This window comes from Streptomyces sp. SirexAA-E, from assembly GCF_000177195.2.
Classification (GTDB): Bacteria; Actinomycetota; Actinomycetes; order Streptomycetales; family Streptomycetaceae; genus Streptomyces; species Streptomyces flavovirens.
The window spans coordinates 2,525,198-3,438,141 of record NC_015953.1 but is presented as its reverse complement, the minus strand read 5'-3'; the positions used below and the strand labels follow the sequence as shown (position 1 = coordinate 3,438,141).

The following is a 912,944-nucleotide window of genomic DNA, read 5'->3' as shown; positions in this document are numbered from 1 at the left end:
GGCGGGTGCGCTGCCCGGGAAGTGCCGGGGGCCGGACGGGCCGGTTTCCGGGCTCCGCCCCGGGGCGCCGCATCGAGCGCCGGGGGAGTGGGCGCGGCGGGGTGCGTGGTCCGGGAGTGGCCGGGGGCGGGGTGAGCGGTGATGCTGCTCGTATGGGAGATGTCGCGGAGGGTGACGGGATCCGGGTCGCTTCGGCGACCGGGCGGTGGGTGATTCTGGCGACCGTGCTGGGGTCGAGCATGGCCATGCTCGACTCGACGGTCGTCAACGTGGCCCTGCCCCGGATCGGGCGGGACCTCGGTACGGATCTCGCCGCGCTCCAGTGGACCGTCAACGCCTACATGCTCACGCTCGCCGGGCTGATCCTGCTCGGCGGGGCGCTCGGGGACCGGTTCGGCCGACGGCGGGTGTTCGTCGTCGGGATCGTCTGGTTCGCCGTGGCGTCGCTGCTCTGCGGGCTGGCCCCGAACGCGGGCGTCCTCGTCGCGTCCCGTGCGCTCCAGGGCATCGGAGGCGCCCTGCTCACCCCCGGTTCGCTGGCCCTCATCCAGGCGAGTTTCCACCCGGACGACCGGGCGCGTGCCGTCGGGCTCTGGTCGGGGCTCGGCGGGGTCGGGTCGGCGATCGGGCCGTTCGTCGGGGGCTGGCTCGTGGACGGGCCCGGCTGGCGGTGGGTGTTCCTGCTCAATCTGCCGCTCGCCGCGATCTGCGTTCCCGTCGCCCTGCGTCACGTACCGGAGTCCCGGGACCCGGCGGCCCACGGGAGCTTCGACGTACGCGGGGCGGTGTCCGCCGCTCTCGCGCTCGCCCTGGTCACCTACGCGCTGATCGAGGTCCCGGCGCGGGGCGCGTCGGCCGTCGTCGTGGGGGCGGCGCTCGCCGGGGTGCTGCTCGGTGCCGTGTTCGTCCGGCTGGAGCGGCGGCTGGCCGACCCGATGGTGCCGCCGTCGATCTTCGCGTCCCGCCAGTTCACCGCCGTCAACGTCGTCACGTTCTGTGTGTACGCGGCGCTCGGCGGCTTCTTCTTCCTCTCCGCGATCCAGCTCCAGGTCGTGGCCGGATACTCGGCGCTGGGCGCGGGCACGGCCCTGCTGCCCACGACCGTGCTCATGCTGCTCTTCTCCGCCCGGGCCGGGGACCTCGGGCGGCGTATCGGCCCCCGGATCCCGTTGACCGTGGGGCCGCTGGTGGCCGCCGCCGGGATGCTGCTGATGCTGCGGGTCGGCGAGGGCGCCTCGTACGGGAAGGACGTGCTGCCCGCCGTCCTGGTGCTGGGTGCCGGGATGGTCGTCCTGGTGGCACCGCTCACCGCGAGCGTGCTGGCGGCCGTGGACACCGGGCGGGCCGGGCTCGCCAGCGGCGTCAACAACGCGGCCGCCCGGGCCGCGGGGCTGCTCGCGGTGGCGGCACTGCCGCTGCTGGCCGGGATGGGGCCGGAGGCGTACCGGGACGCCGGGGAGTTCGCGGCGACGTTCCGGCGTGCGATGCCCATGTGCGCGGGGCTGCTCGTCGCGGGATCGGCCATCGCCTGGTGGGCGGTACGGGCGCCCCTGGCGCCGAAGCCGCAGCCCGCCTGCGCGATGCACTGCGGGGTCTCGGCCCCGCCCTTGGAGCCGGAACGCGGATCCAGGCACACTTGAGCCATGTCCATCCACGAGAACCTGCTCGGGGGCCCCGCCCCGACCCACCTGCCCGACGACCCGGAGCCGCGTGAGCTGCTCGCCGCCGGCACGGCGCCCGCCGATGTCGCCGCGAAGTACCCCACGTCCTCCCTGGCGTGGGCGCAGCTCGCCGACGAGGCGTTCGAGGGTGGCCGGGTCGTCGAGTCGTACGCGTACGCCCGCACCGGCTACCACCGTGGCCTCGACGCCCTGCGCCGGGCGGGCTGGAAGGGCCACGGCCCCGTCCCCTTCGAGCACGAGCCGAACCGCGGCTTCCTGCGCGCCCTGCACGCCCTCGCGCGTGCCGCGCAGGCCATCGGCGAGCAGGCGGAGTACGAGCGCTGCTCGACGTTCCTGCGCGACTCCTCGCAGACGGCCGCCGACACCCTCGGCTGACCCCGCAGTTCCCTGACCCGGGCCCCGCAGGCACCGTCTGCGGGGCCCGGGGCGTACCGGGCCGCCCGGGTCTAGGATGCGGACAGGGGACCGGAGCTCCACCACCTCACAGGAAGGGGCGGACCGCTACCCGGAAGCTTGTGTCGAGGAGACAGCGATGTCGACGTTTCACCCCGACCCCGAAGCCACCGGTGCGGACACCCCGCACCTCGACTTCGCGGGAACGACCCCGTACGAGGACTACGTCCAGGCGGACGTCCTGACCCACCTCCAGCATCTGCGTTCGGATGATCCCGGCGAGATGGTCTTCCTGGTCACCACCCAGGTCATGGAGTTGTGGTTCACGGTCATCGTCCACGAGTGGGAGACCGCCGCCCACGCGTTGCGTGAGGACCGTGTCCCCGTCGCCCGCGACGCGCTCAAGCGCTCGCTGCGGGAGCTGGAGGCGCTGAACGCCTCCTGGAAGCCGCTGGCCGGCCTCACCCCCGCCCAGTTCAACTCCTACCGAGGCTCGCTCGGCGAGGGCTCCGGATTCCAGTCGGCGATGTACCGGCGGATGGAGTTCCTGCTCGGCGACAAGTCCGCGTCCATGCTCGTGCCGCACCGGGGCGCGCCCCGGGTCCACGCCGAGCTGGAGAAGGCGCTGCACGAGCCCGGTCTGTACGACGAGACGCTGGCCCTGCTCGCCCGGCGCGGGTACGCCGTGCCGCAGTCGGTGCTGGAGCGGGACCTGTCGAAGAAGTACGAGCCGTCCCCCGCGGTCGAGGCCGTGTGGGCGGAGATCTACGCCAACCCGGACCAGAACGACGAGCTCGTACGGCTCGGCGAGGTGCTGACCGACGTCGGCGAACTGGTCTGGCGCTGGCGCAACGACCACCTCACCGCCACCCGCCGCGCGATGGGCTCCAAGACCGGCACCGGCGGGTCGGCCGGGGTCGCCTGGCTGGAGAAGCGGGCCACCAAGAGCGTGTTCCCCGAGCTGTGGACGGCGCGTAGTCATGTCTGACCTGAAGGAGCGCGCACAGGCGCTCGACTCCGCCGACGCACTGGCCCCGTGCCGGGAGCTGTTCACCCTCGACGACACCGTCTACCTGGACGGCAATTCGCTGGGCGCGCTGCCCCGCCACGTTCCCGACCGCATGCGGGACGTCCTCGCCCGCCAGTGGGGCGAACTGCGCATCCGCTCCTGGGACGAGAGCGGCTGGTGGACCGCGCCCGAGCGGATCGGCGACCGGATCGCGCCGCTGGTCGGGGCCGCTCCCGGACGGATCGTGGTCGGCGACTCGACCAGCGTGAACGTCTTCAAGGCGGTCGTCGCCGCGAGCCGTCTCGCCCCCGGCGACCGGGACGAGATCGTGCTCGACGCGACGACGTTCCCCAGCGACGGGTACATCGCCGAGTCGGCGGCCCGGATGACGGGCCACCGCCTGGTCGTGGCCGACCCGTCGGACGTACCGGCGGCGCTCGGTCCGCGTACCGCGCTCGTCCTGCTCAACCACGTCGACTACCGCACGGGCAGGCTCCAGGACCTGCCCGGTCTCACCGCCGCCGCCCACGCGGCGGGGGCCCTCGCCGTGTGGGACCTGTGCCACAGCGCGGGCGCCCTGCCCGTCGGGCTCGACGCCCACGGGGTGGACCTCGCGGTGGGCTGCACCTACAAGTACCTCAACGGCGGCCCCGGTTCACCGGCCTTCCTGTACGTCGCCGAGCGCCACCAGGCAGCCTTCGACTCACCGCTGCCCGGCTGGACCTCGCACGCCGACCCGTTCGCGATGGACCTGGGCTACACCCCCGCCGAGGGGTCGGTGCGCGGCCGGGTCGGCACCCCGGACATCCTCTCCATGCTGGCGCTGGAGGCGTCGCTCGACGTGTGGGACGGCGTCACCATGGAGGCCGTGCGCGCCAAGTCGCTGGCGCTGACGGACTTCTTCCTGGAGTGCGTCGAGGCGTACGTCCCCGAGGGCCGGGTCACCTCCGTCACCCCGGCCGCCCACGCCGAGCGCGGCAGCCAGGTCTCGCTCCGGTGCGAGGGCGCCGCCGAGGTGATGGGCGCGCTCATCGCCCGCGGAGTCGTCGGCGACCTGCGCCGACCGGACATCCTGCGCTTCGGCTTCACCCCGCTGTACGTCGGCTTCGCGGACGCGGAGCGGGCGGCGCGGGTCCTCGCCGAGGTGCTGGAGGCGTAACGGCCGTACGCACGGGACGGGCCCGGTCGCACGTTCCCCGGACGGGGGTGCGACCGGGCCCGTCCTCGTCCTGATACCGTCCCCGCAGTTCGGCCCAGTTGGGCTCATGCGGAGGACGGGTGGAGCAGCATGTCGGATTCTGCCGCGCGTGATCGGGACGCCGCCGAGACCGAGTCGGCCTTCGGGCACCCCGAGGTCGCCCCGGACCGGTCCGCGGCCTACGGCGACCACCCCGACCAGGTCATCGACTTCTTCGCCCCGCGCGACGGCCGCGACGGCGCCCCGCTCGTCGTGGTGCTGCACGGCGGCGCCTGGCGTGCCCCGTACGACCGGCGCCATGTGTCGCCGTTCGCGGACTTCCTGGCGCGACGCGGTTTCGCGGTGGCCAGTGTGGAGTACCGGCGCGGCGGTGGCCTCCCGCGCCGGGGCGCGGAGGGACCCGCCGCGGGGCGCTGGCCCGAGACGTTCGACGACGTGGCGGCCGCGATGGACGCCCTGCCGGGGCTGACCGCCCGGGAGCTGCCGCAGGCCGATGCGCGCAGGACCGTGGTCACCGGGCACTCGGCCGGCGGGCAGCTCGCGCTGTGGGCCGCCGCCCGGCACGTGCTGCCGCAGGGATCCCCGTGGCGGCTGCCCGCGCCGCCACCGCTGCGCGGAGTCGTCGCGCTCGCCCCGATCGGCGACTTCGAGAGCGCGGCCGAGCAGGACGTGTGCTCCGGGGCCCTCCACCAACTCCTCGGCGGCGAGGAGTACTTCGAGGAGCGGCGGGTGCACGTCGACCCCGCCCTGCTGCTTCCCACCGGAATCGCGACCGCCGTCGTACAGGGCAGCTGGGACCTCACCGTGCCGCAGGCGGTGACCGAGGCGTTCGTGGACGCCGCGGCGAAGGCGGGTGAGCTGGTGGGACTGACGGTGCTGGACGAGGTCGGCCACTTCGCGCTCATCGACCCGTCGGCGGACGCCTGTGCGGTGGCGGCCGAGGAGATCGCCCAGCTGGCCTGGTAGACCGGATACCCGGGCCCGCCGCCGTGTCCGCCCGGTAGTACTTGCGACGGACGCCACAGGATCCGCACCACTGCTGACGACCTCGGCCCGGCCGCCGCCTACCGTGGAAACGTGACCGAGACCAAGACCAGAAGCCCGGAACGCCGGGTGGCCGCAGGGGCGATAGCGAGCCTCCGGCAGGAGCTGTTCCAGAACGTGCTCGACTACCGCCCCCTGGGCCCCCTGGGCACCGACGGACCGGTGATCCGGCGACTGCCGCAGACCGTCCGGAAGGGTGTGGTCTGGTTCCCGCACGCGGTGGTGGGCCTGGTCGCTCTGATCTCGCTGACGGAAGGCGTCTTCGCGGCCAACAGCTACTCCCCGTTCGGGATCGCGACCGTCATCACCGCGTTCCTGCCGGCCGCCACGCTGCTGATGACGCTGGTCCGTCCCGTGCTCGCCTTCTGGGTGTCGATCGCCTCGACCCCGGTGGTGGCCGTGGTGGGCAGTGGGGGCTGGCCCTGGGGGGCGACCGCCTTCGCCTGCCACCTGGGTGTGCTGATCGTCGCCGCGGCGCGGACCCGTCCGCCTGCCGCCGCCTGGATGTGGTTCGTCACCCTGGTCGTCGGCTCCTTCCTGGAGAACATCGGCGGCCACTCCTCCACCTCCACCACCTTCGCCATGGCCTTCGTCTCCGCGTTCGCCCTGCTCGTCGTGACGGTGGTGCAGACCCGCCGGGACGCGAAGCAGGAGGTGACCGTGCAGCGCACCGTCACCGCCGTCGAACGCGACCGGCGCACTCTCCTGGAGGAGCGCACCACCATCGCGCGCGAACTGCACGACGTGGTCGCCCACCACATGTCCGTCGTCGCGATCCAGGCCGAGGCCGCCCCCTACCGGGTGGAGAACCCGCCGCCCGAGCTGGAGCAGGCCTTCGCCACCATCCGCGAGAACGCGGTCGCCGCGCTCACCGAGCTCCGCCGGGTCCTCGGCGTCGTACGGGCGGACGACCAGGAGGCCCCGGACGCCCCGCAGCCCACCCTGGCGGAGCTCGACCGGCTGCTGGACAACGTCAGGGAGACCGGGCTGGAGACGGAGAAGACCGTCACCGGCGCGGTCCGCACCCTGCCGCAGGGCGTCGAGCTGTCGGCGTACCGCATCGTGCAGGAGGCGCTGAGCAACACGCTCCGGCACGCCCCCGGCGCGTCCGCGAAGGTGGAGATCGGGTACGTACTCGGCGGCCTCGGCCTTCGTGTCGTGAACGGACCCGCCAAGGGGCTGGTCAAGCCCTCGCCGGGGGCCGGGCACGGCGTCACGGGGATGCGGGAGCGGGTGGCGATGCTGAACGGCGAGATGACGGCCGGACCGACCGAGGACGGCGGCTACGAGGTCGCGGTGTTCCTGCCCGTGCCCGCGGAGCGCGAGCACACAGAGGAGGAGGTGGCGGCGTGAGCGAGTCCACGATCCGGGTGCTGATCGTCGACGACCAGATGATGGTCCGCGAGGGTTTCTCCGTGCTGCTCAACGCCATGCCCGGCATCGAGGTCGTCGGCGAGGCCGTCGACGGCCGGCAGGCCGTGTCACAGGTCGCCGCGCTGCGGCCCGACGTGGTCCTGATGGACATCCGGATGCCCGAGCTCAACGGCATCGAGGCCACCCGGGAGATCGTCGCCGCCGACGCGGACGCCAAGGTGCTCGTCCTGACCACCTTCGACCTCGACGAGTACGTGTACCAGGCACTGCGCGCCGGGGCCTCCGGCTTCCTGCTGAAGGACGCCTCCGCCCGCCAGCTCGCCGACGGCGTACGGGTGGTGGCGTCCGGGGAGGCGCTGCTCGCGCCGACCGTCACCCGGCGCCTGATCACCGAGTTCTCCAAGATCGCCACGGCGCCCAGGCCGCCCGCCATGGCCCGGATCGGTGACCTCACCGAGCGGGAGACGGAGGTGCTGGTGCTGATCGCCCAAGGCCTGTCCAACCAGGAGATCGCCTCGCACCTGATCGTCGCCGAGTCGACGATCAAGACACATGTGAGCCGGATCCTGGTGAAACTGGGGCTGCGGGACCGGACCCAGGCGGCCGTGTTCGCGTACGAGGCACGGCTGGTCACCCCCGGGTAGCCCGGCCGCACCCGGGTGACCCCGGCCGCACCCGGGTAGCGTCGGCCCATGCACGTGTCCTTCGACCCCTGGTCGCCGGCGTTCGTCGCCGATCCGTACCCCGCGTACGCCGCCCTGCGCGCCACCGGCCGGGCGCACTACTTCGAGCCGACCCGGCAGTGGCTGATCCCGCACCACGCGGAGGTGTCCGGGCTGCTGCGCGACCGGCGGCTCGGCCGGACGTACCTGCACCGCTTCACCCACGACGAGTTCGGCCTCGCCGCGCCGCCCGCCGCCCACGAACCGTTCCACACGCTCAACGGGAACGGGATCCTCGACCTGGAGGCTCCCGACCACACCCGGATCCGGCGGCTGGTGGCCAAGGCGTTCACCCCCCGCCGGGTCGAGGAGCTCGCCCCGACCGTGGAGCGGCTGGCCGCCGGACTCGTCGACGCGTTCGTGGCGGAGGGCGGCGGCGACCTGCTCACCGCCGTCGCCGAACCGCTGCCGGTGGCCGTCATCGCCGAGATGCTCGGCGTCCCGGAGACCGACCGCGCACTGCTGCGGCCCTGGTCGGCGGCGATCTGCGGGATGTTCGAGCTGAACCCGCCCGAGGAGACGGCACGGGCCGCGGTCCGGGCGTCGGTCGAGTTCTCCGCGTATCTGCGCGGGCTGATCGCGGCCCGGCGCGCGAACCCGGGCCCGGACCTGATCACCGCGCTCATCGCCGCCCACGACGAGGACGACCGGCTCACCGAGCAGGAGATCGTCTCGACCTGCGTGCTGCTGCTGAACGCAGGCCACGAGGCGACGGTCAACGCGACCGCCAACGGCTGGCGGGTGCTCTTCCGGCACCCGGAGCAGCTGGCGCTGCTGCGCGCCGACCACGGACTGCTGCCCACCGCCGTGGAGGAACTGCTGCGCTACGACACCCCGGTGCCCATGTTCGCGCGCTGGGTCCTGGACGACGTCGAGGTGGCCGGCACCGTCATCCCGCGCGGTTCACAGGTCGCCCTGCTCTTCGGCTCGGCCAACCGGGACCCGGAGCGCTTCTCGGACCCGGAGACCCTGGACCTCTCCCGGCAGGACAACCCGCACATCTCGTTCGGGGCGGGGATCCACTACTGCCTGGGCGCGCCGCTGGCCCGACTGGAGATGGCGGCCTCGTTCGGTGCCCTGCTGCGCCGCGCACCGGGGATGCGGCCGACCGCCGAGCCGGAGTGGAAGCCGGGATTCGTGATCCGGGGGCTGCGGGAGCTGCTGGTCGAGGTCTGAGGGGGACGGGTCCGGTCTCCGTTCCGGGGCGGCGGGTCCGGTCTCCGTTCCGGGGCATGACGTCCTGAGGGGCCGGACCGAGGCCCCCGCCGGTGCGGTCCCCGTCGGTTCGGCCGTCTCCCGCCTCCCGCACAGCGGCCCCGTCCGTCCCCCGTCAGGCGCCGATCATCCCCCGGGCGCCACCGGCAGCACCAGCCCCCAGGCCCCCGCGCGCACCGTCCAGGTGCGGGTGCGGACCGGGCCCGCGGACTGTATGTCGGCGCGGTAGCGGAAGTCCGGGCCCGAGACCGTGACCGCCTCGGCCACGGCTGTGACCGTCTCGCCGCAGCTGGTGCGGATCACCACGTCCGCCGGGCGGCCGTCGCCCCGCGGGGTCACCGAGAGGCCCTCGACGGGCCGGTCCAGATCGTTCAGCAGGACCCCGTCCGCCTCGACCCGCAGCCGGTGCGCGCGGGGCGGCAGGACGGAGGACGGCAGGGGCGGGGAGGGGCGCACCAGGGCCGTTATCAGGGTCCGCCAGGTGTCCCGGACCGCCGTGACGCCCGGGTGGTTCGAGCCGTCGCCCGGCTCCGGGGCCGGGATGCGCAGGTCGCCCAGGACGACGCCGTCACTGTCGTCGACCAGCAGATCGAGCCGGCGCGCGGTGCCCTCCAGCGCCGCCCGGGCCGCCGCCACAGCGCCCCGGGGCACGCCCAGCGTGTGCGCGAGCTCCAGCGAGGGCGCGGTACCGACCGGCACCAGGCAGAGCGCCCCGCCGGCCAGCTCCCGCTCCCGGTGGAGCTGGGTCACCGCCCGCAGCAGGGCACGGTCGTCACCGATCACCACCGGCCTGCGGGAACCCCTTCGGGACAGGGCCCGGGCGAACTCCTCCGGGCCGTCCGGGAGGCAGATCTTCACGTCCGCGCCCGCGCTCAGCACGTCCTTCGCGATGCGGACCGACTCGCCGTCGCTGCGGCGCGCCAGGGGGTCGATGAGTACGAGTAGCTGGTGGTCGCCGTCGCCGGGGGGCTCTGCAGCCGACACCTCGGTCCTTCCTCGGGTAGCATCTTGGTGCAAGAGCCCCTTGCGCTATTGCGCCAGGGGCTTCGTCTATTCCGGGGCACCCGGTTCGACGGCTCAGGCTGTGCCGTACATCGTCGTGCGGCAGGTACGACCTTTACGTACGCCCCCTGACCTTGGACATGCCCCGCCCGGAAGGGGTGTACGCCTGTGCCCGCACTTGTGCTGCTCGGTGCTCAGTGGGGTGACGAGGGCAAGGGGAAGGCCACCGACCTCCTCGGTGGATCCGTCGACTATGTGGTGCGTTACCAGGGCGGCAACAACGCCGGCCACACGGTGGTCGTTGGCGACCAGAAGTACGCACTGCATCTCCTCCCCTCCGGAATCCTGTCGCCGGGATGTACTCCGGTCATCGGTAACGGTGTCGTCGTCGACCCGGCGGTCCTGCTCTCCGAGCTGAGCGGTCTGAACGAGCGTGGCGTCGACACGTCCAAGCTCCTGATCAGTGGCAACGCTCATTTGATCACTCCGTACAACGTCACCGTCGACAAGGTGACGGAACGCTTCCTCGGGAAGCGCAGGATCGGTACGACCGGGCGCGGCATCGGCCCGACGTACGCCGACAAGATCAACCGGGTCGGCATCCGCGTCCAGGACCTCTACGACGAGTCGATCCTGGAGCAGAAGGTCGAAGCGGCGCTGGAGCAGAAGAACCAGCTCCTGGCCAAGGTCTTCAACCGGCGCGCGATCGAGTCGGGGAAGATCGTCGAGGAGATGCTCCAGTACGCGGAGCAGATCAAGCCGTACGTCGCCGACACGACGCTGATCCTGAACGACGCCATCGACGAGGGCAAGGTCGTCCTCTTCGAGGGCGGCCAGGGCACGCTGCTCGACGTCGACCACGGCACCTATCCCTTCGTCACCTCGTCGAACCCGACCGCGGGCGGCGCCTGCACCGGGGCCGGCGTCGGCCCGACGAAGATCAGCCGGGTCATCGGGATCCTCAAGGCCTATACGACGCGTGTCGGTGCCGGTCCGTTCCCGACGGAGCTGCACGACGAGGACGGCGAGGCGCTGCGGCGCATCGGCGGCGAGCGCGGTGTCACCACCGGCCGCGACCGCCGCTGCGGCTGGTTCGACGCCCCGATCGCGCGGTACGCGACCCGGGTCAACGGCCTCACCGACTTCTTCCTCACCAAGCTGGACGTGCTGACCGGCTGGGAGCGGATCCCGGTGTGCGTGGCGTACGAGATCGACGGCAAGCGTGTCGAGGAACTCCCGTACAACCAGACCGACTTCCACCACGCGAAGCCGATCTACGAGATGCTGCCGGGCTGGTCCGAGGACATCACGAAGGCCAAGACCTTCGACGACCTGCCGAAGAACGCGCGGGCGTACGTGAAGGCGCTGGAGGAGATGTCCGGCGCCCCGATCTCCGCGATCGGTGTCGGCCCCGGCCGGACCGAGACCATCGAGATCAACTCCTTCCTGTAGGAGCCGTGGCCGAAGGGCCCCCGGTGTGCGCGTGCGCGCTCGCCGGGGGCCCTTCGCCGTGTGCCGGGGCCGGGCTCAGCCCTTGCGCCGGTAGGTGGCCGGGGCGTCGTCCTCGTCGTTCGTGCCCACCCAGGTGAGGGTCAGCCCGTCGGCGCCCTTCATCCGCACCAGGCGGGAATTGCCGTCCTCGCAGCCGTCCTCGGGTTCCGCGACCATGTTGACCTGCGGGCCGAGGCGCAGTTCCCTGCTGTTGGCGTAGACGAGGACGCTCTCGTCCTCGCAGTGGTAGGACGGCCCGTCCTGGACGTATCTGGCGACGACCTTGCCGTAGGCGCCCTGGCTCAGCACCAGGGTGGACCTGTCGGTGGAGGGCGAACCGCCCGTGGCCACGGACTCCCAGGTGCCGAGGAACTCCGCGGGAATGGGGGTCTCGCTCTCGGAGGCCCTGGAGAGGACGGTGCTTCCGCCCTCGTCGTCGGTCCAGGTGAGGGTGGAGTCGTCGGAGGTGCGGATCGTCCGCCGCCCGCCGCCCGAGCACTGTCCGTCGGGGATGCCGGAGGTGATCCGCGTCTCCACCACCATCAGGTTGTCGAAGGAGATCAGTTCGCCGGAGCCGGTGCACAGCGACGAGTCGAAGGAGTTGAACGTGGTGACGACGTCGGCGCCGACGTTGCCCTGGGTGATGGTGAGGCGTCGGACGGCGGTGGTGTCACCGTCGCTGTCCTTGTCGACCCCCTCCCAGACACCCAGGTACTCGGACGCGATGACGCCTTCCACCGCGCCGGTCGGGTCGGCGGCCGCGGCGGACGGGGACGCCTCCCCGGTGGACCCGGACGGCTCGGCGGACGGTGTCCGCTCCTGTGCCGGCGAACTCGCCGAACCGGCCGCCTTGCCGTCCTTGCCGCCGGACTCGTCCGATCCGAACTGCGAGGCCGCGTAGGTGATGCCGCCCGCGAGCAGCGCCACGGCGGCGACCGAGGCGGCCACGATCAGGCCCGTACGCCGGCGGCGGGGTGCGGGCGGGGACACCGGGCCCGGCCGCGGGTGGGCCGGCGGTCCGCCGATGTCGGCGGGGGTGGTGAGGGGGGCGCCGAAGACACCGAGCGGGGGCGGCACCGCGGACCCGTGCCCGGGACCGGGCGCCGGGGCGCCGGATGCCACCGGGCCCCCCGCCGCCGGGGTGGCGGACGCCGGGGGCGGTGTCCGGTCCGGGCCGGGGAGCGGTGCCGAGGCGGGTGCGGCGGCCGGCGGCGGTGTGTGCGCCGCCGGTGACAGTGCCGCGGGGGCCGTGGAGGGCGGGGGCGTCGGCGGGGCAGCCGGGAACGCCGGAGGTGCCGAGGACGGCGGGGGAGTGGGCGGGGCTGCCGGGAGCGGGGGCGTCACCCCTGTCGTGGGCGCCGCGGTCGGCGGGGGCGGCGTCACACCGGTCGCCGCGGGCGGCGCGCTGGGCGGCGGCGGCGTGGAGCCCGGGGGCGGACCGGCCGGCCGGGCCGGGGCGCGGTGCCCGGGACCGTCGGAGTCCAGCAGTTCGGCGGCCTTGCGGCCGAGTTCGGCGATCAGACCGGCCGGCAGCCACGGTTCGGTGTCACGCGCCACCTCCTCGGTGCGGGACACCACCTCCTCGGGCGTGGGGCGGTCGGCCGGGTTCTTCGCCAGGCACGCCCCGACCAGCTCGGTCAGCGCCTCGGGGAGCCCCGTCAGATCGGGCTCCTCCTGGGCGATCCGGTACATCACCGCGTGCATGCCGCTCTCCGCAGAGCCGAACGGATGCCGCCGCGTACCGGCGAACGCCAGCACCGAGCCCAGCGAGAAGACGTCACCGGCGGGGGTGAGCACCTCACCGCGCACCTGCTCGGGAGACATGTATCCGGGCGACCCGATCACCGCTCCGGTACGGGTCAGCTTGCCGTCGGCGGTCACCGCGTCCAATGCCCGGGCGATCCCGAAGTCGATGACCCGGGGACCGTCGATGGTCACCAGGACGTTGGCCGGTTTGAGGTCGCGGTGGATCAGCCCGGCGGCGTGGACCGCCGTGAGCGCCTGGGCGAGCCGGTGGCCGAGGATGCGCACCGAGCGCTCCGGCAGCGGCTCCGTCCGCCCCGCGAGCACCGCGTGCAGCGAGGGCCCGGGGACGTACGCCGTCGCGACCCAGGGGGCGGCGGCGTCGGTGTCCGCGTCCAGCACGGCCGCGGTCCACTTCCCGCCGACCCGGCGGGCCGCCGCGATCTCCTGGGCGAAGCGCCTGCGGAACTCGGGCTCCGTGGCGAGCTCGGAGCGTACGAGCTTGACGGCGACGGTCCGGCCACCGCCGGAACGCGCCAGATACACCTCACCCATCCCGCCCGCGCCCAGCCGGGCAAGGAGGCGGTACGGGCCGATGTGTGACGGGTCGTCATGTGTCAGCTGGTCCACGAGCGGATCCTCGCACAGAGGCTGCGCCGCAGGTGGGCGGAGTGCGGCCGCTGGTGCCGTTCCGTTACGCGAGCCGCGGGGCCGGCCCGTGCGGGAGATGGCGGCTGCTCGTACGGGGGATGAGGGCTGCCTGCGCGAGGGCTCCCTGCTGGTCTAGACCTTGACAGGTCCAGACCAGCAGGGATTGAGTGGCCGGCACGTCAAGTCGGCCCGCTGAGGTGCTCGGCGCGCCGCGCCGAAGGAGTGAGCAGCGCTGAAACGCATCAAGAGGTTCCTGACCGTCCTGAGTGCCGTCGTCGCCACGGCCGCCTTCCTTCCCGGAGCGGCTGGGGCCGCGGCCGCCGCGCCCTCCGGCGAGGCATCACCCTGCGCCCCGCTCTGGAGCGCGACCACCGCGTATCCGGCCGGCGGCACCGTCTCCCACCACGGGCGCAACTGGAGCGCCACGTGGTGGACGCGGAACGAGAACCCGGGCGCCACCACCGTCTGGGCGGACCGGGGTGCCTGTACGGGAGGGGTGTCGGACTTCGCCGTCAGCGAGGCGCAGTTCGACGCGATCTTCCCGGAGCGCGACCCCTTCTACACCTACCAGGGGCTCATCGACGCGCTGCACGCCTATCCGCGGTTCGCCAACACCGGGACGCCGCAGACCCGGGCGCGGGAGGCCGCCGCCTTCCTGACGCACGCGGACTTCGAGTCGGTCGGACTGCGGTACGTCAAGGAGATCAACGAAGCCAACTACGGGCGCAAGTGCGACGACACCCAGCCCTACGGCTGTCCGGCGGGGCGCGAGGCGTACTACGGCCGCGGCCCGATCATGTTCAGCTGGAACTTCAACTACAAGGCCGCCGGTGACGCCCTCGGCCTGGACCTGCTGAACGATCCGTGGCTGGTGGAGCGGGACCCGTCGGTGGCCTGGCAGACCGCCCTCTGGTACTGGAACACCCAGAACGGCCCCGGCGCGATGACCTCGCACGACGCGATGGTGGGCGGTGCGGGCTTCGGCGAGACCATCCGCTCGCTCAACGGCGCGCTGGAGTGCGACGGCGGCAACCCGGAGTCGGTGGCGTCGCGGGTCGCCAGGTACGAGCGGATCACCGGGATCGTCGGTACGGCCCCGGGGTCCGGGCTCACCTGCTGACGCGTGCCTCCGGGGGAGGCGGCGGCATGGCGGCGTCCCACATGCTGGACAGGCCGGAAGGTTTTACCGTACGGGCGTCACGGCGCGATAGGTCAACGGCACGCCCGGTAAGGCCAGTTGAGAGGGCCCTGCCGGGCGTGCAGGGTCCGCGTGGGGGCGCCCGCGCGGCCGGCCGGCCCGACGGCGAGCTTTGGTCTAGACCTTGACAGGTTCAGACCATCTGGCTTGAGTGTGGGACACCCCCCATGGCGGCGCGCCCCCGGCTGCGCCGCGCCGAAGGAGTTGATCACGTGATCAGACGCGTCATGGGCCTGCTCACCGCGCTGGCCGCGGTCGTCGCGACGCTCGTCTTCCTCCCCGCCGCCACGGCCTCGGCGGCCACCTGCGCCCCGGCCTGGAACGCCTCGTCCGTGTACACGGGCGGCGGCTCCGCCTCGTACAACGGGCACAACTGGTCGGCGAAGTGGTGGACGCAGAACGAGCGTCCGGGCACCTCGGACGTCTGGGCCGACCAGGGCGCCTGCGGTTCGGGCGGCGGCGGCACCGACCCGAACCCCTCGGGCTTCGTCGTCAGCGAGGCGCAGTTCAACCAGATGTTCCCGAGCCGGAACTCCTTCTACACCTACAGCGGGCTCACCGCCGCGCTGAGCGCCTACCCCGCCTTCGCCAACACCGGCAGCGACACCGTGAAGAAGCAGGAGGCGGCGGCGTTCCTCGCCAACGTCAGCCATGAGACCGGCGGCCTGGTCCACATCGTGGAGCAGAACACCGCCAACTACCCGCACTACTGCGACACCAGCCAGTCCTACGGCTGCCCGGCCGGCCAGGCCGCCTACTACGGCCGCGGCCCCATCCAGCTCAGCTGGAACTTCAACTACAAGGCGGCCGGTGACGCCCTCGGCATCGACCTGCTGGGCAACCCCTGGCAGGTGGAGCAGAACGCCTCCGTGGCCTGGAAGACCGGCCTCTGGTACTGGAACACCCAGTCCGGCCCCGGCACCATGACGCCCCACAACGCCATCGTCAACGGCTCCGGATTCGGTGAGACCATCCGGTCCATCAACGGCAGCATCGAGTGCAACGGCGGCAACCCCGGCCAGGTCCAGAGCCGCGTCAACACCTACCAGTCGTTCGTCCAGATCCTCGGTACCACGCCCGGCTCGAACCTGAGCTGCTGAGCTCGGCCCCACCCCGAGGAAGAAGGGGGCGCACCCGGCGACGGCCGGGCACGCCCCCCGATTCGGTCTCCGGGCCGGGCGATTGGCAGGATCACCCACCATGACCACGGACAGCGGCACACCACCGACCGGCCCGGACGCCTCGCTCGCCCTCATCGACGACATCCTCGCCCGGCCCTTCCCGGCCGGTGAGGAGAGCGAGGACAACGGCGTACGCAGCAGCGGGCCCGGGCACCACCTGCTCATCCTGCGGGCCGGGAAGGACTTCTGGGACGACCGGTCCACCGAGAGGGCGGAGGAGTCGGAGGAGGAGACCGAGGCGGAGTTCAGCGCGGTGGCCACCGCGCTGACCGAGCGCTGGGGCGAGCCGGAGACCGTCGACCTCTGGCCGTATCTGGCGCAGGAGGACGGTCCCGTGGCCGAACCGCTGGGACAGCTCAGCAATCTGGCCGGGAGCATGCAGGTCTGGCGTCCGCCCTCCGGGGAACCGGACGGCGGGAAGTGGCTGGGGCTGACCGTCGGGCAGGCCGACCCGGAGTTCCCCATCTGGCTGCTGGCCGCCGTCGGCGAGGCGGCCGCGCTGCCCGGTTGAGGGCCGTTCCGGGCGACGCGCCACGGTGGGTTCAGAGCACGGACTGCTTCACGGACATCAGCAGGTGCCGGTGCGCGGCCGTGTCCGGCGTGTCCTCGCCGGCCGTGACCATCGCGCGCCGGCCCGCCCCCATCAGGCTCAGCCGGATCGTCGGTTCCTCGAAGGAGGACAGCGCGTCCATGAGGTAGGCGGGGTTGAAGGCCACCGTCATCCCGTCGGCCCCCTCCAGAGTGGCCGGCAGCCGCTGAGAGGCCACGTCGTCCTCGTACCCCGCCTGGAGCAGCACCGAGGCGTCCGGGCCGCCGGTGAAGGTCAGCTGGAGCGGGCTGCCGCCGTCCGCGACGACGGAGACGCGTCTGACGGCCTCCACCAGCGCGGCCCGGTCCGTCACCGCGACCGCCGGGTCCGCCAGCGCGAACAGCGTGTCGTGGGACGGCAGTCCGCCGTCCAGCAGACGCACCGTCGTCCGGGCCCCGGCGTGCTCGAAGCCGACCGATCCGGTGTCCAGCGCTACGCCGACCGGGCCGGACCGGGCCAGAGTCCGGGCGATCTCGGTCAGGCGGCGGGCCGACACCAGGACGTCCGCGGCCACCTCGGGGTCGGCCGCCTTCCAGGGCAGCGTGCGCACCGCGTAGCGGTACCGGTCGCTGGCCGCCAGCGTCATCGTGGAGCCGTCGAGCCGGAGCCGGATGCCGGTGAGCGCCGGCAGGGTGTCGTCCCGGCCCGCGGCCACCGCCACGTCGGCGACCGCCGCCGCGAACTCCCCGGCGTCCACCGCCCCGCGGAGCTCCGGGAGGGGCGGCAGCGCCGGGTAGTCGTCGAGCGGCAGGACCGAGAGACCGAAGCGGGCGTCGGAGGCCGTCACCGTGAACCGGGACCCCTCCACCGCGCACCGGACCGGCCCGTCCGGCAGCACCTTGCAGATGTCGAGCAGCCGGCGCCCCATGACCAGCACCCTGCCGGGCCGCACCGTGGCCGCCTCCGCCTCGACGGCCGCGGAGGCCTCGAAGTCCAGTCCCGAGACGCGGAGCCGCCCGTCCGACGCGTCCAGGAGCAGACCGCCCAGCACGGGCACCGGGGACCGGGCCGGCAGCACCCGGGCGGCCCACGCCACGGACTCCGCCAACGCGCCACGCTCACTCAGGAATTCCACGGCAGGGGCCTCTCTCGTCCGGCGATACGACGCGGTCGAGAACCGACGCTAAGCGGCACCACTGACAATCGGCGGTGGCCGACGACAGCGACCACCCCCGTGGGCCGCTGCCGCCGAGCCGTCCGGCGTCAGCCGACGCCCTGCGGTGTCCCCCGTGCGGGCGTTCCCCGGCGTCCCCCGACGCCTCCGGAACGTCCCGGAACACCCTCGGGACTCTAGGGGGAGCGGGCGGTCGGCCGGGAGATTCACTTCGCACGGTGAGGTGTTCAGGGGGTATCAGACCGCACAGTCGGACCGGTACCCTGCACTCCGGTTCGGTAGGCAGAGCGGGGGACGAGTGCGCGCGCGGGAACGGGCCGACGACGTACTGCGGATGTACCGGCTGGCACGCACCGGGGGATCGCCGGACCTGCTGCGCTGGCTCGCCCGGCGCGCCGACGGCTGGGCCGGGCTCCTCGACGGCGACGGCACGGTGCTCCAGGCGGTGACCGGAACGGCCCGGTGGCCGGGGCAGGACGCCGCGGGACTCGCGTCCCGGGCCGCGCGGGAACTGACGGTGCGCGGTGCCCGCGCCTACTCGCTGGAGACCGGCGGGCGCACGGCGCTGCTGCTCCCCCTCGACAGTGCGTCCGAGGGCCGCGACACCCTTCTCGCCGTCGTCGCCCCCCGCCCGGTGCCCGCCGGGCTCGCCACCCTGCTCGCCGACGCGACGATGCCGCTGGGCCTGGCCTGGGCGGCGGAGACCGTGGAACGCAAGCGGCGGCGCGTCGACCTGGCCGAGTTCCGGGGACGTGAGGCGGTGCTCCACCTGCTGATGACCGGCCAGCTCTCCATCGCCCACCAGGTGGCGGGCGCGCTGCGGCCGAAGCTTCCCGACCCGGTCCGGGTCTGCGTCGTCGAGTGCTCGGGCGGGCAGCGGGACGAGGTGGCCCGGATCTGTGCGGACGCCTCCGGCGGCCGGACGTGGATCGTGCGGTGCCCGGTGTACGCGCGCCACCTGATCCTGATCACGCCGGCGGAGCCGGAGGCGGGACCCGGACCGGACGGGACCCGGGAGGGCACGCCGCTCGACCGGACCGTGGCCGACCTGGTGGCCGACTGCGTCGTCGGCGTCAGCGAGGACGTACCGCTCACCGACACCGCGGCCGCCTACCGCCAGGCCTTCCACGCGCTCGCCGTGGCCCGTGGACTCCCGGACCGGCACGCCCGGTTCGGCTCCGCGCCCGAACCGGCCCTCGTCGTCGGAGCCGCCGGGGCACGCTGGGCGGACGCGCTGCTCGCCCCGCTGCTCACCCACCTGCCGCGCCGCTCCCAGGACCCGGGCAGCCAGGAACTCGCGGCGACGCTGGCCTCCTGGCTGGCGTTCTCCTCGTACGCCACCCAGCACCTGAAGATCCACCGCAACACCCTGGCGGCCCGCCTCAAGCTGATCGGTGAGCTGCTGGGCCTGGACCTGACCCGCCTCGGCGACCAGGCCGCCCTCGACCTGGCCCTCTGCGTCAGGGCGGCGCCGGCCTCGCACCGCGCCGATCCCCGCCGGGACCACGGGGCGGTGCCGGACCTCGACGAGGTGCTGTGCGGCCCCGGCATCCAGAACTGGGCGGCCCAGCAACTGCGGCAGCTCGCCCCGGCCGGCCGCACCGCCGAGGAGACGCTGCGCACCTGGCTGCGGTGCGAGGCCCAGCTCGGCCCGACGGCGGCCGAACTGGGGATCTCCGTACCGGGGACGCGCAAGCGGCTCGTCCGGCTGGAATCGGTGCTGCACCGATCCCTGCTCCAGACGCCGAGCGCGCGCTACGACCTGTGGATGGCGTTCCGGGCGGCGGACCTCGTGGCCTGAGGCCGTCAAGAGGCTCCGGAACACCCCGCGGCGCGGGGCGGAGGTCAGCCCGTCCGTGTGTACGTCAGGCTCTCGCCGGTGTCCGGGATCTCACGCCGCAGGCTGCCGTCGGGCAGCAGTGTCAGGACGGTCGGCTTGCCGGGGGTGCACGACGAGGCCGGAGCGCCGGACGTGACCCGGGAGGGCCCGATGTCGACCGGTGAGCCGGACGTCGGCGTGGTCCGCAACTCGGCCTGGAAGACGCAGTGGTAGGAGCCGCCCGTGGCGAGCGGGCCCTCGGCGGTGAGCGACAGGACCGTGTCGCCGACCCCGCCCTGCCGGATCACGAGCCGACGTGTGGACGACCCGGCCCCGCTGTCGATGACACCGGCCCAGGTACCCAGGTAACCGGCGGGCAGGGCCCCGTCGCCGGACTGCCCGTCGGCGGAGGGATCCGTGGACGCCCCGCCGGTCGGGGTCGGGGTCGGCGAGGCGGTCGTGTGGTCGTCGGCGCCGTTCATGAAGGTGAAGACGGTCCACCCTGCCCCGATCGCGACCAGCACCGCCACCAGCACCAGCGTGACGGCCGCCCCCGTGTGTCGGCGTTCCGGCGCCGGGACGGGCGCGGGGGTGGGGAACGGCGGTGCGGACGGGCCGTACGGGGGTGTCGGCCCGTAGCCGTGGGCGTACGCCGGTGGCGGCGGCTGGGGGTAGCCGTACGAGGGCGGGGGCGGCGCGGACGGGACGGCCCGGGCGGGCTGCGGCTGCCCGGCACCGGGCGGTGCCCCGGGGCTCTGTGCCGCCACCGGGGGGACGGCGGTCGCCACGGGGCCGGGAGGGGCGGCGGGGTGCGGCGGCTCGGGAGCGGGCGGACCGCTGTGCGCCGGGGAGGGCTGCGGCGGCGCCTCCGGCGGGCCCTGCGGGGGCTCGTGCGGGTCCTGCGGGTCCTCGACGTCGAGGAGGCCGACCGCCTGCCGGCCGAGCTGGGCCGTCAGCGCTCCCGGGAGCCAGGTTTCCGCCGTCTCCGTCTCGCCCAGCCGCTCCAGGACGTCGTCCGTGGACGGCCGCGCCCCCGGGTCCTTCGTCAGGCAGTCCTGGATCAGTTCGACGAGGTCCACGGGTATGCCGGTGAGGTCCGGGTCCTCCTGCGCGATCCGGAACATCAGCGCGTGCACCCCGCTGTCCGCGCCCCCGAACGGCATCCGCCCGGTGGCCGCGTACGCCAGGACCGAACCGAGGCAGAACACGTCGCACGCGGCCGTCACCCGCTCACCGCGCACCTGTTCGGGCGACATGAACCCCGGGGAGCCGATCAGCGCACCCGTGCGGGTGAGGCCGTCCTCGGTGACGGTGTCCAGCGCCCGGGCGATGCCGAAGTCGATGACCCGGGGGCCGTCGATCGTGACCAGCACGTTGGAGGGCTTGAGGTCCCGGTGGACGATCCCGGCGCGGTGGATGTCCTGGAGGGCGCACGCGAGCCCGGCGCCCAGCACCCTGACGGAGTGTCCGGGAAGCGGACCGTACGCCTCGGAGGCGGTCGCCGGGGCGCCCGGACGGCCCGAGACGATCCGGTGCAGCGACGGGCCCGCGATGTAACCGGTGGCCACCCACGGCACCGCCGCGTCGGTGTCCGCGTCCAGCACCGGTGCGGTCCACGCGCCACCCACCCGGCGGGCCGCCCGCACCTCCGCCCGGAAGCGGTCGCGGAACTGCTGCTGTTCGGCGAGGTCGGGCCGGACGAGCTTGATGGCGACCGTGCGGCCCCGGTCGGACCGGGCCAGGAACACCTGGCCCATCCCTCCCGCGCCGAGACGCCCCAAAAGCCGGTACCGGCCTATGCGTTGCGGATCGCCGGAGCCCAGCTTCTCCATGGTGCGCTTCCTCCCCGTGCGGCCGTGGAGCACGGCCGTACACCGAGAATAGCGGCGCTCCCGGCGCCCCGGCCCAGCCCCTGGGCGCGGCCGGGCCCGTCGCGGACGGGGACCGGACGCCCCGCCGGACGCCCCCCGTGGTGCCGCGGCGCACCGTACCGGGCCGTACCGCTGCCGGAAAACGCCCGGCACGTGCCGAGCGGCCCCCACGCCGTGGGCGGAGGCCGTGGAGCCGCGCCGCCCACCCGCCTACGCTCGCCACATGACCCCTCAGCCCCCTCGCGCGCCCCGTGTCCCGTACGTCGACCCCGAGGCCGGGGCGGCCGTCAAGGCCGCCGACCGCGCGCACGTCTTCCACTCCTGGTCCGCCCAGGGCCTGATCGACCCGCTCGCCGTCGCCGGCGCCGAGGGGGCGTACTTCTGGGACTACGACGGCAACCGCTACCTGGACTTCACCAGCGGCCTCGTCTTCACCAACATCGGCTACCAGCACCCCGTCGTGGTCGCGGCGATCCAGGAACAGGCCGGGAAGCTCGCCACGTTCGCGCCCGCGTTCGCCATCGAGGCGCGCTCCGAGGCCGCCAGGATGATCGCCGCGCGCACCCCCGGCGACCTGGACAAGATCTTCTTCACCAACGGTGGCGCCGAGGCGGTCGAGAACGCCGTCCGGATGGCCCGCGTCCACACCGGGCGTACGAAGGTGCTCTCCGCCTACCGCTCCTACCACGGCGCCACCTCCACCGCGATCAACCTGACCGGCGACCCGCGCCGCTGGGCGTCCGACACCGGCTCGGCCGGGGTCGTCCGCTTCTGGGCGCCGTTCCTCTACCGCTCGCCCTTCTACGCCACGACCGAGGCCGAGGAGTGCGCCCGCGCGCTCCAGCACCTGGAGGACACCCTCGCGTTCGAGGGCCCGTCGACGGTGGCCGCCGTCGTCCTGGAGACCATCCCGGGCACGGCGGGCATCATGCCCCCGCCGCCCGGCTACCTCGCGGGGGTCCGCGAGATCTGCGACCGGTACGGGATCGTCTTCGTGCTCGACGAGGTGATGGCCGGCTTCGGGCGCACCGGCGCGTGGTTCGCGGCCGACCACGACGGCGTCGTACCGGACCTGATGACGTTCGCGAAGGGCGTCAACTCCGGCTACGTGCCGCTCGGCGGGGTCGCGATCAACGCCGAGATCGCCGCCACCTTCGAGACCCGCCCCTACCCCGGCGGGCTCACCTACTCAGGTCATCCACTGGCCTGTGCGGCGGCCGTCGCCACGCTCGGCGTCATGGAGGACGAGAAGACCGTCGAGAACGCCGCGCACCTGGGAAAGCACGTCCTCGGCCCCGGCCTGCGCGAGCTCGCCGGACGCCACCCGTCCGTCGGCGAGGTCCGGGGCCTGGGAGCGTTCTGGGCGCTGGAGCTGGTGCGCGACCGGGAGACCCGCGAACCCCTCGTCCCGTACAACGCGACGGGCGAGGCCAACGCACCGATGGCCGCCTTCGGGGCGGCCTGCCGGAAGAACGGGCTGTGGCCCTTCATCAACATGAACCGCACCCACGTGGTCCCCGCCTGCACCCTCACCGAGGCGGAGGCGAAGGAGGGCCTCGCCGTCCTGGACGCGGCCCTCTTCGTCGCCGACGAGCACACCGTGGAGGGGGTGTGACGCGTCGCGGGAGGTGACGGCGCCCCTCCCCGTGCCCGGATCCGGGCAGACCACCTGGCTTAAGGTGACCCAAGCCGAGAACGGGAGAGGGGCACGTCATGCCTGCGAGGGGAGCTGTGAACCGCAGTACGCTGCGGCAGCAGATCGCCGACGCGCTGCGTGACGAGGTGCTCGCGGGGCGTCTCCAGCCACGCGTGGAGTTCACCGTCAAGCAGATCGCCGAGCAGTACGGGGTCTCCGCGACCCCCGTCCGCGAGGCGCTGTTCGACCTCTCCGCGCAGGGGCTGCTCGAATCCGACCAGCACCGCGGCTTCCGGGTCCGGGAGTTCACCGTCGCCGACTACCGGTCGATGGTGGACGCCCGCGCCCTGGTCATCGACGCGGTGTTCCGGGGCATCTTCGACGGGACCGGCGCGGTGCACGGGCTGCTCGTCACCCACCAGGCCGCCCTGGTCTCGGTACGCCGCCGGGCCGAGGAGGCCGCGCGCGCGGCGCGTGGGGGCGACCTCGACATCCTCATCGGCTACGACCTGCGGTTCTGGCGGGAGCTGGGCGCGGTCGTCGGCAACCCGTACCTCACCGACTTCCTGCACCGGCTGCGGGTGCAGGCATGGGTCTTCGCCGTCCCGTACCTGCGCGGCGACGCGGATGTGCGCGACTGGCTGTGGAACGGCCACCCGGAGCTGGTGGAGGCGATCGCCGCGGCCGACGGCGACGCGGTACGGACGGTGCTGGACGCCTACCACGCCCACGGACTGAGCTGGGCGGACCGGCTGGCCGCCGACGACCCCCCGCACCCGGGCCACCACGAGGGCTGAGGCCCCGCGGCGCCTCGGGGCCCCCGCACCCTGTGCGCCGGGTCCGGGCCGCATTACGCTGTCCCGACCATCGCACGAACCCGTTGGAGAGCGAGACTTCGTGGCCTGTGACCTGTGGCTGGTCCCCCTCGTCGATGTGCTGTGCCACAGCCCCGACAACCCCTTCGCCGAAGAGATCGCCGTCTACGACAAGGCGTTGGGCGAGGCGGGGCTGCCCCCCGTCCCCGTCTACGCCTACATGCCCGGACTCACCGGAGACGTCGCCCCGGTCGCCGGCTTCGACTACGACGCCCTGCACTTCCTGCGCCGCGCCCATCTGCTCCAGTTGAGCGGGCTCGCCGTCACCCCCGTCGACGAACTCGGCGGGGACTACGAGCAGCTGCTGGAGATGTTCGAGCAGGCCGCGCTCCAGTCCCACCTGGTCTGGCACTACGACCACGCCGGGGCGTACGTCCCGGTGGACTTCCCCGCGCCGCTCTGCGACGACGAACTGCTGGCGGGCGGCGGTCCGCTGGGCTCCTCGCACGGACTGCTGCGGGAACTGGAGTCCGTCGCCCCGTCCATCGGCATCGACCCGGCCAACCCGCCGGCCGCCCCCCTCCCGCCGATCGGCCCGACCACGCTCGAAGAGCCGGCCGGGCCGCTGCTGCCCGACGACAGCCCCTTCGCCCGCGAGCGCCACGTCTGGCTGGGGCTGCACGCCGCGGCCACCCGCAGCCTCGCGCAGGGCTCGATGATCATCTTCGGCTGACCGGTTCCGGGGCCGTCCCGGGGATCCGGGACGGCCCCGGTGTCCAGGGACCTACCGGGGCGGCTCCGGCGGCCGCTGGCGCGGCATGTTCGGACGGACGGCCGCGGGCATGGTGAGGCGGCCGGGATGCGTGCCCTGTTCCGGGCGGCCGCCGACCGCCCCCGAGACCAGCGACTGCACGCCCATGGGCGCCGGCCCGGCCCGGAACTCCACCATCCAGTCCGCCGTCTCCATGCGGACCAGCTCGGTGATGTCCTCGGAGAACCTCCGCAGCACCCCCAGGCACCGCTCCGCGGCCTCGCTGGCCGTGCCCTCGGTCGGGCCGAGCACCTCCCGCACGCACTCCGAGGACCAGTCGAACTGCAGCACCTGGAGGCGCCGCTGCACGGCCTGGGCCGTCGCGAGGTTCCTTATCCAGCCGGAGGTGAATCCGAAGTACCGGTCGCACGCCATGCACGCGGCGCCCAGCAGCAGCGACAGATAGCCCCAGCCGGCCGACCCGTGCAGTTCCCCGGTCAGGTCCAGCAGCGGGAGGGCGGCGCCCGCGACCACACCGACCGCCGTACCGAGGCGCAGCAGGCGGGCCAGACGCCGCTTGCGGACCCGGTCGTGCAGATACCAGTCGGCGGTCCGCAGGGCGCCCGCCTCGACCCAGCGGTACAACTCGTCGAGCCGCTCGGCGGGTTCACCCCAGTCGCCGAGGGGGAAGGCGCGGGCGGTCAGGTCGCGCGGCCCCGCACCGTAGCGCGCACCGGACCGCTCGCTTCCGGTATCTGCGCCGGATCCCGCGCCGGACTCCTTGCGGGGCGGCCCTTCGGGCTGCATCTCCGGCTGACTCACCGGGGCACTCCTCTGCACTCTGAGTTCGGCGCGTATCGGCGCGTGGTGACGCGGATCGGCACGGGCTGGACGGACACGGAAGGGGCGGATCACGGCATATGACCTGGGCCCCACCCGTGTAACTCTGCGTTACCTGCGAGGTGCGTATGCGTAGCGATACGCCTGCCCTTCCTACCGCCGAATGGTGGGCCACGGGGTCGAAATCGCGGGATTCCCGGGTGGGCACGGCCTCTGGTCAGGTATAGGAGCACGACAGCCGCTTTTTGAAACTCACTCGAAAGAGTTGCTCCCCGGCGGGTGGGGCGCACCGTCCGGCGAACACGTAGGCTCGGCGTACCGAAACAATCCGTCGTCGAAATGCCAGGAGTGACCGTGATTCCCGGTGGTGGTCAGCCCAACATGCAGCAGCTGCTCCAGCAGGCCCAGAAGATGCAGCAGGACCTTGCCGTGGCCCAGGAGGAGCTGGCCAGGACCGAGGTCGAGGGACAGGCGGGCGGTGGCCTGGTGAAGGCCACGGTGACCGGCTCCGGGGATCTCCGCGGTCTGGTGATCGACCCGAAGGCCGTGGACCCGGAGGACACCGAGACGCTCGCCGACCTCGTGGTCGCGGCCGTGCAGGCGGCGAACGAGAACGCCCAGCAGCTCCAGCAGCAGAAGCTGGGCCCGCTGGCCCAGGGGCTGGGCGGTATGCCGGGCCTCCCCTTCTGACCCCCGGACCGGCCCCCGGTCGGTCCCGGTCCCGGCAGGCCGGGGCCCTGTAGCCATCCGCCTGTACCGGCTACGGTACGAGCAGGAAAAGGAAAGGCGTTCCGTTGTACGAAGGCGTGGTGCAGGAGCTGATCGACGAACTGGGCAGGCTGCCCGGCGTCGGTCCCAAGAGCGCGCAGCGGATCGCCTTCCACGTCCTGCAGGCGGAGCCCACCGACGTACGCCGACTGGCCCACGCCCTCCTCGAGGTCAAGGACAAGGTCCGCTTCTGCGAGGTCTGCGGCAACGTGGCGCAGCAGGAGCAGTGCGCCATCTGCCGGGACGCGCGCCGTGACCGGACGGTCATCTGCGTGGTCGAGGAGCCCAAGGACGTCGTCGCGATCGAGCGGACCCGGGAATTCCGGGGCCGCTACCACGTGCTCGGCGGCGCGATCAGCCCGATCGAGGGCGTCGGCCCCGACGACCTGCGCATCCGGGAGCTGCTGGCCCGGCTCGCGGACGGCACGATCACGGAGCTGATCCTGGCCACGGACCCCAACCTGGAGGGCGAGGCCACCGCGACCTACCTCGCCCGCATGGTGAAGCCCATGGGCCTGCGGGTGACCCGGCTGGCCAGCGGCCTGCCGGTGGGCGGCGACCTGGAGTACGCCGACGAGGTCACCCTCGGCCGCGCGTTCGAGGGGAGGCGGCTGCTCGATGTGTGATCCGGCATCTGACGTCGTCCTTACGCGGGGCGACGCTACGTTCTACCCACCGTTCGCGACCGCGCCCACCGGGAGGTCCCCTCGATGTCCGACGCCACGCTGAACTCCGTCACGCAGGACCCGGACGACTTCGCCGTCCAGATCGCGGACCAGATCAAAACGTTCATCGTCGCGGTCGCCGAGGTGTCCAAGGCCGATGAGCCCGAGGAGGCCGTGCCGGTCCTCCTTCTCCAGGTCTCGCAGCTGCTGCTGGCCGGCGGCCGGCTCGGCGCGTACGAGGACATCCTCCCGGACGAGCGCTACGAGCCGGACCTCGGCGCCGAGCCGGACGCCGACGGGCTGCGGGAGCGCTTCGCCACCCTGCTGGAGCCGATCGACGTCTACTCCGAGGTCTTCGACCCGTACGAGCCCCGTAAGCCTCCGGTCCCGCACCGCATCTCCGACGACCTGGCCGACCTGGTCACGGACCTCGGCCACGGGCTGGGCCACTACGAGGCGGGCCGCACGGCGGAGGCCATGTGGTGGTGGCAGTTCTCGTACTTCTCCAACTGGGGCTCCACCGCGTCCGCCGCCCTGCGCGCCCTCCAGTCGCTGATCGCGCACATCCGGCTGAACCAGCCGCTGGAGGAGCTGGACGGGCTGGACACCGACCAGGACCCGGGCGACGGCGACCTGGCCGAGGAGGCGGGCCGCGTGATGGCCGCGGAGATCGCCGGGCCCCTGGGGCTGCGGCCGGTCAACTAGGGCTTCTCGCCCGGCTCGGAGCGAATCGCGCGCCGCGCGGCCGATGACGCTCGGCCGACGCTGCCGGGTGTGGGTGTGGGTGCGGGTGCGGGTGTGGGTGCGGCCCGTGTGGCCCGTGTGGCCCGTGTGTCCTGGGCCACAAAAGGCGTGCCCGGTGGGCGCGGTGGGCAGCAGCTCCCTACGAGCAGTTCGGGCCGACACGCCGGACCACGTGGTGAGCGGGACATCTCACCATCTGGTAAAGACGGGTCGATTCCGGACTGCTCGTTAAACTGAGCCGACAGCACCATTATTGAGCGAGGAGCGCACGTGGGCCTTGTCGTGCAGAAGTACGGAGGCTCCTCCGTAGCCGATGCCGAGGGCATCAAGCGCGTCGCCAAGCGAATCGTCGATGCCAAGAAGAACGGCAACCAGGTGGTTGTCGTGGTGTCCGCGATGGGCGACACGACGGACGAGTTGATCGATCTCGCCGAGCAGGTATCTCCGATGCCCGCCGGTCGGGAGTTCGACATGCTGCTGACCGCGGGAGAGCGGATCTCCATGGCCCTGCTGGCCATGGCGATCAAGAACCTGGGCCACGAGGCCCAGTCGTTCACGGGCAGCCAGGCCGGTGTCATCACCGACTCGGTCCACAACAAAGCGCGCATCATCGATGTCACGCCGGGCCGCATCAGGACCTCGATCGACGAGGGCAACATCGCCATCGTCGCCGGGTTCCAGGGCGTGAGCCAGGAGGGCAAGAACATCACGACCCTCGGCCGCGGCGGGTCCGACACGACCGCTGTCGCCCTGGCCGCCGCGCTGGACGCCGAGGTCTGCGAGATCTACACCGATGTGGACGGTGTCTTCACCGCCGACCCGCGGGTCGTGTCGAAGGCCCGGAAGATCGACTGGATCTCCTTCGAGGACATGCTGGAGCTGGCGGCGTCCGGTTCCAAGGTGCTGCTGCACCGCTGCGTCGAGTACGCACGCCGTTACAACATCCCGATCCACGTCCGCTCGTCCTTCTCCGGACTGCGCGGCACCTGGGTCAGCAACGAGCCGCAAGGGGACCAGCAGGTGGAGCACGCCATCATCTCCGGAGTCGCCCACGACGTCTCCGAGGCCAAGGTCACGGTCGTCGGTGTGCCCGACAAGCCGGGCGAGGCCGCAGCCATCTTCCGCGCGATCGCGGACGCCGAGATCAACATGGACATGGTGGTGCAGAACGTCTCCGCCGCCTCGACCGGTCTGACGGACATCACGTTCACGCTGCCCAAGTCCGAGGGCCGCAAGGCCATCGACGCCCTGGAGCGCAACCGGGCCGGCATCGGCTTCGAGTCGCTGCGCTACGACGACCAGATCGCGAAGATCTCCCTGGTCGGCGCTGGCATGAAGACCAACCCGGGGGTCACCGCGGGCTTCTTCGAGGCGCTGTCCGACGTCGGTGTGAACATCGAGCTGATCTCGACGTCCGAGATCCGCATCTCGGTGGTCACCCGGGTCGACGAGGTCAACGAGGCCGTGCGCGCCGTGCACACCGCCTTCGGGCTCGACAGCGACTCCGACGAGGCCGTCGTCTACGGCGGCACCGGACGATGACCCGGCGCCGCCCGTCGCTCGCGGTCGTGGGTGCGACCGGGGCGATCGGCGGCGTCATGCTCCAGATCCTCTCGCAGCACGCGGACGTCTGGGGCGAGGTCAGACTCGTCGACTCGCCGGGTGCGGCCGGCCGAAAGCTGGTCGTACGCGGCGAGGAGACCGAGGTGCTCCCGATCGAGGAGACGGTCTTCGACGGGGTGGACGTGGCCCTGTTCCTGGTGCCGGACGAGGTGTCCGCCCGGTGGGTGCCGGTCGCCGCAGCCCGCGGGGCCGTGGTCGTGGACGACTCGGCCGCGTTCCGGCTGGAGGACGACGTACCCCTGGTCGTTCCGGAGATCAACGCCCATGCCGCGAGGCGCAGACCTCGCGGCATCGTCGCGTCGCCCAACTGCACCACCCTGTCGCTGATCGTCGCGGTCGGCGCCCTGCACGCCGAGTTCGGGCTGCGGGAGCTCGTCGTCTCGTCCTACCAGGCGGTGAGCGGTGCCGGCCGGGACGGCGTCGCCGCCCTCCGTGAACAACTGGCGCTGGTGGCCGGTACGGAGCTGGGCACCAGCCCCGGAGACGTACGGCGGGCCCTGGGGGACGGGGGCGGCGGCCCCTTCGCCGCCCCCGTCGCGCTGAACGTGGTGCCCTGGGCGGGTACGGACGCCGGTGACGGCTGGTCCTCCGAGGAACTGGGGATCCGCGAGGAGTGCCGGAAGGTCCTCGGTCTGCCCGACCTGAAGGTCGCGGCGACCTGCGTGTACGTCCCCGTCGTGGCGACGCACTCCGTGTCCGTGCACGCCCGCTTCGAGAGCGAGGTGGCCGTGGCGCGTGCGCACGAGATCCTGGCGACCGCGCCCGGGGTGGTGCTCTTCGACTCCCCGGCGTCCGGGGACTTCCCGACGCCCTCGGACGTGGTGGGTACCGACCCGACCTGGGTGGGCCGGGTGCGGCAGTCGTTGGACGATCCACGCGCCGTCGAGATGTTCATCTGCGGCGATAATCTCCGAAAAGGTGCGGCACTCAATGCGGCTCAGATCGCCGAATCGATCGCTGCCGAATTTCCCCGGGATTGATCGAAACTGTTTTGTAGGATCTGTGTGCGCCCTGTGAGCGATTCGCTGGTCTGAACCTCTTGAGCTGGGGCGTTGCGGTGTCGGACGATGATCCCCTGGCCTCGTGCAACCGCTAGTCGGATGCGGCGCGTCTACGTCGTCACTTCTTGCGTGACTGGATGCGTATATGAGGCATTTGGGGAAGAGCAGGTACGAATGAGGGCATGTCGCACAGCATCCAACGCGGTGCCGTACGCGTACAACCCTGACGGGGAGAAGCGTGTCCAACTGGCGTGGCAGAGGTTCTCGACATCACAGTGGTGGGCCCGTTGCGAGGCGCTTCGGTGCGTCCGCTCCGGCGGCCCCGCGCAGCCGGCGGCATGCCGGTGATCGCCCCCATGCCCGCTGCGCGGTCCGCACGTCTGCCGTCGCAGCGCGAGGGCGTTGAGGAGACGGTGGCGGCGGGAACGACGGTCGACCATCTCACCGAGACCTACCGCGCCCACTACCGCTCGCTGCTGGGCCTCGCGGCCCTGCTCCTGGACGACACGGCGTCCTGCGAGGACGTGGTCCAGGAGGCGTTCATCCGGGTGCACTCGGCGCGTAACCGGGTGCGCGACCCGGAGAAGACCCTGGCGTACCTCCGGCAGACCGTCGTCAACCTCTCCCGTTCCGCGCTGCGTCGGCGCATCCTCGGGCTGAAGCTGCTCTCCAAGCCGATGCCGGACATGGCGAGCGCGGAGGAGGGGGCCTACGACCAGCTGGAGCGGGACGCGCTGATCAAGGCGATGAAGGGGCTCCAGCGCCGCCAGCGCGAGGTGTTGGTGCTGCGCTACTTCTCGGACATGACGGAGGCTCAGGTCGCGGAGACCCTGGGCATATCGCTCGGTTCGGTGAAGGCGTACGGATCGAGGGGCATAGCGGCACTGCGCGTCACGATGGAGGCGCAGGCATGAGCAGGCCGGAACACAGGCACGACGATGACCGGACTGGAAACGGGATTGTGAACCACGGGCCGGACAACACTCCGAACACCGATCCGGAGCCGACGGCGGGTGCGGGGGACGCGGGTGAGGGCGACGGCGGGCCCGCCGGAGCCGGGCGCCCGGCCTCGGCCGGGGAGGGCGCTCCGGCCGACGGTGCACGGACGCCGGGCGCCGATACGGCCGCCGGCTCGGCGGCCGCCGAGGAAGCGCCCGACGCGGAGGCCGACAGTGCGGAGGCCGACGACGCGGACGCCGACGATGCGGAGACGGACGGGTCCTCACCGGACTCGCCCGACGGCGGTGCGGCGGATAGCGGTGCGTCCTCCGGTGATGGTGCGTCCGGTGGTGCGTCCGGCGGAAGCGGGCCCGGCACCGGCGGCACACTGACCGCGCTCTTCGGCGGCGCCCTGGACGCCACCCCGGACGACGCCGACGTGGACGAGGCGGCCCTGCGCCGCATGATGCAGGGCGCCGTGCGGGGGCTCCAGCCGGCCGACGGAACCCTCGACCACCTGCACCGAGCCGTGCCCGCCCGCCGGGCACGGCGGCGCCAGGCCGTGGTGGGTGCCGTCGCGGCCGCCCTTCTCATCGGTACGGCGGTACCCGCCTTCGTCCATGTGGCGAACTCGGACGGCTCGGTCGCCGCCAACCCGTCCATCGCCGGCCATGGCGAGCAGGCCCAGGGCGGCAACGGCCAGGACGCCGGTAGGGACACGGGCGGCGAGCGGCCCACCGGCCCGGAGGCACGGCAGAACGAGGGCACCGAGGGCGAGAAAGACCCGTCCGAGAGCCCGAAGCCCAGTGCCGGTACCGGTTCCGACGGCACCGGCACCGCCGGTCTCGACGACACTCCGGGGGTCGAGGCGGCGGCCATGCCGGCCTGCGCCCCCAGCCAGCTCGGTGTCGCGTCCGCGGAGTCGGGTGCGCCGGGGCCGGACGGCAAGGTGTACGGAAGCTTCCGGATCTCCAACGTGTCCGGCAAGCCTTGTTCGGTCACGAGCAACGGCACCGTCGGATTCCAGGCGGTGGGCGCGGCCGATCCGCTGAAGATCACCGTCGTCCAGCACGCGGCGGGCGACGCGGCGAGCGGGCTGCCGCATCCGTCGACGGAACCGGGCGCGGTGCTGCTGAAGCCGGCGATGGCCTACGAGGTGCGCTTCGCGTGGGTGCCTTCGGACACCTGTCCGACCACGGGCAGTTCGCCCTCCCCGACGCCGACGGACGGCGACGGCGGCGGCGGTACCGGTGGAACGGCGGGGGGCTCCGCCGCGGGGTCCTCGGACACGGCGGCGCAGTTCGGCAGCGCCGACGACGTCCCGGTGGACGGCAGTGTCGCGGTGACGCACACCCCGGAGACGGGGGCGCCGACCGCAGAGACCACGATCTCCCACGCCTGCGCGGGCACCATCTACCGCACCGGAGTGTTGAACGCCTCGTAGCCGGCGGGCGCCGTCGCGGACGGTCGTCGCCGGTGTGTGCCGGGAGGCGCCGTCGGCGGATCCGCGGCGGCGGTCCGGGCGGGGCCTTCCCGGCACATCTGCCGATGCGGGCCTGCCCCGACGGTGCCGGCCGTCACGGCGAGGGCGCTCGTGTCCGTCAGGTCCGGCTCAGTCGGCGTCGGCCGCGAGCCCCAGCCGCACGTCGCGGGCCGCCTCCGCCTCACGGCGCATCAGCCGGAACCACATGAAGAGCACGAAGCCGGCGAAGACGAACCACTCACCGGTGTAGCCGAGGTTCTGGAAGGCCTTCAGGTCCAGCCCGCTGCCCGGTGCCGCGGCGGCGGGCACGGGCTCCATGGCCGCGCTCCCCGGCTCGGGCTCGGCCAGGGTCACCCAGGCGTCATAGACGTCGTACGGGACCAGGTTCACCAGCGAGGCCGCGCTGATCATGCCCAACTGGCCCTCGGGCAGGCCGCCCCGGACGTTCACCCCGTCGCTGCCGGTGTTCTCCGACGCCTGCAGATCGCCGGTCACGGTGATCTCGCCGGCCGGAGCCGCCGGGACCTCGGCGCCGTCCGGTGTACCGGGGAGCCAACCCCGTACCACCGGCAGCGCCTTGCCCTCGTCGGTGCGCAGCAGCGTCAGTACGTAGAAGCCGGACCGGTCGTCCAGCTTGCGGCCGGGGATCAGGAACTGGTCGGCGTACGTCCCCGTCGCCTCGGCGGGGCGACCCGAGGTCTCCGTGCTGACCGGCAGCAGCTCGTCGAGCGGCTTCACGGCCCTCGTCCCGGGGTCGGGACGCTTCTCGGCCTCCTCGTGCGACTGCACGCGGTCCTCGAAACGGCCGAGCTGCCAGGTGCCCATGAACACGCAGAACGGAATGGCCAGCGCGACGAAGAGGTTGATCCCCCACCATCGCGGGGTCAGCAGGAACCGGTACACCCCTCCACGGTACGGTTCCCCGCTCCGGACACCCGGAGCGGGGTGCACCATTTATCCGGACCTTATGGGCTCCGGGGCCCTGCGCGCAGGCGTTCCCGCCCCGGCCGGCCCGTCCCGTCCACCGACGGGGGCCCGGTCACGAGGCCGGACCCGCCACCTCCCCCTTGCCGAGGTGCCGCAGCGCGAAGTCCAGCTCCAGCCGGACCTGCTTGATCCGCTCCTCCACGACGAGCGAACCGTGCCCCGCGTCGTAGCGGTAGACCTCGTGGACCGCGCCCCGCGCGGCGAGCCGGTCCACGTAGTTCTCCACCTGGCGGATCGGACACCGCGGGTCGTTGACCCCGGCCGAGATGTAGACCGGCGCGCGCACCGCGTCCACGTACGTCAGCGGGGACGACGCCTCGAACCGCTCCGGCACCTCCTCCGGCGTCCCGCCCAGCAGCGTACGGTCCATCGCCTTGAGCGCCTCCATCTCGTCGTGGTACGCGGTGACGTAGTCGGCGACCGGGACCGCGGCCAGTCCCAGGGCCCAGGCATCCGGCTGCGTCCCGAGCCCGAGGAGGGTGAGGTAGCCGCCCCACGAGCCTCCGGCCAGGACCAGCCGTGCCGGATCGGCGAGCCCCGACTCCACCGCCCAGTCCCGGACCGCCGCGATGTCCTCCAGCTCGATCAGCCCGACCCGGTGCTTCAGCGCGTCCGTCCAGGCACGGCCGTACCCGGTCGAACCGCGATAGTTGACGCGCACGACGGCGAAGCCGTGGTCGATCCACGCGGCGGGACCGGACGCGAAGGCGTCGCTGTCGTGCCAGGTGGGGCCACCGTGTATCTCGAAGACCGTGGGGAACGGGCCTTCCCCGGCGGCCGGAGTCTGCACCAGGGCGTGCACGCGTCCCCCCGGCCCCTCCACCCACGCGTCCCGCACCGGCTCGGAGGCCGGGGCCTTCGCCCCCGGCGGATCGAGGACGACGGCACCGGTCGTGGACCTCACGACGGGCGGCTCGGCGGCCGACGACCACAGGTACTCCACCGAGCCGTCGGGCCGGGCCGTGGCGCCCGAGACCGTCCCGGCGGGGGTCTCCACACGCACCGGCCCCTCGGCGCCCGGCTCATACCTCCACAGCTCGCTGCGCGCCTCGAAGCTGTGCTCGACGAGCAGGGCCGACGCGTCGGGATACCACTCGGCGCCCACATCGCCGGGCAGCTCGACCGGCAGGTCCGTCTGGGTCCCGGCCACCGGGTCCCAGATCATCGGCTCCCAGCGTCCGCGCCGCTGGTGGCCGACGAGCAGCCGGGTGTCGCCGGCCACCGGGGCGAAGCCCAGCACCGACAGGCCCAGCTCCTTCGTGCCGCCCTCCGTGTCGTCCAGCTCGGCGACCGTCGAACCGTCGGGGCGCACCACGCGCAGGGCGGAGTGCATGGCGTCCCCGTGCTCGGTGTGCTCCAGAGCGATCAGCGTGCCGTCCCGGGAGAGGTCCCCGACGCCGGCGGACTCCCGGTGCCGGTAGATCTCGACGGGTTCGGCCCCGGGGCGCACGACGTGGATCGTCGTGCCGTCCTCGTCCGTCGACCGCCCGATCACCGCCGTCCCGTCCCGGCCGATCGCGAGCCCCGCCGGGTAGGACGGTCCGAGACCGGGCGCAGCGGGCTCGTCCGGACCGCCCTCGAAGGGCTGCCGCATCCATACGCCGAACTCGTCGCCGTCGGTGTCGGAGAACCACCAGACCGACCCGCCGTCCGGCGTCAGCACCCCGTCGGTCGTCCCGTTGGGCCGGTCCGTGACCTGGCGCTGCTTCCCGGACGCCCGGTCCCAGGTGTACAGCTCGTACGTGCCGGTGGCGTTGGACACGAACAGGGAGCGCTCGGGCGCGTCCTGCGCCCAGTCGGGCAGGGACACCCGGGGTGCGCGGAAGCGCTGCTCCCACCGCGGCAGCTGCTCCCACCCCGGATTCGGCTCCTTCGGCCCGGGCCTTGCCGCCGGTTCGTGTGCGGACGTGTCGTTCTGTGCGTCGCTCATGGCCCCATACAACCCGATGGGCCCCGTCCGCGGTGAGCCTGTGGATAACCGATCGCGCCCGCCCCCAGCCTGTGGGTAACTTTCCCGGCATGTACGCACCGACACCGGACGACTGGCGCCAGGCCAACCGCGCACGCTGGGACGAACGCGTGGCCGTCCACGCGGCCGGCGACTACTACGACCTCGACTCCTTCCTCGCCGGGAGGGAGGCCCTGCGCGACTTCGAGATCGCGGAGGTCGGCGACGTGACGGGCCGCACCCTTCTGCACCTGCAGTGCCACATCGGGCTGGACACCCTGTCGTGGGCGCGCCACGGCGCCGCGCAGGTGGTCGGTCTCGACTTCTCCGAGCCCGCCGTCGAGACGGCCCGCGGACTGGCCCGGTCGCTGGATCTCCCGCCGGAGCGGGCGATGTTCGTGGCCGCCGACGTGTACGAGGCGGCGGAGGCCGTGCCGGACCCGGCGTACGACATCGTCTACACGGGAGTGGGCGCGCTGAACTGGCTGCCCGACGTGGACCGCTGGGCGGAGACCGCCGCGTCCCTGGTCCGTCCGGGCGGCTTCCTCTACCTCGCGGAGTTCCATCCGCTGACCGACTGCCTGGACGACGAGACGGGCTCGACCGTCGCGTACGACTACTTCAGCCGCGAGGCGTGGGTGGACGAGACGCCGGGCACCTACGCCGACCCCGCCGCCGAGACCGTCCACAACCGCAGCGTCGAATGGCAGCACCCCTTGGGCGACGTCGTGTCCGCCCTTGCGGCGGCCGGGCTCCGGATCGACTTCCTGCACGAGCACGACGCCACGCTCTTCGCCCGCTATCAGGCGCTGCGCCGGCACGCGGACGGCTACTACCGCTTCCCGGCCGACCGCCCGCGGATCCCGATGATGTACTCGCTCAAGGCATCGCGTCCACCGGCCGGCTGACGGGCCGCCAGGCCACCACTCCATCCGCCGGCTCAGCCGTGGCCCGGCCGCCCGTGGAGGAAGCGCGGGGCGCCACCCGGATCATCCGGGTGGCGCCGAGGCACGCGTGAGCGGCGGGACGTCGTGCCCTACGCCACCGAACGGAAGGCGGGCAGGTATCCGTTCGACTGCCCGATGGCCTTCGGGTGGTAGGAGTTGGTGATCGGGAGCGTCACGCTGTGGAGCCACGGGTCGCCCGAGCAGAGCTCGTGCCCGGTGAACTCGTCCACCACGCTGGAGAAGGTGAACCCCGCGTTGGCCGCCCGCTTGGCGATCACCCCGTTCAGGATCTCCGAGGCGTTGTTGATCGCGCTGCGTTCGTTCTCGGTGAGCCCGGCGATGCAGCTGCCCGAGAGCTTGTAGAAGCGCGGGTAACCCAGCACCACCACGTGGGCCTGCGGGGAGCGCGTGTGGATGCCGCTGTACAGCGAGTCGAGCCTCGCCGGAAGCGTGTTCTGCGCCTGCGAGACAGCGGTGTTGACGCGGGCGACGCAGGTGGCCTCGCTCTGCAGCACACAGGTCTGCATGACGTCCGCGAAGCCGACGTCGTTGCCTCCCGCGGTGACGCTGACGAGCGTGGTCGACGACGACAGCGCACCCAGTTGGCCGCTGGACACGCTGGACGTCGTCGCACCGGAGCACGCGACGGACGTGAAGGACGACGGCGCGTTCGCGGCCGCCCACAGGTAGGGGTACGACTTGGTGCTGCGCTGGCAGTCACCGCTTTCGGAGGTGTAACTCCCGGCGCCCACTCCGGAGGAGTAGGAGTCACCGAGAGCGACGTAGTTGGCGCCTGCGGCGGAGGCCGGCTGTGCCAGGCCGAGCACGGCCACGGCGCCGATCGCGAGGGTGGAGACGGAGGCCCAGAAGGTACGTACTGACACGGCAGTCAGCCCTTCGAGATGTGGGGGACGGGTGGGGAGTTCGTGGGGCGAGCACGTTTGTAGCAGCTCCCGGTACCCGTCGGTAATGGGCAGGAAAGAAGTCGTCTGATATGCCCGAATGCTCGTTCGGGCGAGAGCGCTCCGCGCGTAGATAAACCCCCAACCGGCCCTCGAACGAGTGAAGTTGAGGGTCCGAAGCGTCGCCCTTCCGACTCCTCTGTGTCACCCTCGGGCCCCGGCGCCGCCGCCGCTCGCGGCCCGGCCGATCCGGCCTGCCCCGCTCTCACGTCCCCGGTCGCCGCGCGTGGTCGCCGCCCACGAGGGGGCGCCCCCGGACACGACCGCGGCCGCCAGGGATTCCTGGCGGCCGCGGGTCCGGGAGAAGGGTGTGCCGTTACAGCGTGCGCTCCAGTCGGTCGGCCATCAGCCTGCTGAAGCGGGCGGGGTCGCTCAGCTCGCCGCCGTCGGAGAGGAGAGCCAGCCCGTGGACGAGCTCGGCGGTCTCGGCCAGCTCCGTGCCGGCGTCCGGCTCCGAGCCGAGCGCCGCGTGCGCCTTCCGGAGCGAACTGATCAGCGCGTGCGAGGGATTGAGTTCGAGGATGCGCTTGATGTGCGGCACCTCCTCGCCCATGGCGCGGTACATGTTCTCCAGGGCCGGGGTGACGTCGTGGGTGTCGGAGACGATGCAGGCCGGCGACACGGTGAGGCGTGAGGAGAGGCGTACCTCCTTCAGGCTGTCGCCCAGCTGCTCGGTCATCCAGGCCAGCAGACCGGCGTACTCCTGCTGCCGCTGCTCACGCTCCGCCTCGGCCTTCTCCTTCTCCTCGTCGCTGTCCAGGTCGACCTCGCCCTTGGCGATGGACTGCAACTGCTTGCCGTCGAACTCCGGCACGGACTGGACCCAGACCTCGTCCACCGGGTCGGTCAGCAGCAGGACCTCCAGGCCCTTGGCCCGGAACGCCTCCATGTGGGGCGAACTCTCCATGGCGGCGCGGGACTCGCCCGTCATGAAGTAGATCTGGTCCTGGCCCTCCTTCATGCGGTCCACGTAGGAGCGCAGGGTGGTCAGCCCCTCCTCGTCCTGGGTGGAGGCGAACGAGGAGACCTCCAGAAGTGCGTCACGGTTCTCGAAGTCCTGGAGGAGGCCTTCCTTCAGGACCCGGCCGAATTCCTTCCAGAAGGTCCGGTAGTTCTCCGGGGAGGCGGACATCATCTCCTTGACCGTCGACAGCACCTTCTTGACCAGGCGGCGCCGCATCATCTCGATCTGGCGGTCCTGCTGGAGGATCTCCCGGGACACGTTGAGCGACAGGTCCTGGGCGTCGACGACACCCTTCACGAACCGCAGATACGTCGGCATGAGCGCTTCGCAGTCGTCCATGATGAAGACACGCTTGACGTAGAGCTGCACCCCGCGCTTGTGCCCCTGCATGAAGAGGTCCTGCGGGGCGTGCGACGGCAGGAAGAGCAGAGCCTGGTATTCGAAGGTCCCCTCCGCCTGCATGCGGATGGTTTCGAGCGGGTCGGTCCAGTCATGGCTGATGTGCTTGTACAGCTCGCTGTACTCCTCGGCGGTCACCGAGTCCTTGGACCGCGCCCACAGCGCCTTCATCGAGTTGACCGTCTCGACCGCCGGTTCGGCGCCGTCCTCGCCGGGCGCCGCGGCGGCCATGCGGATCGGCCAGGTGATGAAGTCGGAGTACCGCTTGACGATCTCCCTGAGCTTCCAGGGCGACGTGTAGTCGAAGAGCTGGTCCTCGGTGTCCTCGGGCTTGAGCCGCAGGGTGACGGACGTGCCCTGGGGGGCGTCGTCGACGGACTCGACGGTGTAGGTGCCCTCGCCGTCGGAGTTCCAGCGCGTGCCCTGGCTCTCGCCCGCGCGCCGGGTCACCAGCGTGACCTCGTCGGCCACCATGAAACTGGCGTAGAAACCGACGCCGAACTGCCCGATGAGTTCCTCGGAAGCAGCGGCGTCCTTTGCTTCCTTCAATTCCCGCAGGAATTTCGCCGTTCCGGAATTCGCGATGGTCCCGATCAGCTGCACGACCTCGTCGTGCGACATTCCGATGCCGTTGTCGCGCACGGTCAGTGTGCGCTTCTCCTTGTCGGCCTCGATGGAGATGTGCAGGTCGGACGTGTCCGCCTGGAGGGTGTCGTCGCGAAGAGTTTCCAGCCGCAGCTTGTCCAGCGCGTCAGAGGAATTGGAGATGAGCTCGCGCAGGAAGACATCCTTGTTCGAATAAATCGAGTGGATCATCATCTGCAGGAGCTGACGTGCTTCCACCTGGAACTCGAATGTTTCGGCCGGCATGGGTGCGGGATCCCTTTCCATCGGTATGTCGGATGACCGAGGCATATCGTAACCAGCCGCTGTCGTGCCGGTGGGCCGATCGTGAGGGTTCCCGCCGGGCCGGCGTGCGCGGGTCCGCCACGCACGCCGGACGGCTCACACCTCCGTACGCTCCACGGGGATCCACAGCTCCGTGTCCGCGTGCGAGGCGTCCTGCGACAGCCGGGTGCGCAGGATCTCCGGCCCGGGCCGGCTCCGGTAGGGATTGGACGGGAACCACTGGGTGAAGACGTCCCGCCACAGGTACTGGAGTGTCCGAGGGAAGGGCCCGGAGCTCTCGAAGACGGCCCAGGTCCCGGCCGGCACGGTGAGCGAGTCCAGGTCCTCGGGGACCTCGTCCCCGGTCACCACCCCGTGGTAGTAGTCGAGTTCGGTCCCCTCGGCGCGCGAGGCGTCCAGGTCGTCGCTCACCGCGACGATCCCTTCCGGCTCCTGGTCCGACATGCCCTCGACGCGCCGCAGCACGTCCTGGCCGATGCTCCGCACGAAGTCGGCGATCGCGGTGTTCGGCCCCTCGTGCACCAGGGGGACGCGTGCCTTCTTCCCGGCAACCCGGAACTCCCCCTTCTCCACGACCCTGTACCGCATGCTGCTGGTCCCTTCGACGACGACGCGGAAGGACATCCGTGGCTGGGAGCGCAGGCTCGCGCCCGTCCGTCTGGCCTCGCCGGGGCCGACGCCGTGCATCGCGCGGAACGCGCGGGCGAACGCCTCCCCGGAGCCGTAGCCGTGGCGCACCGCGATCTCCAGCAGCGGCCGCTTCCCCGCCAGCACCTCCGCGCCCGCGATCGTCAGCCGTCTGCGCCGGACGTACTCCGACAGCGGCAGGCCCGCCAGCGCGGAGAACAGCCGCCGGAAGTGGTACTCCGAGGTCAGCGCGATACGCGCCGCTTCGGCCGCCTCGACGTGCTCGTCGAGGTGGTCCTCGATGTACTCCATGGCTTCGTGGAGCCGCTCCAGCACCCGGATCTCCTTCTCTTTCCCCGTCCATGGTGCGGAGCGACCGTCAGGCCGCACCCGACATCCTGTGCCCGTTCCGGTCGGGTGCGACGGCCCCGCGCGCTCCCGTCACGCCACGGGAAGCCCGGTGTCCTACGGCCGCGCGCCGAGCCGGCTGACGAGGTCGTGCCAGCCCTGGTCCAGCTGCTCGATCGACATGCCGCGGTCCGTCGTCAGATGGCGTACGAGGGCGGCGTCGATCGAACCGAGCAGGGTGTGCGCGAGCAGTTCCGGATGGCCTGCCACATGGGCCTGGCGCAGCAGCATGGCGACGTGGCTGACCCGCAGGCGGGTCGCGGGCACGGCGTAGGTGCGCAAGGGGTCGGCCCGGGAGGCGAGGATCAGCTCGTGGTGCTCGCGCTCGTGACGTATGACGGCGGGGCCGAAGGCGTGCAGCCTCTCCACGGCGGGAGCGCCGGGGCCCATCGGCGGAGGCCCGGAGAGGAAGGCCGCCTGGAGCAGCCCCTCCCGGTGGTCCATGAGCGCGATGAGGAGGCCGGTCCGGTCGCCGAAGCGCCTGAAGACGGTGCCCTTGCCCACGCCCGCGGCGGCCGCGACCGACTCCATGGTCAGATTCGTGGCGCCGCAGCCGGCCATCAGGCGGGAGGCGGCCTCCAGCAGGAGCGTGCGGTTCCGGGCCGCGTCCGCCCGCAGCCGCTCCGGCTCGTCGAGGGTCACGAGCGGAAGGGTGGCGCGTGCGTCGCCGGATTCGGGCGGCCGGGAGGACGAAGGGTCACAGGGGCCGGTCATGGCTCCAGGGTAGCGCCTGAACAGCGGAAGTGGACCGTGGTCCGTTTAGGTGGTAGAAAGTTAAACGGACTCCGGTCCGCTTGCTCGACGCCCTCCCTCACCCAGGAGTTCCCCCATGCCTGTACGCATCCTCGCCCTCGTCGGCAGCCTCCGCGCCGGCTCGCACAACCGCCAGCTCGCCGAGGCGGCCGCCAAGCACGCGCCCGAGGGCTCCACCGTCGACATCGCCGAGGGCCTGGCCGAGCTGCCCTTCTACAACGAGGACCTCGACGTCGAGGGCAACGTCCCCGCCGCCGCCGTCCGGCTGCGCGAGACGGCGGCCCAGGCCGACGCCTTCGTGCTGTTCTCGCCGGAGTACAACGGCACCATGCCGGCCGTCCTGAAGAACGCCATCGACTGGCTGTCCCGCCCCTACGGCGCCGGCGCCCTCACCGGCAAGCCGGTCGCCGTCGTCGGCACGGCCTTCGGCCAGTACGGCGGCGTCTGGGCCCAGGACGACGCCCGCAAGGCCGCCGGGGTCGCCGGTGGCGCGGTGCTGGCCGACGTGAAGCTGTCCATCCCCGGCTCCGTGACCCGCTTCGCCGAGACCCACCCGGCCGACGACGCCGAGGTCGTCACCTCGCTGACCGAGGTGCTCCGCCAGGTCGCCGAGGCCGCTCCGACCGCTGCCTGAGCCACCTGGAGCGACGGCGGCCCGCCGAGGATGCCGCGCCACCGTCGTGACGCCTACGGCCCCTCCCCGGCACGAGCCGGGGAGGGGCCGTACGCGTCACCAGGAGGTGGCCGCGTGCAGGAGCGGCAGTCACCAGGGGGTGGCCGCGTGCAGGAGCAGCAGCAGGGTGACCGCCGAGTTGGCCGAGAACATCGCCGACAGCAGGGCCCCGGTCGCGGCGGTCCACAGGGCCAGGCCCACCGCGGTGAAGAGGGGCGGCCAGGTGCGCACGGCGGGCTCCGGGCCGAGCAGCGCCGCGACCCTGCGGGGGAGCGGTCCCGGGGCGGCGAAGGCCGCGAGCGCCGGCACCGGAGCGCCGCGCGAGGCGAGCGCGGCCTGGCCGATCGCCCGGGCGACGGTCCTGCGGCTGCCGACGGCCCGGGCCGCCTCCTCGTCCGCCCAGCGCTCCGTCGTGCAGGCCACGGCCGTCCGCAGCGGGCGCAGGAACGGATTCGCGTCGGCGGCCAGCCGGACCAGCAGCAGATGGCGGTGGTGGCGAGCGGCGAGGTGGACCCGCTCATGGGCGAACAGCGCCCGGCGCTCCCGGGAGCCGAGGCAGGCGAGCATCGCCGTGGACACCACGACGCGGTCACGCGGCCCCCGGGGCAGGGCGTAGGCGTACGGCCGCGGATCGGGCAGCACCGCCACCTCGGTGCGCGGCAGGCTCTCCAGGGCCTCATGGGCGCGCCGCCGCACCCGGTGGTGTCGCAGCAGGGTGCACAGGCAGCCCGTGAAGACAGCGACCAGTGCGGGGATCGCCGCCTTCCCGGCGATCTCGTGGTGCGGGACGCTCGCGCGCACCTCGGGGTCGGACCAGCCGTCCGGCAGCGGGTTGCCGGGCAGTTGGGCCGTACCCACCACCATCAGCAGTACCAGGCACACCGTGCTGCACAGCGCCATGAGGGAGGAGACGCCGGTCAGCAGCACCGTGGCCGTGCGGGGGTGGAGCCGCTGCTCGGCCAGGCGGGCCACTGGCCAGGCGGTCAGGGGGAGGACCAGCGGGAGGAAGACGAAGATGCCCATGCGGCTCAGCCCTCGTCGCCGGCCTGGTCCAGCAGCTCGCGGAGCACCTGTTCGTCGCCCGCCGGAAGCGCGGTGATGAAGCGTGCCAGTACCGCCCTGCGGTCCTGTTCGCCGTCCAGTACCCGGTGCATCTTGAGCGCGGCGAGCCCGGCCCCGTCCGAGGCCGACACCCAGACGAACGAGCGGCCCTCCCGCCGGCGCGTGACGGCGTTCTTCGCCAGCAGCCGGGCCAGCACCGTCATCACCGTCGTGTACGCGAGGCCCGCGGTCAGGTGCTCCTGCACCCAGCCCGCGGTCACCGGGCCCCGGGCGTCGTTCAGCGCCGCGAGCACCTGGGTCTCCAGCGCGCCCTGGGCCCTGCGCCGGCGGTGCGGATCCGGCTCCGTCACGCGCTCTCCCCCTTCCGCTCCCGCCCCCCGGGGCCGACTGCCGCGCCGGGGCGGGGGGCCGGGCCGCGATGCCCGCGGTGCACGGCCTCTCCGTTTATTTCTACAGTGTTGTAGATTTTAACCGGGGTCCGGACCTCGGATCCCGAACCGACCGCGTGTCTGGAGAGATGAACCATGGGTGTTTCCCTGTCCAAGGGCGGCAATGTCTCGCTGAGCAAGGAGGCCCCGGGCCTGTCCGCCGTCGTGATCGGCCTGGGCTGGGACGCGCGCAGCACCACGGGCGCCGACTTCGACCTCGACGCCTCCGCCCTGCTGCTGAACGCGACGGGCAAGGTCGTCTCCGATCAGCACTTCGTCTTCTACAACAACCTCACCAGCCCCGACGGCTCCGTCGAGCACACCGGTGACAACCTCACCGGTGAGGGCGAGGGCGACGACGAGTCCATCAAGGTGAACCTGGCCACCGTGCCCGCCGATGTGGACAAGATCGTCTTCCCGGTGTCGATCCACGAGGCCGTGCAGCGCGGCCAGAGCTTCGGGCAGGTGCGCAACGCGTTCATCCGGGTGGTGAACCAGGCCGGCGGCACCGAGATCGCCCGCTACGACCTGTCCGAGGACGCCTCGACCGAGACCGCGATGGTCTTCGGCGAGCTGTACCGCAACGGCGCCGAGTGGAAGTTCCGCGCGGTCGGCCAGGGATACGCCTCCGGGCTGGCGGGCATCGCCTCCGACTACGGGGTCAACGTCTGACCGGCGACGGGCTGTCCGGCGGGCAGGACCCGGGCGGGCGGAGCTCACGCGGGGCGGGGCCGGCGCGCCGTGCGCCGTCCGCCCCCGCATCATCCAGCGACAGAGAGCGAGACGACGACGCATGTCGGTCAACCTGAACAAGGGCCAGCAGATCAGCCTGAGCAAGTCCGACGGCAGCACGCTGACCGCCGTACGGATGGGACTCGGCTGGCAGGCCGCACAGCGCAAGGGATTCTTCGCCAAGCTGGCGGGCGCCCAGGAGATCGACCTGGACGCGGCGGCCCTGCTGTTCGCCGCCGGACAGATGGTCGACGTGGTCTTCTTCCAGCACCTGACCAGCGACGACGGTTCCGTACGGCACCTGGGGGACAACCTCACGGGTGGTGACGGCGCCGGTGGCGACGACGAGGTCGTCCTCGTCGACCTTAGCCGCGTGCCCGACCGTGTCGACCAGATCGTCTTCACGGTCAACTCCTTCACCGGGCAGACCTTCGCCGAGGTGAAGAACGCGTTCTGCCGGCTGGTCGACGAGAACACCGGCGAGGAACTCGCGCGCTACACCCTCAGCGGCGGCGGCACGGCCACCGCCCAGATCATGGCCAAGCTCCACCGCACGGGCAGTGGCTGGCAGTTGAAGGCCATCGGTGAGCCCGCCGCCGGACGGACGTTCCAGGACCTGCTGCCGGCCGTCGCCGCGCACCTGTGACCTGGGCGGGCCCGCGACCGTGACGGGCGGGCCCGCGGCCGGGTCAGTTGCGCGAGTTGCCGAACAGCAGGCGGTAGGCGACCAGCAGGACCAGGGAGCCGCCGATCGCCGCGCCCCAGGTGTAGAGGTCGAAGAACTGGTTCTCCACCGGGCGGTCGAGGAAGCGGGCGGACAGCCAGCCACCGACGAACGCTCCCGCGATACCGATGAGCGTGGTGCCGAACAGCCCGCCCGGGTCGCGGCCCGGCAGCAGGATCTTGGCGATGGCTCCGGCGAGCAGGCCGAGGATGATCCAGCCGATGATGCCCACGTCGTTGTCCTCCAGTCGGGTCGTGCGGGGTGGCCGTCCGGCGGACGGCCACCCCGCACGTAGTTGCATGATTGCGCAATCATATGAACAGTTCTGCCGCCCTGACGAGGGGCCGCCCACGGCAACCGGGCAATCCGGCCGGTCCCCCGCCCCACGGCCGACCGCCCGCGCGACCCGCGGGAGGAAGGCCGGGCTCCCCGTACCGGCAGCCAGGACACCGCTCCCGGGCGCCTACACTGGATCGGCGCGTGTGCGGCAGCTGTGATGCGGGCGGGACGGAGAAGACCTTGACGGAGAACGTCGGCTTCGGGGACCCCTCCGCCGAGGTCCTGGCGGACGCGGCCGCCGCGTTCGGGCTCCTCGCCTCGTCGGCCAGGCTGCACATCATGTGGGCCCTCTCCCAGGGCGAGAGCGACGTCACCCACCTCGCCGACCGTGTCGGCGGCGCGCTGCCCGCGGTCAGCCAGCACCTGGCGAAGCTGAAGCTCGCCGGACTCGTCCGCTCCCGCCGTGAGGGCCGCCGCCAGGTCTACTACGTCGACGACCCCGACATCGTGACCGTGGTCCGGGTGATGGTCGGGCAACTGACAGTGCGCTCCCACCAGGCACACGCACCGGTCAGCCGGCTGCCCGGGACCGGTGGCTGAGACCGGCGCGGCCACGGGCCGGGACGCGGGGACGTCCGCACCCGCGGCCGTCCCGGAACAGGCGCGCGGCCACGGTGGGACCGCGGCGCCCGCCCCGGGAACCGCCGCACCGACCGTGCTGGAGGTGCTGCGCCGCCTGGACAGCGGCCCGCGCGGCCTGACAGAGGCGCAGGCGGAGGAGCGGCTGGCCCGGTCGGGCGGGAACACGGTCCCGGCCCGGCGCCCGATGACCTGGCCGCGGTTGTTCGTACGCAGCCTGCGGGACCCGTTCACAGCGGTCCTGGGATGCCTCGGACTGGTGTCGGCGGCCGTCCTCGCCTGGGGGACCGCCTCGGTGATCCTCCTGCTGGTCGCCGTGAGCTGTGTACTGCGCGCGACCGGCGAGCACCGCGCCGACCGCTCCATGGCCGGGCTGCGCGAGCTGGTCGCCACCACCGCCACCGTGCTGCGGCGCCGGAGCGCGGACAGCGCGGCCACGGCCCGCGAGGCGCCCGTGGAGGAGCTGGTACCGGGGGACGTGATCCGCCTCGGTCCGGGCGAGCTGGTCCCGGCGGACGTACGGCTGCTGCGCGCGAGCGGGCTCACGGTGCACCAGGCCGCGCTGACGGGGGAGTCGGCACCCGTCACGAAGTACGCCGACGACCGGCCCGGCACGACCGGCGGCGGTGTGTTCGATCAGCCGCAGCTCTGCTTCCAGGGCAGCAGCGTCGCCGCGGGCAGCGCGAGTGCGGTCGTCACCGCGACCGGCGCGCGCACCCGGTTCGCCAGCGCCCAGACACTGTCCGGCGGCCCGACGGAGGCGAGCGCCTTCGACCGCTCCGTGCACGGCATCTCCTGGACGCTGATCCGGTTCATGCTGCTCACCCCGCCGCTGGTGCTGATGGCCAACGCGGCGCTGCGCGGCCGCGGCCTGGAGACACTGCCGTTCGCCGTCGCCGTGGCGGTCGGACTGACGCCGGAGATGCTGCCGGTGCTGGTCACCACCTGCCTGGCCCGTGGCGCCTCGCTGCTGGCGCGTGCCCACGGGGTGATCGTCAAGCGGCTGCCGGCACTGCACGACGTGGGCGCCGTCGACGTCCTGTGCCTGGACAAGACCGGCACCCTCACCCAGGACCGCCCCGTCGTCGACCGCGCCCTCGCGGCGGACGGCCGGGACGACCCGGACGTCCTGCACTGGGCCGCCGTCAACGCCTGGTGGACGTTGCAGCTCGCCGACCTGCCCGTACCGGACGCCCTCGACGAGGCGATCCTGGACGCGGCCGACGAGGACGCGCTCCTGGCGTACGACGGGACGGCGGCCGTCCCCTTCGACCCGCTCCGCCGCCTCGCCACCGCCGTCGTCCGCACCCCCGGCCGCCTCGGTCGCCACACGCTGGTGGTCAAGGGCGACGTCGAGGCGGTCCTGGAGCGCTGCGCACTCGCCGACGACGCGCGCGAACGGCTGCGCGGCCTCGCCGCCGCGCGGGCCGACGGCGGCGTACGCGTCCTGGCGGTCGCCACCGCGGAGCGCCCGGCCCGCTCCCGCGACTACACCCCGGCCGACGAACGCGGGCTCACCTTCCGCGGTCTGATCACCCTCCGGGACGCGCTCACCCCGACCGCCGCCGACGCGCTGGACGTCCTCACCGGTCAGGGCGTCACCGTCAAGATCCTCACCGGCGACCATCCCGGCACCGCCGTGCGCGCCTGCCTCGACCTCGGCATCCCCGTCGCCGACGACGCCGTGCTCACCGCCGACCGCGTCGACGCGCTCACCGACACCGAACTCGCCGAGGCGGCCCACCGCACGACGGTCTTCGCCCGCTGCACCCCCACCCACAAGGCCCGGGTCGCCCAGGCGCTGCGGACCGCCGGGCACACCGTGGGATTCCTCGGCGACGGTGTCAACGACCTGCCCGCGCTGCGCACCGCCGACGTCGGCATCGCCCCGCGCGACGCCGCCGACGTGGCCCGCGAGTGCGCCGACGTGGTGCTCGCCGAGAAGGACCTCACCGCGATCGCGCACGCGATCGGCGCCGGCCGGCACGCGAGCGGCAACATCGCCACCTATCTGCGCGTCACACTCTCCTCGAACCTCGGCAACGTGATCGCGATGCTCTCCGCCGGGCTGCTGCTGCCGTTCCTGCCGATGCTTCCGGTCCAGGTGCTGACGCAGAACCTGTGCTTCGACGCCGCCCAGCTCGCCTTCGTCCACGACCGCCCGCACCCCTCGGCGCTGCGCCGGCCGACCGTGCTGCGTCCGCGCGAACTCCTGCGGTTCATCACCGGATTCGGCCTGCTCAACGCCGTGGCCGACCTCGCCACCTTCGCGGTCCTGGCCCTCGCCCTGCACGGTCCGGGCACGGGGGACGACGAGGCGGCCTTCCACTCCGGCTGGTTCACGGAGAACCTGCTCACCCAGGCACTGGTGATGCTGCTCCTGCGCATCGGCCGCCGTGGTGCCGAGGGGCGCAGGCCGGGTCCGGTCGCCTGGGCCGCGGGGGCGCTGGCGGCCATCGGACTGCTGCTGCCGCCCTCACCGCTCGGCCCGCTGCTCGGCCTGACCACGCTGCCGCCGGTGTACTACCCGCTGCTCGCCGCCGTCCTCGGCCTGTACGCCGCAGGCCTCCTGGCCGCCCGGAAGCGGTACGAGCGACGGCACGCGGAGGACGCGCCGGGGTGGTGAGGGCCGGTGCGGCCGGCTCAGCCGCCCGATCCGTAGGAGAGGTCCGCGCACAGGTCGTCGTCGGCCGATCGGGCGTCCGCCGCCACGGAGCTCCCGTCGGCGGAGGGGGCCGCCGACGGGGAGCCGCCGGTGGCGGCGTAGGCCGTGCCCACCACGACGTTGACCGTCGACCCGCCGACGGATTCCAGCCGGGCTCCGGGGAACACCCGGGCGACGGTCTCGGCCTGGCTCCGCAGGCCGGCGCCGTACTGCACGACCGTGGTGGTGTGCTGCCGGTCGGACGCGTTGCCGGTCCCGGTGACCGTGAAGCCGTGGGCGGTGAGGGCGGCGGACGCCTCGGAGGCCAGGCCGCTCGTGGTGGTCCCGTTGTAGACCGCGACGTCGATCCCGTGCCCGTCGACGGCGACCGCGGAGGTCTCACCGTCGGCCTCCGGCGCCCCGGAGGCCGATGCCGTCGCCGTGCCCCCGCCCCCACCGCCGGCGTCCTCGCCGTCGATGGTGCGGTCGGCCTTCAGCGCGGCCCACAGCCCGGAGGCGTCCGGTTCGGCGATCGCGACGCGTGAGCCCTGGTAGCGCCAGGGGACGGTGACGAACTTGGTGTCGTGCAGGTCGACGTCCTTCAGCGACATCGCGAAGGCCACCAGCTTGTCCGCCGTACCCAGGCCGGGGTCGACGGTCATCGACTTGGTGGCGGCGGTGGCCAGCGGCAGGAGCTTGGTCGGGGTGAGGCCGTCACTCTTGATCTTCTTGAGGAGGCTGGAGACGAAGGCCTGCTGGCGTTTGATACGCCCTATGTCGGAACCGTCGCCGATGCCGTGCCGGATACGGACGTAGTCCAGGGCCTTCTGCCCGGACACGTTCTGCTCGCCCTTCTCGAAGATCCGCTCCCCCTTGGTGGCGCGGTTGGGGTTGAGGTCCCCCTGGTAGATGTCCTGCGGGAGACAGACCTGTACGCCGCCGACCACGTCCGTCAGCGCCGCGAATCCCTTGAAGTCGACCACGACCGTGTGGTCGACGCGGAGGCCGGTGAGCTCCTCCACGGTGTTCTGGGTGCAGGCCGGGTTGCCCGCCTCGGTCTGGCCGACCGAGAAGGCCGCGTTGAACATGGTGTCGGTCTGCGTGCGGGTCCAGGTGCCGTCCGGCAGCCTGCACGGCGGGATGGTGACCAGGGTGTCGCGGGGGATGGACACCGCGATGGCGTGCCGGTGGTCGGCGTACACGTGCAGCAGGAACGCCGTGTCGGAGCGGCCGATGTCGTCCTTGCTGCCGCCGCCGAGCGCACTGTTCCCGTCGGTGCGCGCGTCCGAACCGATGACCAGCACGTTCTCGCCCTTGGACGAGCCGGAGGCGGGGCGGTTCTTGGACAGACCCGCCCCGTCGAAGGTCTCGATGTCGCCGTTCAGCTTCAGGTAGATCCACCCCAGGCCGGCCGTACCGAGCACCGCCAGGGACAGGGCGACCAGCAGCGCCGTCCGCAGCGGGCCGCGCTTGCGGCGCCGCCGTGCGGTACGCCCGCCACGCGGCGCACCACGCCGGGGCGGGGCCGCCCGGCGCCGGCGGCGGGAGGGTATGGCCTGATCGCTGGTGGTGGTCATCCGTGCACCCTCATCCGTCCGACTCATACGGAGCGGACGACCGGCCCACCCCCCATGGTTGTACAGTTGCGCAATGTAGCAATGATGGCAGACGGACCGCACCGCCCGGTGCGGACCTCCCGGCCGGCGAAGAGGAGAGGTGAGCGGGATGCTCCGCAACGGACTGGAACCCTGGCACCTGCTGATCCTGGCGATCGTGATCATCGTGCTGTTCGGCTCGAAGAAGCTGCCCGACGCCGCCCGCGGTCTGGGCAAGTCGATGCGCATCCTCAAGAGCGAGGCCGAGGCGATGAAGAAGGACGGCGCCGAGCGGCACGCGGCGGGCCCGGCCGAGGGGGCGGCCCCCGCCGAGCCCGCGCGGCACATCGGCCGGCCCGTCCCGGACGGGACACCGCAGGCCCGCCCCCACGTCGAGGACGGCCCGGCTCACTGAGCCCGCCGTCCCGCGCCCCCGTACGGCCGGCCCCTGACGCGCACTCCCCGGCGTGTCAGGGGCTGGCGACATCGAAGCCGTACCGCAGCGGCTCGCCGGTCACGGTGTAGTCCCGGCGGTAGACGTACACCGCCTCCACGCGCACGCCGCGCGGCGCGTCCTCGGCCTGGCAGGGGTACGCCACCTGGATCACGGGCGGCCGGTCGGCGACCTCCATCCGTAGTCCGTCCGCGGGCCCTCCGTCGAGCACCGCGGCTTCCCGTCCCGTCACGTCGGCAGTCTCCATGTCGACAGTTTAAAGGTTGCGCAACTAACGTGAACAGGCCCCGTGTGGGTCCACGGTCGCCGCGCACCGAACGAGCCGGACGCGGTCCCCGCTCCGGGCGGACCGGGGCATGATCGGATCGGGGCATGGCCGGATCGGGTGGCCGGTGGCGCCCGACGATCTACGCTGCTGTAGAAGACTCCTGACGGGTGATCGGATCACCCGGTGAGCCCCGCCACCCGGCAGTGCCGACCGGGAGGGGGGGCAGGCGCGACAAGGAGCAGGGCAGCACGATGCCGGAGCAGTACGACCAGAGGACCGCCGTCGAGTCCCGGCCCGGCCGCCCTGAGCTGGCGCGCCGTTGCCGCCGCGTCACGGAGGCCCGGTGGTTCGCCGTGACCGTCCTCACCGTGATCCTCCTCAACGCGGCACTGCTGGGCCTGGAGACCTACTCCGGGCTCGTCGAGGAATGGCACCGCTGGTTACGGCTGGCCGAGCACGGCTGCCTGGCCGTGTTCACCGCCGAGATCCTTGTCCGGCTCGGCGCACACGCCGACCGCCCCCGCGGCTTCCTCAAGGACCCGTGGAACCTCTTCGACCTCGCCGTGGTCCTGTGCGCCTTCCTGCCGCTCGTCCGCGAGAACACCACCGTCCTGCGCCTGTTGCGGCTGGCCAGGGTGTTGCGCACGGCGCGTTTCCTGCCGCAGTTGCGGATCGTCCTGGTCGCGGTCGGCCGCAGCCTGCCCGGCACCCTGAGCTTCCTGCTCGTCGGGGCGCTGCTGCTGTACGTGTACGCGATGGTCGGCTGGGTCTTCTTCGGCCGGCAGGACCCGGAACACTACGGCTCCATCGGCCGCGCGGTCCTCACCCTGTTCCTGCTGATGATCCTGGACGGCATCGGCGACGCGATCCACGCCGGCCTGGAGATCTCCCGCTGGAGCCTCCTCTACTACGCCTCGTACGTGCTGCTCGCCTCGTTCGTCCTCGTCAACGTCCTCATCGGCGTGGTCATCACGTCTCTGGAGGAGGCCCGGGAGATGGAGGAGGAGCAGGATGCACGGGACACGGCGGCAGAACCGTCCCCGTCGCCTCCCCAGGAACCCGGCCGCCCGGAGGAGGACGACCGGCTGCTGCTGCTGGAGCGCCTCGCGGCGGCCCGCCAGGCCCTCGACGCCCTCGAACGCGACCTCGTCGGGACCCCGCCACCCCTCGCCGGAGCGACGAGCACACCCCCGACCACCGGCGCCCGCCCGTAGGCGGGCCGACGGGCGGGCGCGGGCGGCGCAAGCCACCGGCTTCTCCCGGCCCACCCTCACCGGAAACCACTCAGGGGCCCGATCCGCTCTCGCGGATCAGGCCCCTGACCTGGTGTTTCAGCTGTCGGGGTGGCGGGATTTGAACCCACGACCTCTTCGTCCCGAACGAAGCGCGCTGCCAAGCTGCGCTACACCCCGATGTCCACCGTTTGTCCCGGCGACAACGATTACTTTAGCCCACCGGCGCCCGGAGGCGAAATCCGGTTTCCCCCGGGCCGCCGGGGCGGACGGTGGGCCGGGGCCCACCCTCAGTCGCGCGGCGTCAGGGTCAGCAGGGTCGCCTCCGGCGGGCAGGCGAAGCGGACCGGGGTGTAGCGGTTCGTGCCGCAGCCCGCCGAGACGTGGAGATAGGCCCGGCGGTCGCCGACCGAGTGGCTGGAGAGGCCCTTCACCCGGTCCGTGTCCAGGTCGCAGTTGGTGACCAGAGCGCCGTAGAACGGGATGCAGAGCTGGCCGCCGTGGGTGTGGCCCGCCAGGATCAGCGGGTAGCCGTCGGCGGTGAAGGCGTCCAGGGACCGCAGGTACGGCGCGTGGACCACGCCGATCGAGAGGTCGGCGTCCGTCTCGGGGCCGCCGGCCACCTCCGCGTAGCGGTCCCGCTTGATGTGGGGGTCGTCCAGGCCCGTGAAGGCGATCTGCAGACCGTCCGCCTTGAGCCGGCCCCGGGTGTTGGTCAGGTTCAGCCAGCCCGCCTCGTCGAAGGCGTCCCGCATCGGCTCCCACGGGTTGTGGACGGCGCCGACGGCCGGGGCGTTCCCGTTGAGCCCGTGCTTGCCCTGGACCTTCTCCAGGAGGTAGCGGGCCGGGTTGCGGAGCTTGGGACCGTAGTAGTCGTTCGAGCCGAAGACGTACACCCCCGGGAACTCCATCAGCGGGCCGAGGGCGTCCAGCAGCTCGGGGACGGCCTCCGGATCCGAGAGGTTGTCGCCGGTGTTCACGACGAAGTCCGGGCGCAGGCCCGCCAGCGACTGCAGCCAGGCGCGCTTCTTGCGCTGGCCGCTGACCATGTGGACGTCGGAGACCTGAAGCACGCGCAACGGGCGTGCTCCGTGCGGGAGTACGGGAACCGAGATCCGGCGCAACCGGAACGAGCGGGCCTCGAACCCGGCCGCGTACACGAGGCCGGCGGCGCCGACCGCTGCGCCGACTGCCGTGACTTTCAGGGGTACTCCGTAGCGTGCGCGCATGGCCCCATCGTCGCAGACCCGGTGGAGCGGGAGGAAAACAGGCGGGCGGCAAGTGCTCCGTACCTGTCACAATCTCCGCATGACCACGCTCAAGTCCAAGCTCAAGGAAGACCTCACCACGGCCATGAAGGCGCGTGACGAGCTCACCTCGTCCACCCTCCGGCTCACCCTGACCGCGATCACGAAGGAAGAGGTCAGCGGTAAGTCGGCGCGCGAGCTCTCCGACGACGAGGTGCAGAAGGTGATCGCCAAGGAGGCGAAGAAGCGCCGTGAGGCGGCCGAGGCCTTCGCGCAGGGCGGCAGGACCGAGCAGGCCGAGCGGGAGCGGGCGGAGGGGGAGCTGCTCGACGCCTACCTGCCCAAGCAGCTCACCGACGAGGAGCTGGACGCGATCGTCACCCAGGCCGTCGCGGAGGCGCGTGCCGCCGGTGCCGAGGGGCCGCGGGCGATGGGCGCCGTCATGAAGATCGTCAGCCCGAAGGTGGCGGGGCTGGCCGAGGGCGGCCGGGTGGCCGGTACGGTGAAGAGGATCCTCGCCGGCTGACCCACGGGTGAGGCCCGGGGGACGTGACAGACGTCGAGGACCCGGGACGTGACGGATGTGAAGGAGGGGCGCCCCCGGCCGGGGGCGCCCCTCCTTCACATCCGTCACATCAGCTCACGGTTACCGCTGATCAGGGACCGTTGCCCCTGCCGTGCCGGCCTCCACCCTGGCCCCCGAGGAACCCGGGCGGGATGGTGATGCCGGCGGTGGTGTCGGCGCCGGGCTTGTCGTTGTCGCCCTTGTCCTCGTCGCCGCCCTTGTCCTTCTCCTTGCTCTCCTCCTTGTCCTTCGCGCGCGGCACGTCCACCGCGTTGAAGGAGGGGGTCTCGGAGGCGTTCAGCGCACCGGTCATCGCGATGCGCCAGATGGGGCCGGGCAGACAGCCACCGCAGACCTTGTCGTAGTACTGGCCGCCGATGTTGATGTCGTACATCGGCACCTTCTTGCCGCCGTCGGAGCCGACCCACACCGCGGTGGAGAGGTTCGGGGTGTATCCGACGAACCAGGCGTCCATGCGCTGCTCGGTCGTACCCGTCTTGCCCGCGTTGTCGCGGTCGGTCAGGCCCGCCTGGGTGCCGGTGCCGTCCTCGACGACGCCCTTCAGCATCTGGTTGACGGTGTCGGCCGTCTTCTCGCTCATCGCCCGCGAGCACGTGGACTTGGGGACCGAGACCTTCTTGTCGTTCGCGTCGGTGATGGACTCGATGGCGATCGGCGTGCAGAACGTGCCGCGGTTGGCGAACGCCGCGTACGCGCTGGCCATGGCCAGCGGCGTGCTCTCCGTGGTGCCGAGCGTGACGGAGGGGTCGGCCGTGAGCGGCTTGCCGTTGCCGCGCTCGTAACCCACCTTCTCGGCCATGGTGAGCGTCTCGCAGAGACCGGCCTTCTGCTCCAGCAGCGCGAAGTAGGTGTTGATGGACTTGCCGAGCGCGCCCGTCATGTCGAAGGAGCCCTTCTCGGACTCCAGCTCGTTCTGGACGGACCAGTCGCCCCCGCCGGCCGGGCTGCCGTCACAGGCCTTGAAGCCGCTCTTCGGAACAGGGATCTTCCACGGGGTGTCGAAGGTCTGCGCCGGGCTGATGCCCTTCTCCAGGGCCGCGGCGGCCGTGATCGGCTTGAACGTCGAGCCGACCTGGAAGCCGTAGGTGCTGCCGCCCATCTTGTTGTTGACGGCGAGGTTGAGCACCGTCTCGTGCTGCGTCTGGTCGAGGCCGTACGGGCGGGACTGCCCCATCGAGAGGATTTTGCCGGTGCCGGGTTCGACGGCGACCACCGAGGCGGCGACCTTGTCGTCCTTGTTGACCTTCGAGGTCGCGGCCTCGTTGGCCGCTTCCTGGGCACGCGGGGAGAGAGTGGTCTTGATGGTCAGACCACCGAGGTTCCACAGCTTCGTGCGGTCCTCCGCGGTCTTCCCGAAGGCCGGGTCCGAGAGGATGGTCTTGCGCACGTAGTCGCAGAAGAACCCGGAGCCGCTGACGGCCGTGATGCAGCCGTTCTTCGGCTTCTTCACCTTCAGCTTGATCGGGGTCTCGATGGCCTTCGCGGCCTCGTCCTGCGAGATGCTGCCGACGTCCGCCATGCGGCGCAGCACGGTGTTGCGACGCTTGGTCGCCTCCTCCGTGTCGTTGACCGGGTCGTAGCGGGTCGGCGACTGGACGAGGCCGGCCAGCATCGCCGCCTCCTCCAGCTTCAGGTCCTTGGCGTGCTTGGAGAAGTACCGCTGGGAGGCGGCCTCGACGCCGTAGGCCTGCTGGCCGAAGAACGTGATGTTGAGGTAGTTCTCCAGGATCTTCTTCTTGCCGAGTTCCTCCTCGACCTGGATCGCGTACTTCAGCTCACGGACCTTGCGGCCCATCGTCTGCTGGGTGGCCTCGGCGACCTTGTCCGGGTCGTCGCCCGCCTCCTCGACGAAGACGTTCTTCACGTACTGCTGGGTGAGGGTCGAGGCGCCCTGCGCGGTGCCCCCGCTCTGCACGTTGCGGTTCGCCGCACGCAGGATGCCCTTGAGGTCCACCGCGCCGTGCTCGTAGAAACGGGAGTCCTCGATCGCGACGATCGCGTCCTGCAGGTACGGCGACATCTCCTTGAGGGGCACCACGGTGCGGTCACGCGAGTAGACCGTGGCGAGCGTGCCGCCCTCGCTGTCCAGGATCGTGGTCCGCTGGCTCAGCGGTGGTGTCTTGAGGTTGGAAGGGATCTCGTCGAATCCCTCGACCGTCCCCTTGGCTGCTAGCCCCAGTGCTCCGGCGGCCGGCAGCGCGATGCCTGCCAGCACCGCTCCGGAGAGCGCGGCGACACCGAGGAACTTGGCGGCCTGCTGGGTCGTCGTGAGACCCCCGCCTGAGCGCTTCTTTGGCATGGAGGCAGCCTAATCCGTCGTGGGCCGCGTTCCGCCGGACCAGGGCGTCCTGAGGCGTACGCGTACCAGACCGTGACATCCGGCGGGCTTTCCCGCGCCCGGCCCCCGCTCCGGAAGGACGCGGCGTCCCGGAGCGGCCCCGGAACGTGACGGCGCCACGGCACCGGGTACGGACGTTGTCATTCGCCGGACACACGGATAGGCGTTGGCCTAAGCTGCTCCCAACTGTCACAGCAATCCAACGCTGCATCAAGCCCCATGCACGGCCCTTGCGCAAATCAGCCACACGCCGATGTGACCCCGAATTCGCCCGGTGTGTCGCTGAATGTCCGTTGCGACTTGGGTATCCTGTCCGGATTCTGACGGGATAGTCGCGCATGTCCACGGGTCACTCCTCTGGGTGATCTGCCGCGTACGCATAGTCCGTTCGGGCCATCCAAGATTGGGCCCGAAGGGGGTGTTGTGCTGTCGCCACCTTCCGTAACGTCCTCAACTGGCAGCGGTGAATATGCCGCTGCCGCCGTGGGGGAGCCTCGATTCGGGAGAGGACGGCGCCGGCATGGGCTGGGTAACCGACTGGAGTGCGCAGGCAGCCTGCCGCACTACCGATCCGGATGAACTGTTCGTACAAGGGGCAGCGCAGAACAGGGCCAAGGCGGTGTGCACCGGATGCCCGGTGCGGACCGAGTGCCTGGCCGACGCGCTGGACAATCGCGTCGAGTTCGGCGTGTGGGGTGGGATGACGGAACGGGAGCGCCGCGCACTGCTGCGCCGACGGCCCACCGTGACGTCCTGGCGCCGCCTGTTGGAGACCGCGCGCAGTGAGTACGAGCGGTCCGCGGGCATGCTGCCCGCGGCGGTGGAGCTGGACGACGAACTGCACGAGACGTACGCCGCCGTGGGGTAGCCCGGCCGGGAGCTCCGTGAGGAGCGTCGGCCGGCTCGGCCTGCCCTACGCGGCTCCGGTCGTGGACGACACCGCGCCGGTCGCGAGCCGTTCCGCGACGGCCCGCAGCCCTGCCAGGTCGTGCACGTCTCCGGGCAGCGCGGCCACCTCTGTCACCGGGACCTCCGGGTGCAGCGCGGTGAAGCGGTCACGTGTGTCCCGCTCACGCGCGACGACCTGCATGCGTTCGGCGTGCAGCCGCAGCAGACCGGCGGTCAGCTCCTCGACGGAGAGGACCTCGGCGGCGGGCGCGGCCTCGCCCGTGGACGTGCTGTCCGTGTCCTCTTCGTCGTCCTGCTGCGGTCCGGCGTCCGGTGACCCGTCGGCCCGCGGGGTCCGGCCGCGTGGCGGCGGCGCGTCGCCGTGCTCGGGGGAGAGTGACGGCTCGGGGGATGCGCGGTCTTCCAGCGGCTCGGGGACATCGGCGGTCTCGGGAGAGGTGAGGCCCGCCGGGTCACCAAGGCCAGCTTTCCCGGCCGTCTGATCCACAATGCCGACACCGTCAAGATTTTCTGCGGCGGCCAGTGCCCGTTCCGCGGACAGACGTGCGGCCCCGCTGCCGTGCACCCGGTTGAGGACGAGACCGGCCAGCGGCATCTTCTCCGCGGCCAGCCGTTCCACGAAGTACGCGGCCTCCCGCAGCGCGTCCCGCTCGGGCGTCGCCACCACGAGGAACGCCGTACCGGGCGCCTGGAGGAGCTGGTACGTGGCGTCGGCCCGGGTGCGGAATCCGCCGAACATCGAGTCCATCGCCGTGACGAACGTCTGTACGTCGCGCAGGAACTGACCTCCCAGCAGCTTGCCGAGCGTCCCCGTCATCATCGACATCCCGACGTTGAGGAACTTCATCCCGGCCCGTCCGCCGATCTTCGCGGGGGCGATGAGCAGCCGGATGAACTTCCCGTCCAGGAAGGAGCCGAGACGTTTCGGCGCGTCCAGGAAGTCCAGCGCGGAGCGCGACGGGGGAGTGTCGACGACGATCAGGTCCCATTCGTCGCGCGCCCTCAGCTGACCGAGCTTCTCCATCGCCATGTACTCCTGCGTGCCCGCGAAACCGGCCGACAGGGACTGGTAGAAGGGGTTCTCCAGGATGGCGCGGGCCCGCTCCGCGTCCGTGTGCGCCTCGACGGTCTCGTCGAAGGTGCGCTTCATGTCGAGCATCATGGCGTGCAGTTCGCCCTGGCCGTCGATGCCGTCGACCCGGCGGGGGACGTTGTCGAGCCGGTCGATACCCATCGACTGGGCGAGCCGGCGGGCCGGGTCGATGGTGAGGACCACGACCCGGCGGCCGCGCTCGGCCGCCCGCACCCCCAGGGCGGCCGCGGTCGTGGTCTTGCCCACGCCGCCCGACCCGCAGCACACGACGATCCGGATCCCCGGGTCGTCCAGGAGCGCGTCGGTGTCCAGCCCGGACACGTCGCCGGCGTCCAGTGTCATGAACCCACCCCTCGTCCCGGGCCGCCGCCTGGGCCGGGGCGCCGTGCGTCCCCCGGTCCTTCCCCGGCCGCGTCCGCCGCCTCGTCGCCCACACCCTGTTTCCGGAACTCCTCCGCCAGGTCGTGCAGCGCGGAGAGGCTCACGCCCTCGCCCACCAGCGGGAGCTCGGCCGTCGGCAGTCCCAGCCCGGCCAGCACGGCGCGCTGCGCGCGCTCCAGCTCCACCCGCTGGGCGTGCTCGGACGCCTGCTCCACCAGGGGGCGTACGAGTCCGGCGGAGCCCGTGACGCCGGCCCGGGTCAGCGCCTTCGCGATCTCCTTGCGGCGGCCGCCCGACGCGGTGCGCAGCGCGCCCTCGTCCAGCAGGTGGGGGCGCACCATGTTCACCACGATCCGGCCCACGGGCAGATCGGCCGCCCGCAGCTCGGCGATGCCGTCCGCGGTCTCCTGGACCGGCATCTCCTCCAGCAGCGTCACCAGGTGGACCGCCGTCTCGGGTGACTTCAGGACCCGCATGACGGCCTGCGCCTGATTGTGTATGGGCCCGATCCGCGCCAGTCCCGCCACTTCGTCGTTGACGTTGAGGAAGCGGGTGATGCGGCCGGTGGGCGGGGCGTCCATGACCACGTGGTCGTAGACGAACCGGCCCTGCCTGTCCTTGCGGCGGACCGCTTCGCACGCCTTCCCGGTCAGCAGGACGTCCCGGACCCCGGGCGCGACGGTCGTGGCGAAGTCGATCGCGCCGAGCTTCTTCAGCGCCCGGCCGGCGCTGCCCAGCTTGTAGAACATCTGGAGGTAGTCGAGGAGGGCCTGCTCCGCGTCGATCGCGAGCGCGTGGACCTCCCCGCCGCCCGGGGACACGGCGATCCTGCGTTCCTCGTAGGGAAGGGCTTCGGCCCCGAAGAGCTGGGCGATGCCCTGTCTGCCCTCGACCTCGACGAGGAGGGTGCGCCTGCCCTCGGTCGCGAGGGCGAGCGCGAGGGCGGCGGCGACCGTGGTCTTACCGGTACCGCCCTTGCCGCTGACGACCTGGAACCTGCTCACGTCTTCGAGCCTAACCAGTCGGCAGGCAGGCTACGCACGAGGCCGTGTATGCCAGGCATTACAGTCGGCTCATGACCAAGTGGGAATACGCGACCGTGCCCCTTCTCGTGCACGCGACCAAGCAGATTCTGGACACCTGGGGCGAGGACGGCTGGGAGCTGGTCCAGGTCGTTCCCGGCCCGAACAACCCCGAGCAGCTCGTGGCCTACCTGAAGCGGGAGAAGCCGTAGTGGCGGGCGCCGTGGAGGCGCGGCTGGCCGAGCTCGGACTGACGCTCCCGGACGTCGTTCCGCCGTTGGCCGCCTACCAGCCGGCCGTGCGCTCCGGGGTGTACGTGTACACCTCCGGGCAGCTCCCGATGGTGGACGGCCAGCTCGCGGTGACCGGCAAGGTCGGCGCCGAGGTGACGCCGGACGAGGCGAAGGAGCTCGCCGGTACCTGCGCGCTGAACGCCCTGGCGGCCGTGAAGTCGCTCGTCGGCGACCTGGACCGGATCGCCCGGGTCGTGAAGGTCACGGGCTTCGTCGCCTCGGCCGTCGACTTCACCGGGCAGCCGGGCGTGGTCAACGGCGCGAGCGAACTGCTCGGCGCGGTCCTGGGCGACAAGGGCGTGCACGCGCGCAGCGCCGTGGGCGTCGCCGTGCTGCCCCTGGACGCACCGGTGGAGATCGAGCTCCAGGTCGAACTGACCGAGGCCTGAGCCTCCCGTCCTCCGATCCCGTCCGGTCACCGCGACCGGGCGGGATCAGTCGTGTACGGACCAGGACGTGCCCCGGGGGCCGCGGTCCCGGCGGGGCGCCCCGGGGCACGGGGCCAGGACGGGCGTCCGGGCAGGTGTCACGCGTTCGTGCGCCTCTCGAACATCGGCTCGGTTCCGGATAGCCTCCGGCCATGTCCAACGGTCAGTGGTACCCCCCGGAATGGCCCGCCCGGATCAGGGCCCTCGCCAGCGGCGAGCTGACGGCCGTCACCCCCAGACGGGCCGCCACGGTCATGCTGCTCCGGGACGGCCTGCCGGACCGGCCGGCCCCGGGACCGGCGGTGCACATGCTGCGGCGGAGCGCCTCCATGGCCTTCGCCGGGGGCGCGTACGCCTATCCGGGGGGCGGCGTCGATCCGCGTGACGACGACCAGCTCGTGAGGTGGGCCGGGCCGGCTCCCGAGGACTGGGCGGTCCGGCTCGGCGTCGCGACGGTCACCGAGGCACAGGCCGTCGTCTGCGCGGCGGTGCGCGAGACGTACGAGGAGGCGGGCGTCCTGCTCGCCGGGCCCACCGCCGACACCGTCGTCAGCGACACGACGGGTGCCGACTGGGAGGCCGACCGGGAGGCCCTCGTCGACCGGACGCTCTCCTTCGCCGACTTCCTCGACCGGCGCGGGCTGGTGCTCCGTTCCGATCTGCTGGGCGCCTGGGCACGCTGGATCACCCCGGAGTTCGAACCGCGCAGATACGACACCTGGTTCTTCGTGGCCGCCCTCCCGGAAGGACAGCGCACCCGGAACGCGTCGAGCGAGGCCGACCGCACGGTGTGGATCCGCCCGGGCGACGCCGTCGCGGGGTACGACAGGGGCGAGCTGCTGATGATGCCGCCGACCGTCGCCACACTGAGGGCGCTCCTGCCCTACGGGACGGCCGCGGAGGCCCTGGAGGCCGCGGCTTCCCAGGACCTCACGCCGGTGCTCGCACAGGCCCGTATGGAGGGCGACGCGCTGGTGCTGAGCTGGCCGGGGCACGAGGAGTTCACCAAGCACGTCCCGTCCACGGAGACTCCCGGCGCGAGTGGGGGTGACCCGGCATGAGCGATGCAGCGGCCCTGCCCGGACAGCCACGCGGCGGGGTGCTGTCCGGCCCCGCCACCACCCGTACGGTCAACGTCCTCGCGCCCAACGCCTCGGCGATGACCCTGGACGGCACCAACACCTGGATCGTCGCCGAACCGGACTCGGACCTGGCGGTCGTGATCGACCCGGGGCCGCTCGACGACGCCCATCTCCGGGCCGTCGTCGCGACGGCGGAGCGGGCCGGGCGGCGCATCGGCCTCACGCTGCTGACGCACGGCCACCCGGACCACGCGGAGGGCGCGGCCCGGTTCGCCGAACTCACCGGTACGAAGGTGCGGGCGCTGGACCCGGCGCTGCGCCTCGGGGACGAAGGGCTGGCGGCGGGCGACGTGATCACCACGGGAGGGCTGGAACTCCGGGTCGTACCGACCCCGGGGCACACGGCTGACTCGCTCTCCTTCCACCTCCCCGCCGATCAGGCAGTGCTGACGGGCGACACGGTCCTCGGGCGCGGCACGACGGTCGTCGCCCATCCGGACGGGCGGCTCGGCGACTACCTGGACACGCTGCGGCGGCTGCGCTCCCTGGCGGTCGACGACGGCGTGCACACGGTGCTCCCGGGGCACGGCCCCGTGCTGGAGGACGCGCAGGGCGCCGTCGAGTTCTACCTCGCCCACCGGGCCCACCGGCTCGCCCAGGTGGAGACGGCGGTGGAGTCCGGGCTGCGCACCTCCGCCGAGGTGGTGGCCGCGGTCTACGCGGACGTGGACCGGTCCCTCTGGCCGGCGGCGGAGCTGTCGGTGCGCGCTCAGCTGGAGTACCTGGGCGAACACGGGCTCATATAGCGCGTCCGGTCCCGGGACGGAAGGCCGTCAGGCCCCACCGCGCGGCGGTGGGGCCTGACGACATGTGTACGGGGCGGGCCGGGGCCCGGGACCTCAGCGGGACCGCTTGGCCAGCCGCTCGACGTCCAGCAGGATCACGGCGCGCGCCTCGAGCCGCAGCCAGCCACGGCCCGCGAAGTCGGCGAGCGCCTTGTTGACCGTCTCACGGGAGGCGCCGACCAGCTGGGCCAGCTCTTCCTGGGTCAGGTCGTGGACGACGTGGATGCCCTCCTCGGACTGGACGCCGAAGCGGCGCGACAGGTCCAGGAGCGCCCGGGCGACACGGCCCGGCACGTCGGAGAAGACCAGGTCCGACATCTGGTCGTTCGTCTTGCGCAGCCGGCGGGCGACCGCGCGCAGCAGCGCGGTGGCCACCTCGGGGCGTGCGTTCAGCCAGGGCTGGAGGTCGCCGTGGCCCAGCCCCAGGAGCTTGACCTCGGTCAGGGCCGTCGCGGTGGCGGTGCGCGGGCCCGGGTCGAAGAGCGAGAGCTCACCGATGAGCTCACCGGGGCCGAGGACGGCCAGCATGTTCTCCCGGCCGTCCGGGGAGGTGCGGTGGAGCTTTACCTTGCCCTCGGTGACCACGTACAGCCGGTCGCCCGGGTCGCCCTCATGGAACAGCGCGTCACCGCGTGCGAGGGTCACCTCACTCATCGAGGCGCGGAGCTCCGCGGCCTGCTCGTCATCGAGCGCCGCGAAAAGCGGGGCGCGCCGCAGAACGTCGTCCACGAGTTCTCTCCTTGTCGGCCTGTTCAGGGAAGCGTGGTCCCCATGATGCCGGACGGTAAAACAGTGCGATCAATCACAAACCAGTTTGACGCACGAGCGTGCCGGACCCTACGGCAGGGGGGCCGATCGGGCGTGGAAAGGCGATGACCGGCCCAGATGTCAGTGCCGGGCTCTAGGCTGGCCGAGTGTCCGGAACGCCGGTGAGAGCGCAGGCCAAAGGGGCTGATGGGGTGTCCGAAGAAGAGAATTCTGCTGTGGGCGAACAGCCCGCGCGGGGCCGCAAGAAGGCCGCCGCGAGCCCGCCCCGCGCGGCCGGGGGCGGACCGGCGCGGACCGCGAAGAAGCCGGCGAAGCCGGAATCGCACCTCGCGATGGTGCGCCGTGCCCGCCGGATCAACCGCGAGCTGGCGGAGCTCTATCCGTACGCCCATCCCGAGCTGGACTTCCGCAACCCGTTCGAGCTGCTGGTGGCCACGGTGCTCTCCGCGCAGACCACCGACCTGAGGGTCAACCAGACCACGCCCGCGCTCTTCGCCGCCTATCCGACCCCCGAGGACATGGCTGCCGCGGACCCGGAGAAGCTGGAGGAGATCATCCGGCCGACCGGCTTCTTCCGGGCGAAGGCACGCTCCCTGGCGGGCCTGTCGACGGTCCTCCGGGACGACTTCGGCGGTGAGGTCCCGGGGCGCCTTGCGGACCTGGTGAAACTGCCCGGCGTGGGCCGCAAGACGGCCAACGTCGTCCTGGGCAACGCGTTCGGTGTGCCGGGCCTCACGGTGGACACCCACTTCGGTCGGCTCGTCCGCCGCTGGAAGTGGACCGAACAGGAGGACCCGGAGAAGGTCGAGGCGGACGTCGCCGCGATCTTCCCCAGGAGCGAGTGGACGATGCTCTCGCACCGGGTCATCTTCCACGGCCGCCGTGTCTGCCACTCCCGCAAGCCCGCCTGCGGCGCGTGCCCGATCGCCCCGCTCTGTCCGGCGTACGGAGAGGGCGAGACGGACCCGGAGAAGGCCAGGAAGCTTCTGAAGTACGAGCTGGGCGGTCAGCCCGGGCAGCGGCTCAGCCCGCCTCCGGACTACCCCGGCCGCCCCGCCCCGCCGCTGGGCGCCGGATGAGGAACACCGCCCCGGGGCGCCGCACGGAACGAAATGGCCGAGGGCAGGCGTTGGAACGACGGGGGTGCCGATGACGCACGCACAGAGCACACACGCCGCGCGGGACGCGGCCGCCGGCAGGACGGGCGCGCCCCCGGAAGGCGCGATCACCGTCACCACCGACGGAATGCCGGGCTGGCTCGACCCCGTCGCCGAGGCGGCGCGCAACGTCCGGGCCCAGCAGCTGAGCCGGTTCCTGCCGCCCAAGAGCGGTGCGGGGCGCCAGTCGGCCGTCCTGGTCCTCTTCGGCGAGGGTGAGCGCGGCCCGGAGCTGCTCCTGATGGAGCGTTCCGGCACCCTGCGCTCCCACCCGGGGCAGCCGTCCTTCCCCGGAGGCTCGCTCGACCCGGGGGACGGTGACCCCGCGACCACCGGGCCGCTCCGGGCGGCGCTGCGGGAGGCGGAGGAGGAGACCGGCCTCGACCCGAGCGGTGTCCAGCTCTTCGGTGTACTGCCCCGGCTCTACATCCCGGTGAGCGGCTTCGTCGTCACGCCGGTGCTCGGCTGGTGGCGCGCACCGAGCCCGGTGGGAGTGGTCGACCCCGCCGAGACGGCCCGGGTCTTCACCGTCCCCGTGGCGGATCTCACGGATCCGGCGAACCGTGCCACGGCCGTCCACCCGAGCGGCCACCGAGGTCCGGCATTTCTGGTCGAATCCGCGCTGGTCTGGGGATTCACGGCCGGTGTGATCGACCGGATCATGCACTACGCGGGCTGGGAGCGCCCGTGGGACAGGGCCAAGCAGGTGCCGCTCGACTGGCGCGCATGACAGGCTGACTTCCGTGCTGCGCTGTTCCGGGCCTGGCCCGGACCCCGTCGAACCGGACGGGCCAGGTGACGAATCTGCGAGGCTATAGACGGTGAACGTGCTGGACATCCTGCTGCTGGTCGGCGCCGTGTGGTTCGCGGTCATCGGCTACCGCCAGGGTTTCGTCGTCGGCATCCTGTCCGTGATCGGGTTCCTGGGCGGCGGTCTGGTGGCCGTCTACCTGCTGCCGGTGATCTGGGACCGGATGACCGACGGGTCCGAGGTCTCCTCCACGGCCGCCATCGTCGCCGTGGTGATCGTGATCGTGTGCGCCTCAGTGGGGCAGGCGTTCACCACCCACCTGGGCAACAAACTCCGCCGCTACATCACGTGGTCACCCGCGCGTGCCCTGGACGCCACCGGAGGCGCGCTGGTCAACGTGGTGGCCATGCTGCTGGTCGCCTGGCTGATCGGCCTGCTGCTGGCGGGTACCTCGCTGCCGACCCTCGGCAAGGCGGTCCGCAACTCCTCGGTCCTGCTCGGGGTCTCCCGGGTGATGCCGGACCAGGCGTCCAACTGGTTCCGCGACTTCTCCTCCGTCCTCGCCCAGAACGGCTTCCCGCAGGTCTTCAGCCCGTTCGCCAACGAGCCCATCACCGAGGTCAGCCCGCCCGATCCGGAGCTGGTGGGCAGCCCCGTCGCGGCCCGCGCGAAGAAGTCCATCGTGAAGGTCGTGGGCATGGCTCCGGGCTGCGGGAAGGTCCTGGAGGGCACCGGGTTCGTCTTCTCCGACCGTCGCGTGATGACCAACGCCCACGTGGTGGGCGGCGTCGAGGAGCCCACCGTCCAGATCGGCGGCGAGGGCCGCCTCTACGACGCGAAGGTCGTCCTCTACGACTGGCGGCGCGACATCGCCGTCCTGGACGTCCCGGACCTGGACGCGAAGCCCCTGCGGTTCACCGACTCGGACAACGACGCGAAGAGCGGCGACAGCGCCATCGTCGCGGGCTTCCCGGAGAACGGTGCCTACGACGTACGCTCCGCCCGCATCCGGGGCCGCATCGACGCCAACGGCCCGGACATCTACCACCGGGGCACCGTGCGGCGCGACGTGTACTCGCTGTACGCGACGGTGCGCCAGGGGAACTCGGGCGGCCCGCTGCTCACTCCGGACGGCAAGGTGTACGGCGTGGTGTTCGCCAAGTCCCTCGACGACCCGGACACGGGCTACGCGTTGTCGGCCGACGAGATCCGTGAGGACATCGATCTCGGCAAGACCTCGGTCCAGCAGGTCGACAGCCAGGGTTGCGCACTCTGAGCGGAGTACGGGGCGGGCCCGCCGCACCGGCGGCGTGCCCGGGCCGGATCAGCCTGTCATTCCCTCATCCACGAGGATGGCGCAGCCGCGCGGAGAACCACCGCGCCCGGCGGTGGAGGATGCGGGGAATGCCCAGCCGAAGATCGTGGAAATCGCTCATATCGTGCACCCGGCTCCGGGAGCCGCCCCCCTCATGAATGCTCGGACCAGCAGGAGCGGTCGAGCGGCGGTTGCGTGCTGCGTCACTGAAGTCGCGCGTCCAGCCCATACCCCGACGTCTGCCCCTGACCCATGGTCGGTAATCGTGCGGGAGTCAGCCAATTGGCTTATGCGCCGGGCACTTGGCTGTTCGCCGGACAGGCGTTCGCCCGGGTCAGCGGTCGGGCTCGGGATCCTTGAGCCAGTTGATGAGTTCGGTCGAGAACCCGACCGGATCCTCCTCGTGGGGGAAGTGCCCCAGACCGTCGAAAAGTCGCCACCGGTACGGCGCTTCGACGTACTCGCCGGAGCCCGCCGAACTCCGGGTTCTCATCGCCGGATCGAGTGAACCGTGCAGGTGCAGGGTGGGCACCCGGACCGGGCGTTTCATCCTCCGGTTGAACTGGACACCGTCGGGACGGGCCAGGGAGCGCACCATCCACCGGTAGGGCTCGATCGAGCAATGCGCCGTCGACGGGATGCACATGGCGCGCCGGTAGACGTCCACCGTCTTGTCGTCGGGGAAGTCCGGGGTGCGCGGGCCCGACCAGTCGCGGATCAGCCGGCCCACCAACGCGGCGTCGTCCGCGACGAGCTGACGCTCCGGCACCCACGGACGCTGGAAGCCCCAGATGTGGGAGCCGGCCCGGGACTGGGCCAGGTCGGAGAGCATCGAGGAGCGCCACCGCCGGGGGTGGGGCATCGACGACACCACGAGCCGGCGCACCAGCTTCGGCCGCATCACGGCGGCCGTCCAGGCGAGGTACCCGCCCATGTCGTGCCCGACCAGCGCGGCGTCCGGCTCACCCAGCGACCGGATCACACCGGTGACGTCGAGGGCCAGGTTGGCGGGGTCGTAACCCCTGGGCGTACGGTCGCTGCCGCCCACCCCGCGCAGATCCATCGCGACCGCGCGGTAGCCCGCGTCGGCGAGCGCGGTCATCTGATGGCGCCAGGTCCACCAGAACTGCGGAAAACCGTGGAGCAGCAGCACCAGCGGCCCGTCACCGAGCTCGGCGATGTGGAAGCGCGCGCCGTTGGCCGCCACGTCGCGGTGGGTCCACGGGCCCTCGATACGGACGGGGCCGCCGGTACCGGCGGCGGGGCCCAGCGGTCCCACCGGGCCGAGGGGGGCGGACGCGCTGTAATCGGGGTCGGTCATGCGGACGAGCGTGCCACAGCGGACGCCTCGTCCTGGACCGGACGGTTCTCGACGGCCTTGTCCAGGAGCGTGCTGCCCTGTGTCCGGTCGAGCTCACCGGCCACGACGCCGGGACGGGGGTGCGGCTTGACGCCCTGGAGGACCGCGGCGGTCCGCTTGGCCGAGGCGATGGACTTCTCCGGCGGCTTGACCTTCTTGAGCTTGGCGAGCCCGAAGAGGAGGGCCAGCGCGCCCAGAAGGATGTACGCCCCTCCCACGATCAGGAACGACCAGGCCAGACCGAGCCCGAGATTGTGGATGCCGTAGGCCGCGGCGAAGCTCAGTACCGGGATCGAGAAGAGCAGCAGCACGCCTGCGACGATGGCGGAGGCGCTCCCGATCACCCCGCGCTTGACGTCCTGGCGCATCTCGGCCTTGGCCAGGGCGATCTCGTCGTGCACCAGCGCCGACAACTCGGCCGTGGCTGACGCGAACAGCTGCCCGAGACTACGGTCGGTGCTGCCCGGGTAGTTGCTGGGGTCGCTCATCCCTGACTCCCTCTCCTCATCGGTACATCCGATGTCAGATCATGCCGGACTGTCCGGCTTGTTGCGCGCTGCCCCCGCCCGTTCGGCAAGGCGCCGGTGCTCGGCTGCCTTCCTCTCGTGGATCGTGGCCATGCGGCGGTGGTACTCGGGGTCGTCCTGTTCGTAGACGTCGGGAACGCCTGAGGCGTCCTCGTCGAGCTCCTCCGCCTCGTACAGCGCTCTGTATCTCCGTACCCGGAGTTTCAGCAGTACAACGGAGAGTACGGCGGCGATCAGCGAACCCGTCAGGACCGCTGCCTTGATCTCGTTGACCGTGCCCTCGTCGCCGGTGAAGGCGAGTTCCCCGATGAGGAGCGAGACGGTGAAGCCGATGCCGGCGAGCGTGGCGACGGCGAAGAGGTCCGCCCAGGCCAGGTCCTTGCTCAGTTCTGCCCGGGTGAACCGGGTGACCAGCCACGTACCGCCGAAGATGCCGAGCGTCTTGCCGACGACCAGCCCGAGGACCACCCCGAGTGTCTCGGGCCGGGTGAACACACCGGACAGCGCATCGCCCTTGAGAGTGACACCGGCCGAGAACAGCGCGAACAGCGGCACCGCGACACCGGCCGACAGGGGGCGTACCAGGTGCTCCAGACGTTCCCCTGGGGACTCCGTCTCGCCTTCGCGCCTGGTGCAGCGGAGCATGAGCCCCATGGCCACGCCGGCGATGGTGGCGTGGACCCCGCTGTTGTACATGAGGCCCCAGATCACCAGGGCGAGCGGCAGATGGATGTACCAGCCCCGGACTCCGGTGCGCAGCAGTACGTAGAAGACGGCGAGACCGGCGAAGGCGCCGCCCAGGGCCAGGAAGTCGATGTCGTCGGTGAAGAAGACCGCGATGATGAGGATCGCGAACAGGTCGTCGACGACGGCGAGCGTCAACAGGAACGCGCGCAGCGCGGACGGCAGTGACGTCCCGATGACCGCGAGGACGGCGAGCGCGAACGCGATGTCGGTGGCCGTGGGGACGGCCCAGCCGGCCGTCGATCCGCTACCCAGGACAACGGTCAGGGTGTAGACGAGTGCCGGCACCGCCATACCGCACAAGGCGGCCGCCACCGGCAGGGCCGCGGCCTTCGGGTCGCGGAGTTCACCGGCGACCAGTTCACGCTTGAGCTCGACGCCCGCGACGAAGAAGAAGACGGCGAGCAGCCCGTCGGCGGCCCAGTGCGCCACGGAGAGCCTGAGGCCGAGCGACTCGGGGCCGATGTGGAAGTGGCTGACGGCCGCGTAACCAGATGCGTAGGTGTTGGCCCAGATCAGAGCGGCGACCGCGGCGATCAGGAGGATGACCCCGCCGACCGTCTCCGTGCGCAGGGCATCGGCGAGGTAGGTGCGCTCACGCAGTGGGATACGGCCCAGCAGTGTACGGCGGGGGGAAGGCGGAAGGGGCGCGGCCACGAGGGGACCTCCGGAGGGGATACGGCAGCGATGGCATGGCGGATGCACGTGCCGACCAGACTTCCCGGCGCCCCTGTGGAGATGTCGTATGCGGTTTTCGGTGAGACCGTCGACGCGTTCTGCCGACGAAGCCACCACTGTACCCGGGGCACCTGAAACCGTAGCCAGATCCGGTGGACTCCGTTCCGCGACGTGGTGACGGGCGGCCTGGGGCGGGCCGCGGCAGGTCGTGCGGAGAGCGGTACGAAGGCCCCCTGAGCCGTTTGCCGGACCGATGGGGGCCCAGAACACGCCGAAGGGGCACCCGGCCGCTTCCGGATGCCCCTCGCCGTACTGGCAGGCCCTCTGCGGCGTACGACGCGGAGGGCCCGGTACGTCTGCTGCCTAGTCCTCGGAAGACGCGGCGGGAAGCTGCGTCTGGATGAGGTCCATGACCGACGAGTCGGTGAGCGTGGTGACATCGCCCAGTTCGCGGTTCTCTGCGACGTCGCGCAGCAGACGACGCATGATCTTCCCGGAACGGGTCTTCGGCAGCTCGGCGACCGGCAGCACCCGCTTGGGCTTGGCGATCGGGCCGAGCGTGGTGCCGACGTGGTTGCGTAGTTCGGTGACCAGTTCCTCGGAGGCGGTGGCCGTGCCGCGCAGGATCACGAAGGCGACGATGGCCTGACCGGTGGTCTCGTCGTTGGCGCCGACCACGGCCGCCTCGGCGACCGACGGGTGCGAGACGAGGGCGGACTCGACCTCGGTGGTCGAGATGTTGTGCCCGGACACGAGCATGACGTCGTCGACCCGGCCGAGCAGCCAGATGTCGCCGTCCTCGTCCTTCTTGGCGCCGTCACCCGCGAAGTACTTGCCCTCGAAGCGCGACCAGTAGGTGTCGATGAACCGCTGGTCGTCGCCCCAGATGGTGCGGAGCATCGACGGCCACGGCTCGGTGAGGACCAGATAGCCGCCTCCGCCGTCCGGCACCTCGCGTGCTTCGTCGTCCACGACCGTGGCGGAGATGCCGGGCAGGGCGCGCTGCGCCGAACCGGGCTTGGTCGCCGTGACCCCGGGAAGCGGCGAGATCATCATCGCGCCGGTCTCGGTCTGCCACCAGGTGTCGACGATCGGGCAGGTGTCGGCGCCGATGTGTTTGCGGTACCACATCCACGCCTCGGGGTTGATCGGCTCGCCGACCGAACCGAGGACGCGCAGCGACGACAGGTCGAACTTGGCGGGGATGTCGTCTCCCCACTTCATGAACGTCCGGATCGCCGTCGGAGCCGTGTAGAGGATCGAGACGCCGTACTTCTGGACGATCTCCCAGAAACGCCCCTGGTGGGGGGTGTCGGGGGTGCCCTCGTACATCACCTGGGTGGCGCCGTTGGCCAGCGGCCCGTACACGATGTACGAGTGCCCGGTCACCCAGCCGATGTCGGCGGTGCACCAGTAGACGTCGGTCTCGGGCTTGAGGTCGAAGACCGCGTGGTGCGTGTAGGCCGCCTGGGTGAGGTACCCGCCGGAGGTGTGAAGGATGCCCTTCGGCTTTCCGGTGGTGCCCGAGGTGTAGAGGATGAAGAGCGGCTGCTCCGCGTCGAAGGCCTCGGGGGTGTGCTCGGCGGACTGCCGGCCGGTGATCTCGTGCCACCAGACGTCGCGGCCCTCCGTCCACGCCGTGTCCTGTCCGGTGCGCCGGACGACGACGACGTGATCGACGGTGTCGAGCCTGGAGACGGCGTCGTCCACGGCCGGCTTGAGGGCGGACGGCTTGCCCCGGCGGTAACCGCCGTCGGCGGTGATGACGACCTTGGCGTCCGCGTCCTGGATGCGGGCGGCGATGGCGTCGGCGGAGAAGCCGCCGAAGACCACCGAGTGCGCGGCGCCGATACGGGCACAGGCCAGCATGGCGATGGCCGCCTCGGGAATCATCGGCAGGTAGACGGCGACCCGGTCGCCCTTGCCGACACCCAGTTCGGTCAGGGCGTTGGCTGCCCGGGAGACCTCGTCCTTGAGCTCGGCGTAGGTGATGGCGCGGCTGTCCCCGGGCTCACCCTCGAAGTGGATGGCGACCCGGGCGCCGTTACCCGCCTCGACGTGACGGTCCACGCAGTTGTACGCGACGTTGAGCTCGCCGTCCGCGAACCACTTCGCGAAGGGCGGGTTGCTCCAGTCGAGCGTCTCGGTCGGCTCCGTGGCCCACGTCAGGCGACGGGCCTGCTCGGCCCAGAAGCCCAGCCGGTCCGCCTCGGCCTGCTCGTACGCCTCCACGGTCACGTTGGCGTTCGCGGCCAGATCGGCAGGCGGTGCGAACCGCCGCTCCTCCTTGAGCAGATTGGCCAGGCTTTCGTTGCTCACGACATCTCCCATTCCCAGGGTGTCCGTTGTGTCCCGGGGACAGCTCATCAGGCCACAGGCCAGGTGACAAGTGTCTTCCCGGAATTGGTTTAGACCTGTGTTTCGTGTATGGGGGCACGCGTCCCGCCTCCGTGACGGCATGGAGGCGACACGGAAGCGGGACCACAAGGTCTCACGGACCGGACGTGCGAGAGGTTCAGGAGGCTCAGGCGTCCACGGTCGCGTCGTCGACCGGCCGGAGGTCGCCTGGGCCGGCTCGGCCCGCTCGATCGAGGCCGTCTGCGTCGCGCGATTCGGTGCAGGGCTCCATGCCAGACGGGCCGAGGGACCGTGCGCCGGGTTCAGGGAGGTGGTCAGGCCCCGGGTGGGCGGCGCTGGGGGCGACCCGTACGAAGACCTCATCGGGCCCGGTCCCGGAACTTTCCCCCTCGGTCAGCAGATACGCCTGCGCCTCGCCGACATGGAAGTACATGCCGTGCAGTTGCAAGGTGCCTGCCGCGACTCTGCGCGCGACGAAGTCGTGCGACCGCAGATGCTCCAACTGCTGGACCACATTGGTCAGGCAGAGCTGCTCCACCGCATCGGTGGGCAGCCGGCCGGAGATACGAGCCCAGGAGTGATGACGCGATCTCATGCGATCGAGGCTCGGCAGGCCGTGCCGCAGCCAGCGCCACAACGGTGTCCGGGGGGTCTTCGGAGCGCCGCCCAGGAGCGCCTGCATGGCTCCGCAGCCGGAGTGACCGCAGACGGTGATCGACTCGACCTCCAGCACATCCACCGCGTACTCGATCGCGGCGGCCACCGAATCGTCGGTACCCGAAGCACCCTCGGCATCCGGAGGCGGGACGAGATTGCCGACGTTCCGCACGGTGAAGAGATCACCCGGGCCGCTGGCGGTGATCATGCTGGTGACCAGGCGGGAATCCGCACAGGTGAGAAACAGCTGGGAGGGCCGCTGTCCCTCTGCGGCCAGCCGCGCCAGTTCTTCGCGAACCAGTGGGGCGGTCGTGCGCTGAAAGGAGCTGAGACCGCTGAGCAGCTGATGGACGCCCGGTCGGTCCGCAGAGGTGGCCACGGTGATGCTCGGCGAGTCGGTCGGCCCGGGGGTCGGGGAAACCGGCGTGGCGGTGCGGGAGGCGGCCCCGGAGCCGATCCGGTCATGGCAGTGATGGTTGCGCCAGGGGGTCCAGGGGCGGCAGCAGGAGTGGGCGGCGGACGCCGGCTCGGCGATCCTGCCTCCTGAACGACCCGTGATCTCGATGTGGCCTCCCAGGGCGGTCTGCGTACTGCACCAACCCTGGATCGCCTCGTAGGCGGCGTGGTCCATGAAGGAGCCGTCCAACTCCACCGTGGCGTCGGCCCCTTGAGGTATACGGGCGAGCACCCTGCTGAGCCGGGGCACGGCGAGGAAGGTGAGCTGTCCGCGAGCCGTCACCAGGTAGCGGCCGTCCTGCTCGGAGACGGTGATCCGTGTCCGGGCCAGACGGTGCAGGGCCAGAGCCACCGCCACGACGATGCCGATCGTCACGCCCTTGAGGACGCCGACGAGGAGCACACCGATGATCGTGGCCGCGTAGACCGGGAACTCTCGGTGTCTGTGAACGTTGCGGATGTGTGCGAAGTTGACCATCTGAATCCCCACGACCATCACCAGCGCGGCGAGCGCGGCCAGGGGAATCCGTTCGAGCGCGGACACCAGCAGCAAGGCGGCAAGCAGCACCCACACGCCGTGCAGCACGGTGGCCGCGCGACTCCTCGCCCCAGCCCGGACGTTCGCCGAGCTGCGGACGGCTCCACCGGAGACGGCGAGCCCGCCGAGAAGCCCTGCCAGCGTGTTGGCCACGCCCTGGGCCCGGAGCTCCCGGTCGAGGTCGGAGCGTTCGACGAGCGGTGCCGGCGTCGCCTCCTTCTTGGGCAGAGCCGCTGTCCGGTCAGCCGTGAGCTTGTCCACGGCGACTGCGGCGAGCAGCGACTCCAGGCTGGCCACGAGCATGACGGTGAACACCGCGGTGGCCAGTCCCGAAACGGGTCCGTGCGGCAATTCCGGGAGGGCGTGCGAGCGCCAGGAGGGCAACTCGACCCGAGCGATACCCGGTGCGGCGACTGCGGCCACGGCCGTCGCGAGGGCCACGGCCACGAGTGCGGCGGGAAGTCTGCCGAGCCCGGCACCGACGCGTCCGGGCAGTCTCGGCCAGAGGACGAGAAGGGCGATGGTCAGGACGCCGATCGCGGGGGCGGCCGGACTGAACTGCCCGAACCGGGCCGGCAGGGCAAGGACGTTGCCCAGCGCGGAGCTCTGCGGTGATCCGCCGAGGACGATGTGCAGCTGCGCGAGCGCGATGGCCACGCCGATGCCGGCGAGGGTGCCGTGCACGATGGCCGGGCTGACGGCGAGTGCGCTCCGGGCGGTTCTCAGTGAGCCGAGCAGAATCTGCAGGAGCCCGGCGCCGACGGTGATCGCACAGGTGGTGCGCCAGCCGTAGAGCTGGATCAACTCGGCTGTCACGACGGTCAGTCCGGCAGACGGGCCGCTGACCTGAAGAGGTGTGCCGCCGAGCAGTCCGACGACGACACCACCGATGACGGCGGAGACCAGGCCGGCCGCCAGTGGTGCGTCCATGGCGACTGCGAGACCCAGGGACATGGGGACGGCGATCAGGAAGACAGTGATCGACGCGGACAGATCGGCGCCTGTGATGCGGAAGCGGCGTCCGCCGGGCGGCGGGCTGTGGGGACGCTTGAATCCCGAGGCGCGAGGGGGGCGCCACATTCGGGACGATCGGTCATTGCGAGTGGGGGCGCATGCAGACATGTTCCCGTCTCCTCCGGGCAGCGCGGTCGCGGAATGAAGTAGCGCGGCCGTAGATCACGGCGTGCAGCGGGGGGATTAGCTCAACTCTCGGTAAATGGATCGTAATGGAGAGTAAAGAACGGCGTCTATGTTTTCGAGCAAATAGCGGGTTAGCTCACCCTTTTCAGTGAATAAGCATCTTTTCATCATGCTTGTCGTACTTATTCCTCTGCTTGCGTGCGACGTTGACCGCGCCGTGTCGGCACTGCAACGCACGAACTCCTGCGAGGAAGAGGGTGGACAAATGATGGCCGCGACGAAGAGGATCGCCCTGGGCGCCGTGGCAACGGCACTGGTCGCGGGCCTGTCGGGCTGCTCGGATTCCGGTACGGGGGCCGCCGGCCCCGGAACCGGCAAGAAGGCGGTGCCCGGCACCGAGGAACGGTCTCCCGCCGCAGCGCCCAAGGGCGCCGTGAAGCTCATCGGAGACGGTTCCACGGCCTTCACCGGAGCTCAGCCGAAGCTTCCGGTGGCCACGAAACTGAAGCCCGGACAGAAGCCGCCGCAGTTCGTGGTGTTCTCCTGGGACGGGGCAGGGGAGGACAGCCAGAAACTCTTCTCGCACTTCCGAGAGGTCGCGAAGAAGTACGACGCGAAGATGACGTACTTCCTCAGCGGGGTCTATCTCCTCCCGGAGGAGAAGAAGGCGCTCTACGACCCGCCCCAGCACTCGGCCGGCCGGTCCGACATCGGCTTCAACGACACCGAGGGCATCCGTGACACGCTGACGGAACTCCGCGCCGCCTGGCTGGACGGCAACGAGATCGGGACCCACTTCAACGGCCACTTCTGCGGTCCGGACGGAGGCGTGGGCACCTGGTCGGTCGATGAGTGGAAGAGCGAGATCGAACAGGCCAAGTCCTTCGTAAAGAACTGGAAGACGAACGCCCCGGCCCTCAAGGCCGAAGCGCCGTTGCCCTTCGACTACGACAAGGAACTGGTCGGCGCCCGTACCCCGTGTCTGGAGGGGCAGAAGAACATGGTCGCCGCGGCCCGGACGATGGGCTTCCGCTACGACTCGAGCGGTATCGGCAACCAGGTCTGGCCCACGAAGAAGGACGGCGTCTGGGACCTCCCCCTCCAACTCGTCCCGGTGCCGGGCCGTGCCTTCGAGACGTTGTCGATGGACTACAACTTCATGTTCAACCAGTCCGGTACGACTCAGGGAGACCCGGATCAGCACGCCTACTGGGGCAACCAGATGCGGGACGGGCTGATCCAGGCGTTCAACCGCGCGTACGAGGGCAATCGCGCCCCCCTGATCATCGGCAACCACTTCGAGTCCTGGAACGGCGGCACCTACATGCGTGCCGTCGAGGAGACGATCAAGGACGTGTGCGTCCGGAAGGATGTCCGTTGCGTCTCCTTCCGGCAGCTCGCCGACTGGCTGGACGCCCAGGACCCGGCGACAGTCGCCACACTCGGCAAGCTGAAGGTCGGCCAGAAGCCCAAGCAGGGATGGCCGGCCTTCCTCGGTGCCACCCCGGGTGAGGCCACGGGCAGCCCCGTGCCCGCGGGCCCCGAGGGCGAAGGGGGCGACCGGAGCGCGAAGTAGGTACTGTCTCCTCGGGCTCCGGTCTGCCTGGGGAACGGACCCGCCCGTCAGGCGGGCTGAGCGGCATCGGCCTCCGCGAGATGCTCGGCGAGCACGAACGAGGGGTCGACCTGGGCAGCCAGGTCGGCCCCCGTCTTCTCGTTGCCCCAGCTTTCCGCGTTCTTCAGGTGGAAGTGCACCATCTGTCGCGTGTAGCGCTCCCAGTCACGCTGCTCGTACGAATCCTCCGCGGTGTTCTGCAGCGCCTGAAGTGCCATGCGATTGTCGGCCTCCAGCAGTTCGAAGGGTGCCGGCCGGCCCTTCTCCATCGTCCGCACCCAGTCCGACTGACCGATGCCCACCAGCAGGTCGTCGCCGACCTCCGCCCGTAGGAAGTCGAGGTCGTCCTGGCCCTGCACCTTGTTGCCGACCACCTTCAGCGCGACGCCGAAGTCCCGGGCGTACTCCTTGTACTGCCGGTAGACGGAGACGCCCTTCCGGGTCGGTTCGGCGACGAGGAAGGTCATGTCGAACCGGGTGAACATCCCGGAGGCGAATGAGTCGGACCCCGCCGTCATGTCGACCACCACGTACTCGTCGGGCCCGTCGACCAGATGGTTGAGGCAGAGCTCCACCGCTCCGACCTTGGAGTGGTAGCACGCCACGCCGAGATCGGACTCCGTGAACGGGCCGGTGGCCATGAGCCTGACCACCCCGTCGTCGAGCCGGACCTCACGCGCGCAGGCTTCGAAGACGGGATTGTCCTCGCCCGGACGCAGCAGCCGTGAGCCTTCGCCGGGGGGCGTCGTCTTGATCATCGTCTCGGACGACGCGATGCGGGGGTTGCTGCCGCGCAGGTAGTCCTTGATGAGCGGTAGCTGGGCGCCCATGGCGGGCAGCGCGGCGGCCTGCGCCTCGTCGAGGCCCAGCGCGACTCCGAGATGCTGGTTGATGTCGGCGTCGACAGCGATGACGGGAGCTTCGTTGGCCGCGAGGTGTCGGATGAAAAGCGAGGACAGCGTGGTCTTGCCACTGCCGCCCTTGCCTACGAAAGCGATCTTCATGTTCACCTAGGGTAGCGGCTCAATTGCGCTGTGCAGTCGATGTCCGTGAAGAAGGCCACTCCCGGGCGGGATCGGGGTATGGGGCGCGTAGCCTCCCTACTTATGAGTACGACTTCCTCCGATCCGCTCGTCGCGCTGGGTTCCCTGCCCGGAGTGCCCGACGCGGTGGACTCCGTACGCAAGGCCGTGGACCGGGTGTACGGCCACCGGGTCATGCGGCGTCGCAGCACCGAGGTGACGGCCGAGGCGGCATTGCGCGGTGCGCGTGGGTCGGCGGCGCTCTCGGGTGCCGACTGGAATCTCGAGGAGGTGCGCCGACGCACCGACTTCAGCGGCGAGGACGAGGCGCGGACCGTCGGCGCCGCCTTGAGGCTGACCGCGGAAGCGGGTCAGCTTCTCTCCATCTGGCGGCAGTCGCCGCTGCGGGTCCTGGCGCGACTGCACCTGGTGGCGGCCGGTGGGGCTGCTCCGGACGACGCCGTGGGGCGACCGCGTTTCGCGGGTGAACCGGTCGAGGAGCCGCTGATCGAGGCGGCACTTCCGGATGCGGACGAGGTGGCGGGACGGCTGGAGGGGCTTTCCGGCCTCATCCTCGCCGGAAGCGCGGCACCCGCCCTGGTGACGGCATCGATCGTGCACGGTGAACTGCTCGCCCTGCGGCCCTTCGGCTCGCACAACGGTCTGGTGGCCCGGACTGCCGAGCGCATCGTGCTGATCGGCAGCGGCCTTGACCCGAAATCCATCTGCCCCGCCGAAGTGGGCCATGCGGAGCAGGGGCGGGCGGCGTACGTCGCGGCTTTCGAGGGCTATCTCTCCGGGAAGCCCGAAGGGATGGCCGCCTGGATCGCACACTGCGGTCGCGCGGTGGAGCTGGGTGTCAGGGAGTCGACGGCTGTGTGTGAGGCGTTGCAGCGAGGGGCGGCGTAAGCCTGTTCTCCGGCTCGCGCCCTGGGGGCACGGCTGGCGTGACGTGGGGGCACGGCTGGCGTGACGAGAAAAAGGTGCGGCGGTACCGGTCCGGTACCGCCGCCCGCATGTCCACCGAGTTACCAAGCTTCCTCGGAATGTGCCCATCAGGCCGGTTCATTGCCCGTCGCCTGGTGCGGCCGGCCCGTGGTCGACGGGTCGACGTCGCGTGAGTGTTCGGCTCCCATGTGCGGTTCGGGGGCCGTCCGATGCGTGTGAAGGTCGTCCTTCCGGATGTCCTTGGTCTCGCGGGCCGTTGATTTTCTTGTACTCCTGGGCCTGCGGCAGCGGAAGGCATGGCCCGGCCCCTTTGCTTCTGAGGGCGAACAAGGGGGGCCGGGCTTGGACTCGCGCCTGCTCAGGTGCCGAGCCGGGAGGCGCGGCGCCGGTTGGCGTACCAGACGATTCCCGCGGCCATGGCTGCCGCGCTCACGGCTGCGGCAGCCACGAGGGCGGGGCGGGGCGGCATCGAGAAGGAGGGCAGCCGCTGCTTGAGGCGAACCGGCCGATTGAAGACGAGAATCGGCCATTCCCGGAGGGTCGCCTCGCGCCTCAGCGCCCGGTCGGGATTGACCGCGTGGGGATAGCCGACCGACTCCAGCATCGGTACATCCGTCGCCGAGTCGCTGTAGGCGTAGCAGCGCGAAAGGTCGTACCCCTCGGACACGGCGAGGGCCCTCACCGCTTCGGCCTTGGTAGGTCCGTAGGCGTAGTACTCCACTTCGCCGGTGAAGCAGCCGTCCTCGCCGACGACCATGCGCGTGGCGACCACCCGGTCGGCGCCGAGCAGTTCGCCGATCGGCTCGACCACTTCGGCGCCGGAGGTGGACACGATGACCACGTCGCGCCCGGCGGTGTGATGCTCCTCGATGAGGGTGGCGGCCTCGTCGTAGATGATCGGGTCGATCAGGTCGTGAAGGGTTTCCGCGACCAGCTCCTTGACCTGCTGGACGTTCCACCCCTTGCAGAGCGCCGAGAGGTATTCACGCATCCGCTCCATCTGATCGTGATCGGCGCCTCCGGCGAGGAACACGAACTGCGTGTACGCGGTCCGCAGTACGGCGCGGCGGTTGATCAGCCCGCCTTGGTAGAAGGACTTGCTGAAGGTGAGGGTCGATGACTTCGCAATGACCGTCTTGTCCAGGTCAAAGAAGGCTGCTGTGCGCGGTGAGAAGCAGTTTTCCACAAAGGTGAGCATAAGGGCCCACCATTCGGCGTAAACCCCGGTGGGTGGGTTTGCTTGAGAAGGCGCTCGGGTACACCATGGAAGTCACGGATCGTTCGCGACCGTGCTAACCCCGGTCCGGCTCCTCCCCCCCCCCGAGTCGGCCGAGGGGACGACCCCCGCTCTCCCCCCCGGCGGGGGTCGTCGCATGTCCGCATGCATTTCTGACGGCTCCATTGTGGTGCCTGCCCCCTTGTCGGCGCGTGCCCGGCTGTTCTCGACCGCCTTCTGCACCAGCGTCCTGCATCACGCTGTGTAGCGGAAGGGATGCGCTCCGAATGTCGCCTGTATGAGCGACGGAGATATTCACAATCCCGAAGTTGTCCACAGTTTGCGACCAAGATCCACATCTTTTTCCGTGCCGTTGCATGTTGATTCCACCCGTGAAGTCCGCGGGTTCCGGAATCGCGCATCTCGGAACGGTCCGAGATCACCGCGAACCGCACTGATGGGGCAGTGGAAGGGGCGGAGTCCGTGGCTGGAACCAACATGCGAGAAGGGCTGCCGAACGCCGACGAGCTGGGAGGCGGGCCGTTGATCGTGACTGAGGACGCGCATTTGCTGGACGATCTGCTGAGGCTGTGTGCGGCTGCCGGTGCGATGCCTGAGGTCCACCACGGGCCTCCGGCGGAGAGGGGGAGCTGGGAGCGGGCCCCGATGGTCCTGGTGGGTGATGACGCGGCCCCTCGCTGCCGGGGCGCGGCACGCAGACGAGGTGTGATGCTCGTCGGCCGTGACCAGGACGACCCGGACGTGTGGCGTCGGGCGGTGGAGATCGGGGCCGAGTATGTGCTGCGGCTGCCGGATGCGGAGGGGTGGCTCGTCGACCAGATCGCCAACGCCGCGGAGGGGGTCGGGCGTCCGGCGCTCACCGTCGGGGTGATGGGGGGACGGGGTGGCTCCGGCGCATCCACACTGGCCTGTGCCCTTGCCGTGACGGCCGCCAGGTCCGGTCGGCGCACCATGCTCATCGACGGTGACCCTCTGGGCGGCGGCATCGACGTCCTGCTCGGCGGTGAGGAATCCGAGGGCATGCGATGGCCTGATTTCGCCCGCTCCAAGGGCAGGGTGGGCGGAGGCGCTCTCGAGGAGTCGCTGCCCGCGTTGCACGGCCTGCGTGTGCTCAGCTGGGGACGGGACGACGAGGTGGCCGTTCAGCCACAGGCCATGCAGGCGGTGCTGGCTGCCGCGCGTAGGCGCGGCGGGGTCGTGGTGGTGGATCTGCCACGTCGGATCGACGACAGCGTGGCCGAGGCGCTGGCACAGCTCGACGCCGGCCTTCTGGTCGTGCCCGGGGAGCTCAGAGCGGTTGCCGCCGCGAAGCGGGTGGCTGCGGCGGCAGGAATGGTCCTGCGGGATCTGCGCGTCGTGGCCCGTGGCCCGTACTCGGCAGGCCTGGACGAGCACTGGGTCGCTGAAGCGTTGGGACTGCCTCTCGTGGGTGACCTCCCCCTGGAGCCGGGCCTGGCGGCGGATCAGAACGGTGGAGAGCCACCGGGAGGAGACCCACGTGGCCCCTTGGCCCGCTTCTGCGATGGTTTCTGGGAGCTGGCGGACGTCTCGGACGGCGTGGGCGGCGGCATCGGAGCGGCATCCGGGACCGGTGGGCCGTGACCGATGTCCTGCTCGACGCCGTACGGCAACGCCTGGCTCGCAGTGGAGCGGCGCCCACGCCTGCCGGCGTTGCGGCCGCGCTCCGGGCGCAGGGCCGCCTGCTCGGCGACACGGAAGTGCTGGGTGCGGCGGAAGAGCTGCGGGGCGAGCTGGTCGGCACGGGCGTTCTGGAACGGCTGCTGGCCGACCCGGCGGTGACTGACGTCCTGGTGTCCTCGCCCGACCGGGTGTGGGTGGACCGCGGGGGCGGGCTGGAACTGACCGGGGTCACCTTCCGGGACGCCGCGGCGGTCAGGCGGCTGGCACAGAGACTGGCCGCGGTGGCCGGGCGCCGACTGGACGACGCCCGACCCTGGGTGGACGCGCGGCTGCCGGACGGGACGCGGATGCACGCGGTCCTGCCGCCTGTGTCCGTCGGGTCGACGTGCCTCTCGTTGCGCGTGGTCCGGCCCCGTGCTTTCACTCTGGAGGAACTCGTCGGTGCGGGGACGCTTCCGCCCGGCGGTGACCGGCTGTTGCGGGCCCTGGTCGAGGCACGGGTCTCCTACCTGATCAGCGGGGGGACGGGGGCAGGGAAGACGACTCTGCTGTCGAGTCTGCTGGGCGCCGTAGGACACCAGGAACGCATCGTTCTCGCCGAGGACTCCGCGGAACTCCGTCCGGATCACCCCCACGTCGTGCGTCTGGAGTCGCGTCCCGCCAACCAGGAGGGCGCCGGGCAGGTGACTCTGCGGGACCTGGTGCGCCAGGCCCTGCGTATGCGCCCCGACCGGCTCGTGGTGGGCGAGGTGCGCGGAGCCGAGGTGGCGGATCTGTTGGCGGCACTCAACACCGGCCACGAAGGCGGTTGCTGCACCGTGCACGCCAATGCGGCCGAGCACGTCCCTGCCCGTCTCGAAGCCCTGGGCACGGCTGCTGGACTCGACCGCGCCGCAGTGCACAGTCAGTTGGCGGCGGCGCTGTCGGTGGTGGTCCATCTCGTGCGGGACCGGAGAGGACAACGGCGGCTCGCAGAAGTACACGTGCTCGGACGGGACGACGCGGGGCTCGTGGTCACCGTGCCCGCCCTGCGCTGGAGCGACGGGGGGTTCGCTCCGGAGCGGGGATGGGAGCGCCTGGAGTCGTTGATCGGGGCGCCGGTATGACCGCCGGCGGAGCGACGGCCATGGAGGCCGGGCTTTCGGTCCATCTGCCACCCGTGGTGATGGCGGTCGGTGCGGGAATCTCGGGCGGGCTGGCTGTTGCCCGGGACCAGGGACTGAAACGGGCACGGGCGATGTTCGCGGACCGCGAGGCCGACGCACCGTCTCCGGCCGGTGGATGGGCCACGGCACGGACACGTCTCGACGCACACCGTGAATGGCTCTGTGTTCCCGTGGCGGTGCTCCTCGCGGCGCTCGGCGAGTCGGTGCTCCCCTTGCTCGCCGGAGCCTTGGCGGTGCCCCTCGTACGGCGATGGATCCGGCGGCGCGCCCTGCGGATCGGCCGTGAACGGGCGGCCGAGGCGGTGACGATGCTCTGCGGAGCCGTGGTGGGGGAGCTCCGGGCCGGGCGCGAACCGGGGCGGGCCCTGCTCACCGCCGGAGGCGAGGGGGCTCTGGGAAGCGCCGAAGCCGCTGTTCTCGCAGCTGCCCGATTCGGCGGTGACGTCCCCGAGGCACTCCGGAGGGCGTCCTTGGTGCCGGGCTTCGAAGGACTTGCCGGGATGGCGGCCTGCTGGCGGGTGGCAGTGGACGGCGGAGCCGGTCTCGCGACGGGGCTGGCCCGTATCGAGCACGCCCTGCGCGCCGAGCGCCGCGGCCGGGAGGAACTCCGGGCGCAGCTGGCCGGAGCCTGGTCGACCGTGGTGGTGCTGGCGCTGTTGCCGGTGGTGGGGCTCGGGCTGGGAGCGGCGCTGGGAGCCGATCCGCTGCGGGTTCTGCTGCACAGCCCAGGTGGCCTGGCCTGTTTGGTAGCGGGTTCCTTGCTGGAGGCAGCCGGACTGTTCTGGGCCACCCGGATCGTGCGGGCGGGGGAAAAGGTATGAGAGGGCTCCCGGAAGTGATGTGCCGGCCGGTGGCGGTCGCTGCGGTGACGGGCGTGGCCGCGTACCTGGGCGTCGTCGTGCTGGCGGGGATCCGTCAGGAGAGGGCGATGCGTCGGCGGGGAGCACGGTTGACATCGACGACCGGGTGCGGGCCGCTGGCCGGGTGGCGGCTGTTGTCGTGGTCCGGCAGAGGGGAACCGGACGCTGTGCGGCGTGGGGCGTTGTCGCTGGTGGCTTGGGCGGTCGGCTGGTTCCTCGTCGGAGGGCCCGCCGGGTGCGGTGCCGGCTGCGTGGCGGCGTACGGCGTATGGCGGTGGCAGCGCTCCGCAGGAGCTCGCAGGGCGGCCACGCGGGCGAAGGCGGAGGCCCTGGCGGTCACGGCGCAGTTGCCGCTCGTCGCCGATCTTCTGGCCGCCTGCCTGTCGGCGGGAGCCGGCCCCCGGGACGCGGCGGAGGCGGTCGGGGAGTCCTTGGGCGGCCCGGTGGGCGACCGGCTGGTCCGCACAGCCGCCGAGATCCGGCTCGGCGGCGAACCGTCAGAGGCGTGGGGGCGCTTCGGTGAGATACCCGGTGCCGCGCGGCTCGCCCGATGTCTGGAGCGAGCCGGCGCGACAGGGGCTCCTGCCGCGGACCCGGTCTCCCGGGTGGCGGACGAGATGCGTGCCGAGCGGGCGAGCGCCGCAGTGGCGCGTGCCCAGCGTGCGGGCGTGCTGATCACCGCACCGGTCGGGCTGTGCTTCCTGCCTGCCTTTCTGGCCGTGGGCGTGGCTCCGGTGGTGATCGGTCTGGCGACCGGCCTGTTGCAGCGCAACTGACGGGCGTCGGCGGCCCGTCCGGCGGCCCGTCCGGCGGCGTGGACGGTCCGGAAGGCCGAGACGCCAAGAGCCGTGACGCCAAGAGATGAACGCTCGGACGGATCCGAGACCGAGCGACGAGACGAGACAACGGGGTCGAAATGCAGAAGAACGTCATGACACGGGCGCTGAGTTCGGTCCGACGCACCTGGGGAGACAGGACCGGCCGGCTCATCAGCCGTGGACGCCGGGATCAGGGAATGACGACATCGGAATACGCGGTGGGGACCATCGCGGCCTGCGCGTTCGCCGCGGTGCTCTACAAGGTGGTGACCAGCGGAGCCGTGCTGTCCGCCCTGCAGTCACTGATCAAGGACGCTCTCGATGCACAATTCTGAGGGGGTGCCGGAGGGTGGTCCGAGGTGCCGACGGGCGGCCCGGGCGGGAAAGTGTGCCCGCTTCCGGATCCGCGACCGGGGAGCGGTGACGGCTGAGGCCGCGATGGCCGTTCCGGTGCTGGTCGCGTTCGTCCTGGCGCTCGTCTGGGCACTGGTCGCCGCCTCCGACCAGATCCGATGTGTGGACGCCGCCCGTGCCGGGGCGCGGGCGGCGGCACGTTCGGAACCGGAGGCCGCTGTGCTGGCGGCAGCGCGGGCGGCGGCACCGGGCGGAGCCCAGATCGGGGTGGAGCGGAGCGGGGGATTGTGGCGGGTTCGGGTGCGGTCCCCGGCGCCGGGCCCGGGCGGCCTCGCGCTGACGTTGAGCGCCGAGGCGGCCGCCTTGGCGGAGGACACCGTGGGGGCGGACACATGAGAGCCGGGCCGAGGCAGAGCAGGGCCGCCGCGACGGACCGGGGGATGGCGACGGTGTGGGTGGCCGTGACGACGGCGACGCTGTGTGCTGTCTTCGCGGTTGTCCTCGCACTGGGCCAGGCGGTGGCGGCCCGGCACGAGGCCGGTGCGGCGGCGGACCTGGCGGCCCTCGCGGCAGCTGATCGGGCGCTCCTGGGGGCTGCCGAGGCATGCGAGGCGGCGCGGGAGGTGACCGGCGCCCAAGGCGCGGAGCTGGTGCGGTGTGTGGTGCGCGGTGACATCGCGGATGTGACCGCACGCGCTCATTTCGGGCCGTACGCGCCGGAGGCCAGATCAAGAGCAGGGCCTCCGGTGGTTCAGACGCCTGGGGTACCCGCCGTGCCTGCTCGCATGGCAGGTACAGGCATCGGCACCGGGACTACGCCCGGTGTCGATGGGGAGCTGGAGCTGCCGGTGACAGTGCCGTAGACGGAGCGACGATCCGTGGTGGCCTCGGTGGGGGTTTCATGACGACGGGGCGCCGGGGGGTGGGCCTTGCGCGGTGCCCACCCGCGATTCGCCCTCCCCGGGGTCCGGCGGTGCCGTTCTGAGGAGCTCGGTCAGGAGACGTACGGCGCCCCGTTTGTGCAACGGCTCGTTGCCGTTGCCGCACTTGGGGGACTGGATGCAGGACGGGCAGCCGGCCTCGCACTCGCAGGACGCGATGGCCTGCCGGGTCGCCGTCAGCCAGGCACGAGCCGTGCGGAAGGCCCGCTCCGCGAATCCGGCGCCCCCGGGGTGGCCGTCGTAGACGAAGACCGTCGGCAGCAACGTGTCCGGGTGGAGCGGTACGGAGACGCCACCGATGTCCCAGCGGTCGCAGGTGGCGAACAGGGGAAGCATGCCGATCGACGCGTGTTCGGCGGCGTGCAGGGCGCCCCCGAGGATCTCGGGGCCGATCCGGGCGGCGTCGAGCTGGTCCTCGGTGACCGTCCACCACACGGCGCGGGTGCGCAGGGTGCGGGGAGGCAGATCGAGCTTGGTCTCGCCCAGAACCTCTCCGGTGATCAGTCTGCGGCGCAGAAAGGAGACGACCTGGTTGGTGACTTCCACGGAACCGAAGCAGAGCCGGCCGCCGCCCCAGGGAATCTCGGTGTCGGTCTCCAGAACGGCGATGGCGGTCGTGTCCCGTGCGGTGGTCGAGTACGGCGGGACGGCTTCCTCCACCAAGGCCACCGAGTCGCGCAGGTCCAGTTTCCGGACCAGGTAGGTGCGGCCCTGGTGGAGGTGGACGGCGCCCTCGTGTACGGCGGTGTGCGCGGCGGACTCGTCGACCGTACCGAGCAGCCGGCCGGTGCCTTCCTCGACGATCTGGACGGGGCGCCCGCCCCCGCCGCGGATGTCGGTGAGATCGGCGGCCCGTTCGCGCCGGGTCCAGTGCCAGCCCGTCGCCCGTCTGCGCAGCAGCTTCGCCGCCTCCAGCTGCGGCAGCAGTTCGGGCACGGCGGGGCCGAAGAGCGCGATGTCGGCTTCGGTGAGCGGAAGCTCGGCGGCGGCGGCACACAGGTGCGGGGCGAGGACGTACGGGTTGTCCGGGTCGAGGACCGTCGACTCCACCGGTTGTTGGAAGAGCGCCTCGGGATGGTGGACGAGGTATGTGTCCAGCGGGTCGTCCCGGGCGACCAGGACGGCGAGCGCGCCCTGCCCGGAGCGGCCCGCACGGCCCGCCTGCTGCCACAGGGACGCCCTGGTGCCCGGGTAACCGGCGATGACCACGGCATCCAGCCCCGAGACGTCGATGCCCAGCTCCAGGGCCGTCGTGGCCGCCAGGCCGAGTAGCTCGCCCGAGTGCAGAGCCCTCTCCAGGGCCCGGCGCTCCTCCGGCAGGTAGCCGCCGCGGTAGGCGGCGACCCGGCCGGGCAGGGACCGGTCCACTTCGGCCAGCCGTTCCTTCGCGATGACGGAGACGAGCTCCGCGCCGCGCCTGGAGCGTACGAAGGCCACGGTGCGGACGCCCTGGAGGGTCAGGTCGGTCAGCAGGTCGGCGGTCTCCGCCGTGGCGGTCCGGCGGACGGGAGCGCCTCTCTCGCCGTGCAGCTCGGTCAGCGGCGGCTCCCAGAGAGCGAAGACCATCTCACCGCGGGGCGAGGCGTCGTCGGCGACCTCTCTCACGGGCAGCCCCGTGAGATGCCCCGCCGCGACGGAAGGCCGCGCCGCCGTGGCTGAGGCGAGGAGGAAGACCGGGTCGGAGCCGTAGCGCGCGCACAGGCGGCGCAGACGGCGCAGTACCTGGGCGACGTGGGAGCCGAAGACGCCCCGGTAGGTGTGGCACTCGTCGATGACCACGAAGCGCAGGGCGCGCAGGAAGGAGGCCCACCGGGGGTGGGAGGGGAGTATGCCCCGGTGCAGCATGTCGGGGTTGGTGAGCACGTAGTTGGCGTACTGACGTACCCATTCGCGTTCCTCGACCGGCGTGTCCCCGTCGTAGACCGCGGGCCGGACGGCGGTGCCGAGCGGTTCGGCGAGCGCCTTGACCGCGCGTCGCTGGTCCGCGGCGAGCGCCTTGGTGGGCGCGAGATACAGGGCGGTCGCCCCTCGGCCGTTCGGGGCCTGTGAGCCGTCGAGGAGGGCGCTCAGGACCGGGGCCAGGTAGGCGAGGGACTTCCCGGACGCCGTTCCCGTGGCGATGACGACGGACTCGCCGTCCAGCGCGTACCCGGCGGCGGTGGCCTGGTGCGTCCACGGATGGTCGATTCCGGCCCGGCCAATTGCGGCGACCACTTCCGGCCGGATGCGATCGGGCCAGGTGGCATGGCTTCCCTCACGCGGGGGCAGGTGCTCCGTATGAGTGATGCGCGCTGCCCGGCTCGCCCCTGCGGCAAGCCGGTCGAGGACCACCGCGGGAGACGGGCGCGAGCTGCCGTTCTCGGGTGGTTGACTGGGGCGGTGATTCTTGGCCATCGGCACCGAGTGTGTCACTGGCATGACGGACAATGGTCCCAAGGCGTCGTGCATGGCTGCTGGTAAGTGATTGAATGCCATCGCGGCTGGCGATCCGTCCCCTGGCCTCCGTCGGGGAGACCGAGGGGCGACCGCTCGATAGCAAGGTGCTGGAGGATCCGTGGACCTGTCCCTGTCGACTCGCAATGTGTCCGGGCCTGGTGGCGACCGTACGGTCGTCGAGGTCGGTGGCGAGATTGATGTGTATACCGCGCCCAAGCTGCGCGAGCAGTTGGTCGAGTTGGTGAATGACGGCAGCTACCACCTGGTTGTCGACATGGAAGGTGTCGACTTCCTCGACTCCACCGGACTCGGCGTGCTCGTGGGCGGCCTGAAGCGCGTCCGGGCCCATGAGGGCTCACTGCGCCTGGTGTGCAACCAGGAGCGCATTCTCAAGATCTTCCGGATCACGGGACTGACCAAGGTGTTTCCCATCCACACCACGGTCGACGAGGCTGTCGCGGCCACCGACTGATCCGTCGGATCGGGTCGGCCGGTTCCACCGGTCGGCAGGCAGCGTTCGGGCCGGCGGACGGCAGGTAAGCGTGCCGTCACGGGCAGGCGGTCGACCCCTTCGGTCGGCTGCCGGCTTCGTCGGTTCCCGGAGGAGAATGGGAGCAGGGTTCCGGGCGCCATGCCCGGGCCTCTCAGACGCACGCCCATACGTTCGAGGGGGATGGCATGCCAACCGTTGAACTCCGCTTCAGCGCTCAGCCCGAACACGTCAGGACGGCCCGCCTGGTCGCGGCCGCCGTGGCGCGCCGGGCCGGTGTCGACGAGGCGGTGCTCGACGAGGTCAGGCTCGCTGTCGGAGAGGCGTGCAGCCGCGCCGTCGGACTGCACCGCAGTCACGACATCACCGCCCCGGTGACCGTGGTGCTGATCGAGGAGGAGAAGGCGTTCTCCATCGAAGTAGGTGACGCGGTCCCCGGTCCGGGGAGCGCCACTTCGCTGCCCGGACGCCCCGGCGACGCCATCGGGGGCCGTGGCCCGGAGACGGACGCCGAGAGCGAGGACGAGATGGGCCTCGCGGTGATCAGCGGCCTGGTCGACGACGTGGAGGTCCGGTCGGCCACAGAGGGTGGAGTGATCCGTATGAGCTGGCCGACGACACCTGCGGTGGCCGTCCCCTGACCGCGGCGCCCAACTGACCGCATCGCCCAACTGACCGCCGTGTTCAGCTGACCGTCGCGTTCGGCGGGGGATACACGTGATCGATGGAGGAGCCTTGCGGAGCAAGGCCCTTTTCCTTGTCTACGTTCTCCGGCCCATGGACCCGCCTGCGCAGGTCGTCCCCGTCCCCACCGGCTCATTCGCCCACGGCCTCCCCTTGCCCCGGGGCCCTGTCCGCGGTCTCTCGCCCGCGATCCTGCCGCGGGGGCGTCGACAGGGGTATGGCATCTCGGCCTCGCGCCGGCCGTTCGCGAGGGGCTGAGCCCGGACGTCCGCCGGCCTGTGGGGCATGGGTGGGTGGGCCTCCGTGCGGTGGTGGTTGCGTGAGTGCGTCGAGGCCGGGCGTCTGTGGTGCGGCGCGCCCGGCGGATCCGGGTGGTCGGACGACAAGGGGTGTGTGAGCAAACGAATCTGACGGCTGGTCGGCCAGACGCTGCTCGGTCGCTGACGGGGCGTCCGTGTAGGCGCCGCCGTGCAGATTCCCGCGCGTGCGGGTGAGTTGTATCTCCCCCGTTCCTCTTGGTGCAAATGGCTGCAAAAGCACGTACATCGGATGCCCGGCGCCTGAATGTCGCCCACTTGGCGTGTAAGTTCCGGGGCCGAGAGCCTTGGAAGGGACCCAATCCGGTGAACAAGAAGCTTGCAGCCGCACTGTCCGGCGGTGCGGTACTCGTGCTGACGCTGTCGGGCTGCAGCGACGACAGCGACGACAAGGTGAACGACTGGGCCAAGAAGGTCTGCGACCAGGTGCAGCCCCAACTGCAGAAGATCGCCAACGCCAATGCCGCGATCCAGGAGCAGACGGCCGACAACAGCAAGCCCGCCGATGTCCAGAAGACCGACTCGGCTGCCTTCCAGCAGATCTCACAGGCCTACAAGTCGCTGGGCGCCGCGGTCGACTCGGCCGGGCCGCCGCCCGTCGACGACGGCGAGACCACGCAGAAAGAGGCCGTGAAGGAGCTCAACGCCTCGTCCACGGCCTACGCGAACCTGAAGACGAAGGTCGACGCCCTCGACACGGGCGACCAGGCGAAGTTCGCCGACGGCCTCAAGGGCATCGCGGACGAGCTGAACAAGATCAGCACCAATGGCGACCAGGCCCTGAAGAAGCTTCAGTCCGGCGATGTCGGCTCCGCGATGTCGAAGCAGAAGGGGTGCCAGAAGCCCACGGCTTCCGCCCCGCCCCCCGCCGCGCCGTCGGCCCCCGGGTCGGACGAGGAGTCGAAGCCCGCCTCGCCCGAGGCCACGGCGACCGAGAAGGCGTAGACGTTCGATCCGAGGTCCCTCGTGTTGTGGGGGCGGCCGGGCCTCCGTCGCCCGGTTGCGGCGGCCCGGCGGTCCTTCGTGGACGCCGGGTCGTTGCTGTCGGTGGTACGGAGCCCGTCGTTGGGACGGAGACCGTCGTTGGGACGGAGACCGTCGTTGGTACGGAGCCCGTCGGTGAGGCGGAAGCCATCGGCAGAAGGGAGCCGGCGGCGAAGGAACCCGCCGGCCGAGCAGGCCGTCGGCAAAAGGAAGCCCCGGCGAGTGAGCCGTTGTCGGAGGGAGCGGACACAATGGGCGGGTGAGTATGTCCAGCCTTCCCGCATCCGCCCGCGCCCCCCGGCTCCGCGAAGCCCTGCTCGCCGCCGACTTCACCGCCGACGGCCTCCTCGAACGGCTCGGCGCGTCGGCCTACGCTGCCCTGGCGCGCAGCGAGACCGTCCCCGCGCTCCGGGCCACCCGTGGGGACTCGCCGCTCGACACGCTGGTGCGGCTGTTCCTTCTCCAGCGCTCCGTCCCGGCGGCCCTCGCTGCCGCCGCGCTCCCCCTGGAGGAGTGTGTGGAGGACGGCTGGCTGGCCCGTGAGGGTGATCTGATCCGGGCTGCCGTCGACGTACGGCCGTACGGCGGGCCCGAGGGTCAGGACTGGTTCATCGTCTCGGACCTGGGTTGCGCGGTCGGCGGAGCCGGAGGTATCGGCTCGCACGAGGAAGGGGTCGTCCTCGGCGTCGGCGGAGCCTCCACCACGCTGGCCGGAATCACCGTGCGCCGGCCCGTCGCCTCGGCGCTCGACCTCGGTACGGGCTCCGGCATCCAGGCACTGCATGCCGCACAGCACGCCACCCAGGTCACCGCCACGGACGTCAACCCGCGTGCCCTGGACTTCACCCGGCTCACCCTCGCCCTGTCCGGCGCCGCCCCCGCCGACCTGCGGGAAGGTTCCCTCTTCGAGCCGGTCGGCGACCTGACGTACGACCTGATCGTCTCCAACCCGCCCTTCGTCATCTCGCCGGGTGCCCGGCTCACGTACCGCGACGGCGGCATGGGCGGCGACGACCTGTGCCGGACCCTCGTGCAGCAGGCGGGCGACCGGCTGAACGACGGGGGGTACGCGCAGTTCCTCGCCAACTGGCAGCACGTCGAGGGCGAGGAGTGGCAGGACCGGGTGCGTGCCTGGGTACCTGAGGGCTGCGACGCCTGGATCGTGCAACGGGAGGTGCAGGACGTCACGCAGTACACCGAGCTGTGGCTGCGCGACAGCGGCGACCACCGCATGGATCCGGCCGCTTATACGGAGCGGTACGAGGCGTGGCTGGACGAGTTCGAGGCTCGGAGCACCAAGGCCGTCGGCTTCGGCTGGATCACGCTCAGGAAGTCCGTCGCTGCCGCAGCCGGGAATCCCTCGGTCGTCGCCGAGGAATGGCCGCACTCGGTGGAACAGCCGCTCGGTTCGGCGGTGGAGGCCCACTTCGCGCGCCAGGACTACCTCCGTGAGCACGACGACGCGGCGCTGCTCGCGGCGCATTTCACCCTGGCCGAAGAGGTCGTTCAGGAGCAGGTCGGTCTCCCCGGGGCGGAGGACCCCGAGCACGTGGTGCTGCGCCAGCACCGTGGGATGCGGAGGGCGACCAAGGTCGACTCGGTCGGAGCCGGATTCGCAGGGGTGTGCGACGGTTCGTTGCCCGCCGGCCGGATCCTGGACGCCATCGCCCAGCTGATGGCGGAGGATCCGGTGCTGCTGCGGGACCGCACACCCCAGGCGATCCGGCTGCTGGTCGAGGAGGGCTTCATCGAGCCCGTCCTGGGTGGTGCGCGGGAGCGCTGACGGCCGCGCTCCGCTCCGGCGCGGACGTGTCACGCCCCACCCGCGTCACCACCTCTCCGAACAGCGGGTTGTCCGGGACCCTGAGCCGTGCCGACGGCAGTTGTGCGGATTCCGTTCGACGGGTTCCGGGCGGGCCGCGCGGCGGGTGTTCACCCGTAGTTCGCGTCGGCGTCGCGCGGGGGTGGCAGCCTCCCCACTGCCACGGTCGGCAGCGGCCGCAGCCGACGCGAAGAGGTTGAGGGGTACGGACATGGAGAGCGTCACCGCGGGCTTCGCCGGTACGGCATTCGCACTGTTCGGGGCGGCGCTCCTCGTCTGGACAGGGGCGCGTACGATCCGGCGCGCGCCGGTCGCACTCGGTGTGAGTCCCGTCGCGTCCACGACGCTCGCCACGCTCTTCGGCGTTCTCTTCCTCGCCGTCGGCGTCTGGTGTCTCACCCGCGTCTGAACCGCCTTCCGCGCAGGGCGGATCTCCGGACGGACGTGCGTTCCGCGGAGCTCCCGCCGGGTCTCGTGAACCCCGGTGCGGCAGACGTGCGAAGCGCGGACCGGGCGGTCCGGGCGGCAGGAATGCCGGAAGTCGGGTTACCGTTCGAGTGGCCGTTGCGGGCTTTTGCCGTTTGACACGGGGGCGGGTTGTACCGTCACACTCCGCAGCGACAGCACCGCGGGCAGCGTCACAAAGCTGCCCGGATGCCCCACGAGTGCCGACCGGAGAGAAGAGCGAAGTTGTCCCCGACCAGCGAGACCGCACAGGGCGGCCGCCGACTCGTCATCGTCGAGTCCCCTGCCAAGGCGAAGACGATCAAGGGCTACCTCGGCCCCGGATACGTCGTCGAGGCGAGCGTCGGGCACATCCGCGACCTGCCGAACGGCGCGGCCGAGGTCCCCGACGAGTACACCGGCGAGGTCCGCCGGCTCGGCGTCGACGTCGAGCACGACTTCCAGCCCGTATACGTCGTCAACGCGGACAAGAAGGCGCAGGTCAGGAAGCTCAAGCAGCTGCTGGCCGAGTCCGACGAACTCTTCCTCGCCACCGATGAGGACCGCGAGGGCGAAGCCATCGCGTGGCACCTTCAGGAAGTGCTCAAGCCCAAGGTCCCGGTCCACCGGATGGTCTTCCACGAGATCACCAAGGACGCGATCCGGGCAGCCGTCGCCAACCCGCGTGAGCTCAACCAGCGGATGGTCGACGCCCAGGAGACCCGCCGCATCCTCGACCGCCTCTACGGCTACGAGGTCTCGCCGGTCCTGTGGAAGAAGGTCATGCCGCGGCTCTCCGCGGGCCGTGTCCAGTCCGTCGCCACCCGTCTCGTCGTCGAGCGGGAGCGTGAGCGCATCGCCTTCCGCTCCGCCGAGTACTGGGACCTGACCGGTACGTTCGCCACGGGTCGCGGCGGCGACGCCTCCGACCCCTCGACGTTCACCGCGCGCCTCAGCGCCGTCGACGGACGCCGTATCGCCCAGGGCCGCGACTTCGGACCGGACGGTCTGCTCAAGGCCGCCTCCGGCCAGACGCTGCACCTGGACGAGGAGAACGCACGGGCCCTGGCCGCGGCGCTCGCGGACTCCGCGTTCGCCGTCCGCTCGGTCGAGTCGAAGCCGTACCGCCGCTCGCCGTACGCCCCCTTCCGCACGACGACCCTCCAGCAGGAGGCGAGCCGGAAGCTGGGCTTCGGGGCCAAGGCCACGATGCAGGTCGCGCAGAAGCTGTACGAGAACGGCTTCATCACCTATATGCGTACGGACTCCACCACGCTCTCGGACACCGCGGTCTCCGCGGCCCGGGCGCAGGTCACGCAGCTTTACGGGTCGGACTACCTGCCGGACAAGCCCCGCACCTACGCCGGCAAGGTCAAGAACGCCCAGGAGGCGCACGAGGCGATCCGCCCCTCCGGCGACCGCTTCCGCACCCCGGCGGAGACCGGCCTCACCGGCGACCAGTTCCGGCTGTACGAGCTGATCTGGAAGCGGACCGTCGCCTCCCAGATGAAGGACGCCGTCGGTAACTCCGTCACCGTCAAGATCGCCGGCCGGGCGAGCGACGGCCGGGACGCCGAGTTCTCCGCCTCCGGCAAGACGATCACCTTCCACGGCTTCATGAAGGCCTACGTCGAGGGCGCCGACGACCCGAACGCCGAGCTGGACGACCGCGAGCGGCGTCTGCCGCAGGTCACCGAGGGCGACGCGCTGACCGCCGACGAGGTCACGGTCGACGGGCACGCCACCAAGCCGCCGGCCCGCTACACCGAGGCCTCGCTGGTCAAGGAGCTCGAAGAGCGCGAGATCGGCCGCCCGTCGACGTACGCGTCGATCATCGGGACGATCCTGGACCGCGGCTACGTGTTCAAGAAGGGAACGGCACTGGTGCCGTCGTTCCTCTCGTTCGCCGTGGTCAACCTGCTGGAGAAGCACTTCGGCCGCCTCGTCGACTACGACTTCACCGCACGCATGGAGGACGACCTCGACCGCATCGCGCGGGGCGAGGCCCAGTCCGTGCCGTGGCTGCGGCGCTTCTACTTCGGCGCGGGCGCCGACACGGACGGCGCGGGTGCGGCGTCCGACGCCGGGAACGGCGACGGTGACCACCTCGGTGGGCTCAAGGAGCTCGTCACCGATCTCGGCGCGATCGACGCGCGGGAGATCTCGTCCTTCCCCGTCGGGAACGACATCATGCTCCGGGTCGGCAAGTACGGCCCCTACATCGAGCGCGGCGAGAAGGGCGCGGAGAACCACCAGCGCGCCGACGTGCCCGAGGACCTGGCGCCCGACGAGCTGTCCGTGGAGTACGCGGAGGAGCTGCTGGCCAAGCCGAGCGGTGACTTCGAGCTCGGCACGGACCCCGTCACGGGACACCAGATCATCGCGAAGGACGGGCGGTACGGCCCGTACGTCACCGAGGTCCTGCCCGAGGGCACGCCCAAGACCGGTAAGAACGCGGTGAAGCCGCGGACGGCGTCCCTCTTCAAGTCCATGTCGCTCGATACGGTGACGCTGGCCGACGCCCTCAAGCTGATGTCGCTGCCGCGCGTCGTCGGCGAGGACGCCGAGGGCGTGGAGATCACCGCGCAGAACGGCCGCTACGGCCCGTACCTCAAGAAGGGGACGGACTCGCGCTCGCTGACGTCCGAGGACCAGCTCTTCGACATCACGCTGGACGAGGCCCTCGCCATCTACGCGCAGCCCAAGCAGCGCGGGCGGGCCGCGGCCAAGCCGCCGCTGAAGGAGCTGGGCACGGATCCGGTGAGCGGAGCGCCGGTCGTCGTCAAGGACGGCCGCTTCGGCGCGTACGTCACCGACGGCGAGACCAACGCCACGCTGCGGACCGGTGACAGCGTCGAGGAGATCACCCCGGAGCGCGGGTACGAACTCCTCGCCGAGAAGCGTGCCAAGGGCCCCGCCAAGAAGAAGACGGCGAAGAAGGCGCCCGCCAAGAAGGCCACCGCCAAGAAGGCCGCCACGGCGAAGAAGACGGCCGCCAAGAAGACGACGGCCGCCAAGAAGACGACGGCCGCGAAGAAGACGACGACCGCGAAGAAGGCGGCCACCGCGAAGAAGGCGCCGGCCAAGAAGGCCACGGCATCGTCGACGACGGAGGACTGAGGCGCGGGACGGGCCGGGTGGCGGTGACCGAGAGGTCCCGCCGCCCGGCCGTCTGCCGTCGGGGCGCAGCACCCGCGGTCCGGACGTGATGCCCCCGTACGGGACGTACCGACGCCGTGCGGCCGGTTCCGCGCCGTACGGGCGCGGTTCGTCCGCCCCGCCGGTACCCCGTACCGCCCGGTTCACACGTGGCGGCCATATGTTCGGGTGCGGCCCCCGGCCACCGCGTCGCTGCCGATAGGCTGGGCGGATGACGCGAGCCGAGCAGCCACCGGTCGTGAGCCCCACCTCCGACACACTTGCCGCAGACTCACGCGAGCGCGCCGTACGAGCCCTCCTGCGTGTTCCCCCGCTCAGGCGGTTGTGGAGCGCCCAGCTCGTCGGCAGCATCGGCGACGCACTCGCCGTTCTCGTGCTTGTGCTGCTGTCGCTGCAAGCGGCGGTCGTCGAGGGCTCATTCGGCGCCGGATACCGCGGGGCGGCCTTCGCCGTCGCCGCCGTGTTCGGTGTCCGGATCCTTTCCACCGTGCTCTTCGGAGCCGTACTCCTCGGACCACTGACGTCGCTCACGGCGCCCGGCGGACCGCTGGACCGCCGCTGGCTGATGATCGGGGCGGACGGGCTGCGGCTCGCGCTGCTGGTCGTCGCGCCACTGTGGATCGACTGGGTGCCGGACAAGGCGCTCATGATGATCCTGATCACCGCCTTCGTGTCCGGTGCCGGTGAACGCCTGTGGACCGTGGCCAAGGAGAGCGCCGCCCCGGCACTGCTGCCGGCCCCGCCTCTCGAAGGCGCCGCCGTACGTCCGCTGCCCGACCACCTCGACGCCCTGCGCAGGCTCTCCCTGCGGACGAACTTCCTGGCGATCCCCGCCGCCGCGGCCGTACTCCTGGTCGCCGCGCTCATCGGTGAACTGCTGGGTACCGGGTTCGACTGGTTCTCCTTCCACCAGGCGGCCCTCGGTTCGTACGTCGCCGCCGGGCTCTTCGCGGCCTCGATCTCGACCCTGTACTTCCTCCACATCCCGGGTACCACCACCCCCCGGCCGCGCTCGCCCCTGGAGGGGCTGCGCCGTCCGGGCTCCGGCTCGGCGCCGGACAAGGGCCGTACCGGTTCCATCCGTCTCGTCGTCGCCGCGAGCGCGGCGGTCGCCGGAGCGGTCGCCGCGGCCGCCGCGGTCGTCGTGCTGCACGCCGTCGACCTGGACGGCGGGCCGGCCACCTTCGCGCTGCTGATCCTCGTCCTGACCGGCGGCACCGCCCTCGGTGTCCGTACCGCGCAGAAGGTGCTGCCCGCCCTGTCACGGCGTCGGCTGCTGGCCCTCGCCATCGCCGTCACCGGCGTCGCGATCCTCGTCCTCGGCCTGGTGCCGGACACGGCGACCGGGGTCCTCCTCGCGCTGCTCGCCGGTTACGCGGCCGGGGTCGCCGCCCATGTGGGGCACGCGATCATCGACCAGGAGACCGAGCCGTCCCGGCAGGCCAGGACCACCGAGCACCTCCAGGCCGTCGTCCGGGTGCTCGTCGCCCTCGGCGCGGTGGGGGGCCCGCTGCTCGCCGCCGCCATCGGCCGGCACCGGCTCGGTTCCGGCGACTTCGTCTTCGCGCACGGGGGCGCGGCCTTCGCGCTGATGCTCATCGGCGCGCTGCTGCTGCCCGTCGCCGTGATCGTCCTCGCCCGGATCGACGACCGGTCCGGGGTCCCGCTCCGCCGGGACCTGCGTGACGCGCTGCGCGGCGGCGATCCGGCCGTGGCGCCCGCCGCGACGGGCTTCTTCCTCGCCGTGGAAGGTGGTGACGGGGCCGGCAAGTCGACTCAGGTCGAGGCGCTCGCCGAGTGGATCCGCGCCAAGGGCCACGAGGTCGTCGTGACGCGCGAGCCGGGGGCGACCCCGATCGGAAAGCGGCTGCGTTCGATCCTGCTCGACGTGTCCTCCGCCGGGCTGTCCAACCGGGCCGAGGCCCTGCTGTACGCCGCCGACCGCGCCGAGCACGTCGACTCGGTCGTCCGTCCGGCACTGGAACGCGGAGCGATCGTCATCTCGGACCGTTACATCGACTCGTCCGTCGCCTACCAGGGCGCGGGCCGGGACCTCTCCCCGACCGAGATCGCCCGGATCTCGCGGTGGGCGACGAGCGGGCTCGTCCCGCATCTGACGGTCCTGCTGGACGTCGACCCGGAGACCGCGCGGGAACGCTTCACCGAGGCGCCCGACCGGCTGGAGTCCGAGCCGCCCGAGTTCCACAACCGGGTGCGGTCCGGATTCCTGACCCTCGCGGCCGCCGCCCCGCTCCGCTACCTCGTGGTGGACGCGGCGCAGGAACCCGAGGCGATCACCACCGTCGTGCGGCACCGGCTCGACCACCTCCTGCCCCTCTCCGAGGCCGAGATCAAGGCCCGGGAAGAGGCGCGCAGGGCCGCCGAGGAGGAGGCCCGCCGCAAGGCCGAGGAGGAGGCCGCCCGCAAGGCCGAGGAAGAGCGCCTGGAGCGCGAACGGCAGGCGCAGCTCGCCAAGCTCCGTGCCGAGGAGGAGGAGCGCCGCCGCCGCGAGGAAGAGGAGGCGCGCCGGCGCGAGGCCGAGCGGCAGGCGGAGGAGGCCCGGCAGCGTGCCGAGGAGGCCCGCCGCCGTGCCGAGGAGGAGCGGGCCCGCATCGAGGCCGAGGACCGGGCGCGCGAGGCCGAGCAGGAACGTCTGCGCAAGCAGGCCGCTGAAGAGGCCAGGCTCCGCAAGGAGGCGGAGGAGCTCCGTCTGGAGAAGCAGCGCAAGGCGGAGGAGGCGCTCGTACGGGCCGAGGAGGCGCGGCGCAGGGCCGAGGCCGAAGCGGCCGCCGCGGCCGCGGCGGCGTCGCGGGAGTCCGCTTCTTCGGCCGCTTCCGGCACCTCGGCGCCGGACAACGAGCTCACGGTGCCGACCCCGGTCGTGAACCCGAACGAGATCACGCAGCCGGTCCCGCTGGCCCGGCCGCAGGACCGTCCCGCCCACGACGCCGAAGAGACGGCCGTGCTGCCGTCCGTACGCGACGCGGACGAGACGGCCGTCCTGCCGCCCGTGCGGGACGAGAACCCGTCGGACCGGGTGCCGCCGGGTGTCTTCCGGGACGAGGGCGAGAACGAGCGCACGCGTGAGCTGCCGCAGATCGGCGAGGGTTCCCAGGACGGCGCCGGGGCCCAGGACCGTGGGGCCCGCCGGCAGCGTCCTCGCCCGGACTGGGCCGAGGAGACGCCGCTGGACGATCTGCCGACGCTGGCAGACGAGCTGCTCGGCGGCCAGGACGACGACCAGGACCGCCGTGGCCGCGGCGGCCGCGGGCCGCGCCGCTGACGCCCCACGGCGGGCCGCACGCCGACGGAGTACGGCGGGCCCGGCGCCCCGACGGCCGGTTCAGGTCGCTCGGGGTGCCGGGCCCGCCGCCGTGTTCCCCGGACCGTGCCCATGGTCCTGGGAGGCCCCGGCTGTCAGTCCCCTCCCGCACAATGGAATCCGGTTTTATCGGCACCACACCACCGGAAGGGCGGTGACCCATGACCGTATGGGACGACCTGGTCGGACAGGACCGAGTGCGGGAGCAGCTCGGTGCCGCCGCCCGGGACGCCGATGCGCTGGTCACCGCGAACTCCGACGGCGAGCCGGTGCCCCCGGGGTCCGGGATGACCCATGCTTGGCTGTTCACGGGCCCGCCGGGCTCCGGCCGGTCGACCGCCGCCCGCGCCTTCGCCGCGGCGCTCCAGTGCACCAGCCCCGACCGCGCCCTGGGCGGCGCCCCGGGGTGCGGGTTCTGCGACGGCTGCCACACGGCGCTGATCGGCACCCACGCGGACGTCGAGGTGATCCGCACCGAGCTGCTCTCCATCGGTGTGAAGGAGACCCGTGAGCTGGTCCGCCGCGCCCAGCTCTCGCCGGCCGTGGGACGGTGGCAGGTCATCGTCCTGGAGGACGCCGACCGGCTCACCGAGGGAGCGGGCAACGTCCTGCTGAAGGCGGTGGAGGAGCCCGCTCCGCGCACGGTGTGGCTGCTCTGCGCGCCGTCGCTCGAGGACGTGCTGCCCACGATCCGTTCCCGCTGCCGTCACCTCACCCTGACCACACCGCCGGTGGACGCCGTCGCGGAGGTGCTCGTCCGGCGGGACGGCGTCGACCCTGACCGGGCTGCCTCCGCCGCCCGCGCCACCCAGGGGCACATCGGCAGGGCACGGCGGCTGGCCACGGACGAGCGGGCCCGCGCCCGGCGCGCCGCGGTGCTCAAGCTCCCGCTGCGCGTCCAGGACGTCGGCGGTTGCCTCAAGGCCGCCCAGGAGCTGATCGACACGGCCGGCGACGACGCGAAGCAGGCGGCGGAGGAGGTGGACGGCAAGGAGACCGACGAGCTGAAGGCGGCGCTCGGCGCGAGCGCCGGAGGCCGGATGCCGCGTGGCACCGCAGGCGCGATGAAGGAGCTGGAGGACAAGCAGAAGCGCCGCAGGACGCGCACGCAGCGCGACAGCCTCGATCTCGCGCTCACCGAGCTCACCGGTTTCTACCGAGACGTGCTGGCCCTCCAGCTCGGCTCGCGGATCGCCCTCGCCAACACCGACGTACGGGACGCGCTCGACCGGATCGCCGAGTCCTCCTCACCGGAGGGGACCCTGCGGCGCATCGAGGCCGTGATCGCCTGCCGCAAGGCGCTGGACCGCAACGTCGCACCGCTGCTGGCGGTGGAGGCGATGGCCATGGCGCTGCGGGCGGGCTGACCGCAGCGCCGCCTCGGCCCGGCGTGACCCGAGCCCCCGCGTGCCCTGGCCTCCTCCCGTCGCCGCGACGCGCGAATTCACCCGTAAGAGCTGGGAATCGGTTGAGTCGTCACCCTGCGGCTACGCTCCGGGGATGGACACCAGGCGCCTGTTCACCGTCTTCGCCACCGCGCTCGGCACGGCCGGTCTGCTCGTCTCCGGCTGCAGCAGCGGCGGATCGGCGCCCCGCGCGTCGGCCACCGGCTCCGCCGTCGCCGAAGAACTCCAGCCGTACTACGCGCAGAAGCTGCGCTGGCGGGACTGCGGGGTGGAGGGCTTCCAGTGCACCACCATGAAGGCCCCGCTCGACTACGCGAAGCCCGACGGCGGCGACATCGACCTGGCCGTCTCCCGGAAGAAGGCCACCGGCCCGGGCAAGCGGATCGGCTCGCTCCTGGTGAACCCGGGCGGCCCCGGCGGCTCGGCCATCGGGTACCTCCAGGGATACGCGGCGATCGGCTACCCGGCCCCGGTCCGGGCTCGGTACGACATGGTGGCCATCGATCCGCGCGGGGTGGCCCGCAGCGAACCCGTCACCTGCCTCACCGGCAAGGAGATGGACGCCTACACGCAGGTGGACCAGACGCCCGACGACGACGCCGAGGCCGCGAAGCTGGACAAGGCCTTCGGCACGTTCGCGGCCGGCTGCGAGAAGCGTTCGGGCAAGATCCTCCCGCACGTCTCCACGGTCGAGACGGCACGGGACATGGACGTCCTGCGCGCCCTGCTCGGCGACGAGAAGCTGAACTACGTGGGCGCCTCGTACGGCACCTTCCTCGGCGCGACGTACGCCGACCAGTTCCCGGACCGTGTGGGGCGGCTCGTCCTCGACGGCGCGATGGACCCCTCCCTCCCGGCGATCGACATCAACCGCGACCAGACCGCCGGATTCGAGACCGCGTTCCAGTCGTTCGCGGCGGACTGCGTCAAGAAGAAGGACTGCCCGCTCGGCACCACGTCCACAGCCGACGCGGCGACCGCGCTGAAGAAGCTCTTCGCCGACCTGGACGCCAAGCCGATCGCGACCGGGGAGAGCCGGAAGCTGGGCGAATCCCTGGCGACGACCGGGGTGATCGCCGCGATGTACGACGAGGGAGCCTGGCCGCAGCTCCGGGAGGCACTCGCCGGCGCCCGGCGGGGCGAGGGCTCCGGTCTGCTCGCGCTGGCCGACAGCTACTACGAGCGGGAGCCGGACGGCACGTACGCGAACCTCATGTTCGCCAACGCCGCGGTGAACTGCCTCGACCTCGCCCCCGCCTTCACCGGCCCGGAAGAGGTCGAGCGGGCCCTGCCCGACTTCGAGAAGGCGTCGCCGGTCTTCGGCAAGGGCTTCGCCTGGGCGGCCCTGAACTGCGCCTCCTGGCCCGTCGACCCCACCGGCACCCCTCACCGCACCGAGGCGGAGGGCGCCGCCCCCATCGTGGTGGTCGGCACCACCCGCGACCCGGCCACCCCCTACAAGTGGGCGGAGTCGCTCGCCGAACAGCTCTCCTCCGGCCGTCTCCTCACCTACGAGGGCGACGGGCACACGGCGTACGGCCGCGGCAGCGACTGCGTCGACTCGGCGATCAACACCTACCTGCTGGACGGCACTCCGCCCGAGGACGGCAAGAAGTGCTCCTGACCTGCGCGTACGCCCGCGGGGGCGGGTGGTTCGGAGCACCCTGGGAAACTGTGTAGACTTGGCGTCGCTGCTGGTCGCACCATGGTGTGCCCGGAGCGTGCCGCCTTAGCTCAGTTGGCCAGAGCAACGCACTCGTAATGCGTAGGTCTCGGGTTCGAATCCCGAAGGCGGCTCAATCAAACCCCAGGTCACATAGCCGGTGACCTGGGGTTTTTTCCATTTCTTGACCCAGCTACCGTCGGCGCGTCAGTCCAGAGGCCCCGCCAGACGGCTCCCGGTGGCCGACCGGTGGCCAAACGTGCAAATGGCGTGCAGCGGCGGTGGCCGGGGGTGTTGACGAGTGCGGGCAGGCGGCGGCCTGGTTGTTGTTCCATCCCTACAAGCAGCCTTCGTTCGGCATCGCCGCCTGGGAAGGCTTCGGTCAGGTCCATGGGCCTTAAGTCGTGTGCCGAGGAGGCGGGCGGCACGCTTCCGCGTAGCTGACGGGGATTCTCTTCGTGTTCAGCCGCGCGGACACCGGCCCCGCCTTCGACTGTGACGGCTACGGATGGGGCGCGAAGCGGAGCTGGGGCCCACGGAGGGCGATGTGCTGGTGGCTCATCCGTGGCCGTTCAGCCGGCGCCGATTGAGCCGCGCCCGAAGCGGAGCGTGCCTGGATTGGCTGTCCGGAGGGAGGGGAAGAGTCACGCTATGCGATCACTCGCAGTCCGCTGGGACTATTGAGTGACGTTCATCTCATGCCGGAGCCCCGGTCAGATATCCGCTGACCGGGGCTCCTCCACGCCTGAATCAGGCGGAACGTTCTTCCTTGGCCTCGTCGCTCTTGCGCGGAGGCGTCATCCTGGGCCGACGGGGAGAGGCCGTCGGCTTTTCGTCCTTCACCGCAGCCAAGGGCCTCCGGGCGTGCGGCACGAGCTGTACGACCTTCTCGGCGGCGTCGCGAGCGAGATCGTCCAGGACCGACTGGTAGATGTCCCGGGTGATCCGCGTGTCTGAGTGGCCGAGCGTTTCGGAGACCACCTTGATGTCGACTCCGGCGGCGAGCATCAGTGTCGCTGCGACGTGGCGAAGGTCGTGGAGCCGGATCGGAGGAAGGCCAGCGGCTTCGACCAGACGCTCGAAAAGGTCACTGACCTTGCCAGGGTGAAGAAGGGAGCCATCCTCCTGGGTGAAGACCCGACCGGTGTCCTGCCAGCCCTCGCCCCATGCCTCCCGCTCCCGTTGCTGACGAGCCTTGTGAGACAGGAGGTCCTGGTTTGTCTCCTCATCGAGTGCGATCAGGCGAATGCCGCTGTCGGTCTTCGGAGCGCCTTCGTGGACCTCCCAGCCGTCCTGCACGAGCTGGGTGGCGATGGTGAGCGAGCGCGCCTTGGCCGAGTGGTCTTCCCAGCGGACGCCGCAGCCTTCGCCGCGTCGTGTGCCCCGGAAGGCGATGAGTCGCCAGAGCACGTACAGCCGGTCCTGCTCGACGAAGTCGAGGAACGTCGCCGTCTGCTCGGGGGTCCAGACCATGACCGGCGAAGGCTTCTCGCCGGTCTCCTTCCAGCGTGCGATGCGCTCGTCGCTCCAGACGAGGGCCTTGGGCTTCGTGCCCGGCAGCAACTCGACGTGCGCCGCCGGGTTGAAGGCCGGCATCACCTGCTGGGCGATGGCGACGTTCAGCGCGGCGCGCAGAGTGTCCCGGATATGCGGCTGGGTGTTGAGGCCGGTGATCCGCCGGAACGGAGGCATCGCGTCGAGCTGAGCCCGCAGCCAATGGCGTCGAGTGCGGTTCTCGGCCCCCTTGTTCGGCGTGGCCTTGAGGTCGTCGCGCACTACGCGCCGCTGGGCGTTCTGTTCCTGGATCTCGATGTTGCGTTCATTGATCGCGTCGAACATCGAATCAATGTGGTGCACGCGGAGCTTGTCGAGGCGCAGGTGCCCGAGATGCGGCTTCAGGTGCACACGGATGTCGCACTCGTAGCGGGTCGCCCCACCGCGCCGCAGACGCTTGCGCCCCGCCAGCCAGGTGTCGAGCCACTCCGCCACGGTGACCTTGGAGTTCAGGGACTGCCCGGTCTTGAAGCGACGGCGGGTCTCGTCGTAGTCCGGGACCGGGTCCTTGTCCTTGACGCAGTTCTCCAGCAGGTCGCCGATCTGGGTCTTGCCCCAGGCGTCGTCTTCCTCGGGAATGGCCATGAGGGCACGGACCTTGTCCAGCTCCTCCTGGGCCTTGCTGGAGGTCTCGAAGCCGCCACGGCGGAACCGCCTGCGACGGCCGTCCTGAGCGGGTTCGAGTTCCTGGGTGGCGGTCCAGGTGCCATGCCGGCGCGAGGCTTTGAGCTTGGGGCAGGAAGCGCCGTAATCCTTCTTGGTCTTCGGGTCCGTGCAGCGGCACCGTCGTATGAGGTTGCCGTTCTTCACTCGCTGTCCTCCGAAGGGGTCAGTGTTTCGGGCTGGTCGACGAAGGCCAGCTCGTGGGGCAGAGACGGAGGGGCGAGGTCGCGGTCGCGCATCCGGCCACGGAACGTGCGCAGTTCCTGGCAGTCCTCGAACGCGTGCTCCTCGTAGCCCTCGGCGCGCTGCAGGAGGGTGGCTCTGCGGGCCCGGTCCAGGGTGGTGCTGGCCGCCCGCCGTCTCTCCCTGGCCAAGGAGTTGGAAGACATCGCGGCAGCCACCAGGTCACCGTGCTGCCGGAAGAGGTCGAGGATGCCCCGAGCGGAACCATCGGGAGCGGGCTCGGCCAACGGCGACTCGCCGGTGAACCATGCGACCGCATCCCAGGTGGAGACTTCGCGACCGGGGAGGACTTCGACCGTGGCTGAGGACCCGACCGGGAAAAGGAGAGTCACGGGCGGCGCACCCAGGACGTCAGCCAGCACGACGACCTCCGCGACGGTGATGCTCGTCTTACGCCCGGACTCCAGATTCTTCATCGAGTGCTCGGTGAACTCCGGCAAGCCGCGGTCGGCACAGCCCTGGGCGACCTCGGCCATGGTGAGGCCGGCGGCCTTGCGCGAGTCCCGCAACCGCCTGGCGATTCGACCGGTGAACGCTGTCGGCCATTGATCAGGTGTCATGGCGACACTTTAGGCAGTCAAAGGGCGCTGCTGCAACTACGTGATACACCTACGGCGTCAACATGACGCGAAATATTCCCAGGAGGGCACCGTGACGGCATCCAATTCGTCCCGCGAAGCACGAGGGCTGACGGGCGACGAGCTGCTTGCTCTCCCTGCCGTGATCGACCTCGACACCTCAAACCAAGCGCTGATGATCGGCCGATCAACGGGATACGGACTCGCTAAGCAGGGGGAGTACCCGGTCAAGGTGCTGCGTCTCGGCAACGCCTACCGGGTGGTGACGGCTGACTTGCTGAACTTGCTGGGCCTTGCGTACCCCCAAGCGAGTGGGCAGCGGAACGATGACAGGGGCGGCCACCACAGCCTCGTCGCCTAAAAGGTTCATCCGCAGGCCCGAAGGCAGCGGCTTTCGGAGCCCTCGGCTCAAGCCTGCCGAACACCGTTCACGAGCAGAGTGTCCGCGCTACGCGGCATGTCGATGGTCGCCGGCCGTCGCTCGACGCCGATCCGGGTGAACCCGGATGCGTACAGCACCTTCGTCCAGACCTGCTCCTGGAGGACCCAGCGGCGCATCGTGGTCGCTTCTCCGTCCGAGGTCTTCGCCGGGATGTCGGCGGGCATGACTTCGGGCTGCGCAGGTGCGCCGCCGAGGCGGGCGTATTGGCAGCAGCAGCAGCGCGGCGCCGGCTTGAATGACCCCGTACAGCGATTTCCGCTATTCGGGGCTCTCTCCCCACGGCTGAACGCTAGCCTCCAGCGCATGTCCCCCAGCCCAAGAAAACGATGCTTCGGCCCGGCGATAGTCCTGCTCGCGATGCTCGTCCTGCTGGTCGGCTGTTCCACTTCCAGCCCCCCACCCTCACTGACATCACCCACCGCCCCGTCGCCCAGGCCAACCGATCTGACTCAAGCCATGGGCAGGTATGCCGTGTCCTCGTGTGCCTTGCTCAGCGATCAGGAGCGCGCCGCGTATGGGATCGCGCTGCCCGGTAGGGAGATCGACCTGTCCGAGGGCCCTGCCGAGTCGTGCTACTGGCTGACTTCTACAGGCATCCAGATGGGCTGGATCCCGTACCCCCGTGACGCGGCGCGGAAGAGTAAGGCGGACGAGCCAGACGCTCGACGGATCAAGGTAGCGGGCTACGCCGCGGTCCAGACCGCCGACGAGGAATCCTGCTACCAGAACGTCACCATCGGTTCCGACAAGGACTTCATCGTCGTCGGTTCCACCACTTCCTTCAGCACTGTGATCAGCCAGACTCAACCCGACGCCCCCGAGGACCTGTGCGGGATCGCCACCTCATTCAGCAAGCTGATTGTCTCCAAGCTCCAGCAGTTCGACCTATCGCCCTGATCAGCGCGGGCCCTCTGCCCCTCCTGTTGGGGCCTGTTAAGCCTGTGGACGGCGGTCACGAGCAGTGTGTCCGCGCTGCGCGGCGCGTCGGTGGTCGACGGCAGCCTGTCGATGCTGATCCGGGTGAACCCGGTCTCGTCCAGCACCTTCGTCCAGACCTGTTCCTGGAGTACCCAGCGGCGCATCGTGGTCGCCTCCCCGCCAGGGGTTCTTGCCGGGACGTCGGCGGGCACGACGTCCGCTGCCGCAGGTGCGCCGCCGAGGTAGTGGGCGAGTGTGGAGAACACCAGCCGGCCGCCGGGCCGCAGTGCTGTGGCCACGGACGGCAGCAGCTCGTGCGGGTCGGTGAAGTCGACTGCGCCGAAGACGCTGTACAGCACGTCGTACGAGTCGGGTGCCGTCCGTGCATGCCTTACGGCATCGGACCCGATGATGCGCAGGCGCGGCGCGAGGTGGCCGAACAGGTCGGTGGCCATGGCGTACTGCGCGGGTGAGGCATCGACGGCATCAACTCGGGCGGGGGAATGATGGGTCGCGAGGTGGGCGGCCTGCCGGGCAGTGCCTGCGCCGAGGTCTCCGAGGACCTTGCCCGTCAGGTCGCCCAACAGCTCGGGGCCGGGGCCGCCGTCTTGACTCCAGATCCAGTGGAAGGTGTCGGGGACGGCGCGGTCTTGCTCGGCACGGGTGCGGCCGTAGTGGTGCCAGAGGTCTGAGGTGGTGGTCACCCGCGTCATCCTGGCGGGTGCCGCCCGCCGCCGGGCGAACTCTGGGGAATCTCACCCACGGGAGAGCCGGGCCCCAGGCCAGAGGAGGCGCGGGGCCCGGCTTAGCGCTCAGCCCAGCGTGAGTCAGTGCGAGTCGTTGCCGGGGTGGCAGGGACCGCAGTCGGCGGCGTCCGCCCACAACGGCAGGTCGATCTCCCAGCCGTCAGCCGCGATCAGATCCGCCGTCCGCAGCACGGACCCATCGTTCTTGAAGTCGACGTCCGGAACGTGGTGCAGGAAGTGTCCGCCGTTGAAGCGTTCGCACAGCGTGGCGTAGGCCACGGTGTCCAGGATGATCGTGTGGACACCGATGTCGACGATCTTGCTGGGTGCGAGTCCCAGCGCCTGGCCCCGGTGGTTCATCGCGGTCAGCAGGTAGGCGTAGCCCTGTCCGAGGACCCGGGTCGCCATAACCGAGTCGTAGGGGTAGTCGCGCATGAGGAGCCCGACCTGCTTGTCCCACAGGTCGGCCGGCACGACCTCCCGCGCAGAGCGGATCGGGCCGGTCGTCGGGTCGGTGACCAGAGGGGTTGCAACAGCCGTTGCCATGATGCCTCCGATGGACGAGGCCCCGCGGTCCGGGGCGCTGCACCCAGGACACCGCGCCGACCTGCCCAGCGGCGGCCAACCGCCCTGTCTTGCAAGGGCTTTGCACGTTGTGCAAGCGGTCTCGACGGGCCCGTCCGCCGACCGTACGGTGGGGGCCCCGGTCGTGCGGCGTGGGAGGGGACCTGTGCCTGTTGACCTTTGGACCACCCCTATGGCGCGCGAGTTAGCCGCGCAGCGGCGCCCCGGCGCGCTCATCCGTCTCGGCCGCGAACACCGCGCCTGGACTCTCGCCGCCCTCGGGGACCGGATCGGCTGCTCAGCCGCCACGGTGTCCCGGCTGGAGCGCCGCAACAGGGTGGTCGACCTGGCCTTGGTGCATCGCGCAGCACTGGAAGTCGGCGTCCCACGACACGTCTTGGTGCATTCCCTGGCGCCACCCGCCCCGACCGCGTCGGCGACCACTAGAGTGACGGCCAGTCCGCACGCCGAGGAGGACCCGATGCGCCGCCGCACGCTGATCACCGCCACAGCGGCTGCCGGACCAGCCGCCCTGCTGCTGGGGTTGGATGAAGCCCTGGCCGACACCCCCAGCCCCACCGGCGGCGGTTCACTCGACGCCCGGCTGGCTACCGCCCGCGAGTTGTACGACAAGGGCGCGCATGGGCGTCTCCTCACCGCACTGCCCGGCCTCATCGGTGATGGCCACTCCGCCGCGTCGTCGCGCCGGGAGCTCGATCAGGCCCGGCTCTCGTCCGTCTACAGCCTGACCGCCTCGGTGCTGAGCAAGCTCGGCTCGTACGAGCAGGCCCGGCTCACCGCGGACCGCGCCCGCACCTGGGCCGAGGTATCCGGCTCGCCTCTCGCGTCCGCAGCCGCAGCCCGAGAGCTGGCGATCGTGCTGCGCCACCAGGACCGCTCCGAGGAGGCCCAGCGCCTCATGAGAACGGCGGCCACCGGAGTGGAGGCCACGGGCCTGCGCACCGAAGCTTCCGCGTCCGCGTACGCACAGATGCTCTGCACCCTGGCGTACACCGCCGCCCGTGGAGGGCACCGGACGGACGCGTTGGCGATGACCGAAGAAGCCCGCCGTGCTGCCCGCCGACTGCCGCCATACGCCCCGGCCGGCCGACTGTTCCCCATCACCCCTGCCGCCGTTGACCTGTACGCCGTCGGCGTCCACTGGGCGCTCGGTGACGCCGGGGCCGCGCTGGAAGCAGGAAAAGACCTGCGCCCCGAGCACTTCCCCACGGCCGAACGAAAGGCACGGCTGGGCACCGACATGGCTCGGGCCTGGTGGGCCTGGCAGCGCCCCGCGCAGACCGCCCAGGCGCTACTGACCGCATACCGCTCCAGCCCGGGAGAAGTCCGAGACCGGCCTGCCATCCGCCTCATCGTTGCCGAACTGGCAGAGCGGCACCCACGCACCACCGGGGTCCGGGAGTTGCAGACCGCTGTATCACTGCGGTCCCTTTAACGGGCGCAGTCTGGGGACGCGCCCCGTGGTGCGCGTACGCTCGTTCGAGTACGAGACGGTAGATACCCCGCGCGGTGGCTTCGCGCGGGGCATCAATCGCTCAGTGTTGCGGGTCAGGCGACCGAGACGGTGAACGCCAGGCCGCTTCCTAGTTAGTGCTGTGCTCGGCTGAGCCGGAATCGACGTCGCCGGAGCGCATCAGCCCGACGAACGAGGTCCAGGCGGCGGCCGGCACGACGAGTGCGGGGCCGATCTTGTTCTTCGAGTCGCGGATACCGACGTGGTTCGTCAGATGGGCGATCTCGACGCAGGCACCTCCGGTGTCGTTGCTATACGAGGACTTGAACCAAGCGGACTCGAGGGCCACATCAGGGGCCGTGAATTTTGTATTGATGGCTACTTCCACTCTCGTGCTAGTTGTTGCAGGAACCCAGCCGTTCGGGCCGGGGGCAGGGCACTGTCGCGCATGGCGTCGAAGCGACGGACGTTCCGTTGCACTTCCTGGCGCTCGTCGGTGACGCTGATCGTGTTGGACATGTCGATCTGCACGACAGGGTCAAGGGTCTCGGAGAAGTCCAGCAAGATGAAGTTGCCTTCCGAGCGATACGTGACGACGTCGTGGGGCAAGATCTGGATCGTCACGTGGTCCAACTCCCCCAGCACAACGATCTCCTCGAACTGGGCAGCCATCACCTCGGGGCCGCCCACTATCCGACGGACCGCCGTCTCGTCCATGATGACCCGCAGTTCCAGCGGATCAACCGAGCGGGTGATCATCTCCTTCCGCTCCAACCGGAGTCGGACGTTCTGCTCGATGTACTCGCTCGTGGTCTCGTCGACAGGCTTGGCGATCTGGTACAGCGCTCTCGCATAGCTCTCCGTCTGGAAGAGACCGAAGACGAAGGCGGGTTGCCAAGCACGCATCACGGTGGCGTCCTGCTCCAGGCCACGGTAGGTCGGCATCTTCGATGGCATGTACGCCTTGTACGGCGTCCACGGCTCCTTGCTCAAGGACTCCCGATGCAACTGGAGCAAAGTCTCCCAGTCCTCCTTTGGGAGTTCAGGATCAAGGTGATGGATCAGGCTCTCCAGGTCACCCACACGCGGGAGGTCGTTCTCCCCGATCTCGACTCGCGCGAGCTTCGTGTGGGAGAAGCCGAGAGCCTTGGCCACCTCTTGAAGCGTCTCCCCCTTCTTGTCTCGGAGCTTTCGCAGCTCCTTGCCCAACTCCCTGCGTCGGAACGTCGCCCCGCGCTTAGGTGCCACTGAGTAATCCTTTCCCCATCCCTGTGGGTACCCAACACGCCCTGTGCCGGGTTCCGTGCGAGCCCTGCTCCTGAGTGTGCCAGCCACTGCACCCCCTTGAGCAACCCCTTGCCTGTGTGCGGGCATGTGCCAATTTCAAAGCAATGGCGATTGCCCTTGCACAGTAAATCGCACATGCAGCACGGTAGTTGAGCGCACAGATCGACATGCCCGTTCACGCAGATACGTGAGGGCGTGTGCCCTCGTAATCGTGTACGGGCCCGGCCTCCGGGGGCCAGAGCCCCAGGAGACCCGGGGGCCGGCCGCGCCAGCACCATCACCTCCCCTAAGAAGCCGAGGCCAGCAATGCGCCAGAGCACTGCCCGCAGGACCCAGAGTTGGATGGACCGGGAACGCGCGGACCACGCGCGCTTGTACCCCCATGAGGTCCGTATCGAAGTCGACCCGTACGGGCCCTTAGGGGCTGCGCGGCGCGAGAACCTGGACCGGGTCGTCGCGCAGGTCCGTGCCAGAGGCAGGAACCCGCGGGTATGCCTGTACGCGCCCTCCTTCGACGGGCAGGTGCCTCGGGCGTCCCTGGAGTCGGCGGCGAACTACGCGGAACGCCAGTCCTGGCAGGTGGGGCCGCAGCAGTTCTACACGGACCCCAGCGGTGCAACCGCCCCCCAGGACCGGCCGGGCTGGAGTCTTGTACGGCAGCAGGTCCGAGCCGGCTTCGCCGACGGTGTCGTGGTGATCACCGCTGACGTAGTCAGCCGCCAAGCCGCGCAGTACCGAGAAGAGCTTGACTGGTTCGAGGAGCACCACGGGTTCATTGCCCTGGTGGTCTCGGAGCCTGTCACGGGGCTGGCGTGAGCGCCGCGGCGCCCGGCACGGGGCGGGCACAGATGAGCCCTTCCAGCGCCGTCGAGCCGCCCTTTGGAGCGGCCCGGCCACAGGGGAGTTACGCCTTCGAGGTGGCCGTCGTTCCGGAGCCGCATCGCGTCGCCCAGTTGCGGCTGATCACCAAGACGTTCCTGCGGTACCGGGCCGTGCCCGCCCCACTGGCGCAGGACGTCGTGGTCGTCGTCTCCGAGCTGGTCACGAACTCGGTCGAGCATGGTCACGGAACGGTCAGCTTGCGAGTTCGGCACACGGGCGGAGAGCTCTTCGTCGAGACCACCGATGACAACCCGGCTCCCGCCCGGCTGCGCCCCCCTACTCCCGACGACGAGCGCGGTCGCGGCCTCTTCCTCGTTTCGTGTCTCTCGCAGAGCTGGGGTGTCAGCGACGACGGCCGAACGACCTGGGCCTCTTTCCACGCTTCCTCGGGGAGGCCGTGATGTGGGTGGTCGAGGAAGTCGCCGCTGCCGGACCCTCGGCAATGCCCGTCACTCCTGATGACGCGCTGAAACGCCAGGTGGCCTTCCACCTGACCCGCTCGCTCGTCGCTGAGGGTATCAGTGACGACCTGATCGCCACCCTCGAAGAGGTCTTGAGCGACCGGCCCGCCCCCTCGGCCCACACCCCGCTGCTCGACAAGCTGTTAGTCGGCTGCGGCTTGCCCCTCCGCCGACAGCGGCAGCCCGACGTCGCGCCGCTGAGCGATCAAGACGCGGCGCGGATCACCGACCGCTTCCGCCGGGCTACCCGCCTGCTCATGCAGGTCGTGCCGCACCGCGTCGCGATGTACCCCACCGAGGAGCTGCGCCTCCTGATCGCCCTGCGCGACGAAGAGGCACCATCCGGCGAGGCTCTGCCGTATTTGCGCCGGTACGCACTGGCGATTCTCGCCCTCCTCGAACTGATGGGAGACGACGAATGACATTCGCTCCCCTCACATACGTCGGGCTCCCTCCCCCCGGGGCCCGACCCGGGCCGCCTCCCCTGTGGGCCCGGACCTTCCCCCGGCGCTGGGGAGACATAGCTTCTCGCCTTCCCCCCAAGGAGTTGAAGCACCAGCGCCGGGGGAAACCCCGCCGACTCGCCCTAGCCCTTATCGGACCGCTCGCCCTTGAGGCCCTGCGCCGAGCCCGGCACCGACGGCGACCGTCATGCGAGAGCTGGCGGCTGCCGACGAACAGCGTTTCGCCGAGCAGTGCCACCAGTTCACCGGTACGCCTTGAGGAGTTGAACAGTGACGACGACGACCGACGCGACGAGGACCGCCCCGCACGCCGAGAGCCCGGGGCCCGAAGATGAACCGTCGTACGAACAGCTCCGTCAGGTGATGAGGGAGTTCGAGACGTCAACGCAGTCCTGCGCCGAGTTTGGCGACACGACTGAAGGCCGCGCGACTATTCGCCAGTTCGTGGTGCGGTGGTTGCCGCTGGCCGAGAGGCACCTCCGTGAAGCGGACGGTTCGCCCGCTGACCAGGCGCGCTGGCAGGAGCTCATCGCGGACGTGCAGGAAGTGGCTGACGACGCCACAGTCGGCACAGACATAGCGACCCTGGCCCAGAACGCCTGGGGCCTGCTGGACGCCCTAGCATTCACGGCAATTCCGGGACCCAGCGTCCAGGAAATCGCGGACGGGATTCGCGAGGCGATCGCTGACGGCACGTACCCTCGGGGGATTCTGCTGGCTGTCAGGCGAATCGCGACTGACTACCGTCCGCCGGCATCCATTCGCCGTGTACGCCTCGCGGCTCGCGACTTGGAGGCTGAAGGGCTGATCGCCCTCTCTCCCTCCGACCACATCCGTGTCGTCACACGTGAGGAGGCCACGGACCGACCTGAGCAGATCGCCGCGTGGCTGAGTGTGCTGATCCAGGCCGGGGTATACCCGCCGGGGTCAAAATTGCCGGTGCTGACGGACCTGTCTCGCGCGCTGCTCTCGCCCCCACCGTTCGTCTCCCGTGCACTGCACCTCTTGCACGAGACAGACGTCGTCACCCACCGCCATGGGATGCGCACAACCGTGCGAGTCACCCTGCCCTTCGACGCCGTAACCCCTCCTGACGTTCACAGCCTGCTCCCCATGCTGTGGAACGTGGCATTGCCTGACGTGGACCTCAGCCACACCGGCATCCGGGAGACCTGCCACCGGCCCCACACCTGGTGGCGCCGCCGCCTCACCCCACACCCCGATTCCCTGGAACACACCCTCCGGGCTCTCGCCGCCGCCGCCGAGTACCTGCTCCCGCTGGTCGCACAACTGCATCCGGACAACCCGGAGGTCCACGCCAGCCTGCGGCGCACCGCGGTCACCGCGCTCGCCATCCGCCCGCCGACCTCCGAGGGACAGGTATGGCGTGTCGCATGCCTGGGCGCCGCGGTACTGGAGGTCCTGCACCTCGCGGGTGATGCCGTGTGAATGCCGACCGATCACCCGACACGGAGGAGAGCGCCATGCTTGACGAACCACAGCGTCCCGACCTGGCCCAGGAGCTGATCAGGCGCGCGGCGGAGGCGGGTGAACGCTGGAGGTACCTGACCCGAGGACTGCTCTCCGCACAGGACATCGACCGGGGCCGCCTGACCGATCAGGCCAACGCCGGCCTCGTCCAGCGGATCATCACGGACCACGGCTGGCCGGGATGGAGCCTCGTCGGTGAAGACGGTGCAACAGCCGCATGGCAGATCACACTCCGCGCGGACCACCTCATTCAGTTCCAGCGACACGCCGCCCGACTGTTGAACCAAGCCGCCCGCTCGGAAGACGCGCACATGCTCCAGTGGGCGCACCTGCACGACCGCTGCCTCGTCCACTGCGGGGCCGGGCAGGAGTACGGCACGCAATACCGTCCCGGCCCCGCCGGTCCGGAGCGCCTGGCCGTGCATGACCCGCAGTCGCTCGACGAGCGCCGCGCAAGGGTGGGGCTCCCTCCAGCCGCTGTATCCCTGGAGGTCCTGCGCCGCCGCAGGGCGCAAGCGCCCCGCCTTGGCCTCGTCATCGAGATACCCGCCGACGAGCCGTCGGCCGAGCTGGTGAGCGCGGCGTGATAACCATCCGGCCCCGGCACAGCTCAAGCCCCCCACCGCCTGACGGGCAGCCGATGGCCCCCGCGGTTCCCGACGAGATCTTGGCGGACCTCGACACGGTACTCGCCTGGGACCTGACGAACCCCGCCCTCCCGCCCAAGGACGTCGCGCTGAACATGCTCGACGAGCTCGCCTCCCACGGCCGGATCATCGCCAGAGACCTCACCGCCCTGAGCCTGTCCCTTCTCTCGCATTCCGAGGCCGGGATCACGGCGCAGGCCACTCTCGGCGAAGCGTCCCGTCGGCTGAACCTCTCACCCCCGGCTGGCACGCCACGGGCAACCGCAGGCCGAGCCCAGAACGTAGCCCGCCTCTTGCGAGCGCTCCTCCGCGCAGTCGCCGCGGTCAGAGCAGAACAGGCGCAGATCGCGCGCCGGTAACCACAGCACCTCACACCGAAAGGCACCGCCAGATGAAGACCTCGCCCGGTCTCGCTGCTCTCGCTGTCATCGGAGCCGTCCACCTCGTACAGAAGGAGCGGCACCACCGGCAACAGAAGAACGTGGCCCTCGCCGGCTTGCAGGACCGCTGGCTGACCCTACTGACCACGAACCCCGACCTCGCGGCGCAGTGGAAGCCCAAGGGCATGAACGCCGACGAGTTCGTGACGCTGCTGAACGCCAACCAGCAGCTGTGTGCCCTCACTCTGCGATACCGGCTGGGCCTCATCAGCAAGGACCGGCTGCGCTTCGTCGCCAAGTGGCTGATGAACCGGGAAGCCGTCCGGCGGTACTGGGAAGAGTTCGGTTCCTTCCGTGAGGAGGAGACGCTGGGCGACAAGCGGGCCACGGACGTCAACGAGGTTATGGCAGACGCGTACGACGCCTTCATCCGCCGGGTGAAGCAGGCCGCAGGCATCTGATCCAGACGTCTGCCCGCGCGTCGATGTCGGCGCGCGGCATCGAGACCCGGGGCTTCCTCTCGGTTCCTTCGACCTCAGTGCCCGTGCGCTGCGGTACATGAAGTCAGCCCAGAGAGGAAGTGGCGCTTGACCGCGCCCCGGCCGCGCTCCGTGGAGACGTTGTGGCCGGCCCGCGCAACGCCCGCCCCGACCGGCGCTTGACGGCCCCGGACCGTGGTCGGGTGCACGACCCGGTGCAAGGCCTGGTCAAGGCCCGGTGCCGGATGACACGCGGGGAGGAGCAGCACCTTGTCTGCGGCCCCTCCCCGCGTACTGCCCCCACCCCGCAACACCCCGCCCGATCCCGCACCTACCGTCCATCTTTCCCTTGGAACGCCACATGGCCAGCAGCACCGCGCTTCTCCCCGCCGCCTCCCCGAGGGCCGCATCGGCGTGATCGTCTCCGGTGGAAACGTCGACTGGTCCCTCTACCGCAAGGTGCTGGACATCGCCATGGACCGACAAGAACGGGCCCGCCCGCAGCGCACGACGACCCGCCGGAACCTCGCAGGCCGCCGGCCGACAGCCCAGGCCGCCCCGTACGTGGCGCCGCGCCCAGAACACAACCGACCACCTCCGTCATCCACGCCCCGGTGAAAGACGAGGAGACAACCGCATGACCAGAGGAAATGACGTGTGGGGTAAGGCCCAGGGGCTGCCGGCGGACTACTGGACCCGCCCAGCCGTCTCGCGGATCGACAACTACCTGCTGGGCAGGTCGGACAACTACGTGCCTGACCGGGAGCTCGCCTCGAAACTCCTGCACGCGGCCCCGTGGCTGCCGCAGATGGTGAGGATCAACGGCGCTCACCGTCCGCGTACCGTCCACACGCTCGCCCGGGATCTCTCCATCAGCCAGTTCATCGACCTCGGTTGCGGCCTGCCTCCCCGCTGGATGGGAAAGGCCAAGGGCTACGACCCGGGGGCGCCCGTCTACGACGCCGCGCGCCTCATCCACAAGGCTCCCCGAGTCGTTTACGTCGACAACGACCCGGTCGTGGGCGGCTTCGCCCGCACGATGCTGGATGAGCACCCGACGACCGCAACCGTCGACGGTGACATCCGCGAGATCGACACACTGCTCGACCACCCCGAGATCACCGGCCTGGATCGCAGCAGGCGGATCGCCGTTCTCCTCCACGACCTGCTGCCGTGGATGACCGATGCCCAGGCTCACCGGGTGATGGCCGCTCTGCGGGAGTGGCTGCCGCCGGGCAGCGCCATCTCCCTCACCCACGCCACCACCGAATGGGCCCCCTCGGCGATGCAGGAACTCGTCGACCACTACGCCGAAGACGGCATCTTGTACCGGCCCCGCTCCGTCGACGAGATCACCGCCCTCCTCAGCCCCTGGAATTTGCTGTCACCGGGCATCGTCCCGACAGGTCAATGGCGGGGGCCTGGCGCTCAAGGTGAAGCCCACTGGGAGCACTCGCACGCCTACGCCGCAGTGATCAGCAACGGCGCCCAAGAGTCGACCTCGCCAACGAGTACGAACTAGGACCCCATGTCTACCTACCAGGACCTGCGCCTCCTACGCGCCCAACGGGCCCAGCACGAGGACTACAAGCCCCACACGCTGCTGGACATGCTTCTGGACCATGACGCCGCGCAGGTGGACCGGAGCGCAAGCCCGGACCGTTCGCGAGTCCAAGAGCAGATTCGCGCCCTGAGCGCCCCGGGGCCGCTGCTGGCACCGGAAGCGGCGTCCACGTCCCTCTCTCCTGCCTGACCGCAGACAGCGGCCGGACCGCAACTACGCGTGCACAACCTGCAAGCCGTGTGCATGACCTGACCGCCGATCGCCGATCGCAACGGCCAGGTGGTGCCCTCGTACCGGCCGTCCCAGAAATAGGAGGGCCCGGTGTACCACGTCGTGGAGGTCGGGCCCCCAACGCCTCATGGTCGAAGCTCCTCGCCTGATCACCGACCCGAGCTGAACACGGCACGCTTCATGGGCGCTTCCGCTCCCGCGGGCTGATGAAGAGCTGTCGCTCGCCTAACCACCGATCACCACCGGACTACGTATCTCAGTCGTCGCTGTTCGTCACGAGCACCACCCGACCTATTCAGGAGGAATCGTGCACAACCGCTCCGCCTTCGCCGAATTGAACGGTGCCACGGTCTTGGTGACCGGTGGCGCAGGGCTCATCGGCTCCCGAATCACGTCCCGGCTGAAGCAACTGGGTGCCCGCCCGATCGCCCTGTGCACCATGAGCGCCTACCCCGAGCGTGTCTACTCCGGCCTCTTCGGTGTCGACACCACTGACCCGGACACGGTGACCGGCGACATCCGAGACACCGCCCTGGTGCGGAGGCTCGCCGCGGAATCCGACTACGTCATCCACGCTGCCGCCCTCGCGGACGTTGCCGCGTGCACCCGGGAGCCGTCGGCCGCAATCGACGTCAACATTGCTGGCACACAGACGGTCCTCGACGCCGTGGCAGCGAGCAACCGAGTACGCCGCATGGTGTTCGTGTCCTCCGCCAGCGTCTACGGAGACGGCGAACCGCCGGAAACCCGCAACCCCGAATTGGCCGACTTCCGGGAACTTCTGGAGTCCGTGCACGGCCGGCTCCCCCGCCGGTTCGACGAGAGCGCCCCTTTGCGGCCGGTCTCGGTCTACGGCACCACGAAGGTGTGGGGCGAGCAGCAGACCAGCGTCGTGCTCGGCCAGGTCGGCATCTCCTATGCCATCGTCCGCTACTTCTCCGTCTACGGGGAACCCCAGACGATCAAACCCAACAGCCACTCCTGGGTGGTGGCGTGGTTCGCCGCCCGAGCCGCCCTCGGCCTGCCCCTCCACCTGAACGGCGGCGGCCAGCAGGTCCGCGACCTCACTCACGTCGATGACATCGCCGAAGGAACCCTTCGCGCACTGACCAGTCCGAGGGCTCACAACGAGACGATCAATATCGGCAGCGGCACGGCCACCAGCATCCGGGACGTCGCCGAACTCGTCCGGGGCCACTTCCCCAACGCCGAGTTCCTGGCGACACCTCTCCCGGCGGGTGATCCGCTCGGAGGGTACGCCTCGATCCGCCGCATGGAAGCCGTTCTCAGCTGGACACCGGCCGTGACAGTCGCGGAAGGGGTGGAGCGCTACGTGCAGTGGCTCCGCCGCACGCCGCAGGCCGCTCCCAGCTGGTTGACCGAGACCGCCCTCTTGTGAGCCCGATCCGCCTTCCGCAGTCCCGGCGCACGCGTGCCGGCGCGGCGCCCCTTGACGACCCGTTCCCACTACGAAAGCCGGACACGATGGAACCTCTCCCGCTCGGCACCTACGTCACCGCGCCCACCGACGAACAGCTCGCCGCCACACCGTACGGACGCCTGCACACGTACGACCTGGCCGACTTCCTCGCCCGGTGGCCGGACCTCCACCGCGAGGCCCTGAGTCTGCTCGGCGACCGCCGTATCCACCCGACCGCGTTCATTCACCCGCAGGCCATCGTGGGCGAGGACGTCATCGTCGGCCCGCACGCCAAGGTCTACGAGTTCTCCACCGTCCGGAAGGGCAGTGTGCTGTGCGCCGGGGCCTCCGTCGGCTTCAACTGCGAGGTCACCTCCGCGTTCGTCGGTGAGGGGGCGGTTCTGGGCCATCGCATCGGCATCAACCGGACGATCGTCGGCAACCGAGCGCACCTGTCGGCCGGGGTGACGGTAGCCGCCATCGCGGTCAGCGCCGACATGTCCGCGCCGGAGCGCGAGATCTGTCTGCGCACCAGAGGCGGTGCGTACCGGTGCGACACCGCGCAGTTCGGCGCGGTCATCGGCGACAGGGTGCAGACCGGCAACAACATCAGCCTCGGCCCCGGCGTCCTCGTCGGTCGGCACAGTCAGATCGACAGCGGCGTCACCCTCGCCATCCGCGCCGTCCCCGAGAACTCCGTCGTCACGGCCCCGCACACCGCACAGACGCGCATACGCAGCCGCAACGCGGGCGTGCAGGAAATGCTCCCGTGACCGCGCCCCACCGGGTTCCCGTCGCCGGGCCCGACGGACTGCCTCCCCTGCACTTGGTCATCGGCGCCGATCGTGCCGGCCAGGACTACAAGGACGCGCTCGCCGAGCACCTGCGGAAGCACCGCCTCGTCGCGTCCGTACTCGACATCGGCGTACACCTTCGCTCCGAAGGCGCGTATCCGCAGATCGCCGAGGAGGCTGCCCGGCGCGTCGCCGAGGCCACCGTCGACAGGGCCCTGCTCATCTGTCACACCGGCCTCGGGGTCGCCATCGCGGCGAACAAGGTTCCCGGCGTCCGCGCCGTCACCGCCCACGACTCCCTGTCCGTGCGGGCCTCCGTGCTCTCCAACAACGCCCAGGTCCTCACCTTTGGCGCTGGAATCATCGGCCTGGCCCTGGCCAAGCAGCTCGCCGAGGAGTGGCTGGCCCACCGCTTCGACCCGACCGCGTCCGCCGCCCGCAAGGTCCAGATGATCCACGACCTGGAGTGCACCGGCCGCATCCTCCCCCCGCCCGTTCCCTGACCCGTACGAGGAGAACGCCGATGCCAACCAACCGCAGCACCGTTCCCCGCACCACCGCAGCGTTGACGATCCCGTTCGAGCCGGCCCAGGGCGGCTGGTACACGGGAGCCGAGCACGACGCCATCCGCATGGTCGTCTTCGGTTCGGAGAGCTGGCGTACGGGCTGGCGCGGCGCCGAGTACGTCACCAGCTTCGAGGACGCCTTCGCCCGCTACACCGGGGCGAGTCACGCCCTGGCGTTCAACTCGGGCGGCACCGCTATGGAGATGGTGCTCCGAGCCCTGGAGCTGCAGCCGGGGGACGAGGTGATCTCCTGCGCGATCAACTTCGTCGGCCCGCACATCGCGGTCATCGGGCAGGGCGGCCGACTCGTCCTGGCCGAGCCGGACCCGGTCACCCTCAACCTCGACCTCGCCGACACCGAGCAGCGGATCGGCCCGCAGACGAGGGCGATCCTGGTCACCCACTGGAACGGCGCGAGCGCCGACATCGGCCGCTTCGTCGAACTGGCCGCCCGCCACCCGCACCCGGTGCACGGGCCGCCGGTCGTGATCGTGGATGCCGCCCGCGCCTGCGGCGGCCGGACCCCGTCCGGAGCACGCGTCGGGTCCGAGGGCTGGGCGACGGTGTTCTCCTTCGAGTCCAAGAAGCTGATGACCACCTTCGGCCAGGGCGGCATGGTCACCACCGACGACCACGTCCTGGCCGAGCGGCTGCGCGGGCTGCAGACGTACGGCGGACGGGCGGGCTGGGGTACCAACCAGCTGCTGACCAAGGCCCAGGCCGCGGTCGGGCTGATCCAGCTCGCGCGCCTGGACGAGATGAACGCCGCCCGGGTCACCCGGGCTCACGAGCGTACGGCGGCCCTCGCCGACATTCCCGAGCTGACCCTGCCTCCGACGCTCGACAAGGGCCTGCACCTCTACTACCGGCACAACCTTCTGGTCCCCGAAGCGTGGGCGGGCCGGGGCCGCGACGAGCTGATGGACGTGCTCGCCGACCGGTACGGGGTCGGCAGCATCGTCTCCGACCCCGTCACCTACCTCGGCCACGACCTCATCCGCGCCCACACCGCCAGCCAGCGCTGCCCGCGCGCCGAGCAGCTCGCCGCCCGCCTGCTGTGCCCCTGCCTCCATCCGCAGATGACCGAGGACGAGGAGGCCCAGGTCCACGACGCCGTCCGCCGGGCCACCACCGACGTCGCCCAGCTCCAGCCCGCCACCACCACCGCCAAGGAGAACGGCTGATGTCCCAGCTCCGAGCCGAAATCGACGGCATCCGCGACCGGGAGATCCACCTGGTCGACCCGTACGAACCCAAGGACCCCGGCGGACTGCTGCGGATGGTCTTCATGATCCCGTACGGCCACGCCTTCAGCCTGATGGGCAACGGTCCCATGGGCCTGCACGACCTCATCAACCGTACGAAGGACGTCCCCGCCGTCGCCGAGCGCGCCCTGCACTACGAGTGCCTGGTCCGCGAGGGGAACCACGTGACCACGCCGGAAGGGGAGGTCTACCGCAGCATCGAGTCGCCCTTACCCGTCGGCACGGCGGACGTGATCGGCGTCTCCGTCATCAACTCCGGCAGCCTGCACTCCGTCTTCCAGCAGCTCGACCTCGCCGGAGTACCCCGCCGCAGCGCCGACCGGATCCCCGGCGAGCACCCACTCGTCGTCGGCGGCAACTCCGGCCTCGCCGACCCCGAGCCCATGGCCGACTACCTCGACGTCATCGCCCTCGGCGAAGCCGAAGAATCCCTGCTCGAACTGCTGCGCGTCGTCCACGCCCACCGCGAGGAGCCCGGAAGCGGCGTCAGCCTGTACGAGAAGCTGGCCCGCATCCCCGGCCTGTACGTACCGTCGCTGTACACCTGCGAGTACCTGCCCGGCGGCGGCGTCGCCGCGGTCACCCCGAAGAAGCTGACCGTTCCCACGAAGGCCAGCCCCGCCTACCTCCCCGTACGGGAGCTGCACCCCGCCCACTTCGTCTACCCCAAGAGCGACGGCACCGCCGCCGGCATCCACCCCACCCTCGGCTGCCGGCACTCCTGCGACTTCTGCAACCTCGGCGTCCCCCCGTTCCGCCACGCACCCATCGGCATGCTCAAGGACTACATCGACCGGCTCGAAGCGCAGAAGATCCGGCGGATCATCATCAGCTCGCCCACGTTCACCCAGTACCGACACCGCCGCGAACTCCTGGACCACATCAGCGCTTACGCCCGCCGGGCGGCAGCCGAAGGGGAGACGGTCACCACCATCATCGGCTCCATCCGGGCGGACGAACTCACCGCGGACTACCTGGAGTCGGTCACCGAACTCGAAGAGTTCGGGCACCTGTTCACCGAGCTGAACCTGGACCAGGCCCGGGGCATCATCACCATCGCCCCCGAGTGGGCCTCCCCGGACCTCGTCGCGATGTACGGCAAGACCCAGCGCCGCGAACGCGTCGACAACGCCATCGAACTGTGCCGCAAGAGCAAGGACGTCAACACCGTCATGCTCTATTTCATCGTTGGCGCGCCCGGCGAGCGCGACGCGGACCGCCTCGCCATCGCCGACTACGCCCAGGACGTCCTGGACCGGCTCGGGCACCCCGACGGCACGGTGATCGTCAAGCTCCACCAGTTCATGCCCAAGCCCGGCACCGCCAGCCAGCGCCTGCGGATGAGCGACCCCGACCTCGTCCACACCTACACCGCCCAGATCGAGGACCGCCTGCGCGACCTCGTCGGCGATGAGAAGCTCGAACAGCACTTCCGGGTCCTCGACCTCGGCGCCAGCCACATGCACCTCGAAGTCATCTGCTCGCGAGGCGACCGCCGGATCGGGCTGGTCCTGGAAGACCTCTACGACGCGAACATCGACCTGCACACGGTGACCAAGGACCAGCTCGTCGAGGCCCTCGCCCGGCGCGGCCTGTCGTACGACCGCCACCTGCGGCACATGGATGAGCCCGTCCTGCCCTGGCACACCCTCAACCACGTCAACACCACCGCCGAGCAGCAACTGGCCACCGCCCTCTACGAGCGCGAGAGCACCCTCGGGTGAACGGCTTCCCCCTCCACCCGGGCAAGCACGCCCTTCCCGCCGTACCCGACCCGGCCGAGCACGCCGCGTACGTCCGGACCACCGACCCTGATGCGGACCTCTCCACGTTCGACGGAGTGGTCCTCCTCTACCAGGGGCGAATCCTGGGGCACGCTCTGCGTACGTACCGCACCCGCCCTCGCCCGGGGTGGGTGCGCGGCGGCCTGCACCTGGTCGAGGGCCAGGGCCGCAGATTTGCCCTGTGCGGCGGCTTCGGCCTCGGCGCCCCGGCTGCCGGCCTCGTCGTCGAGCAGCTGGCCGCGCTCGGCACCCAGCGGATCATCACCGTCGGCACCGCCGCTTCCCTCCAGCGCGACCTCCGCCCCGGCTCCCTCGTCGTGGCTAGGAGCGCGCTGCGCGACGAAGGGCTCTCCCACCACTACCTGCCACCTGGCCGGACGGCCTCACCATCGCCCGCCCTCACCCAGTACCTGGCCGAAGCGCTGGCCCCGTACGACCTACCGGTCACGCGGGGCCCGATCTGGACCACGGACGCCCCGTACCGCGAGACGACGGCAGAAGTCACCCGGTATGGAGCCGAAGGCATCCTCGCCGCCGACATGGAAGCCGCCGCGGTCTTCGCCGTGGGCCACTGCCGTACGGTCGCCGTCTCCACCGTCCTCGCCATCGCGGACTCCCTCGTCGACCGCCGCCCGCGCCAGCACTCGCCGGACACCGAACACGCACTCCACACGGCGCTTGCCGCAGCGGCGCAAGCGCTCCACACCTCGACGGCGTCACCGCCGCCCCTCGGCGAACACTAGGGTTGAACTCCTCGTGAACAGAAGCAGAAGGGCATCCTTGTGAGCACCGGCGCCTCGCGTCCCACGGTCGGCGCGGTCGTCCTGACCATGAACGACCGGCCCGAGGAGTTCCCCCGGGCCATGGCCTCGCTCCTCGCGCAGGAAGGCATCGACCTCGACGTCGTCGTGGTCGGCAACGGTTGCGAACCTGAGCAGATCCCCACAGGCGTCCGCACGGTCACGTTGCCCGAGAACGTCGGCATCCCCGAAGGCCGCAACGTAGGGGCCGACAACGTCAAGGGCGATTACCTCTTCTTCTTCGACAACGACGCCCACCTGCCCGACACCGACACCCTCGCCCGGCTCATCGCCGAACTTCACCGCGACCCCCAGCTCGCGTACGTACAGCCGCGCATCAGCGATCCGGTGACCGGTGAGACCCTCCGCCGCTGGGTACCCCGCCTCCGAGCCTCGGACCCCACCCGGCCCGGCATCGTCACCGTCATGGCCGAGGGCGTCGTCATGGTCCGCCGCGACGCCTACGACCGAGCCGGCGGCTGGCCCGGTGACTTCTTCCTCTTCCACGAAGGCGTCGAACTGGCCTGGCGGCTGTGGAACCTGGGCTGCACCGGCCGGTACGTCCCCGACATCGTCGTCCACCACCCCGCCACCAACCCGGCCCGGCACGAGACCTTCTACCGGCTCAACGCCCGCAACCGCGTCTGGGTTGCCCGCCGCAACCTGCCCCGCCTCCTCGTCCCCTTCAACCTCGCCACCTGGAGCCTGATCACCCTGTGGCGCATCCGCGACCGGCGAGCCCTCCGCGTCACGCTCGCCGGCTTCCGCGAAGGGCTCGCCGGCGGACAGGGCCCGAGGCAGCCCATGTCCTGGCGAACCGTGCTCCGGCTCACGACGGCCGGGCGACCGCCTGTCTTCTGACGCTCTCGAATCACCACGGTCGGGTAGTCGCGCTTGCCGCAAAAATCGAACAAATGGCCTAATGGGTGTATGGCACCTCTCCCCTTCCCTCGTGACCTGGTACTCCTTCAAGCGAACTGGGAGCGGACGTACGCCGAGCTGATCGACGGGCAACGGGCTCCCCTGGGGTGGGCGGCCAGGTCGAGGCTGCGATACCTCTCGGCCCGCCTGGCGGCACACCCCTACTGGGTGGCGCGATCCGGGCGGATGACCGGCTGGGCTGACCTGCGTCGACAGGCGCGAAGGTTCATAGAGGCGGAAGAAGCGTGAGCCTCCGTGGACCCTCCGCAGTCGAGACCGTGGGACGGCCGCCGCGCACCTTCGCGCTCGCGAGCCTCCACTCGGCGAAGTTTGCGACTGTTAACGGACGGATCGGCGGTGTTCGGCGGAACGCCGGGCGGTGAGCTGATCGTCTGACGCTTCCTCCCGGGCCGCCCATCGAGGTCAAGAAGCTGGCTGGATCACGTCCGTTCGAGCGGTTGGCCCGGTTAACGCCTTATGTCTGATAGTGGAGCTATCCGCGTGTGACCACTTGGGAGATTTGCGTTATTTGTAACCGACCGCATGTCGGGTTTTGGTGTGACGTATCTCGGATTGACAACGGGGTGGCCGATCGGCCCCTGGGGGCGCACCCTCGGCGGTGACAGGTGAAAGCGCACGTCAGAGGGTTGATCAGCATGCCCTCATGGGCTTTTTATGCAGTTTGTCGCGAAGTGCGAATGCGTTCGCTGAACCGACCGCTGCTGAGTTTTCGGTCAATCTCTGCTTAACCTTTCGCGTACTGTCCAAGAAGTTCCCGAAGCCTCGGCGCGGCGAGTGGCGAATGCGTTGCTCATTCGCTAGAGCGACATGAGGCGTCGATGCGGTTTAGGCCCCTGCTGGGCCGCGACGGTGTCGCGCTGGATGCAGCCGAAGGGCAACTCCGCTCGCCGGGCCAACGCGGAGGGGACTGAGAGTCAGCGGCGCGGTCGCGCCTAGCTCGGGGGGAGCTAACCGGTAGAAGGGATTTGTCATGTGGTCTGGGAAGATCCTTCGGACTGAGCCCACGGGGCCGACCCGGGGCGGAGAGCCCCGAAGAGGACCGGGCCGCCGTCGGGCGGTGGAAAAGGACCTGCATCGCTTCCTACGTCGGGAACTTCGAGACCTCGGTGTTCATCCGCCGCTGGACGTGGAGGAGCTGTGCAAGGCGCTCAGCCGTCGGCGTGGTCGGCCCCTCTACCTGCGGGAAGCACCGATGCCGAAGCCAGGACCGACGGGGATGTGGGTCGAGTACGACGACTACGACGTGATCTTGTACCAGCAGGAGACGACCCGCCTGCATCAAGATCACATCAAGCTCCACGAGATAGGACACATCCTCGTGGCGGAGGCCGAGGACGCCGAGCAGGCGCCGGCCGAAGCGGCGGAGCAGACCCCCGCGCTCGATCCCGAAGAAGAGTCGGCCGTACTCGTGGAGGGCTGGGCCGCCATGCTCCCGGTATTCGACCCCAAGACGATCAAGCGCGTCGCGCGCCGGTGCACGTACGACGACGGCGAGGAGTGCTCCGTCGAACTCGCGGCGACGATCGTCCTGGAGTGGGCGTCAGTGCTGGACGACTCGACGCCCCTCTCGGAGGACCCGTCTCTGCGGCGTGTGCAGTCGGCCCTCGGAGACCGGCGAGGATGGCTGTAACCCGTGGAACTGCTACTCCTGGGGCTCGTGGGCGCCCTTGCCTGGAAGCTCTACAAGCTGTGGCGAACCCCCCACGACGCGCCTCTGCGGTCGGTGACTCTCTGCCTCCTCTGCGCCACGCTTTCCTACCCCATCGCTATGCCGGGAGGCGCGACCGGCGTCGACACGGTGGCGGGGCACGGGGCGGCGAAGTTGGTCCAGAACGTGCTGCTGATCGTCTCGATGTACTTCCTGACGTGCTTCTACCTCTACTCTGCGGCTGACGAGGAGGCGAGCCGTCGCAGGGCGAACAAGGAGGCGGTCGCCGTCGTGGCCGTCGTGGTGGTCATCACCCTGGCTGCCGTATCGGTGCCGCACGAGGTCTTCGCCGGCAGTTTCAGCACCGCGGACATGACGGTTCCGCAGATCGCTGTCTTCTACGGCGGAGCCGGGTGTTACCTGACGTACGTCCTGGGCCTCGCCGCCAGGTGGACCCGCACCTACGCCCGAATGTCCCGGCGCCCCCACGCAACAGGACTGTGGATGGCGGCTGTTGGTCTGGGCGCGATGGCCGTGGCCTGCGCGATCAGGGCTGTCATCGTGGCCGTCCGCTGGGCGGACATCGAGGTACCCCAGCGTCTGATGGCTGCGGTCGCGTTCCTGTTGGTCGCATCCATCCTTCTGTTCACGGCCGGGATCACCTACTCGGGGGTCCGCGCCCGAATATCTTCTTCGAAACTCTGGCTCCAGCACCGACGTGATTACCGGCGCCTCGCCGCCCTCTGGGAGTTGTTGGCCGAGGCGTTCCCCGACAACGTTCTGCCGCCGGCATCCTCGTCCGCCCACGACCGACGACGCGCTCGGGGAGTCCACCGCCGCTACCACCGCCGCATCGTGGAGATCAGAGACGGCCTGGTCGCCCTCAGCCCGTACCTCCTGGTAGACGACACCGGCATCACAGCGCCCGACGCCGACTCGGATGAGCTGGCAGCTCGGCTACGGCGCGCTTCGGCCCGGATCAAGGAAGGGGCCCCCGTGCCCCGCCGGGCGGTCCCCCTCGCCATGACGCTGGGGAGCGATCGAGCGGCAGATGTGAAACAACTGATTGCGGTGTCCGACGCGCTGGTGACAGACCGCGCGACCCCCCTCACGATCAAGGAGGCACCATGCTGATTAGCGGACGACGTGTGCTCGTCGACACGGGCACGTATCTGGACGACGGCGCCGTCCTGATCGAGGGCGACTCGATCGTGGCTGTGGGGCCGCGCAAGGAGATCGAGGAGCAGACCGACGCCGACGTGCCGCGGTCGGTGTTCGACGGCACGCTTCTGCCCGGCTTGATCGACGCCCACGTACACCTCGCTTTCGACGGGAGCCCCGACCCCGTGTCCGCTCTCCAGCACTCGACGGATGAGGCCCTGCTCGCGGACATGCGCCGTCGCGCGGAGGAACTGCTGATCAGCGGCGTCACCACGGCCCGTGACCTCGGAGACCGGAACGGACTGGCACTTCGCCTGGCTGCGGAAATTGCCGACCAGCGCACGCCAGGACCGAGGATCGTCTCCGCAGGCACGCCCCTGACCACCGTCGGCGGGCACTGCCACTTCCTCGGCGGTGAGGTCTCGGGCGAAGCCGAGATCCGCGCCCTCATCCGCCTCAACCTCGAACGAGGCGCTGGGGTCATCAAATGCATGGTCACTGGCGGCGGGCTCACCCGGGGCGGGCCCGCAAGCCACGAATCCCAGTTTTCCGCAGCGGAACTGCGACTTCTCGTAGATGAGGCTCACGCGGCAGGCGTCCCCGTCGCGGCCCACGCGCACGGAGCCGACGGCATCACCGCAGCCGTGGATGCCGGAGTGGACACCATCGAGCACTGCACGTGGATGACCGGCGACGGCCTCGACTTCCGCCGGGACGTGGTCCAGCAGATCATCGACCGTGGCATCACCGTCTGCCCTGCGGTAAGCCCCCACTGGCGAATGCTCCCTGCGATCTTCGGTGAGGAGCGCGCCGCCGAGATGTTCGACCTGGTACGCCAGATGGCAGACGCGGGTGTGAAGCTGATCGCCGGCACGGACGCCGGAGTGCAGCGTGCCACCTTCAACGGCCTGGTGTCGGCCCTCTCGTTCTACGCCCACCTCGGCCTGGCGAACGCCGAGATCATCAACATGGCGACGACTGCCGCAGCCACGGCCCTCGGGCTCGGCTCCACAACCGGCCGCATCGCTCCGGGCTACCGCGCGGATCTCATCGCTGTCGAGGGAGACCCGCTCTCGGATCTCGATGCCCTCCAGAACATCACGGCCGTATTCGCCTCCGGTCGGCGACGCGAGCCGAACGCACCAGCTGAGTAGTCGGGGCTGACCGAGCCCTGCCCTCCAGAGGCGCGGAGGGCAGGGTCCTACTTGTCGTCTGCGGGGTCGACCTGTTTCTCGAACTCGGCCTGCAGGTCCGTCAGGAGCGAGAGAACCTCGGGCGACAGACCCTCCGGGCCGAGGCCACGAGCCCGAACCCGTCCGATCGTCCCGTTCCGGGATGCGAGCAACACACGAATTCCCTGGTACACCTGACGGGCGACGGCCTCGTCCGGCTCGAAGTACATGCGCTCTACGCCGAAGAACTCTGCAAGGCCCTCCAGGACAACGGGGGCCGGGCCGTCGGCGTCGCCGGCACCTGTTCGGAGGGCCTCGACCTCCTTGGCCGTGACCACCTCTGCCCCTGCATGCCGGTTCACCGCCTCCGCGATTTCTCCATCCCCTGGAGCTGCGCCCATCGGGTAGGAGTGTTCCAGTAGGAAGCTGATCTTCTCCCCGAGAGCGCGGGGATGCTCCTCGGCCTCGGCGGCTGCGACGCTCTTGTCTCCGGCCTCTTCGACGACGTTTCCGAACGAGCGCTCCTGGGCTTGCTCCAGCGCCTTCTCCGATACGCCGTACGCCGCTGCCAGCTTCGCCACGTACTTCGGCTTGAGTCGCCGCACGCCGCTCTCGGCCGCAGCCACCGGGCCGTCACTCTTCGTGTCGATGAACTTCGCCACCTCGTACCGGTAGAGGCCCGCGTCGCATCGCAAGTCCGTTAGGTCGGGCGAGCCTTTACGGGGGAACAGCTCATCCAGAGGCTTCCCGAGTACACGTGCGATGCCCGGCAGCTTTTCCTGGTCCGGAGTGCTTGATCCCGCCTCCCACCCGGCCACGGTTGACTCCGCAGCGCTGACGGCAGCGCCCACTCCAGCCTGCGGGATCTCGGCAGCCCGCCGTACGGCGCGCACCACTGTTCTGTCGAAGTGGCGAGCTGGCATCGAGACCTCTTTTTCGTCCGAGTCGAAGAACTATCGACTCGTTGACCTTTCGCGCGAACCGGGATAGCTTCAGACTACCGAAAAACGGGGTGCCGTGCATCCCTCCCAGCCAGGCTGCGTGCCTGCCGAGGGCGTGAGGCTGAGGAGGAGAACACCTCCTTCGGCGCGCCCGGCAAGAGGGGGTGCCGACCGAACGCGGGTCAGGGAGGGGGCAGGGGATGCACGCCGAGGGCCCGTAACACGACGAAGCAACGAAGAACCGGCGCCCGGGAGTTACCAGCTCCCAAGCGCCGGGCCGGCGCCCCGAAGGGCGCCGATTCACATCTCGCGGGCGGCGGGGCTTTTGCACGAGAACCACCGCACCGCGCTCCTACGAACCACGGAGTATCGCATGCCTGCCATGCCGAGCGGAATCCCGGCCTGCCCGGACACCAGCCGCCGACACCGCCTCGCCGCCCAACTCGCCGACATGATCCCCGGCGCAGCCACCATCCGGGTCAGCCTCACCGACCCGGCGCAGGTGTGGCCCCACCCGCACACGATCGTGCAGGACGAGGCCGGTCGGTCGATGGAGCTGGGCCGGACGACATCCAGGGTCGCCGCCCGCTGGATCCTGAGGGTCTGGCCGGACGAGGACTGGACCCGCCCGCACACCTTCCGCCTCGCCGATGCCACCCTCACCCGCAGTGACTCGGTCGCCGCCGAGCGGGGCCGCTGACATGCCCAGGATCCGAACCATCAAGCCGGAGGCGTTCACCTCCGAGTCACTCGCCGAAGTGACCGTGACGGCCGAGCGGACCTTCTTCGGCATGCTCACCCAGGCCGACGACCACGGTCGCCACCGGGACAACGCCGCGATCATCGCAGGGCTCCTCTGGCCTTTGCGTGCCGAGCACACCTCGGTCCACGTCGAAGACGACCTCCACCAGCTCGCGAACGCCGGTCTGATCTGCCGGTACACCGGATGCGACGGCCGCCGCTACCTCCACATCGTGACCTGGTCCGAGCACCAGAAGATCGACAAGCCGAGCCAGTCACGCCTGCCCTCGTGCCCGCAACACCAGGCCGCCGATCGGTGCGCACCGTGCAAGGGCTCGTGCTCCCGGCGGACCGAGGGGTCGTCCACGGCTCCCGGAGGGCTCGCCGAGACCTCCGGGAGGGCTCCCCGAGCCCTCGATCTGCCTGCCGTATCCGCCTCGACGACGCCGGACCACGCAGACGAGTCCGTCGCTGACCGGCAGGAGGCTGTCGACGGCGCGATCGGCACAGCGGGGCGAGCTGGTGCTAAGAGTGCAGGTCAGACCGCATTCTCCGAGGACTCCCCGAACCTTCCCCGAAGCCTCTCCGAAGGCTCGGCGCCTGGATCTAGGATCGTGGATCCTGGATCTCTTGTCCCTACGGGGCGCACAGCGCCCGCACCCAGCGTCTCCGCCAAGGACCTCGTCGGCGAGTACGTCGCCGGGTGCGACCAGCGCCCCCCGAACGACGTGATCGGACACCTCGGGCGGATCACCAAGAAGCTCCTTGACGAAGGCATCGCACCGGAGCACATCCGAGCCGGGCTGGCGAACTTCGCGGCCAACCCGAGGCACCCGAGCGTGCTGACCAGCATGGTCAACGAGGCAATGAACGCTCGCCCCGGCGGTTTGGCGCGGCCGGGAATCCGGCCTAACGTGCCCGCTCACCAGGCGTGGACCAACCCGGCCAACGCTTCCGCCGCCTACGCCGAGGAGCTGTGATGCACACCCATCACCGCGAACCCCAGCTCCTCGGCCACGAAGGCACCCTGGAGCGCATGGCCCGGATCCTGGCCGCCCGCAACATCGACCCGGCCGACGCCGCCGCGCTCCCCGACGACCCCGAGCCGTTCTCCCCGCTCGACGCCCTCCTGGCCGGGATGCCCCCGCGCTACCAGGCGGCTGCCGCCGACCACCCGATGGTCCTGGACTGGGTCGGGAAGGTGACCGAAGCGGCCGTCGCCCCCAGCCGGGGAGCCCGGCGGCAAGTCACCACCGGGCCCAGCCTCCTGATGGCCGGGGTCGTCGGCGCGGGCAAGACGCACCAGGCGTACGGCGCGGTCCGAGCGCTGGTGCGGAACGGGGTCGGCGTGCGCTGGCGCGCGAGCACCGCTGCCGACCTGTACGCCGATCTCCGCCCCCGGCCCGGGGTCGACAGCGAGCGGGAGCTGGCGGCCGTCAGCCGGTGCCCGCTGCTGATCGTCGATGACCTCGGCGCGGCCAAGACGAGCGAGTGGGTCGAGGAGATCACGTACCGGCTGATCAACCGCCGGTACAACCTCATGCTCCCGACCTTGATCACCACCAACCTGGCGATCAAGGACCTCCGCTCCTACCTCGGTGACCGCGTTGCCTCCCGACTCGCGGAGATGACCACCCGGGTCGAGTTCGAGCCGCTCGACCGCAGACGCTACCGCGCAGCAGCCTGACCTGCCGCAGGTCACCACGTCCGGGCCGCGCCCCTCTGCGCGCCTCCACGAGCAACTTCACGACCAGCGCACCTCTCCGCCGACGCCCCTGCGCGCGGAGAGCGATCGGAGCAACCCGCATGACCAGCACGATGAACAGCCCTGTCCACCACCGCCAGCTCGGCGACCAGACCTGGCAGGCCGACGCCGTCTGCCAGAGCACCGAGTACAACCCGGTTGACCCCGAAATCTTCTTCCCCGAGCCCGACGAGACCGCCAAGATCGCCACGGCCAAGGCCCTGTGCGGCCAGTGCCCGGTCCGCCGAACCTGCCTGGACGCCGCTCTCGAAGGAGGTGACACCGACGGGATCCGAGGCGGCCTGACGGAGGAGGAGCGCGGGCCGCTGCACGAGAAGCTCCCCAGCCGCCTCGAGTACAGCCGCGTCAACGCCACCATCGCCGGGCGCGACGTGCACCTCACCCATACCGAGCGCCGCGCGGTCGAGCACGCTGCCTACCGCCACGGGGTGAGCGAGCAGCGCCTGGCCTGGCTTCTGAAGGTCACCGAGGAGCACGCCAAGAAGCGATACCGCGAGATCCGCCGGGCCGAGCGCAACCGAACCCTGAACCAGCCCAAGGAGACCGTCCTGCCACCCGCGGTCGACGGTGAGCACCCGGTCCGCGACGACTTCGGGACGGCGGCATGACCACTACGAGCACACCGAAGGCGGCGCACATATCCGCCTGGGACCGCGCGGTGGTCATCGCCCTGGGCGGCGCGGGGTGCGCGCTGTCGTACGACGCCCTCCAGCAGATGGCCGTCGCCATCCACGTCCGGGGCCTGTTGACCTTCGTCTTCCCGTTGGTGATCGACGGGTTCATCGCCTACGGCGTCCGCGCGCTCCTGGTCCTGCGCGATGCCCCGCTGCGCGCCCGGCTCTACGTCTGGACTCTCGTCGGCACGGCCACCGCCGCCAGCATCTGGGCCAACGCGCTCCACGCGGTGCGGATCAACCAGGACGCGGTCGCCGGCACCGGTCTCCGGCTTGGGGACACGGTGGTCGCGGTGCTGTCCACCATCGCACCGCTGGCCCTGGCTGGAGCTGTCCACCTCTACATCCTCATCGCCCGGGGGCCGGTCAAGGACAGTGACCGCGAGGACCTCGGTCAGGCCGGTCACCTCGGTCAGGTCAACCGGAGCGACGGCGCAGAGGTCACCCGGACCGACCGGGTCGGTCAGCAGCCGGAGGCCGGTCAGCCGGTCACCGCCCGGACCGACCGGCAGCCGCTCTCCCTGGACAAGCCGACTCCCACCACTCGGTCGCTCAGCGGGGACAGGGCTCCGGCGGACAGCAGCGCCCCTGTCACCAGTGACCGGAGCCAGCCGCACGAGGCCGCTGAGCTGCCCGGACAGTCGGACACCGCGCGGCCGGTCACTGACCGCCCCGGTGACACCGCCTCGGTGACCGGCGACGAGGACAGCCGGGGGGCGTCCACCGCCCTGCCGGTCACTCCGTCGGGCACCGCCCCGTCGGTCACTGACCGGCGGGCCCGGACAGCCGGTGACCGGCGATCTGACTCGGACACCGAGGAGCTACTGAAGATCGCTCGGTCAGCGGTCAGGGCCGAGGGCAAGCTGACCCGCAAGGTGGTCGGACAGGCGATCCGAGACCAGCAGATGACGCTCTCCAGCGACACCCTGACCACCTTGATGGCCCAGCTCCGCGAGCAGCACGGACAGCCGGTCAGCTCCGCCCGGACCTGATCGGACAGTACGGAGCGGGTGGCCGAGCAGGTCACCCCGGCCGGTCACCCGCTTCGCACACCCGCCCTACCTTCCTCCATAGCAGAAGCGGAGTACATCTGATGCGCACTCACCCGGCCACCCCCGCCGAAGTCGACTCCTGGCTGACCGTCCTGCACCAGCGCGGCCACCTCCACCGCGCTCAGTCCGGCCCCGACACCTCCTGGATCGTGCAGCGCGAGCAGCACGACCGTCCGTGGACCCTGCACCACCCGGTCCTGGCCATGGACTGGATCGCGGACCTCGTCCACGAAATCCAGCAGCAGGACCCGGAGACGAGCCGGTGACCTCCGACGACCCGGCGGTGGTCACGGCTGGGCAGCAGCGTGACCCCACCACGGCTCCTGGCGGAGCAAGCTATCGCGTACGACGGTCCTACGGCCCGTCGCACGCACTTGCCCCCGCCCCGGAGGGCGGGGGAAGCCCGGCTGGTCCCCGAGCGAGGGCGCACGGGGACCAGCCGGGCAACCGGCACCAGGGGGCGCCGGTCACCGGGGGAGAAGCCGACCACGACGACCACCGCGAGCAGCCGAGCCCGAGCACGCCCGCCTTCCCCGACCGCAAACCGCGCCGCCGCACCCGCAACCCCAACGAGCGCGCCCGCAAGACGACCACCCGCCTCTCCGACGACGAGAAAGCCGAGATCACCGCCGCCGCCATGCAGCGCGGCGTCACCGTCGCCCGCTTCCTCGCCGCCGCCGCTCTCGCCGCCGCCCGCGGTTCGACCACCCTGCACACCAACGAACAACTCGACGCCGCCATCGACGAACTCGCCGCCCTACGAACCGCGCTGGCCCGGCTCGGCAACAACATCAACCAGATCGCCTACACCTACAACGCCGGCGGACAGCCCCGCCCCGGCGAACTCGACCGCGCACTGAGCGTGCTGCTCCGGCTTCTCGCCCGCGTCGACGACGCGGCGAACACCCTGGTGACCAGGAGGCTGTGATGGTCCCCGACATCGGACGCGGCTCACGCACCCACGGCCTGCTCGTCTACCTCTACGGCCCTGGCCGGCGCGAGGAGCACACCGACGCGCACCTCGTCGGCTCCTGGGACGGCTTCGCCCCCGACCCCGGCCGCGACCCCGACCCGCAGGTCACCCTCGCCCGCCTCACCGCCGCCCTCGACCTGCGGGTCAAACAGGCCGGCGACCGCGCACCGGCCAAGCACGTCTGGCACTGCTCGGTCCGCACCGCCCCCGGCGACCGGCGGTTCTCCGACGAGGAGTGGAACGCCATCGCCCAGCGCATCGTGCAGGCCACCGGCATCGCCCCCGAGGGGGACCCCGACGGCTGCCGGTGGATCGCTGTACGCCACGCGGACGACCACATCCACATCGTCGCCACCCTGGTCCGAGGCGACCTGCGCAACCCGCGCCTGAACTACGACTTCAACAAGGCCCAGGCCGAATGCCGCCGCATCGAGAAGGAGATGGGCCTGCGCCGCCTCAACGCCGGCGACGGCACCGCCGCGAAGAACCCCACCAGCGCCGAGAAGTTCAAGGCCGAACGCACCGGCCGCCCCGAGACCTCCCGCGAAACGCTGCGCGAAGCCGTCCGCCAGGCCCTCGCCGGAGCAGCTGACGAAGAGGAGTTCTTCACCCGGCTGCGCGAGGCGGGCCTGCGGGTGAAGGTGCGCCACGCCCCGTCCGGCGACGCGCTCGGCTACAACGTGGCCCTGCCCGGCGACCGCAACCGCCACGGCGAACCCGTCTGGTACCCCGGCTCCAAACTGGCCCCCGACCTCTCCCTCCCGAAGATCCGGCACCGCCTGACCGACGGCACCATCGACCAGTCGGTGCCGTCGGCCACCGAGGGCCGACAGCAGTGGTCCCCGCCCGCCCGGGAACGACGCGGAGCCACCGGCACCGCCGAGCGTGCCACCGTCCTCCTCGACGGAGCTGGTGACGACGAGGAAGCCGCCGCCCAGCTCGTCGGCGTCGGCGAACTCCTGGACGCGGTCGCCCAGACCTCCCCGGCCGCCACCCGCGCCGAGCTGGCCGCCGCCGCCCGCGCCTTCGAACGGGCGACCCGCAGCCACGTCCGCGCCGAGCACGCCGACACCCGGGCGCTGCGCTCGGCCGCCCGGGGCATCATCCGGGCCGGCGGCGCGCTCGGCCGGGGCGAGGACGGCGGCACCACAGCCATGCTCCTGTCCACCCTGGTCCTGGTCACCCTCGCCGCCGCCCGCTGGCACTCCGCCCGCGGTCACGCCCAGCAGGCCCACGCCTCCCGACAGACCGCAGAGCACCTGCGCACCGCCTACCGACAGGCCGCCGCCACCCCGATGCGAGTCCTGCACGAGCAGGGTCGCGCCCTCCCCGAGGCCCAGCGCCGGACGCACGAAGCCACCCTCCGCGCGGCCCTGCCGGAGCAGGACGTACGAGCGGACGGCGTGCCGAAGACCGACGCCCTGGTCGCCACCCTCGCCCAGGCCGAGCAGGCAGGCCACGACCCCAAGGCCCTCCTGCGGCAGGCCGTCAACATGCGCGAACTCGACACCGCCGCGGACGTGAACGACGTCCTGGTCTGGCGCCTTCGCAGGATCGCCCAGCTCCCCGCCCACCCGGGCGAAGCTCCTCGCCGCCCACAGGCCGGCACCCGCCCGCCGAAGACCTCGGCCAACCGCACCAACGAACGGAACATCCCCGCAGCGGCCCCGCGCCCCGCTGCCTCCGATCCGCGCAGCCGCCCACCGCGCCGCTGACCACCACGCGCGTATGGCCGGCCATCGGCCGACCGGGCTCCACGAAATGCCTGGACAGACAGCTCCACCGGCTGTTACGGATGAAAGCAAGCCCTCGACCGGGAGATGACGCTCGTGCTCAGAACCACCGACCCCACCACGAAGCCGGCACCCGCGCTGCCCGTCCTCCCCGCCGGCACCGACCCCCTGCTGCACCTCCAGAACGAGATGCAGCCGGCCGACGGCCCCGGCGCGACCCGCTGCCTCAGCCACCCGCACGAACTCGCCCTCGGCGGCATCCCCGTGATGTGCTCGACCTGCCGGGCCCGACGCGACTGGCTGCTCCTCAACCACGGCCGCAACGTCTGGGTCCACTGCCGGTGCGGCAACCAGTGGCTCGAACCCGAGATCAGCCGCGCCGACTTCGACGGCCTGATCGGCACCCCAGACGTCACGAACTACCCCAGCATCGAGCAGGCCCTCACCGCGCTCGGCTTCGACGGCGCCTTCGCCGGCACCTACCTGGAGTAGACGAGCACGGGGCCGAACGCCGAGGGGCGCCACCGAGGTATCGGTGGCGCCCCTCGGCGTTTCGGGTATTCAGCCGCGCTTGGCACCCTTGGGCAGCTCGCCCCGGAAATCGCAACCAGGGCATTCGTCCTCGCCTTGGACGTGGCCCTCGTACCAGCCGTGGACCACCGCGTGCAGGATCGCCTCCTCCACTGAGGCTTCACCGTTGCGGACCGACTCGACGGCGCTGCCGACGATCAACCGGAGCACGGAGTTGTCGGGCGAGGGGAACGGCGGGGAGGGCATCGGTGAATCGGACGTCATGGCCGCAGCCTACGGGCGGGTACGGGCGCCGGTCAGCCGGACGGCGTGTTCTCCTCGGGGGAGGAGCCGTGCAGGTCGCTGCGGAAGCCCCGGCCGACCGGCTTCCAGCTCTGGAACGTGGACGGCTTCCAGCGGGGCCGGTCCGGCACGCTGTCGTCGTCGGGTACGGGCAGGCTGCCCCGGCTCTTGCGGCTGCGGGCCGCGCCGACGCTGATGCCCAGGTGGGCGGCGACCTCCGGGTATCCCCAGAGCTTCTGGTCGTCGACCATCATGTCCTCCTCGTTCGTCGAGATGAGCGTACGCGTACGCCGAGGCCGGGTGGGCGTACAGAAAGGCCGCCCCTGCGCGGTTGGCGCGGGGCGGCCTTCGGTGGTTGCCGGTCAGACCTCGGCGAGGTGGTTGGAGAGGTCGAGGACGTTGGTCGCGAACGCGAGGGCGGCGCACAGGCCGGTGACCTCGTGGACGGTCGGGCGGACCAGGCGCGGCCAGTCGTCCGGGGCGGCGGGCCAGGAGGCGAGGTGCACCTCGGCGGCGGCCAGGCCCAGGCGGGCGGTGACGTTCCAGCCGGCGAGGGGGGCGGGCTCCCAGTGCAGACGGATGCGCCCGGGAGGGAGTCTGGGGGTTCCGGTGGCGAGCCAGGTGACGTCGAACGGGCCGTCGGACCGGGCGGAGACGCGCTGGACCAGCGCGCCCTGTACGCCGTCCGGCATCGGGTGCACGGCGAGGCCGTGCAGCGAGAAATGGGAGGAAGAGCGGGGGTGCGACGAGATGGAAGCCTCCGTGGATTCGGGGGAACGAGTCAGGCCCAGGCGAGGGCGTCGCGCGCCTCCGCCGGGAGGTAGCCGTCCTGGCCGTCTTCGGCGATGAAGGCCATGCCGTCGCTGACGACGACCTCGGCCGCCACGTAGTGGGCGAAGGGCCAGTCCGGGTTGACGGCGAGGCGGACCGGCAGGCGGGGGTCGAGGTCCTGGAGCTGGCGGAGCAGGTGACCGACGGTCAGGTACTGGGGCAAGGAATCCTCCGAGAACGGGATGGAAGGGCGGGGCCGGGCTGGTGGGGGCGTCGTCAAGGGGCGTCGAGACGGAGCAGGTCGCGAAGGACCTCCGGGCCCTTGGCGTGGTCGGCGAGATGCCGCCGACGGCACTCGTTGACGTAGCCCTTGCCGCGATCCTTCAACTCCCAGCCGCACGAGCAGACCGCCTTCGTGTACGAGCGGCCGGGGCAGTCGGCCGCGAGCGGCTTGCCGGAGCTGGTGTGCTTGTGGTCCGCCGGGCAGAGCGTGTCGTCGGTGTGGTGGTGGGTGAGCGGGGCGCGGAAGGCCATGAGGGCGGCTCCTCGTGGGTGTAAGGGGGGTGGGCCGGGGACTGCGGAGTCAGGAGGCCAGCCGGTAGTACCGGGTGAGAGCGGAAGGTCCGGTCTCCGCGACGACCAGGCCGTCGGCGATCAGGCGCTGCAGCGAGCTGGCGACGCGATCGCGGTTCATCCCCGTAGAGGAGCTGATCTTGGAGAGGGGTGCGTCGGGGCTGCCGGACAGGTAGGCGACGACACGGGTGTCGCGGCGGCGGAGGTGGTCCTGGAAGATCCCGGCGGTGTACACCAGCAGCACCCCGCAGCAGACCTGGGGGATGCCGCGCGAGGCCATGCCGGAACCCACGACGGCGTCGTAGGCCGCGAACACGGCGGTGCCGGAGCCGACGACGTGGTTCGCGATTCTCACGAGGTCATCGGAGTAGACGGTCATTTCAATGCCTTTCGGTCAGGAAGAAGAGGAGCGGCCGGTCCGCCGGGACGGGCGCGGTGAACGGGGCGGGCCGTCGTCGGCCCGCCCCCCGTGGTGCGGCGGTCAGCGCGAGGAGTGAGTGACGAGGGCGGCGAGGAATCCGGCGACGGCCTCGGAGGGGGTGTGGATGCCGAACTCCTGGACCCACACGTCGCCGTCGGCGGGCAGCACCTGGACGCGCCAGACGATCTCGCGCGCCCATGCGGAGGGGTCTTCCGGGAGCCAGCCGACGTAGACGCCGCCGTCCGGGCTGGTCGCGTGGACGTTGGCCTCCGGGGTCTCGGCGATAGCCCAGCCGAGAGCGTCCAGGAGATCGAGCACCGGAGCGGCGCAGTGGTCGGAGGAGAGCCAGTGGCGGTCTTCCACGGCGGGGCGGACGACGGCGGGCAGGAGGGTGGCGGCGGCGTTCACGGGTGGACGATCCCTTCGTTGACCTGCGGTTTTTCCCAACACCCGTACATTGGCATGCGGCATGCCGAAGTGCGTAGTCGTTTCCCCGGGGATGCCGTCTGCCGTGGGCGAACTGCAGGCCACAGCCGGGCGGCCGGAGGGCCGGGAATGGATCGGCGACCGCGGTTGTCGTACCTGGGTTGCGGCGAAGGGGCCGCACGGCAGTGAAGGGGGAGCAGGGGATGACCGAGGCGAGCAGACACTGGGACGGCGCCGGACTGGAACGCAAGATCCGCGCCGCCGGACGGCCCTGGACCGTGGGCGACATCGCGATGGTCGCCGACGGCCAGTGGGGCGTCGGCGCACAGTCCGACCGGTGGCCGGACGAGGAGACGGTGGTGGAGCGCCGGGTCGCGGGCGGCCGGAGCGTCGAGCTGACGGTGGAGGAGCTGGCCCGCGCGGTGGGCCCCCGCAGCGAGGATGCCCACCGCGACGAGGACCTCACCTGACCGTTCAGCGGTGCGGCCCCACCCCGGGCGCCGGCGGCCCGACGGCGGCCGAAGGAGCAGGCGGGTCGGGCACCTGGCCCGGGGCGCCGGGCGTGCGCCCGGAGCGGGCGACAGCGGCCTGGGTCAGGCGGTCCGCCGGTGCCCGGGCTGCGGGCGCAGCGGCTTCACGGGCCTCCACCACGCGCCGGATCGCCTGCAGGTACGCATGGCTCTCCGAGTGCGCGACGCGCAGGTCGACGGCCGAGTCGGTGAGCCGGTCCAGCTCGTAGAAGGCCGGCACATACCCGGGCCGGGTCATCGCGTGCAGGCGGTCCTTGTGAACGGCCACTGAGTTGTCGCTGATGACCAGGGCCGTACGGGTGTGGATGGCCGAGCGCAGGAGCGGGTCCTCGCACGGGCGGCGGACCGCGAGGACTTCGAGGACCTCGATGGGCTGGCCCCAGGCTTTCTCGATCATGGCCGTGGCCTGGTCGAGCATGGTGGCAGTGGGCATGGCAGAACTTCCCTTGTGAACAGGCGTTTCGGGCGGGGACGGCGTCCGGGGATTTGGCTTGGAGGTCAGCGACTGCGTCGTGGAGCCGAGGAGTTCGCCGACGGCTGGGTGGCGGCTGCGGGCGCAAGGCTGCCCGGCCGGTACTGCGCCGCACCCGCAGAGCGGCTCTGCGCGGCCATCACCCGCAGATCGGCCGCCGTACGCGGAGCACGCGCGGCGCGGTGGACGGCCTGGGTCACCGCGGTACGGCGCACGTCGAGCGGAGTCGGAGCACGGGAGACCGAAGGCTCGGCAGGCGGGGCGACCGCCACGGCTTGGGCGACCGGGGCCAGCGTGACCAGGTGCTCCACACGCCGGTCGACCTGGTGCCGTTCCCGCACCACGGGAGCCGACTCCGCCATGACGGCCGCGGTCGCGGCGATCAGGTGGGACGGGGTGCGTGCGGTGAAGACCGCCTCCGCCCGTGTACCCCAGCCCCGAGGGCCGGCCCAGAGCGTGACGGTCTCGTCGTCCCACCCGGAAAGACGGTTGTCGATCACGACACCGGCCTGGCCGTCGGGGGCGACGATCTCGACGGTGCCACGCTCGGCGGGGACTCCGCGCTTCCAGCCGGCGTCGGTCAGCGGCCGGACGGCATCGGCCCATTTCACCGACGGGTTCGCCAGGAAGCGCCCGTTGCCCTCGTAGGCGTCGGCCTCGGCGTAGTCGCGAGCCAGCGCGGTGGTGAGGCCGGCAACGATCTCGGGTGGGGTGACGTGGTTGAAGGTGGCCGTCCAGCGGGTGGCGGAGGCAGCCTCCTCGGCTGCGGTGATCCTCCACAGCTCGAAGTCGTCGCCGAACCAACCGATCCTGATCCGCTGGTCGGGCGAGGTGACGAGGAGCTGGCAGGGACCGTCGTCGAGGTAATGGTGCGGCCAGTGGGAGACCGGGGCGAAGCCGGCGTCGCCGACCCCGCTGGACCCGGCCAGGTACATGGGACTGACCAGGACCTCCTCGTAGAGGTACGAGGTGTCAGGGGTGTGCATGGTCGAACTCCGGGCGCATAGGGGGAGAACGCGCCCGCGTGCGCGGCAGGACGGTCGGTCGGCGCGCACGCGGGCGCCGTGGCAGCGGCAGGGCGGCTCTGGCTCTCACCACCACGCTCACCGTCCCCGGCCCGGGGTCGACTGGGCGGTCACAGCCGCCGGCACCCGCGGTTGCGGCTGCGGCGCATGGCTGAACAGCGAGGTCGGCGCGGCAGCACTGCGCCGAAGAGCCGCCGCTGTCCGGGCACCGTCCGCCCCCAGCGGGATACCGGCGTGGGGGGCGCGTAGCCGCGACCGGGCGCGAAGCCGGCGAGGCCCTCCGCCCGGTGATCGGCTCGCTCCAGTGCTCGATGGTCGCGTAGACGGCTCCCAGCGCCTGACCGGCGTCAGTGAGCGCGTAGGGGTCGCCGTGGCGTGAGCCGGTGCGGGTGACGAGGCCGTCCGACTGCAGACGCAGTAGCCGTTCCCGGGCCCACGGCGTGTACAGACCGGCCTCCTCGGAGATGTGGACGAACCGCATCGGTCCGTTCGTACCCAGGGCCTGGACCACGGCGGTCGCGTCTCGAAGGTTCAGCCGACGCAGAGCGTCATCGACGCGCTCGGCCTCGGCCATCCTTCCGGGGAGCAGGTGGGCCCGTGACCAGTCCGACAACGTGTGGTGCACGGAGGTCAGCGACTCTCCGAGCGCGGTGAGTTGGTACGGCGCCCCACGACGGTTGTCGGGCCGGGTCACCAGCCCGTCGGCGTGCATCGTGGCCAGGCGCTTGCTGACGAGCGTCTCGCTGACGAAGGGGAGCCGGTCGGAGATGTCGCGCACTCGCATGGGGCGGTTCTCCTGGGCCAGGATCATCGCCGACCAGGTGGTCCACTTCGGCCCGAGGCGGGCAAGCGCGTCCTCGACGCGCTCCGCGTCGATCGATTCGAAGGGGAAGGCGGGGGGCTGTGCGGGGGTGGGCATGGGTGCGTCCTGTCGGGAAGGAGTCAGCGGGAGCGGGAGGCCGTGGGGGACGCCCCGGGGACGGGGGCGGTGGTCGAGTCGGCGATGAGGCCGGGGCTCGCCGGAGTGTTGCTGCGGCTGAGGGCGGCGGTCACGCGCGGCGCCGCCGTACGTGCTTCGCGAAGGGCGGCCTCGCCTGTCGTGGTGAGCGAGAGGAGCTGTCCGCCAGGCCAGACCAGAGGCGGGCTGGCGTTCTGGTGCAGCAGCCCGTTGTCGACCAGCCGTTGAACGGCTCGGGGGCAGATCTCCGGGTTGGGGGCCTTGCCTTGATCGTTCATGAAGTAGACGTGGCCGTAGACCGCGGTCCGGTAGACCCGGATGTCGCCGGCCTCGACAGCTTCGAGAACCATGAGGGAGTCGTCATCTTCGGCGGCCCAGTGAGAGCGGGAGGCCGTGTCGGACGTCCCGGCGACGGGCACGGTAGTGGAGTCGACGTCGGGGCCGGGGTTCGCCAGGACGTGGCTGTCGCTGAGGGTGGCGTTCACGCGAGCTGTCGCCGTATGGGCTTCCCGCAGGGCGGCTTCGCCCTGCGGGGTGAGCGAGAGGAGCTGTCCGGGCCGGTACAGGTTCTCGCGGGTGTCCTGGTGCAGCAGCCCGTCGGCGACCAGCCGCTGAACGGTTTCGGGCCAGACCTTCGGGGCGGGGTGCGGGCCTCGGCTGTCGGAGAGGTAGACGTAGCCGTAGATCCCGCTCTGGTGGAACCGCAGGCCGCCGGTCTCGACGGCTTCGAGAGCCCTGAGCTGGCGGTCGCCCGCGATGGCCCAGTCGTCGTCCCGGCCGGCCTTCTGCCCCTGGTTCGCCTCGTGGACCTGCACCGTCGAGTGCTCGGGCTCGGGCAGAAGGCTCTGGTACGCGGAGATGGCCTCGACGAGCCGGTCGTAGGCCCGATCCTGCCGGGTGAGAAGGTCTCCGAGCTTCGGGACCGAAGTCCGCAGGATCGCGTACGAGACGCGTGCACCACTGAGCTTGCCGTCCCCGAGGGGTTCGAGGAGCCGGAGAGCGTTCTTGGCTGCGTCCGTCACCTGGCCGTGTCGCTCGTCCAGTTCGTGCGCGGCTCCGGTCATCCGTGTCGCGGCCTGGTGCAGCGGGCTGCCGTGGTGGTGCGTGGTGTTGAGGGTGCTGACCTCCGAGATGCCGAGGGTCTCGGCGACGAGGTGGGGGCCGGGGTGCGTGTTCGGGTCGTAGGGGTTCACCGGGCCGTCCCCATCCGGGCGAGCAGGGAGCGGACCAGGGTGGGCAGGCTGTTGGGGCCGTCGTCGGTCCGGACGTGGTCGCTGGCCTCGTCCACGACGTACGCGGCGTCTTCGAGCAGGCTGCTGGAGATCTCCATGCAGTCGTCGGTGATCCGGGCGGCGGCGAGCAGCGACTGGGAGAGGACCTCGACGTAGTCGTCCGGCGTGAGGCCGGCGGCCTCGGCCGCGGTCCGGATCGCCGCCAGCTCCAGCGCGCTGAACGCGAGGTCGAACGCGTCGTCCCGCCTGGCGCCACCGGACTCGGCGGAGACCAGGTCCCGGGGCTCGGAGGGGATGCCCACGCGGATGCAGATCCGGTCGACCGAGGCGGTCAGCTCGGTGAAGGACTCGGTGAGCCACCCCAGCGCGGCGGCGTAGGAGGCCAGGGCGAACAGGCCCGCCGGCGTGGCCGGGCGGGGCACGGCGGCCACGAGCCCTTCCAGCCGGTCGTTCAGCTCGCCGACCACCCGGGGCCCCGCGGACAGCGGACCCAGCACGGGGTGCAGGTAGGAGCGGCCGGCGGCCGTCGGGTACTCGGCGGTCACGATGTCCGAGACGCTCTGTGCGGCCTCGGTGAGAAGGTCCGCCAGTTCGGTACGGGTCAGGGGGGCGGTCATCACTGGGAAGCCTTTCGGGGAGCGGCGGCCGGGGACGGGGCCGCGGCGAGGGGAGAAGTCGTCGGGCCCGCCGCCGTCCGGTCGGGGGCGAGCACCGAGCGGGACCGGGCTGCGCGTACGCGGGCCTCGGCGGCGGAGTCGGCTCCGACACCCTGCTGGGGGCCGGTGCGCTGGTGGGCCGCGCGGTAGACGGCGTAGTCGTGCCGGCTGCCAGCGGCGACGAGATAGATCTCGCGCTTGTGGGTCGAGGTCGGCGGAGCCTGGCGGAACTGGATGACCATCCGGTAGGCCACAGAAGGGTCGACATACACCTTGTGGTAGCCGGCGAGACGCCCCTGCAACGGCAGGCAGTCGTTACTGCCGTGGACCAGGTTCTGGAGTTCCAGCAGCGCCAGGTCGCGGATGCTGTCGGGGAGTTCCCGCAGGTCGGCGATGGCGTCGGGGTGCGCGGCGAAGGCGAAGCGGGCGCGGCTCACAGCAGCCTCCCCTGCACCGGACGCGGCACCAGTGCGGCCGCCGGGGTACGGAGGGCGTTAGGGCCGGTCCTCGGCAGCTCGGAGGTGCCGAACGACCGGGCGAGCGCCATGCGGGCGATGCGGGCCCGGACGACGGGACCGTTGCGATCGTCGTATTCCGGAGGCTCGGGCAGCGGACCGCTGCGCTCGTCCAGCCAGGTCTGCGCGGCACCGACGTCGGCGAAGGCGCCCTCGCGCATCGTGTAGATGCCGGCGTCGAGGTGCCAGTCCTGGAGGAAGACCCGGATCGGTGCCTGAGCGGCGCGGGAATCGCGGACAAGCGTCCACGTCTCGACACGGTCGATGTCTTCGGTGTAGCTGTCGAGGAACGCGTAGCGCGTGCCCGACTCCCGGACCTGCTGTTCGATCTGGAGCGTGAGATCGTCGCCGGGCTGGGGGAAGCCGTCGCCCACCAAGATCGATCCAGGTGGGCAGCCCCGCTCGACCAGCCAGTTCTGAGCGAAGGACGCCGTCGCGTGAGAGCTGGTTTCTACGGTGAACGTGCCCCTGCTGAGGTCCCGGGCCACCACGACCGCGACCAGCTGCGGCGCACCCGGGATTCCCCAGGTGAGCGACTGGTCGTGGGCGAGACAGAAGCTGTGGGAGCCGTGGGGAGTACTCCGGTGCTGGGACAGCAACACCATGTCCTCGTCCCAGAACCTCTCCACCGCCTCCGCGGAGGCGTCGTCGGCCGGCGAGAGGTCGTCGAGATCGAAGTCGAAGGTGTCGTTCATGCCGCCACCTCCATCTGTACGGGCGCCGGGGTGGCCAGCACGCGGTGGTTGGGGCGGGTCGCGCTCGTCGTGCACGCCGCGAAGGGCCCGTCGGGGGCGCGCAGGTGCGCCAGCGTCTGGTCCAGGTGGTCGCGGTGCCAGGTCGAGGGACCAGAGAGGCCAGCTTCCGTGTCGGTGAACTGCTGCCAGGCGAGCCAGAGCGCGTGGAGCCGGGCGACGGCTTCCGGGTGCTCGTGCCACTGCGCGCACCACGGGCGCATCGTGCTGATCTCCCGGCCGTAGACGGGGAGGAAGAGGTAGTTCACCCAGTCGGTGAGGGCGGTGAGTTCGGTGGCGTACGCCTCGCCGCCCAGGGCGAGGATGAACACCGAGGAGGGGCCGTTGGTCTTGGCGTCGGCCGCCTCGGCTCCTGGAGCGCCGTCGGCCTGCTGCTCGGCAGCGGGTACGGGGTCGGGTTCGGAGCCGAGGCGGTCGAGGATGACGCCGTGCTGTTTGACCTCGGCCATGGTCTTGGCGAGGGTGCTGGCGAGGTCGTCGAGGTCCCCGTCGGAGAGCCGGAACGGCTCGGGGCCGGGGGTGGTCGGGCTGGTGTCGGACATCGGGGCGTGCTCCATCTGTGAGACGGCGACATGCCCGAGAGGATCCGGAGAAACCGCGGTTTGGCCCGGCCGGGAAAACCCGGTAGTGGAGCGCTACCCGCCCGCGCAACGAGGACAGCGCGGGAAGGGCGGCGCCAGCAACCGCAGAGCCCGAGCAGCCTGTTGGGGAACAACTCCGTTGCCGAGCGCGGTGAGCTGCGCCGGGCGCCCGAGGCCCGGGGTGGCGGTGACCCAGCCGGCATCGAGGCCCTGCATCCACTCCACGAACTCAGGGCGGAGCCGACCGGCCGGATCGGTGGGCGCGGGCGCGGGACGGGTGAGCCTCTCCCATCGGGTGACGGCGGCTGCGTACGGCCCCCATCGCCTGCCTCCTCCTCCGGCGACTCCTCCGCCCAGAGCGGCAGGACCACCATCGGCAGGGAAGGCCGCCGCTCCTTCCCGGTACGACGGTCCGACGTGCCCGTGCCGCCGGCCCTGGGCAGTGACGCCGCCGCGCTGGGCAGGGTCATGTCCCCGTTGCCGTGCCGCTGGTTCGGCGAGCCCTTGATCCCGTCCGAAGCCTTCGGAGTCGGCAGCAGCCACTCGACCTCGTCGGCCAGGTTCGGCCCGTGCCCGCCGCTCTTCCTCTTCGCCGGGTGCTGGGAGCCTCCGTTCTTGCCGATGTTGCTGGTCGGCGTTTTCAACAGGGTGGCCGGCGGGCCAGGCGGTGAGGAAGGTCCGCTCGCGGCGGTGCGGGGCCCCGACGTCGGAGGCGCGAAGCACGAGCCACTGCGCGTCGTACCGGAGGTCGGCCAGGGATCCGAGTACGGCACCGAGTGCTCGCAGAGGAGGCTGACCTGCGGTGTCTCCCAGACACCACGGGCAGGGTTCCACGTCGCCAGGGGAACCGGCGGGGGAGGTGAGGAGGCCGCGCACATTCTCGATCACAACCAGGCAGGGTTGGAGGGCCGCGACCGCACGGGCGACGTGCAGCCACAGCCCGGAGCGGGTCTGGGCGTTGAGTCCGGCCCGGCGGCCGGCGACCGAGACGTCTTTGACAGGGGAAGCCGGCCGTCAGGACGCACACCCGGGGGACGGTGGACCAGTCGACGGCCGTGATGTCGCCCAGGTTCGGGACGCCCGGCCAGTGGCGGGCCAGGATGCGCGAGGCGTTCGGATCGACCTCCGCGTGCCAGGCCAGGGTGCCGCCGAAGGCGGACTGCACGCCCAGGTCGAGGCCGCCGTACCCCGAGCACAGCGACCCGATCAGCGGAGGAGGAGCGAAAAGGGTGGGCATGTCACCGCCCCCGCACGGTCCGGCCCGGCGGAGCTGCCGACGGGACGGCGGAAGCCGGTGGTGTGGGGGAGGGCACCGCGGTCGTGGACCGGCTGCGGGCGGCTTCGACGCGGGCGGAGGAGGGCGAGATCGTCTCCGCTGCGGCGCGCAGTCCCTCGGAGGTCTCCCGCAGGGCCTTGTCCGCGATACCGAGCGCGTTGCCCATCACCAGCTGGTCGTACCCATCATCCGCCGCCCCGTCGTCGAGGTGCCCAGCCTGGTCGCGGGCGGAGAGCCGGCGCGCGACCGCTCCGAGTGCGGAGGCGGCCTCGCATGCGGGCCGGACGGCGGCGGCGAAGCCCATGATGGCCGAGGCGGTATGACCCTCCCGCCTCTGCTCGGCGGCACGGTGAAGAACCTCGTCGGCCAACTCGGTGAGCAGCGAGCCGAGATTGGAGAGCTGGAGGGCGACGGCGACGTTGTCGAGCGGGTGGTCAGGGTCCCCGGCGACCGGGAGTTTGCCGCGTACGGCGTCGAAGCCCGATGCCGTGGCGCGCAGGGCCAGAGCGTCGGAAGAAGAGGTGTCGGTCAAGACGAACTCCAAGCAAGAGCAGGTGAGATGGCGGGGTGGTGAGGAAGGTCAGGGGTGGCCGCGCGAGGGCGGCCGGGCACTGGCCGGCGCGGGGACGGGACCGCTCTGGGCCGAGGGCGACGCGGCGGGGCGGGGCGAGCTGCGGGCGCGGGCGGCCTGCACCCGGGCCGCAGGAGGCCCGCCCGCCGGCGGGGCGGCCGGTGGCTTCGGGGCCGGGGTGCCGTTCGCGGCCTGCCAGCGGGCGCGGACTTCGTCGAGCGGGCCGAGCGCGTGCAGCGCGTGGTTGATCAGCCGCCCGGGACCGAGGGCCTCGTCCTCGGCCAGCTCCCGGACGGCCCGCGCGGAGGCGGCGGCGGTCCGGGTGAGGGAGGAGCGCATCACCTTCTCCCCGAACCACTCGGCGCTGCCGGGGATCACGTCGTCGCACAGGGCGGTGAGCTGCTCGCCCGACAGGGTGCCGTCGGCCAGCAGGCCGCGCCGCTGGGCCTCCCAGAGCAGGGTGATCCGGTCGATGGGCTCGCCCCGGTGGTGCAGCGCGCCGAGGCACCGGTAGAGCTGTCCGTGGGCCGGGTCGGCGAAGTCGACCGGCCGCAGCCAGTCCACCACCTCGGCCATGGCCTTCGGCTGTTCGGTGAGGACGGCCAGGAGGAACCGCTCGTCCTCGGCGACCTGATCGGCCCGGACCGGCGGTGGGATGGCCGGGCCGATGGCCGGCGCGGTGGCGGGCGCGACGGGGCGCGGTTCGGTTCCCCAGCGCCGCGCGAGATCGGTGAGCACCCCGGTGAGGACGTCCGCCGAGCGCAGCGCTCCCTCGACCTCCCCCTGCAGGGCGTCGGCCCGCGCCACCTGGTGAAGGCGGACCGCGTGCTCGGCGACGGTGCGGTGGATCGCCCCTTCCAGCACCATGCGGCCGTACACCGGAGCGTGCGCGGGACGCGGGCAGGCCGAGATCAGGCTGTGGGTGTACGCCGCGGTCAGCCCTCGGACGTGGCGGCCGGCCTCGTCGATGGCGTCGGTGACCCACGACAGCGGCACCGGTCCCTCGGCGCCGATCGCCGGGTGGCCGTCGCTGCGGAGCGTGCGGAGTGCGGCGAACAGGGCCTGGTGGACGGGCCGGTAGAAGTGATCCGGCGCGAGCCAGTCCAGGTGGGCGAGCTGGTCCGGGTCGAGGAGCACGGCGCCGAGGACCGCCTGCTCGGCACGCTGCAGCGGGTTCACCGCCGGCCTCCCGGGCCGGAGGCGGAGGAATCGCTCTGTCGGGTGCGGAGTTCGGCGACCGCCTGGTTGGCGGCGGCCACCACCTGCGCGAAGTTGTCCAGCACGGCGCTGAACGCGGCATCGGAGACGGGAATCGAGCCGGCCCTGCCGACCAGCCACCACTGGCCGTCGCGCAGCACAACCGGCGCGTCCGGCAGCCGCCCGGGTCGCGGCGCGGGCGCGCTCACGCGGAGAGCCCGAAGTCGTCGTGCCCGATGCTCTTCGCCAGGGCCCGCTCGGTGATCGCCTTGGTGGCGCGGGCGGAGGCCGGTCCGACGACCTTGGCGGAGGGCTCCTTGTACCAGGGCCGGATGGAGAGCATGGCGACCCGGATGCCGGTGGCCAGCAGCAGCACCTTGCCCTTGGGCAGGGCACGGATCGCGTCGGGCGGCAGGATTCGCTCGGTGCGCATGCTCACCGAGGTGGACTTGCCGCTCTCGCTCGTCGAGACGGAGGTGGTCTGGACGTCGTGGTCGCCGACCTGTCGGCTGAGCCGGTCGGCGAAGTCGGCGTCGTCGATACCGGATCCGACGATCTTGACGGTGGCAGCGGACCACAGGGCGTCCATGCCGGCCTCGCCCCAGCAGCGCTGGCCCTGCCGGTAGGACTGCAGGATCGTCATCGGGATGACGCCCCGGCTGCCCAGGTGGGAATACAAGTCCGGAAGGTCCGAGATCCGGCACACGTTCGCCGCCTCGTCGAGGACGCACAGGGCGGGCGGGTCGAGCCGGCCGCCGGAGCGCTCGGCGACGATGACGGCCGCGCGCATCACGGCATCGGCCGCCGCCGCGATGATCGCCGACGCCGAGCCGCCGCCGTCCTTGCTCAGCAGATACAGGGTGTCGCGGGAGGTGGCGAAGGAGAACGGCCGGAACTCCGGGAGGTCCTCGTGCGGGGTGACCCAGGCGGCGACATCGGGGTCGAGCAGACAGCTCGCGTACTGCCGCGCCGTCTCGTAAATGCCGTCACGGGTTTCGGTGGCACCGGAGACTGTGCCCTGGAGCTGGGCGGCGACCGCATCGTGGTCGGCATCGGTCAGCAGGTCGACCGGGGTGCGGTCGGCGGGGGTGGCGAGCCAGGCCAGGACGTCGGTGATCGGCCGCCGGTGGCTGGCAGCGGCCAGGAACAGCGCACCGAGCGTGTTGGAGGCGGCGGTGGACCAGAAGTCGGAGCCGCTCGACTCGTCCACGCTCGCGGTGACGAAGTGCCCCGCGAGTCGCTTCGCCCCGGCCAGATCGCGAGCGTCGGCCAGGATGTCCCACCACATCTCGCGCGGGTGGTGCGCGATCTGCTGCGGGTCGAGAGTCCAGATCGTGCCGACCCTGGCGCGGGCGTCCACCGTGGCGGTGAAGGCATCGTTCGCGGCCTTGTTGCTGGTGAGCAGGACAGGCCCGGGAGCCGCGAGGATCGAGGGGATGGCCAACCCGGACGTCTTGCCAGAGCGCGGGGCCATGATCGCGACGATCACGTCCTCCCAGGACGCGCGGACCTCGGCCCGTCCGGGGTCGAGGGTGCCTAGGAGGATGCCGCGGTCAGCGGGAGAGACCTCTTTTACCCTCCCGGCCGCCCAGGGACGGGCGCAGGCTCTTCGCCTTCGCGGTGATCTCCTTGTCCAGCAGCGGCGCCAGGTCGCTCTTGCGGGCGAGACCGGACTTGGCGCCGGTGCGCCAGCGCGTCCACAACACCAGGCCGGTGGTGATCAGGCCCAGGGTGAGCAGGCCGGGCACGAGGCGGGCGCCGATCAGCAGTGCGGTGGCGTCCAGGGCCGGCCACAGCACCTCGGGGTGCAGCAGGGCCTCGGTGGCACGGAACGGAGCCCACGGTCCGCTGCCGACAAGGGTGTTGGTGAGGTTGCCGGTCAGCCAGGCCAGAGAGCCGAAGGCCATGGCGGCGCCGAGGACGCCGAACAGGAGGTAGAGGAGCGCGTCGGAGCCGGTGGTGGTCGACGGCGTGCTGGTACGCGGGGTGGGCACGGCGGTTCCTTGAGGGTGCGAGCGGGCAGGGGGCGGGGCACGCTCGGCTCTCGTGCGGTTCACGGGTCTACTCCTAGACGGTCGAAGGGGGAACGTTTCAGCGCTGGCGACCGGCGGGCCGTGCTGCGGACGGGGGCGGCGTGGCGGGGGCCGGGACGCTGGTCTCGGTGGCGGTCTTGGCCGCGACGGGTGAGACCTGGAGGGCGGCGGCCTGCCGCCGGGCCTCGGGGACGAGGTTTCCTTCGGCGGTGCGGGGGACCAGGCCCGGGTCGATCGCGACCCGGTATCCCAGGTCGGCCAGCAGGTTGGCTGCCGAGGTGGCGGCGATCTTCCGCTCGGGACCGGGGAGGCCCGACGGGAGGTTGTAGCAGAAGGAGTCGCCTGGATCGCCCGGGGCGGTGAACCCGCAGGAGCGCAGGACGCGGTGGCCCGATTCGGGCAGACCGGTTCGGCAGTCGGCCCAGACGATCTCATCGCCCCAGGGGTAGATCTCGACGTCGGTGCCGTAGGTGTCGGCGAGGTTGCCCATGGAAGATCCTTCCGGAGGACGGGACGGTGAAGTGCGGGGCGGGACTTCCGCGCTGCCGGCCGGCGATGGAGAGACAGGGGCGGTACGCCGGTGGTCGGAGTCCGGGGCCGGGGCGGAAGACGCGATGACCGGGCCGGCGTCGAAGACGTCGTCGAGCAGCTCCCGGCTCCGCAGGGTGCGGACCTTCTCGTGATGCCGAAGGTCTGCCCGCTGGTCCGGGCACGCGGCGACCCCGTCCGCAGCGACCGCCAACTCCTCGTGGACGTCCTGGAGCATCTCGTGGGCGGCGGCCAGTACTTTCCAGGTCTCCCAAGTGGGGTAATAGACCTTGGGGTCGGCGGGAAACTCCAGGCGGCCACGGGTCCAGTCGGCGGCAGCGGCGACGAGTTCGGTCAGCTCCGGCAGCGCGCCGACGAGCGCGCCGTTGACGTCCTCAAGAATCTGGGCCACCTCGTCGGGCGTCGCGTCCTCGGTGAGACGGGCGATCATCCCGCGGACGGAGTGCGGGTCGGCGGAAGCGCTGGGCAGGTGCCGGACCTGCAGCGGCGTGTCGGGTCGGGGTGGCGCGTTGCGGTGGGCGAGCCGGATGCTGTGCTGCATCGCGGCGCCGACGGCCTCGCCGATGCTGGAGTAGTACTCGGGCACGATTCCTCTTCAATGGTTGTCCTGAGCGGCCGAGCCGGGCGGGAGTACGCGGTACACGTGCTCCCGCCTGCGGGAACGGCCTCGTTCTGGTGGCGGGGGACAGCAGCGCCGGGGTCACGGGGTGACCGACAGGGTCAGACCGTCGGCGAGGAGCGAGAGCCGGTCGCGGGCGGCGGCCGAACTGCCGGCGGTGACGAGGAGGAAGCCGACCCGGCTGGTGTCCAGGTCGCCCGCCGGCGGCAGCACGACCCGCTCGCCGACCTCGCGCAGCCAGGTCACCCGGTGCAGCCACGGGTACTGCGGGCCGGGGACGGCTGCCAGGCTCCGCGCGGACAGGACGCCGTCGGCTGGGGGATACAGAATCTTGATCGCGGCGGTGGCGTGCGCCGTGGGCGTCAGGTCGGGGGCCCTGCCGCAGGCGACGTCGGCGGCGATCCGGGGCAGGTCGAGGCCGGTGGCGAGGCGGACGAGCTCGCCGATCAGGTCCCCGCCGATCCGGGCGTTGACCTCGATGATCCGCGGACCGGACGCGGTCAGGCGCATCTCGACGTGCTGAACACCGTCGGTGACCCCCAGGGGCGCGGACGGCCTGGGCGGCGACGGGCGCGACCTCGGCAAGGAGCGGGTCGCCGACGTCCACGGTGTGGCCGACCTCCTCGAAGTACGGGGCGAAGGCGACCTCCTTGCGGGTGACGGCCAGCGCGGTGGTCACCCCGCCCCGGGTGACGCACTCCACCGACACCTCGGGGCCGTCCAGGTACTCCTCGACCAGCACCCCGCTGCCCTCCGGACCCTGCTCACCGGCCCCGGCCACGGCGAACTCCCAGGCAGCGGGAAGCTCCTCGACGGCGTCCACGCGGACCACGCCGATGCTGGCCGCGTGCGAGGAGGGCTTGAGCACGACCGGGAAGCCGGTGAACCGCGCGACGAGAGTCGCCTCGGCAAGGGTGTGCACCCGGGTGGAGATCGCCGAGGGAACGCCGTGCTCGGCGAACCGCCGACGGCCGGTCGCCTTGTCTCGGCAGGCGGTCATCGCCTCGGCGCTGTTGCCGGCCACGCCGAGGCGGGCGGCGAGTTCGGCGGCCGGCACGAGTGCGTACTCGTCCCAGGTGACCACCCCGGCGATCGGGTGCCGGGCGGCGAGAGCCAGACCGGCCGCGACCACGGCCTGCGGATCCTGGGGATCGGCGACCTCGTGGTCGACCACCAGGTGCTGCAGTGCGGACGGCGGCTTGGTGTCGATCAACGCGATCGGGTACGCGGCGGCGGCCTGCTCGAAGCAGTAGCCCCGGTACACGGGATCGGCACCGCCGACGACGACCAGCAGCGGACGAGCGGAACGGGACATGGAAGAACCTCCGTAGAGCGGGAGCGGGAGCGGGAAGAGGAAGAGGAGAAGATGAGGAACACCGGGTCGTTCGAGGACCCGTTACGAGGCGGGCACCGGCTGGGGCGGTGCGCATTCGGCCTGGTGGCGGCGCAGGCCGGCGAAGCACGCGCTCAGCGCCAGGCCCTGGACGGCGGCGCATGCCAGCAGCAGGTGGGGGATCCCGGCCGGGGGAACGAGCGCGATCAGGGCGCCGGCCAGCGGGAGCGGCAGCAGCACCAGGATGATCGTCACCGCCAGCGTCGAACCGTACGCCTGGGCCGGGATGAGGCGGGCCCGCAGGGTGCGCAGCACGACCGTCATGGCCCCTTCACTGGCCATGACCACCGCCACCGTCACGGTGTACGCGGGGAAGGTGGGGGCCAGCGCGGTCGCCAGGCACGCCATCGTGGCGAGTGCGCCCGTGGATGCGCCGACCGGCCAGATACCGAAGCGGTCGATCGCCCGGCGGCTGATCCACACGGCGAGCAGGGTGGCCACGGCTGCCGCGCTCCACACCGCCCCCACGGCGGCGGTTGAGGAGTGGAAGTGGCGCACGACGGTGATCGGGGCGGCGGCCTGCAGCACCCCGGTGGCCAGGTCGGAGGCGGCCAGACCGCCCACCAGCCAGACCAGCGCCGGCGTACGGCGAAGGGCCGCCCACCCGGTCCGAAGGCTGCTGGAAGTCGGCTGGTGATCGACGCCGCTGACGTGGCCCGAGGCGGTCGCCGCCGCGGTCAGGGACAGCAGCGCGATGACCGTCAGCAGCGCGGTGTAGGAGACCAGGAGCAGCAGGCCGCCCAGGAGCGGGCCGAGGAGAATCGCGCCCTGGTCGATACCGGTCTGCGCGGCCTGCACCCAGTGGGCCGCGTCGCCCATCCGGCGGCCGGCCTCGGCGCCCAGGGTCTCCATCGCGACGAAGGAGACCTCCGCTAGCAGCCCGGAGACCGAACCGAAGGCCAGCACCACCCCGGTCGTCACTGTCCCGGCGCCGGGCAGGACGAACAGCAGCACGCCGGCCCCGGCGACCACCACGGTGCGGACCAGGTTCGAGACCTGGAAGACGCGGCCGGCGCCCCACCGGTCGACGAGCGTCCCGGCGAAGGTGAAGGCGCCCAGCCGGGGCATCCACTCCAGCACGAAGGCCAGGCCGGTCAGCGCGGTGGAGCCGGTGGTGACCAGGACAAGGAGCGGCACCGCGTAGTGGGCGGTCGCACTGGCGAGGGCGTCGACCGCCCGCATCACATAGGCGCGCGACAGACCGGCGCCGGACGTGGACGAAGAGAGCACTCGGGTCACCGTCGCGGACCGGGAGTGTACGAGGGGCGCGCGGCCGTGCCGGCGGTCGTCGTCTCGCCACTGGAGGACGGGGACAGATTGGCCTTGGCCACGGCCGGCGACGTGGCCAGAGCGGCACCCCGGTGATCGGGCAGCACCGAGGAACGGGCCCGCGACCCGGCCGGGGAGGCATGGCCGACACGGCGCAGCTCGGCATCGGAGTCGACGAGTTCTGACTGCGCCACGCTGACGAACTCCGCAGCCAAGCCGAACCGGTCGGCGAGTGCGTACGCCTCCTCGTCGAGGTCGTTGATGTGCTCGCCCGCCACCTCCAGCGCTTCGCGGACACGCTCCAGGGCCCCGTGCTCGGGGTGGAGGAGGTGGTCGAGGGCCCGCTGGAGATCGGCCCCGTTCTCGGCCGCCCGGATCCGATCGGTGATCTGAAGCAGCTCCGCCCCGGCGGCATACGGCCCGAGGACAGGCACCGGAGGACTCATTCGGGCCGGGTCCAGGGAGGGCGGGAGGGTGACCTGGTAGCGGGCGGCGCGGAGCATCTCGACCGCGTGGCTGGCGATGGCGACCTTGTCGGCGACCGGCATGGTGGTCGGAAGACGGTGGCGCCGGCCGTGCCAGTCGTCGATCTGCTGGAAGCCGGCGTGCTTCAGGAGCTGGGCGGAGAGATCGTCGGTGGCGCCCTTGGCCACGACGCTGCCGCTGAACTCGGACGTGATGATGATCGAAGGGGCAGGCACACGGGCCTCCTGGACGCGGGGAGTCGGATCGACACGGGAGAGGATCCGCAGAAACCGCGATTTGGCCCGGCCGGAGATCGCTGGTAGACGCCGCCCTTAGCATCACGGCCATGCGAAGCGCCTTGATCGGCTACTGGCTCGGGACTGATGCTCGACCAGCGCTCATCGCCGGAAGCTGGGAGCGCAGGAGAGCCTGCGGCGGCGCTCCGGCGCAGGGGGGTGACGTCCGGGGTGTCGATGACCCCGTCGGTCGTGGGGTGCGCGAGAGTCAGGCCATGACGCAGGTAACGGTCCGACTGCCGAATGGCCGACTCGACATCACGGCCTTGAACGTCTCGTTCGCCGAACTCCCCATCGCCAGCGCGTCGCCTTCGGTGGTGCGCGGGTTCGGGGGTGACTTGGACGAGCTGGGGGAAACACTGCGGGAGTGCTTCGCCGACGGCGCCTCGTGGTGCCAGGTGGGCAACACCGTCCACACGGTGTCCGACGGGGATGCCGAGATCCGGCTGGTGCCGCAGGCGGATACGCCGAACTGGCATGTGGACTACTTCCATGCCGGATGGGGATCTCGCGACGGCAAGCGGATCCCGCCGGAGTGTCGGCTGCAGTACGCCCGGTACGTGGACCGCAGGTCCGAAGCACGCGAAGCCTGCCTCCAAGGCAAGGACCTGCGCGCGGCAGCGGCCAAGGACGGACCCGAGGGCGTCGACCGACTGGTGCGGCACCACTGCGCCCAGCTCGCCGAATGGCACGAGGCCCTGGATGAACTGATCCGTTCGGTACAGACTGCCTCGGACCTCCCGGAGTGGGCGGAAACCGCCGTCAAGGCAGAACTGCTGGACTGGCATCGGACTCGCGAGTACCTGACGAGTGCCGTGCTCGAATACCACCACGGCGACACCGGGCCACGGCCCGAAACCGTATGGGGCAATCTGTGCTTCGAATTCTCCACGAACTCGCTAGAGCTGGTACCCGATCCTTAGCTCCGGCCTATGGTCGAAGGCGACAACTTCCCTGCCTCGTCGGCCGAAGGACGTTACGCTCTGTGGGGTCGAGGGGGGTGAGTAGTGGAGAGCGGTGAAGTACTGAACGGTCGTTACGAGTTGGTCGAGCGACTGGGCGACAGCCGCGCCAGAGAAGTTTGGGCGGGGCGCGATCTGAGTCACGGGCGAGAGGTGGCTATCAAGCTGCTGCGCCGCCGCGAAGGGACGGGGGCGCGAACCGATCTGGCTGCCCGCTTCAAGAACGAGGTCGAGCGCTTGGCGGCCGTGGGTGAGCCCCACATCGCTCCGTTGTATGACTACAGGAGCGACACGACGAGCGACGGGCCCGTCGAGTACATCGTGTCGGAGCTGGTACATGGGCGCACTCTGGCCGAGGAGACCAAGGACGTGCTGCCGCCCCTGCCGAAGGTGCTGTCGTTCACTGTGCAGATCCTCCTCGCGCTACGTGCCGCGCACAGCGAGAACATTGTCCACCGTGATCTCCACCCTGCGAACATCATGATCGAGGACTCCGGCCACGTGAAGGTGCTGGACTTCGGCGTCTCGCTGCTCAACGACACAAGATTCGTTGAGGATCTCGATGCAGGCATACCGGTATACCTAGCTCCCGAGCAGTCCACCTCCGGGGCGCTGGACCGTGGCGTCGATGTGTACGCGCTCGGCTGCGTGATGTACGAAATGCTCACGGGAAGCACGCCGTTCGATCGCGGACTGAAACGCGGACGGCTCCAGTGGAGCACGGTGCATGACCTGCCAGCCCCTCCCAGCAGGTTCCGGCCGTCCGTACCGGCCGAGCTGGATCAGCTAGTGCTGCGTCTCATGGCCACAGATCCGAAGGATCGGCCGAGGAGCGTGGAAGACGTTCTCAACTTGCTCCGCAGGTTCACACCGGAGGCTGCCAGCAACTCGGGCGAGCACGATGAGGATTCGGCGAGGAACGGAAGGCATTACACGCCCCAGAGCGTGGTGGACCGGATCGCCTCGGATGTCTATCGAGATCTGCACAGCGGGATCATCGACATGGCGTCGGTGAGGGAAATGGATCCATCGCTGAGCATCGGGCTCGAGTTTGGGAGCGTCGAGCCAGCCCCCTCCCCCTTGGATCCCGAGCCCTATGAGGAGGACGCGGCCTCGGCTGCCGCGTCGCTTGACGAGGCGCTCGCGCGTCTGTTTCTGCGACTAGGCCCACCACCGGAGTTGGCCGAGATGGAGATCACCTCAATGGGGTCCGATGGCGGAGGGGCGCAGGGATGACGACGGGACCGACCGAGAGTCTGCCGGTGCCGCAGGAGGACCCGATCATCACCGCAGGGCTTGGAATTGCGGCGAAATGGGGCGAAGTCCTGGGTGCGGAGAAACTCGATGTCGCGCTGAAGGCCATGGAGCCGCAGTTGAAGCGGGAACACCAGCTTCGACTGCGGCAGTTGGAGAACCAACGGCTACGCGCCGAGCAGGAGGACGCCCGCGCCGAAGCTGAGCGTGAGCGGGCCGCAGCCTTGGCGAAAGCAGAAGGCGAGCGGGCGGCGCGGGATGCGGAGAAACGCCGCAACCACGTGTTCCGCATGAGCGGGCTGATCACGGGCGCCGTGCTCGCGCTGTGCCTGCTGGGAGCTGGGGTAGCCGTCGCGCCGGCTCAACCCTGGTTGGCTGCTGGGCTCTGTGGGCCAAGCCTCCTGGCAGTTCTCAAGATCGTGGTGCTGCGCCGCAGTGACGCGGCAGACATGAAGGCCACCGAACGTATTGCCCGGGAGGCGGCGGCTTCCGCAGCTCCACCTCTCGTCCCGTAGCCGGGCAATTATTGCCCCTGTGACCCCGATGGTCTCGGTGCGCACTGGGGCCCCGCCAAGAGGCAGCGCGGACTCAGGCGGGGCACCAGACGGTCAGAAGTGGGGGTTCTCGGTCGGCCGGTCGGCCCCGGTGGCGGCCTGGAGCAGCTCGGCGAGGTCTTCCGGCTGGGAGAAGCGCTGGTCGATCCACCACCCGGCACGGGTGACGGTACGGGCGCTGTCCTCAATCTCCTCCCACTCAGCCACGCTGGTGCCGCCTTCGACGACCAGAGCGGTGTGGGCGGCGTCCATGATCTGGTGACGGCAGCGCACACCCCAGGGGACGGACCGCTCGGTCCCCTCCAGGGGCGGCATCCGGAACTTCACCGCCCAGGCGTCGGACTCCTCCTGCCTGGCCTTGAGCCAGTCGGCCTTGTCCTGCTCGGTGCGCTCGTTGGCGTCGGCCCGCCAGCAGTCGGTGCTTATCTGCACTTCACCTGAACGAGTGCCTCGCTCGCCGCTTGCGTACGCGCTCACTCGCGCGGTGCGGCGGCTCGGGGCCGCCGTCCATCGGCCCTTACGGCATGTGGACGGTTCCACATGGGCAAGTAGCCGTTGCCAGGAGCGCTACCAGAGCCTGGCTAAGGCTCCTCCTCGGGTGGAACATGGGGCATGGACTTTTTCGATGCCGAAGGCACGTGGTGGCTGCCCGGACGGCAGGCAGAAGCCGTCGCTGGCAAGCTGATCTTTGATCCGGATGGGCTAAAACTCACCACCTACGGATCACTTCACGCCGTCAAAGCGCTGGAGCCCGGTGGACTGACACCGCTGGAGCTCGTCCGGGTAACTGACCCTTTGGTCTTCGGAACTTTGCGGGACCGGCGCGACATCAGTCTGATCAACGCACGTGGTGGTTACCTGCCAGACCTTCCAGCCGAAGAGGAAACCTATCGGCCAGAACTGGCCCTGATTGGCGGCCACGTCTCGCGGGCCGAGTTCTCCGAGGCTCGATTCGAAATCGATCACCTGGCCGACTGGATGGACTCACCACCACTTACGAAGCGGCAAGGAAGAGATACCTCCTTGTCTACGCAGACTGCAGAGTTGATGCAGACAGAAACTGGCGACTCTACTGTGAAGGTCATTTTGGGGGCGCACGGGAGAGTCAGCGAGGACAGTGTGCATCTCGATCAGTACTGCATGTTCACTGTCAGCACGGAGACGCCGATGGACTGGCAGAGCATGTTGGCCGAGCAAGTGCGGCCACTGCATGACCTCATGATTTTGGCGTTGGGGCGACCGCTCGCGATGAATTCCTTTTACTTGCGCCCGGCCGAGGGCGAAAATAACCCACTGTGTGAAGCCTACTTTGACACCCTCCGGCCGAAGAAAACAACCGGCTCGATCCGCCGCTACGCTTCTCCAACGTTGCTTCTAGGCAGCGACAACTCAATCGACCTCGCCGAACTCGTAACCTCATGGTTCCATTTTCGTCGACGGTTTAAAGCCGTACTGCTTCCACTGCTGAACCCATTTTTCGCCCCTTTCACATACTCAGAGCATAGGTTCGTCTCCATCTTCCAAGCCCTGGAAGCGCTTCACCAGGAAAAGGATTTGTATGACAGCGCGGATGTGACCAAAGAGCAGCACAAGCGGCGAGTGGCCGCGGTAATCGAGACGTTTGGCCAAGCTGGCCTCGAAGAGGAGACTCTTGCCTGGGCCAAGTCGGTGCTCCTGGGGCGCAACGATAAGCCGCTGAAGCAGCGGGTCAAGGAGGTAGTCGACTCAACTGGCAAGATGGGCGAAGCCATCTTGGAGCAGGCCCCTCAGTTCGCCAAATCGGTTGCTTCGGCGCGATCGGCACTTTCTCACGGTGGCGGAAATAGCCCCCTAGCTCCAGTCGCTCTCCACTGGCATGGCGAGGTTTTGCTGTGGGTCGTGCGAGCTCGGCTTCTGGCCGAGCTCGGCGTACCTGATGTTTACGAGCGAGCCCTCGGCAAAGCGCCCTTCACCTTTGCCGTGGAACAGATTGGATAGGTACTTCGTGAGCGCATGCCTCCCGCTACGCAGGGGTCTGTCAACGGCAGAACTGCTGGATTGCGGAGGGGGTCATGGTGTGGTCTCCTGCGGTGTTGTGGTGGTGCGTGGGAGAGGAATGCCAAGGTTGACGATGGGGCGATGAAGGCGCCTTCTGGCCTCGTCTCTCTTGGTTTGCAGGAGGGTGAGAGTCAGGTCGATGCCTTCGATCTCGCCGCGCCATCCTTCCGCTTCGGCCTGAGTGCGGCGATTGATGAGGTCCGTTTCGAGTTCGTCGAGTCGGCTGATCATTTTCGGGCTGACCTGGAGCATCGGGCAGCGGACGCAGGCGTGTTCGTGCTGGCATGGGGTGCCGTAGGGGCGTCCGCAGGCACCGAGTTCGACCTTGCGCTTGTCGAAATGCTCTTCGAATTCATCCCACTCGTCACTGGTGGTATCGAGGTATTCGTGGTCGGGGCGGAGCTGGCGGCGTTCGTTGAGGTGGGCGAGGTAATGGCGGATGACGTCTTCGTCGAAAACGGCGACGTAGCCGCGGGTGGTCTGGATGTTGAGGTGGCCGAGCAGCGTGGCGCCGATGTGAATGGGCAGTCCGCTGTTGACGAGCTCGGTGGTGAAGATGCGGCGGAAGTCGTGCGGGGTGAACTTGACCGAGCGAAAAGCGGGATGGTCTTCGGCGAGGTCGGTGCAGCGTCGTGCGAGCATGTTGAGGACGGTCACGGGACTGATCACGCTGCGGGTGGAGCCGATCTTGCGCTGGAACAGGAACGGCATCGGCGGGCTCCAGACCTTGTCGTGCGGGTCGAAGCGCCGCAGGATCGGGACCGGGCTGCCGTCGCGGGTGTGGCGTCGGATGACGGAAGCGATGACGTGGAACAGTTCGGCGGACATCGGGATGACGCGCTCGCGGTCGGTCTTGGACGGGCTGATGACCAGCAGGGCGATCATCTCGCCGTTGTTGCGCTGGTAGTGGCGGATGCTGAGGTGACTGACCTCGCACATCTCCTCGATGCGGGCGCCTGAGTGACGCAGGGTTTCGACCGTGGCCCAGTCCCAGAAGGCTGTCTCTTCTTCTGCTTCGACGTGGACCAGTTGCCCGGTGTCGTTCCGGACGCGGACGGGTGTGCGGTGGCCGCCGCGGGCGAGTGTGCGGTCCTCCTCGGTCAGGACGCGGCGGTAGGTGTGGCCTCCGTGGGTGAAGGGAGTGTCGGTGGCGGCTGTTGAGGCGTGTTCCAGGAGTGTGCGGGTGTGGTCGTAGCGCTCCTCGACGTGCCGGACGAGGATCGGTAGGAGTGGTTGGCGCAGACGGGTGCGGTCGGCGGACCGCTCGTTGATCCGGCGGCGGCGCTTGGCCAGTCCGCGTAGTTCGCTTGGCGGGACAGGGCATGAGGCGACCCAGGGAGCCCAGCGTTCGGGTTCGTCGGCGGCCCAGGTGTGTAGGTCGTAGTAGAAGCTGCGGACGGCAATGACGATGGTGTCGACACCGATACGGGGTTTGCCGTCGTGGCGGACGCCGATCTGCTGGCGCCAGGCGCTGTAGAGGTCGGCCGGAATGTTCAGATCGGCTTGCCCGGGGTTGATCTCCTCGATGCGGGCCCGGTAGTGGTGGGCGACGTTGCGGACGAGGTGGACCAAGGAGGCGTAGTCGGTGTCGGACTTGCGGCGGTGGAAGTAGTCGAGCAGGAGCTGGCGGACGCTCTGGTTGCGGATGGTGTGGCGGTCGACGAGTTCCTCGAGGGTGAGCTGGCCGCGGTGCAGGGCCTGACGCAGGGTGGCGGGTGTGCTGGGTGCGAAGTGGCCCATGGCGTGCAGGACGTTCCAGGCAGCATGCCCGGCGAACACGTTGGCGTCCTTCTTGCCGGGCCGTAGAACAGCCTTCGCCGTGCGTGAGGCGTGGGCGTGGTGGAGCAGGGCCGCCGGGCTGAGGTCGACGAAGCCGATGCCCTGGACCGTGAGCAGGCAGCACACGTCGAAGAGCGCTTCGCGTTTATGGGGCCAGGAGAAGTCATGGTGAGCGACCTGGGCGGCGTACCTCTTCAGCAGGGGGTCGTTCTGGGTAGCGATGAACTGGTCGGGGAATCCGTTGAAGTTGTGCTTCTTCATCACCAACAGCGTCGGCTGGACGACGCGGAGGCAGAACAAAGCCCTGACGCCGACGCTGTACTTCTGCCCGGCCCGGTTGGTGCCCAGGTCAGCGGCCGTGATCTCGCCGCGGCCCAGCGGGCTGGCATCCCAGCGCTGCTGCCACGTGCTGCCATCGAACCCGCCCAAGTAGGCCAGGACGCGGCGGGTGGAGGCCCGGTGCTGAGCAGTGGTGGGCGCGGCGGCATCCGGGGAGAGATCGTGCGCGAGCTGGCCGATGAGCTGTGGTGTGGCGGCGGACAGGTCCCCGAAGGGGCGCGGCACGGTGGTCGCCGAGGCCGGTCGGGCCTCGATCTGGCTGGAGGCGGAACTGCTGGCGAGGGCCGGCTCGTCGCCGGTGTGAGTGTGGCGGCGGCTGACTCCGGTGGTGGGACGGGCGAGGTCAGGCACCGAACACCGCCTCGATGTCCGCTGCGGCGTAGCCCGCGGGGTAGTGCCGGGCCGGTCGGGGCGTGGCGTAATGCTCGGTGAGTTTGTCGAAGAGTTCCTCGATGTGGACGGCCAGATAGCGGTTGGTGGTCTGGATGTCGGCGTGCCGCGTGATCGTCTGAACCTCGGGAAGCGTGAGTTTCCCGCCATTGGCCATGCGGTAGGCGGCGGTGTGTCGTAGATCGTGCAGGGACCAGTTCGTTCCCAGCAGGGTGTTCGCCCGCTGCATGACACGGCGCATGGCCCAGTAGGTCAGCGAGCGGTCGGGGCCTCGGCGGGCCCTCCAGAGGGGTCCGCCATCGGCGGGTGTGCCGGCCGCGTCGAGGTAGAGGGCCAGGCGGAACAGGCCCTGCGGGGAGACCGGGACTGCTTCCCTGGCCCGGGTGCCTTTGGTGATCACATAGATCCGCTGGCCGGACCAGTCGATGTCGCCGACGGTGATGCCGAGGAGTTCCTTGGCGCGTGCGCCGCTGGAGACGAAGATCTCCAGCAGTGCTCGGTCCCGGTCGCAGTTCATCGCGGTGAACAGTTCGTCCCACAGCCGGTCGGGAATCGACCGCGGCGACCGGTCGGGCACTCGCTGTCGCAGCCGGGCCCGGCCCACCACCGGCGTAGGTTCCAGCGGACTGCGGTGCCCCAGTGCGCGGCGCCGCTGAGCCGAGTGCGGCACCGGGTTGACGACCGGGCCGCGGCCGTGATGGGCGTGGAACTCGTAGAACCCGCTGATCACCGTCAGAGCGTGCTTGATGGTGCGTGGCGCGTACCCGGCGCGCAGGGATGCCTTGCCCGTGCGGAGATTGACCGTCCCGGCCACCGGAGCATCGGCCCGGTGCCGCTGACGCTGCGGGTTGGCGGCCAAGCGCAGCCAGCCCGTCAGCACCGCGACCTCCGACTCCGTCGCCCGCTCCCACCCGGTGCCCAGCAACCACAGCAGGCGGAACCACCGCAGCATCCCGTAGCCGTAGCCGTAGCTACGGCAGGTCAGCGGGCTGGAATCTCCAAGCGCCAGGTCCCGCAGAAACGCGGTGACCGGCTCGACCTCGACCCCCGTCGCATCGAGCACCGCGTACGGCGGATGTGCCCGGTTCACCTCCACCACTCGTCCAACGCGAGGAATGGCCTGTCGGCCCTCCATCAACTCATCGCGTACACCCATCGCTTGCTCCTCAATCGCGGCCTGTTACGCCGTGACCAACGAGGCGAGGATGGTGCAGTTAACAGAGCACTTCTGCTTGGCGAGCCATTCGGCGAACCCGGCCCGGCGGTCGGCCGGACGGTCGGTCAGATCGCGGTCGTCCTGGTGACCGCAGGCGTAGTGGATCGGCCAGATGGTCTTCACGGCCATGGGACTACTTCCTTAAGGGGTGTTGGATCAGCGGTCGCGAGAGAACGCGATGCGGGGGTCGACCGGCCGGACAGCCGCAGGGGCGACGGGGGCGGGGACCGGCGCCTTGCCCGGAAGGCCGGCGCGGGCCGGGCTGGCGGCGAGCGCGGCGGCGCTGATCGGAGACGTACGAGCGGCGACCTGGCCACGCTCACGGGGCGCGGCTGGTACGGGAGCAGCGCGGCGGCGCGCTACGACGTCCTGGGCGAGATGGGGCTGCACCGCGACCTGGACGCCGGAGCGGTGCAGCGCCATCGTGGCGCCGGCGACCTTTCCCAGCGCCTCGTCCCGGCCGGTGGTGGCGGGCAGCGCGTAGATGTCCAGGTGCGGGTCGTGTCGCCAGCCGTGTTCGATCAGGGCGAGCCCGGTGAGTCCGGAGGCGCGGCTGTCGAGGGCCGCGACGATCCCGAGCCGCGGATGCTCGGCGAAGGCGACCGCGGGCTCACCGAGCGCAGGCCGGTCCTGTCCGGGCGCCGTCCCGGGCGCGAGCGAGGGGTTGAACACGGCGTCCGCGTCGACCCGGAAGCCGGCGTTGCGCAGCAGGGTGACGGTACGGGCGGTACGACCTGCGCCGTCGCGCTGCTGATCGGCCAGGGCGTACAGGGTCGGTTCGCCCGGGACGGGGTGGAAGTCGAGGCGCTCCAGCATCCACGTACTGGCCGGCAGGTTCTTCGGGTTGGCGGCGACGATGCCGTAGTCGGGGTGGTGGCCGACCGCTACGTCGGGGAGCGGTTCTTGATCGGGGATGGGCATGGCGGATCCGTCCGGTACGGGCTCGAAGGCAGGGGTGGTCGAGGGCCGGAACGGTTCTGCTGGTGCGGGGCACAGGGGGACTCCGGTACGGGAAGGCGGTCAGCGGCCGGGAGTGGACGAGGGACGTGCGGGCGGTGGCGCGGTGCGCGCGGACAGTCCCGCCGGCGGACCGGCCCGGACCGTGCGCCGCCCGGCCGACGGCGACGGTGCGAGCGCGGCACTCACACGTGACGAGACCGCCTGAGTCGCCGGCGCCTTTTCGGGCTGGGGGATGTGGCGGTCGGCCAGGTCGTTGCGTATCGCCTGAAGTCTGCTCGCGTAGGAGTCCAGGTCCTCGGCGATGAGGCGCAGGCGGTCCGCGTAACGGTGATCGGCCGTGCCACCCATCCCCTCCCACCAGTCGGCTGTCGTGTCGAGGACCTCGACGACCCGCTGGAGAACGCCGTCGCCGGGTGCGGTCAGCTCGCTCAGCGCGGCGACGGCTTCGCTCGTGTGCGTCGCTCCCTGGACGGACTGGGCCAGGCGTCCGAGACGGTCGCCGAGGCTCATCTCGTGGCCCTGGGGTCGGGGAAGGCCGGCGACCGTGAGGGACGGGTCGCAGACGAAGTGGAAGCCTTCGGCCTGCAGCATGTTGATGGCCCGAGTCACCGCCAGCCGCTGCTCGGCCGGATCGGTCATGGCCGAGGGAAGCCGGTGGTGGTGCACACCGTCGAACGCCACGGCGGGCACGAAGCCCGCCCGGTAGAGCACCGTGCCGGCGGCCTGCTCCTCGGCGGATCGTTCCTGCCCCGGGCGCGGAGCCGCGCCGAGTCGGTCTAGGCGCGCGTCGACGACGGCGAGCAGATGCGGGACACTGCCGCCGTGCTCGGAATGCAGGCCGAGGGGCTCTGAGTCGTAGATCACCTCGTACACCGCGGGCCCGCTGTCCCGGTGGCGGGTCGCCGTCCAGCTTTCGGGCCCCTCGGGATGCTCGGAGGGCGGCTCCTGCGGGGGCGAGATGATCAGCGAACTGCCGTCGGGAAGCTCGGCGTGGACGATGTAGTCGCTCAGGCCGTACTCAACGGTGCACTCCAGACCGCGCTGCCGCAGGGGAGTGGTCAGGTAGTCGTACCCGTGGTCCTCCAGGGCGGAAGGGGCGTCCACGGGCGCGAAGGACATCGCGCTGGTCCACGCGAGGACGCGTGAGCCGTCCTGTTCGAAGGTGATGAGGGCACTGTCGGGATACATGGGCCTTCTCCGTGGTCAGGGGCCCCGGACTGACGGTGTGAGCCGCAGATGTGCGCGGCTGGGCAGGGGTGGTCCACGAGGATCCGGCGATCGGCCGGTTTGGTGCCGCTGCGACTCGGTGCTAGGTCCTGTCTGATAATTGAACTTGTGGTGGGTCGTGGTGAGCTGACGGATGCGGCGTGGGGACGGATCGAGCCCCTGCTGCCGGGTATTGACGGTCGTGGGCGGCCGTGGCGAGATCACCGGCAGGTGATCAACGGGGTGTTGTGGCGGTTGCGGACCGGTGCCCCGTGGCGTGACCTGCCGGAACGCTACGGGCCGTGGCAGACGGCCTATGAACGGTTCGCCCGCTGGGAAGCGGACGGCACCTGGGCCCGTCTGCTCGAACAGGTCCAGGTCCGCGACGACTCCGTCGGAGCCGTGGAGTGGACGGTGTCGGTGGACTCCACGATCAACCGGGCCCATCAGCACGCCGCCGGCGCCCGCAAAAAGGGGCGACGGCGGGGGACGAACTGGAAAATCCGGCACGCGCGTCGGCTGGTCAGGCGCTGGGCCGGTCCCGCGGCGGGGTGACCACGAAAATTCATCTCGCCTGCGACGGCCGGGGCCTGCCCCTGGCCGTCGTCGTCACGCCCGGCAACGTCAACGACTCCACCGTCTTCGACACGGTCATGGACGAGTTGCGGGTGCCCCGGGGCGGTGCCGGGCGGCCCCGCCGCAGGCCCGACGCGGTCATCGCGGACAAGGCTTACTCGTCCCGGGCAATCCGCCGGGTCCTGCGCAGGCGAGGCATCCGGGCCGTGATCCCGGAACGGGCCGACCAGAAGGCCAACCGCCTGCGGCGAGGGAAGGCCGGGGGCAGACCGCCGGCCTTCGATCGCGAGCTCTACAAGGCACGCAACGTGGTCGAACGCTGCTTCAACCGTCTCAAGCAGTTCCGCGCGATCGCCACCCGCTTCGACAAACTCGCCGCCCGCTACAAGGCCGGAGTCCACCTCGCCGCACTCATCCTCTGGCTCCGCGAACCCGCCCAAGATCCTTTGTCAGACAGGACCTAGGCCGTGAGCCTTTTCCATCTTGATCAGGTGGCGAGTTCGAGGGCGATGACGGCACGGACGACGGCGGTGATCCGGGTGGTGCTGCAGCGGAGCTTCCGCAGGAGCCGCCAGCATTTGAGGGTGGCCATGGCGCGTTCGCCGAGGCTGCGGATCTTGGCGTGGTCCGGTTGTGACGCCGGCGCCAGCCGCGCAGGTTCTTGCCCCGGAACGGGACGCGGACAGCAGGGCCTGCGCCCTGATACGCCTTGTCCGCCCAGCACTTGATGTCGTCGGCGGCGAGAGCGGTGGGAATGCCGTGGGTCCGGGCCGCGGTCAGATCGTGTACGGCTCCGGGTAGCGCGTCCGAGGCCCAGATCAGACGGCCGGCTGGATCCGCGAGGACCTGCACGTTCATCCCGTGGTGCTTCTTCTTCCCCGAGTAGTACGGCTGGTCGGCAGCGATGCGGTCGATCGGCAGCACGGTGCCGTCGAGGATCACGTACGCCTTCTTCCGCACGGTCTGCATCGCCTGCTCCAGCGTGGGCGCCAGAGCGGCCAGGAGATCGACGGCCTCGCGTATATAGCGGCAGACCGTCGCGATTCCGACGCGGAAACCCGCTGCGAGGCGGGCGTAGGTGTCGCCGCAGCGCAAGTGGGCCAGGACGAGCAGGGCCTGCCGGCCACAGGCCAGGCGACGCCACCGGGAGCCGATCCGACGGCGGTGACCTGCGAGAAGACCGGAGAGATGTTGCAGGGCCCGGCTGGACAGATTGATACCGGACGGGTAGACAAGCACGCGAAAGCTCCTGGCGGACTGGTCATCTTGGTCGTGAACCCGTCTACCAGGAGCTTTCTTCATGCCCGCTGCCGGGGTCACCAGTCCAACCTCCCGTCAGGTTGGAAACAGCTCCGTGTATCGAAAGTGGATTTTGAACGGTGAATGATCACGGTTCATGGGGCGGGGGATCTCACAGACGAGCAGTGGGCAGTGCTGGAGCCGTTGTTGTACTGGCCGGTTGGCGGATCGGCGAAGGACGATCCGGTCCGATTCGATTCGACGAGTAGACGTGTGGTGCCCACTGGTTGTCCGAGCCGTGGGTGACACCGGCCTCCTGCCACACGCTGCTCCGGCACGTCGGCGGAAAGCGAATACCGATCACGACGTCAAATACGTGACGTGGTTGATTTTTCGTTTTCACAGCGCCGTGGCACCGATAGGCTCATTACGGGCATTGGGGGCTGTCCCGCCGTAAACATATTGTGATTAGAGCCACACTTGCGTGTCGCGAATCGTCAGACTCGGCGACCTGTCAGGTCCCGCGTCGGTCACGCAAGAAATTTATCGGTCACATTCGCTCGAACCGACTACCCTGCGTTCCGCTCAGGGGAAAGCTTCGCGTTGCGTCATACGTTTTCACGAGATTCCCGTGTGGTGGGCCCTCTGGGGCGCGGTAGCTTTTGGTGTCACCACGAAAGCGGGAGCCCCGAATTCCGCTCGGGACCCCCGCACGTGGTGAGCCCAGTCAGATCTCCATAGGAGAAAGAACATGCGCCACCTTCTCCGTCGGCTGCACGGTGCTGTGCGGTCGACTTCGCTTGAGAGTACCCTTCCGTCATTTCTGCTGCCACAAACCACACTGCTCAGGGTTTTCGCGGTCCGGGTCACGTGGGGCTCACTGCTGCTGAGCGTACTGGTCGTCATGACGTCTATGGGAACTTTTTCTGTTCCGTCGGGAGCCTTGTGGGCGCTTGCAGCGGCCTGCGCCGCTGACCAGTCGATGCTGATGTACCAGGGGTACTGCCGCCGTTAGCGGTCGAGCCGGAGACCGGTCTGCGGACGTGGTCTCCGGCTCTCTCCTTGTCATGACGTGATGCCCCGGGGTTCCGGATGCCTACGCATGACGCCTTGATGAATCGGAGAGGGAGACGTGGCTCAGCTCGAAGGGACCTCCCGGGAGCACCAGTACATTTATGCCTTGTGCAGCTACGCACTGTGTCGGCGGCGCTTCCGTCGGCGGCGCGGCCCCGGACGCCCGCGGGCCTATTGCTCCACGGCGTGCCGGCGCTTGGCGCAGCGCCTTCGGGACGATCACAGAGCGTCCACTGGTCAGTGGAGCAACCGTGAGGACAATGGCAGGGTCGCTGCCGAGCGTCTTCAGTATCTGAGCGATCAGTTGCTCGACGGCGAGCGTCGGGCCGCACAGCTGGAGGACTTGGTGCGGGCTGCGGGGGCCGTGGCCGCAGGAGTGGAGTCCTATGTCGGGGCAGCGGTGAATGACGCGCGCAGGCGGGGCCAGAGCTGGGTTTCGGTCGCGCGTGCGGTGAATCTGAGCCCGGACGCGGCTCGTCGTAAGTGGCAGGGCTATACCGGCCCAGAGGCGGCCTCTCTTCCCGAGGCCGTTATGGTCGAGAGCACACCGTTCAGCAGTGCCGAGTATGACGTCGCTTCGGCCCGCTCGAACAGGGAGCAGCTGGGTGCCGCCCTGCGGTATCTCCTCCGAGCCAGTGGACGTACCACCGGTGCCGTGGCTGATCAGGCGGGCATCCCGGCTACGGCATTCTCCCGGCTCCTGACCGGGGAGCGCATCCCCGAGTGGCCGGCCGTCTTTACCCTCACCACCATTCTCGACGGGCGGCCCGAAGAATTACGCATGCTGTGGGAATGGGCCAAGGGCCGGACTCCGACCGCCGCCCATGGCGGTGCCACGGCAGTGGCCCGACTCGGCAATGCGATGCGGGGGCTCCACCTCGCCGCCGGCCGTCCGACCATGCGCGATCTCGGCCTGCCAGGCGTTCACGGAGCAGGCAAGCTGCGGCTCCTGGAGGCAGTTGTCAATGGCGACTCGATGGCCGGCTGGGAGGACATCGCGCTGCTCGTCCAGCACTTGGGCGGCTCCCAGGAACAGTTCCGCCACCTGTGGGAGGACGTTCAGTACAGCATCTTCACTCTGTCGGTGAAGGCAGCGGTACATGGCACGGACTGACCACGGCGTCACACATCCGAAGTCGCTTTGCGGCGCAGCAGCGGCGGCGCGTCGCTTCCCACACGCGGGAGCGACGGCAAGAGTGCTGTCGCCGGTGGCCGACGAGGCAGTCGAGATCGTGTTTCCCGCTGACCTCGTTGCGTTCTGCTCCCGCCGCCGCGCTCTCTACACGCGATACAGTGCGCTGCGCATCCGGAGTTGGACGGCGGGAAGCGAGATCGCTGCTGCGGCTCTCGGCGACCTGGCCCTCCTGTGGCGGGAGGCGCTGGAGAGTCCGTCGCCCGCTGCTCTGTCCTGGCAGTTGCTGGGGATGAGGGTAGTTCGTACCGTCCGTGGCTGCGGCGTAGACCGACTTCATCGGACGTTGTCCGCTCGGCAGGCGGACGTGGTGCTGCTTCGCTACCGCCTCGGCCTGACCGTACGGGAGACCTCCGACCTCATGGGACTCTCGGCGGCAGATGTGCTTGTCGCCTCCCGGGCCGCGTTGAGGTCTCCTTCTCAGTCCCGTCTTCCACTCTGATCCCAGTGCCCCCGGCGCCATTGCCGCGGGGCGACCGGACCGTTGCTGCCCTACCGATGGCATGCCAACGGGTTTTGCGCCACCTTTCGGTGGTCCTCTCGGTGATGAGGTGGCCGAGGGTGGAGTATTACTCCTAACATGGGGCGCCATCAGGGCCGGAGGCCGGCGCACGTCCCCCTGCCTGTCGGGGTATTGCGTCGGCATATGACAGTCGGGGGTCTCACATGGACGTCAGCAAGGCCAGTGTCGCGCGTATGTACGACTATCTGCTGGGCGGTACAGACAATTATGAATCCGACTGGGCCGCGTGCGAGGAACTTTTGCGTCTTGCGCCTAGTACACAGCAAGTCGCGTTAATCAACCGCCAGTTTCTTGTGCGGGCAGTCAAGTACATCGCCGGTACCGGCAACGTGAAGCAGTACATCGATCACGGGTCCGGCCTGCCGACCCAGAACAACGTCCACCAAGTCGCCCAACGATCCGACAAGAGCGCACGCGTCGCGTATGTGGACAACGACCCCATAGTCCTGGCCCACGGGCGCATGATGCTGGAGGAGAATCGGAATACTGCGGTCATCCAAGCCGACATGCTCAACACGAGGCATATCTTCGACCGTGCCGAGGAGCTGGAAATCTACCAGCCAGGGCGTCCCACCGCAGCTCTGTTCGTTTCCGTTCTCCACTGCATCCCGGATGAGAAAGATCCGTGGCAGCTAGTCCGGAATGTCGTCGAGGAACTACCTTCTGGGAGTTATCTCGTGCTCAGTCATTTAGCAAGCGACGACGCTCAACTCCGGGAGGACGTGACCAGGCTGATGCGGCGAGTCACGGGAGATAAGTGGGGAAGAGTCAGATCGTTCGCGGAAGTCGACCGCTTCTTCGAGGGCCTGGAAATCGTCGGAGAACTCTGCGACGTTTCGCGGTGGCGGCCGGACAGCGACCTGGGGCCACGGCAGGAGCAGGCGGAATGGATCGAGTACGGTGGAGTAGCCCGAGTTCCTTAGGGGTCAGCCTTCCAGCCTCTTGATGTGGCGCTCCAGGATCTTCAAAGTCGTCGTCCGGTCCTCCGCCAGGTGCCACAGCGACGTCATGGCGAGTTTGTAGCGCACCAGGTCCTGGGGACGCGTCACATAAGTCCCCATGTCCGGAACTTCCAGATACACCATGTCCATTTCGCGTCCCGGCGGAAAGGTGAGGTGAGTCATAGAGGCGGCTGGGGACAGGGCTTCCGCACCGCGGTCGAAGGAAATGATGCGGAGGTGCACGTGCTCCCTGTTCTCCTCCCAGCTATACAGCTGCCGGAGTTGTTCGCGCATGACGGCTGTGCCGCCAACTCTTCGCACCAAGGCGTTCTCATCGATTACGGCGTAGTACAGCGGCGGCGAGGAGCGTTGGAGCAGTCCCTGCCGGATCAGACGAACATGAACCCGCCGCTCGACATTGCGCTCGATCTGCGCCGCGTCTATCCCGGGTTCACTGTGCACCTGCATGAGGGCGCGCGCGTACGGGCCTGTCTGCAGCAGGCCGGGAATGTACTGCAGTTGGTAGGTCCTGATGGACTTGGCGGACGCCTCGACGCTGATCAGCCGTTCCATCCAGCCGGGCACCACGTCATGGAACTCGCCCCACCACGCATCGGTGTGTGACTTCTGCACAAGGCTGGCTATGATGTCCAGCTCTTCGGCTTCATTCACGCCGTAGTGACGCGCCAGCGCGAGAACGGTCTCCTCACGAAGAGGAGTGATGGCGTTCTCGATACGGCTGAGGGTCGCGACTGATCCGATGACGCCGGCCTTGACGACGTCCGCGCCACGAAGACCCAGACTCTCGCGGAGTTGACGGAGACGAGCACCGACTACTCGGCCCGCTCCTGCCGGAGTGCCGGACGGCTTGGCGCCGCCCGGCACTACATAGAGAGGCTGCCCGCTCAACATCCCACCCCTTGATCGGCATCTCACTCATAGCTTCTCAAGGTGAGGATGCCACATCAACTAGGCGTGAGCGGCCTCCGATGCGATTCAGGCGGCCATGCTGTCGAATTCCCCCTGCCGGGCTCCGGCCAGCATGGCCTTGATCTCCGAACGCGTGAACACCAGCGCCGGCCCCTCCGGGAAGCGTGAATTACTCATCGCCACCTCCCCATTCGGCAGCTCTGCAAATCGCACGCAGTCTCCACCGGCCGGGTTGCTGGCGGAGCTCTTCACCCACCGAACGTCACCCATCGAAGACGCCGGCGCCCCGTTCTGAAAGTTGATCATCCCAGTCCTCTCCTTCGTTGACCTGCACATTTCGCGCTCGCCAGCCTCGCCGTCACGCCCACCCCTCAAACCTGTCGATCTGATTGTCAGGGCTGATGAAATTTCACGGGCCGGTGGAACGCACATGATCGTAGGCGTACGAGCAGGGGTTTCGCCGTCCCCCGAAAGGGCTCTTTTTCAGTATGGTGATACGAGAAAGGATTCGAATGCACGTACAAGCGGAATTCAAGGTTCCGTTTCGATGATGGCCTAAACATCACCCATAGCGACAGGGTGGCTTAAGGTGGCGAAAGTGGCTCGCCGCCTTTAACCGTGCCTGGGATGGGGGGACAGAACCTCTCGGCAAGTTTCATCGCCCCAACCCAGACGGCACGTTCGTACTTCCTCTCTGCTTCCGGTCCCCTCTCAGCCGAAACGGCGAGGCTTGGAGCCGCACCACCAGCCTCCGGCATGACCGAAAGTGCACCTTCCGCCCCCCTTCTTGACCAAGTGCGAGGCCACCTCGCGTACCGGGCCGGATGACGCCAAAGGGTGCGGGCGCCCCGCCCGGCGCCTGCTGCCGCTTCGCCCTTGTCGCCCCCGGCCCCAGTAGGGCGCCCGATGGGAGGCTCGCCCGGATTCCCGGAAACACGGTCACGCTGGCCCGTCCCCCTTGCTACAAGAGCAGCATGGGAATCTGGACCGACGCCTTCATCGCACCCCCGAAATCGACTCTCCTGCGACCGGAGGCGTTCGGTCGGCTCACGGTCGAGCTGGCGCGTGAACGTGTGGCCCGGACCCCGTCGACGCTCCTCGCGGGGCAGCTCTGCGTCAACGCGAGCCTCAACTGGGGCAGTGTCAACGGGCAGGCCCGCTGGGACGGGCGGCCGTCCGCCGGTACGGTGCTGCGGACCGAGGAGTACCGGGGAATCCCGAACCCGGACGACGCCCCCTCCCCTAGGGGCTGTCTGACAAAGGATCTTGGGCGGGTTCGCGGAGCCAGAGGATGAGGGCGGCCAGGTGGACTCCGGCACGGTAGCGGTCGGCGAGTTTGTCGAAGCGGGTGGCGATCGCCCTGAACTGCTTGAGACGGCCGAAGCAGCGTTCGACGACATTGCGGGCTCTGTAGAGTTCGCGGTCGAAGGCGGGAGGTCTGCCGCCCGCTTGGCCGCGCCGCAGACGGTTAGCCTCTTGGTCGGCACGCTCGGGGATCACGGTGCGGATGTTTCGCTCGCGAAGGCCGCGGCGGATGGCCCGGGACGAGTACGCCTTGTCCGCGAGGACCGCGTCGGGCCTGCGGCGGGGTCGTCCGGCGCCGGCTCGGGGCACTCGCAACGCGCCCATGACCGTGTCGAAGACGGTGGAGTCGTTGACGTTGCCCGGCGTGACGACCACGGCCAGGGGCAGGCCCCGGCCGTCACATGCGAGATGGACCTTGGTGGTCAGTCCGCCGCGCGAGCGTCCCAGCGCCTGGCGAGCCGCCGCGCGTGCCGGATCTTCCAGTTCGTCCCCTGCCTCCGCCCCCTTTTTCGCGCGCCGGCGGCGTGCTGATGGGCCCGGCTGATCGTGGAATCGACCGACACCGTCCATTCGACCGCCCCGACGGAGTCGTCCCGGACCTGGGCTTCTTCCAGCAGCCGGGCCCAGGTCCCGTCCGCTTCCCAGCGGGCGAACCGCTCGTAGACGGTTTGCCACGGCCCGTACCGTTCCGGCAGGTCACGCCACGGAGCACCGGTCCGCAACCGCCACAGCACCCCGTTGATCACCTGCCGATGATCCCGCCACGGCCGCCCGCGACCATCAACACTGGGCAGCAAGGGCGCTATCCGCTCCCACGCCACATGCGTCAGCTCACCACGACCCACCACAAGATCAATTATCAGACACGGCCTAGGCGCGTCAGCGGGAACGACTCGGGGCCGGCGGATTCGACCCCGGGGCCGCAGCAGGCGCATCGGACGGAACCCGGCGGTTGCCGGGAGCGGACCGGCTCAGGGCCACCCGGGTGCGTTCAGCGTGCGAAGGCCGTTCGGCGTCCGTCCGGTCGGCCAGGTACTCGGCGGCCCGGATGAGCGCGGGACCCTGGTCGGACAGCTCGTGCGCGTAGTGCCAGCCCTCGGCATTGCGGTGCTCTTCCGCGCTCTCCTGGTAGAGCTGGAGGGAGCCCGGCTGCGAGCCCTCCATGAGCACCATGATCTGGTCCCACTCGTGCCGGAGCCGTCCCGCTCGTCCCAGGGTGGTTTCGATCTCGCGCGACCGGCGCAGGTCTTCGTTGATCGGCCCCACGGCGTAGTCGGAGCTGTCGGTAGCGGCACGGACGCCGGCCAGGACCTCGGGACCGTGGTCGAGGAAGACCTCGACGTGCTTCCACGCTTCGGCGTCACGCTTGACCTTGCCGTCTGCGTAGCCCTTCTCATCGACGGGCCAGCCGTCCTGGTCGCAGAAGGAGTCGGAGACCGCGTCCCAGGAGTTGGACGCGTGGTTGATGCCGGCGGCGGCCGAGGCCAGTGCCGTGATGTGCCGCCGCCACGCCAGGTGATCGGTGACCTCCGGCGGCTGGTCCTCGGCCGGGCCGGAAGAAACGGGGGAAGTGGTCATGATCGTTCGTTTCTTGTTCCTGGCCTGTCTTCACCGTGAGTGCGGCAGCGGACGGGAGGGGGCGACCGGAGGCTGAGCAGTGGTCGGTTCGCTCGGCGGACCGGCCGAGATCCCTCGTGCTGCGGCGGCTGGCGAGGCGCGGGGTGCTGCTGCGTAGCGCTCCGCGCGGACCTCGTGGCTGATGTCCAGGCCGGCGCGGTGCAGGTCCTCGCCCAGTACAAACAGTCGTCCGGCGAGGTGGTCCAGCCTGTGGGCCCCTCCTTCGACACCGTGCGTGAGACACCACACCGCGGCCTCCGCGAGGACCCGGTGCAGGTGGGTCAGCCCACCGGAGTCTCCGCTGAGGGCCGTGACGAACCGCTCCTCGAACTCCTCGGGTGAGGCGGCGGCGAGACGATTGGCATCGGGGAATTCCCCGCCGCTTCCTTGAGCGCGGCCGTCCTCCGGACTCATCGCCGCACTTCCTGGACTCGGAGCGCCGACAACGCTTCAGGATTTGTGAACTCGGCGCTGTTTTCGGACATGCGGGCGTCGGTGTCGAACAGCTCGCGCTCGGCCGGGTGCAGGATGTGCTGGGTGATGAAGGACCGGCCGGCGACTTTCCACAGGCCCCGGCCCTTGGTCAGGGCGGATACCGCCTGGGTCTCGACGCCGGTCAGGCCGAGCAGAGAGGCGGCGGCGTCGAGCTGGTCGGGTTCCTGGCGGTAGATGATGCGGGTGGAGCAGTCGGCCAGGAGACCCTCGGCCAGCACCCGGCCGCGCGAGCCGGCGTCGCCCGCCGAGAGCAGATCGCTGAGCCGGTGGATGATCATCAAGTTCGCGATGCCCAGGCCCCGGGACAACTTCCACTGCGACTGCATGCGTTCGAGCAGGCCGACGTGCCGCATCAGCCGCCACGCCTCGTCGTAGATCACCCAGCGACGGCCCCCGTGAGGGTCGGCGAGGGCGGACTCCATCCACGCTGAAGCGCAGGTCATCGCGAGAACCAGCGCGGTGTCGTCGCCGGAGCCGCCGAGGCGGGAGAGGTCGATGGACAGCATCGGCGCGGTCGGGTCGAACGCCACGGTGCTCGGGGCGTCGAACATGCCGCTGAGGTCGCCGTGTACCAGGCGGCGCAGGGCGTGCGCGAGGTCCTGGGCGGCCGATCCGAGGTGTCCGGCCTGGTGGCCGAGGGCATGGTCGAGGCGTTCGGGGGAGCCGAGGGCGTGCGCTATCTCGCCGAGCAGGGGCACCGTGCCCCGGGCGGCGGCCTCGGCGACGACCAGGTCCAGGGCGAGGTCCAGGGCGGTGTGCTCCATCGGCAGCAGATCGCGCTTGAGGACGGTGCGCGCCAGGCTGCCCAGGAGCAGCAGCCGGCGCTTCCGCACCTCCGTCGCCCAGTCCTCCTTGCTGACGGAGGCGGGCCGGGCCGGGGCGTCCAGCGGGTTCAACCTTCCCGGGAGGCCGGGGCCCAGAGCGATGCTGTAGCCGCCGAGGGCCTGCGCGACGGACGTCCACTCGCCCTTCGGGTCGCAGGGGATGTAGATCCGGTAGCCGTGGGCGATCGACCGGGTAGCGATGGACTTCGCGAGCGCCGACTTGCCCATGCCGATGATCCCGGCAAGGACGACGTTGGGGTTGGTGAAGTCCTCGATCCGGCCGCTGTTGTACAGCGAGAAGGGGTCGAAGCAGAAGGCGGCTTCGGCGTGGACGTCGCGGCCGATGAAGACGCCCTCCGCTCCCAGGCCGCCTTCTGCCACGAAGGGGTAGGCGCCCGAAGCGGTGGCGGTGGTCATCCGGTGGACGGGCAGGCGGAGCTTGCCGCCCCGGGCCGAGGACGCGCCGGGGCGACCCGCCGGCGGATAGGTGGGGCGCAGTTCCGGGTCGAGGGTCTGCTCGGCGCGGTGCTTGGGCGGGGTGCCGGCGAGGCGGGCCTTGTGGCGAGCCTCGGCGAAACCAGCTCGGGCAGCCCGCTGCTCGGCACGCGACGCCTTGTGCGGCACGAACAGCGGAGAGGCGCTGGCGCGGGTACTGGACATGAACGTTTCTCCAGGTAAGGGGCGGTCAGCGGCGGACGAGGCCCGTGAACGGCGCGTGCAGGTCGGCCGGGGTCGTGCGGCGGCGCACCAGGTGCGCGGTGCGCTGGTGGCGCTGGCAGATGGACAGCTCCGGTGCCCCTTCGGGCAGGCCGGCCCGGCACGCCTCGAGTTCGGGAACCTCGCCCGAATCCGGCCGGGGAGCTGCGTGGTAGGCGGCGTGGAGGTGCTCGGCGGCCTGCCAGATCCGGGTGCGGGCGGCACGGAGCTGCTCGCCCTCGCCGGGCACGAGCCGTCCGGTCCGGGCGGCGTGGGCGTCGAGCAGTCCGTGCAGCGAGACGAGGTGGGAGTGCAGGGCGTCCAGCTCGGCCCGGGTGGTGACGAGCGGGCCGCCGGGGAGGTTGAGCGCGCGGTGGAAGTCGAGCGCGGCGGTGGCGAAGGGCACGAAGTCCTGCGCGGTGGTGCTGGGAGTGCGGGACATGGCGGTGCTCTTTCGAAAGGAAGGGAGGGCCGCGGTCAGGCGGCGAGCGCGAGCGGCAGGGCGGCGGCGGTGAACGCCTCGGCCTGCTGCCAGGTCAGCGGCCGGACGTCGAGCTGGGCGCCGACGGCGGCGGTCTCCACGACCGCGCAGGCGGTACGCAGTTTGTCCTCGGAGTCGGCCGAGACGGTCAGCAGCCCGGTCAGGGCGACATCGGCGTGCCCGGCGATGAGCTGGCGCTCGCGGGACTTGATGTCCTGGTACTCGATCGAGTCCGCCTCGGAGTCGACCTGGCCGCGCCGGGCCCGCTCGGCGGCATCGGCGATCACGCTGGCCTTCTTGCGCTGGACATCGCGCAGTGCGGCGTCCAGACCCTTCGGCTCGTAGGACAGCGACAGCGTGCGCCGGACCCCGCCGGTGAACAGCAGCTGGTGCAGGAAGCCGGCCGACGTTTCGGTCCTCGGCCAGTTCTCCACCCAGTAGGTGGCGTGGACGGCCGAGTCGGTCGCGATGCGGTCCGCCTTCTCCACGACCACCACCGGTCCGGCGGCGGCGGGATCGGCCTCGGGGCGTCCGGCGGTCGACCACCGGTCCAGCGCCGCGAGCGCCGTCGGGTCGTAGGCGGTGCGCACCACGGCCGCGATCTCGCGGGCGGTGAGCCAGCCGGTCGGGTTGAGCCCGGCGGTCCGCGCGGCCTGCTCGAAGGTCGAGGTGAGCTGCGCCAGGACGCTGAACGCGCCGGTCAGCCCGCCGCCGGCCTGGTTGATCAGCCGTCGTGCGGCCTTGGTGTCCATGGACAGTGCGACGTACGCCTCGTGCGGGGCGGCGGCCGGGCCCGCGCTCTGGATCAGCTCGCCGTAGATCGCGCCGGCCATCGGGGCGTCGGGCCGGCCGTGTTCTTCCCAGTAGCGGCGCAGCGCGTCGCCGGAATCGGGGACGGTGCGCTCGATGACCTGGATGCGGGCGACCTGCCCGGTCCGGGCGAGCGCGGCCAGGGCGCGTCCCCAGCCGTTGACGTTGGCCTGCTGGGTGCCCGGGTCGAGCAGCGCGTAGGCGCGGGAGGAGACCTTGACCACTGCGGTCAGCGTGCCGCTGTGCGGGTCGTGGACCGCGCCGTACCGGCCGTCGGGCGCCGTGGCCACGCGCAGGCTGGCCGCGGTGCCGGGAAGGTGGAGCAGTCCCTCGCGGGTCGGTCGGCGCGAGGGCCGGGTGAGCCAGACGAGCTGGCCGCGCATCCGGCGCAGCATGTAGCGGGTGACGATCGGAGCCCAGTCCGCCAGGGCACGGCCCCGGTGACGGACGAAGACGACCAGGGCGATCAGCGCCCACAGCGGGATGAGCTGAAGAGCTCCGACCACGCCCCGGGTCAGGACGACGCCGAGGAGGAGAAGGCCGGTGAGGCCGGCGACGAGGAGCTGCGGGGCGGTCAGGCCGAGCAGGATGCCGCGCCTGCTGCGGTGAGGGAACTTCACGGTGGCGGTAGGGGCCTGGTGCTTGCCGGACATGGTGGTTCCAGACGGTGAGAGCGGGCGGAAGGGGGCGGGGCGCGCGGCGCTCTTCTGGAGATCACGATGGAACCTTTCTGCTGGTCGGGCGGGGTGGGGGCGGGCTGCGGAAGAGGTAGCCCGCCCCCGGGGTGTGGTGGGTCAGGAACCCTCGGGCGGCTGGGTGGGGAACACCCAGTTCGTCGGCGTCGGCGAATCGGTGGCCGACGGTCCGGCGGGAGGCGTCGACGGGGCCGCAGGGCCGACAGACGGCGTGATGCCCGTGTAGCTCACGCCGTTGCTCGGAGCCGACGAGCCGGTGAGGTGACCGGAGTCGCCGGTGCGGCCCTGGACGACAGCCTGGGCACCTTCCGCCTCATCGCTGGGGCGCGTGATCAGCGGCGGGATCCCCGGGCGCTGGATCAGGGGCTGTCCCTTGTCGCCGGTGGCGTTCGGGTCCTCGCCGTAGCGGAAGCGGGTCTGCTGCTTGGGCGGAGCGCCGTCGATGCCCTCCTTGCTGAGGGTGCTGCCAGCGGGGTTGATGCCGGAGGCGACCCCGTCGGTGTCCGCGCCGGGGACCTTGCTCGGGCCCTGCGGAGCGGGAGCACCGGTGCCGGCCTGCATCGCCAGGGTGCCCGCGGTCTTCGCCGCCCCTGCGGCGACCGCCATGCCAGCGACACTGGTGCGGTGCAGGTCGTCGTGGCCGCCGCCGTCGCTGGCCCAGTGGACGAACTTGTAAGTGGCGTACGGGCACAGCAGTACCAGGACCATCACGACGAGGCCGGCCATCGCGTCGGACAGGGCCGACATGCCGTCGCTGGCGTCGGACTTGCCCATGGCGGAGACGCCGATCAGGAAGACGACGGTCATCAGGAGTTTGCTGACGATCAGGGTGGCGGTGGCCTCGATCCAGCCGCGCCGCCACCGCTTGGCGACCTCCCAGCCGCCGCCGGCCCCGGCGAACACGGCGAGCGCGACCATGATCAGGACGCCGACCTTCCGGGCGACCATGACGCCCCAGTACAGGAAGGCGCCGATCGCGCACCCCAGGGCGACCAGGGCCGGGACGCCCCAGCCCAGGCCGTACATCGCCCCCATTTGGTTGACCTTGACCACGCGTCGGATCGCGTCGTCGACGGAGGTGTTGGCGGCCTGGAACAGGCCGTTGGACAGGGCGTCGACCACGGTGATGGCGACGCTGGTGAAGGAGATGGCGCAGAAGCTGAACAGGACGCCGGTCATGGTGCCGAACGCGGCCTGGGCCAGGGCGCGCTCGTCGCGCCGCCAGGCGGCGAGCATCAACTGGATGCAGAACGTGCCGACGGTGAGCGCGAGCCCGATGGGCAGCAGCAGCGCGTAGTTGTCCCGGAACCATCCGGCGGACAGGTTGATAGCGGTGGTTTGGTCGACGGTCTTGGCGGCGAGGTCGGCCGCGCTGGCCGCCAGCTCGCCGGCGCTCTTCGCGATCCACGCGCCGATGCCGTCGGTGACGGCCCCGGCAGGGTTGGTGGCGAAGTCGACGGCTCCGCACATCTTGTCCATCAGGGGAAGGTCGCAGACTCCCATGGTCGTACCTCCTTTCTAGGGTGACAGGTCAGGGCGAGACGGCCGGCATGACGCCGGCCAGGGCGCAGGGCTGGTCGGGTCGGCACTGGACCGCGAGGGTGGCGGACCGGCTCTCCGCGCCGCCGGCGGGCGAGCCCTTCCAGGCGATCGACTGCTTGCCGGAGACCGTCACCGCGTAGACGTACGCCTGCGTGATCGCGCCGGGGTCTTCCTGAAGGGTCCGGGTGAAGGCGTTCGGGAAGTGCCCCTCGTGGACCGTGGCGGTGGCGAACTGGCCGTTGGAGGCCATCTCCTGCCACAGCACGGCGGAGGGAACGGCCCTGTCGACCGAGGCAGCATCGGCGTACTTCACCTCGGAGGTCAGCCACCCGCGAAGAGCCCTGCGCAGCTCGGGCTGCGTGTACGCGCGGGTGTCGTACGACCACAGCGCCATAGCGGCTGCCTTCCCGAACCAGATCGGGTCATGGGTCGTCGGCGGGACCGGAAGCGCACCAGGGCGGGCGAGCCGTTCGGGTGTCCCGGACGGAGGGGCCGCCGGGGTGGAGGCGGCGGGTGAACTCGGCTGCAGGGCAGAGGGTTCGGAGGAGCTTCGGCCGTCGCGGGTGAGGTAGGCGGCCAGGCCGGCGAGGGCAAGCAGCACGGCCAGGACGACGGTGCCGAGCAGCGCCCGGCGGCGCACGCGAGATGCGCCGCCGGGGTGGGTGGAGTGCTGAGCCATCAGCGGACCTGCGTCCCCAGCGTGCTGAAGAAGGCAACCACGCCATTCGCGGCGCCGAGCAGAAGAGCCGCGCCGGCGCTGACCAGTACGCCCTTCTTCCCGTTCGCTTCCGCCTGGTGCCCGCCACTGTGATGACCCCACGCCCACACGCCTGCGCTGACGGCGAGCGCGCCGACCACGGCGATCAGCCCGAACAAGTTGATGGAGCCCATCACCTGCTTGAGAACGGACAGGCCCGGAAGACCACCCTCGTTCGGCTTGATCCCGGGGTCGTAGGCGAGCTGGATGACCTGTTCGGCGAGATACATGAAGAACTCCAGTTCGATTTTGCTGCACGCCGAAGCCCGCGGGCACGACGGTGCGAGGAGAGGAAGGGGGAGAGGGGAAGCGCCGGTCAGAGGACTCGGCGGGCCGCGAGGATCTGCGGCTTCCAGCGGGCGAGGGTCGTGATGCGGACCACGTCTCCGGTGCGCGGGGCGTGCACGATCAGGCCCTGCCCGATGAACATGCCGACGTGCTCGGGGACGGCGGCCGTCCCCTCGGTGAAGAGCAGGTCACCCGGCTGCAGGGCGGAAACCGTGACCGGCTTGCCCTCCCTGACCTGCGTGTACGTCGTGCGGGACAGGGTGATGCCGGCGGCCTTGTACGCCTGCTGCATCAACGAGGAGCAGTCGCATCGGCCCATCGCGTCCTTGCCGTGCGAGTTCTCGCAGGTCCCACCCCACTGGTAGGGGGTGCCGAGCTGGCCGAGCGCCCACCGGATCGCCGTCTGGACCTCTCGCTGAGCGTCTGCGGGGATCTTGTAGTCGGCCGGCACCGCGCCGGGCGGGATGGTCCCGAAGTCGGTCCCGTCCCCGTCCGCCGCACAGCCGCCCGCGGTACCGGGCGGAGGACCGCCGACATCGCCCCCGCCGGACGGCGAAGGACTCGGCGACGGACTGCCGGTCTTCGCCAGCAGCGGCTCGATGGCCTTCTGCAGGGCGGTGGCCAGCGGCTCCCACTTGGCGTACGCCTCCGGGAAGCCCGACCGCTGAACCGCCTGGGCGGCCTGGGTGACGGACAGAGACTGCCAGCCCGAGACGTTCTTGAGCCCCTCGTAGAACTTGGTCGAGGCGTGCACCGGGTCGAGGATCTCGTTCGCCGTGCCCCAGCCCATCGACGGCCGCTGCTGGAACAGGCCCAGCGAATCGCGGTCGCCCCAGGTCAGGTTCCGCAGGCCGCTCTCCTGAAGGGCGGTCGCCAGGGCCACGACCTGACCCCGGGCCGGGATGTTCATCGCGACGCCGGTGGCCTGGATCGTCTTGGCGTTCGGCACCTGCTCGGCCGGATCGTCCAGACCCGGCACGGAGAGCGAGCCCTTGTCGCCACCCGCCAGGATGGCCTTCACCTGCTTGGCGACGGCAGCGCTGTCCACGGCCTGTGTACCGCCGGTCGAGCAGGAGGCCGAGGCGGTCCCGGCCGCGTAGGCGAGGACCGGAGCGGCCAGCAGCAGCGGGCCGGTCGCGCAGAGCCCGACGACGGCTCCGGTGGTCTTCTTCATCGCCGCCGCCGTTCACCGAGGCGGCGGTGTCGGCCGGGTGTTGGCGACGGATCGGGGCGTGGGCGTTTCAGGGCATGGTGCATCGCAGCGGCTCCTTGAGGGGTTCGTAGGAGACGCGGTGCCGACTTCTCGTGCAAAGCCGCCGGCACCGCGCCGACGTGCATCCGCCGCTCGGGCGGGCCCGGGTCAAGGGAGTTGGTAGCTCCCGGACGCCGGTCTCAGGTCACGCGCGGCAGCCAGCCGCGCTCGTAATCTCAGGCAGTACACGAGGACCTCCGGACGGCATCGGGAAACGCGTGGGCAACGTGCCCTTCATACCGCTCGACTGGACGAGACAGCACGGAAAAGCACAGGTCAGCGGGTGTGGAGCGAGGCTCGGTCCCGGTGACACGGCGAGACAGTAGACCGGGATTCCGGCCGCACCAAACGACCTCCGCACCCGGGTCCCTGGCCCGGACCGCCTCGTTAGGACCGGCCGGAGATCGCCGCTAACCTCCGGCACAACCCCACACCGGAAGAACGCCGTTGAGCGCTGCCCGGAGCGGGAGCGGACCCGCCATGCCCTGAGAAAGGCCCCCCATGACCTACACGCTGCACCGAGGCGACGCCCTGACCGTCCTGAAGTCCCTCCCGGACCAGAGCGTCGACGCGGTGATCACCGACCCGCCGTACAATTCCGGCGGACGCACCAGCGCGGACCGCACCGGACGGACCGCGCGCGCCAAGTACGTCACCAGCAACTCGGCGCACGACCTCGCGAACTTCCCCGGCGAGAACCGCGACCAGCGCTCCTACCGCTCCTGGCTGACCGAGCTGCTCACCGAGTCGTACCGGGCCTCGACCGAGCACGCGGTGGCCATGGTCTTCACCGACTGGCGCCAGGAACCGACCACGACCGACGCCCTGCAGATGGCCGGCTGGACCTGGAGCGGCACGATGCCGTGGATCAAGCCGGCCAGCCGGCCTCGTAAGGGCGGGCCGAAGCAGGACTCCGAGTTCATCGTCTGGGGCGTCAAGGGATCCCTCGACAACACCCGCGACCTCTACCTGCCCGGCCACTACATCGCCTCCCAGCCCCGCAAGAGCCGGGTCCACATCACCCAGAAGCCCGTCGAGATCATGCAGCAGCTCGTCCAGGTCTGCCCCGAGGGCGGCACCGTGCTCGACCCGTTCACCGGCAGCGGCTCCACGGGCGTCGCGGCCCTGCGCGAGGGCCGCCGCTTCGTGGGCGTCGAGCTGTCCTCCCACTACGCCGATGTCGCCGAGGAGCGGCTGCGCGCCGAGCTGACGAAGGACGACTTCGACCTGGCCGGACCGGAGGCATGACCATGAGACCGGAGAGAGCCCGGGGCCGGCGGGCCGCAGACGCCGAAGGGCGGTTGGAGCATCGAGAACCGATGCTCCAACCGCCCTTCCGCTCGTATCAGGCCGCCTCGAACGCCCGCCGGATCAGCGGCGCCGCCTTCTCCGGGTCCGCCGCCGATACGAGACGGACCTCCAGGTCCCCGGTCCCCAGGTGCCCGATGCCGCGCATGTCCCGGGTGAAGCCCTCCTCCAGCACGACCGAGTCCGGGTCGAGTCTGAGATAGACCAAGATCGCCCCGTGCTTCGGACGGAAGAGCACCGAGGCCACGTTCACCAGCCGCCGATAGGCGATGTAGTGCTTGAGAGGCACCACCTCGACCTCGCCCCACGCCGTGAGCGCCTCGTCCAGCTCCGCGTACAGGTCCCGCAAGCACTCCGGCACGAGCCCGGCGCCCGCCGGCGGGGAAACCACTGCGGTCGCCGGCACGCCGCCGACCGCCGCTTCCCGCTCCCGGCTCCGCCGGGACGAAGCCGCGCTCGGGCCGCCGGGCGAGGAGTCGACGTGCAGCAGGCTCAGCAGGCCGCCCTCGAAGATCCGGTAGCGCACCAGGTCGATCCGCTCGGGCAGCCGCTGCACCGCCACCCGGTCGTGGTGGGAGAAGCCGGCCGCGACGCAGACCATCCGCGGACGCCGCCAGTCGATCGATTCGGCCGCCTCCGCGCCCAGCACCTTCCGCACGAGCGCCTCGAACTCGTGGTGCGCCGACTCCAGCCAGGACAGATAGGAGACGGCCTGCGACAGGACCCCGTTGTCCGAGCCCTTCTTGAACTCGATCACGACTGGGCTGCCGTTCTCGTCCAGGCCGAGGGTGTCGATCCGCCCCCGGTGCCACGGGCCGGTCGGGTACTCCGACGCGAGGAACCGAATGCCGAGCATCTGCTCCAAGCCAGCCTCGACCCGCCGCTGCAGCTCCACCTCCAGCGCCACCGTCGAACCCGACAGCTCCACGTCGCTCCCGGCCGCGTCCTGCCGGAACAACATCAGCTCCGCCATGCTGCCGCCCCCTCCCCGTGCTCGCCGTACGAAGACGCAATCGATGGAGGGGGCGAAGTATTCCGGTCGGGACAGAACTCGCCCTCTCGCTGGCCATGTGCTCCGGGGCTGGGCGAACCGCTGGATCGGCGGACCTTGACCTGTTCGCCAGGATGCGTCGGCGGACTCGTCAGCCGCTGCCTGTGTCCGCCACCATCGTTTCCTTCTGGTGTACGTCATGGCGTCAAAAGGTCTACGATATGTTCTCCTCTGGTTGACAATCGGCTATGCGGTCCGGCAGGATCTTCGCCCATGAGGATCAAGGACTGCGATCGGGCACACCTCGTCGTGAGCGAAGCGCGGGCCGAGCGTGCTCGTACCGCGTCTGCGCCGGGTGAACTCGTCAGACAGGCCAAGCGGTTGGTCGAGAAGGCGGACGAGCTGCTGGAGCAGGCGGTCATTGCCGAGCGCGAGCGCGGTACCTCATGGGAGAGGATCGGCCAGGCTCTCGGCGGGCAGTCCAAGTCCGCGGCGCACAAACGCTATGCGCCGGCCCTGACAGAGCACCTGGAGTGCGTGGACGCCACCACTGTGGAGGATGAGGACTCCGGGGAGGAACTCCTCGTCTCCCACTCGTTCCTTGTCCCCTACGGCCTGCTGGAGAACACTTGGAACGAGGCCAAGCAGATCGTCGAGAGTCAAGAAGCGCTCGATCATCTGCGTGAAGCAACTGTTGCCACCTCGGGTGACGCAGGCACCGCTGCAGACGTGTATTACACGCCTCGTGCCCTGATCGATCAGCTCGAGAAGGTACGCCTCACCGAGCGCGCCGTGCTTCAGCCGTGGATGCATCCTGCGGCTGGGTCTGCATCCATGTTGCGCGATGCGCTGGAGTACGTCGAGCGGCGGGCCGTCGAGGAACGCGGTCCAGGAAGCCTGGCCGCCCGTCTGGAAGCCGTTGAGTCCCGGCTGGCTGCCGTCGAAGCCGCGCTTCTGGACACGGCCGTCGAGTAGGACGCCCCAAAGCCCCGGCGCCCCCGCAGCGCCACCTTCCACAGCAACACCCGCGGGGGTGACCGGTCCACCAATGCACCCCCGAAATGAGGAGCGATCGGTTTTGTCCAGTATGCAGCAGGGCCCCTATGGGGGCGAAGGCCCGAAGCCGAACACGGTCTGGTGGGCCCTGGCGGCGGGGTACGTTGCCGGTAGTGCCGGTGCGACCGGGGTGCTCAATGGCGGTCTGAGCGCCACGGCGGCGATCGCCTCGTCCCTGATCCAGGGGGTGATCGGCGCCGCTGCCTGGGTCTACGTCCAGCGCAAGCAGCGATAGCGCTTCTAGTCGCAGGATGGTGCCGCCGGCTTCGGCTTCGGCTTGGCGCCGGCGGCCCCGTCGTGCCCGCATCGCCTTACGGCGGGCACGATGAGCGGATGGCGGTAGTCCGGGACGTTCCGACCACCCACGGACTGTCCGTGGATGCCATCGGCCGACGGCCACTGGCAGGTCGGCCGCCTCGGTACCCGGAAAGCGGCTGCGGGCGAAGTGCGCGTGGGGAGGTCGAGGGAGCGCTGCGCTCGGCGGACGCACTGTGGAAGATCTACAACCCGCATGGAGCCTCTCGCCGTCGTCATCGGTGGCACTCCCGGTGGCCAGCCGGTGGCCGGACGCCTTTGGACGGGCTAACAGGACCTAGCACGGGTTAACTCATCACACGTGCTCTGATCAGGCAGAACGTCACTTGGTGGCACGACCGAGCACCATGCAGCATGAACGCTCACGGTCTCGTAATGCGTAGGTCTCGGGTTCGAATCCCGAAGGCGGCTCAGTTGAACCCCAGGTCACATTGCCCGTGACCTGGGGTTTTCTGTTGCTCAGGGCATGACGCGTCACACGGTTTGGGTGCCGAGACTTTGCTTGCGTGAGCGATGCGTGAGCGGAGCCGCTCGGTACCTACTTCTTGGGCTTGTGGCGGGTGGCCTTCTTGGTGGCCTTGGTCTTGGCTTTCGCCTTGTCCTTCTTCGGCTTGCCGCCCTTGCCGGCGCCGGCCCCCTTGGACGCAGCCTTCCTGGCCTTCTCCTTCTGCGCGGCCTTGCGCGCGGCCTTCTCGGCCTCGGCCTTGCGCTGGAGGGGGACGAGCTTCGCGGTCGCCTCGGCGGCACTCTTCCCGACGTGGGGGAGCACGCTCTGGTAGATGTCCCGCGTGATCCGGGTGTCGCTGTGCCCGAGTGTGTCCGACACGATCTTGATGTCGATGTCAGCGGCGAGCATGAGAGTGGCCGCGCCGTGGCGCAGGTCGTGTAGCCGGATCGGCGGGAGGCCGGAGGCGGCGACGAGGCGCTCGAAGAGGTCGGTGACCTTGCCCGGATGGAGCCAGGAGCCGTCTTCCTGCGTGAAGACGTGGCCGGTCTCGACCCAGGCAGTGCCCCACTTCTCGCGGGCTTTGCCCTGCCTCTCGCCGTGGCGCTTCAGGACGTCGACCGTGTCGTCGTCGAGGGCGACCACGCGGGAGCCGCTGTCGGTCTTGGGGTCGGACGCTTCCACTTCCCAGCCGTCCTGGACGAGTTGGGAGGAGACGGTGAGGAAGTGGGTGTCGAGGTTCGTCTCCGACCACGGCTGCCCGCATGCCTCGCCACGGCGCAGGCCCCGGAAGGCGATCAGGTGCCACATCGCGTACAGCCGGTCCTCGGCGACGAAGTCGAGGAAGGCGCCGGTCTGTTCTGGCGTCCAGACCATCACGGGCGAGGGCTTCTCGCCCGTCTGCTCCCACTTGGCGACCCGCTCGTCGGTCCACACGAGCGCCTTCGGCTTGCGTACGGGGTCGATCTCCACGTGGGCGGCCGGGTTGAACGTGATGATCTGCTGCCCGATCGCGTCGTTCAGAGCCGCGCGAAGGGTCGCCTTCACGTGCTGACGGGTGGCGGGGCCGGTGATGCGCCGGAAGGGCGGCATCTCGTCGATCGCGGCCTTCATCGCCCTACGGCGGGCACGGTGCTCTGTGCCCTTCCATGGGACGGTCGCCAACTCGTCAATTGCGGATCGGCGTTGGGCGTTGTCCTCCAGGATCTGCGCGTTGGCGTCGCGGATTTCGGTGAACATCTCGCTGAGGTGGCTGACACGTAGTCGGTCCAGGCGCCGGTCGCCGATGCGCGGCTTCAGGTGGACGCGGATGTCGGTCTCGTAGCGGTTGAGGCCGGACTTGCGTATGCGCTTGCCGGCCAGCCAACGGTCGAGCCATTCGGCGACGGTCAGGCTGCCGATGAGGTCCTGACCGGAGTTGAGGCGCCGCCGCGTCTCCTCGACCTCGGGCAGAGGAGACCACTCGCGGCTGACCTCGGCCAGCATCTCGGCGATGAGTTCGGTGCCCTCGGGGTCGTCCGAGTCGGCGAGCCCGAGGAGCGCGCGTACGTGGTCGAGATCGGCCTGGGCCGTCTTGAGGCTGCCGTATCCGCCACGGGCGAAGGAACGGCGGGTGCCGCCTTCGCGGGGTGAGAGCTCCTGGCGTACGGAGTAGGTGCAGTGGTTCCTGCTGTTGCGCTTGGGGCAGGAGGTGCCGAGTTCCTTGCCGGTCTTCGGGTCCCGGCAGGAGCAGCGGCGGTAGGTGGAGCCCTTCAAAGAACATTCTCCTCGGTGGTGTCGGGGTCGGTGCCGGTCGATTCGATGGCGCTGATGACGTCGGGCCACAGGTATGGGGGCGTGACGCCCTCTTCCTCGATGTAGGCGCGGACCCGGTGCAGGCGTGTCTTGGCCTTCTCGGCGGCTACGGCGGCCTGCGCTTGAGCTCGCAGGGCCTCGGCCTTTCTATCCGCGTTGTTGGCGGTCTTGGCCTGGTAGCGGGCGTGTTCCTCGTCTTGCTGTGCGCGGCGCATCTGCTCCTGCGCGGTGTGGTGGGCGCGGAAATAGCGGAGCATGTCGTCGTCCGCGCCGAGGGCGGTCTCCTCCCCGGTGAACCAGCGCAGCGCGTCCGGCCACCAGCGCGGCCGGTATGTCACCCGGGTCGTTGGCAACGACCACACCCCGCACAAGTTCGCCACCTTCGCGATGGCGGCCATTGCGGGCATCGGTGACCTGCCGGACACGGTCATGGATCGATCGGTCGTCATCCGCATGCGCCGCCGGGCCGAGGGCGAGAAGGTCAAATCCTTCCGCTCGCGACGCGACATCCCCGCTCTGCACGAGCTACGCGACCGCATCCGCGCCTGGGCCCTCCCACTGCTGGAGGATGCCGCGATCCTGGACCCGGAAATGCCGGTCGAGGATCGAGCCGCCGACACCTGGGAGCCCCTGGTAATCGTCGCCGACCTGGTCGGTGGTCGCTGGCCACGGCTCGCGCGGATCGCGTGCGCCCGAATGGTCGCCGTCGAGGTGGCGGCCGAGGAAGACCACCCGAGCGGGGCGCGCATCCTCGCCGATATCCGACGGGTCTTCTTCGCCCAGCGAGAGGCGGACAGCCTCTCAACCGAAGACCTTCTGCGCCACCTGAACGCGGACGCAGAAGCACCGTGGGGAGAGCGTGGACGCTTCGGGCTGACCTCGCGGGAGCTCAGCGGGATGCTGCGGGACTACGACATCCGGCCCGGCAATGTACGCATGGCCGATCGGACGCAGCGCAAGGGCTACATGCGCAACAAGTTCCTCGACGCCTGGCGGCGGTACTGCCCGACCGTCCACCCCGTCGACGCTCGTCGCGGCGAAGCCTGACCCTCACCTCCCTGGTTGCCGTACTTGCCGTCCCTGCCGTGATCGTGCAGGTCAGGGCACACGCCAGCAAGACGGCAGCCGAGGGCAAGACGGCAGCGCACGCGCCTGAGAACGTGCAGCCCGCAGGGGACGGCGTCCAGATCCGTCTTGCCCCGTCCCAGGCGTCCTCGCCGTATCGCCGCAGGTCACAGTCCTGCTTGCCGGGACGGCTGCCATAACGCAACCGTCCCGGTGAGGGACAAGCCGTCCCAAGGCGGAGCCCGAACCGAAGCCGCCGCCTCCCTGTCCCGAATCGGGACAAGACGCTGGCGCTGCCCGCCAGGACGGCACGTCCGGAGCGCTGCCGTCCCGCGCTGACCTGCACCTGCAACGGCTGAGACGGCAAAGACGCCCCACACCACCACCCCCAGGAGTTTCCCGCTTGACCGCCCCGCACCTCACCACGCAAGCACCCCAGCCGCGAGCCGACGTCCGCAGCGAAAGGCAGCCGACGAAGCGGGTCGACGCCGAGCAACTCGTGCTCGGCGCGGCTGGCCTCGTCATCGTCGCCCTGACAGCCGGAGCGTTCTGGCTCTCCTACGCGCACCTCGCCGACGTCGCCGGCCAACACGGGCTCGGAGCAACCCCCATCCGCCGCTGGGCCTGGCCCGCCACCCTGGACGCGTTCATCGTCGCGGGCGAACTGCTCATGCTGCGCGCAGCGTCCCGCTCCTCGACTACGTGGTCGCAGCCGTTCCTCCGGCCGCCGCGATGGTCGCCTTCGGCGTCCTGATGCGACAGATCCACCAGCTCGTCGCACCGCCCGACGGCTCCTCGGACAGGGGTTCCGTAAAGGCGCAGGAACGATCGGTCGGCGACATCAACCACAGCCACCGGCCAGACGCCGCTCCTGATAGTTCGCCGGTCTCCGGTGACGAGCGGACGGAACCTGCGCCCCAGGTTCCGGAGAGCAAGTCGAGCGGTGGTCGTCCGCCGAAAGCGACCATCGCGGAGCTGGCGAACATCGGACGGACGACCGGTCATCAGCACGGTAAGCTCACGCGCGGCCTGCTTCGAGCGGCAGTGAAGGACCGAGACCTGACGATCGGCAGTGAGCGGCAGACCGAGGTGATGGAACTACTTCGGCCGGAACTCGAAGCAGCTGGCATAGAGGTCTCCAGGCGCTGACCCCGGCCTGCTCGGGTGCCCGGAACCCCTCCGGTCACCCGAGCATCGGCCAACCGGCCCGCAGCTTTCCACACCTGTGGACAACGCGACGACCGCGCCGCGCAAGCATCGCCACCCCGCACGCCCAGCCGTACATGGAGCATCTCCCTTGACGCGCAATCAGCGCCTGCCTGAGGACACCCACTCTGAGCCACCTGACTCGCCGCAGTCTCCTACGCTGCTGGCACGTCTGCGGCAGGCGTTCGGACGGACGGCCCCTGGCGGAGCCAGTAGTACCCCGAGTCCGACTCAAGGCCGGCCTTCGGGGTCTCCGCCCCAGGGGTGGCGGAGACAGCCCAGCGCCAGGGGGCGCCGGACCGGGAGGTCGGAGCCGAGGGCGGCCCCGACCAAAACGAGCTCCATACCGTCCAGCAGCAGATCCTCCACCCCACACCCACCACCGAGCCGCCAACAGGCGAGCGAGAAGCGCAGAGCGTCCAACCGGCGATCCGTCGTTTCACCGGCACCAAGCGGACCGTCCGCGTCGGACCGCTGCGGTTCACCGGCGACGAGCACGCCAGCCTCCAGGAGGCCGCCGGTGAACACGGTTACAAGGGGGAATCGGGCTTCGCCGCCGACATCGTCCTCGCCTTCATCACCGGTCGGTTCACCGCGAACCTGCCGCTGTCCGAGGACCGTCGCCGCACCCACATGTTCCGCGCCCAGGTGCTGCGCGAACTCAACCGCATCGGCGTCAACGTCAACCAGATCGCCCGTGCCCTCAACAGCGACCTCACCCCACCCGACGTACGTCACCGCCTCGACGAGCTACATCACCTGCTGGAACTGATCGCCGAGGCCCTGCGCGAACCCGCCGACCCCAGGAAGGACCAAGCCGCGTGATAGCCGCCATCAAGCCGACCGGGGCCAACACTCGTGGCCTGCTCGCCTATCTCTACGGCCCCGGTCGGCACGATGAACATCTCGATCCGCACATCGTCGCGGGCTTCGCCATGCTCGGCATGCCCGATCCCGGCCGGAACCCCGACGCCACCCTCACCCAGCTCGCCCGCCACCTCGACGAGCCCGTACGGCTCCGCAACAGCGAGTTCGGAAAGAAGGTCACCGACCACGTCTGGCACTGCCCCGTCCGATCAGCCCCCGAGGACCGGCACCTCTCCGACACGGAGTGGGCCGACATCGCACAGCGGATCGTCGAAGCCGCAGGCATCGCCCCACCCGGAGACGACCTGGCCTGCCGGTGGATCGCAGTACGTCACGCGGACGACCACATCCACATCCTCGCCACCACCGTCCGCGAAGATGGCCGCCGTCCCAAACTCCACGACAGCGGCATCCGCGTAGGCGACGCCTGCCGCCAGGTCGAAAAGGACTACGGCCTACGCCAACTGAAGAAGGGCGACCGCACCGCCGGACGCCGCCCCACCCAGGCCGAGATGCACAAGGCCGAACGCCTCGGCTGGGAGCAGACCAGCCGCGCCTGGCTCCAGGACCGCATCCGCGCCGCCATCCCCCACGCCGGCAGCGCTGAAGAACTCCTCGCCTACCTCGAAGCCGACGGCATCGCGGTCAAGCCGCGCCGCGGACCGTCCGGAGACCTCCTCGGCTACGCCGTCGGCCGCCCCAGCGACCTCAACAAAGACGGCGAACAGATCTTCCAGCCTGGCGGCAAGATCGCTCCCGACCTCACCCTCCCCAGGCTCAAGGCCCGCCTGGAAACCACCCCGCCAGAGGAACACCCCACCGCCCGCCGAGAGCGCCCCAGTACCCCCTGGCACCAGGCCACTGACGCCCTCGACATCCTCCATGCTGGCATGGCCGACGACTCCCACGCTCAGGCCCACATCACCGCGCTCGGCGAACTCATCGAAGCCACCGCCCAGAATGCCCCCGCCCACTTCCACGCCGAACTGCGAGCCGCTTCACGGGCGTTCGTCCGTGCTCAGCGCTCCCAGATCCGGGCCGAGAACCAGGTCGCCCACACCCTGCGCGCGGCGGCCCGCGACATCGCACACACCGCCACCGGCCCCGACGGCAGCGCCTTGGCGGCCCTGCTCGGCGCCCTCGTCTGGGCCACCGTCGTCGCCGCCCGTTGGCACGAAGCGAAGAACCACGCCCACCAGGCCGAAGCCGCCCGCCAGGCTCTCCACCACCTCCAGACCGTCACCGACCGAGCCCTCACGCCCATCATCGACAGCCTCGCCACTCGCCATCCGAACGACCAGGCCAGTCGCTCCCTCGTCCGCGATGTCCGCGCAGCCATCCCCGACTACGCCGACCGCATCCTCACTGACCCTGCCTGGCCGGCCCTCGCCACCGTTCTCGCCGATGCCGAAGCCGGCGGCCACACACCCCACCAGCTCCTCAAGGAAGCAGTCGCCCAACGCGAACTACATACCGCCCGTCAGCCCGCCCGCGTCCTGATCACTCGCATCCAGCACACCAGCCGAAACCCTGTGCCCAACCGCCGGGCGCAGGCTGCTCGCCGGCGCTCGACCATGACGTCTTCGGTGTCGGCTCACCTGAATCCACAACCTGCAGCGGCACCCACGGCACCCGCCGAACGGCAGTTCGGATGGCGCCGATAGTCCCAGTCGGTCTGGCCGACGGCGACACGAACAGCCAGCCCTTCAGGCACCCAGCTCCTCCTCCATCGCCACGGCCACGGCTGGCCAAGGTGCCTTCAGCTCGCCGAACAGCCGCCAGTAGCGGTACGACGCGCGAACCAGGGAACTGACGCCCAACCTCGCCACACCAGGATCGACCGTTGCGATCACTCGACGAGTGATGCCGCCTGCTCCTCGCGAGGCGGGACGGATGCCGTGCCCGAGGAGGAGAGTGGCGGTGCGGACGGCATCCAGGGTCGGTGGTGGGGCCAGGGATGAGAACCTGCCGAATACGAGATCCCTCCACCCCAACCGAGTCCGTGCCCAGGCCAGTCGCTCAAGACCGGTACCGAGGTCCACGGCCAGACGGGCAGGGTTGTCGGCGTTCCACAGGAGGACGATGTCACCGACAGGCAGGTCCAAGTGCTTGAAGCGAAGTGTGATGCCCTCGACTTGGCGGCGCTTCCAAGTGGTCAGTGTGCCGTGGACGCTGATGTGGCGCGCGTGGAAACCGAGTCGTGACAGCACGCTGAACCAGCCGTCCAAGATTCCTCCGTACTCGTCCATGTGCTGGATCGGCTGGACACGGGAGACGTTGACGAACGAGGTCAGGAACCCTGGCCGAAGATCACCCGATGTGTCGCGCTGCCCGGTGAAGCGGACGACGGGCTGAGGCAGGAAGCCGCTGCGGTAGGTCACCGGACGCCCGTCCTTGAGATAGGGATCGAGGGCTTGGACTGCCGAGATCGTCAACTCGGTCTCGCGGCCCCACTGAAGCGGCAGGCACAGGTGTCCTGCGGGACGCCTAGCGCCGCGAAACCCGTCGTGAGCCCCGCCAGTAGTTCCTCCCACGACGGCGCCTGACGTGGCGGACGGTATGGGGAGCCTCTGTGTGCGTGCTCGATCTTGACCTGTCTGTCGGAGCCGGTGAACTCCCAGTGGGCCCCGAGGATGCGCTGAAGGACCTCAGGTATGAGGATGCCTGAAGGAGGTGATGGCACGAACGGGCGTTCTCTGGGATGACTCGACATCACGGCCGACTCGCCATCGCCCTGAAGTGGCGGGCCGGATCGAAGCGGTCCATCCCGATCTCCTGGACCTCCGCGTACTTCAGGTCCTCAGCCTTCTCGATCGCCCGCGCGAGGAGTTCCGCTGCCGTCTCGTCGTCCACGACAGGGTCGGCCACCGCAACCACGCCGGTCTGATCGCACAGAGCGGCTTGGGCGCATGTGCCCTCGCGCCAGGGAGTTGCTGGTGATGTTGAAGACGATGTCGAGGTGGTCCGACACCTCGGGAAGCCGCTCGGCGAAGAACGCCCGCACCTCGGCCTCGACGATCTCCTCGACCGGGATCGTCTCGCCCCCGCACATGGGCGCCGCGCGACCGTTGACCAGGACACGGACCGGGGCCGTCATCTCGCCTGCCCCGTAACGGACTTCACTGGCGCCGCCGAGGAGAGCAAGCTTGTCGAAGTTGTGGTGCAGCACGGCCCCGAAGCGCGCGACGGTGTGGTGGCTGTAGGCACGGGACAGCCGCTCGGCGAGGTGATCGGCGAGGGTGTCCGGGTGGCCGAGGCCCTTCCGCTCGACGATGGTCGTCGCGTCCGGTCTGGCCATGGCGGTGTCGATGACGAGGTGGCTGTTGCCGATGATCGTGCTCGTACGAGGCATCACGAACTCCCTTTCAGGGGTGGGAAGAAGGGGATGAGCGCAGGCGTCAGCACGCCTGGACGAGCGGTGCGGTCGAGATTCAGCGGGGGACTCCGGCAGCGCGGAGGTTCGCCACGATCGCTGCGAGCGACTGGTACGCGGAAACGGCTTGTTCTTCAGCGGTGAGTCGGACGATGTCGTGGGTCGTGACGAGGTCGATGTCCTGGGTCCGGCGGCGATCGAGCCAGAGGAGTAGACGCCAGGCGAGCACCGGCCCGCAGAACGGCAAGCGGCCCGCACGATCGACTGGAATGCGCGCCGACGCTACGTCCTCGTACAGCAGGTCCCGTACGAGGTGGAAGACGACGTCGGTGTAGTCGAGAACGGCTGGGCCGCAGGCGCTCGCCTCCCAGTCGACGACGTGCAGGTGCTCTCCGTCGACGAGGAGGTGCTCGGGCTTGAGATCGCCATGTAGGTGAACGGTTGGGTGGGCGTCGATCGTTTGGAGGGCCTCCCGCAACGCAGCCCACCAGGGCGTCCGTCGGCAGCGGGCTGAGAACTGATCCAGTAGGAATTGGCTCGCGGGAACAGGGCTGTCAGTCCGTGCCGCCCAGCCGGGGCCAGGAGTAGCGCTGGCAGCGGGCCGGTGAAGCATGCCGCTCACCGCCACGACGTGACCGATGTAGTCCTCCGTCGCCTTACGGGTGGCCACCGAGCATGGCGTCCCATCCACCGCTCGGAACACTGTCCAGGACCCGGCCTCGCCGCCTCCCGTCGCCTGGACGGTCGGAACCGAAATGCCGCGCAGGTCGGCGCGCTGGATCGTGGCGGCTTCCCGCCGGCGTCGGCCCTCTGGGTCAATGCCGACGTAGACCTTCAGCACGGCGCTTCCGTCCGTGGCGAACCGCGTTCTGGAGTACGGCTTGATGACTGCCACGCCGAACGGCCCCAGTCCTTGTCCGACCCACGGCTCCGCCGACTTCGTGCTGCGCATCCTCCACACACCTCCGTCCCGTTCGAGAAGCAGAACTGATCGACAGAGTCGCTGGAATGACGGGAGTTACTCCCATCGCCCTGCGGCCTTCTCGGTCTGCTGCGACAGTAGGCGCGGCGCCCCGCAGCACCCCGGAAAGACCTTCCGGGGTCGATTCCGGCCACGAGGTGATGCTCAGGACATGCGAGGGATGACAGAGAACCTGACCATCGGCGAACGCGTTGCCTGGTACCGGCGCCGACGCGGACTTTCCCAAGAGGTCCTGGCCGACCTCGTCGGCCGCACCACGGACTGGCTGAGCAAAGCGGAGAACAACCGGATCGAGCTCGACCGCCTCTCGGTGATCACTTCACTCGCCGAGGCTCTCGACGTCTCGCTCGGGGATCTCCTCGCCGAGCCGACGCTCCTGGAGTGGTCGAGTGACAGCGGCCGCCGTACGGTGCCCGCACTGCGTGACGCGCTCATGGACTACAAGCAGCTCACGCCCCTGCTGGGGCTCCCACCTGACGACGAACCGCCTACCCTGGCGGGCTTGCGGGACGCAGTGAAGGGAGTCCTCGACGCCTACCAGGTGTCTCAGTACGGCTTCGCGACCCGACGGCTTCCCCTCGTCCTCGCTGACGCCCTCGCGACCTCCCGCTCGTATACAGGGCGTGAAGGGGAGGAGGCCCATGCCGAACTCGCCTTGGCCTATCACGGTGCGGCCATGGTGCTGGGCAAGGTCGGGGAGTCGGAACTGGCGTGGATCGCCGCCGACCGGGGCCTGGCGGCAGCGCAACAGAGCGGCCAGAGCACGGTGACGGGCTCGCTCTTCCGGGCGGTCACGCACTGCCTGATGGCCACTGGCCGATTCACCGCGGCGATCCAGCTGGTGAACGACGCGGCGGCCGTCATGCAGCCCGGCCTGGGCAGCGCGAACGACGAATACCTCTCGGTCTACGGCACGCTCTTCCTCGCCGGCGCCATGGCGGCCGCCCGAGCGGAGGACCGTGCGACCACTCAGACCTTCCTCCGCGAAGCGGATGAGGTCGCACAACGGCTGGGTGCCGACGCGAACCACCTCTGGACGGCCTTCGGCCCGACCAACGTGGCCATCCATTGCGTCGCCACCGCCGGAGAACTCGGCGACATCCAGATCGCGGCCGATCTCGGGCAGCGCATCGACACCAGCGGCTTGCCTGTAGAACGGCGTGTGAGGCACAGCCTGGAAGTCGCCCGCGCCCTCAGCGGCTGGAACCGGACCGACGAGGCCCTGGCCACGCTGCTGGACGTCGAGCGAGCCGCACCCGAGCAGGTACGCCACCACTACCTGAGCCGCGAACTGGTCATCGGGTGGATCCGTGGCACCCGAGGCCGCCCGTCCCAGCCAGTGGCCGACCTGGCTCGTAGGCTCGGCGTGGTCGGCGGTTAGAGTCCGTTCCGTGACCGAGAACGAGCACGAAGCGAAGATGGCCCACCCGCGCATGGCCGCCGGCGCGCTCTTCTTCGATGACGCTGATCGGGTTCTGCTCGTCGAGCCGTCGTACAAGGACTATCGGGATATCCCCGGCGGATACGTCGAGACGGGGGAATCACCCCTGCAAGCCTGCGTGCGCGAGGTCCAGGAGGAGCTCGGCATCAAGCCCGCGATCGGCCGCTTGCTCGTCGTGGACTGGGCGCCGAATCCTGGCGAGGGTGACAAGGTCCTCTACCTCTTCGATGGGGGTCACCTCACTGCGGATGAGTGCCGGCACATCGAGCTCCAGGCCAACGAGCTTCGCGGTTACGCCTTCCACGACACCCGAGAGCTGCCGGACCTCACGATCCCTCGCCTCGTGCGCCGCATCACTGCGGGCATTGAGGCCCGCGCCGACCGGGCTACTGCCTACCTGGAGCGTGGAGCGGCGCCGGAGGCGGCCGCGTAGCGGGAACGTCGGGGGCCTTGCCAGAGCAGGTCTGCCTACGCGTCGCTCGCCCATCGGCGCCCGGTGTTCCCCGGCCTATGCGACCGCGTGTGTCAGTGGGACACGCTAGCCTGCTTGCGTGATTACAGGTGAGCTGAAGACCAAGATTGACCGACTCTGGGACGCGTTCTGGTCTGGAGGGATCTCCAACCCGTTGGAGGTCATCGAGCAGATCACTTACCTGATGTTTATCAGGCGTCTCGACATCCTGGAGCAGGCCAAAGAAAATCGGGCAAATCGCACCGGGCGGTTGGCCGAGAACCCGATCTACTCAGACGACACCCAAGTCTTGCGCTGGTCGGTTTTCATCAACGAGTCTCCCGAGAACATGCTCACCCGTGTGCGAGACGGTGTTTTCCCCTGGCTGCGCGCGCTGGGTGGTGAGGGGTCAACCTACGCGCACCACATGAAGGACGCGCGCTTCACCATTGAGACGTCAAACCTACTCACCAAGGCCGTTGACATGATCAATGGAATTGACATGGGAGACAAGGACACTAAAGGAGACCTGTACGAGTACATGCTTAGCAAGATCGCTACGGCTGGGCAGAATGGCCAGTTCCGAACGCCCCGACATATTATTCAGCTGATGGTTGAGATGATGGCGCCACAGCCGGGTGATGAAATCTGCGACCCGGCTTGCGGCACAGCTGGCTTCCTTGTTGCCGCCGCCGAGTACGTAGAGCAAACTCACCGTGAAGAGATGTTCGAGCCGGCCCAGCGGCAACATTTTAACGAGAGCATGTTCCATGGATTTGACTTCGACAGTACAATGCTTCGTATTGGCAGCATGAATATGCTACTGCATTCTGTCGAGAACCCTGATATCCGCTACCGGGATTCACTCGCCCAGAACGTGGCAGGGGAGGCTGACCGATATTCGCTCATCCTTGCAAATCCTCCATTTGCTGGAAGCCTTGACCATGATGCGACAGCCGCAGATCTGCAAAAGGTTGTCAAGACTAAGCAGACTGAGTTGCTATTCTTGGCGCTGTTCTTGCGTCTCCTTAAGCCTGGTGGTAGGGCGGCAGTAATCGTCCCTGGCGGGGTGCTGTTCGATTCAAGCAGTAATGCCTATAAGGATATGCGAAAACTACTCGTTGAGGGACACAAGTTGGATGCAGTGATCAGTCTGCCGGGCGGGGTTTTCAAGCCCTATGCCGGGGTTTCTACCGCGATTCTTGTATTCACTAAGACCAACAGTGGTGGAACAGATAACGTTTGGTTCTATGAAGTGACAGCGGATGGCTGGAGCCTCGATAATAAGCGCTCTCCGCTGCTGGATGAGGATAAACTTGGACCGCTGGTTAGTGCTGATTCGCTAAACGAGGAGGGCCATGGCAAGAATAACCTGCCGGACTTGTTGAGTCGATGGAGGCGTCGAAATGGAAGCGAGCTGACGCGGGCACGGACGGAACAAAGTTTTTGCGTGCCCAAGGCGGATATTGTTGCTCAAGGATACAATCTCAGCCTTAACCGTTACAAGCAAGTAATCCATGACGAGATCGAGCATCGCGTTCCAGGGGAGATTATGGGTGAGCTGGAACGGATCGAGGATGATATTCAGCTTGGTTTGAGCGAGTTGAAGAGGGTGCTGGCGTGAAGGTAGAGCGCGAGGTTCCTCTCTCCGAGTGCTGCGAGGTTGTATCGGGAGGAACGCCTAAGACGGGGGTTGCTTCATATTGGCATGGTGAAATCCCTTGGGCTACACCGAAAGATCTGGGAAGCCTTTCAGGGAAGTATATTTCCGAAACGCCACGGAAGATTACTCAGGAAGGATTGGACAGCTGCGGTGCGACGCTGCTGCCTGCAGGGTCAGTTCTTTTCAGTTCTCGTGCGCCAATCGGGCATGTGGCCGTAAATGCGATCTCCATGGCGACAAATCAGGGATTCAAGAGTTTTATTCCGAAGCCTGATTATCTTGACGCCTCGTACCTATATCATTGGCTCCGGGCGAGCCGCCCATATTTGGAGAGTCTTGGCAACGGGGCAACTTTCAAAGAGATTTCAAAATCTACAGTAGGGAAGGTGAAGATTCCCCTTCCGTCAATAGATGATCAAAGAAAAGTGGCGCGAGTTTTGGATCGCGTAGACGAGTTGTGCGCAAAACGCTGTGAAGCCATCGACCTGCTCGACGAGTTGGCGCAGTCCATCTTTCTCGATATGTTCGGCGATCCGGTAGTGAATTCGAGGGAATTGCCAACTCTCCCGATGAGTGAGATCGGAAAGATCACGACAGGAAGCACCCCGCCGCGATCCAACCCTCGAAATTACGGTAACTCGATTGAGTGGATTAAATCTGACAATATCGACAATTCGAGCGTGTATCTCACGAGTGCTGCCGAAAGGCTCTCTGAGGATGGTGCAAAGATTGCTCGCATTGTTGACCCGGGATCGATCCTCGTTACCTGCATCGCGGGCAGTACTGCGGCCATCGGTAGTTCGGCAATCGCCAACCGCCGAGTATCCTTTAATCAGCAAATTAATGCCATTACCCCATTTAATGCAGATTCTCTCTTCCTTTATTATCAACTGCGATTGGCCAAGCCGCTGATTCTGGAAAAGGTCACCGGTGGGGTAAAGTTTCTGGTCAGTAAATCGCGATTCGGATCGGTCGTTTTGCTAAATCCCCCGCATGCGGAGCAAAGAGAGTTTTCGAAACGTGCAGGGCTGGTCTTGGGGCTCCAAGATATGAACCGCGCGCATCTTGCGGAACTTCGCTCCCTATTTTCCTCTCTACAGCACAGCGCATTCCGCAAAGAGTTGTTGCCAGCTTAACTAGCGGCAACGCTAGTTGTATCCTGTCCCTGCGGTGTCAGCGAAAGGTCCTCAGAGTGAGCAATTTCGGATTCCTCCAGGCCGAGTGGCCTGGGCTGCACCGCGAGGCCGTGCACGCCGAGCGACTGGCGTACGCGGACCCGAGGGCATCCGCCTTCTATGCACGGCGCGTGCTGGAGCTCGCGGTGACGTGGATGTTTGAGGCCGATGACGCGCTCAAGCTGCCGTACCAAAATGATCTGGCGGCGCTGATTGCTGAGCCGACGCTGGTGAAGGTAGCCGGCCCTGCGATCCGGGCGAAGATGGACGTGATCCGGCGGCAGGGAAATGCCGCCGTGCACCGCAAGACCCCCATCACCCCTAAAGATGCGGTGCGCACGGTCGCCGAGTTGTTCCACGTCCTGTACTGGATGGCCCGTACCTACACCCGTGATCAGGCCCAGCTGCCCGTGTCTACACTCGCGTTCGACACGGCGCTGATACCTAGGCCCGTCCCGGCCGAGGTACGGGTCGCTAAGCAGGCCGAGCTGAGGGTGCAGGCCGAGAAGTACGCCGAGCAGGATACTGCGCTGGCCGCCGAGCGGAAGAAGAACCAGGACCTCGACGCAGAGATCGCCGATCTGCGCGCTCAGGTCAAAGCGGCCAAGGCCGCGAACGAGGCGCAGCCGGACACCCACGACTACAACGAGGACGAGACCCGCAAACTCATCATCGACCTCCTCCTCAAGGAGGCCGGCTGGGCGCTGGACCTGCCGAGGGACCGTGAGTATCCGGTGACCGGGCTGCCGACATCGGCCGCGCCTTCCGGAAAGGGCAAGGTCGACTACGTCCTGTGGGACGACGACGGCAAGCCCCTGGCCGTCGTCGAGGCCAAGCGGACCACCCGTGACCCGAAGCAGGGCAAGTACCAGGCGACGCTCTACGCCGATGCCCTGGAGGCACAGTTCAAGCAGCGGCCGGTCATCTTCTACACCAACGGCTACCGCACGTACCTGTTCGACGACCTCAACTACCCGCCCCGAGAGGTCCAAGGCTTCTACACCAAGGACGAGCTGCGCCTCCTTGTTCAGCGCCGAGCCAGCCGCCGCAACCTCGCCAAGATGCCGATCAACGAGCAGATCGCCGGCCGTCACTACCAGTCCCGCGCGATCCGGCGTATCGCCGACTCCTTCGAGAAGGACTCGCTGCGCCAGGCTCTACTCGTGATGGCGACCGGCTCCGGCAAGACCCGGACCGTGATCTCGCTCAGCGACCTGATGATGCGTGCCAACTGGGCCAAGCGCATCCTCTTCCTCGCCGACCGCAAGGCTCTGGTCAAGCAGGCCACGAACGAGTTCAAGAAGCACCTGCCTGGTGCCAACCCGGTGAACCTGCTGGAGGAGAAGGACCCGCATTCGCGGGTGTTCGTCTCCACCTACCCGACCATGATGAATCTGATCGACCAGACAGATGCCGATGGGCGGCGCATCTTCGGCCCCGGCTTCTTCGACCTGATCGTCATCGACGAGGCGCATCGTTCAATCTACCAGCGGTACGGCGCGATCTTCGACTATTTCGACTCGCTCCTCGTCGGTTTGACGGCGACGCCCAAGGACGAGGTCGACCGCAACACCTACCGCCGCTTCGAACTCGAAGACGGCGTGCCCACCGACGTCTACAGCCTGGACGAGGCCGTGGCCGAGGGGTACCTCGTGGCGCCGCGGGCCGTCGATGTCCCGCTGAAGTTCCAGCGTGGCGGCATCAAGTACGACGACTTGTCCGAAGAGGACAAGGAGAAGTGGGACGAGACGGAGTGGAACGAGGACGGTGACGTCCCGGACGAGATCACCACGGAGGAACTGAACAAGTACCTCTTCAACGCCGATACCGTCGACAAGGTCCTGCAGACCCTGATGACGCACGGCCTGAAGGTCGATGGCGGCGATAAGCTGGGCAAGACCATTGTCTTCGCTGCCAACAACAACCACGCGGAGTTCATCGCCGAGCGGTTCGACAAGAACTATCCGCACCTCAAGGGTGCCTTCGCGCAGGTCATCACCTACCGCAAGGAGTACGCCCAGAGCCTGATCGACAAGTTTTCCGACGCGGCCGAGCTTCCGCAGATCGCGATCTCTGTGGACATGCTGGACACCGGCATCGACGTCCCCGAAGTCGTCAATCTCGTCTTCTTCAAGCTGGTGCGCTCCAAGACCAAGTTCTGGCAGATGATCGGCCGCGGTACCCGCCTCGCGCCCGACCTCTTCGGCCCGAACCGCAGCAAGGACGGCTTCCTGGTCTTCGACCTGTGCCAGAACATCGAGTTCTTCAACCAGAACCTGATGCGCGCCGAAGGCAAGGTTGCCCCCTCGCTGAGCCAGCGGATCTTCGAGCGCAGAGCCGACCTGCTTCTCGCCCTTGATGACAGCTCCGCCCGCGACCACCAAGCAGCCGCAGTGATCGCTACGCGGCCTGAGTCCGACGGCACCGTCAGCGACTCCGGTCTGCGATGGGATCTCGCCACTCGACTGCATGACGAGGTCACGGCGATGAACCCGGAGAACTTCCTGGTCCGCCCGCACCGCGAACAGGTCGAGAACTTCGCCGACTTCGACGCCTGGCTGGAGTTCACGCCCGACGCGCACGGCGAGGTCATCGACCACCTGGCCGGACTCCCGACCGCCTTTCGCGACAAGGACGACGCCGGCGAGGAGGCCAAGCGCTTCGACCTGCTCGCGCTTCGTCTCCAGCTCGCCGTCGCGAACGGAGACCCAGGCTTCACCCGGCTACGGGATCAGGTCCAGGAGATTGCGTCCACCCTGCTCGACCAGCTGACCATTCCCGCGATCAAGGCACAGCAGGTTCTGCTCGACGAGGTCGCAGGCGACGAGTGGTGGCAGGACGTGACGCTGCCCCTGCTGGAGACCATGCGCCGCCGCCTGCGTGGCCTGGTCCGGCTGATCGAGAAGACCAAGCGCGGCATCGTGTACACCGACTTCGAGGACGAGCTGGGCGAGCTGACTGCTGCCACGCTCACCGGCATGGAGATCGGTACCGACCTCACCCGCTTCGAGCAGAAGATCCGTATCTACCTCAACACGCACCAGGACCAGCTTGCCGTCCAGAAGATCCGCCGCAACAAGCAGATCACGGCTCTGGACCTGTCGGAGCTGGAGAAGATCTTCGTTGAGGCCGGCCTCGGCACCTCGACGGACATCGACTACATCAAGGAGGCCAAGGGCGGCCTCGGCCTGTTCCTCCGGTCACTGACTGGCCTGGAGCGGGAGGCGGCGGCCCTGGCCTTCGACTCCTTCCAACAGGGCAAGACGCTCACGGCCAACCAACTCCGGTTCGTCAACGAGCTGATCGACTACCTGGCGCGCAACGGCACGATAGACGTTGACGCACTCTACGAGTCACCGTTCACCGCGCTCGCCCCGACCGGACCCGAGGCGATCTTCCGCGAGGCCGAAGTGGACATCATGGTGTCTGTCATCCACTCGATCCGCTCGACCGCTGTCGCTGACGAGGGCGTGGCGTAGCCCGCACTGTATGGAGGAGAAGCAATGCGCGAAGAAGTCACTGAGGCTTGCCCCGGAACTGGACAGCAGGGGCATATGGACGAAAGTGCACCAGGCGATGACTGGTACGTGATCTGCCCTGTCTGCGGGATGAAGTGGGCAGGGGGCAGCCTCACCGTCTCTCCCCACAAGGACTGGCGGACACGCTGAGATTCAGTAGTTGGTGCGTGAGCGATGCGTGAGCGGACGGCGCAGCGCCCACTGGATTAGGCGTCATGCCGCCGAGCCCGATAAGTCTCTGACCAGGCAAAACCGGATCTAGCGTGATCACGGGTCACCACCCGTCACGATCTTGCAGGCCCTCGTAATGCGTAGGTCTCGGGTTCGAATCCCGAAGGCGGCTCTGTGAAAGCCCCAGGACTCACTCGCCGTGACCTGGGGCTTTTGCTTGCGTCTCTACGCGCCGCGCAAGGTGCGCCACAAGCCCCGGGCCTTCGCAGGCCCGGGGCTTGTGTCTGGTCAGAGGCCGGTCAGAAGGGTGACAGGGTCAGTCGCACGCCCGTCGGGGCGGTGTCCTGGATGTACGAGGCGAAGTCGGCCACGTCGTCGAAGGCGAAGCCGTACGCCTTGCCGTCCTGGGCCGCCGCGTGGACGGCCTGGGCGTAGTGGTTGGTGACCGGCGAGGCGCGGTAGAAGGCGTCGGGGGCCGTCGAGGGCTGGGCGGGCTCGCTGATCAGCGTGGACCGGTTGAAGCCGGCGCCGAGGACGGCGGCGACCGGGCCGGTGGTGCCGTCGTTGGGTGCGGCGAGGTTGCCGTCGCAGAACAGAACGTCGCGGGTGGTCGGCCTGGCGAAGGAGACGGACGCCGGGCCGTCGAAGACGAACCGGTCGCCGCGGACCCGGCCGGTGAACGCCCCCGCGTCGGTGGTGACCGTGAGGTCCCTGCCGGTGTAGGTGCTCCACACCTCGTCGATGTACGGGTCGAAGTAGTCCTTGGCGAAGATGCCCGCGTCCAGCCCGTGGCCGGGGGCGATGATGCGCCGGTCGTCCACCACCAGGGGCGCGAACTCCGGGATGTCCCGGAGGGCGGCGAAGGCCTGGTCACGCCCCCCGGCCCGCAGCGTTCCGGTGGTCTGCGCGTCGGCCCCGGTGAGAGCGATGCTCAGGGGGACGCTGAACATGTCGACCATGGTGGTGTTGCAGAACATCCCGGCCTCGTTGTACGTGAACTCGGCGCAGTCGTGCAGCACGTCGTAGCTGGGATCGGAGGGCACCCAGCCCGCGGGGTACTGGAGCGCCGCGTCGCCGTTGCCGTCCGCCACCGCCTTGAACTTCAGCTTGTCGCCGAGCGCGACGTAGATCCGGCCGGACATGTAGGGCAGGGACAACGTGGTCTCGCCGCTGCCGGACAGGGCGAGGGAGTAGTCGGTGTAGCCGTCCGCGCCGTTGTCCGAGAGCGAGACCGGTGCGAGGGTGCCCTCGGGGGTGAGGCGGACCTGGCGGCCGTCCTGGTTGCCGACGACGTAGAGGTACACCGAGGAGTTGGCGAACGAGCCCGAGTCGTTGACGACCGTCAGCGGGAGGGTGCCGGCCGCAGAGGTCTTCGTCCCGCCGCCGGAGCCGATCGTGGCCAAGGCGTGGGGGGCGATCAGGGCGGCGGCGGGGACGGCCACGGCCGCTCCGGCGAGCGAGGTGAGCAGCCTGCGGCGGGAGACGTCGCGCTGGTGACGGGGAGACATGTGGGGTCCTTCTTTCTTGCAGACGGGGGGCGGTCAGGCGAGGGACCACTTCTGGTGGGCGGCGCCGGTGCACGTCCAGATCTGGAGCCGGGTGCCGTCGGCCGAGGAACCGCCCGTGGCGTCCAGGCACTTGTCGGCGCCGGTGTTCGTCAGGTCGCGGGCCGCCGTGTGGGTCCACCGCTGTGCCTCGGTGCCGTCGCACGCGGAGAGCTGCACGGCGGCGCCGTCCGCTCTCGAACCGCCCCGCACGTCCAGGCACTTGCCGAGGGCGCGTACGGTTCCGTCGCTGCCCAGGGTCCACTTCTGCGCGTCGACGCCGGTGCACTCGTGCAGCTGGATCGGGGTGCCGTCGGCGCTCGACGCGCCGGCGACGTCCACGCACATGCCGCCGATGCCCTGGATCGCACCGGTCCTGCCACCGCCGTCGTCGCCACCGGATCCGTCACCGCCGTCGGAACCGTCATGGGCGAAGACCCGGACGTAGTCGACGGTCATCGTCTGGGGGAAGGAGGTGGACCCGTCCGGGCTGCCGGGCCAGTCACCGCCGACCGCGAGGTTCAGGATGATGAAGAAGGGGTGGTCGAAGACCCACTCGGAGCCGTTCACATCGGCGGGCGTGCGGGTCCGGTAGTCGTGGCCGTCCACCGACCAGGTGATCGCCTGGGGGCTCCAGTCGACGGCGAAGGTGTGGAAGTCGTCGGCGAAGGCCGTGCCGTCGGGCAGCGTGTACGAGGCGGTGATGCCGCCACCGCCCGAGTAACCGGGGCCGTGAAGGGTGCCGTGGACGGTGTCCGGCTCGTGGCCGACGTTCTCCATGATGTCGATCTCGCCACTGGCCGGCCACCCCGCGCTGCCGAGGTCGTCGCCGAGCATCCAGAAGGCCGGCCAGACTCCCTGGCCGCGCGGAACCTTGATGCGTGCCTCGTAGCGTCCGTACGCCTGGGTGAAGGACCGGGCGGTGTTCAGACGTGCCGAGGTGTACCGGCAGTCTCCGTACCAGCACCTCAGGGCGGGGTCGGTGTTCTCGCGGGCGGTGATCACCAGATGCCCGTCGCCGTCCAGGGCGGCGTTGTGGGTGCTGTCCGTGTAGTACTGCAGCTCGTTGTTGCCGTTGCCCGAGCCACCGGTCTCCAGGGTCCACCTCGACGCGTCCGGCGCGCTCCCTGCGGCGCCGTCGAACTCGTCGGCCCAGGTCTGCGCCCCCGTGGCGGCGCCGGCCCGCGAGGTGGCGGGGCCGGTCGCGGTGACCAGGAAAGCGGCGGCGAGTGCGGCGGAGACCAGGAGGACCAGTCCGCCTGGTGACCATCTGCGTGCGCGATGAGCAGCCATGGGATCCGTACCTTGTGTGTGGGGGAAGAACGGGACGTCGAACCGGCGGTGAAGGCGCGGACGGACGCGCGGGAGCGGTTTCTGAGAGCGCTCTCGTCCGGCGGTGTCCGCCGCCGTCGGGGCCTGACACTACGCAGAAGGCCGAGCCCGTCCAACCGGCTCGGTCATGGCGAAAAGCCCCTGACCTGGGCAGATGTGATGGGTCATCACCAGATGGGAACGGCTTAAGCCGCTTTTAAACCGGGCTTAACCCCGGGCCGGCCCCCAGCCCTGGCCGAGCGGGGCCAGTGCCCGCCGACGGGCCGAGTCGTACGGTGGAGCGCCGCATCGCCGACAGGCTGGGAGCGGGGGCGGTGGTCCTCGACGCCTCGGTCGGGGCGCACCGTGGGGCAGGGTGGCGGATCCCCGGGGCGCGCCGCTTCGACATCGACGGGGTGTTGTCCGACCCCGCCGCGTCCCTGCCGCACACGATGCCCGGGCAGGAGCGGTTCGCCGCCGGGATGCGCCCCTGCGGGGTCGAGGACACGGACACCGTGGTCGTCCACGACACCGCGGGGATCTACTCCAGCGCCCGCGCCTGGTGGACACTGCGGGCCAGGGGCTACGACCGCGTTGCGGTCACCCGGCCAGCGCCGTCACCAGCGCCGCCGCCTCGCCCAGCACCGCCTTCTCCCGTGTGCCGAGCTTCGGATTCACCGCGCGGATCCCGGTGGCGCGGGCGAGGGCGTCGGCCGGAACCCCGCCGTCGTCGGTGAGGAGAGTGAGCAGCGTCGCGAGCAGGCCCCGGACGGAGCCCTCGGCGGCGGTGAACTCCGGGTCGAGCGCGACCTGCGCCAGGATCAGCGAGGACATGGCCCGGTCCAGCGCGGGCGGCCCCTCCGTGGCGGTCGTCCAGTCGATGACCACGGCACCCCGCGAGGTCAGCACGACGTTCTCCGGGTGCAGGTCCAGATGCAGGATGCGGTACGCCGGATCCTGGGAGATCCGCGGCGGAATCGCGTGCAGCTCCCGCAGCAGCCGCGCCAGCACACCGGCTCCCTCGGCCTCTGCGACCGTGCCGTCCAGCAGCGCCTCGGCCAGAGTCTTGCCGGTCAGCCGCTGGATCACCAGGTCCGTCGGACGGGCCTCCACACCGGTCGGCGGGCCGATACGGGGGACCGGGTACCCGTGTGCGGAGAGGTACGACATCACGGCCAGCTCGGCGGCGGTGTCGACCTCGTCGCGGTAGCGGCGCAGGACCCAGGAGTCGTCGAGTGCGTACACGTCGGCGGTGCGTCCCGAGCCCAGGAGAGGGCCTATCTGCATGGGGGGCAACCTACCCGGGTCCGTGCACGAGGGGGAGTCACCAGCGCATGTGGACATTCTCGGCCCAGCCCAGCAGCCGTTCCACGGCGATCTCGGTGCCGTCGTCGGTGCGGACACGGCCGTCGTAGTGGCCGAAGCACTGGTCGGTTCGGTTGGCGATCAGGCCGACGTCCGTGTGTGCGGACCGGTTGTGGAACGGCGTGAACGTCAGGTCCACTTGGTCGGAGGCGGGGGTCCGGATGGTCCAGGGAGCCAGCGGGTCGGAAGTGGACCAGCGCCAGTCCAGCTCCTCACCGATCTTCGTGAGCCTGCCGTCCACGCAGAGGCCGTTCTCGGTGGAGCCGGTCCCCGCCGTCCAGCGCCCGCCGAACTGCAGGCCCACGGTGTGACCGTCCGTGCGGCCGGACGCGGCGCCCCAGTTCCAGTCGACCGTGCGGGGCCAGCGGCCGCGGCCGTGGTCCAGGACCGCCCACGCCGCCTCGTCCCCGCCGAACTCCAGGACCTCGGTGCCGACCCGGACCCGTCCGGTGGCCGGGAGCGCGGTGTGCTTCGAGGTGTACTGGAAGCGCCGCTCGCTCCACGGCACCACGACGGACAGCGACTCGTGCCCCTCCGGCCGGGCGACCAGGAGGTCGACCTCGAGCGGCAGCCGGGACGGCGTCAGACAGCGGGCGCGCAGACGGATGCCTGATGCCTCGTCACGGATCTCGATGCGTACCTTCCCGCCGGACGGGCGGGCGGGGCCGACCACCACGTCGCCGCCGCCCGGAGTACCGGCGACCGTGTCCGGGAGCCGTACGCCGCGGCCGCCCGGAACGATCGAGGCGCACTCGAACTCCCGCCCTGCCGAGCCGTATTCCAGCAGGTAGACCGTGTTCAGAGCGAGGAAGTCGAGGTCGCTGACGGTCAGCGCCACCAGATGGGTGGGCGTCGTCACGCACCAGTACTCCCATCGTTTGGTCCGGCCCCAGCCGCGCAGATTGGCGCGGTGCAGCGGGGTGCGGGACCAGCCGACGGCGGCCGGATTCAGGGCGCCGTCGGGCAGACACAGGTCGACGGGCTCGGTGATCTCGTGCTCGTGCGTCGCCATGGCCGGAGCCTATAGCGGAGCCGCGGCGGTCGGCGGGCAGGGCCCTCGGCCCCGGCCGAGGCGCCCGCCAGGGCCATAACGCGGCGGTAGGGGGCGGGCGGGATCTCCTGCGGCGCGGGGCGCGCGGCTACGTTTTCGGCAATTCCCCACCTCCTTCCAATTCCCCACCTCCTTCCGAGCCCCCGCCCCCGGGCCCGACACCCCCTGAAACCAAGGAGAATCACGTGGAGAGACCCATGCTCCGTAGGCGCGCACTCGTCGCGGCCACCGCAGCCGTGGCCGTGGGCGCGCTCGGCCTCGCCGGTCTGTCCGGCGTCGCCTCGGCCGACCCGCAGGGTGCCACCGCACCGGCCGCGGACCGGCTCTCGCCCGGCCTGCTCGAAGCCATGCGGCGCGACCTCGGCCTGGGCGCCGACGAGGCGAAGGCCCGGATAGCCGACGAGTACCGTGCGGCGGCCGTCGCCCGAGGGCTGGAGAAGTCCCTCGGCGCGGACTTCGCCGGAGCCCGGGTGAGCGGCCCGGAGGCCGTCCTCACCGTCGCCACCACCGACCGCGCCGACGTCGCCGAGATCACCGCCGCGGGCGCGCGGGCCGAGGTCGTCGGCCACAGCCTGGGCCGCCTGGACGCGGCCAAGGCGGCGCTGGACGCGGTGGCCCTGAAGAAGGCGCCGAAGGACGTGCCCTCCTGGTACGTCGACGTGCGCACCAACCGCCTCGTCGTCAACGCCGCCCGCACCGCCGCCGCGGACCGCCTCCTCGACGCCGCCGGCGTCTCCCGTGCCCTGGTGCGGGTCGTGCACTCCACCGAACAGCCCCGCACCTACGCCGACCTGCGCGGCGGCGACGCCTACTACATGAACGGCTCGGGCCGCTGCTCCATCGGCTTCCCCGTGAAGCGCGGCACCCAGAACGGCTTCGTCAGCGCCGGTCACTGCGGCACCCCCGGAGTGACCACCAGCGGCGTCAACCAGCAGGCGCAGGGCTCCTTCCAGGGCTCCACCTTCCCCGGCCGCGACTACTCCTGGGTCGCCGTCAACGCCAACTGGACCCCCCGCGCCCTGGTGAACGGCTACGGCAACGGCGATGTGACGGTCGCCGGCTCCACCCAGGCCGTGGTGGGCTCCTCCGTCTGCCGCTCCGGCTCCACCACCGGCTGGCACTGCGGCACGATCCAGCAGCACGACACCAGCGTCACCTACCAGGAGGGCACGGTCTCAGGCGTCACCCGCACCGGCGTGTGCGCCGAACCGGGCGACTCCGGCGGCTCCTTCATCTCCGGCAGCCAGGCCCAGGGCGTCACCTCCGGCGGTTCCGGCAACTGTTCCCAGGGCGGCACGACGTACTACCAGCCCATCAACCCGGCGCTGTCCGCGTACGGACTGACCCTGGTCACCAGCGGTACGCCGACCGACCCGCCCACCGGCCCGCCGACCGGGGAGCCGGGCGGTACCTGGGCGGTGGGCACGACGTACGCCGCGGGCGCGGTGGTGACGTACGGCGGGGCGAGCTACCGGTGCCTCCAGGGCCACCAGGCACAGGCCGGCTGGACGCCGCCGGACGTGCCCGCGCTCTGGCAGCGGATCTGACGCCCGTCCCCGTCCCGAGGAACCCGAGTACGCCGAGGACGACGACCCCACCGAGGAACCCGAGTACGCCGAGGACGACGACCCCACCGAGGAACCAGCCATGACCGAGAGATCAGCGGTGCCCCCGGAAGAGCCCGGCGGCAGCCCCCGCACCGACCCCCGGCTGACCGCTCGCGGCGGCCGCCCGATCAGCCGCAAGAGCCTCCTGCGGGCGGCCGTCGCGGCGAGCGCCGTCCCCCTGGTCGCGGGCGGGGGTGCGGCGCTGGCCCGGGACACGGGAGCCGGCGCCGTACCCCTGGCACCGACGCCTGCCTGCGACGACGGTGACGACCCGACCCCCGACCAGATGGAGGGCCCCTACTTCAAACCCGACTCCCCGCCGCGCACCAGCCTGGTGACGTCCTCCACCCCGGGCGTGCCGCTCACCGTGAGCGGATACGTCTTCGGCCGGGCCTGCAAGCCCCTGACCGGGGTGCTCCTGGACTTCTGGCAGGCGGACACCGGCGGGGCCTACGACATGACCGGGTTCGCCTTCCGCGGGCACCAGTTCACCGGTGCCGACGGGTCGTTCACGCTGAGGACGATCGTGCCCGGCCTGTACCCCGGGCGCACCCGCCACATCCATGTGAAGGCGCAGGCGCCCGGACGGCCCGTGCTGACCACGCAGCTCTACTTCCCCGGCGAACCGCGCAACACGACGGACGCCCTCTTCGACCCGGCGCTGCTGATGAACGTCCGTTCCGCCGGGCCGGGGCGGGAGGGCACGTTCGACTTCGTCCTCGACGTGGCCCAGCAGCCGGATCCCACCGATCCGCCCACCGACCCTCCGGGAGGGGGCGGCTGGGCGGCCGGGACCACCTACCGCGCGGGTGACCGGGTGACCTACGGCGGCGGTTCCTACCGCTGCCTCCAGGCGCACACGGCCGTCGCGGGGTGGGAGCCGCCGCTGGTCCCCGCGTTGTGGGAACGCGGGTAGAGAAGCGGCACCGGCCCGGACCGGGGGATCGTCCCGGTCCGGGCTCTTCCCCCGCCACCGGCGGTGCCCCGCCTCCTACTTGGCGTCCGAGTACCGCTCCACGACCGCCGTGGTGAACGGGAACCGCACCGGGGTCTCACCGAACGCCGTCAGCCCCGCCAGTTCCCCGGCCGCCCGGATCGCCTCCACCACCGCCGGCGCCTCCCGTGCCGGGCAGTGCACGATCACCTCGTCGTGCTGGAAGAAGACCAGCTCGGCCCGCATCCGCCCGGCGGCCAGCGTCCGCCGGAGTGCCGCCAGGAGCAGCAGAGCCCAGTCCGCGGCGCTCCCCTGGACGACGAAGTTACGGGTGAACCGGCCGCGGGCACGGGAGTCGGACGAGGCGTAGCCCGGGGTGAACCCGTACTCTCCGGCGCTCTCCCCGGGCGCGGGGTCACCGGACTCCTGAGGGATGCCCGCCTCCTCGCTCTCCCCGGCGCCGGCCGCGGGCGGGCTCGTGCGGCCGAGCCAGGTGCGGACGAGACGGCCCTCCTCGCCCGCCTTCGCCGCCTCGTCGACGTAGGCGACGGCGTGCGGGAACCTCCGGCGCAGGGCCGCCAGGTTCTTCAGGCCGTCGCCGGAGGTCTGCCCGTAGACGGCGCCGAGCAGGGCGATCTTGGCGTGGTCCCGGTCGCCGTGGAAGGCCCGGTCGGACAGGGCCGTGTACAGGTCGCCCTCATGGCCGGCCACCTCCATCAGCCCCCGGTCGCGGGAGATCGCGGCCAGCACGCGCGGCTCCATCTGGTCGGCGTCCGCCACCACCAGGCGCCATCCCGGGTCGGCGACGACCGCCTGCCGTATCACCCGGGGGATCTGGAGGGCCCCGCCGCCGTTGGTCGTCCAGCGCCCGCTGACCGTGCCGCCCGGCTGGTACTCCGGCCGGAAACGGCCTTCCCGCACCCAGTCCGTGAGCCAACTCCAGCCGTGTGCCGTCCAGACGCGGTACAGCTTCTTGTAGCGGATCAGCGGTTCCACCGCCGGGTGGTCCACCTTCTCCAGCTCCCAGCGACGGGTCGACCGCACCTTGATCCCGGCCTGGGCGAAGGCCTTCACGACATCGGCGGGCAGGTCGGGGCGCACCCGTCTGCCGAACGCCGCCGACACCTCGTCCGCCGCCTCGGCCAGCCTGCGGGGCTCGCCGCCGCCCGCGTACCGCTCGCCCAGCAACTCGTCCAGGACCTCCCGGTGCACGTCGGCGCGCCAGGGCAGACCTGACCGGTGCATCTCGGCGGCGACCAGCAGGCCGGCCGACTCGGAGGCCGTGAGCAGCCGCATCCTGTCCGGGTGCTCCGCCGCGTCGTGCCGGCGCACCTGCCCGGCGTAGACCTGGAGCAGGGCGTCGAACGGCACGGTGGTGCCGGACGGCGGATCGAAGAGGGAGGACTGGGAGCCGGGCTCGGCCGAGCGGGGCGGGGGATCGGGCGGCACCGGCGCGTCGCGCAGCCGGGCCAGGGCCGCGGCGGCGGAACGGGGCTCGCCGAGCCGCCCCTCGTGGCCGAGCAGCAACTGCTCCGCGCATTCGATGTCGTAGCACCGCTCGACGCGGACGCCCGCCGCGAGCAGCCGGGGGTAGATCTCGGCCGTCGACCGCCAGACCCAGCGGACCACGTCGGGGCGGGAGCGGACCGCCTCGACGAGATCGGGCTCGGCCAGCTCGGGGCCGGTGGGCAGGCCGTCACGCCCCAGCGGGACGAGGCGCGCACCGCCCCCTTCCGTGGGTGCCAGGGCCCAGCGTCCGGTCATGGGGGTGAGTCTCGCACCCGGCACCGACAGTGACGGGGACGAAGAGGCGGCGGCCGCGCGAACGCACGCAGGCCGTCCGTCGGCAGGCGGCCGGGTCCTCGCGCTCCGGGACGCGGTGACGGCCCGGTCGCTCGGCGAGTCCGGGCAGGTGCGCGGCAAGCCCGTGCCGCACCCCCGGGGGTGCTCCCCGGAGCGGTGAGCGGCCGGACGCGGCCTACTCTGACCTGATGGAACCGGTGATCGACCAGGCGTGCGCGGCGGCCCTCTACTCGGCGGACGACGCCGGTCTGGACACCGGCGCCTCCCTCCTGGCCGCCGACCCGTCCGCCGACGACGCGGCGCACCGCAGGGGCGAGGAGTTCGTCCGGCGGGCCTGGGAGCGCGGCTGGCAGCCCGCCGACGTCGTACGGATCGTCCGGCGCGAGCTGGACGAGAACCGGGCCGCGCTCGCCGCCGCCCTGATCACCGCCGAGACCGGCCGGTACGACCGGCTGCCGCCCCGCTGGGCCGACCAGATCGCCGAACTCCCGGCCCCCGCGCCCCGCAACAGGCCCGACCGCTTCGGCTACGCCTCCGCGATGCTGGAGCTGTACCGGCTGCTGCTCCGGCTCCCGGCGATCGAACCCGTGGGCCCGCCGCCCGGCCGCGTCGCCGACGCCCCGCACCGGCCGCCCGCGCACGGCGAACCCCGCATGCTCACCCGCATCCGGGCCCTGCTCGCCAAGGCGGAGGCGACCGGTTTCCCCGAGGAGGCGGAGGCGCTCACCACCAAGGCGCAGGAGCTCATGGCCCGGCACAGCATCGACGAGGCGCTGCTCGCCGCCCGTACGCATGCCGCCGACGGCCCGGGAGCACGCCGGATCGGCGTCGACGCCCCGTACGAGAGCGCGAAGGCGGTCCTGCTCGACTCCGTCGCCTCGGCGAACCGCTGCCGCGCGGTGTGGGACAGCGACCTGGGCTTCACCACGGTCGTCGGCTTCGAGGCTGACCTGGAGGCCGTCGAACTGCTCTTCACCTCACTGCTGGTCCAGGGCACCGCCGCCATGACCAAGGCGGAGGCCGGCCAACGAGCCGGCGGGCGTAAGCGGACCAAGACCTTCCGGCAGTCCTTCCTGATGGCGTACGCCCAGCGCCTCGGCAGTCGGCTCGCGGCGGACACCGCCCGGGTCACCGCGGCGGCCGACGCCGACGCGGGCTCCGCCGGAGCGGCCGGTGACGCCCCGGGTGGGCTGCTGCCCGTGCTGGCGGCCCGGGACGTCGCCGTCACCGAGACCGCCGAGCGGATGTTCCCCCGTACCACCACGTCCCGGGTGCGCGGAGTGAGCGACGCCGAGGGCTGGACGCACGGTACGGCTGCCGCGGACCGGGCCAGGATGGGCCCTCACGCGCCCGGGATCGATCGCTGAGGGCCTTCGGCAGGCCCCGACGGGCCCCGATCGCTGCTCCACCGGGTGCCCCGGGCCGGGCTGGGTGGCGTATGCCTGGATCACGGCGGTTTGCGGTTAGGCTCGGCCCATGAGCTGGCTCCGGGCGCTGAAAGAGACCGCCCGCTCCGGATTCACCATCGAGCGCAAACGGCTCGAGCCGCTCATCGCGTTGCGCGGTGCCGCGGGCCTCGCCCTCGTCGTCGGGTTCGCACTCGCGGTCTTCGGCCCCGCCATCGCGGCCAGTTCCGCCTTCGGGGCGTTCCAGGCGGCCATCGCCACCTTCCAGCGCAGTTGGCGTCCCCGCCCGGTGCTCGCGCTGGTCTCCGGGGCCAGCCTGGCCGTGTCGACCTTCGTCGGCTACGTCACCGTCTCGCACACCGGTCTCTTCGTGGCGGTGCTGGTCCTGTGGACGTTCGCCGCCGGGATGTCCTGGGCGGCGGGCTCGACGGGGGGCATCATCGCGGCCTCCAACGTATCGATCATGCTGGTCACGGTCACGCTGCCGACGTCCGTGGCGGACGCCGCCGCGCACGCCGCCATGATGGCGGTCGGCGGTCTCGTCCAGGCGTCCCTGATCGTGCTGTTCCCGATCCGCAGATGGGGCGCCCAACGCGACGCGCTCGCCGACGCGCTGGCCGCCGAGGCCGACTACGCCCGCCGGCTGCGCGACGACCCGGTCGCCCACTTCGACCCGGTGCCGCTGATGACCGCCCGCAGCGCGGCGGCCGTCACCCCCGCGCAGGCCCGTCGGCGCCCCGCCGAGCTGCACGGCGCCCGCAAGATCGCCGAGCGGCTGCGGCCGGTGCTGGCCTCGCTGGCGGACCCGGCGCTGGGGGTGCCCGCCGAGGGACTGGAACGGGCCTGGGTACGCGAGATGCTCGCCGCGGCCGGTTCCGTGCTGGACGCGGCGGCCCGCGCGATCCGGCTCGGTGAACCCGTCCACATCGCCCCGACGGACCTCGGCGTCCTGCGGACCCCGGACAACGAGGTGATCCTCGTCGGTCCGCCCCGGCGTGCCGCCGACCGGCTCAACGTACTGCTGGCCGACGTCCTGGAGATCGCCGAGGGCACAGGTACCCAGGAGGCGCCCAGCGGCGATCTGGAGACCCGCAGGCGCCCGACCCTGCTGCGCCTGGTCCCCGTGGTCCTGACCGCGATGCGCCATGAGCTGCGCCGGAGCTCACCGATCTTCCGGCACGCCGTCCGGGTCTCGGTGGTCGCGGCAGCCGGCTACCTGATGGGGACGGCGCTGCCGCTCGGTCACGCGTACTGGGCGCCGATGACGGCCGTGATGGTGATGCGCCCGGAGTTCTCCCAGACCTACTCCCGCTCGGTGGCCCGGTTCGGCGGAACCCTGGTCGGGGTCGGGGTCGCCACGGGCATCGTGCAGGCCTTCGAGCCGGACGCCAGGCTCGCCGCCGGACTCGCGGTGTTCTGCGCCCTGCTGATGTACCTGCTGATGCGCACGGGGTACGCGGTCGGCCAGGTCTGCGTCTCCGCCTATGTGGTGTTCCTGCTCGGTATGGCGGGTGACGACTGGTCGCAGACCGTCCCGGAACGCATCCTGCTGACCCTGGTCGGCGGTCTGCTCGCGATGGTCTCGTACGCCCTCTTCCCCGCCTGGGAGACCCCGAGGCTGCGCAACCGGCTCGCCGAGTGGCTCCTCACGGACAGCGCCTACGCGGCGACGGTCCTCGACCGCTACGCCGACCCGGCCGGCGGAAACACGGAGGACGTGCGCAGGGCGCTGCTCACCACGCGTGAGGCGCGTGTCGTCTGGCAGGAGGCGCTGGAGACGGCCCAGCACGAGCCGGTACGCCACCGGGGCATCTCCCGGACCGCCGCCGACGACGCCCAGCAGGCGCTCGCCCAGCTCGGCAGGGTCGCGATGCTGATGGAGGCCCATCTGCCCTCCCGCTCGGCCGATCCGGTGCCCGGCGCCGCGGAGCTGGCCCAGGCACTGCGCAGGAGTGCCGAACAAGGCGCGAAGGCCGTACGCGAACGCCGGGTGCCGGACTGGGAGCAGGCCCGGCGGGTCCTGACCCGCTGGGACCTCCCCGAGGAGGACCCGGAGGCGATGCCGCCGCCCGGCCCCTTCCTGCGCAACGGCGCGGCCATGCTCGTGGAGGCGCTGGAGGACTTTTCGCGGGCGCTCGAGGGCTCCACCAACCGGAAGTCCTGAATCCGTCCGTCGCGAAGCGCCGCCGAACCGCTCGGTGACCGGGGCCTTCATGGGAAGCGCTTCCTTCAACTCCCGTGAATGGGAGCCTTATTGCGCTTCCGTTCGTCTCTCCTGGGGGAAGTGCGTCCGGACGGGGCAGAAGGGCAGGGGAAACTGTAGTCGCGTGCGCACCCCGCGTGCACGTGCATCTGCTCATGCATCGGCATATGAACACAGCTATGATCCGAGCTAGTTGACACTTGCACCTTGTAACTCGGGAGCGTCCTGTGCACCACGTGTACAACGGCATGGCGGCCACAGAGCTTCGCGGAGTGGTCTGGCAGAAGAGCAGACACAGCAACTCCCAAGGATCTTGCGTGGAGTTCGCGAAACTGCCCGGCGGAAATGTGGCGGTGCGGAACTCGCGCTTTCCGGACGGGCCCGCCCTGGTCTATACGCCGGCGGAGATAGAGGCGTTGCTGCTGGGCGTCAAGGACGGGGAGTTCGACCATCTGGTGGCGGGCGGCTGACCGCGCCCGTCGATCCGCCCCGGCCTACACGCCGTCGCGGACGGCTTCGGCCTGCTTGGCCGCGCTCAGGAGCGGGAACGCGGGGGCGGGCGCCACGGAGATCTGGTCCGCGAGGCGGAACAGCGCCCACACCACCTTGCCGCGCGGCGAGCCGCCCAGGGCGTCGCCGACCGGGGCGGGGGACGGGTGCCACCCCCAGGAGTCGCTGAACGACTCCACCAGGAACAGCCCGCGGCCCGACTCGGCGGAATCGGCCGCCTCGCCCGCCACCGGGCTCTCCTGGCTGGGATCGCGCACCGCGCACACCAGCCGGGAGGTCCATCGCATCAGGTGCAGCCGCACCGAGCAGTCGTGGCGCTCGCGCGCCTGATCGGCCGGCAGCGCGTGCCGCAGGGCATTGGTGACCAGCTCGGAGACGACCAGTGCGACGTCGTCGAACCGGTCGCCCAGGTCCCAGGAGGTCAGCGTCGTACGCGTGAACGACCGCGCCCCGCCCACCGCTTCGTACCGCGGCGGCAGCGTGCACGAGGCGGAGCCCGCGACCGCCGAGGGGTCGAGGGGGGGAAGCCCCTGCCGTAACGGCTCGAGCATCGTCGATCCATTCGTCCCCATGCGAGGCACTCCCGGGATTCGCGGCTGTAGCGGCACTGCTGGTAGCGGCACTACGGAGGTACAGCGGCACAACACGAACGAGCACGCAGGTGCGCGGGGACCATGGTTCCCAATGCGTAGAGCAGATGCAAGGGCAGATGCACGTGCACGCGCCGGACTCGCCCGGTAGCGTGGTGGTTCTTGGTCATTTCTTCCGTCAACCGGTTCAGCAGCTTTTCGGAACCCTTGCCATTTCCGTAATCGAATGAGTACGGGCTGAAGCGTTTTGGTGGCAGAATCCGGCTCCGGGGTTCGGGGGTGCCCCGGGTGCAAGGGAAGCGATGGGGAGGGCAGTGCCGGTGTCGGCAGGCGAGTCGAGTGGATCTGTGGTGCGACGCATCCTGCTGGGCTCACAGCTCAGGCGGTTGCGCGAGTCGCGGGGCATCACCCGTGAGGCGGCCGGCTACTCCATCCGCGCCTCCGAGTCGAAGATCAGCCGCATGGAGTTGGGACGGGTGAGCTTCAAGGCCAGGGATGTCGAAGACCTGCTGACGCTGTACGGAGTCGTGGACGAGGCGGAGCGGGACTCGCTCCTCGGCCTGGCCCGCGAGGCCAACGTGGCGGGCTGGTGGCACAGTTACGGAGATGTGCTGCCCGGCTGGTTCCAGACGTATATCGGTCTGGAGGGAGCGGCTTCGCTCATCCGGATCTACGAAGTCCAGTTCGTGCACGGCCTGCTGCAGACCGAGGCGTACGCCCACGCGGTCGTCTCGCGTGGCATGCCCGGCGCCTCGGCGGCCGAGGTCGACCGCCGCGTGGCGCTGCGCCTGGAGCGGCAGAAGGCGCTCGTCTCCGAGCGGGCCCCCCGCTTCCACGCCGTGCTCGACGAGGCGGCCCTGCGCCGCCCGTACGGTGAACGCGAGGTGATGCGGGCGCAATTGCGGCATCTGATCGATATGTCGGAGCAGCCGAACATCACGTTGCAGGTGATGCCGTTCAGTTTCGGCGGACACGCGGGTGAGAGCGGTGCATTTACGATGCTGCGTTTCCCGGAATCCGATCTGTCGGACATTGTCTATCTGGAGCAGCTGACAAGTGCGCTCTATCTGGACAAGCCGGAGGAAGTCGCTCAGTACGAAAAGGCGATGGCACGGCTCCACGAGGACAGCCCGGGCCCCGAGGAGAGCCGGGATCTTCTCCGTGGACTCCTCCAACTGACCTGATCCGCAAGTACGATGACGTATCTACAGGAGTCTGCGCCTGCAGTAAGGGAATGCATGTCCTTCCGTGAACTGGCTCACCAGTACATCGACGGCGAGTGGCTGACCGGCAACGGCTCGTGGGACATCATCGATTTCAATCCTTACAACGGCGAAAAGCTCTGCTCCGTCACCGTGGCCACCGCGGACGAGGTGGATCTGGCCTACCGGGCGGCGGAACGCGCTCAGCGGGAATGGGCCGTGGCGCATCCCTATGAACGCGGGCGCATTCTTGCGGGAGCCGAGCGCGTGGTCGCGGAACGCGCCGACGACATCGTCGAGATGCTCATCGACGAGCTCGGCGGCACCCGGTTCAGGGCCGAGTACGAGGTGCGTGGAGTGCGGGCGCTCCTGCGCGAGGCGGCGGCGCAGGCCCTCGGTCCCTCCGCGCGGCTGCTGCCGGCCGCCGCGGACGGCAAGGAGAACCGTCTCTACCGGCTTCCCGTCGGGGTGATAGGCGTCGTCAGCGCCTACAACTTCCCCTTCCTGGTGACGATGAAGAGCGTCGCACCGGCGCTCGCGCTCGGGAACGCGGCGGTGGTGAAGCCGCACCAGAACGCTCCGGTGGCCGGCGGGACCCTGGTCGCCGACATATTCCACGAAGCCGGGCTGCCGGCCGGGCTGCTGAACGTGACGATCACCGACAGCGCCGAGATCGGGGACAGCTTCATCGAGCACCCCGTGCCGAAGGTGATCGTGTTCACCGGCTCGGAGCGCGTCGGCCGCCATGTCGCGGCCAGGGCGGCGGGGCTCTTCAAGCGGACGGTCCTCGAACTGGGCGGCGCCAGCGCCCTGGTCGTCCTGGACGACGCCGAGATGGAGCACGCCGTCCGGGCGGCGGTGCACAGCCGCTTCCTCTACCAGGGGCAGGTCGGGCTGGCCGCCAACCGCGTCCTGGTGGACCGATCCGTGGCGGAGGAGTTCACCGGGCGCTTCACCGAGGAGGTGGCCGCCCTCACGACGGGGGACCCCCGTGACCCCGGCGTGAGCATCGGCCCGGTGATCAGCGGATTCCAGGCCGACGCGATCACGGCGCTCGTCGACGAGGCCGTGGCGCAGGGGGCCACCGCACTGGTGCGGAGCGCCACCCGGGGCAATCTCGTCGGACCCGTCGTGCTGACCGGTCTGCCGGAGGACTCACCGCTGCTGAAGCAGGAGGTTTTCGGCCCGCTGGCCCTGCTGGTGCCGTTCGACGGCGAGGACGACGCCGTACGGCTCCTCGACGGCAGCCCTGGCGGCCTCAGCGGCGCGGTGCACACGGCGGACGCCGAACGAGGTGTGCGGTTCGCGCGGCGGACCGGGAGCGGGATGTTCCACGTCAACGAGGTCACCGGCCTGGAAGACCCCCTCGACGCCTTCGGCGGGGAGAAGATGTCGGGCATGGGGCGGCTGAACGGCGCGGCGGCCGTGGACGCCTTCACCACCTGGCGCTGGGTGTCGATCCAGCACGGGCGCACGTCGTTCCCCTTCTGAACCGGTGAACGCCGGGACGCCCGGCGTCGCCCGCCCGGCGTCGGGCCGGACCGGGAGGCACGGGACCGCGTCCGATCTGGTCGCCGGGGAGGCGGCTACGCTGGTCAAAGTTGAGTACAGGAGGTGGAGAGTTTGTCCGCGATCCGGCTCCTGGTCCTGGGCGCGGTCCGTCAGCACGGACGGGCACACGGCTACCAGGTCCGCAACGACCTGGAGTACTGGGGCGCACACGAGTGGTCCAACGCCAAGCCCGGCTCGATCTACCACGCGCTGAAGCAGATGGCGAAGCAGGGCCTGCTCCTGGCGCATGAGACCGCCCCCTCCACCGCGGGCGGCCCACCCCGCACCGAGTACGAGATCACCGAACAGGGCACCCAGGAGTACCTCTCCCTGCTGCGGTCCTCACTGACCTCCTACGACCAGAGCATGGACGTCCTTTCGGCGGGGGTCGGCTTCATCGTCGACCTGGAGCGCGGCGAGGCCGTGGCGCTGCTCCGGAAACGCATCGCCGCCATCGAGGGCTGGCGGGCGTCGGTCACGGAGCACTACACGCCCGCCGAGGGTCCCGAGTCGCTCGGGCACATCGGCGAGATCATGAATCTGTGGGTCCACACCGCGGACCTGGGTGCCGAATGGACCCGTGGCCTGATCGCACGGATCGAGGGCGGCGCCTACACCTTCGCAGGTGAGGGCGCCCCCTTCGTCGGTGTGCTCGCCGAAGGGCAGGAGAACCCCTACGCGACGGGGGCGCCCGACCCCGGCGACAGCGTCTGATCAAGTTTGACTAATGCGGGAACGAGGCTTACCTTCGGTCCTCTAGTCAAATTTGACTACGAGATCCGAGCGGATCCGGAAGGGCTGGTGGAGCCATGAGCGACGCGATCGCCGTCGAAGGAGCGCACAAGAGGTACGGGGAGAAGCGCGCCCTGGACGGGCTGGACCTCAGGGTGCGGCGCGGGGCGGTCCACGGTGTGCTCGGCCCCAACGGCGCGGGCAAGACCACCGCCGTGCGCATCCTCTCGACCCTCCTGCGGCCCGACGGGGGCCGGGTCGAGGTGGCGGGATTCGACGTGCGGGACGAGGCCGCCGAAGTCCGGCGGAGGATCGGCCTGCTGGGGCAGCACGCGGCCGTGGACGAGGAGCTCGGCGGGCGGCAGAACCTGGAGATGTTCGGCCGGCTCCACCATCTGGGCGCGCGCCGGTCGGGCACACGGGCCGACGAGTTGCTGGAGCGGTTCGGCCTCGCCGGCACCGGCCGCAAGCCGGTCAAGCGCTACAGCGGAGGCATGCGGCGCCGGCTCGACCTGGCCGCCTGCCTGATCACGGACCCGGAGGTGCTGTTCCTGGACGAGCCCACCACCGGGCTCGACCCACGCGGCCGTACCGAGGTCTGGAGCGCCGTGCGCTCACTGGCCGCGGGAGGCACCACGATCCTGCTGACCACGCAGTATCTGGAGGAAGCGGACCAGCTGGCCGACCGGATCTCGTTGGTCGACGGCGGACGGGTCGTCGCGGAGGGCACCGCCGACCGGCTCAAGGACAGGGTGGGCGGCGACCGCATCGACGTCGTCGTCCGCGACGCGGGCCGGCTCGGCGAGGCCGCACGCCTGCTGGGCGACCAGGTGAGCGTGGACGAGGACCGACGGCTGCTCGGCGCGCCCGCCCCGGACCGCATGGGAACCCTGTCCCGCGCGGTGCGCGCCCTGGAGGAGGCGGGCATCGAGGCGGAGGACATCGCCGTACGACGCCCCACGCTCGACGAGGTGTTCCTCGCCCTCACCGGGACCGCCCCACGGGCACACACGACCACGGGAGCGGGGGTGGCGGCGTGAGGACGAGCACGGCGGCGGGCCCGGGCCGGATCGGCTGGGCACTGGCCGACTCCTGGACGATGACCCGGCGCGAACTCGCCCACTGGGCACGGCAGCCGGTCCAGCCGGCCGTCGCCCTGGTCTTCCCGGTGATGCTGCTCCTGATGTTCAACTACCTGGTCGGCGGCGGCCGGGGTGTCGACGGCGACAACACCGCATTCCTGGTCCCGGGCATGCTCGCCCTCACCATGGCCTTCGGCCTGGAGGGCACCATGCTCGCTGTCACCCAGGACCTCACCAAGGGCGTCATCGACCGGTTCCGTTCCATGCCGATGGCCTCGGGCGCCGTCCTGGTCGGGCGCAGCGCCGCCGACATGCTCCAGTCGGTGGCCGCGCTCGCCGTGATGACCGGCGTCGGACACGCCCTGGGGTGGCGCTGGCACCACGGCCCGGAGGCCGCGGTGGCGGCCTTCGGGCTGCTGCTCCTGCTGCGGTTCGCGATGCTGTGGATCGGCATCCACCTCGCGATGGTGGCCGGCCGGCCCGAGATGGTGCAGGCGGTCCAGATCCTGGTCTGGCCGGTCGGCTTCCTCTCCAACGTCTTCGCCTCGCCGGAGTCGATGCCGGGCCGGCTGGGCGCGGTCGTCGAGTGGAACCCGATGTCGGCGACGGCGACCGCCGTACGCGACCTGTTCGGCAACCCGGGCGGGACCGGAGGGTCCTGGGCGGCCGAGCACGCCGGGCTCCTCGCGGTGCTCTGGCCGCTGGCGCTGGTCGCGGTGTTCTTCCCCCTGGCCGTAGGGAGGTTCGCCCGGCTCAGCCGCTGACCGCCGCCCTCAGTGGTGGAAGGCCGTCTGGGCCGCCCGGCCGGGGCCCAGAGGGTGCGGCTGCGCCCGCAGCTCCGGCAGGAGCCGTCGTACGTCGTCCATCAGCAGTTCCGCCAGGTCCGAGGAGAAGCCGTTGCGGCAGACCACCCGCAGCACCGCGAGGTCCTGCCGGTTGGCCGGGAAGGTGTACGCGGGCACCAGCCACCCGCGTTCCCTCAGCCGCCGGGACACGTCGAAGACGTCGTACGCCTGGACGTCGGGGCGTGTCGTCAGGGCGAACACCGGCAGTTCGTCACCCCGGCCGAGCAGCCGGAAGTCGCCCAGGGTCTCGAACTCCCCGGCCAGCCGCATCGCGATGTCCCGGGACGTCTGCTGGACGGCACGGTAGCCGTCGCGGCCCAGGCGCAGGAACGTGTAGTACTGCGCCACCACCTGGGCGCCCGGCCGGGAGAAGTTCAGCGCGAAGGTCGGCATGTCGCCGCCCAGGTAGTTGACCCGGAAGACCAGCTCCTCCGGGAGCTCCGCGGACGAACGCCACAGCACCCAGCCGACGCCCGGGTAGACCAGGCCGTACTTGTGGCCCGAGGTGTTGACGGAGGCCACCCGGGGGAGCCGGAAGTCCCACTCCAGGTCCTCGTCGAGGAACGGTGCCACCATCGCGCCGGAGGCCCCGTCGACATGGACGGGGATGTCGAGGCCGGTACGTTCCTGGAGTTCGTCCAGGGCCGCGCAGAGCTCCGCGATCGGCTCGTAGGAACCGTCGAAGGTCGACCCCAGGATGCCCACCACGCCGATGGTGTTCTCGTCGCAGAGCTCCATGGCGGCCTGCGGGTCCAGATGGAAACGCTCCCCTTCCATCGGGACCTGCCGCGCCTCGACCTCCCAGAACGTGCAGAACTTCTCCCAGCACACCTGCACGTTGACGCCCATCACCAGGTTGGGGCGGGCGTGCGCCGGGTAGCGGTCGGCGTTCCGGGTCGACCAGCGCCGTTTGAGGGCCATCCCGGCCAGCATGCAGGCCTCGCTGGAACCCGTGGTCGAGCACCCCACCACGGCCTGCGGGTCGGGAGCGTTCCACAGGTCCGCGAGCATCGCGACGCAGCGCCGCTCCAGCTCGGCGGTGCGCGGGTACTCGTCCTTGTCGATCATGTTCTTGTCCCGGCACTCGCCCATCAGCACACCTGCCTGGGGCTCCATCCAGGTGGTGACGAAGGTCGCGAGGTTGAGCCGCGAGTTGCCGTCGAGCATCAGCTCGTCGTGGACGAGCCGGTAGGCGCTGGACGACGGCATCGGTCCGTCCGGCAGACGGTGCCGGGGCGGGGCCGCGGTCATCGGGACGGTGGGGTCGGCCTCGCCGAAGAACGGGTTCAGGGCGAGTCTGCGGTGCTCTTCGGACGCGTCGGCGCCGGACGAGCCCTTGTGGAGCGGCATCGGACGGTCCCCTCAGTTCTCGGCCGCGAGGCCGGCCTTGACCGCCCGGGCGAACTTCACGACCCGCCGGGCCTGCACCCGGGCGGCGGTGAGCGTCTCCTCGCCGACCGGGACGTCGCCCTGCCCGGAGACGTGGGAGGTGCCGTACGGGTTGCCGTCGACGAACTTCGACGGGTCCGTGTAGCCGGGGGCGACGAGGATGCCGCCGAAGTGGTGGATGGTGTTGTAGAGCGCCAGCAGGGTGGACTCCTGGCCGCCGTGGGCGGTGCTGCTGGCGGTGAAGCCGCTGTAGACCTTGTCGGCGAGGTCCCCGGACTGCCAGAGACCTCCCAGGGTGTCGAGGAACTGCTTGAGCTGGGCGGTGACGTTGCCGTACCGGGTGGGCGTCCCGAAGATCACCGCGTCGGCCCAGACCAGGTCGTCCGGTGAGACCTCGGGGATGCCGGCGGTCGCCTTCGCGTGGGCGGCCCAGGCCGGGTTGGAGTCGATGGCCGCCTGCGGGGCGAGCTCGGCGGTCTTGCGCAGGCGCACATGGGCGCCGGCCTCCTCGGCGTCCCCGGCGATGGCCTTGGCGATCGTGGAGACGGTGCCGGTGGACGAGTAGTAGACGACGGCGACGTTGACGGACGTGGGCACAGGGACCTCCGGGGACGGGACGGGTGCGGACTGCCGTGAGGGCGGGGAGGGTGCGGGGTCAGGTCCTGCCGGCCACTGCGGACGTTGTGCGGGCACGGCGGCATGGGCCCACGCCGGCCGCCTCGCGCACGTCGAACCGCGTCACCGGCACGCCGTCGTCCTCGATGCCCATGGGCGCCACCTCCCGGGGCAAGCTTTGCCCCGGTTCGTACCGGGCGCATCCTTGCTTACGCCACTGGAACCCTGAGCTGCCGCGCCGCGTTGATAGCTTGGAGCGGCGACGCCGCCGCCATCGATCGATCCTGGAGCCCGGACCCTTGAATACGCTTGCGCTCGGCCCGAGCTGGCTGGACCCGGACTATCTGCTGAACACGTTCGGTCTGCCCGGCCTTCTGCTCATCGTCTTCGCCGAGTCCGGTCTGCTGATCGGTTTCTTCCTCCCGGGCGACTCCCTGCTGTTCACCACGGGTCTGCTGGTGACCACGGGCGACCTGAAGTACCCGCTCTGGCTGGTGTGCACCCTTGTGGCGCTGGCCGCGATCGTCGGTGACCAGGTCGGCTTCCTCTTCGGCCGCAAGGTCGGCCCGTCGCTCTTCAAGCGCCCCGACTCCCGCCTCTTCAAGCAGGAGAACGTCGAGAAGGCGCACGAGTTCTTCGAGAAGTACGGCCCGAAGTCCCTGGTGCTGGCGCGCTTCGTGCCCGTCGTCCGGACCTTCACCCCGATCATCGCGGGCGTGAGCCGGATGAACTACCGCTCGTTCATCACGTTCAACATCATCGGCGGCGTGCTCTGGGGCGTCGGGGTCACCCTGCTCGGCGCCGCTCTGGGCCGGATCGACTTCGTGCACGAGCACATCGAGCTGATCCTCATCCTGATCGTGCTCATCTCCGTGGTCCCGATCGCGATCGAGTTCCTGCGGGCCCGGAGCCGGTCGAAGAAGGAAGCCGCCGCCGCGGCGGAGCGCGGGGAGGACGGCAACTCCTCCGGCGACACCCAGGCCTTCGCCGCCGTCGACGACCAGGACCCGGACCGGTACGACCCGAGCCCGTACGGCACCGGCCGCCCCGACCCGTACGGCCCCGGCCCGGCCACTCCGTACAACGGCGCCCAGGGCGGCCCGTACGGCGCCCCCCGGCCCGGCCCGTACGGCGACGACGGCCGGACGGCCCCGTACGGCAACGACGCGTACGGGAGCGGCACGCAGGGCCACTACGGCGCCGCCCAGCCCGGCCCGTACGGCAACGGCACGCAGGCCCCGTACGGCAACGGCCAGTACGGCGCCGCCCAGCACGGCAACGGCCCGTACGGCGCCGCCCAGCCCGGTCCGTACGGGAACGGGAACGGCGGGCAGGCCCCGTACGGCAACGCCCAGCAGGGCTCCTACGGCAACGGCCAGTACGGTCAGGCCCCGCAGGGCTCCTACGGGAACGGCCAGGACCAGTACGGCAACGGCCCGTACGGGAACGGCGCGCAGGCTCCGTACGGCAACGGCCCGTACGGCAACGGGCAGGCCGCGCCGTACGACGGCGGATTCGACACCGGGCGGTACGGCGAGCGGCCGGAGGACGACCCCGAGGACGACCCGGGGCAGTACGGATGGCAGACCCGGCGCTGACGCGCCCGTAAGGGACCCACGGACGGCGCCCCGGACCCCGAAGGAAGGGGACCGGGGCGCCGTCCGTCCGTCAGAAGCCGCGCGTCCGCTTGGCGGCGCGGCGGCCCGGACCGCCCTCGACCCCGCCCGGCACCCGCATGAACAGGCGGGAGATCTCGCTCCCCAGGTTCACCCCGATGGCGATGGCCAGCGCCGTGGCCACCGCGGTGGAGAGCGAGGCGAGTCCCGTCTCCACCTCGTTCTGCGCGAAGCCCAGCAGACCGAAGTACGTCGCCGAACCGGGCAGCAGCGGGCCGATCGCCGCCGTGATGTACGGCAGCGACGAGGTGTACCGGTACCGTGAGAACAACTGGCCGAACAGGCCCACCAGCCCCGCCGCCACGGCCGTGGCCGCCACCGGTGAGATTCTGCCGGCGTGGGCCATCGCCCCGAAGATCACCCAGGCGACACCCCCGTTGAGGGTCACCGCCAGGACGGTCGAGCGCTCCTGCTGGAGCAGGACGGCGAAGGCCAGGGTCAGGGCCATCGAGGCCAGGATCTGCGCGATCGGCCGGTCGTGCGTCACGAACCGGGCCTCCGGGTTCAGCTGGGCCCCGAGCTGGACGCCCAGGTAGAGCATCAGCAGCACCCCGGCGACGATCCCGATGAAGAAGTACATGACCTCCAGGAGACGGGCCCCCGCGGTGATGTAGTAGCCGGTCAGACCGTCCTGCACCCCGGCCACCAGCGCCCGTCCCGGCAGCAGCGCGAACAGCCCACCGGTGATCACCGCGGACGGCCGGATGCCGGTCGAGTGCGTGAGGGTCAGCGCGATGCCGATGGCCGCGGGCGGCATGGCCGCGGCCATGAACTGGTAGAACTCGGGCAGTCCGCGCCCGGCGAAGAGCCACGCCAGCCGGTCGCCGAGCATCGCGCCCGCCGCCGCCGCGAGGAAGACCAGCGGACCGCCGCCGACCAGGACCGATGCCGAGCCGGCGAGCAGCCCGGCGGCGGCCGTCAGCACCCAGCCCGGGTAGGGGTGCCGGTTACGGCGGATCTCCGCGAGGCGCCGGTAGGCCTCCTCCAGCGAGACCTCGACGTGCTCCGCGGTCGTGATGTCGTCGATCAGCTGGAACACCGCGGCCAGCCGGGTGTAGTCGGTGCCCCGGCGGCGGACGGTCCGGCTGGCGGTGACGGGGTCCTCCACCAGCGACGGCTGATGGGAGATGGACAGCAGCGTGAAGGTGACGGTGGGCTCGCAGCGGTCGAGCCCGTACGAGCGCGACACGGCGAACATGGCGGCCTCGACGTCCTCGGCGCCCTCACCCCCCGCGAGCAGCAGCTCCCCGATACGCAGTGTCAGGTCGAGCACGCGCGGGACCGCGGGCCCCGAGTCGTCGGTCCGCTGCACGCTCTCGGGCGCCGGACGCTCGAAGACGGGCATGCGGAGCATCGTGCGCATCCGGTCCTGCCAAGGGGCTTCCTTGGTCAGCCGGATCATCGGGATGCCCTGGGCCGGGGTGAAGGCCGGCGGCGGATGCCCCTGGACCCCGCTCGGCGTGGTGAACGCGTTGGTCAGCTGCTCCGTTCCGGTGCCGCTCCCGGCGGCGGAAGCGGAACCTTGGCCCAAGGAGGCCGACGGGTCGGTCTGCAGGCCGGCCGGGACGGCGAACTCGGACGTGGGGTGGTCGTCCTCCGGCGGCCCGGACGGCTGCCCCACGCCGACAGGCGGGACGAACGCGCTGCGCGCCTCGTCGGACTGGGGCTTCTGGTCCTCCGGACCGCCCTGTTCCGCCACCACTCGTCCTCGTTCCCCTCGACCGTGTTCCGGAACGCTTCTGCCCAGTATGGGCACGGACAAGGGCCACCACGCGCAACGGGCGGCGCACCGGTGAAAGGTGCGCCGCCCGTCGTCGGTACGGTCGGCCGGGCCGTCGGGCCCGATGCCCCGCGATCCGCCCCGTCCCGCTCACGCGCGGAACCGGAAGGACTGCGTCAGTGATCGCCCTGCGTCTCGAGACGCTTGTAGGAGGCCTCGATCTCGGCCTCGGCCTCGGCGCGGCCGACCCAGTCGGCGCCCTCGACGGACTTGCCCGGCTCCAGGTCCTTGTAGACCTCGAAGAAGTGCTTGATCTCGCTGCGGTCGAACTCCGACACGTCGTGGATGTCCTGCAGGTGCTCCACCCGGGGGTCGGACGCCGGGACGCACAGCAGCTTGTCGTCGCCGCCGGCCTCGTCGGTCATCCGGAACATGCCGATGGCACGGCACTTGACGAGGCATCCGGGGAAGGTCGGCTCGTCCAGGATGACCAGCGCGTCCAGCGGGTCGCCGTCCTCGCCGAGGGTGTTCTCGACGAAGCCGTAGTCGGCCGGGTAGCTGGTCGAGGTGAAGAGTCGACGGTCCAGGCGGATCCGACCGGTCTCGTGGTCCACCTCGTACTTGTTCCGCGAACCCTTCGGGATCTCGATGGTGACGTCGAACTCCACGGGTGGCTCCTCCATGATCAACACATACGACTGGTGGTTAAGTGTCCCTCACGCAGATGAGTGCTCGCGAAAGGGGCTGGTCAACGGTGGCCGAGCCGGTGGAAAGACCGACGAACGAACCGTTGAACAGGTGGGACGAGTGGAAGGACCGGCTGTCTCCCGTCCCGGGGGACAGGTCGAACGACCGGCGGTTCGTCGCAGGCGCCGCGGTGCTGGGCCTGGTCGTCGCCGCCGGTGCCGCCCTGGCCGCCGGTCCCTGGGACTCGGGTCAGCGTAAGGCCGAGCACGACCGGGTGGTCGCGGCGGAGCACTCAGGTGGCGCACATCACCCCGGGAACCCGCCCGGCGCGCCCCGGCCCGCGCCCAGCGCCGCCGCCGTACTCGCCGCTCTGGGCGAGACGTCCGGCCGTACGGACCCGGTGGCCGCGGGCGCCCTGGACACCGTGCTCACCCCTCTGTTGAAGGCGCCGGGACTGGGCACCGTGAGCGCGGCCGCCGTCGTCGACACCGCCACCGGCGAACAGGTCTACGCACACGGCGCCACGACACCCATGACCCCCGCCTCCACGGTGAAGATCGCCACCTCCGTCGCCGCGCTCTCCGCCCTGGGGCCCGACCACCGCATTCCGACCACCGTCCGGGTGTCGAAGGACTCCGGGACGGTGACCCTGGTCGGCGGCGGTGATCCCACCCTCGACCGGTCCGCCCTGCGCGCCCTGGCCACCGACACGGCACGCGCCCTGCGCGACGGCGGTACCGAGAAGGTCCGGCTGACGTACGACACCTCGCGGTACTCCGGGCCCGCCCTGCACCCCATCAGCCCCAACGAGAACATCGCGCCCGTCAGTGCGCTGATGGTCGACGAGGGCCGGCTCGACGGCAGTGACCACGGCCCCGCCCCCCGGACCGCCGATCCCGCGCGGGACGCCGCCCGCGCGTTCGCCGAACTGCTCGGCGACGCCGGGGTCCCCACTCGGTCCGACCCCGCGTCCGGCCGGGCCGGGAGCGGGGCCAGGACGGTCGCCACGCACCTCTCGAAGCCGCTCTCCGCCCTCGTCGAACGGGCCCTGACCAACAGCGACAACGACATCGCCGAGGCCCTCGTACGGCAGACCGCGCTGAAGGCGGGCGAGCCCGCCTCGTTCGCCGGCGGGCGGCGTGCCGTGACGAACCGTCTCAAGGGGCTGGGCGTCCCGGTCACCGGGGCCGACCTCGTCGACGGCAGCGGCCTGAACCGCAAGGACAAGGTGACCGCGGGCCTGCTGACGTCCCTGCTCGCGCTCGCCGCCGACCCGGACCATCCCGAGCTGCGCCCCGTCCTCACCGGTCTGCCGGTCGCCGGTTTCAGCGGCACGCTCGGCGACCGCTACTCCGCCGAGTCCGGGGCCACCGGCCTCGTACGGGCCAAGACGGGCACCCTCACCGGGGTGAACGCCCTGGCCGGTACGGCGGTCGACCCCCGGGGCAGGCTGCTCGCCTTCGCGTTCCTGACCTCGGGCACCACATCCCCCGGGGAGGCCGAGGAGTCCCTGGACGCCTTGGCCACCGCGCTCACCCGGGGAGCCCGGTAGGCGGCCGACACCTCACCGCAGGGCGGCCGCCTCACGTACCGTTGACGCATGACGCGCATCGGTGGTGCCGAGATGGTCGACTGGAATCTGGCGGTCGCGACCGCTACCCGGTTCGTACGCCCGGGTCCCGAGATCAGCCGTGAGGAGGCCCGCGCCGTCGTCGCGGAGCTCCGAAGGCATGCGAAGGCCTCGGAGGAGCACGTCCGTTCGTACACCCGGATGATCCCGGAGGGGCACGAACCCGAGGACACCCCCGTCCTGGTCGTCGACCGGGCGGGCTGGATCAAGGCCAACGTCGCTGGCTTCCGCGCGCTGCTGGGGCCCCTGCTGGCGAAGATGCAGGAGCGTCGAGGCAACGGGCCCGGCGGAGCGGTGCTCGGCGCGGTCGGCGGCAAGGTGACCGGTGTCGAGCTGGGCATGCTGCTGTCGTTCCTGTCCTCCCGGGTCCTCGGGCAGTACGAGACCTTCGCACCCGCCACCCGGGACCTCCCCGCCTCCGCCGACGGAGGGGGCAGGCTGCTCCTCGTGGCCCCCAACATCGTCCACGTCGAGCGCGAACTGGACGTGGACCCGCACGACTTCCGGCTCTGGGTGGCGCTGCACGAGGAGACCCACCGCACCCAGTTCACCGGGGTGCCCTGGCTCCGCGACCACCTTCAGGGCGAGATCCAGTCGTTCCTCGACGAGACCGACGTCGACCCGATGACCCTCCTGGAACGCCTCCGCGAGGCCGTCCAGACCTTCGCGGGCGGCAGCCGACCGGAGGGTGAGCGCGGGGAGGACGGCGACGAGGGCGGGCGCAGTCTCGTCGAGATCGTCCAGACCCCCGCCCAGCGCGAGGTCCTGGGGCGCCTCACCGCCGTGATGTCGCTGCTCGAGGGCCACGCGGACTTCGTGATGGACGGGGTGGGGCCCGAGGTGGTGGGCTCCGTCGCCGAGATCAGGGAGAAGTTCCAGCAGCGCAGGGCCCGCGGCGCGAGCCGGCTGGACCTGGCCCTGCGCAAGCTCCTGGGGCTCGACGCCAAGCTCCGGCAGTACCGCGACGGCGAGAAGTTCGTGCGGGCCGTCGTCGACGAGGTCGGCATGGACGGCTTCAACCGGGTGTGGACCTCGCCCAACACCCTGCCCACGAAGGCCGAGATCTCGGCGCCGACGGACTGGGTGGCGCGGGTGCACCGTAAGACCGACCAGTGACCAAGGCCCGCCCGGTGGCAGAAGATTGCCCCTCCAATCACCCATCCGAGGGACCATAGGGGCATGGGAAGGCGTGCAATGCTCGGTGGACAGCTTGGCTCTGTCACCATCGACGCACTCTGAGTGACGGGACGCTCCCGTCCCAGCACTCCGAGGCGCCCCCCCGAAACTCCACCGAAGGGCACCGGACATGGGTCCCCATCCTGCGGTCGCGGCGATACGCCTGGCGGTCCGCCGCGTACTCCACGACGTCGTCACCGAACACAACCGCCACATCGAGCAGGCGGGCCGCGCCGAGTTCGCCCAAGCCGGGGCCTGTGCGGCCGGCCGCAGCGGTGCGCTCCCCGAACGCCCCGATACCCCGCTGGTGCTCGTCGCATGCTCCGGCGGCGCCGATTCGATGGCGCTCGCCTCCGCCCTCGCCTTCGAGTCGCGCAAGCTGCCCGTCCGCGCCGGCGGCATCACCGTCGACCACAACCTCCAGCCCGGCTCCGGCCTCCGCGCCGCCGAGGTCGTCGCCCGCCTCACCGAGATGCGCCTCGATCCGGTCGAGGCCGTCGCCGTCCACGTCGGCCGCGACGGCGGACCCGAGGCCGCCGCCCGCGACGCCCGCTACGCCGCGCTGGACGACGCCGCCGAGCGCCACGGGGCGGCCGCCGTCCTCCTCGGCCACACCCGCGACGACCAGGCCGAGACCGTCCTGCTGGGCCTCGCCCGCGGCTCCGGGATCCGCTCACTGTCCGGGATGGCCTCCGCCTCCGGCCCCGCCGGCCGCTACCGCCGCCCCTTCCTCCAGCTGGACCGGCAGACCGCCCGCAAGGCCTGCATGGTCCAGTCGCTCCCCGTCTGGGACGACCCCCACAACATCGACCCCGCCTACACCCGCTCCCGGCTGCGCCACGAGGGCCTGCCCGCCCTGGAGAAGGCGCTGGGCAAAGGCGTCGTGGAAGCCCTGGCGCGCACGGCGCAGCTCTCCCGGGACGACGCGGACGCCCTGGACACCTGGGCCGCCGAGGCCGCACGCTCGGTGCGCGACGACGACGGACGGCTGGAGTGCGCGGGACTCGCGATCCTGCCGCCCGCGGTACGCCGCCGGGTGGTGCGCCGGGCCGTGATCGACGCCGGGTCTCCCGCGGGTTCGCTCTTCGCCCGGCACATCGAGGAAGTGGACCGGCTCATCACCGGCTGGCGCGGTCAAGGGGCCATCAACCTGCCCGGCCGCGTCGAGGTACGACGGCAGGGTGGCAGACTGGTCATTCGGCAGAGCTGAGGCGCAAGCGGCCAAGGCGCAGGCGAGACGGCCGGTCCGGCCCGGGAGCTCCCGGGCCCGGCAGGCACAGAAAGAGACGCGGGTGAACGAGAAGGACATGGGCACCGACCTCCAGTCGGTGCTCCTCACCAAGGAAGAGATCGACGCGAAGCTCGTCGAACTGGCCGCCGAGATCGACACGGAGTACGCGGGCAAGGATCTGCTCATCGTCGGCGTGCTCAAGGGCGCGGTGATGGTCATGGCGGATCTGGCACGCGCCCTGTCCACCCCCGTCACCATGGACTGGATGGCCGTCTCCTCGTACGGTGCGGGCACCCAGTCCTCGGGCGTCGTCCGGATCCTCAAGGACCTCGACACCGACATCAAGGGCAAGCACGTCCTCATCGTCGAGGACATCATCGACTCCGGGCTGACGCTGTCCTGGCTGCTGACCAACCTGGGCTCGCGCGAACCGGCGAGCCTGGAGGTCTGCACCCTGCTGCGCAAGCCGGACGCGGCGAAGGTCGCCATCGACGTGAAGTGGGTCGGGTTCGACATCCCCAACGAGTTCGTCGTCGGCTACGGCCTGGACTACGCGGAGAAGTACCGCAACCTCCCCTTCGTCGGCACGCTCGCCCCGCACGTCTACGGCGGCTGACCTCTGCGCCCGCGGAGCCCGGGCCGTCCGGGCGGAAGCCGCCCGGACGCCGGGGAACCCTCGCGGCCTTCCCGCCGTTGGAGCCTTCGAAGGCGGGTTTGTCAGACGTCCCCTGCGGTCTCGGGTGACAATGCTGAGGTACCGTCCGAAGAACAATCTTTTCTCACAGCAGCATTTACCTACGGGCAGGAGGGACGGGGCGACTTCGCTCCGTATGGATGGACGTGAAGCGATACTTCCGTGGGCCGGTCATGTGGATCGTGCTGGCCGTCCTCGCCGTGGTCGTGTTGATGCAGGTCGTCGGCTCGTCGGGCGGCTACAAGACGGTGGACACCGGCAAGGTGATCCAGGCGATCAGCAAGAACCAGGTGGAGCAGGCCAAGCTGACCACCGGTGACGAACAGATCATCAAGATCGAGCTGAAGAACAAGGAAAAGCTCAACGGCGAGGACGGCAGCAAGTTCCAGGCGAGCTACATCGGCAACCAGGGTGTCGAGCTCGCCGACACGCTGCAGCAGAAGTTCGAGAGCGGTGACATCGAGAAGGGTTACACCGTCTCGCCGTCGAAGCAGTCGCCGTTCGTCTCGATCCTGCTGTCGCTGCTGCCCTTCGTCCTGATCGTGGTCGTCTTCCTGTTCCTGATGAATCAGATGCAGGGTGGCGGCTCCAAGGTCATGCAGTTCGGCAAGTCCAAGGCCAAGCTGATCACCAAGGACACCCCGAAGACGACCTTCGCCGACGTGGCGGGGTCCGACGAGGCGGTCGAGGAGCTCCACGAGATCAAGGAGTTCCTCCAGGAGCCGGCGAAGTTCCAGGCCGTGGGAGCCAAGATCCCCAAGGGCGTCCTGCTCTACGGCCCGCCCGGTACGGGTAAGACGCTGCTCGCCCGCGCCGTCGCGGGTGAGGCGGGCGTGCCGTTCTACTCGATCTCCGGTTCCGACTTCGTCGAGATGTTCGTCGGTGTGGGTGCCTCCCGTGTCCGTGACCTCTTCGAGCAGGCCAAGGCGAACGCCCCGGCCATCGTCTTCGTCGACGAGATCGACGCCGTCGGCCGCCACCGCGGTGCCGGTATGGGCGGCGGTCACGACGAGCGGGAGCAGACGCTCAACCAGCTGCTCGTCGAGATGGACGGCTTCGACGTGAAGGGCGGCGTCATCCTGATCGCCGCCACCAACCGGCCCGACATCCTGGACCCGGCCCTGCTGCGTCCCGGACGTTTCGACCGGCAGATCGCCGTGGACCGCCCGGACATGCAGGGACGCCTCGAGATCCTCAAGGTGCACCAGAAGGGCAAGCCGGTCGCGCCCGACGTCGACCTCAACGCGGTCGCCCGTCGTACGCCTGGCTTCACCGGTGCCGACCTGTCGAACGTGCTGAACGAAGCGGCGCTCCTGACGGCGCGCAGCAACAAGAAGCTCATCGACAACAACATGCTCGACGAGGCCATCGACCGCGTCGTGGCGGGGCCGCAGAAGCGGACCCGGATCATGTCCGAGAAGGAGAAGAAGATCACCGCGTACCACGAGGGCGGACACGCCCTGGTCGCGGCGGCTTCCCCCCAGTCGGACCCGGTCCACAAGATCACGATCCTCTCCCGCGGCCGCGCCCTCGGTTACACGATGGTGCTCCCGGAGGAGGACAAGTACTCCACGACGCGCAACGAGATGCTCGACCAGCTGGCATACATGCTGGGCGGGCGCGCGGCCGAGGAGCTGGTCTTCCACGACCCGACGACCGGTGCCGCCAACGACATCGAGAAGGCCACCGCCACGGCCCGCGCGATGGTCACGCAGTACGGCATGACCGAGCGTCTCGGTGCGATCAAGTTCGGCGGCGACAACACCGAGCCCTTCGTCGGCCGGGAGATGGGCCACCAGCGCGACTACTCGGAAGAGGTCGCGGCGCTCGTCGACGAAGAGGTCAAGAAGCTCATCGAGACCGCGCACAACGACGCGTGGGAGATCCTCGTCGAGAACCGCGACATCCTCGACGCGCTGGTTCTGGAGCTCCTCGAGAAGGAGACGCTGGGCAAGGAGGAGATCGCCGAGATCTTCGCCCCGATCGTGAAGCGTCCGGCCCGTCCGGCGTGGACCGGTTCGTCCCGGCGCACCCCCTCGACCCGTCCTCCGGTTCTCTCCCCGAAGGAGCTGGCTCTGACCAACGGCGCCACGACCGCCAACGGTTCGACCGGCACGGAGCTCGCCCCGAAGGACATCACTTCGAAGGAGACCGGCTCCACCGCGGAGCCGCACCCCGAGGAGCGTCCCGACAGCTGATCACCGGCCCGGTCCGGTGTGGCACCCGTCACGGGTGCACCACCGGGTCCGGAATGGATGCCGCGCCCCCCAGGTTCTAGCCTGTGGGGGCGCGGCATTTCGGTATGCCTGCGCGCGATGCCTGCCGTTTTCCGTGATGTCCTGGCGGGCCCGCGCATGCGACAGCACAGAGGAACGAGGCACAGATGACCGATCCCGTGACGCTCGACGGGCAGGGCTCGATCGGCGTTTTCGACGAGAAGCGGGCCGAGGCCGCCGTACGGGAGCTCCTCATCGCGGTCGGGGAGGACCCGGACCGTGAGGGGCTGCGGGAGACGCCGGGGCGGGTGGCGCGGGCCTACAAGGAGATATTCGCGGGTCTCCACCAGGAACCCGAGGACGTCCTGACGACGACCTTCGACCTCGGCCACGACGAGATGGTGCTGGTCAAGGACATCGAGGTGTTCAGCACCTGCGAGCACCACCTGGTGCCGTTCCGCGGCGTCGCGCACGTCGGGTACATCCCGGCCACCAGTGGCAAGATCACGGGACTGTCGAAGCTGGCCCGGCTGGTCGATGTCTACGCCCGGCGGCCCCAGGTCCAGGAGCGGCTGACCACGCAGGTCGCCGAGTCATTGATGTCCATCCTGGAGCCGCGCGGGGTCATCGTGGTCGTGGAGTGCGAGCACATGTGCATGTCGATGCGCGGTATCCGCAAGCCCGGGGCGAAGACGCTCACCTCGGCCGTCCGGGGCCAGCTGCGCGACCCTGCCACCCGTGCGGAGGCGATGAGCCTCATCATGGCGCGCTGAACCGGAGCCGCCCGCGCCGCCCGCGCCGAGCGGGCTCGGGGCGGGATGAGCCCGGGTCAGGCGGCGGCGGTGCTGCCGTTGTCGTCGCCGTCCTCGGGGAGCCTGCAGACACGCTCCAGGAAGACGGCGGCGGCGACGACCGCGATGCCGGCCACGACCGCCGCGCCCGAGTAGATCGCCTGGTCCCGCCGGGGCGGGATGTCCAGGTAGCTGAGCATGAAGACGCAGACGCCGCCGTACATCCCCGCCACCAGCGACGCGACGAGCGCGCTCGCCTGGCCGAAGACCACCGCACGGGCGGCCATCAGCGGCTCGACGCCCTTGGCCCCCGGCCTGCGCTCCCGCTGGGCGCGCAGCCGTGACCGTATCGACAGGGCCGTGGCGAGCAGGACGACGGCGATCGCGGCGAGCACGACGGGTGCGGCGAGGGGCACGCTCGGCAGGGTCCCCAGGGAGTCCCAGAGACGGGCGCCCGCCCAGGACAGCACGCCGGCTCCGGCGAGGAGTCCGGCCAGCAGCCCGAGCCGTAGTTGCTTCACCGAGAGTGCCGCCCTTCGCCGTGCCGTGTCGGGTGCCGCCGTGCCGGACGGTGCCCGTGTCGTCAGTACCCGGGTCTCCGCGTACCCGAGTCGTGTGCCCTTGAGCCTAACGACTACTCGGGCAGGCGGAGTTCCAGGTCGGCCCGGGGAAGCACCCCGTCGCTGCCGACGCCGGCCAGCAGGTCGGCGACCGTGCCGGAGCCGGGCAGCTGGGCCTCGGGCTCCACGTCGTGCCAGGGGGCGAGGACGAAGGCGCGCTCGTGGGCGCGCGGGTGCGGAAGGGTCAGCAGCGGGTCGTCGGAGACCACGTCGGCGTACGACACGATGTCGACGTCGAGGGTCCTGGGGCCCCAGCGCTCCTCGCGGACCCGCTCGAAGGCCTCCTCGATGGCCTGGCCGCGTTCCAGCAGGGAGGACGGCGGCAGGGTCGTCTTCACGACGATCACCGCGTTGAAGTACGACGGCTGGGAGCCCGGGTCGACGCCCCAGGGCTCCGTCTCGTACACCGGGGAGACGGCCTTGACCCGCAGCCCGGGGGTGTCCTCCAGGGCGTCGATGGCGCCCTGGAGGGTCTCCAGGCGGTTGCCGAGGTTCGAGCCGAGGGCGATCACGGCCCGTTTGGGGTTCGAGAGGGTGACGTCCGCCGCGTCCACCTGCTCGACGACTGCGGCGGGAACCGGCTGGACGGTCGGGTCGCTCTGCCCCTCGGTGGAAAACGCGGTCATACTCGGCTCCGGGTGATGGTGATGGTCACGTCGTCGAACGGGACGGTGATCGGGGCGTCCGGCTTGTGGACGACGACCTCGACCTCCTCGACGCCTTCGTGCTTGAGGCACTGCTGCGCGATGCGTTCCGCGAGGGTCTCGATCAGGTCGACCGGTTCTCCCTGGACGACGGCGACGACTTCTTCCGCGACCACGCCGTAGTGCACGGTCTTCGTCAGGTCGTCCGCGGCTGCCGCGGGGCGGGTGTCGAGGCCGAGCACCAGGTCCACGATGAAGGTCTGGCCCTCTTCCCGCTCCCTGGGGAAGACACCGTGGTGCCCACGGGCCTTGAGGCCGCGCAGCGCGACACGATCCACGCGAATCACTCCTGCTGTTGTCGTCTCCGGTGACACCCGTCCGCGTGCGGGCGGTGGGGTGCCTTCTTTCGAATCTACCCGCGGGCACCGACAGAACCGACGAGTGGGGGGACGCGGACCGGCCCGGACGGGCCGGTAGGCGCGCATACCCGGTGATCCGGGCCCTCAATCCCCAGGGGCTCGACGGACCGCTCAGGAGGGCGACTCCTCCTCGTCGTCGTCCTCGCCGGACTCGGCAAGGACGGGGGAGCCGTGGTGCGACCAGAGCTTCCAGCCGTCCGGTGTGTGCCGGAACACGTTGGAGGCCACGACGAGCTGGCCGACGAGGGGGCCGAGCGCGTTGCCTTCCTCGGCCGGGCCCCCGCTGAGGATGTTCTCGGTGCAGGTCACCAGCGCGGTGTCACCGGTCATGGCGATCTGGACGTCGGTCAGGAAGAACTGGATGTACTCCGTGTTCGCCATGATCAGCGCATAGCTGCGCAGGACCTCGCCCCGGCCCGAGAGCACCGGCCAGCCGGGGTGGACACAGGAGACCGTCAGGTCCTCCCCAGGCAGCCAGAGAGCCGAGAGGGCGTCGATGTCACCGCGCTCGACGGCCTCGTAGAAGGCGGTGTTGGCGTCCTCGACGGCCCGGATGTCGGCGGCGGCCGCCTCGTGGTCGTCGCGCGGCGCGCTCATGCGGCTCCCTCGACGGCGCGGACGACCCGCACGGCGTCCGCGGTGGCGCGTACCGCGTGGACCCGGACCGCCCACGCCCCGGCGTTCGCCGAGAGGGCGGAGAGCGCGGCGGTCGCCGCGTCGCGTTCGCGGGCCGGGGGAGGGGTGCCGTCCGCACCGGCGAGCACGTGCCCGAGGAACCGTTTGCGGGAGGCGGCGACGAGCAGGGGCCGGCCGAGGGCACGCAGCCGGTCCAGGTGGGCGACCAGGGCGAGGTCCTGGGCGGCGTTCTTGGCGAAGCCGAGACCCGGGTCGATCACCAGGTTCTCCGGGGCCACTCCGCTCCCGACCACGGCGTCCATACGGTCGCGGAGCTCGCCGACCACCTCGGAGACGACGTCTCCGTAGACCGCTCGGCTGTTCATCGACTCGCTGAAACCGCGCCAGTGCATGACGACGAACGGCACATCGGCGGCGGCGACGACCCGGAGCATGTCCGGATCCGCGAGGCCGCCGCTCACGTCGTTGACCAGGGTGGCCCCGGCGGCGACCGCCTGTTCGGCGACCTGGGCGCGCATGGTGTCCACGGAGAGGGTGACACCCTCGGAGGCCAGCCCCCGCACGACGGGGATCACCCGGCGCAGCTCCTCCGAGGCGTCCACCCGGCTGGCACCGGGTCGGGTCGACTCGCCGCCCACGTCGATCAGGTCCGCGCCCTCGGCCACCAGTTCGAGGCCGTGCTTGATCGCCGCCGTGGTGTCGAACCAGTGACCGCCGTCGGAGAAGGAGTCGGGCGTCACATTGACGACACCCATGACCGCGCAGCGGTCCCACTCCGGCAGACCCCGCACCGTGCCCCGTCCTCGCAACGTACTCATGGGGCCAGCCTAGGGCGTGTTCCGGGAGTGGCGCGGTCCGCCCGGAGGGCGGGTCCGGCGGCGTCCGGTGCGTGCGATCGCACGGCGGAGGGCCGCCCCGGTACTGGATGTACCGGGGTGATCCCGACAACGTCGCGAGCGTGCGGGCCAGGCGTCGCCGGGCAGGCGGGACTTTCGGAACACGCCCCAGAGGGGTCAGGCCGCGCGGACTCCCTGCTCGCCCGGATGGTCGGTGCGGTGGCCGCAGGGGCGGGGGTGCCGGGGGCGGAAGGGGCGAGGCGGGACGAGGTTCACGAATCCCTCCGCCTGGAGGGCGGCGAAGCCGATCCGGGGCAGTTCACGGGCCGTACGGAAGACCACGAAACGGGGCTCCCAGCGGGGCCGGAACTTGGCGTTGAACTTGTACAGCGACTCGATCTGGAACCAGCGCGAGAGGAAGATCAGCAGCCCGCGCCAGCAACGCAGCACCGGGCCCGCCCCCAGGCGTTCGCCCCGGGCGAGGGCGGAGCGGAACATGGCGAAGTTCAGTGACACCTGGGCGACCGAGAGCCGGGGGGCGGCCTGCAGGGAGGCGACGATCAGGAGCTCGTTCATCCCGGGGTCGGCCGACCGGTCGCGCCGCATCAGCTCCAGCGAGAGCCCGTCCTCGCCCCAGGGCACGAAGTGGAGCACCGCCTTCAGGTCGCCGTACGGGGACGCGTCGTCGCCCGCTCCGGGCAGATGGGCGGTGGCGACGACGCAGTCGCCGTCGGCCGGGTCGCCGAGCCGGCCGAGCGCCATGGAGAAGCCGCGCTCGGTGTCGGTGCCGCGCCAGTCGGCGGCCGCCCGGCGGATGCGGTCCAGCTCGGTGGGGCCGATGTCGCGGACACGCCGGACGCGGGTCTCGTAGCCGTTACGTTCGATGCGCTTCACCATCTGGCGCACGTTGCGCATCGCGCGTCCGGCGAGGGAGAAATCCGCCACGTCCACCACCGCCTCGTCACCGATCTCCAGCGCGGTCAGGCCCGTCTCGCGGGTCCACACCTCGCCGCCGGTCTCGCTGCAGCCCATCACCGCCGGGGTCCAGGAGTGCGAGCGGGCCTCGTCCATGAAGCGTTCGATGGCACCCGGCCACGCCTCCACGTCACCGATCGGGTCACCGCCGGCGAGCATCACGCCGGACACCACGCGGTAGCAGACCGCGGCCTTGCCGCTGGGCGAGAAGACCACGCTCTTGTCGCGGCGGAGCGCGAAGTACCCCAGGGAGTCGCGGCTGCCGTGCCGCTCCAGCAGGGCCCGCAGCCGACCCTCGTCGTCCTCGTCGAGCCGGGCGGCCGGGTGCTCGGGCCGGAAGGCGAAGTAGACCGTGGTGACGGCCGTCAGCAGGCCGAGGGAGCCCAGTGAGTACGCCACCGTCCACGAGGTCGGCCCGGTGTACTCCACGGGCCCCTCCAGGCCCAGCAGGCCGTACAGCACGTGCTGGAGCCGGTCGGCGATGGAGGGGTCGCCCACGACCCGGCCGGGGTGCACGCTGACGACGACGAGGCCCAGGGCGAGCGACCCGGCGCCGAGGAGGACGAAGTTGGCCAGGGCGCGCCAGCGGCTCCGCGGGTCCGGGAGCGCGGCGAACTCGGCCCGGTGGCGTACCAGCAGGAAGCAGAGCGCGAGGGAGAGCAGCACGCCGAGGACGGAGTGGCGGTAGGCGAACTGCGCCACGGCGCCCGCGGGCAGCAGCACGACGGCGGCCCGCCAGGCCCGCCGCTTGCGCCGCTTGATGCCGTGGGCCAGCAGGAGCAGCAGTACGCCGGAGCTGAGCGACAGCGCCGCGGCGAAGGGCCCGAGCGCGCCCGGGAGCACCTCGGCGAAGGTGTGCATCCGGCTGTGCCGGAAGCGTGGGAAGACCCCGGCGGCGACGTCGATCAGTCCGACGGCCGCGCAGGCGCTTCCGACCAGGGACGGGACCGCGTCGGGCCGGGGCCCGCGGAGGATCCTGCGCCGCAGGCCCTCGGACGGAACCATTCCTGACTTATCCCTATCTACCGTGACAGACATCGCTTCTGTGGCTCCGCGAGAGATCTTGGGTCCGTCGGTCGAAGCCCCACGGACGATGTGCGCCCTTTAGGACGAGGTATTCGCGGAGCGGGTTCATCCGCTGTCCGGAAATTTCGCACACAGAAAGCTCATTCGCACCCATGGGTCTCACCAGTAACGCGGTTCTGGCGGTGGCGGTCTCACTGGCCGTCGGACTGTTCGCCGTCACCATCTGGCTCTGGCCGAGGCTGGCCGCCCGGAGCGCCGCCGCCGTGGCCGGGCGGGTCGGACTGCTGCTGGCGACCCAGCTCCTGGTGTTCGTCTCGGTCGCCCTGCTCGCCAACCACTCCTTCCTCTTCTACGGCTCCTGGGCCGATCTGTGGGGCCGTCAGCAGGAGCTGGGAACCGTCGTCGACCACAGTGCGGCGACGGGCGCGTCCCAGGGCGTGGTGCGCACCGGAGCACTGCGGCCGGACGTCCCGGGCGGCAGCCGGCCGTCGGCGGTGGGCCGGATCGACAAGGTCGCGGTGTCCGGGAGTGTCTCGGGTATCGACAGCCCGGCCTACGTCTATCTGCCCCCGGAGTACTTCCAGCCGGCGTACGCCCGGCGGACGTTCCCCGCGGTCGTCGTGCTCACCGGGTACCCCGGGACGGCCGAGAACCTGATCAAGGGGTTGCGCTACCCGCGTACCGCCCAGGAACGGGTGCGGGCGGGGACTGCACAGCCGATGATCCTGGTGATGCTGCGGCCGACCGTGGCGCCGCCCCGGGACACCGAGTGCGTGGACATCAAGGGCGGCCCGCAGACGGAGACCTTCTTCGCCGAGGACCTGCCGAAGGCGGTCGCCCGCACGTACCGGGTCGGCGACCGGGCCCGGAACTGGGGCGTCATGGGCAACTCCACGGGCGGCTACTGCGCGCTGAAGCTGGGTCTGCACCACCCGGAGCGCTTCGCCGCGAGCGCGGGCCTCTCGGCGTACTACAAGGCCGCCGAGGACCCGACGACCGGCGACCTCTTCCACGGCGACGGTGCGGCCCGCCGCCGCGCCGACCTGCTGTGGAGCCTGGACCACCGGACGCCGGCGGCCTCGTCCTTCCTGGTCACGTCGTCCCTGAAGGGCGAGGGGAACCTACGGGCCACCCGGGACTTCATCGACCGGGTGAAGGCGCCCGCACGGGTGTCCTCGATCGTGCTGGACAGCGGCGGCCACAACTTCAACACCTGGCGGCGTGAGATCCCCGGTGCCCTGGAGTGGATGAGCGGCCGCCTCACGGCGGACTGATCAGGGACCGGCGACCGACGCGACGGTCTCCACCGCGACCCCGGCGCGCGGCACGTCCTGGGCGTCCGCGTCGATCGAGCGGCGCAGGGCCTCGTGGAGGCGGGCCGGGGTGAGGACGCCGAGGAAGCGGCCGTTGCTCTCCCGGTCGACGACCGCGATCCAGCCGGCGTCGTGCTGGAGCATCGTGGCGAAGGCCTGCTTGAGCGGGGCACCGAGCGGAAGCCACGCCTCCATGCGCCGGGCGTGCTCGCGGACCGTGCCGCCGGTCTTCGCCGGTGAGGCGTCCTGGGCCGGGATCCAGCCGTGCAGTTGGTCCTCGCCGTCGAGCACGACCGCCCAGCGAGCCCCCTGGGCGCGCAGCCGCTCGGTCGCCTTCGCCAGCGGATCGTCGAGGTGGACGACGGGCGGCCGGTCCAGGTCGCTCTCCTCCACGGGCGTGACCGAGAGCCGCTTCAGACCGCGGTCCGCCCCGACGAAGTCCGCGACGTAGGGCGTCGCGGGCGCCCCGAGCACGGTGGCGGGCGGGTCGAACTGCTCGATACGGCCCTGCCCGTACACGGCGATCCGGTCACCGAGGCGGACGGCCTCCTCGATGTCGTGCGTGACGAACAGCACGGTCTTGCGGACCCGCGCCTGGAGCCGGAGGAACTCGTTCTGCAGTCTCTCCCGCACGACGGGGTCGACCGCTCCGAAGGGCTCGTCCATCAGCAGGACCGGCGGGTCGGCGGCCAGCGCCCGTGCCACGCCCACCCGCTGGCGCTGACCGCCGGAGAGCTGCTCGGGGTAACGGTCGCCGTACACGGACGGATCCAGCCCGACCAGATCGAGGAGTTCGGCGGCGCGCTCACGTCCCTTTCCCCGCTTCCAGCCGAGGAGATGGGGGACGGTCGCGGTGTTCTCCAGCACGGTCTTGTGCGGAAAGAGACCGACCTGCTGGATCACATAGCCGATACGGCGGCGGAGTTGCACGGGGTCGATGGCGGATATGTCGTCCCCGTCGAGGAATATCCGGCCGTCGGTCGGTTCGATCAGCCGGTTCACCATCTTCATGGTGGTCGTCTTCCCGCACCCGGAAGGTCCGACGAGCGTGACCAGCTCCCCCTCCGCGACCTCGAAGGAAAGGTCGTCGACGGCGGTGGTGCCGTCCGCGTAGCGCTTGGTGACATGCTCGAAACGGATCATGGTTCCCCATTGTGACGCGGACGGTGTGAAGGACATGTTGCCGGAATACGAAAGCCTCGGCGATTGTCAGTGCTCGGGGATAGGGTCGCCCGTGATCGGATCGACGAGGGCGACACGGGAGGTGGGGGACGTATGGCCGAGCAGAACTGCCTGGTGGCGAACGACTGGATCTGCGGGGAGTATCTGCGCTCCCGCAGTCACGAGTTGACCGACGCCGTCGTCCAGCACATCTGGATCACCGCGATCTCGGTGGTGATCGGACTCCTGGTGGCATTTCCGCTGGCCCTGCTCGCCCGTCGCGGCCGGCATTTCGCGGGACCGGTGCTGGGGCTGACCACCGTGCTCTACACCGTGCCGTCGCTGGCGATGTTCTCGCTGCTCCTGCCGCTTTTCGGGCTCTCCGCCGCGCTGGTCGTCACAGGCCTGGTCCTGTATTCGCTGACCATTCTCGTGCGGAACATCCTGGCGGGCCTCGAAGCCGTTCCGCAGGAGGCGCGGGAAGCCGCCAAGGGCATGGGATACGGACCGGCCCGCCTCCTCTGGGAAGTGGAACTCCCGCTCGCCCTGCCCGCGTTGATGGCCGGCCTGCGCATCGCCACGGTGTCGACCGTCGCGCTGACCACGGTGGGCTCCCTCGTCGGCAAGGGCGGCCTGGGCAATCTCATCGAGGACGCGCTGCCCAGCTTCTTCAAGGCGCAGGTCCTCACCGCCTCCGTGCTCTGTGTGCTGCTCGCGGTGGTCGCCGACCTGTTGCTGCTCGGTGTGCAGCGCCTGCTCACACCGTGGACCCGGATATCGGGGCGCCCGGCCCCGGCGGCGAAGGCGGGCTGATCCATGGGAGTCGTCGAGGGAGCCTGGACCTGGCTGACCACCGGTGCCAACTGGGCCGGGGAGAACGGCGCCACGCACCGGCTGGGTGAGCACCTGTACGTCAGCGGGGTCGCCCTCCTGGTGGCCTCTGCCCTCGCCCTGCCGGTCGCCCTGTACCTGGGGCACATAGGCAAGGGCGGCGCGCTCGCGGTCAACCTCTCGAACGTGGGCCGGGCGGTGCCGGTCTTCGCCGTGCTGGCCCTGTTCATGGTGACGCCGTTGCGCAACTCCGGCTACCTGCCCACCGTCATCGCACTGGTGCTGTTCGCGGTGCCGCCGCTGCTGACCAACGCCTACGTCGGTATGCGGCAGGTGGACCGGTCGGTGATCGAGGCCGCACGGGGTATGGGTATGTCCGGCGGGCAGCTCTTCCTGCGGGTCGAGCTTCCGCTCGCCTACCCGATGATCATGACCGGGCTGCGGTCCGCGGCGGTGCAGGTGGTGGCCACCGCGTCGATCGCGGCCATGGTGGGCCTCGGCGGCCTCGGCCGGATCATCACCGCCGGCTTCAACACGTACGACACGGCCCAGGTATTCGCCGGTGCCGTGCTGGTCGCCCTGCTGGCCCTGGTCGTGGAGGGCGCCCTCGTGGCGCTGGACCGGCTGCTGTCACCCCTGCGTCGCCGCAGGACCGCATGACCACGGCCCTCCGGGCCGTGCCGACCTCTTTTTCTTTCCGCGGACGGAGAACAACATCATGAGCAGGACCTCGCGCACAGCCGGTGCGCTCGTCACGGCGGCCGTGCTGGCCGGGTCGCTCGCGGCCTGCGGCGGCGACAGCCTGGAGCAGGGCAAGGGCGGCGGCTCCGACGGCGGCTCGGGCGGGGACGCGAAGAAGGGTTCGCTCGTCGTGGGCGCCGCCGCCTTCACCGAGTCCAAGGTGCTCGCGGAGCTGTACGCACGGGTCCTGGGTGACGCCGGGTACAGCACCTCGGTCACCACGGTGAAGAACCGCGAACTCTACGAACCGTCCCTGGAGAAGGGCGAGATCGACGTCGTCCCGGAATACGCGGCGACCATCGCGGAATTCCTCAACGCCAAGGTCAACGGCGCCGCCGAGGCCGAGAAGAAGCCGGTCGCCTCCGGAGACACGGCGGCCACCGTCGCCGCTCTGGAGAAGCTCGCCACCCCGCTCGGGCTGAAGGTGCTCCCGGCGGGCAAGGCCGTCGACCAGAACGCCTTCGCGGTCTCGAAGGAATTCGCCGAGAAGAACAAGCTCCGGACCCTTTCCGATCTCGGCCGTTCGAAGATCGCCGTGAAGATCGCGGCCGGTGACGAGTGCGAGATACGCCCGTTCTGCGCGCCCGGACTGAAGAAGACGTACGGCATCGACGTCGCCGGCATCGACCCCAAGGGAGTGGGTACTCCGCAGTCCAAGCAGGCGGTGAAGGACGGCACGGACCAGTTGGTCCTGACGACCACCACGGACGCGGTGCTGGACGGGCTGGTCTTCCTGGAGGACGACAAGAAGCTGCAGAACGCGGACAACGTCCTGCCGGTGCTCAATGCGAAGGACGCGGGTGCTCAGGAGATCGCCGACGCGCTCGGGAAGCTCAGCGACACACTCACCACCGAGGACCTCGCGGAACTGAACCGCAAGGTCGACGCGGAGCGTGCCAAGCCGGCCGACGCGGCCGAGGAGTATCTGCTCTCGAAGGGGCTGATCAAGAAGTAAAGGACGGTGTGAAGGGGGCCGGCAGGTAACCGGCGGGGAACAGATTGCCGGGCGGCCTCCCAAGTGGCGCGTATGCACGGTAAATTTCGAGCCATGCCACGAGGACGTCACCGCCATTCGCCGCCCCTTCACAGAATCCTGCCGCCTTCCGTGGTGGCCGGAGTGTCGGTCGTCTGCGCCGCCGCGGCCTGGCTTCCCGCGGAACCCCTGGTTCTGCGCGGGCTGGTGGCCGCCGCGGCCGCCGCCGCAGTGACCGGTGCCTGTCTGATGCGCAGTTGGGACCGGGAGGCGGGGACGCGGGTCGCGGAGCTGACCCGTGCACGGGCCAGCGACGAGTGGAAGACCGAGGAGCGGATAGCCGAGCTCGAGTCCGACCTCGAGGAATCACGCGAACTGCGCACCCGGCTGGAGACGAAACTGCGCCGCAAGCGGGTGGAGCTCGCCGGTCTGCGCGGCGAACACGCCGCCCTGCTGCGCCGGTACGCCAACGCGGAGACCGAGCGGGCCAGCGCCCTGGAGGGCCGCCGGCAGCTCGCCATCGAGGCCTCCGCGCCCCGGGAGCTGCCCGCCGCGCGGTCCACGCCCACCCCGGCCGCGTATCTGAGGGCCGCTCAGGCGCTGTCGGACCTGACGCGCAACGCGGCGCTCCAGGAGGCGCGGCGCACCGCCGAGTCGGCCAGGCGGCGCGATCTGGCCGAGCGCGTCGCGGAGCGGGACACGGAGGGCGAAGGCGCCAAGGGGAAGCACGCGGCGGTCGCCGGAGCGGAGGACCAGCAGCACCGCCGCCCGCCCGCAGCCCTCCCCGCGTCCCGGCCCGCACCGGTGCCGGCGCCCCGCGCCGTGCCCGCCGCCTCGGCCGTCGTCCCGTACGCCGCGCGCCGTCACCTGGTGCCGCAGGGCAGCTTCGACTTCTTCGGTACGCAGAAGTCGGACGCCACCGCGATCGAGTCCGTGCAGAACGAGGACCTCGCGGACGTGGTGGGCGAGGAGGCGCTGGCCGCGCACCGCACGGGCACGGCGGAGAACCGGGCCGTCGGGAAGGTCATCGACCTGACCGCACACGACGAGACCGAGCAGCTGGACGTCGCCCCGCTGCGCAGCGCCGTCTCCTCGTAGCCCGGTCCGGGGCGCCGGGTCACCGGCGCCCCGGCGGCTACTTGTCGATGTCGCCGACGACGAAGAAGAGCGAACCCAGGATCGCGACCATGTCGGCCACGAGCGTGCCCGGCAGCAGCTCGGTGAGCGCCTGGATGTTGTTGTACGACGCGGACCGCAGCTTCAGCCGGTACGGGGTCTTCTCGCCCGTGGAGACCAGGTAGTAGCCGTTGATGCCGAGCGGGTTCTCGGTCCACGCGTAGGTGTGGCCCTCCGGGGCCTTCAGCACCTTCGGCAGCCGCTGGTTGATGGGGCCGGGCGCCAGGTCGGCCATCCGGTCCAGGCAGGCGTCCGCCAGGTCCAGCGCGTTGTGCGTCTGCTCCAGCAGGCACTCGAAGCGCGCCAGGCAGTCGCCCTCGCTCCGGGTGACGACCTTCAGGGTGTCCGCCAGCTCCCCGTACGCCAGGTACGGCTCGTCGCGCCGCAGGTCGAAGTCGACCCCCGAGGCGCGGGCGATCGGACCGGACACCCCGTAGCCGTGCACGGCCTCGGCGGACAGGACACCGACGCCCCGGGTACGTCCCCGGAAGATCTCGTTGCCGAGGACCAGCCGGTCGTACACGTCCATCCGGGAGCGCACCGACGCGACGGCGTCCCGGGCCCGGCCGAGCCAGCCCGCGGGCAGGTCCTCCTTCAGGCCGCCGACCCGGTTGAACATGTAGTGCATCCGGCCGCCGGAGACCTCCTCCATCACGGCCTGGAGCTCCTCACGCTCCCGGAAGGCGTGGAACATCGGCGTGATCCCGCCGAGTTCGAGCGGATAGGAGCCGAGGAACATCAGGTGGTTCAGGACCCGGTTCAGCTCGGCCAGCAGCGTCCGCGTCCAGACGGCGCGCTCCGGGACCTCCATGCCGAGCATCCGCTCGACGGCCATGACGACCCCGAGCTCGTTGGAGAAGGCCGACAGCCAGTCGTGGCGGTTGGCGAGCATGATGATCTGCCGGTAGTCCCGGGCCTCGAAGAGCTTCTCCGCACCCCGGTGCATGTACCCGATGACCGGCTCGGCCTGCTGGACGCGCTCCCCGTCGAGCACGAGCCGCAGCCGGAGCACCCCGTGCGTGGAGGGGTGCTGCGGACCGATGTTGAGCACCATGTCGGTGCTCTCTGCCGCGCCGCCGATGCCGACCGTCGTCTCCGTCATGCCCGACAGTATCCCTCCTGCGCCGCTCCGGGTCAGGGGCGGACTCCGGGCGTCACCCACTGCCGCAGCCAGCCGAAGTCGCCCAGGCCGCCCCGGGCGGTCAGCTCGGCCGCCTCGCCCGCCGAGGCCAGCGCCCGGACGTACCCGGCGGGGTCGGTGGACGCCCGGGCGAGCGGCGGCCGTTCACCGCTGACGCCCAGCTCCCGCAGGGCCGTGCGCTGGTCCAGCAGTTCGGCGCCGCCACCGAGGTGCGCCGTGGCCGCCGCGCACGCGTCCAGCGCCACGTGCGCCGTCAGGTCGCTGCTCCCGTCCGGCACCGGGGGTACCTCGCGCCCCGACCGGAAGCCGGTCAGCGTCCCGAACGGCGGCCTCGCCGCCCGTACATGCGCGTAGTCCACCGCCACCGCGAGACCGCCCGCCAGTGAGCCGACCGCTTCGGCCCAGGCCTCGTCACGGGGGCGGCCGATCTCCGCGCGGTCGCCGGGACGGGCCAGCGGCCACCAGCGCTCCAGCCACCGGGCGTCCGCGCCCGTCACCGGATCGCCCAGCCGCTCCGCCCCGTCGGACCGGCGGACCAGGACGCGGCGGGCCACCCCGTCGGCGTCGGCCTCGGCGACGTCGGCGGGGACGTTGTCCAGCCACTCGTTGGCGAACAGCAGGCCCCGGGCCCCCTGGGGGATGCCGGCGCCCCAGGTGATGTCCGGGCGCAGGCCCGGCGGACGCGGGGCGATCTCCACGGCGTACGCCCGTACGGTGAGCGAGGGGGCCTCGGACGGCAGTGCCGCCAGTACACCCGTCAGCAACTCGCCCCGGCCCGCGCCCACGTCCACCAGGTCGACCGTGTCGCTCCCCAGCTCCCGGGCCGTACGGACCAGCAGCCGGGCGACGGCGGAAGCGAACAGTCCGGACGCGTGCACCGAGGTCCGGAAGTGGCCCGCGGGCCCTTCCGGACGCCGGTAGAACCCCCCGTCCCCGTACAAAGCGGTCCGAGTCGCTTCCCGCCAGCCGCACCAGTCATCCGTCACGTAGGCAAGTCTCCACCTTGGGGAGTACGGTCCCAGGACCCGGATCGACCCTTCGGCTGACCCGGGCACCGATCCGCTGTCCCTACGCTGGGTAACGTGCAGCGCCTCTACGATTTCATCCGCAGACACCCGACGGGCGTCGACACCTTCTGGGCTGTCGTGCTCCTCGGGCTCTCCGGCGTGTCCATCGTGGCGGACCAGAGCGGCACGGGCCGGGAACGCGTCGCCGCGGTGCCGATCGCCGTCGGCCTCTGCGCGGTGGTGGCGCTGCGCCGGCGGGCTCCGGAGAGGATGCTGCTGGTCGCGATCGGGACGGGCCTCGCCCAGCTGCTGCTCGGGGTGTCGCCGGACGTGCCCGACTTCGCCCTGCTGGTGATCACCTACACCGTGGCCTCCGTGGGGGAGCGGTGGGCGTCCCGGCTCGCCCTGGCCTGCAGCCTCTGCGCGGCCGGACTCTCGCGGCTGCGCTGGCCGCAGCAGGCGACGACGGACGGCTGGCCGCAGATGGTCTTCGTCGTCGTGGTGCTGACCGTGCCGTTCGTCCTGGCCTGGGTGCTCGGGGACTCGGTGCGCACCCGGCGGGCCTACTTCAGCCAGCTGGAGGAGCGGGCCGCCCGGCTGGAGCGGGAGCGCGAGGCGCAGTCCAAGGTCGCCGTGGCCGCCGAGCGCGCCCGTATCGCCCGGGAGCTGCACGACGTCGTCGCGCACAACGTCTCGGTGATGGTGGTGCAGGCCGACGGCGCCGCCTACGTCATGGAGGCCTCGCCCGAACAGGCCCGGCAGGCGCTGGAGACCATCTCCGGCACCGGCCGGCAGGCGCTCGCGGAGATGCGCCGGCTGCTCGGCGTGCTGCGGACGGGCGACGACCCGGAGAGCGGCGAGTACGTGCCCCAGCCCGACGTCGAGCAGATCGAGGAGCTCGTCGGCAAGGTCAGGGAGACGGGCCTGGAGGTCGACTTCAGGATCGAGGGGACACCGCGCCCGCTGCCGAGCGGGGTCGAGCTGACCGCGTACCGCATCGTGCAGGAGGCCCTCACCAACACCCGCAAGCACGGCGGCCCGGACGCCGGGGCCAGTGTGCGGCTGGTGTACTTCGACGACGGGCTCGGACTGCTGGTCGAGGACGACGGCCGGGGCGCCTCGCACGAGCTGTACGAGGACGGCGGGGCGGACGGCGCGGGCCACGGCATGATCGGTATGCGGGAGCGGGTCGGGATGGTGGGCGGCACGCTGGACGCGGGACCGCGCCCCGGCGGCGGCTTCCGGATCAGCGCACTGCTGCCGCTCAAGCCCGCGAACCAGTGACACGGCAGGCCGGTGGGAGCGGGCCGGCGGCCCCGAGGACTCAAGGACAGGACGGCCCTTCATGGCGATCCGCGTAATGCTCGTCGACGACCAGGTGCTGCTGCGCACCGGCTTCCGGATGGTGCTCGCCGCCCAGCCCGACATGGAGATCGTCGCGGAGGCGGGCGACGGCCAGGAGGCGATCGACACCCTGGGGTCGACGGCCGTGGACGTGGTGCTGATGGACGTACGCATGCCGAGGCTGGACGGCGTGGAGGCGACCCGGCGCATCTGCGCGCAGACGGATCCGCCGAAGGTGCTCATCCTGACCACCTTCGACCTGGACGAGTACGCCTTCTCCGGGCTGAAGGCGGGCGCCAGCGGCTTCATGCTCAAGGACGTGCCGCCCGCCGAACTGCTCTCCGCGATCCGCTCCGTGCACAGCGGCGACGCCGTGGTGGCGCCGTCCACGACCCGCAGGCTGCTCGACCGGTTCTCCCCGATGCTGCCCAGCAGCGGCCGGGAACCGCAGCACAAGCACGTCGAGCGGCTGACCGAGCGCGAGCGCGAGGTGATGCTGCTGGTCGCCCAGGGGCTGTCGAACGGCGAGATCGCGGGGCGCCTGGTGCTCTCCGAGGCGACCGTGAAGACGCACGTGGGCCGCATCCTGACCAAGCTGGGCCTGCGCGACCGCGTCCAGGTGGTCGTCCTCGCGTACGAGACCGGGCTGGTCAGGGCCGGCGGCCAGGCGGGCTGACCGGTGGGCGACTCCCCTGACGCGGCCGTTCAGCGCAGGATGCCCTCCAGGAAGTCGCTGCCCAGCCGCGCCACCACGGTCAGGTCCAGGGAGTGCAGGACGTACCGGCCGCGTCGGCGGGTGGTGATCAGGCCCGCCTTCTTGAGCACCGACAGATGCCGGGACACCTCGGGTGCCGTGATGCCGTGCGAGTCGGCGAGCTCGCCCGTGGTGTACGGGGAGCGGGCGAGATTGCGGCACATCCGCATCCGCATCGGGTGGGCCAGCGCCTCCAGGCGGAGCTGGAGCAGCTCGACGGAGGCGGGGGAGGGCAGTTCGGGACGGAGCACCGGGTAGTGGATCACCGGACGCCAACCCGGGGCGTACAGCACCTGAAGATGCGGCCAGCCGAAGCTGGTCGGGAGGAGGGTGAGTCCCAGACGGGTGGCGTCGGCGCCGCCCTCCGACAGCTTGTCGATGTCGATCCGGCCGGCCTCCTCGTCCAGCGACAGGGCCGCGGAGACCGCGGCCAGCGCGGCGGCGAGGCCCTTGTGCCGCAGGACCTCCGTCTTGTGCCGGGCGTCGGCGGACAGCTGGACCTGGACCCGCTGCCAGGTGGCGGCGAAGAAGGCCTCGTCGCAGTCCTCGAAGAGGCGCCGCAGCCAGGCCCGCGTGGAGCCGGGGTCGGCGAGGAGCTGCTTGCTGAACTCCAGCTGCTTCGGCCCCCGGGCCGCCGCGAGGTCCAGGACGCGGGTCCGCGTCCTGTCGTCGGTGAGCGGGGACGGCCCTCCCGCCGAGTACAGCGCGCAGGTGAACTCCAGGGCGGCGAGGACGAACCGCTCGTCGTCGAGCCGGTCCAGGATGTCCAGGTCCTCGGAGAGGGTCGCCCCCGTCCTGCCGTCGCCGCCGCGGACCCCGGCGAACGGCATGAAGACGTCGGAGAAGGTGTTCCGCCAGAGGAAGTCCGCCTCGTGCAGCCGGTCCGCGAGGTCCGGCTCCAGCGCGGCGGCCGTGGCGGTCGCCCAGCCGTGCAGGCCGGGGTGGTGGCCCGGCTCGGAGAGCGCGTGCAGGGCCAGGCCCAGCTCGGCGAGGGGGGAGGTCTCGAAGACTATGCGCTCGGGGGGCAGGCCCGCGATGTCGATGTGCACGCTCACCCCTCCATGGTGGGGCAGGCGGACCGGAGGACCGCCCCGTTTGACGGGGGCCGTCAATCCACGGGACGGCGGCCCGGCGCGGAGCCACGCTGGAGACATGGACATCGTTCAGCAGCAGATGCTCGACAGCTACCGTGCCGCGCGGCACGGCGAGGCTCCGCCCCCGCTGCCCGGCCGCCACGACCTGGAGGTCCTGCGCGGACTCCGCGATCGCCTCCGCGCCACCGCCTTCGCGCCTCCACCCCGGCGCCCGCCGCACGGACGGGGCCGGGCGGCGGGCTGAGAGCCTGCCGGGCCGGATACCCGGCCCGCCCTCGTCAGACCAGCCGCTCCACGAAGCCGGCCACCGCCTCCCGAACGTCCTCGGCGGTCCACTCCAGACCGGGCGCCGCCACCGTGACCTCGGTGAAGGAGACGCCGGGCGGCCCTCCGGCCGCCGGGAACCAGCGGCGGAAGAGCGTCACGCCCGTCTCCTCCGCCTGCCGCACGGACGCCTCGTCGAGCACCTCGGTGCCGTACGGCAGCCACATCTGGAACTGGTGCGTGTGCGGCGGCTCGGGGTGCACCCGGAACCACGGCACCCCGGAACCGGCGAAGCCCTCCGCCAGCGCCCCGGCGACCAGCTTCGCGTGCTCCACGTACGACGGCAGCCTCGGCAGTTCCCGCTCCAGGCCGAGCAGGGCCGAGAGCGCCGCCGGGTACTGCTGGAAGACCTGCCCGCCGTACCGGTGGCGCCAGGTCCTGGCCTGTTCGACCAGCGTCGCGGGGCCGGCGAGCACCGCGCCGGAGAGCCCGTCCAGCGACTTGTAGAAGGACACGTACACGCTGTCCGCGAGTGCGGCGATCTCCGGCAGGGTCCGCCCGAGGTGAGGGCCGCACTCCCACAGCCGGGCCCCGTCCAGATGGACCACGGCGTCCCGGTCCCGGGCGGCCGCCACGACCGCCGTCAGCTCCTCCCAGGTGGGCAGGGTGAAACCGGCGTCGCGCAGCGGCAGTTCCAGCATCAGGGTGCCGAAGGGCTCGGGGAGGTCCCGGACCTCCTCGGCCGTGGGCAGCCGGGGCTCGGTCGTCGGGTGCACCGTGCGCAGCCCGCCGACCGCCGTGAGCGCCCCCCGTTCGTGGACCTCGGGGTGGGAGAGCGGGTGCAGCGCCACCACCGGATCACCCGTGCGCCCCGCCCAGCAGCGCAGCGCTACCTGCTGCGCCATCGTGCCGGTCGGGAAGAACGCGGCCGCCTCCATGTCCAGCAGGTCGGCGGTGCGGCGCTCCAGCTCGGCGACCACGCCGTTGCCGTACGTGTCCGTCCACTCGTCCAGGTCGTGGACCGTCCCGGCGTCGGCGGCCAGGGCGGCCAGCCGTTCGGCCAGGGTGTGGTCGGCGGAGGGGCGGGCGAGCACCTTCGCCGACCCCCGCCACGCGGTCAGCCTGCGATGCCGCTGCTTCTGTTCGTCGGTGTCTCCCATGGGACGATCATCCACCGTCCGCCGGCACCACCCGCGCCGTGTCTCGCGCGGAGTTACCCACAGGCTGTGGACAGCCGGGGTCGCCGATGAGGTGCTGGCGTAGCATTCAGAGAAGTCGTCCGGTACCCCCCGCGGACTGGAACGGAAGGCCGTCGCCACGTGAACGCATCAGTTTCCAAGGAACCCCTCGACGCGAGGGACCGTCCCGCCCGCCTGACCGTGGGCGTGGTCGGCGCGGGCCGGGTCGGACCCGCGCTCGCCGCCTCGCTCCAGCTCGCCGGGCACCGCCCGGTCGCCGTCTCCGGCGTCTCCGACGCGTCCGTGCGCCGGGCCGCCGCCCTGCTCCCCGACGTCCCCCTGGTCACCCCCGCCGAGGTCCTCGCACGCGCCGAGCTGGTGCTGCTGACCGTCCCCGACGACGCCCTCCCGGGCCTGGTCGAAGGGCTCGCCGAGACCGGTGCCGTGCGGCCGGGACAGCTGATCGTCCACACCTCGGGGCGGTACGGCACCCAGGTGCTGGACCCCGCGCGACGCGCCGGAGCCCTCCCGCTCGCCCTGCACCCGGTCATGACCTTCACCGGCACCTCCGTCGACGTCCAGCGGCTGGCCGGCTGCTCCTTCGGCGTCACCGCCCCCGAGGAGCTCCGGCTGGCCGCAGAGGCGCTCGTCATCGAGATGGGCGGCGAACCCGAGTGGATCGCCGAGGAGGCCCGCCCGCTCTACCACGCGGCGCTCGCCCTCGGCGCGAACCACCTGGTCACCCTGGTCACCCAGTCCATGGAGCTGCTGGGGAAGGCCGGTGTGTCCGCACCCGACCGGATGCTCGGCCCGCTGCTCGGCGCCGCGCTCGACAACGCCCTGCGCTCCGGGGACGCGGCGCTGACCGGCCCCGTGGCCCGAGGTGACGCGGGCACCGTGGCCGCGCACGTGCACCAGCTGCGCACCCACGCCCCGCAGGCCGTGGCCGGATACCTCGCCATGGCCCGCACCACGGCCGACCGGGCGCTCGCCCACGGCCTGCTCAAGCCGGAGTTCGCGGAGGACCTCCTCGACGTCCTCTCGGACCGGGAGAACGGCACGAACGGAAAGAACGGCCCGGAGGACTCCGGACAGGGGGAGAACCGATGACCACCGCACGCGAACCGATGACCACCGCACCCACCACCCTGCTGCGCACCGCCGCGGAGCTCGACGCCCTCACCCGGCCCGCCGGCGCGCGGCGTGCCGTCGCGATGACGATGGGCGCCCTGCACGACGGCCACGCCACCCTGATCCGTGCGGCGCGCAAGGCCGTGGGCCCCGAGGGCCAGGTCGTCGTCACCGTCTTCGTGAACCCGCTCCAGTTCGGTGAGGCCGCCGACCTCGACCGCTACCCCCGCACCCTGGACGCCGATCTCGCCCTCGCGGCGGGCGCCGGGGCCGACGCGGTCTTCGCGCCGTCCGTCGACGAGGTCTACCCGGGCGGAGACCCCCAGGTCAGGATCGTCGCGGGCCCCATGGGCGAGCGGCTGGAGGGCGCCTCGCGCCCCGGGCACTTCGACGGCATGCTCACCGTCGTCGCCAAGCTGCTCCACCTCACCCGGCCCGACGCCGCGTTCTTCGGGCAGAAGGACGGCCAGCAGCTGGCGCTGGTCCGCCGGATGGTGCGCGACCTGAACTTCGGCGTCGACATCGTCGCCGTCCCCACGGTCCGCGACCCGGACGGCCTCGCGCTCTCCAGCCGCAACCGCTTCCTGAGCGCCGACGAGCGCCGTACCGCGCTGGCCCTGTCCAGGGCGCTGTTCGCGGCCCGTGACCGGCCGGCCGCGCAGCAGGCCCCGCGCGCCGAGGCCCGCGGGGCTGCCGAAGACTCGCAGGCGGCGGCGACGGCGGCGCGGACGGCCGTGGGGCCCGCCGCGGTGCGGGCCGCCGCACAGGCCGTCCTGGACGAGGCGGCCGAGGAATCCGTACCGCTCGTCCTCGACTACCTCGCGCTCGTGGACCCCGCCGACTTCACCGAGATCCCGGACGACCGCCAGGGCGGCGAAGCCGTCCTCGCCGTCGCGGCGCGGGTGGGCGCCACCCGGCTGATCGACAACATCCCGCTGACCCTCGGAGCCTGACGTGACCGGAATACGGCTGACCGCCCCCGCCCCCGGCTGGGCCATCGACGCGGACGTCGTCGTGGTCGGCTCCGGCGTGGCCGGTCTCACCACCGCCCTGCGCTGCGCCGCGGCGGGCCTCGCCACGGTCGTCGTCACCAAGGCCCGGCTCGACGACGGCTCCACCCGTTGGGCGCAGGGCGGCATCGCCGCGGCGCTGGGTGAGGGCGACACCCCCGAGCAGCACCTGGACGACACGCTGGTCGCCGGGGCCGGGCTGTGCGACGAGACGGCGGTGCGGGCCCTGGTCACCGAGGGGCCCGGCGCGGTGCGCAGGCTCATCGACACCGGCGCGCGGTTCGACACGACCGAGGCCGGGGCCATCGCCCTGACCCGCGAGGGGGGCCACCACCGGCGCCGTATCGCCCACGCGGGCGGCGACGCGACGGGCGCCGAGATCTCCCGCGCCCTGGTCGGCGCGGTCCGCGCGGCGGCCCTGCGCACCATCGAGAACGCCCTGGTACTCGACCTGCTCACCGACGCCGAGGGCCGCACCGCGGGCGTCACCCTGCACGTCATGGGCGAGGGCCAGCACGACGGCGTCGGAGCCGTCCGCGCCCCCGCCGTCGTCCTGGCCACCGGCGGCATGGGCCAGGTCTTCTCCGCCACCACGAACCCGCCGGTCTCCACCGGCGACGGGGTGGCCCTCGCGCTCCGCGCGGGCGCGGAGGTCTCCGACCTCGAATTCGTCCAGTTCCACCCGACCGTCCTGTTTCTCGGCGCCGACTCCGAGGGCCAGCAGCCGCTGGTGTCCGAAGCGGTACGGGGAGAGGGCGCCCACCTCGTCGACGCGTCCGGCACCCGCTTCATGCTCGGGCAGCACGAGCTGGCCGAGCTGGCCCCCCGGGACATCGTCGCCAAGGCCATCACCCGGCAGATGCACCTGACGGGCACCGAGCACATGTACCTCGACGCCCGCCACTTCGGCGCCGAGATGTGGGAGCGGCGCTTCCCGACCATCCTCGCCGCCTGCCGCGCCCACGGCATCGACCCGGTGACGGAGCCGATCCCGGTGGCACCCGCCGCCCACTACGCCTCGGGCGGCGTCCGGACCGACCTGAGGGGCCGCACGACGGTCCCCGGCCTGTACGCCTGCGGAGAGACCGCCTGCACGGGGGTCCACGGGGCGAACCGGCTGGCGTCCAACTCCCTCCTGGAGGGTTTGGTCTTCGCCGAGCGCATCGCGGCGGACATCGTGGCCGCCGGACCCCGGGAGCGGACGCCCGCCCCCGTGGCCGAGGGCCCGGAGCCGGTGACCGTCCCGCTGCTGGCCGCCGAGTCCCGGACCGAGATCCAGCGGATCATGACCCGGGGCGCCGGTGTCATCCGCTCCGCGGACAGCCTCGCCGTCGCGGCCGAGCGGCTGGAGGCGCTGGGAAGCACCGCCGGGGGACCCGGCGCCGACACGGGTGAGGACGTCGCCAAGGACGCCGTGCCCGGGGTGGAGGCGTGGGAGGCCACCAACCTCCTCCTGGTCTCCCGGGTCCTGGTCGCCGCGGCGCGGGAGCGCGAGGAGACCCGGGGCTGCCACTGGCGCGAGGACCGGCCCGACCGCGACGACACCGCGTGGCGCCGCCACCTCGTCGTCCGTACCGGCCGGGACCGTCAGCCGGTCGTGAGCCGCACCGACGGCCCGGCCTTCCCGCCCGTGCGCCACGGCGCCCCGGCGAGGACCGCCGCCCCCACCGACCCCCTGAACCACACCGCCGACGCCCCCCAGGAGCCGCAGTCGTGAGCACGCCCGAAGAGAACCCGCGCCCCACACCCGTGGACGTACCGCTGATCCAGATCGGCGTCCCCGCCGCGTCCGGTGGGGGCTGCGGCGACGACTGCGGCTGCGGCGGCTACGACGCCGACGCCCTGGAGTGCGGCCTGGACCCCGCGCTCGCCCAGCTCCTCGCCGAGGCGGGCCTGGACCCCGTCCAGGTCGAGGACATCGCGCACGTGGCGATCGAGGAGGACCTGGACGGCGGGGTCGACGTGACGACCGTCGCGACCGTCCCGGAGGACGCCGTCGCCACCGGCGACTTCACCGCCCGCGAGGCGGGCGTCGTCGCCGGTCTGCGCGTCGCCGAGGCCGTCCTGTCCATCGTCTGCACGGACGAGTTCGAGGTGGAACGGCACGTCGAGGACGGTGACCGCGTCGCGCCCGGCCAGAAGCTGCTCACCGTCACCACCCGCACCCGTGACCTGCTCACCGGGGAGCGCAGCGCGCTGAACCTGCTCTGCCGGCTCTCCGGCATCGCGACCGCGACCCGGGCCTGGGCGGACGTGCTGGAGGGCACGAAGGCGGCCGTCCGCGACACCCGCAAGACCACGCCCGGACTGCGCGCGCTGGAGAAGTACGCGGTGCGCTGCGGGGGCGGCGTCAACCACCGGATGTCGCTGGTGGACGCGGCGCTGGTCAAGGACAACCACGTGATCGCGGCGGGCGGTGTCGCCGAGGCGTTCAAGCGGGTGCGGGCCGCCTACCCGGAGCTGCCCATCGAGGTCGAGGTCGACACCCTGGAGCAGGTCCACGAGGTGCTGGAGGCCGGCGCCGACCTGATCCTGCTGGACAACTTCACCCCGGTCACGACAGCCGAGGCGGTGGCCCTCGTCGGCGGCCGCGCCGTGCTGGAGTCCTCGGGCCGGCTCACCCTCGACTCCGCCCGCGCCTACGCCGAGGCGGGCGTCGACTACCTGGCCGTCGGGGCGCTCACCCACTCGTCGCCGATCCTCGACATCGGCCTGGACTTCCGCGACGCCGAGGGGGCCGGCGTCTGATGCTGCTCACCATCGACGTCGGCAACTCGCACACGGTCCTCGGGCTGTTCGACGGCGAGGAGATCGTCGAGCACTGGCGGATCTCGACCGACGCCCGCCGCACCGCCGACGAGCTCGCCGTACTGCTCCAGGGCCTCATGGGGATGCACCCGCTGCTCGGGATGGAGCTCGGCGACGGCATCGAGGGCATCGCGATCTGCTCCACCGTCCCGGCCGTCCTGCACGAACTGCGCGAGGTCACCCGCCGCTACTACGGCGACGTCCCCGCGATCCTGGTGGAGCCCGGCGTCAAGACGGGGGTGCCGGTCCTGACCGACAACCCCAAGGAGGTCGGCGCGGACCGCATCATCAACGCGGTCGCCGCGGTCGAGCTCTACGGCGGCCCGGCGATCGTCGTCGATCTCGGCACGGCCACCACCTTCGACGCGGTCTCCGCCCGCGGCGAGTACACCGGCGGGGTGATCGCACCGGGGATCGAGATCTCGGTGGAGGCGCTCGGTGTGAAGGGCGCCCAGCTCCGCAAGATCGAACTGGCTCGGCCGCGCAGCGTGATCGGCAAGAACACCGTCGAGGCCATGCAGTCCGGCATCGTCTACGGCTTCGCCGGCCAGATCGACGGGGTCGTCGAGCGGATGAAGAAGGAGCTGGCGGCCGACCCGGACGACGTCACCGTCATCGCGACCGGTGGCCTTGCTCCGATGGTGTTGGGGGAGTCCTCCGTCATCGACGAACACGAACCCTGGCTGACCCTCATCGGGCTGCGCCTGGTGTACGAGCGCAACATCGCCCGGATGTAGGACGTGCCCGCGATCACCTGCGGGAACGGCCCGGCGGCAGCGGCTGTGCGCCGCGCCGCCGGGCGGCCAGTTAAGACGATTTTGTCCATTTAGCACGTATTGTCGCTTCATGCCCACGCCCTACGGATCACGCGGCGGCATGGCGTTCGGTGCGGACGAGCTGCGGGTGCTCCGACGCGCTCTCGCCCATGCCCTCCACCCCACGCCCCTGCCGGAAGAGGATGTCCAGGACTGTCTGCGGCTCGCGGACGCGGTGGACGAGGCGGTGGACGAGGCGGGCAGGCTGCGCGCCTTCCTCCTCGCCGACCTCGCCCGCTACCGCCAGGCGCTCCCCGGCTCGCTGACCGGCTATCTGGAGCTCCTGCAGGACGCTCTGGCCGCCGGGTACGACCCCCGCCCCGAGGATCTCGCCGCCCTGCGCGCGCTGCGGAGCGCACCGGTCGCGGCCGCCCTCCTCGAACGCTGCCGGGTCATCGCCGAACGCTCGGTCCGCGCCCGGCTCGCGGGCCGCCCCGCGCCCGTGACACCCGCCCAGCGCGGCCGGCTGCTGGCCCTGCCGGGCGGCCGGGCGGCGTCCGGCGAGCCCGCGCGGCCCAAGGGCCCGGGCGAGCCCGGGACGCCGGCCCGACCGGCCGCACCGGGACGGCCGACGGCACCGGGACGGCCGGCGCCCAAGCCCTCGGAGGTCTTCCCGCCGCGCCGCCCGGCCCCCGCGTCCCCGCCCGACGAGCGTGCCGTCTCCTGACGGGCGCCGGGGACACGCCGTGTCCGAGGGGTCCCCAAGGGGCCGGAATGCCGGGCTCGCTACTCTGGGGAACATGGACTACGTATCCGCGCTCGTGCCGCCCGTGGTGATGGCCGTCTTCTTCATCGCCCTCGTGACGGTCATCATCAAGAGTCAGGGCGGGCCGAACAAGGCCAAGGAGGACGCCGCCGTGGACGCGGCCCTCGCCCGCGCCGAATCGGCGCAGCAGGCCCCACGGACCGACGGCGTCTGACCCGGCCCGACCGCGAAGGGCGCACGGCTCCTGGTGGAGCCGTGCGCCCTTTTTCGTGCGACGAAATATGCCATTCCAGACATCTAGCACTAAGGTGACGCTGTGCCTCGCCAATTGGGAGAGCTGGAAGACGCCGTGATGACACGGGTCTGGCAATGGAACCGCCCGGTCACCGTGCGGGAAGTTCTCGAGGACCTTCAGCAGGAGAGGTCCATCGCATACACGACCGTCATGACGGTAATGGACAATCTCCATCAGAAGGGCTGGGTACGCCGGGAAGTGGACGGGCGGGCTTATCGATATACGGCCGTCTCCACGCGTGCCGCCTACTCGGCCGCACTGATGAACGAAGCCTGGTCGCGGAGCGACAACCCGGCGGCCGCGCTCGTCGCCTTCTTCGGGATGATGTCGGCCGAGCAGCGTGAAGCCCTGCGGGACGCGGTGCGCATCGTCGCTCCGGCTCTCTCCGAAGCCCCGGCGGCCGAGTCCGAAGACGGGTCTCCTGCCGATGAAGCACCACCGGACTCCGGGCGATAGCGTCGGGGCATGTCCTCAGAGCTGCCGCAAACCGATCCCCGTACCGATCAGGACGCCGATTTCCGTACCGACCCGTCGGTAAAAGGAGCGGCCATCACCGTCCGGCGTGCCAGGACCAGCGATGTGGCGTCCGTACGGAGCCTGCTCGACGGGTACGTCTCCGACGGGATCCTGCTCGACAAAGCGACGGTGACGCTTTACGAGGACATCCAGGAGTTCTGGGTCGCCGAACGCGACGAGGACGCCCGGGTCATCGGCTGCGGCGCACTGCACGTGATGTGGGAAGACCTCGCCGAGGTGCGTACTCTCGCCGTGGACAGGGCCATCAAGGGCGCCGGCGTAGGGCACCAGGTCCTGGACAAGCTCTTGCAGACCGCGCGCTGGCTGGGTGTCCGCAGGGTTTTCTGCCTCACCTTCGAAGTCGACTTCTTCGCGAAGCACGGGTTCACCGAGATCGGAGAGACCCCGGTCGACGGAGATGTCTACAGTGAGCTGCTGCGTTCCTATGACGAGGGTGTCGCGGAGTTCCTGGGTCTCGAACGAGTGAAACCGAACACCTTGGGCAACAGCCGGATGCTTCTGCACCTGTGAACGGCGGGCGACGCCGGAACCCTATGTCCGAATCGCGCACGTTTCCCGTCTTCTCGAGCTCCTGAACCTCTCCCAGGGGTTTGTGTTTTCCGGGGAAAAGCGGTTTCCTTTCCGCGTACTGCATTTTCGATGAAAGGAAATCCGGTGGCGCAGAAGGTTCAGGTCCTTCTTGTTGATGACCTCGACGGTGGCGAGGCGGACGAGACCGTGACGTTCGCTCTGGATGGCAAGACGTACGAGATCGACCTCACCACGAGCAACGCGGACAAGCTCCGCGGTCTTCTTGAGCCGTACACCAAGAGCGGCCGTCGTACCGGTGGCCGTGCGGCGACCGGGCGCGGCAAGGGCCGTGCCGTCACGGGCGGCAACAAGGACACCGCCGAGATCCGTAAGTGGGCCCGCGAGAACGGCCACAACGTGAATGACCGCGGCCGCGTTCCGGCCGAGATCCGCGAGGCTTACGAGAAGGCCAACGGCTGATTATCCGGCAGACCGTCCCTCAGGTGTGTCCGGGCGTGCGCCAGCCGGGCCCGGTGGCATTCCGTCGCCGCGGCGTCCACGAGCCGCACGAGATCGGGAGCGTCCCCACCTCTGTTCCCGAAGCCGGCCAGTGCCGGGAGCGGGGTCTGTACCGTCCGGCGCGGCTCGGGGGGCCGCAGCCAGAACGCGGCCCCCGGCGGGCTTCCCGTCCTACCGGGCGGCACCGGCGCGGCGATGGAGCCCCCCGCACCGATCGCGGCCAGATCGAGCGTGATCCCGCCCCACTCCAGCCAGTCGAGCAGCCCCGGCACCTCGTCGGCGCTTCCGGCGGCCACCAGGAACCACATTTGCTGCCCCGCCCGTGCCACCGGACCGGTGCGCCCCACCCGGCGCAGGACCGCGTGGCCCGCCAGGGCGGGGAGGTCGAGCACGTCGAAGCACAGCCCGGTGGGCAACCGCACGGGCGAGGTGCCGGCCGTGGTCCAGCCGAGCTCGCGTGCGTACCACTGCGCGTGGCCGTCGGCTTCCGGCGAGGAGCGGGGAGGCGGAACGATGGGAACCATGTCCGATGAACCGCCCGGCACCGCCCGGAGTTACGGACAGCCCCCGAATCATCGCTCTCCGTACGGGCGCAAGGGGCGCACGGGAGCACTCGACGGCACGAAGTTGTTCGCCCGTAGCGGAGTGAACGGGGGTGCGCCGCATGGACTGTCGGTGAGTGCGGGTAAGACATCCCTAGTGGGAAGGGGCGACACGCGGGCAAAAGCGTCTCACGTTCGCCATCGGCGTACTGGCGAAAGGGCTATCTGCCTGGCCTGCGGGAACATCGTCTCGCACCATCGGGTTGAGGCAGTTGTCGGCGTTCGGGGCAGGAGGCCATCAACGGGTGTCGGCAGTTGAAATGAGCGGTCCCCGCTTGCGGGACTAAGCTGCGGAAGGACAGGGAGGGGACCGACCCCTTACTGCCTGACCGCTCTGAGGAGCGATTAACGATGTTCGAGAGGTTCACCGACCGCGCGCGGCGGGTTGTCGTCCTGGCTCAGGAAGAAGCCCGGATGCTCAACCACAACTACATCGGCACCGAGCACATCCTCCTGGGCCTGATCCACGAGGGTGAGGGTGTCGCCGCTAAGGCCCTGGAGAGCCTCGGGATTTCGCTCGAGGCGGTCCGCCAGCAGGTGGAGGAGATCATCGGTCAGGGCCAGCAGGCCCCGTCCGGGCACATCCCCTTCACGCCCCGGGCCAAGAAGGTCCTGGAGCTGTCGCTCCGCGAGGCCCTCCAGCTCGGCCACAACTACATCGGCACGGAGCACATCCTGCTCGGCCTGATCCGCGAGGGCGAGGGCGTCGCCGCCCAGGTCCTCGTGAAGCTGGGCGCCGACCTGAACCGGGTGCGGCAGCAGGTCATCCAGCTGCTCTCCGGGTACTCGGGAGGCAAGGAGGCCGCCACCGCCGGCGGTCCCGCCGAGGGCACCCCCTCGACGTCCCTGGTGCTCGACCAGTTCGGCCGGAATCTCACCCAGGCCGCTCGTGAGTCCAAGCTCGACCCGGTCATCGGGCGCGAGAAGGAGATCGAGCGGGTCATGCAGGTGCTGTCCCGCCGTACCAAGAACAACCCGGTCCTCATCGGCGAGCCCGGCGTCGGCAAGACGGCGGTCGTCGAGGGCCTGGCCCAGGCCATCGTCAAGGGCGAGGTGCCCGAGACCCTCAAGGACAAGCACCTCTACACCCTCGACCTCGGTGCGCTGGTCGCCGGTTCCCGCTACCGCGGTGACTTCGAGGAGCGCCTGAAGAAGGTCCTCAAGGAGATCCGCACCCGCGGCGACATCATCCTGTTCATCGACGAGCTCCACACGCTCGTGGGTGCGGGTGCCGCGGAAGGCGCCATCGACGCGGCTTCGATCCTGAAGCCCATGCTGGCGCGCGGCGAGCTCCAGACCATCGGTGCCACCACGCTCGACGAGTACCGCAAGCACCTGGAGAAGGACGCCGCGCTCGAGCGCCGCTTCCAGCCGATCCAGGTCGCGGAGCCGTCGCTGCCGCACACCATCGAGATCCTCAAGGGTCTGCGCGACCGCTACGAGGCCCACCACCGGGTCTCCATCACGGACGAGGCGCTGGTCCAGGCCGCGACCCTGGCGGACCGCTACATCTCGGACCGCTTCCTGCCGGACAAGGCGATCGACCTGATCGACGAGGCCGGTTCCCGGATGCGCATCCGCCGGATGACCGCGCCGCCGGACCTCCGCGAGTTCGACGAGAAGATCGCGGGTGTCCGCCGCGACAAGGAGTCGGCGATCGACTCCCAGGACTTCGAGAAGGCGGCTTCTCTCCGTGACAAGGAGAAGCAGCTGCTGGCGGCGAAGGCCAAGCGGGAGAAGGAGTGGAAGGCCGGCGACATGGACGTCGTCGCCGAGGTCGACGGCGAGCTCATCGCCGAGGTCCTGGCGACCGCCACCGGCATCCCGGTCTTCAAGCTGACCGAGGAGGAGTCCTCGCGTCTGCTCCGCATGGAGGACGAGCTCCACAAGCGCGTCATCGGGCAGAAGGACGCCATCAAGGCCCTGTCGCAGGCGATCCGCCGTACGCGGGCCGGCCTGAAGGACCCGAAGCGTCCCGGTGGTTCGTTCATCTTCGCCGGTCCGTCCGGTGTCGGTAAGACCGAGCTGTCCAAGACGCTCGCCGAATTCCTCTTCGGCGACGAGGACGCGCTGATCTCCCTCGACATGTCGGAGTTCAGCGAGAAGCACACGGTTTCCCGGCTCTTCGGTTCGCCTCCCGGTTACGTGGGCTACGAAGAGGGCGGCCAGCTCACCGAGAAGGTGCGCCGCAAGCCGTTCTCCGTCGTTCTCTTCGACGAGGTCGAGAAGGCCCACCCCGATATCTTCAATTCCCTGCTCCAGATTCTGGAAGACGGTCGCCTGACCGACTCCCAGGGCCGGGTCGTGGACTTCAAGAACACGGTCATCATCATGACGACCAACCTCGGGACCCGGGACATCTCCAAGGGCTTCAACCTGGGCTTCGCGGCCCAGGGCGACGTCAAGACGAACTACGAGCGGATGAAGGTCAAGGTCAACGAAGAGCTCAAGCAGCACTTCCGGCCTGAGTTCCTCAACCGTGTCGACGACACGGTCGTCTTCCACCAGCTGACCGAGGAAGACATCATCCAGATCGTCGACCTCATGGTCGCCAAGGTGGACGAGCGGCTCAAGGACCGGGACATGGGCATCGAGCTCAGTGCCGAGGCCAAGTCGCTCCTGGCGAAGAAGGGTTACGACCCCGTGATGGGCGCCCGGCCGCTGCGCCGGACGATCCAGCGCGAGATCGAGGACATCCTCTCCGAGAAGATCCTCTTCGGTGAGCTGCGCCCCGGTCACATCGTGGTCGTGGGTACCGAGGGCGAGGGCGACGACAAGAAGTTCTCGTTCCGCGGCGAGGAGAAGTCGGCGCTGCCCGACGTCCCGCCGATCGAGCAGGCGGCAGGCGGCGCCGGCCCGAACCTGACGAAGGAAGCGTAGGGGCGCCTGGCGCCTGAGCGCACAAAGGGGCTGCCCCGGACCGTTCGACGGTCCGGGGCAGCCCCTTTTCGTGTGTGCGGGTGGGGGTGTGCGCCCTGGGGTCGAGGCGGGGGTGGAGCGGTCCGGGGCCTCCACGCTCGTAGGCACCATGGTGGCGGGCGTGGCGGGCGTGGCGGGCGTGGCGGGCGCGGCGGGCACGGCGGGACTCGGGCGGGCATGGGTGCGTGTGCGTGTGCGCGCGTGGGGTGCTGTGGGCAGGCCGGGCCCTGGTCGCGTACGCCGATGGGCAGGGCGCCGGGTATCCCGTGCGGCCGCCCACCTCCCAGGCCCCAGGCCGCCAGGCCCCTAGGCTCCAGGCCGCCAGGCCCAAGACAGCCCCCGGATCACGCCCTGGACGGGGCGGCTCCCGCACTGTCGGCCGACCCGTCGGCGGACGGCGTGGGACCGGTCGATCCGCGGGCATCCCGTGCCGTCGGCAGGTCCCGCCGAGGCCGTCTCGGCACCCCGGGATCGAGGGTTCCAGGGCCCCCGTCGGTGACAAGGCGCACAGCCCTTTTCGGGCCTACTACGCACGCTAGGAGCACCAGCCCCGTCCCCCTCCGGGACCTTGGTCCCGGAGGGCCCGAGACTTTCGGCGTTCGAGGCGATACGTCTGATTCGGACGCCTGTGTCCCAGAAGGGTGGGGTTCGAGCAGGGGTTAAACCTGTTCCGGAAAATCTTTCCGGAAGGTCGTCGTGGTCGTCGTGGCGCACTCCCGCATTCCATTCCCGCGCTCCCGTCTACGGCTTTTCATCGTAGATGAGGTGTTTGGGCGTTTCGGGGGGCCCGGGTTACCAAGGTGGAGCAAGCCCGGTCGAGCATCGGGTCCAGTCACCCCGGAGGTTCCCCCGCATGTCGAAGCGCGTTACGTTCCAGCACTCCCGCCGCCCGTCCATGTCCCGCGTCAGTGGCGCCGTCGTGGCCGCAGGCCTGGGTGCGTCGATGGTGTTCGGCGCGGGCGCGGCGTTCGCGTCCGGCACGACGGGCACCGCGGACACCGCGGCCCTCGCCGGCGCGGCCACCGCCGACTCCGTCGCCCAGCAGGCGACCGCCCAGAGCAAGGCCGCCGCGGCCGCCAAGAAGGCCTCGGCCGACAAGGAAGCCGCAGCGAAGAAGAAGGCCGCCTCCTGGCGGACGCCGGTCAGCCACTACGTGCTGAGCGCCACCTACGGCACCGGCGGCGACCGCTGGGCCAGCAAGCACTCCGGCCAGGACTTCGCCGTGCCGATCGGCACCAAGGTCGAGGCCGCGCACGCCGGTACGGTCGTCAAGGCCGGTCCGAACGGTGGCGGCGACGGCCCCGCGTACGGCAACGCCATCGTGATCAAGCACGCCAACGGCAAGTACTCGCAGTACGCCCACCTGTCGAAGATCCAGGTGAAGATCGGTGACCACGTGAAGACGGGCGAGAAGATCGCCCTGTCCGGCAACACCGGGAACTCCAGTGGCCCGCACCTGCACTTCGAGATCCGGACCACCGCGAACTACGGCTCGGCGATCAACCCGGTCTCGTACCTCAACTCGGTGCACGTCCACGTGTGACGCACCCCGGGCCCGCTCTACGCGGCGGGCCCGGCGGGGCCCTGATCGTGGGCCTTGGTCACCAGCTCGACGGCGACCTCGAGAGCAGCCTTGCGCTTCTCCTCGGGGTCGCCTTCGGCGTCTCTGAGGGCGATGACCCCCGCGTGCATGGCCATCAGGGCCGTGAAGCAGCGCACCTGGTCGGTGAGCGGGGCGTCCGGGTCCTTGATGAGGTCCACCAGGGCGATGACCCGGCGCTTGATGGTGTGGCCGATGCTCAGGTCCCGGACCGTGGCCTGGTTCTCCTGCATGAAGCGGAAGAGGGGCTGGGCGATGCTGAGCGCCTCGCTGTACCGGACCAGGATCTCCTTCTTCGTCTCCAGGGTCCGCGGCTGCTCCGCACCCCAGGCGAGCAACTCCTCGACCGGCCGGTTCAGGTCGTCGAAGATGCTGTTGAGGATGTCTTCCTTGGTCTTGAAGTGGTAGTAGAGGGCCGCCTTGGTGACGTCCAGCCGCTCGGCGATCTCGCGGAGCGAGGTCTTGTCGTATCCCTGCTCGGCGAAGAGCTCCAGGGCGACGTCCTGAATGCGCTGGCGGGTGTTTCCCCGGCGCGGCTGCGGCGTGCTGCCCATGAGACGACTCTCCCTCAACTTACTTGACGCCCGGCTAGTTACGGGTCTACTTTTCCTCAGTGTAGTCAACTAGCCGGGCGGCAAGTAAGCGTCGCACCGGTGACCGACCGAGGTAACGGGGACCAGGGGAGTGCGTGACATGGCGGAACTGAAGAAAGCGACGGCGGCCGGGAAACCGGAACCACAGGCACGCAGTGTCCGGGTGGTGGTGCTGGCCTTGATGATCGCGATGCTGCTGGCCATGCTGGACAACCTGATCGTCGGCACCGCGATGCCGACGATCGTCGGTGATCTGGGCGGTCTGGAGCACCTGTCCTGGGTCGTCACCGCCTACACCCTGGCCACCGCTGCCTCCACCCCCATCTGGGGCAAGCTCGGCGACATGTACGGACGCAAGGGCATCTTCCTCACGTCCATCGTGATCTTCCTGATCGGCTCGGTACTGAGCGGGATGGCCCAGGACATGGGCCAGCTGATCGGATTCCGGGCCGTCCAGGGCCTCGGAGCCGGTGGTCTGATGGTCGGCGTCATGGCGATCATCGGCGACCTGGTGCCGCCCCGGGAGCGCGGCAGGTACCAGGGCATGATGGCCGGTGTCATGGCGATCGCCATGATCGGCGGACCGCTGGTCGGCGGCACCATCACCGACCACCTCGGCTGGCGCTGGAGCTTCTACATCAACCTGCCGCTGGGCGCCGTCGCGCTGGCCATGGTCGGCGCGGTGCTGCACCTGCCCCGCAAGGCACGGACCGAGCACCGGGTCGACTACCTCGGCGCCGCGCTGCTGACGGTCGGCATCACCGCCATCGTGCTGGTCACCACCTGGGGCGGTACCGAGTACGCCTGGGGCTCCGCCGTCATCATGGAGCTCGTCGCGCTGGGCGTGGCCTCCCTCGTCGGATTCCTGTTCGTCGAGACCAAGGCCGCCGAACCGATCATGCCGCTGCACATCTTCCGCAGCCGCAACTTCACCCTGATGTCGCTGGTCGGCTTCATGGCCGGCTTCGTGATGTTCGGCGCGGTGCTCTTCCTGCCGCTGTACCAGCAGTCGGTGCAGGGGGCGTCCGCGACCAACTCGGGGCTGCTGCTCCTGCCCATGCTGCTCGCCATGATGATCGTCTCGCTGATCGCGGGCCGGGTCACCACGAGCACCGGCAAGTACAAGGTCTTCCCGATCGCGGGCAGCGCCCTGATGGTCGCCGGCCTCTTCCTGCTCGCCAGCATGGACACGGAGACCACCCGCCTCACCTCCGGCGTCTACATGGCCGTGCTCGGCGCGGGCATGGGCTTCCTGATGCAGATCACCATGCTCGTAGCGCAGAACAGCGTCGAGCTGAAGGACATGGGCGTCGCCTCCTCCTCCACCACCCTCTTCCGCACGCTCGGCAGCTCCTTCGGCGTCGCGATCATGGGTGCCCTGTTCACCGGACGGGTGCAGGACGAGATGGCGGCGCGCGGTGGCGGGGGCGTCACCGAGAGGTCGGCCCAGCTGGACGCGGCGAGCCTGGCGAAGCTGCCGGACGCGGCACGTGAGGCCTACGAGTACGCCGTGTCGTCGGGCACCCACCTCGCGTTCCTGGTGGGCGGATCCGTCGCGATCGTCGCGTTCGTGGCGGCCCTGTTCGTCAAGGAGGTCCCGCTGCGGGGCGCGGGGAAGCCGACGGCGGACGACGCCGCGACGGCGCCGGTCGCCGCGGCCAAGGAGTCGCAGGCCGTGTGAACCACGGCAGTACGCGGGCCGGGCCCCGGGGACGACAACGTCCCCGGGGCCCGGCCCGTCCACCGGCTCAGTCCGCCGCCTGGCGCAGCACGGGGAAGCTCCCGGTGTCCGTCGGCGCGTGCTCGGGCAGCCACAGCACGGCCACCGCCCCGCCCGTACCGTCGGTGGTCCCGGCCGGAGCGGCGTTGCGGAACGTCAGCCGGGCCCCCAGGACCCGTGCCTGGCCGGCGGCGATCGTGAGCCCCAGCCCGTGGCCGCGCCCGGCCCGGTCGCTGCTTCCGGTACGGAACCGGCTCGGCCCCTCCCGCAGCAGGTCGTCCGGGAAGCCGGGCCCGTGGTCGCGGACCCGTACGACCCGGCCCTCGACCGTGACCTCCACCGGGCCCGCCCCGTGCTTGGCCGCGTTCCCCAGCAGATTGCCCAGGATGCGTTCCAGGCGCCGAGGGTCCGTGGAGACCCAGGACTCGTGCACCACCTGGACCGTGATCTCCGGGTCGAGAAGGCCGATGCGCCGGCTGACGAACTCACCCAGCGGCAGTTCCTGGAGCTCCGCACGCTCCGACGCGCTGTCCAGCCGCGCCACCTCCAGGACGTCCTCGACCAGGGTCCGCAGCGCCTGCGCCCGGTCGCGCACGAGCTCCGTGGGGCGGCCCGGAGGCAGCAGCTCGGCGGCGGTCAGCAGCCCCGTCACCGGGGTGCGCAGCTCATGGGCGATGTCCGCGGTGACCCGGCGCTCCGCCTCGATCCGCTCGTTCAGCGCGTCCGTGAGCGCGTCCACGGCACGGGCCAGCTCATCGGTCTCGTCCCGTACGACCCCGCCTACGGCCTCCCGGACGCGGACGTCCGTGTTGCCCTGGGCGACCTTGCCGGCCGCCGCGGCCGCCTTGCGCAGCCGCCGGGACAGCTGGCCGCCGATCAGCACCCCCAGCGCGCAGCCGCCGAAGACCACCGAGACCGAGCCGATGACCAGCGCCCGGTCCAGGTCGCCCATGATCATGGAACTACGGTCGGCGAACCGGGTGTGCAGCGACAGGACGTCGCCGTTGGCCAGCGGTACGGCCGCCCAGACGTCGGGCACGCCGTCGGCGTACTCGTCGACATGGGTGGCCCGGCGGTTCTCCCGCATCTGGTGCCGCAGGCTTTTCGGCAGCGCCGGATCGTTGATCTTGGCACCGAACTTCGGCGGCGGTTTCTGCGTGTTGGACGCCTCGTAGAGCCGCTGCGCGAACAGCAGCCGTTCCAGCTGCACCTCGCGGGCGTTCTCCAGCATCGACACCCGGGCGGCGTTGTGGACGACGAGGCTCAGCGCCACCGCGATGAGCGCGCCGACGGCGGCGATGGCGATGCTGATCTTCCAGCGGACCCCGGTCCGCAGCGCGAGCCGCCTCATGCGCGGAGCTTGTAGCCGAAGCCGCGGACCGTCTCGATCCGGTCCTGGCCGATCTTGGTGCGCAGCCGCTGCACATGGACGTCCACGACGCGGGTGTCGCCGCCCCAGCCGTAGTCCCAGACCCGCTCCAGGAGCCGGTCCCGGGAGAGCACGGTGCCCGGCGCGGAGGAGAACTCCAGCAGCAGCCGCATCTCCGTCGGCGTCAGGCTCACGTGCGCGCCTCCCCTGCGCACCTCCATGCCCTCCGTGTCGATCTCCACGTCCCCGAAGACCAGCACCCCGTCCGTCCCGTCGACGTGGCCGGTACCGCCCTCGGGCCCGCCGCCCGCGCCCGAGGCGTGTCCGAAGCGGCGCAGCACGGCCCGGATCCGGGCGACCAGCACCGCGCCGTCGAAGGGCTTGGTGACGTAGTCGTCGGCCCCGGCCTCCAGGCCGAGCACCACGTCGATGGCGTCGGCCCGCGCCGACAGCATGATCACGGGCACCGTGGACTCGTCCCGGATGCGGCGGCACAGGCTCACCCCGTCCAGGCCGGGCACCATCACGTCGAGCAGCGCGATGTCCGGCCGGTCCGCCCGGAACGCCTCGAGCCCCAGCAGGCCGTCGGGCACGGCGGTGACCGTGAAGCCGACCCGCTCCAGGGCGAGCTGGGTGGCCTCGCGGATGACGTCGTCGTCCTCGACGAACAGGACATGGGTGTCGGCCATGGGGGCAGCCTCAGTTCTGCGCCGTGGGCTCGGGAAGGTCGCCCTCCCCGGTGCCGACGGCCCGGTTGAAGTCGTTGTGCACCCGGTCGGTCTCGGTGAACCGGTCCGTCGCCCAGCGATAGGTGATGACGTCCTCGCCGGAGGGGAACGCGACCGCGTCCTTCGCCCCGTAGACCTGGGTGGTCACCACCAGGTCGCCCCGGTCGATCGTTCCGTAGACCGCCGGAATCTCGGCGGCGAAGACGTTGGCGTACGAGCCGTCCGCGGCCTGCCGGTAGACATAGGTCCCGATGCCCACGGAGTCCCCGCAGGTCATCACGTTGACCACGAGGTCGGGCGCCGTGCCGCCGGTGAGCGTGCCGTAGGAGGTGTCCACCGGGTACTCGTCGCCGGCGCAGGGCTTCAGATCGTTCCTGATGCGCCGGCCGACCTCCGGGTCGCCCTTGACGAGCTGCACGGCGTTGACCCGGGGGGCGGGCCTCGCCGTCCCGGTGGGCACGGCGGCCGACGGGGTGGCCCGGACGACCGGCTGGGTGCCCGCCGGTCCCTCGTCGCGGGTCCCCGTACCGCCGGTGGAGCAGGCCCCGCACAACAGGCCCAGGGCGACGAGTCCGGCCATGGCCGCACCGCCGCCCGCCACCAGAGGCGCCCGGAGCCCGCCGGGGGTCCCCGGCGGGCTGGTACCGGGCCCCGGGGCCCGGTCGGTCACCGCGTCGTCGTCACCGCCGCCTGTCAGGCCGCGCACCGCTTCTGCCCCCGCTCGTCATGACGCCCGTTCCGCTGCGCCGGGATCCGCACCGGTATGTCCTCGGCCTCCCGGCTCCGGGCGGCACGGTCCTCCAGCTCCTGGCGCAGACGTGCCAGGGCGCGGTGCAGCGTGCTCTTCACCGTACCGGCCGACATGCCGAGGGCCGCGGCCGTCTCCTCCGTGCTCATCTGCTCCCAGTGTCGCAGGACGACCACACTGCGCTGCTTCGGAGCCAGCACGCCGAGGACGTCCATGAGCAGGGCCCGGTCGGCGCGCTGCTCGGTGCCGTCGTCGACGCTCGCGTCGGGGAGCTGCTCGGTGGGGACCTCCTCCAGCCTCCGGGCCCGCCACCACTCCGTACGCGTGTTGATCATGACCCGGCGCAGATAGGCGTCGGCGAGGGACTTGTCGGCGATGCCGTCCCAGCGGCCGTAGGTGCGGGCGAGGGCGGTCTGGAGCAGGTCCTGGGCGTCCACCGGGTCCGGGACGAGCCGGCGCGCGCTGCGCAGCAGCGCGTCCTGCCTGGTGCGTACGTACTCCTCGAACCCGAGCACCTCACCCTGCGCCATCACAACCGCCTCCGTCATCCCCGTCGTGCCCCGTGGTCCCGCTGTCGGTGACCGGTCGTGTCGCCGACAACGAAGGACGCTACGGACCTGTTGTCACGGAGATGTGCGAGGCAGCCGTACGCGGACGCACGGCTGTCCATCGGTTGTGTAACAGCGCAGGCGGGGCGGGTCCGGGCCGGTGCTCCCGGACCCTCCCCGCCCCCCGCCCGGTGCTCCGCTCAGGTCAGCGGGAGCCGGTACCGGCCGCCCGCCAGCGGTTCGACGAGGCCGTCGGCCACCAGTCCGTCCAGGGCGCGGGCCCGCTGCACGGGCTCCTCCCACACCGAGTCCAGGGCCGCCTGCGGCACCGGGGCGACGGACTCGCGCAGGACCGCGAGCAGCCGGCCGCGCACCTGCCGGTCCGTACCGGCGTAGGTCTGGCCGCGGCGCGGAGCCCCCTGGTGTGCGGGCTTCCCGGCCAGCCGCCAGGCGCACTGCTCGGCGATCGGGCAGCGTCCGCAGTCCTCGTTCTTCGCGGTGCACACGAGGGCGCCGAGCTCCATCGTGGCCGCCGCCCAGCGGGCCGCCCGCGCGTCCTCGTCCGGGAGCAGGGCACGGGCGAGCTTGCGCTCGGCCGCGGTGGTCGCGTTCGGCGGGTACTGGATCCCGGAGGCGGCCCGGGCGAACACCCGGCGCACGTTCGTGTCGAGCACGGCGTGCCGCTGGCCGTACGCGAAGGAGGCCACGGCGGCCGCCGTGTACTCGCCGATCCCGGGCAGCGCGAGCAGCTGGCCGTGCTCGCTCGGTACGTCGCCGCCGTGCCGTTCCGTTATCGCCTGCGCGGCCCCGTGCAGGCGCAGCGCGCGGCGCGGGTAGCCGAGCCGGCCCCAGGCGCGTACCGCTTCGCCGGGGGCGTCGGCGGCCAGGTCGGCGGGACGGGGCCAGCGGGCCATCCACTGCTCGTACACCGGAAGGACGCGGTTCACCGGGGTCTGCTGCAGCATGAACTCGCTCACCATCACTCCCCAGGCGCCCGCTTCGGGACGTCGCCAGGGCAGATCGCGGGCGTGCTGCTCGAACCACCCGATGACGGGGGTGTGGAGGGAGACGGGGGGCGTGTGTGTCGAAGTCATGGCAGTCATCGCACCTACGATCCTGGCACGGAAGCGGGGACATCGGGCACGGCTACGGGGGTGTCGGCCCGGCCGATGGTTCACGTGGTGATAACGCCACCCGTTTCGACCCCTCGCCCTCGCCCCGCCGTTCACGATCAGGGCAAAGCGGACGGATGCCCCGACGTGAGCCGTTCCATGATGATGATCCGGAAAACTTGTCGATCAGAGCGGCGGGTAGGGGCCGGTGTCGGCCGTGAACTCTCGTACAGTTCGGTCTTGTGGGATCTATGCGCAATCCGGTCGGGCCGCTTCCCTCCAGCATCTACTGGCGTCGGAGGGCAGTCGCGGTGCTGGTGATCGCCCTGCTCGCGGCGCTGGTTGTGTGGGCCGTCACCTCCACGGGCGGCGGGGGGAAGAAGAGCGACGACGGCAAGTCCGGCGGTGCGTCACCCGCCCCGTCGATCACCCCGGGCCCGTCGAGCTCGGACCCCGTCGTCGGCCAACCCCCGGGCGGGCGAGACGAGTCGGGAGGGTCCGGCACGGGCTCCGGCTCCGGTGGCTCGGACGCCACCGGCGGTGGCTCCGGGACGGGCGGCGGATCCGGATCGGGCACGGGCGGGTCCGGCACGGGCGGATCGGCTGCCGGCGGACCGGCGGCCGGAGGCTCGTCCGCCGGCGGGTCGGGCACGGGTGGCGGCGGAACAGCCGGCCAGCAGGTGCCGGCAAGCTCCCCGCTGCCCAACTGCACGCCCGGAGTTCTCCAGTTGAGCGTCAAGACGGAGAACACCTACGGCCCGGACGACAAGCCGGTGTTCAAGCTGATCGCCAAGAACACCTCGTCGGCCGACTGCAAGGCCGACCTCGGGCCGAAGAACGCGGTGCTCACCGTCAGCGAGGCCGGCGGGGACGACGCGCAGGTGTGGTCCTCGAAGGACTGCCCGCGCGGCGGAGCCGTGTTCCTGAAGGTTCCGGCGGGCGCGACGATCGTGCACACCGTCGAATGGGACCGGAAGAAGAGCACGTCCACGTGTGGGACGACGCCTCCCGGTACGGCCGCCCCCGGCACCTACCTGGTGGAGGCGAAGGCGCCGGGTGAGCCCGTACAGCGCGCGTCCTTCGTCCTCGCCAAGGACTGACCCGGTCCGGCCCGCCGCACGGCGGGCCGGACCCGGCCCTCAGACGTACCGTTCGAGGATCGACGACTCCGCCAGGCGCGAGAGTCCTTCGCGCACGCTGCGGGCGCGGGCCTCGCCGACCCCGTCGACCGTCTGGAGGTCGTCCACGCTGGCGGCGAGCAGCTTCTGCAGTCCGCCGAAGTGCTCCACCAGACGCTCGATGATCGCGCCCGGCAGCCGCGGCACCTTCGCCAGCAGCCGGTAGCCCCTCGGCGACACCGCCGAGTCCAGCGACTCCGGTGACCCGCTGTAGCCCAAGGCGCGGGCCGCGACGGGAAGTTCCAGCAGCTCGGTGTGGGTGAGCGTGTCGAGCTCGCCCAGCGCCTCCGCGACCGTCCGCGACCGCTTGGCGGTCGGTTCCGGGACGTAGTCGCGGACGACCAGCTCCCGCTCGGGCTCCACGCCCGCGATCAACTCGTCCAGCTGGAGCGCCAGAAGGCGGCCGTCGGTGCCGAGCTCCACCACGTACTCGGCGATCTCCGTGGCGATCAGGCGGACCATCTCCAGACGCTGGGCGACCGCCGTCACGTCCCGGACGGTCACCAGGTCCTCGATCTCCAGGGCCGAGAGCGTCCCGGCGACCTCGTCCAGCCGGAGCTTGTACCGCTCCAGCGTGGCGAGCGCCTGGTTGGCGCGGGAGAGGATCGCGGAGGACTCCTCCAGGACCCGGCGCTCCCCGTGCACGTACAGCGCGATCAGATGCATCGACTGGGAGACCGAGACCACGGGGAAACCGCACGCCTTCGAGACGCGGTCCGCCGTGCGGTGACGGGTGCCCGTCTCCTCGGTGGGGATCCCGGCGTCCGGGACCAGCTGGACGCCGGCCCGCAGGATCTTCGTCATGTCCTTGTCGAGGATCAGGGCGCCGTCCAGCTTGGCCAGCTCCCGCAGCCGGGTCGCGGTGAACTCCACGTCCAGCACGAAACCGCCGGTGCACATGGACTCGACGGTCTTGTCCATGCCGAGGACGATCAGCCCTCCGGTGTTGCCGCGGAGGATGCGCTCCAGGCCGTCACGGAGGGCCGTTCCGGGCGCGACCGCGCTCAGGGAGGCGCGCATCAGCGCCTCGTTACCCGTGCCTTGGCCGGACTTTCCGGGCGATGCTGCCCGGTCGTTGGCTGCCACTGCACTCCTCCGGTCACAGGTTTGGGGTGCCCTTGCGTCCCTCATACCGTTCGTACGGGCGGGCGAGACCAGGGCAAAGTCTACCGGCGTGCGCCGTCCTCCCGTGGTCCGTCCGAACGAGACCGGCGGGGGAGGGCGCGCAGGGCGTCACCCATGTCGGCGACTTCTGTGACCTTCATACCGGACGGGACCCGTCCCGGGTCCCTCGGCACCAGGGCGTGACGGAACCCCAGACGGTGTGCCTCCGCCAGTCTGCGCTGCACCCCCGTCACCCTCCTGACCTCGCCCGCGAGCCCCACCTCGCCGATCGCCACCAGGTTCTTCGGGAGCGGTGTGTCCCCGGCCGCGCTGGCCAGCGCCAGCGCGATCGCCAGGTCCGCCGCGGGCTCGGTGAGCTTCACGCCGCCCACCGTCGCGCTGTAGATGTCGCGCTTGCCGAGCGCGCTGATCCGGCCCCGCTGCTCCAGGACGGCCAGCATCATCGAGACCCGGGACGTCTCCAGGCCGGAGGTCGTGCGACGGGGCGACGGGATCTGCGAGTCGACCGTCAGCGCCTGCACCTCCGCGACGAGGGGACGCTTTCCTTCCAGGGTGACCGTCAGACAGGTGCCCGGCACCGGCTCGTCGCGGCGGGTGAGGAAGAGGCCCGAGGGGTCGGTGAGACCGGTGATGCCCTCGTCGTGCAGCTCGAAGCAGCCGACCTCGTCCGTGGCGCCGTAGCGGTTCTTGACGCCCCGGACGAGACGGAGGCGTGCGTGCCGGTCGCCCTCGAAGGACAGCACCACGTCGACCAGGTGCTCCAGCAGCCGGGGCCCCGCGATCGCGCCGTCCTTGGTGACGTGGCCGACCAGGAGTGTCGACATGCCCCGCTCCTTCGAGGCCCGGATCAGCGCGCCCGCCACCTCGCGGACCTGCGCCATGCCGCCCGGGGCGCCGTCGATCTCGGGCGAGGCGACGGTCTGCACGGAGTCGAGGACGAGCAGCGAGGGGTTGACCGCGTCCAGGTGGCCCAGGACCGCCGACAGGTCGGTCTCCGCGGCCAGGAAGAGATGGTCGTCGATCGCCCCGATCCGGTCCGCCCGCAGCCGCACCTGGCTCGCCGACTCCTCGGCCGTGACGTAGAGCGTGCGGTGGTCCTCGCTCGCGGCCTTGGCCGCCACGTCCAGCAGCAGCGTCGACTTGCCCACACCGGGCTCGCCGGCGAGCAGCACGACGGCGCCGGGCACGAGCCCGCCGCCGAGCACCCGGTCCAGCTCGGGGACGCGCGTGGAGCGGGCCGTGGCCTGCCTGCTGTCGACCTGGCCGATCGGCAGGGCGGCGGTGGAGACCCGGCCCGCGGCCGTGGTGCGGACGGCGGGGGCGCCGCCGAACTCCTCGACCGTCCCCCAGGCCTGGCACTCCGGGCAGCGGCCGAGCCACTTGGCGGTCGTCCAGCCGCATTCGGTGCAGCGGTAGGACGGCCGGTCCTTCGTGGATTTTGTACGGGCAGCCATGGCGTCACCGTATAGGCGGGTACTGACAGTGCCGACCACGGGCACGGAGGGGGAACGGGTGTACGAGGGGGAAGTACCGGTGGAATCCGGGGTTCCTGTCCTCTTTCGAGGGATACCGTCACCCGTAAGGATTAAATGTGGAGAAGCGCCGTCAAGGGGCCGACCTTGTCTGCCTACGGTCGCAAGGTGACGAGCAGCAGGCTGGAGCCCCCCACACACACCACCGGCGCACACCGGGCGCATCGCCGCGCGTCCCGTCCATCGGCGCAGCGATCGTCCGCACGTTACGAGGCGTACCTCGACGGCTTGTTCACCTACTGCCTCTCCGTGCTGTGCGACCACGAGGCGGCGACCGAGGCGCTGGGCTCGGTGCTCGCCATCGCGGAACGACAGCACAGCCGGTGCCCCGCGGCCGAGGAGGAACGTAAATCCTGGCTGTACGCCCTGGCCAGGTGGACGTGTCTGCGCGCCCTCACCGAGCAGAAGCGCGGCCGACAGGCGCACCGCAGGCCGCCCGCGCCGCCCGCGCCCGCCCCCCGGGGCACCCCCGAGGAGGCGACCGCCCCGGACCCCGCCGAGTCACCGGCGGCCGAGGCCCGCCGGCGGGAGCTCGCCCAGCTCGCCTGGCCCGAGGCCGCGGGCACCACCCCGGAACAGCGCGAGGCACTGGAGCTCGCGGTGCGCCACCGGCTCACCCCCCGCGCCGTCGCCGCCGTCCTGGGCCTGGAACCGGGCAGCGCCCGCGAACTCCTGGCCGCCGCCGCCTGCGAGGTGGAACGTACGCGTGCCGCGCTCGCCGTCGTCGAGACGGGCAACTGCGCCACCGTCACCCGGCTCACCGGCACCCACCAGGTGCTGCTCTCCTCGGCCCTGCGCCGGGAGCTCGTCCGGCACGTCGACGACTGCCCCCGCTGCCGTCACGCCGCCGAACGGGCCGGCGCCGCCGGACCCTGGCCGGGCGGGGCCGTCACCCCGGCCGCCGCGCTCCCGGTCGTCGAGGCACCGCGCCCTTCGGTGCACGTCGCGCTGGTCCACGCCCGGCGGTCCCGCTCGGGCGCTCCCCGCTTCGGCCGCACGGGCTTCCCGCTGGACCCCAAGGACCACGCCGCCCGCCGCGACCGGGTGCGCGCCCGGGTCGTGACGACGACCGTCGTGGCCACGGTCGTCGCCGCCCCGGTGATCGCCCTGTGGGCCGCCTACCGGGGCGCCCCGCTGACCGGTGAGGGCCGTGACGGCTCCTCGGTCACCGCGACGGAGGTGGACGAGTCGGGCAGCCCGTCCGGCGATCCCGAGGACCACTACGAGAACGCGGGCAACGCCCGCCTCGACCCGGGCGGCCGCTTCACGGACGGCGGCCGACGGCCCGACGTGTCCGCCGAGGTGGTCAGCGTCGGGGCCGGTCGGCACACGGCCGGCACACTCCGGATCACCGCGCTCTCCTCCGGCGGCCGGACGACGATCACCCTCACCGCGACCGGTGGTGAGCCCGTCTCCTGGTCGGCCCGCGCCGACGCCCCCTGGCTCCGCCTCAGCCGCGCCTCCGGCACGCTCGCGCCCGGCCGGTCCACGACGCTGTACGTCCTCGTGGACCGGGCCGCCGAACCGGCCGGCCCGTGGCGCGCCCGTGTCGTCCTCGCGCCCTCGGGGTCCGCGGTGGCGATCACCGGCCACGGCGCCACCGCACCGGCCCCCGGGAACCCGGCACCGGGGCCGGACCCGACCCCGGGCAGGCCCGACCCCACCACGCCGTCCTCCCCGCCGCCGTCCTCACCCGACCCGACCCCGGGCTCCCCGGACCCCACGGAACCGACGCCCGATCCGACCGACCCGACCCCGGGCACGCCCGATCCCACGCCGTCCCCGACCGGAGAACCCTCGGCCCCGGCCCCGTCGGACCCGCCGGCCGCCCCGGGGGACACGGCCTCACCGGCCGGCTGACCTCCCGGAGAACGGGACAGCGGCCCGGACAGGCCCTCAGGCCGGGTCGGCCGGGTGCGGGGCCATCGGGAGCAGGGACGCCAGCCGCTGCTCGCACAGCTCGACCAGCCGGTCGTACGCCTCCTTGCCCATCAGCTCGGTGAGTTCGGGCCGGTAGGAGACGTACACCGGATCCCCCGCCCCGTGCGCCGAGGTAGCCGAGGTGCACCACCAGTGCAGGTCGTGCCCGCCCGGCCCCCAGCCGCGCCGGTCGTACTCGCCGATGGACACCTGGAGCACGCGTGTGTCGTCGGGCCGGTCGATCCAGTCGTACGTACGCCTCACCGGCAGCTGCCAGCAGACGTCCGGCTTGGTCTCCAGCGGCTCCTTGCCCTCCCGCAGGGCCAGGATGTGCAGCGAGCAGCCCATGCCGCCCGCGAAGCCCGGGCGGTTCTGGAAGATGCAGGAGCCGTCCCAGCGCCGTGTCTGGCGTTCGCCGTCCTCGTCGACGCCCACCCAGCCCGTCGTGGTGCCGACGTCGTGGAACTGCCAGATCTCCGGGGTGAGCCGGGCCACGTGCCCGGCCACCCGCTTCTCGTCGTCCTCGTCCGAGAAGTGCGCGCCCAGCGTGCAGCACCCGTCGTCCGCGCGGCCCGCCTGGATGCCCTGGCAGCCGCTGCCGAAGATGCAGGTCCACCGGGAGGTCAGCCAGGTCAGATCACAGCGGAAGACCTGCTCGTCGTCCGCGGGATCGGGGAACTCGACCCAGGCCCGAGCGAAGTCGAGCCCCTTCTCGTCGGGCACGTCGGGCCCCTTCGCCTCCGCCTGCCGCATCTCCTGCTTCGTCTTCTGCTTCTTCGTGGCTTTGTCCGGCTTCGCCTTTTTCGTCTTTGGCACGCGCCCAGAGTAAGTCCGCGGCCGCAGTAGCGTTTCCCGGTATGAGACTCGGAGTCCTCGACGTGGGGTCGAACACGGTGCATCTGCTGGTGGTGGACGCCCATCCCGGCGCCCGCCCGCTGTCCGCGCACTCGCACAAGGCGGAGCTGCGGCTGGCCGAACTCCTCGACGCGGACGGGGCGATCGGCCCGCTGGGGGTGGAGCGCCTGGCGGCGACGGTCGCCGACGCCCTGCGGGCGGCCGAGGACAAGGGCTGCGAGGAGGTGCTGGCGTTCGCCACCTCCGCCGTGCGCGAGGCGACCGACGCGGACCAGGTGCTGTCCCGGGTGAAGGACGAGACCGGCGTCGTGCTCACCGTGCTGAGCGGCCCGGAGGAGGCCCGGCTGACCTTCCTGGCCGCCCGCCGCTGGTTCGGCTGGTCGGCCGGGAAGCTGCTCCTGCTGGACATAGGCGGCGGATCGCTGGAGATCGGCTACGGGATGGACGAGGAGCCCGACGCCGCCGTCTCCCTGCCGCTCGGCGCGGGGCGCCTCACCGCGGACCGGCTCCGGGGCGACCCGCCGGACCCGGCGTCCGTACGGGAGTTGCGCCGCCACGTCCGTACGGGCATCGCGCGCACGGTCGGCGAGTTCGCCCGGCTGGGCCGGCCCGACCATGTCGTCGGTACCTCCAAGACCTTCAAGCAGCTCGCCAGGATCACCGGTGCCGCGCGCTCCGCCGAAGGCCTGTACGTCCAGCGCGTGCTGACCCGCAAGGCGCTGGCGGAGTGGGTGCCGAAGCTGGCGGCGATGACGGTCGAGGAGCGGGGCGCCCTTCCCGGCGTCGCCGAGGGGCGTGCCGGACAGCTGCTGGCCGGGGCGCTGGTCGCCGAGGGCGCGATGGACCTCTTCGAGGTCGAGGAGCTGGAGATCTGCCCCTGGGCCCTGCGCGAGGGTGTCATCCTGCGCCGCCTGGACCACCTCCCGGCCGGCCAGGGTGCCGTCGTCTGACCACGGTGCCCGTCGCCATGGCCCTTCTCACTTTCGGCCGGGGGCCTCCGAACTCGCCCGCGGCTGCCCGTACGCTGTCTTCGTGGCAGATCCAGTGGTGCGCGTCCCGGATGCGAAGGTCGCCCTGTCGACGGCCTCGGTCTACCCGGAGTCGACGGCGACGGCCTTCGAGATCGCCGCGCGTCTGGGCTACGACGGTGTCGAGGTCATGGTCTGGACCGACCCCGTGAGCCAGGACATCGAGGCGCTGCGGCGTCTGTCGGACTACCACCAGGTGCCGATCCTCGCCGTCCACGCGCCCTGCCTGCTGATCACACAGCGGGTCTGGTCCACCGACCCGTGGGTGAAGCTCCAGCGGGCCAGGGCGGCGGCCGAGAAGCTCGGCGCGTCGGCCGTGGTCGTGCATCCGCCCTTCCGGTGGCAGCGCAACTACGCCCGGGACTTCGTCGACGGGATCTGGCGCATGGCCGGTGAGACCGACGTCCGGTTCGCCGTCGAGAACATGTACCCGTGGCGCTACCGCGACCGCGAGATGCTCGCCTACGCCCCCGCCTGGGACGTCACCCAGGACGACTACCGGCACTTCACCGTCGACCTCTCGCACACGGCGACCGCCCGCACCGACGGCCTGGCCATGGTGGACCGGATGGGCGACCGGCTCGCCCACGTCCACCTCGCCGACGGCAAGGGGTCCGCCAAGGACGAGCACCTGGTGCCCGGCCGGGGCGACCAGCCCTGCGCCGAACTCCTGGAGCGGCTGGCCCGTACCGGCTTCGACGGCCATGTCGTCATCGAGGTCAACACCCGCCGCGCCATGTCGTCGGCCGAACGCGAGGCGGACCTCGCCGAGGCACTCGCCTTCACCCGGCTGCACCTGGCGTCCTCGCGGGCCCCCCGCACGTGACGACCGGTTCCACGGACGGCCCGGCCCCCCGGCGCCGCGGGCGCCCCTCCCGTACGGTGAAGGCGGCCGGTCCGGACGCGCGGAGCCGGATCCTCCAGGCCGCCCGCGCCGAATTCGCCGCCCGGGGTTACGGCAAGACGTCGGTCCGCGGCATCGCCAGGGCGGCGGACGCCGACGCCGCCCTCGTCCACCACTACTTCTCGGTACCAAGGACGAGGTTTTCGCGGCGGCCGTCGAGCTCTCCTTCGAGCCCGCGCTCGTCCTCCCCGAGATCCTCGGCGGCCCCGCCGAGGACCTGGGCGAGCGGCTGGCCCGCTACTTCATCGGCGTACGGGAGAACCCGGTCTCCCAGGGCCTCTGCTGGCGATCCTGCGCTCGGCGCTCACCCACGAGGCGGCGGCGGACGTGCTGCGCGGCTTCGTGCTGCGCCGGGCTGCTGGACCGGATCGCGGCCGACCTGGACGTACCCGACCCGGCCCTCCGTGCCGAACTGGCCGCCTCGCACATGATCGGGACCGCCGTCCTGCGGTACGTGGTCCGGGCGGAGCCGCTGGCCTCCGCCGACCCGGAAGGGATCGTCGCCATGGTGGCGCCCACGCTCCAGCGGTACCTCGCCGACCGTTGACCGGACACCCGGTTTTGCTTGTGTGACGGCTGTGCCGGTGGCTTCACAGCGATGTCTCGGATCGGTCTCGGGCGGTGGAATCGGCGGATCCTGATGGTTGGCTGTGCGCGTTCGGTGAGACGCGGATGCGGATCGCAAACGACGGCGGGGGAGCGGGACCGTGACGACACGAAGAACCCACACACCGGTACGGCGCGACGGGGCGGTGCTGCCGCGCAGAGGGCTGCTGCGGATGGCCGGCGCCGGAATGGGCCTCGTCCTGGCGGGAGGGCTGACCACCGCCTGCGGCCCCGAGGCGGCGGACGCCTCCGACGCGGCCGGGAGCCCGGCCCCCGGGGCGGGAAAGGGCGGGGACGCGCCCACCACTCCTCCCGCGGGGTCGGCGCCCCGCGCCCTGTGGCAGGAGAGGACCGCGGTGGGCACCCTCGGCAATCACGAGGTGCTCGCCGTCGTGGGGGACGTGGTACTGGTCGCCGGTGACCCCCTGGTGGGCCGGTCCCTCGCCACCGGCGAGCGGTTGTGGTCGCTGAAGGACGCCGCCCAGCCGGGCGCACGGCTGATCATCGGCGGGGAGACGCTCTACCTGGCCAGCGGTACGTACGACGGCGATCTCGTGGGCCTCGACCCGGCCACCGGCAAGGAGACCTGGCGCAGCCGGCTGGAGGGGCGGTACTCCCAGCCACGGCCCGTCGGCGCCGACACCGAACGCGTGTACGTGATCGCGGGCATCCTGGAGAAGGACCTCAGCTCCCGGACGAATGTGATCGCCGCCATCGACGTCCGTACCGGCGAGGCCGTCTGGAGCGAGAAGCGGGACACCGGGACCGACGAGTCCGGTCTCACCTCCGCGGTGAGCGGTGAACGCCTCGTCTACACCGACCTCCGCAAGAACCTGACCGTCCGCGACACCACGACCGGACGGCAGCTGTGGACGAAGAAGATCGGCCGGGCCGACTTCGAGCGGATCACCGTCCACGACGGGGCGGTGATCGTCGCCGACGGCCGGAGCCTGCGCTGCTTCGCCCTGGACGACGGCGCCGAGCGCTGGGCGCTGCGGACCGGAGAGTTCGACACGTTCAACGGGCCGACCGTCATCGAAGGCGTGCTCTACGCCTCGGACAGCGCCCACTCCCTGTGGGCCGTCGACCCCGTCACCGGCAAGCAGCGGTGGCACAACACCGAGGACCTGCGGGAGGCGTCGGTCCCGCTCCAGTTCGCCAAGGTGGGGGACACCCTCTACGGGGCGACGGAGTTCGACAGGAACGGCGGCGTGCAGGCCTACGGCGCACGGGACGGGAAGCTCCGCTGGACCTTCAACGACGGCACGGGCTCGGTGGAGCAGTGGTACGTGGTCTCCGGTGGCGGCGAGCGACTGGCCGCGCTGCACGCCGACCGCCTGCTGGCGCTCCCGGCGGTGTGACGCGAGGGCGGGCTCGCGGGGACTTCCGGCGCTCCCCGTCCCGCCCGCCCGTCGAGCATCACATCCCGCATCACGGACACCGTGTCCAGATCTTGGCACCGGAGGCGTACGCTCGGAGGCAGTCTTTTCTGTCGAAGGAGCGAGCGACGATGCCCCAGCTGAGGTCCCGCACTGTCACCCACGGCCGCAACATGGCGGGCGCCCGCGCCCTTATGCGGGCGTCCGGCGTAGCGAGTGAGGACATCGGCAAGCCGATCATCGCGGTGGCCAACTCCTTCACCGAGTTCGTGCCGGGCCACACCCACCTCGCCCCGGTCGGACGGATCGTCTCCGAGGCGATCAAGGCGGCGGGCGCCGTGCCCCGCGAGTTCAACACCATCGCGGTCGACGACGGCATCGCCATGGGCCACGGCGGCATGCTCTACAGCCTGCCCTCCCGCGACCTCATCGCGGACAGCGTCGAGTACATGGTCGAGGCGCACTGCGCCGACGCCCTGATCTGCATCTCCAACTGCGACAAGATCACCCCGGGCATGCTGATGGCCGCGATGCGCCTCAACATCCCCACCGTCTTCGTCTCCGGCGGCCCGATGGAGGCCGGCAAGGCCACCCTCGTCGACGGCACGGTCCGCAAGCTCGACCTGGTCAACGCGATCAGCGACGCGGTCGACGAGAGCGTCTCCGACGAGGACATCCTCCGCATCGAGGAGAACGCCTGCCCCACCTGCGGCAGCTGCTCCGGCATGTTCACCGCCAACTCGATGAACTGCCTGACCGAGGTCCTCGGCCTCTCCCTGCCCGGCAACGGCTCGGTCCTGGCCACGCACACCGCCCGCAAGGCGCTGTACGAGGAGGCCGGCCGCACGGTCGTCGAGATCACCAAGCGCTACTACGAGCAGGACGACGAGACCGTCCTGCCGCGCTCCATCGGCACCCGCGCCGCCTTCGACAACGCCATGGCGCTCGACATCGCCATGGGCGGGTCGACCAACACGATCCTGCACCTGCTCGCCGCCGCGGAGGAGGCCGAGCTGGCGTACGACCTCGACGACATCAACGAGGTCTCGCGCCGGGTGCCCTGTCTGTCGAAGGTGGCCCCCAACGTCGCCCCCGGCGGCACGTACTACATGGAGGACGTCCACCGGGCGGGCGGCATCCCGGCCCTCCTCGGTGAGCTGCACCGCGGCGGGCTGCTCAACGAGGACGTGCACGCGGTCCACTCCGACACCCTCGCCGAGTGGCTGAAGAACTGGGACGTCCGCGGCGGTTCCCCGTCGCCCGAGGCCGTCGAGCTCTGGCACGCCGCCCCGGGCTGCGTCCGCAGCGCCACCGCCTTCTCGCAGTCCGAGCGCTGGGACACCCTCGACCTGGACGCGGCCGGCGGCTGCATCCGCGACCTGGAGCACGCGTACTCCAAGGACGGCGGCCTGGCGGTCCTCAAGGGGAACCTCGCCGTGGACGGCTGCGTCGTCAAGACCGCGGGCGTCGACGAGTCGATCTGGACCTTCGAGGGCCCGGCCGTCGTCTGCGAGTCGCAGGAGGACGCCGTCGACAAGATCCTCCGCAAGGAGATCAAGGAGGGCGACGTCGTCGTCATCCGCTACGAGGGACCGCGCGGCGGCCCCGGCATGCAGGAGATGCTCTACCCGACGTCCTTCCTGAAGGGCCGAGGCCTCGGCAAGGCCTGCGCCCTGGTCACCGACGGCCGGTTCTCCGGCGGCACCTCGGGCCTCTCCATCGGCCACGCCTCGCCCGAGGCGGCGTCCGGCGGCACGATCGCGCTCGTCGAGGACGGCGACCGGATCAGTATCGACATCCCGAACCGTTCGATCGAGCTCCTCGTCCCCGAGGCGGAGCTCGCCACCCGCCGCGAGGCGCTGAACGGCGTGTACGCGCCGAAGAACCGCGACCGCAAGGTCTCGGCGGCCCTTCGCGCCTACGCCGCGATGGCGACGAGCGCGGACCGCGGCGCCGTCCGGGACGTCTCCAAGCTCGCCTGACCCCAGGGCTGTCCCGTCGCCTCCGCCAGGCGCGGGTACGAAGGGACAGCCCGCGGCCCGCGCACCCGCCCGACCCCGTCCGCCGTCACCAGCGGGCGGGGTCGTCCGCGTCCACGGCGAAGACCGAACCGTCCGGCGCGGTCCCCACGACGGACCCGCCGACGACCACCGGGGCCGGCAGCGACGAGGCGTGGCCCAGCCGGCCGTCCCGCAGCCGCGGGCGCGTCTGGCCGAGCAGCGTCCCGCGCGCCGTGTCGACGGCCAGCAGCCGTCCGTCGGCCGCCGAGAAGTACAGCCGGCCGCCGTCCGGCCCGAGCACGGGAGCCGAGGTCAGCCCGACGGCCGTCTCCAGCCGCCACCGCTCGGCCTTCTTCGCGCCCGGACGGACGTCGACGGCCAGCAGCGTGCCGCCGCGCTCCAGCAGCAGGACGGTGTCCCCGGCCACCGCGACCGACGGCCCGTACATCCGGAAGGGCAGCGCCACCCGGGTCGTGCCGTGCGACTCCGGGTCGTAGCGGACCAGCGCCGTGGTCTGCGACCGTTCGTTCGCGGACGTCAGCAGCAGCGCCCCTCCGGAGCTTCCGGCCGGGGTGAGCAGCCCGTCCAGCCGGCTCTGCCAGGCCGTGCCCCCGGTCCGCGCGTCGAGCGCCGTGACCAGGGTCGTGGCGCCGTCCGGGGCGTACTCGAAGAGGTACGCGAGCCCCGCCGCGTCGTCGTACCAGGCCTAGCCCGGACGAGGGTGCCCGGACACGGCGTGGCGCCACAGGGACGCGCCGGTCGCCGCGTCGAGGCCCTCCGCCGTACCGTCCTGACGGCCCATCAGCAGCACGTCACCCGCCGGGAACGGGACGTCCAGGTAGCCGGAGAGCTCCGCACGCCAGAGCTCCGCGCCCCCGTCCGCGGCGTACGCCCGCAGCTCACCGCCCGGCCGGGCGGTGTAGACGGTGCCCCCGGCGCCCGTACCCAGCGCCAGGGCCTCCTTGCCGGTGTCACCGTGGGACCAGACCGTCCCGCCGTCCGCCGGGGACAGCCGCACCGTGCCGAATCCGGTGGCCACGCAGTACAGCGCCGGATCCGCACCGGCCGGTGAGGCGTGGCACGAGGGCGCCGAACCGTCCGCCGACCGCAACGGTGCCCGCCAGGGCGCGAAGGCGGCCGGACGCTCCGCCGTCCCGGCGGGCTCCGGGGCGCCCGGGCCGTCCCCCGTACCGGCCACCCAGAGCCCCCCGGCCACCAGCAGGGCCAGCGCCGCAGCCGCGACCACGAGCCGCCGCGCGGGACGCCGGGCCCCCGTGCCGCCGTCCGCCCCGGACGGCAGCCCGTCCGGCGCCCGCACGTGCGTGGACGCCTCCGCGGCCACCGTCCGCACGCCGGACTCGACGGGAGCCGGAGGCCGCTGCGCCGGTATGAAGGCGGTGGCCTCGTACGACGGCGGGCGCAGCGCCGCCATGATCTCGTCGGGCGTGGGGCGCAGATCCGGGTCCTTCGCCAGGCACCGGGCGACCAGCGGCGCGAGGTCCGCGGGCACCCCCGCCAGATCGGCCTCGTCGTGCACCACCTGGTAGGCCACGATGTACGGGCTGTCCGAGTCGAACGGCCCCCGGCCGGTCGCCGCGTGCACCAGCACGGCCCCCAGCGCGAACACGTCCGCGGCCGGACCGACCTCCCGGGGCCGCTGGAACTGCTCGGGCGCCATGTAGGGCGGTGAGCCGATCAGCTTCCCGGTCTCGGTGCGCAGATCGCTGTCGTACGGACGGGAGATCCCGAAGTCGATGACCTTGGGCCCGGAGTCGGGGAGCAGGACGTTGCTCGGCTTGAGGTCGCGGTGGACGACACCGGCGCGGTGGATGTCGCGCAGCGCCTCGGCGAGACCGGCCGTCAGCCGGCGCAGTTCGGCGGGGCTCATCGGACCGTTCCGCTTCACCTGCGCGGAAAGGGTCGGGCCGGGCACGTACAGGGTGGCCATCCAGGGCAGCGCGGCCCCCGGATCGGCGTCGACGACCGGCGCGGTGAACGCCCCGCTGACCCGCCGCGCGGCCGCCACCTCCTGCCGGAAGCGCGCCCTGAACTCGGGATCGGCCGCGTGCCGCCGGTGCACCACCTTCACCGCGAGCTGGAGCCCGGAGGCGGAGCGCGCCAGGTGCACCACCCCCATGCCGCCCGCGCCGAGGCACGCCTCCAGCCGGTACTGCCCGGCGTACTCAGGATGCTCCGCTTCCGGATCCGATCCGGTCCCTCGCAGCGGCGGCATCGCCCACCCCCGTGTGTTCGTGCGCAAGCGCGACGCACGGAGCCTAGTCGATGGTGCGTGCGAGAACGCCGGAGCTTGTTAGCCTGCGCGCGTCACGCGATTCGCTTTCAACGGGGGAGGCCCACCATGGGCGTTGAGGAGAACACCGGCACCACGGACACCGTGGTCACGGACGGCACCGCGGCAGGCTCCGGGGAGGCGACGGCGCTCGCCGCGCGCACCGTGGTCTACCCGGTCGCACCCGGCTACCGCGTCAACGTCCGGCGCGGACCGGGCACGCAGTACGGCATCGTCCGGACGCTGCCGGCCGGCAGCAGCGTCCCCGTCTACTGCCAGAAGCCGGGCGAACGCGTCTCCGGGCCGTACGGCACGTCGAGCATCTGGAACAACATCGCGAGCGGCGAGTTCGTGTCGGACACCTACATCCGCACGGGCAGTGACGGATACATCGCCCCGCGCTGCGACTGACACGCGGGATAATCGGTCCCGTGAGCGAGAACAGCGAGGCAACCGACGCACCCTCCGGCGGCACGGCCCCCCAGGGCCCCGCAGCCGGCCCCGAACCCGAACCCCTCCGCTTCTTCGGTACGACCTGGGTCGACCACGACGGCGGCTACGGGCTGCGGCGCGTGGGCGTCTCCGTCGGCTCGCTGGCGGCGGCCGTCGTCTCCTGCCTGGTGCTGCGCCTGGCGTACCAAGGGCTGGAGATCGCCGAGGTCGGCGGGATCGTCGGCATGCTCGTCGTGCTGATGTTCGCGGTATGCAGCGCCCTCGCCTTCCGGCGGACCTGGGACGGCTTCCGCGGCCGCCCCGCCGACCCGGCCCGCGAGGAGAGCCTGCGCGGGCTCAAGTCGATCGGCTTCATCGGCTCTCTCCTCGCCTATTTCGTCCGCTCGCTCACGGAGGCACCGGGCGAGAAGCTGCGGCGCGCCGAGTACGAGACGGCCGTGGCCCGGTACGCGAAGCGGCGCTCCGCCCGCACCGGCAACCCGGCGGCACGCAGGAGCGCCAAGGCCAGGCGCAACGGCCGCGGGTAGAGCACGGGGCGGGTGCCGCACGGCGCGTGCGCACCCGCCGCCGTGCGGGCACGCCGCACGGTGGACCCGCCGTGCGCACCCGCCGCCGTGCGGGCACGCCGCACGGTGGACCCGCCGCCACGTGATGGCACACGATGGGTCATGACCACATCTGCTCCCACACCCCGCGCCCTGTCCTTCGACCGGGCCGCCGCCTCGTACGCCGCGGCCCGCCCCGGATACCCGCCCGCCCTCTTCGACGCGATCGAGGAGCTGGCCGGCCGCCCCCTGGACGGCGCGCGGGCCGTCGACGTCGGCGCGGGGACCGGCATCGCGACCCTGCTGCTCCACACACGCGGCGCCCGGGTCACGGCCGTCGAGCCCGGCCCGGGGATGGCGGCCGAACTGCACCGCTCCCTGCCGTCCGTGCCGGTCGTCCGGGGCGACGGCAACCGGCTCCCGCTCGCCACCGCGTCGGTGGACCTCCTCACCTACGCCCAGTCCTGGCACTGGACCGACCCCGCCCTGTCGCTGGCCGAGGCCGCCCGGGTGCTGCGGCCCGGCGGCGCCCTGGCGCTCTGGTGGAACGTCGCCGACCACTCCGTGGCCTGGATCGCCGAACAGGACGAGCGTCTGCGCCGTCACTTCGGCACGGGCGACAGCGCCCACGGTTCGGCGGTCACCCCCGGAGGCGGTGCCGGGTCGCGCCTCCCCGAAGGGGCCTTCGTGCGACGGCGGCTGCCCTGGGGCCGGACCGTGCCGGTCGAGACCCATCTGACCAACCTGGCCAGCCACTCGGCCTTCCTCGTGCGTGGCGCGGGCGAGGAGGAGCGGACCCGGGAGTTCCTGGACGAGGAGCGCCGTCACCTCGCCGCGGTCTTCCCGGACGGCACGGTCGAGGAGCGCTACGTGGTCGACCTCGGCGTGGTGGTCGTGGACGGCCCGGACACGGCGGGGTGACCGGCCGCCCCTTCGCCGCGAGGTCCGGCACGAGGCGGTCACCCGCGACGTCCGGGACGTCGACCTCACCGACCAGGGGGACGCGCTCGCCGAGAACCTCTCCCGGGGCCGGCGCAGCCGCGTCTCCCTCCGTCGCCCTGCTCGGTACCCCCGAACTCCTGGTGCTCGACGAGCCGACCGTCGGCCTCGGCCTCGGCCCCGTGCTCCGACGCGATCTCTGGGACCTCTTCCACGCCCGCGCCGCGGACCGGGGCACCACGATCCTCCTCTCCTCCCACGTCATGGACGACGCCTGCTCGCCATGTCCCTGGGGAAGGGGGGCCTGATCGCCGGATACGCCCTGGCCTTCGGTGCCGTGGCCGTCGTTCAGTCCTTGCAGGCGACCGCGCTCTCGGTGTGGGTGTCCCGGGCCTCGACGTCGTCGGGTCCCCCTGGCCGCTGCTCCTGGTCGCGCTGCTCGACGCGTTGCCGGGCACGGCGCTCGGGCTGTTCGTGTCGGCCTTCGCCGCCTCCGAGTTCCAGGCGGGATGAACCAGATCCTCAGCCACCCGGACGTGACCGCCGACTTCTCCCGCGACGTCCTGGTCGTCGCGGGATCCGCGCTGCTCGTTCTCTGCCTGGGCGCGGCCACCCTCCGCCGCCGCACGGCCTGACGCCCCGGTGCGAGGATGGCGGCCACGACGACGCGTACCGCCGCCCGGAGGGTGAAACCGCATGACCCAGACAGTCGCAGTCCTCGGTACAGGCAAGATCGGCGAGGCCCTGCTCAGTGGCATGATCCGGGCCGGCTGGCGGGCCGGCGACCTGCTCGTGACCACCCGCCGCGCCGAGCGCGCGGAGAAGCTCCGCACCCGGTACGGCGTCGAGGCCGTGACCAACCCCGAGGCCGCCAAGAGCGCGGACATCCTGATCCTCGCGGTCAAGCCCCAGGACATGGGCACGCTCCTGGACGAGCTCGCCCCGCACGTCACCTCCGACCGCCTGGTCATCAGCGCGGCCGCCGGCATCACGACGGCCTTCATCGAGGACCGCCTCGTCGAGGGGACCCCGGTGGTCCGGGTCATGCCGAACACCCCGGTGCTGGTGGACGAGGGGATGTCCGTGATCTCTGCGGGCAGCCACGCCACGCCCGACCATCTCGGACTCGCCGAGGCGATCTTCGGCGGTGTGGGCAAGACGCTGCGCGTCCCGGAGTCCCAGCAGGACGCCGCCACCGCGCTCTCCGGCTCGGGGCCCGCGTACTTCTACTTCCTCGTCGAGGCCATGACGGACGCCGGCATCCTGCTGGGCCTGCCCCGCGCCCAGGCACACGACCTGATCGTGCAGGCCGCGATCGGCGCCGCCGTCATGCTCCGGGACAGTGGCGAACACCCGGTCAAGCTGCGTGAGGCCGTGACCAGTCCGGCCGGCACCACCATCAGCGCCATCCGGGAGCTGGAGAACCACGGCGTACGCGCCGCCCTCATCGCCGCCCTGGAGGCGGCCCGCGACCGCAGCCGCGAGCTGGCCTCCGGCAACGGCTGAACCCCCTCCCGTCCTCCTCCCCGGCCGCGTCACCGGCCCGGCGCGACCGGTCGCGGAACGGGTGGCCGCAGCCGGGGGCGGAGGCCCGAGGGGCGAGGTTGACACGGCCAGACGGGATCCGTAGTGTGCTCCGAGTTGTCCGACGTGAGCGCCGACTCCGGTCGGTCCCCGGACAGCCATTCCGCAGTCACCACAGCTAACGAGCGACTCCTGTCGTGCGTTTTGTATGTGCGCGTCTGTGCGAAATGAGGAATCAGTGTTCGAAGGCAACCCGATTAGCTTCGGAGCCGGGGATTCCGCTAAAGTCTCACTCGTCGGAACGGCCCAACGGCCGGGAAGACGAAGCCCGCTGACTGGGAATCAGGCCCGAAAGGATCTGATAGAGTCGGAACCGCCGGAAAGGGAAACGCGAAAGCGAAGAACTGGAAAGCACGGTGGTGAATCAACCGCCGAGCAGGAACCCGCTTCGACCGGGAATCGGACACGAAAGAGTCTGATAGAGTCGGAAACGCAAGAACGAAGGGAAGCGCCCGGAGGGCCCCGGTGAAACGGGACCGAAGGAAGCGTCCGTTCCTTGAGAACTCAACAGCGTGCCAAAAGTCAACGCCAGATATGTTGATACCCCGGCCTGCTTCGGCAGGTTGGTGGTTCCTTTGAAAAGACCTGCCAGGCCCTTGGGTGCTGGTAGGCGAAACACAGCGAGGACGCTGTGAACGACCGGTCTTATTCCGACCTGGTCGTTCCGCTCTCGTGGTGTTCATCCCGATTACGGGAAAACATTCACGGAGAGTTTGATCCTGGCTCAGGACGAACGCTGGCGGCGTGCTTAACACATGCAAGTCGAACGATGAAGCCTTTCGGGGTGGATTAGTGGCGAACGGGTGAGTAACACGTGGGCAATCTGCCCTTCACTCTGGGACAAGCCCTGGAAACGGGGTCTAATACCGGATAACACTCTGTCCCGCATGGGACGGGGTTAAAAGCTCCGGCGGTGAAGGATGAGCCCGCGGCCTATCAGCTTGTTGGTGGGGTGATGGCCTACCAAGGCGACGACGGGTAGCCGGCCTGAGAGGGCGACCGGCCACACTGGGACTGAGACACGGCCCAGACTCCTACGGGAGGCAGCAGTGGGGAATATTGCACAATGGGCGAAAGCCTGATGCAGCGACGCCGCGTGAGGGATGACGGCCTTCGGGTTGTAAACCTCTTTCAGCAGGGAAGAAGCGAAAGTGACGGTACCTGCAGAAGAAGCGCCGGCTAACTACGTGCCAGCAGCCGCGGTAATACGTAGGGCGCAAGCGTTGTCCGGAATTATTGGGCGTAAAGAGCTCGTAGGCGGCTTGTCACGTCGGATGTGAAAGCCCGGGGCTTAACCCCGGGTCTGCATTCGATACGGGCTAGCTAGAGTGTGGTAGGGGAGATCGGAATTCCTGGTGTAGCGGTGAAATGCGCAGATATCAGGAGGAACACCGGTGGCGAAGGCGGATCTCTGGGCCATTACTGACGCTGAGGAGCGAAAGCGTGGGGAGCGAACAGGATTAGATACCCTGGTAGTCCACGCCGTAAACGTTGGGAACTAGGTGTTGGCGACATTCCACGTCGTCGGTGCCGCAGCTAACGCATTAAGTTCCCCGCCTGGGGAGTACGGCCGCAAGGCTAAAACTCAAAGGAATTGACGGGGGCCCGCACAAGCAGCGGAGCATGTGGCTTAATTCGACGCAACGCGAAGAACCTTACCAAGGCTTGACATATACCGGAAAGCATCAGAGATGGTGCCCCCCTTGTGGTCGGTATACAGGTGGTGCATGGCTGTCGTCAGCTCGTGTCGTGAGATGTTGGGTTAAGTCCCGCAACGAGCGCAACCCTTGTTCTGTGTTGCCAGCATGCCCTTCGGGGTGATGGGGACTCACAGGAGACTGCCGGGGTCAACTCGGAGGAAGGTGGGGACGACGTCAAGTCATCATGCCCCTTATGTCTTGGGCTGCACACGTGCTACAATGGCCGGTACAATGAGCTGCGAAGTCGTGAGGCGGAGCGAATCTCAAAAAGCCGGTCTCAGTTCGGATTGGGGTCTGCAACTCGACCCCATGAAGTCGGAGTTGCTAGTAATCGCAGATCAGCATTGCTGCGGTGAATACGTTCCCGGGCCTTGTACACACCGCCCGTCACGTCACGAAAGTCGGTAACACCCGAAGCCGGTGGCCCAACCCCTTGTGGGAGGGAGCTGTCGAAGGTGGGACTGGCGATTGGGACGAAGTCGTAACAAGGTAGCCGTACCGGAAGGTGCGGCTGGATCACCTCCTTTCTAAGGAGCACTTCTTACCCGGTTCGCTGGGTCAGAGGCCAGTACACCGGCGAATGTTCGGTGCTGGTTGCTCATGGGTGGAACGTTGACTATTCGGCACGACAGGTTGGTTGCTACTAGTACTGCTTCGGCGTGGAACGTGGTGATGGATCGGTCGGGTCGGGCACGCTGTTGGGTATCTGAAGGTACGGGCTCGTTTGAGTCTGTCCCTTTGGTTGCCGGCCCCAGTGCACTCGTTCGTCAGAACGGGGTGATGGGTGGCTGGTCGTTGTTTGAGAACTGCACAGTGGACGCGAGCATCTGTGGCCAAGTTTTTAAGGGCGCACGGTGGATGCCTTGGCACCAGGAACCGATGAAGGACGTGGGAGGCCACGATAGTCCCCGGGGAGCTGTCAACCAAGCTTTGATCCGGGGGTTTCCGAATGGGGAAACCCGGCAGTCGTCATGGGCTGTCACCCGCTGCTGAACACATAGGCAGTGTGGAGGGAACGAGGGGAAGTGAAACATCTCAGTACCCTCAGGAAGAGAAAACAACCGTGATTCCGGGAGTAGTGGCGAGCGAAACTGGATGAGGCCAAACCGTATGCGTGTGATACCCGGCAGGGGTTGCGCATGCGGGGTTGTGGGATCTCTTTTTCACAGTCTGCCGGCTGTGAGGCGAGTCAGAAACCGTTGATGTAGGCGAAGGACATGCGAAAGGTCCGGCGTAGAGGGTAAGACCCCCGTAGCTGAAACATTAACGGCTCGTTTGAGAGACACCCAAGTAGCACGGGGCCCGAGAAATCCCGTGTGAATCTGGCGGGACCACCCGCTAAGCCTAAATATTCCCTGGTGACCGATAGCGGATAGTACCGTGAGGGAATGGTGAAAAGTACCGCGGGAGCGGAGTGAAATAGTACCTGAAACCGTGTGCCTACAAGCCGTGGGAGCGTCGCGCATCGAGCTTGCTCGGTGCGTCGTGACTGCGTGCCTTTTGAAGAATGAGCCTGCGAGTTAGCGGTGTGTAGCGAGGTTAACCCGTGTGGGGAAGCCGTAGCGAAAGCGAGTCCGAATAGGGCGTTTGAGTTGCACGCTCTAGACCCGAAGCGGAGTGATCTAGCCATGGGCAGGTTGAAGCGGAGGTAAGACTTCGTGGAGGACCGAACCCACCAGGGTTGAAAACCTGGGGGATGACCTGTGGTTAGGGGTGAAAGGCCAATCAAACTCCGTGATAGCTGGTTCTCCCCGAAATGCATTTAGGTGCAGCGTCGTGTGTTTCTTGCCGGAGGTAGAGCACTGGATAGGCGATGGGCCCTACCGGGTTACTGACCTTAGCCAAACTCCGAATGCCGGTAAGTGAGAGCGCGGCAGTGAGACTGTGGGGGATAAGCTCCATGGTCGAGAGGGAAACAGCCCAGAGCATCGACTAAGGCCCCTAAGCGTACGCTAAGTGGGAAAGGATGTGGAGTCGCAGAGACAACCAGGAGGTTGGCTTAGAAGCAGCCACCCTTGAAAGAGTGCGTAATAGCTCACTGGTCAAGTGATTCCGCGCCGACAATGTAGCGGGGCTCAAGCGTACCGCCGAAGTCGTGTCATTCATACACATATCCTCAACGGGAGTATGGATGGGTAGGGGAGCGTCGTGTGCCGGGTGAAGCAGCCGCGGAAGCGAGTTGTGGACGGTTCACGAGTGAGAATGCAGGCATGAGTAGCGATACACACGTGAGAAACGTGTGCGCCGATTGACTAAGGGTTCCTGGGTCAAGCTGATCTGCCCAGGGTAAGTCGGGACCTAAGGCGAGGCCGACAGGCGTAGTCGATGGACAACCGGTTGATATTCCGGTACCCGCTTTGAAACGCCCAGTACTGAATCAGGCGATGCTAAGTCCGTGAAGCCGGCCCGATCTCTTCGGAGTTGAGGGTAGTGGTGGAGCCGATGAACCAGACTTGTAGTAGGTAAGCGATGGGGTGACGCAGGAAGGTAGTCCAGCCCGGGCGGTGGTTGTCCCGGGGTAAGGGTGTAGGACGCACGGTAGGCAAATCCGTCGTGCATATAGTCTGAGACCTGATGCCGAGCCGATTGTGGTGAAGTGGATGATCCTATGCTGTCGAGAAAAGCCTCTAGCGAGTTTCATGGCGGCCCGTACCCTAAACCGACTCAGGTAGTCAGGTAGAGAATACCGAGGCGTTCGGGTGAACTATGGTTAAGGAACTCGGCAAAATGCCCCCGTAACTTCGGGAGAAGGGGGGCCATCACTGGTGAGGGGACTTGCTTCCTGAGCTGGGGGTGGCCGCAGAGACCAGCGAGAAGCGACTGTTTACTAAAAACACAGGTCCGTGCGAAGCCGTAAGGCGATGTATACGGACTGACGCCTGCCCGGTGCTGGAACGTTAAGGGGACCGGTTAGTACACTTTCGGGTGTGCGAAGCTGAGAACTTAAGCGCCAGTAAACGGCGGTGGTAACTATAACCATCCTAAGGTAGCGAAATTCCTTGTCGGGTAAGTTCCGACCTGCACGAATGGCGTAACGACTTCTCGACTGTCTCAACCATAGGCCCGGTGAAATTGCACTACGAGTAAAGATGCTCGTTTCGCGCAGCAGGACGGAAAGACCCCGGGACCTTTACTATAGTTTGATATTGGTGTTCGGTTCGGCTTGTGTAGGATAGGTGGGAGACTTTGAAGCAGCCACGCCAGTGGTTGTGGAGTCGCCGTTGAAATACCACTCTGGTCGTGCTGGATGTCTAACCTGGGTCCGTGATCCGGATCAGGGACAGTGTCTGATGGGTAGTTTAACTGGGGCGGTTGCCTCCTAAAGAGTAACGGAGGCGCCCAAAGGTTCCCTCAGCCTGGTTGGCAATCAGGTGTTGAGTGTAAGTGCACAAGGGAGCTTGACTGTGAGACCGACGGGTCGAGCAGGGACGAAAGTCGGGACTAGTGATCCGGCAGTGGCTTGTGGAAGCGCTGTCGCTCAACGGATAAAAGGTACCCCGGGGATAACAGGCTGATCTTCCCCAAGAGTCCATATCGACGGGATGGTTTGGCACCTCGATGTCGGCTCGTCGCATCCTGGGGCTGGAGTCGGTCCCAAGGGTTGGGCTGTTCGCCCATTAAAGCGGTACGCGAGCTGGGTTTAGAACGTCGTGAGACAGTTCGGTCCCTATCCGCTGTGCGCGTAGGAATATTGAGAAGGGCTGTCCCTAGTACGAGAGGACCGGGACGGACGAACCTCTGGTGTGCCAGTTGTCCTGCCAAGGGCATGGCTGGTTGGCTACGTTCGGAAAGGATAACCGCTGAAAGCATCTAAGCGGGAAGCCTGCTTCGAGATGAGTATTCCCACCACCTTGAGTGGTTAAGGCTCCCAGTAGACGACTGGGTTGATAGGCCAGATGTGGAAGCCCGGTAACGGGTGGAGCTGACTGGTACTAATAGGCCGAGGGCTTGTCCTCAGTTGCTCGCGTCCACTGTGTTGGTTCTGAAATAACGAACTGCCGTGTTTTCTCCGGTGTTGGTTAATTTCATAGTGTTTCGGTGGTCATTGCGTTAGGGAAACGCCCGGTTACATTCCGAACCCGGAAGCTAAGCCTTTCAGCGCCGATGGTACTGCAGGGGGGACCCTGTGGGAGAGTAGGACGCCGCCGAACTATTATTCCGGGAAAGCCCCGTGCCCTTGTGGCACGGGGCTTTTCTGCGTTCTGAGCGTCTAGTGTCGGAGCATGCGCTACGAACTGGTCATCTTCGACAACGACGGTGTGCTCGTCGACAGTGAGCCGATCTCCAACACCGTCCTCGCCGGCTACCTCACCGAGCTCGGCCACGCCACCTCGTACGAGGACTCCATCCGCGACTACATGGGGGCCGCCGTCCACCGCGTGCACGACCTGGTGGAGGAGCGGACCGGCCAGAAGCTCCCCGACGACTTCGACGAGCAGCTTCTCGCCCGCACCGTCGCCGCGTTCCAGCAGGAGAACCTCGTCGCCGTCGACGGGGTCGAGGACCTCCTCGGCAAGCTCGTCGCGGACGGAGTCGCCTACTGCGTGGCCTCTTCCGGGAGCCACCAGAAGATCGCGGCCGGGCACCGGCGGACCGGGCTCGACCAGTGGTTCGAGGACGAGTGGATCTTCAGCTCGCAGGACGTCGGGAGAGGGAAGCCCGCCCCCGACCTGTTCCTCCACGCCGCCGAACGGATGGGCGTCAGCCCCGAGCGGTGCGTCGTGATCGAGGACAGCCCGCTCGGCGTCGAGGCGGCCCGCGCCGCGGGGATGGACGTGTACGGCTTCACCTCGATGATGCCGGTCGACCGGCTCGTCGGTGTCACCGGGCACTTCTCGGACATGGCCCAGCTCCCGGAACTGCTTGCCTGATCGGCCTACCCAGCGGTAGTCCCTGGCTCTACGCTCGCGGCCATGACAACTGCGCGGCTGCGGTACGGCAGGGCTTCGCTGGCCTTCGGCTTCCTGGTGCAAGGGGTGACCTTCGCCCTGCTCGTGACGCGCATCCCCGCCATCCAGGACCGGTACGGGATATCCGACGGGCTGCTGCCCGCCTTCCTGGCCGCCGTGCCCGTGCTGGCGGGGGTCGCCAGTGTGGCCACCGAGAAGGTGGTCGCGCGGGTGCGCCCCGGTGTGGTGCTGCGGTGGGCGCAGCCCGTCGTGATGCTGGCCCTGCTCGGGGTGGGCGCCGGCGGCGAGGTGTGGCAGGCCGCGCTCGCGCTCGGTGTCTTCGGGCTGGCCGTGGGGGCCCTGGACGCCTCCATGAACATGATGGGCGTCAGCCTGCAACGGGCCTACGGGCGCAGCATCATGCTCGGGTTCCACGCCGCGTACAGCCTCGGTGGCATCGCCGGTGCGTCGATGGCCTGGGCCGGTGCCCACTGGGACCTGTCGCTGCTCGTCTCCTATCTGCCGGCGGTGGCCGTCCTGCTGCCCGCGGTGCTCGTCGGGAGCCGCTGGTACGCGGAGGGTGACGTGCCCCGGGGCGTGGCTGCCGGGGCGGGACCCGGCGGTGCGGCCCCGGGGAAGGGGCCGTCGGTGCCGTTCCGGCTGCTGCTGCCCCTGTGCCTGGTGATGTCGTTCGCGTACATCGGGGACTCCACCGTCTCCAACTGGAGCGCGAAGTACCTCCAGGACGTGCTGGGCAGTTCGGAGCAGCTGGCGACCGTCCCGTACAACGTCTACATGGTGACCACGCTCCTCGGGCGGGCCGTCGGGGACCTGGGGGTGCGGCGGTTCGGGGCGGTGGGAGTGGTGCGGGCCGGGAGTGTGCTGGCGGCCGTGGGCTTCGCGGTGGTGGCGGTGGCGCCCGGGGCGTGGTGGGGGATGCTCGGGTTCACCCTGCTGGGGCTCGGGCTGTGCGTGATCGTGCCGCAGACCTTCGCCGCGGCCGGCCGGATGTTCCCGGGGGCGAGCGATGTGGCCGTCGCCCGGCTGAACGTCTTCAACTACGTCGGGTTCCTGGTCGGATCGCCGCTCGTGGGGGCCCTCGGCGACGCCTGGAGTTATCGGGGCGCGATGCTGGTCCCGATGGTGCTCGTTCTCGCGACGCTCGTGTACGCCAGATCGTTCGGGGCGGACCCCGCCCGATACGGTGGCGGGCATGAGCGGGCGCGCGCGGCTGATGTGGGATGACGTGGTAACGGGATACGACTTCGGGGACGGCCACCCCATGGACCCGGTCCGGCTCGCCCTGACGATGGGGCTGGTCCGGGCGTACGGGCTCGACGCGGCGGTGGACGTGCGGTCGGCCAGGGCGGCGGGGGAGTCCACCCTGCGGCTGGTGCACCGCGAGGACTACGTGGAGGCGGTGCGTACCGCGTCCGTCGACCCGAAGGCCGCCGACCAGGCGTACGGGCTCGGGACCGTCGACGATCCCGCGTTCGCCGGCATGCACGAGGTGTCCTCGCTCATCGCGGGCCTCTCGGTGGGGGCGGCGGAGGCCGTCTGGCGTGGGGAGAGCGAGCACGCCGTGAACTTCACCGGCGGCCTGCACCACGCGATGCCCGGGGCGGCCGCGGGTTTCTGCGTCTACAACGACCCGGCGCTCGCCATCGCGCGGCTGCTGGAGCTGGGCGCGGAGCGGGTGGCGTACGTCGACGTGGACGTCCACCACGGGGACGGCGTCCAGGCGGCGTTCTGGGAGGACCCCCGGGTGCTGACCGTGTCGCTGCACGAGCACCCGCGTACCCTCTTCCCGCACACGGGCTGGCCGGAGGAGACCGGTTCGGGGGCGGGGGAGGGCGGCGCCGTCAACGTGGCGCTGCCGGCGGGCACGGGCGACGCGGGGTGGCTGCGGGCCTTCCACGCGGTGGTGCCGGAGCTGCTGGCGGACTTCCGGCCGCAGGTGCTGGTGACCCAGCACGGGGCCGACACCCACTTCGAGGACCCGCTGGCCCACCTCGCGGTGTCCCTGGACGCCCAGCGGGCCATCATGACCGCCTGTCACGACCTGGCCCACGCCCACGCGGAGGACGGGCGCTGGGTCGCGCTCGGTGGCGGCGGATACGCGGTGGTGGACGTCGTACCGCGGTCCTGGACCCACCTCGTGGGCATCGCCGCGCACGCCCCGGTGGACCCGGAGTCGGTGATCCCGTCGTCGTGGCGGGACGAGGTCTACGCCCGTACACGGCAGTTGGGGCCGGGCCGGATGACGGACGGGCGGACGCCCGAGTGGCGGTCGTGGGAGGAGGGGTACGACCCGGCGGACCGGCTGGACCAGGCGATCCGGGCGACCCGGCGGGCGGCGTTCCCGCTGCGGGGTCTGCTGCCGTGAGGCACGGTTACGCCGACGGTGGGGCACTGTAGGGGTTTTGACCCGGGGAGAGGCCCGGTGGGGCAGCATCGTCAGGGTGTTGAGCACCGGAGCGCTGCGCGCGCATCTGCTGGCGGCCCGGCTGGCCGGGCCCGTCGCGACCACCCGGGAGGCCGGTCTGCGGAGTTACCGGCTCTTCGCCGCGAGGGACCCCCGCGTGTTGCTGGGCCTCGATCCCGAACGGGCCTGGAGCGAGGGGGATGTGCTGCGGCTGATGGCCGACCGGTGCGGGGTCTCGGACGATCCCGGCGAGGTGTCGGGCCCCGACGTGATCGATCCGGAGCGGACCCTGGCCGCTCTGGAGGCGTTCGCGGACCGGCTCGCGGGAGCGGCGGCGCGGCGGGCCCCCGTGCTGTTCGGCACCGGCCATCCGCACCGGCTGCTCGGGTTCTACGCCGTGCTGGCGGACGCCCTGTCGGCGGCCGGGTGCGCGGTGCTGACCCCCGCGCGGGGCCGGTGTGTCGACATGGCGGGGCGATTCGGCGTACGTGCATACACCCTTGATTACGTAGAAGGTGTCGCGCTGGTGCGCGAACCGGGCGCGCGGTCACCGGAGAGTGCGACCGGCGTGCACACGCATTCGCCGCTGCCCGTCCGGGCCGTGCTGGGCGAGGCGGCCCGTGCCGGTGAGGCGCTGCCCGAGCTGGTCGTCGGAGACCACGGGTGGGTCTGCGGGGCAGGTCAGCTGGGTATCGAGGCCATCGGACTGGCGGACACGGACGACCCCGCGCTGTTCGTCGGCGAGGCCGAGGGGAGGGTGTCCGTCGCCGTCCCGCTGGACGACGGGGTACCGGCCGAGCACTACCGGCCGCTGGCTCGCTATGTACTCAATCGGGCGTGTCTGTCACGGTAGGCGACCGATCGTCTCACCTCTTCCCCACTCGCATCACCCGCCCCTAACCTGGGCAGTGAGCGCACAACGACGAAGAGTCACCGGAGGGGAAGCCGGTGCGCGTCTCGTGCGGAAGGTACAGGTGGGTCATGGCTGCTGGCAGCGAGAGGCCTCTCAACGAGGTCAAGTTTCTCACCGTGGCGGAAGTCGCCTCGGTCATGAGGGTGTCGAAGATGACCGTGTACCGCTTGGTGCACAGCGGTCATCTGCCGGCGATCAGGGTGGGAAGGTCCTTCCGGGTCCCGGAGCAAGCGGTTCACGAGTATCTCCGTGAGTCCTTCGTGGGGGTGGAATCGGCCTGAGGGGCCTGGGATCGCCCTCCGATTACGTCCCTCACCCGGTGGCGGGTAGGCTAGGCCGACGTAGGTCGTGTGGGCCCAGACGCCCCGCACCAGTGAAGAAGACAAGCGAGGGTAGTCGTGGGCTCTGTTATCAAGAAGCGGCGCAAGCGGATGGCCAAGAAGAAGCACCGCAAGCTGCTCAAGCGCACGCGCGTTCAGCGTCGCAACAAGAAGTAAGCGAACGCTGTTCGTGAGACCGAGGCCCTCCCGCCGTACCGGCGGGAGGGCCTCGGTGCGTTCCCGGCCCGGTCGGCCGCACCCGCCTTCGCCGCCCGTCCCGCGGCGTCGGTGCCGTTTCCCCCCATCGGTTCGGTAAAGCCCGCCATGGGGGCGTCACAGCGCAGCACCCAGCGACTACGGTGACGCCCAGGGGAAGACCCCGCTCGGCGAACGTAGGACCGACGGAAGGCGCTGGTCTTGGGCAAGAGCGTGCTCGTCACAGGTGCGGCCCGGCAACTGGGCGGCCGCTTCGTGCAGCGCCTCCAGCGCGATCCCGGGGTGGACCGGGTGATCGCCGTCGACGCCGCCCCGCCCCCGCACCCGCTCGGCGACGCCGTGTTCGTCCGGGCCGACATCCGGCAGCCCGCGATCGCACGCGTCCTGGCCGAGCACTCCGTCGACACCGTCGTCCACCTGGACGTCTCCGGGAAGGCGCTCGGCGCGGGCGGCCGGACGGCGATCAAGGAGACCAACGTCATCGGCACCATGCAGCTGCTCGGCGCCTGCCAGAAGTCCCCGACCGTCCAGCGGTTCGTGGTCAAGTCCAGCACGAGCGTGTACGGCTCCGCCCCGCGCGACCCGGCGGTCTTCACCGAGACGACCCCGCCCAAGTCGCTGCCCAGCGGCGGCTTCGCCAAGGACGCCGTGGAGGTCGAGGGGTACGTGCGCGGCTTCGCGCGCCGCCGGCCGGACGTGGCCGTCTGCGTGCTGCGCTTCGCGAACATCCTGGGGCCCGAGCCGGACTCACCGCTCGCCGACTACCTGACGCTGCCCGTCCTGCCCACGGTCCTCGGCTACGACCCCCGGCTCCAGTTCGTCCACGAGGACGACGTCGTCGACGTCCTGGAGACCGCCGCCCGCGAGCCCCGGCGCGGAACGCTGAACAGCGGCACCTTCAACATCGCCGGAGACGGGGTGCTCCTGCTGTCGCAGTGCTCGCGGCGGCTGGGCAGGCCCACCGTGCCGCTGCTGCTCCCCGCCGTCACCTGGGTCGGATCGGCCCTCCGCGCGGTCGGTATGACCGACTTCTCGCCGGAGCAGATCCGGCTGCTCACCCACGGCAGGGTGGTCTCGACCGTGCAGATGCGCGAGACACTGGGATTCCGCCCGCGGTACACCACGGCGGAGACCTTCACGGAGTTCGCCCGCAGCCGGGGGCCGGGACTGCTGCCGCCCGAGCGGATGGGCAGAGCCGTCGGCCGGCTGGCGGAGCTGCCGCTCGCCGGGGGCGCCGCCCGGGGCGGCAGCGTAGCCACACGTCCGACTCACGGCGCCAGGTAGAGGAGCGCGACCCACGATGGCCGACGCCAAGGTACTTCCGTTCGACGACGACCGTTCGCGTTCCGGCGCGGGACGGCGCCGGGTGGTCCAGCCGGGCGCCGCCGGTGCGGCGCCCGTGAGCGCCCTGCCGGGCGCCCAGGTACCGGAGAGCCAGGAAGCGGGGCCGCAGGCCCCCCAGGAGCCACCGGAGGGCTCCGGGCGGGGCGCCTGGGACCGGCGGCTCGCCGGTGGGCTCGCGTTCCTGCGGCGACGCGTCACGGGCGAGTACGAGGTCGACGAGTTCGGCTACGACGAGGAGCTGACCGACCAGGTCCTCATGTCGCTGCTGCGCCCCCTCGCCGAGAAGTACTTCCGGGTCGAGGTGAAGGGCATCGAGAACATCCCGTCCGACGGCGGGGCGCTCGTCGTCGCCAACCACTCGGGGACACTGCCGCTGGACGGGCTGATGCTCCAGGTCGCCGTCCACGACCACCACCCGGCCGAACGGCACCTGCGACTGCTCGCCGCGGACCTGGTCTTCATGCTGCCCGTGGTCAACGAGCTGGCCCGGAAGGCCGGTCACACCCTGGCGTGTGCCGAGGACGCGGAACGACTGCTGGAGCGGGGCGAGGTCGTCGGCGTGATGCCGGAGGGCTTCAAGGGCCTCGGCAAGCCCTTCGGCGACCGGTACAAGCTCCAGCGCTTCGGACGGGGCGGTTTCGTGTCGACCGCGCTGCGGGCCGGAGCGCCGATCGTGCCCTGCTCCATCGTGGGGGCGGAGGAGATCTACCCGATGATCGGCAACTCCCGGACCCTGGCGCGGATCCTTGGGTTCCCCTACTTCCCGCTCACTCCGACGTTCCCGTGGCTGGGCCCGCTGGGTGCGGTGCCGCTGCCGACGAAGTGGACGATCCAGTTCGGAGAGCCGATCCCCACGGACGGATACCCGCCGGAGGCGGCGGAGGACCCGATGCTGATGTTCAACCTGACCGACCAGGTGCGGGAACAGATCCAGCACACGCTGTACAAGCTGCTGGTGCAGCGGCGGTCGGTCTTCTTCTGATCCGGCCTCTCCTGATCCGGATTCTTCCGATCCGGCCTCTTCCGATCCGGTGGTCCGGACATGCCGAGGGAGGGCGGCCCGGCTCGGGCAGCCCTCCCTCGGCACAGCCCGCTAAGGCTTGAGGTTCTCGCCGTCGATGCCCAGACCGGGCAGCAGGCCCGGCAGCAGAGGCGGCAGGGTGATGTCCGGAGCGGAGGGTGCTCCGCCACCGCCGCCCGGGGCCGACGGGGGGACACCGTCCGTCGGGAGGTCGTCCAGCAGACCGTCCGTACCGCCGCCGATCAGTCCGTCGGCCGGGCCGCTGGAGTCGGACCCGGACGGTTCCGGTGCGGCGCTGGTCTCCGGGCCGGAGTCCGGGGACGCCGAGGTGGACGGCGCCTGCCGGTCGGTGTCGGAGGGGCCGGTGTCCCGGCCGGTGGAGCCGGACGGCGCCGCGTCCTCGTCGGACCCCGGGGCGCGGGGCAGCAGGGACTGGAGCGGGGCGACGTCCTCGTCCATCGCGTCGAAGACCGAACTGACCTTCTCGCCGACGTCGGAGAGCTGGACGGGCAGCCGGTCGCGGAGATCGCTCCAGCTCTCGCGGTGCGAGCGGGAGAAGGTGTCCAGCGTCTGGATCGGGGCGATGGAACCGTCGCGCTGGTAGGCGGCGCGGAGCAGACGGTGGCCCTCGGTGGCGTCGTGCGTCATGCCGTCCAGCGTGCGCCTGACCTCCCCGAGCGACTCGTGGTCCAGGTCCCCGGCGCGGGCGCGCTCCATCAGCCGGCGGGCCTCGTTCAGCCGGGTCGAGGCCTTGTCGAGGTAGACCTCGCCGCGGTCGGCGTCGCCGTCGGCCATGCCCAGGTGGATGTCTTCCATGCCCCGCTTGAGCCCGTAGAGGGAATCACCGGGCAGGGCGTCGGAACTGGCAGCGGCCACCCCGCCGAATGCTCCCGCGGCCACACCGACCGTGATTCCGCCCGCGGTGAGCCCCTTCGCCCAGCGGGAGCGTGGGCGCAACTTCCGGAGCGGGGAGGCCCGGTGGGCCCCCTTGCCCCGTTGCTCGGGCACCGTAGGGCCCGTGGACGCACCGCCCTGGGCGAACATGGTCTCCATGGCCGCGACGAGCTGGGCTCGCTGCACCACTTTGACCTCGGGATCCAATTCCGGCTTCGGTAGCTCGCCGAGGCCGTTCGCCAGGGCCAACAGCGGTCCGGTGTCGGCCTGTTCGGCCGGTTCATCGGGCTGCGCGGCCGCCGCACCCTGGGGCGGCTGTTCTTCCAGGGCCTGGGCGAAGGCGTTCGCCCGCCGGTGTGCCGAAACGTTTGCGATCACTGGCGGCACCTCCTCTCGTCATGACGGTCGACTCCCCTGAGCGTCCGGAAGGTTGCACGCCGCGACCGATTCCACACGATCGGGTGTGTGGATCCGGTCATGACGCCGCGACAGGGGGCCTGCATCCGGCACAACGAGTGGCTCGGCAGTTGGGTTACGGACGGCGGACGATCCGAGCGGTGTGTCACGAGCACGTCACCGAAGGTGATGTCAGCGCGCGTCGTCGGGCAGGAGCCGGGCGAGTGTGCGGACGGCCCGGTACTGCAAGGTTTTGATCGCGCCCTCGTTCTTGCCCATGACTCGGGCGGTCTCGGCCACGGAGAGCCCCTGAAGGAATCTCAGGGTGACGCACTCCTGCTGCTGCGGGTTGAGCCGGCGTACGGCTTGCAGGAGCGCGGCGTTGGAGAGGGACTCCAGGACGGAGTCCTCGGGGCTGCGCGCGACCTCGTTGGCGTCGAGCATTTCGCCGGTGGTCACTTCCAGCCGGAAACGACTGGATTTGAAGTGGTCGGCGACCAGGTTGCGGGCGATGGTGACCAGCCAGGCGCCGAAGTCGCGGCCTTGCCAGGTGAAGGTGGAGATGCGCCGGAGCGCGCGGAGGAACGTCTCGCTGGTGAGGTCCTCCGCCGTCGCCTTCCCGCCGACGCGGTAGTAGATGTACCGGTACACGGTGTCGCTGTACTGGTCGTACAGCCGGCCGAAGGCCTCGGCCTCACCGGCCTGGGCGCGCTCGACGAGGTCCATCATGCGCGCGCTGTCGCTGTCGGCTGTCGGTCGGCGGACGGTGGACGTGGTCGTGGCGCCGCGGTTGCTGCGTCTTCCGACCGCCGCACTGCGTTCGGCCAGCGCGTAGCAGGGGCCGGCAGGTGCAGGGGTGGCGAATGCGGGGACGGCGTACGCGGTGGGGACGAAGCCGCGCAGGTGGTCGAGGACCGTTGCGCGCAGCGTAGCCAGGCCCGAGGCGTCAACCCCGACGTGTGGGTACACGGGACTCCCAGAGGCAGAGCTTCCATCACGTGCAGTTCGAAAACCGTCACCCGTGGTAGCGAGAGACGGGCTCTTCATGCGTCTGAGGAGAATAACGCTTCGTATAGGCGGTGCTACACCCAGTTGCTCAAATCACCGGTTACGTCGCTTCCGTGACCTCTAAGTGCCGTTTTGAGTGACAGATCACGATCGGTTGTTGACCGAACTGCTTCGAGATCTGTCTGAGGTGAGGACGGGTTGTGGTCGTCGGAACCGAACGCGACTGGCCGGGGCGGTGGGCGGCCCCTCACCCGTGTCCTTCCCGTTCGGCCGTACGCCCGGGCGTGGCCCGCGGGAGAACGCACGCTCGACCGCCCGCCGGCCCGGTACGGGGGCCGGCGGGCGGTGGCCTGGTCGTGGAAGGGGGCGGGGCGTCAGCGGCGGCGGCGGTGGAGGGCGACGGCGGCGGCGGTGCCGCCGGCCAGGGCGCCCACGCCCGCGGCGGCCGGGATGCCGACCTTGGCCGCCTTGCGGCCGGTGCGGTAGTCGCGCAGCCGCCAGTCCAGCGCCCGGGCGTGCTTGCGCAGCTTGGCGTCCGGGTTGATCGCGTACGGGTGGCCGACCAGCGACAGCATCGGGATGTCGTTGTGCGAGTCGCTGTAGGCGGCGCAGCGTTCCAGGTCCAGGCCCTCCGCCGCGGCCAGGGCGCGTACCGCCTCGGCCTTGGCGGGGCCGTGCAGGGGCTCGCCCACCAGGCGGCCGGTGTAGACGCCGTCGACGGACTCGGCGACCGTGCCCAGCGCGCCGGTCAGCCCGAGGCGGCGGGAGATGATCGTGGCGGTCTCCACCGGGGCGGCGGTGACCAGCCAGACCCGTTGGCCGGCGTCGAGGTGGGCCTGGGCGAGGGCGCGCGTCCCGGGCCAGATGCGGTCGGCCATGTATTCGTCGTAGATCTCCTCGCCGATGGACATCAGCTCGGAGACGCGGTGGCCCTTGACGATGGACAGCGCGCTGTCGCGGGCGTCCTGCATGTGTTCGGGGTCCTCGACGCCGGCCAGCCGGAACCACGCCTGCTGCCAGGCGAACCTGGTCAGTTCGCGGCGCTGGAAGAACTTGCGCTTGTACAGGCCCCGTCCGAAGTGGAAGAGCGCGGCGCCCTGCATCACGGTGTTGTCGAGGTCGAAGAAGGCGGCGGCCCGGTCGTCACCGGCCACCGGGAAGGCCGGTTCGGCCGTGTCCTTCGACGCGGTCAGCAGGTCCGTGGCGTCGTCGGGGAGGGGGGACTCGTCGGCGGGAAGGGTCGACTTCCGTGCTGCCTCGGCTGCGGCCTCGCCTGCCAGCACGCTGCGTGCCGTCGCCGAGCGCCTGCGGGGTGTGAGCCATCCAAGTGCGGCCATGTCGTGAGCATAGCCATTCGGTTCGTCCCTTCCCGACCCGGCGGGATGCGGCGGCGTGAACTCTCCGGGTCGGGGTGTCGAACGGGCGGCCGTGCGGGCGGGGGCGCCACCGGTGACCGGCGCAGAATGGAGGGATGAGTCCCCTGTTGCGGCGTGCGAAGAAGAAGCCCGAGGACCGGGTGGTCACCCTCGTGGGCAAGCCCGGCTGCCATCTGTGCGACGACGCGCGGCTGGTGGTGCGCGAGGCGTGCGAGGAGACCGGTGCGTCCTGGGTGGAGAAGGACATCACCCAGGACGAGGCGTTGTACAAGGAGTACTGGGAGCAGATCCCGGTGGTGCTGATCGACGGCGAGCAGCACACGTTCTGGCGGGTCGATCCGGTGAGACTGCGCACAGCCCTGCGCTCCTAGGGCTTGTTTCGAAAGTCCCGCCTGTCCGGCGACGCCTGGCACGCACGCTCGCTGCGTTGTCGGTATCGCCCCGATACATCCAGTATCGGGGCGACCCTCCGCCTTGCGATCGCACGCACCAGACGCCGCCGGCCCCGCCCTCCGGGCGGACGGCGCTACTTTCGAAACAAGCCCTAGGGCCTTTCGGGGCATTCCGGCGTCGAAAGGCGGATACGATCGTGGGCGTTTTGAGTGGTCCCGGGGGCATGGACATGAGGAGTGTGTACCGCTTTGCCCTCGTCGGGCCCGCAACGGGCTGATGCCGTCCCCGGTTCCGGGAACACGCAAGGAATATGCGTGACCCCGGTCACTTTGACCGGACAAAACGGACACCATCTTTGTGCACGCGTTCACAAAGACATAGCCTGCTGTCGACGGGGCGGTCATAGGACATACGGCCGCCTGCAGCCCCGCTCATCCCGCAGGAGCACCGTGGCAACTGGCCGAACTCACCGACCGGCGACCCGTAGCCGAGGAATTCCCGAGGCCACCGTCGCCCGGCTTCCGCTGTATCTACGCGCACTCACCGCGCTCTCCGAGCGTTCGGTTCCCACGGTCTCCTCCGAGGAACTGGCGGCCGCGGCGGGGGTCAACTCCGCGAAGCTGCGCAAGGACTTCAGCTATCTGGGCTCCTACGGCACGCGTGGTGTCGGGTACGACGTCGAGTATCTCGTCTACCAGATCTCCCGCGAACTCGGGCTCACCCAGGACTGGCCGGTCGCCATCGTCGGCATCGGTAACCTCGGTGCGGCGCTCGCCAATTACGGCGGGTTCGCCTCCCGTGGCTTCCGCGTCGCGGCGCTGATCGACGCGGACCCCGCCATGGCGGGCACCCCCGTCGCCGGGATCCCCGTCCAGCACACCGACGACCTCGACCGCATCATCAGCGACAACGGTGTGTCGATCGGCGTCATCACCACTCCGCCCGGCGCGGCCCAGCAGGTCTGCGACCGGCTCGTCGCCGCGGGCGTGACCTCCATCCTCAACTTCGCGCCGACGGTGCTCTCCGTGCCCGACGGCGTCGACGTGCGCAAGGTCGACCTCTCCATCGAGCTGCAGATCCTGGCCTTCCACGAGCAGCGCAAGGCCGGCGAGGAAGCGTCCGCCGACGGCGGCGCGTCCGACGCCGAGGCCGAGCAGGCACCGCCCGTGCGCGCGACCCCCACGACCCGGAAGGGACCCGACGGGGACATGCCCGCCGTGATGCCGGCATGAGCCTCCTGGTCGTAGGGCTGAGCCACCGCAGCGCACCCGTCTCCGTCCTGGAGCGGGCCGCGCTGGAGGCCGACGCCCGCACGAAGCTGCTGCAGGACACCCTCGCCGCGGAACCCGCGACCGAGGCCGCGGTGCTGGCCACCTGCAACCGCATCGAGCTGTACGCCGATGTGGACAAGTTCCACGCGGGTGTCGCCGAACTGTCCACCCTGCTCGCTCAGCACAGCGGCGTCGGCCTGGACGAGCTCACGCCGTACCTCTACGTGCACTACGAGGACCGGGCCGTCCACCACCTCTTCTCGGTGGCGTGCGGGCTGGACTCGATGGTCGTCGGCGAGGGCCAGATCCTCGGCCAGATCAAGGACGCGCTCGCGCTGGGGCAGGAGCTGCACACCGCGGGCCGGCTGCTGAACGACCTCTTCCAGCAGGCCCTGCGGGTCGGCAAGCGCGCCCACAGCGAGACCGGGATCGACCGGGCCGGGCAGTCGCTCGTCACCTTCGGCCTGGAGCAGCTCGCGGACGGCGCCGAGGTCACCGCCTGGGCCGCCGGCAAGCGCGCCCTGGTGATCGGGGCCGGATCGATGTCCTCGCTCGCGGCCGCCACCCTGGTACGCGCCGGTGTCGCCGAGATCGTCGTCGCCAACCGGACCCGGGCCCGTGCCGACCGGCTCGTCGAGATCCTCGGCCAGAGCGGCCGGAGCGCCGCGCGAGCCGTGCCGATGACGGCTGTGCCCGACGAACTGACACGTGCAGACGTCGTCGTCTCCTGTACCGGTGCCACCGGCCTCGTCCTGAGCGCCGAGGCCGTCGCCCGGGCGCTGGGCGTCGACTTCGACGTCGCGGAGCGGGCCCCCGGGGCGCCCGTGTCCACCGCACCGGTGGAGGCGCTCGACCAGCACGCCGCCTGGGTGGAGAACGGCTCCGCCACCGACGCCGCGCAGGACCGTGCCGTGCGCCGGGCGGACGTGCGTCCGGTGGCCTCCGCCGCGCCCGCCCGGCTGCACCTGCTCGACCTGGCCATGCCGCGTGACATCGACGGTGCGGCGCACCGCGTCGAGGGGGTGCGCCTGGTCGACATCGAGTCGCTCGCCGAGGCGTCCGCCGACGCCCCGATGGCCGCCGACGTGGACCTGGTGCGCACCATCGTCTCCGACGAGGTCGCCGCCTTCGGCGCCGCCCAGCGCGCCGCCCACATCACTCCGACCGTCGTCGCCCTGCGCACGATGGCCGCCGACGTGGTGGCGGGCGAGATCGCACGGCTGGACGGACGCCTCCCCGACCTGGACGAGAAACAGCGCGCCGAGATCACCCAGACCGTGCGCCGTGTCGTCGACAAGCTCCTGCACGCGCCCACCGTGCGGGTCAAGCAGCTCGCCAGCGAGCCCGGCGGCGCCGGGTACGCCGACGCGCTGCGGGAACTCTTCGACCTCGACCCGCAGACGGTGGCTGCCGTCTCCCGGGCAGACCTGAACGACCCGAATCGAGGGCGGTCATGACCGACTACTCACCCCTGGGCGGGGACCCCACCAAGCCGCTGCGGCTCGGCACCCGGCGCAGCAAGCTCGCGATGGCGCAGTCCGGCATGGTCGCCGACGCGGTCCGCGAGGTGACCGGGCGTGCCGTCGAGCTCGTCGAGATCACCACGTACGGAGACGTCTCCCGTGAGCACCTGGCGCAGATCGGCGGGACCGGTGTGTTCGTCGCCGCGCTGCGTGAGGCGCTGGCGCGCGGCGAGGTGGACTTCGCCGTCCACTCGCTGAAGGACCTGCCGACCACCCAGCCGGAAGGCCTGGTGCTGGCCGCCGTGCCGGTGCGTGAGGACCCCCGCGACGTCCTGGTGGCACGGGACGGGCTGACGTTCGCGCAGCTGCCGTCCGGTGCCCGTATCGGCACCGGGTCGCCGCGCCGCATGGCGCAGCTCAACGCGTACGCCCGCTCGCACGGCCTCGACATGGAGACCGTCGCGATACGCGGCAACGTCGACACGCGTATCAATTTCGTACGGACCGGAGAGCTGGACGCGGTGGTACTCGCCGCGGCCGGTCTCAGCCGTCTGGGCCGGACCGGTGAGGTGACCGACTTCCTGTCGACCGACACCGTCCTGCCCGCTCCCGGTCAGGGAGCACTGGCGATCGAGTGTGCTGAAGACAGCACCGAGCTCGCCGCAGCGCTCGCCGAGCTCGACGACCCGCACACCCGGGTCGCCGTGACCGCCGAGCGCGCCCTGCTCGCCGCCCTGGAGGCCGGCTGCTCCGCACCCGTGGGTGCGCTGGCCGACCTCCTGGCCGACGGTCAGATTGTCAACGAACTGCGCCTGCGCGGTGTCGTCGGTTCCACCGACGGCACTTCCCTGGTGCAGCTGTCCATCACCGGTTCCGTCCCCACGTCGCACGACGACGCGGCGGCCTTCGGCCGCGAACTCGCGTCCGAGATGCTTGCCAAGGGTGCGGCCGGTCTTATGGGGGAGCGAGCACTTTGAGCCCCACCGGCCCCGTCGTATCCGACTTCCCTGTCCTGTCCTCAGGGCACGTCACCTTCCTCGGCGCCGGTCCCGGCGACCCGGGACTGCTGACTCTGCGCGCTGTCGAGGCGCTCGCGAGCGCGGACGTCCTTGTCGCCGAGCCCGATGTGCTCGACGTCGTTCGCGGCCATGCCCGGGCAGGGGTGAGCACGCCTGAGATGACGGTAGTTGACACTTCGTCAACAGCCGTCGGGGTACCCGTTCTCAGGGATGCGGTCAATCTTGTCATGGAGGGTGTGAAGGGCGGCAGGCGGGTGGTCCGTGCCGTCAGCGGCGACCCGGGCATGGACGGCGACGCGGGCGCGGAGATGCTCGCCTGCGCCGCCGCGGGTGTGCCGTTCGAGGTGGTGCCCGGGGTCGCGAACGCCGTGGGTGTGCCGGCGTACGCCGGTGTGCCGCTGCGGGACGCCCAGGGTGCCGATGTGCGGTTCGTGGACGCCCGTACCGCTTCGGACCGTTGCTGGTCCGAGGTCGGGGCGAGCGACGCGACGGCCGTGGTGTCCACGTCGCTGGACTCGGTGGCCGCGGCCGCCGGGGAGCTGGTGTCGGCGGGCCGCAAGCCGGACACCCCGATGACGGTGACGGTGGCCGGGACGACGACGCGCCAGCGCACCTGGACGGCGACGCTGGGGACGATCGGCCAGGTGCTGAAGCAGGCCAAGGTCCTCCCGTCGCCGGAGGGGCACCGGCCCGTGATAGCCGTGGTCGGGGAGCGCAGCTCCGCCGCCCAGCGTGACCAGCTGTCGTGGTTCGAGTCCAAGCCGCTGTTCGGCTGGAAGGTGCTCGTGCCGCGTACCAAGGAGCAGGCGGCGTCGCTCTCCGACCAGCTGCGCTCCTACGGCGCGGTGCCGCACGAGGTACCGACGATCGCCGTCGAGCCGCCGCGTACGCCCCAGCAGATGGAGCGCGCGGTCAAGGGCCTGGTGACGGGCCGGTACGAGTGGATCGCCTTCACCTCGGTCAACGCGGTCAAGGCCGTGCGGGAGAAGTTCGAGGAGTACGGGCTCGACGCCCGTGCCTTCGCCGGGATCAAGGTGGCGGCCGTCGGTGAGCAGACCGCCGCCGCGCTGATCGACTTCGGTGTGAAGCCGGACCTGGTGCCGTCGGGTGAGCAGTCGGCCGCCGGTCTGCTGGAGGACTGGCCGCCGTACGACCCGGTCTTCGACCCGATCGACCGGGTGTTCCTGCCGCGTGCGGACATCGCCACGGAGACGCTGGTGGCCGGGCTGATCGAGCTGGGCTGGGAGGTCGACGACGTGACCGCGTACCGCACGGTGCGTGCCTCGCCGCCGCCGGCCGAGACCCGTGAGGCGATCAAGGGCGGCGGTTTCGACGCGGTGCTCTTCACCTCGTCCTCGACCGTGCGCAACCTGGTCGGGATCGCGGGCAAGCCGCACAACGTGACGGTGATCGCGTGTATCGGCCCGGCGACGGCCAAGACCGCGGAGGAGCACGGCCTGCGGGTGGACGTCCTGTCCCCGGAGCCGTCGGTCCACAAGCTGGCCCAGGCGCTGGCGGACTTCGGCGCGCAGCGCCGGGACGCGGCGAAGGAGGCCGGTGACCCGGTGACGCGTCCGAGCGAGCGCCGCCCCGGCGCGCGGCGGCGCCGGACGACGACCTGACGGTCGGCAGGGCACTGCGGCCCGGTCGCTTCCTCGTGGAGCGGCCGGGCCGCCCCTTTTTCCGCACCGGCTGTCGGTAAGCCGGTGATGTGTACGGGTCTAACCTCGAAGGATGACTGTGTACGGAAACTTCCCCGGCTCCCGCCCCCGGCGGCTGCGGACGACCCCCGTCATGCGGCGCATGGTCGCCGAGACCCGGCTCGACCCCGCGAACCTGATCCTGCCCGCGTTCGTGCGTGAGGGCATCGACGCCCCGGTCGCCATCTCGGCCATGCCGGGCGTGCAGCAGCACACCCTGGACACCCTGCGGAAGGCCGCGGTCGACGCGGTCGCGGCCGGTGTCTCGGGGATCATGCTCTTCGGCGTCCCGCTGGACGAGAAGAAGGACGCCCGGGGCACGGCGGGCACCGACCCGGACGGCATCCTCCAGGTGGGCCTGCGCGCGGTCCGCGAAGAGGTGGGCGACGACCTGGTCGTCATGTCCGACCTGTGCCTGGACGAGTACACCGACCACGGCCACTGCGGGGTGCTGACCGGGGACGGCCGCGTCGACAACGACGCCACGCTGGAGCGGTACGCGGAGATGGCCCAGGTCCAGGCCGACGCGGGCGCCCATGTGGTGGGCCCCAGCGGCATGATGGACGGCCAGGTCGGGGTGATCCGCGACGCGCTGGACCAGACCGGCCACGAGGACGTGTCGATCCTCGCGTACACGGCGAAGTACTCCTCCGCCTTCTACGGCCCGTTCCGTGAGGCGGTGGGCTCCTCGCTCAGGGGCGACCGCAAGACGTACCAGCAGGACCCGGCGAACGTCCGCGAGTCGCTGCGCGAGCTGGCGCTCGACCTGAAGGAGGGCGCCGACATGGTCATGGTCAAGCCGGCCGGCCCGTACCTGGACATCCTGGCCAAGGTCGCCGACGCGGTGGACGTGCCGGTGGCGGCGTACCAGATCAGCGGCGAGTACGCGATGATCGAGGCCGCCGCGGAGAAGGGCTGGATCGACCGGGACGCGGCGATCCTGGAGAGCCTGACCGGTATCCGCCGCGCGGGCGCGCAGATGATCCTGACGTACTGGGCGACGGAGGTCGCGCGGCGGCTGACCGCGGGGCGCTGATCCGGCGCCCCCTCCCGGCGGGCGGGGGCGGGCCCGCCCGGCGTCACGGTCCGGGCGGCGGGGGCCGGTGGTCCGTCGCCGCGTCGGCGTAGCGGCGGGCCAACCGGGCGAAGGCCCTCCGTAGTTCGTCCGGGCCGACGGCCTCGATGTCGGCGTCGAACCTGCCGAGGGTGGCGGCCAGGGCGGTCCAGGACCAGGCGCCCAGGACGAGGCGGCAGCGGTCGGGGCCGAGTGCTTCGACGAGCCCGTCCCGGACGTAGGGGGCCACCGTGGCGGCGGCGGTGCGGAGGACCACCTCGCCGTGGCAGGGCCAGTCGCCGTGGGCGTCCGCGCCGCGGAACCGGCCGGCCACGAACGCCGCCACATCGCCTCCGGGCACCTCGCGCGGGGCGAAGCGGGGGCCCGTGGGGACGCGCGGGCTGATCCGGTCGGCGCGGAAGGTGCGCCAGTCCTCGCGGTCGAGGTCCCAGGCGACGAGGTACCAGCGTCCGGCGTAGGTGACGAGGTGGTGGGGCTCGGCCCGCCGGGGCGCACCGGTGCCGGCGGTGTAGTCGAAGCGCAGTACCTCGCGGGCGTGGACGGCGGAGCTGAGCGCCATGAGCGTCCCGCCGCCGGCCTGGGGGCGCCCTCCCGTCGGGGCGGGGTCGACCGCCGTGACCTGGAGGGCGTCGACGCGGTGGCGCAGCCGTGCGGGCATGACCTGCCGGAGGGTGGTCAGCGCGCGGGCCGCGGCCTCCTCGACCCCGGCGCCGGTGGCCGTGACGACCTGGAGGGCGAGGGTGAGCGCGACGGCCTGTTCGTCGTCGAAGAGCAGCGGGGGCAGCTCCGTACCGGCCTGTAGCCGGTATCCGCCCTCGGGCCCTTTGAAGGCCGCGATGGGGTAGCCCAGTTCGCGCAGGCGGTCGACGTCACGGCGTACGGTCCGCGGGCTGATGTCCAGCCGTTCGGCGAGCAGTGCCCCCGGCCAGTCGCGGCGGGCCTGGAGCAGGGACAGCAGCGCGAGCAGTCGGGCGGAGGTCTTCGGCATGCCCTCATACTGCCCGGCAGTAGCGGCCACATCCTGACCTCTACCCCTGCGAGTGTGGATCGCACAACGGCAGGGCGCGACCGCGGGTCCTGCGTTCCGAGGGCGAGGAGCCATCCCATGTCCGTCACGTCCGTGACCCACCTGAACTTCCGGGGCGAGGCCCGCGCCGCGCTCGACTTCTACCGGTCCGTGTTCGGCGGCGACCTCGCCATCGTCAGCTACCAGGACGCCGGGGCCGTGGACGACCCCGCCGAGGCGGACCAGGTGATGTGGGGCCAGGTGACGGCGGAGAACGGCTTCCGCGTCATGGCCTACGACGTGCCGTCGCGGCTGCCCTGGGACCGGGGCGAGAACTCCTTCTTCGTCTCCGTGCGCGGCGACGACGCGGCGGAGGTGACGGAGTACTGGGAGAAGCTGTCCGCCGGGGCGGACGTCGTCCAGCCGTTGGGTCCCGCCCGGTGGGCCCCGCTCTACGGCATGCTCAGGGACCGGTACGGCGTCGTCTGGGTCGTGGACGTGGTCAGCGGGTACGGCGGGTGAAGACCCTGGACGCCCGGGAGCTCAACCGGGCCACGCTCGCCCGGCAGCTGCTCCTGGACCGTGCGCGGCTCCCGCCCCTGGACGCCGTCGCCCACCTGTGCGGCCTCCAGGCGCAGGAGCCGCAGGAACCCTTCGTCGGGCTCTGGTCGCGGCTGCGCGGCTTCGCCCCGGAGGCGCTGGACGGCCTGCTCACCGGGCGGCACGTGGTGCGGACCCATCTGATGCGCCGCACCGTCCACCTCGTCACCGCCGACGACGCCCTCGCGTGGCGGGCCCGGCATGGCGCGATGCTGCGGCAGCGGGTGCTGGGGACCTACCGTCGCGAGCTCGGAGGGGTGGACCTCGACGCGCTCGCGGCGGCGGTGCGCGCCGTCATGGCGGACGGCGAGCCGCGCACGATGACGGAGATCGCCCTGCACCTCGCCGACCGCTGGCCGGCGCCCGGCCGGCGGCCGCTGGGGGAGATGGCGGTGGCGGCCCTCGTCCCGATGGTCCAGCTCCCGCCGCGCGGGACGTGGCGTGTGAAGGCCGGGGTGCGCAACACCCCGCTCGCCCACTGGCTGGGCCGTGAGCCGGATCCGCCCGGCCGGCCGGGGGCCGACGCGGCGGGGGAGGCGCTGGTGCTGCGCTACCTGGCGGCGTACGGCCCGGCGGCCTCGGCCGATCTGCGGGCCTGGTGCGGGCTGGCGGGGCTGCCCGCCGCGGTGGCGGCGGTCCGGGACCGGCTGGTCGCCTTCCGGGACGAGCGTGGCCGGGAACTGCTCGACCTGCCCGACGCGCCGCGCCCGGACCCCGGCACACCCGCACCGGTGCGGTTCCTGCCCGCCTTCGACAACGCGATCCTCGGCTACCAGGACCGGAGCCGGATCATCGACGACGCCCACCGCGGCCTCTCGGTGCAGGGCGCGCGGGTGGTGCTGGTCGACGGCCGTGTCGCCGCGTCCTGGACCGTGGACGCGGGCACGGTGGACGTCTCCCCGCTGCGCGGCCTCGGCCGGGCCGAACGTGCCGCCGTGCTGGAGGAGGGCGGGCACCTGGCCCTGTTCCTGTCCGACGGGGACAGCGACCGCGTACGGGTGGGGTGAGGCGCTGATCAGCCCTTTTCCAGGGCCCGCTTGAGGGCGGCGAGGTCCGCGGTGACGGCGTCGGCGTCCCGGCCGAAGTCCTCGTCGCTCATCTCCGGCCGACGGCGCAGGGTGAACACCACCTCGCAGCCGGTGGTGTCGGCGATGACCCGCACCGGGTTGTGGACCTTCTCCCCGGAGGGCAGCGTGACGTCGTGATCGAGTACGCCGAAGTCGTTCCTGGGGGCGAAGGCGACCACGACCTGTCCCATCGGTGAGTCCGCGATCCACCGCCCGTCGGTCTCCTCGACGGAGCCCGCCAGGCCCGCGGCCCACTCGGGCAGGTGGGACGGGTCCGAGGCGTAGGCGTAGACCTCTTCGGCCGTACGGTCGATGTGGGTGCTGAGGTGCAGGGAAGCGGTGCCGGGCGTCTTCATGGCCGCGACGCTATCGGGACGGGCCGGGCGGGCTCTTGTACGAAACGGTCACGGCCGTACCCGGCGGGCCGGCCTCGCCAGGGCCTGGGAGCGGAACGGGGTGTTCGCCGCTCGGGAAGGGCGGGAGGTCAGTGGGCGCTGTCCACCGGCTGGGCGTCGTCGTCGAAGTCGGGTATGCCGGTGGAGAGCAGGTGTTCGGCGCCGTGTTCGAGGGCTTCGGCGGTCTCGGTGGAGCGGGGGAGCATGGTGCTCTCGTAGGCGCGGACGGCGTCGTCGACGGTGGGGGCGTTCGCGAGGGCGAGGGCGAGTTCGCAGGCGTCGAGCATGGCGAGGTTGACGCCGACGCCGAGCGGAGGCATGAGGTGGGCGGCGTCGCCGAGCAGGGTCACCGTCGCGTCGTGGTCCCAGGTGTGCGGGACGGGGAGGGCGAGGATCGGGCGGTCGACGTAAGGCCCGTCGTTCTCGGTGATCATCTGGAGCATGCGGGGTGACCAGTGGGCGTACCGGTCGCGTAGTACGGCGCGGATGCCGTCGGTGTCCTCGGTGGTCAGTCCGTCGGCGCTGATCCAGTCGACCGGGACGCGTTGGACGAGGTAGACGCGGATGTGGTTCCCGCCGTTGCGCTGGGCGAAGAGGCCGCGTTCGCCGTCAGCTGCGTGGGCGCTGCCCGGACCGACCAGCTCGGCGATCGCGGGGTGCCGGTTCTCGACGTCGGAGAACCACGCTTCCAGGAAGCTCACCCCGGTGTACTCGGGGACGGCGGGGGACACGGCCGGGCGGACCCGGGAGAAGGCGCCGTCGGCACCGATGACCAGATCGGTCTCGACGGTCGTGCCGTCGGCGAAGTGCAGACGCCGCGGCCCGTCGGCGGGTCCGCTGATCGTGTCGAGGGCGCGGCCCCAGTGCACGGTTCCCGGCTGCACGGATTCGAGCAGCAGGTCGCGCAGTTGGCCGCGGTCGATTTCCGGCTTGAAGAGTTCGTCCGGCGCCGGGATCTGATGGGACGTGATCGTGCCGGCCGCATCCATCTGGCGCATTTCCTGCCCTTCGGGACGGGCGAGGGCGAAGAACGCGTCGAGCAGGCCGGCTTCGCGCAGGGCGACCTGGCCGTTGTCCGCGTGCAGGTCGAGGGTGCCGCCCTGGTTGCGGGCGTCGGGGCCCGGGTCGCGGTCGTAGACGGTGACCGCGATGCCACGTCGCTGGAGGACGCGGGCGCAGGTCAGTCCGCCCGGTCCGGCGCCGATGATGCTGATGCGGGCGTTGGCGGGCTCTGGGGAGTTCATGGTCGTTCCTTCCGGTCGGCGAAGAGGAGTCGTCGGAACAGAGCGGGGCGTGGCACTCCGGCCTCGGTGAGGGAGCTGCCTCGGTCGAGCGTCCCCTTGACGGACAGGACGACGACGGGAGGTGCGGTGCGGACGGTGACCAGGCCGGCGAGGCGTGCCGCTCAGGCGTTCACAGCTTCATGAAAACAGAACAACACGAAAAGTGCAACGGTTCTACTTAGCGATGGATTCGACTATCGGATACGCTCTCGTCATGACCGTGCCCCCCGTCAGCCGCCGCGACCGCAAGAAGGCGGCCACCCGGCAGGCGATCGCCGACGCCGCACTGCAGCTCTTTCTGGAGCGTGGCTACGATCGCGTAGGTATCCGTGACATCGCCGACGCCGCCGACGTGTCCACCGCCACGGTGTTCAAGCACTTCAGCGGTAAGGAAGCGCTGGTGTTCGACCAGGACCAGGACCGGGAGTCGGCGCTGATCGCCGCGGTGCGGGAGCGGCCCTCCGGCCAGAGCCTCCTCGACGCCCTCCGGCAGCACGTCCTCGACACCTGGCCCACGATCGAGGCGCATCCCCAGGCGGCCGAGTTCACCCACCTGGTGAACTCCACGCCTGCGCTGAGCGCGTACGCCGAACGCATGTGGACCAGGCACACCGACAGCCTCAGCGCGGCCATCGCCGACGAGGCCGGCGTGGACCACGACGACCCGTCATGCGTGGCTCTTGCGCGGTTCGTCCTCGACGTCCCGGCCCTCGCCCGCGGCCGGCAGGACCGCCGGGCCGCCATCCAGGCGATCTTCGACATCCTCACGCACGGCTGGAAACCGCCCGGCACGCCGTCTCGGCCGTAGCCCCTCATCGGCCTCGGCCCGGCCACGGAAAGGGACGTGACGTCCCCCGGAGGCTATCGGCGCTGCCGACGCCTGCTCGTCGTCGGCACGGTTGCGGCAGCGGTCCAGCCCATCGAGACGGCGCGTCCCCGCCCGGCGCCGGGCGTGCAGTGCGTGCACGCGCCGGGGGAGGCGGTGAGGGAGGCCCCCCTTTCCGACAGAACTCCGGGCGGGCGGACCTGGTACACCGCCCCGTCCCCTTCCCCACGTACGACGGCGCGGCCCGCGACGGCCACCGCGTGAGGACCGGTCGACACTACGGCCGGTCGACGAGGGCCGTGAAGGCGACGAACGCGACGGCGACGACGGCGGGCGCGGCCGTCGCGAGGACGAGGCGCCGGGGTGCCTGCCGGAGGCGCCAGGGCAGCACCCAGCTCGTCAGCAGCACGGCCATCGACAGCAGGAGTCCGGTGCACAGCACGGACCAGGCCGCGTCGAACGACTCGGTGAAGCGGTCGGCCTCCGCGCCGTCACAGGAGTCGCAGGCCATCGGCGACAGGCCGCCGTAGAGCAGGGCGAAGCCCGCCGCCGGCAGGGTGAGCAGCGTGGAGAGCAGCGGTGCCACCCAGGCGTGCCGGACGCGCGGGTTCAGCAGGTCTTCTTCTCGCATGCGTACGAGTCAACGCCGCCCGGCGGCCCGGCACATGAGCGCGGGTACTCAGTCCCACCAGAAGCCCCAGGTCGCCTGGCCCAGGAGGTTCCGCTCGGCATACAGGTCCAGGCCGTACGGCGGGTTCTGGTCGATGCTGTCCGGGCAGAAGGCGAAGTGCTCCGCGGCGAGCGCCCGGGCCTCGGCGAGTGTGGTGGGCGGACGCCCCACCGAGACGACCAGGGTGTCGAAGCCGATGATCAGGACGCGGATGCCGAAGCGGTCCTCCCACGAGCGCAGCACGGCACACAGCCGCGCCACGTCGTTCTCGTGGTTCAGCGGGCCCCGCCAGCCGATCGAGGCCGGTATGTCGGCGCTCCGCCGCGCGGGGACCAGCCCCATGCGGAACCGGGGCCCGTCGGGGCTCTCGGCGAACATGTCCGCGATCTCGCCCGCCAGGACGTCCGGGTCTTCGCAGGTGCCGCCCCGGGGCGCCGGGGACAGGCCGGGCCACGCGGTGTCCGGCGCCGCGAGCTCGTCGTCGGCGTTGTCCTCCCAGAAGCCGCGGAGCACCTCTTCGGCGTCGTGGTCGCCGGGGTAGGACGTCCTCGCGGGGTCGAGCTCCCAGCCTGCGGGCCAGAGGCCGCGCCGCCCGCCGTCGACGAGGACGGGGAGCAGGCCCAGGCCACGGGCGCGGGTGCGAAGGTCCCGCCAGGCTCCCGGGCGCACGGGTTCGTCGGCGTGCCAGAGCAGCGGCTCGTGCCAGGGGCCGCCTGCCGTGGCATCCACCAGGGTGCCGGACGGGAGGTCCAGCCCCGACGTGGCAAGGGACGGGAGGGAGTTCGGAAGCGTCGCCATGGTGGTGAGCCTACGAGCCGCCACCGACAGCGCGGGGCCGCCCAAACGCGCGGACCGGCAGACGTGGAGGGGCGGCGCGAACCTCTCGCGCCGCCCCCCGGATCACACGGTGTCTCAGGCCTGGCTCTTACGGCGGCGGGCCATCACGACCAGGCCGGCGCCCGCAGCGAGGACCGCGGCACCGCCGATGACGATCGGGATCGTGCCGCTGCTACCGGTCGACGCCAGGTCCCCACCGGGGGCCGGGCTGTCCGACGGGGCCGGGGTGCCCGGCGCGGCCGACTCGGACGGGCCCTCGGACGGCTCGTCGCTCGGGGTGGCGCTCTCGGACGGCGGGCTCACCGAGGCGGACGGGGTGGTCGTCGCCGGGGGCGTCGTCCCCGTGCCCTCGCTCGGGGTCTCGCCGGGCGACGGAGTCTCTGTGCCCGGGACCTCAGGGAGGCAGCCCGTGAACGGGAAGTGGTGCGTCTCGGCACCGCCCGAACCGTGCAGCGAGGCCACCCACACCGAGCCGTTGACCGGCGCGGCCGTACCCAGCTCGAAGTGGGCCTTCGGCGCCAGCACGCTGCCCGGCCAGGCGGCCTGGCTGTTCTTGACGACCTTGGTGGCGTCCGGGAAGTTCCACAGCAGCTTCGCCCGGACCTTGCCCTCGGACGCGCTCTGGAGCTTGTCGTCCAGCACGAAGTCCTGGCCGCCCGACAGGAAGAAGCCGGTCGTACCGGCCGCCGCCATGTCGTACCCCTGCCCGCCGACGTTGACGACCGTCGTCGCGCCCGCCGGGACCTTGATGAAGACCTCCTTGGCCTTCTCCAGCTGCTCCGCCGGCACCGAGAAGACGTTACGGTCGCCGGCGGAGCCCTCCAGCGTCAGCTTCGGGCCGTCCAGGCTGACCTTGGTGCCGTCCGTCGCGGATTCCCCGGCCAGCGCCGAGGAGTAGGAGCGGAGCTTCGCGAACTCCGCCTCGAAGTCGATGAGGTCGGCCTTCCGGCTGAACGAGCCGTTGTGCAGCTCGACCTTGCGGTCCTTGACCGCGCCGCCGACGACCGCGTCGCCCTTCATCACGACCGTGGCCGAGCCGCCGTTGACCAGGTCGCCCCGGACGACCAGTGACGCCCGGCCGGGCAGGGCGTCGACCTCGGCGGCCGACAGCTCGTTGGCGACGCTGAACCCGCCCGTGAAGTCGGCGTTGCCACCGACCGCCACGGCGCCCTCGGCATCGGGGGAGTGGACGTCGTCCCCGAGGACGAACTCGCCGTACTTACCGGCGATCCCGAAGGCGTCGGTGGTGCAGTCCGCCGACGTGGCGGGGGCGGCCTGGGCGGCCGGGACAGCGGTGAGCCCGAGTACGAGGGCACCGCCGAGCGCCGCGATGGCGGCAGTTGCGGGTATGCGCATGGTGCGTGGTTCTCCTGCGGGGCAGTTATGAAGATCCTGTGGCGACTCCGGTCATGATTCTCATAGATCCGAATATTGGTCAAGACCAATGCGCGCAGGTGCCTCAGGCGCCGACGTGCGCGGCGAACGCGGACCACGTGGCGGGGGCGACGGTGAGGGCGGGGCCCGTGGGGTTCCTGGAGTCCCGCACGTGCACGGCGGAGGGGTGCGCGGCGACTTCGAGGCAGTTGCCGCCATCGCTGCCGCGGTAGCTGGACTTGCGCCAGGCGTACGCCACTTCGAGGCAGGCGCCGCCTTGTTCGCTGCTGTAGCTCGACTTGAACCACGCGAGTGAGCTGCTCGTTGCTCCCCTGGAAGCCGGTCCAGTAGCCCCTTCGATTCCTCGGTATCGAGGGCCTGCGTTCGCAGCATCGCGTACTTGCGTTCCAGGATGCTGACGTCGTCCGGGGCCGAGATCAGCTGGCTGCCTCGCTGCGTCTCCGTGTAGGCGAGACGCTGGTGTTCGGGCGTTTCGAGCAGGATGAAAGGGCCGGACAGGCCGGCGTGCGTCTGTCGGCCGAGCGGCATGATCTGCACGGTGACGCCGGGGACGTCGGCGTACTGGCGTACGTGCCGAAGCATGCCCAGACGGACCTGCTCTCCGCCCCGGTCGCGCAGGATCGCTTCGGAGACGACGAAGCTGACCGTGGGCGGCTCGGAGCCGTGCAGGATCTCGATGCGCTCCGTGCGAGTGGCGACGCGTCGGGACGGACGTTGACGGTCGAGGTGCACGACAGCGGGGAGGCTGTCCCCGCCGTGCGGCAGCCCCGCGGGGAGTCGGGCCGGGGGCTGCCGCTGGTGGACGCGGTGGCCGACCGGTGGGGCGTACGGGACCGGGGCCCCGGCAAGGTCGTGTGGTGCTCCTTCACGAAGTCTGGCCGGGGCTGACGCCTCACACCGTGCGGTGGGCCAGGTAGCCCAGCAGCTCCTCGACCTCGTGCACCGCACGCGGAGCGAGCGGTGTGCCGCGCAGGCAGGCGCGGGCGGCGTCGAGATGGTGGTGGGCCTCGGCCAGGGTCGCCGTGCGCCCTCCGGCCGCCTCGACGAGGTCGGCCGCGCGGGCCGCCACCGTGGCGTCGTCCGGCGGGCACGGGGAGTCCAGCAGGGCGGCGAGTTCACGTGCCGTCGGCCCGTCGGATGCGAGGGCGGCGAGCACCGGGTACGTCTTCTTCCGCTGCCGCAGGTCCCCGTGGACCGGCTTTCCGGTCCTGGCCGGGTCGCCCCATATGCCCAGCAGGTCGTCGACGGCCTGGAAGGCCACGCCGAGGTGGCGTCCGGCCCGGTCCAGGGCCGTGACCGTCGTGTCGGGCGCCCCGCCGAGCAGGGCGCCGAGCGCGGCGGCGCAGCCCAGGAGCGCCCCGGTCTTGTGCTCGGCCATGGACCGGTAGGCGTCGGGCCGCACGGCCTCGGGCCCCGTCCAGGGGCGGTCCGCGAAGAGCAGGTCGTCGGCCTGCCCTCGGACCAGGGAGGTCAGCGCCCCGGACAGCCGGAGGACGGCGGGGCCGCCGAGGGCGCCGGGCGCCTGGGCGAGGGTCTGCACGGCGGCGGCCAGCAGCCCGTCCCCGGCGAGGACGGCGGGCCCGGTGCCGTAGCTCTTCCACACCGCCGGGCGCTGCCGCCGCAGTTCGTCGCCGTCCATGATGTCGTCGTGCACCAGCGAGAAGGCGTGGACCAGCTCGACGGCGACCGCGCCGGGAACCGCGCTCACCCCGGGCGCTCCGCACAGCTCGGCCCCCAGCACGGCGAGGGCCTGGCGTACGCCCTTGCCCTCGGACGCGGCGGGGTCGGGCGTCCCCGCCGTGTCACGCCAGCCGAGCGCGTGGGCGGCCATCTCGCCGGGCCACGGGTGGAGCCGGCCGACCGCGTCGGCGAGAGCGGGCCGCACCAGGGCGCGGCAGCGGTCCAGGACCGGTGGCGCGGCCAGGAGCCCGCGTGTGCCGGCCGCGCCGGTGACGGTGGCGGAGGTCATCGCAGCGTCCCCTCGCCGGCCAGGGCCGGTGCCGGGGCGCCGTTCCCGGGTACCGGGCCCACGCCGAGTTCGTCGGCCGCCCGGTCGATCATGTCGTCCGCGTGCCGCAGTCCGAGCTGCCCCAGCGCCTGGCGCAGCGAGGCGAGCTCGGTGACCGTCTCGGCCGGGTCCTGGCCGAGCCTGGCGAGCGACTTGGCGAGCCCGAGCCGGGCCAGCGCGGTGCCGCGAGCCTCGTCCATCGCGCGGAACTCCGACAGCGCCAGGGCGTAGTCCTCGCGGGCCTCGGCGTACCGTCCGGCCCGGTAGAGCACGTTGCCGCGCATCTTGTGGTTGTACGCCAGCGCGCTGGACAACCGCATCTCCCGGCAGGTGCGTTCGGCCTCGGCGAGCAGTTCCAGGGCGCGGTCCGCGTCCTGGTCACGTACGGACACCACGTCGGCGATCCCGCGCAGCGCCCAGGCGCGGCCCCGCCGGTCGTCCGCGCGGCCGGCCGTCTCCGCCGCCTCCTCGAAGAGGGCGAGGGCCGTGTCGTACGCGCCGGTGTTGCGGTGCATCTGCGCGATGCCCTCCAGCGCCCACACCGTGTGCCGGGCCTCGCCGCGCCTGCGGGCCTCCGCGAGCAGTTGTTCGTGCAGTTCGCCGACGGCCTTGTAGTCCCCCTGGATCCGTCCGGTCTCGGCGAGACCGGCGAGCGAGTAGCCGCGTACGACGATGTCGCCGCCGCGCTCGCCCAGGTCGGCGGCCAGCCTCAGCAGCCGGTAGGCCAGGGGCAGTGCGCCGCGCTGGCGGGCGAGCGTGCCACCGCTCCACAGTGCCCAGGCCATCGCCCCGGCGTCCTGCGCGGACCGGGCGGCACGGTAGCCGGCCTTCCAGGCCCGGTCGGCCTCCTCGTTGTGCCCCAGCCGGCGGCAGGCCTCCGCGACGGCCAGGTGGCACCGGGCCATCTCCCGGCGGTCGCCGGACGCCTCCGCCGCCCGCAGTTCCTCGATCCCCCGGGCCCGCACCTCGGTGAGCGACGCGTTCACCGAAAGTGATCCCAGGGCCCCCTGGTACTCCGGGGCGAACGCCTTGCACTGCTGTGCGGCTTCCCGGAGCGGTTCCTGCTGTGCTGCTGCCACGTGTGCCATCCCACCGTTGCGCGCGTCGTGCGGTCGTATCGGTCGCTCACGAACGTACGAGGCGGCGGGGTCCGGGCGAATCCGTCTGTGTGCTGGTCGTCGGTCCGTCCCAAGGGCTACGGAACGGGCCGCCGTGTCGTCAGTCGGGTGTACGGGGAACCCGGGCCGGGGCCCGGCCCGCGCGCTCGCGGACCGGGCCCCGGAAGGGAACTGACGGGGTGTCGGGCTCAGTACATGAGGGCGTTGTCGAGGTCGCTCTGCCAGTAGGTCACGGTCAGCTTGCTGTCGACGTACACCTTCGTTGCGAGCGGCACGCGGGCCTCCGGGCCCGTGGAGCCGGAGAGGTCGCGGCCCTGGAAGTAGACGCTCAGGCTCTTGGTGGAGTAGCCGCCCGTGCCGCTCCCGTCGGCGGCGGAGGTCGTGACGCCGGCGTACGCGGACTCGCCCGGGGCGAGGGTGACGACGGCCTGCGGCTTGCTCTCCTCGTAGACCGGGGGGACGGACTGCGCCTCACCGAAGCGCACGGCGGGGTAGCCGTACGCGTTGCAGGCCTTCGACCCGGTGTTGGTGACGGTGAGCAGTCCGTGGTTGACGGGCCGGGTCACGGTCCTGAACGTCACCTCGGTGTTCCCGCCGTCGCAGGCGAGGGTCACGGGGCCGCTGTCGCTCTCGTTCTTCTCCCGGGCGGCGGGCTGGACCTCGGTCGCCCCGGGACGGCTCTTCCCGGCGGCCGAACCGGAATCTCCGCCGGAGGACGAAACGGAATCCGCCGTCGCGTCGGAACCCGATGCCTGGGCGTCCTGGTCGGCGGGCGCCTCGGCGTCGGCGGCCGGCTGGGCGGACGGGGCGGTGGAGGCCGAGGTGGAGGCGTCGGCAGCCGTCTGGCCGCCTCCCTGGCAGGCGGTCAGGGCGAGCGCGGCCAGCAGGGCGGCGGAGCTGAGGGCACTGGTGCGGGCGGCGCGGCGGAGGTGAAGGGTGCGCATGAGGTGGTTCTCCCCGTTCAGTTGGTGTTCGTGCTGTCCCGGGGCGCCGTTTGGCGCCCCGGGGTGATGCCGGATGTACTGGGTGGTGGCGCGTGGTCAGAGGCGCCACAGGAGTGTGAGGACGGTGGCCGTGGAGGCGATCAGCACCCCGGTGGCGATCGCGTCCGTCAAGATCGGTCCGAGTCGGGTACGCACGGCGTCTCCCGGGTGGGGCGAGGTGGTCTCGGTGGTGTGTCCACATCCTGTGCGGCGTCGTGTCCCGGTGGCAACGGTTGCCGGACCGTGCGGGACACAGGAACGCTGGAACACATGCTGACCTGCGGAAACGGTGTCGCCCTGGAATGCCGTTCCGGGACGCGGGAGAGGGAGGGACGGTCGGGGTGGGTACGGAGATCCAGGACTTCGCGGCAGAGCTCAGGGGGCTCAAGGAGCGGTCCGGGCTGAGTTACGGGGCGCTCGCCCAGAAGCTCCACATGAGCACGTCGACGGTCCACCGGTACTGCAACGGCGACGCCGTACCGCATGACTACGCCCCGGTGGAACGGTTCGCCCGGGTGTGCCGTGCCTCGGGCGACGAGCTGGTGGCCCTGCACCGGAAGTGGATCCTCGCCGACGAGGCGAAGCGCCGAGGCGCGCGGAAGCCGGAGGCGGCTGCCGGGCCGGGCCCGCGGGCGGCCGTGGAGCGCCCGGACGGGGACCCGGCGCCGGACCCCGCGCCCGGTCCGGACCCCGCGCCCGGCCCGGACGCGGCTCCCGGCCCGGCCCCCGGGGCGGCGCCTGAGCCGGTGGACGCACCGGAGCCCGCACCCCGGTCGGGCACCGGTCCGGAACCGGAAACGGAACCCGGACCGGAATCCGTCGCGGAGGACGTGACGGCCGCGGTGCCCACCGGTGCGACGGCCGTCCCCGCACCCCGGCCCAAGCGGTTCGGGCGATCCCGGGTCCTGCTCGCGGCGGCGGCCGTCGTGGCGCTCACCGTGCCGGGCGCGCTGGCCGTACACAGCCTCACCGAGGGTGATCCGGCCGACGAGGTGCGTCCCGGTACGGCCGCCGAAAGCGTGGTCGTCACACCGGACACGAGCGACAGGCCCGGCGCCGGCGCCTCCCCGTCACCCTCCCGGACGTCCGCCTCGCCCTCCGCCTCCGCGACGGGCGGGGCCACGGGCGCTGCTTCCGCCTCGCCGTCCTCGTCCGCCGCGAAGGGCGAGGAGCGGAAGAACGGCGGGGTGCCCGTGCGGGCCTCCATCACTTCGTACAACTGGGAGGAGCCCTGCGGGCAGTACTACCTGCTCGACGAGGAGCCCGACCACGTCCCGCCGCCGCCTTCGCCTCAGGGCACCCGTGCCTGGGCGCGAGCCCTCGACGGGGTGGACGGGGAAGCCATGAGGCTCCAGCTCACCCTCCAGGGCGATTCGGACGAAGCGGTCGTGCTGAACGCGCTGCACGTGCGGGTGCTGGGGCGGAAGCCGGCGCTCGCCTGGTCCGCGTACTCGATGGGCGACGGCTGCGGGAGCGGCATCGTCCCGCAGAGCTTCGACATCGACCTGGACGACAACCTGCCCCGTACGAAGCCGGTGGCGGGGCAGGACGGTGACACGGTCGTGCCCGCGAAGGACTTCCCGTACCGGGTCAGCTCCAGCGACGTGCAGGTGTTCCACCTGGACGCGCACGTGGCGGGGCACGACGTGACCTGGTACCTGGAGCTGGAGTGGACCAGCGGGGGCCGGAGCGGCACCCTGCGCATCGACGACGGCGGCAAGCCGTTCCGTACGAGCGGTATCGCGGGCCGGCCCGAGTACCGGTACCGCTACGACACCGCTCAGTGGGTGGCACCGGACCTCTGAGCGGGTACCCGGGGACGGGGACGGCCAGGAGTACAGTCGCGAGCCCGTCCCCATCGGCATGAGCAGGGAGAAGATGTCCAGCCACATAGACGAGAGACCCGTGGACGACGAGGCACCCGGCGCGCCGGACGCGCCGGAGGGTGCCGTCTTCGCGGAACGCACCCAGCGCCTGCGACGGCGGCTCGAACGCCTCATCGGGATCGCCGCGACCGAGGGGAACGAACTGGTACCGCTCCGCAACGGGGACCAGATCTTCGCCGCGATGCTGGACGCCATCCGGTCCGCGGAGCACACCGTGGACATGATGACCTTCGTGTACTGGCGCGGCGACATAGCCCGCGACTTCGCCGAGGCGCTGTCCGGGCGGGCCCGTGCGGGGGTCCGGGTGCGGTTGCTGCTGGACGGCTTCGGCAGCCGGCTGATCGAGAAGGACCAGCTGGCGATGATGGAGGCGGCCGGGGTGCAGGTGGCCTGGTTCCGCAAGCCGCTGTACCTGTCGCCGCTCAAACAGAACCACCGCTGCCACCGCAAGGTCCTCATCACCGACGAGCGGACGGCGTTCACCGGCGGCGTCGGCATCGCCGAGGAATGGTGCGGCGACGCCCGCAACGAACACGAGTGGCGTGACACCCATGTGAAGGTGCGAGGCCCGGCCGTGGACGGTCTCGCCGCCGCGTTCGCCCAGAACTGGGCCGAGTGCCACGACGAGCTCTTCGACGCGCACGACCGGTTCGTCGCGCTCGAACCGCACGGCGACGCGATCGTGCAGGTGGTGCGTGGCTCGGCCAGCTTCGGCTGGCAGGACATGCAGACCCTGCTGCGGGTCGTCCTGGAGTCCGCCGAGGAGCGGGTCCGGCTGACCACGGCGTACTTCGCGCCCGACACCTTCTTCGTGGGGCTGCTGTGCGCCGCCGCCCGGCGCGGGGTGACCGTGGAGGTCCTGCTCCCGGGGCCGCACACCGACAAGCGGGTCTGCCAGCTCGCGGGCCAGCACCACTACGAGGCCCTCACCGCCTGCGGCGTGAAGATCTACCAGTACCAGCCGACGATGATGCACACCAAGGCGCTGACGGTGGACCGGGTCGCCGCGCTGATCGGCTCCACCAACTTCAACCGCCGCTCCCTCGACCACGACGAGGAGGTGATGCTCGCCGTGCTGGACCCGGAGTTCACCGCGACGCTGGACGGGCACTTCGAAGAGGACGTGACCCAAAGCGAGCTGATCGACGGCGCCCGCTGGCGGCGCCGCTCGCCGGCACAGCGGATGCGCGAGGTCGCGGTCCAGCCGATCCGCCGCTGGCTGTGACGGGCGGTCGGTGACGGCACGACGGGGGCGGTCCCACCGGTTCGGTGGGACCGCCCCCGCGACGTCGTACGGACGTGTCAGCCGCCGACGTACCAGCTGAAGCCGCCGGACGAGGTGGCCGCGATCATCAGGACCAGGAAGAGCACGAGGTCGATGATGCCGAGGACCAGACCGGCCTTGGCCAGCCCGGTGCCGCCCTTCGCGGACACCTGGCGCAGGCCGAGGACACCGAGGACGATGGCGACGGGGCCCAGGATCACGCTGAACACGACGAGCCCCACGATCCCGCAGACCAGGCTCGCGACGGCGAGACCGTTGGTCCCCGACCGGGACGCGGCCGTGGGTGAACCGTTGTAGTGCGACATCACTTTCTCCCGTCAATTCGCCGTGCTGTACGTGGAGTTGCAGGTACAGGGCGAGTGCCCGGCTTCCGCGCCCACAACCACTCGGACGACGGGGGTGTGAGGGCCCCGGCCGGGGGCACACGGGCCTGCACCTGCCACGCGTCAGGTGAAGGGAAGTGGCCCATGAGTGAGACCCTCGATACACCGGCGGCGACCGCCGCGGTGATCACGGAGCCCGTGCCCGACCTGCAACTCCAGCTGCTGATGAGACTGCTGGACAGAGAGCAGCGCTCCAGCCTGCCCATCACCCTGACCACGTCCTCCGGCATCCTCCACGGGGATTTGATCGGTCACGAGGCGTGGAAGGCGGACTGGGCGAGAGCCCTGCGGCAGGTCGAGGGCGAAGGCACCAACCTGCTGGCGGAGTTCCCCGAGACGGTGGACCAGGGCCTCAGGGAGATGGTGGCGGACGACGACGCGTCCTCGCTGCCCCGCTGGATCCATCTACGGGACGCCACGCTGGTGATGGGCGGCGCGGGCAAGGTACGGCTGCCCCTGTGGCGCGGTCGGCTGGCGGACGTGTCGGGGTGGGCACTGGGCCGGCCGCAGTAGGCCCCGGACGACGGCGGAGGCCCCCGGTGCGGCCCCGGACGACGGCCGAGGCCCCCGGCGCGGTGGCAGCCGGGGGCCTCGGGACGTGGTCGGGGCGTCACAGGCGCTCAGGCGTCCTGATGCCGAGGAGCCGCATGCCCTGGTGCAGGGTGCGGGCGGTGAGCTCGACCAGGAAGAGCCGGTTCTCGACGACCTCCGCCGGGTTGTCGTCGCTCAGCACCTGGCACTGGTCGTAGAACGTGGTCAGGTGCGAGGCCAGCTGGTAGAGGTACGCGGCCAGCTTGTGCGGCTCGTACCCCTCGGCGACCTCGGACAGGACCGCGCCGAACTGGTCCAGGTGGAGGCCGAGCGCGCGCTCGGCCGGGGCCAGCTCCAGCTCCGGGTGCGCGGCGGGATTCGCGTCCCCCGCCTTGCGCAGGATGGAGCGGATCCGGGCGTAGGCGTACTGGAGGTACACCGAGGTGTCGCCGTTGAGCGACACCATCTGGTCCAGGTCGAACTTGTAGTCCCGCACCGCGGAGGTCGACAGGTCCGCGTACTTCACGGCGCCCACGCCGACGTACCGGCCGTTCTCGACGATCTCCTCCTCGGACAGGCCCACCTTCTCGGCCTTCTCCCGGACCACCGCGGTGGCCCGCTCGACGGCCTCGTCCAGCAGGTCCTCCAGCCGGACGGTGGTGCCCTCACGGGTCTTGAACGGCTTGCCGTCCTTGCCCAGGACCGTGCCGAAGGCCAGCTGGTGCGCCGTGACGTCCTCGTTCAGCCAGCCGGCGCGGCGGGCCGTCTCGAAGACCATCTTGAAGTGCAGGGACTGCCGGGCGTCCACGACGTAGAGCAGGGTGTCGGCCTTGAGGCCCTGCACGCGGTCGCGGATCGCGGAGAGGTCGGTCGCCGCGTAGCCGTAGCCGCCGTTCGTCTTCTTGACGATCAGCGGGACCGGGTTGCCGTCCGGGCCCTTCACGTCGTCGAAGAAGACGCACAGCGCGCCCTCGGAGCGGACGGCGACGCCCGTCTCCTCCAGGATCCGGCAGGTCTCCTCGAGCATGTCGTTGTAGCCCGACTCGCCGACGATGTCGGCGTCGCGGATCTCCATGTCGAGCTTGTCGAAGACCGAGTAGAAGTAGATCTTCGACTCGTCGACGAAGCCCTGCCAGAGCGCCAGCGTCTCCGGGTCGCCGGCCTGGAGCGCCACCACCCGGTCCCGGGAGCGCGCCTTGAACTCCTCGTCGGAGTCGAAGAGGACCCGGGACGCCTTGTAGACGCGGTTCAGGGAGGACATCGCCGCCTCGCCGTCCGCCTCGCCGCCCTCGTGGCCCAGCTCGCCCGGGTGCTCGAAGAGGTACTGGATGAGCATGCCGAACTGGGTGCCCCAGTCGCCGATGTGGTGGCGCCGGACGACGGTCTCGCCGGTGAACTCCAGGATCTGGACCATCGCGTCGCCGATGACCGCGGACCGCAGGTGGCCGACGTGCATCTCCTTGGCCACGTTGGGCTGGGCGTAGTCGATCACGGTGGTGCCCGCGTCGGCCTTCACCGGGACGCCGAGCCGGTCGCCGTCGGCGGCGCGCGCGGCGAGCGTCTCGGTGATCGCCCGGTCGGTGAGCGTGATGTTGAGGAAGCCGGGGCCGGAGACCTCGATGTCCTTGATCAGCTCACCCGACGGGAGGGTGTCCGTGACCTTCGCGGCCAGCTCACGCGGGTTGCCCTTGAGCTTCTTGGCGAGCGCGAGGATGCCGTTGGCCTGGAAGTCGGCCCGGTCGCTTCGGCGCAGCAGCGGGTCCGCGGTGCCGGCCTCGGGCAGTGCTGCCGTCAGGGCGTCCGCCAGCTGCTGCTGGAGCGTGGAAGCGAGGGAAGGGACCGAGGCCATGAGCCGGCTGCCGTTTCGGTAGAGGACAAGGGATCCGTCCCAGTATCCCACGGGGTGTAAAGCCGTTTTCGCGCTACGGGTGGCACCTGGGAGAATGGAGGCACCCCCTGAGAGCGGGGTCCCCCGATTGAGTCCTACACGAGAGAAGGACGTGCCGACCGTGGCTTCGAGTCAGAGCAGCACCGAGACCGACTGGGTCTCCCGCTTCGCGGACGATGTCATCGCCGAATCGGAGCGACGTGCGCCTGGCAAACCGGTCGTCGTCGCCTCCGGCCTCTCCCCGTCGGGCCCGATCCACCTCGGCAACCTCCGCGAGGTCATGACCCCGCACCTGGTCGCCGACGAGATCCGCCGCCGCGGGTACACCGTGCGCCACCTGATCTCGTGGGACGACTACGACCGCTACCGCAAGGTGCCGAACGGGGTCGAGGGCGTCGACGACTCCTGGCAGGAGCACATCGGCAAGCCGCTGACCTCGGTGCCCGCCCCGGCCGGCTCCGCGTACCCGAACTGGGCCGAGCACTTCAAGGCCGCCATGACCCGGGCCCTGGACGAGCTCGGCGTCGAGTACGACGGCATCAGCCAGACCCAGCAGTACCTCGCGGGCACCTACCGCGAGCAGATCCTGCACGCCATGAGGCACCGCGCCGACATCGACGCCGTCCTGGACCGCTACCGCACCAAGAAGGACGGCGCGGCGGGCGGGAAGAAGCCGCAGCAGAAGAAGGTGGACGAGGCCGAGCTGGAGGCCGCCGAGGGCTCCGGCGCGGCGAGCGAGGACGACGGCAGCTCGAACGCGGCCGGCTACTTCCCGTACAAGCCGTACTGCGGCAACTGCGAGAAGGACCTCACCGTCGTCACCTCCTACGACGACGACTCCACCGAGCTGAACTACACCTGTTCGGCCTGCGGCTTCGCCGAGACGGTCCGGCTGAGCGAGTTCAACCGCGGCAAGCTGGTCTGGAAGGTCGACTGGCCGATGCGCTGGGCCTACGAGGGCGTGATCTTCGAGCCCAGCGGTGTGGACCACTCCTCGCCCGGCTCCTCGTTCGTCGTCGGCGGGCAGATCGTCCGCGAGGTCTTCGACGGGGTCCAGCCGATCGGCCCGATGTACGCGTTCGTCGGGATCTCCGGCATGGCCAAGATGTCCTCCAGCAAGGGCGGCGTGCCGACCCCGGCCGACGCGCTGAAGATTATGGAGGCGCCGCTGCTGCGCTGGCTGTACGCGCGCCGCAAGCCCAACCAGTCGTTCAAGATCGCGTTCGACCAGGAGATCCAGCGGCTCTACGACGAGTGGGACTCGCTCGCCCGCAAGGTCGCCGACGGCACGGTGCTGCCCGCGGACGCCGCCGCCTACGCCCGTGCGATCGGCACGGCCGCCGGGGAGCTGCCCAGCACCCCGCGCCCGCTGCCGTACCGCACGCTCGCCTCGGTCGCGGACATCACGGCCGGTGCCGAGGACCAGACGCTGCGCATCCTCAGCGAGCTGGACCCGGAGAACCCGCTGACCTCGCTCGACGAGGCGCGTCCCCGGCTGGACCGGGCGGAGAGCTGGATCAGCACCCAGGTCCCGGCCGAGGCCCGCACCGTCGTGCGCCAGGAGCCGGACAAGGAACTGCTCGGATCCCTGGACGACAAGGGCCGCGAGTCGCTGCGGCTGCTGCTGGACGGGCTGGAGACGCACTGGTCGCTGGACGGGCTGACCACGCTCGTCTACGGCGTGCCGAAGGTGCTGGAGGGCCTGGAGCCGGACGCCAGGCCCACGCCGGAGCTCAAGGTGGCCCAGCGGTCCTTCTTCGCGCTGCTGTACCGGCTGCTGGTCAGCCGGGACACCGGCCCGCGGCTGCCCACGCTGCTGCTCGCGGTGGGGGCGGACCGGGTGCGGACGCTGCTGGGCGGCTGACACCGCCGTGTACGAAGAACCGGGCGGGCCGTTCGACGGCCCGCCCGGTTCTTCGTGTACCTGTGCCCGTCAGGCGATGTGTTCGGCGGACATCTCACTGTCGAAGCGCTGCTTGAAGCCCGGCAGGAGCCGGCGCAGCAGGGCGCTGCTGCGCGGATGGCGGACGTTGTGGCCGTCGGCGAGGTGGATGTCGAGCACCGCGACGGTGGGGTAGTCCTGGTGCTCCTGCGTGTAGGCGCAGAAGACCTCGTACGCCTTCTCGCTGAAGTCGGCCTCGGCGGCCGCCCACTCGGCTTCCTTCTGGGCGTCGAGCGGCGGCTGGACGTCGTCCTGGGGCCGGTCCTGCTCGTGCTCCTGCCGAGAGTGCTGCTGCGCCTGCTGCTGGGCCTGCTGGTCCTGCGGCTGCTCCGGGTACGGCGGCCCGGCCTGCCGCTCGGGGTGCTGGGGCGCCTGCTGCTCGTACGGCTGCTCGTACTGCTCCTCCGGCGAGCGGGGGTGGGGGAAGGCGCCGATCGTGCCCACGTTCCCGAGCGGCCGGGTGCGGCCGCCCGGTCCGGAGGGGACCCGTACGGGGGTGGGCTCCAGGCCCTCGACGTACGTCGGGTTGTACGCCCGCTCGTACGCGTCGTCCGGGACCTGGGGCGCGGCGAACCAGGGGCTGTCGTGCGAGCCGGGCCCCTCCTGCGGCAGCTCCGCCTGCCGGTGCTGCGGCGCCTGCTGCCGGTGTTCCTCCGGTCCGGGCCGCGCCTCCTGCTGCGGGACGTACGGGAGCTGGGGGTGCTGCGCCTCGGCCTGTACGCCCGCCGGGCCCGGGCCGGGCGGCAGCAGTGCCGGTTCGATGCCCGCGGCGGCGAGACCGGCCGGGGCGGTCTCGGCGAGCGGTACACCGTACTTGGCCAGACGCAGCGGCATCATCGACTCGACGGGTGCCTTGCGGCGCCAGTTGCGCCCGAAGCGGGCCTGGAGGCGGGCCTGGTAGATCAGCCGCTCCTGTTCGAGCTTGATGACCTGCTCGTAACTGCGCAGCTCCCACAGCTTCATCCGCCGCCACAGCTTGAAGGTGGGGATCGGGGAGAGCAGCCAGCGGGTGAGGCGGACGCCCTCCATGTGCTTGTCGGCCGTGATGTCCGCGATGCGGCCCACGGCGTGCCGGGCGGCCTCGACGGAGACGACGAACAGCACCGGGATCACCGCGTGCATGCCGGTGCCCAGCGGGTCGGGCCACGCCGCCGCGCCGTTGAAGGCGATGGTGGCGATGGTCAGCAGCCAGGCGGTCTGGCGCAGCATCGGGAACGGGATGCGCATCCACGTCAGGAGCAGGTCCAGCGCGAGCAGGACGCAGATGCCCGCGTCGATGCCGATCGGGAAGACCGACGAGAAGTCGCCGAAGCCCTTCTCCAGGGCCAGTTCGCGTACGGCGGAGTACGACCCCGCGAACCCGATCGCGGCGATGAGCACCGCACCGGCGACGACGACCCCGATGAGTACCTTGTGCATGCGTGTGAGCTGCATGGCGGCCACCCGCAGTCCCCTCCCGAACTTCGACGTACCGGCCCCATTTCGGCAACCGGCGCGGGCACAGCCTGGCACATGCGTGCGAGAGGCGTCGTGTGGGGAGGGGCCGGAGCCCGGCCCGCGCGGGCGGGCCGGGCTCGGCAAGCAGGCGTGTGATCAGGGGCGTTGGCCCTCGGACGGCGCCCAGGTCACGACTTGTCGTCGGACTTGTCGTCGCTCTTGTCGTCGCTCTTGTCCGGGGCCTTCGCGGAGGGTGAGGCGGACGTCCCGGTGTCGCCGGAGCCGCCCGCGCCGACCGCGCCGACGGCCTCTCCGGCGGCCTTCTTCGCGTCCTTGAGGATGTCGGCGCCGGACGGGGTCTTGGCGCCCGCGTAACCCGCGCCGTTGTAGGTGAGGGTGACGACGACGTTGCCCGTGCGGGCCACGACCGTCGCGTACTTGAAGTCCTCGCCCGTCTTCTCCAGGTCGTACGTCACGGCGGTGGCCTGCTCGCCGATCCCCTCGGCCGGTGCGTCGGCGACCTTCTCGGCCCCTTCGGACGCCTTGGCCTTGGCGACCTGCTTGGTGTACTCGGCCGTGGCGCGCTCGGCCCCGCTGCCCAGGGCCTGGTCGGAGGTGAAGCGGGTGAAGCCGACGTCGAGCCAGCGGTACTGCGAGCCCTTGACGCCGTTGTCGTCCAGGCCGTTCCACGAGCAGCTGCCGCGGGTCACGGTGTCGCTGGACGTGCCCGGCGTGCCGCCCTTGGTCTTGGCCTTGGGCACCAGGGACTCGATCGTCTTCTTGCCGATCGACGTGCAGGCGTCCGGGAGCTCGGAGAACTTCGCGGGCTCGACGGTCGGCTCCGTCGCGGTCGGCGAGGGGGAGGAGGCCGTGTCCTTCTCGTCGCCGGAGTCCGACGAGCAGCCGACGGCGACGAGCATCACCGGGACGGCGGCGCAGGCGAGTATGCGGGACAGTCGCGGGGCTGATCGGTGCATGGTTCCTTCACTCGGACGGCACGGCGGTCTCGGTCGTGCGGGTGGTCGGCGGTACGGCGGTGCACCGGGGGCGGCCCGGTGCTCCGGAGGGCCACGGTACGACGGACGGCGGCGGGATGCCGCCTTTCCGGCGGGCGCCCGGGGGCGGACGAGGGGCGCCGGTCAGGGCCCTCGCGCCCGTGTTACGCGCTGAGGGTCTCGGACAGCTGCCGGGCCAGGGCCTGGGCCTTCTCCTGCAGTTCCTTGCTGTCGGGGACCTCGGTGGCCAGGGCCGGCTGCTCGGTGTACCGGACGGTGACGATGACGTTCGATGTGCGGAAGACCACGCTCACGGTGCGGTTCTGCGCGGTGGACCCCGCCCGGGCGAGGGCGTCGTCCAGGAACGCGGCGTCGCCGAGACCGTCGAGCAGCCGCGGCCGCAGGTCGTCCACCGCGCCACCGCCGTCGTCACCCTGGTCGGCGCCGTCGTCCCCGTCGGCGGACGGCGTGGTGGAGGGGGTGGAGGCACTCGCCGAGGGAGAGCCGGGCGACGCGCTGCCGGGACCGCTGCCCGCCAGCTCCGGCAGGGCGGTGTCCTGCTGCTTCGCGAAGACCTCACGGGCGCGGTCGTCGTCGCTGACCGACGGGTCGTAGGAGACCACGCGCTCGAAGTCGATCGACAGGTTGCGGGACGCGTCCGGTGCCTCGGACTTCCAGCGGCAGCCGACCTTGCGGTCGTTGTCGTAGGTCACGGCGGGCGTGCCGGCGTACACCTTCTCCTGCTGCTCCTCGGACAGGTCGGCGGCGCCCGGCAGCAGGTCCTTGAGGGTGGAACGCGGCACCGCGCGGCAGGACTCCGGAAGCGTGCGGTACTTGCCGGGAGCGGCCGTCACGGTCGGGCTGCCGGGCTTGCCGTCGGCGCCGGAGTCGTGGGCGCCGGAGCCGGAGCTGCAGCCGGCGACGAGCGCTGCGAGCAGCGCGACGCCGGGTACGTACGCCATGTGTCGCACGGGACCGGGCTCCCTTCGGTACGGAAAACGGGTTGCCGCCGGACAGCGGCCGATGGAGACAATGTGTATCGCACGCGCCGCCGTGAATGCCGGTCGGCCGACCTGTATGCCGATCTTGGCACCGGTTTTGCGCTTTCAGTTTTTTCGGGGGAATCGAGGGGTTATGTCGTATGTAGAGGTGCCGGGGGCGAAGGTCCCCATCCGGATGTGGGCGGACCCTGCGTCCGTCGAGGACGTCGCGATGCGGCAGCTGCGGAACGTGGCGACGCTGCCGTGGATCAAGGGCCTCGCGGTCATGCCGGACGTCCACTTCGGCAAGGGCGCCACCGTCGGCTCGGTGATCGCGATGCACGGCGCGGTCTGCCCGGCCGCGGTGGGTGTGGACATCGGCTGCGGGATGTCCGCGGTCAAGACCTCGCTGACGGCCGGCGACCTGCCGGGGGACCTCTCACGGCTGCGGTCGAAGATCGAGCAGGCCATCCCGGTGGGACGGGGGATGCACGACGGCATGGTGGACCCCGGCAAGCTGCACGGCTTCCCGACCACGGGCTGGGACGACTTCTGGTCGCGGTTCGACGGGGTCGCCGACGCGGTCAAGTTCCGTCAGGACCGTGCCACCAAGCAGATGGGGACGCTCGGATCGGGCAACCACTTCATCGAGTTCTGCCTCGACGAGGCGGGCGCCGTCTGGCTGATGCTGCACTCCGGGTCCCGGAACATCGGCAAGGAGCTCGCCGACTTCCACATCGGACAGGCCCAGAAGCTCCCGCACAACCAGGGCCTCGTCGACCGTGACCTGGCGGTCTTCATCGCCGACACCCCGCAGATGGCCGCGTACCGCAACGACCTCTTCTGGGCGCAGGAGTACGCCAAGTACAACCGCGCGATCATGATGGGGCTCTTCCAGGACGTGGTCCGCAAGGAGTTCAAGAAGGCGAAGGTCACCTTCGCCCCGGTCATCTCCTGCCACCACAACTACGTGGCGGAGGAGCGGTACGACGGTATGGACCTGCTGGTCACCCGCAAGGGCGCGATCCGGGCCGGCTCCGGGGACTTCGGCATCATCCCGGGCTCCATGGGCACGGGTTCGTACATCGTGAAGGGCCTCGGCAACGCGAAGTCGTTCAACTCGGCCTCGCACGGCGCGGGCCGGAGGATGAGCCGGAACGCGGCGAAGCGGGCGTTCTCCACGAAGGACCTGGAGGACCAGACGCGGGGCGTGGAGTGCCGTAAGGACTCCGGCGTGGTGGACGAGATCCCGGCCGCGTACAAGCCGATCGAGCAGGTCATCGACCGGCAGCGGGACCTGGTCGAGGTCGTGGCCAAGCTCAAGCAGGTCGTCTGTGTGAAGGGCTGACCGGCGGCCGGACACCCGGCCGCCGGATCCCCGGTGGACGTCAGAGCGTGCGGTGCACCTTGGAGTTGGATGCCTGGGCGCGCGGACGGACCACCAGCAGGTCGATGTTGACGTGGCTGGGGCGGGTGACCGCCCAGGTGATCGTGTCGGCCACGTCGTCGGCGGTCAGCGGCGCGTCGACGCCCTCGTAGACCTTGGCCGCCTTCTCGGTGTCGCCGCGGAAGCGGGTGGTCGCGAACTCCTCGGTCCTGACCATGCCGGGCGCCACCTCGATCACCCTGACGGGGGTGCCGACGATCTCCAGGCGCAGGGTCTCGGCCAGCACGTGCTCACCGTGCTTGGCCGCGACGTACCCGCCGCCGCCCTCGTACGACGCGAGCGCGGCCGTCGAGGAGAGGACCACGATCGTGCCGTCACCGCTCGCCGTCAGGGCGGGCAGCAGCGCCTGGGTGACGTTGAGGGTGCCGATGACGTTCGTCTCGTACATCTGACGCCAGTCGGCCGGGTCGCCGGTCGCCACGGGGTCCGCCCCCAGCGCGCCGCCCGCGTTGTTGACGAGGACGGCCAGCGAACGGAACGCGGTGGCGAACTCGTCGACCGCCGCCCGGTCGGTGACGTCCAGGGCGTAGGCGGTGGCCTGGTGGCCCGCCTCGGTGATCTCGGCGGCGAGCGCCTCGATGCGGTCCTTGCGGCGGGCGGTCAGCACCACGCGGTAACCGGCGGCGGCCAGCTGCCGGGCGGTCGCGGCACCGATACCGCTGCTCGCACCGGTGATGACGGCGATGGGGGTGGCGGCCATGGCGAACTCCTCGGACAGCTGATCGGTACGGGCCCAGGATAGGCAGGCGGGCCCCCAGGCGCGGAGGCCGTCCGGCGACGGCCCGGACGGGGCGGCCTCAGCCGGCCGGTGACCCGCTGCCGAGGCCGCCGAACTCGCGCACCGCGTCCGCGACGACGGCCTCCAGACGCGCGTGGTGGGCACCCCGCCAGTACACCCGCCCACAGGCCGTGCACCGGGCGAACACGTCGTACGTGGCCCGCGTGCCCTGCTCCAGATCGGCCCGCACCGAGTCCTTGTCCGCCTCGGCGAGCTCACCGTTGCAGGCCGTGCAGCGGGTCCACGGGGCCAGTACGGGGGCGAAGCGCCCCAGCACGTCACGCAGTTGCTCCGCCGGGCGGTCGCTGTAGACGTACGCCCCGGCCCAGATCTCGCGGCGCCTGAGCAGCCCCCGGTCCCGGGAGAGCAGCACGCGCCGCTCCCGCGCGGACAGGGCGGCCAGCGCCGGATCGCCGATGTCCTCGCTCTCGTACGCGGCGTCCACGCCCAGCAGGCGCAGCCGGCGGGCCAGCGTCCCCAGATGGACGTCGAGCAGGAAGCGCAGCGGGGCGCCGGGGATCCGCTGCGGACGCTCGACGGCCCGCACCTCGACCCGTTCGCCGGGGCCCGGGATGTGCGACACGGGCACGGTCCGGCCGTCCACGACCAGCGTTCCGGCCTCGGTGAGGGGGATGCCGAGGGACTCCACCACGTGCCCCAGGGTCGACGAGCCGTCGGTGATCACCGGGGTGCTGCCGCGACGGCGTTCGTGGGAGACGAAGAGCCGCAGTTCCGGTGCCACTTCCACGTCGATCTCGGGTCCGTTCACCCGGTCAGGATGCCATCGGGCGGCGCCGGGCGGCGAGAGGTTTCCGGCGCGGTCCGGGGCGGGCGGCGCCGGACGGTTCAGCCCTGGGGCGCGAAGGCCGTCGGCGGGACGCCCACGGTCGCGGTGAAGTCCCTGACCAGGTGCGCCTGGTCGCTGTAGCCGAGGTCGGCGGCCAGCGCGGCCCAGTCGGGCTCCGGGTCGGTCGCGGCCCGTCGCAGGGCCTCGTGGATGCGGTGGCGGAGCAGCACCCACTTCGGCCCGACCCCCACGTAGGCGGAGAAGAGCCGTTGCAGCGAGCGCGCCGAGAGGCCCCCGGCCCGTGCGAGCGCGTCGGCCCGCAGCAGGGTCCGGTCGGTGCGGGCGAGCTCGGCGAGGGCCGTCGCCTGCTCGGCCTTCGGGTCCGGCGGAGGCACGAGCGGCAGCAGGTACGCGTCCAGGGCGGCGACCCGGGCGTCCTCCTCCTCCGGACCCAGCACCGCACGGACCGGCGGCGCGGGCAGCACCCCGTGGGCCGGGACGTGGCGCCCGGTCCACTCCGACACCGGCCACCGCGGCGCGAACGGCCGGAAGGCGCCGGGCCGGAACTTCACGCCGCACACCCGCCCGCGGCCCTCCAGCGGGCGGGTGAACAGGCCGCGCACGATGCCGTAGACGTCCGCCCGCCCGGCCGGCCCGGCGTCCGAGCCGTCCTGCTGGAAGACCAGGTGCACGGAGGGGTGCGGCACGACGTGCGAGGTGTAGGGCTCGGCGAGGTCCCAGTCGATCAGCCAGTAGTGCTCCAGGTACGGGCGCAGACCCGGGGCCGGCTCCCGGAGGCGGAAGCGCACGCGCGAGAACAGGTCCGGGGCGTCGACGATGCCCCGCGTATCGCGTGCGGATCGGGCCATGGACGGGATCTTAGGCACGCCCCGGGGCGTGCTGTCGCGTTTCTTCAAGACGGCCGGGGGCGCCGGGTGCATCGTCGGAGGCATGACGAAGATCAGTGAGCTTCTGGACGCGGCCTCGGCCCGCACCTGTCCCGTCGTGCGGGCCGTCGACGACGCGCAGCTGACCGCTCCCACACCGTGCGGCGAGTACGACGTACGGGCGCTGCTGAACCACCTCTTCCAGGTCGTCACCAACTTCCAGGCGCTGGCCGCCCGCGGGCCGGTCGAGTTCGGCGAGACCCCGGACGTCGTGACCGGCGACTGGCGCGGCAGGTTCGAGGCGGAGACGGCGCGGCTGGCGCGGGCCTGGGACGCCCCGGGCGCGGAGGAGGGGGCGGTCGGAGCGATGGGGCTGCCCGCCAGGACGGTGGGGATGATGGTGCTGGGGGACCTGGTCGTGCACGGCTGGGACCTGGGGCGGGCGACCGGGCAGGACTTCGAGGCAGACCCGGTGGTGCTCGCCGAGCTGGGGCCGGAGTTCGCGGGGCTGGCGCCGAAGGCCCGGGAGATGAAGGTGTTCGGCGAGCCGTTCCCCGTACCGGCCGGGGCCACCGCCCTGGAGCGGCTGGTCGGCGACACCGGGCGCGACCCGGGCTGGCGCCCGCCGCGCGGATGAGGTGAGGCGCGCGGATGAGGTGAGGCGCGCGGGGCCGGACAGCCCCCGGCCGGCCCCCCCGGCCGGAGCGCCCCCCCCGGCCGGACCGCCGCCCCCGCCGGACCGCCCCCCCGGCCGGATCACCCCTGCCGACCGCCCCCGGCCGGGGCCGCCCACTCCGCCGGGCCGGGTCCGTCGTCCCGCTTCGGCGCCCGGTCGCGTGCCTCCGCCGGCCGGTCCCGCGGCAGCCTCCGCCGACCGCTCGGAGCGGCCTCCGCCGGCCGGTCCCGGGCCGGCCGGCCGGGGTCCCGGGAGGGGGCGCGCGGGAATTCGGGGCACGGGGCTTTCGCGAGCCCCGTTCGCTGGCTGGCCCGCGTCGGTGGAATGTGCCGTCGGCATGGGCGGAAAACTCGCGGCCACCTGGTGTTTCCCCGGTTCCGGATCCGCCCCCGCCTCCCCGCCTCGATGGCCGAACCATGCTGGAATTGGCTTGAACTGATTGCCCGTGAGCACACCGGGCAAGGGCTCCGGATCATCTCCGCCGCACCGGACGGCACATGGGCTTTACGGGGGGTCGGCAGCTTCCGCTTCCGGTTTTGCGCGCGAGGCGGAGCCATCGGATCCGGAAAGCGCGATCCTTCGGCGGCGCCATGACATGCGATGACGCGGCGCCTCCGCTTCCGTGGCGGACCGGCGGCACGCCGCGGACCCGGCGCGCGGCGCCGCGAGACCGCCCCGGATACCCGCGCAAGCGCTTGCCGCCAATTGCGTACAGCAGCCGCGTCCACCCCATACCGGGCGAATCGTCGACACGTTCGAAGGGTGATCTGCGGTGATAGCATCCCCGCATCTGCGACCTTGATCCACTCGACCAGGCGCTGGTTTGAGGTCGGCCTGCTCTCCATGCAGCGGTCGAGCAGTTCCGAGCGGCTGTGTCACGGATCCTCGCGAGGTGTATCCGCCGATGTCCGCATGCCACGCGCCGGGAAGGTTTCCATGATTCGAGACGCGCTCATATGGTGCCTGGTTGCGATAGCGGCGCTAGCCGTCGCCGCGGCCGTGGTCCTCTTCGTCCGCAGCAGAGGCCTGGGCGAGAAGAAGCGCCGTTCCGAGGCCGCGCTGACCCAGCAGATGCACGCAGCGGAAAGTCAGCTGGCTTACGCACGCGCTGAGTTGCAGAAGCACCGGGACGAGTACGAGGGCACCATCCGAGAAGCCGAGCAGGCCGCGGAGGAGAGCACCAAGGCGGTCCTCAAGGGGGCCGCCCGATTCCTTCAGAGCCTCGCGGCGGAGCAGACCACGCTCCTGGACGACATCCAGCGCAAGTACGGCGGCCACCCGGTCCTCGCCGACCTGCTCGACGTGAACCACGCCAACGCCCAGATGGCGCGCAAGGCCCAGGGCATCGCCGTCATGTGCGGCGCCCCGCTCGGCCGCCGCAACAAGCCCGCCAGCGTCTACGACGTGGTGCGCAGCGCCCAGGGCCAGATCCGCAACTTCCACCGGGTCGAGATCATGCAGCAGGGCGGTCTGGCGCTCAAGGCCTCCGCGGTCGCGCCGGTCGCGCTCGCCGTGGCCGAACTGCTTGACAACGCTGCCAGTTTCTCCCAGCACGACGCGCCGATCGAGGTGACGTTCCAGCGGGTCCAGAGCAACCTCTGCATCGTCATCGACGACGCCGGCGTCAGCATGAGTGACGAGGACCGGCAGAGGGCCACCGCGCTGCTGTCCGGCGACATCGTCCCCCAGCTGTCGCAGCTGGGCAACCAGCCGAAGTTCGGCTTCCCCGTCGTCGGCCTGATCGCGCGTCAGTACGGGTTCAAGGTCGACGTCACCGGCGTCTCCCGGTACGGGGGTGTCCGGGCCGTCGTCCTGCTGCCAGAGGAGCTGTGGACCATGGAGGAGACACCGCCGCCGGTCGAGGAGGCTCCCGTCGCCAACATCCGGCGCGTCGAGAGCCGGTCGCAGAACACGTCGCGCACGATGCACGGTCTGCCGAAGCGCGGAGCACGCCAGGCTCCCATCGCCAGCGTCCCCGACAGCCCGGCCGCCCGTACGGCACCGCGGGCGCCCGAGGAGACCGGCCGCACCTCCGGCCGGGGCCTGGGCGCCTTCCAGCGAGGCACCCTGTCGGGCCGCAACCTCGACACCCCGTCGTTCGAAGGGTTCGAAGACGAATGACCGCAGATCTGTCGTGGATGCTCGAGGACATCGTGAACAACGTGCCCCGGGCACGGCACGCCGTCCTGCTGTCCGCGGACGGCCTCCCCCGCGGAGCCGCGGAGGGCCTGGCCGAGAAGGACGTGCGGACCATCTCCGCCGCCATGGCCGGGATGCAGTCGCTCAGCCGGGCCACCGCCCACTTCGCCGGGCCGACGGCCGACCGGCAGTGGAACCAGACGATCATCGAGTTCGCCCACGGGTGGATCTTCCTGATCGGTGCGGGGCAGGGCGCGTACCTGGCCGCCGCCGCGGCACCCGACGTGGACATGCAGCAGATCTCCTTCCGCATGCACCGTCTCGTCGCCCGGCTGGGCAACAACCTCACCTCGCCGCCGAGAGTGAGCGCGCAGGAGGGGGACGGGGCCGACGGCGCCTCCCCGGCCCGGCGCGAGGGCACGGGCGGTCCGGGATTCGTGCTGCCGGACCTCGACCAGGTGATCTCGGAGGTCCGGGGCGCCCGTCACGCCGTACTGCTGGGCTCCGACGGCCTGCCCCGCGGGGCGACCTCGGGGATGAGCCGGGACCTGGCGGACACCATCTCCGCCGCCATGACCGGGATCCACGCCTACAGCCGCGTCACGTCCCAGTTCGCGGGCGTGCAGGAGGCTCCGGAGTGGCGGCAGACGGTCATGGAGTTCCAGCACGGCTGGACCTTCCTGATCGCGGCCGGCGACGGGGCCTTCCTGGCCGCCGCCGCCGCGCACGACTGCGACATCGAGGAGTTCACCACGCGCCTGCACGAGGTGGTGCCCAAGCTGCGCGGGCACGAGGCGCCGCAGGGAAAGGGGGCGGGCCATGCGTGACGAGCCGGACCAGGACCTCGACCTGGAGCTGACGTCCCCGTTAGTCCCTCTCTTCGTGATCACGGGCGGACACGCGCTGCCCCCGGACCACGAGTACGGCCACACCACTCTCGTGACCGCGGGGGAGGGCGCGTCGGCCGCGGCCCGCACGCTGTCCCCGGAAGCCCGGCAGGTCATGGACCTGGTCAGCGACGGCTTCCTGTCGGTTGCCGAGGTCGCGGGCCACACCCACCTGCCGCTGGGCATCGTGCGTATCCTCCTGGCGCAGATGGAGGGGAGCGGCCTCATCATCGTGAGGAAGCCCGTACCGCGCGCCGAACGTGCCGACCGAGAACTGCTCAGTGCGGTCCTCGACGGTTTGAAGACCAGATTCGGAGCGTGACGTGACCGTGTACCTGGATCCAGAGGTCTCCCAGGCGGTGAAGGTCCTCATAGTGGGGCACTTCGGGGTCGGCAAGACCACCTGCATCGGCAGCATCTCCGAGATCGAGCCGCTTCAGACCGAGGAGGAGATCACCGAGGCCAGCGAGGGCTTCGACGACCTGTCGGGCACGCCGCACAAGAAGACCACCACCGTGGCGATGGACTTCGGCCGGCTGACCCTCAGCGACCAGCTGGTCCTCTATCTCTTCGGGACGCCCGGTCAGGAGCGTTTCAAGGAGATGTGGGAGGAGCTGTCCCGGGGGGCGCTGGGCGCACTCGTCCTCGTCGCCCCGGAACGGCTGCACGAGAGCTTCCCGGTCCTGGACCTGGTCGAGAGCTTCGGCCTGACGTACGCCATCGGCGTCAACCGCTTCGACGGAACCACCGACTACCCGCTCGACGAGGTGCGCGAGGCGCTGAACCTCACGGAGGAGACCCCCGTCGTGGCCTGCGACGTGCGCGACGAGGCCTCCTCGGCGAACGCGCTGATCACCCTCGTGACGCACCTCATGACCCAACTCGGCTAGGAGCCCTGGCATGCAGCACTCATTCGACACCCAGGGGATACCGCCCGGCTGCCCCGCGCACGGGAACGTGCAGCTGTACGGTCCCGAGTTCGGCGCCGACCCCGAGGGCCACTACGCCCACCTGCGGGCGTCCGGCCCGAGCGCGCCCGTCGACATCGCGCCGGACGTCGAGGTCGAACTGGTCACCAGCTACGACGCCGCCCTGCACATCCTGCAGAACCCCGCCTCCTTCGTCCGCGACTCCCGTCGCTGGAACGCGCTCAACGAGGGACGCGTACCGGCGGACAGCCCCGCCCTGCCGATGATGGGCTACCGCCCCAACGCGCTGTTCAGCGACGGGGCGTCGCACGCCCGGCTGCGGCAGGCGGTCACCGACAGTCTGAGTACCGTCAACGAACTCCAGCTCGTCAGGCAGACCCAGCAGTCCGCCGACTACCTGATCAGCCGTTTCAGCACCGACACCCGGGGCCAGGCCGAGCTGATGGCCGACTACGCCCAGCCGTTGCCGCTGCTGGTCTTCAGCGACCTGTTCGGCTGCCCGCCCGAGGTCGGTGACCGGGTGATCGTCGGGATCAGCGGCATCTTCGACGGCACCCCGGGCGCGGACGAGGTGCTGGGCGGTGCGCTCGCGGAGCTGATCGCCCTCAAGCGGCGCCGTCCCGGCGCCGACCTGACGACCCGCCTGATGGAGCACCCGGCGCGGCTGAGCGACGAGGAGGTGCTGCACCAGCTGGTGACCCTGCTCTCCGGCGGCACCGCCCCCCTGACGGCCACGATCGGCACCAGCAGCGCGCTGTACCTCGGCGAGGAGTGGCAGACCGGGCTGCCGGTCGAGGACGCGGTCTCCCAGGCCCTCTGGAACTACGCGCCGATCGCCAACTACGCGGCCCACTACCCCACCCACGACGTCGATCTGGGCGGCAGGACGGTCCGGGCCAACGACCCGATCCTGATCTCCTTCGCTGCCGCCAACACCGACCCCCGGCTGACCCAGCACCGCGAACAGCTGAGCGCCAAGGCCCACCTGGCCTTCGGCGCGGGTCCGCACGCCTGCCCGGCCAAGGACCCGGCGTTCATGATCGCGGCCACCGCCGTGGAGTCGCTGCTCAACCGGCTGCCCGACATCGAGATGCGGGTCTCCTTCAAGGCGCTCAACTGGGCCCCGACGCCCTGGAGTCGCACGCTGATGACCCTTCCGGTCCGCTTCACCCCGCGCACCGTGGCGCTGGACGGTGTCGAGCCCGGGCGCGCGCAGTCCGCGCGGGCACCGCAGTCGCCCGCGCCCACCGCGCAGCGCTCCTCCTCGCAGCAGGCCTCGGCGCCGTCCCACAAGGGGGGTCTGTTCAGCCGGTTCCTCGCGTGGACGAGAGGGGAGTGACGCAAGTAACTCCAGTCAACTCCTGTGGTGTTGGATGCTTGAACTACCGCGCGGGTATGCATGGCGCCTGATGCTCAGGAAGGAGCCATCACCGTGGGGGTTACCACCATCCCGTCGTCCGACCGTCGGGCCGCCGTCTCACTGTTCTCCCGGCTGCGCACGGCGAAGGGGCAGGCCGACCCGTTCCCGATCTACGCGGAGCTGCGGTCGAGGGGGGCGGTCAGTCCCGCCCCCTGGGGCGGCTCGCTCGTGACGAGCTTCGATCTGTGCGACCGGGTGCTGCGCAGCAGGGAGTGGCTGGAGCCGGACAAACGCTGGCGTGAGAAACAGGGGCCGGGCACCCGGTGGAACGCCCCCTCGTCGAGGGAGATGAGCAGCACCCTGCCCGCGCTCAACCCTCCGGACCACACCCGGGTGCGCCGGGCCGCCGGAGCGTTCGACCGCACCACCATCGAGCGGCTCGGCCGTACGGTCGAGCGGGTGACCGACGGCCTGCTGGACTCGCTGGAGGAACGTTTGCGCTCCGGCGAGGCCGACTTCGTCACCACGGTCGGCGAGGAACTGCCGGTCGCCGCCATAGGGGACTGGCTCGGGCTGCCGAGCGCCGACCTGCCGCACCTGCGCGACCTGACGCACGATCAGGTGTTCACGCAGGAACTGCTGCCGTCCGCGAGCCAGCTGGCCCTGTCCGACGCGGCCACCGCCGAACTGCGCTCCTACTTCACGGACCTGGTCCGCCAACGCCGCGAGAGACCGGGCGACGATCCCGTCTCGCGGTGGATCGAGACGTGGGACGCCATGGAGCCGGACCGTGACAAGGCGGACGAAGGCGTCTACTTCCTGGCCCTGTTCGTCCTGCTGGCAGCCCTGGAGACCACCGCCAACATGCTGTCGACGACGACGCTCCTGCTCGTGGAGCGCCCGGAGTGGTGGGACAGACTCGCCGCCGACCCCGACCTGGTGCCCGGGTTCGTGGAGGAGGCGCTGCGCTACGACGCGCCCACCCACGTGATCAGCCGGATCGCGGCCCGGGACTGCGTCCTCGACGGCACCGAGATACGCAAGGACGAGATGGTCCACCTCATGGTGGGAGCCGCCCACCGGGACCCCGCCCGGCACAGCGACCCGGACCGGTTCGACCCCCTGCGCACCCCGGGCCACCTGGCCTTCAGCGGAGGCATCCACTACTGCCTCGGCGCCCCGCTCGCCCGTATGGAGGCCCACGTCCTGCTCGGCCGGCTCGTCGGACGCCTCCCCCGCCTCGCCCTCGCGCGCCGTCCCTCGTGGGCGCCCCGGGTGGCGTTCCGCCGTCTGCTGAACCTGGATGTCACCCTCGCATGAACGACCTGATCCTCACCCGCACCGCCCCGCCCCACCGGGCGATCGAGGTCGAACAGGAGGGCCCCGTCCTCCACGTACGCCTCAACCCGGAGCGCGGTGACGACGTCCTCGACGTCACCGGTCTGGACGCCCTCATCGCGCTGCTCGACGGCCTGCACGAGCGGCCCGACGTCCGGGTGCTGGTCCTGTCTTCCCTGGGCGAGGACTTCTGCCTGGGGGCCGACCGCAACGAGTACCAGGAGGCGCTGGCCGCCGACCCGACCGGTGGTGCCCTGCGCCGCATCGCGGACAAGGCCCACCGCCTGTGCCAGGCGCTGGAGGGAACCCACGCGATCACCGTCGCCCGGCTCCACGGCAGGGTCGTCGGCGCCGGACTCGCGCTCGCCTCGTACTGCGATCTGCGCGCGGGGGCGGACACCTGCCGGTTCCGTATGCCCGAGGTCGGCGTCGGGCTCCCGCCCGCGTGGGGCGGCGCCATGGGCCGGCTGATCGCGGAGGCGGGCGCCGCCCGGATCCGTGAGTACATGCTCACCTGCGAGGTGTTCGACGCGGCCACCGCCCACCGGCTCGGCCTGCTGCACAAGGTCGCCCCCCTCGACCAGCTGGACCACGCCGTCGCCGGGTGGACCAGACCCCTCGTCCGGCGCTCGCCCGAGGCCCTCGTGCTGACCAAGCGCATGCTGAACGGCTACGCACGTGCGGACCGTACGGCCGACGTCTCACTGCTCGACTCCCACCTGCTGACGGCCCAGCTCAACCAGCCCCGGAGTTCGTGACCACGACCACCGAGTGAGGCACCGCACAGGCGCCCCGCACCCGGCGCGATCCCGGCCCCGACAGGCCGCGAACCGCGCCGGGAGCGGGGCGTTCGGCGCGGAGGGCGGGTTGCCATGAGGAAGCCATCTGGGCAATGGTTGCCGCAGGGAAAGCGAAACCGTCCAGTGGGAAGGTGGTGCGGCCCGCCCCCGGCGGGTCCCCCCTCATGGCTCCTCAGAAGGAAGAAACGGCCACGAAAGCTAGGCGACAACTCCTGCCCGACGCGGGGGACGCGGTGTTGTACCCCGTCGTCGTGGCCGACCGGACCGGCACGGTCGTGCGGGTCAACCGAGCCGCCGCGGCCCTGCTGGCGGACGCCGCCCCGGGCGTCGGCATGGCGCGGGCGGTACCCGCCTGGCTGGCCCGGGCGCACGCGGAGGCGGGGGCCCGCACAGCGGCACCCGAGCCGTCCGCCCCCCGCTCGTCGGTCCGGGGGAAGATCGGGGAGCTCGGCTTCGAGGCCCATCCCACCCGCCACGAGGACGGCAGCATCGCGTGGTGGCTGGTCGACGACACCGACCGACGGCTCGCCGAGGAGGCCCTGGCCACCGAGCGCCGACGCACCATGTTCCTGGCCGAGGCGTCCAACGTGCTGCTGGCCTCGCTGAACGCCGAGAGGTGCATGCAGGCCACCGCCCGGCTCGCCGCCCGGCACCTGGCCGACGCGGCGGTCGTCGTCACCCCGCCCGACGGGCGGCAGCTGCTCATGACGAGCGCCGTCGCGGGCCGGGAACCGGTCCGGACCCGGATCACTGCGGACCCGTCCGCGGTCCCGGGTCTCGGCGAGGCGCTCCAGGGCTTCCCGCCCGTCCCCTCACGCTGGATCGACCCGGCCTCCCTGCCCGACTGGATGCTCCCCGAGGACTTCCCCGGTGACGTCGGCTCGGTCGCCGTCACACCGCTGCCCGGACACGGGGTGCCCGCGGGCGCCCTGATCCTGCTGCGGGCCGGCGGGCGGGCCGAGTTCAGCGAGAGCGAGGAGATCTTCGCCCGGCTCTTCGCGGCACGGGCCGGGGCCGCCCTGTCGGCCGCGCGGATGTACGCGGAACAGAACGCCATCACCCAGACCCTGATGCGCGACCTGCTGCCGCCCGAACTGCACCGGACGAACGGCGTCGAGTTCGCCGGGGGATACCGGCCCGCCGGGACGAGGGAGCGGGTCGGCGGCGACTTCTACGACCTCCACCCCGGCGGCACGGACGAGGAGTCCTCCCTCGTGGTCCTCGGCGACGTGTGCGGCAAGGGCCTGGACGCCGCGGTGCTCACCGGCAAGATCCGGAACACCGTGCAGGCGCTGGCACCGATGGCCGGCGACCACGAGCGAATGCTGCAACTCCTCAACGGGGCGCTCCTCACCTCGCACCACACCCGGTTCGCCACCCTCGTGCTGGCCTCGGTCCAGCGCGAGGAGAACCAGGTGCGGCTGCGCCTCACCTCCGCCGGCCACCCCGCCCCCCTGGTGGTGCGCAACGACGGCACGGTCGAGGAGATCAGCACCCGCGGCACCCTGGTCGGGGCCCTGCCGCAGATCGAGGCCCGTACCGTCGAGACCTGCCTCCAGCCGGGCGAGACCTGCCTGTTGTACACGGACGGCGTCACCGAGGCCCGCGGCGGACCGCTCGGCGACGCCATGTTCGGCGAGGAGCGGCTCACCCGCGCCCTGTCGGGATGCGCGGGCCTGCCCGGTACGGCCGTGGTGGAGCGGGTGCAGATGCTCGCGTCCCAGTGGGTCGGCGACGGCAGGCACGACGACATGGCGGTGGTCGCGATCACCGCGCCCCGCACCACGCATCTCAGCGCGGTGAACGGCCGTACCCGGGGCAGGTACACCGCATGAGCACCCGTACGACCGCGCCCGCGGCCCACGCCACCTCGCACGCCGGCCTCGGGCCACTCCGGGAGCGGATGTGGACGGCCGTGACGGACGGGGACGAGTACGCCGCCTCGGCCCACGTCCTGAGTGCCCTGGACGACGGGACGGACGCCGAGTCCGTCCTGCTGGACGTCATCGCCCCCGTACAGACCAGGGTCGGCGCCGAATGGGCGGCCAACCGGCTCGGTGTGGCCCAGGAACACGCGGCCAGCGCCATCGCCGAGCGGGTCATCGCGGCCCTCGCGCACCATCCGTCCGCCCGCGTCGAGCCCCGGCTCGGCAGGATCGCGGTCGCCTGCGTCGACAAGGAGTGGCACGCGCTGCCGGCCCGGCTGCTCGCCGAGGTCCTCTCGCTGCGCGGCTGGCGGGTCGACTTCCTCGGCGCCCAGGTCCCCACCCCGCACCTCGTCGCGCATCTGCACCACAGCGGCGCGGACGCGGTCGCGCTCTCCTCCTCCCTGGCCACCCGGCTGCCCACCGCGCACGCGGCGATCACCGCCTGCCAGGCCGTCGGCGTGGCCGTGCTGGCAGGCGGGGCGGCCTTCGGACCCGACGGGCGCTACGCCCGGCTGCTGGGCGCCGACGCCTGGGCCCCCGACGCCCGCAGCGCCGCGCGACGGCTCGCCGAGGGCATCCCGGCACCCGAGACGGCGGGCGGCCGGGCGCCCACCGGCGACCTGCCGCACCTCGCCGACCAGGAGTACACCTACGTGGCCCGCGAACAGGTGCCGCTGGTCCGGGAGGTCCTGGCCCAGCTGGAGAGGCGCTTCCCGGCGATGGCCGGCTACACGGACCACCAGCGGGAGCGCACGGCCGAGGACATCGTCCACCTGCTCGACCACCTGGCCGTCGCCCTGTACGTCGACGACGACGCGCTGTTCACCGCCTTCGTGACGTGGACGGCCGGCATCCTCACCGCACGCGACGTCCCCGCCCGGTCCCTGCGCCCGGCCCTGGACGCGCTCGCAGCCGAGCTCCAGGACTTCCCCCGGGCCCGCCGGCTGCTCGACCACGCACGTCACGCGCTCGACGCCACCCTGGCGCCGGGCGGCCGAACCCCCGGAGCCCCCGCATGACCGCCCTGCCCCTTCCGCCCTTCACCGTCACCGCCGAGGACGGGCCGGGCACCGCGCGGCTGCGTCTGACCGGCGATCTGGACTACGACACCAGCGGCGAACTGGCCCGGGCGGCCGAGGAGTGCCTGGCCGCGGATCCGCGCCTGGCCGACCTCCATCTGGACTGCGCCCAGCTGCGGTTGTGCGACTCGATGGGCGTCGCCACCCTGCTGCTGATCCACCGGGGCACCACCGCCCGCGGGGTGCGCCTGCACGTGGAGAGCCCGCCGCCGTTCCTCACCCGGATCCTCGACGTCACCGGGATCGGCCACCTCTTCGCCCTCGGTGCGCACGGCCAGGAGTCCGCGCAGGACCGTACCGACGACGGTGCCACCCCGGGCTGAGGTCCCGTCAGGCGTCGGACCGGCTCAGCGCGGCGCGGCCAGGGCCTCCTCCAGGGTGGGATGGCACTCCAGGACTGCGTCGACCCCGGCCATGGAGAACAGACGCCGCAGTGCCGTGCCCGGGGCCGCTATGCGCAGGCGTGTCTGCTGGTGCACCTGGATCAGCAGACCGAGGAACGACGAATCCCCGAAGGTGACCGCACCGGCGTCCAGGACGACGACGTCGTGGCAGGCCGCGGCCTGCCACATGGCGAGGTACAGGGGGTCGACGGTGTCGGAGTCGAGTGCGCCCTGGGCCTGGACGACCCAGCACCCGGACCTCTCGAACTCGGCCACCACCGGCACCGCCGCGGGCGGTTCGGCATCGTCGGGGGAGGGGACCGCGCTGATCATGTCGCCGAGTATGCCAACCCCGCCGGGTCCCGTGCGGTGCGACCGCTGAGGCCGCCACCGGCGGCCGCGGTCAGGTCAGGGCGATCAGCGCGACGATGTGCTTGCCGCCGGGGTGGAAGGTGACGGTCAGCCGCTGGGTCAGCCGGCGCACCAGCGGCCAGCCGTAGCCGCCGATGTGGTCGGCCTGCGGGAGGCGGACGGTGACGGCCGGAGGAGTGCTGCTGGCGTCGGAGACCGTGAGGAGCAGCCCCTCGTCGTTGACCTCGGCCGCGAAGCCGGTGAGTCCTCCGCCGTGCCGAAAGGCGTTGGTCACCAGCTCCGACGTCACCAGCAGGGCGTCCGCCACCGTGACGTCCGCCACCGTGACGTCCGCCGTCGCGATGTCGGCCGTCCTCCCGTCCGGACCGCCGGCCCGGGCCGCCAGCAGACGGGTGACGAGGGCGCGCGCCGCTGCCGCGTTCTGCGGGACGCCGGATGCCGCACGGACCGGGGAGGTGTCCTGCCGCCCATGACCGCCGACGGCCTCGTCCGAACCGCCGGCCGGATGTGTGCCGCTCACTGTCATGTCCTCCTCCCCGTTCCCCGCGTGTTACGCGTTCCCGACCGGCCTCGCCTCACACGCCCGTCGCGTCACGGGCGTGGAAGGCGTACCGGGTGCCTCAGCCGAACGCCGTGTCCACGTGGTCCGCGAACCGGAAGGCGCCGATCGTCCCGGTGACCTCGAAGAGCCGGCGCATGCTCACCCCGAGGGGGCCCGCCAGCACCAGCCGGCCGCCGGTCTCCTCGTGCCGCTGCCGACCGCTCAGCAAGGCGTGCAGCCCAGCCGAGTCGGCGAACTCCACACCGGACAGGTCTACCACCGTACGGCCCGTGCTCCGCCCGGCGGCATCCGCCAGGGCGTCGGCCAGCTCGGAGCACCCCGACCACGCGTCCAGGCTGCCGCGCACACGGATCAGCACCACCCCGTCGTCGGTGGTATGTGTGACCACACTCAGCTCGTCTGCCGCCATGGTCCCATCCTCCTACAGGCCGGCGGGCCGGAGAACCGCGCACCGGCCCCGGCGTGCGCCCCAGGTCAGGGCCACACCAGGCAGTACGCCTGGTGCCCCGCGTCATGCAGGCGGTGGGAGAAGTCCTGCCACTCGTGGAGCAGCTGGTAGACGTTGAACGCGTCACGCGGACCGCCGCGGTCCGGAACCGTGGACCAGATGAACGCCGCCGCCCCGACGGACTCCTCGCCCACGTCGCGCAGCGGGTCGACCACCGTCATGGGCAGTTTGACGACCGCGTAGTCGGGATGGAGCACGACCAGCTCCAGCGGGGGGACCTTGTGCAGGGGTATGCCCTGTATGCCGGTGAGGACCATGGCCGCCACCGTCTCCGGCTTGATCTTGGTGAACATGCCCCCCATGCCCAGCTCGTCGCCGCCCAGCTCCTCGGGGCGCATGGAGATGGGCACACGCGCCGCGGTGGCCCCGTCGGGAGCGCCGAAGTACTTGTAGGTCACCCCCACCCGTCCACTGCTCCTGATCCCCGGAACGTCCGCCTCGGCCGCCCGGGCGTCCCGCGCACGCTCCGCCTCACGCCGGTGCCGCCCTCGCCGGGCAGGCTCGGGCCCCAGGTCGTCGGTCCCTTCGCCCACTCCGCCACCGCGATGCATATCTCATCCACCCGACTACTTCTTACGGAGACACAGCCCCGCCGCGCAACCCGATCATCGTGTCAGTGACCTCCCCCACGGGCGTGCGGTGAAACACCTGTCCGCAAGACCGCCGGCGCCTCTGACAACATGGCATGTGTGAGCTTTCCCTATGACGCCCCAGTTTCGCAGACGCGAGGAGACTGACGCCCTTTCGTTGTACGAGCCTCATACGGGGAGAGTGCGTTCCCTGCTCACCGGTGGCCGGAAATGCCGGCCGGACCCCCCGAACCCCCGAATCGCAGATCAGGACCAAAGTGGCGTATTCATACGAAGCCCCAGTTTCACAGACGCTTTTCGACCGCGCGTCCCGCGTGACGCCCGGCGGCGTGAACTCACCCGTGCGTGCCTTCCGGGCCGTGGGCGGTACGCCCCGGTTCATGGTGTCCGGTACGGGTCCGTACCTCACCGACGCCGACGGCCGTGAGTACGTCGACCTCGTGTGCTCGTGGGGACCGATGATCCTCGGCCACGCGCACCCCGAGGTCGTCGCCGCCGTCCAGGACGCGGTGGCCCGCGGGACCTCCTTCGGTACGCCGGGCGAGGGCGAGGTCGCGCTCGCCGAGGAGATCGTGGCCCGGGTGGAGCCGGTCGAGCAGGTGCGGCTGGTCTCGTCCGGCACCGAGGCGACCATGTCCGCGATCCGCCTCGCCCGAGGGTTCACCGGGCGCGCGAAGGTCGTGAAGTTCGCCGGGTGCTACCACGGCCACGTCGACGCGCTGCTGGCCGCCGCCGGTTCCGGCGTCGCCACCTTCGGCCTCCCCGACACGCCGGGTGTCACCGGGGCCCAGGCCGGCGACACGATCGTGCTGCCGTACAACGACCTGGACGCCGTACGGGCCGCGTTCGCCGCCCAGCCGGGCGAGATCGCGTGCGTGATCACCGAGGCGTCGCCGGGCAACATGGGCGTCGTACCGCCCGGGGAGGGCTTCAACGCCGGGCTCAAGGAGATCTGCGCCGCCGACGGCGCCCTGTACATCTCCGACGAGGTGATGACCGGGTTCCGTACGTCGAAGGCCGGCTGGTACGGCGTCGACGGGGTGCGGCCCGACCTGATGACCTTCGGCAAGGTCATGGGCGGCGGCTTCCCGGCCGCGGCGTTCGGCGGCCGCGCCGACGTCATGGCGCACCTGGCCCCCGCCGGCCCCGTCTACCAGGCGGGCACCCTCTCCGGTAACCCGGTCGCCACCGCCGCGGGCCTCGCCCAGCTGCGGCTGCTCGACGACGCGGCGTACACCGAGGTCGACGCGGTGTCGGCGGAGATCCGGGGCCTGGTGAGCGAGGCCTTCACCAAGGAGGGCGTCGCCCACACGGTGTCGGCGGCGAGCAACATGTTCTCCGTCTTCTTCACGGACGAGCCCGTCCGCGACTACGAGGACGCCAAGAAGCAGGAAGCCTTCCGCTTCACCGCCTTCTTCCACTCGATGCTGGAGCAGGGCGTCTACCTGCCGCCGTCCGCCTTCGAGTCCTGGTTCGTCTCCACGGCCCACGACACGCAGGCCGTCGAGCGGATCGCCGCGGCCCTGCCCGCCGCCGCACGCGCCGCGTCGGAGGCCACCGCATGAGCGAGAACAGCGCGAACGGCAAGAAGGACATCACCGTCGTCCACCTGATGCGCCACGGCGAGGTGCACAACCCGGACGGGGTGCTCTACGGGCGCCGCTCCGGCTATCACCTCTCCGAGCTCGGCCGGAAGATGGCCGACCGGGTGGCCGAGCACCTGGAGAAGCGCGACGTCACCCACGTCGTCGCCTCCCCGCTGGAGCGTGCGCAGGAGACGGCCACGCCCGTCGCCACCTCCCACGGGCTGGACCTGGCCGTCGACGAGCGCCTGATCGAGGCCGCCAACGTCTTCGAGGGCAAGACCTTCGGGGTCGGCGACGGGGCGCTGCGCAAGCCGGACAACTGGAAGCACCTGACCAACCCGTTCAAGCCCTCCTGGGGCGAGCCGTACATCGAGCAGGTCGTACGGATGATGGGCGCCCTGGACGCGGCGCGGGACGCGGCCCGCGGGCACGAGGCGGTCTGCGTCAGCCACCAGCTGCCGATCTGGATCGTGCGCAGCTTCGTGGAGCGGCGCCGGCTCTGGCACGACCCGCGCAAGCGGCAGTGCACCCTGGCCTCGCTGACGAGCTTCACCTACCAGGGCGACAAGATCGTGTCCGTCGGATACACCGAACCGGCCGTCGACCTGGTCCCCGCCCATCTGCGCGCGGGCGCCAAGCCCGTCAAGGGCAAGTCGAAGGCGTTCGGGGCCTAGGGCGTCATCATGTGAAGCCCCTGTAAGGGTCTAGTCACGTAATAATTTTTGTGATTATCGGCGGAACCGTCGTGTTGTCAGCCTCATCTAAGCCATCGGCAGTTTGTATGGCATTGAGGTAAAACGACCACAGATGGGGACGCTATGCGTGAGATCGACCGAAGGGGACTTCTCGGAGCAGGACTCGGAGCCGCGGCCGCATTGACGATGGCCGGCTGCGGCTCCCTCGGCTCGTCGGACAGCGACAGCCCCGGGGCCCGCCCCAGCGAAAGCCCCAAGGGGGACAAGGGCGCCCACGGGACCGGCGGAGGGCCGCCCAAGAAGAACACACGGCTCATCGGTGACGGCTCCACGGCCGACACCGGAAAGCAGCCGAATCAGCCGGCCGCCCCCGTCCGGCTCGAACCCGGCCAGAAGCCCCCGCAGTTCGTGATCTTTTCCTGGGACGGGGCCGGCGAGGTCGGCAACGGGCTCTTTCCGCGATTTCTGGAGCTCGCCCGGCAGCACGACGCGTCGATGACGTTCTTCCTCTCGGGGCTCTACCTCCTGCCCGAGTCGAAGAAGTCCCTCTACCGTCCGCCGAACAACCCCCGCGGTGCCTCCGACATCGGCTACCTGACCGACGGCCACGTCAAGGAGACCCTCAAGTACGTCAGCCAGGCATGGCTCGACGGACACGAGATCGGCACCCATTTCAACGGCCATTTCTGTGCCGGTTCGGGATCCGTCGCCAACTGGACCGCCGCCCAATGGCAGAGCGAGATCGACCAGGCGATCTCCTTCGTCACACAATGGCGGACCAACAGCGGCTGGTCCGACGTCGACCCGCTGCCCTTCGACTACCGCAAGGAACTGATCGGCGGCCGCACACCCTGTCTTCTGGGCCAGGACAATCTCCTGCCGACCGCGAAGGCGATGGGCTGGCGGTACGACGCGAGTTCGCCCGGCGGCCGCCAGATGTGGCCCGACAAGCGCCAGGGCGTCTGGGACCTTCCGCTGCAAGGCGTGCCGTTCCCCGGCCACACCTTCGAAGTCCTCTCCATGGACTACAACATCCTCGCCAACCAGTCACAGAATTCGACCAAGGGCATGCCCTCGCGGTACCCCGGCTGGCGCGAACAGGCCGTCGGCGCCTATACCGCCGGTTTCGACCGGGCCTACGAGACGAACCGCGCCCCCTTCTACATCGGCAACCACTTCGAGGAGTGGAACGGCGGTATCTATATGGACGCCGTCGAGGAAGTACTCAAAAAGATCGCGGACAAGCCGGATGTGCGCCTCGTCTCCTTCCGGCAGTTCGTCGACTGGCTCGACGCACAGGATCCGGCGGTGCTCGACAAGCTGCGCACCCTGGAGGTCGGACAGGCCCCGGCAGGCGGCTGGAACGCATTCTTTAAACAGGCCTGACAAGGGGCTTTACGGGCACCGAGGGGGCCGCGGGAGATCCCCGGAACTGCCATGCGAAACTTTTCACATGAGCTCTGGCCGCGTACCCCGACGCCGCTTCACCCTGCTCGCCGCCACGGCGGTGGCCGGTGCCCTGACGCTGTCCGCGTGCTCGGACGACGGCGTCAAGTCCGGCGGCGGCGGCAACACCAACTTCGTCACCGCCAGCAGCGGGATCTCCACCGTCGCCAAGGGTGACCGCACCGCCGCGCCGAAGCTCGACGGCACCACCCTGGACGACAAGCAGCTGGACGTGGCCGACTACAAGGGCAAGGTCGTCGTCCTGAACGTCTGGGGCTCCTGGTGCGGCCCCTGCCGCCTGGAGGCCAAGTACTTCGCGAAGGTCGCCAAGGAGACCGAGGGCCAGGACGTCCAGTTCGTCGGCATCAACACCCGGGACACCCAGAAGTCCCTGGCGGTCAGCTTCGAGCAGGACTACGGCGTCACCTACCCGAGCCTCTACGACCCGACCGGCAAGCTCATCCTCCGCTTCCCCAAGGGCACCCTGAACCTGCAGACGATCCCCTCGACCGTGGTCATAGACCGCGACGGGAAGATCGCCGCCCGCAAGCTGGGTGCCCTCGACGAGGAGAAGCTGCACGAGATGATCGACCCGCTCATCGCGGAGAAGTGACCCCGTGCTCCAGCTCGCCGCGTCCACCGGTGTCAACGAGACGGTCTTCAGCGGGGCCCTCCTGGTCGCCCTGCCCATCGCCCTGCTCGCCGGACTCGTCTCCTTCTTCTCGCCGTGCGTCCTGCCCCTGGTGCCGGGCTACCTCAGCTACGTCACCGGGGTGGGCGGCACCGACCTGGCCGACGCCCGGCGCGGCCGGATGGTCGCCGGCGCCTCGCTCTTCGTGCTCGGCTTCACCCTGGTCTTCGTCTCCGGCGGCGCGCTCTTCGGCTACTTCGGCCAGAACCTCATGGAGCACAGCGACGTCCTGACCAAGGTGCTCGGCGTCCTGATGATCCTCATGGGGGTCTTCTTCATGGGCCTGATGCCGTGGATGACGCAGCGCGAGTTCCGCATCCACAAGAAACCGGTGACCGGTCTGGTGGGCGCGCCGCTGCTCGGCGCGCTCTTCGGGATCGGCTGGACCCCCTGCCTGGGCCCGACCCTCTCCTCGGTCACCGCGCTCGCGATGCAGCAGGGGACGGCCGGACGCGGAGCCGTCCTGTCCGTGGCCTACTGCGTCGGGCTCGGCGTCCCCTTCGTCCTGGCGGCGGTCGCCTTCCGCAAGGCACTCGGCGCCTTCGGCTGGGTCAAGCGCCACTACGCGTGGGTCATGCGGATCGGCGGCGGCATGATGATCGTGACCGGGGTACTCCTGCTGACGGGCGCCTGGGACACGCTCATCCAGGAGATGCGGGTCTGGTCCGACGGCTTCACTGTGGGGATCTGAGTTTTCATGAGCAACCTGAACACCACGGACGAGCGCGACCTCGGCAAGGCCGGGGAGCAGCTCTCCACCGCCCCGCGCGAAGAGTCCGCCTCCTCCGTGCCCGCGATGGGCGTCATCGGCTGGACCCGCTGGTTCTGGCGGCAGCTCACCTCGATGCGGGTCGCCCTGATCCTGCTCTTCCTGCTCTCGCTCGGCGCCATCCCCGGCTCGCTGATCCCGCAGAACAGCGTGGACGAACTGAAGGTGCAGACCTTCAAGGACGCCCACACCACCGTCAGCCCGGTCTACGAGAAGCTCCAGTTCTTCGACGTCTACAGCTCGGTGTGGTTCTCCGCGATCTACATCCTGCTGTTCATCTCGCTGATCGGCTGCATCGTCCCGCGCACCGGCCAGTTCGTCGGCCAGCTGCGCGGCCGCCCGCCCGGCGCCCCCCGGAAGCTGACCCGGCTGCCCGCGTACACCACCTGGCGCACCGAGGCCGAGCCCGAGCAGGTCCGCGAGGCCGCCCTCGCCCTCCTGCGCAAGCGGCGCTTCCGCTCGCACGAGGCCGGGGACGCGGTGGCCGCCGAGAAGGGCTACCTCCGCGAGGCCGGCAACCTGCTCTTCCACATCGCGCTGATCGTCATGCTCGTCGCCTTCGCCTGCGGACAGCTCTTCAAGTCCGAGGGCGGCAAGCTGATCGTCGAGGGGGACGGGTTCTCCAACACCCTCACCCAGTACGACAACTTCAAGTCCGGCTCGCTCTTCGACAACGACGACCTCACCCCCTTCAGCTTCGACCTCGACGACTTCAAGGGAACGTACGAGCGCAACGGCCCCCAGCGCGGCACCCCCCGCACCTACGAGGCCCACGTGACGTACTCCGAGGGCGCCGACGGGAAGCCGAGGAAGAAGGTCGTCGAGGTCAACAAGCCGCTCGTCGTGGACGGCACGAAGGTCTACCTCAACGCCCACGGCTACGCCCCGGTCATCTCCGTCAAGGACGGCGACGGCAAGGAGGTCTACCGCAACGCCGTACCGCTGCTGCCCCAGGACAACAACGTCACCTCCACCGGCGCGATCAAGGTGATGGACGGCTACCGGGACGCCGACGGCAAGAAGACCCAGCTGGGCTTCCAGGCGTTCTTCGTCCCGACCTTCGCGGGCGAGGGCAGCGGCACGATGTTCTCGCAGTTCCCCGCCCTCGACTATCCGGTGCTCGCGCTCAACGGCTACTACGGCAGCCTCGGCGTCGACTCCGGGCTCCCGCAGAACGTCTACCAGCTCGACCCGTCCAAGATGACGGAGTTCAAGGACAGCAACGGCGACCAGCTCAAGCAGCGACTGCGCCCCGGCGAGACCATGAAGCTGCCGGACGGCGCGGGCTCGGTCACCTTCGAGGGCGTCGAGGAGTGGGCCAGCTTCCAGATCTCCCGCCAGCCCGCCAGCGGGTGGGCGCTCACCGGCGCCGTGGCCGCCATCGCCGGACTGGCCGGATCGCTCTTCATCCAGCGCCGCCGTGTGTGGGTGCGGGCCGTACGGGGAGCGGACGGGGTCACCGTCGTCGAGATGGCCGGTCTGGGCCGCAGCGAGTCCGCGAAGCTTCCCGAGGAGCTGGCCGATCTCGCGGTCGCGCTCCACACCGTGGCACCCACCGCACCCGACCCCGAGCCCGAACCACCCTCCGAAGAACCTGCCGAAGGGGCTGAGAAGTGAATCTCGCCGCCGCAACCAACGAGAACCTGGCACATACCAGCAATGTGCTCATCTATTCGTCGATGGCCGTCTACACCCTGGCCTTCTTCGCGCACATCGCCGAATGGATCTTCGGCAGCCGCAGCAAGGTCGGCCGCACGGCCGCCGCGCTGAAGCGGGACTCGGCCACCGGTTCCACGGCGAAGGCGCAGGTCGCCCAGCAGGGCGGCACCGCCGTGCTGGACCGCCCCAAGGTCGTCACCCGGTCCGCCGCCGGGACCCGTGACGTGCCCGACGGCCCCGGGGCGGCCGGCGGCACCTTCAAGGGCGACCTGTGGGGACGCATCGCGATCTCCCTGACCGTCCTCGCCTTCGCCGTCGAGGCGGGCGGCGTCGTCGCACGCGCCCTGTCGGTGCAGCGGGCCCCCTGGGGCAACATGTACGAGTTCTCGATCACCTTCTCCACGGTGGCCGTCGGCGCGTACCTGCTCCTGCTGGCCCTGCGGAAGAACGTCCGCTGGATCGGGCTGCTGCTGGTCACCACGGTCCTGCTGGACCTCGGGATCGCCACCACCACGCTCTACACCGACAGCGACCAGCTGGTGCCCGCGCTGCACTCCTACTGGCTGTGGATCCACGTCTCCACCGCCATCATCTGCGGCGCCGTCTTCTACCTCGGGGCCGTCGGCACACTGCTCTACCTCTTCCGCGACAACTACGAGAGCAAGATCGCGAGCGGTGGGACGCCCGGCAGGTTCGCCACCTCCGTCATGGAGCGGCTGCCGGCCGCCAAGTCCCTGGACACCTTCTCGTACCGCATCAACGCGGCCGTCTTCCCGCTGTGGACGTTCACGATCATCGCGGGCGCGATCTGGGCGGGCGACGCCTGGGGCCGCTACTGGGGCTGGGACCCCAAGGAGGTCTGGTCCTTCATCACCTGGGTCGCGTACGCGGCGTACCTGCACGCCCGCGCGACGGCCGGCTGGAAGGGCCGCAAGGCCGCCTACCTGGCGCTGATCGCCTTCGGCTGCTGGCTCTTCAACTACTACGGCGTCAACATCTTCGTCACCGGCAAGCACTCCTACGCCGGAGTCTGACCGGCTCGTACGACGACGAGGGCGCGACCGCGGAACAGCGGTCGCGCCCTCGTCGTCGTACCGGGGGTCAGCCGAGCGGGACGTCCAGGACCGCCTTGCGGTGGCTGAAGGTCTCCAGCGAGTACCGGCCGTGGTAGTTGCCCATGCCGCTCTCGCCGACCCCGCCGAACGGCAGGTCCGACACCGTCAGATGGGCCAGCGGCAGCCCCATGCCCACCCCGCCCGAAGAGGTCTCGGTCAGCAGCCGTTCGCGTACGGCGGGGTCGGTGGTGAACGCGTACAGGGCCAGCGGCTTGTCCCGGCCGTCGATGAAGGCGATGGCCTCGTCGAGCCCGTCCACGGTGAGGACCGGCAGGATCGGACCGAAGATCTCCTCGCCCATCACCGGTGAGTCGGGGGCGACATCGGCGAGCACGGTCGGCGCGATGTACTTCGTGGCGCGGTCGTGGGCGCCGCCGGTCACCGTACGGCCGGAGTCCAGGAGCTTCACCAGCCGGTCGAAGTGGCGCTCGTTGACGATGCGGCCGTACTCCGGCGACTGCGAGGCGTCCGGGCCGAACCGCTCCTCGACCGCCGCGGCGAGCGCGTCCGTGAGGGCGGGCGCGGTCTCCGGATCGGTCAGGACGTAGTCGGGCGCCACGCACGTCTGGCCCGTGTTGAGGAACTTCCCGGACACCAGGCGGGAGGCCACCGTCCCCAGGTCCGTGCCGCGGTCGACGAACGCGGGCGACTTGCCGCCCAGTTCCAGCGTCACGGGGGTCAGGTGCTTGGCCGCGGCGGCCATCACGATGCGGCCGACCGTGCCGTTGCCGGTGTAGAAGACGTGGTCGAAGCGTTCGGCCAGCAGCGCCGTGGTCTCCGGCACCGCCCCCTCCACCACGGCGACCACGTCCGGGTCCAGATGGCGCGGAATCAGCCGGGCCAGGGCGGCGGAGGTGGCGGGCGCCAGCTCGCTGGGCTTGGCGACCACGGTGTTGCCCGCGGCCAGCGCACCGGCGACGGGCGCGAGCAGCAGCTGCACCGGGTAGTTCCACGGCGCGATGACCAGGACGACCCCGAGCGGGTCCTGCACGGTTAGGGCCGAGGCCCCGGCCAGGACGTCCGGTACGGGGGCCGGCGCGGGTTCCAGCCAGCCCGCCAGGCGCTCCAGGGTGTGGTCGATCTCCCGGACCGTGAAGTCGATCTCGGTCCGGTAGGCCTCCTTGCGGCTCTTGCCGAGATCCGCGTGGAGGGCGTCGGCCAGCTCGTCACCGCCCTCGGTGAGCAGGGCGCGCAGCCGCTTCAGCTGGTCGGTGCGCCAGTCGAGGTCCCGGGTGCGGCCCGTGCGGAAGGCGGCGCGGAGGCGGGCGACGACCTCGGCCGGGGTGGCGGCGGCGGTCACAGGTCACCCACGATCTCGTGCGCCAGCTGCTCGGAGGAGGCGGGGTTCTGGCCGCTGTGCAGATTGCGGTCGTGCACCGTGTACGGCCCCCATGCCTCCCCGGCGGAGTACTGGGCGCCCAGCTCCACGAGCCGGCTCTCCAGCAGCCAGGGCGCCTTGTCGGCGAGTCCGGCCTCGGTCTCCTCGGCGTTGCTGAAGCCGGTCAGGCGGTAGCCGGCGAAGGGCCAGCTGCCGTCCTCGCGGCGGGCGGCGAGCAGGGCGGCGGGGGCGTGGCACAACACGGCGACCTGCGTGCCGGCGTCCAGGGCCGCGGTGAGCAGCCGCCCGGACGCCTGGTCGGTGGCCAGGTCCTCCATCGGGCCGTGGCCACCGGGGTAGAAGACCACGTCGTACGAGGTGGGGACCACGTCCTCCAGCCGGGCGGGGATGCGGAGCGCCTCGTCGATCGACGCGAGGTAGGAGGCGACGGCGTCGGCCTGGTCCTGGCCCCCGTTGGCCTGGGCGGAGAGGCTGCCGACGTCGACGGTGGGGGCGACGCCGCCGGGGGTGGCGATCGTGATGTCGTAACCGGCCTGGGCGAAGACGCGGTGGGGGGCGGCCAGTTCCTCGCCCCAGAAGCCGGTGGGGTGGGCGGTGCCGTCGTTGAGGGTCCAGTGGTCGGCGCCGCTGAGGACGAAGAGTACGGAAGGCATGGGGGGGTGCTCCCTACGAGACGGAAGATGCTGTGGGTGAGCGAAGCTTGATATCATCAAGCAATGCGATTCATGTAACTGCCAAAAGTTGAGCATGTCAAATGAATGCGGGTGCGTGGCGGAGACCGCTCCCGTCTCCGGATCACGCCTGCCGATCGAAGGATGGCCGACCATGACGACGGAACCGGCACCCCGCGCCGTCCCTACTCCGGACGAACTGCTGGAACCCCTCGCGGTCGTGGTGCGCGGCCATCACGACGACCTCACCGCGGTCGCGGCCCGTCACGGTCTCAGCACCTCACAGGCGCGGGCGCTGATCGCCCTCACTGAACCCATGCCCATGAGTGCCCTGGCCAATCACCTGGTGTGCGACGCGTCCAACGCCACCGGGCTGATCGGGCGGATGGAGTCACGGGGCCTCGTCACCCGTACGCCGTCCCCCGACGACCGCCGCTCCAAGGTCGCCGCCCGTACCCCGGAGGGCACCGAGCTGGCGCGTCGCATCCGCGCCGAGATGCGGGTGGTGCACGGAGCCCTGGAGGCCCTGACCCCCCAGGAGCGCACCGCGCTGCTGCCCCTGCTCAACCGGCTGGGGCAGCTGCTGTCGTCGTGACCTCAGGCGCTCACGAGGTGGCGGGCGGGGCGGAGTCCTCCGGCCCGGCGTTGCCCTCGCGGCGCCTGATCTCCTCCTCGCGGCGGCGCAGGTCCGCCTCCCAGTCCTTGAGGGCGGACTCGTCCTTCTTGTTCTCGTCCTTGAGGGACTTGAGGAAGTCCGGGTTGTCGTCGGGCGCCACCCAGGTGGAGCGGTGGCCGCGGTGCCACTCGGAGGGCGTACGGCCTCCGGCGGGCGCGTGGCGCACCTTGCCGGCGGCCAGCCAGACGATCGGCCCGACGATCCAGAACAGCAGGATGATGAAGACCCAGGCGATCTTCGGCAGGTGCTTCGCCTCGTCCTCCGGGGTGTTCAGGCAGTCGATGAACGCGAAGATCGTCAGCGCCAGCGGCAGAAGATAGATCAGGGCCCTGAGCATCGTGGAAGATCCCCCGAGGTGAGGTGACGGGGCGCACGGACCGCCCCCGGTGATGGGCCCAGGGTAGCGGGTGTCCGATACTTGCCTGTATGGCTTACGACGATCTTCGCTCCCTGCTCCGGGCCCTGGAGCGCGAGGGCGATCTCAAGCGCATCAAGGCCGAGGTCGACCCGCACCTGGAGGTCGGCGAGATCGTCGACCGGGTCAACAAGACGGGCGGGCCCGCCCTGCTGTTCGAGAACGTCAAGGGGGCGTCGATGCCTCTGGCCATGAACGTCTTCGGGACGGACCGGCGGCTGCTCAAGGCGCTCGGGCTGAAGTCCTACGCCGAGATCGGCGACAAGATCGGCGGTCTGCTCAAGCCCGAGCTGCCGCAGGGCTTCGTCGGGATCCGGGAGGCGTTCGGCAAGCTCGGCTCGGTGGCCCACCTGCCGCCGAAGAAGGTCAAGTCCGACAGCGCGCCCGTGCAGGAAGTGGTGCTGACCGGCGACGACGTGGACCTCGACCGGCTGCCCGCGCTCTTCACCTGGCCCGAGGACGGCGGCTCCTTCTTCAACCTGGGCCTCACCCACACCAAGGACCCGGAGACGGGCATCCGCAACCTCGGGCTCTACCGGCTCCAGCGCCACGACAAGCGCACCATCGGCATGCACTGGCAGATCCACAAGGACAGCCGCAACCACTACCAGGTCGCCGCGAAGCGCGGGGAGCGGTTGCCGGTCGCCATCGCCTTCGGGGCGCCGCCCGCCGTGACGTACGCCTCCACCGCGCCGCTGCCCGGCGACATCGACGAGTACCTCTTCGCCGGGTTCGTCCAGGGCAAGCGGATCGAGATGGTCGACTGCAAGACCGTGCCGCTCCAGGTGCCCGCGCAGGCCGAGGTGGTCCTGGAGGGCTGGCTGGAGCCCGGCCGGATGCTGCCCGAGGGGCCGTTCGGCGACCACACCGGCTTCTACACCCCGCAGGAACTGTTCCCCGCGCTCACGATCGACTGCGTGACCATGCGCAGGCGGCCGCTGCTCCAGTCGATCGTCGTCGGCCGGCCGCCGACCGAGGACGGGCCGCTGGCACGGGCCACCGAACGGTTCTTCCTGCCGCTGCTCAAGATCATCATTCCGGACATCGTGGACTACCACCTGCCCGAGGCCGGCGGCTTCCACAACTGTGCGATCGTCTCGATCGACAAGAAGTACCCCAAGCACGCCCAGAAGGTCATGAGCGCCATCTGGGGGGCGCACATGATGTCGCTGACCAAGCTGATCGTCGTCGTGGACGCCGACTGCGACGTCCACGACCTGCACGAGGTGGCCTGGCGGGCGCTCGGCAACACCGACTACGCCCGGGACCTGCTGCTCACCGAGGGACCGGTCGACCACCTCGACCACGCCTCCTACCAGCAGTTCTGGGGTGGCAAGGCGGGGATCGACGCGACGCGGAAGCTTCCCGAGGAGGGGTACACGCGGGACGGAGGCTGGCCGGAGATGGTCGAGTCCGACCCGGAGACGGCGGCGAAGGTCGACCGCCGCTGGAAGGAGTACGGCCTGTGAGCGCCTCAGCCGCCGCTGTGCCGCAGCCGCGCAGCAAGTCCCGCGCGTTCCTGCGGCTCGTCATGATCGAGCACTCGGTCTTCGCGCTGCCCTTCGCGTACATCGCCGCGCTCACCGCCATGTTCCGGGCGGACGAGAGCATCCACTGGGGCACGCTGCTGCTCGTGACCGTCGCCATGGTCGGGCTGCGCACCTTCGCGATGGCGGCGAACCGGATCATCGACCGGGAGATCGACGCCCGTAACCCGCGCACCGCGGGCCGGGAACTGGTCACCGGGGCGGTGTCCGTGAAGTCGGCGTGGACCGGCGCGCTCGTGGCCGTCGTCGTGTTCCTCGGCGCCGCCGCCCTGCTCAACCCGCTCTGCCTGGCCCTGGCGCCGGTAGCGGTGGTGCCGATGGTCGTCTATCCCTACGGCAAGCGGTTCACGAACTTCCCGCACGCGATCCTCGGGGTCGCCCAGGCGATGGGGCCGATCGGCGCCTGGCTGGCGGTGACCGGCAGCTGGTCGTGGGAGGCGGTGATCCTTGGTCTGGCCGTCGGGATCTGGATCGGCGGCTTCGACCTGATCTTCGCCTGCCAGGACGTGCAGGCCGACCGGGCCCACGGGGTCAAGTCCTTCCCGGCGCGCTTCGGCATCCCGGCGGCGCTGTGGGGCGCGCGGGTCTGCCACGCCGTGACGACCGGGATGCTGGTGTGGTTCGGTCTGGCGACCGGGGCGGGGCTCTTCTACTGGATCGGCATGGTGATCGTCGCCGTGGCGTTCGTGTACGAGCACCGGGTGGTGCGGCCGCACGACCTGTCCCGGCTGAACCGGGCGTTCTTCTCGGTGAACGGCTTCATCGGCATAGCGCTGTTCGCCTGTGCGCTGCTCGACCTGCTGGTGCGCGGTCTCACACCGTGACGTGCGGACCGGTGACCGGGCGGCGCGGGCGGCGGTAGAGGAACGCGGACAGGACGCCGCCCAGCAGGCCGAAGAGGTGGCCCTGCCAGCTGATGCCGGAGTCGGTGGGCAGGACGCCCCACAGGATCGAGCCGTAGAGCGCGGCGACGACCAGGCCGACCACGACGTCGAGCGGGCGGCGGTCGACGAAGCCGCGGACCAGCAGATAGCCGAAGAGGCCGAAGACCACCCCCGACGCGCCGAGCGTGACGGTGCCGGCCGGCGCGGTGAACCAGACGCCCAGACCGGCCGTCACGATCACCGTCAGGACGACGGCGGCGAATCTGCGGAGGCCGGCGAGCGCGGCTATGAAGCCCAGGACCAGCAGCGGCAGGCTGTTGGAGGCGACGTGCTCCCAGCCGGCGTGCAGGAAGGCGGACGGCACGACGTCCCGAAGCTCCGAGGCCTCCCGCGGGGAGACGCCGTAGGTGTCCAGCTGGTGGCCGGTCAGCGTGTCGATGCCTTCCAGCACCCACAGCAGCGCCACCCAGCCGAGCATGACCGCCCCGGCCGTGACGGCCCGTGCGGTGGTGGTCGTGCGTGCGGTCATGGTCACCCCCTGTCGACCCCTGTTGCTTCATCCGTTGCAACGTACGGAGCCCCTGGCTCGGTTCCGACGGGCGTCCGCCGGATAGGCTCGCCGGTGTGGATTCCGGGACTTCAGTGAGTCAGCAGCAGCGCCGGCCTTGGATTGTCGGGGTTTCCGGCGCCTCCGGTACCCCGTTCGCGGCCTCCGTCCTGCGGGGGCTGCTGGACGCGGGGGAGAGCGTCGACCTGGTGGTGAGCCGCGCGTCGCGGCTGACGCTGCTGGACGAGACGGGGATCGCCTTCCGCGACGCGCACTGGCGCGAGGACCTGCGGAGCTGGCTGGCGCGGGGCGCGGACGGGAAGCCGGACACGTTCGCCGTGGGGGGCGGCGCGCTGGAGCGGGTGCGGCACTGGGTCGCGGGTGATCTCGCGGCCGGGCCGTCGTCGGGGTCGTACCCGGCCAAGGGGATGCTGATCGTGCCGGCGTCGACGGCCTGCGTGGCCGGGGTGGCGCTGGGACTCTCGAAGGATCTCCTGCAACGGGCGGCGAGCGTGACGCTCAAGGAGCGCCGCACGCTGGTCGTCGCCGTGCGCGAGACACCGCTCAGCGGTCAGACGCTGAAGCAGATGGTGGCGCTCGACGAGGCGGGCGCCGTGGTGCTGCCCGCCTCTCCGGCGTTCTACGCGGGGGCGACGCACATCCAGGACCTCGTGGACTTCGTCGCCGGGCGGGTGCTGGACGCGGCGGGGGTGCCGCACCGGCTGTACCGCCGCTGGGAGGGAGAGCTCGGTGGAGGCTCCCGTGAGAGGGCCTGAGGGTCAGCGCCTCTTGTCGGTGCGCGGTGCGCGGGTCTTGTCGACGCGGTGGGCGGCGGGCTGGTGGGCACGCGAGCGGTTGGCCAGATCCTGCAGCTCGCGCATCCGGGCGTAGGCCATCTCGATCGTGTACACGGTGTCAGTCACTCCTGAAGATTCGAAAGCGTTTTTCGATTGCTCGGAAAGATTCGCAGGGTGCGAACCCTGTTGTGCCTTAGATTCTACACGTAAACTCGCGGTACTGCTGAATAATGGAAGGTCTCAGTCACATGGACGCGGTGGACAGGCAGCTCATCCAGGCACTCAGAGAGAACGGCAGGGCCTCGTACGCCGAGCTGGGGCGGCTCGTGGGGCTCTCCGGGCCCAGCGTCACCGACCGCATCAACCGGCTGGAATCCGCCGGTGTCATCACCGGTTACCGCGCGACCGTCGACGCCGCCTCACTCGGGCTCGGCGTCACCGCGCTCATCGGCATCTCGCTCTCCGACGCCGCCGACCACGAGGACGTGGCGCACCGGCTCAAGGACCTCGCCGAGATCGAGGACTGCTGGTTCATCGCCGGCGACGACTCCTTCACGCTCAAGGTGCGGGTCGGGGACGTGGACGGACTGGAGAAGACGATCCGCAGGCTCAGCGGCACCAAGGGCGTCTCCCGCACCCGTACGACGGTGGTGCTCTCCACGAAGTGGGAGAACAGGGTCGGCGAGCTGCCCGAAGAGGTGTGACGCCGACCTGCGGACGGGGGTGCGGAGGGCCGGAGGCCGGGGGAGTACGGTTGGCCGGAGTCTGTTACGTAGAGATATGGGAGGCGCCCTAGTGGACGCGGGACTCAAGCGCGAGCTGGAGGAGAAGGTCCGGGCCGGCGAGCGGCTGACCCGCGAGGACGGGATCGCGCTCTACGGGTCCGACGACCTGGCCTGGCTCGGCGGGCTGGCCCACGAGGTGCGGACGAGGAAGAACGGCGACGTCGTCCACTTCAACGTCAACCGCCACCTCAACATGACGAACGTGTGCACCGCGTCCTGCGCCTACTGCTCGTTCCAGCGCAAGCCGGGCGAGAAGGACGCGTACACGATGCGGATCGAGGAGGCCGTCCGCCTCGCCAAGGCGATGCAGGGCGAGAACCTCACCGAGCTGCACATCGTCAACGGCCTGCACCCCACCCTCCCGTGGCGCTACTACCCGCGCTCCCTGAGCGCGCTGAAGGAAGCCCTGCCGGAGGTGGCGCTCAAGGCGTTCACGGCGACGGAGATCCACCACTTCGAGACGATCTCGGGGCTCACGGCCTCGGAGATCCTCGACGAGCTGATCGACGCCGGCCTGGAGTCGCTGACCGGCGGCGGCGCGGAGATCTTCGACTGGGAGGTCCGCCAGCACATCGTCGACCACAACACCCACTGGGAGGACTGGTCGCGCATCCACCGCCTCGCGCACGAGAAGGGGCTCAAGACCCCGGCGACGATGCTGTACGGGCACATCGAGGAGCCCCGTCACCGCGTCGACCACGTGCTGCGACTGCGCGAGATGCAGGACGAGACCGGCGGTTTCCAGGTCTTCATCCCGCTGCGCTACCAGCACGACTTCGTGGACATGAAGGACGGCAAGGTCCGCAACACCCTCCAGGCCCGGACGTCGATGGCGACCGGCGCGGAGGCGCTCAAGACCTTCGCGGTCTCGCGGCTGCTCTTCGACAACGTCCCGCACGTCAAGGTGTTCTGGGTGATGCACGGGGTGCAGACCGCGCAGCTCGCCCTCCAGCACGGCGCGGACGACATGGACGGCTCCGTCGTCGAGTACAAGATCACGCACGACGCGGACGACTACGGCACGCCGAACAAGCTCGGCCGTGAGGACCTGCTCGACCTCATCCGGGACGCGGGCTTCCGGCCCGTGGAGCGCAACACCCGGTACGAGATCCTCCGCGAGTACCCGGGCCCGGACGCGGATCGGCGCGAGTCGCCGCAGCCGATGCGCGTCTGACCCACCCCCGGGTCGCCTGGCCGCCCTCGGCCGCCAGGAACCGCAAGGGCCGAAGAGCCCCGCCCCGCGGTGTCCACCGCCCGGAGCGGGGCTTTCCCGCGTGTCGGAACAGGTTTGCCGACCCATGGCGGTAATAGCTAATCTGCCGACATGGCTCTTACATTTGAAGTGGATCCCGCCTTCGACCCCGCGCTGCGGGACGGCATCACCACGCTCTGGGCCGATGTCACCAACGCGGGCGGGGCCGTCGGGTTCCTGCCGCCGGTGACGCCGGACGAGATCCGTCCGGAGCTGGTCAAGCACCTCTCGGGCATGGTGGAGGGCCGCACCCGGCTCGTCGTCGGCCGCGACGAGGACGGCGTGGTCGCCGCCACCGCCTTCCTCACCCACAACACCCACCGGCTGATGCGCCACTGGATCGGGCTGTACACGGTGATGGTCCACCCCCGCCACCAGGGCAAGGGGCACGGCCGCGCGCTGATGGCGGCGGCGGCCGACGCCGCCCGCGCGATCGACGGCATCGACGCCGTCCGGCTCACCTGCCGCGGCGGCACGGGCGCCGACCGCTTCTACGCCTCGTGCGGCTACAAGGAGGTCGGCCGGGTCCCGGACGCCATCCGGGTGGCCGAGGACGACTACCGGGACGACGTCATCATGCTGCTCCCCCTCTTCCGGTAACGGGGGTGTGCGGGGCGCGTTCCGGGCCCCGGGGAGAGCCCCGTCCCCGCCCGAAGGGGAGCCCTGGGAACCGACGGAATTCGGGGCATGCTTCACTGGTCGGGCAGAGTCGCACCCTGCACGACCGCAGAAACGTCGGACGTAGAGAGAAGGCAAGCCGTGTCCGCTGCCAAGCCGAGCGCAACGATCCGGTACACCGCGTTGCGTCTGCTGATTTTCGTCGGCTGCTTCTTCGTCTCCGGTGTGGCGGTCCACTTCGGGCTGCTGCCCGCCGGTGCCGGTGGTTCCAACGCCGTCTGGGTCATCCTCCTCGGCCTGGTGCTCTCCGCTCCGCTCAGCTTCATCCTGCTGCGCAAGCAGCGCGACGAGATGTCCCAGCAGATCGTCTCCACGGTCGACCGGACCAAGGCCAGGCTCGACGCCAACCGCACCCGCGAGGACGGCGTCACCCCGTAGCCGCGGGGCCGCCGCCGACGCCGCTCGGCACGGCCCACGCTCCGTAACGTTCCTCACAGCCCCGTCCCACGCGGACGCGCCCCGGACCCGAGCACCCGCTCCGGTACCGGGGTTTCGTCGTTCCCGGGCACGGAGGAGCACCAGTCGGACAGAAAGGGACCCAAGCGGACCTTTGAGGTTCTCAAAGTACAAGTGTTAACGTGTTCGCCATGAACACCGCAGTGCGCACCCACCACGCCATGAGCCCACGGCTCGTGGCGCGCCTGCACGTGGATCTCTGCCGCTGTATGTCCGCGGTCTGTTGCCGCAACGTCTGAACCGGCATCATGCAGCGGCGCCGCCCCTGACGCGGGCGCCGCATCCCCGTCCCCGTTCCACCGCACGTCGGTACGTCCGTCCCGTACGTCCCGCCGCGTCCCGCTGCGTCCTTCCAGGAGTGTGTCCGTGTCCGCGAACTCCGCGTCCCCCGAGACCGAAACCGGCAAGCCGGCCGGTTCCGGCTTCCGCATACCCAGAGTCCCGTTCTGGATCCAGATCGTCGCCGGTCTGGTCCTCGGTGTCCTGCTCGGCTGGCTCACCCGCAGCCAGGACATCGACTGGCTCTACACCACGCTCGACAAGGTCGGCCACATCTTCGTCCAGCTCCTCAAGCTGGCCGTCGCGCCCCTCGTCTTCTTCGCGATCATGGTGTCGATCACCAACCTGCGCAAGGTCAACAACGCGGCGCGGCTGGCCACCCGCACGCTGCTCTGGTTCATGATCACGTCGCTGATCGCCGTCGCCATCGGCCTCGCGATCGGCCTGATCACCAACCCGGGCTCGGGCACCGGCCTCACCCCGAAGGACGGCGCCAAGCCGGAGCACGCGGGTTCCTGGCTGGACTTTCTCACCGGCATCATCCCGACGGACGTCATCACGCCGTTCACCGAGCTGAACGTCCTGCAGATCGTCTTCATGGCGGCCGTCGCCGGTATCGCCGCGCTCCAGCTCGGCGAGAAGGCCAAGCCGATCCTCACCCTCAGCGAGTCGATCCTGGAGCTCCTCCAGAAGGCCCTGTGGTGGGTCATCCGTCTCGCCCCCCTCGGCACCGTCGGCCTCATCGGCTACGCGATCGCCGACTACGGCTGGGACCTGATCGGCAAGTACGCGACGTTCACCGCCGACGTCTACATCGGCTGCGCCCTGGTGCTGTTCGGCGTCTACCCGCTGCTGCTCGCCACGGTCGCCAAGGTCAGCCCGCTGCAGTTCTTCAAGGGCGCCTGGCCCGCGATCCAGCTCGCCTTCGTCTCCCGCTCCTCGGTCGGCACCATGCCGGTCACCCAGAAGGTCACCGAGCGCCTCGGTGTCCCGAAGGAGTACGCCAGCTTCGCGGTGCCGTTCGGCGCCACGACCAAGATGGACGGCTGCGCAGCGATCTACCCGTCGCTGGCGGCGATCTTCATCGCGCAGATCTTCGACGTCCAGCTGGGCATCGGTGACTACGTCCTGATCGCGTTCGTCTCGGTCATCGGTTCGGCGGCCACCGCCGGTCTCACCGGCGCGACCGTCATGCTGACCCTCACCCTGTCGACGCTGGGCCTCCCGCTGGAGGGCGTGGGCCTGCTGCTCGCCATCGACCCGATCCTGGACATGATGCGCACCGCCACGAACGTGGCCGGCCAGGCGCTGGTCCCGGTGCTCGTCTCGGCCCGGGAGAAGATCCTGGACCACGACGCGTACAACTCGGCGTCGGCCTCCCCGGTCGACGAGCCCGAGGCACACGACGCGGAGCCGAAGGGCGTGCCCGTCGCCGCCTGACACCGTCGTACGGCACCACCCGCACCACCGGAGCGCCCCCGGCCCGTCAGGCCGGGGGCGCTCCGGTGTGTCGAGGCCGGGGGAGGGCCCGTCCGGGAGCGCCGAAACCGGGGGAGAGCAGTACGAGCGGGAAGCGGCCCGGACCGCCGGGACGTCCGTGCGGGCGTGGGTGCGCGGGGAGCTGACCGCGGTCGGGGAGGCGGAGCCCGGCCCGGCGGCCGTCAGCACCAGCCGGGCCGTGCTCATGTAGGGAGCGCTCCCGTCCGCCGGTGCGGGCCGGGTAGGACGGCACACCATCAGCTCCCGTGGCCCGGCCTGGGGGACCCACGGATCGGTACGGCTCCGGTCGGTGAGGTGCGGGGCCTCGGCGCCGTAGGCTTACGAGGAGTGGCGGGGGCGGGAGGAAGTCCGACGTGAGTGCAGTGAAGAGCAAACGCATGCCGCGTGCCGTGCGGGAGCGGCAGATGATGGACGCCGCGGTGCAGACCTTCGGGCAGCGCGGGTACCGGGCCGCCTCGATGGACGAGATCGCGGAGCTGGCCGGTGTGTCCAAGCCCCTGGTCTACCTGTATCTGAACTCCAAGGAGGAGCTCTTCACCGCCTGCATCCGCCGTGAGGCGCAGGCGCTGATGGAAGCGGTCCGGGCCGGGGTGGAGCCGGGGCTGCCGGCCGACCGGCAACTGTGGGCGGGGCTGCGGGCGTTCTTCACGCACACCGCGGAGAACCCGGACGGCTGGGCGGTGCTGCACCAGCAGGCGCGCTCGCAGGGGGAGCCGTTCGTCGGTGAGGTCGCGGTGCTGCGGGAGGAGATCGTCGCCTTCGTGACGGAGCTGATCGGTGCGGCCGCGCGCGAGGCCCACCACGACCCCGCACTGCCCGACCGGGACGTGGCCGGGCTCGCGCAGGCGCTCGTGGGGGCGGCGGAGGCGCTCGCCGGGTGGGCGAACGTCACCCCGGGTGTCTCGGCCAGGGAGGCGGCGACCACCCTGATGAACTTCTCCTGGGCGGGCCTGGAGAATCTGATGCACGGACGCGGCTGGCAGTCCCGCGAGGGCTGAGAGCCCGCCGGGTGGCCCGCGATCGCGCGGTCAGCCGTCCCGGACCACGCTGCCGGTGAGGTGGACGCGGCTCTCGCCCCGTACCTGGAAGTCGGATCCCGCCGCCGCGTAGGTGACCGTGGCGGGCAGCAGGACGGGGGCCTTGAAGTCGGCCCGTACCGAGAGGATGTCGTCCCGCCCGCCCCTTCCGGGGCCCGAGGCCGGTCCGTTCTCCGCCTCCGCGAGGCAGCGGGCGACCGTCCACATGCCGTGGGCGATGTGCCGGGGGAAGCCGAACAGCCGGGCGGTGAGCGGGTGCAGGTGGATCGGGTTCCGGTCGCCCGAGGCGGCGCCGTAACGGCGCCCGAGGTCGCTGGGCAGCCGCCACTCGGCGACCGCCGGCAGCTCACGCGGGGCCGGTGGCGCGGGCGGCCCGGTGGCGGCGGACGTGTCGGTGGGGTGGCGGGACAGATAGCCGCTGCGTGACTCCCAGACCGTCTCGCCCGCGAGTCGTGCCTCGGTGGCCATCGTGACCTCGGTGCCGCGCCGATGGGGCGTCAGTTCGACGGCGCGCACCCGGAGTTCCAGCGGGTCCGTCGGCCGCAGCGGCCGGTGGCGGGTGATCTCGATCCAGGTGTGCACCAGACCGAGGACCGGCAGCGGGAAGGCCCGGCCCGTCATGATCCGCAGGGCGAGCGGGAAACCCAGGACGTGCGGGTAGGTGAGCGGCAGGCTGTCCGCGCCGGTGAAGCCGCAGACGGACCGGTACGTGGCGAGGGGGCCCGGTGCGGCGGGCGCGGCGGGCCGCACCTCGCGGGTGGCGGGCAGGGACGCTCCGGGGCGGCCCGCCCGCTTGAAGGGGGAGGTGACGGCCCCGCGCAGGAGGGTCGTGCCGAGGGCGGCCATGGCTCAGGCCCCCAGCAGGCTCTGGCCGCAGACCCGTACGACCTGGCCGTTGACGGCGCTGGAGGCGGGCTGGGCGAACCAGGCGGTGGTCTCGGCGACGTCCACCGGGAGGCCGCCCTGGGAGAGGGAGTTCATCCGGCGGCCGGCCTCCCGGATGAAGAGCGGCACGGCGGCCGTCATCTTCGTCTCGATGAAGCCGGGCGCGACCGCGTTGACGGTGACGCCGTGGTCGGCGGCGGCGCGCGGCGCCAGGGAGCGGACCAGGCCGATGATGCCCGCCTTGCTGGCCGCGTAGTTGGTCTGGCCGTTGTTGCCCGCGATGCCGGCGATGGACGCGGTGGCGACGATCCGGCCGCCGCGGTTGACGGTGCCCGCCTTCAGCAGGGCGTCCGTCGTCCTCAGGACGCTGTCGAGGTTGACCTCGACGACCTGGGCCCAGCGTTCGGCCGGCATGTTGGCGAGCCGCCGGTCGCGGGTGATGCCGGCGTTGTGGACGAGGACGTCCAGGCCGTCCGGGGCCGCGGCGGCGATGCGTCCGGCCGCGTCGGGCGCGGTGATGTCCAGCGGCAGGGCGGTGGCGCCGAGCCGGTCGGCGGTGCGCACCAGGTCCTCCTGGGCCTGCGGCACGTCCAGGCAGATCACCTGGGCGCCGTCCCTGGCCAGCACGGAGGCGACCGAGGCGCCGATCCCGCGGGCCGCGCCGGTGACCAGCGCGGTGCGCCCGGACAGCGGGGCCGCCCAGTCGGCGACCGGGTCCGGGGCGGCGTCGGTGAGTTCGACGACCTGGCCGCTGACGTACGCGGACCGGGGGGAGAGCAGGAAGCGCAGGGTGGACTCGGCCGAGGCGGCGGCACCCGGAACCACCCGCAGCAACTGCGCGGTGGCGCCCCGGCCGATCTCCTTGCCGAGCGAGCGCACGAACCCTTCGAGTGCCTGCTGGGCCGCCGCCTGGTGGTGGTCGTCGGCGGAGAGCGGAGTGCCGAGGACGACGATCCGGCCGCCCGTGGCCAGCGACCGTACGACGGGGTGCAACCGGGCGTGGACTGCGGCCAGTCCGGCCGCCGTGGTGATCCCCGTCGCGTCCAGGACGATCCCCGCCGGGCGGTCGGCCTGTCCGGTGACCTGGAGACCGGTGGCGGCGAGCACCGGGGCGAGCGAGGCCCCGAGGGCCGACCCACCGGCCGTGAGGTGCAGCAACGGCCCGTCGAGCGCGGGTGTCTCCAAGGTCCAGCGGCGCAGTCGCACGGGCTGCGGCAGGCCGAGCCGGCGGGTCAGGAAACGGCCGGGGGCTGTGCCGGTCAGATGCAGATAGCGGTCGGCCATTGTCCAGACTCCTGCTCGGTCGTAGATTTACTCCTGAGTAAGGTTACTCAAGGGTCAGGAGTAGGTCGAGATGAGTTGGTCGCGTTGATTCCCCTGCCACTGCCGCAGCCGCGCCGGGTCGCCGTCATCGGCGGCAGCCGGATCCCGTTCGCCCGCTCCGACGGCCCCTACGCCGAGGCCTCCAACCAGCAGATGCTGACCGCCGCGCTGGACGGACTGGCCGAACGCTTCGGTCTGCGCGGGGAGTCGGTGGGCGAGTTCGTCGCGGGCGCGGTCCTCAAGCACAGCCGCGACTTCAATCTGGCCCGCGAGACGGTCCTGGGCTCGGTCCTCGACCCGCGCACCCCGGCGTACGACGTCCAGCAGGCCTGCGGCACCGGGCTCCAGGCCGTGATCGCGGCCGCGAACAAGATCGCGCTCGGCGCCGTCGACTCGGCGGTCGCGGGCGGCGCGGACACCACCAGCGACGCCCCGCTCGGCGTCAACGACCAGCTGCGCAGGATCCTGCTCCGGGCGCGGCGGGCGACGTCGGCGGGCGGCAGGCTCAAGGCGCTCGCGGCCGTACGCCCCCGCCACCTCGTGCCGGACATCCCGCGCAACGCCGAACCCCGCACCGGTCGGTCGATGGGCGAGCACGCCGCCGTCACCGCCCTGAAGTGGGGCATCGCCCGCGAGGAGCAGGACCTGCTCGCGGCCACCAGCCACCAGCGGCTCGCCGCCGCGTACGAACGCGGCTTCCTGGACGACCTGGTGGTCCCCTACCTCGGTCTGGAACGCGACCAGAACCTCCGTCCCGGCTCCACCGTCGAGAAACTGGCCGGCCTCGATCCGGTGTTCGGCGCCGGCCACCCCGACGCGACGATGACCGCGGGGAACTCGACCCCGCTCACCGACGGAGCCGCCACCGTGCTGCTGGCGAGCGAGGGGTGGGCCGAGGCCCGCGGCCACCGGCCGCTCGCCTACCTGTCGTTGTACGAGACGGCCGCGGTGGACTACGTGGACGGCGAGGACGGGCTGCTGATGGCGCCCGCGTACGCCGTACCGCGGATGCTGGAGCGGGCCGGGCTCGGCATCGAGGACTTCGACCTCGTCGAGATCCACGAGGCGTTCGCCTCCCAGGTGCTGGCCACCCTGGCCTCCTGGGAGAAGCAGGGCCTGGCCCCCGTGGACCGCCACAAACTCAACGTGGCCGGGTCGTCCCTCGCCACCGGGCACCCGTTCGCCGCGACCGGGGCCCGGATCGTCGCCACCCTCGCCAAGCTCCTCGCGGAGCGGGACGCCCCGGGCCGTGGCCTGATCTCCGTCTGCGCGGCGGGCGGCCAGGGGGTCACGGCGATCCTCGAACGCCCCTGACGCCCCTCCGGAACACCTCTCCACCGCACACGCACGCCCCAGCAGCCCGCGTCGGCGCCGGAGCCCAGGGACGGGCCCGGCGCCGGATCCCATGTCGAGGAGCCGCCCGTGTCCACGCCCGCCTCTGCCGCCGTATCCGCGACCCCCGCCGCGCCCTCCTCCCCCGTCCTGGTCGAACCGACCCGGGTCAGGGCGGCGGACGGCACGGTGCGGGAGGTCTCCGTACCCCTGTTCGCGCCGGCCGTCCGGCGCGGCTCGCTCGCCGAGATCCCCTTCGACAACGCGCGGGAGGCTCCGGCCGAGGCCGTGCTCAGCCGCAAGCGGGCCGACGGCGGCTGGCAGGACGTGACCGCCGCCGACTTCGCCGCCGAGGTCCAGGCCGTCGCCAAGGGCCTGATCGCCGAGGGCCTCCAGGCGGGCGACCGGGTCGCGATCATGGCCCGTACGACCTACGAGTGGACGCTGCTCGACTTCGCGTCCTGGGCGGCCGGGCTGGTCACCGTGCCCGTCTACCCGACCTCGTCCGCCTTCCAGACCCGCTGGATCCTCCAGGACTCCGGGGCCGCGGCCTGCGCCGTGGAGACCAAGGAGCAGGGCAGGCTGGTCAGTCAGGAACGGCAGCAGATCGGCTCGCTGACCCACCTGTGGCAGTTCGACACGGGCGCCATCGGCCGGCTGAAGACGCTGGGCAAGGACATCCCGGACGCGGTGGTCGCCGCACGCCGCGCCACACTGGAACCGCACAGCCCCGCCACCCTGATCTACACCTCGGGCACCACGGGCCGTCCCAAGGGCTGCGTCCTGACCCACGGCAACTTCTTCGCTGAGGTCGACAACGCCATCGAACTGCTCCACCCCGTCTTCAAGTCCGTCTCCAAGGACCCGGCGTCCACCCTGCTCTTCCTGCCGCTCAGCCATGTCTTCGGCCGGATGGTCGCCATCGGCTGCATGCGGGCCAGGGTCAGGCTCGGCCACGCACCCTCGATCCGCACCGAGGACCTGCTCGCGGACCTGGCGGGCTTCGAGCCGACCTTCCTGCTGGCCATCCCGTACGTCCTGGAGAAGGTCTACAACACCGGCCGGGCCACCGCCGAGAAGATGGGCCGCGCCTCCTCCTTCGACCGTGCGGCCCGCATCGCCCAGCGCTACGGCGAGGCGGTCGAGGCCGCCCAGCACGGCACCGGCCCCGGACCGGGCCTCGGGCTGCGGGCCGCCCGTGCCCTGTACGACCCGCTGGTCTATCGGCGCATCCGGGCCGCCCTCGGCGGCCGGGTGCGGTACGCGATCTGCGGCGGCTCCCCGCTGGGCCACCGGCTCGCGGCGTTCTACGCGGGCGCCGGCATCCAGATATTCGAGGGGTACGGGCTGACGGAGACCACCGCCGCCGCCACCGTCACCCCGCCCCTCAAACCGCGCCTGGGCACGGTGGGCTGGCCGCTGCCGGGCACCGCCGTACGGATCGCCGACGACGGCGAGGTGCTGCTCAGCGGCGGCCAGGTCTTCCAGGGCTACTGGGACGCCGAGCGCGGCGGGCCGGTCCCGTACCTGGAGGACGACTGGTTCCCCACGGGCGACCTGGGGGCGCTGGACGAGGGCGGCTACCTCACGATCACCGGCCGCAAGAAGGACATCCTCATCACCTCCGGCGGCAAGAACGTCACCCCGGCCCCGCTGGAGGACTGGCTGCGCGCCCACCCGCTGGTCGGCCAGTGCATGGTCGTCGGCGACGACAAGCCGTTCATCGGCGCACTGATCACCCTGGAGCCGGACGGGCTCGCCCACTGGCGCCGGATGCGGAAGAAGGAGGGCGTCCCGCTCCGCGAACTCGTCCACGACGACGAGCTGCACACGGCGCTCCAGCGCGCGGTCGACGAGGCCAACCGGCTGGTCTCGCGGGCCGAGTCGATCCGCAAGTTCACCGTGCTGCCCAAGGAGTTCACCGAGGAGGCCGGCCACCTCACACCGTCCCTGAAGCTGAAGCGGGACGCCATCACCCGGGACTTCGCCGAGGAGATCGAGGCGCTGTACCGGAAGTAGGGGCGGCGCGGGGCGGTTCTCCGCCGCCTGGTACGGGGTACCGCTCATCGTGCTGGGCACGGTGAGCGGCCTGTGCCTCCCCGGGTGCGGCGCTACAGCGCTACGGCCAGAAGAGCTTGCTCTCGTCCGACGCGTGACGGGCAGCCGGAACCTGCGGCTCTACCACCGTGTACCCCAGGCCGCGCAGTACCTGGGCGGCCGTGTCCGGCGCATCCCTCACCGCGGTCCTCAACTGCATCAACCGCCAGTTCCGCAGGTGTTCGTCGACCACGGCCTTCCACCCCGGCTCCGTGTCGATCGCGAACTCCCGCTGCATGAACAGGAGTACGTCCTCCAACGCCGGCCGCATCCGGTGCCCACCGACCGGCAGGTGCATCTCTGCCAGACGAGGCAACCTGTCTCGCTTCAGACCATGCTTCGGCCGCCCACGCTCAGCCAGGCGCAGCAGGTATGCCATCTCGTCGCGATGGGCGTGGATCTGAAGGTGCGCACCCGGCGGCTCCTTGCTGTTCCGCACATATTCGTAGCGCAACAGCGGATCGGGAACGCCCGCGTAGAACAGGTGCAGGTCGGCCTGGTCGGTGGCCATGTACGTGCTGGAGCCGTCCCAGCAGCAGAAGTACCGGACACCCAGGCTAAGACGCTCCTCGCCACCGATCCGTACGGGGATGCGCTGTTCGACCTCGCTGTCGGTTATCGGAGAGACCCTGATCCGCGACCCCATGTTCAGAGCATGGAAACGCGGGGTGTCCTCACCGAGGACACCCCGCGTCAACGACGTCAGTTGGTCGGCGAAGCCCTCCGCCAGCACATCAAGGGCCTTGGCCTTGTCAGCTGTCACCGTCAAGAAGGTAGTCGAGTCCTTCGATGGTGTGCCAAACGTCCAGCTCGCGCAGGCTGAGACTGTATGTTGCCGCGCGCTCCGCCAGCTCTTCATAGCTCATGTGGACGTCAGCCAGCAGCCTCTCACGCTGCTCCACAAGCTCGCTGCGCGTCCTATGGATCACAGTCGGCATAACTCGCTCCCCGGTGTCGATGGCCGTAGTCAAGCAGGGGGTACTGACAACCATGCTGTCACTCTCGCCGAAAGTCACCCGCACGGGTCCTGACGTCCGACTGCCCGTGACCAGTCAGGCGAACAAGGGAACGACGTGCTGAGCTTTGCCTCACAGAGGTGTCTCCGCCCGCCGCACGGCTTACGTTGGACCGGTCACGGCCGACCACGGAGGTGCCTCGCATGCGGATCGCCACAACGATCTTCCTCACCGACGAGACGATCACGCCGGTACGGCTCGCGCGTGAGCTGGAGCAGCGCGGGTTCCACGGGCTGTACCTGCCCGAGCACACCCACATCCCCGTCAGCCGGGAGACCCCCTACCCGGCGGGTGGCGAGCTTCCGGCCGAGTACGGGCGGACGCTGGACCCCTTCGTGGCGCTGGCGCAGGCGGCGGCGGTCACCGAGCGGCTGGCGCTGGGCACCGGCATCACGCTGATCGCCCAGCACGACCCCATCGACCTGGCCAAGCAGGCCGCCACCCTGGACCACCTCTCCGCCGGACGCCTCACCCTCGGGATCGGCTTCGGCTGGAACGTGGAGGAGGCGGCCGACCACGGGGTCGAGTGGGCGACGCGGCGGTCCCTGGGCAGCGACCGGCTGGCGCTGATGCGTGCCCTGTGGGCGGACGAACCCACCGCCTACGAGGGCCGGTTCGCGTCGGTGCGGGCGAGCCACGCCTACCCCAAGCCGGTGCAGGGACGGCGCGGTCCGGTGAACGGCCCCCGCACCCTGATCGGCGGGGCGGCGGGCCCGAAGCTCTTCGCGCAGATCGCCCGGGACGCGGACGGCTGGCTGCCGATCGGCGGGCGGGGGCTGACCGAGGCGCTGCCGAAGCTGCGTACGGAATGGGAGGCGGCGGGCCGCGACCCCGGGCACCTCCAGGTGGTGCCGTACGCCGTCGTGCCCGGCCCCGGCAAGCTGGCGCACTACGCGGAGCTGGGGATCGAGGAGGTCGTGCTGCACCTCCCGTCGGCCGGGGAGACGGAGGTGCTGCGGGCGCTGGACGCGTACGCGGCGTACCTCTGAGGGGCCCTCCCCGGCGGGGCCGGCCCGATTCGCGGTGGCCCGGGCAAGGGGTGGAACCGGCGAGGCTAAAATCGCATCTATCACCTCCGGACATCGATGGTGCGGCCCGTGTGCGTGTGTGCCCGGCTGCCTGGGAGCGGGAGCACGATGAACAGGCCGTTGCGCCACATAGCCATCTTCTGCGGACTGCTGATGCTGGCCCTGCTGATTCGGACGAACTGGCTGCAATATGCCAAGAGCGAGGAACTGGCCACCCACGAGCACAACCGCCGGGTGAAGATCACCCAGTTCGCGACGCCGCGCGGCGACATCATCGTGGGCGGCAAGGCGATCACCGGGTCGAAGGAGGTCGAGGGGACCGACTTCAAGTACCAGCGCACCTTCAAGCAGGGCAAGATGTACGCCCCGGTCACCGGCTACGCCTCACAGGCGCAGGGCATGTCCCTCCTGGAGAACACGTACGACTCCATCCTCAGCGGCGAGGACGAGCGGTTCGCCTTCCAGCAGGCCAAGGGCATCCTCACCGGTGAACCGCGGCGCGGCGGCGACGTGATCACCACGATCGACCCCAAGGCGCAGAAGGAGGCCTACAAGGGCCTGACGGACCTGGACGCCCGGGGCGCGGTCGTCGCGCTGGAGCCGTCGACCGGCAAGGTGCTCGCCCTGGTCTCGACCCCCTCGTACGACCCCTCGGTCTTCGCCGGGAACTCCTTCAAGGAGGGCGACAAGTTCCAGGCGCTCGTGGACGACAAGAGCAAGCCGCTGGCCAACCGGCCGCTGCGTGAGACCTTCCCGCCCGGTTCCACCTTCAAGATCCTCACGGCCGCCGCCGCTCTGGAGGCCGGTGTCGTGACGGACGTCAACGCGCCGACCGACGCGGTCTCCCCGTACCCGCTGCCGCAGTCGACGTCGAAGATCAGCAGTGAGGCCGGCGACGCGACGTGCAACAAGGCGTCGATGAAGACGGCCATGCAGTACTCCTGCAACAACGTCTTCCTGGACGCCGCGCTGAAGGTCGGCGACGAGAAGATGCGCGAGACGGCCGAGAAGTTCGGCTTCAACAAGGACGTCTACTCGGAGGAGTTCGGCGACCTGCTCGCCACGAAGAGCCTCTACCCCGAGGAGCTCGACAAGCCCGGCACCGCGCTGACGGGTATGGGCCAGGGCAGCCTGACGAGCACCCCGATGCAGATGGCGATGGTGACGGCGGCGCTCGCCAACGACGGCAAGCTGATGCAGCCGCACATCGTCGAGGAGTTGCGCGGGCCGGACCTCTCGACCCTGGAGCGGCACGACCCGAAGGAGATGAGCCAGGCGGTCTCCCCGGAGACGGCCAAGAAGGTCCAGGAGATGATGGAGTTCACCGCCAAGGAGGGCAGCGCCCAGAAGGCGCTGATCGACGGCGTGACGGTGGGCGGCAAGACGGGTACGGCCCAGCGCGGCAACGACGTGAGCAAGGAAGTCCCGTACGGCTGGTTCGTCTCCTACGGCAAGGCGTCGGACGGCCGGTCGGTGGCGGTCGCGGTGTTCATCGACCCGACGGCGATGGACATCTCCCGCTCCGACATCTCCGGTGGCCGCCTCGGCGCCCCGATCGCCAGGAGCGTGATGCGGGCGGTGCTCGGGAAGTAGCCCCGCACGCACCCCTGGGACAGGAGCCCCCGCCCGGCGACGCGCCGGGCGGGGGCTCTGTCATCCGGCGGGGGTCACGGCGGGGGCGGGGGCCGGGGTGCCGCCGTCCCCCGCCCGGCTCCCGGCCAGCCGCAGGGTCACGGCGGTGGCGAGCCCTGCCAGCAGGCCGCAGGTCAGAGCCGCCGGGACGCCGCTGCCCAGGGCGCCGGTCAGATACCGCCAGCCCCACCGCATGCTCGAGTCCGTCCCGATCACCACGAACTGGAACAGCTGGTTCACCAGCAGCCCGAGGACGGTCGCGCAGACCCCGCCGACCGCCGTCGCCGGCACGGTGGCCCGGGTGAGCAGGACGGGCAGCAGCCGCAGCGCCCACCACACCACGGCGAGCAGCGCCACGTCGGCGAGGCGGTACACGAGCCAGTGCCCGAGCGAACCGCCGGCCGGGGCCGACCAGCCGCCGAGCAGCAGCCATGTGCGCAGCAGTTCCCCGGGTTCGGAGAGCAGCCGGCCCGGCAGCGAGACCGTCTGGATGGACGCGGCCACCGACTCGTAGGAGAGGACCACCAGGGACAGGGCGACCACGGCGGTACCGGCGCTCGCGGCCGTCCGGGCGGCCCGCGCCGGCACGTCCTTCAGCGGCAGCGGGCCCGCCCCCTTCGCGGTGATCCGCGCGGTGAGCACGACCGCCGCGGCCGCGACGAGCGAGGCCACCACGGTGATCTGATGCCCGGAGGAGGCCATGCTCGCCAGCTGGGGCAGGATCCGGTAACTTCCGCGTCCGTTCGAGGCGATCAGCCACGGTGCGGAGACGGTCGCCGCCAGCATCCCGGCCACCATGCCCCAGGCCCACACGGCGAGAAGCGTGCCCACGGCCCGGCGGTTCACCGGCGGCAGCCTGCGGACCAGGAGCAGCGCCCCGGGGACGAAGAAGGCGAAGACCGCCGCGAACCGGATCTGCATCGCGGTCTCGTGCAGCGCCAGGTACCGGGAGGCGTCCGCGCCGCCGGGCTCCCCGATCTCGCCCAGCACCCCGGTGCCGAACCGGAGCGCGTCGGGAGGGTCGTACGACCACGGGGAGAGCCAGTACTGGAGATCGGCGACCAGCCGCCCGCCGAGCGCGTCCGTGGCGCCCTGGAGGTGCAGCGCGTTCGCGCTCGCCCCCGCCCACCACAGCAGCGCCGTCAGCAGCATCCCACCGACCAGTGCCGGTATCGCCGCGCGCCGGTATGTCATGAACGTCCCCCGATGTGATCGCACCCCGTCAAGCTCCTGACGGAGCTGGAGATTACGGGGTGGTGATCACGTGCGGATCACGGGCGGGCGCGGCGCGCTGACGGGCCCGGGGCGGGCCACCGGGGGCCGGTGGCCCGCCCCGGGGCGGCCGAGGCCCGCACGGGACGCCTCGCCACCGAGCCCCGGTCAGACGGCGGAGCCGGCCGTCCACGTCTCCCAGTCCATGTTCCAGCCGTTGAGACCGTTGTCCGGCTTGATGCTCTTCTCCGCGTCGGGGGAGTTCTTGACGGTGATCACGTCCCCGACGAGGGAGTGGTCGTAGAACCACTTGGCGGGGGTGTCGGACCCTCCGCCCTGGACGTCGCGCAGCCCGATGCACCCGTGACTGGTGCCCGCGCTGCCGAACACCGAGGGGTTGCCCCAGTAGTTGCCGTGCACGAAGGTCCCGGACGTGGACAGGCGCATGGCGTGCGGAACGTCGGTGAAGTTGTACTCGCCTCCGAAACCGACCGTGGAACTGTCCATGTGCGTCTTCTCGAACTTCTCCGAAATCACCATCTGGCCGTTGTAGGTGGGGTTCTGGGGGCTGCCACCGGATATGGGGAGCTCCTTGAAGACCTTTCCGTCGCGCGTGACCGTCATTGTCTGGGTGTTCATGTCCACCGAGGAGACCTGGGAACGTCCGACGGTGAACGTCACCGTCTTGGACTGGACTCCGTAGATTCCCGACGCGCCCTCCACCCCGTCGAGATCGAGCTTCATCGTCACCGTGGATCCGGGCTCCCAGTAATCCTTCGGGCGGATGTCGAGACGCTGTTCCCCGAACCAGTGACCGCTGACCTCCTGGCCGCTGCTGGAGGTCACGGTGATGTGCGACTGGACGGCCTTTTTGTCCGTGATCGCCTTGTCGAAGGTGAAGGATACGGGCATACCCACGCCGACCGTGGTGCCGTTGTCCGGGGTGAAGGTCCCTATGAAACTGTTTCCGTTCGACACGGTTGTGAAGGCGGAGTGTTCCACCACCGTATTTCCTTCCGATCCCTTTCCTTCCGCGGTGATCTCATATCTCGTCCCCCGTTCGAGCTGTGCGGAAGGCTTCCAGCTCTTCCTGTCGGAGGACATGGCCCCTTCGACGGCGGAACCCGTGTCGACACGGCTCATCGTCACCTTTGTCAGGGTGGCGTTCCGGGATATGACACGCGTCGCGTTGATGCTGGCCCCGGTCGACCCGTTCTCTGCCGAGATGTCGACCTCGGCGCGGGGTGCGGTGGTGGTGGGAGAGGCGGCGGCGGAATCCTTCACATCGTTGTCCGGTGCGTCGCTGCACGAGGTCAGAGAGAAAGCACCCACGAGCAGTGCGACCGTGACGTAAGCGGGTCGCGAAAGGCGCCGTGCGCGGCCGGACCGGGTGAACGCCGTGCTGACCTGAGATGTCATTCGTATTCCCTGTCGCTGGATGGTGCAGGAAGGTTCGGTGATGGAGAAAAGTGCCGGATCGGCCGTCCGGCGTGGAGTGTTCTCGGCCCGATTCGGCATCGGTGTCCTTCGGCGGAAGGTGCGGTGCTCTCCCGAGTCCGACGACTCAGGACGCGGAGCGTACGCGCGTGGTTCCGGCCGATCCGGTGCGGGTCCGCCGTGCGCCGTCGGTGGGGGAGGGCGGCGCCGCGGCAGCCCGCGAGGGGGCTTCGCGGGACGCGTCGCGTGTCGGCCCGCCGGCGTACCGGGCTCGTCCCGTGGCCCTCGACCCCCTGGGGACCGGGCCGCCGGGCGAGCCCTTCCGGTGGTCCGTCCATGGCCCTCCCGGGCGCCCGGACCGCGCCCGGCGAAGGTGGAGATTTCGTGTGCGCGGCGTGAGCCCGTGGTGCCACGAGAGGCGGGGCGCGGAGCCCTCCGCAGCGGTCCGCACCGCGACGGCCTGCACTGATGCCGCGTCAAATCCCTTGCCACCGCGCGTCGGAGATCAATATGATCAACGGGTTGGTCGCCGTGGGGGGCCCGACCGACTGCGTTCTTCGGTGAGTCCGAGGGCTCCTTCGTGCCTGCGCGCATCCGCGTGCCGGTCCGGGCGGCATCTGTTGGCACTCACGAAAAGGACACACATATGAACGTCGCGCGATCGCTGGCCGTGGGTATCGGTGTGGCCGCTCTGGTGGCCACCACCGCGGGTACGGCGCTGGCCTCGGAGACCGAGCCGGTCCTGCCGGCCGGAGTGAGCCAGGAGCAGGCCGCCGCCGACGGGAAGCTCGACCCCGAGCACCTGGCACACAAGGCGGCGAAGGAGGCCGAGGAGAGAGCGCTCGGTCTCGACCGGTCCCCGAGCGGATCCCTGCCGCTGGTCGCCGTGCGTAAGGCGAACGGCGAGGTGGAACTGCAGGCGCGGACCGCGGACGGCACGCTGCTCGCCGCGGATTACCCCTGCTCCAGCGGATTCGCCTGCCTTTACTACAACTCGGGCCGCGCGGGCGCGGTTTTCCGTCAGGGCAACGACGGCAAGCCGCTTTCGATTTCCAACTACGCGGGTTACACCTTCTATGGCACGGGTAACGGCAGCGGCCAGGCCGTGAAGAACAACGCCGCGTCCATCCAGAACTCCAGGAGCGGCAAGTACGCCGTCTACTACCTGAGCGGTTACAGCGGTCCCGCGGACATCGCTCTGGCGAACTCGGGCCGTAACCTGGACTTCACCTACAACGAGAACGCCTCGGGCCAGCCCTACACCGGATGATCTCGAACTCGACGCGTACCCGCAGCGGCCACAGGCGCTTTTCCACGGTCTGGGCGGCTGCGGGCTGCGCCCTTCTCGTCACCGCGTGCGGGCCGGGCGGAGCGTCCCACGACTCCGGAGCGGCGGCCGGCTCCGCTTCCGCGACCCCGCCCGGAAATGCGACGTCCTCGTGGCGACTTCCCGTCCAGGACGTCATGCGCAGCCATCTGGACCTGGCGGCGGAAGACCTCGCCGTGAATGTGCTGGTCGGTGAATGCCTGAAACGCTTCGGGCTGGAACCGGCGAACAAGCCGAACACGAGTTTCTTCGGCCCCACCTCACTTCTGGAGCGGCGTTACGGCCTGCTGGACCAGAAACGGGCGGCGGACTACGGATACTGGATGCCCGCACCGGCCACGGACGGCGGGCAGAAGGAGATCTCGGCCGACGAGACGATCGTCACCTACGGTGTGGTCGACGCCGACGACTCCGGTTCGCCGGACGATTCCTCTTCGGCCCCTCCTTCCTTCGAGGGGAAGCCGATACCGAAAGAGGGATGCATCGGTGAGGCACAGCGGACGCTGAGCGGGGACGAGAACATGACGTCCGCCGTTTACGGCGAGCACATCGCCTGGGCCAACGACCTCCAGGTGAAATCGTTCTTCGAGTCGAGGAGCGAGCCGAAGGTCCACGCGGCCGAGGCGAAATGGTCCTCCTGCATGAAGGACCACGGGTACTCGTTCCCCGCCGACGTGTTCGCCGCGGTGAACAGCCTGGAGAAGACGAGGGAGCGCCCCCGGGCGGGCAGTGCCGAGACCGAGCTGGCCGTGGCGGACACCGGATGCCGCCGCACGTCGGACGTCGCCGCGCTCTGGTACGAGGCGGACGCCCGCTACCAGGCGGCGGAGACCGCCCGGAACGCGGCGAAGTGGGCCGACAGCACGCGCTTCGCCAGGACGGTCAGGTCGAACGTCGCATCGGTGCTGGAGAAGCACCGCATCGGTGCCCCGTTCCTCCCGGCGATCCGCGGCGACATGGACTGGTCGCCGCCCTCCTCCTGACCCCCCGAGGGCTCTCCCGTGACACCTGGCGGGCGGACGTGCCCCTTGAAGCGGAACGCGCCGGAGGTCTCCCTCCGGCGCGTCCCGTCGTGTGCCCCGTGCCGTTGGTCAGCGCCGGAGGGCCTCGGCCGGCGGTACCCGGCTGGCCCGCCAGGCGGGGTACAGGCCGGCGACCAGACCGGTGACGAGACCGATGACGGGTGCGGCGGCGACGGTGGCCGTGTGGATCACCGGCGTCCACTCCCGTACGACGGCCACGATCACCACCGTGATCGTGCCGAGGCTGGTCCCGACGAGCCCGCCCAGTGCGCCGAGCGTGCCGGACTCGGCGAGGAACTGAACGGTGATGTGCCGCCCCCGCGCGCCCAGGGCCCGGCGGAGCCCTATCTCACCGGTGCGTTCGAGGACCGCGACGAGCGTCGTGTTGGCGATGCCGACGGCACCGATCACCAGGCAGATGGCCGCCAGCAGCAGGAAGAGCTGGTTGAGGTCCGAGGTGACACTCGTCCGCAGGGCCTTGGGGTCGGGCGGCGGTATCACCTTCAGGTACTCGGGATGGTCCGGGCGCAGCGCCGTCGGGGCGAGTTCGGAGACCTGCCGGGCGGCGCCCGCCTCGGTGGAGATCAGCATCTTCGTCCCGGCGTCCGCGGGATGGCCCCACACCTTCTCCGCCGTGGTGCCGGGCACCACGACCGACAGCAGCAGATCGGCCTTGCGCCGGACGTCGGAGACGATGCCGATGACGGTGAAGGGGGTGTCGCCGATGAAGATGGCCGGCTGGGTCTGCAAGGTCGTGATGCCCAGCCGTGACGCCATGCCCGAGCCGATGACGGCGACGGGCTGGGAGGTCTCGGAGAGGTAGGTGTCGAAGAGCCGTCCCTGGGCGAGGGTGGGAACGGCCGCTCGCAGCGCGCCCGGGGAGGCGGCGACGACGTCGATCTTCTCGCCCACGGCGGCGTCCCCGACGGGGGAGGACTTGACCGTCGACCCCGGGGGCAGCCGGACGCTCCAGAACACCCCCGCGTGCTCCACCCCGTTGAGACCCTCGATCGTGGCGTCGGCGTCGTCGGGGAAGGCGGCGTCCGCGAACTCGTCCTGCTCCCGGGCGACGTCCTCGACCGTCACCTCGGTGGCGGACAGCAGATTGAACCGGGAATCGATCTGGGAGGACGTGGTCGCGGTGAGCCCCAGGATCGCCACGAAGGTGCCGACGCCCAGGACCGTGCCCAGGGTGGTCAGGGCCGAGCGGGCGGGCCGCTGCAGCATGCCCGCGACGGACTCGGCCAGGATGTCGCGCGCCCCGAAGACCGACGACGGGATGGCCGGGTCGCCGCGCCGGCCGGTGCGGAACCTCTTCACCTCATCACCTGCTCGCTCAGCAGGCCGTCGCGGATGGCCACGGTCCGGCTGCCCCGGGCCGCCACCTCCGGCTCATGGGTGATGACCAGGACGGTCATGCCCCCGTCGTGAAGGGTCTCCAGAAGCCTGAGCACCGTGGCGGTGTTGGCGGTGTCGAGGTTGCCGGTGGGCTCGTCGCACAGCAGCAGGGAGGGCCGGGCCACCAGGGCCCGCGCTATGGCGCAGCGTTGCCTCTCCCCGCCGGAGAGCGTGCTGGGCATGGCCGCGACACGGTGGCCGAGCCCCACGCACGCCAGCGCCTCCCGCGCCCGCTCCGCCCGCTCCGCACGGGGTACGCCGTTGTAGGTCATGGCGAGCATGACGTTCTCCAGCGCCGAGCGGTGGGGGAGCAGGTGGAAGGACTGGAAGACGAAGCCGATGCGCCGGCCGCGCACCGACGTCACATCGCTGTCCTTGAGCGTCGTGGTGTCGATCCCGTCCAGGAGGTAGGTCCCCGTGGTCGGTTTGTCCAGGAGTCCGGCGATGTTGAGGAAGGTCGACTTGCCGGACCCCGAGGGGCCGACGATCGACACGAACTCGCCCGGCTCGATGACCAGGTCGCAGGGGCGGAGCGCCTCCACGGGGGGCGGACCGGGATACGTCAGACCGACCTGGCGGAACTCGATGACGGGGGCGGGCGGGGTCACCGCTGGGTCCCCCCGTCGGTGCCGGTCACGACCTTGTCCCCGACCGACAGGGCGTCGCCGTTCTGCGGGACGATCTCGGCGTACCCGTCGCCCGTGGTGCCGGGACGCACCCGCACGCGGCGCTGGGTGCCGTCCGCTTCCTGGACCGTGACGACGGTTCTGCCGTCGGCCGCGGAGGAGATGGCGGAGATCGGGACGACCAGTGCCTTGCCCTTCGTCGAGGCGGCCTGGATGGTCAGGCGGACGTCCTGGCCGACGAGCTGGGTGTCCAGCGGCTTGTCCGGGCGGACCTCCAGGCGGTACTCGCCCGCCGCCGGTGCCGCGGGAGCGGCACCCGCCTCCCCGCTCGGGGACTGGTCCTGTCCGGTCTCCGGGGTGCTCGACACCAGCTCGACCCGGGCCGCGGCGGTGACGCCGCTGACCTCCGAAAGGATCTCGACCTTCTGGCCGACGCGGACGAGCCCCTTCTGGTAGCTCTGCAGATGCCCCTGCACCACGAGCGCGCCCGCCGACAGGGTCATGACCGGCCCCTCGACCGAGGTACCGACCTTCGCCGTCACCGCGTCGACGCGGGCGGGGAAGCCCTCCATGTAGACGACCTCGCCGGCCGGCAGCATGGGACCGTCGGCGGCCCGGGCGTCCGCGAGGGTCTGCCGGGCCTCGTCACGGTCGGCCAGGGCACGCTCCTCGGCCCTCTGCCGGCTGACGGCCGTCCCGTCGTCGTCGGCACCCTTCCGCGCGCCCTGCCCGGCGGTCGGGGCCGCGGCGTCACGGAGGTCCTCCAGAGCGCGTTCCGCAGCCGTCACCGCGTTCTGCGCCTCCGCCACGGCGCTGCCGCCGTCCGCCTGCGCGGGTACGGGCTCGTAGCCGACGGACGCGTAGAAGGACGTCAGCGCGGCCTTCGTCCCGGCGCCGAAGAAGCCGGAGCGGTCGCCGCCGGTGGCGTGCCCGAGCTCGCCCAGGGCCCGCTGGAGCTGGGCCACGTCGTCACCGGACGACTCGGGCTTGAGGTCCCGGTACACCGGCAGCTTGCCCTTGAGCGCGAACACCGGCCGCCCGGACACCTCGAAGAGCACCTGGCCCGCCTTGACCGTGTCACCCGTCCGCAGGGCCAGCTTGGTCACCACCGGAGCGCCCGCCCCGTCCTCACCGCGCACGGTGGGGGTGATCTCCAGTGACTGTGCGGCCGTGACGCTTCCCCGCACGATCACCGAGTCCTCCAGCACGCGGCGTTCCACCTCTGCGGTCAGCACGTCCCGCGGTGGCGGCCCGGCGTCGGCGAGCGCCTGGGCAGGTGACTTGATCACGACGGAGGCGACCAGACCGGCACCGGTCAGGGCCACGGCGCCGATCACCACGGCCGCCACCCACTTCCTGCGAGCCGGGCCGACACGATTCTCCGTACCTTTTTCAACGGCGTTGCGACCGCCGAAGATTCCGACCATCATCTCGCTTCTCGGTTCGCTGGGTCAGTAGGTGGGTGGCGCGGAGTAAGCGTTACGCGGGATTCTTGGCCAGGATGTCGGCGGCGTTCTTCATCCGGGTTTCGACACCTGCCTTGAACGCGGACATCTCTTCGGCGTTGCTGTCGATCCGCTGGTTCTCGTACGCCGTCTCCAGCGACAGGTAGACGCTGGGGAGTTTCGACTTGAACTTGCATTCCACGTCTGCGGTGGCGGTCGCGATCTCGGTCGGGGAAGCCGTCGATCCCTGCTGCCAGCGCGTGTCGTTGTTCGCGTCCCAGATGTTCTTGTAGTCGTATCCCGAGGACTTCATGCAGGAGCTCCACGCGTCCATGGCCTTCTTGAGCCTCGGATCGGATTCGACCTGGGCGAACACCTCGTTCTTGATGTTCTGTACCTCACCGCCGACGTACGAGTCCGGGGCGCCGTCCTCGAGCTTGCGTTCGGCCTCTCCCAGGCATCCGCCCTCGGGAATGGCGGCACCCTTCCAGTCGGCGTCGGTCTTGGCGCCCTTCGCGCCGTACACCATGAGCATCTCGGGAGTGGGTTCCACCTTGCGCTTGAAGGACCTGCCCGTGTCCTCCGCAGCGGTGTCCGGGGTGGGGTGGTAGCCGTAGCGTGCCGCGAAGTCGGCGCTGATCAGCCCGTAGCGCTCCGCCTGGGGGGCGTCCTTCACGGCGGCGACGTCCCCGCCGTAGACCTCCCAGGTGAATCCGTACCTCTTCATGCAGTCCGCGGCGAGCAGTTCGGAGGCCTTGGCGAACTGGTTGATCTGTTCCGCCGTCAGACGGTAGGAGTCGAGCGGCAGGCGGATGTCGGCACCGGTCCGCACCGTCAGGTTCTTCACGGTGGGCGGTTCCTGGCCGGCGCCCTGCCCGTCCGGCTCCCCGGCCGAGCAGCCCGCGACGACCAGTCCTGTGAGCAGTACCGACACGGCACGCGTGATCTTCATAGTGGTGTTCCTTCATGCATGCCAGGCCCCCCGCGCGGCGCGGGAGGCCTGGCCATGGCGAGGTGATCGTCAGCAGGCGTTGTTGAACTGGTGCGAGTTCATCCGGTCGTTGGCGACACCGCCGCCGCTGCTCAGCGTGACCGACTTGAAGTTCATGGCTCTCTTGTAGGCACCGACGGTGAAGCAGGGGCCGCGGTAGCTGGAGTTGTAGAAGACGCCGATCACGCTGTCGATGTCCCAGTTGTCCAGCGAGCTGGCGTTGGTCTTCACGCCGTCACCCATGTAGGGGGACTTCCCGTAGGTGTCCGGCTGGCCCGCGTAGCGCGAAAGGCTCCACATGGCGAGCGAGGAGTTCGAGTCCAGGTACATGCCCTCGAGCTCGGCGTTCTCGTACAGGCACGCGTTGTCGTAGGTGCAGGTGTGCGAAGAGGCGGACGCGCCGGAGACGCCGAGCGCCAGCGTGGACAGCGCGGTGGCACCCGCGACGACGAGGGCACGCATGGCGGTGGAGTTGTTTTTCGGCATGGGAAATCCTTCTCTGTATCGTTGGAACAGCCGGTCCCTCGGACATCTCGCGGGACATGGCCGGCTACGTGCTCAGATGAATCGCCTGACGGGGCGCCGGCGATACGCAGGCCGGTGCCCGGAAGAATTACTGCGGCGTAGGCGTGGTGATCAGAAAATCGTCGCTACGGGCGCGTCGGTGAACTCGGAGTGCATTGCGCGCCACCGATGTCCGGTGCGCTCCCACGTCTGGCTCATAACCGACCCCCCGGTAATCGCAACAGGTGAAACTCGGCCTCATCGGCCGGTGAAATCGTGGGCGCCTGAGAAAAGGGCCCGGCAGGGCTGACGTGCCTGAAAGGCTTCTCCACCGCTGTGCTCGAGAGAAGCCGCCACTCAGCTCTGACTTTCACCATACAACCACGAAACCCAGCCGTGATCAACTTGTTTGTCGACGGCTTTTGGGATAAGGGTCTCCGGTTCGGCGGTGAAGCGAAAAGCCGCAAAAGCAATCCATAGGTGGCCGATTACTTCTCACCGGCACGATCGGGGCAACTGGCCCTGAACCGTCCGCCGGGCGGACGGTTCAGGGGGCGCGCCGGGGTCTCGCGGTGGCCCGAAACAGGTGTCGGGCAGTCAGCTGCCGGTGTGGCGCCGGGTGGTGACGGGCGCGGTCGTCCGCGCCTGGGACCTCGGGCCCTCGGCGTCCGCTTGGTCGCTCACCCGGGCGACATGTCCGTCCGGGCGGATCAGCGCGGTCCGCACGGTGGACCAGGCGGGTCGGCCGGCGGGCCGGGGCGCCGCGTACACGTCGGCTCCGGGGACCGGGGCCGGGGTGCCCGTGAAGTCCACCAGGACGTACCGGCCGGGTCGCAGGGCGTCGAACAGGTCGGTGCCACCCGCGAGTTCGAGGTTCGGCGCGCGGTGCCCGGTGAGCGGGTGGGCGGGGCTCGTGGGCGGATAGGCGACCGCCAGCGCGGAGAGGCGTTCGGCCAGGCTCCGCGAGAACGCGGGGACGGTGGCGATGAGCCCGCTGAGCAGGGCCCGCAGGTCCTGGCCCTCCGGCGACTGGGCGTTCATCAGGGCCGTCTGGGCCCTGGTGCTGAGCAGCAGGTCGGCACCCACCGGGTGGCGTTCGGCGTGGTAGCTGTCCAGCAGGCCGTCGGGGGCCGTGCCCGCCAGTGTCGCGGCCAGTTTCCAGCCGAGGTTGGTGGCGTCCTGGAGTCCGACGTTGAGGCCGACGCCCCCGGCCGGATAGTGCATGTGCGCCGCGTCGCCCGCGAGCAGGACACGGCCCTCGCGGTACGCGGCGGCCTGGCGGGTGGCGTTGCCGAACCGGGAGAGCCAGTGCGGGTCGCGCATGCCGAAGTCGGTGCCGGCGATCCGGGTCACCTTGTCGCGCAGGGCGTCCAGGGTGAGTTCGCCGGGGTGGTCGGGGCCGTTGCTGTCCGGGTCGCCGCCGACGATCCGGTGGACGCCGTCCGGCATCGGGACGACCATGACGCCGCCCGCCGGACCCGAGGCGGCGTACACCGCGCCCTCGGGCGGAGCGTCCAGGACGACGTCGCCGAGCCAGCCCCACGTCGTGGCGTCGGTCCCGGGGAAGGCGATGCCCGCGGCCTCGCGCACGGTGCTCCGGGTGCCGTCGCAGCCGACGACGTAGGCGGCGCGCAGTGTGTACGGCCCGTCGGGGCCGGCCACCTCGACGTCGACCCCGTCCGCGTCCTGGGCGAGACCGGTCACCCGGTGCCCGCGTCGTATCGCGGCACCGGACGCCACCGCGTGGGCCTCCAGCAGCTCCTCGGTCCGGGCCTGCGGCAGGGCGAGTGTGAACGGGTACGGAGTGTCCAGGGCGGCGAAGTCCATGCGGTCGTCCAGCCCGCCGAAGTGGCCGCTGGGAATGCGCCGCCCCTCGGCGAGGAAGGGCTCCGCCACGCCCCGGAAGGCCAGGATCTCCAGCGTGCGCGGGTGCAGGGTGAGGGCCTTCGAGTGCCGGTCCCGCTCGTGCAGGACCTCCAGGACGGTGACGGGGGTCCCGGCCAGGCGCAGTTCGGCGGCCAGCCACAGGCCGGTGGGCCCGCCTCCCGCGATGACGACGTGTTCCATGACGACTCCCTCGATCTCTTGGTCAGTGACCAATGGTGGTCCGCCCAGTACACTAGGTCGGTGACCAAGAAGCAAGCGGAGGACGCCGCCCGGACCCGGCTCGACCCTGGCGCGGTGGTGCGGGCGGCCTTGGAGCTGCTGGACGAGAAGGGCGCGGACGGGCTCTCGGTCCGGGGCGTCGCGGACCGGCTCGGCGTCCGGATGAACACGGTGCTCTGGCACGCGAAGACCAAGGCGCGCCTGCTGGAGCTGATGGCCGACGCGATCCTGGCCGAGGTGTCCTGCGACGGGCTGCCCGAGCCCTGGGAACTCCGCGTCCGTGAGCTGTTCCACCGCTACCGCCGGGCCCTCCTCGCCCACCGGGACGGGGCCAGGATCGTGGCCGGCACATACGCGGCCGAGCCCGCCACGCTCCGGTTCGCCGAGCTGACGGTGGAGGCGCTGCTGGCCGGCGGGCTGGAGGAGCGCGAGGCGGTGTGGACGGTCTGGACGCTGGTCTACTTCACCCTCGGGCTGACCCAGGAGGAGCAGGCGCAGCCGGACGCGCTGGGCGGAGCCTTCGCGCGCCGCCTGGGCGCGGGTGACTACCCGTCACTGTCCCGCGTGGCCCCGCACTTCGAGGAGGCGGCCTTCGACGAGCGCTTCGACTACGGGCTCTCCCGCGTCCTCGGGCCGTGAGACGGGTCGGCACCCGGAGCTGAAGCCCGCCCGCCGGAACGGAATCGGCATCTCGCGGGGCGGTGTGTTCGCGCGATCATCGCGTGCGCTCTTTACATGTCCTATGCATGACACCTGTGCGCGTGACGCCGCCGAGCCCGCCCGTCGATCACCTGTACGAGGGCGACCTGAAGCCGGGCGTCAGGCTGCCCGCGGAACGCCGGCTCGCGGACGCGCTCGGCGTCGCGCGCTCCAGCGTGCGCGGGGCGCTCTCCGCGCTGGACGTCCTGGGATCAACGAGATCCGGCCAGGGGCGGGCAGTTGTGTGCGAGCGGGTCCGCCGTGTCCGCCGGGGTCCCGTCGTGGACGGCGTCCGGGCCGGTCCGGTCGTCGCCCTGCCCGGCCGTCCGGTCGGCGGCGATCAGTGCCGGAAGGTCCGTCAGGGCGTCGACGCACCAGTCCGCCGTCCGTGTCACGTCCGGGTGGTCCGCCCACCAATGACCGTACGGGCCACGACGGATGTGGGCGGCCCGCAGCCCGCAGGACCTGGCCGGGAACAGGTCGTCGGCGGGGTGGTCGCCCACGTACAGCGTGGCGTGCGCGGGCGCGCCCGCGACGTCGAGGACACGCTCGAAGAACGCGTGGTCCGGTTTGGCCACGCCCCACTCCTCCGAGGTGACCACCAGGTCGGCCGGCAGGTCCAGGGCTCGCAGCAGCTCACCGGCCCGGGCGGACCGGTTCCCCGCGACGATCACCCGCAGTCCCAGCGCGCGCAGTTCCGCGAGGGCCGGGCGGACGTCCGGGTACAGGTCCCTCTCGCCCAGGTGGTCGCCCCGGCCCGCCGCCACCCGGGCGCCGTACGCCTCGGTGACGTCCATGCCGGGCCGCAGGACGCGCAGCGCGTCCGCGCTGTCCCGCCCCTGGGTGACCGCGGCACCGACCAGGGCGCTCACGGTGTGCGGCGGGACTCCCAGCCAGTCGGCCCAGGCAGCCCAGAGGCGATCGTCGCGGACGAGGGTTTCGCCGATGTCGAAGACGATGGTTTCCATCACTTTCCCGACCATAGAGGGCAATCGGGTCATAGCGGTCAAGGCGCCAGGGGTGAACGGGAAGCCAAGACGGCAGAGGCCCTGGTCCGGACGGCGTACCCCGCTCGTATGCTCGGTCCATGACCGATCCTCAGAGCGGACGCCCCACGACCAACGCCATGCGGCGCGCCCTCCGGCGGGCCCGCGACGGTGTCACCCTCGATGTGACCGAGGCCGCCGTCCTGCTCCAGGCGCGGGGGGAGGATCTCAAGGACCTCGCCGCCTCCGCCGCCCGGGTGCGGGACGCCGGGCTCGACGCGGCGGGCCGGCCGGGAGTGATCACCTACTCCCGCAAGGTCTTCATCCCTCTCACCCGGCTCTGCCGCGACACCTGCCACTACTGCACCTTCGTGACCGTGCCGGGCAAGCTCAAGCGGGCCGGGCACGGGATGTTCCTGTCGCCCGACGAGGTCCTCGACATCGCCCGCAAGGGCGCCGAAATGGGCTGCAAGGAAGCGCTGTTCACACTCGGTGACCGGCCCGAGGACCGCTGGCCCGAGGCCCGCGAGTGGCTGGAGGCCGAGGGGTACGACGACACCCTGGCGTACGTACGGGCCATGGCGATCCGGGTCCTGGAGGAGACCGGGCTGCTCCCGCACCTCAACCCCGGCGTGCTGACCTGGACCGACCTCCAGCGCCTCAAGCCGGTCGCCCCGTCCATGGGCATGATGCTGGAGACGACCGCGACCCGGCTCTGGTCCGAGAAGGGCGGCCCGCACCACGGCTCCCCGGACAAGGAGCCCGCCGTCCGGCTGCGCGTCCTGGAGGACGCCGGACGCTCCAACGTGCCGTTCACCACCGGCATCCTGATCGGCATCGGCGAGTCGTACGAGGAACGGGCCGACTCCCTCTTCGAGCTGCGCAGGACGGCCCGCGCCTACCACGGCATCCAGGAGGTCATCGTCCAGAACTTCCGCGCCAAGCCGGACACGGCGATGCGCGGGATGCCGGACGCGGAGCTGGAGGAGCTGGCCGCGGCCATCGCCGTCGCCCGCCACATCCTGGGCCCGTCCGCCCGTATCCAGGCCCCGCCGAACCTCGTCGACGCCGAGTACGCCCTGCTCATCGGCGCGGGCATCGACGACTGGGGCGGTGTCTCGCCGCTCACCCCGGACCACGTCAACCCCGAACGCCCGTGGCCGCACATCGAGGAACTGGCCGCCCGCACCGCCGAGTCCGGCTTCGAACTGCGCGAGCGGCTCACCATCTACCCCGAGTTCATCCAGCGCGGCGAACCCTGGCTCGACCCGCGCCTGCTGCCCCACGTGCGGGCACTCGCCGACCCGGAGACGGGACTCGCGAAGGAGGGCGTGCTCCCGGCCGGGCTGCCCTGGCAGGAGCCGGACGAGGAGTTCAAGTCGTCCGGCCGCACCGACCTGCACCGCACCATCGACACCGAGGGCCGCACCGGCGACCGGCGGAACGACTTCGACGAGGTGTACGGCGACTGGGAGGCGCTGCGGGAGGCCGCAGCCCCCGGCATGGTCCCCTCCCGCATCGACGCCGACGTACGCCAGGCCCTGAGCCAGGCCGCCGACGACCCGACGAAGCTCACCGACGAACAGGCACTCGCCCTGCTCCACGCCGACGGGGACGCCCTGGACGAGCTGTGCCGGATCGCGGACACGCTGCGCCGGGACGTGGTCGGTGACGACGTCACCTACATCGTCACCAGGAACATCAACTTCACCAACGTCTGCTACACCGGCTGCCGTTTCTGCGCCTTCGCCCAGCGCCGCACGGACGCCGACGCGTACACCCTCTCCCTGGACCAGGTCGCCGACCGCGCGGCCCAGGCCTGGGACGTCGGCGCCGTCGAGGTCTGCATGCAGGGCGGTATCCACCCGGACCTGCCCGGCACCGCGTACTTCGACATCGCGCGGGCCGTACGGGAACGCGTCCCGGGCATGCACGTCCACGCGTTCTCCCCGATGGAGGTGGTCAACGGCGCGACCCGCACCGGCCTCTCCATCCGTGACTGGCTGCTCGCCGCCAAGGAGGCGGGCCTCGGCTCGATCCCCGGCACCGCGGCCGAGATCCTGGACGACGAGGTCCGCTGGATCCTCACCAAGGGCAAGCTCCCGACGGCCACCTGGCTGGAGGTGATCAGGACGGCGCACGAGGTGGGCCTGCGGTCCTCCTCGACCATGATGTACGGCCACGTCGACCAGCCCCGGCACTGGCTCGGCCACCTCCGGACGCTGGCCCGCCTCCAGCAGGAGACCGGCGGCTTCACGGAGTTCGTCACCCTGCCCTTCATCCACACCAACGCCCCGGTGTACCTGGCGGGCATCGCCCGCCCGGGTCCCACCGACCGCGACAACCGCGCGGTCACCGCGATGGCGCGGCTGCTGCTCCACCCGCACATCACCAACATCCAGACCAGCTGGGTGAAGCTGGGCGCGGAGGGCGCGGCGGAGATGCTGCGCTCGGGCGCCAACGACCTGGGCGGGACGCTGATGGAGGAGACCATCTCCCGGATGGCGGGGTCGAGTTACGGCTCGTACCGGTCGATCCAGGACCTGGTCGCCATCGCCGACCTGGCGGGCCGCCCGGCGAAGCCGCGCACGACGCTCTACGGAGAGGTCCCGCAGGAGCGGATCGAGGCGGCGACCGCCTCGGACGGACACCTCCCGGAGCTGCTGCCGGTGCTGGAGAGCTGACGACGGATCCGGGGCGCGGACACCCGCGCCCCGGACCGCTCAGCCGTCCGCCGGCGGCCTGCCCTCCGCCGTGGCGATCACCTCGTCCAGCACCTCCCGGGAGCGCAGCAGGTCGGTGATCTGCCGGTCGATGCGCTCGCGTTCGGTGGTGAGGTCGCCGACCAGGCGCGGGGTCGCGATCGCGGACGGGCCGCCGTCGGCGTCCCGCACACAGGGCAGCAGCTCGGCGATCTTCGAGCTGCCCAGACCGGCCGCGTAGAACTCCTGGATGCGGATGACCCGGTCCACCGCCCAGTCCGCGTAGTCGCGGTGGCCGCCGGGCGTACGGTCGGCGGTCAGCAGCCCCTGGGTCTCGTAGTAGCGCAGGGAGCGCTCGCTCACGCCCGTCAGCCGGGCCAGTTCGCCGATCCGCACGGGGACACCTCGTTTTCCGGGGCAGGGGCAGGGGCAGGGCCGGTGCAGGGTCGAGGCCGAGGTCCGGGGTTGAACCTGACACCGGTGTCAATTCTTACCGTTCCGGCATGACGCACACGACAGCTTCCCGGAAGATCTTCGAACCGGCCGTCCTCGGCGCCCTGACCCTTCCCCACCGCCTGGTGATGGCCCCGCTGACCCGCAACCGCGCCACACCCGAGGGCGTACCGACCCCGCTCATGGCCACCTACTACGCCCAGCGCGCCACGGCCGGGCTGATCATCGCGGAGGCGTCCACCCCGAATCCGGTGGGCCAGACCTACCCCGACATCACCGCGATCCACAGCCCCGTCCACGTCGAGGGCTGGCGGCGGGTGACCGAGGCCGTCCGGGCCGAGGGCGGCCGCATGATCCTCCAGCTCCAGCACGGCGGACGGGTCGGCCACCCCGACACCAGCGGGCTGACCCCCGTCGCCCCCTCACCGGTCCCGCTGCCCGAGACGATCCACACCCCGGCCGGACGGGTGCCCTCCGTCGTCCCCCGCGAGATGACGGCCGAGGACATCAGGACCACGGTGGCGGACTTCGCCCGGGCCGCCCGCAACGCGATCGAGGCGGGCTTCGAGGGCGTCGAGGTGCACAGCGCCAACGGCCACCTCCTCCACCAGTTCCTGGCCGAGAACACCAACCGGCGCACCGACGCCTACGGGGGCCCCGTGGACCGCCGTATCCGCTTCGTCGTGGAGGTGACCGATGCCGTCGCCGAGGCCGTCGGCCCCGAGCGGGTGGGGCTGCGCGTCTCGCCGGGCAACACCGTCAACGGCATCGAGGAGGGCGCCACCGGGGCGATCTACCCCGCACTCGTGGGCGCGCTGGCGGGTCGCGGCCTGGCGTATCTGCACGTCGGGTACGCGGACCCGGACTCCCCGGTCTTCCTGCGGATCCGCAAGGACTGGCCGGGCACCCTGATCGCCAACCCGGTGCTGCCGCAGGACCGCATCCCGGACGACGGCGGCCTCGCCCACGGCGAACGCCTGCTGGCCGCCGGCGCCGACCTGATCGCCCTCGGCCGCCCGTTCCTCGCCAACCCGGACCTGATCCACCGCATGCGCACGGGCGCCCCGGTGAACCAGGTGCGGGACGCGTACCTGATGTACGTGGGGGGCGCGACGGGCTACACGGACTACCCGACGCTCGACCCCGGGGAGTGAGCGGTTGCGGGTCCGGGCCCGGCACACGGCCGGGTCCGGATCAGCGCCCGGCGGCGAACGCGACGAAGTCCGCCCAGGCGGACGCGGTCACCAGGAGGGCCGGTCCGGCGGGGGTCTTGCTGTCGCGGACGGGGACGAGCCCGGGGAAGCCGTCGGCGACTTCGAGGCAGTTGTTCGCTCCGCCGTCGCTGTAGCTGGACTTGCGCCAGGTCGTGCTTCCGAGGTCGGGAATTCGGCTCATGAACTGTGCTCCTCCAGGACACCCCTGATGAACCCGATGGACCCCGGCGGGGGCAACGCCCGGTCCCGGAGGCGATCGTAGGACAGCCGACAACGTGTCACGGACGCCGGATCTTCGAACAGCTCGGCGCAGCCATTGCCTTCCGTGTAGGCACTGGGGGTCCCGTCCTCCTGCCAGAGCAGGGTCAGCGAGCCGTCCATGAGGTGGTGGGCGCCCACCGAGAACGGCAGTACCTGAAGGACGATCGACGGCAGCTCCGCCATGTCGATCAGATGCGTCAGCTGCTCGTGCCACATCTTCCCGTCCATGACGGGGCGACGCAGGGCGTACTCGTCGATGATGATCCGTACCGAAGGCGCTGGGGTGCGGTGAAGCAATTGCTGGCGGCCCATCCGTGCCACCACCTGGTCCTCCACCAACTCGGCCTCCGCCGCCGTTTCCTGAGCGCCGGACAACGACACCCGGGCGACGTCCTCCGTCTGGAGAAGCCCTGGAATCCCGAGCGTGAAGAGGTGCATGATGCAGGCTGTTGCCTCCAGCCGCATGAACTCCTTGTACCGGTCCTTGAAGACCTCCCGGCGGGCCACCTTCCACAGCCGCACCAGCAGGTCCCCGGACTTGTAATAGCGGTCCAGGTCCTCCATCACGGCCAGCTTGGACAGCCGCTGGCCGGTCTCCAGCCGGTACAGGTAGCTCTTGTCGTACCGGGTCTCCTCCGCCAGCTGGCCGAGGGACTTGCCCGACTGTTCCCTGAGGTACCGCAGGGCCCGCCCCAGGGCCGCGCGACCCGACTCCTCGTCCACGTCGGCCGGTTGTTCCGTCACCGTGGTCGTCCTCCCGTTGTCCCGTGCCCCGGCAACCGTGCGCCTCTGTCGAGGTTACGCGCAGACGGTGATCATCGGAATACGAACGGTGAGCATCACCCGATGGAAGACACCCACCTCTGCGAGGCGCCCCCATGAACGAACTTCCCCTCCGCCTGCTGCCCTGGAACTCCCCCGAAGGCAAGCCCTGTTACCTGAGCACGGACGACCCCGGCAGCAGGCTGTCGCGGATGGCGGACGAGGTGGAGGCCGAGCTGATCGCCTCGGCCGCGGCGGTGCTGGCCGGTGCGGAGGCCGTGCTCGCCGACATGGCGGCCGGCGAGGTGGCGGTGAGGTTCGCGCTCACCAGGACCACCGAATCACTGAGGGACGCCCTGCGCGTCGCGGAGTGCCGGGCACGCTGCGAAGCCCCGTGAGGCCCGGATCACACCGGGCCATGTCACACCGGGCGGGGCCCGGACCGTCGGAGGGGTGTACGCAGCATGCGACACCGACACAGGAGTCCTCATGGAAGCCCGTCTCAACGTCTTCGGCAGCCCGCTCGCAGCCAAGGTCATCAAGCACATCAACGCGGCCGGCAAGGTGATCTCGGACTCGCCGCTGCCCGCCGCCACCCAGGAACTGGTCAAGATCCGTGCCAGCCAGATCAACGGCTGCGGGTTCTGCCTCGACATGCACACCAAGGAGGCCGTCGAGGCAGGTGAGACCTCGACGCGTCTGCACCTGGTCGCGGGCTGGCGGGAGGCGACGGTGTTCACCGACGCCGAGCGCGCCGCCCTGGAGCTGGCCGAAGAGGGCACCCGTATCGCCGACGGCGCGGGCGGGGTCACGGACGAGGTCTGGGCGAACGCCGCCAAGCACTACGACGAGGAGCAGCTCACCGCCCTGGTGGCCATCATCGCCCTCATCAACACCTACAACCGCTTCAACGTCATCACCCGGCAGCCCGCGGGCGACTACCGGCCCGGCCAGTTCGCCTGAGCGCCGTACGCCTCCGGGGCCGAGATCCGGTCCCGGAGGCGGGGCGCGTCGTCACCGCCCGTCCGGCGGTCCCGTACCGAAGACGCACCTGTCGGAAATCACCCCGGAAAAGGTTTCGGAATTCACCCGGAAAACGTGAGGAATGACGAGCAAAAGTGCTCCGGAGCGCTAGTCCGTACATAGCGTTCCAGCCCTGAGACCGCCCACTCCGTTCGATTACAGTGCTTGCGCAGTCGCACACCGTAGGGCGGACGGAAGGAAGGGACACGGTGAGCACAGGGACCACAGGGACCGCAGCTGTCTGGGGCCGTGCCCAGCAGCAGGACTTCCGCAGTCGGGTACGGGGCTCCCTGCTCGGCGGAGCCATCGGGGACGCGCTCGGGGCCGGCGTCTCCGGGCTCACCCTGGAGGCCATACGCGCCGCCCACGGGGCGGACGGGGTGACCGACTTCGTCGCCGCGCACGGCAGACGCGGCAGCGTCACCGCCGTCACCCAGCTCACCCTCTTCACCGTCGACGGCCTCATACGGGCCCAGGTGCGGCGGGACACCGGTGCCTGGCACCCGCCCACCGATGTGTACCGCGCCCATCTGCGCTGGGCGGCCACGCAGAATGCCTGGGGGCCCGACGAACGCCGGACGGACAACGGCTGGCTGGCCGGTGAGGAGTGGCTGTACGCCCGCCGCGCCCCCACCCGTGAATGCATCGCCGGCTTCGGTGACGCCACGATGGGCACCCTCGCCGTCCCCAAGAACCCGGCCGCGCGGGACTCCGCCGCGCTCACCCGCTCCGGGCCCTTCGGTCTGCTCGTCGGCTGGGAGCCGCAGCTCGTCCTCCAACTGGCCGTCGAGTGCGCCGCCCAGACCCACGGCCACGCCACTGCCCAGCTGGCGGCGGGGGCCTTCGCCCTCCTGGTGCACGGGCTGGCCCGAGGCGAGACCCTGGACGGCTCGGTACAGCGCGCCTTGGCGCTGCTCGCGGACCGTCCGGGCAGCGAGCAGGTCGGCGACGCGTTGCGGCAGGCCCTCGGCTCCGTACGTCAGGGCATCCCCGGGCCCGCGCTCATCGAGGCGCTCGGCGACACCGACTCCGCGGAGGAGGTGCTCGCCGTGGCGCTGTACTGCGCCCTGGTCGGAGAGGACGTACGGCACGGACTGCGCCTCGCCGTGAACCACTCGGGGCCGTCGGCCGCCACCGGGGCCGTCTGCGGGGCGCTCCTCGGGGCGCTGCACGGGGAGACGGCGCTGCCGCCGGCCTGGCTGGCCGAGCTGGAAGGGCGCTCCACCGTCCTGGAACTCGCCGACGACTTCGCCATGGAGATGACGCAGGGCCCGGCCTTGCACAGCACGACCGCCGCCGCCCCTGGCTGGCTCGCCCGCTACCCCCGGGGCTGATCCGGGGACAGCGGGGGAAGCGGGCGGACGCCGCCGCGCCCGCCCGCCGTTCGTCCGCCCGTGCCGAGGGCGGGTGACTCAGTCCTTCACCCCTTCCGGGACGCCCGTGCCCTCGGGGCCGGTCTGCTGGGCGGGTACGGCCGCCGCGGCTGTGCCCGCCGGGCCGTCGTCGTCGGAGTTGATCTTCTCGATGAGGGCGTCGCGCTCCGGAGTGTCCTCGGGCTTGAGGAACCCGATGACGACGTAGAGCACCAGGGAGATCGCCAGGGGCAGCGCCACCTGGTACTGGAGGGCGACATCCGTCTTCACGGAACCGTCGAAGTCGTAGTTGGTGAAGTAGAACGCGAGCAGCCCCGCCGCCCAGCTGGTGAGCGCCGCCGTCGGCCCCGACCGGCGGAACCCGCGCAGCAGCCCCAGCATGAACGGGATCGCGATCGGCCCCATCAGACCGGCCACCCACTTGATGACGACCGAGATGATGTCCTTGAAGGCCGGTGAGTTGATCTGGGTGGCCAGGGCCATCGACAGGATGAGGAAGGCGAGCGTCGAGAGCCGGGCGGCCAGCAGCCCGCTGCGGTTGTCCCAGGAGCGGGCGGCCTTCGAGAAGACCGGCGCGATGTCCCGGGTGAAGACGGCCGAGATGGCGTTGGCGTCGGAGGAGCACATGGCCATCGTGTGCGAGAAGAAGCCGACGACGACCAGACCCAGCAGCCCGTGCGGCAGCAGCTGTTCGGTCATCAGGGCGTAGCTGTCCGAGGCGTCCGGCTTCTTGGCCTCGACGAGCAGCGGGGCCGCCCACATCGGGAAGAAGAGCACGGCCGGCCAGACCAGCCACAGGATCGCGGAGAGACGGGCCGACCGGGTCGCCGAGCGTGCGGAGTCCGTGGCCATGTAGCGCTGGGCCTGGTTCCACATGCCGCCGTTGTACTCGAAGGTCTTGATGAAGAGGTAGGCCAGCAGGAAGGTCACGGTGTACGGGCCCGCCGTCGGCTCCGCGTGACCCTCGGGCAGCTTGTCCCAGACCGTCCACAGCGAGCTGAAGCCGCCGAGCTCGTGCATCGTGATGACGAGCATGGCCAGACCGGCGAAGAGCTGGATGATGAACTGCCCGAGCTCCGTGAGCGCGTCGGCCCAGAGCCCGCCGACCGTGCAGTAGACGGCGGTGATGGCACCGGTGATGAAGATGCCCTGGGTGAGGCTGATCCCGGTGAAGACGGAGAGCAGCGTCGCGATCGCCGCCCACTTGGCCCCGACGTCCACGATCTTCAGCAGCAGTCCCGACCAGGCGAGCGCCTGCTGGGTGGGGATGTTGTACCGGTTCTTCAGGTATTCGAGCGGCGAGGCCACGTGCAGCCGCGAGCGCACCCGGTTGAGCCGGGGCGCGAAGAGCTTCGCCCCGATTCCGATACCGATGGCGATCGGCAGCGACCAGGTCACGAACGACGTCACACCGTACTGGTAGGCGATACCGGCGTACCCGGTGAACATCACCGCGCTGTAGCCGGACATGTGGTGCGAGATGCCCGACAGCCACCACGGCATCTTGCCGCCTGCCGTGAAGAAGTCGCTGACGTCGTCGACGCGCTTGTGCGACCAGAGTCCGATCGCGACCATCACGCCGAAGTAGCCGATGAGCACGGCCCAGTCGAGACTGTTCATGTGCCCCCTCCAGGGGTCCGCCTTGTGAACGGGAACGCACTTCGTCGGTACGGCCGTTCAGCGGGGCCCCCTGCGGGAAAGGGACTGCGGGGATTGAACCGTCTTCCCGCACCCACGGTCAAGGTTTCTGCGGTCAGAGATGTGAACGCAGTCCAGCAAGGCGAACGATTTTACGTGTTCTTGACCTTGGGGGGCGTTGTCGTGAACGTGACCACGGCCACACGATGGGCGGGCACTTCGTCAGGCTGTGCGGAGAGATGGGCGACAGCGTCGGCGCCGACGGCAACGGCGCCGACAGCGGTGAACTGCCGGTGCGTCAGCGGTCGCGACACGGCGACACGAGAACGCGGAACGACCGCACGGGATGCGGGTCCCGTGCGGCCGGAGAAGGAGGAGGGCTGAACGATTCGGCTCTGCGTGAGGCGCGTGCGCAACGTGCGCGCGCCGGGTGGCACGGTGGGCCGGCAGGCTGTGCCGACCGGTGCCACGCCCGGTCATGGGCCGAGCCCCCTCGGCCAGGACGGCGAACCAGTCGAGAGGGCTCCTGGCGATGATGCGTGGTGACCGCCGCGCCGTGCGCGGCCGGGCCGGTCAGGCGTCGACGGTGCCCGCTGCGACATCGCGCACGAAGGCGTTCCACGCGCCGGGCACGAAGGTCAGTGAAGGGCCCTCGGGCGCCTTCGAGTCGCGTACCGCGATGGCCTGCGTGACGGGGGACTTGACCTCGACGCATGCGCCGTTGCCGCCGGAGTACGACGACTTGGTCCACTTTTCGGTAGCGCCCTGAAGAATAGCCACGGTGACTCCGGTTCAGAGAGGGGTGTGAGTGACACCAACTTCGTTCCTGTTGGCGTGATCGACGCTACTCGCGAACTCCGAGGCGTGGAGGCGTCGTTCACTCGACCGGATGGCATATCCCGTGCGCGTCTTCCGCGTGAGGTGGTGACGGTGTATCTTCCCGCCCCCACCTCACTGATATGCCTCTGTTCCGTGCACACCCGACGATATCGCTCCGTGGGCCGGCTGCTTCTCCTGTGCGCTCAGCGGGTGTAACTCTTGGCGATGTCGCTGATGAATTCACGCGTCTGCTCCACGTTCAGGGCCTGGGCGCGCAAATGCTCGTACATCACGCTGTAGCGCTGGACGTCATTGGCCTTCTCCAGATAGAGGTCGCTGGTGACCCCTTCGATGTACACGACGCTGGAGTCGGCGGCGTCGGGGAATTCCAGGATGGCGTACTGGCCGTTGATGCCCGGGTGCGCACCCATCTCGAACGGCAGCACCTGCACGGTGACATGGGGCAGGTGCGACTGCTCGATGAGGTGTTCGAGCTGCTCGACCATCACCTGGTTGCCGCCGACCAGCCGACGCAGCGCGGACTCGTCGATGACGGCCCACAGGCGCAGCGGCTGCTCGGTGGAGTTGACCCGGTCCTGCCGTCTGGCCCGGACGTTGACGCGCTTCTCGATGTCGGACGGAGGGGCTTCCGGGAGCGCCCCGCTGATCACCGCCTCCGCATAGCTCCGGGTCTGCAGAAGGCCCGGGACGACCTGGGGCTCGTACACCCGGAGGGATTCCGCGTCCGTCTCCAGACCGATGTAGACGCTGTACGGGATGTCGCCGAACGCGTGCCACCAGCCCTGCTGGCGGGAATCCTTGGCCATCTGCATGAGCGAGTCGACGACCCGGTGGTCCTCGACCTCGTACACCCCGCAGAGATCACGTACGTCGCGCTGGCTGATGGAACGGCGGCCGTTCTCCAAGCGGCTGATCTTCGACTGCGAGACCAGCAGCCGCTCCGCCACCTCCTCGGCGGTCATGCCCTTGATTTCGCGCAGGCGGCGCAATTCCTGGCCCAACCGGCGTCGCCTGACGGTGGGATTGACGTTGGTCGGCACGGAAACGGCACCTCCGGCTATGCAGCTGTTGTAGCTGTGCGTATCTACTGCTCAGCAGATTGCCACCCATGGCACCGGGCGCGCTGGGAAATCGCCAACACGCAAGAGCGCGGGACAGCCGGTGGGTCCGGCTGTCCCGCGCCTTGTGCGGCTCCCGAACCGGGTCATGGGGACGTCGGTACGGCGGTTGACGGCGCCGCGCGTAACTGTCCGCGCGGTCGTGCTGTCAGTGTTGTCAGTGGACGGCAGAGGTGTGCGCCATGCTCCCGCCACGGGCTGGTGCTTGCGGCTGCAACGGCACGCCTGCCGCCTGCTGGTTACGTCGTGGCTGGACTGCCACGCCGTTCTGGACGTCCATCACGGCGTGCGCGACGAGACCGCCCATCGGGTCGTGCCTGATCAGGTCCCGGAGCCGGGAGCGCGATGAACGCCCCTCGTTCCCGGGATACAGGTGCTTGCCGAGTCCGACCGCGTGGGCCAGCGCGGCGAGCGCCGCGGTCCGCGGGTCCGGCGGTACGCCGGTGCGGATCGCACTGTCCAGCCGGGACCTGATGTCCCGGCTGACCGCCGTCTCCGTCGCCTGGTAGCGCGTCGTCGGCAGTACTCCGCACATCTGGCCCGCCACGGCATGCACCATGCCGCACCGCTCCAGATGGGCGAGATAGATCTGGCGGAGCCCCAGCCGGGGCCCGCCGATCCAGTGGACGGCCCGGACCGGGCTGCCGCGACGGCGCAGCAGTTCCAGTGCGGAGTCCAGAGTCGGATCTCCTGTCGGCCGTGGCATCACCACGGCGATACGATCCCCGTCAGGGGCTATCCGTCCTGCCAGAGCCAGCTCCACTAGCTGTGCCCCGGCCAGGCCGAGGTCGAGCGACTGCGGCTGCGCTGTGGTACCCGTGGTCGGGTCCAGAGCGAGCAGCAGAAGCTCCTCCGGAATTGTTCTGCGGCTCCTGCCCATCCATGCCTCCCCGCGTGGATGAATGACAGGGTGACCCCTCTCACATTGGTCTGTCGAGGGTGCCTGGGTGCTTTGTGAGGGAACCGTTAGGTATGTCGTTCCCGTCTAGCAGCCGAGCCCAGGTTCCACACAGGACACTGGTACACGGTTCGGACAGTGCGGGCATGTCCCCGCGGCGCATGGAGGAGGCATCGGTGGCGGGCGAGTCCCCCGACAAGTCGGAGCAGCGGAAGTCGTCGGAGACGACTGAGGAACGCGATCCGCGTTTCGCCGTGTTCCGCGAACCGGCCGCCTCGGCGGGAGCCGGGAGTACGGCGGGCAGGACGGCGGGCGCCGGCACGGACACCGCGACGGCGGTCTTCCGCGCGCCGCGGTCCGAGGGTGCGGACGCGCGTGCGCAGGACGACGGTGACGACGACGTGACGGACGTGCCGGGGTCCGCGCCGGACTCCGGGGACGCGTCCTCCCGGGCCGATCAGGGCGGCGAGGACGGCGGCCCGGCCGCCGATGGGGCCGGAAAGGGCTCAGGAGGCCCCAGGAAGGCTTCTGCGCCCGCCGGTGGGACCGAGGAGCCCGGGGACGCCGTGCGCGACCCCGAGGCGTCCGAGGCGCCCTCGGGTGACGCGGCTGAGGCAGGCGCGGGATCCGGGAGTGAGGACGCGGACGAGAACGGGAACGAGGCGGCGAACGGCCACGACTCCGACGACTCGGACGGCCCGGACGACTCCGACGACTCCGACGGCCCGGACGACTCCGAGGTGACGTCCGGACCCGGGACGGACGCCGACGCGGAGGCCACCACCGGCGAGTCCGCCCGTACCGCGTCCGACACGTCCAAGGACGCACGGCTGCGGTCCGCCGTCGCGGCCTGGGTCGCAGGTGACGACGAGGCGGACGGACCCGAGACCGAGCCGAAGTCCGAGACCGAGGCTGCGCGCGAGTCGAAGCCCGGGTCGAAGTCCGAGCCGAAGCCCCAGCCCGAGACCTCCCCCGGCGAGAACGAGGCCGCCGGCACCCCGCGCGTCCCCAGGAGCCGCGAGGAGGCCACCGGCCCCGACCGGACCGCACCTGGCAAGGAGGAGGCCGACGCCTCCGCCGAGGACGACGCCGAGACGTCGGAGCCCGCCGGGGACAAGCGAGGAATCGATCAGCCGACGGCCGTCTTCAAGGCACCGCGGCCCCAGGTGGACCAGCCGACGACGGCCCTGAAGCTGCCCCCGCGCGCCGCCGGGGCGAAGACCGGGACCAAGGCGGCCAAGGCGGAGGCGAAGGCTGCCCCGGACTCCACCGGCTCCACCGGCTCCACCGGCTCCACCGGCTCCACCGGCTCCACCGGCTCCACCGGCTCCACCGGGTCCGGCGAGACCCCCGCCGAGCGCACCAGCAAGTTCGTCCCGCTGCGGTCGGACGACGTCCGGCCCGCCGAGCCCGCTCCGTCCCGTACGCCCGACGCGTCCGGCACGTCCGGCTCGTCCGGCTCGTCCGGCTCGTCCACCGGACGGATCGGCCCCACGGTCACCCCGGACGTCAGGGCGGGCGCCACCGGCCCGGCCGCCGGATACGTCGAGGCCGAGCGGACCCGGCAGCAGCCCATGCCGCCCAAGCCGCCGCTCGACCTGCTGGCCGAGCTGACCAACACCCCGCCGCCGCCGGAGACCCCGGTCCGCACGGCGGTGCGGCGGGTCAAGATCTGGACCCCGCTGGTCCTGCTCCTGCTGATCGTCTTTGCGATCGCGCAGGCGGTGCGCCCGCTCCCCGACCCCACGCTGTCCCTTTCCGCCGCGCCCACGTACACCTTCGGCGGCGAGAAGCTGGTGATGCCGTGGCCCGAGGAGGGTCAGGGCGCGGTCGAGGTCGAGGGCGTCGGAGCCATCGGCTCGTACGGCAAGGAGAAGCCCGCGCCGATCGCGAGCATGGCCAAGGTGATGACCGCCTACGTGATCCTCCAGGGCCACCCGATCACCGGCGATCAGAAGGGCGAGCAGATCGAGGTCGACGAGCAGGCGGGCAAGGAGGCCGCGATCACGGACGAGTCGACCGCCGCGATCGAGAAGGGCGACAAGTTCACGGAGTACCAGATGCTCCAGATGCTGATGATCCCCTCGGGGAACAACGTGGCGCGGCTGCTGGCCCGCTGGGACGCCGGGACGGAGAAGGCGTTCATCGAGAAGATGAACGCCGCCGCCAAGGACCTCGGGATGACCAACACGACCTACACGGACCCGAGCGGCCTGAAGGCCTCCACCATGTCCACGCCCGCCGACCAGATCACGCTCGGCAAGGCGGTCATGCGGAACGATGTCTTCCGGGAGGTCGTGGACATGCCGCAGGCCGACATCCCGGGCGTCGGCAGGATCTACAACAACAACTACATCCTGCTGGAGGACGGGGTCAACGGGATCAAGACGGGATCCTCGACCCCGGCCGGCGGCAACCTGCTCTGGACGGCCAACACCGTCGTCGACGGCAAGCCCCGCCGGATCATCGGTGCGGTGATGGGCGCCACCGTCGAGGGCATCCTGGAGGCGAAGCTGGAGCGGGCGCGGCAGAACAGCCTCAAGCTGATCAAGGCCGCCCAGAAGGGCGTCGACTCCGCCACCGTCGTCAAGAAGGGCCAGGTCGTCGGGTACGTCGACAACGGCTTCGGCGCCCGGACCCCGGTCGTCGCCACCAAGGATCTGAAGGCGGTCGGCTGGGGTGGGCTCCAGGTCGACCTGGAGCTGACCGACGGCGGCAGGACTCCCGCCCACGAGGCCGAGGCGGGCACCGTCGTGGGCCAGGTGTCGGTGGGCGCCGGTACGGGCAAGGTCTCCGTCCCGGTCGCCCTGCGGAGCGCGATGACGGAGCCGGGCTTCGGCGACAAGCTCACCCGGATCTCCTGACCCGGAAAAACGGCGGTGGGCCCCGACACCTGTCGGGGCCCACCGCCGTTCCGGGGCCTTCCGGCCCGCCCGGTGATCAGCCGCAGTGCTCCCAGCCACTGGTGTAGGACGCCTCGTTGATGCCGCCGCCCCACATCACGCACGTGCCGTTCGCCGCGGCCCGGACGGGGCCGGCGTACGAGGTGTAGTCGTTCTCGTCCCCCTTCCAGCTGCCGCCCTGGACTCTCAGCTTCGCGTGCATGAGCGTCGCCTTGCCCGCGATCGCCCGTATGGTCACGACACAGTTGGAGCTGCCGTTCCAGAGGAGGTACGAGGTGGCGGCGGGGCTGTTCGACACCTTCTCGGAGTCGATGACGCTGTACCCCGAGCCGCAGATGGAAGCCGGGTTGGCGGCGGCGTAGGAGGGCGTCGTGGAGGCGACGACGGCCACGGCACCCATGACGGCGGTCAGGACGGCGGCATAGGACTTGCGCACGAGAGAACTCCTTCTCAGTCAAATGATCTTGGTGACCATACGGGAGGCGGCCGGGCTCCCGTAAGTACCGAACCTGGCCGTTCGGCGCTCGTGCTAGCGTCCCGAATCGGACACCGAGGGGAGTCGGCCGGGCCGGGCGGGGCATCCCGCGGGCTCCGCGGCGGCGCTCCGGTGTGCACCATCGGTATCGGCGCCGCAGCTGAGTGATGGTTCGACGTGAGACGTGGAGGTATGGAGTGGCCACCGCCGAGCCGACGCGTGAAGACGGCAGTCCGGTTCTCGCCGGGCGACTCCCGGAGCCGCGAATACACGCACCCGGACCGGCTGCGCCGAGACCCTCCGCGCCGGCCGGCCCCAGGCCCGGCAAGGGGGCGGCCCGGGTCGTCCTGTGGACGACCGCGGCGGCCGCCGTCGTCCACGTGCTGTGGTTCTTCTTCTTCGCCAACAGCGGCGGGGACATCGCCGCCCAGGACGCCTGGGCCGAGTTCGTCGGCCGGCACCCCGGGACCGCGTACAACCTCGCCTGGTACGGCGGGATGCACCCGGTCTCGTACAGCGTGGTGTCGCCCTATCTGATGTCGCTGCTCGGGGTCCGTACGACGATGATGATCGTCGGCACGGTGTCGTCGGCGCTGACCGCCCTGATCCTGGTCAGGGTGCCCGCCGTGCGCAACCCGCTGGCCTGCTCCCTCGCCGGGGTGTTCGCGTACCTCTGCAACGCGCTGTCCGGCCGGGTCACCTTCGGCCTCGGCATGATGTTCGCCCTGGGGGCCGTCGCCGCCGTCTTCTGCTGGCCGTACCGCTGGCGGTACCGGCGCTGGGCGAAGGCGGTCGTCGCGGCTCCGCTGGCCGGCCTCGCGACCGCGGGCAGTCCGGTCGCCGGGCTCTTCCTCGGTGTCGTCGCCGCGGCGCTCTTCCTGAACAAACGGCGCCCCGGGGCGTACGCGCTCGGCCTCGCCCCCGTCGCGGTCGTGGTCCTGTCCGCCTGGCTGTTCCCCTTCTCGGGTACCCAGCCGATGTCCTTCGGGACCCTCTCGCTGCCGTTCCTCTTCTCCGTCCTCGTCTTCTTCCTGGTGCCCCGGGACTGGCACACCGTGCGCACGGCCGCCGCCGTGTACGGGGTGGGGACCCTGCTGACGTACGTCGTCGACTCGCAGATCGGCTCGAACGTCTCACGGATGGCGATGCTGTTCGCGGGCGTGGTGCTGCTGGCCGCGCTGCCCTACACGGCGCCCCGCACCCGCCGCTGGTACGCCCTGGTCCTGGTCTTCGCCGGGTTCAACTTCTGGATCGGCTACAAGGGCGTGGACGACATCGTCCGTACCGCCCCCACCGCCTCCTGGAACCGCGAGCTGGCCCCCCTGGTCAACCAGCTCCAGAAGGTGCGGGCGGAGCGGGGCCGGGTCGAGGTCGTGCCCGCGAGCAGCCACCGGGAGGCATCGGCGCTCGCCCCCTACGTGAACCTGGCCCGCGGCTGGAACCGCCAGGCCGACATGAAGCGCAACCCGCTCTTCTACGACGACACGCTGGACCCGGTGAACTACCGGGAGTGGCTCGACCGCTGGGCCGTCCACTACGTGGTGCTGCCCGCGGGGAAGCCGGACCACAGCGGGGCGGTCCAGGAGGCGGAGCTCGTCGAGAAGGGCCAGCCGTACCTGAAGCAGCTCTGGAGCGACGCCAACTGGAAGCTGTTCCGGGTCCTGAACCCGGTGCCGCTCGCCGACCCGCCCGCGACGGTGGAGAAGGCCGGAGCGGACGAGCTGACGATCCGGGTGCGGTCCGCGGGCCGGGTGCTGATCCGCATCCCGTACTCGCGGTGGCTCGCCGTCGTCGACGACGAGGGCAAGAGCGTGGAGCGGCCCCAGGAGACCGAGGCGTCCCAGAAGCGCTCCGAGCAGGACCCGGAGGCGGCCAAGGACTTCACCAACGACCACGGCTGCCTGATCAAGGTGGACGAGGACCCGGACGGCGACGAGTGGACGGAGCTCCTCGCCCCCCGCCCGGGTGTCTACCGGCTGGCCGCGCCCTACCAGTTCCAGCCGGGTACCCCGTGCCCGGAGGAACTGCGCTGAGCCCGGCCGGTCAGCGGCCGGTCACCCGTACGAACGCGCGGTCCCGTTCGCCCAGCTCGACGGCGGGCCCGGCGCCCCTAAGCACGACGTCCAGGGCGCGCCCCGGGTCGGAGTGGTAGCAGCCGCTGGCCCAGGCTGCGTTGGCCTCCACCACGGCCCACGCGCCGGTGTCGGTGACCCCGACGTCCACGACGATCGCGGACGGCAGACCGGCCCCGGCGGCGGACAGCAGCTCCGCGCCGAAGGTGAGCGCCCCGGCGGACAGCGGGCCCGGCCGCAGCCGGCCGCCCTCGGCGTACCGGCTGCCCGTGTGCACCCGCCCGTCGAGCAGGAACAGCCGGTACTCGGTCCGGAACAGGATCACGTCGCTCACCAGCACCAGCGTCCCGGGATCGACCGCGTCCGGACCGGGCAGCCGGGAACCGTCCGCGTAGACCAGGGCGGCGATGCTCTTGTCGTTGGGCGACTTGACGAAGGCGGGGCGCCGCAGACCGTACGCCTCACCGATCGGCACGGCACGGATGTCGCGCCGGGTGAACTCCCGGGGCAGCCGCGCCGTCCAGTCGGCGGGAGCCTCCAGCGGGGCGATGTCCAACGTGGACGCCACGGCGTCGGCGAAGGAGGGCCCGGCGTGCAGATGGCACGCCCCGGGGCGCAGCCCCTCCGGTACGTCGAATCCCGGCAGGTGCGCGATGCGCAGTCCTCTCCGGCGGGCGGTCTCCCGCAGCAGCCGCGCGGAGGCGGTCAGACGGGGTGGCAGTACGAGCGTCATGAGCGCCGATCCTGCCGTGGCGGGCGGCGCGGGCCCACCGGATTTCGCTTGACGGCCCGCCCAGGGTCCGTTTGCATCGGGCGGGATGCACGCCGATGAGACGAGGACCGACGCGGCGCTCGTGCGCCGGCTGATCGCCGGGCAGTTCCCCGGCTGGGCCGGCCTGCCCGTCGTGCCGGTCGATTCCGACGGAACGGTCAACGCCCTCTACCGGCTGGGCCGGGAGCTGACCGTACGGCTGCCCCGGACCGAGGGCGGTGCGCGGGACGTGGAGACCGAACACCGCTGGGTGCCACGGCTCGCCCCGCGCCTGCCCTTCCCCGTGCCCGAACCGGTGGCCCTGGGCGCCCCTGCCGAGGGATACCCCTGGCCGTGGTCGGTCTGCCGCTGGCTGGACGGCGAGAATCCGTCCGCCGGCCAGGGCGGCCCCCTCCTCGCCGCGGACCTGGCCGCCCTGCTCGCCGCGCTGCGCCGGACCGGCGTCACGGACGACGCCCCGCCCGCCTACCGCAGCGAACCGCTGGCCTCCCGCGACGCGGCCACGCGCGAGGCCCTGGACCGGCTGGACGGCGACATCGACACGGCCCTCGCCACCGCCGCCTGGCAGGAGGCCCTGCGGGCACCGGCGGCGGAGGGGCCCGGCGTCTGGGTCCACGGGGACCTGCAACCCGGCAACGTCCTGGTGTCGGGAGACCGGCTCGGCGCGGTCCTCGACTTCGGCTGCACGGGGGTGGCCGACCCCTCGGTGGACCTGATCGCCGGGTGGTACCTGCTGTCGGCCGACGGCAGGAGGGTCTTCCGCACGCGGACGGCGGCGGACGACGCGGCCTGGGCGAGGGGCCGGGGCTGGGCGCTGTCCATCGCGCTGATGGAGCTCGCCTACTACCGGACGAGGAACGCGTGGATGGCCTCGACCGCCCGTCATGTGATCGCGGAGATCCTCGCGGACGCGGCGGGCGCCGTATCGGATCGATAACGGCGGGACGCGGGGGCGGGGCGGACTCGTAGGCTGACCCCGGTTTCGGCCGGTGTGGGCCGTACAGGGGACAGAGGAACGCCGCATCGTGTTGCCGGAACCGGACGCCGACCTCCGCAAGGACACCGGCGAGAAGCGCCGCGGGATCACCGCACGTGGCTGGAGCGTGGTGGCGGGAGCCGCGGTCCTCGCGCTCCTGGTCACGCTCGCCCTCCGTACGTCGGACGGCGCGTCGGACGACCGGGACGGCCGGCCAGGGACCCGGGCGGCCGCGCCCACGGCCCCGGGGACGTCTTTGACCCCCACCCCGGCGGACGCCGGGACCTCCCCCGGGGGGCCCGACTCCGGCCCGCCGTACGCGGCGGTCCCGGAGTTCAGCTCCACGGCGGCCCGCGACACGGCCTTCGTCGCCGACGTCGCCCGGTTCTCCGACTGGCCGAGCGGCACCGAGTCCTACGGCGCCATGTCGTCGGCACCCGAGGGCAGTGACATCTCGGACTTCCGCCGGGCGGTCGTCCGGGACGCGAGGGCGGTCTGCGAGGCGCTGGCCGACGGGACGGACATGGAGGGGGTGCCGGAGGCGGCCGGGCTGCCGTTCGACGACCCGGTCGGCCAGGCCGCCTTCATCGTGGAGGCGGTCACCTTCTACTGCCCGCACCGCACGGCCGAGGTGACCGACGGGGTGTACACCGAGCCGGTACCGACCGAGCAGGACGAGGACTGCCCGGACGCCTCGGCCCTGGAGGTGGCCGCCACGGTGGGCGAACGCTCCGACTCCGACGACGGCTTCCACACCGCCCCGTACACGGTGGACGTCCGCAACACCTCCGCGTACCCGGTCCGCCTCCAGCTCCAGCAGCGCTGGTACGCCGACGGATACGCGGACAGCGGCGCGTGGGGGCTGTTCGGGGACACGATGGCGGAACAGGCCGTCACCGTCGAAGCGGGGGAGACGTTCACCTACGAGGGGGAGCAGTCCGGGATCTACCGCTGGGACCGCACCCAGGTACGCGTCCGGCCCGGTGAGTCCGTCTTCCTGGGCTGCGGCTACCGGCCGGGCCCCGGCCCGTCCTCGGGCGACCCCCTGTGACGAGCGGCCGTCCCGGCGCGCGGGCAGCCCCCGCCGTACCGGCACACCACCTCGTCCACCCCTCTCCAGCCACCGATCGGAAGGCCCACGTGAGCGACCGGCCCACCCCGCGGACCCGGAAACCGTTCCTGTACGTCGTCGTGTGTGCGGCCGGAATCGCCGGCGACGTCGGCGAACTGATCACGGCCGCCCAGGAGGCGGACTGGGACGTGGGCGTCGTCGCCACCCCGCAGGGGCTCGGCTTCATCGACGCGGCGGCCGTCGAGGCACAGACCGGCTACCCGATCCGCTCGGCCTGGCGCCGCCCCGGCGACCCGCGCCCACTGCCCCCGGCGGACGCCATCGCCGTCGCCCCGGCCACCTTCAACACGATCAACAAGTGGGCGGCCGGGATCTCCGACACCCTCGCCCTGGGCATCCTGTGCGAGGCGTACGGCGCCCAGATCCCCACCGCCGTCCTGCCCTGCCTGAACGCGGCCCAGGCCGCCCACCCCGCCTACCGGCCGAGCCTGGACCGGCTGCGCGCGATGGGCGTCCTGGTCGGCTCACGCGCACCCCACGACCCGGCGGCCGACGGCGGGATCGCCCGCTTTCGCTGGGAGGAGGCCCTGGAACTGCTCACCCCACAGGTGCGCGGGAGGGCCTGACCGCCTGGCCGTTCGGTCGTTCCGGCCGTCACTGACGTGGGGGCCACTCGCACGGTCCGCGCCGTCGGCACGGGAACGGGGCCCCGCACGGTACGGGGCCCCGCACGGTACGGGGCCCCGCACGGTACGGGGCAAGCCCCTTACGGGGCACGGCTCAGCTCGACCGGCCCAGCCGTCGCCGTACGCGCCGGACCTGGCGGTTGCCCGCGACCGCGTCGAGCAACCGGCGTCCGGTGCCGGCCTCGTACGCCGGCCCCTCCAGGCGGAGCAGGGCGCCGTCGCGGACGACGGCGTGAGCGACCGGGGCGTCCGCCTTCGGCAGGGTGACCGGATGGCGTCCGGCGGGCAGCTTGAGGCGGGCGGGGAGACGCAGCCGCACCGTCGACCCGTCGGCGGCGGGGACCAGCTCGGCGGTGACCTTCAGGGCGGACACGGTGACCTTGAGGGGAGCCGGGACGCCGGGCTCCGCCACCACGTACGGCAGCGGGAGCGACCGCTCGCCGCGCTCGGCGTTCGCGGCGGCGGCACCGGCCGTGTCAGGACCGAGTCTGCGCAGGCGCTGGTCCACGTCGAGGGTGAGCTGGCCCACGCCGGTGGTCCAGTACGGCAGCGCGAGACGGCCGCCGGTCACCGCCGGGGCCGCCGCCGGTTCGTTCGATACGTCGTGACCGGTCACGCGGACCATCCGGTCGATGCCCAGCAGGTTGACGAAGGCCCACACGTCGTACACCCCGCGGCCCAGCGGCCGGTCGCCGGCCAGCCGCTGCGGGTCGAGCCGCAGCCGCCCGGAGGCGACGAGCCGCGACCGGCCGTCCCCGACGGGCCGGAGCGCCACCTCCAGGTCGCCCTCCGGGTACCACCAGTCCTCCCGGTCACGGTCCTTGACGACCACCTCGGCGTACGCCATCCGGAACGGGTCGCCGACCTCCCACCCGTCCTTCGTCCCCGAGACGCCGGTCAGCAGCTCCGGATCCAGCCACCACTTCCCGTCCCGTTCGGTCAGGAGCAGCGGTTCGCCGTCCCCGCGCAGCAGTTCCAGCGTGATGTCGGCGATCAGGCAGCCGTCCTCCCAGCGCGGTGCGCCGAGCTCGGTGCGGGCCTTCACCCCGCGGATGTGCTCCGCGAACGCGAACGCCCCGTCGAAGTCGCCGCGTTCCAGCAGTTCGGCCCTCAGCCCGCTCACCGCGGGCAGCCCCCGCCGCACGGCGGCCGGGAACTCCTCCAGCGCCACCTGCCGGGCCATCGCGAAGCGTTGCCGCTGCTCGGCCGGGTCCTCACGCAGGATCTCGGGCTCACGGGCCCGGGAGAGGACCTCGACGTGGTACAGGCGGTGCAGGAGACGGTTCTGCAACGCGTCGACGTCGTCGGACGCCGTGGTGCCGTCCTTGAACTGGCGGACGATGGTACGGAGGTTGGGCCAGAACCCGTGTCGCGGGTTGAAGCGATGGCGGGTGTTGTTGCCGCCGTCGTCCCGCTTCATCCAGTAGTAGCAGGGATAGTCGGCAAGGATCGCTATCCGCTCCGCCTTGAGGTAGGCGGCGCTGACGAAGGCCAGGTCCTCCATGATCCACGGACCCTCGGGGAAGCGCAGCCCGTGCTCCTCGACGAAGGCACGCCGGAACATCTTGTGCGGGGACATGCTCTGCATGAGTTCGTCGTTCTCGATCGTGCAGGCGTCCACCGTCTGCCGGAACAGCCGCCGGGGCCGCACCATCGTGCTGGACATCTTGCCGATCACCACGTCGGCCCGGTTGCGCGTCGCGTGCTCGTACAGCCGCTCGAGGGCTTCGGTCCCGAGCATGTCGTCGTGGTCGACGAACTGCACGTACTCGCCCTTGGCGTGCTCCATACCGACGTTGCGCGGGGCGCCGGGCCAGCCGGAGTTGGGCTGGGTGTGCACCTGGACGTTCGGATGCCCGGCCGCCAGCTTCTCCAGCCGCGTCAACGTGTCGTCCGTCGACCCGTCGTCGACGTAGATGACCTCGTACTCGTCGTCGGGCAGGCTCTGCCCCAGCAGCGACGGCGCGCACTCGTCGACGTACTTCCCGGTGTTGTACACGGGAACGATGACGCTGACCTTGACTCTCGGCATTCCACGGACTTTACCCGCCGAACAGGGCCTTCGACGGCCCTCGCGGACCGGGCGGCACAGGCCGCAGACCTCGAACCCTCCGGACGGTTCGCGTACGGCCTTCCGCGCGGCACGGACATGAGACCCGGCCACCGTCACGCCTTCCAGGCGCACCCACGCCGAACCGGGCCGACATGCTCCGGCAGCGGAAGACCCTGCCGTCCGCTCGGACGACAGGGCCTCTGACCTGCTGCTCTGCTGTGCCCCCGGCAGGATTCGAACCTGCGACACCCGCTTTAGGAGAGCGGTGCTCTATCCCCTGAGCTACGAAGGCAGGGATCTGTCGGAAGGTATCCGAGGACACGGCCGAACGCGGACGAATCCCGGACCACTGGGTTCCGGCAGGTGATGCGCGGGTGCGGCCCGTGAAGGCTGCGCCCGCCGCACACAGTGTAGCGGGTGGCCTGGTGGCGGGCGGGGCCGTGGGGGAAGGAGGACCAGCCGCGTCGTGCGGGTGGTCGGCGCGGCTGCCACCCGCCCTGCGCACCGGGCCCGCCGTCGGCGACGCGTCCGGCGCACGGTCGGGGCCGGCGCGGGCCAGGCGGTGAACGGGCCGCACACGAGGGCCCGTTGCCGAGGCCCGCCGTCAAGTGATCAGGCGTCGCATCACCGCCGAGCGCGAGATCCTCTACGGCACCGTGACTCTGTAGGCCGCCCCGGGTGTGCTGGTCGGGGAGGACCGGGACGCGGCGGCCCTGGGCCGGCCGGCGCGGGAGCGGGGCTGCCGGTCGCGGGGCGGGCCCGGCGTCTCAGGGGCGGGTGATCCGTACCCGGTAGTTGTCGTCGGCGTCCTTGTCCAGCACGGAAATGCGTATGCCGTTGGACCGGTCGGTGAAGGTGTCACCCGGTTCGAAGGGGGCGTCGGAGAGTTCGGCGTGGACGTTGGGCCGGCGGGTGCAGCCGCCGCTGTCCTTGGTGCTGTCCGCGACGGAGATGGGCCCCTGGCCGGTGTCGACGTCGGAGTTCACCTTGTAGATGAGGACGCCGGGCCGGCAGATCGCCTCGTCGTTGCCGCCCGCGGTCCGCACCTCCATCGCGTAGCCGGATTCGGCGGTCAGCGGTACGAAGGCCAGCTTCGGGCCGCCGTGGGTGGCGAGTGGTCCGAGGGTGTGTTCGCTGGTTCCGGTCGCCGAGGCGCAGCTGATCTGGTCGTTGGAGAGCCAGCCGAGCTTCCACTTGTGCCAGCCCAGCAGGTCGTTGTTGGCGCCCCAGTCCTCGGACATGATGTCCCAGTGCCCCACGGCGCCGCCCCCTTCCATCGTGTACAGGTCGGGGAGGCCGAAGACATGGCCGTTCTCGTGCGGCAGTACCCGGTAGCCGGTCTCCGAGTAGGAACCCGATCCGTCGTCCTGGCGGCTGTAGACGAAGGACGTGTTGGCGAGCGGCACTCCGTCGGCAGAGGGGGCTTCGTCGTTGCCGGAGAAGGTCACCGACAGGACGGTGTCCAGAGCGGACGGCCCCGCGTTCGGGGTGACCAGCACGTTGACCAGGTCGTAGGAGGAGAAGTCGACCTTCGGGTCGGCGACGGACACCAGGTCCTTGACCAGCTTGCGGTACCCCGGCTCGTACGGTGAGCCGCGCTCGATCCCGTACTCGGAGAACGGCAGCGGCATGCGCAGCCAGTCCTTCACGGGGGCCTCGGGCAGATAGGTGAGGCGGCCGTAGGAGCTGGTGTGGAACCAGTCGGAGGTCTGCGGGAAGAACTCCGCGAGCCGGTCCGCCGCCGGTTCCGTCGCCTGCGCGTCCGGGAAGTCGATCATCAGGTTGAGGGCCCTGACCTGCCCGGTGGAGCGGGTGTATCCGGTGGGGGTCGGTATGCCCTCCGACATCTGTACGCCCATGGTCGCCGGGATCCGGCACGGGGCCAGGCCGGTTCCCCGGGGGGCCGACACCGGTCCGGCGGAGGCGCGGCTGGAGAGGGGGAGAGTGGTGCTGGCGGAGGCCATGGTCGCGATGACCAGGGCCGTCGCTCCGGCGAGCGCGAGGGGGCGGCGGCAGCTGCGTATCCGGTGGCGGGGATGGTGCATGAGGCTCGCCTTCGGGCTCCGCGGCAGCCGGCCGGCCCCTGGCTGCGCTCTGGCGATCAGCCTGTGACGGGTCATGGGCGCTCGCTCGCTGGGTGCGCCGTTGGAGGGGTTTCCCGGCCGATGAGAGGTGATGTAGGTCACAACCAGGTGTGAAATAACCGGGGAGGGCTTCCCCGTTTACACCTGTGTTCCCGCGAAACGGGGACACGTTCCCCGGTTGTCCGGAGGACCGAACCCCTTGCCGAGAGGAAGGCCCGCGTCGTGGAGACCGTCGTCGAAGCCGCCACCTGTGAAGCGCACCGCCGTGCGTCCCGTCCGCGGGCCGACGCGCTGCGCAACCGGGAGCGGATCGTGACGGCCGCCCGTGAGATGTTCGTCGAGTTCGGGCCTGACGTGCCGCTCGACGAGGTCGCACGCCGGGCCGGGGTGGGAAACGCCACGCTCTACCGGAACTTCCCCGACCGGGCAGCCCTGACCCACGAGGTCGTCCTGGCCGTCACCTGCCGTACCACCGACCGCGCGGAGGAAGCCGCGGCGGCGGAGTCCGACCCGTTCGCCGCGCTCAGCCGGTTCGTGCACGCGGCGGCCGAGGAACGGATCGGTGCGCTGTGCCCGATGCTGTCCGGCGGCTTCGACAAGGACCATCCCGAACTGCTCGCCGAGCGCCGACGCCTCGAAGAGGCCGTCGAGGGGCTCGTGCGGCGCGCCATGTCCGCGGGGCGGATGCGCACCGACATCGCCGTCGGTGACGTACTCGTCGCCCTCTCCCAGCTCACCCGGCCGCTGCCCGGCATCGCCTGCCCGGACATCGACCGGTTCACCCACCGCCATCTGCAGCTCTTCCTGGACGGCCTGCAAGCTCCGGCCCGTTCCGAACTGCCCGGATCGGCGGCGACCTTGGAGGATCTGCGCCGGGGGCACTGACGCCCGCGACGCCCAGGACCCGACAGACCTGACAGACACGCCAGACGTAACAGCCGCGCCGGCCCCGCCGGTCCGCGTGGCCGACCACCCCTCGACGAAGCGCCGGGGCCCGACCGGTGGATCCAGGTCAGGGCGCCGGACCAGCACACCCTTTTAGCGGTTCGGCCGTGGACCCGTACCCCGGCGTCGGAACCGATCACGACTCTTCGCGTCCACACGCGTCCCTAGGTGGCTACTCCCATGTCCAAAATCGCCGACACCAGGCTTCCCGACCCCAGCCGCTGGAAAGCGCTGGCCTTCATCGCCCTCGCCCAGTTGATGGTCGTGCTCGACGCGACCATCGTGAACATCGCCCTGCCGTCGGCCCAGACCGACCTGGGTATCTCCGAAGGCAACAAGCAGTGGGTGATCACCGCGTACGCCCTCGCCTTCGGCGGGCTCCTGCTCTTCGGTGGGCGCATCGCCGACCTGTGGGGGCGTAAGCGCACCTTCATGGTCGGCCTGCTCGGCTTCGCCGCGGCCTCCGCGCTCGGCGGCGCCGCCACGGGCCAGGCCATGATGTTCGGTTCCCGTGCCCTGCAGGGCGTCTTCGGCGCGCTTCTCGCGCCCGCCGCCCTGTCCCTCCTCGCGGTGATGTTCACCGACGCCAAGGAGCGCGCCAAGGCGTTCGGCATCTACGGTGCCATCGCCGGTGGTGGCGGCGCGGTCGGCCTGATCCTCGGTGGCTTCCTGACCGAGTACCTGAACTGGCGCTGGACGTTCTTCGTCAACATCCCGTTCGCGGTCCTCGCCGCCGCCGGTGCCTACTTCGTCATCCGTGAGCCGGCCGGTGGCCGCAACCGCTCGCCGCTCGACGTCCCCGGTGTCGTCCTGTCCACGCTGGGCCTCGTCTCGCTGGTCTACGGCTTCACCCGCGCCGAGTCGGCCGGCTGGTCCGACTCGCTGACCATCGGCGCGTTCGTCGCCGCCGGTGTGCTGCTGCTGGCCTTCGTCCTGACCGAGTCGAAGGTCAGGTCGCCGCTGCTCCCGCTGCGCGTCCTGACCGACCGCAACCGCGGCGGGGTCTACCTGTCCCTGGGTCTCGCCATCATCGCGATGTTCGGGCTCTTCCTCTTCCTGACGTACTACCTGCAGGTCGTCCAGGGGTTCTCCCCGGTCAAGACCGGCTTCGCGTTCCTGCCGATGATCGCGGGCATGATCACCGGGTCCACGCAGATCGGTGCCCGGCTGATGACCCGGGTCCCGCCGAGGCTGCTGATGGGTCCGGGCTTCCTGGTCGCCGCCGTCGGCATGCTGCTCCTGACCCAGCTGGACATCGACACCTCGTACGCGGGCGTCATCCTGCCGGCGCAGCTGCTGCTCGGCCTGGGGATGGGCACGGCGTTCATGCCGGCCATGTCGCTGGCCACACACGGCATCGAGCCGCGTGACGCCGGGGTGGCCTCCGCGATGGTGAACACCTCGCAGCAGGTCGGCGGTGCCATCGGTACGGCGCTGCTCAACACCATCGCCGCCGGTGCCACCACCGCCTACATCGCCGACCACGCCGCGGGCGCCGGTGACCCGCAGCTGTTGCAGCTGCAGGCCATGGTCAGCGGTTTCGCCGCGGCGATCTGGTGGGCGGTCGGCATCCTCGTCGCCGCCTCGGCGATCGCGGTGACGTTCATCAACACCGGGCGCCCCGGTACCGGACCGACGGGCCCGGCCGCCGGTTCGGGGGAGCGGGCGGACGGTGTCGAGGACGAGTTCCGGATCCCGGTCGTCGCCCACTGACCGCGTACCCGTTGCACCCGTGACACCTGACGTCGCGTGACGTCTGCCCCGGTTCCGCTCGGCGGAGCCGGGGCGGACGTGCGTCCGTGGTCGGCTCAGCGGAGCCAGGGCAGATCCGCGTCCGTGTCCTCCGGCTGCAGCCCGGCGGCGATGACCTGCATGATCTCGCCGAGGTGCCGCACCTGCTCGGGGGTGAGCCGGGCGAACATCGCCTGGCGTACGGCCTCGACGTGTCCCGGGGCGGACCGTGCGAGCATCGCGTACCCCTCGTCGGTCAGCACCGCGTTCTGGCCGCGCTTGTCGGAGGGGCAGTCCTCGCGGCGGACCCAGCCGTTCTTCTCCAGCCGGGCGACGGCGTGCGAGAGCCGGGACCGGGTGATCTTGGCGTCCTTGGCCAGCTCGGTCATCCGCTTCCGGCGCCGCGGCGCCCGCGAGAGATGGACGAGCAGGCCGTAATAGATGTGCGGCATGCCGGCATCACGCTGCAGCTGACGGTCGAGGTGGTCCTCCATGAGCGTGGTGGCGTGCAGATAGGCACGCCAGACGCTCTGCTCTTCGTCGGTGAGCCAGCGGGGCCCGCCGGTGGATGCCGTGGTCATGTACTCCACTGTACGACCTTTTCTTGAAAGTTGAACTAGATACAGCTAAGGTCTGCGGACATAGGAACTTGAAGATTCAAGAAGATCACACCGTGATCGGCGGAGGAACGGGAGTGTCATGACTGTCACCGCGGAACGCATGCCCGCCCTGTATCTCTCCCACGGCGCCCCACCGCTGGCCGACGACCCCGTCTGGCCGGCCGAGCTGGCCGCCTGGTCCGCTGAGCTGCCGCGCCCCAAGGCGATCCTGATGGTCTCCGCCCACTGGGAGGAAGCCCCGCTCGCCCTCGGCGCCACGGCGACCGCGCCGCTGGTCTACGACTTCTGGGGCTTCCCCGAGCACTACTACGGTGTGCGGTACGCCGCTCCGGGCGCCCCGAAGCTCGCGGACGACGTCCGCAAGCTGCTGCGCCGGGCCGGCACGCCGGTGCAGGACATCCCCGACCGAGGCCTCGACCACGGGGCTTACGTACCGCTCGTCGAGATGTACCCGGACGCGGACGTCCCCGTCCTCCAGATCTCCCTGCCGACGCTCGACCCGCGCAAGCTGATGGACATCGGCCGCAGGCTCGCCCCGCTGCGGGACGAGGGGGTGCTGATCGTCGGAAGCGGGTTCTTCACGCACAACCTGGCGGCGCTGCGCCACGCCGGCGGCACCCCGGGCTGGTCGGCCGAGTTCGACGACTGGGGGCACCGCGCCCTCGGGTCCGGGGACGTCGACGCCCTGCTGGACTTCGAGCACGCGTCACCGGCGGGCCGGCTCGCCCACCCCCGCACCGAGCACTTCGCCCCGCTCTTCGTGACGCTGGGCGCGGCGGAGGGCGAACTCGACCAGGGCCGCAGTGTCATCGACGGGTTCTGGATGGGTCTGGCGAAGAGGTCGGTGCAGTTCGGCTGAGCAGCGGCCTCTCGTACCAGGACACGTCCCAGAAGCGGCCGAACTTCCGGCCCACCTCGGCGTACGTACCGACATGGCGGAAGCCGAAGGCGGCGTGCAGCCGGACGGACGGTTCGTTCGGCTGGGCGATCCCGGCGTACGCGCGGTGGACGTCCTCGTCGGCCAGCGCCTCGAAGAGGGCCTGGTAGAGCAGGGTGCCGATGCCCCTGCCCACCGCCTCCGGTGCGCAGTAGACGCTCACCTCCACGGAGGTGCGGTACGCGGCCTTGGCGCGGAACGGGCTGCTGGTGGCGTATCCGACGATCCGGGAGGCGGCACCCGTGTCGGTCCCGTCGTCCGGCCCGCCGGCCGCCTCCCAGGCAACCAGCAGCCGGTGGGGGCCGTCTTCCGGGTGGGAGCGCAACCAGGGCAGACGCTCCTCGGGGGTGAAGGCGTCCGTGTCGAACGTGAGCGCCGTCTCACGGACGTAGTGGTTGTAGAGGTCGGTAAGGGCTGCCAGATCCGTCTCGACTCCAGGCTTGACCTGCACATCTGCGGGTACCTGTGGCATCTGTCCTCCTGGGGGAGGGCGACAGGGTACTGCATGATCGCGAAAGTGAATGGCCGGTGTGGGAATTCTGTCCGGATTCCAGTCGTTGTTTCCATCGGATGCAGGGCACCCGGGAGGGTGTCGCGACCTACTCAGCAAGGGAGCACGCATGGCAACCCGTGCCGTCGCCCGTCGTTCGTCCGCCGAGTCCGGCGGGACCGACCGGGCAAGCAGTGTTCGCGCCGGGGGCGGGGAGATCGCCGACCGCGACCTGGTCGGCATGTACCTCGACGAAATCGCCCGCACACCGCTGCTCGACGCCGCCAAGGAAGTCGATCTCTCGCAGACGATCGAAGCGGGCGTGTACGCCCAGCAGATCCTCGACGGCGAGGTGGAGAGCGAAGCCGGCGGAGCGAAGCGTGAAGAGCTGGAAGCGCTGGTCGCCGAGGGCGAGCGCGCCAAGGACATATTCATCCGTTCCAACCTCCGGCTCGTCGTTGCCGTGGCCCGCCGCTACCCCAGGGCAGGTCTGCCCCTGCTCGACCTGATCCAGGAGGGCAACGCCGGCCTGGTGCGCGCCGTCGAGAAGTTCGACTACGCCAAGGGCTTCAAGTTCTCCACGTACGCGACGTGGTGGATCCGGCAGGCCATCACCCGGTCCATAGCCGACCAGTCGCGCACCATCCGGCTCCCCGTCCACCTCGTGGAGGAGCTCGGACGGATCCGCCGGGTCCAGCGCGAGTTCAACCGCGAGCACGGGCGCGACCCGGAGCACGCGGAGATCGCCGCCGAGCTGGGATCCAACACCGAGCGCGTCGGCAACGTCCTGGACTGGGCGCGTGACCCGGTCAGCCTCAACATGTCCGTGGACGACGACGGGGACACGCAGTTCGGTGACCTGCTGGAGGACACCTCCGCGGTCTCGCCCGAGCAGTCCGTGATGACGCTGCTGCGCAGCGAGGAGCTCGAGGATCTGATCGGCAAGCTCGACAACCGCACCGCCTCCATCATCCGGATGCGCTACGGGATCGAGGACGGCCGCGAGCGGACCCTCACCGAGGTGGGCAAGCAGCACGGCCTCACGCGGGAGCGGATACGCCAGATCGAGAAGCACGCACTGCTCGAATTGAAGAAGATGGCTCACGACACGGGCTTCGACGCTGCGGCGTGAGCCGATTACCCCGTAATCTCCCTGTCAAGCCGGTTCGCACCGGCCCGACGACCGGTCTTCCTGCCGGTCCCATGAGCTGAGCCCCGGCGCCCACCCCCCCCCGGCGTCGGGGCTCATCCATGCCCGCTCCATGTCCGCTCCGTGTCCGCTCCTGTACGGCGCGGTCGTCGGACCGCGTCCGCCGGGACGGCCACGCCCCGGCCCGGCGAGGCCGAGGAGGCCCGGGTCAGCCGGGCGCCCAAGGCGCTCAGGTACTCCACCAGCTGCGGCGGCCCGTGCACCTCGAACGCGCAGTCCACCAGGGCCAGCCGCAGCGCGACCCACTCCAGCGAGTCGCCGGAGACCGCACGCAGCCGGCAGCCGCCCTCACCGGTCGGCTCGGCCGCGCCGAGCGTGCCGGGCAGCCGCGCGGTGACGAAGTCCGCCGGCGCGTGGAAGGTGACGTCGATGCGCAGCTCCGGCTGCGTCCGCGCCACGGACCGGGTGAAGAACTCCGCGGCGTCCTCGGTCCCGTCCGGCAGTTCCCGAGGGGCGAACCGGGCCCCGGTGGCGAACGGCTCGGTCACCCGGTCCACACGGAAGGTGCGCCAGTCCTCGCGAGCCATGTCGTAGGCGACGAGATACCAGCGGCTGCCCGTGCTCACCAGCCGGTACGGCTCGACCTGCCGCTTCGACGCGGTCCCGTCCCCCGCCCGGTACGCGAAGCGCAGCCGCTCGCACCCGGTCACCGCCGAGGCGATCACCGTGAGGGTGCCGGGATCGATGGAGGAGCCGTCGCCACGGGTGAGCGGCACGGTGGCGTTCTGGAGGGAGGAGACGCGGTGCCGCAGACGGGACGGGAGGACCTGCTCCAGCTTGGCCAGAGCCCGTACGGATGCCTCGTCCACCCCCTCGATGGCATGACCGGCCCCCGCCCTGAGCCCGACCGCGATGGCCACCGCCTCCTCGTCGTCCAGCAGGAGGGGCGGCATCGCCCTACCCGCCACCAGGCGGTACCCACCGACCGAGCCGCGCGACGCCTCGACCGGATAGCCGAGGTCACGCAGCCGGTCGATGTCGCGGCGGATGGTCCGGGGGCTCACGTCGAGCCGTTCGGCCAGTTCACTCCCGGGCCATTCGCGAGGCGTCTGGAGGAGCGACAGCAGATTCAGCAGTCGTGCCGGGGTGTCCGTCATGAGGAGAGCATGCCCGTGCAACAGGACACCACCTGACCTAATGGGACCCTAAGTTCTCCCCATGACTTTTTCCGACTCGCTGCCGTCCGCGGCAGCCGCCCGTGCGGTTCCCACGAAACCGGCGGCACAGCAGGGCGCGGACCGGCGCCGCTGGTTCGCGCTCGCGATCGTGATGACCGCGGCCTTCATGGACCTGGTGGACGTCACGATCGTCAACATCGCCATCCCGAGCATCACTCGGGACACGGGTGCCTCGTTCTCCTCGATCCAGTGGATCACCGCCGGGTACGCCCTGGCCTTCGCCGCCGGTCTGATCACCGGCGGCCGCCTCGGTGACATCCACGGCCGCAAGCGGCTCTTCCTCCTCGGCATCGCCGGCTTCACGATCGCATCCGCCCTCTGCGGCTTCGCCGTGAACCCCGAGATGCTGGTCGCCTCGCGCATCCTCCAGGGCGCCACGGCCGCGCTGATGGTGCCACAGGTGCTCTCGATCGTGCACGCCACCTTCCCGGCGCACGAACGCGGCAAGGTCTTCGGGCTCTTCGGGGCGATCGTCGGGCTCGGCGCCGTCTCGGGGCCCCTGCTGGGCGCACTGCTCACCGAGTGGAACCTCTTCGGCCTGGAATGGCGGCCGATCTTCCTGATCAACCTGCCGGTCGGCATCGCCGGACTCGTCCTGGGGCGGAAGTTCATCACCGAGTCCAAGGCGCCCAAGGCGCTCCGGCTCGACCTGGCGGGCGTCGCCCTGGTGACGCTCGGCCTGCTGATGCTGCTCTACCCGCTGACCCGGGGGCGCGAGCTGGGCTGGCCCGTATGGGGACACGTCTCGATGGCCGCCAGCCTCCTCGTGTTCGCGGGGCTGGTCGCGTACGAACGGCAGAAGGCGCGCAAGGACGGCTCGCCGCTCATCGAGCTCTCGCTGTTCCGGGTGAAGAGCTTCGCCGCGGGGATCGCCGTACAGCTCACCTTCGGTGTCGGGCTCGGCATCTTCTTCCTGGTCTGGACGCTCTACCTCCAGACAGGGCTCGGCTGGAGCGCCCTGAAGGCGGGCACCACCGGGATCCCGTTCTCGATAGCCGTCTCGGTCGCCGCCGGGCTCTCCGTGCAGAAGCTGGTGCCCCGCTTCGGCCGCAAGGTGCTCCAGGCGGGCGCGCTGCTGATGATCGCCGGACTGCTGCTCTACGCAGGCGAGGCGGAGCGCTACGGCCAGGCCATCACCTCCTGGCAGATGGTCCTGCCGCTGGTGGTCATGGGTGTGGGAATGGGGCTCATCGTGGCCCCGCTGACGGACGCGGTGCTCTCCGGGGTCCCGAAGGAGCACTCGGGGTCGGCCTCCGGACTGATCAACACCGTGCAGCAGATGGGCACGGCGCTGGGGCTCGGCCTCGTCTCGGTCGTCTTCTTCGGGGCGATCGACGACGGAGCGGCACCCCAGGCGCTCGGGGGGCAGTTCGTGGACGCGTTCCAGCGGTCGCTGTGGTGCGTCGCCGGAGTGCTCGCGGTGATCTTCTTCGTGATGTTCGCCCTGCCGGCCGCGCCTCGGCCGCACCAGGAGGAGGGCGACGGCACCGAGGGCGCGGGAGCCGTCGCGGAGGAGGACGAGACCGGCAAGGAACCGGTGCTGACGCACTGACGTACCGGCACACTGACGCACCGGCACACGGCGTGCGGATGAGATCCGCGGACGCCGAGCGGTGCTCCTCCGGCGCCTGTGGCGGCCCGTCCGTCCCGTGACGGCCCGTCCGCCCCGTAGCGGGTGGGCGGGCCCGTCGGTGTCGGGTCAGCAGATCCTGGTGCGGTTCTCCATCGCCCGGCGGGCGGTCTGCTCGTCGCCGTACACCTCGCACATGTGGCGGCCGTCGGGCGTCGCCGTGTGCTCGACCTCCCAGAGGCTCGTCTCGCTGCCGTCCAGCAGCAGGAACGCGTGCTCGTAGAGGGTGAACCCCGCGTCCCGGCCGTCGACGCGGCACTGGCGCCCGAAGATCTGGGTGATGTGGTGGGCGAAGGCGGCCCGCAGCAGCCCGGCCGTCTCGGCGCCGGGCCGGTCCCCGTTCTCCGCACGGCGCAGGACGCGGCGGGCGTGGTCCGCCGAGTTGTCCGGCGCGTACATGCGGGGCAGCGGAGCCGGGGGGACGGCCGTCAGGAGCGTGAGGATCTCCAGATCGTCACGCGAGCTCTCGTCGGTGATGGCCCGGGTGTCCCAGAAGCTGCCGGACAACCGGGCGGCGGCGACCTGCGCGTCGCCCTCGTCGTCGTAGAGCTCGTGGCGGCGGGGCGCGTCGGTGTCCCGGCCGCCGCCGTGCACCAGCTCCCACAGAGTGAGCGTGGAGCCGTCGGCGAGCAGATAGGTGTGGCGGTAGGTCTCGCGGTGCAGGGCCGAGCTGTGGTGGGACGAGTGCAGCGAACTGCTGTGCGTCAGCGCCGTCCCGAGTCGTTCGATGGTCGTGTCTGACAGGTCGAAGGAGTTGAGGGCGCATCGCAGGAGTCGCTCGAGGTGCTGCTCGGTTGTCTCGTACGGATCGCTCAAGGTGCTGTCTCCAGGCCGTCGCCGCGCGTTACTCGATGCGTGCATAACGTAGTCCCTGGGTCGGACATCGTGACCGGGGTTCGCGAAAAACGTACCGCTCAAGGGGAAAGTTCCCACCCCCTCACCGCGTGCCGTTGTGATGATCGTTCCGGTCGCCGTAGAGGTCGGTGTAGGAGGGAAACGTTCCGCCCGGACCGTCGACCCCTCGGGCCGCCCGGATCGCCTTCACGACGGCCCTGGCCAGTACGTCCGCGCCCGCCGCGAGGATGCCGTTCAGCGCGGCCGTGGGCTCCGGCGGCAGCGGCGTGCCGGCGGTGGCCAGGACGAAGACGGTGTCCCCGTCGGTCAGCAGATGGACCGGCCGCACGGCGCGCGCCAGTCCGTCGTGCGCCGTGCCCGCGAGCTTCTGCGCCTGGGCGCGGGTGAGGGCGGCGTCGGTGGCGACGACGGCGATCGTCGTGTTGAAGTGACCGCTTCCCCGTGCCTCCCGCAGCTCCGCCAGTCGCCGACGGGCCGCCTCGTGCGTCGCGGCGGCGGGGCGTACGGGGGGATTCCCGGCGCCGTACTCGCCGTACAGGATCCCGGTGCGCGGATCGACCGCGGAGCCGGCCGCGTTCACCACGGCCAGTGCCGCGACCGTGGCCCCGGAGGCCGTGCGCAGGCTCGACGTGCCGACCCCGCCCTTGAACTCCCCGGCGACCGCGCCGGTGCCCGCGCCCACCGTGCCCTCGGCGACCGGGGTGCCCGCCTCCGACGCGGCGGCCGCCTCGACGGCGGCCCGGCCGGTCGAGGCGTCGGGGCGGGCCCGCCAGTCACCGCCCCGCCCCAGGTCGAAGAGGCAGGCGGCAGGTACGACCGGCACGACCTGGCCCGGCCCCGGGCCGACCGGGACGCCGCGGCCCTGCTCCTCCAGCCAGGACGCCACCCCGGACGCGGCGTCCAGACCGTACGCGCTGCCGCCGGTGAGGACGACCGCGTCGATCCGCTGCACGAGGTTGCGCGGGTCGAGCGCGTCCGTCTCCCTGGTGCCGGGGCCGCCACCCCGGACGTCGACGGCGGCGACGGCACCGCCCTCGGGGGCGAGGACGACGGTGGTGCCGCTCAGCGCGCCGTCACCGGGCACCTGGGCGTGGCCCACACGGAGACCGCGCACATCGGTCAGCGCGTCCAGCGGTCCGGGCGGGGGTGCGTCGTCGTCAGGCATCGCGAACTCCTCGGTGGCGTGCGGTGGCGTGCGGTGGCGGGGCGGCCGACGCGGTGCCCGCCGCCCCGGCGAACGTACAGCGGGCGACGGCCGGACCGGCAGAGGGCGGGGCGCGGGGCGGGGCCGCCCGGTCCGCCGGCTTCGGTGCCCGGACGGGGCTGCCGGGCCCGCCCGCTTCGCCACCCGGTGGCCGGCCCGCGCCGTCCGGGCGACGCGCCCGCCCTCCCGATGCCCAAAATGGGACCAACCGCACCATTCGGTCCTACGGTGGCGGAGTGACCGAGCCACCAGAAGCGCCCGCCGCAACCGAGCAGCCCGACCCCGGCGCTCGTACCGAACTCCCCGAGGGGAAGGGTCCCGAGCGGCCGAGCCGCGTCTCCTCCCTCGTCGCGAGGACCGTCGAGGCCCTTCCCCGGTCCGTCAACGGCCGGGCGGTCCTGGCCGGTGTCGTCGTCTCCGCCCTGCTGGTCCTCGCCATCGTGTTCGGCAGCCGGCTGCTGCGCGACTACGACTCCGCGCTCATCCCGTACGCCGTGGCCAGCGTCTTCCTCGCCTTCGGGGTCGCCTACCGCTACACGGTCTGGGTCTCCGCCCCCGGCGCCCGGCGGCTCTTCACCAACGGCTGGCGCAGCTTCTTCTCCGCCGACAACTTCCGCCGGGCGCCGACCGCCCTGCCGAAGATGGCCGCGACCTATCTGGGCTTCCAGAAGTTCCTCGGGGCCCGGTCGCACGCCCGCTGGGCCGCGCACCAGCTGATCTTCTGGGGCTGTGTCCTCGCCGCCCTGATCACCTTCCCGCTCACCTGGGGCTGGTTCACCTTCACCTCGGGCACGGGTTCGGGGCCGGGCTACGAGATGCGCCTCTGGGGCGTCAAGATCCTCGGATTCGACTCACTGAGCTTCGTCGGCTGGGTGATGTTCCACGGGTTGGACCTCGCGGCCGTGCTGGTCATCCCCGGCGCCGCCTACTTCCTCTGGCGCCGGATGAAGGACCGCGGTGCCATGACCGGACAGCGGTTCGCCTACGACATGGTCCCGCTGCTCGCACTGATCATCATCTCCGTGACCGGCCTGCTGCTCACGTTCTCCTCGATCTTCCTGCACGGCGGCGGCTACGAGTTCCTGGCGATCCTCCACATGGTGTCGGTCGTCTTCACCCTCATCTACATCCCGTTCGGCAAGTTCTTCCACATCGTGCAGCGTCCGGCTGCGGTCGGCATGCAGCTCTTCAAGTACACGTCGCGCCAGGGTGACGAGGTCTTCACCTGCCGGCGCTGCGAGGAACCCATCGACACCGGGGCGTACGTCGAGAACCTCCGCGGCACCATGCGCGACCTGGAACTCGGCTTCGACCGCTGGGCCGAGTACTGCCCGCGCTGCAAGCGGGTGCTGCGCGGCAACGCCTATCTCTCCCAGGTCAAGAAGGGCTTTCAGTGACCGCGGATCCCCACGCAGCCGACCGTCGTACGGTCATCCCCCTCGATCCCTCGCTCGCGCCGCCCGGCACCCGCGGCTTCCGGGACGCGGGCGGCATCCCGGCCGACCGGTGGCACGCCGACCAGCACGGCGAGACGCTCGTCCCCACCCACTGCTGTTTCTGCGGCGTCCAGTGCGGCATGTATCTGCGTGTCGACCGGGGCGGCAAGGTCTTCGGGGTGGAGCCCCGCGACCACGACATCAACCGCATGCGGCTCTGCCCCAAGGGCATCAACGCCTACCAGCAGGTCAACCACCCCGACCGGCTCACGGCCCCGCTGATGCGCCGTTCCCGGGACGAGGACCTGCGGGAGGTGTCCTGGGACGAGGCACTCGACTTCACCGTCTCCGAGATCAGGCGCATCCAGCGGAACCACGGGAACGACGCCTTCGGCGTGCTCGGCGGCGCCAGCCTCTTCTCCGAGAAGACCTACCTGGTCGGCAAGTTCGCCCGGGTGGCGCTCAAGACCCGGCACGTCGACTACAACGGCCGGCTCTGCATGGTCAGCGCCGCCGGGGCCAACAAACTCGCCTTCAACATCGACCGGGCCGGCAACCCCTTCTCCGACATCCTGCTCACCGACTGCCTGCTGCTGGCCGGTGCCAACGTCGGCGAGTGCTTCCCCGTCCTGACCCAGTACGTCTGGGGCGCCCGGGACCGCGGAGCCACGCTGATCGTCATCGACCCGCGCGAGACCGCCGTCGCCCGCACCGCCGACATCCACGTCGCGCTCCGGTCGGGCACCGACGCGGCCTTCTTCACCGCTGTGCTGCACGTGGTGATCGAGGAAGGCCTCACCGACGAGTCCTACCTCGCCGCCCACACCACCGGCTGGGAGGAGGTCAAGGCCAACGCCGCCCACTACCCGCCGTCCCGTGCCGCCGAGATCTGCGGGATTCCCGCGGAGCAGGTCGTCCAGGTGGCGCGGGCCTTCGCACGCGCCCCCAAGGCCATGGCCTTCCACGCCCGGGGCATCGAGCACCACACCCAGGGCGTCGAGAACTGCCTCACCGTGATCAACCTCTGCGCCGCAACCGGCCACATCGGCAAGCCCGGCGCCGGTTACGGCACCCTCACCGGTCAGGGGAACGGCCAGGGCGGCCGCGAGCACGGCCAGAAGGCCGATCTCCTGCCCGGCGGCCGCTCGATCCTCAACGAGGAGCACCGCAGGCAGATCTGCGAGATCTGGGGCATCAAGGAGTCCGAACTCCCGCTCGCGGGAACCTCGATGATGGAGATGGTCTGGCAGATGCAGCGCGGTGAGATCCGCGGACTGATCGGCATCTGCAACAACCCCTTCGTCTCCCTCCCCAACTACTCCGTGGTGAAGGACGGGTACGACACCACCGAGTTCCACGCCCAGTTCGACTTCTTCCTCTCCGAGACCGCCGCCAACGCGCACGTGGTCTTCCCCGTCACCGTCTGGGCCGAGGACGAAGGGGTGATGGCCAACGCCGAGGCGAGGGTCGTCAAGCACAACAAGGCCCAGGAACCGCCGCCCGGCGTACGGACCGACACCTGGGTGATGTGCGAGCTGGCGAGACGCCTCGGGGCCGGTGACAAGTTCGCCTTCGGCGGCTCCCGCGACGTCTTCGACGAGCTCCGCAGGGCCTCCGCCGGGACGATCATCGACTACTCGGGCATCACGTACGAACGGCTGGAGGAGACCGGCGGCATCGCCTGGCCCTGTCCGTCCACCGACCACCCCGGCACGCCCCGGCTCTTCGAGGACGGCACGACCTACCACGCCGACGGAAAGATCCACCTGCAGGTCGTCGAGTGGCACCCGCCGGCGGATCCGTACGACGACGAGCACCCGATGACGCTGACCACCGGGCGGACCGTCGCCCACTTCCTGTCGGGCAACCAGACCCGCCGGCTGGGCGCGCTCGTCGAGCAGACCCCGCGCCCCTGGGCCGAGGTCCACCCCTCCCACGGCTTCCGCAACGGTGAACCCGTGCGGGTCGTCACCCGCCGGGGCAGCGAGGTCTTCCCCGCCCTGGTGACCGAGGCGATCCGCCCTGACACCGTCTTCATCCCCTACCACTGGCCCGCCCCCGCGGCGGCGAACGCGCTCACCATCGACGCCCTCGACCCCCGCTCGAAGATTCCCGAGTACAAGGTCTGCGCCTGCCGGGTCGAGCACGCCGAACGGATCGACGAGGTCCCCGCGCCCCCGGTCGCGCCCGGTCACGTCGCCTACCCCGAGACCCAGGTCTCCCGTACCGACCCGTTGCCGCCCACGGCCCCGCAGGGCCGCGGGACCTCGGAGAGGAGCTGATGCCCGGATGATGGGCCGCACGATCTTCATCGACCCGGGCCGCTGCATCGGCTGCCAGGCATGTGTCTCCGCCTGCCGCGAGTGCGACTCGCACCGCGGCAAGTCGCTGATCCACCTCGACTACACCGACGAGGGCCACAGCGTCGCCTCCCTTCCCACCGTCTGTATGCACTGCGAGGACCCGGTGGCCCCCTGCGCCGAGGTCTGCCCGGCCGACGCGATCCTGGTGACCGCCGACGGCGTCGTGCAGGAGGCCGACACGACCCGCTGCATCGGCTGTGCCAACTGCGTCAACGCCTGCCCCTTCGGTGTCCCCAAGATCGACCTCCAGGCGAAGCTCCAGTTGAAGTGCAACCTCTGCTACGACCGCACCGCCTACGGCCTCGCCCCCATGTGCGCCACCGTCTGCCCCACCGGCGCCCTCTTCTACGGAACCGTCGATGAGCTCCGGGCGGAGCGCCCCGGCGTCGAGGTCGCCGACACCTTCGTCTTCGGTGAGAGCGAGGTCCGCACCGGCGTGGCCATGGTCGTGCCGGCGGAGCGGGTGCAGTGGCCGGTACCGGGCGGGCTCCCCGTCGTCGAGGTCAACGGGAAGGACGTCCGCCGATGAGCGTCACCGAACAGCAGCAGCCGGGCGGCGGCGGCAACCCCGACGGCGACCCCCGCGAAGCTCTGCACGACCGGATCGCCGCCGACTCGCTGACCACCCGACGTGACTACCTCCGCATCGTCACCACGGTCTCCGGCGGCCTCGCGGTGGGTGGCCTGGGCGTCGCCGCCGGGATTCTCCAGCGGCACGGCGAAGAGCCGGACGGCAAGGCACCGGCCCCGAAACGGATCGCCGCGCAGCTCCTGCCCGGCGAATCCCTCGCCTTCCGCTACCCCGGTGACGAGGACCGCGCCGTCGCCGTACGCATGGACGACGGCACCCTCGTCGGCTACTCCGCCGTGTGCACCCACCTCGCCTGCGCCGTGCTCTGGCGCAAGGACCGCGGCACGGAGGGAGAGCTCTACTGCCCATGTCACGAAGGGGTGTTCGACGCCCGCACCGGAGAGGTCACGGCGGGCCCCCCACCGCGCGGCCTGCCCAAGGTGGCGCTGACCGAGCTCGACGACGGCAGCATCTGGGCCGTCGGCACCACACGCTCCGGCGAAAGCATCGAGGCGGGGCTCTGCCGACAGCTCGGCGACGATCGCCCGGACCTCGCCGCCCGGATCGGCTGCCCCGGCACCGGAGGCGGCGCGGAGGCCCCGTCGGCCCCGGACCCGTCCGCGGCCACGACGCCCGGGAGGCGGGCATGACCGAGCCCCTGGAACCGGTCGAGCCGCCGCGGCCCGCCGAGCCCGCCGGAACGCGCTACCCCGAGTACCACCCGGGCAGCGCCCACGCCGAGCTCAACCGCCCCGTCCACGAGCGCTATCCCCAGATCCGGCCCACCAGCGGGTACGGCGATCCGCGGGTGCGGCACACGGGCCCCGGGCCCGGGGCCGGCACCGAACAGGAGCCCGAACGCTCGTCGAAGCTGACGGCCCGGCTGGCGCTGGCGATGAGCGTCGTCGTCGGCCAGCTGTGGGCGCTGACCGAGGTGGTCGACGTGTGGATGGAGGGCCGTACGGGCACGGCCTGGTGGGGGGCCGGGTTCCTCTGCCTGTCGTTCCTCGTCGTCCTCGGGCTGTGGCTGCTGGACCCGAAGGACCGCTGAGCGCCGCCGCACCCTCGGGACAACCGCCGTACCCTTGGAGGTATGAGTACCGCCCCCGCCCCCGGACCGCGCGATCCGGAGCCGCCGCAGTCGCAGGAGCGTCCGTCACAGGACTCCGGGCCCAGGCCGGCTCTGGTCTTCGACGATCCGCTGGACCGGCAGTCCGCGGACGACACGGACCAGGCGTGGGGCGAGCGGGCTCCGGTCGGCGGCGGCGCCGCCGACCTGGCGCGCTTCCTCGACGAGAAGCCGCCCCACCACATCTGACCGGGCAGGCTCCCGGGCGGGCGCGCTCAGTGCCCACGGGACACCGCCACGGCGAGCGGCCCCGACGCGCCCGCGCCCGCCAGAACGGCCGCGGTCTCCCGCTCCACGGCGAGGACCACCAGAGCCCCGCCCCCGGCGCCCGGTCCGCCGTCCGGCTCCGCGAAGCCCGGGCCCGGCAGTGGGCCGTCCGTGCCGTCCGGCCGGCCGACCGGCACGTGCGTCACCCGCACGTCCCGCGCCACCACGCGGGCCTTCGCGGCCCCGTCCCGCGCGGCCAGCACATCGACGCGGTCGCCCGGCTGTAACAGTGAGACCGCCCCCGCGTCCGCGATCCGCACCGGTGCGGAGACCAGCGGGCCGGGCGACTGCTCCTGCCGGGACACCGGACGGGCGTCACCCGCGACGGCGGCTCCGCCGTCCGTCGGCGGGCCGGCACCACCCGCGCCGAGTCCGGAACCCCCGAGCCCGGACACGGCGAGCACGGCGGAGGACAGGGCGAATCCCGCCGCCACCGCGCGCCTCTGTCTCCGCAGCGCGCGCCGCAGCCGGCCGCCGCCGCGCACCCGCAGCGGCTCGAAGGAGGGCATCCCGCACGGTGCGGGAGGCGCGGGACGTGTGTCGGGCATGGACGGGAACATGGGCCACCACCTGCCGTGAGAGCGCAGCAACGGACTCGGACCCCCACACCATCCCTCGGCGGCGGGAATCCCGCCGGGCCCTGTGGACGGTCCACACGTTGTGGACAAGTCCGTCACCCGCGCGAGGTCGGCCGAAAGCCCCGGCTCCCGACGGCGGAGTCGGCCGGCCGCCGTGAATCCCTGGGCGGAGCCGGTCGGCGGCCGTGCCCCTGGCCGCCGAGCCGGCCGACGGCAGCGCATCCCTCGCCGGGCAGTGGCTCGCGTCGGCCGACGGCGCCCGCGGACCCGGTGGGTCAGGGAAGCTCCACCCCGGTGTCGAGCCCGTCCAGCGCGTGGACGCAGACGCAGTCGCGGTCCTCGGCGGCCGGCAGTGCGGCCACCGCGTCGAAGAGCACCGAGCGAAGCCGGTCCACATTGGCCGCGAAGACCTTCAGTACCTCGTCGTGGCTGACACCCTCGCCCGCCTCGGCCCCCGCGTCGAGGTCGGTCACCAGCGTCATCGACGTGTAGCAGAGCCCCAGTTCGCGGGCGAGCACCGCCTCCGGGTGGCCCGTCATCCCGACGACCGACCAGCCCATCGCGGCGTGCCAGCGGGATTCCGCCCGGGTCGAGAAACGGGGCCCCTCGACGACGACGAGCGTGCCGCCGTCCACCGGCTCCCAGTCGCGTCCGCGGGCCGCTCCGAGGGCGGCCTTGCGCCCCACGGGGCAGTACGGATCGGCGAAGGCGAGGTGGACCACGGACGGGGTGACCCCGTCCGGCCGGGTCTCGCCGTCGTAGTACGTCTGCACGCGGGTCTTGGTGCGGTCCACCAGCTGGTCGGGCACCAGGAGGGTGCCCGGGCCGAACTCCGGGCGCAGGCCGCCGACCGCGCACGGGCCGAGCACCTGGCGTACCCCCGCCGAACGCAGGGCCCAGAGGTTGGCGCGGTAGTTGATCCGGTTCGGCGGCACGTGGTGGCCGCGGCCGTGACGGGGGAGGAACGCCACCCTGCGCCCCGCGAGTTCACCCAGGAAGAGCGAGTCGCTCGGTGCCCCGTAGGGGGTGTCCACCCGGACCTCGGTCACGTCATCGAGGAAGGAGTAGAAACCCGATCCGCCGATGACCCCGATGTCCGCCGTATCCGTCTGCGCGTTCGCCATGCGGTGACCCTATCGGGACGCACGACCGGGACCCCGCCGCATCCGGTCTCGGACACGGGCGGGGTCCCGGTGAAAAGCCGCGTGGGCCTCAGGCGGCGGACGTACCGCTGCTCGAGGAACTCGATGAGCTCGACGACGAGGACGTCGACGTGGCGGACGAAGCGGCGGGCTTCGAGTCCGACCCCGACGAGGACGACGGCGTGGTGGACGAGGAACCGGACGTCTTCGAGGACGACGTGGCCGGTGCGCTGCTCGACGAGGAGCCCCGGCTGTCGTTCCGGTAGAAACCGGAACCCTTGAAGACGATGCCGACCGCCGAGAACACCTTCTTGAGGCGTCCGTCGCAGTTCGGGCACACGGTCAGGGCATCATCGGTGAACTTCTGCACCGCCTCGAGGCCCTCGCCGCATTCGGTGCACTGGTACTGATAGGTCGGCACTTGCTCCTCCTGGCACTCTCACTCAATGAGTGCTAACGACGCTCCATACTGACGTATTCCGAGCCGTCAGTCCACCGTGACCTGCTCGCGGTGACCGATCCCACGTGCCACCGTCCGTCCCTCGGCCCGGGGCACGAGCCGCGAACGCAGGGTCAGAAGGGTCGCCAGGGCCAGCAGTGTCCCGCCCAGCGGTACCAGGAAACCGGTGCTCGCCCCATGGGCGTCCGCGAGCTGTCCGGCCACGGTGACGGCGGCGGCCTGCCCCAGGGCCACGGCGCCCGTCAGCCAGGTGAAGGCCTCGGTCCGGGCGGAGGCCGGCACCAGGGCGTCGACCAGGGTGTATCCGCTGATCAGAGCAGGTGCGATGCAGAGCCCGACCAGGAGTCCCAGTCCGGCCAGGAGCACCACGGAGTGCACGGCCCAGAGGCCGGAGGCGGTCACGGTCAGGGCCAGGTACCCGATGATCAGCCGGCGGCGCGGGCCGCTCTTCCAGGCGATGGCTCCGCAGGCGATCCCGGCGAGCATGTTGCCGGCCGCGAAGACGCCGTACAGCACACCGTTGACCCCGGGGCGGCCGATCTCCTCGGAGAACGCCGTCAGGGCGACCTGCATGCCGCCGAAGACGGAGCCGATGCCCAGGAAGGTGATCGCCAGGACCCGCACGCCCGGCACGGACAGCGCCGAGCGGTGCGGTGCGGCGGAGGTCGCCGCGTCCTGCGGGGCGGGCTGTGTCCCGCGCTGAGCGGCGAAGACGATGCCGCCGACCAGGGTCAGCACGCCCTCGGCGACCAGACCGGCCGCCGGGTGCACGCCGGTGCACAGCGCCGTCGCGATCACCGGACCGATGACGAAGGTGAACTCGTCCGTCACGGACTCGAAGGCGGCGGCCGTGGTCATCAGCGGAGAGGCCGCGCGTCCCGGGGCGGCACCGAGCCGTGCCGCCCACCGGGCCCGGACCATCGGCCCGACCTGCGGGATCGAGGCCCCGGTGGGCACGGCCGCCAGGAACAGGGCCCACATGGGCGCGTGCGCCAGCGCGAGCGCCGTCAGTACGCCGACGGACGCGGCGTGCACCAGTACGCCGGGCAGCAGCACCGCGCGCTGGCCGAACCGGTCGGCGAGCCGGCCGGTCTGCGGTGCGAACAGGGCCATCGAGACGCCCGATACGGCGGCGACGGCGCCCGCACTGCCGTACGAACCGGTGGTGTGCTGGACGAGCAGGACGATGCTGATGGTCAGCATCGCGAAGGGCTGCCGGGCCGCGAAGCCCGGGAGGAGGAAGGTCCACGCACCCGGGGTGCGCAGCAACTGCCCGTAACCGGGGCGGTCGGAGACCGTGGTCGCCACGGTCCATGCCTTTCTGCCGCCTGGTGGCCGTGCTCCCCGGGTGCGACCGGCACCAGGTGCCGGACCGTGCGGGAAGCTGCCGAGAGCTGTCCTCTTCGCGCGGGACTGCGGTAGATGCCGGGCGCTCGCTCCAGAGGCGAAAGGACGCCACGACCGCCATACGGTCGCGCCAGCTCTGCATCAGGCAGAGTTGGTCGATCTCGATCAGATCGAGTAGATCATGTAGCAGTCCTTCATGTTACAGGCACGAAACCCGGTGTGCCTGCGATCGGGGGTGAGCGGGCCGACGCCACCTCTGATCAGCGCCGCCGCAGCTCGGTGCCGCCGCAGCAGCAGCTCAGTGGTGGGCCTTGGTGCCGCCCGGGCGGCCCTCGCCGCCCTTGCCCAGCTTCTTCGCGAGCTTCATCACGTGCGGTACGTCCACGAGCGGCGCGATGTCCTTCCCGCCCTGCGCGCCGGTGCCCAGCCAGCCGGCGAGCTTGCCGCCCTCGGCGACGGCCCGCAGCCGCGCCTCGGCGGCGTCCCGCACCGGATCGGTGGCCACGACGAGCAGTTCGTCCCCGCGCCTGAGCACCGTCGAGGGTGCGGGCACGAAGCTCGTGCCGTCCCGCACGACCAGGGTGACGGCCGCCCCGGAGGGCAGGCGCAGCTCGCCGACCTCCACGCCGTGCATCTTCGACTTCCCGGGGATCGCGACGGACAGCAGGTGTCCGCGCAGCCGCTCCAGGGGCGCCGACTCGATGCCCAGGTCGGAGGCCTCGGACGGGTCGTCGCCGATCCGGAGCGCCCGAGCGAGCCAGGGCAGCGTCGGCCCCTGGATCAGCGTGTAGACGATGACGAGCACGAAGACGATGTTGAAGACCCGGGTGCTGCCCTCGATCCCGGACACCATGGGGATGGTCGCCAGGATGATGGGCACGGCGCCGCGCAGTCCCGCCCAGGACATCAGGGCCTTCTCGCGCCGTGGCAGCCGGAACGGGGCGAGGCTGATGAAGACCGACAACGGCCGCGCGACGGCGGTCAGGACCAGCCCCACGACCACGGCGGGCCAGAAGTCGTCGATCAGGTCGTGCGGGGTGACGAGCAGGCCGAGCAGGACGAACATGCCGATCTGCGCCAGCCAGCCGAGCCCGTCGGCGAACCCCCGGGTGGCCGGCCAGTGCGGCAGCTTGGAGTTGCCCAGGATCATCGCGGCCAGGTACACGGCGAGGAACCCGCTGCCGTGGGCCATGGCGCCCGCCGCGTACGCGGACACCGCGATGGCCATCACGGCGATCGGGTAGAGCCCGGAGGCGGGCAGGGCCACATGACGCAGCCCGAACGAACCCAGCCAGCCCACCGCGAGCCCGATGGCCGCGCCGATGGCCAGCTCCAGGGCTATCTCGCCGATCAGGACGTACCAGTGCTCCACAGGGCCGACGGCGGAGAAGGCGACGACCAGGATGACCACCGGGGCGTCGTTGAAGCCTGATTCGGCCTCCAGGACGCCCGTGATCCGGGAGGGGAGCGGCACCTTGCGCAGGACGGAGAAGACGGCCGCGGCGTCGGTGGAGGAGACGACGGCGCCGATGATCAGGGCCTGCCGCCATTCCAGGCCGACGAGGTAGTGCGCCGCGCTCGCGGTGACGCCCACACTGACGCCCACGCCGACGGTCGACAGCAGGGCCGCCGCCGGGAGCGCCGGCCGGACTTCTTTCCACTTCGTGCCCAGACCGCCCTCGGCCAGGATGACGACCAGGGCGGCGTAGCCGATGACCTGGGTCAGCTCGGCGTTGTCGAACTTGACGTCGAAGAGGCCGTCCTGTCCCAGGACGATGCCGATGCCGAGGTACAGGAGCAGGCTGGGAAGCCCGCTGCGCGACGAGATGCGGACGGCCGCGACGGCGACCAGCAGGACGAGCGAGCAGGCGAGCAGAAGTTCGTTGAGCGTGTGGACAGTCAGGGTCCGTTCCTTCCCTGCGTGCGCCTTCCGGATCGGCCTCCGGCGGCCAGTACTTCGTTACCTTACCTAATCTTTAACGCTTTCTTGACGGCTTCGAGCGTTCGTACGAGGGCGGCGCAGATGGGTGCATCCCCATACCGCGTCCGAGTGGCTTCGGCGGGGCGCCTATGGTTGCTCCTGCACTCCCAGGACCACCCTGCCCCTCGAAGGACAGCGATGCCCGCCAACACAACCGCCCCTTCCGGCTCTTCGGATGCGAAGAAGCCCGGCAGGAAGAAGGGGCGACGCGCTCGCCTCCTCGTGATCGTCCTGGTGCTGGCGCTCGTCGCGGGTGTCGGGTACGGCGCGTACTGGTCCGTCTCCACGGTCCGGGCCTCTTATCCGCAGACCACCGGCACACTCGAACTCAAGGGCCTCACCGGTGACGTCGACGTCAAGCGCGACGACTACGGGATCCCGCAGATCTACGCGGACTCCGACGCCGACCTGTTCCGCGCCCAGGGCTTCGTCCAGGCCCAGGACCGGTTCTGGGAGATGGACGTCCGACGCCACATGACGTCCGGACGGCTCTCCGAGATGTTCGGCTCGGACCAGGTCGACACCGACGCCTTCCTGCGCACCCTGGGCTGGCGCAAGGTCGCCCAGGAGGAGTACGACAAGGTCCTGGACGAGGACACCAAGAAGAACCTCCAGGCGTACGCGGAGGGCGTCAACGCGTATCTGGCCGGCAAGGACGGCAAGGACATCTCCGTCGAGTACGCGGCCCTCGGCCTCACCAACGACTACAAGCCCACCGAGTGGACCCCGGTCGACTCGGTCGCCTGGCTGAAGGCGATGGCCTGGGACCTGCGCGGCAACATGCAGGACGAGATCGACCGCTCCCTGCTGACCAGCCGGCTCAGCGAGAAGCAGATCGAGGACCTGTACCCGGAGTACCCGTACAAGAAGAACAGGCCGATCGTCGACCAGGGCGCCGTCTCGCCGGTCACCGGTGAGTTCGACCCCGAGGCCGAACCGTCGGACGACATCGGCGGGGACACCGTGGCGGGCGCGACCGACGGGCTGAACACCCAGCTCTCCGCGCTCTCCGACACCCTGGACGAGATCCCCGCACTGCTGGGCCCGAACGGCAACGGCATCGGGTCCAACTCGTGGGTGGTCTCCGGCGCCCACACGACCACCGGCAAGCCGCTGCTGGCCAACGACCCGCACCTGGCGCCGATGCTGCCCTCGCTCTGGTACCAGATGGGGCTGCACTGCCGTGAGGTCTCCAAGACCTGCCGGTACGACACGGCCGGGTACACCTTCTCCGGTATGCCCGGGGTGATCATCGGGCACAACCAGGACATCGCCTGGGGCTTCACCAACCTCGGCGCCGACGTCACGGACCTGTTCCTGGAGAAGGTCTCGGCCGACGGCTACCAGTACGACGGCAAGACCGAGCCCTTCGTCACCCGTGAGGAGACCATCAAGGTCGCGGGCGGCAAGAGCCGGAAGATCACCGTCCGGGAGACCAACAACGGTCCCCTGGTCTCCGACCGCAGCAGCGAGATGGAGAAGGTCGGCAAGCGGGCGCCGGTCACCAACTCGGCCCCCGACCGCGGCGACGGCTACGCCATCGCCCTGAAGTGGACCGCGCTGGACCCCGGCAAGTCCATGGACGCCGTCTTCGAGCTCAACCGCGCCAAGGACTTCAAGACCTTCCGGGCGGCGGCCGAGCACTTCGAGGTGCCCTCGCAGAACCTCATCTACGCGGACACCGAGGGCAACATCGGCTACCAGGCCCCGGGCAAGATCCCGGTCCGCCTGAACGGCGACGGCACCATGCCGAGCCCGGGATGGTCCTCGAAGTACGGCTGGGAGAAGGACCCGATCCCCTTCGACGAGCTGCCGTACGAGTACAACCCGGAGCGCGGTTACATCGTCACCGCCAACCAGGCGGTCATCGACGACAGCTACAAGCACATGCTCACCAAGGACTGGGGCTACGGAGCCCGCAGCCAGCGGATCAACGACCTGATCCAGAAGAAGATCGACGACGGCGGCAAGGTCTCCACCGACGACATGCAGTCGATGCAGATGGACAACCAGAGCGCCATCGCCGCGAAGCTGGTGCCGAAGCTGGTGAAGATCGGGATCTCCGACAAGAGCGTCCGTGAGGCCCAGAAGCTGCTGGAGGGCTGGGACTACACCCAGGAGTCCGACTCCGCCGCGGCCGCCTACTTCAACGGTGTCTGGCGCAACATCCTCAAACTGGCCTTCGGCAACAAGCTCCCCAAGGAGCTCCGCCCCAAGGGCGAGTGCCTCAACGTGCGGCCCGCCGCCGGCACCGGACCGGTCGACGAGCAGAACAAGCTCGTACGCGAGTGCGGCCAGCGCGACCCGGACACGGCGCAGCCGGACGGGGGCGACCGCTGGTACGAGGTCGTGGAGTCGATCCTCGACGACACGGACAACGAGTGGTGGAAGGTGCCCGCCCAGGGCCGTGAAGAGGCGATCGACAACCGGGACCAGCTCTTCGCCCGTGCCATGGAGGACGCCCGCTGGGAGCTGACCGCCAAGCTCGGCAAGGACATCAGCACCTGGAACTGGGGCCGGCTGCACCAGCTGACCCTGCGCAACCAGACGCTCGGCACCGAGGGCCCGGACCTGCTCCAGCGGGCGCTCAACCGCGGCCCCTGGAACCTGGGCGGCGGCGAGGCCGCGGTCAACGCCACGGGCTGGAACGCCGCGGGCGGCTACGGCGTCATCTGGGTGCCGTCCATGCGGATGGTCGTCAACGTGGGGGACTGGGACAAGTCCCGCTGGATCAACCTCACCGGCGCTTCCGGACACGCGTTCAGCGCGCACTACACCGACCAGACCGACAAGTGGGCCGACGGCGAACTGCTCGACTGGTCCTACGGGAAGGGCGCCGTGGACAAGTCCACGGTCGACACCCTGACGCTCAAGAAACCGTGAGGCGCCCTGAGCGGCCCCGGGACGTCCCGGGGCCGCTCAGGCGTCCCGGGGCCGCTCAGGCGTCCTGGGGCCGCTCAGACGTCCCGGGGCAGGAAGCGCCGCACCGCGGTCGGCGTGATCACGGCGTGCACGGGGTGGTCGTGCGGCTCCTCCGGGACCCGCGTGACCACCTCGTCGTCGTACAGCAGGACGACCAGGGCGGGATCGGCCCCGGCCGCCGCCAGCCGGGCCAGCACCCGGTCGTAGCTGCCTCCGCCGCGCCCCAGGCGCATCCCGCGCCGGTCCACCGCGAGTCCGGGCAGCAGGACCACGTCGGCGTCGAGGACCGCTGCGGGACCCAGGGGCGCGCCGTGCGGCTCCAGGAGGCCCCGTCCGGCGGGCAGGAGGTGCTCCCTGCCCTCGTAGACGGCCCAGTCCAGGTCGTTGTCGGCCATGAGGACCGGCAGCAGCACGCGTACGCCCCGGGCGCGCAGCCCGTCCAGCAGCGCGTGCGTTCCCGGCTCACGGCCCACGGACACGTAGGCGGCCACGGTCCGGGCGTCCGCAAGCTCGGGGAGGGCCGCGGCGGCCGAGGCCAGGAGTTCGGCGGCGTCCGTGACGTCACGCGAGGTCAGCAGCCTCCTGGCGGCGAGCAGTTCGCGTCGCAGAAGCGCCTTTCGGGACATGTCGTCGTTCAACGGGTACTCGCAAACCTCGTGTATCGGGTTGTATGAGTGCGAAGTTAACCGGACGCTCACCTTCCGCCCATAGTCACCCGTTACAGTTCTGCGCATGACTCAGTCGCGCCCCAGGATCAGCAAAGCTGTCATCCCAGCTGCAGGTCTCGGCACCCGGTTCCTGCCGGCCACCAAGGCCACTCCGAAAGAGATGCTGCCTGTCGTCGACAAGCCCGCCATCCAGTATGTCGTCGAGGAGGCTGTCGCCGCAGGCCTCTCCGACGTGCTGATGATCACTGGTCGCAACAAGCGTCCCCTGGAGGACCACTTCGACCGGAACTACGAGCTGGAGTCGGCGCTGGACCGCAAGGGGGACGCCGAACGGCTCTCCAAGGTCCAGGAGTCCAGCGACCTGGCCACCATGCACTACGTCCGCCAGGGTGACCCGCGTGGCCTCGGCCACGCCGTCCTGTGCGCCGCCCCGCACGTGGGCGACCAGCCCTTCGCCGTCCTCCTCGGCGACGACCTGATGGACCCCCGGGACCCGCTGCTCGCCCGGATGATCGAGGTCCAGGAGCGGGAGGGCGGCAGCGTGGTCGCCCTCATGGAGGTCGACCCGGCCCAGATCCACATGTACGGATGCGCGGCCACCGAGGCCACCGCGGACAGTGACGTCGTGCGGGTCACAGGGCTGGTGGAGAAGCCCGACCCGGCCGACGCCCCCAGCAATCTCGCCGTCATCGGCCGCTACGTCCTGGACCCCGCGGTCTTCGGCATACTGCGCCGGACCGAGCCCGGCCGCGGTGGCGAGATCCAGCTCACCGACGCCCTCCAGCTGCTGGCCGAGGACGAGAAGATCGGCGGCCCGGTGCACGGCGTCGTCTTCAAGGGCCGCCGTTACGACACCGGGGACCGCGGCGACTACCTGCGTGCCATTGTCAGACTGGCGTGCGAACGTGAGGACCTGGGCCCGGACTTCCGGACCTGGCTGAAGCGGTACGTCACCGAGGAGTTGTAGGAGCGTGAGCAGCACGATCTGGTCGGTCGACGAGCACCTGGAAGACATCCTCGCCGCGGTCCGGCCGCTGGAGCCGATCGAGCTGCAGCTGCCCGACGCCCAGGGCTGCGTCCTGGTCGAGGACGTCGTGGTGGAGGTCGCGCTGCCTCCCTTCGACAACAGCTCGATGGACGGTTACGCGGTCCGGGTCTCCGATGTCGAGGGCGCCGGCGAGGAGTTCCCGGCGGTCCTCACCGTCGTCGGCGACGTCGCCGCGGGCGACGGAGGGCTGGCCGACGGCCGTTCGCTCGCCCCGGGGGAGGCCGCCCGCATCATGACCGGCGCCCCGCTGCCCGAGGGCGCCGAGGCGGTCGTCCCGGTCGAGTGGACGGACGGCGGCACCGGCGGCGGCCCCGCCACCGCGATGCGCGCCCACAGCGAGGCCCCGGAGGGGGCCGGCGGCGAGGTCCGCGTCCACCGGCCGGTGAAGGCCGGGGCGCACGTGCGGACCCGGGGCAGCGACGTACGTCCGGGGGACCTGGCGCTGCGGGCGGGCTCGGTCGTCGGGCCCGCGCAGATCGGACTGCTCGCCGCGATCGGCCGCGCGGCGGTGAAGGTGCGGCCACGCCCGCGTGTCGTCGTGCTGTCCACGGGCAGTGAGCTCGCGCAGCCGGGCGAGGAGCTGACCGGCGGCCGGATCTACGATTCCAACAGCTTCGCGCTCACAGCCGCGGCCCGGGACGCCGGGGCGATCGCCTACCGGGTGCCCGCCGTCGCCGACGACGCCGAGACGCTGCGCGCCACCATCGAGGACCAGCTGATCCGGGCCGACATCGTCGTCACCACGGGCGGCGTCAGCGTCGGCGCGTACGACGTGGTCAAGGAGGCCCTGTCCTCCCTCGGGCACGCACCGGGTGACGCGGCGGAGGGCGCGGAGGGCGACACGGACGAGCCGGCCGGAGGGGTCGACTTCCGCAAGCTCGCCATGCAGCCGGGCAAGCCCCAGGGCTTCGGCTCGATCGGACCGGACCACACCCCGCTGCTGGCCCTGCCGGGCAACCCGGTCTCCTCGTACGTCTCCTTCGAGCTCTTCGTACGGCCGGCGATCCGGACCCTGATGGGACTCGACGACGTCCACCGCCCGAAGGTCCGGGCCACGCTCGCCATGGACGAGGCGCTCTCCTCACCGCCCGGCAGGCGTCAGTTCCTGCGCGGGAGGTACGACGCGGAGGCCGGCACCGTGACACCGGTGGGCGGTTCCGGGTCGCATCTGATCGCCGCCCTGGCCCAGGCCGACGCGCTGATCGTGCTGCCCGAGGACACGACCTCGGCCGAGCCCGGCACGGAGACCGAGGTGATCCTTCTCCGCTGACACGCGCGTGGTGGCGGTACGGTATCTGGCGCTGTGCCTTCCCGGGACGAGTTCCCGGACCCCCGGCCCGCACGCCCGTGCGCGCCGGTGTGGGCAATCGGCGCCCTACCCGCTAGGCGGAGTGAGTTGAGTACGCAGAACAGGCTGACGCACATCGACGAGGCGGGCGCGGCCCGCATGGTCGACGTGTCGAAGAAGGACGTCACGGCCCGGGTGGCCCGGGCGAGCGGCCGGGTACTCGTGTCGCCGCGTGTCGTCGAACTCCTGCGGGGAGAAGGCGTTCCCAAGGGCGACGCGCTGGCCACCGCGCGGATCGCCGGGATCATGGGGGCCAAGCGGACCCCGGACCTGATCCCGCTCTGCCACCCCCTGGCCGTCTCCGGTGTGAAGGTCGATCTGAGCGTCGCCGACGACGCGGTGGAGATTCTCGCCACCGTGAGGACCACCGACCGTACCGGTGTCGAGATGGAGGCGCTGACCGCCGTCTCGGTCGCCGCGCTCACGGTGATCGACATGATCAAGGCGGTCGACAAGGGCGCGGTGATCACGGACGTCCGCGTCGAGGCGAAGTCGGGCGGTGCGTCCGGCGACTACCACCGCCCGGTGCCGGAAGGCCCTGGGGCATGAGCGCCCCCGACGGATACCGCGCCCTGGTCGTGACCGCGTCCAACCGCGCCTCGGCCGGTGTCTACCCCGACAAGGGCGGACCCCTCGTCGCCGAGGGCCTGACGGCACTGGGCTTCGCCGTCGACGGTCCGCAGGTCGTCCCGGACGGCGATCCGGTCGAGGCGGCCCTGCGGGCGGGTGTGGCGGCCGGCTACGACGTGATCGTCACCACCGGCGGTACGGGCATCTCGCCCACCGACCGCACCCCCGAGGCCACCCGCCGCGTCATCGACCGGGAGATCCCGGGCATCGCCGAGGCGATCCGGGCGGAGGGCCGGGACAAGGTGCCCACCGCCGCCCTGTCCCGTGGCCTCGCGGGCACCGCGGACCGCACCCTGGTGGTGAACCTGCCCGGCTCGTCCGGCGGTGTACGGGACGGGCTCGCGGTCCTGGGACGGCTGCTGGCGCACGCCGTCGACCAGGTCCGCGGCGGCGACCACCCCCGACCGGGGAGCCCGAGCTGAACGTCCCGACCTGGCCGGTGATCCTGACCGACGGTGAGATCACCCTCCGCCCGATCAAGCTGCGGGACCAGCGCGCGTGGCGCGAGGTCAACCGGCGCAACCGGGACTGGCTGAGGCCCTGGGAAGCCACCGTGCCGCCGCCCGCCCCGGGCGGCCCGATGTCCCGGCGCCCCACCTACCGGCAGATGGTCCGCCATCTGCGCTCCGAGGCCAACGCGGGGCGGATGCTGCCCTTCGCCATCGAGTACGAGGGGCGTCTCGTCGGGCAGTTGACGGTGGCCGGGATCACCTGGGGCTCGATGTGTTCGGGCCATGTCGGGTACTGGGTCGACCAAGGCGTGGCGGGGCGGGGCGTCGTACCGACCGCGGTGGCCCTCGCCGTCGACCACTGCTTCCGTACGGTCGGCCTGCACCGGATCGAGGTGTGCATTCGTCCGGAGAACGGGCCCAGCCGCAGGGTCGTGGAGAAACTCGGATTTCGTGAGGAAGGGCTCCGTCCGCGTTATCTCCACATCGACGGCGCGTGGCGGGACCACCTGATCTTCGCGCTCACCGCCGAGGAGGTGCCCGACGGCATGCTCAGACGTTGGCGCAGGGTACGGCCGAGCAGCCCACAGATGCCGCGGAAGCCCGAATAAATGAAATAAGTGTTCGAATTCGATCGCTCAATGACTGTAAGTGGGTCGACTTGCATCGTGCACTGATCCGAAGAATCACAAAAAAAGTCCCGGATATCAGCCGGAACGTGCGACACACCGGGCCAATTGGCGGATGCCGCCGTGCAAACCCCTCTACGGTGTGAGCGTGAGCAGCAGCGGCCTCATCTACGCAGTCATCGTCGGTGCCTGGGCCGCCTACCTGGTGCCGATGTGGCTCCGCAGGCAGGACGAGCTCAATGAAGCCCGTCCGACGGAACGCTTCAGCACCGCCATCCGGCTGCTGTCCGGACGGGCGGCCATGGAGCGCCGGTACGCCAAGGAGCTGCAGGGGCGAGAAGCCGGGGAGGCGCCTGGTGACGTGGACCCGGATGCCGTCACGGACCGAATCGAGTCCGTCGACGTCCGGGCCTTTTCCGCGCCCCCGGCACACACGGAAGCCCGGTTGCACGATCCGGCGCACGACGCGCCGGATCCTGCGGCTGACGGGCGCCCGCGCGAGGAGGTGCGGCCCGCCAGGCGCCCGCGCACGCCTGGCGGGGAGACGGAGCGTGAGCGGCGGGCCAGACGCTCGCAGGTCCTCGCGCGCCGTCGGCGTACGACCACCGTCCTGTTCCTGGCGTTCACGCTGGGCACGGTCGTGGCGGCGGTCGGCGGACTCCGCTTCCTCTGGGCACCCGCCGTCCCCGCGGTGATGCTCAGCGCGTACATCGTCCATCTGCGCGGGCAGGAACGCCGCCGGTTCGTCTTCACCATGGACCGGCGCAGGGCGGAGGTGGCCGCCCAGCGGCTCCGCGAGAACCGCCCGCGCAGGCACCAGCCGGCCTCGGCGGTCGCCGCCGAGCCCGACGAGGAGCCCGAAGCGGGCCACCCGATCCCCGCCCCGACGGTCTCTCCGCAGGAAGCCGGCCGCCGTGCGCTCGTCGAGCAGACGGACCACGCCGAGTGGGTGGACCAGCAGCGCGAACGCGGCCCGGCCCAGGGCGACAGCTGGGAGCCCGTGCCCGTACCGCTGCCGACCTACGTCACCGCCCCGGTCGCCCCGCGCGCCACGGGCGGGGTGGAGGTCGGCGACCCGGAGACCTGGAGCGCGGCCCGCTCCAGCACGGCGGAACCCTCCCAGACGGGCACCTCGCACCCCGTCGTCCCCGACGCGGACCCGGCGCCCCGTCGGCGCGGCAACCAGTCCAAGCGCGGCCGTGACCGCGGCCGTACTCCCCTCTTCGACCAGTACGACGACGAGGACCGGCCCCGCGCGGCCAACGAGTGAGACCGGCGACGGAGCCGACTCGGTGACCTGCCGGGATACGGATTTCCGAGCACCCCGATGAGGGTGCTAGAGTTTCACTCGTTGCAAGGGCCTGTGGCGCAGTCTGGTAGCGCACCTCGTTCGCATCGAGGGGGTCTGGGGTTCAAATCCCCACAGGTCCACCGCACACACGAGATCCCGCCCGATCGAAAGATCGGGCGGGATCTCGTCGTTTCGGAGTGAAGGCGGCGGCGGGGCGCGTCACCGGGGGAGTGGTCCGCCCGGCCTGTTCGCTCAGCCCCCTTGGGCCATGGGCGGCCTCCCGCGAAGGCCTTCCGGCCGTGAACGGTGTCCGGGGGCCGGAGCTCCGCCCCTCCGCACCGCTTAGGCTGTCCCTGCTCACCCGCCTTGCCGGTGGCCGTCGTCGAGGTCGCCGCCCAGGTCAGGTGCGGCGTTCACTGCCCGTGGTTCCGTACGGAGGAGCGTCCTGTGACGGCCGGTATACCCAGCTCCCGCATCGACACCAGCAAGCCGCACCCGGCGCGCGTCTACGACTGGTTGCTGGGCGGCAAGGACAACTATCCGGTCGACCAGGAGGTCGCCGAGAAGCTGCCGGCCGAGGCGCGGGCCAACGCGGCGCGGAACCGGGCGTTCATGCACCGTGCGTCCGGCTGGCTCGCGGCGCAAGGGGTCGACCAGTTCCTGGACATCGGGACCGGCATCCCGACCTCGCCCAACCTCCACCAGGTCGTCCAGGCCGTCACACCGCACGCCCGGGTCGTCTACACGGACAACGATCCCATCGTCCTCCGCCACGCGGAGGCACTGCTGGTCAGCAGCCCGGAGGGGATGACCGACTACATCCACGCCGATGTGCGCGAGGCCGAGGCGATCGTCGAACGGGCCGCCAGGACGCTGGACTTCACCCGGCCCGTCGCCCTCTCCCTGATCGCGCTGATGCACTTCCTGCCTGACGACCAGGACCCGTACGGCATCACCCGCACCCTGGTCGACGCCCTTCCGTCGGGGAGTTACCTGGTCCTCTCGCACGGGACCGCCGACCAGCACCCGGAGCTGAGGCAGGAGACCGAGTCCGCGTACGAGAAGGGCGCCATCGCGCTCCGGATGCGGACGCGTGCCGAGGTCGAGCCGTTCTTCGAGGGGCTGGAGCTGGTGGACCCGGGACTGGTGACTGCGCCGGAGTGGCACCAGGAGGGGCAGACCGCGCCGGTGTACGAACGCAGTGGGTTCTACGTCGGGGTGGCCAGGGTCCCCTAGCCCGGCGAGGGCACCCAGCCCGGCGAGGGCACCCAGCCCGGCCGAGCACCCAGCCCGGCCGGCGCCCCCTAGACCAGCGGCTTGGCCATGCAGATGCTGCTCTCGTACGCGCGGTAGTACCCGAACTTCGCGCAGACCTCGTAGCCGCAGGAGGTGTACAGCGCGACCGCCTCCGGCTGCTGGTCGCCGGTCTCCAGGACCATGCGGGTGCGGCCCGCCGCCGTCGCGTCGGCCTCCAGGGCGGCGAGGATGCGGCGGGCGAGGCCCCTGTTCCGGCCTTCGGGGATCACGAACATGCGCTTGATCTCGGCGTCGCCGTCGGAGTAGCCCTCGCCGTTCGCGTCCTGGGTGCGCCAGCCACCGGTCGCCACCGGGCGGTCCTGCTCGTCGTAGGCGAGGAGGTACAGACCGCGCGGCGGGTCGAACATGGTCGGGTCGAGCGGTGTGAGATCGCCCTCGTCGCTGTAGCGCTCGGCGTATTCGAGCTGCACCTGGTCGTTGAGTTTGACGGCGTCGGGGTGGTCGAAGGGGCGGGGCTGAATAATCATGCGAACCATCGTACGTCTATGCGTTGAGTGAAGTAGGTACTGTTTCCGGATGCTGACCGTTACCTCCGTGAATGTTAATGGGCTCCGTGCCGCCGCGAAGAAGGGTTTCGTGGAATGGCTGGCGCAGTCCGAGGCCGACGTCGTGTGCCTCCAGGAGGTGCGCGCCGAGCCGCAGCAGCTGCCCGAAGAGGTGCGTGAACCCGAGGGGTGGCACACCGTTCACGCCCCCGCGGCGGCCAAGGGGCGCGCGGGGGTGTCCCTCTACACGCGGCAGGCGCCGGAGCGCGTGCAGATCGGGTTCGGTGGATTCGACGTCCCGGGGAGTGAGGAATTCGACACCGGCGGCCGGTACGTCGAGGTCGATCTCCCGGGGGTGACGGTCGCGAGCCTGTATCTGCCCTCCGGTGACGTCGGTACGGAGCGCCAGGACGAGAAGGAGCGCTTCATGGCGGCCTTCCTGCCGTACCTGGAAGGGCTCAAGGTGCGCGCCGCCGCCGCGGGGCGCGAGGTCCTCGTGTGCGGCGACTGGAACATCGCGCACCGGGAGGCCGACCTGAAGAACTGGAAGGCCAACAAGAAGAACTCCGGCTTCCTCCCGGAGGAGCGGGCGTGGCTCACCCGGGTCTTCGAGGAGGCGGCGTACGTCGACGTGGTCCGCGCGCTGCACCCGGACCAGGAGGGGCCGTACTCGTGGTGGTCCTACCGCGGCCGGGCGTTCGACAACGACGCGGGCTGGCGCATCGACTACCAGGTCGCGACCGAGGGCCTCGCCGCCCGAGCCGTGAAGGCGTGGGTCGAGCGTGCCGCCACGCACGGCGAGCGGTGGAGCGACCACGCGCCGGTCACCGTCACGTACGAGCGTTAGGCGCCGTGTCCCGGCGGCGCGTGCTCCCGGGGCGCCTTGCCGACCGCCGGGGCGCGGCCCCGGGGCCCGCCCCCGTCCGCCGGAGCGCGCTCCCGGGTTGCGTCCGAATCCGCCGGAGTGCGCCCCGGGCCGCCGCTGTCCGCCCCTGCGTCCGTCCGGTGTGACCCGTCCGCCGGCGCGCCTTCGTCGCGCAGTCGGCGGTCCAGGGCCATGGACAGCTCCGCGTCCACCACCGCGTGGGCCAGGGACCGCAGTTGGTCCTGGCCGGTGTCCGCGGTGTGGGTGCGCAGGACGCGGACGCAGAGCTCCGCGAGCGCGTCGGCGTGCTCGCGGACCAGGCGGCCCGCCGAGAGGACCGAGGCGAGCGGCACGCCGGCCCGCACCAGCTCGGACGACGCCTCCAGCAGGCGGCGGCTGATGTGCACGATCGTGTCGCCGTCCGTGCCGAGGTAGCCCAGCTCCATGGCGGCGGAAAGGTTCTCCGCGGTGGCCTCGCCCGCGAAGTAGTCGGCCAGCTGCTCCGGTGTCAGGCGTACCGGGGTCTCCTCGGTCGGTTCGCCCAGGCCCAGCACCTCGGCCACGTCGCGTCCGCTGTCGAAGGTGGCGGCGAGGTCGGCGATGCCGTTGAGGGTGTGGCCGCGTTCCAGCAGGCCGGTGATCGTGCGCAGCCGGGCCAGGTGGTGGTCGTCGTACCAGGCGATGCGGCCCTCCCGGCGCGGTGGCTGGATGAGTCCCCGCTCGCGGTAGAAGCGCAGGGTGCGCACGGTGATGCCGGCCTCCTCGGCCAGCTCCTCCATGCGGTACTCGCGGTGCTCGCGTCTTTCAGCCACAGCCGAACCCTATGTTGTACCGCCGGTAACTTTCCTTGGTACGCCCCCTACCCATCGGTACGGAGCTGCTCTACCCTCCCAACCATGCCAGTGATTGCTGGCAGAGTCGTGTACGTACCGCGGGGAGGCGGCAGCATGGCCCAGCACGAGCACGTACGAGTGGCGGTGATCGGATCCGGATTCGGGGGCCTCGGGGCCGCGGTCCGGCTCCGCCGCGAAGGCATCACCGACTTCCTGGTCCTGGAGCGAGCCGGTTCCGTCGGTGGTACCTGGCGCGACAACAGCTACCCGGGCTGCGCCTGCGACGTACCGTCCCACCTCTACTCCTTCTCGTTCGCGCCCAACCCCGACTGGCCGCGCACCTTCTCCGGGCAGGAGCACATCCGCGCCTACCTGGAGCGTGTGGCCGACACCTTCGGGCTGCGCCCGCACATCCGGCTGAACCACGAAGTCACCCTGATGCGCTGGGACAACGACGCGCTGCACTGGGTGATCGAGGCGGCGAACGGTGCCACCTTCACCGCGGACGTCGTCGTCTCCGCGACCGGTCCGCTCTCCGACCCCAAGCTGCCCGACATACCGGGGCTCGCCGACTTCCCGGGCAAGGTCTTCCACTCCGCGCAGTGGGACCACGACTACGACCTCGCGGGCAAGCGCGTCGCGGTGATCGGCACCGGCGCCTCCGCCATCCAGATCGTGCCGGAGATCCAGCCGCAGGCCCGCCGGCTCACCCTCTTCCAGCGGACCCCGCCCTGGGTGATGCCGCGCATGGACCGCGCGATCAGCGGCGCCGAGAAGTGGCTGCACCGCGCGCTCCCCTTCACCGGCACCGCGCGCCGCGGACTGCTCTGGGGCATCCGGGAGTTGCAGGTGGGTGCCTTCACCAAGCACCCCGACCAGCTCGGCCTCGTGGAGCGGATAGCCAAGGCCAACATGGCACGGGCGATCAAGGATCCGCAGCTGCGGGCCAAGCTGACCCCCTCCTACCGCATCGGCTGCAAGCGCATCCTGCTCTCCAACGCCTACTACCCCGCGCTCGCCGAGCCCAATGTGGACGTGGTCGCCTCCGGTCTGTCCGAGGTGCGCGGCTCCACCCTCGTCGCCTCGGACGGTACGGAGACCGAGGCGGACGTCATCGTCCTCGGCACCGGCTTCCACGTGACGGACATGCCGATCGCGGACCGGGTCGTCGGCGCCGAGGGCATCACGCTCGCCGAGTCCTGGAAGGACGGCATGGAGTCGCTGCGCGGCGCGAGCGCCGCGGGCTTCCCCAACTGGATGACGATCATCGGCCCCAACACCGGGCTCGGGAACTCCTCGATGATCCTGATGATCGAGTCCCAGCTGAACTACATGGCCGACTACCTGCGCCAACTGGACGTGCTCGGCGGCCGTGTCGCCCTGGGTGCCCGCTCCTCCGCCGTCGGCGCCTGGAACCGGCGGGTCCAGGACCGGATGAAGCGGACCGTGTGGAACACCGGGGGCTGCACCAGCTGGTACCTGGACTCCACCGGCCGCAACACGACCGTCTGGCCGGGCACCACCGCCGAGTTCCGGCGGGCCACCCGCGCGGTCGACCTGGCCGAGTACGAGGTCATCCGGCCGCCCGTCCCGAACGGGCCGCGGAAGGCCGTCCTGGCCGAGGAGGCCGCGCGATGAGCCGGCTGCTGCACCGCGCGGACGCCCCGCCCGTCCCCGTACGCGAGATGACCGTGACCTCCGCCGACGGCTCGCGTGTCCATGTGGAGCTGCACGGCCCCGAGGACGCCCCCGCCGTCGTCCTGGCACACGGCTGGACCTGCAACACCCATTTCTGGGCCGCGCAGATACGCGATCTGGCGGCCGACCACCGCGTCGTCGTCTACGACCAGCGGGGCCACGGGCGTTCGCCGGACGCCGGCCCGGGCGGATACAGCACACAGGCGCTCGCCGACGATCTGGAAGCCGTGCTGCGGGCCACTCTCGCGCCCGGGCGGAAGGCGGTGCTCGCCGGGCACTCGATGGGGGGAATGACCCTCATGGCGGCGGCGGGCCGGGACACCGTGCGCGAGCACGGCGCGGCCGTCCTGCTGTGCAGCACCGGCAGTGCCCGGCTGACCGCCGAATCACTGGTGCTGCCGCTGCGGGCCGGGGCGCTGCGGACCCGGATGACCGCGGCGGTCCTGGGCGCCCGGGCGCCGCTCGGTCCGGTCACGGCCGCGTCCAGGGCGGTCCTCAAGTACGCGACGATGGGACGTGGTTCCGCTCCGGAACGGGTCGACACCTGTGCCAGGATCGTGCACGCGTGCCCACGCAAAGCGCGCGTCGCCTGGGGCCATGTGCTCGCGGAGCTCGACCTCGAGGCCGACGTACGGGAGCTGAGGCTGCCGACCGCCGTCATCGCGGGCACCGAGGACCGGCTGACGCCGCCCGTGCACGCGCGGGCCATAGAGGCGGCGCTCCCGCACAGCCTCGGGCTCACCGAGCTGACGGGCATGGGGCATATGACGCCGGTGGAGGCGCCCGAAGTGGTCACCGCGAAGCTGCGCGAGCTGGTGGACCTGTACGTCACTGTGGACGGTGCGGCCGAGGCCGTGAGCAAGGAGGAGGTCGCATGAGCGGCAGGCGGAGTCTCGAAGGACAGGTCGTCGTCGTCACCGGAGCGGCACGCGGGGTGGGTGAACTGCTCGCCCGCAAGTTGTCGGCACGTGGCGCGAAGCTGGCCCTCGTCGGTCTGGAGCCGGACGAGCTGAAGAAGGTCTCCGAGCGGCTGCACTCGGACAGCGACCACTGGTTCGCGGACGTCACCGACCACGAGGCGATGGCCCAGGTCGCCCGTGAGGTCAAGGAACGCTTCGGCAAGATCGACGTCGTGGTCGCCAACGCCGGGGTCGCCACGGGCGGGCCGCTCGTGGACTCCGACCCCGTCGCCTGGCGCCGGGTCATCGAGGTGAACCTGATCGGCGGCGCCGTCACGGCGCGGGCGTTCCTGCCGGTCGTCATGGAGAGCCGCGGCTACTTCCTCCAGATAGCGTCGCTGGCCGCGCTCACCCCGGCGCCGATGATGAGCGCGTACTGCGCCTCCAAGTCGGGTGTGGAGGCGTTCGCGCACAGTCTGCGCGCGGAGGTCGGCTACCGGGGCGTGAAGGTCGGGGTCGGCTACCTGTCCTGGACCGACACGGACATGGTGCGCGGTGCCGACGAGGACGACGTCATGCGGGAGTTGCGGCAGCGGCTGCCCTGGCCGACCAACCGCACCTACCCGCTGGGCCCGGCCGTGGACCGGATCGTGGCGGGCATCGAGCGGCGCTCGGCCCATGTGTACGGCCAGTGGTGGCTGCGGGGGATGCAGTCGGTCCGGGGAGCGCTGCCGACCGTGATCGGGATCGTCGGACAGCGTGAGATGCAGCGGTTCGGGACGCGGCTGGACGGCGTCACCAAGGGACTCGTGGGGGCCGGCGGCGCGGCGGACCAGGACGCGCGAGCGCAGCGTCACTGATCGAAATGCGACGCATGTCCGGGTGTGTAAGTCTGGGCGAGCCCCTCACGGGGCCTCCCCCACGCACCCACACAGGAGTGAACGGCATGGGCATCGCAGACCAGTTCAAGGACAAGGCACAGAAGCTCGCCGACCAGGCCGAGCGGAAGAAGCGGGGCGGTGAGCAGGACGGCTCCCGCGAGCGGTCCGACCGCTCCGGCGACCGGCCGTCCGACCCGCGCGAGCGTGCGCGGGACGCGGCCGAGCAGGCGCGCGAGCGGTTCGACCGCTGACGTCCGCGTCCGTGCCGTGAAGGGCGCGTCCCGGGAGACCGGGGCGCGCCCCTTCCGCGTGCGAGCCCCCTCCCCGGGCGCCGGGCGTCGTCAGCGCGGGGGCAGCGGGGGCCGTCGCAGGTCCGGCACCGTGGCGTACGTCGGCGGTGTGGAGGCCGGGTGGGACGCCAGGAGGTCCAGGGCCACCTTGACCGCGTCGTCCAGGACCGCGTGACGGCCCTCCGCCCAGTCCAGGGGGGTGCGCAGGGCCTCCAGGTCCGGTTCGACGCCGTGGTTCTCGACGGACCAGCCGTACGTGTCGAACCAGGCCGCGTTCATCGGCACCGTGATCACCGTGCCGTCGCCGAGCCGGTGGCGTCCGGTCATGCCGACCACCCCGCCCCAGGTGCGCTGGCCCACGACCGGCCCCAGCTTCAGCAGCCGGAAGGCCGCCGTGATCATGTCGCCGTCGGAGGAGGTCGCCTCGTCGGCGAGGGCCACCACCGGGCCCCGGGGGGCGTTGGACGCGTACGAGACCGGCTGGGCGTTGCGGGTGAGGTCCCAGCCGAGGATCGCGCGGGTGAGCTTCTCGACGACCAGCTCGCTGATGTGTCCGCCCGCGTTGCCGCGCACGTCCACGATCAGGGCCGGGCGTGACACCTCCAGGCGCAGGTCGCGGTTGAACTGCGCCCAGCCCGAGCCGCCCATGTCCGGGATGTGCAGGTACCCGCACCTGCCGCCGCTCAGTTCGCGGACGACCTCGCGGCGCTTGGCGACCCAGTCCTGGTAGCGCAGGGGGCGTTCGTCGATCAGCGGGACGACCGCGACACGGCGGGGCCGGCCGCCGCCCTCGCCGCCCGCCGGACGGAAGGTCAGCTCGACCGTCGTCCCGCCCGCCGCCGTGAGCAGCGGATAGGGTCCCGCCACCGGGTCCACCCGGCGGCCGTCGACATGGGTGAGGACGGCGCCCTCGCGGATCCCCGCACCGGCGAGCGGGGAGCGCGCCTTGGAGTCCGAGGAGTCGCCGGGCAGGATCCGCAGGACCGTCCAGTCGCCGTCCCGGCACGCCAGGTTGGCGCCGAGCAGACCGATCGCCCGCTGGTAGTGCGGCGGGCCCTCGTTGCGGCGGGCGGGGGACACGTAGGCGTGGGAGGTGCCCAGCTCGCCCAGGAGTTCGCGCAGCAGGTCCGCGAACTCGTCGGGGGAGGCGACCCGTTCGACCAGCGGCCGGTACTGGTCCAGGACGGCGTCCCAGTCGATGCCGCACATGTCCGGCTCCCAGAAGTAGGCCCGGATGATGCGGCCCGCCTCGTCGTAGGCCTGCCGCCATTCCGCGGCCGGGTCGACGTCGTGCAGGATGCGGCGCAGGTCGAGGTAGACGGTGGTGTCGTTGTCGCCGGGCTCGTCGGACGGGACGGCGCGCAGTTCGCCGTCGTCCATGACGACCAGCCGGGAGCGGTCGCCGCTGACCGCGAAGCCGTCGAGGTGGGCGACCAGTTGGGTCCGGCGCGCCCTGGCGATGCTGAAGTGCTCCAGGGTGGGGCGGCCCGACATGTCCGCGGGGTTGGCGAACGTCTCGCCCAGCGCGCCGGAGATGGGCCAGCGCAGCCAGACCAGCCCGCCCCCGCTGACCGGCTGGAGCGCCGAGTACTTCGACGCGGATACCGGGAAGGGCGTCACCCTGTTCTCCAGCCCCTCGAACTCCACGGTGACCGTGGTCCCTTCGACGGCGCCGTCGGGGATGTCCACCGGGTCCAGTCCGCCGGCCGCGGGCCGGCCGTCCGGGAGCAGGGCGAAGGGGGAGGGCGTCGCCGAGGAGAGCGGCACGAGGTAGGGGCGGCAGCCCAGCGGGAAGGAGAGGTCGCCGGTGTGGACGTCGTACACCGGGTCGAAGCCGCGCCAGGAGAGGAAGGCGAGGTAGCGGCCGTCACCGGTGAAGACCGGGTTCTCGTCCTCGAAGCGGCCGTTGGTGACGTCGACGATCACCGGGGCGTCGGGTCCGCTGATCCGGGCCAGCTTGATCTTCCGCAGCGACCGGCCGATGCCCGGGTGCGACCAGGTCAGCCAGGCGCCGTCCGGGGAGAACGCCAGGTCGCGGACCGGGCCGTTGACGGAGCGGATGAGCTCGGTCACCTGGGCCTCGGCAGGCGGCGGGGGAGGCGGGGCGGAGCCCTGCTCCTCGATGGCGTCCAGCAGGGCGGCCTGCGCGTCGGCGCTGTCCAGGAGGGCGACCCCGTCCAGGGCGGCCACCTCCTGTTCCGTCTCGTCGCCGGCCGTGTCCAGCAGCAGCAGGCGGCCGTCGTTCGAGGCGAGGGCGAGACGGGTCCCCTCCGGGTCCGCGACCATCTCGTGGACGCGGCCCAGCTGCCCGGAGGCCAGCCTGCGTGGCGGCCGGTCGCCGCTGGCACGGGGCAGGTAGGCGATCTCGACGGCGTCCGCGCCGTCCGCGTCGGTGATGTAGGCGACCTGGCCGCTGCTGCCCAGCATCTCGGGCAGCCGGACGCGCACCCCGGGCTCGTCGGCGATGGTGCGGGCGGGCCCGTCGCGGTGCGTGAGCCAGTACAGGCTGCCGCGTACGGAGACGGCGCTGGCCCGGCCCGTCTCGTCCACGGACAGGGCGTCGACGTGGCTCGACGCGGGCACCTGGTAGGTGCGGCGCCCGGTCCTGGGGCCGCCGAGGCGTACCTCCAGCTTGCGCGGGACGGCGTCCGGGTCCTCCAGGTCGTCGACCAGCCACAGGTCGCCCGCGCACTGGTAGACGACCCGGTTGCCGTCGCTGGACGCGTGCCGGGCGTAGAAGGCGTCGTGGTCGGTGTGGCGGCGCAGGTCGCCGCCGTCCGGCCGGCACGAGTAGAGGTTGCCGACGCCCTCGTGGTCGGAGAGGAAGGCGATGCGGCCCCCGACGAACATCGGGGCGTCGAGGTGGCCGCCGATGTCCGGCAGCAGCCGCTCGCCGTGCAGCCACAGCCGTCCCATGGCCCCGCCCCGGTAGCGCTTCCACGCGGCGGGCTCGTGCGGCGGCTTGCCGGTGAGCAGCAGGGTGCGGCGCTCGCCGTCGATGTCGGCGACCGCGATGTCGGAGACCGGCCCCCAGGGCAGCTTGCCGCCGGGGCTGCCGTCGGTGGGGACGCTGTAGGCCCACGAGAAGTACGAGAACGGCTGGTTGTGCGAGGACACGGCGAGGATCTGGGAGCTGTCGCCGGGGTCGGGGCTCCAGCCGCAGACCCGGGCGTCGGTCGAGCCCCAGTACGTGAGTCTGCGGGCGGGGCCCCCGTCGACGGGGGCCAGGTGGATCTCCGGGTCGAGCGTGCGCCAGGTCGTGTAGGCGATACGGCTGCCGTCCGGCGAGAAGCGCGGGTGGCTCACCCGGGTGCGGTCGACGGTCACCCGCCACGCGCGGCCGGGCCGCTGCCCCGCGGGGGCGAGGGGGGCGACCCAGAGGTCGTCCTCGGCCGCGAAGCAGAGCAAGTCCTCGTGGAGGTGCGGGAAGCGGAGATACGCGACGTCGTCACTCACCCTTCAATGCTTTCCGCGCAAGGGGCCCGGGGCAACTTGTGTCGCAGAACACAAGCGAAACGATTTCGTTTCGCGGGGGCGGGGGAGTAGGTTCGATGTGTACGAAACAGTTTCGTTCGGCTGGTGATCATGGCGGCCGTGCGTGACTGGCGTACGATCCAGCAGGCACAAGGGCGGAGGAGGTCGACAGGTGGCGCGGACGCGGCTCACGCCGGAGCGTGAGAACGAGCTGTACACCGCCGTGCTCGACCTGCTCGGTGAGGTCGGGTACGAAGCCCTGACCATGGACGCCGTCGCCGCCCGTACCCGCTCCAGCAAGGCCACCCTCTACCGCCAGTGGGGGAGCAAGGCCGAGCTGGTCGTCAGGGCGCTCCGGAACAACAAGCCGGTGCATCTTGCCGAGGTCGACACCGGTTCGCTGCGGGGCGACTTCCAGGCCGTCCTCGCGCTCAGCGACGACTGTCAGATGGAGAAGAACTCCGCACTGCTGCGGGGTCTGAGCCATGCCGTCCACACGAACCCCGATCTCTTCCAGGCGTTGCGCGGCCTGCTGATCGAGCCGGAGATGACCGGACTCGCGAAGCTGCTCCAGCGCGCGGTGGACCGGGGTGAGGTGCGTCGGGACAATCCGGCGCTCTCCTACGTACCGCACATGATGATCGGCGCCTTCGCGGCACGGGAGCTCGTCGAGGAGCGCCCGGTCGACCGTCAGTTCCTGATCGACTACGCAGAATCCGTGGTGTTCCCCGCCCTCGGCGTCTGACGTCCCCCGTTCCCTCCGTACGACCCTCTCCCCGACGCTCCACCTGACACGCCGCTCTCGTCGTCGGGCTGGTTCCTCACGCCCATTTTCCACTCCACGACCTGACCGGGAGTTTCTCTCCGTGGCCACATTTCTCTATAAAGTCGGACGGCTCGCCTTCCGGCGCCGCTGGTACGTCGCCCTGGTCTGGGTGGCGCTGCTGGGGCTCGCCGGATTCGGGGCCGCCTCCGCGTCCACCGCCACCTCCAGTTCCTTCTCGATCCCCGGCACGGAGGCCCAGAAGGCCTTCGACCTGCTGGAAGAGCGCTTCCCCGGCGGCAGTGCCGACGGTGCGACCGCGCGGGTCGTCTTCAAGGCCCCCGAGGGCGAGAAGATGACGGACGCGGACAACAGGGCGGACGTCCGCAAGATCGTCGGCACGCTGGAGTCCGGTTCGGACCAGATCGCCTCGGTCGCCGACCCGTACACGGCGAACGCCGTCAGCGAGGACGGTTCGACGGCGTACATCTCCGTCTCCTACAAGGTGAACTCGATGGAGCTCACCGACGCGACACGGGATTCGCTGGAGCACGCGGGCGAGGCCGCCCGGAGCGACGGGCTGACCGTGGAGATCGGCGGTGACGCGCTCCAGGTGATGCCGGAGACCGGGGTCACCGAGGTCATCGGGGTCGCCATCGCCGCGGTGGTGCTGGTCATCACCTTCGGTTCGCTGATCGCCGCGGGGCTGCCGCTGCTGACCGCGCTCATCGGCGTCGGCATCGGGGTGTCGCTGATCACGGCCCTGGCGAACGTGCTGGACCTCGGCTCCACCACCTCCACGCTCGCCATGATGATCGGCCTGGCGGTCGGTATCGACTACGCCCTGTTCATCGTCTCCCGTTACCGGGCCGAGCTGGCCGAGGGCCGGGAACGCGAGGAGGCCGCGGGGCGGGCCGTCGGCACGGCCGGGTCCGCCGTTGTCTTCGCCGGCCTGACCGTCGTCATCGCGCTGGTGGGCCTCGCCGTCGTCAACATCCCGATGCTGTCGAAGATGGGCTTCGCCGCCGCCGGTACCGTCGCGATCGCGGTCCTCATCGCGCTCACCCTGGTGCCCGCCCTGCTCGGGGTCGCCGGCAAGCAGGTCATGGGGCGCAAGGCGCGCAAGGCCGCCGACGCGGAGAACAAGCCCGACGCCAAGCCCAACATGGGCACCCGCTGGGCGCGGTTCGTGCTGCGCAAGCCGGTGTGGGTCCTGCTGGCCGGTGTCGTGGGGCTCGGCGTCATAGCCGTCCCGGCCGCCTCGCTGGAGATGGGCCTGCCGGACGACGGCTCGCAGCCCAGGAGCACCACGCAGCGCCAGGCCTACGATCTGCTCTCCGACGGCTTCGGCCCGGGGTTCAACGGTCCGCTGCTGGTGGTCGTGGACACCAGGAACAGCTCGGACGGCAAGACCGCGGTCGCGCAGGTCTCCCAGGGCATCGAGGCGAGCGGCCACGTCGCCGCCGTCACCCCGGCCACCTTCAACAAGGCCGGCGACGCCGCGACCATCACCGTCATCCCGAAGGACCGGCCGAGCTCCACCGACACGGAGAACGTCGTCCACGCCATCCGCGACGCGGGTGCGGACATCAAGAGCGAGACCGGTGCCGAGGTGCTGGTCACCGGCGCCACCGCGATGAACATCGACTTCTCCGAGAAGATGAACGACGCGCTGCTGCCCTATCTGGCGCTCGTCGTCGGACTCGCCTTCCTGCTGCTGATGGTCGTCTTCCGCTCATTGCTGGTGCCGCTCAAGGCGGCCCTCGGCTTCCTGCTCTCGGTCGTCGCGGCCCTGGGCGCGGTCGTCGCGGTCTTCCAGTGGGGCTGGCTCGCCTCGCTCTTCGGGGTCGAGCAGACCGGACCGATCATGAGCATGATGCCGATCTTCATGGTCGGTGTGGTCTTCGGCCTCGCGATGGACTACGAGGTCTTCCTGGTCACCCGGATGCGTGAGGCGTACGTCCACGGGGAGACGCCCGGCCAGGCGATCGTCACCGGCTTCCGGCACGGGGCCCGGGTGGTCACGGCCGCCGCGGTGATCATGATGGCCGTCTTCGCCGGCTTCATCGGCTCCAGCGAGTCGATGATCAAGATGATCGGCTTCTCGCTGGCCATCGCCGTCTTCTTCGACGCCTTCGTGGTGCGCATGGCCATCGTGCCCGCGGTGCTGGCCCTGCTGGGCAGGCGCGCCTGGTGGCTGCCGCGCTGGCTGGACCGCGCGCTGCCCAGCGTGGACGTGGAGGGCGAGGGGCTCCGCACGGAGCCGGCGGCCGACGGTCCCGGTGAGGGCCCGGGCGGGGAGCGAGAGCTGAGCCGGGTCTGATCCGCGAGTACCCCGGGGTCCGCGCCTGAGCGGGACGTGGACCCCGGAGCGCCGGTCGCCTGTGGGGACGGGGGACCGGAACGGCCGATGGCCCCGTGCACGCGGCACGGGGCCATCGGCGTGCCCGGGTACGGACCTGCTCAGGGCAGGCTGGTGGTGGCGGTCCCGGCGACCGGGCGGGCCGCGGTCCGCTCGTGGGTGCGGCGCAGAAAGCGGAGCACCGGCGCGTTGTCGAACTGGAAGACGGCGACCCCGTCGGAGGTGTGCAGTTCCACGACGAGCTGGGCGCGGCCGCACGGCCAGAGCCGCAGCTCGCCGCTGGTGACGGGGGAGCGCAGGCCGCCCTCCAGCACCTCACGGCCGATGGCCAGTTCGGCGGTGCCCGGGATGCGGACGCGCACGGTCTGCGGGGCCGCGGGGTCGCAGCTCAGGCGGACGGGGACGAGCCGGGGTTCGGGGCCGTCGGTGATGAGCCGGGCCCGGAGGTGTTCCTGGATCACGAGTGACATACCGGCTCCTCCTGTGTGCACGTATCTTCCTCCCCAATGTCCCATATGTCTCGTTTGGCGCATGTGGGGAGAGATTGGCAGTTGTCTTACCGCCGCTCTTGCAAACGCTTCGCAACAGGCCCCTATCATTGAGCGGTTGTCGACCCGCGCCCGCACTCCTGCCCTCGCCCTCGCCCGAAGCGGAGCCATTCCATGCATGTACCCGACGGATTCATCAACGCACCTGTGTCCGCCGTGGCCGGCGTGGTCGCCGCCGGGGCGGTCGCGGTCAGCCTCCGGGGGGCGCGGCGGGAGCTCGGAGGAGAGCGGGCCGCGCCCCTCGCCGGGCTCGTCGCGGCCTTCATCTTCGCCGTGCAGATGCTGAACTTCCCGGTCGCCGCTGGCACCAGCGGCCACCTCCTGGGCGGGGCGCTCGCGGCGATCCTGGTCGGGCCCTTCACCGGGGTGCTCTGCATAGCGGTCGTCCTGCTGATGCAGGGCATCCTCTTCGCCGACGGCGGCCTCACCGCGCTCGGCGTCAACATCACCGTCATGGGCGTCGTCACCGTCGTCGTCGCGTACGCCCTCTTCCGCGGGCTCACCGGCGTCCTGCCCCGCACCCGGCGCTCGACGACCGCGGCGGCCTTCGTGGCCGCGCTGGTCTCCGTACCGGCCGCCGCCGTCGCCTTCACCGCCATCTACGCGATCGGCGGGACCACCGACGTACCCATCGGCAAGGTCCTCACCGCGATGGTCGGTGTGCACGTCCTCATCGGCATCGGCGAGGCCGTCATCACCGCACTGACCGTCGGCGCGGTCCTCGCGGTGCGCCCGGACCTCGTCCACGGGGCCCGCGGGCTCGCCGCCCCGCTGAAGCTGCGCGTCGACGGCGAGCTCGTCGACGCCCCGGCCGCCGCGCCCGCCCCCGCCGCCGCCCGCGCCCACTCCACCCGCAAGGTCTGGGCGACCGGCCTGGTGGCGGCCCTCCTGCTCGCCGGGTTCGTCTCGTACTACGCCTCCGCGAACCCCGACGGCCTGGAGAAGGTCGCCGCCGACAAGGGCATCGACGAGAAGGTCGAGGAGCACGGCGCCGCCGACTCCCCGCTCGCCGACTACGGCGTCAAGAGCATCACCGACCCCCGGATCTCCGGCGGCCTCGCCGGGGTGATCGGGGTCGGCGTCACCGTCGTCGTCGGCAGCGGTGTCTTCTGGGCCGTGCACCGGCGCCGCACCCGGCAGGAACCCGCCACCACCTCCCACGGGTCCGTCTGAGATGGGCGCGGGCCACGCCCACACGCTCTACCGGCACGGGCACTCGCCGGTCCACCGGCTGCCGCCGCACTGCAAGCTCGTCGCGGTCCTCGGCTTCGTCCTGGTCGTCGTCTCCACGCCCCGCGAGGCGCTCTGGGCGTTCGCGCTGTACGCCGTGCTGCTCGCCGCCGTCGCGGCGGTGGCCCGCGTCCCGGCCGGCTTCCTGCTGAAGCGGCTGGTCATCGAGGTGCCGTTCGTGGCGTTCGCCCTGCTCATGCCGTTCGTCGTGCCCGGTGAACAGACCGAGCTGCTCGGCCTGTCCGTCAGCGTCCCCGGCCTCTGGGGCGCCTGGAACGTCCTCGCCAAGGGCACGCTCGGCGTCGCCGCGTCCGTGCTGCTGGCCTCCACCACCGAGCTGCGCTCCCTGCTGCTCGGCCTCCAGCGCCTGAGGCTGCCGCCGCTGCTCGTCCAGATCGCGTCCTTCATGCTCCGCTACGGCGACGTGATCACCGACGAGCTGCGCCGGATGTCGATCGCCCGCCGCTCCCGGGGCTTCGAGGCGCGCGGCGTACGGCACTGGGGGGTCCTGGCCAAGACGGCCGGCGCGCTGTTCATCCGCTCGTACGAACGCGGCGAGCGCGTCCACCTCGCGATGGTCAGCCGGGGCTACACCGGCACCCTGCCGGTGATCGACGAGGTCACCGCCTCCCGCACCCAGTGGGCGTACGCCTCGGCCCTCCCCGTGCTCGCCCTGGGAGTCTGTCTGCTGGGATGGACCGTATGAGCACCGTCCAGCCGGCCGCCGCCGCGCCGTCCCTCGAAGTCAGTGGCCTCGCCTACGCCTACCCCGACGGCCACCAGGCCCTCTTCGGGGTCGACCTGACCGTGGAGCGCGGCGAGCGCGTCGCCCTGCTCGGCCCCAACGGCGCGGGCAAGACCACCCTCGTCCTGCACCTCAACGGCATCCTGGACGCGGGCGCGGGCACCGTCCGGATCGCCGGACTGCCCGTGGAGAAGCGGAACCTGGCGGAGATCCGGCGCCGGGTCGGGATCGTCTTCCAGGACCCGGACGACCAGCTCTTCATGCCGACCGTCCGCGAGGACGTCGCCTTCGGGCCCGCCTCGGCCGGGCTGCGCGGCGCGGAACTGGAGGAGCGGGTGACGGCCGCGCTCGAGCGGGTCGGCATGGAGCGGTTCGCGGCCCGACCGCCGCACCACCTCTCCTTCGGGCAGCGCCGGAGGGTCGCCGTCGCCACCGTCCTCGCCATGGAGCCGGAGATCCTCGTCCTGGACGAACCCTCCTCCAACCTCGACCCGGCCTCCCGCCGCGAACTCGCCGACATCCTGCGGGACCTGGACGTCACGGTGCTGATGGTCACCCACGACCTGCCGTACGCCCTCGAACTCTGCCCGCGCGCCGTCATCCTCGGCGACGGGGTCATCGCCGCCGACAACCGCACCCAGGACCTGCTGTGCGACGAGGAGTTGATGCGCCGGCACCGGCTGGAGCTGCCCTTCGGCTTCGATCCGCGTTCCGTCGCCGTTCCGCGTCCGTGAACAGTCGGTGACCCGGCAGCCGCTCCGCCCGTGCCGCGATGCACCATGGGGGCATGAGCGGGAGTGCGGGAGCAGGCGTGGACGTACGAGGCACGGTGGCACCAGGGTTCGAGGCGGTACGGGACGCGTTCGTCCGTAACTTCGAACAGCGAGGGGAACGGGGCGCGGCCGTGGCCGTCTACCGGCACGGGCGCAAGGTCGTGGACCTGTGGGCCGGTACCAGGGACGTGGAGGGCACCGAACCCTGGGCCGTGGACACCGTCCAGATCGTCCGCTCGGCCGGGAAAGGCGTCGCCGCCGCCGTACCGCTGCTGCTGCACCAGCGCGGACAGGTGGACCTGGACGCCCCCGTCGGCACGTACTGGCCGGAGTTCAAGGCCAACGGCAAGGAACGCGTCCTCGTACGCCACCTGCTGGCCCACCGGGCCGGACTGGCCGCGCTGGACACGCCGTTGACCCCCGAGGAGGCCGCCGACGGGATCAGCGGGCCGCGGGCCGTCGCCGCCCAGGGGCCCCAGTGGGAGCCCGGCACGGACCACGGCTACCACCCCCAGACCTACAGCTGGCTCATCGGCGAGCTCGTCCGCCGGGTCACCGGCCGCACCATCGGGCGCTGGGTCGCCGAGGAGATCGCCCGGCCGCTCGGGCTGGACTTCTGGTTCGGGCTGCCGTCCGACGAGGCCCACCGGATCGGCCGCATCGGCCCCGTGGAACCCCCGGCCGGGGACGGCAACGGCGGCACCCTGCGCATGCGCCCCAAGCGGACCGTCGTCGAGGCCTACAGCGACCCGGCCTCGCTGACCCGGCGGGCCTTCGAGGCGATCGACCCCTTCCCCGACGAGAACGACCCCGCCTACCGCGCGGCCGAACTCCCCGCCTCCAACGGCGTGGCCACCGCACGCGGACTGGCCCGCTGCTACGCGGCGATGATCGGCGAGGTCGACGGCCACCGGCTGTTCGCCCCCGCCACCCTCACCCTGGCCCGCACCGAGGAGTCCGCCGGGCCGGACCGGGTCCTCGTCGTCTCCACCCGCTTCGGCCTCGGCTACATGCTGCACGGCCCGGCCGCCCCGCTGCTGGCGCCCGGCTCCTTCGGCCACCCCGGCCGGGGCGGATCGCTGGGCTTCGCCGACCCGGAGTCGGGCATCGCGCTGGGCTACGTGACCAACGGACTGCGGAAGGGAGTCACCGCCGATCCCCGTTCCCAGGCCCTGGTCAGAGCGGTACGGTCGGCGCTGTGACCGACATCATCAGCACACGTCTGGCCGGATGCACCGCACTCGTCACCGGAGCGGGCCGGGGCATCGGCGCCGCCACGGCCCGCCGCCTGGCCGCCGAGGGCGCGGCCGTCCTCGTCACCGACCTGGTCGCCGACCGGGCCTCGCACACCGCCGGGGAGATACGGGAGAGGGGCGGCACCGCCGAAGCCCTGGCCTGCGACGTGGGCGACCGCGCCGCCGTCGAGGCGGCGGTGGCCCACGCCGTCGCCGTCTTCGGCGGGCTCGACATCCTCGTCAACAACGCCTACGCCAACCACGAGGACGCCGAGCTCTTCGAGGACGAGGCGGACGACTCCTGGGACCACACGCTCGACATCACCCTGTCCGGCCCCTACCGCTGCTCCCGGGCCGCGCTGCCGCACCTGGTGGCCTCGGGCCGGGGCGCCGTCGTCAACATCGGTTCCGTCAACGGCGAGCAGGACTTCGGCGGGCACGCCTACAGCGCCGCGAAGGCGGGCCTGGGCAGCCTCACCCGGACACTGGCCGGCCACGCGGGCCCGCGCGGGGTCAGGGTCAACCTGGTCGCCCCCGGCACCATCCGCACCGAGGGGTGGGCCGGGCGCGACGACGACCTGGCGCGGGCGAGCGCCCTCTACCCGCTCGGCCGGATCGGTGAACCGGACGACATCGCGGCCGCCGTGGCCTTCCTGGCGTCCTCGGACGCGTCCTGGGTCACCGGGACGACCCTGCGGGTGGACGGCGGCCTGATGGGCGTCAACACCGGCTTCCGCAAGGCGATGCGGGGCGAGTAGGCGCGAGACGTGCCCTCTTCGGGACGGGCGTCGCTCCGTGGGACGGCGCACCCGTGACGGTCCCCGGGCCACGGCGGCAGGCGGCGGAACCGCCCGCCTCCGGCCCGGGAGCCCGGTCAACTCGTGTGCAGCATCAGCCCGATGCCCACGACCATCAGCCCGGCCGCCGCGATTCGCGGCGCGCCGAACCGTTCCTTGAAGAACAGCGCCCCGATCGCGGCGCCCACGATGATCGAGGACTCCCGCAGGGCCGCGACCGGGGCCAGCGGGGCCTTGGTCTGGGCCCACAGCACGAGGGCGTACGCGGTGACCGACAGGGCCGCCCCGATGAGTCCGCGCCTCAGGTACGGGGACACCTGGGCGGCCAGCGCGCCGCGTCGGCGCCAGAAGGCGTAGGCGGGGATGACGACGCCCTGGACGATCATCAGCCAGGCGATGTAGCCGAGCGGGGTGCCCGAGGCGCGCACCCCGACCCCGTCGACCGTGGTGTACCCGGCGATGGCCAGGCCGGTCGCCAGGGCGGCCAGGATCGCCGGGCCGTTCGGGCGCTTGCCGGACCCCCGGATGCCCCACAACGCGAGCCCCACAAGCCCGGCAGAGGCCACCGCCACCCCCGCGGTCGCCCAGCCGTCGGGGCGCTCACCGACGAAGACGGCGGCCAGGACCGTCACCACGAGCGGGGCCGTGCCCCGGGCGATCGGATACATCTGGCCGAAGTCGCCCAGAGTGAACGAGCGCATCAGCAGCGCCATGTAGGCCACGTGCAGCGCCGAGGAGAGCAGCAGGTACGGCCAGGCTCCGGCCGCCGGGAGCGGTGCGGCCACGGCCAGGACGGCGCCGATCAGCGCCCCGCCCCCGGAGATCAGGGTGAAGGACAGGAGCTGGTCGCGTATCGCGTGGGCGATGGCGTTCCAGCCGGCGTGGGTCATCGCGGCCACCAGGACGGCGGCCGCCACCAGCGGGGTCACGCGATCTGCTCGCGCACGTCCACCAGGGTGCCGCCGGCATGCGCGATCAGACTCTTCGGGTCGAGCGGGAAGACCGTGTGCGGGGTGCCCGCGGCCGCCCACACCACCGCGTGGTCGAGCAGGCCGCGGTCGGCCAGCACCCGGGACTTCGTACGGTGGCCGAAGGGCGGGACGCCGCCGATGGCGTACCCCGTGGCCTCCCGCACCAGGTCGGCCCCGGCCCGTTTGACCTTGCCCGCGCCGAGCTCGGCCCGTACGCGCTCGACGTCCACCCGGGAGGAGCCGTCCATCAGGACGAGCACCGGTGCGCCGTCCGCCTCGAAGATCAGCGACTTGACGATCTGGCTGAGCTCGCAGCCGATCGCGGCGGCGGCCTCGGCGGCGGTGCGGGTGGCGTCCGGGAAGCGGCGTACGCCGACGTCGAGGCCCAGCTCACGCAGGGCCTCGGCGAACCGGGGGTGGGCGTCGGATGAGGTCGTGGTGGGGGTCATGTCCGATGTGCTCATGCCCCGCACGCTACTGAACGGGCCGGTTCCGGCACCAGGGACTTCAGCGGTGGCGGCCGCATCCCGGATCGGGAACCGGTGATCAGGAACCGGCGCCCAGGACCGCCGCGACCACCGGCCCGGCCGCGTCGCCGCCGTGGCCGCCGGACTGGACGACCGCCGCGGCGGCGAGGTCGTCGCTGAATCCGGTGAACCAGCTGTTGGATGTGCCCTGGCCGTCGACCTCGGCGGAGCCGGTCTTGGCGCCCTTGTCGCCGCCGACCGAGGCCATGGCCGCCTTGCCGGTGCCCCAGTTCGCGGTGGCCCGCATCATGTCGTTCAGCTGCCCGGTGACGTTCTGCGGCAGTGAGCGGGAGGCCGTGGCGAACTGCCGGCCGTCCAGCTCGGATGCCACGAGGAACGGCTGGTGGAACGTCCCGGTGCGCGCGGTGGCGGTGACGGACGCCATGTTGAGCGTGTTCATCTGGATGGTGCCCTGGCCGATGTACTGGGCGGCCGCCTCGCCACCGACCTCCTCGGGCACCTTGCCGTCGACGGAGACGACACCGGTCTTCCAGTCCAGCCCGATCCCGAAGACGTCCCGGGCCTCCTTGGCGAGCGCGGCGTCGTCCTCGGTCTCGTCGATCAGCTTGATGAAGGCGGTGTTGCAGGAGCGGGCGAAGCTGGTGGTGAACGTGTCGGTGGGCGGGAGTTCGAAGTAGTCGAGGTTGTGGAAGGTGCGGCCCTGCCAGGTCGCTTCCTTCGGGCACTCCACCGGGCTGTTCGCGGAGACGAGCCCCTTCTCCATCAGCATCGCGGCCGTCACGATCTTCATCGTGGAGCCGGGCGCCTGCCCGCCCTGCATCGCCGTGTTGAAGCCGGTCGCCGGGTTGTTGGCGACCGCGCGTATCGCGCCCGTGGACGGCGTCACGGCGACCACCGACGCCGAGCTGAACTGCTTGACCGCCTTCTCCGCCGCCGCCTGGGCGTTCGCGTCCAGCGTCGTCCGCAGCTTGCCGGGCTTCCCCTTGGCGAGCGTCAGCAGCGTGGTGTCCGGCTGTCCGTCGGCCGGCTCGATCCAGGTCTCGACACCGGGCGAACCGCCGGTGGTGGAACCGTACTTCTCGCGCAGGCTGTCCAGGATCGTCCCCAGCGACGGGTAGGTCTCCTTGTCCAGGACCGTGCCGTTGCGGTCGACGGCCTCGATCGCCGCCGTGGACGACTCGCCGGTCTTCAGCACCGCGCCCTCGGTCAGCTCCGGGTGGATCACGGCGGGATCCCAGTCGACGAGCGCCTTCCCGGTGGTCAGACCGCGCACCACGGTCAGCTCGGAGGAGTACGACCAGGGCTTGGACTTCCCCTCGAAGGACACCGTCGCCTTCACCGTGTACGGCACCTTGGCGCCGACGGCCGGGCCCGGGGTGATCACGGCCTTCGTGACGTGCGCGTCCTCGGCGTAACCCGTCAGCAGCGGTTCGGCGGCGGTCTCGTTGTCGGTGAGGAGCGCGGCGGCCGTGGCGTCGCCGGACGCCCACGCCTCCAGGAAGCCCTTCGAGGTCTCCGCTATCTCCTTCTCGCTCGGCGGGCCCGTCTTCACCTCGGTGGACTCGGCCACCGTGCTCGTACCGTCGCCCGTGTCACTTCCGAGCACGCTGTACGCGCCGTAGCCGATCCCGCCGGCCGCCAGCACGAACACTCCGCCGATCACGGCGACCTTCGCTCCACTGCGCATCGGTGCAGTCCCCCTCCCCTGGAGCCCCCTTTGAACGTGTTCAGAAACAGGGGGTTTCCTGGGGACTCTACGGGACGGCGGTGACATGTGAAGAGGTTGTTATCGGACCGCGACGCATATCGAGAGAGCGCTTTCCGGCCGTTCCGGGCGCCGGTCCCGCCCCCGGCAGTCCAGCCGCACGCGGTCCCGCCAGGACCTTTCCGCGATCGACGTGCCCGTGGGGACCGACCGGAAACGGACGAAGTCCCGTCCCGCACGTTCGTGGAGGCCCGTGGGCCCGAGGCGGTGACGTGCCCCACTCCGCGTGACATGATGCGCCTCGTGGTCATGATCACCGCGGCGTCGGCTGCGGATTCCTCCACCCCGACCGGGGTCCTCGGCGCGCCAGGGCCTCGTCCGGATCAGGTCGGCCCTACGCCCGGCTGTCCAGCCACATTCCGTGTGCAACGAAACTGGCTCTCGACTTCGAGGCGCCGAAGAGCGGGTCGATGGGTAGTGGCTTAGAAAGGCGACTAAGGGCTGTCCCGCAATTACTGGCGGGCGCACGACGACAGCTACGGCACCTCGCCGCGTTGTCGAAACGCCCGAATACATCCAGTATGCGGGCGCCTCTCCGCCTTGCGAAGCACTCCAGGCGCGTTTGCCCAGTCACACCCAGCTGTCCAGCCACATGCGGTCCCGCCACGCGTTCTCCGGGATCGACGTGCCCGTGTACAGCGGCCAGAAATAGACGAAGTTCCACACGATCAGCAGCACCAGCACGCCCGCCGCGATCGCGCCCAGCGTCCGTCTCCGCTCACCGGCCGGATCGCCCTCGGGCGAGGGCCTCGTCGCCGGGCCCAGCAGCGCGCCCACCAGCATCGTCACCGCCAGACACAGGAACGGCACGAACACGACCGCGTAGAACAGGAAGATCGTCCGCTCCTGGTAGAAGAACCAGGGCACCCAGCCCGCCGCCACCCCGCAGGCGATCGCGCCGGCCCGCCAGTCGCGGCGGAAGAACCAGCGCCACAGCACGTACAGCAGCGCCACGCACGCCGCCCACCACAGCAGCGGGGTGCCGATCGCCAGGACCTCGCGGGCGCACTTGCCGGTCTCGGAGGCGGCACAGCCCGGCTCCTCCTCGTAGAAGTACGAGACCGGGCGGCCCAGCACGATCCAGCTCCACGGATTGGACTGGTAGGTGTGGCCGGAGGTCAGACCGACGTGGAAGTCGTACACCTGGTTCTCGTAGTGCCACAGGCTGCGCAGCCAGTCCGGCAGCCAGGCCCAGGTGCCGCCCTTGCCCTCGGTGGCCGCCCAGTCGCGGTAGTAGCCCTTGTCGGTGACGATCCAGCCGGTCCACGAGAGCAGATACGTGCCGATGGCGACCGGCACCGTGGAGACGAACGCCGGCAGCAGGTCCCGCAGCACCACCGCCCGGTACGGCTGCACCGCACCGGCCGTGCGCCGCGCGCCGACGTCCCAGAGGACCGCCATGATCCCGAACGCGGCCAGGATGTACAGCCCGTTCCACTTGGTGGCGAAGGCCAGGCCCAGCATCAGACCGGCGGCGATGCGCCACGGCCGCCACCCCAGCCGCAGCCGTTCGGCGACGTCGGCGTCCGGGCGGAGCACCCCGTCCTCGTCGACCGGCAGCGCGGCGGCCAGTCTGCGGCGGGCCCGGTCGCGGTCGACGAGCAGGCAGCCGAAGGCCGCGAGCACGAAGAACATCAGGACGAGGTCGAGCAGCGCGGTCCGGCTCATCACGAAGTGCAGGCCGTCCACGGCCAGCAGCGTGCCCGCCAGGCAGCCGAGGAACGTGGAGCGGAACAGCCGCCGCCCGATCCGGCACAGCATCAGGACCGACAGGGTCCCCAGCAGCGCCACCATGAAGCGCCAGCCGAACGGGGTGAACCCGAAGAGCTGCTCGCCGAAGCCGATGATCCACTTGCCGACCGGGGGATGCACGACGTAACCCGGCTCCACCGGGATGTCCACCGCCGACGGGTCGCTGAGGATCAGCTTGTCGACGTCCTTGGGCCACGCCCCCTCGTACCCCTGGTTCACCAGCGCCCAGGCGTCCTTGGCGTAGTACGTCTCGTCGAATATCACCGCCTTCGGGCTGCCCAGGTTCCAGAACCGCAGCACCCCGGCGACCAGCGCCACCAGGAGCGGCCCACCCCACGCCGACCAGCGCACCAGACGGTCCGCCGGTGCCGGAGGCACGGCGAGCACGTCCCAGAACTGTCGTCCGGGTCGGGTGTACGGCGGTACCAGGCGCTCGCGCAGCCCCGTCTCCGGCCGTGCGGAATGGCCGAAGCGGCGCAGCCGCCGCTGCCAGTAGGGCGGCTGGTCGCGGGCGGGGTCCCCGGCGTCGTTGCCCTGCTGGGCCTCGGGCGCTGTACTCGTCACCGCGCCATCGTAGGGAACGCGTCTGTGCGAGGGGTGCCGCCCGTGCTGGGAGGATGGCCGATGTGACTGGAACGACTGGAACGCTCGTACTCGCAGGGACCCCCATCGGCGACGTGGCGGACGCCCCGCCGAGGCTCGCCGTCGAACTGGAGACCGCCGACGTGGTCGCCGCCGAGGACACCCGCCGGCTGCGCCGGCTCACCCAGGCCCTGGGCATCCACACGACGGGGCGCGTCGTCTCCTACTTCGAGGGCAACGAGTCCGCGCGGACGCCCGAGCTGGTCGAGGCGCTCGTCGGCGGGGCCCGGGTCCTGCTCGTCACGGACGCGGGGATGCCGTCGGTCTCCGACCCGGGCTACCGGCTCGTCGCGGCGGCCGTCGAACAGGGCATCAAGGTCACCGCCGTGCCGGGACCGTCCGCCGTGCTGACCGCGCTGGCCCTGTCCGCCCTGCCCGTGGACCGCTTCTGCTTCGAGGGCTTCCTGCCGCGCAAGACGGGCGAGCGGCTCGGGAAGCTGCGTGAGGTCGCCGACGAACGGCGCACCATGGTCTTCTTCGAGGCACCGCACCGGCTGGACGACACCCTGGCGGCGATGGCCGAGGTGTTCGGCGCGGACCGCCGGGCCGCCGTGTGCCGGGAGCTGACCAAGACGTACGAGGAGGTCAAGCGCGGCCCGCTGGGCGAGCTGGCCGTCTGGGCCGCCGAAGGGGTGCGGGGCGAGATCACCGTCGTCGTCGAGGGCGCCACGGACACCGGCGGCGAGAAGCCGGACGCCGCCGAGCTGGTGCGCAGGGTGCAGGTGCGCGAGGAGGCGGGGGAGCGGCGCAAGGAGGCCATCGCGGCGGTCGCCACCGAGGCCCACCTGCCCAAACGCGAGGTCTTCGATGCGGTGGTCGCGGCAAAGAACGCGGCCAGGACCGGCCCGGCCGAAGGCAAAGGACCGGCCTGAAACGTAAAGGCCGAACCGGGTGACGGGCCCTGACCCGGCCCCCCGGCCACAAAAGGGCCAAGAGCGTTCCAACACTCGGCAGACCTGGTGCGTCGCCGCCCGCGAAGGCGTCCACTGGAGAGCGGAACGCATGTCCGGAGCTCCTGGCCGGAGCGCTTGCCGGAGTGCTTGTCCACGGACAAGAGGAGCAGGCATGAGTGAGATCGCAGCCACCACCGTCCACGAGGCGTACGCGTTCGCCTGCATGAGGTGCGGACACGGCTGGGAACAGGCCTACGAGATACACCACCACGTCGACGGGTCGGGGCACGCCTACGTCGTCTACACGGCGGACGGGGAGCGGGTGCCCTCGCCGCTGTCCACGCCCACCTGCGCGAACTGCGGGGGACACGTCGTCCGGATCATGCGGTCCGGCCGGGTCTCCACCGTGCAGGAGCTGCTCAGGCCCGCCAAGGCCGTACGGCCGCAGGAGGCCGTCGAGGACGCGGCGGCGCCCGCGGCCGTCCTGGCCCCGGCCCCGGCGCCCGCGACGCACCACTGGCAGCTGTCGGCCCTGCTGCGCCCCTTCCACCGCAGGTGACCGGACCGCCGCGGGTGCCCGGTGCCCGGTGGTCCTTTCGTAGAGTCGGGGCATGAGCCGTACCGAAGCCCCGCCGCTGCCCGAACCCCTGCGTGTTCCGGTCGCCGATTCGCACACCCACCTGGACATGCAGGACGCCACCGTCGAGGAGGGCCTGGCCCGCGCGGCGGCGGTCAACGTGACCACCGTCGTCCAGGTCGGATGCGACGTGACGGGCTCGCGCTGGGCCGCCGAGACGGCCGCCGCCCACCCCTCCGTGCACGCCGCCGTCGCCCTGCACCCCAACGAGGCGCCGCGCATCGTGCACGGGGACCCGGACGGCTGGTCGCGCCAGGAGGCCCGGCAGCCGGGCGGCAGGGCCGCCCTGGACGAGGCGCTCGCCGAGATCGACGCCCTGGCCGCCCTCGACCACGTACGCGGGGTCGGCGAGACCGGCCTCGACCACTTCCGTACGGGCCCCGAGGGCATCGCCGCCCAGGAGGAGTCCTTCCGGGCCCACATCGAGATCGCCAAGCGGCACGGCAAGGCGCTGGTCATCCACGACCGGGAGGCCCACACGGACGTGCTGCGCATCCTCGCCGAGGAGGGCGCGCCCGAGCGCACCGTCTTCCACTGCTACTCCGGGGACGCCGAGATGGCCCGCGTGTGCGCGGCGGCCGGATACTTCATGTCCTTCGCCGGCAACGTCACCTTCAAGAACGCCCAGCCCCTGCGCGACGCGCTGGCCGTGGCGCCGGCGGAGCTGGTGCTCGTCGAGACCGACGCCCCCTTCCTCACCCCGTCCCCCTACCGCGGGCGCCCCAACGCGCCCTACCTCATCCCGGTGACCCTCCGCGCGATGGCCGAGGTGCGGGGCACCGACGAGGACACCCTGGCCGCCACGGTCTACGACAACACCGCGCGGGCGTTCGACTTCTGACCTCCGCCGGGCCGAGCGGGGACCGGGCCGCGGGCCCCGGGCCCCGCGGCGGCCGTAGGCTTACCGGGTGAGCACCACAGAGCCCGACGCCCTCCTGGGCCCCGCAGACATTCGCGAGCTGGCCGCAGCGCTGGGCGTACGCCCCACCAAGCAGCGCGGACAGAACTTCGTCATCGACGCCAACACGGTCCGCCGCATCGTCCGGACCGCGGAGGTGCGCCCCGAGGACGTGGTGGTCGAGATCGGTCCCGGTCTGGGCTCGCTGACGCTGGCGCTCCTGGAGGCGGCCGACCGGGTCGTCGCCGTGGAGATCGACGACGTACTCGCGGGCGCCCTGCCGGCCACCGTCGCCGCCCGGCTCCCGGTACGCGCCGACCGCTTCGCCCTGGTGCACTCCGACGCGATGCTGGTCACCGAGCTTCCCGGCCCGGCGCCGACCGCGCTGGTCGCCAACCTCCCGTACAACGTGGCCGTGCCGGTGCTGCTCACCATGCTGGAGCGCTTCCCGTCCATCGAGCGGACGCTCGTGATGGTGCAGGCCGAGGTCGCCGACCGGCTGGCCGCCAAGCCCGGCAACAAGGTCTACGGCGTGCCCTCCGTGAAGGCCGCCTGGTACGCCGACGTCAAGCGTGCCGGGTCGATCGGGCGCACGGTGTTCTGGCCCGCGCCGAACGTCGACTCCGGGCTGGTGTCCCTGGTGCGGCGCACCGAGCCGATCCGGACCACGGCGAGCCGCACCGAGGTCTTCGCCGTCGTCGACGCCGCGTTCGCCCAGCGCCGCAAGACGCTGCGCGCCGCGCTGGCCGGCTGGGCGGGCTCCGCCGCGGCCGCCGAGACCGCCCTCGTCGCGGCGGGCGTCTCCCCGCAGGCGCGGGGCGAGGCACTGACGGTCGAGGAGTTCGCCGCCATCGCGGAGAACAAGCCCGAGGTGAACAAGCCGGAGGCCGACAAGCCCGAGGTGAGCAGGCCCGAGGTGGACAAGCCCGAGGTGGACAAGCCCGAGGACGACAAGACCGCGGGGAACGAGACGTCCGGGAGCGAAGCATGAGCGTCACCGTCCGCGTCCCCGCCAAGGTCAACGTGCGGCTCGCCGTCGGAGCGGCGCGCCCCGACGGCTTCCACGACCTGGCCAACGTGTTCCTCGCCGTCGGACTGTACGACGAGGTCACCGCCGCCCCCGCCGACACCCTGCGCGTCACCTGCACCGGCCCGGACGCCGCACAGGTCCCGCTGGACGCCACCAACCTGGCGGCCCGCGCCGCCGTCGCGCTGGCCGAACGCCACGGCATCAGCCCCGACGTGCACCTCCACATCGCCAAGGACATCCCCGTCGCCGGAGGCATGGCGGGCGGCAGCGCAGACGGCGCGGCCGCTCTGGTGGCCTGCGACGCCCTGTGGTCGACCGGAGCCTCTCAGGACGAACTGCTCGCCATCTGCGCAGAGTTGGGCAGCGATGTGCCGTTCAGCCTGATCGGCGGGGCCGCGCTCGGCGTCGGCCGGGGGGAACAGCTGACCCCCATCGAGGTCGGCGGCACCTTCCACTGGGTCTTCGCCGTCGCCGACGGCGGACTCTCCACCCCGGCGGTCTACGCTGAGTTCGACCGGCTCACCGCGGGCACCCAGGTCCCCGAACCCACCGCGTCCCCCGCGCTCCTGGCCGCCCTGCGCAAGGGTGACACCACGGCCCTCGCGGACGCCCTCGGCAACGACCTCCAGGCCGCCGCTCTCTCTCTGCGCCCCTCGCTCGCCGACACCCTCGCCGCCGGCACCGCCGCGGGCGCCCTGGCCGCGCTGGTCTCGGGATCGGGACCGACCACGGCGTTCCTGGCCGCCGACGCGGACGCGGCCCGGACGATCGCCGACGCGCTGGCGGCCTCGGGCACCTGCCGCAGCGCGCGCGTGGCCGTCTCCCCGGCACCGGGGGCCACGGTGTGCTAGGGCTTGTTGCGAAAGTAGCGCCGTCCGCCCGGAGGGCGGACAGGCGGGACTTCTGAAACAAGCCTTAGGGCGAGCAGGGCCGGACCCGCCACCGACCGTGGACCTCCGGCCCGGCTCACCGGTCGGTCAGGCCCGCTCAGCCCAGCTTCAGACTCTCCCTGGCCAGCTCGTACGCGGGCAGCATCTGCCGGTGTTCCTCCTCGTCCATCCCGCCCAGGTGCACCACGACGGGGCCCTCGGGGGTGGCGACCGCGAAGGCGCGCTCCGGCTTCGACCCGCCCGGCAGGTCGCCGTCCACCGTGTAGGCGACCTCGACGGCGGCCACGGAACCGGCCTCGGTCTCCGTGTACGCGGCCTTCGCCGCGTTCGGCTCGTCCGCCACGAACGCCTCCAGCGCCGCACGCGGGTCGCCGCCGCCTTCCTTGCCCGCCCACACACGGAGATAGCCGAGGTTCCCGGCCGGCTTGGCGTCGATCTCGCAGACCAGCGTCACCGTGCCCTGCTCGCCCAGCTCCGCCAGTTCGGACCCCGGCTCCACCTCGACGGCCTGCGGCTTCCAGTCCTTCGCCAGGTCGAAGGTGACGGGCAGGGCGCAGGACGAGCCGGGGCCACCGAGCGTGAGCCCCTTCACGGCCGGGCGGCCTGTGCCACGGTCGCCGTTCTTCGCGGTGGCGTCCGAGGACGAGGACGAGGACGTCCGCGCACCGTGGTCGTCACCCTTGTCACCCTCGTCGGCCGACGACGAACAGCCGGCCAGCACCGCCGCCGCCAGCACCACCCCGGCCAGGGCACGCCCCGCACCACGCCTCATGAAGTCCCCGCCCGAAGATGTCCCGAACCCGCCCGACCAGGGGCTCTCCCCGTGATCGATCGCCGCACGCTATCGCACCCGTGGCGGCGACTACCCTGGAACATCGAGCGGTCCCTGCCCCGGGGGACCCCGAGGCAGGAGTGAAATGGCCGTCAATCTGGTCAATGTCGAGCAGGTCAGCAAGGTGTACGGCACCCGTGCCCTGCTCGACGGCGTATCCCTCGGAGTGTCCGAGGGCGACCGGATCGGCGTCGTCGGCCGCAACGGCGACGGCAAGACGACGCTCATCCGGATGCTCGCCAAGCTGGAGGAGGCCGACACCGGCCGCGTCACCCACAACGGCGGCCTGCGCCTGGGCGTCCTCACCCAGCACGACTCGCTCGACCCGAAGGCCACCATCCGGCACGAGGTCATCGGTGACCTCGCCGACCACGAGTGGGCGGGCAGCGCCAAGATCCGCGACGTGCTCACCGGCCTCTTCGGCGGGCTGGCCCTGCCCGGCTTCGAGCACGGCCTGGACACCGTCATCGCCCCGCTCTCCGGCGGCGAGCGGCGCCGGATCGCGCTGGCGAAGCTGCTCATCGCCGAGCAGGACCTGATCGTCCTCGACGAGCCCACCAACCACCTCGACGTCGAGGGCATCTCCTGGCTGGCCGGGCACCTGCGCAACCGGCGCTCCGCGCTCGTCTGCGTCACCCACGACCGCTGGTTCCTCGACCAGGTCTGCACCCGCATGTGGGACGTCCAGCGGGGCACGGTCCACGAGTACGAGGGCGGCTACAGCGACTACGTCTTCGCCCGTGCCGAGCGCGAGCGGATCGCCGCCACCGAGGAGTCCAAGCGGCAGAACCTGATGCGCAAGGAGCTGGCCTGGCTGCGGCGCGGTGCTCCCGCCCGTACGTCCAAGCCGCGTTACCGCATCGAGGCGGCCAACGAACTCATCGCCGACGTGCCGCCGCCGCGTGACACCAGCGAGCTGATGAAGTTCGCCAACGCACGGCTCGGCAAGACCGTCTTCGACCTGGAGGACGTGACCGTCCAGGCCGGTGCCAAGACCCTGCTCACCCACCTCACCTGGCAGCTCGGCCCCGGCGACCGCATCGGTCTGGTCGGCGTCAACGGCGCGGGCAAGACCTCGCTGCTGCGGGCGCTCGCCGAGGCCGCCCGCAGCCAGGGCGAGACGCAGCCCGCAGCCGGGAAGATCGTGGTCGGCAAGACGGTCAAGCTGGCCTACCTCTCCCAGGAGGTGGCGGAGCTCAACCCGAACATCCGCGTCCTGGAGGCCGTCCAGCAAGTGCGCGACCGGGTCGACCTCGGCAAGGGCCGCGAGATGACCGCCGGGCAGCTCTGCGAGCAGTTCGGCTTCTCCAACGAGAAGCAGTGGACACCGGTCGGGGACCTGTCCGGTGGCGAGCGGCGGCGGCTGCAGATCCTGCGTCTGCTGATGGACGAGCCCAACGTCCTCTTCCTCGACGAGCCCACCAACGACCTGGACATCGAGACCCTGACCCAGCTGGAGGACCTCCTCGACGGCTGGCCCGGATCGATGATCGTCATCTCCCACGACCGGTTCTTCATCGAGCGGACCACGGACCGGGTGATGGCCCTCCTCGGCGACCGGTCGCTGCGGATGCTGCCGCGTGGCGTCGACGAGTACCTGGAGCGCCGGAAGCGCATGGAGGAGGAGGCCACCCCGGCCTCCTCCGCCGGGACGCCGAAGGCGGCACCCGCGAACACGGTGTCGCCGCAGGCGGCACGGGCGGCGAAGAAGGAGCTGCAGAAGGTCGAGCGGCAGCTCGACAAGATGTCGACCCGGGAGACGGAGCTGCACGCGCAGATCGCCGCGCACGCCACCGACTTCGAGAAGGTGGCGGGGCTCGACACCGAGCTCCGCGAGCTGGTGGCCGAGCGCGACGTGCTGGAGATGCGCTGGCTGGAGCTGGCCGAGGAGGCGTGAGCGCGCCGGTGTGAACGGCGGGGGCCTGTGGGGCGGGTGGTAGAAAGAGGCTTTGCCCGTTCCGGCACCGGACACGGGCGCGCATGAAGGGGGACGTGCCGATGACCCAGCCGCCTGGAGGCCAACCGCCGCCGCAGGAAGGGGGCTTCGGGGCCCCGTACGAGCCCCCGCCCGGCTCCGCGCAGCCGCCGCCTCCGCCGCCGGGCTACGGCTACCCGCCCCAGGCCCCGGGACCGTACGGCACGCAACCGGGCCCCTACGGTCCGCCGCAGCCGGGCCCCTACGGTCCGCCGCAGCCGGGGCCGTACGGTCCGCAGCCCGGCCCGTACGCGCAGCCACAGCCCGGCCCGTACGGCGCGCAGCCCGGGTACGGCGCCACGCCGCCGCCCGCGGCCCCCGGTGGCGGCCGTTCCAAGCGGCGGACCGGCCTGGTCGTCGGTGCCGTGCTCGCCGTCCTGCTGCTGGCCGGCGGCGGTGTCCTGTTCCTCGGGGGCGACGACGGGGCAGGCGGGAAGAAGCCCGTAGCCGGCCCGTCGGACACCACGTCCGAGGACGGGAAGCACGAGGACAAGGACAAGGAAAAGGACAAGGCCGAGCCCGCCGGGCCGTCCGCCGCCGAGCTGAACGCCGGACGCAAGCCCGGTGAGGCCCGCGTGCTCTGGCTGAAGTACAACGACGTGGATCTGCCCGGCCTGGGAGCGGCGGTCAACGGCCCGTGGACGGCCGGTGACATCGTCGCCCGGACCACGTACCGCACCGTGTCCGGCTACGCGCTCGCCGACGGCACCGAGAAGTGGAAGCTCTCGCTGCCGACCGACGTCTGTGCCGCGCCCTCGCTGCCCACGGACGACGGGAAGATCGTCATCGCGACGCTGGTGAGCAACACCGCCTCGATCCCGGACTGTTCCGTCCTGCAGATGATCGACCTGAAGACCGGGGAGCAGGGCTGGAAGAAGACGGTCCCCCTCAACGGGCGTCTGGACATGCGCTCGGAGGTGTCCCTCGCGGTCAACGGGGGCACCGTGACGTACGCCCGCGCGGGCGGCGGGGCCGACGGCTACCGGATCAGCGACGGCGAGAAGCTGTTCGGCGAGGCGCCCGGGGAGTGCGAGGTGGGCGACGTCGCCAGTGGCGCCCGCCTGATCGCGGGCGTCACCTGCTCGGACGCGGTCGGGAAGAACCGGATCGAGGAGCTCGATCCGGCGACCGGCAAGCCGAAGTGGGCCTACCAGCTGGAGCCGGGGTGGTACCTGCAGACCGTCTACTCCTTCGACCCGCCGGTGGTCGTCGTGACGAACGCCGAGGAGCAGCGCATCATCGCCCTGCGGGACGACGGCACCCTCCGTTCGCGGATCGACGGACCCGTCGCCGCGGAGGCGGTGGCCGACGCCCGCACCCTGTACCTGCCGACCGGGCTCGTGTACGTCGACTCCCGCGTCACCAACACGATCCAGGCCTACGACCTGGACACCGGGAAGCGCACCTGGGAAGCCGAGTCGCCGACCGGGCAGGCGATGAAGCCGCTGCGCATGGAGGGCGGGAAGGTACTCGCTTACGTGCTGGCCTCGAAGGAACAGGGCGGTGGGATCGTGGCGCTCGAACCCGGCAGCGGCTCGCCGCAGACACTGCTGCGGCATCCGGCGTCGGCGGCCGACGCCGAGGACGACGTGCTCTCGGCAAGGGTCGTCTACGTGGACGGGCGCTCGGTCCTCGTCCCGCCGCTCCTCGCCTCGGGCACCGACGAGGAGGAGAGGGCGCTCAAGACGGTGATGGTCTTCGGCCAGTGACCTGACCGGTCCCCGCGCCGCCCCTTCGCGCGGGGGCCTCGGCCGGCCGGCGAGGGAGGCCGGGTGCGCGGCGAAGTCCCCTCCCACCGGTGCGAGTTGGTGCGCGGGTGCCGCCGGGCGGCCCCGGCGGACGCGTAACGGAGGCATCACGGCCCGGTTCTCCCTTGGGAACAGGGAACGGACGGATCCGGTGCACCCCCTGCCTCGGTGGTACAAAGAAGCCCCGCTCGACTGTCGTAACGCCGCGGAACCCGTTGCCCGGTCCGCTCCTTTCCGAGGGGTGTCCAGCCCAGCGGAATCGCGGGGGAGAACGAACCGGGCAACGGACCGCACGAAGGGGGACGTGCTGATGACCCAGCCGCCCAGCCAGCAACCGCCGCAGGGAGGCTTCGGGGCTCCGCAGGAGCCGCCGCAGGGGACTCCTCAGCCGCCGCCACCGCCGTCCGCCCCGCCGCAGCCGCCCGGACAGACGCCGCCTGCCCCGCAGTCGCCCCCGGCAGGGCCGCCGCCCGCGCAGCCCGGGTACGGCTACCCGCAGCCGCCGGCCGGTCAGCCGGGCTACGGCTATCCGCAGGCCCCCGGGCCGTACGCGCAGCAGCCCGGCCCCTACGGCCAGCAGCCCGGCCCGTACGCCCAGCAGCCCGGCCCCTACGGACAGCCGGGCGCCCCCGGCCCCTACGGACAGCCGGGCGCCCCCGGCCCGTACGGACAGCCGGGGCAGCCCGGTCACGGCTACCCGCAGCAGCAGTACCCCGGGGCTCCCGCGCCGGGTGGTTCCGGCGGGGGCTTCTTCAAGGGCAAGCCCGGCATCGTCATAGGCGCGGCCGTCGCCGCGCTGCTGGTGGTCGGCGGTGGCATCTACCTCGCCACGAGCGGCGGCGACGACCCCGAGCGGCCCGTCGCCGAGGCGAGTGGCGACACCGACGGGCCGAGTGCCTCCCCGACCGTCGACGAGGGCGACGGCAAGGGCGACGGACGCGAGGTGGACGACGACCTCAACGCCGGGCGCAAGGCCGGCGAGGCGAAGGTCCTCTGGCTGACGAAGAACGACATCGACCTGCCCCGCAACGGCGCCGACGTCTACGGCCCGTGGATCGTCGGGGACACCGTCGTCAAGGGCATGTACCGGTCGGTCGTCGGGTATTCGGCCGCCGACGGCAAGCAGAAGTGGACCCTGCCGCTGCCCGCCGACATGTGCGCCGCCCCGAACAACCCCACCGCCGACGGCAAGTTGGTCATCGGCGTGATGAACGGCACCACGGACAAGGCGGACTGCGCCGACCTCCAGATGATCGACCTCACCACCGGCAAGGCCGGCTGGAAGAAGTCCATCAAGAAGAACGGCACCTGGGACCTGATGTCCGACATCGGCCTGGCGATCAGCGGTGACACCGTGACGGTCGGCCGTACCGGCAACTCCAACGCCTACCGGGTCAGCGACGGCAAGGAACTGTTCGGCAAGCCCTCGGGCAACTGCCAGCCGTTCGCGTTCGCCGGCGGGTCCAAGCTGATCGCCGCGCTCAACTGCCGTACCGACGACGTGGACAACCCGCAGCACCAGATCCAGGAGCTCGACCCGGCCACCGGGAAGGCGAAGTGGACATACGTGCCCAAGCGCGGCTGGGAGGTCGACAAGGTCTACTCGGTGAACCCGCTGGTCGTCTCGCTGACCAAGGACAAGGAATGGTCCATCCTCGCGCTCAACGGCAACGGATCCAACCGTTCCGGGCTGGTCAGTGACAAGGGGGACAGCTTCTCGGTCGACTGCGGCCACGACTTCTCGGTCTTCGGCCAGCAGCTGGAGGGCTGCTCCGGAGTCGCCGCGGACGCCGACACCTTCTACATGGCGACCAAGGACGACACCAGCGGGGAAGCCCGCACCAACAAGGTCATCGCGTTCGACCTGAACACCGGCAAGCCCAAGTGGAAGGCAGCCGCCCCCACCGGGCGCGTGCTCAAGCCGATCGGCATGCAGGACGGCAAGCTGCTGGTCTACATGCTGGCCACGTACGACAAGGGCGGCGCGATCGCCACGCTCGCCCCCACCGGTGGCGCGCCGACCGTGGTGCTCCAGCACCCGGACTCCACGAACCGGATCGAGAACGCCTTCTACACGTCGAAGGTCCTCTACGCGGGCGGCCGCTCCTACATCGTCAGCGGACGCGTCAGCGCCTCCAACGACGAGGAGGAGAAGGAGCAGACGACCATGATGGCCTTCGGCAAGTGACGGGCCGCGACGGCACCCCCCACCCCCCTTTCTCCTGATCCCCCAGAGGTACGCACGCCATGACCCAGCCGAACGACGGGCCGCCCCAGGGCGGCTTCGGCACCCCCCAGGACCCGCCCCCCGCAGGCTTCGGCCCGCCGCCCACACCGCCGCCGCCCTCCGACGCGCTCGGCAAGCAGCCCCCCGGCGCCCAGCCCCCCGCCGGGCCGCCGCCCCCGGCGGGCCCGCCCACGCCGCCCGCGGGCGGATTCGGGGCCCCGCAGGACCCGCCCCCCGGCGGATACGGCGCCCCGCAGACGCCCCCGCCCGGCGCGACTGCGCCGGGCCCCGGTTACGGCTACCCGCAGACGCCTCCCGGACAGCCGGGGTACGGCTACCCGCAGACACCGCCGCCCGGACAGCCCGGCTACGGCCACCCGCAGGGCCCGCCCCCCGGACAGCCCGGCCCGCAGCAGGGCTACGGCTACCCGACCGCCCCGATGCAGCCGCAGTACCCGACACCGCAGCCGGGCGGCGGCAAGAGGTTCAGCACCCAGATGAAGATCATCGTCGCGGCGGCGGCCGCGGTGGTGGTCATCGTCGGCGGCGGGATCATCTACGCGGCGACCGGTGACGGCGGCGGCAAGAACGAGGTCTCCTCGGCCGGCCCCACCGGCGGCGGAGGCAAGGACGGCGACGGCAAGGGCGACGGGCTCGCCGGCGGCACCGAGAAGGCGCCGGCCGACGTCAACTCCAAGGTCGGCTTCCAGCTGCCGCAGCCGAAGGTCGCGGACAGGATGACGGTCGTCGGCTCCTGGGCCACCGACAAGGCGTACGTGAAGCCCGGTGTGTACGAGATCGGCGGCTACGACATCGCCAAGGGCACCAAGCTCTGGTCGATCCCGCTCAAGGGCCAGATCTGCGCCGCCTCCCGGCACATGAGCAAGGACTACAAGACGGCCATCGTCTTCGAGGAGGCCAAGCCCACCAAGGAGAACAAGTACCCGTCGTGCAACCAGGTCGGCGCCATCGACATGAACACCGGCAAGCTGATGTGGAGCAAGACGGTCACCTCGGCCAGCAGCGGTGACAAGCCGGTCAGGTTCGACGAGATCACGCTCAGCGGCACCACGGTCGCCGCGGGCGGCACCGGCGGCGGCGCCGCGTTCAACCTGGACACCGGCGCCGAGCTGTGGAAGCCGAAGGCCGACGCCGACGGCTGCCAGGACCGGGGATACGGCGGCGGCGAGGCCCTGGTCGCGGTCCGCGCCTGCGGCTCGTACGACGAACCCCAGGTCTCCATCCAGCCCCTGGACCCGACCACCGGCGCACCGCTGTCCTCGTACACGATGCCGTCCGGCGTCGACTACGCGCACGTCGTCTCCACCAAGCCGCTCGTCGTCGCCGCCGACGTCGGCGACACCGCCGGTGACGGCAGCAGCATCTCGGACTTCTTCTCGATCGACGCCGCCACCGGCAAGCTGATCGTCAGGATCTCCGCCGACGCCGAGAAGTACGCCGGCGACTGCGGCTCCACCGAGGTCGAGGAGTGCACGGCCCTCGCGGTCGGCAACAACCGGATCTACGTGCCGACCGAGGAGCACGAGGGCGGTGGCGAGTACGGCAGGACCAACGAGATCGTCGCCTTCGACCTGACCACCGGCAAGCTGGTGGGCGGCCGGGCGGACGCAGGCGACCGCTACCACCTCGTGCCGCTGCGCATGGACGGCACCAACGTCATCGCCTACAAGGCGGCCCCCTACGACGAGGGCGGCCAGATCGTCTCCATCGACGGCTCCACCCTCAAGGAGACCGTCCTGATGAAGAACCCGAGCGACAAGGCGGTCCGCGAGGCGGAGAGCAGCTTCTCCGCGTACTTCGAGGACATCGTCTACACCCAGGGCCGGATGTTCCTGTCCCCCAGGTCCCTCTCCAAGCCCAGTGAAGCCTTCCCGGACGAGAAGCAGTACCTCGCCATCTCCTTCGGCACCGACTGACCCCTCCCACGGGTGAGCAGCGGCCCTGCCGGTCGACCGACCGGCAGGGCCGATCGTTTTCCGCCTGCCAAGTGGCCCTGAACACAGCAGAATTCGGCAATCTGGGGGCTCGTTCCCGGTAGCGGGGGCGCCACGTCGAACAAGCGTGTAACTTGCCGGTCCAAGGACGGGCCGGGGGGTTGCGTCCCAGGGCACACAACAGCACAGGGGGATGGCTCGCATGGGTGTGCGGCTCATGGTGGTCGACGACCACCGTCTGCTCGCCGAGGCGCTCGCCTCGGCACTGAAACTGCGCGGGCACCGGGTGCTCGCCGCCGCCGCGCCGACCGCCGGGGCCGCCGAACTGGTGGTCAGCCGGGCCCCGGAGGTCTGTCTCTTCGGTACGGCGGTACCGGCCGAACCCGGCGTGTTCGACCCCATCGTGCGGATCGGTCGGGAGCGCCCCCAGGTGGCCGTGGTCGTGCTCGGCCCGGTGCCGAGCCCGCGGGGGATCGCCGCGGCCTTCGCCGCCGGGGCGGCGGGGTACGTCCGCCACGACGAGCGCATCGAGGGCGTCGAACGCGCCATGGCCAAGGCCCGCGCGGGCGAGGCCGCCGTCGCCCCGCAACTGCTGCGCGGCGCCTTCGCGGAGCTGCTCCACCCGGCGGTCCAGCCCGACGACGAGGGCCAGCGGCTGCTGCGGATGCTCACCCCGCGCGAGGTGGAGGTGCTGCTACGGGTCGCCGAGGGCGAGGACACCCGGCTCATCGCGGCCGGGATGGGGATCGCCTCCAGCACCGCGCGTACCCATGTGCAGCGGGTCCTGATGAAGCTGGGCGTCGGCTCCCGGCTGGAGGCGGCGGCCCTCGCCGCCCGCACGGGCCTGCTGGACCGGGCGGCCGGAGCAGCGAAGGGGCCGGACCGCCCCGCGTGAGTGCGGAGGCGGTCCGGCTTGCGGCTGAGCGGAGGCTCCGCCGGGCACGGCCTGCGAGAGGCCCTACAGGGGCCGCCCGGGATCGTCGAGCCAGGCGTACTCTCCGGCGGCACCGACCGTGAGCCCGAACCGGTCCCACTCGGGGCGGCCCTGGGCGCACCACCAGGCGTGAGCGGCGCGCACCTCGTCCCAGAGCCTCCGTGGGCCGTGCTGCCAGACCTGCGCCGGCCGTCCTTCCCGCAGGAAGACGCACGCCCACGACCGGTCGTCGCGGCTGTAGAACCAGAGCGGCTGGGCGCCGTCCCGCTCCTGTGCCGGGCTGAACGCGCAGTCCGGCACCCGGAGACCGAGGGCGAAGACGAGGGGACCGAACCGGCCGCCCGCCGCGATCTCCGCCGCGACCTCCCCGGACTCCTCGACCGCGGGGAACCCCGTGTGAGGGGCGTACGCCTCGTGATCGACCGGGGCGGTGCGGTGGGCGCGCGCCTTCATGAACGCGACCGGGCCGACGAAACGGCCCTGCGCGAACTCCCCGCTCGCGTGCACCTGGAGGCGGACGAGCGCGTCGTCCTGCGTGAAGCCCGTCCCCCACGGAGCCACGATCACTCCCAGGGGGCGAGTCTGGGCGACCCAGTCGAAGGGGACCTCCCGGACCCCGCAGGTGGCGACCACCCGATCGAAGGGTGCGTGGTCGGGCGCCCCACAAAGTCCGTCCCCGTGCACGACCTCCACGAGCGCGCCGAACCGATGCAGGGCCTCCCTCGCCCGATCGGCGACCGCCGCGTCCACCTCCACGCTGACGACGTGTCCGTCACCGGTGCGGTGAGCGAGCAGGGCGGCGTTCCAGCCGGTCCCGGTGCCGATCTCCAGGACTCTGGAATCCTCGTCCACGGTCAGGACGTCGAGCATGCGGAACACGACGCTCGGCATGGAGGCCGACGAGGTGGGCAGCCGGCCCGGTAGTGGTCCCTCGTGGCCTCCGTCGTCCCACTGGGTCACGATCGGGACGTCGGCGTCGGCGTACCGCTGCCAGCGCCCCGCGTCGTCCGTACGTGAGACGTGGACGGCCTGGCCACTCTCCATGTCGTACGGCCAGATGACGTCGGGCAGGAACGCACGGCGGGGCACCAGGGCGTAGGCGTTCAACCATTCCGAGGTCAGCACACCGGCGGACACGAGGGCGAAGCCCACCTGTCGGCGGGTGGGGTACACCTCTTCGTTCGTCTCCTCCATCGGGCTGCGCCTACTCCTGCGGAGGGTTGGGGACACCCGGACCGCCGTCCGGCGCGGGCGGGGTGGACGGGCCGGGCCACGGGGTGCCGGGCAGCGTGTCCCCGCCGTCCCCGCCGTGTGCGTGCGTGTACTCGACGGTCCTCATGTTCTCGTCCTCTCGACGGGTGGCGTCCTCGGGGCGATCCGGACAGATCACCGCCCCGCAGCCGCAGGGCGGATACGTGGACGGGGACGCGTAGTGAGATGTGTCCACGCGCTTGCGGAACCAGAGACTGTCGGCGCCGGGCTCCGCGGCCTTGCCGGCTCGGGTGGTGTGCGCGCCCGGGGCCGGTGCGGGTCGCTGCTGTTCGACAGGCACGTGTCCGCTCCCCTCCGTAGCGATTTCGCTACCAAGGGTGCTCAGCGTGGCCTAGGCTGTTGGTGCCTGCAACGTGGCATACAGGGAGGGCACGTTGGTCAACCGCAAGGAGCTGAACCCGGACAGCTCGCCACAGGCGGCCTTCGGCGCGCGTCTGCGCAGACTGCGCGAGGAGCGTGGCTGGATTCAGGATCATCTCGCCTCGCTGGTCGGCTGCACGGGGAGGCACATCTCGGCGATCGAAACTGGCCGTAAGCCGCCGACTCTGCCTTTCGCGCGTAAGGCTGACACCGCGTTAGGTCTGGTCGCCTCGTCCGACTCGTTCGAGCGTGAGTGGCGGGAGATGAAGCACGGCAGTCTGCTGGAGGGCTTCCCCGAGTACGTCGGCTACGAGGGCCGGGCGGTGGAGATCAGGTTGTTCGAGATCGGGCTCATCCCCGGTCTGATGCAGACGCCGCAGTACGCACGGACTCTCGCCGACGGCGATGTGCAGCGAGGGTCCATCACTCCCGAACAGGCCGAGGAGCGAGTCTCGTTCCTGATGGAGCGGCAGGCTGCGCTGGTGCGGCCACGGCCGCCCATGGTGCTCGTCGTCATGGACGAGAGCTGCCTCCACCAGGCCGTCGGCGGCCCGAAGGTCATGGATGCCCAGCTCCAGCGGCTGGAGGAGGTGGCGTCACTGCCCAACTGGATCATCCACGTCGCACCGTTCGCTATCGGCACGCGACGAGCGTTCAACCTGCCGGTCAACCTGCTCACGCTCGCCGACCGGTCCGTCGTCGCGTACGCCGAATCACAGGCGCAGGGCCACGTCGAGCGGGAAAGCTCGCTCGTGGTCTCGATGCTCACGGCCTACCATCAACTGCAGGGCGAGGCACTGTCGCAGGCAGCGTCCGTGGCCAAGATCAGCCAGTTGCGAAAGGGCACCCCGTGACGACCGAATCCCTCCGTTGGTTCAAGTCCTCGTACAGCTCGAACGGCGGCAACTGCCTGGAGGTCGCCGCTAACTTCGTGGGCACGCGCGGGATCGTTCCCGTGCGTGACTCCAAGCAGGTGGGCGGGCCCGTCCTGAACGTCTCCGCCGACGCGTTCTCCGCGTTCGTCGTGGGCGTGCGGGGCGACGAGTTCGGCGCCGTCTGACCGACCCGTTCCGGCGTCGGCCCGGAATCCGAAGGGGCCGGACCGCCCCGCGTGAGTGCGGTGGCGGTCCGGCCCCATCGGTGCGGATCCGTGGTCAGCTCTCCGGCGTGCCGGGGGCCTGGTCCGGCACCTGGACCGGGCGCAGCTTCATCCAGATGAGGAAGAACAGCCCGAGGGCCAGCATCGCCAGGCCGGTCCACAGATTGATGTGGACGCCTTCGGCCTTCTTCAGGTCGGCATCGGAGGGGCTGATGCCGGCGATGGTGACGATCACTCCGTAGACCACGAAGAGACCGCCGATGATCCGCCGGATGTCGAACAGCCGGGCCGCGGTCGCGGACGTGCGCTCCAGCTCGGAGACTTCCTTGTGCAGGTCGGACATGGTGAGTGCCTCCGATCAGAAGGAGTAGGGCAGGTAGCACAGGGCGGCGAGGACGATGGCGCCCCAGCCGAGGAGGGCCGGCTTGCGGTACCAGGCGTCGTCGCCCTCCTCCGGCAGCTCCTCCGCGTCGGGGGACTCGGTGCCGTAGACCAGCCCGGCCAGTTCGGCCTCCGGCTTGGGCGCGGTGAAGAGCGTGACGGCGACCATGACGACCGCACCGGCGACGAATCCGACGATCGCGGAGACGAAGTTGGCACCCTGGTCGCTCGGGATGTCGATGATGCCCTGCTTGTAGATGACGAAGTAGTTGACCATCGCCGCGGTGGTACCCGCGACCAGGCCCCAGACACCGGACTTCATCGAGGCGCGCTTCCAGAACATGCCGATGATGAAGACCACGAACATCGGGACGTTGAAGAAGGAGAAGAGCGTCTGGAGGTAGCTCATGATGTTCGAGAAGCTCGAAGCGATGAACGCGGTGCCGATCGAGGCCAGCACACCGGCGGCGGTGACGCCGCGGCCGAACTTCAGGTAGTACGCGTCCGGCTTGTCCTTCTGCACGTAACGCGCCCAGATGTCCGTGGTGAACACCGTGTTGAACGACGAGACGTTGGCGGCCATACCGGCCATGAACGCGGCCAGCAGACCGGTCACCGCGATACCGAGCACACCGTTGGGCAGCAGCTCCCGCATCAGCAGCGGGATGGCGTCGTTGTACGTGAGGTCGGAGGAGTTCCCCCCGATGTTCGGGACGACGACGGCGGCGACCATGCCCGGGATCATCACGAGGAAGACGATGAAGATCTTCGGGAACGCGGCGATGAGCGGGGTGCGCTTGGCGGCCGAGAGGTTCTTCGCGGACAGGGCGCGCTGCACCTCGGCGAAGTTGGTCGTCCAGTAGCCGAAGGAGAGCACGAAGCCCAGGCCGAGGATGATCGTCAGCCAGTTGGCGCCGAGCGGGTTGGCGTCACCGATGCCCGTACCGCCCCAGGCCGAGAGGAAGTTCGAGCCGTGGCTCTCCTCCAGCGATCCGGTCAGACCGTCCCAGCCGCCGACGCGCTTGAGACCGAGGATGGTCAGCGGTATGAGCGCGGCGAGGATGACGAAGAACTGGAGCACCTCGTTGTAGATCGCCGAGGAGAGGCCGCCGATGGTGATGTACAGCAGCACGAAGACGCCGGCCACGATGATCGCGACCCACTTCGGCCAGCCCAGCAGGGCCTCCACGACGATCGACAGCGCGTAGAGGTTCACACCGGCGATCAGGATGGCCGCGAAGGCGAAGAGGGCCGAGCTCAGCAGGTGCGCCGACTTGTCGAAGCGCTGGAGCAGGAACTCGGGTACGGAGCGGACCTTCGAGCGGTAGTAGAACGGCATCATCACCAGGCCGAGGAAGACCATGGCGGGGATGGCGCCGATCCAGTACCAGTGGACGACCGCGACGCCGTACTGCGCGCCGGTCGCCGCCATGCCGAGGATCTCGGTGGCACCGAGGTTCGCCGCGACGAAGGCCAGACCGGTCACCCATGCGGGCAGCGACCGTCCGGACAGGAAGAAGTCGAGGCTGGTCTTCACACTGGCTCGGGCGGCGAAGCCGATGCCGAGCACCACGACGAAGTAGATCGCCAGGATTGTGTAATCGAGCCCGTTCGTGGGGAGCCGGAGCCCTTCGGCCAGATATTGCATGGGGGGTACTCGCTTCGTTGCGCGAACTGAACCTGTCGGAACCTACGCCTTTGTGTTCAGAAAATGAACAGTTCGCCTGGCGTTCTTTGTTTGATCGTGATCGGGCGAAGCGAAATGTCCGATTTGAAGGACCCTGAGTCAGGGGGGCGTCACAGGATCCGCACAGGGCCCGGTGGGAGCCGGCCGTCATTGACGCACATGTTGAGTTGTGATTAATTGTGTGCGGTTATGTTCGGCGGGCGGTTTCATGGAGGACCCTGGTGAAGAAGACGGTTACGACCCTCGCCGACGGTCGTGAGCTGATCTATTACGACCGTGCGGACGACACCGTCCGCGACGCGGTCGACCCGCGGCCGCTGGACGCCGTCTCGACGTCCTCCGAGATCCGCCGCGACCCGCTGCTCGGCGACAGCGTGGCCATCGCCTCGCACCGGCAGGGCCGCACCTACCACCCGCCGGCCGACGAGTGCCCGCTGTGCCCCTCACGGGACGGCAGGCACAGCGAGATCCCCGACGACGACTACGACGTCGCCGTCTTCGAGAACCGCTTCCCCTCGCTCGCCGGTGACTCCGGCCGCTGCGAGGTCGTCTGCTTCACCTCCGACCACGACGTGTCCTTCGCCGGGCTCACCGAGGAGCAGGCCGCCCTCGTCCTCGCGGCCTGGACCGACCGCACCGCCGACCTCGCCGAGCTCCCGCAGATCGCCCAGGTCTTCTGCTTCGAGAACCGGGGCGCCGAGATCGGCGTCACCCTCGGCCACCCGCACGGGCAGATCTACGGCTACCCCTTCGTCACCCCCCGCACCGAGCTGATGCTGCGCTCGATGGAGGCTCACCGCGCCGAGACCGGCCGCAACCTCTTCGACGACGTCGTCGCCCGCGAGCTGGCCGACGGCGACCGGGTCGTCCTGGAGACCGAGCACTGGGTCGCCTTCGTGCCGTACGCCGCCCACTGGCCCTACGAGGTCCACCTCCACCCGCGCCGTCGCGTCCCCGACCTGCGGGAGCTCGACGACGCCGCGCGCACGGAGTTCCCACAGGTCTATCTGGAACTCTTGAGGCGATTCGACCGGATCTTCGGCCCCGGAGAGCCGCCGACGCCGTACATCTCCGCCTGGCACCAGGCGCCCTTCAGGGCGCCCGGCCGGGAGGAGTTCGGGCTCCACCTGGAGCTTTTCACCATCCGGCGCACCTCCGGCAAGCTGAAGTTCCTCGCGGGCTCCGAGTCCGGCATGAACGTGTTCATCAACGACGTGCCGCCGGAGGCCGCGGCCCAGCGACTGCGAGAGGTAGCGAGCAAGTGACCAACCCCGGGAAGAAGTACCTGGTGACGGGCGGCGCGGGATACGTCGGCAGCGTCGTCGCCACCCACCTGCTGGAAGCGGGTCACACCGTGACCGTGCTGGACGACCTCTCGACCGGCTTCCGCGAAGGCGTGCCCGCCGGGGCGGAGTTCATCGAGGGACGCGTCCAGGACGCCGCGAAGTGGCTGGACGCCTCCTACGACGGGGTGCTGCACTTCGCCGCGTTCTCCCAGGTCGGCGAGTCCGTGGCCGACCCGGAGAAGTACTGGGTCAACAACGTCGGCGGGACCACCGCCCTGCTCGCCGCCATGCGCGACGCCGGAGTGCGGACCCTGGTCTTCTCGTCCACGGCCGCGACCTACGGCGAGCCGGTCTCCAGCCCCATCACCGAGACCGACCCCACCGCGCCCACCAGCCCCTACGGCGCCTCCAAGCTCGCCGTCGACCACATGATCACCGGAGAGGCCCGCGCCCACGGCCTGGCCGCCGTCTCCCTGCGCTACTTCAACGTCGCCGGCGCCTACGGGGACTGCGGCGAACGCCACGACCCCGAGTCCCACCTCATCCCGCTGGTCCTCCAGGTGGCGCTCGGCCGCCGTGAGTCGATCTCCGTGTACGGGGACGACTACCCCACCCCCGACGGCACCTGCGTCCGCGACTACATCCACGTCGCCGACCTCGCCGACGCCCACCTGCTGGCGCTGGACGCGGCCACCCCCGGCGAGCACCTGATCTGCAACCTCGGCAACGGCAACGGCTTCTCCGTGCGCGAGGTCATCGAGACCGTCCGGCAGGTCACCGGCCACCCGGTCCCGGAGACCGCCGCCCCGCGCCGCGACGGCGACCCCGCCGTGCTGGTCGCCTCCGCCGCCACCGCCAGGGAACGGCTCGGCTGGCAGCCGGCCCGCGCCGACCTGGCCGCCATCGTCGCCGACGCCTGGACGTTCGCCCGCCGAGAGGAAACCGCCACGCCATGACCGACAACGCCGAGCTGACCGCCTCGTTCACCGAGCTCTACGGAAGAGCGCCCGAGGGGATCTGGGCAGCACCCGGACGAGTGAACCTGATCGGTGAGTACACCGACTTCAACGACGGTTTCGTCATGCCGCTGGCCCTGCCGCACGCTGCGCGCGCCGCCGTGGCCCGGCGCACCGACGGCGAGGTGCGGCTGCACTCCACCGACGTACCGGGCGGAGTGGTCTCGCTCCGCGTCGACGACCTCACCCCGCACTCGGGCCACGGCTGGGCCGCCTACCCGGCCGGGGTCGTGTGGGCGCTGCGCGAGGCCGGGCACCCGGTCACCGGCGCGGACATCCAGCTGACCTCGACCGTCCCGGTCGGCGCCGGACTCTCCTCCTCCGCCGCCCTCGAAGTCGTCACCGCCCTCGCGCTGAACGACCTGTTCGAGCTGGGCCTCACCGCCCCGGAGCTGGCCGTCCTCGGCCAGCGCGCCGAGAACGACTTCGTCGGCGTGCCGTGCGGGGTCATGGACCAGATGGCCTCGGCCTGCTGCACCGAGGGCCATGCGCTCTACCTCGACACCCGCGACCTCACCCAGCGCCAGGTGCCCTTCGACCTGGCCGCGCACGGCCTCCAGCTCCTGGTCGTGGACACCCGGGTCAAGCACGCCCTGGGCGACGGGGCGTACGCGGAGCGGCGGGCCGGCTGCGAGACGGGCGCCCGGACACTCGGCATACCCACCCTGCGCGACCTCCCGTACGACCACCTGGACGAGGCCCTCGGCACCCTGGAGGCGGCGGACGTCGACGAGTCCGTCGTGCGCTACGTCCGCCATGTGGTGAGCGACAACCACCGCGTGGAGCGGGTCATCGAGCTGCTCGACGCGGGCGACCTACGGGCCGCCGGGCCCGTACTCGACGACGGACACCGCTCGCTCCGCGACGACCTGCGGGTCTCCTGCCCCGAGCTTGACCTGGTGGTCGCGGCGGCGGGCGAGGCCGGGGCGCTCGGCGCCCGGATGACCGGGGGCGGCTTCGGCGGCTCCGCGATCGTCCTGGTGGAGGACGCGGCGGCCGACACGGTCACCAAGGCCGTGGTGGAGGCGTTCACCTCGGCCGGGTACGCCGCCCCAGGAATCTTCCCCGCAGTCCCCTCGGCCGGCGCCCGGCGGCTGTCTCCGGCCGTACCAGCCGTTTGACCAGGATGAACTCGTGGACGCCCGGCGGGTAGTCCTCGACCTCACCGGCCACCTCGTACCCGTGCTTCCGGTAGAAGGCGGGGGCCTGGAAGTCCCAGGTCTCCAGCCGGGAGCGGGTACAGGCCCGGTCCTCGCGGGCGACGCGCTCCGCCTCGGCGAGGAGCCGGGCGCCGTGGCCCGCGCCGCGGTGGCGGGCGTCGACCCAGAGCAGGTCCACATGGAGCCAGTACGCCCAGGTGCGCCCGGACAGCCCGCCGGCCAGGGCGCCGTCCTCGTCCAGGAGCCAGACATCCAGGGGGATTTCGTTCTCGGCGGAAGTGGAGCGCAGGGCCCGCAGGCCGGATGATCCGTCCCAGTTGGCGTCGTGCAGCCGACGGCCCAGCAGAAGACGACGTTCCTTGTCCACTTCTGTCTCAAGACGGAACATGAAGCACACCCTAAACATGTTGGACTGTCAGTTCTGCGAATTGCTCTCCGCCGCCCCCTACCCGCCGTAGGCTGATGCACAGCACCGGTGGGGGCCGGTGCCGATTCAGGGGACGAGACAGTCGGATACGACGCCCGGTGGGGCGCCGGCCCGGCACGGCGGCGGCCGTGCGGGACGGCGGCCTCGAACGGTCCGGGCGTCGTATCCGCAGGGGTCGTGCCCCGTCGGGGCCGGCCGGGCAGAGGCGCCCCGAGGAGCAAACGCAGCATGGGGGTGCCTGTGGCTCGTATCCGGGTTCTCGTGGTCGACGACCACCGCATCTTCGCCGAGTCGCTCGCCGCGGCCCTCGCGGCCGAGCCGGACGTCGACGTGGCCGCGGCGGGCAGCGGTCCCGCCGCCCTGCGGTGTCTGGAGCGCGCGGCGGCCGAGAACCGGCCCTACGACGTGATGCTCGTCGACGCGGACCTGGGTGTCGCGGCCGGCGCCCGTGCCACGGCCGTACCGGACAGCGGCAACGTCCCGGTGGACGGCATCTCACTGGTGGCCGGGGTGCGGTCGGGCAGGCCCTCGGTCCGCACGGTGGTGCTCGCCGAGAGGGACGACCCGGCCCGCGCCGCACTCGCGCTCCAGGCCGGCGCCTCGGGCTGGGTCGCCAAGGACTGCTCCCTGCAGCGCCTGCTGGCGGTCATCCGGGGCGTGCTGCGCGACGAGACCCACCTGCCGGCCGCGTTGCTCACCGGTGTCCTGCGGGAACTGACCACCGCGCGCAGACACCGCACCGAGAGCGAGCAGCTCGTGGAGTCGCTGACCCCGCGCGAGCGCGAGGTGCTGCGCTGCATGGTCGCGGGCCTCGGCCGCAAGGCGGTCGCGGAGCGGCTCTTCCTCTCCCCGCACACCGTGCGCACCCATATGCAGAACGTCCTGGGCAAGCTGGGGGTGCACTCGACCCTGGCCGCCGTGGCCCTGGCCCGCCGGGCGGGGGTCGGACCGGCGTCCCCGAAGGAGCCGTTAGGGGATGTTGTCGAACGGGGCGGTCAACTGGCGTAGCAGCCCGGCCAGTTCGCTGCGCTGACGGCCGGAGAGCTCGGCCAGGATGGCCCGCTCCTGGTCCAGCAGGCCCGCCAGCGACTGGTCGGCCTTGTCCCGGCCCTCGGCGGTGAGCCGGACGAGCACCCCGCGCCGGTCGCTCGGATCGGGCAGCCGCTCGACCAGGTTCTTCTTGGTCAGCCGGTCGATGCGGTTGGTCATCGTGCCCGAGGTGACCAGCGTCTGGGTCAGGAGTTGACCGGGGGAGAGCTGGTACGGGGCGCCGGCGCGGCGCAGCGACGTCAGGACGTCGAACTCCCAGGGCTCCAGTTGGTGCTCGGCGAAGGCGATCCGGCGGGCCCGGTCGAGGTGACGGGCCAGGCGGGAGACGCGGCTCAGGACCTCGAGTGGTTCCACGTCGAGGTCGGGGCGCTCGCGGCGCCATGCAGCGACCAGTCGGTCGACCTCGTCCTCCATGTCGATCAGTGTAGAGGGTCCCTCGACATGAAGTCTCTTGATTTCGAGTATCTTGACATCAAAACAAGTGGCTGGTGATCCTGGACCCATGACCGCACCGCTGTGGGACCCCCAGCAGTACCTCCGCCACGCCGACCACCGCACCCGGCCCTTCCACGACCTGCTGGCCCGCGTCGGGCCGCTGCCACGCCCCACGCCGCGCATCGCCGACCTCGGCTGCGGCGCCGGGAACGTCACCGCCCTGCTCGCCGCAGACCGGCCGGAGGCCCGCGTCACCGGCTACGACAACTCCACCCGGATGCTGGAGCAGGCCCGTACCCACGCCGGGCCCCGCCTCGACTTCGCCGAGGCCGACGTCGCGACCTGGGAGCCCGAGGAGACGTACGACCTGATCGTCTCCAACGCCCTGCTCCAATGGGTCCCCGGCCACACCGGCCTCTTCCCCCGCTGGCTGGACGCCCTGGTCCCCGGCGGCGTCCTCGCCTTCCAGGTCCCGGGCAACTTCGACGCCCCCAGCCACACCCTGCTGCGCGAACTCGCCGACTCCCCGCGCTGGCACGGGACCCTCGGCGGCCTGCTGCGCCACGGCGACGCGGTCGAGACCCCTGAGGACTACCTCGCCCGGCTCACCGGCCACGGATGCGAGAGCGACGTCTGGGAGACCACCTACCTGCACCTCCTGCGGGGCGAGGACCCGGTCCTGGACTGGGTGAAGGGCACCGCCCTGCGCCCCGTCCTCACCGCCCTGGCCGACGACCCCGAAGCCCGCGACGCCTTCGTCCTGGAATACCGCGACCTGCTGCGCGACGCCTACCCGGCGGGCCCGCACGGCACGGTCCTGCCCTTCCGGCGCGTCTTCGCCGTGGCCCGGGTCGCGGGGTGAGCGTCACAGGGAGCCGAGGGCGTCCGACGAGACGTCGACGTCGACCGGGAACGGCACGGAGGTCTTGAGCCGGTCGTGGTGGATGCCCGTCAGGGCGTACGACTTGGTCACCGGGTCCAGCTCGTGGACCCGGACGACCGGATGCCGGTCGCTGCCCGCCGTTTCCACCAGACAGAAGTGCGGGAGGGTGAACAGGTCGTCCACCGGTGTATCCGTCCTGAGCCGGTACCGGCCAGCGGCTGCTGTGCCCGGCGATCGGCTCGGCGGTCATGATTCCCTCCCATGGGCGGGATTCCGGGTCCCGCACGGCCACGGTGGGGCCCGTCGGCGGGGTCATCACAACGAGTGATCGCCCGGGTGTCAGCTCCTGCGGTGGCCGATCAGCCGCGGCTTCGACTCCAGGTTCTCCAGCCCGTGCCACGCCAGATTCACCAGGTGCGCCGCGACCTCCGCCTTCTTCGGCTTGCGGACGTCCAGCCACCACTGGCCGGTCAGCGCCACCATCCCCACCAGCGCCTGCGCGTACAGCGGCGCCAGCTTCGGATCGAAGCCGCGGGCCTTGAACTCCAGGCCCAGGATGTCCTCCACCTGCGTGGCGATGTCGCTGATCAGCGACGCGAACGTCCCCGTGGACTGGGCGACCGGGGAGTCGCGTACCAGGATCCGGAAGCCGTCCGTGTACGTCTCGATGTAGTCCAGCAGCGCGAACGCCGCCTGCTCCAGCAGCTCCCGCGGGTGCCCCGCGGTGAGGGCGCCCGTCACCAGGTCCAGCAACTGGCGCATCTCACGGTCCACCACGACGGCGTACAGGCCCTCCTTGCCGCCGAAGTGCTCGTACACCACCGGCTTGGACACACCGGCCCGGGCCGCGATCTCCTCGACCGAGGTGCCCTCGAAGCCCCTGTCCGCGAACAGCGTGCGGCCGATGTCCAGCAACTGCTCGCGGCGCTCCTTACCGGTCATCCGGACCCTCCGGGCCCGGCGCGTAGGGGAAGTCCTGCTCTTCTCGCCGCTGCTGCTTGAGTCGGTCGCCACATCCTCAATCATGCAGGGTGGGCGCCCGCGGGCTTGCGCCGGGAGGCGATACGTGAGGCATCCGGCCAGCGCACGTCGCGCGCCCAGCCCAGCTGCTCGAACCAGCGGATCAGCCGGGCGCTGGAATCGATCTGCCCCCGCAGCACCCCGTGCCGGGCGCACGTCGGGTCCGCGTGGTGGAGGTTGTGCCAGGACTCGCCGCACGAGAGCACCGCGAGCCACCACACGTTGCCCGAGCGGTCACGGGACTTGAACGGCCGCTTGCCGACCGCGTGGCAGATCGAGTTGATCGACCAGGTCACGTGGTGCAGCAGCGCCACCCGGACCAGCGACCCCCAGAAGAACGCGGTGAACGCACCCCACCAGGACATCGTCACCAGACCGCCGACCAGGGGCGGGATCCCCAGCGAGAGGATCGTGAAGCTCACGAAGTGGCGCGAGATCCCCCGGATCGCCGGGTCCTTGATCAGGTCGGGCGCGTACTTCTGCTGCGGGGTCTGCTCCTCGTTGAACATCCAGCCGATGTGCGCCCACCACATGCCCTTGAGCAAGGCCGGGAGGCTCTCGCCGAACCGCCACGGCGAATGCGGGTCGCCCTCGGCGTCGGAGAACCGGTGGTGCTTGCGGTGGTCGGCCACCCAGCGGACCACCGGACCCTCGACGGCCATGGAGCCCGCGACGGCCAGGGCGATGCGCAGCGGCCGGTTCGCCTTGAAGGAGCCGTGGGTGAAGTAGCGGTGGAAGCCGATCGTCACTCCGTGGCAGCCGATGTAGTACATGACGACCATCAGGGACAGGTCCAGCCAGCTGATCCCCCAGCCCCAGGCCAGCGGCACCGCCGCGACCAGAGCGGCGAAGGGCACCACGATGAACAGCAGCAGCGCGATCTGCTCGATCGAACGCTTGTTGTCCCCGCCGAGCGTGGCGGAGGGGGGTGCGGATGCGGGGCCGGCCGACGGCATGCCGTCGTCGAGCACATCGGGGCTGGTGGTCATAGGGGAGTCCCCCGTGAGGTGAGGAAATATGACGGTATGACCGGGCTACGCTTCCGTAACCTACGGCAACGTAAGTATGGCAGCGAATCGGCCCGTGACACGCGACCGCCGCCGCCACCACCCAAGTGACGCCTGCCCCCGAACCCCGGCACGAACCTCTCCGCAGGGCTGCGGGCACGTCCACACCCCGGACGCCTATCCTGGGACGGTCGGACAGCGCGGTCCGCACTCTGCGTTCACCCGGGGTGGCGTGAGTACCGCGACGACCCCGGAACCCTGTGACAGAAGTGCTCACCTGTCTCCCGCCGCCACCTTCCAGGGAGACGCTTACGCGACGCACCTCTTCCCACCACTGCAAGGAGCCGCACACTGTGAGCAGTGCCGACCAGACACCCGCCGCCAACACCGAACTCCGGGCCGACATCCGACGCCTCGGCGACCTCCTGGGCGAGACCCTCGTACGCCAGGAGGGCCCCGAACTCCTCGACCTCGTCGAACGCGTCCGAGCCCTCACCCGCACCGACGGCGAAGCGGCCGCCCAGCTCCTCGGCGACACCGACCTGGAGACCGCCGCCCAGCTCGTACGCGCCTTCTCCACCTACTTCCACCTCGCCAACGTCACCGAGCAGGTCCACCGCGCCCACGAGATGCGCGACCGCCGAGCCGCGGAAGGCGGACTGCTCGCCCGCACCGCCGACCGGCTCAAGGACGCCGACCCCGAGCACCTGCGCGAGACGGTCAAGAACCTCAACGTCCGGCCCGTCTTCACCGCCCACCCCACCGAAGCGGCCCGCCGCTCCGTGCTCAACAAGCTCCGCCGCATCGCCGCACTCCTCGAAACCCCCGTCATCGAGGCCGACCGCCGCCGCCAGGACCTGCGGCTCGCCGAGAACATCGACCTCATCTGGCAGACCGACGAGCTCCGCGTCGTACGGCCCGAGCCCGCCGACGAGGCCCGCAACGCCATCTACTACCTCGACGAACTCCACGCGAACGCCGTCGGCGACGTCCTGGAGGACCTCGCCGCCGAACTCGAACGCGTCGGCGTCGAACTCCCCGCCGGCACCCGCCCCCTCACCTTCGGCACCTGGATCGGCGGCGACCGCGACGGCAACCCCAACGTGACCCCCAAGGTCACCTGGGACGTGCTGATCCTCCAGCACGAACACGGCATCACCGACGCCCTCGAACTCATCGACCACCTGCGCGGACTGCTCTCCAACTCCATCCGCTACACCGGAGCCACCGACGAGCTCCTCACCTCCCTCCAGACCGACCTGGAACTCCTCCCGGAGATCAGCCCCCGCTACAAGCGGCTCAACGCCGAAGAGCCCTACCGGCTCAAGGCCACCTGCATCCGCCAGAAGCTCGTCAACACCCGCGAACGCCTCGCCACCGGTACCCCCCACCGCCCCGGCTGCGACTACCTCGGCACCTCCGAACTCATCGCCGACCTGACCCTCATCCAGACCTCCCTGCGCGAGCACCGCGGCGGACTCTTCGCCGACGGCCGCATGGACCGCACCATCCGGACCCTGTCCGCGTTCGGCCTCCAGCTCGCCACCATGGACGTACGCGAACACGCCGACGCCCACCACCACGCCCTCGGCCAGCTCTTCGACCGGCTCGGCGAGGAATCCTGGCGCTACGCCGACATGCCCCGCGACTACCGGCAGAAGCTCCTCGCCAAGGAACTCCGCTCCCGCCGCCCCCTCGCCCCCACCCCGGCACCCCTCGACGCCGCCGGCGAGAAGACCCTCGGCGTCTTCCACACCATCACCCAGGCCTTCGAACGCTTCGGCCCCGAAGTCATCGAGTCCTACATCATCTCCATGTGCCAGGGCGCCGACGACGTCTTCGCCGCCGCCGTCCTCGCCCGCGAAGCCGGCCTCATCGACCTCCACGCCGGCTGGGCCAAGATCGGCATCGTGCCGCTCCTGGAGACCACCGACGAGCTCAAGGCCGCCGACGTCATCCTCGACGACATGCTCGCCGACCCCTCCTACCGCCGCCTCGTCTCACTCCGCGGCGACGTCCAGGAGGTCATGCTCGGCTACTCCGACTCCTCCAAGTTCGGCGGCATCACCACCTCCCAGTGGGAGATCCACCGCGCCCAGCGACGCCTCCGCGACGTCGCCCACCGCTACGGCGTACGCCTGCGCCTCTTCCACGGCCGCGGCGGCACCGTCGGCCGCGGCGGCGGCCCCTCCCACGACGCGATCCTCGCCCAGCCCTGGGGCACCCTCGAAGGCGAGATCAAGGTCACCGAACAGGGCGAGGTCATCTCCGACAAGTACCTCATCCCGGCCCTCGCCCGCGAGAACCTGGAACTGACCGTCGCGGCCACCCTCCAGGCCTCCGCCCTGCACACCGCGCCCCGCCAGTCCGACGAAGCCCTCGCCCGCTGGGACGCGGCCATGGACACCGTCTCCGACGCCGCCCACACCGCCTACCGCAAGCTCGTCGAAGACCCCGACCTGCCCGCGTACTTCCTCGCCTCCACCCCGGTCGACCAACTCGCCGACCTGCACCTGGGCTCGCGGCCCTCCCGCCGCCCCGGCTCAGGCGTCTCGCTCGACGGACTCCGCGCCATCCCCTGGGTGTTCGGCTGGACCCAGTCACGCCAGATCGTCCCCGGCTGGTTCGGCGTCGGCTCAGGCCTCAAGGCACTGCGCGAAGCCGGACTCGACACCGTCCTGGAAGAAATGCACGGACAGTGGCACTTCTTCCAGAACTTCCTCTCCAACGTCGAGATGACCCTCGCCAAGACCGACCTGCGCATCGCCCGCCACTACGTGGACACCCTCGTCCCCGACGAGCTCAAGCACGTCTTCGACGTCATCGAGGCCGAGCACGAACTCACCGTGCAGGAAGTCCTCAAGGTCACCGGCGGCAAGGAACTCCTCGGCACCAGCCCCGTCCTCCAGCAGACCTTCGCCATCCGCGACGCCTACCTGGACCCCATCTCCTACCTCCAGGTATCGCTCCTGGCCCGCCAGCGCCAGGCCGCCGAACGCGGCGAAGAGCCCGACCCCCTGCTCGCCCGAGCCCTGCTGCTCACCGTCAACGGCGTCGCCGCAGGACTCCGTAACACCGGCTGACCCCCAGCCGCGCACCGGCGGGTGCGGCCCTCACAGCGCGAAGAACGTCGCCGCCAGCAGGGCCGCACCCGCGACACCCGCACCCCACGCCGTCCGCGTCAGCCGCATCCCGCCCGCGAGCACCAGCGCCGACAGCACCAGCGCACCGCCGAGCGGCACCCACGCGTGCAGGAACCCCGGCACACCCGTCCGCACGACCTCCCCGGTCCCCGGCTTCACCACCACCGGGAAACGGTCACCCCTGCGCACCGCGACGGACCTCTCGATCGTCACCCCGGCCCGCCGCTCGGACCGCTCGTCCGGCGCGAACGACCCCGTACACATGTCGTCACCACACCCCGTGACCGACATCGTCCCGTGCTCACGCCCCTTGGACAGCACGACGTGATGCGCCGTCCCCCACGACGCCCACGCCCCCGCCACGAGCAACAACAGGACGACACAGCCGGCCGCGAACGTACGGCCATGGTCCAACAGCCGGTGGGACGTGCTCCGTTTCATGGGGGCAGATCTTTGGGGAGAGCCGGACCCCCGGTCAACTCGTGGCCGGAAAACACCCGAGAAGCAGCAGGAATGTCAGGAGTTGTACGCCGACTGCGCCCGCTCCAACCCCTCGGCCACCAACGCCTCCACCGCGTCCGCCGCCCGATCCACCAGGTAACCCAGCTCCTTGCGCTCCCCGGACGAGAAATCCTTCAGCACGAAGTCCGCGACCTGCATCCGCCCCGGCGGCCGGCCGATCCCGAACCGCACCCGGTGATAGTCCGGACCCATCGCCTTCGTCATCGACTTCAGCCCGTTGTGCCCGTTGTCACCGCCCCCCAGCTTCAACCGCAGCGTCCCGTAGTCGATGTCCAACTCGTCGTGCACCGCCACCACATGGTCCGTCGGCACCTTGTAGAAATCCCGCAACGCCGTCACCGGCCCGCCCGACAGATTCATGTACGACATCGGCTTCACCAGCACCACCCGACGACTCAGCGGACCCGGCGGACCCACCCGCCCCTCCACCACCTGCGCCTGCGCCTTCTGCGCCCGCTTGAACTTCCCGCCGATCCGCGTCGCCAGCAGATCGGCGACCATGAACCCGACGTTGTGCCGGTTCGCCGCGTACTCGGGGCCGGGGTTTCCGAGGCCCACGATCAGCCAGGGGTCGGTGGCGTCGGACATCTGCGCTCGGTCTCCTCGCGGTACGGACCAGTACGGACCAGTGGATCGATGGGGATACAGCAAAAACGGGGCGGCGCACCCCGGAAGGGAGACGCCACCCCGTCAGTGAAGCAGGTGCGACGAGGCTCAGGCCTCTTCGCCCTCGGCGGCGGCCTCGTCGGACGCCGGCTCGGACTGCGCGGCCACGACGGCCAGCACGACGGCCTCCGGGTCCTCGGCCAGCACCGAACCGGACGGCAGCGGGATGTCCTTCGCCAGCACCGACGCACCGGCGTCCAGGCCCGCCACGGAGACCGTGACCGACTCGGGGATGTGGGTGGCCTCGGCCTCGACGAGCAGCGTGTTCATCACGAACTCGAGCAGGTTCGCACCCGGCGCCAGGTCGCCCTCGGCGTGCACCGCGACCTCGACGTTGACCTTCTCGCCGCGCTTCACGGTCAGCAGGTCGACGTGCTCGATGTCGCCCTTGATGGCGTTGCGCTGGACGGCCTTCGGGATGACCAGGGCGTCCTTGCCGTCGATCTCCAGACCGATCAGGACGTTCGGCGTACGCAGCGCCAGCAGCAGGTCGTGACCCGGCAGCGTGACGTGGACCGGCTCGGCGCCGTGGCCGTAGACCACACCGGGAACCTGGTTGGCCCGACGGATACGGCGGGCGGCGCCCTTGCCGAACTCGGTACGGACCTCGGTGGCGAGCTTGATCTCGGCCATGATGCACTCCTCGTGAGGTGACGAAAATCTGACGGTCACCCGGCCCACGACAGGCCTGCTACGAAGAGCGCGTCGATAACGGACAGCGGCCCCCACGGTCTCCCATGAGAACGGCCTCCCTCGCCGAGCAACTCACTGAGTCTACCCGGCGGGGAGGCCGCACCCCAAAGTGGATCACCCGAGGGTGATCAGCCCTGCTCCTCGAAGAGGCTCGTCACCGAACCGTCCTCGAACACCTCACGCACCGCACGCGCGATCGTCGGCGCGATCGAGAGAACCGTGATCTTGTCGAGCTCCAGCTCGCCCGGCGTCGGCAGCGTGTCCGTGAACACGAACTCGCTCACCTTCGAATTCTTCAGGCGGTCCGCCGCGGGGCCCGACAGCACCCCGTGCGTCGCCGTCACTATGACGTCCTCCGCACCGTGCGCGAACAGGGCGTCCGCGGCGGCGCAGATCGTGCCACCGGTGTCGATCATGTCGTCGACCAGCACACACACCCGGCCCTCGACGTTGCCCACGACCTCGTGGACGCTGACCTGGTTCGGCACGTCCTTGTCGCGGCGCTTGTGCACGATCGCCAGCGGGGCGTCCAACCGGTCGCACCAGCGGTCCGCGACCCGCACCCGGCCCGCGTCCGGCGAGACGACCGTCAGCTTCGACCGGTCCACCTTCGCACCCACGTAGTCCGCCAGGATCGGCAGCGCGAACAGGTGGTCCACCGGACCGTCGAAGAAGCCCTGGATCTGGTCCGTGTGCAGATCCACCGTGAGGATCCGGTCCGCACCCGCCGTCTTCATCAGGTCCGCGATCAGACGCGCCGAGATCGGCTCACGACCGCGGTGCTTCTTGTCCTGGCGGGCGTAACCGTAGAACGGCACGATCACCGTGATCGACCGGGCGGACGCACGCTTCAGCGCGTCCAGCATGATCAGCTGCTCCATGATCCACTTGTTGATCGGAGCCGTGTGGCTCTGGATCAGGAAGCAGTCGGCGCCACGTGCGGACTCCTGGAACCGCACGTAGATCTCACCGTTGGCGAAATCGAAGGCCTTCGTCGGCACGAGGCCCACACCCAGCTGGTGCGCGACCTCCTCGGCCAGCTCGGGGTGGGCGCGGCCGGAGAAGAGCATCAGTTTCTTCTCGCCGGTCGTCTTGATCCCGGTCACAGCACAGTCTCCTCAGACGTGTATCTGGCACCGCGCGCATGTGTCCCGATGTGCGACGAGCCAGCCGAAATGGGTGAGCATCTATCACGGTACGCCGCCTGCGGCGCACCTGTTTCCGGTCAGCTTTCGACGTCGGACTCCGCAGCGGCCGCCTGGGCCGCCTGCGCCGCGGCGCTGCCGGGACGCTTACGGGCCACCCAACCCTCGATATTCCGCTGCTGGCCCCGCGCCACGGCCAGCGAGCCGGCCGGCACGTCCTTGGTGATGACCGACCCCGCGGCCGTGTAGACACCGTCCCCGACCGTGACAGGCGCCACAAACATATTGTCCGACCCGGTCCGGCAGTGGGACCCGATCGTCGTGTGGTGCTTGGCCACCCCGTCGTAGTTCACGAAGACGCTCGCCGCACCGATGTTGGTGTGGTCACCGATGGTCGCGTCACCCACATAACTCAGGTGCGGGACCTTGGTGCCCTCGCCGATCGTGGCGTTCTTCATCTCCACGTACGTGCCGGCCTTCGCCTTCGGGCCGAGCCGCGTCCCGGGACGCAGATACGCGAACGGGCCCACCGTCGCGCCCGGGCCGACCTCAGCGCCCTCCGCCACGGTGTTGTCCACCCGCGCACCGGCCCCGACCACGGTGTCCGTGAGCCGCGAGTTCGGGCCGACCTCGGCGTCCTGGGCCAGGTGCGTCGTGCCGAGCAGCTGCGTCCCCGGGTGCACGGTCACGTCGGACTCGTACGTCACCGTCGCGTCGATCAGTGTGGACGCCGGGTCCACGACCGTCACCCCGGCCAGCATCGCGCGCTCCAGCAGCCGCTCGTTGAGCAGTCGGCGGGCCTCGGCGAGCTGGAGCCGGTTGTTGATGCCCAGGATCTCCCGGTGGTCGTCCGCGACCGAGGCCCCGACCCGGTGGCCGTCCGCACGCAGGATCGCCAGCACGTCGGTGAGGTACTCCTCGCCCTGGCTGTTGTCCGTGCGCACCTTGCCGAGCGCCTCGCCCAGCAGCCGGCCGTCGAACGCGAACACCCCGGAGTTGATCTCCCGGATCGCGCGCTGCGCGGCGGTGGCGTCCTTGTGCTCGACGATCTCGGTGACCGCGCCGGTGGCCGCGTCGCGGACGATCCGGCCGTAGCCGGTGGAATCCGGGACCTCGGCGGTCAGCACGGTGACGGCGTTGGCGTCGGCGGCGTGCGTGGAGGCGAGCGCGGAGAGGGTCTCGCCGGAGAGCAGCGGGGTGTCGCCGCAGACGACGATCACGGTCCCGTCGACGGTCCCGCCCAGCTCGTCGAGCCCCATCCGGACGGCGTTGCCGGTGCCCTTGCGCTCGGCCTGGTAGGCGGTGCGCACGGGGGTCTCGTCGGCGGACAGGTGCGCGGTGACCTGCTCGCTCGCGTGGCCCACGACCACGACGAGGTGCCGCGGGCCGAGCGCGCGCGCTGCGGCGACGACGTGACCGACGAGCGAGCGCCCGGAGATCTCGTGCAGAACCTTGGGAGTCCTGGACTTCATGCGGGTGCCCTCACCCGCTGCGAGGACGACGACGGCTGCCGGGCTTGTGGTGCTCACGGATGTGCCCTTCGGCTTCGGGTGGCGGACGTCCGCAGGATACCGGGGGTGTTTCGGCCCGAAACGAGCGCGGGCCCCGACCGGTTGGGTCGGGGCCTGCGGCGAGTGGGCTCCCGGGGAAGGAATCGAACCCTCATTCAATGGACCAAAACCATTTGTCCTGCCATTAGACGACCCGGGATGGTCTGAGCACTATGCCCGATTTTGCTTCTCGGGCGAAAGTGCAGCACCTACTATGCCGTACCACCAGCCTTCGATGCGACGGTACAGCTCCGCGCTCCGCAGGACGTGGATCACGAGGCAACCCCGGTAGTTCTCCCCGACGTTCTTCCTGTTGCTCCTCGGCTGATGCCTCTTCAGTGAGGTCTTGCCGAACCGCGACGTGTCGGCGCCGGTGTGCCCGGCCCAGAAGCGTTCCGCTTCCGCGACGTCGGCGGACTCGTGGATGTGGACGTGGAACCTGAGCTGATCGGACGTGACCCCGAGGAGCCGGAGCCAGGCGAGGTAGACGCCGATCACGCCCGGATCGCTGTTGACGAAGGACGCGCGTTCCTGGCGCCGGTAGGGCTTGGACTTGGTGCCTTCGGCCCAGTAGAGAGCCACGCCCACGACGAACAGCTCGCGCTCGCTCAGCGTCTCCGTCTCCCGGCGGGCCCCCTCCCTTGTTCGCCGGCGTTCCGCCTCGCGCCGGCGCAGCGTGGCCTCCCACCCCCGTCGCGCGATGGCCGAGGCGTCCTCGCGGGTCCGCCGAGGCGGTCTCGGCAGGTCCCGCACCCACAGCGAGATCGAACTCTTCGAGCACCCCAGCTCCACCTGGATCGCGTCGTACGTCAGGCCCTGGAGCCGCAGCTCCCGCGCCCTCGCCCGAAGGCCGCCGCCCCCCGCGCCCGGCCGCCTCGTCCAGTCGGGGGCGGGCCCGCCCTCCAGGAGGCGGTTCAGGAGGTCGTTGTTGTGGACGGACAGCCGGTCACGGATCTGGCGGCGGCTGAGGCCCTCCCGGCGCAGGGCCACCGCCTTCTCCCGCAGGCCCTCGAAGTCCGCGTACTTACCGCTGGCACGTGTCATGCGACCACGGTCGTCCGGAATGCGGACGTCCGGAGCGGAAGGCCGGTCGGTTCACCGGATCGTGCGATCTACGCACCGTCGCGCCGCCGCCGGTGACCATGTGTGCTTGCGGACTCCCGGAAAAACGGATGCGCCCGCCCGTACGCTGGATGCCATGACCGCAACGGGGGCAGACCAGGAAGCGGCGGGCGCGACCACCCGCGGCTACTGGTGGTGGGAGCGGCGGCGTGGTGTCGCCCTGGACGTGGGGCTGGCGCTGGTTTCGGCGCTGGAGTGCGCGCTGGAGGGGGTGGGGTTCGCCGGGGACACCGGGTTGCCGGTGCCGCTCGGGGTGCTGTTCGGGCTGCTGGCCGGTTCGGTGCTGGTGGTGCGCCGCCGGTGGCCGATCGCGGTGGTCCTGGTGTCGATCGCGACGACGCCGGCCGAGATGGGCTTCCTGATGGCGCTCGTCGGCCTCTACACGCTGGCCGCCTCGGAGGTGCCGCGCAGGATCACCGTCGTGCTGACGGGGATGACGTTCGTCGGCTCGTTCATCGTGGGGTACGTGCGGCTGCGGCAGAGCGTCAGCGCGCACGCGGACACGGATTTCGGCCCCGGGGGCTGGTACATCCCGCTGGTGTCGCTGTTCATGGCGCTGGGGCTGACGGCGCCGGCGGTGCTGTTCGGGCTGTACATCGGGGCGCGGCGCCGGCTGATGGAGAGCTTGCGGGAGCGGGCGGACTCGCTGGAGCGGGAGCTGTCGCTGCTGGCGGACCGTGCCGAGGAGCGGGCCGAGTGGGCGCGTACGGAGGAGCGGACCCGGATCGCCCGGGAGATGCACGACGTGGTGGCGCACCGGGTGAGTCTGATGGTGGTGCACGCGGCGGCGTTGCAGGCGGTGGCGCCGAAGGATCCGGCGAAGGCGGTGCGCAACGCGGCGCTGGTCGGTGACATGGGCAGACAGGCGTTGACGGAGCTGCGGGAGATGCTGGGGGTGCTGCGGAGCGGGGACGCGCTCGTCGCTCCGTCGGCGGGTGGCCGGGTGCCGTTGGCCTCGGTGGGCCGGGTGGCGGCGGAGGTCTCCGTCGAGGTGGCGGTGGAGGACGGGCCGCGGCTGCGTGAGGTGGAGGCGTTGGTGGCGCAGTCCCGGGACGCGGGGATGGCGGTGGAGCTGTCGGTCGACGGTGAGCTGCGCGCGTATGCGCCGGAGGTGGAGCAGACGGCGTACCGGGTGGTGCAGGAGGCGTTGACGAACGTCCACAAGCACGCGGCGGGTGCGAGGACGTGGGTCCGGCTGGCGCACCGGGGTGCGGAGGTGGCGATGCAGGTGGAGAACGGTCCGACGGACGGTGTCACCGCTGACGCGGGTCTGCCGAGCGGGGGCAACGGTCTGGTGGGGATGCGGGAGCGGGTGCTGGGGCTGGGGGGTGTGTTCGTGTCGGGTCCGACGGACGCGGGGGGTTTCCGGGTGTCGGCGGTGCTTCCGGACGTGTCGGCGGCACCGGGGGTGTGAGCCGGTGGGGCGGTGGCGTCCGGTCAGGCGGAGGTGAGCCGGGTGGGCTGGACGCCGGCGACGAGGGTGGCGAGGGCGCGGTCGATGTCGGAGCCGAGGTACCAGTCGCCGGTGTGGTCGACGGAGTAGACGCGTCCTTCGTTGTCGATGGCGAGTACGGCCTGGCCGTCCCCTTCTTCGCCGAGTGGTGCCACCTCGGTCTCCAGGGCGCGGCCGAGGTCGCCGAGGGTGCGGGCCAGGTGGAGTCCGCGCAGGGGGTCGATGCGCAGGACGGCGGGGGCGATCTGCCGGCCGGGTGCGGAGGCGGTGACGCGCAGTCCGCCGAATTCGGCCCAGGCCTCGACGGCCGCCGGGAAGACGGCGTGCCGGTGTCCGGCGGGTGAGGTGTGGGAGCGCAGGGCGTCGGCCCATTCCTCGGCCTGGCGGATGTCCCAGCGTCCGGGTTGCCAGCCGGCTTCGCGCAGGGCGGCCTCGACGGGGCCGGGGAAGCGGACGGAGGGGGCGTGTTCCTGCTGGGCGGGGATGTCGGTTCGTTCGCGCATGGGTGGTGGCTCAGCTCTTCTCGGCGGTGGCGGCCGTACCGGTGGTGAGGTCGACGGGGCGTACGCCGAAGTGGGCGAGCATCACCGCGCAGGAGCGGCAGGGGGCCGCGTAGCCGCCGTGGAGGGGGTCGCCGTCCTCGCGGATGTGCCGGGCGGTGATCCGGGCGTGTTTGAGGGCGCGGCGTGCCTCGCCGTTGGTGAGGGGCTTGCGCTGGGCCCGCTTGGAGCGGCTGCCGTCGGCGGCCGTGAGTTGCCGGGAGAGCAGTATGGCTTCGGGGCAGCGGCCGGTGAAGCGTTCGCGCTGGTTGCTGGTGAGGGTGTCGAGGAAGTCCTGGACGAGGGGGTGCAGGACGGGTGGCCGGTCGCCTTTTCCCGCGGTGCAGGTGAGTGTCTCGCCGCGTACGGACAGGGCTGCGGCCACGGCCGGCAGGATGCCGTCGCGGCGGTGGTGGAGCTGGGGTGTGCGGCTGAGTTCGGTGCTGCTCCAGCTGAGTCGCGGATCTCCGGACGTGACTGTTTGTGCAGGGTGCATGTTGTGGACTTCCCTCCCGCAATCCCCCGAGTTGCGGGGGACAGCCTGCCAAATGTGCAGGGTGGTGGGGAAGCTGGGGCGGGGAAACGTGTCTGCGTGTCGCGGATCGGTGGTGCTCCCGTCACGCTTTCGTGACGGTGAGTGAGGGTCACCCAGGGGCGGGGTCGGGTATTGCGCCACCGCTTAGGCTGTGCGGAACACCAGACGCAGCAGGGGGCAACCGCCATGACGACAGGTCGGCTCGGGCAGCAAGCCGCGCCACCGAACGCGGCCTATGCCGGGCAGGTCGTGCACTTTCCGGATCCGGTCCGGGCGTCCCGCCACCCCAGAGGTGTGCGCGTGGACGAGAGCGGCCGTCCGGACTTCTCGCCGTACGCGCGGGCGGCCGCGGAGATCGCGGAGCCTCCGCCGGGGTTCGGTATCGACGAGTTGCGGCTGACGGACGTGGTGTCGGCGAACGCGGCGATGGCGGCGAGCGGGCACGCGTTGTGGGACACGATCCCGGCGGTGGCGACGCCGCACGGCTGGACGTGGCATCACGTGGCCGGCGGGCGGCGGATGGAGCTGGTTCCCGTCGAGGTGAAGGCGCTGCTGCGTCATCACGGTGGTCTGGCGACGGCGTCGGTGGACCAGACGCGGCGGGGTACGCGTCCGTTGCAGGAGACCCGGCCGGCGCACTTCGGTCTGCCGAAGGGTGCGGTGGCGGTGGGTGAGCAGCAGATCCTGGGTGTGGAGGAGGATCTGGGGTACCGGCTGCCGGGTGCCTACCGGTCGTTCCTGAAGGCGGCCGGTGGGTGTGCTCCGGTGGGTGCGGCGCTGGACGCGGAGTTGGGCCTGCTGGTCGACCAGCCGTTCTTCACGGTGCGGGACGAGGCCGCCGTGAACGATCTGGTGTACGTCAACAAGTGTCTGCGGGACCATTTCACCAAGGACTATCTGGGCGTCGGTTTCGTCCAGGGCGGGATCATCGCCGTGAAGGTGCGGGGTGGTGACGTGGGTTCGGTGTGGTTCTGCGCGTACGACGACGCCCGGGACCAGGACGGGTGGGGTGTGCAGGAGCGGGTGGAGAGGCTTCTGCTGCCGTGCGGTGAGGACTTCGACGCCTTCCTCCTGCGGTTGGCGGGTAATCCGCCGGAGTTGGAGACAGTGGCGAACCTGATGGTGGACGGCGGCTTCGCGCGGGCCGTCCCGGTGGAGGGGTGAGCGCCGGATGGTGACGTTCGCGCAGGCGCAGGAGCGGGCCGACGAGTGGGTCAACGGTGATGTGCCGGGCTATCAGCACCGTGAGGTGCGGGTCCGTGAGTTCGAGCTGGGTTTCGTGGTGTGGGCCGAGGACCGGGCGGACGGTCCCGTGTCGGACGGTGGCCGCCAGCGGTTGGTGATCGCCCGGGACAGTGGTGAGGCCACGTTGTGGCCGGGGTTGCCGGTGGGTGAGGTGATCCGGCGGTACGAGGAGGAGTACGGGGTGGCCGAGGCGGCTGCGGCCGCTCCGGAGCCGCCGCAGCGTATCGATCTGAATCAGACGTCGTTCCTGTTGAGTCCTCCGGAGTGGCTCCAGGAGGCGGCGGACAAGCTGGGGATCCCGGACCGGCGTGCCGAGCCGGGTCCGGGGGTGCCGGCGCAGGCGCCCGGTTCCGATTCCGTGGACGCGCCGCCGGTGGCCGCGGGGGCGTCGGCGTGGCCGGTGGCCGGTGGCGGGGACGAGGACCACGAGCCGACGGCGTCGGACGGTGTGCCGGCCGGGGCGACGCCTTGGGCGGGTACGGACACGAACGCGGGCTCGGACGAGGGTGAGGTGGGGTTGCCGGCGACGGTGTTCGCGCCGCCGCTGTCCGGGTCGGACGACGACGGGACTCCGCCTCCGAGCGTGCCGGCCGAGGCTCCGACCGCGCTGATGTCGGGTGGGAGCGGGCTGCCGAGGACGGCGGTCGTACCGGAGCTCGATCCGCAGGCGGGTGGGGGTACTCCGCCTCCCGGGGCACCTGCCGCCGGGGGTACTCCGCCTCCTGGGGCACCTTCGGGTCCGGCGGCCGGTGACATCGCGGACGCGGCCACCAGCAAGGCCGTGGTGCCGCCGCGCGGTGCGCGGGGATCGGGTCCGACGACTCCGCCGCCGCCGGGTGCGCCCGGTACGCCGGGGGCGCGTCCGGGGTCCGCTGTGCCGCCGCCGCCCGCCCCGGGGACGGGTGCCCCGGACGGGCCGGCGGGTGGTTACGTACCGACGCAGTTGGTGTCGCAGCTCGGGCCGTCGGGGGACACGGGTGCCCCGGGTGCGCCTCCGGGTCCGCCCGCGCCCCCGGCTCCTCCCGGGGCGACGCCGCCGCCCGGTGGCGGGGTGCATCACGCCGCGACGGTGTTCGCCGACGCGAGCCTGGGCGGCGCGAACACGCCGCGGCCTCCGGGGCCGCCGCCCGGGGCTCCGCAGCCTCCCGGGCCTCCGGGGCCGCCCGCGCCCCCCGGGCCTCCCGGTCCGCCGGCTCCTCCCGGGGCGACGCCGCCGCCCGGTGGCGGGGTGCACCACGCCGCGACGATGCTGGCCGGTTCCGCCCGGACGGGTCCGGGCGCGCCGCAGCCCCCCGGGCCGCCGGGTCCTCCCGGGGTACCGGCCGGTCCGCACACGCCGCCGCCCCCGGCGTACGGCTATCCGCAGCAGCCGGCCGGGCAGCCGACGGTCGGTCCCGGGTATCAGGCGGTGCTGCGGTTCCGGGCGCCCGACGGCAGTGAGCAGCAGCTGATCCGCCGGTCCGCGCCGGGCACCCCGCACCCGGAGTGGCAGATGCTGCACGAGTTGCGGGCGATGAACGTGCCGCCGCAGCAGGTCATCGAGCTGCACACGGAGCTGGAGTCGTGCGAGCTGCCGGGCGCCTACTGCGCGCGGATGATCCGGGAGATGTGGCCGCAGGTCCGGATCACGAGTGTCGCTCCGTACGGCACCGATCACGCGAGCCGGCAGCAGGGCATGCAGGCGCTGCTGACGCATCAGGGTGAGCTGCACCAGGTGGCGGACGGTCCGGCGCGTCCGGCTCCGGTGCGTGCGCCGCTTCCGCAGGTCGCGCCCGCCGCTCCGGTGCCGCCGGAGGCGCTGGCGGAGGAGATGCTGGGGGCGTTCGGCCCGCAGGGTGTGCTCCGGTTCGACCAGCGGGCGGTGTCCCGTCAGGGTGTGCCGGAGGAAGTGGCGCGGACCTTGGTGTGGGCGGGTCTGCCCGCCGACTTCGGGCCGTTCTTCTGGGCGCAGCCGGGTCAGCCGGTGGTGCCGACGCTGGGTGAGCTGGCGGCGCAGCGTCAGGTGCAGCCGGCTCCGGACGCGGGTTCGTATCTGGTGATGGGGTCGGACTTCGGCCGGGCGGTCTGTGTGCAGTACGGCACGGCGAACATCGTGGCGGTGCCGGTGGAGGCGGGGCCGGGCGGGCAGGCGGTGCCGCCGCAGTTCGTGAACACCGGGCTGGCGGAGTTCGTGCGGTCGATGGCTTTGCTGGGCCGGATGTGGCGGCTGCGGTACGGGCTCAATCCGGAGCAGGCGGGCCGTTGGACCGTCGATTTCCAGGCGCAGTTGGCGGCGTTGGATCCGGCGGCGCTGGCGTCTCCGGAGAGCTGGTGGTCGGTCCTGCTGGAGCAGATGTGGGACGGGCTGTTGTGATCTGACCCGTTGGTGGAGTGGCGCCCGGACCCGGCGGGGTCCGGGCGTTTCCTTTTTGTGCGGTCTGTGATGCCGGTCGCTTCCGTCTTGAATACGGCTGATCGATTCCGACTTCCGGCATCAATTGCCGCATCCTTGACGTATTGCTTGGTGGTCGGGCGCGTCGGAGAGCGGGAAAGAGGCTTCAGGATGAGTGGTGGACCGGTGTCCCCGTACGGCTTCGTGGGCGTGCGGGGGCGTGGTTACCGTCCGGAGCAGGTGGACCGTGCCGTTGCCGCGCTGTCGGGCGAGCGGGAAGAGGCGCTGGAGAGGCTGGCCCGGCTGACGGCTCTGGCCGAGGAGTTGACGGCGGAGTCGGCGCGGCTGCGTGAGGTGGTCGCGTCGCTGGCGCCGCAGACGTATGTGTCGCTGGGGGAGCGGGCCCAGCGGATCCTGGCGCTGGCCGAGGAGGAGGCCGAGGCGGCCCGGGCCGCGGCGGCGGAGGAGGCGCAGGCGCTGCGGGACGCGGCGGACGCGGCGGGCCGGGCGGCGAAGGAGGCGGCGCGCGCGGAGGCGGCTTCGGTGCGGGCGGCGGCCGACGAGGAGGCCGGGACGCTGCTCGGTGGGGCGCGGGACACGGGCGAGTCGCTGGTGCGGGAGGCCTTGGAGGAGGCCGGCCGGGTCCGCGGGGAGGCGGATGCGGAGATGGCCGAGACCCGTCGCCGTACGGCGGGGGTGCTGGCCCATCAGGAGAGGGAGCACGCGGAGCGGGGCAAGGCGGCCGACGAGGAGCTGGCGGCGGCCGAGGCCGTGGTGGCGGCGCGCGAGGCGGAGCTGGCGGAGCGGGGCGAGGCGTTGCTGGCGCGGGCCCGGCGGGAGCTCTCGGAGGCGGAGGAGGCCGCCCGGCACCGTCAGGAGGACGCGGAGGCGCAGGCGGCCGGGCTGCTGTCCGAGGCGCGGGTGGCCGAGGAGCGGGTGGGCCGGGAGACGGACCGGGTGCTGCGGGAGCACGAGGAGGCCCGCGAGGAGGTGCGGTCCCACATGGCGCACGTGCGGACGGCGCTGGCGTCGCTGACGGGCCGTACGCTGCCGGACCGGGAGCCGGCCGAGGGCTGACCCCGGCCGTCGCCGAGGTCGCCGCCGTGGGGGCGGGGCCCGCCGGTGTCAGGGGCGGGGCCAGGGCCGCCGGGAGAGGCGTTCGATGCCGCTGTTGAAGCGCTTGAGGTAGGCGGCGAATGCGGCGATGTCCTCGTCGGGCCAGTCGTCCATGATCCGGTCCAGGGAGCACACGACGCGGTCGCGTTCTTCGTCGAGGAGTCTGGCGCCCTTGTCGGTGATGCGGAACTTGCGGGCGATGCCGCCCTCGGGGTCGGGGATGCGCTCGGCCAGTCCGGCGCGGGTCGCCGCGGCGGTCTGGCGGTTGAGGGTGGAGGCGTCGAGGCCGAAGGCGTCGCTCAGTTCGCCGTTGGTCATCGGTCCCTGGACACGGATGCGGCTCAGCAGGATGTAGGCGCTGCGCTCCATGAGGGCGTGTCTGTGGCGGCCGCCCCGGTGGTACGCGAGGTCGTGGCGCCCGAGCAGCATCTGCTCGTACTCCACTGCGTCCGTGGGTCTGACCATGTCTGCGGCCTCCTGCTCCTGGACCGGGATCGATCGCGCCTCGGGTCTGCGAACGCCTCATGGTCTCACGTCGTGTGCAGTGGACACATAACGTGTATGACACATTGGGCATGTACGATGCACATCGCTAATCGGCGGACGAGACGACGACCCCTAGGAGTACCTCCTCATGGATGCCCGGCCTACAGCCAGATCAGGAGGTGTGGTCGCCACGCTCGCCTTCGCCGGCACCGTGGCGGCGATCATGCAGACCCTGGTCACGCCCCTCATCGCGGAGCTGCCTAAGCTCCTCGACACCACCTCCTCCAACGCCGCCTGGGTGATCACCGTCACCCTGCTCGTCTCGGCGGTGTGCGTCCCGGTCTCCGGACGGCTGGGCGACCTGCTCGGCAAGCGCCGCATGCTGCTCGCCTGCGCGGTGCCCCTGGTCGTCGGGTCGGTGGTGTGCGCGCTCGCGTCCTCCGTCGTCCCCATGATCGTCGGACGCGGTCTGCAGGGGATGGGGATGGGCATGGTGCCGCTCGGCATCGCCCTGCTGCGTGACGTGGTGCCGAAGGAGAAGATGAGCTCCTCCATCGCTCTGGTCAGTGCCTCCCTCGGCATCGGCGGCGCCCTCGGCCTGCCGATCGCTTCGGCGGTCGCCCAGTACGCGAACTGGCGGGTGCTCTTCTGGGGCTCCGCCGTACTGGCCCTCGTCATCTTCGCCCTGATCTGGTTCCTGGTCCCGGACGTCCCGGCCGGCGCCAAGGGGCAGCGGTTCGACATGCCCGGAGCCCTCGGCCTGGCCGTCGGTCTGGTCTGCCTGCTCCTCGCCGTCTCCAAGGGCGCCGAGTGGGGCTGGGCCTCCACGACGACCATCGGCCTGTTCGCCGGCTCCGTCGTCGTGCTCCTCGGCTGGGGCTACTGGGAGCTGCGGACCAAGGACCCGCTGGTCGACCTGCGCACCACGGCCCGCCCGCGCGTGCTCATCACCAACATCGCCTCGCTCTTCGTCGGCTTCGGCATGTACGCCGGCATGCTGATCGCGCCCCAGCTGCTCCAGTTCCCCGAGGCCACCGGCTACGGCCTGGGTCAGTCGATGCTCGCGGCGGGCCTGTGGATGGCCCCCGGCGGCCTCATGATGATGATCATCTCCCCGTTGGGCGGAAAGCTCACCGACTCCCGCGGCCCGAAGTTCACGCTGGTCTGCGGCGTGCTGGTCATCGCCGCCGCCTACGGGCTGGGAATCCTCCTGATGGGCTCCGCCTGGGGGCTGATGCTGTTCCTCATGGTCAGCAGCAGCGGTGTCGGACTCGCCTACGGTGCGATGCCCGCCCTGATCATGAGCTCGGTCCCGGTGTCCGAGACGGCCGCCGCCAACGGGTTCAACACCCTCATGCGCTCGCTCGGCACGTCGGTCGGCGCCGCCGTGATCGGCGCGGTCCTCTCCCAGATGACCATGGAGACGGCCGGCTACAGCTTCACCTCCGAGGCCGGGTTCCGTACCGGCCTGATGCTCGGCTGCGGTGTCGCCCTGGTCGCCGCCGTGATCTCGGCGTGCATCCCGGCCCTTCGACGCCCCGCCGCCGCGGGCGAGCGGGCCGGCGAGGACGCCGTGCCGGAGACGGCCGCGGTCAAGGGCTGAGCCCCGGCACGCCGACTGCCCGGATCCGGACCCCGCTGGGGCCGGATCCGGGCAGTTCGGCGTCGCGGCGCGAAGAGCGGCGTCAGACGCGCGGGTCCGTCGGGTGGGAACCCGTCGTCGGACCGCCGCCGGGAGTGGTGCGCGGCGGCACGTTCTGGTCCTTCTTCTTGCCGCGCGGGATCAGGCCGGCCAGACCGAGGAGGCCGACGAGCCCCCACAGCCCCCAGCCGCCGCTGCTGTCGTCGTCCTTGTCGTTGTCGTTCGCCGCGGTGGGGGAGACGGCGGTGGCCGTCACCTGCCCTGCGGGGGCCTCGGCGAGGGCGGGCGCCGCGGGGGCGAGGAGAAGCGCGGTGGTGAGGGCGAGGGTGGCGGAGGTGCGTCGCATCGTGTCGTTCCCTTTCGTTCGATGGCCGCCCGGCCCACCGTCACGTGCTCACGGGCCGGGGCCCGCGCACACGCGCGGTGATCGGGGCGCGTTGCGACCATCACCCCCCGCCCCGACCCGCTCCGCAACCGCACGGCCGCCCGTTCGGCCTACCGCCCCCGCCGCCCGCGCCCGGCCGCCGCGTGTCCGCCGCCGGACACCGCGGCGGCCGGGCGCGGCGCGCTCACGTGCCGTCCGGACCGCTCCGGGTGCCGTCGTCGAGGACCGGGAAGCGGCGCGGGGCCATGAACACGAGGACCAGCAGGGCCAGTACGGCGGCCGCCGCCGCACCGGCGAAGACATGGTCGGTGGCTCCGTCGACGGCGCGCCGCAGGTAGTCGGTGGCGGCGGACGAGAGGGCCGCCGGGGCTTCGAGGGCCTGGGAGATGCCGTCGAGATCCTCCGGCAGGCCCGGTACGGGGGCGTCGGCCAGCCGGGAGGCGAGGGTCGCGTTGGCGATCGCTCCGAAGAGGGCGGCGCCCAGGCTCTGGCCGACCTGGCGGCAGAAGAGGACGGAGGCCGTCGTCGTACCGCGCTCGGCCCAGCCGACGGTCGACTGCACCCCGACGATCAGGGGCAGCTGGAACAGGCCGAGCGCCGCGCCCAGCAGCAGCATCAGCAGCGCGGGGTGCCAGGGGGAGCCGGGGAAGGGCAGCAGCGGGAAGGCGAGCAGGACGAGCAGGGCCCCGGACATGCCGGTGATCGCGGTGCGCCGGAAGCCGACACGGTTGTAGACGCGGTCGGCGAGTGCCGCCGAGACGGGCCAGCTGAGCGTCATCGCGGAGAGGACGAACCCGGCGGCGATGGGGCCGAGCCCGAGCACCGCCTGGGCATAGGTCGGCAGGAAGACGGTGGGCGCGACCATCAGCAGTCCCATAGCGCCGAGGGCGAGGTTGACCGAGGCGATGGTGCGGCGCCGCCAGACCCAGCCGGGGATGACGGGCTCGGCGGCGCGCCGTTCGACGACGACGGTCAGGGCGGCCATGGCGGCGCTCGCCCCGAGCAGGGCGAGCGAGGGGGCGGAGAGCCAGGGCCAGGCGACCCCGCCCTGGACGAGCGCCGTCAGCAGCAGCGCGCCGGTGGCGAAGACGGTGAGCGCGCCCGCCCAGTCGGTACGGGGACGGGCGGCGGGGCGGGGGCGGGCGGGTTCGTGGAGGTGCCGGATCACCAGCCACAGGGCGACGGCACCGACGGGCAGGTTGACCAGGAAGATCCAGCGCCAGTCGGCGTACGCGGCGAGCAACCCGCCGAGCGCGGGCCCGGCCACCGACGAGGTGGCCCAGACGGTCGACAGCTTCGCCTGGATCCTGGGGCGTTCCTTCAGCGGATACAGGTCGGCGGCGATGGTCTGCACGGTGCCCTGGAGCGCGCCGCCACCGAGGCCCTGGACGACCCGGAAGGCGATCAGGGCGGCCATGTTCCAGGCGGCGGCGCAGAGCAGGGAGCCGGCCAGGAAGAGGATGATGCCGGCGATCAGGACGGGCTTGCGCCCGAAGGTGTCGGACAGCTTTCCGTACACGGGCAGGGTGACGGTGACGGCGAGGAGGTAGCCGGAGAACAGCCAGGAGAACACGGCGAACCCGCCGAGGTCCCCGACGATCTGCGGGACGGCGGTGGCGACGATGGTGCCGTCGATCGCCGCGAGACCCATGCCCAGCATGAGCGCGGCGGCGACGGGCCGGCGGGCCCGGTCGTCCCGTGCCCCCTCGGGCGCCCCGCCGCCCCCGGGTGTGCCGGAGGGGCTGCCGGTCGCGGGGCCGGCCGGCTCCGTGTCCTCCGTGCCGCTCGCGCCGCCCACCGCACTTCCTTTCCCTATGCATGCAGTTTCCCGGCTCACTGTCTCACCGGAGGCTGCCGGGCGGGAGGGCGCGGCCGAGGGATGAGATCCCCTACACGGGACCGCCGAGGAGGGCCGAAACCCTTAGGGGAGGCTCCCCGTTCGGGCCCGGGGGGTGTTCCTCCCGGCGGAGGACGTGCCGGGACGGCCCCGTTCCTTAGCGTGTTCCTACCTCGCGGATGTGGCTGACCGCAGAGGACGCGGTGGGGAAAACCCCCCGCGAAGACTGCGCCGGGCACCAGCGCGCCGGACCCCCCTCGCACACGAGACTCGGAACGTACACAGAGACGTCCGCGCATCGACCGACATAGGAGCAGAAACCGTGACAACGGCTGTAACCATTCCCAGGCACGGGGACACTGGAGGGCTTACGGCCGTCGCCGCGCGAGCGCGACAGGTCGTCAAGGCGTACGGCGCCGGGGAGACCCGGGTCGTCGCGCTCGACCACGTCGACGTGGACATCGCCCGCGGGCAGTTCACGGCGATCATGGGCCCGTCCGGGTCCGGCAAGTCGACGCTGATGCACTGCCTGGCCGGGCTGGACACCGTGACCTCCGGTCACATCCACCTCGGTGACACCGAGATCACCGGCCTCAAGGACAAGAAGCTCACGCAGCTGCGCCGGGACCGGATCGGCTTCATCTTCCAGGCGTTCAACCTGCTCCCGACGCTCGACGCACTGGAGAACATCACGCTGCCGATGGACATCGCGGGCCGCAGGCCGGACGCCGGCTGGCTGGACCAGGTCGTCGAGACCGTCGGCCTCGCCGGGCGGCTGAAGCACCGGCCGACCCAGCTCTCAGGCGGTCAGCAGCAGCGCGTCGCGGTGGCCCGGGCGCTCGCCGCCCGCCCCGAGATCATCTTCGGTGACGAACCCACCGGGAACCTGGACTCGCGGGCCGGGGCCGAGGTGCTGTCGTTCCTGCGCAGGTCGGTCGACGAGCTCGGACAGACCATCGTCATGGTCACCCACGACCCGGTCGCCGCCTCCTACGCGGACCGGGTGCTCTATCTCGCCGACGGTTCCCTCGTCGACGAGATGACCGACCCGACGGCCGATCAGGTCCTCGACCGCATGAAGGACTTCGACGCACGCGGGCGGACGTCGTGACCGTATGGAAGACCTCGGTGCGCAACTTCCTCGCGCACAAGGGACGCATGGCGCTCTCCGCCGTCGCGGTCCTGCTGTCGGTGGCGTTCGTGTGCGGCACGCTCGTCTTCACCGACACCATGAACACCACCTTCGACAAGCTCTTCGCGGCGACGTCGGCCGATGTCACCGTCAGTCCGAAGGCCGCCGAGGCCGCCGGCGACATGCCGGAGAGCGGCCGGCCCGAGTCGCTCCCCGCCTCCGTCCTCGCCGAGGTCGAGAAGGCCGACGGGGTGAAGGACGCCGAGGGCGGCGTCTCCAGCATGTCCGTCACGGTCGTCGACCGGAACGACGAGAACATGGGATCCGAGACCGGCGCCCCCACCATCGCGGGCAACTGGACCCGCAACGAACTGCGTTCGATGGAGATCGCCTCCGGCCACGCGCCGCGCGGTCCCACCGAGGTCATGGTCGACGCCGACACCGCCGAGAAGCACCACCTGAAGATCGGTGACGAGCTGCGGACCATCGCGGCCACCGGCGACATCACGGCGAAGATCAGCGGAATCGCCGCCTTCACCGTGACCAACCCGGGAGCGGCCGTCGTCTTCTTCGACACCGCCACCGCCCAGCGGACACTGCTCGGCGCGCCCGACGTCTTCACCCACGTCAACGTGACGGCCCGACCCGGGGTCGACGACACCCGGCTGAAGGAGAACGTCGCCGCGGCCCTCGGCGACGCGGGCGCGTACAAGCTCCGGACCCAGAAGGAGGCCGCGGACGCCGACAAGGACTCCATGGGCTCCTTCCTCGACGTCATGAAGTACGCGATGCTCGGCTTCGCCGGGATCGCCTTCCTCGTCGGCGTCTTCCTGATCGTCAACACCTTCTCGATGCTCGTCGCCCAGCGCACCCGCGAGATCGGGCTGATGCGGGCCATCGGCTCCAGCCGCAAGCAGGTCAACCGGTCGGTGCTGGTCGAAGCGGTGCTCCTGGGCGTCGTCGGGTCGGCCCTCGGTGTCGCGGCCGGGATCGGGCTCGCCGTCGGGCTGATGAAGGCCATGGGCGCCGTGGGCATGGAGCTGTCCACGAACGACCTCACCGTCGCCTGGACGACGCCGGTGACCGGTCTGGTGCTCGGCATCGTCGTCACCGTCCTCGCCGCGTACATCCCGGCCCGCCGGGCGGGCAAGGTGTCCCCGATGGCCGCCCTGCGGGACGCCGGGACCCCCGCCGACGCCAAGTCCGGCCGGGTGCGGGCCGCCCTCGGCCTGGTCCTCACCGGGGCCGGGGCGGCGGGTCTCTGGGCGACGACCCGGGTCGACGAGGCGAGCGAGGGCTCGCTCTACCTCGGCCTCGGCGTGCTCCTCACCCTGATCGGCTTCATCGTGATCGGCCCCCTGCTGGCCGGTGCGGTCGTCCGGGCGCTGGGCGCCGCCGTCCTCAGGCTGTTCGGCCCGGTCGGCCGGCTCGCGGAGCGCAACGCGCTGCGCAACCCCCGGCGTACGGGAGCCACCGGCGCCGCGCTGATGGTCGGCCTGGCCCTCGTGGCGTGCCTCTCCGTCGTCGGCTCGTCCATGGTGGCCTCGGCCACCGACGAGCTGGACAAGTCGGTCGGGACGGACTTCATCGTCCAGTCGAACGCCGGCCAGCTGGTGGTGCCGCAGGCCGCCGACGCCGTCGAGAAGGTGCCCGGCCTGGAACGGGTCACGCACTACAAGGTCCTCGGCGCGAAGCTCACCAACCCCGACGGTTCGACCGAGGACGAGTACGTCACCGCCGCCGACCCGACGTACCCGAAGGACCTGCGGCGCGAGACCGTCGACGGCGATCTGGCGAAGGCGTACGGCGAGAGGGCCATGTCGGTCGGCTCCGACTACGCAGCTCTGCACAAGATCGAGGTCGGGGACGAGATCACCGTCGCCTTCAGGGCCGGCAAGACGGCGAAGCTGACGGTCGCCGCGATCACCTCGGACGACACGTCCGTGGACCAGGGCGCGATGTACACCAGCATCGCCACCGCCGGAACGTACGTCTCGGACGACCGGATGCCCGGCGACATGATCATGTTCGCCACGGCGGAGGACGGCAAGGAGAAGGAGGCCTACGCCGCCCTCAAGACGGCGCTCGCCCCGTACCCGCAGTACAAGGTGCAGAACCAGGCCGACTTCAAGCAGGACCTGAAGGACCAGGTCGGTCAGCTGCTGAACATCGTCTACGGGCTGCTCGCCCTGGCGATCGTCGTCGCGGTGCTGGGTGTGGTGAACACCCTGGCCCTGTCGGTGGTCGAGCGGACCCGGGAGATCGGCCTGATGCGGGCGATCGGCCTCTCCCGCCGCCAGCTGCGCCGGATGATCCGGCTGGAGTCCGTGGTCATCGCCCTGTTCGGCGCGCTGCTCGGCCTCGGCCTGGGCATGGGCTGGGGCACCTCGGCCCAGAAGCTGCTGGCCCTGGAGGGCCTCGGCGTCCTGGAGATCCCGTGGCCGACGATCCTGACGGTGTTCGTCGCCTCGGCCTTCGTCGGACTGTTCGCCGCGCTGGTCCCGGCCTTCCGGGCCGGCCGGATGAACGTCCTGAACGCGATCGCCACCGACGGGTGAGGGAGCGCGTCGTAGGATGACTGATCCGGCCCCGGGGCGTTCCTCCAAACGCCCCGGGGCCGTTTCGCGTCGTACGGCGGGCGGGCCAGGCCGCCAGGGCGGGGACGTCGTACTGGGGGATCCACTTGTCACGGGTGACGACGGTCAGCCCCTCCGCAGGGTCTGGGCGACGATGATCCGGTCGAAGGGGTCCCGATGGAACGGAGTGCCGGCCGGCACGTACGCCGTGCTCCGCGGTGACGGGAAGCGCCCGGACAACGGCGTTCCCCCGCGCGGGTGACACCCCGACGCCGTACGCTGGAGACCCCGGCCCGTCCTACGTGTCGGGCCCTTCGCGTTGCTGCCCCTGCCCCTCCGGACGGAAGCCCTTATGAGCCTGCACGGTCTGCTGGATGTCGTCGTCACCGATCCGGCGCTCGCCGAAGCGGTGAAGGCCGCCACCGACGGTCACCGCTCGCACGTCGACCTGGTCGGCCCGCCGGCGGCCCGCCCCTTCGCGGTGGCCGCCCTGGCCAGGGAGGCCGGGCGTACGGTCCTGGCGGTCACCGCCACGGGCCGGGAGGCGGAGGACCTGGCGGCGGCGCTGCGCACCCTGCTGCCTCCGGACACGATCGCGGAGTTCCCCTCCTGGGAGACCCTGCCGCACGAGCGGCTGTCGCCCCGCTCGGACACCGTGGGCCGGCGCCTCGCCGTGCTGCGGCGCCTGGCGCACCCGCGGGCGGACGACCCGGAGACCGGGCCCGTCGGCGTGGTCGTGGCCCCCATCCGGTCGGTGCTCCAGCCGCAGGTCAAGGGGCTCGGGGACCTGGAGCCGGTGGCGCTGAGCAGCGGGCAGACGGCGGATCTGGGTGAGGTCGTGGACGCGCTCGCGGCGGCCGCGTACGCCCGGGTCGAGCTGGTCGAGAAGCGCGGCGAGTTCGCCGTGCGCGGCGGGATCCTGGACGTCTTCCCGCCGACCGAGGAGCACCCCCTTCGGGTGGAGTTCTGGGGCGACGACGTCGAGGAGATCCGTTACTTCAAGGTCGCCGACCAGCGCTCGCTGGAGGTCGCCGCCCACGGACTGTGGGCGCCGCCCTGCCGTGAGCTGCTGCTCACCGAGGACGTGCGGAACCGGGCGGCTGCCCTCGCCGAGGCCCACCCCGAGCTGGGCGAGCTGCTCGGGAAGATCGCCGAGGGGATCGCCGTCGAGGGCATGGAGTCCCTGGCCCCGGTCCTCGTCGACGAGATGGAACTGCTGCTGGACGTCCTGCCGAAGGGCTCGATGGCGCTGGTCTGCGACCCGGAGCGGGTGCGGACCCGGGCGGCGGACCTGGTCGCCACCAGCCAGGAGTTCCTACAGGCGTCCTGGGCGGCCACGGCGGGCGGCGGCGACGCGCCGATCGACGTCGGCGCGGCCTCCCTGTGGGGCATCGCGGACGTCCGCGACCGGGCCCGCGAGCTGGGCATGATGTGGTGGTCCACGTCCCCGTTCACCGCCGACGAGGAGGTGGCCGAGGACACCCTGACGCTCGGGATGCGCGCCCCGGAGGCGTACAGGGGCGACACCGCCCGGGCGCTGGCCGACACCAAGGGCTGGCTGGCCGACGGATGGCGCACGGTGTACGTCACGGAGGGCCACGGGACGGCCTCGCGTATCGCCGGGGTGCTGGGCGGGGAGGGCATCGCCGCCCGTGTCGAGACGGAGCTCGCGGAGATCGCGCCGTCGCTCGTGCACGTGGCGTGCGGTGCGGTGGACCAGGGTTTCGTGGACCCCGGTCTGAAACTGGCCGTGCTCACCGAGACGGACCTGACCGGCCAGCGCACCGCCAGCAAGGACCTGGGGCGGATGCCGGCCCGCCGCCGCAAGTCGATCGACCCGCTGACCCTCCAGGCCGGCGACTACATCGTGCACGAGCAGCACGGCGTGGGTCGCTACATCGAGATGGTGCAGCGCACGGTGCAGGGCGCGACCCGCGAGTACCTGCTCGTCGAGTACGCGCCGGCCAAGCGTGGCCAGCCCGGCGACCGGCTGTACATCCCCACCGACCAGCTGGAGCAGGTCACCAAGTACGTCGGCGGGGAGGCCCCCACCCTGCACCGGCTGGGCGGCGCGGACTGGACGAAGACGAAGCAGCGCGCCAAGAAGGCGGTCAAGGAGATCGCCGCCGACCTGATCAAGCTGTACTCGGCGCGGATGGCCGCCCCGGGGCACACCTTCGCCCCGGACACCCCCTGGCAGCGCGAGCTGGAGGACGCCTTCCCGTACGCGGAGACGCCCGACCAGCTGTCCACGATCGCCGAGGTCAAGGAGGACATGGAGAAGTCGGTCCCGATGGACCGGCTGATCTGCGGCGACGTCGGGTACGGCAAGACGGAGATCGCGGTGCGCGCCGCGTTCAAGGCGGTCCAGGACGGCAAGCAGGTCGCCGTCCTGGTGCCGACGACGCTGCTGGTGCAGCAGCACTACGGCACGTTCACCGAGCGGTACGCGCAGTTCCCGGTCAATGTGCGGGCGCTGAGCCGGTTCCAGTCGGACACCGAGTCGAAGGCGACGCTGGAGGGGCTGCGGGACGGTTCCGTGGACCTCGTCATCGGTACGCACCGGCTGTTCTCGTCGGAGACGAAGTTCAAGGACCTGGGTCTGGTCATCGTCGACGAGGAGCAGCGCTTCGGCGTCGAGCACAAGGAGCAGCTGAAGAAGCTCCGGGCCAACGTCGACGTGCTGACCATGTCGGCGACGCCGATCCCGCGCACCCTGGAGATGGCCGTCACGGGCATCCGCGAGATGTCGACGATCACGACGCCCCCGGAGGAGCGGCACCCGGTCCTGACGTTCGTCGGGCCGTACGAGGAGAAGCAGATCGGCGCGGCGGTGCGGCGTGAACTCCTGCGCGAGGGCCAGGTGTTCTACATCCACAACCGGGTCGAGTCGATCGACCGGGCTGCGGCGCGGTTGCGGGAGATCGTCCCCGAGGCGCGGATCGCCACAGCCCACGGGCAGATGGGCGAAGGGGCGCTGGAACAGGTCGTCGTGGACTTCTGGGAGAAGAAGTTCGACGTGCTGGTCTCGACGACGATCGTCGAGTCGGGCATCGACATCTCCAACGCCAACACGCTGATCGTGGAGCGCGGCGACAACTTCGGCCTCTCACAGCTGCACCAGCTGCGCGGCCGGGTCGGCCGTGGCCGGGACCGCGGCTACGCCTACTTCCTGTACCCGCCGGAGAAGCCGCTCACGGAGACGGCGCACGAGCGCCTGGCGACGATCGCCCAGCACACCGAGATGGGTGCGGGCATGTACGTGGCGATGAAGGACCTGGAGATCCGCGGCGCGGGCAACCTGCTCGGCGGCGAGCAGTCCGGGCACATCGCGGGGGTCGGCTTCGACCTCTACATCCGGATGGTCGGCGAGGCGGTGGCCGACTACCGGGCGGCGGTGGACGGCGGCGAGGAGGAGGAAGCGCCGCTGGAGGTCAAGATCGAGCTCCCGGTCGACGCGCACGTCCCGCACGACTACGCCCCGGGGGAGCGGCTGCGCCTCCAGGCGTACCGGGCGATCGCCTCGGCGAACACGGAGGACGACATCCGCGCGGTCCGCGAGGAGCTGACCGACCGCTACGGCAAGCTGCCGGAGCCGGTGGAGAACCTGCTGCTGGTGGCGGGCCTGCGGATGCTGGCCCGGGCCTGCGGGGTGGGCGAGATCGTGCTCCAGGGGCCGAACATCCGGTTCGCCCCGGTGCAGCTGCGGGAGTCGCAGGAGCTGCGGCTGAAGCGGCTGCACCCGAAGACGGTCATCAAGGCGCCCGCGCACCAGATCCTGGTACCGCGTCCGACGGCGGGCCGCATCGGCGGCAAGCCGGTGGTGGGCCGGGAGCTGCTGGCATGGACCGGGGAGTTCCTGACGACGATCCTGGGGTCGTAGGCGCTCCCGGGCCCGCCCCGCCCCGCGAGCGCCGCAGGATTCCGGCGGCACGCCCGCTCTCCTCGTCCCGTCGGGCCGTCCGCCCCGCCTCGTCCGCGCCGCCGGGCTCGCCCCGTGCCGCACCCGGAGGCCGGCGTCGTGATCCTCAGGCCCACGTGGTCAGGCCAGGCAGGCCGGACCGGCCTGCCGACCGGCGTACGGCAGCGTCTCCGGCACCGGGCGGTTCAACGGGCGGGCGCCTCGGTGGGGTTGCCGCCCGTGGGCAGCTTCTGGTCGGGGCACCCCGCCAGGACCTCCGTCATCGCCTCCCGCTCGGCCCGGGTCACCCACAGCTCGTACTTCTTCTTGACCGCGACCTGCCCGGCCACGTACGTGCAGCGGTAGGCCTTGTTGGGCGGCAGCCAGGTCGCGGTGTCGCCGTCGCCCTTGCGGCGGTTGGTGGACGAGTCGGCCGCCAGGAGGTTGAGCGGGTCGTTGGCGAAGGCCCGCCGCTTGCCGTCGCTCCACTTCTGGGCGCCCTTCTGCCACGCGTCGGACAGCGCGACGAGGTGGTCTATGTCCACCTTGCTGGCCCCGCGCCGGAACTGTATGCGGGTCCCGGTGTACGGGTCCGGGTCGAGCACGCCCTCGAGCACCTTGCAGCCGTCGGCGTCCCGGGAGACGGCGTCGAGCTGGGCCGCCAGTATGTCGTCGCGGGTACCGCAGCCGTTCTTGTCGGTGTCCGCCCAGGCGGAACCGAACGCGCTCCGCTCGTAACCGGTCTTGGGCGCCCGGCCCTTCACGGTCAGCGCCTCGGCGGCCTGGAGCGCCGAGCCCGTGGCGGCCGGTCCGGCGGGAGACGGCGAGGAGCCCGGCAGGTCGCCCAGCTCGTCGCATCCGGTCAGGGCGAGCGCGCCCGTGAGAGCCAGTGTCAGAAAGGGAAGCGGGCGGCGCCGGGAGCCCAGCGGGCCGGGACGGCGTACGAGATGAGGAGGCGTCACAACAGCCCAGCGTATGCGGCCCGGAAGCCGGCCGTGAAGGGGGCGTTACCGGCGCACCCCGGAAGAGCGGGCCGTCCGGCCGGCCCGCGGCGCGACGGCGCGCGGCCCGCCCGTCCGGCCGCCCCCTCCCGCACCGGCCGCGCTCACACCTTGCCGATCCCCAGGGTCGTCTCGGACGGCAGCAGCCCCGAGCCGAGCGCCTCCACCCACAGGGGCCCCAGCAGGTCCGCGAGCCGCTCCCGACCCTCGGCGCCGAGCACCGCCCAGGGGCCCGCGGCGCTCTCGTCCGTACGCCGCTCCACCTCGGCTCGCAGCGCCCGGCCGGCGTCCGTGGCCGTGCCGTCCGCCTCCAGCAGCCCGCGTACGGCGAGGCGTTCGCGGGCCGCGTCCCACTCGGCCCCGCTCCACCCCCGGCTCGCGAAGACCTCCGGCGGGGCGGCACCGATCGCCGCGAACGACACCAGCGACTCCACCGGGTCGAGGCCCGCCGCGACCAGCGCCGCGACATGGCCGTCACCCCGGTGCTCCCGCAGGATCGTGGCGGCCTGCCAGAACACGAGATGCGGCGCGTCGGACCAGGGCAGCGCCGCGTTGGCCCCGGCGAGCGGGCGTCCGGTGGTGTCGGCTGCCTCGGCGGCCCGCCGGGCGAGCGCGGCGGCCTCGGCGAACTCCGGGCCGTCCACCCGGTCGCCGAACAGCGCCCGATAGGCCCGGTCGACGGCCCGGACCCGGGCGTCCAGCACGGCGCCGGGGGCGGCCACGTCCCAGCCGGCCGGGATGTGCTCGGCGACCGTCGCGGGGCTGAAGCTGTGGAACACCTCGGTCACCCGGTCCGCGCCCACCGCGCCGAGCGGCGCCGCCCGCCAGGCGAAATAGCTGGGCCACCGCTCGTCGGTGGCGTACCCGAGATCCGCGGCCTCCTCGAAGACCTCCGGCGCGTAGTAGAAGACGGCGTGCAGTGGTTCCAGCAGGTGCCACATCCTGCGCACCTGCACCAGTTCGTCGGACATCCCGGCCTCCCGTGATCCCTGAATCTTGTCAGTGACTAGATCCATAGGGTGCACCCCGGCCAGGGAACTTGTCAATGCCTAGATCCGGCGTACCGTTGTCCCCATGACCAGTGAGCGCACCTATCACCACGGCGACCTGCGGCGGACCCTGCTCGCCGCCGCCCTCGACGTCATCGCGGCGCACGGCCCCGACTCCCTGTCCCTGCGTGATCTGGCCCGCCGTGTGGGGGTGTCGCACGCCGCCCCCGCCCACCACTTCAAGGACCGCACCGGCCTGCTCACCGCTCTCGCCGCCGAGGGGTACGCGCTCTTCGCGGACGCCCTGGCCGACGCTCCCGGCCTCCAGGAACGGGGCGTGGCCTACGTGCGGTTCGCCACCCGGCACCCGGCGTACTTCCAGGTGATGTTCCGCCCCGAGCTCTACCGCGCCGACGACCCGGCGCTGCTCGCCGCCAAGGCCCGCGCCACCCAGGCGCTGCGCGCCGGCATCGGTGACCTGCCCGACGCGGCCCGGGGTGAGGACGACCGGCTCGCGGGCATCGCCGCCTGGTCCCTGGCCCACGGCTTCGCCACCCTGCTGCTGACGGGCAACCTCTCCGACGCCCTGGAGGGCCGCGCCCCCGAGACCGCCTTCCGCTCGCTGACCGGGCTGATCTTCACCACCCGGGGCGGCGCGGAGGGGTGACGGGCGATGCCGGCGGATGCCTGGGGCGGGGCCGTCCGTCGAGCGCGCGGTCACGGCCGGTCGTACGGCTGGTGCCACCCCGGTGGTGGCGACCGCCTCGTCGGTGATCTCGGATCCGCACGGCCCGGAAAACGGACTGCGCGCCTGCGCCGGGCCCCCGATCGCCTCGCGGGCGGTGGGCCGGGACCAGGACGCCGCGGGTGGCTGCCGCTGCGAGGCGGGCGAGGGGGCGTCGCACGGTACACGGACTGCGGGGCGTCAGGGATGTACGGGCGGGAACGCCGTGCGACCCCGAGAAGGGCGGGGCCCGATGACGGTGGGGACGACCCCGCGAAGAGGCGGGGGCCCGTGGCCGTGGGGGTCGGCGCGGGCCGGTGGGGCGGCCCGCGCCGTCAGAGCTTCAGGTCCCAGTGGCTGGTGTCCCGGTCGAAGCCGGAGCTGACCTCCACGGTGAGGTTCCCGGCGTCGGCCGGGGCGTCGAAGGCGTACTCCGCCGTGATCTTCCTGCCCGGCAGGACGGTGCCGGTGAAGCCTTCGCCGATCTTGTCGTCGAAGATCTGCTCCGCGTCCACGCCGTCCTTCCCGGCGCGGGCCTCCAGGGTCACGAGTGCCGCGTCGAACTTCTCCTTGCCCTTGTTCTCGATGACCACGGAGACGGTGTACGCGTCGTTGCCCTTGGTGTGGCCGATCGCGAACTCGCCTGCGGTGTAGGCGGCGGGGGCGTTCACCGTGACCTCCAGGCCGTCGTCGTACACGGCCGTGTCCCCCTCCGTCAGGGCTTCGCCCTCGGGGGCGTCACCGCTCGTCCCGCCGTCGCCCGTGCCGCCCGGCTTCGCGGAGGCCGAACTCCCCGAGATCTCCTTGTCGATGTCCTTCACCACGTCGTCCACGGCCTTGAACGTGATCACCGCACCGACGACCGAAAGGATCAGCGCGACCAGGCCGAGCACGGCGCCGAAGGTGGCCACCCCCTTGTTCGTCGCCTCTCCGCGCTTGACGCGGCCCCGTCCCGACAGGCCCAGGATCAGTGCGATGAGGCCGAGGACGCCGGCCAGCCAGAAGAGGAGCGGGATCAGGCCGGACACGGACCCGATGATGCCCAGGACGAGAGCCGCGATCCCGAGGCCGTTCCGGGCGGGGCGGGTCCCGGGGGCGTGAGCGGGGGCATAGGGCGGCTGGGAGTGGGGCTGCGGCGGCTGCGTGTACTGGGACATGGCTGTGCCCTCCGATGAGCAACAGGGACTGTGAGCGGCGCCGAACACCAGGTGCTGCGGCGATGGGTCAATCACAGCAGAGCTTGTGAACCGAGTCAACATGGTTCACGCGGAACGGTGTGCTTCCGACTGTGAATCCGGGATGGCGTCAGTCGTCGGTATGCTCACCGGCACGACGGATCGACCGGGGAGACAGTCAGTGCCGGAGAACTCGACAGAGGTGACCGCCGCCGGGATCGCCCGGCTCGCGGGTGTGGGGCGCGCGGCCGTCAGCAACTGGCGCCGGCGCCACGCCGACTTCCCCCGGCCGGTCGGTGGCACGGACACCAGTCCGTCGTTCTCCCTGCCCGAGGTCGAGCGGTGGCTCCGCGACCAGGGGAAGCTCGCCGAGGTGCCCCTGCGCGAGCGGGTCTGGCAGCGGTTGGCCGGTCATCCGGCCGGAGCCGTCACGGCGTTGACCCACGCGGGATGCGCGCTGCTGCTGGTGAGGGACCGGCCCACGGCATGGCTCGAGATCACCGCCGTGTCGGACGCGCGTATGGCCGAGATCCTGCCCGTGGCCCTCGACGAGGTGCTCACCGCGCGACTGGGCTCCACACGCGTCGTCCCCACGCCCGCCGGGCCGGACCTGCTGCCCTCCGTCCCGCTGCTGCGTGCCACCGCCGAGCTCGCGGCAGAGACGGGAGCCCGCAGGGCCTTCGAATTCCTGGTCGACCGGCAGCTCGACGCCAACCCGCGCCAGTACACACTCACTCCGCCGGATCTGGCCGCCCTGATGGCGGCTCTGGCCGAGCAGGACGCGCGGCAGCCGGGCGGACCGGCCGGGGCCCAGGCCGCCGCCCGCACGGTCCTGGACCCCGCGGCCGGGACGGGCGCCCTGCTGCGCGCGGTCGGCGGCCCCGCGGCCCTGTACGCCCAGGAGGCCGACGCCGGCCTCGCCGCGCTCACCGCGCTCCGCCTCGCGCTGCACTCCGAGAACGCGTCCGGGACGCCCTCGTCCTCCGGCGCGGCCCGGGGCACGATCACCGTGCGGACCGGGGACACCCTGCGCGCCGACGCCTTCCCGCGGCTCGCCGCGGACGCGGTGCTCTGCCACCCGCCGTTCAACGAGCGCAACTGGGGCCACGAGGAGCTGGCCTACGACCCGCGCTGGGAGTACGGCTTCCCCGCCCGCACCGAGTCCGAACTCGCCTGGGTCCAGCACGCGCTGTCCCGTCTGCGCGAGGGCGGCACCGCCGTCCTCCTGATGCCGCCGGCCGCCGCGTCCCGCCGCTCGGGCCGCCGCGTCAGGGCCGATCTGCTGCGCCGGGGCGCCCTGCGCGCCGTCATCGCGCTTCCGGCCGGTGCCGCTCCCCCGTACGGCATCCCGCTCCACCTCTGGGTGCTGCGCAAGCCCGGCACCGGTCGGCGCCCCGCGCCCGAACTCCTCGTCGTGGACACGGCCGAGTCCCCCGAGACCGCCCCCGGGGCCGTCGGACGCGACCGGATCGACTGGACGGCCGTACGGGCCACCGCACTCGGCGCCTGGACCGCGTACTGCCACCCGGGCGCCCCCGACGACGGACAGACGGCCCACGCCCCGGCGGACCGGCCCGGCGTCAGCCGCGCCGTGCCCGTCATCGAACTGCTCGACGACGACGTGGACCTCGCCCCCGCCCGCCACCTGCCGCCCCCCGCCGCGGGCGGCGGAGCGGCCGAACTCGGCCACGTGGCCGGGCGGCTGGACGAGACCCTGAAGCTGGCCGCCCGCCTCGCCCCGGAGCCCGTCGCTCCCCGCGAGCCCTCCGGGCGCACCCTGACGACGGTCGGTGAACTGGCCCGTTCCGGCGTCCTGAGGCTGCGCACCGGCTCCGGTACGGGTGACGGCAGGGCCCCCGTCCTCACCGAGCACGACGTCCTCGCCGGTACCGCCCCCAGCGGTACGCCGTCCGGCACGCCCGCCCCCGAGGAGGAACCGCTCCTGCTGGAACCCGGTGACGTCGTGGTGCCCGTGCTGGGCGGCGGGACGGTCACCCGGGTCGTCGACGACGCCACGGCCGGAGCCGTGCTCGGCCGTAACCTCCAACTGCTGCGCCCGGACCCGGCCGCTCTCGACTCCTGGTTCCTCGCCGGATTCCTGCGCGGCACCGCCAACACCCGGCAGGCCAGCAGCTACGCCTCGACCGCGACCCGGCTCGACGCCCGCCGCCTCCAGCTGCCCCGGCTGCCGCTGGCCGAACAGCGGGGCTACGGCGAGCGGTTCCGGGAGCTGGCCGCGTTCGAGGACGCTCTGCGTACGGCCGGACGTCTGGGCGGACAGCTGCTCCAGGGCATGTACGACGGGCTCACGGACGGCACCGTCGCCCCGAAGTGACGGGTTGCACAACGGTTGCGCACAACGGGGGACCGGTTGTCCGCGTGGGTGTATACGCTCACAGCACACGTCCGGCCCCACGCCTTCCCAGGAGCAGCACATGCACGGCCACGGCTATCCGCCGCAGCAGCCACCGACGCGCCGCCCGTCCTCGGGGACGCTGACGGGACTGCGTGTGCTCTTCGTGGCGCTGACCCTGCTGAGCTGCGGGTTCCTCTCCTGGGCGGCGCTGCTGCGGCTGGCCGCCGTCACCCGCAGGACGCTGGACTGGTCCCTGATGGCGGGGGCCGTCGTGCTCAACGGGTGCATGGTCGCCTTCATCCTCAACATCCCGGAGGACGAACCGGAGCTGACGGACCAGCAGGCCGTCGTCCTGCTGGGCTGGATGCTCTGCTCGGTGGCGGGCACGATCGCCTACTACCTGTACGCGGAGATCCGGCACTACGCCCCGGGGGGCGGCCTCGCCCCGTCGCCGTACGCCGGGTACCTGCCACCGGCCGCCCCGCCCGTGACGTCCACCCCTGGGTACGCCTACCCGCCCGCACCCGCCCGCACGTCCACCCCCCTCCCTCCGCCCGCGCCCGCCCGCACACCGGTCCCGTCGCCCGCGCACCCCGCCACCCCCCAGCGCATGGACCAGGTCCGCGCCGAGCTGGACGAGTTGAGCGACTACCTGCGCAAGGAGGGCGGCGGCCGGTGAACGGGCGTGTCATCGCCGGCCGGTACGAGCTGGCGACCATCCTCGGCCAAGGGGGCATGGGCCAGGTCTGGACGGCCTACGACCGGCGGCTGGACCGGCGGGTGGCGGTGAAGCTCCTGCGCCCCGACCGGGTCGCGGGCCCGTCCGGAAGCGTCGCCGCCGACGAGCTGCGGCGCAGGTTCGTCCGGGAGTGCCGGGTCACCGCCCAGGTCGACCACCCGGGCCTGGTCACCGTCCACGACGCGGGCAGCGACGACGACGACCTCTACCTCGTCATGCAGTACGTCGAGGGCGCCGACCTCGCCGACCACTTCGCCGAGCACGACCCCTACCCCTGGCCCTGGGCCGTCGCGGTCGCCGCCCAGCTCTGCGCCGTGCTCTCGGCCGTGCACGCCGTGCCGATCGTCCACCGCGACCTGAAGCCGCGCAACACCATGGTCCGGCCCGACGGCACGGTCACCGTGCTCGACCTGGGCGTCGCCTCCGTCCTGGACTCCGACACCACACGGCTGACGCACACCGGTTCGCCGATCGGCTCCCCGGCCTACATGGCGCCCGAGCAGGCCATGGGGGGCGCCGTCGGCCCGTACACCGACCTGTACGCGCTCGGGGTTCTCCTGCACGAACTGCTCAGCGGTGACGTGCCGTTCGCCGGATCCACCGCGCTCGGAGTCCTGCACCGCCACCTCTACGAGCCGCCCATCCCCGTCCGTCACCTCAGGCCCGAGGTGCCCGAGGCGCTCGAAGCCCTCGTGCTGCGGCTGCTCGCCAAGGACCCCCAGCACCGCCCGGCCTCCGCCCAGGAGGTGTACGAGGCCCTGCGCCCGCTGCTGCCCACCCAGGGCGCCCTGGCCGGCCCCCTCGACCCGACCCGGCCGTTCCTGCGCCCGCAGGCCCCCTGGCCGGACCGGGCGGCCACCCCGCCCACCGCCGTCCCCGCCCAGCAGCGGCCCTCGGCCACCGGCGACTTCGGGCCACCCGCCAGGCCCGACGTCGCGAAGGCGGTCGACGAGGTCAAGCAGCTGCTCGGCGAGGGCCGGATCACCCAGGCCGTCGACATCCTGGGCGGCATCCTCCCGGCCGCCGCCGCCGAACACGGCGAGCGCTCCCCGGTCGTGCGGATCCTGCGCAAGCAGTACGCCGCCACGCTGATGGACGACGGGCAGTACCGCCGCGCCCTGCCCGAGCTGCGCCGCCTCGCCGACGACCGCGCCGCCGAGGCCGGGCCCGCCGACACCCAGACCCTGCGGTTCCGCTACGACGCCGCGCAGTGCCTGGAGCAGCTCGGCGAGGCCGCCGCCGCACTCGCCGAGTACCGCGCGGTCCTCCCGTACTACGAGAACGCCTACGCCGCACCGGCCGCCGACCCCGGCCGCGCCTTCGACATCCGGCACCGCATCGGCCACCTGCTGCTCGCGGTCGGCGACCACGCGGCGGGGCGCGCGCAGTTGCAGGCCCTGCTGTACGACACGGAGCGGTCCTACGGGCCCCACCATCCGCTCCCGGTGGAGCTGCGCCGTCAGCTCAGCCACCAGCAGGTCGTCCGGGGCGGCTGATTCAGGGCCCCGGTGCGGCCCGGACCGGGCACCCGGCGCACCGCATCCCCAACTCCTCCCGAATCGTTGGTCGAATCAGTGGCCCCAGCCACGTCCACTGCCTAACATCGATCACCGCAAGGCTTTGTGCACCGATGCACAATCTCTCCCCGGGAGGCTCCTTTGCACCGCCGACGTCGCACCGCGCTCGCCGTATCCGCCGCAACGCTCGTCGCGGCGCCGCTGCTCTCCGCGTGCGGCGGTGAGGCGCATCCAGGGGCCGCGGCCGTGGTCGGCGGGGAGCGGATCGAGGTCTCGGCCGTCCAGGCCCGGACCGCGGACGTACGGAGCGCCCAGGAGGCCTCCGAGCAGTCCGAGCAACTGGTGAAGAAGTCCGGTCAGCTCACCCGCGCCAAGCTGCACAGCCTGATCTTCGGCCGCGTCCTGGACCGTGCCGCGAAGGACGCCGGGGTGAGCGTCAGCCGCAAGGAGGTCCAGCAGGTCCGCACGGCGGCCGCCGCCCAGTCCGGCGGCGACGAGGGCCTGCGGACGGTGATGCTGGAGCAGCGCTGGGTCGCTCCCGGCGAGATCGAGGAGGACCTGCGCAAGGAGGTCCAGCTCCCCAAGCTGGCCCAGGCGCTCGGCGCCGACCTGCAGAGCCCGGCCGGCCAGCAGGTCGTCGGGGAGGCGCTCACCAAGGCGTCGAAGGCCCTGCACATCGATGTCAATCCGCGCTACGGCAGCTGGGACGACGCGAAGGTGCAGCTCAGCACCTACAAGGCCCCGTGGATCACCCAGGTCACCACCGCCCAGCAGGAGGAGCCCGAGGCGGGCACCTGACCCGGGAGGCCGGTGGTGCGGGACGGGTCCCTGTGGCGGGGTGACCCGGTCCTGCGTGCTGAGCTGTCGAAGACCCGAGAACCGCACAGCCCTGGTGGAGGTGCCGTGCTCGGGGTAGTTCTCCGTGTCCGCTCGCCGCACCTCGCTTTTCGATCCACCGGCCGTCCCGAGCGGTGGCGCCATGACGGTGGCCGCGACTCCGCAGCCGATGTACCTCGCGGTGACCGCGCGACGTCTGTTCCTGTTCCAGGCGAACCAGGTCTTCGCGAAGCCGGACCGGCACCGTTCCAGACCGAGGACGTGCGGCGGACGGAGGTGAAGCGGGGCCTGTGAAGCATTCGTTCGTCCCGCTCGACGAGTCGCGGGGGAGCGCCCTGCGTGTCTTCTTCCCGCCGATCAGCCGCAAGGAACTGGACGCGACGGCCCGGCGGACAGCCGTGGTGGCGGCACAGCGGACGTCTGACCCGGGACGCGCGGCGCCCGCCGGCCCGGTCGCGGTAGGTTCGGCGGGTGAACGCTGAAGCTCCCGGCCGTGTCGTCCTGCTCACCGCAAGCCACCGGGTCGCGCCCGGACTGCTGTCCTGGCCCGCCTGGCAGACCCTGCACGCCGCCGACCGGGTGCTGTGCGCCGAGCGGGACCACCCGCAGCTGCCGTACCTGCGCGAGGCGGGCGTGAGCGTCGAGCACCTCGCGCCGACGGCCGAGGAGCTGGTGGACGACTGCGCGGGCGGCCGGACCGTGGTGGTGCTGGTGGGCGGGGAAGGAAACCGGCCACTCACCGACGGTCTGGCCCGGCTCGGCGGCTCGGGCCGGGTACGGATGCCCGACCTGGAGCTGCTGCCCGGCTCGTACGACCTGCCGGGCGCCCGGTTCCTGGACCTGGTCCAGGTCATGGACCGGGTGCGGCTGGAATGCCCGTGGACCTCGCGGAAGACGCACCGGGGCCTCGCGAAGTACGCCATCGAGGAGGCCTACGAGCTGGTCGAGGCCATCGAGGCCGGTGACCGCGAGGAGCTGCGGGAAGAGCTCGGGGACGTCCTGCTCCAGGTGGTCTTCCACGCCCGGATCGCCGAGGAGGACCCGGACGAGCCGTTCGCCGTCGACGACGTCGCGGCCACCATCGTCGACAAACTGATCCGGCGTCACCCCCATGTCTTCGGCGACGAGAGCGCCGAGACCCCGGAGGACGTCCACGCGCACTGGCTGCGCACCAAGGCCGTCGAGAAGCAGCGTGATTCGGCCACGGACGGGGTGCCGCTGGGCCAGCCGGCGCTGGCCCTGGCGGCGAAGCTCGGGAGCCGGGCCCGTCAGGCCGGGCTCGACGTCCCGCTCCCGTCCGGTGACCCGGTCGGCCACCGGCTGCTCGCCCTGGCCGTACGCGCCGAGGAGGAGGGTGTCGACCCGGAGGCCGCGTTGCGGGCCGCCGCCCGTGCCTACCGGGACGCGATCCGGGCGGCGGAGGGCCTCGGCACCCCTGCGGATAACGTCGAGGGGTGAACGACTGCCCCGCCCACCCCACCGCCGACGGCGAGAACACCGTCGAGAGCGGCGCCCCCGAACTCTTCACCTGGGAGTTCGCCACCGACCCGTACCCGGCGTACGCCTGGCTCCGCGAGCACAGCCCCGTGCACCGCACCACACTGCCCAGCGGGGTCGAGGCCTGGCTGGTGACCCGGTACGCGGACGCCCGGCAGGCGCTCGCCGACGGCAGGCTCTCCAAGGACTCGGCGCACCACGCCGGACCGGCGAACGCCAAGGGGAAGACGGGCATCCCGGGGGAGCGCAAGGCGGAGCTGACGACCCACCTGCTGAACATCGACCCGCCCGACCACACCCGGCTGCGCCGGCTCGTGTCCAAGGCGTTCACCCCGCGCCGGGTCGCCGCGTTCGCGCCCCGGGTGCAGGAGTTGACGGACCGCCTCATCGACGGCTTCGCCGAGCAGGGGCACGCCGACCTGATCCACGACTTCGCCTTCCCGCTCCCCATCTACGCGATCTGCGACCTCCTCGGGGTGCCCCGGGAGGACCAGGACGACTTCCGGGACTGGGCCGGGATGATGATCCGCCACGGCGGCGGGCCGCGCGGCGGGGTGGCCCGGTCGGTGAAGAAGATGCGCGGCTACCTCGCCGAACTGATCCACCGCAAACGCGAGAACCCCGGCGACGACCTGATCTCCGACCTGATCCGGGCGAGTGACCAAGGCGAGCACCTCACCGAGAACGAGGCCGCCGCCATGGCCTTCATCCTCCTGTTCGCCGGATTCGAGACCACGGTCAATCTCATCGGGAACGGCACCTACGCCCTGCTGCGCAACCCGGAGCAGCGCGAGCGGCTCCAGGGCTCCCTCGCGGCCGGCGAGAGCGACCTGCTGGCCACCGGCATCGAGGAACTGCTGCGGTACGACGGACCGGTGGAGCTCGCGACCTGGCGCTACGCGACCGTCCCCCTGACGCTGGGCGGACAGGACATCGCCGCCGGGGACCCCGTCCTCGTGGTGCTGGCGGCGGCCGACCGCGACCCCGAGCGCTTCCGCGACCCCGACCGCCTGGACCTTGCACGGAGTGACAACCAGCACCTCGGGTACGGGCACGGCATCCACTACTGCCTGGGGGCCCCGCTCGCCCGGCTGGAGGGGCAGACCGCGCTGGCGACCCTGCTCAGGCGCCTCCCCGACCTGCGTCTGGCCGCGGAGCCCGGCGATCTGCGCTGGCGGGGCGGACTCATCATGCGTGGACTGCGGACCCTTCCCGTGGAGTTCGGCGCCGGACCGCCGCCCGAAAAAAAGTGACACTCTGTCAACTCTGTGACTTTCGCGTGATCTCCGCTGCATCGACTTGTGACACACGTTCGAGTGCCGCTAGGTTCACCGTTCGACCCACCCGTCACATGTCAGTCACACGGAAGGCAATCCCATGGGCTCCGCGAACGGCAGACACCGCCGCCCTCGCCAGGCACCGGCCATCGTCGTCACCGCCGGTGTGACGGGATCGGCCATCGCCATCCCGCTGCTCGGCGCGACCGGTGCGCACGCCGCCGACGCCTCGACCTGGGACCGCGTCGCCGAGTGCGAGAGCGGCGGTATGTGGAGCGCCGACCTCGGCAACGGCTCCTACGGCGGCCTGCAGTTCTCGCAGGACACCTGGATGGACTTCGGCGGCACGGCGTACGCGCCCCGCGCCGACCTCGCCAGCCGGTCGCAGCAGATAGCGGTCGCCGAGAAGGTCCTGGACGCCAAGGGCCCCCAGGCGTGGCCCAGCTGCGCGGTGATCTCCGGGCTTGTGGTGGACGGTGCCCTGCCGGGCGTCGACCCGGGCGGCGACACGGCGACCGAGGAGACGGCCACCCCCTCGCCCGAGGCCACGGACGGCGCGTCCGACGAGGCGTCGGACGGTTCGGAGGGCAAGGCGAAGGACAAGGCGACGGACGAACCGTCCGACGACGCGACGGGTTCGACGGACAAGGGCGGCACGGACGCGTCGGACGGGGCCGACGGGTCCACCGGCCGGGAGAACTCCGCCCCTTCGGCCTCCCCGTCCACCACCACCCCCTCGCCCGAGGCCACCGGGACCCCCGGCACCTCGCAGGGCACCCCGGGCGGCAAGCACCGCGGCGCGCCCGCCCCCGAGGCGGGTACGCCCGGCTCGGAGGAGACGGGCGGTCGCGAGGCCGGCCGGCACGCCTCCCGTGGCGACTCCGGGGCACGCGAGGGCGCCGGGACGGCAGCGGACGGCAGCTACACCGTCCAGGAGGGCGACAACCTCTGGGCGATCGCCGAGGCGCAGGAGCTGCCCGGCGGCTGGACCGCGCTCTACGCGGCCAACAAGGAGGAGGTGGGCTCCGATCCGGACCTGATCCTCCCCGGCCAGAGCCTCGACCTGACGCCCGCGGCCGACGCGGGTGACGCCTCCGCACAGGACGGTGCGGCCACCACCGGCAGCTGATCAAAAGCGGGAAAACACCCCGAAAACCGGGGTAGTTCAGAGGCCTATGTCCACTTATGCGTAAGTGAGACATGGGTCTCTTTGCCGTAACTGGCGCGCGCCGTCCGCCCGGTCCGTCCGTATCGGCTCCGACCTGCGGAAATGCCCGCTTCCGTCACTGCGCTACGGGCTGATTGCGCGTTATGTCCATCTTTGAATGTCGGGGTTGGGTGTGTTTACGGTCGGAGCCGCTCGCACCGCGGGCACCTTCGACCGTCACGCCGAATCCTGCCGTCGGCCGAAGGGGACAGACGCGCAAAGCGCCGTAGGCAGGAGCGGGGGACCCAGGTAAGTGCCGGACCAGGCCGTCGAAGGACGGACGGGGCCGGCTCGGGGTGAAGTCGCTCGCGGATGCGGGTGGCCGGGCAACTCACAGGCCCGAACCCGACAGCTCACCTCGTAGGCGTCGGTGAGGAGAACCATGCTGCTTTCGTCCAAGGGCAAGCACCGCCGTCCCTCCAAGGCCGTCCGTGTCGCCACCCTGGCCGGCGTCGCCGGTGCCGCCGTCGTCGTTCCGCTGATGGGTGCCACCGGCGCCTCGGCCGCTTCCGTCTCCACCTGGGACGCCGTCGCGCAGTGCGAGTCCGGTGGCAACTGGTCCATCAACACCGGCAACGGCTACTACGGCGGCCTGCAGTTCTCGCAGTCCAGCTGGGCTGCCGCCGGCGGTACGCAGTACGCGTCCCGTGCCGACCTGGCAACCAAGGAACAGCAGATAGCCACCGCCGAGAAGCTCCTCGCCCTGCAGGGCCCGGGCGCCTGGGCCTGCGCCGGTGCCGGCGGCCTGACGAACGACGGTGTGGACCCGGGCGTCGACACCGGCTCGAACTCCGGCTCCGCCTCCAGCTCCGCGAAGAACGGCGACTCGGCCCCGCAGGCCCAGCCGGAGCGCAAGGCCGAGCAGCCCACCACCCGCAGCGAGAAGCGCACGGCTCCCAAGGAGACCGTCACCACCCCGACCGGCGGCAAGGTCGAGAAGGGTGACGGCGAGTACAAGGTGAAGACCGGCGACACCCTGAGCAAGATCGCCGACGCGAAGAACGTCAAGGGCGGCTGGCAGAAGCTGTTCGAGCTGAACGACGACATCGTCGACAACGCCGACCTGATCTTCCCGGGTCAGCAGCTCCACCTGAAGTAGTCCTGGGCTCTCCTCCCCTCAGGGCGGCCCCCGGCCCGGCGCACCGACCCCCGTGTGCGCCGGGCCGGGGGCGCGTCCGCCCCGGGGCGCCGCCCCGGGGCCCGGGAGGGGGGCGTTCGACAGTTGTGGTTACCCGTCAGTAAATTTCTGAAGCTTTGCCCGGAATGCGGGCCCTTGGGTCCTTTTTCGTCCCAGGGGACGGGCGGCGGGCCGACGCAGCGGGCCGAGCCGGTTAGGCTCGTGTCGCAAGGCCACAGTGACCCTGCAGTCAGTGTCAGATCCCAGAAGGAGATGCCTCGTGCCGTCCATCGACGTCGTCGTAGCCAGGGAAATCCTCGACTCCCGGGGTAACCCCACGGTCGAGGTCGAGGTTGGTCTCGACGACGGCAGCACGGGACGTGCTGCTGTTCCGTCCGGCGCCTCCACCGGCGCGTTCGAGGCCATTGAGCTTCGTGACGGCGACCCCAACCGCTACCAGGGCAAGGGCGTCGAGAAGGCCGTCCTCGCCGTGATCGAGCAGATCGGCCCGGAGCTCGTCGGCTACGACGCCACCGAGCAGCGCCTCATCGACCAGGCCATGTTCGACCTGGACGCGACCGAGAACAAGGGCTCGCTCGGCGCCAACGCCATCCTCGGCGTCTCGCTGGCCGTGGCGCACGCCGCCTCCGAGGCCTCCGACCTCCCGCTGTTCCGCTACCTCGGCGGCCCGAACGCGCACCTGCTGCCCGTTCCGATGATGAACATCCTCAACGGCGGCTCGCACGCCGACTCCAACGTGGACATCCAGGAGTTCATGATCGCGCCGATCGGCGCCGAGTCGTTCTCCGAGGCCCTGCGCTGGGGCGCGGAGGTCTACCACACCCTGAAGAAGGTCCTCAAGACCAAGGGCCTGTCCACCGGCCTCGGCGACGAGGGCGGCTTCGCGCCGAACCTGGAGTCCAACCGCGCCGCCCTCGACCTCATCCTCGAGGCCGTGAAGGAGGCCGGTTACGTCCCCGGCCGCGACATCGCGCTGGCGCTGGACGTCGCCGCGTCCGAGTTCTACAAGGACGGCGTCTACGAGTTCGAGGGCAAGTCCCGCTCGGCCGCCGAGATGACCGAGTACTACGAGGAGCTCGTCTCCGCGTACCCGCTGGTCTCCATCGAGGACCCGCTGTACGAGGACGACTGGGCCGGCTGGAAGGTCATCACCGACAAGCTGGGCTCCAAGGTGCAGATCGTCGGCGACGACCTGTTCGTGACCAACCCCGAGCGCCTCTCCCGCGGCATCGAGGAGGGCTCGGCCAACGCCCTGCTCGTCAAGGTCAACCAGATCGGTTCGCTGACCGAGACCCTGGACGCCGTCGAGCTCGCCCAGCGCAACGGCTTCAAGTGCATGATGTCGCACCGCTCCGGTGAGACCGAGGACGTCACCATCGCCGACCTCGCCGTCGCCGTGAACTGCGGCCAGATCAAGACCGGCGCACCGGCCCGCTCGGACCGCGTCGCCAAGTACAACCAGCTGCTGCGCATCGAGGAGATCCTCGACGACGCCGCGGTCTACGCGGGCCGTTCGGCGTTCCCGCGCTTCCGTCACGAGGGCTGACAGCCGCCGGAGCCCTCAGCCTCCGTCCGTCCCCGCACTCGGTCCCGTACCGTGTGCGGGGACGGACGTGCGTAACGGGGAGCGTGAGAGATGGCCGGGAGGGACCGTGACCGGTTCTCCACCACGACCAGGCTGCGGTTGCTCGGCGAGCAGACCGCGGCCCGCGTCTACCGTTCCCAGAACCGCCGCCAGGACCGCCGCTCCCGGCTCACCGGCCGCGCCGCCTTCCTGGCGCTGATCGTCTGCTCCCTCGTGGTCGCGCTGGCGTACCCGATGCGGCAGTACATCTCCCAGCGCGACCAGATCTCCGAGCAGCAGCGGCTCGCCCGGGAGGCCCAGGAGCGGACCGAGGAACTGCGGGACGAGAAGGCGCGGCTCAAGGACGACGCCTACATCCGCCGCCTCGCCCGGGAGCACCTGCACTACGTGCTGCCCGGGGAGACCAGCTACACGGTGGTCGACCCGGACGCGGCCGACGACCGCCGGGGCGAACCGGGTGCGAGTGGCAAGCCCTGGCACTCCAACCTCTGGGACGGCGTCGACAGCGCGGACCGCGAGTGACCCGGCCCCGCAACGCACACCGATACATAACGACCGAACGATGACATTCAAGGCAGGCATGGACACGCCCCCTCCGCAGACCGAATCCACCGCGCCCACCGCTGCGGACGTCGCCGCGTTCGAGCAGCAGCTCGGCCGGCCGCCGCGCGGTCTGCGCGCCATCGCGCACCGCTGCCCGTGCGGCAACCCGGACGTGGTCGAGACGCAGCCCCGTCTGGAGGACGGCACGCCGTTCCCGACGACGTACTACCTGACGTGTCCGCGTGCCGCCTCCGCGATCGGCACGCTGGAGGCGAACGGTGTCATGAAGGAGATGACCGAGCGCCTGGCCACCGACCCGGAGCTGGCCGCGGCCTACCGGGCGGCGCACGAGGACTACCTCGCGCGCCGTGACGCCATCGAGGTGCTGGAGGGCTTCCCGAGCGCGGGCGGCATGCCGGACCGGGTCAAGTGCCTGCACGTCCTGGTCGGCCACTCGCTGGCGGCCGGGCCCGGGGTCAACCCGCTGGGCGACGAGGCCCTCGCGATGCTGCCCGAGTGGTGGGCGAAGGGCCCCTGCGTCACGCCGTGCGGCGAGAACGAACCGACCTGACGGGCCCGGGGGCGGCCGGGTGTCTTCCGGCCGCCCCGGACCCCGTCCGCCGGCCGTTCGACGGTCCGGCGTCCGTCCGACCACAGGAGCCAGCCCCATGACCCGCGTTGCCGCCATCGACTGCGGTACCAACTCCATCCGCCTGCTCGTCGCCGACGCCGACCCCGCCACCGGACGGCTCACGGACCTGGACCGGCGGATGGAGATCGTCCGGCTCGGCCAGGGCGTCGACCGCACCGGAAGGCTCGCCCCGGAGGCGCTGGAGCGCACCTTCGCCGCCTGCCGGGTGTACGCCGCCGCGATCGAGGAGCTGGGGGCGGAGAAGGTGCGGTTCGTCGCCACCTCGGCGTCCCGGGACGCCGAGAACAGCGACACCTTCGTCCAGGGCGTCCTCGACATCCTCGGCGTCGAGCCCGAGGTCGTCAGCGGCGACCAGGAGGCGCAGCTCTCCTTCTACGGCGCCACCAAGGAGCTCTCCGGCAGCGACCACCTGGAGCGCCCGTTCCTCGTCGTGGACATCGGCGGCGGCTCCACCGAGTTCGTCGTCGGCGACGACGAGGTCCGCGCGGCCCGGTCCGTGGACATCGGCTGCGTACGCATGACGGAGCGCCACCTGGTCCGGGACGGGGCCATGATCGACCCGCCCACGCCCGAGCGGGTCGACGCGATCCGCGCGGACATCGCCGCGGCCCTGGACCTGGCCGAGGAGACGGTGCCCCTCGCCGACGCGGCGACGCTCGTCGGCCTGGCGGGCACGGTCACCACGGTCGCCGCCGTCGCGCTCGGCCTGAAGGAGTACGACGGCGCGGCGATCCACCACTCCCGGATCTCCCTGGAGCAGGTCCGGGAGATCGCCGGGCGGCTCTGCGCCTCGACGCACGAGGAGCGCGCGGCGATCCCCGCGATACACCCCGGGCGGGTCGACGTGATCGCCTCGGGGGCGCTCGTCCTGCTCGCGGTGATGGAGCGGACGGGGGCCCGCGAGGTCGTCGTCAGCGAGCACGACATCCTGGACGGCATCGCCTGGCAGGCGGCGCTCGACGCCGAGTGACACGTCCCCCGTCGAGGGCGGCCGGAAGCCTCGGCTCCCGGCCGCCCGTCCGACGGTCGCCGTCCCGGTCGCGGCAGCGCGGGACGGGGTCCCCGGTGCGTGCTCATGCGCTTCCCCGCCTGCACTTTTGAGCTTCTTGAGCCCTCTCCGGGCCCTTCCGGAGAGGGCTTTCGCGAGCCCGCGCCGAGAAGTTCGTGAACTTCTTCACAAGAGATTCGGCCCCTCTGGGCGAAGTTCTGCCCCCGAGGGGCCGCCCGGGTCCTGCCTGAGGGTGCGCGCCGGTGCTGCGAGAAGGTTTCACGGGTGTGGCGCGTGTGTGTCCCGGGCGCCCGGTTCATCCGTCCCGGCGGCTCAAGGGCCAGCTCACAGGTGGTGCCCAACGTTCGCCGGGGCGCCATGGTTCCCCGGTGGAGTCATGACCTGGGTCACGTGGGCGGCGAAGTGTAGCAGAGGGTGGCCCCTACCTTGTGAAGGGGCTCACGAGCCCCGCCTCCGAGGGGGGTGGATACTCGATGGCATGAGCACCACGGAGCGTCCCAGGATCCTCGTTGTAGGCGGTGGGTACGTAGGCCTGTACGCAGCTCGTCGCATTCTGAAGAAGATGCGGTACGGGGAGGCGACCGTCACGGTCGTCGACCCTCGCTCGTACATGACGTACCAGCCCTTCCTCCCCGAAGCTGCTGCCGGCAGCATCTCGCCTCGGCATGTCGTCGTCCCGCTGCGACGCGTCCTGCCGAAGGCCGAGGTCCTCACCGGCCGCGTCACGACCATCGACCAGGACCGCAAGGTCGCCACCGTCGCGCCGCTCGTCGGCGAGGCGTACGAGCTGCCCTTCGACTACCTGGTCATCGCGATGGGCGCGGTCTCCCGCACCTTCCCGATCCCCGGCCTCGCCGAGCAGGGCATCGGCATGAAGGGCATCGAGGAGTCCATCGGTCTGCGCAACCACGTCCTCGAGCAGCTGGACAAGGCCGACTCGACGACCGACGAGGAAGTCCGCCGCAAGGCGCTGACCTTCGTCTTCGTGGGCGGTGGCTTCGCAGGTGCCGAGACCATCGGTGAGGTCGAGGACATGGCCCGCGACGCGGCCAAGTACTACTCCAGCGTGAAGCGCGAGGACATGCGCTTCATCCTGGTCGACGCCGCCGACAAGATCCTTCCCGAGGTCGGCCCGAAGCTGGGCGCCTACGGCAAGGAGCACCTGGAGAGCCGTGGCGTGGAGGTCTACCTCTCCACCTCCATGGACTCCTGCGTCGACGGTCACGTGGTGCTCAAGAACGGCCTCGAGGTCGACTCCGACACCATCGTGTGGACGGCCGGCGTGAAGCCGAACCCGGCGCTGGCCCGCTTCGGTCTGCCGCTCGGCCCCCGCGGTCACGTGGACACCTCCGAGAAGCTCCAGGTGCAGGGCACCGACTACATCTGGGCCGCCGGCGACAACGCCCAGGTCCCGGACATGGTCGGCCGCCGGGCCGGCAACCCCAACGCCTGGTGCCCGCCGAACGCCCAGCACGCGCTGCGTCAGGCCAAGGTCCTCGGTGACAACGTCATCTCCGGCATGCGGGGCTTCCCGCAGAAGGAGTACAGCCACGCCAACAAGGGTGCGGTCGCCGGTCTCGGCCTGCACAAGGGCGTCGCGATGATCGTCGTCGGCAAGATGAAGATCAAGGTCAAGGGCCGCCTCGCCTGGTACATGCACCGTGGTTACCACGGCATGGCGATGCCCACCTGGAACCGCAAGATCCGGATCTTCGCCGACTGGACGCTGGGGATGTTCCTCAAGCGCGAGGTCGTCTCGCTCGGCGCCATGGAGACGCCCCGCGAGGAGTTCTACGAGGCCGCCAAGCCGAGCCCGCCGCCGGCCGCCGCCAAGCCCGAGGGCGAGAAGGCCAAGGCCTCCTGACCCAGGCGTCCGGACCGGATCCCTTCCGGTCCGGAGGGACCGGATCCCTTCCGGTCCAAACGCCGCCCGTGGTACCCGTAAGCGTCGAAGGGGCCGTCCGCCATCCGTGGTGCGGACGGCCCCTTCGGCGTGCCCGGGGCGGTGTCCTTCCGGGGCACGCTCCGGAACCGCGCATTCCGCCGTCGAAATAAGTGGTGAGTGCAGCTATTTTGCCGTTCCGTTGCGTGCCGGCGGGATGGCACGTGGGCAGGATGGCGTTGTGCTGGATGCGGCTCGCCGGGGCGCCGAGGTGTCGCGGCGACGTTTTGGGCATGTTTATGCGAATTTAGGCACGTTGGGAAACACCACCACGGAGGTGTGCGCCATGGCAGACGCCGCGTCGCGGCTGACCGCTCTCGCCGAGGAGTTGCTGGGGGAACCCCTGCCGGTCCGGATCCGGGCCTGGGACGGCAGCGAATCCGGCCCCCCGGGCGCTCCCGTGCTCGTCCTGCGCCACCGCCGCGCCCTGCGCCGGCTGCTCTGGAAGCCCGGCGAACTGGGCCTGGCCCGCGCCTGGGTGGCCGGTGAGATCGACATCGACGGCGACCTGTACGCGGCCCTGGACGCCCTGGCCTCGCTGCTCTGGGAGCGCGGTGCCGACGCGAAGGACTCGCCCCACCCGGTCCGCGACCCGAGGGTACGGGCGTTCGCCAAGGGGCTGGTCCAGCTGGCCGGGCCCTGGCCGCCACCGCCTCCGCCCGCCGAGGAGGTCCGCCGCCGCACCGGTGCCCTGCACACCAAGCGCCGGGACAAGGAAGCCATCAGCCACCACTACGACGTGGGCAACGACTTCTACGCGATGGTCCTCGGCCCGTCCATGGTCTATTCCTGCGCCTACTGGCAGGAAGGTTCCACCTTGGAGGAGGCGCAGCGCGACAAGCTCGACCTGGTCTGCCGCAAGCTGGCCCTGAAGGAGGGCGACCGCCTGCTGGACGTCGGCTGCGGCTGGGGCTCGATGGCCATCCACGCCGCCCGCGAATACGGCGCCCAGGTCACCGGCGTCACCCTCTCCACCGAGCAGGCCGCCTTCGCCCGCAAGCGCATCGCCGAGGAGGGCCTGACCGACCGCATCGAGATCCGGGTCCAGGACTACCGGGACGTGCGCGACGGCCCGTACGACGCGATCTCCTCCATCGGGATGGCCGAACACGTCGGCTCGGTCCGCTTCCGCGAGTACGCCGACGACCTCTACGCGCTCCTGAGGCCCGGCGGCCGGCTGCTCAACCACCAGATCGCCCGCCGCCCCGAGAAGGACGAGTCGGCCTACCGGATCGACGAGTTCATCGACGCCTACGTCTTCCCCGACGGCGAACTCGCCCCGGTCGGCCGCACGTTGGCCACCCTGGAGGAGGCCGGCTTCGAGGCCCGGGACGTCGAGGCGATCCGCGAGCACTACGCCCTGACGCTGCGGCGGTGGGTCGCCAACCTGGAGAAGCACTGGGAGGAGGCGGTCCGGGCCACCTCGCCCGGACGCGCACGGGTCTGGCGGTTGTACATGGCCGCCTCCGCGCTCTCCTTCGAGCACAACAAGATCGGCGTCAACCAGGTCCTCGCGGTCAGACCGCAGGACGGCGGCCGTACCGGTATGCCGCTGCGCTCCCGCGCCTGGACGGCCTCGGCGGCGGACTGAGACCGGTCCGGACCGGCCCTCGAACGCACGAGCCGGTCCGGGAACGACACGAGGGCCGGTACCCCGCGGGGTACCGGCCCTCGCGCACGCCGCCGGTCATTCCGTCTTGATGGCCGTCAGCATGTTCAGCTTCGCGCCGCTGCGGGCCGGCCACAGCGAGGCCAGCACCCCCACCAGCCCCGCCAGGACCAGGAAGACCGCGAGCCGGTCCCACGGGACGACCAGGGCGTACCCCGGCACGTCGGAGGAGAGGCTCTCGCCGATCGCCCAGCCCAGGAACATGCCCAGGGCCACACCGACCACCGCTCCGAAGAGCGAGATGACCACGGCCTCCAGCCGGATCATGCGCTTGACCCGGCGCCGGTCCAGGCCGATCGCCCGCAGCATCCCGATCTCCTGCTGGCGCTCGAACACCGACATCGCCAGGGTGTTCACGACACCGAGGACCGCGATGACCAGGGCCATCGCCAGCAGCGCGTACATGATGTTCAGCGCCGTGTTCACGAAGCCGCCGAACGCGTCCCGGATGCCCTGACGGTCCATGATGCTCATCGCCGGGTTGTCGCCGAGCGCGTCGACCAGAGCCTGCTCGTTGGCGTTCGACTGGCCGCCGTCCATGGTCAGCCAGACGTCCTGGATGCCGGGGGAGTCCTCGTGCGGGTCGTTGGTGGCCTTGGAGATCAGGACCGAGGACAGGAGCTCGTTGCCCTCGTAGACCGCGCCGACCTTCAGGGTCTCCGTCTTCTCGTCCCCGAACTCGACCGGGACGCTGTCCCCGCTCTTCCAGCCGTGCGCCGTCGCGGTCTCCGCGTCGACGGCGATCGCGCCGTCGCCCAGGGAGGCCAGGGAGCCGGAGACCGTCTTCAGCGTGAAGACCTTCTCGACGTCGCCCGGAGTGACCGCGGAGGTCGAGACGCCCTCGCCGTCCACCGTGAGCCAGGTGGCCTGCTGGGGGGAGACGGCGGTGACGCCGTCCGCCTTCTCCAGGGCCGTCAGTGCCGACTCGTCGAGCGGGCGGCCGCTGGCCATCGAGACCATGTAGTCGGCCTTGATGTTGTCCGTCGTCATCTTGTCGACGGCCTGGCCCAGCGAGACACCCAGCACCGAGATGCCCGTGACCAGGGTGAGCCCGATCGCCAGGGCGGAGGCGGTGGCCCCGGTGCGCCGCGGGTTGCGGACCGCGTTCTGGGCGGCCAGCTTGCCGGAGACCCCGAACAGCTTGCGCAGCAGCGGGCGTACGAGGGCGATCACCGGCCGCGAGAGCAGCGGGATCAGCACGATGACACCGATCAGCGCCAGGAACGCGCCGGCCCCGATGAGCCACCGGCCGCTCTCCGAGCCCTGCACGGCACCCGCCACGATCGCCGCGGCGCCGAACAGGGTGAGCGCCCCGCCGATCGAGTTGCGCACGACCAGCGACTTGACGGTGGCCACCGCGTGGACGCTGCTCATCGCGGCCACCGGCGGGATCTTGGCGGCGCGGCGGGCCGGCAGCCAGGCGGCGAGCACGGTGATCAGCACGCCGACGGCGAACGCGGAGACGACCGCGGTGGGGGAGACGATCAGCGGCCCGGCCGGGATCTTCCCGCCGAACGCGCCCATCGCGGAGCGCAGTACGGTGGCGAGGCCCACGCCGAGGGCGAAGCCGATCACCGAGGCGATCAGGCCGACCACAGCGGCCTCCATCAGGACGGCCCACTTGACCTGCCGCCGTGAGGCGCCGACGGCGCGCATCAGGGCGAGTTCCCGGGTGCGCTGGGCGACCAGCATGGTGAAGGTGTTGGCGATCAGGAAGACGCCGACGAAGAGCGCGATGCCGGCGAAGACCAGCAGGATCGTGTTCAGGCCCTTGAGCCCCGCCTCGGTCTGCCGGGCCTCCTCCTTGGCGAGCGCCGCTCCCGTCCGGGCCGTGGCGTCCTCGGGCAGCAGGGGCGTCACGGCGTCCAGCAGTTGCTGGTCGGAGGTGCCGGGCTCGGCGGTGACGGTGACGTCCTTGAACTCACCGGGGCGCAGGAAGAGCTGCTGGGCGGTCTCGGTGTCGAAGAGGACCAGGCTGCCGCCCGCGTTGACCGCGCCGTCCTCGGTGGTGAAGACACCGGAGAGGGTGAACTCCTTCACCGGCCCGTTGGTGGCGACCCGGACCGGGTCACCGACGCGGTAGCTGCCCTTGGCCGCGGTCTCCCGGTCGAGGGCGACCTGGCCGGCCTCGGCCGGCCCGCCGCCGTCGGTGAACGTGTACTGGCGGTCCTTGCCGTCGGCGCCGGGCGCGAAGTTGGCACCGGTGTTGGACCAGCCGTTGCCGATGAGCTTGCCGTCCGGGTCGGCCACACCGGCGAAGCCGGAGACCCGGCCGGTGGCGTCGGCGACGCCGTCCAGGTCCTGGATCTTCTTCAGGGTGGACCGGTCGATGGCGGCGGTCTCCTCGTCGCCCCTCTCGGCCCAGGTCGTCACGGCGACGGCCACCTGGTCGTAGCTCTTCTTGGACTGGTTGCGGAAGGCGTTGCCGAGGGTGTCGGTGAAGACCAGGGTGCCGGAGACGAAGGCGACGCCGAGCATCACGGCGAGCACGGTCATCAGCAGCCTGGCCTTGTGCGCGAGAACGTTGCGCACAGCGGTACGGAGCATGTCGTCAATTCCTGGGAGGTGTTCGGGGGACGGAGGGGAGGGTCACCGGCCGGCCGGTCAGCTGGTGCGGCCCTTCGCGTCGAACGCCTTCATCCGGTCGAAGACCCCGTCGGCGGTGGGGCGGATCATCTGGTCGACGACCGCGCCGTCCGCCAGGAAGATCACACGGTCCGCGTAGGAGGCGGCGACGGCGTCGTGGGTCACCATCACCACGGTCTGGCCCAGCTCGCGCACCGAGTTGCGCAGGAAGCCGAGTACCTCGGCGCCGGAGCGGGAGTCGAGGTTCCCGGTCGGCTCGTCACCGAAGATGATCTCCGGCTGGGAGGCCAGGGCGCGGGCCACGGCCACGCGCTGCTGCTGGCCGCCGGAGAGTTCGGTCGGGCGGTGCTTGAGGCGCTCGGACAGACCCACCATGTCGATGACCTTCTGCAGCCACGCGGCGTCCGGCTTACGGCCGGCGATGTCCATGGGCAGGGTGATGTTCTCCATCGCCGTCAGGGTCGGCAGCAGGTTGAACGCCTGGAAGATGAAGCCGATCTTGTCCCGGCGCAACTGCGTGAGCTGCTTGTCCTTCAGCGTCCCGAGCTCGGTGTCACCGATGCGGACCGAGCCGCTGCTGAAGCTGTCGAGCCCGGCCACGCAGTGCATCAGCGTGGACTTGCCGGAGCCGGACGGGCCCATGATCGCGGTGAACTCGCCCTGGGGGAAGTCCACGGTCACCCGGTCCAGGGCGACCACCTGGGTCTCACCCTGGCCGTAGACCTTCGACAGCTCCGTGGCTCGGGCGGCGACCGCGGTGGTGCGGTGGACGGTGGTGGTGGTCACAGGGTCTCCTGGGTCGGAAGGCTCCGGGCGCTGCGTGGCCCGTTCGGGAACCACTCCATCGTCCCGTCCGTTTCCCACCCGGTCGTCAGTCCCCGTACCCGTTCCCGGGGCCCTCTTGAGTCGCACCGCCAGGGGTGCGGCGTACTCCTCGGGTATGACACCGACCCTGAGTGCGCCCTCCTCGGAGCCTGTCGGGCGGCCTTCGACCGGGCGACCGAGCCGGACCGCTTCGTCGCCCGCGCCCAGCTCCCCGCCCGCGGAAGGAACCTCACGTGAGCCTTCGCCACCTGCCCCTGCACGACGGCTGGACCCTGGTCGCCGACGGCCCCGTGCCCGTGGAGCTCCCCGCCGAGGGCGTCCCGGCGACCGTGCCCGGCTGCGTCCACACCGACCTGCTGGCCGCCGGGCTGATCGACGACCCCTATGTGGACGACAACGAGACACGCCTCGGCTGGATCGGCCGTACCGACTGGACCTACCGCACCGCCTTCGAATGGACCGAGGACGGGCACACGTCCACCGACCTGTGCTTCGACGGCCTCGACACCGTCGCCACCGTCCTGCTCAACGGCACCGAGATCGGCTCGACCGCCAACCAGCACCGGAGCCACCGCTACCCGGTCCGCCCGCTGCTGCGCGAGGGCACCAACACCGTCGACGTCCGCTTCACCGCCCCGTACACCTACGCCGAGGCGCTGCGCGAGAGGCTGGGCGACCGGCCGGGCGCGTACGCCGAGCCGTACGCCTTCATCCGCAAGGCGGCCTGCAACTTCGGCTGGGACTGGGGCCCGACCCTGGTCACCTCCGGCATCTGGCGCCCGGTCGCCCTGGAGTCCTGGAGCGGCCACCGCATCGCCTCCGTCAAGGTGCTGGGCGACCTCGACGAGGCCGGGGTGCCGCGCCTGGCCGTCACCCTGGACGTGGAGCGCGACGGCCGCGCGGCGGTGTCGGGCTCGGTCGAGGCGCTCGGCAGGTGCGCCGTCTTCATCGCCTCGCAGGACGAGGACCGCCTCTCGTTCACCCTCTCGGTCCCCGACGCCGAGGTCTGGTGGCCGCACAGCCACGGCGAGCAGCCCCTGTACGACGTCACCGTCCACCTCGGTGAGGACACCTGGAGAGGCAGGACCGGCTTCCGGGGCGTCACCCTGGAGCGCGAGGCGTTCCGGATCTCCGTCAACGGCGAGCCGGTCTTCGTACGAGGCGTGAACTGGATCCCGGACGACTGCTTCCCGGCCCGCCTCACCCGGCGGCGACTCTCCGACCGCCTGGACCAGGCCCTCGCCGCGAACGCCAACCTGATCCGCGTCTGGGGCGGCGGTCTCTACGAGAGCGACGACTTCTACGAACTCTGCGACGAGAAGGGGCTGCTGGTCTGGCAGGACTTCCCCTTCGCCTGCGCCGCCTACCCGGAGGAGCAGCCGCTGTACGACGAGGTGACCGCCGAGGTCCGCGAGAACCTCGTCCGGCTCGCCCCGCACCCCTCGCTGGTCCTGTGGTGCGGCAACAACGAGAACCTGGAGGGCCACGCCGACTGGGGCTGGCAGGAGCGACTGGACGGCCGCACCTGGGGGTACGGCTACTACCACGAGCTGCTGCCCGCCCTGTGCGCCGAGACGGACCCCACCCGCCCGTACTGGCCGGGCTCGCCCTACTCCGGCTCCCCGGAGCTCCCCCCGCAGGACCCCACCCGGGGCACGGTCCACCTCTGGGACGTGTGGAACCGGGTCGACTACCGCCACTACGCCGACACCGCCCACCGCTTCGTCGCCGAGTTCGGCTTCCAGGGGCCGCCCGCCTACGCCACCCTGCGCCGCGCCGTCAGCGGCACGCTCGCCCCGGACGCCCCGCTGCTCGCCCACCACCAGAAGGCCGAGGACGGCGACGCCAAACTGCTGCGCGGCCTGGGCGACCACCTCCCGCGGCCGGGGGACTTCGACGACTGGCACTGGCTCACCCAGCTCAACCAGGCCCGGGCCGTGGCCTTCGGCATCCGCCACTTCCGCTCGCACACCCCGTACTGCATGGGCGCGATCGTCTGGCAGCTCAACGACTGCTGGCCGGTGGTCTCCTGGGCCGCCGTGGACGGCGACGGCCGCCGCAAGCCCCTCTGGTACGCGCTGCGCCGGGTGTACGCGGACCGGCTGATGGTCGTGCGCGACGGCTCCCTGCACCTCGTCAACGACGCCTCCGGCCCCTGGGAGGGCACCCTGCGGCTGACCCGGCGGAGCCTGGACGGCACGGTGCTGGCCGAGGAGGCGACCGCGGTCACCACGGCGGCCCGCGGCATCACCCGGGTACCGCTGCCCGCGTCCGTCGCGGTGCCGGCGGACGGCACCCGCGAGGTGCTGGTCGCCGAGCTGGACGGTGTGCGGTCGGTGGAGTTCTACGAGGAGGACACCCGGCTCGCGCTGCCGTCGGCCGAGTACGACGTGACGGTCACCCAGGGTGACGGAACGGCTGCGGGATACCGGGTGACGGTGACCGCGCGGACGCTGCTGAGGGACCTCGCGCTCTTCCCCGACCGGCTGGACGCGGCGGCGGAGGTGGACGACATGCTCGTCACTCTGCTGCCCGGGGAGAGTGCCGTCCTCCATGTCACGGGAGCGGTTCTGGAGGACCCGGAAGCGCTCGCCGGGGCGCCCGTTCTGCGGTGCGTCAACGACGCCGTCGGAGGCTGAGGTGGCGGCCGCCTGGCGGACGGTGGTCCGCCCCTGGCGAATGCGCCGTACGGGTGCGGCGAGTTTCCGTCATTCCCGTTTGCCGTAGTTCGTGCCCATCGACCCGCCCGGGCATGTGCTGATGCGGTGGCCGGTGTCTGACGACCCCTCAAACGGTCAATAAAATAAGACAACATCGAGGGACTGTTCCGCTGTTCGAGGTAGGCCCCCGGATAGGGTCATGTGCCAAAGCGGAGCCGCGCGCCCACGCCCGGGTGGTGGAATGCAGACACGGCGAGCTTAAACCTCGCTGCCTCCTCGGGGGCGTGCCGGTTCAAGTCCGGCTCCGGGCACTCACGCGTGGGCGGTGTGGGGTTCCGGAGAGCGGCTCCGGCGGTGCGGCGGGGCCACCCGGCAGCGGAACACGGTGAGAGAACCGCCGATCACTTTGCGTGCATGTTTCCCGGGCTGTGGATGCGACGTCCCTCAAAGATCCTCCTCTGGCACTAGGGTGATTGTTTTGCCTACCCATTACTCTTGTGGCAAGGCCACGCAGGGTGGCCATGAAGGAGTGAGATGAGGAGCAGCAACCCGGTCTTCTCGCGACGGGGGTTCAGCCGCGACAACGGCTACGCGGGCTTCAACGCGGCGCCGCAGGCCGGGGCCGCCGCAGCTGGGGCCAACCCGTACGCCCAGGGCGCCGCCAACCCGTACGCGACCAACCCCTACGCACAGCCGGACACCCAGTACGGCGCCCCGCAGGCGCCGGCCCGGTCCGGCGCCATGACGATCGACGACGTCGTCACGCGCACGGCGATGACGCTGGGCACCGTGGTGCTCACCGCCGCGCTCTCCTGGGCGCTGCTGCCGGTCGACGAGGCCAACCTCGGCAAGTCGTACGGCATCGGTATCGGCGCCGCCCTGGTGGCGTTCGTCCTGGCGATGGTCCAGTCCTTCAAGCGCAAGGCGTCTCCGGCGGTCATCCTCGCCTACGCGGCCTTCGAGGGTGTCTTCCTCGGGGTGATCTCCAGCGCCGTCAGCACCTACATCAGCCCCGGCACGGTGATGCAGGCGGTGATGGGCACCATGTGTGTCTTCGCCGGTGTCCTCATCGCGTACAAAATGCGCTGGATCCGCGTCACCCGCCGTTTCTACGGCTTCGTGATGGCCGCGGCCATGGGCTTCGTGCTCCTGATGATGGTCAACCTGCTGTTCAGCGTCTTCGGCGGCGGTGACGGCCTGGGCTTCCGCAGCGGCGGCCTCGGCATCCTGTTCGGCGTCATCGGCATCATTCTCGGTGCCTGCTTCCTCGCCCTGGACTTCAAGCAGGTCGAGGACGGCGTCAACTTCGGCGCACCGCGCGAGGAGGCCTGGCTGGCGGCCTTCGGCCTCACCCTCACCCTGGTGTGGATCTACCTGGAGATGCTGCGCCTGCTCTCCATCCTCAACGGGGACGACTGACCCGTAGGGAAGGCATGACACGGAACGGCCCGCAGGCAGCGCCTGCGGGCCGTTCCGTGCGCGGAGGCGCTGGCGGCCGACGGGCGCGGGCGCGTAGGGTCACGGGGTGCTCGATACGACCCCTCTGATCACCGCGGTGGAGCGGTTCGCCGACCGGCTGCGCAGCGCCCCGCAGAGCCGGCTGCGACGCGGCGTGGCCGCCGAGGCCCTGGCGACCGCCCGGGACCTCGCCGCCCGTGCCCAGCGCATCGAGTCCCCGGACCGCGAACCGCGCGTCCTTCCGGACGCGGGGATGTTCGCGGTCGGCGACCAGCTCGCCGTCGCGGGACGCGACCTGGCCGTGGCACTGGAAACGGCCTCGTCCCAGGAGCTGGACGAGGCCGTGCGCTGTGTCGAGGAAGCGGCGGAGCGGGCCTTCGCCCGGTGACCCCGCCGGGGGTCAGAACGAGGCGATGACGCGGTCGGCGAGGATGTAGACGTTCTCCTCGCCGCACGAGAAGGTCAGCGCGTAGGCGCCGGAGACCCCGGAGCCGCCCAGCAGGACCGGCTGCTCCCCGGCCCGCAGCGAGTCGGCGAGGCGTTCGGCGGTCTCGCGGTGACCCGGCGTCAGGCAGAGCGTGGTGCCGTCGGCGAAGACGTACACGTCGAGCGTGCCCAGCGGGCCGGGACGCACATCGGTGAGCTCCGTGCCGGTGTCGGCGAGCTGCTCCAGGCGGTCCACCGTGCGCTCGTGGTCGGCGACCACGGAGGTCTGCACGGGGACGAAGTCCGGGTGCGAGGGGTGGCGGCGGCGGGCGGCGGCCAGCTCGGGCGAGTCCTCGGCGAACTCCACCGACTCGGCGACCTCGGGCAGGTCCGTCAGCTCGACCAGTTCCTCCATGGCCTCGGCCGCTTCGAGGTCCATCGACTCCAGTCCGGCGAAGTCGGCCTGCCGGGGCATGAAGAAGGGGGCGTCGTCGCCGAGGCCAGAGAGTCCGCCCAGCAGGGACGGGGCGTCGGCGGCGTCGCGGGCCTCCTGGGCGGCCCAGAAGGCGCGTGCCTCGGCCAGCTCCCGCTCGCGCTCCTCGGCCAGTGCGTCGGCGACCGCCGCGCGTATCTCCTCGGTGGAGGCGGCGGCGCTCCGGTTCTGCTGCTCGGGCACCGAGGCGTGGCCGCTCCGGCCCTCCGCGAGCTCCGTACGCAGGGCGACGACCTGCTTGCGCAGACCGTGAGCGGCGTGCAGTGCGGCGGCGCCGACGGCCGTGGCAGCGGCGGTGGTCAGCAACAGGGCAATAGGCATGGCGCTCACTGACGTACTCCCGGTTTCGATCGACACCCCCGACTTCCTACATCAGCTTGGCCGGTACTCGTGCCCGCTGTCAGTGCATTACGTCACGAATTGGACAGGTCTTTGGGCCCTGTGCAGACCCCGGGGGTGGGTGTGACCTGCGCAAACGAATCTCCCCCGGGACGCAGGTCACATCCTGGGGGAGATTCGGTCACGTTCGGGGCTCGGGCCGGTTCGAAGCGGCTCCCGCGAGGAACGGCGGGGCTCGGGTCAGGTCGGCCGCTCGTGCCCGCGGCCCTGCCCGCCGGGACTCAGCTGAGCCGCTCGATGACCATGGCCATGCCCTGGCCGCCGCCCACGCACATGGTCTCCAGGCCGAACTGCTTGTCGTGGAACTGGAGGCCGTTGATCAGCGTGCCGGTGATCCGGGCGCCGGTCATGCCGAAGGGGTGGCCGACGGCGATCGCGCCACCGTTGACGTTGACCTTGTCCAGCGGGAGACCGAGGTCGCGGTAGGACGGGATGACCTGGGCGGCGAAGGCCTCGTTGATCTCGGCCAGGTCGATGTCGTCGACGGTCAGCCCGGCGCGCTTCAGCGCCTGCTTGCTGGCCTCGACCGGTCCGTACCCCATGATCTCGGGGGACAGGCCGGAGACGCCGGTCGACACGATCCGGGCCAGCGGGGTCAGGCCCAGCTCCCGCGCCTTGGTGTCGGACATGATCACGAGGGCGGCGGCACCGTCGTTGAGCGGGCAGCAGTTGGCGGCGGTGACGCGTCCGTCGGGGCGGAACACCGGCTTGAGGCCCTGCACGCCCTCCAGCGTGACGCCGGCGCGCGGGCCGTCGTCCTTGGCGACGATCGTGCCGTCCGGGGTCGTCACCGGGGTGATCTCGCGCTCCCAGAAACCGTTCTTGAGGGCTTCCTCGGCCAGGTTCTGCGACCGTACGCCGAACTCGTCCATCTCCTCGCGGCTCACGCCCTTGAGCCGGGCCAGGTTCTCCGCCGTCTGCCCCATCGCGATGTACGCGTCCGGGACGAGGCCCTCCTCGCGGGGGTCGCTCCAGGTGGTGCCGGACTCCTCGGCGCGGGCCGCCGTGCGGGCCTCGGCGTCGGCGAAGAGCGGGTTGTGCGTGTCCGGCAGGCTGTCGGAGTTGCCCTTCACGAAGCGCGAGACCATCTCCACACCGGCGGAGATGAAGACGTCACCCTCGCCCGCCTTGATCGCGTGCAGCGCCATGCGGCTGGTCTGGAGCGAGGAGGAGCAGTAGCGCGTGACCGTGCAGCCGGGGAGGTGGTCCATCCCCATCTGTACGGCGATGACGCGGCCCAGGTTGTTGCCCTGCTCGCCGCCGGGCAGACCGCAGCCGAGCATCAGGTCGTCGATGTCCTTCGGGTCCAGCTCGGGGACCTTGGCCAGGGCGGTCTTGACGACGGTCGCGGTCAGGTCGTCCGCGCGCAGGTCCTTGAGGGACCCCTTGAAGGCCCGGCCGATCGGCGAACGGGCGGCAGAGACGATCACGGCTTCGGGCATCACGCGGCTCCATGAAGGCTGGAAGGCAGGGCTGACTTGGAAGTTACCCGTACGTATCGCTCAGGTCACCCGGGAGGCCGTGTGATGCGGGCCTCTTTTCTAAGCAACCGCTCAGTCGCTTGGTCCGGGCATGGGCGGACGGTCCCGGAGGGCCGTGGAACGGCGGGCACCCGGGCGTACCCGGGTGCCCCGGCGGCGGCTCACGCCGGCCGCCACGTCGCCCCCGACGCGGGCGGGTGCGGCGGACCCTCGTCCGCGTCCTCGTGCCGTACCGGCTCCGTGTGCGCGGGCAGCCTCCGCCGCCGTCGGTGCTTGAGCAGGGCCCACGGGGCGCGGGCCCCGGTGACCTCCGTACCGGCCTCGCGCGCCGCCTGGGACGCCGCCTTCGCGACCGGCAGCATGTCCTCGCGCCGCGACCCGTCCAGGTGGTCCGACTCCGGCCACAGCCCCAGCGCGGCGCACAGCGTGGGCAGCATCGCCATGGAGGCGGTCGCGTAGCCCTCCGCCGAGGGGTGGTAGTTGTCCGGCCCGAACAGCTCGCGCGGGTTCGCCTCGAACTCGGGCCCCAGCAGGTCGCCCAGCGACACGGTCCGGGCCCCCTGCTCCACCGCCCCGATCGTCTGCGCCGCCGCCAGCTGCCGGCTCACCCGGCGGGCCAGCCACCGCAGCGGCTGGTACACCGGCTCGATCGTGCCCAGGTCCGGGCAGGTGCCCACCACCACCTCCGCGCCCGCGGTCCGCAGCCTGCGGACCGCCGTGCCCAGGCAGCGCACCGACTGCGTCGCCGGGATGCGGTGCGTCACGTCGTTCGCCCCGATCATGATCGCGCAGACGTCCGGCAGGCCCGTGGGGTCCGCCAGCACCAGCGAGACCTGCCGCTCCAGGTCGTCGGAGCGCGCCCCCGGCAGCGCCACGTTCCGCAGGTCCACCGGACGCTCCGCCACCGCCGCCAGCCCGGACGCCAGCAGCGCCCCCGGCGTCTGTCCGGCCCGGCGCACGCCCTGGCCGGCCGCCGTCGAATCCCCCATGATCACGAAGCGCAGCGGATCGGCGGGCCCGGCGAACGCCACCCCGTACCGTCCGTCCGCGCTCGGCGGCACCGGTGCCGTACCCCCGCCCACCCGTCGCTTCGCCAGCTGCACCTCGGCCAGTACCAGGCCCACCGTCGCCGCCCCGATCAGCCCGACGCTTCCACCGCCGTAGGCCGCTCCCGCCGCGATCCGCCGTGCCACCCTCGCACTCGACACAGTCCGGTCCACCTCCTCCTCGCCGTACAGCCGTACACAGCACTACCTGCCCCGTGAGGCCCCCGGCCCAATCGCCCCGCCCGGCCCCGGGGTGTCGCGGGGAGGGGCCGCGGGCCCCGGCGCCGTCGTCCCTCACCACGGGTCCGCCTCTTGCGCATACTCTTGGCTGACCATCTCGGAGACCCCGGAGTACACGGTGCAATTCCACGATTCGATGATCAGCCTTGTCGGCAACACCCCGCTGGTGAGGCTGCGCAATGTATCGGCAGGCATTCAGGCGACGGTCCTGGCCAAGGTCGAGTACTTCAACCCCGGCGGGTCCGTGAAGGACCGCATCGCCCTGCGCATGATCGAGGCGGCCGAGCAGAGCGGCGAGCTGAAGCCCGGCGGCACGATCGTCGAGCCGACCAGCGGCAACACCGGCGTCGGCCTGGCCATCGTGGCCCAGCAGAAGGGCTACCGCTGCATCTTCGTCTGCCCCGACAAGGTGTCCACCGACAAGATCAACGTGCTGCGCGCGTACGGCGCCGAGGTCGTGGTCTGCCCGACCGCCGTCGACCCGGAGCACCCGGACTCCTACTACAACGTCTCCGACCGGCTGGTCCGTGAGACCCCGGGGGCGTGGAAGCCCGACCAGTACTCCAACCCGAACAACCCGCGGTCGCACTACGAGACGACGGGCCCCGAGCTCTGGGAGCAGACGGAGGGGAAGATCACCCACTTCGTCGCGGGAGTCGGCACCGGCGGCACGATCACCGGCACCGGCCGCTACCTCAAGGAGGTCAGCGGCGACAAGGTCCGGATCGTCGGCGCCGACCCGGAGGGCTCCGTCTACTCCGGCGGTTCCGGCCGCCCGTACCTCGTCGAGGGCGTCGGCGAGGACTTCTGGCCGAGCGCCTACGACCGCACGGTCACGGACGAGATCGTCGCGGTCTCGGACAAGGACTCCTTCCAGATGACCCGCCGCCTGGCCAAGGAGGAGGGGCTGCTCGTCGGCGGTTCCTGCGGCATGGCGGTCGTCGGCGCGCTGGAGGTCGCCAAGCGGCTCGGCCCCGACGACGTGGTGGTCGTCCTGCTGCCGGACAGCGGCCGCGGCTACCTCAGCAAGATCTTCAACGACGAGTGGATGGCCGACTACGGCTTCCTGGAGGACACCGGCACCTCCGCGCGGGTCGGTGCCGTCCTCGACTTCAAGGAGGGCCCGCTCCCGTCCCTCGTCCACATGCACCCGGAGGAGACGGTCGGCGAGGCCATCGACGTACTCCGCGAGTACGGCGTCTCGCAGATGCCGATCGTGAAGCCGGGCGCCGGACACCCCGACGTGATGGCCGCCGAGGTCATCGGCTCCGTCGTCGAGCGGCAGCTCCTGGACGCCCTGTTCACCCAGCGGGCCTCGCTCTCCGACCCGCTGGAGAAGCACATGTCGGCCCCGCTGCCGCAGGTCGGTTCCGGCGAACCCGTCGAGGACCTGATGGCGGTGCTCAGCGGGACGGAGGGCGCCGACGCGGCGATCGTCCTCGTCGAGGGGAAGCCGAAGGGCGTCGTGAGCAGGCAGGACCTGCTGGCCTTCCTCGCGAAGGGTGCCGCTCCCAAGCAGTGACGCCGGGATTTCCGGGCGACGCGGAAACGGTACGAGCCCGACACGTACGCGCAGCACCCGGTTAACACGGCTCCGGCACAGTAAGGGGTGTCGGCAGGGAAACCCGCCGGCACCCGATACGGCGACACGGACTACGGAGCGGCTCCCGGACCTCCACCGTCGCCTCGGACGCGGCCTCCGGCCCTGACCCGGACCGCGTCCTTCGCGGGGACCGCCGTCGTCCCGCCCCCCGGGCGACCGGGGGTGCGGCGGTCCCCGCGACATACTTCCCCGCCCGGTACGACCGGCGGGGCCACCGGCCTCAGTCGCGCCGGTCCGACTCACCGCCCCGCTTCGCACGCGCCCACGGCCACGTCCGCGCGGCGTGCACGGCGTTCACCCCGATGATCCCCAGCCAGGCCACCACGAGGCCCTCGATCCCGGCGTTGGCGACGCCGATCGTGGACAGCGGGACGGCCAGCACCAGCGAGACGGACGCGAAGCCGAACCGCTCCCCGAAGGAGGCGCCGGACGGCCGGTCGGGGCCCCGGGCGACGGAGACCCGCTGCTCGGCGAGATGCCGCCGCACGCGTCGGTCCAACGTGCCGTCGAGCCGCTGCTCGACCTTCTCCAGGAACGAGTCGACGAGTGCGCTCTCGTACTCCGGCCCCAGATCGGCGCGGGCCCTCAAGGTGGCGTCGAGCTCTCGTCCGAGTTCGGGGTCACGGGCGTCCATGGCCTTCACGGTACGGAGCCGGGCCACCCGGGTCAGTGGGGCTAACCCCCCTGTTCAGGACCGGGGGCCCCGCCGACGGGTCAGGCGGGCGTCACCTCCGCCAGGAACGCCTCCGGGGTGACCGCGTAGCCCATGGCGTTGATGACGGCCACCGGGGTGCGGTCGAAGAGGACGGTGGGGGTCGACCGGACGCCGCTGTTCTCGAAGGCCAGCGAGACCTGCGCCGCCCAGGGCAGGTACTTCCCCTCCAGCACGTTCTGCTGGAAGTCCCCCGAGCGCAGTGCCTCGATCTCGTCGGCGAGCCGGAGGAGGTTGTTCCGGTCGGCGAAGGAGTCCTCGTCCTCGCTGGGCTGATCGGCGTACAGGGCGCGCAGGTAGTGCATGAACGGCTGCGAGCCCACATCGGCGGCGGCTCCCAGCGCGGCCAGTGCCTCCAGGGAACCGCTGCCGCCGGCCGAGGCGTCGAGGAACGTCCCGAAGTGGTGGTCCACCGCGAACCGGCCCTCGTCCGCGGCCCGCTCCATCACGGCACCGAGGTCGAGCTCCATGCGCTTGCAGTACGGGCAGCGCAGATCGGCGTAGACGCTCAGCACGTGGGCGGCGTTCTCGTCCCCGTAGCGGACGATGACGCCGCCGGGGCCTGTCGTGTTGGCTGGGATCATGGTCCCAGGGTCGGCAGGGGAGCGCCGTACCGCAATGCGAGCCGGGCCCGCTGTATATGGACATGCAGGCCGCGTGCTGGCTGAATGGGAATGGTCGGCACCGGTGTGGTGCGAGAACATCTTCGGAGGGGACGCGATGAGCGGGAGCAGCCCGGCGGCGCGGTTGCAGGCGCTCTTCGAGGGGCGCCGGCTGACACCCACCCAGCGGCGGATCGCCCACTCCCTGGTGCGCAGGGCCGCCGACGCCCCCTTCCTGTCCAGCGTGGAGCTGGCCGAACTGGCCGGGGTGAGCCAGCCCTCCGTCACCCGGTTCGCCGTCGCACTCGGCTTCGACGGCTACCCGGCGCTGCGCAGGCACCTGCGCGAGGTGGCGCCCGCCGAGGGGGAGGCGGAGAGCGACGCGCCCGCGCACAACGAGTACCAGCAGGCCGTCCTCGCCGAGATCGAGAATCTGCGGCAGCTCGCCGGGCTGCTCGCCGACACCGGGCCCGTGGAGCGCGCCGGACGGCTGCTGGCCGGGTCCCGCCCGTTGCCGGTGCTCGGGCTGCGGGCCGCCTCCTCGCAGGCACGGGGCTTCGGATACTTCGCCGCCAAGGTGCACCCCGACGTACGGGTGCTCGACGAGGGCGGCAGCATGCTGCACGACCGCATCGACGCCGCCCGGCGCGCGGGCGCCGACGCGCTGCTGTGCTTCGCGCTGCCCCGCCACCCCCGCGAGGTCGTGGACGCCCTCGGCTACGCGCGGGGGCGGGGCCTGACCGTGGTGACGGTGGCCGACTCGGCCTTCGCCCCGGTCGCCGAGCACAGCGATCTGCTGATCCCGGCCGCCGTGGGGACGGGCCTCGCCTTCGACACCGCCTGCGCGCCGATGATGCTGGGGCGGGTGCTGCTGGAGGCGATGTGCGACGGGCTGCCCGACGCGCAGGCGCGGCTGGAGGAGTTCGACGCACGGGCGGCGGCGCGGGCCCTCTTCGCCGGGTAGCGGCCGCCGGCGCCCCGTGGCGGCGTCCGGCCCTTCGGGGATTTCTCAGACAGCGCTCATCTGCGCCCATTAATCTCCGCGCCCAGAAGGTCCACAGAGAGCTGGGAGAGGGGTACGGGACGTGGGGCGCGGAGCGCAGTCGTTGGCGAGGGTGGCCGTGATCGTGCGGGCCGGGGCCGCGCCGATGTGGTGGCCGGGAGTGGTGGCGGCGGCCGTCGGGGCCTTCGTACCGGGGCTGACCGGCCGTCGGATCGGACTGCTGGCCGGGGCGGCGCTGTTCCTGCTGACGGCCGCGGTGGTGGCGTCGGTCCGGATGCGGCGGTACGGGCAGCTCGCCGGGTCGGCGACGCGGGCCGGGCGCGGGGACTTCCTCCAGGACCGTGACGTGACCGTACGCCGGTGGCGGCGCGGGCACCGGTGGTGGCTGCTCGGGGCGTTCCTGGTGGCCGTGGCGAGCGCGTTCGTGGTGCCCGGGGCCGGTGGGCTGGTGCTGGCCGGCGCCGGTGCCGGGCTCTGGCTGAAGGCGGTGCGCATCGGGCGCCGGGAGGTCCGGGACGACGTCCTGTACTGGGTGCGCACCGACTGGGTGGAGCGGGGGCGGCCCGCGGGCCCCCAGGTGGAGGCGTACCGGACGACCGGGCCGATGGCGGGGGACGCCGCGCCGGGAGGGGCGCGGCGTCACCGCCGCTGAGGGCCTGCCTCGGGGCCTGCCGGGGGGCGTGGCCGCCCGGTCCGCAGGCCACCCGGGCGGGCGCTCAGACCTCCAGGTCGGCCTCGATCTTCTTCAGCTGGTGGCGGGCCATCGCGAGGTTGGCCCGGCCGGAGTCCAGGACGAGGTAGAGGAACAGGCCGTTGCCGCCCCGGGCCTTGAGGAGCCGGATCATGTGGTACTGGGTGCCGAGGGTGATCAGGATGTCCTCGATCTCGTCCTTGAGCCCCAGGTGCTCCATCGTGCGGAGCTTGGCGCGGACCACGTCGGTGTTGCCCGCCGCGGCGACCTCCAGGTTGAAGTCCTTGCCGCCGCCGAGGGTGCCCAGGGCCATGCCGCTGGTGTAGTCGACGAGGGCGACACCGGTGGCGCCCTCGATCGACGTCATCGCGTCCTTCAGTGCCGTTTCGGTGTTGGCCATGAGTGCTCGTTTCCTTTCCCTGGCCGGCCGGGTGGCCGGTCCGTTTCTGGCTGTGGTGCGGGTCTGTCGACGTGTGCCGGGCGGTGTCATGGAAGTCGGCCCGCATCCGGCGCGGGGCGCCGGGGCAGGGCCCCGGTCCGGTCGGGGCGCTGCGGGGGCGCGGGGCGTTCGGCCTGCTCCAGGACGGCGTCCACGACCTCGCCGATCCGGGCGCCGGAACGCCGGCCCTCCAGATGGAGCCGGCCGACGTTGATGCGGTCCTCGGCGAGCAGGGTCAGCACGGCGGAGGAGCCCGCCGCGTAGGTGGCGATGTATCCGCTGCCACCGCGGACCAGCAGTTCGCGGAAGCCGCCTCGGCCGGTGGCGTCCGTCATACGGATCGCCACCCCGAGGGCGGCCGCGGTGAGGGCGGCGACGCCCTCGGCCTCGACGCCCGGGGTGTCCTGGGCGACGACCAGTCCGTCGGTGCTGGCGGCCAGCGCACCGGTCAGGAGCGGCACCCGGGCCCGTAACCGCTGGAGCTCGTCGAGGACGTCCTGTGCTTCGGCCTCGGGCACCATCAGCTGTCTCCTCCCGGCACGCTGTCTGAGCGCGCGTATCACAGGGCCTCCAATGCGTCGCGGAGCCGGCGCAGCAGGGCGACGTCGGGGTCGGCCGTGACCTCGGGGAAGGTGATCCGGCCGGCCGCGTCGTCCGGGCCGGACGAGGCGGGGCGAACCGTTTCGACCAGCCCGGCCGCCGCGAGCCTGCGGAGGTCGACCAGGATGTGGAAGGCCGAGCGGCCCAGCTCCTGGGCGATGTCCGTGGCCGTACGCACGCCGTCCACCAGGTCCAGGACGCGGCGCTGGCGCGGCGGTACGGGCGCGTCGACCGGCCGGGCCGTGGGGGCCAGGGAGGCGCTGTCGGTGAGGGCGTCCGGCCAGATCCGGTCCAGCAGCTCCCGGCGCCGGAGCGTCTCGCGCTGCACGGCGTCCACGGGGACGGGGCGGACGGGGCCGATCCAGTGGGAGACCCCGTACCGGAAGCGGGCGGGGGCGCTGGTCGGTGCGAGGGCGAAGAAGGCCGCGTCGTACAGGGCGCCCAGATGGCACAGCTCCAGTGCGCCGCCCGGCACCCGCCCGCTGTCCACGAGGTAGCGGCCGACGCGTCGTCCGGCGCCCGCCTGGGCGACCGCGTCCCACCAGCCCTCGCTGCGTAACGCGCCGCCGGTGGTGAGCAGGACGTCGATGCCGGGGGTGGCGGGGCTCTCGGCGTGCACGACCTGCCCGTCGGCGAGGTAGAGCGTGCCGTGGTCGCGTATCAGGGCGCCGGTGGCGCGTTCCGCCGCGAGCCGCTGGAGCATCGGGGAGAGCACGGTCGGGCCGGGTATCCGGGGCCGGGTGGTCGCGGTGGGTCTCATGCCAGGACCAGCCGCTCCGCGATCTCGCCGAGCTTGATGCGGGCGAGTGCGAGGTTGCCCTCCGAGCGGTCCAGCCACAGGTGGAAGAAGACGCTGCTGTCGAACGCCGTCTCGACGAAACGCAGGATGTGGTAGCCGGGGGCGGTGGTGACGATGACGTCCTCGACCGCGGGTAAGGGGGGCGCCCCGGGGGAGGGGCCGGCCTGAGCCTGGGCGAACACCGGCTGCTCGGCGGCCATGCGCGCCACCTCGGCGGTCTCGGCGGCCGTCGCCTCGTGGTCGCCGTTGGGCGATTCGCCGATGGTGCCGAGGGCGAGGCCGCTCGTCCAGTCGACGACCGCGGCGCCCCTGGCACCGGGCAGCCTCATGACTTCGAGCAGGCACTCGTCGATTCCGGGCACCGCTGACTCCCCTCCCGACGCAGGCGTACGGCTGTGTTGGAGAGGCTACGCAACGTGCTCGCCCCCGGTGGGAGTTCTGGCATTTTCCATAGGTACATGCGAGGCGTCGTGTAAGGGCCGGGCGGATGTACGTGGCAGGACCGCCTGTTGACTAGGAGTATTCATGGGATCAGGATGTGAATAGTCCAGTCACAGTCGCGAGGAGGCATCCCCATGTCAGGACCCCGCCCCGTTCGGGCACCGCGCGGTACGGAGCTGAGCGCCCTGGGCTGGCAGCAGGAGGCCGCCCTCCGCATGCTCCAGAACAACCTCGACCCCGAGGTCGCCGAACACCCCGACAAGCTCGTCGTCTACGGCGGCACGGGGAAGGCGGCCCGTGACTGGCGCTCCTTCGACGCCATGGTCCGTACCCTGCGGACGCTCGAACAGGACGAGACGATGCTGGTCCAGTCGGGGCGGCCGGTCGGCGTGATGCGGACCCACGAGTGGGCACCGCGCGTCCTGATCGCCAACTCCAACCTGGTGGGCGACTGGGCCAACTGGGAGGAGTTCCGCCGGCTGGAGGCGCTCGGGCTGACCATGTACGGGCAGATGACCGCCGGTTCCTGGATCTACATCGGGACCCAGGGCATCCTCCAGGGCACCTACGAGACGTTCGCCGCCGTCGCCGCGAAGAGGTTCGGCGGGACGCTGGCCGGGACCATCACGCTGACGGCCGGGCTCGGCGGCATGGGCGGGGCCCAGCCGCTGGCCGTGACCATGAACGACGGCGTCGCCCTCTGCGTCGACTGCGACCCGCGCGCCATCGAGCGCCGCATCGAGCACAAGTACCTGGACGTGAAGGCCGACTCCCTGGAGCACGCGCTCCGACTGGCCGTCGAGGCCCGTGACGCGCGGCGCCCGCTCTCCATCGGCCTGCTCGGCAACGCGGCTCAGCTGCTGCCCCGGATGCTCGCCGAGGGCGCCCCCGTCGACATCGTCACGGACCAGACCAGCGCGCACGACCCGCTCGCCTATCTGCCCGTGGGCGTCGACTTCGACGACATGGCCTCGTACGCGGCCGAGAAGCCCGCGGACTTCACCCGGCGTGCCCGTGAGTCGATGGCCGCGCACGTCGAGGCGATGGTCGGCTTCATGGACGCGGGGGCCGAGGTCTTCGACTACGGCAACTCGATCCGGGGCGAGGCCCAGCTCGCCGGATACGCGCGGGCGTTCGACTTCCCCGGCTTCGTCCCGGCGTACATCCGGCCGCTCTTCTGCGAGGGCAAGGGCCCGTTCCGGTGGGCGGCGCTCTCGGGCGAGGCGTCGGACATCCACAAGACGGACAAGGCGCTCCTGGACCTCTTCCCGGAGAACGAGTCGCTGCACCGCTGGATCCGGATGGCCGGCGAGCGGGTCCACTTCCAGGGGCTGCCCGCGCGCATCTGCTGGCTCGGCCAGGGCGAGCGCGACAAGGCGGGCGACATGTTCAACGACATGGTCGGCAACGGCACCCTCGCCGCCCCGCTCGCGATCGGCCGCGACCACCTGGACTGCGGTTCGGTGGCTTCCCCCTACCGTGAGACGGAAGCCATGCTCGACGGCTCCGACGCCATCGCCGACTGGCCGCTGCTGAACGCCATGGTGAACGTCGCCTCCGGCGCCTCCTGGGTCTCCATCCACCACGGCGGCGGCGTCGGCATGGGCCGCTCCATCCACGCGGGCCAGGTCTCGGTCGCCGACGGCACGAAGCTGGCCGGCGAGAAGATCCGCCGCGTCCTCACCAACGACCCCGGCATGGGCGTCATCCGGCATGTGGACGCGGGCTACGACATCGCCGAGTCGGTGGCGGACGAGCGCGGTGTGCGCATCCCGATGCGGGAGGAAGGAACCGCGTGAGCGACACCTTCCACGCCATGTGGCGCTCGCTGCGGCCCATCGGCCGCAGCGGTGCCTCCGGCGGATACCGCCGCTACGCCTGGACCGGAGCCGACGCCGAGTGCCGCCTGTGGTTCCAGGCGCAGGCCGAGGCGCGCGGCCTCGACCACGAGGTCGACCGCAACGGCAACCAGTGGGCCTGGCTCGGCGATCCGCTTCGCGGGGACGCCGTGGTCACCGGTTCCCACCTCGACTCCGTGCCCGACGGCGGCGCCTTCGACGGCCCCCTCGGCGTGGTGTCCTCCTTCGCCGCCCTGGACGAACTCCGCCGCAGGGGAGCGGTGTTCACCAGGCCCTTCGCCATCACCAACTTCGGCGACGAGGAAGGGGCCCGCTTCGGGCTCGCCTGCGTCGGCTCCCGGCTCGCCGCCGGGCAGCTCACCGTGGAGCACGCGCACCGGCTCCGCGACGGGGAGGGCGTCTCGCTCCCGCAGGCCATGGAAGCCGCCGGGTACGACCCCGACGCCATCGGCCCCGACCCCGAACGGCTCGCCCGCATCGGCGCGTTCGTGGAGCTCCACGTGGAGCAGGGGCGCGCCCTCGACATCGGCGGGGACCCGGTCGGCGTCGCCTCCGCCATCTGGCCGCACGGCCGCTGGCGGTTCGACTTCCGGGGCGAGGCCAACCACGCGGGCACCACGCGACTCGCCGACCGCCGGGACCCGATGCTCACGTACGCCGAGACGGTGCTGGCGGCCCGCCGGGAGGCGGAACTCGCCGGTGGTCTCGCCACGTTCGGCAAGATCGCCGTCGAACCGAACGGGGTCAACGCGATCCCCTCCCTCGTACGGGGCTGGCTCGACTCGCGGGCCGCCGACCAGGACACCCTCGACACCCTGGTCGGCGCCGTCGAGCGCGCCGCCCGGGAACACGCCGAGAAGGCCGGGATCGCCCTGGACGTCGTACGGGAGTCCTTCACGCCCGTCGTGGAGTTCCGGCACGCCCTGCGGGACGAGATCCGCCGGGTGCTGGACGCCGGGGACCCGCACGGCACGGGCCGCCCGGTGCCCGTGCTCGGCACCGGAGCGGGCCATGACGCGGGTATTTTGTCCGCTTCCGTTCCCACGGCCATGCTGTTCGTACGGAACCCCACCGGCGTCTCGCACTCGCCGGCCGAACACGCCACCGAGGACGACTGCGTGGCCGGGGTGCTCGCACTCGCCGACGTACTGGAAGGTCTCGCGTGCAGCTGACACCACGACCGACGGGCACACCGGTGACCGCCACCTACTGGGCGTCCCACGCCTGGCTCGGCACCCATGTCGAAGCCGGGGTGGCCCTGGACGTCGCCGGGGGCCGCTTCGCCGCCGTCCGTACGGGCGTCGAGACACCGCCGCCCGGCGCCGTCGTCCTGCGCGGGCTGACCCTGCCGGGGCTGGCCAACACCCACTCGCACGCCTTCCACCGCGCCCTGCGCTCCAGCGTCCAGGTCGGCGCCGGGACCTTCTGGAGCTGGCGCGAGCTGATGTACCGGGTGGCCTCCCTGCTCACCCCCGACACCTACTACGAGCTGGCCCGCGCCACCTACGCCGAGATGGCCCTGGCCGGCATCACCTCCGTCGGCGAATTCCACTACCTGCACCACGCGCCCGGGGGCAGGCCCTACGACGACCCGAACGCGATGGGCGAGGCGCTCGTCGCGGCGGCGGCCGAGGCGGGCATCCGCATCACCCTGCTGGACACCGCCTACCTCGCCGCCGGATTCGGCGAGCAGCCCAACCGGCACCAGCTCCGCTTCTCCGACACCACCGCCGACGCCTGGGCCGAACGCGCCGCCGCCCTCCGAGGCGGTGACCACGCCCTGATCGGTGCCGCCGTGCACTCCGTACGCGCGGTCCCGGCGGACCAACTGGCGACCGTCGCGGCCTGGGCCGAGGAGCGCGGGGCCCCGCTCCATGTGCACCTGTCCGAGCAGACCGCCGAGAACGACGCCTGCGCCGCGGCCCACGGCTGCACGCCCACACGCCTCCTCGCCGACCACGGGGTGCTCGGCCCGCGCACCACGGCGGTCCACAGCACCCATCTGACCGCCGAGGACATCGACCTGCTCGGCTCCTCGGGCACCGGCACCTGCATGTGCCCCACGACCGAACGCGACCTCGCCGACGGCATCGGCCCGGCCGCCGCCCTCCAACGGGCCGGCTCCCCGCTGTCGCTGGGCAGCGACAGCCACGCGGTGATCGACCTCTTCGAGGAGGCCCGCGCGATGGAGCTCGACGAACGGCTGCGCACCCGGGTCCGCGGCCACTGGACCGCGGACGCGCTGCTGCGGGCCGCCTCCGCCGACGGGCACGCCGCACTCGGCCGCCCGGACGCGGGCACGCTGGAGCCGGGGGCCGCTGCCGACCTGACGACGATCGCGCTGGACTCCGTCAGAACAGCGGGGCCGGTGCCCCGGATGGCAGCCCAGGTGGCCGTATTCGCCGCCTCCGCCGCCGATGTACGGCACACGGTCGTGGCGGGACGCCACATCGTCCGCGACGGACGGCACACCACGGTCGAGGACGTGCCCCGGGCCCTCGCCTCGGCCGTCGCCGCCGTGTACCGCTGAGCCTCCGGCGGACGGCGCCCACGACCGCACGGCCGCGCCCACGCCGCACCGACCCACTCGACGAAAGCTGTCCCAGGATGACGACGACCGCCATCACCCACATCGCCACTCTGGTCACCAACGACCCCTCCCTCACAGACGGGACCCCCCTGGGCCTGATCCAGGACGCGGCCGTCGTCGTCGACGGCGACCGTGTCGTCTGGACCGGTGCGTCAAGCAAAGCACCCGCCACCGACAACGCCGTCGACGCGGGCGGCCGGGCGATGGTCCCGGGCTTCGTGGACTCCCACTCCCACCTGGTCTTCGCGGGCGACCGCACCCAGGAGTTCAACGCCCGCATGTCCGGCCGCCCCTACTCCGCCGGAGGCATCCGCACCACCGTCGCCGCCACCCGGGCCGCCGGCGACGAGCAGCTCTCCGCCAACGTCGCCCGCCACCTCGCCGAGGCGCTCCGCCAGGGCACCACCACCCTGGAGACCAAGTCGGGTTACGGCCTGACCGTCGAGGACGAGGCCCGCGCCCTGCGGATCGCCGCCGCCCACACCGACGAGGTCACCTACCTCGGCGCCCACATCGTCGCCCCCGAGTACGCCGACGACCCCGCCGGATACGTCGACCTGGTCACCGGGCCGATGCTGGACGCCTGCGCCCCGTACGCCCGTTGGATCGACGTCTTCTGCGAACGGGGCGCCTTCGACGGCGACCAGGCGCGTGCCGTCCTCACGGCGGGCCTGGCCAGGGGCCTGGGCGCCCGGGTGCACGCCAACCAGCTCGGGCACGGCCCCGGCGTCCAGCTCGCCGTCGAGCTCGGTGCCGCCTCCGCCGACCACTGCACCCACCTCACCGACGCGGACGTCGACGCGCTCGGCCAGGGAGGCACCGTCGCGACCCTGCTCCCGGGCGCGGAGTTCTCCACCCGCGCCGCGTGGCCCGACGCCCGGCGGCTGCTCGACGCCGGTGCCACCGTCGCCCTGTCCACGGACTGCAACCCCGGTTCCTCGTACACCTCGTCGATGGCGTTCTGCATCGCCCTGGCCGTACGGGACATGGGCATGACCCCCGACGAGGCACTCTGGTCCGCCACCGCCGGAGGCGCCGCCGCGCTGCGCCGCACCGACATCGGCCGCATCGCGCCGGGCGCCCGCGCCGACCTCCTCCTGCTCGACGCCCCGAGCCACGTCCACCTCGCCTACCGCCCGGGTGTGCCGCTGACCGGTGCGGTCTGGCGGGGCGGAGAACGCGTCAGGTGACCGCGGCCCGGCCGGACGTGCGGAAGGACCCGCCCCTCGACGGGCGGGTCCTTCCGCAAAGCCGTACCGGCGGCGCCGTGGGCGGCCGGTCGTCGGTCACTCCTCGACGGTCAGGCCCCTGCGGAGCTTGACGAGCGTCCGGGAGAGCAGCCGGGACACGTGCATCTGCGAGATACCGAGCTCCTCGCCGATCTCGGACTGGGTCATGTTCGCGACGAACCGCAGGGAGAGGATCGTGCGGTCGCGCAGCGGCAGCGAGGCGATCAGCGGCTTCAGGGACTCGATGTACTCGATGCCCTCGAGGCCGTTGTCCTCGTAGCCGAGGCGGTCGGCGAGCGCGCCCTCGTTGTCGTCGTCCTCGGGCTTGGCGTCCAGCGAGCTCGCGGTGTACGCGTTGCTCGCGGTCATGCCCTCGACGACCTCCTCGTGCGTGATGCCGAGGCGCTCGGCGAGCTCCACCACGGTGGGGGCGCGGTCCAGCTGCTGGGCCAGCTCGTCGCCCGCCTTGGCGAGGTCGAGGCGCAGCTCCTGCAGCCGGCGCGGGACGCGCACGGACCAGCTGGTGTCCCGGAAGAAGCGCTTGATCTCGCCGATGATCGTGGGCATCGCGAAGGTGGGGAACTCGACGCCGCGGCTGAGCTCGAAGCGGTCGATCGCCTTGATCAGGCCGATCGTGCCGACCTGGACGATGTCCTCCATCGGCTCGCTGCGCGAACGGAACCTCGCGGCGGCGAACTTGACCAGGGCGAGGTTGAGCTCGACCAGGGTGTTGCGGACGTAGGCGTACTCGTGCGTGCCCTCTTCGAGGGTTTCGAGCCGGGCGAAGAGCGTCTTCGACAGAGCCCTGGCGTCGATGGCGCCGATCTCGTCGTAGGGAGGGATCTCGGGGAGATCCTCGAGGCCGTCCAGGGGAAGGCCGTAGGCGTCGCTCGTGGCGACACCGGCGCGCGGGCCGGGAACGGCGCTCGCGGCGGGGGAGTCGGAATCGGTCGGTCCCTGAGGACATGCCGACGTCGCGATATGGGTACGCGATACGTCGAGCCGGGGTGACATGGTTCTCCTCCATCGTTCTCGGCATATGGCTGCCGATGCCCATACGTGTTCCTGCGGTGAAGCGGCGCCTCCGAAGCCGGTTGAGTTCCGATGAGAGATGACCCTTCTACCCTTACCCGGTTCCAGCCACGAGTTACAAGCGCCAATTACGCCTATATGTCCGGTTTGTTGAGTTCTTCGACTACCGTGTGGCGAGGGAAACGCGTAATGTTTCACGGACGTCGGCAAGAGCCGCGCGGACAACCGTGCACATGGTGCTGCGGACAGTGACGGACGGCGAAGAGGGACGGGCGATGGACCGCGGGACGGTCGGCAGTGCGAACCGGGGTCGGCTTCAGGTCGAGGCCCGGACCGAGGGACTCAGCGAGGTCGTGACGCCGGTGGGTGAGCTCGATCACCACACCGCCGATCTGCTGCGCGAGCCTCTGGAGAGCGCGGTCGAACAGGGGCGTGCGCGCCTGGTGGTCGACTGCTCGGGACTCGAGTTCTGCGACTCCACCGGGCTCAACGTGCTGCTCGGCGCCCGCCTGAAGGCCGAGGCGGCCGGGGGAGGGGTCCATCTGGCCGGAATGCAGCCTGTGGTGGCTCGCGTCTTCGAGATCACGGGGGCGGAGGCGGTCTTCACCGTCCACGCCACGCTCGAAGACGCTCTGAGTACCTGACCTGTGGGTGCTTCCAGGCAGGCCCGGGGCCGCGGACGACCCGTCTATCGCTCATGTCACGCTCTTGGCGTAGACGAGGTGGGTGTCGTCACGATCCGGTCGGGCAGAAGACATCCCGTCGGGGTCATGGAACCCGCACACTCTGTATCTGACCATTATCTGTTCGTGGCAACACGGTGAATCGGTGAGGTGAAGCGCTGATGAGCACCACCCGGCAGCATCCGCCGGGCGGCCTCGGCCGCGAGCCGGACGGTGGGGGCCCAGCCTCCTCCGTACCTGCGGACCGGCGGTGGCGCACCCTCTCGTTGCGGCAGGCCAGCGGCATCGTGCCGACGGCCCGGGACTTCGCCCGGCAGGCTCTGCACGACTGGGGCTGGCTGCCCGCGGCCGGCGCCGACCGGCGGGCCGCCGCCGAGGACGTCCTGCTCGTCGTCTCCGAGCTCGTCACGAACGCCTGTCTGCACGCGGACGGGCCCGAGGAGCTCCGTATCGCCTGCTCACCGAAGGTGCTGCGGGTCGAGGTCGTCGACCGGGGGGCCGGCCAGCCCGCGCCCCGTACGCCGCACCGCGCGGGTCGGCCCGGTGGGCACGGCATGTTCATCGTGCAGCGGCTCTGCCTGGACTGGGGCGTCGTGCGCACCCCTGACGAGCCGGGCAAGACCGTCTGGGCGGAGCTCGCCGCACCACCCGCCTGACCCCACCGTCCGTCCGGAACAGCGCGCCGCCTCCGCGGCGCGCTGTTCCGCGTTCCGGGGCCCGGCCGGGCCCGCGCGCCAGGAGGCCCGCGAGACGGAAGGAGGGGCGCCGCACGGTGTGCGGCGCCCCTCCTTCGTCGACGGGTCCGTCAGCGGACCTCGCCCATGTGCTCCTTGACCTTCTTGCGGTACATGTAGACCGCGACTCCCGCGAGGACGGCCAGGGCCGCCTCCACCGCGACGGCGGTCGTCCCGTTCAGGTCGACACCGAAGACGGCCGGGTTCGACAGCAGACCGGTGATGGAGTCACCCGCGGTGACCGCGAGGAACCACACGCCCATCATCTGCGAGGCGTACTTCGCCGGAGCCATCTTCGTGGTGACCGACAGGCCGACGGGGGAGAGGCACAGCTCACCGACCGTCTGGATCAGGTAGATGCCCACGAGCCACATCGGGCTGACCAGGTTGCCGTCCGAGGACATGGTGAGAGGCACCAGGAAGAAGAAGAACGAGACGCCGACGAAGAACAGACCGGCGGAGAACTTCGCGACCGTCGAGGGCTCGCTCCCCTTGCGGTTCAGCCAGAGCCAGATCCAGGCGAAGACCGGGGCCAGTGCCATGACGAAGACCGGGTTCAGCGACTGGTACCAGGAGGAGGGGAACTCGAAGCCGAGCAGCGAGCCCGAGGCCTTGGTCTCGCCGAAGGCCTGGACCGTGGAACCGCCCTGGTCGTAGATCATCCAGAAGACGGCGGCGGCCACGAAGAACCAGATGTAACCGGTCATCTTCGACTGCTCGCCGGCCGACAGCTCCTTGTCCCGCTTGATCCGGATCAGCACGCCGGCCGGGATGATCAGCCCGATCACGGTCAGCGGGATCATCGCCCAGTTCAGGGTGAAGTGGCCGGTCAGGCCCACGATGCCGTAGAAGACGGCCGCCACGATCAGCCAGATGAGCCCCTTGCGCAGCCAGGAGGCCCGCTCCTCGGCCGCGAGCGGCTTCGGGACCAGGCTGCTCTGCGGGCTGAGGTTGCGCGTGCCGAACAGGAAGATCATCAGGCCCAGCGCCATGCCGACCGCCGCGAGCGCGAAGCCCAGGTGCCAGTTCACGGTCTGGCCGACGGTGCCGATGATCAGCGGGGCGAAGAAGGCACCGACGTTGATGCCCATGTAGAAGATCGTGAAGCCGCCGTCACGGCGCGGGTCGTTGGGCCCGTCGTAGAGGTGGCCCACCATCGTCGAGATGTTGGCCTTCAGCAGACCCGAGCCGAGCGCCACCAGCGCGAGGCCGACGAAGAACGTCGGCTGTCCCGGCAGGGCGAGGACCAGGTGGCCCGCCATGATGGTCATCGCCGCGATCGCGACGGTCTTGCGGGGCCCCCACACACGGTCCCCGAGCCACCCGCCGGGCATGGCCAGGAGATAGACCATCGACAGGTAGACGGAGTAGATGGCCGTGGTGGTGGCCAGATCCATCCCCAGGCCGCCGCCGAGGCTGCCGTCCTTGGCGTCGGGGCCTCCGGAGAGCAGGTAGACGACGAGCAGAGCCCGCATCCCGTAGAAGCTGAAACGCTCCCACATCTCGGTCATGAAGAGAGTGGCCAGGCCGCGGGGGTGGCCGAAGAAGGTCTTCTGCGAGCCAGTCGTACTGGCCGAGTCCTTCGTCAGGCTGGACGCCATGGTCGATCCTTGCTGGTCGGGACGCGCCGCTTCGTGAGCGGTACGCGCCCGGTGGGGGGTGGCCGGCACCGGTACGGCCTCGCCCCACCCCCGACGCCTCAAGGGGTTTCGATCCTGCCACCGGCTCCGTGGGGGAGCCGCGAGGCCATCGGGGACAGACCGCACCAGGATCCACACCCGGTGCGCGTCCTCGCGCTCCGGGCCCGGCCCACAGGTCATTCACTGAGTCGCAGCCGGCGGGGACCGGCTCGTACACGAAAGGACCTTCGGCGCGCGGAACGCTGCCCAAAGGTCCTCGGTGGTGCAACAGGCGTCGAGTCACCATACGACATGAGACACGCCGATATGGAAGGACTTGAGACATGGATCACAGGCGGCCCTGGAACCACGCTCTCATATTCGAAGGTGGATGACCGATTCGTGTCGCTGACCCACAGGGCGTCCTCGGCCCCTCACCCCAGGTGGCTCGCGCGGACTACCATCACTCCATGACCCGTGTACTGCTCGCCGAGGACGACGCATCCATTTCGGAGCCGCTGGCTCGCGCCCTGCGGCGCGAGGGGTACGAGGTCGAGGTGCGGGAGGACGGACCGACCGCGCTCGACGCCGGGCTCCAGGGCGGCGTCGACCTGGTCGTACTCGATCTGGGGCTGCCCGGGATGGACGGCCTGGAGGTCGCCCGGCGGCTGCGCGGCGAAGGTCTCGCCGTACCGATCCTGGTGCTCACCGCGCGGGCCGACGAGGTCGACACGGTGGTCGGCCTGGACGCCGGGGCCGACGACTACGTCACCAAGCCCTTCCGCCTCGCCGAGCTGCTCGCCCGGGTCCGCGCCCTGCTGCGCCGGGGCGCCACCGAGCCCGCCCCGCAGCCCGCCACCCACGGCGTGCGGATCGACGTCGAGTCGCACCGGGCCTGGATGGGGGACGAGGAACTTCAGCTCACCGCCAAGGAGTTCGACCTGCTGCGGGTCCTCGTACGGGACGCCGGCCGGGTCGTCACCCGCGACCAGCTGATGCGCGAGGTCTGGGACACCACCTGGTGGTCGTCCACCAAGACGCTGGACATGCACATCTCCTGGCTCCGCAAGAAGCTCGGGGACGACGCGGCCAACCCCCGTTACATCGCCACCGTGCGGGGCGTCGGCTTCCGGTTCGAGAAGAGCTGACGTACAGAGACAGTCATGCGTCGCCGACTGATCAATTCCACGCTCGCCGTGGTGCTCGTGGTGATCGCCGTCTTCGGCCTCTCCCTCGTCATCGTGGAGTCCCGCACCATCAGCAACAGCGCCCAGGAGAGCGTCGACTCGGAGGCGCTGCGCCTGATCAGCGTCGTGGAGAGCCGGCTGCTCGGCGACGAGCGGATCACGCCCGACGTGCTGGACGAGCAGGTGGACACCAACCGCTACGCACGCGTCGAGATCCCCGGGCGCTCCCCGATCGAGGTCGGCGAGCGCCCCACGGACAGCGTCATCCGCAGTACGGAGGTGGGGGAGCAGGGAGAGCGGGTCACCGTCGAGGAGTCCGGCTCCGCCGTCACCCGCGAGGTCGGCCGGACCCTGCTGATCATCGGGGCGGTCGCCCTGCTGGCGATCGTCTCCGCCGTGCTGCTGGCCGTACGCCAGGCCAACCGGCTCACCTCGCCGCTCACCGACCTCGCCGAGACCGCCGAGCGCCTGGGCTCCGGCGACCCGCGCCCCCGGCACAAGCGGTACGGGGTGGCCGAGCTGGACCGCGTCGCCGACGTCCTGGACTCCTCCGCCGAGCGGATCGCCCGCATGCTGACCGCCGAACGCCGCCTCGCCGCGGACGCCTCGCACCAGCTGCGCACCCCGCTGACCGCGCTCTCCATGCGGATCGAGGAGATCTCCGTCACCGACGACCCGGACACGGTGAAGGAGGAGGCGAGCATCGCGCTCACCCAGGTCGAGCGGCTGACCGACGTGGTGGAGCGGCTGCTGACCAACGCCAGGGACGCGCGCACCGGCTCCGCCGTCGTCTTCGACCTCGACGAGGTCGTCAAGCAGCAGCTGGAGGAGTGGCGTCCGGCCTACCGCAGCGCGGGGCGTGCCGTCGTGTGCTCCGGCAAGCAGGGGCTGCGGGCCGTCGGTACGCCCGGAGCGGTCGCCCAGGTGCTCGCCGCGCTGATCGAGAACTCGCTGATGCACGGCGGCGGCACGGTCGCCCTGCGCACCCGGGTCACCGGCAACCAGGTGGTCGTCGAGGTGACGGACGAGGGCCCCGGGGTGCCCGCCGACCTCGGGGCGCGGATCTTCGAGCGGACCATCAGCGGCCGCAACTCCACCGGCATCGGCCTCGCCGTGGCCCGCGACCTCGCGGAGGCCGACGGCGGCCGTCTCGAACTGCTCCAGCAGCAGCCCCCGGTCTTCGCCCTCTTCCTCAGCCGGATCCCGCCGACGCGCAAGGAGGAGGACCGCCCGGTGCGCTGAGCGGCGCGCGGGGGTCAGCGGGAGACGGTCCCCGGGGTGGTCACCTCGTCGGCGGGTCGCCGTGGTTCCAGAAACCGGTCCGCGCTGAGCACGGCCTCCTCGGCGGGAAGCGTCCTGAAGACCCAGGTGCGGTACGACCAGAAGCGGAACAGGGTCGCGATCGAGATGCCGACCACCTTGAAGACGTTGCTCTGGACCGGGCTGTTCCAGCCGAAGCCGTACGTCGCGAGGTACAGCACGCCCGTCTCGATCACCGCGCCCGCGGCGCTGAACAGGAGAAACAGCGTCAGCTCGCGGGTCCGGCCGCTCTTGTCGCGGTCCCGGTAGGTCCAGTAACGGAAGCCGATGTAGTTGAAGAGGATGGCGACGACCGTCCCCATCAGCCCGGCCCGCACCACCGGGATGTCCGTGGTGCGCCAGATCAGGTTGGAGACGGCGATGTTCACGACCAGCCCGAGTGCGCCGACCGCGCCGAACTTGGCGACCTCCCGGGCCAGCAGATCAAGCCGGGCCCGCAACGCGCCCCGTTCGCTCATGGTGATCGCTCGCCCCGTCCGTTCGGTTCCGTCAACCCGGCCATGCTAACCAGCCCGCGCGTGTGATGCCCGTGAGCTGTGACGTGCGGGGGAAACGGGGGCCGGGGCGGCCTCGTCGGGGGAGGCGCCGCGGGCCCGATACCCTGGAACGGTGACGTTTCCGGTAGTCGGCATGGTCGGCGGGGGTCAGCTCGCCCGTATGACCCACGAGGCGGGTATCCCCCTCGGCCTCAGGTTCAAGCTCCTCAGTGACACCCCGCAGGATTCGGCGGCCCAGGTGGTGAGCGAAGTCGTCGTGGGCGACTACCGCGACCTGGACACGCTGCGGGACTTCGCGCGCGGCTGCGATGTGATCACCTTCGATCACGAGCACGTGCCCACCGAGCATCTGCGGGCCCTGGAGGCGGACGGCATCCCCGTCCGCCCCGGCCCCGACGCCCTGGTGCACGCCCAGGACAAGGGGGTGATGCGGGCCAGGCTCACCGAGATCGGCGCGCCCTGCCCCCGCCATCGCATCGTCGCCGACCCGGCCGACGCCGCCGCCTTCGCCGACGAGGTGGGGGGCTTCCCCGTCATCCTCAAGACGGTCCGCGGCGGTTACGACGGCAAGGGCGTCTGGGTGGTCCGCTCCGAGGCGGACGCGGCCGAGCCCTTCCGGGCCGGTGTGCCCGTGCTCGCCGAGGAGAAGGTCGACTTCGCCCGGGAGCTGGCGGCGAACATCGTCCGCTCCCCGCACGGCCAGGCCGTCGCCTACCCGGTCGTCGAGTCGATCCAGGTCGACGGCGTCTGCGACACCGTCATCGCCCCGGCACCCGGCCTGGACGAGCACCTGGCCGGCGAGGCCCAGCAGCTCGCCCTGCGGATAGCCGCCGAGCTGGGTGTGGTGGGGCACCTCGCGGTCGAGCTCTTCGAGACCCGCGACGGCCGCATCCTCGTCAACGAACTGGCCATGCGCCCGCACAACTCCGGGCACTGGACCCAGGACGGCGCGATCACCTCGCAGTTCGCCAACCACGTACGGGCGGTCCTCGACCTCCCGCTCGGCGACCCGCGCCCGCGCGCCGCCTGGACGGTCATGTGCAACGTCCTGGGCGGCGACTACCCGGACATGTACCAGGGCTACCTGCACTGCATGGCCCGCGACCCGCAGCTCAAGATCCACATGTACGGAAAGGACGTGAAGCCCGGCCGCAAGGTCGGCCACGTCAACACCTACGGCGACGATCTGGCGGACGTGCGGGAGCGCGCCCGGCACGCGGCCGACTACCTGCGAGGAACGATCACCGAATGACCGCACCCGGCTCGGCCCCTGTCATCGGCATCGTCATGGGCTCGGACTCCGACTGGCCCGTGATGGAAGCGGCCGCCAAGGCCCTGGACGAGTTCGAGATCCCCTACGAGGTCGACGTCGTCTCGGCCCACCGCATGCCGCGCGAGATGATCGCGTACGGCGAGGCGGCGGCCGGCCGGGGTCTCAAGGCGATCATCGCGGGGGCGGGGGGCGCGGCCCACCTTCCCGGCATGCTCGCCTCGGTCACCCCGCTGCCCGTCATCGGGGTCCCGGTGCCGCTGAAGTACCTGGACGGCATGGACAGCCTGCTCTCCATCGTCCAGATGCCGGCCGGAGTGCCCGTCGCCACCGTCTCGGTCGGCGGCGCGCGCAACGCGGGCCTGCTCGCCGCCCGCATCCTCGCCGCCCAGGACGCCGCCCTGCTGGAGCGGATGAACGACTTCCTGCGGGAGCTGAACGACCAGGCGACGGAGAAGGGCAAGCGGCTGCGCGCCAAGACGCAGGGCGCGGACTCCTTCGGTTTCGGGAAGTAGGGCCCCATGGACAACCTGGACCGCGCCCGGCTGCTCCTCGCCGACCACCCCGTGGTCGACGGCCACAACGACCTCCCCTGGGCCCTGCGCGAACAGGTCGGATACGACCTGGACGCCCGTGACATCGCCGTCGACCAGACCGGCGCCCTGCAGACCGACATCCCGCGGCTGCGGGCCGGCGGCGTCGGCGCGCAGTTCTGGTCCGTGTACGTCGCGACCAGCCTGACCGGCGACGACGCGGTCAGCGCCACGCTGGAACAGATCGACGTGGTCGGCGAGCTCCTCGCCCGCCACCCGGCCGACCTGCGGCGCGCCCTGACCGCCGACGACATGGAGCGGGCCCGCGCCGAGGGCCGGATCGCCTCCCTGATGGGGGCCGAGGGCGGCCACTCGATCAACAACTCCCTGGGCACCCTGCGCTCGCTGTACGCCCTCGGCGTCCGCTACATGACGCTGACGCACAACGACAACACCGACTGGGCGGACTCCGCGACCGACGCCCCGGGGGTCGGCGGCCTCTCCCAGTTCGGCCGCGAGGTCGTGCGCGAGATGAACCGCATCGGCATGCTGGTCGACCTCTCCCACGTGGCGGCCACCACCATGCGCGACGCGCTCGCCACCTCGGTCGCCCCGGTGATCTTCTCGCACTCCTCGGCCCGTGCCGTCTGCGACCACCCGCGCAACGTCCCGGACGACGTGCTGCGGATGCTGGCGGCCAACGGCGGCGTCGCCATGGCGACCTTCGTGCCGAAGTTCGTGCTCCCGGAGGCGGTCGAGTGGACCCTGGCCGCCGACCGCAACATGCGCGAACACGGCCTGCACCACCTGGACACCACCCCGACCGCGATGCGCGTCCACGCGGACTTCGAGGCGGCCCACCCGCGCCCGCTCGCCACCGTCGCGACGATCGCCGACCACCTCGGCCACATGCGCGAGATCGCCGGCATCGACCACATCGGCATCGGCGGCGACTACGACGGCACCGCGTTCCTGCCCTCGGGCCTGGAGGACGTCTCGGGCTACCCGAACCTCATCGCCGAACTGCTCTCCCGCGGCTGGTCGGACGCCGACCTGGCCAAGCTCACCTGGCAGAACGCGGTACGGGTGCTGCGCGACGCGGAAGCGGTCTCCCGCGAGCTGAGCGCCTCGCGCGGCCCGTCCCACGCCACGATCGAGGCACTGGACGGTCCGGCTCGCTGACGCGGCCGGAGAACGGGGAGGGGCGGGCGCCGTCAGGCGCCCGCCCCTCCCCGTTCTCCCGCCGCATTCCGCGCCGGGGTCCCTCAGGCCTTGGGGCGGCCCATCGCCCGGTACGTCCAGCCCGCGGCACGCCACACCGCCGGGTCCAGCGCGTTGCGGCCGTCCAGGACGATCCGCCGCCCGGCGACCTCGCCCAGCGCCTCGACGTCCAGCTCCCGGAACTCGCGCCACTCCGTCAGGTGCAGCACCACGTCGGCGCCGCGCACCGCGTCCAGTGCCGTGTCCGCGTAGCCGAGCGTCGGGAACAGCCGCCGGGCGTTGTCCATGCCCTTGGGGTCGAAGACGGTGACCTGGCCGCCCTGGAGGTGGATCTGCCCGGCCACGTTCAGCGCGGGCGAGTCGCGTACGTCGTCCGAGTCCGGCTTGAACGAGGCACCCAGCACCGCCACCCGCTTCCCCAGGAACGAGCCGCCGCCCACCGCCTCGCGCGCCAGCTCGACCATGTGCCCGCGGCGGCGCATGTTGATCGAGTCGACCTCGCGCAGGAAGGTCAGCGCCTGGTCGGCCCCGAGCTCCCCGGCCCGCGCCATGAAGGCCCGGATGTCCTTCGGCAGGCACCCGCCGCCGAACCCGACGCCGGCCCGCAGGAACTTTTTCCCGATCCGCTCGTCGTGGCCGAGCGCCTCCGCCAGCTTCACCACGTCACCGTCGGCGGCCTCGCAGACCTCCGCCATGGCGTTGATGAACGAGATCTTGGTGGCCAGGAAGGAGTTGGCCGAGGTCTTCACCAGCTCCGCCGTCGGGAAGTCCGTCACCACGAAGGGCGAGCCCTCGCCGACCGGTCCCGCGTACACCTCGCGCAGCAGCTTCTCGGCCCGCTCGCTCCGTACGCCCACCACGATCCGGTCGGGGTGCAGGGTGTCGTCCACCGCGAAGCCCTCGCGCAGGAACTCCGGGTTCCAGGCCAGCTCCACATCGGCGCCCGCCGGGGCCAGTGCGGCCAGCCGCTCGGCCAGCCGGGCGGCGGATCCCACCGGCACGGTGGACTTGCCGACCACCAGCGCGGGCCGCGTCAGCTGCGGGGCCAGCGATTCGAAGGCGCTGTCCACGTAGCTCATGTCGCAGGCGTACTCGCCGTGCTTCTGCGGGGTGTTCACACAGACGAAGTGGACGTCGCCGAAGGCCCCGGCCTCCTCCCAGGAGGTCGTGAACCGCAGCCGCCCGGTGGAGCCCTCGATGCCCGCGACGTGCTTGCGCAGGATCTCCTCCAGCCCTGGTTCGTACATCGGCACCTTGCCCGCCGAGAGCATCTCGATCTTCTCGGGCACCACGTCCAGCCCCAGGACCTCGAATCCCAGCTCCGCCATGGCCGCGGCATGGGTGGCGCCGAGGTAGCCGGTGCCGATCACAGTGATCCTGAGGGCCATGAGGTGCTCCTGAACGGTGCGGACAGACGTGCGGGGCCGAGCATATCCGGGGCCCGTACCACGTCCGTCCGCAGCTGTCGGCAAGCTCACGCGCCCTGCCTGTATGCCACCGGGAGACCCGGCCACTAAAATTGGGTTACTTAACAGTAGTTAGCATCGTTGGGGAGTGAACGTCTTGGCGGGTTCGACCGATTTCGACCTGTACCGTCCGGCCGAGGAGCACGACATGCTCCGCGAGACGATCCGTTCGCTCGCCGAGGCGAAGATCGCCCCGTTCGCCGCCGCGGTCGACGAGGAGGCGCGCTTCCCGCAGGAGGCGCTGGACGCGCTGGTGGCCTCGGACCTGCACGCGGTCCACGTCCCGGAGGAGTACGGCGGCGCGGGCGCCGACGCGCTCGCCACCGTCATCGTGATCGAGGAGGTGGCCCGCGCCTGCGCGTCGTCCTCCCTCATCCCGGCCGTGAACAAGCTGGGCTCGCTGCCGGTGATCCTCTCCGGCTCCGAGGCGCTCAAGAGGAAGTACCTGGGTCCGCTCGCCAAGGGCGACGCGATGTTCTCGTACGCCCTCTCCGAGCCGGACGCCGGCTCCGACGCGGCCGGCATGAAGACCAAGGCCGTGCGCGACGGCGACTTCTGGGTACTCGACGGAGTGAAGCGCTGGATCACCAACGCGGGCGTCTCCGAGTACTACACGGTCATGGCCGTCACCGACCCGACCAAGCGCTCGAAGGGCATCTCGGCGTTCGTCGTCGAGAAGTCGGACGAGGGCGTCTCCTTCGGCGCCCCGGAGCGCAAGCTCGGCATCAAGGGCTCCCCGACGCGCGAGGTCTACCTCGACAACGTCCGCATCCCCGCCGACCGCATGATCGGCGAGGAGGGCACCGGCTTCGCCACGGCGATGAAGACGCTGGACCACACCCGCATCACGATCGCGGCCCAGGCCCTCGGCATCGCCCAGGGCGCCCTCGACTACGCCAAGGGGTACGTCAAGGAGCGCAAGCAGTTCGGCAAGCCGATCGCCGACTTCCAGGGCATCCAGTTCATGCTCGCCGACATGGCGATGAAGATCGAGGCCGCCCGCCAGCTCACCTACGCGGCCGCCGCCAAGTCCGAGCGCGGCGACGCCGACCTCACCTTCCAGGGCGCCGCGGCCAAGTGCTTCGCCTCCGACGTCGCGATGGAGGTCACCACGGACGCCGTCCAGCTGCTCGGCGGCTACGGCTACACGCGGGACTACCCGGTCGAGCGCATGATGCGCGACGCCAAGATCACCCAGATCTACGAGGGCACCAACCAGGTCCAGCGCATCGTCATGGCGCGCAACCTGCCGTAAGGCGTCCCCACCGCAGTCACGCGCGGCCCCCGGCATCCGCCGGGGGCCGCGCGCTTCCGGTCCGGGCCGGGTCAGCAGTGCTTGACGGCCCCGCTGTTGGTCAGGTTGCCGTCGTAGATCCAGCCGTTGATCTGGGTGCCGTCGATGCGCGCGTGGGTCCAGGTGTTCCCCGCGGAGTTGGTCACGTAGCAGTGGTAGTACAGGAGCGCGCCGTAGACCGTGGCCGTGGTGGGGCAGTCGGCGCTGGGGCCGGTGCGCAGCGGCGCGGAGCTGCCGGCCACGTATCCGGACCCGGAGTCCTTGTTGGACCACGCCGGGTGCGTACACGCGGCGGTGCCGGAGGTCGCGGCGCTTGCGACAGGGGCGGCCACCAGGGTCGCGGAGGCGACCAGGAAGGGGAGGGCCAGCGAGGTCCAGAGCTTGCTTCTCTTCACGTGTTTCCCGTTCGTCGAGCGCCCGCCTGGCCGGCTGGGCGCGCTGCTGGGTACCCGTTGACGCTATGACCGGCCACCGGCCCCACGGCAGGGCTCTGTCGGACAGTCGATTTCCGGGCGTCGAACGCGACGTGAATCCGCGCAACCTTATGACAGGAACATGCAATGCGCTGCGCGTATCGACGGAGTGCGGCCCGGATCTCTGTCCTGAACGGAGCGTGATCCGGCCACCCTGCGACGGCTTCCGTGGGAGGAGGCATGGATTCCGGCGGCCGGAATACGGCGCCCAGGGGACGGCCGACACGCGCGGCACTCGCCCTCGGGCGGCCGGAGCCGGCGCCGGTGCCGCGTGGGCGAGCCTGACGTACGCCCCGCACACCTCCCCTTACGATGCCGATGCCGACAAAGGGAACCAGTGCTGACAAAGGGGAAGAAACATGCCGAACCAGTTCGCCATCGACGTCACCAAGATCCGCGAAGAGGCCCGGCGGAACATCACCCAGGGCCCGGTCACCCCCGCCAACACCGCCGACCTGGAACGCCTCATCGACGTGCTCAACCAGGTCGTCGCCACCGAGATGGTCTGCTACCTGCGCTACACGCAGAACGCGATCGTGGCGCAGGGCATCCACCGGGAGCAGGTTGCGGACATGTTCCGTGAGCACGCCGGTGAGGAGCTCGACCACTTCCAGCGCGTGTCCGACCGGATCAACCAGCTGGGCGGCAGTCCGGACATGGACCCCGCCACCCTCGTCGCCCGCTCCCACACGGAGTACGAGACGCCGGCGGAGACCGACCTCCAGGGCATGATCCGGGAGAACTTCGTCGCCGAGCGGATCGTCATCGAGACGTACACCGAGATCGTGCGCTGGATCGGCGAGAGCGACCCCACGACGCGGCGCCTCATCGAGGACATCCTCAAGGAGGAGGAGGACCACGCCGACGAGCTGAACGACCTGTACCAGCCGTCGGGGTCCGAGAGCGCCTGACGGCCGCCCGGGCAGCGGTGCCCGGGAGCGAGGAGTGCCTCGCCCGGGAACCGGACCGTCAGCTGCCCTTGACCGTGACCTTGTCGTCGTTCTTCAACTGCTCCACGAGCTGCTTGACCTTGTCCTTGTCCCAGACGAGGTTGCCGTTCACGCTCTGGCCCGTGAGCGGGATGTTCATCGACGTGCCGTCGCCGCCGGTGACGCCCTTCATCGCGAAGAACATGTTGCCCAGCGACCAGAGCGACATGTCCTTGTCGACGATCAGCGTGTCCAGGCCCGCGCCCATCGTCGGGTAGAGCTTGAACGGGTTGAGGACCGTGGACGGTGTCGCCGTCTGGGAGGCCAGGGCGGCGAGGAACTTCTGCTGGTTCTTCGTACGGTCCAGGTCGCTGCCCGCGAAGGCGTACCGGGTGCGGACGAAGGCGAGGGACTGCTCGCCGTTCAGCGTCTGCTTACCGGCCTGGAAGTCGGCGCCTGACTTCTTGTCCTTGAAGGCCTTCGGGATGTCCAGCTCCACGCCGCCGATCGCGTCCACGATGTTGGCGAAGCCGCCGAAGCCGATCTCGACGTAGTGGTCGATGCGCAGTCCGGTGTTGAACTCGACCGTGCGGACCAGCAGTTCCGGGCCGTCCTCCGCGTAGGCGGCGTTCAGCTTCACGGTCCGGCCCGTGCCCTCGTACTTCTTGCCGGACTCCGAGCCGACGAAGGAGGGGATCTCGACGTTCGAGTCGCGGGGCAGGGAGACCAGCGTCGGGCCGTTGGAGCCGTCGTGCAGGATCATCATCGAGTCGGTCCGCTTGCCCTCGGCGGAGCCGGTGTGCAGCTTCTTCTTGTCCTCGTCCGTCATGCCCTCACGGCTGTCGGAACCGACGATCAGGTAGTTCGTGCCGTCGCCCTCGGAGGGGCGGTCGATGACCTTGGAGAGGTCGACCTCGCGCTTGAGCTTGCCGTCGGCCCAGAAGTAGGTCCCGACGGAGACGGCCAGCACCACCACGACCAGGGACAGCGCGCCGACCTTGAGGCGCCGGCCCCAGTTCGGTGCGGGGCGCGGCCGGACGTATCCGCTGTCGCCGCCGCGAGGGCCGCCGCCGTGTCCGCCGCCGCCGGGGCCGCGGCCCGCGCCGCCGCCGTAGACCTGGCCCGTGTTGTAGCCGCTGTCGTAACCGGGGGCGTCCGCGTGGCCCGGGACACCGCCCGGCTGCGGCGGGATCCGGGGCGGGGACTGGGGCTGCGGCGCGGGGCGCCGACGGACGTGAGGCATGGCGCGGGCGCCCTCGGGCCGCGGGCTCGCACTGCCCTGCCCATAGCGCTCGCCGGGTCCGCCGTTCCGCCCCTCGGGCCAATCGCTCATGGGGAACAGTGTGCCGTCTCGACCTGTGGCTCTTACAGGGCGTACCGGAATCTGGACCAGGGCTGTTGCGAAGCTGATGCATTGCAACCGGGGGCAAGCCACCGCATGCCCCCGCATAAGGTGGAGGGCATGACAGAACAGGCCCAGACCCCGGAGGGTGAGATTCCGGCCAAGCCGACCTCGGCCTCCCGGACCACCCTCAGCCACATCATGACCGGCAGCGACACCAACCTCCTGGGCACGGTGCACGGTGGCGTGATCATGAAGCTGGTCGACGACGCGGCGGGCGCGGTCGCCGGCCGGCACTCCGGCGGCCCGGCGGTCACGGCCTCGATGGACGAGATGGTCTTCCTGGAGCCGGTCCGCGTCGGTGACCTCGTCCACGTCCGCGCCCAGGTGAACTGGACCGGCCGCTCCTCGATGGAGGTCGGCGTCCGCGTCATGGCCGAGCGGTGGAACGAGTCGACGCCCGCCCAGCAGGTGGGCAGCGCCTACCTGGTCTTCGCGGCCGTCGACGAGGCCGGTCGGCCCCGCCAGGTACCGCAGGTGGTCCCGGAGACGGAGCGCGACAAGCGGCGTTACCAGGAGGCGCAGATCAGGCGCACCCACCGCCTCGCCCGGCGGCGCGCGATCAAGGAGCTGCGGGAGCAGCGGGCCGCCGACGGCATCGACGACTGAGGCCCGTCACGAAGAGGGGGTGCCGGCCGCGGCCGGCACCCCCTCTTCGTGTGCCCGGTCAGCGGGCGAGAGCGGTGGCGAGCAGGGCGAAGGCGGCCACGATGACCCCCACCCGGACGTAGTGGTAGCGGTCCCACCGCCCCATCTGCTGCTTCCAGTCGGCCGGAGCGCCTTCGCGCGTCCAGGTCGCGACCCGTGAGTTGATCGGCACGAGCAGCACGACCGACATCACCACGCTCAGTACGAGCAGAGCCGCGCCCGCGACGATGAGCCAGACCCCCGGGTCGCCCCACGCCAGCGTGGCCCACACCGCGCCCAGGACCATCGAGCCGATGTACCAGAACGGCATCACGCGGCCGAGGAGGCGTGCCCCGTCGCTGCGGGCGCCGATGCCGCCGTTGTCCGGGAGCCGGTCCAGGATCGGGTTGACGAAGACCGCCACCGCGAACTCCACGCCCACCATCACTCCGACCACGACGACCGTCACGACGGCCAGTGCGTCCTGCATGTCCCCTCCCAGGGTGGCGCCCAGCGGCTTCTAGCGTCGCTAGGTTCTAAGTCGATGCTAGATGGATAGCCGCTCGATTGTCTAGCGTTGCTAGAATCCGGTGCCGGTACGATCGCGGAACCGGACGACGGCCGCGGAGAGGCCCAGGCCGTCGCCGGCCGCATCGGCGGTACCGGCTGAGCCACAGGAGTGCGCGGACCTCGTCCCTCCTCGGCTCAGGGGCCGGCGCACAGCGGTGGGGCGGGCCCGGCGACCGGGCCCGCCCCAGGGATACGGCGGAGTCCTACGACGGGCAGGCCACCTGGTCTCCGGTGACCGCCCCGAACTCGCCCCCCTCCGGCCGCTCGCCCTTCACCGCCCGTACCTTGGTGAAGTTCGCGCCCGCCGTCACGTTCAGCGTCCCGCCCTGCCCCTTCACGGCCTTCAGTTCGCTGCCGGGCAACGCGGTGGCCAGCGCCTTCGCCGACCGGTCCCACCGTGGATCGAAGGTGATCAGCGTCTGCTTCAGGTCGCCGGGGCCGCCGCCGCGGGGGGCCCGGGTGGTGTCGAAGCCGGTGGCGCGCAGGGCCTTGTCCACCTCCTGGCCGAGCCCGTCCTTCGTCGTCCCGTTGTAGACCTGGACCTTGATCTGCTCGGGCGCCACGTCGACCGGGGCAGCCTTGGGCCGGGCGGGCAGTGCCGGGGCGAGCGGCTTGTCCTCGCGCAGCGCCTGGAAGAGCTTCCTGGACTTCGCCTCGTCCCACTTCACCGTGGACCCGAGGCCCTTGACCTGGTAGCTGTCGTCCGCCAGCGGCACGGAGGTGAACTCGGACGACGCCGGTGTGAACCCGCGCATCGCCTTGCCGAGCTCCAGCATCTGCTCCGTACCGAACCCCTTGTCGGCCCGGATCGCGTCGAGCGTCGTCGACGCGACCTTCTGGAACTTCGCCGGGTCGGTCAGCACGCCGCCGCTGGTCGCCTGACCGACCAGCGCGGCCACGAACTTCTGCTGGCGCTCCATCCGGCCCAGGTCGGCGGCCCCGTCGATGTGGCGCGAGCGCACGTACTGCAGGGCCTGCCCACCGTCCAGCTTGTGGGTGCCCGCGGCCATGTCGAGGCCCGTGTAGGAGTCCTTCAGCGGCTCGGCGGTGCAGATCTCCACCCCGCCCACGGCGTCGACCGTCTTCATGAAGCTGGTGAAGTCGGCCTCCAGGTAGTGGTCGATCTTGACGCCGGTCATCTGCTCCACGGTCCGCACGGTCAGGTGCGGGCCGCCCTCGGCGTACGCGGCGTTGAGCTTGACCGGGTGGGCCGAGTGCTCCTCGCCGGTGGTCCGGTCGGTGTGCGAGGGGATCTCGGCGTAGCTGTCGCGCGGCAGACTGACCACGCTGGCCCGCTGCCGGTCGGCCGAGAGGTGGACGAGCATGAGGGTGTCGGTGCAGTGGCAGGGGGCTCCGCCCAGCTTGTACGTCGTCTTCTCGGCCGCGGTGATCTTGTCGCGGCTGTCGGTGCCGACGAGCAGCAGGTTGAGGCCGTGGCCGCCGGGGGGCCGGTTCTTCATGTCCTTGAACGGGTCGACCCGGTCGATCCCGCCCTCCAGGCCGGTCACCACCGCGTGTCCGATCCCGCTCGCGCCGAGCACCAGCACGGAGAGTCCGGTGGCCACGCGCATGCCCCACCGGGGCGGTGTCTTCCGGCCGCGGGACCGCTTCCGGGCCCGGTCTTCGGAGCGGGCCCGGACCGCGGGCTGCCGGGCCGGCCGGCGCTGCGGGGGAGCGGTGCGGGGGTGCGGCGGACGGGGCGGTCGGGGCGGTGTGGGCACGAGGGACACCTCCGCTGTGTTAGTAGGACATTCGCACGGTAGGCCCATACGATCTGCGCACCAGGGGGGAGACCCCGGCGGCGCGCGCCCCTGTCCCCCGTTCGCGGTAACGTGGCGGCCGAATCACGCCGCTTCCCGGGTGCGAGCCACCCCCGGGACGCCCGGCTCCCCCGAGGACCCCCGAGGACCACATGTCTGCCGCGCAGTACCCCGCCGTCTCCGTGATCATGCCGGTGCTCAACGAGGAACGTCATCTCAGGAACTCGGTCCGGCACATCCTGGAGCAGGAGTACGCCGGCGAGATGGAGGTGGTCATCGCCCTCGGCCCCTCCGTCGACCGCACCGACGAGATAGCCGCTGAGCTGGTACGGGAGGACTCCCGGGTGCACACGGTCGCCAATCCGACCGGCCGCACCCCGGCCGCGCTCAACGCCGCGATCAAGGCCTCGCGCCACCCGATCGTGGTACGGGTCGACGGCCACGGCATGCTCTCGCCGAACTACATCGCGACCGCCGTCCGGCTCCTGGAGGAGACCGGCGCGCAGAACGTCGGCGGCATCATGCACGCCGAGGGCGAGAACGCCTGGGAGGACGCCGTCGCCGCCGCGATGACGTCGAAGATCGGCGTCGGCAACGCGGCGTTCCACACCGGTGGGCAGGCGGGCCCGGCCGAGACGGTGTATCTGGGGGTCTTCCGCCGTGAGGCGCTGGAGCGGGCCGACGGCTACAACGTGGAGTTCATCCGCGCCCAGGACTGGGAGCTGAACTTCCGGATCCGCGAGGCGGGCGGCCTGATCTGGTTCTCGCCGGAGCTGAAGGTGCAGTACCGCCCCCGCCCCAGCGTCCGCGCGCTCGCCAAGCAGTACAAGGACTACGGCCGCTGGCGTCACGTCGTGGCCCGCTATCACTCCGGCTCGATCAACCTGCGTTACCTGGCCCCGCCGACGGCCGTCTGCGCGATCGCGGCGGGCATCGTCGTCGGCGCCGCCGTCACGCCGTGGGCGTTCGTCGTGCCGGCCGGATACGTGGCGGCGATCGTCGCCGGGTCGCTGCCGGCGGGCAAGGGGCTGTCGCTGAAGGCGCGGGCGCAGATCCCGGTCGCGCTGGCCACCATGCACATGTCGTGGGGGTACGGCTTCCTGACCAGCCCCCGTTCGCTGGCGAATAGGGTCATCGCGAGCCGCCGCCCGTCGGCGCGGGAGCAGACGGTCTGAGTCTGACGGAGGCGCGCGTACACGGGGAAGGGCCCCGCAGCCGCGGCTGCGGGGCCCTTCCCACGGGTCTCACCAGGTGAACCCCGGATTGACCTTCATGCACGCTTCCTCGTCGGCGCCGTTGAGGGCGTCCGCCGACTCCGGCGTCTTCTCCTCCTCGCCCGCCTTGGCGGGGTAGCTCCCGTCCTCGCGCCAGTCGGCCCCGACCGCCAGGACGATGCCCGAGACGGCGGTCGACCTCTTGACCTGCGACACCGGGATCCCCAGGGCCTTGGCGACCGCCTGCGCGTCGCCCTCCAGGTCCGCGCTGGGATAGAGGAGCCCGGTCCGTGCGGCCGGTTCGACGTTCTGCGAGTCGATCGAGGCCTTCGCGAAGCCCGCCTCCGTGAGCAGGTCCTTGACCGTGCCGGCCCGGCCCCGGGCCGGGCCGAGGGAGTCCGTGCCGGTCCCGTTGCGCACACTGACCGCGATCTCCCCGACGGGCGCGGCGGCGTCCTTGACGACCGGCGTCTTGCGCTTGGAGGCCTTGCCGTCCAGCGGGATGTCCTCACGGATCATCCGGAACAGCTGCTCGGCCTCGCCCGGCTTGGGGAAGACCCGCCCGCTGAGATTGCCCGTCCCGTAGACGTTCGGCATGGTCGTCATGGTCATGCGCTCGGTCGGGGCCTTCTTCAGCTCCTCCGCCAGGTCGTACAGCTTCTTGACCGTGCCGAGGCCCTTGTCGACCGTCAGCGCGTTGGTGGCGGCCTCCGCCAGGTCCATCAGCTTCCCGGGATCGGTGAGCTTGGTGCCCTTGCGCAGCTCGCGCACCATCGAGTTGAGGTACTGGTGCTGGGCCTTGGCCCGGCCCAGGTCCGTGTTGTCCTCGAAGCCGTACCGGGTGCGCAGCCACTGCAGGGCCTGCTCGCCCTTGACGGAGGTGGTGCCTTCCTTCAGCTTCAGCCCGGAGCCCTTGCCGTCGCTGGTGTGGGAGTAGACGTTGGCGTCGACACAGACGGGGACGCCCCCGACCGCGTCGGCCATGGAGACCACGCCCGCGAAGTCGATCATCATGAAGTGGTCGATGGTGATGCCGGTGAGCTCGTACCAGGCGGCCACCGTGCAGCCGGGTCCGCCGCGGCCGAGGCTCTCGTTCGTCTGGACGGGGACCGTGCTGGCCGGGTACACGTCGTCGGTCTCGGGGTCGGTGCACTTCGGCATCGTGAGCATGGTGTCGCGCGGCATGCTCACGACCGAGATGTTGCTGCGGTCGGCGGAGAGGTGGAGCAGCATCTGCACATCCGCCAGCGGCGGCGCCCCGAAGGTCTCCTTGGCGCCGCCGAGCTTCTGGTTCTCCTTGGAGTCCCGGGCGTCGGAGCCGATGATCAGGATGTTCAGCGGGGTCTGCCCGGCGGCGTTGGCCTTGTGGTCGGCCATCTTCTTGTCGCCGAGCGTCAGGTCCTCTTTCTTGATGTTGCCGTTGAGGTGCCTGTAGTAGAGGTAACCGGCGCCGCCGGTGCCGAGTATGAGCAGGGCGGTGACGGTGGCCACCCAGCGCAGGACGCGTCGCTTGCCCCCTTTGCCGGACCGGCGGGTGCGGCGGTTGGGCCCGCCCGGGCGGTGCCCGCCCTCCGGCGGGGCCGGCCCCCGCTCACGCCGGCCGTGGCCGCGGGTGGTGGACCCGTCGTTCCGCGGGCCGTGGCCGGCCTCCGGCGCGGCCTCGCCGCGACCACCGTGCCGGACACGGGGACGTGCCCCCTCCCCGCGCGTACTGCTCCGTCCCACCGGACCCCCCTGCTGCTCGGACCTACGCTGTGGCGCGGCGACCGGTGGTCACTTCGCGCATACCGCCTTGTCGGCGCTTGCCTTCTGGATGTCTTCCGGCGCCTTCACCTCGCCGGTGACGGGCACGCCCGCGCCCTTGAAGTCGGCTCCCAGGGTCAGCACCATCGCCTGGAGTCCCTCGGCGTCCGTCGTGCCCTGCTTCAGCGCCGTGGCGGGCAGGCCCATCATGGCGGCGAGCGCACGGGCCTGGTCGGCCTGGTTCGGCGCGTAGGCCAGGGTCGTCTTCGCGATCTTCGACGGGGCGTTGGCCTTGTTGGTGGACTTGAGCACGCCCTTCTCGTTCTGCAGCCAGGTGACCGTCGCCTGCGCCGCACCGGCGGTGTCGCCACCGTTGAGGACGTCGACCCGTACGTCGGCGGGGTCGGCCTTGGTGCCCTTGAGCACCGCCTGCTGCTTGTCCTCGGCCGCCTTCTCCTGCTTCTTCACCTCGGTCAGGGAGGTGTCGGAACGCAGCGTCGCGAAGAGCTGATCGGCCTTGGTCGGGTGCTCGACGACGGTGACGGGCGTCGGCTCGTCCGGGTTGTCGATCACCGGCATGGTCACGAAGGTGATGTTCTTCGTGTCGATCTTGCCGAGCTCCTGGGCGAGCGAGGTCAGCTTCTTGATCGACCCGATGCCGGAGTCGACGGTGAGCGCCTTGGTCGCCGCGTCCGCGAGGCCGAAGAGCTTGGTGGGGTCGGTGAGCGTGTCGTCGGACTTCATCTGCCGGATCATCGAGCCGATGAACTGCTGCTGGACCTTGATCCGGTCCAGGTCGCTCTCGTTGCCGAAGCTGTGCCGGGTGCGGACGAAGGCCAGTGCGTCCTCGCCCTCGATCGTCGACTCGCCCGCCGGCAGGTCCAGATGCGAGTCACGGTCCTTCACCGCCTTGTCCAGGCAGACCTTGACGCCGCCGACGGCACTGGAGAGGGTCTTGACGGCGTTGAAGTCGACCATCATGAAGTGGTCGACCGAGAGGCCGGTGATCTCCTTGACCGTACGCATCGTGCAGCCCGGGTCCCGCCCCTCCTGACCGAGGCTCACGTTGAACCGCACGTTCTGCGTGCCCGGTATGACCTTCTCGGAGCCGTCCGACTGCTTGGTGGTGCAGTCGGGTATGTCCGTGATCAGGTCCCGGGGGATGCTCATCGCCGTCGCGTTGGTGCGGTCCGCGGAGACGTGGAAGAGGATGTTGGTGTCGGCGTGACCGGCGCTGCCCTTGTCGCCGTACCCCTCGTTGCCCGCACCGGTGCGCTTGTCCGTGCCGATGACCAGGATGTTGAGCGGACCGTCGGAGGTGACGCTCCTGCTGCCCGCGTCACCGACGTCGACGGTCGAGAGGTTGCCGTTGAACTTCTGGTACAGGGCGTAGGCCCCGGCCGATCCGGCGACGACCACGAAGGCCATGACCCCGCCGGTCCACAGCAGGACCTTCTTCCGCCGTGACGTCGCGGGCTTGCGCTTGCGGCGGCCGGCCGCCGGTGGCTCGGGGGACGCGTCGCGCGCCGAACGGCGGCTCCGCTGGGCGGGCACCTCGGGGGCACGGGTCCTGGATTCCCCGTCGCCACGGGAACGCGAATGGGGAGGATTCGGCGCGGGAGAATCGTCGGACGACTCTCTTCCGGAGTGGTTCAGTCGCAATTCGTAATCGCCGGTGTGCGGGTTGAGTACCCACTGGTCGGCGGGGTCTATTTCCTCCGCCCGCCCACGGCTATGCGCGTCCACGGTTGCCTGAATCCTCCGTCGGTGCCACGCGAGGCGCCTCCCCCTGCAGGGCGCTCGGTCCTTCGCTCCAGCAGTGCGCGGCAGGGTCGCCGTATGCACCGGATCGCGTCACACTATCCGGCTCATTCGGCCCGAAGCGACGCGCGTGAGATATTCCACGCCCTTTACATTCGGGCATTTCACCTATTCCACTCGGTATGTCGCCCATGGTTTGGTAATCGCTTTACGCGTCGCAGGGGTCGTCGGCCGCGCTCGACCCCGAATAGGTGGGAGCAGGCGTCGGACTCAGTTCGCTGTCGCCGGGCTTTCGGTCGTCATTGCTGTCGGTTTCCTGTGAATCGTCGCCGTTGATCTGGTCGGCGGGGAGCACGGTGACGGTCTCGTCCTCGCGCAGCTTCTCGAAGAGCTGGTCCGCGTCCGGCTGGACGAGTTCGTCGCGGTTCGCGTCCGCCCGATAGGCCTGACGGGGCACGGTCAAGAACTGCACCCGCTCGGTGGGTACGTTCCGCATCCCGCGCACCAGGTCGTACAGGTCCCTCAGCGAGTCCAGCCCCGGGTCCGTGGTCAGCGACTTCGTCGCCGCGTCCAGCACCGGGTACAGCCGCGTCGGGTTGAGCAGGACGCCGTTGCTCTGCATCTTGTTGACGAGCGCGCCCAGGAACTTCTGCTGGCGGTCCATGCGCTCCGTGTCGCTGCCGTTCCCGATGGACTTGCGGGCCCGCACGTACCCCAGGGCCTTCTCGCCGTCGAGCTTCTGGCGCCCCGCGGGCAGCGTGAGGTGGGCGTCCTTGTCGTCGACCGGTTCCTTCAGGCAGACCTCGACCCCGTCCACGGCGTCGACCATGTCCTTGAAGCCGTTGAAGTCGATCACCATGTGGTGGTCGATCCGCACCCCCGTCATCTTCTCGACGGTCCGGATGGTGCAGGCGGTCCCGCCGAGCTCGAACGCCCAGTTGAACTGGGCGAACTGCGCCTTGGTGGTCTTGCCGTCGGCCGTGTGGCAGCTGGGGATCCTGGACATCAGGTCGCGCGGCAGCGACACCGCGGTCGCACTCCTACGGTCTGCCGCGAGGTGCAGCAGGATCGTGGTGTCCGAGCGCTGGCTTCCGCCGTCGTCGCGGCCGTACTCGCTGTTCTCGCCGGACCGGGTGTCGGAGCCGATGAGCAGGATGTTCTGCGCGTCCCCCTGGGCGACCGGCGTCGGACGCTCCTTCTCGTACGCCTTGAGCTCGGCGGCGGCGCTCGTGTCGGTCGTGATGTTGCCGTCGAGCTTCCGGTACAGCCACCAGCCGGCCCCGGCGGCGACGAGGACGACGAACGAGGCGCCGAGCGCGGTCCAGCGGAGCCAGTGGCGCTTGCCGTGCCCGCCCTCGGGCCGGGCCGCCCAGTTCCCGAAACGGCCCCGGCCCCCGCCGCCGCCCTTCGCCGGAGCCCCGCCACCTGTGCCGTCCGGCCCGTCGCCGGGCGCGTCCGCCTCGGCGGACTCGTCCCGCGAGGCGTCGGATCCCGGCTCCTTCGGCTGTTCCGGCCCGTCGTCACGTGAACCGCCGTCCCGCCCGGTCCCGGGCGCGTCCGGTCCGGTGGCCGCGGAGTCGTCCTGCGATCCGTTCCTTGGCCCGCCCCCGGCAGGGTCGTGCGGACCGTCGGGGTCGGCCGGGGGGCCGGCGCTGTCGCTCACGTCTGCGTCCATCCTTCACGTTCGGCGGCGTGATGGGCCGCCGGTCGCAGGAGTAGACGGCTGAACCTCACGCTTGGTTGTGCGCCAGGGGCGGAGTGGTCTGTACCGCCCGATCATGTACCGCCGCCGGGGCCCAGTCCCGGGGGCTCGGCCCTTCCTGGGCCGGACGGGTGGCCCGGAGAGCGCTTGTCATACCGCCGTACCGGTGACCCGCTCGCTCTCGACCCGCGCGGCCAGGGCGTTCTCGTCCAGCCGGTCGAGGTTGCGGCAGAGCACCACCGACGCGCCGACGGCCAGCGGGGCGAAGAGGCCGGCGGACAGCCCCTCCCAGGTGTTGTACGTACGCCCCGTCAGAAGCCGGGACCCCGCCACCAGTCCGAGCTCCGCCGCGTCCTCGCGGGCCCGCGCGACCAGCTGGGCCGCAGTCCACCCGACGCCGTCCACCGAGAGCGCCGGCGCGTCCGGGTCCACCGGTGCGAACGGGGCGAAGCGGTCACCCTGGGCCGGCACCTCCACCGCGTAGTCCGAGAAACCCTCCGGCGGCTGCGGGAAACGGCCGCCGAGCGGACGCAGCGCCAGGGCCACCCGCTCACCGCGGCAGGCGCGTGCCCGCTCCAGCGTGTCCGGCCCGCTGACGACCAGGTCGGCCGCGGCGGGGTCGCCCTGCACATCGACGACGACGCCGACCGAGGAGCAGGCGAGCAGCCAGACGGCGGACTGCCAGTGGGCGGGGAGCAGCAGCGCCAGCCGGTCACCCGGTTCCGCCGCCAGGTCGCCCTGCAGCAGATTGGCGGTCTTGGCCACCCAATTGGCGAAGGTGGCCACCGACAGTTCGACGCGTTCTCCGGTTGCGTCGTCGTAGAAAGTGACGAGAGGGCGGGCCGGGTCCGCGGCGAGCGCGGATCGCAGCAGGTCGGCGGGGGTACGGTCACTGGCGTTCATCCGCGCAAGGGTACGCCGGGGCCCGGGCGGCCCCGGGCCGCGACGGGTCGCCCTTCCACCGGTCGGCAGACGGGCCGTCAGGTCAAGGCGCCCACACTCCAGTCGCAGGCGATGCCGGTATCTGCCAAGGATCTCTTGTATGCGTGCACTTCTTGCGACCTCCATCGGCGTCACCTGCGCGGCGGCCCTCACCCTCCCGCTCGCCGTGCCCGGATCCGCCGCACCCACCCCCGCACCCGCGACGGCCGCCCGTGCGCCCGCCGCCCCCGCCGAACCGCAGGGCTCGACCCAGTCCCTGCGACTGCGGCCGCTCGCCGACGCCGAGCCCCGGGCCTCCGGCGACCCCACCGGACCCACGTCGTCGCAGTCCTCCCCCACCGAGGGACAGGGGCTGCTCCAGCGCGACTCCCACCGCTTCTCGCTCGTCGGCGTGGTCTGGGACGACGCCGACGCCGAACTCCACGGCACCGTCCAGGTCCGCACCCGCGCCACCGGCACCGGCCGGTGGTCCGGCTGGCAGGACCTGGAGACGCACAACACCGACCACGCCGCCGACTCCGGCAGTGACGAGCGCGAGTCGGGCGCGGTCCGCGGCTCCACCGCCCCGCTCTGGGTGGGTGATTCGGACGGCGTCGACGTGCGCGTGCGGGCCGAGGACGCCTCGGCGCGGAGCCGGTCGGGGACGGACGCGGCACCGCTCCCCGCCGGGCTGCGGGTCGAACTCGTCGACCCGGGCGACGACCCGCAGGAGCAGCCCGAGAGTGTCACCCCCGACGGCGTCACCCCCGCCACGGCCACCTCCGCCACCGTCACCCCCTTGTCCACCTCACCGCAGCCGGGCGCGCTCCCGGCGAGCGCCGCACTCGGCCTGGCCGCCGCGGAGAGCTCCGCCGTCAACGCCGACCTCGCCCCGCTCGGCGCCACGAGGATCCCCGCCCTGAGCAAGGCGGAGTCGGAGGAGCAGGCGGTCGTCGCCGCGAGCGCCAAGCCGTACGTCGGGCCGCGTCCCGGCATCGTCACCCGCAAGGGGTGGGGTGCGGACGAGAGTCTGCGCGAGCGGACCTTCGCGTACACCTCGACCGTGAAGGCCGCGTTCGTCCACCACAGCGCCACCGGCAACAACTACACCTGCGCCCAGGCGCCCTCGGTCCTGCGCGGCATCTACCGCTACCACGTCAAGAGCAGCGGCTGGCGGGACTTCGGCTACAACTTCGCGATCGACAAGTGCGGCACCATCTACGAGGGACGGGCCGGCGGCGTGACCAAGGCCGTCCTCGGCGCCCACACCCTGGGGTTCAACACCAACACCATGGGCATCGCCGTCCTCGGCTCGTTCGGCTCGACGAACCCGCCCGCCGCCGCGGTGGACGCGATCGCCAAGCTCACCGCCTGGAAGCTCGGCCTGTTCGGACGCAACCCGAAGGGCAAGGTGACCCTCGTCTCGGGCGGCAGCGGCAAGTACGCGAAGGGAGTCAGCGTCAAACTGAACGTCATCTCCGGTCACCGGGACGGTTTCGCAACCGAATGCCCTGGAATCCGTCTCTACAACAAGCTCGGCGCGGCCCGGACCACTTCGGCGAAGCTGCAGGGCCGCTGACCGGAAGGCCCCCGACCGGTCTGCATACACTGGCCAGCCGATACGAGGCCCGGCCCCAGCAGGAAGCAGAGACGGTGCTGTGACAGAGGCAAGAGAAGCGATCCTCCTGGTCGGGGGCAAGGGCACCCGGCTGCGTCCGCTCACGGTGCACACCCCGAAGCCGATGGTTCCGGCGGCGGGCGTCCCGTTCCTCACGCACCAGCTGGCGCGTGCGCGGGCCGCCGGGGTGGAGCACGTCGTGCTCGCGACGTCCTATCTGGCGGAGGTGTTCGAACCGTACTTCGGTGACGGTTCGTCGCTCGGTCTCTCCCTCGAGTACGTCACCGAGCGCGAACCGCTCGGTACCGGCGGGGCCATCCGCAACGTGGCGTCGCGACTGGCCTCCGGCCCGGACGAACCCGTCCTCGTGTTCAACGGGGACATCCTCACCGGCCTCGACATCCGGGCCCTGGCCGCGTCGCACGCCACCTCCGGCGCGGACGTCTCCCTGCACCTCACCCGGGTCGAGGACCCGCGCGCCTTCGGTCTCGTGCCGACCGACGGCTCGGGCCGGGTGACGGCCTTCCTGGAGAAGCCGCAGACGCCCCAGGAGATAGTCACGGACCAGATCAACGCGGGGGCCTACATCTTCCGCCGGTCGGTCATCGACACCATCCCGGCCGGCCGGCCGGTCTCCGTGGAACGCGAGACCTTCCCCGGCCTCCTCGCCGACGGCGCCCACCTCCAGGGCATGGTCGACTCCACCTACTGGCTGGACCTCGGCACCCCGCAGGCGTTCGTCCGCGGATCGGCCGACCTGGTCCTGGGCCGTGCCCCGTCCCCCGCGGTCCCGGGGCGCTGCGGCGACCGGCTGGTGCTGCCCTCGGCGTCCGTGGCGGCCGACGCCAAGCTCACCGCGGGCACCGTCGTCGGCGAGCGGGCGCGGATCGGCGAGGGGGCACGGATCTCGGGCTCCACCGTGCTCCAGGACGCGGTCGTCGAACCGGGCGCCGTGATCACCGACTCGCTGGTCGGGGCCGGGGCGAGGATCGGCAGCCGTACGGTCCTCACCGGTGCCGTGATCGGCGACGGTGCCCAGGTCGGTGCCGACAACGAACTGCGCGACGGCATCCGCGTCTGGTGCGGGGCCGTCCTGCCGGACGCCTCGGTGCGCTTCTCGTCCGACCAGTAGGCGGGGCGGGCCGGTGCGGTCCTCGTCGGCCGTACCCTCGTAAGGCACCCCGACGACCGAGGACCTTCACCCGTGGCAGGACGCTTCGTACCCCGCACCACCGCCGTGCCCCGGCAGCAGCCTGCCCCGGAGGTGTCCGCCGCGCCGCAGGCCCGGGTCTGGACGCCGCCGGGGCCGCTCGACCTGCGCCTGGTCCTCGGCCCTCTGCGGCGCGGCCCGGCGGACCCCACCTACCGGGCGCTGCCCGACGGGACGTTCTGGCGGGCCACCCGCACCCCGGCCGGGCCGGGCACCCTGCGGATCTCGGCGGTCCCGGGCGGGCGGATCGCCGGAGCGGCCTGGGGGCCGGGCGCGCAGTGGCTGCTGGACGGGCTGCCCGCGCTGCTGGGCGCCGACGACGAACCGGACCTCTTCCGCCCGCGCCACCGTCTCCTCGCCATGACCCGGCACCTGCGGCCGGGACTGCGCCTGCTGCGCACCGGGCTGGTCATGGAGTCCCTGATCCCGTCGATCCTGGAACAGAAGGTCACCACCGACGAGGCGTACCGCGCCTGGCGGTTGCTCGTGCGCACCTACGGCACCCCGGCCCCGGGCCCCGCGGACCCGCTGTTCGGCAGCTACGGGCTGCACGTCATGCCGGACGCCAGGACCTGGTCGCTGATCCCGTCCTGGGAGTGGCACCGCGCGGGTGTGGACGCCAAGCGCTCGGCCACGGTCCTGCGCGCGGTGCGGGTGGCCCGGCGCATGGAGGAGGCCGCGGCCATGGAGCTTCCCGAGGCGATGGCACGGCTCCAGGTGATTCCGGGCATCGGACCGTGGACCGCGGCGGAGACCCTGCAACGCTCCAACGGGGCGCCGGACGCCGTCACGGTCGGCGACTTCCATCTGCCGGGCATCGTCGGCCACGCGCTGGCCGGCAACCGGAACGCCGACGACGAGGAGATGCTGGAGCTGCTGGCCCCGTACGAGGGCCAGCGCCACCGGGCGACCCGGCTGATCATGCTCTCCGGCCGCACCCCGCCGCGCCGGGCCCCGCGGTTCAGCCCGCGCGACATCGCCTCGCTGTAGCCGGCACCCCGGGGGTCACCGCACGGTGAGGAACGCCTCCGGGTCGCGCGGTGCCCGCTCCCTCGGCGCCCCGGCGGCGTGGCCCACGGCCACCGCGCCCAGCGGGTCCCAGTCGTCCGGCAGGTCCAGGACCTCGCGCACCACGTCGCGGCAGAACATCGTCGAGGACACCCACGCGGATCCCAGCCGCTCACCCGCGAGCGCCACCAGGAAGTTCTGCACACCCGCGCCGGCCGCGACCACGAACATCTCGCGCTCCGCCGTGTCCCGGCGCTCGTCCCCGTAGTGGTGGGAGCCCTCCGTCACCAGGCACGGCACCACCAGGTACGGCGCGTTGCGCAGGACGTCGCCGCGCCGGACCCGCTTGGCGACCGACTCCTCGCTCTTGCCGTCGCGGCGCAGGTCCGCGATCCACGCGTCCCGCATCGCGTCCAGCAGTCGGGTGCGGGAGGTCTCGGACTCCAGCAGAACGAAGCGCCACGGCGTGGTGTGGTGCGGGGCCGGAGCCGTCACCGCGGCCGCCACCGCACGCCGTACCGCACCGGGGTCCACCGGCTCGTCGGTGAACTCCCGCACGGTGCGCCGCAGGCTCAGCGCCTCCCGTACGGCCTCGGAGGTGCCCAGCCGGAACATGTCGTCGGCGGCGACGCGCACCATCGCCCGTGCTCCGTCGGTCTCCTCGCCGGGGGCCACCACATGGGCCAGCCCCCGCACCACCGCGACGGGCAGGCTGGACGCCTTGCCCTTGACCAGATCGCCGGCCGAGGCCAGCTCGTCGGCCGTGGCCACCACGGTGGCACTCAGCGGATTGCCGTGTTCGTCCGTACCGCCGCGCAGGTCGTCCAGGACCCGGACCCCCGCGGCGCCGATCGCGACGTCGGTCAGCCCGTTGCGCCAGGGACGCCCGAAGGTGTCCGTGACGACGACGCCGACCTCCACGCCGAGCGCGTCCCGCAGGCCGTCACGGATCGCCCGGGCCGAGGCGTCGGGGTCCTCGGGCAGCAGGAGTACCGTGCCCGCGGGGGTGTTGGAGGCGTCGACACCCGCGGCGGCCATGACCAGGCCCTGCCGGTTCTCGACGATCCGCAGCGTGCCGCGCCGGGCGACCACCCGGACCGTCTCGGCGTCGATCGCCGCCTCACGGTCGGTGGCCTCGACGATCCGGCCCTCCGCCTTGGAGACGATCTTCGAGGTGACGAGCAGGACGTCGCCGTCCACGAGCCCGGGTTCGGTGGCGGCGATCAGCTTTGCCAGGTCGTCCCCGGCGCGCACCTCGCCGATGCCGGGCAGGGCCCAGACGCGATAGGCGGGGGCCTCGGTCCGCGGCCCGCTCATGCCCGTACCTCCTCGGCCAGGGCGAGGGCCGCACGCGCCATCTCGGCGGTGGCGTCCACGTCCGTCATCATGAGCGGCACCGCGCGGCAGCGGATCCCGGCGGCCTCCACCTCGTCCACGGCCCCGGCGTCCACGGTGTCCACGAGCCAGCCGTCGAGCAGCCCGGAGCCGTAGTGGCGTGCGACCGCCGACGCCGTCGACTCGACGCCCACCGCGGCCAGCACCTTGTCGGCCATGCCGCGCACCGGGGCGTCCCCGACGATGGGGGAGAGGCCGACGACCGGGACCCCGGCCTCGGCGATCGCCTCCCGGATCCCCGGTACGGCGAGGATGGTGCCCACCGAGACGACGGGGTTGGACGGCGGGAAGACGATGACGTCGGCCTCGGCGATGGCCTCCAGCACCCCGGGCGCGGGCTTGGCCTGCTCCGCCCCGACCGGGACGATCGCCTGCGCGGCCACGGACGCCCGCAGCTTCACCCAGTACTCCTGGAAGTGCACGGCCTTGCTCTCGCCGTCGGTCTCCACCGCGACGTGGGTCTCGACGCGGTCGTCGGACATCGGGATCAGCCGGACCCCCGGCTTCCACCGGGCGCAGAGCGCTTCGGTGACGGCGCTCAGCGGGTAGCCCGCGGCGAGCATCTGGGTACGGACGATGTGGGTGGCGAAGTCACGGTCGCCGAGCCCGAACCACTCCGGGCCCACGCCGTAGGCGGCGAGCTCCTCCTTCACCCGGAAGCTCTCGTCCTCACGCCCCCAGCCCTGCTCCTCGTCGATGCCACCGCCGAGGGTGTACATCACGGTGTCGAGGTCGGGACAGACCTTCAGCCCGAACAGATGGATGTCGTCACCGGTGTTGCCGATCACCGTGATGTCCGCGTCCGGGGCGGCCTGCTTGAGGCCACGCAGAAAACGAGCACCACCGATACCGCCGGCCAGAACCACAATGCGCATACAGACAGTCTGTCAGGCGAAGCCTGATCGTTGTGGGGGTGGTGGCGGGCGACGGGTGGGTCTGTCAGGCGAAGCCTGATCGTTGTGGGGGTGGTGGCGGGCGCCTCAGGCGGTGACCGGGTTCTGGGTGGCCGGGGAGCACTGGGCGGTGTGCATCGGCATGTCGGTGAGGCCCGGGTAGTAGATGTGCAGGCTGACGGCGCCTTCGAGGGAGTCGTTGACGACCTCGTGGACGTATCCGGGGGCGAAGACGCGCTGGGCTCCGGGGCGCAGGGTGTGTGTCCCGCGTTCCGTGTGCTCGGTCAACTCGCCTTCCAGCACGGTGAGTACGCCCGACGACAGACCGTGGTCGTGGCGGCCGCTGCCCTGCCCGGGGACCCAGCTGAGCAGCCAGAGCTCGTAGCCGAGGGGGAGCTCCCCCGCCTCGCCGGGACCGATGCCGCGGGGGACGGTCCGGAGCCGGTGGTACCAGCGGGTGGTGGTGTCGTAGCGGACGAGGGGGGCCCAGTGGGCGCGGTCGGCCGCGACGGCGCGGGCCAGACCGGCGAACTCGGCCACGGTGGAGGGGTGCGGGCGGGCCGGCTGGAGGAGGTGCTGGACCTCCAGGATGTCGCCGGCGATCGAGAGGTCGCTGTCGCTGTTCATGGATACGGGGGTTCCTCGGCAGGGGGATACGCGTGAGGGGAGTCGCGGAGAGCCGGACCGCGGTGGAGCAGGGCGGAAAAGACCCGGGAAGGGCCCGGACGGAGATGAGCGGAGAGCTGGATCAGAGCTGGAGCACGGAGGGCTTCAACAGCTGTGACAGCTGGAACAGCAACAGCGGGCCTGGACAGCCGTACGGAACCCACGGGCGCGGGTCGGGTACATGGCTGCGGTCGCTGGCATGCGGTCAAGGAGACCGGCTCGGTCCGTCGCTTGTCAACTCAATGCCCGATTTGGCCCCAATCTTTCACCCCATCCGGTCGCTGGATCGGGAGAAAGGTTTTGGCAGTGGCGCGAGGGGCAAGGTGGCGCATCAGCTGTGTCGACATGCGACCGGCGGACCGTGATCCGGCTGTGATCTTGGTCGCGTCGGTGATCGAATCGAAACATCGAGATGGTCCCGGTCGTCTCACTCGCTGAGAAGTGCCGAGCGGCAGGGGCGCTGGCATATGTCAGGTTTTTGGTGATTTGAACACTTTCTGTATACGTTTGGTTCCGCAGAGTGAATACCGAGGCCAATAGCAGATCTTCGCTTGACTGGCCCAGAGCTACACACTTGTAATTTCACTCGTGTTGTTCGGCCGCATCGGTAACGGCCGCATCACGGGGACGCAAGAGACAGACGAGGGGCGCACATGACCGAGCTGTTCCAGCAACTGCTGGTCGAGGACGCGGACGAGGAACTCGGCTGGCAGGAGCGCGCACTGTGCGCCCAGACCGACCCCGAGTCCTTCTTTCCCGAGAAGGGCGGGTCGACCCGCGAGGCCAAGAAGGTCTGTCTCGCCTGCGAGGTCCGCTCCGAGTGCCTGGAGTACGCCCTCGCCAACGACGAACGCTTCGGTATCTGGGGCGGTCTGTCCGAGCGGGAGCGGCGCCGCCTGAAGAAGGCCGCCATCTGAGCCGGCGCACCCGGACGTCCGGGTGCGCCGACGGCCCGTGGCCGGGACCCCGTGTGCGGGGTCCCGGCCACGGGCCGTCGGCCTGTCCGGCCGGCTCCGCCTCCCGCCGGCCAACCGCTCGGCGCGGGGCGGACATCCGTACCGTTAGTGTGGGGCCCCGTCCGAGACGCGCCAACGCCCCACCGGGGCGCGCGTGTACACCGATGCAGCCCCCGGGGGGACGCCCCCTCCGGATCCGGCCGGAGGGCCCGTACCTCGATGTCCGTGCACAGCAGCCACTCGGCGGAGCCGAACGCGGCCGCCGCCCCAGAGTTCCCCCGGCACGTCGTCACCGCCGTGCTCGTCTCCCACGACGGGGCACGCTGGCTGCCCGACGTCCTCGCAGGGCTCCTCGGGCAGGAACGCCCCGTCCAGAACGCCGTCGCCGCGGACACCGGGAGTGCCGACGACTCGGCGCACCTGATCGCCGAGGCGCTCGGCCCCGAGCGGGTGCTGCACCTCGCGCGCCGTACGAACTTCGGCACCGCCGTCGACGAGGCGGCCCGTACGGCCGGGGAGCTGACCCCGGACGACCTGCCGTACCTCAAGCGCCCCAGTGGCTGGGACCCGGTGACCCGTACCTGGCGCGACGACGCCTACGACCAGCCCGAACTCCCGCACGGCGAACCCGTCCAGTGGCTCTGGCTGCTGCACGACGACAGCGCGCCCGAGCCGGACGCGCTCGCCGGACTGCTGCGTGTCGTCGACAACGACCGGCACGCCGCGATCGTCGGGCCCAAGCTGCGCGGCTGGTACGACCGCAAGCAACTCCTGGAAGCCGGCGTCTCCATCGCCAGCAGCGGACGCCGGTGGACCGGGCTCGACCGGCGCGAGCAGGACCAGGGCCAGCACGACCAGGTCCGCACGGTCCTCTCCGTGTCCTCCGCCGGCATGCTGGTCCGCCGGGACGTCTGGGAGGAGCTCGGCGGGTTCGACCGGCGGCTCCCGCTCATGCGAGACGACGTCGACCTCTGCTGGCGCGCCCACATGGCGGGCCACCGGGTGCTCGTGGCCCCCGACGCGGTCCTGCGGCACGCCGAGGCGTCCGCCAGGGAACGCCGCCCCATCGACTGCGCCGGACGGTCCGTCACCAGTCCGCACCGCGTCGACAAGGCGGGCGCGGTCTACACGATGCTCGTCAACGCCCGTGGCAGGCAGCTGCCCTGGGCGATGCTCCGCCTCGTACTCGGCACCCTGCTCCGCACGATCGCCTACCTCCTCGGCAAGGCGCCCGGGCAGGCACTCGACGAAGTGGCCGGACTCTTCGGCACCCTGCTGCGCCCCGGGCGGATCCTCGCCGGGCGACGGGCGCGGGGCAAGGGGGCCGTGGACGCCGCCGAACTGCGGGCACTCTTCCCGCCGCCCGGCGCCACCGTCCGCGCGACCGTCGAACAGTTCGCCGGCAACTTCGGCAGCCGCACCGACTCCGACGCGGGCGGTTCACGGCACGGTGCCGTCGAGTCCGGACCCGGCGGCGACGACGCCGACTTCCTGGAGATCGACCAGTTCGCCCGGCTCAAGCGGATCGGCCGCAAGCCCGGACCCGTGCTCTTCGCCGTGCTGCTCCTCGTCTCCCTGGTCGCCTGCCGCGGCCTTCTCGGCGGCGGCGCGCTCGCGGGCGGAGCCCTGCTGCCCGCGCCCGAGGACGTCTCCGGACTGTGGGGCCGGTACGCGGACGGCTGGCACCCGATCGGGACCGGCGGCACCCAGACGGCCCCGCCCTATCTCGGGCTGATCGCCGCCCTGTCGGCGCTGTTCCTGGGCTCCACCGGTTTCGCGCTCACCGTGCTGCTGGTCTGTTCGGTCCCGCTCGCCGGTGTCACCGCCTACTTCGCCTCCCGGCCGCTGCTCGAATCGCGGTTGTTGCGGGCCTGGGCGAGCGTCGCGTACGCCTTCCTGCCCGCCGCGACCGGGGCGCTGGCCACCGGCCGTCTCGGCACCGCCGTGCTGGCCGTCCTGCTCCCGCTGATCGCCCGTGCGGGCGTCGCGGCCTACGGGCTGCGCGGTGACGGCACCGTGCGCGGCAGCTGGCGCGGCACCTGGGCGTACACCCTGCTGCTCACCTTCACGATGGCGTTCACCCCCGTCGTGTGGCCGCTCGCCGCGGTCCTCGGCGTCGCGGTGCTGGCCCTGCGCCGCCGTGACCTGGTGGCCTACGGGCTGCGGGTCCTGGCCGCCCTGGGTACGCCGCTGCTGGTCCTCGCGCCGTGGTCGCTGTCGCTGCTGACCAGCCCGTCCGACTTCCTGAAGGAGGCCGGCCTGGACCTGGGCGCGGGCTCCGCCTCCGCGGTCGACCTGCTCGGCATCAGCCCCGGCGGGCCCAAGGCCGCGGGAGGCGTCCTGCTGCTGGGCATCGTGCTGGCGGCGCTGGCCGCGCTGCTGCGCGGGGAGCGGCAGTTCGCGATCCGTACCGCGTGGGTGGTCGCGCTCGTCGGCCTGGCCTTCGCGGGCCTGGCCAACGGCTCCACCTGGGCGGGCCCGGCCACCCTCGTCTACGGCGTCGCGCTGATCGCCGCCGCCCTGCTCGGCGCCGACGGCGCCCGGGTCCGGGTGGCCGCGCTGAGCTTCGGCTGGCGCCAGCCGGTCGCCGCGCTGATCGCCCTGGCGGCCGGGCTCGCCCCCGTCCTGGCGGCGGCCGGCTGGATGATCGGCGGCGCGGCCGGACCGCTGGAGCGCCGCGACCCGGTGCAGGTGCCCGCGTTCGTCGCGGAGGAGAGCGGCACCCGGGACCAGCCCCGCACCCTGGTGCTCGGCGGCTCCTCCCCGGCCGACGTCTCGTACAGCCTGGTCCGCGGCTCCGGGGTCCGCCTCGGCGACGCCGAACTCACGGAGGCGGGCGAGGGCAGTCCGCAGCTCGACAAGGTCGTGGCCAACCTGGTGGCCGGTTCCGGTGCCGACCAGGGCAGCCAGCTGCGTGCCTTCGCGATCCGCTACGTCCTCGTCCGGGACGGTTCGCCGCGTGAGATGAGCCGGGTGCTGGACTCCACCCCGGGCCTGGGCCGGCTCAGCCAGCTGGACGGCAGCGCCCTGTGGGCCGTCGACCGGCAGGTCTCCCGTGTGATGATCGTCCCGGCCGGTGAGGACACCGCCGCCGAGTACGTGCCCGTCGGCTCGCAGCCCGTCGAGGCGCACGCGAAGATCCCCGCCGGCGGTGAGGGCCGCGTGCTGCGGATCGCCGATCGGGCCGACCCGGGCTGGCAGGCCACCCTGGACGGCCGGGCACTGACCCGTAAGACGGTGGACGGCTGGGCGCAGGGCTTCGAACTGCCCGCCGGGGGCGGCAGGCTCGACCTGACGTACGACGCGCCGATCACCCACACCCTGTGGATCTGGGCGCAGGTGGCGCTGGGCGTCGTCCTGGTGGTCATGGCCCTGCCGGGCCGGCGCCGGGAGATCGACGACGACCTGCCCGAGGAGATCGAGACCGTCCCGGCCGAGCCGGTCGCCGGCGAAGGCCGCAGGGCGCGCAGGCTGCGCGCGGCGGCTCAGGCCGAGGCGGCCGGTGCGGAGGCCGGACCGGAGGCCACGGAGCAGGCCGGTGCGCCCTACGGTCAGGAGGGCGACGCCGTCCCGGCCGGCCAGGACGGCGGCTACCCGGCCGAACCGGAGCAGCCGGTGTACCCGGACGCCACGGAACCGACCGGCTACATCCCGGCCCAGCAGGACACCGACGCGTACGCCCCGGTCCAGGACGGCCAGGACGAGACCGGCGGTTACGCGGCGGTGCCGCAGCAGGGGTACGGGGAGTGGGAGGCGCAGCAGCAGTACCAGGGCGCCGACTACGGCCAGTACCAGCAGGGCCAGGACGCGGGGCAGTACTACCAGCCCGATCCGTATCAGCAGCAGGACCCGTACCAGCAGCAGGGTGCGTACGACCCGTACGGATACGCCCAGCAGCAGCCCTACGGAACGGGGACGGGCGAGGCCGCCCCGTACGGCGGGCACGACGGGCACGACGAGAACACAGCCCCGGGTCAGGCCCCGTGGCAGTCCGGCAACGCATCGCGAGGCGAGTCCGAGTGAAGTCCACCCCTCTGTCCCTGATCGCGGGCGCCGTCGCCCTCGCCGCCGTCACCGGCTTCGCCGCGCTCAACGCGCCCGGCGAGGCGGGCACGCCGGTGGCGAAGGCCGCCTCCCGGCTCCCCGTCGAGCGTTCCAGCCTGCTCTGTCCCTCCCCGAGCGGGTCGGACCTGGCGGAGACGACGTACACCTCCTTCACCCCCGCCGGGGCGGGCGGCGGCGAGGCCGGCACGGCGGAGCTGAAGCCGGCCGTGCCCGTCGCGGCGGACGACGAGGACGCGAAGGACGACGCGAAGGACAAGAAGGACGGCAAGAAGGAGAAGACGGCCTCGGACAAGCCGGTCCTCTCCCTCAAGGAGCCCGGGAAGCCGGTCACCGCCGATACCTCCGCCTCCGACGCCCCCGCGCTGATCGGCACGGCGACCGGCCGGCAGGCCCCCGGCTGGGCCGCCCAGCAGACCACCGCGGTGTCGGCGGGCAGCGCCCGCGGACTGCTCGGTGTCAGCTGTGGCGCACCGGACACCGACTTCTGGTTCCCGGGCGCGAGCACGGCCGAGAAGCGGCAGGACTACATCCACCTCACCAATCCGGACGACGACGCCGCCGTCGCGGACATCGAGCTGTACGGCCCGGAGGGCTCCCTCACGTCCGACGTGGGTGACGGCATCACCGTCCCTCCCCGTTCCAGCGTCCCGTTGCTGCTCTCGACGCTGACCGGTGACGCCGTCGACGACGTGACCGTCCATGTCACCACCCGCGAAGGCCGGGTCGGCGCCGCGGTCAAGGTGGCCGAGGAAGAGGCGGGCAGTGACTGGCTGACGGCCTCCGCCGACCCCACGGGAACCCTGGTCATGCCCGGCATCCCGGCCGACGCCACCTCGGTGCGGCTGGTCGCCTTCGCCCCGGGGGAGGACGACGCGGACGTGAAGGTGCAGCTCCTGGGCAAGAACGCGCCGTTCTCACCGGCCGGCAACGACACCCTGCACATCAAGTCGCGGATGACCGCGAGCGTCGACCTCAAGGACGTCACACGGGGGGAGCCCGGCTCGCTGCGGCTCTCGCCGGTGGCGGGCAAGGCGACGCCGGTCGTCGCGGCGCTGCGGGTGGTACGCGGCAGTGGGGACAAGCAGGAGATCGCGTACATTCCGGCGACGGAACCGGTCGGCGGACGGGCGGGTGTGGCGGACAACCGGGCGAAGAGCTCGGTGCTGTCCCTCACGGCCCCCGGCGCGACCGCCGAGGTGAAGGTGACCGCGTCCGCCGGCAGCGAGGGCGGCGAACAGACCGTCAAGACGTACACGGTCAAGGGTGGGACGACGCTGGACGTCACCCCGGAGGAACCGTCCGGTCTCAAGGGTTCGTACGCGCTGACGGTGGAGACGGAGTCCGGCGGACCGGTCCACGCGGCGCGCACGCTCACGATCTCCAAGGGCGGCGTCAAGACGTTCACCGTCCAGACGCTGCCGAACGACGGCGGGACGGTCGACGTGCCGACGGTGACCCAGGACCTCTCGGTGCTGGAGGACTGAGCGGCGGCCACCGGACCGCACCACCGGCCGGGACGCGGTCGGCCGTGAGGGCCGACGGCCGTGGGTCCGGTCGGTTCTGAGGGGGCGTCAGTCCTGCCCGTAGCGCGGGTCGACCGACTCGGGGGAGAGGCCGAGCAGCTCGGCCACCTGTTCCACCACGACCTCGTGCACCAGCAGGGCGCGCTCGTCCCGGTTCTTGGTGCGGATCTCGACGGGGCGGCGGTAGACGACGATCTGCGCGGGCCGCCCCTTGCCCGCGGACAGCGCGCTGCCGAGCGGGACGGAGTCCTCCACCGGGCCGGGTACGTCGAGGACCACGAAGTCGACCTCCGCCAGCTGCGGCCATCGCCGTTCGAGCCGCTCCACCGAGTCCTGGACGAGGTCGCGGAAGGTGTCCGCCCGGCTCGCCGACAGCGGCACCTGAGGTGGCGCGACCGGTCCGCGCATGCCGCGGCCGTGGCGGTCGCGGTGGCGGGGCCGTGGCTCAAAGGGGCGGGGCGGTACGGGACTGTCCATCACCGACGCAGCGTAACGCTCCGGTGCCCGGGTGGATCACGGCTTCCACGCAGGTCGCCGGATGTCTCCCGTCGAACGGCCGGACGTCCGGGCACCCCGGGGGCGGGGCGCCGGACGACCGGGCCGCCGCGTTCCGGCGGGTGGGGTGACCGCACCTGAACATTCCGGCCAAGGTGCGTGCAAAACCGGCCCCGACTGCGACCGCGTGCCCTCCGTCTCCTGACCCCTTATGTTCTCCACGGTGACCGGAAGACCCCGCCCGTACCCGCCCCGAACCGGTCGATGCGCAGGTCAGGCGGCCGTGTCGGAGTCGTCGCGGAACGTGTTCGAGAGGCGACACGAGGCGTGACCTGAGGGAGAGTCGTCGCAGCCCGCTCAAGAGTGCGGTACCGTCCAACATCGTGAGCCCTGTACGTCGCTGTTCGCGAACCGCGTGCGGCCGTCCCGCCGTCGCGACACTGACGTACGTCTATGCCGACTCGACCGCGGTCCTCGGCCCGCTCGCCACCTATGCCGAGCCTCACTGCTACGACCTCTGCGCGGAGCACGGCGAACGCCTCACCGCCCCACGGGGCTGGGAGGTCGTCCGGCTCGCGGACCCCTCGGCTCCCACACGTCCCAGCGGTGACGACCTCGAAGCGCTCGCCAACGCCGTCCGCGAGGCGGCCCGGCCGCAGTCGCGCGGCACCGAGGGCGGCAACCGCGGGCCCCGCACGGCGGACCCGGTGGAGGTCGCGCGCCGGGGGCATCTGCGCGTGCTGCGCTCACCCGACTCCTGACCCCGGGCCGGTCCCTCGCTCCAACTCGCCCGTTCCTCGGCCGCCTTGGCATGAGCCGGTGCGCCGGAGGCACAGGCTGCCGGCCGGGGTGCCCCAGGTGCCTCTCCGCTCCGGCGACGGGCGCACGGACGCCTCCGGGTAGTTTGGGCGCTCCGTAAAGACCCCCAGGAGGACCGGCCGTGGTTGCTGATCTGTCGCAGCTCGTGAAGGCGTACGACGTGCGCGGCGTCGTGCCCGACCAGTGGGACGAGACGCTCGCCGAACTCTTCGGCGCCGCCTTCGTCCAGGTCACCGGCGCGGACGCGATCGTGATCGGCCACGACATGCGTCCCTCCTCGCCCCCGCTGGCCGGGGCCTTCGCACGCGGCGCCACCGCGCGCGGCGCCGATGTGACCCTCATCGGGCTCTGCTCGACGGACCAGCTGTACTACGCCTCCGGAGCCCTCGACCTGCCCGGTGCGATGTTCACCGCCTCGCACAATCCGGCGCGGTACAACGGCATCAAGCTGTGCCGGGCCGGAGCCGCGCCCGTCGGCCAGGACACCGGCCTCACCGAGATCCGCACCCTGGTCGAGCAGTGGTCGGAGCACGGTGCCCCGGCCGTCGGCGGCGTCACCCCGGGCACCGTCACGGAACGCGACACCCTCGCCGACTACGCCGCCCACCTGCGCAAGCTGGTCGACGTGAGCACCGTACGGCCGCTCAAGGTCGTGGTGGACGCGGGCAACGGCATGGGCGGCCACACCGTCCCCACCGTCTTCGAGGGGCTGCCGCTCGACCTCGTACCGATGTACTTCGAGCTGGACGGGACCTTCCCGAACCACGAGGCCAACCCCCTCGACCCCAAGAACCTGGTCGACCTCCAGGCCCGCGTCCTCGCCGAGGGCGCCGACCTCGGCCTCGCCTTCGACGGTGACGCCGACCGTTGCTTCGTCGTGGACGAACGCGGCGAGGGCGTGTCCCCGTCCGCGATCACGGCCCTGGTCGCCGCCCGGGAACTCGCCCGCAACGGCGGCACGGGCACCGTCATCCACAACCTGATCACCTCCTGGTCGGTCCCCGAGGTCGTCCGCGAGAACGGCGGCACCCCCGTCCGTACCCGCGTCGGCCACTCCTTCATCAAGGCGGAGATGGCCCGGCACGGCGCCATCTTCGGCGGCGAGCACTCGGCGCACTACTACTTCCGCGACTTCTGGAACGCCGACACCGGCATGCTCGCCGCCCTCCACGTCCTGGCCGCCCTCGGCAGCCAGGACGGACCGCTCTCCGGGCTCGTGGACCGGTACGACCGCTACGCGGGCTCCGGCGAGATCAACTCCACGGTCGACGACCAGACCGGGCGGCTGGCCGCGGTCCGGGCCGCGTACGGTTCCCGGGACGGCGTCACCCTGGACGAGCTGGACGGGCTGACCGTGACGAGCGCCGACTGGTGGTTCAACCTCCGCCCCTCCAACACCGAGCCGCTGCTCCGCCTGAACGTGGAGGCGCGGGACGAGGTGACGCTGAAGACGGTGCGCGACGAGGTGCTGGCGCTGGTGCGGGCTTAGGCGCCGGGGCCGGTCCGCGCGCCGTGCCGTCGCGGCCCGCGCGGAGTGCGTGATCGGCCGGGCGCGCGGGTGTGTGGGCCGGGTTCGATGGGGTACGGGAGGGGCGGTGCCCGCCCTGTTGCGGCGGGCCCGCCGGGGCCGCGCCGGTGTCGGCCCGGCGGTAGGCTGACGAGGCCCCCGGGGGCCGCGGACCGCACCGGTTCGCACCTGATCCGTACCGCATGCTCGAAGGGACCCACCCCATGCCGCTCGAAGCCGGACTCCTGGACATCCTCGCCTGCCCGGCCTGTCACGCCCCGCTCGAGGACCGGTCCGCCGCCGAAACCCCCGAGCTGGTCTGCACGAGCACGGAATGCGCCCTCGCCTACCCGGTGCGCGACGGCATCCCGGTCCTCCTCGTCGACGAGGCCCACCGCCCCGCCTGACGACAGACCACGCGTATCCCGCAGCCTGATCAGCACGGAGGCCCACCGCCATGCTCGACGAGTCGATGCTCGACGCACCGGACGACCTGGCCCGTGCCGACCGGCGCGGTCTGCTCCGCGGAGCCGCCGAGGCCGGGGCCCGCGTCCGCACCGCCGCCCGGTACGCCGACGAGGCGGGCATCGGAGCGCTGGCCCCCGAAGGCAGGCCCCGCGCCGTCCTCGTCGCCGGTCCGGGCACGGCCGCGACCGGTGTCGCCGACCTGATCGGAGCGCTCGCGGGCGCCGCCGCACCCGTCATCCCGATCCGCCCCACCGGGGTGGCGGCCGCCGCCGGCGCGCTGCGCTGGGCCCTCCCCGGCTGGGCCGGTCCGGTGGACCTGCTGCTCATCGCCACCGCCGACGGTTCGGAACCAGGACTCGCCCTGCTCGCCGAACAGGCCTACCGGCGCGGCTGCACGGTCGTCGCCGTCGCCCCCGTACGGTCGCCGCTTCGCGAGACGGTCGACGGCGTCCACGGACTCGTCGTACCGATGGCCGCCGCCCCGTACGGGGAGTACGACGCCGAGACCTCGTCCGCCGGGCCCGGCACCCTCTGGGCCCTGCTGACCCCGCTGCTGGCCCTGCTGGACCGGGTCGGCCTGGTCGAGGCACCCGCCGACGTGCTGCAGAAGGTCGCCGACCGGCTGGACCGTGCCGCCCAGCGCTGCGGGCCCGCCATCGCCACCTACAGCAACCCGGCGAAGACACTCGCGGCCGAACTGGCCGACAGCCTTCCACTGGTCTGGACGGAGGGGGAGGCGGCAGGGCCCGTCGGACGCAGGTTCGCCGCCGTCCTGGCGGAGCTCGCCGGACGGCCCGCGCTGGTGGCCGAGCTGCCCGAAGCGCTGCCCGCCCACGGAGGCCTGCTCGCGGGCGCGTTCGCCGCGGGCGCCGACCCCGACGACTTCTTCCGCGACCGCGTGGACGAGCCGGAGACGATGAGGGCCAGAGTGGTCCTGCTCCGCGACCGGCCGACCGGCGGCCTCACCGCTGCACCGGCCGCCCGCGAACTCGCCCTCAGCCATGAAACGGCCATCAGCGAGCTCGAACCGGAGGAGGGCAGCGAGCTCGAAATGCTCGCCGAGCTCCTCGCGGTCACCGACTTCGCCGCCGTCTACCTCTCGCTGGCCTCCGACAGCCGGGGCTCCGAAGGCCGGGGTTTCGACGACCGAGACTTCGGCGACCGGGGTTTCGACGACCGAGACTTCGGCGACCGGGGCTGATGCTCCGCCCGGACGAGGCGGGCCCTGTCGCGCCGGGTGTTCCCCGTCGTGAGCCGGATGCCGCAGTACCCGCCCCGACCGCCCACCACCCCGACGACCGCCACCTCATACCCGGGCCTTCGGCGCACGGCCCGTGGCCCCAGACCCGTCCACCCCGGCGCCATCCGCCCCGCCCATCCCACGAGGACGACATCCCATGGACCGGCTCTCCAACACCGTGCGCCCCTACGCCTGGGGCTCCACCACGGCGATCCCCGAACTGCTCGGCACCGCACCCACCGGCGAACCTCAGGCCGAGATGTGGATGGGAGCTCACCCCGGAGCACCCTCCCGCCTCACCCGCCCCACGGAGACGGGCACGGAACAGTCCCTCTCCGACATCATCGCCGCCGACCCCGAGCGCGAACTGGGCCCGGCCGCCGTCCGCGCCTTCGGCCCCCGCCTCCCCTTCCTGCTCAAGCTGCTCGCGGCGGGCGCCCCGCTCTCCCTCCAGGTCCACCCCGACCTCGCGCAGGCACGGGCGGGCCACGCCGACGAGGAGCGCCGGGGCATCCCGGTCGACGCACCGAACCGCACCTACAAGGACGCCAACCACAAGCCCGAACTGATCTGCGCGCTCACTCCCTTCGAGGGCCTGTGCGGCTTCCGCAGGCCCGCCGAGGCCGCCGCACTGGTAGGGGCCCTCGGCGTCGACTCCCTCAAGCCGTACGTCGACCTCCTGCGCGCGCATCCGGAAGAGGCCGCCCTGCGGGAGGTCCTGACGGCGATCCTCACCGCCGACCCGGCCGAGATGGCCCGCACCGTCGAAGAGGCGGCCGAGGCCGCCGAACGGCTCGGCGGCGCCCACGCCCCGTACGCCCAGATCGCACGCCACTACCCCGGCGACCCGGGCGTCATCGCCGCCATGCTCCTGAACCACGTACAACTCCAGCCCGGCGAGGCCATGTTCCTCGGCGCGGGTGTGCCGCATGCCTATCTCGGCGGACTCGGCGTCGAGATCATGGCCAATTCCGACAACGTCCTGCGCTGCGGGCTGACCCCGAAGCACGTCGACGTACCCGAACTGCTGCGCATCGTCCGCTTCGAGGCCACCGACCCCGACATCCTGCGTCCCGAGGCATCCTCCACGGGCGAGGAGCTGTACGAGACACCGGTCGACGAATTCCGGCTGTCGCGCTACGTCCTGCCGGGCGGTGCGGCCCCCGTCGACCTGACGGCTCCCGCGCCGCAGATCCTGCTGTGCACGGCGGGCAGCCCCCGGGCCGGCGAACTCACCCTGGCCCCCGGCGAAGCCGCCTTCGTACCGGCGGACGAACCGGTCGAAGTGACCGGTACGGGGACGGTGTTCCGCGCGACCGTGGTGGTCTGACGTACCGTCCGCAGCAACGGCTGCAACAATGTCCGGCCGAACCGCGGCGCCGTGCCGCAGCACCGAGAAGGGACACCACGCACCCATGAGCGCGTCAGGCGGAACCAAGGCGATCGTGGCGGCACTGTCCGCCAACCTCGCGATCGCAGTGGCCAAATTCGTGGCGTTCCTCTTCAGTGGCTCGTCGTCGATGCTCGCGGAGAGCGTCCACTCGGTCGCCGACTCGGGCAACCAGGGCCTGTTGCTGCTCGGCGGCAAGAAGGCGAAGCGGCAGGCGACCCCGGAACACCCCTTCGGTTACGGGCGTGAGCGTTACATCTACGCCTTCCTCGTCTCCATCGTGCTCTTCTCGGTCGGTGGCATGTTCGCCATCTACGAGGGCTACGAGAAGATCAAGCACCCCCACGAGATCGAGGCCTGGTACTGGCCGGTCGGCGTGCTGGTCTTCGCGATCATCGCCGAGGGCTACTCCTTCCGTACGGCCATCGCGGAGTCCAACCAGACCCGCGGGAAGCTCTCCTGGACGGAGTTCGTCCGCCGGGCGAAGGCCCCCGAGCTCCCCGTCGTCCTCCTGGAGGACTTCGGAGCGCTCGTCGGTCTCGTCCTCGCCCTCGGCGGTGTCGGCCTGGCGCTGGGTACCGGCAACGGCGTCTGGGACGGCATCGGCACCCTCTGCATCGGTGTCCTGCTGATCGCCATCGCGATCGTCCTCGCCGCCGAGACGAAGTCGCTGCTGCTCGGTGAGTCGGCGGGGATCGAGGACGTCGAGAAGATCAAGGCATCCGTGGTCGACGGCGACACCGTGACCGGCATCATCCACATGCGGACGCTCCACCTGGGCCCCGAGGAACTGCTGGTCGCCGCCAAGATCGCCGTCCGGCACGACGAATCCGCGTCCGAGGTGGCCGACGCCATCAACGCCGCCGAGGCCCGGATCCGCGCCGCCGTCCCGATCGCCCGGGTGATCTACCTCGAGCCGGACATCTACAACGAGCAGGCGGCAGCGGCCGGCACCAACCCGGGCAAGAGCCCGGGCGGTGACGCGACGGGCACGGCGACGGACCTGGTGGGCGCTCGGGACACGGGGGGCCCGGTGGACGCTGCGGACGCGGAGGGCCCGGTGGACGCGGGGGACCCGGCCGGTGCGGTCGATGGCTCCGGTCCGACCGGCACCTCCGGCGCTTCGGCCGCTCCCGATGCTCCGACCACCCCTGAACCGCCCGCCTCGTCGGATCGTCCGGCCCGGTCGGACGATTCGGGCCACTGACCCGCTGAGGTACGACCCGGGCCGACCCCGCGGCCTACCCGGATCTCCGGGCGGGCTGGGGGTGGCCGGGCCTCTCGGTGTAGATTCGTCGCAGTACCAGACGTCGCTGCTGATGGCGGTCGATCGGCCCGCGGTCGCGGGCCGGCCGAGGGAGAGAGGGCCTCCGACGGACTGCACTGTGAGGAACCGGGCATCCGTATGCCCGCCGCCACCGCAGAGCCAGCCAGCCCACCCTCGACCCACGACGAGGAGCAGCCCGTTATGACGACGGCCGCACAGCACCAGGACTTCAAGGTCGCCGACCTTTCCCTCGCCCCCTTCGGGCGCAAGGAGATCACCCTCGCCGAGCACGAGATGCCCGGCCTGATGTCGATCCGCAAGGAGTACGCCGCAGCGCAGCCGCTGGCCGGCGCCCGCATCACCGGTTCGCTGCACATGACGGTGCAGACCGCGGTGCTCATCGAGACCCTCGTCGCCCTCGGCGCCGACGTCCGTTGGGCCTCCTGCAACATCTTCTCCACCCAGGACCACGCCGCCGCGGCCATCGCGGTCGGCCCCGAGGGCACCCCGGAGGCCCCCGCCGGCGTCCCGGTCTTCGCCTGGAAGGGCGAGACGCTGGAGGAGTACTGGTGGTGCACGGAGCAGGCGCTGACCTGGCCGAACACGCCCACCGGCGGCCCGAACATGATTCTCGACGACGGTGGCGACGCCACCCTCCTCGTCCACAAGGGCGTCGAGTTCGAGAAGGCCGGTGCGGCCCCGGACCCGTCGACGGCGGACAGCGAGGAGTACGCCTACATCCTCACGCTGCTGAACCGGACCCTCAGTGAGTCCCCGCAGAAGTGGACCCAGCTGGCGTCCGAGATCCGCGGTGTCACTGAGGAGACCACGACCGGTGTGCACCGGCTCTACGAGATGCACCGCGACGGCACCCTCCTTTTCCCGGCGATCAACGTCAACGACGCGGTCACCAAGTCGAAGTTCGACAACAAGTACGGCTGCCGCCACTCGCTGATCGACGGCATCAACCGCGCCACCGACGTGCTGATCGGCGGCAAGACGGCGGTCGTCTGCGGCTACGGCGATGTGGGCAAGGGCTGCGCGGAGTCCCTGCGCGGCCAGGGTGCCCGGGTGATCATCACCGAGATCGACCCGATCTGCGCCCTGCAGGCGGCGATGGACGGATACCAGGTCACCACCCTGGACGACGTGGTGGAGACCGCGGACATCTTCGTCACGACGACCGGCAACAAGGACATCATCATGGCCGGCGACATGGCCCGGATGAAGCACCAGGCCATCGTCGGGAACATCGGACACTTCGACAACGAGATCGACATGGCCGGCCTCGCGAAGATCGACGGGATCGTCAAGGACGAGGTCAAGCCGCAGGTCCACACCTGGACGTTCCCGGACGGCAGGGTCCTGATCGTGCTGTCCGAGGGCCGCCTGCTGAACCTGGGCAACGCCACCGGCCACCCGTCGTTCGTCATGTCCAACTCGTTCGCGGACCAGACCCTGGCCCAGATCGAGCTGTTCACCAAGCCGGAGGAGTACCCGACCGACGTCTACGTGCTGCCCAAGCACCTGGACGAGAAGGTCGCGCGTCTCCACCTGGAGGCGCTGGGCGTGAAGCTCACGACCCTGCGCCCCGAGCAGGCCGACTACATCGGCGTACCGGTCGAGGGCCCGTACAAGTCGGACCTCTACCGCTACTGAGCGAACCGTCGGCCACCCGGCCGGCCTCCAGCAGCAGATCCGAGCGCAGGCCCCCGCACCCCCGTGCCGGGGGCCTGCCCCGTCCCGCCCCGCGTGTCCCCTCCGGGCTGACCCCCGCGCCCGACTGTCCGGACACGAACCACCCCACTGCGCGGACACGTGCCGTCCCAGTGCGCGGACACGTGCCGCCCCGGCCCGTACCGGGGACGCACCCCGTCACGGCACCGCGTCATCGCACGTGCACGGCCCGAGGAATCCGAAGGACCCCATGCCCCGCGGTCGATATTCGCTTCACGATCTCCATGACCACACCCCCCTCGGTGAAGAGCACTTCCACTGCGCCCCCGGACCTTCCGGCTGGCGTTACGTCTCCCAGACCACGGCGCCCTCCGGCGCGCACCTGGGCTCCGTCGATCTGGCCCTGGACGAGCTCGGCCGGCCCATCCGTCTCGAACTGCACGCCGCGAGCTGGCAGGTACGCGGCGCGGCCCTCGAAGGCGTCACCTGGGTACGCACCGATCCGACGGGCGCCCACGCGACCGAGGGCAATGTCCGCGCCCACACCTTCTCCGGTACCTCCCCCGCCTTCCTCGTCGCCACGAGCCGGCTCCTGCGCCTCACCCCCGATTCCCCCGAGACCCGTGTCCGCGTGGTCACCTTCACGGACCCGGTCCTCGCCCCCCGTACCGTCGACCAGTCCTGGGCCTTGGTGAACAGTGAAGCGCACCCCACTGACAACGGCCCCCTGATCGTGGACGAGTACCAGGTCAGTGCGCTGGACACCGGTGAAAGGCACACCGTTCACCTGGCCGGGGACGTGGTCCTCGCAGCTCCCGGCATCGAGCTCGAACACTTGGAATCACCACCGTCGCCGTCGCCCGCACCCCGCGAGACAGGGTGAACAGACCGGCCGCGCACGGAGGTCGGGGCAGGATCGGCCGGGCGGCGCCGGCCGGGGCGGGAATCAGGCGGGCGGAGCGAAACCCTTCGGTCCGCCCGGGCGGGGAGGGGCCGCCGCGGTCCCGTCCGGATCTGCGGGTGCGGTGGGTTCCGAGGGTCGCGGAGGCCCGGCGGGCGTGGAAGGCGTCCCGACCGGCCCGAAGGGGTTCGGGGGCGGGGACTGCGCTTCCGTTCGGGGCGCCTCCGGGCGACGCCCCTCGAGTGCCCGCACGTCGACCGACCTGTACATCGGTGCCCCGTGTCCCGCGGAGGCCGTGACCCGGCGGACGTCGCGTGTCTGGCGTTCGTTGACCACCGCGGCCAAGTACGCCGCAGCCGGAACGCCCTGCGGCGCCGGGGTCCCCGTACAGGCCACGAGGTCCGCGGACAGGCGCTCGGCGATCGACCACCCCACGGCGCCGTCGAGTTGGTGCATACGCGTCAGGTATTGCCGTACGGCGAGCCAGAGTTCGTCGGGAACGGCCGAGAGGTCCAGCTGCGCGAAGCGCCCCACGAGCCAGGGCGGCGGTGGCGGCACCGCGGACGCGCGCCCGGCGGGCAGTCGCTCCCGTACGACGAGGGTGCCCGCGAACACGTCGCCGAGCCTGCGGCCACGTGCCGACACCAGCGACGAGACGCAGGCGACCACGCCGAACGTCCCGAGAATCTCCACCACGCCCATGGCCCCCCGCACCAGTGCGTGCCGGAACCGGATCGGTCCGCCGTCATCGCGTACGACGCGGAGCCCGCAGGCCAGCTTCCCCAGCGACCGGCCGTGGGTCAGCGTCTCGACCGCGATCGGCCCGCCCACCAGCACCAGAAGGAACGTGGCGACGGCGATCGCTGCGCCCGCCGCCTCGTCCAGGGACACCGCCGCCACGGCGAGGCCGATGGACAGCAGCATGAACGCGGTCAGAACAACCGCAAGATCGATGACGATCGCCAGTGCCCGGCTCGGCAGCCTCGCCGGTTGCAGTCCCAGTACGACCGCGTCCCCGGTCACGAGCTCATTCATCGCCACACACCCCTCGCCGCCCTTCCCTGCCCCTCGGAGGCTCAGTCTGCCAAGCTGAGCCGCAGCGCGCCGCAGTAGTACGGACCCGTACGCCCCCATGCCTGGAGCAGCAGCCGACCATGGATCTCGACGTCTTCGTGACGACCCACCGCATCGAGTGGGACCGCTTGGACCACCTCCTGCACCGAGGGCGCAACCTGACAGGCGCGGAGGCTGACGAACTCGTCGCCCTGTACCAGCGCACGGCCACACATCTCTCCCTGATCCAGTCCGGTGCTCCGGATCCCCAGCTGACCGCCCGCCTCACCCAGCTGGTGGCCCGGGCCCGCGCCACCGTGACCGGGACCCGCCGGGCCTCCTGGCGAGACGCGGTGAGCTTCCTGACGGCCGGCTTTCCCGCGGCGGTCTACCGCTCGCGGCACTGGTGGATACCCACGGCGGTGCTGTCGACGGTGCTTGCGGCCGTCATCGGATGGTGGATCGGTACGCACCCGGAGGTCCAGGCGTCGATCGCCGCCCCGGACGACCTGCGCGGCATGACCCGGCCCGGCGGTGAGTACGAGGCGTACTACTCCAGCCACCCCGCGGCGTCCTTCGCCGCGCAGGTCTGGACGAACAACGCGCAGGCGGCGGCGATGTGCCTGGTTCTGGGGGCGTTCCTGTGCGTTCCGGTCATCTGGATCCTCTTCATGAACGTGCTCAACCTCGGCGTCGGTATCGGGCTGATGTCCTCGGCCGGCCGCCTGGACACGTTCCTGGGGCTCGTACTGCCGCACGGCCTGCTCGAACTCACCGCGGTGTTCGTCGCGGCCGGGACGGGGCTCCGGCTCGGCTGGACCGTGATCGATCCAGGGCCTCGTACGAGACGTGCCGCCCTGGCCCAACAGGGGCGCGCCGCACTGGGTATGGCCATCGGACTGGCCCTGGTCCTGTTCGTCTCCGGCCTCATCGAGGGTTTCGTGACGCCGTCCGGCCTGCCCACCTGGGGGCGGATCACCATCGGGGTCGGGGCTGAACTGGCCTTTCTGGCCTACGTCTACATCATCGGAGGACGAGCGGCCCGGGCCGGCGACACCGGCGACGTGGAAGCGGGCGAGCAGAGCGCCGAGCTGCCCTCCGCGGCCTGACGGGCCGATGTGCATCCGTCTGCGCTGACCTGCTAGTCTCATCCTCGCCCACCAAAGCTGTTGACACAGCTGGCGTGGGGAGGTAGGTTTTAACGGTTGCGGCGGACTGGACAAGTTCGACAGCAGCCGACTAAAGTTCATCTCGCTCCTACCGGGGACACGTTTTCCCGCAGAGCCGATCGATTCCTCTCTTCCGAGCAGCCAAGCTGATTTTCGTCAGCCGAATTGCTTCTGATAAAGTCGAGTCAGCCGAAAGGCAAAGGCCCTCCATGGCCATCGGATTCAAAAGTCGGACCGGAAACGGAACGGAAAAAGAGTCTGGTAAGGTTGGAACCGCCGGAAAGGGAAACGCGAAAGTGAAGAACTGGAAAGCACGGTGGTGAATCAACCGCCGAGCAGGAACCCGCTTCGACCGGGAATCGGACACGAAAGAGTCTGATAGAGTCGGAAACGCAAGAACGAAGGGAAGCGCCCGGAGGGACCCGGTGAAACGGGACCGAAGGAAGCGTCCGTTCCTTGAGAACTCAACAGCGTGCCAAAAGTCAACGCCAGATATGTTGATACCCCGGCCTGCTTCGGCAGGTTGGTGGTTCCTTTGAAAAGACCTGCCAGGCCCTTGGGTGCTGGTAGGCGAAACACAGCGAGGACGCTGTGAACGACCGGTCTTATTCCGACCTGGTCGTTCCGCTCTCGTGGTGTTCATCCCGATTACGGGAAAACATTCACGGAGAGTTTGATCCTGGCTCAGGACGAACGCTGGCGGCGTGCTTAACACATGCAAGTCGAACGATGAAGCCCTTCGGGGTGGATTAGTGGCGAACGGGTGAGTAACACGTGGGCAATCTGCCCTTCACTCTGGGACAAGCCCTGGAAACGGGGTCTAATACCGGATAACACTCTGTCCCGCATGGGACGGGGTTAAAAGCTCCGGCGGTGAAGGATGAGCCCGCGGCCTATCAGCTTGTTGGTGGGGTGATGGCCTACCAAGGCGACGACGGGTAGCCGGCCTGAGAGGGCGACCGGCCACACTGGGACTGAGACACGGCCCAGACTCCTACGGGAGGCAGCAGTGGGGAATATTGCACAATGGGCGAAAGCCTGATGCAGCGACGCCGCGTGAGGGATGACGGCCTTCGGGTTGTAAACCTCTTTCAGCAGGGAAGAAGCGAAAGTGACGGTACCTGCAGAAGAAGCGCCGGCTAACTACGTGCCAGCAGCCGCGGTAATACGTAGGGCGCAAGCGTTGTCCGGAATTATTGGGCGTAAAGAGCTCGTAGGCGGCTTGTCACGTCGGATGTGAAAGCCCGGGGCTTAACCCCGGGTCTGCATTCGATACGGGCTAGCTAGAGTGTGGTAGGGGAGATCGGAATTCCTGGTGTAGCGGTGAAATGCGCAGATATCAGGAGGAACACCGGTGGCGAAGGCGGATCTCTGGGCCATTACTGACGCTGAGGAGCGAAAGCGTGGGGAGCGAACAGGATTAGATACCCTGGTAGTCCACGCCGTAAACGTTGGGAACTAGGTGTTGGCGACATTCCACGTCGTCGGTGCCGCAGCTAACGCATTAAGTTCCCCGCCTGGGGAGTACGGCCGCAAGGCTAAAACTCAAAGGAATTGACGGGGGCCCGCACAAGCAGCGGAGCATGTGGCTTAATTCGACGCAACGCGAAGAACCTTACCAAGGCTTGACATATACCGGAAAGCATCAGAGATGGTGCCCCCCTTGTGGTCGGTATACAGGTGGTGCATGGCTGTCGTCAGCTCGTGTCGTGAGATGTTGGGTTAAGTCCCGCAACGAGCGCAACCCTTGTTCTGTGTTGCCAGCATGCCCTTCGGGGTGATGGGGACTCACAGGAGACTGCCGGGGTCAACTCGGAGGAAGGTGGGGACGACGTCAAGTCATCATGCCCCTTATGTCTTGGGCTGCACACGTGCTACAATGGCCGGTACAATGAGCTGCGAAGTCGTGAGGCGGAGCGAATCTCAAAAAGCCGGTCTCAGTTCGGATTGGGGTCTGCAACTCGACCCCATGAAGTCGGAGTTGCTAGTAATCGCAGATCAGCATTGCTGCGGTGAATACGTTCCCGGGCCTTGTACACACCGCCCGTCACGTCACGAAAGTCGGTAACACCCGAAGCCGGTGGCCCAACCCCTTGTGGGAGGGAGCTGTCGAAGGTGGGACTGGCGATTGGGACGAAGTCGTAACAAGGTAGCCGTACCGGAAGGTGCGGCTGGATCACCTCCTTTCTAAGGAGCACTTCTTACCCGGTTCGCTGGGTCAGAGGCCAGTACACCGGCGAATGTTCGGTGCTGGTTGCTCATGGGTGGAACGTTGACTATTCGGCACGATGAGCACGGTTTCGTTAGTACTGCTTCGGCGTGGAAAACGGGAACGGGTTGGTCGGGTCGGGCACGCTGTTGGGTATCTGAAGGTACGGGCTCGTTTGAGTCTGTCCCTTTGGTTGCCGGCCCCAGTGCACTCACCTGTAAGGGTGGGGTGATGGGTGGCTGGTCGTTGTTTGAGAACTGCACAGTGGACGCGAGCATCTGTGGCCAAGTTTTTAAGGGCGCACGGTGGATGCCTTGGCACCAGGAACCGATGAAGGACGTGGGAGGCCACGATAGTCCCCGGGGAGCTGTCAACCAAGCTTTGATCCGGGGGTTTCCGAATGGGGAAACCCGGCAGTCGTCATGGGCTGTCACCCGCTGCTGAACACATAGGCAGTGTGGAGGGAACGAGGGGAAGTGAAACATCTCAGTACCCTCAGGAAGAGAAAACAACCGTGATTCCGGGAGTAGTGGCGAGCGAAACTGGATGAGGCCAAACCGTATGCGTGTGATACCCGGCAGGGGTTGCGCATGCGGGGTTGTGGGATCTCTTTTTCACAGTCTGCCGGCTGTGAGGCGAGTCAGAAACCGTTGATGTAGGCGAAGGACATGCGAAAGGTCCGGCGTAGAGGGTAAGACCCCCGTAGCTGAAACATTAACGGCTCGTTTGAGAGACACCCAAGTAGCACGGGGCCCGAGAAATCCCGTGTGAATCTGGCGGGACCACCCGCTAAGCCTAAATATTCCCTGGTGACCGATAGCGGATAGTACCGTGAGGGAATGGTGAAAAGTACCGCGGGAGCGGAGTGAAATAGTACCTGAAACCGTGTGCCTACAAGCCGTGGGAGCGTCGCGCATCGAGCTTGCTCGGTGCGTCGTGACTGCGTGCCTTTTGAAGAATGAGCCTGCGAGTTAGCGGTGTGTAGCGAGGTTAACCCGTGTGGGGAAGCCGTAGCGAAAGCGAGTCCGAATAGGGCGTTTGAGTTGCACGCTCTAGACCCGAAGCGGAGTGATCTAGCCATGGGCAGGTTGAAGCGGAGGTAAGACTTCGTGGAGGACCGAACCCACCAGGGTTGAAAACCTGGGGGATGACCTGTGGTTAGGGGTGAAAGGCCAATCAAACTCCGTGATAGCTGGTTCTCCCCGAAATGCATTTAGGTGCAGCGTCGTGTGTTTCTTGCCGGAGGTAGAGCACTGGATAGGCGATGGGCCCTACCGGGTTACTGACCTTAGCCAAACTCCGAATGCCGGTAAGTGAGAGCGCGGCAGTGAGACTGTGGGGGATAAGCTCCATGGTCGAGAGGGAAACAGCCCAGAGCATCGACCAAGGCCCCTAAGCGTACGCTAAGTGGGAAAGGATGTGGAGTCGCAGAGACAACCAGGAGGTTGGCTTAGAAGCAGCCACCCTTGAAAGAGTGCGTAATAGCTCACTGGTCAAGTGATTCCGCGCCGACAATGTAGCGGGGCTCAAGCGTACCGCCGAAGTCGTGTCATTCATACACATATCCTCAACGGGAGTATGGATGGGTAGGGGAGCGTCGTGTGCCGGGTGAAGCAGCCGCGGAAGCGAGTTGTGGACGGTTCACGAGTGAGAATGCAGGCATGAGTAGCGATACACACGTGAGAAACGTGTGCGCCGATTGACTAAGGGTTCCTGGGTCAAGCTGATCTGCCCAGGGTAAGTCGGGACCTAAGGCGAGGCCGACAGGCGTAGTCGATGGACAACCGGTTGATATTCCGGTACCCGCTTTGAAACGCCCAGTACTGAATCAGGCGATGCTAAGTCCGTGAAGCCGGCCCGATCTCTTCGGAGTTGAGGGTAGTGGTGGAGCCGATGAACCAGACTTGTAGTAGGTAAGCGATGGGGTGACGCAGGAAGGTAGTCCAGCCCGGGCGGTGGTTGTCCCGGGGTAAGGGTGTAGGACGCACGGTAGGCAAATCCGTCGTGCATATAGTCTGAGACCTGATGCCGAGCCGATTGTGGTGAAGTGGATGATCCTATGCTGTCGAGAAAAGCCTCTAGCGAGTTTCATGGCGGCCCGTACCCTAAACCGACTCAGGTAGTCAGGTAGAGAATACCGAGGCGTTCGGGTGAACTATGGTTAAGGAACTCGGCAAAATGCCCCCGTAACTTCGGGAGAAGGGGGGCCATCACTGGTGAGGGGACTTGCTTCCTGAGCTGGGGGTGGCCGCAGAGACCAGCGAGAAGCGACTGTTTACTAAAAACACAGGTCCGTGCGAAGCCGTAAGGCGATGTATACGGACTGACGCCTGCCCGGTGCTGGAACGTTAAGGGGACCGGTTAGTGCACTTTCGGGTGTGCGAAGCTGAGAACTTAAGCGCCAGTAAACGGCGGTGGTAACTATAACCATCCTAAGGTAGCGAAATTCCTTGTCGGGTAAGTTCCGACCTGCACGAATGGCGTAACGACTTCTCGACTGTCTCAACCATAGGCCCGGTGAAATTGCACTACGAGTAAAGATGCTCGTTTCGCGCAGCAGGACGGAAAGACCCCGGGACCTTTACTATAGTTTGATATTGGTGTTCGGTTCGGCTTGTGTAGGATAGGTGGGAGACTTTGAAGCAGCCACGCCAGTGGTTGTGGAGTCGCCGTTGAAATACCACTCTGGTCGTGCTGGATGTCTAACCTGGGTCCGTGATCCGGATCAGGGACAGTGTCTGATGGGTAGTTTAACTGGGGCGGTTGCCTCCTAAAGAGTAACGGAGGCGCCCAAAGGTTCCCTCAGCCTGGTTGGCAATCAGGTGTTGAGTGTAAGTGCACAAGGGAGCTTGACTGTGAGACCGACGGGTCGAGCAGGGACGAAAGTCGGGACTAGTGATCCGGCAGTGGCTTGTGGAAGCGCTGTCGCTCAACGGATAAAAGGTACCCCGGGGATAACAGGCTGATCTTCCCCAAGAGTCCATATCGACGGGATGGTTTGGCACCTCGATGTCGGCTCGTCGCATCCTGGGGCTGGAGTCGGTCCCAAGGGTTGGGCTGTTCGCCCATTAAAGCGGTACGCGAGCTGGGTTTAGAACGTCGTGAGACAGTTCGGTCCCTATCCGCTGTGCGCGTAGGAATATTGAGAAGGGCTGTCCCTAGTACGAGAGGACCGGGACGGACGAACCTCTGGTGTGCCAGTTGTCCTGCCAAGGGCATGGCTGGTTGGCTACGTTCGGAAAGGATAACCGCTGAAAGCATCTAAGCGGGAAGCCTGCTTCGAGATGAGTATTCCCACCACCTTGAGTGGTTAAGGCTCCCAGTAGACGACTGGGTTGATAGGCCAGATGTGGAAGCCCGGTAACGGGTGGAGCTGACTGGTACTAATAGGCCGAGGGCTTGTCCTCAGTTGCTCGCGTCCACTGTGTTGGTTCTGAAATAACGAACTGCCGTGTTTTCTCCGGTGTTGGTTAATTTCATAGTGTTTCGGTGGTCATTGCGTTAGGGAAACGCCCGGTTACATTCCGAACCCGGAAGCTAAGCCTTTCAGCGCCGATGGTACTGCAGGGGGGACCCTGTGGGAGAGTAGGACGCCGCCGAACTATTATTCCGGGAAAGCCCCGTGCCCTTGTGGCACGGGGCTTTTCTGCGTTCCAGGGGGTTTCCGGAAAGGCGGTGGCACCTCGCCCCTGACGTCTTCAGCCTCGGAGCTTGAGGTGCCGATGCTGTGACGCCTGCGCGTGCCGGCAGCGGGAGAGAGGGGGCCGCCTGGGTTCCCGTCAGAGGCGGCCGGCGGCCTTCAGGGCGAGATAGGCGTCGGCCAACGCCGGTGCGAGTGTGTTCGGAGTGGCATCGACGACGGTGACACCGTGACGGGGGAGCTGGTCGGCGGTCCGGCGGCGCTGTTCCTGGGTCTGGGTGCCGGCTGCGGCCTCGTAAACCGCGTCGACCGACCCTCGGCTCCGGGCCATCGTTTCGACGTGAGGATCGGCGACCGATGCCACCAGCACCGTGTGGCGCCGGGTGAGCTGGGGAAGCACCGGCAGCAGACCTTCTTCCACCGGTGCGGCGTCCAGGCTCGTGAGCAGCACGATCAGCGAACGCTGGGGCGCGTGGGCCATGGCCGTCGTGCTCAGGCCCCGGGCATCCGTCTCCACGAGCTCCGGCTCCAGCGGGGCCATGGCGTTGACGACGGACGACAGGACATCGCCCCCGGCGGCCCCACCTCGTACCTGGGCCCGGACACGGCGGTCGTAGGCAAGGAGGTTCACCCGGTCACCCGCGCGTACGGCCAGCGCGGTGAGCAGCAGCGCAGCGTCCATGGCCGCGTCCAGGCGTGGGACGTCGCCGACGCGCCCCGCGGAAGTCCGGCCGGTATCCAGGACGATGAGGATGTGGCGGTCCCGCTCAGGGCGCCAGGTGCGGACGGCGACCGCCGACTGGCGTGCGGTGGCCCTCCAGTCGATGGAGCGCGTGTCGTCCCCCGGGACGTAGACGCGGAGGCTGTCGAACTCGGTACCTTCCCCACGGGTGAGCACGGTGGTCCTGCCGTCCAGTTCGCGGAGTCTCGCGAGACGTGACGGGAGATGCTTCCGGCTCGTGAACGGCGGCAGTACCCGCACCGCCCACGGGACGTCGTGGCGCCCCTGCCGGGCCGCGAGGCCCAGCGGACCGAACGAGCGGACGGTGACCCGGTCGGGGAGGCGGTCTCCGCGCCTGGCAGGACGCAGGAACGTAGTGAGACGCACCCGCTCTCCGGCGGGCACGGTGAACCTGTGGTGTGAGGCGGCCTGTTCGGCTTCGGACGACCAACTGCTGGGCGGCCATGCGTCACGGAGATGAGCACGAAGCCGTCGTCTCGAAGGGTTGGTTACGGTGAGTTGCACCTGTGCCGTGTCGCCGAGTCGAACGGATGTATCACCGGATCGGGTGAACCGCAGCGAACGCACTGGCGCGGCCAGGGCGTAGTCGCACAGAATTGCCAATGAGAGCGGCGCATTGACCGCGAGCATGCCTGTCCAGCTCGGGGCCAGTATGCCTACGGGGAGTGATCCCAGGGCGGCCAGGAGCGCGGTTCGTCCGGTGAGGGCCATGGTCACCGCCTCATCGGGGGACGGGGACGTGGGCGAGGACAGCCGTGATGACGGAGTCGGCGGTGACTCCCTCCATCTCGGCTTCCGGCCGGAGTTGGATGCGATGACGGAGTGTGGGAAGCGCCAGGGCCTTCACGTCGTCCGGGGTGACGTAGTCCCGGCCGGTGAGCCAGGCCCAGGCGCGCGCGGTGGACAGCAGAGCGGTCGCGCCGCGGGGGGAGGCACCGAGGGTGAGTGAGGGGGATTCACGCGTGGCACGACAGATATCGACGACGTAAGCAGCGATCTCGGCGGAGACCTGGGTCCTTGCGACCGCGGACCGCGCGGCCTCCAGGTCGGCCGGGCCGGCCACAGGCCGTATACCGGCGGCATCGAGGTTCCGGGGGTCGAACCCGCCCGCGTGGCGGGTGAGGACGTCGATCTCGTCCTCACGGGACGGCAGAGGCACCGTGAGCTTGAGGAGGAACCGGTCCAACTGCGCCTCGGGAAGCGGGTAGGTCCCCTCGTACTCGACGGGATTCTGGGTCGCTGCGACCAGGAACGGATCAGGGAGGGCCCGGGGGACACCGTCGACGGTGACCTGGCGCTCCTCCATGGCCTCAAGGAGGGAGGACTGCGTCTTCGGCGGGGTCCGGTTGATCTCGTCTGCGAGCAGGAGGTTGGTGAACACCGGCCCGGGCTGGAAGGAGAACTCCGCAGTGCGGGCATCGTAGACGAGGGAGCCCGTGACATCGCTCGGCATCAGATCGGGTGTGAACTGGACGCGCTTGGTGTCGAGTTCGAGGGAGGCGGCAAGGGCCCGGACGAGAAGGGTCTTGGCCACACCCGGGACGCCCTCGAGCAGCACATGGCCCCGGCAGAGCAGGGCGACGACCAGGCCGGTCACGGCGGAGTCCTGGCCGACCACTGCCTTGGCGATCTCCGAGCGGAGGGCTTCGAGAGAGGCACGGGCCTTGTCGGAGACGACGGCTTCCGTCGGACTCCCCTCGGTCGCCACGTGCTCGGCGGACTCCGGGTTCGGGGCGCTCATGAAGTGCGTACCTCTCTTTCGAGGGCGTCGAGTTGGTCGGTCAGAAGAACAAGAGCGGCGTCGTCGGCCGGAGCCGGGCCGAAGAGCAGAGCGACGGCGTCGGTGTCGGAGGCATCGAGGCGGGCGGAGACGGCGGGAAGCAAGGCGCCGGGTGACTGGGCGTCGCGCGGGGAGACCCCGACGAGGGGAGCGAGGCGGTTGCGGGTGGCGGAGCGGAGTGTGGCGGCGGCCCGGTCACGGGCGTTGGCCTTCCGATAGAGGCGGGCACGCCCTTCGGTGGACTCGGAGGCCCTGACGGCCACCGGAAGGCGTTCGGTGACCAGGGGGCCGAGGCGGCGGGCTCGCCAGATCGCGGCGAGCACGGCTGCGAAGGCGAGTTGGAGCGTGCCCCAGAGCCAGCCGGAGGGGATGAGGTCGACGAATCCGCTCTCGCCGGCCGTGGTACCGCCGTCACCGCCGCCCTCTCCGTTCTCCTGACCGCCCGGGCCCGCAGTGGCGGACGGATCGGTGAGTGAGGGGAGGTACCAGACGAGATGCGGACGGGAACCGAGAGTCTGCAGGGCGAGCGACGCGTTCCCCTGCTGGTCGAGGCGGTCGTTGTAGAGGAGGTCGGGGGAGCCGAGCAGCACGGTGTCGCCCGACGCGTGCTCGGGAAGCACCAGGTACGTCGGGTATCCGTCGACGGGGTAGCAGCTGACGGCGTCGCGTGCGTCCGTGCGGTAGCGGAGGCCGCCCGTCTCGACGGTGCCCGCGGAGCGTGCGGCGGGGAGATCGCAGCGAGGCGGATGCGGGCCTGCCCGGCCCGGGAGTTCGGCGCTGACACCGGGGGCCAGCGTCCCGACGGAGACGCGGCCCGGTGCTACGAGGACCGTGCGTCCGGAGGCGTCGCCGACGGCTCCACGGAGGACGTGCCGCTGGTAGTCGGTGAGCACGTTGGGCCCGGCGACGAGAAGCGTGGTGTCGGGACCGGCCGCGTCGGTCGCCTCGCCGAGGGTCGTGACGACGTCGACCGTGACACCCCGGTCCTTCAGGAGTTCGGCGACGGCCCGGCTCCCGTAGGGATCCGGGGAGCGGGGGTCGAGGCGGCCGTGTTCACCCCCCGAGCCGACGGCGGCGTAGGTGATCCCGGCGGCGACGAGGAGCAGGGCGGCGAGCAGCAGGCCGCGTGTACGCCGCCAGACCTGGCCAGGAGTCCGGGACACCGACGTCGTGGACAAGGGGGATCCGGGCACGGGCACGGGCACGGGTGTGGGTGTGGGCGTGGCGGTCGGGGACCCGGTCACCGGGGGGCCTCCCCGGTCGTTCCGGCGGCGAGCAGGGGCTTGGCGGCTTCGATGTCGCGGTCGAGCGCGCTCAGGTCCTGGTACGCGGCCGCGTCGGCCGTGCGGCCTCCGTACGTGACGTCGTCGAACACGCGGGCGGCGGAGCGGAGGCGGGAGGCATGGGCGGGCAGGGCCCGGCCGGCTTCCGAGGCCGCCTCGTCCGCTGTGCGGCCGGGGCGCGGGTCGAGCACGGCTCGGTCCTCCAAGGCCCGGACGAGGGCGCGCATGCGTTCCTGGACGGCCTCCGTCCAGCGGTGGGCGTCGGCGTGCGCCTGCGCCGCCTTCCGATGGTCGGCCGCGCTGCGGGCGGCGCCACCGAAAAGGGCCTCCGGGGGGCGTGCGACGCGCTGGGGTGTACCGAGCCGCCACCAGAGGGCGGCGACCAGGCCGGCGATGATCAGCATGATCACCACCAGGCCGAGCGAGCCGCCGGGTGCGGCCCCGGCGGCCCCGTCGAAGAGGTCGCCCACCCAGTCCCAGAAGCGGTCGAGGCCGCGTTCGAGCAGGTTCGGGTCGTGCTCGTGGTACATCGGGTCGGACAGTTCGTCCTGCGCCGCTTCCCGGGCGGGGACGCGTGGGATGTCCACGGGTATGTCGTCCGCAGCCAGGACGAGTCGTCCCGCCGTGGTGGCGCCCCCCGCCGTCACCGCATCAGCTCCTAGGGGTGTCGTATCCGGGCACACCCGCGGCCCTCGCGAGGTCCAGGTCGAGTGCTTCGCGGCGGATGCGCCGGTCGATGTAGAGCAGCGCCATCACTCCCGCGGTGAAGGGGTAGGCGAGCGTCGAGACGATCACTTCGCCGATGCCCGTGACGATGAGGAAGGGCCAGCCGAAGTCGGGCGAACTGCCCTTGAGCAGGTCACCCAGTCCCTCGCTGTCGGCGGTCACGGCGATGATGCCGAACGGAATGGTAATGATCAAGGTGACGACGATGACCATCAGGTAGGTCAGGGCCAGGATGCCGAAGATCCGCCACCAGCTGCCCCTGACCAGCTTCGCGGACCGGCGCAGCGACGTGAGGACGGGCTGCCTCTCCAGCATCAGTGCCGGTGCGGCGAGGGTGAAGCGGATCATCAGCCACAGCACGACGACGACGGCCCCGATGAAACCGAGGAGGGCCAGTGCCAGGCCGGCGCCGCCGTCGATGAGCAGACCGGGGAGCAGCCCCACCGTCATGATCGCGGCGCTCATCAGACTCAGCAGCAGGGTCAGCCCGAGGAGCGGGAGGATCCTCGGCCGGGCCTCCGACCAGGCCTCGCGCAGGGTCACGCCGCGGCCCAGCACGGAGCGGCTGACCACCACGGTGAGCAGGGAGGTGGTGAAGAGGGTGGCGATCATCCCGATGACCGTGGCCGGTGCCGTGGAGAGCAGCTCCGACTGCATCGATTCGGAAGCCTGGCGCAGAGCCTCGCTTCCGACGGCGTTCGGGTCGATCGAGGTCGGCTCCGGCAGGACGTATCGCTGGAGGAGGATGGCGATGATCTCGGTGACGACCGAGATGGTGAGACTGATGCCGAGCACGGGGCGCCAGTGCGCGCGCATCGTGGACACGGCGCCGTCGAGGATCTCGAGGACGCCCAGCGGACGGAGCGGGATGACCCCGGGTTTCGCCGCCATGGGAGGCCGGCCGCCCCACCCGGGTCCTGGCGCGCCGCCCCAGCCGGGTGCGGGCGGAGGCATGCCGGGGCCGCTGCCGGGTGCGCTCGGTGGGGACCACTGCCCGCCCTGCGGCTGCGTGGCGGACCACTGTCCGGCCGGGCCGTTGGCGTCGGCGGGGGCGGAGGGCCGGGGGATGCCGGCCCCGTCCTGGCCGTCGGAGGGGGCAGATCCGGGCGAGGCCCAGCCCGGAGAGTCGTTCATCGTCGCTCCTTCACGGTCCTGACCGCTCACCGGGGCGGCAGGTTGGCAGCCATCGTGCCACGCGCCGCCCCGGCGTGGACCGGGCGCTCTCCCTCCGTCTTGTCCATGTGTCCTGGCCGCTCACCGGGCAGACTGGGCGGATGGCTGATCAGGACACGCGTTCGCCGGTGGGTATCGAGCCTCCGGCCCTTTCCGTACTCCGCTGGGCCGAGCCGCCCGAAGGCCCCGCCGTGGTGCTCCTCGACCAGACGCGGCTGCCGTCGCAGGAGGTCGAGCTGGTGTGCGCGGATGTCCCCGCGCTGGTCCGGGCGATCCGGACGCTGGCGGTGCGGGGCGCGCCCCTGCTGGGCATCGCCGGCGGGTACGGCGTCGCCCTGGCCGCCGCCCGGGGTGAGGACGTGGCGCGGGCCGCGGAGCTGCTGGCGGGGGCGCGGCCCACCGCGGTGAACCTCGGATACGGTGCGCGGCGGGTGGCCGAGGCGTACCGGTGTGCCGAGGAGAAGCGGGCGGGCCGGGGGCAGGCCGCCTCGGCGGCGCTGGCCGAGGCCCGGGCGCTGCACCGGGAGGACGCCGCGGCCAGTGTCCGGATGGCTCGGTACGGCCTGGACCTGCTGGCGGAGCTCCTGCCCGACGGACCGCACCGGCTGCTGACCCACTGCAACACCGGGGCGCTGGTGTCGGGCGGCGAGGGGACCGCGTTCGCCGTCGCTCTGCGGGCGCACCGCAAGGGCAGGCTGCGGCAGCTGTGGGTGGACGAGACGCGTCCGCTGCTCCAGGGTGCCCGGCTCACGGCGTACGAGGCGGCACGGAACGGGTTGCCGTTCCAGGTGCTCACGGACAGCGCGGCGGGCTCTCTGTTTGCCGCGGGGGAGGTGGATGCCGTACTCATCGGTGCGGACCGCATCGCTGCGGACGGCTCGGTGGCCAACAAGGTGGGGAGTTATCCGTTGGCGGTGCTGGCGAAGTACCACCACGTCCCGTTCGTCGTGGTGGCGCCGACCTCGACCGTCGATCTGGGGACGCCGGACGGTGCGGCCGTCGTCGTGGAGCAGCGTTCCGGGAGTGAAGTGACGGAGTTCACATTCCCTGGGCCCGCTTCGGCCGGGGCGGAGGCGGGAGCGTCTGCCTCGGCACCGGTGGGAGCCCAGGCGTACAACCCGGCGTTCGACATCACGCCGCCCGAACTGGTCACGGCGATCGTCACGGAGGAGGGTGTCATTTCCCCGGTCACGGGGGTCGGACTGGCAGAGCTGTGTGCCAGATCATCGCAGGTAACGATTAGCTAATGGGATGATGTCGTTTATGAAGGGACGCGTCCTTGTCGTCGACGACGACACCGCGCTGGCCGAGATGCTCGGCATTGTGCTGCGTGGAGAAGGTTTCGAGCCATCGTTCGTAGCGGACGGCGACAAGGCACTGGCTGCATTTCGTGACGCCAAGCCGGACCTGGTGCTGCTGGACCTCATGCTGCCCGGACGGGACGGCATCGAGGTCTGCAGGCTGATCCGGGCCGAGTCGGGTGTGCCGATCGTCATGCTCACCGCCAAGAGCGACACGGTCGACGTGGTGGTGGGTCTGGAGTCAGGGGCCGACGACTACATCGTCAAGCCGTTCAAGCCGAAGGAGTTGGTCGCCCGGATCAGGGCACGTCTGCGGAGGTCCGAGGAGCCCGCGCCGGAGCAGCTGGCGATCGGTGACCTGGTCATCGATGTGGCCGGGCACTCGGTGAAGCGGGAGGGCCAGTCCATCGCGCTCACCCCGCTGGAGTTCGACCTGCTGGTGGCCCTCGCCCGTAAGCCGTGGCAGGTCTTCACCCGTGAGGTGCTGCTCGAGCAGGTATGGGGGTACCGGCACGCCGCGGACACCCGGCTGGTGAACGTGCATGTGCAGCGGCTCCGTTCCAAGGTCGAGAAGGACCCGGAGCGGCCGGAGATCGTCGTGACCGTCCGCGGTGTCGGTTACAAGGCCGGACCGAGCTGACATGACCCTGGGCAGCTCTGCTCCGAAACCCGGGGGCCCGGGAGTCCGTACGGAGCGGGCTGCCGGGTCGGCACGAAGGTTCTGGCGGTTCGGCCGGGTCCTGCGGGACGGCCGGTTGTTCCCCGACCGGACTCCCGGTGGGCCCGTGCTGAGGCTGCTCATGCGCTGGATCCGGCGGCCGTTGCTGCCCGCCGTGCGCCTGTGGCGGCGGAATCTGCAACTGCGGGTCGTCGCGGGCACGCTGCTCATGTCGATCGCCGTGGTGCTGCTCTTGGGCTTCGTCGTGATCGGGCAGGTCAAGAACGGCCTGCTCGACGCGAAGGCCAAGGCCGCGCAGACGCAGGCGGCCGGCGGTTTCGCGGCGGCCCAGGCCAATGCGAACGCGCCGCTCGCCCCGGGCGACCAGGGCGAGGAGGAGGGCGCCGACGGCATGACGGCGAACACCTCCTGGCGTACCGAGCTGGTCGATCAGCTCGCCAGTGGCGGTACGAACGCCTTCAACGTGGTGGCACTGAGCGCCGACTCCGTCGAGCAGGGCGCCACCAGCCGCGCCCCCCGGGGCTCCGGCAGCGTCGAGGCGTCCAGCGTGCCGCAGAGCCTGCGGGAGGCCGTGGGGAAGGGGCCCGGAGCCTTCCAGACGTACTCCTCGATCAAGTACTCGTACGGCAAGGACCCGCAGCCCGGGCTCGTCGTCGGCAAGCGCCTCTACGACATCGACCACAACCCGTACGAGCTGTACTACCTCTTCCCGCTCACGCAGGAGGAGAAGTCGCTGACCCTGGTCACGACGACGCTGGCCACGGCGGGTCTCTTCGTCGTCGTCCTGCTGGGCGCCATCGCCTGGTTCGTCGTACGCCAGGTCGTCACGCCCGTACGGATGGCGGCGGGGATCGCCGAACGCCTTTCGGCGGGCCGGCTCCAGGAACGGATGAAGGTCACCGGCGAGGACGACATCGCCCGCCTCGGCGAGGCCTTCAACAAGATGGCGCAGAACCTCCAGCTGAAGATCCAGCAGTTGGAAGAGCTCTCCCGGATGCAGCGACGGTTCGTCTCCGACGTCAGCCATGAGCTGAGGACCCCGCTCACGACCGTACGGATGGCCGCCGACGTCATCCACGAGGCCCGCGTCGACTTCGACCCGGTGACCGCGCGTTCCGCGGAGCTGCTGGGCGACCAGCTCGACCGTTTCGAGTCGCTCCTGTCCGACCTGCTGGAGATCAGCCGCTTCGACGCGGGGGCCGCGGCCCTGGACGCCGAACCGATCGACCTGAGGACGGTCGTGCGACGGGTGATCGGCGGCGCGGAGCCGCTCGCGGAGCGCAAGGGCAGCCGGATCGTGGTCGTGGGCGACGAACAGCCCGTGGTCGCGGAAGCCGACCCCCGGCGCGTCGAGCGGGTGCTGCGGAACCTGGTCGTCAACGCCGTCGAACACGGCGAGGGCCGGGACGTCGTCGTACGCATGGGGGTCGCGCAGGGCGCCGTGGCGGTGGCGGTCCGGGACTACGGCGTGGGGCTCAAGCCCGGCGAGGCCACCCGGGTCTTCAACCGCTTCTGGCGGGCCGATCCGGCGCGCGCCCGCACCACCGGCGGCACCGGACTGGGACTGTCGATCGCTGTCGAGGACGCCCGGCTGCACGGTGGCTGGCTGCAGGCCTGGGGCGAGCCCGGCGGCGGATCGCAGTTCCGGCTGACCCTGCCGCGCACGGCGGACGAGCCACTGCGGGGGTCGCCGATACCGCTCGAACCGGAGGACTCGCGGCGCAACCGGGAGGACCGCGAACGGACCGAGGCCGCCTCCCTGACGACCGCCGAGCACCGGCTGCTGTCCGTGCCGAGTCAGGGCGGGTGCACGACGCGAGGGCAGCTGCCCGTCCCGTCGCGGGGGTCCATGACACCGCGTCCGGCGCCGGCGTCGGTGGACCCGGCGGCGCTGCCGGGCAACGGCGCCCGTGTGGTGCCGCGCCCCGCCGGGGAGCGGCCGGGCGGCCGCACGGACCCAGAGACGCAGGACCCGGAGCAGGAGGACACGACTCGTGGACACTGACCGTCGGCAAGGCGGCCGAGGACGGGCGGTGCGGGTGTCCGCGCTGCTCGGCTGCGCCGTCGTGGTGCTCGCGGGGTGCGGAGCGATGCCGGACACCGGTGAGGTCAAGGCGGTCGAGGCGTCGCGGGCCGGTGACGCCCAGGTGCAGGTGTACGCGGTGCCGCCGAGGGAGGGCGCCTCCCCCCTGGAGATCGTCGACGGCTTCCTGGAGTCGATGACGAGTGACGACCCCGATTTCCGGACCACCCGCACGTATCTGACCAAGGAGGCGGGGGCGGCCTGGAAGCCGAGCGAGGGCACCACGGTGCTCGCGAAGGCTCCCAACCGCAACGGGCCGTCGTTCCACGACAAGGAGCGCAGGGCGGCCGAGACCACGTACACCCTGACCGGTGAACAGGTGGCGGCGGTCGACGCGCAGAGCTCCTACCGGCCGCTCGCGCCGACCGACTACTCCCAGGGGCTGCACCTGGTGCGCGAGAAGGGTGCGGACGGCAAGCAGGAGTGGCGCATCGACGTCGTGCCGGACGGCCTGGTGCTGGGGCAGTCCGACTTCAAGCGGCTGTACCGGCCCGTGAACAAGTACTACTTCGCGGCCGCCCCGGCGGGGAGCGAGCCCGCGCTCGTCGCCGACCCCGTCTACGTGCGCAACCGGACGGATCCCGTCACGCGGATGGACACGGCCACGCAGACGGTGCGGACGCTTCTGGAGGGCCCGTCGAACTGGTTGCGGCCGGTCGTCGATTCGAGCTTCCCCGCCGGGACGACGCTCAGGAAGGGGGTCACCTCGCTGGCGCCCGACGACCAGAACGTACTGAAGGTGCGGCTCAGCAAGCAGGCGGACAAGGCGGGGCCGACGGAGTGCCGGATGATGGCCGCCCAGGTGCTCTTCACGCTGCGGGACCTGACGTCCGCCCGGGTGGGCCAGGTGGAACTCCAGGGTGAGCACGGTCCGCTGTGTTCGCTGGGGGCCGACGACTCCGCCGAGTTCGAGGGTGACAGCGGTTCCGGTGCCCCCGACAGCCAGTACTTCGTCGACGACAAGGGGCATGTGCAGCGGATCCCTGCGGGCAGCAAGGGCCTGGGCGATCCGGATCCGGTGCCCGGTCCGCTGGGCTCCGGACCGGTGGCCATGAGCGCCGTCGGTGTGTCCCGGGACGAACAGCAGGGCGCCGCGGTCTCGGCGGACCAGCAGCACCTCTACGTCTCCTCCCTGGTGACGGACGGCGAGGCGACCGCCCCTGTCGTGACCAGCCAGGCCAAGAGCGCCGATGACCGGCTCTCCGCGCCGAGCTGGGACGGCCGGGGGGACCTGTGGGTCGCCGACCGCGATCCGTCCGGTCCCCGGCTGCTGCGTCTGGTGGGCGGCGAGGGCGAACCGCAGGAAGTCGCGGTCCCGGGTCTCGGCGCGGGCCGGATCGAGGCGCTACGACTGTCGGCCGACGGTGTGCGGATCGCCCTGCGGGTGTCCGAGGGGGATCACACGACCCTGCGGATCGGGCGCGTGGAGCGCCACGGTTCGAGTGATACGGAGCGGGTGTCCGTGGAGGACCTGCGCACCGCGGCTCCGCAGCTGACCGATGTGAGCGCCGTGTCCTGGTCCGGCCGCAGCCGCCTCGTGGTGGTCGGCAAGGAGGAGGGCGGTGTGCAGCAGGTGCGCTACGTGCAGGCGGACGGATCGACGTCGTCCTCCGGTGTGCTGCCCGGGGTGAACCAGGTGACGGCCGTCGCGGCGGCGGACGACGAGCAACTGCCGTTGATGGCGGACACCGAGAGCGACGGGATAGTGAAGCTCTCGCCCGGTGACAACTGGCAGACGGTCCTCAGGGAAGGCTCCTCGCTGGTCTATCCCGGCTGACCGCCGGGGGTGCTGACGTCCGTGAGTTGTCCACAGGGCGTTGTCCACAGGGCTGGTCCGGCCTGTGCCGCACCGGCACAGTGGGGCTGTGCGTGCATGGTGGCAAGAGATCACCGGACTGGTGCTGCCGGCGGCCTGTGGCGGCTGCGGCAGGCCTCGTACGCAGCTGTGCGCGGAGTGCGCGGCCGAGCTGGCGGCCGAGCCGTCCCGGGTGCGTCCGGCGCCCGAGCCGGCGGAGCTCCCGGTCGTGCACGCTGCCGCTCCGTACGAGAACGCGGTACGCGCGGTGCTGCTGGCCCACAAGGAGCGAGGAGCACTCGGTCTCGTGGGCGCGCTCGGCGGGGCCTTGGCGGGGGCTGTGCGGGCGGGGACGGGCCGACTGGACGCTGGAGGGCCGCTGCTGCTCGTGCCGATGCCGTCGGCGCGGGCGGCCACGGCGGCGCGTGGGCACGACCCGACCCGCCGGATCGCCTTCGCCGCCGCGGCGGAGCTGAGGCGCGCCGGTGTCCGCGCCCGGGTGACAGCGGTGCTGCGGCAGCGGCGCGCGGTGGCCGATCAGGCCGGTCTGGGAGCGAGGGCGCGGCAGGAGAACCTGGCGGGCGCCCTGGAGGTGGCGGTCCGGGGCAGGGCCCTGCTGAGCGGTGGCCGGGTGGTGCTGGTGGACGACCTGCTGACGACCGGCGCCACCCTCGCCGAGGCCGCCCGCGCGGTGCGCGCGGCATGGCCCACCGATGGCGGCGCCGCGGCTCCGGTTGCCGCGGTGGTGGCGGCTTCTCCATCCGCTTTCGAAATAAACCGGAACTGACAGAAATCTTTCATCGGCGCAGGTGATACGGGGGTGAAGGGACCTGATCGGAGGTACGCACGGGTAGCGGGTGCCGATACGGCCGCGGGCAGGCTATGTTCGGTTGTGAGGCACGGTGAATACCGGATCTCGATGAATGCACCACCAGGTTTCGGGCAGGTAACTCACCGACAGGCCAGAAGCGTGAAAGCGGCGGGGCGCAGACCTCGCCGACGGGGGAGGAGGAGGTGAAAGTCACCGAGTCCGCGGCTCCGGTGATCACCGGAGCCTGGTGCGAAAGGGAGACGCTCCGCATCTGAGGCGGAGCGATCCGGGAACGGAGTTCTGCGTGGACATCGTCGTCAAGGGCCGCAAGACCGAGGTGCCCGAGCGGTTCCGGAAGCACGTGGCCGAGAAGCTGAAGCTGGACAAGATCCAGAAGTTCGACGGCAAGGTGATGAGCCTGGACGTCGAGGTGTCCAAGGAGCCCAACCCCCGTCAGGCCGACCGTGCGGCAAGGGTGGAGATCACGCTTCGTTCGCGTGGACCGGTCATCAGGGCGGAAGCGGCGGCAGGCGACCCGTACGCAGCGCTGGACCTGGCGACCGACAAGCTGGACACACAGCTGCGCAAGGAGCACGACAAGCGCTACAGCCGCCGCGGCAGCGGTCGGCGGTCGGCCGCCGAGGTGGGCGAGGTCGTGCCGGGCGTCGCCTCGTTCAACGGGGACGGTGAGCTGATTGGCAGCGAGACGTCGCCGTCCGTGCCCACCACCAAGACCGGTTCGCTCGAGGTGCAGGGCGACGGCCCCCTGGTGGTGCGCGAGAAGACGCACGTCGCGGCACCGATGACGCTCGACCAGGCGCTCTACGAGATGGAGTTGGTCGGGCACGACTTCTACCTGTTCGTCGACTCGGAGACCAAGGAGCCCAGCGTCGTCTACCGGCGGCACGCATACGACTACGGTGTGATCCACCTGAGGACCGACCCCCTGGCCGCCGACGAGGCGGGCGGCGCGGGCGGGGCACTCGGCGGCTGACACCGGCCACAGTCCGTACACGCGGTGCCCCTGGATGCGTCTGTGCGCCCCGGGGGCGCCGCGTTCGCCGAGGCGGGAGCACCGCTCGCGCCGCCGGACATGGAATCATGGCGCCCCAAGCCAACCGGCGTTCCGAGGACTGCCGTTGGCGGACAGCCTGTGACCTCAGGCCGTGGCCTTCAGGGGGAGGAACGATGGCGGACACCTTCGGGCCCGTGAGCAGGGCGAAGGGTGCCCATGACGTCGCGGCGGCCGACTGCGGGACGGACGAGGGCGGTTCCCGCAAGGAGCCCATCCGCGTCCTCGTGGTCGACGACCACGCGCTCTTCCGCAGGGGCCTGGAGATCGTCCTCGCCCAGGAGGAGGACATCCAGGTCGTCGGGGAGGCGGGGGACGGTGCCGAGGCGGTCGACAAGGCCGCGGACCTGCTGCCCGACATCGTGCTGATGGATGTCCGGATGCCCAAGCGGGGCGGCATCGAGGCGTGCACCTCGATCAAGGAGGTCGCTCCCAGCGCGAAGATCATCATGTTGACGATCAGCGACGAGGAAGCCGACCTCTACGAGGCGATCAAGGCGGGGGCCACCGGTTATCTCCTCAAGGAGATTTCCACCGACGAGGTCTCGACGGCTATCCGCGCGGTGGCGGACGGCCAGTCCCAGATCAGCCCGTCGATGGCGTCGAAACTGCTCACCGAGTTCAAATCCATGATTCAACGCACCGACGAGCGCCGGCTCGTTCCCGCTCCCCGGCTCACGGAGCGGGAACTGGAAGTGCTCAAGCTCGTGGCCACCGGAATGAACAACCGGGACATCGCCAAGGAATTGTTCATCTCCGAGAACACCGTGAAGAACCACGTCCGCAATATCCTCGAGAAACTGCAACTGCACTCGCGGATGGAAGCAGTGGTCTACGCGATGCGGGAGAAGATCCTCGAGATCCGGTGAGGCGGCTCCGGCGCGGGCCGCGACCGGCCGGCGGGAGACCGGTGCCGTGTCCGCGCCGAGCCGGGCTCACGCGAGGGCACGGGCCACCTCCGCCATGAGCGGCTCGCGCAGCTCCGGCGCCTCGACCCGCTCCAGCCGCACCGCCGTGCAGCCGACCCACGACGCGGCCTCCACGAGAGCCTCGGCCATGGGAACCACGGACTTCACGCCCTCCAGCGACACCTGCCGCGCGACCAGAGTGCTGCCCTCACGCGCCGGATCGACCCGGCCCTGAAGCCTGCCGCCCGCCAGCAGGGGCATCGCGAAGTAGCCGTGGACCCGCTTGAGCCGGGGCACGTACGCCTCCAGACGGTGGGTGAAGCTGAAGACACGCTCCGTACGCGCCCGTTCCCAGACCAGCGAGTCGAACGGGGACAGGAGCGTCGTCCGGTGGCGTCCACGCGGCTCCGACGCCAGCGCCTCAGGGTCCGCCCACGCCGGCTTCGCCCAGCCCCGCACGGACACCGGGACGAGCCCGGAATCCGCCACCACGGCGTCGAACTCCTCGGCCCTCAGGCGGTGGTAGTCGGCGATGTCCGCCCGGGTGCCCACGCCCAGCGAGCGGCCCGCCAGCGCGACCAGCCTGCGCCGGCACTCCGCGTCGTCCAGGTCGTCGTGGAGGAAGGCCTCGGGGATGGCGCGCTCGGCCAGGTCGTAGACGCGCTTCCAGCCCCGCCGCTCGGTGCAGACCACCTCGCCGTACATCAGGGCCCGTTCGACGGCGACCTTGGACGCCGACCAGTCCCACCACTCGCCGCCGTTCTTCGCGCCGCCGAGCTCCGTGGCCGTCAGCGGGCCCTCCGTCTCCAGCTGCTTGATCACCGTGTCGTACACCCCGTCCGGGAGCGCGTGGTTCCACTGCGGGCGGGAGCGGTAGGCGCGGCGGCGGAAGGCGAAGTGCGGCCACTCCTCCACCGGCAGGATGCACGCGGCGTGCGACCAGTACTCGAAGGAGCGCCCGCCCGACCAGTACGCCTCCTCGACAGTGCGGCGGCCGACGGCGCCGAGCCGTGCGTACGGGACCAGTTCGTGCGAGCGGGCCAGCACCGAGATCGTGTCGAGCTGGACCGCGCCGAGATGGCGGAGCACCCCCCGGACCCCGCCTCTGCGGTCCGGGGCACCCAGGAGCCCCTGGGCACGCAAGGCGATCCGGCGAGCCTGGTCGGCGGAGAGTTCCAGAACGGGCGGCGGCGCGGGCGTCATGCGTGGAACCTTAGGACGTGCCACTGACATCCGGGGCCGGAAGATACGGATGGGTCCCGGTGAGGCCCAGGTCGGCGGGGATCAGCGCGCCGATCCAGGTGTCACGCCGGGTGCCCTTGTTGAGCAGAGCCGAACGCTGACCGCCCTCCATGCGGAAGCCCGCCCGCAGGGCGACGGCCCGCGACGGGACGTTGCCGGCCTCGGCCCGCCACTCCAGACGGTCCGCGGCGAGGTCCGTGAAGGACCAGCGGGCCGCTTCGAGCACGGCCTCCGTCATGAAGCCGCGGCCGCGGTACTCCTCGGTCGTCCAGAAGCCGACCTCGAAGGTGCCCGTCAGGGTGCGGCGGTTGATGCCGAGCGCCCCCACCAGCGGACCGCCGTCCTCCCGGGAGACCACCGCGAAGTTGTACATCGTGTCGTCCGCCCAGCCCTGAGGGGACAGCTTCCTGGTGAAGAGCTCCGCGTCGGCACGGACGTACGGGGAGGGAACGACCGTCCACCGCTGGATGCCGGGGTCCTGGCAGGCGGCGTAGACCTCCTCCGCGTCCTGCGGCCCGAAGGGGCGCAGAAGCAGGCGTTCGGTGGTGAGGGTGATGGGCTCCATGAGGGGATTGTGGTGATCCGGGGCCCCCGGCGCGAGCACTTTTCCGGCTGCCCGGCACCTTCCGCGCCCCCCGGCCGTTGTTCTGTGGAGGGTGCGCCGGGTCCGACGCGGTAGCGGCCCTCCCGGCACGGCGGGGTCCTCGCTTACGATGACCGTTGCGGTGGGGCCCACCTGCCGTGCCCGCGCCAGAGTCCATCACACGACCCAGTGCCAGGCCCGACCGGCAAGGAGACCAGCCTCAGTGTCCGTCTTCAACAAGCTCATGCGTGCAGGCGAAGGCAAGATCCTGCGCAAACTGCACCGCATCGCGGACCAGGTCAGCTCCATCGAAGAGGACTTCGTCAACCTCTCCGACGCCGAGCTGCGGGCGCTCACCGACGAGTACAAGGAACGGTACGCGGACGGCGAGAGCCTGGACGACCTGCTTCCCGAAGCGTTCGCGACGGTCCGTGAGGCCGCCAAGCGCGTCCTGGGACAGCGCCACTACGACGTCCAGATCATGGGCGGTGCCGCGCTGCACCTCGGCTACGTGGCCGAGATGAAGACCGGTGAGGGCAAGACCCTCGTCGGCACGCTGCCCGCCTACCTCAACGCGCTCTCCGGCGAGGGCGTGCACCTGATCACGGTGAACGACTACCTGGCCTCCCGTGACTCCGAGATGATGGGCCGGGTGCACAAGTTCCTCGGGCTCGAGGTCGGCTGCATCATCGCCAACATGACGCCCGCGCAGCGGCGCGAGCAGTACGCGTGCGACATCACCTACGGCACGAACAACGAGTTCGGCTTCGACTACCTCCGCGACAACATGGCGTGGTCGCAGGAAGAGCTCGTCCAGCGCGGTCACAACTTCGCCATCGTCGACGAGGTCGACTCGATCCTCGTGGACGAGGCCCGCACGCCGCTGATCATCTCCGGCCCGGCCGACCAGGCCACCAAGTGGTACGGCGACTTCGCCAAGCTGGTCACGCGTCTGACCAAGGGCGAGGCGGGCAACCCACTGAAGGGCATCGAGGAGACCGGCGACTACGAGGTCGACGAGAAGAAGCGGACCGTGGCCATTCACGAGCCCGGCGTCTCCAAGGTCGAGGACTGGCTCGGGATCGACAACCTCTACGAGTCGGTCAACACCCCGCTCGTCGGGTACCTCAACAACGCGATCAAGGCCAAGGAACTCTTCAAGAAGGACAAGGACTACGTCGTCATCGACGGCGAAGTCATGATCGTCGACGAGCACACCGGCCGTATCCTCGCCGGCCGCCGTTACAACGAGGGCATGCACCAGGCCATCGAGGCGAAGGAAGGGGTGGACATCAAGGACGAGAACCAGACGCTCGCCACGATCACCCTGCAGAACTTCTTCCGCCTGTACAACAAGCTCTCCGGCATGACCGGTACGGCGATGACCGAGGCAGCCGAGTTCCACCAGATCTACAAGCTGGGCGTCGTGCCGATCCCGACGAACCGGCCCATGCAGCGCGCCGACCAGTCGGACCTGATCTACCGCACCGAGGTCGCCAAGTTCGCCGCGGTCGTCGACGACATCGCGGAGAAGCACGACAAGGGCCAGCCGATCCTGGTCGGCACGACCTCGGTCGAGAAGTCCGAGTACCTCTCGCAGCAGCTCTCCAAGCGCGGTGTGCAGCACGAGGTGCTCAACGCCAAGCAGCACGACCGTGAGGCGACGATCGTCGCCCAGGCCGGGCGCAAGGGCGCGGTGACGGTCGCCACGAACATGGCCGGCCGAGGCACCGACATCAAGCTCGGCGGCAACCCGGACGATCTCGCCGAGGCGGAGCTGCGCCAGCGCGGCCTGGACCCCGTCGAGCACGTCGAGGAGTGGGCCGCGGCCCTGCCCGCCGCCCTGGAGCGGGCCGAGGAGGCCGTCCGGGCGGAGTTCGAAGAGGTCAAGGAGCTCGGCGGGCTGTACGTGCTGGGCACCGAGCGGCACGAGTCACGGCGTATCGACAACCAGCTGCGCGGCCGTTCCGGCCGCCAGGGCGACCCGGGCGAGTCCCGGTTCTACCTGTCGCTGGGCGACGACCTGATGCGGCTGTTCAAGGCGCAGATGGTCGAGCGCGTGATGTCGATGGCGAACGTCCCGGACGACGTGCCGATCGAGAACAAGATGGTGACCCGGGCGATCGCGTCCGCGCAGTCGCAGGTGGAGCAGCAGAACTTCGAGACGCGTAAGAACGTCCTGAAGTACGACGAGGTGCTCAACCGGCAGCGTGAGGTCATCTACGGGGAGCGTCGTCGCGTCCTGGCGGGCGAGGACCTGCAGGACCAGATCCGGCACTTCATGGACGACACGATCGACGACTACATCCGGCAGGAGACGGCCGAGGGCTTCTCCGAGGAGTGGGACCTGGACCGGCTGTGGAGCGCCTTCAAGCAGCTCTACCCGGTGAAGGTCACGGTCGAGGAGCTGGAGGAGGCCGCGGGCGACCTGGCCGGGGTCACCGCCGACTTCATCGCCGAGTCGGTCAAGGACGACATCCACGCGCAGTACGAGGAGCGCGAGAAGACCCTCGGTTCCGAGATCATGCGCGAGCTGGAGCGGCGCGTGGTGCTCTCGGTCCTGGACCGCAAGTGGCGTGAGCACCTCTACGAGATGGACTACCTCCAGGAGGGCATCGGCCTGCGGGCCATGGCGCAGAAGGACCCGCTGGTCGAGTACCAGCGCGAGGGCTTCGACATGTTCAACGCCATGATGGAGGGCATCAAGGAGGAGTCCGTCGGCTATCTGTTCAACCTGGAGGTCCAGGTCGAGCAGCAGGTCGAGGAGGTCCCGGTCCAGGACGACGCGCAGCGGCCGTCGCTGGACAAGCAGGACGCTCCCGTGGCCGCCGGTGCCGGACGGCCGGAGATCCGGGCCAAGGGGCTGGACGCGCCGCAGCGGCCCGACCGGCTGCACTTCTCCGCCCCCACGGTGGACGGCGAGGGCGGGGTCGTCGAGGGCGACTTCTCCAACGGTGACGGTGAAGGCGGAGGTGCCTCCGGCGACGGCATGACCCGTGCGGAGCGCCGTAAGGCGCAGAAGAGCGGTGGCGGGCGCCGCCGCAAGAAGTAACGCCGAGCGCGTCGCCGCCTGGGCCGGACACCTTGGGGTGTCCGGCCCAGGCCCGTCCAGGGGCCTGGGGGGCCCGTGGACGCGCCGTGGGTCCGAGGGCGTCCGCCGGGCGGCGCGCCGGGCGTGAGCCCTGTCCGAGCGCCGCTGAGGGACGCGACGGTGCCTCCGCGCGGCCGGCGGGCGGGCCCGTCATCCGTCCTGATCCGCGTGGCCGGTCAGCGTTGGGCGGTGAGGCGTTCGCCGCCCAGGTCGACCGCCGCGCACCGCCACCGGAGGTCCGGGCCCCGCTCCAGGCGGAAGGCCATCGCGTGCACCCGCTCGCCCGTGGCGATGCTGGCGAACGCCTCGACCACGCCGGTGGCCGGCCGGGTGCCGTGGCAGGCGCGGACGACCGGGCGCCGGTGGCCCGTCCCGAGCGGGGCGCTCGGGGCGAGCTCGGCGAGCTGGTCGTAGGCCTCGCCGATCGTGTGGCCCAGCATCCAGTGCACCGGGCGCTGACCGCTGAGCACCGCGAGCAGGCGCTCCGCGAACCACTGGTGAGGCCGCAGCGGCTGCCGGGGGCGGTGCGGTGCCCTGCGCGGCGGTACGGCCCCGGGCCGGGAGCGGTCGCCTCGTCCGGCCGGCCTCGTCTTGTCCGTGCTCATGGTCTGGCCCCCGTGGCTGATGTCCTGCGCCTCGTGCGGATGCCGGGCGGCGTCCGCGCGCTGGTGATCTTCTACGGGGGCGGCCGAGGGCGCCGCAAGCCGCGGACGACGCCGGGAAGCCGTTCCGGAGAATCACCTATCAGGGTGGCGGGCCCCGCGCCGCAAGGGCTGCGGAGGGGGTGACGGGCGTCACCGGGTGGACGGCCGGGGGTGCCTCACGGGCCCCGATCGGGGACGTCCCACGTATCCTGAGGGCGTTGTCGACGACGAAAGCGGTCAGCCATGCGTGTGTACGTCCCCCTGACCCTCTCCGGCCTCGCGGTGGCCCACGGGGCGGGTGAGATCGGGCCGGGCCCGCTCACGGCCTACGCGGTGACCCCCTCCCTGCGCGAGTGGTACGTGTCCGACGACATCGAGGAGCTGGAGTACGCGGCGCTCAACCGCGCCGCCTCCGCCTCGCTGCGGCTGATCGCCGGCAGGCCGGACGAGACCCGGCGCCGGGTCGTGGTCGCCGTCGACGTGCCGGACGGGGCCGCGGTCGCCGACCCGGACCAGGCGCTGGACGCCTCCTCGCTGGGTGAGGTGCGCATCGCCCAGGCCCTGGCGCTGTCGAAGGCCGCCGCCGTGCACGTGGACGCCGACGACGCGGAGAAGGACGTCGCGGCCGCGGCGGCGGCGCTGGGCGCCGCGGACCTCGGTGACGACGACGCCCGGTTCACCGTGGACGGCGCTGAGGACCACGAACTGCTGTGGTTCGGCATCCAGGAGATCCCCGGCCTCATCGGCTGACGGCGGTGCGATCGGGCCGGGACCGTTGTCGTACCCGGCGGGTACCGTCTCCGGTATGACGCACAGGGGGAAGCACGGCACGCATCTGGTCTGGGACTGGAACGGCACACTGCTCGACGACATCGTCGCGGTCGTCGGGGCGACGAACGCCGCGTTCGCGGAGGCCGGCCTCCCGCCGATGACGCTGGAGCGGTACCGCGAGATGTACTGCGTGCCGATACCCCGCTTCTACGAGCGGCTGTTGGGCCGGTTGCCCACGGACGCCGAGTGGCGGCGGATGGACGGCATCTTCCACCGCCACTACGCGCGGCAGCGGGTCTCCTGCGCGCTGACCCCCGGCGTCGAGGAGCTGCTGGCCCGCTGGAAGCGGGCCGGGCGCAGCCAGTCGCTGCTCAGCATGTACGGGCACGAGCACCTGGTCCCCGTGGTGCGGGACTACGGCATCGAGCCCCACTTCGTGCGGGTGGACGGCCGCACCGGCCCGTCCGGGGGTAGCAAGGCCCTGCACATGGAGCGGCACTTCGAGGCGCTGGACGGGATCGACCCGGAGCGCTCGGTGGTGATCGGGGACGCGGTGGACGACGCGGTGGCCGCCGCCCATGTCGGTGCGCGCGCCGTGCTGTACACCGGTGGTTCGCACAGCCGCAGCAGCCTCGAAGAGGCGGGCGTGCCCGTGGTGGACACCCTGTCGGAGGCCGTGGCGCTGGCCGGGTCGATGGTGGACGACTGACCCGTGACGGGCGGCAGGCGGGCGGCTGACCTGGGCCCCTCGGCTCCGGGGCGGCGGCCGTGAGGCCCCGGGGGACCGTGCGCTCGACTCGGAGAACGGCCGCGCGCGTTACGTCCCGGGAGCCGTGAGCGCGATGTCCAGAGCGTCAAAGTTGGGTGTCATCTTTTGTACATATGCGGCTCATGACGGTTGTGGGTGGGAGAGAGATAGCCTGGTGCCGTGATCAGCGCGATACGCCTCGGGGGCAGTGAAGCCCCCGGCCTGCGCCCGGAGTGCCACAGCACCCGGGCGATCCGCGCTTCCCACCTCCAGGACCGACCGCCGAAAACGGCCCATCCGGTCCCGGGTACCTCCCGAGACGGCATAGCGTCGGACCAGACCGGAAACCCCGCGTCGTGGCGGTACGTCGTCTTTTACACCTACGTCACGCAACGGCGCGCGACAGGAGCCAGAGGACATGCAGACCAAGCTGGACGAAGCCAAGGCCGAGCTGCTCGCACGAGCGGCCCGGGTAGCTGACAACAGTCCGGGCGGTGGTGTCGAAGGCCCGGGCGGTGCCCCACGGGTCCGCCTCGCCGAGGCAGGCACCGGGGCCGATCAGGACGAGCAGCCGGTCCAGGACCAGTTGCTCGCCTACCTCCAGCGCTACTACCTGCACACCGCTCCGGAGGATGTCACCGACCGTGATCCGGTCGATGTCTTCGGCGCTGCTTCTTCCCACTACCGCCTCGCCGAGAACCGCCCCCAGGGGACGGCGAACGTCCGGGTGCACACCCCGACCGTCGAGGAGAACGGCTGGACGTGCAGCCACTCGGTCGTCGAGGTCGTCACCGACGACATGCCGTTCCTGGTCGACTCGGTCACCAACGAGCTGTCCCGGCAGGGCCGCGGCATCCACCTCGTCATCCACCCGCAGGTCGTCGTCCGCCGCGACGTCGCCGGCCGGCTGATCGAGGTCCTCGCCGACGACCGGCCGCACGGTGACGCACCGCGGCGCTCCAAGGGCCGCCAGGAGGACCGGGCCGAACTGCCGCAGGACGCGGTCGTCGAGTCGTGGATCCACGTCGAGATCGACCGGGAGTCCGACCGCGCGGACCTGAAGCAGATCACCGCCGACCTGCTCCGGGTCCTGTCCGACGTCCGGGAGACCGTCGAGGACTGGGGGAAGATGCGCGAGGCCGCCCTGCGGATCGCCGACGACCTTCCCTCCGAGCCCCTGGACGACCTCGGCGACGTGGAGGTCGAGGAGGCCCGTGAGCTGCTGCGCTGGCTCGCCGCCGACCACTTCACCTTCCTCGGCTACCGCGAGTACGAGCTCCGCGAGAGCGACGCCCTGACGGCCGTACCCGGCACCGGGCTCGGCATCCTGCGCTCCGACCCCAAGCACAGCGACGACGAGGCGCACCCCGTCAGCCCGTCCTTCGACCGGCTGCCCGCCGACGCCCGCGCCAAGGCGCGCGAGCACAAGCTGCTCGTCCTGACGAAGGCGAACAGCAGGGCGACCGTCCACCGGCCCAGCTACCTCGACTACGTCGGGGTGAAGAAGTTCGACGCCGACGGCAACGTCGTCGGTGAGCGGCGCTTCCTCGGCCTGTTCTCGTCCGCCGCGTACACCGAGTCGGTGCGCCGGGTGCCCGTCGTCCGCCAGAAGGTCGCCGAGGTGCTGGAGGGCGCGGGCTTCACGCCCAACAGCCACGACGGCCGCGACCTGCTCCAGATCCTGGAGACCTACCCGCGCGACGAGCTCTTCCAGACGCCCGTCGACCAGCTGCGCTCCATCGTCACCTCCGTGCTGTACCTCCAGGAGCGCCGCCGACTGCGGCTGTACCTGCGCCAGGACGAGTACGGGCGCTACTACTCCGCCCTCGTCTACCTGCCGCGCGACCGCTACACCACGGCGGTCCGGCTCCGGCTGATCGACATCCTCAAGGAGGAACTGGGCGGCATCAGCGTCGACTTCACCGCCTGGAACACCGAGTCGATCCTCTCCCGGCTGCACTTCGTCGTCCGTGTCCCGCAGGGCACCGAACTGCCGCACCTCACCGACGCCGACGCGGACCGCATCGAGGCCCGCCTCGTCGAGGCCGCCCGCTCCTGGGCCGACGGCTTCCAGGAAGCGCTGAACGCCGAGTGCGGCGAGGAGCGCGCCGCCGAGCTGATGCGCCGGTACGGGCAGTCCTTCCCCGAGGGCTACAAGGCCGACCACTCGCCGCGCGCGGCCGTGGCCGACCTGGTGCATCTGGAGGCGCTCAAGAGGGACCGCAAGGACTTCGCCCTCAGCCTGTACGAACCGGTGGGGGCCGCTCCCGGTGAGCGCCGCTTCAAGATCTACCGGACGGGCGAGCAGGTGTCCCTCTCCGCCGTCCTGCCCGCGCTCCAGCGGCTCGGCGTCGAGGTCGTCGACGAACGCCCCTACGAGCTGCGCTGCGCCGACCGCCGGCACGCCTGGATCTACGACTTCGGGCTGCGCATGCCGAAGACGGACGCCGCCCCCGACCACCTGGGCGACGACGCCCGGGAGCGTTTCCAGGAGGCGTTCGCGGCCGTCTGGACCGGTGAGGCGGAGAACGACGGCTTCAACGCGCTGGTGCTGGGCGCCGGGCTCGACTGGCGCCAGGCGATGGTGCTGCGCGCCTACGCGAAGTACCTGCGCCAGGCGGGTTCGACGTTCAGCCAGGACTACATGGAGGACACCCTCCGCAACAACGTCCACACCACCCGGCTGCTGGTCTCCCTCTTCGAGGCCCGGATGTCGCCGACCCGCCAGAAGGCGGGCACCGAGCTGACGGACGGTCTGCTGGAGGAGCTGGACGGCGCACTGGACCAGGTCGCCTCGCTGGACGAGGACAGGATCCTGCGGTCCTTCCTCACCGTCATCAAGGCCACACTGCGGACCAACTTCTTCCAGCCGGACGACGACCACGAGCCGCACGGCTACGTCTCCATGAAGTTCGACCCGCAGGCCATCCCCGATCTCCCGGCTCCGCGACCGGCGTTCGAGATCTGGGTGTACTCGCCGCGCGTCGAGGGCGTCCACCTGCGGTTCGGCAAGGTCGCCCGCGGCGGGCTGCGCTGGTCGGACCGGCGGGAGGACTTCCGTACGGAGATCCTCGGCCTGGTCAAGGCGCAGATGGTCAAGAACACCGTGATCGTGCCGGTCGGGGCCAAGGGCGGCTTCGTCGCCAAGCAGCTCCCGGATCCGGCCGTCGACCGTGACGCCTGGCTCGCCGAGGGCATCGCCTGCTACAAGACGTTCATCTCGGCGCTCCTGGACATCACCGACAACATGGTGACCGGCGAGGTCGTGCCGCCCGCCGACGTGGTCCGGCACGACGAGGACGACACCTATCTCGTCGTCGCCGCCGACAAGGGCACCGCGAAGTTCTCCGACATCGCCAACGACGTCGCCGTCTCGTACGGCTTCTGGCTCGGGGACGCCTTCGCCTCCGGCGGCTCCGCCGGCTACGACCACAAGGGCATGGGCATCACCGCCCGCGGCGCCTGGGAGTCCGTGAAGCGGCACTTCCGCGAGCTCGGGCACGACACCCAGACCGAGGACTTCACGGTCGTCGGCGTCGGGGACATGTCCGGTGACGTGTTCGGCAACGGCATGCTGCTGTCGGAGCACATCCGGCTGGTCGCGGCCTTCGACCACCGGCACATCTTCCTCGACCCGAGCCCGGACGCCGCCACCTCGTACGCGGAGCGGCGCCGGCTGTTCGACCTGCCGCGCAGCTCCTGGGACGACTACGACAAGAGCCTGATCTCCACGGGCGGCGGCGTGCACCCGCGCAGCGCCAAGTCGATCCCGATCAACGCGCACGTCCGTGAGGCGCTCGGCATCGAGCCCCACGTCACGAAGATGACGCCCGCCGAGCTGATGCAGAACATCCTCAAGGCGAGGGTCGACCTCCTGTGGAACGGCGGCATCGGCACGTACATCAAGTCGTCGGCCGAGTCGAACGCCGACGTCGGCGACAAGGGCAACGACGCGATCCGGGTCGACGGCCAGGACCTGCGGGCCCGGGTCGTCGGTGAGGGCGGCAACCTGGGGGCCACCCAGCTCGGGCGGATCGAGTTCGCCCGCTCCGGCGGCCGGATCAACACCGACGCGATCGACAACAGCGCCGGTGTGGACACCTCCGACCACGAGGTGAACATCAAGATCCTGCTCAACGGACTCGTCCGGGACGGCGACATGACCGTCAAGCAGCGCAACAAGGTGCTCGCCGAGATGACCGACGAGGTCGGCGACCTGGTGCTGCGCAACAACTACGCGCAGAACGTGGCCCTCGCCAACGCCTGCGCCCAGGCGCCGTCCCTCCTCCACGCCCACCAGCGCTTCATGCGCCGGCTCGGCCGCGATGGGCACCTGGACCGGTCGCTGGAGTTCCTGCCGAACGACCGGCAGATCCGCGAGCTGCTCAACCACGGCAAGGGCCTCAGCCAGCCGGAGCTCGCCGTCCTGCTCGCCTACACCAAGATCACGGCGGCCGAGGAGCTGATCTCCACCAGCCTGCCGGACGATCCGCATCTGCAGAAGCTGGTGCACTCCTACTTCCCGCAGCTGCTCAGCGAGCGCTTCCCCGAAGCGGTCGCCGGACACGCGCTGCGCCGGGAGATCATCACGACCGTGCTGGTCAACGACACGGTGAACGCCGGTGGTTCGACGTTCCTGCACCGTCTGCGGGAGGAGACCGGGGCCTCGCTGGAAGAGGTCGTGCGGGCGCAGTTCGCCGCCCGTGAGATCTTCGGCCTGTCCTCGGTGTGGGACGCCGTGGAGGCGCTCGACAACCAGGTCGCCGCCGATGTGCAGACCCGGATCCGGCTGCACTCGCGCCGGCTGGTGGAGCGCGGCTCGCGTTGGCTGCTCGGCAACCGGCCGCAGCCCGTCGCGATCGCGGAGACCGTCGAGTTCTTCCGGTCCGGCGTGGAGGAGGTCTGGGCCGAGCTGCCCAAGCTGCTCAAGGGCGCCGACCTGGAGTGGTACAGCTCGATCCTGAACGAGCTCACCTCGGTGGGCGTCCCGGAGGAGCTCGCGGTGCGGGTGGCCGGGTTCTCCTCGGCCTTCCCGACGCTGGACATCGTCGCGATCGCCGACCGTACGGGCAAGGAGCCGCTGGCGGTCGCCGAGGTCTACTACGACCTGGGCGACCGGCTGGGCATCGCCCAGCTGATGGACCGGATCATCGAGCTGCCGCGGGCGGACCGCTGGCAGTCCATGGCCCGCGCCTCGATCCGTGAGGACCTGTACGCGGCGCACGCGGCGCTGACGTCGGACGTCCTGTCCGTCGGCAACGGGACGTCCACGCCGCAGGAGCGTTTCTCGGCCTGGGAGGAGAAGAACGCGGCGATCCTGGCGCGTTCGCGCTCCACCCTGGAGGAGATCCAGAGCTCGGACTCCTTCGACCTGGCGAACCTGTCCGTGGCGATGCGGACCATGCGCACCCTGCTGCGCACACACGCCTGAGGCGGCGTGCGGTGACAGGGGGCGACGGGATGCCGTCGCCCCCCGGCCGCCGGACCGGTGCCCCGCACCGGTCCGGCGGCCGCGTCACTTCTTCCTGGCCTTCACCGGCCCGGTGAACTCCTCGTACGCGGCGACGACCTCCTTGGCGGGGCCGTCCATCCGCAGGGTGCCCGCCTCCAGCCAGATCGCCCGGTCGCAGGTGTCGGTGATCGAGCGGTTGCTGTGGCTGACCAGGAAGACCGTGCCGGCCTGCTCACGAAGCTCCATGATCCGGTCCTTGCTGCGTCGCTGGAACTTCGCGTCGCCCGTGGACAGCGCCTCGTCGATCAGCAGGACGTCGTGGCTCTTGGCGGCGGCGATGGAGAACCGCAGCCGGGCGCCCATGCCGGAGGAGTAGGTGCGCATCGGCAGCGTGATGAAGTCGCCCTTCTCGTTGATCCCGGAGAAGTCGACGATGTCCTGGTAGCGCTCGCGGATCTGCGCCCGTGTCATCCCCATGGCCAGCCCGCCGAGCACGACGTTGCGTTCCCCGGTCAGGTCGCTCATCAGGGCCGCGTTGACGCCGAGCAGCGAGGGCTGGCCCTGGGTGTGCACCCGGCCCTGCGACGGCGGCAGCAGACCCGCGATCGCCTTGAGGAGCGTCGACTTGCCCGAACCGTTGGAGCCGATCAGACCGATGGCCTCGCCCTTGTAGGCGGCGAAGCTGACGCCCTTCACCGCGTGCACCTTGCGGGCGCCCCGCGGCTGCCGCCGCGAGACGATCCTGTTCAGGGCGGAGGTGGCGCTGCCGCGCCCGGTGCGGGCGCCGTTGACGGTGTAGGTGATGTGGACGTCGTCGACGACGACGGTGGGCACGCGTGTGCCGGGGGTCTCAGCCACGTCCGTACTGCTCCTCGGCCTTCCAGAAGTACACGAAACCGCCGATACCGCAGACGAGCGCCCAGCCCGCCGCGACGGCCCATACGTGCGGGGGCAGCTGCGCCCCGGTGAAGCTGTCGATCAGTGCGAACCGGACCAGGTCGATGTAGACGGCGGCCGGGTTGCACTCCAGTGCCAGCAGGACGTACGAGGGGACCCGGTCGCCCGCGAGCAGGTGGTCCAGGCTCCACATGACGCCCGAGGCGTACATCCACGTCCGCAGGACGAACGGCATCAGCTGCGCGATGTCCGGCGTCTTCGCGGCGAGACGCGCCATGACCATGGAGACACCGGTGTTGAACACGGCCTGCAGGGCGAGCGCGGGCACCGCCAGCAGCCAGGACGGCCGCGGGTACTGGCCGAACCCGAGCAGGATGAGGAAGAGCGCACCCAGCGAGAACAGCAGCTGCTGGAGCTGCTGGATGGCCAGGGCGATGGGCAGGGAGGCGCGGGGGAAGTGCAGGGCCCGCACGAGTCCGGTGTTGCCGCTGATGGCCCGGGTGCCGGCCGTGATCGAGCTGGCTGTGAAGGTCCAGATGAAGACCCCGGTGACGAGGAAGGGCACGAAGTCCGGGACCCCGCGCTTGGTGTCCATCAGGACGCCGAAGATGAAGTAGTAGACCGCCGCGTTGAGCAGCGGGGTCATGATCTGCCAGATCTGGCCCAGCTTCGCCTGGCTGTACTGCGCGGTGAGTTTGGCGGTCGCGAACGCCGTGATGAAGTGCCGGCGCCCCCACAGCTGCCGGACGTACTCCCCGAGGGACGGCCGGGCGCCGCTGACGGTGAGGCCGTGCCGGGCGGCGAGCGCGGCCAGCTCACCGGGCTCGTACGTGGGGAGGAGAGAGGGGGGTGCGGGGTCCACCGGGGCCGGCGGGGCTGCTGTCTGGCTCACCACGATCGCTTTCGACGGGGGCGGGAGGAACACGGCGAGCGGCCTCAAGGGATGGGACGGGACCGTATCGTCGCAACGCTGAGAGTAGGACGTTTGTGCGTCGCAACGCAACCGTCCCGTCGTGACGGTTTACCATCGGGGACATGACCACCGAACGGCGAACAGGGCGCCGCACCCCGGCAGGCGCCGCGGTGCTGCGTGAGGACGTGACCGACGCGATTCGCGGCGCCGTCTTCGAGGAACTGGCCGCGGTGGGCTTCGCGCGGATGTCGATCGAAGGCATCGCCCGGCGGGCGGGGGTCGGCAAGACCGCCGTCTACCGCCGCTGGAAGTCCAAGCTGCATCTCGTCCTCGACCTGGTCGCGGCCGTCGCGGCCCAGGGCATGCCCGCACCGGCGACGGGTTCGCTCTACGGGGACGTACGGTCCGTGCTGGAGCTCGCCTCGTACGCCCTGCGCCACCCGGTGGCCTCGCAGGTCATTCCCGACCTGCTGGTCGAGGCGGCGCGGAACCCGGAGATCTCCGACGCCATCAAGGCCGCGCTGCTGGACCAGCAGCAGGGGGTCGCCGCCGTCGTGGTGCGGGCGGCCGTCGAGCGCGGCGAACTGCCCGAGGGCAGCGACCCGGACCGGGCGCTGGACCTGATCGTCGGACCGCTCTACTGGCGGCTGACCGTGGTCCGCGGGGACCTGCCGAAGGGGTACCTGGACGACCTCGCCGCCTCGGCGGTACGGGCGCTCAAGGGCTGAGCGGTTGCCGCCGCCCGCCCTGGGGAGTGCTCAGCGGCCGTCGTCGGCCAGCAGCCGGTCCGCGACACGGCGGGCCGCACCGCCGTCGTCCAGGTCGCAGTGGTCCCTCCGGAAGCTGTCGTACGCGTCCGCGTGCAGCCGGGCCGAGGCCGAGGTGGCCCTCAGCGCCTGGGCCACCTCGTCCGTGGTGACCAGCAGGGGGCCCGGCGCGCGGGCCTCGAAGTCCAGGCAGAAGCCGCGCACGGTGTCCCGGTAGTGCTCCAGGTCGTAGGTGTGGAAGAGCATCGGCCGCCCGGTGAGCGCGAAGTCGAACGCGACGCCCGCGTAGTCGGTGACCAGTACATCGGCGATCAGCAGCAGTTCGGCGGTGTCCGGGTGCGCCGACACGTCCCGCAGCCCCGGGGCGTCCGGCACACTGCCCGTCACCCGGGGATGCCTGCGCACCAGGAGGACGGTGCGGGCGTCGAGCGACCGGGACAGCGCGGCCAGATCCAGCGCCGGTTCCCAGCGGTACGCCCGGGACCACCCGCCGGGGACCTCGCCCGGGGGAAGGGCGAACTGGTCGCGGTAGGTGGGCGCGTAGAGCACCACGCGGTGCCCCTCCGGGACACCGAGCCGCCGCCGCACCCGCTCGGCGGTCTTCTCCCGTCCGGGCGCGGACAGCAGGTCGTTGGCGGGGGACCCGGCCTCCAGCACCTCCCCGCCGTACGCCAGCGCGCGGCGCAGCAGCGGGGTGGCGAAGGTGCTGGGGGAGACCAGGAACGACCACTGCGCGGAGCCGTGCGGCAGGGACGCGAGCCGCTGGTGGTCGGCGTACAACGTGTCGGTCAGGTCCAGGCCGAACCGGCCGAGCGGGGTGCCGTGCCAGGTCTGCGCCACCGTCTGGCCCGGGCGGCGTACGAACCAGTCCGGCAGCGGGTCCGCCGTCACGACACGGCGGGCCCGGGCCAGCGCCTCGTACCAGGCGGTGCTGTACGCCACCACGGGGACCGCGGTGGGTGGTACCCGGCCCGCGTCCGCCGGGGAGCCGTCGGTGACCCAGAGGTGTTCGACGTCCGTGCTCCGGCGTACGAGCTCGGCATGCACGGCGCGCGGGGAATCGCCCCCGGTGTACAGGACGGCGTCCCGGAGCGGCAGTCCGCGCTGCTCCGGGTGGTGCGACGTGCGCAGACGGCCCTGGCGGTATGCGCCCCGTTCGGCCTCCGTGAGCGGGGACGGGGCGTGGACGGTCAGCCGGTCCCCGTGCCGCCGGCCGAGCCGGAACGCGGCCCCCGGGGCGCTCAGCGGCAGCCGGGCGGCGAACGCGGCCAGGGTGCGTACGGGACGGCCGTCCGCGTACAGCTCCCAGCCGCCCTCCCGGGGCGGGGAGGTCAGCACCGCGGAGAACCGGCCGTCCGGCAACTGCTCCAGGGGGACCGCCACGGTCTCCCCCAGGGTGCTGTGGCGCAGTACGAACGGGCCGGACCCGGTGCCGGTGACGCGCAGTCCGCCCTCCGGGACCGGCTCGGCCCCGTCCACGAGCGGCCCGGCGGGCGCCTCCACCACCAGGTCGCCCGAGGCGTCGGCGAAAGCGGGCGGCGGCAGGTCCGGGGCGGCGGCCAGCGGGACGCGGGCCCCGTCGGTCACGAGCGCCGCACGCCACCGGTCCTCAGCCCCGTGCGGGTGCGGCCCTGCCGCCGCCAGCTCCGCGAGGGGGACGCGCACGCTGAAGCGGTCACCGTCCTGCGGGCGCACCGGGCAGGAGTGCTCCGGGGCGCCGTCGCGGGCCAGCACCAGGGCCGTGGGCCGGCCGCCGGTGTGCGGCCGGACCGTGAGCTCCAGGGCGGCGTCCCCGCCGTCGTGGGCCACGGCCACGGCGGGCGGCCGGGTCACGGTCAGCGCGAGCCGGCCGCCCCGGTAGCCGAGCACCGCGCGCCACCCGTCGCCCAGGTCGTGGACCAGGGACTGCGCCTCGGCGGCCTCCACCGCGCGCAGGGCGGCGCGGCTCAGGACGCCGCGGCTCGCGACCACCACCCCCACGAGCCAGACGCCCGGGCCGAGCCGGCCGGGGTCGAGGACCGCCTCGAAGCCCGCGTGGTCGTAGGAGTGCGCCTCCTGTCCCGAGTCGGCGGTCGCCCCGGGCATCCGGACCGTCCGTAGCGGCACCTTCCGAGGCCGCCCGCCGCCCGCCTCGCGCACCAGCGCCGCCTTCAGTGCGTGCCGGGGCGCGGTGGCCGGGAGATTGCGGATGTAGGCGTAGCCGCGCAGGGTGAGCCGTCCGTCCGTGCCCCAGGACGCCTCCACGAGCCGGGCCACGGCGGGGAGGTCGTTGCGTCCGAGCCGTGCCTCGACGGCCCCGCCCGCGACCGCTGGGTGCACCGCCCGGCGCCGCCCCGGCAGCCCTCGGACGGCGAACGTGCCGGTCCCGTTGGTCCGTTCGAACTCCAGGACGGCCAGCAGTTCGTCCAGTCGGCGCTCACGCACCAGCCGCCACCTGATCCGGGCCTCGGCGGGCAGGCCGTCGAGCACCGCGTCGCCCGCACGGTCGAGGAAGGCGCCCGCGTCCGCCATGAACGCCGCCCGGTAGGTCGGCCCGCCCATCGGCAGGCCCTCCAGGAAGTACACGAAGTCGTCGCGCAGACAGGAGGCGTCGTAGAGCTCGCGCTGTCCGGCGCCGCGGTCCGCGAGGAACGCGCTGACCTGTTCGCAGGCGGCGATCCGGTCCCGTACGCCCCGGACGTCCGTGCGCCGCCGGGTGATCGAGCCCTCGCGGACCCGCCAGAGGTAGACGTGCTCGTGCAGGACGTCCACCGAGCCCGCGAGGTGGTGCGCCGGGATCATCACCGGTGCGTCCTCGTAGAGCCTGCCGACCGGGAAGGTGAAGGCGTGCCGGTCCCAGAAGGAGCGCCGGAACACCTTGTTCCAGGCGACCCGGTCGGCCAGCAGCCGTGGATCGCGGGTGACGTGGGTGCGCGGGTGGTCGGCGGTCAGCCAGCGGTACTGCCAGGCCTGCCGCGGCCCCTGCCCGGTCAGCCGCCACACGTTGCCCGTGACCAGGTCGGAGCCGGTCGACTCCAGGGAGGCCAGCATGCGCGCGTACGCGTCGGGGACGACGAGGTCGTCGCTGTCCGCGAACGCCAGGTACGGGACACCGGGGGTGGTGTGCGCGACCCCGGCGTTACGCGCCGCGCTCAGGCCGGCGTTGGGCTGGTGGACGCAGCGGAAGCGGCCGTCGCGGGCGGCGAACCCCTCCGCGATCCTGCGGCTGCCGTCGGTCGAACCGTCGTCGACCACCACGACCTCGATCGCCTCCAGCGTCTGGCGGGCCAGCGAGGTGAGGCACTCCTCCAGATACTCCTCGACGTTGTGCACGGGGACGACGACGCTGAGGAGTGGCTTCATGCACAGCTCAACCGGGGGAGACGCCCCGGGTCACCGGAGCTGACCCGAACGGGTGAACGCGGGGCGGGGCGGCGAACGGACCGCACTACGCTCGGCTGCCATGCTCCTCAGCGTCGTCATGCCCGTCCACCGCGTCCAGGGATACCTGAGGGCGGCACTGGAGTCGGTGACCGGCCGGACGGCCACGGACGGACCGGTGGCCGACGGGGCACCGCCCGGCTGGGAGTTGATCGCCGTCGAGGCCGGGACGCGGGACGGCGGCCTGAACATCGCGCGGGAGTTCGCCGAGCGGGACCCCCGGGTGCGTGTGCTGCCGGCCGGGAGCCTTGGGGAGCATCCGGAAGGCGCGGCGCGCAACGCCGGGGCCGCCGAGGCCCGGGGCGACTACCTGCTCTTCCTGGACGGCGACGACCTCCTGCTCCCGGGTGCCTTGGCGGCCGTCGCCGGGAGGCTCGCGGAGGACCGCCCCGACGTACTGCGGCTGGGCCACGACCTCGTCGACTGGTGGGGCGTGGTCCGGCCGGGCGACGGCACCCTCCCGGCCGCCCGCAACCAGCTCTTCCGCCGCGCCTTCTGGGCCGAGCGCGGGCTCCGTTTCACCGACGGCCCGTACGACGACGTCGTACCCGTGCACCGGGCCGCCCTGCTCGCCTCCGACGCCGGCACCCTGGCCGTGCTCGACCAGGTCTGTGTGCGCCACCGGCTGCGCCGCACCGGGACCTTCGCCACGACACCCGGGCGCGCGCACTTCGCGATCATCGACGCCTACGCGCGGCTGGCCGCCGCGACCGGCGACGACCCGCGCGTCCACGCCCTGCGCACCGCGCACCTGGAAGCGGTCCTGGAGGATCCGGGCCGGATCGCCCCCGGGGACCGTTCGGCGTTCTTCCGGGCGGCCGCACTGCCCGGGCGGTACGCCTCCCACCGCACCCGGGAGACCGTGCGCGCTCAGCGCACGCGGGCGCTCACCACCCTCGGCGCCGGTCGTAAAGCGCTGCGTACCCGGGTGATGCGGGCCGTCTACCGCACGGACCGGCACCGTTCCCTCGACCCGCACCTGGCGGTCTACGGGGCCTACTGGAACCGGGGAGTCGCCTGCAACCCGGCCGCCGTCCACGCCAAGGCCCGTGAGCTCGCCCCGCACATCCGCGGTGTCTGGGCCGTCTCCTCGCGCCACCTCGACCGGATGCCTCCCGGGGTGCCGTACGTGATCGAGGGGTCCCGGGCCTACTGGCGGGCCATGGCCACCGCCACCTACCTCGTCAACAACTCCAGCTTCCCGGGCGGCTTCACCAAGCGCCCCGGCCAGGTCTACCTCCAGACCCACCACGGCACCCCCCTGAAGACGATGGGCCTGGACCAGCTGCCGTACCCCGCCCTCACGGCCGGTGTCAGCTACGAGCGGATCCTCGCCCACGCCGACCAGTGGGACCTCAGCCTGACCGCCAACCCCCACACCACCGAGGTCTGGGACCGCGTCTACCCCGCCCGTTACGAGCACCTGGCGGCCGGCTACCCGCGCAACGACGTCTACTTCACCGCCACCCCGGAGCGGACCGGGAAGATCAGGGCGGAGCTGGGCATCGCCCCGGGACGGACGGTCCTGCTGTACGCGCCGACCCACCGCGACTACCGCAAGGGCTTCGTCCCTCACCTCGACCCGGACCGGCTCGCACGCGAGCTGGGTGAGGAGTACGTGCTGCTGGTGCGGGCCCACTACTTCTACGGGCGCTCGGCCGGGCGGTCGGCGGGGGAGCGGACCCTCGACGTCACCGGGCACCCCTCGGTCGAGGAACTCTGCCTCGCCTCCGACGCGTTGATCACCGACTACTCGTCCCTGATGTTCGACTACGCCTGCCTGGACCGCCCGATCATCACCTACGCCCCGGACTGGGCCGCCTACCGGGCGGCGCGCGGCACCTACATCGACCTGCTCTCCGGCCGCCCCGGTGACACCCCGGGAGCGGTCGCCACCACCCAGGACGAGCTGCGGGAGGTGCTGCTGACCGGGGCGTGGCGGTCCCCGGAGGCGGCCGTGCTCCGCACCGCGTTCCGGGAGCGGTTCTGCCCGTACGACGACGGGCACGCGGCGGAGCGGGTGGTGCGGCGGCTCTTCTCGCTCGGGCCCGAGTGAACGGAGCGTCACCCGTGCGGTGCGCCACCCGTACGGCACGTACTCGTGCGGTGCGTCACCCGTACGGGGCGACCCCTGAGTGCCACGCCGTCGTTGTTCTCAACAGCTCGCGCACACGGCAACGTTGGGAGAAGGCATGCACCGGTCCGCCTACGAGCAGATGGAGCTCTGCGTCCAGGAGTACCTGCCCACGTCCCGCAGGCACCGGGTGGTGGACCTCGGCTCCCGGATCTCCGGGAAGCAGACCCGCACACACAGGGGGCTGCTGGCCGGCCACGACATCGACTACGTGGGGGTCGACGTGCTCGACGGGCCCAACGTGGACGTGGTGATGACCCGGCCCTACCGGATCCCCGTCAGGTCCCGGAGCGCCGATGTCGTCCTGTCCGGGCAGGCGTTCGAGCACATCCCGTTCTTCTGGGCGTCGATGCTGGAGATCGCCCGAGTGCTCAAGCCGGGCGGCTACGCCTTCGTCACCGCCCCCTCGCGTGGCCACGCCCACGACGCGCAGGACTGCTGGCGCTACTACCCGGACGGCTTCCGGGCGATGGCCGCCCACTCGCGCCTCGAACTCTGCGAGGCGTACACCGACTTCCCGCCGACCAGGGGCATCTGGCACGACTACGGCTCCATCGACGCCAAGGCCGCCTACTGGGGTGACTCCGTGGGTGTCTTCCGCAGGCCGCAGCCCCACCGCCGGCGGGTGACCCGGCTGAAGAACCGGCTGGCCGACTTCGCCGTGCGGGAGACGGCGGTGTGGTGGGCCAACCGGGCCGGAGGGGTGGACCGGGTGCCGCTGCCCCGCCCGCTCGACGGACGGGAGCGGTGCGGGCGGCCGGACAGCCGGACGGTCACATCAACCACAGGTTGACGAAAGATGACATGAGCCGCAAAACGCGCGTACTGTCCCGCCCCATGGCTTGGCGCAACGCCGTCAACGGCGTCCTTCAGCAACTCACCGGCTATCAGCTCCGGCGCGTGACCGTGCCCGCCCCCCGCGCCGCCGCCCCGGCCGAGGCCGCGGCGAAGACCGCGGCCACGAGGACGGCCGATGCGCCGGAGAAGAAGAAGCCGGCGCCGCAGCTCCCCGCGGACTACGACGACGAGGCGAGGGACATCATCCGTGCGGTCAAGCCGTACACGATGACCTCCCCGGAGCGCCTCAACGCCTTCGTCCTGGCCACCCGGTACATCGCCCGGCACGGCATCCAGGGCGCCGTCGTCGAGTGCGGTGTGTGGCGCGGCGGTTCGATGCAGGCCTGCGCCAAGACCCTGCTGTCGCTCGGCGAGACCGACCGGGACCTGTACCTCTTCGACACGTACGAGGGCATGACCCCGCCCACCGCGGAGGACCTGCGCCGCGACGGCAGGTCGGCCCAGGAGCTGCTGGACGCCCAGGGCAAGGACCGGCCGATCTGGGCGGTCGCCTCCCTGGAGGACGTGCGGGAGGGCTTCGCGGGCGTCCCGTACCCGGAGGAGCGCGTCCACTACGTACAGGGCAAGGTCGAGGACACCGTCCCCGGGCAGGCCCCGGAGCAGATCGCGATCCTCAGGCTGGACACCGACTGGTACGCGTCGACCGCACACGAGCTGGAGCACCTGTACGGCCGTCTGGTCAGCGGGGGTGTCCTCCTGATCGACGACTACGGGTACTGGCAGGGATCACGCCAGGCCGTGGACGAGTTCCTCGAGAAGACCGGCGAGCGGCTGCTGCTGCTCCGCATGGACGAGGGACGGATCGCCGTCAAACCCTGAACTCCTCCCCGGCCGACGGCCGTCACGAGCCCCGTTGCCTACCCGGCACGGGGCTCGTTCGTCAATCAGTAACCAGTTGACCGAAGTTGTCCGCCCGGAAGGATCGTGCGCAGCGCATGGCACCCCGTCTCACCGTCGTCGTCCCGCTCTACAACGTCGAGGAGTACCTCGGAGCCTGCCTGGAGTCGCTGGCCGGGCAGACGATGACCGATCTGGAAGTCGTCATGGTCGACGACGGCTCGACGGACAACAGCGCCGGAGTGGCGCTGGAGTTCTCCCGGAAGGACTCGCGCTTCCGGCTGATCCGCCAGGAGAACGCCGGGCTCGGCGCCGCACGCAACGCCGGGGCCGGGCAGGCCCACCCGGACGGGGAGTTCCTCGCGTTCGTCGACAGCGACGACGTCGTGCCCCCCGGGGCCTACGCGCGCATGCTCGGTGAACTGGACTCCTCAGGGTCGGACCTCGCGACCGGCAACGTACTGCGGCTGCGGGCCGGCGGCGCTCTGGAGCAGTCCCCGATGTTCCGCAGGCCGATGGAGAAGGCCCGCCGGGCCACCCATGTCACCCGGGACTGGGTCCTGCTCGGCGACCGCATCGCGTGCAACAAGGTGTTCCGCAGGTCGTTCTGGGACCGGCATGCCTTCGCCTTCCCCACCGGGGTCCTCTACGAGGACATCGCCGTGGTGCTGCCCGCCCACTTCCTGGCCCAGGGCGTCGACGTGGTGGAGGAGCCCGTCTACCACTGGCGGGACCGCGACGGCTCGATCACCACCCGCCGTGCGGTGGCCAAGGGCATCCGGGACCGTGTCACGGCCGTCTCCACGGTCAGCGCGTTCCTCGCGGACCGGGGCATGACCCAGGCGCTGCGGCGCTACCAGGAGCACGTGCTCTCCGGAGACCTGTGGCTGTTCATCGAGGCGCTCCCGGACGGTGACACGGACTTCCGGGAGGCCTTCCTCACCCACGCCAACGCCTTCGCCGACACCGTCGAGCCCACCGTGTTCGCCGGGCTTCCCCTGCACCTGCGGATCAAGTGGCAGCTGATCCGGGAGGGCAGGACGGCGGAGCTGCTGGCCCTGCTCGCCCACGAGGCGACCGACCGCGACACCTTCCACGTCCGCGGCCTGCTGCGGCCCCGCGCCCAGTTCCCGGGCATCCAGGGACCGCTGCCGCACCGGGTGGCCGCCCTGTCGGACGCCGACCTGCCGGTGCACGCGCACCTCACCGAGGCCGTGTGGCGGGACGGGCTGCTGCATCTGACGGGATACGCGTACGTCCGCAACGTCCCCGGCGGACCCCCCGTGGCGGGCTGGCTGCGGGCGGGCCGCCGGCTGGTCCCGCTCCGGATGCGCAGGGCGCCGGCGGGCGAGGCGGCCGCCGGTTCGGGACGCTCGCTGCACGGCTACGAACGGTCCGGCTTCACGACCGTCGTCGATCCGCGCCGGCTCGCCGGACGGGCGGCGTCCCGGAGCGTCTGGAGGCTGGAGGCCCTGGTGCTCGGCGGAGGGCGGCCGCGCCGCGGACCGATGCGCCTGCTGGGCCATCCGGCGGCGCCCGCCGTGCGGTACGTCGACGCGGGCACCCGGGTGGTCCCGCTGCTCTCCGGCAACAAGCTGGAGCTGCGTGCGGAGCGGGTCGACGCCGTGCTGGCCGGGCACCGCCCCACGGCGTCCGGCGACGGGATCCGGCTCGCGGTGCGGCTCCTGGGCCCGGGGACACCGTCCGTGCTGCGGATCCAGGAGTGGCGCACCAAGGAGACCCGGGAGTTCCCCCTGACGGCCTGCGACAGCCCGGACGGGGCGGTGGGCGACGCGCCGTCCGGCGGCCCCGGGGACGCCCGTACCGTCGTCGCCGAGGTCCCGCTCGCGGTCTTCCGGGGCGTGGACGGCGACTGGGGCGTGCACCTGGTCGACGGGGACCGCGGGACGCCGGTCGCGGCCCGCCCGGAGACCGAAGCGGGACGGTATCCGTCGTCCGGCGGCCGCGAGGTGTACGCCGCCGCCAACCCGTCCGGCGACCTGGTCCTGACCGACCGGTCCACCCAGCCCGTCCTCACCCGGGTGGCGTGGGCCGGGGACGGCGGTGTCCTCCACCTGGAGGGAACCTGCCCCGGGGCGGGTGCCGGGCCCGTCGAGCTGGTCCTGCGCCACGGCGGACACCAGGAGGAGAACGCCGTCGCGGTCGAGCAGGGGGCGGACGGGTTCCGTGTGTCCCTGTCCCCCGGGGCCGTCGGTTCTCTCGCGGGTGTGCTGCCGCTCGCCGAGGGGCGCTGGTACCCCTTCCTGCGGGAGCGCGGTGAGAGGGACCCGGACCGCTACCTCCCCCTGCGGCTGGCGCCCCAGCTGCACGCCGGACTGCCGCTGCACCAGGAGGCACACGGCCGCCGCTTCACCCTCCAGCGCCGCCACCACGACCGGCTCTGCCTGGAGTCCGGCAGTGTCCTGCCGGTGCGCGAACGCGGGGCGTACGGACAGAGCCGGCTGCGCGAACGGTACGCGGCGGCCCGGGGCGGCACGCTCCGTGAGGCCGTGCTGTACTCCAGCTTCGACGGGCGGCAGTACTCGGACTCACCCCGCGCCGTCCACGAGGAACTGGCCCGCCGCGAGCCCGGCCTCGACCACCTCTGGGTGGTCCGCGACCAGCAGGCCACCGTGCCCTCCGGGGTGCGGGCGGTGACGCTGCACAGTGCCGAGTGGCACGAGGCCCTGGCCCGCAGCCGCTGGATCGTCACCAACACCCACCTGCCGAAGTGGTTCGAGCGGTCCGAGGGGCAGTTCGTCGTCCAGACCTGGCACGGCACCCCGCTCAAGCGCATCGGACGCGACCTGGAGGGAACTCCGCACGCGGACGCCGCCTACATGGCGTCCATGCCCCGGCGATCGGCCCAGTGGAACGTCCTCGTCTCGCCGAACACCTTCTCCACCCCGGTCCTGCGCCGCGCCTTCGGGTACACCGGCGACGTCCTGGAGTGCGGCTACCCGCGCAACGACCTGCTGTACGCGCCCGACCGGGCCAAGGTCGCCGCCGCCGTCCGGCAGTCGCTGGACGTGCCCGAGGGCCGCCGCGTCGTCCTGTACGCCCCGACCTGGCGCGAGGACCGGCCCAGGAGCGGCGGCCGGTACGGGCTGGACCTCCAGCTCGACCTGGCGGAGGTGCGGCGGACACTCGGCGACGACCACCTCCTGCTGGTGCGCCGCCACTACCTGGTCGGCGGGAGCGTCCCGGAGAGCGACACCGTCCGGGACGTCTCGCGCCACCCGGACGTCACCGAGCTGATGCTGATCAGCGACGCGCTGGTCACCGACTACTCGTCCCTGATGTTCGACTTCGCCCAGACCGGCCGCCCGATGCTCTTCCACACCTACGACCTGGAGCACTACCGCGACACCCTGCGCGGTTTCTGCTTCGACTTCGAGGAGCGGGCCCCCGGGCCGCTCCTCGCGACCTCGGCCGAGGTCACCGAGGCGCTGCGCGACCTCGAGACCGCGACCGCCGCCCACCGGGAGGCGTACGCCCGCTTCCGCGAGTCGTTCTGCGACCTCGACGACGGGACGGCCGCGTCCCGGGTCGTGGACGCGATGCTGAAGGGAGCGCGGGCATGAACACCCCCGACGTCAGCTGTGTGATCACACCCGGCCCGGGCGGCGCGACGGCGCTGCGGGCGTCCGTGGGGTCCGTGCTCGGCCAGTCCCTGCGCGCCGTCGAGGCCTTGGTGGTCCTGGCTCCGGACACCGACGACGCCGTCCGCGCGGCGGCCGGGGCGCTCACCGAAGGCGCCCCGGAGCGCGTCCGCGTCCTGACCACCGAGACCCCGGGGGGCTTCGCCGCCGTGCGGCGCAACGCCGGGCTGTCGACGGCCCGGGGCACCTACGTCCTCGTCCTCGGCGACGGCGAACGCCTCCAGCGGCACGCCTGCCGCACCCTCTGGGAGACCGGCGAGCGCACCCGGGCCGACCTGGTCGCGGGAGGGTGGACCAGGCTCACCGGGGACGGCGCGAAGGAGCAGGAACCCCCCTGGCAGCACGCGCTGTTCCCGCGCTCCCGGGTCGTCAGCAGGCTCACCGACGCATCCGAACTGGTCGTCCGGGACGCCCTGGTGACCGGTTTCTGCCTGCGCCGCGAGGCCGTGGAACGGCACGGGCTGCGCTACGACGAGGACCTGGAGCACAGCGAGATCCCCTTCGGCCCCCGGGCGGCGTCCGCGGTCCGCCGGATCGCCCTCGTACGCCGGCGGATCGTCTCCGAGCGGGCCCCGGCGGACCCGGGGCGGGACCTCGCGGGTCTCGTCGAGGCGCACCGCCGGGTCTGCCACCTCCTGGAGGCCCAGGGGCTGACGGGCCTGCTGGAGGAGCGGGAGCGCGCCTTCCTCCTCGACCGCCTCGTCGCCCTCGTCCGTACGTTCCCGACGCTGCCCGCCGCCGAGCGCGAGCGGCTCGCCGCGACCGCGGCCCGGGTGCTGCCGGAGAGCGTCCCGGAACCTGTACTGCTCACCCTCCCGCCCGTCGAACGCGTCGGTGTGCGGCTGCTGGAGCGGGGGGACGCGGACGGGGTGCTCACGGCGGCGTACGCGCTGCGCCGGCGGGGCACCGTCGCCGCGCCGCTCGTCCAGGGCCGCGACGGCCGGGTCCGCTGGCAGGGCGGTGACGAGGACCCCGCGCTGGACGTCACGGAACTGGGCCACCAGCACCGCGCGTTCGGCGAACTGCGGCTGATGAACCGGCTCACCCGCTACGAGGCCGACGGCGGACGGGTCCTGCTCGAAGGCCGTCTCGTCCTGCCGGACCACACCGGTCCGGGCCCCGCGCCGACGGCCCGCCTGGAATTCCGGGTGCGGGACGGCGCGCGGACCTTCGGCTTCCCCGTGGACGAGCTGCGGCGCGACGCCACCGGCATCAGCTGGCGCGCCCGCGCCGACCTCAGCCGTGTCCTGCGCCCCCTCGGCACCCGGGACACCCTCTGGGACGCCCGGATGGTCGTCGAGGACGGCCGGGTCCGGTCGGTCAGCGACCTCTTCGCCGCACACGACCTCGTCGGCCCCGGGGACCGTTCCCCCGCCCGCCCCCGGCTCGGCCGGGCCGCCGGTGACACCTGGCAGCCCTACGTCACCCTCAAGGACCACCTGGCGCTCCGCCTCGAAGCCCGCCACCGCCCCGCCCGCACCACCCGGCGGCTGGTCCACTACGCCACCCACTTCCGCCCCGCGCGCCGGGCCAGGCTCCTTCTGCGCGCCCTGGGCAGGCGCCGTGACCGGCTGCGCTCCCGGGGCCTCAAGGTCTCCGTCTACCACTCCTGGTTCCTGCGGCTGCCCGTGCGCAGGGGCACCGTGGTGTTCGAGAGCCACATGGGCACCTGTTACGGCGACAGCCCCCGGGCCGTCCACGAGGAGGTGCGGCGCCGGGGACTGCCCCTGCGCTGCGTCTGGTCCTACGACGGCTCCCGGGAGGGCTTCCCGGCCGGTGAGCGGCTGGTGCGCCGCTGGTCCTGGCGGTACCTGTGGACGCTCGCCCGGGCGGAGTACTGGGTCGACAACCAGGGCTTCCCGCAGCATCTGCGCAAGCCGACCGGCACCACCTACCTCCAGACGTGGCACGGATCGGCGTACAAGCGCATGGGCTTCGACGAGCGGCGGGTGCGCATGCAGAACGCGCCGCAGCGCGAGCGGCTCCAGCAGGCCGTCCACCGCTTCGACCACTTCCTGGTCCGCTCCGAGCACGACGTGCGCACCCTCGCCCGCGCCTACCGGCTGCCCGAACGGACCCTGCTGCGCACCGGATACCCGCGCAACGACGTCCTGTTCGCGGCACGGACCAGGGACGAGGCGGAGGGGCGCCTGCCACGCGGGCCGCTCGCCGAACGGCTGGGCCTGGACGACCACCGCCAGGTCGTGCTGTACGCGCCGACGTTCCGGGGTGGCCCGGGCAGACGCAAGCGGCGGCGGCTCCTGCTGGACGCCGCACGCTTCGCGGAACGCTTCGGCGACCGGTACACCCTGCTGGTGCGGGCGCACTACCTGGAGGCGGCGAGCCTGCCCGTGTGCCCGCCCGGGACGGTCGTGGACGTGTCGGGCCACCATGACACCGGCGAACTGCTCGCTCTCGCCGACGTCCTGATCACCGACTACTCGTCGATCATGTTCGACTACGCGCTCCTGGACCGGCCGATCGTGCTCTTCGCGCCCGACCTCGACACGTACGCCGCCGAACGGGGCAGCTACTTCGACCTGCGGGAGAAGGCGCCCGGGCCGGTGACCGCGACCGAGGACGAGCTGTTCGCGGTGCTCGACAGCCTCAAGGCCGTCGACACCGGTTTCCGGGCGGCACGCGCCGCGTTCGCCGAGGAGTTCGGCGGCTACGACCGGGGGGACGCGGCCCGCGCCGTGGTGGACACCGTCTTCGCCCGGCACCTGTCCCGCACCACCCGCACCGGGGAGGACCGCCGATGAGCACCGGCCGTGACGTCTTCATCGTCGCCAACAGCACCGACGAACTCGGCGGGGTGACGGGCTGGATGCACCGCATGGCGCACCTCCTCCAGGAACAGGGCCACCGGGTGCACACCGTGGGGGTGCACGCCGCCGAGCTGACGATGGCCCTGCCCGAGGACCCCGGATACCCCGTCACCGCGCTCTACCCGGCGCACCCGCCGACGCCCTGGACACCCAAGGGCGTACGGGACCGGCTCCGGATCCCCGCCAGGCGCCGTGAGGCGGCCCGGGTGGCGCGGAAACGGCAGGCCGTCGAGCGGCTCTCCGAAATCTTCCGGGCCGCGCGGCCGGGCGGGGTGGTGATCGTCACCCAGGTGTGGGCGATGGAGTGGGTCGGTGAGGCGGACACCGACGGCCTCACGGTCATCGGGATGAGCCACGAGTCCTACGACTACTCCCGGGCGAGCCACCGCTACCGCTGGATCAAGAACCACTACGCGGGCCTCGAACGCTGGCTCGTCCTCACCGAGGAGGACGCCGACACCTGGGCCGGCGACGGCATGAACAACGTCGGCTTCATGCCCAACGCCCTGGCCTCGCTGCCCCCGGTGCCGTCACCGCGCACCGGCAGGTCGGTGGCGAGCATCGGCAGGCTCACCGACCAGAAGGGCATCGACATGCTCCTGGACGCCTGGGCGCTGGTCGCCCCGGAGCGGCCGGACTGGACCCTGGACGTCTACGGGGCGGGCGAGGACGAGGCGGCCCTCAGGGCGCAGTGCACCGGCCTCGGCCTCGACGGTTCGGTGCGTTGGGGGGGCCGTACGGACGACGTGCCCGGAGCCCTCGCCCGGTCCTCGGTCTTCGTCCAGTCCTCCCGGGGCGAGGGTTTCCCGCTCGCGCTGATGGAGGCCATGGCGAGCGGGGTGCCGTGTGCGGCGTTCGACTGCGCGCCGGGTGTCCGCGAGATCGTACGGGACGGCCAGGACGGCCTGCTCGCGCCCGCCGGGGACATCGGCGCCCTCGCGGACCGGCTGCTGCGGCTCACCGGCAACCCCCGGATGCGGGACGCGATGGGGGACCGGGCACGGACCGGGGTCCAGCGGTTCTCCGAGGCCGAGATCGTGCGCCGCTGGGAGGAGCTGTTCGCTCTCCTGGAGCGCTGAGCACCACCGTCGGGGCCCGGGGGCCCTCCAGGGGCACTGAACGCCCCCGGGAGGGCCCGGAGTCCACCTCCGGGAAGGGCCGCGCGGACGTCCCCGGGAGGAGGGCCCGGAGAGCACCCCCATGAGGGCGCGGGAGAGGGCCCCGGGGGCCCGGAGACCGCCCCGGGACCTCAGCCGTTGGTGTACTCCCGCACCGTCACCTGCCGGGGCAGCCCCGAGGGCCGCCGCCCGCCCGAGGAGACGGGCAGCGCCGGCCCCGACGTGTCGCCGAGGAAGACCCGGCGCACCACCCGCTCCGCCGCGTGCCCGTCGTCGTACGGGCAGAACCGGGCCCGGAACGCAGCCCGCCGCTGGGCGGAGCGGGGGCCGCGCCAGTGGTCGGTCGCGAAGATCTCGTGCAGCTCGTCCTGGCTGCGGGACACCGCCCCCGGGGGGAACGACTCCAGGTCGAAGTAGGTGCCGCGCGCCGCCTCGTACGCCGGCCGGTCCTCCAGGTACAGCACGACGGGGCGGTCCAGGTTGACGTAGTCGAACATCAGCGACGAGTAGTCCGTGATCAGCGCGTCGGAGGCGAGGCAGAGTTCCTCGACGGACGGATGGCCGCTCACATCGATGACCTGCGGGTGCGGGGTGCGTCCGGCGGCGGCCCGGGGCGCCGTGTCGAGGTAGTGGGAGCGGGCCAGGACCACGAAGCGGGGGCCGAGCACTTGGACGAACTGTTCGAGGTCCAGCGTGTGGTGCCCGTCGCGCCGGTAGTCGCGGTGGGTGGGGGCGTAGAGGAGCACCGTGCTGCCCTCCGGGACGGCCAGCCGCTCGCGCAGCCGGACGATCTCCTCGGGGCGGGTGCGGTGGAAGACGTCGTTGCGCGGGCTGCCGTACTCCAGCGTGGTGTACCCGGCGGGGTAGGTGCGCTCCCACACCAGGGTGGAGTGCTGGTTGGCGGAGAGCGAGAAGTCCCACTTGTCGACGTTGCGGAGCAGTTGGGCGAAGTCCATGGACCCGGCCGCGGCGGGACGGTGCACGAGGTCGGTGCCCATCGTCTTCAGGGGCGTCCCGTGGTGGGTCTGCACCAGGACCTGGCCGCGCCGTTTGACCAGCCGCCGGTCGAAGTTGACGTTGTTGACGAGGTACCTGGAGCGCGCCAGGGCCGTCCAGTACGCGGCCGTCCCCGGGTTCAGCACCCGGGTGGCGCCGGGCACGGTGTGCGCGTCCTCCGGCCGGCAGATCCAGGAGGTCCGCAGCCCCGGGACGAGCGCGCGGGCGGTGGCCTCCAGGGCGGCGGGGCTGCAGGTGTAGCCGCGGTTCCAGTACGCGGCGAACACGGCGTCGTCCGGCCGCACCGGCAGGCACAGCTGGAGCCGGTAGTGCACCTGGAGGGCCGCTCCGCGGGCCGCCCGGCGTGCCGTGGCGGCGGTGTCCCGCACCCGCCAGTACAGCCGCTGGGCGGCCCACAGGGCGCGGTAGGTGCGGTGGGCTCCCAGCCGGAACAGGGCGTGCCGCAGCCGGGCGCGCCGCGGTACGGCCGCGCCAGGGGCGCGGTAGCGGCGGCAGTGGGCCCGGGCACGGCGGAAGAACTGCGCCCTGGTGCCGCGGGGGAGCCGGCCGCGCGAGGTGTAGAGCGTCGAGAAGTGGTCGAGCATCCGGCGGAACATCACCGGGCGCCAGACGTCGAGTTCGGGGCGGGCGTCGATGAAGGCGAACACCCGGTCGTACTGGTCGAAGACGTCGAAGTGCCTGCGGGTGGTGGTGGAGAGGATGTTGCCGCGCAGCCGCTGCCGGTAGCCGACGCAGACGGCGTCCAGGACGGCGATCGACCCGGCGGCCATCAGCACCGGGTAGGTCCAGGGGGTGTCCTCGTAGTAGCCGGGCGGGAAGGTGAACCCTTCCTCCTCGATGAACGCCCGGCGGTAGGCCTTGTTCCAGACCACCATCAGGACCTTGAGCAGCTCGGGCCGGTCCGCCAGCCGGAAGGTGGCCGGGCCGCTCTCGTCGAGGCACCGGGCGAAGGTGTTGCGGACGCTCTCGCCGGACCAGTACGTACGGGCGTAGTCGTAGACCAGGACATCGGGCCCGCCGGTGGCGTCCAGGCGGTCGGCGACGGTCTGCAACGCCTCGGGGGTGAAGGTGTCGTCACCGTCCAGGAAGAGCAGGTAGTCCCCGACGGCCCGGGCCATCCCGGCGTTGCGGGCGGGTCCGAGGCCCGAGTTCCGGGGGAGGTGGACGACGGCGACCCGGGGGTCGCGGGAGGCGTATTCGTCGGCGATCGAGCCGCAGGCGTCCGGTGAACAGTCGTCGACCACGATGATCTCGTAGTCCTTGAAGGACTGGTTCAGCACGGAGTCGAGACACGCGTGCAGATACGCCTGGACCCGGTACGCGGGCACGATGACACTGAACCGGGGCACGACACATCCAGGGATTCGCTCGCGGGCGGGCAGGTGGCCCGCAAACGGCCGATGGAGTGACTTGGTTACGCCGAATGTGGCATCCGAGGGAAGTCCGAGGTAGGGCGGCCCGAACGGGAGTGAACGGGCCGCCCTGACATTGACGAACCTATGTCCTAGTCGGCTCGGCTCACGTGGTCGCGGACCCGTGAGCCGGCAACCACGGTACGTCCCGGGTCACTTGACGGCACCGGCCATCACCCCGGAGACGAACTGCCGCTGGAAGGCGAAGAAGACCGCCAGTGGGATGACCATCGACACGAAGGCGCCCGGTGCCAGGACGTCGATGTTGTTGCCGAACTGGCGGACCTGCTGCTGGAGGGCGACGGTGATCGGCGGGGACCCGGAGTCCGCGAAGATCAGCGCGACCAGCATGTCGTTCCACACCCACAGGAACTGGAAGATCCCGAGCGAGGCGATCGCCGGCCCGCCCAGTGGCATGACGACCCGGGTGAACAGCCGGATCTCGCCCGCCCCGTCGAGACGCGCCGCCTCCAGCAGTTCGCGCGGGATCTCGGCGAAGAAGTTCCGCAGCAGGAAGATGGCGAACGGCAGCCCGAACGCCGTGTGGAACAGGATCACGCCGAGGGTGGTCTCGAAGATGCCGACGGCCCCGAAGAGCTCCGAGACCGGGATCAGCGCGACCTGCACGGGGACCACGAGCAGCCCGACGACCACCAGGAACCACCAGTCGCGGCCGGGGAACTCCATCCAGGCGAAGGCGTATCCGGCGAACGAGCCGAGCACCACCACCAGCAGGGTGGCCGGCACGGTGATCAGGACGGTGCTGAGCAACGAGTCGGTGATCGCCGGGTTGTCCAGCAGCCGCTGGTAGTTGTCGAAGGTGAGCTCGGAGGGTGCGGTGAAGACCTTCCACCAGCCGGTCGCCGCGATGTCGTCCGCGTTCCGCAACGAGGAGAGCAGCAGCCCGACGGTCGGCATCAGCCAGAACAGGGCCACCAGGAGGAGGACGACCCGCACGACACCGCCGCCCGCCCGGGCGGCGATCCGCGCGGGGAGGGCCGGCCGGGCCCTCCCCGGCGCGGCCGCGGCACCGGCTTCGGGGCCGGCCTTCACCGGCTCGGTCGTCGTCATCGGCGCCCCTCCTTCCGTATCCGGCGGATGTTGACGAGCATCATCGGGACCACCAGCAGCAGGAGGAGGACGGCGATCGCGCTGCCGACCCCGAGATCGGCGTCCGTGCCGAACGAGGACCGGTACAGCTGGAGCGCCAGGACGTTCGCGTCGTCCTGGGAGGAGCCCGGGGCGATGATGAACACCAGGTCGAACACCTTCAGTACGTTGATCATCAGGGTGACCAGCACCACCACCAGGACCGGCGAGAGCATCGGGACCGTGATCCGGCGGAACACCTGCCACTCGTTGGCACCGTCCACCCGTGCCGCCTCCAGGAGCTCACGCGGCAGACCGGCCAGTCCGGCCGCGATCAGCACCATGGCGAAGCCCGCCCACATCCAGACGTAACTGCCGATGATCCCCGGGGTGACCAGGGCGGGTCCGAGCCAGTCGACACCGTTGTACGGCTCCCGGAAGTTCGACGCCGGGAGCCGGAGCTGTGCGCCGTCGGCGGAGGCGGGCAGGGTGAAGACCCCGTCGGCGCCCGCGGTGGTCGTGGCGACGACCTTGCCGTCCCGGACGGCCTCGACCGTGATGCCCTTGAGGCCCAGCTCCTTCGGGTCGACGACGTCGGGCTTGCCGCCGCCGCCCCGGGTGAAGTCGAGCCACGCGGTGCCGGTGATCCTCCCGTCCGGGGACGGGGCAGGGTCCTTCGCCGGTTCCGCGTCCCCGGGCATCTTCGCCGGGGCCACCCCGACCAGCGGCAGGTGCACCGGTTCACCGGCCCGCACCGGTTCCTTCGTGACGAACGAGCCGCCGCCGCCCGCCTTCAGCGGGTGGACGGGCAGCGGGTGCGCCTTGGGGAAGCCGGACGACTCGGCGAACGTGTCGTGCACGCCCACCACCACCGCGTTGGCGACCCCGCGCTCCGGTGCCTGGTCGTAGACCAGCCGGAAGATGATGCCGGCGGCCAGCATCGAGATCGCCATCGGCATGAAGACGATCAGCTTGAACGCCGTGCCCCACCGGATCCGCTCGGTCAGCACCGCGAAGATCAGCCCCAGCGCGGTGGAGATCGTCGGGGCGAACACGACCCAGATCGCGTTGTTCTTCACCGCCGTGCGGATGGTGTCGTCCGTGAACAGGGCCGTGTAGTTGTCGAAGCCCGCGAATCCTGTGCCGGCCTGGTCGAAGAAGGAGCGGTAGACGGAGTATCCGATCGGATACAGGACCAGGGCGCCGAGCAGCACCAGGGCCGGCAGCAGGAACACCGCCGCCACCGCCCCGCGGGTGCCGGTGACGCTCCGGCGCCCGCCGGCGCGCTCGGGGGGACGCTTGTCGGCGGGGGGCACCGCCTGGGCGCCCCCCGCTGTGGCTGTCGTCATCCCGTCAGCTCTTGTACGCCTTGGCCGCGTCGGACTCCAGTTTCGCCTGGGTCCCCGCGACGTCCTTCGGGTTCTTCAGGAAGTCCTGGAGCGTCTTCCACTCACCCTTGCCGGGCGTCCCGCCGAACGACTGCGGGGCCTGGTCGGACATGTCGAACCGGACGTCGTCACCGGCGTCGATCAGCGCCTGGGCCATCGTGCGCTGCACGTCGTTCGGATAGGCGGCCACGTCCAGGGACTTGTTCGGGGAGATGAACCCGCCCGCCTCGGCCCAGATCTTCGCCGCGTCGGTCGAGGCCAGCCAGGTCAGCAGCGCCTGCGCGCCCTTGCCGTCCTTGAGCGCCACGGCCGCGTCGCCACCCGTCACCACCGGGGAGTCGGCGCCGACCGCCGGGAAGGGGAACACCTTGGCGTCGGTGCCGATCTTCGCCTTGGTCTGCGCGATGTTGACCGAGACGAAGTCACCCTCGAAGACCATGGCGGCCTTGGGCTGGTCGCCCCCGGTGAACGTCTGGGTGACGGAGGCCGGGAACTCGGTCTGCAGCGCGCCGTCGGCGCCGCCCGCGATCAGCTCCGGCTTGCCGAAGAGCTCGGCGAGGGTGGTGAGCGCGTCCTTGACGGACGGGTCCGTCCACGCGATCTCGTGCTTCGCCAGCTGGTCGTACTTCTCCGGACCGGCCTGGGAGAGGTAGATGTTCTCGAACCAGTCGGTGAGCGTCCAGCCGTCCGCGCCGCCGACCGAGACCGGGGTGACGCCGGAGGCGGAGACCGTCTCGGCCGTGGCCAGGAAGTCCTTCCAGGTCTTCGGCTCGCTCGCGCCCGCGTTGTCGAACGCCTGGGCGTTGTACCAGATCAGCGACTTGTTGGCGGCCTTGAAGTAGACGCCGTACTGCGTGCCGTCCACCGCGCCGAGGTCCTGCCAGACCTGCGCGTAGTTCTGGCCGAGCTGGGCCCGCGCCTCGTTGCCGACGGGCTTCGCCCACTTCTTGGCCACGGCCTGCTGGATGGCGCCCACCTGCGGGATCATCGCGACGTCCGGGGGCTGGCCGCCCGCGATCTTCGTCCCCAGGAAGTTGACGATGGGGTCCTGGGCGGGGACGAAGGTGACCGTCGCGCCGGTGCGCTTCTCGAACTCGTCCAGCACCTTCGTGAAGTTGGCCTGCTCGGGTCCGGTCCAGACCGCCGCGACGGATATCTGCTCGCCGTCCAGTTTCGGCAGGTCGACGCTCGATGTGCTGTCCTGCGTCCTGCCGGGGCCGTCTCCCGCCTTGTCCTTGCCCTCACCGTCGTCGCTGCACCCGGCCAGGGCCAGTGCCCCGACGGCGGTGAACACCACTGCTGCCCTACGCATGCGAAGGGTTGTGCGCATCCCTGCCCCGTTTCTCCTGCGCGCACGTGCACGGACCGGCACCAACGGTGGGACCCTGCGGTGCCGCTCACGTCTCACATCGCGCGGTTCACGTCGTCCGTGCGCACAGGTCTACGCCCGGTGCCTGAGCGCCGCAATACCGCGCTCAGGCACAACTCGGTGATCGTGATGGGCTCGTGACGTGCCGTCAGGGATACGGGGGTGCGCTCCTCAGGACGGGGACGGGATCAGCGGCGGCAGCCGTTCGGCGTTGACCGAGCGGGCCGCCCGCTCCAAGGCGCTGGCCAGCAGCGCCAGGTCGGTGGGCCCGTTGCCCAGCTCGCGGACCGGGCGGCGGGCCGGCGGGTCGCCCATCCGCTCCCACTCCAGCGGTACGACGGTGGGGCGCAGGGTCGCCGTACGCGGGATCCTGCCGGTGACCCGGCCGCCCTGGAAGGGCGTCACCCGGCCGTCCGGGTGCCCCAGCCTGCCCCGGCCCGGAGCCGCCTCGTCGGGCGACGGGGGGACGACCGGCGGGTCCAGCACGATGCGCAGCCGGGCGCCCCGGGCCAGCTCGGTGTCCTCGGTGCGGTCCGGGCGGGCGGACGTCGCGACCAGGTGGACACCCAGCCGCTCGCCTTCCCTGGCCACGGCCTCCAGCACCCGGACGACGGAACCGGCCGACGGACGGCCCGGGCTGCCGAGCGAGGGGGCGACCAGGGCGTCGAAGTCGTCGGCCAGGACGACGAGCCGGGGCAGCGGGGACGGGCCGGGGTCGGCAGGCCGGGCCGCGGCGGGCCGCAGCCTGAGTGTGCCGCTGGCGGCGGAGTCCAGATCGCCGCGCTGGTCACCGGTGCCGGCGGGGCGCCGGCCCGGGAGCGCCTGCGACTCCTCGTAGCGGGCGTGCCAGGTGGCGAAGTCCAGGCCGCCCAGCAGCTCCGTACGCCGCTTCAGCTCGCCGCCGAGGGCCTGGGCGAACTCCCGCATCCGTACCGGGTCGGAGGCGACCAGATGCGTGAAGACGTGCGGCAGCTCCGTGCAGGGGCGCAGACCGTCGCTGCCCCCGCCGTCGATGAGCAGGATGCCGAGCCGGTCCGGGCGGGCAGCGGACGCCAGGGAGGCGGCGACGGCTCGCAGCAGCTCCGTCCGGCCGCTGCCCGCAGGTCCCTCGATCAGCAGGTGCGGTCCCTCGTCGGCCAGGTCGACGGAGAGGGGGCCCCGGGGCCCGGCTCCGAGCACGACCACGGGCCTGCCCGCGTAAGCACCCGGGGCACCCGCGCCCCGGCTCTCGCGCCGCTGCGCGGGTACGGAGGAGGAGGCGGGCGGGTAGGACGAACGGCCCGGCCCCGACCGGGTGGGCCCGCCGCTCCGGAACGGGGAGGGGGCGGGACCGGCGCCCCCGCGCTCCGGGGCCTCGCGCTGCGTGCCCACCCGGGGGCCGGTGCTCAGGGTGCGGCCGGAGCTCGTGGTGTCCAGGTCCGCCGACGGGGCCGCTGCGCGGACCGTCGCGCCCGGCTGGTCCTCCGCCGTCGACGCCCAGCGGGCCATCAGGGAGGCCGGGGTGGCCCGGGCCAGCCCCAGCTCGTCCAGCAACCGGGCGGACGGGGGCAGTGCCGCCGCCACGGGCCGGCCGGCCAGCGCACCGGACCCCTCGTCGCGCAACGGCGCCAAGGCGCGCGCGAACCGCTCGGCCCAGGCCGCCGAGACCGCGTCCACCGTCGCGACGGTGCCGTGTCCCGCCACCTGGCCGCCCGCCGTGCGCAGCAGCCGCAACGCGGTCGCCACGTCACCGCTCAGCATCGCGACCGCGCCGCACTCACGGAAGGGGATCGAGACCCGGCACGCGGTGTCGTACGTCGCGTCGACCGGGGAGGTGGGCGAGGCGGCCGGGGTCTCCGCCAGGCAGACGAGGTGGATGCCGACGGCCGCACCGGCCATGGCCAGCCCCGCCGTGGTCTCGCGCAGCGCCGAGGAACCGGGATCGCCGTCGACGACCACCACCGTGAAGGGGCCGGTGTGGGCCCGGGCCGCCTCGGTCACAGCGGACCGGTCGGCGCTGGCCCAGCCGGGGCCCAGCGGCCCTTCGTCCATGCGGCGCACCAGCTCCGCGGCCCGGGCGTCCGCCTGCTCCCGGTCGTAGGCCAGCAGCAGCCGGCAGTCCTGGCCGTGCAGGGGGCGCAGATGCGGCAGCCACCCGAGCCAGGACCACTCGCGCCGCCGCTCCTCGGCGCCGCGCGTGCGGTCCGTGCTGATCAGCACGATCTCCAGGTCGAACGGCGCGTGCAGGGCGGCGAGCTGCGCCACGGTCGAGCGGGCCAGGCCGGACAGTCGGGCCCGGGGCCCCGCGAGCCCGAGCGATCCGGCCTCCCGCAGGCCCACGGTGACCGGCACGGCGGGCAGGTCGGCCCGCTCGGTCGTCCCCAGGCGTACGACCAGCGCCTCCGGGTGCGCGGGGTCGCGCTCCCACAGCCGGGGGCCGGGGCCGAGTGCCGTGAGGAGCACGGTGGCCGGATCCGGCCACGTCCCGGCGGGCGCGGCCGAGGGGCGGGAGGACGCGGTGCCGTACGGCGCCTCGGTACCGTCCGCCGGCGCCTCCCCGGGGTGCTGCCCGGCAGGTCCGTGCGACGGCTCGCCCCGGCCGCCGGTCAGCCGTCGCGCCCAGGCGCCTATGCCGCCGCGACGGGGCGGATCGCCGGGCGTGAGCGGAGTACCGCGCCCGTGGGTGACCTGCTGCGGCCGGGGTGCGTGCCGGTCCTCGCCGTGACCGGCCGCGCCGTCGTCGTACGCCTCGTACGGTTCCGGACCGCCGGGGTGCGCGCCGCCCCGGGAGCCGGCCCCGGCCGGGCCTCCCGGGGCGTCCGTGCCGCCCGGGGGCGTGGCCGTCGAGCCGGTGTCCGTGCGGGCCACCCGGAGGTGGCCCTCGCCGTCGGGGGTCGTCGTCAGAGCCGGTGTCCGTGAGCCCGTCGTGAGCCGGAGCGTCGACTCGCCGAGCCGCAACAGGGCTCCCGGGGCGAGCCGGAGAGGACGGTCGTGCACCGGGGCGCCGTCCAGCGTGGTGCCGTTGGTGGAGCCTAGGTCGGCGACCGAGACCCGGCCGTCCTCGGAGACCGTCACCGCGCAGTGCAGCCGGGACACGTCGGGGTCGTCGAGCGGGACGTCGGCCTCGGCGGAGCGGCCGATCCGGATCCGGCCGCCGTGCAGCAGGTGGACCCCGCCGGCGTCCGGGCCGGCGACCACATGCAGCTGGGCGGGGACGGCGTCGTCGGCCCCCTCGTCCTCGCCGGGCGTCTGCAGCGAGAGCACCGCCCCGTCCACCAGGGGTGGCTCGCCGAGGGCGCAGCGCTGGGTGTCGAGGCGCTCGCGCCCGGCGTACAGCACCGTGGCGCCGCCGCCCTGGGAGCCTTCCGGTCCGCACGCCGCGGAGGAGAGGCTGGAGGCGACGGCGGCGAGCGCCGTCCCCGCCGGGGCGGTGACGAGCACGTCGCAGGCGCGCGCCGGGGTCTGGCCGCTGCGCGGCGCGAGGACGGTCAGCCGGATCTGCATCGCCGTCAGCGGTCCCTTCTGCGCGGGGTGCCCGGCAGGGGAAACGGCCCTGTGATTCCCCCCACCCGGCACGGACGCGTCGTCCGGTACAGGTCGTCACGGAGGGCGAGGCTCCGCCTCACAGCTCCGTGCTGGAGGCATCCTCGCACCTGCCAGTGACAACACGCCCGGGGGTGACCGCTTAGTGATCATGAATGGTCGAGTGTGGGTGCAAAAGTGCCTGCTTGGTCCTGCCTCGGAGGCGTGGGCACACTCGTTCGGCAACCAATCCTCCGGTGTCTGCGTCTTCCCCCGGACACGGTGGGCACGCCCGCCGGGCGCCGGGACACCACGGGCGCGAAGCCGCAGGGCGTCGGGAGCCCGCTCCCCGCCGTGCACCGGGTCGTTAGAGTGGGCCGGAACATCCGGGCGGGCCGGGGGGCCGCCGAGCACAACGATCAGCAGGGAGCGCATGACGTGCGGCCGGTAGGCAGCAAGTACCTGCTCGAGGAGCCGCTCGGGCGCGGTGCCACGGGCACCGTCTGGCGAGCCCGCCAGCGTGAGACCGCCGGGGCCGAGGCGGCCGTCGCCGGCCAGCCCGGCGAGACCGTGGCGATCAAGGTGCTCAAGGAGGAGCTGGCCAACGACGCGGACATCGTGATGCGCTTCCTGCGTGAGCGCTCCGTGCTGCTGCGGCTCACCCACCCGAACATCGTGCGCACCCGGGACCTCGTCGTCGAGGGCGACCTGCTCGCCCTGGTGATGGACCTGATCGACGGTCCCGACCTGCACCGCTACCTCCGGGAGAACGGTCCGCTCACCCCGGTCGCCGCCTCCCTGCTCACCGCCCAGATCGCGGACGCGCTCGCCGCCAGTCACGCCGACGGCGTCGTCCACCGCGACCTGAAGCCCGCCAACGTGCTGCTCGACGAGCGCGACGGCGAGATGCACCCGATGCTCACCGACTTCGGCATCGCGCGGCTGGCCGACTCCCCGGGACTGACCCGGACCCACGAGTTCGTCGGCACGCCCGCCTACGTGGCACCCGAGTCCGCCGAGGGCCGTCCGCAGACCTCCGCCGTGGACATCTACGGCGCGGGCATCCTGCTGTACGAACTGGTCACGGGCCGCCCGCCGTTCGCAGGCGGCACCGCGCTGGAGGTCCTGCACCGGCACCTCAGCGAGGAGCCCGGCAGGCCGAGCAACGTCCCCGAACCGCTGTGGACGGTCATAGAGCGCTGCCTGCGCAAGGACCCCGACCAGCGGCCCAGCGCCGTGAACCTCGCCCGGGCGCTGCGCACCGTCGGTTCCGGCATCGGCGTGCACGCCAACTCCGAGCAGATCGCGGCCGCCGAGGGGGTGGGCGCCCTGCTGGCCCCCGACCCGGCGCCCGCCGCCGTCCCCGACACCCCGGGCGCGGCCGACCCGACCCAGGTGCTGCCGAGCAACGCGGGCTCGTACGACCCGGCGGCCCCGACCAGCGTCATGCAGACCCCGGGCGGCGGGCACGCCGACCCCACCGCTGTCATGCCCCCGGTACCCCCGCGCCCCGACGGGGCCCCGCAGCCCGACGAGCCGCACCCCTGGCAGTCCCAGCTGCGGGCGGCCCGCGACCGCAACGAGCAGACGCAGGTCCAGTACCTCGACCCGAGCCAGGACCCGCTGCGCCGCCGCCCGCAGCGCCAGCAGCCGCCCCCGCAGGACCAGCGGCCCCCGCAGCGGCAGCAGCAGCCCCCGCCGCAGCAGTACCGGCCCCAGCCGCAGCGCGCCCAGCAGTACCCGCCGCAGCAGGCGCAGCAGTACCAGCCCCAGCAGCAGCAGTACGCGCCGCCGCAGCAGCCCGCCCCACGGCCGGCACCCGAGCCGCCGGCCCCGCGTCAGCCCCGGCAGCGCAGCGCCAACCCGATGCACATCCCCGGCCTCGGGTGTCTCAAGGGATGCCTGTTCACGGTGGTGCTGCTGATCGTCGCGGGCTGGCTGATCTGGGAGCTGACACCCCTCCAGGGCTGGATCGACGAGGGCAAGGGCTACTGGGAGGCCATCGGGGACGGGATCTCCAAGGTCACCGGCTGGTTCGACGACCTCGGCGGCTCCTCCGGCGGCCGGTAACCCCCCCGACTCTGTGTCTTTGTCGACTTCTGCGGGCTCATTTCGACCGCAGAAGTCGAGGTCGGCGTCGCCCCGGGCACGCAACACCCCGTTCGCCGCGTAACTTTGTCGACCGGGGGTCAACGCCAGCCGCTGAGGGAGCAGTCTTGGCACGGAATATCGGCAGCCGGTACACGGCCCACCAGATCCTGGGGCGCGGCAGCGCCGGCACGGTGTGGCTCGGAGAGGGCCCGGAAGGGCCCGTCGCCATCAAGCTGCTCCGCGAGGACCTCGCGTCCGACCAGGAGCTCGTGGGCCGCTTCGTACAGGAGCGCACAGCGCTGCTCGGACTCGATCATCCGCACATCGTCGCCGTCCGCGACCTCGTCGTCGACGGCAACGACCTGGCGCTCGTCATGGACCTGGTCCGGGGCACCGACCTGCGGACCAGGCTGGACCGCGAGCGGCGCCTCGCACCGGAGGCCGCCGCGGCGATCGTCGCGGACGTCGCCGACGGCCTGGCCGCCGCCCACCGGGCCGGGGTCGTCCACCGCGACGTCAAGCCGGAGAACATCCTGCTCGACATGGAGGGCCCGCTCGGGCCCGGCGGCGCGCACCCGGCCCTGCTCACCGACTTCGGCGTCGCCAAGCTGATCGACACCCCGCGGCGCACGAAAGCCACCAAGATCATCGGCACACCGGACTATCTGGCCCCGGAGATCGTCGAGGGCCTCCCGCCACGCGCCGCCGTCGACATCTACGCCCTGGCGACGGTGCTGTACGAGCTCCTCGCGGGCTTCACCCCCTTCGGAGGCGGCCACCCCGGGGCCGTTCTGCGCCGTCACGTCACCGAGACCGTCGTCCCCCTCCCGGGCATCCCCGAGGAGCTCTGGCAGCTCCTGGTGCAGTGCCTGGCCAAGGCGCCGGCCTCCCGGCTGCGCGCCTCGGAGCTGGCGGCCCGGCTGCGCGAGCTGATCCCGCTGCTGGCCGGGATACCCCCGCTCGACGTCGATGAGCCGGACACCGGGACGACGCCGCAGACGTACGACGAGCAGAGCTACGCACCGTCCCCCGAGGAGCCCCGCCGCCGTGGAGCCGTCCCGCTGGTCCCCGGCTCCTCGCCGGACTCCAACCGGGACACCCACACGAGCATGAGGGTCCCCGCCCCCGACGAACTGGCCGGCGGCCCCCTCGGTACCGCCCGTGCCCCTCGGGCCCCCGGCCGCCCCCGCCCCGGCTCCGCCCGCAACCGATCCGCCGCGGTCCGCAAGCGCCGCCTCACCCTCGGTGCAGCCGCGGTCGCCCTGTGTGCCGCGATCGGGGTGGGCGGCTGGCTCGCCACCGGCGGCGACGACGGCGGTACGAACCCCGAGGACACCCGGAACTCCGCACCGGCGGCTCCCTGACGGCGCCCGGCCGGACCCCTGCTCCGGGCGGGCGGGACAGGTTCGCCCGTGCAGCCGTTACGCTGGACCTGTGGCAGTCGTCGATATTTCCGAAGAGCTGAAGTCCCTCTCCTCGACCATGGGGTCGATCGAGGCCGTCCTGGACCTTGATGCGCTGAGGGCCGACATCGCCGCGCTCGAGGAGCAGGCGGCGGCGCCGTCCCTCTGGGACGACCCGGAGGCGGCCCAGAAGATCACCAGCAGGCTTTCGCACCTCCAGGCGGAGGTCCGCAAGACCGAGGCGCTGCGCGGCCGCATCGACGACCTCGGGGTCCTCTTCGAGCTCGCCGAGGACGAGGGTGACGCCGACGCGCTGGCCGAGGCCGAGGCGGAGCTGGTCTCCGTCCGCAAGGCGCTCGACGAGATGGAGGTCCGCACCCTCCTGTCCGGTGAGTACGACGCCCGTGAGGCCGTCGTCAACATCCGGGCCGAGGCGGGCGGCGTGGACGCGGCGGACTTCGCGGAGAAGCTCCAGCGCATGTACCTCCGCTGGGCCGAGCAGCACGGCTACAAGACCGAGATCTACGAGACGTCCTACGCGGAGGAGGCCGGCATCAAGTCGACCACCTTCACCGTGCAGGTGCCGTACGCCTACGGGACGCTCTCCGTCGAGCAGGGCACCCACCGGCTGGTGCGCATCTCGCCCTTCGACAACCAGGGCCGCCGCCAGACGTCCTTCGCGGGCGTCGAGGTGCTGCCCGTGGTCGAGCAGACCGACCACATCGAGATCGACGAGTCCGAGCTCCGTGTGGACGTGTACCGCTCCTCGGGCCCCGGTGGCCAGGGCGTCAACACGACGGACTCCGCGGTGCGTCTGACCCACCTGCCGACCGGCATCGTCGTCTCCTGCCAGAACGAGCGCTCGCAGATCCAGAACAAGGCGTCCGCGATGAACGTCCTCCAGGCCAAGCTCCTCGAGCGCCGCCGCCAGGAGGAGCAGGCGAAGATGAACGCGCTCAAGGGCGACGGCGGCAACTCCTGGGGCAACCAGATGCGTTCGTACGTCCTGCACCCGTACCAGATGGTCAAGGACCTGCGCACGGAGTTCGAGATCGGCAACCCCGAAGCGGTGTTCAACGGCGAGATCGACGGCTTCATCGAGGCCGGTATCCGCTGGCGCAAGCAGAACGAGAAGTAGCCGTACCCCGTACGGCCGCCGGGCCCGGACAGCTTGTCTGTCCGGGCTCTTCGCGTTCTTCTCCCTCGTGGGCAGGCGAGTTGGGGGGACCGCGTGGTGAATGCGTCACAGTCGTGATGCCGAATAGGCGTCAAGAACCATTCATAGCGGCGCGTATGCCACGGAACGGCCTTGACGTAGTCCTTATCTGTGGACAGGGTGCTAGAGCAGCACGCGTATGTCTGGGACAGGTGTGAACGGGGGCGGGCGGGATGAACACGGTGACGTGGCCCCGCGGAGAGAGTGACCCCGCAGGGCCGTGGACCGCATATGGCTGCTCCATTGACGAGATCAGCTACTGGGGGTAGCAACAGATGACGAAGAAGACGCGCATCCGCGTCGCCCGGATTGCCGCTGGCGCGGTTATCGCCGCGGGTGCCTCGCTGACGGTGACGGGTGTCGCGCAGGCCGCCGGCCTGGTCGAGATCGGTGCCCAGTCGTTCGGGAACGACGACACCAACCCGAGCGGTGACCCGACCAACCCGGGCGGCGAGGACCCGACGAACCCGGGCGGCGAGGACCCGACGAACCCGGGGGGCGAGGACCCGACGGATCCCACGGACCCGACCGACCCGACGGACCCGACCGACCCGACGGATCCCACGGACCCGACCGACCCGACCGACCCGACCGACCCGACCGACCCGACGGATCCCACGGACCCGACGGATCCCACGGACCCGACGGATCCCACGGACCCGACCGACCCGGGTGAGCCCACCGACCCGACCACGCCGACCGAACCGTCCGACCCGGGTGCTTCCACCGGCGGAAACGGCGGCGGCAACACCGGCGGAAGCGCCGGTGGCGACACCGGCGCCACCACCGGTGGCGGCACCGGCACCACCGGCGGCAACGGCGGCGGCAGCACCTGCACCGTCGACCTCGACGGTGCGGCCTGCGCCGACAACACCGACACCGACAGCGTCGGCAACCAGCCGGTGGAGCAGGGCAAGGGCAAGGACGAGCTGGCCGAGACCGGTGCGGCCGAGACCACGTTCCTGCTGGTCGGCGCCGCGACGATGATCGCGGGCGGCATCGGCTTCCGTATGCTGCCGCGTCTGGCCGGCGGCAACCGTACGGCTGCCTGAGTGCCGTAGACGTACGCAGAAGGGCCCGGGAGAGGCGTCAAGCCACTCCCGGGCCCTTCCGGTGCCCGCAGAACGTCACAGCGCCCGCAGGCGCCCGCCTCGGCGCCGCCTGGCGGGGTGCGGGGGCTCGGTCAGGCTGCCTGGTGCGCCAGCAGGGCCAGCGCCGCAACCAGGATCACCATCAGCGCGATCAGCATCGCCGGGTTGAGCCCGGCGAACGGGCCTTCCTGGTCCTGCATGCGCTGCCGGCTCGCCCGGCAGACACGGCAGCGGCCCTCGGCCACGGGTGCCGCGCAGTTCGCGCACACCAGTCGGTCATAGGTCATGCGCATTCCTCCTCCCGCGCGGCGGAGCCGCATGTTCACGTCCTCTCCGCACAACGCTCCGGGAAACGCAACCGTTCCCCTCCTTCCACTGTGCCAGCTCGGGAGGGATTCGGCGCGGCCCGCCGGAGCCGGGTCCGTCACGCCCCGTTTCGTTCCCTGCCGCGTTCCGTCACAAATCCCTCATTGACGGACGCCGACTGCACGCCCCAGCCCGGTTCGCGTATGGTCACGCTCACCTACTCCCGGCCGACCGTGGTGCATCCGTGATCCGATTCGACAACGTCTCCAAGACCTACCCGAAGCAGAGCCGCCCCGCTCTCAGGGATGTCTCCCTCGACATCGAGAAGGGTGAGTTCGTCTTCCTGGTGGGGTCCTCGGGCTCCGGCAAGTCCACCTTCATGCGGCTCATCCTCCGTGAGGAGCGGGCCAGTCAGGGCATGGTCCACGTCCTCGGCAAGGACCTGGCCCGGCTGTCCAACTGGAAGGTGCCGCAGATGCGCCGCCAGCTGGGCACGGTCTTCCAGGACTTCCGGCTGCTGCCCAACAAGACGGTCGCCGAGAACGTGGCCTTCGCGCAGGAGGTCATCGGCAAGCCGCGCGGTGAGATCCGCAAGGCGGTGCCGCAGGTGCTGGACCTCGTCGGGCTCGGCGGCAAGGAGGACCGGATGCCCGGCGAACTCTCCGGTGGTGAGCAGCAACGCGTCGCGATCGCGCGGGCGTTCGTCAACCGCCCCATGCTGCTGATCGCGGACGAGCCGACCGGCAACCTCGACCCGCAGACCTCCGTGGGCATCATGAAGCTGCTGGACCGGATCAACCGGACCGGCACCACCGTGATCATGGCGACCCACGACCAGAACATCGTCGACCAGATGCGCAAGCGCGTCATCGAGCTCGAGCAGGGCCGTCTCGTGCGTGACCAGGCGCGTGGCGTCTACGGCTACCAGCACTGAGCACCTGCACGAGCTTCGAGTACTGAAAGGACGCCATGCGCGCCCAGTTCGTCCTGTCGGAGATCGGCGTCGGTCTTCGTCGCAACCTCACGATGACCTTCGCGGTCGTGGTCTCCGTCGCCCTCTCGCTGGCCCTGTTCGGCGGCGCGCTGTTGATGCGCGAGCAGGTCAGCTCGATGAAGACCTACTGGTACGACAAGGTCAACGTCTCGATCTTCCTCTGCAACAAGAACGACGCCAAGGACGTGCCCAAGTGCGCCAAGGGCGCCGTCACGGCGGAGCAGAAGAAGGCGATCAAGGCCGACCTCGAGAAGATGGAGGCCGTCCAGAAGCCGGTCCTCTTCGAGACGGTCGACGAGGCGTACAAGCACTACCAGGAGCAGTTCGGCGACTCGCCGATGGCCGGCAACATCACGCCGGACCAGATGCAGGAGTCGTTCCGGGTCAAGCTGAAGGACCCGACGAAGTACAAGGTGGTCGCGACGGCCTTCGCGGGCCGTGACGGGGTGCAGTCCGTCCAGGACCAACGCAGCATCCTGGACAACCTCTTCGAGCTGATGAACGGCATGAACGTGGCCGCGCTGTTCCTGATGGGACTGATGCTGGTCATCGCGCTCATGCTCATCGTGAACACCGTCCGCGTCTCGGCGTTCAGCCGGAGACGTGAGACGGGCATCATGCGGCTCGTGGGCGCCTCGGGCTTCTACATCCAGATGCCGTTCATCATGGAGGCCGCCTTCGCCGGCCTGATCGGCGGAGTCCTGGCGTGCGGACTCCTGCTGGCCGCCCGCTACTTCCTGATCGACGGCGGCCTCGCCCTCCAGGAGAAGCTGAACCTGATCGACTTCATCGGCTGGGAGGCGGTGCTCACCAAGCTCCCGCTGGTCCTCGCCATCGGGCTTCTGATGCCCGCCGTGGCCGCGCTGTTCGCGTTGCGCAAGTACCTGAAGGTGTGACGATCGCCCCGTGCGGCATGCGGCCGACGAGCCGTGTGCCGACGGGGCGTTGTCCTACACTCGGGCTCATGCCGGGCCATACGCACCGTTTCGGACCCCGTGGCCTCTGCCGCGGGGCGGCCCTGACCTTGGTGTTCGCGAGCGTGCTGGCCACCGCCGCGGCCACCGGGTCCCTGCCCCGCGAGGACGCCGAGGGTGCGGAGATAGAAGCGCGGGCCGTCTCCTCCACGATCGGGCCGGTGGACCGTGAGGAGATCGCGGACGCGGCGGCCGACGCCGAGGCGGACGGGAAGTCGGGCAGTGCCGCCGCCGAAGAGGTCGTCAGCCGCAGCGGGGACCGCTGGGGCGCGGTGTACGACGAGCGGGAGTACGAGGAGTTCGAGCAGGCCCTCGACGGCTCGTACACCGGGGTCGGCGTATCCGCGCGCCGCTCGGCCCGGGACGAGGTCACCGTGACGGCCGTCCACCCCGGCGGGCCCGCGGACCGGGCGGGGGTGCGTGCCGGCGATCTGCTCCTGACGGTCGACGGCCGGGCCGTCGACAAGCGCCCCGTCGCCGAGGTGGTCGCGCTGCTGCGCGGTGACCGCACGGAGGCGGCCGAGGGCAGCTCGGTCGTCCTCGGGCTGCGACGCGGCGACCACGCCTGGTCGGCGACGCTGCGGCGGGCCCGGCTCAGCACCGAACCGGTCACGGTCCGGCGGCTGGGACACGATGCGTCCGCAGCCGTGCTGATCAAGGTGGCCGCCTTCACCAAGGGTGCCGGCGGCAAGGTCCGCGACGCCGTGGAGGCGGCCCCGGGGGACGCCGGGATCCTGCTCGACCTGCGGGCCAACTCGGGCGGACTGGTCACCGAGGCGGTCACCGCGTCCTCCGCCTTCCTGGACGGCGGGCTGGTCGCGACCTACGACGTGCACGGCGAGCAGCGCGCCCTCTACGCCGACCCGGGCGGCGACACCGAGCGCCCCGTGGTGGTCCTGGTGGACGGCGGCACCATGAGCGCCGCCGAACTGCTGACGGGCGCCCTCCAGGACCGGGGGAGGGCCGTGACCGTCGGCACCCGCACCTTCGGCAAGGGATCCGTCCAGATGCCCAGCAAACTCCCGGGCGGTTCCGTGGCCGAGCTGACCGTCGGGCACTACCGCACTCCGGCGGGCCGCAGCGTCGAGGGCAGCGGCATCACGCCGGACGTGGGGGCGGGCCCGGAGGCCCAGCAGCGGGCCGAGACGGTATTGAGTGGCCTCGGGGGTGGGTCGTAGTGCGAAAATGACCGCACTATGGCCAAGGAAAAAGACACCGGGCGCAAGATGATCGCGCAGAACAAGAAGGCGCGGCACGACTACCTCATCCTCGACACCTACGAGTGCGGCCTCGTGCTCATGGGCACGGAGGTCAAGTCGCTGCGGATGGGCCGGGCGTCGCTCGTCGACGGCTTCGTCCAGATCGACAACGACGAGGCGTGGCTGCACAACATCCACGTCCCCGAGTACGTCCAGGGGACCTGGACCAACCACTCCGCCAAGCGCAAGCGCAAGCTGCTCCTGCACCGGGCCGAGATCGACAAGCTGGCGTCCAAGTCACAGGAGACGGGGCACACCATCGTGCCGCTGGCCCTGTACTTCAAGGACGGCCGGGTCAAGGTCGAGATCGCGCTCGCCAAGGGCAAGAAGGAGTTCGACAAGCGCCAGACGCTGCGCGAGAAGCAGGACACGCGGGAGACGAACCGCGCGATCGCGGCGGCCCGCCGGCGCCAGCGCCAGGGGTGAGGCCGTCCGGCGCGTGGGCCCCGCCCCGCTGGCGCCGGAATACAGTGGCATCCGCGTGCGTCGGTCACGTACGATGGGCCGTGCACCCCACAGAGGGCGCGCGTATTGAAAAATCAACATGGGGATGATCGGTTTCGACAGCGGATGTCGAAGCAGGGGAAGCGAGTCGAGGAAGCGGCAATGATCTCGTAAACCATATGTCGCAACCAATAATCGCCAACACCAAGCGCGATTCCTCCGCCTTCGCCCTCGCTGCCTAATTAGCAGCTAAGCGAAGACTCTGCGGAGTGTCAGCCCGGGGGTGATCCCGACCCGGATCCTGGCATCATTTAGGGATCTAAACTTCTAAGCCCGGTCACGGGGCCTAGAAGGAAATCAAACAGTGACTGGGCCTGTCGGAGGCTTGTTCGCGTGACCTCCGGGGCCGAGAAAAGCGCAGCGAACTGCACTCGGAGAAGCCCTGGTTCCGCACCGTTGGACGCGGGTTCGATTCCCGCCATCTCCACCACCCCATGTAAGCCTCCGCCCCGCGAGTTCCACTCGCGGGGCGGAGGCTTTTCCGCGTCGTGGCGCGGGCCCTACAGAATTTCGATGGCCTTGACCTTCGGCGTGTTGTTGTACTTGACGTTGCTCCATCGGGCGATCTTCACGACGTCGCCGTTGGCGTCGTAGTACTTGACGTCGTTGTTGCCGGTGGAGATCTGGTCGACCCACCAGCCGCCGAAGTCGGTCTTCCCGCGGTTCGCGTAGCAGTCCACGCTCTGACGCCCGTTGTTGTGCGACCAGATCTTCAGGAACCCCGCGTCGGGGTCGCAGGTGACATGGTCGATGGCGGAGGCCGTGGCGACCGGACCGCCCAGGGTGAAGGCGGCGGCTGCGGCCAGCGCCGCGGCCAGGGTGCGCGGGGCGTTCCTCGTCATGGAGAACATATTTTCCTTCGATATGAGCGTGGGGCCGACAATGCGCTGCGTATGTGCGGACGTATCGGCCTGGCGATCACCGAGCATCTTACGAATGAATTCATCCGTTCAGCAGGGCCCGCGGGGAAATCACCTGAATGCGGGTACCGGAGATCATGTGCGGTGGATCGACAGGGATATGCGCCCTGAATGTCGGTAGAGAGCATCGTCCGATGTTCCGAGCGCCCTCTTGTTGCGTACCGGGTCGATCCGGAGTCGAATTACCGGCCCGGAACTCGGGCGGGCGGCTCATTCCTCAGGGGTACGCGGCGGGGTCGGGCCCGGTGCCGGGGCTCGCCGCACCGCGTGGGCCGTCGTCGCGGTGACGAGGGCCAGGGCCGCCGCGCACAGCGGCGCCGTGTAACCGGTCACCGCGCCCGCGTGCTCCACCAGCCAGCCACCGGCCGCCGAGCCCGCGGCCACACCGCCCAGCATGGCGGTGACCGCGAGGGTCATGCCCTCGTTGAGCTGCCCCCGCGGGGTGAAGCGCTGGACCAGGGTCATGCCGCTGACCATGGTCGGGGCCGTGGCCGCACCCGCCAGCAGCAGGCAGCCGGCCAGCACGGGAAGCGAGCCGGTCGTGGCGGCGGCCAGCAGCGGCAGCGACATCAGGACCGTCATGGAGGCCAGGCACAGCAGCAGCCTGCGGTTCACGTTCCCGGCGGGGCGCATCGAGCCGTAGACCAATCCCGCCACACAGGAACCGGCGGCCTGGAGGGCCAGGATCGCCCCTCCGGCATGGGCGATGGAGACGACCTCCAGCGAACCGAAGACGGCCCCGGTGGCCAGGAAGACGGCCAGCAGCGCGGGCATCCCGGGGCTGCGGAAGGGGGAGGTGGTGGCCGTCGTGCGGGGTGCCACCGGCGGTTCGGTCGCCCGCTGCGCGGCGAAGATCAGGATGCCGGTCATCAGCAGGACCGCGCCGGTCACGGTCCCCGCCTCGGGGAAGAGCGCCCCGCACAGGGTGGCGGCCAGCACCGGGCCCAGCATGAAGCAGAGCTCGTCCGCGGCCTGCTCGAAGGAGTTCGCGGTGTGCAGGGACGCCGGATCGCCCCGGTGCAGATGGGCCCAGCGGGCGCGGGACATGCCGCCGGTGTTCGGGGTGGTGGCGGTGGCGGCATACGCGACGAAGAGCGTCCAGACCGGTGCGTCGAAGTGCACGCACAGCACCAGGGCCAGCGAGCCGAGTACGGCGAGCGCGGTGGCCGGGACCGCGATCCTGGCCTGGCCGTACCGGTCGACCAGACGGGCCGTCCAGGGGGCGACGACGGCGGTCGCGGCGAGGCCGGTCGCGGTGACCGCGCCGGCCAGCGCGTACGAGCCGTGCGCCCCGGCGATCATGATGACGGCGCTGACGCTGAACATCCCCATGGGCAACCGGGCAAGGAGGTTGCCCGCCGTGAAGGCGCGGGCGCCGGGGGTGGAGAGCAGTCGGAGGTAGGGGTTGCCGACGGGCGCGGGACGGGCGGCTATGGATTCCTGAGGCACGCGACAAGCCTGGTGGCCGCGGGACCGTACCGTCCAACACCTGATCGGCGCTCATTCACGCACCCCTGTTGTAAATTCTGCGGGTGACCGTCCGCGACATCGACCCCCGGCTCCTGCGCTTCTTCGTCGCCGTCGCGGAGGACCTGCACTTCACGCGGGCCGCCGCTCGGCTCTACGTCGCGCAGCAGGCGCTCAGCCGGGACATCCGTCGGCTGGAGCGCGAGCTCGGCGGCGCGCTCTTCGTCCGTACCACCCGTCAGGTGACGCTCACCGCCGACGGGGAGCGGCTGCTGCCGTACGCCCGCCGGGTGCTCGACGCCCACACCGCGCTCACCGCAGCCTTCGCCGATCCTGCCGCCCGGCCGCTGCTCGTCGATCTCAACACGGACGGGATGACGGCCTCCAGGGTCCTCGCCAGGGCGCGGCAGCTGGCCCCCGAGTGCGAGCTGATGGCCCGCTTCGAGAGCGGGCTGACGTGGGCTGCCGGTGAGGTGCTCGCCGGACGGCTCGACGTCTCCTTCGGCCGGGCCGCCGGGCTGGACCCCGCCGTCCTCGCCCAGCTCTCCGTACACCCGGTGCGGTACGAGCCGATGGCCGTGCTGCTCCGGAACGATCACCCTCTGGCCGCGCGCGAGGTCGTCGCCCTGGGGGATCTGTCCGGAGAAACCGTCTACGCGGGGGCGGGCAATACGCGCACCCTGGAGTGGACCGATCTTGCCGCACGTCTTTTCGACGCCTGGGACATCGCGCTCGCCCCGCCCGCGCCGCTCGCCGTGGGAGTGGCCGAATTCCAACGGGTGATGGAAAAGAACGGTCACCCTGTGCTGACGGTCGTCGACTTTCCGGAACTGCCCGGAACGGTCGTGCGTCCCTTGGTGCGCCCGGTCCCGCTCTCTCCGCTGCTCATGGTGTGGCGGAGCGGGGCCGACCATCCCGGCCTGCGCGCCCTGTGCGCGGCGGTCGACGAAATCGCTGCCAGGGAAGGGTGGATGGTGCAGCCATCTGGATCTTGGCTGCCAGACACCGATGCATCACTCATGCGTCACCGTTGCAGAACAACCCCTGAGACGCGGGCCTGACGGCCTCCCGCGTGCGCTACATTCAGGTCTCCGGCGCGTAGTGGTGGGAGTCGCGAACCGAGGCGGGGGTGCCCGAATCGCGGCATAAAACCAGTCATTCCCACGCGCCTGGTTCATTGAGTGGGGGAAGTGCATACAGCTGTGGACAATTGGCGCGAAGGTGCTCGCACCGGGCATACGCACGAACCGAACGATGCCACCATCCGACTGGACGGACTCGGCCGGCAGCTCGCCGACCTGCCGGTGCAGCCCAGCCCTCCGGATCCCGCGGAGGGCCCGGTCTTCGTCGACGAGAGCGGTCGTCGCAGCAAGACCTACCGGCGGCTGGGCTGGTTCCTGGCCACGATCTGCGCCGTCTACGCGGCGACGCTGGTGCTCGCCGTGCTCGGCGGGAACTCCAGCGCCCCCTGGCTGCCCATATCCGGGCAGGAGGAGAAGCAGGCCGACGAGGTCGAGGTGCGCCCCGCGCCGTCCGTCAGCACCGGCACGGTGAGCGATTCCGCGGACGCCGCCCCCACCTCCTCCACGTCGGCCGTGGACACCGGCACCGCCTCGGAACCGTCCACGGGGGGCTCGGTGTCGGCGCCGGGAACCGCGGCCGGCACCGGCGTCTCGGCGCCCAGGACCTCGGTACCGCCCTCCGGCGGCCAGGTCGCCGAGGACCCGAACCCCGGCCCCTCGGCCTCCGAGCCGGACGCGGACGGCCCCACCTCACCGTCGACGGAACCGGGGGACCCCGTCGTGGTCACTCCGCCACCGACCGCGGATCCCTCGGAATCGTCGGTGCAACCACATGAAGGCGCTCAGTAGATGACAACCCCCGCCCCGCGGGGCAGGCACAACCCGAGGAAGAAGAAGCGGACCACCCGGCGCAGGCTGCCGATGCGCTACCTGCTCCCGTCCCTCCTCCTCGTGGCCCTGCTCGCCATGCTGATGCTGCGTGGCTACGTACACAGCGAGATCCTCGCGGACCACCGCGTCCAGCCGCCGGCCTCCACCAGCCACGTACCCGACGAGGTGCTCGACGGCGGCCCGGTCATCGACGCGCGAACGCCCGGTGAGCGCGCCAAGACGCTCCGCATACCCGACCACAAGATAGTCCTGACCTTCGACGACGGCCCGGACCCCGTCTGGACCCCGAAGGTCCTGGACCAGCTGAAGAAGTACGACGCGCACGGCGTCTTCTTCGTCACCGGCACGATGGCCTCGCGCTATCCGGCGCTCGTGCAGCGCATGGTCGACGAGGGCCACGAGGTCGGGCTGCACACCTTCAACCACCCGGACCTCTCGTACCAGTCCACCGGCCGCATCGACTGGGAACTCTCCCAGAACCAGCTGGTGCTGGCGGGCGCGGCAGGTATCCGTACGTCCCTGTTCCGGCCGCCGTACTCCTCGTTCTCCGACGCCATGGACAACAAGTCGTGGCCGGTCACGCAGTACATAGGCAGCCGCGGCTACCTCACCGTCGTGAACGACACCGACAGCGAGGACTGGAAGCGCCCGGGCGTCCGCGCGATCATCGACCAGGCGACGCCCCGGCACGGCAAGGGCGCCGTCATCCTGATGCACGACTCCGGAGGCGACCGGTCGCAGACCGTGGCCGCCCTGGACAAGTTCCTGCCCCGCATGCAGGACCGCGGTTACGAGTTCACCAATCTCACCGCCGCCCTCGGCGCCCCCAGCGCGCACACCCCGGCCACCGGGTTCGCGCTCTGGAAGGGCAAGGCCTTCGTCTACGCCGTGGACATCTCGGAGCACGTCACCAGCGTCCTGGTGGTCGGGCTGGCCGTCATCGGCGTCCTGGTGATCACCCGCTTCGGGCTGATGCTGCTGCTCTCCTTCCTGCACGCCCGGCGTGTACGCCGCAAGGGCTTCCGCTGGGGCGAGCCGTTCACCCGCCCGGTGTCGGTGCTCGTGCCCGCGTACAACGAGCGCAAGTGCATCGAGTCGACCGTGCGGTCGCTGGTCGCCAGCGACTATCCGATCGAGGTCGTCGTCATCGACGACGGCTCCACGGACGGGACGGCCGACGTCGTCGAGGCGATGGGGATCCCCAACGTCCGGGTGGTCCGCCAGCGCAACGCCGGAAAGCCCGCGGCGCTCAACAACGGCATCGCCCACGCCCGTTACGACGTCGTCGTGATGATGGACGGCGACACCGTCTTCGAACCGACCACCGTGCGCGAACTCGTGCAGCCCTTCGGCGACCACCGCGTCGGCGCGGTCGCGGGAAACGCCAAGGTCGGCAACCGCGACTCGCTGATCGGCGCCTGGCAGCACATCGAGTACGTGATGGGCTTCAACCTCGACCGCAGGATGTACGACATCCTCGGCTGCATGCCCACCATCCCCGGTGCGGTCGGCGCGTTCCGCCGGGACGCGCTGGACCGGATCGGCGGCATGAGCGAGGACACCCTCGCCGAGGACACCGACGTCACCATGGCGCTGCACCGTGACGGCTGGCGCGTCGTCTACGCCGAGAACGCCCGGGCGTGGACCGAGGCCCCGGAGTCCGTCCAGCAGCTGTGGTCGCAGCGCTACCGGTGGTCGTACGGCACGATGCAGGCCATCTGGAAGCACCGCCGCGCGGTCGTCGAGCGGGGGCCGTCGGGCCGCTTCGGGCGGGTCGGACTGCCCTTCGTCTCCCTGTTCATGGTCGTCGCCCCGCTGCTGGCGCCGCTGATCGACGTCTTCCTGCTGTACGGGCTGGTCTTCGGCCCGACGGGCAAGACCGTCACCGCGTGGTTCGGCGTCCTGCTGATCCAGGCCGTCTGCGCCGCGTACGCCTTCCGGCTGGACCGCGAACGCATGACGCACCTCATCTCCCTGCCGCTCCAGCAGATCCTCTACCGGCAGCTCATGTACGTGGTGCTGCTCCAGTCGTGGATCACCGCGCTCACCGGTGGTCGGCTGCGCTGGCAGAAGCTGCGCCGTACCGGCGTCGTGGAGGCACCCGGCGGGGCACAGGCCCGTCCGGTGTCCCGCCGCAAGGATCCGCAGCAGACGGACCGGAGGCCGGTCGCATGACCTACCCGAACCAGCCCCACCGGGACGAGCACGACGCCTCGGCCGCGTGGCCGCAGACCGGGGGAGCCGCCGCTCACCCGGGGCAGGACCCCGGGCACGCGGGGCACGCCCCGGGCTTCCCGAGGCAGAACCACTCCCCGGAGTACGAGAACGGCTACCCGGGGCACGAGAGCGGCTACCCGGGGCAGAACGGCTACCCGGGGCAGAACGGCTTCCCGGGCGCGGGCGGTTCCTACGCGTCCCCCGGGTACGCGACCGGTACCGGCACTACCGGCACCGACCCCTTCCCCGGGCAGGTACGGACCGCCGCCCCGGGGGCCACGGCGCCGCTCCCCGCCGCGTCGGCCGTACCCGCTGAACCCGCCGAGCAGGCCGAGGCTCCGGCCAGGCCGGGGCGTGACCGCTACCTCGACCTGCTCAGGGCCGTCGCGCTCGTCCGGGTCGTCTTCTTCCACCTCTTCGGGTGGGCCTGGCTGACCGTCCTCTTCCCGTCCATGGGCGTGATGTTCGCCCTGGCCGGCTCGCTGATGGCCCGCTCGCTCTCCCGTCCGGCCGGAAGCGTCATCCGTTCCCGGCTGCGCAGGCTGCTGCCGCCCATGTGGGCGTTCTCGCTCGTCGTCGTACCGATGATGTTCGCGCTGAGCTGGAAGCCCGTCCGGGACGAGGGACTGTGGTGGTTCCTCAAGCTCGGCTGCTACCTCTTCCCGATCGGCTCCCCGCCGTACCCGGAGGAGAGCGGGTCGACCGGTGGATGGCTGGAGCTGACCTGGGCCGACCAGGCGGTGGGACCGCTCTGGTACATCCGGGCCTACCTCTGGTTCGTGCTCGCCTCGCCGCTGCTGCTCAAGGCGTTCCGCCGACTGCCCTGGGTGACGATGCTCGCCCCCGTGGCCCTGACGGCCGTGATCGGCACGGGCCTGGTGACGGTCCCCGGGATGCTCGGCGAGAGCCTGGTGGACTTCGCGGTGTTCGGCGCCTGCTGGATCCTCGGCTTCGCCCACAACGACGGGCTGCTGAAGGAGGTCCCGCGCTACCTGGCGGTCTCCTCGGCCGCGATCGTCATGGGCTTCGGCCTGTGGTGGGCCTCCGGCCACCTCACCGAGGAGGGCTGGAACCTGGACGAGATCCCGCTGGCGCAGGCCACCTGGTCGCTCGGCTTCTGTGCCGTCCTGCTCGTCTACGCTCCTTCCTGGCGGAAGCTGCCCGGGAAGCTCGCCGGGTGGGACACCCTCGTCACCCTGGCCAACAACCGGGCCGTGACGATCTACCTCTGGCACAACATCCTGCTGATGGCCGGGGCCCAGATCGTCGACCAGCTGTGGAACGTCCCATGGCTCGGCGACACCTTCGGCACGTACATCGAGCAGTCGTACAACGGGCTGATCTTCATCGCGATCTGGCCGCTGCTCGGGCTGGCCATCCTGTCGTTCGGCTGGGTCGAGGACGTGGCCGCCAAGCGCCGGCCGCGGCTCTGGCCCAACGGGGCCGACAAACGCCGTAGCGCGGTCTGAGCTCCCCGGGGCGCGGCGGCCCCCGGGGGCTCCCACAACGCCCCGGGTACTCCCGCCACGCCCCGGGGCCCACCGTGTCCCGGCTCACCGGGCCCCCGGCCGCCGAGTGAGAGCGAGGTCGGGCACCGGTCACCTCGCGGCACCGCACGGAAACGCGAACTCCCTGGCGTCGGCGGGACAGCGCCCCGACCCCTGTGGAGGCGCGTGACGGCCGGTCGCCGGATCGAGCACAGGAGCCGGAGGACGAGACCTTCCGGCGCGGGACGGGGGAGCGCACCGCCCGGCGGAACCTGTGGTTCTCCGTCCTCTCCGAGCACGTCGGGTTCTCGGTCTGGTCGCTGTGGTCGGTGATGGTCCTCTTCACGGGCCCCGGCCTCACCTGGGCGGTATACCTTCGCGGGGTGGCGGCGGTGCCCGCGCGGCCGCAGCTCGGTGCCGTCCCGTAACCCCTGGTGGGCGCGGGCCCGCCGGAGCGTCCTGCGGCCACGCGGGGGGTGTGAAAATGTCCATGGGGCGTCAGGTGACGTAACAGGCGGGAAATACGGGTGAACCGAGACTGTCACGCGGGGTTGGCAGGCTCGTTCCTCCGCACCATCGGGATGGGGACGGTGCGCACACGCCCCCAGCGGGACGAGAGCCGGGTATCACGCACATGCACGACGACGACGCACAGCACGGGCCTCTCGCGGGCTTCACGGTCGGGGTGACCGCAGCCCGTCGCGCCGAGGAGCTGGGGACGCTCCTCACGCGCCGGGGCGCCGCGGTCCTGCACGCGCCAGCGCTGCGGATCGTGCCTCTCGCGGACGACAGCGAACTCCTCGCCGCCACCGAGGAACTGCTCGACGACGTGCCCGACGTGGTGATCGCCACCACCGCCATCGGGTTCCGCGGCTGGGTCGAGGCCGCCGACGGCTGGGGCATCGGCGACCGGCTGCTGGAGGTGCTGCGCGGGGGCGAACTGCTGGCCCGGGGGCCCAAGGTCAAGGGCGCCATCCGGGCCGCCGGGCTCACCGAGGCGTGGTCGCCCGGGTCGGAGTCCATGGCGGAGGTCCTGGACCGGCTGCTGGGCGAGGGCGTCGAAGGGCGGCGGATCGCCCTCCAACTGCACGGCGAACCCCTGCCCGGCTTCGTCGATGCGCTCCGGGAGGCGGGGGCAGAGGTCGTCGGCGTCCCGGTCTACCGGTGGATGCCCCCGCAGGACATCGCCCCCCTCGACCGGATGCTGGACGTCACGGTGGCCCGCGGCCTGGACGCCCTGACCTTCACCAGCGCCCCCGCCGCCGCCTCGTACCTGAACCGGGCGGAGTCGCGCGGCATGCTCCCCCAGGTGCTGTCCGCACTGGGCCACGACGTCGTCGTGGCCTGCGTCGGCCCGGTCACCGCGCTGCCCCTCCAGGCCCGGGGCATCGACACCGTCCAGCCGGAACGCTTCCGGCTCGGCCCGCTCGTCCAACTGCTCTGCGCCCATCTGCCCGCACGCGCCCGGGCCCTGCCGGTCGCCGGACACCTGGTCGAGATCCGGGGGCACGCCGTCCTGGTCGACAGGGCGCTGCACCCGGTGCCGCCCGCCGGCATGGCCCTGCTGCACGCGCTCGCCCGCCGGCCGGGCTGGGTGGTCTCCCGCGCCGACCTGCTGCGCGCGCTGCCCGGCAGCGGCACCGACGAGCACGCCGTGGAGACGGCGATGGCCCGGCTGCGTACGGTGCTCGGGGCGCCCGAGCTGATCCAGACCGTCGTCAAGCGCGGCTACCGGCTCGCCCTGGACCCCGCGGCGGACACCAGGTACGACGGCCCCTGACGGGCCGTTACGGTCGGAGGATGACCGATCTGAACCATCCTCTGACCGATGACGTCCAGCTGCGTCCCGCGACGCCCGACGACGCCGCGTCCTTCGCCGAGGCCCTCACCCGCAGCCGGGCCTACATGAAGCGCTGGGAGCCGGTACGCCCCGAGGTCTTCTACACCCCCCAGGGCCAGGCCCGGCGCCTGACCGGTCTGCTCGCCGACCGGGACGCGGGGCGCGCGATGCCCTGGGTGCTGGCTGACGCCGACGACCGGGTGGTGGGTGCGATGACCCTCGCCTCGATCGAACTGGGGCCGTTCCGCAACGCCCGGCTCGGCTACTGGATCGACGTCGACCGGGCCGGCCAGGGCCTCGCGACGGCCGCCGTCGGCCGGGTCTGCGAGGACGCCCGGGACCGGCTCGGGCTGCACCGCGTCGAGGCCGGCACGGTGGTCGACAACGCGGCCTCCCAGCGGGTGCTGGCGAAGTCGGGGTTCGAGGTCATCGGGACGGCGCCGCGCTATCTCCACATCGACGGGGAGTGGCGGGACCACCGGCTGTTCCAGCGGATCCTGCACGACGGCCCCCCGCGGCACTGACGGCTCCCGCGTGGCGTACGTGCCGGTGGCCGTCCAGCGGATGCAGGGGCGGACACGGCGGCACGACCTCGGCGAGCGCGTAGCCGGACTTCTCGGCGACCCGGCAGGAGGCGTCGTTGTCCACCCGGTGGAACAGCTCGATACGCCGTGGTCCGTCACCGGGGAACACGGCGGACGCGGTGAACGCCCAGTCGGTCAGCGCCCGCAGGGACAACGACGCCACGCCCCGGCCACGGGCCGCCGCCGTCGTCCAGTACCCGGCCTCCGCGCTCTCCGGGTCCGGCCCGGTCAGCTTCAGCACGACGTTGCCGACGAGCGACCCCTCGGTGCCCGGGTCGGTGACCGCGAAGCCGAACCGGCGCCCGGAGGCCCACCCCTCCCGCTGGGCCTCCAGCCACGCCCGTGCCTCCTCGGCGCCGGAGAACCGCGTGGCCAGCCAGCGGCGCATGGCGGGGTCGTCGTGGGCCGTGAGCAGCGCCGGGAGGTCGTCGGCGCGCCAGGGCCGCAGCAGCAGCTTTCCGGCCGACAGCGTGAGGACGGTGGTGGTCACGCGCACACGATACGGGCGCTGCCCGGGCGGCAGGAGGGGTTCCGGGGCAGACCGGGTACGGGCACTCCAGGGGGGGATCCCCCATCGGGTTCCTCTCGGCTTCCTGTGCGTGACGATCCACAGGCGACCCCAAGGCGGTGACAGGCTCATGGCGGCGGGCACGGGTGCACAGGGCCGGCGGTTCGACTCCGGCCGGATCTGCCTGGATTTGGTGGCGACGGGGCCGGGCCCCCTCGGCGACCGCGAGCAACTGGACTCCCCGGCCCGCCTCGCCGACTGGCTGGTGGCCACCGGGCTCGTCCCCCGGGGCACCCCGCTGACGGCCGTGGACGAGACCTGGCCGGCCCGCTTCCGGCACCTGCGCGCCTGCGTCGACCGTTTGACGACCGCTGAACCGGCGGGCCGCGCCGCGGACAGCGCCCTGGCCGGGCTCAACGCACTGGCCGCCGGGCCGCCCCCGGGGCTGCGGGCGGTCCGGGAGGACGGGGTGCTCGTCCGGGTGCTGAGCGAGGGCCCCGACTGCGAGACGCTGCTGGCGGCGGTGGCCCGGGACGCGGTGGAGCTGCTGACCGACCCGGTGGCCCGGTCGGGGCTGCGCCGCTGCGAGGGCGAGACGTGCGGGCGGCTCTACCTGGACACCTCCCGGGGCCGGCGCCGCCGCTGGTGCTCCAGCGACGTCTGCGGCAACCGCGAGCGGGTGGCCCGGCACCGCCGCCGGCTCAAGGACGACCCGGGACCGTCCCTGGAGATCGACGCGTAACCGCAACCCGGCACACCGGGTGGCAGGTGCGCTCCGGGGCGCCTTTCGCGTACGGTTGACGGCTGCCCAGTGCACGTCAGAAAGGGGCCCCGGTGGCCGCGCAGGATGCCGCTGTCGATTCGTTGCGGGACCGGGAGATCGGTGTCGAGCAAGAACATCTGGACCGGGTCTACCACCGTCTCGAAGAGAAGATCGACGAGGCGGAGTTCCTCATGCGGGACGCCGGACGGCGGGCCCAGGTGGGCACCCCCGGCGCCCTCGCGGAACGGGACGCCCAGGTCTTCCGCGCCGGGATCCACCTCAACCGGCTGAACAGCGAGTTCGAGGACTTCCTCTTCGGGCGGATCGACCTGCTGCTCGGCAAGGACGGTGAACGCGGCCCCGACGGCGCGTACACCTCCGTGGAACCCGCCGACGACGCCGTACGCGAGGACGGCACCGCCGACATCGCGGAGACGCTTCACATCGGCCGGATAGGAGTACTGGACTCCGACTACGCGCCCCTGGTCATCGACTGGCGCGCGCCGGCCGCCGCCCCGTTCTACCGCTCGACGCCGAAGGCCCCGGGCCGGGTGGTACGCCGCCGGGTCATCCGCTCGAAGGGCCGCAGGGTCCTCGGGGTCGAGGACGACCTGATGCGTCCGGAGCTGACCGCGTCCCTGGGCGGCGAGAAGCTGCCCGTCATCGGCGACGGCGCCCTGATGGCCGCGCTGGGCCAGGCCCGCAGCCACACCATGCGGGACATCGTCGCCTCGATCCAGGCCGAGCAGGACCTGGTGATCCGCGCCCCCGCCGCGTCCGTCACGGAGGTCTCCGGAGGCCCCGGGACCGGCAAGACCGCCGTCGCCCTGCACAGGGCCGCGTACCTGCTCTACCAGGACCGGCGCCGGTACGCGGGCGGCATCCTCGTCGTCTCGCCGACACCGCTGCTGGTCGCCTACACCGAGGGCGTGCTGCCCTCACTCGGCGAGGAGGGGCAGGTCGCGATCCGCGCGGTCGGCTCGCTCTCCGACGAGGCGGCGGGCGTCGAAGGGGCGACCACCTACGACGAGCCCGCCGTCGCCAGGATCAAGGGGTCCTCGCGGATGCTGCACGTCCTGCGCAAGGCGGCCCGCGGCGCCCTGGAGCAGCCCGCCTCCCGGAACACCCCCAAGGGCGGCCAGCTGGCCTTCGGGGAGGCGGAGGAGGCCCCCCAGGACCGGGGCACCCCCGACCGGCTGCGGGTGGTCGCCTTCGGAGCCCGCGTCGAGCTGGAGGCCGACGAGCTCAAGCGCATCCGCCACAACGTCCTGGGCGGCACGGCACCGGTCAACCTGCTGCGCCCGCGCGCCCGCAAGCTGCTCCTGGACGCCCTGTGGAACAAGTCGTCGGGCCGGGGCCGCTACACCGACCCGGAGCTGGCAGCGGAGCTGCGCTCCTCGTTCGACGAGGACGTCTCCACCGAGCTCCCGTTCCTCACCTTCCTCGATGCCTGGTGGCCGGAACTCACCCCTCGCCGGGTGCTCGCGGCGATGGCCGACGAGCGCCGCCTGGGCCGGTGGGCGCGCCGGATCCTCAACCAGGGCGAGGTGCGCAGGCTCGCCCGGTCGCTGAAGCGGCTGGACGCCGACGGCAAGGGCGCCCTCTCCGTCCACGACGTGGCGCTCCTGGACGAGCTGCACACGCTGCTGGGCACTCCGCACCGCCCGAAGAGGAAGCGCGAGCTGGACCCGCTCGACCAGCTCACGGGGCTGGAGGAGCTGATGCCGCAGCGCGAGGAGACCCAGCGCGAGCGCGCCGAGCGGCTGGCGGCGGAACGCACCGAGTACGCCCACGTCATCGTCGACGAGGCGCAGGACCTGACGCCCATGCAGTGGCGCATGGTCGGCCGCCGGGGCCGGCACGCGACCTGGACGGTCGTCGGCGACCCGGCGCAGTCCTCCTGGTCCGATCCGGACGAGGCGGCCGCGGCCCGGGACGAGGCGCTCGGCAGCCGGCCCAGACGCCGGTTCACCCTCACCGTCAACTACCGCAACCCGGCGGAGATCGCCGAGCTAGCGGCGAAGGTGCTGGCGCTGGCGATGCCCGGGATGGAGTCCCCGGCGGCGGTCCGCTCCACGGGTGTACGGCCGCGCTTCGCGACGGTCCGGGACGGGGATCTCGCCGAGACCGTCCGCGAGGAGGCGCGCAGGCTGCTCGCCGAGGTGGACGGCACCGTCGGCGTGGTCGTCGCGATGGACCGCCGGGTGGAGGCCCGTGGCTGGCTGGATGAGCTCGGCGAGCGGGTGGTGGCGCTGGGCAGCCTGGAGGCGAAGGGCCTGGAGTACGACGCCACGGTGGTCGTCTCCCCGGCGGAGATCGCGGACGAGTCCCCGGCGGGCCTGCGGGTGCTGTACGTGGCGCTCACCCGTGCGACGCAGCAGCTGACCGTGGTGTCGGGGGAGCGGGACCTGCCGGACGAGGACGGCGTACCGGACCTGCTCAGGGAGTGAGGGACTCCGCTTCCGGCGGGCTCGTCGAGATCCGTCCGGCGCGCGGGAATCACATCCCCGGGGTCTTTGTTAGCCTGGTATCGGCACCGGCTCGATCCAAGCCCCCGGGCCCAACCTTCGTCGCTACGAGCGACCACTTGCCGCGAGGCGAGCATGGCGGGCCGGTGTCGTCAACGTAGAAGACAGACCCGCGTCACCTGATGGTGGCGCGGGTCTGTTGTCGTTTCACGGGGTCCGTCGCCGGATCCGGGTGCCTGTGGGGGTTCCGCCGGACCGCTGAAATCTCGTATGGTGGAAGAAACTTTCCGAAAGATGGCAGTCATTACCGGCTACCGGCCGGTAGGTGCGACGATCGGAGACGCGTGTTCGGGGGCGTTCCCCCATCTGCGCGCGGCAATGAAGCGAAGAAAGTGAAGGACTCGCCATGGCAACGGCGCCCAGCGTCTCGTACTCGATGACGGTCAGGCTGGAGGTGCCCGCGAGCGGCACAGCGGTCTCCCAGCTCACCACGGCCGTGGAGTCCTCCGGCGGTTCGGTCACCGGCCTCGATGTGACCGCTTCCGGCCACGAGAAGCTGCGGATCGACGTCACCATCGCGGCCTCGTCCACCGCGCACGCGGACGAGATCGTCGAGGGACTGCGGGACATCGAGGGCGTCGTCCTCGGCAAGGTCTCCGACCGTACGTTCCTGATGCACCTCGGCGGCAAGATCGAGATGGCGTCCAAGCACCCCATCCGCAACCGCGACGACCTCTCGATGATCTACACCCCGGGTGTGGCCCGGGTCTGCATGGCGATCGCGGAGAACCCCGAGGACGCCCGCCGCCTGACCATCAAGCGCAACGCCGTCGCGGTGGTCACCGACGGCTCGGCGGTGCTCGGCCTGGGCAACATCGGCCCGATGGCCTCGCTGCCCGTGATGGAGGGCAAGGCGGCCCTCTTCAAGCGTTTCGCCGGCATCGACGCCTGGCCGATCTGCCTGGACACCCAGGACACCGACGCGATCGTCGAGATCGTCAAGGCGATCGCCCCGGGCTTCGCGGGCATCAACCTGGAGGACATCTCGGCCCCCCGCTGCTTCGAGATCGAGGCGCGGCTGCGCGAGGCGCTGGACATCCCCGTCTTCCACGACGACCAGCACGGCACCGCGATCGTCGTCCTGGCCTCGCTGACCAACGCCCTGCGGGTGGTCGGCAAGTCCATCGGTGACGTACGCGTCGTCATGTCGGGTGCCGGTGCCGCCGGTACGGCCATCCTGAAGCTGCTCATCGCCGCGGGCGTCAAGCACGCGGTCGTCGCCGACATCCACGGAGTGGTGCACGCGGGCCGCGAGGACCTGGTCTCCGCCGCCCCCGACTCGCCGCTGCGCTGGATCGCCGACAACACCAACCCCGAGGGCGTCACGGGCACCCTCAAGCAGGCCGTCGTCGGTGCCGACGTCTTCATCGGCGTCTCCGCCCCCAACGTCCTGGACGGCTCCGACGTCTCGGCGATGGCGGACGGTGCGATCGTCTTCGCGCTCGCCAACCCGGACCCCGAGGTGGACCCGGCAATCGCCCGCGAGACGGCGGCGGTTGTGGCCACCGGCCGCTCCGACTTCCCGAACCAGATCAACAACGTCCTGGTCTTCCCGGGCGTCTTCCGCGGTCTGCTGGACGCCCAGTCCCGCACCGTCAACACCGAGATGATGCTGGCCGCCGCCCGCGCCCTGGCCGACGTGGTCGCCGAGGACGAGGTCAACGCGAACTACATCATTCCCTCGGTCTTCAACGACAAGGTCGCGGGCGCCGTCGCCGGGGCCGTACGGGAGGCCGCGAAGGCCGCCGGTGTGGCCGAGGCCACGGCCGACCCCGCGTAGCGGCCCACCGCCCGCGGAGGCCGGTTCCACGGCCTCCGCGACGGTGCCGGACCTCACGTCCGGGGCCCGCGTACGGCGCGTCGCGTGTCGCGGCGTCCTAAACGCCCCTTTAGGGTGGGCGGGCAGCGAGCCCCCAGGCCCGGCATCCGCTGCGGACCGCTTCATGAAGTCGACGGAACGTCACCGCGGGCAGTCAGTGGCGCTTTTCGTGTGACATCGAAGGGTTCCGGATTGGCGTTAGCGCCGCAGGTGGGGGCAGGATGCGTATTCGGGCGCGAGGGTCTGACATCAGACCCGGGTCCGGGGACTGTCAGAGGGCCCTGGCAGCATCGGCTTCGATCTCACGCCTCACAGGCAAGAAGAACACGGGAGTAACAACATGAACCGCAGTGAGCTGGTGGCCGCCCTGGCCGACCGTGCCGAGGTGACCCGCAAGGACGCCGACGCCGTTCTGGCCGCGCTCGCCGAGACCGTCGGCGAGATCGTCGCCAAGGGCGACGAGAAGGTCACCATCCCCGGCTTCCTGACCTTCGAGCGCACCCACCGTGCCGCTCGCACCGCTCGTAACCCGCAGACCGGCGACCCGATCAACATCCCGGCCGGCTACAGCGTGAAGGTCTCCGCGGGCTCGAAGCTCAAGGAAGCCGCCAAGGGCAAGTAAGGCCCCCAAGGCATCAGGAAGGGCGGCCGTCCTCGACCGGGACGGCCGCCCTTCGGCATGTCCGCGGCCGGGAACGCCGCTCAGGGCCGTGCGGAGGGCCCGGAGGCCCCGAAGGCCGCCCGCGCCGTCCCAGGGCCGCTGCGGGCGGCCCACGGGCCTCCGGAGCGGCTCAGGGCCTGTTCGGACCTGTCACCCGGACAGCCGCCCCGTACGAGGCCGGTCGCGGATCCCCGCGTGGAAACGGCCGCCGCCCCGGTCCCTGAGCGGGACCGGGGCGGCGGACTGTGGTGCGTGGGGCGCGCGATGCTGTGTGCGGCAGCACTGTGCGTACGCCGGAGCGCGTCCCGGTGGTGTCAGACGAGTGAGCCGCCCGGCAGTTCCACCTTGGCGCCGAGCTTCTCCAGCTTGTCCATGAAGTTCTCGTAGCCGCGGTTGATCAGGTCGATGCCGTGCACCCGGGACGTCCCCTGGGCCGCCAGGGCGGCGATCAGGTACGAGAAGCCACCGCGCAGGTCCGGGATGACCAGATCCGCGCCCTGGAGCTTCGTGGGCCCGGACACGACCGCGGAGTGCAGGAAGTTCCGCTGGCCGAAACGGCAGTCGGACCCTCCGAGGCATTCGCGGTAGAGCTGGATGTGCGCCCCCATCTGGTTGAGCGCCGAGGTGAAGCCGAGCCGCGACTCGTAGACCGTCTCGTGGACGATCGACAGTCCCGCCGCCTGGGTCAGAGCCACCACGAGCGGCTGCTGCCAGTCGGTCTGGAAGCCCGGGTGCACGTCCGTCTCCAGCGCGATGGCGTTCAGCGCGCCGCCGGGGTGCCAGAAGCGGATGCCCTCGTCGTCGATCTGGAAGGCGCCGCCGACCTTGCGGTAGGTGTTGAGGAAGGTCATCATCGAGCGCTGCTGGGCGCCGCGCACGTAGATGTTGCCCTCGGTCGCCAGCGCCGCCGACGCCCAGGAGGCCGCCTCCAGGCGGTCCGGGATCGCCCGGTGGGTGTAGCCGTCGAGCCGGTCGACACCCGTGATCCGGATGGTCCGGTCGGTGTCCATGGAGATCATCGCGCCCATCTTCTGCAGGACGCAGATGAGGTCTTCGATCTCCGGCTCCACGGCCGCGTTGGACAGCTCGGTGACGCCCTCGGCCAGCACCGCCGTCAGCAGCACCTGCTCCGTCGAGCCCACCGACGGGTACGGCAGCCGGATCTTGGTGCCGCGCAGTCGCTGCGGGGCCTCCAGATACTGGCCGTCGGCCCGCTTCTCGATGGTCGCGCCGAACTGGCGCAGCACCTCGAAGTGGAAGTCGATGGGCCGGCCGCCGATGTCGCAGCCGCCGAGCCCCGGGATGAAGGCGTGGCCCAGCCGGTGCAGCAGCGGGCCGCAGAAGAGGATCGGGATGCGCGACGAGCCCGCGTGGGCGTCGATGTCGGCGACGTTCGCGCTCTCGACGTGCGACGGGTCGAGGATGAGTTCGCCCGGCTCGTCGCCGGGGCGCACGGTCACGCCGTGCAGCTGCAGCAGCCCGCGTACCACCCGTACGTCACGGATGTCGGGCACGTTGCGGAGCCGGCTGGGCCCGCTGCCGAGCAGCGCGGCGACCATTGCCTTCGGCACCAGGTTCTTGGCGCCTCGGACGCGGATCTCGCCCTCCAGCGGGGTTCCGCCGTGGACAAGCAGGACATCGTCTGTGCCGGTCATGTATCTCGCGTTCCGGAGTGGTCGGGCAGGGGGCCATCGAAAAGGGTAATGGCCTCCTACCCCCGTTCGGTTAAGTCCCGGCGGGTGTCCGGGCGTCTTGCGCCCGCCCCGCCACGCTCTGCTCGGCGGGGTTCGCGGAGTGTCACCGTCCGCATGGCGGCGCCCCGAGCCGTGTCGTGCGCGCCCGCCGCGGCGGGCGGGTGTCCTGAGCTGCGTGTGACGTCCGGCACCGGCCGGGCGGGCGACTCGGGCCCCACGGACCGGCAAGATGCGGGATCATTCCTGCCATGACCGAGGTGTCCTCGCTCACAGGGCGGCTGCTCGTGGCCGCGCCCGCCCTGTCGGACCCGAATTTCGACCGCGCGGTGGTGCTGCTCCTCGACCACGACGAGGAGGGCTCGCTCGGCGTGGTCCTGAACCGCCCCACCCCCGTCGGCGTCGGCGACATCCTCGCGTCGTGGGCCGGTCTGGCCGGCGAGCCGGACGTCGTCTTCCAGGGCGGCCCGGTCTCCCTGGACTCGGCGCTGGGGGTGGCCGTGATCCCCGGGGACGACGGCCCCCTGGGCTGGCGCCGGGTGCACGGGGCGATCGGCCTGGTGGACCTGGAGGCACCCCCGGAGCTGCTGGCACCGGCCCTCGGGGCGCTGCGGATCTTCGCGGGGTACGCGGGCTGGGCCCCGGGGCAGCTGGAGGCGGAGCTGGCGGACGGTGCCTGGTACGTGGTGGAGTCGGAGCCCGGCGACGTGTCCGCCCCGCACCCCGAGAAGCTCTGGCGCGCGGTCCTGCGGCGCCAGCGCAGCGAGCTGGCGATGATCGCCACGTATCCGGACGACCCTTCGCTGAACTGATGCCCGGAGCTTTCAGTACGCTTGGCGGTTATGAGCACTCTTGAGCCCGAGCGCGGGGCAGGTACGGGGACCCTCGTAGAGCCGACGCCGCAGGTGTCGAACGGCGACGGCGACCACGAGCGCTACGCCCATTACGTCCAGAAGGACAAGATCATGGCCAGTGCCCTGGAGGGCACTCCCGTGGTGGCACTGTGCGGCAAGGTCTGGGTCCCGGGGCGCGACCCGAAGAAGTACCCGGTCTGTCCCATGTGCAAGGAGATCTACGAGTCCATGGGCGCCGGTGGCGACAAGGGCAAGGGCGGCGGCAAGGGCGACGGCGACAAGAAGTAGCCGACAGAGGTAGACCTCCGCCTGTGGTGTTACGGAAGCTTCCGGGACACGGCCCCCGGGGCGCGCATGACGCGCGCCCCGGGGGCTTCGTGCGTGGCGGCTGGTCACAGTGTGGTTGAGACCACTTGTCGGTACCGGGACACGCCCTTACTCTCCTGCAAGTTGTGCAGAACGAAACGTGCGTTGCGCATGATGCAACGACTGACCGGTAAGGGTCCCGGATGAAGCTTTCTGCCCGAATTGCCGCCCCCGCCGCCGCTCTGGTGCTGGCGGGTCTCACCGCCACCGCCTGTGCGCCGGGGACCTCCGACACCGACGCCGGGTCGGACGACAAGAGCGGCACGCTCCGCGTCTGGCTCTTCCAGGAAGTCGGCAACAAGCCCAAGGAGAAGGTCGTCGACGCGGCCGTCGCCGCCTTCGAGAAGTCCCACGAAGGAGCGAAGGTCGAGATCGAGTACATACCCGTCGACACCCGCGCCCAGCGGATCAAGGCAGCCTTCAACGACCCGAAGAGCGCCCCCGACCTCATCGAGTACGGCAACACGGACACCGCCGGCTACGTGAAGGACGGCGGACTGGCCGACATCAGCAAGGAGTTCGCGGCCTGGGACGAGGCCAAGGACACCGACCCCGCCGCCAAGCAGTCCGTGACGGTCGGCGGCAACGTCTACGGAGCCCCGCTCTTCGTCGGCGTCCGGGCCCTGTACTACCGCACCGACGTCTTCGAGGACCTCGGCATCGAGCCGCCCAAGTCCCAGGCCGAGCTGATCTCCACCGCGAAGAAGGTCCACAAGGAGAAGCCGGACCTCTACGGCCTCGCGGTCGGCGGCGCGTACACCTACGGCGCCATGCCCTTCATCTGGGCCCACGGCGGCGAGCTGGCCGACGAGACCGGGGTGACCTACGAGTCGGCCATCAACAGCGAGAAGGCCCGCAAGGGCATCGAGGCCTACACCTCGCTCTTCGGCGACGACAACTGCCCCGCGGCCAAGTGCGCGGCCATGGGCGGCAACGCGACCGTCACCGCCTTCGCCTCCGGCAAGGCCGCCATGGCGATCGGCGGCGACTTCAGCCACGCCGCCGTCGAGGAGGGCACCGTCAAGGGCAAGTACGCGGTCGTCCCGCTGCCCGGCGTCGAGGAGGGTTCGATCGCCCCGGCGTTCGCGGGCGGCAACAACATCGGCGTACTCAAGAGCAGCACGCACCGCACCCTCGCCGTCGACCTGATGAAGTCGCTCACCGGCAAGAAGACCCAGGCGGAGATGTTCGACGCGATGGGCTTCCTGCCGACGTACAGCGATGTCCGGGACACCGTCGCGAAGAAGGAGCCCTTCGTCGAGCCGTTCGTCAAGACGCTCGGCGCGGGCGCCAAGTTCGTGCCCGCCTCCCCGGCCTGGGGACAGATCGACGCCTCGCTGATCCTGCCGACGATGTTCCAGGAGATCGCCAGCGGCCGTAAGGACGTCGCCGCGGCCTCCGACGACGCGGCGACGAAGATGGACGCGGCGTTCGCCGACGCGGGCTGACGATGACCGCGAACACGACGGTGTACAAGGCCCCCGAGACGTCCGGGGCGGGCGGCGCGCCGGCCCGCCCGCCGCGGCGCCGGGCGTCACCCGCCCGGCGCTCCGGCTGGACACCCTGGCTCTACCTGCTGCCCGCACTGGTCACGCTCGGCGGACTCCTCGTCTACCCGATCTACCAACTGGGCCTGATCTCCTTCCTGGAGTACACCCAGGCCCAGGTCAGCGGCGGTGAGCCGACGACCTTCCAGGGCCTGGGCAACTACGCCACGCTCTTCGGCGACAGCCAGTTCTGGCAGGTACTGCTGGCGACCGTGGTCTTCGCCGCCGCCTGCGTCGTGGCCACCCTGTTCGTCGGCTGCGCCCTGGCCGTCCTGCTGACCCGCGTCAGGGCCCTGCCCCGGCTCGCCCTCATGATGGCCGCGCTCGGCGCCTGGGCCACTCCGGCGATCACCGGTTCCACCGTCTGGGTCTTCCTCTTCGACCCGGACTTCGGACCCGTCAACAAGGTGCTCGGCCTCGGCGACTTCTCCTGGACGTACGGGCGCTACAGCGCCTTCGCCCTGGTCCTGCTCGAAGTCCTCTGGTGCTCGTTCCCGTTCGTGATGGTGACCGTGTACGCGGGCATCCGCGCGATCCCCACCGAGGTGCTGGAGGCGGCCTCGCTGGACGGCGCCTCGCAGTGGCGCATCTGGCGGTCCGTCATGGCCCCGATGCTGCGGCCGATCCTGATCGTCGTCACCATCCAGTCGATCATCTGGGACTTCAAGGTCTTCACCCAGATCTACGTCATGACCAACGGCGGCGGCATCGCCGGCCAGAACCTGGTGCTCAACGTGTACGCGTACCAGAAGGCGTTCGCCTCCTCGCAGTACAGCCTCGGCTCGGCCATCGGCGTCGTGATGCTCGTGATCCTGCTGGCCGTCACGCTGGTCTATCTGCGCCTCGTGCGCCGCCAGGGGGAGGAACTGTGAGCACCCGCACGCTTCTGCGCGTCCGCCGGCCCGGCAGACTGGCGGCCGAGGCTGCCGCACTCGTCATCGCCGTCGCGGTCGCCTTCCCGCTCTACTGGATGGTGCTCTCCGCCTTCAAGCCGGCCGGCGAGATCCAGTCCACCGAGGCCCGGCCCTGGACCCTGGCCCCGTCGCTGGACTCGTTCCGCCGGGTCTTCGAACAACAGGACTTCGGGCGCTACTTCCTCAACAGCCTGGTCGTCGCCGGAACCGTCGTCATCGCCTCCGCGCTGATCGCCTTTCTCGCGGCGACGGCGGTGACGCGTTTCCGATTCCGCTTCCGCACCACGCTGCTGATCATGTTCCTGGTGGCTCAGATGGTGCCGGTCGAGGCGCTGACCATTCCGCTGTTCTTCCTCATGCGCGACTTCGGTCAGCTGAACACCCTGGGATCGCTGATCCTGCCCCATCTGGCCTTCTCGCTGCCGTTCGCGATCTGGATGCTGCGCGGCTTCGTCAAGGCCGTCCCGGAAGCGCTGGAGGAGGCCGCCTACATCGACGGGGCGAGCCGCACCCGCTTCCTGTGGCAGATCCTCTTCCCGCTCGTCTTCCCCGGGCTCGTGGCGACCAGTGTCTTCTCCTTCATCTCGACCTGGAACGACTTCCTCTTCGCCAAGTCGTTCATCATCAGCGACACCTCCCAGTCGACGCTTCCCATGGCGCTGCTGGTCTTCTTCAAACCGGACGAGAACGACTGGGGAGGGATCATGGCCGCCTCGACGGTGATGACCGTTCCCGTGCTCGTCTTCTTCGTACTCGTACAGCGCCGTCTGGTCTCCGGACTGGGCGGAGCGGTAAAGGACTGACGTGGACAACCTCATTCCGGCGCCCGTGCGTGTCGGCGCGAACACACCGGGGGAGGGGTTCCTCCCGGACCGCTCCACCACCCTCACCGCGCAGCCGGGCACCGAGACGACCGAGCGGTGGCTCCGGGCCACGCTCGGCGCCGCCTTCGGGCTGCCCCTCGGCCCCGCGCGGCCTGGGACGAAGGAACCGGGCAACACCGTCGAACTGTGCCTCGACCCCGCCCTCGTGCCCGAGTCCTACCGGCTCGTCGTGGCACCCGGGACGGGCGTACGGATCACCGGAGGGGACTCCGCCGGAGTGTTCTGGGGGGCGCAGACGCTCCGTCAGCTCCTCGGCGCCGAGGCGTACCGCCGGGCACCCGTCGCCTCCGGGCCGCGCCGGGCCGTTCCCTTCGTGGAGATCGAGGACGGCCCGCGCTTCGCCTGGCGCGGCCTGATGCTCGACGTGGCACGGCACTTCATGCGCAAGGACGACGTCCTGCGCTACCTCGATCTGCTCGCCGCCCACAAACTGAACGTCTTCCACTTCCACCTCACCGACGACCAGGGCTGGCGGGTCGAGATCAAGCGCCATCCCCGGCTCACCGAGACCGCCTCCTGGCGCGCCCGCACCAAATACGGCCACCGCGCCTCAGAACTCTGGGACGAGACCCCGCACGGCGGTTTCTACACCCAGGACGACATCCGCGAAATCGTCGCCTACGCGGCCGAGCGGCATATCCGGGTGGTCCCCGAAATCGACATCCCGGGCCACTCGCAGGCCGCCATCAGCGCGTATCCGGAACTCGGCAACACCGACGTCATCGACACGTCCTCCCTTTCCGTGTGGGACACCTGGGGCATCAATCCGAACGTACTCGCCCCCACTGACAACACGCTGCGCTTCTTCGAAGGGGTCTTCGAAGAGCTGCTCGATCTCTTCCCCGCCGCCACCTCGCCGTTCATCCATATCGGTGGCGACGAATGCCCCAAGGACCAGTGGAAGGCGTCGCCGGCCGCACAGGCCCGGATCGCCGAACTCGGCCTGCACGACGAGGAAGAGCTCCAGTCCTGGTTCATCCGGCACTTCGACACCTGGCTCACCGCCCGGGGCCGCCGCCTCATCGGCTGGGACGAGATCCTGGAGGGCGGACTCGCCGACGGCGCCGCGATCTCGTCGTGGCGCGGGTACGCGGGCGGCGTCGCCGCCGCCGAGGCGGGCCACGACGTCGTGATGTGCCCCGAGCAGCAGGTCTACCTGGACCACCGCCAGGACGGCGGCGCCGACGAGCCGATGCCGATCGGATACGTACGCACCCTGGAGGACGTCTACCGCTTCGAACCCGTCCCCCCGGGGCTCTCGGATGAGGCGGCCCGTCACATCATCGGCACCCAGGCCAACGCCTGGGCCGAGGTCATGCAGAACCGGGCCCGCGTCGACTACCAGGTCTTCCCACGGCTCGCCGCCCTCGCGGAAGTCGCCTGGTCGAGACTCCCGGCCCCGGAGGAACGGGACTTCGCCGGGTTCGAACGCCGCATGGAGGCGCACTACGCGCGGCTGGACGCCCTGGGCGTCGACTACCGGCCGCCCGGCGGGCCGCTCCCGTGGCAACGACGGCCCGGCGTCCTGGGTCGCCCGATCGAGGGACCGCCCCCGAACGTGTGAGACCCGACGGCTCCCTGCGGTGCGTGAACGGAATAAGTCGTACGAACTCGCTGAAGAGCGGCAATTCGTGCGCTGCTCAGAAGCCCTCCGAAACGTGATTTATCCCCAGCTCAGGGGCGGAAGCGTCCTTCGTGGACCCTCGCGTCGGTCCGCCCCGAAGATGTGCCAGAGTTGCCACGTCCCGGCCGTGAGCACGTACCGTACGGCGGACAGGCGGGACTGCCGGGACACCGGGAAGGGGCAGCTGGGTTGACCACGCACGCACCGCAGGCGACGCAGCCGGTGACGCTGCCGGCCTCGCTCGACGAGGCCGTGGCGGCTCTCGGCGCCATGCCCGCCGCCGTCCCCGTGGCCGGGGGCACTGACCTGATGGCGGCCGTCAACAGGGGCCTGCTGCGGCCCTCCGGACTGGTCGGCCTCGGCCGGATCAGCGAACTGCGCGGCTGGCACTACCAGGACGGCCACGCCCTGCTGGGGGCGGGCCTCACGCACGCGCGCATGGGACGGCCCGACTTCGCCGCCCTGATCCCCGCGCTGGCCGCCTCCGCGCGCGCCGCCGGCCCGCCGCAGATCCGCAACGCCGGAACCCTCGGCGGCAACATCGCCACCGCGGCCCCGACCGGCGACGCCCTGCCGGTGCTGGCGGCCCTGGAGGCCGAACTCGTCATCGCGGGCCCCGAAGGCGCCCGCCGCGAGATCCCGGTCTCCCATCTGCTGGCCGGCCGCGAGATGCTGGAGCCCGCGGAGCTGATCGGCTTCGTCCGCGTACCGCTGCTGCACGCCCCACAGGTCTTCCTCAAGGCGACCGGGCGCACCGGCCCGGGCCGCGCCACCGCCTCGGTCGCCATAGTCCTGGACCCGGCCCGGCGCGGGGTGCGCTGCGCGGTCGGCGCGATCGCCCCGATGCCGCTGCGGCCCCTGGAGGCCGAACACTGGATCGCCTCCCTGATCGACTGGGACGGCGAACGGGGCCTGGCCCCCGACGCGCTGGCCGCCTTCGGCGAGTACGTCGCCGCGGCCTGCATCCCGGACCACGCACCACCGGACGACGGGGGAGAGGCACCACCGCTGCCCCCCGCCGTCCTCCACCTGCGGCGCACGGTCGCCGCGCTCGCCCGACGCGCGCTGGGGAGGGCACTGTCGTGAGCAATGAGGAGAACCCCGAGCAGCGGCACGGGGAGCCCGACCCGTACGGCGGCTGGCAGCCGACCCCGCAGGGCGACGGGTACGACGCGGACGCCACCGCCTTCGTCCACCTGGACCCGGACGACCTCGCCGGCCTCGGGAGCGACCCGTTGGCCGCGCCCGGCCACGGGTACGTACCGCCCATGATCCTGCCACTGACCCCGGCGGCGGGGCTGGACCCGTCGGCCACGGGGAGCTGGGTGGTGCAGACGCAGAGCCAGCAGGAGCGGGCCGCGGAGGCCGCCGAGGCGGCGGGCGCGTCCGGCAGCCCGGAGGCGGTGCACTGGCCGGACCCGAACCAGCAGCAGCCGTACGGGCAACAGCCGTACGGGCAGCACTACCCGCAGTCGTACCAGGACGGTTCGTCCGGGTACGGGCAGACGTCGTCCACGACGGCCCAGTGGAACTTCGCCGATCCCCTCCCGCCGGCCGATCGGGGCGAGCACGCCACGGCTCCGGACCACATGGACGCGGAGCACACGGCTCCGGACCACATGGACGCGGAGCACACGGCTCCGGATCACCACGTCGCTCCCGGCCACACCGCTCCGGGTGGACCGGCGGGATACCCGGAGTCGGCCGGACACCGTGAGTCGGCCGGCCACGTCGAACCCGTGGGGCACACCGGGCAGTGGACGATCCCGGTGGCCGACGGCGACCTCCCGGAGGAGTCCGGCGAGTACGCGGCGTCGACGCTCGCGTCCTCCTGGTACACGGACACGCCCCCGGCGACGCTGCCGGGCGGCGCACCGGCTCCCTGGGCCGAACACCTCCAGGGCACACAGGACTTCGCCGGCCCCGGTGACGGCACCCCGGGCGAGCACGCGGAACCCGCCACCCCGGAGGAAGAGCCCGCAGGGGCGTTCCACGAGCCGGTGGAGACGCTCCAGGAGGCCGCGGAGGCGCTTCAGGAGACCGCCGTGGCCCCCGGGGCGCCGGATGACGCACCCAGGGCGTCCGAGCTCCCCGGGACGCCGCCGTCGGAGCCCTCCGCACCCGTCTCCGAAGCCACCCACACCGCTCCCGAACCGCACGCGGTGGACCCGGTGGACCCGACGGATGCCGCGGATCCGACGGCCGGGGACCCGGTGGCCGCGGACCCGGCGGCCGACGTGACGGCGGACCCGTCGACGGAGCCCCCGGAGGACGGCCCGGCGGACGAACCGTCGGACCAGGCCCCGGACCCGCTTCCCGAGCCCGCCACCACACCGCTCCCCGCCGAAGCCGCCGCACCCGCCGAACGCGAGGCGGACACCGAGGAGCCCGCCGCTCGGACACCCGCACCGAGCGAACACGCCGCGGCCTCCTACGTCCTGCACGTGAACGGCGTGGACCGCCCCGTCGCGGACGCCTGGATCGGTGAGTCGCTGCTCTACGTGCTCCGCGAACGCCTCGGCCTCGCAGGTGCCAAGGACGGCTGCTCGCAGGGCGAATGCGGTGCCTGCAACGTCCAGGTCGACGGCCGCCTCGTGGCCTCGTGCCTGGTCCCCGCCGCCACCACGGCGGGCAGCGAGGTCCGTACGGTCGAGGGGCTCGCCGTGGACGGCGAACCCTCGGACATCCAGCGCGCCCTGGCCGCGTGCGGGGCCGTCCAGTGCGGTTTCTGCATCCCCGGGATGGCCATGACCGTCCACGACCTCCTGGAGGGCAACCACGCCCCCAGCGAGCTGGAGACGCGACAGGCGCTCTGCGGCAACCTCTGCCGCTGCTCCGGCTACCGGGGCGTACTCGACGCCGTACGCGAGGTCGTCGAGAGCCGGGACGCCGGGGAACCGGACGACGACGAGCCGCGCATCCCGCACCAGGCCGCTCCCGGCGCCGGCAGCGTCCAGGCACACCCGCACGAGGGAGACGCCCGGTGAGAACCGCGTCCCCCGCACCATCGGTCACCCACACCACCACCAGCAGCTGCACCCGCAGCGGGGCGAACGACAAGGAGGCGGCGTGACCAGCGACGCAGCCACCGCGACCGGTACCACGCGCACCACGCCACAGTCGGAGGGCGCGGGTCCCGACCAGGAGCTGCCCACGCACGGCCTGGGCGCCTCGCTGCCGCCGGCCGACGCCCGGGCGAAGACCGAGGGCACGTTCCCGTACGCCGCCGACCTGTGGGCCGAGGGCCTGCTCTGGGCCGCCCTGCTGCGTTCCCCGCACCCGCACGCGCGCATCCTGTCGATCGACACCTCGGCAGCCGCCGCGATGCCCGGGGTGCGGGCGGTCGTCACGCACGAGGACATCCCCGGGGACAGCGCGTACGGCCGACGGGTCGTCGACCGCCCGGTGTTCGCCGCCGATCTGGTGCGGCACCACGGAGAGGCCATCGCCGCCGTCGCCGCCGACCACCCCGACACGGCCCGGCTGGCCGCCGCGGCGATCACCGTCGAGTACGAGGTCCTGGAGCCGGTCACCGACCCGGAGAAGGCCTTCGCCGCCGAACCCCTGCACCCCGACGGCAACCTCATCCGCCACATCCCGCTGCGCTACGGCGACCCGGACACCGTCGGCGAGGTCATCGTCGAGGGCCTGTACCGCATCGGCCGCCAGGACCCCGCCCCGATCGGCGCCGAGGCCGGCCTCGCCGTACCCCGCCCCGACGGCGGCGTCGAGCTCTACACGGCGTCCACCGACCCCCACACCGACCGCGACCTGGCCGCCGCCTGCTTCGGCCTGGACCAGGACCGGGTCAAGGTCGTCGTGACGGGCGTCCCGGGAGCGACGGGCGACCGCGAGGACCCGGGCTTCCAGATCCCGCTCGGCCTGCTCGCCCTCCGCACCGGCTGCCCGGTCAAACTGGCCGCCACCCGCGAGGAGTCCTTCCTCGGCCACACCCACCGCCATCCCACCCTGCTGCGCTACCGCCACCACGCGGACACCGAGGGCAGACTCGTCAAGGTCGAGGCCCAGATCCTCCTCGACGCGGGCGCGTACGCCGACGCCTCCTCCGAATCCCTGGCCGCAGCGGTGGCGTTCGCCTGCGGCCCGTACGTCGTCCCGCACGCCTTCATCGAGGGCTGGGCAGTCCGCACGAACAACCCGCCCTCCGGGCACGTACGCGGCGAGGGGGCGATGCAGGTCTGCGCGGCCTACGAGGGCCAGATGGACAAGCTCGCCGCGAAGCTCGGCATGGACCCGGCCGAACTTCGCCTCCGCAACGCCCTGTCCACCGGGGACATCCTGCCCACCAGCCAGACGGTGACCTGTCCGGCACCGGTGGCCGAACTCCTCCACGCGGTCCGGGACTTCCCGCTGCCCACGCTGCCCAAGGACGCCCCGGAGGACGACTGGCTGCTCCCGGGAGGCCCGGAGGGCGCGGGCGAACCCGGAGCCGTACGCCGGGGAGTCGGGTACGCCCTCGGCATGGTCCACATGCTCGGCGCCGAAGGTGCGGACGAGGTCTCCACGGCCACGGTCCGGGTGCACGACGGCGTCGCCACGGTGATCTGCGCGGCCGTCGAGACCGGACAGGGATTCACCACACTGGCCCGCCAGATCGTGCAGGAGACCCTGGGCATCGAAGAGGTCCACGTCGCGGCGGTCGACACCGACCAGCCCCCGGCGGGACCCGCCACGCACGGCCGCCACACCTGGGTCTCCGGCGGCGCGGTGGAACGCGCGGCCAAGATGGTCCGCACCCAGCTGCTCCAGCCCCTGGCCCACAAGTTCGGCATGTCCACGGAACTGCTCCAGATCGCGGACGGCAAGATCACGTCCTACGACGGCGTGCTGTCCACGACGGTCACGGAGGCGATGGACGGCAAGGAACTCTGGGCCACGGCCCAGTGCCGCCCCCACCCGACGGAGCCGCTGGACGAGTCGGGGCAGGGGGACGCGTTCGTCGGCCTGGCGTTCTGCGCGGTACGCGCGGTGGTCGACGTCGACATCGAGCTCGGCTCGGTCCGGGTGGTGGAGATGGCCGTCGCCCAGGACGTCGGCCGCGTCCTCAACCCGTCCCAGCTGGCGATCCGCATCGAGGCCGGCGTCACCCAGGGCATCGGCGCCGCCCTCACGGAGAACCTCCGCACGGCCCGCGGCCTGATCCGCCACCCGGACCTCACTGGGTACGCGCTTCCGACGTCCCTGGACGCTCCGGACATCCGCATCGTCAAACTGGTGGAGGAGCGCGACGTGGTGGCCCCCTTCGGCGCCAAGGCGGCCTCGGCCGTACCGGTGGTGACGTCCCCGGCAGCGGTGGCGGCGGCGGTCAGGGCCGCCACCGGCCGCCCGGTCAACCGCCTCCCGATCCGCCCGCAGGCGGCGGTGGCGACCCCGAAGTCCTGACCCTCCCGACGCCGATGTGATCCGCGTTGCACGTGCAACCCAGGGGTGCGGAGTGTCACCGGTGCTGACTACAGTGATGTCCGACGTTGTAGCCAGCCGGATACGGGGAGGGTGCTGTGCTGCCAAGTGAGGTCGTAGGCGGGGTGGCGGCGTCGTTCGCGGCCACGGGGGCCACGACAGCGGTACTGGCCACGGAGCTGTCGTCGTTCACCCAGTTCCGTGACCACATCGACGAGATCCTGCGCGATCTGAAGGCATCGCCGGCGGGTCCGACCAAGCTGCGCGAGGACCCGCTGACGCGGCCGCAGTTCGGCGGTGGTGACATGCAGTGGGCGGAGGCGGCCAGTCTCTTCATCTCGTACCGGAAAGTGGTCACCGAGCTGGAGTCGCTCTCCAAGCTCCTGTCGGAGGCCATAGAAGGCATGAGCATCGCGGTGCTCGCCTCCCACAAGGGCTACGAGAACCTGGACATCGACATCCGCCGCCGCATGCTGGCCATCGCGGACAACGCGGAGGAGCATTACGGGGGCGAGTACGACCCGTCGCAGTCCGACAAGCCGCATGCGGACGGGTCGGGGGCGGAGAAGCAGGCGAAGCCGACGCCTGAGGCAAGTACCGGATCGGCTTGATGACGACGACGATCACTGGCACGACACGGGGATAGACGGGGGCAAGGATGGATGTCGGGGAAGCAGGGCAGGGCACGCCGTTCGACAGCATGACCCACGAGGCCATGCTGGCGTGGCTGGACAGGGCCAACAGTGGGGCGGTCAAGGGCGCCTCCGATCGCCTGTTGAGCGCCGCCACGGAGATCAAGAAGGTCGCGACAGAGCTGAAAGACCGTCCGCAGCGGGTGAGCTGGGAGGGCGAGGGAGCAAAGGCTTTCCGCACCTGGAGCGCCGACCTGGCCAACGCGACCTTGCGGCTGGGCGACTTCAGCTCGGGCGTGTCCGAGTGGCTGGCCGAGGCGTCGAACGCGATCGCCACCGCCCAGGCGTCCGTCCCCCGCACGCACGCGGGCGCGCAGGCGAACCTGGACGCGGCCCGCATCGCGAGGAACGACCCCGACGCGTCGACGGTCGCGCGGGAGGCGGCGGAGACGCTCATCGCGACCCAGGAGGCGAACCGCCAGGAAGCGGCTGACCAGATGCGACGGCTGGCGCAGGCGTACGCATTCTCGGCGAAGAAGATGGACGCCCTGGAAAGGCCGGTGTTCCCGCCACCGCCGGGGGCGATCGTGCCGGATGAAGCGGATCGCCGTGGCGCGGGTGGTGCGGAGGCGCGTGGCACGGGCGGCCTGCCCGTCGGTAGCGGCGCGAGCTATGCCGCGGGTACAGAGGGGCGCACTGTCCACGCAGCCGGAGACGTTGCCGGGACGAAGGCCTCCCATGTCTCCCTGCCCGTAGTGCCGGTTTCCTCGCGCTCGACTCCTGTGGCCATGGAGATCGATGGGGTGGCTATTCTGCCCAACGCTGCGGCTCCTCCGACTCAGACGTCTCCGACGTCGCTGGGCCTGGGGAAGACAGAGAATGGCCTTTCCGTGACAGCACCCAATACTCTGGCGCCGACCTTCGGCGGAGGTGCCGTCCCGCCCCAGCTGAGTAATGGGGGCAAGACCGCCGGGGTCCCTCGTACATTCATGCCCTCCGCAGGCGCTGGTCCTTCTGGGACCGGTCCAGTCGCCAGGTCACCCCGTGACGCCGGGATCGTTGGTGGGCGACCCGTTTCTCAGGCTTCAGGGCGTCCGTCTGTCGGGTTGCCTCGGGGTACGGCGGTCGGCGAGGGAATCCATGGCGGCCGTGCGCCGATGGCTCACGGCGGGTCTTCAGGAGGTGCCGGTGGCGCTCAGAACGGCATTGTCGGCGGTCGCCGGCTCGCCGGCGAGACCGGTGGCGTCGTCGGTGGCCGATCGCAACAGCCTGGCCGTTCCGTCGGTCGCCCGTTCACCCCAGGAGGGAGCGGCTTGGTCCGAAGCACACCGTCGGCCCAGGGCGGACGCGCAATCGGCCCGATCGGGCGGCCGGGAAGTCCCGCGAAGCCTGCTGAGTCACGTCGCGAGGAAGGCGAGCGGCCGGACTACCTTGTCGAGGACGAAGAGACCTGGCAGCAGGGCGGTCGACGGGTTGTCCCACCAGTTATCGAATAGTTGTAGGGATACAGGCAAAGGAAGTCGGATGCTTACCGGATTGAGTAGCGCCGGATTCACCTGTCGCCGCGTGATCGCTTCTGCCAGCATGATGCTGGTGTTGGCAGGGACTGCGGTTGCTCCCGCGTACGCGGAATCGGTCCGGTCCAAGCAGTGGCATCTTGACGTGATGCAGGCCGAGAAGATGTGGGAGACCAGCACCGGTGCAGGGATCACTGTCGCGGTCCTCGACACGGGTGTTGACGCGTCGAACGGAGACCTCCGAGGACAAGTCCTGGAAGGCCTGAACCTGGAACCGGATTCCCCCGGTGGTGAGCAGGAGGACTATGACGGTCACGGCACCGGCATGGCTGCTCTGATTGCCGGAACGGGTAAGAGTGCCGGGGGGGACGGGGCCTTCGGTCTTGCGCCAGGTGCGAAGATCCTTCCTGTCCGTATGCCGGATTCCACCGGGGCTGCCAATAGAGACGCGTCCGACAAGGAATTCAGTGAGGCGGCTCCTAAGGCGATCAGATATGCGGTCGACCACGGTGCGCAGATCATCAACATCTCACTCGGCAGGCGCAATAATTCTCAATCGGTGACGGAGGCGGTGAAGTACGCCCTGGAAAAAGGTGTGTTGATCTTCGCGGCGGTCGGGAACACCGGTGATGCACAAAACTCCGTCGAGTATCCGGCCGGCACCCCAGGTGTCGTAGGCGTGGGCGCTGTCGACGAGGAGCTCAAGAAGACGGACGAGTCCCAGTGGGGTCCGCAGGTCGATCTCGCGGCGCCAGGCGATGAGTTGGTGTACGCCTGCACCGAAGAGACCGGCCTTTGCAGAGGACACGGCACGAGCGGAGCCACCGCTCTCGCCTCCGCCTCTGCGGCCCTGATCTGGTCCAAGTACCCGGACTGGACCAACAACCAGGTCCTGCGGGTGCTGCTCAACACTGCCGGTGGTGCTATCAACGGTGAGAAGCGGACGGACGCCATCGGGTACGGCATCGTTCGCCCCCGCATTGCTTTGAAGGACCCCGGTGACCCCGGCCCCGCCGACGAGTACCCGCTTCCCGACCTCGCCGCAGCCGCCTCCCCGACCCCGTCCGCCGAGCCCTCTGCGGCGGCCAACGGCTCCGAGAAGTCGGACGAAAGCGAGAAGCCGGCCGCCGCGTCCCCGGCCTCTGATGACGGCGGCAACGCGGGCCTCTGGATCGGTCTGGGTGTTGGTGTGGCCGTGCTCGTGGGAGCCGGTGTGGTGTTCGGGGTGGTCCGTTCCCGCCGCCGAGGGAAGGCCGCTACTGCCCCTGCCCCGTAGCAGCTTCCCGCCGCATACCAGCAGGCACAACCGCCATACCCGCTGTACTCACCGCAAAGCGGCCCGGGCGCTCCCGCCGGAACCCACTCGCCGTATGGACACCCTCCGGGCCAGAGTGGCGGCGGTCCCGCGACGTGAACCTGTACGGCCTGGTGCGTGCGTTCGCCCTGTCGTCGTCGGCCGGCATCGGACAGGGCATCGCGCGACGTGGGCGGCCGGGCTCGCCATGCTGCTGGTCGGATTCTTTGGCGCGAACTTTGATGGACGAAGATCCCCCGGGCGACTGGTCACAGCCGGGGCAGCCTACTCAAGCCGTCACGTGACCGTTCGAGGTCGGCCGAGCGGGCCCGGTCCCGCCTTCCGCTCGGCCGGTTCATCAAGGCCGTGGTCACTCCACGAAGCCGCCTTCGCCGAGGAGTTGCTCGATGCGGGACCGGTGCGCGGCCTCCCAGGCGTCGAGGGACTGGGCCGCCTCCTTGGCCAGTTTCGCCTCGGCGTCGCGCAACACTTGCTCCTGGAGCGCGTGCGGGGTGACCACGACGCCCTCCTCGTCCGCCACCACGATGTCGCCGGGGTGGACCTGTACGCCACCGCAGCGGACCGGGACGTTCAGTGGCCGCACCGACGTCTTGGTGCCCGGGACGGGGATGACGCCGCGGGCGAAGACCGGGAAGCCCATCTCGCGCACCTCGGCGAGGTCCCGGATGACCCCGTCGATCACGAACCCGGCGATGCCCCGGCGCTGGGCGACGGCGCAGACGTTGCCGCCGGCCAGCGCGTAGTCCATGTCGCCCGCCTCGGCGACGATGACGGAACCCGGGGCGGCGCGGTAAATCGCCGCGTGGAACATGAGGTTGTCGCCGGGCGGACAGCGCACGGTGAACGCGGGGCCGGCGATGCGGGGCGCCGAGGACCGGAGCGGACGGATACCGACGTCCATGACCTGCTCTCGGCCGAGGAGATCGGCGAGCGTGGTCGGTGGGACGGCCTTGAACCCTGAGGTGTCGTTCATCGTCCTCGTCCTCTTCCGTACTGCTGATCGCGACGGATGCCGCGCGCCGGATCGTTCCACGGGCCGTCCGGTCATCACAAGGCACGCAGTGCCGCGGGGCGGGAGACCATGCGACATCGTCGGTGCCGGATGCGGCAGCGAGGTTCCTGCGGGTCCGTCCTTTCTATCCAGAAGGGGGAAGCCTCTTTCCCCCTGCCTGTATCGGTGCGGACCGAGCCGCTACGGTGAGTGAGTCGGTCTTGGTGATTCGTCGGGCTGTAACAGCCCACGGGAACAGGTACGGGGGAATTTGTGACGTTCGACGCGGAATGGTCCGCGCTTCGCGCGGAGTCGACGCAGCGGGTCGATATGCGGCTCAATGGAGTTACGGCCGAAGGGGGCCGCAGCGGTGGGCCGGCCGATGCCGACCTGGCAGTCAATCAGGACAACCTGGGTGCCATCGGGCATGACGCCTATGGGCTCCGCACGCGGCTCTCCAAGGAGGGGGACCACGCACGCCCCTCCACGTTCGACGCGGCGATCGCGTTGACGAACGGCAACTTCTCCAGCGGCTCTGCCCTGCTCAAGGTGCACGACCGTTGGCAAACGCACATGAAGACGCTGCTCGACGCCTGCGCTCAGATCTCGAATCACCTGGACTACACCAAAGCCGCCCATGCGAAGGACGACGTGCAGATCGCCGGCGATCTGATATCCGTCTCCAAGTTGAACGAGTATCTGAAGTAGGTCAGGGGGGAGCGCAGAGTGCTGAAGTACGAGGACATAGTCGACGCGCCCGTCGCGAAGCTGAAGACCGCGGCCGACGACTGGGCCGACATGGTCACCAAGCTGGACCTGCTCGCCGACGATGCCAGAGACGGTATGAAGGTCAAGGCGGACAAGGCTGAGTGGGAGGGCGTCAATGCGGGCGTCACCAGGGGCTTCATCGGCAAGACGGCCAAGGAGTTCAAGGACGCCGCAGCCGAGGCCAAGGGTGTGAAGATGATCCTTGAGGAAGCGCACACGGCTTTCAAGAAGGCCAAGGACGACCTGATCAACATCCGGGACCATGAGGGGCCAGGGGCGGGCATCCATGTGGACGCCAAGGGCAAGGCGTCCGCTCGGCACCCGCTGGAAGAGGACTTCGCGGCACGGCACGACCCCGACTACCCGAAACTCTTGCAGCAGCAGAGGCGGAACGTCGAGGCGTGGCAGAAGAAGATCGACCATGTCGTCGACAACTGCAACGAGACCGACGTGCTTCTCCAGCGCACCCTTGAAGCCAATGTTCCCGAGGGTCCCGATTTCAGTGCTCCCAAGTACGGAAGCATGCAGGACGAGCGCCGAGCCGCTGAGGAGGCCACCAAAGCAGGCGAGGAAATGGCGCTGCTGGCCAAGACGAAGGGGGACGGCATGTCCCCCGAGGAGTTCGACCGGTTCAGCAACTCCTTGGCGAAGTACAAGGACAATCCGTACTTCCAGGAGAAGTTCGCCACGACACTGGGTGCACGCGGGACACTCGACTTCTGGGCCGACCTTGCCGATGTCAGTGACGGTGGCGACCTCATGCGAGCGCGCCGTGATGACATGGCGGCATTGCAGAAGAACTTCAGCCTCGTGCTGGCGGGGGCGACGCAGTCGGACAGCCCGGCGATGCAGAGCTGGGAACGGGACATGGTCAGGCTGGGGGACGAGCAGATCCAGACCAGGGGAAGCCGTGTGTACGGGTTCCAGATCATGAGCAATTTCATGCGGGTCGGTGACTACGACGACAAGTTCCTCAACGACTACGGCAACGCGCTCGTCGCCACCGAGAAGAAGATGAAGATGCCGTCACATTATTGGCAGGGCGGCATGGGAGGGCCGCCCGTCCCCAAGCTCAACTTCATGGACGAGGAATTCGGGCGCGACCCGATGACGGGCTTCATGACAGCCCTGTCCAACAGTCCTGACGCGTCGACAGAGTTCTTCAACACGAAGGATCCGCAGGACAACGCACAGTATCTGTTGTCAGGGAAGCGTGACGTGTTCGATGACACCCCGCTCAACGACGGTGACGCCAATCACGCCAACGAGGCAACGGGGAAGGCTTTGCTCGCCGCGGCCACGGGAATGAACCCCAACGATCCTGAGGCCCCTTTCGTGACCCACACAGCAGCGCATCGCGAAGTGCTCGAACGCTCCCTCGCGTTCATCGCTGATGCTGGTGACGATTTTCCGCCCGAGATGCGGGATGATATGGCCATTGTTCTGGGTAATCACTCGGATGAGGTTCACTATTCTGCGAGCGCGCAGGCAGATGACCCTGATGACGAGAAGCTCCTGGATCGGCACGACCTGATCGAGGTGGCCAAGCAGGTCTCGCGCGATCAGCATGCCTACGGTGTCCTCAACGAAGCACTGAACCGAGAAATGGTCCGCGACATCAATACGGATCATCCGGAAGACCCGAAGGAGACTCTGATGAGAGCGGGTCAGACAACCGGTTTCTTGGAAGAAGCCCGGTATCAGGCGCTTGAGACCGACAAGGAGGACCCCTCCTGGGATGCGAAGTGGTTGTACCACGGCTTCGGCGGGGCCGCGAACTTCATTCCCGTGGCAGGCGATGCCGTGCAGCGTGGTGTGGATGCACTCGCCTACCGATGGCAGGTCGAGGAGCAGGACAGGATCGACGAAGACAACCAGCAGCAGAACGGCAAGGTCTTCGTCAAGCGGGAACAGCAGCTGGCCGAACTCGCCCGCCAGTGGGGGGAGAGGAACCCCGGGCACGGGCAGAACGCGTACACGCTTACTGATGACATCAACAGGGCAGCCTTTGCGGGGAATGCGAAGGCGCGCGGCCTTACGGGGGACCAGTGAGGACTGCGGAGGGCCGGCACATGTCGTCGTTCATCGGGCGGTGCGCCGTCATCGCCGGCGTGGGATGTGGTCTCCTCTTCATGCCCGGGTGCAGCGGTGGTGGACAGAACTACACCCTGCCCGACCGGGTTTGCGGTGTCGCTGTCGATGGGAAGCGCCTGGCTCCCCTGTTGCCGGACGGTGGCGATGTCACGGCCCGCGCGTCCGACATCAGTTCCGAACGCCCTCGATGCCGCATCACCGTGGACAACCAGCTGGTGGTCAATATCAGCCGGGACGTCGTCGACACGGCGACCGACCCCTTCGAGGTGTCGGAGTGGAGAGTCGGGATGGACGGCGACCCCGCCCCGGCGGCGGGTCCACTCGGGCAGGACGCACGCATCGCAGACAGCGCGGCGCTGGTCGTGAAGGCCTGTACCTACCGGGGTTCTCCGCACAAGTACGCCGTCCTGGTCGAGCTCACCGGCAAGAAACCGGTTCCGGAGGACCGCGCGGAGCGGCGTAAGGCTCTGGAGCGGTTCGTAGATGACTACGTACCCAGCGCCCTCACGGCACAGGGCTGCTCGTGAGGGGCTGGCCGATCCCGGGGTGAAGGTCGGACAGCGTGAGGCCTTGCTGTCCACGTTCGCCCGCCCTCTGGTGGACGAACTGGCCTGCGCCAACGATCCCGCTGTGCTCGCTCGTCCGTTGACCTACTGCGTTACGCGGTGCGGTGGGCCCCCAGGTGGTCGCCCGGTCATCGGGAACAACGGACACACCGGATCGGCGGTCGGGACGAATCGAAGACGGGACGAGCGAGTGGGAGTGGGCGGGCGGATGCGGCGATTGCTGACGGCTGCGGGGACGGCCCTGGCATTGGGCGTCGGGGGCGTGGCATGCGCCTCCGGCGAGGAGGAGCACGAGCAGTTCGTCGGGGCCGGTGAGGTGTGCGGTGGTCTGTTCTCCGGACCGTCGGCGGAGATGGTCGAGAAGGTGACAGGGCACAAGGTCTTCTTCTGGCGCAGTGGGAATGGCATGCAGGAGGTGGTCGCGGCGCTCAAGGACGGTTACGCGTCCGGCCGTTCGTGGGCTCCTGGGGCGAACCTCTGCCGTCTGAGCTCGAAGGGCGCCAAGCAGACGGACCGTGGCGGGATCACCTACTCGATGTACGCCCCGCAGGATGTCGAGGACGAAGGGCTTCCGGCCGGTGCCGAGCTGTACACCATGGGTGTGCAGTCTTCTGTGAGGCGAAGTGGCGCATCGATCTACTTCGAATGCGTGAGTCCCCAATTGAAGGGTTCGGACAAGGCGCCGCTGCGGATACAGGGTGGTTTCGGGCGCGGGGAGAGCGATGCGCCGGACACCCGCGAATACCGCGACATGAATATGCGGATCCTGCATGCCGCCACGCTCAAGCTGGTGAAGGAGCTCGACTGCGAGGACAACGGCGGTCTGCCGAAGGTCCCCGTACTCACACCGAAGTAACGTCACCCGGCCCCACCGTGACGCGCGCACACGGGAACGGCCGCCCCCGCACCATGGGGCGGCCGTTCCCTTTCGGGTTCTCCCGCTGGAGAATGCTGGAGACCGTGACCGGATTCGAACCGGTGTAACTCGAGTTGCAGTCGAGCCCCTGAGCCTCTCGGGCACACGGTCAAGTGGTGTTCTGCTGTCGACCGTACGGGCCCCGGGCGGCGGCACTCAAGGGCAGCGGCGTCCCCGCAACACGACTGCCATACGGCGTTCATGTCCACAACCCGACGCAGGGGTGCGGGCCTACGACCAACGGCCGACCTGGACTCCCCCTCCGGACAGGGGTCACCTGCGCTTTCGGCCCTTACTCTTGGCTCCATGAGTGTCCTGGAACCGCGTGACGCCGATGTCACGGCCCCCGTCGTCGACGCCGCGCCCGCGCCGCCCGAGGGCGTGTTGGGGCGTACCTACCGGGCGCTCAGCATCGGCATCGTCTCCGTCGTGCTGCTCATCGCGTTCGAGGCGACCGCCGTCGGTACGGCGATGCCGGTGGCGGCCCGCGAGCTGGACGGCATCCCGCTCTACGCGTTCGCCTTCTCCGCGTACTTCACCACCAGCCTCTTCGCCATGGTGCTCTCCGGGCAGTGGGCCGACCGGTCCGGGCCGCTCGCGCCGCTCGCCTCCGGGATCGGGGCGTTCGGCGCCGGGCTGCTGCTGTCCGGGACGGCGGGCGGCATGTGGATGTTCATCCTCGGCCGGGCCGTCCAGGGCATAGGCGGTGGTCTGGTCATCGTGGCGCTGTACGTCGTCATCGGCCGTGCCTACCCGGAGCGGATCAGGCCCGCGATCATGGCCGCGTTCTCGGCCGCCTGGATCGTTCCGTCCGTCGTCGGACCGCTCGCCTCGGGAACCGTCACCGAGCACCTCGGCTGGCGCTGGGTCTTCGTCGGCATCCCCGTGCTCATCCTCCTGCCGCTCGGTCTCGCGCTGCCCGCGATCCGGCGCATGGCGTCCGGGCCGGCCGACGCGGAGGCGGATCCGGAACCGTTCGACCGGCGGCGCATCCGGCTCGCCCTGGGTATCTCGCTGGGCGCCGGGCTGCTCCAGTACGCCGGGCAGGACCTGCGGTGGCTCTCGCTGCTGCCCGCCGCGGCCGGGGCCGCGCTCCTCGTGCCCGCCGTCCGCGGGCTGCTCCCCACGGGGACGCTGCGCGCCGCACGGGGGCTTCCCGCGGTGGTCCTGCTGCGCGGGGTGGCGGCGGGTTCGTTCATCGCCGCCGAGTCCTTCGTACCGCTGATGCTGGTGACCCAGCGGGGGCTGTCCCCGACGATGGCGGGCCTGTCGCTGGCCGCCGGCGGTCTGACCTGGGCGCTCGGCTCGTACGTCCTGGCCCGGCCGCGCCTGGAGCCGCACCGCGAGGCCCTGATGGTCGGCGGCATGGTGCTGGTGGCGCTGGCGATCGCCGCCGCACCGGGGGTGTTGATCGAGGCGGTACCGGTGTGGACGGTGGCCGTCGCCTGGGGCGTCGGGTGCTTCGGCATGGGCATGGTGATCGCGTCGACGAGCGTGCTGCTGCTGAAGCTGTCGGCCCCGAAGGAGGCGGGAGCCAACTCCGCAGCCCTCCAGATCTCGGACGGGCTGGCCAACGTCCTGCTGCTCGCCGGTGGCGGAGCGGCCTTCGCCGCGCTCGGCGGGGGAGCGGTGGGCGCGTCCGTGCACGGCCCGGCGGGCAGCGGGACCGCCGGTTCGCACCCCGCGGCGTTCGCCGCGGTCTTCCTGCCGATGGCGGCCGTGGCCCTGGCGGGGGCGTGGGTGGCGAGCCGGGTGCGGGCCCGGTAGGAACTGCGTGCGGGAACTGCGAGCGGGAACTGCGTGTCCGGCGATGACGGGGCGTCTCGGGGAGGCTTCGCGCCCGCGCCGCGCTGGGTGTGAGAGCCGTCGCACTCCTCCACGGGGCGGCCTGTTCCGTACGGGGTTCCGTCCCGCCCGCCGGTAGGGTGGCCCGGTTGTCGTATCGCGTGCGGGCCCCGACGGCCCGCGTGGACAGCGCCCCCACGTACCCGAGTGCCCCGAACCGGAGACCGTGACTACTACCGCCTCCCACCACCTCTCACCCGCCTTTCCCGGCCGCGCCCCCTGGGGTACGGCAGGCAAGCTGCGAGCCTGGCAGCAGGGCGCCATGGAGAAGTACGTCCAGGAGCAGCCGCGCGACTTCCTCGCCGTCGCGACGCCCGGCGCGGGCAAGACGACCTTCGCGCTGACCCTCGCCTCATGGCTGCTGCACCATCACGTGGTGCAGCAGGTCACCGTCGTGGCGCCCACCGAGCACCTCAAGAAGCAGTGGGCGGAGGCAGCCGCCCGGATAGGCATCAAGCTCGACCCCGACTACAGCGCCGGACCCGTCAGCAAGGAGTACCACGGGGTCGCGGTCACGTACGCGGGTGTCGGCGTACGCCCGATGCTCCACCGCAACCGCTGCGAGCAGCGCAAGACGCTCGTGATCCTCGACGAGATCCACCACGCCGGTGACTCGAAGTCCTGGGGCGAGGCGTGCCAGGAGGCGTTCGACCCGGCGACCCGGCGGCTCGCGCTCACCGGTACACCGTTCCGGTCCGACACCAACCCGATCCCCTTCGTCGCGTACGAGGAGGGCAACGACGGCATCCGCCGCTCCTCGGCCGACTACACCTACGGCTACGGCAACGCGCTCGCCGACGGGGTCGTCCGCCCCGTGATCTTCCTCAGCTACAGCGGCAACATGCGCTGGCGCACCAAGGCCGGCGACGAGATCGCGGCCCGGCTCGGCGAGCCGATGACCAAGGACGCCATCGGGCAGGCCTGGCGTACCGCGCTCTCGCCCACCGGTGACTGGATCCCCAATGTGCTGGCCGCAGCCGACAAGCGGCTGACCGAGGTCCGCAAGGGCATCCCCGACGCGGGCGGGCTGGTCATCGCGACGGACCAGGAGTCGGCCCGCGCGTACGCCAAGATCCTCAAGTCGGTCACCGGTGAGAAGCCGACCGTGGTCCTCTCCGACGAGAAGGCCGCGTCCAAGAACATCGACAAGTTCAGCCAGGACACCTCGCGCTGGATGGTGGCGGTCCGGATGGTGTCGGAAGGCGTCGACGTGCCGCGCCTGGCCGTCGGCGTGTACGCCACCACCATCTCCACGCCCCTCTTCTTCGCCCAGGCCGTCGGACGTTTCGTACGGTCACGCCGACGCGGCGAGACCGCCTCCGTGTTCCTGCCGACCATCCCGATGCTGCTCGACTTCGCCAACGAGATGGAGGTCGAGCGCGACCACGTGCTCGACAAGCCGAAGAAGGGCAGCGACGAGGAGAACCCGTTCGCCGAGGAGGACCAGCTCCTCGCGGACGCGGAGAAGCTCGAGGACGAGGAGACCGAGGAGCAACTGCCCTTCGAGGCGCTGGAGTCCGACGCGGTCTTCGACCGGGTGCTCTACGACGGCGCCGAGTTCGGGATGCAGGCCCACCCGGGGAGCGAGGAGGAGCAGGACTACCTGGGCATCCCGGGACTGCTGGAGCCCGACCAGGTGCAGCTGCTGCTCCAGAAGCGGCAGACCCGGCAGATCGCCCACAGCCGCCAGAAGCCGGCGTCGGAGGCCGACCTCCTGGAGAAGGCGGCCGAGGACCGGCCCGTGGTCACGCACAAGAAGCTGCTGGAACTGCGCAAGCAGCTGAACACCATGGTCTCGGCGTACACACACCAGAGCGGCAAGCCGCACGGAGTGATCCACACCGAGCTGCGCCGGGTGTGCGGCGGGCCACCGAGCGCGGAGGCGACGGCCGGACAGATCCAGGACCGGATCAAGAAGGTGCAGGAGTGGGCCACCCGGATGCGGTGAGACCGTCCGGCCGGACGAGGTGACCGGCCCTCCGTCGGGGCGGTCGGCGGCCCCCGGAGAAAAGACGCACACCCGCGGGCCCGGCCGAGGAATGAACGACTCCTCGACCGGGCCCGCAGGCGTCCCTCCGGGAGGAGCGCGCGAGGAGCCCCGCGCGCCGGGCGCGCGCGCCGAAGAGTTGAAATTTTTACATGATTTCTTCACCGTGAGTTAACAGTGGTTCACAGGTGATGTACGGAGCGTCGCGAGGCGTCACTCGACTTGGACGCGCGTAGACGTCCGCGTTCCGGACGGTTCCGCGCTGACCGGCGGTTATGCCGCCGTGTTCCGGCGCCCGCCCGGATTCTGGACGAGGTCTTCCGCTGAGCGGACCCGCTCGCTAATGTCCCCGAAACATGAACGCGCCGTGGCAACGTGGCCGCGGAGCGCATCCGGTGCCATGGCCAGTCGGGGGGCCTCTCGGTGCGTCGCCGATGGGACCGGCGTCGTCATCTCGCAGAGGGAACCGCCCCACTCACCACAGAGGGAGAGGGCGTCGTGACCGCAGAGACTTCTCAGACGCTCGACCGGGGACTGCGCGTCCTCAAACTGCTCGCCGATACCGATCACGGTCTGACCGTCACCGAGTTGTCGAACAAGCTCGGCGTCAACCGCACCGTGGTCTACCGCCTGCTCGCCACCCTGGAACAGCACGCCCTCGTCAGGCGTGACCTGGGTGGCCGGGCCCGAGTGGGCCTGGGCGTGCTGCGCCTGGGCCGCCAGGTGCATCCGCTCGTCCGGGAAGCGGCGCTGCCCGCGCTGCGCTCCCTGGCCGAGGACATAGGGGCGACCGCCCACCTCACCCTGGTCGACGGGGCCGACGCACTCGCGGTGGCCGTCGTGGAGCCGAGCTGGACCGACTACCACGTGGCCTACCGCGCGGGCTTCCGGCACCCGCTGGACCGGGGCGCCGCGGGCCGGGCGATCCTCACCGCCCGGCAGAAGTCGCTCGCCGACCACCCGGGCTACACCCTGACCCAGGGCGAGCTGGAGGCCGGTGCCTGCGGGGCCGCGGCACCGCTGGTCGGGGTGTCGGGTGTGGAGGGCAGCGTGGGCGTGGTGATGCTCGCCGACGCCGTACCCGAGCGGGTCGGGCCGCGGGTCCTCGACGCCGCCCGGGAGGTCGCGGACGCGCTGCGCTGAGGGTCACGCCGTCCACACCCGAGGCGGTGGACGAACGAGGGCCGGGGCAACCCTCCCCGACGCCGTACGGGGCCAGGGCCGCCCTCCCCGACACCGTACGGAAGCCGGAAGCCCCCTCCCCGACGTCGTGGAGGGAGTGGACGGGGCAGACGGGGCGGACGGTTAGATTGGGCGGGTGCTCTCTCGTCTCTCGCGCCCCCGCACCCTCGCGCTCTGCGCCCTGCCCGTCCTCGCGCTCTTCGGTACGGCGGCCCTGGCCCCCCTTCCCTTCACCCTGGCGCAGCCCGGCACGACCGCGAACGTGCTGGGGGACGACAAGGGGACGCCGGTCATCACGATCGAGGGCACACCGACCCGCACCACCGACGGCAGACTGTTGATGACGACGATCATCGCCACCGGGCCCGAGGCGGACGTCGGGATCGGGGACGTGGTCGACAGCTGGTTCCGGGGGGACCGGGCGGTCATGCCGCGCGACTCCGTCTATCCGACCGGTGACTCCGAGAAGGAGATCGAGCAGCACAACCTCAAGGACATGCGGGACTCGCAGAACTCCGCGGTCGAGGCGGCCCTGAACCACCTGGGCAAGAAGCCCGGTTCGGTGGACGTCACCCTGCAACTCGCCGACGTCGGCGGCCCCAGCGCCGGCCTGTTCTTCTCGCTGGGCATCATCGACAAGCTGGTCGGTGACGGCTCGGGCGGCGACCTGACCGGCGGCCGTACGATCGCGGGTACGGGCACGATCGAGGCCGACGGGACGGTCGGCGCGGTCGGCGGGGTCTCCCTGAAGACGCAGGCGGCGCGGCGCGACGGTGCGACCGTCTTCCTGGTGCCGAAGGCGGAGTGCGGTCAGGCCGAGGCCGAGAAGCCCGAGGGCCTGCGCCTGATCCCCGTCACGACGCTGAAGAGCGCGGTGTCCTCGCTGCGGGCTCTGGACCAGGGGGGCAAGGTTCCGAGCTGCTGAGCAGCGGCTCCCGCACCGGCCCGCTGCCCGTATCCGCGCCGGCACCCGCTCTCATCCCGGCCCCCGCACCCGCGTCGGCGCCGGCCCCCGCCCAAGCACCCGCGTCGGCGCCGGCCCCCGCCCAAGCACCCGCGTCGGCGCCGGCCCCCGGCCCCGTATCCGCGTCGGCACCCGTCCCGGCTCCCCGCGTCGCCTTCGCCCCGTCGTCCGCCCCCGGGCCCTCCATGGACCGCCAGGCAGGGAAGACCAGCGGGCTCAGCGTCGCCAGGAAGTACACCCCGCCCATGGCCAGCAGCGCCCCCATCGCCCCCATGCCCTCCACCAGCAGACCGGCTGCCAGTCCGCCCACCGGCATGGCGAGCTCGCAGCCCGCGGTGAGCGCGCCCGACACCCGGCTGCGGAGCTCCTCGGGAACCCGTTCGTAGGTCAGCGTCGTCAGGATCGGGTTCAGCATGCCGCCCGCGACGCCGCCCAGCGCCATGGTGACCGCCAGCGGCAGCGTCGTCCCGGTCAGCGCGGCGACCAGGAAACGCGGCGCCCCGCACAGCACCACGCACACCGAGAACACCGCGCGCCGGGAGAAGCGGTGCCCCACCGCCCCGTACATCAGTGCGCCGGTGAGCCCGCCCGCCGCGAACAGGGCGGTGAGCATCCCGAGTTGGGTGGAGCCGCCCAGCTCGGCCTCGGCGTGCACGGGCAGCAGGACGGCGTTCCAGCCCTGGTCGGTGCCGTTCATGAAGAGCACCATGACGACGACGGCGAGCAGCAGCCGGTTGCCGAGCACGTAGGCGTACCCCTCGCGCAGCTCGGTGCCGTACGTGCGCAGCGACACCGGGGCCGCGTCCCTGCGGGGCTCGGCGGCCTTCACCCCGCGCACCCCCGCCGCCACCAGCAGGGCGGACAGCGCGAAGGTGGCCGCGTCCAGCAGCAGGACGGTCTCGGCGCCGACGACGGCGATCAGCACGCCGGCCAGCGCGGCCCCGACCATCCGGGCGCCGCGCGACACCGCGTCGTAGAGGCTGGCGGCCCGCGCGAGGGTGGTCCCCGCGCGGGCGGTGAGGTCGGGTACGAGGACGTAGCGCGCCGTGTTGCCGGGCGTGTGGGCCAGCCCGTTCAGCGCCATCAGCGCGCACAGCATCCAGAATTCGAGCAGCCCGGCGGCGTGCAGCAGCGGTACGGCGGCGACGGCCGCACCGCACACCGTGTCGGAGGCGACGGCGATCCTGCGCCGGCCGATCCGGTCGATGAGAGGGCCGCCGATCAGCGCCGCCAGGACGATGGGCAGGGTCGCGCAGAAGGCGACCACACCGGCCCGGCCGGCGCTTCCCGTGGTCTCCAGGACGAACCACGGGACCCCGATGAGCGTGAGCGACGTGCCCGCGGTGGAGATCGAGTTGGCGGCCAGGACGGCGGCGAGCGGTGTGCGGTCCCGGTCCGGGCGCCCGCCCCGCACCGTCAGGCCGTCCGCGCCGCGCGGACCGGGGCGGGCCGCTCCTGGGCGAGACGCAGGCCCAGCTCGACCATCGTCCAGCCCATACGGTTGAGCATCCGGGGTCTCGGCGCCCGGAACTCGGCCGCCTCCCGGCGAAGTTCGGCGGAGCGGTAGGCGTGCAGCATGGCGTGGATGTCGTGATGCATGTCGTGATCCCCTCAGTCGGTCGGGCGCGGGAACATGTGCAGGTGGGTGCGGACGACGGCCGATCCCTCGGTGCCCTCGGGGACCCGGCCCCGGTAGTCGTCCACCAGTGCGTGGATCCTCTCGGCGAGCTCCAGGGAGAGCTCCGGGGTGAGCCGGACCTTGAAGTCGCTGACGTCCATGCCGCGTTGCCACTCCTCGGGCCACTCGCGCATGGTGCCGAGCCAGGTGCTCAGCTCCTGGGCGTGCACGGAGGCGACCTCGTGGAGGACCACTCCTATGGCGCCGCGCACCTCGGGGTCCGTGTGGTTCATGAACTCGGTGGTGGGCCCGAACGCCGTGCCCTCGTGCGCCGACTTCCACCAGCGCTCGCGGCCCTTGCCACGGGTCGGGTCGTCCTCCACGAAGCCGTACGCGGCTAGTTGGCGCAGGTGGTAGCTGGTGGCGCCGCTGGACTCACCGAGCCGCTCGGCGAGCCCGGAGGCGGTGGCCGGGCCGAACTCCCGGAGGGCGTTCAGCAGCCGGATGCGCATCGGGTGGGCGAGGCCGCGCAGGGTGCGGGCGTCGACCTGGTGGATGTTCAGCTCGTCCGGCGTGTGGGCCGGCCCGTCCGCGGGTTCGGTAGGAGGCATGCCGTGACTCTAGAGTTGCAAAGACAGCTTTGCAAGTGGTTCTTTGCATCGACTTCTTTGCAGAGTTCTCTTTGTGCCCGTCCCACTCGCCCGTCCCACTCGCCCGGCCCGCTCACCCGGTTCCGTCAATCGGCGTCCTCGGCGGCCTGTTCGACGAGAGGGATGACGCGCAGCGGTACGGGGTTCTCCATCACGATCGCCGTGGCGGCCCGGACGATCCCCCCGAAGCCGACCACACGGTCGATCACCCGCTGGAGATCCGCGTTGGAGCGCGCCACCAGCCGGCAGAGCATGTCCCCCTGCCCGGTCGTGGTGTGCAGCTCCAGCACCTCGGGCACCCCACTCAGGTGTGCCCGTACGTCCGCCCCCTGGCCCTGCCGGATCTCCAGGGTGGCGAAGGCGGTGACGGGGTAGCCCAGCGCCGCCGGGTCGACGTCCGGTCCGAAACCGCGGATGACGCCGTTCGACTGAAGCCGGTCCATCCGTGCCTGCACGGTCCCGCGCGCCACCCCGAGGCGCCGGGACGCCTCCAGTACACCGATGCGTGGCTCCCGTGCCAGCAGCACGATGAGCCGGCCGTCCAGATGATCGATCGTCATGATCCGTCTCCCGATGGTCACCCTGTACAGATAGTGCGGCCATGGTGGCGAACCGCTGGACAGATTGCCCAGTGAACGCGCGAACTGTTGCGCACCTTGCGAAGCGGCGGGAACCTTCGGACATGACTGAGACTGTGCACACCACACCCGACACCGCCCGGCAGGCCGATCCCTTCCCGGTCAAGGGAATGGACGCGGTGGTCTTCGCGGTGGGCAACGCCAAGCAGGCGGCGCACTACTACTCGACCGCCTTCGGCATGAAGCTCGTCGCCTACTCCGGACCGGAGAACGGCAGCCGTGAGACCGCGAGTTACGTTCTGACCAACGGCTCGGCCCGCTTCGTCTTCACCTCCGTCATCAAGGCGTCCACCGAGTGGGGCACCTTCCTGGCCGACCACGTCCACGCCCACGGCGACGGCGTGGTCGACCTGGCCATCGAGGTGCCGGACGCCCGCGCGGCGTACGCGTACGCCGTCGAGCACGGCGCCACCGGCGTCGCCGAACCGTACGAGGTCAAGGACGAGCACGGCACCGTCGTCCTGGCCGCCATCGCCACGTACGGCAAGACCCGCCACACCCTGGTCGAGCGCGGCGGCTACGACGGCCCGTACCTGCCGGGTTACGCCGCCGCCGCCCCGATCGTGGAGCCGCCGGCCAAGCGCACCTTCCAGGCGGTCGACCACTGCGTCGGCAACGTCGAACTCGGCCGCATGAACGAGTGGGTGACCTTCTACAACAAGGTCATGGGCTTCACCAACATGAAGGAGTTCGTGGGCGACGACATCGCCACCGAGTACTCCGCCCTCATGTCGAAGGTCGTCGCCGACGGCACGCTGAAGGTGAAGTTCCCGATCAACGAGCCCGCGATCGCGAAGAAGAAGTCGCAGATCGACGAGTACCTGGAGTTCTACGGCGAGGCCGGTGTCCAGCACATCGCGCTCGCCACGAACGACATCGTCTCCTCGGTCCGTGCGATGCGCGCGGCCGGTGTGCAGTTCCTGGACACCCCGGACTCGTACTACGACACGCTCGGCGAGTGGGCGGGCGAGACCCGGGTGCCCGTGGAGACGCTGCGCGAGCTGAAGATCCTGGTCGACCGCGACGAGGACGGCTACCTGCTGCAGATCTTCACCAAGCCGGTCCAGGACCGTCCGACCGTCTTCTTCGAGATGATCGAGCGGCACGGGTCGATGGGCTTCGGCAAGGGCAACTTCAAGGCCCTGTTCGAGGCGATCGAGCGCGAGCAGGAGAAGCGCGGCAACCTGTAGGACCCCGCCCGGCCGGGTGCCGGGACGCACCGACAGGACGGGCCCTCCCCGAACGCCCCGGGGAGGGCCCGTCCCTTCCGCGTCCCGCCGGCTACGACGCCGCCGCCTTCGGGGACGCGCCGCCCGCCGGCCCGGACGCCTGGGGTTCCGGCCCGGCCTGGGCCTTCTCCGTCTTCTCCGGGACGGGCTCGGGCGAGGGCGCCGCCGTCGCGGTGGTCCCGGCCGACGGGGGCCGGACCACCGCCGGGCCGCCCGGCGCCGGTTCACCCAGGGACTCCAGGGCCTTCTCGGCCAGCGGTGCGCCGAGCGGGGAGAAGTCCGGATTCGTCCGGAGGGCCTCCTCCAGGCGCGCCCGGGCCGGCCCGTCCTGGCCGAGGGCGCTCTCGATCACCCCCAGGTGGTAGGCGTACGAGGCGTCCCGCACCCCGCTCTCCAGGGAGCGCTCCGCGTACTGCACCGCCTCCTCGGACCGTCCCGCCCGGTGCAGGGCCCAGCCCAGCGCGTCGGCCACCGCCGCACTGCGGCGCAGCGAGGACCACTCCGCCTGCATCAGCTCCACCGCCACCTCCGGGTCGCCGTGGTCGGCCTCGAAGCGGGCCTCGGTCAGGGACTCGTTCACCCCCGCGGCCTGCGCCCGGTCCAGCAGTTCGCGGAGCTTCGCGTACTGGGTGCGGGCGTCGCCGTCCAGACCCATCGACTCGTACAACTCACCGAGTTCCAGGACGACCTCGGGCTGCGGCAGCTTCGCGGTCACCGTCCGGTAGTCGGCCAGTGCCTCGTCCGTGCGGTCCAGGGCGGCCAGGGCGCGCGCCCGGCCCGCCCGGGAGACGAGGTGGCCCCGGTCGGTGCGCAGGGCGGCGTCGTACTGGGCGAGGGCTTCGACCGGCTCGCCGCGCTCCCACGCCAGATCGCCCAGCCGGTGCAGCGCGCCGGCCTTCTCGGCGGGGGTCTTCGCGTGGTCGGCGGCCTCCCGGGCGGTGGCGAGGGCGTCCTCGCGCCAGCCCTGGTCGCGGTACATCTGCGACGTCCGGGCCAGCGCGGGTACCCCGCCGCGCAGGGTCCCGAACGTCTCCGTGGCCTTGGCCGCGGCCTCGTACTCGCCCAGGCCGTTGTACGCGTCGATCAGGACCGGGTAGGCCGTCCAGCTCTTCGGGGCCCGCGCGCGAACCGTCTCGCCCCACTTCTTCGCCGCGAGGTGGTCGTTGCGGGCGTTGGCCAGCGCCCCCAGTCCTGCCCACGCCTCGGTGTTGCCGCGCTCACCGGGCCGCGCGGCCAGCGAGCGCCGCAGGGCCTGCTCGGCGCGCGTGAAGTAGGACGCGTCCGCGGAACGGGTGCCCCACTGCGCGTACGCCGTACCGAGCGCCGCCCAGGCGGGGGCGTCGGACGGGTGGGTCTCCACCCACTTCTGCCGGTCGCCGATCAGCGCCGTGAGGTCGGACAGCGACGCGGGTGAACCGGCGGCCGCCGCGGCCTCGGCCCGGGCCACCGGCCCCGGCGCGGGCGGCGCGGCCTTCTCGTGGGGCTCGTCCGGCACGGCGACCAGGGCCCCGGCCACGAGCACGCCGGCGGCGACGGCACCGAAGGCAGCCCTGCGCAGCGTGGTGCGCATCGGCGGGGGAGGCGGTGGTACGGCCGTCGCACCTTCCGGCGGCAGGGGGGAGGCGGGGGACTCCGGGTTCTGCTGCGGCATGGCATCCATGGCCATCACTCTGCGTCAGTATGACGATCACATCGCGCTCCGCGATGGGCGGGGAAGAAGGGTTCACACCATTGGCCCCGGGTGTCACGCTTGGATCATGGACGCACTCGTCGAACGCCTTCGCACGGGCCTGCCGGCCGAAGCACTGGTCACGGACCCCGACGTCACCGCCTCGTACGCCCACGACATGGCGAGCTTCTGCGAGGCGGGCACCCCCGCCGTCGTCGTGCTCCCGCGCACGGTCGAGGAGGTCCAGCACGTCATGCGGACCGCCACCGCTCTCCGCGTCCCCGTCGTGCCCCAGGGCGCCCGTACGGGTCTGTCGGGCGCGGCCAACGCCACGGACGGGTGCATCGTGCTCTCCCTGGTGAAGATGGACCGGATCCTGGAGATCAGCCCGGTCGACCGGATCGCCGTGGTGGAGCCGGGCGTCGTCAACGCCACCCTGTCCCGGGCGGTGGGCGAACACGGGCTGTGCTACCCGCCGGACCCCTCCAGCTGGGAGACGTGCACCATCGGCGGCAACATCGGCACCGCGTCCGGCGGCCTGTGCTGCGTGAAGTACGGCGTCACCGCCGAATACGTCCTGGGCCTGGAGGTCGTCCTGGCCGACGGCCGGCTGCTGAACACCGGCCGCCGCACCGCGAAGGGAGTCGCCGGATACGACCTCACCCGGCTCTTCGTCGGCTCCGAGGGCAGCCTCGGCATCGTCGTCAAAGCCGTCCTCGCACTGCGCCCCCAGCCGCCCCGGCAGCTCGTCCTGGCCGCCGAGTTCCCGTCCGCGGCCACGGCGTGCGACGCCGTCTGCCGGATCATGGAGCGCGGACACACCCCTTCACTCCTCGAACTGATGGACCGTACGACCGTCCGGGCCGTCAACGCGATGACCTCCATGGGCCTCCCCGAATCCACCGAGGCGCTGCTGCTCTGCGCCTTCGACACACCCGACCCGGCCGCCGACCTCGCCGCCGTCGGCGAACTGTGCGCCGCGGCGGGTGCCACCGAGGTGGTGCCCGCGGAGGACACCGCCGAGTCCGAACTCCTGCTCCAGGCCCGTCGGCTGTCGCTCCCCGCGCTGGAGACCGTCAAGCCGGCCACCATGATCGACGACGTCTGCGTACCGCGTTCGCGGCTCGGCGCGATGCTGGAGGGCACGGCCGCCGTCGCCGAGAAGTTCGGTCTCACCATCGGTGTGTGCGCACACGCCGGTGACGGCAACACCCACCCCGTCGTCTGCTTCGACCACACCGACCCCGACGAGTCCCGCAGGGCCCGTGCCTCCTTCGACGAGATCATGGCGCTCGGCCTCGAACTGGGCGGCACGATCACCGGCGAACACGGCGTCGGCGTCCTGAAGAAGGAGTGGCTCGCCCGCGAACTGGGCGAGGTGGGCGTGGAGATGCAGCGTGGCGTCAAGGCGGCCTTCGACCCCCTGGGACTGCTCAACCCCGGCAAGCTCTTCTGACCCGCCGCGCTCAGGAATCACCCTCCGGCGGATCGTCCGAGGACCACGGATCGCTCATCCACAGATCGTCGGCGGGCATCGGGGCGAGCAGTTCCGCGAGCGCGCCGTCCAGCCCCAGCAGCGCGCTCTCCGAGCCCGGAGGCACCACCCGCAGCGTGCGCTCGGTCCAGGCGGCGACGGCGGCCGACGGGAGCTCCAGCAGGGCGTTGCCGTCGGGGGAGGTGAGGGCCACACAGATCACCTGACGGTCCCCGGTCCTGGTCGGCCAGATCCGGACGTCCCCGTGTCCGCACGGCCTGAACACCCCCTCCACCAGGAGCTCCCGGGCGAACGTCCAGTGCACGGGCGACTCGGAACCGATGTGGAACGTGATGTGCACGGCGTAGGGATCGGCCGTGATGTACGAGAGCCGGGCCGGGACGGGGACGGAGCGTTCGGGCGACAGGACCAACTTCACTTCGAGTTCGCGTTCCACGACGTTCTGCATGAGGGTGCACGACCTTCCGATGCTCGTAGGGACCGGTCCCGTGACCGGCCCGCACAGGGAGAGAGCACCCTCCGTGCTCTCCATGACGCCACTTCCCAGAAAAACTTCACCGAGCCCTGAAAGTGGTCCAAACGTCAGGACGGGCCCGGGGGTGCGCGGAGGTCTGATAGATGTGGACCCTTGTATGGGGGCCGACCGCCACGAGCACCTCGCCGGTCGGCCCGAGGCCTCGAAGAGATACGGGACCACGGTGATGAGCGCCCCAACCCCGGCACCCGGTGACGAAAGCCCCCGCGAGGGGTACTACCCCGATCCGTCCATCCCCGGATACGTCCGGTACTGGAACGGCGCGTCCTGGGTCCCCGGCACGAGCCGGCCCGCACCGCGACAGGACGGGGCGTCCCCCGCGCCGCCGCCCGTGACCGCCCCGGTGGACGAGACCGGTCCGATGTACTTCGACGAGGCGGACGCGGCCGGTGAGTCCGGCGAGGGCTCCCCGGACGGCACGGGCGCCGACCGCCCCGAGCCGGCCACCGCCTGGCAGGCCGACACCTCCCGGCAGGCCGGATTCGGCGGCGAACACGACCGCCGTGTCTCCTGGGGCGGCGGCCCCGATCCCCGGACCGCGGGCCAGGCCCCGTCGACCGCCGTACCACCGCCCGCACCCGCGCTCCCGGCCGCCGCGTCGGACGCCCCCTCCGGTCCCGTACGCCGCGATGTCCCGGCCTCCGCCACCGGGCCCGCCGGCCTGACCCCCGTCGACCCGCGCCGGCCCGTCGTGCCCGGCCCGGCACGCGGGGAGCTGCCGGGGACGTGGGACAACGAGAGCGACGCGGGCGCCGTCGCCCGCCGGACCGACCGGCCGGGCGGTGCCGACGACGCCGGCGCGCGTCCGCCGAGCGACGGCACGGTCACCATCCGCGCCCTGGGACGCGGCGCGTCCCGCACCCCGGCCCCGGGCGAGGAAGCGCGCGCGGACGGCACGATGGCGATGCGCGCGCTCCCGGCCACCCGCACGCCCCAGGCCCCTTCACCGCAGCTCCCCGCACCCGCGCAGAGCCCGCCCCGGACGCAGAGCCAGGCTCCCGACCACGCGGCCCCGCACCACGCGGCGCAGAACCAGGCCCCGCACCACGCCGCGCAGAACCAGGCCCCGCGCCTCCCGGCCCCGCACCAGCCGCAGAACCGCGCGCAGGCACCGTCCCGGCCGGTGGCTCCCCAGCTGCCCGGTCCCGCCGACGGCTCCGCCTCCTGGGCCCAGCAGGTCCACCAGCTCGCCCGACCCGAGCCGGCGCCCGGCCCGCAGCAGCCGCACCCCGTCCCGGCGCAGCAGCACCGGCAGGCCGCCCCGCCCGAGCAGCAGCAGCCGGTCACGCCCTGGAAGCCTCCCGTCGACGACCCCTTCCAGCAGCTCGCCCGTGCCCAGGCGGCAGCCCGCCCGGCCGGTCTCGGCAAGCGGCTGGCGGCCCGGCTCCTGGACACGCTGGTGCTCGGCGCGCTCGTCGGGGCCGCGGGCTTCCCGCTGGCGACCCGGGCACTGGACCACGTCGACCGGAAGATCGACGCGGCGAAGCAGACCGGTGAGACGGTCACCGTCTGGCTGCTGGACTCGACCACGGCCGGACTGCTCGGCGCGGTGGTCGCCGCCTTCCTGGTGCTCGGCCTCCTGCTGGAGGCGCTGCCCACCGCCAAGTGGGGCCGCACCCTGGGCAAGAAGCTCTGCGGCGTCGAGGTCCGCGACATCGAGTCGCACGGCACGCCCACCTTCAAGGCCGCGCTGTACCGCTGGCTGGTGTACGGGGTGCTGGGCCTGCTCGTCGTCGGTGTGGTCAACGTGCTCTGGTGCCTGATCGACCGTCCGTGGCGCCAGTGCTGGCACGACAAGGCCGCCCGAACCTTCGTCGCCGGCTGAGAGCCTGTCGGGCGGCCCCGCCCGGTGTCCGGTACACCGTCGAGGGGCCCCGTACGCCCGTGTGCTGACGGCCCGTCCCCCGAAGAGACCTGAGCCGTTGCGGGCCTTTCCGGGCCGGGGTGCACTGCCCCCATGAGCAACGAACCGCCGCCTCCGCCGCCCGGCCAGCCGCCCGAGGACGACCCGTTCTCCAAGAGGCCGCCGCAGGGGCCGCCGCCCTCGGGCGGCTCGCCCTACGGCAGTGGCCCGCCCCCGCCGCCGTACGACCCCGGTCCGTACGGCGGCGGGGGTCCGTACGGGGGCACCGACCCGCTGGCGGGCATGCCGCCGCTCGCCGAGCCCGGCAAGCGGATCCTGGCGCGGCTGATCGACTTCCTCATCATCTCGATCCCGCTCTACCTGATCTCGCTGCCCTTCGGAGGGGCCGTCGACGTCACCTCCGACGACGGGGGCAACGACTTCGGCAACGCGATCGGCAACTCCTACAACGGGCACCAGCTGATCTGGTCGCTGATCGGCTGCGTGGTCTACGTCGCCTACGACACGTACTTCACGCACAAGGACGGCCGGACGCCCGGCAAGCGGCTGCTGAAGATGCGGGTCGCGATGCTGAACGACGGATCGGTGCCGGACACCAGCTCCGCGCTGATGCGGGCCGTCGTGCTGTGGCTTCCGGCGCTGTTGTGCTGCCCGTGCCTGTGGTGGCTGATCAACATCGTGCTGATGTTCACCGACAAGCCCTACCGGCAGGGTCTGCAGGACAAGGCGGGCAAGACGGTCGTGGTGGCCGTGCGCTGACGGCGCGGTCGTTCAGCGGCGCAGCGAGTGCTCGCCGGCGCGCTCCGCACGCGCGGCGGTGATCCGCGTGTCCGCGGCCGGGTGGTGAGCGCGGGCGGCGGCCGGCGCCGCCGGCGTCCGCGCGGCCTTGGTGCGTCGCCTCAGGGGCACGGTCATGGACACCAGCAGACCGAGCAGCAGCGAGGCGGTGCCGATGACCGCCACACCCGCTCCGGAGTCCGTGCGGGACAGCAGCAGCATGGCGAGCGCGGAGAGGACGACGGTGGCCGAACCGTAGGAGACCTGAGCGGCAGTCAGACGCGGCATGGCGGTATCCGTCCTCCGGGCGTCGGATGAGGCAGTCTCTCGACACGTTCGCACTGTCAATCGACTCTACGACGGTGGATGCCCCTGACGGACACGCGGTAAGCGTGGCCTCACCCGCGGTGCCGGTGCACGGGGGGGCGCACGGAGTCACGTGCACGCCGAATCACCTGCGCGACGCGCCGGTCGGTTCCGGGCGACGGGTGAGGCCGTCCGGATACCGGAGGGTGTCACCCGCATAGTGCACTTGGCCTGTTCAAGTCAAGATCTGTCTTTTCTCTCGCAACTCCGATCGAATGTCGTCACTTGTGACGCGTTGACGCGCGCGGCCCCTTCTCACCCCCCTGGCCGCGATCGCGAACGCCGGGGAGGACTGCATCACGTGAGCACTCAAAGACGGGCGCTGCGCGCCACCGCGGTGGCCGTGGCCTTGGTCGCCACCGCCGCGACGGCGTCTACTTTCGCCACCGCACAGGCAGATGACAAGACGTCGGGATCGGGCGCGTCCGTCGTGGACCGCCGCGACCCCGCGCCGGCCAAGGCGCACGAGCACGACCTCGAAGGCCCCTTCAGCAAGGAGCAGGACGCCCAGCGCAAGGCCGCGCTGGAGCAGGTGCTGACCGGGGACAAGAAGGTGACGACCCGCGGCGGCTCGAAGGTCGTCCAGCTCGGCAGGAGCAAGTACGTCGAGCTCGGCCGGGAGAAGACCGACAAGATCTTCACCATCCTCGTGGAGTTCGGCGACCAGGTCGACGACACCACGATGTACGACCCGGACGGCGACGGCCCGAAGCCGCCCGTCAAGAAGTACGGCGGTACGCCCGGCCCGCTGCACAACCAGATAGCCGAGCCGGACCCGAAGAAGGACAACAGCACCGCCTGGCAGGCCGACTACGACCAGGCGCACTTCCAGGACCTCTACTTCGGTCAGGGCAAGGGCAAGGAGTCGCTGAAGACCTACTACGAGAAGACGTCCTCCGGGCGCTACTCGGTCGACGGTGAGGTCTCCGACTGGGTCAAGGTCCCGTACAACGAGGCCCGTTACGGTTCCAACTACTGCGGCTCGACCAACTGCGCCAACGTCTGGGACGCGGTCCGCGACGGCGTCAACGCCTGGGTGGCCGACCAGAAGGCCAAGGGCCGCACGCTCGACCAGATCAAGGCCGACCTCGCCCAGTACGACCAGTGGGACCGGTACGACTACGACGGCGACGGCGACTTCAACGAGCCCGACGGCTACATCGACCACTTCCAGCTGGTCCACGCCGGCGAGGACGAGTCCGCGGGCGGCGGCGCCGAGGGCACCGACGCCATCTGGGCGCACCGCTGGTACGCGTACGGCACCAACGCCGGTGCGACGGGCCCCGCGAACAACAAGGCCGGTGGCGCCGAGATCGGCGACACGGGCATCTGGGTCGGCGACTACACCGCGCAGCCCGAGAACGGCGGCCTGGGCGTCTTCGCCCACGAGTACGCCCACGACCTCGGCCTGCCGGACCTCTACGACACCTCCGGCGGCGGTGAGAACTCCGTCGGCTTCTGGTCCCTGATGTCGGCCGGCTCCTGGCTCGGCACCGGCGACGGCCAGATCGGCAACCTCCCCGGCGACATGACCGCCTGGGACAAGCTCCAGCTCGGCTGGCTCGACTACGACAAGGCCAAGGCCGCCACGAAGTCGACCCACAAGCTGGGTGTGTCGGAGTACAACACCAAGGACAAGCAGGCGCTCGTCGTCGAGCTGCCGAAGAAGGCCGTCACCACCACGGTCACCAAGCCGGCCGAGGGCTCCAAGCAGTGGTGGAGCGACATGGGTGACGACCTGTCGAACACCCTGACCCGCTCGGTCGACCTCACCGGGAAGTCGTCCGCCTCGCTGGACCTGTCCGGCTGGTACGACATCGAGGCCGACTACGACTACCTCTACACCGAGGTCTCGGACAACGGCGGCACGAGCTGGACCGCGCTGGACGGCACCGCCGACGGCAAGGCCATCCCCCGTGACGCCAGCGACAAGCCGGCCCTGACCGACGTCTCGGGCGGCTACAAGAAGCTCTCCTTCCCGCTGGACGCCTACGCGGGCAAGAAGATCGACCTGCGGTTCCGCTACCAGACGGACGGCGGCGCGGGCGGGAAGGGCTTCACCGCCGACGCGATCACGGTCACCGCCGACGGCGCCGCGCTCTTCACCGACGGTGCCGAGGGCGACGACAACGGCTGGACCGCCAAGGGCTTCTCGCGGATCGGTGAGTCGTTCACCAACGACTACCCGCAGTACTACATCGCGGAGAACCGCCAGTACGTCTCGTACGACAAGACCCTCGCGGTCGGCCCGTACAACTTCGGCTTCACCACGACCCGTCCCGACTGGGTCGAGCACTACGCGTACCAGAACGGCCTGATGGTGTGGCTCTGGGACACCTCCCAGAAGGACAACAACACCTCCGTGCACCCGGGCCAGGGCCTGATCCTGCCGGTGGACTCGCACGCGAAGCCGCTCAAGTGGAAGGACGGCACGCTCCTGCGCAACAAGATCCAGCCGTTCGACGCCCCGTTCAGCTGGTACCCGAACAAGGGCTTCACGCTGCACAACGCGGACGTGCCGCTGAAGATCCCGGCGTCGCTGGGCAACCCGGTCTTCGACGACCGGCTGGGCACGTACTGGTACAAGGAGAACCCCACGGGAAGTGTCAAGGTCGCTGACACCAACACCCGGATCACGATCGTGAACGAGCCCCTCAGCGGCTCCACGATGACCGTGAAGGTCGGCCCCTCGGGCCGGTAGTCAGTAACACCGCAGGTCAGAGCTTGATCGGCCGTCGCCCCCTAGCGGGCGGCGGCCGATCGTGTTTAGGTGCGTCGTGACCGATCCTTATTGACACGAAGTCTTACGGGGGAGTGTGCGCAGCATGGCAGGCGGAGGATTCTGCAGATTGCCGAACGGCACGGTGGTGGTGGCCCTGGCCCTGAACCGCCCGCCGGACGGAGCCGGGGGCACCGGGGCCCCGGTACGGGTGCTGGTGCACGCCGCGAACCGGGCGCGGGCCCTGACCAGGCTCCGCAACCTGGGGCTGCGTGCCGTCTACCTCCGGGGCAACACCCAGCCGCCCACCCCGGACGAGATCACGGCGGTGCTGCACCACCCGGACGGGCTGCTCTGGCGGAGGGCGCCGCAGTCCGGCCAGGAGCTCTGGCACCCGATCCGGGCGCTGCTGGGCCCGGCGGGATACGCCGGACCGGCCCGGCCGGCCGCCTGAGCCCGCGGGAGGCGGGTCAGACGACGGGCTTGCCCGACAGCTCCACGCCCGCCGCCCGCAGCTCCTCCAGTGCCCGCTCGGTCGTCCCCTCGGCGACGCCCGCCGTCAGGTCCAGCAGCACATGGGTCTCGAAGCCCTCACGGACCGCGTCGAGCGCGGTGGCCCGCACGCAGTGGTCCGTGGCGATACCGACGACGTCGACGGCGGTGACGGACCGCTCCCGCAGCCACTGGGCGAGGCCGGTGCCGTTCTCGTCGGTGCCTTCGAAGCCGCTGTAGGCGGCCTCGTACGCACCCTTGTCGAACACCGTGTCGATGGCGCCGGAGGCGACGGCCGGGGCGAAGTTCGGGTGGAAGCCGACGCCCTCCGTGCCCGCCACGCAGTGCGGCGGCCAGGAGTCCTCGAAATCGGGCGTTGCGGAGAAGTGGCCGCCCGGGTCGATGTGGTGGTCGCGGGTGGCCACGACGTGGCGGTAACCGGGCTGGGCCTCGCCGATCAGGTCGGTGATGGCGGCGGCGACATCGGCGCCGCCCGCCACCGCGAGGCTGCCGCCCTCGCAGAAGTCGTTCTGAACGTCGACGACGATCAAGGCGCGATGCATGACGGGTGTCCTTCGGTGGGGGTTCGACGGGAGGGGGAGGGGCGGCGGACGGGGAGCGGGCGGTGGGGACGCCTTCGAGCCTAGAGACTCGGCGGGGCCTGCGGGAGGGGTAACGCCCGGCAGGTACCGCCGGGGCCGCCCCGGCGTGCGCGTACGGCGCGCGTACGGCCGCCGCGCTCCCCCCTGTGCGGCCCCCGCCCCCTCACACGTACTCGGTCGGCAGCACGGGCTCGCCCCGGGAGAGCTGCATCGCCGACATCGGCAGCCCGGCCCGGGCCGCGATGTGCCGGTCGCGGGCCGCCTCCAGCGGCTCCCGGGCGACCACCTCGCCGCCCCGGACCAGCTCCACCTGGAGCTGCCGGTCCACCAGGTCCGCCGGCACCTCGCCGGTGCCGATCACCTCGGCCTCGGCCACCCCGTACTCGTCCGACCGGCGCGCGGCCCACTTGCGGCCGCCCCTGGACGACTTCGCGCCCAGCGACTTCTTCACGACCGGCCGCAGCGGATCGGCCGGGTCGGCGGACTCCGCGCGGGCCACCAGCTTGTAGACCATCGAGCACGTCGGGTGCCCGCTCCCGGTGACCAGCTGGGTGCCCACCCCGTACGCGTCGACGGGCGCGGCGGCCAGCGAGGCGATCGCGTACTCGTCGAGGTCCGAGGTGACGACGATGCTCGTCTCCGTGGCGCCCAGCTCGTCCAGCTGCTGCCGCACCCGGTGCGCGACGAGCAGCAGGTCGCCCGAGTCGATGCGTACGGCCCCGAGCTCCGGCCCCGCGATCTCCACCGCCGTACGGACCGCCTCGGTGACGTCGTAGGTGTCGACCAGCAGCGTGGTGCCCCGCCCCAGCGAGTCCACCTGCGCCCGGAACGCGTCGCGCTCGCTGTCGTGCAGCAGCGTGAAGGCGTGCGCGCTGGTCCCGACGGTCGGGATGTTGTACCGGAAGCCGGCCGCGAGGTCCGATGTCGTGTGGAAGCCGCCGACGTACGCGGCACGGGACGCCGCCACCGCGGACAGCTCGTGGGTGCGCCGGGCACCCATCTCGATGAGCCGGCGCCCGCTCGCCGCCGCCGACATCCTCGACGCCGCCGCGGCGATCGCCGAGTCGTGGTTGAGGATCGACAGGATCACCGTCTCCAGCAGCACGCACTCGGCGAAGGACCCCTCGACCCGCAGGAGCGGCGAGCCCGGGAAGTACACCTCGCCCTCCGGGTAGCCCCAGATGTCGCCGCCGAAGCGGTAGTCGGCCAGCCAGTCGACGGTGGCCCCGTCCACGACGCGCTGGTCCCGGAGGAAGGCGAGCATCTCGTCGTCGAAGTGGAAGTTCTCCACCGCGTCCAGCACGCGCCCGGTGCCCGCGACGACGCCGTAGCGCCGCCCCTCGGGCAGCCGGCGCGTGAACGCCTCGAAGACGGAGCGCCGGTCGGCGGTACCGGCCTTCAGGGCGGCCTGCACCATCGTGAGCTCGTACTGGTCGGTGAAGAGTGCGGTCGACGGCACACCGACCCGTCGCCCAAGGTCCGCTGAGTTCATGCCGGGGATGCTACTCCCTTATTCGTCAAAGTGACGAGATGGGGTCGCCGTTTATGCGCGAGACCCACCCTGGTGGCAGCATGGGAAGGGTGAGCGTTGCTTCCCCCGTAGAGATCGAACGTCCCGAATCGGCCGAGGAGACCTACACCGTCCCCGAGCCCGACGTCCCCTGGGTGACGCTGGTGCACAACGACCCGGTCAACCTCATGAGCTATGTGACATATGTCTTCCAGGCCTACTTCGGCTACTCCAAGGACAAGGCGCACAAGCTGATGCTGGACGTCCACCAGAAGGGCCGCGCGGTCGTCTCCAGCGGGAGCCGGGAGGAGATGGAGCGCGACGTCCAGGCCATGCACGGCTACGGTCTCTGGGCCACGCTGACCCAGGACCGCAACTGACGCACCGCTGCCCCTCAGTCCGCCCCATCATCGGAGAATCCATGGCCGGCCACTTCGAGGCCACCCCCGGCGGCGGCGCGGCCGTCGCGCTCGACGAGGTCGAGATCGCCATCCTGCGCTCCCTCGCCGTCCAGCTGCTGGAACTGATCGGTCCCGGTGACGAGCCCGCCGAGGACGCGGACCCGCTGGCCGCCCTCTTCGCCGAGGGGCCGAGCGAGCCGCCCGGCGACCCGGCCCTGGCCCGGCTCTTCCCCGACGCCTACGGCGACGAGGACAAGGAGCTGCGCGAGGCCTCCGCCGAGTTCCGCCGCTTCACGGAGATCGACCTGCGCGGCCGCAAAAGGGAGGACGCCCTCGTCGTCGTCCGGACCCTGGACGCGCTCCGGCCCGTCGGTGAGGAGGGGGCGGTGCTCACCCTCGACGCCGAGGACTGCCGGCACTGGCTGGGCTCACTCAACGACCTGCGGCTGACCATCGGCGCGCGGCTGGAGGTGTCCGACGAGGACGAGGGGCAGGGCGGCTCGCTCTACCGGCTCCCCGACAGTGACCCGCGCAAGCCGATGGTGATGGCCTACCTCTGGCTGGGTGCCCTTCAGGAGACTCTCGTCGAGACGCTGATGCCCGAGTAGGGCGCGGGCACGCGTTCGCTCAACGGAGGCTCAAATCCGAATAACGATCGCGTCACCCGAACAGCCTTCTTTGCAGCGGCTGGAAACGCTTGTCCGCTTTTTCCTGTGGTGTGCGCCACAGAATGTCTCAGGGATCACCCGGGCACCCGTGATAAATCTTCACGACCGCCCGGGGACGCCACCCCTGTCCCCGGGGGCGCTACGAGTCGGCCGAACGCCGGCGGCACTCCATCCATATCCGGGGGGATCAGGACCTGATCCGTGGCCTGCGAAGGCGCGGATCGGCGTGGAGAAAGGCGCACCACCATGACATCGGCGCAGGTCGACAAAGGACAGGCGGACGGCCCGGAGGCCACGGAGGCGGGCACACCGGGAGAGGGCTACCAGCGGGGCCTGGGAGCCCGGCAGATCCAGATGATCGCCATCGGCGGCGCCATCGGCACGGGACTCTTCCTCGGTGCGGGCAAAGCCATCGACCGGGCCGGACCCAGCCTCATCCTGGCCTACGCCATCGCGGGCCTGGTCATCTTCTTCATCATGCGGGCCCTGGGCGAACTCCTCATGTACCGCCCGGTGTCGGGCTCCTTCTCGGAGTACGCCCGCGAATTCATCGGCCCCTTCGCCGGATTCGTGACCGGCTGGACCTACTGGCTCTTCTGGGTCGTCACCGGAATCACCGAAGTCACCGCTGCGGCCACCTATATGACGTACTGGTGGAATATCCCGCAATGGCTCTCGGCGCTGGTCTTCACCGTCATTCTGTACGGCGCGAACCTGATCTCCGTGAAGCTCTTCGGCGAGCTCGAGTTCTGGTTCTCGATGGTCAAGGTCACCGCGATCCTCGGCATGATCCTCATCTGTGCGGGCGTGCTCACCCTCGGCTTCTCCGACGCCGGTGACACCGCGACCGTCTCCAACCTCTGGAACGACGGCGGCTTCTTCCCCAACGGGATCAGCGGCACCCTGATGACCCTGCAGATCGTGATGTTCGCCTTCCTCGCCGTCGAGCTGGTCGGTGTCACCGCGGGCGAGTCGAAGGACCCCAAGACGGTCCTCCCCAAGGCGATCAACACCGTGCCCTGGCGCATCGCCGTCTTCTACGTCGGCGCGCTCATCATGATCCTCTCGGTGGTCCCGTGGAGCACCTTCAAGCCGGGCGTCTCGCCCTTCGTGGCCGCGTTCGAGCAGATGGGCCTCGGTGTCGGTGCCGCGATCGTCAACTTCGTCGTCCTCACCGCCGCCCTCTCCTCCTGCAACTCGGGCATGTACTCCACCGGCCGGATGCTGCGTGACCTCGCGATCAACGGGCAGGGGCCGAAGGCCTTCACCAAGCTGACGGGGAACGGCCTGCCGCTCATCGGGACCACCTTCTCCGCCGCGCTGATGCTCGTCGGCGTCTGGATCAACTACCAGTGGCCGGGCGACGCGTTCAACTACGTCGTCTCCTTCGCCACCATCTCCGGCATGTGGGCCTGGATCATGATCCTCGTCAGCCACATCCGCTACCGGACCGCGGCCGACCGCGGGCAGCTGCCGCAGTCCACGTTCAAGGCTCCGGGCGGCATCGGCAGTTCCGTGTTCGCGCTCGCCTTCATCATGATGGTGATCACCATGATGGCGATCGACGAGGACGCCAGGATCTCGCTGTACTGCGCACCGCTGTGGGCCCTCGTCCTCGGCGTCTCCTACCTGGTCCTCAGGGCCCGCAACCCCGAGAGCGCCTCCTTCGCCAAGCGCCGCTGAACCGCGCCTGGCCTCCCCACGGACACCGGCCGCCCCAACGGCCCTGTCCGGCATCCGGGCCCTCCCGTACCGCCCCTCGGTACGGGAGGGCCCGCCCGCCCGAGACCCGGCCTCACGGCCGCACGCGCCCGGCCCGGCTCCTCCTCCCGCCCACCGTTCGCCGGCCCGTCTTATCCTGGGCCCCATGCTGACCATCACCCAGGCGCTCTACGACCAGATCGTGGCGCACTCCCGAGCCGACCACCCCGACGAGGCGTGCGGCGTGGTCGCGGGTCCGGCCGGAACTGGCCGGGCCGAACGCTTCATCCCGATGCTCAACGCCGCGCGCTCGCCCACCTTCTACGAGTTCGACTCGACGGACCTGCTGAAGCTCTACCGCGAGATGGACGACCGCGACGAGGAGCCGGTGATCATCTACCACTCCCACACGGCGACCGAGGCCTACCCGTCCCGCACGGACGTCACGTACGCCAACGAACCCGGCGCCCACTACGTCCTCGTCTCCACCGCGGACACCGACGACGCGGGCCCCTTCCAGTTCCGCTCGTACCGCATCGTGGACGGCGAGATCACGGAGGAGGACGTCGAGGTCGTCGAGGTGTATCCGCAGGCCGCCGTCTGACCTCCCGGGGGCGGGCGCCGAGCGCCCCGCCCCCGGCCCGGGCCGTCTCCGTACGACCGTTGTCCACGTGGCGAACGCCCGCCATCCACCATGTGGGATCACACTCCGGGTTCCCGGTGGGGAATCGATACGATGACCGCATGGTTTCCCATGACGTGAGCGAAATGACGCCGGGCACGCTGCTCGTCGCGCGGCTGCACGTCGACCTGTGCAGGCTGTCCAGCGCGATGTGTCCCGCCGCGGCATGCCCGTGAACCGCACGGCCTGAGCCGCGGTCCGAGCCCCACCCGTACGCACCACCCCCGCGCGGGGCAGCAACGCACGCCCCCGCACACTCCACGCTTTCGACAGGAGCCCACGCCATGGCCATCGAGGTCCGCATCCCGACCATCCTCCGCACCTACACCGACGGCGCCAAGGCGGTCGAAGGCAACGGGGAGACCCTCGCCGACCTCTTCGCCGACCTGGAGAGCCGCCACAACGGCATCCGTGAGCGCATCGTCGACGGCGACAAGCTCCGCCGCTTCGTCAACGTCTACCTCAACGACGAGGACGTGCGGTTCCTCGACGGCATCTCCACCAAGCTGTCCGACGGCGACAACGTCACCATCCTCCCGGCCGTCGCCGGCGGCATGCGCTGATGCGGTACGACTCCCCGCTCGCGGCCGTGGGCAACACGCCCCTGGTCCGCCTCCCGCGGCTCTCCCCGTCCGACGACGTCCGTATCTGGGCCAAGTTGGAGGACCGCAACCCCACCGGCTCGATCAAGGACCGCCCCGCGCTCCACATGGTCGAACAGGCGGAGAAGGACGGCCGCCTGACCCCGGGCTGCACGATCCTGGAGCCGACGAGCGGCAACACCGGCATCTCGCTCGCGATGGCGGCCAAGCTCAAGGGCTACCGCATCGTGTGCGTCATGCCGGAGAACACCTCCCAGGAGCGGCGCGACCTCCTCGCCATGTGGGGCGCGGAGATCATCTCCTCCCCGGCGGCCGGTGGCTCCAACACGGCCGTCCGCGTCGCCAAGGAGCTCTCGGCCGAGCATCCGGACTGGGTGATGCTCTACCAGTACGGCAACCCGGACAACGCCGGCGCCCACTACGCCACCACCGGCCCGGAGATCCTCACCGACCTCCCGTCCCTCACCCACTTCGTGGCGGGCCTCGGCACCACCGGCACCCTCATGGGAGTCGGCCGCTATCTGCGCGAGCACAAGCCGGACGTCGCGATCGTGGCGGCCGAACCCCGGTACGACGACCTCGTCTACGGGCTGCGCAACCTCGACGAGGGCTTCGTCCCCGAGCTGTACGACGCGTCGGTGCTCACCACCCGCTTCTCGGTCGGCTCCGCCGACGCGGTCACCCGCACCCGTGAACTCCTCCAGCAGGAAGGCATCTTCGCGGGTGTCTCCACCGGCGCCGCACTCCACGCGGCGATCGGCGTCGGACAGAAGGCCGTCAAGGCCGGACAGTCCGCGGACATCGTGTTCGTCGTCGCGGACGGCGGCTGGAAGTACCTGTCGACGGGCGTCTACACGGCCCCGACGACCGAGGCCGCCATCGAGACCCTGCACGGCCAGCTCTGGGCGTGACCGCCCGCTCCACGCATCCGCCCCAGCGCATCACCGCCCCGAGCCGGGCGCGCCCCCCGGGGCGCGCCCGGCTCCGGACGTCACAGGCCCGGCCGCGGAAGGCCCCGGGGCGCCCGGCTCAGCCCAGCCCGCGCACCCGGTCCCACACCTCCGGGTCCGCCTCGCCCGCCTTCCGCCTGAACGCCCGCACCGGCACGTCCCGCAACTCGTCCGTCTCCAGGAAGCTCTGCCGCCCCTCGGCGTCACCCACCGCACCCGGAGCGAGCGCGATCACCCCGGGCCGTTCCGCGTGAAGCTTGCTGGTGATCTTGGCGACCACCGCCGTACCGCCCCGCACCGACAGCACCAGGCACGGCCGGTCCTTCGAGCCCGGCCCGTCCTCGTACGGCACGTCCGCCCACCAGATCTCCCCGGGCCGCGGCGCCCCGCCCGGCCGGGACCGCGACGGCGGACGCGTACGCTCCGGCGCCCGCCCCGACGGCCGGCCCGCCCCGCCCGGCCGCCGCCCCCTGGGCCCACGACCGCTGCGCCCCCACCCGTCGGCCACCGACGCGACGAGAGCCAGCAGGACCACGACGACCAGCGCCACCCACCACCACGTGTTCATCACCCGACCGTACCGGCCCGTGCGCGGCTTCCATCGAACCGGTGACAGCACAGGTGAGTTCCCCCACAACGGCAGGCCGTGGAGGAGCGACCGGTGGTCCGGCGCCTTACGCTCGACGGACCGCACGAACCCTCCCCGTTCCCACGTCTCGGAGGTTCACGCTCCATGAAGCTCACCGTCGTCGGCTGCTCCGGCTCGTTCCCGTCCGCGGGTTCGGCATGCTCGAGCTACCTCGTAGAGGCCGACGGCTTCCGGCTGCTCCTCGACATGGGCAACGGCGCCCTCGGCGAGTTGCAGCGCCACGTAGGTCTCTACGACCTCGACGCCATCTTCCTCAGCCATCTGCACGCCGACCACTGCATCGACATGTGCGCGTACTTCGTCGTCCGCTACTACCGCTTCGACGGAGGCCGCCCCGCCCCCGTCCCGGTGTACGGGCCCGAGGGCACGGAGCAGCGGCTGACCACCGCCCACGCCGACACCCCGTCCGACCACGCGATGGGCGAGGTCTTCGACTTCCGCACGCTGAAGTCCGGCTCCTTCGAGATCGGCCCCTTCTCGGTGCGCACGGAACAGGTCAGCCACCCCGTGGAGACCTTCGGCATCCGCATCGAGCACAACGGCCGCACGCTCGTGTACTCCGGCGACACGGGCACCTGCGAGGCACTGGACGAACTCGCGGAGGGCGCCGACCTGTTCCTCTGCGAGGCGTCGTTCGTGCACGGCAAGGAGGACATCCCGGGCCTCCACCTCAACGGCCGCGAGGCGGGGGAGTACGCGGCCCGTGCCGGCGCGGGCCGCCTCGTGCTCACCCACATCCCGCCGTGGACCGACGCCGAACGCAACCGCGCCGACGCCCGCGACGTCTACGACGGTCCGGTCGAGCTGGCCGCGCCGGGCGCGGTGTACGAGGTCTGAGGCCCCGGCACACGACGAACGACGAAGCCCCCACCGTCCCTGCTCGGGAGGTGGGGGCTTCGTCACAGACCGTTCAGGGCTTACGCCTTGGTGAGGTCCTCGACCTCTTCCTCGGGCTCACGGCCCGGAGTGGTGAGGTTGAACTTCGTGATGGCGAAGCGGAAGACCGCGTAGTAGATCACCGCGAAGACCAGGCCGATCGGAATGATCAGCCATGGCTTCGTCGCCAGGTTCCAGTTCAGCGCGTAGTCGATGAAGCCGGCCGAGAACGTGAAACCGGCGTGCACGCCGAGTGCCCACGTCACGACCATGGAGAGCGCGGTGAGAACCGCGTGGATCGCGTACAGCAGCGGCGCGATGAACATGAACGCGAACTCGATCGGCTCCGTCACACCCGTCACGAACGAGGTCAGGGCCAGCGACATCATCATGCCGGTCACGGCCTTGCGGCGTTCGGGCCGAGCGGTGTGGGCGATGGCCAGAGCAGCAGCCGGGAGACCGAACATCATGATCGGGAAGAAGCCCGACATGAACTGGCCCGCGCCGGGGTCGCCGGCGAAGAACCGCGTCAGGTCACCATGGACGATCGAACCGTCCGGCTTGGTGAAGTCACCGATCTGGAACCACGAGACCGTGTTGACGAACTGGTGCATACCGATCGGCAGCAGACCGCGGTTGATCAGGCCGAAGAGACCCGCACCGGCGGCGCCTAGACCCGTGATCCACTCACCGAAGTCGGTGATGACGTCGCCGATGGGCTCCCAGCCCAGGACGACCAGCACGCCCATGGCGGTACCGACGAAGGCCATGATGATCGGGACGAGACGGCGGCCGTTGAAGAAGCCGAGCCAGTCGACCAGCCGGGTGCGGTGGAACTTCTGCCACAGCACCGCCGTCAGGAGGCCCAGGATGATGCCGCCCAGGACGCCCGGGTTCTGGAACCCGGCGGCCGTGACCTCCTCGCCCTTCTGGTACGCACCGCCGAAGAGGCCGGTCGATATGTACGTGCCGCCCTCCACCTCGATGGGGAACTGGTGGATCACCGCGAAGTAGGTGAGGAAGCCGACCACGGCGGCGAGCGCCGTGGAGCCGTCGGCCTTCTTGGCGAAACCGATCGCGACGCCGATGCAGAAGAGCAGCGGCAGGCCGAACGACGCGTCGAGCAGCGCACCGCCCGCACCCGCGAAGACCTTGGCGACCTGGTCCCAGCCCAGCCCGTCCGGGCCGAAGACGTCCGGCTGGCCGAGGCGGAGCAGAATGCCCGCTGCCGGCAGCACGGCGATCGGCAGCTGGAGACTGCGCCCGACCTTCTGCAGGCCCTGGAACACGCCGGAGCCCCGCTTCTTCGCGGGAGCCGCCGCCGCAGCGGTGTCCGTACTCATGAACTTCCTCCGGTAGGCAAGGCGCCGCCGTGTGAAGGGTTCGGGGGGCGACGACTCGAGGAACGCGGCGGTAGAGACGGCCGCGTGGTCTGGACCACTCAGTGGTGTAGACCAGTTTTAGCACGGTGAGGGTTAGATAAGGAACCTGCAATTTCCTTCCTGTTTGGGGGGTGACGCCGCAGCCACTTTCGGTGACACGCCGAAAGCCCCCGAACCGACAGGTCCGAGGGCTGCGCCGGGCCGGAGAAGCCCCGGCCGGAATGCTACTTCGTCAGGTCCTCCTCGACCCTCTTCTCCTCCTCCTCGGGCTCCCGCCCCGGGGTCGGGAGGTTGAACTTGGTGATCGCGAACCGGAAGACCACGTAGTAGACGACGGCGAAGCACAACCCGATCGGGATGATCAGCCACGGCTTCGTGTCCAGATGCCAGTTGACGACGTAGTCGATCAGTCCCGCCGAGAAGCTGAACCCCGCGTGCACGCCGAGGGCCCAGGTGACACCCATCGAGACGCCGGTGAGAACCGCGTGCACCCCGTACAGCAGCGGCGCGACGAACATGAACGAGAACTCCAGCGGCTCCGTCACGCCCGTCACGAACGACGTCAGCGCCACGGACAGCATGAGCCCCGCGACCTCCTTGCGGCGCTCCGGCCGCGCGGTGTGCGCGATCGCCAGGGCGGCGGCGGGCAGGCCGAACATCATGATCGGGAAGAAGCCCGAGGTGAACTGCCCCGCGGACGGGTCCTGCGCGAAGAAACGGGAGATGTCGCCCTGGACGGTCTGGCCGTCGCCCCCGGTGAACTCGCCCGCCTGGAACCAGAAGAACGTGTTCAGGAACTGGTGCATGCCGATCGGGATCAGCAACCGGTTCGCGAAGCCGAAGATGGCCGCGCCCCACGCACCCAGATCGATCAGCTGCTTGGAGAACCAGGTCAGCGCGTCACCCACCGGCTGCCACAGAAGGCCGAACAGCACGCCGAGGACCACGCACAGGAAGGCCATCAGGATCGGTACCAGCCGGCGGCCGTTGAAGAAGCCCAGCCAGTCCACCAGTTTCGTACGGTGATAGCGCTGCCACACCACGGCCGTCAGCAGGCCGATGAGGATGCCGCCCAGCACCCCGGGGTTCTGCGGCTCGCCCTCCGGGAGCGCCTCGGTCACCGTGCCGTCCACCGGGAACGCCCCCAGGACGCCCCGGTACACCAGAAAGCCGACGACCGCGGCGAGAGCCGTCGAGCCGTCGGCCTTCTTCGCGAAGCCGATCGCGACGCCGATGCAGAAAAGCAAGGGGAGTCCGACCGTGCCGTCCAGGATGGCGTTGCCGCCGTTGAGCAGGACCTTGGAGGTCTTGTCCCAGAAGGCGCCGTGGAGGTAGGAGGCGAAGAGATTGCCGAGGCTGACGAGCAGGCCGGCCGCCGGCAGTACGGCCACCGGCAACTGCAGGCTGCGGCCCACTTTCTGCAGCCCCTGGACCGGACCGTTCCACCACTTCCGCCCTGGTGCTGTCGCCGCGTTCGCACTCATCGGCATCCTCCCGGAACACTTCAGGTTTGGCGGTCGTTGCAGACTGGTGTAGACCAGTTGGGATACGGTGTGGAGTCCCTCCGTGAGGCGGGGCACCGGTGATCGTCATCATTGAGGACCGTGCGGTTACCCGCCCGTGAAGTTGGGCCAACCGTGCGTTACCGTGACGAAACGGACCCACGGTGGGCCGCCCACGCACGAAAGACCAGGGAGTAGGACATGGCCAGCAAGGCTGAGAAGATCGTCGCCGGGCTCGGTGGTATCGACAACATCGACGAGATCGAAGGCTGCATCACCCGCCTCCGCACCGAGGTCCACGACCCCAGCAAGGTCGACGAAGCCGCGCTCAAGGCCGCCGGCGCCCACGGCGTCGTGAAGATGGGCACCGCGATCCAGGTCGTCATCGGCACCGACGCCGACCCCATCGCCGCCGACATCGAAGACATGATGTGACCGGCTGACCCACCCCGTCCGCGCACAGACCCCGCAGGCCCCGCTCCCGCCGCTCCCCCGGCCGGGGAGCGGGGCCTGCGGCGTGCCCGGGACCAGCGGCGGCCCCCGGCACACCCGAACAGAGCCACCCCCGCCAGCCGATAGGCTCGACGCCATGTCTCGTATCGACGGCCGCACCCCCGAACAGCTCCGCCCCGTCACCATCGAACGCGGATGGAGCAAGCACGCCGAAGGCTCCGTACTCATCTCCTTCGGCGACACCAAGGTCTTCTGCACCGCCTCCGTCACCGAAGGCGTCCCGCGCTGGCGCAAGGGCAGCGGCGAAGGCTGGGTCACCGCCGAGTACTCCATGCTGCCCCGCTCCACCAACACCCGCGGCGACCGCGAATCCGTACGCGGCAAGATCGGCGGCCGCACCCACGAGATCAGCCGCCTCATCGGCCGCTCGCTGCGCGCCGTCATCGACTACAAGGCCCTCGGCGAGAACACCGTCGTCCTGGACTGCGACGTCCTCCAGGCCGACGGCGGCACCCGCACCGCCGCCATCACCGGCGCCTACGTCGCCCTCGCCGACGCCGTCGCCTGGGCCCAGGGCAAGAAGATCGTCAAGCACGGCCGCAAGCCCCTCACCGGCACCGTCGCCGCCGTCAGCGTCGGCATCGTCGACGGCACGCCCCTCCTCGACCTCTGCTACGAGGAGGACGTCCGCGCCGAGACCGACATGAACGTCGTCTGCACCGGCGACGGCCGCTTCGTCGAGGTCCAGGGAACCGCCGAGGCCGCCCCCTTCGACCGCAGCGAGCTCGACGCCCTCCTCGACCTCGCCACCGCCGGCTGCGTCGACCTGGCCAAGCTCCAGCAGGAGGCGCTCGCCCGCACACTCGGCGAGTAAAGAAGCAACCAAGAACGCAGCGCACAGCGTCGTGACGGGTACGGGCGCACGGGTCGAACCGTGCGCCCGTCCACGTATCCCACCGGGGAGGGACCGCACATGACCGCGCGCCGCCACCACCGCACCGCACTCGCCGTCACCGCCACCCTGCTGACGCTCACCGCGGCGGCCGGCTGCTCGGCCGTCGACAAGGCCCTCGACTGCGTCCGCACCGCCGACGCGATAGCCACCAGCGTCGGCAACCTCCAGCAGGCCGTCTCCACCGCCTCCGACGACCCGACCCAGGCCTCCGAAGCGCTCGACGAGATCGACAAGGAACTGAAGAACCTCGGCGACACCACCGACGACGCCGACCTCTCCCAGGCCGTCGACGACCTCCAGGCGGGCGTCACCGGCGTCCGGGCATCCATCGACCAGGGCGACGCCACCCCCGACCTCACCCCTGTCACGGACGCCGCCTCCGAAATAGGCAAGGTCTGCAGCCCCTGATAATCGAGGCATGACCCGCCTGATCCTCGCCACCCGCAACGCCGGGAAAATCACCGAACTCCACGCGATCCTCGCCGACGCCGGACTCACCCACGACCTCGTCGGCGCGGACGCGTACCCCGACATCCCCGACGTCAAGGAGACCGGCGTCACCTTCGCCGAGAACGCCCTGCTCAAGGCCCACGCCCTGGCCCAGGCCACCGGCCACCCGGCCGTCGCCGACGACTCCGGCCTCTGCGTCGACGTCCTGGGCGGCGCCCCCGGCATCTTCTCGGCCCGCTGGTCCGGCACCCACGGCGACGACGCCGCCAACCTGGACCTGCTGCTCGCCCAGCTCTCCGACATCGACATCCCGCACCGCGGCGCCTACTTCGCCTGCGCCGCCGCCCTGGCCCTGCCCGACGGCACGGAACGCGTGGTCGAGGGCCGGCTGACGGGCACGCTGCGCCACACCCCGGCCGGCACGCACGGCTTCGGCTACGACCCGATCCTCCAGCCCGACGGCGAGTCCCGGACCTGCGCGGAACTGACCCCGGCGGAGAAGAACGCCATCAGCCACCGCGGCAAGGCGTTCCGGGCGCTGGTGCCGGTGGTGCGGGAGTTGGTGGGCTGAGCCACCGGACATGGGAACGGCCTGCGCATCATTCCCTGATACGCAGGCCGTTTCCGGTGCGGCGGAAGGGATTCGAACCCTCAAGCCGTTTCACGGGCCACAGATCCTAAGTCTGCTGTGTCGCCAGTTGCACCACCGCCGCTCGCGCCTGTCATCGTACCGGGCAGGCCGCCGAGGTGGTAAGCGAGTCAGCGGGGCGCACCGCCCTGCGTGCGCCCCCTCGGCACCATGTGCTGGTGACCGCATGGCAGTTCGGGCAGAGGAGCCGCAGGTTCTCAGGACGGTCGTCGCTCCAGTCGCCGTTGATGTGGTCGATCTCCAGGGTGATCGGAGCGCCGCGCCAAACCGGATCACTTCCACACCCGTCACACCGGTCGGGTACGCCGATCTCGGAAAGCGCCCGCCGCAACAACGCGGTCTTCGTGCGGCGCTTGCCGGCATGCCTCACCAGTACATCCTCGGGACGTCCAACAGATTTCGGCGCCGGTCGGCCGCGCTGGTGTGCCTGGCCGAGGAAATGCGAGGTCGCAATGGCTTCTTCCGCTGTCCACCGGCGCAGGAGGCCTCGCTGGTGCCCGTTGTCCGGGCGGCCGAGCCGGCGTAGCAGCTCTGCCAAGGAGCGGGAGCTCGCCACGGCCTCGCAAAGCGTGCCCCGGTCCGGCCGTGTCGCGCCGGCGGACCCGCGGGGGGTGAAGTGGGAGACGTCGATCCCGTAGTGGGCGAACCGCCGTGACAGATAGCGCCGGAGGTGTCCGTAGGGAGGAGTGCCGAAGAACGCTATGACCTCGTCGATGTCCGAGCACTGTTCCGCGGCCCTGACCAGTTGCTCACGGGTGTACCGCTTGCCTCGGCTCACCTGCCACCGCTCCTGGCGCGGTGCCCCTTGGCCCGACCGCGGTACGTGTCGGTCGCCGCGTGGCAGTTGGGGCACAGGAGCCGCAGGTTCTCCAGGCGGTTGTCGCGCCAGTCGCCGTTGACGTGGTCCACCTCGAGCGGGAGCGAACGCCCGCGCCAGAGCGGTTCCGTCCCGCAGAGGGCGCAGCGCTCCGGGATGCCGTGCGCCGACAGGGCCGTCTTGAGGCGGGCGCCGGGTACGCGGCGGGCGCCGGGCGCCGTGTCCTCCACGAGCAGTTCCTCGGGGGTGCGCCGCCGCCGCGTCACCCCGGATCGGGATGGCTGGGTGAAGTGCGAGGTGTCGATGCCGAACGCCCTGATGCGGCGGCTGATGTTGGTGTGGTGGCCTCCCACCGCTTCGAGGCCGAGGCGCCGCAGTACTTCGTACACGCTCGTTGACTCGGCCACCACGGGCTCGAGGATTTCCCTGGTCCAGCGAACGCCCTCCCGCTCGAAGTGCCCGGTGGCGATGCCCATCTTCCTCATGCGGTCCCGGACGTAACGCCGGGTCGAGCTCTTCGGGTCGATTCCGAGCTTCGTCAGTGCCTCCGAGAGCGTCCGGGACGACGCGGCCGCGTCATCGAGGCGCTCGCGGGTGTAAGGGCTTGTCGCCATGGCTCCTCCGTTCCCTGCCCGGCCACGCGTTCGCAGCCTCGTACGGAGCAACGAACCGTTAATCGGATGGTCACGTCCGGAATGCGGCGGGATGTGGAAGGGCCCGTACCGCTTCGGTCGAAGCGGTACGGGCCCTTCGGGAGCGGGGTGGGTCAGAACTTGGGGTCCGGGCTCTGGGCGTGGACCAGTTCTGCCGCCTCCTCGGCCGTCTCCACCGAGGGCGGGGAGCCGGCCAGGGGCTTGTTGGCGGTCTCCTTCATGCAGGCCACCGCGATCACGCCGATCAGGGCCGCCGCCATCGAGTAGTACGCCGGCATCAGGTTCGAGCCGGACCAGCTGATCAGGGCCGTGATCACCAGCGGGGTCGTACCGCCGAAGATCGAGGCGGAGAGGTTGTAGCCGACCGAGAGGGAGCCGTAGCGGACGTTGGTCGGGAACAGGGCCGGGAGCGCGGCGGACATCGTGCCCAGCATGCAGACCAGGGAGAGGCCGAGCATCAGCATCCCGATCGTGATCGCGACGATGCTGCCCTGGCGGATCAGCAGGAAGGCCGGGAGCGAGAGGAAGAGGAAGCCGAGCATGCCCGTCATCAGCAGCGGCTTGCGGCCGAAGCGGTCCGAGAGCTTGCCGAACCGGCTGATGACCACCATCAGGAAGACCATGACCGCGAGCAGGATGAGCAGCCCGTGGGTCTCGCTGTAGCCGAGCTCGTCGGAGAGGTACGTCGGCATGTACGACAGCAGCATGTAGTCGGTGATGTTGTACGCGCCGACCAGGGCGATGCAGAGGATCAGCGTCGGCCAGTACTGGCGGAAGATCTTGGCCAGGTCGCCCTTGGCGGTGGACTCGACGTGGTCGGCGGCCTCCGTGGCGTGCGCCGTGCCGCCCTCCAGCTTCTGGAAGGCGGGGGTCTCGTCGAGCTTCAGCCGCAGGTAGAGGCCGACCAGGCCGAGCGGACCCGCGACCAGGAAGGGGATGCGCCAGCCCCAGGATTCCATCTGGGCGGTGTCCAGGAGGGCGTAGAGGGCGGTGACGAGGCCGGCCGCGCCCACGTAGCCGGCGAGGGTGCCGAATTCGAGGAAGCTGCCGAAGAAGCCGCGGCGCTTGTCGGGGGCGTACTCGGCGATGAAGGTGGAGGCGCCGCCGTACTCACCGCCGGTGGAGAAGCCCTGGAGCATGCGGAAGGCGATCAGCAGGACGGCCGCCCAGACGCCGATCGTGTCGTGGGAGGGGATCAGGCCGATCGCGAAGGTGCCGACCGCCATCAGGATCATGGTGAGGGCGAGGACCTTCTTGCGGCCGATCTTGTCGCCCATCGGTCCGAAGAACATTCCCCCCAACGGCCGTACGAGGAAGGCGACCGCGAAGGTGGCGAACGAGGAGAGGAGCTGGGTCGTGTCGTTCCCGGACGGGAAGAAGACGTGACCGATGGTGACGGCCAGGTAGGAGTAGATACCGAAGTCGAACCACTCCATGGCGTTACCGAGAGACGCCGCCTTCACCGCGCGCTTGACCGCCTGGTCGTCGGTGACGGTGATGTCGGTCCGACGGAGCCGGGGGTTCTGACGCTTCCTGATCGCACGGAAAAGTGCGGGGTGACGTTTGACCGCTTCAGGGTCGGCCACCTGGTGGGGGTCGGGGGCCGCCATGGCCGGTTCCTTTCCTCGAAGGGTGTTCCAGGAAAGGCTTCTGCGCAGTCATGGCGGTTGCAAACCGAATCCATGGCCGATTGCGACGTCGGTCACAGGTCGCGGCCGGGGAGGGGTGTGCCCGGGTCAGATGCCGAGATCCTTGATGATCTTGGCCACATGACCCGTCGCCTTGACGTTGTAGAGAGCCCGCTCCACCTTGCCCTCTTCGTCGACGACGATCGTGGACCGGATGACGCCTGTCACCACTTTGCCGTAGAGCTTCTTCTCTCCGTAGGCACCGTACGCCTCCAGGACCTCCTTGGAGGGGTCTCCCACGAGGGTGACCTTCAGGTCTTCCTTCTCGCGGAACTTCGCGAGCTTCTCCGGCTTGTCGGGGGACACGCCGATGACGTCGTAGCCGGCCCCGGCGAGGAGCTCCAGGTTGTCGGTGAAGTCGCAGGCCTGCTTGGTGCAACCGGGGGTAAGTGCGGCTGGGTAGAAGTAGACGATGACCTTGCGGCCCTTGTGGTCCGCGAGCGAGACGTCGTTGCCGTCGGCGTCCGGAAGGGTGAAGGCGGGAGCGGTGTCGCCGGTCTGGAGTCGCTCGCTCATGTTTCTCCTCGAGTGGCATAAGGGGTGTGCGGGACCGAGCGTAATAGGGGGTGCCGCCGGGTGTACGGGCGGTCGAGCTGACAGACTGTCGATGAAGGTTTACCGGACGACGACCACGGAGGCGGCGCAGTGTCGGATACCAGGACCCCTGCGCAGATCGAGGCGGACATCATCAGCAGGCGTGCGCAGCTTGCTGTGGTGCTGGACGAGATCGGGGTGCGGGTGCACCCGAAGACGATCATGGGCGATGCCAAGGCCAAGGTGGCGTCGACGGTGGACCGGACGGCCGGGCGCGCGTACGTCGCGGTGAACCGGTCGGTGTCGGGCGTGAAGGCGCAGTTCGTGGCGGAGGACGGCTCGCCGCGGCTCGACCGGGTGATTCCGGCGGCGCTGCTGGTGGCGGGTGCGGTGACGCTGCTGACCGTGTCCTCGCGTTCGTCGGGGTCTTCGCGCCGGAAGAAGCGCTGAGGAAGAAGCGCCGAGGGCGTTCGCGGAATCCTTTCGGCGTGGTGGGCCCGTGCCCGTCCCGGCCGGGTTTCCGTTGTGCCCCGGGGGCGCCCGGCCGTGCCCGGGGCAGGTAGGTTCGGGGCGTGAGCGAGAACACCGACGACAAGCTGCCCATCCGGATGCTGCACGACCGTGTGCTGGTCCGGTCCGATTCGCCCGAGGGCGAGCGGCGTTCCGGCGGGGGCATCCTGATTCCGGCGACGGCGGCGGTGGGCCGGCGTCTGGCGTGGGCCGAGGTGGTCGCGGTCGGTCAGAACGTGCGGACCGTGGAGCCGGGTGACCGGGTGCTGTACGACCCGGAGGACCGCGCCGAGGTCGAGGTGCGGGGCACGGCGTACGTGCTGATGAGGGAGCGGGATCTGCACGCGGTGGCGGCGGACCGCTTCGAGGGTTCGGTGGATTCGACGGGGCTGTACCTGTAGGACGGGTCAGGACCGGCCGGCCGCGGCGGGTCCGCCCGCAGACCCGTGGTCGGCGGCCTGGTGACCGTGGTCACCAGGCCTTTTGTCGTGCGCGCGGGGGTTGCTACGGTGGTGGGATCCCCGACGAGACGCGCCGTACCGGGTTTCCGCAAAGACGACGCACCTGTGTTCTGTCCGCGTGTTCGTCGTGTGGAGGTGCCGTCATGGCGTGGGTTCTGCTGGTGGTCGCCGGTCTGCTGGAAGTGGGCTGGTCGATCGGGATGAAGTACACCGAGGGGTTCACCCGGCTGTGGCCGAGCGTGTTCACCGGGCTCGGGATCGTGGCCAGCATGATGCTGCTGTCGCAGGCGGCGAAGACGCTGCCGATCGGTACGGCCTACGGGGTGTGGGTCGGGATCGGTGCGGCGGGCGCGGCGGTGTTGGGCATGGTGGTGCTGAACGAGCCGGTGACCGCAGCCCGGATCTTCTTCGTCTGTCTGCTGCTGGTGGCGGTGGTGGGGCTGAAGGCGACGTCCGGTCACTGACGCGCCCCGAGACAGGGCCCCGGTGACCGGGGCCCTGGTGGGTCAGGGCCCCGGTGTGCCTTCCGGGGTCGCCGCCGCGGGCTTCGCGGGGGTGTTCTCCGGGGGCTGCTTCGCTGCCGGGGAGGCCGTCGCTCCGCCCGCGGGGGCGTCGTCCCGGGGTGTGCGGGGCGGGTCGGCGGGTGCGGCGGTCCCGGAGGGTTTCGCGCCGGTGCGGTCCCGGGGGGATGTCGCCCCGGGGGAGGCGCTGTCGCGGCCTCCTGCCTCCTCGGTGTCCCGGGGGCGCTTGGAGGGGTCCGACTCCTCGGTGTCCTCGTCCTGTTCCGGTTCTTCGGGTCCTTCGTCGGCTTCCAGTTCGAAGTCCTGGGCGTCGCTGCCTTCCAGGGCGGCCCGGGTGTAGGCGCCCCAGGTCTGGGCGGGGGCGCCGCCGCCGTTCATCCGGGGGAGGCCGAGGGCGCCGTAGAGCGGTTTCTGGATGCCGGTGTCGGGGTCCTGGCCCATGACGGCGATGACGGTGGCGAGGTCCGGGGTGTACCCGGCGAACCAGGCGGCCCGGTCCTCCTCGGCGGTGCCCGTCTTGCCCGCGGCGGGACGGCCCGCCGACTGGGCGGCGGTGGCGGTGCCGCCCTCGACGACGCTCAGCAGGACGGAGGTGGTGGTGTCGGCGGCCTCGCGGCTGATGACCTGCCGGGCCTTGTGGGTGGGGAGGGCGAGGTCGGTGCCGTTCTTGCTGATCTTCACGACGAGGGAGTGGGGCCGCTGCCGGCCGTGGTCGGCGAGGGTGGCGTAGGCGGAGGCCATGTCGAGGACGCTCGCGGTGGCGGGACCGAGGGCGATGGAGGGGGTGGCGGTGAGGTCGGGGGTGGTCTTGGGGATGCCGAGGGCGACGGCGGTGTCCCTGACCCGCTCGGGGCCGACGTCCTGGGCCATCTGCGCGTAGACGGCGTTGACGGACTTGTCGGTGGCCTCGCGGACGGTGATGGAGCCGTAGTCGACGTCGTCCTCGTTGGCGGGGGAGTAGCCGGTGGAGCCGGTGGAGCTCTGGACGGTGCGTTCGTTGGTGCCGTCGTAGCGGGTGTTGGGGGTGATGGCGCGGCCGCCCTGGGTCTTGGAGCCGTGGGCGAGGGCGGCGGCGAGGACGAAGGGCTTGAAGGTGGAGCCGACCTGGTAGTCGCGGCGGGTGGCGTTGTTGACGTACTGCCTGGTGTAGTCGACGCCGCCGTACAGGGCGACGACATGGCCGTCGGCGGGGTCGACGGAGGCGCCGCCGGCCCGGACGTTGCGGTCGGCGTCCCGCTCGTCGCTGGTCTTGGACAGGACGTTGTCCTGGACGGCTTCGACGAGGGCGTCCTGCTTGTCCTTCCTCAGGGTGGTGACGATGCGGTAGCCGCCGGTGGCGAGGGTGTCCGCGTCGATGATCTTGTTGCTGGTCAGGTAGTCCTCGACGGCCTGGACGATGTAGCCGCGCTGGCCGGAGAGTGCGGTCGGGGGCTCGGCCTTGACGGGGACGGGGAAGGTCATGGCCTTGCGGTCGGAGCGGCTGAGCCACCCCTCCTTGACCATTCCGTCGAGTACGTAGTTCCAGCGGGCCAGGGCCGCCTTCTTGTTCTCGGGGTGCACGACGACGTCGTAGTTGCTGGGGGCGTTGAGCAGGGAGGCGAGGTAGGCGCCTTCGCCGATCTTCAGGTCCTCGACGTCCTTGCCGTAGTAGGCGTGCGAGGCGGCCTGGATGCCGTAGGCGTTGCGGCCGAAGTAGCTGGTGTTGAGGTAGCCCTCCAGGATCTCGTCCTTGCTCTGTTCGCGGTCGAGCTTGATCGAGATGAAGAACTCCTTGGCCTTGCGGACGACGGTCTGCTCCTGGCCGAGGTAGTAGTTCTTGACGTACTGCTGGGTGATGGTGGAGCCGCCCTGGCGTCCCCCGCCGGTGAGGGTCTTCCAGCCGGCACGGAGGGTGGCCTTGACGTCGATGGCGTCCTCGGAGTAGAAGTCCCGGTCCTCGGCGGCCAGTACGGCGTGCCGGATGTTCCGGGGGATGCGGTCGAGCGGGACCTTCTCGCGGTTGATCTCGCCGTCGCGCGCGATGACCTTCTTCCCGTCCGCGTACAGGTAGACGTTGGACTGGGCGGTCGCGGCGGCGTTGGCGGCGGGAATGTCGACGAGCTGGTAGCCGACGAGGAATCCGCCGACGAGGAGCAGGGCGAGGAGCAGGACGCCGCCGAGGGCCATGCGCCAGGTGGGGACGGCCCGGCGCCAGCCGGTGCGCTTTCGGCGCGCGGCGCGCTTCTTGCCTCCGGGGGCGCCGTCCGCCTCCTGGGACGCCTCGGAAGCCTCGGGTCCCTGGGATGCCTGAGAAGCCTCGGGTCCCTGGGATGCCTCGGATGCCTGGGAGGTGGCTCGGGCGTCGGCGTCCGGAGTGTCCGGGGCGTCGTCCGGGGCGTCGAGTGCGCCCGGAGTGTCCGGGGCGTCTGCGCCGTCCGTGGCGTCCGGGTTCTTCGGGGCGGGTTCCGCGGCCGAGGGGTCCCGGGGGGACCAGCCCCCGTTGCCCTGCTGACCAGGGTCTCCGCTGTTCTGCGGTGGCTCGTGGCTCATGACGTGGAGGCTCCTCGACTGCGGACAGTTGTCCCATAGTGCACTTTTTGTGGTGATAACCCCGGGATACGCCCCGGAAATGTGGTCGCGGCGGCCTCCGGACGTGGACTAAGGTCGTGCGCTTTGGTTCGTGGGTGCGGCGAGAGGGGACACGGTGCGGCTCTACGCGGTGGTGGCGGCCGGTGGGTTCCGGCGGCACGCCACGTACCGGGCGGCCACGGCGGCGGGGGTGTTCACCAACACGGTCTTCGGCTTCATCGTGGCGTACACGTACATGGCCCTGTGGGACGTACGCCCTCGGCTCGGCGGCTACGACGTGTCCGAGGCCGTGACGTACGTGTGGCTGGGGCAGGCGCTGTTGATGACCTGCGCCATGATGGGCGGCGGCTTCGAGGACGAGCTGTCGGAGCGGATCCGTACGGGTGACATCGCGGTCGACCTGTACCGGCCCGCCGACCTCCAGCTGTGGTGGCTGGCGGGGGACCTGGGGCGGGCGGCGTTCCATCTGCTGGGGCGCGGGATCGTGCCCATGGTGCTGGGGGCGCTGGCCTTCGACCTGGCGCTGCCGCGTTCGCCGTGGACCTGGGCGGCCTTCCTGGTCTCGGTGTCGCTCGGAGTGGTGGTGAGCTTCGGGCTGCGGTACCTGGTGGCGCTGTCGGCGTTCTGGCTGATGGACGGGGCCGGCGCGATGCAGATGGCGATGCTCGCGGGGCTGTTCTTCTCGGGCATGCTGCTGCCGCTGACACTGTTCCCGGGGCTGCTGGGCGAGGTGGCCAGGGCGTTGCCCTGGTCGTCGCTGTTGCAGGTGCCGGCCGATGTGTTCCTCGGCAAGCGCACCGGGTGGGGCCTGGTCCAGGCGTACGCCTTCCAGGCCGGCTGGGCGGTGGCGCTGCTGCTGGCGGGGCGGCTGCTCCAGTCGGTGGCGACCAGGAGGGTGGTGGTCCAGGGTGGCTGAGGCGGAGGTCGAGGCCGGGGCCGGGCGGCGGGACGTGGCGGATCCGGGCGCGTGGCGGGAGGACGCGTTCGCCGGGCGTTCGCGGCTGCTGGAGGGTGTCCGGGCGTACGGGCTGATCGTGGCGATGTGGATGCGCTCGACGATGGCGTACCGGGCGTCGTTCGTGATGACGACGGTCGGCAACTTCGTGGCGACCGCGTTCGACTTCGTGACGATCATGCTGATGTTCACGCACGTGGACGCGCTGGGCGGTTACACGTTGCCCGAGATCGCGCTGCTGTACGGCGCGTCGGCGACCGCGTTCGGGCTGTCGGACCTGTTGCTGGGGTCGGTGGAGCGGCTGGGGCGCCGGGTGCGGGACGGCACGCTCGACACGCTGCTGGTGCGGCCGGTGCCGGTGCTGGCGCAGGTGGCCGCGGACCGGTTCGCGCTGCGTCGGCTGGGGCGGATCACACAGGGGCTGCTGGTGCTGGGCTACGCGCTGGTGACGCTGGACATCGCGTGGACACCGTTGAAGGTGGTGATGCTTCCGCTGATGGTGCTGAGCGGGGCGGCGGTCTTCGGGGCGGTGTTCGTGGCGGGGGCGGCGTTCCAGTTCTTCGCGCAGGACGCCTCCGAGGTGCAGAACGCGTTCACCTACGGGGGGACGACGGTGTTGCAGTATCCGCCGTCGATCTTCGCGAAGGAGTTGGTGCGCGGGGTGACGTTCGTGGTGCCGCTGGCCTTCGTGAGCTGGTTGCCCGCGCTGTATGTGCTGGGCCGGGACTATCCGTTGGGGCTGCCCGGGTGGGTCGCGTTCCTGCCGCCGGTGGTGGCCGCGCTGTGCTGGGCGCTCGCCTCTCTGGCGTGGCGGACGGGGCTGCGGGCGTACCGCAGCACGGGGAGCTGAGGAGTGGGCATGGACAGTGACTTCATCGAGCTGGACGGCGTCGAGAAGGTCTTCGACGTGCGCCGCAGGACCGGCTTTCTGCGCCGGGAGCGGCGGGAGGTGCGGGCGGTGGACGGCATCAGCTTCCGGGTGCCGCGCGGCGAGATGGTCGGCTACATCGGGCCCAACGGCGCGGGCAAGTCGACGACGATCAAGATGCTGACGGGGATCCTCACCCCGAGTGGCGGCCGGCTGCGGGTCGCGGGCATCGATCCCTCGCGGGAGCGTACGAAGCTGGCGCACCGGATCGGGGTGGTGTTCGGGCAGCGGACGACCCTGTGGTGGGATCTGCCGCTGCGGGACTCGTACCGGCTGATGCACCGGATGTACCGGATCCCGGACAGCCGTTTCCGGGAGAACCTGGACCGGTGTGTGGAGCTGCTGGACCTGGCGGAGCTGCTGGACGTGCCGGTGCGGCAGCTGTCGCTGGGGCAGCGGATGCGGGGCGACATCGCGGCGGCGCTGCTGCACGATCCGGAGGTGCTGTACCTGGACGAGCCGACGATCGGGCTCGACGTGATCTCCAAGGCGAAGGTGCGGGGTTTCCTGCGGGAGCTGAACGCGGAGCGGTCCACGACGGTGCTGCTGACCACGCACGATCTGACCGACATCGAGCAGTTGTGCGACCGGGTGATGGTGATCGACCACGGCCGTCTCGTCTACGACGGCGCGCTCGCCGGACTGCACGAGGTGGGGGAGAGCGAGCGCACGCTGGTGGTCGACCTGGAGCGGGAGATGCCGCCGATCGAGCTGGCGTCGGACCTGGCCGTGCGGGTGGTCAGGGTGGAGGGCCCCCGGCAGTGGCTGGCCTTTCCGGCGTCGGCCTCGGCTGCCCCGCTGGTGGCCCGGCTGGCGGCGGAGCATCCGCTGGTGGACCTGTCGGTGCGGGAGCCGGACATCGAGGCCGTCATCGCGAAGATGTACGCGGCGGACCCGAGCCGGCAGGCGGTCTGACGACACGTCCGTTGCGGACAGCCCGTAGGCCGTGTTCGGGTTGCTCTATAGGCTGCTGGTCATGACAAGTGAACGCCCGGACATGCGTGCTTCGGATGCGGAACGCGAGCGGGTCGCCGAGACGCTGCGGGAGGCCGTGGCCGAGGGCCGGCTGGAGATGGACGAGTTCGAGCAGCGGCTCGACGCGACGTACAAGGCGCGTACGCACGGGGAGTTGGAGCCGCTGATCAGCGATCTCCCGGTGCCGGGCGGGGCCGTGGCCCCGGTGGCGGGCCGGGTGCCCGCGGCGGCCGGGCGAGCGGTGGCGCCGATGGACTGGGCGGGGCGGATCGGCGGGCCCGCGACCTCCACGGGAGGGTTCGCGTTCTGGGGCGGGTTCAGCCGCAAGGGCCGTTGGACGGTGGGCCGGATCTTCACCGCGTTCGCGATGTGGGGCGGCGGCGAGATCGATCTGCGGGAGGCGCGCTTCGAGGACCGCGAGGTCGTCGTCCGCTGTTTCGCGATCATGGGCGGGATCCAGGTGAAGGTCTCCCCGGACGTGCAGCTCCACGTCAACGGTGTCGGCGTCATGGGCGGGTTCGACGAGCAGTCGAAGGACGCCGACTTCGGTGATCCGGCCCCGGACGCCCCGCGGGTACGGGTGACCGGCTTCGCCCTGATGGGCGGGGTCGGCGTGGACCGCAAGTGGAGCAAGGCGCAACGGCAGCGGCTGAAGGAGGCCGAGCGGCCGCGGCTGGAGCGGTGGGACGACTGAACGGGGCCGGGGCCCGGCCCCCGGGTCAGAGGGCGTCGGCCGTCGATGCCCCGGTGACCGTGGCGGGGTCGACGAGCCGGCCCAGCACGCGGTAGCCGGTGTCGTTGAAGTGGAGCCGGTCACCGGCGTCGTAGGCGGGCAGGATGCGGTCGGGCGCGTAGGGGTCGCGTACGGCGCGGTCGAAGTCGACGAAGTCGTCGAAGACGCGGCCCGCCCTGATCTGCGCGTTGACCGCCAGGCGTACGTCGTTGCGCGCGGGTGTCCAGGTGGGGTAGCCCCGGAACGGCGTCAGGGTCGCGCCGACGACCCGCAGGCCGCGTGCGTGGGCGCGTTCGGTGAGGGTGCGGAGCGCGGCGACGATGCGCTGGGGGTCGGTCTCCTGGGGTGCCTGCTGCACGTCGTTGATGCCGAGCGCGACGATCACGGTCCTGGCCCCGGCGACGGACAGCACGTCGCGGTCGAAGCGGTGGAGGCCGGACATGCCGCCGGCGCCGGTGCGGCTCGTGCTGTCGCGCAGGACGCGGTTGCCGGCTATGCCTTGGTTGGCGATGCCGTAGCGGTGGCGCAGCCGGTCGGAGAGCACGTCGGGCCAGCGGCTGTTGGTGTCGGTGCTGGAGTTGGCGCCCGCGGTGAGGGAGTCACCGAGCACGACGATCGCCCCGGAGGCGGTGTCGGTGCGGACGTCGACGGCGGTGAGGTAACGCCAGGCGGTGGTGGCCCAGGTGCGCCGGCCGTCGGCCAGGTAGGACGTCTGGTGGGCGTTGGGGTGCTGGGTGACCGGCTGGCCGCCGTACGGGGTGCGCAGGGTGACGAGGAGGTCGGCGTCCGGGGCGACCGGGACGGTCACCGGGTCGCTGACGACCTGCCCGCCCGCGGCCACGGTGACGGTGCCGCGCCCTGCGAACGTGACCGGGCGGGTGGCGACGGTGGCCTGGTCGATGACGAGCGGGGTGGTGCCGAAGAGGTTGGACAGGGTGATGCGGGCCGCGTCGCCGCCGATGCTGGTGTGCACGGTGTTACGGAAGGTCCGGCCGGGGTAGCCGTCGGCGGTGTCCGGTTCGGGGGCGGCGGGGGCGCCGGTCCAGGTCACCACCCAGCTGCCGGAGGAGTGGGCCGGTGCGGCGGGGTGGCGCGCCGCGGGTTGTGCCTGGGCCTCGGCGAGCGGCGCCCGCCGTGTCGAGGACACCAGTGACGTACCGAGGGCGAGGACCGCGGCGAGCGCGGCGGTGCCTGCTACGAGGGCGATGAGCAGGGCGTGTCCCTGGCGCCTGGACATGGGCGGTGATTCTCCTCGGGGTGTTCGAGCTGATCTCATGATGCGGCAGGCCACGGGGAACTCGACGGGTGGCCCAGGAGTAGGTCAGGTAGGGACAATTGCGTACGGCACGGACTGACGCGTACGCGGACGGGTGGAGCGGATGGAACAGGACGCGGGGCAGGGAGCGGGACCGGGGTCCGAGGGCCGCGGCCCGGACGGCGAGGACCCGGGCCGCCCCGGTCCGCCGGGCGCGGACGCGGTGCCCAAGGGGCCGGCGGACGGCGGACCGTCCGGGGCGCCCGGTGGGGGTGACACCGGGTCCGGGCGTCCGGGCGCGGCGGGTTCCGGGCGGACGCGCGTGCCGGGGGGACTGGGCGGGTTCGCGTACACCGCCGCCGACGAGGAGAAGCGGCGCGGGGTGCGCCGCATGAAGACCACGGCCACGGGCCTGCTCCTCCTCGTCGCGCTCGTGTACGTCCTCGCCACCTGGGCGAAGAACACAGGGGTGGGCGGCTGGCCGGGCTACGTCGCCGCGGCCGCCGAAGCGGGGATGGTGGGTGCGCTGGCGGACTGGTTCGCCGTCACGGCGCTCTTCCGGCGCCCGCTCGGCCTGCCCATTCCGCACACCGCCATCATTCCTACCAAGAAGGATCAGCTGGGGGCCTCCCTCGGTTCCTTCGTGGGCGAGAACTTCCTGTCCGGAGAGGTCGTTCGTGACCGAATTCACGCTCTGGGCGTCGGTTCGCGGCTCGGCGGCTGGCTGGCCGAGCCGGAGCACGCCGACCGGGTCACCGCCGAGCTCGCCACCGCGCTGCGCGGCGCGCTGACGGTGCTGCGGGACTCCGACGTCCAGGCCGTGGTCGGCGAGGCGATCACCCGGCGGGCGGACGCGGCGGAGGTCGGCCCCGGCATGGGGAAGATGCTGGAGAAGGTCGTCTCGGACGGCGGTCACCGCAGGGTCGTGGACCTGGTCTGCGCCCGGGCCCACGACTGGCTGGTCCTGCACGGCGACTCGGTGATGGACGCGGTGCAGGGCGGGGCGCCCGGCTGGACGCCCCGGTTCGTCGACAAGCGGGTCGGGGAGCGGGTCTACAAGGAACTGCTGCGGTTCGTCACCGAGATGCGGGACATGCCGGGCCATCCGGCGCGCGGCTCGATCGACACGTTCCTGACGGACTTCGCGGCCGACCTCCAGACGGACACGGAGACCCGGGCCCGGGTGGAGCGGCTCAAGTCGGAGATCCTGGGCCGCGGTGAGGTCCAGGACGTCATCGCCTCGGCCTGGTCCAGCGTCCGTACGATGATCATCGCGGCGGCCGAGGACGAGCGGAGCGAACTGCGGCTGCGGGCCAGGGCCTCGCTGATGTCGCTGGGCAGGCGGCTGGCGACGGACGAGCGGCTGCAGGCCAAGCTGGAGGGCTGGCTGGAGGACGCGGCGGTCTACGTCGTCACGACGTACCGCACCGAGATCACCTCGCTGATCAGCGACACGGTCGCCGGCTGGGACGCCGACCAGACCTCGAAGAAGATCGAGGCGCACATCGGCCGGGACCTGCAGTTCATCCGGATCAACGGCACGGTGGTGGGCGCGCTGGCCGGGCTGGTCATCTACTCGGTGTCACGCGCTCTCGGGGGCTGAGAGCCCGTCAGGCGGCCCCAGGGGCGTGCCCGTACGCGGGCGGGCACGCCCGACAGGGCGACCCTCCTCGCGGAGTCGAAGCAGGTGTGCCCGTACGCGGGCGGGCGCGCCCCGTGGCCGGTGTCAGGCGCCGCGCCGGGTGACGGCCCAGGACGCCGCGGCGACCCCGCCGGCCACGGCGAACACCGCGGGCCAGGCGCCGACCTTCTTGGCCAGCGGGTGCGAGCCGGCGAACGCCGCGACGTAGGCGGCGGTCAGCCCGACGGCCGCGCGGGTGCCCGCCTGCCGGTTCCACTCGTAGGCGGCCACCGACCCTGCGGCGGCCAGCGCGACGCCGCCCAGCGGGCGCTTCTTCGTCCACCGGGCGATCCCGTACCCGCCGACGAGTCCGCTCGCCGCCACCGCCGCCGCCGGAACCTTCGCCATCGCCGCCACCTTCGCTCTCCAGTCCGCGATCCGTTCCCGATCGATGGGTCCGAGGCTAACGCCCGGCCCGAGGACCCCGGAGCCCAGAGGGGTGCACAAGCGTTTACCCTGGGGGTGAACACGCGTGCACCCCTCTGTCCACGGAGCCCCGATGACCGCATCCGCACCGGCCGCCGCCCCGGCCCACCCCCGATTCGCCCTGGGCGTCCTGGCCTTCTGCGGTGTCGTGGTCGCGATCATGCAGACGCTCGTGGTCCCGCTGCTCCCGCACATACCGGAGCTCACCGGCGCCACCCCCGCCGCCGCGAGCTGGCTGGTCACCGTGACCCTCCTCACCGGAGCGGTGTTCACCCCCGTCCTCGGCCGGGTCGGCGACATGTACGGCAAGCGACGCGTCCTGCTGGTCTCCCTGGGCCTCCTCGTCGCCGGTTCGGTGCTGTGCGCGATCAGCTCGCACATCGGCGTGCTGATCGCCGGACGCGCCCTGCAAGGCGCGGCGATCGCCGTGGTGCCGCTGGGCATCAGCATCCTGCGCGACGAACTGCCGCCGGAGCGGGTGCTCTCCGCGGTCGCGCTCATGAGCTCCTCGATGGGGATCGGCGCCGCCGTCGGCCTGCCGATCGCGGCCGTGGTCATCCAGAACTTCGAGTGGCACACCATGTTCTGGGTCTCCGGCGCCATCGGCCTCCTCGACATCGTCCTGGTGCTCCGCTGCGTACCGGAGTCACCGCTGCGCACCCGCGGCCGGTTCGACGCGCCCGGCGCGCTCGGCCTGACGGCCGCACTGGTCTGCCTGCTGCTCGCCGTCACCCAGGGCGGCGGCTGGGGCTGGACGTCCCCGCTCACCCTGGGGCTGCTCGTCGCCTCGGTCGCCATCGCGCTGGTCTGGGGCGCGTACGAACTCCGCGTCCGCACCCCGATGGTCGACCTGCGCGTCTCGGCCCGCCCCGCCGTGCTGCTCACCAACGTGGCCGCCCTGCTGATCGGCTTCGCCTTCTACGCCAACTCCCTGGTCACCGCGCAGATGGTGCAGGAGCCCAGGTCGACCGGTTACGGGCTCGGCGCCTCCCTCGTCGTCAGCGGACTGTGCCTGCTGCCCGGCGGGGTGACGATGGTGCTGCTCTCACCCGTCTCCGCCCGGATCTCGGCCAAGCACGGTCCGAAGACCAGCCTCGGGCTCGCCGCGGGAGTCATCGCCGTGGGGTACGGGGTGCGGTTCTTCACCAGTCACAGCCTCTGGCTGATCATCGCGGGCGCCACGGTCGTCGCTGCGGGCACGGCGATCGCCTACTCCGCGCTCCCGGCACTGGTGATGCGCGGCGTCCCCGCCGGTGAGACGGGCGCCGCGAACGGCCTGAACACCCTGATGCGCTCGGTCGGCCAGGCGTTCTGCAGCGCCACGGTGGCCGCCGTACTGGCCGACATGACGTTCGTCGCGGGCGGCCGCACGGCCCCCACCCTGGGCGCCTACCAGCTCGTCTTCGTGATCGCGGCGGTCGCCGCGGTGCTCGCCCTGGTGGTGACGCTCTGCATGCCCAGGGGGCGCGCCGATACGGGTACGGTCGAGGCAGCACGTGAGAACACCGGCCGGACGAGGGCGGTGCCGATCCAGGAGAGCGCATGACCGCCCGAGCCACCGCAGCAGCGACGCCGGCGGAAGCCACCACGGGCAAGGACGCGATCCTGCGAGCCGCCCGCCGGGCGTTCACCCAGCGCCCGTACGCGGAGGTCACCATCCGGGGCATCGCCGCCGACGCCGGTGTGAGCGCCTCCCTGGTGGTGAAGCACTTCGGCCGCAAGGAGGAGCTGTTCAACACGGTCGCGGACTTCGGTCCGGCCGCCGAGGAGCTCTTCGACGCACCGCTGGACCGGCTGGGCCGCCACATGGTGCTCACCCTCGTGCGCCGGCGCCGGGAGCAGCAGGCCGACCCGCTGCTGCGCGTCGTGTTCTCACTGGGCAACCACGACGAGCGCTCCCTGCTGCGCGACCGCTTCCACGAACAGGTCACCGGGCGCCTGGCCTCCCTGCTGCCCGGCCCCGAGGCGGACCTGCGCGCCGAGCTGATCGCCGGTCAGCTCATCGGCCTGGGCGCCACGCTGGGCCTGCACCGCGAAGGCGCGGGCGCCCTCGCGACCGCGGAACACCTCGCGGACCTGTACGCACCGGCGGTGCAGAGGCTGGTCACGGACTGAGCCGCCGGGGGGCGGTCACGGGCCGGGAGGGCCACCGAGGACCGTCAGGTCGGCACGTCGGGGGCTGCCTCAGACGCGCCGTACGTCGATGCCCAGGGCGGTGAACTCCTCGACTGCCTCGTCCGGGGCCTCCCGGTCGGTGACGAGGATCGACACGGCAGCCGTCTCGCACACCTGGGCGAAGGCCCGGCGCCCGAGCTCGGCGGCGTCGGCCACCACGACGACGGTGTCCGCGCACTCGGCGAGGGACCGGCCGACGCCGGCCTCCGACTCGTCGTGGGTGGCCGCGCCGAAGCGCGGGTGGAAGGCGTCCACACCGAGGACCGCGCAGTCGAGGGCGAGCGTCCGCAGGACGGCGTCGACGAGGGGGCCAAACAGCTCGTACGAGCGGAGGCGGGCGACCCCACCGTTGACGACCGTCTTCACCTGCGGGCGGATCGCCGGCTCGGCCGCGATGTCGACCGCGTTGGTCACGACGGTCAGCGCGTGTCCCCCGGCCGCCGGCTCCGGGCGCACCGCGAGCTCCCGGGCCACCTCGGAGGTCGTCGTACCGCCGTTGAGGCCCACCATGCAGCCGGACGGGATCAGGTCGGCGACGGCCCGGGCGATGCGCCGTTTCTCGTCGGCCTTGCGGCCCGCCTTGCAGCGCAGCGGCAGGTCGTAGGCGACGCGGCTGACGACCGCACCGCCCCGGGTACGGGTCAGCAGGTTCTGCCGGGCGAGCTCGTCCGGGTCGCGGCGGACGGTGGCGGTGGAGCAGCCCAGGCGTCCGGCCGCGTCCAGGACGTCGAGCCGGCCCTCGTCGCCGAGGATCTCCAGCAGCCGGGTCCGTCGGGTGTGTGCCCCCACCGGGGCCTCCTCGCTCGCGGAAAACCCTATCGTCCGGGGCGGGCCAGGATGCCGAGCAGCCGTGTCACCTCGGCGGCGACGGCGTCGCGTGCCGGGCCGAGGTAGGCACGGGGGTCGGCGACCCGGGGGTGGGCCTCCAGATGGGCGCGGACGGCCCCGGTGAACAGCTTGTTCAGGTGGGTGGAGATGTTCACCTTCGTCATGCCCGCCGCGACGGCACCGGCCAGCCCCGTGTCCCCGACGCCGGACGAGCCGTGCAGGACGAGCGGGACGGCGACCGCGTCGCGCAGCCGGGAGATAAGGGCGAAGTCCAGGGCGGCGTCCCGGGTCAGCATGGCGTGCGAGCTGCCGACGGCCACGGCCAGCGCGTCGACCCGGGTGGCGTCGACGAACGCCCGCGCCTCCTCGGGATCCGTCCGCACGCCGGGGGCGTGCGCCCCGTCCTTGCCGCCGATCTCCCCGAGTTCCGCCTCCACGCACACGTCATGGCCGTGGCAGTACTCCGTGATCGCCCGGGTCGCGGCGACGTTCTCCTCGTACGGGAGCGTGGACGCGTCGAACATGACCGAGGTGAAGCCCAGGTCCACCGCCTGGCGGACCAGGCCGGCGGATTCGGCGTGGTCCAGGTGGACGGCCACCGGGACGTCCGCCGCGCGTGCGAGGGCGAGGGTCGCGAGACCGATCGGTTCCAGGGAGCCGTGGTAGCGGGCGGTGTTCTCGCTGATCTGGAGGATCACCGGCAGCCCGGCGGCCTCCGCCCCGCCGACGATGGCCTGCGCGTGTTCGATCTGCACGACGTTGAAGGCCCCGAGGCCCGTAGCGGCGGAACGGGCCTCGTGCGCAAGGGCACCGGTGGATATGAGCGGCATGGGCTTCCTTCGCAGTGCGTGAATCCTGGTGGATGATGCTCGAAGTTGCTCATTTATAGCGCGCTTAAAGCAGATTGAAAAACAGTTGGTCCACGAAAACCGCCCCCGGCGGTGGCCGGGGGCGGCTGTCGTGGCGCGGGCGGCGGGGCTACTCGCAGGCCACGCCGTCACCGTCGCGGTCGAGGTGGGAGGCGTAGCCGGGGTCGCCCCGGTGGATGGGGGCGGCCCCGGCGGCGCGTACGGCGGTGCAGTTCGCGTAGTAGGTGCTGCCTCCGCCGCCCCCCGAGCTGCCGCCGGTGGACGAAGAGCCCCCGGAGGATCCGCCGCTCGACCCGGACGAGCCGTACGGTTCGCAGCCCACCCCGTCGTTGTCCCGGTCCAGATGGGCCGCGTATCCCGGGTCCCCGCGGTGGACGGGAGCGGCTCCGGCGGCCCGCGCGGCGTCGCAGTTCTCGTAGTACACCGAGGGCTCGGCCGGGGCCTTCGTCTTCTGCGCGGGCGTCGGCTTGGGCTTGGGCTTCGGTGTCGGTGTGGGGGTGGGTGACGGGGTGGGTTCGGTGACGGTGATCCGTACGTGGGCGACGGCGTCGAGCGCCGTCTCGTCCTTCACCGCGACCCGGTAGGTGAACTCGTCCTCACCGGTGTGACCGGCCTTCGCGGTGTACGTCAGCGAGGTCCCGTCCACCGTGACGGTGCCGTACCGCGGCTCGCCGTCGACGGTGAGGGTGAGGCGGGCCGGTCCGAAGGTGGAGAGGAGCGGTGCGTCGGTGCCGTCCTGACGGGTCACCGTGTCGTTGGCGAGGGCGTCGACCGTGACCTCCTCGCCGGCGTCGGCGCCGGCCGTGTCGTCGGTGAGCGCCAACTCGCGTCCCCCGGTGGGGGAGGCGGACGCGGTGGGCGACGTGTCCGCCACCGTCTTCGCGTCCTGCCCCGCCCTGCCGCCCCCGCATCCCGCCAGGACCAGTGCCAGGACGGCGGCTCCCGCCGACATCCGGAGCGGACCGTTCGTGATGGTCGACCTCATGTGCCCCCCAAGGCGTGTACGCACGTTCTGTGCAGCTGAGGACGTGATGCTCGCAGTGGTCGCCGGGTGCGGCGGTGGCCTTGCGGGAAAGGAAGCGGAATCGTGATGAAAGTGTGGAGGAACGATGACGTCCACATGAATGGGCAGACCTCGGTGCACGGACCTTCCGGGGCCTGCACCCGCCCGGGCAGGTCCCGGACCTCGAGCCGGTGTGCGCTCCGGGTGATCCACATGCGGTGACGGGGCCCCGGGACGAGTATCGGGAGTACGGGCGGTGGCCCGGCTCGCGCCCTGGCCCTCTCGGGCCGGTTCTCCCTTCCGGGCGCACCGGACCGCCTCCCGGCCAGCCATCAGCCGGGGGGACGGGAGGTACGGATGCCGCGTCCCCTGTGGACCGGAGCGATCAGCTTCGGACTGGTCACGATCCCGATCAAGGTCGTGTCCGCCACCGAGAACCACTCGATCTCCTTCCACCAGTACCACCTGGAGGACATGGGCCGCGTCCGCACCCGCAAGGTGTGCGAACTCGACGGCGAGGTCCTCTCGCAGGACGAGATCGGCAAGGGGTACGAGGTCGCCAAGGACAGGACCGTGCCGGTCACCGACGAGGAACTCGACCGGATGCCGCTGCCGACGGCGAAGGCGATCGAGATCGTGGCCTTCGTGGACGCCGGGAGTGTCGATCCGGTGCGGATCAGCGACAGCTACTACCTGGCCGTCGACGGACAGGTCGCGGCGAAGCCGTACACCCTGCTGCGCAAGGCGCTGGAGCGCAGCGACAAGGTCGCCGTCGCGAAGTTCGCCTGGCACAACCGGGAGCGCCTGGGGCTGCTGCGGGTGCGGGACAACGCGCTCGTGCTGCACGCCATGCGGTGGCCGGACGAGATCCGTAGCCCGGAGTCCCTGGCCCCCCGGGACGTCGAGCTGGAGGAGGGCGAGATCGAACGGGCCGTCCAGCTCACCGACAGCATGGCCCTCGACGGTATCTCCGGCTTCAAGGACCGCTACCGGGAGGCACTGGAGGAGCTCATCGCGGCCAAGTCCGAGGGCAAGGAGCTGCCGGAGCCGCGCGAGGGCGAGGAGGAGGAGCCGGGCAAGGTCATGGACCTGATGGCCGCACTCAACGCCTCGGTGGAAGCGGCGCGGGAGTCCCGGGGCGAGGAGGGCGAGGGCGGACACGCGACGGTGCACGAGATGAAGTCCGGCACCCGTGGGCGGGCCGCGAAGAAGACGGCGAAGACGGCGAAGTCGGCGAGTGCGGCCAAGAAGCCGGCCAAGAAGGCCGCGGCGAGGAAGCGCACGGCGTCCTGAGCGGGCGGGACGCCCGGGGCACGGGGCGATTTCCCGCGCCCCCGGGGACGGGTCGGTTCCCCACGCCCCGGGGGAGGGGGGCGGCCGTCCCCGGGCCTTGGGGGAGTGGGCCGGCCCCCGGGTCCCTCACCCGACCCGCCCCCGGCTTCATGTCTCCAGGTCGTCCGGTGCCAGATCGGGCCGCAGCCGGTGCCAGGACGGTTGGCGCAGACGGCCCGCCCTGGTCCGGGTCGAGTACCGCACCTCGCCGACCAGCCGTGGCAGCACCCACCGCGCCCCGGCCACGCGCGGCGCCACGTCGAAGGGACACGTGTCGATCGCGGCCACCCGCAGCAGCTCGGCGAGCCGGTGCCGCTCGGCGTCGCTCCACCCGGTGCCGACACTCCCCGCGTACCGCAGCCCGCCCTCATGCCGTTCGCCGACCAGCAGCGCACCGGGCAGCCCGCCGAGCCTGCCCCGGCCGGGCACCCAGCCGCCGACGACGACGTCCGCCGTCAGGGCGTGCCGGATCTTGATCCAGGACCGGGAGCGGACCCCCGGTTCGTACACCGAGTTCAGCCGCTTGGCGAGGACGCCCTCCAGACCCGCCTCCCGGGTCATGTCCAGGGCCTGCCGTCCGTGTCCGACGACGACCGAGGGCGTCGACCAGCGCGGCCCGTCCAGCCCGAGCCCCTCCAGCGCGGCACGGCGCTCCCGGTACCCCAGGGACACGAGGCTCGCGTCGCGCAGGAACAGCGCGTCGAAGAGGACCAGCTGGGCCGGGACCCGCTCCGCCGCGCGGGCCGCCTTCGCGGGGGACCCGGAGAGCCCCATCCGGGACTGGAGGCGCTCGAAGTCGCTGCGCCCCTGGCTGTCCAGGGCGACGATCTCACCGTCCAGCACCGCCGGTACGCCGCCGAGTGCGGCTCCGAGCCCGGCCAGGTCCGGGTACGCGGCGGTGATGACCGTCCCCGAACGGGCTCGCAGCTCCATCGAGCCGTCACCCGGCAGATAGACCAGAGCCCGCTGCCCGTCCTGCTTCACCTCGTACGCCCACTGGTCGTCGACGGCGGCGGACGGGAGGGGGCCAGGGGTGGCGAGCATGGGGGCGAAGCGGGGCAGAGTGGACATGGCGGCACCCTCTCAGGAGAGCGTCACGCGCAGGGCCTCCGGCGGCCGTGTCGATCCGCCCCGCCCCGTACGACGGGCCCGGGTCAGGTCCCGCCGTGCCCCTGAGGTGCTTTTCGGGCCAGGAGGCAGGCGTGGGGGCGCTTCTGCCGGCCCTCGGGTTCCTGCTCCAGTCGGGCGGTGACGTCGAGGCCGGCCCGGGTGAGCAGGTCGGCGAGGCGGGACAGGGGGAGGAAGTAGCTCCGGTAGGACACCGGGTGGCCGAAGGCCAGGTCCGGGCTCAGCTCCTCGTCGCTCCCGGTCCAGTCGCCGATGAGCAGCAGGCCGCCGGGGGCCAGCACGCGGTGGAACTCAGCGAAGAGCGCGGGCAGTCGGTCCGGCGGGGTGTGGTGGACGGAGTGCCAGGCGAGGATGCCGCCCAGCGTTCCGGACGCGGTGTCCAGCGCGGCCATCGGGCCCTCGGTGAAGCGCAGGCCGGGGTGGTTGCCGCGGGCCAGGGCGATCATCTTCGGCGACACGTCGACGCCGAACGCCCGCAGTCCCAGGGCGGCCAGGTGCGCCGTGGTCCGGCCGGGACCGCAGCCGAGGTCCGCGACCGGGCCGGAGCCGGCCGCCCGCACCAGGTCGGCGAAGACGGCCAGCATGCCGCGGTTGAGCGGGTCCATCCCGGACGGAGGGGGACCTGGGCGAAGTAGTCGGCCGCGAGGGTGTCGTACGAATCCCGGACGGCGGCCAGGTAGGCCGGTGAGGTCATGCCCGGGAGCATACGGCGGGCCCCCGGATCCCCCGGGCGTGGGCCGCATGCCGGTCAACGGGTCGAACACCGCACGTCCTGGCGGGTCGCGGCTCATCCAGGGACGGGTTGTCCCTGGATGAGCTGTGCCTTCATCCGGCCGCGCGGGAAGCGGATCGTGGAAGTCGGCGGAACGACCGCCCGGGGCCCAGTGGCTCCGCCGTCCTTCCAGGAGTCTTCGATGAACCAGTACACGATCGCCCTCGTCACCGGCGGGAACCGCGGGCTCGGCCGGGCCACCGCCCTCGCGCTCGCCGGGCAGGGCACCGACGTGATCCTGACCTACCGGTCGAACGAGGAGGAGGCCGCTGCCGTCGTCGACGCCGTCGCCGCCCTCGGCCGCAAGGCCGTCGCCCTCCGGCTCGACACCACCGCGCTCGACGCCTTCCCGGACTTCGCGACGGCCGTGCGTGAGGCACTGCGCGACACCTGGGACCGCGACACCTTCGACTTCCTCGTCAACAACGCCGGGTCCTCGGTGTTCACCCCGGTCGGCGGCACGACCGTCGAGGCCTTCGACCTCCTGGGGAACGTGCACTTCAAGGGCGTCGTCTTCCTCACCCAGGAACTGCTGCCGCTGCTCGCCGACGGAGGCCGCATCGTCAACCTGTCGACCGGACTCGCCCGGTTCTACGGCGAGGGCTACGCGATCTACGCCTCCTTCAAGAGCGCGGTGGAGACGTACACCCGCTACCTGGCACAGGAGCTCGGCGGGCGCGGCATCAGCGTCAACGCGGTCGCCCCGGGCCCGGTCGCCACGGACTTCGCCGGCGGAGTGCTGCGCGACAACGAGCAGGTCCGCGCCCACCTCGCGGAGCAGACGGCCCTGGGGCGGGTCGGTGAGCCGGAGGACATCGGCGGTGTGATCGCGGCGCTCCTCGCCCCCGGTACCCGCTGGATCACCGGCCAGCGCATCGAGGCGTCCGGCGGATCCCGGCTGTGAAACCGGATCCGGGCGGCGGGCGGGGCACAATCGCAGCCATGGACCGTGCACAACTCGCCGATTTCCTGCGCACCCGGCGCGAGGCGCTGCAGCCCGAGGACGTCGGTCTGCCCCGGGGCGCCCGCCGTCGCACCCAGGGCCTGCGCCGCGAAGAAGTGGCCGCCCTGGGCGGGATGTCCCCCGACTACTACGCCCGTATCGAGCAGCAGCGCGGGCCGATGCCGTCCGAGCCGATGCTCGCGGCCCTCGCCCGGGGCCTGCACCTCACACTGGACGAGCGTGACCATCTCTTCCGCATGGCGGGCCACAACACGCCCAGCAGGCGGCCGAGCACCGATCACGTCTCCCCCGGCGTGATGCGCGTCCTCGACCGGCTCCAGGACACCCCGGCGCAGATCGTCAACTCCCTGGCCGAGACCCTGGTCCAGACGCCGCTCGCCGTGGCGCTGCTGGGCGACGAGACGGACTTCACGGGACTGGACCGCAGCCTGGTGTACCGGTGGTTCACCCACCCCTACGCCCGGCGGATCTACCCCGAGGCCGACCACGCGAGGCACAGCCGGATCCTCACCTCCGAGCTGCGCACCGCGTACTCGCGCCAGGGGGCGGACTCCCGTGCGGGCCGCATCGTGGACGCCCTGCTGGAGCGGAGCGAGGAGTTCACGGAGCTGTGGAGCGCACACGAGATCGGAGTGCGCCGCGAGGGCGACCGCAAGCGCATCAGCCACCCCGAGCTGGGCGTCCTCGACCTCCAGTGCCAGTCCCTGTACGACGCCGACCAGTCACAGGCCCTCCTGGTCTTCACCGCCACCCCCGGCACCGACAGCCACGAGAAGCTGCACCTGCTCGCGGCGGTCGGCGCCCGGGACCCGCGCCGCTGAGGGCCGCCCACGGCACGTCAGAGGACCGGCGGGACAGGCGCGGTGAACGTGACGTCGGCGGCCCGGGCGGTCACGTCGGCGTCCCTGCTGAGCGGCCAGGCGGCGACCCTGGCGACCACGGCGGCGGGCACCACGTCACTGACGCCGGGCTCCGCCGGAACGTCGTGCGTGGCGTGCCCGTCGTACGGCAGGACCACCCGGTAGCCCAGGGCGAGCGCGGTACGGGCCGTCGCCTGCACGCACATCTCCGACATCAGCCCGCAGACGGCGACCGACCGCACCCCCGCGTCGGTCAACAGGGCCCGCAGCGGCGTCTCCCGGAAGCTGTCGTCGTACGTCTTGCGGACCACGACCTCGGCCGGGCCGGTGCGGACGGGGTGGTGGAGCTCCCAGCCGGGCGTCCCGGGCTCCTCCTGTACGGTACTCAGAAAAGTGACTAGGCATTTCCTTGACCAGGGGCCCGTCGGGGCGCCCGGGGAGCGGGAGTGAAGGAGGCGGGCCGATGGCCCTGCGGCACGCGGTACTGGCGGCGCTGCTGGACGGCGAGTACAGCGGCTACCAGCTGGCGAAGGCGTTCGACATCGGCGTCGCGAACTTCTGGCACGCCGTCCCCCAGCAGCTCTACGCCGAGCTGACCAAGCTGGAGAAGGAAGGGCTGGTCGCCGGCCGCCAGGTGATCCAGGAGACCCGCCCCAACAAGCGCGTCTTCCGCGTCACCGAAGCCGGCCACGCGGAGCTGGAGCGTTTCGCCACGGACGTCTCCAAGCCCTCCTCCATCCGCGACGATCTGCTGGTCAAGGTGCAGGCCGCCGACCGTGTCGACACCGGTTCGGTCATCGAGCAGCTGGAGGAGCGGGCCTCGGCGGCCGACGGGAAGATCGAGCTGCTCGGCCAGGTCCTCCGGCGCCTGCGCGGCGACGCCGCCGAGGAGGAGTTCCTGCGCACCGGCGACCGCGTCGGGCCGTACCTGACCTGTCTGCGCGGCCTCTCCTTCGAACAGGAACACCGGGACTGGTGTCTGCGTACCGCGGGCATCCTGCGGGAGAGGCAGGCGCACCATGCCGGACGTTGAGTACCTGCGCTACGTCGCCCTGGGCGACAGCCAGACCGAAGGTGTCGGTGACGGGGACGACACCACCGGTCTGCGCGGCTGGGCGGACCGCCTCGCCGAACATCTCGCCGCCCTGAATCCGGAGCTCCGCTACGCCAACCTGGCCGTACGGGGACGCGTCGCCCGGCAGGTCCGCGCCGAGCAGCTGGCGCCCGCCCTGGCGCTCCGCCCCGACCTGGTCACCGTCGTCGCCGGGGTCAACGACCTGCTCCGTCCGTCGTTCGACGCGGGCCGGGTCGCGGGGCAGCTGGAGGAGATGTTCGCCGCGCTCACCGCGTCCGGGGCCCGGGTGCTGACCCTGACCTTCCCCGACGTGGCCAGGATCGCGCCCATCGCCCGGCCGGTGCGGGGCCGGGTCTTCGACGTCAACGACCGCATCCGCGAGGCGGCGGCCCGCCACGGTGTCACCGTCGCCGATCTGGCGCCCTTGCCCGTGGCCACCGACCCCCGGCTGTGGAGCGAGGACCGGCTGCACGCGAGCCCTCTCGGTCACGCCCGGATCGCCGCGGCCGCCGCGTACGCGCTCGGACTGCCCGGCAGCGACGACACCTGGGCGCTCCCCCTCCCGCCGCAGCGGCTCCCGTCCCGCCTGAACGCCGCCGGGGCCGAGCTGCGATGGGCGGCCGGATTCCTCGGACCTTGGATCGGGCGCCGGTTGCGCGGCAGGTCCTCCGGCGACGGCCGTGCCGCCAAGCGCCCCGAGCTGCTGCCGCTGGGAGGCCCGTCACCCGCCGCCGCGTCGTCCTGACCCCGCGTGAGCTCCGGTCGGCCACGCGTCGGTTGACGGTGCCGGTCGGATCGGTGGGGCCGCTGTAGGGTGCTGCGAAGTCGGGGCGAAACCGGCATATCACCTCTCCGTGTGGGCAAGGAAGGGGACGCCATGAAGATCGCAGTGCTCGGTGGGACGGGGCTCATCGGCTCGCGGGTCGTGAAGTGCCTGGAGGCGGCCGGGCACGAGGCCGTCGCGCTGTCGAAGTCCACCGGGGTCGACCTGCTGACCGGTGAGGGGCTGGCCCCCGCCCTCGAAGGAGCCGACGCGGTCGTCGACGTGACGAACTCGCCGACCTTCGACGAGGCGTCGTCCGCCTTCTTCCGGACGACGACGGAGCACCTCCTCGCGGCCGCACGGGAACAGGGCGTCGGCCACGTGGTGCTCCTGTCCGTCGTCGGCGTGGACCAGGTGCCGGGACTCGACTACTACCGGGCCAAGGTGCTCCAGGAGGACATGGTCAAGGCCGGCCCGGTCCCGTACTCGATCATCCGTGCCACGCAGTTCTTCGAGTTCGTGGACGACATCATGTCCTGGTCCGCCGACGAGGAGACCGTCCGCCTGCCCAGGACCCGGGTGCAGCCGATCGCCGCGGCGGACGTCGCCCAGGCGGTCGCGGAGGCGGCCGTGGAACGTCCCTTCCGGGCCACCGACGACATCGCGGGCGCCGACGTCTTCCCGCTCGACGAGCTCGGCAGGGTCACTCTCGCCGCGCGCGGTGACCGGCGCACCGTCACCACCGACGACACGGCCGGGATGTTCGCGGCGGTCCCGGAGGACGCGATCATCGCGGGCCCGGACGTCCGTATCGCCCCGACCCGCTACCGCGACTGGCTGGCGGGCTGATCGGCCGGGGCGCCTGACCCGCTCCGGCGGCGCGGGTCACACCCGCACGATGCGTTCGACCGCCGCCTGCACGAGCTGGTCGCGCTCCGCCTCCGAGAACACGTCCGGCAGGGTGAGCTGTTCGACGATGAGCCAGTTCAGGGTCAGGATCAGCAGGCGGACGGCGGTGGCGTCGCCGGGCAGGCCCGATGCCTCGTGATAGGCGACGTTGGCGTCGACGTCCGACCGGACGCGCTCGGTCAGCACCCGGCGCAGTTCAGGGCGGCGGGTGGCCTCCAGGCGCAGCTCCAGCAGGGCGAGGTAGCCCGTGCGGAAGCCGCTGACCCGGCCGACCAGCTCGCGCATCAGCCGGGTGTAGCCCTCGTGGTCCGGTGTGGTGGTGCGCTGGCGGGCGATCGTCTCCTCGTCCGGCCGGAGCCGCTCGTAGACCCGGCCGCCTGCCTGTGTGAGCAGGTCGTCGCGGCTGGCGAAGTAGTTCGAGGCCGTGCCCACCGGGACGGCGGCCTCGGTGTCCACCGCCCGGAAGGTCAGACCGCGCGCCCCTTCCCGGGCCAGCACCTCGATCGCGGCGTCCACGAGGGCGGCCCTGCGCTCGTCGTTCTTGCGCACCATTGCATTCACTCCAGTTGTAGTACTACGGTGTAACCACTTCAGCCACAGTACTACGAATGGAGCCCACCCATGCGCAAGCTCGTGTACTACGTCGCCGTGAGCATCGACGGCCGCATCGCCGGGCCGGGCGGCGAGTTCGACTTCTACCCCTTCGGCGACGACGGGCAGGCCGCCGCCTACTCCTCCTGGATGAACAGCCGCTACCCGGAGACGGTCCCGACCGTCGCCCGGGACGTGTTCGGCCTCACCGATACGCCCAACGCGTCCTTCGACGCCGTGGTGATGGGACGCGGCGCCTACGGCCCCGCCCTCGACGAGGGCATCACGAGCCCGTACGCGCACCTGCGCCAGTACGTGGTCTCCAGCACCCTCGCGAGCGACATCGACCCGGCCGTGACCGTGGTGGCCGAGGATCCGGTCGGCTTCGTCCGCACCCTCAAGCGGGAAGAGGGCAAGGACATCTGGCTCTGCGGCGGAGGCCGGCTCGCCGGCGAGCTGCTGCACGAGATCGACGAGCTGCTGATCAAGAGCTACCCGGTGGTGGCGGGCGCCGGGATCCCGGCGTTCGACGGCGCGTTCGACCCCACCGTCTTCGAGGTGGCCGAGCGCACCGCCTTCGGCAACGGCGTCACCCTCACCCGGTTCGTCCGGGGATGACGCCCTGGCGGCCTCGGGAGACGCGAGGACACGACGGCCGGCAGAGGCGGGTGGCGGGGCGGGAACCGTCTCTGCCGGCCGGCGCGGAACGTGAGCGGCCGGGTCAGGCCGCGGTGCAGGTGGCGCCGTTGAGCGTGAAGGCCGCCGGGGCGGCGTTCGCGCCAGTCAGGGTGCCGGTGAAGCCGACGGTGACCGAGCCGCCGGCGGCGATCGTGGAGGTGTACGAGGCCGGGGTGACGCTCACCGCGCCCCCGCTCTGCGTCGCGGTGCCGCCCCACATGTTCGTGACGGTCTGCCCGTCGGCGAAGGCGAAGCCCAGCGTCCAGCCGTCGACGGCGGCGGCGCCGGTGTTCCGGAGGGTGATCTCCCCCTGGAAGCCGCCCGGCCACTCGCCGATCACCCGGTAGCCCACGGAGCAGGCGCCCCCGGGCACGCTGCCGCCCTCGTCGGTGGTGACCGACACCGTGCCGGAGCGCGCCGAACGGTTGCCGGCCGCGTCCCGGGCGTAGACGGCGAAGCTGTACGCGGTGCCGGCGCTCAGACCGGTCACGGTGACCGAGGTGGCCGCGGAGGAGGCGACCTTCGTCTCGGAGCCGCCGGTCACGCGGACCACGTCGTACGCGGTGACGCCGACGTCGTCGGTGGCGGCACTCCAGCCGAGGGTGACGGAGGTCGCCGTCACCCCGGAGGCCGTCGGGGTGCCGGGTGCGGTCGGGGCCTCGGTGTCGCCCCCGCCCTGCCCGCCGCCGAAGACCGTGGCCTCACGGGACGTCTCGGTGATGCCGTCGGGGCCGTGGAGGACGCGCTCGCCCCACGAGCTGAGCCGGGTGGGGTCGAAGTCGAGGACCAGGTCGAGGACCGGATCCGTGTTGCCGCTCCAGGACCAGGCCAGGTAACCGAGCCCCAACTCCTCGGCGGTGGCCATCATCGTGTCCTCGTCCGGGTCGCCGTACTGGTCCGCGGGGCCGCCGAACTCGCCGATGAGCAGGGGAAGTCCGGCGTCGACGAAGGCGTTGAGGTAGTCGGTGACCTTCGCGGCGGTGTCGTAGACGCTGTACATGTGGATCGAGAAGATCAGATTGCCGGTCGGGTCGGCGTCGTACACGCTCCGGGCGTCGGCCCGCATGACGCCCTCCCAGTCCTGGCCCCAGTTGGGCGCGTCCACCATGATCGTGTGGGCGAAACCGGCGGCGCGCAGCTTCTGGATCGCGGCCGTCGTGGGGGCGGTCCAGCCCGCCGGATCGGCGTTGCCCCAGGGCTCGTTGCCGATGTTGATGACGACGTAGTCCTCCTCGCCGTCGAGTACGTCCTTCAGGCCGATCCAGTAGTCGGCCGCGTGGTCGAGGGTTCCGGCGGCGGCGTCCTCCCCGTACCCGGTGGTGTCGTGGACCTCCAGGACGCAGATGAGCCGCTCGGCCTTGCACCGGGCGATGATCGAGGCGACGTCCTCGGGGCTGTTCTCGCTCCAGCGGTAGCCGTCGGACAGCACCACGCGGACCGTGTTCGCGCCGGTCGCCTTGATGTCGGCGAGGGACTGGGTCTCGCCCGGATACCAGGTGTGGGCGTGGTTGATGCCGCGCATGACGAAGTCGTTGCCGTTGCCTTCGACCAGGCGCCCGTCGCTGATGTGGAGGCCGGCGGCCCGCGCCTCCGCCCGCTGGGGCAGGTCCGCGGCCCGCGCGGTGGCCGGGCCGAGGGCTCCGGCGAGGGCGAGCCCCAGGAAGGCGGCCAGACCTCTCAGCAGAAGGGCCAGGGGCTGTGGTCGTCGTGCTGTGCGTATCGCTGTTCTCACTGCGACTCCTGGGGGTGGACGCGAGGAGGACCGAGCATCGGCAGGAAAGTATGGGAGCGCTCCCATAAAGCCACCCCGTCAGGGGCACGTCAAGACGTTCGACGGAAAACCCAGGTGCGGAGGCCGCCGCTGACGGGCACGGTCCACCCCGACACGGCCATCACGACGAACCGGACGGGTACCGGCAACGGCTGCCTGACGCGCTACGGCTGGACCGCGAACCCCCTGGCCGAGTACTGCGTCGTCGACAACCGGGGCCCCTGCCGGCTGACGGGCACGTACAAGGGAACCGTCACGAGCGACGGCGGGACGTACGGCATCTACCGGACGCCGGTGCGGCGGCCCGTCCGTCGAGGGCGCGAAGGCGTTCGACCAGTACCGGAGCGTGGGGCAGGCGAAGCGGACCGGCGGGACCATCACCGCCGGGAACCACTTCGACGCGTGGGCCGGGGCCGGGATGCCCCTGGGCGGTTTCGGCTACTGCATGACGCTGGCGGCCGAGGGGGTGTCAGGGCAGCGGCGACTCGGACGTCACGGTGAGCGGCTGAGCCGTCCGCACGTGGAGGGCGGGCACGGTGACGGCCCGCATGCCCGTCGCGGCTCGTGTGTGACGGCCTGTGCGTGTCGGCCTGTGTGTGCCGGCCTGTGCGTGCCGGCCTCCGTGCGACCGGTCGGGGGTGGTGCGCGGCGGCTGACGGCCTTGAGTGGTGGCTCGACTGCCCGAGGCCCCGAGAACGACCCCTGCGGCGCGGCGCCCTCCCGTCGTCGTGCCGCAGAGGTCGTCGATGTTCCGGGCCTGCCTCGGGCGTCTCGTGTGCGCACGTCCACCGCCCCGAAGTCGGCTACTCCGCGGGGGCGTTGCTTCGACGCGGGAGGTTCGACCCGGTATCGCTTCGCTTGGCCCCCGCCGCTTCGCCCCTTCTGCCCGGCCGCCCCCGCCGTCTCGGGCGACCCCGAGCCCGGTTGGCCGACCATGGCTGAGGGAGTTCCTGTACCGTCGTCCCGGGCCCGAACCGTTCAGGCGTGTCACGCGCCACCGCACGCCGGCGCGCGCCCGGTGCCCCGTCCCGTCGATCGCCTGCCGATGGTCCCCCCACCCCAGTCAAGTCACCTGTCACCTCCGGGACTTCGCTCACCCGACGACCGGCGTGGGTGAGGTCCGGTCGTGCGCGGATGCCGGGCCGCGACACCGCAACCCAGACGTGAGTAAGGAAATTGCATGGCACGTGAGCATGATCCTTCCAGCCACATACCGCCGCGCACGGGCGCGTCCTCAGGCGCCTCCGGTGCGTCCGGGAGTTCGCCGGTGTCGGTCCGGCGGGCAGTGCCGATGAGCGGGGCGGCCGGGGACCCCGGCGACGCCCTGACGCCGGGCGGCTCGCGCGGCCGTAAGGACACCTCGCCCACCTCGCCCACCGCGACCGGGCCCGACGCGGGCACGCGGGGGCCGACGAGCGAGAGCCCGGAGACGCTCGGCGGGAGCCCGGAGGCCGAGGGCTCCGAGAGCGGGACTCCCGAGGGTGCGGACACCCGGCAGCAGACCGAGGGGCGAGCGGGCGGCGCCAGAGCCGCCGGTGCGACTGACGGCGGCGGCACGGCGCGGGGCATCGGAGCCCCGGGGCCGACGGCCAAGGGGGCGGCCGAACCCGCATCGGCCGACTCCGAGGAGACGGCCGTCGTTCCGGCGGCGACACCGTCGTCGCCGTCCGCCACGGAGCCGGCTGCGGCGCTCGCGGCCGCCGGTGGCGTCGGCGGGTCCCCGGACGCCGAGGCGGCGGTAGCGGCGGCGGGCAGCGGGGGTGCGGGCGCCGGTACCCACGCCGACGACGTGCCGCCCGGCAGCCGACCGAAGAAACCGATGCTGGCCGCGGCGGCGATCGTCGGCGCGATCCTGATCTCCGTGCCGTTCCTCGTGGCGGGCCAGGACGACCGCAAGCCCGAGAAGGACCACACGCAGAACGCGGCAGGCACGGTCCTGGACACCGACCGCGTCGTGGTCCCGGAGACCTACACCAGCAAGTCGCCGAGCCCCTCCCCGACACCGAGCGAGGAGAAGGAGGAGAAGAAGGAGACGGAGAAGCCCTCCGAGTCACCCGCTCCCAAGCCGGTGATCGCACCGCCGCCGAGCACCCCGAAGAGCAAGCCGGCGGCCACGGTGACGGCGAAGGCGCCGCTGAACACGGCCGCCGGTGCGCTGAGCAGCCTCGCGAAGAACGACCCGCAGGGGCGGCACATCTGCTACCGGGCCTTCGTGTACGGAAGCGGCTGGCAGGCGCCGGTGTGCGACGGGACGATGACCGGGACGACGGGCCAGGGCAAGCAGATCACGGCCCTCAACATCGCGGTGTGGAACGTCGGCGGATCCTCCGCCAACGCCCTGCTCAACGACCCTTCCTCGACGAGCGGCAACGCCAAGTGGGCCCCGAACTGGACGGCAGTCGCCGCGGACGGCAAGGACAACTACATCGGCAGCTCGAAGAAGGACGCCCCCTTCATGACGGGCTTCGCCATGAACATCGGCAAGGGCAGCGTCTGTCACACCGCCAAGATGCGCGGTGGCGGCTGGGGCTCGCAGTTCTGCAAGAACGCCCGCCCCGAGTACATGTTCGTCGGCACCACCGCCAACGAGAACTGGTTCGAGGCCGTGAAGCTCACGGTGTGACCCACCGGGCTGACCACTTCGGCCCACACGGAGCCCCTGGTATCCACCGGGGGCTTCGCGCTGTCCGGCCGCCGGCCCGCACCTCCCTGTGACCTGACTGTTGCCGGAACTGTGGCCTCCATCACATGAGTTGCGGGGGCGTCCTGGTGGACTCGGCCGATGGCACTCCTGCTCCTCGTCCCGCTCGGGATCATCGCGGTCTTCGCCCTCGCCGGTTACGGCTTCGGCGCCCTCGGCCGGGTCGGCGTCCGGCAGGCGGACCGGGGCCTGCGGTTCCGCTGCGCCGCGGCCGTCCTGGGCGCGGGTGCGGTGGCTCTGTACACCTGGGGGCTGCTGCACGTCGGCGGTGCGGTCCTCGACGCGGAGGACGGCGGGGCCGGCTCCTCGCCCATGCGGTCGTGCCGTACGGCCGACGAGGCGCAGTGGTCCAGGTCCGTCGGCTACCGGGTGGACTACTTTCCGCTGCGGTTCGTCTGCGAGACGAGTGACGGGGGGAGCTACACCCCGGACACGGTCCCGGGCTACATCGGCCCGGCGGTGGGGGCCTTCGCCCTGGCGGCTGTGGTGTGCGGTGGCGCCGCGGCCGTCGAGTCGGAGCGCCGGACGCGGCGGCGGGGCGCGACCACGTGAGGAGATCCGGTGGTGACTTCGGCCGGTGACTTCGGTCGGCAACTTCGGTCGGCAACTCCGTCGGCAACTTTGGTGGGTAACTTCGGTTGTCAGGGGCGGATTGGTTAACTATGGTTGTCGCATGACGCCGCTGGAGATCACGCCTGCCGAGCAGACCGCACTCGAGAGCTCCCTCCTCGACGCGCTCAATCCACTCGCCGCCGCCCTGCGCGCCCGGGCGACCGGGCTTGCCGAGGACCAGATGTGGGATGCGCCCCCCGTCGACGTGACGCTGTCCGTCCTGGCCGCCTGGAAGGTCGTGGACGCGGAGGTCAAGAAGCTGACGGAGAGGGCGGCCAACACCGCCGGTTCGTACGGCGCGAGTTACGAGCAACTGGGCGCGGCCTGGGGGATAACCCGCCAGGGTGCCCGCAAGAAGTGGCCCGAAGCCGTCAACCGGGCGGCGGCCTCGGGTGCGGAGTCCGGCTCTCTCGAACTCTGCGGAGGCGCTGCCGTGCTGACGCACAATCCTTCGTCCACCCGCTGGTACTGGACGGGTCGGGCCGCCGACGGGACGCACGGCGAGAGCGACGGTGATTCCGGTTATGCCACGAAGGAGGAGGCGGCGGCCCACGCGGGCGCCTTCCTGCAGGCGCACAGGACCGTGCGGTGACGGGTCCCGGCGGTCCCGAGGAGACGAGCCGTCGCGCCGGGACGCGGGCCGCCCCACCCGCCCGTGGCCGACCCCCCGGCGTACCGGCTCAGGGCACGTACGGGCAGTAGCCCTGCGGGCAGAAGGACTCGGCAGCCACCGAGGCCGACTCCGCGTACGTGGCGTCCCACTCGTCGTCGGGGCCGGCGACGAGCACCACCCACCGCACCCCGTCCTCGGCGACGAAGGCCCTGAGCAGCGACCGCCGTACGGTGCCGTCCTCGCGCGGTACGCGGTACTCCAGCTCAGCGGTCTCCGACCCGTCGGTGGCGTCCAGCTCGTCCAGCCGGACGCGTTCGTAGCCGCCGGCCCGGCCCACCAGCCGGTCCGTCTCCTCCAGCGCGTCGTACGGGGTGTAGCCCGGCTCGGAGATCCGGTAGATCTGGAGCATCCCGTCCCCGTCGTCCGTCTCGTAGAAGACGACGACGCCCGCCTCCCGGGGGTCCTCCCGGCGCTGCCATTCCTCCCTGACCTGCACGCTGAAGCCCTGGGGGTCCTCCTGCCACACGAAGCCGGGCGGCGGCTCCTCGGCCGTGGGGGACTCGCCGTCGGGCGAGGGGGTACCCAATCCGGTGTCGCCCTCCTCGGTTCCGCCGGCACCCGCGGCCGTCCCGGCGGTGTCCGTCTCACCGGGGATGGCCTCGGCGGACGCCTCGACCCCCTGCGCCTCGTCCTCGCGGAAGATCAGCCGGCCACCCCCGAAGGCGACGGTACCCAGGACCGCTACCGCCAGCGCGACGGCCGCAATCCGCAGCCCCTGCTCCAGGGCGCGCGGCAGCCCGGTGTCCGGAGCCGGGGAGGGCTCCCACCGCTGGCCCTCGGTGTCCCACCCCTTCATGTCAGCATTCCGGTGATCACCTCGGTGGCCACCCCGGCCGCCGTCTGGCCGCCCACGGACCCGGCCGCCCGGCCCGCCAGCCCCACCAGCCTGCGCAGTCGGCTCCGGGTGACCCGGCCGGTGGCCTGGATCTCCCGCTCGGCTTCGGCGGCCTCCGCCCGGAGTTCACCCGACTCGCCGCGCAGCAGCCGCAGTGCGTCCACGAGTTGCGGCGTCGCCTCGATGAACTGCTCCGACCGGTCGGTGGCCCGCGCGTCCGGCCCCGACGCCGCCGCGCCCCCGGTCATCCGCCCGATGGCGATGCCGCCGGGGACCGGGGCCACGACGGGCGGCGGCGCCTCGTCCGCGCCGCGCGGGCGGCCGATCCGCCTGCTGACGTCCTCGGCCTCCGCCCTCGGCCCGGCGGCGGCGGCACCTCCGCCGAACTCGCCGATGACGATGCCGCCCGGCGGTACGGCACCCGCCGGGTCCGTACGCGTCGGTTCCTCGTCGGTGTCCGGCTCCCGGTCGGCACGCTCTGCCTCGCCCCTTGCACCCATGTCCCCGCCGTCCCTGCTCTCTCGGCTCGTCGCTCGTGTCGTGCGCGTCATACGCGTCGTTCTGGTGATTCAGCCGGTCCGCGTCGTCCTTGAGGCCGTCGTCGCTCGTGCGGCTCGTGCGGCTCGTCGGCCGGCGACCCGCCGGGCCACCGCCCCGTCACCGGAGCGGACGGCCCCGGCCGCCCCCGTCATCGGCCGTCCTGACGGCCGATGACCTGCTGCAACGCCCCATCGGCCCGTGCCCTGGCGCCCCGGCCCGTGGCCACCGCGCCGCCGCTCATCGTCCCGATGAAGACGCCACCGTTGCTCACCTGGACGATCTGCTGCTCCAGCTGGCCCGTGTCATGGCCCTTCTCACTGAGCGCCTGGAGCGCCCCCGTACCGATGCGTTCCTGGATCGTCTTGAGGTAGCGGCTGACGTCCATCCGTTGGAACGGTGACTGGCCTCGTACGGACGCCAGTTCCCTTACGGACGCGGAGGCTCCCTCGGGCGAGTCGGCCCGCGCGCTCACGTATCCATGGCTCCGGGCCGCCCAACGGACCGTGCTCTCCAGTGAACGCGCGGCGGAGAAGGCCGCCGCCACCCCGGCGGCCGGAGCGGTCAGCAGCGCTCGGGCCACCGCGATCGCCGGGTACGCACGCCCCCGCTCGACGACGGCGTCGACGAGCCCGAACTCCGGCCTGAGCGGGTCCAGTACATGCGGAACGACCTCCAGCACCAGCAACTCGCCCTGGGTGTGCACCCGGACCAGTACGGACACCACCACCTGGTGCTCCCACGCGCTGACCCGGACCCGCAGGAAGTGCCGTCGCGCCTCTCCGCCCTCGCCGACCGACGCGAGCCGGTGCGTCACCGCCGCCGTCTCGCCGTGGTCGACCTCGTGCCTCGGTGGCCCCGACGGCAGATAGACCAACTCGTCGATCTCCACGTCCCGGAGACGGTCCAGACCGGACGGGGGCACCGGCAACCGGCCGAGGTCCGCCAGCCGCTCCCGTACGCAGTTCAGCACCCCGGCAGCGGTGAGCGGCTCCGATCCGGCCTCCGGCCTGCGACGCAGGTCCATCACGAGGGACCAGGACGGCAGGGCGCGCCCCGACCCGACGAAGGGCCGAGCCGGTTCGTACAGGACGATCCCCGAGTTCTGCTCCCTGTCGATGGCCTGCCCGACCTCCCGCAGCCACTCGGGCCCGGTCAGTTCCTCCCGTGGCCGTTGCCGGAAGGTCTCGGCCGGGAGCCGGTCGCACATCACGGCCTCCACCGCACTGCGGTGCCTCCACACGGGGATCACCATCAGCAGGGGAAAGACCACGGCCATCCAGTTGGCGGAGGCGTTCCACACGGCGGCGAGCGCCGCTGCCCAGTACAGGGCCGTCAGGACGCGGGGCACGAGGGCCACCACCCAGGTCCGGCCGCCGCTTCCGGGCAGCAGACCGTCCAGCGAGTACACGCTGGTGCCACGCCCCGAGATGTTCCGTACGAACCACAGCAGCCCGCTCACGAGGGCGTAGTTCAACGCCCAGACACCGGACCCCGGATAGCGCTGGGGCCCGCCGAAGAAGTCGAACGCGTCGGTGGGGAGGAAGAAGCGGCGCTCGGTGTAGCTCTGGCCGTAGGCGTCGGCCAGGCTCCAGGAGGTCATCCAGCCGAACTCGTCCCCGTACAGGTCCGCCAGCCAGAACAGCACCCACAGGAGGGCGATCCAGCCCCCGGCGTGCAGTTCGAGCCGGCGCGCCCGTAACGCATGGGCCAGCACCGGAACGACGTCCACCCCGACGGAGGGGGCCACCGCCCTTCCGTCGTGCTCGGCCAGCTCCTCCACCACTCGACGCCGGAATCGGGCCTGGAGGTAGGGACCCGCGCAGAGCAGACGGGTGGTGCCGGTATGGGAGTACCTGCTGGGGGAGGGGTGGGGCGCCGCGCCGGGGACCGACGGATCGGGTTCCGGGGTCGGCTGAGCAGGAACCGTCAAGGTGGCCCCAATTCCTCTTCATAGCCGCGAGTTGCGGCGGAACGATTGCTATGAGGCGCAGACTGTAGACCAACCGATGGCTTTGCGCCACAGGCTTGTTACGCAGGGCGACCGTTGGGGCGGGTGTGGCGTCGGAGAGGCGATTTCAGGGCCGCCCGACGACGCCCACGGAACAACGCCGGGAGCCGCTACTCGCCGCGGTCGGGGAGATGTGCTTCGATTCCGCGGTGACGAGCGAGAGCGGCGGCGACAGCGCCAACGTATCCGGTGCGACGGCGGCTCAGGCGGTTCGGTACGTCAGGCCCCGGGCGGACCGAGACCTCGACGCCTGCGTCCGCGCGCTGGCACAGGTCCATGAGCACGACGGCTACCCGGTCAACTGGCCTGCCGACCCCGTCGCATGGCTGGCGCAGCCCACGCTCGTGGCCGCTTGGGTGGCGGAACTGGACGGCCGGGTCGCGGGCCATGTCGGCCTGTCCCGGTGCACCGCCGGTGAGGTGGCCCCGGGGGTGTTCGGCGCCCGGGAGGGTGTGGACGTCGACGAGATCGCGGTGGTCAACCGGTTGTTCGTCGCCCCGTCGGCCCGCGGCCACGGACTCGGCGCGCTGCTGATGGCACGCGCACACGAAGCGGCACGGGAACGAGGCCTGCACCCGGTACTCGACGTGGTGGCGACCGACACCGCGGCGACGGCCCTGTACGAACGGCTCGGCTGGCAGTTCCTGACCACGACCGAACAGCAGTGGGGCCCGGACCGGAGAGTGACCCTCCACTCCTATGGGCCGCCGGCGGACTGACGAGGCTCTGCGGCCCGCGCCGCGAAACGGCCTGGCCATGTGTCGCGGCCCGCGCCTTCCACCACCGCACAGGTCGGGGCCCGCAAACAGGGACCCACCGCGGCGAACCAGGTGACCCCCATGCCCGGCGTCGGCGCGTCCTGCGATACTTCGTGGCTGTGACCAGCGAAAAGACCATCCGGGTAGGGGAGCCGTCCAGGCCGCGGATGCCGGAGAGACGTGCGGTTCGGTCGTGGCAGGACGCCGAGCACAACGCCGCTGCCTGGATGCGGTACTGGGGATACCGCGACGCGCGTGCCGAGCCCGGGGGTGCCGACGGCGGCATAGACGTGTGGTCGGCCCGTGCCCTGGGCCAGGTCAAATACCAGGCGGCGGCGGTGGGCCGCCCGGACCTGCAGCGGCTGTTCGGCGCGCGCGGCCGCATGCTGGACCGGCACCTGTTCTTCTTCACCGGCAGCAGTTACGCCGCGCCGGCCGTCGCTTACGCCCTTGAGAACGACATCGCGCTGTTCGTCTACGGCCTCGACGGATCGATGGAGGCACGCAACGCCCCCGCCCGCCGGGCGGTCGAGGCCGCTCGGCGGGCGGGGGCCACGTCGGAGCCCGAACCCGTCCGCTCTCCCCCACCCACGACACCGGCGCCAGCGGCACGACCTCACGCCATGGCGGCCGACCCGCCGAAGAAGCGCCACCCCGGGACCAGCCGCCTGCTTCTCGGCCTCTTCCTGGCGGCCGTCGCGGTGTTCCTGCCGGGTTCCGAGTCCTTCAGCCCCCAGCCCGACCGGCTCCTGGCAACGGCGGCGCTGCTCGTCATCCCCTGCTGCCTGCTGGTATGGGGCGCCGCCACCCGATCGTCCCGGCGCTTCTGGCCCACGGGGCTGAGCCTCTTCCTGTTGGACCTTCCCGTGGCGTGGGCGGTCAACGCACAACTATGGCAGGGCGACGCCTTCGACCTGCTCCTCCCGACGGTCCCGGCCGTGCTGTGTGTGGCGACGGCGGCCCTGTTGACGCGGTGGGACGCGCGGCAGCGGAGCAGAGACTGAGAGACCGGCCCGCATCCCCCATCAGGAAGCCGCCCGTGAAGTGGGCCGAACCGCAGCTCGGCCCACTCGGCCCAGCCGTCAGGACGCCGGCGGCTCAGGCTCGACGGTGGCGATGAACGCCCGTACCGGCCGTGGTGCTTCCGGGGTGTGCGGGTCAGGCGCCTGCGCGGACTCCCACGCGTCCACCATCTCCGAGTACCGAGGATCGATCCACTCCATGCGCGGTCTCCCTTCTGCCCGCAGGCTACCGGTCACCCCGCCGAGGGCTTCGGTTTCGGCTTCGGAGTGACGACGATGGTGCAGTCGGGCGCGTGCTGGCACTTGGCCGCGACCGACGCGGCGAGCTCGTCGGTCGGTGGCCCCCAAAGCTCCGGGTCCGCCGTGTAACCGAGTTCGCCGATCAGTCGCCGGGTGCGGTTCAGTACATCAGGGTCATAGGTGGTCGGGTCGTACCCCGGGAAGTGGTGTACGAAGCTGCCGAGCTCGTCGCACAGCTCCGCGTACACAGCGGTGTGCAGAATCAGGGCATGCCACCCCTCGTCGACGACGCGTGACGGAGCGAGCCCTACGCCGGGGTTGCGTGAACAGGCGGCGACGAACTTCAAGGCCTCCTCGACGACGCGTGCCGCGAGTTCCACGGACATTGCCGGGTTGGCGTCCACCACCGTGTCTCGGCAACTGGCGAAACGCTCGTCGCGGATGAGCCCTCTGGCGATGACGGGCATGGGTACGCTCACGGAGATCTCCTTCTCATGGGTTGGTGATCGAACCGCACCGGCCGGATTCCTGGCAGGGCGTCGGCCGGTGCGGGGCAGGGCGGGGACATCGGCGCTCAGCCGGGCCGGGGCCCGGACGTTCACGCAGGACACGTGCTCACATCGGTGCCACTGACCGGATCCGCGAGGGAAGGGCCGGCGAGGGCGAGGCCGTCGTGTCTGCGGAGTGATCCCGGTAGAGATCGACGAACCGTCTCGTCAGGCGTGCGAGCTCGCGTACGTACTCGTATGCGGTGAACGGAGGCGTCTCAGGGGTGGGGCGGCCGTTCAACTCCAACAGGCGGTGGGCTGCCGCGTACATCCGTCTCGTCTCGTGATTCGAGTCGAAACCGAGGTCTTCGACCAAGAACATGTTGAGCGCCCCACGCAACCGACCTGCCATGTGGTCGATCTCCTGCCGCTCGGGCATGCACAGAGTGATGGCCAACACCCTGTCGACGCAGTCGCTGATGCACTCGAAGTCGAACGGTAGGGCGTCGGGCCCGTGGCCCTCTGTCGCAGCGGTCACGCGTGCTCCTCTCTGGCTACTTTTGGTTGCCGTGTGTGAAGAGCTAACTGCGCGACGTAGGTTTCCGGGTACCGTGAGAGGGAGCCGTGACCGTGAAAGTTGTGAATTCTCCGGGAGTTGGCGATGACCAGGCAAGCCGAGAACGAGCGGAACACGGGCCTCGCGGCGCTGCTCGAAGAGGCCGTATGGTCCCGGACGCAGCTCGCCAACGCGGTGAACCGCATGGGCGCTCAGCTCGGCATGCCCCTCAAGTACGACCATTCCGCTGTGTCCCACTGGCTGAGTGGGACACAGCCGAGGCAACAGGTCAGGCGCATCATCCTCGAAGTCCTCCAGCGCAGGATCGGGCGTCCGCTGACTCATGCCGAGGCCGGCTTGCAGGTGCCGAAGGGCGACGGTGCACCGCACGGAGAAGACACCGTGGAGTCGCTTCTGGACCTGGGAAGGAGCGACATGGACCCGTCACGACGTGGCGTCCTGGCCGCTGGCGTGTACTCGGCGGCCCTCGCCGTGCCCCTGTTCGCCGGTGAGGCGCACGCGGAAGAGCGAGAACGCGCCACCAAGCCCACGGGGCGTATCGGAGACGCCGAAGTCACCACGGTGCGGACGATGACCGACCGCATCGCGGACATCCTCGACGAACTGGGCGGGGGGCATGCCAGGCCCATGGCTGCCGCATTCCTCGTCAACACCGTCGCGCCGTATCTCCGGGCGGCAGCCACAGCGCGGGTCAGGGGCGACATGCTGTCCGCGGCGTCGGATCTGACCTACCTGACGGGCTGGATGGCGATGTACGAGCGGCAGCACGCCCTTGGCCAGCGTTACTACGTCAAGGCGTTGAAGCTCGCGACCGAAGCCGGGGACCATGTGACGTACTGCCGGACCCTGCGCGGGATGAGCCTCCAGGCGTCGAGCCTGGGCCACGGGGCCACGGCTTTGAAGCTCGCAGACTCCGCCGCCGAGGCCGCCCCCAAGGCAGGCCCCAGACTCGTCGCCTTCCTGCGGGGCCAGCAGGCACACGCAGCATCCATGGTGGGAGACCGGAAGCAGGCCTTCGTACGGCTGCGTGAGGCGGAGTCGGCGCTCGCCAAGGCGGACTCCCGGCGGGAGTCGATCGGCGGGTACGACCAGACGGCGTACCAGTTCCACGTCGGCCACGTCCTCTACGAGACGAAGGATCTGCCCGGATCGATCGCCGCCCTGAAGACCTCTATCCGCACCCAGCCGAAGCAGGAGCGCCAGGGCAGGCTGCACGCGAACGCGGTGCTGGCGCAGCGCCAATACGAACTGGGGCACATCGAGGAGGCTTGTTCCAGTTGGAACGGCTTCCTCGACGACTACGTGGGCCTGTCGACGGCACGGGGCGACGAACACTTCGAGACGATGCGAAAGCGCCTGGGCCCGCACCGGAAGGTGCGGGCCGTGAAAGAACTGGGGGAGCGTGTCCGGGAGGTTGCCGCGCTGAAGCTCTAACAGCTCAGCTGTAGGCCGGGACCACTACAGCTCGCCGGTGGGCTGGCATCACCCGGCCGCGATCGCCGAGTAGGTGAGCACGTCGGCCGGGATCTCATGGCGGAGGTTCCAAACGATGCCCATCGGCTTGCTTCCGTAGTGCTTTACGTACTCGCCCGGGCCCAGCAGCATCCACGGCTGAGGGCCACCGATGTCCGTGTTCTTGAAGCGGCGGACGAACAGAAGGACGTGGGTGCCCATCTCCTTGTGGGTCTGGTACCGGATTCCGGTGGATGAGCTTTCTGAGGTCCGGTGCTGCGTCTCCCAGTGAAACTGAAAGTCATTGAGCGCGTAGTCCTTGTACCGGGTCTCTGGTGAAAAGTCTTTCTCGTCCTTTTCGAGCGTGATGAAAAGGGCGTCGGTCTGAATGTTTTCGCACCATTTCACCCCCTCTCGGAAGTGCCCCGGCATAAAGGCGTTTGCGGTCGACTGCCCTAGTGCTGGCAAGATCTCCTCACGGCTGTACGAGGCATGAACCGCAAGTGGGAGGCTCGCGTGAGTGCCGAGAAGTGGTACGGGGACGTGGTCCGCGCGGTTGAGGGCGTAGGCGAGTACCTGGCGGATTTCGTCACGGAGGGCTCCTAGGTGGTGAAGCGTGTCGAACCCTTCCTGGTAACTCGTGAAGCCGCCGCCGAGCGGCCACAGCGAAAAGAAGAGCATGCGAGCGTAAGCCTGTTCCTTCTCGGAAAGGGCATCGTACGTAGGGGCGTCGTCTTCCAGGAGCTTCGTGTACGTGTTGACCCGAAGTGGATCGTCCACGTGTGAAAACGCGGGGACCCGCTTCACCAGCGCAGCCTCACCCTCCGGGCCAACCGCGTCGAGGAGCTTGGATCGCCGAAGAAGTCCTGTCCAGGAGTTCCCGTTTCCCCGGTAGAGCTCTTTCAGTTCCCTGCCGCTCTCTTCGAGAAAGTCGGCTAGTCGCGGCTGGGCGTACTCGGCGACTTCCCGCGCCAATTGAGTGACGTTGACGTTGATCTGATTGCGGATGTTGTTGAGGATGAGTTGACGGGCTTTGGCTTCCAAGATGATTTGGCAGCCTGAAGGCAACTGAGGGAAGCCGTCCTCGATGCTCTTCTCGAGGCGGTTCCGCGTCAGGTTGGTCAGGGCGCGGAACTGGGACTCAAAGCGGAACTCCTTGCGGTGCTGGCCAATGAAGTCGAGGACCGTGAGAACGGCTTTGCCTTGGGTGCGGCGGAGCCCTCGACCTAGCTGCTGGAGGAAAACAGTGGCGCTAGAGGTCGGCCGCAGAAGGAGAAGGGTGTCTACATCAGGAACGTCGAGACCTTCATTGAAGAGATCGACGGAAAAGATCACCTGCACCGTGCCGGCCCGCAGGTCGTCGAGCGCCGACTTGCGTTCATGGCGCGGGGTCTCCCCGGAGAGGGCGACGGCGTTGAGGCCAGCGCGGCGAAAGAAGTCGGCCATGAAGTGTGCGTGGGCCACCGATACGCAGAAGCCCAGTGCTCGCATGATTCTAGGGTCTGAGACCTTGTCCTTCACCGCCTGGACGACGAGCCTGGCGCGCGCGTCGTTTCCCGTGAAGAGGTTGCTCAGGGCCGTCGAATCGTAGGCACCGCGCTTCCACGCGACGGCCGTCATGTCGGTGTTGTCGGTGATGCCGAAGTAGTGGAAGGGGCTGAGGAGTTCGTTCTCCAGGGCCTCCCAGAGTCGCATTTCGGCAGCGATGCGTCCGTCGAAGAACTCATCCTGGATGTTCAGACCGTCCGTGCGCTCAGGAGTCGCTGTGAGACCGAGGAGTTCCCCTGGCGCAAAGTGATCCAGGAGCTTGCGGTAGGTGGGCGAAGTGCCGTGGTGGAACTCGTCGATCACGATGACGTCGAAGTGATCTGTAGCCAAGCGATCCAGGGCACGGGTGTTGAGGGACTGCACACTGGCGAAGACGTGTGTCCAGTGATCCGGAATCTCCCCCGCGACGAACAGCTCGCCGAAGTTCGCATCGACCAGCACGTCCTGGTAGACGCGGAGCGACTGTTCGAGGATCTCTTTGCGATGTGCAACGAAGAGCAGGCGCAGATCACGGCCGAGCCTCTGGCGTAGGTGCTTGTAGTCCAGCGCGGCCATCACGGTCTTGCCCGTGCCCGTGGCGGCGACGAGCAGGTTGTGGTGACGGTTGTGTACGGTGCGCTCGACCTCGAGACGTTCGAGCATGTCGCGCTGGTAGGGGTGGGGGCGGATCTCCAAGCCGGAGAGCGTGATGCCGCCGCGCCCTAGCGGAGCGGAGCCTCCCGCCTGGGCCAGCGCTTCGTCTAGCCGTTGAGCATCGATGTCGGGGTCATACGGCTCGAAGGCCTGCTCACTCCAGTACGCGTCGAAGGTGGCTTCGAACTTGCGGAGGACCGAGGGCGTGGCAACGGACGACAGGCGGACGTTCCACTCCAGCCCGTCGAGAAGGGCCGCCTTCGAGAGGTTCGAACTACCGACGTAGGCCGTGTCGAAGCCGCTCTCCCGTCGGAAGAGCCACGCCTTGGCATGGAGTCGGGTAGAGCGGAGCTCATAGTTGACCTTCACCTCGGCGCCGAAGTCTCGGACGAGACGGTCCAGTGCGCGTCGTTCCGTAGCTCCGATGTACGTCGTCGTCAGCACCCTGATGGGGACTCCTCGGGCATGTGCCGAGGCGAGTGACTCCTCGAGCACACGGAGGCCATGCCATTTCACAAAGGCACAGAGGAGGTCGACGCGGTCAGCGGTGGCGAGCTCGGCCCGCAGTTCGGCGCCGAGACTCGGGTCCCCGGGGGAATTGGTGATCAAAGCCGTATCCGATAGCGGGGTCGTTGGCCGCAGCATGGCGTAGACGCCCGGAGCCTCCTGCTGGGGGATGGCAAGCAGTTGCTTCGGCCCCTCCGTGACGAGATCTACCCACTGCGTCGCTCCCTCGATGGTGTTGAGGGACTCCAGAATGTGATTGGCGGCGATTACCTGTTCCGAGGCTGAAAGGCCTTGAAGGACCTGGCGCACGGTGTCGCCGACGTGCCGTGCGAGCACATGGGGAGTCGATTCCTGTCCTACGGGCTCGGTTCTGGGGCGCCACCCCTCAGCCTTGAGTTCCTCTATCCGCTTCGCGAGGCGACGTGTGATCAGTGTTTCGTACAGGCCGACAACCGGCGCTGCATTCGAAAAGTCGTTGGCCATGGCCGAGTCCCCTCGTCTCGTACGCGTGCTGCGGGTGCAGTTGTATCAAGAGGTGCTGACAGGCCGATCTCCAGCGGCGTGGTCGGAGCGGATGAGCAAGCCCCCATTGCCCACCTCAGCGAGTGACCTCCCCCACCAACGCCGCCACCCCGTCCAGCACCCGCGTCAGTCCGAACTCGAAGAGGGTGTCCAGTTCCAGGTCGAAGTCGCCCTCGTCGAAGAGGGTGGACAGCACCGGGAAGGCCGCCGCCGTCTGGATCGCCTCCAGCCGGGGCTCGTTGCTGGTCATCCACTCCTCGGCCGTCATGCCGGTGTCCTGCCGGGCCAGGGACTCCAGCTCGACCGCCAGTGCGACGCCCTGGGCGAAGCTGAGGACGGTGAGGTGGATGTGGAGCATCTGGGCCGAGGAGAGGCCGAGGCCCCGGAGCGCCGTCAGGGTGCGTTCGGTGAACCGCATCGCCTTCGGGGAGGCCATCGGCCGGGTGAGGGCCGCCATCGCCCGGGCCAGCCAGGGGTGTTGCCCGTACTGGTTCCACAGCCAGCGCGCCTCCCGCTCCAGCTGCGCGCGCCAGCCCTGGGGAAGTGGGCCGGTGGGCTCGGAGCCGAACACCGCCTCCGACATCAGCCGGATCAGCTCCGCCTTGTTCGGGACGTGCCGGTACAGCGCCATCGTCGAGGTGCCGAGGTCGGTCGCCAGCCGCCGCATGGACAGCGCGCCCAGTCCCTCCGTGTCGGCCAGCGCGATGGCGGCACCGATGACGCGGTCGGGGGTGAGCGGCCGGCCGGTGGTCGTGTCGCGTTCCCGCCCGCGTTCCGCGACCACCGTGCCGACGCCGGGCACCGCCCGTACCAGCCCCTCCTGGTTGAGCGCCGTGAGTGCCTTCGTCGCGGTCGCCATCGCCACGCCCCACTCCTGGGTGATGCGCCGGGTCGAGGGCACCAGGTCGCCCGGGGCGAGCTCGCCGGAGGTGATGCGGCGGCGCAGCTCGGCGGCGATCCGGAGGTAGGGCGGTTCGGGTGCCATGGGGCCACCGTACTAGTGCACCTGGTGCCCCTCATCCCTGGTGGGGGCTGTGCTGTGGCCGGGTGCACTAGGCAGGTGTTTGCGGTGTACGTCAGCCAGGCCGTTCCGTACTCCTATGGACAACACACCAGGCCCGCGCGCGGGCCGCAAGGAATGGACCGCCCTCGGCGTCCTGATGCTGCCCCTGCTGCTCGTCTCGATGGACGTCTCGGTCCTGTACTTCGCGATCCCTTCCATCAGCGAGGACCTGGAGCCCAGCGCCACCCAGCAGCTGTGGATCCTCGACATGTACGGCTTCGTCCTCGCCGGACTGCTCATCACCATGGGGGCGCTCGGCGACCGGATCGGGCGGCGTCGGCTGGTGCTCGTGGGCGCCGCCGTCTTCGGCCTGGCCTCGGCGGCCGCCGCCTACGCGCACTCCGCCGAGCTGCTCATCGCCGTCCGCGCCCTGCTCGGCCTCGGCGGTGCCGCGCTGATGCCCTCGACCCTCGCCCTGGTCCGCAACCTCTTCCACGACGAGAAGCAGCGCGCGAAGGCGGTGACCCTGTGGACGGCCGTCCTGACCACCGGCATCTCGCTGGGGCCGGTCGTCAGCGGGCTGCTGCTCGAACACTTCTGGTGGGGCTCGGTGTTCTTGATCAACGTGCCCGCCATGGCCCTGCTGCTCGCGCTGGTGCCGTTCCTCGTACCGGAATCCTCCACGGGCCGGCCCTCCACCGGCCGGCCCTCCACCGGCCCGGCCGCCACCGAGCATCCCGCCCCCGAGCATCCCGCCACCGGCGGGCGGCCCCGGTTCGACCTGCTGAGCTCCGCCCTCTCGCTGGGCGCACTGCTCCCGGTCATCTACGGCGTCAAGGAGTGGGCCCGCCACGGCTACGCACCGGTGCCCGCCCTCGGGATCGCCGTGGGTCTGCTGTTCGGCGTCGTGTTCATGCGCCGTCAGCGGCGGCTGGAGCATCCCATGATCGACCTCGGTCTCCTGGGGCGGCGGGCCTTCGGCGGACCGGTGCTTGCCAACCTGCTCGCGATGTTCGCGACCGTGGGCATGGCCGTCTTCTTCAGCCAGTACCTCCAGTCCGTGCTCGGCCAGAGCCCGCTCACCGCCGCGCTGTGGAGCCTGGTGCCCGCCGCCGGGGTGGCCGTCACCGCACCGACCGGGGCGGCACTCGCGCAGCGGATCGACCGCGCGTACGTCATGGGCGGCGGTTTCGCCCTCTCCGCCTGCGGTTTCCTTCTGATCACCCAGCTCCAGACCGATTCGCCCCTCTGGTACACCCTCCTCGGCGGTTCCGTCTACGCGGGCGGGCTGGTCGCGGCCATGACCATCGCCAACGAACTCGCCCTCGGCGCCGCACCGCCCGAGCGCGCGGGCTCGGCGGCCGCCGTGCTGGAGTCCGGCCAGGAGCTGGGCGGGGCCCTCGGCATGGCGATCCTCGGCTCCGTCGGGGCCGCGGTCTACAGCCGGGACATGGCGGACGGTGTGCCCGCCGGGGTGCCGCACGCCGACGCCGTACGCGAGACGCTGGGCGGCGCGGCCGCGGTGGCCTCCGAACTCCCCGGCGCGGTCGCCGAGACCCTCCTCACCGCCGCGCGTGAGGCCTTCACCCACGGAATGGGGATCGCGGCGATCGGCGCGGCGGTGGCCATGTCCGGAGCGGGCCTCTTCTCGGTCGTGTTCCTGCGCGGCGCCGGGCGGGCGGCCGCCCCCGTGCCGGGCGAGCCGGCCGCCCCGGACCACCGGCCGGCGTCTCACGAGGCGGCGCTGTGACGGCCGGAGGGCGGCGAGGGCACCCCCCCGCCCTCCGGTAGCGGCCGTCCGGGGCGGGACGGATGCTGGTGCCGTACGTGTCGTCGTGCGCGGCGGCTCGCCCCGGGCCCTCTGGGGGGCCGAAGGAGCTGGCTGATGGCTGATGCGCCCCTGATGGTCGTGGACAGCAGCGGAGTGGTCACCGGCTGGAGCCGGGCCGCCGAGCGGCGCTTCGGGCTGCCGACCGCCGACGCGACGGGCCGGCCGGTCGCGGAGGTGCTGGCCCGCGACCGGCGGCGTCAGGACGGCGACGGCGAGGCGGCGGCGCTGCTGCTGGAGCCGCTGGCCGGGGCGGCCTGGGGGGTACGGGAGGCCGGCGAGGACGACGACGGCCTCGGGCAGGCGCTGCTGGACGTGCTGTTCTCCCAGGCCCGGATGCGGATCCATGTGCTCGACCCGGAGCAGCGCGTGCTGCGCGTCAGCGACCCGTCCGAGTCAGGGGACCTCGTCGGACGGATGCGCGGCCGGGTGTTCGGTGAGGTGTGCGGTTTCGAGGAACCGGAGCGGGTCCACGCCTACGTGCACGAAGTCCTCACGACCGGTGTCCCCGGCATCGAGCAGCCCTTTTTCGCCCGTCCGCTCGGTGTGCCGGGTGGACGGCGGACCCTGTCCGTGACCGCGTTCCGGCTCCAGGGCCACGCGGCGCGGCAGAGCCATCAGGACCGGGTCCTCGGAGTGGTCGTCTCCGTGGTCGACGTCACCGAGCGGGTCCGGCACCGGCGCCGCGACGCCGCGCTCACCGCGGTGCGCGAGAGGGTGGGCGGGACGCTCGACATCGAGGCCACCTGCCGCGACCTCGTCGACGCGCTCGTCCCCGACTACGCCGACGCCGGGGTCGTCGAGGTCGTCGACGCGATACTGCGCGGCGAGTGCCCGCAGCCCGGGCCGCTGGGCCGTGACGTGCCGCTGCGGCGTGCCGCGTACGACGGCCGCCCCGATCCGGCCCGCCCGGTGGGCGACGTCAGCCCCGTCGTGCACGGGACCCCCTACCAGCGGTCCCTGTCCGACCTGCGGGCGCGTGTCGTCCCGCTGACGAACGCCTCCTGGGCCGGCGCCGACCCCGAACGGGCCCGCATCATCAGGGAGTCCGGCGCCCATACGCTCCTGCTGGCACCGCTGACGCTGCGCGGGGCGGTCCTCGGCCTGGTCAGCCTCTACCGGTGCGGCGACGACGAGCCCTTCGCCGAGGAGGACATCCCGGTCGCGGCGGCCATGGCCTCGCGCGTCGCGCTCGGCATCGACAACGCCCGCCGGTACGCGCACGAGTACACCATCGCCAGCACACTCCGGCGCCGGCTGCTGCCGCAGCGCCCGGCGGCCCAGCCCGCCGTCGAGACCGACCAGCTGCTGCTGCCGGGCCGGGGAACCGGGAGCTGGTTCGACACGATCGCCCTGCCGGGGGCCCGGACCGCCCTGGTCATCGGTGACGTGACCGAACGCGGCATCCACGCGGCCACCACCATGGGGCAGCTGCGCACCGTGGTCCAGGCCCTCGCCGACCTCGACCTGGAACCCGACGAACTGCTGGCGCGCCTGTACGACACGGCGGCCCGGCTGGCACAGGAACGCGCCCAACTGCCGTCCAGCGACCCGCTGCACCGCGAGCCGCTCTCCGCGACCTGTGCGTACGCCGTGTACGACCCGTTCACCGAGACGTGCACCGTGGCCTCCGCCGGGCACCCCGCCCCCCTCGTCGTCTGCCCGGACGGCACCGCCTACGTCGCCGGCCTGCCCGTGGGACCGCCCCTGGGGACCGTGGAGCGGGGGCCCGTCGCCGCGGCCTCCTTCCCGCTCCGGGAGGGCAGCATCCTCGGGCTCTACAGCAGCGCGCTCGAAAGCCACGCCGAGACCTCCTCCGGCGTGCTGCGACGGACGCTCGCACACCCGGACCGCCCCCTGCGCGAACTGTGCGACGCGGCCGCCTACGCCCTGCCCGACACCCCCGAACTCCAGGGCACCGTACTGCTGCTGGCCCGGACCCACCCCATGCCGCCCGAGCGGTACGCCGTCTGGGAGCTGCCCTACGACAAGACCGCTCCGGCGACCGCGCGCCGCCTGGCCTCCAAGCGGCTGGCCGAGTGGAACCTCACCGGGGACACCGGCGAGGCGACCGAGCTCATCGTCAGCGAACTGGTCACCAACGCCGTGCGCTACGGCCGCCCGCCGGTGAAACTGCGTCTGATCCTCGACCGCGCGCTGACCTGCGAGATCCGGGACGCCAGCACGACCGGCCCGCACATGAAGTACGCCGGGGCGGTCGACGAGGGCGGGCGGGGACTGTTCATCATCTCCCAGCTCGCCACGGTGTGGGGGACCCGCTACGCCTCGGAGGGCAAGACCGTCTGGTCGGAGCAGACGCTGCCGGGCGGGGAGTGAGCGGGCCGAGCGGGCGGGCCGGCGGTCCGGGGCCGGGCGGACGGCCCTACCCGGCGTCCTCGGCGCGGGTGTGGGCGACCAGGGCGTTGGCGTGGCCGTGGCCCAGGCCGTGTTCCGCCTTCAGCCAGGCGACGACCTCCATGTGCTTGGTCAGGGGCGAGGCGCGGATGAGGTCCTTCCACTCCGCGACCGGCCGGCCGTACTTCTTCTCGATCGCGGGGAAATAGCTCGCGGGGCCCTTCGCCGGGTCGCTCATGAGGTGTGCCGTCCGTTCCTGGGGTCGAGTGCGTGCTCTGCTGCCTGTGTCGACCCCAGGTCGGGCCGGTACTCATCGGTGGGACCGGCCCGATCTCCGTCGAACTCCGTGCGCTACCGCGCCGTCGTCCCGTGGCAGTCGCGGTACGGGCGCCCGGTGCCGCACCAGCAGGCCGCGCTGCGCGCCGGGGGCCATGGCACCGCGCGGCCTCGGGCGGCGAGCGTGGTGGCGTACTGGGGGAGCAGGCCCGGGTCGGACGGCGAGGCCGCCTCGGACGCGGCGAACGCCTCGTACGAGGGCACCGTGCCCGTGACGATGCCGAGATTCGGCGTACCCGCGGCGTGCAGGTCCCGCAACGAGTTCTCCAGGCGGCTGAGATGGGTCGCGTGGTCGACGTACTCCTCGCGCAACTCCGGGTACACGTCGAGCAGTTCGGCCAGCTCCTTCTCGGGCCAGTGCAGCACGGCGACCGGGAAGGGGCGGGACAGGGCGGCCCGGTAGGTGCCCAGTTCGGCGCGGAGGCGGGTGATCTCCGCCTTCAGCTCGCCCGGGTCCGAGGAGCCGAGGGACCACAGGCGCTTGGGGTCGTGCAGCTCGTCGAGCGGGACGGCGGCCGTGTGCAGCGCGTCGGCCAGCTCGTCCCACGCGTCGTGCCCGAAACCCGCCAGCCGCCGCACCCGGTGCCGGCCCGTGAGCAGCGACTGGGTGGCGTACGGCACGTCCTCGCCCGGGGCGAGCAGCAGGGTCAGCGCGGTCGAGAAGAAGTCGTGGGCCGACTCCAGCTCGTCGTGCGCCTCCAGCGTCTGCGCGGCGATCTCCCATGCCGCCGCGTCGAGCGGCCCCGCGGCGCGCAGGCCCTCCAGGATGGCCCGGGCCTCGGCCTCGTGGCCGTACTCCCAGAGGTTGGCCGCTTTGAGCGACTTGATCAGATAAGGATTGTCAAGGGTGGTTTCCGGCGAACCGAGCAGTTCGTCGTAGAGCGTGGTGGCGCGGGCACGGTCACCGGCCAGTTCGAAATGGGCCGCGGCCTGGAGGAACAGCGGTTCGTGGTCCTCGGGATACTGCGCCGCGGTGCGCAGCAGGCGCTCGGCTTCGGTGGTGTGCTCGGCAGGCGTGTCGGGGCGCATGGACCACACCGTACTGCGGCCGGGGCACGGGGTGTCAGGGCCCTGGGCGGAGCACTCCGGGCGGGGCGTGCCGCGCCGGCGCGGCTCTCGGTGTCCTCGCCGCGGGCCTTCCACCGGCGGGCGCGTCAGAGCGTGCGGGCGAGCAGCAGGGCGCCCATCGCGAGCATGGTGGCCGCGACCAGGCCGTCCAGGATCCGCCAGGCGGTGGGGCCGGCCAGGACGCCGCTGAGGAGCCGGGCGCCGTACCCGAGGCCGGTGAACCACACCACGCTGGCCAGGACCGCCCCGAGGCCGAAGACCCAGCGCAGTGGGCCGCGGTCGGCGGCGACCGACCCGAGCAGCAGGACGGTGTCCAGGTAGACGTGCGGGTTGAGCCAGGTCATGGCCAGGCAGGTGAGCACCGCCGTGCGGACGGACCCGGTGGAGGCGCCTCTCGTCGTCAGTCCCTGGCCGTCGGCGGGCCGCAGCACACGGCGGGTGGCCAGGACGCCGTAGCAGATCAGATAGCCGCCGCCCGCCAGGCCGACCGCGGTCAGTGCGGCGGGCCACGCGGTCACGACGGCCCCCAGACCGGCGACGCCGAGGGCGATGAGGACCGCGTCGGACACGGCGCAGATGCCGACCACCGCCAGGACCGCCTGTCGGCGCACCCCCTGGCGCAGGACGAAGGCGTTCTGCGCGCCGATGGCGACGATGAGGGAGAGACCGGTGACGAATCCGGCGGCGGCCGCCGGGAGGATGCCGTTGTTCACGTCGTCGACGCTAGGGATCCGGGTGCCATCAGTACAGCTAATGTTTCTTACGTACCCTTAGCCATCGTGATGACTGAGCTTCCCTCCGACCAGGTGCGCACGCTGCTCGCCGTCGTCGACGAGGGCACCTTCGACGCCGCCGCGGCGGCCCTGCACGTGACGCCGTCCGCGGTCAGCCAGCGGGTCAAGGCGCTGGAGCAGCGCACCGGCCGGGTGCTGCTGATGCGGACGAAGCCGGTCCGGCCGACGGAGTCCGGGCAGGTGGTGGTGCGCCTCGCACGCCAGCTGGCGGCCCTGGAGCGGGAGGCGCACATGGAGCTGGGCATCGCGGACGGCCTGGGTCCGGCCCGGCTGCCCATCGCGGTGAACGCGGACTCCCTGGCGACGTGGTTCCTCACGGCGCTGACCCGGGTGCCCCAGGACGTCCCGGTCTGCTTCGAGCTGCACCGCGAGGACGAGGCGCACACCGCGGCGCTGCTGCGCGAAGGACAGGTGACGGCGGCGGTGACCTCCTCGGCGGAGCCGGTCGCGGGCTGCACGGTACGGCCGCTGGGCCTGGCCCGGTACCTGCCGGTGGCGAACCCCTGGTTCGCCGAGCGCCGTCTGCGGACCGGCCCCCTGGAGCGGTGCCTGCCCGACGCGCCGGTGATCGTCTTCGACCGCCGGGACGAACTGCAGGACCGGTTCGTCCGGTCCCTCGCACCCGGCGCGCCCGGCGCCGGCCGGATCCGCCACCACGTGCCCACGTCGGAGGGCTTCTGCGAGGCCGTGGCCGCCGGTCTCGGCTGGGGCATGGTGCCGGAGCAGCAGGCGGTACCGCTGCTGCGGTCGGGCACGCTCACCGAGCTGGCGCCGGGCCGGCGGCTGGACGTGCCGCTGTACTGGCAGCAGTGGAAGCTCGACGTCCCGGCGCTCGCGGTCGTGACGGAGACCGTCGTCGCCGCGGCGGCCGAATTCCTGCACGCCCCTCGGTGACGCCGGTGCCGCCACTCCTCCTCCGATGGGAACACTCGTTCGCGTACGTGTTCGTGTATAACGGCTGGAGGACATCGCGAGCGCGTACGCGCCGCACGAGAGGGAACGGGGGGCCGATGAGCGACACCGACCGGGTACGCCGCGCGGCCACCCGGCTGCTGGCGCCGGTGCTCCGGCCCGCCGCCTTCCTCGTCCTGTTCCTCACCGAGGTCCTGCTCGCCGAGAGCGGCAGCCTCTCCGCGATGGCGCTCGCCGCCACCGCGGCCGCCGGTTCGGCGCTCCTGGTCTGCTCGGTCATCAGCGCCCGCTGCGCCGTCCCCGTGCCCCGCACCACGGTGCGCACCGCGCTGCGCGACCGCGAGAAACGCACCGCGTTCCTGCCGCAACGGGATCCCGACGCGAAGGGGCGCACCCGGCCCCGAGCGCCCGGATCCGCCCTCCTGACGGCCGCGTAGGGATCAGCACCCGCTCCACCAGCCACGCCTGTTCCCGGCGCCGTCCGTCCTGCCGCGTTCTTCTTTTCCGGCACGACGAGACCCCCCGGAGGGCTCACCCATGTCCGCGTTCATGTCCGCTTTCGCGAGCCTGGTCGGCTCCCTCGCCGACCTGCTCCAGCCGTTCTTCCAGACCGCGTCGACCGCCGCCGCGATCATCCTGTTCACCGCCCTCGTACGGCTCGCCGTGCACCCCCTGTCGCGGGCGGCCGCCCGCGGCCAGAAGGCCCGCACCAAGCTCCAGCCGCAGATCGCGGCGCTGCGCGAGAAGCACGCGAAGAACCCCGAGCGGATGCAGAAGGCGCTCATGGAGCTGCACGCCGCGGAGAAGGTGTCCCCGTTCTCCGGCTGCCTGCCCAGCCTGCTCCAGATGCCGGCCTTCTTCCTGCTCTACCACCTCTTCTCCAGCGGCAGCATCGGCGGCACACCCAACTCGCTGCTCTCCCACGACCTCCTCGGCGCCCCGCTCGGTGAGCGCTGGCACGACGCGCTCGCCCACGGCGGCCTCTTCGGTCAGGCGGGGCTCGTCTACCTGGGGCTCTTCGCGGTCGTCGCGGCCGTCGCCACCTTCAACTACGGGCGGACCAAGCGCCAGATGGCGGCGAACCCGATGACCCCGGCGGCCGGCCCGGACGGGCAGCCGGTGCCCGGCATGGGCGCCATGACGAAGGTGATGCCGCTGATGTCCTTCCTGACCCTGTTCTCCGTGGCCGTCGTGCCGCTGGCCGCCGCGCTCTACCTCGTCACCAGCACCACCTGGACCGCGATCGAGCGCGCCTACCTCTACCGGGACACCTCCGCCGCGGAGGCCGTCGTGGCGCCCGCCGCCCGAGGGGCCGGGTCCAGTGCGTGAACAGGGTCTTGCGCAGTGATCCGATGTCTTGGAGGATCGGCCAAGCCTTTCGCTGGCCGCAACCCACCGACGGGCCTGATCGCGACCCAGGGGAGATGGACCGTTGAAGCTGCTTCGAGTCGGTACGGCGGGCGCGGAGCGTCCCGCACTGCTGGACCGTAACGGGACCTTGCGTGACCTCTCGGGCTTCGTGACCGACATCGACGGCGAGCTGCTCGCCGACGCGTCGGCACTGGCCCGGGTGCGGCAGGCGGCGCAGACACCCGACGTACTGCCGCCGCTGGACGCCGAGGGGCTGCGCATCGGCCCGCCGGTCGCCCGGATCGGCAAGATCGTTTGTATCGGGCTGAACTACCACGACCACGCCACGGAGACCGGGGCGGCGATCCCGGACGAGCCGATCCTGTTCTTCAAGGCGCCCGACACCGTCGTCGGCCCCGAGGACACGGTGCTGGTGCCGCGCGGCAGCCGCAAGACCGACTGGGAGGTCGAGCTCGCGGTCGTCATCGGGCGCACCGCCCGCTATCTGGACTCCGCCGAGGAAGCGCTCGGGCACGTCGCCGGGTACGCGACGGCGCACGACGTCTCGGAGCGGGAGTTCCAGCTTGAGCGGGGCGGCACCTGGGACAAGGGCAAGAACTGCGAGACCTTCAACCCGCTCGGCCCGTGGCTGGTCACCGCCGACGAGGTGCCCGACCCGCAGGCGCTCGGGCTGAGGCTCTGGGTCAACGGCGAGCTGAAGCAGGACGGCACGACCGCCGACCAGATCTTCCCGGTGGGCGAGGTCGTGCGCTATCTCAGCCACTTCATGACGCTCTACCCCGGCGACGTCATCAACACCGGTACCCCGGCGGGCGTGGCGATGGGGAGGCCCGAGCCCAAGCCCTACCTGCGCGCCGGGGACGTCGTCGAGGTCGAGGTCGAGGGGCTGGGCCGGCAGCGGCAGGCGCTCAAGGACGCGTAGGGCGGCCGGGGTGGGGCGGGGGCCGTCCCACCCCGGGCCGAGGACGCCTCACCCCGGCCGAGGATGCCTCACCCCGGGCCGGGGCCGTCCCGCCCCCGGCCGCCGGTCAGGACGCGGGGTGCGTCAGGAACCGTTCCAGGGCCTCCACCACCAGCGCGTGGTCCTCGGCCTGCGGCAGCCCCGACACGGTGACCGTCCCGATCACGCCCGCGCCCTCGACCGCGATCGGGAACGAACCGCCGTGCGCCGCGTAGGTGTCCAGGTCCAGGCGGGAGGACTCCTCGAAGGTGGTCCCCTTCGCCCGGAAACGGGTGCCGACCAGGTACGAGCTCTCGCCGTACCGCTCCACGACCCGGCGCTTCCGGTCGATCCACGCGTCGTTGTCCGCGCTGGAACCGGGCAGCGCCGCGTGGAAGAGCTGCTGGGTGCCGCGCCGGATGTCGACGGCGACCGGGGCGTGCCGCTCGCGGGCCAGTGTGACCAGCAGCCCGCCCAGCGCGTACGCCTCGTCGTAACCGAAGCGCGGCAGGGTCAGCCTCCGCTCCTGGGCGATCAGCTCGGAGATGGTCGGCGCGCCGGTGCTCATGCCTGCGGCTCCTCTGCGTCGGGGTGGGGTGCCAGGTCGACCGCGACGCCCTCGTGGGCCGAGCGGCGCGCGGCCTCCAGGACGTCCAGCGCGTCGGCGGCCTGCGCCGCCGTCACCGGGTTCCCGCCGTCACCGCGCAGGGCGGCGGCGACGGCCGCGTAGTACGCCGGGTAGTCGCCCGGCAGTGTGGGCACGGGGTCGCCGCCGCCGGTCAGCGGGGACTCCCCGGAACCGATGCGGCCCCACAGCTCCCTCGGCTCCTCGCCCCAGGGCTTGCCCGCCGTCGGCCGGTCACCCTCGCGCAGAGCGGCCTCCTGGGGGTCGAGACCGTACTTCACGTAGCCGGCCTTCGAGCCGAGCACCCGGAAGCGCGGGCCGAGCTGGGCCGTGACCGCACTGGCGTACAGATGGGAGCGGACGCCGTTCGCGTGGGTCAGCGCGAGGAAGGTGTCGTCGTCGGCCGCCGCGCCCGGGCGGCGTACGTCGGACTCCGCGTACACCCGGACCACCGGGCCGAACAGCGTCAGCGCCTGGTCCACGACGTGGCTGCCCAGGTCGAACAGCAGCCCGCCGATCTCCTGCGGGTCACCCGACTCGCGCCAGCCGCCCTTCAGCTGCGGCCGCCACCGCTCGAACCGCGACTCGAAGCGCAGCACGTCACCGAGCTCGCCCTCCTCGATCAGCCGGGACAGGGTCAGGAAGTCGTTGTCCCAGCGGCGGTTCTGGAAGACCGAGAGCAGCAGCCCGCGCTCCTCGGCCAGCGCCGCCAGTTCACGGGCCTCGGCGGCCGTCCCGGCGAGCGGCTTGTCGACGACCACCGGCAGCCCGGCCTCCAGGGCGGCCCGCGCGATCGGCACGTGCGTCTTGTTCGGGGACGCGATCACGACCAGGTCCAGCCCGTCCGCGCGCGCGAGCAGCTCGTCGGGCGAGGCCGCGAAGCGCACCCCGGGGAACTCGGCGCCGGCCGCGGCCTGCCGCTCCGGGTTCGACGTGACGACCGTGTCCAGGACGAGGCCCTCGGTCGCCGAGACCAGCGGGGCGTGGAAGACGGATCCCGCCAGGCCGTAGCCGACGAGCCCGACGCGATGAGGAGCGTTGGCAGTCATGCGAACCACTTAAGCAACGCTGTTGCCAAAGTGCAAGCGATGGGGACAATGGGGTGGTGAACAGGAGCAACAGCAGGAGCGGCGGGGCGAACCTGCCGTCGCTGCGCCACCACAACGCCTCCCTCGTGCTCGACCTCCTGCGTACGGCCGGTGAGCGGGGGATCAGCCGGCTGGAGCTCGCGGAGCGCACCGGGCTGACCCCGCAGGCGGTCAGCAAGATCACCACCCGGCTGCGCGCCGAGGGCCTGGCCACCGAGGCCGGCCGCCTCGCCTCCACCGGCGGCAAGCCCCGCACCGTCCTCGGCCTCGTCCCGGACGCCGGGTACGCGGTCGGGCTCCACCTGGACCGCGACGAGATGACCGCCGTCCTGGTCGACCTCGCCGGCACCCCGGTCGCCACCCGCACCGCCCCGCTGGACCTGGGCGCCCCGGCCGCCGAGGTCGTCGGGGCCGCGGCCCGTGCGGTGCAGACGGTACGGGCAGACGCACCCGGGACCGAGGACCGCCGGGTCTTCGGCGTGGGCGCCGCCCTGCCGGGTCCGCTGGACCATGCCGGAGGCGTCCTCCACCGCGTCACGGGCTTCCCGCAGTGGGACGGCTACCCGCTGCGCGAGGCCCTGGCCGCACGGACCGGACTGCCGGTGGTCGTCGACAAGGACACCAACGTGGCCGCCCTCGGCCTCGCCCTGCGCGCCCGGGACGGGGCCGACTTCGCCTACCTCCACCTGGGGACGGGCCTCGGCGCCGGACTGGTCCTCGGCGGGAGGGTGCACCGCGGGGCCCGCACCGGGGCGGGGGAGTTCGGCCACCAGACCCTCCAACTGGACGGCCCGCCGTGCGACTGCGGCGGCCGCGGCTGCGTCGAGGCGCTCTGCCTGGCCGCCGTCGCCCGCGGCGACCTCGCCGAGGCGGCCCGGGTCCTGGGGACGGGCGCCGCCAACCTCGTCGGGCTGCTCGACATCGACCGGCTGGTCCTCGGCGGCCGCACGGTCGCCGCTCACGAGGACGTGTACGTGGACGGGGTGCGCGCCGTCGTCGAGGAACGCGCCCGCCGGGAGGGCACCGGGCCCGTCGTCCCGGTCACCGTCGCCACCGGCGGTGACCGCCCGATCGCAGAAGGGGCCGCCCAACTGGTCCTGGCCCCGCTCTTCGGCCGCGCCGGTGAGGCGGGCTGAGGCCGCGGCCCGCCGTTCGGGCGGTTCTTTCCGCCCGAACGGGCGGACTTCCCGGCCCGGCGGTTGGCGGTGCCCCCGCACGCGTGGCAGCGTCGGCGCCACAGCCGGTGGCCCTCAGGAGGTGCCCGGCGGCGAGCGAGCAGCGAAGGGTGTCCCTCCATGCCCCCCAAGCCCCCCGCACGGCTGCGCGACGGCCGTGCCCTCACCCGCCTCGGCCTCGCCGCGGGCCTCGTCGTCCCGGCCGGACTCCTCGGCACCCCGGCCGCCGTCGCCATCCCGATCGCGGCCCCGGTGCCGGCCGTGTCCGGTGCCGTCGCGGACGCGCGGACCGTCTGCGGGGACGCGGACGCCGAGGACTTCCCCATCGACACCCGGATCCACGGGGGCCCGGACACCTACGCCTCCGGTGGCGGCTACGGGACCTGGTACCTGGACCTGACCAACACCACCACCGAGCCGTGCCGCGCGATCCACCCCGTCCTCGTCCTCACCGACGAGGACCGCGCGTTGACGCCCGAGCAGATCCAGCTGGAGTTCGTCGAGAGGAGCCATCCCGACGAGGAGCACCGGGTCACCTGGGAGTCCACCGACCGGGACGAGCAGATCGGTGTCTTCGGCGGCGGTCAGGAGGACGACGACTTCCCCGGTTTCACGGTTCCCGCGAAGAAGACCGTCACCGTGGAGGTCCGGATGGCGTTCACCTCCGACACCAGGCCGGGCAAGGTCACGGCGAACGCGGCCATCGTGCAGCGGCACAGCGGGCGGACCGAGCCGCAGGAGGCGGCCGGGGAGCCCGGCGCGTCCGACGGCGACTGGGTCGGCGAGTCCGCCGCGTACTCCTTCGTCATCGTCGACGGCGGCGTGGACGCCGGAGCGCCGCGCAGCGACGACGCGGGGAGGGCCCCGTCCGCGCTGGCCCGCACCGGCCGGACGCCGCCCGCCTGGGCCGCCCCCACGGCCGGGGCCCTGATCCTCACCGGAGCCGCGGCCCTGCTGCTGGCCCGCCGCCTGCGCGGGCCGGCCCGCTGACCTGGGGCGTGCCAGGCGTCGCCGGACAGGCGGGGCTTGGGGGACACGCCCTGGCGGCGACCCGCCCTTGATCAGCAGGTTCCGCCCCGTCGAACGGGCAGCCTAAAATCGGGGCGTCGGCGCTGCACAACGCGGTGCCGCCGGCGTCCAGCACTCCGGTGCACAGCGCGTACGGCAGGAGCCCGTGTCATGGCAGAGCGCAAGGCGATCGAATCCTGGCTGACCGACATGGACGGTGTCCTCATCCACGAGGGCACCCCCATCCCGGGGGCCGACGCCTTCATCAAGCGGCTCCGGGACTCCGGACTGCCCTTCCTCGTCCTCACCAACAACTCCATCTACACCGCCCGCGACCTGCACGCCCGCCTCAAGCGGATGGGTCTGGACGTGCCGGTGGAGAACATCTGGACCTCCGCCCTGGCCACCGCGCAGTTCCTGGACGACCAGCGGCCGCGCGGCACGGCGTACGTCATCGGCGAGGCGGGCCTGACCACCGCGCTGCACGACATCGGGTACGTCCTGACCGATCACGACCCGGACTACGTCGTGCTCGGCGAGACCCGTACGTACAGCTTCGAGGCGCTCACCAAGGCGATCCGGCTGATCAACGCCGGCGCCCGCTTCATCTGCACCAACCCGGACGAGACCGGCCCGTCGGCCGAGGGGCCGCTGCCCGCCACCGGTTCCGTGGCCGCGCTGATCACCAAGGCCACCGGCAAGGCCCCGTACTTCGCCGGCAAGCCGAACCCGCTGATGATGCGCACCGGGCTCAACGCCATCGGTGCCCACTCCGAGACCTCCGCCATGATCGGCGACCGGATGGACACCGACGTGCTGGCCGGTCTGGAGGCCGGGATGCAGACCTTCCTCGTCCTCACGGGACTCACCACCACCGCCGACATGGACCGCTATCCCTTCCGGCCGTCCACCGTCGTCGACTCCATCGCCGACCTCGTCGACCTGGTGGACCTGCCCACGCCGTAGGGGGCCGGGCGGACGCCCCTCACCCGACCGGCCTACCGGGGATGCGAAACGCCCCCGCACGCGTGAACCTTCGTTCAGGAGGTTTACGATGCGTTCACTGCCCCTCACGTTCTGTGCCGCAGTGGCGGCCGCGACGGTAGCCTTTCCCGCGCACGCCGCACCGGCCGATCCCGGGCCCGGGGATCCCGGGAAGCACCGGGGTCCCGGATCGGTCACCGTCTCCCCGGCCGCCGCCTCCCCGGGCGGGGAGGTGGAACTCCGGACCGATGCCTGCGGCAAGGGCGCGTCGGCCCGGGGCGGCTCCGAGGCATTCACGGCCGAAGCGCGCTTCATCCCGGGCGGCGGAAAGGGCCTGACCGCCGGGGCCCGGATCCGTTCCGACGCGGCCCCGGGTGCCTACGAGGTCTGGGTGACCTGCACGGACGGCCACGGCCGTGCCACCGGCACGGTCACCGTCGTCCACCACCGCCGGCCCTCGCCCGTCGCCCCGGTCCGGGCCGGGGGAGGCGGCACCGCCACCCTCGCCACCGACGAGCAGGCCGGCCCCGGCCTCCCGCACGCCGTGACCGGGCTGGCGCTCGGCACCGTCGCGGTCGCCGCCGTCGCCTTCCGCGGTGCGAGGCGCCGCCGTTCGGAGCACGGCTGAGATGGCGGGCGCGGACCGCACGGCCGGATCCGGCCGACTGCTCACCGGCGTCGCCTGGGCCGTGCTGCTGCTCGGACTGTGGCTGTGGGGCCGTGGTGCCACCGGCGGCATCTCCGCCCCGACGACCGGCGACATCGCCGCCGTCGGACGCCCCTTGGGCGCGGCGCTGCCGGCGGCCCACGAACCGCTCGACGGGGCGCGCCCCGAGCGGGTGGAGATCCCCTCCCTGGAGATCGCGGCACCCGTCGTCGCGAGGGAGCTCGACGAGTCCGGCGCGATCGAGCCACCGCCCTACGAGACGCCCGGGACCGTCGGCTGGTACGGAGGCGGCACCGAACCCGGCACCGAGGGCGCCGCGCTCTTCGTCGGCCACGTCGACACCGAGACCGATCCCGCCGTCTTCTACTCCCTCAGCGCCGCCCGGCCGGGAGCGAAGGTCGAGGTCACCCGGGACGACGGCACGGTGGCCGAGTTCACCATCGACGACGTGCAGGTCTTCACCCGGGAACGCTTCGACGCCGAGAAGGCCTACGGGCCCCGTGAGGACGGCCGCGCCGAGCTCCGGCTGATCACCTGCGGCGGTACGTACGACCGGGACGCCCACGCGTACACCGCCAACGTGGTGGTCTCGGCCTATCTGACGGGGGAGGGCGGCGTCTGACCGCGTGCGACACCTGGCCCGGCCGGCAGTCCGATCCCTCTCAGGTCGCCGGCCGGGCCGGTCCTCGACCGCGACGCCCAGGCTGCGGGAGAAGCCCGGCACGGCGCGGGAGGTCGAGTGGTCGTGCTGCACGCCACTGTAGGGCGCACCCTCGCCACGGCTAGAGGGTTTTTGGCACGTTGTCCGGATCCGGGCGGAAGCATCCGGCGCCCCGATCGCTGTGCCGGGGCGGATCGGGCCGGCAGCGCGAGGCGCAAGGAGGCTCAGCCGGTCATGAGTTGGGCTGCCCGGCTGCGGCGGCGACCGCAACTGCCCCATCGGGGCGGGCATGGACCTGCGCACACGAACAAGGCCCCCTCACGCTCGGTGAGAGGGCCTTGCTGCTGCGTGCGCCGTCAGGGACTCGAACCCCGGACCCGCTGATTAAGAGTCAGCTGCTCTAACCAACTGAGCTAACGGCGCCTGCTGACCTGGAGAACTTTACCCGATGCGGCGGGGTGCTCCTGACCAATTCCGATCGGCACGGCCTGTCGCATGGTCGGTTTTTACCTTTTGTCGGTCAACATGAGTTTTGCCCCGGAAGTTGAGATGCGGAAGATCTTGACGACTGCCGAGCGGAAGAGGAGTCGCATGACTGCGCCGGTCTTCGAGGAGTACGAGCCCGCCGCCGACTGCGGTTGCGCGGGGTGTGCCCGGCAGCGGCGTACGGCCGCGGTCCTGCCCGTGCGGTACGGCGGGCACCCCGCCGCGCACGGGGCGCGGCGGGCACTGGTCCTGGTCACGGCGGCGGGCGTGGTGCTCTCCTGCGGGGCCGCCCAGGCCGCCGCGACGGCCTGGGCGGCGGGCCGTGGGGCCCGCGCCGGCACGTCCGCCGACCCCCGGCCGGACACTCCGCAGGGCGCGGTCGGACCGCTGGTGGACTCCGGGGCGTCAGGACCGCCCGCGTCGACGGCGGTCCGGGCGACGACCCGGGACGAGATCATGAGGCGCGCCGAGAAGTGGGTGTCGGCACGGGTCCCGTACAGCATGACGGCGTACTGGTCGGACGGGTACCGGCAGGACTGCTCCGGCTTCGTCTCGATGGCCTGGGACCTCGGCGGCAACGAGTGGACCGGCAGCCTCGCCGGGTTCGGGACGAAGATCGCCCGCGCGGACCTCCAGCCCGGGGACATCCTGCTCTTCCACAACCCGGCCGATCCGGCGGCGGGGTCGCACGTGACGATCTTCGGCGGCTGGACCGATGGCACGCACAGCCACTACACCGCGTACGAGCAGACCCGCCCGTACACCCGCAAGGCGACGACGCCCATGGCGTACTGGAGCAACTCCGCCCAGTACGTGGCCTATCGCTACAAGGGGCTCACCGCCCAGTCGGGCGGCAGCGGGTCGGCGACGTCGTTCCCCGGAGCGTCGAAGTTCGGCCCCGGCGCCGACAACGCCTTCGTCACCCAGCTCGGGAAGCTGCTCATCGCCCAGGGCGGCAAGCGCTTCTACCGGGTCGGCGCGGGGCCGCGCTGGACGGACGCGGACCGGCGGGCGACGCAGGCCTTCCAGCTGGCCCAGGGCTGGCAGGGCAAGGAGGCGGACGGTATCCCCGGGCCCGGCACCTGGGAGCTGCTGGTCAAGGGCACCGGCCGCACGATCCCGGCCGCGGGCGGCGGCGCGGACGAGGCCCCGGCCTTCCCGGGCCGGGGCTCCTTCAGGCCGGGCCAGTCCAACAGCGACGTGCAGCGGCTCGGGACCCAGCTGGTGAAGAAGGGATACGGCAGGTACTACGCCAAGGGCCCCGACCGGCGATGGACGGAGGCCGACCGGCGCAACGTCGAGGCCTTCCAGAAGGCCCAGGGCTGGCGCGGCAGCGCGGCCGACGGCTATCCGGGACCGGAGACCTGGCGGCGGCTCTTCGCGTGACGGCGGCCCCGAGCGGGCCCGCACGGGCCGGGGCCTCTCGCGGGCCTGGCCTCTCATGGGCCGCCGGCCTCTCGCGGGCCGACGGCGACGGAACGGACACACGGAACAGGGCGGAGGCGGAATGCGGTACACGGAGAACGAGCGGGACGAGAGCGGGCCGCAGGGCGTGCGGGACCCCGGAGCGGTGCCGGGCACGGAGGCCGGCACACCCGGGGCCGGCGCGTCCTGGTCCGGGTGGCCCGGGTGGCCCGGGAAGGACGACCGGGGGCGGCTGGACTGGCGGGAGCCGGCCCCCGGCGGCCCCTGGCCCGAGACACCGGACGGCACGGCCGACGACGTGGTCGGCGAGCCGGCGACGGCCGGGGGCACCCCGGGGGCCGCGAGCCTTCCGGACGTCCCGGGGGCTCCGGCGGGCGTTCCGGGCACCCGGGGTGTGTCCGACGGTGACGCGCACGTCACCGGGCCGGTGGCGGGCGCGGTCCGCGCGGCAGACCGGACACCGGACGACCGGTCGCCCTCCGTCCCGGCCGGGACCGCCGAGGGCGGGCAGGCCGCCCCGGTCCCCTCGCCGGCCGGGAGCGATGCGCCCCGCACCGGTGACGGGCCGTTGGGGGCGGCCGCCTCGGAAGAGGACGCCCCGGGTGGTGGGCCGGTGCCGGAGGGAGGTGCCCTCCCGGGTGCGTACGCGGATCCCGGTGCACCGGCGCTCGACGAGGCCGGTCCCGCCGCTCCCCACCACGCGGCGCCGGAAGACGCCGCCGACCTGGAGGCGGCGTTGGGCGAGGTGCCCGTGGATCTCGGGCCCGCGCTGGACGCGGTGGCCGGGGTGGGGCGGGGGGCGCGGACGGGTGAGCAGGTGCCGGCTCCGGTCGCGGCGCAGCCCGGCCCCGACGCACAGGACGCGACCGCCGGGCCGGTGGCCGGGGCCGTCCCCCACGCGTCGACCGAACAGGGGACGCGGGCCGCCGACGCACCCCGGGAGACGGACCGGGAGACGGACCGGGAGGTGGCGCACACCGGCGCTCCCCGGGAGGCAGCGGACGCCACCGCTTCCCGGGATGCGGCACAAGAGGTGAGCGCTCCCCGGGAGGCAGCACAAGAGGTGAGCGATGACACCGCCGTGCCGGACGGTGTCTCCCCGGCCCGGCCCCGGGCGGCGGAGCGTGAGCCGCGCGCCGCCGGCATCCCCCGGAGCACCGTTCCGCGCTCGGCGGCCCGCCTCACCGGCACCGCGCCCCGGGCGGCGTCCCCCGACGGCGGCACCGTGGTGACCGGCCCCGGAGGGCCGGCCGCCCCGGACACGTGGTGGGAGACCGGGCGGCGGAGCCCCGCCGTCGCCGGTGAGAGCACCGGGCCGGTCCCCGCGCACCTGCTCGTCCGCGAGGACGAGGCGCCCGTCGACGCCCCCGGCGCCACTCCCGGACCCGGTGGACCGGGCTCCTTCGGCGGCGGCCCCGCCGACGGTGCTCGCGGGGTGCGGCGCGCTCCCGTGCCGCGCGCTCCCCGCACCCCGCAGCCGCGGTCCGAGGCGAAGCCGCGGTCGTACCCCCGCACCCCCGTGCGCCCGGCGCCCCTGGCGGATGTCCGGCTCGCCGAACGGCCCGGGCCCGTGCTGCCGGGCTGGGCCGCGCTGCTCACCGGGATGACGGGGCTGGCCTGCGGGCTCGCCCTGCTGGCCTGGCGGGGCTCCCTGCCGCCCGCCGTGACCGGCGGGCTCGGGTTCGGCCCACGCGCGCACGCCGGCCTCGGCATCGGGAGCTGGGCGCTGCTCACGCTGCTGGCCGCCGTGGTGCTGCTGGCGCTCGGCGGCGTCAGACGCGGCCGGGTCGGCCAGGCGTCGGTGCTCACCCTCTTCGGTGACTACCGGGGCAGCGTCCGCCGTACCGGCCTGCTCTGGGTCTCCCCGCTCCTGCGGCGCCGGCGCATGGACGTACGGCTGCGGCACTGGCGCAGCGAGCCGCTGCCCGCCGTGGACGCGAGCGGCACCGCCCTGCGCGTGGTGGTCCTGGTCGTCTGGCGCGTCGAGGACACCGCGCGGGCCGCGCTCGGTATCGCCGACCACGAGCGGTACCTGCGCGACCAGGTGGAGGCGGCGCTGGCGCGCGTGCTGTCGCAGCTGCCCGCCGACGCCTTCCACGAGGAGGCCAGGACCCGCACGCTGCGGGACGCGGAAGCGGTGGGTGACGCGCTGACCCGGTTGCTGAAGGCGGACTGCCTGCCCGCGGGCATCGACGTGTACTCCGCCCAGCCGACCGGCATCGAGTACGCCCCGGAGGTCGCGGCGGCGATGCACCGGCGCCGGGTGGCGGCGATCGACGCCCGGCACCGGGACAGTGTGCTCACCTCCGTGGTCGACGCGGTGGACGACACCGTCCACCGGCTGACCGGGCGCGGCATCGTCGCACTCGACGAATACGAACACAAGGCGCTGGTCAGGGACTTGACGGTGGCCTTCTACGCCGGGCACTGCGGGCACCAGCGCGCCTGACGGAGCGGTCGGCACCGGCGGGACGCGCCGAAACCGTACGCACATTGGTCTGGACATGTTCATGTGGCGTCAATAATCTGGAGTTGGTCTAGACCGCAGCACCACCGCATTACCCCCATGCGCGCAGCAGAGCCCCCAGGACATCCCCCACGTTCTCTAGGAGCGACACCATGCGGAAAAGGGCAAGCGCGGCCGTCATAGGCCTGGCGATCGCCGGCGTCTCGATGTTCGCCACCAGCAGTGCCAGCAGCCACGGCTACACCGATTCCCCCATCAGCAGACAGAAGCTGTGTGCCAACGGCACCGTCACCGGCTGCGGCAACATCCAGTGGGAGCCGCAGAGCGTCGAGGGCCCGAAGGGCTTCCCGGCGGCAGGTCCGGCGGACGGCAAGATCTGCGCCGGCGGAAACAGCTCCTTCGCCGCGCTCGACGACCCGCGCGGGGGCAACTGGCCCGCCACCCAGGTCACCGGCGGCCAGGGCTACAACTTCCGCTGGCAGTTCACCGCCCGCCACGCCACGACCGACTTCCGGTACTACATCACCAAGGACGGCTGGGACTCCACCAAGCCGCTCACCAGGGCCGCCCTGGAGTCGCAGCCCTTCATGACGGTGCCGTACGGGAACCAGCAGCCCCCGGCGACCCTGACCCACCAGGGCACCATCCCCACCCAGAAGTCCGGCAAGCACATCATCCTGGCCGTCTGGAACGTGGCTGACACCGCCAACGCGTTCTACGCGTGCTCGGACGTGAAGTTCTGACGCGCAGGGCTTCGCCTGCCGTACGGACCGGACGCCGGGGTCCGGTGTGACGGGGTGAGCGCGGCCGGGTGACCGGGCGCACACCAAAGCGCGGTGGGCGGTTCCCCCGAAGGGAAACCGCCCACCGCGTCGTCTGTGCGCCGTCAGGGACTCGAACCCCGGACCCGCTGATTAAGAGTCAGCTGCTCTAACCAACTGAGCTAACGGCGCCTGCTGACTCGAAAATAATACCTGGTTCCCGGGGGTGCTGATGACACGCGCCCGCCGGGCCCCGGCGGACACGGGCCGGAGCCGGGTTCAGAGCGCCATCGACAGCAGGAGCGGGGCCGCCCGGCGGTTCAGCGTCGCCGCCGCGGACCGCAGCCGGTGCGCGTCCTCGATCGGGAGGGACAGCGCCAGACACCCGGCCGACGCCCCGGCCGTCAGCGGGACCGCCGCGCACACCGTGCCCACCGCGTACTCCTGGAGGTCGAGCACCGGAACCGTCGCCGGCTGGCTGTCCAGCTTCGAGAAGAGCACCTTCTCGTTGGTGATCGTCCGCGAGGTGAGCCGGGCCGTCCGGTGCCGGGAGAGGTGGTCGCGCCGGCCGTTCTGGTCGAGCTGCGTCAGCAGGCACTTGCCGATCGCGCTGGCGTGCGCCGCCGACCGGAAGTCGACCCACTCGTTGACGGCGGGCGTCTGCGGCCCGTCGGCCACCTGGGTGATCCGGATCTCGCCGTCGACGTACCGGCTGACGTAGACCGCCGCGCCGACCGAGTCCCGCAGCTGGGTGAGCGTCTGCTGGAGCCGCGCCTCCACCGCCCGGCGGCGGGCCGCCCCGGAGCCGAGCTCGGCGAGCGACGCCCCGATGACGTAGGCCCCGTCGGCGACCTGCTCGACGTATCCCTCGCGCCGCAGGGTCAGCAGCAGCGAGGAGAGGTGCCCGACGGGCAGGCCCGTCTCGCGGGAGAGCTGTGCGTCGGTCACACCACTGCCGTGGGTGGACACCGACTCCAGCACGCGCAGGGCGTACTGCACGGAGTGGAAGGGTGCTTTCGGCTCGGGCTTCAGCGCCACGGTTTCCCCCTACCAGGTTGTGACCGGCGGCCTCCGTCCCACGATAGCGGCCAAAGCGCTCCGCAGGAGGGGGTGTTGACGAGTTGATCGGATGCGTCCCGGACCTGTCGTCAGGGACGCATCCGATCGGCATATGCCAGAGTCATAGCCCAAAGGGCAGGGCCGAGGTCACAGCACCGCGTTGAGGAATTCGCGCGTCCGTGCGTGATCCGGGTCGGTGAAGATCTTCTCCGGCGTCCCGGACTCCACCACGCGGCCCGCGTCGAACATCAGGACCTTCTCCGAGACGTCCCGGGCGAAGTTCATCTCGTGGGTCACGCAGAGCATCGTGATGTCCGTGTTCCGCGCGATGTCGCCGAGGAGCTCCAGGACACCCGCCACCAACTCCGGATCGAGTGCCGAGGTCACCTCGTCCAGCAGCAGGATCTCCGGGCGCATCGCCAGCGCGCGGGCGATCGCCACCCGCTGCTGCTGGCCGCCGGAGAGCTGCGAGGGGTGCGCGTCGACCTTCCCGGAGAGCCCGACCAGGTCGAGCAGCTCGCGGGCGCGGGTCTCCGCCTCCTCACGCTCCATGCCCAGGACGTTGACGGGGGCCTCGGTGATGTTCTGGAGCACCTTCATGTTCGGGAAGAGGTTGAACTGCTGGAAGACCATCCCGATCTTCTTCCGGGACTCCCGCAGCTGCTTCTCGCCGGCCGGCCTGAGCGAGCCGTCGGGCCTGCGGGTGTGCGAGAGCGGCGAGCCGTCCACCCAGATCACCCCGGCACTCACCTTCTCCAGGGTCATCAGCAGCCGCAGGATGGTGGTCTTGCCGGAGCCGCTCGGCCCGATCAGTGTGACGTGCTCGCCGCGCCTGACCGTGAAGTCCAGCTCGTCCAGGACCACATGGTCGCCGTACCGCTTGACGACCTTGTCGAACCGGACCAGTGGCTCCACGCCGGTCGTCCCGGTGGCCGGAACCGAGTCCGCGGGCTCCTTCAGGGGAGCAGAGTCAGTGGCCAAGGCGCTTCTCCAGCTTTCTCATCAGCAGCGAGGTGGGGTAGCTCGCGACCAGGAAGATCAGTCCGGCGAGCGTGAACACCTCGGTGTACGCGAAGTGGTCGGTCCCGTACTTACGGGCCTCGAAGACCATTTCCTGGACCGTGATCACGGCCAGGAAGGGGGTCTCCTTGAACATCGAGATGGCGTAGTTGCCGAGGGCGGGCAGCACGTTGCGCACCGCCTGGGGCAGGATCACCGCCTGCCAGGTCCGCCGGGGCGACAGCGAGAGCGCCCGGCAGGCCTCCCACTGGCCCTTGGGCACACCGTCGATCCCGGCCCGGTAGACCTCGGAGGTGTACGTGGCGTAGTGGATGCCCAGGACGACGATGCCGATGGTCAGTGGCTCCACGGAGGTGAAGACGGCCGCGGCGCCGACCAGTTGGACCAGCAGCGGCGTCGCGCGGACGAACTCCATCACCGCCTTGACGGGCACGGTCACCAGCCTCGACGGCGCGCGCCCGGCCACCGCGATGGCCAGCCCCAGCACCGCCGCCACGAGCGTGCCGAGCACGGTCGCCAGCAGGGTGACCCGGAATCCTTCGAGCAGCAGGGGGAACGAGTCCCCGACAGCGTCCCAGTTGAACGACTGGTTCACCGGGCACCTCCGGCCGTGGCGGCGGACTCCGCCGTACGGGACTTGAGCAGGCTGCCCGCACCGGTGTGCAGGCCGAGCCGCCGCTTGGCGGCCCGCTCCAGCAGGTTCATCAGCAGGGTCAGCGCGTAGGCGAGGACGAAGTAGGCGGCCAGCAGCAGCAGATACGCGGTGAGGGTCTCACCGGTCCGGCTGCGGATGTGCTCGACCGCGGTCATCAGGTCGGCCGCGGAGATGAGCCACAGCAGCGGCGTGGCCTTCAGCAGCTGGATCAGCAGGTTGGTGAAGGACGGGATCATCTGGACCCAGGCCTGCGGCATGATCACCTTCCGCATGCGGTGGAAGGGCGTCATGTTCAGGGCCACGGCCGCCTCGTACTGGGCGCGGGGCACGGACTTGATCGCCCCGCGGACGATCTCCGCGCCGTACGCCCCGTAGTTGAGGCCGAAGGCGACGATGCCGCAGAGCAGCGGCGTCAGTTCGTAGCCCGTGAGCTGCGGCATCGCGTAGTAGAGCCAGAACAGCTGGATGTAGAGCGAGGTGCCGCGGAAGAACTCCACGACGACCCGGGAGACCCCGCGGACCGGCAGCAGCTTGCTGCCCGCCATCAGCCCGAGGACGAAGGACAGCAGCAGCGCGAGCAGGGAGCCCAGGACCGTCGCCTCGAGCGTCACCCACAAGCCCGCTCTGACCTGCGGAAACTCATCGAGGAGTGTGGAGAAGAAGTCACTCATAGGGTGTGGTTCGCCCCCGTCAGCCCTTGCACAGGTCGGCGGTCTTCAACGTGGCCGGAGGGATCTCCGTGGCACCGAAGCCGTACTCCGTCAGGAGACCCACGTAGCGCGACCTGTCCGCGGTGATCTTCTTCAGCTCGCGGTTGAAGGAGTCGCGCAGGTCCTCGTTGCCCTTGCGGAACACCGCGCCGCCCGGGGAGAACTGCTTCGCCCCCTCCAGCTCCGGTACGAACGCCTCGGTGACCTCGGTGTCCGGATTGGTCCTGGCCAGCCAGCGCAGCGAGATGCCGGTGAGCAGGAAGGCGTCGACCCGGCCGCCCTTGACGGCGTCCGCGCCGTCCTGGGGCTTCTGGAGCGTCTTGATCTTGTTCCCGGAGATGCCCGCGCCCTTGGCGTACGAGTCCTCGACCGCGCCCGACATGACGCCGATGACGGCTCCGACGGCCTTCGCCGACGCCAGGTCGGTGATCTTCTTCGGGTTGCCCTTCTTCACCATCATCGCGGTGGGGGATATGAACTCGGGGTCGGAGAAGAGGGCGTTGGCGCAGCGCTCGGGGGTGATCGCCATGCCCGCGCTGACCACGTCGTACTTCCCGGCCTGCAGGCCGGGGATCAGGCCGTCCCACTCCGAGAGGGTGGGCCTCAGCTCGTCGACGCCGAGCGCCTTGAAGATCTCCCGGTGCAGGGTGGGCGCCTCGCCCTTGAGCTCCTTGCCCTCCATGTAGCCGTAGGGCGCCTCGTTGGCGTACGCGACACGGACGAAACCCTGCTTGCGGAGCTTGTCGAGGGCGCCCTCACCGTCCGTGGAGCCGGCATCGGTCTTGCTGCACGCGGAGAGCAGGCCTGGAACGACGAGCAGTCCGCCCACGGCTGCCGATCGGTTGAGGAAGCCCCGGCGGGACAGATTCGGGAAGTCGACCATGGTTCGAAATCTCCTGGAGGGCTCGAGCAGTCAGGACAGGGTGAGCGCCTGCCCGATCCGCTGCTTCTAAGCCGGAAGCCCCGTCCATGTAATCGAACGGTGGCCGGAGGGTGACCTTCCCGTGTCACATCGCGGGCGGAGCGCGACGGACGGTGCGCGGGGCGTATTCCCCGGGAATACTTGGTTCGTGACTGCCCGTTATGACGGGTTCTCCAGGTCGGTGGCAGGCTGCGGCTTATGTCCTCGCTGTTCGATCGGGGCGTCTCCCCGGGTGCCCGCTGCCCGCGCGCCCAAACGGCCCCTCCTCGCCCGGCGCCGCTCCGGGGCGTCCGGAGCGGCGCCGGGCGCCCGACGGAGGAATACTTGACCCAGGCAGGGGCAGCGGAGACAGGGCACCCGTGAAGGCCAGCGGGGCATCCGGACGCACGGGAAGGACGGACATGACGACCGTAGGACTTCTCTACCCGGGCCATGCCGCGGAGGACGACTTCCCGCGGATCGAGGTCATGATCGACAGCGACATCAGACTGCCGCTGTTCCACACCGAGACCGGTGAGGACGCCCACGACATCCAGTCCCTGCGCGCGGCCGGAGCGCCGGAGCGCCTGTCCGCCGGGGTCGAGGAGCTGCGCCTGGCCGGAGCCGAGTCACTGGTGTGGGCCTCCACGAACGGCAGCTTCGTGTACGGCTGGGAAGGGGCCCACGAGCAGGTCGCGGACCTCGCGCGGGCCGCCGGGCTGCCTGCCTCCAGCACCTCCTTCGCCTTCGCGCACGCGGTGGGAGAGCTGGGCGCCGGCCGGGTCGCCGTCGCCTCGATCGACCCCGCGGACGTCGCACCGCTCTTCACCGGATTCCTGGAGGCCGCCGGGATCGAGGTGGTATCCGCCCGGGACGCCGGTCCCGGCCCCGCCGTCTCCGCCACCGAGGCCGCCGCCTGGACCCCCGAGCAGGTCAAGGAGCTGGTCACGGAGGCGGACCACCCGGACGCCGAGGTCCTGCTGCTGCCGTGCACCGCCCTGCACACCGCCGGGTACGTCCCGGAGCTGGAGGAACTGCTGGGCAAGCCCGTCCTCACCGCGAACCAGGTGACGGTCTGGGAGGGGCTCCGGCTCGTCGAACGCCGGGTCTGGGCTCCCACCCTGGGCACCCTCTTCGCGACCCGTGAGCCCCCGCCCGGTGCCGTGGAGAACCGGGGCATCGAGGTGCGCGAGTGATGTCCGGCCGGCGCGGGGAATAAACGGAGTCATCCTCCTGTTCCACCTCTCCGGTAGACAGACGCACCACCGGAGAGGCCCGACACGTGGACGAGAACCGAGGCGAAGCGAACCGAGGCGGCCAGATCCGCGGCACCGCGGGCGGGACGGCCTCCGTCCCCCTGTCGGTCCTGGATCTGGTGACCGTGGGAGCGGGGCGCACCGCGAGCCAGGCTCTGCGCACCGGCGTGGACATCGCCCGGCTCGCCGAACGACGGGGCTTCCACCGCTTCTGGGTGGCCGAGCACCACTCGATGCCCGGCGTGGCCTCCTCCTCGCCCGCCGTCATCCTGGCGCACCTGGCCGCCCACACCGAGCGCATCCGGCTCGGGTCCGGCGGCGTGATGCTGCCCAACCACGCCCCCCTGGTGATCGCCGAGCAGTTCGGCACCCTGGAGGCGATGGCCCCGGGCCGCGTCGACCTCGGCCTCGGCCGCGCCCCCGGCACCGACGGCGCCACTGCTGCGGCCCTGCGCCGCACGGACCGGCTCAACGAGGGTGCCGACGACTTCCCGCAGCAGCTGGCCGAGCTGACCCGCTTCCTGGACGACGACTTCCCGGACGGGCACCCCTACGCCCGTATCCACGCCGTCCCCGGGCCGGTCCAGGCGACCTCGCCCGGAGGTGTCCAGTCCCCGGGCCGGCCGCCCGTCTGGCTGCTGGGCTCCTCCGGCTTCAGCGCCCGGCTGGCCGGTGTCCTCGGGCTGCCCTTCGCCTTCGCCCACCACTTCTCGGCCCGCAACACCGTCCCGGCCCTCGACCTGTACCGGGAGTCCTTCGAGCCGTCCGCGGTGCTCGACGCCCCGTACGCCCTGATCGGTGTCTCCGCGCTGGCCGCCGACGAGGAGCGCGAGGCGCGCCGCCAGGTGCTGACCGGGGCCCTGTCGATGGTCCGGCTGCGCACCGGCCGCCCGGGGCTGGTGCCCAGCCCGGAGGAGGCCGAGGCCTACGACTTCAGCCCGATGGAGCGCGAGTTCGTCGACAGCTGGCTGGCCGACGTCATCCACGGCACCGCGGACGAGGTCCGCTCCGGCCTGGACGCACTGGCCAAGCGCACCGGGGCGGACGAGCTGATGATCACGGCCAACGCCCACGGCGGTGAGGCGCGGCTGCGCTCCTACGAGCTGATCGCGGACGCGTACGGGCTGCCCGACCTGGGCTGAGCCCGCCCGACGGGGCAGGGGTTCACGCCTCCGGCGGCCTGGAGCCGATCAGCTCGGCGATCCGCTCCGGGGTCACCGCCCGTGAGTACAGCCACCCCTGCCCGGTGTCGCAGCCGATCCGGCGCAGCCGCTCCGCCTGGCCCGACGTCTCCACGCACTCCGCGGTGACCGTCAGCCCGAGGCGGTGCGCCAGCTGCACCATCGCCTCGACGATCGTCTCGTCGGCCGGGCTGGATCGGGCGCCGTCCTCCTGCCGGAAGCCCCGTACGAAGGAGCCGTCCAGCTTCAGTACGGAGACGGGGAGCCGGCTCAGATAGGCGAGGTTGGAGTAGCCGGTGCCGAAGTCGTCGATCGCGATCCGCACGCCCATGTCGCTGAGCTCCTGAAGCACCCGCAGGGGACGGCCGGCCGAGCCCGTCACGGCCGACTCGGTCAGCTCCAGCTGGAGCAGTCCGGGAGCCAGCCCGGTCTCGGCGAGGACCTCCGCCACGTCGGCGACCAGGTCGGAGTCCCAGAGCTGGCGCACCGCGACGTTGACGCTGATGAACAGCGCCGGTTCCGCGGGGTGCTCCAGCTGCCAGCGGCGCGCCTGCCGGCAGGCCGTCCGCAGCACCCAGCGGCCGAGCTGGACGATGCTGCCGTCCTCCTCGGCGATCGGGACGAACCGGTGGGGCGCCAGCATCCCGAACCGCGGGTGGTTCCACCGCACCAGCGCCTCGACGCCCCGGACGACCCCGTCGGCCATCCCGACCAGCGGCTGGTACTCCAAGGTGAACTCGCGGCGCTCGACGGCGGCGCGCAGGGTGGCGGAGAGCGCCTGGCGGGTCATCCGGTGCGCGTTGCGTTCCGGGTCGAAGAGCGTCCAGCGGCCCCTGCCGTCCGCCTTCGCCCAGTACAGGGTGGTGTCCGCCGCCTGCATCAGACCGGTGGGGGTGGCGTCCGCCACCGACCGCTCCACGACCCCGATCGACGCCGAGACGGAGAGCCGCTGCCCGCCCACGTCGAAGGGCCGCTCCAAGGCGCCGAGCACCGAGCCGGCGAGCTCGGTGAGCTGATGCGTACCGGCCGAGTCCTCGACCAGGATCGCGAACTCGTCACCGCCCAGGCGCGCCACCAGATGGCCCCCGGTGCGGCGGTGGCCGTCCGCCTCGGCGCAGTCGGTGAGCCGGCCGGCGACGGCGGCCAGCAGCCGGTCGCCGATGTGGTGCCCCAGGGTGTCGTTGACCGCCTTGAAGCCGTCGAGGTCCAGGTAGCACAGCCCGATCCGGCCGTGCCGGGGCAGCGAGTCGTCCTGGAACGGCGCGGTCGCCAGGGCGGTCGTGAGCCGCTCGAAGAAGAGCGTGCGGTTGGGCAGCCGGGTCACCGGGTCGTGCATCCGCAGATGGCGCAGCCGGAGCTGGAGTTCGTGCCGGTCGCTGATGTCCTCCAGGCAGAGCAGCGCCCCCTCCGGGCCGTCTGCCGGGTCCGCCAGGGGGACGAGGGTGACCTCGGTCCACAAGGACCGGCCGTCGGGGTGCTTGAGCCGACGGGTGCAGCGGAGCCGGGAACGCGTCCCGGCCAGGACCTCCCCGTACGCCTGCCAGGTCCGCCGGTCCGTCGCGAGGTCCACCAGATCGGCGGCGCGTCTGCCCGGCAGCGACGCGGGGTGGGTGCCGAGCAGCGCGCCCAGCGCGTCGTTGGCGCGGACGACCTGGCCCCGGCCGTCGACGACCGCCATCGGGAGGGCCGCCACCCGGAACGCGGCACGGTAGTCGCGCAGCTCACGAGGGCTCGTTTCGTCACGCTCGGTGACCGTCGGTGGTCCGGCGTCGGGCGGCTCGCCCGACCGGGGCACCGGCCCTTCGGAGGTTCCGCTCACCGTTCGCTCCCGCTGTGCAGATGGTCGTGAAGAGATGTGGCCGGCCTGGGGCGGCGTGACGGGGCGTCGTGCCGGAGGCGGGAACCACACAGGAAAGCGAGGTGAAGCATAGAGGGTGGCGCCTCGGGCGTACCAGCGCGCCCGCCGTTTCGCGGGTGCGCGCGAGGGGTGGCACGCGCATGGCCCACGCGCCGGGGGTCGGGAGCGCCCCTTCTCCGTTTGCCCGATATCGATCGCTTCTGGGCGAACATGGCGAGTTGCGCTGAGCGCGTGATCGATTGTGACGATCTGTGATCGAAGTATCCGAGGGGTTGAGCCCTGGCTGACCCATGTGGGGCAGCACAACGAGGCGTGCGGCACCGGCCCGGCCCAGGGTGAGGGAGACGGGTCCCGCAGTCGCCACCGGAGGTACACGTGCCGCGCCAGCACCGACACGGGGGAGCGGGGCGGTCCGGTCTGCGCAGCGCGGCGGCCGGCCTCACCTCCCTGCTGGCACTCGCCGCCACCGGACTCGTCGCCGGACCCGTGGCGGCGGCCACCGACGACGCCGGCCCCTGCGCCCTCCCTCGCACCGGCGCCCACCACTCGCTCGGCCTGGACTCCTGGAACGGCGCCTATCCGCGTCCCGACCGCGACCTCGACGCGGTCATGGTCTTCCTCTCGTTCCCCGACTCCGACCCCGTCGTCTCCCCCGAGGTGATCACCGGCGACTACTTCCCCTCCACCACCCGCTTCTTCCAGCGCGCCTCCTACGGCGCGTTCACCCTGCGCGCCCACCCCCAGCAGAAGTGGATCACGATGCCCCGGCCCTCCACCTGGTACGGGATACAGCGCGACTGGGGGTCCGAGCGGCGTAGCGCCTATCTGCGCGACGCGATCAAGGCGGCCGACGACCAGGTCGACTTCTCCGCGTACGACATCGTCTACCTCGTCGCCGACCCGGACGCGCCCGGCGTCGACTCCGACGCCACGAAGGTCGTCAACTTCGACCGGCCGCTGCGCGCCGACGGCACCGACATCAAGCGCGTCGTCACCGTCTTCGAGGAGCACCCGCCCGACCGGAACGTCCTGGCCCACGAGACCGGTCACGTCTTCGACCTGGCGGACCTCTACCACCGGCCGGAGGACGGCAAGGGCGACTGGGACACCTACGTCGGCGACTGGGACGTCATGGGCAGCCAGTTCGGGCTCGCGCCCGACCTGTTCGGCTGGCACAAGTGGAAGCTCGGCTGGCTCGGTGGCGACGAGATCGTCTGCGTCCAGGGCAGCGCCGACCTCACTCTGGTGCCGATGGCCGAGGCACCCGCGCGCGGCGGCTCCAAGGGGACCCGGCTCGCGGTCATCAGGACCGGCTCGGACAGCGCGCTCGCCGTCGAGGCCCGCAGCGCCACCGGCAACGACCGGACGACCTGCGCCGAAGGCGTCCTGATCTACCGCATCCACAACGCGACGCCCTCCGGGGGCGGCCCCGTCGAGGTCCTCGACACCCACCCCGACTCCGACGCCTGCTGGGACCGCTCCGTCTACCCGCCGCTCGCCGACGCCCCGCTCCGGGAGGGCGAGCGCTACACCGTGCCGGGCGAGCGCACCCGCGTCGAGGTCGCGGACCGGACGCCCTCCGGGGCCTGGACGGTACGGATCACCACGGGCACCTGAATCCCGGGGACGCACACGAAGAAGCCCCCTCGCTTCCGCGAGGGGGCTTCTTCCGTCTGTGCGCCGCCAGGGACTCGAACCCCGGACCCGCTGATTAAGAGTCAGCTGCTCTAACCAACTGAGCTAGCGGCGCCTGCTGACGTCGTAGACATTAGCACCCGGATCGGCGGGAGGAAAAATCGAATTCCCGGTGGTCGAGGGGGCCGCCGACCTGGTCACCCGTACACAGGCCCAGAGCAGCACGTCCGGTCCCGGCAGCCATGGGTTGCGGGTGTCCGGGGCGACCAGCCAGCGGGGTCCGCCGGCGCCCGGACCGGCCACCAGGGGCGGCACCGTGACCGCGTCGCCGGTGCCGTGACAGAGCAGTGCGGGCAGGGACGCCCGGGGCACCCGGGGGTGGCCGGTGCCCCACTCCTCCCAGCTCAGCAGAGAGGGCAGCCGCTGGGCGGTCCCGGGAGCGGCGAACAGCAGCAGCCGGCCGCGATGCGTGGCGACCGGACCGGATCCGGGGCCCTCCGCCCAGAGCTGCTCCAGCATCCGGCGGCCGAAGAGCGCGGGCACGTTCACGACGTCGAAGGACGAGCCGCACGGCAGGACACCGGCGGTGGTGGGGTGGGCCTCCCACCGGGCGAGCGTGGTGCGGGGGTAGGCGGAGGCGCCCGCGAGCCAGGCGGCTCCGGACGGGGTGACCTGGCCGACCCGGTCGCCCGCCCTCTCCGGTAACCGGTCGGGGCCGTCCCGCAGTGCGGCGAGGATGTCGACGCCGTGGCGCGGGGCGGCACCGGTGTGCAGGGTCGTTTCGTCTCTCAGCCATGCGGTCATGACGTCAGGTCTACCGGCAGTGACGGTTCTGTATCCGAGAGTCGCCGAAAACAGGACAGGACGCTTCGTGAACGGGTATCTTGCCCGACGGCATATGCCAGGGGTGTACCCGTGGTGACGAAGCGTGGCGACCGCAGGGGCGGAAGCGGCCCGGTGGGACGTCAGGGGCGGGGGTCGTTCAGCAGGGAGCGGCCGAACTCGATCATCTTCTTGGCGTAGTCCTCGGTCCACTCCGCACGCTCGGCTATGTCCGCCGGGGTCAGCCGGTCGAACCTGCGCGGGTCGGCGAGCTGGGCGGCGGCCACGGCCTGGAACTCCACGGCCCGGTCGGTCGCCGCCCGGAACGCGAGCGTCAGCTCCGTCGCCCGGGTCAGCAGCTCCTTCGGGTCGTCCATCGACTCCAGGTCGAAGAAGTGCTCCGGGTCGGCCGTCGCCTCCGACGGCTCGAAGAGCAGCGGTGCGGGGCGCAGCCTCTGCCGCTCGTTCCGCTCGGGTTGTGCCATGGGGTGTGTTTCCTTCCTCGCGCGGCCGGACGGCCACCTTCCATTGTCCCGCCCGGCGCAAGAGCGCTTCCCACGAACGGGCCGGGTGATGCGGGCGCGGCACCGCGATGTGGTGCGGGACCTCAGGGCCGCCAGGTGACGCGGTGCTCGGCGAGATGGGCCAGGACCGCGTGGTTGGCCTCCCAGCCGTCCGGGAACTTCACCGTCACGCCCAGCTGGACCGGCTCCGTCGACGGGTGCTCGTCCAGCAGGTCCGTCACCCCGGCCCGGCACACCACGACGCACGCGTGGCGGTGCCGGGAGGCCAGCACGCACAGCCGGCCCGTCTCCAGGTGGAAGGCCGTCGCGTCCGGGCGGCCCGACAGCGGGTGCAGGACCACCGTCACGTCGTACTCGCGCCCCTGGAGCCGGTTCGCCGTGTCCACCGTCACACCCGTCACGCCCAGCTCCGCCAAGGCCGCCCGCACCGCCGCGGCCTGGTCGCGGTGGGCCGTGCCGACCGCCACCCGGTCCGCCGTCACGGGGGCCGGGTCCGGGGAGCGCTCGCTGGTCGCGGCGCCGCCCCTCTCCAGGAGCCTGCGGACCACCAGCGCCACCGCCCGTACCGCCTCGGGGTCGGTGCGCGGGGTGTGGCGGGCCGGGAGCTCCAGCAGGCCCCAGCCGGACTCCGCCGCCTCGTCCAGCACCCGGTCCGGGCCCGACCCGTCCGAGGGCACGGCGAACGACAGCCGCCGGTCGCCGTGGTCCGTACCGCTGCGGAACGGCGTGTACGGATAGAACGCGTCCGAGACCAGCGGCGCGGCCGAGGCCGGCAGCCGCCACGACACCGGCAGCCGGTGCTGCGGCAGCTCCGGATTGTGCGCCAGCAGCGTCGTGACCGCGCTCGCCGACGGGTCGTACGACAGCCCCGCCCACTGGTCCGCGCCCACGATCGAGAACGGGTCCAACTGGCCCGGGTCCCCGACGAACAGCGCCCGCTCGAACAGTCCGGCCACGGCGAGCAGCGCGTCCGACCGCATCTGGTACGCCTCGTCGACGATCGCGTGCCCCCACGGCTCCACGTTCTTCACATGGGCCCACTTGGCGGCCGTGGACAGCACGATGTCCAGCCCGGCCAGATCTGCGGCCTTCGCCGACTTCGTCACGTTGTCGAGGTCGTCCAAGGCCTTGTCGTACGGGTCGGAGTCGCTGCTGTGCAGCCGGCCGACCGGAAGCTCCGGGGCCTTCTCGGCCAGCCGCGTCACCAGGTCGTCCACCTGCGCGTTGGTCTGCGCCACCACCATCAGCGGCCGGCCCGCGGCGGCCAGCTCCAGTGCGGCGCGCACCACCAGCGTCGACTTGCCGGCGCCGGGCGGCGAGTCCACCACCACGCCCCGCGCCGTGCCCCGCAGGGTGTCCTCGAGGATCGCGTCGGTCGCCCGCGCCGCCGCGGCGGACGGGTCCAGAACGGCAGTCACAACAGGTCCTCCGCGGTCACGGGGTCGGGCTTCTCCGGATCCTCGGCCCCGCCCGGCGGGCCGCCGTGGGTCCACGGGGTGTTCTCCGGGTCGGGCAGCGCGGGCCCGCCCCGCTGGTCGTGCTCGAACAGCGTCCAGGTGATGCGTTCACCCGGCTCGGGCACCGACCCGGGGACCGGTTCCCTGCCCCGGCCCATCCGGTCCGTGATCCGCAGGACGAGCGACATCTCCGCGCCGTCCTCGTCCCCTGCCGCGTACCCGACGAACTCGGCGGTCTGCGGCTTCCCGTCCAGCGAGCGGTAGACCTTCGTCCGCTCACCGAGATGCGGGCGCTCGTCCGTGCGGAGCGTGACCAGGGGGCGAGGAGAGGGCCGCTTCGACTCCGTGTACGTCATCTCCACCTCCGCCACCTCCCCGAGGAACGCCTCGCCCGCCAGCCGGCGTCCCGCCAGCACCAGCGGATCGTCCAGCGCCTCCTGGGCCTCCAGCTGCGCCTGTGCCGTCTCCCGCGCGGCCAGCTTCCGGGCCGCCGTCACGGCGTCGTCGCGGCGCGGCTGCGGCGGCTCGCCCGCCCGCACCCGGTCCCGGTGCGCCGTGAACGACCAGCGGTCCCGGGTCCAGCGGTCCTCGGCCCGGGCGCCCTGCGGCAGCTCACGCACCAGGTCGAGGCTCCGCCACACCGCGTCCCAGGTCGGCAGCAGCACCTTGGCGAGCAGCGACCTGATCTCCCGCTCGGCACGGCTCACCTCACCGAGCCGGTCGTCCGCCGTGAGTCCGTCCTCCGCGGCGTGGTGCGCCGAGCGCGCCCGGTCGTACGCCTCGATCGCGGGCGCCAGCAGCCGGTTGTCGAACGCCGGATCGGTGGCCGGGCCGGCCGGCGGGCAGAGCAGCTGTCCCGCCCCGTCCCGCGCCAGCTCGGCGCGGAGCGCCGCCTCGGCCCCGGACTCGCCCACCGGCGGATCGACCCAGGCGAGCAGCGCGCCCAGGTGCTGGTCCTCCAGGCTGCTCTGCCCCGTGGCCCAGTGCCGGTTCAGCAGGTCCGTCGTGGCGAGCAGCAGCGAGGAGCCCGGCACCCGGGCCCGCTCGCCGTAGTGCGTCAGCCAGCGGCCCAGCAGCGGGACCCGGGCGGGCGCCGGATACGGGGTGTCCGGGTCGTCCTCGGCGGTGCGCCGGAACCGCATGGACCGCCCCAGCAGCCGGACGAAGTCGATGCCGGCCCGGCTCGGCACGATCAGCTGGGCGGCGTCCGCGCAGAGCTCGACCTCGACCTTGACCTTCTTGCCCGTCTCGGGGTCCACCTCGCTGCGCTCGGCCGGTTCGACGGCGTCGGCGTGGGACTCGATGTGCGGCAGCACCGCCTCGGCCAGCTCCGCCAGGAACGCGAAGCGCAGGTCGCGGTCGCGCGGCTGGGCGACCGCCAGCAGCCGCGGGGCCTCCCGGTCGGTGCCGACGAGCGCCCCGAGCGGGGCGCCGGCCTCACCGGCGGTGGTCAGCGGGACCAGGACCAGCGGCCTGTCCGTCAGACGGCGGTGGCACACGGTGGCCAGCGGCTGGGCCCGCCCGCTGTCGACCGCCTCCAGCCGGGCCAGGGTCGTGATCAGTGACACCGCACGCCGCCGTTCGCCGTCTCCAGGGCCTCCGCGCGCAGCGCCGCGGCCCGGCGCAGGGCCGCCACCGTCGGGTCCGCCGGGTCGCCCTCCTTGCCGGACGCGGCCGCCAGCACCCCGGCCACCGTCGTCAGACCGCCGAGCTCACCCCGCACGCTCCGGCCGAGCGACTCCACCGCCCCCTCGGCACGGGCCTTCGCCCGGCAGTGGAAGGCCAGCTCGCACGCGGCCAGGCACTCCGGGGCGTACGCGGCGGGGACCGCCTCGACGGCCGAGCCCAGCTCCTGGGGTGTGCGCCCCGGGTCGAACGTCGTGCCCTCGGGGAGGGCCGCCGCGATGTCCTCGACCCGGGTCAGCCGGGCCAGCTGGCGGCGGGTCACCGCACGCTGCTTGCGTACGTCCACGACCGAGGCCGTCGGCAGGTTCGAGAAGTCCTTCGGGCAGACCAGCAGGATCCGGTGTCCGACCTGTGCCCCCTCGGTCACCGACGCGGTCCGCTCCAGCGCCAGCACGTAGACCGCGGACTGGCGGGCCGCCGCACCCACCTTCGCGGCGTCCGCCGACGCGTCGATCATGGGGAACGACTTGATCTCGACGACCGTCCAGGTGCCGTCGGGGTGCACCACCACCGCGTCCGGCTCCAGGTAGACGGGCGATCCCGCCACCTCCAGGGCCAGCATCGGGTGGTCCAGCAGGGTCCAGCCGCCCGACGCCGTGGCCTCGCGCAGTGCCAGCGCCGTGCGGGCGGTGCGGCCCTCGGGGCCGGCGGCCGTCAGATCCGGCACCACGGCCTCTCCGGGGGCGTCCGCCCCCTCGCCGAGCCGCTCGAACAGCAGCCGCAGCAGCTCCGTGCCGCCGTCGGCCTTGACCTTCACCTCGAAGGCGTTGCCCCGGACGAACGCGAACTGCGACTGCCCGAACGCGGCGGGGGAGCCGAGCGCGCTCGCCAGCCCGGCCTTGTCGACCCCGGCGCCGTCGAGCAGGGCCCGCCGCTTGCAGCCGGGGTTCGCGGCGAGTGCGGCCAGGGCGCGCGCGTCCAGCGGGTGCGGCGCGACGGAGGGGCCGCGCAGCTCAGCGAGCCGCTGCCGGAGCGTCGTCGCTGGCGGCTGCTGCGGAGCCGACGGCCGCGGTGGGGTCGGCTGCGCCGGAATCTGCGGAGGTGGTCCGCTGGCCGGGGATTCGCTCACCCGCCGAAGTCTTGCATCCGGTACTGACAATCGTGGAGCCCGAGGGGGACACGGACGCCGGAACCCGCACGAGAACGGCCCGCACCAGGTCCTTGACCCGGTCGGCGATCCGCATGACCGGCCTGGTCAGCAGCGCTCCGACGCCCATCACGGCGGCGCCGGCCACGGCGTCGAGGAAGTAGTGGTTCGCCGTGCCCATCACGACGAACACGGTGAGCAGCGGATACGCGATGCCCACGGTCCTGACCAGCGGGTGGCGGCCGTGCCGCCACAGCAGGATGCCGCACCACAGCGCCCAGCCGACGTGCAGGCTGGGCATCGCCGCGTACTGGTTGGTCATCCCGCTCAGCCCGCGCGGGGCGCTCGCGCCGGTGCCCCACCAGCCGTAGTGGCTGTACTGGGCCATCGTGTCGACGAACCCGTGCCGGGCGTCGAGCAGGCGCGGTGGGCAGGTCGGCATCAGCGTGAAGCCGACCAGCCCGAGCAGCGTGGACGTCATCAGCCAGGTCCGGGCCGCCCGGTAGGCGGCGGAGCGGCGACGGAAGACCCAGATCAGGACGGCCGGGGTGACCACGTAGTGCAGGGAGGCGTACGCGAAGTCCGCGGGCACCCCCAGGGACGCGTGCTCGGTCAGCAGCCGGTTGAGCGGGTGTTCCGCGTTGAGGTGCAGCGCCTTCTCCAGGCGAAGGACGGCGAGGCCGTTCTCGACGGCCGCCGGGATGTTCTCGTGGACCAGGAGGCGGCCCAGTGAGTACAGCCCGTACACCACCGCGATCAGTGGCAGCTCCGTCCACCAGCGGGGCCGGTGGCCGGCCGAGGAGGTCGCGGCGGTGGCGTGCGGCATCCGGTGGCTCTCCCCAGGGTTCATGCGGTAGACGGCGGGCGTTCAACCGTACGGTGGTCTCAGGTCGCGTACCCCGCCGGGGGGCTTCCCCACAGACGTGTGCGGATCGCGCCCCGATGAGGGACGTCGGCCGCGCCCCCGGGGTTGCCCGGGGGGACCGTGAGAGATGATGGAAAGGGCCTGCGCCCGCACCGTCCCTCCCCGGTCGGTGGCCGCCGTCGCAGCCCTCGCCGTCCCGGACACCGCTGTCCCGGACCCACCAGATCCTAGGGTCCCCGGATCTTCAGATCTCCGTACTTTTCAGGGAGAGCCGTCATGGCACCGCGAATCCTGCTCGCCCGGCACGGACAGACCCAGTGGTCGGTCCAGGGCAATCACACCGGCAGGACCGACATCCCCCTCCTCGACGACGGCCGCGCGGGCGCCAAGCTGCTCGGCGAGCGGCTGCACCGGGAGCCCTGGGGCGGGCTGCCCGGCGTGGAGGTACGCACCAGCCCGCTGGTCCGGGCGTCCGAGACCTGCGAGATCGCCGGGTTCGGGGACCGGGCCACGCCCTGGGACGCGCTGATGGAGTGGGACTACGGGGACTACGAGGGGCTGACCCCGGCGCAGATCAGAGCGGACCGGCCCGACTGGCTCATCTGGCGCGACGGGGTCCCCGGGGGCGAGTCCACGGCCGAGGTGACGGCCCGGGCGGACGCGATCGTGGACTGGGCGCGCTCGGCCGACCGTGACGTCCTGGTCTTCGCCCACGGGCACATCCTGCGCGCCCTGGGGGCGCGGTGGCTCGGCGAGGACCTCTCCTTCGGCGCCCGGATCAGGCTGGAGCCGACCTCGCTGTCCGTGCTGGGCTGGGCGTACGGCCTGCCCGCCCTGGAGCGGTGGAACGACACGGGCCACCTGGACCGGTAGGCGTGCCCGATCAGGTCGCCAGGGCCTCGTAGCGGTTGAGCAGGGCGGTCACCTCGGGGCCGCCCTGCGGGCCCAGCGCCCGTACGGTCTCGGAGAGCATCCCCCGGATGCGGGAGGACTGGACGCGCTCCAGCAGGTCCAGCACCTCGTGGACCGCCGCGGACGCCTCGTCGGCCGTGCCGGAGCGGGCCAGGTCCCAGGCCAGCTGCGCCCGGTACAGCGCGAGGTTGCGGGCGAAGTGCGGGTCCTGGAGCCGGGAGGCCCGCCGCGCGTGCCGGGCCGCCCTCGGCCAGTCGCCCAGCGCCGACCAGCACTGGGCCTCCAGGAACTCAAGCTCCGCCTCCCGGAAGAAGGTCATCCACTCCGGGTCCGTCCCGCCGGGCCCCCGCTCGAACGCCGTACGCGCCCGCCCGATCGCCTGCTCGCACCCCGAGCGGTCCCCGAGCCACGCCCGGCCGCCCGCCTCCCGCAGCGCCAGCAGGGCCAGCAGTCGCGGCGAGCCGAGCGGCAGGGCCACCCGCTGGCCGGCCTCCGCGGCCCGTACCGCCTCGCGGGCCCGGCCCATGTCACGGGCCAGGAACGAGGCGTTGCAGAAGGCGTGCGCCTCCAGCGCGGCGTCGCCGGCCAGCCGGGCCGTCGCGAGTGCCTCCGCGTAGTGCGAGCGCGCGTCGTCGTGACGGCCCGAGTCGTGTGCCAGCCATCCCACCGAGATGGCCAGCTCCCCGGCGCCGGCGTAGAGCCGGTCCGAGGTGGCACGGCGGGCCGCCGAACCCGCGTCGAGCAGGGCGAACGCGGCCCGTAGCGGCTGGGCGGCCTGCTGGTAGAGCCCGTCCGCACCGTGCTGGTCGTCCAGCAGCCGGATCTCCCGCACCGCCTTCTCCACCGCACTCACCTCGGCCTCGCCGACGCGCCGCTGGGCGGGAACGGTGATCGGGCCGGCGGCGGCGGACGGTCCGCCCAGGCCCAGGGACGCGGCCGCCACCGTGGCGGTGCCGCTGGTCATGAACACGCGACGCAGCACGTCGCACTCCTCGTCGGTATCGCTGTCGAGCGTGGGGGGAAGGGACAGCAGGGATGGGGCGGGCGGGGTCACCGCCCGCGCCCCCCGGCCGCGCACGCTCTCGCGGGCCGAGAAGCCCAGGTCCACCAGGCTCGCGCCGGGGAACATATGCAGGAACACCCGTTCGTACGCGTAGTTGGGGCAGCGGATCTCGCCGGACTCCACGCGTCCGATGTACCGGGCGTCGCACGCGACCTGTTCGCCGATCTCGCGCGCGGCTCTGCGGATCGCCGCGGCGAACTCCGCCGCGGAGCGCTGTCCGCGCAGCCGACGGAAGACGAGGTTGGGAACTGCCCGTGTCGACACCATGGCGGGGCCCTCTCTGGTGCAGCCGGGTTCCTGCTTCCGGTGTCCCGGCGGAGCAAGAACGTACCTGCTGTGACGGGGCGTACACACAGTGATTACGGATAAAGCAGACATCTCTCCTGCAATCCGCCATGAACTGCCACCCTTTGCGGCGGCGTGCCGCCGTAGCCCTTGACGTGGTCGGCGCGTTGGTCCATGTGGTGACGGGGCGCGGCTCCGTATCGAGACGAGAGGAGGGGTTTCCCTTGCTGCACATCGGCCCGGAAACCGCACCGTGCGACCTGGTGACCGTCCCGGCACGCCAGGGGCTGGAGGCCGTGGACATCCTGCGACGGGGCGCCGACCACGCGGCCGTCGGTCCCGTCCTGCACGACGGGACCTGTGCCACCCTCGGCTTCCTCGTACCCCCGGGCACCGCGGAGGCCTGGGACGTGCCCGGCAGCGCCTGTACGCGTACGGACGGCCGGGGACTGCGCATCCCCGCCGAGCCGCCCGTCACCGGCGGCGGCTGGCTGCTGCCGCCCGGGGCGGACGCCCCCGTCACCGACCCGGCCGCGCTCAGGGACGCCCTCGGCCAGGCGGCCCGGCTCATCGAGGCGGCCGACAACTGCCGCTGAGAGCCTGTCGGGTGGTCTGCGGTCGGGCGGCCACGCCCCGGCACGCATGCGGCCGCGTCTCCGGAAGGCCCGCTTCCCGCGTGCCGAAAGGGCCGGGCGGCTCCGCCACGAGGGCCGCCCGGCGCCTTGGCGCCGCACGCACCGGGCCGCGTCCGCTATCCGGTATTCGGTGTCCGGCGGGAGGCCACCCGACAGGCTCCGAGGCCATAATGGGCGGACAGGCGGAGCACCCGCCGCCGCCCCGGACCCGGGGCGGTCCGCCGAGGAACCGGCCCGGACCGGTCAGCGAGGACGAGCGCACGTGGCACGTCGAGGAACGCCCTCCAGGAACGCGGGCGGCCGGAAGCGGACCGACCCCGCGCGGGAGCCGGTGGCCGCCCCGGTCGACGGAGGCCTGGCCGAGCTCGTCCCCGACCGCGAACGCCCGCGCGCCTGGACCCTGCTGCTGGACGGCGCTCCGCAGTCCCACGTGGACCTGGACGATCCCACGTACCTCTCGTTCGAGTACCAGCGCCGGCTCGGCCACGTCATCGACCTCGCCGCGCCCCCGGGCCGGCCGCTGCACGCCGTCCACCTCGGGGGCGGCGCCTTCACGCTCGCCCGGTACCTCGCGGCGACCCGCCCGCGCTCCACCCAGCAGGTCGTCGAGGTCGACGCGCCACTCGTCCACCTGGTGCGCACCGCCCTCCCGTTGGACCCGCAGGCCCGGATACGGGTGCGGGCCACGGACGCCCGCGCCGGACTCGGCAAGATCCCGGACGGCTGGGCGGACCTCGTCGTCGCCGACGTCTTCAGCGGGGCCCGCACCCCCGCACACCTCACCTCCGCCGAATTCCTCACCGAGGTACGCCGGGTGCTGAAGCCCGGCGGGCAGTACACGGCCAACCTCGCCGACGGTCCGCCGCTCGCCCACCTCCGCGGCCAGATCGCCACCGCCGCCTCGCTCTTCCCGGAACTCGCGCTCGCCGCCGACCCCACCGTCTGGCGGGGCCGGCGCTTCGGCAACGCGGTCCTGGTCGCCTCGGACCTGCCGATCGCCGTCGCCGAGCTGACCCGGCGCGTGGCGAGCGACCCGCACCCGGGCCGGGTCGAACACGGCCGCGCCCTGGCCGACTTCACAGGCGGCGCCACCGTCGTCACCGACGGGGCCGCCCGCCCGTCCCCGGCCCCGCCGCCCGGCACCTTCGGCTGAGGAGGGCACCCGGCAGCCCCGCGGGCCGGCTCGCGCCGCACCTACTGCTCGACGACCTCGACCGACGGCGGATGGCCGTTCCAGGTGCAGAAGACCGAGACCGTCGCCCCCGACCCCTCGGTGAAGTCCACCCGGATCCACTCCGCGTTGGTCCACACCTGCATCGACCAGTCCGGCTCCGGCGTCGCCGAGACCAGCTTCGCCGAGTCCGCCGCCAGCTCCAGGACGACCCGCCCGCCCCGCGTCGGATAGCTCTCCACGTTCCCCGACACCGCCGAGGGAGCCGGTGCGGCCGGGGTGTGCCCGCCCGACGGCGCGGCGGAGGAGGCGCGGGGCGAGGACCGCGGGGAGGGCGGGGACGTGGAAGGGGAGGCGGACGGGCTCGGGGTGGGCGACGGCAGCGCCCGGTGCGTCGACGAGGACACCGGCGCCTCGGTGGCCCGCGCGCCCACCGAGATGGGCACGGCGCGCGGCCGGTCGTACGCCGTACCCGACATCACCGTGTGCACGCCCCACCACGACAGGGTCACCGCCGCCCCGGTGGCGAACGACCACGCGATCGCGTGTACGAGTCCTCGGCGCATCCGGCACATCCTGCCCCACCCGCACCTCTGTTGTCCCGGCGGGCACCCGGCGCCCGGCCATGGGCTACGGTGCGGCCCATGCCAAGTGTGCTCGTGGTCGAGGACGACCAGTTCGTACGATCCGCCCTCATCCGGCACCTGACGGAGGCCTCCCACACGGTGCGCAGCGTCGGCACCGCGCTCGAAGCGCTGCGCGAGGTGGCGCACTTCCGCTTCGACGTGGTCGTCCTCGACCTCGGGCTGCCCGACCTCGACGGCGCCGAGGCGCTGAAGATGCTGCGGTCCATCACCGACGTGCCCGTGATCATCGCCACCGCCAGGGACGACGAGGCCGAGATCGTCAGACTCCTCAACGACGGTGCGGACGACTACCTGACCAAGCCGTTCTCGGTGGAGCACCTCTCCGCCCGCATGGCCGCCGTGCTGCGCCGCACCCGCGGCCCCGGCCAGGCACCGCCGCCCCGGGTCCTCCAGGTCGGCGGGCTCAGCGTCGACCCGCTGCGCCGCCAGGCCGAACTGGACGGCACCGCCCTGGACCTGACGCGCCGGGAGTTCGACCTGCTGGCCTTCCTCGCCGGGCGCCCCGGGGTCGTCGTGCCGCGCCGGGAGCTGCTGGCCGAGGTCTGGCAGCAGTCCTACGGCGACGACCAGACCATCGACGTCCACCTCTCCTGGCTGCGGCGCAAGCTCGGCGAGACGGCGGCCCGCCCGCGCTACCTGCACACCCTGCGGGGCGTCGGCGTGAAGCTCGAACCCCCGGCCGCCCCCGAGCGCCCCGCATGAGATGGGCGCTGGTCAGGGTGTGCCTCGCGGTCACCGCCATGGTGGTGATCGCCTTCGCCGTACCGCTCGGGCTGGTCGTCAGGGAGATGGCGCGGGACCGTGCCTTCACCGACGCCGAGCGGCAGGCCGCCACGATCGGCCCGACCCTCACCATCACCGTCGACCGCGACGAACTGACCCGGGCCGTCCTGTCCACCGAACCCGGCGGCCGCGGACGGCTCGCCGTCCATGTGCCGGCCACCGCCGAACCGCCCTCCGGCCGCATGGAGATCGGGACCCGGCGCGCGACCCGCGAGGACCTGGAGACCGTGCGGGCCTCCGGGCGGGCCTCGGTCACCGGGGTCCCGGGCGGTTTCGCGCTGCTCCAGCCCACCGCGCTGGGATCCGGCGACATCGCGGTCGTCGAGGTGTTCGTGCCCGAGGAGGAGGTCTCCCACGGCGTCACCACCGCCTGGCTGATGCTGGCCGGTGTCGGCGCCGCACTGATCGTCGGCTCGGTCGCCGTCGCCGACCGGCTCGGCGTACGCATGGTGGAACCCGCCCAACGGCTCGCCGGCGCCGCCCAGGACCTGGGGGAGGGGCGGCTGGGGACCAGGGTCCCCGAGGAGGGTCCCACCGAACTGCGCTCCGCCGCCGTCGCGTTCAACTCCATGGCGGACCAGGTCGTCCAACTGCTGGCCAACGAACGCGAACTGGCCGCCGACCTCTCGCACCGGCTGCGCACCCCCCTGACCGTGCTCCGGCTCAACGCGGCGTCGCTGGGCGAGGGGCCGGCCGCCGAACAGACCAGGGCCGCCGTCGAGCAGCTGGAACGCGAGGTCGACACGATCATCCGGACCGCCCGGGAGCAGCGCCCGCAGACCCAGGGCCCGCACCCCGGGGCGGGCAGCGGGTGCGACGCCTCCGAGGTGATCCGCGAACGCATGGGGTTCTGGTCGGCCCTGGCCGAGGACGAGGGCCGTACGGTCCGGCTGGCGGGAGTCGACCGTACGGTACGGATACCCGTCGCTCGGACCGAACTGGCCGCCGCGCTGGACGCGTTGCTCGGCAACGTCTTCCGGCACACCCCGGAGGGCACCGCGTTCGCCGTCGACGTGCACCACAGCGGGGACGCCGTGATCGTCCTGGTCTCGGACGCGGGCCCCGGCATAGCCGACCCGGAAGCCGCCCTGACCCGGGGCGCCAGCGGACGCGGCGGCGGCCCGGGTGCCGTGGGCTCGACCGGGCTGGGCCTGGACATCGTGCGCAGGGTCGCCGAATCGACCGGCGGCGACCTGCGCATCGGGCGTTCGGTGCTCGGCGGCACCGAGGTGCGCATCTGGATCGCGCTGGACGGCGCTCCCTCGGAACGCGGCCGCCGGGGGCACCGGGTGGGCCGCCGGGGCGGGAGGCGGCAGCGGCGGCAGACGAAGAACCGGAGCGCGGAACTCCGTCGTCCCCCCGGCGCGGAGCCGCACCTTTAACCGCCGCCGATGCCTTCCTTAAGCGCGCCCTAAGAACACGGCCCCAGGCCCGAGACGCCCTTTTTGCCCGTCGCGTCGGGGCTAGCGTGCAGACGCATCCACCCCCCGTGGGGCACCCCCGTAGGACAGAGGCAGGGACGCGAATGGGCACCAGCACGCACCGCCGTACGACGAGCACCCGCACCAAGGCGGTCAGCGCGGTCGTCGCCGCCGCGATCGTCGGCGGCACGGTCTTCGCGCTCACCGGGACGGCCCAGGCCGCCGCGGTCGGCGCCACGTACACGAGGACCAGCGGCTGGGACGGCGGATACACCGGGCAGTACGTCGTCACGAACGACTCCGCCGAGACCCGTTCGGGGTGGACGCTCGAATTCGACCTCCCCGCCGGCACGCGGATCGACTCGCTCTGGAACGGCGAACACACGGTCAGCGGCGACCACGTCACCGTGAGGCCCGCCAGCTGGAACAAGGACCTCGCCCCCGGGGCGTCCGTGACCATCGGCTTCGTGACCACCGCCACCGGGACCGCGGCCGACCCGCTCGGCTGCCGCATCGACGAGGCGGCCTGCTCGGCGGACGGCGGCGCCACCCCCGAGCCGAGCGGACGCCCGACCGGGACCCCCACCCCCGAGCCGAGCGGACGCCCGACGGGGGCCCCCACCTCGACGCCGACGTCCACGCCCGCGCCGACGCCCACCGAGACGGCAGGGGGAGGCACCGCCGGCGGTGCCCGCTTCGCCCCGTACATCGACACCTCCCTCCACCCGGCGCACGACCTCCTGGACACCGCCGCGAAGACCGGTGTCCAGGAGTTCACCCTCGCCTTCATCACCTCCGGCGGCGGCTGCGCCCCTCTGTGGGGCGGGGTGACCGGCCTCGGCGACGACCAGGTCGCCGCCCAGATCGGCGCCCTGCGGGCCGAAGGCGGCGACGTACGCGTCTCCTTCGGCGGCGCGGCCGGCGCGGAGCTGGCCCTGCACTGCGGTACGGCCGACGAACTGGCCGCGGCCTACGGCGAGGTCGTCGACACCTACGGGCTCACCAAGGTCGACTTCGACATCGAGGGCGGGGCGCTGCCCGACACCGCGGCGAACTCCCGGCGCGCGCAGGCCATCGCGCGACTCCAGGACTCCCACCCCGGCCTGGACGTCTCCTTCACGCTCCCGGTGATGCCGGAGGGCCTCACCCAGCCCGGCGTGGACCTGATCGCGGACGCGAAGAGGAACGGTGTCACCGTCGAGGCCGTCAACATCATGGCGATGGACTACGGGGCCTCGTACAGCGGCGACATGGGCGACTACGCGACCCAGGCGGCCACCGCCACCCAGGCCCAGCTCAAGGGAGTCCTGGGGCTCTCCGACGCGGAGGCGTGGAAGACGGTCGCCGTCACCCCGATGATCGGCGTGAACGACGTCGCCACCGAGGTCTTCACCGTCGACGACGCCACGCAGCTCGTGGAGTTCGCCCGGGAGAAGGGCATCGGACGGCTCTCCATGTGGTCCGGCACGCGGGACGCCGAGTGCCCGGGCGGCGCCAAGCCGACGGCGGACGCCACATGCAGCTCGGTCCTCCAGGAGCCGCTGGCCTTCACGAAGGCCTTCGGCGCCTACAGGTAGCCCCGCCGACCGCCCCCACGGACCACCCCCTCCGCCCGCGCACCCCGGCCGGCCCCCCACACCCCCACCCCCGGCCGGGGTGCGCGCCCCCGTTTCCGGATGCCGGGCGGAACGCCCGGAGCCCCCACCGGAGTTCGGGGAAAGAACACGGAATCGACCTGACGCCCCCCAGGGGCCCTTGCGACGGCCCACCCCGTTCATTTTCCGGCGGGCCTCCTCCGTCGGGAGCGGAAGCCCGGGTACCCCTCCCGGCCCGGCGCCGGGAACGGCCGTGTCCGCCACCCGGACCGGCGCCCCAGCACCCCCTTCCGCCCCAACACGCCTTTGACCTGCGGCAATTCGCGCGGTGCGGTGAGGGGCATGCAGCACGCGTGCGGTAACGCAAGACTTCGGCCGGACACAGTCGCGTGACTTGAAGGACACACTCGGGCAACGGAAGCGTCTTCAACTCTTGACACCCACCCCCTTGAGGCAGCAATCTTCCGGCATCAGCGCATGGGAGCGCTCCCATATCGAACGAGGTTTTTCGCTCGTACGGGGACGGCACCGCCCATGTCCTCTCCGTACCACTGGCACCCGCACCCACCAGCGCGTATGCCGAGCAGATCGAACGCCAGTCCCACCCTGGAACAAGGAGTAGTGGAATGCGCATCACCCGCACCGTCGCAGGTCGAGGCCGCAGAACCGCCGTCATGGCCACCACGGGCCTCACGGCCGCCGCGCTGCTGCTGACCGGCTGCAGCGACTCCGGCTCGGACTCCGACGAGGCCGACGCCGACGGCAACATCACCCTGACCGTCGCCGACTTCGGACAGTTCGGCTACAAGGAGGCGGGGCTCTTCGAGAAGTACCACGAGCTCCACCCGAACATCACGGTCAAGGAAAACGTCACGGCCGACGAGAAGGTCTACTACCCCAAGTTCCTCCAGCAGCTCAACACGGGCAGCGGACTCGCCGACGTCCAGGGCATCGAGGTCGGCCGCGTCAAGGAGCTCGTCGACACCAAGGCGGACGCCTTCGTCGACCTGGCCAAGGTCATCGACACCGACGCGTGGGTGAACTGGAAGGCGCTGCAGGCGACCACCGACGAGGGCAAGGTGATCGGCGCCGGTACCGACATCGGCCCGATGTCGATCTGCTACCGCCGTGACCTGTTCGAGCAGGCCGGCCTGCCGGCCGACCGCGAGAAGATCGCCGAGAAGGTCGCCGGTGGCTGGGAGGACTACCTCAAGCTCGGTGAGGAGTACAAGAAGAAGGCCCCCAAGGGCACCTACTTCATGGACTCCGCCAGCGCCATGTACAACGGCGTGGTGAGCTCCGACGAGGAGCAGTACTACTCCAAGGACGGCAAGGCGATCTACAAGGAGAGCGCCGGCGTCAAGGCGGGCTGGGACCTCGCCGCCGAGGCGGTCGACAAGAAGCTGTCCCAGGGCCTGGCCCAGTTCAGCCCCCCGTGGCAGGCCGCCCTGCGCAAGGGCAGTATCGCCACCGTGGCCTGCCCCGCGTGGATGGCCGCGCAGATCTCCACGTACGCCGGTGACGAGTTCAAGGGCAAGTGGGACATCGCCCGTACCCCGGGTCAGACCGCGGCCAACTGGGGCGGTTCCTTCCTCTCCGTGCCGGCCAAGGGCAAGCACGTCAAGGAGGCCGGTGAGCTCGTCAAGTGGCTGACCGCCCCCGAGCAGCAGGCCGCCGTCTTCAAGGCTGTCGGTGTCTTCCCGTCGAACAAGGGCGCCTACGACCTCCCCGACGTGAAGGGCGCCACGCTGGAGTACTTCAACAACGCCCCCATCGGTGAGATCTACGCCGAAGAGGCCAAGGTCATCCCCGCGGCCGTGCTCGGCCCGAAGGACGGCATCATCAAGGACTCCATCTCCACCCAGATCAACAACATGGAGCAGCGGGGGACCAGCCCGGACAAGGCCTGGGACGCCGCCACCGAGGCCATCGACAAGGTGATCGGCTGAGCCTCACCGATGCGGGCGGCCGGGACGCCTCCGAAGCGTCCCGGACCGCCCGCACCGGTGCCGGCTCCCGCACCGGCCCCGTGCACGGCTTCCGACACCTCCGCCGGACCTGACCAGAGGTCCGGCTTGCCCCTGCGGTGTCGGCACACCTCAGGGAAGGACTCCCACCTGTGGCAACCACGACCCCCACCCGGGGCGCACAAGGCTCCCGGCCCGGCCGCCGGGCCCCGAAGCCCATGACCCCCGGCCGCCAGGCATGGCGCAGCCGGCTGTGGCGCTTCGACGACAAGGCGTCGCCGTACGCCTACATCGCGCCCTTCTTCCTGATCTTCGGGGCCTTCGGCCTCTATCCCCTCGTCTACACCGGCTGGATCGCCCTCCACAAGGTGGAGATGACCAGTCTCGACCAGATGGAATGGGTCGGCTGGGACAACTTCAGCACCATCCTCCAGGACTCCGAGTTCTGGACCGCGGTCACCAACACGTTCGTCATCGGCGTCATCTCGACCGTCCCGCAGCTGATGATGGCGCTCGGCCTCGCCCATCTGCTGAACTACAAGCTGCGCGCGAGCACCTTCTGGCGCACGGTCATCCTCACGCCGTACGCCACCTCGGTGGCCTCCGCGGCCCTCGTCTTCGCCCTGGTCTTCCGCGCGGACGGCGGCCTCCTGAACTGGGTGCTCAGCTTCTTCGGCGCCGGCGACACCAACTGGGTCAACGGCCACTGGACGTCCAAGATCGCCATCGCCGTCATCGTGATCTGGCGCTGGACGGGCTACAACACGCTGATCTACCTGGCCGCGATGCAGGCGGTTCCCTCGGACCTGTACGAGGCCGCCTCGATCGACGGGGCCTCGCGCTGGCAGCAGTTCCGCAACGTGACGATCCCCGCCCTCCGGCCGACGATCCTCTTCACGATCGTCATCTCGACCATCGGCTCCATGCAGCTGTTCGGCGAGCCCCTGCTGCTCGAGGGCGGCGTCAACGGAGCGCAGGGCGGCACGGAGCACCAGTACGAGACGCTCAGCGTCTACCTCTACAACTACGGCTGGAATCTCCTGCACCTCGGACCGGCCGCCGCAGTCGCCTGGGCCATGCTCGTCCTGCTGCTGCTCATTGCCGCGATCAACTGGCTCATCGGGCGCTTCGTGCGCAAGACCGCGGCCTGACGGGGAGCGATATCCATGACCACCACCAGCCCCATCACCACCCCGGACCACCGCGACGTGTCCAAGGGCGCCGTCCGCCGCGCCGAACCGCCGATCCGCCGCCGCTTCAAGCCGGGCGCGGGCCGCCAGCACCACGCCGGCCCCTTCGCCTACGTCGCCCTGGCGGTCGTCGGCCTCGGGTCGCTGTTCCCGCTGTACTGGACGCTCGTCACCGCGTCCCGCACCCAGGACGAGGTGCTGGACACGCCGCCGCCCCTCATCCCGGGCGGCAGACTGTTCGACAACCTCCAAGCGGCCTGGGAGCAGGCCCACCTCGGCACGGCGATCCTCAACACGTTCATCGTGTCCTGCTGCATCACCGCCGCGACCCTGTTCTTCTGCACCCTGGCGGGCTACGCCTTCGCCAAGATGCGCTTCAAGGGCCGCGGGGCACTGATGACGATGGTCATCGCCACCCTGACGATCCCTCCGCAGCTGAGCGTCGTACCGCTGTTCATGATGATGGCCGACATCGGCTGGGGCGGTCAGCTGGAGTCGGTGATCTTCCCGACCCTGGTGAGCGCCTTCGGCGTGTTCTTCATGCGCCAGTACCTGCTGGAGGCGCTGCCGTACGAGCTCATCGAGGCGGGCAGGATGGACGGGGCGAACAACCTCCGTATCGTGTGGAGCATCGTGCTTCCCGTGGCCCGTCCGGCCATGATGGTGCTCGGCATGCTCACCTTCGTCCAGACGTGGAACGACTTCTTCTGGCCCTACCTCGCGCTGAACCAGGAGAATCCCACCCTGCAGGTGGCCCTCGGCCAGCTGAGTGCCTCCTACGTCCCCGACCAGAGCATCATCATGGCCGGTGCGTTGATCAGCACCGTGCCGCTGCTCGTCGTCTTCGTCATCTTCGGCAAGCAGATCGTCGGGGGCATCATGTCCGGCGCCGTCAAGGGCTGACCCCTGGGCCCGCCCGTCCCTGTCCGGTCCGACCCCGGCCGCCCCGTACGGCCTGTACCTGACCACAGGCCGTACGGGCACCGGGGTCCCCCGCTCTTCCCGTCCACGTTCGTCAACCCATGGGAGCGCTCCCGCATGACTGCAGTACGACCCGACACCACCCCCCAGCAGGCGCCCGAGGCAACGGACTTCCCCACGGGCTTCCTCTGGGGCGCGGCCACCGCCTCCTACCAGGTGGAGGGTGCCGCCGCCGAGGACGGCCGGACGCCGTCCATCTGGGACACCTTCAGCCGCACCCCCGGCAAGGTCCGCAACGGTGACACCGGCGACATCGCCGCCGACCACTACCACCGCTACCGCGACGACGTCGCCCTGATGAAGCGGCTCGGGCTCAAGGCCTACCGCTTCTCCGTCTCCTGGTCGCGGGTCCAGCCCACCGGCCGCGGCCCCGCCGTCGAACGCGGCCTGGACTTCTACCGCAAGCTCGTCGACGAGCTGCTCGACGCGGGCATCATGCCCGTCGCCACCCTCTACCACTGGGACCTGCCCCAGGAGCTGGAGGACGCCGGCGGCTGGCCCGAGCGCGCTACCGCGGACCGGTTCGCCGACTACGCGGCGATCGTCTCCGGCGCGCTCGGCGACCGCGTCGGCATGTGGACCACCCTCAACGAGCCCTGGTGCTCGGCCTATCTCGGCTACGGCTCCGGCGTGCACGCGCCCGGCCGCACCGAGCCCGCAGCGGCGCTGCAGGCGGCCCACCACCTCAACCTCGCCCATGGCCGGGCGATCGAGGTTCTGCGCGCCCAACTCCCCGCTGCCGCGCAGACCTCGGTCACCCTCAATCTCCACCAGGTCCGCCCGCTCACCGACAGCGCGGCCGACGTGGACGCCGCCCGCCGGATCGACGCCCTCGGCAATCGCGTCTTCACCGGCCCGATGCTGCGCGGTGAGTACCCCGAGGACCTGATCGCCGACACCTCGCACCTGGTCGACTGGTCGAAGCTGGTCAAGGACGGCGACCTCGCCACCATCTCCCGTCCCGTCGACGCGCTCGGTATCAACTACTACACACCGACCCTGGTCTCCACGCCGGTGGAAGGCGCCGACTACGCGCGCAGCGACGCCCACGGCGCCAGCGACCACTCCCCGTGGCCCGGCTCCGAACACGTCGCCTTCCACCTCGCCGAGGGCAAGCCGCGCACCGCGATGGACTGGTCGATCGACCCCGACGGGCTCTACAACCTCCTCATGGACGTCCACCGGGACCACCCGGGGCTGCCGTTGATGGTCACCGAGAACGGCGCGGCCTTCGACGACTACGTCTCGCCCGAGGGCAAGGTCGAGGACCCCGAGCGCATCGCGTACCTGCACGGCCACCTCGACGCCGTACGCCGGGCCGTCGCCGACGGCGCGGACGTCCGGGGCTACTTCCTGTGGTCGCTGATGGACAACTTCGAGTGGGCGTACGGCTACTCGAAGCGTTTCGGCGCGGTGTACGTGGACTACGCCTCGCAGCGCCGCATCCCCAAGGCGAGCGCCCACTGGTACTCCGACGTGATCCGCCGCCACGCCCTGCCGCCGGGCGACGGCACGGTCTGACCGAGGCCGTCACAGGGAGCGGGACCCGGCCGGGGGGCCGGGTCCCGCTCTTCGTCGTGCGCGCGTCCGCCTGCCCTTCTTACCTGTTCGTCATAGTGACCCCGTAGGGTTGGGAGCGCTCCCAAGAAGTGTGGCGCTGCGGAGCGGCCGATCGGTCCGCACAAGTGTCAAGGGATCGGACAGCGGGACTTGGTTTGGGTATCCGGCTGTGAGAAATTGACCGCGAACGGGAGGCAGCCATGGCGGCAGCGCGAGTACGGAGTGGCGGGCGGCCCACGCTCGAAGAGGTAGCGGCACGTGCCGGGGTGGGGCGGGGCACGGCCTCACGCGTCATCAACGGCTCCCCGCGCGTCAGCGCCCAGACGCGCGAAGCCGTCGAGGCGGCCGTCGCCGAACTGGGATACGTGCCCAACCGCGCGGCCCGCGCGCTCGCGGGGAACCGTACGGACGCCATCGCCCTCGTCGTCCCCGAGTCCGAGACCCGTTTCTTCGCCGAGCCCTACTTCTCCGACATCGTGCGCGGGGTCGGGGCGGCCCTCGCCGACACCGAGATGCAGCTGCTGCTGACCCTCGCGGGCAACGACCGCGAGCGCCGGCGGCTGGCCCAGTACCTGACCGCGCACCGGGTCGACGGGGTGCTGCTGGTCTCCGTGCACGCGGACGACCCGCTGCCGGACCTGCTCGAACAGCTCGGGATGCCGTCGGTGATCAGCGGCCGCAGGCACGCGGCGGAGACCCTGCCCTCGGTCGACTCGGACAACTTCGAGGGAGCCCGCGCGGCGGTCGACCACTTCATATCGCGGGGCCGCCGCACCATCGCCACGATCACCGGACGCCTCGACGTCTACGGTGCCCAGCGCCGCCTCGACGGCTACCGCAAGGCCGTGGCCTCGGCGGGGCTCGACCCGGACGAACGGCTCATCGCACCGGCCGACTTCAGCGAGGAGGGCGGCGCCCGCGCCATGCGTGAACTGCTCGCCCGACGCCCCGACGTGGACGCGGTGTTCGCAGCCTCCGACGTCATGGCGGCGGGCGCCCGCCACGTGCTGCGCGAGTCGGGCCGCCGCATCCCGGACGACGTGGCCCTGATCGGCTTCGACGACTCCGCTGTGGCCCGCCACATGGACCCGCCGCTGACGAGCGTCCGCCAGCCGATCGAGGAGATGGGCCGCGTGATGGCCAGCGTCCTCCTCCAGGAGATCGCCCACCGCTCCGAGGGCCGCACCGAGGAGCGCCCGAGGATCGTGCTCCCCACGGAACTGGTGGTCCGCGAGTCGTCCTGACCGGCGGCGGGTCCGCGCTTACAGGAAGAGCAAAACTTTCACCACTTCTCCATGGGCAGGCTGCCCGGACGTTAGGGTTCCCCCGAGTACGGCGATGTGTGTGACGCACCGCACATCGCCACGCAACGATCTGCCGTGTGTGTTCCTGCCCGGCAGTGCATTGGGGGGCCGCATGCAGAAGATGATCAAGGGTGCCAACGTCGGTCTGGCCGCCCTCAGCGAGAACGTCGGGTCCGTCGTGATGAGTCTGGGCTGGAGCAGCCCGACCGGGGAGGGCGACGCGGATGTCTCCGTCCTCCTGCTCGACGGCAACGGCAAGGTGCGCAGCGACGCCGACTTCTGCTTCTACAACAACCCGGTCGTCGGCAACGGCAGTGTGCAGCTGCTCGGCAAGACTCCGACGGCCGACGGCGACGAGGACCGCATCAGCTTCGACCTGGACGCCGTGCCGCCGGAGGTCGAGCGGGTCGTCGTGGCGGCGAGCCGTTACGGGGGCGCGCGGTTCGGGGATCTCAACGATCTCCATCTGACTCTGGCCGATGGTTCGGGCGACAGCCTGGTCCAGTTCTCCATCGAGGACGCCGGCGCGGTGAGCGCCTGCATCTTCGGTGAGCTCTACCGGCGGGACGGCGCCTGGAAGTTCCGGGCCGTCGGCCAGGGGTACGAGTCGGGGCTGGCGGGCCTGGCGACGGACTTCGGTGTCGACATCGACGACGACGCAGGGGCGGAGGGGGCGGGCGAAACCCCGGGCGCGGACGCGCCGGACCGGGACGCGCCGGACCAGGGCGCGCCGGACGGGGACGTGTCGGAGGCGTCCGGCCGGCGGGAGGGTCCCTTGCCGGCGCTGCCCTCGCCCCGGGCACCGGAACCCGGGCCGGCCGTCCTCGCCGGCACCGGGGCGACGGCGTCCGGGGAGCCGAAGCCGCGGGCCAGGCCGCGCACGGCCAGGAAGAAGGTCACACTCCCCAGGACCGCGAAGAAGACGCTGGCGGAGAACGACTCCTGGCGGACGGCCCGGCTGTTCCCGCTCTCCGCGCTCAAGAACGACCGCGAGCGCGAGACGCGCGCCACCTCGGTCCTGCTGTCGGTGATGACCCAGGTACCGGAGTTCGGGCGGCGCCTGACCGCCGGATTCGGGGCGCCCGCCGGACGCATGGAGACGTTCACGGAGGTCTCGCTGCCGCACGGGGACTCCCCCCGGCGACCGGACGGCGTCATCCGGGTGGAGCGGGCGGGCAAGCTGTGGACCGCCCTGGTCGAGACGAAGACGAACGGCAACGCCCTGAGGCCGGACCAGGTGCAGGCCTACATGGACATCGCCGCGCGGCGCGGCTACGAGGCCGTCATCACCCTCTCCAACGACGTGGCGCTGGAGGGCAGCCCGCTGGTCGACGTCAGGATCGACGGCCGGCGCAAGCACAAGGTGGCGCTCTGGCACTTGTCCTGGGCCGAGGTCGCGCACCAGGCGCAGATGCTGATCCGGCACGAGGGGGTGGGCAACGCCACGCACGCGTGGCTGCTCCAGGAGTTGCTCCACTACCTCCAGCACGAGCACTCGGGCTGCCACGGTTTCCAGAACATGGGGGCCGCCTGGGTGCCCGTCCGCAAGGGCATCGACGACGAGACCCTCTGCCAGGGGGACCCCCGGGCCATGGAGGTCATCGAGAGTTGGGAGAGGCTCGTCCGCCAGGTCTGCCTGAGGCTCGGCGGCGAGCTCGGACACAAGGTGCTCCCCGTCCAGCGCGCCAAGCGCGGGTCCGATCCGCGGGCCCGCCGCGCGGACCTCGCCGACCAGCTCTGTTCCCAGGGGAGGCTCCACTCGGAGCTCCGCATCGAGGGGACGCCGGGGATCCTTGCCCTCACCGCCGACCTGCGGACCGGGAAGCTCCGTACGTCCATCGAGGTGGCCGCGTCCGAACAGGGCTATCCGCTCAGCCGTGCCAAGCGGCTGGTCCGGCAGCTCGCCGCCGCACCCGCGGACCTGCACATCGAGACGCTCGTGGACGGCGGCACCGGCCCGCGGGGCACGCTGGAGCGGCTGCGCCCCGAGCCGGGGAACCTGCTCCCCAAGGACGGCGCGGACATCGCGGGCTTCCGCCTCTCCCTGTTCAAGGGCATGGGCAACGGCCGGGGCAACGCCGAGTCGGGGTTCATCCGCAGTGTCGACGACGCGGTGGACCGCTTCCACGCCCAGGTGATCGCCCACCTGGAGACCCGGGGGACCCGCCGGCCGGCGGGCGAGCCGGTGGCCGCCCGCTGACCTCGGTCGAAGGCGCGGGCGGTGGCCTGCCGGGTCCCCGTGCCGACCTCCGTGACCTCGACGGCGCGTGGTCCGACCTCGCCGCCAAGGGCAAGGTCGCGCCGTTCGGGAGAGGGCCCTGCCGCGTCGGGGGAGTGCGCGGCAGGGCCTGCACGGGCGCGTGCCCGGTCACACATGGTCCATGCGGGCCATCCGGTCCGGAGGTGCAGCCCCGGCCGCCGGCACGTGCGCGGAGCCGTCACCTGCGCACGGTCAGGGGCGAGCGGTCCTGCTCGGCTCGACGACCCGGAGCGGCGACCGGAGCCACGTCTGCTGCCTCCGGTCGGTCACGGTCAACCCGAACTCACCGGCAGTCGGCTGACCCAGCGCGACGTACTCCCTCCACACCTGCTCGATCTCCTCCCACAGGAGGCCGGGGCCGTACTGCCACACGTCCTCGCCGGTCGCCGCCGTGGCGGCGGAGCCGTCCTCGCGGCTCGCCCACACCCGGGCCCCGCCAGGGGCGTCCTCGTGCGTCAGTCGGACACCCGGGAGCCGCGCCCCGGCGTACAGGGCGAACCCGAGGGTGAGCGTCTGCGCCGGGTCGAGGCCGGCGCCTCGGGCTCGGCCGGTCTCCGCGTCGACCTGGTGGGTGCCGATCGCGCGGTGCGACCTCATGGGCATGTACGACGCGCCGCCGCAGTACGTCCCCAGCGCGGTGCCGTCGTCCTGGACGTACAGCTGCACCAGGGCACCGGACCAGAAGTCGCGGTCGAGCGGCGCGACGACGATCCCGCCCGGTCGGACCTGCCGGATCAGGGCGTGAGGGACGTACCGCAGGGCGCAGGTGGAGATCAGCCGGTCGACCAGGCCCATGCCGGGCCACGGTTGCTCACCGTCGCCGACGCGCAGATGCGGCTGGTACCCGGCCTCTTCGAGCGCGGCCGCGGCCTGCTCGCCGAGGGCGGGGTCGATCTCGACGCTGTAGACCTGCTCGTCGCCGAGCCGCTCGCAGAGCAGCGCGGCCACGTAGCCGGACGCGGTGCCGATCTCCAGCACGCGGTGCCCGTCCTTGACGTGCAGGAGCCCGAGCATGCGGGCCACCATCGACGGCTGGCTGTTCGACGACGTCGCGATACCGGGCCCGCTCTCGGCCCCGTCGTCGAGCTGGATCACGACCGGCTCGTCGGAGTTGACCAGGGCCAGCCAGTCCTCTGCCGTCACGACCGGCTCGCACCGGTCGGGGAGCTGCCGCCAGACGTGCGGGGGATGAACCGGGACCGTGGTACGGCGTCCCACACCCTGCGCCAGTGGGCGGTGAGTAACCCGCGGTCGGCGAGATCCTGCACCAATCCGGGATAGGTGGGGGCCTGCTGCTGGGTGGTGTTCACGCCATGCCCCCGGTGTGCGAGGAGGGACCGCTGCCGTCCGGGTTCGGCGGGGCCGGCGGGGTCCACGGTTTGATCGGCGCGGGGTTTCCGCCGTGCTTGCCGTCATCGGCGGAGGTGGGGTGCGTGGTGTCCGTCATGTGCGTCTCTCCTTCATCGGTGTGGGTGAACCGGCCGACGGCGTCGAGGGGCGGCGTCCGGCGTGGGAGCAGGGCCCGCCAGGCGCGGCCCAGGTGTGTGGCGGAAGTGCAGGGACTGCCTGCGCGGCAGGTGGCGCAGGCGTAGGTGTGTCCGATCCATGTCTGGTACGCCGCCTCGGCGCCGCGTGCCGTTTTCACGACCGCCTCCGTCGGCAGGTGGGGCAGCAGCGCGGGAACCAGAGGACGAGCGAGCCGTGCGCGTCGACCTGCCGGGGCCCGAGGTCGCACGCCGCCGTGTTCGACAGCGGCGCCCCGCAGAAGACGCAGCTCACCCCGCGCTGTTGCGCGTCGGACAGCGTCATGGGGCTGGGCAGGGACAACCCGGGCGCGTCGGTTCTCTGTGACATGTCGGCGCTCACGCTCGTCCCCCTGTGGGATGGGATGCGGCGCCGGTCATTCCTGACGAGGGACCGGCGCCACGCTCGTGAGGATCACGTTAAGTGTCCGCGCGATCACACCCCAGGGGCGTACCCCATCAGTCGAGCAGCCCGTCTCCGGGAGGTAGGACGTCGCGTCCTACCTCACAGGTCCTACCTCACAGGGCGGGGTCCACACCGAGCCGTGATGCGAGGCCGCGCAGAGTGCTGTTGCGTCGGCGCTCGGCCTCCAGCATTTCCCGCACCGTCGCCGCCGCGCCCGTCTGGAACCGGATCCACTCCGGCTGGTCGGCCTCCACATCCAGGAGCAGTTCCAGCGCGCCCGTGTTGTCGCCCGTCTGGTACCGGGCCTGCGCGACGTCCACCCGGTACGAGGCAGAGTGCACCGGGCGGCTGATGCTGTCCAGGTCGACGGCGGCCGCCGCCGTCAGGGCCACATCAGGCCGGCCCTCGGTCCCGGCGAGCGCCACGTTCACCTGCTGAGTCCGGACGTCGGTGGGGCTGAACGCCGTGCCGTAGGCGCGGACGGGACCGGACTGCACGGCGGCTGACTCGGCGAGCCTGAGCAGCTGCATCGCGTCGTCGTGGTGATCGCCTCGGGCCGTCGGCGTCGCGGCCGCGATGAGCAGGTTCCCGTAGACGGCGAGCTGGTCAGCCGTGGCGCGGCGGCGGGGCGGCTCCAGGGCATCAGCCTTCCGCTCGGCGATGTCTCGGGCCTGCTCCCACCGGCCCTGCCGCAGAAGCACCCACGACAGGGTCGAGACGCCCATGCCCTCGAGCAGCGGGTCCGACGCCCGCGCGGCAGCGGCCAACTGTTTCTCCACCGCCGTGTATGCCCAGTCGGGATGGCCGGACTGGGTGGAGAGGGACGCGGCCAGCTGGTACGCGAGAGCGAGATGGGTCCACACGTCCTCGCGGTCGTGCTGCCGTGCGGTGGCTCGGCCGTCACGCAGGAGGCCGGGGAGGGTGGCGGCGAGCGAGGAGTACCCGCCGCTCCAGTACGTTGCCGTGGCGGCCGTCACCTGCCGTGCCCACTCGTCCGGGCCGGGCGGGTCCTCGAGGTCCTCGCCGCCCAGCACGCCGGAGAGGGACCCGGGGTCCTGGATCGCGTCGCGCAGGGCGAGGAGACCGCCGTCGTCGGCGAGCTGTCGAGTCACGGTGGGCTGTCCTACGAGGCGTTCGAGCTGGACGTCCAGCGCGCGGGCAAGATTCCGCAGGGTGTTGATCCGCGCGGACTCCCGCACGCCCTGCTCCAACTTGCGGATGGTGTCGACGGACACCCCGGAGCGTTGGGCCAGTTGGTCTTGGGTGATGTCGCGGAATTCCCTGAGCGCCCGGACGCGGTCGCCGATGGATGTGTTCATGTGGACCCCCGCCAGAAGGTGTGAATGCACGGTACAGCGTGGAAGGGTCCCCGCCCCGGCCGAAGCCAGGGCGGGGACATTCACGTGGTGTCGGTCAAGTGCCGGGTGCGAGCGTCCACCCGGTCGACCGCGTCCCGGAGACTGCCGCCCGAGTGGGGGTGGAGCTCGTGCTGCACCGATCCGAGGCGCTGCCTCGATGCCGTCCAGGCGAGCTGTGACCCCGGGGCGACCACCTTCCCGCGTGCGCCCCTCGATGCCGGTCAGCCGGTCGGTGCAGCGGGCGGCCCGCACGTCGCACCGCATCTCCAGGGCGCCGCGTGGTCCCGCGGTGTTCCCGAAGTTTCGGATACGACGAAGGCCCGACCTGTTTTCACAGGTCGGGCCTTGATCTTCAAGGGTGAGTAACGGGACTTGAACCCGCGACATCCTGGACCACAACCAGGTGCTCTACCATCTGAGCTATACCCACCATGTCGTCCGGTCGTTTCCGACCGGCCGAGAAAAAGTGTACAGGGTCCCGGGGGGTGCTCGCGCACACGTTTCCCGGGGCCCGGTCACGGCGCCTGGAAAGGGCCGTGACCAGGGGTGTCACTGTCCGGTGGGCTGCGACACGCGTGCCGCGATCTCCTTGGCGCGGGCCGAGTCCGGGCCGGGTTGCGGGACGAAGACCGCGTCCCTGTAGTACCGCAGCTCCGTGATGGAGTCACGGATGTCGGCCAGTGCCCGGTGGTTGCCGTTCTTCTCCGGACTGTTGAAATACGCCCTCGGGTACCAGCGGCGCGCCAGCTCCTTGACCGAGGACACATCGACGATCCGGTAGTGGAGGAAACCCTCCAGCGACTGCATGTCCCGGGCGAGGAAGCCCCGGTCGGTGCCGACCGTGTTTCCGCAGAGCGGGGCCTTGCCCGGCTCCTTCACGTGCTCGCGCACGTAGGCCAGGACCCGCTCCTCGGCGTCCGCCAGGGTCGTGCCCCCGGCGAGCTCGTCGAGGAGGCCCGAGGCGGTGTGCATCTGCCGCACCACCTCGGGCATGGTCTCCAGGGCCGCGTCCGGCGGGCGGATCACGATGTCCACCCCGTCGCCGAGCACGTTCAGTTCCGAGTCGGTGACCAGTGCGGCCACCTCGATGAGTGCGTCGTCCGCCAGCGAGAGCCCGGTCATCTCGCAGTCGATCCACACCATGCGGTCGTTCATGCGCCCCACCCTACGGGGCGCTCCGCTGCCCCGGCAGGGTCGGGCGACCGGGAACGTCCGCCTCCACGGCCGGCCTCAGGGACTCCGGGGAGTTCCCCGGCGCCGGTGCGGAGGCCGCCACGGCGGAGGGGCCCAGGGAGGCCGCGGCAGCGGCCCGCCGGTTCGACGCCGTGCCCTGGGCGGGGACGGACGTCTCCAGGACCGCGGTGACGCTCTCCAGCGCCCCGCCCTGCGGACGACGGGCCCGGTAGGCGGCCCGGTACGCGGCGGGCGAGGAGCCCAGCTGGCGGCGGAAGTGCCCGCGCAGCGCGACCGGTGAGCGGAAGCCGCAGCGCCCCGCCACCTCGTCGACCGAGTAGTCGGACGTCTCCAGCAGCCGCTGCGCCTGGAGCACCCGCTGGGTGATCAGCCACTGGAGCGGTGCGCTGCCCGTGAGCGAGCGGAACCTTCGGTCGAAGGTCCGCCTGCTCATGTAGGCACGCGCGGCCAGCGTCTCCACGTCGAACTGCTCGTGGAGATGCTCCAGCGCCCAGGCCACCACCTCGGCCAGCGGGTCCGAACCGATCTCTTCAGGTAAAGACCTGTCCAGGTAGCGTTCCTGACCGCCACTGCGCCGCGGCGGCACGACCAGCCGGCGGGCCAGTGCGCCGGCCGCCTCCGTGCCGTGGTCGGTGCGGACTATGTGGAGGCAGAGATCGATGCCCGCCGCCGTGCCGGCGGAGGTGAGCACATCGCCGTCGTCGACGAACAGCTCACGCGGGTCGACGTGCACCGACGGATAGCGTTTGGCCAGCGTCGGTGCGTACATCCAGTGTGTGGTGGCCGGGCGGCCGTCCAGCAGGCCCGCGGCCGCCAGCACGAAGGCCCCCGTGCACAGTCCGACGATGCGCGCGCCCTCCTCGTGGGCGCGGCGCAGCGCCTCCAGTGCCTCGGCGGGCGGCGGCGAGGTGATGGACCGCCAGGCGGGCACCACGACGGTGCCGGCCCGGCTGATCGCCTCCAGGCCGTACGGGGCGGTGAGTTCGAGGCCGCCCGTGGTGCGCAGCGGGCCCTCCTCGCCGCCGCAGACCAGCAGGCGGTAGCGGGGAACTCCCGCGTCCTGGCGGTCGATCCCGAAAACGGAGAGCGGGATGGAGCTCTCGAAGATAGGGCCACCACTGAACAGCAGTACGGCTACGACTTCCCGGCGTCGCCGCCCGGTCAGCTTCCGTGCGGCCTCCGTGACGGTGGCGGAGTCCTGGCTCATGACGCTAAGCCCCCCTCGGTGTTCGCGTCTCCCTGGTCCTTACGGGCCTGTCGCACCTGCACGTTTCCCCTCGGTCTCGCACGCGTCCCCAGTCCTCGATACCCAAGATCGAATCTACTGCGTTCCGCGCTGCCGACATGACACGTTCCCCCACGGCCACTATGTCGACAAGGCAACTTGGCGCGAAGCATTCGATCACGAAGCGTTCCACTCACGGGCCCCGCTGGGAAGCGGGCCCGATGATCATGGCCCGTCCCCATCGGTTCAAAGCGTACCGCGCGGTCTATTCCTGCCTGGTGGCACGTGGGTTGGTCGGCCATGACGGCAAGAAATGGGGGTGTCGACGAAGTTGGCTGAAAACCGCTGGTTGTGTGCGCGGAATCCAGTCATGTGACCGGCGCACCTCCCTCGACCGCACGAGCTTCAGTGCGCCCCCGAGCTCGCCATGGACCGTAATGTCTCCACAGGGTGGACGATGCGCAGTCGGCCGATGGCTTGCTGTGACAGTCGGGCCTCTGGGGCGCGCGAGGCATTCGGCCGTCGCGACGCGATCCGGGCGGCGCGGCCGGCGGGTGCCGGAAACGGCCCGCGTCCCGGGCGGCGAGCTGGATGTACGACGCATCCGGCATTGCCATACGGGGCCTTCTCCGGCATGCTCCCTGCAATGCCGCATGCGTTTTGTGAGGGATGGGCAGTGGAGGAGTGGCGCCGTACCCTTGGGGGTAAGGGCTTGGGAAGATGATTCCCGGACACAGCTCCGCCGTTCGCTGACACCTTCACACCGCTCCCTCCTCACGAGGACTCTCTTCGCCGAGACACCGATGGCCGGTCACGAAATCCCCGAACCCGCAGACCGCAAGCAGGTTGCCGATCCCTGGTCGGACCCGCAGCCGGTCGGAGCGTCACGCCCGTCCTGCGATCCCGCCTTCCGGCATGGGGTCGTGGTCGGTTTCGACGGCTCCACCTCCAGTGAACGAGCCCTCGCGTATGCCATCGGTATGGCGTGCAGGCTGAGTTCCGGGCTGATCATCGTCCATGTGGCCAACCGGCTGCCGACCACCGTGTGGGCGGGCTGCGAACCCCCCGTCTTCGTCGACGTGCCCGACCACCGCACCGAGGTCCTCGGCCTGGAGCTGGCGTGCGCGGACTATCTGGCCGAGGTGCCGTGGGTGCTCGTCGAACGCGGCGGGGACATCTGCCACGAACTGGAGGAGGTCGGCCGGGAGTACTCGGCGGACGCCATCGTCGTCGGCTCCACGCACGGTCTCGTGGGGCGGCTCTTCGGTTCGGTGGCGGGCCGTCTCGCGCGCCGCGCCCAGCGCCCGGTCATCGTCATCCCCTGACGCGTACCCACCCCGGTGGTTCTGCCGAGGGGCCGTCAGCTGCCCGCGCGGAGCGGGTGGTTCGCCCTGCGTGTATGCGGAAGGGGCGTCCTCCGCCAGGGAGGACGCCCCTTCCGCGAGGCCCGGTACGGCTACTCGACGGTGACGGACTTCGCCAGGTTGCGCGGCTTGTCGATGTCGCGTCCCATGGCCAGCGCCGTGTGGTAGGCCAGCAGTTGCAGCGGGATGCCCATCAGGATCGGGTCCAGCTCGTTCTCGTTCTTCGGCACGACGATGGTGTGGTCGGCCTTCTCCTGCTCGCGGTGGGCGACGGCCAGGATGCGGCCGCTGCGCGCCTTGATCTCCTCCAGCGCGGCACGGTTCTTCTCCAGCAGGTCGTCGTCCGGGACGATCGCGACCGTGGGGAGGGCCGGCTCGATCAGTGCCAGCGGGCCGTGCTTCAGCTCGGAGGCGGGGTAGGCCTCGGCGTGGATGTACGAGATCTCCTTGAGCTTCAGGGAGGCCTCCAGGGCCACGGGGTAGCCCCGCACACGGCCGATGAACATCATCGACTGGGCGCCCGCGTACTCCTCGGCCAGCTTCTTGATCTCGTCCTCCGCCGCGAGGATCTCGCCGATCTGGTCGGGCAGCCTGCGCAGGCCCTCGATGATCCGCCTGCCGTCGGCCACCGACAGGTCGCGGATGCGGCCCAGGTGCAGGGCGAGCAGCGCGAAGGCGACGACGGTGTTGGTGAAGCACTTGGTGGAGACGACGCAGACCTCGGGGCCCGCGTGGACGTACATGCCGCCGTCGGCCTCGCGGGCGATGGCGGAGCCGACCACGTTGACGACGCCCAGGACGCGTGCGCCCTTGCGCTTGAGCTCCTGGACGGCGGCCAGCACGTCGTAGGTCTCCCCGGACTGCGAGACGGCGACGTACAGGGTGTCCGGGTCCACCACCGGGTTGCGGTAGCGGAACTCGGACGCGGGCTCGGCGTCCGCGGGGATGCGGGCCAGCTCCTCGATGAGACCGGCCCCGATCAGACCCGCGTGGTACGAGGTGCCGCAGCCGAGGATCTTGATGCGGCGCACCCCGCGTGCCTCACGGGCGTCCAGATTGAGGCCGCCCAGGTGCACGGTGGAGAACCGGTCGTCGATGCGGCCGCGCAGCACACGGTCCACGGCGTCGGCCTGCTCGGAGATCTCCTTGTGCATGTAGGTGTCGTGGCCGCCCATGTCGTACGACTCGGCCTCCCACTCCACCGTGGTCGGGGTGGCCGTCGTCGACGAGCCCTCGGTGGTGTACGTGCGGAAGTCGTCGGCCTTGAGGGTGGCCATCTCGCCGTCGTCGAGGGTGACGATCTGGCGGGTGTGCGCGACGAGGGCCGCCACGTCGGAGGCGACGAACATCTCCTTCTCGCCGATGCCCAGCACCACGGGGGAGCCGTTGCGGGCGACGACGATGCGGTCGTTGAAGTCGGCGTGCAGCACGGCGATGCCGTAGGTGCCCTCGACCGACTTCAGCGCCTCGCGGACCTTCTCCTCCAGGGTCGCGGCCTGCGCCCGGGCGATGAGGTGGACGAGCACCTCGGTGTCGGTCTCGGAGAGGAAGGCGACACCGTCGGCGACCAGCTTGGCGCGCAGTTCGGAGGCGTTGTCGATGATGCCGTTGTGGACGACGGCGACCTTGCCCTCGGCGTCCAGGTGCGGGTGCGCGTTCTCGTCGCTCGGGGCGCCGTGGGTGGCCCAGCGGGTGTGGGCGATGCCGGTGGTGCCGGCGAACCGCTTGGGGACCTTGGCCTCCAGGTCACGGACCCGGCCCTTGGCCTTGACCGTCTTCAGGGTGCCCGGCCTGCCCGCCGCGGCCTTGCCCGTGATGACGATCCCCGCGGAGTCGTAGCCCCGGTACTCCAGTCGCTGCAGGCCTTCCAGCAGCAGCGGTGCCACGTCACGCTTCCCGATGTATCCGACGATCCCGCACATAGAGTCTCTGCCCTCCATCGACGTACAAAAGTCCGGTGCCCCGGCCTGCCCCGGTCCGTTCAGCCGTAGACGATGCGGCGCAGCTGGCGGAGCGAGAGCTCCTGCGGCGCCACCGCGCGGTGCGGCAGCTCGGCCGCGATCCGCTCGAAGATCTCCGTGTTCACGAGCCCGCCGGACTGCAGTTCGCGGTGGCGGCGGCGGACGAAGGCCTCGGTCGTCTCGTTGAAGTACGCCAGCACGTCGAGGACCACCCGGGCCGCCTCGCCGCGCTGGAGCGCGGTGGAGCGGACGAGGTGATCGATCAGGTCCTCATATGACGAGCGGCGTTCGAGCACCCGTTGATATTGCTCGGGGTGGATGACTTTCGCAACAAATCTGCCCGATATCGGGCAGGATTCACAGCTGACCGGTGCCGCAACGGGTTCAGAGCCGCTTCAGCACCGCCTGTTTGGCGGTGCTGAACTCCTCGTCGGTGAGGATGCCCGCCGCGTGCAGCTCACCGAGCTCGCGGAGTCGGCGCAGCAGCACGTCGTGGTCGTCGGCCGCCGGGGCGGGCTGCGGAAGGGCGGCCGGAGCGGCTTCCCGGTCCGGTGCGCCGCCGGACGCCGGCATGCGCGCGAGGACGGCGGCGGCGACCAGGACGGCCGTGTGCTCCCGCTTCGACAGCCCCCACAGCTCCAGGGAGTACGGGTCGAACTTGGCCGGGGCGGGGGAGACGGCGCCGGCCCGGTCGAAGCGCAGGGAGCCGTTCTCCAGCCCGATGGCGGGCACCCAGCGCACGCCCGTCACCTCCGACAGGGGCAGGGAGACCGTGCCGCCCGCGGTCTTGGACTCCTCCGCCTTCCAGTTCCAGACGAGGCGGACCGTCCTGCCGTCGAAGGAGGCCGTGCCGTCCCCGCCGCCGCCGGACACCGGGACCTGGGGGCCCGGCAGCAGGAAGTGGTCCACCGGCCCGTCGGGCACCTGCTCGACCAGCAGGGCGTTGCGGATCTCGTCGACCAGGTACTCGGCCACGCCCGCGCGGTCCTTCTCCACCGCGAGCTGGTAGGGGTCCGAGGCGTCCTTGAGCCGCCCGTCGGCGGCCCGCAGCACCGGGCAGGCGCCGGATCGCAGCCGCAGCCGCAGCCGGCCCCCCTTGCGGTCCGGCTCGAACGAGACGCCCGCCACCGCACGCAGCGGGACGGCGAGTTCGCCCAGATCCTGCCGGACCGGATGCACCTTGCCGCCGGGGACGATCCGTACCGTTTCTCCGTCGAAGCTCCACGTTCCGTCACGCGTGATGATGTCCGCCATGCGGGGGATTCTGCCAGCCGGGGAGCCTCCGGTAACCGACCGGGCGGTTTGGTTGAACGTGGTACTGACTGGCCGACGGCCCGGCCATGCGGTGTTACTCGGCCACTCTGGTGGCCTTCTCGCGCAGCTCCTCCTCACTGAGCCCGCGCCGCCAGTAACCGACGAAGGTGACCCTTCTGCGGTCGATCCGCCGCTCCTGGACGAGGTGGCGGCGCAGCGTCCTGACCGCGGAGGCCTCGCCCGCGATCCAGGCGTACGGGGTGCCCTCGGGCAGCTTCGCGGCCCGTACCGCCTCGGCGGCCGGTGCGGCGCCCTCGTCCCGTACCAGCCAGGTGATCCGGACGTCCGCCTCGGTGCGGAGCTCCAGCCGGTCCCCGCGGTGCGGGACCTCCAGCCAGACCCGGGCCCTGGTGCCCGCGGGAAGCCACTCCAGGGCCGCCGACGCGGCGGGCAGCGCCGTCTCGTCGGCCCAGATCAGCACCCAGTCGGTGTCCTCGGGCGGCTGGAAGCGGATGCCGTTGTTGTTCTCGCCCGTCGGGCCCAGCACCTTGAGGAGCTGCCCCGGTGCCGCGTCCCGGGCCCAGCGAGAGGCGGGCCCGCCGTCCCCGTGCAGCGCGAAATCGATGTCTATCTCCGTCGTGCCGGTCGCCGTACGGCGCTGGGCGCGCACCGTGTACGAGCGCATGATCGCCCGTACGTCGTGGGGCAGGGCCCGCCAGGCGGGAAACCACTCGCCGTTCTCGTCGACGGGAACGACGACCTCGCTCCGGCCCGGATGCGGCAGGAACAACGACACGCTCTGGTCCCGGCCGCCCGAGACGAAACCGTCGAACCCGGGGCCGCCGAGGGTGATCCGCTGGAGGGACGGGCTCAGCCGACGGGTCCGCAGGACCGGCAGATCGAAGAACCGGTAGGGGGCGAGGGCGGGGGCGGTCGTCATACGGGGAGTCCTTCCAGGAGCCGGAACGTGTCCGGGCGCGGGGCACGGGCGGTCTGCTCTTCCGTGGTGCTTCCTGCGGCTCCCGCGGCCGTTCCCGCAGCGCTCCCCGCAGTGCTTCCCGCAGTCGTTCCCCGTGGTCGTGACGGGGCTGCGAACGACGGAAGAAAGGCTAGCCTAACCACGAATTCCGGACCCTCGTGACCGGAAAAGACCGCCCCTGCGTCGGCGAGGCGACGCAAGGGCGGTCATGGGTCACTCCCGGGCCCGGCCGGAGCCGGCGCGGGACCGGATCAGGCGCTCATGCCCAACTCCCGGGCGATCAGCATCCGCTGGACCTCGCTGGTGCCCTCGCCGATCTCCAGGATCTTGGAGTCCCGCCACATCCGGGCCACCGGGTACTCGTTCATGAAGCCGTAGCCGCCGTGGATCTGCGTCGCCTCACGCGCGTTGTCCACAGCCACCGTCGAGGAGTACAGCTTGGCGATCGCCGCCTCCTTCTTGAACGGCTCGCCCGCCACCAGCCGGGACGCCGCGTCCCGCCAGCCGACCCGGGCCATGTGCGCCCGCATCTCCATGTCGGCGATCTTGAACTGGATCGCCTGGTTGGCGCCGATCGGCTTCCCGAACGCGTGCCGCTCCGCGGCGTACTTCACCGACTCGTCCACACAGCCCTGGGCCAGGCCGGTGGACAGCGCCGAGATGGCGATACGGCCCTCGTCCAGGATCCGCAGGAACTGCGCGTAGCCGCGGCCCTCCTCGCCCAGCAGGTTCGCCGCGGGCACGCGGACGTCCGAGAAGGACAGCTCCCGGGTGTCCGAGGCGTTCCACCCGACCTTGGAGTAGGGGGCGGCGACCGTGAAGCCGGGGGTGCCGGACGGGACGATGATCGCCGAGATGCGCGGGGCGCCGTTCTCCTTGCGGCCGGTGACCGCCGTGACCGTGACCAGCTCCGTGATGTCCGTACCGGAGTTGGTGATGAAGCACTTGGAACCGTTGATCACCCACTCGCCCGCGGCCTCGTCCAGGACGGCCGTGGTGCGCGTGCCGCCCGCGTCTGAACCGCCGTCCGGCTCGGTCAGCCCGAACGCGCCGAGTGCCTCGCCCGAGCAGAGGCTCGGCAGCCACCGGCGCTTCTGCTCCTCGGTGCCGAAGCGGTACACCGGCATGGCACCCAGCGAGACACCGGCCTCCAGGGTGATCGCCACGGACGAGTCGACGCGGGCCAGCTCCTCCAGGGCGATGCCGAGGGCCAGGTAGTCCCCGCCCATGCCGCCGTACTCCTCGGGGAACGGCAGCCCGAACAGGCCCATGCGGCCCATCTCGGCCACGATCTCGTACGGGAACTCGTGGCGCTCGTAGAAGTCGCCGATCTTCGGGGCGACCACCTCGTGCGCGAACTCCTCGACGGTGCGGCGCAGTTCCTCGTGTTCGGCGGTCAGCCGGTGGTCCAGGGACATGGGAGGGTCACTCCTTGTGAGTCAGGGCGCGGACGGTACGGGACGGGCTGGGCCGGCCCAGCTGTTCGGCCATCCACACGCTCGTGGCGGTGAGTGCGCCGAGATCGACCCCGGTGTCGACACCGAGGCCGTCGAGCATCCACACGAGATCCTCGGTGGCGAGATTTCCGGTCGCGCTCTTCGCGTACGGGCAGCCGCCGAGGCCGCCCGCCGAGGCGTCCACCGTCGTCACCCCCTGCTGGAGCGCGGCCAGGGTGTTGGAGAGGGCCTGGCCGTACGTGTCGTGGAAGTGCACCCCGATCGAGGCGGTGGGCACACCCGCGTCGTTCAGCGCGGCGAGCAGGGCCACCACCTGACCGGGCGTCGCCACACCGATCGTGTCGCCCAGGGAGAGCTCGTCGCAGCCGAGGTCCATGAGCGCCTTCGCGACCCGCACGACCTGCCCGAGCGGGACGGCCCCTTCCCAGGGGTCGCCGAAGCACATCGACAGATAGCCGCGCACCCCCACCCCCTCCGCCGTGGCGCGGGCGACCACCGGCTCGAACATGGCCAGCGACTCGTCCACCGTGCGGTTGAGGTTGCGGGCGGCGAACGTCTCGGTCGCCGAGCCGAACACCGCGATCCGGCGGGCACCGAGCGCCAGCGCCCGGTCCAGACCGCGTTCGTTCGGTACGAGGACGGGGAGCTCGACGTCCCCGACGTCCGCGATCTCGCCGAGCAGCGGGAACAGCCGCTCCGCGTCGGCCAGCTGGGGCACCCACTTCGGGTGCACGAAGCTGGTGGCCTCGATCGTGGTGAGCCCGGCTTCCGCGAGCCGGCGGATGAACTGGGCCTTCACCTCGGTCGGGACGACCGACGCCTCGTTCTGCAGGCCGTCGCGGGCTCCGACCTCGTGGATGCGGACCCGGGCGGGCAGCCCCGGAAGGGGCACGGTCATGGGCAGTGCGGTGGCGCCGATCGCGCCGTCTTCCTCGATGCCGGTCATGCGTCCTCCCCGGGAGCGACCACGGCCAGGACCTGGTCCATGGCGACCGTCGTACCGGCCGTGACGTCCAGCTCGGTGACGGTGCCGGCGTGCGGGGCGGAGATGACGTGCTCCATCTTCATCGCCTCGACCACCAGCAGGCTCTGCCCGGCGGCCACCTCGTCCCCGACGGCCACCTTCACCACCGTGACCGTGCCGGGCATGGGGGCGGCGAGCGTGTCGGCCCCCGAGCGGGCGGCGCCGCTCAGCGACGCCTCGACCGGGTCGTGGTCCTGCACGTGCCAGGTGTCCCCGTCCCGGCCGAGCCACACCCCGTCCGGAGAGTCCGCCCGGCTGAACGTGTGGGTGAGTCCGTCCAGCTCGACGGTCACCCGGCGGTCCGACACCTCGACGAGCCGGGAGCCCTCCGGTGCCGGGCCGGAGGGCAGCGGGCCGCAGGCGTCCGTCGGCTCCTCCCGGTCCCCGGCGTGGCCGAAGTCCAGCTCGGCCGTGCCTCCCGTGCCCGCCCGCACCCCGACCCGCACCGGGTCGTGGCCCGGGATCCGGACGTGGTGGAAGGTCCGGGCGGGGGTGCCGCCGAGGCGCCAGCCGCTGGGCACGGAGAACGGGTCGACCCAGCCGGCGGCGGCCACCGGCGACGGCTGCCGCAGCAGCGCGGCCGCCGCGTACACCTCCTCGGGCACCCCGTGCGGCACCAGTGAGTCCGCCTCGCGCTCCACCAGCCCGGTGTCCAGGTCACCCGCGGCCACCGCCGGATGGGCCAGCAGCCGCCGCAGGAAACCGGCGTTCGTCGGGACGCCCAGGACCACCGTGTCCGCCAGCCCCGCCCGCAGTCTGCGCAGCGCCGTGGCACGGTCCGGCCCGTAGGCGATGACCTTCGACAGCATCGGGTCGTACGTGCTGCCGACCGGCACGCCCTCGCTCAGCCCCGAGTCCGTCCGCACCCCGCCGCCCTGCGGCTCGTGCAGGGCGAGCACCGTGCCGCCCGACGGCAGGAAGCCGCGCGCCGGGTCCTCGGCGCAGACCCGGGCCTCCACCGCGTGCCCGGTGAGCGTGATGTCCGCCTGCTCGTACGGGAGGCGCTCACCGGAGGCGACCCGCAGCTGCCACTCCACCAGGTCGAGACCGGTGACCAGCTCGGTGACCGGGTGCTCCACCTGGAGGCGGGTGTTCATCTCCATGAAGTAGTACGAGGACGGGTCGTCGCCCGGGACGATGAACTCGACCGTGCCCGCGCCGACGTACCCGCAGGAGCGCGCCGCCTGGACGGCTGCCTCGCCCATCGCCGCCCTGGTCCCCTCGTCGAGCAGGACCGAGGGAGCCTCCTCGATGATCTTCTGGTGGCGGCGCTGGAGCGAACACTCGCGCTCGCCGAGGTGCACCACCCGGCCGTGGCCGTCCGCGAGGATCTGGATCTCGATGTGGCGCGGCCGGTCGATCCACCGCTCCACCAACAGCGTGTCGTCGCCGAAGGAGGCGCGCGCCTCGCGCCGCGCGGCGGCGATCTCCTCGGCGAGCAGCGCTTCCTCACGCACCAGCCGCATGCCCTTGCCGCCGCCGCCCGCCGAGGGCTTGAGCAGCACCGGCATCCCGATCTCCCGGGCTGACCCGGCCAGTTGGGCGTCGGTGAGCCCGCTCCCGGACGATCCCGGGACCACCGGGACCCCGGCGGCCGCGACCGTCTCCTTGGCCCGGATCTTGTCGCCCATCAGCGCGATGGCGGAGGCGGGCGGGCCGATGAAGACCAGCCCGGCGTCCGCGCAGGCCTGGGCGAAGTGGGCGTTCTCCGCGAGGAAGCCGTAGCCGGGGTGGACGGCCTCGGCCCCGGTGCGGCGGGCCGCGTCGAGGAGCCGCTCCACGGAGAGGTAGCTCCCGGCGGCGGGCGCGGGCCCGATACGGACCGCCGTATCGGCCTCCCGGACGTGCCGGGCGTCCGCGTCGGCGTCGCTGAAGACGGCGACCGAGCGTACGCCGAGCTCCCGCAGGGTCCGGATGACCCGGACGGCGATCTCGCCACGGTTGGCGACCAGAACAGTGCTGAACACGGGGGTCCTCACCTCACATCCGGAAGACGCCGAACTGGGGGTCTCCCAGCGGGGCGTTGGCACAGGCGGTCAGGGCGAGTCCCAGCACCTGACGGGTCTCCGTCGGGTCGATCACGCCGTCGTCCCAGAGCCGGGCGGTGGCGTAGTAGGCGCTGCCCTGCTCCTCGTACTGCGCGCGGACCGGGGCCTTGAAGGCTTCCTCGTCCTCGGCGGCCCACTGCTCGCCGCGCCCCTCGATCTGGTCCCGCTTGACCGTGGCGAGGACCGAGGCGGCCTGCTCGCCACCCATGACGGAGATCTTGGCGTTGGGCCACATCCACAGGAAGCGCGGTGAGTAGGCCCGTCCGCACATCGAGTAGTTGCCCGCGCCGTAGGAGCCGCCGACGACGACGGTCAGCTTGGGCACCCGGGTGCAGGCCACGGCCGTCACCATCTTGGCGCCGTGCTTGGCGATGCCCCCGGCCTCGTAGTCACGGCCGACCATGAACCCGGAGATGTTCTGCAGGAACACCAGGGGGATGCCGCGCTGGTCGCACAGCTCGACGAAGTGGGCGCCCTTCTGGGCGGACTCGGAGAACAGGATGCCGTTGTTCGCGACGATGCCGACGGGGTGCCCGTGGATCCTCGCGAAGCCGGTGACCAGGGTCTGGCCGTACTCCGCCTTGAACTCCTGGAAGCGCGAGCCGTCCACCACCCGGGCGATGACCTCCCGCACGTCGTAGGGCGTACGCGAGTCGACGGGCACCGCGCCGTACAGCCCGGCGGGGTCGGTCGCGGGCTCCTCGGCGGGCTCGACGGTCCAGGGGAGCGCATCACGGGCGGGGAGCGTCGCGACGATGTTCCGGACGATCCGCAGCGCGTGCGCGTCGTCCTCGGCGAGATGGTCGGTGACCCCCGACGTACGGGAGTGGACCTCCCCGCCGCCGAGCTCCTCGGCGGTGACGACCTCGCCGGTGGCGGCCTTCACCAGCGGCGGCCCGCCGAGGAAGATCGTCCCCTGGCCGCGCACGATGACGGCCTCGTCGCTCATGGCGGGCACGTAGGCCCCGCCGGCCGTGCAGGAGCCCATGACGGCGGCGATCTGCGGGATGCCGGCGCCGGACATCCGGGCCTGGTTGTAGAAGATGCGCCCGAAGTGGTCCCGGTCGGGGAAGACCTCGTCCTGCATCGGGAGGAAGGCGCCGCCCGAGTCGACCAGGTAGAGGCAGGGCAGGCGGTTCTCCAGCGCCACCTCCTGGGCGCGGAGGTGCTTCTTCACCGTCATCGGGTAGTACGTGCCGCCCTTGACCGTGGCGTCGTTGGCGACGATCACGCACTCGCGGCCGCTGACCCGCCCGATCCCGGCGATCACCCCGGCCGCGGGCGCGGCCCCGCCGTACAGCCCCTCGGCGGCCAGCGGGGCCAGCTCCAGGAAGGGGGAGCCCGCGTCGAGCAGCGTGTCCACCCGCTCCCGCGGCAGCAGCTTGCCGCGTGCCACATGCCGGGCGCGGGCCTTCTCACCCCCGCCGAGCCGTGCCGTGGCGAGCCGCGTCCGCAGCTCCTCGGCGAGCGCGTGGTGCGCCGCCTCGTTGGCCTTCCAGGCCTCCGAGGCGGGATCCGCCGCGCTCGCCAGGACCGGTGCCTGCTGCATCGTGTCGAGCCCCCTTGCCCGTACCGCAGTGGTGGATTGAGCGTGCTGTGGCTGGTGAGCCGTTGTTAATGAGCGTTAACGCGTGAGCTCAGGTTAACGAGCGCTAACGCCACTGTCTAGAATGAATCCTCATGAGCACCCATGCCGCCGACCGCGCAGCCGCCCGTGCCGTCTCCCGTGTCGCGGCGCCCACCCGTCGCGAGCAGATCCTCAAGGAGGCCGCCCGGCTCTTCGCCGAGCGCGGTTTCCACGGGGTCGGGGTCGACGAGATAGGGGCCGCCGTCGGCATCAGCGGCCCCGGGCTCTACCGGCACTTCCCCGGCAAGGACGCCATGCTCGCCGAGCTGCTCGTCGGCATCAGTGAGCGCCTCCTCGACGGCGGCAGGCGGGTCAGCGAGGAGAGGGCGGCCCCGGGCGGCTCCCCGGAGGCCCTCCTGGACGCGCTCATCGAGGGCCACATCGACTTCGCCCTCGACGACCGCCCCCTGATCACCCTCCACGACCGGGAGCTGGACCGGCTGCGCGACACCGACCGCAAACGGGTGCGCCGCCTCCAGCGGCAGTACGTCGAGGTCTGGGTCGAGGCCGTGCGCGCCCTGTACCCCTCCCTCCCGGAGGGCGAGGCGAGGGTCACCGTCCACGCGGTGTTCGGGCTGCTGAACTCCACCCCGCACCTCGCCCGCCCGGAGGCACTGCCGGGCCGCGCGGCGACGGCGGCCCTGCTGCACCGGCTCGCCCGGGGCGCGTTCGAGGCGGCGGGCGGCGGCACCGAGGGCTGATGCCCGCACATGGCGACGCCGGTCCGGGACACACCGTCGCCGGCTGGACCGGGACCGCCCCGGGGGCCTCGCCTGCGCCGTCCTGGGGTTCGCTGTCGTCACCGGGTCGGCCGTCGTGCTGGGCCTGGGCGTGGCCCTCGTCGTCGTGGCGGCGCTCACCACCTGGACGCTGCACCTCGCGGGCCGGGGCAAGCCCGGCGGGCCCCGGCCGGTGGGCGGAGAGGGCCGGCGCACCCGGGACAGCACCGCCCGTGCCGGACACGCCCCACTGCCTCGGCTGCCGGATGGCGGGCCGGGGACGGGCGCGCGGGCCCGGGCGGCGGTCCCGCCCCTCCCGCGTCCTGTCCGGACGGGGGACGGAACGGCAGCCGTGGGCCTCGCGCTGCCGGGCGTCCCACGGGCGGGCGGGCTCGGCGACGGGTGAGCCCGAAGGCGTCGACCGCGCGATCCGGGGCGTCCGGGTCAGAGCTTTCGGGTCAGGGCTTCGGCGCCGGGAGAGCGGCCCGGTCCTGGGGTGCAGGCCGGGCCGCGAGCGTCGCGGAGAGCGGGCCGGCGGGGGCGAGGAGAAGGTCCTCGTAGTGGTGGTGGCGTCGCCTGCTGGTGCGGTGGTGCAGGAGGCGCGCGGCGCCGGGACCGTCGCCCTGGACGACCAGGGCGCGGGCGAGGGTGTCCTCGATGATCTCCCGCTCCACACGCACCCCGCCGACCGGACCGGTGCCGAGACCGGTGAGGAGGCCGACGGCGGCGCCGTGGCGGCCGGCCGTGATGTGCGCGAGAGCCCGCACCACCGGTGCCAGGGTCTGCGCGTACGCCGGTCGCGGGTCGCCCTCGGCGGCGCGGGCCAGCTGCTCCAGGTCGTCGGTGGCCTCGTGCACGGCGAGCGCGAGGGCGAGCTGGAAGGTGTGGAAGACCTCGGCCGTCCCTCCGGGGGCCGCCAGCAGCTCACGTACCTGGTCCAGGGGGGTGGTGCGGGCCGGGGGCCGGCCGCACAGCTGCAGCCGCCAGTTCGTGGCCGCCCGCATCCCCACGTCCGAGGCCGCCAGGACCGTGTCCACGCGTCGGCGGGCGTCGTCGAAGTCGCCTGCGGACAGGGACTGCAGGGCGGCGTGCCAGTTCAGGTGCCGGTACTGCACCGCGTCAGGATCAGCGGCCAGCCAGCCGTCGAGGAAGCGGATGGACTCCGGGCCGGCGCCGAGTTCGTGCTCGGCGTGCGCACGGGCGTGCACAGCCATCCCGGACCGGGGGAACAGGGCCAGGGCGTGCTGGGCCAGCTCCCAGGCTTCCTCCGCCCTCCCCTGCTCGGCCCTCACCCAGGCCGTCCGGCCCGCCCACGACCAGCTCTCGGACCCGGCCAGCCGGTACTGCTCCACCACCAGCCGGTCCCCGGCCTCCCGATGGTCCGGCCGCCCGCACGCGTGGAACGCACCCAGCATCAGCCCGGCGACCTCATCCGCCGGGAACCGTGCCAGGTGCGCGGCCAGATGATCGGCCGCCAGCGTGAACTGGCGGTGGGTGTGCAGGTACACGCCGTAGACGAGACTGCGCTCCCACTCACCCTCGGCGTCCTCGAACGCGGTCACCAACTCCGCCTTCAACTCCGCGTCGCCCAGGGCCTCACTCGTGGCCAGCACCCACAACGCCCGCGCCACCCCCGACCCTGGCTCCCGCTCCACCCACTCCCGCAGCAACCGGGTGCCCCGCCCGCTGAGCGCCAACTGCTCCCGCACCGCGGGATGCCGCGCGTCCACACCGACCACGGCAGACCTCTTCACCAGCTTGCGACGCGGGCGGTGCCGGAGCCGCCCGCCCGGTTCCCGGGCAGTTCCAGCGACGGCGAGGACGCGTCCCCGCCCAGGCACGCGCTCGCCTCTCCGCGTCCCACATCAGCCTCCGCTCGCCGGTGCCCTGTCGTCCCCGGTGCGTCAGCGCAGGGGCAACCGGAAAACGACGAAGTCCGTGGTGGGTCACGCGGCCGTGCGCGGTCCGTCGCCCCGTACCTAGTCGGGGCGTCGCCCCGTACCTAGTCGGGGCCTGCGACGCAGACGATGCCGGAGTTGCCCGCCCGGTTCCGGGGCAGTTCCAGCGGCAACGAGGACAGGTTCCCGCCCAGGACCCCGCTGCCGGACGCCGTCGCGCCCGTCGCCGTGGTCCCGGCGCTGTGGGTGACCGCCGTGTTACCGAACGCCCCGTTGCCGACCGAGACCACCCCGGCCATCGCCGTACCGGCCGGCATCACCACCGTCGCCGCCGCGGCCAGCGCGGCTGCGCGCCGCGCCGTGCCGCCCAGGCCCGTACCGGCTTCTCCGCGTCCCACATCAGCCTCCGCTCGTCGATGCCCTGGCGTCCCCGGTGCGTCAGCGCAGGGGCAACCGGGAAACGATCAGGACCGTGGTGGGTCACGTGGCCGTGCGCGCTTCGGCGTGTCGGCCTGCCGCCGCTCTGCCCGCCCTTCCCGTCCGGCCGTCCCCTCGTCCGGCCGTCCCCTCGTCCGGCCGTCCCCCCCCGTCCGACCGGTCGGACGTGCGTCCGGCGTACGGGACCCCGGGCGCGCAGAGGGTCTCCGGCGGCACAATGGGCGCATGCCGATACCCAGCCGCGCCGCCCTCGTCGAGCACCTCGTCCGTACCCGTATCGCGGGCGATGTCGCCACCCCCCGGGACAACAACCTCGACCACTACCGCAAGCTCGCCAACGGCGACCGCCACTACTGGCTGGGGCTCGAACTCGGTGACCGGTGGCGCGACGAGCAGGACGTCCTGGCGGTGATGGCCGAGAGATGCGGTGTCGACGACGACCCGGAGCACCGGCAGGGCCAGGACACCATCGATCCGGAGCTCACCGTGGACGCCCTGGACCGGATGGCGGCCCGGCTGCGGAAGGCCGCGGAGGGCAGGGAACGGGTGCTGTTCGCGACCGGGCACCCCGGCGGGCTGCTCGACGTGCACCGCAAGACGGCCGAGGCGCTGCGGGCCGCCGGGTGCGAGATCGTCAGGATCTCCGGCGGGCTGGTGGCCGACGCGTGCATGGTCGTCCAGTTCGCCGAGGTCGCCGTGGTGGAGCGCGGGGCCTCGCTCTGGCACACCCACTCCCCGGCGCCGATGACCGCGATCCTGGACGGCCTGGAGCGCGAGGGCCGGCCGCTGCCGGATCTGGTCGTCGCCGACCACGGCTGGGCGGGCTGTGCCGGGCAGCGCGGGATCGATTCCGTCGGGTACGCCGACTGCAACGACCCGGCGCTGTTCATCGGTGAGGCGGAGGGCACCCTCCAGGTCACCGTCCCGCTGGACGACCACGTCACCGACCCGCGGTTCTACGACCCGATGACGGACTACCTGCTGGACGCGGCCGGGCTGCTCCGGCCATCCCCTGACGCGGACCCCGCGGGCGGAGACGTGGACCGGGCGTAGCGGCCCGCCGGCTCCCGCGGGTACGTCACCGGCTCGGCGGGTTCCGTCACGGTGAAGTCGTACCCGAGCACGCCCAGGCGGACGGCGAGGCTGTCCAGCGTGTCCGCCCCGGTGACCAGCACGCTTGTCCCCTCGTCCACGGCCTCCACCACCCCCGCCGCGGGATTGACGCGCTCCAGCACCGCGGCGGCCGGGGCGTGCACCGTCACCCGGGCGCGGTGGCGCCAGGCCGCGGCCGAGACCTTCTCCGCGACGTACGCCGCCGCGTCGCCCTCCGGATCCTCGCGCGGGGGGAAACGCGGGCCCGAGGGCGTGCGCGGGGTGACCCGGTCCACGCGGAAGGTGCGCCAGGCGTCCCGGTCTCCTCCCTCCCTGGAGAAGCCGGAGCCGCTGGTCGAGGACGTCCGGGCGTTCTTCGCCGATCTCGGCTGACGGCCGCCCGCCGCGACCCGGCCGCATCACCGGACGGTCCGCCCGGCCGTGGTGCGGCGCCCGGCTACGGTCGCAGGCGGACGGGGAGTGATCGGTGACCGTTGCTGATCAGCGACGGCACCGGGCGCAAGCCGCCTCGCACCACGCCGAGTTCGGCGTCCGGGAAGCGGTCGAACAGCACCCGTAGCGCGGTCTCGCCCTCCATCCGGGCCAGTGCGGCGCCGAGGCAGAAGTGGATGCCGTGGCCGAAGGCGAGGTGGTCCTTGGTGAGACGGGTGGCGTCGAAGTCGTCCGGGGTGTCGTGCCAGTCGGGATGGCGGTTGGCGGCGGCGTACGACGCGAGGATCGCCTCGCCCTCGAGGATCACCCGGCCGTCGGGCAGTGGTATGTCACGTACGGCGAAGCGCAGCGGCAGGTGCTTGACGGGCGGCTCGTGGCGCAGTGTCTCCTCCACGACGTCGGCCCAGGTGGCCCGGCCGGCGTGGACGTGGGCGAGCTGCTCCGGGCGGGACAGCAGGGTGGTGACGGCCTGGTCGAGCAGATTGACGGTGGTCTCGTACCCGGCGTTGATCATCAGCAGGAACGTGTCGCGCAGTTCCTCCTCGGTCAGTGCCGCCTCGCCTTCCTCCTCGGCCGACGTGATCAGTGCGGACGCCAGGTCGTCACCCGGCGCGGCCCGTTTGGCGGCGATGAGGCCGTCCAGCATCGCGTACAGGGTCCGCGTGTTGGCGGCGGCCTCGGCGGGGGTGACCGTGGTGTCGAAGACCCGGTCCACGAGCGCGCGGAACTCGTCGCGCCGCCCCTCCGGCACACCCATGAGGTGACCGATGACGGCGATGGGCAAGGGCACCGCGTACCGCTCACGCAGATCGGTGCTCGCGCCCGCCGGAGCGCTCTCCAGGCCGTCGGCGAGCCGGGACGCGATCTCCTCGACGACCGGCTGCAACGCGGCGATGCGCCGTGCGCTGAACGCCGGTGCGATGATCCGGCGTAATCGGCGGTGGTCGCCGCCGTACGCGGTGAACATGTTGGTGGCGGCGACCCAGAGGGCGAGGGGCCAGGTCCGCACCGCCTCGGCGAAGCCCGGCCAGTGCCGACGCCCGTCCTTGGACACGTCGGGGCTGGTGAGCAGCTCTTTGAGCAGCACCGGATCCGTCACGGACCAGGCGGGCACGCCGAGGACGTCGACACGGGCGGCGGGCCCCAGGGCGCGCAACAGCCGGTTCTCGGCGTCGGCGTCGCCTGCTGCGGGGTCGAGCACGATCGGGGCGGACTGCCGGGACATGGCGTGGCTCCTCGGGGCGGCGGGGCGGGCGCCGGGCTTTCTACCCGCCGCCGGGGGAGCGAACGCGGTACTTGCAGGTCAGGAGGGGTACGCGGGCGTACGCCAGGAAGAGCGGGGCGCCGGGGCGCGTGTCAGAGCGCGTGGGGCGCTCGGACGGCGTTCCCGGGCGTGCGAGGGCGTGCGGGCTCGGGCGTGCGGGGCTCGGGCGTGCGGGGCTCGGACGCGTTCCGGGCGCGTGCACGGCCCGTGGCCGTCCCGGACGCGCCCGGGTCAGCCGTCCTCGGCCGTCCGGCGCCGCTGTCCCCGTCCGGGCGTCGGGTCCAGGTAGACCCGGCGGACCGAGGGGTACCGCTCCCGCAGCCGCCGCTCCGCCTCCTCGCAGGACTGCTCGACCTGCTCGGCGCTCGCCGCGTCCCGGAAGTCGATCTTCGCCGCGATGAACATCTCACGCGGCCCCTGGATGAGGGTCGTCAGCTCCACCACGTCCACGATGTGCGCCACCGCGACCAACTCCTCCCGGATCCCCGCCCGGACATCCTCCGGCAGCGGACGCCCGATCAGCAGCTGCGCGTTGGAACGGCCCAGCACCCAGGCGACGTACGCCAGCAGTACACCGATGAGCACCGAGGCGATGCCGTCCCACATCCCCGAACCGGTCAGCTGCCCGCCGAGCAGTCCGCCGGCCGCCAGCACCAGGCCGATCAGCGCCGCTGAGTCCTCCATGACCACGGCCTTCACCGCGGTGTCCGGGGTACGGCGCAGATAGTGCGGCGCGGGCACGTCCAGCACGGTCGCCGCCCGCCTCACCTGCCGAAGACCGGTGCGCAGGGAGAACCCCTCCAGCAGGAAGGCGACGACGAGCACCAGGTAGGAGATGAGCGGGTTGCCCAGTTCCTCGCCCTGGACCAGCGTGTGGATGCCGTCGTAGAGCGAGAACACCGCGCCGCCGACGAACGTGGCGACGGAGGCGAGCATCGCCCAGATGTAGCGCTCGGCGCCGTAACCCAGCGGATGACCCTCATCGGCAGGCTTCGCGCTGCGCTTGAGCGCGGTGAGGAGCATGACCTCCGTGACGGTGTCGGCGACCGAGTGCGCGGACTCAGACAGCATCGCGCTGGACCCGCTGATCAGCCCGGCCACCAGCTTCGCCAGCGCGATACCGAGATTGGCGGCCGCCGCCACGACCACGGTGAACGTGGACTCCGGCGCTCCGTCGGACTCCTCGGCCGCACCGGACTCCTCGGCCGCACCGGACTCCCCGCCGTGGTTCCGCTCGTCGCTCATGGTGGGGAGTATGTCGGATGTGCGGGGTTTCAGTCCCTCGGGACGCGGACCAGGCCCTCCTGGATGACCGTGATGACCAGCCGGCCGTCCGCCGTGTAGATCCGGGCCTCCCCGAGTCCGCGTCCGCCCGACGCCGAGGGGGACTGCTGGTCGTACAGCAGCCACTCGTCGGCCCGGAACGGGCGGTGGAACCACATCGCGTGGTCCAGGCTGGCGCCCACCACGTCACCGATCGCCCAGCCGCCGCGCCCGTGGGCGAGCAGCACCGAGTCCAGCAGCGTCATGTCGGAGACGTACGTCGCCATGCAGACGTGCAGCAACGGGTCGTCGGCCAGCTTGCCGTGCGTCCGGAACCACACCTGTGAACGGGGTTCGCGCGGCTCACCGGCGGTCGCGAACGGCGGGGCGTCCACGTACCGCAGATCCACCGCCGCGCGAGCCTCCAGCAGCCGGTCCACCATGCGCGGGTCGCTGAAGCGGTCCGCGTACCGGGGGAGCATCTCGGCCGCCGTCGGCAGCGTCTCCGGGTCCGGCGCTGACGGCATGGCCGCCTGGTGGTCCATGCCGTCCTCGTGCGACTGGAAGGAGGCCGAGAGGTGGAAGATCGGCTTCCCGTGCTGGACGGCGACGACCCGTCGGGTGGTGAAGGACCGCCCGTCGCGGATCCGGTCCACGCTGTACACGATCGGCGCCCCGGGGTCCCCGGGCCGCAGGAAGTAGGCGTGCAACGAGTGCGCCGCGCGGTCGGCCGGCACCGTACGGCCGGCGGCGACCAGCGCCTGCGCCGCGACCTGGCCGCCGAAGACCCGGGGCACGACCGCGCTGCGGCTCCGGCCCCGGAAGATGTCCTGCTCGATCCGCTCCAGGTCGAGCAGATCGAGCAGGGAATCGAGTGCTGCGCTCATGGAGGAGAACGTGACCCCTCTTACAGACCCATGGACTTGGCGATGATCGACTTCATGACCTCGCTGGTGCCGCCGTAGATGCGGTTGACCCGGTTGTCCGCGTAGAGGCGGGCGATCGGGTACTCGTTCATGTAGCCGTAGCCGCCGTGCAGCTGGAGGCAGCGGTCGATCACGCGGTGCGCGACCTCGGTGCAGAACAGCTTCGCGGAGGCCGCCTCGGCGGGCGTGAGCTCCCCGGCGTCCAGCGCCTCGATCGCGCGGTCGCAGACGGCCTCGGCGGCGTCGACCTCGGCCTTGCAGGCGGCCAGCTCGAACTTGGTGTTCTGGAACGAGGCGACGGTCTTGCCGAAGACCGTGCGGTCCTGCGTGTACTGCTGGGCGAACCGCACGGCGGCGGAGGCCTGCGCGTACGCGCCGACGGCGATGCCCAGGCGCTCCTGCGGGAGGTTCTGGCCGAGGTAGGAGAATCCCTTGTTCTCCTCGCCCAGCAGGTCCTCGACCGGTACCTTGACGTCCACGAAGGACAGCTCGGCGGTGTCGGAGACCTTCAGGCCCAGCTTGTCGAGCTTGCGGCCGACCGAGTAGCCCTCGGACTTCGTGTCGACGACGAGCAGCGAGATGCCGTGGCGGCGGTCGTCCGGCCTGGGGGCGTCGGTGCGGGCGCAGACGATGACCTTGTCGGCGTGCACGCCACCGGTGATGAAGGTCTTGGCGCCGTTGAGGACGTAGTGCGTGCCGTCCTCGGAGAGCTTGGCGGTCGTCTTCATCCCGGCCAGGTCCGAACCGGTGCCCGGCTCGGTCATGGCTATCGCGTACATGGACCTGCCGGAGACGAAGTCCGGCAGCCAGCGCTTCTTCTGCTCCTCGGTGGCGTACGCCTTGAGGTAGGGCAGGCACAGCAGGACGTGCACACCGGAGCCGCCGAAGGACACGCCCGCGCGGGCGGTCTCCTCGTAGATGATCGCCTCGTACTTGAAGGACTCCTCGCCCGCGCCGCCGAACTCCTCCGGCACCTCGATGCCGAAGATGCCCAGTTCGGCGAGCTTGTAGTAGAAGTCGCGGGGCGCCTGGCCGGCCGCGTACCACTCGTCGTAGACGGGGACGACCTCGGCCTCGATGAAGGCCCGCAGGGTCTCCCGGAACGCCTCGTGGTCCTCGTTGTAAACCGTACGGCGCACGGGATGCCTCCTGGTGTCAGCGTCAGCGTCTGCTTCGGATGCGGCTGCGAAGCGCGTGTCTAAGCGCTTGCTCAGTCCTGGTCAAAAGTTACCCGGGGGTCACGGCGGCTGTCCAGGGTGATGCTGAGCACGTCTGCGCGGGCGTGGTGGGGGCGGGCCGCGTCAGGCCCGGGTCCGAACGGATCGCCGCATCCGGCAATCCGGTGCCCGACCTGCTTCGAATCACCGGGTGAGGGCTTGGGAACCGCCCTCACCTCCGCCGGCCGGGGTGTGGCCCCCCGCACCCCGGCCGGCACCTTCGCGCCCGGGAGGGGAACGGAGGCGGTCGCGTGTCACTCCGATGGCGGGCGGCGACGGACGGCCGCACAGTGGAACGAGGAGCTGACGAGGGTGCGATCCGCCTCGTCGCGACAATTCTCTGTGAGGCAGTCATGGCTGATGCTGAAACCCTGAGCGGTAGTTCACCGGCAGGCAGGAGCGCGGGGAAGTCCGTGCGCGGCACGACCACCATCGCCGACGGCGTCGTGGCGACCATCGCCGGGATCGCCGTCCGCGAGACCGACGGCGTCCACTCGGTGGGGCGGGGGCCGGCGAAGGCCGTGGGTGCCGTCACCGGCCGCAGGTCCGGATCCTCCGGTGCGGGCCGCGTCGTCAAGGTCGAGGTGGGGGAGAAGGAAGCGGCCATCGACGTCGACGTCGAGGTGGAGTACGGCATTCCGATCCACGAACTCGCCGACCGGATCCGGGCGCAGGTGAAGGACGCGGTCGAGACGATGACCGGACTGGACGTCGTCGAGATCAACATCAACGTCTTCGACGTCCACATCCCCGATGACGACGATGACGACGAGGACGACGGGGACCGCTCGGCCCCACGCGTGCGGTGAGCTGTTCGCGGGTGGAACAGGGGTGTGCACGGTCCAAGGCGCCGGCCCCTTCTGGCGATTGCCGGAAGGGGCCGGGCCGCCGTCAGCTCTCTTCGGCGCCTACTGGGGCTTGAAGGAGCGGATCTGGTAGTTCCCCTGGAGGTTGCCGCCGCTGACGGCGGTCGTCGAGCCGATACGGGAGTTGTAGTTGGTCGCCGTGTAGTACCGCACGCGGTGGCTAGTACCGCACACGGTGGCCGGTCCCGTTCCACACGGAGCGGACCGGACGCGCCTCCGTGCCCCGGGCGCGGGCGCGGTCAGCGTCGGTGTGCGGGCGGGGGCGTTGTCATTGGCGGGATGTCAGTGGCGGGGTGCAGGATCAGGACGACGGATCACCGACCGGCACCACGGCCACGGGATGACGAGATGACGGGACGACGGGGGAGCACCATGGCGATCACGAACGAACGGATGAGGCGGCACGCCTTCCTGCGGGGGCTGTACGAGGACGGGCACTTCCCCGACCACGTGGTGGACAAGGGCAGAGCCGTCCTGATCCGCCTCTGCGAGAGCATCGAGGCCCAGCAGCCGGCGGGCCTTGCCGAGCTGTACGTGCTCACGCACGCGGCGACGGAGGAATTCAACGCCCTGGAGGCGGAGTTCGAGGCCGAGGGAAGCGAGATCGAGACGGTCGCCCGGGAGGAGATAGCCGAGGACTTCTGGTCGGTCGCCACGGCCTACGGCTTCACGGAGGCGGACGCGGAAGAGCTCGTCGCCACCCGGGAGTGGTGACAGGGCCGGTCCGAGGGCGGCGACGAACAGGGCCCGGCTCGCGACCGGGACGGGATGCCGGGGTCAGGAGTCGAGTACGGCGGCGACGCCTTCGATCTCCACCAGCTGGTCGGCGTACCCGAGCACGGTGACGCCGAACAACGTGCTGGGGACGTCATGCTCCCCGAACGCGTCCCGCACCACCTGCCAGGCGGTCACCAGATCCTCCTGCCGCGCGGAGGCGACCAGCACCCGGGTGCTGATGACGTCCTCCAGGGTCGCACCGGCAGCCGCGAGGGCGGTCTTCATGTTCTCCAGGGCCTTGGCGGCCTGGCCGGCGTAGTCACCTACGGCCGCCGTCGAACCGTCCTCGTTCAACGGACACGCCCCGGCGAGGAAGATCAGCCGCGCTTCGGCGGGAGCTGTGGCGGCGTAGGCGTACTCGGCCACGTCGGACAGGGCGGCGGAACGGATGAGCGTGACGGCGCGAGGCATGGTGTCCAAGTCGTTGCGGGTGGACGCTGATGCGTATTCATAGCAGGACAGCGGCACCTGCTCCCGCCTTTTTCTGTGGGGAGGGGAGCGCGAGGAACGGTCGACCCCACGGTTCACTCCTTCGGGAGACTATGCGTCGAACTCGCCGCGCCAGGCGAAGTCCAGCAGGGCGCTCGGCAGGTATCCGGACTCGATCTCGATCGGGATACCGTTGGCCTTCGCCAGGCACGCCACGGCCAACGGGACGATGGCTACGACCCCTTCAATGTTCTGGGTACGGTCCTCGTCGGCCGTCCAGTACTCCTTGTGCCAGCGCAGAGCGTCGTGCAGAGCCTCATTGAAGCCCGCTGCGTCGTTGCGCAGATACCGGTAGAACATCATGATCGGGGGGTACTCCAGCTTCCCCATGGTCTCGGCATCCAGGATACGAGCCTCTTCGGGGGCGCTCAGATCCACGGCCCGCACCAGGTGCCGGCTGACGTCGTCGCGTCGCAGCCAGAAGCCCTGAAGGGCCTCCACCCAGGAGTAGACGTACTCGTCCAGCACACCCCCGCAGTCACGGAGCAGCGACACGGGAACCCGCGCCAGCATGTCCAGGCGGGCTGTCTCCCGGCAGATCAACGCCAGGCAGAAGGCGCTGATCCAGGTCCCCGCGTTCAGGTAGAACTGCGGGCCGGTAGCGACGAGCTGCCGTTCCTCCTGACGGATTTTGCAGGTCACCGTCTCCTGGCCGGTGGAGGCGGCCGCGAAGACCGCCGAGTGCACCTGCATGGCCAGCAGCCAGGATTCCCAGGTCTCCAGCGCCACCGCGTCCGGGTCTCCGACACAACGGATGCGCGCCACGTTCAAAGACGTCGTCAATGACGCACTCCTGGCACCGTGTGAGGCCTCGATGGTCCGCAGGGAATCGGCCAAGGACTTCTCCATGACCGGGACGACTGCCTCCATCGCCGCCTTCGGATAGCCCTGTCTGGACACGTGCATGGCTGCTGATTTCCCCTGCCAGTTCAGATCTTGAAATATTCGAGGACCGCGCCGGCATACGCACCCTTGCCCTCGACGGCCTTCACCCTTGCATACTCCAGGTTTCCGTGGTCGAACGCCGGCCTCAGCTCTGCTGCCAGGCGATCACTCCGACCGTTCTGTCCAGCGCCCCTTAGGTCGTTGATCGCTGCCTGATTGGCATTGCGTGCGGCGCCATCAGGGCCGTGGAGCGGCCCGCCTTGGCAGGCGGGCCAACACGGACCCGCCTGGCTTCCCAAGCCGACGAGCAGACGCATAGTCCCTGTCTGTCAGTTGTTGGAGGCCAGGGTCTCCGCGATGAGGTTCGCCGCTTCCATCTCGTCCAGCCAGAACCCGAGCGCTGCGGCATCTTCTGCGGAGGGAAGCGGAACCGTGCACTCCCAGCGCAGCCTGTC

The 912,944-nt window shown here is 71.3% G+C and carries 797 protein-coding genes, 12 tRNA genes, 6 rRNA genes, 1 other RNA gene, 24 pseudogenes and 2 riboswitches (1 of these 842 cut by a window edge); of the genes and pseudogenes, 485 read left to right on the top strand and 355 right to left on the bottom strand.

All coding sequences use genetic code 11. The features are described from left to right. Positions 1-152 precede the first annotated feature (152 nt). The 8 genes from SACTE_RS15255 to SACTE_RS15220 all read left to right on the top strand — a co-directional run bounded on the left by SACTE_RS15255 (position 153) and on the right by SACTE_RS15220 (position 8,598). Positions 153-1,640, top strand: a complete 1,488-nt coding sequence (locus SACTE_RS15255; RefSeq protein ID WP_014046926.1) for an MFS transporter — start codon at positions 153-155, stop codon at positions 1,638-1,640. A gap of 3 nt (positions 1,641-1,643) precedes the next feature. Then, positions 1,644-2,057, top strand: coding sequence for a DUF3151 domain-containing protein (locus SACTE_RS15250; protein ID WP_014046925.1), 414 nt, complete (start codon positions 1,644-1,646; stop codon positions 2,055-2,057). Positions 2,058-2,214: 157 nt separating this feature from the next. Beyond that, positions 2,215-3,063: a tryptophan 2,3-dioxygenase family protein gene (locus SACTE_RS15245; protein WP_014046924.1), complete on the top strand. Its 849-nt coding sequence runs from the start codon at positions 2,215-2,217 to the stop codon at positions 3,061-3,063. After that, entirely contained in the window at positions 3,056-4,243 is a 1,188-nt protein-coding gene (kynU, locus tag SACTE_RS15240; RefSeq protein ID WP_014046923.1) for a kynureninase, read from the top strand. Before SACTE_RS15245 ends, kynU begins: the two co-directional genes overlap by 8 nt. 129 nt (positions 4,244-4,372) lie before the next feature. After that, entirely contained in the window at positions 4,373-5,248 is an 876-nt protein-coding gene (locus SACTE_RS15235) for an alpha/beta hydrolase (RefSeq protein ID WP_014046922.1), read from the top strand. 111 nt (positions 5,249-5,359) lie between these two features. Further along, positions 5,360-6,679 carry a histidine kinase gene (locus SACTE_RS15230; RefSeq protein WP_026358979.1) on the top strand — a complete coding sequence of 440 codons (1,320 nt, stop codon included), beginning with the start codon at positions 5,360-5,362 and terminating at the stop codon, positions 6,677-6,679. Next, positions 6,676-7,344, top strand: coding sequence for a response regulator transcription factor (locus tag SACTE_RS15225; RefSeq protein WP_014046920.1), 669 nt, complete (start codon positions 6,676-6,678; stop codon positions 7,342-7,344). Before SACTE_RS15230 ends, SACTE_RS15225 begins: the two co-directional genes overlap by 4 nt. A 48-nt stretch (positions 7,345-7,392) precedes the next feature. Beyond that, positions 7,393-8,598, top strand: a complete 1,206-nt coding sequence (locus tag SACTE_RS15220) for a cytochrome P450 (protein WP_014046919.1) — start codon at positions 7,393-7,395, stop codon at positions 8,596-8,598. Between the two features lie 165 nt (positions 8,599-8,763). On the opposite strand, the gene SACTE_RS15215 is transcribed toward SACTE_RS15220, so the two are convergent. Then, positions 8,764-9,621, bottom strand: a complete 858-nt coding sequence (locus tag SACTE_RS15215; RefSeq protein WP_014046918.1) for a hypothetical protein — start codon at positions 9,619-9,621, stop codon at positions 8,764-8,766. Between the two features lie 186 nt (positions 9,622-9,807). Between SACTE_RS15215 and SACTE_RS15210 the strand changes: the two genes are divergently transcribed. Then, positions 9,808-11,091: an adenylosuccinate synthase gene (locus tag SACTE_RS15210; protein ID WP_014046917.1), complete on the top strand. Its 1,284-nt coding sequence runs from the start codon at positions 9,808-9,810 to the stop codon at positions 11,089-11,091. Between the two features lie 75 nt (positions 11,092-11,166). Here the strand turns inward: SACTE_RS15210 and SACTE_RS35420 are convergent, their stop codons facing one another. Further along, the gene (locus SACTE_RS35420) at positions 11,167-13,503 is read right to left on the bottom strand and encodes a serine/threonine-protein kinase (protein WP_014046916.1); all 2,337 of its coding nucleotides are present in this window, start codon (positions 13,501-13,503) and stop codon (positions 11,167-11,169) included. Positions 13,504-13,786: 283 nt separating this feature from the next. Here SACTE_RS35420 and SACTE_RS15200 point away from each other — a divergent pair, with 283 nt between their 5' ends. The 3 genes from SACTE_RS15200 to SACTE_RS15190 all read left to right on the top strand — a co-directional run bounded on the left by SACTE_RS15200 (position 13,787) and on the right by SACTE_RS15190 (position 16,414). Next, entirely contained in the window at positions 13,787-14,644 is an 858-nt protein-coding gene (locus tag SACTE_RS15200) for a glycoside hydrolase family 19 protein (protein ID WP_026358980.1), read from the top strand. Positions 14,645-14,934: 290 nt separating this feature from the next. Then, positions 14,935-15,822 (top strand): glycoside hydrolase family 19 protein, encoded by an 888-nt coding sequence (locus SACTE_RS15195; protein ID WP_014046914.1) that lies wholly within the window; start codon positions 14,935-14,937, stop codon positions 15,820-15,822. A 100-nt stretch (positions 15,823-15,922) separates the two neighbouring features. Next, the gene (locus SACTE_RS15190) at positions 15,923-16,414 is read left to right on the top strand and encodes a hypothetical protein (protein WP_014046913.1); all 492 of its coding nucleotides are present in this window, start codon (positions 15,923-15,925) and stop codon (positions 16,412-16,414) included. Between the two features lie 31 nt (positions 16,415-16,445). On the opposite strand, the gene dnaN is transcribed toward SACTE_RS15190, so the two are convergent. Then, a complete protein-coding gene (gene dnaN, locus SACTE_RS15185) occupies positions 16,446-17,567 on the bottom strand; it encodes a DNA polymerase III subunit beta (RefSeq protein ID WP_014046912.1) in 1,122 nt (373 codons plus the stop codon). Positions 17,568-17,940: 373 nt separating this feature from the next. Between dnaN and SACTE_RS15180 the strand changes: the two genes are divergently transcribed. Next, complete coding sequence (locus SACTE_RS15180) at positions 17,941-19,407, top strand: helix-turn-helix domain-containing protein (RefSeq protein WP_026358981.1); 1,467 nt, start codon at positions 17,941-17,943, stop codon at positions 19,405-19,407. 44 nt (positions 19,408-19,451) lie between these two features. Here the strand turns inward: SACTE_RS15180 and SACTE_RS15175 are convergent, their stop codons facing one another. After that, entirely contained in the window at positions 19,452-21,257 is a 1,806-nt protein-coding gene (locus tag SACTE_RS15175; RefSeq protein ID WP_014046910.1) for a serine/threonine-protein kinase, read from the bottom strand. 262 nt (positions 21,258-21,519) lie between these two features. On the opposite strand from SACTE_RS15175, the gene SACTE_RS15170 reads away from it, so the two are divergent. The 3 genes from SACTE_RS15170 to SACTE_RS15160 all read left to right on the top strand — a co-directional run bounded on the left by SACTE_RS15170 (position 21,520) and on the right by SACTE_RS15160 (position 24,480). Further along, positions 21,520-22,911, top strand: a complete 1,392-nt coding sequence (locus tag SACTE_RS15170) for an aspartate aminotransferase family protein (RefSeq protein WP_014046909.1) — start codon at positions 21,520-21,522, stop codon at positions 22,909-22,911. A 98-nt stretch (positions 22,912-23,009) separates the two neighbouring features. After that, a complete protein-coding gene (locus SACTE_RS15165) occupies positions 23,010-23,729 on the top strand; it encodes a GntR family transcriptional regulator (protein ID WP_014046908.1) in 720 nt (239 codons plus the stop codon). 100 nt (positions 23,730-23,829) lie between these two features. After that, entirely contained in the window at positions 23,830-24,480 is a 651-nt protein-coding gene (locus SACTE_RS15160) for a hypothetical protein (protein ID WP_014046907.1), read from the top strand. Positions 24,481-24,531: 51 nt separating this feature from the next. Here the strand turns inward: SACTE_RS15160 and SACTE_RS15155 are convergent, their stop codons facing one another. Beyond that, on the bottom strand, positions 24,532-25,320 hold the full coding sequence (locus SACTE_RS15155; protein ID WP_014046906.1) for an SLATT domain-containing protein: 789 nt from the start codon (positions 25,318-25,320) through the stop codon (positions 24,532-24,534). Positions 25,321-25,692: 372 nt separating this feature from the next. Here SACTE_RS15155 and SACTE_RS15150 point away from each other — a divergent pair, with 372 nt between their 5' ends. From SACTE_RS15150 to SACTE_RS15120, 7 genes are all read left to right on the top strand, one after another. Beyond that, positions 25,693-26,028 (top strand): YbaB/EbfC family nucleoid-associated protein, encoded by a 336-nt coding sequence (locus tag SACTE_RS15150; protein WP_014046905.1) that lies wholly within the window; start codon positions 25,693-25,695, stop codon positions 26,026-26,028. A gap of 104 nt (positions 26,029-26,132) precedes the next feature. After that, positions 26,133-26,732, top strand: coding sequence for a recombination mediator RecR (recR, locus tag SACTE_RS15145; RefSeq protein ID WP_014046904.1), 600 nt, complete (start codon positions 26,133-26,135; stop codon positions 26,730-26,732). An 84-nt stretch (positions 26,733-26,816) separates the two neighbouring features. After that, positions 26,817-27,476 (top strand): DUF5063 domain-containing protein, encoded by a 660-nt coding sequence (locus SACTE_RS15140; protein ID WP_014046903.1) that lies wholly within the window; start codon positions 26,817-26,819, stop codon positions 27,474-27,476. Positions 27,477-27,785: 309 nt separating this feature from the next. Beyond that, positions 27,786-29,057 (top strand): aspartate kinase, encoded by a 1,272-nt coding sequence (locus SACTE_RS15135; RefSeq protein WP_014046902.1) that lies wholly within the window; start codon positions 27,786-27,788, stop codon positions 29,055-29,057. Beyond that, the gene (locus tag SACTE_RS15130; RefSeq protein WP_014046901.1) at positions 29,054-30,118 is read left to right on the top strand and encodes an aspartate-semialdehyde dehydrogenase; all 1,065 of its coding nucleotides are present in this window, start codon (positions 29,054-29,056) and stop codon (positions 30,116-30,118) included. The genes SACTE_RS15135 and SACTE_RS15130 overlap by 4 nt, the downstream gene beginning before the upstream one ends. A gap of 359 nt (positions 30,119-30,477) precedes the next feature. Next, positions 30,478-31,053 carry a SigE family RNA polymerase sigma factor gene (locus tag SACTE_RS15125; RefSeq protein WP_014046900.1) on the top strand — a complete coding sequence of 192 codons (576 nt, stop codon included), beginning with the start codon at positions 30,478-30,480 and terminating at the stop codon, positions 31,051-31,053. Between the two features lie 47 nt (positions 31,054-31,100). Beyond that, positions 31,101-32,522, top strand: coding sequence for a hypothetical protein (locus SACTE_RS15120; protein ID WP_019992576.1), 1,422 nt, complete (start codon positions 31,101-31,103; stop codon positions 32,520-32,522). A gap of 168 nt (positions 32,523-32,690) precedes the next feature. Here SACTE_RS15120 and SACTE_RS15115 read toward each other — a convergent pair whose 3' ends face one another. After that, positions 32,691-33,464 (bottom strand): SURF1 family protein, encoded by a 774-nt coding sequence (locus SACTE_RS15115; RefSeq protein ID WP_019992577.1) that lies wholly within the window; start codon positions 33,462-33,464, stop codon positions 32,691-32,693. A 136-nt stretch (positions 33,465-33,600) separates the two neighbouring features. Continuing rightward, a complete protein-coding gene (locus tag SACTE_RS15110; RefSeq protein ID WP_014046897.1) occupies positions 33,601-35,478 on the bottom strand; it encodes a prolyl oligopeptidase family serine peptidase in 1,878 nt (625 codons plus the stop codon). 89 nt (positions 35,479-35,567) lie between these two features. Between SACTE_RS15110 and SACTE_RS15105 the strand changes: the two genes are divergently transcribed. Next, positions 35,568-36,404, top strand: coding sequence for a methyltransferase (locus tag SACTE_RS15105; protein WP_014046896.1), 837 nt, complete (start codon positions 35,568-35,570; stop codon positions 36,402-36,404). A gap of 128 nt (positions 36,405-36,532) precedes the next feature. Here SACTE_RS15105 and SACTE_RS15100 read toward each other — a convergent pair whose 3' ends face one another. The 4 genes from SACTE_RS15100 to SACTE_RS15085 all read right to left on the bottom strand — a co-directional run bounded on the left by SACTE_RS15100 (position 36,533) and on the right by SACTE_RS15085 (position 41,426). Beyond that, a complete protein-coding gene (locus SACTE_RS15100) occupies positions 36,533-37,327 on the bottom strand; it encodes an SGNH/GDSL hydrolase family protein (RefSeq protein WP_014046895.1) in 795 nt (264 codons plus the stop codon). Positions 37,328-37,721: 394 nt separating this feature from the next. Then, positions 37,722-39,638, bottom strand: a complete 1,917-nt coding sequence (gene htpG, locus SACTE_RS15095; protein ID WP_014046894.1) for a molecular chaperone HtpG — start codon at positions 39,636-39,638, stop codon at positions 37,722-37,724. A 135-nt stretch (positions 39,639-39,773) separates the two neighbouring features. After that, the gene (locus tag SACTE_RS15090) at positions 39,774-40,640 is read right to left on the bottom strand and encodes an AraC family transcriptional regulator (RefSeq protein ID WP_014046893.1); all 867 of its coding nucleotides are present in this window, start codon (positions 40,638-40,640) and stop codon (positions 39,774-39,776) included. A gap of 129 nt (positions 40,641-40,769) precedes the next feature. Next, positions 40,770-41,426 carry a TetR/AcrR family transcriptional regulator gene (locus SACTE_RS15085; protein WP_014046892.1) on the bottom strand — a complete coding sequence of 219 codons (657 nt, stop codon included), beginning with the start codon at positions 41,424-41,426 and terminating at the stop codon, positions 40,770-40,772. A 115-nt stretch (positions 41,427-41,541) separates the two neighbouring features. Between SACTE_RS15085 and SACTE_RS15080 the strand changes: the two genes are divergently transcribed. Next, positions 41,542-42,099, top strand: a complete 558-nt coding sequence (locus tag SACTE_RS15080; protein ID WP_014046891.1) for an NAD(P)H-dependent oxidoreductase — start codon at positions 41,542-41,544, stop codon at positions 42,097-42,099. A 129-nt stretch (positions 42,100-42,228) separates the two neighbouring features. Here the strand turns inward: SACTE_RS15080 and SACTE_RS15075 are convergent, their stop codons facing one another. Together SACTE_RS15075 and SACTE_RS15070 are read right to left on the bottom strand one after the other, a co-directional pair. After that, positions 42,229-43,161: a M56 family metallopeptidase gene (locus SACTE_RS15075; RefSeq protein ID WP_014046890.1), complete on the bottom strand. Its 933-nt coding sequence runs from the start codon at positions 43,159-43,161 to the stop codon at positions 42,229-42,231. A 5-nt stretch (positions 43,162-43,166) separates the two neighbouring features. Then, positions 43,167-43,550, bottom strand: a complete 384-nt coding sequence (locus SACTE_RS15070) for a BlaI/MecI/CopY family transcriptional regulator (RefSeq protein WP_014046889.1) — start codon at positions 43,548-43,550, stop codon at positions 43,167-43,169. 174 nt (positions 43,551-43,724) lie between these two features. Between SACTE_RS15070 and SACTE_RS15065 the strand changes: the two genes are divergently transcribed. Together SACTE_RS15065 and SACTE_RS15060 are read left to right on the top strand one after the other, a co-directional pair. After that, entirely contained in the window at positions 43,725-44,300 is a 576-nt protein-coding gene (locus tag SACTE_RS15065; protein ID WP_014046888.1) for a TerD family protein, read from the top strand. Between the two features lie 121 nt (positions 44,301-44,421). Next, complete coding sequence (locus tag SACTE_RS15060; RefSeq protein WP_014046887.1) at positions 44,422-45,006, top strand: TerD family protein; 585 nt, start codon at positions 44,422-44,424, stop codon at positions 45,004-45,006. A 43-nt stretch (positions 45,007-45,049) separates the two neighbouring features. Here the strand turns inward: SACTE_RS15060 and SACTE_RS15055 are convergent, their stop codons facing one another. After that, positions 45,050-45,316: a GlsB/YeaQ/YmgE family stress response membrane protein gene (locus SACTE_RS15055; RefSeq protein ID WP_014046886.1), complete on the bottom strand. Its 267-nt coding sequence runs from the start codon at positions 45,314-45,316 to the stop codon at positions 45,050-45,052. A 287-nt stretch (positions 45,317-45,603) separates the two neighbouring features. Here SACTE_RS15055 and SACTE_RS15050 point away from each other — a divergent pair, with 287 nt between their 5' ends. Both SACTE_RS15050 and mgtA read left to right on the top strand, forming a co-directional pair. Beyond that, a complete protein-coding gene (locus SACTE_RS15050) occupies positions 45,604-45,963 on the top strand; it encodes a metalloregulator ArsR/SmtB family transcription factor (RefSeq protein WP_019992578.1) in 360 nt (119 codons plus the stop codon). Continuing rightward, positions 45,956-48,628: a magnesium-translocating P-type ATPase gene (gene mgtA, locus SACTE_RS15045; RefSeq protein WP_014046884.1), complete on the top strand. Its 2,673-nt coding sequence runs from the start codon at positions 45,956-45,958 to the stop codon at positions 48,626-48,628. Before SACTE_RS15050 ends, mgtA begins: the two co-directional genes overlap by 8 nt. Positions 48,629-48,645: 17 nt before the next feature. Here the strand turns inward: mgtA and SACTE_RS15040 are convergent, their stop codons facing one another. Next, complete coding sequence (locus SACTE_RS15040; RefSeq protein ID WP_014046883.1) at positions 48,646-50,223, bottom strand: LCP family protein; 1,578 nt, start codon at positions 50,221-50,223, stop codon at positions 48,646-48,648. A 148-nt stretch (positions 50,224-50,371) separates the two neighbouring features. On the opposite strand from SACTE_RS15040, the gene tatA reads away from it, so the two are divergent. Continuing rightward, entirely contained in the window at positions 50,372-50,656 is a 285-nt protein-coding gene (gene tatA, locus SACTE_RS15035) for a Sec-independent protein translocase subunit TatA (RefSeq protein ID WP_014046882.1), read from the top strand. Between the two features lie 55 nt (positions 50,657-50,711). Here the strand turns inward: tatA and SACTE_RS15030 are convergent, their stop codons facing one another. Continuing rightward, positions 50,712-50,942 carry a hypothetical protein gene (locus tag SACTE_RS15030; protein ID WP_026358982.1) on the bottom strand — a complete coding sequence of 77 codons (231 nt, stop codon included), beginning with the start codon at positions 50,940-50,942 and terminating at the stop codon, positions 50,712-50,714. 272 nt (positions 50,943-51,214) lie between these two features. Between SACTE_RS15030 and SACTE_RS15025 the strand changes: the two genes are divergently transcribed. Next, a complete protein-coding gene (locus SACTE_RS15025) occupies positions 51,215-52,177 on the top strand; it encodes an ion transporter (RefSeq protein ID WP_014046880.1) in 963 nt (320 codons plus the stop codon). A 124-nt stretch (positions 52,178-52,301) separates the two neighbouring features. On the opposite strand, the gene SACTE_RS15020 is transcribed toward SACTE_RS15025, so the two are convergent. Together SACTE_RS15020 and SACTE_RS15015 are read right to left on the bottom strand one after the other, a co-directional pair. Then, positions 52,302-52,375, bottom strand: a tRNA-Pro gene (locus SACTE_RS15020). Positions 52,376-52,485: 110 nt separating this feature from the next. Next, a complete protein-coding gene (locus tag SACTE_RS15015; protein ID WP_014046879.1) occupies positions 52,486-53,424 on the bottom strand; it encodes a metallophosphoesterase in 939 nt (312 codons plus the stop codon). A 79-nt stretch (positions 53,425-53,503) separates the two neighbouring features. Between SACTE_RS15015 and SACTE_RS15010 the strand changes: the two genes are divergently transcribed. Beyond that, a complete protein-coding gene (locus tag SACTE_RS15010) occupies positions 53,504-53,968 on the top strand; it encodes a GatB/YqeY domain-containing protein (protein WP_026358983.1) in 465 nt (154 codons plus the stop codon). 130 nt (positions 53,969-54,098) lie between these two features. Here SACTE_RS15010 and SACTE_RS15005 read toward each other — a convergent pair whose 3' ends face one another. Continuing rightward, entirely contained in the window at positions 54,099-56,327 is a 2,229-nt protein-coding gene (locus SACTE_RS15005; protein ID WP_014046877.1) for a transglycosylase domain-containing protein, read from the bottom strand. A gap of 559 nt (positions 56,328-56,886) precedes the next feature. Between SACTE_RS15005 and SACTE_RS15000 the strand changes: the two genes are divergently transcribed. Continuing rightward, positions 56,887-57,234, top strand: a complete 348-nt coding sequence (locus tag SACTE_RS15000) for a WhiB family transcriptional regulator (RefSeq protein WP_014046876.1) — start codon at positions 56,887-56,889, stop codon at positions 57,232-57,234. Between the two features lie 45 nt (positions 57,235-57,279). Here the strand turns inward: SACTE_RS15000 and SACTE_RS14995 are convergent, their stop codons facing one another. Next, positions 57,280-58,710 (bottom strand): ArsA family ATPase, encoded by a 1,431-nt coding sequence (locus SACTE_RS14995; protein WP_014046875.1) that lies wholly within the window; start codon positions 58,708-58,710, stop codon positions 57,280-57,282. Beyond that, positions 58,707-59,753 carry an ArsA-related P-loop ATPase gene (locus SACTE_RS14990; RefSeq protein WP_014046874.1) on the bottom strand — a complete coding sequence of 349 codons (1,047 nt, stop codon included), beginning with the start codon at positions 59,751-59,753 and terminating at the stop codon, positions 58,707-58,709. The genes SACTE_RS14995 and SACTE_RS14990 overlap by 4 nt, the downstream gene beginning before the upstream one ends. A 71-nt stretch (positions 59,754-59,824) precedes the next feature. Between SACTE_RS14990 and SACTE_RS33700 the strand changes: the two genes are divergently transcribed. The 4 genes from SACTE_RS33700 (at position 59,825) to SACTE_RS14975 (ending at position 62,380) form a co-directional block, all read left to right on the top strand. Continuing rightward, positions 59,825-59,983: a DUF4177 domain-containing protein gene (locus tag SACTE_RS33700; RefSeq protein WP_019992579.1), complete on the top strand. Its 159-nt coding sequence runs from the start codon at positions 59,825-59,827 to the stop codon at positions 59,981-59,983. Next, positions 59,983-60,453 (top strand): RidA family protein, encoded by a 471-nt coding sequence (locus SACTE_RS14985; RefSeq protein WP_014046872.1) that lies wholly within the window; start codon positions 59,983-59,985, stop codon positions 60,451-60,453. The genes SACTE_RS33700 and SACTE_RS14985 overlap by 1 nt, the downstream gene beginning before the upstream one ends. Positions 60,454-60,644: 191 nt before the next feature. Then, a complete protein-coding gene (locus tag SACTE_RS14980; RefSeq protein WP_014046871.1) occupies positions 60,645-61,553 on the top strand; it encodes an NUDIX hydrolase in 909 nt (302 codons plus the stop codon). Next, positions 61,550-62,380, top strand: coding sequence for an MBL fold metallo-hydrolase (locus tag SACTE_RS14975; protein WP_014046870.1), 831 nt, complete (start codon positions 61,550-61,552; stop codon positions 62,378-62,380). The genes SACTE_RS14980 and SACTE_RS14975 overlap by 4 nt, the downstream gene beginning before the upstream one ends. A gap of 93 nt (positions 62,381-62,473) precedes the next feature. On the opposite strand, the gene SACTE_RS14970 is transcribed toward SACTE_RS14975, so the two are convergent. After that, positions 62,474-63,148: a Crp/Fnr family transcriptional regulator gene (locus SACTE_RS14970; protein WP_014046869.1), complete on the bottom strand. Its 675-nt coding sequence runs from the start codon at positions 63,146-63,148 to the stop codon at positions 62,474-62,476. 254 nt (positions 63,149-63,402) lie between these two features. On the opposite strand from SACTE_RS14970, the gene nth reads away from it, so the two are divergent. The 3 genes from nth to SACTE_RS14955 all read left to right on the top strand — a co-directional run bounded on the left by nth (position 63,403) and on the right by SACTE_RS14955 (position 66,371). Continuing rightward, positions 63,403-64,266: an endonuclease III gene (gene nth, locus SACTE_RS14965; protein WP_014046868.1), complete on the top strand. Its 864-nt coding sequence runs from the start codon at positions 63,403-63,405 to the stop codon at positions 64,264-64,266. A gap of 70 nt (positions 64,267-64,336) precedes the next feature. Then, entirely contained in the window at positions 64,337-65,074 is a 738-nt protein-coding gene (locus SACTE_RS14960) for a CoA pyrophosphatase (RefSeq protein WP_014046867.1), read from the top strand. A gap of 91 nt (positions 65,075-65,165) precedes the next feature. Beyond that, a complete protein-coding gene (locus SACTE_RS14955) occupies positions 65,166-66,371 on the top strand; it encodes a MarP family serine protease (protein ID WP_014046866.1) in 1,206 nt (401 codons plus the stop codon). A gap of 64 nt (positions 66,372-66,435) precedes the next feature. On the opposite strand, the gene SACTE_RS35050 is transcribed toward SACTE_RS14955, so the two are convergent. The 6 genes from SACTE_RS35050 to SACTE_RS14930 form a co-directional block, all read right to left on the bottom strand. Next, positions 66,436-66,639, bottom strand: a complete 204-nt coding sequence (locus SACTE_RS35050; protein ID WP_078492625.1) for a hypothetical protein — start codon at positions 66,637-66,639, stop codon at positions 66,436-66,438. A 105-nt stretch (positions 66,640-66,744) separates the two neighbouring features. After that, positions 66,745-67,731, bottom strand: a complete 987-nt coding sequence (locus tag SACTE_RS14950; RefSeq protein ID WP_014046865.1) for an alpha/beta hydrolase — start codon at positions 67,729-67,731, stop codon at positions 66,745-66,747. Continuing rightward, a complete protein-coding gene (locus SACTE_RS14945; RefSeq protein WP_014046864.1) occupies positions 67,728-68,258 on the bottom strand; it encodes a phage holin family protein in 531 nt (176 codons plus the stop codon). The genes SACTE_RS14950 and SACTE_RS14945 overlap by 4 nt, the downstream gene beginning before the upstream one ends. Before the next feature lie 39 nt (positions 68,259-68,297). After that, positions 68,298-69,698, bottom strand: coding sequence for a Na+/H+ antiporter NhaA (gene nhaA / locus SACTE_RS14940; RefSeq protein ID WP_014046863.1), 1,401 nt, complete (start codon positions 69,696-69,698; stop codon positions 68,298-68,300). 384 nt (positions 69,699-70,082) lie between these two features. Beyond that, a complete protein-coding gene (acs, locus tag SACTE_RS14935; RefSeq protein WP_014046862.1) occupies positions 70,083-72,050 on the bottom strand; it encodes an acetate--CoA ligase in 1,968 nt (655 codons plus the stop codon). 193 nt (positions 72,051-72,243) lie between these two features. After that, positions 72,244-74,850 (bottom strand): SulP family inorganic anion transporter, encoded by a 2,607-nt coding sequence (locus SACTE_RS14930; protein WP_014046861.1) that lies wholly within the window; start codon positions 74,848-74,850, stop codon positions 72,244-72,246. Positions 74,851-75,133: 283 nt separating this feature from the next. Here SACTE_RS14930 and SACTE_RS14925 point away from each other — a divergent pair, with 283 nt between their 5' ends. Continuing rightward, positions 75,134-76,444, top strand: coding sequence for a hypothetical protein (locus SACTE_RS14925; RefSeq protein ID WP_014046860.1), 1,311 nt, complete (start codon positions 75,134-75,136; stop codon positions 76,442-76,444). 47 nt (positions 76,445-76,491) lie between these two features. On the opposite strand, the gene SACTE_RS14920 is transcribed toward SACTE_RS14925, so the two are convergent. Next, the gene (locus SACTE_RS14920) at positions 76,492-77,487 is read right to left on the bottom strand and encodes an ATP-binding protein (RefSeq protein WP_014046859.1); all 996 of its coding nucleotides are present in this window, start codon (positions 77,485-77,487) and stop codon (positions 76,492-76,494) included. Between the two features lie 102 nt (positions 77,488-77,589). On the opposite strand from SACTE_RS14920, the gene SACTE_RS14915 reads away from it, so the two are divergent. Then, positions 77,590-78,414, top strand: a complete 825-nt coding sequence (locus SACTE_RS14915; protein ID WP_019992583.1) for a hypothetical protein — start codon at positions 77,590-77,592, stop codon at positions 78,412-78,414. Positions 78,415-78,811: 397 nt separating this feature from the next. On the opposite strand, the gene SACTE_RS14910 is transcribed toward SACTE_RS14915, so the two are convergent. Then, entirely contained in the window at positions 78,812-79,651 is an 840-nt protein-coding gene (locus tag SACTE_RS14910) for an HAD-IB family hydrolase (protein ID WP_014046857.1), read from the bottom strand. Positions 79,652-80,167: 516 nt separating this feature from the next. On the opposite strand from SACTE_RS14910, the gene ssd reads away from it, so the two are divergent. From ssd to SACTE_RS14875, 7 genes are all read left to right on the top strand, one after another. Continuing rightward, entirely contained in the window at positions 80,168-81,292 is a 1,125-nt protein-coding gene (gene ssd / locus SACTE_RS14905) for a septum site-determining protein Ssd (protein ID WP_014046856.1), read from the top strand. Continuing rightward, a complete protein-coding gene (locus SACTE_RS14900) occupies positions 81,289-82,437 on the top strand; it encodes a TadA family conjugal transfer-associated ATPase (protein WP_014046855.1) in 1,149 nt (382 codons plus the stop codon). The genes ssd and SACTE_RS14900 overlap by 4 nt, the downstream gene beginning before the upstream one ends. A 59-nt stretch (positions 82,438-82,496) precedes the next feature. Continuing rightward, complete coding sequence (locus SACTE_RS14895) at positions 82,497-83,318, top strand: type II secretion system F family protein (RefSeq protein ID WP_226995234.1); 822 nt, start codon at positions 82,497-82,499, stop codon at positions 83,316-83,318. After that, positions 83,315-84,133 carry a type II secretion system F family protein gene (locus SACTE_RS14890; RefSeq protein WP_014046853.1) on the top strand — a complete coding sequence of 273 codons (819 nt, stop codon included), beginning with the start codon at positions 83,315-83,317 and terminating at the stop codon, positions 84,131-84,133. Before SACTE_RS14895 ends, SACTE_RS14890 begins: the two co-directional genes overlap by 4 nt. Before the next feature lie 155 nt (positions 84,134-84,288). Continuing rightward, positions 84,289-84,510, top strand: coding sequence for a DUF4244 domain-containing protein (locus tag SACTE_RS32590; RefSeq protein WP_050986407.1), 222 nt, complete (start codon positions 84,289-84,291; stop codon positions 84,508-84,510). A 67-nt stretch (positions 84,511-84,577) separates the two neighbouring features. Next, on the top strand, positions 84,578-84,925 hold the full coding sequence (locus SACTE_RS14880) for a TadE family type IV pilus minor pilin (protein WP_226995233.1): 348 nt from the start codon (positions 84,578-84,580) through the stop codon (positions 84,923-84,925). Further along, positions 84,922-85,392: an Rv3654c family TadE-like protein gene (locus tag SACTE_RS14875; protein WP_019992587.1), complete on the top strand. Its 471-nt coding sequence runs from the start codon at positions 84,922-84,924 to the stop codon at positions 85,390-85,392. The genes SACTE_RS14880 and SACTE_RS14875 overlap by 4 nt, the downstream gene beginning before the upstream one ends. A gap of 36 nt (positions 85,393-85,428) precedes the next feature. Here the strand turns inward: SACTE_RS14875 and SACTE_RS14870 are convergent, their stop codons facing one another. Further along, positions 85,429-87,945, bottom strand: a complete 2,517-nt coding sequence (locus tag SACTE_RS14870) for a DEAD/DEAH box helicase (RefSeq protein ID WP_014046850.1) — start codon at positions 87,943-87,945, stop codon at positions 85,429-85,431. A 79-nt stretch (positions 87,946-88,024) separates the two neighbouring features. On the opposite strand from SACTE_RS14870, the gene SACTE_RS14865 reads away from it, so the two are divergent. The 10 genes from SACTE_RS14865 (at position 88,025) to SACTE_RS14820 (ending at position 102,331) form a co-directional block, all read left to right on the top strand. After that, on the top strand, positions 88,025-88,378 hold the full coding sequence (locus SACTE_RS14865; protein ID WP_003967428.1) for an STAS domain-containing protein: 354 nt from the start codon (positions 88,025-88,027) through the stop codon (positions 88,376-88,378). Positions 88,379-88,584: 206 nt separating this feature from the next. Next, a complete protein-coding gene (locus SACTE_RS14860; protein ID WP_014046849.1) occupies positions 88,585-89,037 on the top strand; it encodes an ATP-binding protein in 453 nt (150 codons plus the stop codon). 666 nt (positions 89,038-89,703) lie between these two features. Beyond that, positions 89,704-90,342, top strand: a complete 639-nt coding sequence (locus SACTE_RS14855; RefSeq protein WP_014046848.1) for a hypothetical protein — start codon at positions 89,704-89,706, stop codon at positions 90,340-90,342. A gap of 304 nt (positions 90,343-90,646) precedes the next feature. Further along, complete coding sequence (locus tag SACTE_RS14850; protein WP_014046847.1) at positions 90,647-92,164, top strand: class I SAM-dependent methyltransferase; 1,518 nt, start codon at positions 90,647-90,649, stop codon at positions 92,162-92,164. A gap of 250 nt (positions 92,165-92,414) precedes the next feature. Next, positions 92,415-92,612 carry a hypothetical protein gene (locus tag SACTE_RS14845; RefSeq protein WP_014046846.1) on the top strand — a complete coding sequence of 66 codons (198 nt, stop codon included), beginning with the start codon at positions 92,415-92,417 and terminating at the stop codon, positions 92,610-92,612. Between the two features lie 281 nt (positions 92,613-92,893). Next, positions 92,894-95,767, top strand: coding sequence for a type I DNA topoisomerase (gene topA / locus SACTE_RS14840; RefSeq protein WP_014046845.1), 2,874 nt, complete (start codon positions 92,894-92,896; stop codon positions 95,765-95,767). A 250-nt stretch (positions 95,768-96,017) separates the two neighbouring features. Further along, positions 96,018-99,089, top strand: a complete 3,072-nt coding sequence (gene tmk / locus SACTE_RS14835; RefSeq protein ID WP_014046844.1) for a dTMP kinase — start codon at positions 96,018-96,020, stop codon at positions 99,087-99,089. A gap of 200 nt (positions 99,090-99,289) precedes the next feature. Further along, positions 99,290-100,495: a DNA polymerase III subunit delta' gene (locus SACTE_RS14830; protein ID WP_014046843.1), complete on the top strand. Its 1,206-nt coding sequence runs from the start codon at positions 99,290-99,292 to the stop codon at positions 100,493-100,495. 133 nt (positions 100,496-100,628) lie between these two features. Further along, the gene (locus tag SACTE_RS14825; protein WP_014046842.1) at positions 100,629-102,158 is read left to right on the top strand and encodes an alpha/beta hydrolase; all 1,530 of its coding nucleotides are present in this window, start codon (positions 100,629-100,631) and stop codon (positions 102,156-102,158) included. Positions 102,159-102,257: 99 nt separating this feature from the next. Then, positions 102,258-102,331, top strand: a tRNA-Thr gene (locus tag SACTE_RS14820). Between the two features lie 616 nt (positions 102,332-102,947). Here the strand turns inward: SACTE_RS14820 and SACTE_RS14815 are convergent. Both SACTE_RS14815 and SACTE_RS14810 read right to left on the bottom strand, forming a co-directional pair. Beyond that, positions 102,948-104,561 carry a tyrosine-type recombinase/integrase gene (locus SACTE_RS14815; RefSeq protein WP_014046841.1) on the bottom strand — a complete coding sequence of 538 codons (1,614 nt, stop codon included), beginning with the start codon at positions 104,559-104,561 and terminating at the stop codon, positions 102,948-102,950. Beyond that, entirely contained in the window at positions 104,558-105,217 is a 660-nt protein-coding gene (locus SACTE_RS14810; RefSeq protein ID WP_014046840.1) for a helix-turn-helix transcriptional regulator, read from the bottom strand. Before SACTE_RS14810 ends, SACTE_RS14815 begins: the two co-directional genes overlap by 4 nt. Positions 105,218-105,308: 91 nt before the next feature. On the opposite strand from SACTE_RS14810, the gene SACTE_RS14805 reads away from it, so the two are divergent. Continuing rightward, positions 105,309-105,596 (top strand): hypothetical protein, encoded by a 288-nt coding sequence (locus tag SACTE_RS14805; RefSeq protein ID WP_014046839.1) that lies wholly within the window; start codon positions 105,309-105,311, stop codon positions 105,594-105,596. Between the two features lie 47 nt (positions 105,597-105,643). On the opposite strand, the pseudogene SACTE_RS34265 reads toward SACTE_RS14805, so the two are convergent. Further along, a pseudogene (locus tag SACTE_RS34265) lies at positions 105,644-105,871 on the bottom strand (SAM-dependent methyltransferase); the annotation flags it as partial. Between the two features lie 109 nt (positions 105,872-105,980). Here SACTE_RS34265 and SACTE_RS33225 point away from each other — a divergent pair. Then, on the top strand, positions 105,981-106,574 hold the full coding sequence (locus tag SACTE_RS33225; protein ID WP_157839231.1) for a DUF3558 family protein: 594 nt from the start codon (positions 105,981-105,983) through the stop codon (positions 106,572-106,574). 50 nt (positions 106,575-106,624) lie between these two features. Here the strand turns inward: SACTE_RS33225 and SACTE_RS14795 are convergent. Both SACTE_RS14795 and SACTE_RS14790 read right to left on the bottom strand, forming a co-directional pair. Further along, a pseudogene (locus tag SACTE_RS14795) lies at positions 106,625-107,299 on the bottom strand (class I SAM-dependent methyltransferase); the annotation flags it as partial. A gap of 123 nt (positions 107,300-107,422) precedes the next feature. Next, positions 107,423-107,887: a hypothetical protein gene (locus SACTE_RS14790; RefSeq protein WP_014046835.1), complete on the bottom strand. Its 465-nt coding sequence runs from the start codon at positions 107,885-107,887 to the stop codon at positions 107,423-107,425. A 211-nt stretch (positions 107,888-108,098) separates the two neighbouring features. Between SACTE_RS14790 and SACTE_RS14785 the strand changes: the two genes are divergently transcribed. Further along, positions 108,099-109,361: a helix-turn-helix transcriptional regulator gene (locus SACTE_RS14785; protein WP_014046834.1), complete on the top strand. Its 1,263-nt coding sequence runs from the start codon at positions 108,099-108,101 to the stop codon at positions 109,359-109,361. A 148-nt stretch (positions 109,362-109,509) separates the two neighbouring features. On the opposite strand, the gene SACTE_RS14780 is transcribed toward SACTE_RS14785, so the two are convergent. Then, entirely contained in the window at positions 109,510-109,728 is a 219-nt protein-coding gene (locus SACTE_RS14780) for a DUF397 domain-containing protein (protein WP_014046833.1), read from the bottom strand. 29 nt (positions 109,729-109,757) lie between these two features. After that, on the bottom strand, positions 109,758-110,627 hold the full coding sequence (locus tag SACTE_RS14775) for a helix-turn-helix transcriptional regulator (RefSeq protein ID WP_014046832.1): 870 nt from the start codon (positions 110,625-110,627) through the stop codon (positions 109,758-109,760). 345 nt (positions 110,628-110,972) lie between these two features. On the opposite strand from SACTE_RS14775, the gene SACTE_RS14770 reads away from it, so the two are divergent. From SACTE_RS14770 to SACTE_RS14680, 19 genes are all read left to right on the top strand, one after another. Next, a complete protein-coding gene (locus tag SACTE_RS14770; RefSeq protein WP_014046831.1) occupies positions 110,973-111,482 on the top strand; it encodes a recombinase family protein in 510 nt (169 codons plus the stop codon). A 32-nt stretch (positions 111,483-111,514) separates the two neighbouring features. Further along, on the top strand, positions 111,515-111,949 hold the full coding sequence (locus SACTE_RS14765; RefSeq protein ID WP_014046830.1) for an ATP-binding protein: 435 nt from the start codon (positions 111,515-111,517) through the stop codon (positions 111,947-111,949). Continuing rightward, entirely contained in the window at positions 111,949-112,431 is a 483-nt protein-coding gene (locus tag SACTE_RS14760; protein ID WP_014046829.1) for a hypothetical protein, read from the top strand. The genes SACTE_RS14765 and SACTE_RS14760 overlap by 1 nt, the downstream gene beginning before the upstream one ends. 312 nt (positions 112,432-112,743) lie before the next feature. Beyond that, a complete protein-coding gene (locus SACTE_RS14755) occupies positions 112,744-113,922 on the top strand; it encodes a GntR family transcriptional regulator (RefSeq protein WP_014046828.1) in 1,179 nt (392 codons plus the stop codon). Between the two features lie 35 nt (positions 113,923-113,957). Then, positions 113,958-114,551, top strand: a complete 594-nt coding sequence (locus SACTE_RS14750; RefSeq protein ID WP_014046827.1) for a DUF6624 domain-containing protein — start codon at positions 113,958-113,960, stop codon at positions 114,549-114,551. A gap of 53 nt (positions 114,552-114,604) precedes the next feature. Continuing rightward, positions 114,605-114,970, top strand: a complete 366-nt coding sequence (locus tag SACTE_RS14745) for a DUF6415 family natural product biosynthesis protein (protein ID WP_014046826.1) — start codon at positions 114,605-114,607, stop codon at positions 114,968-114,970. A 32-nt stretch (positions 114,971-115,002) separates the two neighbouring features. Continuing rightward, the gene (locus tag SACTE_RS14740; protein ID WP_014046825.1) at positions 115,003-115,452 is read left to right on the top strand and encodes a DUF6082 family protein; all 450 of its coding nucleotides are present in this window, start codon (positions 115,003-115,005) and stop codon (positions 115,450-115,452) included. A 655-nt stretch (positions 115,453-116,107) separates the two neighbouring features. Continuing rightward, positions 116,108-116,992 (top strand): SAM-dependent methyltransferase, encoded by an 885-nt coding sequence (locus SACTE_RS14735; RefSeq protein ID WP_014046824.1) that lies wholly within the window; start codon positions 116,108-116,110, stop codon positions 116,990-116,992. Between the two features lie 6 nt (positions 116,993-116,998). After that, positions 116,999-117,223 (top strand): hypothetical protein, encoded by a 225-nt coding sequence (locus SACTE_RS14730; protein ID WP_014046823.1) that lies wholly within the window; start codon positions 116,999-117,001, stop codon positions 117,221-117,223. A gap of 349 nt (positions 117,224-117,572) precedes the next feature. Further along, positions 117,573-118,664: an NAD-dependent epimerase/dehydratase family protein gene (locus SACTE_RS14725; protein ID WP_014046822.1), complete on the top strand. Its 1,092-nt coding sequence runs from the start codon at positions 117,573-117,575 to the stop codon at positions 118,662-118,664. 86 nt (positions 118,665-118,750) lie between these two features. Next, positions 118,751-119,458 (top strand): transferase, encoded by a 708-nt coding sequence (locus SACTE_RS14720; RefSeq protein ID WP_014046821.1) that lies wholly within the window; start codon positions 118,751-118,753, stop codon positions 119,456-119,458. Then, on the top strand, positions 119,455-119,982 hold the full coding sequence (locus tag SACTE_RS14715) for an RpiB/LacA/LacB family sugar-phosphate isomerase (protein WP_014046820.1): 528 nt from the start codon (positions 119,455-119,457) through the stop codon (positions 119,980-119,982). Before SACTE_RS14720 ends, SACTE_RS14715 begins: the two co-directional genes overlap by 4 nt. Positions 119,983-120,002: 20 nt before the next feature. Beyond that, a complete protein-coding gene (locus SACTE_RS14710) occupies positions 120,003-121,229 on the top strand; it encodes a DegT/DnrJ/EryC1/StrS family aminotransferase (protein WP_014046819.1) in 1,227 nt (408 codons plus the stop codon). After that, positions 121,229-123,034 (top strand): radical SAM protein, encoded by a 1,806-nt coding sequence (locus SACTE_RS14705; protein ID WP_014046818.1) that lies wholly within the window; start codon positions 121,229-121,231, stop codon positions 123,032-123,034. Before SACTE_RS14710 ends, SACTE_RS14705 begins: the two co-directional genes overlap by 1 nt. Next, positions 123,031-123,837 carry a nucleoside phosphorylase gene (locus SACTE_RS14700; RefSeq protein WP_014046817.1) on the top strand — a complete coding sequence of 269 codons (807 nt, stop codon included), beginning with the start codon at positions 123,031-123,033 and terminating at the stop codon, positions 123,835-123,837. Before SACTE_RS14705 ends, SACTE_RS14700 begins: the two co-directional genes overlap by 4 nt. Positions 123,838-123,876: 39 nt before the next feature. Then, a complete protein-coding gene (locus tag SACTE_RS14695; protein WP_014046816.1) occupies positions 123,877-124,755 on the top strand; it encodes a glycosyltransferase family 2 protein in 879 nt (292 codons plus the stop codon). A gap of 1,273 nt (positions 124,756-126,028) precedes the next feature. Next, positions 126,029-126,466 carry a hypothetical protein gene (locus SACTE_RS14690; protein WP_226995161.1) on the top strand — a complete coding sequence of 146 codons (438 nt, stop codon included), beginning with the start codon at positions 126,029-126,031 and terminating at the stop codon, positions 126,464-126,466. Positions 126,467-126,469: 3 nt separating this feature from the next. After that, complete coding sequence (locus tag SACTE_RS14685) at positions 126,470-127,618, top strand: MAB_1171c family putative transporter (protein ID WP_014046814.1); 1,149 nt, start codon at positions 126,470-126,472, stop codon at positions 127,616-127,618. Continuing rightward, positions 127,612-128,799: an amidohydrolase family protein gene (locus SACTE_RS14680; RefSeq protein WP_014046813.1), complete on the top strand. Its 1,188-nt coding sequence runs from the start codon at positions 127,612-127,614 to the stop codon at positions 128,797-128,799. Before SACTE_RS14685 ends, SACTE_RS14680 begins: the two co-directional genes overlap by 7 nt. Positions 128,800-128,846: 47 nt before the next feature. Here the strand turns inward: SACTE_RS14680 and SACTE_RS14675 are convergent, their stop codons facing one another. Then, the gene (locus SACTE_RS14675; protein ID WP_014046812.1) at positions 128,847-129,740 is read right to left on the bottom strand and encodes a helix-turn-helix transcriptional regulator; all 894 of its coding nucleotides are present in this window, start codon (positions 129,738-129,740) and stop codon (positions 128,847-128,849) included. Positions 129,741-130,131: 391 nt separating this feature from the next. Here SACTE_RS14675 and SACTE_RS14670 point away from each other — a divergent pair, with 391 nt between their 5' ends. The 9 genes from SACTE_RS14670 to SACTE_RS14630 all read left to right on the top strand — a co-directional run bounded on the left by SACTE_RS14670 (position 130,132) and on the right by SACTE_RS14630 (position 137,188). Continuing rightward, positions 130,132-130,458, top strand: a complete 327-nt coding sequence (locus tag SACTE_RS14670) for a hypothetical protein (protein WP_014046811.1) — start codon at positions 130,132-130,134, stop codon at positions 130,456-130,458. Position 130,459: 1 nt separating this feature from the next. Continuing rightward, positions 130,460-131,479: a hypothetical protein gene (locus tag SACTE_RS14665; RefSeq protein ID WP_014046810.1), complete on the top strand. Its 1,020-nt coding sequence runs from the start codon at positions 130,460-130,462 to the stop codon at positions 131,477-131,479. Continuing rightward, positions 131,479-132,186, top strand: coding sequence for an ATP-binding protein (locus SACTE_RS14660; protein ID WP_014046809.1), 708 nt, complete (start codon positions 131,479-131,481; stop codon positions 132,184-132,186). The genes SACTE_RS14665 and SACTE_RS14660 overlap by 1 nt, the downstream gene beginning before the upstream one ends. Positions 132,187-132,305: 119 nt before the next feature. Beyond that, positions 132,306-132,872, top strand: coding sequence for a WhiB family transcriptional regulator (locus tag SACTE_RS14655; protein WP_014046808.1), 567 nt, complete (start codon positions 132,306-132,308; stop codon positions 132,870-132,872). Next, positions 132,869-133,930 (top strand): DUF2637 domain-containing protein, encoded by a 1,062-nt coding sequence (locus SACTE_RS14650; protein ID WP_014046807.1) that lies wholly within the window; start codon positions 132,869-132,871, stop codon positions 133,928-133,930. The genes SACTE_RS14655 and SACTE_RS14650 overlap by 4 nt, the downstream gene beginning before the upstream one ends. A gap of 101 nt (positions 133,931-134,031) precedes the next feature. Next, positions 134,032-134,256: a hypothetical protein gene (locus SACTE_RS14645; RefSeq protein ID WP_014046806.1), complete on the top strand. Its 225-nt coding sequence runs from the start codon at positions 134,032-134,034 to the stop codon at positions 134,254-134,256. Beyond that, positions 134,253-134,918: a hypothetical protein gene (locus SACTE_RS14640; protein ID WP_014046805.1), complete on the top strand. Its 666-nt coding sequence runs from the start codon at positions 134,253-134,255 to the stop codon at positions 134,916-134,918. The genes SACTE_RS14645 and SACTE_RS14640 overlap by 4 nt, the downstream gene beginning before the upstream one ends. Further along, a complete protein-coding gene (locus SACTE_RS14635; RefSeq protein ID WP_014046804.1) occupies positions 134,918-136,678 on the top strand; it encodes a relaxase/mobilization nuclease domain-containing protein in 1,761 nt (586 codons plus the stop codon). The genes SACTE_RS14640 and SACTE_RS14635 overlap by 1 nt, the downstream gene beginning before the upstream one ends. A gap of 105 nt (positions 136,679-136,783) precedes the next feature. Continuing rightward, entirely contained in the window at positions 136,784-137,188 is a 405-nt protein-coding gene (locus SACTE_RS14630; protein WP_019992602.1) for a hypothetical protein, read from the top strand. Between the two features lie 69 nt (positions 137,189-137,257). Here the strand turns inward: SACTE_RS14630 and SACTE_RS14625 are convergent, their stop codons facing one another. The 7 genes from SACTE_RS14625 to SACTE_RS14595 all read right to left on the bottom strand — a co-directional run bounded on the left by SACTE_RS14625 (position 137,258) and on the right by SACTE_RS14595 (position 139,682). Further along, positions 137,258-137,491 (bottom strand): hypothetical protein, encoded by a 234-nt coding sequence (locus tag SACTE_RS14625; RefSeq protein WP_014046802.1) that lies wholly within the window; start codon positions 137,489-137,491, stop codon positions 137,258-137,260. Between the two features lie 32 nt (positions 137,492-137,523). After that, positions 137,524-137,760: a MarR family transcriptional regulator gene (locus SACTE_RS14620; RefSeq protein WP_014046801.1), complete on the bottom strand. Its 237-nt coding sequence runs from the start codon at positions 137,758-137,760 to the stop codon at positions 137,524-137,526. A 111-nt stretch (positions 137,761-137,871) separates the two neighbouring features. Next, on the bottom strand, positions 137,872-138,201 hold the full coding sequence (locus SACTE_RS14615) for a hypothetical protein (protein ID WP_014046800.1): 330 nt from the start codon (positions 138,199-138,201) through the stop codon (positions 137,872-137,874). Between the two features lie 89 nt (positions 138,202-138,290). Continuing rightward, a complete protein-coding gene (locus SACTE_RS14610) occupies positions 138,291-138,503 on the bottom strand; it encodes a hypothetical protein (RefSeq protein ID WP_014046799.1) in 213 nt (70 codons plus the stop codon). Between the two features lie 53 nt (positions 138,504-138,556). Then, positions 138,557-138,814, bottom strand: a complete 258-nt coding sequence (locus tag SACTE_RS14605; RefSeq protein WP_014046798.1) for a hypothetical protein — start codon at positions 138,812-138,814, stop codon at positions 138,557-138,559. 49 nt (positions 138,815-138,863) lie between these two features. Then, positions 138,864-139,208, bottom strand: a complete 345-nt coding sequence (locus tag SACTE_RS14600; RefSeq protein WP_226995160.1) for a helix-turn-helix domain-containing protein — start codon at positions 139,206-139,208, stop codon at positions 138,864-138,866. A 126-nt stretch (positions 139,209-139,334) separates the two neighbouring features. Next, complete coding sequence (locus tag SACTE_RS14595; protein ID WP_014046796.1) at positions 139,335-139,682, bottom strand: DUF317 domain-containing protein; 348 nt, start codon at positions 139,680-139,682, stop codon at positions 139,335-139,337. A gap of 221 nt (positions 139,683-139,903) precedes the next feature. On the opposite strand from SACTE_RS14595, the gene SACTE_RS14590 reads away from it, so the two are divergent. Next, on the top strand, positions 139,904-140,170 hold the full coding sequence (locus SACTE_RS14590; RefSeq protein ID WP_014046795.1) for a hypothetical protein: 267 nt from the start codon (positions 139,904-139,906) through the stop codon (positions 140,168-140,170). 4 nt (positions 140,171-140,174) lie between these two features. On the opposite strand, the gene SACTE_RS14585 is transcribed toward SACTE_RS14590, so the two are convergent. From SACTE_RS14585 to SACTE_RS14495, 19 genes and pseudogenes are all read right to left on the bottom strand, one after another. Continuing rightward, the gene (locus tag SACTE_RS14585) at positions 140,175-140,663 is read right to left on the bottom strand and encodes a hypothetical protein (protein WP_014046794.1); all 489 of its coding nucleotides are present in this window, start codon (positions 140,661-140,663) and stop codon (positions 140,175-140,177) included. A gap of 65 nt (positions 140,664-140,728) precedes the next feature. After that, entirely contained in the window at positions 140,729-141,688 is a 960-nt protein-coding gene (locus SACTE_RS14580) for a DUF317 domain-containing protein (protein WP_014046793.1), read from the bottom strand. Then, the gene (locus SACTE_RS32585; protein ID WP_014046792.1) at positions 141,675-142,646 is read right to left on the bottom strand and encodes a winged helix-turn-helix transcriptional regulator; all 972 of its coding nucleotides are present in this window, start codon (positions 142,644-142,646) and stop codon (positions 141,675-141,677) included. The genes SACTE_RS14580 and SACTE_RS32585 overlap by 14 nt, the downstream gene beginning before the upstream one ends. A gap of 23 nt (positions 142,647-142,669) precedes the next feature. Beyond that, positions 142,670-143,878: a hypothetical protein gene (locus SACTE_RS14570; protein ID WP_014046791.1), complete on the bottom strand. Its 1,209-nt coding sequence runs from the start codon at positions 143,876-143,878 to the stop codon at positions 142,670-142,672. Then, the gene (locus SACTE_RS14565; protein ID WP_014046790.1) at positions 143,875-144,534 is read right to left on the bottom strand and encodes a hypothetical protein; all 660 of its coding nucleotides are present in this window, start codon (positions 144,532-144,534) and stop codon (positions 143,875-143,877) included. The genes SACTE_RS14570 and SACTE_RS14565 overlap by 4 nt, the downstream gene beginning before the upstream one ends. Then, entirely contained in the window at positions 144,534-145,010 is a 477-nt protein-coding gene (locus SACTE_RS14560; RefSeq protein ID WP_014046789.1) for a hypothetical protein, read from the bottom strand. The genes SACTE_RS14565 and SACTE_RS14560 overlap by 1 nt, the downstream gene beginning before the upstream one ends. Beyond that, positions 145,007-145,783: a hypothetical protein gene (locus SACTE_RS14555; RefSeq protein ID WP_014046788.1), complete on the bottom strand. Its 777-nt coding sequence runs from the start codon at positions 145,781-145,783 to the stop codon at positions 145,007-145,009. Before SACTE_RS14555 ends, SACTE_RS14560 begins: the two co-directional genes overlap by 4 nt. Beyond that, positions 145,780-146,382 carry a DUF4913 domain-containing protein gene (locus tag SACTE_RS14550; RefSeq protein ID WP_014046787.1) on the bottom strand — a complete coding sequence of 201 codons (603 nt, stop codon included), beginning with the start codon at positions 146,380-146,382 and terminating at the stop codon, positions 145,780-145,782. The genes SACTE_RS14555 and SACTE_RS14550 overlap by 4 nt, the downstream gene beginning before the upstream one ends. Positions 146,383-146,475: 93 nt before the next feature. Then, positions 146,476-147,363 (bottom strand): annotated as a pseudogene (locus SACTE_RS33220) (DNA cytosine methyltransferase); the annotation flags it as partial. A gap of 121 nt (positions 147,364-147,484) precedes the next feature. Continuing rightward, positions 147,485-147,658 (bottom strand): annotated as a pseudogene (locus tag SACTE_RS35415) (DNA methyltransferase); the annotation flags it as partial. 1 nt (position 147,659) lies between these two features. Continuing rightward, the gene (locus SACTE_RS14535) at positions 147,660-148,229 is read right to left on the bottom strand and encodes a hypothetical protein (RefSeq protein ID WP_014046785.1); all 570 of its coding nucleotides are present in this window, start codon (positions 148,227-148,229) and stop codon (positions 147,660-147,662) included. A gap of 48 nt (positions 148,230-148,277) precedes the next feature. Then, positions 148,278-149,447: a DnaB-like helicase N-terminal domain-containing protein gene (locus tag SACTE_RS14530; protein WP_019992605.1), complete on the bottom strand. Its 1,170-nt coding sequence runs from the start codon at positions 149,445-149,447 to the stop codon at positions 148,278-148,280. Next, on the bottom strand, positions 149,444-149,674 hold the full coding sequence (locus SACTE_RS14525; RefSeq protein ID WP_014046784.1) for a hypothetical protein: 231 nt from the start codon (positions 149,672-149,674) through the stop codon (positions 149,444-149,446). The genes SACTE_RS14530 and SACTE_RS14525 overlap by 4 nt, the downstream gene beginning before the upstream one ends. After that, positions 149,671-151,459, bottom strand: a pseudogene (locus SACTE_RS14520) (TraM recognition domain-containing protein). Before SACTE_RS14520 ends, SACTE_RS14525 begins: the two are co-directional and overlap by 4 nt. A 97-nt stretch (positions 151,460-151,556) precedes the next feature. Further along, on the bottom strand, positions 151,557-152,633 hold the full coding sequence (locus tag SACTE_RS14510) for a hypothetical protein (RefSeq protein ID WP_014046783.1): 1,077 nt from the start codon (positions 152,631-152,633) through the stop codon (positions 151,557-151,559). A 114-nt stretch (positions 152,634-152,747) separates the two neighbouring features. Further along, the gene (locus tag SACTE_RS35045) at positions 152,748-153,176 is read right to left on the bottom strand and encodes a hypothetical protein (RefSeq protein WP_019992607.1); all 429 of its coding nucleotides are present in this window, start codon (positions 153,174-153,176) and stop codon (positions 152,748-152,750) included. 154 nt (positions 153,177-153,330) lie between these two features. After that, positions 153,331-153,666 (bottom strand): annotated as a pseudogene (locus SACTE_RS35040) (ATP-grasp domain-containing protein); the annotation flags it as partial. 396 nt (positions 153,667-154,062) lie between these two features. Beyond that, positions 154,063-155,289: an MFS transporter gene (locus tag SACTE_RS14500; protein ID WP_019992609.1), complete on the bottom strand. Its 1,227-nt coding sequence runs from the start codon at positions 155,287-155,289 to the stop codon at positions 154,063-154,065. A gap of 5 nt (positions 155,290-155,294) precedes the next feature. Further along, positions 155,295-156,029: a hypothetical protein gene (locus SACTE_RS14495; protein ID WP_014046781.1), complete on the bottom strand. Its 735-nt coding sequence runs from the start codon at positions 156,027-156,029 to the stop codon at positions 155,295-155,297. A 275-nt stretch (positions 156,030-156,304) separates the two neighbouring features. Here SACTE_RS14495 and SACTE_RS14490 point away from each other — a divergent pair, with 275 nt between their 5' ends. The 3 genes from SACTE_RS14490 (at position 156,305) to SACTE_RS14480 (ending at position 158,820) form a co-directional block, all read left to right on the top strand. Then, positions 156,305-157,012: a hypothetical protein gene (locus SACTE_RS14490; RefSeq protein ID WP_014046780.1), complete on the top strand. Its 708-nt coding sequence runs from the start codon at positions 156,305-156,307 to the stop codon at positions 157,010-157,012. Positions 157,013-157,096: 84 nt separating this feature from the next. Continuing rightward, the gene (locus SACTE_RS14485) at positions 157,097-158,287 is read left to right on the top strand and encodes a serine/threonine-protein kinase (protein ID WP_014046779.1); all 1,191 of its coding nucleotides are present in this window, start codon (positions 157,097-157,099) and stop codon (positions 158,285-158,287) included. Continuing rightward, positions 158,284-158,820 (top strand): hypothetical protein, encoded by a 537-nt coding sequence (locus SACTE_RS14480; protein ID WP_014046778.1) that lies wholly within the window; start codon positions 158,284-158,286, stop codon positions 158,818-158,820. The genes SACTE_RS14485 and SACTE_RS14480 overlap by 4 nt, the downstream gene beginning before the upstream one ends. Positions 158,821-158,913: 93 nt before the next feature. On the opposite strand, the gene SACTE_RS14475 is transcribed toward SACTE_RS14480, so the two are convergent. Beyond that, positions 158,914-159,291, bottom strand: a complete 378-nt coding sequence (locus SACTE_RS14475) for a hypothetical protein (protein ID WP_014046777.1) — start codon at positions 159,289-159,291, stop codon at positions 158,914-158,916. A gap of 180 nt (positions 159,292-159,471) precedes the next feature. Between SACTE_RS14475 and SACTE_RS14465 the strand changes: the two genes are divergently transcribed. Beyond that, entirely contained in the window at positions 159,472-160,836 is a 1,365-nt protein-coding gene (locus tag SACTE_RS14465) for a HEPN domain-containing protein (RefSeq protein WP_014046776.1), read from the top strand. A gap of 72 nt (positions 160,837-160,908) precedes the next feature. Here the strand turns inward: SACTE_RS14465 and SACTE_RS14460 are convergent, their stop codons facing one another. The 5 genes from SACTE_RS14460 to SACTE_RS35035 all read right to left on the bottom strand — a co-directional run bounded on the left by SACTE_RS14460 (position 160,909) and on the right by SACTE_RS35035 (position 166,768). After that, on the bottom strand, positions 160,909-163,365 hold the full coding sequence (locus SACTE_RS14460; RefSeq protein WP_014046775.1) for a tyrosine-type recombinase/integrase: 2,457 nt from the start codon (positions 163,363-163,365) through the stop codon (positions 160,909-160,911). Continuing rightward, entirely contained in the window at positions 163,358-164,560 is a 1,203-nt protein-coding gene (locus SACTE_RS14455) for a site-specific integrase (RefSeq protein WP_014046774.1), read from the bottom strand. Before SACTE_RS14455 ends, SACTE_RS14460 begins: the two co-directional genes overlap by 8 nt. Before the next feature lie 24 nt (positions 164,561-164,584). Then, positions 164,585-164,749: a hypothetical protein gene (locus SACTE_RS34600; RefSeq protein WP_014046773.1), complete on the bottom strand. Its 165-nt coding sequence runs from the start codon at positions 164,747-164,749 to the stop codon at positions 164,585-164,587. Positions 164,750-164,776: 27 nt separating this feature from the next. Further along, positions 164,777-165,541 carry a hypothetical protein gene (locus tag SACTE_RS14450; protein WP_014046772.1) on the bottom strand — a complete coding sequence of 255 codons (765 nt, stop codon included), beginning with the start codon at positions 165,539-165,541 and terminating at the stop codon, positions 164,777-164,779. 99 nt (positions 165,542-165,640) lie between these two features. Beyond that, positions 165,641-166,768: a hypothetical protein gene (locus SACTE_RS35035; protein WP_014046771.1), complete on the bottom strand. Its 1,128-nt coding sequence runs from the start codon at positions 166,766-166,768 to the stop codon at positions 165,641-165,643. Positions 166,769-166,915: 147 nt separating this feature from the next. Here SACTE_RS35035 and SACTE_RS33215 point away from each other — a divergent pair. Beyond that, positions 166,916-167,826 (top strand): IS5 family transposase gene (locus tag SACTE_RS33215; protein ID WP_264371068.1). Its coding sequence is split into 2 segments (ribosomal slippage): positions 166,916-167,264 and positions 167,264-167,826, totalling 912 coding nucleotides; the frame shifts between segments, so codons are not numbered across the junction. 23 nt (positions 167,827-167,849) lie between these two features. Here the strand turns inward: SACTE_RS33215 and SACTE_RS33210 are convergent. Beyond that, positions 167,850-168,601 (bottom strand): annotated as a pseudogene (locus SACTE_RS33210) (transposase family protein). Positions 168,602-169,871: 1,270 nt separating this feature from the next. On the opposite strand from SACTE_RS33210, the gene SACTE_RS14425 reads away from it, so the two are divergent. Next, positions 169,872-170,789, top strand: a complete 918-nt coding sequence (locus SACTE_RS14425; RefSeq protein ID WP_141708030.1) for a helix-turn-helix transcriptional regulator — start codon at positions 169,872-169,874, stop codon at positions 170,787-170,789. A 744-nt stretch (positions 170,790-171,533) separates the two neighbouring features. Continuing rightward, positions 171,534-172,313 carry an SAM-dependent methyltransferase gene (locus tag SACTE_RS14415; protein WP_014046765.1) on the top strand — a complete coding sequence of 260 codons (780 nt, stop codon included), beginning with the start codon at positions 171,534-171,536 and terminating at the stop codon, positions 172,311-172,313. Positions 172,314-172,316: 3 nt separating this feature from the next. On the opposite strand, the gene SACTE_RS14410 is transcribed toward SACTE_RS14415, so the two are convergent. The 4 genes from SACTE_RS14410 to SACTE_RS14390 form a co-directional block, all read right to left on the bottom strand. Next, positions 172,317-173,243, bottom strand: a complete 927-nt coding sequence (locus SACTE_RS14410; RefSeq protein WP_014046764.1) for a helix-turn-helix transcriptional regulator — start codon at positions 173,241-173,243, stop codon at positions 172,317-172,319. Between the two features lie 84 nt (positions 173,244-173,327). Further along, a complete protein-coding gene (locus SACTE_RS14405) occupies positions 173,328-173,567 on the bottom strand; it encodes a DUF397 domain-containing protein (RefSeq protein ID WP_014046763.1) in 240 nt (79 codons plus the stop codon). 936 nt (positions 173,568-174,503) lie between these two features. Further along, positions 174,504-175,414 (bottom strand): IS5 family transposase gene (locus tag SACTE_RS33205; RefSeq protein WP_093565262.1). Its coding sequence is split into 2 segments (ribosomal slippage): positions 174,504-175,078 and positions 175,078-175,414, totalling 912 coding nucleotides; the frame shifts between segments, so codons are not numbered across the junction. 31 nt (positions 175,415-175,445) lie between these two features. Further along, positions 175,446-176,144, bottom strand: a complete 699-nt coding sequence (locus SACTE_RS14390) for a hypothetical protein (protein ID WP_014046760.1) — start codon at positions 176,142-176,144, stop codon at positions 175,446-175,448. 174 nt (positions 176,145-176,318) lie between these two features. Here SACTE_RS14390 and SACTE_RS14385 point away from each other — a divergent pair, with 174 nt between their 5' ends. After that, positions 176,319-176,525: a hypothetical protein gene (locus SACTE_RS14385; protein ID WP_019993773.1), complete on the top strand. Its 207-nt coding sequence runs from the start codon at positions 176,319-176,321 to the stop codon at positions 176,523-176,525. Between the two features lie 68 nt (positions 176,526-176,593). On the opposite strand, the gene SACTE_RS14380 is transcribed toward SACTE_RS14385, so the two are convergent. The 7 genes from SACTE_RS14380 to SACTE_RS14350 form a co-directional block, all read right to left on the bottom strand. After that, entirely contained in the window at positions 176,594-178,162 is a 1,569-nt protein-coding gene (locus SACTE_RS14380) for an ATP-binding protein (protein ID WP_014046758.1), read from the bottom strand. Positions 178,163-178,187: 25 nt separating this feature from the next. Then, positions 178,188-178,640, bottom strand: coding sequence for a DUF6238 family protein (locus SACTE_RS14375; RefSeq protein WP_014046757.1), 453 nt, complete (start codon positions 178,638-178,640; stop codon positions 178,188-178,190). Positions 178,641-178,675: 35 nt separating this feature from the next. Beyond that, the gene (locus SACTE_RS14370) at positions 178,676-180,142 is read right to left on the bottom strand and encodes an SCO6880 family protein (protein ID WP_014046756.1); all 1,467 of its coding nucleotides are present in this window, start codon (positions 180,140-180,142) and stop codon (positions 178,676-178,678) included. 141 nt (positions 180,143-180,283) lie between these two features. After that, positions 180,284-181,687, bottom strand: coding sequence for an ATP-binding protein (locus SACTE_RS14365; RefSeq protein ID WP_014046755.1), 1,404 nt, complete (start codon positions 181,685-181,687; stop codon positions 180,284-180,286). Positions 181,688-181,715: 28 nt separating this feature from the next. After that, positions 181,716-182,405, bottom strand: coding sequence for a hypothetical protein (locus SACTE_RS14360; RefSeq protein WP_014046754.1), 690 nt, complete (start codon positions 182,403-182,405; stop codon positions 181,716-181,718). Continuing rightward, positions 182,405-182,713, bottom strand: a complete 309-nt coding sequence (locus SACTE_RS14355; protein WP_014046753.1) for a DUF6112 family protein — start codon at positions 182,711-182,713, stop codon at positions 182,405-182,407. Before SACTE_RS14355 ends, SACTE_RS14360 begins: the two co-directional genes overlap by 1 nt. Before the next feature lie 86 nt (positions 182,714-182,799). After that, a complete protein-coding gene (locus SACTE_RS14350) occupies positions 182,800-183,945 on the bottom strand; it encodes a C40 family peptidase (RefSeq protein ID WP_014046752.1) in 1,146 nt (381 codons plus the stop codon). 579 nt (positions 183,946-184,524) lie between these two features. On the opposite strand from SACTE_RS14350, the gene SACTE_RS14345 reads away from it, so the two are divergent. Beyond that, positions 184,525-185,271: a site-specific DNA-methyltransferase gene (locus tag SACTE_RS14345; protein ID WP_014046751.1), complete on the top strand. Its 747-nt coding sequence runs from the start codon at positions 184,525-184,527 to the stop codon at positions 185,269-185,271. Between the two features lie 97 nt (positions 185,272-185,368). Here the strand turns inward: SACTE_RS14345 and SACTE_RS14340 are convergent, their stop codons facing one another. Beyond that, on the bottom strand, positions 185,369-186,304 hold the full coding sequence (locus SACTE_RS14340; RefSeq protein ID WP_014046750.1) for a DUF5655 domain-containing protein: 936 nt from the start codon (positions 186,302-186,304) through the stop codon (positions 185,369-185,371). A gap of 291 nt (positions 186,305-186,595) precedes the next feature. Between SACTE_RS14340 and SACTE_RS14335 the strand changes: the two genes are divergently transcribed. Beyond that, positions 186,596-187,297 (top strand): hypothetical protein, encoded by a 702-nt coding sequence (locus tag SACTE_RS14335; RefSeq protein ID WP_014046749.1) that lies wholly within the window; start codon positions 186,596-186,598, stop codon positions 187,295-187,297. Positions 187,298-188,231: 934 nt separating this feature from the next. Here the strand turns inward: SACTE_RS14335 and SACTE_RS14325 are convergent. Continuing rightward, positions 188,232-189,893 carry a site-specific integrase gene (locus SACTE_RS14325; protein ID WP_014046747.1) on the bottom strand — a complete coding sequence of 554 codons (1,662 nt, stop codon included), beginning with the start codon at positions 189,891-189,893 and terminating at the stop codon, positions 188,232-188,234. After that, positions 189,890-190,270, bottom strand: a complete 381-nt coding sequence (locus SACTE_RS14320) for a hypothetical protein (protein WP_226995159.1) — start codon at positions 190,268-190,270, stop codon at positions 189,890-189,892. The genes SACTE_RS14325 and SACTE_RS14320 overlap by 4 nt, the downstream gene beginning before the upstream one ends. Here SACTE_RS14320 and SACTE_RS14315 point away from each other — a divergent pair. The 4 genes and pseudogenes from SACTE_RS14315 to SACTE_RS14300 all read left to right on the top strand — a co-directional run. Continuing rightward, positions 190,242-190,979 (top strand): annotated as a pseudogene (locus tag SACTE_RS14315) (DUF3631 domain-containing protein); the annotation flags it as partial. The gene SACTE_RS14320 and the pseudogene SACTE_RS14315 sit on opposite strands and share 29 nt — an antisense overlap. Before the next feature lie 421 nt (positions 190,980-191,400). After that, positions 191,401-192,146 (top strand): annotated as a pseudogene (locus SACTE_RS14310) (DUF2637 domain-containing protein). A 321-nt stretch (positions 192,147-192,467) separates the two neighbouring features. Next, positions 192,468-193,028 carry a MobC family plasmid mobilization relaxosome protein gene (locus SACTE_RS14305; RefSeq protein WP_014046745.1) on the top strand — a complete coding sequence of 187 codons (561 nt, stop codon included), beginning with the start codon at positions 192,468-192,470 and terminating at the stop codon, positions 193,026-193,028. Next, positions 193,025-194,734, top strand: coding sequence for a relaxase/mobilization nuclease domain-containing protein (locus tag SACTE_RS14300; protein ID WP_014046744.1), 1,710 nt, complete (start codon positions 193,025-193,027; stop codon positions 194,732-194,734). The genes SACTE_RS14305 and SACTE_RS14300 overlap by 4 nt, the downstream gene beginning before the upstream one ends. 42 nt (positions 194,735-194,776) lie before the next feature. Here SACTE_RS14300 and SACTE_RS14295 read toward each other — a convergent pair whose 3' ends face one another. The 3 genes from SACTE_RS14295 to SACTE_RS14285 all read right to left on the bottom strand — a co-directional run bounded on the left by SACTE_RS14295 (position 194,777) and on the right by SACTE_RS14285 (position 197,395). Next, positions 194,777-195,451, bottom strand: coding sequence for a hypothetical protein (locus SACTE_RS14295; RefSeq protein ID WP_014046743.1), 675 nt, complete (start codon positions 195,449-195,451; stop codon positions 194,777-194,779). Between the two features lie 419 nt (positions 195,452-195,870). Next, a complete protein-coding gene (locus SACTE_RS14290; protein ID WP_019993778.1) occupies positions 195,871-196,422 on the bottom strand; it encodes a methionine adenosyltransferase in 552 nt (183 codons plus the stop codon). Positions 196,423-196,501: 79 nt separating this feature from the next. Then, positions 196,502-197,395: an aminoglycoside phosphotransferase family protein gene (locus SACTE_RS14285; protein WP_014046742.1), complete on the bottom strand. Its 894-nt coding sequence runs from the start codon at positions 197,393-197,395 to the stop codon at positions 196,502-196,504. Between the two features lie 190 nt (positions 197,396-197,585). Here SACTE_RS14285 and SACTE_RS14280 point away from each other — a divergent pair, with 190 nt between their 5' ends. From SACTE_RS14280 to SACTE_RS14265, 5 genes are all read left to right on the top strand, one after another. Continuing rightward, a complete protein-coding gene (locus SACTE_RS14280) occupies positions 197,586-198,806 on the top strand; it encodes a helix-turn-helix domain-containing protein (protein WP_014046741.1) in 1,221 nt (406 codons plus the stop codon). 10 nt (positions 198,807-198,816) lie between these two features. Beyond that, on the top strand, positions 198,817-199,299 hold the full coding sequence (locus SACTE_RS14275; RefSeq protein WP_014046740.1) for an NUDIX hydrolase: 483 nt from the start codon (positions 198,817-198,819) through the stop codon (positions 199,297-199,299). A gap of 118 nt (positions 199,300-199,417) precedes the next feature. Then, the gene (locus SACTE_RS14270; protein ID WP_014046739.1) at positions 199,418-200,941 is read left to right on the top strand and encodes a class I SAM-dependent DNA methyltransferase; all 1,524 of its coding nucleotides are present in this window, start codon (positions 199,418-199,420) and stop codon (positions 200,939-200,941) included. After that, positions 200,938-202,116 carry a restriction endonuclease subunit S gene (locus SACTE_RS33200; protein ID WP_014046738.1) on the top strand — a complete coding sequence of 393 codons (1,179 nt, stop codon included), beginning with the start codon at positions 200,938-200,940 and terminating at the stop codon, positions 202,114-202,116. The genes SACTE_RS14270 and SACTE_RS33200 overlap by 4 nt, the downstream gene beginning before the upstream one ends. A 56-nt stretch (positions 202,117-202,172) precedes the next feature. Next, positions 202,173-205,634, top strand: a complete 3,462-nt coding sequence (locus SACTE_RS14265; RefSeq protein WP_014046737.1) for a DEAD/DEAH box helicase family protein — start codon at positions 202,173-202,175, stop codon at positions 205,632-205,634. Between the two features lie 509 nt (positions 205,635-206,143). On the opposite strand, the gene SACTE_RS14260 is transcribed toward SACTE_RS14265, so the two are convergent. Together SACTE_RS14260 and SACTE_RS14255 are read right to left on the bottom strand one after the other, a co-directional pair. Then, entirely contained in the window at positions 206,144-207,352 is a 1,209-nt protein-coding gene (locus SACTE_RS14260; protein WP_014046736.1) for a beta-1,3-glucanase family protein, read from the bottom strand. Between the two features lie 33 nt (positions 207,353-207,385). Beyond that, entirely contained in the window at positions 207,386-208,681 is a 1,296-nt protein-coding gene (locus SACTE_RS14255; RefSeq protein WP_014046735.1) for a family 16 glycosylhydrolase, read from the bottom strand. 287 nt (positions 208,682-208,968) lie between these two features. Here SACTE_RS14255 and SACTE_RS35025 point away from each other — a divergent pair. Continuing rightward, positions 208,969-209,298 (top strand): annotated as a pseudogene (locus SACTE_RS35025) (sulfurtransferase); the annotation flags it as partial. Between the two features lies 1 nt (position 209,299). Here SACTE_RS35025 and SACTE_RS14250 read toward each other — a convergent pair. Beyond that, the gene (locus SACTE_RS14250; protein WP_014046734.1) at positions 209,300-209,986 is read right to left on the bottom strand and encodes a phosphotransferase; all 687 of its coding nucleotides are present in this window, start codon (positions 209,984-209,986) and stop codon (positions 209,300-209,302) included. Positions 209,987-210,023: 37 nt separating this feature from the next. Then, positions 210,024-211,076, bottom strand: a complete 1,053-nt coding sequence (locus SACTE_RS14245; RefSeq protein WP_014046733.1) for a DUF2804 domain-containing protein — start codon at positions 211,074-211,076, stop codon at positions 210,024-210,026. A 236-nt stretch (positions 211,077-211,312) separates the two neighbouring features. Here SACTE_RS14245 and SACTE_RS14240 point away from each other — a divergent pair, with 236 nt between their 5' ends. Next, positions 211,313-212,662 (top strand): alpha-lytic protease prodomain-containing protein, encoded by a 1,350-nt coding sequence (locus SACTE_RS14240; protein WP_014046732.1) that lies wholly within the window; start codon positions 211,313-211,315, stop codon positions 212,660-212,662. Positions 212,663-212,762: 100 nt separating this feature from the next. After that, entirely contained in the window at positions 212,763-213,638 is an 876-nt protein-coding gene (locus SACTE_RS14235; RefSeq protein WP_014046731.1) for a carbohydrate-binding protein, read from the top strand. Between the two features lie 75 nt (positions 213,639-213,713). Here SACTE_RS14235 and SACTE_RS14230 read toward each other — a convergent pair whose 3' ends face one another. Then, complete coding sequence (locus SACTE_RS14230; protein ID WP_014046730.1) at positions 213,714-215,420, bottom strand: bifunctional 3'-5' exonuclease/DNA polymerase; 1,707 nt, start codon at positions 215,418-215,420, stop codon at positions 213,714-213,716. Between the two features lie 4 nt (positions 215,421-215,424). On the opposite strand from SACTE_RS14230, the gene SACTE_RS34260 reads away from it, so the two are divergent. The 4 genes from SACTE_RS34260 (at position 215,425) to SACTE_RS14215 (ending at position 219,538) form a co-directional block, all read left to right on the top strand. Next, the gene (locus tag SACTE_RS34260; protein WP_141714519.1) at positions 215,425-215,619 is read left to right on the top strand and encodes a hypothetical protein; all 195 of its coding nucleotides are present in this window, start codon (positions 215,425-215,427) and stop codon (positions 215,617-215,619) included. Between the two features lie 28 nt (positions 215,620-215,647). Continuing rightward, complete coding sequence (locus SACTE_RS14225; protein WP_014046729.1) at positions 215,648-216,826, top strand: DUF2786 domain-containing protein; 1,179 nt, start codon at positions 215,648-215,650, stop codon at positions 216,824-216,826. A 109-nt stretch (positions 216,827-216,935) separates the two neighbouring features. Then, positions 216,936-219,029: an FUSC family protein gene (locus tag SACTE_RS14220; protein WP_014046728.1), complete on the top strand. Its 2,094-nt coding sequence runs from the start codon at positions 216,936-216,938 to the stop codon at positions 219,027-219,029. Positions 219,030-219,295: 266 nt separating this feature from the next. Beyond that, the gene (locus SACTE_RS14215) at positions 219,296-219,538 is read left to right on the top strand and encodes a DUF397 domain-containing protein (RefSeq protein WP_014046727.1); all 243 of its coding nucleotides are present in this window, start codon (positions 219,296-219,298) and stop codon (positions 219,536-219,538) included. Positions 219,539-219,562: 24 nt separating this feature from the next. Here SACTE_RS14215 and SACTE_RS14210 read toward each other — a convergent pair whose 3' ends face one another. After that, positions 219,563-220,129 carry an ATP-binding protein gene (locus SACTE_RS14210; protein ID WP_019993782.1) on the bottom strand — a complete coding sequence of 189 codons (567 nt, stop codon included), beginning with the start codon at positions 220,127-220,129 and terminating at the stop codon, positions 219,563-219,565. 341 nt (positions 220,130-220,470) lie between these two features. On the opposite strand from SACTE_RS14210, the gene SACTE_RS14205 reads away from it, so the two are divergent. The 5 genes from SACTE_RS14205 to SACTE_RS14185 all read left to right on the top strand — a co-directional run bounded on the left by SACTE_RS14205 (position 220,471) and on the right by SACTE_RS14185 (position 225,499). Then, positions 220,471-221,352 (top strand): helix-turn-helix transcriptional regulator, encoded by an 882-nt coding sequence (locus tag SACTE_RS14205; protein WP_050986366.1) that lies wholly within the window; start codon positions 220,471-220,473, stop codon positions 221,350-221,352. Positions 221,353-221,406: 54 nt separating this feature from the next. Continuing rightward, the gene (locus SACTE_RS14200; protein WP_014046724.1) at positions 221,407-222,861 is read left to right on the top strand and encodes an aldehyde dehydrogenase family protein; all 1,455 of its coding nucleotides are present in this window, start codon (positions 221,407-221,409) and stop codon (positions 222,859-222,861) included. Between the two features lie 132 nt (positions 222,862-222,993). After that, a complete protein-coding gene (locus tag SACTE_RS14195) occupies positions 222,994-223,635 on the top strand; it encodes a PadR family transcriptional regulator (RefSeq protein ID WP_014046723.1) in 642 nt (213 codons plus the stop codon). Positions 223,636-223,730: 95 nt separating this feature from the next. Continuing rightward, the gene (locus SACTE_RS14190; RefSeq protein WP_014046722.1) at positions 223,731-224,693 is read left to right on the top strand and encodes a daunorubicin resistance protein DrrA family ABC transporter ATP-binding protein; all 963 of its coding nucleotides are present in this window, start codon (positions 223,731-223,733) and stop codon (positions 224,691-224,693) included. 59 nt (positions 224,694-224,752) lie between these two features. Further along, positions 224,753-225,499 carry an ABC transporter permease gene (locus tag SACTE_RS14185; protein WP_226995230.1) on the top strand — a complete coding sequence of 249 codons (747 nt, stop codon included), beginning with the start codon at positions 224,753-224,755 and terminating at the stop codon, positions 225,497-225,499. A gap of 9 nt (positions 225,500-225,508) precedes the next feature. Here SACTE_RS14185 and SACTE_RS14180 read toward each other — a convergent pair whose 3' ends face one another. Next, positions 225,509-226,930 carry a glutamate decarboxylase gene (locus SACTE_RS14180; protein ID WP_014046720.1) on the bottom strand — a complete coding sequence of 474 codons (1,422 nt, stop codon included), beginning with the start codon at positions 226,928-226,930 and terminating at the stop codon, positions 225,509-225,511. A gap of 12 nt (positions 226,931-226,942) precedes the next feature. Further along, the gene (gene wrbA / locus SACTE_RS14175) at positions 226,943-227,566 is read right to left on the bottom strand and encodes an NAD(P)H:quinone oxidoreductase type IV (protein ID WP_014046719.1); all 624 of its coding nucleotides are present in this window, start codon (positions 227,564-227,566) and stop codon (positions 226,943-226,945) included. Between the two features lie 317 nt (positions 227,567-227,883). Between wrbA and SACTE_RS14170 the strand changes: the two genes are divergently transcribed. Next, positions 227,884-229,182 (top strand): DedA family protein, encoded by a 1,299-nt coding sequence (locus SACTE_RS14170; protein ID WP_014046717.1) that lies wholly within the window; start codon positions 227,884-227,886, stop codon positions 229,180-229,182. Between the two features lie 70 nt (positions 229,183-229,252). Here the strand turns inward: SACTE_RS14170 and SACTE_RS14165 are convergent, their stop codons facing one another. Together SACTE_RS14165 and SACTE_RS14160 are read right to left on the bottom strand one after the other, a co-directional pair. Next, positions 229,253-230,962, bottom strand: coding sequence for a threonine/serine exporter family protein (locus SACTE_RS14165; protein WP_019993785.1), 1,710 nt, complete (start codon positions 230,960-230,962; stop codon positions 229,253-229,255). Between the two features lie 194 nt (positions 230,963-231,156). Further along, complete coding sequence (locus tag SACTE_RS14160) at positions 231,157-231,648, bottom strand: inorganic diphosphatase (protein ID WP_014046715.1); 492 nt, start codon at positions 231,646-231,648, stop codon at positions 231,157-231,159. 86 nt (positions 231,649-231,734) lie between these two features. Between SACTE_RS14160 and dacB the strand changes: the two genes are divergently transcribed. The 6 genes from dacB to folE all read left to right on the top strand — a co-directional run bounded on the left by dacB (position 231,735) and on the right by folE (position 239,387). Beyond that, complete coding sequence (gene dacB, locus SACTE_RS14155) at positions 231,735-233,219, top strand: D-alanyl-D-alanine carboxypeptidase/D-alanyl-D-alanine-endopeptidase (RefSeq protein ID WP_026359245.1); 1,485 nt, start codon at positions 231,735-231,737, stop codon at positions 233,217-233,219. Positions 233,220-233,267: 48 nt separating this feature from the next. Continuing rightward, complete coding sequence (locus SACTE_RS14150) at positions 233,268-234,413, top strand: zinc-dependent metalloprotease (RefSeq protein WP_014046713.1); 1,146 nt, start codon at positions 233,268-233,270, stop codon at positions 234,411-234,413. A gap of 190 nt (positions 234,414-234,603) precedes the next feature. Next, positions 234,604-235,683 carry a tRNA lysidine(34) synthetase TilS gene (gene tilS / locus SACTE_RS14145; protein WP_014046712.1) on the top strand — a complete coding sequence of 360 codons (1,080 nt, stop codon included), beginning with the start codon at positions 234,604-234,606 and terminating at the stop codon, positions 235,681-235,683. Between the two features lie 97 nt (positions 235,684-235,780). After that, entirely contained in the window at positions 235,781-236,320 is a 540-nt protein-coding gene (gene hpt, locus SACTE_RS14140; RefSeq protein WP_014046711.1) for a hypoxanthine phosphoribosyltransferase, read from the top strand. A 218-nt stretch (positions 236,321-236,538) separates the two neighbouring features. Then, complete coding sequence (gene ftsH / locus SACTE_RS14135; protein WP_014046710.1) at positions 236,539-238,596, top strand: ATP-dependent zinc metalloprotease FtsH; 2,058 nt, start codon at positions 236,539-236,541, stop codon at positions 238,594-238,596. Positions 238,597-238,781: 185 nt separating this feature from the next. Continuing rightward, positions 238,782-239,387, top strand: a complete 606-nt coding sequence (gene folE, locus SACTE_RS14130; RefSeq protein WP_014046709.1) for a GTP cyclohydrolase I FolE — start codon at positions 238,782-238,784, stop codon at positions 239,385-239,387. Positions 239,388-239,443: 56 nt separating this feature from the next. On the opposite strand, the gene SACTE_RS14125 is transcribed toward folE, so the two are convergent. From SACTE_RS14125 to SACTE_RS14100, 6 genes are all read right to left on the bottom strand, one after another. Then, positions 239,444-239,926, bottom strand: coding sequence for a DUF3180 domain-containing protein (locus SACTE_RS14125; protein WP_014046708.1), 483 nt, complete (start codon positions 239,924-239,926; stop codon positions 239,444-239,446). A gap of 113 nt (positions 239,927-240,039) precedes the next feature. Further along, positions 240,040-240,651 carry a 2-amino-4-hydroxy-6-hydroxymethyldihydropteridine diphosphokinase gene (folK, locus tag SACTE_RS14120; protein WP_014046707.1) on the bottom strand — a complete coding sequence of 204 codons (612 nt, stop codon included), beginning with the start codon at positions 240,649-240,651 and terminating at the stop codon, positions 240,040-240,042. Further along, the gene (gene folB, locus SACTE_RS14115) at positions 240,648-241,007 is read right to left on the bottom strand and encodes a dihydroneopterin aldolase (protein WP_014046706.1); all 360 of its coding nucleotides are present in this window, start codon (positions 241,005-241,007) and stop codon (positions 240,648-240,650) included. The genes folK and folB overlap by 4 nt, the downstream gene beginning before the upstream one ends. Before the next feature lie 192 nt (positions 241,008-241,199). Next, the gene (locus tag SACTE_RS14110) at positions 241,200-241,685 is read right to left on the bottom strand and encodes a nuclear transport factor 2 family protein (RefSeq protein ID WP_014046705.1); all 486 of its coding nucleotides are present in this window, start codon (positions 241,683-241,685) and stop codon (positions 241,200-241,202) included. Beyond that, positions 241,682-242,479: a dihydropteroate synthase gene (folP, locus tag SACTE_RS14105; protein ID WP_026359246.1), complete on the bottom strand. Its 798-nt coding sequence runs from the start codon at positions 242,477-242,479 to the stop codon at positions 241,682-241,684. The genes SACTE_RS14110 and folP overlap by 4 nt, the downstream gene beginning before the upstream one ends. Before the next feature lie 258 nt (positions 242,480-242,737). Then, positions 242,738-244,540: a phosphatidylglycerol lysyltransferase domain-containing protein gene (locus SACTE_RS14100; protein WP_014046703.1), complete on the bottom strand. Its 1,803-nt coding sequence runs from the start codon at positions 244,538-244,540 to the stop codon at positions 242,738-242,740. Positions 244,541-244,713: 173 nt separating this feature from the next. On the opposite strand from SACTE_RS14100, the gene SACTE_RS14095 reads away from it, so the two are divergent. Beyond that, entirely contained in the window at positions 244,714-245,835 is a 1,122-nt protein-coding gene (locus SACTE_RS14095; RefSeq protein ID WP_014046702.1) for an alpha/beta hydrolase-fold protein, read from the top strand. Here SACTE_RS14095 and SACTE_RS14090 read toward each other — a convergent pair whose 3' ends face one another. Further along, positions 245,836-247,017, bottom strand: coding sequence for a betaine/proline/choline family ABC transporter ATP-binding protein (locus tag SACTE_RS14090; RefSeq protein WP_014046701.1), 1,182 nt, complete (start codon positions 247,015-247,017; stop codon positions 245,836-245,838). It abuts the gene before it with no gap. 132 nt (positions 247,018-247,149) lie between these two features. Between SACTE_RS14090 and SACTE_RS14085 the strand changes: the two genes are divergently transcribed. From SACTE_RS14085 to SACTE_RS14070, 4 genes are all read left to right on the top strand, one after another. After that, on the top strand, positions 247,150-247,848 hold the full coding sequence (locus SACTE_RS14085; protein ID WP_014046700.1) for an ABC transporter permease: 699 nt from the start codon (positions 247,150-247,152) through the stop codon (positions 247,846-247,848). Positions 247,849-247,851: 3 nt separating this feature from the next. After that, positions 247,852-248,526: an ABC transporter permease gene (locus SACTE_RS14080; RefSeq protein ID WP_014046699.1), complete on the top strand. Its 675-nt coding sequence runs from the start codon at positions 247,852-247,854 to the stop codon at positions 248,524-248,526. Between the two features lie 58 nt (positions 248,527-248,584). Further along, positions 248,585-249,562 (top strand): ABC transporter substrate-binding protein, encoded by a 978-nt coding sequence (locus SACTE_RS14075; RefSeq protein WP_014046698.1) that lies wholly within the window; start codon positions 248,585-248,587, stop codon positions 249,560-249,562. 93 nt (positions 249,563-249,655) lie between these two features. Further along, positions 249,656-250,678 (top strand): hypothetical protein, encoded by a 1,023-nt coding sequence (locus tag SACTE_RS14070; RefSeq protein WP_014046697.1) that lies wholly within the window; start codon positions 249,656-249,658, stop codon positions 250,676-250,678. 37 nt (positions 250,679-250,715) lie between these two features. Here SACTE_RS14070 and SACTE_RS14065 read toward each other — a convergent pair whose 3' ends face one another. Both SACTE_RS14065 and SACTE_RS14060 read right to left on the bottom strand, forming a co-directional pair. After that, entirely contained in the window at positions 250,716-251,858 is a 1,143-nt protein-coding gene (locus SACTE_RS14065) for an NADH-quinone oxidoreductase subunit D (RefSeq protein ID WP_014046696.1), read from the bottom strand. 32 nt (positions 251,859-251,890) lie between these two features. Then, positions 251,891-252,883 (bottom strand): SAM-dependent methyltransferase, encoded by a 993-nt coding sequence (locus tag SACTE_RS14060; RefSeq protein WP_014046695.1) that lies wholly within the window; start codon positions 252,881-252,883, stop codon positions 251,891-251,893. A gap of 96 nt (positions 252,884-252,979) precedes the next feature. Between SACTE_RS14060 and SACTE_RS14055 the strand changes: the two genes are divergently transcribed. Then, on the top strand, positions 252,980-254,188 hold the full coding sequence (locus SACTE_RS14055; RefSeq protein WP_014046694.1) for a sensor histidine kinase: 1,209 nt from the start codon (positions 252,980-252,982) through the stop codon (positions 254,186-254,188). A 61-nt stretch (positions 254,189-254,249) separates the two neighbouring features. Continuing rightward, positions 254,250-254,924: a response regulator transcription factor gene (locus SACTE_RS14050; protein ID WP_014046693.1), complete on the top strand. Its 675-nt coding sequence runs from the start codon at positions 254,250-254,252 to the stop codon at positions 254,922-254,924. A 29-nt stretch (positions 254,925-254,953) separates the two neighbouring features. Here SACTE_RS14050 and SACTE_RS14045 read toward each other — a convergent pair whose 3' ends face one another. Further along, positions 254,954-256,051 carry a DUF5937 family protein gene (locus tag SACTE_RS14045; RefSeq protein WP_014046692.1) on the bottom strand — a complete coding sequence of 366 codons (1,098 nt, stop codon included), beginning with the start codon at positions 256,049-256,051 and terminating at the stop codon, positions 254,954-254,956. Between the two features lie 103 nt (positions 256,052-256,154). Here SACTE_RS14045 and SACTE_RS14040 point away from each other — a divergent pair, with 103 nt between their 5' ends. Continuing rightward, positions 256,155-256,340, top strand: a complete 186-nt coding sequence (locus tag SACTE_RS14040; RefSeq protein WP_019993792.1) for a hypothetical protein — start codon at positions 256,155-256,157, stop codon at positions 256,338-256,340. A 34-nt stretch (positions 256,341-256,374) separates the two neighbouring features. Here SACTE_RS14040 and SACTE_RS14035 read toward each other — a convergent pair whose 3' ends face one another. Next, positions 256,375-257,520 carry a beta-eliminating lyase-related protein gene (locus SACTE_RS14035; RefSeq protein ID WP_014046691.1) on the bottom strand — a complete coding sequence of 382 codons (1,146 nt, stop codon included), beginning with the start codon at positions 257,518-257,520 and terminating at the stop codon, positions 256,375-256,377. A 159-nt stretch (positions 257,521-257,679) separates the two neighbouring features. On the opposite strand from SACTE_RS14035, the gene SACTE_RS14030 reads away from it, so the two are divergent. The 10 genes from SACTE_RS14030 (at position 257,680) to SACTE_RS13985 (ending at position 265,830) form a co-directional block, all read left to right on the top strand. Beyond that, a complete protein-coding gene (locus SACTE_RS14030; protein WP_014046690.1) occupies positions 257,680-258,648 on the top strand; it encodes a DUF2520 domain-containing protein in 969 nt (322 codons plus the stop codon). A 17-nt stretch (positions 258,649-258,665) separates the two neighbouring features. After that, the gene (panC, locus tag SACTE_RS14025; protein WP_026359247.1) at positions 258,666-259,622 is read left to right on the top strand and encodes a pantoate--beta-alanine ligase; all 957 of its coding nucleotides are present in this window, start codon (positions 258,666-258,668) and stop codon (positions 259,620-259,622) included. 1 nt (position 259,623) lies between these two features. Continuing rightward, a complete protein-coding gene (locus tag SACTE_RS14020; RefSeq protein ID WP_014046688.1) occupies positions 259,624-261,396 on the top strand; it encodes an L-aspartate oxidase in 1,773 nt (590 codons plus the stop codon). Beyond that, complete coding sequence (nadC, locus tag SACTE_RS14015) at positions 261,393-262,427, top strand: carboxylating nicotinate-nucleotide diphosphorylase (protein ID WP_014046687.1); 1,035 nt, start codon at positions 261,393-261,395, stop codon at positions 262,425-262,427. The genes SACTE_RS14020 and nadC overlap by 4 nt, the downstream gene beginning before the upstream one ends. Then, positions 262,427-263,224 carry a type III pantothenate kinase gene (locus tag SACTE_RS14010; protein WP_014046686.1) on the top strand — a complete coding sequence of 266 codons (798 nt, stop codon included), beginning with the start codon at positions 262,427-262,429 and terminating at the stop codon, positions 263,222-263,224. Before nadC ends, SACTE_RS14010 begins: the two co-directional genes overlap by 1 nt. Positions 263,225-263,363: 139 nt before the next feature. Further along, positions 263,364-263,969: a hypothetical protein gene (locus tag SACTE_RS14005; RefSeq protein WP_014046685.1), complete on the top strand. Its 606-nt coding sequence runs from the start codon at positions 263,364-263,366 to the stop codon at positions 263,967-263,969. A gap of 73 nt (positions 263,970-264,042) precedes the next feature. Beyond that, on the top strand, positions 264,043-264,222 hold the full coding sequence (locus SACTE_RS14000) for a hypothetical protein (RefSeq protein ID WP_019993793.1): 180 nt from the start codon (positions 264,043-264,045) through the stop codon (positions 264,220-264,222). Positions 264,223-264,324: 102 nt separating this feature from the next. Continuing rightward, positions 264,325-264,759, top strand: a complete 435-nt coding sequence (locus SACTE_RS13995) for a BlaI/MecI/CopY family transcriptional regulator (RefSeq protein ID WP_019993794.1) — start codon at positions 264,325-264,327, stop codon at positions 264,757-264,759. 9 nt (positions 264,760-264,768) lie between these two features. Continuing rightward, the gene (locus tag SACTE_RS13990; RefSeq protein WP_014046682.1) at positions 264,769-265,350 is read left to right on the top strand and encodes an amino-acid N-acetyltransferase; all 582 of its coding nucleotides are present in this window, start codon (positions 264,769-264,771) and stop codon (positions 265,348-265,350) included. Positions 265,351-265,494: 144 nt separating this feature from the next. Then, positions 265,495-265,830, top strand: coding sequence for an Lsr2 family protein (locus tag SACTE_RS13985; protein ID WP_014046681.1), 336 nt, complete (start codon positions 265,495-265,497; stop codon positions 265,828-265,830). Here the strand turns inward: SACTE_RS13985 and SACTE_RS13980 are convergent. After that, positions 265,809-266,393 (bottom strand): SCO3374 family protein, encoded by a 585-nt coding sequence (locus SACTE_RS13980; protein ID WP_014046680.1) that lies wholly within the window; start codon positions 266,391-266,393, stop codon positions 265,809-265,811. The genes SACTE_RS13985 and SACTE_RS13980 overlap by 22 nt on opposite strands. Before the next feature lie 429 nt (positions 266,394-266,822). On the opposite strand from SACTE_RS13980, the gene SACTE_RS13975 reads away from it, so the two are divergent. Together SACTE_RS13975 and SACTE_RS13970 are read left to right on the top strand one after the other, a co-directional pair. Further along, complete coding sequence (locus SACTE_RS13975) at positions 266,823-269,351, top strand: ATP-dependent Clp protease ATP-binding subunit (protein WP_014046679.1); 2,529 nt, start codon at positions 266,823-266,825, stop codon at positions 269,349-269,351. A gap of 892 nt (positions 269,352-270,243) precedes the next feature. Next, the gene (locus SACTE_RS13970) at positions 270,244-270,933 is read left to right on the top strand and encodes a M23 family metallopeptidase (protein ID WP_014046678.1); all 690 of its coding nucleotides are present in this window, start codon (positions 270,244-270,246) and stop codon (positions 270,931-270,933) included. 17 nt (positions 270,934-270,950) lie between these two features. Here the strand turns inward: SACTE_RS13970 and SACTE_RS13965 are convergent, their stop codons facing one another. After that, positions 270,951-271,544: a TetR/AcrR family transcriptional regulator gene (locus tag SACTE_RS13965; protein WP_014046677.1), complete on the bottom strand. Its 594-nt coding sequence runs from the start codon at positions 271,542-271,544 to the stop codon at positions 270,951-270,953. A gap of 139 nt (positions 271,545-271,683) precedes the next feature. On the opposite strand from SACTE_RS13965, the gene SACTE_RS13960 reads away from it, so the two are divergent. Next, positions 271,684-273,264, top strand: a complete 1,581-nt coding sequence (locus SACTE_RS13960; RefSeq protein ID WP_014046676.1) for an MDR family MFS transporter — start codon at positions 271,684-271,686, stop codon at positions 273,262-273,264. A 67-nt stretch (positions 273,265-273,331) separates the two neighbouring features. On the opposite strand, the gene cseC is transcribed toward SACTE_RS13960, so the two are convergent. The 5 genes from cseC to SACTE_RS13935 form a co-directional block, all read right to left on the bottom strand. Beyond that, complete coding sequence (gene cseC, locus SACTE_RS13955; protein ID WP_014046675.1) at positions 273,332-274,654, bottom strand: two-component system sensor histidine kinase CseC; 1,323 nt, start codon at positions 274,652-274,654, stop codon at positions 273,332-273,334. Then, positions 274,651-275,361, bottom strand: a complete 711-nt coding sequence (cseB, locus tag SACTE_RS13950; protein ID WP_014046674.1) for a two-component system response regulator CseB — start codon at positions 275,359-275,361, stop codon at positions 274,651-274,653. Before cseB ends, cseC begins: the two co-directional genes overlap by 4 nt. A 10-nt stretch (positions 275,362-275,371) precedes the next feature. After that, entirely contained in the window at positions 275,372-276,106 is a 735-nt protein-coding gene (locus SACTE_RS13945) for a hypothetical protein (protein WP_014046673.1), read from the bottom strand. Continuing rightward, a complete protein-coding gene (locus SACTE_RS13940; protein WP_014046672.1) occupies positions 276,094-276,678 on the bottom strand; it encodes a SigE family RNA polymerase sigma factor in 585 nt (194 codons plus the stop codon). The genes SACTE_RS13945 and SACTE_RS13940 overlap by 13 nt, the downstream gene beginning before the upstream one ends. A 218-nt stretch (positions 276,679-276,896) precedes the next feature. Then, positions 276,897-277,799: an A/G-specific adenine glycosylase gene (locus SACTE_RS13935; protein ID WP_014046671.1), complete on the bottom strand. Its 903-nt coding sequence runs from the start codon at positions 277,797-277,799 to the stop codon at positions 276,897-276,899. A gap of 260 nt (positions 277,800-278,059) precedes the next feature. Between SACTE_RS13935 and SACTE_RS13930 the strand changes: the two genes are divergently transcribed. Then, positions 278,060-278,908, top strand: a complete 849-nt coding sequence (locus SACTE_RS13930) for a hypothetical protein (protein ID WP_202434226.1) — start codon at positions 278,060-278,062, stop codon at positions 278,906-278,908. Between the two features lie 39 nt (positions 278,909-278,947). Here the strand turns inward: SACTE_RS13930 and disA are convergent, their stop codons facing one another. Next, positions 278,948-280,072 carry a DNA integrity scanning diadenylate cyclase DisA gene (gene disA, locus SACTE_RS13925; protein ID WP_026359248.1) on the bottom strand — a complete coding sequence of 375 codons (1,125 nt, stop codon included), beginning with the start codon at positions 280,070-280,072 and terminating at the stop codon, positions 278,948-278,950. 80 nt (positions 280,073-280,152) lie between these two features. Beyond that, a complete protein-coding gene (gene radA, locus SACTE_RS13920) occupies positions 280,153-281,565 on the bottom strand; it encodes a DNA repair protein RadA (protein WP_014046668.1) in 1,413 nt (470 codons plus the stop codon). A gap of 135 nt (positions 281,566-281,700) precedes the next feature. Here radA and SACTE_RS13915 point away from each other — a divergent pair, with 135 nt between their 5' ends. Then, positions 281,701-283,503, top strand: coding sequence for a hypothetical protein (locus tag SACTE_RS13915; RefSeq protein ID WP_014046667.1), 1,803 nt, complete (start codon positions 281,701-281,703; stop codon positions 283,501-283,503). A gap of 36 nt (positions 283,504-283,539) precedes the next feature. On the opposite strand, the gene SACTE_RS13910 is transcribed toward SACTE_RS13915, so the two are convergent. After that, positions 283,540-284,379: a hypothetical protein gene (locus tag SACTE_RS13910; RefSeq protein WP_014046666.1), complete on the bottom strand. Its 840-nt coding sequence runs from the start codon at positions 284,377-284,379 to the stop codon at positions 283,540-283,542. A gap of 41 nt (positions 284,380-284,420) precedes the next feature. Between SACTE_RS13910 and SACTE_RS13905 the strand changes: the two genes are divergently transcribed. The 6 genes and pseudogenes from SACTE_RS13905 (at position 284,421) to ilvD (ending at position 290,317) form a co-directional block, all read left to right on the top strand. Beyond that, on the top strand, positions 284,421-285,368 hold the full coding sequence (locus tag SACTE_RS13905) for a Ppx/GppA phosphatase family protein (RefSeq protein WP_014046665.1): 948 nt from the start codon (positions 284,421-284,423) through the stop codon (positions 285,366-285,368). 94 nt (positions 285,369-285,462) lie between these two features. Continuing rightward, positions 285,463-286,272, top strand: coding sequence for a sugar phosphate isomerase/epimerase (locus SACTE_RS13900; protein WP_014046664.1), 810 nt, complete (start codon positions 285,463-285,465; stop codon positions 286,270-286,272). After that, positions 286,269-286,421, top strand: a pseudogene (locus tag SACTE_RS35575) (TetR/AcrR family transcriptional regulator); the annotation flags it as partial. The gene SACTE_RS13900 and the pseudogene SACTE_RS35575, both read left to right, overlap by 4 nt. After that, a complete protein-coding gene (locus tag SACTE_RS35015) occupies positions 286,385-286,897 on the top strand; it encodes a hypothetical protein (RefSeq protein ID WP_256059266.1) in 513 nt (170 codons plus the stop codon). The pseudogene SACTE_RS35575 and the gene SACTE_RS35015, both read left to right, overlap by 37 nt. Positions 286,898-287,057: 160 nt before the next feature. Further along, positions 287,058-288,317 (top strand): PQQ-binding-like beta-propeller repeat protein, encoded by a 1,260-nt coding sequence (locus SACTE_RS13890; protein ID WP_050986365.1) that lies wholly within the window; start codon positions 287,058-287,060, stop codon positions 288,315-288,317. A gap of 149 nt (positions 288,318-288,466) precedes the next feature. Next, positions 288,467-290,317 carry a dihydroxy-acid dehydratase gene (gene ilvD / locus SACTE_RS13885; RefSeq protein WP_014046662.1) on the top strand — a complete coding sequence of 617 codons (1,851 nt, stop codon included), beginning with the start codon at positions 288,467-288,469 and terminating at the stop codon, positions 290,315-290,317. 85 nt (positions 290,318-290,402) lie between these two features. Here the strand turns inward: ilvD and SACTE_RS13880 are convergent. Beyond that, a pseudogene (locus tag SACTE_RS13880) lies at positions 290,403-292,568 on the bottom strand (PQQ-binding-like beta-propeller repeat protein). Positions 292,569-292,694: 126 nt separating this feature from the next. Here SACTE_RS13880 and SACTE_RS13875 point away from each other — a divergent pair. From SACTE_RS13875 to SACTE_RS13800, 17 genes and pseudogenes are all read left to right on the top strand, one after another. Next, complete coding sequence (locus SACTE_RS13875) at positions 292,695-293,036, top strand: hypothetical protein (RefSeq protein ID WP_014046661.1); 342 nt, start codon at positions 292,695-292,697, stop codon at positions 293,034-293,036. Between the two features lie 20 nt (positions 293,037-293,056). Further along, a complete protein-coding gene (locus tag SACTE_RS13870) occupies positions 293,057-293,605 on the top strand; it encodes a hypothetical protein (RefSeq protein WP_014046660.1) in 549 nt (182 codons plus the stop codon). 141 nt (positions 293,606-293,746) lie between these two features. Further along, entirely contained in the window at positions 293,747-294,544 is a 798-nt protein-coding gene (locus SACTE_RS13865; protein WP_014046659.1) for a class I SAM-dependent methyltransferase, read from the top strand. Positions 294,545-294,569: 25 nt separating this feature from the next. After that, a pseudogene (locus SACTE_RS13860) lies at positions 294,570-294,837 on the top strand (ATP-binding cassette domain-containing protein); the annotation flags it as partial. Further along, a pseudogene (locus SACTE_RS33185) lies at positions 294,834-295,197 on the top strand (ABC transporter permease); the annotation flags it as partial. The pseudogenes SACTE_RS13860 and SACTE_RS33185, both read left to right, overlap by 4 nt. Before the next feature lie 61 nt (positions 295,198-295,258). Continuing rightward, entirely contained in the window at positions 295,259-296,068 is an 810-nt protein-coding gene (gene proC / locus SACTE_RS13850; RefSeq protein ID WP_014046658.1) for a pyrroline-5-carboxylate reductase, read from the top strand. A gap of 779 nt (positions 296,069-296,847) precedes the next feature. Then, a 16S ribosomal RNA gene (locus SACTE_RS13845) occupies positions 296,848-298,373 on the top strand. A 304-nt stretch (positions 298,374-298,677) separates the two neighbouring features. Beyond that, positions 298,678-301,802, top strand: a 23S ribosomal RNA gene (locus SACTE_RS13840). Positions 301,803-301,880: 78 nt separating this feature from the next. Beyond that, positions 301,881-301,997 (top strand): 5S ribosomal RNA (rrf, locus tag SACTE_RS13835). Together the 16S, 23S and 5S rRNA genes form the textbook arrangement of a ribosomal RNA operon. 72 nt (positions 301,998-302,069) lie before the next feature. Continuing rightward, the gene (locus tag SACTE_RS13830) at positions 302,070-302,717 is read left to right on the top strand and encodes an HAD family hydrolase (RefSeq protein WP_014046657.1); all 648 of its coding nucleotides are present in this window, start codon (positions 302,070-302,072) and stop codon (positions 302,715-302,717) included. A 42-nt stretch (positions 302,718-302,759) separates the two neighbouring features. Further along, entirely contained in the window at positions 302,760-303,980 is a 1,221-nt protein-coding gene (locus tag SACTE_RS13825; RefSeq protein ID WP_014046656.1) for an MFS transporter, read from the top strand. Continuing rightward, positions 303,949-305,121 carry an acetoin utilization protein AcuC gene (locus tag SACTE_RS13820; RefSeq protein WP_014046655.1) on the top strand — a complete coding sequence of 391 codons (1,173 nt, stop codon included), beginning with the start codon at positions 303,949-303,951 and terminating at the stop codon, positions 305,119-305,121. Before SACTE_RS13825 ends, SACTE_RS13820 begins: the two co-directional genes overlap by 32 nt. Before the next feature lie 76 nt (positions 305,122-305,197). Next, entirely contained in the window at positions 305,198-306,013 is an 816-nt protein-coding gene (locus SACTE_RS13815; RefSeq protein ID WP_026359169.1) for a phosphatase, read from the top strand. A 128-nt stretch (positions 306,014-306,141) separates the two neighbouring features. Beyond that, the gene (locus SACTE_RS13810) at positions 306,142-306,354 is read left to right on the top strand and encodes a helix-turn-helix domain-containing protein (RefSeq protein WP_014046653.1); all 213 of its coding nucleotides are present in this window, start codon (positions 306,142-306,144) and stop codon (positions 306,352-306,354) included. A gap of 117 nt (positions 306,355-306,471) precedes the next feature. Next, the gene (locus SACTE_RS33180) at positions 306,472-306,570 is read left to right on the top strand and encodes an AURKAIP1/COX24 domain-containing protein (protein WP_003948845.1); all 99 of its coding nucleotides are present in this window, start codon (positions 306,472-306,474) and stop codon (positions 306,568-306,570) included. 240 nt (positions 306,571-306,810) lie between these two features. After that, entirely contained in the window at positions 306,811-307,893 is a 1,083-nt protein-coding gene (locus tag SACTE_RS13805) for an NAD-dependent epimerase/dehydratase family protein (RefSeq protein ID WP_014046652.1), read from the top strand. Between the two features lie 16 nt (positions 307,894-307,909). Continuing rightward, positions 307,910-308,935, top strand: a complete 1,026-nt coding sequence (locus SACTE_RS13800) for a lysophospholipid acyltransferase family protein (RefSeq protein ID WP_014046651.1) — start codon at positions 307,910-307,912, stop codon at positions 308,933-308,935. Between the two features lie 111 nt (positions 308,936-309,046). On the opposite strand, the gene SACTE_RS13795 is transcribed toward SACTE_RS13800, so the two are convergent. The 3 genes from SACTE_RS13795 to SACTE_RS13785 form a co-directional block, all read right to left on the bottom strand. Beyond that, positions 309,047-310,246 (bottom strand): DUF5667 domain-containing protein, encoded by a 1,200-nt coding sequence (locus tag SACTE_RS13795; RefSeq protein ID WP_014046650.1) that lies wholly within the window; start codon positions 310,244-310,246, stop codon positions 309,047-309,049. Between the two features lie 210 nt (positions 310,247-310,456). After that, positions 310,457-311,233, bottom strand: coding sequence for an ECF subfamily RNA polymerase sigma factor, BldN family (locus SACTE_RS13790; protein WP_014046649.1), 777 nt, complete (start codon positions 311,231-311,233; stop codon positions 310,457-310,459). Between the two features lie 413 nt (positions 311,234-311,646). Then, positions 311,647-312,609 carry an HAD-IB family hydrolase gene (locus SACTE_RS13785; RefSeq protein ID WP_014046648.1) on the bottom strand — a complete coding sequence of 321 codons (963 nt, stop codon included), beginning with the start codon at positions 312,607-312,609 and terminating at the stop codon, positions 311,647-311,649. 134 nt (positions 312,610-312,743) lie between these two features. On the opposite strand from SACTE_RS13785, the gene SACTE_RS13780 reads away from it, so the two are divergent. The 6 genes from SACTE_RS13780 to hemB all read left to right on the top strand — a co-directional run bounded on the left by SACTE_RS13780 (position 312,744) and on the right by hemB (position 319,530). Beyond that, a complete protein-coding gene (locus SACTE_RS13780) occupies positions 312,744-313,019 on the top strand; it encodes a glutaredoxin family protein (RefSeq protein WP_014046647.1) in 276 nt (91 codons plus the stop codon). Positions 313,020-313,490: 471 nt separating this feature from the next. After that, the gene (locus tag SACTE_RS13775; protein WP_014046646.1) at positions 313,491-314,273 is read left to right on the top strand and encodes a redox-sensing transcriptional repressor Rex; all 783 of its coding nucleotides are present in this window, start codon (positions 313,491-313,493) and stop codon (positions 314,271-314,273) included. Further along, positions 314,270-315,769 carry a glutamyl-tRNA reductase gene (locus tag SACTE_RS13770; RefSeq protein WP_014046645.1) on the top strand — a complete coding sequence of 500 codons (1,500 nt, stop codon included), beginning with the start codon at positions 314,270-314,272 and terminating at the stop codon, positions 315,767-315,769. The genes SACTE_RS13775 and SACTE_RS13770 overlap by 4 nt, the downstream gene beginning before the upstream one ends. Further along, entirely contained in the window at positions 315,766-316,752 is a 987-nt protein-coding gene (gene hemC / locus SACTE_RS13765; RefSeq protein WP_014046644.1) for a hydroxymethylbilane synthase, read from the top strand. Before SACTE_RS13770 ends, hemC begins: the two co-directional genes overlap by 4 nt. Next, positions 316,749-318,416, top strand: coding sequence for a bifunctional uroporphyrinogen-III C-methyltransferase/uroporphyrinogen-III synthase (locus SACTE_RS13760; RefSeq protein ID WP_014046643.1), 1,668 nt, complete (start codon positions 316,749-316,751; stop codon positions 318,414-318,416). Before hemC ends, SACTE_RS13760 begins: the two co-directional genes overlap by 4 nt. 112 nt (positions 318,417-318,528) lie before the next feature. Continuing rightward, positions 318,529-319,530, top strand: a complete 1,002-nt coding sequence (gene hemB, locus SACTE_RS13755) for a porphobilinogen synthase (RefSeq protein WP_176724299.1) — start codon at positions 318,529-318,531, stop codon at positions 319,528-319,530. A gap of 43 nt (positions 319,531-319,573) precedes the next feature. Here hemB and SACTE_RS13750 read toward each other — a convergent pair whose 3' ends face one another. After that, complete coding sequence (locus SACTE_RS13750) at positions 319,574-320,557, bottom strand: YafY family protein (RefSeq protein WP_019993458.1); 984 nt, start codon at positions 320,555-320,557, stop codon at positions 319,574-319,576. Positions 320,558-320,674: 117 nt separating this feature from the next. Between SACTE_RS13750 and SACTE_RS13745 the strand changes: the two genes are divergently transcribed. After that, positions 320,675-321,097, top strand: coding sequence for a VOC family protein (locus SACTE_RS13745; protein WP_014046640.1), 423 nt, complete (start codon positions 320,675-320,677; stop codon positions 321,095-321,097). Next, positions 321,094-322,182, top strand: a complete 1,089-nt coding sequence (locus SACTE_RS13740; protein WP_014046639.1) for a winged helix DNA-binding domain-containing protein — start codon at positions 321,094-321,096, stop codon at positions 322,180-322,182. Before SACTE_RS13745 ends, SACTE_RS13740 begins: the two co-directional genes overlap by 4 nt. Before the next feature lie 8 nt (positions 322,183-322,190). Here the strand turns inward: SACTE_RS13740 and SACTE_RS13735 are convergent, their stop codons facing one another. Both SACTE_RS13735 and SACTE_RS13730 read right to left on the bottom strand, forming a co-directional pair. Beyond that, positions 322,191-322,598, bottom strand: coding sequence for an SRPBCC family protein (locus SACTE_RS13735; RefSeq protein ID WP_014046638.1), 408 nt, complete (start codon positions 322,596-322,598; stop codon positions 322,191-322,193). 128 nt (positions 322,599-322,726) lie between these two features. After that, positions 322,727-323,881, bottom strand: coding sequence for an NAD(P)/FAD-dependent oxidoreductase (locus SACTE_RS13730; RefSeq protein ID WP_014046637.1), 1,155 nt, complete (start codon positions 323,879-323,881; stop codon positions 322,727-322,729). A 253-nt stretch (positions 323,882-324,134) separates the two neighbouring features. Here SACTE_RS13730 and SACTE_RS13725 point away from each other — a divergent pair, with 253 nt between their 5' ends. After that, the gene (locus SACTE_RS13725; RefSeq protein ID WP_014046636.1) at positions 324,135-324,728 is read left to right on the top strand and encodes a TetR/AcrR family transcriptional regulator; all 594 of its coding nucleotides are present in this window, start codon (positions 324,135-324,137) and stop codon (positions 324,726-324,728) included. Positions 324,729-325,023: 295 nt separating this feature from the next. On the opposite strand, the gene SACTE_RS13720 is transcribed toward SACTE_RS13725, so the two are convergent. From SACTE_RS13720 to SACTE_RS35010, 5 genes and pseudogenes are all read right to left on the bottom strand, one after another. After that, complete coding sequence (locus tag SACTE_RS13720; RefSeq protein WP_014046635.1) at positions 325,024-325,377, bottom strand: hypothetical protein; 354 nt, start codon at positions 325,375-325,377, stop codon at positions 325,024-325,026. Positions 325,378-325,425: 48 nt separating this feature from the next. Further along, a complete protein-coding gene (locus SACTE_RS13715) occupies positions 325,426-326,214 on the bottom strand; it encodes a DUF4253 domain-containing protein (RefSeq protein WP_014046634.1) in 789 nt (262 codons plus the stop codon). 114 nt (positions 326,215-326,328) lie between these two features. Then, entirely contained in the window at positions 326,329-327,609 is a 1,281-nt protein-coding gene (locus tag SACTE_RS13710; protein ID WP_014046633.1) for a choice-of-anchor A family protein, read from the bottom strand. Positions 327,610-327,712: 103 nt separating this feature from the next. Further along, entirely contained in the window at positions 327,713-327,988 is a 276-nt protein-coding gene (locus tag SACTE_RS32570; RefSeq protein WP_050986364.1) for a DUF397 domain-containing protein, read from the bottom strand. A gap of 41 nt (positions 327,989-328,029) precedes the next feature. Continuing rightward, a pseudogene (locus tag SACTE_RS35010) lies at positions 328,030-328,317 on the bottom strand (Scr1 family TA system antitoxin-like transcriptional regulator); the annotation flags it as partial. On the opposite strand from SACTE_RS35010, the gene SACTE_RS35005 reads away from it, so the two are divergent. After that, positions 328,210-328,536 (top strand): ATP-binding protein, encoded by a 327-nt coding sequence (locus tag SACTE_RS35005; protein ID WP_226995228.1) that lies wholly within the window; start codon positions 328,210-328,212, stop codon positions 328,534-328,536. The pseudogene SACTE_RS35010 and the gene SACTE_RS35005 sit on opposite strands and share 108 nt — an antisense overlap. 4 nt (positions 328,537-328,540) lie before the next feature. On the opposite strand, the gene SACTE_RS13700 is transcribed toward SACTE_RS35005, so the two are convergent. From SACTE_RS13700 to SACTE_RS13690, 3 genes are all read right to left on the bottom strand, one after another. After that, positions 328,541-329,617 carry a polyprenyl synthetase family protein gene (locus SACTE_RS13700; protein ID WP_014046631.1) on the bottom strand — a complete coding sequence of 359 codons (1,077 nt, stop codon included), beginning with the start codon at positions 329,615-329,617 and terminating at the stop codon, positions 328,541-328,543. Then, entirely contained in the window at positions 329,614-330,744 is a 1,131-nt protein-coding gene (locus SACTE_RS13695; protein WP_014046630.1) for a tetratricopeptide repeat protein, read from the bottom strand. Before SACTE_RS13695 ends, SACTE_RS13700 begins: the two co-directional genes overlap by 4 nt. Before the next feature lie 218 nt (positions 330,745-330,962). Then, on the bottom strand, positions 330,963-331,718 hold the full coding sequence (locus SACTE_RS13690; protein ID WP_014046629.1) for a DUF4232 domain-containing protein: 756 nt from the start codon (positions 331,716-331,718) through the stop codon (positions 330,963-330,965). A 341-nt stretch (positions 331,719-332,059) separates the two neighbouring features. On the opposite strand from SACTE_RS13690, the gene SACTE_RS13685 reads away from it, so the two are divergent. Together SACTE_RS13685 and SACTE_RS13680 are read left to right on the top strand one after the other, a co-directional pair. Beyond that, positions 332,060-333,562, top strand: a complete 1,503-nt coding sequence (locus SACTE_RS13685; RefSeq protein WP_014046627.1) for a helix-turn-helix transcriptional regulator — start codon at positions 332,060-332,062, stop codon at positions 333,560-333,562. A 73-nt stretch (positions 333,563-333,635) separates the two neighbouring features. Continuing rightward, positions 333,636-334,868 carry a phospholipase D-like domain-containing protein gene (locus SACTE_RS13680; RefSeq protein WP_014046626.1) on the top strand — a complete coding sequence of 411 codons (1,233 nt, stop codon included), beginning with the start codon at positions 333,636-333,638 and terminating at the stop codon, positions 334,866-334,868. Positions 334,869-334,945: 77 nt separating this feature from the next. On the opposite strand, the gene SACTE_RS13675 is transcribed toward SACTE_RS13680, so the two are convergent. Next, a complete protein-coding gene (locus SACTE_RS13675) occupies positions 334,946-335,233 on the bottom strand; it encodes a DUF4190 domain-containing protein (RefSeq protein WP_014046625.1) in 288 nt (95 codons plus the stop codon). A 162-nt stretch (positions 335,234-335,395) separates the two neighbouring features. Here SACTE_RS13675 and SACTE_RS13670 point away from each other — a divergent pair, with 162 nt between their 5' ends. Next, the gene (locus tag SACTE_RS13670; protein WP_014046624.1) at positions 335,396-335,824 is read left to right on the top strand and encodes a hypothetical protein; all 429 of its coding nucleotides are present in this window, start codon (positions 335,396-335,398) and stop codon (positions 335,822-335,824) included. A gap of 97 nt (positions 335,825-335,921) precedes the next feature. Here SACTE_RS13670 and argS read toward each other — a convergent pair whose 3' ends face one another. Continuing rightward, positions 335,922-337,691 (bottom strand): arginine--tRNA ligase, encoded by a 1,770-nt coding sequence (argS, locus tag SACTE_RS13665; protein WP_019993462.1) that lies wholly within the window; start codon positions 337,689-337,691, stop codon positions 335,922-335,924. A gap of 151 nt (positions 337,692-337,842) precedes the next feature. On the opposite strand from argS, the gene lysS reads away from it, so the two are divergent. Continuing rightward, on the top strand, positions 337,843-339,594 hold the full coding sequence (lysS, locus tag SACTE_RS13660; RefSeq protein ID WP_019993463.1) for a lysine--tRNA ligase: 1,752 nt from the start codon (positions 337,843-337,845) through the stop codon (positions 339,592-339,594). Positions 339,595-339,663: 69 nt separating this feature from the next. Here lysS and SACTE_RS13655 read toward each other — a convergent pair whose 3' ends face one another. From SACTE_RS13655 to SACTE_RS13645, 3 genes are all read right to left on the bottom strand, one after another. Continuing rightward, positions 339,664-341,115: a DUF2637 domain-containing protein gene (locus SACTE_RS13655; RefSeq protein WP_014046621.1), complete on the bottom strand. Its 1,452-nt coding sequence runs from the start codon at positions 341,113-341,115 to the stop codon at positions 339,664-339,666. A 182-nt stretch (positions 341,116-341,297) separates the two neighbouring features. After that, positions 341,298-342,086: a hypothetical protein gene (locus tag SACTE_RS13650; protein WP_014046620.1), complete on the bottom strand. Its 789-nt coding sequence runs from the start codon at positions 342,084-342,086 to the stop codon at positions 341,298-341,300. 182 nt (positions 342,087-342,268) lie between these two features. After that, positions 342,269-343,066, bottom strand: coding sequence for a hypothetical protein (locus SACTE_RS13645; protein WP_019993464.1), 798 nt, complete (start codon positions 343,064-343,066; stop codon positions 342,269-342,271). A 172-nt stretch (positions 343,067-343,238) separates the two neighbouring features. Here SACTE_RS13645 and SACTE_RS13640 point away from each other — a divergent pair, with 172 nt between their 5' ends. Continuing rightward, the gene (locus SACTE_RS13640; RefSeq protein ID WP_014046618.1) at positions 343,239-344,432 is read left to right on the top strand and encodes an RtcB family protein; all 1,194 of its coding nucleotides are present in this window, start codon (positions 343,239-343,241) and stop codon (positions 344,430-344,432) included. A gap of 40 nt (positions 344,433-344,472) precedes the next feature. On the opposite strand, the gene SACTE_RS13635 is transcribed toward SACTE_RS13640, so the two are convergent. From SACTE_RS13635 to SACTE_RS13625, 3 genes are all read right to left on the bottom strand, one after another. Continuing rightward, complete coding sequence (locus tag SACTE_RS13635) at positions 344,473-345,231, bottom strand: SDR family oxidoreductase (protein ID WP_014046617.1); 759 nt, start codon at positions 345,229-345,231, stop codon at positions 344,473-344,475. Positions 345,232-345,328: 97 nt separating this feature from the next. Then, complete coding sequence (locus tag SACTE_RS13630; protein ID WP_014046616.1) at positions 345,329-346,078, bottom strand: Mut7-C RNAse domain-containing protein; 750 nt, start codon at positions 346,076-346,078, stop codon at positions 345,329-345,331. 77 nt (positions 346,079-346,155) lie between these two features. Beyond that, positions 346,156-346,965, bottom strand: coding sequence for a helix-turn-helix domain-containing protein (locus SACTE_RS13625; protein WP_014046615.1), 810 nt, complete (start codon positions 346,963-346,965; stop codon positions 346,156-346,158). 82 nt (positions 346,966-347,047) lie between these two features. On the opposite strand from SACTE_RS13625, the gene SACTE_RS13620 reads away from it, so the two are divergent. The 11 genes from SACTE_RS13620 (at position 347,048) to SACTE_RS13570 (ending at position 358,442) form a co-directional block, all read left to right on the top strand. Beyond that, complete coding sequence (locus SACTE_RS13620; protein ID WP_014046614.1) at positions 347,048-347,620, top strand: TIGR03086 family metal-binding protein; 573 nt, start codon at positions 347,048-347,050, stop codon at positions 347,618-347,620. A gap of 975 nt (positions 347,621-348,595) precedes the next feature. Beyond that, a complete protein-coding gene (locus tag SACTE_RS13615) occupies positions 348,596-349,780 on the top strand; it encodes an ATP-binding protein (protein ID WP_014046612.1) in 1,185 nt (394 codons plus the stop codon). Then, a complete protein-coding gene (locus SACTE_RS13610; protein WP_014046611.1) occupies positions 349,777-350,625 on the top strand; it encodes a roadblock/LC7 domain-containing protein in 849 nt (282 codons plus the stop codon). The genes SACTE_RS13615 and SACTE_RS13610 overlap by 4 nt, the downstream gene beginning before the upstream one ends. After that, on the top strand, positions 350,618-351,007 hold the full coding sequence (locus SACTE_RS13605) for a DUF742 domain-containing protein (protein WP_014046610.1): 390 nt from the start codon (positions 350,618-350,620) through the stop codon (positions 351,005-351,007). The genes SACTE_RS13610 and SACTE_RS13605 overlap by 8 nt, the downstream gene beginning before the upstream one ends. 7 nt (positions 351,008-351,014) lie before the next feature. After that, positions 351,015-351,575: an ATP/GTP-binding protein gene (locus SACTE_RS13600; RefSeq protein WP_026359172.1), complete on the top strand. Its 561-nt coding sequence runs from the start codon at positions 351,015-351,017 to the stop codon at positions 351,573-351,575. Positions 351,576-351,585: 10 nt separating this feature from the next. Further along, positions 351,586-352,953: a cytochrome P450 gene (locus SACTE_RS13595; protein ID WP_014046608.1), complete on the top strand. Its 1,368-nt coding sequence runs from the start codon at positions 351,586-351,588 to the stop codon at positions 352,951-352,953. A 93-nt stretch (positions 352,954-353,046) separates the two neighbouring features. Then, the gene (locus SACTE_RS13590) at positions 353,047-354,294 is read left to right on the top strand and encodes a cytochrome P450 (RefSeq protein WP_014046607.1); all 1,248 of its coding nucleotides are present in this window, start codon (positions 353,047-353,049) and stop codon (positions 354,292-354,294) included. Next, positions 354,291-355,070: an enoyl-CoA hydratase/isomerase family protein gene (locus SACTE_RS13585; protein WP_014046606.1), complete on the top strand. Its 780-nt coding sequence runs from the start codon at positions 354,291-354,293 to the stop codon at positions 355,068-355,070. Before SACTE_RS13590 ends, SACTE_RS13585 begins: the two co-directional genes overlap by 4 nt. 206 nt (positions 355,071-355,276) lie before the next feature. Further along, the gene (locus tag SACTE_RS13580) at positions 355,277-356,947 is read left to right on the top strand and encodes a PP2C family protein-serine/threonine phosphatase (protein WP_026359173.1); all 1,671 of its coding nucleotides are present in this window, start codon (positions 355,277-355,279) and stop codon (positions 356,945-356,947) included. Next, entirely contained in the window at positions 356,944-358,059 is a 1,116-nt protein-coding gene (locus SACTE_RS13575; RefSeq protein WP_014046604.1) for a B12-binding domain-containing protein, read from the top strand. Before SACTE_RS13580 ends, SACTE_RS13575 begins: the two co-directional genes overlap by 4 nt. Beyond that, on the top strand, positions 358,056-358,442 hold the full coding sequence (locus SACTE_RS13570; protein ID WP_014046603.1) for an STAS domain-containing protein: 387 nt from the start codon (positions 358,056-358,058) through the stop codon (positions 358,440-358,442). The genes SACTE_RS13575 and SACTE_RS13570 overlap by 4 nt, the downstream gene beginning before the upstream one ends. A 24-nt stretch (positions 358,443-358,466) precedes the next feature. On the opposite strand, the gene SACTE_RS13565 is transcribed toward SACTE_RS13570, so the two are convergent. The 4 genes from SACTE_RS13565 to SACTE_RS13550 form a co-directional block, all read right to left on the bottom strand. After that, entirely contained in the window at positions 358,467-358,835 is a 369-nt protein-coding gene (locus SACTE_RS13565) for an STAS domain-containing protein (RefSeq protein WP_014046602.1), read from the bottom strand. 70 nt (positions 358,836-358,905) lie between these two features. After that, positions 358,906-359,400, bottom strand: a complete 495-nt coding sequence (locus SACTE_RS13560; RefSeq protein ID WP_014046601.1) for an ATP-binding protein — start codon at positions 359,398-359,400, stop codon at positions 358,906-358,908. Between the two features lie 94 nt (positions 359,401-359,494). Further along, the gene (locus tag SACTE_RS13555; RefSeq protein WP_014046600.1) at positions 359,495-359,845 is read right to left on the bottom strand and encodes an STAS domain-containing protein; all 351 of its coding nucleotides are present in this window, start codon (positions 359,843-359,845) and stop codon (positions 359,495-359,497) included. 65 nt (positions 359,846-359,910) lie between these two features. Further along, complete coding sequence (locus SACTE_RS13550) at positions 359,911-360,495, bottom strand: hypothetical protein (protein ID WP_078492622.1); 585 nt, start codon at positions 360,493-360,495, stop codon at positions 359,911-359,913. Between the two features lie 296 nt (positions 360,496-360,791). Between SACTE_RS13550 and hemL the strand changes: the two genes are divergently transcribed. From hemL to ccsB, 7 genes are all read left to right on the top strand, one after another. After that, complete coding sequence (hemL, locus tag SACTE_RS13545; protein ID WP_014046598.1) at positions 360,792-362,099, top strand: glutamate-1-semialdehyde 2,1-aminomutase; 1,308 nt, start codon at positions 360,792-360,794, stop codon at positions 362,097-362,099. Continuing rightward, on the top strand, positions 362,096-362,794 hold the full coding sequence (locus SACTE_RS13540; RefSeq protein ID WP_014046597.1) for a histidine phosphatase family protein: 699 nt from the start codon (positions 362,096-362,098) through the stop codon (positions 362,792-362,794). The genes hemL and SACTE_RS13540 overlap by 4 nt, the downstream gene beginning before the upstream one ends. Positions 362,795-362,938: 144 nt before the next feature. Beyond that, complete coding sequence (locus tag SACTE_RS13535) at positions 362,939-364,201, top strand: hypothetical protein (protein ID WP_026359174.1); 1,263 nt, start codon at positions 362,939-362,941, stop codon at positions 364,199-364,201. 67 nt (positions 364,202-364,268) lie between these two features. Further along, entirely contained in the window at positions 364,269-364,874 is a 606-nt protein-coding gene (locus SACTE_RS13530; protein WP_014046595.1) for a TlpA disulfide reductase family protein, read from the top strand. Between the two features lie 4 nt (positions 364,875-364,878). After that, positions 364,879-365,643: a cytochrome c biogenesis protein CcdA gene (locus tag SACTE_RS13525; protein WP_014046594.1), complete on the top strand. Its 765-nt coding sequence runs from the start codon at positions 364,879-364,881 to the stop codon at positions 365,641-365,643. Between the two features lie 6 nt (positions 365,644-365,649). Then, positions 365,650-367,338: a cytochrome c biogenesis protein ResB gene (locus SACTE_RS13520; RefSeq protein ID WP_014046593.1), complete on the top strand. Its 1,689-nt coding sequence runs from the start codon at positions 365,650-365,652 to the stop codon at positions 367,336-367,338. Next, a complete protein-coding gene (gene ccsB, locus SACTE_RS13515) occupies positions 367,335-368,414 on the top strand; it encodes a c-type cytochrome biogenesis protein CcsB (RefSeq protein WP_014046592.1) in 1,080 nt (359 codons plus the stop codon). Before SACTE_RS13520 ends, ccsB begins: the two co-directional genes overlap by 4 nt. Before the next feature lie 67 nt (positions 368,415-368,481). On the opposite strand, the gene SACTE_RS13510 is transcribed toward ccsB, so the two are convergent. Both SACTE_RS13510 and SACTE_RS13505 read right to left on the bottom strand, forming a co-directional pair. Further along, positions 368,482-369,795, bottom strand: coding sequence for an aldehyde dehydrogenase family protein (locus SACTE_RS13510; RefSeq protein WP_014046591.1), 1,314 nt, complete (start codon positions 369,793-369,795; stop codon positions 368,482-368,484). Beyond that, a complete protein-coding gene (locus SACTE_RS13505) occupies positions 369,792-370,487 on the bottom strand; it encodes a type 1 glutamine amidotransferase domain-containing protein (RefSeq protein WP_014046590.1) in 696 nt (231 codons plus the stop codon). Before SACTE_RS13505 ends, SACTE_RS13510 begins: the two co-directional genes overlap by 4 nt. A 172-nt stretch (positions 370,488-370,659) precedes the next feature. Here SACTE_RS13505 and SACTE_RS13500 point away from each other — a divergent pair, with 172 nt between their 5' ends. Continuing rightward, positions 370,660-371,100: a MarR family transcriptional regulator gene (locus SACTE_RS13500; protein WP_014046589.1), complete on the top strand. Its 441-nt coding sequence runs from the start codon at positions 370,660-370,662 to the stop codon at positions 371,098-371,100. Between the two features lie 10 nt (positions 371,101-371,110). Here the strand turns inward: SACTE_RS13500 and SACTE_RS13495 are convergent, their stop codons facing one another. Further along, positions 371,111-371,518 carry a PLD nuclease N-terminal domain-containing protein gene (locus SACTE_RS13495; RefSeq protein ID WP_014046588.1) on the bottom strand — a complete coding sequence of 136 codons (408 nt, stop codon included), beginning with the start codon at positions 371,516-371,518 and terminating at the stop codon, positions 371,111-371,113. Positions 371,519-371,607: 89 nt separating this feature from the next. Between SACTE_RS13495 and SACTE_RS13490 the strand changes: the two genes are divergently transcribed. Both SACTE_RS13490 and mqnP read left to right on the top strand, forming a co-directional pair. Continuing rightward, positions 371,608-373,065: a menaquinone biosynthesis decarboxylase gene (locus tag SACTE_RS13490; RefSeq protein ID WP_014046587.1), complete on the top strand. Its 1,458-nt coding sequence runs from the start codon at positions 371,608-371,610 to the stop codon at positions 373,063-373,065. Then, complete coding sequence (mqnP, locus tag SACTE_RS13485) at positions 373,062-373,967, top strand: menaquinone biosynthesis prenyltransferase MqnP (RefSeq protein WP_014046586.1); 906 nt, start codon at positions 373,062-373,064, stop codon at positions 373,965-373,967. The genes SACTE_RS13490 and mqnP overlap by 4 nt, the downstream gene beginning before the upstream one ends. Here the strand turns inward: mqnP and SACTE_RS13480 are convergent. Next, on the bottom strand, positions 373,957-374,556 hold the full coding sequence (locus SACTE_RS13480; RefSeq protein ID WP_014046585.1) for a rhomboid family intramembrane serine protease: 600 nt from the start codon (positions 374,554-374,556) through the stop codon (positions 373,957-373,959). The two genes, mqnP and SACTE_RS13480, sit on opposite strands and share 11 nt — an antisense overlap. 113 nt (positions 374,557-374,669) lie before the next feature. On the opposite strand from SACTE_RS13480, the gene SACTE_RS13475 reads away from it, so the two are divergent. Then, complete coding sequence (locus SACTE_RS13475) at positions 374,670-375,350, top strand: UbiX family flavin prenyltransferase (RefSeq protein ID WP_014046584.1); 681 nt, start codon at positions 374,670-374,672, stop codon at positions 375,348-375,350. Positions 375,351-375,353: 3 nt separating this feature from the next. Here the strand turns inward: SACTE_RS13475 and SACTE_RS34390 are convergent, their stop codons facing one another. Then, positions 375,354-375,497: a hypothetical protein gene (locus SACTE_RS34390; protein WP_157839239.1), complete on the bottom strand. Its 144-nt coding sequence runs from the start codon at positions 375,495-375,497 to the stop codon at positions 375,354-375,356. 122 nt (positions 375,498-375,619) lie between these two features. On the opposite strand from SACTE_RS34390, the gene SACTE_RS13470 reads away from it, so the two are divergent. From SACTE_RS13470 to SACTE_RS13440, 6 genes are all read left to right on the top strand, one after another. Further along, positions 375,620-376,075 (top strand): Lrp/AsnC family transcriptional regulator, encoded by a 456-nt coding sequence (locus tag SACTE_RS13470; protein ID WP_014046582.1) that lies wholly within the window; start codon positions 375,620-375,622, stop codon positions 376,073-376,075. Positions 376,076-376,166: 91 nt separating this feature from the next. After that, complete coding sequence (gene mqnE / locus SACTE_RS13465; RefSeq protein ID WP_014046581.1) at positions 376,167-377,330, top strand: aminofutalosine synthase MqnE; 1,164 nt, start codon at positions 376,167-376,169, stop codon at positions 377,328-377,330. A 150-nt stretch (positions 377,331-377,480) separates the two neighbouring features. Continuing rightward, positions 377,481-378,008 carry a GNAT family N-acetyltransferase gene (locus SACTE_RS13460; RefSeq protein WP_014046580.1) on the top strand — a complete coding sequence of 176 codons (528 nt, stop codon included), beginning with the start codon at positions 377,481-377,483 and terminating at the stop codon, positions 378,006-378,008. A 159-nt stretch (positions 378,009-378,167) separates the two neighbouring features. Further along, positions 378,168-378,464 (top strand): DUF4229 domain-containing protein, encoded by a 297-nt coding sequence (locus SACTE_RS13455; RefSeq protein WP_014046579.1) that lies wholly within the window; start codon positions 378,168-378,170, stop codon positions 378,462-378,464. 444 nt (positions 378,465-378,908) lie between these two features. Beyond that, positions 378,909-380,261 carry a dicarboxylate/amino acid:cation symporter gene (locus SACTE_RS13450; protein ID WP_014046578.1) on the top strand — a complete coding sequence of 451 codons (1,353 nt, stop codon included), beginning with the start codon at positions 378,909-378,911 and terminating at the stop codon, positions 380,259-380,261. A gap of 437 nt (positions 380,262-380,698) precedes the next feature. Further along, on the top strand, positions 380,699-381,319 hold the full coding sequence (locus tag SACTE_RS13440; RefSeq protein ID WP_019993476.1) for a TetR/AcrR family transcriptional regulator: 621 nt from the start codon (positions 380,699-380,701) through the stop codon (positions 381,317-381,319). Positions 381,320-381,349: 30 nt separating this feature from the next. Here SACTE_RS13440 and SACTE_RS13435 read toward each other — a convergent pair whose 3' ends face one another. Beyond that, entirely contained in the window at positions 381,350-382,204 is an 855-nt protein-coding gene (locus tag SACTE_RS13435) for a MaoC/PaaZ C-terminal domain-containing protein (protein WP_014046575.1), read from the bottom strand. A 3-nt stretch (positions 382,205-382,207) separates the two neighbouring features. Next, the gene (locus SACTE_RS13430; RefSeq protein ID WP_014046574.1) at positions 382,208-383,527 is read right to left on the bottom strand and encodes a 3-oxoacyl-ACP reductase; all 1,320 of its coding nucleotides are present in this window, start codon (positions 383,525-383,527) and stop codon (positions 382,208-382,210) included. A 75-nt stretch (positions 383,528-383,602) separates the two neighbouring features. Here SACTE_RS13430 and SACTE_RS13425 point away from each other — a divergent pair, with 75 nt between their 5' ends. Next, positions 383,603-384,880: an acetyl-CoA C-acetyltransferase gene (locus SACTE_RS13425; protein WP_014046573.1), complete on the top strand. Its 1,278-nt coding sequence runs from the start codon at positions 383,603-383,605 to the stop codon at positions 384,878-384,880. A 108-nt stretch (positions 384,881-384,988) separates the two neighbouring features. Next, positions 384,989-386,917, top strand: coding sequence for an AMP-dependent synthetase/ligase (locus SACTE_RS13420; RefSeq protein ID WP_014046572.1), 1,929 nt, complete (start codon positions 384,989-384,991; stop codon positions 386,915-386,917). A gap of 100 nt (positions 386,918-387,017) precedes the next feature. On the opposite strand, the gene SACTE_RS13415 is transcribed toward SACTE_RS13420, so the two are convergent. Then, positions 387,018-387,758, bottom strand: a complete 741-nt coding sequence (locus SACTE_RS13415; protein ID WP_019993477.1) for a hypothetical protein — start codon at positions 387,756-387,758, stop codon at positions 387,018-387,020. Continuing rightward, positions 387,748-387,933 (bottom strand): hypothetical protein, encoded by a 186-nt coding sequence (locus SACTE_RS13410; RefSeq protein WP_014046570.1) that lies wholly within the window; start codon positions 387,931-387,933, stop codon positions 387,748-387,750. Before SACTE_RS13410 ends, SACTE_RS13415 begins: the two co-directional genes overlap by 11 nt. 221 nt (positions 387,934-388,154) lie before the next feature. Here SACTE_RS13410 and SACTE_RS13405 point away from each other — a divergent pair, with 221 nt between their 5' ends. Further along, the gene (locus SACTE_RS13405; RefSeq protein ID WP_014046569.1) at positions 388,155-389,000 is read left to right on the top strand and encodes a TIGR03619 family F420-dependent LLM class oxidoreductase; all 846 of its coding nucleotides are present in this window, start codon (positions 388,155-388,157) and stop codon (positions 388,998-389,000) included. A 147-nt stretch (positions 389,001-389,147) separates the two neighbouring features. Continuing rightward, positions 389,148-390,632, top strand: a complete 1,485-nt coding sequence (locus SACTE_RS13400) for a penicillin-binding protein 2 (RefSeq protein WP_014046568.1) — start codon at positions 389,148-389,150, stop codon at positions 390,630-390,632. Positions 390,633-390,692: 60 nt separating this feature from the next. Here SACTE_RS13400 and SACTE_RS13395 read toward each other — a convergent pair whose 3' ends face one another. Together SACTE_RS13395 and SACTE_RS13390 are read right to left on the bottom strand one after the other, a co-directional pair. Further along, a complete protein-coding gene (locus SACTE_RS13395) occupies positions 390,693-391,865 on the bottom strand; it encodes a hypothetical protein (protein WP_014046567.1) in 1,173 nt (390 codons plus the stop codon). A 186-nt stretch (positions 391,866-392,051) separates the two neighbouring features. After that, entirely contained in the window at positions 392,052-393,221 is a 1,170-nt protein-coding gene (locus SACTE_RS13390; RefSeq protein WP_037759234.1) for an Ig-like domain-containing protein, read from the bottom strand. Positions 393,222-393,966: 745 nt separating this feature from the next. Between SACTE_RS13390 and SACTE_RS13385 the strand changes: the two genes are divergently transcribed. Together SACTE_RS13385 and SACTE_RS13380 are read left to right on the top strand one after the other, a co-directional pair. After that, on the top strand, positions 393,967-394,590 hold the full coding sequence (locus tag SACTE_RS13385; protein ID WP_014046565.1) for a peptidase inhibitor family I36 protein: 624 nt from the start codon (positions 393,967-393,969) through the stop codon (positions 394,588-394,590). Between the two features lie 194 nt (positions 394,591-394,784). Beyond that, on the top strand, positions 394,785-395,630 hold the full coding sequence (locus SACTE_RS13380; protein ID WP_019993482.1) for a hypothetical protein: 846 nt from the start codon (positions 394,785-394,787) through the stop codon (positions 395,628-395,630). A 108-nt stretch (positions 395,631-395,738) separates the two neighbouring features. Here the strand turns inward: SACTE_RS13380 and SACTE_RS13375 are convergent, their stop codons facing one another. The 6 genes from SACTE_RS13375 to SACTE_RS13350 all read right to left on the bottom strand — a co-directional run bounded on the left by SACTE_RS13375 (position 395,739) and on the right by SACTE_RS13350 (position 402,700). After that, positions 395,739-396,950, bottom strand: coding sequence for an ABC transporter permease (locus tag SACTE_RS13375; RefSeq protein ID WP_226995227.1), 1,212 nt, complete (start codon positions 396,948-396,950; stop codon positions 395,739-395,741). A gap of 35 nt (positions 396,951-396,985) precedes the next feature. Then, positions 396,986-397,675 (bottom strand): ABC transporter ATP-binding protein, encoded by a 690-nt coding sequence (locus SACTE_RS13370; protein WP_014046562.1) that lies wholly within the window; start codon positions 397,673-397,675, stop codon positions 396,986-396,988. Further along, a complete protein-coding gene (locus tag SACTE_RS13365) occupies positions 397,672-399,042 on the bottom strand; it encodes a hypothetical protein (protein ID WP_019993483.1) in 1,371 nt (456 codons plus the stop codon). The genes SACTE_RS13370 and SACTE_RS13365 overlap by 4 nt, the downstream gene beginning before the upstream one ends. 130 nt (positions 399,043-399,172) lie before the next feature. Next, positions 399,173-400,090 carry a hypothetical protein gene (locus SACTE_RS13360; RefSeq protein ID WP_014046560.1) on the bottom strand — a complete coding sequence of 306 codons (918 nt, stop codon included), beginning with the start codon at positions 400,088-400,090 and terminating at the stop codon, positions 399,173-399,175. Positions 400,091-400,159: 69 nt separating this feature from the next. After that, positions 400,160-400,615 carry a hypothetical protein gene (locus SACTE_RS13355; protein WP_019993484.1) on the bottom strand — a complete coding sequence of 152 codons (456 nt, stop codon included), beginning with the start codon at positions 400,613-400,615 and terminating at the stop codon, positions 400,160-400,162. 615 nt (positions 400,616-401,230) lie between these two features. After that, positions 401,231-402,700 carry an FAD-dependent monooxygenase gene (locus SACTE_RS13350; protein ID WP_014046559.1) on the bottom strand — a complete coding sequence of 490 codons (1,470 nt, stop codon included), beginning with the start codon at positions 402,698-402,700 and terminating at the stop codon, positions 401,231-401,233. A 60-nt stretch (positions 402,701-402,760) separates the two neighbouring features. On the opposite strand from SACTE_RS13350, the gene SACTE_RS13345 reads away from it, so the two are divergent. After that, on the top strand, positions 402,761-403,378 hold the full coding sequence (locus SACTE_RS13345; RefSeq protein ID WP_014046558.1) for a TetR/AcrR family transcriptional regulator C-terminal domain-containing protein: 618 nt from the start codon (positions 402,761-402,763) through the stop codon (positions 403,376-403,378). A 107-nt stretch (positions 403,379-403,485) separates the two neighbouring features. Further along, a pseudogene (locus tag SACTE_RS33170) lies at positions 403,486-403,617 on the top strand (GntR family transcriptional regulator); the annotation flags it as partial. 33 nt (positions 403,618-403,650) lie between these two features. On the opposite strand, the gene SACTE_RS13340 reads toward SACTE_RS33170, so the two are convergent. Then, positions 403,651-404,406, bottom strand: coding sequence for an HAD family hydrolase (locus tag SACTE_RS13340; RefSeq protein WP_014046557.1), 756 nt, complete (start codon positions 404,404-404,406; stop codon positions 403,651-403,653). Between the two features lie 119 nt (positions 404,407-404,525). Between SACTE_RS13340 and SACTE_RS13335 the strand changes: the two genes are divergently transcribed. Next, positions 404,526-407,108 carry a bifunctional FO biosynthesis protein CofGH gene (locus SACTE_RS13335; RefSeq protein WP_014046556.1) on the top strand — a complete coding sequence of 861 codons (2,583 nt, stop codon included), beginning with the start codon at positions 404,526-404,528 and terminating at the stop codon, positions 407,106-407,108. A gap of 39 nt (positions 407,109-407,147) precedes the next feature. On the opposite strand, the gene SACTE_RS13330 is transcribed toward SACTE_RS13335, so the two are convergent. Beyond that, the gene (locus SACTE_RS13330; RefSeq protein ID WP_014046555.1) at positions 407,148-407,522 is read right to left on the bottom strand and encodes a MerR family transcriptional regulator; all 375 of its coding nucleotides are present in this window, start codon (positions 407,520-407,522) and stop codon (positions 407,148-407,150) included. Positions 407,523-407,629: 107 nt separating this feature from the next. Between SACTE_RS13330 and SACTE_RS13325 the strand changes: the two genes are divergently transcribed. Continuing rightward, positions 407,630-408,733 (top strand): alkene reductase, encoded by a 1,104-nt coding sequence (locus SACTE_RS13325; protein ID WP_014046554.1) that lies wholly within the window; start codon positions 407,630-407,632, stop codon positions 408,731-408,733. A 40-nt stretch (positions 408,734-408,773) separates the two neighbouring features. On the opposite strand, the gene SACTE_RS13320 is transcribed toward SACTE_RS13325, so the two are convergent. Further along, positions 408,774-408,974, bottom strand: coding sequence for a DUF397 domain-containing protein (locus tag SACTE_RS13320; protein WP_014046553.1), 201 nt, complete (start codon positions 408,972-408,974; stop codon positions 408,774-408,776). Beyond that, on the bottom strand, positions 408,971-409,798 hold the full coding sequence (locus SACTE_RS13315) for a helix-turn-helix transcriptional regulator (RefSeq protein ID WP_014046552.1): 828 nt from the start codon (positions 409,796-409,798) through the stop codon (positions 408,971-408,973). Before SACTE_RS13315 ends, SACTE_RS13320 begins: the two co-directional genes overlap by 4 nt. 134 nt (positions 409,799-409,932) lie before the next feature. Between SACTE_RS13315 and SACTE_RS13310 the strand changes: the two genes are divergently transcribed. The 3 genes from SACTE_RS13310 (at position 409,933) to SACTE_RS13300 (ending at position 412,173) form a co-directional block, all read left to right on the top strand. After that, the gene (locus tag SACTE_RS13310) at positions 409,933-410,214 is read left to right on the top strand and encodes a hypothetical protein (RefSeq protein WP_014046551.1); all 282 of its coding nucleotides are present in this window, start codon (positions 409,933-409,935) and stop codon (positions 410,212-410,214) included. 91 nt (positions 410,215-410,305) lie between these two features. Next, positions 410,306-410,779: a carboxymuconolactone decarboxylase family protein gene (locus SACTE_RS13305; RefSeq protein ID WP_014046550.1), complete on the top strand. Its 474-nt coding sequence runs from the start codon at positions 410,306-410,308 to the stop codon at positions 410,777-410,779. Between the two features lie 269 nt (positions 410,780-411,048). Next, on the top strand, positions 411,049-412,173 hold the full coding sequence (locus SACTE_RS13300) for an ADP-ribosylglycohydrolase family protein (protein ID WP_014046549.1): 1,125 nt from the start codon (positions 411,049-411,051) through the stop codon (positions 412,171-412,173). 78 nt (positions 412,174-412,251) lie between these two features. On the opposite strand, the gene SACTE_RS13295 is transcribed toward SACTE_RS13300, so the two are convergent. From SACTE_RS13295 to SACTE_RS13280, 4 genes are all read right to left on the bottom strand, one after another. Next, positions 412,252-413,832, bottom strand: coding sequence for a sodium:solute symporter family protein (locus SACTE_RS13295; protein ID WP_014046548.1), 1,581 nt, complete (start codon positions 413,830-413,832; stop codon positions 412,252-412,254). 591 nt (positions 413,833-414,423) lie between these two features. Further along, positions 414,424-414,630, bottom strand: a complete 207-nt coding sequence (locus SACTE_RS13290) for a DUF397 domain-containing protein (RefSeq protein WP_014046547.1) — start codon at positions 414,628-414,630, stop codon at positions 414,424-414,426. Positions 414,631-414,872: 242 nt separating this feature from the next. After that, positions 414,873-415,730, bottom strand: coding sequence for a helix-turn-helix transcriptional regulator (locus SACTE_RS13285; protein ID WP_014046546.1), 858 nt, complete (start codon positions 415,728-415,730; stop codon positions 414,873-414,875). A 235-nt stretch (positions 415,731-415,965) separates the two neighbouring features. Next, positions 415,966-416,688 carry a GPP34 family phosphoprotein gene (locus SACTE_RS13280; RefSeq protein WP_014046545.1) on the bottom strand — a complete coding sequence of 241 codons (723 nt, stop codon included), beginning with the start codon at positions 416,686-416,688 and terminating at the stop codon, positions 415,966-415,968. 164 nt (positions 416,689-416,852) lie between these two features. On the opposite strand from SACTE_RS13280, the gene SACTE_RS13275 reads away from it, so the two are divergent. Further along, positions 416,853-419,570 carry a D-alanyl-D-alanine carboxypeptidase gene (locus tag SACTE_RS13275; RefSeq protein ID WP_014046544.1) on the top strand — a complete coding sequence of 906 codons (2,718 nt, stop codon included), beginning with the start codon at positions 416,853-416,855 and terminating at the stop codon, positions 419,568-419,570. A 76-nt stretch (positions 419,571-419,646) separates the two neighbouring features. Here the strand turns inward: SACTE_RS13275 and SACTE_RS13270 are convergent, their stop codons facing one another. Next, a complete protein-coding gene (locus SACTE_RS13270; protein WP_014046543.1) occupies positions 419,647-420,045 on the bottom strand; it encodes a hypothetical protein in 399 nt (132 codons plus the stop codon). Positions 420,046-420,281: 236 nt separating this feature from the next. Between SACTE_RS13270 and SACTE_RS13265 the strand changes: the two genes are divergently transcribed. Beyond that, positions 420,282-422,117, top strand: a complete 1,836-nt coding sequence (locus SACTE_RS13265) for an MFS transporter (RefSeq protein ID WP_014046542.1) — start codon at positions 420,282-420,284, stop codon at positions 422,115-422,117. 10 nt (positions 422,118-422,127) lie between these two features. On the opposite strand, the gene SACTE_RS13260 is transcribed toward SACTE_RS13265, so the two are convergent. After that, complete coding sequence (locus SACTE_RS13260) at positions 422,128-422,889, bottom strand: ATP-grasp domain-containing protein (protein WP_014046541.1); 762 nt, start codon at positions 422,887-422,889, stop codon at positions 422,128-422,130. Between the two features lie 85 nt (positions 422,890-422,974). Between SACTE_RS13260 and SACTE_RS13255 the strand changes: the two genes are divergently transcribed. From SACTE_RS13255 to SACTE_RS13245, 3 genes are all read left to right on the top strand, one after another. Continuing rightward, on the top strand, positions 422,975-423,865 hold the full coding sequence (locus SACTE_RS13255; protein ID WP_014046540.1) for an aminoglycoside phosphotransferase family protein: 891 nt from the start codon (positions 422,975-422,977) through the stop codon (positions 423,863-423,865). 88 nt (positions 423,866-423,953) lie between these two features. Beyond that, a complete protein-coding gene (locus tag SACTE_RS13250; protein WP_014046539.1) occupies positions 423,954-424,955 on the top strand; it encodes a DUF732 domain-containing protein in 1,002 nt (333 codons plus the stop codon). 89 nt (positions 424,956-425,044) lie between these two features. Next, the gene (locus tag SACTE_RS13245; protein ID WP_014046538.1) at positions 425,045-425,602 is read left to right on the top strand and encodes a flavoprotein; all 558 of its coding nucleotides are present in this window, start codon (positions 425,045-425,047) and stop codon (positions 425,600-425,602) included. Between the two features lie 154 nt (positions 425,603-425,756). On the opposite strand, the gene SACTE_RS13240 is transcribed toward SACTE_RS13245, so the two are convergent. The 3 genes from SACTE_RS13240 to SACTE_RS13230 form a co-directional block, all read right to left on the bottom strand. Continuing rightward, positions 425,757-427,694 carry a glycosyltransferase family A protein gene (locus SACTE_RS13240; RefSeq protein ID WP_014046537.1) on the bottom strand — a complete coding sequence of 646 codons (1,938 nt, stop codon included), beginning with the start codon at positions 427,692-427,694 and terminating at the stop codon, positions 425,757-425,759. Positions 427,695-427,934: 240 nt separating this feature from the next. Beyond that, positions 427,935-428,007: transfer RNA gene (locus SACTE_RS13235), tRNA-Arg, on the bottom strand. Positions 428,008-428,482: 475 nt separating this feature from the next. Further along, entirely contained in the window at positions 428,483-429,760 is a 1,278-nt protein-coding gene (locus SACTE_RS13230; protein WP_026359176.1) for a M6 family metalloprotease domain-containing protein, read from the bottom strand. A gap of 261 nt (positions 429,761-430,021) precedes the next feature. On the opposite strand from SACTE_RS13230, the gene SACTE_RS13225 reads away from it, so the two are divergent. Next, a complete protein-coding gene (locus tag SACTE_RS13225) occupies positions 430,022-430,684 on the top strand; it encodes a TetR/AcrR family transcriptional regulator (RefSeq protein ID WP_014046535.1) in 663 nt (220 codons plus the stop codon). A gap of 240 nt (positions 430,685-430,924) precedes the next feature. Continuing rightward, positions 430,925-432,457 (top strand): MFS transporter, encoded by a 1,533-nt coding sequence (locus SACTE_RS13220; RefSeq protein ID WP_014046534.1) that lies wholly within the window; start codon positions 430,925-430,927, stop codon positions 432,455-432,457. Positions 432,458-432,552: 95 nt separating this feature from the next. On the opposite strand, the gene SACTE_RS13215 is transcribed toward SACTE_RS13220, so the two are convergent. Continuing rightward, a complete protein-coding gene (locus SACTE_RS13215) occupies positions 432,553-433,065 on the bottom strand; it encodes a MarR family transcriptional regulator (RefSeq protein ID WP_019993490.1) in 513 nt (170 codons plus the stop codon). 109 nt (positions 433,066-433,174) lie between these two features. On the opposite strand from SACTE_RS13215, the gene SACTE_RS13210 reads away from it, so the two are divergent. Next, a complete protein-coding gene (locus SACTE_RS13210) occupies positions 433,175-433,954 on the top strand; it encodes a class III extradiol ring-cleavage dioxygenase (protein ID WP_014046532.1) in 780 nt (259 codons plus the stop codon). Here SACTE_RS13210 and SACTE_RS13205 read toward each other — a convergent pair. Continuing rightward, positions 433,902-434,504 carry a GNAT family N-acetyltransferase gene (locus tag SACTE_RS13205; protein ID WP_014046531.1) on the bottom strand — a complete coding sequence of 201 codons (603 nt, stop codon included), beginning with the start codon at positions 434,502-434,504 and terminating at the stop codon, positions 433,902-433,904. The two genes, SACTE_RS13210 and SACTE_RS13205, sit on opposite strands and share 53 nt — an antisense overlap. Before the next feature lie 148 nt (positions 434,505-434,652). Here SACTE_RS13205 and SACTE_RS13200 point away from each other — a divergent pair, with 148 nt between their 5' ends. Beyond that, positions 434,653-435,654, top strand: a complete 1,002-nt coding sequence (locus SACTE_RS13200; RefSeq protein ID WP_014046530.1) for a sigma-70 family RNA polymerase sigma factor — start codon at positions 434,653-434,655, stop codon at positions 435,652-435,654. A 113-nt stretch (positions 435,655-435,767) separates the two neighbouring features. Here the strand turns inward: SACTE_RS13200 and SACTE_RS13195 are convergent, their stop codons facing one another. Then, positions 435,768-436,829 carry a YafY family protein gene (locus SACTE_RS13195; protein WP_014046529.1) on the bottom strand — a complete coding sequence of 354 codons (1,062 nt, stop codon included), beginning with the start codon at positions 436,827-436,829 and terminating at the stop codon, positions 435,768-435,770. Positions 436,830-436,890: 61 nt separating this feature from the next. Between SACTE_RS13195 and SACTE_RS13190 the strand changes: the two genes are divergently transcribed. Next, complete coding sequence (locus SACTE_RS13190) at positions 436,891-438,462, top strand: MFS transporter (RefSeq protein WP_014046528.1); 1,572 nt, start codon at positions 436,891-436,893, stop codon at positions 438,460-438,462. Positions 438,463-438,609: 147 nt separating this feature from the next. On the opposite strand, the gene SACTE_RS13185 is transcribed toward SACTE_RS13190, so the two are convergent. Continuing rightward, complete coding sequence (locus SACTE_RS13185; RefSeq protein ID WP_014046527.1) at positions 438,610-439,356, bottom strand: DUF6227 family protein; 747 nt, start codon at positions 439,354-439,356, stop codon at positions 438,610-438,612. A 121-nt stretch (positions 439,357-439,477) separates the two neighbouring features. After that, positions 439,478-440,560 (bottom strand): P1 family peptidase, encoded by a 1,083-nt coding sequence (locus tag SACTE_RS13180; protein WP_014046526.1) that lies wholly within the window; start codon positions 440,558-440,560, stop codon positions 439,478-439,480. Positions 440,561-440,835: 275 nt separating this feature from the next. On the opposite strand from SACTE_RS13180, the gene SACTE_RS13175 reads away from it, so the two are divergent. The 6 genes from SACTE_RS13175 to SACTE_RS13150 are packed head-to-tail and all read left to right on the top strand — an operon-like array spanning position 440,836 to position 446,287. Further along, positions 440,836-441,996, top strand: coding sequence for a hypothetical protein (locus tag SACTE_RS13175; protein ID WP_014046525.1), 1,161 nt, complete (start codon positions 440,836-440,838; stop codon positions 441,994-441,996). After that, the gene (locus SACTE_RS13170; protein WP_014046524.1) at positions 441,993-444,317 is read left to right on the top strand and encodes a molybdopterin oxidoreductase family protein; all 2,325 of its coding nucleotides are present in this window, start codon (positions 441,993-441,995) and stop codon (positions 444,315-444,317) included. Before SACTE_RS13175 ends, SACTE_RS13170 begins: the two co-directional genes overlap by 4 nt. Before the next feature lie 7 nt (positions 444,318-444,324). Beyond that, positions 444,325-444,927 (top strand): 4Fe-4S dicluster domain-containing protein, encoded by a 603-nt coding sequence (locus SACTE_RS13165; RefSeq protein ID WP_014046523.1) that lies wholly within the window; start codon positions 444,325-444,327, stop codon positions 444,925-444,927. Beyond that, positions 444,924-445,619, top strand: coding sequence for a Rieske (2Fe-2S) protein (locus SACTE_RS13160; protein ID WP_014046522.1), 696 nt, complete (start codon positions 444,924-444,926; stop codon positions 445,617-445,619). The genes SACTE_RS13165 and SACTE_RS13160 overlap by 4 nt, the downstream gene beginning before the upstream one ends. Beyond that, positions 445,616-446,020 carry a hypothetical protein gene (locus SACTE_RS13155; protein WP_014046521.1) on the top strand — a complete coding sequence of 135 codons (405 nt, stop codon included), beginning with the start codon at positions 445,616-445,618 and terminating at the stop codon, positions 446,018-446,020. Before SACTE_RS13160 ends, SACTE_RS13155 begins: the two co-directional genes overlap by 4 nt. 42 nt (positions 446,021-446,062) lie before the next feature. Continuing rightward, entirely contained in the window at positions 446,063-446,287 is a 225-nt protein-coding gene (locus tag SACTE_RS13150; RefSeq protein WP_014046520.1) for a hypothetical protein, read from the top strand. A gap of 26 nt (positions 446,288-446,313) precedes the next feature. Here SACTE_RS13150 and SACTE_RS13145 read toward each other — a convergent pair whose 3' ends face one another. From SACTE_RS13145 to SACTE_RS13125, 5 genes are all read right to left on the bottom strand, one after another. Beyond that, positions 446,314-446,925, bottom strand: a complete 612-nt coding sequence (locus SACTE_RS13145) for a hypothetical protein (protein WP_014046519.1) — start codon at positions 446,923-446,925, stop codon at positions 446,314-446,316. A gap of 293 nt (positions 446,926-447,218) precedes the next feature. Continuing rightward, entirely contained in the window at positions 447,219-448,067 is an 849-nt protein-coding gene (locus SACTE_RS13140; RefSeq protein ID WP_014046518.1) for an S-methyl-5'-thioadenosine phosphorylase, read from the bottom strand. A gap of 88 nt (positions 448,068-448,155) precedes the next feature. Continuing rightward, entirely contained in the window at positions 448,156-448,506 is a 351-nt protein-coding gene (locus SACTE_RS33165; RefSeq protein WP_026359177.1) for an FmdB family zinc ribbon protein, read from the bottom strand. A gap of 66 nt (positions 448,507-448,572) precedes the next feature. Then, positions 448,573-449,853: an MFS transporter gene (locus tag SACTE_RS13130; RefSeq protein WP_014046516.1), complete on the bottom strand. Its 1,281-nt coding sequence runs from the start codon at positions 449,851-449,853 to the stop codon at positions 448,573-448,575. 337 nt (positions 449,854-450,190) lie between these two features. Further along, on the bottom strand, positions 450,191-451,768 hold the full coding sequence (locus SACTE_RS13125; protein ID WP_232793479.1) for a potassium/proton antiporter: 1,578 nt from the start codon (positions 451,766-451,768) through the stop codon (positions 450,191-450,193). Between the two features lie 243 nt (positions 451,769-452,011). Here SACTE_RS13125 and SACTE_RS13120 point away from each other — a divergent pair, with 243 nt between their 5' ends. After that, positions 452,012-454,756: a penicillin acylase family protein gene (locus tag SACTE_RS13120; RefSeq protein ID WP_014046515.1), complete on the top strand. Its 2,745-nt coding sequence runs from the start codon at positions 452,012-452,014 to the stop codon at positions 454,754-454,756. A 74-nt stretch (positions 454,757-454,830) separates the two neighbouring features. On the opposite strand, the gene SACTE_RS13115 is transcribed toward SACTE_RS13120, so the two are convergent. Beyond that, entirely contained in the window at positions 454,831-455,421 is a 591-nt protein-coding gene (locus SACTE_RS13115) for a 5-formyltetrahydrofolate cyclo-ligase (RefSeq protein WP_037759236.1), read from the bottom strand. A gap of 106 nt (positions 455,422-455,527) precedes the next feature. Between SACTE_RS13115 and galU the strand changes: the two genes are divergently transcribed. The 8 genes from galU (at position 455,528) to SACTE_RS13075 (ending at position 462,094) form a co-directional block, all read left to right on the top strand. Next, positions 455,528-456,430 carry a UTP--glucose-1-phosphate uridylyltransferase GalU gene (gene galU / locus SACTE_RS13110; RefSeq protein ID WP_014046513.1) on the top strand — a complete coding sequence of 301 codons (903 nt, stop codon included), beginning with the start codon at positions 455,528-455,530 and terminating at the stop codon, positions 456,428-456,430. Between the two features lie 4 nt (positions 456,431-456,434). Then, complete coding sequence (gene glp / locus SACTE_RS13105; RefSeq protein WP_014046512.1) at positions 456,435-457,781, top strand: gephyrin-like molybdotransferase Glp; 1,347 nt, start codon at positions 456,435-456,437, stop codon at positions 457,779-457,781. Between the two features lie 126 nt (positions 457,782-457,907). Next, the gene (moaC, locus tag SACTE_RS13100) at positions 457,908-458,408 is read left to right on the top strand and encodes a cyclic pyranopterin monophosphate synthase MoaC (protein WP_014046511.1); all 501 of its coding nucleotides are present in this window, start codon (positions 457,908-457,910) and stop codon (positions 458,406-458,408) included. Continuing rightward, a complete protein-coding gene (locus SACTE_RS13095; RefSeq protein ID WP_014046510.1) occupies positions 458,405-458,911 on the top strand; it encodes a MogA/MoaB family molybdenum cofactor biosynthesis protein in 507 nt (168 codons plus the stop codon). Before moaC ends, SACTE_RS13095 begins: the two co-directional genes overlap by 4 nt. 17 nt (positions 458,912-458,928) lie before the next feature. Continuing rightward, complete coding sequence (locus tag SACTE_RS13090) at positions 458,929-459,549, top strand: GNAT family protein (protein ID WP_014046509.1); 621 nt, start codon at positions 458,929-458,931, stop codon at positions 459,547-459,549. A 133-nt stretch (positions 459,550-459,682) separates the two neighbouring features. After that, positions 459,683-460,837: a gephyrin-like molybdotransferase receptor GlpR gene (glpR, locus tag SACTE_RS13085; protein WP_014046508.1), complete on the top strand. Its 1,155-nt coding sequence runs from the start codon at positions 459,683-459,685 to the stop codon at positions 460,835-460,837. Between the two features lie 87 nt (positions 460,838-460,924). Continuing rightward, positions 460,925-460,998, top strand: a tRNA-Ala gene (locus tag SACTE_RS13080). 307 nt (positions 460,999-461,305) lie between these two features. Further along, the gene (locus SACTE_RS13075) at positions 461,306-462,094 is read left to right on the top strand and encodes an SAM-dependent methyltransferase (protein ID WP_014046507.1); all 789 of its coding nucleotides are present in this window, start codon (positions 461,306-461,308) and stop codon (positions 462,092-462,094) included. Positions 462,095-462,162: 68 nt separating this feature from the next. Here SACTE_RS13075 and SACTE_RS13070 read toward each other — a convergent pair whose 3' ends face one another. Beyond that, positions 462,163-462,642: a GNAT family N-acetyltransferase gene (locus tag SACTE_RS13070; protein WP_014046506.1), complete on the bottom strand. Its 480-nt coding sequence runs from the start codon at positions 462,640-462,642 to the stop codon at positions 462,163-462,165. 49 nt (positions 462,643-462,691) lie between these two features. On the opposite strand from SACTE_RS13070, the gene SACTE_RS13065 reads away from it, so the two are divergent. Beyond that, on the top strand, positions 462,692-463,507 hold the full coding sequence (locus SACTE_RS13065) for an exodeoxyribonuclease III (protein WP_014046505.1): 816 nt from the start codon (positions 462,692-462,694) through the stop codon (positions 463,505-463,507). A 182-nt stretch (positions 463,508-463,689) separates the two neighbouring features. On the opposite strand, the pseudogene SACTE_RS13060 reads toward SACTE_RS13065, so the two are convergent. After that, positions 463,690-464,304 (bottom strand): annotated as a pseudogene (locus tag SACTE_RS13060) (MerR family transcriptional regulator); the annotation flags it as partial. A 168-nt stretch (positions 464,305-464,472) separates the two neighbouring features. On the opposite strand from SACTE_RS13060, the gene SACTE_RS13055 reads away from it, so the two are divergent. From SACTE_RS13055 to SACTE_RS13040, 4 genes are all read left to right on the top strand, one after another. After that, entirely contained in the window at positions 464,473-465,996 is a 1,524-nt protein-coding gene (locus SACTE_RS13055; RefSeq protein WP_014046503.1) for an NAD(P)/FAD-dependent oxidoreductase, read from the top strand. Next, the gene (locus tag SACTE_RS13050; protein ID WP_014046502.1) at positions 465,993-466,934 is read left to right on the top strand and encodes an alpha/beta hydrolase; all 942 of its coding nucleotides are present in this window, start codon (positions 465,993-465,995) and stop codon (positions 466,932-466,934) included. The genes SACTE_RS13055 and SACTE_RS13050 overlap by 4 nt, the downstream gene beginning before the upstream one ends. Beyond that, complete coding sequence (locus tag SACTE_RS13045) at positions 466,931-467,815, top strand: SDR family oxidoreductase (protein ID WP_014046501.1); 885 nt, start codon at positions 466,931-466,933, stop codon at positions 467,813-467,815. The genes SACTE_RS13050 and SACTE_RS13045 overlap by 4 nt, the downstream gene beginning before the upstream one ends. 86 nt (positions 467,816-467,901) lie before the next feature. Continuing rightward, positions 467,902-468,087 (top strand): hypothetical protein, encoded by a 186-nt coding sequence (locus SACTE_RS13040; RefSeq protein WP_014046500.1) that lies wholly within the window; start codon positions 467,902-467,904, stop codon positions 468,085-468,087. A gap of 90 nt (positions 468,088-468,177) precedes the next feature. Here the strand turns inward: SACTE_RS13040 and SACTE_RS35405 are convergent, their stop codons facing one another. Further along, entirely contained in the window at positions 468,178-471,582 is a 3,405-nt protein-coding gene (locus tag SACTE_RS35405; RefSeq protein WP_014046499.1) for a S41 family peptidase, read from the bottom strand. 190 nt (positions 471,583-471,772) lie between these two features. Here SACTE_RS35405 and SACTE_RS13030 point away from each other — a divergent pair, with 190 nt between their 5' ends. After that, positions 471,773-472,345: a TetR/AcrR family transcriptional regulator gene (locus tag SACTE_RS13030; RefSeq protein ID WP_014046498.1), complete on the top strand. Its 573-nt coding sequence runs from the start codon at positions 471,773-471,775 to the stop codon at positions 472,343-472,345. Between the two features lie 121 nt (positions 472,346-472,466). Continuing rightward, entirely contained in the window at positions 472,467-474,686 is a 2,220-nt protein-coding gene (locus SACTE_RS13025; RefSeq protein WP_014046497.1) for an MMPL family transporter, read from the top strand. Positions 474,687-474,826: 140 nt separating this feature from the next. On the opposite strand, the gene SACTE_RS13020 is transcribed toward SACTE_RS13025, so the two are convergent. Next, the gene (locus SACTE_RS13020) at positions 474,827-475,195 is read right to left on the bottom strand and encodes an SsgA family sporulation/cell division regulator (RefSeq protein ID WP_014046496.1); all 369 of its coding nucleotides are present in this window, start codon (positions 475,193-475,195) and stop codon (positions 474,827-474,829) included. A gap of 192 nt (positions 475,196-475,387) precedes the next feature. Between SACTE_RS13020 and SACTE_RS13015 the strand changes: the two genes are divergently transcribed. The 5 genes from SACTE_RS13015 to SACTE_RS12995 all read left to right on the top strand — a co-directional run bounded on the left by SACTE_RS13015 (position 475,388) and on the right by SACTE_RS12995 (position 480,014). After that, positions 475,388-476,446 carry an energy-coupling factor ABC transporter permease gene (locus SACTE_RS13015; protein WP_014046495.1) on the top strand — a complete coding sequence of 353 codons (1,059 nt, stop codon included), beginning with the start codon at positions 475,388-475,390 and terminating at the stop codon, positions 476,444-476,446. Between the two features lies 1 nt (position 476,447). Beyond that, positions 476,448-477,209, top strand: a complete 762-nt coding sequence (cbiQ, locus tag SACTE_RS13010; protein ID WP_014046494.1) for a cobalt ECF transporter T component CbiQ — start codon at positions 476,448-476,450, stop codon at positions 477,207-477,209. Next, entirely contained in the window at positions 477,206-477,982 is a 777-nt protein-coding gene (locus SACTE_RS13005; RefSeq protein WP_014046493.1) for an ABC transporter ATP-binding protein, read from the top strand. Before cbiQ ends, SACTE_RS13005 begins: the two co-directional genes overlap by 4 nt. Positions 477,983-478,059: 77 nt before the next feature. Continuing rightward, positions 478,060-479,223 carry a serine hydrolase domain-containing protein gene (locus tag SACTE_RS13000; RefSeq protein ID WP_014046492.1) on the top strand — a complete coding sequence of 388 codons (1,164 nt, stop codon included), beginning with the start codon at positions 478,060-478,062 and terminating at the stop codon, positions 479,221-479,223. Continuing rightward, on the top strand, positions 479,220-480,014 hold the full coding sequence (locus tag SACTE_RS12995; RefSeq protein ID WP_014046491.1) for an SDR family NAD(P)-dependent oxidoreductase: 795 nt from the start codon (positions 479,220-479,222) through the stop codon (positions 480,012-480,014). Before SACTE_RS13000 ends, SACTE_RS12995 begins: the two co-directional genes overlap by 4 nt. 116 nt (positions 480,015-480,130) lie before the next feature. Here the strand turns inward: SACTE_RS12995 and SACTE_RS12990 are convergent, their stop codons facing one another. The 4 genes from SACTE_RS12990 to SACTE_RS12975 form a co-directional block, all read right to left on the bottom strand. Next, on the bottom strand, positions 480,131-480,982 hold the full coding sequence (locus SACTE_RS12990; protein WP_014046490.1) for an EamA family transporter: 852 nt from the start codon (positions 480,980-480,982) through the stop codon (positions 480,131-480,133). Further along, the gene (locus SACTE_RS12985; RefSeq protein ID WP_026359180.1) at positions 480,979-481,488 is read right to left on the bottom strand and encodes a YbaK/EbsC family protein; all 510 of its coding nucleotides are present in this window, start codon (positions 481,486-481,488) and stop codon (positions 480,979-480,981) included. The genes SACTE_RS12990 and SACTE_RS12985 overlap by 4 nt, the downstream gene beginning before the upstream one ends. A gap of 82 nt (positions 481,489-481,570) precedes the next feature. Further along, complete coding sequence (locus SACTE_RS12980; protein ID WP_014046488.1) at positions 481,571-483,199, bottom strand: penicillin-binding transpeptidase domain-containing protein; 1,629 nt, start codon at positions 483,197-483,199, stop codon at positions 481,571-481,573. Positions 483,200-483,847: 648 nt separating this feature from the next. Beyond that, positions 483,848-485,593, bottom strand: a complete 1,746-nt coding sequence (locus SACTE_RS12975; protein WP_014046487.1) for a phospholipid carrier-dependent glycosyltransferase — start codon at positions 485,591-485,593, stop codon at positions 483,848-483,850. A gap of 53 nt (positions 485,594-485,646) precedes the next feature. Between SACTE_RS12975 and rsmI the strand changes: the two genes are divergently transcribed. The 5 genes and pseudogenes from rsmI (at position 485,647) to SACTE_RS12950 (ending at position 489,980) form a co-directional block, all read left to right on the top strand. After that, complete coding sequence (gene rsmI, locus SACTE_RS12970) at positions 485,647-486,543, top strand: 16S rRNA (cytidine(1402)-2'-O)-methyltransferase (protein WP_037759220.1); 897 nt, start codon at positions 485,647-485,649, stop codon at positions 486,541-486,543. A gap of 193 nt (positions 486,544-486,736) precedes the next feature. Continuing rightward, entirely contained in the window at positions 486,737-487,123 is a 387-nt protein-coding gene (locus tag SACTE_RS12965) for a hypothetical protein (protein ID WP_014046485.1), read from the top strand. Between the two features lie 52 nt (positions 487,124-487,175). Next, positions 487,176-488,042 (top strand): TatD family hydrolase, encoded by an 867-nt coding sequence (locus tag SACTE_RS12960; RefSeq protein WP_014046484.1) that lies wholly within the window; start codon positions 487,176-487,178, stop codon positions 488,040-488,042. A gap of 67 nt (positions 488,043-488,109) precedes the next feature. After that, positions 488,110-488,976: pseudogene (gene rsmA / locus SACTE_RS12955) on the top strand (16S rRNA (adenine(1518)-N(6)/adenine(1519)-N(6))-dimethyltransferase RsmA); the annotation flags it as partial. 110 nt (positions 488,977-489,086) lie between these two features. Continuing rightward, a complete protein-coding gene (locus SACTE_RS12950; protein ID WP_014046482.1) occupies positions 489,087-489,980 on the top strand; it encodes a 4-(cytidine 5'-diphospho)-2-C-methyl-D-erythritol kinase in 894 nt (297 codons plus the stop codon). A 136-nt stretch (positions 489,981-490,116) separates the two neighbouring features. Here the strand turns inward: SACTE_RS12950 and SACTE_RS12945 are convergent, their stop codons facing one another. Beyond that, on the bottom strand, positions 490,117-490,791 hold the full coding sequence (locus tag SACTE_RS12945; protein WP_014046481.1) for a lipoprotein: 675 nt from the start codon (positions 490,789-490,791) through the stop codon (positions 490,117-490,119). 145 nt (positions 490,792-490,936) lie between these two features. Between SACTE_RS12945 and SACTE_RS12940 the strand changes: the two genes are divergently transcribed. From SACTE_RS12940 to SACTE_RS12920, 5 genes are all read left to right on the top strand, one after another. Next, the gene (locus tag SACTE_RS12940) at positions 490,937-492,748 is read left to right on the top strand and encodes an ABC-F family ATP-binding cassette domain-containing protein (RefSeq protein WP_014046480.1); all 1,812 of its coding nucleotides are present in this window, start codon (positions 490,937-490,939) and stop codon (positions 492,746-492,748) included. 101 nt (positions 492,749-492,849) lie between these two features. Beyond that, positions 492,850-494,535 (top strand): PQQ-binding-like beta-propeller repeat protein, encoded by a 1,686-nt coding sequence (locus SACTE_RS12935; protein ID WP_026359181.1) that lies wholly within the window; start codon positions 492,850-492,852, stop codon positions 494,533-494,535. A 349-nt stretch (positions 494,536-494,884) separates the two neighbouring features. Further along, positions 494,885-496,762, top strand: a complete 1,878-nt coding sequence (locus SACTE_RS12930) for a PQQ-binding-like beta-propeller repeat protein (protein ID WP_014046478.1) — start codon at positions 494,885-494,887, stop codon at positions 496,760-496,762. A gap of 59 nt (positions 496,763-496,821) precedes the next feature. Then, on the top strand, positions 496,822-498,738 hold the full coding sequence (locus SACTE_RS12925) for a PQQ-binding-like beta-propeller repeat protein (protein WP_014046477.1): 1,917 nt from the start codon (positions 496,822-496,824) through the stop codon (positions 498,736-498,738). A 220-nt stretch (positions 498,739-498,958) separates the two neighbouring features. After that, complete coding sequence (locus SACTE_RS12920; RefSeq protein WP_014046476.1) at positions 498,959-499,651, top strand: LuxR C-terminal-related transcriptional regulator; 693 nt, start codon at positions 498,959-498,961, stop codon at positions 499,649-499,651. Between the two features lie 63 nt (positions 499,652-499,714). Here the strand turns inward: SACTE_RS12920 and SACTE_RS12915 are convergent, their stop codons facing one another. Further along, positions 499,715-500,884, bottom strand: a complete 1,170-nt coding sequence (locus tag SACTE_RS12915; protein ID WP_014046475.1) for a methyltransferase domain-containing protein — start codon at positions 500,882-500,884, stop codon at positions 499,715-499,717. A 10-nt stretch (positions 500,885-500,894) separates the two neighbouring features. After that, the gene (locus tag SACTE_RS12910; RefSeq protein WP_014046474.1) at positions 500,895-501,242 is read right to left on the bottom strand and encodes a hypothetical protein; all 348 of its coding nucleotides are present in this window, start codon (positions 501,240-501,242) and stop codon (positions 500,895-500,897) included. A 94-nt stretch (positions 501,243-501,336) separates the two neighbouring features. On the opposite strand from SACTE_RS12910, the gene SACTE_RS12905 reads away from it, so the two are divergent. Both SACTE_RS12905 and SACTE_RS12900 read left to right on the top strand, forming a co-directional pair. Further along, the gene (locus SACTE_RS12905) at positions 501,337-502,176 is read left to right on the top strand and encodes a helix-turn-helix transcriptional regulator (protein WP_014046473.1); all 840 of its coding nucleotides are present in this window, start codon (positions 501,337-501,339) and stop codon (positions 502,174-502,176) included. Then, positions 502,173-502,382 carry a DUF397 domain-containing protein gene (locus SACTE_RS12900; protein WP_014046472.1) on the top strand — a complete coding sequence of 70 codons (210 nt, stop codon included), beginning with the start codon at positions 502,173-502,175 and terminating at the stop codon, positions 502,380-502,382. Before SACTE_RS12905 ends, SACTE_RS12900 begins: the two co-directional genes overlap by 4 nt. 94 nt (positions 502,383-502,476) lie before the next feature. Here the strand turns inward: SACTE_RS12900 and SACTE_RS12895 are convergent, their stop codons facing one another. Next, entirely contained in the window at positions 502,477-502,764 is a 288-nt protein-coding gene (locus SACTE_RS12895) for a hypothetical protein (RefSeq protein ID WP_014046471.1), read from the bottom strand. A gap of 15 nt (positions 502,765-502,779) precedes the next feature. After that, positions 502,780-504,450 (bottom strand): sodium:solute symporter family protein, encoded by a 1,671-nt coding sequence (locus SACTE_RS12890; RefSeq protein ID WP_014046470.1) that lies wholly within the window; start codon positions 504,448-504,450, stop codon positions 502,780-502,782. 260 nt (positions 504,451-504,710) lie between these two features. Here SACTE_RS12890 and galT point away from each other — a divergent pair, with 260 nt between their 5' ends. Genes galT through galK form a run of 3 tightly spaced genes read left to right on the top strand, consistent with a single transcriptional unit; the run spans position 504,711 to position 507,912 of the window. After that, positions 504,711-505,754, top strand: a complete 1,044-nt coding sequence (galT, locus tag SACTE_RS12885; RefSeq protein WP_014046469.1) for a galactose-1-phosphate uridylyltransferase — start codon at positions 504,711-504,713, stop codon at positions 505,752-505,754. After that, positions 505,751-506,731: a UDP-glucose 4-epimerase GalE gene (gene galE, locus SACTE_RS12880; protein ID WP_014046468.1), complete on the top strand. Its 981-nt coding sequence runs from the start codon at positions 505,751-505,753 to the stop codon at positions 506,729-506,731. Before galT ends, galE begins: the two co-directional genes overlap by 4 nt. Further along, positions 506,728-507,912 (top strand): galactokinase, encoded by a 1,185-nt coding sequence (gene galK, locus SACTE_RS12875; RefSeq protein ID WP_014046467.1) that lies wholly within the window; start codon positions 506,728-506,730, stop codon positions 507,910-507,912. The genes galE and galK overlap by 4 nt, the downstream gene beginning before the upstream one ends. On the opposite strand, the pseudogene SACTE_RS12870 reads toward galK, so the two are convergent. Then, positions 507,902-508,339: pseudogene (locus SACTE_RS12870) on the bottom strand (GNAT family N-acetyltransferase); the annotation flags it as partial. The gene galK and the pseudogene SACTE_RS12870 sit on opposite strands and share 11 nt — an antisense overlap. A 267-nt stretch (positions 508,340-508,606) precedes the next feature. On the opposite strand from SACTE_RS12870, the gene SACTE_RS12865 reads away from it, so the two are divergent. After that, positions 508,607-509,386 (top strand): response regulator transcription factor, encoded by a 780-nt coding sequence (locus SACTE_RS12865; protein ID WP_014046465.1) that lies wholly within the window; start codon positions 508,607-508,609, stop codon positions 509,384-509,386. On the opposite strand, the gene SACTE_RS12860 is transcribed toward SACTE_RS12865, so the two are convergent. Further along, positions 509,348-509,842 (bottom strand): MarR family transcriptional regulator, encoded by a 495-nt coding sequence (locus tag SACTE_RS12860; protein ID WP_014046464.1) that lies wholly within the window; start codon positions 509,840-509,842, stop codon positions 509,348-509,350. The two genes, SACTE_RS12865 and SACTE_RS12860, sit on opposite strands and share 39 nt — an antisense overlap. Before the next feature lie 88 nt (positions 509,843-509,930). Between SACTE_RS12860 and SACTE_RS12855 the strand changes: the two genes are divergently transcribed. After that, positions 509,931-510,725, top strand: a complete 795-nt coding sequence (locus tag SACTE_RS12855; RefSeq protein ID WP_014046463.1) for a trans-aconitate 2-methyltransferase — start codon at positions 509,931-509,933, stop codon at positions 510,723-510,725. Between the two features lie 3 nt (positions 510,726-510,728). On the opposite strand, the gene SACTE_RS12850 is transcribed toward SACTE_RS12855, so the two are convergent. From SACTE_RS12850 to SACTE_RS12840, 3 genes are all read right to left on the bottom strand, one after another. Beyond that, positions 510,729-510,929 (bottom strand): hypothetical protein, encoded by a 201-nt coding sequence (locus SACTE_RS12850; RefSeq protein WP_019993505.1) that lies wholly within the window; start codon positions 510,927-510,929, stop codon positions 510,729-510,731. A 156-nt stretch (positions 510,930-511,085) separates the two neighbouring features. After that, complete coding sequence (locus SACTE_RS12845; protein ID WP_026359182.1) at positions 511,086-511,772, bottom strand: TetR/AcrR family transcriptional regulator; 687 nt, start codon at positions 511,770-511,772, stop codon at positions 511,086-511,088. After that, positions 511,769-512,755 carry a fatty acid desaturase gene (locus SACTE_RS12840; protein WP_014046461.1) on the bottom strand — a complete coding sequence of 329 codons (987 nt, stop codon included), beginning with the start codon at positions 512,753-512,755 and terminating at the stop codon, positions 511,769-511,771. The genes SACTE_RS12845 and SACTE_RS12840 overlap by 4 nt, the downstream gene beginning before the upstream one ends. A gap of 371 nt (positions 512,756-513,126) precedes the next feature. Here SACTE_RS12840 and ppc point away from each other — a divergent pair, with 371 nt between their 5' ends. Further along, positions 513,127-515,856 carry a phosphoenolpyruvate carboxylase gene (gene ppc, locus SACTE_RS12835; protein ID WP_014046460.1) on the top strand — a complete coding sequence of 910 codons (2,730 nt, stop codon included), beginning with the start codon at positions 513,127-513,129 and terminating at the stop codon, positions 515,854-515,856. A 30-nt stretch (positions 515,857-515,886) separates the two neighbouring features. On the opposite strand, the gene SACTE_RS12830 is transcribed toward ppc, so the two are convergent. The 7 genes from SACTE_RS12830 to SACTE_RS12800 form a co-directional block, all read right to left on the bottom strand. Beyond that, positions 515,887-516,357 carry a hypothetical protein gene (locus tag SACTE_RS12830; protein ID WP_014046459.1) on the bottom strand — a complete coding sequence of 157 codons (471 nt, stop codon included), beginning with the start codon at positions 516,355-516,357 and terminating at the stop codon, positions 515,887-515,889. A gap of 75 nt (positions 516,358-516,432) precedes the next feature. After that, entirely contained in the window at positions 516,433-517,026 is a 594-nt protein-coding gene (gene pth, locus SACTE_RS12825) for an aminoacyl-tRNA hydrolase (protein ID WP_014046458.1), read from the bottom strand. A 126-nt stretch (positions 517,027-517,152) separates the two neighbouring features. Continuing rightward, positions 517,153-517,737 carry a 50S ribosomal protein L25/general stress protein Ctc gene (locus SACTE_RS12820; protein ID WP_014046457.1) on the bottom strand — a complete coding sequence of 195 codons (585 nt, stop codon included), beginning with the start codon at positions 517,735-517,737 and terminating at the stop codon, positions 517,153-517,155. 188 nt (positions 517,738-517,925) lie between these two features. Beyond that, positions 517,926-518,903 carry a ribose-phosphate diphosphokinase gene (locus SACTE_RS12815; RefSeq protein WP_014046456.1) on the bottom strand — a complete coding sequence of 326 codons (978 nt, stop codon included), beginning with the start codon at positions 518,901-518,903 and terminating at the stop codon, positions 517,926-517,928. A 119-nt stretch (positions 518,904-519,022) separates the two neighbouring features. After that, a complete protein-coding gene (glmU, locus tag SACTE_RS12810; protein ID WP_078492620.1) occupies positions 519,023-520,471 on the bottom strand; it encodes a bifunctional UDP-N-acetylglucosamine diphosphorylase/glucosamine-1-phosphate N-acetyltransferase GlmU in 1,449 nt (482 codons plus the stop codon). A gap of 110 nt (positions 520,472-520,581) precedes the next feature. Next, a tRNA-Gln gene (locus SACTE_RS12805) sits at positions 520,582-520,652 on the bottom strand. 11 nt (positions 520,653-520,663) lie between these two features. After that, complete coding sequence (locus SACTE_RS12800) at positions 520,664-521,536, bottom strand: hypothetical protein (protein WP_014046454.1); 873 nt, start codon at positions 521,534-521,536, stop codon at positions 520,664-520,666. Positions 521,537-521,690: 154 nt separating this feature from the next. On the opposite strand from SACTE_RS12800, the gene SACTE_RS12795 reads away from it, so the two are divergent. Then, positions 521,691-523,028 (top strand): histidine kinase, encoded by a 1,338-nt coding sequence (locus tag SACTE_RS12795; protein WP_014046453.1) that lies wholly within the window; start codon positions 521,691-521,693, stop codon positions 523,026-523,028. A gap of 23 nt (positions 523,029-523,051) precedes the next feature. On the opposite strand, the gene SACTE_RS12790 is transcribed toward SACTE_RS12795, so the two are convergent. Together SACTE_RS12790 and SACTE_RS12785 are read right to left on the bottom strand one after the other, a co-directional pair. Continuing rightward, positions 523,052-523,570 carry an SUKH-3 domain-containing protein gene (locus SACTE_RS12790; RefSeq protein WP_014046452.1) on the bottom strand — a complete coding sequence of 173 codons (519 nt, stop codon included), beginning with the start codon at positions 523,568-523,570 and terminating at the stop codon, positions 523,052-523,054. A 10-nt stretch (positions 523,571-523,580) separates the two neighbouring features. After that, positions 523,581-524,102: a YwqJ-related putative deaminase gene (locus tag SACTE_RS12785; RefSeq protein WP_014046451.1), complete on the bottom strand. Its 522-nt coding sequence runs from the start codon at positions 524,100-524,102 to the stop codon at positions 523,581-523,583. Between the two features lie 225 nt (positions 524,103-524,327). On the opposite strand from SACTE_RS12785, the gene SACTE_RS12780 reads away from it, so the two are divergent. From SACTE_RS12780 to SACTE_RS12770, 3 genes are all read left to right on the top strand, one after another. Continuing rightward, positions 524,328-525,305 (top strand): SMI1/KNR4 family protein, encoded by a 978-nt coding sequence (locus SACTE_RS12780; RefSeq protein ID WP_014046450.1) that lies wholly within the window; start codon positions 524,328-524,330, stop codon positions 525,303-525,305. A 7-nt stretch (positions 525,306-525,312) separates the two neighbouring features. After that, on the top strand, positions 525,313-527,739 hold the full coding sequence (locus SACTE_RS12775; RefSeq protein WP_014046449.1) for an SUKH-4 family immunity protein: 2,427 nt from the start codon (positions 525,313-525,315) through the stop codon (positions 527,737-527,739). 189 nt (positions 527,740-527,928) lie between these two features. Further along, positions 527,929-528,834 carry a hypothetical protein gene (locus SACTE_RS12770; RefSeq protein WP_014046448.1) on the top strand — a complete coding sequence of 302 codons (906 nt, stop codon included), beginning with the start codon at positions 527,929-527,931 and terminating at the stop codon, positions 528,832-528,834. Positions 528,835-528,882: 48 nt separating this feature from the next. Here SACTE_RS12770 and SACTE_RS12765 read toward each other — a convergent pair whose 3' ends face one another. Then, on the bottom strand, positions 528,883-529,338 hold the full coding sequence (locus tag SACTE_RS12765) for a MarR family transcriptional regulator (RefSeq protein ID WP_014046447.1): 456 nt from the start codon (positions 529,336-529,338) through the stop codon (positions 528,883-528,885). Positions 529,339-529,507: 169 nt separating this feature from the next. Here SACTE_RS12765 and SACTE_RS12760 point away from each other — a divergent pair, with 169 nt between their 5' ends. Beyond that, positions 529,508-530,962 (top strand): MFS transporter, encoded by a 1,455-nt coding sequence (locus tag SACTE_RS12760; protein WP_014046446.1) that lies wholly within the window; start codon positions 529,508-529,510, stop codon positions 530,960-530,962. A gap of 82 nt (positions 530,963-531,044) precedes the next feature. Here SACTE_RS12760 and SACTE_RS12755 read toward each other — a convergent pair whose 3' ends face one another. Further along, a complete protein-coding gene (locus SACTE_RS12755; RefSeq protein ID WP_014046445.1) occupies positions 531,045-531,347 on the bottom strand; it encodes a WGxxGxxG family protein in 303 nt (100 codons plus the stop codon). Positions 531,348-531,570: 223 nt separating this feature from the next. Continuing rightward, the gene (locus SACTE_RS12750) at positions 531,571-533,184 is read right to left on the bottom strand and encodes an MFS transporter (protein ID WP_014046444.1); all 1,614 of its coding nucleotides are present in this window, start codon (positions 533,182-533,184) and stop codon (positions 531,571-531,573) included. 361 nt (positions 533,185-533,545) lie between these two features. On the opposite strand from SACTE_RS12750, the gene SACTE_RS12745 reads away from it, so the two are divergent. The 3 genes from SACTE_RS12745 to mfd all read left to right on the top strand — a co-directional run bounded on the left by SACTE_RS12745 (position 533,546) and on the right by mfd (position 540,814). After that, positions 533,546-534,334 carry an ABC transporter ATP-binding protein gene (locus SACTE_RS12745; protein ID WP_014046443.1) on the top strand — a complete coding sequence of 263 codons (789 nt, stop codon included), beginning with the start codon at positions 533,546-533,548 and terminating at the stop codon, positions 534,332-534,334. Continuing rightward, on the top strand, positions 534,331-536,913 hold the full coding sequence (locus SACTE_RS12740) for an ABC transporter permease (protein WP_014046442.1): 2,583 nt from the start codon (positions 534,331-534,333) through the stop codon (positions 536,911-536,913). Before SACTE_RS12745 ends, SACTE_RS12740 begins: the two co-directional genes overlap by 4 nt. A 370-nt stretch (positions 536,914-537,283) precedes the next feature. Next, entirely contained in the window at positions 537,284-540,814 is a 3,531-nt protein-coding gene (gene mfd / locus SACTE_RS12735; protein WP_014046441.1) for a transcription-repair coupling factor, read from the top strand. Between the two features lie 224 nt (positions 540,815-541,038). On the opposite strand, the gene SACTE_RS12730 is transcribed toward mfd, so the two are convergent. After that, on the bottom strand, positions 541,039-541,680 hold the full coding sequence (locus tag SACTE_RS12730; RefSeq protein ID WP_226995225.1) for an HNH endonuclease family protein: 642 nt from the start codon (positions 541,678-541,680) through the stop codon (positions 541,039-541,041). A gap of 257 nt (positions 541,681-541,937) precedes the next feature. Then, a complete protein-coding gene (locus SACTE_RS12725; RefSeq protein WP_014046439.1) occupies positions 541,938-542,804 on the bottom strand; it encodes a hypothetical protein in 867 nt (288 codons plus the stop codon). A gap of 103 nt (positions 542,805-542,907) precedes the next feature. Between SACTE_RS12725 and SACTE_RS12720 the strand changes: the two genes are divergently transcribed. Further along, positions 542,908-543,489, top strand: coding sequence for a TetR/AcrR family transcriptional regulator (locus tag SACTE_RS12720; protein WP_014046438.1), 582 nt, complete (start codon positions 542,908-542,910; stop codon positions 543,487-543,489). A gap of 392 nt (positions 543,490-543,881) precedes the next feature. Here SACTE_RS12720 and SACTE_RS12715 read toward each other — a convergent pair whose 3' ends face one another. After that, positions 543,882-544,703 (bottom strand): DUF4190 domain-containing protein, encoded by an 822-nt coding sequence (locus SACTE_RS12715; RefSeq protein ID WP_014046437.1) that lies wholly within the window; start codon positions 544,701-544,703, stop codon positions 543,882-543,884. A gap of 199 nt (positions 544,704-544,902) precedes the next feature. Between SACTE_RS12715 and SACTE_RS12710 the strand changes: the two genes are divergently transcribed. The 15 genes from SACTE_RS12710 to SACTE_RS12640 all read left to right on the top strand — a co-directional run bounded on the left by SACTE_RS12710 (position 544,903) and on the right by SACTE_RS12640 (position 562,611). Further along, positions 544,903-547,056 (top strand): N-6 DNA methylase, encoded by a 2,154-nt coding sequence (locus SACTE_RS12710; RefSeq protein WP_014046436.1) that lies wholly within the window; start codon positions 544,903-544,905, stop codon positions 547,054-547,056. Between the two features lie 100 nt (positions 547,057-547,156). Then, positions 547,157-547,756, top strand: a complete 600-nt coding sequence (locus tag SACTE_RS12705; RefSeq protein WP_014046435.1) for a membrane protein — start codon at positions 547,157-547,159, stop codon at positions 547,754-547,756. Next, positions 547,753-549,312 carry a serine/threonine-protein kinase gene (locus tag SACTE_RS12700; RefSeq protein WP_014046434.1) on the top strand — a complete coding sequence of 520 codons (1,560 nt, stop codon included), beginning with the start codon at positions 547,753-547,755 and terminating at the stop codon, positions 549,310-549,312. Before SACTE_RS12705 ends, SACTE_RS12700 begins: the two co-directional genes overlap by 4 nt. Positions 549,313-549,474: 162 nt before the next feature. Next, positions 549,475-550,131, top strand: coding sequence for a SurA N-terminal domain-containing protein (locus SACTE_RS12695; protein WP_014046433.1), 657 nt, complete (start codon positions 549,475-549,477; stop codon positions 550,129-550,131). Positions 550,132-550,460: 329 nt separating this feature from the next. Continuing rightward, positions 550,461-550,652 (top strand): hypothetical protein, encoded by a 192-nt coding sequence (locus SACTE_RS12690; RefSeq protein ID WP_019993514.1) that lies wholly within the window; start codon positions 550,461-550,463, stop codon positions 550,650-550,652. Further along, on the top strand, positions 550,642-551,628 hold the full coding sequence (locus tag SACTE_RS12685; RefSeq protein WP_014046432.1) for a nucleoside triphosphate pyrophosphohydrolase: 987 nt from the start codon (positions 550,642-550,644) through the stop codon (positions 551,626-551,628). Before SACTE_RS12690 ends, SACTE_RS12685 begins: the two co-directional genes overlap by 11 nt. Then, positions 551,625-552,920: a cytochrome P450 gene (locus SACTE_RS12680; protein ID WP_014046431.1), complete on the top strand. Its 1,296-nt coding sequence runs from the start codon at positions 551,625-551,627 to the stop codon at positions 552,918-552,920. The genes SACTE_RS12685 and SACTE_RS12680 overlap by 4 nt, the downstream gene beginning before the upstream one ends. Before the next feature lie 124 nt (positions 552,921-553,044). Beyond that, entirely contained in the window at positions 553,045-554,073 is a 1,029-nt protein-coding gene (locus SACTE_RS12675; RefSeq protein ID WP_014046430.1) for a transglycosylase family protein, read from the top strand. 322 nt (positions 554,074-554,395) lie between these two features. Beyond that, a riboswitch (cyclic di-AMP (ydaO/yuaA leader) is annotated at positions 554,396-554,533 on the top strand. Continuing rightward, positions 554,534-555,250, top strand: coding sequence for a transglycosylase family protein (locus SACTE_RS12670; RefSeq protein ID WP_014046429.1), 717 nt, complete (start codon positions 554,534-554,536; stop codon positions 555,248-555,250). A 298-nt stretch (positions 555,251-555,548) separates the two neighbouring features. Beyond that, entirely contained in the window at positions 555,549-556,835 is a 1,287-nt protein-coding gene (gene eno / locus SACTE_RS12665; RefSeq protein ID WP_014046428.1) for a phosphopyruvate hydratase, read from the top strand. Positions 556,836-556,925: 90 nt separating this feature from the next. After that, positions 556,926-557,396 carry a septum formation initiator family protein gene (locus SACTE_RS12660; RefSeq protein WP_014046427.1) on the top strand — a complete coding sequence of 157 codons (471 nt, stop codon included), beginning with the start codon at positions 556,926-556,928 and terminating at the stop codon, positions 557,394-557,396. A gap of 58 nt (positions 557,397-557,454) precedes the next feature. Further along, the gene (locus SACTE_RS12655) at positions 557,455-557,988 is read left to right on the top strand and encodes a DUF501 domain-containing protein (protein WP_014046426.1); all 534 of its coding nucleotides are present in this window, start codon (positions 557,455-557,457) and stop codon (positions 557,986-557,988) included. A gap of 97 nt (positions 557,989-558,085) precedes the next feature. Then, complete coding sequence (locus tag SACTE_RS12650; RefSeq protein ID WP_014046425.1) at positions 558,086-559,039, top strand: Ppx/GppA phosphatase family protein; 954 nt, start codon at positions 558,086-558,088, stop codon at positions 559,037-559,039. Positions 559,040-559,556: 517 nt separating this feature from the next. After that, positions 559,557-560,942, top strand: a complete 1,386-nt coding sequence (locus tag SACTE_RS12645; protein ID WP_014046424.1) for an NAD(P)/FAD-dependent oxidoreductase — start codon at positions 559,557-559,559, stop codon at positions 560,940-560,942. A gap of 364 nt (positions 560,943-561,306) precedes the next feature. After that, on the top strand, positions 561,307-562,611 hold the full coding sequence (locus SACTE_RS12640) for a cyclopropane-fatty-acyl-phospholipid synthase family protein (protein WP_014046423.1): 1,305 nt from the start codon (positions 561,307-561,309) through the stop codon (positions 562,609-562,611). 96 nt (positions 562,612-562,707) lie between these two features. Here the strand turns inward: SACTE_RS12640 and SACTE_RS12635 are convergent, their stop codons facing one another. Further along, positions 562,708-565,236: an ABC transporter permease gene (locus SACTE_RS12635; RefSeq protein WP_014046422.1), complete on the bottom strand. Its 2,529-nt coding sequence runs from the start codon at positions 565,234-565,236 to the stop codon at positions 562,708-562,710. 57 nt (positions 565,237-565,293) lie between these two features. Beyond that, entirely contained in the window at positions 565,294-566,061 is a 768-nt protein-coding gene (locus tag SACTE_RS12630) for an ABC transporter ATP-binding protein (RefSeq protein WP_014046421.1), read from the bottom strand. A 272-nt stretch (positions 566,062-566,333) separates the two neighbouring features. Between SACTE_RS12630 and SACTE_RS12625 the strand changes: the two genes are divergently transcribed. From SACTE_RS12625 to SACTE_RS12610, 4 genes are all read left to right on the top strand, one after another. Then, positions 566,334-568,739 carry a glycoside hydrolase family 2 TIM barrel-domain containing protein gene (locus SACTE_RS12625; RefSeq protein WP_014046420.1) on the top strand — a complete coding sequence of 802 codons (2,406 nt, stop codon included), beginning with the start codon at positions 566,334-566,336 and terminating at the stop codon, positions 568,737-568,739. Between the two features lie 248 nt (positions 568,740-568,987). Beyond that, positions 568,988-569,071, top strand: a tRNA-Leu gene (locus tag SACTE_RS12620). A 223-nt stretch (positions 569,072-569,294) separates the two neighbouring features. Further along, positions 569,295-570,179 carry a Bax inhibitor-1/YccA family protein gene (locus SACTE_RS12615; RefSeq protein WP_014046419.1) on the top strand — a complete coding sequence of 295 codons (885 nt, stop codon included), beginning with the start codon at positions 569,295-569,297 and terminating at the stop codon, positions 570,177-570,179. A gap of 106 nt (positions 570,180-570,285) precedes the next feature. Further along, on the top strand, positions 570,286-570,606 hold the full coding sequence (locus SACTE_RS12610) for a hypothetical protein (RefSeq protein WP_014046418.1): 321 nt from the start codon (positions 570,286-570,288) through the stop codon (positions 570,604-570,606). A gap of 12 nt (positions 570,607-570,618) precedes the next feature. On the opposite strand, the gene SACTE_RS12605 is transcribed toward SACTE_RS12610, so the two are convergent. The 3 genes from SACTE_RS12605 to SACTE_RS12595 all read right to left on the bottom strand — a co-directional run bounded on the left by SACTE_RS12605 (position 570,619) and on the right by SACTE_RS12595 (position 574,210). Beyond that, positions 570,619-571,458 carry a hypothetical protein gene (locus SACTE_RS12605; protein WP_176724339.1) on the bottom strand — a complete coding sequence of 280 codons (840 nt, stop codon included), beginning with the start codon at positions 571,456-571,458 and terminating at the stop codon, positions 570,619-570,621. A gap of 299 nt (positions 571,459-571,757) precedes the next feature. Further along, a complete protein-coding gene (locus SACTE_RS12600) occupies positions 571,758-572,978 on the bottom strand; it encodes an acetyl-CoA C-acetyltransferase (RefSeq protein WP_014046416.1) in 1,221 nt (406 codons plus the stop codon). 200 nt (positions 572,979-573,178) lie between these two features. Further along, positions 573,179-574,210 carry an SGNH/GDSL hydrolase family protein gene (locus SACTE_RS12595; protein WP_019993517.1) on the bottom strand — a complete coding sequence of 344 codons (1,032 nt, stop codon included), beginning with the start codon at positions 574,208-574,210 and terminating at the stop codon, positions 573,179-573,181. A gap of 211 nt (positions 574,211-574,421) precedes the next feature. Between SACTE_RS12595 and SACTE_RS12590 the strand changes: the two genes are divergently transcribed. Further along, entirely contained in the window at positions 574,422-575,825 is a 1,404-nt protein-coding gene (locus SACTE_RS12590) for a cystathionine beta-synthase (RefSeq protein WP_014046414.1), read from the top strand. A gap of 301 nt (positions 575,826-576,126) precedes the next feature. Here SACTE_RS12590 and SACTE_RS12585 read toward each other — a convergent pair whose 3' ends face one another. Continuing rightward, entirely contained in the window at positions 576,127-576,540 is a 414-nt protein-coding gene (locus SACTE_RS12585; RefSeq protein WP_014046413.1) for a hypothetical protein, read from the bottom strand. 80 nt (positions 576,541-576,620) lie between these two features. After that, a complete protein-coding gene (locus SACTE_RS12580) occupies positions 576,621-577,202 on the bottom strand; it encodes a thioredoxin domain-containing protein (protein WP_014046412.1) in 582 nt (193 codons plus the stop codon). Positions 577,203-577,338: 136 nt separating this feature from the next. Between SACTE_RS12580 and SACTE_RS12575 the strand changes: the two genes are divergently transcribed. Then, positions 577,339-578,184, top strand: coding sequence for a MurR/RpiR family transcriptional regulator (locus SACTE_RS12575; protein WP_014046411.1), 846 nt, complete (start codon positions 577,339-577,341; stop codon positions 578,182-578,184). Between the two features lie 151 nt (positions 578,185-578,335). After that, the gene (locus tag SACTE_RS12570; RefSeq protein ID WP_019993520.1) at positions 578,336-578,875 is read left to right on the top strand and encodes a hypothetical protein; all 540 of its coding nucleotides are present in this window, start codon (positions 578,336-578,338) and stop codon (positions 578,873-578,875) included. Between the two features lie 64 nt (positions 578,876-578,939). On the opposite strand, the gene SACTE_RS12565 is transcribed toward SACTE_RS12570, so the two are convergent. The 4 genes from SACTE_RS12565 to SACTE_RS12550 all read right to left on the bottom strand — a co-directional run bounded on the left by SACTE_RS12565 (position 578,940) and on the right by SACTE_RS12550 (position 581,114). After that, positions 578,940-579,314, bottom strand: a complete 375-nt coding sequence (locus SACTE_RS12565; RefSeq protein ID WP_014046409.1) for a hypothetical protein — start codon at positions 579,312-579,314, stop codon at positions 578,940-578,942. Positions 579,315-579,400: 86 nt separating this feature from the next. After that, a complete protein-coding gene (locus SACTE_RS12560) occupies positions 579,401-579,874 on the bottom strand; it encodes a roadblock/LC7 domain-containing protein (RefSeq protein WP_014046408.1) in 474 nt (157 codons plus the stop codon). A gap of 38 nt (positions 579,875-579,912) precedes the next feature. Further along, positions 579,913-580,713 carry a helix-turn-helix domain-containing protein gene (locus tag SACTE_RS12555; RefSeq protein WP_014046407.1) on the bottom strand — a complete coding sequence of 267 codons (801 nt, stop codon included), beginning with the start codon at positions 580,711-580,713 and terminating at the stop codon, positions 579,913-579,915. Then, positions 580,710-581,114 (bottom strand): hypothetical protein, encoded by a 405-nt coding sequence (locus SACTE_RS12550; protein WP_014046406.1) that lies wholly within the window; start codon positions 581,112-581,114, stop codon positions 580,710-580,712. The genes SACTE_RS12555 and SACTE_RS12550 overlap by 4 nt, the downstream gene beginning before the upstream one ends. A gap of 213 nt (positions 581,115-581,327) precedes the next feature. On the opposite strand from SACTE_RS12550, the gene hutU reads away from it, so the two are divergent. From hutU to hutI, 4 genes and pseudogenes are all read left to right on the top strand, one after another. Then, positions 581,328-582,992 carry a urocanate hydratase gene (hutU, locus tag SACTE_RS12545; protein ID WP_014046405.1) on the top strand — a complete coding sequence of 555 codons (1,665 nt, stop codon included), beginning with the start codon at positions 581,328-581,330 and terminating at the stop codon, positions 582,990-582,992. 17 nt (positions 582,993-583,009) lie between these two features. Then, entirely contained in the window at positions 583,010-584,224 is a 1,215-nt protein-coding gene (locus SACTE_RS12540; protein WP_037759247.1) for an allantoate amidohydrolase, read from the top strand. Further along, positions 584,215-585,582 carry a formimidoylglutamate deiminase gene (locus SACTE_RS12535; RefSeq protein WP_014046403.1) on the top strand — a complete coding sequence of 456 codons (1,368 nt, stop codon included), beginning with the start codon at positions 584,215-584,217 and terminating at the stop codon, positions 585,580-585,582. The genes SACTE_RS12540 and SACTE_RS12535 overlap by 10 nt, the downstream gene beginning before the upstream one ends. Positions 585,583-585,649: 67 nt before the next feature. Further along, positions 585,650-586,832: pseudogene (gene hutI / locus SACTE_RS12530) on the top strand (imidazolonepropionase). 96 nt (positions 586,833-586,928) lie between these two features. Here hutI and SACTE_RS12525 read toward each other — a convergent pair. Continuing rightward, complete coding sequence (locus SACTE_RS12525; protein ID WP_014046401.1) at positions 586,929-587,885, bottom strand: RNA polymerase sigma factor SigF; 957 nt, start codon at positions 587,883-587,885, stop codon at positions 586,929-586,931. A gap of 293 nt (positions 587,886-588,178) precedes the next feature. On the opposite strand from SACTE_RS12525, the gene SACTE_RS12520 reads away from it, so the two are divergent. Both SACTE_RS12520 and SACTE_RS12515 read left to right on the top strand, forming a co-directional pair. Continuing rightward, positions 588,179-588,547 carry an STAS domain-containing protein gene (locus tag SACTE_RS12520; protein WP_026359184.1) on the top strand — a complete coding sequence of 123 codons (369 nt, stop codon included), beginning with the start codon at positions 588,179-588,181 and terminating at the stop codon, positions 588,545-588,547. 200 nt (positions 588,548-588,747) lie between these two features. Continuing rightward, positions 588,748-589,242 carry an ATP-binding protein gene (locus SACTE_RS12515; RefSeq protein ID WP_014046399.1) on the top strand — a complete coding sequence of 165 codons (495 nt, stop codon included), beginning with the start codon at positions 588,748-588,750 and terminating at the stop codon, positions 589,240-589,242. A 149-nt stretch (positions 589,243-589,391) separates the two neighbouring features. Here the strand turns inward: SACTE_RS12515 and SACTE_RS12510 are convergent, their stop codons facing one another. Beyond that, on the bottom strand, positions 589,392-590,921 hold the full coding sequence (locus tag SACTE_RS12510; protein ID WP_014046398.1) for an oligopeptide:H+ symporter: 1,530 nt from the start codon (positions 590,919-590,921) through the stop codon (positions 589,392-589,394). A gap of 488 nt (positions 590,922-591,409) precedes the next feature. On the opposite strand from SACTE_RS12510, the gene SACTE_RS12505 reads away from it, so the two are divergent. Together SACTE_RS12505 and SACTE_RS12500 are read left to right on the top strand one after the other, a co-directional pair. Then, complete coding sequence (locus SACTE_RS12505; RefSeq protein ID WP_014046397.1) at positions 591,410-592,087, top strand: response regulator transcription factor; 678 nt, start codon at positions 591,410-591,412, stop codon at positions 592,085-592,087. 15 nt (positions 592,088-592,102) lie between these two features. Beyond that, positions 592,103-593,368, top strand: coding sequence for an ATP-binding protein (locus SACTE_RS12500; RefSeq protein ID WP_014046396.1), 1,266 nt, complete (start codon positions 592,103-592,105; stop codon positions 593,366-593,368). 14 nt (positions 593,369-593,382) lie between these two features. Here the strand turns inward: SACTE_RS12500 and SACTE_RS12495 are convergent, their stop codons facing one another. Beyond that, a complete protein-coding gene (locus tag SACTE_RS12495; protein ID WP_014046395.1) occupies positions 593,383-593,904 on the bottom strand; it encodes a GtrA family protein in 522 nt (173 codons plus the stop codon). 151 nt (positions 593,905-594,055) lie between these two features. Here SACTE_RS12495 and SACTE_RS12490 point away from each other — a divergent pair, with 151 nt between their 5' ends. The 3 genes from SACTE_RS12490 to SACTE_RS12480 are packed head-to-tail and all read left to right on the top strand — an operon-like array spanning position 594,056 to position 596,928. Then, positions 594,056-595,195 (top strand): 5-(carboxyamino)imidazole ribonucleotide synthase, encoded by a 1,140-nt coding sequence (locus tag SACTE_RS12490; protein WP_078492619.1) that lies wholly within the window; start codon positions 594,056-594,058, stop codon positions 595,193-595,195. Further along, positions 595,192-595,728, top strand: a complete 537-nt coding sequence (purE, locus tag SACTE_RS12485) for a 5-(carboxyamino)imidazole ribonucleotide mutase (protein ID WP_014046393.1) — start codon at positions 595,192-595,194, stop codon at positions 595,726-595,728. The genes SACTE_RS12490 and purE overlap by 4 nt, the downstream gene beginning before the upstream one ends. Before the next feature lie 6 nt (positions 595,729-595,734). Then, positions 595,735-596,928, top strand: coding sequence for a dipeptidase (locus SACTE_RS12480; protein WP_014046392.1), 1,194 nt, complete (start codon positions 595,735-595,737; stop codon positions 596,926-596,928). Between the two features lie 83 nt (positions 596,929-597,011). On the opposite strand, the gene SACTE_RS12475 is transcribed toward SACTE_RS12480, so the two are convergent. Continuing rightward, positions 597,012-598,355 (bottom strand): UDP-glucose/GDP-mannose dehydrogenase family protein, encoded by a 1,344-nt coding sequence (locus tag SACTE_RS12475; RefSeq protein ID WP_014046391.1) that lies wholly within the window; start codon positions 598,353-598,355, stop codon positions 597,012-597,014. Between the two features lie 175 nt (positions 598,356-598,530). On the opposite strand from SACTE_RS12475, the gene SACTE_RS12470 reads away from it, so the two are divergent. Further along, entirely contained in the window at positions 598,531-599,688 is a 1,158-nt protein-coding gene (locus tag SACTE_RS12470) for an acyl-CoA dehydrogenase family protein (RefSeq protein ID WP_014046390.1), read from the top strand. Between the two features lie 71 nt (positions 599,689-599,759). On the opposite strand, the gene SACTE_RS12465 is transcribed toward SACTE_RS12470, so the two are convergent. Next, entirely contained in the window at positions 599,760-600,122 is a 363-nt protein-coding gene (locus tag SACTE_RS12465; RefSeq protein WP_014046389.1) for a hypothetical protein, read from the bottom strand. Positions 600,123-600,559: 437 nt separating this feature from the next. Here SACTE_RS12465 and SACTE_RS12460 point away from each other — a divergent pair, with 437 nt between their 5' ends. Further along, positions 600,560-601,111, top strand: a complete 552-nt coding sequence (locus tag SACTE_RS12460) for a ferritin-like fold-containing protein (protein WP_014046388.1) — start codon at positions 600,560-600,562, stop codon at positions 601,109-601,111. A gap of 58 nt (positions 601,112-601,169) precedes the next feature. On the opposite strand, the gene SACTE_RS12455 is transcribed toward SACTE_RS12460, so the two are convergent. Further along, positions 601,170-602,462 carry an LCP family protein gene (locus tag SACTE_RS12455; protein ID WP_014046387.1) on the bottom strand — a complete coding sequence of 431 codons (1,293 nt, stop codon included), beginning with the start codon at positions 602,460-602,462 and terminating at the stop codon, positions 601,170-601,172. A gap of 129 nt (positions 602,463-602,591) precedes the next feature. On the opposite strand from SACTE_RS12455, the gene SACTE_RS12450 reads away from it, so the two are divergent. Further along, positions 602,592-603,140: an acyl-CoA thioesterase gene (locus SACTE_RS12450; RefSeq protein WP_014046386.1), complete on the top strand. Its 549-nt coding sequence runs from the start codon at positions 602,592-602,594 to the stop codon at positions 603,138-603,140. Between the two features lie 58 nt (positions 603,141-603,198). On the opposite strand, the gene SACTE_RS12445 is transcribed toward SACTE_RS12450, so the two are convergent. Further along, positions 603,199-603,648: an anthrone oxygenase family protein gene (locus tag SACTE_RS12445; RefSeq protein WP_014046385.1), complete on the bottom strand. Its 450-nt coding sequence runs from the start codon at positions 603,646-603,648 to the stop codon at positions 603,199-603,201. 283 nt (positions 603,649-603,931) lie between these two features. Further along, positions 603,932-605,299, bottom strand: coding sequence for an LCP family protein (locus SACTE_RS12440; protein WP_019993523.1), 1,368 nt, complete (start codon positions 605,297-605,299; stop codon positions 603,932-603,934). Between the two features lie 341 nt (positions 605,300-605,640). Here SACTE_RS12440 and SACTE_RS12435 point away from each other — a divergent pair, with 341 nt between their 5' ends. Further along, the gene (locus SACTE_RS12435; RefSeq protein ID WP_014046383.1) at positions 605,641-606,663 is read left to right on the top strand and encodes a glycosyltransferase family 2 protein; all 1,023 of its coding nucleotides are present in this window, start codon (positions 605,641-605,643) and stop codon (positions 606,661-606,663) included. Positions 606,664-606,732: 69 nt separating this feature from the next. Here SACTE_RS12435 and SACTE_RS12430 read toward each other — a convergent pair whose 3' ends face one another. From SACTE_RS12430 to SACTE_RS12415, 4 genes are all read right to left on the bottom strand, one after another. Next, positions 606,733-608,427: an LCP family protein gene (locus SACTE_RS12430; protein WP_014046382.1), complete on the bottom strand. Its 1,695-nt coding sequence runs from the start codon at positions 608,425-608,427 to the stop codon at positions 606,733-606,735. A gap of 48 nt (positions 608,428-608,475) precedes the next feature. Continuing rightward, on the bottom strand, positions 608,476-610,191 hold the full coding sequence (locus tag SACTE_RS12425; RefSeq protein ID WP_014046381.1) for an LCP family protein: 1,716 nt from the start codon (positions 610,189-610,191) through the stop codon (positions 608,476-608,478). A 223-nt stretch (positions 610,192-610,414) separates the two neighbouring features. After that, positions 610,415-611,881, bottom strand: coding sequence for an LCP family protein (locus SACTE_RS12420; protein ID WP_014046380.1), 1,467 nt, complete (start codon positions 611,879-611,881; stop codon positions 610,415-610,417). 177 nt (positions 611,882-612,058) lie between these two features. Then, positions 612,059-612,811, bottom strand: coding sequence for a TIGR03089 family protein (locus tag SACTE_RS12415; RefSeq protein WP_014046379.1), 753 nt, complete (start codon positions 612,809-612,811; stop codon positions 612,059-612,061). Positions 612,812-612,950: 139 nt separating this feature from the next. On the opposite strand from SACTE_RS12415, the gene SACTE_RS12410 reads away from it, so the two are divergent. The 3 genes from SACTE_RS12410 (at position 612,951) to SACTE_RS12400 (ending at position 616,647) form a co-directional block, all read left to right on the top strand. Further along, a complete protein-coding gene (locus SACTE_RS12410; protein WP_014046378.1) occupies positions 612,951-614,408 on the top strand; it encodes a peptidoglycan recognition protein in 1,458 nt (485 codons plus the stop codon). A gap of 79 nt (positions 614,409-614,487) precedes the next feature. Beyond that, complete coding sequence (locus SACTE_RS12405; RefSeq protein WP_014046377.1) at positions 614,488-615,579, top strand: NDP-sugar synthase; 1,092 nt, start codon at positions 614,488-614,490, stop codon at positions 615,577-615,579. A 72-nt stretch (positions 615,580-615,651) separates the two neighbouring features. Further along, a complete protein-coding gene (locus tag SACTE_RS12400; protein WP_014046376.1) occupies positions 615,652-616,647 on the top strand; it encodes a DNA-3-methyladenine glycosylase in 996 nt (331 codons plus the stop codon). Between the two features lie 15 nt (positions 616,648-616,662). Here the strand turns inward: SACTE_RS12400 and SACTE_RS12395 are convergent, their stop codons facing one another. From SACTE_RS12395 to SACTE_RS12385, 3 genes are all read right to left on the bottom strand, one after another. Further along, positions 616,663-617,982 (bottom strand): coenzyme F420-0:L-glutamate ligase, encoded by a 1,320-nt coding sequence (locus tag SACTE_RS12395; protein ID WP_014046375.1) that lies wholly within the window; start codon positions 617,980-617,982, stop codon positions 616,663-616,665. Continuing rightward, the gene (gene cofD, locus SACTE_RS12390; protein WP_014046374.1) at positions 617,979-618,935 is read right to left on the bottom strand and encodes a 2-phospho-L-lactate transferase; all 957 of its coding nucleotides are present in this window, start codon (positions 618,933-618,935) and stop codon (positions 617,979-617,981) included. Before cofD ends, SACTE_RS12395 begins: the two co-directional genes overlap by 4 nt. A 105-nt stretch (positions 618,936-619,040) precedes the next feature. Continuing rightward, positions 619,041-619,580 carry a cysteine dioxygenase family protein gene (locus SACTE_RS12385; protein WP_014046373.1) on the bottom strand — a complete coding sequence of 180 codons (540 nt, stop codon included), beginning with the start codon at positions 619,578-619,580 and terminating at the stop codon, positions 619,041-619,043. 692 nt (positions 619,581-620,272) lie between these two features. Here SACTE_RS12385 and SACTE_RS12380 point away from each other — a divergent pair. The 3 genes from SACTE_RS12380 to SACTE_RS12370 all read left to right on the top strand — a co-directional run bounded on the left by SACTE_RS12380 (position 620,273) and on the right by SACTE_RS12370 (position 626,124). Next, positions 620,273-620,536 carry a WhiB family transcriptional regulator gene (locus SACTE_RS12380; RefSeq protein ID WP_014046372.1) on the top strand — a complete coding sequence of 88 codons (264 nt, stop codon included), beginning with the start codon at positions 620,273-620,275 and terminating at the stop codon, positions 620,534-620,536. Between the two features lie 258 nt (positions 620,537-620,794). Continuing rightward, positions 620,795-624,598, top strand: coding sequence for a glycosyltransferase (locus SACTE_RS12375; RefSeq protein WP_014046371.1), 3,804 nt, complete (start codon positions 620,795-620,797; stop codon positions 624,596-624,598). Beyond that, positions 624,595-626,124, top strand: a complete 1,530-nt coding sequence (locus SACTE_RS12370) for a DUF5719 family protein (protein ID WP_014046370.1) — start codon at positions 624,595-624,597, stop codon at positions 626,122-626,124. The genes SACTE_RS12375 and SACTE_RS12370 overlap by 4 nt, the downstream gene beginning before the upstream one ends. An 87-nt stretch (positions 626,125-626,211) precedes the next feature. On the opposite strand, the gene SACTE_RS12365 is transcribed toward SACTE_RS12370, so the two are convergent. Next, a complete protein-coding gene (locus SACTE_RS12365) occupies positions 626,212-626,640 on the bottom strand; it encodes a metallopeptidase family protein (RefSeq protein ID WP_078492618.1) in 429 nt (142 codons plus the stop codon). Between the two features lie 350 nt (positions 626,641-626,990). Here SACTE_RS12365 and SACTE_RS12360 point away from each other — a divergent pair, with 350 nt between their 5' ends. The 8 genes from SACTE_RS12360 to SACTE_RS12325 all read left to right on the top strand — a co-directional run bounded on the left by SACTE_RS12360 (position 626,991) and on the right by SACTE_RS12325 (position 635,909). After that, positions 626,991-627,419, top strand: a complete 429-nt coding sequence (locus SACTE_RS12360) for a DUF3499 domain-containing protein (protein ID WP_078492617.1) — start codon at positions 626,991-626,993, stop codon at positions 627,417-627,419. A 179-nt stretch (positions 627,420-627,598) separates the two neighbouring features. After that, a complete protein-coding gene (locus tag SACTE_RS12355) occupies positions 627,599-628,966 on the top strand; it encodes a phosphomannomutase/phosphoglucomutase (protein WP_014046367.1) in 1,368 nt (455 codons plus the stop codon). A 242-nt stretch (positions 628,967-629,208) separates the two neighbouring features. Further along, positions 629,209-629,391 (top strand): Trm112 family protein, encoded by a 183-nt coding sequence (locus SACTE_RS12350; RefSeq protein WP_014046366.1) that lies wholly within the window; start codon positions 629,209-629,211, stop codon positions 629,389-629,391. A 50-nt stretch (positions 629,392-629,441) separates the two neighbouring features. Next, positions 629,442-630,653 (top strand): SIS domain-containing protein, encoded by a 1,212-nt coding sequence (locus SACTE_RS12345; RefSeq protein ID WP_014046365.1) that lies wholly within the window; start codon positions 629,442-629,444, stop codon positions 630,651-630,653. A 196-nt stretch (positions 630,654-630,849) separates the two neighbouring features. After that, on the top strand, positions 630,850-632,022 hold the full coding sequence (manA, locus tag SACTE_RS12340) for a mannose-6-phosphate isomerase, class I (RefSeq protein WP_014046364.1): 1,173 nt from the start codon (positions 630,850-630,852) through the stop codon (positions 632,020-632,022). Between the two features lie 85 nt (positions 632,023-632,107). Further along, entirely contained in the window at positions 632,108-633,289 is a 1,182-nt protein-coding gene (locus tag SACTE_RS12335; protein WP_014046363.1) for a cation diffusion facilitator family transporter, read from the top strand. Positions 633,290-633,550: 261 nt separating this feature from the next. After that, on the top strand, positions 633,551-635,008 hold the full coding sequence (ahcY, locus tag SACTE_RS12330; protein ID WP_014046362.1) for an adenosylhomocysteinase: 1,458 nt from the start codon (positions 633,551-633,553) through the stop codon (positions 635,006-635,008). A gap of 268 nt (positions 635,009-635,276) precedes the next feature. Further along, positions 635,277-635,909 carry a hypothetical protein gene (locus tag SACTE_RS12325; protein ID WP_014046361.1) on the top strand — a complete coding sequence of 211 codons (633 nt, stop codon included), beginning with the start codon at positions 635,277-635,279 and terminating at the stop codon, positions 635,907-635,909. A gap of 63 nt (positions 635,910-635,972) precedes the next feature. Here the strand turns inward: SACTE_RS12325 and SACTE_RS12320 are convergent, their stop codons facing one another. After that, positions 635,973-636,962: an RDD family protein gene (locus SACTE_RS12320; protein WP_014046360.1), complete on the bottom strand. Its 990-nt coding sequence runs from the start codon at positions 636,960-636,962 to the stop codon at positions 635,973-635,975. 119 nt (positions 636,963-637,081) lie between these two features. Between SACTE_RS12320 and SACTE_RS12315 the strand changes: the two genes are divergently transcribed. The 4 genes from SACTE_RS12315 to rrf (SACTE_RS12300) all read left to right on the top strand — a co-directional run bounded on the left by SACTE_RS12315 (position 637,082) and on the right by rrf (SACTE_RS12300) (position 643,960). Continuing rightward, complete coding sequence (locus SACTE_RS12315; protein WP_014046359.1) at positions 637,082-638,089, top strand: stage II sporulation protein M; 1,008 nt, start codon at positions 637,082-637,084, stop codon at positions 638,087-638,089. Between the two features lie 721 nt (positions 638,090-638,810). Continuing rightward, positions 638,811-640,336, top strand: a 16S ribosomal RNA gene (locus tag SACTE_RS12310). 304 nt (positions 640,337-640,640) lie between these two features. Further along, positions 640,641-643,765, top strand: a 23S ribosomal RNA gene (locus SACTE_RS12305). 78 nt (positions 643,766-643,843) lie between these two features. Then, positions 643,844-643,960, top strand: a 5S ribosomal RNA gene (gene rrf / locus SACTE_RS12300). A 177-nt stretch (positions 643,961-644,137) separates the two neighbouring features. Here rrf (SACTE_RS12300) and SACTE_RS12295 read toward each other — a convergent pair. The 5 genes from SACTE_RS12295 to SACTE_RS12275 form a co-directional block, all read right to left on the bottom strand. Next, positions 644,138-645,451, bottom strand: coding sequence for a DUF58 domain-containing protein (locus SACTE_RS12295; RefSeq protein WP_014046358.1), 1,314 nt, complete (start codon positions 645,449-645,451; stop codon positions 644,138-644,140). Between the two features lie 10 nt (positions 645,452-645,461). Continuing rightward, on the bottom strand, positions 645,462-646,481 hold the full coding sequence (locus SACTE_RS12290) for a MoxR family ATPase (RefSeq protein WP_014046357.1): 1,020 nt from the start codon (positions 646,479-646,481) through the stop codon (positions 645,462-645,464). Next, the gene (locus tag SACTE_RS12285) at positions 646,478-647,698 is read right to left on the bottom strand and encodes a DUF4350 domain-containing protein (RefSeq protein ID WP_019993650.1); all 1,221 of its coding nucleotides are present in this window, start codon (positions 647,696-647,698) and stop codon (positions 646,478-646,480) included. Before SACTE_RS12285 ends, SACTE_RS12290 begins: the two co-directional genes overlap by 4 nt. A 62-nt stretch (positions 647,699-647,760) precedes the next feature. Next, entirely contained in the window at positions 647,761-648,450 is a 690-nt protein-coding gene (locus SACTE_RS12280; protein ID WP_014046355.1) for a DUF4129 domain-containing protein, read from the bottom strand. Between the two features lie 4 nt (positions 648,451-648,454). Beyond that, the gene (locus tag SACTE_RS12275; RefSeq protein ID WP_014046354.1) at positions 648,455-649,663 is read right to left on the bottom strand and encodes a glycerophosphoryl diester phosphodiesterase membrane domain-containing protein; all 1,209 of its coding nucleotides are present in this window, start codon (positions 649,661-649,663) and stop codon (positions 648,455-648,457) included. A gap of 140 nt (positions 649,664-649,803) precedes the next feature. On the opposite strand from SACTE_RS12275, the gene mtnA reads away from it, so the two are divergent. The 7 genes from mtnA to SACTE_RS12240 all read left to right on the top strand — a co-directional run bounded on the left by mtnA (position 649,804) and on the right by SACTE_RS12240 (position 658,312). Next, entirely contained in the window at positions 649,804-650,949 is a 1,146-nt protein-coding gene (gene mtnA / locus SACTE_RS12270) for an S-methyl-5-thioribose-1-phosphate isomerase (RefSeq protein WP_014046353.1), read from the top strand. A 4-nt stretch (positions 650,950-650,953) separates the two neighbouring features. Further along, positions 650,954-651,643 (top strand): two-component system response regulator MtrA, encoded by a 690-nt coding sequence (mtrA, locus tag SACTE_RS12265; protein ID WP_193383664.1) that lies wholly within the window; start codon positions 650,954-650,956, stop codon positions 651,641-651,643. A 1-nt stretch (position 651,644) separates the two neighbouring features. Next, positions 651,645-653,687, top strand: a complete 2,043-nt coding sequence (gene mtrB, locus SACTE_RS12260) for an MtrAB system histidine kinase MtrB (protein ID WP_014046351.1) — start codon at positions 651,645-651,647, stop codon at positions 653,685-653,687. Between the two features lie 28 nt (positions 653,688-653,715). Beyond that, positions 653,716-655,542, top strand: coding sequence for an LpqB family beta-propeller domain-containing protein (locus SACTE_RS12255; RefSeq protein ID WP_014046350.1), 1,827 nt, complete (start codon positions 653,716-653,718; stop codon positions 655,540-655,542). Positions 655,543-655,630: 88 nt separating this feature from the next. Beyond that, positions 655,631-656,347, top strand: a complete 717-nt coding sequence (locus SACTE_RS12250) for a phosphoribosyltransferase family protein (protein WP_026359209.1) — start codon at positions 655,631-655,633, stop codon at positions 656,345-656,347. A gap of 328 nt (positions 656,348-656,675) precedes the next feature. Beyond that, positions 656,676-657,365, top strand: coding sequence for a ribosome-associated translation inhibitor RaiA (gene raiA, locus SACTE_RS12245; RefSeq protein ID WP_014046348.1), 690 nt, complete (start codon positions 656,676-656,678; stop codon positions 657,363-657,365). A 194-nt stretch (positions 657,366-657,559) separates the two neighbouring features. Beyond that, positions 657,560-658,312: a response regulator transcription factor gene (locus SACTE_RS12240; protein WP_014046347.1), complete on the top strand. Its 753-nt coding sequence runs from the start codon at positions 657,560-657,562 to the stop codon at positions 658,310-658,312. Positions 658,313-658,378: 66 nt separating this feature from the next. Here the strand turns inward: SACTE_RS12240 and SACTE_RS12235 are convergent, their stop codons facing one another. Together SACTE_RS12235 and SACTE_RS12230 are read right to left on the bottom strand one after the other, a co-directional pair. Next, positions 658,379-659,554 carry a crosslink repair DNA glycosylase YcaQ family protein gene (locus SACTE_RS12235; RefSeq protein ID WP_014046346.1) on the bottom strand — a complete coding sequence of 392 codons (1,176 nt, stop codon included), beginning with the start codon at positions 659,552-659,554 and terminating at the stop codon, positions 658,379-658,381. A gap of 10 nt (positions 659,555-659,564) precedes the next feature. Further along, on the bottom strand, positions 659,565-660,158 hold the full coding sequence (locus SACTE_RS12230) for a GNAT family N-acetyltransferase (RefSeq protein WP_014046345.1): 594 nt from the start codon (positions 660,156-660,158) through the stop codon (positions 659,565-659,567). Between the two features lie 241 nt (positions 660,159-660,399). Between SACTE_RS12230 and secA the strand changes: the two genes are divergently transcribed. Then, positions 660,400-663,228, top strand: a complete 2,829-nt coding sequence (secA, locus tag SACTE_RS12225; protein ID WP_014046344.1) for a preprotein translocase subunit SecA — start codon at positions 660,400-660,402, stop codon at positions 663,226-663,228. Positions 663,229-663,443: 215 nt separating this feature from the next. On the opposite strand, the gene SACTE_RS12220 is transcribed toward secA, so the two are convergent. After that, on the bottom strand, positions 663,444-663,872 hold the full coding sequence (locus SACTE_RS12220; protein ID WP_014046343.1) for an Rv3235 family protein: 429 nt from the start codon (positions 663,870-663,872) through the stop codon (positions 663,444-663,446). 282 nt (positions 663,873-664,154) lie between these two features. Here SACTE_RS12220 and SACTE_RS12215 point away from each other — a divergent pair, with 282 nt between their 5' ends. The 3 genes from SACTE_RS12215 to SACTE_RS12205 all read left to right on the top strand — a co-directional run bounded on the left by SACTE_RS12215 (position 664,155) and on the right by SACTE_RS12205 (position 670,861). Further along, a complete protein-coding gene (locus tag SACTE_RS12215) occupies positions 664,155-664,661 on the top strand; it encodes a hypothetical protein (protein WP_014046342.1) in 507 nt (168 codons plus the stop codon). 55 nt (positions 664,662-664,716) lie between these two features. Next, a complete protein-coding gene (locus tag SACTE_RS12210; RefSeq protein WP_014046341.1) occupies positions 664,717-665,391 on the top strand; it encodes an HAD family hydrolase in 675 nt (224 codons plus the stop codon). Positions 665,392-665,848: 457 nt separating this feature from the next. Further along, positions 665,849-670,861 carry an NAD-glutamate dehydrogenase gene (locus SACTE_RS12205; protein ID WP_014046340.1) on the top strand — a complete coding sequence of 1,671 codons (5,013 nt, stop codon included), beginning with the start codon at positions 665,849-665,851 and terminating at the stop codon, positions 670,859-670,861. Positions 670,862-670,945: 84 nt separating this feature from the next. Here SACTE_RS12205 and SACTE_RS12200 read toward each other — a convergent pair whose 3' ends face one another. Together SACTE_RS12200 and SACTE_RS12195 are read right to left on the bottom strand one after the other, a co-directional pair. Further along, the gene (locus SACTE_RS12200; RefSeq protein WP_014046339.1) at positions 670,946-671,740 is read right to left on the bottom strand and encodes an ABC transporter ATP-binding protein; all 795 of its coding nucleotides are present in this window, start codon (positions 671,738-671,740) and stop codon (positions 670,946-670,948) included. Further along, the gene (locus SACTE_RS12195) at positions 671,733-672,674 is read right to left on the bottom strand and encodes an ABC transporter permease (protein WP_050986402.1); all 942 of its coding nucleotides are present in this window, start codon (positions 672,672-672,674) and stop codon (positions 671,733-671,735) included. The genes SACTE_RS12200 and SACTE_RS12195 overlap by 8 nt, the downstream gene beginning before the upstream one ends. A gap of 140 nt (positions 672,675-672,814) precedes the next feature. On the opposite strand from SACTE_RS12195, the gene SACTE_RS12190 reads away from it, so the two are divergent. After that, positions 672,815-673,420 (top strand): TetR/AcrR family transcriptional regulator, encoded by a 606-nt coding sequence (locus SACTE_RS12190; RefSeq protein ID WP_014046337.1) that lies wholly within the window; start codon positions 672,815-672,817, stop codon positions 673,418-673,420. A 30-nt stretch (positions 673,421-673,450) separates the two neighbouring features. On the opposite strand, the gene SACTE_RS12185 is transcribed toward SACTE_RS12190, so the two are convergent. Beyond that, positions 673,451-676,801, bottom strand: a complete 3,351-nt coding sequence (locus SACTE_RS12185; protein WP_014046336.1) for a CDP-glycerol glycerophosphotransferase family protein — start codon at positions 676,799-676,801, stop codon at positions 673,451-673,453. A 100-nt stretch (positions 676,802-676,901) separates the two neighbouring features. Between SACTE_RS12185 and SACTE_RS12180 the strand changes: the two genes are divergently transcribed. From SACTE_RS12180 to SACTE_RS12155, 6 genes are all read left to right on the top strand, one after another. Further along, entirely contained in the window at positions 676,902-678,935 is a 2,034-nt protein-coding gene (locus tag SACTE_RS12180; protein WP_014046335.1) for a CDP-glycerol:glycerophosphate glycerophosphotransferase, read from the top strand. A 136-nt stretch (positions 678,936-679,071) separates the two neighbouring features. Further along, complete coding sequence (locus SACTE_RS12175; protein WP_014046334.1) at positions 679,072-679,806, top strand: class I SAM-dependent methyltransferase; 735 nt, start codon at positions 679,072-679,074, stop codon at positions 679,804-679,806. Between the two features lie 11 nt (positions 679,807-679,817). Continuing rightward, on the top strand, positions 679,818-680,690 hold the full coding sequence (locus SACTE_RS12170) for a TylF/MycF/NovP-related O-methyltransferase (RefSeq protein ID WP_014046333.1): 873 nt from the start codon (positions 679,818-679,820) through the stop codon (positions 680,688-680,690). Positions 680,691-680,806: 116 nt separating this feature from the next. Further along, positions 680,807-684,292 (top strand): bifunctional glycosyltransferase/CDP-glycerol:glycerophosphate glycerophosphotransferase, encoded by a 3,486-nt coding sequence (locus tag SACTE_RS12165; protein ID WP_014046332.1) that lies wholly within the window; start codon positions 680,807-680,809, stop codon positions 684,290-684,292. After that, positions 684,289-687,132, top strand: coding sequence for a CDP-glycerol glycerophosphotransferase family protein (locus SACTE_RS12160; RefSeq protein WP_014046331.1), 2,844 nt, complete (start codon positions 684,289-684,291; stop codon positions 687,130-687,132). The genes SACTE_RS12165 and SACTE_RS12160 overlap by 4 nt, the downstream gene beginning before the upstream one ends. After that, entirely contained in the window at positions 687,129-688,277 is a 1,149-nt protein-coding gene (locus SACTE_RS12155) for a glycosyltransferase (protein ID WP_014046330.1), read from the top strand. The genes SACTE_RS12160 and SACTE_RS12155 overlap by 4 nt, the downstream gene beginning before the upstream one ends. A 170-nt stretch (positions 688,278-688,447) precedes the next feature. Here the strand turns inward: SACTE_RS12155 and SACTE_RS12150 are convergent, their stop codons facing one another. The 5 genes from SACTE_RS12150 to SACTE_RS12130 form a co-directional block, all read right to left on the bottom strand. Continuing rightward, complete coding sequence (locus SACTE_RS12150) at positions 688,448-690,682, bottom strand: bifunctional glycosyltransferase family 2 protein/CDP-glycerol:glycerophosphate glycerophosphotransferase (protein ID WP_014046329.1); 2,235 nt, start codon at positions 690,680-690,682, stop codon at positions 688,448-688,450. 216 nt (positions 690,683-690,898) lie between these two features. Further along, positions 690,899-691,816, bottom strand: coding sequence for a carbohydrate ABC transporter permease (locus SACTE_RS12145; protein ID WP_014046328.1), 918 nt, complete (start codon positions 691,814-691,816; stop codon positions 690,899-690,901). Continuing rightward, positions 691,813-693,183 carry a sugar ABC transporter permease gene (locus tag SACTE_RS12140; RefSeq protein WP_014046327.1) on the bottom strand — a complete coding sequence of 457 codons (1,371 nt, stop codon included), beginning with the start codon at positions 693,181-693,183 and terminating at the stop codon, positions 691,813-691,815. The genes SACTE_RS12145 and SACTE_RS12140 overlap by 4 nt, the downstream gene beginning before the upstream one ends. A 4-nt stretch (positions 693,184-693,187) precedes the next feature. Continuing rightward, a complete protein-coding gene (locus SACTE_RS12135) occupies positions 693,188-694,552 on the bottom strand; it encodes an extracellular solute-binding protein (protein ID WP_026359208.1) in 1,365 nt (454 codons plus the stop codon). A gap of 210 nt (positions 694,553-694,762) precedes the next feature. Then, positions 694,763-698,074, bottom strand: a complete 3,312-nt coding sequence (locus SACTE_RS12130) for an FHA domain-containing protein (RefSeq protein WP_014046325.1) — start codon at positions 698,072-698,074, stop codon at positions 694,763-694,765. A 456-nt stretch (positions 698,075-698,530) separates the two neighbouring features. Here SACTE_RS12130 and SACTE_RS12125 point away from each other — a divergent pair, with 456 nt between their 5' ends. The 4 genes from SACTE_RS12125 (at position 698,531) to SACTE_RS12110 (ending at position 703,854) form a co-directional block, all read left to right on the top strand. Beyond that, positions 698,531-700,162, top strand: coding sequence for a serine/threonine-protein kinase (locus tag SACTE_RS12125; protein ID WP_026359207.1), 1,632 nt, complete (start codon positions 698,531-698,533; stop codon positions 700,160-700,162). Positions 700,163-700,308: 146 nt separating this feature from the next. Continuing rightward, positions 700,309-701,547 (top strand): serine/threonine-protein kinase, encoded by a 1,239-nt coding sequence (locus SACTE_RS12120; protein WP_014046323.1) that lies wholly within the window; start codon positions 700,309-700,311, stop codon positions 701,545-701,547. A gap of 70 nt (positions 701,548-701,617) precedes the next feature. Beyond that, a complete protein-coding gene (gene prfB, locus SACTE_RS12115; protein ID WP_026359206.1) occupies positions 701,618-702,724 on the top strand; it encodes a peptide chain release factor 2 in 1,107 nt (368 codons plus the stop codon). Positions 702,725-703,077: 353 nt separating this feature from the next. Further along, the gene (locus tag SACTE_RS12110; protein WP_014046321.1) at positions 703,078-703,854 is read left to right on the top strand and encodes an LPXTG cell wall anchor domain-containing protein; all 777 of its coding nucleotides are present in this window, start codon (positions 703,078-703,080) and stop codon (positions 703,852-703,854) included. A gap of 131 nt (positions 703,855-703,985) precedes the next feature. Here the strand turns inward: SACTE_RS12110 and SACTE_RS12105 are convergent, their stop codons facing one another. After that, positions 703,986-704,180: a hypothetical protein gene (locus SACTE_RS12105; RefSeq protein ID WP_019993639.1), complete on the bottom strand. Its 195-nt coding sequence runs from the start codon at positions 704,178-704,180 to the stop codon at positions 703,986-703,988. Between the two features lie 263 nt (positions 704,181-704,443). Here SACTE_RS12105 and ftsE point away from each other — a divergent pair, with 263 nt between their 5' ends. From ftsE to ssrA, 5 genes are all read left to right on the top strand, one after another. Beyond that, the gene (gene ftsE, locus SACTE_RS12100) at positions 704,444-705,133 is read left to right on the top strand and encodes a cell division ATP-binding protein FtsE (protein ID WP_014046319.1); all 690 of its coding nucleotides are present in this window, start codon (positions 704,444-704,446) and stop codon (positions 705,131-705,133) included. 35 nt (positions 705,134-705,168) lie between these two features. After that, positions 705,169-706,089 (top strand): permease-like cell division protein FtsX, encoded by a 921-nt coding sequence (ftsX, locus tag SACTE_RS12095; protein ID WP_014046318.1) that lies wholly within the window; start codon positions 705,169-705,171, stop codon positions 706,087-706,089. Between the two features lie 68 nt (positions 706,090-706,157). Next, the gene (locus tag SACTE_RS12090) at positions 706,158-707,345 is read left to right on the top strand and encodes a S41 family peptidase (RefSeq protein WP_037759323.1); all 1,188 of its coding nucleotides are present in this window, start codon (positions 706,158-706,160) and stop codon (positions 707,343-707,345) included. A gap of 18 nt (positions 707,346-707,363) precedes the next feature. Next, positions 707,364-707,852 (top strand): SsrA-binding protein SmpB, encoded by a 489-nt coding sequence (smpB, locus tag SACTE_RS12085; protein ID WP_014046316.1) that lies wholly within the window; start codon positions 707,364-707,366, stop codon positions 707,850-707,852. A gap of 120 nt (positions 707,853-707,972) precedes the next feature. Beyond that, positions 707,973-708,360, top strand: a transfer-messenger RNA (tmRNA) gene (gene ssrA / locus SACTE_RS32670). Positions 708,361-708,430: 70 nt separating this feature from the next. Here the strand turns inward: ssrA and SACTE_RS12080 are convergent. Together SACTE_RS12080 and SACTE_RS12075 are read right to left on the bottom strand one after the other, a co-directional pair. Next, positions 708,431-708,781 carry a beta/gamma crystallin domain-containing protein gene (locus SACTE_RS12080; protein WP_014046315.1) on the bottom strand — a complete coding sequence of 117 codons (351 nt, stop codon included), beginning with the start codon at positions 708,779-708,781 and terminating at the stop codon, positions 708,431-708,433. Positions 708,782-709,060: 279 nt separating this feature from the next. Further along, a complete protein-coding gene (locus SACTE_RS12075; protein ID WP_014046314.1) occupies positions 709,061-710,299 on the bottom strand; it encodes an MFS transporter in 1,239 nt (412 codons plus the stop codon). Positions 710,300-710,382: 83 nt separating this feature from the next. On the opposite strand from SACTE_RS12075, the gene SACTE_RS12070 reads away from it, so the two are divergent. The 7 genes and pseudogenes from SACTE_RS12070 to SACTE_RS12040 all read left to right on the top strand — a co-directional run bounded on the left by SACTE_RS12070 (position 710,383) and on the right by SACTE_RS12040 (position 718,298). Then, positions 710,383-711,378 carry a LysR family transcriptional regulator gene (locus tag SACTE_RS12070; protein ID WP_014046313.1) on the top strand — a complete coding sequence of 332 codons (996 nt, stop codon included), beginning with the start codon at positions 710,383-710,385 and terminating at the stop codon, positions 711,376-711,378. A 141-nt stretch (positions 711,379-711,519) separates the two neighbouring features. Continuing rightward, positions 711,520-712,188 (top strand): hypothetical protein, encoded by a 669-nt coding sequence (locus SACTE_RS12065; protein ID WP_019993636.1) that lies wholly within the window; start codon positions 711,520-711,522, stop codon positions 712,186-712,188. Beyond that, complete coding sequence (locus SACTE_RS12060; protein ID WP_014046311.1) at positions 712,189-714,405, top strand: bifunctional polysaccharide deacetylase/glycosyltransferase family 2 protein; 2,217 nt, start codon at positions 712,189-712,191, stop codon at positions 714,403-714,405. Continuing rightward, the gene (locus tag SACTE_RS12055) at positions 714,402-715,916 is read left to right on the top strand and encodes an acyltransferase (protein ID WP_014046310.1); all 1,515 of its coding nucleotides are present in this window, start codon (positions 714,402-714,404) and stop codon (positions 715,914-715,916) included. Before SACTE_RS12060 ends, SACTE_RS12055 begins: the two co-directional genes overlap by 4 nt. 192 nt (positions 715,917-716,108) lie before the next feature. Further along, a pseudogene (locus SACTE_RS34985) lies at positions 716,109-716,287 on the top strand (MFS transporter); the annotation flags it as partial. 281 nt (positions 716,288-716,568) lie between these two features. Continuing rightward, complete coding sequence (locus SACTE_RS12045) at positions 716,569-717,714, top strand: uroporphyrinogen-III synthase (RefSeq protein WP_014046308.1); 1,146 nt, start codon at positions 716,569-716,571, stop codon at positions 717,712-717,714. Between the two features lie 20 nt (positions 717,715-717,734). Next, a complete protein-coding gene (locus SACTE_RS12040; protein WP_014046307.1) occupies positions 717,735-718,298 on the top strand; it encodes a GNAT family protein in 564 nt (187 codons plus the stop codon). Here SACTE_RS12040 and SACTE_RS12035 read toward each other — a convergent pair. Then, entirely contained in the window at positions 718,201-718,848 is a 648-nt protein-coding gene (locus tag SACTE_RS12035) for a GNAT family N-acetyltransferase (protein ID WP_014046306.1), read from the bottom strand. The genes SACTE_RS12040 and SACTE_RS12035 overlap by 98 nt on opposite strands. A gap of 148 nt (positions 718,849-718,996) precedes the next feature. On the opposite strand from SACTE_RS12035, the gene SACTE_RS12030 reads away from it, so the two are divergent. From SACTE_RS12030 to SACTE_RS12015, 4 genes are all read left to right on the top strand, one after another. Beyond that, the gene (locus tag SACTE_RS12030) at positions 718,997-719,608 is read left to right on the top strand and encodes an ABATE domain-containing protein (RefSeq protein ID WP_014046305.1); all 612 of its coding nucleotides are present in this window, start codon (positions 718,997-718,999) and stop codon (positions 719,606-719,608) included. A 92-nt stretch (positions 719,609-719,700) separates the two neighbouring features. Then, complete coding sequence (locus SACTE_RS12025; RefSeq protein ID WP_014046304.1) at positions 719,701-722,079, top strand: UvrD-helicase domain-containing protein; 2,379 nt, start codon at positions 719,701-719,703, stop codon at positions 722,077-722,079. A gap of 424 nt (positions 722,080-722,503) precedes the next feature. Further along, positions 722,504-723,937 carry an NAD-dependent malic enzyme gene (locus SACTE_RS12020; protein ID WP_014046303.1) on the top strand — a complete coding sequence of 478 codons (1,434 nt, stop codon included), beginning with the start codon at positions 722,504-722,506 and terminating at the stop codon, positions 723,935-723,937. Between the two features lie 379 nt (positions 723,938-724,316). Next, entirely contained in the window at positions 724,317-724,598 is a 282-nt protein-coding gene (locus tag SACTE_RS12015; protein WP_003968811.1) for an HU family DNA-binding protein, read from the top strand. A gap of 353 nt (positions 724,599-724,951) precedes the next feature. Here SACTE_RS12015 and murA read toward each other — a convergent pair whose 3' ends face one another. Further along, entirely contained in the window at positions 724,952-726,292 is a 1,341-nt protein-coding gene (gene murA, locus SACTE_RS12010; RefSeq protein ID WP_014046302.1) for a UDP-N-acetylglucosamine 1-carboxyvinyltransferase, read from the bottom strand. A 287-nt stretch (positions 726,293-726,579) separates the two neighbouring features. Here murA and SACTE_RS12005 point away from each other — a divergent pair, with 287 nt between their 5' ends. The 12 genes from SACTE_RS12005 to mycP all read left to right on the top strand — a co-directional run bounded on the left by SACTE_RS12005 (position 726,580) and on the right by mycP (position 741,363). Beyond that, positions 726,580-727,140: a YqgE/AlgH family protein gene (locus tag SACTE_RS12005; protein WP_014046301.1), complete on the top strand. Its 561-nt coding sequence runs from the start codon at positions 726,580-726,582 to the stop codon at positions 727,138-727,140. A gap of 30 nt (positions 727,141-727,170) precedes the next feature. Continuing rightward, complete coding sequence (locus tag SACTE_RS12000) at positions 727,171-727,470, top strand: DUF3039 domain-containing protein (RefSeq protein ID WP_014046300.1); 300 nt, start codon at positions 727,171-727,173, stop codon at positions 727,468-727,470. A gap of 221 nt (positions 727,471-727,691) precedes the next feature. Then, complete coding sequence (locus tag SACTE_RS11995) at positions 727,692-728,996, top strand: extracellular solute-binding protein (RefSeq protein ID WP_014046299.1); 1,305 nt, start codon at positions 727,692-727,694, stop codon at positions 728,994-728,996. 2 nt (positions 728,997-728,998) lie between these two features. After that, positions 728,999-729,967 (top strand): sugar ABC transporter permease, encoded by a 969-nt coding sequence (locus tag SACTE_RS11990; RefSeq protein ID WP_014046298.1) that lies wholly within the window; start codon positions 728,999-729,001, stop codon positions 729,965-729,967. Further along, complete coding sequence (locus SACTE_RS11985) at positions 729,964-730,812, top strand: carbohydrate ABC transporter permease (RefSeq protein ID WP_014046297.1); 849 nt, start codon at positions 729,964-729,966, stop codon at positions 730,810-730,812. The genes SACTE_RS11990 and SACTE_RS11985 overlap by 4 nt, the downstream gene beginning before the upstream one ends. A gap of 1 nt (position 730,813) precedes the next feature. Then, a complete protein-coding gene (locus SACTE_RS11980) occupies positions 730,814-732,457 on the top strand; it encodes a beta-N-acetylhexosaminidase (protein WP_014046296.1) in 1,644 nt (547 codons plus the stop codon). A 249-nt stretch (positions 732,458-732,706) separates the two neighbouring features. Next, on the top strand, positions 732,707-733,603 hold the full coding sequence (locus SACTE_RS11975) for an FAD binding domain-containing protein (protein ID WP_019993630.1): 897 nt from the start codon (positions 732,707-732,709) through the stop codon (positions 733,601-733,603). Further along, positions 733,600-735,504 carry a 2Fe-2S iron-sulfur cluster-binding protein gene (locus SACTE_RS11970; protein ID WP_014046294.1) on the top strand — a complete coding sequence of 635 codons (1,905 nt, stop codon included), beginning with the start codon at positions 733,600-733,602 and terminating at the stop codon, positions 735,502-735,504. Before SACTE_RS11975 ends, SACTE_RS11970 begins: the two co-directional genes overlap by 4 nt. An 82-nt stretch (positions 735,505-735,586) precedes the next feature. Then, on the top strand, positions 735,587-737,920 hold the full coding sequence (locus SACTE_RS11965) for a xanthine dehydrogenase family protein molybdopterin-binding subunit (RefSeq protein WP_014046293.1): 2,334 nt from the start codon (positions 735,587-735,589) through the stop codon (positions 737,918-737,920). Positions 737,921-738,036: 116 nt separating this feature from the next. Continuing rightward, complete coding sequence (locus SACTE_RS11960; protein ID WP_014046292.1) at positions 738,037-738,549, top strand: hypothetical protein; 513 nt, start codon at positions 738,037-738,039, stop codon at positions 738,547-738,549. A 47-nt stretch (positions 738,550-738,596) separates the two neighbouring features. Continuing rightward, a complete protein-coding gene (locus SACTE_RS34255; protein WP_014046291.1) occupies positions 738,597-740,066 on the top strand; it encodes a hypothetical protein in 1,470 nt (489 codons plus the stop codon). Positions 740,067-740,094: 28 nt separating this feature from the next. Continuing rightward, positions 740,095-741,363: a type VII secretion-associated serine protease mycosin gene (mycP, locus tag SACTE_RS11955; protein WP_014046290.1), complete on the top strand. Its 1,269-nt coding sequence runs from the start codon at positions 740,095-740,097 to the stop codon at positions 741,361-741,363. Between the two features lie 388 nt (positions 741,364-741,751). Here the strand turns inward: mycP and SACTE_RS11950 are convergent, their stop codons facing one another. Beyond that, positions 741,752-742,375, bottom strand: a complete 624-nt coding sequence (locus SACTE_RS11950; protein ID WP_014046289.1) for an RraA family protein — start codon at positions 742,373-742,375, stop codon at positions 741,752-741,754. A 291-nt stretch (positions 742,376-742,666) separates the two neighbouring features. On the opposite strand from SACTE_RS11950, the gene SACTE_RS11945 reads away from it, so the two are divergent. The 4 genes from SACTE_RS11945 (at position 742,667) to SACTE_RS11930 (ending at position 746,677) form a co-directional block, all read left to right on the top strand. Further along, on the top strand, positions 742,667-743,101 hold the full coding sequence (locus tag SACTE_RS11945; protein ID WP_014046288.1) for a hypothetical protein: 435 nt from the start codon (positions 742,667-742,669) through the stop codon (positions 743,099-743,101). Between the two features lie 18 nt (positions 743,102-743,119). After that, the gene (locus tag SACTE_RS11940) at positions 743,120-745,213 is read left to right on the top strand and encodes a hypothetical protein (RefSeq protein WP_014046287.1); all 2,094 of its coding nucleotides are present in this window, start codon (positions 743,120-743,122) and stop codon (positions 745,211-745,213) included. Between the two features lie 20 nt (positions 745,214-745,233). Further along, positions 745,234-745,782: a hypothetical protein gene (locus tag SACTE_RS11935; RefSeq protein ID WP_014046286.1), complete on the top strand. Its 549-nt coding sequence runs from the start codon at positions 745,234-745,236 to the stop codon at positions 745,780-745,782. Between the two features lie 247 nt (positions 745,783-746,029). Beyond that, the gene (locus SACTE_RS11930; RefSeq protein WP_014046285.1) at positions 746,030-746,677 is read left to right on the top strand and encodes a hypothetical protein; all 648 of its coding nucleotides are present in this window, start codon (positions 746,030-746,032) and stop codon (positions 746,675-746,677) included. A gap of 96 nt (positions 746,678-746,773) precedes the next feature. Here the strand turns inward: SACTE_RS11930 and SACTE_RS11925 are convergent. Continuing rightward, positions 746,774-746,848 (bottom strand) — tRNA-Cys (locus SACTE_RS11925). A 195-nt stretch (positions 746,849-747,043) separates the two neighbouring features. Between SACTE_RS11925 and SACTE_RS11920 the strand changes: the two genes are divergently transcribed. The 4 genes from SACTE_RS11920 (at position 747,044) to SACTE_RS11905 (ending at position 752,676) form a co-directional block, all read left to right on the top strand. Further along, on the top strand, positions 747,044-748,504 hold the full coding sequence (locus SACTE_RS11920; RefSeq protein ID WP_014046284.1) for an MFS transporter: 1,461 nt from the start codon (positions 747,044-747,046) through the stop codon (positions 748,502-748,504). A gap of 244 nt (positions 748,505-748,748) precedes the next feature. Next, positions 748,749-750,530: a DEAD/DEAH box helicase gene (locus SACTE_RS11915; protein ID WP_014046283.1), complete on the top strand. Its 1,782-nt coding sequence runs from the start codon at positions 748,749-748,751 to the stop codon at positions 750,528-750,530. Positions 750,531-751,067: 537 nt separating this feature from the next. Then, on the top strand, positions 751,068-751,712 hold the full coding sequence (locus tag SACTE_RS11910) for a helix-turn-helix domain-containing protein (protein ID WP_014046282.1): 645 nt from the start codon (positions 751,068-751,070) through the stop codon (positions 751,710-751,712). Between the two features lie 175 nt (positions 751,713-751,887). Beyond that, on the top strand, positions 751,888-752,676 hold the full coding sequence (locus tag SACTE_RS11905) for a S16 family serine protease (RefSeq protein ID WP_014046281.1): 789 nt from the start codon (positions 751,888-751,890) through the stop codon (positions 752,674-752,676). On the opposite strand, the gene SACTE_RS11900 is transcribed toward SACTE_RS11905, so the two are convergent. From SACTE_RS11900 to SACTE_RS11885, 4 genes are all read right to left on the bottom strand, one after another. Beyond that, positions 752,606-754,129: an MFS transporter gene (locus SACTE_RS11900; RefSeq protein ID WP_014046280.1), complete on the bottom strand. Its 1,524-nt coding sequence runs from the start codon at positions 754,127-754,129 to the stop codon at positions 752,606-752,608. The two genes, SACTE_RS11905 and SACTE_RS11900, sit on opposite strands and share 71 nt — an antisense overlap. 2 nt (positions 754,130-754,131) lie before the next feature. Next, positions 754,132-754,314 carry a hypothetical protein gene (locus tag SACTE_RS11895; RefSeq protein WP_014046279.1) on the bottom strand — a complete coding sequence of 61 codons (183 nt, stop codon included), beginning with the start codon at positions 754,312-754,314 and terminating at the stop codon, positions 754,132-754,134. Positions 754,315-754,326: 12 nt separating this feature from the next. Further along, entirely contained in the window at positions 754,327-754,944 is a 618-nt protein-coding gene (locus SACTE_RS11890) for a helix-turn-helix domain-containing protein (RefSeq protein WP_014046278.1), read from the bottom strand. A gap of 125 nt (positions 754,945-755,069) precedes the next feature. After that, positions 755,070-755,543 carry an Lrp/AsnC family transcriptional regulator gene (locus tag SACTE_RS11885; protein WP_014046277.1) on the bottom strand — a complete coding sequence of 158 codons (474 nt, stop codon included), beginning with the start codon at positions 755,541-755,543 and terminating at the stop codon, positions 755,070-755,072. Between the two features lie 122 nt (positions 755,544-755,665). Between SACTE_RS11885 and hppD the strand changes: the two genes are divergently transcribed. Then, on the top strand, positions 755,666-756,811 hold the full coding sequence (gene hppD, locus SACTE_RS11880; RefSeq protein WP_014046276.1) for a 4-hydroxyphenylpyruvate dioxygenase: 1,146 nt from the start codon (positions 755,666-755,668) through the stop codon (positions 756,809-756,811). 91 nt (positions 756,812-756,902) lie between these two features. Here the strand turns inward: hppD and SACTE_RS11875 are convergent, their stop codons facing one another. Continuing rightward, a complete protein-coding gene (locus tag SACTE_RS11875; RefSeq protein ID WP_014046275.1) occupies positions 756,903-758,510 on the bottom strand; it encodes a tetratricopeptide repeat protein in 1,608 nt (535 codons plus the stop codon). A 97-nt stretch (positions 758,511-758,607) separates the two neighbouring features. On the opposite strand from SACTE_RS11875, the gene SACTE_RS11870 reads away from it, so the two are divergent. Continuing rightward, complete coding sequence (locus tag SACTE_RS11870) at positions 758,608-759,975, top strand: FAD-linked oxidase C-terminal domain-containing protein (RefSeq protein WP_014046274.1); 1,368 nt, start codon at positions 758,608-758,610, stop codon at positions 759,973-759,975. Positions 759,976-759,985: 10 nt separating this feature from the next. On the opposite strand, the gene SACTE_RS11865 is transcribed toward SACTE_RS11870, so the two are convergent. Then, positions 759,986-760,462, bottom strand: coding sequence for an SsgA family sporulation/cell division regulator (locus SACTE_RS11865; RefSeq protein ID WP_014046273.1), 477 nt, complete (start codon positions 760,460-760,462; stop codon positions 759,986-759,988). Between the two features lie 253 nt (positions 760,463-760,715). On the opposite strand from SACTE_RS11865, the gene SACTE_RS11860 reads away from it, so the two are divergent. Together SACTE_RS11860 and SACTE_RS11855 are read left to right on the top strand one after the other, a co-directional pair. After that, a complete protein-coding gene (locus SACTE_RS11860) occupies positions 760,716-762,374 on the top strand; it encodes an RDD family protein (protein WP_026359204.1) in 1,659 nt (552 codons plus the stop codon). 132 nt (positions 762,375-762,506) lie between these two features. Continuing rightward, positions 762,507-763,172: an RDD family protein gene (locus tag SACTE_RS11855; protein WP_014046271.1), complete on the top strand. Its 666-nt coding sequence runs from the start codon at positions 762,507-762,509 to the stop codon at positions 763,170-763,172. 12 nt (positions 763,173-763,184) lie between these two features. On the opposite strand, the gene SACTE_RS11850 is transcribed toward SACTE_RS11855, so the two are convergent. After that, positions 763,185-763,478, bottom strand: coding sequence for a hypothetical protein (locus SACTE_RS11850; RefSeq protein ID WP_014046270.1), 294 nt, complete (start codon positions 763,476-763,478; stop codon positions 763,185-763,187). 379 nt (positions 763,479-763,857) lie between these two features. Between SACTE_RS11850 and SACTE_RS11845 the strand changes: the two genes are divergently transcribed. Then, positions 763,858-766,257 (top strand): immune inhibitor A domain-containing protein, encoded by a 2,400-nt coding sequence (locus SACTE_RS11845; RefSeq protein WP_014046269.1) that lies wholly within the window; start codon positions 763,858-763,860, stop codon positions 766,255-766,257. Positions 766,258-766,381: 124 nt separating this feature from the next. Next, positions 766,382-766,729: a hypothetical protein gene (locus tag SACTE_RS11840; RefSeq protein ID WP_014046268.1), complete on the top strand. Its 348-nt coding sequence runs from the start codon at positions 766,382-766,384 to the stop codon at positions 766,727-766,729. A 16-nt stretch (positions 766,730-766,745) separates the two neighbouring features. On the opposite strand, the gene SACTE_RS11835 is transcribed toward SACTE_RS11840, so the two are convergent. Together SACTE_RS11835 and SACTE_RS11830 are read right to left on the bottom strand one after the other, a co-directional pair. Next, a complete protein-coding gene (locus tag SACTE_RS11835) occupies positions 766,746-767,330 on the bottom strand; it encodes an isochorismatase family protein (RefSeq protein ID WP_014046267.1) in 585 nt (194 codons plus the stop codon). Between the two features lie 202 nt (positions 767,331-767,532). Further along, on the bottom strand, positions 767,533-768,861 hold the full coding sequence (locus SACTE_RS11830) for a nicotinate phosphoribosyltransferase (protein ID WP_014046266.1): 1,329 nt from the start codon (positions 768,859-768,861) through the stop codon (positions 767,533-767,535). Positions 768,862-768,941: 80 nt separating this feature from the next. Here SACTE_RS11830 and clpS point away from each other — a divergent pair, with 80 nt between their 5' ends. The 7 genes from clpS to SACTE_RS11800 all read left to right on the top strand — a co-directional run bounded on the left by clpS (position 768,942) and on the right by SACTE_RS11800 (position 773,844). Then, positions 768,942-769,259 (top strand): ATP-dependent Clp protease adapter ClpS, encoded by a 318-nt coding sequence (clpS, locus tag SACTE_RS11825; RefSeq protein WP_014046265.1) that lies wholly within the window; start codon positions 768,942-768,944, stop codon positions 769,257-769,259. Positions 769,260-769,300: 41 nt separating this feature from the next. Further along, positions 769,301-769,888: a DUF2017 domain-containing protein gene (locus SACTE_RS11820; protein WP_014046264.1), complete on the top strand. Its 588-nt coding sequence runs from the start codon at positions 769,301-769,303 to the stop codon at positions 769,886-769,888. Positions 769,889-770,194: 306 nt separating this feature from the next. Continuing rightward, on the top strand, positions 770,195-771,631 hold the full coding sequence (locus SACTE_RS11815) for an amino acid permease (protein ID WP_014046263.1): 1,437 nt from the start codon (positions 770,195-770,197) through the stop codon (positions 771,629-771,631). A 184-nt stretch (positions 771,632-771,815) separates the two neighbouring features. Further along, positions 771,816-772,253, top strand: coding sequence for a M67 family metallopeptidase (locus SACTE_RS11810; protein WP_014046262.1), 438 nt, complete (start codon positions 771,816-771,818; stop codon positions 772,251-772,253). A 140-nt stretch (positions 772,254-772,393) separates the two neighbouring features. Beyond that, positions 772,394-772,507, top strand: a complete 114-nt coding sequence (locus SACTE_RS35570) for a putative leader peptide (RefSeq protein ID WP_311654356.1) — start codon at positions 772,394-772,396, stop codon at positions 772,505-772,507. Positions 772,508-772,615: 108 nt separating this feature from the next. Next, positions 772,616-772,894, top strand: coding sequence for a MoaD/ThiS family protein (locus SACTE_RS11805; protein ID WP_014046261.1), 279 nt, complete (start codon positions 772,616-772,618; stop codon positions 772,892-772,894). Further along, positions 772,894-773,844 (top strand): cysteine synthase, encoded by a 951-nt coding sequence (locus SACTE_RS11800; protein WP_014046260.1) that lies wholly within the window; start codon positions 772,894-772,896, stop codon positions 773,842-773,844. The genes SACTE_RS11805 and SACTE_RS11800 overlap by 1 nt, the downstream gene beginning before the upstream one ends. Before the next feature lie 118 nt (positions 773,845-773,962). Here the strand turns inward: SACTE_RS11800 and SACTE_RS11795 are convergent, their stop codons facing one another. Beyond that, positions 773,963-774,451, bottom strand: a complete 489-nt coding sequence (locus SACTE_RS11795; protein ID WP_019993618.1) for a type II toxin-antitoxin system PemK/MazF family toxin — start codon at positions 774,449-774,451, stop codon at positions 773,963-773,965. Positions 774,452-774,616: 165 nt separating this feature from the next. On the opposite strand from SACTE_RS11795, the gene SACTE_RS11790 reads away from it, so the two are divergent. Then, a complete protein-coding gene (locus SACTE_RS11790) occupies positions 774,617-775,369 on the top strand; it encodes an MBL fold metallo-hydrolase (RefSeq protein WP_014046258.1) in 753 nt (250 codons plus the stop codon). Between the two features lie 80 nt (positions 775,370-775,449). Here SACTE_RS11790 and SACTE_RS11785 read toward each other — a convergent pair whose 3' ends face one another. Further along, positions 775,450-776,751, bottom strand: coding sequence for a PTS transporter subunit EIIC (locus SACTE_RS11785; RefSeq protein WP_014046257.1), 1,302 nt, complete (start codon positions 776,749-776,751; stop codon positions 775,450-775,452). A gap of 263 nt (positions 776,752-777,014) precedes the next feature. Continuing rightward, positions 777,015-778,274 (bottom strand): PTS transporter subunit EIIC, encoded by a 1,260-nt coding sequence (locus SACTE_RS11780; RefSeq protein ID WP_014046256.1) that lies wholly within the window; start codon positions 778,272-778,274, stop codon positions 777,015-777,017. A gap of 219 nt (positions 778,275-778,493) precedes the next feature. On the opposite strand from SACTE_RS11780, the gene SACTE_RS11775 reads away from it, so the two are divergent. From SACTE_RS11775 to rdgB, 4 genes are all read left to right on the top strand, one after another. After that, entirely contained in the window at positions 778,494-778,727 is a 234-nt protein-coding gene (locus SACTE_RS11775; protein ID WP_014046255.1) for a PTS glucose/sucrose transporter subunit IIB, read from the top strand. A gap of 154 nt (positions 778,728-778,881) precedes the next feature. Then, positions 778,882-779,619 (top strand): ribonuclease PH, encoded by a 738-nt coding sequence (gene rph / locus SACTE_RS11770; RefSeq protein WP_014046254.1) that lies wholly within the window; start codon positions 778,882-778,884, stop codon positions 779,617-779,619. A 99-nt stretch (positions 779,620-779,718) separates the two neighbouring features. Further along, entirely contained in the window at positions 779,719-780,108 is a 390-nt protein-coding gene (locus SACTE_RS11765) for a hypothetical protein (RefSeq protein WP_014046253.1), read from the top strand. A 10-nt stretch (positions 780,109-780,118) separates the two neighbouring features. Then, a complete protein-coding gene (gene rdgB, locus SACTE_RS11760) occupies positions 780,119-780,721 on the top strand; it encodes an RdgB/HAM1 family non-canonical purine NTP pyrophosphatase (RefSeq protein ID WP_014046252.1) in 603 nt (200 codons plus the stop codon). Between the two features lie 57 nt (positions 780,722-780,778). On the opposite strand, the gene SACTE_RS11755 is transcribed toward rdgB, so the two are convergent. From SACTE_RS11755 to bcp, 5 genes are all read right to left on the bottom strand, one after another. After that, positions 780,779-780,863: transfer RNA gene (locus SACTE_RS11755), tRNA-Leu, on the bottom strand. Positions 780,864-780,872: 9 nt separating this feature from the next. Continuing rightward, positions 780,873-781,577: an HNH endonuclease signature motif containing protein gene (locus SACTE_RS33140; RefSeq protein WP_014046251.1), complete on the bottom strand. Its 705-nt coding sequence runs from the start codon at positions 781,575-781,577 to the stop codon at positions 780,873-780,875. After that, a complete protein-coding gene (locus SACTE_RS11750) occupies positions 781,574-782,230 on the bottom strand; it encodes an HNH endonuclease (RefSeq protein WP_014046250.1) in 657 nt (218 codons plus the stop codon). Before SACTE_RS11750 ends, SACTE_RS33140 begins: the two co-directional genes overlap by 4 nt. 152 nt (positions 782,231-782,382) lie before the next feature. Further along, positions 782,383-783,879: a glycine betaine/L-proline transporter ProP gene (gene proP, locus SACTE_RS11745; protein ID WP_014046249.1), complete on the bottom strand. Its 1,497-nt coding sequence runs from the start codon at positions 783,877-783,879 to the stop codon at positions 782,383-782,385. Positions 783,880-784,005: 126 nt separating this feature from the next. Beyond that, entirely contained in the window at positions 784,006-784,473 is a 468-nt protein-coding gene (gene bcp / locus SACTE_RS11740; protein WP_014046248.1) for a thioredoxin-dependent thiol peroxidase, read from the bottom strand. Positions 784,474-784,602: 129 nt separating this feature from the next. On the opposite strand from bcp, the gene SACTE_RS11735 reads away from it, so the two are divergent. From SACTE_RS11735 to SACTE_RS11725, 3 genes are all read left to right on the top strand, one after another. After that, positions 784,603-784,941 (top strand): DUF3618 domain-containing protein, encoded by a 339-nt coding sequence (locus tag SACTE_RS11735; RefSeq protein WP_014046247.1) that lies wholly within the window; start codon positions 784,603-784,605, stop codon positions 784,939-784,941. Between the two features lie 122 nt (positions 784,942-785,063). Continuing rightward, the gene (locus SACTE_RS11730) at positions 785,064-785,402 is read left to right on the top strand and encodes a co-chaperone GroES (protein WP_014046246.1); all 339 of its coding nucleotides are present in this window, start codon (positions 785,064-785,066) and stop codon (positions 785,400-785,402) included. Between the two features lie 97 nt (positions 785,403-785,499). Then, positions 785,500-785,566, top strand: a riboswitch (guanidine-III (ykkC-III) riboswitch). A gap of 39 nt (positions 785,567-785,605) precedes the next feature. After that, entirely contained in the window at positions 785,606-785,926 is a 321-nt protein-coding gene (locus tag SACTE_RS11725) for a multidrug efflux SMR transporter (protein ID WP_014046245.1), read from the top strand. A 42-nt stretch (positions 785,927-785,968) separates the two neighbouring features. Here the strand turns inward: SACTE_RS11725 and SACTE_RS11720 are convergent, their stop codons facing one another. Further along, positions 785,969-788,512 (bottom strand): transglycosylase domain-containing protein, encoded by a 2,544-nt coding sequence (locus SACTE_RS11720; protein ID WP_014046244.1) that lies wholly within the window; start codon positions 788,510-788,512, stop codon positions 785,969-785,971. Positions 788,513-788,666: 154 nt separating this feature from the next. Between SACTE_RS11720 and SACTE_RS11715 the strand changes: the two genes are divergently transcribed. From SACTE_RS11715 to SACTE_RS11700, 4 genes are all read left to right on the top strand, one after another. Then, positions 788,667-789,467 (top strand): ABC-2 family transporter protein, encoded by an 801-nt coding sequence (locus SACTE_RS11715; protein WP_014046243.1) that lies wholly within the window; start codon positions 788,667-788,669, stop codon positions 789,465-789,467. Next, the gene (locus SACTE_RS33685; protein ID WP_014046242.1) at positions 789,460-790,356 is read left to right on the top strand and encodes an ABC transporter permease; all 897 of its coding nucleotides are present in this window, start codon (positions 789,460-789,462) and stop codon (positions 790,354-790,356) included. The genes SACTE_RS11715 and SACTE_RS33685 overlap by 8 nt, the downstream gene beginning before the upstream one ends. A gap of 9 nt (positions 790,357-790,365) precedes the next feature. Next, positions 790,366-791,349 carry an ATP-binding cassette domain-containing protein gene (locus SACTE_RS33680; protein ID WP_014046241.1) on the top strand — a complete coding sequence of 328 codons (984 nt, stop codon included), beginning with the start codon at positions 790,366-790,368 and terminating at the stop codon, positions 791,347-791,349. Between the two features lie 61 nt (positions 791,350-791,410). Then, entirely contained in the window at positions 791,411-792,103 is a 693-nt protein-coding gene (locus SACTE_RS11700) for a DUF1707 domain-containing protein (protein ID WP_026359202.1), read from the top strand. A 25-nt stretch (positions 792,104-792,128) separates the two neighbouring features. On the opposite strand, the gene SACTE_RS11695 is transcribed toward SACTE_RS11700, so the two are convergent. Further along, positions 792,129-793,379, bottom strand: a complete 1,251-nt coding sequence (locus SACTE_RS11695; RefSeq protein ID WP_014046239.1) for an SGNH/GDSL hydrolase family protein — start codon at positions 793,377-793,379, stop codon at positions 792,129-792,131. Positions 793,380-793,521: 142 nt separating this feature from the next. On the opposite strand from SACTE_RS11695, the gene SACTE_RS11690 reads away from it, so the two are divergent. After that, a complete protein-coding gene (locus SACTE_RS11690) occupies positions 793,522-795,000 on the top strand; it encodes a DUF445 domain-containing protein (protein WP_014046238.1) in 1,479 nt (492 codons plus the stop codon). Between the two features lie 123 nt (positions 795,001-795,123). Here the strand turns inward: SACTE_RS11690 and SACTE_RS11685 are convergent, their stop codons facing one another. Then, positions 795,124-795,426, bottom strand: coding sequence for a hypothetical protein (locus SACTE_RS11685; RefSeq protein WP_014046237.1), 303 nt, complete (start codon positions 795,424-795,426; stop codon positions 795,124-795,126). Positions 795,427-795,577: 151 nt separating this feature from the next. On the opposite strand from SACTE_RS11685, the gene SACTE_RS11680 reads away from it, so the two are divergent. Beyond that, positions 795,578-797,050, top strand: a complete 1,473-nt coding sequence (locus SACTE_RS11680; RefSeq protein ID WP_014046236.1) for an MFS transporter — start codon at positions 795,578-795,580, stop codon at positions 797,048-797,050. Beyond that, positions 797,047-797,619, top strand: coding sequence for a TetR family transcriptional regulator (locus SACTE_RS11675; RefSeq protein ID WP_014046235.1), 573 nt, complete (start codon positions 797,047-797,049; stop codon positions 797,617-797,619). The genes SACTE_RS11680 and SACTE_RS11675 overlap by 4 nt, the downstream gene beginning before the upstream one ends. Positions 797,620-797,688: 69 nt before the next feature. Here the strand turns inward: SACTE_RS11675 and SACTE_RS11670 are convergent, their stop codons facing one another. The 3 genes from SACTE_RS11670 to SACTE_RS34000 form a co-directional block, all read right to left on the bottom strand. Continuing rightward, positions 797,689-798,468, bottom strand: a complete 780-nt coding sequence (locus tag SACTE_RS11670; RefSeq protein ID WP_014046234.1) for a DeoR/GlpR family DNA-binding transcription regulator — start codon at positions 798,466-798,468, stop codon at positions 797,689-797,691. Positions 798,469-798,494: 26 nt separating this feature from the next. Further along, positions 798,495-799,337 (bottom strand): class II fructose-bisphosphate aldolase, encoded by an 843-nt coding sequence (locus SACTE_RS11665; protein WP_014046233.1) that lies wholly within the window; start codon positions 799,335-799,337, stop codon positions 798,495-798,497. A gap of 148 nt (positions 799,338-799,485) precedes the next feature. Then, the gene (locus tag SACTE_RS34000) at positions 799,486-800,361 is read right to left on the bottom strand and encodes an excalibur calcium-binding domain-containing protein (RefSeq protein ID WP_014046232.1); all 876 of its coding nucleotides are present in this window, start codon (positions 800,359-800,361) and stop codon (positions 799,486-799,488) included. A gap of 375 nt (positions 800,362-800,736) precedes the next feature. On the opposite strand from SACTE_RS34000, the gene SACTE_RS11655 reads away from it, so the two are divergent. Further along, positions 800,737-801,672, top strand: a complete 936-nt coding sequence (locus SACTE_RS11655) for a Ku protein (RefSeq protein WP_014046231.1) — start codon at positions 800,737-800,739, stop codon at positions 801,670-801,672. A 147-nt stretch (positions 801,673-801,819) separates the two neighbouring features. Here SACTE_RS11655 and SACTE_RS11650 read toward each other — a convergent pair whose 3' ends face one another. Then, complete coding sequence (locus SACTE_RS11650; RefSeq protein WP_014046230.1) at positions 801,820-802,782, bottom strand: ATP-dependent DNA ligase; 963 nt, start codon at positions 802,780-802,782, stop codon at positions 801,820-801,822. An 83-nt stretch (positions 802,783-802,865) separates the two neighbouring features. Next, positions 802,866-803,444 (bottom strand): class I SAM-dependent methyltransferase, encoded by a 579-nt coding sequence (locus SACTE_RS11645; protein WP_019993613.1) that lies wholly within the window; start codon positions 803,442-803,444, stop codon positions 802,866-802,868. 309 nt (positions 803,445-803,753) lie between these two features. On the opposite strand from SACTE_RS11645, the gene SACTE_RS11640 reads away from it, so the two are divergent. After that, positions 803,754-804,515, top strand: coding sequence for an SDR family oxidoreductase (locus SACTE_RS11640; protein WP_014046229.1), 762 nt, complete (start codon positions 803,754-803,756; stop codon positions 804,513-804,515). A 38-nt stretch (positions 804,516-804,553) separates the two neighbouring features. Next, on the top strand, positions 804,554-805,396 hold the full coding sequence (locus SACTE_RS11635) for a helix-turn-helix transcriptional regulator (RefSeq protein ID WP_014046228.1): 843 nt from the start codon (positions 804,554-804,556) through the stop codon (positions 805,394-805,396). Between the two features lie 17 nt (positions 805,397-805,413). On the opposite strand, the pseudogene SACTE_RS11630 reads toward SACTE_RS11635, so the two are convergent. Continuing rightward, a pseudogene (locus tag SACTE_RS11630) lies at positions 805,414-805,908 on the bottom strand (isochorismatase family protein); the annotation flags it as partial. Here SACTE_RS11630 and SACTE_RS11625 point away from each other — a divergent pair. From SACTE_RS11625 to SACTE_RS11615, 3 genes are all read left to right on the top strand, one after another. Further along, entirely contained in the window at positions 805,899-806,468 is a 570-nt protein-coding gene (locus SACTE_RS11625) for a PadR family transcriptional regulator (protein ID WP_014046227.1), read from the top strand. The pseudogene SACTE_RS11630 and the gene SACTE_RS11625 sit on opposite strands and share 10 nt — an antisense overlap. Next, positions 806,455-807,255 (top strand): SGNH/GDSL hydrolase family protein, encoded by an 801-nt coding sequence (locus SACTE_RS11620; protein ID WP_014046226.1) that lies wholly within the window; start codon positions 806,455-806,457, stop codon positions 807,253-807,255. The genes SACTE_RS11625 and SACTE_RS11620 overlap by 14 nt, the downstream gene beginning before the upstream one ends. A 132-nt stretch (positions 807,256-807,387) precedes the next feature. Beyond that, positions 807,388-808,122 carry an NAD(P)H-binding protein gene (locus SACTE_RS11615; protein ID WP_014046225.1) on the top strand — a complete coding sequence of 245 codons (735 nt, stop codon included), beginning with the start codon at positions 807,388-807,390 and terminating at the stop codon, positions 808,120-808,122. A gap of 36 nt (positions 808,123-808,158) precedes the next feature. Here the strand turns inward: SACTE_RS11615 and SACTE_RS11610 are convergent, their stop codons facing one another. Next, positions 808,159-808,734, bottom strand: a complete 576-nt coding sequence (locus SACTE_RS11610) for a TetR/AcrR family transcriptional regulator (protein WP_014046224.1) — start codon at positions 808,732-808,734, stop codon at positions 808,159-808,161. Positions 808,735-808,803: 69 nt separating this feature from the next. Here SACTE_RS11610 and SACTE_RS11605 point away from each other — a divergent pair, with 69 nt between their 5' ends. Next, the gene (locus tag SACTE_RS11605; protein WP_014046223.1) at positions 808,804-809,391 is read left to right on the top strand and encodes a dihydrofolate reductase family protein; all 588 of its coding nucleotides are present in this window, start codon (positions 808,804-808,806) and stop codon (positions 809,389-809,391) included. A gap of 103 nt (positions 809,392-809,494) precedes the next feature. On the opposite strand, the gene SACTE_RS11600 is transcribed toward SACTE_RS11605, so the two are convergent. Then, a complete protein-coding gene (locus SACTE_RS11600) occupies positions 809,495-811,183 on the bottom strand; it encodes a cellulase family glycosylhydrolase (protein WP_014046222.1) in 1,689 nt (562 codons plus the stop codon). Between the two features lie 180 nt (positions 811,184-811,363). On the opposite strand from SACTE_RS11600, the pseudogene SACTE_RS34980 reads away from it, so the two are divergent. The 4 genes and pseudogenes from SACTE_RS34980 to SACTE_RS11580 form a co-directional block, all read left to right on the top strand. Next, positions 811,364-811,688, top strand: a pseudogene (locus SACTE_RS34980) (glycoside hydrolase family 11 protein); the annotation flags it as partial. Positions 811,689-812,402: 714 nt separating this feature from the next. Continuing rightward, entirely contained in the window at positions 812,403-813,845 is a 1,443-nt protein-coding gene (locus tag SACTE_RS32565; protein WP_014046221.1) for a hydrogenase expression protein HypA, read from the top strand. Positions 813,846-814,004: 159 nt separating this feature from the next. Continuing rightward, positions 814,005-814,475, top strand: coding sequence for a hypothetical protein (locus SACTE_RS11585; protein WP_014046220.1), 471 nt, complete (start codon positions 814,005-814,007; stop codon positions 814,473-814,475). A gap of 121 nt (positions 814,476-814,596) precedes the next feature. Further along, the gene (locus SACTE_RS11580; protein ID WP_014046219.1) at positions 814,597-815,127 is read left to right on the top strand and encodes a hypothetical protein; all 531 of its coding nucleotides are present in this window, start codon (positions 814,597-814,599) and stop codon (positions 815,125-815,127) included. Between the two features lie 88 nt (positions 815,128-815,215). Here SACTE_RS11580 and SACTE_RS11575 read toward each other — a convergent pair whose 3' ends face one another. From SACTE_RS11575 to SACTE_RS11565, 3 genes are all read right to left on the bottom strand, one after another. Next, positions 815,216-816,004, bottom strand: coding sequence for a hypothetical protein (locus SACTE_RS11575; protein ID WP_014046218.1), 789 nt, complete (start codon positions 816,002-816,004; stop codon positions 815,216-815,218). Next, positions 816,001-816,543 (bottom strand): hypothetical protein, encoded by a 543-nt coding sequence (locus tag SACTE_RS11570; RefSeq protein WP_014046217.1) that lies wholly within the window; start codon positions 816,541-816,543, stop codon positions 816,001-816,003. Before SACTE_RS11570 ends, SACTE_RS11575 begins: the two co-directional genes overlap by 4 nt. 188 nt (positions 816,544-816,731) lie before the next feature. Beyond that, complete coding sequence (locus tag SACTE_RS11565) at positions 816,732-818,513, bottom strand: hypothetical protein (protein ID WP_014046216.1); 1,782 nt, start codon at positions 818,511-818,513, stop codon at positions 816,732-816,734. A 209-nt stretch (positions 818,514-818,722) separates the two neighbouring features. Between SACTE_RS11565 and SACTE_RS11560 the strand changes: the two genes are divergently transcribed. Both SACTE_RS11560 and SACTE_RS11555 read left to right on the top strand, forming a co-directional pair. Further along, a complete protein-coding gene (locus SACTE_RS11560) occupies positions 818,723-819,310 on the top strand; it encodes a GNAT family N-acetyltransferase (protein ID WP_014046215.1) in 588 nt (195 codons plus the stop codon). 206 nt (positions 819,311-819,516) lie between these two features. Then, positions 819,517-820,353, top strand: a complete 837-nt coding sequence (locus tag SACTE_RS11555) for a restriction endonuclease (RefSeq protein WP_014046214.1) — start codon at positions 819,517-819,519, stop codon at positions 820,351-820,353. 78 nt (positions 820,354-820,431) lie between these two features. Here the strand turns inward: SACTE_RS11555 and SACTE_RS34590 are convergent, their stop codons facing one another. The 3 genes from SACTE_RS34590 to SACTE_RS11545 form a co-directional block, all read right to left on the bottom strand. Next, positions 820,432-820,572 (bottom strand): hypothetical protein, encoded by a 141-nt coding sequence (locus tag SACTE_RS34590; protein WP_014046213.1) that lies wholly within the window; start codon positions 820,570-820,572, stop codon positions 820,432-820,434. Between the two features lie 32 nt (positions 820,573-820,604). Then, positions 820,605-821,090, bottom strand: coding sequence for a hypothetical protein (locus SACTE_RS11550; RefSeq protein WP_014046212.1), 486 nt, complete (start codon positions 821,088-821,090; stop codon positions 820,605-820,607). 136 nt (positions 821,091-821,226) lie between these two features. Further along, positions 821,227-821,637: a DUF6415 family natural product biosynthesis protein gene (locus SACTE_RS11545; RefSeq protein WP_014046211.1), complete on the bottom strand. Its 411-nt coding sequence runs from the start codon at positions 821,635-821,637 to the stop codon at positions 821,227-821,229. 123 nt (positions 821,638-821,760) lie between these two features. On the opposite strand from SACTE_RS11545, the gene SACTE_RS11540 reads away from it, so the two are divergent. Then, complete coding sequence (locus SACTE_RS11540; protein WP_014046210.1) at positions 821,761-823,110, top strand: hypothetical protein; 1,350 nt, start codon at positions 821,761-821,763, stop codon at positions 823,108-823,110. Between the two features lie 48 nt (positions 823,111-823,158). On the opposite strand, the gene SACTE_RS11535 is transcribed toward SACTE_RS11540, so the two are convergent. Further along, positions 823,159-826,299 (bottom strand): DEAD/DEAH box helicase, encoded by a 3,141-nt coding sequence (locus SACTE_RS11535; protein ID WP_014046209.1) that lies wholly within the window; start codon positions 826,297-826,299, stop codon positions 823,159-823,161. Positions 826,300-826,414: 115 nt separating this feature from the next. Beyond that, positions 826,415-827,323, bottom strand: a complete 909-nt coding sequence (locus SACTE_RS11530) for a TetR/AcrR family transcriptional regulator C-terminal domain-containing protein (RefSeq protein ID WP_014046208.1) — start codon at positions 827,321-827,323, stop codon at positions 826,415-826,417. Positions 827,324-827,438: 115 nt separating this feature from the next. On the opposite strand from SACTE_RS11530, the gene SACTE_RS11525 reads away from it, so the two are divergent. Together SACTE_RS11525 and SACTE_RS11520 are read left to right on the top strand one after the other, a co-directional pair. Next, on the top strand, positions 827,439-829,091 hold the full coding sequence (locus tag SACTE_RS11525) for an MFS transporter (protein ID WP_014046207.1): 1,653 nt from the start codon (positions 827,439-827,441) through the stop codon (positions 829,089-829,091). Positions 829,092-829,226: 135 nt separating this feature from the next. Next, positions 829,227-831,506, top strand: coding sequence for a SpoIIE family protein phosphatase (locus SACTE_RS11520; RefSeq protein ID WP_014046206.1), 2,280 nt, complete (start codon positions 829,227-829,229; stop codon positions 831,504-831,506). Positions 831,507-831,552: 46 nt separating this feature from the next. On the opposite strand, the gene SACTE_RS11515 is transcribed toward SACTE_RS11520, so the two are convergent. From SACTE_RS11515 to SACTE_RS11505, 3 genes are all read right to left on the bottom strand, one after another. Next, positions 831,553-831,762, bottom strand: a complete 210-nt coding sequence (locus tag SACTE_RS11515) for a DUF4287 domain-containing protein (protein ID WP_014046205.1) — start codon at positions 831,760-831,762, stop codon at positions 831,553-831,555. 113 nt (positions 831,763-831,875) lie between these two features. Then, positions 831,876-832,889: an SEC-C domain-containing protein gene (locus SACTE_RS11510; RefSeq protein ID WP_014046204.1), complete on the bottom strand. Its 1,014-nt coding sequence runs from the start codon at positions 832,887-832,889 to the stop codon at positions 831,876-831,878. 125 nt (positions 832,890-833,014) lie between these two features. Beyond that, positions 833,015-833,641 carry a LysE/ArgO family amino acid transporter gene (locus SACTE_RS11505; RefSeq protein ID WP_014046203.1) on the bottom strand — a complete coding sequence of 209 codons (627 nt, stop codon included), beginning with the start codon at positions 833,639-833,641 and terminating at the stop codon, positions 833,015-833,017. A gap of 69 nt (positions 833,642-833,710) precedes the next feature. On the opposite strand from SACTE_RS11505, the gene SACTE_RS11500 reads away from it, so the two are divergent. The 4 genes from SACTE_RS11500 (at position 833,711) to SACTE_RS11485 (ending at position 836,927) form a co-directional block, all read left to right on the top strand. Beyond that, positions 833,711-834,616 (top strand): LysR family transcriptional regulator ArgP, encoded by a 906-nt coding sequence (locus tag SACTE_RS11500; RefSeq protein WP_014046202.1) that lies wholly within the window; start codon positions 833,711-833,713, stop codon positions 834,614-834,616. Between the two features lie 116 nt (positions 834,617-834,732). Next, positions 834,733-835,071 carry a DUF6412 domain-containing protein gene (locus SACTE_RS11495; protein ID WP_014046201.1) on the top strand — a complete coding sequence of 113 codons (339 nt, stop codon included), beginning with the start codon at positions 834,733-834,735 and terminating at the stop codon, positions 835,069-835,071. A gap of 100 nt (positions 835,072-835,171) precedes the next feature. Then, positions 835,172-835,963 (top strand): YidC/Oxa1 family membrane protein insertase, encoded by a 792-nt coding sequence (locus tag SACTE_RS11490; RefSeq protein WP_014046200.1) that lies wholly within the window; start codon positions 835,172-835,174, stop codon positions 835,961-835,963. A 103-nt stretch (positions 835,964-836,066) separates the two neighbouring features. After that, on the top strand, positions 836,067-836,927 hold the full coding sequence (locus SACTE_RS11485; protein ID WP_014046199.1) for a fumarylacetoacetate hydrolase family protein: 861 nt from the start codon (positions 836,067-836,069) through the stop codon (positions 836,925-836,927). Positions 836,928-837,033: 106 nt separating this feature from the next. Here SACTE_RS11485 and SACTE_RS11480 read toward each other — a convergent pair whose 3' ends face one another. Both SACTE_RS11480 and SACTE_RS11475 read right to left on the bottom strand, forming a co-directional pair. Beyond that, the gene (locus SACTE_RS11480) at positions 837,034-837,513 is read right to left on the bottom strand and encodes a heme-degrading domain-containing protein (RefSeq protein ID WP_014046198.1); all 480 of its coding nucleotides are present in this window, start codon (positions 837,511-837,513) and stop codon (positions 837,034-837,036) included. Continuing rightward, positions 837,510-838,619, bottom strand: coding sequence for a Gfo/Idh/MocA family oxidoreductase (locus SACTE_RS11475; RefSeq protein WP_014046197.1), 1,110 nt, complete (start codon positions 838,617-838,619; stop codon positions 837,510-837,512). Before SACTE_RS11475 ends, SACTE_RS11480 begins: the two co-directional genes overlap by 4 nt. Positions 838,620-838,675: 56 nt before the next feature. Between SACTE_RS11475 and SACTE_RS11470 the strand changes: the two genes are divergently transcribed. The 5 genes from SACTE_RS11470 (at position 838,676) to SACTE_RS11450 (ending at position 843,114) form a co-directional block, all read left to right on the top strand. Continuing rightward, the gene (locus SACTE_RS11470; RefSeq protein ID WP_026359201.1) at positions 838,676-839,794 is read left to right on the top strand and encodes an ROK family transcriptional regulator; all 1,119 of its coding nucleotides are present in this window, start codon (positions 838,676-838,678) and stop codon (positions 839,792-839,794) included. Positions 839,795-839,953: 159 nt separating this feature from the next. Next, positions 839,954-840,823, top strand: a complete 870-nt coding sequence (locus SACTE_RS11465; protein WP_014046195.1) for a hypothetical protein — start codon at positions 839,954-839,956, stop codon at positions 840,821-840,823. A gap of 189 nt (positions 840,824-841,012) precedes the next feature. Then, positions 841,013-841,807, top strand: a complete 795-nt coding sequence (locus tag SACTE_RS11460; protein ID WP_014046194.1) for an HAD-IIA family hydrolase — start codon at positions 841,013-841,015, stop codon at positions 841,805-841,807. Positions 841,808-841,895: 88 nt separating this feature from the next. Then, positions 841,896-842,453 carry a hypothetical protein gene (locus tag SACTE_RS11455; RefSeq protein WP_014046193.1) on the top strand — a complete coding sequence of 186 codons (558 nt, stop codon included), beginning with the start codon at positions 841,896-841,898 and terminating at the stop codon, positions 842,451-842,453. Position 842,454: 1 nt separating this feature from the next. Further along, the gene (locus SACTE_RS11450) at positions 842,455-843,114 is read left to right on the top strand and encodes a class F sortase (protein WP_014046192.1); all 660 of its coding nucleotides are present in this window, start codon (positions 842,455-842,457) and stop codon (positions 843,112-843,114) included. 388 nt (positions 843,115-843,502) lie between these two features. Here SACTE_RS11450 and SACTE_RS11445 read toward each other — a convergent pair. Beyond that, positions 843,503-843,576 (bottom strand) — tRNA-Lys (locus SACTE_RS11445). Between the two features lie 168 nt (positions 843,577-843,744). On the opposite strand from SACTE_RS11445, the gene SACTE_RS11440 reads away from it, so the two are divergent. From SACTE_RS11440 to SACTE_RS11430, 3 genes are all read left to right on the top strand, one after another. Further along, positions 843,745-845,025, top strand: a complete 1,281-nt coding sequence (locus SACTE_RS11440; RefSeq protein ID WP_014046191.1) for a peptidoglycan-binding protein — start codon at positions 843,745-843,747, stop codon at positions 845,023-845,025. Between the two features lie 121 nt (positions 845,026-845,146). Continuing rightward, positions 845,147-847,513: an SPFH domain-containing protein gene (locus SACTE_RS11435; RefSeq protein ID WP_014046190.1), complete on the top strand. Its 2,367-nt coding sequence runs from the start codon at positions 845,147-845,149 to the stop codon at positions 847,511-847,513. Between the two features lie 170 nt (positions 847,514-847,683). After that, positions 847,684-848,274 carry a lytic polysaccharide monooxygenase gene (locus tag SACTE_RS11430; RefSeq protein ID WP_014046189.1) on the top strand — a complete coding sequence of 197 codons (591 nt, stop codon included), beginning with the start codon at positions 847,684-847,686 and terminating at the stop codon, positions 848,272-848,274. Positions 848,275-848,410: 136 nt separating this feature from the next. On the opposite strand, the gene SACTE_RS11425 is transcribed toward SACTE_RS11430, so the two are convergent. The 6 genes from SACTE_RS11425 to ehuB form a co-directional block, all read right to left on the bottom strand. Next, positions 848,411-848,484, bottom strand: a tRNA-Lys gene (locus tag SACTE_RS11425). Between the two features lie 87 nt (positions 848,485-848,571). Continuing rightward, on the bottom strand, positions 848,572-849,330 hold the full coding sequence (locus tag SACTE_RS11420) for an IclR family transcriptional regulator C-terminal domain-containing protein (protein ID WP_014046188.1): 759 nt from the start codon (positions 849,328-849,330) through the stop codon (positions 848,572-848,574). 168 nt (positions 849,331-849,498) lie between these two features. Then, positions 849,499-850,332 carry an ectoine/hydroxyectoine ABC transporter ATP-binding protein EhuA gene (gene ehuA / locus SACTE_RS11415; RefSeq protein ID WP_014046187.1) on the bottom strand — a complete coding sequence of 278 codons (834 nt, stop codon included), beginning with the start codon at positions 850,330-850,332 and terminating at the stop codon, positions 849,499-849,501. Beyond that, positions 850,322-850,966, bottom strand: a complete 645-nt coding sequence (gene ehuD, locus SACTE_RS11410; protein ID WP_014046186.1) for an ectoine/hydroxyectoine ABC transporter permease subunit EhuD — start codon at positions 850,964-850,966, stop codon at positions 850,322-850,324. The genes ehuA and ehuD overlap by 11 nt, the downstream gene beginning before the upstream one ends. Further along, the gene (gene ehuC, locus SACTE_RS11405; protein WP_014046185.1) at positions 850,963-851,697 is read right to left on the bottom strand and encodes an ectoine/hydroxyectoine ABC transporter permease subunit EhuC; all 735 of its coding nucleotides are present in this window, start codon (positions 851,695-851,697) and stop codon (positions 850,963-850,965) included. The genes ehuD and ehuC overlap by 4 nt, the downstream gene beginning before the upstream one ends. 19 nt (positions 851,698-851,716) lie before the next feature. Then, on the bottom strand, positions 851,717-852,619 hold the full coding sequence (gene ehuB / locus SACTE_RS11400) for an ectoine/hydroxyectoine ABC transporter substrate-binding protein EhuB (protein WP_014046184.1): 903 nt from the start codon (positions 852,617-852,619) through the stop codon (positions 851,717-851,719). Between the two features lie 440 nt (positions 852,620-853,059). On the opposite strand from ehuB, the gene SACTE_RS11395 reads away from it, so the two are divergent. Together SACTE_RS11395 and SACTE_RS11390 are read left to right on the top strand one after the other, a co-directional pair. After that, positions 853,060-853,833: an aspartate/glutamate racemase family protein gene (locus tag SACTE_RS11395; protein WP_014046183.1), complete on the top strand. Its 774-nt coding sequence runs from the start codon at positions 853,060-853,062 to the stop codon at positions 853,831-853,833. A gap of 86 nt (positions 853,834-853,919) precedes the next feature. Next, complete coding sequence (locus tag SACTE_RS11390) at positions 853,920-855,035, top strand: LLM class flavin-dependent oxidoreductase (RefSeq protein WP_014046182.1); 1,116 nt, start codon at positions 853,920-853,922, stop codon at positions 855,033-855,035. 22 nt (positions 855,036-855,057) lie between these two features. Here SACTE_RS11390 and SACTE_RS11385 read toward each other — a convergent pair whose 3' ends face one another. Further along, positions 855,058-856,893: an EAL domain-containing protein gene (locus SACTE_RS11385; protein WP_014046181.1), complete on the bottom strand. Its 1,836-nt coding sequence runs from the start codon at positions 856,891-856,893 to the stop codon at positions 855,058-855,060. A gap of 414 nt (positions 856,894-857,307) precedes the next feature. Between SACTE_RS11385 and SACTE_RS11380 the strand changes: the two genes are divergently transcribed. After that, on the top strand, positions 857,308-858,549 hold the full coding sequence (locus SACTE_RS11380; RefSeq protein ID WP_014046180.1) for a M6 family metalloprotease domain-containing protein: 1,242 nt from the start codon (positions 857,308-857,310) through the stop codon (positions 858,547-858,549). Positions 858,550-858,608: 59 nt separating this feature from the next. On the opposite strand, the gene SACTE_RS11375 is transcribed toward SACTE_RS11380, so the two are convergent. The 7 genes from SACTE_RS11375 to SACTE_RS11350 form a co-directional block, all read right to left on the bottom strand. Continuing rightward, positions 858,609-858,682: transfer RNA gene (locus tag SACTE_RS11375), tRNA-Lys, on the bottom strand. Beyond that, positions 858,673-859,371, bottom strand: coding sequence for a bifunctional DNA primase/polymerase (locus SACTE_RS32665; RefSeq protein ID WP_014046179.1), 699 nt, complete (start codon positions 859,369-859,371; stop codon positions 858,673-858,675). Before SACTE_RS32665 ends, SACTE_RS11375 begins: the two co-directional genes overlap by 10 nt. 161 nt (positions 859,372-859,532) lie before the next feature. After that, a complete protein-coding gene (locus SACTE_RS11370) occupies positions 859,533-859,874 on the bottom strand; it encodes a hypothetical protein (RefSeq protein WP_014046178.1) in 342 nt (113 codons plus the stop codon). A gap of 122 nt (positions 859,875-859,996) precedes the next feature. After that, positions 859,997-861,331: an AAA family ATPase gene (locus tag SACTE_RS11365; protein WP_014046177.1), complete on the bottom strand. Its 1,335-nt coding sequence runs from the start codon at positions 861,329-861,331 to the stop codon at positions 859,997-859,999. Next, on the bottom strand, positions 861,328-862,938 hold the full coding sequence (locus SACTE_RS11360) for a hypothetical protein (protein ID WP_014046176.1): 1,611 nt from the start codon (positions 862,936-862,938) through the stop codon (positions 861,328-861,330). The genes SACTE_RS11365 and SACTE_RS11360 overlap by 4 nt, the downstream gene beginning before the upstream one ends. Next, positions 862,929-864,125, bottom strand: coding sequence for a hypothetical protein (locus SACTE_RS11355; protein ID WP_019993599.1), 1,197 nt, complete (start codon positions 864,123-864,125; stop codon positions 862,929-862,931). The genes SACTE_RS11360 and SACTE_RS11355 overlap by 10 nt, the downstream gene beginning before the upstream one ends. After that, positions 864,010-864,969, bottom strand: coding sequence for a phosphatase PAP2 family protein (locus SACTE_RS11350; RefSeq protein WP_014046174.1), 960 nt, complete (start codon positions 864,967-864,969; stop codon positions 864,010-864,012). The genes SACTE_RS11355 and SACTE_RS11350 overlap by 116 nt, the downstream gene beginning before the upstream one ends. 315 nt (positions 864,970-865,284) lie before the next feature. Here SACTE_RS11350 and SACTE_RS11345 point away from each other — a divergent pair, with 315 nt between their 5' ends. After that, positions 865,285-865,881 (top strand): histidine phosphatase family protein, encoded by a 597-nt coding sequence (locus tag SACTE_RS11345; RefSeq protein WP_014046173.1) that lies wholly within the window; start codon positions 865,285-865,287, stop codon positions 865,879-865,881. A gap of 10 nt (positions 865,882-865,891) precedes the next feature. Here SACTE_RS11345 and SACTE_RS11340 read toward each other — a convergent pair whose 3' ends face one another. Then, a complete protein-coding gene (locus SACTE_RS11340; protein WP_014046172.1) occupies positions 865,892-867,250 on the bottom strand; it encodes a hypothetical protein in 1,359 nt (452 codons plus the stop codon). 242 nt (positions 867,251-867,492) lie between these two features. Here SACTE_RS11340 and SACTE_RS11335 point away from each other — a divergent pair, with 242 nt between their 5' ends. Both SACTE_RS11335 and SACTE_RS11330 read left to right on the top strand, forming a co-directional pair. Continuing rightward, a complete protein-coding gene (locus tag SACTE_RS11335) occupies positions 867,493-867,864 on the top strand; it encodes a hypothetical protein (RefSeq protein WP_014046171.1) in 372 nt (123 codons plus the stop codon). A 301-nt stretch (positions 867,865-868,165) separates the two neighbouring features. Continuing rightward, positions 868,166-869,056, top strand: a complete 891-nt coding sequence (locus tag SACTE_RS11330; protein ID WP_014046170.1) for a fused MFS/spermidine synthase — start codon at positions 868,166-868,168, stop codon at positions 869,054-869,056. 41 nt (positions 869,057-869,097) lie between these two features. Here the strand turns inward: SACTE_RS11330 and SACTE_RS11325 are convergent, their stop codons facing one another. Then, entirely contained in the window at positions 869,098-869,640 is a 543-nt protein-coding gene (locus tag SACTE_RS11325) for a hypothetical protein (protein WP_014046169.1), read from the bottom strand. 78 nt (positions 869,641-869,718) lie between these two features. On the opposite strand from SACTE_RS11325, the gene SACTE_RS11320 reads away from it, so the two are divergent. From SACTE_RS11320 to SACTE_RS11280, 9 genes are all read left to right on the top strand, one after another. After that, positions 869,719-870,423, top strand: a complete 705-nt coding sequence (locus tag SACTE_RS11320) for a response regulator transcription factor (RefSeq protein ID WP_014046168.1) — start codon at positions 869,719-869,721, stop codon at positions 870,421-870,423. Continuing rightward, positions 870,420-871,886, top strand: a complete 1,467-nt coding sequence (locus SACTE_RS11315; protein ID WP_014046167.1) for a HAMP domain-containing sensor histidine kinase — start codon at positions 870,420-870,422, stop codon at positions 871,884-871,886. Before SACTE_RS11320 ends, SACTE_RS11315 begins: the two co-directional genes overlap by 4 nt. A 143-nt stretch (positions 871,887-872,029) precedes the next feature. Further along, complete coding sequence (locus SACTE_RS11310; protein WP_014046166.1) at positions 872,030-873,502, top strand: cellulose binding domain-containing protein; 1,473 nt, start codon at positions 872,030-872,032, stop codon at positions 873,500-873,502. Positions 873,503-874,146: 644 nt separating this feature from the next. Further along, the gene (locus SACTE_RS11305) at positions 874,147-875,469 is read left to right on the top strand and encodes an extracellular solute-binding protein (RefSeq protein ID WP_014046165.1); all 1,323 of its coding nucleotides are present in this window, start codon (positions 874,147-874,149) and stop codon (positions 875,467-875,469) included. Positions 875,470-875,705: 236 nt separating this feature from the next. Then, positions 875,706-876,638 carry a sugar ABC transporter permease gene (locus SACTE_RS11300; protein WP_019993595.1) on the top strand — a complete coding sequence of 311 codons (933 nt, stop codon included), beginning with the start codon at positions 875,706-875,708 and terminating at the stop codon, positions 876,636-876,638. A gap of 15 nt (positions 876,639-876,653) precedes the next feature. Then, a complete protein-coding gene (locus SACTE_RS11295; RefSeq protein ID WP_014046163.1) occupies positions 876,654-877,580 on the top strand; it encodes a carbohydrate ABC transporter permease in 927 nt (308 codons plus the stop codon). A 135-nt stretch (positions 877,581-877,715) separates the two neighbouring features. Beyond that, complete coding sequence (locus SACTE_RS11290; protein ID WP_014046162.1) at positions 877,716-879,179, top strand: GH1 family beta-glucosidase; 1,464 nt, start codon at positions 877,716-877,718, stop codon at positions 879,177-879,179. A 239-nt stretch (positions 879,180-879,418) separates the two neighbouring features. Continuing rightward, a complete protein-coding gene (locus SACTE_RS11285) occupies positions 879,419-880,462 on the top strand; it encodes a LacI family DNA-binding transcriptional regulator (protein ID WP_014046161.1) in 1,044 nt (347 codons plus the stop codon). Between the two features lie 181 nt (positions 880,463-880,643). Then, positions 880,644-882,722, top strand: coding sequence for a TerD family protein (locus tag SACTE_RS11280; RefSeq protein ID WP_161151181.1), 2,079 nt, complete (start codon positions 880,644-880,646; stop codon positions 882,720-882,722). A gap of 252 nt (positions 882,723-882,974) precedes the next feature. Here SACTE_RS11280 and SACTE_RS11275 read toward each other — a convergent pair. From SACTE_RS11275 to SACTE_RS11245, 7 genes and pseudogenes are all read right to left on the bottom strand, one after another. Continuing rightward, positions 882,975-884,092, bottom strand: a pseudogene (locus tag SACTE_RS11275) (methyltransferase domain-containing protein). Continuing rightward, a complete protein-coding gene (locus tag SACTE_RS34975) occupies positions 884,089-884,229 on the bottom strand; it encodes a hypothetical protein (RefSeq protein ID WP_226995158.1) in 141 nt (46 codons plus the stop codon). Before SACTE_RS34975 ends, SACTE_RS11275 begins: the two are co-directional and overlap by 4 nt. Before the next feature lie 194 nt (positions 884,230-884,423). Continuing rightward, positions 884,424-884,636: a hypothetical protein gene (locus SACTE_RS11265; RefSeq protein ID WP_014046158.1), complete on the bottom strand. Its 213-nt coding sequence runs from the start codon at positions 884,634-884,636 to the stop codon at positions 884,424-884,426. Positions 884,637-884,824: 188 nt separating this feature from the next. After that, positions 884,825-886,030 carry a helix-turn-helix transcriptional regulator gene (locus SACTE_RS11260; protein WP_014046157.1) on the bottom strand — a complete coding sequence of 402 codons (1,206 nt, stop codon included), beginning with the start codon at positions 886,028-886,030 and terminating at the stop codon, positions 884,825-884,827. A gap of 396 nt (positions 886,031-886,426) precedes the next feature. Next, positions 886,427-886,499: transfer RNA gene (locus SACTE_RS11255), tRNA-His, on the bottom strand. 119 nt (positions 886,500-886,618) lie between these two features. Beyond that, positions 886,619-887,224 (bottom strand): oligoribonuclease, encoded by a 606-nt coding sequence (gene orn, locus SACTE_RS11250; protein ID WP_014046156.1) that lies wholly within the window; start codon positions 887,222-887,224, stop codon positions 886,619-886,621. A gap of 10 nt (positions 887,225-887,234) precedes the next feature. Beyond that, on the bottom strand, positions 887,235-888,470 hold the full coding sequence (locus SACTE_RS11245; protein WP_014046155.1) for a helix-turn-helix domain-containing protein: 1,236 nt from the start codon (positions 888,468-888,470) through the stop codon (positions 887,235-887,237). A gap of 821 nt (positions 888,471-889,291) precedes the next feature. Between SACTE_RS11245 and SACTE_RS11240 the strand changes: the two genes are divergently transcribed. Further along, positions 889,292-889,813 (top strand): universal stress protein, encoded by a 522-nt coding sequence (locus SACTE_RS11240; RefSeq protein WP_014046154.1) that lies wholly within the window; start codon positions 889,292-889,294, stop codon positions 889,811-889,813. A 131-nt stretch (positions 889,814-889,944) separates the two neighbouring features. Here SACTE_RS11240 and glmS read toward each other — a convergent pair whose 3' ends face one another. The 8 genes from glmS to SACTE_RS11200 form a co-directional block, all read right to left on the bottom strand. Next, positions 889,945-891,774: a glutamine--fructose-6-phosphate transaminase (isomerizing) gene (gene glmS / locus SACTE_RS11235; RefSeq protein WP_014046153.1), complete on the bottom strand. Its 1,830-nt coding sequence runs from the start codon at positions 891,772-891,774 to the stop codon at positions 889,945-889,947. A gap of 59 nt (positions 891,775-891,833) precedes the next feature. Further along, positions 891,834-892,109 (bottom strand): hypothetical protein, encoded by a 276-nt coding sequence (locus SACTE_RS11230; RefSeq protein ID WP_014046152.1) that lies wholly within the window; start codon positions 892,107-892,109, stop codon positions 891,834-891,836. Positions 892,110-892,197: 88 nt separating this feature from the next. Continuing rightward, positions 892,198-893,067, bottom strand: coding sequence for a DUF4429 domain-containing protein (locus SACTE_RS11225; RefSeq protein WP_014046151.1), 870 nt, complete (start codon positions 893,065-893,067; stop codon positions 892,198-892,200). A 94-nt stretch (positions 893,068-893,161) separates the two neighbouring features. After that, positions 893,162-894,007, bottom strand: a complete 846-nt coding sequence (locus SACTE_RS11220) for a siderophore-interacting protein (protein WP_014046150.1) — start codon at positions 894,005-894,007, stop codon at positions 893,162-893,164. 290 nt (positions 894,008-894,297) lie between these two features. Beyond that, the gene (locus SACTE_RS11215) at positions 894,298-895,464 is read right to left on the bottom strand and encodes an acyl-CoA dehydrogenase family protein (RefSeq protein ID WP_014046149.1); all 1,167 of its coding nucleotides are present in this window, start codon (positions 895,462-895,464) and stop codon (positions 894,298-894,300) included. 7 nt (positions 895,465-895,471) lie between these two features. Continuing rightward, entirely contained in the window at positions 895,472-896,449 is a 978-nt protein-coding gene (locus SACTE_RS11210; RefSeq protein ID WP_014046148.1) for a hydroxymethylglutaryl-CoA lyase, read from the bottom strand. Then, positions 896,446-898,494: an acetyl/propionyl/methylcrotonyl-CoA carboxylase subunit alpha gene (locus SACTE_RS11205; protein WP_014046147.1), complete on the bottom strand. Its 2,049-nt coding sequence runs from the start codon at positions 898,492-898,494 to the stop codon at positions 896,446-896,448. Before SACTE_RS11205 ends, SACTE_RS11210 begins: the two co-directional genes overlap by 4 nt. 13 nt (positions 898,495-898,507) lie before the next feature. Beyond that, entirely contained in the window at positions 898,508-900,124 is a 1,617-nt protein-coding gene (locus SACTE_RS11200) for a carboxyl transferase domain-containing protein (RefSeq protein WP_014046146.1), read from the bottom strand. Between the two features lie 131 nt (positions 900,125-900,255). On the opposite strand from SACTE_RS11200, the gene SACTE_RS11195 reads away from it, so the two are divergent. After that, positions 900,256-900,903, top strand: a complete 648-nt coding sequence (locus SACTE_RS11195; protein ID WP_014046145.1) for a TetR/AcrR family transcriptional regulator — start codon at positions 900,256-900,258, stop codon at positions 900,901-900,903. Positions 900,904-901,018: 115 nt separating this feature from the next. After that, positions 901,019-901,327 carry a hypothetical protein gene (locus SACTE_RS34585; protein ID WP_050986363.1) on the top strand — a complete coding sequence of 103 codons (309 nt, stop codon included), beginning with the start codon at positions 901,019-901,021 and terminating at the stop codon, positions 901,325-901,327. 52 nt (positions 901,328-901,379) lie between these two features. Here the strand turns inward: SACTE_RS34585 and SACTE_RS11185 are convergent, their stop codons facing one another. Then, entirely contained in the window at positions 901,380-902,660 is a 1,281-nt protein-coding gene (locus tag SACTE_RS11185) for a hypothetical protein (protein ID WP_014046144.1), read from the bottom strand. A 263-nt stretch (positions 902,661-902,923) separates the two neighbouring features. Beyond that, entirely contained in the window at positions 902,924-903,217 is a 294-nt protein-coding gene (locus tag SACTE_RS11180) for a chaplin family protein (protein WP_014046143.1), read from the bottom strand. 265 nt (positions 903,218-903,482) lie between these two features. Here SACTE_RS11180 and SACTE_RS11175 point away from each other — a divergent pair, with 265 nt between their 5' ends. Continuing rightward, complete coding sequence (locus SACTE_RS11175; RefSeq protein ID WP_014046142.1) at positions 903,483-904,310, top strand: phosphatase; 828 nt, start codon at positions 903,483-903,485, stop codon at positions 904,308-904,310. On the opposite strand, the gene SACTE_RS11170 is transcribed toward SACTE_RS11175, so the two are convergent. From SACTE_RS11170 to SACTE_RS11150, 5 genes are all read right to left on the bottom strand, one after another. Continuing rightward, positions 904,232-904,645 carry a WYL domain-containing protein gene (locus tag SACTE_RS11170; RefSeq protein ID WP_026359199.1) on the bottom strand — a complete coding sequence of 138 codons (414 nt, stop codon included), beginning with the start codon at positions 904,643-904,645 and terminating at the stop codon, positions 904,232-904,234. The two genes, SACTE_RS11175 and SACTE_RS11170, sit on opposite strands and share 79 nt — an antisense overlap. A gap of 161 nt (positions 904,646-904,806) precedes the next feature. After that, the gene (locus tag SACTE_RS11165) at positions 904,807-906,027 is read right to left on the bottom strand and encodes a cytochrome P450 (RefSeq protein ID WP_014046141.1); all 1,221 of its coding nucleotides are present in this window, start codon (positions 906,025-906,027) and stop codon (positions 904,807-904,809) included. Between the two features lie 270 nt (positions 906,028-906,297). Further along, positions 906,298-907,311 carry a cation diffusion facilitator family transporter gene (locus tag SACTE_RS11160; protein WP_014046140.1) on the bottom strand — a complete coding sequence of 338 codons (1,014 nt, stop codon included), beginning with the start codon at positions 907,309-907,311 and terminating at the stop codon, positions 906,298-906,300. A 29-nt stretch (positions 907,312-907,340) separates the two neighbouring features. Next, a complete protein-coding gene (gene tesB / locus SACTE_RS11155; RefSeq protein ID WP_014046139.1) occupies positions 907,341-908,216 on the bottom strand; it encodes an acyl-CoA thioesterase II in 876 nt (291 codons plus the stop codon). A gap of 20 nt (positions 908,217-908,236) precedes the next feature. Further along, entirely contained in the window at positions 908,237-909,394 is a 1,158-nt protein-coding gene (locus SACTE_RS11150; RefSeq protein WP_014046138.1) for an acyl-CoA dehydrogenase family protein, read from the bottom strand. A 431-nt stretch (positions 909,395-909,825) separates the two neighbouring features. On the opposite strand from SACTE_RS11150, the gene SACTE_RS11145 reads away from it, so the two are divergent. Further along, positions 909,826-910,281, top strand: coding sequence for an Asp23/Gls24 family envelope stress response protein (locus SACTE_RS11145; RefSeq protein WP_014046137.1), 456 nt, complete (start codon positions 909,826-909,828; stop codon positions 910,279-910,281). A gap of 429 nt (positions 910,282-910,710) precedes the next feature. Then, positions 910,711-911,052 carry a DUF5713 family protein gene (locus tag SACTE_RS11135; RefSeq protein ID WP_014046136.1) on the top strand — a complete coding sequence of 114 codons (342 nt, stop codon included), beginning with the start codon at positions 910,711-910,713 and terminating at the stop codon, positions 911,050-911,052. Between the two features lie 63 nt (positions 911,053-911,115). Here the strand turns inward: SACTE_RS11135 and SACTE_RS11130 are convergent, their stop codons facing one another. The 3 genes from SACTE_RS11130 to SACTE_RS34250 all read right to left on the bottom strand — a co-directional run. Further along, entirely contained in the window at positions 911,116-911,526 is a 411-nt protein-coding gene (locus tag SACTE_RS11130) for a RidA family protein (RefSeq protein ID WP_026359198.1), read from the bottom strand. A gap of 129 nt (positions 911,527-911,655) precedes the next feature. Continuing rightward, positions 911,656-912,510, bottom strand: coding sequence for an immunity 49 family protein (locus tag SACTE_RS11125; protein ID WP_014046134.1), 855 nt, complete (start codon positions 912,508-912,510; stop codon positions 911,656-911,658). Positions 912,511-912,818: 308 nt separating this feature from the next. Further along, on the bottom strand, positions 912,819-912,944 hold the end of the coding sequence (locus tag SACTE_RS34250) for a hypothetical protein (RefSeq protein ID WP_141708042.1). It continues 624 nt past the right edge of the window; 126 of the gene's 750 nt are visible here — the last part of the coding sequence; the start codon falls outside the window, past its right edge; it ends in the stop codon at positions 912,819-912,821.

Bases quoted from the DNA above. Each gene is read 5' to 3' on its own strand.
- SACTE_RS12635 (WP_014046422.1), bottom strand. From the start codon at position 565,236: ATGCTCCGTACCGCTGTGCGCAACGTTCTCGCGCACAAGGCCAGGCTG.
- cseC (WP_014046675.1), bottom strand. From the start codon at position 274,654: ATGAGGCGGCTCGCGCTGCGGACCGGGGTCCGCTGGAAGATCAGCATC.
- SACTE_RS12960 (WP_014046484.1), top strand. From the start codon at position 487,176: ATGAGCCGTACCGAAGCCCCGCCGCTGCCCGAACCCCTGCGTGTTCCG.
- SACTE_RS12130 (WP_014046325.1), bottom strand. From the start codon at position 698,074: ATGCAGATCCGGCTGACCGTCCTCGCGCCGCGCAGCGGCCAGACCCCG.
- SACTE_RS13725 (WP_014046636.1), top strand. From the start codon at position 324,135: ATGACCGTGCCCCCCGTCAGCCGCCGCGACCGCAAGAAGGCGGCCACC.
- SACTE_RS13720 (WP_014046635.1), bottom strand. From the start codon at position 325,377: ATGCGAGAAGAAGACCTGCTGAACCCGCGCGTCCGGCACGCCTGGGTG.
- SACTE_RS14660 (WP_014046809.1), top strand. From the start codon at position 131,479: ATGCACACCCATCACCGCGAACCCCAGCTCCTCGGCCACGAAGGCACC.
- SACTE_RS12020 (WP_014046303.1), top strand. From the start codon at position 722,504: ATGGCAACGGCGCCCAGCGTCTCGTACTCGATGACGGTCAGGCTGGAG.
- SACTE_RS11575 (WP_014046218.1), bottom strand. From the start codon at position 816,004: ATGAAGGGGTGGGACACCGAGGGCCAGCGGTGGGAGCCCTCCCCGGCT.
- SACTE_RS13780 (WP_014046647.1), top strand. From the start codon at position 312,744: ATGAGTCCCCTGTTGCGGCGTGCGAAGAAGAAGCCCGAGGACCGGGTG.
- SACTE_RS13785 (WP_014046648.1), bottom strand. From the start codon at position 312,609: ATGGCCGCACTTGGATGGCTCACACCCCGCAGGCGCTCGGCGACGGCA.
- SACTE_RS13470 (WP_014046582.1), top strand. From the start codon at position 375,620: ATGGACGCGGTGGACAGGCAGCTCATCCAGGCACTCAGAGAGAACGGC.
- smpB (WP_014046316.1), top strand. From the start codon at position 707,364: ATGGCCAAGGAAAAAGACACCGGGCGCAAGATGATCGCGCAGAACAAG.
- SACTE_RS13930 (WP_202434226.1), top strand. From the start codon at position 278,060: ATGCGCAATCCGGTCGGGCCGCTTCCCTCCAGCATCTACTGGCGTCGG.
- SACTE_RS11350 (WP_014046174.1), bottom strand. From the start codon at position 864,969: ATGCCGCACGCCACCGCCGCGACCTCCTCGGCCGGCCACCGGCCCCGC.
- SACTE_RS14625 (WP_014046802.1), bottom strand. From the start codon at position 137,491: ATGACGTCCGATTCACCGATGCCCTCCCCGCCGTTCCCCTCGCCCGAC.
- SACTE_RS11685 (WP_014046237.1), bottom strand. From the start codon at position 795,426: ATGGCGAAGGTTCCGGCGGCGGCGGTGGCGGCGAGCGGACTCGTCGGC.
- SACTE_RS15125 (WP_014046900.1), top strand. From the start codon at position 30,478: ATGCCGGTGATCGCCCCCATGCCCGCTGCGCGGTCCGCACGTCTGCCG.
- SACTE_RS13340 (WP_014046557.1), bottom strand. From the start codon at position 404,406: ATGGAAACCATCGTCTTCGACATCGGCGAAACCCTCGTCCGCGACGAT.
- SACTE_RS13520 (WP_014046593.1), top strand. From the start codon at position 365,650: ATGAGCAACCTGAACACCACGGACGAGCGCGACCTCGGCAAGGCCGGG.
- SACTE_RS15060 (WP_014046887.1), top strand. From the start codon at position 44,422: ATGTCGGTCAACCTGAACAAGGGCCAGCAGATCAGCCTGAGCAAGTCC.
- SACTE_RS14410 (WP_014046764.1), bottom strand. From the start codon at position 173,243: ATGTTGAGCGGGCAGCCTCTCTATGTAGTGCCGGGCGGCGCCAAGCCG.
- SACTE_RS12985 (WP_026359180.1), bottom strand. From the start codon at position 481,488: ATGAGCACATCGGACATGACCCCCACCACGACCTCATCCGACGCCCAC.
- pth (WP_014046458.1), bottom strand. From the start codon at position 517,026: ATGTCCGACGCCACCGACCCCTGGCTGATCGTGGGCCTCGGAAACCCC.
- SACTE_RS11175 (WP_014046142.1), top strand. From the start codon at position 903,483: ATGCCGATACCCAGCCGCGCCGCCCTCGTCGAGCACCTCGTCCGTACC.
- glpR (WP_014046508.1), top strand. From the start codon at position 459,683: ATGCCGCCGTGCAAACCCCTCTACGGTGTGAGCGTGAGCAGCAGCGGC.
- SACTE_RS13990 (WP_014046682.1), top strand. From the start codon at position 264,769: ATGTCCTCAGAGCTGCCGCAAACCGATCCCCGTACCGATCAGGACGCC.
- ftsX (WP_014046318.1), top strand. From the start codon at position 705,169: ATGCGCGCCCAGTTCGTCCTGTCGGAGATCGGCGTCGGTCTTCGTCGC.
- SACTE_RS13040 (WP_014046500.1), top strand. From the start codon at position 467,902: ATGGGCATCGCAGACCAGTTCAAGGACAAGGCACAGAAGCTCGCCGAC.
- SACTE_RS12090 (WP_037759323.1), top strand. From the start codon at position 706,158: ATGCCGGGCCATACGCACCGTTTCGGACCCCGTGGCCTCTGCCGCGGG.
- SACTE_RS13915 (WP_014046667.1), top strand. From the start codon at position 281,701: ATGTGGAGAAGCGCCGTCAAGGGGCCGACCTTGTCTGCCTACGGTCGC.
- SACTE_RS11535 (WP_014046209.1), bottom strand. From the start codon at position 826,299: ATGGCCAACGACTTTTCGAATGCAGCGCCGGTTGTCGGCCTGTACGAA.
- ftsH (WP_014046710.1), top strand. From the start codon at position 236,539: ATGGACGTGAAGCGATACTTCCGTGGGCCGGTCATGTGGATCGTGCTG.
- SACTE_RS12725 (WP_014046439.1), bottom strand. From the start codon at position 542,804: ATGTCCGACGAACTGGTGCAGGTGCGCAGGATGTGGCACCTGCTGGAA.
- SACTE_RS12110 (WP_014046321.1), top strand. From the start codon at position 703,078: ATGACGAAGAAGACGCGCATCCGCGTCGCCCGGATTGCCGCTGGCGCG.
- SACTE_RS12455 (WP_014046387.1), bottom strand. From the start codon at position 602,462: ATGAGCGATTGGCCCGAGGGGCGGAACGGCGGACCCGGCGAGCGCTAT.
- SACTE_RS11560 (WP_014046215.1), top strand. From the start codon at position 818,723: ATGTGCTTCGATTCCGCGGTGACGAGCGAGAGCGGCGGCGACAGCGCC.
- SACTE_RS13400 (WP_014046568.1), top strand. From the start codon at position 389,148: ATGAACAGGCCGTTGCGCCACATAGCCATCTTCTGCGGACTGCTGATG.
- SACTE_RS12365 (WP_078492618.1), bottom strand. From the start codon at position 626,640: ATGGACAGTCCCGTACCGCCCCGCCCCTTTGAGCCACGGCCCCGCCAC.
- SACTE_RS14490 (WP_014046780.1), top strand. From the start codon at position 156,305: ATGACGCAGGTAACGGTCCGACTGCCGAATGGCCGACTCGACATCACG.
- ilvD (WP_014046662.1), top strand. From the start codon at position 288,467: ATGCCCCAGCTGAGGTCCCGCACTGTCACCCACGGCCGCAACATGGCG.
- folP (WP_026359246.1), bottom strand. From the start codon at position 242,479: ATGGGTGTCGTCAATGTGACGCCCGACTCCTTCTCCGACGGCGGTCAC.
- SACTE_RS14235 (WP_014046731.1), top strand. From the start codon at position 212,763: ATGACCGAGAGATCAGCGGTGCCCCCGGAAGAGCCCGGCGGCAGCCCC.
- SACTE_RS35570 (WP_311654356.1), top strand. From the start codon at position 772,394: ATGGTTTCCCATGACGTGAGCGAAATGACGCCGGGCACGCTGCTCGTC.
- cofD (WP_014046374.1), bottom strand. From the start codon at position 618,935: ATGCGCATTGTGGTTCTGGCCGGCGGTATCGGTGGTGCTCGTTTTCTG.
- SACTE_RS13750 (WP_019993458.1), bottom strand. From the start codon at position 320,557: ATGCCGAAGACCTCCGCCCGACTGCTCGCGCTGCTGTCCCTGCTCCAG.
- SACTE_RS13690 (WP_014046629.1), bottom strand. From the start codon at position 331,718: ATGCGCACCCTTCACCTCCGCCGCGCCGCCCGCACCAGTGCCCTCAGC.
- SACTE_RS12180 (WP_014046335.1), top strand. From the start codon at position 676,902: ATGCTCCTCAGCGTCGTCATGCCCGTCCACCGCGTCCAGGGATACCTG.
- SACTE_RS13260 (WP_014046541.1), bottom strand. From the start codon at position 422,889: ATGACGCTCGTACTGCCACCCCGTCTGACCGCCTCCGCGCGGCTGCTG.
- SACTE_RS14740 (WP_014046825.1), top strand. From the start codon at position 115,003: ATGAAGACCTCGCCCGGTCTCGCTGCTCTCGCTGTCATCGGAGCCGTC.
- SACTE_RS11695 (WP_014046239.1), bottom strand. From the start codon at position 793,379: ATGTCCAGGCGCCAGGGACACGCCCTGCTCATCGCCCTCGTAGCAGGC.
- SACTE_RS11430 (WP_014046189.1), top strand. From the start codon at position 847,684: ATGCGGAAAAGGGCAAGCGCGGCCGTCATAGGCCTGGCGATCGCCGGC.
- SACTE_RS14705 (WP_014046818.1), top strand. From the start codon at position 121,229: ATGTCCCAGCTCCGAGCCGAAATCGACGGCATCCGCGACCGGGAGATC.
- SACTE_RS15175 (WP_014046910.1), bottom strand. From the start codon at position 21,257: ATGGAGAAGCTGGGCTCCGGCGATCCGCAACGCATAGGCCGGTACCGG.
- SACTE_RS14455 (WP_014046774.1), bottom strand. From the start codon at position 164,560: ATGGGTGTACGCGATGAGTTGATGGAGGGCCGACAGGCCATTCCTCGC.
- SACTE_RS12640 (WP_014046423.1), top strand. From the start codon at position 561,307: ATGGCAGACGCCGCGTCGCGGCTGACCGCTCTCGCCGAGGAGTTGCTG.
- SACTE_RS11305 (WP_014046165.1), top strand. From the start codon at position 874,147: ATGCGCATCACCCGCACCGTCGCAGGTCGAGGCCGCAGAACCGCCGTC.
- SACTE_RS13095 (WP_014046510.1), top strand. From the start codon at position 458,405: ATGAGCGCCCCCGACGGATACCGCGCCCTGGTCGTGACCGCGTCCAAC.
- SACTE_RS13970 (WP_014046678.1), top strand. From the start codon at position 270,244: ATGTCGAAGCGCGTTACGTTCCAGCACTCCCGCCGCCCGTCCATGTCC.
- SACTE_RS14845 (WP_014046846.1), top strand. From the start codon at position 92,415: ATGGAGAGCGTCACCGCGGGCTTCGCCGGTACGGCATTCGCACTGTTC.
- SACTE_RS12145 (WP_014046328.1), bottom strand. From the start codon at position 691,816: ATGACGACGACCGAGCCGGTGAAGGCCGGCCCCGAAGCCGGTGCCGCG.
- SACTE_RS13430 (WP_014046574.1), bottom strand. From the start codon at position 383,527: ATGGCCGACCGCTATCTGCATCTGACCGGCACAGCCCCCGGCCGTTTC.
- SACTE_RS11840 (WP_014046268.1), top strand. From the start codon at position 766,382: ATGGCAGGCGGAGGATTCTGCAGATTGCCGAACGGCACGGTGGTGGTG.
- SACTE_RS12540 (WP_037759247.1), top strand. From the start codon at position 583,010: ATGTGGCGCTCGCTGCGGCCCATCGGCCGCAGCGGTGCCTCCGGCGGA.
- SACTE_RS12215 (WP_014046342.1), top strand. From the start codon at position 664,155: ATGCGTGTGTACGTCCCCCTGACCCTCTCCGGCCTCGCGGTGGCCCAC.
- SACTE_RS12320 (WP_014046360.1), bottom strand. From the start codon at position 636,962: ATGAATGAGCTCGTGACCGGGGACGCGGTCGTACTGGGACTGCAACCG.
- SACTE_RS11615 (WP_014046225.1), top strand. From the start codon at position 807,388: ATGAAGATCGCAGTGCTCGGTGGGACGGGGCTCATCGGCTCGCGGGTC.
- SACTE_RS13190 (WP_014046528.1), top strand. From the start codon at position 436,891: ATGACTTTTTCCGACTCGCTGCCGTCCGCGGCAGCCGCCCGTGCGGTT.
- SACTE_RS12555 (WP_014046407.1), bottom strand. From the start codon at position 580,713: ATGAGACCCACCGCGACCACCCGGCCCCGGATACCCGGCCCGACCGTG.
- SACTE_RS14080 (WP_014046699.1), top strand. From the start codon at position 247,852: ATGGGAGTCGTCGAGGGAGCCTGGACCTGGCTGACCACCGGTGCCAAC.
- SACTE_RS13615 (WP_014046612.1), top strand. From the start codon at position 348,596: ATGATTCGAGACGCGCTCATATGGTGCCTGGTTGCGATAGCGGCGCTA.
- acs (WP_014046862.1), bottom strand. From the start codon at position 72,050: ATGGGAGATGTCGTGAGCAACGAAAGCCTGGCCAATCTGCTCAAGGAG.
- SACTE_RS14035 (WP_014046691.1), bottom strand. From the start codon at position 257,520: ATGGGAGACACCGACGAACAGAAGCAGCGGCATCGCAGGCTGACCGCG.
- tesB (WP_014046139.1), bottom strand. From the start codon at position 908,216: ATGAGCGCAGCACTCGATTCCCTGCTCGATCTGCTCGACCTGGAGCGG.
- SACTE_RS12505 (WP_014046397.1), top strand. From the start codon at position 591,410: ATGACCCGTGTACTGCTCGCCGAGGACGACGCATCCATTTCGGAGCCG.
- SACTE_RS11810 (WP_014046262.1), top strand. From the start codon at position 771,816: ATGCTGACCATCACCCAGGCGCTCTACGACCAGATCGTGGCGCACTCC.
- SACTE_RS11395 (WP_014046183.1), top strand. From the start codon at position 853,060: ATGACGACCGTAGGACTTCTCTACCCGGGCCATGCCGCGGAGGACGAC.
- murA (WP_014046302.1), bottom strand. From the start codon at position 726,292: ATGACCGGCACAGACGATGTCCTGCTTGTCCACGGCGGAACCCCGCTG.
- argS (WP_019993462.1), bottom strand. From the start codon at position 337,691: ATGGCCTCGGTCCCTTCCCTCGCTTCCACGCTCCAGCAGCAGCTGGCG.
- SACTE_RS12170 (WP_014046333.1), top strand. From the start codon at position 679,818: ATGAGCCGCAAAACGCGCGTACTGTCCCGCCCCATGGCTTGGCGCAAC.
- SACTE_RS14930 (WP_014046861.1), bottom strand. From the start codon at position 74,850: ATGTCTGCATGCGCCCCCACTCGCAATGACCGATCGTCCCGAATGTGG.
- SACTE_RS12055 (WP_014046310.1), top strand. From the start codon at position 714,402: ATGACCTACCCGAACCAGCCCCACCGGGACGAGCACGACGCCTCGGCC.
- SACTE_RS13585 (WP_014046606.1), top strand. From the start codon at position 354,291: ATGAACGACCTGATCCTCACCCGCACCGCCCCGCCCCACCGGGCGATC.
- tmk (WP_014046844.1), top strand. From the start codon at position 96,018: ATGACGCGAGCCGAGCAGCCACCGGTCGTGAGCCCCACCTCCGACACA.
- SACTE_RS14110 (WP_014046705.1), bottom strand. From the start codon at position 241,685: ATGAGCGCGCCGCGCGACGACCACGAGGCGGCCGCCGCCGACATCCGG.
- SACTE_RS15080 (WP_014046891.1), top strand. From the start codon at position 41,542: ATGCCTGTACGCATCCTCGCCCTCGTCGGCAGCCTCCGCGCCGGCTCG.
- SACTE_RS13155 (WP_014046521.1), top strand. From the start codon at position 445,616: ATGACCGAGCCCCTGGAACCGGTCGAGCCGCCGCGGCCCGCCGAGCCC.
- SACTE_RS12080 (WP_014046315.1), bottom strand. From the start codon at position 708,781: ATGTTCTCCATGACGAGGAACGCCCCGCGCACCCTGGCCGCGGCGCTG.
- SACTE_RS13435 (WP_014046575.1), bottom strand. From the start codon at position 382,204: ATGGCCGCCCTCGGCACGACCCTCCTGCGCGGGGCCGTCACCTCCCCC.
- SACTE_RS12515 (WP_014046399.1), top strand. From the start codon at position 588,748: ATGAGCACCACCCGGCAGCATCCGCCGGGCGGCCTCGGCCGCGAGCCG.
- SACTE_RS11790 (WP_014046258.1), top strand. From the start codon at position 774,617: ATGAAGCTCACCGTCGTCGGCTGCTCCGGCTCGTTCCCGTCCGCGGGT.
- SACTE_RS14415 (WP_014046765.1), top strand. From the start codon at position 171,534: ATGGACGTCAGCAAGGCCAGTGTCGCGCGTATGTACGACTATCTGCTG.
- SACTE_RS15190 (WP_014046913.1), top strand. From the start codon at position 15,923: ATGACCACGGACAGCGGCACACCACCGACCGGCCCGGACGCCTCGCTC.
- SACTE_RS11290 (WP_014046162.1), top strand. From the start codon at position 877,716: ATGACTGCAGTACGACCCGACACCACCCCCCAGCAGGCGCCCGAGGCA.
- SACTE_RS14555 (WP_014046788.1), bottom strand. From the start codon at position 145,783: ATGAACGACACCTTCGACTTCGATCTCGACGACCTCTCGCCGGCCGAC.
- SACTE_RS34255 (WP_014046291.1), top strand. From the start codon at position 738,597: ATGGATGTCGGGGAAGCAGGGCAGGGCACGCCGTTCGACAGCATGACC.
- SACTE_RS14040 (WP_019993792.1), top strand. From the start codon at position 256,155: ATGGACATCGTTCAGCAGCAGATGCTCGACAGCTACCGTGCCGCGCGG.
- SACTE_RS15040 (WP_014046883.1), bottom strand. From the start codon at position 50,223: ATGACCACCACCAGCGATCAGGCCATACCCTCCCGCCGCCGGCGCCGG.
- SACTE_RS11885 (WP_014046277.1), bottom strand. From the start codon at position 755,543: ATGACGATCGATCATCTGGACGGCCGGCTCATCGTGCTGCTGGCACGG.
- SACTE_RS14720 (WP_014046821.1), top strand. From the start codon at position 118,751: ATGGAACCTCTCCCGCTCGGCACCTACGTCACCGCGCCCACCGACGAA.
- SACTE_RS11490 (WP_014046200.1), top strand. From the start codon at position 835,172: ATGTCCGCGTTCATGTCCGCTTTCGCGAGCCTGGTCGGCTCCCTCGCC.
- SACTE_RS13115 (WP_037759236.1), bottom strand. From the start codon at position 455,421: ATGTCCCGAAAGGCGCTTCTGCGACGCGAACTGCTCGCCGCCAGGAGG.
- SACTE_RS13830 (WP_014046657.1), top strand. From the start codon at position 302,070: ATGCGCTACGAACTGGTCATCTTCGACAACGACGGTGTGCTCGTCGAC.
- SACTE_RS14690 (WP_226995161.1), top strand. From the start codon at position 126,029: ATGCCGAAGCCAGGACCGACGGGGATGTGGGTCGAGTACGACGACTAC.
- SACTE_RS12615 (WP_014046419.1), top strand. From the start codon at position 569,295: ATGAGGAGCAGCAACCCGGTCTTCTCGCGACGGGGGTTCAGCCGCGAC.
- SACTE_RS13005 (WP_014046493.1), top strand. From the start codon at position 477,206: ATGAGCACCGTCCAGCCGGCCGCCGCCGCGCCGTCCCTCGAAGTCAGT.
- SACTE_RS14910 (WP_014046857.1), bottom strand. From the start codon at position 79,651: ATGCTCACCTTTGTGGAAAACTGCTTCTCACCGCGCACAGCAGCCTTC.
- SACTE_RS14465 (WP_014046776.1), top strand. From the start codon at position 159,472: ATGGACTTTTTCGATGCCGAAGGCACGTGGTGGCTGCCCGGACGGCAG.
- SACTE_RS12415 (WP_014046379.1), bottom strand. From the start codon at position 612,811: ATGAACGCCAGTGACCGTACCCCCGCCGACCTGCTGCGATCCGCGCTC.
- SACTE_RS12950 (WP_014046482.1), top strand. From the start codon at position 489,087: ATGAGCGTCACCGTCCGCGTCCCCGCCAAGGTCAACGTGCGGCTCGCC.
- SACTE_RS12005 (WP_014046301.1), top strand. From the start codon at position 726,580: ATGACCGAGGTGTCCTCGCTCACAGGGCGGCTGCTCGTGGCCGCGCCC.
- SACTE_RS12655 (WP_014046426.1), top strand. From the start codon at position 557,455: ATGGACACGCCCCCTCCGCAGACCGAATCCACCGCGCCCACCGCTGCG.
- SACTE_RS14380 (WP_014046758.1), bottom strand. From the start codon at position 178,162: ATGTCCAGTACCCGCGCCAGCGCCTCTCCGCTGTTCGTGCCGCACAAG.
- SACTE_RS14150 (WP_014046713.1), top strand. From the start codon at position 233,268: ATGACGCGCATCGGTGGTGCCGAGATGGTCGACTGGAATCTGGCGGTC.
- SACTE_RS14340 (WP_014046750.1), bottom strand. From the start codon at position 186,304: ATGGCGGAGCTGATGTTGTTCCGGCAGGACGCGGCCGGGAGCGACGTG.
- SACTE_RS12600 (WP_014046416.1), bottom strand. From the start codon at position 572,978: ATGCCCGAAGCCGTGATCGTCTCTGCCGCCCGTTCGCCGATCGGCCGG.
- SACTE_RS11160 (WP_014046140.1), bottom strand. From the start codon at position 907,311: ATGAGCGACGAGCGGAACCACGGCGGGGAGTCCGGTGCGGCCGAGGAG.
- SACTE_RS13865 (WP_014046659.1), top strand. From the start codon at position 293,747: ATGACCACATCTGCTCCCACACCCCGCGCCCTGTCCTTCGACCGGGCC.
- folE (WP_014046709.1), top strand. From the start codon at position 238,782: ATGACCGATCCCGTGACGCTCGACGGGCAGGGCTCGATCGGCGTTTTC.
- SACTE_RS15140 (WP_014046903.1), top strand. From the start codon at position 26,817: ATGTCCGACGCCACGCTGAACTCCGTCACGCAGGACCCGGACGACTTC.
- SACTE_RS11930 (WP_014046285.1), top strand. From the start codon at position 746,030: ATGCGGCGATTGCTGACGGCTGCGGGGACGGCCCTGGCATTGGGCGTC.
- SACTE_RS35035 (WP_014046771.1), bottom strand. From the start codon at position 166,768: ATGTATCCCGACAGTGCCCTCATCACCTTCGAACAGGACGGCTCACGC.
- SACTE_RS12520 (WP_026359184.1), top strand. From the start codon at position 588,179: ATGGACCGCGGGACGGTCGGCAGTGCGAACCGGGGTCGGCTTCAGGTC.
- SACTE_RS12705 (WP_014046435.1), top strand. From the start codon at position 547,157: ATGCACGGCCACGGCTATCCGCCGCAGCAGCCACCGACGCGCCGCCCG.
- mtnA (WP_014046353.1), top strand. From the start codon at position 649,804: ATGGCTGATCAGGACACGCGTTCGCCGGTGGGTATCGAGCCTCCGGCC.
- SACTE_RS12855 (WP_014046463.1), top strand. From the start codon at position 509,931: ATGACCGCACCGCTGTGGGACCCCCAGCAGTACCTCCGCCACGCCGAC.
- SACTE_RS12945 (WP_014046481.1), bottom strand. From the start codon at position 490,791: ATGAGGCGTGGTGCGGGGCGTGCCCTGGCCGGGGTGGTGCTGGCGGCG.
- rsmI (WP_037759220.1), top strand. From the start codon at position 485,647: ATGGCCGATGTGACTGGAACGACTGGAACGCTCGTACTCGCAGGGACC.
- SACTE_RS12860 (WP_014046464.1), bottom strand. From the start codon at position 509,842: ATGGAGGACGAGGTCGACCGACTGGTCGCTGCATGGCGCCGCGAGCGC.
- SACTE_RS14360 (WP_014046754.1), bottom strand. From the start codon at position 182,405: ATGGCTCAGCACTCCACCCACCCCGGCGGCGCATCTCGCGTGCGCCGC.
- SACTE_RS13205 (WP_014046531.1), bottom strand. From the start codon at position 434,504: ATGCCACAGGTACCCGCAGATGTGCAGGTCAAGCCTGGAGTCGAGACG.
- SACTE_RS13275 (WP_014046544.1), top strand. From the start codon at position 416,853: ATGTCCCCGCGGCGCATGGAGGAGGCATCGGTGGCGGGCGAGTCCCCC.
- SACTE_RS33225 (WP_157839231.1), top strand. From the start codon at position 105,981: ATGTCCCCCAGCCCAAGAAAACGATGCTTCGGCCCGGCGATAGTCCTG.
- SACTE_RS12240 (WP_014046347.1), top strand. From the start codon at position 657,560: ATGGCGGACACCTTCGGGCCCGTGAGCAGGGCGAAGGGTGCCCATGAC.
- SACTE_RS14920 (WP_014046859.1), bottom strand. From the start codon at position 77,487: ATGAAGATCGCTTTCGTAGGCAAGGGCGGCAGTGGCAAGACCACGCTG.
- SACTE_RS15180 (WP_026358981.1), top strand. From the start codon at position 17,941: ATGTACCGGCTGGCACGCACCGGGGGATCGCCGGACCTGCTGCGCTGG.
- SACTE_RS12840 (WP_014046461.1), bottom strand. From the start codon at position 512,755: ATGACCACCAGCCCCGATGTGCTCGACGACGGCATGCCGTCGGCCGGC.
- SACTE_RS11720 (WP_014046244.1), bottom strand. From the start codon at position 788,512: ATGAGCCACGAGCCACCGCAGAACAGCGGAGACCCTGGTCAGCAGGGC.
- SACTE_RS14280 (WP_014046741.1), top strand. From the start codon at position 197,586: ATGACAGAGAACCTGACCATCGGCGAACGCGTTGCCTGGTACCGGCGC.
- SACTE_RS11125 (WP_014046134.1), bottom strand. From the start codon at position 912,510: ATGCACGTGTCCAGACAGGGCTATCCGAAGGCGGCGATGGAGGCAGTC.
- SACTE_RS14670 (WP_014046811.1), top strand. From the start codon at position 130,132: ATGCCTGCCATGCCGAGCGGAATCCCGGCCTGCCCGGACACCAGCCGC.
- purE (WP_014046393.1), top strand. From the start codon at position 595,192: ATGACCGCACCCGGCTCGGCCCCTGTCATCGGCATCGTCATGGGCTCG.
- SACTE_RS14000 (WP_019993793.1), top strand. From the start codon at position 264,043: ATGGACTACGTATCCGCGCTCGTGCCGCCCGTGGTGATGGCCGTCTTC.
- SACTE_RS14375 (WP_014046757.1), bottom strand. From the start codon at position 178,640: ATGTCCCGCACTCCCAGCACCACCGCGCAGGACTTCGTGCCCTTCGCC.
- SACTE_RS11875 (WP_014046275.1), bottom strand. From the start codon at position 758,510: ATGGATGCCATGCCGCAGCAGAACCCGGAGTCCCCCGCCTCCCCCCTG.
- folK (WP_014046707.1), bottom strand. From the start codon at position 240,651: ATGACCGCGTTTTCCACCGAGGGGCAGAGCGACCCGACCGTCCAGCCG.
- SACTE_RS15250 (WP_014046925.1), top strand. From the start codon at position 1,644: ATGTCCATCCACGAGAACCTGCTCGGGGGCCCCGCCCCGACCCACCTG.
- SACTE_RS14390 (WP_014046760.1), bottom strand. From the start codon at position 176,144: ATGACCACTTCCCCCGTTTCTTCCGGCCCGGCCGAGGACCAGCCGCCG.
- SACTE_RS11220 (WP_014046150.1), bottom strand. From the start codon at position 894,007: ATGACGACCGCCCCCGCCCTCGCCCCCTACCGGTTCTTCGATCTGCCG.
- SACTE_RS11865 (WP_014046273.1), bottom strand. From the start codon at position 760,462: ATGCAGAACGTCGTGGAACGCGAACTCGAAGTGAAGTTGGTCCTGTCG.
- SACTE_RS15130 (WP_014046901.1), top strand. From the start codon at position 29,054: ATGACCCGGCGCCGCCCGTCGCTCGCGGTCGTGGGTGCGACCGGGGCG.
- SACTE_RS14365 (WP_014046755.1), bottom strand. From the start codon at position 181,687: ATGGGAGTCTGCGACCTTCCCCTGATGGACAAGATGTGCGGAGCCGTC.
- SACTE_RS15255 (WP_014046926.1), top strand. From the start codon at position 153: ATGGGAGATGTCGCGGAGGGTGACGGGATCCGGGTCGCTTCGGCGACC.
- SACTE_RS12135 (WP_026359208.1), bottom strand. From the start codon at position 694,552: ATGCGCACAACCCTTCGCATGCGTAGGGCAGCAGTGGTGTTCACCGCC.
- SACTE_RS14185 (WP_226995230.1), top strand. From the start codon at position 224,753: ATGACCCGGCGCGAACTCGCCCACTGGGCACGGCAGCCGGTCCAGCCG.
- SACTE_RS13335 (WP_014046556.1), top strand. From the start codon at position 404,526: ATGACCGATCCTCAGAGCGGACGCCCCACGACCAACGCCATGCGGCGC.
- SACTE_RS12765 (WP_014046447.1), bottom strand. From the start codon at position 529,338: ATGGTCAGACCCACGGACGCAGTGGAGTACGAGCAGATGCTGCTCGGG.
- SACTE_RS15030 (WP_026358982.1), bottom strand. From the start codon at position 50,942: ATGGAGACTGCCGACGTGACGGGACGGGAAGCCGCGGTGCTCGACGGA.
- SACTE_RS14890 (WP_014046853.1), top strand. From the start codon at position 83,315: ATGAGAGGGCTCCCGGAAGTGATGTGCCGGCCGGTGGCGGTCGCTGCG.
- SACTE_RS11665 (WP_014046233.1), bottom strand. From the start codon at position 799,337: ATGCCGCTCATATCCACCGGTGCCCTTGCGCACGAGGCCCGTTCCGCC.
- SACTE_RS14230 (WP_014046730.1), bottom strand. From the start codon at position 215,420: ATGACCGGACGCTGGGCCCTGGCACCCACGGAAGGGGGCGGTGCGCGC.
- SACTE_RS15105 (WP_014046896.1), top strand. From the start codon at position 35,568: ATGTACGCACCGACACCGGACGACTGGCGCCAGGCCAACCGCGCACGC.
- SACTE_RS13200 (WP_014046530.1), top strand. From the start codon at position 434,653: ATGGCAACCCGTGCCGTCGCCCGTCGTTCGTCCGCCGAGTCCGGCGGG.
- SACTE_RS13940 (WP_014046672.1), bottom strand. From the start codon at position 276,678: ATGGCGCAGGGTGAGGTGCTCGGGTTCGAGGAGTACGTACGCACCAGG.
- SACTE_RS13320 (WP_014046553.1), bottom strand. From the start codon at position 408,974: ATGAGCCGAATTCCCGACCTCGGAAGCACGACCTGGCGCAAGTCCAGC.
- SACTE_RS11775 (WP_014046255.1), top strand. From the start codon at position 778,494: ATGGCCAGCAAGGCTGAGAAGATCGTCGCCGGGCTCGGTGGTATCGAC.
- panC (WP_026359247.1), top strand. From the start codon at position 258,666: ATGACCACCGCACCCACCACCCTGCTGCGCACCGCCGCGGAGCTCGAC.
- SACTE_RS11570 (WP_014046217.1), bottom strand. From the start codon at position 816,543: ATGGGTGCAAGGGGCGAGGCAGAGCGTGCCGACCGGGAGCCGGACACC.
- SACTE_RS14915 (WP_019992583.1), top strand. From the start codon at position 77,590: ATGAGTACGACTTCCTCCGATCCGCTCGTCGCGCTGGGTTCCCTGCCC.
- SACTE_RS14825 (WP_014046842.1), top strand. From the start codon at position 100,629: ATGGACACCAGGCGCCTGTTCACCGTCTTCGCCACCGCGCTCGGCACG.
- SACTE_RS11435 (WP_014046190.1), top strand. From the start codon at position 845,147: ATGCGGTACACGGAGAACGAGCGGGACGAGAGCGGGCCGCAGGGCGTG.
- SACTE_RS13505 (WP_014046590.1), bottom strand. From the start codon at position 370,487: ATGCCTTCCGTACTCTTCGTCCTCAGCGGCGCCGACCACTGGACCCTC.
- SACTE_RS35050 (WP_078492625.1), bottom strand. From the start codon at position 66,639: ATGGGCTGGACGCGCGACTTCAGTGACGCAGCACGCAACCGCCGCTCG.
- SACTE_RS14665 (WP_014046810.1), top strand. From the start codon at position 130,460: ATGCCCAGGATCCGAACCATCAAGCCGGAGGCGTTCACCTCCGAGTCA.
- SACTE_RS13480 (WP_014046585.1), bottom strand. From the start codon at position 374,556: ATGACCGCACGCACGACCACCACCGCACGGGCCGTCACGGCCGGGGCG.
- SACTE_RS11835 (WP_014046267.1), bottom strand. From the start codon at position 767,330: ATGCATCGCGCCTTGATCGTCGTCGACGTTCAGAACGACTTCTGCGAG.
- SACTE_RS12205 (WP_014046340.1), top strand. From the start codon at position 665,849: ATGCAGACCAAGCTGGACGAAGCCAAGGCCGAGCTGCTCGCACGAGCG.
- SACTE_RS11325 (WP_014046169.1), bottom strand. From the start codon at position 869,640: ATGCGCCGAGGACTCGTACACGCGATCGCGTGGTCGTTCGCCACCGGG.
- SACTE_RS12140 (WP_014046327.1), bottom strand. From the start codon at position 693,183: ATGACGACAGCCACAGCGGGGGGCGCCCAGGCGGTGCCCCCCGCCGAC.
- SACTE_RS11675 (WP_014046235.1), top strand. From the start codon at position 797,047: ATGACCGCCCGAGCCACCGCAGCAGCGACGCCGGCGGAAGCCACCACG.
- SACTE_RS14635 (WP_014046804.1), top strand. From the start codon at position 134,918: ATGGTCCCCGACATCGGACGCGGCTCACGCACCCACGGCCTGCTCGTC.
- SACTE_RS14950 (WP_014046865.1), bottom strand. From the start codon at position 67,731: ATGACCGACCCCGATTACAGCGCGTCCGCCCCCCTCGGCCCGGTGGGA.
- SACTE_RS32565 (WP_014046221.1), top strand. From the start codon at position 812,403: ATGGCACGTGAGCATGATCCTTCCAGCCACATACCGCCGCGCACGGGC.
- SACTE_RS12375 (WP_014046371.1), top strand. From the start codon at position 620,795: ATGTCCGTGCACAGCAGCCACTCGGCGGAGCCGAACGCGGCCGCCGCC.
- SACTE_RS11805 (WP_014046261.1), top strand. From the start codon at position 772,616: ATGGCCATCGAGGTCCGCATCCCGACCATCCTCCGCACCTACACCGAC.
- SACTE_RS12770 (WP_014046448.1), top strand. From the start codon at position 527,929: ATGAGTGGTGGACCGGTGTCCCCGTACGGCTTCGTGGGCGTGCGGGGG.
- SACTE_RS14645 (WP_014046806.1), top strand. From the start codon at position 134,032: ATGCGCACTCACCCGGCCACCCCCGCCGAAGTCGACTCCTGGCTGACC.
- SACTE_RS12105 (WP_019993639.1), bottom strand. From the start codon at position 704,180: ATGACCTATGACCGACTGGTGTGCGCGAACTGCGCGGCACCCGTGGCC.
- SACTE_RS11605 (WP_014046223.1), top strand. From the start codon at position 808,804: ATGCGCAAGCTCGTGTACTACGTCGCCGTGAGCATCGACGGCCGCATC.
- SACTE_RS14260 (WP_014046736.1), bottom strand. From the start codon at position 207,352: ATGTCTCCCCGTCACCAGCGCGACGTCTCCCGCCGCAGGCTGCTCACC.
- SACTE_RS14655 (WP_014046808.1), top strand. From the start codon at position 132,306: ATGACCAGCACGATGAACAGCCCTGTCCACCACCGCCAGCTCGGCGAC.
- SACTE_RS11515 (WP_014046205.1), bottom strand. From the start codon at position 831,762: ATGAGCGACCCGGCGAAGGGCCCCGCGAGCTATTTCCCCGCGATCGAG.
- SACTE_RS14250 (WP_014046734.1), bottom strand. From the start codon at position 209,986: ATGCAGATAGGCCCTCTCCTGGGCTCGGGACGCACCGCCGACGTGTAC.
- clpS (WP_014046265.1), top strand. From the start codon at position 768,942: ATGGGAAGGGTGAGCGTTGCTTCCCCCGTAGAGATCGAACGTCCCGAA.
- SACTE_RS12350 (WP_014046366.1), top strand. From the start codon at position 629,209: ATGCCGCTCGAAGCCGGACTCCTGGACATCCTCGCCTGCCCGGCCTGT.
- SACTE_RS32590 (WP_050986407.1), top strand. From the start codon at position 84,289: ATGACACGGGCGCTGAGTTCGGTCCGACGCACCTGGGGAGACAGGACC.
- SACTE_RS13055 (WP_014046503.1), top strand. From the start codon at position 464,473: ATGGCCCAGCACGAGCACGTACGAGTGGCGGTGATCGGATCCGGATTC.
- SACTE_RS13875 (WP_014046661.1), top strand. From the start codon at position 292,695: ATGGGCGTTGAGGAGAACACCGGCACCACGGACACCGTGGTCACGGAC.
- SACTE_RS15245 (WP_014046924.1), top strand. From the start codon at position 2,215: ATGTCGACGTTTCACCCCGACCCCGAAGCCACCGGTGCGGACACCCCG.
- SACTE_RS12335 (WP_014046363.1), top strand. From the start codon at position 632,108: ATGAGCGCGTCAGGCGGAACCAAGGCGATCGTGGCGGCACTGTCCGCC.
- proC (WP_014046658.1), top strand. From the start codon at position 295,259: ATGACCCAGACAGTCGCAGTCCTCGGTACAGGCAAGATCGGCGAGGCC.
- SACTE_RS14220 (WP_014046728.1), top strand. From the start codon at position 216,936: ATGAGCTGGCTCCGGGCGCTGAAAGAGACCGCCCGCTCCGGATTCACC.
- hutU (WP_014046405.1), top strand. From the start codon at position 581,328: ATGTCAGGACCCCGCCCCGTTCGGGCACCGCGCGGTACGGAGCTGAGC.
- SACTE_RS14925 (WP_014046860.1), top strand. From the start codon at position 75,134: ATGATGGCCGCGACGAAGAGGATCGCCCTGGGCGCCGTGGCAACGGCA.
- SACTE_RS13935 (WP_014046671.1), bottom strand. From the start codon at position 277,799: ATGACTGCCATGACTTCGACACACACGCCCCCCGTCTCCCTCCACACC.
- SACTE_RS12040 (WP_014046307.1), top strand. From the start codon at position 717,735: ATGACCGATCTGAACCATCCTCTGACCGATGACGTCCAGCTGCGTCCC.
- SACTE_RS14875 (WP_019992587.1), top strand. From the start codon at position 84,922: ATGAGAGCCGGGCCGAGGCAGAGCAGGGCCGCCGCGACGGACCGGGGG.
- SACTE_RS14960 (WP_014046867.1), top strand. From the start codon at position 64,337: ATGACGCACGCACAGAGCACACACGCCGCGCGGGACGCGGCCGCCGGC.
- cbiQ (WP_014046494.1), top strand. From the start codon at position 476,448: ATGGGCGCGGGCCACGCCCACACGCTCTACCGGCACGGGCACTCGCCG.
- SACTE_RS13685 (WP_014046627.1), top strand. From the start codon at position 332,060: ATGCCGTTCCGGGACGCGGGAGAGGGAGGGACGGTCGGGGTGGGTACG.
- SACTE_RS14245 (WP_014046733.1), bottom strand. From the start codon at position 211,076: ATGGCGACGCACGAGCACGAGATCACCGAGCCCGTCGACCTGTGTCTG.
- SACTE_RS11585 (WP_014046220.1), top strand. From the start codon at position 814,005: ATGGCACTCCTGCTCCTCGTCCCGCTCGGGATCATCGCGGTCTTCGCC.
- SACTE_RS13195 (WP_014046529.1), bottom strand. From the start codon at position 436,829: ATGACGGACACCCCGGCACGACTGCTGAATCTGCTGTCGCTCCTCCAG.
- ehuC (WP_014046185.1), bottom strand. From the start codon at position 851,697: ATGAGTGACTTCTTCTCCACACTCCTCGATGAGTTTCCGCAGGTCAGA.
- SACTE_RS13540 (WP_014046597.1), top strand. From the start codon at position 362,096: ATGAGCGAGAACAGCGCGAACGGCAAGAAGGACATCACCGTCGTCCAC.
- SACTE_RS15165 (WP_014046908.1), top strand. From the start codon at position 23,010: ATGCCTGCGAGGGGAGCTGTGAACCGCAGTACGCTGCGGCAGCAGATC.
- kynU (WP_014046923.1), top strand. From the start codon at position 3,056: ATGTCTGACCTGAAGGAGCGCGCACAGGCGCTCGACTCCGCCGACGCA.
- SACTE_RS12605 (WP_176724339.1), bottom strand. From the start codon at position 571,458: ATGCCTATTGCCCTGTTGCTGACCACCGCCGCTGCCACGGCCGTCGGC.
- SACTE_RS14050 (WP_014046693.1), top strand. From the start codon at position 254,250: ATGGCGATCCGCGTAATGCTCGTCGACGACCAGGTGCTGCTGCGCACC.
- SACTE_RS14730 (WP_014046823.1), top strand. From the start codon at position 116,999: ATGTCTACCTACCAGGACCTGCGCCTCCTACGCGCCCAACGGGCCCAG.
- galK (WP_014046467.1), top strand. From the start codon at position 506,728: ATGACCGACAACGCCGAGCTGACCGCCTCGTTCACCGAGCTCTACGGA.
- SACTE_RS34590 (WP_014046213.1), bottom strand. From the start codon at position 820,572: ATGGAGTGGATCGATCCTCGGTACTCGGAGATGGTGGACGCGTGGGAG.
- SACTE_RS12230 (WP_014046345.1), bottom strand. From the start codon at position 660,158: ATGGAGCCCATCACCCTCACCACCGAACGCCTGCTTCTGCGCCCCTTC.
- SACTE_RS12565 (WP_014046409.1), bottom strand. From the start codon at position 579,314: ATGGCCAACACCGAAACGGCACTGAAGGACGCGATGACGTCGATCGAG.
- SACTE_RS11345 (WP_014046173.1), top strand. From the start codon at position 865,285: ATGGCACCGCGAATCCTGCTCGCCCGGCACGGACAGACCCAGTGGTCG.
- SACTE_RS14370 (WP_014046756.1), bottom strand. From the start codon at position 180,142: ATGTCCGGCAAGCACCAGGCCCCTACCGCCACCGTGAAGTTCCCTCAC.
- SACTE_RS14095 (WP_014046702.1), top strand. From the start codon at position 244,714: ATGGGTCTCACCAGTAACGCGGTTCTGGCGGTGGCGGTCTCACTGGCC.
- SACTE_RS11650 (WP_014046230.1), bottom strand. From the start codon at position 802,782: ATGTCCACTCTGCCCCGCTTCGCCCCCATGCTCGCCACCCCTGGCCCC.
- SACTE_RS11295 (WP_014046163.1), top strand. From the start codon at position 876,654: ATGACCACCACCAGCCCCATCACCACCCCGGACCACCGCGACGTGTCC.
- SACTE_RS13295 (WP_014046548.1), bottom strand. From the start codon at position 413,832: ATGAACAGTCTCGACTGGGCCGTGCTCATCGGCTACTTCGGCGTGATG.
- SACTE_RS13635 (WP_014046617.1), bottom strand. From the start codon at position 345,231: ATGGCCGCCACCCCCATCGCCGTCATCACCGGTGCGAGCAGCGGTATC.
- SACTE_RS12775 (WP_014046449.1), top strand. From the start codon at position 525,313: ATGGTGACGTTCGCGCAGGCGCAGGAGCGGGCCGACGAGTGGGTCAAC.
- SACTE_RS12345 (WP_014046365.1), top strand. From the start codon at position 629,442: ATGCTCGACGAGTCGATGCTCGACGCACCGGACGACCTGGCCCGTGCC.
- SACTE_RS13710 (WP_014046633.1), bottom strand. From the start codon at position 327,609: ATGCGCATACCCGCAACTGCCGCCATCGCGGCGCTCGGCGGTGCCCTC.
- SACTE_RS11890 (WP_014046278.1), bottom strand. From the start codon at position 754,944: ATGCCTCCTACCGAACCCGCGGACGGGCCGGCCCACACGCCGGACGAG.
- SACTE_RS12495 (WP_014046395.1), bottom strand. From the start codon at position 593,904: ATGAGCGAACGGGGCGCGTTGCGGGCCCGGCTTGATCTGCTGGCCCGG.
- SACTE_RS14870 (WP_014046850.1), bottom strand. From the start codon at position 87,945: ATGGCATTCAATCACTTACCAGCAGCCATGCACGACGCCTTGGGACCA.
- SACTE_RS14630 (WP_019992602.1), top strand. From the start codon at position 136,784: ATGACGCTCGTGCTCAGAACCACCGACCCCACCACGAAGCCGGCACCC.
- SACTE_RS12830 (WP_014046459.1), bottom strand. From the start codon at position 516,357: ATGAAACGGAGCACGTCCCACCGGCTGTTGGACCATGGCCGTACGTTC.
- SACTE_RS12275 (WP_014046354.1), bottom strand. From the start codon at position 649,663: ATGAACGACTCTCCGGGCTGGGCCTCGCCCGGATCTGCCCCCTCCGAC.
- SACTE_RS11460 (WP_014046194.1), top strand. From the start codon at position 841,013: ATGGCAGAGCGCAAGGCGATCGAATCCTGGCTGACCGACATGGACGGT.
- SACTE_RS11950 (WP_014046289.1), bottom strand. From the start codon at position 742,375: ATGAACGACACCTCAGGGTTCAAGGCCGTCCCACCGACCACGCTCGCC.
- SACTE_RS32665 (WP_014046179.1), bottom strand. From the start codon at position 859,371: ATGACCGCATGGCTGAGAGACGAAACGACCCTGCACACCGGTGCCGCC.
- SACTE_RS13675 (WP_014046625.1), bottom strand. From the start codon at position 335,233: ATGTCGCACTACAACGGTTCACCCACGGCCGCGTCCCGGTCGGGGACC.
- SACTE_RS12440 (WP_019993523.1), bottom strand. From the start codon at position 605,299: ATGCGCGTGGCCACCGGACTCTCCGTGCTGGTGCTCGGCGCGAGCGGG.
- SACTE_RS11620 (WP_014046226.1), top strand. From the start codon at position 806,455: ATGCCGGACGTTGAGTACCTGCGCTACGTCGCCCTGGGCGACAGCCAG.
- SACTE_RS14605 (WP_014046798.1), bottom strand. From the start codon at position 138,814: ATGGCCTTCCGCGCCCCGCTCACCCACCACCACACCGACGACACGCTC.
- SACTE_RS13020 (WP_014046496.1), bottom strand. From the start codon at position 475,195: ATGTCACTCGTGATCCAGGAACACCTCCGGGCCCGGCTCATCACCGAC.
- SACTE_RS13730 (WP_014046637.1), bottom strand. From the start codon at position 323,881: ATGAACTCCCCAGAGCCCGCCAACGCCCGCATCAGCATCATCGGCGCC.
- SACTE_RS13905 (WP_014046665.1), top strand. From the start codon at position 284,421: ATGAGACTCGGAGTCCTCGACGTGGGGTCGAACACGGTGCATCTGCTG.
- SACTE_RS13045 (WP_014046501.1), top strand. From the start codon at position 466,931: ATGAGCGGCAGGCGGAGTCTCGAAGGACAGGTCGTCGTCGTCACCGGA.
- SACTE_RS12790 (WP_014046452.1), bottom strand. From the start codon at position 523,570: ATGCGCGAACGAACCGACATCCCCGCCCAGCAGGAACACGCCCCCTCC.
- SACTE_RS14085 (WP_014046700.1), top strand. From the start codon at position 247,150: ATGGCCGAGCAGAACTGCCTGGTGGCGAACGACTGGATCTGCGGGGAG.
- radA (WP_014046668.1), bottom strand. From the start codon at position 281,565: ATGGCTGCCCGTACAAAATCCACGAAGGACCGGCCGTCCTACCGCTGC.
- SACTE_RS14980 (WP_014046871.1), top strand. From the start codon at position 60,645: ATGTCCAACGGTCAGTGGTACCCCCCGGAATGGCCCGCCCGGATCAGG.
- SACTE_RS33700 (WP_019992579.1), top strand. From the start codon at position 59,825: ATGACCAAGTGGGAATACGCGACCGTGCCCCTTCTCGTGCACGCGACC.
- SACTE_RS12165 (WP_014046332.1), top strand. From the start codon at position 680,807: ATGGCACCCCGTCTCACCGTCGTCGTCCCGCTCTACAACGTCGAGGAG.
- SACTE_RS11625 (WP_014046227.1), top strand. From the start codon at position 805,899: ATGGCCCTGCGGCACGCGGTACTGGCGGCGCTGCTGGACGGCGAGTAC.
- SACTE_RS12045 (WP_014046308.1), top strand. From the start codon at position 716,569: ATGCACGACGACGACGCACAGCACGGGCCTCTCGCGGGCTTCACGGTC.
- SACTE_RS13360 (WP_014046560.1), bottom strand. From the start codon at position 400,090: ATGAAGATCACGCGTGCCGTGTCGGTACTGCTCACAGGACTGGTCGTC.
- SACTE_RS12675 (WP_014046430.1), top strand. From the start codon at position 553,045: ATGGGCTCCGCGAACGGCAGACACCGCCGCCCTCGCCAGGCACCGGCC.
- SACTE_RS11480 (WP_014046198.1), bottom strand. From the start codon at position 837,513: ATGAGCACCGGCGCGCCGACCATCTCCGAGCTGATCGCCCAGGAGCGG.
- SACTE_RS12480 (WP_014046392.1), top strand. From the start codon at position 595,735: ATGGACAACCTGGACCGCGCCCGGCTGCTCCTCGCCGACCACCCCGTG.
- SACTE_RS13800 (WP_014046651.1), top strand. From the start codon at position 307,910: ATGGCCGACGCCAAGGTACTTCCGTTCGACGACGACCGTTCGCGTTCC.
- SACTE_RS11920 (WP_014046284.1), top strand. From the start codon at position 747,044: ATGAGTGTCCTGGAACCGCGTGACGCCGATGTCACGGCCCCCGTCGTC.
- SACTE_RS12315 (WP_014046359.1), top strand. From the start codon at position 637,082: ATGGATCTCGACGTCTTCGTGACGACCCACCGCATCGAGTGGGACCGC.
- SACTE_RS12865 (WP_014046465.1), top strand. From the start codon at position 508,607: ATGGGGGTGCCTGTGGCTCGTATCCGGGTTCTCGTGGTCGACGACCAC.
- SACTE_RS11475 (WP_014046197.1), bottom strand. From the start codon at position 838,619: ATGACTGCCAACGCTCCTCATCGCGTCGGGCTCGTCGGCTACGGCCTG.
- SACTE_RS14100 (WP_014046703.1), bottom strand. From the start codon at position 244,540: ATGGTTCCGTCCGAGGGCCTGCGGCGCAGGATCCTCCGCGGGCCCCGG.
- SACTE_RS15170 (WP_014046909.1), top strand. From the start codon at position 21,520: ATGACCCCTCAGCCCCCTCGCGCGCCCCGTGTCCCGTACGTCGACCCC.
- SACTE_RS11780 (WP_014046256.1), bottom strand. From the start codon at position 778,274: ATGAGTGCGAACGCGGCGACAGCACCAGGGCGGAAGTGGTGGAACGGT.
- SACTE_RS11135 (WP_014046136.1), top strand. From the start codon at position 910,711: ATGGCGATCACGAACGAACGGATGAGGCGGCACGCCTTCCTGCGGGGG.
- mfd (WP_014046441.1), top strand. From the start codon at position 537,284: ATGAGCCTGCACGGTCTGCTGGATGTCGTCGTCACCGATCCGGCGCTC.
- SACTE_RS11285 (WP_014046161.1), top strand. From the start codon at position 879,419: ATGGCGGCAGCGCGAGTACGGAGTGGCGGGCGGCCCACGCTCGAAGAG.
- SACTE_RS12510 (WP_014046398.1), bottom strand. From the start codon at position 590,921: ATGGCGTCCAGCCTGACGAAGGACTCGGCCAGTACGACTGGCTCGCAG.
- SACTE_RS14210 (WP_019993782.1), bottom strand. From the start codon at position 220,129: ATGCTCGAGCCGTTACGGCAGGGGCTTCCCCCCCTCGACCCCTCGGCG.
- SACTE_RS13570 (WP_014046603.1), top strand. From the start codon at position 358,056: ATGACCGCCCTGCCCCTTCCGCCCTTCACCGTCACCGCCGAGGACGGG.
- SACTE_RS13220 (WP_014046534.1), top strand. From the start codon at position 430,925: ATGTCCAAAATCGCCGACACCAGGCTTCCCGACCCCAGCCGCTGGAAA.
- SACTE_RS11370 (WP_014046178.1), bottom strand. From the start codon at position 859,874: ATGGCACAACCCGAGCGGAACGAGCGGCAGAGGCTGCGCCCCGCACCG.
- SACTE_RS14345 (WP_014046751.1), top strand. From the start codon at position 184,525: ATGACCTACACGCTGCACCGAGGCGACGCCCTGACCGTCCTGAAGTCC.
- SACTE_RS13555 (WP_014046600.1), bottom strand. From the start codon at position 359,845: ATGGCGGCAGACGAGCTGAGTGTGGTCACACATACCACCGACGACGGG.
- SACTE_RS14010 (WP_014046686.1), top strand. From the start codon at position 262,427: ATGCTGCTCACCATCGACGTCGGCAACTCGCACACGGTCCTCGGGCTG.
- SACTE_RS12060 (WP_014046311.1), top strand. From the start codon at position 712,189: ATGACAACCCCCGCCCCGCGGGGCAGGCACAACCCGAGGAAGAAGAAG.
- SACTE_RS11300 (WP_019993595.1), top strand. From the start codon at position 875,706: ATGACCCCCGGCCGCCAGGCATGGCGCAGCCGGCTGTGGCGCTTCGAC.
- SACTE_RS12650 (WP_014046425.1), top strand. From the start codon at position 558,086: ATGACCCGCGTTGCCGCCATCGACTGCGGTACCAACTCCATCCGCCTG.
- SACTE_RS11855 (WP_014046271.1), top strand. From the start codon at position 762,507: ATGAGCAACGAACCGCCGCCTCCGCCGCCCGGCCAGCCGCCCGAGGAC.
- SACTE_RS12795 (WP_014046453.1), top strand. From the start codon at position 521,691: ATGACCGCAACGGGGGCAGACCAGGAAGCGGCGGGCGCGACCACCCGC.
- SACTE_RS12935 (WP_026359181.1), top strand. From the start codon at position 492,850: ATGACCCAGCCGCCTGGAGGCCAACCGCCGCCGCAGGAAGGGGGCTTC.
- SACTE_RS11800 (WP_014046260.1), top strand. From the start codon at position 772,894: ATGCGGTACGACTCCCCGCTCGCGGCCGTGGGCAACACGCCCCTGGTC.
- SACTE_RS14590 (WP_014046795.1), top strand. From the start codon at position 139,904: ATGACCGAGGCGAGCAGACACTGGGACGGCGCCGGACTGGAACGCAAG.
- SACTE_RS12445 (WP_014046385.1), bottom strand. From the start codon at position 603,648: ATGCAGGACGCACTGGCCGTCGTGACGGTCGTCGTGGTCGGAGTGATG.
- SACTE_RS14285 (WP_014046742.1), bottom strand. From the start codon at position 197,395: ATGCGCAGCACGAAGTCGGCGGAGCCGTGGGTCGGACAAGGACTGGGG.
- SACTE_RS11195 (WP_014046145.1), top strand. From the start codon at position 900,256: ATGAGCACCCATGCCGCCGACCGCGCAGCCGCCCGTGCCGTCTCCCGT.
- SACTE_RS13670 (WP_014046624.1), top strand. From the start codon at position 335,396: ATGAGTGAGACCCTCGATACACCGGCGGCGACCGCCGCGGTGATCACG.
- SACTE_RS11580 (WP_014046219.1), top strand. From the start codon at position 814,597: ATGACGCCGCTGGAGATCACGCCTGCCGAGCAGACCGCACTCGAGAGC.
- SACTE_RS14650 (WP_014046807.1), top strand. From the start codon at position 132,869: ATGACCACTACGAGCACACCGAAGGCGGCGCACATATCCGCCTGGGAC.
- hppD (WP_014046276.1), top strand. From the start codon at position 755,666: ATGACTGAGACTGTGCACACCACACCCGACACCGCCCGGCAGGCCGAT.
- SACTE_RS11860 (WP_026359204.1), top strand. From the start codon at position 760,716: ATGAGCGCCCCAACCCCGGCACCCGGTGACGAAAGCCCCCGCGAGGGG.
- SACTE_RS32585 (WP_014046792.1), bottom strand. From the start codon at position 142,646: ATGCCCACCCCCGCACAGCCCCCCGCCTTCCCCTTCGAATCGATCGAC.
- SACTE_RS13280 (WP_014046545.1), bottom strand. From the start codon at position 416,688: ATGGGCAGGAGCCGCAGAACAATTCCGGAGGAGCTTCTGCTGCTCGCT.
- SACTE_RS12925 (WP_014046477.1), top strand. From the start codon at position 496,822: ATGACCCAGCCGAACGACGGGCCGCCCCAGGGCGGCTTCGGCACCCCC.
- SACTE_RS14480 (WP_014046778.1), top strand. From the start codon at position 158,284: ATGACGACGGGACCGACCGAGAGTCTGCCGGTGCCGCAGGAGGACCCG.
- SACTE_RS14180 (WP_014046720.1), bottom strand. From the start codon at position 226,930: ATGCCGCTCCACAAGGGCTCGTCCGGCGCCGACGCGTCCGAAGAGCAC.
- SACTE_RS12965 (WP_014046485.1), top strand. From the start codon at position 486,737: ATGAGTGAGATCGCAGCCACCACCGTCCACGAGGCGTACGCGTTCGCC.
- SACTE_RS15110 (WP_014046897.1), bottom strand. From the start codon at position 35,478: ATGAGCGACGCACAGAACGACACGTCCGCACACGAACCGGCGGCAAGG.
- SACTE_RS13535 (WP_026359174.1), top strand. From the start codon at position 362,939: ATGCGTGAGATCGACCGAAGGGGACTTCTCGGAGCAGGACTCGGAGCC.
- SACTE_RS11700 (WP_026359202.1), top strand. From the start codon at position 791,411: ATGACAAGTGAACGCCCGGACATGCGTGCTTCGGATGCGGAACGCGAG.
- SACTE_RS12500 (WP_014046396.1), top strand. From the start codon at position 592,103: ATGCGTCGCCGACTGATCAATTCCACGCTCGCCGTGGTGCTCGTGGTG.
- SACTE_RS11225 (WP_014046151.1), bottom strand. From the start codon at position 893,067: ATGGCGGACATCATCACGCGTGACGGAACGTGGAGCTTCGACGGAGAA.
- SACTE_RS12410 (WP_014046378.1), top strand. From the start codon at position 612,951: ATGCGTGCACTTCTTGCGACCTCCATCGGCGTCACCTGCGCGGCGGCC.
- SACTE_RS12420 (WP_014046380.1), bottom strand. From the start codon at position 611,881: ATGGACGCAGACGTGAGCGACAGCGCCGGCCCCCCGGCCGACCCCGAC.
- SACTE_RS12845 (WP_026359182.1), bottom strand. From the start codon at position 511,772: ATGATTGAGGATGTGGCGACCGACTCAAGCAGCAGCGGCGAGAAGAGC.
- SACTE_RS14255 (WP_014046735.1), bottom strand. From the start codon at position 208,681: ATGGCTGCTCATCGCGCACGCAGATGGTCACCAGGCGGACTGGTCCTC.
- SACTE_RS12760 (WP_014046446.1), top strand. From the start codon at position 529,508: ATGGATGCCCGGCCTACAGCCAGATCAGGAGGTGTGGTCGCCACGCTC.
- SACTE_RS13610 (WP_014046611.1), top strand. From the start codon at position 349,777: ATGACCGCAGATCTGTCGTGGATGCTCGAGGACATCGTGAACAACGTG.
- SACTE_RS11520 (WP_014046206.1), top strand. From the start codon at position 829,227: ATGGCTGATGCGCCCCTGATGGTCGTGGACAGCAGCGGAGTGGTCACC.
- htpG (WP_014046894.1), bottom strand. From the start codon at position 39,638: ATGCCGGCCGAAACATTCGAGTTCCAGGTGGAAGCACGTCAGCTCCTG.
- SACTE_RS14065 (WP_014046696.1), bottom strand. From the start codon at position 251,858: ATGACGGAGACGACGGTCGGCATCGGCGGCGCGGCAGAGAGCACCGAC.
- SACTE_RS12715 (WP_014046437.1), bottom strand. From the start codon at position 544,703: ATGTCCCAGTACACGCAGCCGCCGCAGCCCCACTCCCAGCCGCCCTAT.
- SACTE_RS12895 (WP_014046471.1), bottom strand. From the start codon at position 502,764: ATGTCCGACCTGCACAAGGAAGTCTCCGAGCTGGAGCGCACGTCCGCG.
- SACTE_RS12820 (WP_014046457.1), bottom strand. From the start codon at position 517,737: ATGGCCGAGATCAAGCTCGCCACCGAGGTCCGTACCGAGTTCGGCAAG.
- SACTE_RS11510 (WP_014046204.1), bottom strand. From the start codon at position 832,889: ATGCGCCCCGACACGCCTGCCGAGCACACCACCGAAGCCGAGCGCCTG.
- SACTE_RS13595 (WP_014046608.1), top strand. From the start codon at position 351,586: ATGCAGCACTCATTCGACACCCAGGGGATACCGCCCGGCTGCCCCGCG.
- SACTE_RS13355 (WP_019993484.1), bottom strand. From the start codon at position 400,615: ATGCCGAAAAACAACTCCACCGCCATGCGTGCCCTCGTCGTCGCGGGT.
- SACTE_RS14765 (WP_014046830.1), top strand. From the start codon at position 111,515: ATGAGCCCTTCCAGCGCCGTCGAGCCGCCCTTTGGAGCGGCCCGGCCA.
- SACTE_RS34000 (WP_014046232.1), bottom strand. From the start codon at position 800,361: ATGAGGTCGACCATCACGAACGGTCCGCTCCGGATGTCGGCGGGAGCC.
- SACTE_RS11465 (WP_014046195.1), top strand. From the start codon at position 839,954: ATGCCCCCCAAGCCCCCCGCACGGCTGCGCGACGGCCGTGCCCTCACC.
- SACTE_RS13770 (WP_014046645.1), top strand. From the start codon at position 314,270: ATGAGCCTCCTGGTCGTAGGGCTGAGCCACCGCAGCGCACCCGTCTCC.
- SACTE_RS13050 (WP_014046502.1), top strand. From the start codon at position 465,993: ATGAGCCGGCTGCTGCACCGCGCGGACGCCCCGCCCGTCCCCGTACGC.
- SACTE_RS12670 (WP_014046429.1), top strand. From the start codon at position 554,534: ATGCTGCTTTCGTCCAAGGGCAAGCACCGCCGTCCCTCCAAGGCCGTC.
- SACTE_RS11215 (WP_014046149.1), bottom strand. From the start codon at position 895,464: ATGTCCCTGGACCACCGGCTGACCGCCGAACACGAGGAACTGCGCCGC.
- SACTE_RS11635 (WP_014046228.1), top strand. From the start codon at position 804,554: ATGGACCGTGCACAACTCGCCGATTTCCTGCGCACCCGGCGCGAGGCG.
- SACTE_RS13825 (WP_014046656.1), top strand. From the start codon at position 302,760: ATGACAACTGCGCGGCTGCGGTACGGCAGGGCTTCGCTGGCCTTCGGC.
- SACTE_RS13395 (WP_014046567.1), bottom strand. From the start codon at position 391,865: ATGACATACCGGCGCGCGGCGATACCGGCACTGGTCGGTGGGATGCTG.
- SACTE_RS12785 (WP_014046451.1), bottom strand. From the start codon at position 524,102: ATGCACCCTGCACAAACAGTCACGTCCGGAGATCCGCGACTCAGCTGG.
- SACTE_RS13385 (WP_014046565.1), top strand. From the start codon at position 393,967: ATGAACGTCGCGCGATCGCTGGCCGTGGGTATCGGTGTGGCCGCTCTG.
- mycP (WP_014046290.1), top strand. From the start codon at position 740,095: ATGCTTACCGGATTGAGTAGCGCCGGATTCACCTGTCGCCGCGTGATC.
- orn (WP_014046156.1), bottom strand. From the start codon at position 887,224: ATGAACGACCGCATGGTGTGGATCGACTGCGAGATGACCGGGCTCTCG.
- SACTE_RS11830 (WP_014046266.1), bottom strand. From the start codon at position 768,861: ATGAACTCAGCGGACCTTGGGCGACGGGTCGGTGTGCCGTCGACCGCA.
- SACTE_RS11240 (WP_014046154.1), top strand. From the start codon at position 889,292: ATGGCCGGTCACGAAATCCCCGAACCCGCAGACCGCAAGCAGGTTGCC.
- tatA (WP_014046882.1), top strand. From the start codon at position 50,372: ATGCTCCGCAACGGACTGGAACCCTGGCACCTGCTGATCCTGGCGATC.
- SACTE_RS11315 (WP_014046167.1), top strand. From the start codon at position 870,420: ATGAGATGGGCGCTGGTCAGGGTGTGCCTCGCGGTCACCGCCATGGTG.
- SACTE_RS12800 (WP_014046454.1), bottom strand. From the start codon at position 521,536: ATGACACGTGCCAGCGGTAAGTACGCGGACTTCGAGGGCCTGCGGGAG.
- ahcY (WP_014046362.1), top strand. From the start codon at position 633,551: ATGACGACGGCCGCACAGCACCAGGACTTCAAGGTCGCCGACCTTTCC.
- SACTE_RS13460 (WP_014046580.1), top strand. From the start codon at position 377,481: ATGGCTCTTACATTTGAAGTGGATCCCGCCTTCGACCCCGCGCTGCGG.
- SACTE_RS14810 (WP_014046840.1), bottom strand. From the start codon at position 105,217: ATGACACCTGATCAATGGCCGACAGCGTTCACCGGTCGAATCGCCAGG.
- proP (WP_014046249.1), bottom strand. From the start codon at position 783,879: ATGGCGGCCCCCGACCCCCACCAGGTGGCCGACCCTGAAGCGGTCAAA.
- SACTE_RS12940 (WP_014046480.1), top strand. From the start codon at position 490,937: ATGGCCGTCAATCTGGTCAATGTCGAGCAGGTCAGCAAGGTGTACGGC.
- SACTE_RS11935 (WP_014046286.1), top strand. From the start codon at position 745,234: ATGTCGTCGTTCATCGGGCGGTGCGCCGTCATCGCCGGCGTGGGATGT.
- SACTE_RS13140 (WP_014046518.1), bottom strand. From the start codon at position 448,067: ATGGCGAACGCGCAGACGGATACGGCGGACATCGGGGTCATCGGCGGA.
- SACTE_RS11640 (WP_014046229.1), top strand. From the start codon at position 803,754: ATGAACCAGTACACGATCGCCCTCGTCACCGGCGGGAACCGCGGGCTC.
- SACTE_RS12220 (WP_014046343.1), bottom strand. From the start codon at position 663,872: ATGAGCACGGACAAGACGAGGCCGGCCGGACGAGGCGACCGCTCCCGG.
- SACTE_RS11725 (WP_014046245.1), top strand. From the start codon at position 785,606: ATGGCGTGGGTTCTGCTGGTGGTCGCCGGTCTGCTGGAAGTGGGCTGG.
- SACTE_RS14090 (WP_014046701.1), bottom strand. From the start codon at position 247,017: ATGATCCGTTTCGAGCATGTCACCAAGCGCTACGCGGACGGCACCACC.
- SACTE_RS12325 (WP_014046361.1), top strand. From the start codon at position 635,277: ATGCCCCGCGGTCGATATTCGCTTCACGATCTCCATGACCACACCCCC.
- SACTE_RS14550 (WP_014046787.1), bottom strand. From the start codon at position 146,382: ATGTCCGACACCAGCCCGACCACCCCCGGCCCCGAGCCGTTCCGGCTC.
- SACTE_RS11525 (WP_014046207.1), top strand. From the start codon at position 827,439: ATGGACAACACACCAGGCCCGCGCGCGGGCCGCAAGGAATGGACCGCC.
- SACTE_RS15025 (WP_014046880.1), top strand. From the start codon at position 51,215: ATGCCGGAGCAGTACGACCAGAGGACCGCCGTCGAGTCCCGGCCCGGC.
- SACTE_RS12015 (WP_003968811.1), top strand. From the start codon at position 724,317: ATGAACCGCAGTGAGCTGGTGGCCGCCCTGGCCGACCGTGCCGAGGTG.
- SACTE_RS11320 (WP_014046168.1), top strand. From the start codon at position 869,719: ATGCCAAGTGTGCTCGTGGTCGAGGACGACCAGTTCGTACGATCCGCC.
- SACTE_RS13310 (WP_014046551.1), top strand. From the start codon at position 409,933: ATGAACGAACTTCCCCTCCGCCTGCTGCCCTGGAACTCCCCCGAAGGC.
- SACTE_RS11260 (WP_014046157.1), bottom strand. From the start codon at position 886,030: ATGAACACATCCATCGGCGACCGCGTCCGGGCGCTCAGGGAATTCCGC.
- ssd (WP_014046856.1), top strand. From the start codon at position 80,168: ATGCGAGAAGGGCTGCCGAACGCCGACGAGCTGGGAGGCGGGCCGTTG.
- cseB (WP_014046674.1), bottom strand. From the start codon at position 275,361: ATGGCCGACACCCATGTCCTGTTCGTCGAGGACGACGACGTCATCCGC.
- SACTE_RS11500 (WP_014046202.1), top strand. From the start codon at position 833,711: ATGACTGAGCTTCCCTCCGACCAGGTGCGCACGCTGCTCGCCGTCGTC.
- SACTE_RS13965 (WP_014046677.1), bottom strand. From the start codon at position 271,544: ATGGGCAGCACGCCGCAGCCGCGCCGGGGAAACACCCGCCAGCGCATT.
- SACTE_RS11870 (WP_014046274.1), top strand. From the start codon at position 758,608: ATGGACGCACTCGTCGAACGCCTTCGCACGGGCCTGCCGGCCGAAGCA.
- mtrB (WP_014046351.1), top strand. From the start codon at position 651,645: ATGACCCTGGGCAGCTCTGCTCCGAAACCCGGGGGCCCGGGAGTCCGT.
- SACTE_RS13960 (WP_014046676.1), top strand. From the start codon at position 271,684: ATGGCGGAACTGAAGAAAGCGACGGCGGCCGGGAAACCGGAACCACAG.
- SACTE_RS12290 (WP_014046357.1), bottom strand. From the start codon at position 646,481: ATGAGCGCCCCGAACCCGGAGTCCGCCGAGCACGTGGCGACCGAGGGG.
- SACTE_RS14995 (WP_014046875.1), bottom strand. From the start codon at position 58,710: ATGACACTGGACGCCGGCGACGTGTCCGGGCTGGACACCGACGCGCTC.
- SACTE_RS12890 (WP_014046470.1), bottom strand. From the start codon at position 504,450: ATGCAATATCTGGCCGAAGGGCTCCGGCTCCCCACGAACGGGCTCGAT.
- SACTE_RS11495 (WP_014046201.1), top strand. From the start codon at position 834,733: ATGAGCGACACCGACCGGGTACGCCGCGCGGCCACCCGGCTGCTGGCG.
- SACTE_RS13820 (WP_014046655.1), top strand. From the start codon at position 303,949: ATGAGCGGGCGCGCGCGGCTGATGTGGGATGACGTGGTAACGGGATAC.
- SACTE_RS14335 (WP_014046749.1), top strand. From the start codon at position 186,596: ATGAGGATCAAGGACTGCGATCGGGCACACCTCGTCGTGAGCGAAGCG.
- SACTE_RS13735 (WP_014046638.1), bottom strand. From the start codon at position 322,598: ATGAAGACGCCCGGCACCGCTTCCCTGCACCTCAGCACCCACATCGAC.
- SACTE_RS14005 (WP_014046685.1), top strand. From the start codon at position 263,364: ATGGCGTTCGGTGCGGACGAGCTGCGGGTGCTCCGACGCGCTCTCGCC.
- SACTE_RS14735 (WP_014046824.1), top strand. From the start codon at position 116,108: ATGACCAGAGGAAATGACGTGTGGGGTAAGGCCCAGGGGCTGCCGGCG.
- SACTE_RS13230 (WP_026359176.1), bottom strand. From the start codon at position 429,760: ATGCACCATCCCCGCCACCGGATACGCAGCTGCCGCCGCCCCCTCGCG.
- SACTE_RS13255 (WP_014046540.1), top strand. From the start codon at position 422,975: ATGCACGCCGATGAGACGAGGACCGACGCGGCGCTCGTGCGCCGGCTG.
- SACTE_RS14200 (WP_014046724.1), top strand. From the start codon at position 221,407: ATGTCCTTCCGTGAACTGGCTCACCAGTACATCGACGGCGAGTGGCTG.
- SACTE_RS13325 (WP_014046554.1), top strand. From the start codon at position 407,630: ATGACGCACACGACAGCTTCCCGGAAGATCTTCGAACCGGCCGTCCTC.
- SACTE_RS12385 (WP_014046373.1), bottom strand. From the start codon at position 619,580: ATGAACAGCGACAGCGACCTCTCGATCGCCGGCGACATCCTGGAGGTC.
- SACTE_RS13495 (WP_014046588.1), bottom strand. From the start codon at position 371,518: ATGCTCAGGGCCCTGATCTATCTTCTGCCGCTGGCGCTGACGATCTTC.
- SACTE_RS11210 (WP_014046148.1), bottom strand. From the start codon at position 896,449: ATGACCGGCATCGAGGAAGACGGCGCGATCGGCGCCACCGCACTGCCC.
- SACTE_RS14895 (WP_226995234.1), top strand. From the start codon at position 82,497: ATGGCGGTCGGTGCGGGAATCTCGGGCGGGCTGGCTGTTGCCCGGGAC.
- SACTE_RS11130 (WP_026359198.1), bottom strand. From the start codon at position 911,526: ATGCCTCGCGCCGTCACGCTCATCCGTTCCGCCGCCCTGTCCGACGTG.
- SACTE_RS11145 (WP_014046137.1), top strand. From the start codon at position 909,826: ATGGCTGATGCTGAAACCCTGAGCGGTAGTTCACCGGCAGGCAGGAGC.
- SACTE_RS34600 (WP_014046773.1), bottom strand. From the start codon at position 164,749: ATGGCCGTGAAGACCATCTGGCCGATCCACTACGCCTGCGGTCACCAG.
- SACTE_RS13410 (WP_014046570.1), bottom strand. From the start codon at position 387,933: ATGCCGACTGTGATCCATAGGACGCGCAGCGAGCTTGTGGAGCAGCGT.
- SACTE_RS12380 (WP_014046372.1), top strand. From the start codon at position 620,273: ATGACCGAGCTGTTCCAGCAACTGCTGGTCGAGGACGCGGACGAGGAA.
- SACTE_RS12175 (WP_014046334.1), top strand. From the start codon at position 679,072: ATGCACCGGTCCGCCTACGAGCAGATGGAGCTCTGCGTCCAGGAGTAC.
- SACTE_RS14675 (WP_014046812.1), bottom strand. From the start codon at position 129,740: ATGCCAGCTCGCCACTTCGACAGAACAGTGGTGCGCGCCGTACGGCGG.
- SACTE_RS13650 (WP_014046620.1), bottom strand. From the start codon at position 342,086: ATGCACCGATCAGCCCCGCGACTGTCCCGCATACTCGCCTGCGCCGCC.
- SACTE_RS11450 (WP_014046192.1), top strand. From the start codon at position 842,455: ATGGCGGGCGCGGACCGCACGGCCGGATCCGGCCGACTGCTCACCGGC.
- SACTE_RS14075 (WP_014046698.1), top strand. From the start codon at position 248,585: ATGAGCAGGACCTCGCGCACAGCCGGTGCGCTCGTCACGGCGGCCGTG.
- SACTE_RS13640 (WP_014046618.1), top strand. From the start codon at position 343,239: ATGTCGTATGTAGAGGTGCCGGGGGCGAAGGTCCCCATCCGGATGTGG.
- SACTE_RS12395 (WP_014046375.1), bottom strand. From the start codon at position 617,982: ATGAGCGGGCCGCGGACCGAGGCCCCCGCCTATCGCGTCTGGGCCCTG.
- galU (WP_014046513.1), top strand. From the start codon at position 455,528: ATGACTCAGTCGCGCCCCAGGATCAGCAAAGCTGTCATCCCAGCTGCA.
- SACTE_RS12160 (WP_014046331.1), top strand. From the start codon at position 684,289: ATGAACACCCCCGACGTCAGCTGTGTGATCACACCCGGCCCGGGCGGC.
- SACTE_RS13490 (WP_014046587.1), top strand. From the start codon at position 371,608: ATGGCTTACGACGATCTTCGCTCCCTGCTCCGGGCCCTGGAGCGCGAG.
- SACTE_RS11785 (WP_014046257.1), bottom strand. From the start codon at position 776,751: ATGAGTACGGACACCGCTGCGGCGGCGGCTCCCGCGAAGAAGCGGGGC.
- SACTE_RS14070 (WP_014046697.1), top strand. From the start codon at position 249,656: ATGCCACGAGGACGTCACCGCCATTCGCCGCCCCTTCACAGAATCCTG.
- SACTE_RS14355 (WP_014046753.1), bottom strand. From the start codon at position 182,713: ATGTATCTCGCCGAACAGGTCATCCAGCTCGCCTACGACCCCGGGATC.
- SACTE_RS15010 (WP_026358983.1), top strand. From the start codon at position 53,504: ATGACCACGCTCAAGTCCAAGCTCAAGGAAGACCTCACCACGGCCATG.
- SACTE_RS14580 (WP_014046793.1), bottom strand. From the start codon at position 141,688: ATGCACACCCCTGACACCTCGTACCTCTACGAGGAGGTCCTGGTCAGT.
- SACTE_RS11765 (WP_014046253.1), top strand. From the start codon at position 779,719: ATGACCGCGCGCCGCCACCACCGCACCGCACTCGCCGTCACCGCCACC.
- SACTE_RS13560 (WP_014046601.1), bottom strand. From the start codon at position 359,400: ATGACAGTGAGCGGCACACATCCGGCCGGCGGTTCGGACGAGGCCGTC.
- SACTE_RS14680 (WP_014046813.1), top strand. From the start codon at position 127,612: ATGCTGATTAGCGGACGACGTGTGCTCGTCGACACGGGCACGTATCTG.
- SACTE_RS14240 (WP_014046732.1), top strand. From the start codon at position 211,313: ATGCTCCGTAGGCGCGCACTCGTCGCGGCCACCGCAGCCGTGGCCGTG.
- glmS (WP_014046153.1), bottom strand. From the start codon at position 891,774: ATGTGCGGGATCGTCGGATACATCGGGAAGCGTGACGTGGCACCGCTG.
- SACTE_RS13240 (WP_014046537.1), bottom strand. From the start codon at position 427,694: ATGCCGAGAGTCAAGGTCAGCGTCATCGTTCCCGTGTACAACACCGGG.
- SACTE_RS11455 (WP_014046193.1), top strand. From the start codon at position 841,896: ATGCGTTCACTGCCCCTCACGTTCTGTGCCGCAGTGGCGGCCGCGACG.
- SACTE_RS14450 (WP_014046772.1), bottom strand. From the start codon at position 165,541: ATGCCCATCCCCGATCAAGAACCGCTCCCCGACGTAGCGGTCGGCCAC.
- SACTE_RS12580 (WP_014046412.1), bottom strand. From the start codon at position 577,202: ATGATCCCAGCCAACACGACAGGCCCCGGCGGCGTCATCGTCCGCTAC.
- SACTE_RS13180 (WP_014046526.1), bottom strand. From the start codon at position 440,560: ATGCCTGACGACGACGCACCCCCGCCCGGACCGCTGGACGCGCTGACC.
- SACTE_RS12560 (WP_014046408.1), bottom strand. From the start codon at position 579,874: ATGGTGCCCGAGGCCGAAGCACAGGACGTCCTCGACGAGCTCCAGCGG.
- manA (WP_014046364.1), top strand. From the start codon at position 630,850: ATGGACCGGCTCTCCAACACCGTGCGCCCCTACGCCTGGGGCTCCACC.
- SACTE_RS14565 (WP_014046790.1), bottom strand. From the start codon at position 144,534: ATGACCGCCCCCCTGACCCGTACCGAACTGGCGGACCTTCTCACCGAG.
- SACTE_RS13305 (WP_014046550.1), top strand. From the start codon at position 410,306: ATGGAAGCCCGTCTCAACGTCTTCGGCAGCCCGCTCGCAGCCAAGGTC.
- SACTE_RS13070 (WP_014046506.1), bottom strand. From the start codon at position 462,642: ATGATTATTCAGCCCCGCCCCTTCGACCACCCCGACGCCGTCAAACTC.
- SACTE_RS11850 (WP_014046270.1), bottom strand. From the start codon at position 763,478: ATGCCGCGTCTGACTGCCGCTCAGGTCTCCTACGGTTCGGCCACCGTC.
- rdgB (WP_014046252.1), top strand. From the start codon at position 780,119: ATGACCCGCCTGATCCTCGCCACCCGCAACGCCGGGAAAATCACCGAA.
- SACTE_RS13695 (WP_014046630.1), bottom strand. From the start codon at position 330,744: ATGGCACACGTGGCAGCAGCACAGCAGGAACCGCTCCGGGAAGCCGCA.
- SACTE_RS12030 (WP_014046305.1), top strand. From the start codon at position 718,997: ATGGCGGCGGGCACGGGTGCACAGGGCCGGCGGTTCGACTCCGGCCGG.
- SACTE_RS11815 (WP_014046263.1), top strand. From the start codon at position 770,195: ATGACATCGGCGCAGGTCGACAAAGGACAGGCGGACGGCCCGGAGGCC.
- SACTE_RS13980 (WP_014046680.1), bottom strand. From the start codon at position 266,393: ATGGTTCCCATCGTTCCGCCTCCCCGCTCCTCGCCGGAAGCCGACGGC.
- SACTE_RS15015 (WP_014046879.1), bottom strand. From the start codon at position 53,424: ATGCGCGCACGCTACGGAGTACCCCTGAAAGTCACGGCAGTCGGCGCA.
- SACTE_RS12475 (WP_014046391.1), bottom strand. From the start codon at position 598,355: ATGGCCCTCAGGATCACTGTGATCGGCACCGGCTACCTCGGCGCCACC.
- SACTE_RS14710 (WP_014046819.1), top strand. From the start codon at position 120,003: ATGCCAACCAACCGCAGCACCGTTCCCCGCACCACCGCAGCGTTGACG.
- SACTE_RS12295 (WP_014046358.1), bottom strand. From the start codon at position 645,451: ATGGCCCTCACCGGACGAACCGCGCTCCTGGCCGCCCTGGGATCACTC.
- SACTE_RS13210 (WP_014046532.1), top strand. From the start codon at position 433,175: ATGACTGTCACCGCGGAACGCATGCCCGCCCTGTATCTCTCCCACGGC.
- SACTE_RS13810 (WP_014046653.1), top strand. From the start codon at position 306,142: ATGGCTGCTGGCAGCGAGAGGCCTCTCAACGAGGTCAAGTTTCTCACC.
- SACTE_RS15000 (WP_014046876.1), top strand. From the start codon at position 56,887: ATGGGCTGGGTAACCGACTGGAGTGCGCAGGCAGCCTGCCGCACTACC.
- SACTE_RS11990 (WP_014046298.1), top strand. From the start codon at position 728,999: ATGACCGCGAACACGACGGTGTACAAGGCCCCCGAGACGTCCGGGGCG.
- SACTE_RS11310 (WP_014046166.1), top strand. From the start codon at position 872,030: ATGGGCACCAGCACGCACCGCCGTACGACGAGCACCCGCACCAAGGCG.
- SACTE_RS14860 (WP_014046849.1), top strand. From the start codon at position 88,585: ATGCCAACCGTTGAACTCCGCTTCAGCGCTCAGCCCGAACACGTCAGG.
- SACTE_RS12915 (WP_014046475.1), bottom strand. From the start codon at position 500,884: ATGGAGGAGACGAACGAAGAGGTGTACCCCACCCGCCGACAGGTGGGC.
- SACTE_RS14745 (WP_014046826.1), top strand. From the start codon at position 114,605: ATGGCCCCCGCGGTTCCCGACGAGATCTTGGCGGACCTCGACACGGTA.
- SACTE_RS14620 (WP_014046801.1), bottom strand. From the start codon at position 137,760: ATGGTCGACGACCAGAAGCTCTGGGGATACCCGGAGGTCGCCGCCCAC.
- SACTE_RS14350 (WP_014046752.1), bottom strand. From the start codon at position 183,945: ATGAAGAAGACCACCGGAGCCGTCGTCGGGCTCTGCGCGACCGGCCCG.
- SACTE_RS13625 (WP_014046615.1), bottom strand. From the start codon at position 346,965: ATGGCCCGATCCGCACGCGATACGCGGGGCATCGTCGACGCCCCGGAC.
- SACTE_RS14205 (WP_050986366.1), top strand. From the start codon at position 220,471: ATGGGGAGGGCAGTGCCGGTGTCGGCAGGCGAGTCGAGTGGATCTGTG.
- SACTE_RS14750 (WP_014046827.1), top strand. From the start codon at position 113,958: ATGCTTGACGAACCACAGCGTCCCGACCTGGCCCAGGAGCTGATCAGG.
- SACTE_RS14770 (WP_014046831.1), top strand. From the start codon at position 110,973: ATGCGCCAGAGCACTGCCCGCAGGACCCAGAGTTGGATGGACCGGGAA.
- SACTE_RS15220 (WP_014046919.1), top strand. From the start codon at position 7,393: ATGCACGTGTCCTTCGACCCCTGGTCGCCGGCGTTCGTCGCCGATCCG.
- SACTE_RS13500 (WP_014046589.1), top strand. From the start codon at position 370,660: ATGACGACGGAACCGGCACCCCGCGCCGTCCCTACTCCGGACGAACTG.
- SACTE_RS14585 (WP_014046794.1), bottom strand. From the start codon at position 140,663: ATGCCCACTGCCACCATGCTCGACCAGGCCACGGCCATGATCGAGAAA.
- SACTE_RS14975 (WP_014046870.1), top strand. From the start codon at position 61,550: ATGAGCGATGCAGCGGCCCTGCCCGGACAGCCACGCGGCGGGGTGCTG.
- SACTE_RS12190 (WP_014046337.1), top strand. From the start codon at position 672,815: ATGACCACCGAACGGCGAACAGGGCGCCGCACCCCGGCAGGCGCCGCG.
- SACTE_RS12155 (WP_014046330.1), top strand. From the start codon at position 687,129: ATGAGCACCGGCCGTGACGTCTTCATCGTCGCCAACAGCACCGACGAA.
- SACTE_RS14190 (WP_014046722.1), top strand. From the start codon at position 223,731: ATGAGCGACGCGATCGCCGTCGAAGGAGCGCACAAGAGGTACGGGGAG.
- SACTE_RS11265 (WP_014046158.1), bottom strand. From the start codon at position 884,636: ATGTCACAGAGAACCGACGCGCCCGGGTTGTCCCTGCCCAGCCCCATG.
- SACTE_RS11995 (WP_014046299.1), top strand. From the start codon at position 727,692: ATGAAGCTTTCTGCCCGAATTGCCGCCCCCGCCGCCGCTCTGGTGCTG.
- SACTE_RS13745 (WP_014046640.1), top strand. From the start codon at position 320,675: ATGTCCGTCACGTCCGTGACCCACCTGAACTTCCGGGGCGAGGCCCGC.
- SACTE_RS11440 (WP_014046191.1), top strand. From the start codon at position 843,745: ATGACTGCGCCGGTCTTCGAGGAGTACGAGCCCGCCGCCGACTGCGGT.
- SACTE_RS13565 (WP_014046602.1), bottom strand. From the start codon at position 358,835: ATGATCAGCGCGGTCCCCTCCCCCGACGATGCCGAACCGCCCGCGGCG.
- SACTE_RS11750 (WP_014046250.1), bottom strand. From the start codon at position 782,230: ATGGCGACAAGCCCTTACACCCGCGAGCGCCTCGATGACGCGGCCGCG.
- SACTE_RS11645 (WP_019993613.1), bottom strand. From the start codon at position 803,444: ATGGACCCGCTCAACCGCGGCATGCTGGCCGTCTTCGCCGACCTGGTG.
- hpt (WP_014046711.1), top strand. From the start codon at position 235,781: ATGGGCACCGACCTCCAGTCGGTGCTCCTCACCAAGGAAGAGATCGAC.
- ehuB (WP_014046184.1), bottom strand. From the start codon at position 852,619: ATGGTCGACTTCCCGAATCTGTCCCGCCGGGGCTTCCTCAACCGATCG.
- SACTE_RS13575 (WP_014046604.1), top strand. From the start codon at position 356,944: ATGAGCACCCGTACGACCGCGCCCGCGGCCCACGCCACCTCGCACGCC.
- SACTE_RS13975 (WP_014046679.1), top strand. From the start codon at position 266,823: ATGTTCGAGAGGTTCACCGACCGCGCGCGGCGGGTTGTCGTCCTGGCT.
- SACTE_RS11795 (WP_019993618.1), bottom strand. From the start codon at position 774,451: ATGAACACGTGGTGGTGGGTGGCGCTGGTCGTCGTGGTCCTGCTGGCT.
- SACTE_RS34975 (WP_226995158.1), bottom strand. From the start codon at position 884,229: ATGACGGACACCACGCACCCCACCTCCGCCGATGACGGCAAGCACGGC.
- SACTE_RS11690 (WP_014046238.1), top strand. From the start codon at position 793,522: ATGGAACAGGACGCGGGGCAGGGAGCGGGACCGGGGTCCGAGGGCCGC.
- SACTE_RS13620 (WP_014046614.1), top strand. From the start codon at position 347,048: ATGACGAAGATCAGTGAGCTTCTGGACGCGGCCTCGGCCCGCACCTGT.
- SACTE_RS11610 (WP_014046224.1), bottom strand. From the start codon at position 808,734: ATGGTGCGCAAGAACGACGAGCGCAGGGCCGCCCTCGTGGACGCCGCG.
- SACTE_RS13145 (WP_014046519.1), bottom strand. From the start codon at position 446,925: ATGTTCCCGTCCATGCCCGACACACGTCCCGCGCCTCCCGCACCGTGC.
- SACTE_RS11680 (WP_014046236.1), top strand. From the start codon at position 795,578: ATGACCGCATCCGCACCGGCCGCCGCCCCGGCCCACCCCCGATTCGCC.
- SACTE_RS14850 (WP_014046847.1), top strand. From the start codon at position 90,647: ATGTCCAGCCTTCCCGCATCCGCCCGCGCCCCCCGGCTCCGCGAAGCC.
- SACTE_RS14785 (WP_014046834.1), top strand. From the start codon at position 108,099: ATGGCGCGCGAGTTAGCCGCGCAGCGGCGCCCCGGCGCGCTCATCCGT.
- SACTE_RS12920 (WP_014046476.1), top strand. From the start codon at position 498,959: ATGGGTGTGCGGCTCATGGTGGTCGACGACCACCGTCTGCTCGCCGAG.
- SACTE_RS12780 (WP_014046450.1), top strand. From the start codon at position 524,328: ATGACGACAGGTCGGCTCGGGCAGCAAGCCGCGCCACCGAACGCGGCC.
- SACTE_RS12000 (WP_014046300.1), top strand. From the start codon at position 727,171: ATGAGCACTCTTGAGCCCGAGCGCGGGGCAGGTACGGGGACCCTCGTA.
- SACTE_RS11555 (WP_014046214.1), top strand. From the start codon at position 819,517: ATGCCGGAGAGACGTGCGGTTCGGTCGTGGCAGGACGCCGAGCACAAC.
- SACTE_RS14225 (WP_014046729.1), top strand. From the start codon at position 215,648: ATGGAACCGGTGATCGACCAGGCGTGCGCGGCGGCCCTCTACTCGGCG.
- SACTE_RS13550 (WP_078492622.1), bottom strand. From the start codon at position 360,495: ATGCATCGCGGTGGCGGAGTGGGCGAAGGGACCGACGACCTGGGGCCC.
- SACTE_RS35045 (WP_019992607.1), bottom strand. From the start codon at position 153,176: ATGCGCCTGACCGCGTCCGGTCCGCGGATCATCGAGGTCAACGCCCGG.
- SACTE_RS14790 (WP_014046835.1), bottom strand. From the start codon at position 107,887: ATGGCAACGGCTGTTGCAACCCCTCTGGTCACCGACCCGACGACCGGC.
- SACTE_RS13380 (WP_019993482.1), top strand. From the start codon at position 394,785: ATGCGCAGCCATCTGGACCTGGCGGCGGAAGACCTCGCCGTGAATGTG.
- SACTE_RS12460 (WP_014046388.1), top strand. From the start codon at position 600,560: ATGCCGAACCAGTTCGCCATCGACGTCACCAAGATCCGCGAAGAGGCC.
- SACTE_RS12210 (WP_014046341.1), top strand. From the start codon at position 664,717: ATGACGCACAGGGGGAAGCACGGCACGCATCTGGTCTGGGACTGGAAC.
- bcp (WP_014046248.1), bottom strand. From the start codon at position 784,473: ATGAGCGAGCGACTCCAGACCGGCGACACCGCTCCCGCCTTCACCCTT.
- SACTE_RS15005 (WP_014046877.1), bottom strand. From the start codon at position 56,327: ATGCCAAAGAAGCGCTCAGGCGGGGGTCTCACGACGACCCAGCAGGCC.
- hemB (WP_176724299.1), top strand. From the start codon at position 318,529: ATGACTGTGTACGGAAACTTCCCCGGCTCCCGCCCCCGGCGGCTGCGG.
- SACTE_RS13165 (WP_014046523.1), top strand. From the start codon at position 444,325: ATGATGGGCCGCACGATCTTCATCGACCCGGGCCGCTGCATCGGCTGC.
- SACTE_RS14830 (WP_014046843.1), top strand. From the start codon at position 99,290: ATGACCGTATGGGACGACCTGGTCGGACAGGACCGAGTGCGGGAGCAG.
- SACTE_RS11165 (WP_014046141.1), bottom strand. From the start codon at position 906,027: ATGTCCCGGCAGTCCGCCCCGATCGTGCTCGACCCCGCAGCAGGCGAC.
- SACTE_RS15065 (WP_014046888.1), top strand. From the start codon at position 43,725: ATGGGTGTTTCCCTGTCCAAGGGCGGCAATGTCTCGCTGAGCAAGGAG.
- SACTE_RS11340 (WP_014046172.1), bottom strand. From the start codon at position 867,250: ATGGTGTCGACACGGGCAGTTCCCAACCTCGTCTTCCGTCGGCTGCGC.
- SACTE_RS14760 (WP_014046829.1), top strand. From the start codon at position 111,949: ATGTGGGTGGTCGAGGAAGTCGCCGCTGCCGGACCCTCGGCAATGCCC.
- SACTE_RS12720 (WP_014046438.1), top strand. From the start codon at position 542,908: ATGACCAGTGAGCGCACCTATCACCACGGCGACCTGCGGCGGACCCTG.
- SACTE_RS11530 (WP_014046208.1), bottom strand. From the start codon at position 827,323: ATGGCACCCGAACCGCCCTACCTCCGGATCGCCGCCGAGCTGCGCCGC.
- SACTE_RS13405 (WP_014046569.1), top strand. From the start codon at position 388,155: ATGCGGATCGCCACAACGATCTTCCTCACCGACGAGACGATCACGCCG.
- SACTE_RS14405 (WP_014046763.1), bottom strand. From the start codon at position 173,567: ATGATCAACTTTCAGAACGGGGCGCCGGCGTCTTCGATGGGTGACGTT.
- hemC (WP_014046644.1), top strand. From the start codon at position 315,766: ATGACCGACTACTCACCCCTGGGCGGGGACCCCACCAAGCCGCTGCGG.
- tilS (WP_014046712.1), top strand. From the start codon at position 234,604: ATGGGTCCCCATCCTGCGGTCGCGGCGATACGCCTGGCGGTCCGCCGC.
- mtrA (WP_193383664.1), top strand. From the start codon at position 650,954: ATGATGTCGTTTATGAAGGGACGCGTCCTTGTCGTCGACGACGACACC.
- SACTE_RS13715 (WP_014046634.1), bottom strand. From the start codon at position 326,214: ATGGCGACGCTTCCGAACTCCCTCCCGTCCCTTGCCACGTCGGGGCTG.
- SACTE_RS13350 (WP_014046559.1), bottom strand. From the start codon at position 402,700: ATGGAACACGTCGTCATCGCGGGAGGCGGGCCCACCGGCCTGTGGCTG.
- SACTE_RS14615 (WP_014046800.1), bottom strand. From the start codon at position 138,201: ATGCCGGACGGCGTACAGGGCGCGCTGGTCCAGCGCGTCTCCGCCCGG.
- SACTE_RS13015 (WP_014046495.1), top strand. From the start codon at position 475,388: ATGCATGTACCCGACGGATTCATCAACGCACCTGTGTCCGCCGTGGCC.
- SACTE_RS12660 (WP_014046427.1), top strand. From the start codon at position 556,926: ATGGCCGGGAGGGACCGTGACCGGTTCTCCACCACGACCAGGCTGCGG.
- SACTE_RS13160 (WP_014046522.1), top strand. From the start codon at position 444,924: ATGAGCGTCACCGAACAGCAGCAGCCGGGCGGCGGCGGCAACCCCGAC.
- SACTE_RS14290 (WP_019993778.1), bottom strand. From the start codon at position 196,422: ATGCCTCGTACGAGCACGATCATCGGCAACAGCCACCTCGTCATCGAC.
- SACTE_RS12755 (WP_014046445.1), bottom strand. From the start codon at position 531,347: ATGCGACGCACCTCCGCCACCCTCGCCCTCACCACCGCGCTTCTCCTC.
- SACTE_RS12235 (WP_014046346.1), bottom strand. From the start codon at position 659,554: ATGACGCCCGCGCCGCCGCCCGTTCTGGAACTCTCCGCCGACCAGGCT.
- SACTE_RS15085 (WP_014046892.1), bottom strand. From the start codon at position 41,426: ATGACCGGCCCCTGTGACCCTTCGTCCTCCCGGCCGCCCGAATCCGGC.
- SACTE_RS11200 (WP_014046146.1), bottom strand. From the start codon at position 900,124: ATGCAGCAGGCACCGGTCCTGGCGAGCGCGGCGGATCCCGCCTCGGAG.
- SACTE_RS13530 (WP_014046595.1), top strand. From the start codon at position 364,269: ATGAGCTCTGGCCGCGTACCCCGACGCCGCTTCACCCTGCTCGCCGCC.
- SACTE_RS12980 (WP_014046488.1), bottom strand. From the start codon at position 483,199: ATGCGCAGTGGAGCGAAGGTCGCCGTGATCGGCGGAGTGTTCGTGCTG.
- SACTE_RS13120 (WP_014046515.1), top strand. From the start codon at position 452,012: ATGCCCGCCAACACAACCGCCCCTTCCGGCTCTTCGGATGCGAAGAAG.
- SACTE_RS33680 (WP_014046241.1), top strand. From the start codon at position 790,366: ATGGACAGTGACTTCATCGAGCTGGACGGCGTCGAGAAGGTCTTCGAC.
- SACTE_RS12435 (WP_014046383.1), top strand. From the start codon at position 605,641: ATGTCTGCCGCGCAGTACCCCGCCGTCTCCGTGATCATGCCGGTGCTC.
- SACTE_RS14945 (WP_014046864.1), bottom strand. From the start codon at position 68,258: ATGAGCGACCCCAGCAACTACCCGGGCAGCACCGACCGTAGTCTCGGG.
- SACTE_RS11820 (WP_014046264.1), top strand. From the start codon at position 769,301: ATGGCCGGCCACTTCGAGGCCACCCCCGGCGGCGGCGCGGCCGTCGCG.
- SACTE_RS15075 (WP_014046890.1), bottom strand. From the start codon at position 43,161: ATGGGCATCTTCGTCTTCCTCCCGCTGGTCCTCCCCCTGACCGCCTGG.
- SACTE_RS13700 (WP_014046631.1), bottom strand. From the start codon at position 329,617: ATGACCTCCGCCACCGTCACCGGCGCGGCCGGCACACGCGGGCTCCTG.
- SACTE_RS12525 (WP_014046401.1), bottom strand. From the start codon at position 587,885: ATGTCACCCCGGCTCGACGTATCGCGTACCCATATCGCGACGTCGGCA.
- SACTE_RS11280 (WP_161151181.1), top strand. From the start codon at position 880,644: ATGATCAAGGGTGCCAACGTCGGTCTGGCCGCCCTCAGCGAGAACGTC.
- SACTE_RS13680 (WP_014046626.1), top strand. From the start codon at position 333,636: ATGTCCAGCCACATAGACGAGAGACCCGTGGACGACGAGGCACCCGGC.
- SACTE_RS12585 (WP_014046413.1), bottom strand. From the start codon at position 576,540: ATGGACGCCCGTGACCCCGAACTCGGACGAGAGCTCGACGCCACCTTG.
- SACTE_RS12645 (WP_014046424.1), top strand. From the start codon at position 559,557: ATGAGCACCACGGAGCGTCCCAGGATCCTCGTTGTAGGCGGTGGGTAC.
- SACTE_RS13065 (WP_014046505.1), top strand. From the start codon at position 462,692: ATGCTGACCGTTACCTCCGTGAATGTTAATGGGCTCCGTGCCGCCGCG.
- SACTE_RS13580 (WP_026359173.1), top strand. From the start codon at position 355,277: ATGGCTCCTCAGAAGGAAGAAACGGCCACGAAAGCTAGGCGACAACTC.
- SACTE_RS13440 (WP_019993476.1), top strand. From the start codon at position 380,699: ATGCCGCGTGCCGTGCGGGAGCGGCAGATGATGGACGCCGCGGTGCAG.
- SACTE_RS13605 (WP_014046610.1), top strand. From the start codon at position 350,618: ATGCGTGACGAGCCGGACCAGGACCTCGACCTGGAGCTGACGTCCCCG.
- SACTE_RS11655 (WP_014046231.1), top strand. From the start codon at position 800,737: ATGCCGCGTCCCCTGTGGACCGGAGCGATCAGCTTCGGACTGGTCACG.
- SACTE_RS13645 (WP_019993464.1), bottom strand. From the start codon at position 343,066: ATGGCGTACGTACCCGGCGTCGCGCTGCTCGCAGCGCTCGTCGCCGGC.
- SACTE_RS12450 (WP_014046386.1), top strand. From the start codon at position 602,592: ATGACAGAACAGGCCCAGACCCCGGAGGGTGAGATTCCGGCCAAGCCG.
- SACTE_RS15235 (WP_014046922.1), top strand. From the start codon at position 4,373: ATGTCGGATTCTGCCGCGCGTGATCGGGACGCCGCCGAGACCGAGTCG.
- SACTE_RS12185 (WP_014046336.1), bottom strand. From the start codon at position 676,801: ATGAAGCCACTCCTCAGCGTCGTCGTCCCCGTGCACAACGTCGAGGAG.
- rph (WP_014046254.1), top strand. From the start codon at position 778,882: ATGTCTCGTATCGACGGCCGCACCCCCGAACAGCTCCGCCCCGTCACC.
- SACTE_RS12575 (WP_014046411.1), top strand. From the start codon at position 577,339: ATGAGCGGGAGCAGCCCGGCGGCGCGGTTGCAGGCGCTCTTCGAGGGG.
- SACTE_RS13150 (WP_014046520.1), top strand. From the start codon at position 446,063: ATGAGTACCGCCCCCGCCCCCGGACCGCGCGATCCGGAGCCGCCGCAG.
- SACTE_RS12930 (WP_014046478.1), top strand. From the start codon at position 494,885: ATGACCCAGCCGCCCAGCCAGCAACCGCCGCAGGGAGGCTTCGGGGCT.
- SACTE_RS11245 (WP_014046155.1), bottom strand. From the start codon at position 888,470: ATGAGCCAGGACTCCGCCACCGTCACGGAGGCCGCACGGAAGCTGACC.
- SACTE_RS11540 (WP_014046210.1), top strand. From the start codon at position 821,761: ATGACCAGGCAAGCCGAGAACGAGCGGAACACGGGCCTCGCGGCGCTG.
- SACTE_RS11895 (WP_014046279.1), bottom strand. From the start codon at position 754,314: ATGCATCACGACATCCACGCCATGCTGCACGCCTACCGCTCCGCCGAA.